868 protein-coding genes, 3 tRNA genes, 8 pseudogenes and 2 riboswitches (2 of these 881 only partly in view) are annotated in these 900562 nt (G+C 68.3%); of the genes and pseudogenes, 470 read left to right on the top strand and 409 right to left on the bottom strand.

From position 1 onward, the window contains the following. On the bottom strand, positions 1-498 hold the 5' portion of the coding sequence (locus tag ACWH49_RS04925) for a GntR family transcriptional regulator (RefSeq protein WP_448170446.1). It extends 252 nt beyond the left edge of the window; the window shows 498 of its 750 coding nt (coding positions 1-498); it begins with the start codon at positions 496-498; its stop codon lies off the left edge, out of view. Positions 499-590: 92 nt separating this feature from the next. Here ACWH49_RS04925 and uraH point away from each other — a divergent pair, with 92 nt between their 5' ends. The 6 genes from uraH (at position 591) to ACWH49_RS04895 (ending at position 6219) form a co-directional block, all read left to right on the top strand. Then, positions 591-944: a hydroxyisourate hydrolase gene (gene uraH / locus ACWH49_RS04920; protein ID WP_448170445.1), complete on the top strand. Its 354-nt coding sequence runs from the start codon at positions 591-593 to the stop codon at positions 942-944. Positions 945-1158: 214 nt separating this feature from the next. Further along, entirely contained in the window at positions 1159-2355 is a 1197-nt protein-coding gene (locus ACWH49_RS04915; RefSeq protein WP_448170444.1) for a urate hydroxylase PuuD, read from the top strand. 32 nt (positions 2356-2387) lie between these two features. Further along, positions 2388-3878: a nucleobase:cation symporter-2 family protein gene (locus ACWH49_RS04910; protein WP_448170443.1), complete on the top strand. Its 1491-nt coding sequence runs from the start codon at positions 2388-2390 to the stop codon at positions 3876-3878. Then, positions 3841-5256, top strand: a complete 1416-nt coding sequence (locus ACWH49_RS04905; protein WP_448170442.1) for an 8-oxoguanine deaminase — start codon at positions 3841-3843, stop codon at positions 5254-5256. The genes ACWH49_RS04910 and ACWH49_RS04905 overlap by 38 nt, the downstream gene beginning before the upstream one ends. Continuing rightward, positions 5253-5993: a class II aldolase/adducin family protein gene (locus tag ACWH49_RS04900; protein WP_448170441.1), complete on the top strand. Its 741-nt coding sequence runs from the start codon at positions 5253-5255 to the stop codon at positions 5991-5993. Before ACWH49_RS04905 ends, ACWH49_RS04900 begins: the two co-directional genes overlap by 4 nt. 16 nt (positions 5994-6009) lie before the next feature. Then, entirely contained in the window at positions 6010-6219 is a 210-nt protein-coding gene (locus ACWH49_RS04895; protein WP_448170440.1) for a 4-oxalocrotonate tautomerase, read from the top strand. A gap of 18 nt (positions 6220-6237) precedes the next feature. Here the strand turns inward: ACWH49_RS04895 and ACWH49_RS04890 are convergent, their stop codons facing one another. From ACWH49_RS04890 to ACWH49_RS04875, 4 genes are all read right to left on the bottom strand, one after another. Beyond that, complete coding sequence (locus tag ACWH49_RS04890; RefSeq protein ID WP_448170439.1) at positions 6238-7380, bottom strand: phospholipase A; 1143 nt, start codon at positions 7378-7380, stop codon at positions 6238-6240. Positions 7381-7453: 73 nt separating this feature from the next. Next, positions 7454-8233, bottom strand: a complete 780-nt coding sequence (locus ACWH49_RS04885) for a molybdate ABC transporter substrate-binding protein (RefSeq protein WP_448170438.1) — start codon at positions 8231-8233, stop codon at positions 7454-7456. Further along, entirely contained in the window at positions 8230-9144 is a 915-nt protein-coding gene (locus tag ACWH49_RS04880) for a LysR substrate-binding domain-containing protein (protein WP_448170437.1), read from the bottom strand. The genes ACWH49_RS04885 and ACWH49_RS04880 overlap by 4 nt, the downstream gene beginning before the upstream one ends. 65 nt (positions 9145-9209) lie before the next feature. Continuing rightward, positions 9210-9776: a hypothetical protein gene (locus ACWH49_RS04875; protein ID WP_448170436.1), complete on the bottom strand. Its 567-nt coding sequence runs from the start codon at positions 9774-9776 to the stop codon at positions 9210-9212. 252 nt (positions 9777-10028) lie between these two features. On the opposite strand from ACWH49_RS04875, the gene gcl reads away from it, so the two are divergent. From gcl to ACWH49_RS04855, 4 genes are read left to right on the top strand one after another with little or no spacing between them, the layout of a single operon-like run. Further along, on the top strand, positions 10029-11804 hold the full coding sequence (gene gcl / locus ACWH49_RS04870) for a glyoxylate carboligase (RefSeq protein WP_448170435.1): 1776 nt from the start codon (positions 10029-10031) through the stop codon (positions 11802-11804). A gap of 5 nt (positions 11805-11809) precedes the next feature. Beyond that, positions 11810-12598, top strand: coding sequence for a hydroxypyruvate isomerase (gene hyi, locus ACWH49_RS04865; RefSeq protein ID WP_448170434.1), 789 nt, complete (start codon positions 11810-11812; stop codon positions 12596-12598). Beyond that, complete coding sequence (gene glxR / locus ACWH49_RS04860; protein WP_448174305.1) at positions 12565-13491, top strand: 2-hydroxy-3-oxopropionate reductase; 927 nt, start codon at positions 12565-12567, stop codon at positions 13489-13491. The genes hyi and glxR overlap by 34 nt, the downstream gene beginning before the upstream one ends. A 31-nt stretch (positions 13492-13522) precedes the next feature. Further along, positions 13523-14824: a glycerate kinase type-2 family protein gene (locus tag ACWH49_RS04855; protein WP_448170433.1), complete on the top strand. Its 1302-nt coding sequence runs from the start codon at positions 13523-13525 to the stop codon at positions 14822-14824. Between the two features lie 40 nt (positions 14825-14864). On the opposite strand, the gene ACWH49_RS04850 is transcribed toward ACWH49_RS04855, so the two are convergent. Continuing rightward, complete coding sequence (locus ACWH49_RS04850; RefSeq protein ID WP_448170432.1) at positions 14865-15551, bottom strand: PEP-CTERM sorting domain-containing protein; 687 nt, start codon at positions 15549-15551, stop codon at positions 14865-14867. 279 nt (positions 15552-15830) lie between these two features. On the opposite strand from ACWH49_RS04850, the gene ACWH49_RS04845 reads away from it, so the two are divergent. Both ACWH49_RS04845 and ACWH49_RS04840 read left to right on the top strand, forming a co-directional pair. Beyond that, positions 15831-16823, top strand: coding sequence for a Bug family tripartite tricarboxylate transporter substrate binding protein (locus ACWH49_RS04845; RefSeq protein ID WP_448170431.1), 993 nt, complete (start codon positions 15831-15833; stop codon positions 16821-16823). An 89-nt stretch (positions 16824-16912) separates the two neighbouring features. Further along, the gene (locus ACWH49_RS04840; RefSeq protein ID WP_448170430.1) at positions 16913-18499 is read left to right on the top strand and encodes a phospholipase D-like domain-containing protein; all 1587 of its coding nucleotides are present in this window, start codon (positions 16913-16915) and stop codon (positions 18497-18499) included. A gap of 3 nt (positions 18500-18502) precedes the next feature. On the opposite strand, the gene ACWH49_RS04835 is transcribed toward ACWH49_RS04840, so the two are convergent. The 4 genes from ACWH49_RS04835 to xdhA form a co-directional block, all read right to left on the bottom strand. Continuing rightward, the gene (locus tag ACWH49_RS04835; RefSeq protein ID WP_448170429.1) at positions 18503-22024 is read right to left on the bottom strand and encodes a PAS domain S-box protein; all 3522 of its coding nucleotides are present in this window, start codon (positions 22022-22024) and stop codon (positions 18503-18505) included. 123 nt (positions 22025-22147) lie between these two features. Beyond that, a complete protein-coding gene (gene xdhC / locus ACWH49_RS04830; protein WP_448170428.1) occupies positions 22148-22963 on the bottom strand; it encodes a xanthine dehydrogenase accessory protein XdhC in 816 nt (271 codons plus the stop codon). A 96-nt stretch (positions 22964-23059) separates the two neighbouring features. Then, positions 23060-25510, bottom strand: coding sequence for a xanthine dehydrogenase molybdopterin binding subunit (gene xdhB / locus ACWH49_RS04825; protein WP_448170427.1), 2451 nt, complete (start codon positions 25508-25510; stop codon positions 23060-23062). 1 nt (position 25511) lies between these two features. Continuing rightward, a complete protein-coding gene (gene xdhA, locus ACWH49_RS04820; RefSeq protein WP_448170426.1) occupies positions 25512-27068 on the bottom strand; it encodes a xanthine dehydrogenase small subunit in 1557 nt (518 codons plus the stop codon). Between the two features lie 96 nt (positions 27069-27164). On the opposite strand from xdhA, the gene ACWH49_RS04815 reads away from it, so the two are divergent. From ACWH49_RS04815 to ACWH49_RS04775, 9 genes are all read left to right on the top strand, one after another. Continuing rightward, positions 27165-28163 (top strand): LysR family transcriptional regulator, encoded by a 999-nt coding sequence (locus ACWH49_RS04815; protein WP_448170425.1) that lies wholly within the window; start codon positions 27165-27167, stop codon positions 28161-28163. After that, positions 28160-29467, top strand: coding sequence for a guanine deaminase (gene guaD / locus ACWH49_RS04810; RefSeq protein ID WP_448170424.1), 1308 nt, complete (start codon positions 28160-28162; stop codon positions 29465-29467). The genes ACWH49_RS04815 and guaD overlap by 4 nt, the downstream gene beginning before the upstream one ends. Before the next feature lie 69 nt (positions 29468-29536). Further along, positions 29537-31066: an ABC transporter ATP-binding protein gene (locus ACWH49_RS04805; RefSeq protein WP_448170423.1), complete on the top strand. Its 1530-nt coding sequence runs from the start codon at positions 29537-29539 to the stop codon at positions 31064-31066. Beyond that, on the top strand, positions 31053-32171 hold the full coding sequence (locus ACWH49_RS04800; protein ID WP_448170422.1) for an ABC transporter permease: 1119 nt from the start codon (positions 31053-31055) through the stop codon (positions 32169-32171). The genes ACWH49_RS04805 and ACWH49_RS04800 overlap by 14 nt, the downstream gene beginning before the upstream one ends. A gap of 268 nt (positions 32172-32439) precedes the next feature. Beyond that, positions 32440-33360, top strand: a complete 921-nt coding sequence (locus ACWH49_RS04795) for an ABC transporter permease (protein ID WP_448170421.1) — start codon at positions 32440-32442, stop codon at positions 33358-33360. Between the two features lie 79 nt (positions 33361-33439). Next, entirely contained in the window at positions 33440-34618 is a 1179-nt protein-coding gene (locus tag ACWH49_RS04790) for a BMP family ABC transporter substrate-binding protein (protein WP_448170420.1), read from the top strand. Between the two features lie 104 nt (positions 34619-34722). Next, positions 34723-35763, top strand: a complete 1041-nt coding sequence (locus ACWH49_RS04785) for an adenosine deaminase (RefSeq protein WP_448170419.1) — start codon at positions 34723-34725, stop codon at positions 35761-35763. A 48-nt stretch (positions 35764-35811) separates the two neighbouring features. Continuing rightward, the gene (locus ACWH49_RS04780) at positions 35812-36573 is read left to right on the top strand and encodes a TerC family protein (RefSeq protein WP_448170418.1); all 762 of its coding nucleotides are present in this window, start codon (positions 35812-35814) and stop codon (positions 36571-36573) included. A 91-nt stretch (positions 36574-36664) separates the two neighbouring features. After that, a complete protein-coding gene (locus ACWH49_RS04775) occupies positions 36665-37777 on the top strand; it encodes a BMP family ABC transporter substrate-binding protein (protein WP_448170417.1) in 1113 nt (370 codons plus the stop codon). Positions 37778-37781: 4 nt separating this feature from the next. Here the strand turns inward: ACWH49_RS04775 and ACWH49_RS04770 are convergent, their stop codons facing one another. Together ACWH49_RS04770 and ACWH49_RS04765 are read right to left on the bottom strand one after the other, a co-directional pair. Then, positions 37782-38390 carry a GNAT family N-acetyltransferase gene (locus ACWH49_RS04770; RefSeq protein WP_448170416.1) on the bottom strand — a complete coding sequence of 203 codons (609 nt, stop codon included), beginning with the start codon at positions 38388-38390 and terminating at the stop codon, positions 37782-37784. A gap of 13 nt (positions 38391-38403) precedes the next feature. Beyond that, positions 38404-39267 carry a dioxygenase family protein gene (locus ACWH49_RS04765; protein WP_448170415.1) on the bottom strand — a complete coding sequence of 288 codons (864 nt, stop codon included), beginning with the start codon at positions 39265-39267 and terminating at the stop codon, positions 38404-38406. A gap of 115 nt (positions 39268-39382) precedes the next feature. Here ACWH49_RS04765 and ACWH49_RS04760 point away from each other — a divergent pair, with 115 nt between their 5' ends. Next, positions 39383-41956, top strand: coding sequence for an ABC transporter permease (locus ACWH49_RS04760; protein WP_448170414.1), 2574 nt, complete (start codon positions 39383-39385; stop codon positions 41954-41956). A gap of 62 nt (positions 41957-42018) precedes the next feature. Here the strand turns inward: ACWH49_RS04760 and ACWH49_RS04755 are convergent, their stop codons facing one another. The 6 genes from ACWH49_RS04755 to ACWH49_RS04730 all read right to left on the bottom strand — a co-directional run bounded on the left by ACWH49_RS04755 (position 42019) and on the right by ACWH49_RS04730 (position 49205). Beyond that, positions 42019-43863: a methyl-accepting chemotaxis protein gene (locus ACWH49_RS04755; protein WP_448170413.1), complete on the bottom strand. Its 1845-nt coding sequence runs from the start codon at positions 43861-43863 to the stop codon at positions 42019-42021. Positions 43864-43946: 83 nt separating this feature from the next. Further along, on the bottom strand, positions 43947-44459 hold the full coding sequence (locus ACWH49_RS04750; RefSeq protein ID WP_200947118.1) for a chemotaxis protein CheW: 513 nt from the start codon (positions 44457-44459) through the stop codon (positions 43947-43949). A 61-nt stretch (positions 44460-44520) separates the two neighbouring features. After that, the gene (locus tag ACWH49_RS04745) at positions 44521-46089 is read right to left on the bottom strand and encodes a methyl-accepting chemotaxis protein (RefSeq protein ID WP_448170412.1); all 1569 of its coding nucleotides are present in this window, start codon (positions 46087-46089) and stop codon (positions 44521-44523) included. Positions 46090-46162: 73 nt separating this feature from the next. After that, a complete protein-coding gene (locus tag ACWH49_RS04740) occupies positions 46163-48298 on the bottom strand; it encodes a chemotaxis protein CheA (protein ID WP_448170411.1) in 2136 nt (711 codons plus the stop codon). 27 nt (positions 48299-48325) lie between these two features. Further along, positions 48326-48688 carry a response regulator gene (locus tag ACWH49_RS04735; protein WP_056464930.1) on the bottom strand — a complete coding sequence of 121 codons (363 nt, stop codon included), beginning with the start codon at positions 48686-48688 and terminating at the stop codon, positions 48326-48328. Between the two features lie 61 nt (positions 48689-48749). Then, positions 48750-49205, bottom strand: coding sequence for a hypothetical protein (locus ACWH49_RS04730; RefSeq protein WP_448170410.1), 456 nt, complete (start codon positions 49203-49205; stop codon positions 48750-48752). A gap of 176 nt (positions 49206-49381) precedes the next feature. Between ACWH49_RS04730 and ACWH49_RS04725 the strand changes: the two genes are divergently transcribed. The 3 genes from ACWH49_RS04725 to ACWH49_RS04715 all read left to right on the top strand — a co-directional run bounded on the left by ACWH49_RS04725 (position 49382) and on the right by ACWH49_RS04715 (position 53510). Next, positions 49382-50563, top strand: coding sequence for a response regulator (locus tag ACWH49_RS04725; RefSeq protein WP_448170409.1), 1182 nt, complete (start codon positions 49382-49384; stop codon positions 50561-50563). 25 nt (positions 50564-50588) lie between these two features. Then, the gene (locus tag ACWH49_RS04720; RefSeq protein WP_056464924.1) at positions 50589-51227 is read left to right on the top strand and encodes a response regulator; all 639 of its coding nucleotides are present in this window, start codon (positions 50589-50591) and stop codon (positions 51225-51227) included. Positions 51228-51392: 165 nt separating this feature from the next. Further along, entirely contained in the window at positions 51393-53510 is a 2118-nt protein-coding gene (locus tag ACWH49_RS04715) for a putative bifunctional diguanylate cyclase/phosphodiesterase (protein ID WP_448170408.1), read from the top strand. A gap of 3 nt (positions 53511-53513) precedes the next feature. Here the strand turns inward: ACWH49_RS04715 and ACWH49_RS04710 are convergent, their stop codons facing one another. Beyond that, positions 53514-53948 carry a DUF1841 family protein gene (locus ACWH49_RS04710; RefSeq protein WP_448170407.1) on the bottom strand — a complete coding sequence of 145 codons (435 nt, stop codon included), beginning with the start codon at positions 53946-53948 and terminating at the stop codon, positions 53514-53516. A gap of 119 nt (positions 53949-54067) precedes the next feature. On the opposite strand from ACWH49_RS04710, the gene ACWH49_RS04705 reads away from it, so the two are divergent. Next, complete coding sequence (locus ACWH49_RS04705) at positions 54068-54643, top strand: malonic semialdehyde reductase (RefSeq protein ID WP_448170406.1); 576 nt, start codon at positions 54068-54070, stop codon at positions 54641-54643. Positions 54644-54653: 10 nt separating this feature from the next. On the opposite strand, the gene ACWH49_RS04700 is transcribed toward ACWH49_RS04705, so the two are convergent. From ACWH49_RS04700 to ACWH49_RS04690, 3 genes are all read right to left on the bottom strand, one after another. Beyond that, entirely contained in the window at positions 54654-55355 is a 702-nt protein-coding gene (locus ACWH49_RS04700) for a HoxN/HupN/NixA family nickel/cobalt transporter (protein ID WP_157615442.1), read from the bottom strand. Then, complete coding sequence (locus tag ACWH49_RS04695) at positions 55355-55765, bottom strand: Fur family transcriptional regulator (RefSeq protein WP_448170405.1); 411 nt, start codon at positions 55763-55765, stop codon at positions 55355-55357. Before ACWH49_RS04695 ends, ACWH49_RS04700 begins: the two co-directional genes overlap by 1 nt. An 81-nt stretch (positions 55766-55846) precedes the next feature. Then, entirely contained in the window at positions 55847-57148 is a 1302-nt protein-coding gene (locus ACWH49_RS04690; RefSeq protein WP_448170404.1) for a UDP-N-acetylglucosamine 1-carboxyvinyltransferase, read from the bottom strand. 194 nt (positions 57149-57342) lie between these two features. On the opposite strand from ACWH49_RS04690, the gene ACWH49_RS04685 reads away from it, so the two are divergent. Continuing rightward, the gene (locus ACWH49_RS04685) at positions 57343-58032 is read left to right on the top strand and encodes a hypothetical protein (RefSeq protein ID WP_448170403.1); all 690 of its coding nucleotides are present in this window, start codon (positions 57343-57345) and stop codon (positions 58030-58032) included. Positions 58033-58041: 9 nt separating this feature from the next. On the opposite strand, the gene kefC is transcribed toward ACWH49_RS04685, so the two are convergent. Together kefC and kefF are read right to left on the bottom strand one after the other, a co-directional pair. Beyond that, the gene (gene kefC, locus ACWH49_RS04680) at positions 58042-59892 is read right to left on the bottom strand and encodes a glutathione-regulated potassium-efflux system protein KefC (protein ID WP_448170402.1); all 1851 of its coding nucleotides are present in this window, start codon (positions 59890-59892) and stop codon (positions 58042-58044) included. Next, on the bottom strand, positions 59892-60614 hold the full coding sequence (gene kefF / locus ACWH49_RS04675; protein ID WP_448170401.1) for a glutathione-regulated potassium-efflux system oxidoreductase KefF: 723 nt from the start codon (positions 60612-60614) through the stop codon (positions 59892-59894). The genes kefC and kefF overlap by 1 nt, the downstream gene beginning before the upstream one ends. Before the next feature lie 112 nt (positions 60615-60726). Here kefF and ACWH49_RS04670 point away from each other — a divergent pair, with 112 nt between their 5' ends. The 3 genes from ACWH49_RS04670 to ACWH49_RS04660 all read left to right on the top strand — a co-directional run bounded on the left by ACWH49_RS04670 (position 60727) and on the right by ACWH49_RS04660 (position 63841). Continuing rightward, on the top strand, positions 60727-61179 hold the full coding sequence (locus ACWH49_RS04670) for a MaoC family dehydratase (RefSeq protein ID WP_448170400.1): 453 nt from the start codon (positions 60727-60729) through the stop codon (positions 61177-61179). Positions 61180-61254: 75 nt separating this feature from the next. Then, the gene (locus ACWH49_RS04665; protein ID WP_448170399.1) at positions 61255-61980 is read left to right on the top strand and encodes a response regulator; all 726 of its coding nucleotides are present in this window, start codon (positions 61255-61257) and stop codon (positions 61978-61980) included. A gap of 10 nt (positions 61981-61990) precedes the next feature. Continuing rightward, the gene (locus tag ACWH49_RS04660) at positions 61991-63841 is read left to right on the top strand and encodes an ATP-binding protein (protein ID WP_448170398.1); all 1851 of its coding nucleotides are present in this window, start codon (positions 61991-61993) and stop codon (positions 63839-63841) included. A gap of 25 nt (positions 63842-63866) precedes the next feature. Here ACWH49_RS04660 and ACWH49_RS04655 read toward each other — a convergent pair whose 3' ends face one another. The 5 genes from ACWH49_RS04655 to ACWH49_RS04635 form a co-directional block, all read right to left on the bottom strand. Further along, positions 63867-66323 (bottom strand): response regulator, encoded by a 2457-nt coding sequence (locus ACWH49_RS04655; protein ID WP_448170397.1) that lies wholly within the window; start codon positions 66321-66323, stop codon positions 63867-63869. A 32-nt stretch (positions 66324-66355) separates the two neighbouring features. Further along, complete coding sequence (locus ACWH49_RS04650) at positions 66356-66808, bottom strand: response regulator (RefSeq protein WP_448170396.1); 453 nt, start codon at positions 66806-66808, stop codon at positions 66356-66358. After that, positions 66805-69042, bottom strand: coding sequence for an ATP-binding protein (locus tag ACWH49_RS04645; protein WP_448170395.1), 2238 nt, complete (start codon positions 69040-69042; stop codon positions 66805-66807). Before ACWH49_RS04645 ends, ACWH49_RS04650 begins: the two co-directional genes overlap by 4 nt. Positions 69043-69169: 127 nt before the next feature. Then, positions 69170-70000: a segregation and condensation protein A gene (locus ACWH49_RS04640; RefSeq protein WP_448170394.1), complete on the bottom strand. Its 831-nt coding sequence runs from the start codon at positions 69998-70000 to the stop codon at positions 69170-69172. Further along, the gene (locus ACWH49_RS04635; protein WP_056464892.1) at positions 70000-70200 is read right to left on the bottom strand and encodes a DUF3460 family protein; all 201 of its coding nucleotides are present in this window, start codon (positions 70198-70200) and stop codon (positions 70000-70002) included. The genes ACWH49_RS04640 and ACWH49_RS04635 overlap by 1 nt, the downstream gene beginning before the upstream one ends. A gap of 69 nt (positions 70201-70269) precedes the next feature. Between ACWH49_RS04635 and bamE the strand changes: the two genes are divergently transcribed. Both bamE and ACWH49_RS04625 read left to right on the top strand, forming a co-directional pair. Further along, positions 70270-70785, top strand: a complete 516-nt coding sequence (bamE, locus tag ACWH49_RS04630) for an outer membrane protein assembly factor BamE domain-containing protein (protein WP_448170393.1) — start codon at positions 70270-70272, stop codon at positions 70783-70785. Between the two features lie 55 nt (positions 70786-70840). Then, the gene (locus ACWH49_RS04625) at positions 70841-72358 is read left to right on the top strand and encodes a CYTH and CHAD domain-containing protein (RefSeq protein ID WP_448170392.1); all 1518 of its coding nucleotides are present in this window, start codon (positions 70841-70843) and stop codon (positions 72356-72358) included. 12 nt (positions 72359-72370) lie between these two features. Here the strand turns inward: ACWH49_RS04625 and ACWH49_RS04620 are convergent, their stop codons facing one another. Then, positions 72371-73294: a Kdo hydroxylase family protein gene (locus ACWH49_RS04620; protein ID WP_448170391.1), complete on the bottom strand. Its 924-nt coding sequence runs from the start codon at positions 73292-73294 to the stop codon at positions 72371-72373. 91 nt (positions 73295-73385) lie between these two features. On the opposite strand from ACWH49_RS04620, the gene ACWH49_RS04615 reads away from it, so the two are divergent. Continuing rightward, positions 73386-74594, top strand: a complete 1209-nt coding sequence (locus tag ACWH49_RS04615; protein ID WP_448170390.1) for a hypothetical protein — start codon at positions 73386-73388, stop codon at positions 74592-74594. Between the two features lie 4 nt (positions 74595-74598). On the opposite strand, the gene ACWH49_RS04610 is transcribed toward ACWH49_RS04615, so the two are convergent. Genes ACWH49_RS04610 through ACWH49_RS04600 form a run of 3 tightly spaced genes read right to left on the bottom strand, consistent with a single transcriptional unit; the run spans position 74599 to position 79020 of the window. Beyond that, a complete protein-coding gene (locus ACWH49_RS04610) occupies positions 74599-75345 on the bottom strand; it encodes a YoaK family protein (protein WP_056464880.1) in 747 nt (248 codons plus the stop codon). Between the two features lie 13 nt (positions 75346-75358). After that, entirely contained in the window at positions 75359-77401 is a 2043-nt protein-coding gene (gene metG, locus ACWH49_RS04605; protein ID WP_448170389.1) for a methionine--tRNA ligase, read from the bottom strand. 41 nt (positions 77402-77442) lie between these two features. Beyond that, entirely contained in the window at positions 77443-79020 is a 1578-nt protein-coding gene (locus ACWH49_RS04600) for a glucan biosynthesis protein (RefSeq protein ID WP_448170388.1), read from the bottom strand. Positions 79021-79135: 115 nt separating this feature from the next. Between ACWH49_RS04600 and apbC the strand changes: the two genes are divergently transcribed. The 17 genes from apbC to ACWH49_RS04515 all read left to right on the top strand — a co-directional run bounded on the left by apbC (position 79136) and on the right by ACWH49_RS04515 (position 99588). Further along, positions 79136-80230 carry an iron-sulfur cluster carrier protein ApbC gene (gene apbC, locus ACWH49_RS04595; RefSeq protein ID WP_448170387.1) on the top strand — a complete coding sequence of 365 codons (1095 nt, stop codon included), beginning with the start codon at positions 79136-79138 and terminating at the stop codon, positions 80228-80230. 4 nt (positions 80231-80234) lie between these two features. Further along, positions 80235-81167 carry a LysR substrate-binding domain-containing protein gene (locus ACWH49_RS04590; RefSeq protein ID WP_448170386.1) on the top strand — a complete coding sequence of 311 codons (933 nt, stop codon included), beginning with the start codon at positions 80235-80237 and terminating at the stop codon, positions 81165-81167. 138 nt (positions 81168-81305) lie between these two features. Then, positions 81306-82970 carry an OFA family MFS transporter gene (locus ACWH49_RS04585; RefSeq protein ID WP_448170385.1) on the top strand — a complete coding sequence of 555 codons (1665 nt, stop codon included), beginning with the start codon at positions 81306-81308 and terminating at the stop codon, positions 82968-82970. A 4-nt stretch (positions 82971-82974) separates the two neighbouring features. Next, on the top strand, positions 82975-84789 hold the full coding sequence (locus ACWH49_RS04580) for an NADH-ubiquinone oxidoreductase-F iron-sulfur binding region domain-containing protein (RefSeq protein ID WP_448170384.1): 1815 nt from the start codon (positions 82975-82977) through the stop codon (positions 84787-84789). Then, complete coding sequence (fdhF, locus tag ACWH49_RS04575) at positions 84786-87644, top strand: formate dehydrogenase subunit alpha (RefSeq protein WP_448170383.1); 2859 nt, start codon at positions 84786-84788, stop codon at positions 87642-87644. Before ACWH49_RS04580 ends, fdhF begins: the two co-directional genes overlap by 4 nt. 657 nt (positions 87645-88301) lie before the next feature. Continuing rightward, positions 88302-88808 carry a DUF3305 domain-containing protein gene (locus ACWH49_RS04570; protein WP_448170382.1) on the top strand — a complete coding sequence of 169 codons (507 nt, stop codon included), beginning with the start codon at positions 88302-88304 and terminating at the stop codon, positions 88806-88808. Further along, the gene (locus ACWH49_RS04565) at positions 88805-89383 is read left to right on the top strand and encodes a DUF3306 domain-containing protein (RefSeq protein WP_448170381.1); all 579 of its coding nucleotides are present in this window, start codon (positions 88805-88807) and stop codon (positions 89381-89383) included. Before ACWH49_RS04570 ends, ACWH49_RS04565 begins: the two co-directional genes overlap by 4 nt. After that, positions 89307-91448: a 4Fe-4S dicluster domain-containing protein gene (locus tag ACWH49_RS04560; protein ID WP_448170380.1), complete on the top strand. Its 2142-nt coding sequence runs from the start codon at positions 89307-89309 to the stop codon at positions 91446-91448. Before ACWH49_RS04565 ends, ACWH49_RS04560 begins: the two co-directional genes overlap by 77 nt. Further along, the gene (locus ACWH49_RS04555; protein WP_448170379.1) at positions 91441-92073 is read left to right on the top strand and encodes a TorD/DmsD family molecular chaperone; all 633 of its coding nucleotides are present in this window, start codon (positions 91441-91443) and stop codon (positions 92071-92073) included. Before ACWH49_RS04560 ends, ACWH49_RS04555 begins: the two co-directional genes overlap by 8 nt. Positions 92074-92200: 127 nt before the next feature. Further along, positions 92201-92428 carry a formate dehydrogenase gene (locus ACWH49_RS04550; RefSeq protein ID WP_448170378.1) on the top strand — a complete coding sequence of 76 codons (228 nt, stop codon included), beginning with the start codon at positions 92201-92203 and terminating at the stop codon, positions 92426-92428. 16 nt (positions 92429-92444) lie between these two features. Continuing rightward, complete coding sequence (locus tag ACWH49_RS04545) at positions 92445-95417, top strand: formate dehydrogenase subunit alpha (protein ID WP_448170377.1); 2973 nt, start codon at positions 92445-92447, stop codon at positions 95415-95417. A gap of 28 nt (positions 95418-95445) precedes the next feature. Beyond that, positions 95446-96072: a formate dehydrogenase FDH3 subunit beta gene (gene fdh3B / locus ACWH49_RS04540; RefSeq protein ID WP_448170376.1), complete on the top strand. Its 627-nt coding sequence runs from the start codon at positions 95446-95448 to the stop codon at positions 96070-96072. Then, positions 96069-96308 (top strand): hypothetical protein, encoded by a 240-nt coding sequence (locus ACWH49_RS04535; protein WP_448170375.1) that lies wholly within the window; start codon positions 96069-96071, stop codon positions 96306-96308. Before fdh3B ends, ACWH49_RS04535 begins: the two co-directional genes overlap by 4 nt. An 18-nt stretch (positions 96309-96326) precedes the next feature. Continuing rightward, positions 96327-97466, top strand: coding sequence for a formate dehydrogenase subunit gamma (locus ACWH49_RS04530; protein WP_448170374.1), 1140 nt, complete (start codon positions 96327-96329; stop codon positions 97464-97466). 20 nt (positions 97467-97486) lie between these two features. Then, positions 97487-97882 carry a hypothetical protein gene (locus tag ACWH49_RS04525; RefSeq protein WP_448170373.1) on the top strand — a complete coding sequence of 132 codons (396 nt, stop codon included), beginning with the start codon at positions 97487-97489 and terminating at the stop codon, positions 97880-97882. A 64-nt stretch (positions 97883-97946) separates the two neighbouring features. Further along, on the top strand, positions 97947-98819 hold the full coding sequence (locus ACWH49_RS04520) for a formate dehydrogenase accessory sulfurtransferase FdhD (protein ID WP_448170372.1): 873 nt from the start codon (positions 97947-97949) through the stop codon (positions 98817-98819). Positions 98820-98838: 19 nt separating this feature from the next. Beyond that, positions 98839-99588: a metallophosphoesterase family protein gene (locus ACWH49_RS04515; protein WP_448170371.1), complete on the top strand. Its 750-nt coding sequence runs from the start codon at positions 98839-98841 to the stop codon at positions 99586-99588. A 31-nt stretch (positions 99589-99619) separates the two neighbouring features. Here the strand turns inward: ACWH49_RS04515 and ACWH49_RS04510 are convergent, their stop codons facing one another. Next, entirely contained in the window at positions 99620-100102 is a 483-nt protein-coding gene (locus ACWH49_RS04510; RefSeq protein WP_448170370.1) for a Crp/Fnr family transcriptional regulator, read from the bottom strand. Between the two features lie 66 nt (positions 100103-100168). On the opposite strand from ACWH49_RS04510, the gene ACWH49_RS04505 reads away from it, so the two are divergent. After that, positions 100169-101521 (top strand): M20/M25/M40 family metallo-hydrolase, encoded by a 1353-nt coding sequence (locus ACWH49_RS04505; RefSeq protein ID WP_448170369.1) that lies wholly within the window; start codon positions 100169-100171, stop codon positions 101519-101521. A gap of 10 nt (positions 101522-101531) precedes the next feature. Here the strand turns inward: ACWH49_RS04505 and moeA are convergent, their stop codons facing one another. From moeA to ACWH49_RS04480, 5 genes are read right to left on the bottom strand one after another with little or no spacing between them, the layout of a single operon-like run. Next, positions 101532-102854, bottom strand: a complete 1323-nt coding sequence (moeA, locus tag ACWH49_RS04500) for a molybdopterin molybdotransferase MoeA (RefSeq protein ID WP_448170368.1) — start codon at positions 102852-102854, stop codon at positions 101532-101534. Beyond that, a complete protein-coding gene (mobA, locus tag ACWH49_RS04495; protein ID WP_448170367.1) occupies positions 102847-103446 on the bottom strand; it encodes a molybdenum cofactor guanylyltransferase MobA in 600 nt (199 codons plus the stop codon). The genes moeA and mobA overlap by 8 nt, the downstream gene beginning before the upstream one ends. Positions 103447-103484: 38 nt before the next feature. Continuing rightward, positions 103485-104324, bottom strand: coding sequence for a substrate-binding domain-containing protein (locus tag ACWH49_RS04490; RefSeq protein ID WP_448174304.1), 840 nt, complete (start codon positions 104322-104324; stop codon positions 103485-103487). Continuing rightward, a complete protein-coding gene (locus ACWH49_RS04485; protein ID WP_448170366.1) occupies positions 104324-105052 on the bottom strand; it encodes an energy-coupling factor ABC transporter ATP-binding protein in 729 nt (242 codons plus the stop codon). The genes ACWH49_RS04490 and ACWH49_RS04485 overlap by 1 nt, the downstream gene beginning before the upstream one ends. Next, positions 105049-105762, bottom strand: coding sequence for an ABC transporter permease (locus tag ACWH49_RS04480; RefSeq protein ID WP_448170365.1), 714 nt, complete (start codon positions 105760-105762; stop codon positions 105049-105051). The genes ACWH49_RS04485 and ACWH49_RS04480 overlap by 4 nt, the downstream gene beginning before the upstream one ends. A gap of 64 nt (positions 105763-105826) precedes the next feature. Between ACWH49_RS04480 and ACWH49_RS04475 the strand changes: the two genes are divergently transcribed. Both ACWH49_RS04475 and ACWH49_RS04470 read left to right on the top strand, forming a co-directional pair. Further along, positions 105827-106933: a substrate-binding domain-containing protein gene (locus ACWH49_RS04475; RefSeq protein ID WP_448170364.1), complete on the top strand. Its 1107-nt coding sequence runs from the start codon at positions 105827-105829 to the stop codon at positions 106931-106933. 94 nt (positions 106934-107027) lie between these two features. Continuing rightward, positions 107028-107594, top strand: a complete 567-nt coding sequence (locus tag ACWH49_RS04470; protein ID WP_448170363.1) for a superoxide dismutase family protein — start codon at positions 107028-107030, stop codon at positions 107592-107594. Between the two features lie 22 nt (positions 107595-107616). On the opposite strand, the gene ACWH49_RS04465 is transcribed toward ACWH49_RS04470, so the two are convergent. Then, positions 107617-108678 (bottom strand): DUF6352 family protein, encoded by a 1062-nt coding sequence (locus tag ACWH49_RS04465; protein WP_448170362.1) that lies wholly within the window; start codon positions 108676-108678, stop codon positions 107617-107619. An 82-nt stretch (positions 108679-108760) separates the two neighbouring features. Here ACWH49_RS04465 and mobB point away from each other — a divergent pair, with 82 nt between their 5' ends. Then, positions 108761-109279 (top strand): molybdopterin-guanine dinucleotide biosynthesis protein B, encoded by a 519-nt coding sequence (gene mobB / locus ACWH49_RS04460; RefSeq protein WP_448170361.1) that lies wholly within the window; start codon positions 108761-108763, stop codon positions 109277-109279. 14 nt (positions 109280-109293) lie between these two features. On the opposite strand, the gene ACWH49_RS04455 is transcribed toward mobB, so the two are convergent. Beyond that, on the bottom strand, positions 109294-109821 hold the full coding sequence (locus tag ACWH49_RS04455; protein ID WP_448170360.1) for an Mpo1 family 2-hydroxy fatty acid dioxygenase: 528 nt from the start codon (positions 109819-109821) through the stop codon (positions 109294-109296). Between the two features lie 135 nt (positions 109822-109956). Between ACWH49_RS04455 and dcd the strand changes: the two genes are divergently transcribed. Together dcd and ypfJ are read left to right on the top strand one after the other, a co-directional pair. After that, positions 109957-110526, top strand: a complete 570-nt coding sequence (gene dcd, locus ACWH49_RS04450; protein WP_056464825.1) for a dCTP deaminase — start codon at positions 109957-109959, stop codon at positions 110524-110526. 141 nt (positions 110527-110667) lie between these two features. Next, positions 110668-111555, top strand: coding sequence for a KPN_02809 family neutral zinc metallopeptidase (gene ypfJ / locus ACWH49_RS04445; RefSeq protein WP_448170359.1), 888 nt, complete (start codon positions 110668-110670; stop codon positions 111553-111555). Here the strand turns inward: ypfJ and ACWH49_RS04440 are convergent, their stop codons facing one another. From ACWH49_RS04440 to dinB, 7 genes are all read right to left on the bottom strand, one after another. Beyond that, positions 111556-111822, bottom strand: coding sequence for a hypothetical protein (locus tag ACWH49_RS04440; RefSeq protein ID WP_448170358.1), 267 nt, complete (start codon positions 111820-111822; stop codon positions 111556-111558). Between the two features lie 43 nt (positions 111823-111865). Beyond that, a complete protein-coding gene (locus ACWH49_RS04435; RefSeq protein ID WP_448170357.1) occupies positions 111866-113029 on the bottom strand; it encodes an MFS transporter in 1164 nt (387 codons plus the stop codon). Positions 113030-113045: 16 nt separating this feature from the next. Beyond that, positions 113046-114197, bottom strand: coding sequence for an alpha-hydroxy acid oxidase (locus ACWH49_RS04430; RefSeq protein ID WP_448170356.1), 1152 nt, complete (start codon positions 114195-114197; stop codon positions 113046-113048). A gap of 72 nt (positions 114198-114269) precedes the next feature. Beyond that, positions 114270-115187, bottom strand: a complete 918-nt coding sequence (locus ACWH49_RS04425; protein WP_448170355.1) for a LysR substrate-binding domain-containing protein — start codon at positions 115185-115187, stop codon at positions 114270-114272. 39 nt (positions 115188-115226) lie between these two features. Next, positions 115227-115658: a group I truncated hemoglobin gene (locus ACWH49_RS04420; protein WP_448170354.1), complete on the bottom strand. Its 432-nt coding sequence runs from the start codon at positions 115656-115658 to the stop codon at positions 115227-115229. A 10-nt stretch (positions 115659-115668) separates the two neighbouring features. Beyond that, positions 115669-116565 carry a DUF3034 family protein gene (locus ACWH49_RS04415; RefSeq protein WP_448170353.1) on the bottom strand — a complete coding sequence of 299 codons (897 nt, stop codon included), beginning with the start codon at positions 116563-116565 and terminating at the stop codon, positions 115669-115671. A gap of 77 nt (positions 116566-116642) precedes the next feature. Continuing rightward, positions 116643-117869, bottom strand: coding sequence for a DNA polymerase IV (gene dinB / locus ACWH49_RS04410; RefSeq protein WP_448170352.1), 1227 nt, complete (start codon positions 117867-117869; stop codon positions 116643-116645). A gap of 239 nt (positions 117870-118108) precedes the next feature. On the opposite strand from dinB, the gene ACWH49_RS04405 reads away from it, so the two are divergent. The 10 genes from ACWH49_RS04405 to ACWH49_RS04360 all read left to right on the top strand — a co-directional run bounded on the left by ACWH49_RS04405 (position 118109) and on the right by ACWH49_RS04360 (position 130255). Next, entirely contained in the window at positions 118109-119269 is a 1161-nt protein-coding gene (locus ACWH49_RS04405) for an SUMF1/EgtB/PvdO family nonheme iron enzyme (RefSeq protein WP_448170351.1), read from the top strand. Positions 119270-119395: 126 nt separating this feature from the next. After that, complete coding sequence (locus tag ACWH49_RS04400) at positions 119396-120493, top strand: GGDEF domain-containing protein (protein WP_448174303.1); 1098 nt, start codon at positions 119396-119398, stop codon at positions 120491-120493. 121 nt (positions 120494-120614) lie between these two features. Further along, positions 120615-121097: a (2Fe-2S)-binding protein gene (locus ACWH49_RS04395; RefSeq protein ID WP_448170350.1), complete on the top strand. Its 483-nt coding sequence runs from the start codon at positions 120615-120617 to the stop codon at positions 121095-121097. 10 nt (positions 121098-121107) lie between these two features. Further along, positions 121108-123474 (top strand): xanthine dehydrogenase family protein molybdopterin-binding subunit, encoded by a 2367-nt coding sequence (locus ACWH49_RS04390; protein WP_448170349.1) that lies wholly within the window; start codon positions 121108-121110, stop codon positions 123472-123474. 26 nt (positions 123475-123500) lie between these two features. Further along, on the top strand, positions 123501-124295 hold the full coding sequence (locus tag ACWH49_RS04385; RefSeq protein ID WP_448170348.1) for an FAD binding domain-containing protein: 795 nt from the start codon (positions 123501-123503) through the stop codon (positions 124293-124295). Between the two features lie 10 nt (positions 124296-124305). Further along, positions 124306-125235, top strand: a complete 930-nt coding sequence (locus ACWH49_RS04380) for an AAA family ATPase (protein ID WP_448170347.1) — start codon at positions 124306-124308, stop codon at positions 125233-125235. A 94-nt stretch (positions 125236-125329) separates the two neighbouring features. After that, entirely contained in the window at positions 125330-126520 is a 1191-nt protein-coding gene (locus tag ACWH49_RS04375; RefSeq protein WP_448170346.1) for a vWA domain-containing protein, read from the top strand. Between the two features lie 10 nt (positions 126521-126530). Next, positions 126531-127112 (top strand): CoxG family protein, encoded by a 582-nt coding sequence (locus tag ACWH49_RS04370; RefSeq protein WP_448170345.1) that lies wholly within the window; start codon positions 126531-126533, stop codon positions 127110-127112. A gap of 23 nt (positions 127113-127135) precedes the next feature. Beyond that, positions 127136-128137 (top strand): XdhC family protein, encoded by a 1002-nt coding sequence (locus ACWH49_RS04365; RefSeq protein ID WP_448170344.1) that lies wholly within the window; start codon positions 127136-127138, stop codon positions 128135-128137. A 3-nt stretch (positions 128138-128140) separates the two neighbouring features. Further along, positions 128141-130255, top strand: coding sequence for a pyrroloquinoline quinone-dependent dehydrogenase (locus ACWH49_RS04360; RefSeq protein ID WP_448170343.1), 2115 nt, complete (start codon positions 128141-128143; stop codon positions 130253-130255). A gap of 24 nt (positions 130256-130279) precedes the next feature. Here ACWH49_RS04360 and ACWH49_RS04355 read toward each other — a convergent pair whose 3' ends face one another. From ACWH49_RS04355 to ACWH49_RS04325, 7 genes are all read right to left on the bottom strand, one after another. Continuing rightward, positions 130280-131671 carry a phospholipase D-like domain-containing protein gene (locus tag ACWH49_RS04355; RefSeq protein ID WP_448170342.1) on the bottom strand — a complete coding sequence of 464 codons (1392 nt, stop codon included), beginning with the start codon at positions 131669-131671 and terminating at the stop codon, positions 130280-130282. A gap of 28 nt (positions 131672-131699) precedes the next feature. Beyond that, positions 131700-132452, bottom strand: coding sequence for a peptide-methionine (S)-S-oxide reductase MsrA (gene msrA / locus ACWH49_RS04350; protein ID WP_448170341.1), 753 nt, complete (start codon positions 132450-132452; stop codon positions 131700-131702). Between the two features lie 90 nt (positions 132453-132542). Next, positions 132543-132890, bottom strand: coding sequence for a hypothetical protein (locus ACWH49_RS04345; RefSeq protein WP_448170340.1), 348 nt, complete (start codon positions 132888-132890; stop codon positions 132543-132545). Between the two features lie 59 nt (positions 132891-132949). Continuing rightward, complete coding sequence (locus ACWH49_RS04340; RefSeq protein ID WP_448174302.1) at positions 132950-134839, bottom strand: GspE/PulE family protein; 1890 nt, start codon at positions 134837-134839, stop codon at positions 132950-132952. Between the two features lie 819 nt (positions 134840-135658). Beyond that, positions 135659-136960: a TRAP transporter large permease gene (locus ACWH49_RS04335; RefSeq protein ID WP_448170339.1), complete on the bottom strand. Its 1302-nt coding sequence runs from the start codon at positions 136958-136960 to the stop codon at positions 135659-135661. Further along, positions 136953-137462, bottom strand: coding sequence for a TRAP transporter small permease (locus tag ACWH49_RS04330; protein WP_448174301.1), 510 nt, complete (start codon positions 137460-137462; stop codon positions 136953-136955). Before ACWH49_RS04330 ends, ACWH49_RS04335 begins: the two co-directional genes overlap by 8 nt. Positions 137463-137503: 41 nt before the next feature. Continuing rightward, on the bottom strand, positions 137504-138478 hold the full coding sequence (locus tag ACWH49_RS04325) for a TRAP transporter substrate-binding protein (RefSeq protein ID WP_448170338.1): 975 nt from the start codon (positions 138476-138478) through the stop codon (positions 137504-137506). Between the two features lie 152 nt (positions 138479-138630). Here ACWH49_RS04325 and ACWH49_RS04320 point away from each other — a divergent pair, with 152 nt between their 5' ends. The 6 genes from ACWH49_RS04320 to ACWH49_RS04295 all read left to right on the top strand — a co-directional run bounded on the left by ACWH49_RS04320 (position 138631) and on the right by ACWH49_RS04295 (position 145532). Next, positions 138631-139176 carry a winged helix DNA-binding protein gene (locus ACWH49_RS04320; protein ID WP_448170337.1) on the top strand — a complete coding sequence of 182 codons (546 nt, stop codon included), beginning with the start codon at positions 138631-138633 and terminating at the stop codon, positions 139174-139176. Beyond that, positions 139173-139826 carry an aspartate/glutamate racemase family protein gene (locus ACWH49_RS04315; protein ID WP_448170336.1) on the top strand — a complete coding sequence of 218 codons (654 nt, stop codon included), beginning with the start codon at positions 139173-139175 and terminating at the stop codon, positions 139824-139826. Before ACWH49_RS04320 ends, ACWH49_RS04315 begins: the two co-directional genes overlap by 4 nt. Then, complete coding sequence (locus ACWH49_RS04310; protein ID WP_448170335.1) at positions 139823-143497, top strand: hydantoinase B/oxoprolinase family protein; 3675 nt, start codon at positions 139823-139825, stop codon at positions 143495-143497. Before ACWH49_RS04315 ends, ACWH49_RS04310 begins: the two co-directional genes overlap by 4 nt. A 78-nt stretch (positions 143498-143575) precedes the next feature. Continuing rightward, positions 143576-143863, top strand: a complete 288-nt coding sequence (locus ACWH49_RS04305; protein ID WP_448170334.1) for a BufA1 family periplasmic bufferin-type metallophore — start codon at positions 143576-143578, stop codon at positions 143861-143863. Beyond that, the gene (bufB, locus tag ACWH49_RS04300; protein ID WP_448170333.1) at positions 143863-144738 is read left to right on the top strand and encodes an MNIO family bufferin maturase; all 876 of its coding nucleotides are present in this window, start codon (positions 143863-143865) and stop codon (positions 144736-144738) included. The genes ACWH49_RS04305 and bufB overlap by 1 nt, the downstream gene beginning before the upstream one ends. After that, on the top strand, positions 144735-145532 hold the full coding sequence (locus ACWH49_RS04295) for an HvfC/BufC family peptide modification chaperone (RefSeq protein ID WP_448170332.1): 798 nt from the start codon (positions 144735-144737) through the stop codon (positions 145530-145532). Before bufB ends, ACWH49_RS04295 begins: the two co-directional genes overlap by 4 nt. Here ACWH49_RS04295 and tolA read toward each other — a convergent pair. From tolA to ACWH49_RS04195, 20 genes are all read right to left on the bottom strand, one after another. Next, positions 145516-146463 (bottom strand): cell envelope integrity protein TolA, encoded by a 948-nt coding sequence (tolA, locus tag ACWH49_RS04290; protein ID WP_448170331.1) that lies wholly within the window; start codon positions 146461-146463, stop codon positions 145516-145518. The two genes, ACWH49_RS04295 and tolA, sit on opposite strands and share 17 nt — an antisense overlap. Before the next feature lie 9 nt (positions 146464-146472). Beyond that, a complete protein-coding gene (gene tolR / locus ACWH49_RS04285; protein ID WP_056464779.1) occupies positions 146473-146904 on the bottom strand; it encodes a protein TolR in 432 nt (143 codons plus the stop codon). A gap of 1 nt (position 146905) precedes the next feature. Then, positions 146906-147589 (bottom strand): protein TolQ, encoded by a 684-nt coding sequence (gene tolQ, locus ACWH49_RS04280; protein WP_056464776.1) that lies wholly within the window; start codon positions 147587-147589, stop codon positions 146906-146908. After that, entirely contained in the window at positions 147586-148020 is a 435-nt protein-coding gene (gene ybgC, locus ACWH49_RS04275) for a tol-pal system-associated acyl-CoA thioesterase (RefSeq protein WP_448170330.1), read from the bottom strand. Before ybgC ends, tolQ begins: the two co-directional genes overlap by 4 nt. A 24-nt stretch (positions 148021-148044) precedes the next feature. Next, positions 148045-148425: a TssQ family T6SS-associated lipoprotein gene (locus tag ACWH49_RS04270; protein WP_448170329.1), complete on the bottom strand. Its 381-nt coding sequence runs from the start codon at positions 148423-148425 to the stop codon at positions 148045-148047. A gap of 2 nt (positions 148426-148427) precedes the next feature. Next, positions 148428-149993 (bottom strand): protein kinase domain-containing protein, encoded by a 1566-nt coding sequence (locus ACWH49_RS04265; RefSeq protein WP_448170328.1) that lies wholly within the window; start codon positions 149991-149993, stop codon positions 148428-148430. A gap of 140 nt (positions 149994-150133) precedes the next feature. Continuing rightward, entirely contained in the window at positions 150134-151336 is a 1203-nt protein-coding gene (locus tag ACWH49_RS04260) for a pyridoxal phosphate-dependent aminotransferase (protein ID WP_448170327.1), read from the bottom strand. Between the two features lie 23 nt (positions 151337-151359). Beyond that, the gene (gene nusB / locus ACWH49_RS04255; RefSeq protein WP_448170326.1) at positions 151360-151875 is read right to left on the bottom strand and encodes a transcription antitermination factor NusB; all 516 of its coding nucleotides are present in this window, start codon (positions 151873-151875) and stop codon (positions 151360-151362) included. Beyond that, positions 151872-152315 (bottom strand): 6,7-dimethyl-8-ribityllumazine synthase, encoded by a 444-nt coding sequence (gene ribH / locus ACWH49_RS04250; RefSeq protein WP_056467112.1) that lies wholly within the window; start codon positions 152313-152315, stop codon positions 151872-151874. The genes nusB and ribH overlap by 4 nt, the downstream gene beginning before the upstream one ends. Positions 152316-152366: 51 nt before the next feature. Then, complete coding sequence (gene ribBA / locus ACWH49_RS04245; RefSeq protein ID WP_448170325.1) at positions 152367-153470, bottom strand: bifunctional 3,4-dihydroxy-2-butanone-4-phosphate synthase/GTP cyclohydrolase II; 1104 nt, start codon at positions 153468-153470, stop codon at positions 152367-152369. A gap of 44 nt (positions 153471-153514) precedes the next feature. After that, entirely contained in the window at positions 153515-154141 is a 627-nt protein-coding gene (locus ACWH49_RS04240) for a riboflavin synthase (RefSeq protein WP_448170324.1), read from the bottom strand. A 12-nt stretch (positions 154142-154153) separates the two neighbouring features. Next, complete coding sequence (gene ribD / locus ACWH49_RS04235) at positions 154154-155254, bottom strand: bifunctional diaminohydroxyphosphoribosylaminopyrimidine deaminase/5-amino-6-(5-phosphoribosylamino)uracil reductase RibD (protein WP_448170323.1); 1101 nt, start codon at positions 155252-155254, stop codon at positions 154154-154156. Then, on the bottom strand, positions 155251-156498 hold the full coding sequence (locus ACWH49_RS04230) for a type IV pilus modification PilV family protein (protein ID WP_448170322.1): 1248 nt from the start codon (positions 156496-156498) through the stop codon (positions 155251-155253). Before ACWH49_RS04230 ends, ribD begins: the two co-directional genes overlap by 4 nt. A 10-nt stretch (positions 156499-156508) precedes the next feature. After that, on the bottom strand, positions 156509-157783 hold the full coding sequence (locus ACWH49_RS04225; RefSeq protein WP_448170321.1) for a PilX N-terminal domain-containing pilus assembly protein: 1275 nt from the start codon (positions 157781-157783) through the stop codon (positions 156509-156511). Beyond that, positions 157780-158445, bottom strand: coding sequence for a prepilin-type N-terminal cleavage/methylation domain-containing protein (locus ACWH49_RS04220; protein ID WP_448170320.1), 666 nt, complete (start codon positions 158443-158445; stop codon positions 157780-157782). The genes ACWH49_RS04225 and ACWH49_RS04220 overlap by 4 nt, the downstream gene beginning before the upstream one ends. Then, complete coding sequence (locus ACWH49_RS04215) at positions 158445-158897, bottom strand: type IV pilin protein (RefSeq protein WP_448170319.1); 453 nt, start codon at positions 158895-158897, stop codon at positions 158445-158447. Before ACWH49_RS04215 ends, ACWH49_RS04220 begins: the two co-directional genes overlap by 1 nt. A 20-nt stretch (positions 158898-158917) precedes the next feature. After that, entirely contained in the window at positions 158918-159463 is a 546-nt protein-coding gene (locus ACWH49_RS04210) for a GspH/FimT family pseudopilin (RefSeq protein ID WP_448170318.1), read from the bottom strand. Positions 159464-159617: 154 nt separating this feature from the next. After that, positions 159618-160061, bottom strand: a complete 444-nt coding sequence (gene nrdR, locus ACWH49_RS04205) for a transcriptional regulator NrdR (RefSeq protein ID WP_056464751.1) — start codon at positions 160059-160061, stop codon at positions 159618-159620. Between the two features lie 15 nt (positions 160062-160076). Beyond that, positions 160077-161330 (bottom strand): serine hydroxymethyltransferase, encoded by a 1254-nt coding sequence (glyA, locus tag ACWH49_RS04200; protein ID WP_448170317.1) that lies wholly within the window; start codon positions 161328-161330, stop codon positions 160077-160079. Between the two features lie 61 nt (positions 161331-161391). Beyond that, positions 161392-161536, bottom strand: a riboswitch (ZMP/ZTP riboswitch). A 25-nt stretch (positions 161537-161561) separates the two neighbouring features. Next, positions 161562-162500 carry a lytic transglycosylase domain-containing protein gene (locus ACWH49_RS04195; RefSeq protein WP_448170316.1) on the bottom strand — a complete coding sequence of 313 codons (939 nt, stop codon included), beginning with the start codon at positions 162498-162500 and terminating at the stop codon, positions 161562-161564. 282 nt (positions 162501-162782) lie between these two features. On the opposite strand from ACWH49_RS04195, the gene ACWH49_RS04190 reads away from it, so the two are divergent. Beyond that, positions 162783-164342, top strand: coding sequence for a UbiD family decarboxylase (locus tag ACWH49_RS04190; RefSeq protein ID WP_448170315.1), 1560 nt, complete (start codon positions 162783-162785; stop codon positions 164340-164342). 215 nt (positions 164343-164557) lie between these two features. On the opposite strand, the gene ACWH49_RS04185 is transcribed toward ACWH49_RS04190, so the two are convergent. Beyond that, complete coding sequence (locus ACWH49_RS04185; RefSeq protein ID WP_448170314.1) at positions 164558-164695, bottom strand: hypothetical protein; 138 nt, start codon at positions 164693-164695, stop codon at positions 164558-164560. Positions 164696-164809: 114 nt separating this feature from the next. On the opposite strand from ACWH49_RS04185, the gene ACWH49_RS04180 reads away from it, so the two are divergent. Then, entirely contained in the window at positions 164810-166351 is a 1542-nt protein-coding gene (locus tag ACWH49_RS04180; RefSeq protein WP_448170313.1) for a carboxylesterase/lipase family protein, read from the top strand. A gap of 25 nt (positions 166352-166376) precedes the next feature. Here ACWH49_RS04180 and xylB read toward each other — a convergent pair whose 3' ends face one another. The 5 genes from xylB to ACWH49_RS04155 all read right to left on the bottom strand — a co-directional run bounded on the left by xylB (position 166377) and on the right by ACWH49_RS04155 (position 171276). Beyond that, on the bottom strand, positions 166377-167840 hold the full coding sequence (xylB, locus tag ACWH49_RS04175; RefSeq protein ID WP_448170312.1) for a xylulokinase: 1464 nt from the start codon (positions 167838-167840) through the stop codon (positions 166377-166379). A 16-nt stretch (positions 167841-167856) separates the two neighbouring features. Then, the gene (locus ACWH49_RS04170) at positions 167857-168339 is read right to left on the bottom strand and encodes a cupin domain-containing protein (protein ID WP_448170311.1); all 483 of its coding nucleotides are present in this window, start codon (positions 168337-168339) and stop codon (positions 167857-167859) included. A 73-nt stretch (positions 168340-168412) separates the two neighbouring features. Next, complete coding sequence (locus ACWH49_RS04165; protein ID WP_448170310.1) at positions 168413-169099, bottom strand: DUF6781 family protein; 687 nt, start codon at positions 169097-169099, stop codon at positions 168413-168415. A 40-nt stretch (positions 169100-169139) separates the two neighbouring features. Continuing rightward, the gene (phbB, locus tag ACWH49_RS04160) at positions 169140-169889 is read right to left on the bottom strand and encodes an acetoacetyl-CoA reductase (protein ID WP_448170309.1); all 750 of its coding nucleotides are present in this window, start codon (positions 169887-169889) and stop codon (positions 169140-169142) included. Positions 169890-169926: 37 nt separating this feature from the next. Next, a complete protein-coding gene (locus ACWH49_RS04155; RefSeq protein WP_448170308.1) occupies positions 169927-171276 on the bottom strand; it encodes a dicarboxylate/amino acid:cation symporter in 1350 nt (449 codons plus the stop codon). Between the two features lie 167 nt (positions 171277-171443). Between ACWH49_RS04155 and ACWH49_RS04150 the strand changes: the two genes are divergently transcribed. Genes ACWH49_RS04150 through ACWH49_RS04110 form a run of 9 tightly spaced genes read left to right on the top strand, consistent with a single transcriptional unit; the run spans position 171444 to position 179048 of the window. Continuing rightward, positions 171444-173669, top strand: a complete 2226-nt coding sequence (locus tag ACWH49_RS04150; RefSeq protein WP_448170307.1) for a heavy metal translocating P-type ATPase — start codon at positions 171444-171446, stop codon at positions 173667-173669. Positions 173670-173673: 4 nt separating this feature from the next. Then, positions 173674-173844: a cbb3-type cytochrome oxidase assembly protein CcoS gene (ccoS, locus tag ACWH49_RS04145; RefSeq protein ID WP_448170306.1), complete on the top strand. Its 171-nt coding sequence runs from the start codon at positions 173674-173676 to the stop codon at positions 173842-173844. A gap of 53 nt (positions 173845-173897) precedes the next feature. After that, positions 173898-175361 carry a cytochrome-c oxidase, cbb3-type subunit I gene (gene ccoN / locus ACWH49_RS04140; protein ID WP_448170305.1) on the top strand — a complete coding sequence of 488 codons (1464 nt, stop codon included), beginning with the start codon at positions 173898-173900 and terminating at the stop codon, positions 175359-175361. An 18-nt stretch (positions 175362-175379) separates the two neighbouring features. Then, complete coding sequence (gene ccoO / locus ACWH49_RS04135; protein ID WP_056464730.1) at positions 175380-176006, top strand: cytochrome-c oxidase, cbb3-type subunit II; 627 nt, start codon at positions 175380-175382, stop codon at positions 176004-176006. 10 nt (positions 176007-176016) lie between these two features. Next, positions 176017-176166 (top strand): cbb3-type cytochrome oxidase subunit 3, encoded by a 150-nt coding sequence (locus ACWH49_RS04130; protein ID WP_056464727.1) that lies wholly within the window; start codon positions 176017-176019, stop codon positions 176164-176166. Then, positions 176163-177077 carry a cytochrome-c oxidase, cbb3-type subunit III gene (ccoP, locus tag ACWH49_RS04125; protein ID WP_448170304.1) on the top strand — a complete coding sequence of 305 codons (915 nt, stop codon included), beginning with the start codon at positions 176163-176165 and terminating at the stop codon, positions 177075-177077. Before ACWH49_RS04130 ends, ccoP begins: the two co-directional genes overlap by 4 nt. A 56-nt stretch (positions 177078-177133) precedes the next feature. Next, a complete protein-coding gene (gene ccoG, locus ACWH49_RS04120; RefSeq protein WP_448174300.1) occupies positions 177134-178528 on the top strand; it encodes a cytochrome c oxidase accessory protein CcoG in 1395 nt (464 codons plus the stop codon). 17 nt (positions 178529-178545) lie between these two features. After that, positions 178546-178794: a nitrogen fixation protein FixH gene (locus ACWH49_RS04115; protein ID WP_448170303.1), complete on the top strand. Its 249-nt coding sequence runs from the start codon at positions 178546-178548 to the stop codon at positions 178792-178794. Then, a complete protein-coding gene (locus ACWH49_RS04110) occupies positions 178791-179048 on the top strand; it encodes a hypothetical protein (protein ID WP_448170302.1) in 258 nt (85 codons plus the stop codon). Before ACWH49_RS04115 ends, ACWH49_RS04110 begins: the two co-directional genes overlap by 4 nt. 10 nt (positions 179049-179058) lie before the next feature. On the opposite strand, the gene ACWH49_RS04105 is transcribed toward ACWH49_RS04110, so the two are convergent. Next, positions 179059-179643: a hemerythrin domain-containing protein gene (locus ACWH49_RS04105; protein ID WP_056464719.1), complete on the bottom strand. Its 585-nt coding sequence runs from the start codon at positions 179641-179643 to the stop codon at positions 179059-179061. A 162-nt stretch (positions 179644-179805) separates the two neighbouring features. Between ACWH49_RS04105 and ACWH49_RS04100 the strand changes: the two genes are divergently transcribed. Further along, a complete protein-coding gene (locus ACWH49_RS04100) occupies positions 179806-180228 on the top strand; it encodes a universal stress protein (RefSeq protein WP_448170301.1) in 423 nt (140 codons plus the stop codon). Between the two features lie 13 nt (positions 180229-180241). Here ACWH49_RS04100 and fnr read toward each other — a convergent pair whose 3' ends face one another. Next, the gene (gene fnr, locus ACWH49_RS04095) at positions 180242-181030 is read right to left on the bottom strand and encodes a fumarate/nitrate reduction transcriptional regulator Fnr (protein ID WP_448170300.1); all 789 of its coding nucleotides are present in this window, start codon (positions 181028-181030) and stop codon (positions 180242-180244) included. An 85-nt stretch (positions 181031-181115) separates the two neighbouring features. On the opposite strand from fnr, the gene hemN reads away from it, so the two are divergent. After that, positions 181116-182528 carry an oxygen-independent coproporphyrinogen III oxidase gene (gene hemN / locus ACWH49_RS04090; RefSeq protein WP_448170299.1) on the top strand — a complete coding sequence of 471 codons (1413 nt, stop codon included), beginning with the start codon at positions 181116-181118 and terminating at the stop codon, positions 182526-182528. Next, a complete protein-coding gene (locus ACWH49_RS04085) occupies positions 182528-183244 on the top strand; it encodes a sulfite exporter TauE/SafE family protein (RefSeq protein WP_448170298.1) in 717 nt (238 codons plus the stop codon). The genes hemN and ACWH49_RS04085 overlap by 1 nt, the downstream gene beginning before the upstream one ends. Here ACWH49_RS04085 and ACWH49_RS04080 read toward each other — a convergent pair. The 4 genes from ACWH49_RS04080 to ACWH49_RS04065 all read right to left on the bottom strand — a co-directional run bounded on the left by ACWH49_RS04080 (position 183231) and on the right by ACWH49_RS04065 (position 187288). Further along, entirely contained in the window at positions 183231-184070 is an 840-nt protein-coding gene (locus tag ACWH49_RS04080) for an arylamine N-acetyltransferase family protein (protein ID WP_448170297.1), read from the bottom strand. The genes ACWH49_RS04085 and ACWH49_RS04080 overlap by 14 nt on opposite strands. After that, positions 184067-185773, bottom strand: a complete 1707-nt coding sequence (locus ACWH49_RS04075) for a SulP family inorganic anion transporter (RefSeq protein ID WP_448170296.1) — start codon at positions 185771-185773, stop codon at positions 184067-184069. Before ACWH49_RS04075 ends, ACWH49_RS04080 begins: the two co-directional genes overlap by 4 nt. A gap of 50 nt (positions 185774-185823) precedes the next feature. Further along, on the bottom strand, positions 185824-186252 hold the full coding sequence (locus ACWH49_RS04070; RefSeq protein WP_448170295.1) for a hypothetical protein: 429 nt from the start codon (positions 186250-186252) through the stop codon (positions 185824-185826). A 115-nt stretch (positions 186253-186367) separates the two neighbouring features. Continuing rightward, on the bottom strand, positions 186368-187288 hold the full coding sequence (locus tag ACWH49_RS04065; RefSeq protein WP_448170294.1) for a response regulator: 921 nt from the start codon (positions 187286-187288) through the stop codon (positions 186368-186370). Positions 187289-187466: 178 nt separating this feature from the next. On the opposite strand from ACWH49_RS04065, the gene ACWH49_RS04060 reads away from it, so the two are divergent. After that, the gene (locus tag ACWH49_RS04060) at positions 187467-187952 is read left to right on the top strand and encodes a hypothetical protein (RefSeq protein ID WP_448170293.1); all 486 of its coding nucleotides are present in this window, start codon (positions 187467-187469) and stop codon (positions 187950-187952) included. On the opposite strand, the gene hpaR is transcribed toward ACWH49_RS04060, so the two are convergent. Continuing rightward, complete coding sequence (gene hpaR, locus ACWH49_RS04055) at positions 187949-188392, bottom strand: homoprotocatechuate degradation operon regulator HpaR (RefSeq protein ID WP_448170292.1); 444 nt, start codon at positions 188390-188392, stop codon at positions 187949-187951. The two genes, ACWH49_RS04060 and hpaR, sit on opposite strands and share 4 nt — an antisense overlap. Before the next feature lie 130 nt (positions 188393-188522). Between hpaR and ACWH49_RS04050 the strand changes: the two genes are divergently transcribed. The 8 genes from ACWH49_RS04050 to ACWH49_RS04015 are packed head-to-tail and all read left to right on the top strand — an operon-like array spanning position 188523 to position 194518. Further along, positions 188523-189182, top strand: coding sequence for a fumarylacetoacetate hydrolase family protein (locus ACWH49_RS04050; protein ID WP_448170291.1), 660 nt, complete (start codon positions 188523-188525; stop codon positions 189180-189182). Continuing rightward, positions 189179-189937, top strand: coding sequence for a fumarylacetoacetate hydrolase family protein (locus ACWH49_RS04045; RefSeq protein WP_448170290.1), 759 nt, complete (start codon positions 189179-189181; stop codon positions 189935-189937). The genes ACWH49_RS04050 and ACWH49_RS04045 overlap by 4 nt, the downstream gene beginning before the upstream one ends. Position 189938: 1 nt before the next feature. After that, positions 189939-191396: a 5-carboxymethyl-2-hydroxymuconate semialdehyde dehydrogenase gene (gene hpaE, locus ACWH49_RS04040; RefSeq protein ID WP_448170289.1), complete on the top strand. Its 1458-nt coding sequence runs from the start codon at positions 189939-189941 to the stop codon at positions 191394-191396. Position 191397: 1 nt separating this feature from the next. After that, positions 191398-191724 carry an aromatic ring-opening dioxygenase subunit LigA gene (locus ACWH49_RS04035; RefSeq protein WP_448170288.1) on the top strand — a complete coding sequence of 109 codons (327 nt, stop codon included), beginning with the start codon at positions 191398-191400 and terminating at the stop codon, positions 191722-191724. A gap of 4 nt (positions 191725-191728) precedes the next feature. Then, positions 191729-192547 carry a DODA-type extradiol aromatic ring-opening family dioxygenase gene (locus ACWH49_RS04030; protein WP_056464692.1) on the top strand — a complete coding sequence of 273 codons (819 nt, stop codon included), beginning with the start codon at positions 191729-191731 and terminating at the stop codon, positions 192545-192547. Continuing rightward, positions 192547-192957 (top strand): 5-carboxymethyl-2-hydroxymuconate isomerase, encoded by a 411-nt coding sequence (locus tag ACWH49_RS04025; protein ID WP_448170287.1) that lies wholly within the window; start codon positions 192547-192549, stop codon positions 192955-192957. Before ACWH49_RS04030 ends, ACWH49_RS04025 begins: the two co-directional genes overlap by 1 nt. Before the next feature lie 7 nt (positions 192958-192964). After that, entirely contained in the window at positions 192965-193765 is an 801-nt protein-coding gene (hpaH, locus tag ACWH49_RS04020; RefSeq protein WP_448170286.1) for a 2-oxo-hept-4-ene-1,7-dioate hydratase, read from the top strand. Between the two features lie 9 nt (positions 193766-193774). Beyond that, a complete protein-coding gene (locus ACWH49_RS04015; RefSeq protein WP_448170285.1) occupies positions 193775-194518 on the top strand; it encodes a class II aldolase/adducin family protein in 744 nt (247 codons plus the stop codon). On the opposite strand, the gene ACWH49_RS04010 is transcribed toward ACWH49_RS04015, so the two are convergent. From ACWH49_RS04010 to ACWH49_RS03995, 4 genes are read right to left on the bottom strand one after another with little or no spacing between them, the layout of a single operon-like run. Next, on the bottom strand, positions 194506-195612 hold the full coding sequence (locus ACWH49_RS04010; protein ID WP_448170284.1) for a hybrid sensor histidine kinase/response regulator: 1107 nt from the start codon (positions 195610-195612) through the stop codon (positions 194506-194508). The two genes, ACWH49_RS04015 and ACWH49_RS04010, sit on opposite strands and share 13 nt — an antisense overlap. Then, positions 195609-196214, bottom strand: a complete 606-nt coding sequence (locus tag ACWH49_RS04005) for a chemotaxis protein CheB (RefSeq protein WP_448170283.1) — start codon at positions 196212-196214, stop codon at positions 195609-195611. The genes ACWH49_RS04010 and ACWH49_RS04005 overlap by 4 nt, the downstream gene beginning before the upstream one ends. Next, entirely contained in the window at positions 196214-197038 is an 825-nt protein-coding gene (locus ACWH49_RS04000; protein WP_448170282.1) for a CheR family methyltransferase, read from the bottom strand. The genes ACWH49_RS04005 and ACWH49_RS04000 overlap by 1 nt, the downstream gene beginning before the upstream one ends. A 3-nt stretch (positions 197039-197041) precedes the next feature. Next, positions 197042-200521, bottom strand: a complete 3480-nt coding sequence (locus tag ACWH49_RS03995) for a response regulator (protein ID WP_448170281.1) — start codon at positions 200519-200521, stop codon at positions 197042-197044. Between the two features lie 162 nt (positions 200522-200683). On the opposite strand from ACWH49_RS03995, the gene ACWH49_RS03990 reads away from it, so the two are divergent. The 5 genes from ACWH49_RS03990 to ACWH49_RS03970 all read left to right on the top strand — a co-directional run bounded on the left by ACWH49_RS03990 (position 200684) and on the right by ACWH49_RS03970 (position 205733). Further along, entirely contained in the window at positions 200684-201835 is a 1152-nt protein-coding gene (locus tag ACWH49_RS03990) for an iron-containing alcohol dehydrogenase (protein ID WP_448170280.1), read from the top strand. Positions 201836-201837: 2 nt separating this feature from the next. Further along, positions 201838-202218, top strand: a complete 381-nt coding sequence (locus tag ACWH49_RS03985; protein ID WP_448170279.1) for a response regulator — start codon at positions 201838-201840, stop codon at positions 202216-202218. 21 nt (positions 202219-202239) lie between these two features. Then, positions 202240-205038, top strand: a complete 2799-nt coding sequence (locus ACWH49_RS03980) for an ATP-binding protein (protein ID WP_448170278.1) — start codon at positions 202240-202242, stop codon at positions 205036-205038. Between the two features lie 75 nt (positions 205039-205113). Next, on the top strand, positions 205114-205386 hold the full coding sequence (locus tag ACWH49_RS03975; protein ID WP_448170277.1) for a hypothetical protein: 273 nt from the start codon (positions 205114-205116) through the stop codon (positions 205384-205386). Between the two features lie 137 nt (positions 205387-205523). Beyond that, positions 205524-205733, top strand: a complete 210-nt coding sequence (locus ACWH49_RS03970; protein WP_448170276.1) for a hypothetical protein — start codon at positions 205524-205526, stop codon at positions 205731-205733. Between the two features lie 23 nt (positions 205734-205756). Here the strand turns inward: ACWH49_RS03970 and ACWH49_RS03965 are convergent, their stop codons facing one another. From ACWH49_RS03965 to ACWH49_RS03950, 4 genes are all read right to left on the bottom strand, one after another. After that, positions 205757-205984 carry a hypothetical protein gene (locus ACWH49_RS03965; protein WP_157615426.1) on the bottom strand — a complete coding sequence of 76 codons (228 nt, stop codon included), beginning with the start codon at positions 205982-205984 and terminating at the stop codon, positions 205757-205759. Between the two features lie 112 nt (positions 205985-206096). Beyond that, positions 206097-208340 (bottom strand): ATP-binding protein, encoded by a 2244-nt coding sequence (locus ACWH49_RS03960; RefSeq protein WP_448170275.1) that lies wholly within the window; start codon positions 208338-208340, stop codon positions 206097-206099. A 38-nt stretch (positions 208341-208378) separates the two neighbouring features. Next, positions 208379-208546: a hypothetical protein gene (locus tag ACWH49_RS03955; RefSeq protein WP_448170274.1), complete on the bottom strand. Its 168-nt coding sequence runs from the start codon at positions 208544-208546 to the stop codon at positions 208379-208381. Between the two features lie 3 nt (positions 208547-208549). Continuing rightward, complete coding sequence (locus ACWH49_RS03950; RefSeq protein WP_448174408.1) at positions 208550-208678, bottom strand: hypothetical protein; 129 nt, start codon at positions 208676-208678, stop codon at positions 208550-208552. Between the two features lie 4 nt (positions 208679-208682). Here ACWH49_RS03950 and ACWH49_RS03945 point away from each other — a divergent pair, with 4 nt between their 5' ends. The 4 genes from ACWH49_RS03945 (at position 208683) to ACWH49_RS03930 (ending at position 214315) form a co-directional block, all read left to right on the top strand. Further along, a complete protein-coding gene (locus ACWH49_RS03945; protein ID WP_448174299.1) occupies positions 208683-211265 on the top strand; it encodes a chemotaxis protein CheB in 2583 nt (860 codons plus the stop codon). A gap of 111 nt (positions 211266-211376) precedes the next feature. After that, entirely contained in the window at positions 211377-212105 is a 729-nt protein-coding gene (locus ACWH49_RS03940; RefSeq protein WP_448170273.1) for an SDR family oxidoreductase, read from the top strand. 102 nt (positions 212106-212207) lie between these two features. Continuing rightward, positions 212208-212645, top strand: a complete 438-nt coding sequence (locus tag ACWH49_RS03935; RefSeq protein ID WP_448170272.1) for a hypothetical protein — start codon at positions 212208-212210, stop codon at positions 212643-212645. Next, positions 212642-214315 carry a RecQ family ATP-dependent DNA helicase gene (locus ACWH49_RS03930; protein ID WP_448170271.1) on the top strand — a complete coding sequence of 558 codons (1674 nt, stop codon included), beginning with the start codon at positions 212642-212644 and terminating at the stop codon, positions 214313-214315. The genes ACWH49_RS03935 and ACWH49_RS03930 overlap by 4 nt, the downstream gene beginning before the upstream one ends. Here the strand turns inward: ACWH49_RS03930 and ACWH49_RS03925 are convergent. The 4 genes from ACWH49_RS03925 to ACWH49_RS03910 all read right to left on the bottom strand — a co-directional run bounded on the left by ACWH49_RS03925 (position 214310) and on the right by ACWH49_RS03910 (position 218087). Then, positions 214310-214564: a hypothetical protein gene (locus ACWH49_RS03925; protein ID WP_448174298.1), complete on the bottom strand. Its 255-nt coding sequence runs from the start codon at positions 214562-214564 to the stop codon at positions 214310-214312. The genes ACWH49_RS03930 and ACWH49_RS03925 overlap by 6 nt on opposite strands. 334 nt (positions 214565-214898) lie before the next feature. Further along, on the bottom strand, positions 214899-215486 hold the full coding sequence (locus ACWH49_RS03920; RefSeq protein ID WP_448170270.1) for an HAD-IIIA family hydrolase: 588 nt from the start codon (positions 215484-215486) through the stop codon (positions 214899-214901). A gap of 94 nt (positions 215487-215580) precedes the next feature. Further along, a complete protein-coding gene (locus ACWH49_RS03915) occupies positions 215581-217077 on the bottom strand; it encodes a UDP-glucose dehydrogenase family protein (RefSeq protein WP_448170269.1) in 1497 nt (498 codons plus the stop codon). Positions 217078-217325: 248 nt separating this feature from the next. Beyond that, positions 217326-218087, bottom strand: coding sequence for a sensor histidine kinase (locus ACWH49_RS03910; RefSeq protein ID WP_448170268.1), 762 nt, complete (start codon positions 218085-218087; stop codon positions 217326-217328). 160 nt (positions 218088-218247) lie between these two features. On the opposite strand from ACWH49_RS03910, the gene ACWH49_RS03905 reads away from it, so the two are divergent. The 3 genes from ACWH49_RS03905 (at position 218248) to ACWH49_RS03895 (ending at position 225704) form a co-directional block, all read left to right on the top strand. Beyond that, complete coding sequence (locus tag ACWH49_RS03905) at positions 218248-222372, top strand: CheR family methyltransferase (RefSeq protein WP_448170267.1); 4125 nt, start codon at positions 218248-218250, stop codon at positions 222370-222372. Positions 222373-222542: 170 nt separating this feature from the next. Next, complete coding sequence (locus ACWH49_RS03900; protein ID WP_448170266.1) at positions 222543-223949, top strand: sigma-54-dependent transcriptional regulator; 1407 nt, start codon at positions 222543-222545, stop codon at positions 223947-223949. A 69-nt stretch (positions 223950-224018) separates the two neighbouring features. Then, positions 224019-225704, top strand: a complete 1686-nt coding sequence (locus ACWH49_RS03895) for a response regulator (RefSeq protein ID WP_448170265.1) — start codon at positions 224019-224021, stop codon at positions 225702-225704. A gap of 93 nt (positions 225705-225797) precedes the next feature. Here ACWH49_RS03895 and ACWH49_RS03890 read toward each other — a convergent pair whose 3' ends face one another. Both ACWH49_RS03890 and ACWH49_RS03885 read right to left on the bottom strand, forming a co-directional pair. Continuing rightward, on the bottom strand, positions 225798-226229 hold the full coding sequence (locus tag ACWH49_RS03890) for a hypothetical protein (protein ID WP_448170264.1): 432 nt from the start codon (positions 226227-226229) through the stop codon (positions 225798-225800). Beyond that, positions 226226-226654: a phage holin family protein gene (locus ACWH49_RS03885; RefSeq protein ID WP_448170263.1), complete on the bottom strand. Its 429-nt coding sequence runs from the start codon at positions 226652-226654 to the stop codon at positions 226226-226228. Before ACWH49_RS03885 ends, ACWH49_RS03890 begins: the two co-directional genes overlap by 4 nt. Positions 226655-226799: 145 nt before the next feature. Between ACWH49_RS03885 and ACWH49_RS03880 the strand changes: the two genes are divergently transcribed. After that, positions 226800-227798, top strand: a complete 999-nt coding sequence (locus ACWH49_RS03880; RefSeq protein WP_448170262.1) for an SDR family oxidoreductase — start codon at positions 226800-226802, stop codon at positions 227796-227798. A 6-nt stretch (positions 227799-227804) separates the two neighbouring features. Here the strand turns inward: ACWH49_RS03880 and ACWH49_RS03875 are convergent, their stop codons facing one another. After that, the gene (locus tag ACWH49_RS03875; RefSeq protein ID WP_448170261.1) at positions 227805-228275 is read right to left on the bottom strand and encodes a PA2169 family four-helix-bundle protein; all 471 of its coding nucleotides are present in this window, start codon (positions 228273-228275) and stop codon (positions 227805-227807) included. Positions 228276-228385: 110 nt separating this feature from the next. Between ACWH49_RS03875 and ACWH49_RS03870 the strand changes: the two genes are divergently transcribed. The 4 genes from ACWH49_RS03870 (at position 228386) to ACWH49_RS03855 (ending at position 234665) form a co-directional block, all read left to right on the top strand. Next, on the top strand, positions 228386-232228 hold the full coding sequence (locus tag ACWH49_RS03870) for an FAD-dependent oxidoreductase (RefSeq protein ID WP_448170260.1): 3843 nt from the start codon (positions 228386-228388) through the stop codon (positions 232226-232228). 5 nt (positions 232229-232233) lie between these two features. Then, positions 232234-233166: an amidohydrolase family protein gene (locus ACWH49_RS03865; RefSeq protein ID WP_448170259.1), complete on the top strand. Its 933-nt coding sequence runs from the start codon at positions 232234-232236 to the stop codon at positions 233164-233166. 6 nt (positions 233167-233172) lie between these two features. Next, positions 233173-234327 carry a glycosyltransferase family 4 protein gene (locus ACWH49_RS03860; RefSeq protein ID WP_448170258.1) on the top strand — a complete coding sequence of 385 codons (1155 nt, stop codon included), beginning with the start codon at positions 233173-233175 and terminating at the stop codon, positions 234325-234327. A gap of 125 nt (positions 234328-234452) precedes the next feature. Continuing rightward, positions 234453-234665, top strand: a complete 213-nt coding sequence (locus tag ACWH49_RS03855) for a hypothetical protein (RefSeq protein ID WP_448170257.1) — start codon at positions 234453-234455, stop codon at positions 234663-234665. Between the two features lie 6 nt (positions 234666-234671). Here ACWH49_RS03855 and ACWH49_RS03850 read toward each other — a convergent pair whose 3' ends face one another. Together ACWH49_RS03850 and rpoN are read right to left on the bottom strand one after the other, a co-directional pair. Then, positions 234672-235601 (bottom strand): PAS domain-containing protein, encoded by a 930-nt coding sequence (locus ACWH49_RS03850; protein WP_448170256.1) that lies wholly within the window; start codon positions 235599-235601, stop codon positions 234672-234674. 143 nt (positions 235602-235744) lie between these two features. Continuing rightward, entirely contained in the window at positions 235745-237253 is a 1509-nt protein-coding gene (gene rpoN, locus ACWH49_RS03845; protein ID WP_448170255.1) for an RNA polymerase factor sigma-54, read from the bottom strand. 341 nt (positions 237254-237594) lie between these two features. On the opposite strand from rpoN, the gene ACWH49_RS03840 reads away from it, so the two are divergent. The 3 genes from ACWH49_RS03840 (at position 237595) to pepA (ending at position 239965) form a co-directional block, all read left to right on the top strand. Then, positions 237595-238227, top strand: a complete 633-nt coding sequence (locus ACWH49_RS03840) for an isochorismatase family cysteine hydrolase (protein ID WP_448170254.1) — start codon at positions 237595-237597, stop codon at positions 238225-238227. Between the two features lie 181 nt (positions 238228-238408). Continuing rightward, positions 238409-239119, top strand: coding sequence for a PEP-CTERM sorting domain-containing protein (locus tag ACWH49_RS03835; RefSeq protein ID WP_448170253.1), 711 nt, complete (start codon positions 238409-238411; stop codon positions 239117-239119). 30 nt (positions 239120-239149) lie between these two features. Continuing rightward, positions 239150-239965, top strand: a complete 816-nt coding sequence (gene pepA / locus ACWH49_RS03830; protein ID WP_448170252.1) for a flocculation-associated PEP-CTERM protein PepA — start codon at positions 239150-239152, stop codon at positions 239963-239965. A gap of 71 nt (positions 239966-240036) precedes the next feature. On the opposite strand, the gene ACWH49_RS03825 is transcribed toward pepA, so the two are convergent. Then, positions 240037-240219, bottom strand: coding sequence for a hypothetical protein (locus tag ACWH49_RS03825; protein WP_448170251.1), 183 nt, complete (start codon positions 240217-240219; stop codon positions 240037-240039). A gap of 112 nt (positions 240220-240331) precedes the next feature. Here ACWH49_RS03825 and ACWH49_RS03820 point away from each other — a divergent pair, with 112 nt between their 5' ends. Beyond that, positions 240332-240952, top strand: a complete 621-nt coding sequence (locus ACWH49_RS03820) for a DUF4142 domain-containing protein (protein WP_448170250.1) — start codon at positions 240332-240334, stop codon at positions 240950-240952. Here ACWH49_RS03820 and ACWH49_RS03815 read toward each other — a convergent pair. Beyond that, complete coding sequence (locus ACWH49_RS03815; protein ID WP_448170249.1) at positions 240949-241719, bottom strand: DUF2334 domain-containing protein; 771 nt, start codon at positions 241717-241719, stop codon at positions 240949-240951. The two genes, ACWH49_RS03820 and ACWH49_RS03815, sit on opposite strands and share 4 nt — an antisense overlap. A 14-nt stretch (positions 241720-241733) precedes the next feature. Next, on the bottom strand, positions 241734-241934 hold the full coding sequence (locus ACWH49_RS03810) for a hypothetical protein (protein WP_448170248.1): 201 nt from the start codon (positions 241932-241934) through the stop codon (positions 241734-241736). A 91-nt stretch (positions 241935-242025) separates the two neighbouring features. Here ACWH49_RS03810 and ACWH49_RS03805 point away from each other — a divergent pair, with 91 nt between their 5' ends. Genes ACWH49_RS03805 through ACWH49_RS03795 form a run of 3 tightly spaced genes read left to right on the top strand, consistent with a single transcriptional unit; the run spans position 242026 to position 242812 of the window. Beyond that, positions 242026-242241 (top strand): hypothetical protein, encoded by a 216-nt coding sequence (locus ACWH49_RS03805; RefSeq protein ID WP_448170247.1) that lies wholly within the window; start codon positions 242026-242028, stop codon positions 242239-242241. Positions 242242-242263: 22 nt separating this feature from the next. Continuing rightward, the gene (locus ACWH49_RS03800) at positions 242264-242494 is read left to right on the top strand and encodes a hypothetical protein (RefSeq protein ID WP_448170246.1); all 231 of its coding nucleotides are present in this window, start codon (positions 242264-242266) and stop codon (positions 242492-242494) included. Positions 242495-242545: 51 nt separating this feature from the next. After that, a complete protein-coding gene (locus tag ACWH49_RS03795; protein WP_448170245.1) occupies positions 242546-242812 on the top strand; it encodes a hypothetical protein in 267 nt (88 codons plus the stop codon). Here ACWH49_RS03795 and ACWH49_RS03790 read toward each other — a convergent pair. Beyond that, complete coding sequence (locus ACWH49_RS03790; RefSeq protein WP_448170244.1) at positions 242809-243024, bottom strand: hypothetical protein; 216 nt, start codon at positions 243022-243024, stop codon at positions 242809-242811. The genes ACWH49_RS03795 and ACWH49_RS03790 overlap by 4 nt on opposite strands. 58 nt (positions 243025-243082) lie before the next feature. Between ACWH49_RS03790 and ACWH49_RS03785 the strand changes: the two genes are divergently transcribed. The 4 genes from ACWH49_RS03785 to ACWH49_RS03770 all read left to right on the top strand — a co-directional run bounded on the left by ACWH49_RS03785 (position 243083) and on the right by ACWH49_RS03770 (position 247696). Next, positions 243083-243250 (top strand): hypothetical protein, encoded by a 168-nt coding sequence (locus tag ACWH49_RS03785; RefSeq protein ID WP_448170243.1) that lies wholly within the window; start codon positions 243083-243085, stop codon positions 243248-243250. 167 nt (positions 243251-243417) lie between these two features. After that, the gene (locus ACWH49_RS03780) at positions 243418-243801 is read left to right on the top strand and encodes a hypothetical protein (RefSeq protein WP_448170242.1); all 384 of its coding nucleotides are present in this window, start codon (positions 243418-243420) and stop codon (positions 243799-243801) included. A gap of 195 nt (positions 243802-243996) precedes the next feature. Next, positions 243997-244089, top strand: a riboswitch (cyclic di-GMP riboswitch). A 97-nt stretch (positions 244090-244186) separates the two neighbouring features. Beyond that, positions 244187-245884 (top strand): GGDEF domain-containing protein, encoded by a 1698-nt coding sequence (locus ACWH49_RS03775; protein WP_448170241.1) that lies wholly within the window; start codon positions 244187-244189, stop codon positions 245882-245884. An 84-nt stretch (positions 245885-245968) separates the two neighbouring features. Next, on the top strand, positions 245969-247696 hold the full coding sequence (locus tag ACWH49_RS03770; protein ID WP_448170240.1) for a carboxylesterase/lipase family protein: 1728 nt from the start codon (positions 245969-245971) through the stop codon (positions 247694-247696). Positions 247697-247724: 28 nt separating this feature from the next. On the opposite strand, the gene maiA is transcribed toward ACWH49_RS03770, so the two are convergent. Genes maiA through ACWH49_RS03745 form a run of 5 tightly spaced genes read right to left on the bottom strand, consistent with a single transcriptional unit; the run spans position 247725 to position 252415 of the window. After that, entirely contained in the window at positions 247725-248366 is a 642-nt protein-coding gene (gene maiA / locus ACWH49_RS03765) for a maleylacetoacetate isomerase (RefSeq protein ID WP_448170239.1), read from the bottom strand. A gap of 5 nt (positions 248367-248371) precedes the next feature. Continuing rightward, positions 248372-249352, bottom strand: a complete 981-nt coding sequence (locus ACWH49_RS03760) for a tripartite tricarboxylate transporter substrate binding protein (protein ID WP_448170238.1) — start codon at positions 249350-249352, stop codon at positions 248372-248374. 35 nt (positions 249353-249387) lie between these two features. Continuing rightward, positions 249388-250095, bottom strand: a complete 708-nt coding sequence (locus tag ACWH49_RS03755) for a fumarylacetoacetate hydrolase family protein (RefSeq protein WP_448170237.1) — start codon at positions 250093-250095, stop codon at positions 249388-249390. Positions 250096-250121: 26 nt separating this feature from the next. Continuing rightward, a complete protein-coding gene (locus ACWH49_RS03750; protein ID WP_448170236.1) occupies positions 250122-251174 on the bottom strand; it encodes a cupin domain-containing protein in 1053 nt (350 codons plus the stop codon). A gap of 41 nt (positions 251175-251215) precedes the next feature. Further along, positions 251216-252415, bottom strand: coding sequence for a 3-hydroxybenzoate 6-monooxygenase (locus ACWH49_RS03745; RefSeq protein WP_448170235.1), 1200 nt, complete (start codon positions 252413-252415; stop codon positions 251216-251218). A 102-nt stretch (positions 252416-252517) separates the two neighbouring features. Between ACWH49_RS03745 and ACWH49_RS03740 the strand changes: the two genes are divergently transcribed. Beyond that, positions 252518-253423 carry a LysR family transcriptional regulator gene (locus tag ACWH49_RS03740; RefSeq protein ID WP_448170234.1) on the top strand — a complete coding sequence of 302 codons (906 nt, stop codon included), beginning with the start codon at positions 252518-252520 and terminating at the stop codon, positions 253421-253423. 36 nt (positions 253424-253459) lie between these two features. Here the strand turns inward: ACWH49_RS03740 and ACWH49_RS03735 are convergent, their stop codons facing one another. The 4 genes from ACWH49_RS03735 to ACWH49_RS03720 all read right to left on the bottom strand — a co-directional run bounded on the left by ACWH49_RS03735 (position 253460) and on the right by ACWH49_RS03720 (position 257630). Then, positions 253460-254578 carry a lactonase family protein gene (locus tag ACWH49_RS03735; protein ID WP_448170233.1) on the bottom strand — a complete coding sequence of 373 codons (1119 nt, stop codon included), beginning with the start codon at positions 254576-254578 and terminating at the stop codon, positions 253460-253462. A gap of 101 nt (positions 254579-254679) precedes the next feature. After that, positions 254680-255954, bottom strand: a complete 1275-nt coding sequence (locus ACWH49_RS03730; RefSeq protein ID WP_448170232.1) for a S41 family peptidase — start codon at positions 255952-255954, stop codon at positions 254680-254682. A gap of 52 nt (positions 255955-256006) precedes the next feature. Next, a complete protein-coding gene (locus ACWH49_RS03725) occupies positions 256007-256501 on the bottom strand; it encodes a hemerythrin domain-containing protein (protein WP_448170231.1) in 495 nt (164 codons plus the stop codon). A gap of 166 nt (positions 256502-256667) precedes the next feature. After that, complete coding sequence (locus tag ACWH49_RS03720) at positions 256668-257630, bottom strand: SLAC1 family transporter (protein ID WP_448170230.1); 963 nt, start codon at positions 257628-257630, stop codon at positions 256668-256670. Positions 257631-257772: 142 nt separating this feature from the next. On the opposite strand from ACWH49_RS03720, the gene ACWH49_RS03715 reads away from it, so the two are divergent. Further along, a complete protein-coding gene (locus tag ACWH49_RS03715) occupies positions 257773-259629 on the top strand; it encodes an ATP-binding protein (protein WP_448170229.1) in 1857 nt (618 codons plus the stop codon). On the opposite strand, the gene ACWH49_RS03710 is transcribed toward ACWH49_RS03715, so the two are convergent. Beyond that, positions 259556-260539, bottom strand: a complete 984-nt coding sequence (locus ACWH49_RS03710) for a LysR family transcriptional regulator (RefSeq protein ID WP_448170228.1) — start codon at positions 260537-260539, stop codon at positions 259556-259558. The genes ACWH49_RS03715 and ACWH49_RS03710 overlap by 74 nt on opposite strands. A 95-nt stretch (positions 260540-260634) precedes the next feature. Between ACWH49_RS03710 and ACWH49_RS03705 the strand changes: the two genes are divergently transcribed. From ACWH49_RS03705 to ACWH49_RS03685, 5 genes are all read left to right on the top strand, one after another. After that, positions 260635-261621: a 2Fe-2S iron-sulfur cluster-binding protein gene (locus ACWH49_RS03705; RefSeq protein WP_448170227.1), complete on the top strand. Its 987-nt coding sequence runs from the start codon at positions 260635-260637 to the stop codon at positions 261619-261621. 46 nt (positions 261622-261667) lie between these two features. Beyond that, positions 261668-262936 carry an aromatic ring-hydroxylating dioxygenase subunit alpha gene (locus ACWH49_RS03700; RefSeq protein WP_448170226.1) on the top strand — a complete coding sequence of 423 codons (1269 nt, stop codon included), beginning with the start codon at positions 261668-261670 and terminating at the stop codon, positions 262934-262936. Beyond that, a complete protein-coding gene (locus ACWH49_RS03695) occupies positions 262933-263415 on the top strand; it encodes an aromatic-ring-hydroxylating dioxygenase subunit beta (protein WP_448170225.1) in 483 nt (160 codons plus the stop codon). The genes ACWH49_RS03700 and ACWH49_RS03695 overlap by 4 nt, the downstream gene beginning before the upstream one ends. A 7-nt stretch (positions 263416-263422) precedes the next feature. After that, on the top strand, positions 263423-263740 hold the full coding sequence (locus ACWH49_RS03690) for a non-heme iron oxygenase ferredoxin subunit (protein ID WP_448170224.1): 318 nt from the start codon (positions 263423-263425) through the stop codon (positions 263738-263740). A gap of 868 nt (positions 263741-264608) precedes the next feature. Further along, the gene (locus ACWH49_RS03685; protein WP_448170223.1) at positions 264609-265310 is read left to right on the top strand and encodes an FxDxF family PEP-CTERM protein; all 702 of its coding nucleotides are present in this window, start codon (positions 264609-264611) and stop codon (positions 265308-265310) included. 140 nt (positions 265311-265450) lie between these two features. Here the strand turns inward: ACWH49_RS03685 and ACWH49_RS03680 are convergent, their stop codons facing one another. After that, positions 265451-265702, bottom strand: coding sequence for a LysR substrate-binding domain-containing protein (locus ACWH49_RS03680; RefSeq protein ID WP_448170222.1), 252 nt, complete (start codon positions 265700-265702; stop codon positions 265451-265453). Between ACWH49_RS03680 and ACWH49_RS03675 the strand changes: the two are divergent. The 11 genes and pseudogenes from ACWH49_RS03675 to cyoD all read left to right on the top strand — a co-directional run. Next, positions 265703-266392: pseudogene (locus ACWH49_RS03675) on the top strand (aldehyde dehydrogenase family protein); the annotation flags it as partial. 224 nt (positions 266393-266616) lie between these two features. Beyond that, the gene (locus ACWH49_RS03670; RefSeq protein ID WP_448174297.1) at positions 266617-269091 is read left to right on the top strand and encodes a glucose/quinate/shikimate family membrane-bound PQQ-dependent dehydrogenase; all 2475 of its coding nucleotides are present in this window, start codon (positions 266617-266619) and stop codon (positions 269089-269091) included. A 16-nt stretch (positions 269092-269107) separates the two neighbouring features. Further along, positions 269108-270403 (top strand): DUF2254 domain-containing protein, encoded by a 1296-nt coding sequence (locus ACWH49_RS03665; protein ID WP_448170221.1) that lies wholly within the window; start codon positions 269108-269110, stop codon positions 270401-270403. Between the two features lie 105 nt (positions 270404-270508). Next, positions 270509-271939, top strand: coding sequence for a Trk system potassium transporter TrkA (gene trkA / locus ACWH49_RS03660; RefSeq protein WP_448170220.1), 1431 nt, complete (start codon positions 270509-270511; stop codon positions 271937-271939). Next, positions 271936-273393, top strand: coding sequence for a TrkH family potassium uptake protein (locus ACWH49_RS03655; protein WP_448170219.1), 1458 nt, complete (start codon positions 271936-271938; stop codon positions 273391-273393). Before trkA ends, ACWH49_RS03655 begins: the two co-directional genes overlap by 4 nt. A gap of 71 nt (positions 273394-273464) precedes the next feature. After that, positions 273465-275276 (top strand): glycoside hydrolase family 15 protein, encoded by a 1812-nt coding sequence (locus tag ACWH49_RS03650; protein ID WP_448170218.1) that lies wholly within the window; start codon positions 273465-273467, stop codon positions 275274-275276. A gap of 71 nt (positions 275277-275347) precedes the next feature. Then, positions 275348-276583 carry a cation:proton antiporter gene (locus ACWH49_RS03645; RefSeq protein ID WP_448170217.1) on the top strand — a complete coding sequence of 412 codons (1236 nt, stop codon included), beginning with the start codon at positions 275348-275350 and terminating at the stop codon, positions 276581-276583. A 308-nt stretch (positions 276584-276891) separates the two neighbouring features. Then, positions 276892-277719 carry a ubiquinol oxidase subunit II gene (gene cyoA / locus ACWH49_RS03640; protein WP_448170216.1) on the top strand — a complete coding sequence of 276 codons (828 nt, stop codon included), beginning with the start codon at positions 276892-276894 and terminating at the stop codon, positions 277717-277719. A gap of 8 nt (positions 277720-277727) precedes the next feature. Then, the gene (cyoB, locus tag ACWH49_RS03635) at positions 277728-279719 is read left to right on the top strand and encodes a cytochrome o ubiquinol oxidase subunit I (RefSeq protein WP_448174296.1); all 1992 of its coding nucleotides are present in this window, start codon (positions 277728-277730) and stop codon (positions 279717-279719) included. Next, positions 279716-280345: a cytochrome c oxidase subunit 3 gene (locus tag ACWH49_RS03630; RefSeq protein WP_448170215.1), complete on the top strand. Its 630-nt coding sequence runs from the start codon at positions 279716-279718 to the stop codon at positions 280343-280345. The genes cyoB and ACWH49_RS03630 overlap by 4 nt, the downstream gene beginning before the upstream one ends. A gap of 32 nt (positions 280346-280377) precedes the next feature. Then, positions 280378-280731 (top strand): cytochrome o ubiquinol oxidase subunit IV, encoded by a 354-nt coding sequence (gene cyoD, locus ACWH49_RS03625; protein ID WP_448170214.1) that lies wholly within the window; start codon positions 280378-280380, stop codon positions 280729-280731. On the opposite strand, the gene ACWH49_RS03620 is transcribed toward cyoD, so the two are convergent. From ACWH49_RS03620 to ACWH49_RS03595, 6 genes are all read right to left on the bottom strand, one after another. Then, positions 280722-281114, bottom strand: coding sequence for a DUF1850 domain-containing protein (locus tag ACWH49_RS03620; protein WP_448170213.1), 393 nt, complete (start codon positions 281112-281114; stop codon positions 280722-280724). The genes cyoD and ACWH49_RS03620 overlap by 10 nt on opposite strands. A gap of 8 nt (positions 281115-281122) precedes the next feature. After that, positions 281123-283192, bottom strand: coding sequence for a TRAP transporter permease (locus tag ACWH49_RS03615; RefSeq protein ID WP_448170212.1), 2070 nt, complete (start codon positions 283190-283192; stop codon positions 281123-281125). A gap of 3 nt (positions 283193-283195) precedes the next feature. Beyond that, a complete protein-coding gene (locus ACWH49_RS03610; protein ID WP_448170211.1) occupies positions 283196-284176 on the bottom strand; it encodes a TAXI family TRAP transporter solute-binding subunit in 981 nt (326 codons plus the stop codon). A gap of 119 nt (positions 284177-284295) precedes the next feature. After that, positions 284296-284445, bottom strand: coding sequence for a hypothetical protein (locus tag ACWH49_RS03605; RefSeq protein WP_448170210.1), 150 nt, complete (start codon positions 284443-284445; stop codon positions 284296-284298). Positions 284446-284464: 19 nt separating this feature from the next. Further along, entirely contained in the window at positions 284465-284626 is a 162-nt protein-coding gene (locus tag ACWH49_RS03600; protein WP_448170209.1) for a hypothetical protein, read from the bottom strand. 39 nt (positions 284627-284665) lie between these two features. After that, positions 284666-285553 carry a LysR substrate-binding domain-containing protein gene (locus ACWH49_RS03595; RefSeq protein WP_448170208.1) on the bottom strand — a complete coding sequence of 296 codons (888 nt, stop codon included), beginning with the start codon at positions 285551-285553 and terminating at the stop codon, positions 284666-284668. Positions 285554-285679: 126 nt separating this feature from the next. On the opposite strand from ACWH49_RS03595, the gene ACWH49_RS03590 reads away from it, so the two are divergent. The 14 genes from ACWH49_RS03590 (at position 285680) to ACWH49_RS03525 (ending at position 299812) form a co-directional block, all read left to right on the top strand. After that, positions 285680-286429, top strand: coding sequence for an SDR family NAD(P)-dependent oxidoreductase (locus ACWH49_RS03590; RefSeq protein WP_448170207.1), 750 nt, complete (start codon positions 285680-285682; stop codon positions 286427-286429). Between the two features lie 52 nt (positions 286430-286481). Next, positions 286482-287468 (top strand): TRAP transporter substrate-binding protein, encoded by a 987-nt coding sequence (locus ACWH49_RS03585; RefSeq protein WP_448170199.1) that lies wholly within the window; start codon positions 286482-286484, stop codon positions 287466-287468. A gap of 58 nt (positions 287469-287526) precedes the next feature. Further along, entirely contained in the window at positions 287527-288060 is a 534-nt protein-coding gene (locus tag ACWH49_RS03580) for a TRAP transporter small permease (protein WP_448170198.1), read from the top strand. A gap of 7 nt (positions 288061-288067) precedes the next feature. Beyond that, the gene (locus ACWH49_RS03575) at positions 288068-289327 is read left to right on the top strand and encodes a TRAP transporter large permease (protein ID WP_448170197.1); all 1260 of its coding nucleotides are present in this window, start codon (positions 288068-288070) and stop codon (positions 289325-289327) included. A gap of 25 nt (positions 289328-289352) precedes the next feature. After that, a complete protein-coding gene (locus tag ACWH49_RS03570) occupies positions 289353-290207 on the top strand; it encodes a transketolase (RefSeq protein WP_448170206.1) in 855 nt (284 codons plus the stop codon). After that, positions 290204-291223 (top strand): transketolase family protein, encoded by a 1020-nt coding sequence (locus ACWH49_RS03565; protein WP_448170205.1) that lies wholly within the window; start codon positions 290204-290206, stop codon positions 291221-291223. Before ACWH49_RS03570 ends, ACWH49_RS03565 begins: the two co-directional genes overlap by 4 nt. A gap of 11 nt (positions 291224-291234) precedes the next feature. Continuing rightward, the gene (gene tkt, locus ACWH49_RS03560; protein ID WP_448170204.1) at positions 291235-293238 is read left to right on the top strand and encodes a transketolase; all 2004 of its coding nucleotides are present in this window, start codon (positions 291235-291237) and stop codon (positions 293236-293238) included. Positions 293239-293278: 40 nt separating this feature from the next. Further along, positions 293279-294196, top strand: a complete 918-nt coding sequence (locus ACWH49_RS03555) for a LysR substrate-binding domain-containing protein (protein ID WP_448170203.1) — start codon at positions 293279-293281, stop codon at positions 294194-294196. A gap of 111 nt (positions 294197-294307) precedes the next feature. After that, on the top strand, positions 294308-295666 hold the full coding sequence (locus tag ACWH49_RS03550; RefSeq protein WP_448170202.1) for an NAD(P)H-dependent oxidoreductase: 1359 nt from the start codon (positions 294308-294310) through the stop codon (positions 295664-295666). After that, positions 295663-295995, top strand: a complete 333-nt coding sequence (locus ACWH49_RS03545) for a putative quinol monooxygenase (protein ID WP_448170201.1) — start codon at positions 295663-295665, stop codon at positions 295993-295995. The genes ACWH49_RS03550 and ACWH49_RS03545 overlap by 4 nt, the downstream gene beginning before the upstream one ends. Next, on the top strand, positions 295992-296912 hold the full coding sequence (locus ACWH49_RS03540; protein WP_448170200.1) for an NAD(P)-dependent oxidoreductase: 921 nt from the start codon (positions 295992-295994) through the stop codon (positions 296910-296912). The genes ACWH49_RS03545 and ACWH49_RS03540 overlap by 4 nt, the downstream gene beginning before the upstream one ends. A gap of 54 nt (positions 296913-296966) precedes the next feature. Continuing rightward, positions 296967-297953 (top strand): TRAP transporter substrate-binding protein, encoded by a 987-nt coding sequence (locus ACWH49_RS03535; protein WP_448170199.1) that lies wholly within the window; start codon positions 296967-296969, stop codon positions 297951-297953. A gap of 58 nt (positions 297954-298011) precedes the next feature. Then, positions 298012-298545, top strand: a complete 534-nt coding sequence (locus ACWH49_RS03530) for a TRAP transporter small permease (RefSeq protein ID WP_448170198.1) — start codon at positions 298012-298014, stop codon at positions 298543-298545. Between the two features lie 7 nt (positions 298546-298552). Then, a complete protein-coding gene (locus tag ACWH49_RS03525) occupies positions 298553-299812 on the top strand; it encodes a TRAP transporter large permease (protein ID WP_448170197.1) in 1260 nt (419 codons plus the stop codon). Between the two features lie 114 nt (positions 299813-299926). Here ACWH49_RS03525 and ACWH49_RS03520 read toward each other — a convergent pair whose 3' ends face one another. Both ACWH49_RS03520 and ACWH49_RS03515 read right to left on the bottom strand, forming a co-directional pair. After that, a complete protein-coding gene (locus ACWH49_RS03520; protein ID WP_448170196.1) occupies positions 299927-300505 on the bottom strand; it encodes an HD domain-containing protein in 579 nt (192 codons plus the stop codon). 8 nt (positions 300506-300513) lie between these two features. Beyond that, positions 300514-301773 carry a prolyl oligopeptidase family serine peptidase gene (locus ACWH49_RS03515; protein WP_448170195.1) on the bottom strand — a complete coding sequence of 420 codons (1260 nt, stop codon included), beginning with the start codon at positions 301771-301773 and terminating at the stop codon, positions 300514-300516. Between the two features lie 168 nt (positions 301774-301941). Here ACWH49_RS03515 and ACWH49_RS03510 point away from each other — a divergent pair, with 168 nt between their 5' ends. From ACWH49_RS03510 to ACWH49_RS03485, 6 genes are all read left to right on the top strand, one after another. Continuing rightward, complete coding sequence (locus ACWH49_RS03510; protein WP_448170194.1) at positions 301942-302181, top strand: PepSY domain-containing protein; 240 nt, start codon at positions 301942-301944, stop codon at positions 302179-302181. Between the two features lie 15 nt (positions 302182-302196). Beyond that, a complete protein-coding gene (locus ACWH49_RS03505; RefSeq protein WP_448170193.1) occupies positions 302197-302868 on the top strand; it encodes a response regulator transcription factor in 672 nt (223 codons plus the stop codon). Positions 302869-302912: 44 nt separating this feature from the next. Continuing rightward, positions 302913-304196, top strand: a complete 1284-nt coding sequence (locus ACWH49_RS03500; protein ID WP_448170192.1) for an ATP-binding protein — start codon at positions 302913-302915, stop codon at positions 304194-304196. A 75-nt stretch (positions 304197-304271) separates the two neighbouring features. After that, positions 304272-304634: a hypothetical protein gene (locus tag ACWH49_RS03495; RefSeq protein WP_448170191.1), complete on the top strand. Its 363-nt coding sequence runs from the start codon at positions 304272-304274 to the stop codon at positions 304632-304634. A 3-nt stretch (positions 304635-304637) separates the two neighbouring features. After that, entirely contained in the window at positions 304638-304802 is a 165-nt protein-coding gene (locus ACWH49_RS03490; RefSeq protein ID WP_448170190.1) for a hypothetical protein, read from the top strand. A 53-nt stretch (positions 304803-304855) separates the two neighbouring features. Continuing rightward, the gene (locus ACWH49_RS03485) at positions 304856-305065 is read left to right on the top strand and encodes a hypothetical protein (protein ID WP_448170189.1); all 210 of its coding nucleotides are present in this window, start codon (positions 304856-304858) and stop codon (positions 305063-305065) included. A gap of 241 nt (positions 305066-305306) precedes the next feature. On the opposite strand, the gene ACWH49_RS03480 is transcribed toward ACWH49_RS03485, so the two are convergent. Further along, complete coding sequence (locus ACWH49_RS03480; protein ID WP_448170188.1) at positions 305307-305666, bottom strand: hypothetical protein; 360 nt, start codon at positions 305664-305666, stop codon at positions 305307-305309. 150 nt (positions 305667-305816) lie between these two features. On the opposite strand from ACWH49_RS03480, the gene ACWH49_RS03475 reads away from it, so the two are divergent. The 5 genes from ACWH49_RS03475 to ACWH49_RS03455 all read left to right on the top strand — a co-directional run bounded on the left by ACWH49_RS03475 (position 305817) and on the right by ACWH49_RS03455 (position 309272). After that, a complete protein-coding gene (locus tag ACWH49_RS03475) occupies positions 305817-306059 on the top strand; it encodes a hypothetical protein (protein ID WP_448170187.1) in 243 nt (80 codons plus the stop codon). 113 nt (positions 306060-306172) lie between these two features. Beyond that, the gene (locus ACWH49_RS03470; RefSeq protein WP_448170186.1) at positions 306173-306859 is read left to right on the top strand and encodes a glycosyltransferase; all 687 of its coding nucleotides are present in this window, start codon (positions 306173-306175) and stop codon (positions 306857-306859) included. After that, positions 306856-307896 carry an acyl-CoA dehydrogenase gene (locus tag ACWH49_RS03465; RefSeq protein WP_448170185.1) on the top strand — a complete coding sequence of 347 codons (1041 nt, stop codon included), beginning with the start codon at positions 306856-306858 and terminating at the stop codon, positions 307894-307896. Before ACWH49_RS03470 ends, ACWH49_RS03465 begins: the two co-directional genes overlap by 4 nt. Further along, positions 307896-308645, top strand: coding sequence for a PIG-L deacetylase family protein (locus tag ACWH49_RS03460; RefSeq protein WP_448170184.1), 750 nt, complete (start codon positions 307896-307898; stop codon positions 308643-308645). The genes ACWH49_RS03465 and ACWH49_RS03460 overlap by 1 nt, the downstream gene beginning before the upstream one ends. Before the next feature lie 6 nt (positions 308646-308651). Next, a complete protein-coding gene (locus ACWH49_RS03455) occupies positions 308652-309272 on the top strand; it encodes an SAM-dependent methyltransferase (protein ID WP_448170183.1) in 621 nt (206 codons plus the stop codon). 125 nt (positions 309273-309397) lie between these two features. On the opposite strand, the gene ACWH49_RS03450 is transcribed toward ACWH49_RS03455, so the two are convergent. The 3 genes from ACWH49_RS03450 to ACWH49_RS03440 all read right to left on the bottom strand — a co-directional run bounded on the left by ACWH49_RS03450 (position 309398) and on the right by ACWH49_RS03440 (position 313962). Next, positions 309398-309676: a hypothetical protein gene (locus tag ACWH49_RS03450; protein ID WP_448170182.1), complete on the bottom strand. Its 279-nt coding sequence runs from the start codon at positions 309674-309676 to the stop codon at positions 309398-309400. A 7-nt stretch (positions 309677-309683) separates the two neighbouring features. Continuing rightward, the gene (locus ACWH49_RS03445; protein WP_448170181.1) at positions 309684-311189 is read right to left on the bottom strand and encodes a DUF4331 domain-containing protein; all 1506 of its coding nucleotides are present in this window, start codon (positions 311187-311189) and stop codon (positions 309684-309686) included. Between the two features lie 265 nt (positions 311190-311454). Then, on the bottom strand, positions 311455-313962 hold the full coding sequence (locus ACWH49_RS03440; RefSeq protein ID WP_448170180.1) for an AI-2E family transporter: 2508 nt from the start codon (positions 313960-313962) through the stop codon (positions 311455-311457). Between the two features lie 582 nt (positions 313963-314544). Here ACWH49_RS03440 and ACWH49_RS03435 point away from each other — a divergent pair. The 7 genes from ACWH49_RS03435 to ACWH49_RS03405 all read left to right on the top strand — a co-directional run bounded on the left by ACWH49_RS03435 (position 314545) and on the right by ACWH49_RS03405 (position 320942). Then, positions 314545-316191, top strand: a complete 1647-nt coding sequence (locus tag ACWH49_RS03435; RefSeq protein ID WP_448170179.1) for a sulfatase-like hydrolase/transferase — start codon at positions 314545-314547, stop codon at positions 316189-316191. A 148-nt stretch (positions 316192-316339) separates the two neighbouring features. Next, positions 316340-316483, top strand: a complete 144-nt coding sequence (locus tag ACWH49_RS03430; RefSeq protein WP_448170178.1) for a hypothetical protein — start codon at positions 316340-316342, stop codon at positions 316481-316483. Further along, positions 316477-317514 (top strand): 1-acyl-sn-glycerol-3-phosphate acyltransferase, encoded by a 1038-nt coding sequence (locus ACWH49_RS03425; RefSeq protein ID WP_448170177.1) that lies wholly within the window; start codon positions 316477-316479, stop codon positions 317512-317514. Before ACWH49_RS03430 ends, ACWH49_RS03425 begins: the two co-directional genes overlap by 7 nt. Then, on the top strand, positions 317511-318497 hold the full coding sequence (locus ACWH49_RS03420) for a zinc-dependent alcohol dehydrogenase (RefSeq protein ID WP_448170176.1): 987 nt from the start codon (positions 317511-317513) through the stop codon (positions 318495-318497). Before ACWH49_RS03425 ends, ACWH49_RS03420 begins: the two co-directional genes overlap by 4 nt. Before the next feature lie 18 nt (positions 318498-318515). After that, positions 318516-318932: a 6-pyruvoyl trahydropterin synthase family protein gene (locus tag ACWH49_RS03415; RefSeq protein ID WP_448170175.1), complete on the top strand. Its 417-nt coding sequence runs from the start codon at positions 318516-318518 to the stop codon at positions 318930-318932. A gap of 22 nt (positions 318933-318954) precedes the next feature. Next, positions 318955-320046 carry a glycosyltransferase family 4 protein gene (locus ACWH49_RS03410; protein ID WP_448170174.1) on the top strand — a complete coding sequence of 364 codons (1092 nt, stop codon included), beginning with the start codon at positions 318955-318957 and terminating at the stop codon, positions 320044-320046. Positions 320047-320180: 134 nt separating this feature from the next. Continuing rightward, complete coding sequence (locus ACWH49_RS03405; protein ID WP_448170173.1) at positions 320181-320942, top strand: hypothetical protein; 762 nt, start codon at positions 320181-320183, stop codon at positions 320940-320942. Here the strand turns inward: ACWH49_RS03405 and ACWH49_RS03400 are convergent. Beyond that, positions 320939-321955, bottom strand: a complete 1017-nt coding sequence (locus ACWH49_RS03400; RefSeq protein WP_448170172.1) for a RibD family protein — start codon at positions 321953-321955, stop codon at positions 320939-320941. The genes ACWH49_RS03405 and ACWH49_RS03400 overlap by 4 nt on opposite strands. A 126-nt stretch (positions 321956-322081) precedes the next feature. Between ACWH49_RS03400 and ribA the strand changes: the two genes are divergently transcribed. Beyond that, positions 322082-323272 (top strand): GTP cyclohydrolase II RibA, encoded by a 1191-nt coding sequence (gene ribA, locus ACWH49_RS03395; RefSeq protein WP_448170171.1) that lies wholly within the window; start codon positions 322082-322084, stop codon positions 323270-323272. On the opposite strand, the gene ACWH49_RS03390 is transcribed toward ribA, so the two are convergent. The 9 genes from ACWH49_RS03390 to ACWH49_RS03350 form a co-directional block, all read right to left on the bottom strand. Continuing rightward, positions 323269-324093: a creatininase family protein gene (locus ACWH49_RS03390; RefSeq protein ID WP_448170170.1), complete on the bottom strand. Its 825-nt coding sequence runs from the start codon at positions 324091-324093 to the stop codon at positions 323269-323271. The two genes, ribA and ACWH49_RS03390, sit on opposite strands and share 4 nt — an antisense overlap. Before the next feature lie 704 nt (positions 324094-324797). Further along, on the bottom strand, positions 324798-325601 hold the full coding sequence (locus ACWH49_RS03385) for an EAL domain-containing protein (RefSeq protein ID WP_448170169.1): 804 nt from the start codon (positions 325599-325601) through the stop codon (positions 324798-324800). Between the two features lie 62 nt (positions 325602-325663). Next, positions 325664-326113: a BLUF domain-containing protein gene (locus ACWH49_RS03380; RefSeq protein WP_448170168.1), complete on the bottom strand. Its 450-nt coding sequence runs from the start codon at positions 326111-326113 to the stop codon at positions 325664-325666. 628 nt (positions 326114-326741) lie between these two features. Then, complete coding sequence (locus ACWH49_RS03375) at positions 326742-328271, bottom strand: winged helix-turn-helix domain-containing protein (protein ID WP_448170167.1); 1530 nt, start codon at positions 328269-328271, stop codon at positions 326742-326744. 56 nt (positions 328272-328327) lie between these two features. Further along, positions 328328-329137, bottom strand: a complete 810-nt coding sequence (locus tag ACWH49_RS03370; protein WP_448170166.1) for a methyltransferase domain-containing protein — start codon at positions 329135-329137, stop codon at positions 328328-328330. A 5-nt stretch (positions 329138-329142) separates the two neighbouring features. Further along, on the bottom strand, positions 329143-329661 hold the full coding sequence (locus ACWH49_RS03365; protein ID WP_448170165.1) for an OsmC family protein: 519 nt from the start codon (positions 329659-329661) through the stop codon (positions 329143-329145). Positions 329662-330174: 513 nt separating this feature from the next. Next, the gene (locus ACWH49_RS03360; RefSeq protein ID WP_448170164.1) at positions 330175-331050 is read right to left on the bottom strand and encodes an alpha/beta fold hydrolase; all 876 of its coding nucleotides are present in this window, start codon (positions 331048-331050) and stop codon (positions 330175-330177) included. 171 nt (positions 331051-331221) lie between these two features. Then, the gene (locus ACWH49_RS03355) at positions 331222-331779 is read right to left on the bottom strand and encodes a YciE/YciF ferroxidase family protein (RefSeq protein ID WP_448170163.1); all 558 of its coding nucleotides are present in this window, start codon (positions 331777-331779) and stop codon (positions 331222-331224) included. An 866-nt stretch (positions 331780-332645) separates the two neighbouring features. Next, a complete protein-coding gene (locus ACWH49_RS03350; protein ID WP_448170162.1) occupies positions 332646-333620 on the bottom strand; it encodes a LysR family transcriptional regulator in 975 nt (324 codons plus the stop codon). A 116-nt stretch (positions 333621-333736) separates the two neighbouring features. On the opposite strand from ACWH49_RS03350, the gene ACWH49_RS03345 reads away from it, so the two are divergent. Continuing rightward, the gene (locus tag ACWH49_RS03345) at positions 333737-334285 is read left to right on the top strand and encodes a carboxymuconolactone decarboxylase family protein (protein ID WP_448170161.1); all 549 of its coding nucleotides are present in this window, start codon (positions 333737-333739) and stop codon (positions 334283-334285) included. 43 nt (positions 334286-334328) lie between these two features. Further along, entirely contained in the window at positions 334329-334793 is a 465-nt protein-coding gene (locus ACWH49_RS03340) for a nuclear transport factor 2 family protein (protein ID WP_448170160.1), read from the top strand. 110 nt (positions 334794-334903) lie between these two features. Here the strand turns inward: ACWH49_RS03340 and ACWH49_RS03335 are convergent, their stop codons facing one another. Beyond that, on the bottom strand, positions 334904-335491 hold the full coding sequence (locus ACWH49_RS03335; protein WP_448170159.1) for an NADPH-dependent F420 reductase: 588 nt from the start codon (positions 335489-335491) through the stop codon (positions 334904-334906). Positions 335492-335523: 32 nt separating this feature from the next. Beyond that, entirely contained in the window at positions 335524-336132 is a 609-nt protein-coding gene (locus ACWH49_RS03330) for an FMN-dependent NADH-azoreductase (RefSeq protein WP_448170158.1), read from the bottom strand. Between the two features lie 166 nt (positions 336133-336298). Between ACWH49_RS03330 and ACWH49_RS03325 the strand changes: the two genes are divergently transcribed. After that, positions 336299-337207, top strand: coding sequence for a LysR family transcriptional regulator (locus ACWH49_RS03325; protein WP_448170157.1), 909 nt, complete (start codon positions 336299-336301; stop codon positions 337205-337207). A gap of 130 nt (positions 337208-337337) precedes the next feature. Here the strand turns inward: ACWH49_RS03325 and ACWH49_RS03320 are convergent, their stop codons facing one another. Further along, on the bottom strand, positions 337338-337961 hold the full coding sequence (locus ACWH49_RS03320) for a tyrosine-type recombinase/integrase (protein ID WP_448170156.1): 624 nt from the start codon (positions 337959-337961) through the stop codon (positions 337338-337340). A 174-nt stretch (positions 337962-338135) separates the two neighbouring features. Between ACWH49_RS03320 and ACWH49_RS03315 the strand changes: the two genes are divergently transcribed. Both ACWH49_RS03315 and ACWH49_RS03310 read left to right on the top strand, forming a co-directional pair. Beyond that, positions 338136-339149 carry an amidohydrolase family protein gene (locus ACWH49_RS03315; protein ID WP_448170155.1) on the top strand — a complete coding sequence of 338 codons (1014 nt, stop codon included), beginning with the start codon at positions 338136-338138 and terminating at the stop codon, positions 339147-339149. 406 nt (positions 339150-339555) lie between these two features. Beyond that, positions 339556-340224 carry an HAD family hydrolase gene (locus ACWH49_RS03310; protein WP_448170154.1) on the top strand — a complete coding sequence of 223 codons (669 nt, stop codon included), beginning with the start codon at positions 339556-339558 and terminating at the stop codon, positions 340222-340224. Positions 340225-340668: 444 nt separating this feature from the next. Here the strand turns inward: ACWH49_RS03310 and ACWH49_RS03305 are convergent, their stop codons facing one another. Next, a complete protein-coding gene (locus ACWH49_RS03305; RefSeq protein ID WP_448170153.1) occupies positions 340669-341382 on the bottom strand; it encodes an enoyl-CoA hydratase/isomerase family protein in 714 nt (237 codons plus the stop codon). A 400-nt stretch (positions 341383-341782) separates the two neighbouring features. Here ACWH49_RS03305 and ACWH49_RS03300 point away from each other — a divergent pair. After that, positions 341783-342000, top strand: a pseudogene (locus ACWH49_RS03300) (DOPA 4,5-dioxygenase family protein); the annotation flags it as partial. Between the two features lie 19 nt (positions 342001-342019). On the opposite strand, the gene ACWH49_RS03295 reads toward ACWH49_RS03300, so the two are convergent. The 3 genes from ACWH49_RS03295 to ACWH49_RS03285 are packed head-to-tail and all read right to left on the bottom strand — an operon-like array spanning position 342020 to position 345189. Continuing rightward, positions 342020-342742, bottom strand: a complete 723-nt coding sequence (locus ACWH49_RS03295) for a hypothetical protein (RefSeq protein WP_448170152.1) — start codon at positions 342740-342742, stop codon at positions 342020-342022. Between the two features lie 23 nt (positions 342743-342765). Further along, positions 342766-344847: a S1 family peptidase gene (locus ACWH49_RS03290; protein ID WP_448170151.1), complete on the bottom strand. Its 2082-nt coding sequence runs from the start codon at positions 344845-344847 to the stop codon at positions 342766-342768. A gap of 3 nt (positions 344848-344850) precedes the next feature. After that, positions 344851-345189: a trypco2 family protein gene (locus tag ACWH49_RS03285; RefSeq protein ID WP_448170150.1), complete on the bottom strand. Its 339-nt coding sequence runs from the start codon at positions 345187-345189 to the stop codon at positions 344851-344853. Positions 345190-345931: 742 nt separating this feature from the next. On the opposite strand from ACWH49_RS03285, the gene ACWH49_RS03280 reads away from it, so the two are divergent. The 5 genes from ACWH49_RS03280 to ACWH49_RS03260 all read left to right on the top strand — a co-directional run bounded on the left by ACWH49_RS03280 (position 345932) and on the right by ACWH49_RS03260 (position 352728). After that, positions 345932-346522, top strand: coding sequence for a DUF305 domain-containing protein (locus ACWH49_RS03280; RefSeq protein ID WP_448170149.1), 591 nt, complete (start codon positions 345932-345934; stop codon positions 346520-346522). A gap of 67 nt (positions 346523-346589) precedes the next feature. Further along, positions 346590-347360, top strand: a complete 771-nt coding sequence (locus ACWH49_RS03275) for a MauE/DoxX family redox-associated membrane protein (protein WP_448170148.1) — start codon at positions 346590-346592, stop codon at positions 347358-347360. A gap of 197 nt (positions 347361-347557) precedes the next feature. Next, positions 347558-347749: a hypothetical protein gene (locus ACWH49_RS03270; protein ID WP_448170147.1), complete on the top strand. Its 192-nt coding sequence runs from the start codon at positions 347558-347560 to the stop codon at positions 347747-347749. Positions 347750-347972: 223 nt separating this feature from the next. Then, positions 347973-349508 carry a methyl-accepting chemotaxis protein gene (locus ACWH49_RS03265; protein WP_448170146.1) on the top strand — a complete coding sequence of 512 codons (1536 nt, stop codon included), beginning with the start codon at positions 347973-347975 and terminating at the stop codon, positions 349506-349508. 535 nt (positions 349509-350043) lie between these two features. Further along, the gene (locus ACWH49_RS03260; protein ID WP_448170145.1) at positions 350044-352728 is read left to right on the top strand and encodes a LuxR C-terminal-related transcriptional regulator; all 2685 of its coding nucleotides are present in this window, start codon (positions 350044-350046) and stop codon (positions 352726-352728) included. Positions 352729-352927: 199 nt separating this feature from the next. Here the strand turns inward: ACWH49_RS03260 and ACWH49_RS03255 are convergent, their stop codons facing one another. Together ACWH49_RS03255 and ACWH49_RS03250 are read right to left on the bottom strand one after the other, a co-directional pair. Beyond that, the gene (locus ACWH49_RS03255) at positions 352928-353572 is read right to left on the bottom strand and encodes an MHYT domain-containing protein (RefSeq protein ID WP_448170144.1); all 645 of its coding nucleotides are present in this window, start codon (positions 353570-353572) and stop codon (positions 352928-352930) included. Positions 353573-353872: 300 nt separating this feature from the next. Next, positions 353873-354895, bottom strand: coding sequence for a LacI family DNA-binding transcriptional regulator (locus tag ACWH49_RS03250; RefSeq protein ID WP_448170143.1), 1023 nt, complete (start codon positions 354893-354895; stop codon positions 353873-353875). 196 nt (positions 354896-355091) lie between these two features. Here ACWH49_RS03250 and ACWH49_RS03245 point away from each other — a divergent pair, with 196 nt between their 5' ends. The 8 genes from ACWH49_RS03245 to ACWH49_RS03210 are packed head-to-tail and all read left to right on the top strand — an operon-like array spanning position 355092 to position 362914. Then, a complete protein-coding gene (locus tag ACWH49_RS03245) occupies positions 355092-356396 on the top strand; it encodes an ABC transporter substrate-binding protein (RefSeq protein ID WP_448170142.1) in 1305 nt (434 codons plus the stop codon). A 15-nt stretch (positions 356397-356411) separates the two neighbouring features. After that, positions 356412-357149, top strand: coding sequence for an SDR family NAD(P)-dependent oxidoreductase (locus ACWH49_RS03240; RefSeq protein WP_448170141.1), 738 nt, complete (start codon positions 356412-356414; stop codon positions 357147-357149). 11 nt (positions 357150-357160) lie between these two features. Then, positions 357161-358030, top strand: a complete 870-nt coding sequence (locus ACWH49_RS03235) for a carbohydrate ABC transporter permease (protein WP_448170140.1) — start codon at positions 357161-357163, stop codon at positions 358028-358030. Between the two features lie 10 nt (positions 358031-358040). After that, positions 358041-358853 carry a carbohydrate ABC transporter permease gene (locus ACWH49_RS03230; RefSeq protein WP_448170139.1) on the top strand — a complete coding sequence of 271 codons (813 nt, stop codon included), beginning with the start codon at positions 358041-358043 and terminating at the stop codon, positions 358851-358853. An 11-nt stretch (positions 358854-358864) separates the two neighbouring features. After that, positions 358865-359839, top strand: a complete 975-nt coding sequence (locus ACWH49_RS03225) for an alcohol dehydrogenase catalytic domain-containing protein (protein WP_448170138.1) — start codon at positions 358865-358867, stop codon at positions 359837-359839. An 11-nt stretch (positions 359840-359850) separates the two neighbouring features. Beyond that, entirely contained in the window at positions 359851-360927 is a 1077-nt protein-coding gene (locus ACWH49_RS03220; RefSeq protein ID WP_448170137.1) for an ABC transporter ATP-binding protein, read from the top strand. Positions 360928-360932: 5 nt separating this feature from the next. After that, positions 360933-361871, top strand: coding sequence for a PfkB family carbohydrate kinase (locus ACWH49_RS03215; protein WP_448170136.1), 939 nt, complete (start codon positions 360933-360935; stop codon positions 361869-361871). Then, a complete protein-coding gene (locus ACWH49_RS03210; RefSeq protein ID WP_448170135.1) occupies positions 361868-362914 on the top strand; it encodes a tagatose 1,6-diphosphate aldolase in 1047 nt (348 codons plus the stop codon). Before ACWH49_RS03215 ends, ACWH49_RS03210 begins: the two co-directional genes overlap by 4 nt. Before the next feature lie 489 nt (positions 362915-363403). Here ACWH49_RS03210 and ACWH49_RS03205 read toward each other — a convergent pair whose 3' ends face one another. The 6 genes from ACWH49_RS03205 to ACWH49_RS03180 form a co-directional block, all read right to left on the bottom strand. Further along, positions 363404-363844, bottom strand: a complete 441-nt coding sequence (locus ACWH49_RS03205) for a hypothetical protein (RefSeq protein WP_448170134.1) — start codon at positions 363842-363844, stop codon at positions 363404-363406. Then, positions 363841-364215 (bottom strand): DUF805 domain-containing protein, encoded by a 375-nt coding sequence (locus tag ACWH49_RS03200; RefSeq protein WP_448170133.1) that lies wholly within the window; start codon positions 364213-364215, stop codon positions 363841-363843. The genes ACWH49_RS03205 and ACWH49_RS03200 overlap by 4 nt, the downstream gene beginning before the upstream one ends. Positions 364216-364248: 33 nt before the next feature. Next, on the bottom strand, positions 364249-365280 hold the full coding sequence (locus ACWH49_RS03195; protein WP_448170132.1) for a hypothetical protein: 1032 nt from the start codon (positions 365278-365280) through the stop codon (positions 364249-364251). Beyond that, positions 365259-365399: a hypothetical protein gene (locus ACWH49_RS03190; protein WP_448170131.1), complete on the bottom strand. Its 141-nt coding sequence runs from the start codon at positions 365397-365399 to the stop codon at positions 365259-365261. The genes ACWH49_RS03195 and ACWH49_RS03190 overlap by 22 nt, the downstream gene beginning before the upstream one ends. 16 nt (positions 365400-365415) lie before the next feature. Further along, positions 365416-366195, bottom strand: coding sequence for a hypothetical protein (locus ACWH49_RS03185; protein WP_448170130.1), 780 nt, complete (start codon positions 366193-366195; stop codon positions 365416-365418). A 134-nt stretch (positions 366196-366329) separates the two neighbouring features. Then, entirely contained in the window at positions 366330-367292 is a 963-nt protein-coding gene (locus ACWH49_RS03180; protein ID WP_448170129.1) for a DctP family TRAP transporter solute-binding subunit, read from the bottom strand. A gap of 205 nt (positions 367293-367497) precedes the next feature. Here ACWH49_RS03180 and ACWH49_RS03175 point away from each other — a divergent pair, with 205 nt between their 5' ends. Together ACWH49_RS03175 and ACWH49_RS03170 are read left to right on the top strand one after the other, a co-directional pair. Continuing rightward, on the top strand, positions 367498-369480 hold the full coding sequence (locus tag ACWH49_RS03175) for a two-component system sensor histidine kinase NtrB (protein WP_448170128.1): 1983 nt from the start codon (positions 367498-367500) through the stop codon (positions 369478-369480). Beyond that, positions 369477-370115, top strand: coding sequence for a response regulator transcription factor (locus tag ACWH49_RS03170; protein WP_448170127.1), 639 nt, complete (start codon positions 369477-369479; stop codon positions 370113-370115). Before ACWH49_RS03175 ends, ACWH49_RS03170 begins: the two co-directional genes overlap by 4 nt. Before the next feature lie 207 nt (positions 370116-370322). On the opposite strand, the gene ACWH49_RS03165 is transcribed toward ACWH49_RS03170, so the two are convergent. Further along, positions 370323-370898: a PIN domain-containing protein gene (locus tag ACWH49_RS03165; protein ID WP_448174295.1), complete on the bottom strand. Its 576-nt coding sequence runs from the start codon at positions 370896-370898 to the stop codon at positions 370323-370325. A gap of 116 nt (positions 370899-371014) precedes the next feature. Between ACWH49_RS03165 and ACWH49_RS03160 the strand changes: the two genes are divergently transcribed. Then, positions 371015-371383, top strand: a complete 369-nt coding sequence (locus tag ACWH49_RS03160) for a thermonuclease family protein (RefSeq protein WP_448170126.1) — start codon at positions 371015-371017, stop codon at positions 371381-371383. Positions 371384-371412: 29 nt separating this feature from the next. On the opposite strand, the gene istB is transcribed toward ACWH49_RS03160, so the two are convergent. The 3 genes and pseudogenes from istB to ACWH49_RS03145 all read right to left on the bottom strand — a co-directional run bounded on the left by istB (position 371413) and on the right by ACWH49_RS03145 (position 374275). Then, the gene (gene istB / locus ACWH49_RS03155) at positions 371413-372267 is read right to left on the bottom strand and encodes an IS21-like element helper ATPase IstB (protein WP_448170125.1); all 855 of its coding nucleotides are present in this window, start codon (positions 372265-372267) and stop codon (positions 371413-371415) included. Continuing rightward, a pseudogene (istA, locus tag ACWH49_RS03150) lies at positions 372264-373541 on the bottom strand (IS21 family transposase). The gene istB and the pseudogene istA overlap by 4 nt, the downstream one beginning before the upstream one ends. Before the next feature lie 278 nt (positions 373542-373819). Beyond that, complete coding sequence (locus tag ACWH49_RS03145; RefSeq protein WP_448170124.1) at positions 373820-374275, bottom strand: helix-turn-helix domain-containing protein; 456 nt, start codon at positions 374273-374275, stop codon at positions 373820-373822. Between the two features lie 121 nt (positions 374276-374396). On the opposite strand from ACWH49_RS03145, the gene ACWH49_RS03140 reads away from it, so the two are divergent. After that, positions 374397-374840, top strand: a complete 444-nt coding sequence (locus tag ACWH49_RS03140; protein ID WP_448170123.1) for an HU family DNA-binding protein — start codon at positions 374397-374399, stop codon at positions 374838-374840. A gap of 517 nt (positions 374841-375357) precedes the next feature. Here ACWH49_RS03140 and ACWH49_RS03135 read toward each other — a convergent pair. Continuing rightward, positions 375358-375636, bottom strand: a complete 279-nt coding sequence (locus ACWH49_RS03135) for a methyltransferase family protein (RefSeq protein ID WP_448170122.1) — start codon at positions 375634-375636, stop codon at positions 375358-375360. 85 nt (positions 375637-375721) lie between these two features. Here ACWH49_RS03135 and ACWH49_RS03130 point away from each other — a divergent pair, with 85 nt between their 5' ends. From ACWH49_RS03130 to ACWH49_RS03085, 10 genes and pseudogenes are all read left to right on the top strand, one after another. Next, a complete protein-coding gene (locus ACWH49_RS03130) occupies positions 375722-376378 on the top strand; it encodes a 3'-5' exonuclease (protein ID WP_448170121.1) in 657 nt (218 codons plus the stop codon). 198 nt (positions 376379-376576) lie between these two features. Next, positions 376577-376843 (top strand): DUF1993 family protein, encoded by a 267-nt coding sequence (locus ACWH49_RS03125; RefSeq protein ID WP_448170120.1) that lies wholly within the window; start codon positions 376577-376579, stop codon positions 376841-376843. Positions 376844-376888: 45 nt separating this feature from the next. Continuing rightward, on the top strand, positions 376889-377356 hold the full coding sequence (locus tag ACWH49_RS03120; protein WP_448170119.1) for a hypothetical protein: 468 nt from the start codon (positions 376889-376891) through the stop codon (positions 377354-377356). A gap of 104 nt (positions 377357-377460) precedes the next feature. Beyond that, positions 377461-378006: a hypothetical protein gene (locus ACWH49_RS03115; protein WP_448170118.1), complete on the top strand. Its 546-nt coding sequence runs from the start codon at positions 377461-377463 to the stop codon at positions 378004-378006. 628 nt (positions 378007-378634) lie between these two features. Next, positions 378635-381256, top strand: coding sequence for an ATP-binding protein (locus ACWH49_RS03110; RefSeq protein ID WP_448170117.1), 2622 nt, complete (start codon positions 378635-378637; stop codon positions 381254-381256). 124 nt (positions 381257-381380) lie between these two features. Continuing rightward, on the top strand, positions 381381-381656 hold the full coding sequence (locus tag ACWH49_RS03105; protein WP_448170116.1) for a DUF4242 domain-containing protein: 276 nt from the start codon (positions 381381-381383) through the stop codon (positions 381654-381656). Positions 381657-381687: 31 nt separating this feature from the next. Further along, positions 381688-382296 (top strand): hypothetical protein, encoded by a 609-nt coding sequence (locus tag ACWH49_RS03100; RefSeq protein ID WP_448170115.1) that lies wholly within the window; start codon positions 381688-381690, stop codon positions 382294-382296. 29 nt (positions 382297-382325) lie between these two features. Then, a complete protein-coding gene (locus ACWH49_RS03095; RefSeq protein WP_448170114.1) occupies positions 382326-382610 on the top strand; it encodes a hypothetical protein in 285 nt (94 codons plus the stop codon). 684 nt (positions 382611-383294) lie between these two features. Continuing rightward, positions 383295-385553: a diguanylate cyclase domain-containing protein gene (locus ACWH49_RS03090; protein WP_448170113.1), complete on the top strand. Its 2259-nt coding sequence runs from the start codon at positions 383295-383297 to the stop codon at positions 385551-385553. A 547-nt stretch (positions 385554-386100) separates the two neighbouring features. Beyond that, positions 386101-386347, top strand: a pseudogene (locus ACWH49_RS03085) (integrase core domain-containing protein); the annotation flags it as partial. Between the two features lie 343 nt (positions 386348-386690). Here ACWH49_RS03085 and ACWH49_RS03080 read toward each other — a convergent pair. Continuing rightward, positions 386691-387590, bottom strand: a pseudogene (locus ACWH49_RS03080) (DUF4407 domain-containing protein). Next, complete coding sequence (locus ACWH49_RS03075; protein ID WP_448170112.1) at positions 387590-387904, bottom strand: hypothetical protein; 315 nt, start codon at positions 387902-387904, stop codon at positions 387590-387592. Before ACWH49_RS03075 ends, ACWH49_RS03080 begins: the two are co-directional and overlap by 1 nt. A 388-nt stretch (positions 387905-388292) precedes the next feature. Here ACWH49_RS03075 and ACWH49_RS03070 point away from each other — a divergent pair. After that, a pseudogene (locus tag ACWH49_RS03070) lies at positions 388293-388838 on the top strand (SOUL family heme-binding protein); the annotation flags it as partial. A gap of 44 nt (positions 388839-388882) precedes the next feature. Here the strand turns inward: ACWH49_RS03070 and ACWH49_RS03065 are convergent. Both ACWH49_RS03065 and ACWH49_RS03060 read right to left on the bottom strand, forming a co-directional pair. Beyond that, a complete protein-coding gene (locus ACWH49_RS03065) occupies positions 388883-391375 on the bottom strand; it encodes a YbcC family protein (protein ID WP_448170111.1) in 2493 nt (830 codons plus the stop codon). Further along, entirely contained in the window at positions 391372-393006 is a 1635-nt protein-coding gene (locus tag ACWH49_RS03060) for an NADH-quinone oxidoreductase subunit L (RefSeq protein WP_448170110.1), read from the bottom strand. Before ACWH49_RS03060 ends, ACWH49_RS03065 begins: the two co-directional genes overlap by 4 nt. Before the next feature lie 103 nt (positions 393007-393109). On the opposite strand from ACWH49_RS03060, the gene ACWH49_RS03055 reads away from it, so the two are divergent. After that, positions 393110-394015 (top strand): LysR family transcriptional regulator, encoded by a 906-nt coding sequence (locus ACWH49_RS03055; protein ID WP_448170109.1) that lies wholly within the window; start codon positions 393110-393112, stop codon positions 394013-394015. A 132-nt stretch (positions 394016-394147) separates the two neighbouring features. Here ACWH49_RS03055 and ACWH49_RS03050 read toward each other — a convergent pair whose 3' ends face one another. The 9 genes from ACWH49_RS03050 to ACWH49_RS03010 form a co-directional block, all read right to left on the bottom strand. Beyond that, on the bottom strand, positions 394148-395059 hold the full coding sequence (locus ACWH49_RS03050) for a GNAT family N-acetyltransferase (protein ID WP_448174294.1): 912 nt from the start codon (positions 395057-395059) through the stop codon (positions 394148-394150). A 107-nt stretch (positions 395060-395166) separates the two neighbouring features. Beyond that, positions 395167-395544, bottom strand: coding sequence for a hypothetical protein (locus ACWH49_RS03045; protein WP_448170108.1), 378 nt, complete (start codon positions 395542-395544; stop codon positions 395167-395169). 137 nt (positions 395545-395681) lie between these two features. Continuing rightward, entirely contained in the window at positions 395682-396047 is a 366-nt protein-coding gene (locus ACWH49_RS03040; RefSeq protein ID WP_448170107.1) for a hypothetical protein, read from the bottom strand. 286 nt (positions 396048-396333) lie between these two features. Beyond that, positions 396334-397380 (bottom strand): universal stress protein, encoded by a 1047-nt coding sequence (locus ACWH49_RS03035; RefSeq protein WP_448170106.1) that lies wholly within the window; start codon positions 397378-397380, stop codon positions 396334-396336. Positions 397381-397524: 144 nt separating this feature from the next. Next, positions 397525-397791, bottom strand: coding sequence for a DUF2970 domain-containing protein (locus ACWH49_RS03030; protein WP_448170105.1), 267 nt, complete (start codon positions 397789-397791; stop codon positions 397525-397527). Between the two features lie 11 nt (positions 397792-397802). Further along, positions 397803-398912: a universal stress protein gene (locus ACWH49_RS03025; RefSeq protein WP_448170104.1), complete on the bottom strand. Its 1110-nt coding sequence runs from the start codon at positions 398910-398912 to the stop codon at positions 397803-397805. Continuing rightward, the gene (locus tag ACWH49_RS03020; RefSeq protein ID WP_448170103.1) at positions 398909-399904 is read right to left on the bottom strand and encodes a universal stress protein; all 996 of its coding nucleotides are present in this window, start codon (positions 399902-399904) and stop codon (positions 398909-398911) included. The genes ACWH49_RS03025 and ACWH49_RS03020 overlap by 4 nt, the downstream gene beginning before the upstream one ends. A gap of 126 nt (positions 399905-400030) precedes the next feature. Beyond that, entirely contained in the window at positions 400031-400453 is a 423-nt protein-coding gene (locus ACWH49_RS03015; protein WP_448170102.1) for a GreA/GreB family elongation factor, read from the bottom strand. Positions 400454-400857: 404 nt separating this feature from the next. After that, positions 400858-401712: a LysR family transcriptional regulator gene (locus tag ACWH49_RS03010; protein ID WP_448170101.1), complete on the bottom strand. Its 855-nt coding sequence runs from the start codon at positions 401710-401712 to the stop codon at positions 400858-400860. A 285-nt stretch (positions 401713-401997) separates the two neighbouring features. Here ACWH49_RS03010 and ACWH49_RS03005 point away from each other — a divergent pair, with 285 nt between their 5' ends. The 3 genes from ACWH49_RS03005 (at position 401998) to ACWH49_RS02995 (ending at position 403930) form a co-directional block, all read left to right on the top strand. Beyond that, positions 401998-402408, top strand: a complete 411-nt coding sequence (locus ACWH49_RS03005) for a DUF488 domain-containing protein (RefSeq protein ID WP_448170100.1) — start codon at positions 401998-402000, stop codon at positions 402406-402408. A gap of 37 nt (positions 402409-402445) precedes the next feature. After that, a complete protein-coding gene (locus ACWH49_RS03000) occupies positions 402446-403138 on the top strand; it encodes a CBS domain-containing protein (RefSeq protein ID WP_448170099.1) in 693 nt (230 codons plus the stop codon). A gap of 87 nt (positions 403139-403225) precedes the next feature. Continuing rightward, a complete protein-coding gene (locus ACWH49_RS02995; protein WP_448170098.1) occupies positions 403226-403930 on the top strand; it encodes a sigma factor in 705 nt (234 codons plus the stop codon). Between the two features lie 41 nt (positions 403931-403971). Here ACWH49_RS02995 and ACWH49_RS02990 read toward each other — a convergent pair whose 3' ends face one another. The 3 genes from ACWH49_RS02990 to ACWH49_RS02980 are packed head-to-tail and all read right to left on the bottom strand — an operon-like array spanning position 403972 to position 407455. Then, positions 403972-404445 carry a response regulator gene (locus tag ACWH49_RS02990; RefSeq protein WP_448170097.1) on the bottom strand — a complete coding sequence of 158 codons (474 nt, stop codon included), beginning with the start codon at positions 404443-404445 and terminating at the stop codon, positions 403972-403974. 53 nt (positions 404446-404498) lie between these two features. Further along, entirely contained in the window at positions 404499-406256 is a 1758-nt protein-coding gene (locus ACWH49_RS02985; RefSeq protein ID WP_448170096.1) for a chloride channel protein, read from the bottom strand. A gap of 5 nt (positions 406257-406261) precedes the next feature. Further along, the gene (locus ACWH49_RS02980) at positions 406262-407455 is read right to left on the bottom strand and encodes an HPP family protein (RefSeq protein WP_448170095.1); all 1194 of its coding nucleotides are present in this window, start codon (positions 407453-407455) and stop codon (positions 406262-406264) included. A 92-nt stretch (positions 407456-407547) separates the two neighbouring features. Between ACWH49_RS02980 and ACWH49_RS02975 the strand changes: the two genes are divergently transcribed. The 4 genes from ACWH49_RS02975 (at position 407548) to ACWH49_RS02960 (ending at position 409787) form a co-directional block, all read left to right on the top strand. Continuing rightward, a complete protein-coding gene (locus ACWH49_RS02975; RefSeq protein ID WP_448170094.1) occupies positions 407548-407976 on the top strand; it encodes a MarR family winged helix-turn-helix transcriptional regulator in 429 nt (142 codons plus the stop codon). A gap of 49 nt (positions 407977-408025) precedes the next feature. Continuing rightward, entirely contained in the window at positions 408026-408724 is a 699-nt protein-coding gene (locus tag ACWH49_RS02970) for an RNA polymerase sigma factor (protein ID WP_448170093.1), read from the top strand. 92 nt (positions 408725-408816) lie between these two features. Further along, positions 408817-409386, top strand: a complete 570-nt coding sequence (locus tag ACWH49_RS02965; protein ID WP_448170092.1) for a ferritin-like domain-containing protein — start codon at positions 408817-408819, stop codon at positions 409384-409386. Then, entirely contained in the window at positions 409383-409787 is a 405-nt protein-coding gene (locus ACWH49_RS02960) for a c-type cytochrome (RefSeq protein ID WP_448170091.1), read from the top strand. The genes ACWH49_RS02965 and ACWH49_RS02960 overlap by 4 nt, the downstream gene beginning before the upstream one ends. A 380-nt stretch (positions 409788-410167) precedes the next feature. On the opposite strand, the gene ACWH49_RS02955 is transcribed toward ACWH49_RS02960, so the two are convergent. From ACWH49_RS02955 to ACWH49_RS02920, 8 genes are all read right to left on the bottom strand, one after another. Further along, positions 410168-410779 (bottom strand): hypothetical protein, encoded by a 612-nt coding sequence (locus ACWH49_RS02955; RefSeq protein WP_448170090.1) that lies wholly within the window; start codon positions 410777-410779, stop codon positions 410168-410170. Further along, entirely contained in the window at positions 410776-411405 is a 630-nt protein-coding gene (locus tag ACWH49_RS02950; RefSeq protein WP_448170089.1) for an SCO family protein, read from the bottom strand. The genes ACWH49_RS02955 and ACWH49_RS02950 overlap by 4 nt, the downstream gene beginning before the upstream one ends. Continuing rightward, positions 411405-411866, bottom strand: coding sequence for an RrF2 family transcriptional regulator (locus ACWH49_RS02945; protein WP_448170088.1), 462 nt, complete (start codon positions 411864-411866; stop codon positions 411405-411407). The genes ACWH49_RS02950 and ACWH49_RS02945 overlap by 1 nt, the downstream gene beginning before the upstream one ends. A 2-nt stretch (positions 411867-411868) precedes the next feature. Further along, the gene (locus tag ACWH49_RS02940) at positions 411869-412474 is read right to left on the bottom strand and encodes a c-type cytochrome (RefSeq protein ID WP_448170087.1); all 606 of its coding nucleotides are present in this window, start codon (positions 412472-412474) and stop codon (positions 411869-411871) included. A gap of 26 nt (positions 412475-412500) precedes the next feature. Then, positions 412501-413091, bottom strand: a complete 591-nt coding sequence (locus ACWH49_RS02935; RefSeq protein ID WP_448170086.1) for a cbb3-type cytochrome c oxidase subunit II — start codon at positions 413089-413091, stop codon at positions 412501-412503. Next, positions 413084-414742, bottom strand: a complete 1659-nt coding sequence (locus ACWH49_RS02930; RefSeq protein WP_448170085.1) for a cbb3-type cytochrome c oxidase subunit I — start codon at positions 414740-414742, stop codon at positions 413084-413086. Before ACWH49_RS02930 ends, ACWH49_RS02935 begins: the two co-directional genes overlap by 8 nt. Before the next feature lie 122 nt (positions 414743-414864). Beyond that, positions 414865-416058, bottom strand: a complete 1194-nt coding sequence (locus tag ACWH49_RS02925; RefSeq protein WP_448170084.1) for an NnrS family protein — start codon at positions 416056-416058, stop codon at positions 414865-414867. Next, a complete protein-coding gene (locus ACWH49_RS02920; protein ID WP_448170083.1) occupies positions 416051-416455 on the bottom strand; it encodes a group III truncated hemoglobin in 405 nt (134 codons plus the stop codon). The genes ACWH49_RS02925 and ACWH49_RS02920 overlap by 8 nt, the downstream gene beginning before the upstream one ends. Positions 416456-416584: 129 nt before the next feature. Here ACWH49_RS02920 and ACWH49_RS02915 point away from each other — a divergent pair, with 129 nt between their 5' ends. The 7 genes from ACWH49_RS02915 to ACWH49_RS02885 are packed head-to-tail and all read left to right on the top strand — an operon-like array spanning position 416585 to position 421936. Continuing rightward, a complete protein-coding gene (locus tag ACWH49_RS02915) occupies positions 416585-416917 on the top strand; it encodes a cupin domain-containing protein (RefSeq protein WP_448170082.1) in 333 nt (110 codons plus the stop codon). 44 nt (positions 416918-416961) lie between these two features. Further along, positions 416962-417534 carry a DUF488 domain-containing protein gene (locus ACWH49_RS02910; RefSeq protein WP_448170081.1) on the top strand — a complete coding sequence of 191 codons (573 nt, stop codon included), beginning with the start codon at positions 416962-416964 and terminating at the stop codon, positions 417532-417534. Next, positions 417531-418169, top strand: a complete 639-nt coding sequence (locus ACWH49_RS02905) for a uracil-DNA glycosylase family protein (protein WP_448170080.1) — start codon at positions 417531-417533, stop codon at positions 418167-418169. Before ACWH49_RS02910 ends, ACWH49_RS02905 begins: the two co-directional genes overlap by 4 nt. Further along, positions 418166-418549 carry a succinate dehydrogenase, cytochrome b556 subunit gene (gene sdhC / locus ACWH49_RS02900; RefSeq protein WP_448170079.1) on the top strand — a complete coding sequence of 128 codons (384 nt, stop codon included), beginning with the start codon at positions 418166-418168 and terminating at the stop codon, positions 418547-418549. Before ACWH49_RS02905 ends, sdhC begins: the two co-directional genes overlap by 4 nt. After that, complete coding sequence (gene sdhD / locus ACWH49_RS02895) at positions 418534-418884, top strand: succinate dehydrogenase, hydrophobic membrane anchor protein (RefSeq protein ID WP_448170078.1); 351 nt, start codon at positions 418534-418536, stop codon at positions 418882-418884. The genes sdhC and sdhD overlap by 16 nt, the downstream gene beginning before the upstream one ends. Positions 418885-418934: 50 nt before the next feature. Next, a complete protein-coding gene (locus ACWH49_RS02890) occupies positions 418935-419630 on the top strand; it encodes a succinate dehydrogenase iron-sulfur subunit (RefSeq protein ID WP_448170077.1) in 696 nt (231 codons plus the stop codon). Then, a complete protein-coding gene (locus tag ACWH49_RS02885) occupies positions 419627-421936 on the top strand; it encodes a nitric-oxide reductase large subunit (RefSeq protein WP_448170076.1) in 2310 nt (769 codons plus the stop codon). The genes ACWH49_RS02890 and ACWH49_RS02885 overlap by 4 nt, the downstream gene beginning before the upstream one ends. Before the next feature lie 504 nt (positions 421937-422440). Here the strand turns inward: ACWH49_RS02885 and ACWH49_RS02880 are convergent. From ACWH49_RS02880 to ACWH49_RS02860, 5 genes are all read right to left on the bottom strand, one after another. Continuing rightward, on the bottom strand, positions 422441-422653 hold the full coding sequence (locus ACWH49_RS02880; RefSeq protein WP_251710453.1) for a hypothetical protein: 213 nt from the start codon (positions 422651-422653) through the stop codon (positions 422441-422443). Between the two features lie 289 nt (positions 422654-422942). Continuing rightward, positions 422943-423797: a phytanoyl-CoA dioxygenase family protein gene (locus tag ACWH49_RS02875; RefSeq protein ID WP_193781571.1), complete on the bottom strand. Its 855-nt coding sequence runs from the start codon at positions 423795-423797 to the stop codon at positions 422943-422945. After that, on the bottom strand, positions 423794-424606 hold the full coding sequence (locus tag ACWH49_RS02870) for a phytanoyl-CoA dioxygenase family protein (RefSeq protein WP_193781570.1): 813 nt from the start codon (positions 424604-424606) through the stop codon (positions 423794-423796). Before ACWH49_RS02870 ends, ACWH49_RS02875 begins: the two co-directional genes overlap by 4 nt. 99 nt (positions 424607-424705) lie before the next feature. Beyond that, positions 424706-425338, bottom strand: coding sequence for a GntR family transcriptional regulator (locus ACWH49_RS02865; protein WP_051511947.1), 633 nt, complete (start codon positions 425336-425338; stop codon positions 424706-424708). A 1106-nt stretch (positions 425339-426444) separates the two neighbouring features. Then, a complete protein-coding gene (locus tag ACWH49_RS02860; RefSeq protein WP_448170075.1) occupies positions 426445-426807 on the bottom strand; it encodes a hypothetical protein in 363 nt (120 codons plus the stop codon). 105 nt (positions 426808-426912) lie between these two features. On the opposite strand from ACWH49_RS02860, the gene ACWH49_RS02855 reads away from it, so the two are divergent. Further along, entirely contained in the window at positions 426913-427146 is a 234-nt protein-coding gene (locus ACWH49_RS02855) for a helix-turn-helix domain-containing protein (protein WP_448170074.1), read from the top strand. A gap of 203 nt (positions 427147-427349) precedes the next feature. Here the strand turns inward: ACWH49_RS02855 and ACWH49_RS02850 are convergent, their stop codons facing one another. Both ACWH49_RS02850 and ACWH49_RS02845 read right to left on the bottom strand, forming a co-directional pair. Next, positions 427350-428819 (bottom strand): site-specific integrase, encoded by a 1470-nt coding sequence (locus tag ACWH49_RS02850; protein WP_448170073.1) that lies wholly within the window; start codon positions 428817-428819, stop codon positions 427350-427352. Positions 428820-429132: 313 nt separating this feature from the next. After that, positions 429133-429208, bottom strand: a tRNA-Ala gene (locus ACWH49_RS02845). A 193-nt stretch (positions 429209-429401) separates the two neighbouring features. Between ACWH49_RS02845 and ACWH49_RS02840 the strand changes: the two genes are divergently transcribed. From ACWH49_RS02840 to ahpF, 5 genes are all read left to right on the top strand, one after another. Next, positions 429402-429821: a rubrerythrin family protein gene (locus ACWH49_RS02840; RefSeq protein ID WP_056464529.1), complete on the top strand. Its 420-nt coding sequence runs from the start codon at positions 429402-429404 to the stop codon at positions 429819-429821. Between the two features lie 78 nt (positions 429822-429899). Further along, positions 429900-431252, top strand: a complete 1353-nt coding sequence (locus tag ACWH49_RS02835; RefSeq protein WP_448170072.1) for a (Fe-S)-binding protein — start codon at positions 429900-429902, stop codon at positions 431250-431252. Between the two features lie 8 nt (positions 431253-431260). After that, positions 431261-431839, top strand: coding sequence for a DUF3501 family protein (locus ACWH49_RS02830; RefSeq protein ID WP_448170071.1), 579 nt, complete (start codon positions 431261-431263; stop codon positions 431837-431839). 145 nt (positions 431840-431984) lie between these two features. Continuing rightward, a complete protein-coding gene (ahpC, locus tag ACWH49_RS02825; RefSeq protein WP_056464526.1) occupies positions 431985-432548 on the top strand; it encodes an alkyl hydroperoxide reductase subunit C in 564 nt (187 codons plus the stop codon). 29 nt (positions 432549-432577) lie between these two features. Beyond that, the gene (ahpF, locus tag ACWH49_RS02820) at positions 432578-434155 is read left to right on the top strand and encodes an alkyl hydroperoxide reductase subunit F (protein ID WP_448170070.1); all 1578 of its coding nucleotides are present in this window, start codon (positions 432578-432580) and stop codon (positions 434153-434155) included. A gap of 6 nt (positions 434156-434161) precedes the next feature. On the opposite strand, the gene rarD is transcribed toward ahpF, so the two are convergent. Both rarD and ACWH49_RS02810 read right to left on the bottom strand, forming a co-directional pair. Then, positions 434162-435043, bottom strand: a complete 882-nt coding sequence (gene rarD, locus ACWH49_RS02815) for an EamA family transporter RarD (RefSeq protein WP_448170069.1) — start codon at positions 435041-435043, stop codon at positions 434162-434164. Positions 435044-435050: 7 nt separating this feature from the next. Next, positions 435051-436700, bottom strand: a complete 1650-nt coding sequence (locus tag ACWH49_RS02810) for a 3-(methylthio)propionyl-CoA ligase (protein WP_448170068.1) — start codon at positions 436698-436700, stop codon at positions 435051-435053. A 300-nt stretch (positions 436701-437000) separates the two neighbouring features. On the opposite strand from ACWH49_RS02810, the gene ACWH49_RS02805 reads away from it, so the two are divergent. Then, a complete protein-coding gene (locus tag ACWH49_RS02805; RefSeq protein WP_448170067.1) occupies positions 437001-437537 on the top strand; it encodes a hypothetical protein in 537 nt (178 codons plus the stop codon). Here ACWH49_RS02805 and ACWH49_RS02800 read toward each other — a convergent pair whose 3' ends face one another. Together ACWH49_RS02800 and ACWH49_RS02795 are read right to left on the bottom strand one after the other, a co-directional pair. Next, positions 437538-437927, bottom strand: a complete 390-nt coding sequence (locus ACWH49_RS02800; protein ID WP_448170066.1) for a YchJ family protein — start codon at positions 437925-437927, stop codon at positions 437538-437540. Further along, the gene (locus ACWH49_RS02795; protein WP_448170065.1) at positions 437924-438868 is read right to left on the bottom strand and encodes a bifunctional helix-turn-helix transcriptional regulator/GNAT family N-acetyltransferase; all 945 of its coding nucleotides are present in this window, start codon (positions 438866-438868) and stop codon (positions 437924-437926) included. The genes ACWH49_RS02800 and ACWH49_RS02795 overlap by 4 nt, the downstream gene beginning before the upstream one ends. A 93-nt stretch (positions 438869-438961) precedes the next feature. Here ACWH49_RS02795 and imuA point away from each other — a divergent pair, with 93 nt between their 5' ends. Next, positions 438962-439858, top strand: coding sequence for a translesion DNA synthesis-associated protein ImuA (gene imuA, locus ACWH49_RS02790; RefSeq protein ID WP_448170064.1), 897 nt, complete (start codon positions 438962-438964; stop codon positions 439856-439858). Positions 439859-439924: 66 nt separating this feature from the next. Further along, entirely contained in the window at positions 439925-441484 is a 1560-nt protein-coding gene (locus tag ACWH49_RS02785) for a Y-family DNA polymerase (RefSeq protein WP_448170063.1), read from the top strand. Here ACWH49_RS02785 and ACWH49_RS02780 read toward each other — a convergent pair whose 3' ends face one another. From ACWH49_RS02780 to ACWH49_RS02765, 4 genes are read right to left on the bottom strand one after another with little or no spacing between them, the layout of a single operon-like run. Further along, a complete protein-coding gene (locus tag ACWH49_RS02780) occupies positions 441485-442540 on the bottom strand; it encodes a VWA domain-containing protein (RefSeq protein ID WP_448170062.1) in 1056 nt (351 codons plus the stop codon). Then, entirely contained in the window at positions 442537-443541 is a 1005-nt protein-coding gene (locus tag ACWH49_RS02775; protein ID WP_448170061.1) for a DUF58 domain-containing protein, read from the bottom strand. Before ACWH49_RS02775 ends, ACWH49_RS02780 begins: the two co-directional genes overlap by 4 nt. A 21-nt stretch (positions 443542-443562) precedes the next feature. Next, positions 443563-444564 carry an AAA family ATPase gene (locus ACWH49_RS02770; RefSeq protein WP_448170060.1) on the bottom strand — a complete coding sequence of 334 codons (1002 nt, stop codon included), beginning with the start codon at positions 444562-444564 and terminating at the stop codon, positions 443563-443565. A gap of 24 nt (positions 444565-444588) precedes the next feature. Beyond that, on the bottom strand, positions 444589-445608 hold the full coding sequence (locus ACWH49_RS02765) for a S1C family serine protease (RefSeq protein WP_448170059.1): 1020 nt from the start codon (positions 445606-445608) through the stop codon (positions 444589-444591). A gap of 157 nt (positions 445609-445765) precedes the next feature. Here ACWH49_RS02765 and ACWH49_RS02760 point away from each other — a divergent pair, with 157 nt between their 5' ends. The 10 genes from ACWH49_RS02760 to ACWH49_RS02715 all read left to right on the top strand — a co-directional run bounded on the left by ACWH49_RS02760 (position 445766) and on the right by ACWH49_RS02715 (position 456124). Then, a complete protein-coding gene (locus ACWH49_RS02760; RefSeq protein ID WP_448170058.1) occupies positions 445766-446596 on the top strand; it encodes a TatD family hydrolase in 831 nt (276 codons plus the stop codon). Continuing rightward, entirely contained in the window at positions 446593-447090 is a 498-nt protein-coding gene (locus tag ACWH49_RS02755; RefSeq protein ID WP_448170057.1) for a DNA-deoxyinosine glycosylase, read from the top strand. Before ACWH49_RS02760 ends, ACWH49_RS02755 begins: the two co-directional genes overlap by 4 nt. Next, positions 447087-447878 carry a spermine/spermidine synthase domain-containing protein gene (locus ACWH49_RS02750; protein ID WP_448170056.1) on the top strand — a complete coding sequence of 264 codons (792 nt, stop codon included), beginning with the start codon at positions 447087-447089 and terminating at the stop codon, positions 447876-447878. The genes ACWH49_RS02755 and ACWH49_RS02750 overlap by 4 nt, the downstream gene beginning before the upstream one ends. A 14-nt stretch (positions 447879-447892) precedes the next feature. Beyond that, a complete protein-coding gene (locus ACWH49_RS02745; RefSeq protein WP_448170055.1) occupies positions 447893-449686 on the top strand; it encodes a GspE/PulE family protein in 1794 nt (597 codons plus the stop codon). 96 nt (positions 449687-449782) lie between these two features. After that, positions 449783-450247: a tripartite tricarboxylate transporter TctB family protein gene (locus ACWH49_RS02740; RefSeq protein ID WP_448170054.1), complete on the top strand. Its 465-nt coding sequence runs from the start codon at positions 449783-449785 to the stop codon at positions 450245-450247. 28 nt (positions 450248-450275) lie between these two features. Next, on the top strand, positions 450276-451790 hold the full coding sequence (locus ACWH49_RS02735) for a tripartite tricarboxylate transporter permease (RefSeq protein ID WP_448170053.1): 1515 nt from the start codon (positions 450276-450278) through the stop codon (positions 451788-451790). A 102-nt stretch (positions 451791-451892) separates the two neighbouring features. After that, the gene (locus tag ACWH49_RS02730) at positions 451893-453524 is read left to right on the top strand and encodes a gamma-glutamyltransferase family protein (RefSeq protein WP_448170052.1); all 1632 of its coding nucleotides are present in this window, start codon (positions 451893-451895) and stop codon (positions 453522-453524) included. Between the two features lie 10 nt (positions 453525-453534). Next, on the top strand, positions 453535-454380 hold the full coding sequence (locus ACWH49_RS02725; protein WP_448170051.1) for a GNAT family N-acetyltransferase: 846 nt from the start codon (positions 453535-453537) through the stop codon (positions 454378-454380). Positions 454381-454409: 29 nt separating this feature from the next. Beyond that, positions 454410-455330 carry a DMT family transporter gene (locus tag ACWH49_RS02720; RefSeq protein ID WP_448170050.1) on the top strand — a complete coding sequence of 307 codons (921 nt, stop codon included), beginning with the start codon at positions 454410-454412 and terminating at the stop codon, positions 455328-455330. Positions 455331-455341: 11 nt separating this feature from the next. After that, complete coding sequence (locus ACWH49_RS02715) at positions 455342-456124, top strand: SDR family oxidoreductase (protein ID WP_448170049.1); 783 nt, start codon at positions 455342-455344, stop codon at positions 456122-456124. Between the two features lie 15 nt (positions 456125-456139). Here ACWH49_RS02715 and ACWH49_RS02710 read toward each other — a convergent pair whose 3' ends face one another. From ACWH49_RS02710 to ACWH49_RS02680, 7 genes are all read right to left on the bottom strand, one after another. After that, on the bottom strand, positions 456140-456424 hold the full coding sequence (locus tag ACWH49_RS02710) for a hypothetical protein (protein WP_448170048.1): 285 nt from the start codon (positions 456422-456424) through the stop codon (positions 456140-456142). Positions 456425-456836: 412 nt separating this feature from the next. Continuing rightward, positions 456837-461045, bottom strand: a complete 4209-nt coding sequence (locus ACWH49_RS02705; RefSeq protein WP_448170047.1) for a hypothetical protein — start codon at positions 461043-461045, stop codon at positions 456837-456839. Between the two features lie 19 nt (positions 461046-461064). After that, complete coding sequence (locus tag ACWH49_RS02700; protein ID WP_448170046.1) at positions 461065-461535, bottom strand: pilus assembly PilX family protein; 471 nt, start codon at positions 461533-461535, stop codon at positions 461065-461067. Beyond that, complete coding sequence (locus tag ACWH49_RS02695) at positions 461532-462692, bottom strand: PilW family protein (RefSeq protein ID WP_448170045.1); 1161 nt, start codon at positions 462690-462692, stop codon at positions 461532-461534. The genes ACWH49_RS02700 and ACWH49_RS02695 overlap by 4 nt, the downstream gene beginning before the upstream one ends. An 8-nt stretch (positions 462693-462700) precedes the next feature. Beyond that, positions 462701-463300 (bottom strand): type IV pilus modification protein PilV, encoded by a 600-nt coding sequence (pilV, locus tag ACWH49_RS02690; RefSeq protein ID WP_448170044.1) that lies wholly within the window; start codon positions 463298-463300, stop codon positions 462701-462703. A gap of 11 nt (positions 463301-463311) precedes the next feature. Continuing rightward, complete coding sequence (locus tag ACWH49_RS02685; RefSeq protein ID WP_448170043.1) at positions 463312-463800, bottom strand: GspH/FimT family pseudopilin; 489 nt, start codon at positions 463798-463800, stop codon at positions 463312-463314. Next, positions 463797-464246 (bottom strand): type IV pilin protein, encoded by a 450-nt coding sequence (locus ACWH49_RS02680; RefSeq protein ID WP_448170042.1) that lies wholly within the window; start codon positions 464244-464246, stop codon positions 463797-463799. Before ACWH49_RS02680 ends, ACWH49_RS02685 begins: the two co-directional genes overlap by 4 nt. 291 nt (positions 464247-464537) lie before the next feature. Here ACWH49_RS02680 and ACWH49_RS02675 point away from each other — a divergent pair, with 291 nt between their 5' ends. After that, positions 464538-464966: a hypothetical protein gene (locus tag ACWH49_RS02675; protein ID WP_448170041.1), complete on the top strand. Its 429-nt coding sequence runs from the start codon at positions 464538-464540 to the stop codon at positions 464964-464966. Positions 464967-464984: 18 nt separating this feature from the next. Here ACWH49_RS02675 and ACWH49_RS02670 read toward each other — a convergent pair whose 3' ends face one another. Further along, complete coding sequence (locus ACWH49_RS02670) at positions 464985-465293, bottom strand: putative signal transducing protein (protein ID WP_448170040.1); 309 nt, start codon at positions 465291-465293, stop codon at positions 464985-464987. An 82-nt stretch (positions 465294-465375) separates the two neighbouring features. Between ACWH49_RS02670 and ACWH49_RS02665 the strand changes: the two genes are divergently transcribed. The 3 genes from ACWH49_RS02665 to ACWH49_RS02655 all read left to right on the top strand — a co-directional run bounded on the left by ACWH49_RS02665 (position 465376) and on the right by ACWH49_RS02655 (position 468166). Beyond that, positions 465376-465954 carry a TetR/AcrR family transcriptional regulator gene (locus ACWH49_RS02665; RefSeq protein ID WP_448170039.1) on the top strand — a complete coding sequence of 193 codons (579 nt, stop codon included), beginning with the start codon at positions 465376-465378 and terminating at the stop codon, positions 465952-465954. Between the two features lie 86 nt (positions 465955-466040). Next, positions 466041-466751, top strand: coding sequence for an SDR family oxidoreductase (locus ACWH49_RS02660; RefSeq protein WP_448170038.1), 711 nt, complete (start codon positions 466041-466043; stop codon positions 466749-466751). After that, a complete protein-coding gene (locus ACWH49_RS02655; protein ID WP_448170037.1) occupies positions 466751-468166 on the top strand; it encodes an MATE family efflux transporter in 1416 nt (471 codons plus the stop codon). Before ACWH49_RS02660 ends, ACWH49_RS02655 begins: the two co-directional genes overlap by 1 nt. A gap of 6 nt (positions 468167-468172) precedes the next feature. Here ACWH49_RS02655 and ACWH49_RS02650 read toward each other — a convergent pair whose 3' ends face one another. Continuing rightward, positions 468173-469087 carry a LysR family transcriptional regulator gene (locus ACWH49_RS02650; RefSeq protein ID WP_448170036.1) on the bottom strand — a complete coding sequence of 305 codons (915 nt, stop codon included), beginning with the start codon at positions 469085-469087 and terminating at the stop codon, positions 468173-468175. A gap of 114 nt (positions 469088-469201) precedes the next feature. Here ACWH49_RS02650 and ACWH49_RS02645 point away from each other — a divergent pair, with 114 nt between their 5' ends. The 4 genes from ACWH49_RS02645 to ACWH49_RS02630 all read left to right on the top strand — a co-directional run bounded on the left by ACWH49_RS02645 (position 469202) and on the right by ACWH49_RS02630 (position 473002). After that, entirely contained in the window at positions 469202-470563 is a 1362-nt protein-coding gene (locus ACWH49_RS02645) for an acyclic terpene utilization AtuA family protein (RefSeq protein ID WP_448170035.1), read from the top strand. Continuing rightward, positions 470560-470919, top strand: coding sequence for an AtuA-related protein (locus ACWH49_RS02640; RefSeq protein WP_448170034.1), 360 nt, complete (start codon positions 470560-470562; stop codon positions 470917-470919). Before ACWH49_RS02645 ends, ACWH49_RS02640 begins: the two co-directional genes overlap by 4 nt. Positions 470920-470961: 42 nt before the next feature. Next, positions 470962-471942, top strand: a complete 981-nt coding sequence (locus ACWH49_RS02635) for a Bug family tripartite tricarboxylate transporter substrate binding protein (RefSeq protein ID WP_448170033.1) — start codon at positions 470962-470964, stop codon at positions 471940-471942. A 64-nt stretch (positions 471943-472006) separates the two neighbouring features. Further along, a complete protein-coding gene (locus ACWH49_RS02630) occupies positions 472007-473002 on the top strand; it encodes a quinone oxidoreductase family protein (protein ID WP_448170032.1) in 996 nt (331 codons plus the stop codon). 39 nt (positions 473003-473041) lie between these two features. Here ACWH49_RS02630 and lspA read toward each other — a convergent pair whose 3' ends face one another. From lspA to ACWH49_RS02605, 5 genes are all read right to left on the bottom strand, one after another. Further along, positions 473042-473533: a signal peptidase II gene (lspA, locus tag ACWH49_RS02625; RefSeq protein WP_448170031.1), complete on the bottom strand. Its 492-nt coding sequence runs from the start codon at positions 473531-473533 to the stop codon at positions 473042-473044. Positions 473534-473535: 2 nt separating this feature from the next. Then, the gene (gene ileS / locus ACWH49_RS02620; protein ID WP_448170030.1) at positions 473536-476397 is read right to left on the bottom strand and encodes an isoleucine--tRNA ligase; all 2862 of its coding nucleotides are present in this window, start codon (positions 476395-476397) and stop codon (positions 473536-473538) included. Between the two features lie 101 nt (positions 476398-476498). Then, a complete protein-coding gene (locus tag ACWH49_RS02615) occupies positions 476499-477524 on the bottom strand; it encodes a bifunctional riboflavin kinase/FAD synthetase (protein WP_448170029.1) in 1026 nt (341 codons plus the stop codon). 23 nt (positions 477525-477547) lie between these two features. Next, positions 477548-478747 carry a helix-turn-helix domain-containing protein gene (locus tag ACWH49_RS02610; RefSeq protein ID WP_448170028.1) on the bottom strand — a complete coding sequence of 400 codons (1200 nt, stop codon included), beginning with the start codon at positions 478745-478747 and terminating at the stop codon, positions 477548-477550. 72 nt (positions 478748-478819) lie between these two features. Continuing rightward, positions 478820-479320 carry an MgtC/SapB family protein gene (locus ACWH49_RS02605; RefSeq protein WP_448170027.1) on the bottom strand — a complete coding sequence of 167 codons (501 nt, stop codon included), beginning with the start codon at positions 479318-479320 and terminating at the stop codon, positions 478820-478822. A gap of 105 nt (positions 479321-479425) precedes the next feature. On the opposite strand from ACWH49_RS02605, the gene ACWH49_RS02600 reads away from it, so the two are divergent. Genes ACWH49_RS02600 through ACWH49_RS02585 form a run of 4 tightly spaced genes read left to right on the top strand, consistent with a single transcriptional unit; the run spans position 479426 to position 481727 of the window. After that, positions 479426-480463 carry an RNA methyltransferase gene (locus ACWH49_RS02600; protein ID WP_448170026.1) on the top strand — a complete coding sequence of 346 codons (1038 nt, stop codon included), beginning with the start codon at positions 479426-479428 and terminating at the stop codon, positions 480461-480463. Next, complete coding sequence (locus tag ACWH49_RS02595; protein WP_448170025.1) at positions 480460-481053, top strand: 3'-5' exonuclease; 594 nt, start codon at positions 480460-480462, stop codon at positions 481051-481053. The genes ACWH49_RS02600 and ACWH49_RS02595 overlap by 4 nt, the downstream gene beginning before the upstream one ends. A gap of 46 nt (positions 481054-481099) precedes the next feature. Continuing rightward, positions 481100-481432, top strand: a complete 333-nt coding sequence (locus ACWH49_RS02590; protein ID WP_448170024.1) for a hypothetical protein — start codon at positions 481100-481102, stop codon at positions 481430-481432. 31 nt (positions 481433-481463) lie between these two features. Next, the gene (locus ACWH49_RS02585) at positions 481464-481727 is read left to right on the top strand and encodes a DUF2277 domain-containing protein (RefSeq protein WP_448170023.1); all 264 of its coding nucleotides are present in this window, start codon (positions 481464-481466) and stop codon (positions 481725-481727) included. 13 nt (positions 481728-481740) lie between these two features. On the opposite strand, the gene ACWH49_RS02580 is transcribed toward ACWH49_RS02585, so the two are convergent. From ACWH49_RS02580 to ACWH49_RS02515, 14 genes are all read right to left on the bottom strand, one after another. After that, a complete protein-coding gene (locus ACWH49_RS02580) occupies positions 481741-482652 on the bottom strand; it encodes an amino acid ABC transporter substrate-binding protein (RefSeq protein ID WP_448170022.1) in 912 nt (303 codons plus the stop codon). Further along, positions 482649-483002 carry a c-type cytochrome gene (locus ACWH49_RS02575; protein WP_448170021.1) on the bottom strand — a complete coding sequence of 118 codons (354 nt, stop codon included), beginning with the start codon at positions 483000-483002 and terminating at the stop codon, positions 482649-482651. Before ACWH49_RS02575 ends, ACWH49_RS02580 begins: the two co-directional genes overlap by 4 nt. Then, positions 482999-484675 (bottom strand): PQQ-dependent dehydrogenase, methanol/ethanol family, encoded by a 1677-nt coding sequence (locus tag ACWH49_RS02570; RefSeq protein WP_448170020.1) that lies wholly within the window; start codon positions 484673-484675, stop codon positions 482999-483001. The genes ACWH49_RS02575 and ACWH49_RS02570 overlap by 4 nt, the downstream gene beginning before the upstream one ends. 227 nt (positions 484676-484902) lie before the next feature. After that, the gene (locus tag ACWH49_RS02565; RefSeq protein ID WP_056464442.1) at positions 484903-485601 is read right to left on the bottom strand and encodes a pseudouridine synthase; all 699 of its coding nucleotides are present in this window, start codon (positions 485599-485601) and stop codon (positions 484903-484905) included. Between the two features lie 103 nt (positions 485602-485704). Then, a complete protein-coding gene (locus tag ACWH49_RS02560; RefSeq protein WP_448170019.1) occupies positions 485705-486361 on the bottom strand; it encodes an NUDIX hydrolase in 657 nt (218 codons plus the stop codon). Next, positions 486361-487203 carry a phytanoyl-CoA dioxygenase family protein gene (locus tag ACWH49_RS02555; RefSeq protein WP_448174293.1) on the bottom strand — a complete coding sequence of 281 codons (843 nt, stop codon included), beginning with the start codon at positions 487201-487203 and terminating at the stop codon, positions 486361-486363. Before ACWH49_RS02555 ends, ACWH49_RS02560 begins: the two co-directional genes overlap by 1 nt. Before the next feature lie 454 nt (positions 487204-487657). Beyond that, positions 487658-488662 carry an ABC transporter substrate-binding protein gene (locus tag ACWH49_RS02550; protein ID WP_448170018.1) on the bottom strand — a complete coding sequence of 335 codons (1005 nt, stop codon included), beginning with the start codon at positions 488660-488662 and terminating at the stop codon, positions 487658-487660. Positions 488663-488714: 52 nt separating this feature from the next. Further along, positions 488715-489875: an ABC transporter permease gene (locus ACWH49_RS02545; protein WP_448170017.1), complete on the bottom strand. Its 1161-nt coding sequence runs from the start codon at positions 489873-489875 to the stop codon at positions 488715-488717. Next, a complete protein-coding gene (locus ACWH49_RS02540) occupies positions 489872-490771 on the bottom strand; it encodes an ABC transporter permease (RefSeq protein ID WP_448170016.1) in 900 nt (299 codons plus the stop codon). The genes ACWH49_RS02545 and ACWH49_RS02540 overlap by 4 nt, the downstream gene beginning before the upstream one ends. Further along, on the bottom strand, positions 490758-491546 hold the full coding sequence (locus ACWH49_RS02535; RefSeq protein WP_235580381.1) for an ABC transporter ATP-binding protein: 789 nt from the start codon (positions 491544-491546) through the stop codon (positions 490758-490760). Before ACWH49_RS02535 ends, ACWH49_RS02540 begins: the two co-directional genes overlap by 14 nt. A 37-nt stretch (positions 491547-491583) precedes the next feature. After that, positions 491584-492888, bottom strand: coding sequence for an NAD-dependent dihydropyrimidine dehydrogenase subunit PreA (preA, locus tag ACWH49_RS02530; RefSeq protein WP_448170015.1), 1305 nt, complete (start codon positions 492886-492888; stop codon positions 491584-491586). Between the two features lie 12 nt (positions 492889-492900). Further along, positions 492901-494286: an NAD(P)-dependent oxidoreductase gene (locus ACWH49_RS02525; RefSeq protein ID WP_448170014.1), complete on the bottom strand. Its 1386-nt coding sequence runs from the start codon at positions 494284-494286 to the stop codon at positions 492901-492903. A 29-nt stretch (positions 494287-494315) separates the two neighbouring features. Continuing rightward, entirely contained in the window at positions 494316-495764 is a 1449-nt protein-coding gene (gene hydA / locus ACWH49_RS02520) for a dihydropyrimidinase (RefSeq protein WP_448170013.1), read from the bottom strand. 17 nt (positions 495765-495781) lie between these two features. Beyond that, positions 495782-497065 (bottom strand): Zn-dependent hydrolase, encoded by a 1284-nt coding sequence (locus tag ACWH49_RS02515; protein ID WP_448170012.1) that lies wholly within the window; start codon positions 497063-497065, stop codon positions 495782-495784. Between the two features lie 151 nt (positions 497066-497216). Between ACWH49_RS02515 and rutR the strand changes: the two genes are divergently transcribed. The 5 genes from rutR (at position 497217) to ACWH49_RS02490 (ending at position 499992) form a co-directional block, all read left to right on the top strand. Further along, on the top strand, positions 497217-497840 hold the full coding sequence (gene rutR / locus ACWH49_RS02510) for an HTH-type transcriptional regulator RutR (protein ID WP_448170011.1): 624 nt from the start codon (positions 497217-497219) through the stop codon (positions 497838-497840). 46 nt (positions 497841-497886) lie between these two features. Then, positions 497887-498348: an ArsR/SmtB family transcription factor gene (locus ACWH49_RS02505; RefSeq protein WP_448170010.1), complete on the top strand. Its 462-nt coding sequence runs from the start codon at positions 497887-497889 to the stop codon at positions 498346-498348. Continuing rightward, on the top strand, positions 498237-498713 hold the full coding sequence (locus ACWH49_RS02500) for an SRPBCC family protein (protein ID WP_448170009.1): 477 nt from the start codon (positions 498237-498239) through the stop codon (positions 498711-498713). The genes ACWH49_RS02505 and ACWH49_RS02500 overlap by 112 nt, the downstream gene beginning before the upstream one ends. After that, complete coding sequence (locus ACWH49_RS02495; RefSeq protein WP_448170008.1) at positions 498710-499060, top strand: GFA family protein; 351 nt, start codon at positions 498710-498712, stop codon at positions 499058-499060. The genes ACWH49_RS02500 and ACWH49_RS02495 overlap by 4 nt, the downstream gene beginning before the upstream one ends. Before the next feature lie 83 nt (positions 499061-499143). Beyond that, positions 499144-499992 (top strand): c-type cytochrome, encoded by an 849-nt coding sequence (locus tag ACWH49_RS02490; protein WP_448170007.1) that lies wholly within the window; start codon positions 499144-499146, stop codon positions 499990-499992. Positions 499993-500005: 13 nt separating this feature from the next. Here the strand turns inward: ACWH49_RS02490 and ACWH49_RS02485 are convergent, their stop codons facing one another. From ACWH49_RS02485 to ACWH49_RS02465, 5 genes are read right to left on the bottom strand one after another with little or no spacing between them, the layout of a single operon-like run. Further along, positions 500006-501382 (bottom strand): alpha/beta fold hydrolase, encoded by a 1377-nt coding sequence (locus ACWH49_RS02485; RefSeq protein ID WP_448170006.1) that lies wholly within the window; start codon positions 501380-501382, stop codon positions 500006-500008. Then, entirely contained in the window at positions 501379-502446 is a 1068-nt protein-coding gene (locus ACWH49_RS02480) for a P1 family peptidase (protein WP_448170005.1), read from the bottom strand. The genes ACWH49_RS02485 and ACWH49_RS02480 overlap by 4 nt, the downstream gene beginning before the upstream one ends. Next, positions 502443-503393, bottom strand: a complete 951-nt coding sequence (locus ACWH49_RS02475; protein ID WP_448170004.1) for a glycerophosphodiester phosphodiesterase family protein — start codon at positions 503391-503393, stop codon at positions 502443-502445. Before ACWH49_RS02475 ends, ACWH49_RS02480 begins: the two co-directional genes overlap by 4 nt. Positions 503394-503446: 53 nt before the next feature. Next, the gene (locus ACWH49_RS02470) at positions 503447-504586 is read right to left on the bottom strand and encodes an acyl-CoA dehydrogenase family protein (RefSeq protein WP_448170003.1); all 1140 of its coding nucleotides are present in this window, start codon (positions 504584-504586) and stop codon (positions 503447-503449) included. Between the two features lie 17 nt (positions 504587-504603). Further along, a complete protein-coding gene (locus tag ACWH49_RS02465; protein ID WP_448170002.1) occupies positions 504604-505782 on the bottom strand; it encodes an acyl-CoA dehydrogenase family protein in 1179 nt (392 codons plus the stop codon). Between the two features lie 120 nt (positions 505783-505902). Between ACWH49_RS02465 and ACWH49_RS02460 the strand changes: the two genes are divergently transcribed. Both ACWH49_RS02460 and ACWH49_RS02455 read left to right on the top strand, forming a co-directional pair. After that, positions 505903-507084, top strand: coding sequence for an MFS transporter (locus ACWH49_RS02460; RefSeq protein WP_448170001.1), 1182 nt, complete (start codon positions 505903-505905; stop codon positions 507082-507084). 20 nt (positions 507085-507104) lie between these two features. Further along, positions 507105-508412, top strand: coding sequence for a lytic murein transglycosylase (locus ACWH49_RS02455; protein WP_448170000.1), 1308 nt, complete (start codon positions 507105-507107; stop codon positions 508410-508412). Between the two features lie 13 nt (positions 508413-508425). On the opposite strand, the gene ACWH49_RS02450 is transcribed toward ACWH49_RS02455, so the two are convergent. Together ACWH49_RS02450 and ACWH49_RS02445 are read right to left on the bottom strand one after the other, a co-directional pair. After that, positions 508426-509058, bottom strand: coding sequence for a retropepsin-like aspartic protease family protein (locus ACWH49_RS02450; protein WP_448169999.1), 633 nt, complete (start codon positions 509056-509058; stop codon positions 508426-508428). 8 nt (positions 509059-509066) lie between these two features. Further along, the gene (locus ACWH49_RS02445) at positions 509067-509555 is read right to left on the bottom strand and encodes a YajQ family cyclic di-GMP-binding protein (RefSeq protein ID WP_448169998.1); all 489 of its coding nucleotides are present in this window, start codon (positions 509553-509555) and stop codon (positions 509067-509069) included. 29 nt (positions 509556-509584) lie between these two features. On the opposite strand from ACWH49_RS02445, the gene murB reads away from it, so the two are divergent. Beyond that, positions 509585-510619 (top strand): UDP-N-acetylmuramate dehydrogenase, encoded by a 1035-nt coding sequence (gene murB / locus ACWH49_RS02440; protein WP_448174292.1) that lies wholly within the window; start codon positions 509585-509587, stop codon positions 510617-510619. A gap of 18 nt (positions 510620-510637) precedes the next feature. On the opposite strand, the gene ACWH49_RS02435 is transcribed toward murB, so the two are convergent. From ACWH49_RS02435 to argG, 3 genes are all read right to left on the bottom strand, one after another. Beyond that, positions 510638-512803: a TonB-dependent receptor gene (locus ACWH49_RS02435; protein WP_448169997.1), complete on the bottom strand. Its 2166-nt coding sequence runs from the start codon at positions 512801-512803 to the stop codon at positions 510638-510640. Positions 512804-512876: 73 nt separating this feature from the next. Beyond that, entirely contained in the window at positions 512877-513206 is a 330-nt protein-coding gene (locus tag ACWH49_RS02430) for a hypothetical protein (protein WP_448169996.1), read from the bottom strand. Between the two features lie 46 nt (positions 513207-513252). After that, positions 513253-514587: an argininosuccinate synthase gene (gene argG, locus ACWH49_RS02425; RefSeq protein ID WP_448169995.1), complete on the bottom strand. Its 1335-nt coding sequence runs from the start codon at positions 514585-514587 to the stop codon at positions 513253-513255. Positions 514588-514655: 68 nt separating this feature from the next. Here argG and ACWH49_RS02420 point away from each other — a divergent pair, with 68 nt between their 5' ends. Further along, positions 514656-515219: a cyclic nucleotide-binding domain-containing protein gene (locus tag ACWH49_RS02420; protein ID WP_448169994.1), complete on the top strand. Its 564-nt coding sequence runs from the start codon at positions 514656-514658 to the stop codon at positions 515217-515219. Positions 515220-515230: 11 nt separating this feature from the next. Here the strand turns inward: ACWH49_RS02420 and ACWH49_RS02415 are convergent, their stop codons facing one another. From ACWH49_RS02415 to ACWH49_RS02395, 5 genes are all read right to left on the bottom strand, one after another. Beyond that, positions 515231-515983, bottom strand: coding sequence for an amino acid ABC transporter ATP-binding protein (locus ACWH49_RS02415; protein WP_448169993.1), 753 nt, complete (start codon positions 515981-515983; stop codon positions 515231-515233). Continuing rightward, positions 515973-516623: an amino acid ABC transporter permease gene (locus ACWH49_RS02410; RefSeq protein ID WP_056464381.1), complete on the bottom strand. Its 651-nt coding sequence runs from the start codon at positions 516621-516623 to the stop codon at positions 515973-515975. Before ACWH49_RS02410 ends, ACWH49_RS02415 begins: the two co-directional genes overlap by 11 nt. A gap of 84 nt (positions 516624-516707) precedes the next feature. Beyond that, a complete protein-coding gene (locus tag ACWH49_RS02405; RefSeq protein WP_448174291.1) occupies positions 516708-517364 on the bottom strand; it encodes an amino acid ABC transporter permease in 657 nt (218 codons plus the stop codon). A gap of 24 nt (positions 517365-517388) precedes the next feature. Next, positions 517389-518177 (bottom strand): transporter substrate-binding domain-containing protein, encoded by a 789-nt coding sequence (locus ACWH49_RS02400; protein ID WP_448169992.1) that lies wholly within the window; start codon positions 518175-518177, stop codon positions 517389-517391. 73 nt (positions 518178-518250) lie between these two features. Continuing rightward, positions 518251-518808, bottom strand: a complete 558-nt coding sequence (locus ACWH49_RS02395) for a 3'-5' exonuclease (protein ID WP_448169991.1) — start codon at positions 518806-518808, stop codon at positions 518251-518253. 167 nt (positions 518809-518975) lie between these two features. Here ACWH49_RS02395 and ACWH49_RS02390 point away from each other — a divergent pair, with 167 nt between their 5' ends. Together ACWH49_RS02390 and ACWH49_RS02385 are read left to right on the top strand one after the other, a co-directional pair. Next, a complete protein-coding gene (locus ACWH49_RS02390; RefSeq protein ID WP_448169990.1) occupies positions 518976-520697 on the top strand; it encodes a long-chain fatty acid--CoA ligase in 1722 nt (573 codons plus the stop codon). Continuing rightward, positions 520694-521815, top strand: coding sequence for an alpha/beta fold hydrolase (locus ACWH49_RS02385; protein ID WP_448169989.1), 1122 nt, complete (start codon positions 520694-520696; stop codon positions 521813-521815). The genes ACWH49_RS02390 and ACWH49_RS02385 overlap by 4 nt, the downstream gene beginning before the upstream one ends. Here ACWH49_RS02385 and ACWH49_RS02380 read toward each other — a convergent pair. Next, positions 521755-522876 (bottom strand): ornithine cyclodeaminase, encoded by a 1122-nt coding sequence (locus tag ACWH49_RS02380; RefSeq protein ID WP_448169988.1) that lies wholly within the window; start codon positions 522874-522876, stop codon positions 521755-521757. The two genes, ACWH49_RS02385 and ACWH49_RS02380, sit on opposite strands and share 61 nt — an antisense overlap. A 111-nt stretch (positions 522877-522987) precedes the next feature. Here ACWH49_RS02380 and ACWH49_RS02375 point away from each other — a divergent pair, with 111 nt between their 5' ends. Genes ACWH49_RS02375 through ACWH49_RS02365 form a run of 3 tightly spaced genes read left to right on the top strand, consistent with a single transcriptional unit; the run spans position 522988 to position 525871 of the window. Then, positions 522988-523419: an Lrp/AsnC family transcriptional regulator gene (locus tag ACWH49_RS02375; protein WP_056467045.1), complete on the top strand. Its 432-nt coding sequence runs from the start codon at positions 522988-522990 to the stop codon at positions 523417-523419. Positions 523420-523475: 56 nt separating this feature from the next. Continuing rightward, entirely contained in the window at positions 523476-524708 is a 1233-nt protein-coding gene (locus ACWH49_RS02370; RefSeq protein WP_448169987.1) for a cytochrome P450, read from the top strand. A gap of 20 nt (positions 524709-524728) precedes the next feature. Next, a complete protein-coding gene (locus ACWH49_RS02365) occupies positions 524729-525871 on the top strand; it encodes an ABC transporter substrate-binding protein (RefSeq protein WP_448169986.1) in 1143 nt (380 codons plus the stop codon). A 12-nt stretch (positions 525872-525883) separates the two neighbouring features. Here the strand turns inward: ACWH49_RS02365 and ACWH49_RS02360 are convergent, their stop codons facing one another. The 8 genes from ACWH49_RS02360 to ACWH49_RS02325 form a co-directional block, all read right to left on the bottom strand. After that, positions 525884-526345, bottom strand: coding sequence for a CHRD domain-containing protein (locus tag ACWH49_RS02360; protein WP_448169985.1), 462 nt, complete (start codon positions 526343-526345; stop codon positions 525884-525886). A 121-nt stretch (positions 526346-526466) separates the two neighbouring features. After that, on the bottom strand, positions 526467-527219 hold the full coding sequence (locus ACWH49_RS02355; RefSeq protein WP_448169984.1) for an SDR family NAD(P)-dependent oxidoreductase: 753 nt from the start codon (positions 527217-527219) through the stop codon (positions 526467-526469). Beyond that, a complete protein-coding gene (denD, locus tag ACWH49_RS02350; RefSeq protein ID WP_448169983.1) occupies positions 527216-528235 on the bottom strand; it encodes a D-erythronate dehydrogenase in 1020 nt (339 codons plus the stop codon). The genes ACWH49_RS02355 and denD overlap by 4 nt, the downstream gene beginning before the upstream one ends. Then, a complete protein-coding gene (gene otnI / locus ACWH49_RS02345; RefSeq protein ID WP_448169982.1) occupies positions 528232-529038 on the bottom strand; it encodes a 2-oxo-tetronate isomerase in 807 nt (268 codons plus the stop codon). The genes denD and otnI overlap by 4 nt, the downstream gene beginning before the upstream one ends. Positions 529039-529043: 5 nt before the next feature. Further along, on the bottom strand, positions 529044-529709 hold the full coding sequence (locus ACWH49_RS02340; RefSeq protein ID WP_448169981.1) for a class II aldolase/adducin family protein: 666 nt from the start codon (positions 529707-529709) through the stop codon (positions 529044-529046). Next, positions 529706-530977: a 3-oxo-tetronate kinase gene (gene otnK, locus ACWH49_RS02335; RefSeq protein WP_448169980.1), complete on the bottom strand. Its 1272-nt coding sequence runs from the start codon at positions 530975-530977 to the stop codon at positions 529706-529708. Before otnK ends, ACWH49_RS02340 begins: the two co-directional genes overlap by 4 nt. After that, on the bottom strand, positions 530974-531906 hold the full coding sequence (ltnD, locus tag ACWH49_RS02330) for an L-threonate dehydrogenase (protein WP_448169979.1): 933 nt from the start codon (positions 531904-531906) through the stop codon (positions 530974-530976). Before ltnD ends, otnK begins: the two co-directional genes overlap by 4 nt. Next, entirely contained in the window at positions 531903-532628 is a 726-nt protein-coding gene (locus tag ACWH49_RS02325; protein ID WP_448174290.1) for a FadR/GntR family transcriptional regulator, read from the bottom strand. The genes ltnD and ACWH49_RS02325 overlap by 4 nt, the downstream gene beginning before the upstream one ends. 226 nt (positions 532629-532854) lie before the next feature. Between ACWH49_RS02325 and ACWH49_RS02320 the strand changes: the two genes are divergently transcribed. From ACWH49_RS02320 to ACWH49_RS02305, 4 genes are all read left to right on the top strand, one after another. After that, entirely contained in the window at positions 532855-533928 is a 1074-nt protein-coding gene (locus ACWH49_RS02320) for an ABC transporter ATP-binding protein (RefSeq protein ID WP_056464354.1), read from the top strand. Between the two features lie 71 nt (positions 533929-533999). Further along, the gene (locus ACWH49_RS02315; protein WP_448169978.1) at positions 534000-535328 is read left to right on the top strand and encodes an ABC transporter substrate-binding protein; all 1329 of its coding nucleotides are present in this window, start codon (positions 534000-534002) and stop codon (positions 535326-535328) included. Positions 535329-535344: 16 nt separating this feature from the next. After that, the gene (locus ACWH49_RS02310; protein ID WP_448169977.1) at positions 535345-536250 is read left to right on the top strand and encodes a carbohydrate ABC transporter permease; all 906 of its coding nucleotides are present in this window, start codon (positions 535345-535347) and stop codon (positions 536248-536250) included. Further along, positions 536247-537125: a carbohydrate ABC transporter permease gene (locus tag ACWH49_RS02305; RefSeq protein WP_448169976.1), complete on the top strand. Its 879-nt coding sequence runs from the start codon at positions 536247-536249 to the stop codon at positions 537123-537125. The genes ACWH49_RS02310 and ACWH49_RS02305 overlap by 4 nt, the downstream gene beginning before the upstream one ends. 23 nt (positions 537126-537148) lie before the next feature. Here ACWH49_RS02305 and ACWH49_RS02300 read toward each other — a convergent pair whose 3' ends face one another. From ACWH49_RS02300 to ACWH49_RS02255, 10 genes are all read right to left on the bottom strand, one after another. Beyond that, the gene (locus ACWH49_RS02300; RefSeq protein WP_448169975.1) at positions 537149-537970 is read right to left on the bottom strand and encodes a hypothetical protein; all 822 of its coding nucleotides are present in this window, start codon (positions 537968-537970) and stop codon (positions 537149-537151) included. 21 nt (positions 537971-537991) lie between these two features. Continuing rightward, positions 537992-538753, bottom strand: a complete 762-nt coding sequence (locus ACWH49_RS02295) for a FadR/GntR family transcriptional regulator (protein WP_056464346.1) — start codon at positions 538751-538753, stop codon at positions 537992-537994. Then, entirely contained in the window at positions 538750-539133 is a 384-nt protein-coding gene (locus tag ACWH49_RS02290; protein ID WP_448169974.1) for a hypothetical protein, read from the bottom strand. Before ACWH49_RS02290 ends, ACWH49_RS02295 begins: the two co-directional genes overlap by 4 nt. Positions 539134-539144: 11 nt before the next feature. Next, positions 539145-539915: a glucose 1-dehydrogenase gene (locus ACWH49_RS02285; protein ID WP_448169973.1), complete on the bottom strand. Its 771-nt coding sequence runs from the start codon at positions 539913-539915 to the stop codon at positions 539145-539147. Then, on the bottom strand, positions 539912-540448 hold the full coding sequence (locus ACWH49_RS02280) for a gluconokinase (protein ID WP_448169972.1): 537 nt from the start codon (positions 540446-540448) through the stop codon (positions 539912-539914). Before ACWH49_RS02280 ends, ACWH49_RS02285 begins: the two co-directional genes overlap by 4 nt. A 1-nt stretch (position 540449) precedes the next feature. Next, on the bottom strand, positions 540450-541523 hold the full coding sequence (locus ACWH49_RS02275; protein WP_448169971.1) for an ABC transporter ATP-binding protein: 1074 nt from the start codon (positions 541521-541523) through the stop codon (positions 540450-540452). A 34-nt stretch (positions 541524-541557) separates the two neighbouring features. Next, positions 541558-542409 (bottom strand): carbohydrate ABC transporter permease, encoded by an 852-nt coding sequence (locus ACWH49_RS02270; RefSeq protein ID WP_448169970.1) that lies wholly within the window; start codon positions 542407-542409, stop codon positions 541558-541560. A 10-nt stretch (positions 542410-542419) separates the two neighbouring features. Further along, entirely contained in the window at positions 542420-543280 is an 861-nt protein-coding gene (locus ACWH49_RS02265; RefSeq protein ID WP_448169969.1) for a carbohydrate ABC transporter permease, read from the bottom strand. 113 nt (positions 543281-543393) lie between these two features. Continuing rightward, on the bottom strand, positions 543394-544785 hold the full coding sequence (locus tag ACWH49_RS02260; protein WP_448169968.1) for an ABC transporter substrate-binding protein: 1392 nt from the start codon (positions 544783-544785) through the stop codon (positions 543394-543396). Between the two features lie 103 nt (positions 544786-544888). Then, positions 544889-545836: a 2-hydroxyacid dehydrogenase gene (locus ACWH49_RS02255; RefSeq protein WP_448169967.1), complete on the bottom strand. Its 948-nt coding sequence runs from the start codon at positions 545834-545836 to the stop codon at positions 544889-544891. 94 nt (positions 545837-545930) lie between these two features. Between ACWH49_RS02255 and ACWH49_RS02250 the strand changes: the two genes are divergently transcribed. Continuing rightward, entirely contained in the window at positions 545931-547673 is a 1743-nt protein-coding gene (locus ACWH49_RS02250; RefSeq protein WP_448169966.1) for an IlvD/Edd family dehydratase, read from the top strand. Between the two features lie 3 nt (positions 547674-547676). Here ACWH49_RS02250 and ACWH49_RS02245 read toward each other — a convergent pair whose 3' ends face one another. Genes ACWH49_RS02245 through ACWH49_RS02235 form a run of 3 tightly spaced genes read right to left on the bottom strand, consistent with a single transcriptional unit; the run spans position 547677 to position 549496 of the window. Continuing rightward, positions 547677-548309, bottom strand: coding sequence for a LysE family translocator (locus tag ACWH49_RS02245; protein WP_448169965.1), 633 nt, complete (start codon positions 548307-548309; stop codon positions 547677-547679). Next, positions 548306-548941, bottom strand: coding sequence for a LysE family translocator (locus ACWH49_RS02240; protein WP_448169964.1), 636 nt, complete (start codon positions 548939-548941; stop codon positions 548306-548308). The genes ACWH49_RS02245 and ACWH49_RS02240 overlap by 4 nt, the downstream gene beginning before the upstream one ends. Before the next feature lie 39 nt (positions 548942-548980). Beyond that, a complete protein-coding gene (locus ACWH49_RS02235) occupies positions 548981-549496 on the bottom strand; it encodes a DUF1697 domain-containing protein (protein WP_448169963.1) in 516 nt (171 codons plus the stop codon). A gap of 73 nt (positions 549497-549569) precedes the next feature. On the opposite strand from ACWH49_RS02235, the gene ACWH49_RS02230 reads away from it, so the two are divergent. The 5 genes from ACWH49_RS02230 to ACWH49_RS02210 all read left to right on the top strand — a co-directional run bounded on the left by ACWH49_RS02230 (position 549570) and on the right by ACWH49_RS02210 (position 555907). Then, positions 549570-552809 (top strand): error-prone DNA polymerase, encoded by a 3240-nt coding sequence (locus ACWH49_RS02230; protein WP_448169962.1) that lies wholly within the window; start codon positions 549570-549572, stop codon positions 552807-552809. Between the two features lie 99 nt (positions 552810-552908). After that, the gene (gene yaaA / locus ACWH49_RS02225; protein WP_448169961.1) at positions 552909-553691 is read left to right on the top strand and encodes a peroxide stress protein YaaA; all 783 of its coding nucleotides are present in this window, start codon (positions 552909-552911) and stop codon (positions 553689-553691) included. A 28-nt stretch (positions 553692-553719) separates the two neighbouring features. Next, positions 553720-554574, top strand: a complete 855-nt coding sequence (locus ACWH49_RS02220) for a 2OG-Fe(II) oxygenase (RefSeq protein ID WP_448169960.1) — start codon at positions 553720-553722, stop codon at positions 554572-554574. Beyond that, positions 554571-555617, top strand: a complete 1047-nt coding sequence (locus tag ACWH49_RS02215) for a CaiB/BaiF CoA transferase family protein (RefSeq protein ID WP_448169959.1) — start codon at positions 554571-554573, stop codon at positions 555615-555617. The genes ACWH49_RS02220 and ACWH49_RS02215 overlap by 4 nt, the downstream gene beginning before the upstream one ends. 80 nt (positions 555618-555697) lie before the next feature. Continuing rightward, positions 555698-555907, top strand: coding sequence for a hypothetical protein (locus tag ACWH49_RS02210; RefSeq protein ID WP_056464310.1), 210 nt, complete (start codon positions 555698-555700; stop codon positions 555905-555907). A 75-nt stretch (positions 555908-555982) separates the two neighbouring features. Here ACWH49_RS02210 and ACWH49_RS02205 read toward each other — a convergent pair whose 3' ends face one another. The 6 genes from ACWH49_RS02205 to ACWH49_RS02180 form a co-directional block, all read right to left on the bottom strand. Further along, positions 555983-556471, bottom strand: coding sequence for a hypothetical protein (locus ACWH49_RS02205; RefSeq protein WP_056464308.1), 489 nt, complete (start codon positions 556469-556471; stop codon positions 555983-555985). A 91-nt stretch (positions 556472-556562) separates the two neighbouring features. After that, the gene (locus tag ACWH49_RS02200) at positions 556563-558506 is read right to left on the bottom strand and encodes a S9 family peptidase (protein ID WP_448169958.1); all 1944 of its coding nucleotides are present in this window, start codon (positions 558504-558506) and stop codon (positions 556563-556565) included. Continuing rightward, positions 558503-558781 carry a VF530 family protein gene (locus tag ACWH49_RS02195; RefSeq protein WP_448169957.1) on the bottom strand — a complete coding sequence of 93 codons (279 nt, stop codon included), beginning with the start codon at positions 558779-558781 and terminating at the stop codon, positions 558503-558505. Before ACWH49_RS02195 ends, ACWH49_RS02200 begins: the two co-directional genes overlap by 4 nt. Further along, positions 558781-559638: an S-formylglutathione hydrolase gene (gene fghA, locus ACWH49_RS02190; protein WP_448169956.1), complete on the bottom strand. Its 858-nt coding sequence runs from the start codon at positions 559636-559638 to the stop codon at positions 558781-558783. Before fghA ends, ACWH49_RS02195 begins: the two co-directional genes overlap by 1 nt. 1 nt (position 559639) lies before the next feature. Beyond that, a complete protein-coding gene (locus tag ACWH49_RS02185; RefSeq protein WP_448169955.1) occupies positions 559640-560746 on the bottom strand; it encodes an S-(hydroxymethyl)glutathione dehydrogenase/class III alcohol dehydrogenase in 1107 nt (368 codons plus the stop codon). Positions 560747-560823: 77 nt separating this feature from the next. Continuing rightward, positions 560824-562413: a GMC family oxidoreductase gene (locus tag ACWH49_RS02180; protein WP_448169954.1), complete on the bottom strand. Its 1590-nt coding sequence runs from the start codon at positions 562411-562413 to the stop codon at positions 560824-560826. 219 nt (positions 562414-562632) lie between these two features. On the opposite strand from ACWH49_RS02180, the gene ACWH49_RS02175 reads away from it, so the two are divergent. Beyond that, complete coding sequence (locus tag ACWH49_RS02175; RefSeq protein ID WP_448169953.1) at positions 562633-563184, top strand: peroxiredoxin; 552 nt, start codon at positions 562633-562635, stop codon at positions 563182-563184. An 18-nt stretch (positions 563185-563202) separates the two neighbouring features. Here ACWH49_RS02175 and ACWH49_RS02170 read toward each other — a convergent pair whose 3' ends face one another. From ACWH49_RS02170 to ACWH49_RS02160, 3 genes are read right to left on the bottom strand one after another with little or no spacing between them, the layout of a single operon-like run. Beyond that, positions 563203-564516 carry an ATP-binding protein gene (locus tag ACWH49_RS02170; protein ID WP_448169952.1) on the bottom strand — a complete coding sequence of 438 codons (1314 nt, stop codon included), beginning with the start codon at positions 564514-564516 and terminating at the stop codon, positions 563203-563205. Beyond that, on the bottom strand, positions 564513-565190 hold the full coding sequence (locus ACWH49_RS02165; protein ID WP_448169951.1) for a response regulator transcription factor: 678 nt from the start codon (positions 565188-565190) through the stop codon (positions 564513-564515). Before ACWH49_RS02165 ends, ACWH49_RS02170 begins: the two co-directional genes overlap by 4 nt. A gap of 29 nt (positions 565191-565219) precedes the next feature. Further along, on the bottom strand, positions 565220-565687 hold the full coding sequence (locus ACWH49_RS02160) for a Spy/CpxP family protein refolding chaperone (protein ID WP_448169950.1): 468 nt from the start codon (positions 565685-565687) through the stop codon (positions 565220-565222). Between the two features lie 142 nt (positions 565688-565829). Here ACWH49_RS02160 and ACWH49_RS02155 point away from each other — a divergent pair, with 142 nt between their 5' ends. After that, on the top strand, positions 565830-566630 hold the full coding sequence (locus ACWH49_RS02155) for an SDR family NAD(P)-dependent oxidoreductase (protein WP_448169949.1): 801 nt from the start codon (positions 565830-565832) through the stop codon (positions 566628-566630). A gap of 3 nt (positions 566631-566633) precedes the next feature. On the opposite strand, the gene ACWH49_RS02150 is transcribed toward ACWH49_RS02155, so the two are convergent. Then, on the bottom strand, positions 566634-566819 hold the full coding sequence (locus ACWH49_RS02150; RefSeq protein WP_056464287.1) for a DUF3563 family protein: 186 nt from the start codon (positions 566817-566819) through the stop codon (positions 566634-566636). Between the two features lie 203 nt (positions 566820-567022). Here ACWH49_RS02150 and ACWH49_RS02145 point away from each other — a divergent pair, with 203 nt between their 5' ends. After that, entirely contained in the window at positions 567023-568882 is a 1860-nt protein-coding gene (locus ACWH49_RS02145) for an ABC transporter ATP-binding protein (RefSeq protein ID WP_448169948.1), read from the top strand. Here ACWH49_RS02145 and ACWH49_RS02140 read toward each other — a convergent pair. Continuing rightward, positions 568879-569406: a DUF2127 domain-containing protein gene (locus tag ACWH49_RS02140; RefSeq protein WP_448169947.1), complete on the bottom strand. Its 528-nt coding sequence runs from the start codon at positions 569404-569406 to the stop codon at positions 568879-568881. The genes ACWH49_RS02145 and ACWH49_RS02140 overlap by 4 nt on opposite strands. 85 nt (positions 569407-569491) lie before the next feature. On the opposite strand from ACWH49_RS02140, the gene ACWH49_RS02135 reads away from it, so the two are divergent. Beyond that, a complete protein-coding gene (locus tag ACWH49_RS02135; protein ID WP_448169946.1) occupies positions 569492-569905 on the top strand; it encodes a DUF2177 family protein in 414 nt (137 codons plus the stop codon). Here ACWH49_RS02135 and ACWH49_RS02130 read toward each other — a convergent pair. Beyond that, positions 569889-571199 (bottom strand): PQQ-dependent sugar dehydrogenase, encoded by a 1311-nt coding sequence (locus ACWH49_RS02130; protein WP_448169945.1) that lies wholly within the window; start codon positions 571197-571199, stop codon positions 569889-569891. The genes ACWH49_RS02135 and ACWH49_RS02130 overlap by 17 nt on opposite strands. A gap of 69 nt (positions 571200-571268) precedes the next feature. Then, positions 571269-572708, bottom strand: coding sequence for an ATP-dependent RNA helicase DbpA (dbpA, locus tag ACWH49_RS02125; RefSeq protein WP_448169944.1), 1440 nt, complete (start codon positions 572706-572708; stop codon positions 571269-571271). A 155-nt stretch (positions 572709-572863) separates the two neighbouring features. Here dbpA and ACWH49_RS02120 point away from each other — a divergent pair, with 155 nt between their 5' ends. Then, positions 572864-573058 (top strand): hypothetical protein, encoded by a 195-nt coding sequence (locus ACWH49_RS02120; protein WP_448169943.1) that lies wholly within the window; start codon positions 572864-572866, stop codon positions 573056-573058. 141 nt (positions 573059-573199) lie between these two features. After that, entirely contained in the window at positions 573200-573577 is a 378-nt protein-coding gene (locus ACWH49_RS02115) for a BON domain-containing protein (protein ID WP_448169942.1), read from the top strand. 16 nt (positions 573578-573593) lie between these two features. On the opposite strand, the gene ACWH49_RS02110 is transcribed toward ACWH49_RS02115, so the two are convergent. Next, positions 573594-574043, bottom strand: coding sequence for an FKBP-type peptidyl-prolyl cis-trans isomerase (locus ACWH49_RS02110; RefSeq protein WP_448169941.1), 450 nt, complete (start codon positions 574041-574043; stop codon positions 573594-573596). Between the two features lie 17 nt (positions 574044-574060). Beyond that, on the bottom strand, positions 574061-574717 hold the full coding sequence (locus tag ACWH49_RS02105) for a DsbA family protein (RefSeq protein ID WP_448169940.1): 657 nt from the start codon (positions 574715-574717) through the stop codon (positions 574061-574063). A 57-nt stretch (positions 574718-574774) separates the two neighbouring features. On the opposite strand from ACWH49_RS02105, the gene ACWH49_RS02100 reads away from it, so the two are divergent. Next, positions 574775-575791 carry a tRNA dihydrouridine synthase gene (locus ACWH49_RS02100; RefSeq protein ID WP_448169939.1) on the top strand — a complete coding sequence of 339 codons (1017 nt, stop codon included), beginning with the start codon at positions 574775-574777 and terminating at the stop codon, positions 575789-575791. Beyond that, positions 575788-576015, top strand: coding sequence for a hypothetical protein (locus ACWH49_RS02095; protein ID WP_448169938.1), 228 nt, complete (start codon positions 575788-575790; stop codon positions 576013-576015). Before ACWH49_RS02100 ends, ACWH49_RS02095 begins: the two co-directional genes overlap by 4 nt. Positions 576016-576025: 10 nt before the next feature. Here the strand turns inward: ACWH49_RS02095 and ACWH49_RS02090 are convergent, their stop codons facing one another. Further along, positions 576026-576685 (bottom strand): thiol:disulfide interchange protein DsbA/DsbL, encoded by a 660-nt coding sequence (locus tag ACWH49_RS02090; RefSeq protein WP_448169937.1) that lies wholly within the window; start codon positions 576683-576685, stop codon positions 576026-576028. A 241-nt stretch (positions 576686-576926) separates the two neighbouring features. On the opposite strand from ACWH49_RS02090, the gene ACWH49_RS02085 reads away from it, so the two are divergent. Further along, positions 576927-579272: a penicillin-binding protein 1A gene (locus ACWH49_RS02085; RefSeq protein ID WP_448169936.1), complete on the top strand. Its 2346-nt coding sequence runs from the start codon at positions 576927-576929 to the stop codon at positions 579270-579272. Positions 579273-579289: 17 nt separating this feature from the next. Here the strand turns inward: ACWH49_RS02085 and ACWH49_RS02080 are convergent, their stop codons facing one another. Beyond that, positions 579290-580108 carry a peptidoglycan DD-metalloendopeptidase family protein gene (locus ACWH49_RS02080; protein WP_448169935.1) on the bottom strand — a complete coding sequence of 273 codons (819 nt, stop codon included), beginning with the start codon at positions 580106-580108 and terminating at the stop codon, positions 579290-579292. A 157-nt stretch (positions 580109-580265) separates the two neighbouring features. On the opposite strand from ACWH49_RS02080, the gene ACWH49_RS02075 reads away from it, so the two are divergent. Further along, a complete protein-coding gene (locus ACWH49_RS02075) occupies positions 580266-581372 on the top strand; it encodes a hypothetical protein (RefSeq protein ID WP_448169934.1) in 1107 nt (368 codons plus the stop codon). Positions 581373-581387: 15 nt separating this feature from the next. Here the strand turns inward: ACWH49_RS02075 and ACWH49_RS02070 are convergent, their stop codons facing one another. Further along, positions 581388-583172, bottom strand: coding sequence for a glutamine--tRNA ligase/YqeY domain fusion protein (locus tag ACWH49_RS02070; RefSeq protein ID WP_448169933.1), 1785 nt, complete (start codon positions 583170-583172; stop codon positions 581388-581390). Positions 583173-583328: 156 nt separating this feature from the next. On the opposite strand from ACWH49_RS02070, the gene ACWH49_RS02065 reads away from it, so the two are divergent. After that, complete coding sequence (locus ACWH49_RS02065; protein ID WP_448169932.1) at positions 583329-583706, top strand: hypothetical protein; 378 nt, start codon at positions 583329-583331, stop codon at positions 583704-583706. A 131-nt stretch (positions 583707-583837) separates the two neighbouring features. Beyond that, positions 583838-584308 carry a glycine zipper 2TM domain-containing protein gene (locus ACWH49_RS02060; protein WP_056464253.1) on the top strand — a complete coding sequence of 157 codons (471 nt, stop codon included), beginning with the start codon at positions 583838-583840 and terminating at the stop codon, positions 584306-584308. 16 nt (positions 584309-584324) lie between these two features. Here the strand turns inward: ACWH49_RS02060 and ACWH49_RS02055 are convergent, their stop codons facing one another. The 3 genes from ACWH49_RS02055 to ACWH49_RS02045 are packed head-to-tail and all read right to left on the bottom strand — an operon-like array spanning position 584325 to position 586883. Beyond that, the gene (locus tag ACWH49_RS02055) at positions 584325-585149 is read right to left on the bottom strand and encodes a LytR/AlgR family response regulator transcription factor (RefSeq protein ID WP_448169931.1); all 825 of its coding nucleotides are present in this window, start codon (positions 585147-585149) and stop codon (positions 584325-584327) included. Next, a complete protein-coding gene (locus ACWH49_RS02050) occupies positions 585146-586255 on the bottom strand; it encodes a sensor histidine kinase (protein WP_448169930.1) in 1110 nt (369 codons plus the stop codon). The genes ACWH49_RS02055 and ACWH49_RS02050 overlap by 4 nt, the downstream gene beginning before the upstream one ends. A gap of 16 nt (positions 586256-586271) precedes the next feature. After that, positions 586272-586883, bottom strand: coding sequence for a DUF6622 family protein (locus ACWH49_RS02045; RefSeq protein ID WP_448174289.1), 612 nt, complete (start codon positions 586881-586883; stop codon positions 586272-586274). Positions 586884-586979: 96 nt separating this feature from the next. Here ACWH49_RS02045 and ACWH49_RS02040 point away from each other — a divergent pair, with 96 nt between their 5' ends. Genes ACWH49_RS02040 through ACWH49_RS02015 form a run of 6 tightly spaced genes read left to right on the top strand, consistent with a single transcriptional unit; the run spans position 586980 to position 592495 of the window. Continuing rightward, positions 586980-587801 carry an SDR family NAD(P)-dependent oxidoreductase gene (locus ACWH49_RS02040; RefSeq protein WP_448169929.1) on the top strand — a complete coding sequence of 274 codons (822 nt, stop codon included), beginning with the start codon at positions 586980-586982 and terminating at the stop codon, positions 587799-587801. A 40-nt stretch (positions 587802-587841) separates the two neighbouring features. Then, entirely contained in the window at positions 587842-589632 is a 1791-nt protein-coding gene (locus ACWH49_RS02035; RefSeq protein ID WP_448169928.1) for a M14 family metallopeptidase, read from the top strand. Between the two features lie 46 nt (positions 589633-589678). Beyond that, a complete protein-coding gene (locus tag ACWH49_RS02030) occupies positions 589679-590518 on the top strand; it encodes a cytochrome b/b6 domain-containing protein (RefSeq protein WP_448169927.1) in 840 nt (279 codons plus the stop codon). After that, on the top strand, positions 590515-591324 hold the full coding sequence (locus ACWH49_RS02025) for a molybdopterin-binding protein (protein WP_448169926.1): 810 nt from the start codon (positions 590515-590517) through the stop codon (positions 591322-591324). The genes ACWH49_RS02030 and ACWH49_RS02025 overlap by 4 nt, the downstream gene beginning before the upstream one ends. Before the next feature lie 25 nt (positions 591325-591349). Next, on the top strand, positions 591350-591736 hold the full coding sequence (locus ACWH49_RS02020; RefSeq protein WP_056464239.1) for a thioredoxin family protein: 387 nt from the start codon (positions 591350-591352) through the stop codon (positions 591734-591736). 30 nt (positions 591737-591766) lie between these two features. Beyond that, the gene (locus ACWH49_RS02015) at positions 591767-592495 is read left to right on the top strand and encodes a cytochrome c biogenesis CcdA family protein (RefSeq protein ID WP_448169925.1); all 729 of its coding nucleotides are present in this window, start codon (positions 591767-591769) and stop codon (positions 592493-592495) included. 9 nt (positions 592496-592504) lie between these two features. On the opposite strand, the gene ACWH49_RS02010 is transcribed toward ACWH49_RS02015, so the two are convergent. Then, positions 592505-594076 (bottom strand): helicase HerA-like domain-containing protein, encoded by a 1572-nt coding sequence (locus ACWH49_RS02010; protein WP_448169924.1) that lies wholly within the window; start codon positions 594074-594076, stop codon positions 592505-592507. 101 nt (positions 594077-594177) lie between these two features. Between ACWH49_RS02010 and ACWH49_RS02005 the strand changes: the two genes are divergently transcribed. The 8 genes from ACWH49_RS02005 to ACWH49_RS01970 are packed head-to-tail and all read left to right on the top strand — an operon-like array spanning position 594178 to position 600179. Next, positions 594178-594903, top strand: a complete 726-nt coding sequence (locus tag ACWH49_RS02005; protein ID WP_448169923.1) for a YebC/PmpR family DNA-binding transcriptional regulator — start codon at positions 594178-594180, stop codon at positions 594901-594903. A 10-nt stretch (positions 594904-594913) separates the two neighbouring features. Next, positions 594914-596200, top strand: coding sequence for a phosphoribosylamine--glycine ligase (gene purD, locus ACWH49_RS02000; RefSeq protein WP_448169922.1), 1287 nt, complete (start codon positions 594914-594916; stop codon positions 596198-596200). 5 nt (positions 596201-596205) lie between these two features. Further along, on the top strand, positions 596206-596814 hold the full coding sequence (locus ACWH49_RS01995) for a 1-acyl-sn-glycerol-3-phosphate acyltransferase (RefSeq protein ID WP_448169921.1): 609 nt from the start codon (positions 596206-596208) through the stop codon (positions 596812-596814). Further along, positions 596811-597737, top strand: a complete 927-nt coding sequence (gene hemF / locus ACWH49_RS01990) for an oxygen-dependent coproporphyrinogen oxidase (protein ID WP_448169920.1) — start codon at positions 596811-596813, stop codon at positions 597735-597737. The genes ACWH49_RS01995 and hemF overlap by 4 nt, the downstream gene beginning before the upstream one ends. Beyond that, entirely contained in the window at positions 597734-598369 is a 636-nt protein-coding gene (nadD, locus tag ACWH49_RS01985) for a nicotinate-nucleotide adenylyltransferase (RefSeq protein WP_448169919.1), read from the top strand. The genes hemF and nadD overlap by 4 nt, the downstream gene beginning before the upstream one ends. Further along, a complete protein-coding gene (gene rsfS, locus ACWH49_RS01980; protein ID WP_448169918.1) occupies positions 598356-599048 on the top strand; it encodes a ribosome silencing factor in 693 nt (230 codons plus the stop codon). Before nadD ends, rsfS begins: the two co-directional genes overlap by 14 nt. Then, a complete protein-coding gene (rlmH, locus tag ACWH49_RS01975) occupies positions 599045-599512 on the top strand; it encodes a 23S rRNA (pseudouridine(1915)-N(3))-methyltransferase RlmH (RefSeq protein WP_448169917.1) in 468 nt (155 codons plus the stop codon). Before rsfS ends, rlmH begins: the two co-directional genes overlap by 4 nt. A gap of 52 nt (positions 599513-599564) precedes the next feature. Then, a complete protein-coding gene (locus tag ACWH49_RS01970) occupies positions 599565-600179 on the top strand; it encodes a Maf family protein (RefSeq protein WP_448174288.1) in 615 nt (204 codons plus the stop codon). A gap of 4 nt (positions 600180-600183) precedes the next feature. On the opposite strand, the gene phnE is transcribed toward ACWH49_RS01970, so the two are convergent. From phnE to senA, 5 genes are read right to left on the bottom strand one after another with little or no spacing between them, the layout of a single operon-like run. Then, on the bottom strand, positions 600184-601023 hold the full coding sequence (gene phnE / locus ACWH49_RS01965; protein ID WP_448169916.1) for a phosphonate ABC transporter, permease protein PhnE: 840 nt from the start codon (positions 601021-601023) through the stop codon (positions 600184-600186). After that, positions 601020-601862 carry a PhnE/PtxC family ABC transporter permease gene (locus tag ACWH49_RS01960; protein ID WP_448169915.1) on the bottom strand — a complete coding sequence of 281 codons (843 nt, stop codon included), beginning with the start codon at positions 601860-601862 and terminating at the stop codon, positions 601020-601022. Before ACWH49_RS01960 ends, phnE begins: the two co-directional genes overlap by 4 nt. After that, entirely contained in the window at positions 601859-602689 is an 831-nt protein-coding gene (locus ACWH49_RS01955) for a phosphonate ABC transporter ATP-binding protein (RefSeq protein ID WP_448169914.1), read from the bottom strand. Before ACWH49_RS01955 ends, ACWH49_RS01960 begins: the two co-directional genes overlap by 4 nt. 7 nt (positions 602690-602696) lie before the next feature. Then, on the bottom strand, positions 602697-603557 hold the full coding sequence (locus ACWH49_RS01950) for a putative selenate ABC transporter substrate-binding protein (RefSeq protein ID WP_082548861.1): 861 nt from the start codon (positions 603555-603557) through the stop codon (positions 602697-602699). A 42-nt stretch (positions 603558-603599) separates the two neighbouring features. Continuing rightward, positions 603600-604769 carry a selenoneine synthase SenA gene (gene senA, locus ACWH49_RS01945; RefSeq protein ID WP_448169913.1) on the bottom strand — a complete coding sequence of 390 codons (1170 nt, stop codon included), beginning with the start codon at positions 604767-604769 and terminating at the stop codon, positions 603600-603602. Between the two features lie 31 nt (positions 604770-604800). Here senA and senB point away from each other — a divergent pair, with 31 nt between their 5' ends. Genes senB through rng form a run of 3 tightly spaced genes read left to right on the top strand, consistent with a single transcriptional unit; the run spans position 604801 to position 608422 of the window. Further along, positions 604801-605823, top strand: a complete 1023-nt coding sequence (gene senB, locus ACWH49_RS01940; protein WP_448169912.1) for a selenoneine biosynthesis selenosugar synthase SenB — start codon at positions 604801-604803, stop codon at positions 605821-605823. Next, entirely contained in the window at positions 605820-606890 is a 1071-nt protein-coding gene (gene selD / locus ACWH49_RS01935; RefSeq protein ID WP_448169911.1) for a selenide, water dikinase SelD, read from the top strand. Before senB ends, selD begins: the two co-directional genes overlap by 4 nt. Before the next feature lie 8 nt (positions 606891-606898). Continuing rightward, positions 606899-608422: a ribonuclease G gene (rng, locus tag ACWH49_RS01930; RefSeq protein ID WP_448169910.1), complete on the top strand. Its 1524-nt coding sequence runs from the start codon at positions 606899-606901 to the stop codon at positions 608420-608422. Between the two features lie 15 nt (positions 608423-608437). On the opposite strand, the gene ACWH49_RS01925 is transcribed toward rng, so the two are convergent. From ACWH49_RS01925 to ACWH49_RS01900, 6 genes are read right to left on the bottom strand one after another with little or no spacing between them, the layout of a single operon-like run. Next, the gene (locus ACWH49_RS01925) at positions 608438-609424 is read right to left on the bottom strand and encodes a glycosyltransferase family 2 protein (protein WP_448169909.1); all 987 of its coding nucleotides are present in this window, start codon (positions 609422-609424) and stop codon (positions 608438-608440) included. Then, the gene (locus tag ACWH49_RS01920; protein ID WP_448169908.1) at positions 609421-610503 is read right to left on the bottom strand and encodes a glycosyltransferase family 4 protein; all 1083 of its coding nucleotides are present in this window, start codon (positions 610501-610503) and stop codon (positions 609421-609423) included. Before ACWH49_RS01920 ends, ACWH49_RS01925 begins: the two co-directional genes overlap by 4 nt. A gap of 4 nt (positions 610504-610507) precedes the next feature. Continuing rightward, positions 610508-611395, bottom strand: a complete 888-nt coding sequence (locus ACWH49_RS01915; RefSeq protein ID WP_448169907.1) for a glycosyltransferase family 2 protein — start codon at positions 611393-611395, stop codon at positions 610508-610510. A gap of 10 nt (positions 611396-611405) precedes the next feature. After that, the gene (locus tag ACWH49_RS01910) at positions 611406-612011 is read right to left on the bottom strand and encodes a peroxidase-related enzyme (protein WP_448169906.1); all 606 of its coding nucleotides are present in this window, start codon (positions 612009-612011) and stop codon (positions 611406-611408) included. A gap of 3 nt (positions 612012-612014) precedes the next feature. Beyond that, positions 612015-613784, bottom strand: coding sequence for a lipid A export permease/ATP-binding protein MsbA (gene msbA, locus ACWH49_RS01905; protein WP_448169905.1), 1770 nt, complete (start codon positions 613782-613784; stop codon positions 612015-612017). After that, positions 613781-614590, bottom strand: coding sequence for a glycosyltransferase family 2 protein (locus ACWH49_RS01900; RefSeq protein ID WP_448169904.1), 810 nt, complete (start codon positions 614588-614590; stop codon positions 613781-613783). The genes msbA and ACWH49_RS01900 overlap by 4 nt, the downstream gene beginning before the upstream one ends. Positions 614591-614688: 98 nt before the next feature. Here ACWH49_RS01900 and tolB point away from each other — a divergent pair, with 98 nt between their 5' ends. The 7 genes from tolB to ACWH49_RS01865 all read left to right on the top strand — a co-directional run bounded on the left by tolB (position 614689) and on the right by ACWH49_RS01865 (position 619531). Further along, entirely contained in the window at positions 614689-615978 is a 1290-nt protein-coding gene (gene tolB, locus ACWH49_RS01895; RefSeq protein WP_448174287.1) for a Tol-Pal system beta propeller repeat protein TolB, read from the top strand. Between the two features lie 26 nt (positions 615979-616004). Further along, positions 616005-616556 (top strand): peptidoglycan-associated lipoprotein Pal, encoded by a 552-nt coding sequence (gene pal / locus ACWH49_RS01890; protein WP_056464204.1) that lies wholly within the window; start codon positions 616005-616007, stop codon positions 616554-616556. An 11-nt stretch (positions 616557-616567) separates the two neighbouring features. Further along, positions 616568-617341 (top strand): tol-pal system protein YbgF, encoded by a 774-nt coding sequence (ybgF, locus tag ACWH49_RS01885; protein WP_235580371.1) that lies wholly within the window; start codon positions 616568-616570, stop codon positions 617339-617341. A gap of 44 nt (positions 617342-617385) precedes the next feature. Further along, positions 617386-618501 (top strand): YeeE/YedE family protein, encoded by a 1116-nt coding sequence (locus ACWH49_RS01880; protein WP_448169903.1) that lies wholly within the window; start codon positions 617386-617388, stop codon positions 618499-618501. A gap of 4 nt (positions 618502-618505) precedes the next feature. After that, the gene (locus ACWH49_RS01875) at positions 618506-619306 is read left to right on the top strand and encodes a tRNA threonylcarbamoyladenosine dehydratase (RefSeq protein ID WP_448169902.1); all 801 of its coding nucleotides are present in this window, start codon (positions 618506-618508) and stop codon (positions 619304-619306) included. Positions 619307-619341: 35 nt separating this feature from the next. Further along, positions 619342-619417, top strand: a tRNA-Lys gene (locus tag ACWH49_RS01870). A gap of 38 nt (positions 619418-619455) precedes the next feature. After that, positions 619456-619531 (top strand) — tRNA-Lys (locus ACWH49_RS01865). A 236-nt stretch (positions 619532-619767) separates the two neighbouring features. Here ACWH49_RS01865 and ACWH49_RS01860 read toward each other — a convergent pair. Then, a complete protein-coding gene (locus ACWH49_RS01860) occupies positions 619768-620400 on the bottom strand; it encodes a DUF2726 domain-containing protein (RefSeq protein ID WP_448169901.1) in 633 nt (210 codons plus the stop codon). Positions 620401-620724: 324 nt separating this feature from the next. On the opposite strand from ACWH49_RS01860, the gene ACWH49_RS01855 reads away from it, so the two are divergent. From ACWH49_RS01855 to ACWH49_RS01830, 6 genes are all read left to right on the top strand, one after another. Continuing rightward, entirely contained in the window at positions 620725-622326 is a 1602-nt protein-coding gene (locus tag ACWH49_RS01855; protein ID WP_448169900.1) for a hypothetical protein, read from the top strand. A gap of 178 nt (positions 622327-622504) precedes the next feature. Continuing rightward, complete coding sequence (locus tag ACWH49_RS01850; protein ID WP_448169899.1) at positions 622505-622732, top strand: hypothetical protein; 228 nt, start codon at positions 622505-622507, stop codon at positions 622730-622732. Between the two features lie 55 nt (positions 622733-622787). Beyond that, positions 622788-624215, top strand: a complete 1428-nt coding sequence (locus tag ACWH49_RS01845) for a Wadjet anti-phage system protein JetA family protein (protein WP_448169898.1) — start codon at positions 622788-622790, stop codon at positions 624213-624215. Continuing rightward, entirely contained in the window at positions 624212-624883 is a 672-nt protein-coding gene (locus ACWH49_RS01840) for a DUF4194 domain-containing protein (protein ID WP_448169897.1), read from the top strand. Before ACWH49_RS01845 ends, ACWH49_RS01840 begins: the two co-directional genes overlap by 4 nt. Further along, complete coding sequence (locus tag ACWH49_RS01835; RefSeq protein ID WP_448169896.1) at positions 624880-628581, top strand: SbcC/MukB-like Walker B domain-containing protein; 3702 nt, start codon at positions 624880-624882, stop codon at positions 628579-628581. Before ACWH49_RS01840 ends, ACWH49_RS01835 begins: the two co-directional genes overlap by 4 nt. Continuing rightward, the gene (locus tag ACWH49_RS01830; RefSeq protein ID WP_448169895.1) at positions 628578-629723 is read left to right on the top strand and encodes a hypothetical protein; all 1146 of its coding nucleotides are present in this window, start codon (positions 628578-628580) and stop codon (positions 629721-629723) included. Before ACWH49_RS01835 ends, ACWH49_RS01830 begins: the two co-directional genes overlap by 4 nt. A 368-nt stretch (positions 629724-630091) precedes the next feature. On the opposite strand, the gene ACWH49_RS01825 is transcribed toward ACWH49_RS01830, so the two are convergent. From ACWH49_RS01825 to ACWH49_RS01815, 3 genes are read right to left on the bottom strand one after another with little or no spacing between them, the layout of a single operon-like run. Beyond that, positions 630092-631753: a UvrD-helicase domain-containing protein gene (locus ACWH49_RS01825; protein WP_448169894.1), complete on the bottom strand. Its 1662-nt coding sequence runs from the start codon at positions 631751-631753 to the stop codon at positions 630092-630094. Further along, a complete protein-coding gene (locus tag ACWH49_RS01820; RefSeq protein WP_448169893.1) occupies positions 631750-632610 on the bottom strand; it encodes an ATP-dependent endonuclease in 861 nt (286 codons plus the stop codon). The genes ACWH49_RS01825 and ACWH49_RS01820 overlap by 4 nt, the downstream gene beginning before the upstream one ends. Next, positions 632565-633686 carry an ATP-dependent nuclease gene (locus ACWH49_RS01815; RefSeq protein WP_448169892.1) on the bottom strand — a complete coding sequence of 374 codons (1122 nt, stop codon included), beginning with the start codon at positions 633684-633686 and terminating at the stop codon, positions 632565-632567. Before ACWH49_RS01815 ends, ACWH49_RS01820 begins: the two co-directional genes overlap by 46 nt. A 587-nt stretch (positions 633687-634273) precedes the next feature. Between ACWH49_RS01815 and ACWH49_RS01810 the strand changes: the two genes are divergently transcribed. The 12 genes from ACWH49_RS01810 (at position 634274) to ACWH49_RS01755 (ending at position 648456) form a co-directional block, all read left to right on the top strand. Then, complete coding sequence (locus ACWH49_RS01810) at positions 634274-635803, top strand: Fic family protein (protein ID WP_448169891.1); 1530 nt, start codon at positions 634274-634276, stop codon at positions 635801-635803. Positions 635804-635995: 192 nt separating this feature from the next. Next, on the top strand, positions 635996-636652 hold the full coding sequence (locus tag ACWH49_RS01805) for an NADAR family protein (protein WP_448169890.1): 657 nt from the start codon (positions 635996-635998) through the stop codon (positions 636650-636652). A 17-nt stretch (positions 636653-636669) separates the two neighbouring features. Then, complete coding sequence (locus ACWH49_RS01800) at positions 636670-638607, top strand: HAD hydrolase family protein (RefSeq protein ID WP_448169889.1); 1938 nt, start codon at positions 636670-636672, stop codon at positions 638605-638607. A 17-nt stretch (positions 638608-638624) separates the two neighbouring features. Next, a complete protein-coding gene (locus ACWH49_RS01795; RefSeq protein WP_448169888.1) occupies positions 638625-639839 on the top strand; it encodes a phosphoribosyltransferase-like protein in 1215 nt (404 codons plus the stop codon). Next, positions 639840-641759 carry an ORC-CDC6 family AAA ATPase gene (locus ACWH49_RS01790; protein WP_448169887.1) on the top strand — a complete coding sequence of 640 codons (1920 nt, stop codon included), beginning with the start codon at positions 639840-639842 and terminating at the stop codon, positions 641757-641759. It abuts the gene before it with no gap. Next, a complete protein-coding gene (locus ACWH49_RS01785) occupies positions 641756-642931 on the top strand; it encodes a hypothetical protein (protein WP_448169886.1) in 1176 nt (391 codons plus the stop codon). The genes ACWH49_RS01790 and ACWH49_RS01785 overlap by 4 nt, the downstream gene beginning before the upstream one ends. 200 nt (positions 642932-643131) lie before the next feature. Beyond that, on the top strand, positions 643132-644613 hold the full coding sequence (locus ACWH49_RS01780; protein WP_448169885.1) for a KAP family P-loop NTPase fold protein: 1482 nt from the start codon (positions 643132-643134) through the stop codon (positions 644611-644613). Further along, on the top strand, positions 644498-644989 hold the full coding sequence (locus tag ACWH49_RS01775; RefSeq protein ID WP_448174407.1) for a hypothetical protein: 492 nt from the start codon (positions 644498-644500) through the stop codon (positions 644987-644989). Before ACWH49_RS01780 ends, ACWH49_RS01775 begins: the two co-directional genes overlap by 116 nt. Beyond that, positions 644989-645813, top strand: coding sequence for a Qat anti-phage system associated protein QatB (gene qatB / locus ACWH49_RS01770; protein ID WP_448169884.1), 825 nt, complete (start codon positions 644989-644991; stop codon positions 645811-645813). The genes ACWH49_RS01775 and qatB overlap by 1 nt, the downstream gene beginning before the upstream one ends. After that, complete coding sequence (gene qatC / locus ACWH49_RS01765) at positions 645810-647078, top strand: Qat anti-phage system QueC-like protein QatC (RefSeq protein ID WP_448169883.1); 1269 nt, start codon at positions 645810-645812, stop codon at positions 647076-647078. The genes qatB and qatC overlap by 4 nt, the downstream gene beginning before the upstream one ends. Further along, positions 647066-647812, top strand: coding sequence for a Qat anti-phage system TatD family nuclease QatD (qatD, locus tag ACWH49_RS01760; RefSeq protein WP_448169882.1), 747 nt, complete (start codon positions 647066-647068; stop codon positions 647810-647812). The genes qatC and qatD overlap by 13 nt, the downstream gene beginning before the upstream one ends. A 320-nt stretch (positions 647813-648132) precedes the next feature. Beyond that, positions 648133-648456, top strand: coding sequence for a hypothetical protein (locus ACWH49_RS01755; RefSeq protein ID WP_448169881.1), 324 nt, complete (start codon positions 648133-648135; stop codon positions 648454-648456). Here the strand turns inward: ACWH49_RS01755 and ACWH49_RS01750 are convergent, their stop codons facing one another. The 23 genes from ACWH49_RS01750 to ACWH49_RS01640 all read right to left on the bottom strand — a co-directional run bounded on the left by ACWH49_RS01750 (position 648457) and on the right by ACWH49_RS01640 (position 670995). Next, a complete protein-coding gene (locus ACWH49_RS01750; protein WP_448169880.1) occupies positions 648457-651225 on the bottom strand; it encodes a conjugal transfer protein TraG N-terminal domain-containing protein in 2769 nt (922 codons plus the stop codon). It abuts the gene before it with no gap. A 27-nt stretch (positions 651226-651252) separates the two neighbouring features. Further along, positions 651253-652692 carry a conjugal transfer protein TraH gene (locus ACWH49_RS01745; protein ID WP_448169879.1) on the bottom strand — a complete coding sequence of 480 codons (1440 nt, stop codon included), beginning with the start codon at positions 652690-652692 and terminating at the stop codon, positions 651253-651255. A gap of 17 nt (positions 652693-652709) precedes the next feature. Continuing rightward, on the bottom strand, positions 652710-653567 hold the full coding sequence (traF, locus tag ACWH49_RS01740; protein WP_448169878.1) for a conjugal transfer protein TraF: 858 nt from the start codon (positions 653565-653567) through the stop codon (positions 652710-652712). Positions 653568-653575: 8 nt separating this feature from the next. After that, positions 653576-653950 (bottom strand): hypothetical protein, encoded by a 375-nt coding sequence (locus tag ACWH49_RS01735; RefSeq protein ID WP_448169877.1) that lies wholly within the window; start codon positions 653948-653950, stop codon positions 653576-653578. Beyond that, on the bottom strand, positions 653947-656340 hold the full coding sequence (gene traN, locus ACWH49_RS01730) for a type-F conjugative transfer system mating-pair stabilization protein TraN (RefSeq protein WP_448169876.1): 2394 nt from the start codon (positions 656338-656340) through the stop codon (positions 653947-653949). Before traN ends, ACWH49_RS01735 begins: the two co-directional genes overlap by 4 nt. Positions 656341-656349: 9 nt before the next feature. After that, entirely contained in the window at positions 656350-657072 is a 723-nt protein-coding gene (trbC, locus tag ACWH49_RS01725) for a type-F conjugative transfer system pilin assembly protein TrbC (RefSeq protein WP_448169875.1), read from the bottom strand. Between the two features lie 28 nt (positions 657073-657100). Further along, entirely contained in the window at positions 657101-658078 is a 978-nt protein-coding gene (locus ACWH49_RS01720) for a TraU family protein (RefSeq protein WP_448174286.1), read from the bottom strand. A gap of 41 nt (positions 658079-658119) precedes the next feature. Next, positions 658120-658737 (bottom strand): type-F conjugative transfer system protein TraW, encoded by a 618-nt coding sequence (gene traW, locus ACWH49_RS01715; RefSeq protein WP_448169874.1) that lies wholly within the window; start codon positions 658735-658737, stop codon positions 658120-658122. A gap of 8 nt (positions 658738-658745) precedes the next feature. Beyond that, positions 658746-659090 carry a hypothetical protein gene (locus ACWH49_RS01710; protein ID WP_448169873.1) on the bottom strand — a complete coding sequence of 115 codons (345 nt, stop codon included), beginning with the start codon at positions 659088-659090 and terminating at the stop codon, positions 658746-658748. Positions 659091-659101: 11 nt separating this feature from the next. Then, entirely contained in the window at positions 659102-659653 is a 552-nt protein-coding gene (traF, locus tag ACWH49_RS01705; RefSeq protein ID WP_448169872.1) for a conjugative transfer signal peptidase TraF, read from the bottom strand. Continuing rightward, the gene (locus ACWH49_RS01700; RefSeq protein WP_448169871.1) at positions 659650-660003 is read right to left on the bottom strand and encodes a hypothetical protein; all 354 of its coding nucleotides are present in this window, start codon (positions 660001-660003) and stop codon (positions 659650-659652) included. The genes traF (ACWH49_RS01705) and ACWH49_RS01700 overlap by 4 nt, the downstream gene beginning before the upstream one ends. 8 nt (positions 660004-660011) lie before the next feature. Next, on the bottom strand, positions 660012-662570 hold the full coding sequence (gene traC / locus ACWH49_RS01695; protein WP_448169870.1) for a type IV secretion system protein TraC: 2559 nt from the start codon (positions 662568-662570) through the stop codon (positions 660012-660014). A 10-nt stretch (positions 662571-662580) separates the two neighbouring features. Beyond that, positions 662581-663198 carry a TraV family lipoprotein gene (locus ACWH49_RS01690; RefSeq protein WP_448169869.1) on the bottom strand — a complete coding sequence of 206 codons (618 nt, stop codon included), beginning with the start codon at positions 663196-663198 and terminating at the stop codon, positions 662581-662583. Then, on the bottom strand, positions 663195-663935 hold the full coding sequence (locus ACWH49_RS01685; RefSeq protein WP_448169868.1) for a DsbC family protein: 741 nt from the start codon (positions 663933-663935) through the stop codon (positions 663195-663197). Before ACWH49_RS01685 ends, ACWH49_RS01690 begins: the two co-directional genes overlap by 4 nt. A 40-nt stretch (positions 663936-663975) precedes the next feature. After that, positions 663976-665400: a TraB/VirB10 family protein gene (locus ACWH49_RS01680; protein WP_448169867.1), complete on the bottom strand. Its 1425-nt coding sequence runs from the start codon at positions 665398-665400 to the stop codon at positions 663976-663978. Further along, positions 665397-666260, bottom strand: a complete 864-nt coding sequence (locus tag ACWH49_RS01675) for a type-F conjugative transfer system secretin TraK (protein WP_448169866.1) — start codon at positions 666258-666260, stop codon at positions 665397-665399. Before ACWH49_RS01675 ends, ACWH49_RS01680 begins: the two co-directional genes overlap by 4 nt. Beyond that, positions 666244-666813, bottom strand: coding sequence for a type IV conjugative transfer system protein TraE (gene traE / locus ACWH49_RS01670; protein ID WP_448169865.1), 570 nt, complete (start codon positions 666811-666813; stop codon positions 666244-666246). The genes ACWH49_RS01675 and traE overlap by 17 nt, the downstream gene beginning before the upstream one ends. Positions 666814-666829: 16 nt before the next feature. Continuing rightward, positions 666830-667129, bottom strand: coding sequence for a type IV conjugative transfer system protein TraL (traL, locus tag ACWH49_RS01665; protein WP_448169864.1), 300 nt, complete (start codon positions 667127-667129; stop codon positions 666830-666832). Positions 667130-667160: 31 nt separating this feature from the next. Beyond that, positions 667161-667649: a hypothetical protein gene (locus ACWH49_RS01660; protein WP_448169863.1), complete on the bottom strand. Its 489-nt coding sequence runs from the start codon at positions 667647-667649 to the stop codon at positions 667161-667163. Continuing rightward, the gene (locus ACWH49_RS01655) at positions 667646-668347 is read right to left on the bottom strand and encodes an OmpA family protein (protein ID WP_448169862.1); all 702 of its coding nucleotides are present in this window, start codon (positions 668345-668347) and stop codon (positions 667646-667648) included. Before ACWH49_RS01655 ends, ACWH49_RS01660 begins: the two co-directional genes overlap by 4 nt. Further along, on the bottom strand, positions 668344-668862 hold the full coding sequence (locus ACWH49_RS01650; protein WP_448169861.1) for a lytic transglycosylase domain-containing protein: 519 nt from the start codon (positions 668860-668862) through the stop codon (positions 668344-668346). The genes ACWH49_RS01655 and ACWH49_RS01650 overlap by 4 nt, the downstream gene beginning before the upstream one ends. A gap of 203 nt (positions 668863-669065) precedes the next feature. Beyond that, a complete protein-coding gene (locus ACWH49_RS01645) occupies positions 669066-669563 on the bottom strand; it encodes a hypothetical protein (protein ID WP_448169860.1) in 498 nt (165 codons plus the stop codon). A 499-nt stretch (positions 669564-670062) separates the two neighbouring features. Then, positions 670063-670995 (bottom strand): LysR family transcriptional regulator, encoded by a 933-nt coding sequence (locus ACWH49_RS01640; RefSeq protein ID WP_130966406.1) that lies wholly within the window; start codon positions 670993-670995, stop codon positions 670063-670065. A gap of 145 nt (positions 670996-671140) precedes the next feature. Here ACWH49_RS01640 and ACWH49_RS01635 point away from each other — a divergent pair, with 145 nt between their 5' ends. From ACWH49_RS01635 to ACWH49_RS01620, 4 genes are all read left to right on the top strand, one after another. Further along, positions 671141-671407, top strand: a complete 267-nt coding sequence (locus tag ACWH49_RS01635) for a hypothetical protein (RefSeq protein WP_031943569.1) — start codon at positions 671141-671143, stop codon at positions 671405-671407. 62 nt (positions 671408-671469) lie between these two features. After that, a complete protein-coding gene (locus tag ACWH49_RS01630) occupies positions 671470-672537 on the top strand; it encodes a YeiH family putative sulfate export transporter (RefSeq protein ID WP_130966547.1) in 1068 nt (355 codons plus the stop codon). 99 nt (positions 672538-672636) lie between these two features. After that, positions 672637-673680 carry a beta-propeller fold lactonase family protein gene (locus tag ACWH49_RS01625; protein WP_448169859.1) on the top strand — a complete coding sequence of 348 codons (1044 nt, stop codon included), beginning with the start codon at positions 672637-672639 and terminating at the stop codon, positions 673678-673680. Between the two features lie 154 nt (positions 673681-673834). Continuing rightward, a complete protein-coding gene (locus ACWH49_RS01620; protein WP_130966405.1) occupies positions 673835-674752 on the top strand; it encodes an MBL fold metallo-hydrolase in 918 nt (305 codons plus the stop codon). Here ACWH49_RS01620 and ACWH49_RS01615 read toward each other — a convergent pair. After that, a complete protein-coding gene (locus tag ACWH49_RS01615; RefSeq protein ID WP_031943573.1) occupies positions 674734-675183 on the bottom strand; it encodes a hypothetical protein in 450 nt (149 codons plus the stop codon). The genes ACWH49_RS01620 and ACWH49_RS01615 overlap by 19 nt on opposite strands. A 180-nt stretch (positions 675184-675363) precedes the next feature. On the opposite strand from ACWH49_RS01615, the gene ACWH49_RS01610 reads away from it, so the two are divergent. The 11 genes from ACWH49_RS01610 (at position 675364) to sorU (ending at position 684102) form a co-directional block, all read left to right on the top strand. Next, positions 675364-675828: a nuclear transport factor 2 family protein gene (locus ACWH49_RS01610; RefSeq protein WP_004306473.1), complete on the top strand. Its 465-nt coding sequence runs from the start codon at positions 675364-675366 to the stop codon at positions 675826-675828. Positions 675829-676011: 183 nt separating this feature from the next. Next, a complete protein-coding gene (locus tag ACWH49_RS01605) occupies positions 676012-677262 on the top strand; it encodes a hypothetical protein (protein WP_448169858.1) in 1251 nt (416 codons plus the stop codon). Between the two features lie 260 nt (positions 677263-677522). Then, positions 677523-677849, top strand: coding sequence for a COG4315 family predicted lipoprotein (locus tag ACWH49_RS01600; RefSeq protein WP_051495650.1), 327 nt, complete (start codon positions 677523-677525; stop codon positions 677847-677849). 61 nt (positions 677850-677910) lie between these two features. Continuing rightward, positions 677911-678414, top strand: coding sequence for an RNA polymerase sigma factor (locus ACWH49_RS01595; RefSeq protein ID WP_031943581.1), 504 nt, complete (start codon positions 677911-677913; stop codon positions 678412-678414). Between the two features lie 19 nt (positions 678415-678433). Then, positions 678434-679360: an anti-sigma factor family protein gene (locus ACWH49_RS01590; RefSeq protein WP_056261458.1), complete on the top strand. Its 927-nt coding sequence runs from the start codon at positions 678434-678436 to the stop codon at positions 679358-679360. A 170-nt stretch (positions 679361-679530) separates the two neighbouring features. Continuing rightward, entirely contained in the window at positions 679531-680916 is a 1386-nt protein-coding gene (locus ACWH49_RS01585; protein ID WP_031943584.1) for a YncE family protein, read from the top strand. Then, a complete protein-coding gene (locus ACWH49_RS01580; RefSeq protein WP_004306461.1) occupies positions 680913-681275 on the top strand; it encodes a DUF305 domain-containing protein in 363 nt (120 codons plus the stop codon). The genes ACWH49_RS01585 and ACWH49_RS01580 overlap by 4 nt, the downstream gene beginning before the upstream one ends. A 70-nt stretch (positions 681276-681345) precedes the next feature. Continuing rightward, positions 681346-681879 (top strand): RNA polymerase sigma factor, encoded by a 534-nt coding sequence (locus ACWH49_RS01575; protein ID WP_165456618.1) that lies wholly within the window; start codon positions 681346-681348, stop codon positions 681877-681879. Further along, on the top strand, positions 681876-682508 hold the full coding sequence (locus ACWH49_RS01570) for a hypothetical protein (protein WP_004306457.1): 633 nt from the start codon (positions 681876-681878) through the stop codon (positions 682506-682508). Before ACWH49_RS01575 ends, ACWH49_RS01570 begins: the two co-directional genes overlap by 4 nt. Further along, positions 682505-683731 carry a SorT family sulfite dehydrogenase catalytic subunit gene (gene sorT, locus ACWH49_RS01565; protein ID WP_130966400.1) on the top strand — a complete coding sequence of 409 codons (1227 nt, stop codon included), beginning with the start codon at positions 682505-682507 and terminating at the stop codon, positions 683729-683731. Before ACWH49_RS01570 ends, sorT begins: the two co-directional genes overlap by 4 nt. Positions 683732-683772: 41 nt before the next feature. Further along, entirely contained in the window at positions 683773-684102 is a 330-nt protein-coding gene (gene sorU / locus ACWH49_RS01560; protein ID WP_371820138.1) for a SorU family sulfite dehydrogenase c-type cytochrome subunit, read from the top strand. Between the two features lie 166 nt (positions 684103-684268). On the opposite strand, the gene ACWH49_RS01555 is transcribed toward sorU, so the two are convergent. The 6 genes from ACWH49_RS01555 to ACWH49_RS01530 form a co-directional block, all read right to left on the bottom strand. Further along, complete coding sequence (locus ACWH49_RS01555; protein ID WP_448169857.1) at positions 684269-684391, bottom strand: hypothetical protein; 123 nt, start codon at positions 684389-684391, stop codon at positions 684269-684271. 62 nt (positions 684392-684453) lie between these two features. Beyond that, positions 684454-685077 (bottom strand): DUF4400 domain-containing protein, encoded by a 624-nt coding sequence (locus ACWH49_RS01550; RefSeq protein ID WP_448169856.1) that lies wholly within the window; start codon positions 685075-685077, stop codon positions 684454-684456. Next, entirely contained in the window at positions 685074-686984 is a 1911-nt protein-coding gene (traD, locus tag ACWH49_RS01545; RefSeq protein WP_448169855.1) for a conjugative transfer system coupling protein TraD, read from the bottom strand. Before traD ends, ACWH49_RS01550 begins: the two co-directional genes overlap by 4 nt. A gap of 1 nt (position 686985) precedes the next feature. Continuing rightward, positions 686986-688644, bottom strand: a complete 1659-nt coding sequence (mobH, locus tag ACWH49_RS01540) for a MobH family relaxase (RefSeq protein ID WP_448169854.1) — start codon at positions 688642-688644, stop codon at positions 686986-686988. Positions 688645-688712: 68 nt separating this feature from the next. Next, on the bottom strand, positions 688713-689357 hold the full coding sequence (locus tag ACWH49_RS01535; RefSeq protein ID WP_448169853.1) for a FlhC family transcriptional regulator: 645 nt from the start codon (positions 689355-689357) through the stop codon (positions 688713-688715). Positions 689358-690129: 772 nt separating this feature from the next. Next, complete coding sequence (locus tag ACWH49_RS01530; RefSeq protein ID WP_448169852.1) at positions 690130-690333, bottom strand: helix-turn-helix domain-containing protein; 204 nt, start codon at positions 690331-690333, stop codon at positions 690130-690132. A gap of 9 nt (positions 690334-690342) precedes the next feature. Between ACWH49_RS01530 and ACWH49_RS01525 the strand changes: the two genes are divergently transcribed. The 3 genes from ACWH49_RS01525 to ACWH49_RS01515 are packed head-to-tail and all read left to right on the top strand — an operon-like array spanning position 690343 to position 692871. Next, positions 690343-691293, top strand: coding sequence for a transposase (locus ACWH49_RS01525; protein ID WP_448169851.1), 951 nt, complete (start codon positions 690343-690345; stop codon positions 691291-691293). A gap of 31 nt (positions 691294-691324) precedes the next feature. Beyond that, on the top strand, positions 691325-691804 hold the full coding sequence (locus ACWH49_RS01520) for an RNA polymerase sigma factor (RefSeq protein ID WP_448169850.1): 480 nt from the start codon (positions 691325-691327) through the stop codon (positions 691802-691804). Positions 691805-691854: 50 nt separating this feature from the next. Next, complete coding sequence (locus tag ACWH49_RS01515) at positions 691855-692871, top strand: FecR family protein (protein ID WP_448169849.1); 1017 nt, start codon at positions 691855-691857, stop codon at positions 692869-692871. 55 nt (positions 692872-692926) lie between these two features. On the opposite strand, the gene ACWH49_RS01510 is transcribed toward ACWH49_RS01515, so the two are convergent. Together ACWH49_RS01510 and ACWH49_RS01505 are read right to left on the bottom strand one after the other, a co-directional pair. Beyond that, positions 692927-693580, bottom strand: coding sequence for a hypothetical protein (locus ACWH49_RS01510; RefSeq protein WP_448169848.1), 654 nt, complete (start codon positions 693578-693580; stop codon positions 692927-692929). 73 nt (positions 693581-693653) lie between these two features. Continuing rightward, a complete protein-coding gene (locus ACWH49_RS01505; protein WP_448169847.1) occupies positions 693654-693980 on the bottom strand; it encodes a hypothetical protein in 327 nt (108 codons plus the stop codon). Between the two features lie 468 nt (positions 693981-694448). Here ACWH49_RS01505 and ACWH49_RS01500 point away from each other — a divergent pair, with 468 nt between their 5' ends. From ACWH49_RS01500 to ACWH49_RS01485, 4 genes are all read left to right on the top strand, one after another. Further along, positions 694449-695147, top strand: coding sequence for an RNA polymerase sigma factor (locus ACWH49_RS01500; RefSeq protein WP_448169846.1), 699 nt, complete (start codon positions 694449-694451; stop codon positions 695145-695147). Positions 695148-695203: 56 nt separating this feature from the next. Further along, complete coding sequence (locus ACWH49_RS01495) at positions 695204-696229, top strand: FecR family protein (RefSeq protein ID WP_448169845.1); 1026 nt, start codon at positions 695204-695206, stop codon at positions 696227-696229. A 78-nt stretch (positions 696230-696307) separates the two neighbouring features. Continuing rightward, positions 696308-699337 carry a TonB-dependent receptor domain-containing protein gene (locus ACWH49_RS01490; protein ID WP_448169844.1) on the top strand — a complete coding sequence of 1010 codons (3030 nt, stop codon included), beginning with the start codon at positions 696308-696310 and terminating at the stop codon, positions 699335-699337. Between the two features lie 112 nt (positions 699338-699449). Next, positions 699450-701855, top strand: coding sequence for a hypothetical protein (locus ACWH49_RS01485; protein ID WP_448169843.1), 2406 nt, complete (start codon positions 699450-699452; stop codon positions 701853-701855). Positions 701856-701896: 41 nt separating this feature from the next. Here ACWH49_RS01485 and ACWH49_RS01480 read toward each other — a convergent pair whose 3' ends face one another. The 4 genes from ACWH49_RS01480 to ACWH49_RS01465 all read right to left on the bottom strand — a co-directional run bounded on the left by ACWH49_RS01480 (position 701897) and on the right by ACWH49_RS01465 (position 706752). Then, positions 701897-703729, bottom strand: coding sequence for an ATP-binding cassette domain-containing protein (locus tag ACWH49_RS01480; protein WP_448169842.1), 1833 nt, complete (start codon positions 703727-703729; stop codon positions 701897-701899). 27 nt (positions 703730-703756) lie between these two features. Continuing rightward, on the bottom strand, positions 703757-705550 hold the full coding sequence (locus ACWH49_RS01475) for an asparagine synthase-related protein (protein ID WP_448169841.1): 1794 nt from the start codon (positions 705548-705550) through the stop codon (positions 703757-703759). A 15-nt stretch (positions 705551-705565) separates the two neighbouring features. Continuing rightward, positions 705566-706288, bottom strand: coding sequence for a lasso peptide biosynthesis B2 protein (locus ACWH49_RS01470; protein ID WP_448174285.1), 723 nt, complete (start codon positions 706286-706288; stop codon positions 705566-705568). A gap of 269 nt (positions 706289-706557) precedes the next feature. Beyond that, positions 706558-706752 (bottom strand): rubrivinodin family lasso peptide, encoded by a 195-nt coding sequence (locus ACWH49_RS01465; RefSeq protein WP_448169840.1) that lies wholly within the window; start codon positions 706750-706752, stop codon positions 706558-706560. Between the two features lie 257 nt (positions 706753-707009). On the opposite strand from ACWH49_RS01465, the gene ACWH49_RS01460 reads away from it, so the two are divergent. Further along, positions 707010-708068 (top strand): hypothetical protein, encoded by a 1059-nt coding sequence (locus ACWH49_RS01460; protein WP_448169839.1) that lies wholly within the window; start codon positions 707010-707012, stop codon positions 708066-708068. A 431-nt stretch (positions 708069-708499) separates the two neighbouring features. Here the strand turns inward: ACWH49_RS01460 and ACWH49_RS01455 are convergent, their stop codons facing one another. From ACWH49_RS01455 to ACWH49_RS01430, 6 genes are all read right to left on the bottom strand, one after another. Further along, positions 708500-709537 carry a DUF932 domain-containing protein gene (locus tag ACWH49_RS01455; RefSeq protein WP_448169838.1) on the bottom strand — a complete coding sequence of 346 codons (1038 nt, stop codon included), beginning with the start codon at positions 709535-709537 and terminating at the stop codon, positions 708500-708502. Positions 709538-709840: 303 nt separating this feature from the next. After that, positions 709841-710848: a DUF7146 domain-containing protein gene (locus ACWH49_RS01450; RefSeq protein ID WP_448169837.1), complete on the bottom strand. Its 1008-nt coding sequence runs from the start codon at positions 710846-710848 to the stop codon at positions 709841-709843. After that, a complete protein-coding gene (locus tag ACWH49_RS01445) occupies positions 710835-712496 on the bottom strand; it encodes an ATP-binding protein (RefSeq protein WP_448169836.1) in 1662 nt (553 codons plus the stop codon). The genes ACWH49_RS01450 and ACWH49_RS01445 overlap by 14 nt, the downstream gene beginning before the upstream one ends. Positions 712497-712551: 55 nt before the next feature. Further along, a complete protein-coding gene (locus ACWH49_RS01440) occupies positions 712552-712869 on the bottom strand; it encodes a hypothetical protein (RefSeq protein WP_448169835.1) in 318 nt (105 codons plus the stop codon). A 10-nt stretch (positions 712870-712879) separates the two neighbouring features. Continuing rightward, the gene (locus ACWH49_RS01435; RefSeq protein WP_448169834.1) at positions 712880-713140 is read right to left on the bottom strand and encodes a hypothetical protein; all 261 of its coding nucleotides are present in this window, start codon (positions 713138-713140) and stop codon (positions 712880-712882) included. A 63-nt stretch (positions 713141-713203) separates the two neighbouring features. Next, positions 713204-713779, bottom strand: a complete 576-nt coding sequence (locus tag ACWH49_RS01430; protein WP_448169833.1) for a hypothetical protein — start codon at positions 713777-713779, stop codon at positions 713204-713206. A gap of 525 nt (positions 713780-714304) precedes the next feature. On the opposite strand from ACWH49_RS01430, the gene ACWH49_RS01425 reads away from it, so the two are divergent. From ACWH49_RS01425 to ACWH49_RS01400, 6 genes are all read left to right on the top strand, one after another. Further along, positions 714305-715048 carry a DUF1845 domain-containing protein gene (locus ACWH49_RS01425; RefSeq protein ID WP_448169832.1) on the top strand — a complete coding sequence of 248 codons (744 nt, stop codon included), beginning with the start codon at positions 714305-714307 and terminating at the stop codon, positions 715046-715048. Between the two features lie 471 nt (positions 715049-715519). Then, a complete protein-coding gene (locus ACWH49_RS01420; protein ID WP_448169831.1) occupies positions 715520-715774 on the top strand; it encodes a helix-turn-helix transcriptional regulator in 255 nt (84 codons plus the stop codon). A gap of 944 nt (positions 715775-716718) precedes the next feature. Continuing rightward, positions 716719-717654 carry a tyrosine-type recombinase/integrase gene (locus ACWH49_RS01415; protein WP_448169830.1) on the top strand — a complete coding sequence of 312 codons (936 nt, stop codon included), beginning with the start codon at positions 716719-716721 and terminating at the stop codon, positions 717652-717654. Then, positions 717651-718889, top strand: coding sequence for a DUF1173 family protein (locus ACWH49_RS01410; protein WP_448169829.1), 1239 nt, complete (start codon positions 717651-717653; stop codon positions 718887-718889). The genes ACWH49_RS01415 and ACWH49_RS01410 overlap by 4 nt, the downstream gene beginning before the upstream one ends. Before the next feature lie 698 nt (positions 718890-719587). Continuing rightward, positions 719588-720796, top strand: coding sequence for a thiolase C-terminal domain-containing protein (locus ACWH49_RS01405; RefSeq protein ID WP_448169828.1), 1209 nt, complete (start codon positions 719588-719590; stop codon positions 720794-720796). Further along, positions 720793-721218, top strand: a complete 426-nt coding sequence (locus tag ACWH49_RS01400) for a Zn-ribbon domain-containing OB-fold protein (protein WP_448169827.1) — start codon at positions 720793-720795, stop codon at positions 721216-721218. The genes ACWH49_RS01405 and ACWH49_RS01400 overlap by 4 nt, the downstream gene beginning before the upstream one ends. Before the next feature lie 127 nt (positions 721219-721345). Here ACWH49_RS01400 and ACWH49_RS01395 read toward each other — a convergent pair whose 3' ends face one another. Together ACWH49_RS01395 and ACWH49_RS01390 are read right to left on the bottom strand one after the other, a co-directional pair. Next, on the bottom strand, positions 721346-722542 hold the full coding sequence (locus tag ACWH49_RS01395; RefSeq protein WP_448169826.1) for a porin: 1197 nt from the start codon (positions 722540-722542) through the stop codon (positions 721346-721348). Positions 722543-723126: 584 nt separating this feature from the next. After that, entirely contained in the window at positions 723127-724089 is a 963-nt protein-coding gene (locus ACWH49_RS01390; protein ID WP_448169825.1) for a tripartite tricarboxylate transporter substrate binding protein, read from the bottom strand. A gap of 113 nt (positions 724090-724202) precedes the next feature. On the opposite strand from ACWH49_RS01390, the gene ACWH49_RS01385 reads away from it, so the two are divergent. From ACWH49_RS01385 to ACWH49_RS01280, 22 genes and pseudogenes are all read left to right on the top strand, one after another. Continuing rightward, a complete protein-coding gene (locus tag ACWH49_RS01385; RefSeq protein ID WP_448169824.1) occupies positions 724203-724997 on the top strand; it encodes an IclR family transcriptional regulator in 795 nt (264 codons plus the stop codon). After that, entirely contained in the window at positions 724994-726142 is a 1149-nt protein-coding gene (locus tag ACWH49_RS01380; protein WP_448169823.1) for an acyl-CoA dehydrogenase family protein, read from the top strand. Before ACWH49_RS01385 ends, ACWH49_RS01380 begins: the two co-directional genes overlap by 4 nt. Then, positions 726139-726951 carry an enoyl-CoA hydratase/isomerase family protein gene (locus tag ACWH49_RS01375; protein ID WP_448169822.1) on the top strand — a complete coding sequence of 271 codons (813 nt, stop codon included), beginning with the start codon at positions 726139-726141 and terminating at the stop codon, positions 726949-726951. The genes ACWH49_RS01380 and ACWH49_RS01375 overlap by 4 nt, the downstream gene beginning before the upstream one ends. Before the next feature lie 50 nt (positions 726952-727001). Further along, positions 727002-727925, top strand: coding sequence for a thiamine pyrophosphate-dependent dehydrogenase E1 component subunit alpha (locus ACWH49_RS01370; RefSeq protein WP_448174284.1), 924 nt, complete (start codon positions 727002-727004; stop codon positions 727923-727925). Between the two features lie 17 nt (positions 727926-727942). Then, the gene (locus ACWH49_RS01365; RefSeq protein WP_448174283.1) at positions 727943-728905 is read left to right on the top strand and encodes an alpha-ketoacid dehydrogenase subunit beta; all 963 of its coding nucleotides are present in this window, start codon (positions 727943-727945) and stop codon (positions 728903-728905) included. A gap of 19 nt (positions 728906-728924) precedes the next feature. Further along, positions 728925-729710 carry an enoyl-CoA hydratase/isomerase family protein gene (locus tag ACWH49_RS01360; protein WP_448169821.1) on the top strand — a complete coding sequence of 262 codons (786 nt, stop codon included), beginning with the start codon at positions 728925-728927 and terminating at the stop codon, positions 729708-729710. Positions 729711-729732: 22 nt separating this feature from the next. Beyond that, positions 729733-730950, top strand: coding sequence for a dihydrolipoamide acetyltransferase family protein (locus ACWH49_RS01355; protein WP_448169820.1), 1218 nt, complete (start codon positions 729733-729735; stop codon positions 730948-730950). 18 nt (positions 730951-730968) lie between these two features. Beyond that, positions 730969-732141, top strand: a complete 1173-nt coding sequence (locus tag ACWH49_RS01350) for an acyl-CoA dehydrogenase family protein (RefSeq protein ID WP_448169819.1) — start codon at positions 730969-730971, stop codon at positions 732139-732141. Between the two features lie 26 nt (positions 732142-732167). Continuing rightward, positions 732168-733685, top strand: coding sequence for an AMP-binding protein (locus ACWH49_RS01345; protein WP_448169818.1), 1518 nt, complete (start codon positions 732168-732170; stop codon positions 733683-733685). Further along, positions 733682-734458, top strand: a complete 777-nt coding sequence (locus ACWH49_RS01340) for an SDR family NAD(P)-dependent oxidoreductase (protein ID WP_448169817.1) — start codon at positions 733682-733684, stop codon at positions 734456-734458. The genes ACWH49_RS01345 and ACWH49_RS01340 overlap by 4 nt, the downstream gene beginning before the upstream one ends. Positions 734459-734581: 123 nt before the next feature. Next, a complete protein-coding gene (locus ACWH49_RS01335) occupies positions 734582-736081 on the top strand; it encodes a tannase/feruloyl esterase family alpha/beta hydrolase (RefSeq protein WP_448169816.1) in 1500 nt (499 codons plus the stop codon). 53 nt (positions 736082-736134) lie between these two features. Further along, positions 736135-736746, top strand: a pseudogene (locus ACWH49_RS01330) (Bug family tripartite tricarboxylate transporter substrate binding protein); the annotation flags it as partial. Then, positions 736697-737128, top strand: a complete 432-nt coding sequence (locus ACWH49_RS01325; RefSeq protein WP_448174282.1) for a Bug family tripartite tricarboxylate transporter substrate binding protein — start codon at positions 736697-736699, stop codon at positions 737126-737128. The pseudogene ACWH49_RS01330 and the gene ACWH49_RS01325, both read left to right, overlap by 50 nt. 28 nt (positions 737129-737156) lie before the next feature. Next, positions 737157-738125, top strand: a complete 969-nt coding sequence (locus tag ACWH49_RS01320; RefSeq protein ID WP_448169815.1) for a tripartite tricarboxylate transporter substrate binding protein — start codon at positions 737157-737159, stop codon at positions 738123-738125. Positions 738126-738162: 37 nt separating this feature from the next. Beyond that, positions 738163-738924: an enoyl-CoA hydratase/isomerase family protein gene (locus ACWH49_RS01315; RefSeq protein WP_448169814.1), complete on the top strand. Its 762-nt coding sequence runs from the start codon at positions 738163-738165 to the stop codon at positions 738922-738924. Further along, positions 738924-740054: an NAD(P)H-dependent flavin oxidoreductase gene (locus ACWH49_RS01310; protein ID WP_448169813.1), complete on the top strand. Its 1131-nt coding sequence runs from the start codon at positions 738924-738926 to the stop codon at positions 740052-740054. Before ACWH49_RS01315 ends, ACWH49_RS01310 begins: the two co-directional genes overlap by 1 nt. A gap of 13 nt (positions 740055-740067) precedes the next feature. Then, complete coding sequence (locus ACWH49_RS01305) at positions 740068-741219, top strand: thiolase family protein (RefSeq protein ID WP_448169812.1); 1152 nt, start codon at positions 740068-740070, stop codon at positions 741217-741219. Between the two features lie 2 nt (positions 741220-741221). Beyond that, entirely contained in the window at positions 741222-741641 is a 420-nt protein-coding gene (locus ACWH49_RS01300; protein ID WP_448169811.1) for a Zn-ribbon domain-containing OB-fold protein, read from the top strand. Beyond that, a complete protein-coding gene (locus ACWH49_RS01295) occupies positions 741638-742039 on the top strand; it encodes a MaoC family dehydratase (RefSeq protein ID WP_448169810.1) in 402 nt (133 codons plus the stop codon). The genes ACWH49_RS01300 and ACWH49_RS01295 overlap by 4 nt, the downstream gene beginning before the upstream one ends. A 10-nt stretch (positions 742040-742049) precedes the next feature. Then, positions 742050-742439, top strand: coding sequence for a MaoC family dehydratase (locus tag ACWH49_RS01290; RefSeq protein WP_448169809.1), 390 nt, complete (start codon positions 742050-742052; stop codon positions 742437-742439). Then, positions 742436-743602, top strand: coding sequence for a thiolase domain-containing protein (locus ACWH49_RS01285; protein WP_448169808.1), 1167 nt, complete (start codon positions 742436-742438; stop codon positions 743600-743602). Before ACWH49_RS01290 ends, ACWH49_RS01285 begins: the two co-directional genes overlap by 4 nt. Before the next feature lie 5 nt (positions 743603-743607). Further along, positions 743608-744000: a Zn-ribbon domain-containing OB-fold protein gene (locus ACWH49_RS01280; protein ID WP_448169807.1), complete on the top strand. Its 393-nt coding sequence runs from the start codon at positions 743608-743610 to the stop codon at positions 743998-744000. Positions 744001-744012: 12 nt separating this feature from the next. On the opposite strand, the gene ACWH49_RS01275 is transcribed toward ACWH49_RS01280, so the two are convergent. The 9 genes from ACWH49_RS01275 to ACWH49_RS01235 all read right to left on the bottom strand — a co-directional run bounded on the left by ACWH49_RS01275 (position 744013) and on the right by ACWH49_RS01235 (position 754419). After that, positions 744013-744882: an alpha/beta hydrolase gene (locus tag ACWH49_RS01275; RefSeq protein ID WP_448169806.1), complete on the bottom strand. Its 870-nt coding sequence runs from the start codon at positions 744880-744882 to the stop codon at positions 744013-744015. Positions 744883-744962: 80 nt separating this feature from the next. Next, positions 744963-745754: an ABC transporter ATP-binding protein gene (locus ACWH49_RS01270; RefSeq protein WP_448169805.1), complete on the bottom strand. Its 792-nt coding sequence runs from the start codon at positions 745752-745754 to the stop codon at positions 744963-744965. A gap of 3 nt (positions 745755-745757) precedes the next feature. Further along, entirely contained in the window at positions 745758-747137 is a 1380-nt protein-coding gene (locus tag ACWH49_RS01265) for an ABC transporter substrate-binding protein (RefSeq protein ID WP_448169804.1), read from the bottom strand. Then, on the bottom strand, positions 747041-748288 hold the full coding sequence (locus ACWH49_RS01260) for an ABC transporter substrate-binding protein (protein WP_448169803.1): 1248 nt from the start codon (positions 748286-748288) through the stop codon (positions 747041-747043). Before ACWH49_RS01260 ends, ACWH49_RS01265 begins: the two co-directional genes overlap by 97 nt. Positions 748289-748385: 97 nt before the next feature. Continuing rightward, on the bottom strand, positions 748386-749633 hold the full coding sequence (locus ACWH49_RS01255) for an ABC transporter substrate-binding protein (protein WP_448169802.1): 1248 nt from the start codon (positions 749631-749633) through the stop codon (positions 748386-748388). A 78-nt stretch (positions 749634-749711) separates the two neighbouring features. Further along, the gene (locus tag ACWH49_RS01250) at positions 749712-750785 is read right to left on the bottom strand and encodes a branched-chain amino acid ABC transporter permease (RefSeq protein ID WP_448169801.1); all 1074 of its coding nucleotides are present in this window, start codon (positions 750783-750785) and stop codon (positions 749712-749714) included. A gap of 5 nt (positions 750786-750790) precedes the next feature. Then, on the bottom strand, positions 750791-751678 hold the full coding sequence (locus ACWH49_RS01245) for a branched-chain amino acid ABC transporter permease (protein WP_448169800.1): 888 nt from the start codon (positions 751676-751678) through the stop codon (positions 750791-750793). A 1-nt stretch (position 751679) separates the two neighbouring features. Continuing rightward, positions 751680-753623, bottom strand: coding sequence for an AMP-dependent synthetase/ligase (locus tag ACWH49_RS01240; RefSeq protein ID WP_448169799.1), 1944 nt, complete (start codon positions 753621-753623; stop codon positions 751680-751682). Next, positions 753613-754419, bottom strand: a complete 807-nt coding sequence (locus ACWH49_RS01235; RefSeq protein WP_448169798.1) for an ABC transporter ATP-binding protein — start codon at positions 754417-754419, stop codon at positions 753613-753615. Before ACWH49_RS01235 ends, ACWH49_RS01240 begins: the two co-directional genes overlap by 11 nt. Before the next feature lie 364 nt (positions 754420-754783). Between ACWH49_RS01235 and ACWH49_RS01230 the strand changes: the two are divergent. From ACWH49_RS01230 to ACWH49_RS01195, 8 genes and pseudogenes are all read left to right on the top strand, one after another. After that, positions 754784-755107 (top strand): annotated as a pseudogene (locus ACWH49_RS01230) (acyl-CoA dehydrogenase family protein); the annotation flags it as partial. Then, positions 755065-756219, top strand: a complete 1155-nt coding sequence (locus ACWH49_RS01225; protein WP_448169797.1) for an acyl-CoA dehydrogenase family protein — start codon at positions 755065-755067, stop codon at positions 756217-756219. The pseudogene ACWH49_RS01230 and the gene ACWH49_RS01225, both read left to right, overlap by 43 nt. A gap of 10 nt (positions 756220-756229) precedes the next feature. Continuing rightward, positions 756230-757021, top strand: coding sequence for a class II aldolase/adducin family protein (locus tag ACWH49_RS01220; protein WP_448169796.1), 792 nt, complete (start codon positions 756230-756232; stop codon positions 757019-757021). A 34-nt stretch (positions 757022-757055) separates the two neighbouring features. Further along, a complete protein-coding gene (locus ACWH49_RS01215) occupies positions 757056-758027 on the top strand; it encodes a Bug family tripartite tricarboxylate transporter substrate binding protein (protein ID WP_448169795.1) in 972 nt (323 codons plus the stop codon). Positions 758028-758060: 33 nt separating this feature from the next. Beyond that, on the top strand, positions 758061-758936 hold the full coding sequence (locus tag ACWH49_RS01210; RefSeq protein WP_448169794.1) for a TauD/TfdA dioxygenase family protein: 876 nt from the start codon (positions 758061-758063) through the stop codon (positions 758934-758936). 19 nt (positions 758937-758955) lie between these two features. After that, positions 758956-759933 carry a tripartite tricarboxylate transporter substrate binding protein gene (locus ACWH49_RS01205; protein ID WP_448169793.1) on the top strand — a complete coding sequence of 326 codons (978 nt, stop codon included), beginning with the start codon at positions 758956-758958 and terminating at the stop codon, positions 759931-759933. 45 nt (positions 759934-759978) lie between these two features. Next, complete coding sequence (locus ACWH49_RS01200; protein WP_448169792.1) at positions 759979-761334, top strand: MmgE/PrpD family protein; 1356 nt, start codon at positions 759979-759981, stop codon at positions 761332-761334. Positions 761335-761412: 78 nt separating this feature from the next. Further along, positions 761413-762387, top strand: coding sequence for an esterase/lipase family protein (locus ACWH49_RS01195; RefSeq protein ID WP_448169791.1), 975 nt, complete (start codon positions 761413-761415; stop codon positions 762385-762387). A gap of 139 nt (positions 762388-762526) precedes the next feature. Here the strand turns inward: ACWH49_RS01195 and ACWH49_RS01190 are convergent, their stop codons facing one another. From ACWH49_RS01190 to ACWH49_RS01110, 17 genes are read right to left on the bottom strand one after another with little or no spacing between them, the layout of a single operon-like run. Continuing rightward, positions 762527-763717 carry a CaiB/BaiF CoA transferase family protein gene (locus ACWH49_RS01190; protein WP_448169790.1) on the bottom strand — a complete coding sequence of 397 codons (1191 nt, stop codon included), beginning with the start codon at positions 763715-763717 and terminating at the stop codon, positions 762527-762529. A gap of 13 nt (positions 763718-763730) precedes the next feature. Beyond that, entirely contained in the window at positions 763731-764777 is a 1047-nt protein-coding gene (locus ACWH49_RS01185; protein WP_448169789.1) for a Bug family tripartite tricarboxylate transporter substrate binding protein, read from the bottom strand. A gap of 13 nt (positions 764778-764790) precedes the next feature. Next, complete coding sequence (locus ACWH49_RS01180; RefSeq protein ID WP_448169788.1) at positions 764791-765660, bottom strand: hypothetical protein; 870 nt, start codon at positions 765658-765660, stop codon at positions 764791-764793. Then, a complete protein-coding gene (locus tag ACWH49_RS01175; protein ID WP_448169787.1) occupies positions 765657-766451 on the bottom strand; it encodes a CoA-transferase in 795 nt (264 codons plus the stop codon). The genes ACWH49_RS01180 and ACWH49_RS01175 overlap by 4 nt, the downstream gene beginning before the upstream one ends. Next, entirely contained in the window at positions 766452-767609 is a 1158-nt protein-coding gene (locus ACWH49_RS01170; RefSeq protein ID WP_448169786.1) for an acyl-CoA dehydrogenase family protein, read from the bottom strand. 26 nt (positions 767610-767635) lie between these two features. Further along, a complete protein-coding gene (locus ACWH49_RS01165) occupies positions 767636-769396 on the bottom strand; it encodes an acyl-CoA dehydrogenase family protein (protein WP_448169785.1) in 1761 nt (586 codons plus the stop codon). Between the two features lie 4 nt (positions 769397-769400). Next, positions 769401-770711: a phenylacetate--CoA ligase family protein gene (locus ACWH49_RS01160; RefSeq protein WP_448169784.1), complete on the bottom strand. Its 1311-nt coding sequence runs from the start codon at positions 770709-770711 to the stop codon at positions 769401-769403. Then, positions 770708-771151, bottom strand: coding sequence for a Zn-ribbon domain-containing OB-fold protein (locus ACWH49_RS01155; RefSeq protein WP_448169783.1), 444 nt, complete (start codon positions 771149-771151; stop codon positions 770708-770710). Before ACWH49_RS01155 ends, ACWH49_RS01160 begins: the two co-directional genes overlap by 4 nt. An 11-nt stretch (positions 771152-771162) precedes the next feature. Then, positions 771163-772392, bottom strand: a complete 1230-nt coding sequence (locus tag ACWH49_RS01150) for a thiolase family protein (RefSeq protein ID WP_448169782.1) — start codon at positions 772390-772392, stop codon at positions 771163-771165. Beyond that, complete coding sequence (locus tag ACWH49_RS01145; protein ID WP_448174281.1) at positions 772389-773510, bottom strand: acyl-CoA dehydrogenase family protein; 1122 nt, start codon at positions 773508-773510, stop codon at positions 772389-772391. Before ACWH49_RS01145 ends, ACWH49_RS01150 begins: the two co-directional genes overlap by 4 nt. Next, positions 773494-774741 (bottom strand): acyl-CoA dehydrogenase family protein, encoded by a 1248-nt coding sequence (locus ACWH49_RS01140; RefSeq protein ID WP_448169781.1) that lies wholly within the window; start codon positions 774739-774741, stop codon positions 773494-773496. Before ACWH49_RS01140 ends, ACWH49_RS01145 begins: the two co-directional genes overlap by 17 nt. Positions 774742-774746: 5 nt before the next feature. After that, positions 774747-775931: a CaiB/BaiF CoA transferase family protein gene (locus ACWH49_RS01135; RefSeq protein ID WP_448169780.1), complete on the bottom strand. Its 1185-nt coding sequence runs from the start codon at positions 775929-775931 to the stop codon at positions 774747-774749. Continuing rightward, the gene (locus ACWH49_RS01130; RefSeq protein ID WP_448169779.1) at positions 775931-776821 is read right to left on the bottom strand and encodes an SDR family oxidoreductase; all 891 of its coding nucleotides are present in this window, start codon (positions 776819-776821) and stop codon (positions 775931-775933) included. Before ACWH49_RS01130 ends, ACWH49_RS01135 begins: the two co-directional genes overlap by 1 nt. Positions 776822-776835: 14 nt before the next feature. Further along, positions 776836-777993, bottom strand: coding sequence for an acyl-CoA dehydrogenase family protein (locus ACWH49_RS01125; protein WP_448169778.1), 1158 nt, complete (start codon positions 777991-777993; stop codon positions 776836-776838). A 37-nt stretch (positions 777994-778030) separates the two neighbouring features. Continuing rightward, positions 778031-778489, bottom strand: a complete 459-nt coding sequence (locus ACWH49_RS01120) for a MaoC family dehydratase (protein ID WP_448169777.1) — start codon at positions 778487-778489, stop codon at positions 778031-778033. Between the two features lie 34 nt (positions 778490-778523). Continuing rightward, on the bottom strand, positions 778524-779513 hold the full coding sequence (locus ACWH49_RS01115; RefSeq protein ID WP_448169776.1) for a Bug family tripartite tricarboxylate transporter substrate binding protein: 990 nt from the start codon (positions 779511-779513) through the stop codon (positions 778524-778526). Next, positions 779510-780430 carry an IclR family transcriptional regulator gene (locus ACWH49_RS01110; RefSeq protein WP_448169775.1) on the bottom strand — a complete coding sequence of 307 codons (921 nt, stop codon included), beginning with the start codon at positions 780428-780430 and terminating at the stop codon, positions 779510-779512. The genes ACWH49_RS01115 and ACWH49_RS01110 overlap by 4 nt, the downstream gene beginning before the upstream one ends. 62 nt (positions 780431-780492) lie before the next feature. Between ACWH49_RS01110 and ACWH49_RS01105 the strand changes: the two genes are divergently transcribed. After that, positions 780493-781596: an NAD(P)H-dependent flavin oxidoreductase gene (locus ACWH49_RS01105; protein ID WP_448169774.1), complete on the top strand. Its 1104-nt coding sequence runs from the start codon at positions 780493-780495 to the stop codon at positions 781594-781596. A gap of 27 nt (positions 781597-781623) precedes the next feature. Further along, positions 781624-782790: a CaiB/BaiF CoA transferase family protein gene (locus ACWH49_RS01100; RefSeq protein WP_448169773.1), complete on the top strand. Its 1167-nt coding sequence runs from the start codon at positions 781624-781626 to the stop codon at positions 782788-782790. Positions 782791-782793: 3 nt separating this feature from the next. Here the strand turns inward: ACWH49_RS01100 and ACWH49_RS01095 are convergent, their stop codons facing one another. Genes ACWH49_RS01095 through ACWH49_RS01070 form a run of 6 tightly spaced genes read right to left on the bottom strand, consistent with a single transcriptional unit; the run spans position 782794 to position 788628 of the window. Next, positions 782794-784041, bottom strand: a complete 1248-nt coding sequence (locus ACWH49_RS01095) for a CaiB/BaiF CoA transferase family protein (RefSeq protein WP_448169772.1) — start codon at positions 784039-784041, stop codon at positions 782794-782796. Continuing rightward, positions 784038-784922: an SDR family oxidoreductase gene (locus ACWH49_RS01090; RefSeq protein WP_448169771.1), complete on the bottom strand. Its 885-nt coding sequence runs from the start codon at positions 784920-784922 to the stop codon at positions 784038-784040. The genes ACWH49_RS01095 and ACWH49_RS01090 overlap by 4 nt, the downstream gene beginning before the upstream one ends. Continuing rightward, positions 784919-785785, bottom strand: coding sequence for an SDR family oxidoreductase (locus ACWH49_RS01085; RefSeq protein WP_448169770.1), 867 nt, complete (start codon positions 785783-785785; stop codon positions 784919-784921). The genes ACWH49_RS01090 and ACWH49_RS01085 overlap by 4 nt, the downstream gene beginning before the upstream one ends. Positions 785786-785790: 5 nt before the next feature. Then, positions 785791-787464 carry an electron transfer flavoprotein-ubiquinone oxidoreductase gene (locus ACWH49_RS01080; protein WP_448169769.1) on the bottom strand — a complete coding sequence of 558 codons (1674 nt, stop codon included), beginning with the start codon at positions 787462-787464 and terminating at the stop codon, positions 785791-785793. Between the two features lie 31 nt (positions 787465-787495). Further along, positions 787496-788002: a MaoC family dehydratase gene (locus ACWH49_RS01075; protein ID WP_448169768.1), complete on the bottom strand. Its 507-nt coding sequence runs from the start codon at positions 788000-788002 to the stop codon at positions 787496-787498. After that, complete coding sequence (locus ACWH49_RS01070; protein ID WP_448169767.1) at positions 787999-788628, bottom strand: TetR/AcrR family transcriptional regulator; 630 nt, start codon at positions 788626-788628, stop codon at positions 787999-788001. The genes ACWH49_RS01075 and ACWH49_RS01070 overlap by 4 nt, the downstream gene beginning before the upstream one ends. A 209-nt stretch (positions 788629-788837) precedes the next feature. On the opposite strand from ACWH49_RS01070, the gene ACWH49_RS01065 reads away from it, so the two are divergent. The 6 genes from ACWH49_RS01065 to ACWH49_RS01040 are packed head-to-tail and all read left to right on the top strand — an operon-like array spanning position 788838 to position 796696. Beyond that, positions 788838-790004 (top strand): acyl-CoA dehydrogenase family protein, encoded by a 1167-nt coding sequence (locus ACWH49_RS01065; protein WP_448169766.1) that lies wholly within the window; start codon positions 788838-788840, stop codon positions 790002-790004. Further along, the gene (locus tag ACWH49_RS01060; RefSeq protein WP_448169765.1) at positions 790001-790786 is read left to right on the top strand and encodes an enoyl-CoA hydratase/isomerase family protein; all 786 of its coding nucleotides are present in this window, start codon (positions 790001-790003) and stop codon (positions 790784-790786) included. Before ACWH49_RS01065 ends, ACWH49_RS01060 begins: the two co-directional genes overlap by 4 nt. Positions 790787-790805: 19 nt before the next feature. Then, a complete protein-coding gene (locus tag ACWH49_RS01055; protein ID WP_448169764.1) occupies positions 790806-792413 on the top strand; it encodes a carboxyl transferase domain-containing protein in 1608 nt (535 codons plus the stop codon). Position 792414: 1 nt separating this feature from the next. Then, positions 792415-794427, top strand: coding sequence for an acetyl/propionyl/methylcrotonyl-CoA carboxylase subunit alpha (locus ACWH49_RS01050; RefSeq protein WP_448169763.1), 2013 nt, complete (start codon positions 792415-792417; stop codon positions 794425-794427). Positions 794428-794451: 24 nt separating this feature from the next. Beyond that, complete coding sequence (locus tag ACWH49_RS01045; protein ID WP_448169762.1) at positions 794452-795405, top strand: hydroxymethylglutaryl-CoA lyase; 954 nt, start codon at positions 794452-794454, stop codon at positions 795403-795405. A 31-nt stretch (positions 795406-795436) separates the two neighbouring features. Then, on the top strand, positions 795437-796696 hold the full coding sequence (locus ACWH49_RS01040; RefSeq protein ID WP_448169761.1) for an MFS transporter: 1260 nt from the start codon (positions 795437-795439) through the stop codon (positions 796694-796696). A gap of 44 nt (positions 796697-796740) precedes the next feature. Here ACWH49_RS01040 and ACWH49_RS01035 read toward each other — a convergent pair whose 3' ends face one another. Together ACWH49_RS01035 and ACWH49_RS01030 are read right to left on the bottom strand one after the other, a co-directional pair. Then, complete coding sequence (locus tag ACWH49_RS01035) at positions 796741-797736, bottom strand: cytochrome P450 (protein ID WP_448169760.1); 996 nt, start codon at positions 797734-797736, stop codon at positions 796741-796743. Further along, positions 797721-797969 carry a hypothetical protein gene (locus ACWH49_RS01030; protein ID WP_448169759.1) on the bottom strand — a complete coding sequence of 83 codons (249 nt, stop codon included), beginning with the start codon at positions 797967-797969 and terminating at the stop codon, positions 797721-797723. Before ACWH49_RS01030 ends, ACWH49_RS01035 begins: the two co-directional genes overlap by 16 nt. 189 nt (positions 797970-798158) lie before the next feature. Here ACWH49_RS01030 and ACWH49_RS01025 point away from each other — a divergent pair, with 189 nt between their 5' ends. Genes ACWH49_RS01025 through ACWH49_RS00940 form a run of 18 tightly spaced genes read left to right on the top strand, consistent with a single transcriptional unit; the run spans position 798159 to position 816932 of the window. Next, the gene (locus ACWH49_RS01025) at positions 798159-799754 is read left to right on the top strand and encodes a carboxyl transferase domain-containing protein (protein ID WP_448169758.1); all 1596 of its coding nucleotides are present in this window, start codon (positions 798159-798161) and stop codon (positions 799752-799754) included. Between the two features lie 10 nt (positions 799755-799764). Beyond that, positions 799765-800562, top strand: coding sequence for a crotonase/enoyl-CoA hydratase family protein (locus ACWH49_RS01020; protein WP_448169757.1), 798 nt, complete (start codon positions 799765-799767; stop codon positions 800560-800562). Between the two features lie 13 nt (positions 800563-800575). After that, positions 800576-802585 carry an acetyl/propionyl/methylcrotonyl-CoA carboxylase subunit alpha gene (locus tag ACWH49_RS01015; RefSeq protein WP_448169756.1) on the top strand — a complete coding sequence of 670 codons (2010 nt, stop codon included), beginning with the start codon at positions 800576-800578 and terminating at the stop codon, positions 802583-802585. Continuing rightward, the gene (locus tag ACWH49_RS01010; RefSeq protein ID WP_448169755.1) at positions 802582-803727 is read left to right on the top strand and encodes an acyl-CoA dehydrogenase family protein; all 1146 of its coding nucleotides are present in this window, start codon (positions 802582-802584) and stop codon (positions 803725-803727) included. The genes ACWH49_RS01015 and ACWH49_RS01010 overlap by 4 nt, the downstream gene beginning before the upstream one ends. Next, positions 803724-804215, top strand: a complete 492-nt coding sequence (locus ACWH49_RS01005; RefSeq protein WP_448169754.1) for a PaaI family thioesterase — start codon at positions 803724-803726, stop codon at positions 804213-804215. Before ACWH49_RS01010 ends, ACWH49_RS01005 begins: the two co-directional genes overlap by 4 nt. Next, the gene (locus ACWH49_RS01000) at positions 804212-804670 is read left to right on the top strand and encodes a PaaI family thioesterase (protein WP_448169753.1); all 459 of its coding nucleotides are present in this window, start codon (positions 804212-804214) and stop codon (positions 804668-804670) included. Before ACWH49_RS01005 ends, ACWH49_RS01000 begins: the two co-directional genes overlap by 4 nt. Next, entirely contained in the window at positions 804667-805554 is an 888-nt protein-coding gene (locus tag ACWH49_RS00995) for an SDR family oxidoreductase (protein ID WP_448169752.1), read from the top strand. The genes ACWH49_RS01000 and ACWH49_RS00995 overlap by 4 nt, the downstream gene beginning before the upstream one ends. A gap of 28 nt (positions 805555-805582) precedes the next feature. Beyond that, entirely contained in the window at positions 805583-806071 is a 489-nt protein-coding gene (locus tag ACWH49_RS00990; protein ID WP_448169751.1) for a MaoC family dehydratase, read from the top strand. Between the two features lie 33 nt (positions 806072-806104). Further along, positions 806105-807598, top strand: coding sequence for an aldehyde dehydrogenase (locus ACWH49_RS00985; protein WP_448169750.1), 1494 nt, complete (start codon positions 806105-806107; stop codon positions 807596-807598). Positions 807599-807613: 15 nt separating this feature from the next. Further along, positions 807614-808402, top strand: a complete 789-nt coding sequence (locus tag ACWH49_RS00980) for an SDR family NAD(P)-dependent oxidoreductase (RefSeq protein WP_448169749.1) — start codon at positions 807614-807616, stop codon at positions 808400-808402. 20 nt (positions 808403-808422) lie between these two features. Further along, complete coding sequence (locus ACWH49_RS00975; protein WP_448169748.1) at positions 808423-809574, top strand: acyl-CoA dehydrogenase family protein; 1152 nt, start codon at positions 808423-808425, stop codon at positions 809572-809574. Between the two features lie 15 nt (positions 809575-809589). Beyond that, the gene (locus tag ACWH49_RS00970; protein ID WP_448169747.1) at positions 809590-810744 is read left to right on the top strand and encodes an acyl-CoA dehydrogenase family protein; all 1155 of its coding nucleotides are present in this window, start codon (positions 809590-809592) and stop codon (positions 810742-810744) included. A 45-nt stretch (positions 810745-810789) separates the two neighbouring features. Further along, positions 810790-811962, top strand: a complete 1173-nt coding sequence (gene aliB / locus ACWH49_RS00965; RefSeq protein WP_448169746.1) for a cyclohexanecarboxyl-CoA dehydrogenase — start codon at positions 810790-810792, stop codon at positions 811960-811962. 45 nt (positions 811963-812007) lie between these two features. Beyond that, on the top strand, positions 812008-812778 hold the full coding sequence (locus ACWH49_RS00960) for an enoyl-CoA hydratase/isomerase family protein (RefSeq protein ID WP_448169745.1): 771 nt from the start codon (positions 812008-812010) through the stop codon (positions 812776-812778). Positions 812779-812793: 15 nt separating this feature from the next. Then, positions 812794-813966 carry an acyl-CoA dehydrogenase family protein gene (locus ACWH49_RS00955; protein ID WP_448169744.1) on the top strand — a complete coding sequence of 391 codons (1173 nt, stop codon included), beginning with the start codon at positions 812794-812796 and terminating at the stop codon, positions 813964-813966. 16 nt (positions 813967-813982) lie between these two features. Then, positions 813983-814579: a TRAP transporter small permease subunit gene (locus tag ACWH49_RS00950; protein WP_448169743.1), complete on the top strand. Its 597-nt coding sequence runs from the start codon at positions 813983-813985 to the stop codon at positions 814577-814579. Then, positions 814576-815865, top strand: coding sequence for a TRAP transporter large permease (locus tag ACWH49_RS00945; RefSeq protein WP_448169742.1), 1290 nt, complete (start codon positions 814576-814578; stop codon positions 815863-815865). Before ACWH49_RS00950 ends, ACWH49_RS00945 begins: the two co-directional genes overlap by 4 nt. A 38-nt stretch (positions 815866-815903) precedes the next feature. Beyond that, positions 815904-816932, top strand: a complete 1029-nt coding sequence (locus ACWH49_RS00940; RefSeq protein ID WP_448169741.1) for a TRAP transporter substrate-binding protein — start codon at positions 815904-815906, stop codon at positions 816930-816932. Positions 816933-816962: 30 nt separating this feature from the next. On the opposite strand, the gene ACWH49_RS00935 is transcribed toward ACWH49_RS00940, so the two are convergent. From ACWH49_RS00935 to ACWH49_RS00920, 4 genes are all read right to left on the bottom strand, one after another. Further along, positions 816963-817841, bottom strand: a complete 879-nt coding sequence (locus tag ACWH49_RS00935) for a Bug family tripartite tricarboxylate transporter substrate binding protein (protein WP_448169740.1) — start codon at positions 817839-817841, stop codon at positions 816963-816965. 131 nt (positions 817842-817972) lie between these two features. After that, on the bottom strand, positions 817973-819175 hold the full coding sequence (locus ACWH49_RS00930) for a CaiB/BaiF CoA transferase family protein (RefSeq protein WP_448169739.1): 1203 nt from the start codon (positions 819173-819175) through the stop codon (positions 817973-817975). 80 nt (positions 819176-819255) lie between these two features. Next, on the bottom strand, positions 819256-820395 hold the full coding sequence (locus tag ACWH49_RS00925) for an FAS1-like dehydratase domain-containing protein (protein ID WP_448169738.1): 1140 nt from the start codon (positions 820393-820395) through the stop codon (positions 819256-819258). A gap of 26 nt (positions 820396-820421) precedes the next feature. Next, the gene (locus ACWH49_RS00920) at positions 820422-821990 is read right to left on the bottom strand and encodes an acyl-CoA synthetase (protein ID WP_448169737.1); all 1569 of its coding nucleotides are present in this window, start codon (positions 821988-821990) and stop codon (positions 820422-820424) included. A gap of 95 nt (positions 821991-822085) precedes the next feature. On the opposite strand from ACWH49_RS00920, the gene ACWH49_RS00915 reads away from it, so the two are divergent. Further along, positions 822086-822862 carry an IclR family transcriptional regulator gene (locus tag ACWH49_RS00915; protein WP_448169736.1) on the top strand — a complete coding sequence of 259 codons (777 nt, stop codon included), beginning with the start codon at positions 822086-822088 and terminating at the stop codon, positions 822860-822862. A 58-nt stretch (positions 822863-822920) separates the two neighbouring features. On the opposite strand, the gene ilvB is transcribed toward ACWH49_RS00915, so the two are convergent. Genes ilvB through ACWH49_RS00895 form a run of 4 tightly spaced genes read right to left on the bottom strand, consistent with a single transcriptional unit; the run spans position 822921 to position 827062 of the window. Beyond that, on the bottom strand, positions 822921-824720 hold the full coding sequence (ilvB, locus tag ACWH49_RS00910; RefSeq protein WP_448169735.1) for a biosynthetic-type acetolactate synthase large subunit: 1800 nt from the start codon (positions 824718-824720) through the stop codon (positions 822921-822923). A gap of 4 nt (positions 824721-824724) precedes the next feature. Then, the gene (locus tag ACWH49_RS00905; protein WP_448169734.1) at positions 824725-825630 is read right to left on the bottom strand and encodes an acyl-CoA thioesterase; all 906 of its coding nucleotides are present in this window, start codon (positions 825628-825630) and stop codon (positions 824725-824727) included. Next, positions 825627-826052 carry an acyl-CoA thioesterase gene (locus tag ACWH49_RS00900; RefSeq protein ID WP_448169733.1) on the bottom strand — a complete coding sequence of 142 codons (426 nt, stop codon included), beginning with the start codon at positions 826050-826052 and terminating at the stop codon, positions 825627-825629. Before ACWH49_RS00900 ends, ACWH49_RS00905 begins: the two co-directional genes overlap by 4 nt. A gap of 41 nt (positions 826053-826093) precedes the next feature. After that, positions 826094-827062 carry a Bug family tripartite tricarboxylate transporter substrate binding protein gene (locus tag ACWH49_RS00895; RefSeq protein WP_448169732.1) on the bottom strand — a complete coding sequence of 323 codons (969 nt, stop codon included), beginning with the start codon at positions 827060-827062 and terminating at the stop codon, positions 826094-826096. 134 nt (positions 827063-827196) lie between these two features. Between ACWH49_RS00895 and ACWH49_RS00890 the strand changes: the two genes are divergently transcribed. Then, entirely contained in the window at positions 827197-827979 is a 783-nt protein-coding gene (locus tag ACWH49_RS00890; RefSeq protein WP_448169731.1) for an enoyl-CoA hydratase/isomerase family protein, read from the top strand. A gap of 61 nt (positions 827980-828040) precedes the next feature. Here the strand turns inward: ACWH49_RS00890 and ACWH49_RS00885 are convergent, their stop codons facing one another. The 4 genes from ACWH49_RS00885 to ACWH49_RS00870 are packed head-to-tail and all read right to left on the bottom strand — an operon-like array spanning position 828041 to position 832283. Further along, a complete protein-coding gene (locus ACWH49_RS00885; protein ID WP_448169730.1) occupies positions 828041-828811 on the bottom strand; it encodes an SDR family NAD(P)-dependent oxidoreductase in 771 nt (256 codons plus the stop codon). A 7-nt stretch (positions 828812-828818) separates the two neighbouring features. Next, positions 828819-830024: a CaiB/BaiF CoA transferase family protein gene (locus ACWH49_RS00880; protein ID WP_448169729.1), complete on the bottom strand. Its 1206-nt coding sequence runs from the start codon at positions 830022-830024 to the stop codon at positions 828819-828821. A gap of 34 nt (positions 830025-830058) precedes the next feature. Further along, positions 830059-831126, bottom strand: a complete 1068-nt coding sequence (locus ACWH49_RS00875; protein ID WP_448169728.1) for an acyl-CoA dehydrogenase family protein — start codon at positions 831124-831126, stop codon at positions 830059-830061. Further along, positions 831123-832283 (bottom strand): acyl-CoA dehydrogenase family protein, encoded by a 1161-nt coding sequence (locus ACWH49_RS00870; protein ID WP_448169727.1) that lies wholly within the window; start codon positions 832281-832283, stop codon positions 831123-831125. Before ACWH49_RS00870 ends, ACWH49_RS00875 begins: the two co-directional genes overlap by 4 nt. Positions 832284-832397: 114 nt before the next feature. Here ACWH49_RS00870 and ACWH49_RS00865 point away from each other — a divergent pair, with 114 nt between their 5' ends. Beyond that, positions 832398-832856 carry a MaoC family dehydratase gene (locus ACWH49_RS00865; protein WP_448169726.1) on the top strand — a complete coding sequence of 153 codons (459 nt, stop codon included), beginning with the start codon at positions 832398-832400 and terminating at the stop codon, positions 832854-832856. Positions 832857-832860: 4 nt separating this feature from the next. Here the strand turns inward: ACWH49_RS00865 and ACWH49_RS00860 are convergent, their stop codons facing one another. Together ACWH49_RS00860 and fabG are read right to left on the bottom strand one after the other, a co-directional pair. Continuing rightward, on the bottom strand, positions 832861-834990 hold the full coding sequence (locus tag ACWH49_RS00860) for an acetate--CoA ligase family protein (protein WP_448169725.1): 2130 nt from the start codon (positions 834988-834990) through the stop codon (positions 832861-832863). 8 nt (positions 834991-834998) lie between these two features. Continuing rightward, entirely contained in the window at positions 834999-835757 is a 759-nt protein-coding gene (fabG, locus tag ACWH49_RS00855) for a 3-oxoacyl-ACP reductase FabG (protein ID WP_448169724.1), read from the bottom strand. A 127-nt stretch (positions 835758-835884) separates the two neighbouring features. Here fabG and ACWH49_RS00850 point away from each other — a divergent pair, with 127 nt between their 5' ends. The 5 genes from ACWH49_RS00850 to ACWH49_RS00830 all read left to right on the top strand — a co-directional run bounded on the left by ACWH49_RS00850 (position 835885) and on the right by ACWH49_RS00830 (position 841770). Beyond that, the gene (locus ACWH49_RS00850) at positions 835885-836913 is read left to right on the top strand and encodes an alcohol dehydrogenase catalytic domain-containing protein (RefSeq protein ID WP_448169723.1); all 1029 of its coding nucleotides are present in this window, start codon (positions 835885-835887) and stop codon (positions 836911-836913) included. Positions 836914-836926: 13 nt separating this feature from the next. Continuing rightward, complete coding sequence (locus ACWH49_RS00845; protein WP_448169722.1) at positions 836927-839257, top strand: acyl-CoA dehydrogenase; 2331 nt, start codon at positions 836927-836929, stop codon at positions 839255-839257. Positions 839258-839327: 70 nt separating this feature from the next. Continuing rightward, positions 839328-839747 (top strand): Zn-ribbon domain-containing OB-fold protein, encoded by a 420-nt coding sequence (locus tag ACWH49_RS00840; protein ID WP_448169721.1) that lies wholly within the window; start codon positions 839328-839330, stop codon positions 839745-839747. Then, positions 839744-840901 (top strand): acetyl-CoA acetyltransferase, encoded by a 1158-nt coding sequence (locus tag ACWH49_RS00835; RefSeq protein WP_448169720.1) that lies wholly within the window; start codon positions 839744-839746, stop codon positions 840899-840901. Before ACWH49_RS00840 ends, ACWH49_RS00835 begins: the two co-directional genes overlap by 4 nt. Further along, positions 840898-841770, top strand: a complete 873-nt coding sequence (locus ACWH49_RS00830) for an alpha/beta fold hydrolase (protein WP_448169719.1) — start codon at positions 840898-840900, stop codon at positions 841768-841770. The genes ACWH49_RS00835 and ACWH49_RS00830 overlap by 4 nt, the downstream gene beginning before the upstream one ends. A gap of 11 nt (positions 841771-841781) precedes the next feature. Here the strand turns inward: ACWH49_RS00830 and ACWH49_RS00825 are convergent, their stop codons facing one another. Next, positions 841782-843281, bottom strand: coding sequence for an acyl-CoA carboxylase subunit beta (locus ACWH49_RS00825; protein ID WP_448169718.1), 1500 nt, complete (start codon positions 843279-843281; stop codon positions 841782-841784). 149 nt (positions 843282-843430) lie between these two features. On the opposite strand from ACWH49_RS00825, the gene ACWH49_RS00820 reads away from it, so the two are divergent. From ACWH49_RS00820 to ACWH49_RS00810, 3 genes are read left to right on the top strand one after another with little or no spacing between them, the layout of a single operon-like run. Further along, the gene (locus ACWH49_RS00820) at positions 843431-845017 is read left to right on the top strand and encodes a carboxyl transferase domain-containing protein (RefSeq protein ID WP_448169717.1); all 1587 of its coding nucleotides are present in this window, start codon (positions 843431-843433) and stop codon (positions 845015-845017) included. A 16-nt stretch (positions 845018-845033) separates the two neighbouring features. Continuing rightward, on the top strand, positions 845034-847034 hold the full coding sequence (locus ACWH49_RS00815) for an acetyl/propionyl/methylcrotonyl-CoA carboxylase subunit alpha (RefSeq protein WP_448169716.1): 2001 nt from the start codon (positions 845034-845036) through the stop codon (positions 847032-847034). A 1-nt stretch (position 847035) separates the two neighbouring features. Continuing rightward, positions 847036-848274: a CaiB/BaiF CoA transferase family protein gene (locus ACWH49_RS00810; RefSeq protein ID WP_448169715.1), complete on the top strand. Its 1239-nt coding sequence runs from the start codon at positions 847036-847038 to the stop codon at positions 848272-848274. A 27-nt stretch (positions 848275-848301) separates the two neighbouring features. Here ACWH49_RS00810 and ACWH49_RS00805 read toward each other — a convergent pair whose 3' ends face one another. From ACWH49_RS00805 to ACWH49_RS00760, 10 genes are all read right to left on the bottom strand, one after another. Continuing rightward, a complete protein-coding gene (locus ACWH49_RS00805; RefSeq protein WP_448169714.1) occupies positions 848302-849114 on the bottom strand; it encodes an enoyl-CoA hydratase/isomerase family protein in 813 nt (270 codons plus the stop codon). Between the two features lie 35 nt (positions 849115-849149). Continuing rightward, positions 849150-850307 carry an acyl-CoA dehydrogenase family protein gene (locus tag ACWH49_RS00800; protein ID WP_448169713.1) on the bottom strand — a complete coding sequence of 386 codons (1158 nt, stop codon included), beginning with the start codon at positions 850305-850307 and terminating at the stop codon, positions 849150-849152. A 14-nt stretch (positions 850308-850321) separates the two neighbouring features. Next, positions 850322-850792: a MaoC family dehydratase gene (locus ACWH49_RS00795; protein ID WP_448169712.1), complete on the bottom strand. Its 471-nt coding sequence runs from the start codon at positions 850790-850792 to the stop codon at positions 850322-850324. 19 nt (positions 850793-850811) lie between these two features. Further along, a complete protein-coding gene (locus ACWH49_RS00790) occupies positions 850812-851630 on the bottom strand; it encodes an NUDIX hydrolase (RefSeq protein ID WP_448169711.1) in 819 nt (272 codons plus the stop codon). Then, positions 851630-852772, bottom strand: a complete 1143-nt coding sequence (locus ACWH49_RS00785; RefSeq protein ID WP_448169710.1) for an acyl-CoA dehydrogenase family protein — start codon at positions 852770-852772, stop codon at positions 851630-851632. The genes ACWH49_RS00790 and ACWH49_RS00785 overlap by 1 nt, the downstream gene beginning before the upstream one ends. A gap of 40 nt (positions 852773-852812) precedes the next feature. Further along, positions 852813-854240, bottom strand: coding sequence for an MmgE/PrpD family protein (locus tag ACWH49_RS00780; RefSeq protein WP_448169709.1), 1428 nt, complete (start codon positions 854238-854240; stop codon positions 852813-852815). Position 854241: 1 nt separating this feature from the next. After that, positions 854242-855003, bottom strand: a complete 762-nt coding sequence (locus tag ACWH49_RS00775) for an enoyl-CoA hydratase-related protein (RefSeq protein ID WP_448169708.1) — start codon at positions 855001-855003, stop codon at positions 854242-854244. Continuing rightward, a complete protein-coding gene (locus ACWH49_RS00770; RefSeq protein WP_448169707.1) occupies positions 855000-855782 on the bottom strand; it encodes an IclR family transcriptional regulator in 783 nt (260 codons plus the stop codon). The genes ACWH49_RS00775 and ACWH49_RS00770 overlap by 4 nt, the downstream gene beginning before the upstream one ends. 255 nt (positions 855783-856037) lie before the next feature. Then, entirely contained in the window at positions 856038-857285 is a 1248-nt protein-coding gene (locus ACWH49_RS00765) for an NAD(P)/FAD-dependent oxidoreductase (protein ID WP_448169706.1), read from the bottom strand. After that, the gene (locus ACWH49_RS00760) at positions 857282-857989 is read right to left on the bottom strand and encodes a GntR family transcriptional regulator (protein WP_448169705.1); all 708 of its coding nucleotides are present in this window, start codon (positions 857987-857989) and stop codon (positions 857282-857284) included. The genes ACWH49_RS00765 and ACWH49_RS00760 overlap by 4 nt, the downstream gene beginning before the upstream one ends. Positions 857990-858230: 241 nt before the next feature. Here ACWH49_RS00760 and ACWH49_RS00755 point away from each other — a divergent pair, with 241 nt between their 5' ends. From ACWH49_RS00755 to ACWH49_RS00565, 39 genes are all read left to right on the top strand, one after another. Next, positions 858231-859070, top strand: coding sequence for an alpha/beta fold hydrolase (locus tag ACWH49_RS00755; protein WP_448169704.1), 840 nt, complete (start codon positions 858231-858233; stop codon positions 859068-859070). 7 nt (positions 859071-859077) lie between these two features. Then, positions 859078-859500: a 2Fe-2S iron-sulfur cluster-binding protein gene (locus tag ACWH49_RS00750; RefSeq protein ID WP_448169703.1), complete on the top strand. Its 423-nt coding sequence runs from the start codon at positions 859078-859080 to the stop codon at positions 859498-859500. 1 nt (position 859501) lies between these two features. After that, on the top strand, positions 859502-860446 hold the full coding sequence (locus ACWH49_RS00745; protein ID WP_448169702.1) for a catechol 2,3-dioxygenase: 945 nt from the start codon (positions 859502-859504) through the stop codon (positions 860444-860446). Positions 860447-860456: 10 nt separating this feature from the next. Then, a complete protein-coding gene (gene dmpE, locus ACWH49_RS00740) occupies positions 860457-861239 on the top strand; it encodes a 2-oxopent-4-enoate hydratase (RefSeq protein WP_448169701.1) in 783 nt (260 codons plus the stop codon). A 19-nt stretch (positions 861240-861258) separates the two neighbouring features. Beyond that, a complete protein-coding gene (locus tag ACWH49_RS00735) occupies positions 861259-862170 on the top strand; it encodes an acetaldehyde dehydrogenase (acetylating) (protein ID WP_448169700.1) in 912 nt (303 codons plus the stop codon). Between the two features lie 26 nt (positions 862171-862196). Beyond that, the gene (gene dmpG / locus ACWH49_RS00730; protein WP_448169699.1) at positions 862197-863240 is read left to right on the top strand and encodes a 4-hydroxy-2-oxovalerate aldolase; all 1044 of its coding nucleotides are present in this window, start codon (positions 862197-862199) and stop codon (positions 863238-863240) included. A gap of 10 nt (positions 863241-863250) precedes the next feature. Beyond that, positions 863251-864039: a 2-oxo-3-hexenedioate decarboxylase gene (gene dmpH / locus ACWH49_RS00725; protein ID WP_448169698.1), complete on the top strand. Its 789-nt coding sequence runs from the start codon at positions 863251-863253 to the stop codon at positions 864037-864039. 15 nt (positions 864040-864054) lie between these two features. Beyond that, positions 864055-864246, top strand: a complete 192-nt coding sequence (locus tag ACWH49_RS00720) for a 2-hydroxymuconate tautomerase (RefSeq protein ID WP_448169697.1) — start codon at positions 864055-864057, stop codon at positions 864244-864246. 71 nt (positions 864247-864317) lie between these two features. Continuing rightward, positions 864318-865598 (top strand): aromatic ring-hydroxylating oxygenase subunit alpha, encoded by a 1281-nt coding sequence (locus tag ACWH49_RS00715; RefSeq protein WP_448169696.1) that lies wholly within the window; start codon positions 864318-864320, stop codon positions 865596-865598. Between the two features lie 85 nt (positions 865599-865683). Further along, positions 865684-866217 carry an aromatic-ring-hydroxylating dioxygenase subunit beta gene (locus ACWH49_RS00710; RefSeq protein WP_448169695.1) on the top strand — a complete coding sequence of 178 codons (534 nt, stop codon included), beginning with the start codon at positions 865684-865686 and terminating at the stop codon, positions 866215-866217. Next, positions 866217-867416, top strand: coding sequence for a thiolase family protein (locus tag ACWH49_RS00705; protein ID WP_448169694.1), 1200 nt, complete (start codon positions 866217-866219; stop codon positions 867414-867416). Before ACWH49_RS00710 ends, ACWH49_RS00705 begins: the two co-directional genes overlap by 1 nt. Before the next feature lie 24 nt (positions 867417-867440). After that, positions 867441-867839: a Zn-ribbon domain-containing OB-fold protein gene (locus ACWH49_RS00700; RefSeq protein WP_448169693.1), complete on the top strand. Its 399-nt coding sequence runs from the start codon at positions 867441-867443 to the stop codon at positions 867837-867839. An 18-nt stretch (positions 867840-867857) separates the two neighbouring features. After that, positions 867858-869438, top strand: coding sequence for a class I adenylate-forming enzyme family protein (locus ACWH49_RS00695; RefSeq protein ID WP_448169692.1), 1581 nt, complete (start codon positions 867858-867860; stop codon positions 869436-869438). A gap of 34 nt (positions 869439-869472) precedes the next feature. After that, positions 869473-870639: an ABC transporter substrate-binding protein gene (locus ACWH49_RS00690; protein WP_448169691.1), complete on the top strand. Its 1167-nt coding sequence runs from the start codon at positions 869473-869475 to the stop codon at positions 870637-870639. Positions 870640-870716: 77 nt separating this feature from the next. Next, a complete protein-coding gene (locus ACWH49_RS00685; protein ID WP_448169690.1) occupies positions 870717-871880 on the top strand; it encodes an ABC transporter substrate-binding protein in 1164 nt (387 codons plus the stop codon). Beyond that, positions 871877-872764 (top strand): branched-chain amino acid ABC transporter permease, encoded by an 888-nt coding sequence (locus tag ACWH49_RS00680; RefSeq protein WP_448169689.1) that lies wholly within the window; start codon positions 871877-871879, stop codon positions 872762-872764. Before ACWH49_RS00685 ends, ACWH49_RS00680 begins: the two co-directional genes overlap by 4 nt. Continuing rightward, on the top strand, positions 872765-873775 hold the full coding sequence (locus ACWH49_RS00675; RefSeq protein ID WP_448169688.1) for a branched-chain amino acid ABC transporter permease: 1011 nt from the start codon (positions 872765-872767) through the stop codon (positions 873773-873775). Then, positions 873772-874578, top strand: a complete 807-nt coding sequence (locus ACWH49_RS00670) for an ABC transporter ATP-binding protein (protein WP_448169687.1) — start codon at positions 873772-873774, stop codon at positions 874576-874578. The genes ACWH49_RS00675 and ACWH49_RS00670 overlap by 4 nt, the downstream gene beginning before the upstream one ends. A gap of 52 nt (positions 874579-874630) precedes the next feature. Continuing rightward, on the top strand, positions 874631-875359 hold the full coding sequence (locus tag ACWH49_RS00665; RefSeq protein WP_448174280.1) for an ABC transporter ATP-binding protein: 729 nt from the start codon (positions 874631-874633) through the stop codon (positions 875357-875359). After that, entirely contained in the window at positions 875356-876237 is an 882-nt protein-coding gene (locus tag ACWH49_RS00660) for an alpha/beta fold hydrolase (protein ID WP_448169686.1), read from the top strand. The genes ACWH49_RS00665 and ACWH49_RS00660 overlap by 4 nt, the downstream gene beginning before the upstream one ends. Positions 876238-876271: 34 nt before the next feature. After that, the gene (locus ACWH49_RS00655; RefSeq protein WP_448169685.1) at positions 876272-877474 is read left to right on the top strand and encodes an aromatic ring-hydroxylating oxygenase subunit alpha; all 1203 of its coding nucleotides are present in this window, start codon (positions 876272-876274) and stop codon (positions 877472-877474) included. After that, the gene (locus tag ACWH49_RS00650) at positions 877471-877953 is read left to right on the top strand and encodes an aromatic-ring-hydroxylating dioxygenase subunit beta (RefSeq protein WP_448169684.1); all 483 of its coding nucleotides are present in this window, start codon (positions 877471-877473) and stop codon (positions 877951-877953) included. The genes ACWH49_RS00655 and ACWH49_RS00650 overlap by 4 nt, the downstream gene beginning before the upstream one ends. 197 nt (positions 877954-878150) lie before the next feature. Continuing rightward, the gene (locus ACWH49_RS00645; RefSeq protein ID WP_448169683.1) at positions 878151-879347 is read left to right on the top strand and encodes an ABC transporter substrate-binding protein; all 1197 of its coding nucleotides are present in this window, start codon (positions 878151-878153) and stop codon (positions 879345-879347) included. 46 nt (positions 879348-879393) lie between these two features. Beyond that, entirely contained in the window at positions 879394-880254 is an 861-nt protein-coding gene (locus ACWH49_RS00640) for a branched-chain amino acid ABC transporter permease (RefSeq protein ID WP_448169682.1), read from the top strand. Beyond that, entirely contained in the window at positions 880251-881258 is a 1008-nt protein-coding gene (locus ACWH49_RS00635) for a branched-chain amino acid ABC transporter permease (protein WP_448169681.1), read from the top strand. The genes ACWH49_RS00640 and ACWH49_RS00635 overlap by 4 nt, the downstream gene beginning before the upstream one ends. After that, positions 881255-882019: an ABC transporter ATP-binding protein gene (locus tag ACWH49_RS00630; protein WP_448169680.1), complete on the top strand. Its 765-nt coding sequence runs from the start codon at positions 881255-881257 to the stop codon at positions 882017-882019. The genes ACWH49_RS00635 and ACWH49_RS00630 overlap by 4 nt, the downstream gene beginning before the upstream one ends. Beyond that, positions 882012-882713 carry an ABC transporter ATP-binding protein gene (locus tag ACWH49_RS00625; RefSeq protein ID WP_448169679.1) on the top strand — a complete coding sequence of 234 codons (702 nt, stop codon included), beginning with the start codon at positions 882012-882014 and terminating at the stop codon, positions 882711-882713. Before ACWH49_RS00630 ends, ACWH49_RS00625 begins: the two co-directional genes overlap by 8 nt. Positions 882714-882801: 88 nt before the next feature. Beyond that, complete coding sequence (locus ACWH49_RS00620; RefSeq protein WP_448169678.1) at positions 882802-884076, top strand: aromatic ring-hydroxylating oxygenase subunit alpha; 1275 nt, start codon at positions 882802-882804, stop codon at positions 884074-884076. A 12-nt stretch (positions 884077-884088) separates the two neighbouring features. Then, positions 884089-884574 carry an aromatic-ring-hydroxylating dioxygenase subunit beta gene (locus tag ACWH49_RS00615; RefSeq protein WP_448169677.1) on the top strand — a complete coding sequence of 162 codons (486 nt, stop codon included), beginning with the start codon at positions 884089-884091 and terminating at the stop codon, positions 884572-884574. 11 nt (positions 884575-884585) lie between these two features. After that, entirely contained in the window at positions 884586-885497 is a 912-nt protein-coding gene (locus ACWH49_RS00610) for a VOC family protein (RefSeq protein WP_448169676.1), read from the top strand. After that, positions 885494-886288: an SDR family oxidoreductase gene (locus tag ACWH49_RS00605; protein ID WP_448169675.1), complete on the top strand. Its 795-nt coding sequence runs from the start codon at positions 885494-885496 to the stop codon at positions 886286-886288. The genes ACWH49_RS00610 and ACWH49_RS00605 overlap by 4 nt, the downstream gene beginning before the upstream one ends. Next, positions 886288-887508 carry an MFS transporter gene (locus ACWH49_RS00600; RefSeq protein ID WP_448169674.1) on the top strand — a complete coding sequence of 407 codons (1221 nt, stop codon included), beginning with the start codon at positions 886288-886290 and terminating at the stop codon, positions 887506-887508. The genes ACWH49_RS00605 and ACWH49_RS00600 overlap by 1 nt, the downstream gene beginning before the upstream one ends. Further along, positions 887501-888220: a TetR/AcrR family transcriptional regulator gene (locus ACWH49_RS00595; RefSeq protein WP_448169673.1), complete on the top strand. Its 720-nt coding sequence runs from the start codon at positions 887501-887503 to the stop codon at positions 888218-888220. Before ACWH49_RS00600 ends, ACWH49_RS00595 begins: the two co-directional genes overlap by 8 nt. A gap of 1 nt (position 888221) precedes the next feature. Continuing rightward, positions 888222-889256, top strand: coding sequence for an amidohydrolase family protein (locus ACWH49_RS00590; protein WP_448169672.1), 1035 nt, complete (start codon positions 888222-888224; stop codon positions 889254-889256). A gap of 50 nt (positions 889257-889306) precedes the next feature. Continuing rightward, positions 889307-890314, top strand: coding sequence for a PdxA family dehydrogenase (locus ACWH49_RS00585; protein ID WP_448169671.1), 1008 nt, complete (start codon positions 889307-889309; stop codon positions 890312-890314). 37 nt (positions 890315-890351) lie between these two features. Next, a complete protein-coding gene (locus tag ACWH49_RS00580) occupies positions 890352-890702 on the top strand; it encodes a non-heme iron oxygenase ferredoxin subunit (protein WP_448169670.1) in 351 nt (116 codons plus the stop codon). 14 nt (positions 890703-890716) lie between these two features. Beyond that, positions 890717-892051 (top strand): aromatic ring-hydroxylating oxygenase subunit alpha, encoded by a 1335-nt coding sequence (locus ACWH49_RS00575; protein WP_448169669.1) that lies wholly within the window; start codon positions 890717-890719, stop codon positions 892049-892051. Then, positions 892048-892542 carry an aromatic-ring-hydroxylating dioxygenase subunit beta gene (locus ACWH49_RS00570; RefSeq protein WP_448169668.1) on the top strand — a complete coding sequence of 165 codons (495 nt, stop codon included), beginning with the start codon at positions 892048-892050 and terminating at the stop codon, positions 892540-892542. The genes ACWH49_RS00575 and ACWH49_RS00570 overlap by 4 nt, the downstream gene beginning before the upstream one ends. 13 nt (positions 892543-892555) lie before the next feature. Further along, a complete protein-coding gene (locus tag ACWH49_RS00565) occupies positions 892556-893380 on the top strand; it encodes a 1,6-dihydroxycyclohexa-2,4-diene-1-carboxylate dehydrogenase (RefSeq protein ID WP_448169667.1) in 825 nt (274 codons plus the stop codon). A 13-nt stretch (positions 893381-893393) separates the two neighbouring features. Here ACWH49_RS00565 and ACWH49_RS00560 read toward each other — a convergent pair whose 3' ends face one another. From ACWH49_RS00560 to ACWH49_RS00550, 3 genes are all read right to left on the bottom strand, one after another. Beyond that, positions 893394-894935 carry a DHA2 family efflux MFS transporter permease subunit gene (locus ACWH49_RS00560; protein WP_448169666.1) on the bottom strand — a complete coding sequence of 514 codons (1542 nt, stop codon included), beginning with the start codon at positions 894933-894935 and terminating at the stop codon, positions 893394-893396. A 7-nt stretch (positions 894936-894942) separates the two neighbouring features. Continuing rightward, complete coding sequence (locus ACWH49_RS00555; RefSeq protein WP_448169665.1) at positions 894943-895950, bottom strand: HlyD family secretion protein; 1008 nt, start codon at positions 895948-895950, stop codon at positions 894943-894945. A 149-nt stretch (positions 895951-896099) separates the two neighbouring features. Then, positions 896100-896579 carry a PaaI family thioesterase gene (locus ACWH49_RS00550; protein ID WP_448169664.1) on the bottom strand — a complete coding sequence of 160 codons (480 nt, stop codon included), beginning with the start codon at positions 896577-896579 and terminating at the stop codon, positions 896100-896102. Positions 896580-896686: 107 nt separating this feature from the next. Here ACWH49_RS00550 and ACWH49_RS00545 point away from each other — a divergent pair, with 107 nt between their 5' ends. The 3 genes in view from ACWH49_RS00545 to ACWH49_RS00535 are tightly spaced (at most 16 nt apart) and all read left to right on the top strand, a layout consistent with a single transcriptional unit that may run on beyond the window. Beyond that, positions 896687-897475 (top strand): enoyl-CoA hydratase/isomerase family protein, encoded by a 789-nt coding sequence (locus tag ACWH49_RS00545; protein ID WP_448169663.1) that lies wholly within the window; start codon positions 896687-896689, stop codon positions 897473-897475. Positions 897476-897491: 16 nt separating this feature from the next. Further along, positions 897492-898706, top strand: a complete 1215-nt coding sequence (locus tag ACWH49_RS00540; protein ID WP_448169662.1) for a CaiB/BaiF CoA transferase family protein — start codon at positions 897492-897494, stop codon at positions 898704-898706. Beyond that, positions 898703-900562 carry the 5' portion of an acetoacetate--CoA ligase gene (locus tag ACWH49_RS00535; RefSeq protein ID WP_448169661.1) on the top strand. Its footprint extends 132 nt past the window's final position, so the window shows 1860 of its 1992 coding nt (coding positions 1-1860); the start codon lies at positions 898703-898705; its stop codon lies beyond the right edge, outside the window. The genes ACWH49_RS00540 and ACWH49_RS00535 overlap by 4 nt, the downstream gene beginning before the upstream one ends.

The following is a 900562-nucleotide window of genomic DNA, read 5'->3' as shown; positions in this document are numbered from 1 at the left end:
GCCGAGCATGCGTGCGATCACGACATGGAAGTCGGCGAGCAGGCGCGTGCGGCCGGACACGTCGGTCCGCTGAACCGCTTCGGACTCGGCCTTCAGGTGCGCGCGCAGCTCGGCGATCTGCGCATCGCTCAGTTCGGTGGCGGCACGCCGGATCATCGCGGCCTCGAGCATGTTGCGCGCCTCGAAGACCTGCTTGGCCTCCTCGATGCCCGGCTCGGCGACGCGCGCACCGCGCGCCGGCTCGAGCGTGATCAGATGGTCGCGGCTGAGCTGCATCAACGCCTGGCGCACCAGCGTGCGCGAGACCTTGAACACGTCGGCGATCTTCTGCTCGGCCAGCTTGGTGCCGGGCATCAGGCGGCGCTCGACGATCGCGGTGGTGATCGAGTCGGCGATGCGCTGGGTCAGGTTGTCGGCCGCGAGCGCCGGATCGGCCGTGCGCGCGGCGGGTGACCGCGCGCTGCGGATGACTTTCAGCTTGGGTGCGGGGGAGGCCATGCGCGTTCGGACAAGACTTGCTTTGTGGGGCAAAGTGTATACACTTTTGCGGGCGCGGCAAGCGCTTTCTTGACCCTACACCGAGGATCGCCATGGGCAAGCTCACCACCCACGTGCTCGACACCGCCAACGGCTGCCCCGCCGCCGGCATGGCCGTTGCGCTCTACCGCATCGAGGCCGGCGGCCCGGTGCTGCTGCAGCAGATCGTGCTCAACCATGACGGCCGGGCCGACAGCCCGCTGCTGGAGGGCGCGGCCTTCGTGCCCGGACGCTACCGGCTGGTCTTCGGAGTCGCGGCCTACTTTCGCGCGCGCGGCGCCACCTTGAGCGAGCCGCCGTTCCTGGACGAGGTGCCGCTCGATTTCGGGCTCGCGACGGTCGGCGCCCACTACCATGTGCCGCTGCTCGCCAGCCCGTTCGCGTACTCCACGTACCGGGGCAGCTGAGTGCGGAATCAGGGTAAGTCGGTATGCGTCGAATGACGTAAACTGTATACAGTTCGTTTGCGTCGCCGCGGAGCCCGGGCCCTCAGCCCGGTCGTGACGTTCACCACCTTGCAGAGCCCGCTGTGGCAAGGGACGGCCCCTGTACAGGCTTGCTTCTTGCTGAAGCAACCGTTCATCGGCACGGACCTGGCGAAGACTCGGAGACTCACACCGCATGGAAGCGTACCTTCTCGACTGGGCCAACCTGCTGCTGCGCTGGGCGCACATCATCACCGGCATCGCCTGGATCGGTGCCTCGTTCTACTTCGTCTCGCTCGACAACAGCCTGACCCCGCCGAAGGACCCGAAGGACGCCGAAAAGGGCATCGGCGGCGAGCAGTGGGGCGTGCACGGCGGCGGCTTCTACCACCACCAGAAATACCCGGTGTCGCCCGGCTACGTGCCCGACCAGCTGCACTGGTCGATGTGGGAGAGCTACTCGACCTGGCTGACCGGCTTCGCGCTGTTCACGGTCCTCTACCTCTACAACGCCAGCACCTTCCTGATCGACAAGACGCTGTTCGACTGGTCGCCGGCCGCCGCGATCACCACCGCGCTCGGGTTCTTCGTCGCGTTCTGGCTGCTCTATGACGCGATCTGCCGCACGCTCGGCCGCGGCAAGAACGGCGACCTGATCGTCGGCGCCTGCGTGTTCGTGCTGATCGTGGCGGCGTCGTGGCTGTCGTGCCACCTGTTCGCCGGCCGCGCCGCCTTCCTGCTGGTCGGCGCGATGATCGCGACGACGATGAGCGGCAACGTGTTCTTCTGGATCATCCCGGGCCAGCGCACCGTCGTCGCCGCGATCAAGGCCGGCCAGCCGGTCGACCCGGTCCACGGCCAGCGCGGCAAGCAGCGCAGCGTGCACAACACCTTCTTCACGCTGCCGGTGCTGTTCGCGATGATGAGCAACCACTACGGCTTCACCTACGGTGCGAAGCACAACTGGCTGGTGCTGGTCGCGATCATGGTGGCCGGGGCGCTGATCCGCATGTCGTTCGCGCTTCGCCACAAGGCGCTGGCCTATGGCCAACCCGTGCCGTGGCGCTACGCGGTCATCGGCACGCTGCTGCTGATCGGCACGATCGCCGCGACGATGCCGGCGCCGCAACCGGCGCCCGCGGCGGCCCCGCCGGCGAGCTTCGCCGAGGTGCAGGCGATCGTCACGCAGCGCTGCGTGATGTGCCACGGCGAGGCGATGCAGAGCAAGAACGTGCGCCTCGACTCGGCCGCCGAGGTGAGCAAGCACGCGCAGCAGATCTACCAGCAGGCCGTCGTCTTGAAGGCCATGCCGATGAACAACGCGACCCAGATCACCGACGCCGAGCGTGCGCTGATCGGGCGCTGGTTCACCGCCGGCGCTTCGACGAAGTGACCGATTCCATCCGAGCTCGAGAGGACGACGCCATGAGCAACGACATCACCGCGACCCCGGTCCATCCGGTCGACGAGAAGCTGCCCCTGCCGCGCCTGAGCGCGCTCGGCCTGCAACACGTTCTGGTGATGTATGCCGGCGCGGTCGCGGTGCCGCTGATCGTCGGCCGCGCGCTCAAGCTCACGCCCGACCAGGTGGTGCAGCTGATCTCGGCCGACCTGTTCTGCTGCGGGCTGGTGACGCTGATCCAGTCGCTCGGCTTCACGAAATGGTTCGGCATCAAGCTGCCCGTGATGATGGGCGTGACGTTCGCATCGGTGGGCCCGATGGTCGCGATGGCCAACGCGGTGCCGGGCGTCGACGGCGCCCGCGCGATCTTCGGCGCGATCATCGGCGCGGGGTTGATCTCGATGCTGATCGCGCCGGCGGTCAGCAAGCTGCTGCGCTTCTTCCCGCCGGTGGTCACCGGCACGATCATCGCGGTGATCGGTATCAGCCTGATGCGCGTGGGCATCGGCTGGGCGATGGGCGGGCCGCCGAACCTCGCGCAGGCCGTCGACGTGCCGAAGCTCGTCGCGATGGTCGACGGCGTCAAGGCAAGCGCGGCGGCCGCCTCGGCGCCGGCGCTGAAGCTCCCCGGCCCGATCCCGATGCTCGACAACGCGACCTACGGCGCGCTCGACAACATGGCGATCGCGGCATTCGTGCTGGTCGTGATCCTGCTGATCGCGCGCTACTCGAAGGGCTTCCTCGCCAACATCTCGGTCTTGATCGGCATCTTCGCCGGCTGCGTGCTCGCGGTCGGCCTGGGCAAGATGGGCTTCGACAAGGTCGCCAAGGCGCACTGGCTGGACGTCGTCACGCCGTTCGTGTTCGGCCTGCCGACCTTCGACCCGGTGATGATCCTGACAATGACGCTGGTGATGATCGTCGTGATGATCGAGTCGACCGGCATGTTCCTCGCGCTGTCCGACATGACCGGCAAGCCGATCTCGCAGACCGAGCTCGCCGCGGGGCTGCGCACCGACGGCCTGGGCACGCTGATCGGCGGCATCTTCAACACCTTCCCGTACACCAGCTTCTCGCAGAACGTGGGCCTGGTCGGCGTGACCGGGGTGCGCAGCCGCTTCGTGTGCGTGGCGGCCGGCATCATCATGATCGTGCTCGGGTTGCTGCCGAAGATGGGCGCGCTGGTCGAGTCGGTGCCGCAGTTCGTGCTGGGCGGTGCCGGGCTGGTGATGTTCGGCATGGTGGCGGCCACCGGCATCCGCATCCTCGCGAACGTCGATTTCAAGCACAACCGGCACAACCTCTACATCGTCGCGATCGCGATCGGCGCCGGCATGATCCCGCTGGTCGCGCCGCGCTGGAGCCAGCAGATGCCGCATGCGCTGCACCCGCTGCTCGAGTCCGGCATCCTGCTGACCGCGATCGCCGCGGTCGTGTTGAACCTCTACTTCAACGGCAGCAAGGGCGGCTCGGCCGATGCGGTCGAAGCGGCCAAGCTGGCCGAGGCGCATTGAGGGGCCGGTGACGAGCCTGCTGATCAAGAACGCGACGCTGCTCGTCACGATGGACGCGCAGCGGCGCGAGATCGCCGACGGCGCGGTGTTCGTGCGGGACAACGTGATCGAGGCGGTCGGGGCGACCGCCGAGCTGCCGGACACCGCCGACCAGATGATCGATGCGCGCGACCAGGTCGTGATCCCCGGCCTGGTCAACACCCACCACCACATGTTCCAAACCCTCACCCGGGCGCGGGTGCAGGACAACGAGCTGTTCGGCTGGCTGCAGGGCCTGTACCCGATTTGGGCGAACCTCACGCCCGAGATGGCGAAGGTCTCGACCCAGACCGCGATGGCGGAGTTGCTGCTGTCCGGCTGCACGACCAGCAGCGATCACCTCTACATCTACCCGAACGGGCGCTCTGGCCAGGTGCGGCTCGACGACAGCATCGAAGGCGCGCAGGAGATCGGCATGCGCTTCCATGCCGCGCGCGGCTCGATGAGCGTCGGCGAATCGAAAGGCGGCCTGCCGCCGGACCGGGTCGTCGAGGACGAGGCCGCGATCCTGACCGAGACCCAGCGCCTGATCGAGCGCTGGCACGACCCCCGCCGCTTCGCGATGCAGCGCATCGTCGTCGCGCCGTGCTCGCCGTTCTCGGTCAGTCGCGAGCTGATGCGCGATTCGGCCTTGCTCGCCAGGCAATACGGCGTCTCGCTGCACACCCACCTGGCCGAGAACGACAACGACATCGCCTACACCCGCGAGAAGTTCCGCTGCACGCCGGCCGAGTACGTCGAGCAGCTCGGTTGGACCGGGCCGGACGTCTGGTGCGCGCACTGCGTCAAGCTCGACGCGCACGGCATCGCGCTGTTCGCGCGCACCGGCACCGGCGTCGCGCACTGCCCGTGCTCGAACATGCGGCTGGCTTCGGGCATCGCGCCGATCCGGGCGATGCGCGATGCGGGCGTCAGCGTCGGCCTGGGCGTGGACGGTTCCGCCTCCAACGACGCCGGCCACCTGCTCGGCGAGGCCCGCATGGCGATGCTGCTGCAGCGCGTCGCGCACGGCCCGGTCGACGGCCCGGCGGCCATGGGCGCGCGCGAGGCCCTCGAGATCGCGACGCTGGGCGGCGCGAAGGTGCTGAACCGCGACGACATCGGCGCGCTCGCGCCCGGCATGGCGGCCGACATCGTCACCGTGCCGCTCGACGGCATCGCCACCGCCGGCGCGCTGCACGATTCGCTTGCGGCCCTGCTGTTCTGCCAGATCCCGCGCATCAGGCACTCGATCATCGACGGCCGGGTCGTCGTGCGCGACGGCGAACTGACGACGCTGGAGCTGCCGCGGCTGGTCGCGCGCCACAATGCGCTGGCCCGCGAACTCGCCGACGCATGACCTCGATCCGCACCGAAACCGACGTCCGCATCGATCTCGCCGCGGCCTACCGCCTCGCCGCGCAGCGCGGCTGGGACGACACCGTCTACACCCATCTGTCCGCCAGCGTGCCCGGGGAGCCCGGCGTCTACCTGATCAACCCGTTCGGCGCCCGCTTCGACGAGATCACCGCCTCGGCGCTCGTGAAGGTCAACACCCGCGGCGAGGTCGTCGACGGCAGCGGCCGGCCTGTCAACCCGAGCGGCTTCGCGATCCACGGTGCGGTGCATGCGGCGCGGCCGGAACTCGAATGCGTCGTGCACCTGCACACCACCGCCGGCGTGGCGCTGAGCATGCTGCCGGCCGGCCTGCAGGCGACTTCGCAATGGGCGATGCGCCTGCACGGCCGGCTCGGGCGACACGCGTACGAGGGGCTGGCGTTCGGCGCCGCCGAGCAGGCCCGGCTGGTCGCGAACCTCGGGACGCTCGACGGGCTGATCCTGGAGAACCACGGCCCGCTGACCGTCGGTCGCACGGTCGCCGAGGCGTGGATGCTGATGTATCTGCTCGAGCGCGCGGCACAGGCGCAGCTCGCCGCGATGGCGGCCACCGGCGGGCGGGTCCGCGTCGTCAGCGACGAGCTGGCGGCGCTGACGTATCGTCAATGGGTCGGCGACGGCGCCGAGCGCGATGGCGACGTCGAATGGCCGGCGCTGCTGCGCGGCCTGGACCGCACCGACCCGTCCTACCGAGATTGAACCGGAGAGAACCGAGATGCCCACGATCCGAATCGAGATGTTCGAAGGCCGCACGCCGGAGCAGAAACGCGCGCTCGTCGCCGCTGTCACCGAGGCCTGCGTGAAGACGATCGGCGCGTCGCCCGAGAGCGTCGACATCCTGCTGTTCGACATCGCGAAGCAGAACTGGGCCACCGGCGGCACGCTGTGGAGCGACAAGGCGGTCAAGCCACCGCCGGTGGGTTGAGCGCGGCGCGCGCCGCGCTCAGAACTGCAGGAAGGTCACGCCGGCACCGAGGCTCGTCTGGCGGAAGTTGTAGTCGGTCAGCGTCTCGCCGTAGCCGCGGAACAGCTGGACGAACCAGCGCAGGCCGTTGGGCTGGTCCCGGTAGATCGGGTAGGTCCACTCGGCCTGCAGCGCACCGTAGTTCGCGTTGCGCAGCGAGGTGCGGTACAGCAGCGACGCGGTGTGCAGTCCCTGCGCCCAGTTGAGCTGGAACTCGCCGCGGCCGCGGTAGCTGACCAGGTCGGGGTTGTTGTCGGTCGCGAGGTCCTCGTTCAGGCGCTGGTTGTAGCGCGCCGTGAAGGACCACGGCCCGCGGTCGAACCCGCCTGCCACGTAGACGCGGTTCCAGCTGCGCGACAGCGGGTCCGACTGTCCGTTCGACTGGTGCGCGAGGCCGACCTGCGTGTAGCGCCACTGCCAGCCGAACGGCAGCGCGCGCAGGGCCGGCGCGGTCGGCAGCACATAGATCGCTTCGGGCTGGTAATCGGTGTTGCGGAAGGGCTTGGAATCCGCACCGTTATAGATCTGCCACATCGCCTGCTGCGTGAACGCGACCCAGAAGTCGCCGCCGATCAGCGGCAGGTCTTGCACGAGTTTCGTGCGCAGCGAGAGCTGGAACTTGGCCTCCTCGCGGCGGTAGTCGGGCTGCAGCACGGCGGCCTGGGTCGGCGATTGCGGCGCGCGGTTGATGTGCGTCGTCACGTGGATCGGCAGCACGTAGTTGGGCTGGTAGCCGACGAAGTTGAAGATGCCGCGCTTGTCCGCGGCGTCGAGCTCCCAGAACTTCGACATCAGGCCGGTTTCCGGCTTCGCGCTGACCGCGTCCGCGAGCGCGCCGTTCGTCGGCGCAAGCAGCGAGGTCGAGGGTGCCACCGCCACGGGCGTCGCAGCGGCCCCAGGCACAGGGAGCTGCGCGACCGGTTCGGTCGGCGCGGTCGCGCGGCCGGCCAGCTTGTCATAGCAGGCGAGGCGGTCGGAGGACGCGCCGATCTCGGCGCAGGCCTTCAAGGTCGGCGGTGCATCGGGCTGGGCGGCGGCGCCGAGCGGCAGCGCCAGCGCGAGCAGGGCGGTCAGGGCATGCCCGGGCGTGCGGCCGCGCGGGTCGATTCGATCAGGAAGCATGGGAAGACGGGGAGAGCGACGGGACCCAGCGATGTTAGAGGCGCGCGGGCACACCCCGCGTCGCGCGCGCATCTCAGCGTGTCGGCGCGATGCCCGCCGCGCTGTAGGTGGCGCGCGCGTCCGCGCTGTCCAGTGCGCGCAGCAGCGCCTGCGCCGCCTCGGCGGGCGGCACGCGCGTCGGGCTCGCGAGGTAGGCGGTCGTGTTCTGCAGGGGCGCCGGCAGCGGCCCGATGAACTGCAGGCCGCGGTCGCGCACCAGCCGGATCTCGGTGATCGCCCCGAGCGCCAGCTCGCGGCCTTGGCCGTGCAGCACGTGTTCCATCACGGCGGCGCCGTCGGGGTAGCGGGTGGTCTTCGGCGCGGCCATGGCGTCGAGGCCGAGCTGCTTCAGCAGGCCCTCGATGTACAGGCCGGTCGAGGCGCGGTTGAAGACGATCGAGTCGGCGTCGCGCAGCGCCTGCGCGAAGGCCTCCGCGGTCGCGATCTCCGGCCGCGCGGCGCCCGGGCGCACCGCCACGCCGATGCCGACGCCGCCGATCGGCACGCGCGGCGCGTTCAGCGCGAGCGCGTCCAGCACCGCCGGGGGCGCGATCACGAGGTCGACCGATTCGCCGGCCCCGATGCGCGCGCGGATCTGGGGGGCCGTGGCGAAACCGAGCGTCACCCGGTGGCCGCTGCGTTCTTCGAAGGCCGCGATGACGGGGCGGATGCCGGGCTCGATCGCCCCGGCGCTGAGCACGCGGACCTCGTCCGCGCGGGCGGGCCACGCCGCCAGCGCGAGCCATGCGCCGGCCAGCAGCGCCACCGCGGCGGCACGCCGGCCGCGGCGCCGCCATGCCGGCCGCGCGCTCATGCGGCCTCGCCGCGGCGTGTCCACCACTCGGCGCTGAACTGCTCCTGGAGGTAGCCGATGAAACTGCTGACCTTGGACGGCACAAGCTTCGGCGACGGGAACACCGCATGCATCTCCTGGACCGGCAGCGCGAAGTCGGTCAGCAGCGGCACAACCTCGCCGCGCTGCACCGAGCCATGCGCCACGTACCACGGCACGATCGCCAGGCCCATGCTGTCGCGCGTGGCCTCGAGCAGCACCGACAGGTTGTTGGTGCGCAGCGGGCCGCGCACGGGCACCGAGTGCTCGCGCCCGCCGCCGGTGAAGTGCCAGCGCTCGTCGCCCTGCACGGTGCTGTAGATCAGGCACGGGTGCTGCGCCACGTCGGATGGCGACTGCGGCGCGGCGTGCTGCGCCAGGTAGGACGGTGAGGCGACCAGCACCCACGGGTTCTGCGCCAGGTAGCGGGCGCCGAGCGAGGAGTCGGCCAGGCGTCCCATGCGGATCGCCACGTCCACGCCCTGTTCGACGAGGTTGACGTAGCGGTCGTCGAAGCTCAGGTCGACCGTGATCTCCGGGTGCTCGCGCATGAAGGTCAGCACCAGCGGCGTCAGCACGCGGCGGCCGAACGCGACCGAGGTGCTGATGCGCAGCTGCCCGCCGACGCGCGACTGCAGCAGGGCGGCCAGATTGTCGGCCTCCTCCAGTTCGCGCTGGATCGTCTTGCACTTCTCGTAGTACAGCGCGCCGATCTCGGTCGCGCTGACGCCGCGGGTGTTGCGGTTCAGCAGCCGGGCGCCGAGCCGGGCCTCGACCGCGGCGACGTGCTTGGTCGCCGTCGGCTGGGTCACGCCGAGATCGACCGAGGCCTTGGAGAAACTGCCGGTCTCGACGATGCGGGCGAACAGCTGTACGCCGGTGATGCGGTCCATGGGGGCGGCGCGCACGAGGCACGCGAAGCTCGCGGAGCCGCCACCATAGTCGAAAACGCGAACGGTTACTTGCCGTCGCGGTCGGCGTCGCCCGGCACGGCGCGCTCGACCCGGTCGCTCAGACGCTGCCAGGCATCGCGCGTGGCGTGGCGGGCGCGGTCCCATTCCAGCGTCGAGGTGCCGCGTGCCGTCTCCCAGCTGCGCGCCAGGTCGCCTTCGAGCTCGTCGTAGGCGCGACCGGGGTTGCGGCGATAGGCCTCGACACCGTGGTCGTAGGCGGGACCGTAGTCGTCGTAGGCGGCATCGGCGCCGGCGTAGTCGCGGCTGCGGTAGTTGTCGTGCCAGTAGGTCGTCTCGACGGTCGGGTCGATCGCCTCGGCCGCGCTCTTGCCGGCCAGCCCGCCGACGATCGCGCCGATCGCCGCGCCGATCACGGTGCCCACCGGGCCGGCGACCGTGCCGGTGGCCGCACCTGCCGCGGCGCCGCCGAGGGCGGCACCGACGCCGACGCCCAGCGGATGCGCGCCGGTGGCACCGGTCAGCGGATCGAGGTTGGCGTCACCTTCGTGCTCGATCTGGCGAGCGCGTTCATCGTCGGCCGAGTAGGTCGCGGGGGTCTGGTTGGGGGTCATCGGTGTCTCCGGACAGGCCGCGACCGGGACGGCGCGGCAACTTCGACGAAGGCTAGGTTGGCGCGGTGCAGGCGGTTGCGCGCCGATGCCGCGGCCGGCGGCCGAGAGCGGCGCGTCGCGCGGTGGGACACGTCCGACACGCGGCGCGACATTCCGCGGCGGAATAGCTCTTATCGGCGCGCGCCGTAGCGCCGGCGACGGACGCTCTTCATGATCCGCCTCAGTCGAACCGATCAGCTCAAGGAGATCCGCATGGCACGCATGAAGGCCGTCATGGCCGCCGTCTTGGTGATGGAGAAGGAGGGCATCTCGCAGGCCTTCGGCGTGCCGGGCGCCGCCATCAATCCGCTGTACGCGGCGCTGCGCGAGCGCGCGTCGATCGCCCATGTGCTGGCGCGCCACGTCGAGGGCGCCTCGCACATGGCGGAGGGCTACACCCGCGCGAAGGCCGGCAACATCGGCGTGTGCATCGGCACCTCCGGGCCGGCCGGCACCGACATGATCACCGGGCTCTATTCGGCGATCGCCGACAGCACCCCGATCCTGTGCATCACCGGCCAGGCGCCGCGCGCGCGCTTGTACAAGGAAGACTTCCAGGCCGTCGACATCGAGTCGATCAGCAAGCCGGTGACCAAGTGGAGCGTCACGGTGCGCGAGCCGGCGCAGGTGCCGCGCGCGTTCCAGCAGGCCTTCCACCTGATGCGCTCGGGCCGCCCCGGCCCGGTGCTGATCGACCTGCCGTTCGACGTGCAGATGACCGAGATCGAGTTCGACATCGACACCTACGAGCCGCTGCCGGTCTACAAGCCCCACGCCACCCGCAAGCAGATCGAGAAGGCGATCGGCATGCTGCAGGCGGCCGAGCGCCCGCTGATCGTCGCCGGCGGCGGCATCATCAACGCCGATGCGTCCGACCTGCTGCAGGAGTTCGCCGAACTCACGAACACGCCGGTGATCCCGACGCTGATGGGCTGGGGCACGATCCCCGACGACCACCCGCTGATGGCCGGCATGTGCGGCCTGCAGACCTCGCACCGCTACGGCAACGCGACGATGCTCGCCAGCGACTTCGTGCTCGGCATCGGCAACCGCTGGGCGAACCGCCACACCGGCTCGCCGGAGGTCTACTGCAAGGGTCGCACCTTCGTGCATGTGGATATCGAGCCGACCCAGATCGGGCGCGTGTTCGCGCCGGAGCTCGGCATCGTCTCCGACGCGAAGGCGGCGCTGCAGCTCTTCGTCGAGGTGGCGCGCGAGATGAAGGCGACCGGCACGCTGCGCGACCGCAGCGAGTGGGTCGCCGCCTGCCGCGAGCGCAAGCGCACGATGCTGCGCAAGACGAATCTCGACACCGTGCCGATGAAGCCGCAGCGCGTCTACCAGTGCATGAACAACCACTTCGATCGCGACACGACCTACGTCTCGACGATCGGGCTGTCGCAGATCGCCGGGGCGCAGTTCCTGCACGTGTTCGGACCGCGGCGCTGGATCAACTGCGGCCAGGCCGGGCCGCTGGGCTGGACGATCCCCGCCGCGCTCGGCGTGCGCGCCGCGGACCCGACGCGCAAGATCGTCGCGCTGTCCGGCGACTACGACTTCCAGTTCATGATCGAGGAGCTTGCGGTCGGCGCGCAGTTCAAGCTGCCCTACATCCACATGGTCGTGAACAACAGCTACCTCGGGCTGATCCGCCAGAGCCAGCGCGGGTTCGACATGGACTACTGCGTGCAGCTCGGCTTCGACAACATCAATGCGCCGCAGGTGGAGGGCTACGGTGTCGACCACGAGGCGGTGGTCACCGGCCTGGGCTGCAAGTTCGTGCGGGTGCACCGGCAGGAGCAGATCGCGCCCGCGATCAAGCAGGCGGAGGCCTGGATGGTCGAGCACCGCGTGCCGGTCGTGATCGAGGTCATCCTGGAGCGCGTGACCAACATCTCGATGGGCACCGAGATCGACGCGATCAACGAGTTCGAGGAGCTGGCGACGAGCATCGCCGACGCGCCGACCGCCATTGGCCTGCTGGACTGAACGCCATGCCGAAATTCGCTGCCAACCTGACGATGCTGTTTACCGAGGTGCCCTTCCTCGACCGATTCGAGCGCGCGGCCCGGGCCGGCTTCACCGCGGTCGAGTTCCTGTTCCCGTACGACTTTCCGGCCGCCGAGATCCGCAACCGGCTGGTTGCCAACCGGCTCGAACTGGTGCTGCACAACCTGCCGGCCGGCGACTGGGCCGCGGGCGAGCGCGGGATCGCGTGCCTGCCCGACCGGGTCGCGGAGTTTCGCGACGGCGTGGCGCGCGCGATCGAGTACGCGACCGTGCTCGGCGTGCCGCGCCTGAATTGCCTGGCCGGCAAGTCGCCCGCCGGCTTCGGCGGCGCGGCGGTCCACGCCACCCTCGTCGAGAACCTGCGCTTCGCCGCCGCCGCGCTGAAGGAAGTCGGCATCACGCTGTTGATCGAGCCGATCAACACCTTCGACATCCCCGGCTTCCACCTGAACCGCACGGCGCAGGCGCTGGCGTTGATCGACGAGGTCGGCTCGGACAACCTGTTCGTGCAGTACGACATCTACCATGCGCAGCGCATGGAGGGCGAGTTGATCGCAACGATGACGTCGCAGCTCGCGCGCATCGGCCACATCCAGCTGGCCGACAACCCGGGCCGCCACGAGCCGGGCACCGGCGAGATCCACTACGGGAACGTGTTCGCGGCGCTCGACCGGGCCGGCTACGACGGCTGGATCGGCTGCGAATACAAACCCGCCACCACCACCCAGGCCGGTCTGCACTGGCTCGAGACTGCGCGAAGGGCATCGACATGAGCAAGATCGGATTCATCGGCCTGGGCATCATGGGCACGCCGATGGCGCTGCGCCTGAAGGCCGGCGGCCATGAGCTGTTCGTCTACACCCGAGGGGATCCGAGCCCCGATGTCATCGCAGCCGGCGCGGTGCGCTGCGCCAGCGCCAAGGAAGTGGCCGAGCGCGCCGACATCGTCTTCACGATGGTGCCGGACACGCCGGACGTCGCGAAGGTCCTGTTCGCGGACGATGGCGTCGCTGCCGGCCTGTCGAAGGGCAAGACCGTCGTCGACATGAGCTCGATCTCGCCGATCGAGACCAAGGACTTCGCCAAGCGCATCAACGCGCTCGGCGGCGACTACCTCGACGCGCCGGTCTCCGGCGGCGAGGTCGGCGCCAAGGCCGGCACGCTGACGATCATGGTCGGCGGGCCGGAGGCGGTGTTCGAGCGCGTCAAGCCCCTCTTCGAGCTGATGGGCAAGAACATCACCCTCGTCGGCGGCAACGGCGACGGCCAGACCTGCAAGGTCGCCAACCAGATCATCGTCGCGCTGAACATCGCGGCGGTCGGCGAGGCGCTGGTGTTCGCCAGCAAGGCCGGCGCCGACCCGGCCAAGGTGCGCCAGGCGCTGATGGGCGGCTTCGCGGCCAGCCGCATCCTGGAGGTGCACGGCGAGCGGATGATCAAGCGCACCTTCGCGCCGGGCTTCCGGATCGGGCTGCACCAGAAGGACCTGAGCCTGGCGCTGGCCGGCGCGCGCGCGCTCGGCGTCGCGCTGCCGCAGACGGCCGGCGCGGCGCAGCTGATGCAGGCCTGTGCCGCCAACGGCGGGCAGGACCTGGACCACTCGGCGCTGGTGCAGGCGCTGGAGCTGATGGCGGCGCACCCGGTGATGCCCGACCCGGCGCGATGAGCGCCGCTGCGCGGGTCGGGATAATCGCGGCATGAGCCTGCCTTCGCCCCACACCGATCCCCGCGGCTTCCTGCTCGCGCTGTTCAACGCCGCGGTCGCGCAGGCCGTGCCCGGTGCCGGCATCGCGGCGTTCCTGCCGCCGCCGCCCAAGGGGCGCACGCTGGTGCTCGGCGCGGGCAAGGCGGGTGGCGCGATGGCGGCGGCGGTCGACGCGGCGTGGCCAGCGGGCGCGCCGATGTCGGGCCTGGTCGTCACACGTTACGACTACGTGCCGCCGGCGTACAAGGCCCAGCCGGGCCGCATCGAAGTGGTCGAGGCCGCGCACCCGGTGCCCGACGACGCCGGGCGGCGCGCCGCGAAGCGCATCGCCGAGCTGACCCGGGGCCTGACCAAGGACGACCTGGTGCTGTGCCTGATGTCCGGCGGCGCCTCGTCGCTGCTGGCGATGCCGGCCGACGGCATCACGCTGGAGGAGAAGCAGGCGATCAACAAGGCACTGCTGAAGAGCGGCGCGGCGATCGACGAGATGAACTGCGTGCGCAAGCACCTGTCGGCGATCAAGGGCGGGCGGCTCGCGGCCATGTGCGCGCCGGCGCAGGTCGTCACGCTGCTGATCAGCGACGTGCCCGGCGATGCGCCCGAGGTCATCGGCAGCGGCCCGACGGTACCGGACAGCACGACCTGCGCCGACGCGCTGCGCATCCTCGCGCGCTACGGCATCGAGATTCCGGCGGCCGCGCGGGCCGGGCTCGAGAGCGGCGCGCTGGAGACGCCGAAGCCGGGGGACGCGCGCTTCGATGGTCACCAGGTCCACATGATCGCGACGCCGCGCCAGTCGCTCGACGCCGCCGCCGCGCTGGCGCGGCAAGCAGGAATAGGCGTGCATGTGCTGAGCGACGAGATGGAAGGCGAGTCGCGCGAAGTCGGCAAGGTGCACGCGGCGCTGGCGCGCTACGTGGCCCGCCACGGCGAGCCGTTCGCGAAGCCCTGCGTGATCCTGTCGGGCGGCGAGACGACCGTGACGGTCAGGAGCAAGGGCGGCCGTGGCGGCCGCGCGACCGAGTTCCTGCTCGGCTGCGCAATCGCGCTGCAGGGCGAGCCCGATGTGCATGTGCTGGCCGCCGACACCGACGGCATCGACGGTGTCGAGGACAACGCCGGCGCGATCGTCACACCCAGCACGCTGGCCCGTGCCCGCGCCGCCGGGCTCAAGGCGGCCGAGGTGCTCGACCGCAACGACGCCTACAACTTCTTCAAACCGCTCGGCGACCTGGTGGCGCCGGGGCCGACGTTCACGAACGTCAACGACTTCAGGGCGATCCTGATCGTGTAGGGGCGAAAAAAAGGCGCCCCGCGGGGCGCCTTCGTCACGCTCAGCGTGCGCCGCTGCGGCGGCGCCAGACGAGCAGTGCGCCCACGCCCGCGAACATCATCAGGTAGGTCGACGGTTCGGGCACCGCGGTGACCAGGATCATGTTCTGGTAGCGGGTGTCGCGGTCGACCAGGTAGTGCACCTGGAACGTGCTCGACCGGTACGTGTCGGAGATCGTGGAGTACGCGTTCTTCAGTTCGGACAGCATGGTCCTGTAGTCGGCGCGGGTGCTCTGCACTGCGCCCGCATTGAAGGCCATGCTCGACGCGGTGCCGGTGAAGTCCTGCGTGATCTCCCACAGCACCTGGTTGAAATCCTGGCCGTCGATGTTCCACGCCAGCGTTTGCGTGTAGTAGTGATCGACCACCCAGTTCATCAGCGCGTCGGCCTTGTTGGCGTAGGTGGCCGATGCGTTGATGACGCCGGCCGCGCCGACCACATCGTAGGTGTGGGTCGAGGGCAGGGCCGGGAAGTCCGCGCCCGGCTCGATGCAGGCGATGACGCCGGTCGCCCCGTACACCGACGAGGAACCGGTCGCGAACGTGATGTCGGCGATCCAGCCGCCGTTGCCTTCGCGGTTCGTCACGTTGCCGGTGAGGGTCTGGGCCATCGACTGGCCGGCACCGAGCAGCGCCAGGCAGGCCACGGCCGTGCGCACGGGCATCGATGACGCGATCTTTGTGGTCATGAAGACCTCCTTCGAATACAAATCTGCTGCGAGAAAAAGTGCCCGGGATGAACACTTCGATCGCAGTATTCCGATGCGACGAACAGCGAACCACCCGCGACCCGGGGGGCGCTGTCCCGGGAGCGTCAGCCCTTGTGAAAACGTACCGGTCGCGTGGGAGCGCACGTTGCACTCGCGTCACGCGCATTTCGGGGGTCGATCGGTGCGGACACATCGATTCACCTTGATTGACTTTGCGAGCGGCACAATTCGCGCCTGCACCGCCATTCAAGGACGCCCATGGAACTCTCGCACCCCAATCGACGCGACGCGTTGCGCCTGTCGCTCGCCGCCGCCGGCGCAGCAGCGCTGCCGTTCGCCGCGCGCGCGCAAGTCGCGTGGCCGAGCAAGCCGGTCCGCTTCGTCGTGCCGTTCGCGCCGGGCGGCAGTTCGGAGATCGTTGCGCGGGCGGCGGCCGCGGAGCTGACCAAACTGCTCGGGCAGAGCGTGTATGTCGACAACAAGCCCGGCGGTGCCGGCAACGTCGCGATGGCCGAGGTCGCGCGCGCCGACGACCAGCACACGCTGGTGCTCGGGCACATCGGCACGCTGGCAGTGAACCCGTACATCTTCGACAAGCTGCCGTACGACCCGAACAAGGACTTCAAGCCGATCTCGCTGCTGGCCAAGGTGCCGAGCCTGTACGTCGTGCATCCGGACGTGCCGGCGAAGAACCTGAAGGAGTTCGTCGCGCTGTGCAAGGCCAGGCCGGGCGCGCTGAACTACGGTTCGGCCGGCAACGGCAGCGCCGGCCACCTGGCGATGGAGTACCTGAAGATGGCGACGAACATCTTCATCCTGCACGTGCCGTACCGCGGCACCGGCCCGCAGCTGACCGACCTGCTGGCCGGCCGCCTGCAGGCGGCCTCGGTCGGCGCGCCGGCGATCCTGCAGTTCATCAAGGCCGGCAAGCTGCGCTGCATCGCCACCGGCACCACGCAGCGCATCCCGCAGTTGCCCGACGTGCCGACCGTGGCCGAGCAGGGCTACCCGGGCTTCGAGATGACGCAGTGGTACGGCATGCTCGCGCCGGCCAACCTCGCGCAACCCGCCGCCGACAAGCTCGCGGCGGCCTGCGCGAAGGCGATGCACGAACCGGCGGCGCTGGAGCGCCTGAGCACCGACGCGGCAATCCCGGTCGGCGGCAGTGCCGCCGACTTCGCGAAGTTCATCGCGCTGGAGCAGCAGCGCTGGAAGCCGGTGATCGCGCGGGCGAAGGTCAAGCCCGATTGAGGCGCGGCGTGCGGCCCGCGCCGCCGCCCCCACGTTCGCCGCGCGTGGCAACATCGCCGCCTCGCGAACGATTCACGGAGATGCCCCGCATGCCCGAACTCTCATGGCGCCGCCTCGCCGGTGCGGCACTGCTCGCGGCGTCGGCCTTCCTCGGCGCCTGCAGCACGCTGCCGGCCGTCGACCGGGACGCGATCGCGAGCGAGGCGATCCCGCTGAGCACGTCGACCACGCTCGGCCGCATCGCCAAGACCTCGCAGCCGGCGCCGGAGCTGTCCGGCTTCCGGCTGATGCCGCTCGGCCTGTTCTCGCTCGACACCCGGGTGCAGCTCGCGAAGCGGGCCGAGGTCTCGCTCGACGTCCAGTACTACCACTTCGAGAACGACGAGACCGGTCGCTGGCTGCTGCGCGCGCTGCGCGACGCGGCCGAGCGCGGCGTGCGGGTGCGCCTGCTGCTCGACGACCTCTACACCGGCGGGCAGGACACCTACTGGCTCGCGTTCGCCGCGCACAAGAACGTCGAGGTGCGATTGTTCAACCCGTTCGCGCGGGCGCGCGACCGCGGCCAGGGCGGGCGCTTCCTGGCCTCGCTCGACGAGTGGGGCCGGGTCAACCACCGCATGCACAACAAGCTGTTCATCGCCGACGGCGCGATGGCGGTGATCGGCGGGCGCAACGTCGCCAACGAGTACTACCTGCGCGGCATGTCGCAGAACTTCGTCGACGTCGACGCGTTCACGGTCGGCTGGATCGTGCCGCCGCTGCAGTTCCAGTTCGACCGCTACTGGAACAGCGCGGCGGTCTACCCGCTGAAGGCGATCGCGAAGACCGATCTCGACCCCGCCGCGCTGCGCGCCTTCTTCGAGGACGCGACCAGCCCGGCCAAGACGCCGCCGCCCGACCCGCTGCCGTCGAACGACATCCTCGGCTACGGGCCGATCGCCGACGACCTCGACGGCGGGCGCCTCGGCCTGATCTGGGGCGAGGCCTTCGTGTTCGCCGACCACCCCGACAAGCCCTTCGACGGCAGCGTCGGCGGCGAGCCGCTGGACACCAGCGTGACCTACAACCTGTTCGAGGTGATCCGCGCCGCGAAGAAGGAGGTGGTGATGTCGTCGCCGTACTTCGTGCCCGGCGAGCTGAGCCTGCAGATGATGCGCGACCTGCGCGCGAAGGGCGTGTCGGTGGCGGTGCTGACCAACTCGCTCGCCTCGACCGACGAGCCGGTCGTGCACATCGGCTATGCGGCCCACCGGGTCGAGCTGCTGAAGATGGGCGTGGAGCTGTACGAGCTCAGCTCGTCGCGTGTCAAGCGCAACGAGCGGCCGTTCCTGTTCGGCCAGTCGCTCGGGCGGCTGCACGCCAAACTCGCGGTGATCGACCGCGCGGGTCTGTTCATCGGCTCGATGAACCTCGATCCGCGCTCGGCCAGCATCAACACCGAGCTCGGCGCGGTCGTCGTCAGCCCGCCGCTGGCGAAGGAGCTGCTGCGGGTGATCGACATCGACCGGCTGCTCAGCGCCTACCGGGTGCGGCTGCGGGGCACCGGCAACGGGCTGGAGTGGGTCAGCAACGACGGCGACAAGGAGACCATCCTGACCGAGGAGCCCGACTCGACGCCGTGGCTGCGGATCAAGTCGTGGCTGCTGACGCCGTTCGTGCCCGTCGAGCAGCTGTAGGCCTCAGTCCGGCGGCGCCTCGATGATCTCGCGGATGCGGGTCGCGAGCGCTTCCATCGCGAACGGCTTGGTGATCATCGACATCCCCGGTTCCAGGAAGCCGGAGGCGATCGCGGCATTCTCGGCATAGCCGGTCATGAACAGCACCTTCAGGCCGGGGCGGACCTGGCGGCCGGCCTCGGCGATCTGCCGGCCGTTCAGCCCGGGCAGGCCGATGTCGGTGATCAGCAGGTCGATGCGGGCGCGCGACTGCAGCAGCTCCAGGCCCGCGGGGCCATCCGCCGCCTCGATCGCGCGGTAGCCCAGGTCGCCCAGCACCTCGACGATCAGGCCGCGCACGACCGCTTCGTCCTCGACCACCAGCACCGTCTCGCCGTGCAGCGTGACGTGCGCCTCGGTCAGTTCGGCCAGCGGCTCGTCGTCCGGCGCCTCGCCGCGGTGACGTGGCAGGTAGAGCTTGAAGGTCGTGCCGTGGCCGACCTCGCTGTAGATCTTCGCGTAGCCCTCCGACTGGCGCGCGAAACCGTAGATCATCGACAGCCCCTGGCCCGTGCCCTGGCCGATCGGCTTCGTGGTGAAGAACGGCTCGAAGGCCTTGGCCACCGTGTCCGCGCTCATGCCGGTGCCGGTGTCGGTCACGCAGACGCAGACGTACTGGCCGGGCCGCACGTCGCGCTGCCGGGCGGCGTAGGCCGAATCCAGGTGCGCGTTGCAGGTCTCGATCACCAGCCGGCCGCCGTGGGGCATCGCGTCGCGGGCGTTGATCGCGAGGTTCAGGATCGCGCTTTCGAGCTGGTTCGGGTCGCAGCGCGTCAGCCACAGGCCGCCGGCCAGCACGAGCTCGAGCTCGATGCGCTCGCCCAGCGTGCGGCGCAGCAGGTCTTCCATCGACGCGACCAGCGGGTTGGCGCGAACCGCGCGCGGATCGAGCGGCTGGCGGCGCGAGAACGCCAGCAGCCGGTGGGTCAGGGCGGCGGCCCGCTTGGCCGAGCCGACGGCACCGCGCACGAAGCGGTCGAGCTCGTCGAGGCGGCCCTGCGCGATCCGCTTCTGCACCAGGTCCAGGCTGCCGGTGATGCCCTGCAGCAGGTTGTTGAAGTCGTGCGCGATGCCGCCGGTCAGCTGGCCCACGGCCTCCATCTTCTGGCTCTGGCGCAGCGCGTCCTCGGCGGCGCGCTGCTCGGTCACGTCGCGGCCGAAGCCGTACAGCACGCCGGACTCGCCGACGATGGTCCAGACGATCTGACGTGCGCCGCCGTCGCTGGCGATCATCGCGAACTGCTGCTCGGCGACGCGCTCGCCGGCGGCGAGCCGAACCAGCGCCTCGCGCACCGCGGGCACGGCATCGGCCACGACGAAATCGAGCAGCATGCGCCCCTCGGTCTGCGCCAACGACCAGCCGAGGACCTGGATCCACGCCGGGTTCGCGGTCGACAGCCGACCGTCGGCGGCGGCGACGATCTTCAGCACCGGGGACAGCGTCCAGATCCGCTCCTGGTTGAGCGCGATCGCGCGCTCGTCTGTGATGTCGCGCCCCACCGCGTGGATGCGGCCGGCATCGGGCACGGCGGTCCAGTCGAGCAGCCGGTAGCTGCCGTCCTTGGCGCGGTAGCGGTTCTCGAACGCCAGCGTGGTCTCACCCTGGGCGAGCTTGCCGACCTCGTCGAGCGAGCTGCGCAGGTCGTCGGGGTGGATGAAGTCGGCCAGCAGGTGGCCGACCATGTCGTCTTCGGTCCAGCCCAGCATGCGCTGCGACGACGGGTTGATCGCCGTGATGCGGCCCTCGAAGTCGCACACCAGCAGCAGGTCCTGCGACATCGACCAGAGCCGGTTGCGTTCGAGGGCGTGCTCGACCTCGGCCGTCTTCTGTTCGTGGATGTCCGTATTGGTGCCGATCCAGTGGATGACCCGATCGTCCTCGCCGCGCACCGGGATCGCGCGCGCCAGGTGCCAGCGGTATTCGCCGTCGGCGCGGCGCAGCCGGAACTCGACCTCGTACGGTTCGCCCGACGCCAGCGATGCCGCCCAACGCGCCTGCGCCTGGGGCAGGTCGGCCGCGAACACCATCTCGCTCCAGCGGTGGCCATCCAGACCGCCGGGGCGGGCGCCGCTGTAGGCATAGACCTGGTCGTTGAACCAGTCGAGCAGTCCGTCCGGCTGCGCGAGCCAGGCCTGGTTGGGCATGGCCTGGGCGAGCGCGCGGAAGCGCCGCTCGCTCTGCTCCAGCTCGCGCAGGACGCGGCGGCGCTCCGTCACGTCCTGCACCACGCCGGCCATGTGCTTGCGGCGACCCTGCGCGTCGAAGCCGAATTCGGCGCGGCGCGAGATCGTGCGCTCCTCGCCGGTGTCGGCGCGGCGGATGCGGTACTCGACGTCGAGCGGCGCGGTGCCGGCCTGGCGGCGTGCGCTGTCCGAGACGAGGTGGACGTCCTCCGGCAGGACCAGGCGCTCGAGCTCCTGCGCCGGAATGCGCTCGCGCGGCGTCAGGCCGAAGATCCTGCAGAACTCCGGCGTGCCGTAGACCGTGCTGTCGTCCAGGTCGACGCTGAACACGCCGACGCCGCCCGCCGCCTGCGCGCGCTGCAGCTGCAGCGCGCCCTCGCGCAGCTGCACCTCGCCGGCGCGCTGCGCCGACTCGGCCGCGACGCGGGCCGACACGTCCGAGCCCTGCACGAAGATGCCGATGACCTCGTCGCCGCTGCCGAACAGGGGCTGCAGCACGAAGTCGACATGGCGCCCCACCGGGGGTGCTGCCGGATCGACCTGCACGGTGTAGAGGGCTCCCTGTGCCGCATAGGCCTTGCCTTCGCGGAAGACCTTGTCCAGCAGGCCGAGGTAGCCCTGCTCGACGGCGTCCGGCAACGCTTCGCGGACCGTCCTGCCGAGCACGTCGCGCCGGCCGATCAGCTCGAGGTAGCCCGGGTTGGCGAGTTCGAAGCGGTGCTCCGGGCCGGTCAGCATCGCCATGAAGCCCGGTGCCTGCTCGAACATGCTGCGCAGCCGCTGCCGCTCCCCCTGCAGCCAGCGCTGGGCCTGCACCTTCTGCGTCGTCTCCTGCACGATGGCGATGGCGCCCACGGCGCGGTTGGCCTCGTCGAACAGCGGCGAATAGTCGAGGTCCAGCCAGACCTGCTCCGCGCGGCCGTGACGGAACAGGGTGAACTCCTGGTCCCGGTAGGCCAGCGTGCCGCCGGCCAGCGTGGCGCGCATCACCTGGTCGTTGAAATCAGACGCCTCGGGCCAGCCCTCGCGAACGTGCGCACCCAGCAGGGCCGGGTGGCGGCCGCCGGCGATGACGGCGTAGCCGTCGTTGTAGACCATCACCCCGTCCTCGCCCCACATCGTCACCATCGGCACGTGCGAGCGCAGGATCAGCGCGACCGTCGACTTGACGCTCTGCGGCCAGGTGGCGATCGGGCCGAGTGCGGTGGCACCCCAGTCGTGCGCGGCGATCAGCCGGCCGGTTTCGGAGTCGGCGTTCAGGAAGGCGAGGGCGTTGTCGGCTGTCGTCGGCGCGTCCGGCACGGCAAGGCCCTCGGTGGTCGGCGGGTTGGGAGGCGACCGGGTCGGCTGCGGCGCGGCCGGCAAGTCGTCGAGCGTTGTACACCAGACGCCCGGCGCCCGGCGTAGGACGATTCCCTGTCGAACTCAGGCCGGGACGTTCTGCAGCAATTGCGCCACGACGGCCAGGGCGATCCGCTCCGGCTCCTTGCCTGCAACGCCCGGCACGCCGATCGGGCAGGTCATGCGCTCGATGGCCTCGGCACCGATGCCGACCTGCTCGAAGCGGTGGATGAAGCGCTGCCGCTTGGTGCGCGAGCCGATCAGCCCGAAGAAGCCGAAATCGCCGCGCCGCAGGATCGCCTCGGCGATGCGCTGGTCGAGGTCGTGGCGGTGGGTCAGGACCAGGAAGAACGCGCCCGGCGGCGCGAGCGCCACCTCGGCCTCGACCGCATCGACGCAGACGCGCTGGATGCGTTCGGGCCACGGCGTGCCGAGCGTGGTGGTGGGCGCGAACTCCTCTTCGCGCTCGTCGATCCACTCGACGCGGACATCGAGCGTGGCCAGCAGGGTCGCGATCGCGCGACCCACGTGGCCGGCGCCGTAAAGCTGCAGGTGGAAAAGCGGCGCGGCGGCCGGCCAGCGCTCCAGCGCTTGGGCGTCGAGCGGCGCGTACGCGAGCGTCACCGCCCCGCCGCAGCATTGGCCGAGCGCCGGGCCGAGCGGGAAGTGCTCGGTGTGCGGATCCAGTTCGCCGGTGCGCAGCATCTCGCGGGCGTGCGCGATCGCCTTCAGCTCGAGGTGGCCGCCGCCGACGGTGCCGATGGTTTCGTCCGCCGCCACCAGCATCCGGGTGCCCGCCTCGCGCGGCGCCGAGCCGAGGGCCTGGGTGACCTCGACGAGGATAGCCTGGCGACCGTCTTCGAACCAGCGGGCGGCTGTGTCGCGTGTGTGGCGGTTCATGGTGGTTGCACATGCACGCGGGCCTGCCGCGACCCGCACCCGTGGCGCACGTCCGGGGAAGAGCTTCCAGGCCTTTGCCGCTCCAGCTTCAAACGACTACCCCTCCTGCACCGCAGTGATGGCTCGCAGGATCGCCTCGCCGGTCGCCGGCGCCGTCAGCGGCGGATCGACACGGTGCTCGGACGCCGCGGAGATCGCATCCCGGATCGCGAAGAACACCGAGAACGGCAACAGCAGCGGCGGCTCGCCGACGGCCTTGCTGCGGTGGATGCTGTCCTCGACGTTGGGACCGTCGAACAGCTTGACGTTGAACACCGGCGGGCAGTCGTTCGCGGTCGGGATCTTGTAGGTGCTGGGCGCGTGGGTTGTCAGCTTGCCGCTCTGCGGATGCCACACGAGCTCTTCGGTGGTCAGCCAGCCCATGCCCTGGATGAACGCGCCCTCGATCTGGCCGATGTCGACGGCCGGGTTCAGCGAGCGGCCGGCGTCGTGCAGGACGTCGGCGCGCAGCAGCTTCCACTCGCCGGTCAGCGTGTCGACGACGACCTCGCTGACGGCGGCGCCGTACGCGAAGTAGTAGAACGGCCGGCCGAACATCTTCTCGCGGTCCCAGCTCAGGCCAGGCGTCGCATAGAAGCCGTCGGACCACAGCTGCACGCGGTCGAGGTAGCCCTGCGCGACGACCGCGCTGAACGGCAGCGACTTGCCGTTGACCTCGACCTTGTCGTTCGCGAAGCGCACGTCCTCGGGACGGCCGCCGTGGTGCGCGGCCATGCAGGCCGCGAGCCGTTCGCGGATCTGGCGCGCCGCGTCCTGAGCGGCCTTGCCGTTGAGGTCGGCGCCGGTCGATGCAGCGGTGGCCGAGGTGTTCGCGACCTTCTGCGTGTCGGTCGCGCTGACCCGCACGCTGTCGAAGCCGACGCCGAGTTCGTGCGCGACGACCTGCGCCACCTTCGTGTTCAGGCCCTGGCCCATCTCGGTGCCGCCGTGGTTCACCAGGATCGAGCCGTCGCTGTAAACGTGCACCAGCGCGCCGGCCTGGTTGAAGTGCTTGACGTTGAACGAGATGCCGAACTTCAGCGGCGCGAGCGCGAGGCCGCGCTTGAGTACCGGGCTGGTCGCGTTGAACTGCGCGATCGCGTCGCGGCGCGCGCGGTAGTCGCTGCTGGCTTCCAGCTCGGCCGTGAGCTCATGGATGATGTTGTCGCCGACCACCTGGCCGTACGGCGTCACGTTGTTCGTGTCCTTGCCGTAGAAGTTGGCGCAACGCACGTCCATCGGGTCCCGGCCGAGCGTGCGCGCGATCGTGTCGAGGATGTTCTCGATCGCGATCGCGCCCTGCGGGCCGCCGAAGCCGCGGAACGCGGTGTTGCTCTGGGTGTTGGTCTTGCCCGAGTAGCCGTGCATCGCCACGTCGGGCAGCCAGTAGGCGTTGTCGAAATGGCACAGCGCGCGGGTCATCACCGGGCCGGACAGGTCGGCCGAGTGGCCGGCACGCGAGACCATCGTGACCTCGGCGCCGAGCACGCGGCCGGCGTCGTCGAAGCCGACCTCGTACTCGTACCAGAAGCAGTGGCGCCGGCCGGTGATCAGGAAGTCGTCGTCGCGGTCCAGCCGCAGCTTGACCGGCCGCTTCAACTTGGCCGCGGCGACGGACGCGACGCACGCGAACAGCGCCGATTGCGACTCCTTGCCGCCGAACCCGCCGCCCATGCGCCGGCACTCGACATGCACGTCGTGCGCGTGCAGCTTCAGCGCGTGCGCGACCAGGTGCTGCATCTCGCTCGGGTGCTGGGTCGAGCAGTACACGTGCATGCCGCCGCCTTCGGTCGGGATCGCGTAGCTGATCTGGCCCTCAAGGTAGAACTGCTCCTGACCGCCGACGTCGAACGTGCCCTTCAGCCGGCGCGGCGCCTTCGCGATCGCGGCCTGCGCGCCGCCTTCGTTCGTCGCCCGCACCAGATGCATCGGCGGCAGCACGTACTGGCCTTTCGCGTGCGCCTGCTGCGGCGTGAGCACGGGCGGCTCGGCGCTGATCGTCAGCACGTCCTTCGCCTTCGCGGCGGCGCGGCGGGCGATGTCGCGCGTCTCGGCGATCACGGCGAACACCGGTTGGCCGAGGTAGCGGATCTCGCCCCACGACGCGCCGTCGTCGTGCGGCTCGATCGGGCACAGGATCGGGTCGTCGTGGACGATCGAACCGCAGTCGTTCGGCCCCGGGATGTCCGCCGCCGACAGCACCGCGACGACGCCGGGCAGCGCGCGGATCGTGTCGAGCGCCATCGCAGTCAGCCGGCCGTGCGCGACCGGCGACAGCCCGAGCGCGCAGTGCAGTGTGCCCGCGTGCTCGCGGATGTCGTCGATGTAGGTCGCCTCGCCGGCGACGTGCAGCTGCGCGGATTCGTGCGGCCGGCTGATGCCGACGCGCGCGCCGGCGGCCACGGCGATCGCCTCGGCGCCCTCGTCGATGCGCGCGGCGGTGTTCTTCTGGTAGTCGGCGAAGGCCTCGTTCGGTTGCAGCAGCAGGGCGTCGACAGGCTTGTTCATGTCAGGTCTCCTGGGCGGCAGCGGTGGTGGCGGCAGTCTGGTGCGGCATCACGCTGAACACGCTGGTGGCGCCGGTCGGCAGCGGATCGTCGGTGCGGGTCTCGAGCCACAGGCGCTGCAGCAGGTTCTGCGCGACCTGCAGGCGGTAGGCGGCGCTGGCGCGCATGTCCGACAGCGGTTTGAAGTCCTCGGCGAGCGCGGCCTTCGCGGCGGTGACGGTCGCCTGGGTCCACGGCTGGCCGACGATCGCGGCCTCGGCGCGGGCGGCGCGCTTGACGGTCGCGGCCATGCCGCCGTAGGCGAGCCGCGCGGTGGTCACGACGCCCGCGGCGTCCAGCTCGATCGAGAAGCCGGCGCACACGGCCGAGATGTCGCAGTCGAAGCGCTTGCTGATCTTGTAGGCGCGCACGGCGCGCGATGAAACCGAGAGCGGCACCGCGAGGCCCTGCACGAACTCGCCGTCCTCGAGCAGGTTCTTCATGTAGTCGACGTAGAACGTGGCGAGGGGCATGCGGCGCGTGCGGGCGCCCTTGCGCAGCTCGATCTGTGCGTCGAGCGCCATCAGCACGGGCGCCGAGTCGCCGATCGGCGAGCCGTTGGCGACGTTGCCGCCCATCGTGCCGGCGTTGCGGATCGGCGGCGACGCGAAGCGCAGCCACACGTCGGTCAGCGTCGGGAAGCGCCGGGCGAGGGCCGACCACGCCGCCTCGAGCGAGGCGCCGGCGCCGATTCGCAGCTCGCCATCCCGCTCGTCGATGCGCTTCAGCTCGTCGACGGCGCCGACGTACAGGATGTCGCCGAGCGGGCGGAACTGCTTGTTGACCCACAGGCCGACGTCGGTCGAGCCGGCGAGCAGCTGCGCCTTCGGGTGCGCCTCGCGCAGCGCGGCCAGTTCGTCCAGCGTGGTCGGCGCGAAGAAGCGGTCCGTACCGCGGCCGACGTAGCTGAACGTCGCGTCAGTCTTCAGGCCTTCGAGGGCGGCCAGCACCGGCGCGGTGTCGAGCGCGACCGCCGGCAGATCGAACATGCGCTGGCCGGCATCGAGGATCGGCCGGTAGCCGGTGCAGCGGCACAGGTTGCCCGAGAGCTCGTCGGCGAGCTGCTGGCGCGTCGGCTGCGTGCCGCACGCGCGGTTGTGCTCGTAGCTCGACCACATCGACATCACGAAGCCCGGGGTGCAGAACCCGCACTGCGAGCCGTGGCACTCGACCATGGCCTGCTGCACCGGGTGCAGCGCGGCATCCAGCGTCATCGCCTTCAGGTCCTCCACCGTGAACAGCGCCTTGCCGTCGAGCGTCGGCAGGAACTGGATGCAGGCGTTGACCGTGCTCAGGTTCAGGCCCCGAACCGCCTGCGGATCGCCGGGGGCCGCGGCCTCGCCGATCACGACGGTGCAGGCGCCGCAGTCGCCCTCGTTGCAGCCTTCCTTGGTTCCGGTGCAGCGCGCGTCCTCGCGCAGCCAATCGAGCACCGTGCGGGTGGGCGCCGCGTCGCTCACCTCGACCACCGCGCCGCGGTGGAAGAAGCGAATCGGGCGGGGGGTCGTCGGCTCGGACATGGATGGGTTTCTCGGGTTCGGTGATGACCCGAAACTTAGTCGCTTCCGGCTCTCGAGGTATACAGTCACAGGCATATCGCTTATCACGCCGAGCATATGACACAGCGTTTGGACTTCGACAAGATCGAGCTCTACCTCATCCGGGTGCTGAAGACCTTGATCACCGAACGAAGCGTCTCCCGGGCTGCCATGCGCTTGCAAAGCACGCAGCCTGCCGTCAGTGCCCAGCTGAAGCGGCTGCGCGCACTCACGGGTGATCCGTTGCTGGTGCGCGCCGGCAACGCGATGGCGCCCACCGACACGGCGCTGCGATTGCTCGACCCGGCCACCCGGATCTTGCAGGATGCGGACCGGCTGTTCAGCCCCCGCGCCCACCAGCGTGCGTTCGATCCGCTGGCCAGCACCACGACTTTCCGCATCGCGGCGAGCGACTATCTCGACCCGCTCTTCCTGCCCGAGCTGGTCGCGCACCTGAAGCAGGTCGCGCCGAAGGTGAAGCTCGAGTTGATGCCGCTGTCTGGCGGGTTCGACTACCGGCGCGGCCTGGCCGCCGCCGAGGTCGACCTGGTGATTGGCAACTGGCTGAAGCCGCCGGAGGAGCTGCACCTGGGCCGCCTGCTGACCGACGAGATCGTCTGCCTCGTCGCCGAGGACCACCCGGTGGTGCGCGCCGCCAATGGCCGCGGCTGGTCGCCCGAACGCTACTTGGCCTGCGAGCATGTCGCGCCGACGCCGTTCTTCGCCGGCTCGCACGGCGCCTCGCCGGGCGTGATCGACGAGCACCTCGCGTCGCTGGGCGTCAGCCGCGACGTGATGGTCCGCAGCGCGCACTTCAGCCTGATCCCGCTGATGGTCGCCCAGAGCCTGCTGGTGCTGACGACCGGTCGGCTGTTCTGCTCGCGCTACGTGGACAGCCTGCCGGTGCGCATCGTGCGCTGCCCGGTGCCGTTCCCGCCGCTGACCTACTACCAGCTGTGGCACGACCTGACCCATGCGTCGGCCTCGGGCCGCTGGTTGCGCGACCAGGTGCGGGACGTGGCGCGCAACCTCACCGGGCACGGGATGCTGCGGCGCGTGCAAGGATCGACCACATGAGCGCGACGACCACGCGCATCGCCCTGCGCGGCGACCTGCTCGACTTCACCGGCGACCCCGGTTGGGGCGAGACCGAGTCCGCGGCGGTGCGCTTCCGCCCCGACCAATGGCTGCTGGTCGAGAACGGCCGCATCGTCGGCGCGCAATCCGAATCGCCCGACGACACCTGGGAACGCCACGACCAGCGCGGTCGCCTGATCCTGCCCGGCTTCATCGACACCCACGTCCACATGCCGCAGCTCGACGTGATCGCGAGCTACGGCACCGAGCTGCTCGACTGGCTCAACACCTACACCTTCCCGGCGGAGACCGCGTTCGCCGACCCGGAGCGGTCGCGGCTCGGGGCCCAACTGTTCGTCGAGGCCTTGCTGGCCCACGGCACGACCGCGGCCGTGGTGTTCCCGACCGCACACAAGGTCTCGGCCGACGCGCTGTTCGCCGCCGCGCAGCAGCACGACATGCGCCTGATCACCGGCAAGGTGCTGCAGGACCGCCACTCGCCCGACGGCCTGCGCGACGACGTGGTGCAGGCGCAGGCCGACTCGCGCGACCTGATCTCGCGCTGGCACGGCGTCGACCGGCTCGCCTATGCCGTGACGGTGCGCTTCGCGCCGTCCAGCTCGCCCGAGCAACTCGCGATGGCCGGCGCGCTGTGCGCGGCCGACCCGACCCTGTACATGCAGACCCACGTGGCCGAGAACCGGGCCGAGGTCGCCTGGGTCAAGGAACTCTTCCCCGAGGCGCGCAGCTATCTCGATGTCTACGCCCGCGCCGGCCTGCTGCACCCGCGCAGCGTGCTCGCGCACGGGATCTGGCTCGACGACGCCGACCGCGAGGCGCTGCGCGCCTCGGGCGCGCAGATCGCGCACAGCCCGTCGTCCAACCTGTTCCTCGGCAGCGGGCTGTTCGACTGGAACGCTGCGATCGCGGCCGGCGCGGCCGTCAGCCTGGCGACCGACGTCGGCGGCGGCACCAGCCTGTCGATGGTCCGCACGATGGCTGACGCCTACAAGGTGCAGGCGATGGCCGGCCAGCGCCTCACGGCCTGGAAGGCGCTCCACGCCGCCACGCTCGGCGCGGCGCAGGCGCTCGGGCTGGCCGACGAGATCGGCTCGTTCGAGCCCGGTCGCGTGGCCGACCTCTGCGTGTGGGACTGGGCCGCAGACCCGGTCGCGCTGCGCCGCATGGAACTCGCGCGCCACCTGCACGAGCGCGCGTTCGCGTGGATGACGCTGGCGGACGACCGCAACCTGGTGCAGACCTGGGTGGCTGGCGCGTTGCGGCACCAGCGCCGCGGCGCCTGAGCGCGGGTCGAGGCCAGGCGGCGGGTCCGGACTTTGCGAGCATGATCATCGTCATAGGAGACTGACACCGTGTTGCGACTCGAACTGGTCAACATCAGCAAGCAGTACCCCGCCGTGAAGGCGAACGATTCGGTCAACCTGCAGGTGGCCCCCGGCGAGATCCACGCCGTGCTCGGCGAGAACGGCGCCGGCAAGTCGACCATGATGAAGATGATCTACGGCGCCGTCCGGCCCGACGAGGGCGAGATCCGCTGGAACGGTCAGGCCGTCAACATCCGCAACCCGCAGGAGGCGCGCACGCTCGGCATCAGCATGGTGTTCCAGCACTTCAGCCTGTTCGACACGCTGAGCGCGGCCGAGAACGTCTGGCTGGGGCTGGACAAGTCGCTCAGCCTGGCCGAGGTGACGCAGCGGATGATGAAGGTCGAGAAGGAGTACGGCCTCGATGTCGAGCCGCTGCGGCCGGTCCACACGCTGTCGGTCGGCGAACGCCAGCGGGTCGAGATCGTGCGCGCGCTGATGACGAACCCGAAGTGCCTGATCCTCGACGAGCCGACCTCGGTGCTGACGCCGCAGGCCGTCGACAAGCTGTTCGTCACGTTGCGCAAGCTCGCCAGCGAGGGCACCAGCATCCTCTACATCAGCCACAAGCTCGACGAGATCCGCGCGCTGTGCACCAACTGCACGGTGCTGCGCGGCGGCAAGGTCACCGGCATGGTCGACCCGCGCACCGAGACCAATGCCGGGCTGTCGCGCCTGATGATCGGCGCCGAGCCACCGCAACTGAAGCACCTGCAGGCCAAGCTCGGCGACGTGGTCCTCGATGTGCGCGGCCTCACGCTGCCGAAGGAGGACCACTTCGGCATGAACCTGACGGACATCCGCTTCCAGGTGCGCGCGGGGGAGATCCTCGGCATCGCCGGCGTCTCGGGCAACGGCCAGCAGGAGCTGATGGCGGCGATGTCCGGCGAGGACCCGCGCTCGCCGAAAGACTCGATGCACCTGTTCGGCAAGGATATTTCCCGTGAAACGCCGCGCGAACGTCGTGCCGCCGGCCTGCATTTCGTGCCCGAGGAGCGCCTGGGCCGCGGCGCGGTGCCCACGCTGTCGCTCGCCGCGAACACGATGCTGACGCGCACCGAGGCGATCGGCCGCTCGGGCTGGATCCGCACCGGCGAGGTCACCGCCCTGGCGCAGGAGCTGATCCGGCGCTTCAACGTGAAGGCCGGCGGGCCGGGCGCGGCAGCGAAGAGCCTGTCCGGCGGCAACCTGCAGAAGTTCATCGTCGGCCGCGAGATCCACGCCAACCCGAAGCTGCTGATCGTCTCGCAGCCGACCTGGGGCGTGGATGTGGGCGCCGCCGCGCAGATCCGCGGCGAACTGCTCGCGCTGCGCGACCAGGGCTGCGCGCTGCTGGTCGTCAGCGAGGAGCTCGACGAGTTGTTCGAGATCTGCGACCGGCTGGTGGTGATCGCGCAGGGCAAGGTGTCGCCGAGCGTGAACACCTCGGACGCGACGATCGAGATGATCGGGGAATGGATGAGCGGCCTGTGGAACAAGAATGCCGCCGACAAGGAGACCGCACATGCTCAAGCTTGAAGCCCGACCGGAGCAATCCAAGGTCATGTCGTTGATGTCGCCGGTGCTCGCACTGGCGATCACGGTGGTGATCGGCACCATCCTGTTCATGCTGCTCGGCAAGGACCCGATGCGCGGCCTGTACGTGTTCTTCGTCGAGCCGCTGAAGAGCGTCTACGCGCTGACCGAGCTCGCGATGAAGGCGACGCCGCTGATCCTGATCGCGCTCGGGCTGGCGGTGTGCTTCCGCTCGAACGTGTGGAACATCGGCGCCGAGGGTCAGTTCGTGGTCGGCGCGATCGCCGCCGCGGGCGTGGCGATGTCGGCCGACAAGGACACCGGCCGCTGGATCGTCGCCGCCGTGCTCGCGGCCGGCGTGCTGGGCGGCATGGCGTGGGCCGGGCTCGTCGCGTTCCTGCGCGACCGCTTCAACGCGAACGAGATCCTCGTCAGCCTGATGCTGGTGTACGTGGCCGACCAGGTGCTCGGCTACCTGGTCTACGGCCCGTGGAAGGACCCGGCCGGCTTCAACTTCCCGCAGACGATCACGTTCCTGAAGTCGACCAGCGTGCCGAAGCTGTTCACGGGCTTTCGCGTCAACATCGGGCTGATCATCGCGCTGCTCGCGGTCGGCGCGTTCTGGGTGCTGCTCTTCCGCACGTACGCCGGCTTCCAACTGCAAGTCGGTGGGCTCGCGCCGGCGGCAGCGCGCTATGCCGGCTTCTCGTCGCGCAAGGCGCTGTGGACGGCGCTGCTGCTGTCGGGCGGCATGGCCGGCCTGGCCGGTGCACTCGAGGTCGCCGGGCCGCTCGGCCAGCTCACGCCGTACGTGCCGGCCGGCTACGGCTTCGCGGCGATCATCGTTGCGTATGTGGGGCGGCTGCACCCGGTGGGCATCATCTTCTCGGCGATCCTGATGAGCATGTTCTACATCGGCGGCGAACTCGCGCAGTCGCGGCTCGGGTTGCCGAAGTCGCTGACGGGCGTGTTCCAGGGGCTGCTGCTGTTCACGCTGCTGGCCTGCGACACGCTGATCGCGTATCGCATTCGCTGGAAGGCTTCGCGGCCGGTTCCGGTCAAAACTGCGGCGCCTTTGGTTGGGGCGACGACGGTGAAGGGGGCTTGAGATGATTGCCGAACTCCTTTCATCGTCGAGCGTTTCGCGGCAGGCTGCACCCGGCAGGGGCTCATCCGGTGGCGGTCGTCGCTGCGCGCCGACTCCGTTCCGGTGCTCGCTCCGGGGCCTGCCGGGTGCCGCCTGCCGCGACCCCCACCACCCGCGCACTTCCGGGGAAGCGCCTCCACGCGTGCAGCAAAGGGGGGTGCGCAGCGCACCCGGGCGCGCCTTTGGCGCTGCCACCGAGGCAAGCAAGACCAGCAGGAGCAACTGAACAATGGACTCCATCGCACTCCTCCTCGCCGCGACCCTCAACTCCGGCACCGTCCTCGCGTTCGCCGCACTCGGCCTGCTGATCAACGAGCGCGCGGGCATCGTCAACCTCGGCGCCGAAGGGATGATGCTGGTCGCCGCGATCGCCGGCTATGCGACCGCGGTCCACACCGGCAGCGACACGCTCGCCTTCATCGGCGGCGCCGCAGCCGGCGCGTTGCTGGCGGCCGCGTTCGGCATCCTGGTGATCTACCTGAACACCAACCAGTACGCCACCGGCCTGGCGCTCAGCCTGTTCGGGGCCGGCTTCTCGGCGTTCGTCGGCATCTCCTACACGCAGGCGAAGCTGAGCGAACGGCCCAACTTCGCGGTCCCGTACCTGTCGGACATCCCGCTCGTCGGCCCGGCGCTGTTCAAGCAGCACCCGATGGTCTACCTCGCGATTGTGCTGACTGTCGCCCTCGCGTGGTTCCTGTACCGCTCGCGCGCCGGCCTGGTGCTGCGCGCGGTCGGCGAATCGCCCGAATCGGCGCATGCGCTGGGCTACCCGGTGCGCCGCATCCGCATGTTCGCGGTGATGGTCGGCGGCGCGCTGTGCGGCATCTCGGGCGCCTACATCTCGGTCGTCTACACGCCGCTGTGGGTCGAGGGCATGGTGGCCGGCAAGGGCTGGATCGCGCTCGCGCTGACGACCTTCGCGACCTGGCGGCCGGCACGTGTCTTGCTCGGAGCGTACCTGTTCGGCGGCGTCACGATGCTGCAGTTCCACCTGCAAGGCGAGGGCGTGCAGATCCCGAGCCAGTTCCTGACGATGATGCCGTACCTGGCCACCATCGTCGTGCTGGTGCTGATCTCGCGCAACGCCACCTTCATCCGCGTCAACATGCCCGCGTCGATCGGCAAGCCGTTCTTCCCGGGCAGCTAGACGACGCCAAAACCGGCTACGCCTTGTCACATAATTCCTGCGCTTCGCCCCAACCCCGATTTTCCCCACTGGAGACGACATGACCCTGCAATCCAAGCGTTCACTGATCAAGCTGGCTGGCCTCAGCTCGATCGCGGCGGCCGCCGCGCTCGTCGGCTGCGGCAAGAAGGAAGAAGCACCGGTCGCGCCGGCGCCGGCTCCTGCACCCGTCGCTGCGGCATCGGCCGCGCCGGCCAAGGCCGAGCCGCTGAAGATCGCGTTCGCGTACGTCGGCCCGGTCGGTGACGGCGGCTGGACCTTCGCGCACGACAACGCCCGCAAGGCGGTCGAGAAGGAATTCGGCGACAAGGTCGTCACCAGCTTCGTCGAGAAGGTGCCTGAGGCGGCCGACGCCGAACGCGTGTTCCGCGACATGGCCAGCCAGGGCAACAAGCTGATCTTCGGCACGACCTTCGGCTACATGGAGCCGATGCTCAAGGTGGCGGCCGACCTGAAGGACGTGAAGTTCGAGCACGCCACCGGCTACAAGCAGTCCGACAACATGCGCACCTACGACTCGCGCACGTACGAGGGCGCCTACATGGCCGGCGTGATCGCCGGCGGCATGAGCAAGACGGGCACGATCGGCGTGGTCGGCTCGATCCCGATCCCGGAAGTCATCCGCAACATCAACAGCTTCACGCTCGGCGCGCAGTCGGTGAACCCGAAGATCAAGACCAAGGTGGTCTGGGTCAACGAATGGTTCAACCCGCCGAAGGAAACCGAAGCCGCGCAGTCGCTGATGAACGGCGGCGCCGACGTGCTGATGCAGAACACCGACTCGTCGGCTGTGCTGCAGACTGCCGAGAAGGCCGGCAAGCTGGCCTTCGGCTGGGACAGCGACATGACCGCCTACGCGCCGAAGGCGCACCTCGCCTCGGCCGTCATCAACTGGGCCCCGTACTACATCAAGGCCACCAAGGAAGCGCTCGACGGCTCGTGGAAGGGCAACCAGGCTGCGTGGTGGGGCGTCAAGGAAGGCGCGATCGACATCGTCTCGATTTCCGACAAGGTGCCGGCCGAACTCAAGGCCAAGGTCGACGCCGTGAAGGCCGGCCTGAAGGACGGCTCGTTCCAGATCTGGAAGGGCCCGATCATGGGCTCCGACGGCAAGGAAGTGCTGGCCAAGGACGCGGTCGCCGACGACAAGTTCCTCGGCGGCATCAAGTTCTACGTCAAGGGCGTCGAAGGCAAGGTGCCAGGCGGCGACGGCAAGTAAGACCACGCGGGGCGCGCTGCGCTTCGTATCATCCGGAGGCCGCTGAACGCGGGCTTCTTTGAGAGGCCGCCAACGCGGCCTCTTTTCATTGGGAACCGCCGCACATGATCGACTTCGACGACATCCCCCGCGAGCGCCTGCCGGCGCTGCTGCAGGCCATGCCCAAGGCCGAGCTGCACATCCACATCGAAGGCTCGCTCGAGCCGGAACTGATCTTCGCGCTCGCGCAGCGCAACGGTGTCGCGCTGCCGTACCCGGACGTCGAGGCGCTGCGTGCCGCGTATGCGTTCACCGACCTGCAGAGCTTCCTCGACATCTACTACGCCGGCGCGAGCGTGCTGCTGAAGGAGGAAGATTTCTTCGATATGGCCATGGCGTATTTCAGGCGCGCCGCGGCCGACAACGTCGTGCGCGCCGAACTGTTCTTCGACCCGCAGACCCACACCGACCGCGGCGTGCCGATCGGCACGGTGATCGGCGGGCTGACCCGCGCCTGCGACACCGCGCGGCGCGACTTGGGCGTCGACGCCGCGCTGATCCTGTGCTTCCTGCGTCACCTCAGCGAGGAGGCGGCCCTCGAGACGCTCGAAGCGGCGCTGCCGTACCGTGACCGGTTCATCGGCGTCGGCCTGGACAGCAGCGAGAAGGGCAACCCGCCCGAGAAGTTCGCGCGCGTGTTCGCGCGCTGCAGGGAACTGGGCCTGCACCTCGTCGCCCATGCCGGCGAGGAGGGGCCGCCGGCCTACATCTGGAGCGCGCTCGATGTGCTGCATGTCGAGCGCATCGACCACGGCGTGGCCTGCCTGGCCGACCCGGCGCTGGTCGCGCGCCTGGCGGCCGAGCGCGTGCCGCTGACCGTGTGCCCGCTGTCGAACATCAAGTTGTGCGTCTACCCGGCAATGGGCGCGCACAACCTGGCCGCGCTGCTCGACGCCGGCCTGTGCGCGACCGTCAACTCCGACGACCCGGCGTACTTCGGCGGCTACATCAACCAGAACTTCCTCGAGGCGTTCGCTGCGCTGCCGCAGCTGACCGCGCGCCATGCGCACCGGCTCGCGGCCAACAGCTTCGAAGCCAGCTTCGCCGATCCCGAATCGAAAGCCCGCTGGCTTCGGTCACTCGACAAGGTCTTTGCCGAGAACTGAATTTCGCCCTCTATCATCGGCGCCGTCCCAACCCCCGGCTGCGCCAAGATGCTCGAACTGCTGACCGACCCGCAAGCCTGGATCGCCCTCGCGACGCTGACCGCCCTCGAGCTGGTGCTCGGCATCGACAACATCGTCTTCATCTCGATCCTGGTCGACAAGCTGCCCAAGGCGCAGCGCGAGAAGGCACGGCGCATCGGCCTGTTCATGGCGATGTTCATGCGGATCGGGCTGCTGCTGGTGCTCGCGTGGATCGTCGGCCTCGTCGCGCCGCTGTTCACGGTGCTCGGCCAGGAGATCTCCGGGCGCGACCTGATCCTGATCGCCGGCGGCCTGTTCCTGATCTACAAGGCCACCGGCGAGATCCACCAGTCGCTCGAAGGTGAGGAGGGCCACGCGTCGAGCGCGGTCAAGGCCACGTTCACCGCGGTGATCCTGCAGATCATGGTGGTCGACATGGTGTTCTCGCTCGATTCGATCATCACCGCGGTCGGCATGGTCGATCGCATCGAGGTGATGATCGCGGCGGTGATCGCGTCGGTCGGGCTGATGATGCTGTTCGCCGGCACGATCGGTCGCTTCGTCTCCGACCACCCGACGATCAAGATGCTCGCGCTGTCGTTCCTGGTCGTCGTCGGCGTGGTGCTGATCGCCGAAGGCTTCGACCAGCACGTGCCGAAGGGCTACGTCTACTTCGCGATGGCGTTCTCGGTCGGCGTCGAGATGCTGAACATCACGATGCGCAAGCGCGCGAAGAAGGCGGTGGTGCTCCACGCCGACTACGTCGCCGACGACAAGCCGCCAACTTGAAGCGCCCCGCGCGGCGATAATCGCTCGACCCGCCGCCTGCGTGCCCCCGCAGGCGGTTTTTCCTTCCCCCGGGGCCATGTAGAGGAACACCATGTTCAAAAACCTCGCCCGCGCCAGCGTTGTCACGCTGGGCGCGATGCTCGCCGTCACGGCGTCACCCGCGGTCCACGCGCAGGCCCCGGCGACCAGGCCGCCGCTGAAGGTCGCGTTCGTCTACGTCAGCCCGATCGGCGACGCCGGCTGGACCTTCCAGCACGAGCAGGGCCGCCTGGCGATGCAGAAGGCGCTTGGCGACCAGGTCGCGACCAGCGTGGTCGAATCCGTCGCCGAAGGCCCCGACTCGGAACGCGTGATCCGCGATCTGGCGGCGCAGGGCAACCGGCTGATCTTCGCGACCAGCTTCGGTTACCTCGAGCCGACGCTGCGCGTCGCGGCGGACCACCCCGACGTGAAGTTCGAGCACGCCGGCGGCTACAAGACCGCCGCCAACGTGAACACCTACAACGCGCGCTACTACGAGGCGCGCTACCTCGCCGGGCTGCTGGCGGGCAAGACCAGCAGGAGCGGCATCGCCGGCTACGTGGCCGGCTTCCCGGTGCCGGAGGTCGTGCAGGGCATCAACGCGTTCGCGCTCGGCATGCGCGAGGCCAACCCGGCCGCGACCGTGAAGGTGCTGTGGCTCAACACCTGGTTCGACCCGGCCCGCGAGCGCGAAGCGGCGCAGTCCCTGATCAACCAGGGCGCCGACGTGCTGACCAACCACAGCGGCTCGCCGGCCGTGCCGCAGACCGCGCAGGCCAACTTCAAGGCCAAGGGCGTGCGCGCGATCGCCTACCAGAGCGACATGAGCCGCTACGCGCCCGACGCGCAGCTCGCCGCCGTCACGCTGCACTGGGGCGGCTACTACACGCGGGTCGCGCGCGCCGCACTCGCGGGCACCTGGAAGCCCGAGCCTTACTGGGGCGGCATGAAGGACGGCGTGGTGCAGCTGAGCCCGATCGCGCGCGACGTGCCCGCCGCGACCCTGGCGCTGGTCGACGCACGCCGCGCGCAGATCGTTGCCGGCCGGTTCCAGCCGTTCACCGGGCCGCTGGTCGACAACGAAGGCAAGGTGCGGCTGGCGCGCAGCACGCTCGACGACGCGGCGATCTCGACGATGAACTGGTTCGTGCGCGGCGTGGCCGGCAGCGTGCCGAAGCCGTGACCGCCTAGACGGCCTGCCGCCACGCGGTCGGCTCGACGAAGTGCCGGTTCAGCAGCGCCACCAGCCGGTGCACACGCCAGGCGCCGTCGATGAACAGGTAGTCGGGGCAGACGCCTTCGTCCTGGAAGTTCAGGCGCTTCAGCACCTCGGCGCTGCGCCAGTTCTCGGGCCGGTAGGCGGCCTGGATGCGGTGCAGGTTGATCTGCGGCGAAAACATCTCGCCGATCGCGCAGCCCAGCGCCTCGGTCATCAGCGCCTGGCCTTCGTAGGGCTGGTCGAGTGCGTAGCCGAGATTGCAGCTGTGGAACGCGCCGCGCACGATGTTGGAGAAGTTGATCGTGCCGATCACGCGGTGCGTGTCGCCGATCGGTTGCATCAGGTAGCGGAAGCCGCTGCCGGCGGCGAACGCGGCGGCCGCGTCGCGCAACCGCTGCGCCTGTACGGCCTCGCTGAAGAAGCCGGCTTCGGTCGGCGGGTCCCACGGCGCGAGATGCGCGCGGTTGCGCTCGTGGAAGTCGGCCAGCGCGCCTGCCAGGTGTTCGTCGGCCGCGACCAGCCTCAGCCGTGCGGTCAGCAGCAGCGGGGCAGCGACAGGTGAACCGGTGTCATCCATCGCTGCGATTGGATCACGCGGCGACGCGGCCCGCCTCGAGCTGGCTTGCCAACCGGGTGGCCTGCGGGCCGAAGGCGTAGGCGTCCATGCCGATGCAGCCCAGATCGACGCCCGCGTGCAGCCGCACCGGCGCGTGGTCGCGGCCCCCGGCGCCGGCCGCCACGTACCAGGGCAGCAGGTGCTCGTCGGTCGGGTGCATGTCGACGGCGTGGGGCGCGCGGCGCCGGTAGTCGAGCAGCGCGTCCCAGTCGCGCGCGATGCCGCGGTCATTCATCCACTCGCGGAAGGCCGTGCTCTCGGGGATCTCGGGCCGCGCGCCGCTCGGGCGCAGGCCGCCGGCGAACGCCCGCCGCAGGTTGTGCGTGATGCTGCCCGTGCCCAGGATCAGCACGCCCTCGTCGGCCAGCGGGGCAAGCGCCTGGCCGAGCGCGAACTGCTGCGCCGGGCTTTGGTCCGGCACGAAGGCCAGCGGCAGCACCGCCACGTCGGCCTGCGGGTAGATGTAGCGCAGCGCGGTCCAGATGCCGTGGTCCAGGCCGCCGTCGTCGAGCAAGTGCACCGCCAGGCCCGACGATTCCATGAGCCCGGCGATCTGGCGCGCCAGCGCCGGTGCGCCGGCGGCGTCGTAGCGCAGCTGGTTGAGCCGTGGGTCGAAATTGCCGAAGTCGTAGACCGCGCTGTGCTGCGCGCCAGCCAGCAGCACCGGCGCCCGCGCCGCGGTGTGGGCCGAGATCGCGAGGATCGCGGTCGGGCGGCCGAACTCCGCGTCGATCGCCGGGCCGAGCGTGCGCATGAACGCGCCGGCCGCGCCGGGCTCGAGCGCGATCATCGGCGAACCGTGGGAGACGAAGACGGGGGGCAGGGCAGTGTGCTTCATGAGGTCATTACAGCACCGCGTCGGCCGGCCGGCGTTCGAGGCGCTTGCATGCAGCGTTCGAGCGGAATGCCCCCCGCCCGCGGCGCCGCGGGCCGAGTCGTGTAAGTTCCGCCGCATGAACGATTCGACGACGACCGCCGCGCCGCGGCCCCCTTCGGCCGCGGTGCTGGCCTGGCGCCAGATGGCGCGCGACTTGCGGGCCGGCGAGCTGCGCCTGCTGGTGGTCGCGGTGATGCTGGCGGTGGCGGCGCTGACCGCAGTGGGCTTCTTCGCCGATCGGATCAACGGCGGCCTCGCCCGCGACGCCCGGCAACTGCTGGGCGGCGACGCCATCGTCTCGTCCGACCAGCCGGCGCCGCCGGCCTTCGCCGCCAAGGCGCGCGAGCTCGGGCTGCTGACCGCGTCGACCGCGGGCTTTCCGAGCATGGGACGAGCGAGCGAGCAGCAGGGCGGCGCGTCGCGGCTGGTCAGCGTCAAGGCGGTCAGCGAGGCCTACCCGTTGCGCGGCCAGGTCACCGTGGGCGGCGCGCCGGGCGCGAAGGAAGAGTTGCGCGCCGGCGCCCCCCAGCGCGGCACCGCGTGGGTCGATCCGGCGCTGCTCGGCGCGCTGAACCTGAAGGTCGGCGACACGCTGCTGCTCGGCGATGCCAGCCTGCGGATCGAGCGGCGCATCGTCAACGAGCCCGACCGCGGCACCGGTTTCGCGTCGTTCGCGCCGCGCGTGATGCTGAACGAGGGGGACCTGCCCGCCACCGGCCTGATCCAGCCGGCCAGCCGCGTCAACTACCGGCTCGCGGTCGCCGCCCGAGGGTCCGACGAGCGGGCGGTGCAGCAGTTCGTCGCGTGGGCCGAGGCGCAGGTCAAGAGCGCCGGCCTGCGCGGGCTGCGGATCGAGTCGCTCGCCACCGGTCGGCCCGAGATGCGCCAGACGCTCGACCGCGCGGCCAAGTTCCTGAACCTGGTGGCGCTGCTGTCGGCGCTGCTCGCGGCGGTGGCGGTCGGCATCGCGTCGCGCGATTTCGCGAGCCGCCATCTCGACGACTGCGCGATGCTGCGCGTGCTGGGCCTGCCGCAGCGCACGATCGCGCTGCAGTACATCGCCGAGTTCGGCGCGGTCGGCCTGATCGCCAGCGTGGCCGGTGTGGTGCTGGGCTTCGCGGTGCACTACGTGTTCGTGCTGCTGCTGGCCGGCCTGGTCGATTCCAGCCTGCCGACGCCGAGCCTGTGGCCCGCGCTGTTCGGCCTGGGGGTCGGTTTCACGCTGCTGATGGGCTTCGGCCTGCCGCCGGTGCTGCAGCTGGCGCAGGTGCCGCCGCTGCGGGTGATCCGACGCGACGTGGGCGCGCTGCGGCCGGCGTCGATCGCGGTGCTCGCCGCCGGCGCGCTCGGCTTCGCCGCGCTGCTGCTGGCGGTGTCGAGCGACCTGAAGCTCGGGCTGATCGCGGTCGGCGGTTTCGCCGCGGCGATCGCCGTGTTCGCGCTGCTGTCGTGGCTCGCCGTGATACTGCTGCGCCGCGCCGTGCCCGAGGCGCGTGCGCCGCGCTGGCTGGTGCTCGCGACCCGCCAGATCGCCGCACGCCCGGCGTTCGCGGTGCTGCAGGTGTCGGCGCTCAGCGTCGGGCTGCTGGCGCTGGTGCTGCTGGTGCTGCTGCGCACCGACCTGATCGACAGCTGGCGCCAGGCCACGCCGAAGGACGCGCCGAACCGCTTCGTCATCAACGTGCAGCCGGACCAGGCCGAGGCGTTTCGCCAGCGCCTCGACGACGCAGGCGTGAAGCGCTACGACTGGTTCCCGATGATCCGCGGCCGGCTGGTCGCGATCAACGGCAAGCCGGTCCGGCTCGAGGACTATGCGGAGGACCGGGCCCAGCGCCTGCTCGACCGCGAGTTCAACCTCAGCCACGACGCCGACATGCCGCCGCACAACCTGCTCGCCGCGGGCCGCTGGACACGCGACGAGCCCAATGCGGTCAGCGTCGAAGAGGGCCTGGCGCAGACGCTCGGGCTGAAGCTCGGCGACGAGCTGCGCTTCGATGTCGGCGGCGCCACCGCGCAGGGCCGCATCACCAGCCTGCGCAAGGTCGACTGGAGCTCGATGCGGGTCAACTTCTTCGTCATGTTCCCGACCGCGAACATGGTGGACGTGCCGGTCAGCTACATCGCGGCCTACCGGGCGCCCGAGGGGCCGAAGGGCGGCGTGGCCTTCGACAACGGGCTGGCGCGCGATTTCCCGAACATCACCGCGATCGATGTGTCGGCCTCGATCGCGCAGATCCAGCGGGTGCTCGACCAGGTGGTGCGCGCGGTCGAATTCCTGTTCGGCTTCACGCTCGCGGCCGGGCTGGTGGTGCTGTTCGCAGCCGTCACCGCGACGCGCGAGGCGCGCTCGCGCGAGTTCGCGGTCATGCGCGCGCTCGGCGCCAGCGGCACGCTGCTCGGGCAGGTGCAGCGGGCCGAGCTGCTCGGCGTCGGCGCGCTCGCCGGCGTGCTGGCCTCGGGCGCCGCCATGGCGGTCGGCTGGGCGCTCGCGCGCTACGTGTTCGAGTTCAGCTGGAGCGCCGCGCCCTGGGTGCCGCTGGCCGGCGGCGCGGCCGGCGCGCTGCTCGCCCTCGCCGCCGGCTGGTGGGGCCTGCGCGACGTGCTGCGCCGGCCGGTGGTGCAGACACTGCGGCAGGCCGCGGATGTCTGACGGCTGAAAAAGCGAAGGGCCGCATCGCGCGGCCCTGTCGTCGTCACGGCACTATCGGGTCGTCAGAACGATTCCCAGTCGTCGGTGCCGCTCTTGGCGGCGGCCGCGGCGGGGCTGTCGGCCTTCGCGGCGGGTGCCGGCGGCGTGAAGGTCGGACGGACCACGTTGGTCGCGCGGTTCGGGCCGCGCCGCTCGACCGGCGGCGTGGTCGCGCCAACCGGCGCGGCAGTCGGCGCGACCGCATGGTGCAGCGTCGGCACCGCGGCGCGGGCCTTGGCGGCGACCGGCGCTGCCGGCTTGCTCGGCGCGGCCGGGGCGGCGGCCACGTGATGGCGCCCATCATCGGCCAGCTTGAACACTGCGACTGCGGCGACCAGCTGCTGGGCCTGGTTGCGCAGGCTCTCGGCGGCGGCGGCGCTTTCCTCGACCAGCGCGGCGTTCTGCTGCGTGGTCTTGTCCATCTCGGTGACGGCGTCGCCGACCTGCGCCACGCCGGCGCTCTGCTCGGTGCTCGCGGCGCTGATCTCGGCCATGATGTCGGTGACGCGCTTGATCGAGGTCACGACCTCGGTCATCGTCGCGCCGGCCTGGTCGACCTGCACGGTGCCCTGCTCGACGCGCTCGACGCTCGCCGAGATCAGCGCCTTGATTTCCTTGGCCGCATCGGCGCTGCGCTGCGCGAGGCTGCGCACCTCCGAGGCGACGACCGCGAAGCCGCGGCCCTGTTCGCCGGCCCGGGCGGCTTCGACCGCCGCGTTCAGCGCCAGGATGTTCGTCTGGAACGCGATGCCGTCGATCACGCTGATGATGTCCGCGATCTTGCGCGACGATTCGTTGATGCCCTTCATCGTCTCCACGACCTGACCGACGGCGTCACCGCCGCGGACCGCGACCGTGCTGGCGTTCTGGGCCAGCTGGTTCGCCTGCTTGGCGTTGTCGGCGTTCTGGCGGACGGTGGCGCCGAGCTGTTCCATCGAGGCGGCGGTTTCCTCGAGCGCGCTGGCCTGCTGCTCGGTGCGCGAGCTGAGGTCCTGGTTGCCGGCGGCGATCTCGGTCGAGCCGGTCGAGATCGAATCGCTGGCGTGGCGCACGTTGCCGACCACTTTCACCAGGCTGTCGTTCATCTGCTTCAGCGCGCCCAGCAGCTGGCCGGCCTCGTCGGTGTTCCTGACCTCGATGTGGGTCGTCAGGTCGCCTTCGGCGACGCGGCGGGCCACCGAGACGGCCTCGTGCAGCGGACGGGTGATCGAGCGCGTCAGCAGCCAGGCGATGAAGATCCCCAGGGCCAGCGAGGCGGCGCTGATCACGATGATCAGCCACTTGGCCCGTTCGTAGGTGGCCTGGGCGGCGGCCGCGCTGTCGACCGATTCCTTCTTCAGCAGATCGTTGAACGCGGCGACATGGCCGATCACCTGGGTCAGCAGCGGCATGCAGTCCTGGGTCAGCGCCTTCACGGCCTCGTCGGTATTCTGCGTCGTGGCCAGGCCGACGATGCGCGTGGCGATCGGCAGGTACTTGCCCTCCAGCGACCGCAGCTTGTCCAGCATCTCGCGCTCTTCCGCGCTCGACGACTCCGGTGACTTCTGCATCACGGCGGTCAGTTCGGCGATGCCCTTGTCGATCGCGGTCTGGGCGGTCTTGACACGCTCCAGGTCCGGCTTCTGGGCCGCGGGTTCGGTCAGCAGCGCGAGGTTGCGCGCGGCGATGGCGCGCGCGCCGATGTTGGCGGAGATCTCGTTCAGCGCCTTCAGCTTGGCCTCGCCGACTTCGGTGATGGTCGTGACATTGCTGGACAGGTCCGCCATCTGGCGCATGCCGATGCCGGTGGTGACCAGCTGCAGCGTCAACAGGGCGGCGAAGCCCAGTCCGAGACGCATGCCGACCTTCATGTTGCCGATGACTTTCATTGCTGCTGGATCCTTGGTGGCTGCAAAGCGGCTCCAGAACTGCCCGGCCGCGGGTACGGACGCTCGAGCGAGCGTCCGCTCTTTCAGTGAATCGTGTTGATCAGGCCCATCTCTTCGCTGGCCATCAGGCCCTCGATGTCCATCAGGATGAGCATCCGCTCGGCCACGCTGCCGATGCCGGTGATGAAACTGGTGTCGACCGCCGAGCTCATCTCGGGGGCCGGCTTGATCGTGTCCGCGTCGAGCGCGAGCACATCGGAGACCGAGTCGACGACGGCGCCGACGACGCGGCCCTTGACGTTCAGCACGATCACGACCGTGAAGCTGTTGTATTCGGCGGTCTCGCACGAGAGCTTCAGGCGCAGGTCGACGATCGGGACGATCACGCCGCGCAGGTTGACGACGCCCTTGATGAACGGCGGCGCATTCGCGATGCGGGTCGGCGGCTCGTACGAGCGGATTTCCTGGACCTTCAGGATGTCGATCCCGTATTCCTCGGCGCCGAGGCGGAAGGTGAGGAACTCGCCACCGGCGGCAGCCGCCGCGCGGGCGCTTTCGTGGGAGGCGATCTGGCGGGCGTCGGTGATCATGTCCATGGTGTTTCTTTCGACGTTTGTTAACAAATCTGAAGCGAGAAATGCGCGAGGAATTCGGGACTCACGCGGCCATTGCCGGCGTGCGGGCGTCCAGCCGGAAGGTGGAGACCACCTGCGACAGCCGCGCCGCCTGCTCGCGCAAGCTCTCGGCGGCGGCGGCCGACTCTTCGACGAGCGCGGCGTTCTGCTGCGTCATCTGGTCCAACTGAGTCACTGCGCCGTTGATCTGGCTGATGCCGCTGCTCTGTTCGTTCGAGGCGACGGTGATCTCGCCGATGATGTCCGAGACGCGCTGCACCGAGCCGACGATCTCGGTCATCGTGCGGCCCGCATCGGCCACCAGGCGCGAGCCGCCGGCGACCTTGTCGACGCTGGCGCCGATCAGGCCCTTGATCTCGCGCGCCGCCGTCGCCGAGCGCTGTGCGAGCGAGCGCACCTCGCCGGCCACGACCGCGAAGCCGCGGCCCTGCTCGCCGGCGCGCGCCGCCTCGACGGCCGCGTTCAGGGCGAGGATGTTGGTCTGGAACGCGATCCCGTCGATCACGCCGATGATGTCGGCGATCTTCTTCGACGAGCTATTGATGTCCTCCATCGTCGCGACCACCTGCTCGACGACGCTGCCGCCGCGTGCGGCGACTTCGGCCGCCGACAGCGCGAGCTGCTTGGCCTGGAGCGCGGCATCGGCCGTGTGCTTGACGGTGCCGGTGACCTGCTCCATCGACGAGGCCGTCTGCTGCAGGTTGGACGCGGTCTGCTCGGTGCGGGCCGACAGGTCCTGGTTGCCCATCGCCACTTCGCTGCTGGCGGTCTGGATGCTGTCGGTCGAGCTGCGCACTTCGCCGACCAGCGTGCGCAGTGCGGCCTGCATGCGGCCGAGCGTGCGCAGCATGTCGCCGAGTTCGTCGCGGCGGTTCGAGGTCAGCGTCTGCGACAGGTCGCCTTCGGCGATCGTCGCGGCGGCGGCCACGCCCTCGTGCAGCGGCACCGTCACCGAACGGGTGATCACGAAGGCCATCGTGGCACCCAGCGCGAGGGCCAGGCCGAGCAACCCGAGCAGCACCTTGCCCGCGGTGCGGATGCCGGCCTCGAGCGTCGCCGACTCCTGCGCGGCGCGCGTGGTGTGGAAGGCATGGACCTTGTCCATCGCCGCCAGGTAGGCGGTCGAAGCGGGCAGCATCTTTTCCTTGAGCAGCGACTCGGCAAGCAGGTAATCGGCCTGCTTGATCGCGCCGAACACCAGGTTGCGCTTGGCGATGTAGTCCTCTCGCTGGCGTGCCACGGTGGTCATCAGCGTCTTGCCCTCGTCGCCGCTGACCAGCCCCTCGAGCTGCTTCTGGATCACGCCGATCTCGGCCGAGGTCTGCTTGACCAGCGGGTCGAAGTAGGCCTGCACCTCCGGCTGGCCGCTCGACTTGGCGATGGCCACGGCCCGCGCCACGTTCAGTTCGGTCTTGCCTTTCCACTCCTGGGCCAGGCCGGCCTGCTGCTGCGAACTCAGCGACGCGGTGAGGCCGGCGTCGGTCGACTGCAGCTGACGCCACGCGAAGGACACGATGAAGAGCAGCAGGAGCAGCACGGCGCCGAAGCCGAGTCCGAGTCGGGTGGCGATGCGCAGGTTGTTCAGGGACATGGTGTTGGGGAATTCAGCGGTGGAGAGGGTTGCCGCAAGCTGCGCGGGCGAGTGGGGCGGAACGGACGAGCGCTCAGTGGCGCGAGCGCCGCACCAGGCTGCCGACGTCCAGGATCAGCGCGACGCGGCCGTCGCCCATGATCGTGGCGCCCGAGATGTCGTTGACGCGGCGGTAGTTGGCTTCGAGGTTCTTGACGACGACCTGCTGCTGGCCGAGCAGCTGGTCGACCAGCAGCGCGACGCGACCGCCTTCGGCCTCGGCGACGACCATGATCCCGCCGGCGTTCTCGAAGTCCGCACGCGGCACCCCGAAGACCTGCTCGAGATCGAGCACCGGCATGAATTCCTCGCGGACCTCGATCACGCGGCCGCTGCCGCCGATCGTCTTGATCGTGTCGGCCTTGACCTGGAACGATTCGATCACCGAGGACAGCGGCAGGATGTAGACCTCGTCGCCGACGCCGACCGACATGCCGTCCATGATCGCCAGCGTCAGCGGCAGGCGCACCTTGACGCTCATGCCGTAGCCCTCGGCCGAGTCGATCTCGACCGTGCCGCCGAGCGCGGTGATGTTCTTCTTCACGACGTCCATGCCGACCCCGCGGCCCGAGACGTCGGTGACGACCTCGGCGGTGGAGAAGCCGGGCGCGAAGATCAGGCTCCAGACCTCGCTGTCGGTCATCGAATCGGGCGCGTCGATGCCGCGTTCGCGGGCCTTCTTGATCAGCTTCTCGCGCGACAGGCCCTTGCCGTCGTCGCGCACCTCGATCAGGATCGAGCCGCCCTGGTGCGAAGCCGCGAGGGTGATGGTGCCGTGCTCCGGCTTGCCTTTCGCGAGGCGCTCCTCGGGCATCTCGATGCCGTGGTCGCAGCTGTTGCGCACGAGGTGCGTGAGCGGGTCGGTGATCTTCTCGACCAGGCCCTTGTCGAGTTCGGTGGCCTCGCCCTGGGTCACGAACTCGACCTTCTTGCCGAGCTTGGCGGCCAGGTCGCGCAACATGCGCGGGAAGCGGCTGAACACCATCGACATCGGAATCATCCGGATCGACATCACGGACTCTTGCAGGTCGCGGGTGTTGCGGTCCAGGTCGGCGAGGCCGGCGGCGAGCTGCTGGTACAGCGCCGGGTCGATCTGCTTGCTGTTCTGCGCGAGCATCGCCTGGGTGATGACGAGCTCGCCCACCAGGTTGATCAGCTGGTCGACCTTCTCGACCGAGACCCGCAGCGTCGATGATTCGAGCGCGGCCGCGGGGGCCTTGTCGGCCTTCGGCGCGACACGCGGGCGGGCTGCTTCGGCGGAGGCCGCGGCCGGGGCCGCGGCGGGCGCCTCGACGGCACCGGGCGCGCCCGGGGCGTTGTCGAAGAAGCCGTAGCCCGGATCGCGATGCTCCAGTTCGGCAGCCGGCGGCGCGCCCGGCGAGCCGGCGTGGAAGCCGTAGCCCTCGGTCATCGGCAGCAGCGCGACTTCTTCCCGGGCGACATGGAACGTGAACAGGTCCAGCAGGTCGTTGTCGCTGCTGGTGGTGATGACGCGGAAGCGGCGGATGCCGTCGCCGGCCTGGCCGCCGTCGATCGGCTCGATCGTGCCGAGGTCGGTGATTTCCTTGAACAGCTCGACCAGGTTGTCGGCGCGGGCCGGATCGGCCAGCGGGCCGACGCGCACCTCGAGTTCGCGGGCCAGCGACGGATCTGCCTGCGCGGTCTCCACCAATCCTGCCGGGGCGTCGGCGCGAACGGGCGCGACAGGCGCTTCGGCGATCGGCTTGGCGATCGGCGCGGCCGGCGCCTGGCCGGCGCTCATCGCGCGGATGCTCGTGAGCAGGTCGGCGGTGTCGATCGGATCGCCGCCGGCACCCTGGTGGCGTGCCAGCTGGGCGCGCAATGCGTCGCCCGACTGCAGCAGCACGTCGACCATCGCCGCCGTCGGCGTCAGCTCGTGGCGGCGCAGCTTGTCGAGCAGCGTTTCCATCTGGTGGGTCAGCTCGGCCACGTCGGCAAAGCCGAAAGTGGCGGCGCCGCCCTTGACCGAATGCGCGCAGCGGAAGATCGAGTTCAGTTCCTCGTCGTCGGCCGCTGCGATGTCGATCTCCAGCAGCTGCGCTTCCATGCGGTCGAGGTTCTCGCCCGCTTCCTCGAAGAACACCTGGTAGAACTGGCTCAGGTCGATGCCTGCGCCGATGTTCGCGCCTTCTTGCGTCATTTCACCCATGCTCGCTCCTGTTGATGGGCCCCGCGATCAGCGGATCACCTTGCGGATGACCTCGATCAGCTTGGCCGGATCGAAGGGCTTGACGAGCCAGCCGGTGGCGCCCGCGGCGCGGCCGGCCTGCTTCATCTGGTCGCTCGACTCGGTGGTCAGGATCAGGATCGGCGTGCTCTTGAATTTGGGGTTGTCGCGCAGCTTGCGCGTCAGGCCGATGCCGTCCAGGCGCGGCATGTTCTGGTCGGTCAGCACCAGGTCGAAGTCGGTCTTCGCCGTCTTCTCCCACGCATCCTGCCCATCGACGGCCTCGACGACGCTGTAGCCGGCGCTCTTCAGCGTGAAGGCCACCATCTGGCGCATGGATGCCGAGTCGTCGACGGCAAGGATTGAATTCATGATTTCTCCGGGTTTCCAGGGCGTTGTCGGTTGTTCGGGGTGAGTTCTTGAGCGGACGGGGTCAGAACAGCTCGATCGAGCCGGCGTCCATCTCGTCCTGCGTGACCGGGTTCGGCCGCAGCGGCGGCTCCTCGACCACGGCCGCGCCGTCGTCGTCGCCGCCCATCGTCTCGCGGGCCAGCCGGTCGGCGCAGTGGCGCAGGCGGCGGTGGGTGTGCGCGATCAGCTGCGAGGCCATGTCCTGGAACTGCAGCGCGGTGATCGCGCCGCCCAGGTGCTGCATCACGCCGTCGAACAGTTCGGGGGAGGGCGTGTCCTGGGCTGCATCGACCAGCTCCTGGATCTCGCCGACCGCGCCATGGAAGCCGCTCAGCAGCTCGTCGCAGGCGTGCGCCAGCAGCGTCTGCAGGCGGTCGAGGTCGTGCGTCGCCGTCATCAGGTTGTCCTGCAGGTCGGCTGCGGCGAGCAACGGCATCGGCGCGGAGGGCGGCACATCTAGGGCAAGTGAATTGGGCATCGTGATTCCGTCGTCGGTCGGCGCGCAGGTGCGGGTTTGCGCATCTCCGGTCTTTTCGGCCGCCGGGCGGCGGACCTGAGCGCGAACAAGCGGACGAATGACGCGCTTTTCGGGTGCCCGAAGGCGTTGCTCGGCTTCGATTGCCCCGCCGCGGCGGAGCGGGGCATACTGCGCGGATGCCGACCCTGTCCCCGTTTGCACCGCGTTCGCCCGGTCCGCCGCCGGGATTCGAGCGTGAGCTGCGGGTCCTGCATCTGGAGGATTCCGAGGCCGACCACGACCTGACCTTCGTCCATCTGGCGCGCGGCGGGCTGCGGGTCAAGATGCGGCGCATCGACTCCGAGGCCGAGTTCCTCGACGCGATCGAGCGGGCCGAGTGGGACGCGATCATCTCCGACTACAACCTGCCGGGCTTCTCGGGCCTGGTCGCGCTCGACCTGCTGAAGGCCAGCGGCCGCGACTTGCCGTTCATCTTGGTCTCGGGCGAGATCGGCGAGGACACCGCGGTCAAGGCGATGCGCAACGGCGCCAGCGACTACCTGCTGAAGAACAACCTGGCGCGGCTGGTCCCGGCGCTGATGCACGCGGTCGAGGCCACCGAGACCCGGCGCGCCCGGGTGCAGGCCGACCGCGAGCTCGACGAATCCAAGCAGCGCCTGCGCGAGCTCGCCCAGCACCTGCAGAACAGCATCGAGCAGGAGCGCATCGCGATCGCGCGCGAGATCCACGACGATGTCGGCGGCTCGCTGACCGCGCTGAAGTTCGACCTGGCCTGGATCGCGCGCCACTCCGACTCGGCCGAGGTGCTCGGGCGCGTCAACTCGGCGCTGGAGACCGTCACGCTGGCGATCGATTCCAGCAAGCGAATCATGCACAACCTGCGCCCGGCGATCCTCGAGCAGGGCTTGGTCGCGGCACTGCACTGGCTGGCCTCGCGGTTCGAGAAGCGCACCGGCATCGACTGCGAGATCCGCCTGCCCGCCGACGCGCCCGAACTGCCGTCCGGCGTGCCGCTGGTCGCGTACCGGACCGCGCAGGAGGCGCTGACCAACGTCACCAAGCACGCCCAGGCGACGCGCGTGCAGCTCGACCTGGCGCTGGCCGGCGGCGTGCTCTCGCTGGAGATCAGCGACAACGGCCGCGGCCTGTCGGCCGACGATCTCGCGAAGGCGCGCTCGTTCGGCATCCGCGGCCTGCACGAACGGGCCGGCACGGTCGGCGGCTGGGTCGACCTGACCAGCGGCCCGGGCGGGACGACGCTGATCCTGTCGATTCCGCTGACGCTGCCCGGCACCGTGAGCCGGCCGGAGATCGCGCCGCGCGACGACGACGACCCGAGCCAATGGGGCGCCTTGTGACCATCTCCATCTGCCGGGCTCTCCCATGATCAAGGTCTTTCTCTGCGACGACCACGCGCTGATCCGGCGCGGCATCCGCGACACGCTGTCCGACGCCCCGGACATCGAGGTCGTCGGCGAGGCCGGCGACTACGGCGAACTGCGCACGCTGATGCGCGACCACACCGCCGACGTGCTCGTGCTCGACATCAACCTGCCCGGGCGCAGCGGGCTGGACGTGCTGCACGTGCTGAAGGACGAGGTCACGACGATGCGCGTGCTCGTCGTCTCGATGTACCCCGAGGACCAGTACGCGATCCGCGCGCTGCGGGCCGGCGCCTACGGCTACGTCAACAAGGGCGGCGACCCGGCGCAGATCGTCGCCGCGGTGCGCACCGTCGCGCAGGGCCGCAAGTACGTGACGCCCGAGATCGCGCAGATGCTGGTCGAGAGCCTGACCACGCCGATGATCGCCAACGCGCACGAGAAGTTGTCGGACCGCGAGCTGCAGACGCTCGTGATGATCGCGTCCGGCAAGCGCCTGTCCGACATCGCCGAGGAACTGATGCTGAGCCCGAAGACCGTCAGCGTGTACCGCGCGCGGGTGCTTGAGAAGCTGGGCCTGGCGAACAACTCCGAGATGACGGTCTACGCCATCCGCAACGGCCTGGTCGGCAGCGAGTAGGCGACGTTGGGCGCTGCCGGAGCGCCGCGCTCTGTTGCATGCGTCACGAACCGGCCGGACTTCCGTCCGCAATAAGCGCACGCAGTTGCACATTTGCCGTCACCATCGGTAACGGTGTCGCGCCACCTCGGGCGCGTCCGCGAGAACTGGCCCGCGCTTGCCCGGATGATTTCCCATTTCACGCTTCTGACGGTGGCCGGTCTGGCGGTCTGTGCTGCGATGTTCTGGCTGGCGGCCGAAATCAATCTCGCCGCGACCGCGCGGCCGCGGGCGATGGCGGCGGCCGTCGCTGGCGTGGCGGTGCTGCTGGCCGCCAGCGCGCTGTGGTGGTCGGCGCACGCCGCGCGCGCCGCCGATGTCGCGGCGGCCCTCCCGTGGTGGGCGTCGTGGTGGCCGGCGCTGCTGCTGGCAGCCGCGATCACCGGCACGGGGTCGCTGTGGCATCGCGGCCGGCGGCGCTGGGCGGTCCCCGTCGCCGCTGCGGCGGTCGGCGCGGCGGCGCTGCAGCCGATGCTCGGTGCTCACGCCGACGTCTGGCCGCTGTCCAAACTGGGCCTGGCCGGCCTCGTCGTGCTGGCCGTGGGGCTGACTGCCCTGCTGCTCGCCGCGCAACTGGAGTGGCGCAGCGTGCACCGCGGCGCGCTCATCCGCGCCGCTGCGGCCCTCGCGGCGGCGGGCTGGATCGGCCCCTTTGCCGGGGAGTTCGCGGCGCGCCCGCTCAGCGCCGGCGAAGCGTTCGGACCGGCCTGGCCGGTGCTGATCGGCCTGATCGTGCTCGGCGCGGTGCTCCGCCTGGCGCTGCGCCAGTCCGCTTCGGCCGAGCCGCTCGCGCGCTCGGCCAACCTCGCTGTGACCGACAGCCTGACCGGGCTGCCCACGCGCCTGTTCTTCGAAGCCCGCCTCCAGGAGGCGGCCAAGCAGGTCGACGCGCAGCGCAGCGAGCAGGCGCGCGGGCCGGGGCGCCGCGCGGCGGCCGTGGTGGGGGACGCGCGCCGTCGCGAGTCGCCCTCGATCGCGCTGGCGGTGCTGTTCATCGACCTCGACGGCTTCAAGCCGGTCAACGACGGCTTCGGTCACTGCAGCGGCGACAGCGTGCTGGCGCAGGTCGGCGCGCGCCTGAAGGCCTTCGCGCGCAGCACCGGCGTCGCGGCGCGGATCGGCGGGGACGAGTTCCTGCTGCTGGCGATTGGCGAGCGCGCGCCGCAGTCGGTGGCGCGCCTGGCCAAGCGGCTGATCGACACGCTCAGCGAGCCGTACCGGGTCGACGACCGCGAGGTCGTGATCTCGTGCTCGATCGGCATCTCGCTCTATCCCGACCAGTGCCCGTCGACCAAGCTGATCGCGCGCGCCGATGCCGCGATGTACGCCGCCAAGCGGGCCGGCGGCGCGCGCCACAGCTTCTACGCGCCCGAGATGGACGCCGACGTGCAGCAGAATTTCGACCTGCTGCGCGACCTGCGCCTGGCGCTGGTCAAGAACCAGCTCGAGCTGTTCTTCCAGCCCAAGATCGACGCGCGCAGCGGCAAGGTCACCGCCGCCGAGGCGCTGGTACGCTGGAACCATCCGCGCCTGGGCTTCGTGATGCCGGCGCAGTTCGTGCCGCTGGCCGAGCGCTCCGGCCTGATCGGGTCGCTCGGCGACTGGGTCATCGAGGCCGCCTGCAAGCAGGCGCGCGCGTGGCGCGACAAGGGCCTGCGCATGCGCGTCGCGATCAACCTCTCGGCCTACCAGATGCGGCAGGACGACATCGCCGACCGCATCGCCGGCGCACTGGCGCGTTACCGCATCCACCCGTCGCTGCTGACCTGCGAGATCACCGAGACCGCGGCGATGGAAGATACCGGCGCCACGCAGGAGACCTTCCGGCGCCTCGGTGAACTGGGCACGCACCTGTCGATCGACGACTTCGGCACCGGCCACTCCAGCCTGAGCTACCTGCGCCGCCTGCCGGCCGAGGAGCTGAAGATCGACGCCAGTTTCGTCAAGGACGTGGACCACAGCGCCGATGCGCGCGCCGTCGTCGACGCGGTGGTCAAGCTCGCCCATGCGCTCGGGCTCAAGGTCGTGGCCGAGGGCGTGGAGAACCTGCGCCAGCACAAGATCCTCGTCGACCTGGGGTGCGACGAGCTGCAGGGCTATCTGTTCGCCAAGCCGATGACGGCGCGCGCGTTGTTGCTCTGGGCGATGGACGACCGGATGGTGTCGGCGGTGTTCCGCCCCTCGTTGTTCGGCGAGACGCGCCAGGCCTCGCTGCACGCGCCGCTGCAGGCCGATCAGCCGTAGCGGTCAGTCGCGCGTGGCGCGCCGCCGCACGCATTCGAGGTAACGCTCGCCATCGGGCGGCCGCCCGCTGCGCTGCGAGGCCCAGACCATCTCGCCCAGGCACTCCATCACCGCGTGCTGCGCCGCGTGCGCCGAGCCGAGCTTGGCGGCCAGCAGCCCGAAGGCCTGCTTGATGCCGGTGGGCTGGTCGATCGCGACCTGCTCGCTGATCGACAGGTGCATCGACAAGTGCAGGAACGGGTTTGTGCGGCCGTCTTCCACCGCGTAGTCGGCCGCGAGCGCGGCGTCCAGGTCATCGAGTTCGGCGTGGTGCTCGGGGTGCTGCGCGATCCAGTCGGCGGCCATCGCCTCCATCGGCGTCAGCGGCAGCGTCTCGCGCTGCTTGCGACGCGCTTCGCAGAAGAAGCGCCTGACATCGTGCTGGGACGGCTGGAACATCCGCGAATTCTGCCTGCGCGACCCTTCACCCCAGCCGAACGTGGTCGACGAATTTTTGCGCGCCGCGCGCGTTCGGCACGCGACCAGAATGAACCACCCTTCAACCCGAGACCGAATTCATGAACGTCACGACCGAGCAACTGTTCGACAACGCCCGCACCCACAACGGCTTCAGCCCCGAGCCGATCCCGGAAGCGACGCTGCGCCAGCTGTACGACCTGGTGAAGTGGGGCCCGACCTCGGCGAACAGCAGCCCGGCGCGCTTCATCTTCGTGACCACGCCGCAGGCGAAGGCCAAGCTGCTCGAAGGCATGTCGCCCGGCAACCAGGACAAGACCAAGGCCGCGCCGGTCACCGTGATCATCGGCATGGACATGGCGTTCTACGAGCAGTTGCCGAAGCTGTTCCCGCACGCCGACGCGAAGTCGTGGTTCGTCGGCAACCAGCCGATGATCGACGCGACCGCGTTCCGCAATTCGAGCATCCAGGGCGCCTACCTGATCCTGGCGGCGCGCGCGCTGGGCCTGGACTGCGGGCCGATGAGCGGCTTCGACGCGGCCAAGGTCGACGCGGCGTTCTGGGCCGGCACCACGGTCAAGACCAACTTCATCGTCAACCTCGGTCACGGCGACGCCAGCAAGCTGTTCGGCCGCAGCCCGCGCCTGAGCTTCGAGGAAGCCTGCCAGATCGCCTGATCGGGTGGTTTCAGGCGCCGAGCTTCGCGGCGACCGCCTGGATCACCACGCCGAACGACAGGATCACGACGAACCAGCCGATGCCGCGCCGCAGCCGCGAGGCCGCGGCCTCGCTGCCGGCGCTGCGCAGCACGCGCGAGATCAACTGCGAGTCGGCGGTGCTGGCGATCAGCATGCCGCCCGAGAACAGCAGGCCGGCCAGCGCGCCGGCCCACCAGCCGCCCTGGTGCGTCGCGAACACGCTCCAGGCCGAGACGTGCGCGACCGTGTCGATCACCAGCGCGAATAGCAGCCCGATGGCCACGGTCGACCACAGGTCGGTGCGGTCCCGCAGCGCCGCCGGGATCAGCTTCATGCGCACCGAACTCGGCCGATAGGCGCCCGGCGCCAGCAGTGCGCGCAGGTTCCAGAGCCCGAGCAGCGTCAGCAGCACGATCGGCAGCCATTCGACCACCTGAACCAGCGCCGCCGGCAGCTCGAACGACGCCGCCAGCAGGCTGATCGCGACTGCAATCACCGCGATCGCCAGCCCGTGGCCCAGGGCGAACAGGCTGCCGGTCCAGGGCGCATGGGCCTCGTGGTGATCGTGGGCGCGCAGCGTCAGCCCGTCGATCGCGGCGATGTGATCGGGCTCGATGCCGTGGCGCAGGCCGAGCAGGAAGAACAGCGCCATCCCGCTGAGCGGCAGCGCGTCGTGCGCGTGGCCCAGCATCACGACGGGGCGCCGCGGCTGCACTCGGCGCACAGGCCGCGCAGCGTGATCTCGTGGGCGCTGACGACGAAGCCCGGGGGGGCCAGGTCCTGCATCGAGCCCGGGCAGGCGTGCAGCGCGTAGACCCGGTCGCAGCCGTTGCAGTGGAAGTGATGGTGATGGTGGTGCGCGCCGCCGTGTGCGGGGTCGTCGCCGCAGGCGGCCTCGAAGCGCGCGGCCTGCCCCGGCAGCAGCACCTTGACGATGCGCGCCTCGTCCTGCAGCGCGTTGATGTGGCGGTAGATCGTCGACAGGTTCAGGCTCGCGACCGACGTCTGCGCGAGCGCCAGGATCTCGCCCGGTGTCAGCGCGCGGCCGGCGTGCTCGATCGCGGCGAGCACGGCCTCGCGTTGGCGGGTGTTGCGTTCCATGCCGGCATCTTAGTGCAAACGCGTTTGCAACAAGCGCCGTTCGCCGACAAGGCCCGGCGCCGTACGGGGTCGGGCTGCGGGCTACTCCTCGCTCGTCCACTCCACGCGCGCGCCCAGACTGCGCAGGTTCTCGACGAAGCCGGGGTGCGCGCGGCGGATCGGCGCGGCATGGCGGATCTCCGAGCGGCCTTCGATGCTGGCCGCCACCATGAACAGCGCGATCGCGACGCGGATGATGTACGGGCTCTCGACCACCGCCGGCGTCAGCGGGCTGCCGCCGAAGGTGATCAGCCGGTGCGGGTCGGACGAGAACACGTGTGCGCCGAACTTCGACAGCTCGCCGGTCCAGCCCAGCGCGCCGTCGTAGACCTTGTTCCAGAACATCGCGTTGCCCTGCGCCCGCACGCCGAGCGCGATGAAGATCGGCAGCAGGTCGACCGGGAAATAGGGCCAAGGCGCGGCCTCGACCTTGGTCAGGACGTTGCTCGTGAACGGCGTCTGCACCTGCAGCGGGCCGGCGCAGCGCGCGCTCGACCAGCCGCCGGCGTGCGTCACCTCGACGCCGAACTTCGCGAACGTGCGGTCGATCAGCGGGAAGTTCTCCGGCGCGCTGTTGCGCACGATCACGTCGCCGCCGGTGATCGCTCCGAGCGCGAGGAAGGTCGTGATCTCGTGGAAGTCCTCGTCGAAGCGGAACTCGCCGCCGCGCAGCGCGGTGCCGCCGTGCACCGTCAACCGCGAGGTGCCGATGCCGTCGATGCGCACGCCGATCATCGCCATGAAGCGGCAGAACTCCTGCACGTGCGGCTCCGATGCCGCGTTCGTCAGCGTGGAGGTGCCGCCGGCCACCGCGGCGCAGAGCACGAAGTTCTCGGTCGTCGTGACGGAGGCGTAGTCGAGCCAGTGGTCCGTCGGCGTCAGCAGCCCGCGGCTGCGCACCAGCAGCGAACCCTCGGCGCGCTCGACTTCGCCGCCGAAGCGGCGAAACACCTCGACGTGCGGGTCGATCTCGCGCACGCCCAGCGTGCAGCCCTTGACGTTGTCCTCCAGCCGCGCGACGCCGAAGCGCGCCAGCAGCGGCGGCACCAGCATGATCGACGAGCGCATCTCCTCCGGCAGGCGATGCCGCGCCGCGTCGAACACCGTCTCGCGGTGGTGCAGGTCCAGCGTGCCGTCGGCGTGGTTCATCGACACCTCGCTGCCGAGCAGGCGGAAGATGTCGAGGATCTTGCGCACGTCGGTGATGTCGGGCACGCCGAGCAGGCGCAGCGGCTCGTAGCTCAGCAGCGTCGCGCACAGGATCGGCAGCACCGCGTTCTTGTTGGCGGACGGGTGGATGCGGCCGCGCAGCGGCGTGCCGCCGTGCACGATGAGGTTGGACATGGGAAGATGCGGCGCCGCGCGCGCGGCCCGTCGCAGTGGGAAGACGGGCGTCAATGTACTGCTTGCGGCACGCACCTTGCCCGGTCCGGTGCAACGGCTTGTTTCAGTGGGCGACCTCGCCCGGGTTAGCCTTCGTGCCCTCCGCTGCGGTCGACCCGCTCGTCCCTTTCTTTCACGAATTCCTCCTCCCCCTGATGTTCAAACCCGTCACCTTCGATCCCTACGGCCGACGCCGTTCGCGCTGGCGCATGCCGAGGTGGCTGCTGCTGCTGCTCGTGGGCATCGCCCTCGGAGCGGGTGGCCTGTACTTCGTGCAGGAACGCTACCTGCCGCCACGCCTGTCGGCCGGCGCCAGCATCGAACTGCGCAGCGCCTACGAAACGGCAGAAGCGGCGCGTGCCAAGCTGGCCGGCGAGCTCGCCCGCACGAGCCAGCAGCTCGCCCAGGTCACGGCCGAGAAGAAGCAGCTCGGCGACGATCTGGCGGGTAGCCGCGCCAGCGTCGAGGCGCTGCGCGGCGACCTCGGCGCGATCGTCGCGTCGCTGCCGCCCGATCCACGCGGCGGCGCGGTCGAGATCCGCGCGGCGCGCTTCGATGCGGAAGGCCGCGAGCTGACCTACGACCTGTTGCTGACGCGCGCCCGTGCCGGCGCCGGCAAGCCACTCGGGGCAGCGCTGCAGCTGACCGTGGCCGGTGAATCGGCCGCGGGCGCGGCGAAGAGCTTCACCGCGCCGGCGGAGACCGTCTTGATCGGCGCGCAGCAGGTGCTGCGCGGCAAGGTCGCGCTCCCCGAGGGGCTGAAGCCGCGCCAGGTGACCGTGCAGGTGCTCGACCGCGCCGGCGGCCGCCCGCTCGGGATGCGGGTGCTGCTGGTCGGCAAGTAGGCCGGGCCGCTACGGCTGCGGGCTGTCGCGCGTGTCCGACTCGTCGTTCCAGCCGACCCGCGCCTGCCGCTTCGCCGCCTCGTCGCGCTCCTGCGCGAACAGCTCCTCGAGCTGCTGGCGGCCCTGCTTGGCGACCGCGATCAGCTTCGCCTCGTCCTTGCGGTGCGGCCCCATCTGCACCAGCTGCGCGACGTTGTGGCGCCGGAAACGCAGCGCCAGCGTGCGCGCCTGGTGACGTTCCCAGCCGAGCTGCTCGAGCACGCTGCGCGCGCTCATCAGCGCCGAATCGAGCGTCTCGCGCTCGATCAGCTCGACGCCGAGATCGTGCAGGTCGAAGTAGTGGCGCACGTTGCGGGCGCGCGCGACGATCGTCAGGTCCGGGAAATTCTCGCGCACCATCTTCGCGACCTCGACGCTCTGGTCGACGTCGTCGATCGCCAGCACCAGGATCTTCGCGGTCGCGGCGCCGGCGGTGCGCATCAGGTCGAGGCGCGTCGCGTCGCCGTAGAACACCGGCCAGCCGAACTTGCGCATCGCCTCGATCTGCTCCGCATCGACATCGAGCACCGTCGGCTTGATGCCGTTGGCGTACAGCATGCGGCCCACCACCTGCCCGTAGCGGCCGAACCCCGCGATGATCACCGACTGGTGCTGCGGGTCGTGCAGTTCTTCGACGCTGGTGTTCTTCTTCGCCTGTCCGGCGAGCAGCGGGATCCACCAGCGGTCGGCCGCCACCAGCAGCAGCGGCGTCACCAGCATCGAGATCGCGACCGCCGCCACCAGCAGCGACGAGGTCGGTGCGTCGATCACCCCGGCCCCGGCGGCGGTCTGGAACACGACGAAACCGAACTCGCCGCCCTGCGCCAGCAGGATGATGAACACCGGCCGCTCCGGCTTGGGCAGCGGCATCGCGCGGCCCATGCCCCACAGCACCACCGCCTTGACGAGCAGGAAGCCGAGCACGATGCCGGCGATCAGCAGCGGCTGCGCGAGCACCACCGCGAAGTCGATGCTCATGCCCACCGCGATGAAGAACAGGCCCAGCAGCAGCCCCTTGAACGGCTCGATGTCGGTCTCGAGTTCGCGCCGGTACTCGCTCTCGGCCAGCAGCACGCCGGCGAGGAACGCGCCGAGCGCCATCGACAGACCGACCGTCTGCATCAGCGCCGCCGTCGCGACGACCAGCAGCAGCGACGCGGCGGTGAAGATTTCCGGCGTCGCGCTGCGCGCGATCCAGCGCAGCGCGGGGCGGATCAGCAGCCGCCCGCCGAACACGATCAGCGCGATCACGCCGATCGCCTTGGCGGCGCTGACCCAGGCGCTGCCTTCGGTGGCGGCCTGCTGCACGGCCAGCAGCGGCAACAGCGCGAGGATCGGGATCGCGGCCACGTCCTGCAGCAGCGCGACGCTGAGCACGCTCTGGCCCGAACTCGTGTTCATCAAGCCGCGCTCGGCGAGCACGCCCAGGCCGATCGCGGTCGATGACATCGCCAGCCCGAGCGACGCGACCAGCGCGATGCGCCAGTCCATGCCGCACAGCACGCCGACGCCGAGCATCAGCGCCGCCGAACCGAACAGCTGCACGCTGCCCCAGCCGAAGATCGGCTTGCGAAGTTGCCAGAGTCGCTTCGGTTCGAGTTCGAGCCCGACCAGGAACAGCATCAGCACGACGCCGAACTCGGAGAAGTGCAGCATGTCCTGCGGGTTGGTGACGAACTTCAACCCCCACGGCCCGATCAGGATGCCGGCGGCGAGGTAGCCGATGATCGAGCCGAGGCCGAGGAATTTCGCGAGCGGCACGGCGATGACCGCAGCGGCCAGGTAGATCAATGTGCCGGTGAGCCAGGAGCCGTGTTCCATCAGCGGGCTCCCTTCGCGACCGACAGCTTCGGCGGATCGGCCGGATCGTCCGCGTCTTCATCGGGGCGCGCATCTTCGGGGATCAGCGCCGGCAGTTCGTACAGCAGCTCGCCCAGCTCCGGCCACTTCGGGTAGCTGGCCAGCCGCTGCGCGTAGACCTCGAGGTGCGCCTCGACCTCGACATCGGTGGCGCGGTGCGCGCCATGCAGCAGCAGCGGCGGCAAAAAGCGCAGGCCGCACAGGTTGGCGGTCTGTTCGTACGGCGGCAGGAAGTCGTCGAAGAAGTAGCGGTTGTAGCTGTTGGGGTGGTACGACTCCTCGGGTCCGCCGGTGGTCGCCACCAGCCACAGGTCCTTGCCGCGCAGCGCGGTGCCGCCCGGCCCGTAGGCCCAGCCGAACGCGAGCACGTCGTCCAGCCAGAGCTTCATCAGCGGCGGCATGCTGTACCAGTGGATCGGATGCTGCCAGACGATCAGCTTCGCGGTCGCGAGCAGCGCCTGCTCCTCGGCCACGTCGATCAGGTAGTCGGGGTAGAGCGCGTACAGGTCACGGACCACGATCAGCGGCGAGTCCTCGGTCGCGGGCAGGCGCCTGGCGGCGCGCATCAGGCGCTTGTTGATGCGCGAGTGTTCCATCTGCGGGTGCGCGGTGATCACGACGACGTCGGCGCCGGGGGAGGGCCGGGCGGGTGCGTCGAGCACGGAGAAAGGGGAGTCGGCCATGGGTCCGGAGGCGAGTTGCAAGGGCGCTGGCGCGGGTGAGTCTCGATGGCGACAGGTTCGCGCGGCCCGCTAACATAACCTGAACGCCCCCCAACGACAGCGAAAGCATCGCATGCGAAGTTTCGAGCACCTCACCGACCTGCAGGCGCTGGTCGGGCAGAACGTCGGCGTCAGCGACTGGATCACCGTGACCCAGGAGCGCATCCAGCTGTTTGCCGACGCGACCGGCGACCACCAGTGGATCCACCTCGACGCCGAGCGCGCCGCCAAGGGCCCGTTCGGCACGACGATCGCGCACGGCTTCCTGACGCTGTCGTTGCTGCCCGAGATGAGCGCCTCGGCGTTCGAGGTGCGCGACACCCGCATGGGCGTGAACTACGGGCTCGGGAAAGTGCGGTTCCCGGCGCCGGTGCCGTCGGGCAGCCGGCTGCGCGGGCACTTCAAGCTCACCAAGTACGAACCGCTGGAGGGCGGCGCGCAGCTGACCGTCGAGGTCTCGATGGAACGCGAGGGCTCGGACAAGCCGGTCTGCGTGGCCGAGTCGCTGGCGCGGCGCTACACCTGAGCAACGCCGGAGCGGGTTGGGGAGGGCGCATACGCATCTGCTGGTTTAGGATGTTGCCTTCCTGGAGGCGTGCGCATGAAGGTTCTGCTGATCGACGACCACCCGCTGATCCTGTCCGCACTGCAGTCCGTGATCGAAGGCCTGGGCAGTGACACCACGGTGGTCGGCGCGAACAGCGCGCGCGCCGCGCGCGAGACGCTGAAGGCCGATGCCGAGTTCGACCTCGTGCTGCTCGACCTGCACCTCGGCGACGCCGACGGCTTCGATCTGCTGGCCGAACTGCGGGCCGCCTATCCGGCGCTGCCGGTGGTCGTGCTGTCCGCGTCCGACCGCACCAGCGACGTGATCCGCGCGATCGACGCCGGCGCGATGGGCTTCGTGCCCAAGCGCGCGAGCAACGAGACGCTGTTCGAGGCGCTGCACATGGTGATGTCGGGCGGCATCTATGTGCCGCCGATGACGATGGGCTCCGAGCCCGCGTCCAAGCCGCAGGGCGACACCGTGCCCAGCGTGTTGCGCGTCGTGCGCGAGACCGCGCAGGACAGCGGTTTCCAGACCAATTCCGTGCCCCTCGCGGAGCTCGGACTCACGCCGCGCCAGACCGACGTGCTCGCGCTGCTGCTGAAGGGCCAGCCCAACAAGCTGATCGCCCGCGAGCTCAATCTGTCGGTCGAGACCGTCAAGGACCATGTCGCCGCGGTGCTGCGCACGCTCGGCGTCAGCTCGCGCACCCAGGCCGTGCTCGCGGTGAGCCAGATGTCGGCCTCGGGCGGACGCGCGCCGTGGCACGGTACCCGCTGACGGGCCGCGCTTGAGCGCCGCGCCTGCCGCCGCCGCCGCTGCCGGCACGATCGACCCCGCGGCCGCCGCCGGCGGCGACCCCGCGTTCGGCGCGGTCGTCGAGACGATCCAGAGCACCTACGCCTACATGCCCGCCGCGCTGGCCGGCTACCTGGCCGGCGTCGGCGTCGTCACGATGCTGTTCTGGTCGACTGCGCCGGCCGCGGTGCTGCTGCCGTGGATCGGCGCCTTCGCGGTGATGTGCGTCGTGCGCGGCTTCGTGATCCGCGCGTTCCGCCGCGCCACGCCGAGCAGCCGCGCCGACTGGCTGCGCTGGCGCCTTCGGTCGAACGTGGGCACCGTCGTGGCCGCGTCGCTGTGGGGCGCGGCCGGCTGGATCTTCTACGGGCTGGGCACCGAGCAGCAGCAGACAACCGGGCTGATCGTCATCATCTACACCTTCACCGTGGCCGGCATCCCGGTGCTCTCGACCCAGCCGAAGCTGTACCTGACCTATGCCAGCCTGTGCCTCTTGCCGCTGGTCGTGCGCATCGCGCTCGGCCGGGACGTGCACAGCTACCAGCTGGCGGGCGAGCTGATCCTGATCATCAGCCTCACCGCGGTGCTGGCCAACAGCTACCGCCAGGCCCTGCAGCGCGCGATCGACCTGAAGCTGCAGGCCGACGAGCTGGCCGCGCGGCTGCGGGTCGAGACGCTCGCCGCCGAGGCGGCGCGCCGCGACGCCGAGATCGCGAACCGCGCCAAGACCCAGTTCTTCACCGCGGCGAGCCACGACCTGCGCCAGCCGCTTCACGCGATGGGCCTGTTCGCCGAGGCGCTGCGCCAGCGCGTGCACGAACCCGAGGTGGCGCAGCTGGTCAACAGCATCAACGAGTCGGTCGACGCGCTCGAGGGCCTGTTCTCCGAGCTGCTCGACATCACCCGCATCGACAGCGGCGTGATCGAGGTGCATCCGCAGCACTTCGAGGTCGGCGACATCCTGCGAAAGCTGCGTCTGCACTTCGAACCGAGCGCGTTCGAGAAGGGCCTGTCGCTGCGGCTGCGCGGCGCGAAGAAGGTCGTGTTCGCCGATCCGCTGCTGGTCGAGCGCGTGCTGCGCAACCTGGTCTCGAACGCGATCCGCTACACCAACGACGGCTCGGTGCTGGTCGGTTGCCGCCAGCGCGGCGACCGCGTGCGGGTGCAGGTGTGGGACACGGGTCTGGGCATCGGCGAGGCCGAGCAGACCCGCATCTTCGACGAGTTCTACCAGGTGCCGAACACACCCAAGGTCAGCCCCGACCAGCGCAAGGGCCTGGGCCTGGGCCTGGCGATCGTCAAGCGGCTGGCCGACCTGATGGGCGCACCGCTAACCATGCGCTCTGCGCCCGGCCGCGGCACAGTGTTCACGCTCGAGCTGCCAGCCGGGCGCGCGCCGCGGCCCTCGGCGTTGCTCGCGGTCCCGGGCAAGCGGCCGGTGGGCATCACGCTGGCCGGGCGGCGCATCGTCGTCGTCGAGGACGAGCCGGCGGTGCGGGCCGGCCTCGAGGTCCTGCTGCTCGGCTGGGGCGCGCAGATCGACGCGTTCGACAGCGTCGCGGCCGCGCGTACCTGGGCCGAGCGCAGCGACCCGGCACTCGTCAAGCCGGACCTGTTCATCGTCGACTACCGGCTCGAGGACGGCCTGAACGGCGTCGACGCGATCAAGGCGCTGCGGCGGCGCTTCGGGGACGCGATCCCGGCGATCCTCGTCACCGGCAGCACGATGACCGGGCACGACAAGGAAGCCCACGACCACAACTTCCACCTGCTGATTAAGCCGGTCGTGCCGAACAAGCTGCGCGCGATGATCGCGTTCAAACTGGGCGTCAAGCCGGTTTGACGCAGCGCCGCCCCCCGGTGGGCACCTAGCCGGGCAGCAGCCGGTCCAGCCGCGCCACGAGTTCGCTCTCGGCGATCGGCTTCTGCAGCACGAAGTCCTCCGGTACGTCGTCGAGCGCGCCGAGCTCGGCGAAGCCGGTCATGAACAGCACCGGCAGGTCCGGCCGCAGCACGCGCAGCTGCCGGGCGAGTTCGGCGCCGTTCATCCGCGGCATCGCGAAGTCGGCGATCACCGCGTCGATGTCGTGGTGTGCGCGGGCCTGGGCGAGCGCGCCGACCCCGTCGGCGGCTTCGACGATCCGGAAGCCGTGCAGCGACAGCAATGCCGCCGTGGCTTCGCGCACCGCATCGTCGTCGTCGACGAGCAGCAGCACGCGGGTCGAGCCGAAACGCGGTGCGCGCGGCACCGAGGCGGCCACGGGGTGAGCCGGGTCGACGAGCTGGCGCCCGTCGGAGCGCGGCAGGTAGACATGCACCGAGGTGCCCTGCCCGGCACGCGTCTCGATGCGCGCGCCGCCGCCCGACTGCTTCGCGAAGCCGAACACCTGCGCCAGGCCGAGCCCCGAGCCCTTGCCGATCTCCTTGGTCGTGAAGAACGGTTCGAAGGCCTTCGCCAGCACCTCGTCGGACATGCCGCTGCCGGTGTCGGTGACGCTCAGCACCACATAGTCCCCAGGCTCCGGCTCCTCGGGACGTGCCGGCGGCTCCGCGAGCGTGCGGTTCGCCGTCTGCACCTTCAGGGTGCCGCCGACCTCCATCGCATCGCGTGCGTTGATCGCCAGGTTCAGCACCACCATCTCGATCTGCGTCGGATCGGCCAACGCGGCCCACAGGTCGTCGGCGAGGTCGGTCTGCAGGTTCACGCTGCCGCCGAGCGTGGTCTGCAGCAGGTCGCGCATGCCGCTGATGATCTCGTTGAAGTTCACGGTCTGCGGCTCCAGCCGCTGGCGGCGCGAGAACGCGAGCAGCTGGCGCGTCAGCGTGGCGCCGCGGTTCGCGGCCGTGCGCATCGCGGCCAGCCGTTCCGCCACGCGCGGCTCGACCGCCCCTTTCTGGGCCAGCAGCCGGTCGACCAGCGTGAGGTTGTTCAACACGATCGTCAGCAGGTTGTTGAAATCGTGCGCGACGCCCGAAGTCAGCTGGCCCACCGCCTCGAGGCGCTGCATCTGGCGCAGCGTGTCCTCGACCTTGCTGCGCTCGCGGATTTCCGCGGTGAGCTCGCGGGTGCGCTCGGCCACCCGCAGTTCGAGCTCCTGGTTCGCATCGCGCAGCGCCTGCTGCAACGCACGCTGTTCGGTCACGTCGCGCACGGTGCCGACCAGCCGCACCTGGCCGTCGATGCCGACGATGCGCCGGCCCTTCAGCGCGATCCAGCGCATGCGCCGGTCGGTCAAGCCGACGATCCGGGCCTCGATGTCGATCTCGGCGTCGCTCGACGCGCCGAAGGCGGCCTGCGTCGCCGCATCGACACGCGCGCGGTCGTCCGGATGCACGACGCCGTGCAGGAGGTCGGCGTAGCCATAGGCGCTGTCGGCGGGCAGCGCGGCCATCGCGCGGAAGCTCTCGTCGACCCAGATCTCGTCCGTGCCGGGCCCGAGCTCCCAGATGCCGACGCCGGTGGCTTGCGCGGCGATGCGAAACAGCATCTCGGCCTGGCGCTGCCGCGCCTCGAGCCGGCGGGTCGCGGTCACGTCCTGCAGCACACCGGTCAGGCGCACGCCGGCGGCCTCGCCCGATGCCAGTTTCTGGCCGCGGATCACGACCCAGCGCAGGCTGCCGTCCGCGGCCTGCGAGCGGCACTCATGGGTGAGGGCGACGCTGGCATCGCCACGCAGCGCGGCCTGCAGCGCGGCGTCGAGTGCCTCGCGGTCGGCAGGCAGCACGCGCGCGAGGAACTCGTCGTAGCCGACCGCGTCGCGGCCGTCGAGCCCGAACAGGCGCTGACAGCGCTCGTCCCAGCCGAAGCTCGCATCGTCGGCGCTGTAGTGCCACATGCCGAGTTCGGCCGCATCGACGGCCAGGCGCATGCGCGCCTCGCTGCGGATCAGCGCGCCCTCGGCGCGCTCGCGCTGGGCCCGTTCGCGGGCTTCGGCGAGAGCCCGCTGGATCGAGCCGACTAGGCGCGCGAGGTTGCGCTTGAGCACGTAGTCGGTCGCGCCGCGGCGCAGCGCGTCGGTCGCGATCTCCTCGCCGCCGACGCCGGAGACGAACACGAACGGCAGCCCGGCGAAGCGCGCGCGCGTCATCGCCAGCGCCTCGAGCCCGTCGAAGTCGGGCAGCGAGTAATCGGCCAGCACCAGGTCGATGGTGGTCGTGTCGAGCGCGCGCTCGAACTCGCTGCGCCGGGTCGCCCGCAGGATGTCGCACGGGAACTGGGCACGCTCGAGATGGATGCCGATCAGCTCGGCATCGATGTCGCTGTCCTCGAGCAACAGGATCGTCGGTCGGCCGGCCGACTCCATGCCCGGGCGTGGGGCGGTCACGGCGGCACCGATTGCCGCGTCGGCCGGACGCTTCAAGCCCGCACGCCGCGCGGCGGCGGCTCGTTCAGGACGCCCCAGAACATGCCCAGGTCCTGGATGGCCTGCAGGAAGGCGCTGAAGTCCACCGGCTTGACGACGAACGAGTTCACGCCGAGCTGGTAGCTGAGGACCAGATCGCGCTCCTCGCGCGACGAGGTCAGCATCACGACCGGGATGTGGCGCAGCAGCGGGTCGGACTTGACCTTCTCCAGCACTTCCAGCCCATCGACCTTGGGCAGCTTGAGGTCGAGCAGCACGACGGCCGGATCGCCCGAGTCCCGGCCCTGCCAGGCACCGCTGCCGCGCAGGTATTCGAGCGCCTCGGCGCCGTCGCGGGCCACCTCGATCGGGTTGGCGAGCTTGCAGCGGGCGAGCGCGGCCAGCGAAAGCTCGAGGTCCTTGGGGTTGTCCTCGACCAGCAGAATGGGGCGCAGCGACGCGGTCATCGCGAAGGCTCCTGAACGTTCGTGGGCACGCCGATGCGGAACACCGCGCCCTGATTCAACACGCCTTCCGCGGCGATCCAACCTCCGTGCCGGTCGACGATCCGGCGCACCAGCGCCAGCCCGATGCCGGTGCCTTCGAACTCCTCGACGCGGTGCAGGCGTTGGAACACGCCGAACAGCTTGCCGACATAGGCCATGTCAAAGCCGACGCCGTTGTCGCGCACCGTGTAGACCGTCTCGTGACCGCGCTGTTCGCCGCTGATCTCGATCACGGCCGGCGTGCGCCCGCGGGTGTACTTGACGGCGTTGTCGATCAGGTTGCCGATCGCCTGGCGCATCAACGCGGCATCGGCCCAGGCCGGTGGCAGCGGGGCCACGCGCCAATCGATCGTCCGTGCGCCGAGGTCGATCTCGAGCGAGCGGCGGTGCTCGAACACGAGCTTGTCCATGTCGACGCGCGTGATGTCCAGCGCGGCGCGTCCGAGCTGCGAGAAGTTCAGCAGGTCATCGACCAGCTGGCCCGCTGCGATCGCGGCCTCGATGATCGAGTCGACGTAGTGGCGCGAGCGATCGTCGAACGCGGCGTTCTGCTCGCGCAGCAGCTGCGCGTAGCCGACGACATGCCGGAACGGCGCGCGCAGGTCGTGCGAGACCGAGTACGAGAACGCCTCGAGTTCGCGGTTCGTGCTCTCGAGCTTCTCGGTCAGCTGGGCGCGCTCCTCGGCGCGCTTGAGCACGAAGGTCACGATCGAGTTGCGGAACGAATCCACCGCGTCGATCGCGGCGGCCGGCCACGGCGAGGCCCGGCCGCGCACCTGCTCGGTCCACTGCGCGAACGAGTGCCGCGGGTGCAGCCGGCCGTCCGCGCCGCGGTCCTTCGCGTCGGGCTGGCCGCCCCAGCGCACGGTCTGGACCAGCTCGGGTCGAAACCACATCAGGTAGTGCGGGTGCAGGGCCGAGATCGACACGGCCAGCAGGCCGCAGGCGATGTCGGCGACCGCAACGCCCGGCGCGAAAACGCTGCCGAGCGCCTCGGTCGCGAACAACCGGCCGCCGTGCTCGCGGCGCAACCATTCGGCCAGCGCGTTGAGCATCGGCACGTCGGGGCAGCGTCCGGCCGAAAACACGGCCCCGTCGTGGACCATCGCCGCGCCGGTGGCTCCGGCCAGGCGCAGCCACGCCTCAGTGTTCTCGCCCAGGCCGCTCTGGATCGACGGCGCACGCGAGACCCGCGCCAGCAGCTCGGCCTCGACGTTCTTCAGCGCGAGTCGTGCGTCCGCCTGATCGTGGCGCTCGCGCGCGCCGATCTGCATCGCGAGCAGCTGGCCGACGAAGTCGCAACTGCTGCGCAACTGCGGACCGAGCGTCAGCGGGCGCGCGTGGTGGCACGAGATCAGCCCCCACAGCTCGCCGTCGATCAGGATCGAGATCGACATCGACGCGGCGGTGCCCATGTTGCGCATGTACTCGAGGTGCACCGGCGAGACGCTGCGCAACGCCGCGTCCGAGAGATCGAGGGGTTGGCCGTCGAGCGGGCTCAGCGCCGGCAGCACCGGCACCGGCGTGTAGCTCGCGTCGGGGATCAGCCGCAGCCGGGTGCGCCGGTACAGCTCGCGCGCCTGCGCGGGGATGTCGGACGCGGGGAAGCGCAGGTCGAGGTAGGAGGGCAGCGTGCCGTCGTTGTCCTCCGCGATCACGGTGCCGTGCCATTCGGAACCGAAGCGGTAGACCAGCGCGCGGTTGAAGCCGGTCATGCGCCGCACCTCGGCGGCGGCGACGCTGCACAGCGCGACGATGTCGTGCGCCGCGCCGATCCGGTCGACGAACGAGCGGATGCTCGGGAACAGCGTGTCGAACGCGCCCGACTCGGCATGCGCCGGTCGTTCGAGCTCGACGAGCAGGCCCTGCGGGCCGCTGCTGGTCACGATGCTGATCGGGCCGTCCCGGCCCGCGATCGACCGGACGGTGCCGTGCACGTCGTCGGCCGGCGCAGCGGTCAGCGCCGCCAGCATCGCGTCCACCGTCGGCGCGCCGGTCGGCCAGGCGGCGCCGGGCGTGACGGCCGTGCCCAACAGGTCGACCGCGTTCGTGCTGGCCTGCAGCAGGCGCAGCGTGGTCGGCTCCAGCACCAGCAGCGCGCCATGGGGCTGGATGCTGCCGGGGATGCGGATGGGCTCGTTCGCGCAGTCTGCGGCGTCGGAGATCTCGATCGATGTCGCGCTGGGCTCGGGCATGCGAAGGGATGGACAGGCGGGGGTTCGGCGTCGGGCCGCTGAGGCCAAATTTCGACGCGTTCGATGATGCCAGCGCGCTGTCGGCGCCCGTGTAGGAAATCGCGCCGACGTGGCGCGTCCGGGTGCCTCAGGCCGGCGAGTACGCCAGACGCACGTAGATCGGCGCGAATGCCTCGGCCTGCGTCACCTCGAGCAGGTGCTCGCGCGCCAGCTCGAGCATCGCGATGAAGGTGACCACCAGCACCTGCGGGCCGCGCGTCACGTCGAACAGCTCCTCGAACATCGCGAAGCGCCGACCCTGCAAGGTGCGCAGCACGATGCTCATGTGCTCGCGCACACTGAGCTGCTCGCGGGTGATGTGGTGGTGCTGGTTCAGCGTCGCGCGCTTCAGGATGTCGGCCCAGGCCGCGCGCAGCTCGTCGGCATCGACGTCCGGGAAGCGCGGCGCGAGCGACTGCTCGATCACCACCTGCGCGCGCAGGAAGTCGCGCCCGATCAGCGGCAGCTGGTCGATGCGCGCCGCGGCGAGCTTCATCTGCTCGTACTCGATCAGCCGGCGCACGAGCTCGGCGCGCGGGTCTTCCGGTTCCTGGCCGTCGACGCTCTTCTTCGGCGGCAGCAGCATGCGCGACTTGATCTCGATCAGCATCGCCGCCATCAGCAGGTATTCGCTGGCGAGCTCGAGGTTGGTCTTGCGGATCTGGTCGACGTACGCCAGGTACTGGCGCGTCACGCTCGCCATCGGGATGTCGAGGATGTTGAAGTTCTGCTTGCGGATCAGGTACAGCAGCAGGTCGAGCGGGCCCTCGAAGGCTTCGAGGAAGACCTCCAGCGCGTCCGGCGGGATGTAGAGGTCCGTCGGCATCGCGAACAGCGGCTCGCCGTACAGGCGGGCCACGGCGATGTGGTCGACGACGGCCGGTTCGTTCGCCGCGTCGGGCGGCGCTTCCGCGAGCATCACCCCTTGGTCTGGTAGACGTAAGGCTGCTGCGGCACGCGGGCGTCGCTGTACTCGGCCTGGGCCTCGCGGTCGATGCGGCGGTCCCAGAGCAAATGACGCCCGGCCCGCTGCTCTTCTTCGAGCGTCGGCTTGTTGGCCTTCAGCTGCTCGATGAACGAGGTCACGTCGGATTTGTAGGGTTTCCAGAACAAAGGCATGGCAGCTTGGCGCGCCCGCGACAGGCCGGGCGCTAGAGTCGAAGCCTCGATTTTAGCGGGGACACCGACATGCCCGAACAACACCGCCCCGGCCGCCGTTCCTGGCGCACCTGGCTCGCCGCCCTCGCCGCCGTCACCGCCCTGGTCGCCTGCGACGTGCAGAAGATCGCCGAGCTCGAAGTCGGCGTCACCACCGAGGCCGACGTGCGCGCCAAATGGGGCGAGCCGGCCGCCGTCTACACCGAGGCCGACGGCGGCCGGACACTGGAATATCCGCGCCAGCCGGCCGGCCAGGTGAACTACATGCTGGCGATCGGTGCCGACGGCAAGCTGGTCGCGATGCGCCAGGTGTTGAAACCGGCGAACTTCGCGAAGATCGAGCCCGGCTGGGACAAGGCCCAGGTCCGGCGCCTGCTCGGCCTGCCGGCCAAGACGCAGCGCTACGAGCTGAAGCAGGAGGAGGTCTGGGACTGGCGCTTTGCGGACAACGCCGAGAACAAGCAGTTCTCGGTGACCTTCGACACCAGCGGCCGCGTCACCGCGACCGCGACGACCGGCGACCCGAAGGAAAACGCCGGCCGTTGACCGCCGTCCACCGGTTTCATCAAATCCGGCATGCCGGGCTGGCACGATCCGGCCTATGCACGAGATCGAACTGAAGCTGCAGGTGCCGCCGGCGCGGCTCGCGGAGGTCCAGGCCGCCGTCGCCGGTCGCCAGCCGGCACCGGTCATGCGCCTGCGCGCGGCCTATTTCGATACCGCCGATCGCCGCCTGGCCGGCGCGGCGATCGCCTTGCGGCTGCGCCGCGAGGGCCGGCGCTGGGTGCAGACGCTGAAGGGCGCCGGCGACGACGGCCTGACGCGTCAGGAGCACAACGTGCCGCGCGGCGGCGCCCCTGCGATGCCGGCCGTCGATCCCGGCCTGCACGCCGGCATGCCGGTCGGCGATCGGCTGTTGGCCTTGCTGGGCACTGCGCCGGTCGCGCCGTTGCAGATGCTCTACCGCACCGACATCGCGCGGCACGTGCGCGAATTGCGCGTGCGTGCCGCGGGCGCGCCGCCGGCGCGGGTCGAGCTCGCCTTCGACCGCGGTCGGATCGAGGCCGATCCGCACGTGCTGCCGGTCGGCGAGCTCGAGATCGAACTGCTCGCCGGCACGCCGCACGCGGTGATCGAGACCGCGCGCCGCTGGCAGGCGCGCCACGGGCTGTGGATCGATCTGCGCAGCAAGGCGGAGCGCGGCGACCTGCTGGCGCGCGGCGAGCGCATCGCACCTGCGCGACGGGCCGCGGCGTCGCGTGTCGAGCGGTCGATGGACGTGGCGGGGGCGTGGCAGGCCGTGCTGCGCGGGTGCGCCGACCAGATCCTCGGCAACGCCAGCCAGATCGCCAGCGGCGAGTCCACGGCCGAGCACGTGCATCAGCTGCGCATCGGTCTGCGGCGGCTGCGCAGCGCGGGGGCGCTGTTCGAGACGCCCGACGCGGCGCTGATGGACGGTGCGGCCACGCTGTTCCGTCAACTCGGCGCGGCGCGCGATGCGGCGGTCGTCGCGCACGAGTTCGGCGCGGCCCTCGAAACGGCGCTGCGCCGCGCCGGGCTCGAAGCCCCGTCGACGGACACGAACGCGCCTTCGTCGAATGTGCCGGTCGACACGGTGCGGGCGACCGCCGCGCAAGCCTGGCTGCTCGACCTGCTGGCCGCGATGCAGCCCGACGACGCGACCGCGGACGTCGCCCCGCCGCCGCTGCCGCCGCTGCGGCCGATGCTGGCGGCGCGGCTCGACCGCTGGCACCGCCAGCTCGTCAGCGCCGCCGCCCGCTACGCGGACCTCGACGATGCCGAACGCCATCGGCTGCGCAAGCGCGCCAAGCGCCTGCGCTATGCGAGCGAGTTCTGCGCGCCGCTGTTCGGCCGGCGCGCGGTGCGGCGCTACCTGAAGGCGCTGCAAGGCGTGCAGGAGCGCCTCGGCGCGGTCAGCGATGCGGTGATGGCGGCCGATTCGTTCTCCGGGCGCGCGTCGGTCGATCCGCAGGCGATGTTCGCGCTCGGCTGGCTGTCGGCGCGGCGCGAGGCGCTCGTCGGCGCCGCGTTGCCCGACCTCAAGGCGTTCGCGAAGGCCGAACGGTTCTGGACGAAGGCGTTGAGACAGCGCGACTGAGCGCGCCCGGCGTCAGCGCAGCTCGCGCCCCAGCAGCCGCTCCAGCGTGCCGCGCGGCGAGGCCTGCGGCCGCTGCTGCTGCGCCACGTCGAGGTAGAAGGTCTGCTCCATCATGTGCTGGCCGCCGAGCGCGGCGTGCAGCACCTGGTCGCTGAACACCACCCAGGTCGTGCCGGGCGCGAAGTCGACGCGCGCCTGCGGGCTGTCGCGCTGGAATGCCGCATCGGCCTTCGCGCGGTCGTGCAGCTGCAGCATCACGTGGTCGTATTCGGTGCGGCGCCGTTTCGTGATGCCGGTGGCGGCGAGCAGCCAGGCCGAGCCCGGCAGCGGCCGCCGGATGGCCGGCAGGTAGCGCTTCGCGTGCGCCTCGAACGGCTCGCCGACGCGCCACTCGCGCGGGCGGCCGTTCGGGTTGACGTTGCAGAACACCCGCAGCAGCCGCGTGCCGTGCATCGGGTTCGACGGGAACGCGTCGATGTGCAGGCGGGTGTCGTCCTGGCGCCAGCTCGTCGCGCGGCCGGCCACGTCCACCGGGCGGAACGAGGTGTTGCCGCGCTTCAGCGCGCCGCGGTAGTGCGGGAACAGCCGCAGCGCGAAGGCTTCGCTCTGCTCGGCGTAGCGGGTGATCATGGCCTGCAGCGCCGCGAGCTCGTCCGGTGAGCCGGCCGCGCCGCGCATCTCGCCCTCGCGCGCGCCGACGCCGCCCCATCGCAACGAGATGTTCTTCGCCTTGCCGTCGGCCCAGCGCGGGTCGAGGAAGCGCCGTTCGCTCGTGGACAGCACGAAGGCGAGGTGCGGAAAGCTCAGCACCGCGCCGTCTTCGATCAACGCCTCCACCCCGTGCGTCGGCCCGTCGTCGCCCCAGACGGTGTCGGGGAACTCGCGGACGATGTCGACCGTCGGCGGGCGCGTCGAAACGGGGGTCGGCTGATCCATCCGCGCAGTCTACAAGTGCTCACAAGGCCCGGTGGCTGCGCCCCTAAGCTGCGCCGTCGCCGCCTGGCTCACTTTTCCCTCCATCCGCCGCATGCCGATCTCCGCTTCCCCGACCCGTTCCCCGGCGCTGCGGCGCCACGCCCTGACCCTGACCTTCGCGAGCGTGCTGGCCGCCTGTGGCGGTGGCGGTGATTCGACGACGTCGTCCGACGTGGCCGCCGCGGAGGCGAATGCCACGGCCGCCAAGGTCAAGCCGAAGCCTGCACCGGCACCTGCCCCCGCACCTGCACCTGCACCTGCACCTGCACCTGCACCTGCACCTGCCGATCCCTCGCCGGGCGCCGGCTACAGCGGCGGGACCTGCGCGGTGCCGAGCGCGGCGCAGGCCGTCGGCGGCGTCGCGCCGGACCGCGTCATCGGCAATGGCACGGCGGCGAGCTGTACCTCCGACGCGGTCGTCGCGGCGGTCGCGCAGGGCGGCGTGATCGGCTTCAACTGCGGCAGCGCGCCGGTCACGATCACGATGACGCGCACCGCGAAGGTGTTCAACGACAAGCCCGACGTGGTGCTCGACGGCGGCGGCAAGGTCACGCTCAGCGGCGGCGGCGCGCTGCGCATCCTGTACCAGAACACCTGCGACCCGGCGCAGGTCTGGACCAGCTCGCGCTGCGACCTTCAGAGCACGCCGAAGCTCACGGTGCAGAACCTGACGATGGTCGACGGCAACTCGGCCGGCCAGGGCTACGGCCAGGGCGAGGTCTACGGCGGCGGCGCGATCTACGTCCGCGGCGGGCAGCTGAAGATCGTCAATTCGCGCTTCTTCCGCAACCGCTGCGAGCCGAGCGGGGCCGATCTCGGCGGCGGCGCGGTGCGCGCCTTCGGGCCGGCCGCGCCGGTCACGGTGGTCGGCAGCACGTTCGGCGGGGCGGCCGGCTACGGCAACCAGTGCGCGAACGGCGGCGCGATCAGCGGCCTGGGCGCGTCGTTCACGGTGCTCAACAGCCTGTTCAGCGACAACAAGGCGACCGGCACCGGCGGCGGTGGTGGCGGCGCGGTCTACCAGGATGGCAACAAGTTCGACCTGAGCCTGTGCGGCAGCTCGCTGCACGACAACGCGGCCAGCCAGGGCGGCGGCGCGCTGTTCTACGTCAGCAACGACCGAACCGGCACGATGTCGCTCGTCGATTCGGTGCTGAAGGCCAACCCCAGCGGCCAGTTCGAGACCGCGGGCCTGCCCGGCGTGTTCGTGCTGGCCGCGCCCGGCCAGCCGGTGGTGACGCGCTCGGCCCTCTCGCCCTAGTCGCTCAGGGCTCGACCAGCGGGACCCGTTCGAGATCCGCCAGGACGGGCCGCCACGACACCAGCAGCAGCATCAGCGCCAGCGGCACGCTCGTCACGTAGCCGACGAACTGGAAGCCGAGCGCGCCGACGATGCCGCCGGCGAAGAACAGGCCGATCAACAGGAGCTGCGTGCGGATCCGCTCGCGGTTCGCACGCACGGCGGGCGCGCTGGCGTGCCGGTTGACGTAGACCAGCTTGCCGAGTTCGATGCCGAGGTCGGTGACGAGGCCGGTGACGTGCGTGGTGCGGATCTCGGCGCGCGAGATCTTGCTGATGACGGCGTTCTGCACGCCCATCAGGAAGCACAGCAGCAGCACCGTGAGCGGCACCAGCAGGGCGGTCGCGACGCTCAGGCTGGCGCCGAGCAGGCCGAACAGCATCAGCGCCGCGGCTTCGAGCAGCAGCGGCAGCACGTAGGCGCTGTGCAGGCGCCGGCGCATGCCCCAGTTGACGAGCACGGCGGTCGTCATCGCGCCGCCGAGGAAGCTGAGCAGCGACGCGAATGCGACGCCGACGACGTCCGCATGCCCCAGCACGATGTGGTCGGCCATGCCGGAAACGATGCCGGTCATGTGGGAGGTGTACTGGCCGACGGCCAGGAAGCCGCCCGCATTCGTGGCGCCGGCGACGAACGCCAGCATGGCCCCGAGGCGCAGGTTGTTGAGCGGCGTGCGCCGCAGGTCGGTCCAGCCCCGCAGGCCGGGCAACATCGTGTCGGCTCGCCTACCGGATCCGCATGCCCGGCTTCGCGCCCGGCCACGGCTCGAGGATGTAGATGCCCGGGTCGGCCTTGCCGTCGGCGTGCGAGGCGGCCAGCACCATGCCCTCGCTGACACCGAACTTCATCTTGCGCGGCGCCAGGTTCGCGACCATCACGGTCAGCTTGCCGACCAGATCGGCCGGCGCGTAGGCCGAGGCGATCCCGCTGAACACGTTGCGGGTCTTTCCTTCGCCCACGTCGAGCGTCAGCCGCAGCAGCTTGGTCGAACCATCGACCGCTTCGCAGGCCTCGATCCGGGCGATGCGCAGGTCGATCTTCGCGAAGTCGTCGACCTGGATCTCGGCGGCGAGGGTCTCGCCGCCCGGCGGCGGCACCTCGACGACGGTCGGTTCCAGCAGCGCGTCGAGCTGCTTCGCGTCGACGCGCTGCATCAGGTGCTTGTACTCCCCGATGGTGTGGCCGCCGATGGCGCGTGCCGCATCGGCAAAGTTCATCGGCTCGACCTTCAGGAAGGCCTCGACCTGCGCCGCCAGCGTCGGCAGCACCGGCTTCAGGTAGATCGTCAACAGCCGGAAGGCCTCGATGCAGACCGAGCAGACATCGTGCAGCACGGCGGCGTTGTCGGGCTTCTTCGCGAGCTCCCACGGCTTGTTCTGGTCGACGAACTCGTTGACGCGGTCGGCCAGCAGCATCACCTCGCGCAGCGCCTTGCCGAACTCGCGCTCCTCGTACAGCGCCTCGATCGTCGGGCGATGGGCGCGCAGCCCGTCGAGCAGCACCCGGCCCTCGACGCCGAGATCGCTCGACAGCTGCCCGCCGAAGCGCTTGGTCAGGAAGCCGGCCGCGCGGCTGGCGATGTTGATGTACTTGCCGACCAGGTCGCTGTTGACCCGCGCCAGGAAGTCGTCGGGGTTGAAGTCCAGGTCCTCGACGCGCCCGTTCAGCTTGGCCGCTATGTAGTAGCGCAGCCATTCCGGGTTCATGCCGATCTCGAGGTACTTCAGCGGCGAGATGCCGGTGCCGCGGCTCTTGCTCATCTTCTCGCCCGAGAGCTGCAGGAAGCCGTGCACGAAGATGTGATGGGGCACCTTGCGGCCGCTGAAGTGCAGCATCGCCGGCCAGAACAGCGTGTGGAAGGTGACGATGTCCTTGCCGATGAAGTGGATCTGCTCGACCTGCGGGTCGGCCATGAACGTGTCGAAGTCGATGCCGACCTTGCCGAGGTGGTGCTTCAGCGAGGCGAGGTAGCCCACCGGCGCGTCGAGCCAGACGTAGAAGTACTTGCCCGGCGCGTCCGGGATCTCGATGCCGAAGTACGGTGCGTCGCGGCTGATGTCCCAGTCGTTCAATCCCACGTGGCCCTGTTCGTCGACCGCGAACCACTCCTTGATCTTGTTCAGCACCTCGGGCTGCAGCCGGCCGGGGGTGTTCGTCCACTCGGTCAGGAAGTCGATGCAGCGTTGCGAGGAGAGCTGGAAGAAGTAGTGGTCGCTGCTCCTGAGCACCGGCGTCGCGCCGCTCAGCGTGGAGTACGGGTTCTTCAGGTCGGTCGGCGCGTAGACGGCGCCGCAGTTCTCGCAGTTGTCTCCGTACTGGTCGGGCGTGCCGCACTTCGGGCAGGTGCCCTTGATGTAGCGGTCGGGCAGGAACATGCCCTTGACCGGGTCGTAGAACTGCTCGATCGTGCGCTCGGCGATCAGGCCCTGCTTGCGCAGCGCCCGATAGATGTCCTGAGCGAGCTCATGGTTCTCGGGCGCGTCGGTCGAGTGCCAGTGGTCGAAGCCGATCTGGAAACCGTCGAGGTACTTCGCGCGGCCGGCCGCGATGCCCGCGACGAAGGCCTGGGGCGTCTGCCCGGCCTTCTCGGCCGCGATCATGATCGGCGCGCCGTGCGCGTCGTCCGCGCAGACGAAGTGCACCTCGCTGCCCACCATGCGCTGGAACCGCACCCAGATGTCCGCCTGGATGTACTCCATCATGTGGCCGATGTGGAACGGCGCGTTGGCGTAGGGCAGGGCGGTGGTGACGAAGAGCTTGCGGGTCATGGAGGGCGCCGGTGGCGAGGTGAACCTGACATTTTAGTTTTCTATTGCAGGGGACGCTCGTTGAGCGGCGGCGGCGCGTACTCGTACAGCCAGGTCTCGGTCAGCGGCTGGCCGTCGGCGCGCAGGAACAGGCGCAGCGCGATCGGCTCCATGCTGTTCGCGTCGGGCACCACGTCGAAGATCGCGCGCCAGCCGTGGATCGCGTCGAGCGGGCGCGCCGAGGTGGTCTCGATGCGCCCCCGCGTCGCGGTGACGACCGCCTCGACCTTCGTCCTCGGGTCGAGCAGCGCGAAGTTGCCGCCAGCGAAGTCGACCGCGAAGCGCCACGAGAAGTAGGTGCGGTCCTTGCCGACCACGCCGCCGATGCCGGTGCGGGTGGCCACCGTGCGCGCCAGCGGCGACTGCGTCGGCGCGTCGCGGCCCCAGTACAGCCGGTAGCCGATCAGCAGTTCCTGCCCCGGCTGGGGCTTGGCGGCAGGGTTCCAGAACGCGACGATGTTGTCGTTGGTCTCGTTGTCGGTCGGGATCTCGACCAGGTCGACCGCGCCGGCGCCCCAGTCGCCCTTGGGCTCGACCCACAGGCTCGGCCGCCGGTCGTAGAACACGCCGTCGTCCTGGTAGTTCGCGAAGTCCTTGTCGCGCTGCAGCAGGCCGAAGCCGCGCGGGCTCTTGTCGGCGAAGGCGTTGAAGCTGACGTGCGCCGGGTTGCGCAGCGGCCGCCACAGCCACTCGCCGTTGCCGTTGTGGATGGACAGGCCATCGGAGTCGTGGATCTCGGGACGCCAGTCGTTGCCCTTGCGCTTGTCGTTCTCGCCGGCCTGGAACATGCTCGTGCACGGCGCGATGCCGAGGCGCTCGATCTCCTTGCGCGGGTAGAGTGCGGCGTCGACCTCCATCAGCGTGGTGTCGCCCGGCGTGATCGCGAAGCGGTACGCGCCGGCGACGCTCGGCGAGTCCAGCAGCGCGTGCACGACCAGCGTGTTCGAGTCCGGCGCCGGGCGCTCGAACCAGAAGCTCGTGAACTCGGGGAATTCCTCCGGCCGCGGCATCCCGGCGTCGATCGCCAGGCCGCGCGCCGACAGGCCGTATTGCCGCGTGCCGCTGGTCGCGCGGAAGTAGCTCGCGCCGAGGAACGCCGCGATGTCGAACTCCGGCGCGAGGTGGAACTTGAAGCGAAAGCCCGCGAAGCCCAGGTCGGCCGGCTGCTTGCGCCCGTCGATGCCGCTCTTGCCGTAGTCGAACATCGCCGGGTCGTAGGCCAGCTGCTGTGCTTGTCCGCCGACGACCTCGAACATCTGCACCGGCCGCTTGAAGAACAGGCCGAGGTGGAACAGTTCGAGCTTGAAACGCAGCTTGTCGTCGGCCCACAGCGCGTGCTCGGGCTTGAAGCGGATCGCCTGGTACTGGTCCCAGTTGAGGGCGGCGATCGCGGCCGGCAGCTTGTTCGACGGCGCCTGATACGGCCGGCCGGCCAGTGCGCGGGCCTGGCCCTTGAGCCAGGCGAGGTCGAAGGGTTGCGGCTTGCCCAGCGGCTTCAGCGCGGTCGCCCGGGCCACCGGCCACAACAGGCTGCCGGTGCCCAGGGCGACGGCGGTGCGGAGGAGGAGTCGTCTTTGCATGGCCTTCATTCTTGCGCGCTTTTGCGGCGGTGCGTCACGAGGTGTGCCGGCGTGCCGCTAGACTTGCGCGCTCCAGTCCCGCTGCCCGCCCCTCCAAGACCCTTTCAAGGCCCCCATGCCCGCTCTCACCGACGCCGCGCTGCTCGACGCGCTCAAGACCGTCATCGACCCGAACACCGGCAACGATTTCGTCTCGACCCGCCAGCTGAAGAACCTGCGCATCGAGGGCGGCGACGTGGCCTTCGACGTCGAACTCGGCTACCCGGCCAAGAGCCAGATCGCCGGGCTGCGCAAGGCGCTGATCGCGGCGGCGCGCACGGTGGCCGGCGTCGAGAACGTCAGCGCCAACCTCGCGGTCAAGATCACCGCGCACGCGGTGCAGCGCGGCGTGCAGCTGCTGCCGAAGGTCAAGAACATCGTCGCCGTCGCCTCCGGCAAGGGCGGCGTCGGCAAGAGCACGACCGCCGTCAACCTGGCGCTCGCGCTGGCGGCCGAGGGCGCGACCGTCGGCATCCTCGACGCCGACATCTACGGCCCGAGCCAGCCGATGATGATGGGCATCGAAGGCCGCCCGGAAAGCGCCGACGGCAAGACCATGGAGCCGATGGAGAACTACGGCGTGCAGGTCATGTCGATCGGCTTCCTGGTCGAGCAGGACAACCCGATGATCTGGCGCGGCCCGATGGCCACGCAGGCGCTGGAGCAGCTGCTGCGCCAGACCAACTGGGCCGAGCTCGACTACCTGATCGTCGACATGCCGCCCGGCACCGGCGACATCCAGCTCACGCTCAGCCAGCGCGTGCCGCTCACCGGCGCGGTGATCGTGACCACGCCGCAGGACATCGCGCTGCTCGACGCCAAGAAGGGCATCAAGATGTTCGAGAAGGTCGGCGTGCCGATCCTGGGCATCGTCGAGAACATGGCGGTGCACGTGTGCGAGAACTGCGGCCACGTCGAGCACATCTTCGGCGAGGAGGGCGGCAAGCGCCTGGCCGCCGAGTACAAGATGGACTACCTCGGCGCGCTGCCGCTGAACCTGTCGATCCGCGTCCAGGCCGACAGCGGCCGCCCGAGCGTGGTCAACGATCCGGACGGCGAGATCGCCGGCCTGTACAAGTCGGTCGCGCGGCAGGTGGCCGTCAAGATCGCGCAGCGGGCCAAGGATTTCTCGTCGAAGTTCCCGACGATCTCGATCTCCAAAGACACCTGAGCCGATGAACCTTCTCGACGCCATGCGGTATCTCGTGGCGCTCGAGCAGCACCGTCACTTCGGCCGCGCCGCGAGCGCGTGCCACATCACCCAGCCGGCGTTGTCGAACGCGCTGCGCGCGCTCGAGGAGGAACTCGATGTCGCGATCGTCCGGCGCGGCCGCAGCTACGAGGGCCTGACGCCCGAGGGCGAGCGCGTGCTCGCCAGTGCGAACCGGCTGCTGCGCGAGCAGGAACTGCTGCGGCAGGACCTGCACAGCGGCGCCGGCACGCCGCGCGGCTCGTTGTCGATCGGGGCCGTGCCGACGACGCTGCCCGTCGCGGCGCGCTTCGCCGCGCAGCTGCAGGCGCGCCACCCCGGCATCCGTCCGATCGTGCGCTCGCTCAGCTCGCACGAGATCGAGACCGGCCTGGAGAACCTCTCGCTGGACATGGGCCTGGGCTACATCGAGCGCAGCGCGAAGTTCACCGCTGTGCCGCAATACGCCGAGGAGTATTTCCTGCTGCGCCGGGCCGCCGTGGGCGCCGGCGCGCCGCTGCATGTCGGCGAGACCGTGAGCTGGCGCACCGCTGCGGCGATGTCGCTGTGCCTGCTGACGCCCGAGATGCACAACCGCACCATCCTCGATGCCGCGTTCGCGCAAGCCGGCGTCGAGGTGCTGCCGGCGATCGAGACCAATTCGATCGTCACGGTCGTGCTCAGCGTGCTCGACGGCGAGGTCGGCGCGGTGCTGCCGGGCGCGCTGATGGCGCTGGTGCGCGGCTACAAGGGACTGGAGGCGCTGCCGCTGCGCGAGCCGGAGGTCCGCACCCCGATCGGCTTCATGGTCGCGAGGGGCGCGCGCGCGTCGCGTGCTCTCGAAGCCGCGCTGGTCCTGGCGAACGACGGGGCGTGGCTGCGCCATGCCGCCACACAGGGCGGTCTGCTGGACGCGTGAGCGCACGGGTTTGCCCTGCCTGAGATTCAGGCGGCGAATCGTCCCGTTTCCCGAATCAATTGGACGCGCCGGCGCGCGCTGCCGACACTGCGCCCCGTTCGCGCGAGCTGCGCGGTCAAACACCACAAGGAGAAACCGATGGCGGCTGTATGGGACGGACCGGGCGGCATGGCGGGCGCGCCTGGCTTTCTGGACAAGGAACGCATCGTCGCCGGCCCCGGCTTCAACCGCTGGCTGGTGCCGCCGGCCGCGCTGGCGATCCACCTGTGCATCGGCATGGCCTACGGCTTCTCGGTGTTCTGGCTGCCGCTGTCGAAGGCGCTGGGCGTCAAGGAGTCGATCAAGTGCGGGCCCGAGATCGGCTTCTTCCAGGAGCTGTTCGTCACCAGCTGCGACTGGAAGATCGCGACGCTCGGCTGGATGTTCACGCTGTTCTTCGTGATCCTCGGCGCGTCGGCGGCGATCTGGGGTGGCTGGCTGGAGCATGCCGGCCCGCGCAAGGCCGGCGTCGTCAGTGCGCTGTGCTGGTGCGGCGGCATGCTGATCTCGGCGCTCGGCGTCCACCTGCATCAGTTCTGGCTGATGCTGTTGGGCTCCGGCGTGATCGGCGGCGTCGGTCTGGGGCTGGGCTACATCAGCCCGGTCAGCACCCTGATCAAGTGGTTCCCCGACAAGCGCGGCATGGCCACCGGCATGGCGATCATGGGCTTCGGCGGCGGCGCGATGATCGGCTCGCCGCTGGCGGCCGAGCTCATCAAGTCGTTCGCGACGCCGACCGACGTGGGCGTGGCCCCCACCTTCGTCGTGATGGCGCTGATCTACTTCGTGTTCATGATGGGCGGCGCGCTCGGTTACCGCGTCCCGGTGACGGGCTGGAAGCCCGCCGGCTGGACCCCGCCGCCGCCGGCGCAGGCGGCGATGATCACGCAGCGTCACGTCCACGTGAAGCGCGTCTGGGGCATCCCGCAGTTCTGGCTGGTCTGGATGGTGCTGTGCATGAACGTGTCGGCCGGCATCGGGGTGATCGGCATGGCCAGCCCGATGCTGCAGGAGGTGTTCGGCGGCAACCTGATCGGCGTCGCGAAGAAATTCGGCGAACTCGACAAGGCGCAGCTCGCGGCGATCGCCGGCGTCGCGGCCGGCTTCACCGCGCTGCTGAGCCTGTTCAACATCGGCGGCCGGTTCTTCTGGGCCAGCCTGTCCGACAAGCTCGGCCGCAAGCTGACCTACACCGTGTTCTTCGTCCTCGGCGGCCTGATGTACGCGAGCATGCCGGGCAGCGCGATGGCGGGTTCGAAACTGCTGTTTGTCGCCGCCTGCTGCGTGATCCTGAGCATGTACGGCGGCGGCTTCTCGACCGTGCCGGCCTACCTCGCCGACCTGTTCGGCACGCAGATGGTCGGCGCGATCCACGGCCGCCTGCTGACCGCGTGGGCGACCGCCGGCATCCTCGGCCCGGTGGTCGTGAACTACATGCGCGAGTACCAGCTCGGCCTGGGCATCCCGCGAGAGCAGGTGTACAACCAGACCATGTACATCCTGGTGGGCATGCTGGTGCTGGGCCTGATCTGCAACCTGTCGATCCGCCCGCTCGCCGACAAGTGGTTCATGACCGACGCCGAACTGGCGCAGGAGAAGCGTCTTGCGCACGAGCGGGCGTCGGCGTCGGAACTGGCGGCGTCGGCGAGCGGCGGCGGCACGACCCCGATGGCCCTGGTCGCGCTGGCTTGGCTGGCGGTCGGCATCCCGCTGGCCTGGGGCGTGTACAAGACGCTGCTGAGCGTCGCGAAGTTCTTCGGGTGAATCGATGAGCCAGATGCAGGAACCCCGCCCGGCCATGCCCGTGGTGGCCTCGGCCACCGCCGACGAGATGCGCCAGCGCATCAGGCGCAAGAGCCGGTTGAAGGGCCGCCAGCCGGACGACGCCGCGCTCGCCGAAGTGCGCGCGCTGCTCGGCGAGAAGCCGGCGACGGGCTGGCGGCGCGACCGCCTGATCGAGCACCTGCACCTGCTGAACGACGCCTGCCTCGGGCTGCACGAACGCCACCTGGTCGCGCTCGCGAAGGAGACGAACGTGCCGATGGCCGAGGTCTTCGAGGTCGCGAGCTTCTACCACCACTTCGAGGTGCTGGGCGAGGGCGAATCGCCCGCCGCGATCACCGTGCGCGTGTGCGACGGACTGAGTTGCGAGCTGGCCGGCGCGCGCGATCTGCTGGCGCGGCTGCCGGCACTGCTGGGTGCGGAGGTGAAGGTGATCGCCGCGCCGTGCGTCGGCCGCTGCGAGCAGGCGCCGGTTGCGGTCGTGCACCAATGCCCGGTGCCGCGCGCCGATGCCGAGGCGGTCGTCGCCACGGTACGGCAAGGGCAGACGCGCCACCCGGTGGCCCACGCCGATTCGACGTTCGATCCTGCCGCGCTGGCCGAACGCGGGGTCAGCGAGCGTCACGCCGACGTGGCGCCGTCGTTCGTCGACTACGCCCGCTACCGTGGGGCGGGTGGCTACGCGCTCGCCGCCGAGGTGATCGCCGGCCAGCGCGCCGGCGACGATTTGATCCAGGCGCTCGAGGACTCCGGCCTGCGCGGCCTTGGCGGCGCCGGTTTCCCGGCCGGCCGCAAATGGCGCATCGTGCGCGACCAGCCCGCGCCGCGCCTGATGGCGGTCAACATCGACGAGGGCGAGCCCGGCACCTTCAAGGACCGGACCTACCTCGAACGCGACCCGCACCGCTTCCTCGAAGGCGTGCTCATCGCTGCGCACGTGGTCGGCATCGACGCGGTCTACCTCTACCTGCGCGACGAGTACCACGGCTGCCGCGAACTGCTGACCACTGAGCTCGCGAAGCTGCAGCGCGCCGCGCCGTTCGCGCTGCCGCACATCGAACTGCGCCGCGGCGCCGGTGCCTACATCTGCGGCGAGGAATCCGCGATGATCCAGAGCATCGAAGGCCAGCGCGGCGAGCCGCGGCTGCGCCCGCCGTACATCGCGCAGGTCGGCCTGTTCGGCCGGCCGACGCTCGAGCACAACTTCGAGACGCTGTACTGGGTGCGCGACATCGTGCAGCGCGGGCCGGCGTGGTTCGCCGGCTTCGGCCGCCATGGCCGCAAGGGGCTGCGCAGCTTCAGCGTCAGCGGGCGCGTGGCGCAGCCGGGCGTGAAGCTCGCGCCCGCCGGCATCACGCTGCGCGAACTGGTCGACGAGTACTGCGGCGGCATGGCCGACGGCCACACGCTCTATGCCTACCTGCCGGGCGGCGCCTCCGGCGGCATCCTGCCCGCATCGATGGCCGACATCCCGCTCGATTTCGACACGCTGCAGCCGCATGGCTGCTTCATCGGCTCCGCCGCCGTGATCGTGCTGAGCGCGCACGACCGCGCCCGCGACGCCGCGCTGAACATGATGCGGTTCTTCGCGCACGAGAGCTGCGGCCAGTGCACGCCGTGCCGCGTCGGCACCGACAAGGCCGCGCGCCTGATGGCGGCCGACACCTGGGACCGCGCGACGCTCGAAGACCTGAACCAGGTGATGACCGACGCGTCCATCTGCGGGTTGGGCCAGGCGGCGCCCAACCCCGTGCGTTGCGTCGTCCAGCACTTCGCGCACGAAATCGGAGGCGCCGCATGAACGCACCCACCCACCTCGCGCAACTGCAGGCTGCGGCGATCGAGTTCATGCTCGACGGCCGACCCGTCAGCGCGTTCGACGGCGAGACCATCCTGAGCGCGGCCAAGCGCGAAGGCGTCGAGATCCCGCACCTGTGCTTCAAGGAGGGCTACCGGCCCGACGGCAACTGCCGCGCCTGCGTCGTCGAGGTGAAGGGCGAGCGCACGCTCGCGCCGAGCTGCTGCCGCAGCGTGCAGCCCGGCATGGACGTCACCAGCGACAGTCCGCGCGCGAAGAAGAGCCAGCAGATGGTGCTGGAGATGCTGCTCGCCGACCTGCCCGATGCGGGCTACAAGTGGGTCGATGGCGACGCCGCGCTGCCACATGGCGAGCTGAGCGCGTGGGCCGCGAAGGAAGGTGTCACGGTGCGGCCGGAGCTGCGTGCGCTGCGCCGCGAGCAACCCGCGCCCGATCTGTCGCACCCGGCGATGGCCGTCAACCTCGACAGCTGCATCCAGTGCACGCGCTGCGTTCGAGCCTGCCGCGAGGAGCAGGTCAACGACGTGATCGGCTACGCGCTGCGCGGCGCGCACAGCCAGATCGTGTTCGATCTTGGCGACCCGATGGGCGAGAGCACCTGTGTGGCCTGCGGCGAGTGCGTCCAGGCCTGCCCGACCGGCGCGCTGATGCCGAAGACGTCGCTCGGCACGCAGGTGGTCGACAAGAAGGTCGACTCCGTCTGCCCGTTCTGCGGCGTCGGCTGCCTGCTGACCTACAACGTGCGCGACAACCAGATCATCAGTGTCGACGGCCGCGACGGGCCGGCGAATCACGACCGGCTGTGCGTCAAGGGTCGGTTCGGGTTCGATTACGCGAGCCACCCGCAGCGGCTCACCAAGCCGTTGATCCGCAAGCCGGGCGTCGCGAAGGACCCTTCGATCGACTCGCGCCCGGCCGACTGGACTGAGGTGTTCCGCGAGGCGAGCTGGGAAGAAGCGCTCGAACTCGCCGGCGGCACGCTGCGCACGCTGCGCGACACGCACGGCCCCAAGTCCCTCGCCGGCTTCGGCTCGGCCAAAGGCAGCAACGAGGAGGCCTACCTGTTCCAGAAGCTGGTGCGCACCGGCTTCGGCAGCAACAATGTCGACCACTGCACGCGCCTGTGCCACGCGTCGAGCGTCGCGGCGCTGCTCGAAGGCGTGGGCTCGGGCGCGGTCAGCAACCCGGTCAACGACGTGGAGCATGCCGAGCTGATCTTCGTGATCGGCTCGAACCCGACGGTCAACCACCCGGTCGCCGCCACCTGGATGAAGAACGCCGCACAGCGCGGCGCGAAGATCGTGCTGGCCGATCCGCGTCGCACGGAGCTGTCGCGCCATGCCTGGCGAACGCTGCAGTTCAACGCCGACACCGACGTCGCGATGCTGAACGCGCTGATCCACGTGGTGATCGAGGAGGGCCTGGTCGACGCGGCGTTCGTGCGCGACCGCGTCGACAACTTCGAGGCGCTGCGCGCGAACGTCCAGGGCTACAGCCCCGAGGCGATGGCGCCGATCTGCGGCATCCCGGCCGAGACGCTGCGCGAGGTCGCGCGCGCGTTCGCGACCGCGAAGAGCGCGATGATCCTGTGGGGCATGGGCATCAGCCAGCACGTGCATGGCACCGACAACGCGCGCTGCCTGATCGCGCTGGTCAGCGTGACCGGCCAGATCGGCAAGCCGGGTTCGGGACTGCACCCGCTGCGCGGCCAGAACAACGTGCAGGGCGCGAGCGACGCGGGGCTGATCCCGATGATGTTCCCGAACTACCAGCGCGTCGACAACGCCGGCGCGCATGCGTGGTTCGAGGACTTCTGGAAGACGCCGCTGGACGCGACGCCAGGCTACACGGTGGTCGAGATCATGCACAAGGCGCTCGCGCCCGACACCGACCCGCACAAGGTGCGCGGCATGTACATCATGGGCGAGAACCCGGCGATGAGCGACCCCGACCTGAACCACGCGCGTCACGCGCTGGCCTCGCTCGAGCATCTCGTCGTGCAGGACATCTTCATGACCGAGACCGCCTGGCTCGCCGACGTGGTGCTGCCCGCCAGCGCCTGGCCGGAGAAGGGCGGCACCGTCAGCAACACCGACCGCATGGTGCAGCTCGGCCGGCGCGCGCTCGACCTGCCCGGCGACGCGCGGCAGGACCTGTGGATCATCCAGCAGCTCGCGCAGCGGCTCGGCCTCGACTGGCAGTACGCGGGCGAGGATTCCGGTGCCGAATCGGTCTACGAGGAAATGCGCCAGGCCATGCACGGCGCGATCGCCGGCATCACCTGGGAGCGGCTTCAACGCGAGGACAGCGTGACGTATCCGTGCCTGAGCGCTGACGACCCGGGCCGCCCGATCGTGTTCGACGACACCTTCCCGACCGCCGACGGCCGCGTCAAGCTCGTGCCCGCCGACATCATCCCGGCCAACGAGCGCCCAGATGCCGCCTACCCGTTCGTGCTGATCACCGGCCGCCAGCTCGAGCACTGGCACACCGGCAGCATGACGCGCCGCGCCAGCGTGCTCGACGCGCTCGAGCCGATCGCGACCGCGTCGATGGGCGGCCCCGACCTGGCGCGGCTCGGCCTGCAGCCGGGCGACGTGATCACACTGCGCTCGCGCCGGGGCGAGGTCACGCTGCATGTGCGGCGCGACGACGGCACGCCGGCGGGTGCGGTGTTCGTGCCGTTCGCTTATTACGAGGCGGCGGCCAACCTGATGACCAACGCGGCGCTCGATCCGTTCGGGAAGATTCCAGAGTTCAAGTACTGCGCGGTGCGGGTGGTGGCGGGTGGGGTGCCTCACGCTGTTTCTGGCTACGGAGTCGGGTCCGTGGCCTGAGTTGTCACGGTCGGAGCGCGTCGCGGCAGGCGGCACCCGGCAGGGGCTCATGCGGTGGCGGTCGCCGCTGCGCGGCGACTGCGTTGCGGTGCTCGCTTCGGGGCCGTCCTCGCCAACTCACTGCGCTCACTCCGTTCGCTCCGTTCAGACAGGCGCTCGGAAGTCAGTCTACGAAGCGCGCTGCGCGCGCAGGCCCCGAAGCTGCGCTCCTCACCGCCACCCAAATCGCCCCTGCCGGGTGCCGCCTGCGCCGACGAAAACCACCTGAGCAGTTCGAAGGAAGGGCTTCCACCGTTGCAGCGAAGGCGCGCCCGGGTGGGTTGCGCCGCGCCTGGGAGGCGCCGAGCAGCGCAGGGCGTGTGGCCGCGCGCGCAGCGCGCTCGTCAACTGACTTCCGAGCGCCTGTCTGAACGAAGCGAACGCAGTTCGCGAAGTGAGTTGGCGAGGACGGCCACGCGCCCGAGCAGCACAGAGCAGTCGCCGCAGGCGACCGCCTCCGTGGCGCGGCGCAACCCACCCGGGCGCGCCTTCGCACGCTCCAACCCCACCGACGCGTCAGCCGAGCAACCCACCCGAACCCACCTTCGACGCTCGGACCGCCGCCAGACGCAGCACCGTACAGCGGGGTTATCGCGCACCGTCTAGACTGCGCGCCTTATGCAAGAGACTGCCTACCCGCCGAATGCCACGCGACCCGCCATCCGGGTGGCGGTGGTCATGGAACGCGAGGCGAATCCGAACCAGTGGGAAGCGTGGCGCTTCCGCCTGGTCGACGTGGTGCCGCACGAAGAAGCCTTCGGCGAGACGGCGCGGGTGCTGCGCGACGACGGGAAGGTGCGGCGCACGCTGTACCCGAATTTCACGCTCGAACTCTTCCGCGACGAGGCCGAGGGCTACTTCCTGAACCTGCGCACCGGCACGCCGGTCTGGTTCGTGATGTGGCGCATCGACGATGAAGACCCGTCGCGCGCCTGGCCCGAGACCGTGAGCGTCTCGTACAACGAGGCCGGGCGCTGGCTCGACGCGCAGGAGCGCATCGACAACGTGCCGTTGCCGGCCGACCTGGCCGAGTGGTTGCAGGCCTATGCCGACGAGCACTACCGGCCGGAGCCGAAGAAGCGCCGCCGGCCCCAGTCGTTCCTGGCGCCGGGGCAGCGGTCATGACGACCGGTGCAGCGCCGGACGGCTTCCTCTCGCGCTGGTCGCGGCGAAAGGCCCAGGTGCGCGACGGCGCGGCCGCGGTGCCGGTGGCCGAGCCTGCGACGTCCGCTGCGGCGCCGTCCACCGCCGCCGAGATACCGGCCGCTGCCCTCGCCACGGCGGCACCGGCCGAGACCCAGCCCGCCGCGGCGCCGCAGCCGACGCTGGCCGACGTGGCGCAGCTCACGCGCGAGTCCGACTACTCGCGCTTCGTCGCCGGCGGTGTCGACGAGGGCGTGAAGCGCGCGGCCATGAAGAAGCTGTTCACCGATCCGCACTTCAACGTGATGGACGGGCTGGACACCTACATCGACGACTACGGCAAGCCCGATCCGATCCCGCTCGCGATGCTGCGGCAGATGAACCAGTCGAAGATCCTGAAGTTGTTCGAAGACGACGAAGAAGAAGATAAGCCGGTATCCGCCGCCGACGTTGCCACCCCCGAGACATTGAACGCACCCGATGACCACGCTGATCTGCGACTGCAACAAGACGATGCCGTTGGACAACCAGGGCCTGCTCAAGGCACTGGGGCCTGACGCCGGCGATGGCCTGCAGACGGTCCACACGCTGTTGTGCCGCCGCGAGGCCGGCGCGTTCCAGCGCGCCGCCAAGTCGGGGGACGACCTGCTGGTCGCCTGCACGCAGGAGAGCCGGCTCTTCCTCGAGCTGAACGGGCAGACCGAAGGCGCCCCGGGCGTCGCCGAGCGGCCGATCCGCTTCGTCAACATCCGCGAGACCGGCGGCTGGTCCAAGGACGCGCGCGGCGCGACGCCCAAGATCGCCGCGCTGATCGCGCTCGCGCAACTGCCCGACGCCGATCCGGTGGCGACCGTCAGCTACCGCTCGAACGGCCGCGTGCTGGTGATCGGCGCGGCGGACCGCGCCCAGCGCGCCGCGCAGATGCTGGCCGACAAGCTCGACGTGAGCCTGCTGCTGCAGGGCGGCGACACGCTGCCGCAGTCGCGCACGATGGCCGTCCACTCGGGCAGCGTGACCGGCATCACCGGCTGGCTCGGCGCGTTCGAGGTCAGCTGGTCGCAGCGCAACCCGATCGACCTCGACCTGTGCACGCGCTGCAATGCCTGCATCGCCGTGTGCCCCGAGGGCGCGATCGACTTCAGCTACCAGATCGACCTCGCCAAGTGCACCAGCCACCGCGACTGCGTGACCGCGTGCGACGCGGCCGGCGCGATCGATTTCGAGCGCGCGCCGCAGGCCGGGAGCGAGACCTTCGACCTCGTGTTGGACCTGAACCCGACGCCGCTGCTCGCGCTGCACCAGCCGCCGCAGGGCTACTTCCACGCCGCCGACGAGGCCGCGCTGATCGCGGCGGTGCTGCAGCTGCGGGAGAGCGTCGGCGAGTTCGAGAAGCCGAAGTTCTTCGACTACAAGCAGAAGATCTGCGCCCACAGCCGCAACGAACAGATCGGCTGCACCGCCTGCATCGACGTGTGCTCCGCGCAGGCGATCCGCAGCGATGCCTCGCGCAAGGGCAAGGCGGGTGGCGCGACGCTGGCCGGGATCATCGTCGAGCCGCACCTGTGCGTCGGCTGCGGCGCGTGCACCACCGTCTGCCCGAGCGGCGCGATCAGCTATGCGACGCCGCGGCTCGATCACCAGGGCCGCCGCATCCGCACGCTGCTCAGCACCTACCAGCGCGCCGGCGGCACCGAGCCCGCGCTGCTGATCCACAGCCAGGCCGCGGGCTCGCAATTGATCGACGCGCTGGGCCGCGCCGCGCGCACCGACCCGGCCGTGCGCGGCGTGCCGGCGCGCGTGCTGCCGCTCGACGCGTGGCACACCGCGTCGGTCGGCATCGACCTGTGGCTGTCGGCGATCGCGTTCGGCGCGTCGCAGGTCTGGGTGCTGATGACCGACGAGGAGGCGCCGGACTACCGCCGTGCGGTGGCCGCGCAGATGCAGGTCGCGCAGGCGATCCTGACCGGGCTGGGGTTCGCCGGCGAGCACTTCCGGCTCGTCGAGGCGCGCGATGCGCAGGCGCTCGACGTGGCCTTGCAGGCCGCGCCGGCACAGTCGGTGCGCAAGCCCGCCACCTTCGCGGTGCAGGCCGACAAGCGCGGCACGCTCGACCTCGCGATCGAGCACCTGCTGCTGCAGGCGGCGGCCCCCGCGCCGGAGGCGATCGCGCTGCCGGCCGCGGGAAGTCCCTTCGGCAGCCTGATCGTCAACAAGGACCGCTGCACCATGTGCCTGAGCTGCGTCAGCGCCTGCCCCGAGGCGGCGCTGGCCGACAACGCCGACAAGCCGCAGCTGCGCTTCATCGAGAAGAACTGCGTGCAGTGCGGCCTGTGCGCGAGCACCTGCCCCGAGGACGCGATCTCGCTCGAGCCGCGGTTGTGGCTGGCCGACGCCGGCAAGGCGCGCAAGCAGGCGCGCGTGCTGAACGAGGTGGAGCCGTACCAGTGCATCCGCTGCGGCAAGCCGTTCGGCACGCTGAAGGCGATCGAGCTGATGGTCGGCAAGCTCGGCGCGCATCCGATGTTCCAGGGCGCCCACTCGGACCGCCTGCGCATGTGCGGCGACTGCCGCGTGATCGACATCCACACCCACCCCGATGAAGTCAGGATCACCGATGTCTGAAGCCCCGGTGGCGATGCAGTTCGGCACGCCGGACGACCGCGAGGAGATCGCGCGGGCCGAGGTCTACGGGCTGCTGGCCGCGTTGTTCATCGCGCCGCCGTCCGCCGACCTGTACGAACAGCTCCGCGTCGCGGTGACCGAGGCGCCGACCGCCGGTGCGTTCCTGGAGACGAGCTGGTCGGAAGTGGTGGCCGCCTCGCGCCGCCTGCCGCGCGAGACCGCCGTGGCCGAATACACCGCATTGTTCGGCGGTGTCGGCAAGCCGGAGATCTTCCTGCACGGCTCGTGGTTCATCGCCGGCACGCTGAACGAGAAGCCGCTGGTCGACCTGCGCAGCGACCTGGCCGCGCTCGGCCTGGAGCGGCCGGTCGGTGTGCTCGAGACCGAGGACCACCTGGCCAGCCTGTGCGAGACGATGCGCTACCTGATCGCCGGCGACGACCTCGCCATCAGCAACCTCGCGAGCCAGCAGCGCTTCTTCAACGCGCACCTTCGGCCGTGGGTCGAGCGGCTCGCCGAGACCGTCGCCGCGCACCCGCAGGCCGATTTCTACCGTGCGGTCGCAGGGTTCATGCGCGATTTCTTCGCCGTCGAGGCGCAGGGCTTCGACCTGCTGGACGCGTAGGGTGATTCCTTTCATGAACCTGACGCCTATAAGGTGTCAACTTACGGACAGACCCTGATGACGCTATGCAACATCTTGCATACATTCCCCCTAACTTGCAGTCAATTCGCCCCGGGAGCACCGAGCCATGAGTGACCACACCACCGAACGTTCCACCGCCCAGCCGCTCAAGCGCCGCGGCCTGCTGATCGGTGCCGGTGCCGCCGGTGCCGCCGTCGTGGCGGCCAAGGTGCTGCCGGGTGCCGCGCCCGTCGTGGCGCCGGTGGCGGCGGTCGCCACCAAGGCGATCGACCCGGCCGGTGGCTACCAGGTCACCGACCACGTGCTGCGCTACTACGCCACCACCCGCGCTTGACGCCGAGGCCCACCCCATGCTGCTGACACGCAAATCAACACAAGCCGGCGAGCCCGCAACCAGCGACCTCGTCAACAGCCTCGCGCGCGGTGTCGCGACGCAGAACCGCCGCGCGATCCCGACGATGGACCGGCGCGCGTTCCTGCGCCGCTCCGGGCTCGGCGTCGGCGTCGGCCTGGCTGCGACGCAACTGACGCTGGTGCAGAAGAAGGCGCACGCCGCCGACGCGCCGGCCGCCGACGCGGCCAAGAAGACGGTCGTCAAGCGCACCGTCTGCGGTCACTGCTCGGTGGGCTGCGCGGTCGACGCGGTGGTCGAGAACGGCGTCTGGACGCGCCAGGAGCCGGTGTTCGATTCGCCGATCAACCTCGGCGCGCACTGCGCCAAGGGCGCGGCGCTGCGCGAGCACGGCCATGGCGAGTACCGGCTGCGCACGCCGATGAAGCTCGTCAATGGCAAGTACGAGAAGATCACCTGGGACCAGGCGCTGAACGAGATCAGCGCCAAGATGCTCGAGCTGAAGAAGCAGAGCGGGCCGGACTCGGTGTTCGTCGTCGGCTCGAGCAAGCACAGCAACGAGCAGGCCTACCTGATGCGCAAGTGGGTCAGCCTCTGGGGAAGCAACAACTGCGACCACCAGGCGCGCATCTGCCACAGCACCACGGTCGCGGGCGTCGCGAACACCTGGGGCTACGGGGCGATGACCAACTCGTACAACGACATGCGCAACGCCAAGGCGGCGATGTACATCGGCTCGAACGCGGCCGAGGCGCACCCGGTGTCGATGCTGCACATGCTGCATGCCAAGGAAACCGGCTGCAAGATGATCGTGGTCGACCCGCGCTTCACGCGCACCGCCGCCAAGGCCGACGACTACGTGCGCATCCGTTCGGGCAGCGACATCCCGTTCCTGTTCGGCGTGCTGTACCACGTGTTCGCCAACGGCTGGGAAGACAAGAAGTACCTGAACGATCGTGTCTACGGCATGGACAAGATCAAGGCCGAGGTGATGGCCAAGTGGACGCCGGACAAGGTGCTCGAGGCCTGTGGCGTCGATGAAGCCACCTGCCTGAAGACCGCCCGCACGCTGGCCGAGAACCGGCCGAGCACGATCGTCTGGTGCATGGGCCAGACCCAGCACACGATCGGCAATGCGGTCGTGCGCGCCTCCTGCATCCTGCAGCTCGCGCTCGGCAACGTCGGCGTCAGCGGCGGCGGCACCAACATCTTCCGCGGCCACGACAACGTGCAGGGCGCGACCGACGTCGGCCCGAACCCCGATTCGCTGCCCGGTTACTACGGCCTGGCCGAGGGCGCGTGGAAGCACTTCGCGAAGGTCTGGGACGTCGACTTCGAGTGGATCAAGAAGCAGTACGCGCCCGGCATGCTGACCAAGCCCGGCATGACCGTCTCGCGCTGGATCGACGGCGTGCTCGAGAAGAACGAGCTGATCGACCAGGACAGCAACCTGCGCGGCCTGTTCTTCTGGGGCCATGCGCCGAACTCGCAGTCCCGCGGTCTCGAGATGAAGACGGCGATGGACAAGCTCGACCTGCTGGTCGTGATCGACCCGTACCCGTCGGCCACCGCCGCGATGGCGGCGATGCCGAGCAAGGCGGGCGAGCTGAACGCCAACCGCGCGGTCTACCTGCTGCCGGCCGCGACCCAGTTCGAGACCTCGGGCTCGGTGACGGCGTCGAACCGCTCGCTGCAATGGCGCGAGAAGGTGATCGAGCCGCTCTGGGACTCGCGCACCGACCACATGATCATGTACCAGCTCGCGCAGAAGCTCGGCTTCGACAAGGAGCTGACCAAGAGCCACAAGCTGGTCGCCGGCAAGGGCGGGATGATGGAGCCCGAGGTCGAATCGGTGCTGCGCGAGATCAACCGCGGCATGTGGACCATCGGCTACACCGGCCAGAGCCCCGAGCGGCTCAAGGCGCACATGCGCAACATGAACGTCTTCGACGTGAGGACGCTGAAGGCCAAGGGCGGCATCGACAAGGAGACCGGCTACAAGCTCGACGGCGACTACTTCGGCCTGCCGTGGCCGTGCTACGGCACGCCCGAGCTCAAGCACCCGGGCTCGCCGAACCTGTACGACACGAGCAAGCACGTGATGGACGGTGGCGGCAACTTCCGCGCCAACTTCGGCGTCGAGCGCGAGGGCGTCAGCCTGCTGGCCGAGGACGGCTCGTGCTCGAAGGGTTCGGAGATCACCACCGGCTATCCCGAGTTCGACCACATCCTGCTGAAGAAGCTCGGCTGGTGGGCCGACCTGACCGACGCCGAGAAGGCCGCGGCCGAGGGCAAGAACTGGAAGACCGACCTGTCCGGCGGCATCCAGCGCGTCAGCATGAAGCACGGCTGCCACCCGTTCGGCAACGCCAAGGCGCGCGCGGTGGTCTGGAACTTCCCCGACCCGGTGCCGCAGCACCGCGAGGCGCTGTACTCGACCCGCCCGGACCTGATCGCCAAGTACCCGACCCACGACGACAAGAAGGCGTTCTGGCGCCTGCCGACGCTCTACAAGAGCGTGCAGGAGAAGAACAAGGACATCGGCAAGCAGTTCCCGCTGATCATGAGCTCGGGCCGGCTGGTCGAGTACGAGGGCGGCGGCGAGGAGACCCGTTCCAACCCGTGGCTGGCCGAACTGCAGCAGGAGATGTTCGTCGAGATCAACCCGGCGACCGCGAACGACCGCGGCATCCGCGACGGCGAGAACGTGTGGGTGACGACGCCGACCGGCGCGCGCCTGACGGTCAAGGCGCTGGTCACCGAGCGGGTCGACCGCGAGACCGTCTGGCTGCCGTTCCACTTCTCGGGCCGCTGGCAGGGCGCCGACATGCTCGCCTACTACCCCGAAGGCGCGCACCCGGTGATTCGCGGCGAGGCCGTCAACACCGCGACGACCTACGGCTACGACAGCGTGACGATGATGCAAGAGACCAAGACCACCGTGTGCCAGGTCGCCAAGGCCACCGCCTGAATACCGCCACGACACACCGGAGATCACGATGGCAAGAATGAAATTCATCTGCGACGCCGAGCGTTGCATCGAGTGCAACGGCTGCGTCACCGCCTGCAAGGCCGAGCACAACGTGCCGTGGGGCGTGAACCGCCGCCGCGTCGTGACGCTCAATGACGGCGTCGCCGGCGAGAAGAGCATCTCGGTCGCGTGCATGCACTGCAGCGACGCGCCGTGCATGGCCGTGTGCCCGGTCAACTGCTTCTACCGCACCGAAGAGGGCGTGGTGCTGCACGACAAGGACATCTGCATCGGCTGCGGCTACTGCTCGTACGCCTGCCCGTTCGGCGCGCCGCAGTTCCCGAGCAACGGCGCGTTCGGCCTGCGCGGCAAGATGGACAAGTGCACCTTCTGCGCCGGCGGCCCCGAGGCCAACGGCAGCGAGGCCGAGAACGCCAAGTACGGCCGCAACCGCCTGTCCGAAGGCAAGCTGCCGGCCTGCGCCGAGATGTGCTCGACCAAGGCGCTGCTCGGCGGCGATGGCGACGTCGTCGCCGACATCTTCCGCACCCGCGTGCTGAACCGCGGCAAGGGCAGCGAGGTCTGGGGCTGGGGCACCGCGTACGGCAAGCCGGTGCAGACCAGCTCGGCGGCGCCGGTCGGAGCCAAGAAGTGATCGCGCGGTCGCTCACGCTCGCCGCCGTCGGCGCATCGCTGGTCGCGCTGGCCGCCTGCGGCGAGAAGCCGCAGACCATGGACGCCTCGGCCCGCAAGGCGGATACCACGCCCTGGAGCGTCTCCGATGCCGCCAACCCGGCGTTCCGCGCCCCCGGCTGGAAGGACGGCGACCAGGCCGCCTGGGAGCAGCAGATCCGCCAGCGCAATCAGGCGCAGAACGACTACGCGCGCTGACGCCGGGGAGACCACGCGATGCGAAGCACCATCCTCCCCCGCGCGCTGGCCGGCCTGCTGGCCGCCCTGACGCTGGCGTGCGCGTCGGCGCAGACCGCGACGGCAGCGTCGGCCGTCGCGGCGCCTGCCTCGGGTCCGCCCGCCGGCTTCGTCGCCCCCGCCGCGCCGAACCCGGACGACACCAACGCCCAGCGCGCCAAGAGCCAGCCGGGCAACAACGCGCCGTTCTGGCGCGGCGTGCAGCAATCGGGCACCGCGCCCGGCATCACCAACCTGCCGGGGGCCGAGAAGGGCGTGCTGATCCAGGAGTTCGTCCAGTACCCGGGCTCGCGCCTGACCAACGCCGGTGAAGCCTGGCGCCAGGTGCGCAACGACTGGATCATTCCGTACGGCGGCGCATTGATCGTGATCGTCGCGCTCGGCATCGCGCTGTTCTTCTTCGCGAAGGGGCCGCTCGGCGGCCACGTGCCGTACACCGGCCGCAAGATCGAGCGCTTCACCTACTTCGAGCGCGCCGCGCACTGGGTCAACGCGATCGCGTTCAGCGTGCTCGCGATCTCCGGCATCGTGATGGCGTTCGGCAAGACGTTCATGCTGCCGGTGCTCGGCGGCACGCTGTTCGGCTGGATCACCTACGCGCTGAAGACCGCGCACAACTTCGCCGGGCCGCTGTTCGCGGTGTCGCTGCTGATCGTGTTCCTGGTGTTCGTGCGCGACAACTTCCCGGGCCGCGGCGACCTGCAATGGCTGCTGAAGGGCGGCGGGCTGTTGGGCGGTGCCGAGCCGCCGTCGGGCCGATTCAACGCCGGCGAGAAGGTGATCTTCTGGGGCGGCGTGTTCTTCCTCGGCATCGTCGTCGTCGGCTCGGGCCTGGTGCTCGACAAGGTCATCCCGGGCCTGGCGTACCTGCGTGGCGACATGCAGATCGCGCACATGATCCACGGCGTCGCGACTGCGCTGATGATCGCGATGTTCCTCGGCCACATCTACATCGGCACGATCGGCATGCGCGACGCGTACAAGGCGATGGAGACGGGCTACGTCGACGAGGGCTGGGCCCGTGAGCACCATGCGCTCTGGTACGAGGACATCCAGGCCGGCCGCGTGCCGGCGCAGCGCACGCCGCCGCCGGCGGGCCGCCCGGCCGCGCAGGCCTGAGCACACGAGAAGGACGACGCATGCGATTTGCCATTCCCGCACTGACCCTGGCCGCCGCGCTGGCGCTCGCCGCCGGCCCCGCTGCCGCCAAGCTGCCCCCGCCGAGCGACGAGGCCAAGGCCAAGGCCGCCGAAACCGCCGCGAAGAACGCCTGGACCGACAAGGTCGGCGCCTTCAAGCTGTGCCAGGTCATGAACCGCACGGTCGACCATTACCGCAAGTCGCCGGAGGGCAGGGACGCGCCGCCGCCCATCGACACGCCACCGTGCACCGACCCGGGCGCGTTCGTCCCGCCGGCGCCGCCGGCCTCTGCGCCGCTCGAGGCGGCAGGCGCGCATTCGCCGCCGGGCATGGCCACCTCGCCGCCCAGCTCGAAGGAGACCGCCGCCGAGAAGCAGGGCCAGCCCAAGAAGTGAGCCGCCGCCGCTCGAACGAGGCCGCGATCCGTCGCGGCCTTTTTCATTGCCCTACAGTCGAGCCATGACGCCTGCGCCCCGACTGACCCACGCCGCCGCTGCGCTGACCCACGAGATCGAGGTGCTCGACGAGTTCGGCGCGACGCGCCGCGTGTCGATCCCGGCCGAGCGCGCGCTGACCGTGTTCGTCGACAAGCGCGAGCTGGTGACGCTGATGACCCTGGGCGCCGCGCCCGAGTTTCTGGTGCTCGGTTACCTGCGCAACCAGCGGCTGGTCGACAGCATCGCCGACATCGATTCGATCACCGTCGACTGGGACGTCAACGCGGCCGCGGTCAAGACGCGGGCCGGCATCGAGCGCTTCGACGAGAAGACCGCCAAGCGCGTCGTCACGACCGGCTGCGGCCAGGGCACGGTGTTCGGTGACCTGATGGGCGATCTGGAATCGATCCGCCTGCCGTCGCCCACCGACCCCGCCGCGCGCCTGTCGCAGCACGCCCTGTACGGCCTGCTGAACGCGATGCGCCTTCAGGAGAGCACCTACAAGTCGGCCGGCTCGGTGCACGGCTGCGCGCTGTTCCGGCAGGACGAGCTGCTGATGTTCGTCGAGGACGTCGGCCGCCACAACGCGATCGACACGATCGCCGGCTGGATGTGGCTGCACGACGTGACCGGCGCCGACAAGATCTTCTACACGACCGGGCGGCTCACCAGCGAGATGGTGATCAAGTCCGCGCAGATGGGCGTGCCGATCGTGGTCTCGCGCAGCGGCATCACGCAGATGGGACACGAACTCGCACAGCGCCTCGGCCTGGCGCTGTTCGGCCGCGCGACCAACCGGCATTTCATCTGCTACAGCGGCTTCGACCGCTTCGACGCGCAGCCCGAGCCGCCACGCGCGGCCGCGCCGATCGCCACCACCGCGTCAGTCGACTGAGCGCCCGGTACCGCCCGCCGTGCGCATCCTGCTCGTCTCCGACCTCCACTACACGCTGCCGCAGCTCGACTGGGTGGTGCGCGTCGCGCCGCAATACGACCTCATCGTCATCGCGGGCGACAGTCTGGACATCAGCTCCGCCGTGTCCCTGGACGTGCAGTCGGTGGTCATCCTCAAGTACCTCGCGCTGCTGCAGGCGGCGGGCAGCGTCGTCGTCAGTTCCGGCAACCACGACCTGACCGGCCCCGACGCGCAGGGCGAGCAGGCCGCGCTCTGGCTGGCCGAGGCCCGCGCCGCCGGCGTGCCGACCGACGGCGGCTCGCTGCGCGTCGGCGACACGCTCGTGACGATCTGCCCGTGGTGGGACGGCCCGCTCGGCCGCGCCGCGATGGAAGCGCAACTCGCCCGCGACGCCGCGCAGCGACCGGCGCGCTGGGTCTGGGTCTACCACTGGCCGCCGCTCGGCTCGCCCACCTGCTGGACCGGCCGCCGCCATTACGGCGACGCCGACATCGGCGGCTGGATCGCGACCCACCGCCCCGACATCGTGCTGACCGGCCACGTCCACGAGCCGCCGTTCAAGCCCGACGGGGCCTGGGCCGATCGCATCGGCGATACCTGGGTCTTCAACGCGGGCCGCCAGATCGGCCCGGTGCCGGCGCACATCGCGCTCGATCTCGGCGAGGGCACCGCCGCGTGGCGGTCGATGATGGGCGAGGAGACGCTGCAGCTCCTGGACAGTCGCGCGCCGGCGCGAACGGTGTTCTGACGTCGGCCTGATCCCGCGCCGACGTGCAAATTCAGTAATCGGGCTGCGGATCGCGCGCCGACCCCGGCCGCGCCGGTGCCGTCTGGCGCAGCGCCAACCGATTCAGCACGTCCGACACCATCGTCAGCCCCGGCGCGTCGCCGTATTGCTGCTTCAGGTCGGCCAAATAGCTGGTGACGAAATCGAGCCGCTCCGCCAGGCCGACCGCCACCAGCCGGGCGATGGCCGGGTTGCTGGCCAGCAGGGCGGGGCCGTTCGCGGCGCAGCGCATCACGCTCGGCTCGGTGGCCTCGACCGTCGCGCCGTAGGGCCGCCCCAGCAGCGCCGAGATCTCGCCGATCAACGCGCCGGGCCGAGTGACGGCATTGACGACGACCGTGCCCTTGCGCACCTGCAGCGCGCCCGACACCAGCACCCACAGCGCACCCTCGGTGCCGCCTTCGCGCACCACCACGTCACCGGCGGCGAAGGCGACTTCGGGCAGGTCGGCGAAGGGGGCGAGGTGGTCGGTCACGGGTCGATCGTAAGTCAAACGAACGCCCGCTATGCTGGGCGCCCCGTTCCCTTTCTCCACCAGCTCATGCCCAGATTCCCCGTCCCCGCCGCGGCGGTCGCCGCCGGCGCCGCGCTGCTCTTCCATGCCGCAACCGTCCACGCCCAGGGCGCCAATGCCGTGGCTCCGACGCCGACCCAGGTCCGTCCCGCCGTCGAGAAGGCCTACACGCAACTGATGGCGGCGCCGGCGATCCGCCAGCTGCTCGATGCGGTCCAGGCCGACCACCCGCGCACGATCGACGACCTGAAGTTGCTGACCGAGATCGAGGCGCCGCCGTTCAAGGAGCAGAAGCGTGCCGAGGCGTTCCTGGCGCGGATGAAGGCGGTCGGCCTGACCGACGCCCGCATCGACGCCGAGGGCAACGTCGTCGGCCTGCGCAAGGGCAGCGGCGGCGGGCCGAAGCTGCTGATCTCGGCCCACCTGGACACCGTGTTCCCCAGCGGCACCGACGTGAAGGTCAAGGAGCGCGACGGCAAGTTCTACGCGCCCGGCATCTCCGACGACACCCGCGGCCTCGCCGTGCTGCTGTCGTGGCTGAAGGTGCTGAACGAGCAGAAGGTGAAGACCGTTGGCGACCTGCTGATCGTCGGCAACGTCGGCGAGGAGGAACTCGGCAACCTGCGTGGCATGAAGCACCTGTTCGCCGAGCACAGGGACATCGACGGCATGGTCGGCCTCGAGCCGTCGCCCGACGGTTCGGTGCTGGTGCTGGGCACCGCCAGCCACCGCTACGAGTTCGTGTTCAAGGGGCCGGGCGGCCACAGCTTCGGTGCGTTCGGCCAGGTGCCGAGCGCGATCCACGGCATGGGCCGCGCGATCGCGAAGATCGCCGACGTGCAGACGCCGTCGAATCCGAAGACCACGTTCACGGTCGGCACGGTCGGCGGCGGCACGTCGGTCAACACCATCGCGCCGGACGCGCGCATGGCGGTCGACATCCGCTCCAACGCGATGGCCCCGCTGCTCGAGACCGAGAAGAAGATCCTCGCCGCGGTCGACCAGGCGGTGGTCGAGGAGAACAAGCGTTGGGGCGTCGACACGCTGTCGGTCTCGAACCGCCTGATCGGCGACCGGCCGGGCGGCCGCACGCCGGTCGATTCGGTGCTGGTCGAGGCCGCCGTGCGCTCGAACACCGCGTTCGGCCACACCACGCTGCTGCGCGGCGGCAGCACCGACGCCAACGTGCCGATGTCGTTCGGCATCCCGGCGATCATCATCGGCGGCGGCGGCAAGACCGGCGGCTTCCACGCGCTGAGCGAATGGATCGACCTGACCGATGCCTGGAAGGGCGCGCAGAACTCGCTGGTGACGGTGCTCGGCCTGGTCGGCGTGCAGGGCGTCAGCGAGCCGCTGCTCGAGAACCGCCCGCCGCGCTGAGCGGGCCGGCTCAGATCAGCGCGTCGAACGGCAGCACGTCGACGAGTTCGCCGGCGGCCACGTTGCCCTGCGCGTGGTGCAGCACGACCAGGCCGTTGGCCTCGCTCATGCTGCGCAGGATGCCCGAGCCCTGCGCGCCGGTGATGCGCACCTCCCAGCCCGCGCCATCGGGCGCGCGTGTGACGATGCCGCGCTGGTACTCGGTGCGGCCCGGCTTCTTGCGCATCGGCGCGACGCTGGCGGCGCGCAGCAGCGGCATCGGCGCGGTGGCGGCCCCGCTCATCGCGAGCAGCGCGTCGCGCACCAGCGCGTAGAACGTGACCATCACCGCGACCGGGTTGCCGGGCAGGCCGAACAGGATGGCGCCGTGGCCGTCGGCGCTCTTGTCACTCGAGATCCGCCCGATCGCCATCGGCCGCCCCGGCCGCATCGCGATGCGCCAGAACAGCACGTCGCCGAGCTTGGCCATCACCATCTTCGTGTGGTCGGCTTCGCCGACGCTGACGCCGCCGGAGGTGATCACCGCATCGGCATCGCGCGCCGCGGCGCGGAAGGTGGCTTCGAGCGCCTCGGGCTCGTCGCGCACGACGCCGAGGTCGATCAGGTCGACGCCGAGCCGCGCCAGCATGCCCCAGAGCGTGTATCGGTTGCTGTCGTAGACGCAGCCGGGCGGCAGCGGCTCGCCGATCGAGCGCAGCTCGTCGCCGGTCGAGAAGAACGCGACCCGCAGGCGGCGGAACACCGGCACCTCGGCCTGGCCCAGCGAGGCGAGCATGCCGAGATCGGCCGGGCGCAGCACGCGGCCCGCGACCAGCGCGGCCTCGCCCTTGGCGAGGTCCTCGCCCTTCAAGCGGCGGTTGTCGCCGGTGCGGACGACGCCGGCGGGAATCGTCACGCGGTCGCCGTCGACCTTGACGAACTCCTGCGGCACGACCGTGTCGAGCCCGGCGGGCATCACCGCGCCGGTCATGATGCGAACGCACTGGCCGGCCGCCGCGGTCGCCAGGTCGACCTGTCCGGCGAAGCCGCTGCCCGTGACCTGCAGCACCGTGTCTGCATCGGTCGCGAGTTCGACGCCGCGCAGCGCGTAGCCATCCATCGCCGAGTTGTCGTGCGCCGGCACGTCGAAGCCGGAGACGACATCGCGCGCGAGCACGCGGCCCAATGCCGAGCGCAGCGCCAGCATCTCGACTGCGCGCACCTTCGGCACCAGCCGGGCGATGAATTCCTGCGCCTGCGCGACCGGCAGCGCATTCGGGTCGTAACCGCTGACGCAGGAGGCGATCTGCTGCAGCGAAGGCGGCAACTCGGGCCGGTTGTCGATGTCAGCCATGCTGCTGCAACGCCTTCAGTTCGTCCGGCGTGTTCGCGTTCGCGAACGCGTGCGGGTCGTCGAACGGCACCTCGACGCAGCGCAGGCCGGCCGTCCACTTGTCGATCTTGCGCTGGCCGCTCTGCGTGAAGCGCACCAGGCTCTCGAGCACGTCGCTCTTCATCAGGCAGAACACCGGCTGGACCTGCAGCGCGCCGTCTTCCAGCGTCGCCGCCATCGCGATCTCGGCATCGTTCGATTCCAGCGCCTGCGCGAGCCGCGCGACCAGGTCGGTCGGGAACAGCGGCGAGTCGCACGGCACGGTGACGAGGTAGGGCGTCTCGCAACGCTCCAGCCCCGTCAGGAAGCCGGCGAGCGGACCGGCGTAGTCCGAGAGCGTGTCCGGCCACACCGGCACGCCCATCGATTCGTACGCGCCGAGGTTGCGGTTCGCGTTGATCAGGATCTCGCCGACCTGCGGCGACAGCCGCATCAGCGCGTGCATCGCCAGCGGCACGCCGTGGTGGTTCTGCAGGCCCTTGTCGACGCCGCCCATGCGGCTGCCGCGGCCGCCGGCCAGGATCAGGCCGGTGATGTCATTCTTGTCGATCATGCGCGGAAGTGTATTTCGACCGGCATGACCCTCGCGGCTCAGTTCTTCGTCGCGTTCGGGAAGAACAGCTGCTCGCCGCCGACCTTGTACGAGGCAATGCTGGCCTGGCCGTCGGACGAGACGATCCAGTCGGAGAACGCCTGCGCCAGCGCGGTTTTGGTCCGCGGATGCCGGGCGGGGTTGACGACGATCACGCCGTACTGGTTGAACAGGCGCTTGTCGCCCTCGACCAGCACCTTGAGGTTGCCGCGGTTCTTGAACGACAGCCAGGTCCCGCGGTCGGTCAGCACGTAGCCATCGGTGCTCGAGCCGATGTTCAGCGCCGGGCCCATGCCGCAGCCGCAGGCGCGGTAGTCGAACGCGCGGCCCGGCGCCTTCACGGCGGGGTTGTCGATGCCGGCCATCTTCCAGTAGCGCAGTTCGGCCGCATGCGTGCCGCTCTTGTCGGCACGCGAGACGAATGCGGCGCGGGACGCTGCCAGCTTGCCGAACGCGGCGACGATGTCCTGCCCCTTCACGCCGGCAGGATCGGCGGCCGGGCCGACGAGCACGAAGTCGTTGACCATCACGTCGCGGCGCGGCAGGCCGAAGCCCTCGGCGACGAACTTCTCCTCGGCCGCGGTGTCGTGCACGAACAGCACGTCGGCATCGCCGCGCCGCCCCATGTCGAGCGCCTGGCCGGTGCCCACCGCGACCACGCGCACGTCGATGCCGCTGGCCTTCTTGAACGCCGGCAGCAGGTGCGGGAACAGGCCCGACTGTTCGGTGCTGGTGGTCGAGGCCATCACGATGAACTTGTCCTGCGCGGCGGCGGGCAGCCCCAGCGCGGCGGTCGCACACAGCAGCGCCAGGGCGGCGCGGCGGCCGATGCGATCCATCATTCCATGTCCCACGTCAACTCTCCCTTGAGAAACAGGTCGGCGCGCTCGTCGAGGTGATCGGCGAGACGCGCCCCGAAGAACCGCGCGGTCGGCATGTCGGCGCGGATCGCGCCGCGGTCGAGGTAGACCACGCGCGTGGCCAGGCGCTTGGCCTGGCCGAGGTTGTGGGTGCTCATCACCAGCGTCATGCCGGCGGCGGCGAAGTCGGCGAGCATCGACTCGATCTCGCGCTTGGCGGACGGGTCGAGGTTGGCGGTCGGCTCGTCGAGGAACAGCACCGCCGGCCGCGTCGCCCAGGCCCGCGCGAGCGCGAGGCGTTGCTGCTGGCCGCCGGAGAGGGCGCGCGCCTGGCGCTCGCGCAACTCGAACAGGCCGGCACGGTGCAGGGCTTCGGTCGCGCGCGGCACGCGCTCGGCGGCCGGGACGTCGGCCAGCCACAGACCGAGCAGCAGGTTGTTCCAGGCCGACAAGCGCAGCATGAACGGCCGCTGGAACACCATCACCTGCGCCGCGGCATCGGGCGCAACGATGCGCACGCCGCGGTGCGCGACCAGGCCGTGCAGCGCCTGCAGCAGCGTCGTCTTGCCCGAGCCGTTGGCGCCGATCAGCGCGACGAAGTCGCCGCGCGCGATGCGCAGGTTCACGTCGTGCAGCGCAGTGACATGGCCGTAGCGCACGCCGACGCCGTCGAGGGTCAGCATCGCGTCGTCATCGGCGGCGCTCACCGCGCCAGCTCCAGGTTGCCGCCCTGCACGCGCTGCGCGAACGCGATGCCGGCGTTGATCAGGCCGACCAGCGCCAGCAGCACCAGGCCGAGCGCGAGTGCGAGCGGCAGGTCGCCCTTGCTGGTCTCGAGCGCGATCGTCGTCGTGATCACGCGGGTGACGCCGTCGATGTTGCCGCCGACGATCATCACCGCGCCGACTTCGGAGATCGCGCGCCCGAAGGCGGTCAGCCCGATCGTCGCGACCGCCCAGCGCTCGTGCAGCAACATCAGCACGGCGCACGTGAACGGCCGCGCGCCCATCGAGCGCAGCTGGTCGCCGCCGTCCCGCAGGCTGTCGTGCACGAGCTGGCGCGACAGTGCCGCGATCACCGGCAGCACCAGGATCGTCTGCGCGATCACCATGGCGCCCGGCGTGAACAGGATGCCCCAGCTGCCGAGGGGTCCGCTGCGCGACAGCAGCAGGTACACGACCAGCCCGACCACGACCGACGGCAACGCGAGCAGCGTGTTGAGCGCCGCGAGCACCGCGCGCCGCCCCGGGAAACGCGCCACCGCGAGCCATGCGCCGCCGGCGAGGCCGAAGCCCGCGGCGATCGCGCAGGCCGACAGGCTGATCGTGAGCGACAGGCCCACCGTTCGCCACAACACCGGGTCGGCCTCGACCACCAGCGCGACGGCGGTGCGGAAGCTCTCGGCAAAGGCGCTCAATCGGCATCTCTCATACTTCGCGGATTGTCCATGGCGCACACCGCGCGACGCGATATGAACCACGATGCATAAGGTCCAGCTGGCGTACACGCTCGCGCCGGAGCGCGCCGCCGACCGCACTCTTCACCACCCGCTGATCGCGATGCTCGCGGCGCTGCACGCCAGCGGCTCGATCTCGGCCGCGGCGCGCGAGCTCGGGCTGTCGTACCGCCACGTCTGGGGCGAGCTGAAGCGCTGGGAGAGCGAACTCGGCCAGCCGCTGGTGCTCTGGGTCAAGGGCCAGCGGGCAGCACTGGCGCCGTTCGGCGAGAAGCTGCTGTGGTCGGAGCGGCGGGCGCTCGCGCGGCTGGCGCCGCAGATCGAGGCGCTGCGCAGCGAGCTCGAACGCGCGTTCGCACTCGCATTCGACGACAGCGCCGGTGTCGTCACGCTGTTCGCGAGCTTCGACGAGGCGCTGCCACGCCTGCGCGACCGGGTCGGGCCGCAGTTGCACCTGGACATCGAGTTCACCGGCAGCGTGGATGCGCTTGCCGCGCTGAACGACGGGCGTTGCCTGCTCGCCGGCTTCCATGCGCTGACCGCGTCGACCCGGCGCTCGCCGACCGCGCGCACCTACCGCGGCAGCCTGAAGCCCGGCCGCCACAAGCTGATCGGCTTCGCGCGGCGGCAGCAGGGGCTGATCGTCGCGGCGGGCAACCCGTTGGCGCTGGCGTCGGTGCACGACCTCGTGCGGCCGGGGCTGCGCTTCGCGAACGGACCGCGCGGCAGCGGGACGCGCGTCGTGCTGGAGGAGCTGCTGGCGGCAGCCGGCCTGTCGCCCGGCGACGTGGTCGGGTTCGACCCCGGCGAGCGCTCGCACCTGGCCGCCGCGGAGGCGGTCGCCAGCGGCCGCGCCGATGCGGCCTTCGGCACCGTGCCCACCGCGCAGGCCAAGGGGCTGGCGTTCGTGCCGCTGGCGCAGGAGCAGTATTTCCTCGTCACGCTGGCCGCGCACCTGGCGCATCCGCACGTGCGCAGCCTGCTGGCGGCACTCCAGTCGCCCGAGTGGCGCGACGCCCTGGACGCCATTCCCGGTCACGCCGCCGAGCGCTGCGGCGAGGTGCTGGCGCTCAGGCAGGTGCTGCCGTGGTGGAACTACCGCAAGCCGAAGCGACCCCGCGCCGCGGCCTAGACGGCTGACCCCGTGGACGAAGGGGGAATCCTCCTACCAGGGCATCGGACGAAACACGCGACACTCCGCGCTGCCCGAAACCAACGGAGATGACATGAACCCGAAGATTCCTGCCCGTCGCCGCGCCGCCCGGCTCGCCGTACCTGCCACCGCGCTGATCACCGCGCTCGCCGCCTGCTCGTCGATGCCGGGCCCGTCCAGTGCGCCCGGCGCGACCGCCCCGCTGCAGGCCAAGGGCGGCAGCCAGGTCGGTGGCACGATCCTGTTCAGCCCGCAGGGCAGCGGCCTGCGCGTGGTGGCGCGCGTGACCGGCCTCAAGCCGGGCCAGGAACACGGCTTCCACATCCACGAGAAGGGCGATTGCTCCGCGCCGGACGCGATGAGCGCCGGCGGCCACTTCAACCCGACCGCGCAGCCGCACGGCCCGCAGGGCATGCCGCACCACGGCGGCGACATGCCGTCGCTGAAGGCCGACGCGATGGGCCATGCCGAGGCGACCTTTACGGTCGAAGGCGTGTCGCTGACCGATCCGACCGACGGCGTGATCGGCAAGGCGGTCGTCGTGCACGCGATGCCGGACGACTACAAGACCCAGCCGACCGGAAACTCCGGCGGCCGGATCGCCTGCGGCGTGATTGCCGCGACCGCCGCGGCGAGCTGAACCGGCTGCCGCACCGGCGTCGCTACATCGACGCGGCGAGCGGCAGGTTCAGCAGCAGGTTCTGCGGCTTGAGCCTCAGCGTGCTCTCGGCCGTCATCGCCAGACCCAGGTAGACCGGCTTGCCGGCCACGTCGGCGCGCATTTCCGCCGGGTCGGCGAAGACGAGGCGGAACAGGCTGATCAGCCGCGCGCTGCGTTCGGCGTCGACCGACCGGTCCTCGTAGAGGTCGTTCAGCAGCGCCATCGAGTCGACATCGAGGCCGACGTGCCAGCGCCAGGCCTCGTCGGCGATCTTCTGCAGCGGCGTGATCGCGACCTGCACCCCGAGCAGATGCGCGACCCAGCGCTCCAGCACGCCGGCCAGCGCCTTCAGCCCCGAGTGGGCGCGCGCCAGCGTGAAGGTGAGGCCGTGGCCGACGTCGCTGGCGACTTCGTGCGTCAGGTCCAGCACCATCTCGTGGCGCTCGCTGCGCGGCCAGTACTCGGCGGCGTTGTCGGTGGTCAGCACCTTCATCTGCAGCGTCGCCAGCGGCGCGTGGCCCTGCACCAGCAGGCGCCCCAGGTCGCCGAAGCCGGCGGTCTCGTTCAGCAGGTCGATGGTCGCGAGGTCGGCGGCAAGCAGGCGGCCCTCGGTCAGCGTGATCCGCTGCGGGCGGAACAGCATCTCGGCCGCCCGCGCCTCGAACGCGTCGCCGCTCGCATCGAGCAGGTGCCGCACGATCGCCTGCACGATCCGGTCGACGAACACCGGCGGGACCGTGACGCGGCCGCTGCGCATCAGTGCCAGATACCAGGCCTCGAGCGTGCCGGCGGCGAGCAGCGCGTCGCGGAAGGCGATGAACATCGCGTAGTTCGCGCGGGCATCGGCGTCGCGCACGGCGCCCAGCGCGGCCGGGTCGACCGGCCGCGACGGTGCCTCGACCAGCGCGTCATGCAGTGCGATCTCGGCAGCGCACGACTCCTCGACCAGCGCGAGTTCGGGCAGCGCCAGCAGCGTTCGCAGCCACGCGTCGGTCGGACGCAGCCAGCCGCGCGGCGTGGGCTCCAGGTGGGGGTGGCCGCTCGTGGGCCAGAAGTCTTGCATGGGGCGCGATTATCCGGGGCATCGCCGCCCGCATACACTCCCGGCGCGCAATCCGCGCGGCACTTTCCGAGCAACCGCCACGATGAACGTGATCGGCTTCTGCGGCTTCTCCGGCTCCGGCAAGACCACGCTGGTCGAGCAGCTGATCGCGCACCTGCGCCTGGCCGGCCAGCGCGTGTCGGTCGTCAAGCACGCGCACCACGCGTTCGACATCGACCACGAGGGCAAGGATTCGTGGCGGCACCGCCGGGCCGGCGCGTTCGAGGTGGTGATCGCCTCGGACCGGCGGCTGGCGAAGATCCGCGAGTTCGAGACACCCGCCGATCCGGGCGTGCACGACCTGATTGCCGAACTGGGGCCGTGCGACTGGGTGCTGGTCGAGGGCTTCAAGCGCGCCGCGCTGCCGAAGATCGAGATCTGGCGCGCCTCGACCGGGCAACCGGCGCAGTACCCGAACGATCCGCACATCGTCGCGATCTGCACCGACAGCGCGGCGCAATTGCCGGTGGCGTCGCCGTTGCCCGTGCTCGACCTGAACGATGCGGACGCGGTGACGGCGTTCCTGCTGGAGAGCGGCGCGCGCTTCGCCTACGCGCGCTGAGCCGCGGCGGACGCTCAGGCGATCTTCGCCATGTCGCGCACGACGGTCGGCCCGGCGCGGCGCTCGATTTCCGCCAGCAGCGGCTTGTTCCAGCCGAGCATGAACATCGCCTCGGCCGTGACGAACATCGGGCCGACCAGCAGGCCGACCAGGTCGTCGACGAACGCGGGCTTGCGCCCCTCGTACCAGTGGCCGATGAACTGGATCACCCAGCCGATCACGAAACTGCCCACGCCCCAGGCCAGCCAGCTCGCGGTGCTGCCGTCGGCCACCTGGTGGGCGGCGAGCAGCAGCGCGCCGACGCAGGTGCTGACCGCGATCCCGAGCGCGAGGTTGCCGCGGGTCAGGTACCAGGCGGTGGTCGCGGCGAAGACGATCCAGGCCGGGCTCAGCGTCAGGCCGGCGACGCCGAAGGCCGGCCGCGCCAGCAACGCGCCGATCGCGAACACGATCAGCGGCACGCCGATGAAATGACTGAGGATGTTGCGCTGGTCGCGGTGGTATTGGGCGTACCCGCTGAGCAGGTCGGTGGCAGCACGCATCAGGGGTCTCCAAAGGGCCTTTCCAATTTGTCAATGGTAGGTGAATCGCCGGCTGCATGCCACTTGACGCCCCATACCGGCGCGGCCCACGGGGTCGGGCTCCCTACAATCCGTGCATCTTCCGCAGAGGCACGCATGAGCATCAAGAGCGACAAGTGGATCCGGCGCATGGCCGAGACGACCGGGATGATCGAGCCGTTCGAGCCCGGGCAGATCCGCGCCGACGCCGAGGGCCGCAAGATCGTCAGCTACGGCACCAGCAGCTACGGGTACGACATCCGCTGCGCACCCGAATTCAAGGTGTTCACGAACATCTACAGCACCGTGGTCGACCCGAAGAACTTCGACGAGAAGAGCTTCGTCGACATCCATGCCGATGTCTGCGTGATTCCGCCCAACAGCTTCGCGCTGGCGCGCACGATGGAGTACTTCCGCATCCCGCGCAACGTGCTGACGATCTGCCTGGGCAAGAGTACCTACGCGCGCTGCGGGATCATCGTCAACGTCACGCCGTTCGAGCCCGAGTGGGAGGGCTACGTGACGCTGGAGTTCAGCAACACCACGCCGCTGCCGGCCAAGATCTACGCCGGGGAGGGCTGCGCCCAGGTGCTGTTCTTCGAGAGCGACGAGGTCTGCGAGACGAGCTACAAGGACCGCGGCGGCAAGTACCAGGGCCAGCGCGGCGTGACCCTGCCGAAGACGTGATGTGACCTTCGTCGCACGGCCGCCCGAGCGACGGCCGCGCGGCCTGTATTCCGACACCGCCGTGTCGGACTCGCGCGCTACCATCCCTTCGCCACCGCACGCGGGCAGCTCGACCCGCGGCCTGCGCACAAGGAGAAGACGATGAGAATGGACGGCCAGGAAGAGAGCTCGAATGTCGAGGACGCGCGCGGATCGGGTGGCGGAGGCGGTGGCGGCTTCCGGTTCGGCGGCGGCGGGATCGGCATCGGCACGATCGTCGTCGCGCTGATCGCCGGCTGGATCTTCGGCATCAACCCGCTGACGCTGCTGGGCATGTTCTCGGGCGGTGGCGGCCAGTCGGTGCAGATGGCGCCGCAGGCGCCGGCCGCGCGGCCGCCGGCCGGCGACCCGGAAGCCAAGTTCGTCTCGCAGGTGCTGCGCAGCACCGAAGTCGTCTGGACCGACGTGTTCCGCGAGGCCGGCAAGACCTACCAGCCGCCGAAGCTGCGTCTGTACACCGAGAGCGAGCGCACCGGGTGCGGCCAGGGCCAGGCGGCGATGGGCCCGTTCTACTGCCCGGCCGACGGCAAGGTCTACCTCGACACGAGCTTCTTCCAGGTGATGTCCAAGCGGCTGGGCGCGCCCGGCCAGTTCGCGCAGGCCTACGTGATCGCGCACGAGGTCGGCCACCACGTGCAGAACGTGCTCGGCATCAGCGACAAGGTCGATGCCGCGCGTCAGCGCGGCAGCGAGGCGCAGGCGAACGCGATGAGCGTGCGCCTCGAACTGCAGGCCGACTGCTTCGCCGGCGTCTGGGCCAAGCGCTCGCAGTCCGAACAGGGCTGGCGGCTCGAGCAAGGTGACATCGAGACGGCGCTGAACGCCGCCTCGCAGATCGGCGACGACACGCTGCAGCGCAAGTCGCGCGGCCAGGTCGTGCCGGAGAGCTTCACCCACGGCACCAGCGCGCAGCGGGTCGGCTGGTTCAAGCGCGGCTTCGAATCGGGCACGCCCGATCAGTGCAACACGTTCGAGGCGCGGCAGCTCTGACTAGCGGAGCGCGACCATCCAGTCGCAGCGCAGGCGGCGCTTGTTGTGCAGCCAGCGCCGCACGGCCACATACAGCCCGGGCAGGAACAGTACGCTGAGGCAGGCCCCTTCGGCCCAGCCTGAGTGCAGCAGGAAGGCGGTGGGGGCGCCGATCCAGCCCATCAGCCAGATGGTCAGCACGGCGTCCCACAGCGCTTTCTCGACCGGGTGACGGCGTCCCTGGCGCTGGTGCCAGAGCTTGAGTTCCTGATACTGCTGCAGCGTCATCGAAGCCTCTGCCGGATTCCCTCACCGCCGCTTCAATGTATCCCTATCGGCGCCGCAACGCACCCGCCGCGACCAGGCTCAGCCCGACCAGCGGCAGCCCCACGCCGAACGCCCAGCGGATGCCGAAGGCCTGCGCCACGTAGCCGAGCAGTGGCGGCCCGAGCAGGAACGCGACGAACGAGATCTGTGCCAGCGCCGCGACGTTGGTCGCCGGCGCACGGTCGGTGCGCTGTGCCGCGGCCGACATCGCGAGCGGGAAGATCGCGCTCGTGCCGACCCCCATCAGCGCGAAGCCCAGCAGCGCCGCCCATGCGGCTGGCGCCGCGAACACCAGCAGCGTGCCGCCCCCCAGCACACCGAGCAGCACGCGCGCGACGACCACCGGTTGATGCTTCTCGACGAAGCCGTCGGCGAAGAAGCGCGTGATCGCCTGCGCCGCCGCGCCGGTCGCCACCGCGGCGCCGGCCAGGAACGGTGGGGCGCCGAAGACGTCGCGCATGTAGATCGCCGACCAGTCCGCGCCTGCGCCTTCCAGCACCATCGCCGACAGCGCCATCGCGACCAGCAGCATCACGCCGCCCGTCGGCCGGGCGAAGCGGGCGGCCGGCGCGCCGCTGGTGGCGGCGCGGTGCGGGGCCGCGTCGAAGCGGCCGAGCAAGAGCGCCAGCCCGGCGACCTCGAGCGGGACGACGAGCGCCAGGTGCCACTGTGGCGAGACCCCCACCTGCGACAGCGCCGCGCCGAGCAGGCCGGCGACGAAGAAGCCGACGCTCCAGAAGGCATGCGCCCGGTTCATGAAGCGCCGGCCGGTCTGGTGCTCGACCCGGTCGGCCTCGAGGTTGACGACGACCTCGATCGCGCCGATGCACAGCCCGGCGGGCACGAGCAGCAGGAAGAAGGCCGTCGGGGTCCGGGCGTGGGCCGCGATGGCATAGAACACCGGCAGCAGGGCGCTCAGGCCGAGCAGCGCGCGCCGGTGGCCGAGGCGTTCGAGCCACGGGCCGGCGAAGGTCAGCGACACCATCGTGCCGCAGGCGGTGCCGATCAACGCCAGCCCGAACGCGCCTTCCGCGACCCCGAGGCCGCGCTGGATCTCCGGCAGGCGCGGGAAGATGCCGCCGATCGCGAATGCGTAGAGGAAGAAGGCGGCGTAGACCCGCCACGCCAGCGGCAGCGGCAGTCCCGATCGGCGCAACGGTGTCGGCAAGTTCAGGTCGGAGAGGTCAGCCCGGGGCGGTGCCCGGCAGCAGGATGCGGCGGTCGACGTTGCGGATGTCGGTGTGGCCGCAGAAGGCCATCGTCACGTCGAGTTCCTTGGCGATGATCTCGAGCGCCTTGGTCACGCCGGCCTCGCCCATCGCGCCCAGACCGTAGAGGAACGAGCGGCCGATCAGCGTGCCCTGCGCACCGAGCGCGACGGCCTTCAGCACGTCCTGCCCCGAGCGGATGCCGCCGTCCATCCAGACCTCGATCCCGTTGCCGACCGCCGCCTTGATCGCCGGCAGCGCCTCGATCGACGACGGCGCGCCGTCGAGCTGGCGGCCGCCGTGGTTGGAGACCACCATCGCGTCGGCGCCGCTCGCGACGGCCAGGCGCGCGTCTTCCTCGTCCATGATGCCCTTCAGGATCAGCTTGCCGCCCCAGCGCTTCTTGATCCACTCGACGTCGTTCCAGTCGAGCTTGGGGTCGAACTGCTCGCGCGTCCAGGTGCTGAGCGAGCTCATGTCGCTGACGCCCTTGGCGTGGCCGATCAGGTTGCCGAAGCCGTGGCGCTTCGTCCCCGCCATGCCCAGGCACCAGCGCGGCTTGGTCATCAGGTTCAGGATGTTCGCGAGCGTCGGCTTCGGCGGCGCGGTCAGGCCGTTCTTCAGGTCCTTGTGACGCTGGCCGAGCACCTGCAGGTCGAGCGTCAGCATCAGCGCGCTGACGTTGGCGGCTTTCGCGCGGTCCATCAGCCGGTCCATGAAGTCGCGGTCGCGCATCCAGTAGAGCTGGAACCAGAACGGCGCGCGCGTGGCCTGGGCGATGTCCTCGATCGAGCAGATGCTCATCGTGCTGAGGGTGAACGGGATGCCGAACTTCTTCGCGGCGATCGCGCCCAGCATCTCGCCGTCGGCGTGCTGCATGCCGGTCAGGCCGGTCGGTGCGATCGCGACCGGCATCGCCGTGTCGACCCCGGCCATCGTGGTGCGGATCGAGCGGCCTTCCATGTTCACCGCGACGCGCTGGCGCAGCTTGATCTTCTGGAAGTCGCTCTCGTTGGCGCGGTAGGTGCTCTCGGTCCACGAGCCCGAATCGGCGTAGTCGTAGAACATGCGCGGCACGCGCTTCTCGGCCAGCACGCGCAGGTCTTCGATGTTGGTGATCACGGGCATGGTCGTTTGTCTCCGGGTGCTGTTTCGCCGGCGATGCTAGCGGCGCACGCCGCGCAGCGGCCGGAAAGATTTTCAGCGCGGGCCGGAAACCAGCGCCAGTGCGTCGGTTGCGACCTGCGCGCAGGCCCGGCCCAGCCACTGCGCGAACAGCGCGGCCGCCCCGCCCGGCGCATGCGGCATCACGTAGTACTGTGTGGCCGGCCGCGCCAGCACGCCGAACGGCAGCGCGACCAGCGCCCCGCTCGCGAGCCACGTCCGCGCCAGGCTCGGCCGCGCCAGCGCGACGCCCTGCGCGCTGACGGCCGCTTCGAGCGTCAGGCCCAGGTCGACCAGCTTCGGGCCGTGGGTCGGTTCGGCCCAGTCGAGCCCGGCCGCGGCGAACCAGGGCGCCCAGGGCTCGAGCGGCGTGCGTAACAGCGGCGCGCCGGCCAGGTCGGAGGGCGCGTGCAACGCGGGCAGGCGGGCGAGCAGCGCGGGCGCGGCCATCGGCAGCACCACGTCGTCCATCAGCGGCGTGCCGCCGCCGGCCGCGGCGTCGCCGTGGCGCACCTCGACATCGGCGTCCGAGTTGCCGGCGTCGAGGTAGGGGATCGACAGCAGCACCTCGAGCTCGACGTCGGGGTGGGCGCGCGTGAAGGCTTCCAGGTTCGGCACCAGGATTTGCCGCGCGAAGGTCGGCGTCGCGGTCACGCGCAGGCGCGTGGTGCGCTGCACGCTGCGCTGGTGCAGCGGTACGGCGGCCAGCATCGCCAGCGCGGCGCTCACCTGCGTCAGGTATTCCTTGCCGCTCGCCGTCAGCGCAAGCGCCTTGGGGCCGCGCGTGAACAGTGCGGTGCCGAGCAGGTCCTCGACGGTGGCGACGCGTTTGGCGACTGCGCTCGCGGTGATGTTCAGCGCGTCGGCGGCACGCTCGAAGCTGCCCAGCCGCGCCGCCGTCTCGAACGCGCGCAGCCCGTCGATCGACGGCAGGCGCAGGGCGGGCGGGGGCATCGCGGGATCATAGCCGCGGCCTGCGCGGTGGCCGCCGCTTCAGTGCTTGTTGATGATCTCGCGGTGCATCGGCGCCAGCTTCGCGAGCAGGCGGTTCTGCGCGGTGAACGGTATGCCCTGCGCGTCCATGCTCTGCTGCAGCACCTCGACCAGCGCGTTGAAGTTGCTCTTGGTGATGTCCTGCCCGTCGTGCACCGTCTTCATGTCCTTGCCCTTGCGCTGGCACGGCCCACCCGAGACCTCGCAGAACTGGGCGGCGAGCTGCGCCTTGAATTCCTTCTGGTCGGTGTCCCTGAAGAACGGGTTCATGCGCGGGTCGGCGAGCAGCCGCTGCATGAAGTCGTCGGTCAGCTTGACGAGGCCGGACTGGCCGCCGAGTTGGCGGTACAGCGTGTCGTCGAGCTGGGGCTGCGCGAAAGCCGAGCCGGCGGCCAGCACGGCGACGAGGAGGGTGAGCTTGAAGGCGTTCATCGGAGAAGCGTCAGTACGCGAGTTGGACGGACAGGTAGCCGCCGGTCTGGCGTTCGTGGCCGACGATGTTGCCGAGGTCCACATACGCAGCGGTGATCGAGAGGTGCTTGCTCGGCGCCCACGCGACGAACACATCCTTCCACGCGTGTTCACGGAACGCGGCACCGGCGAAGCCGAGGTTGTCCGGCTTGGCGCGGACCTCGGCACCGACCGCCAGCGTCCTGTGCAGCAGGTAGGCGACCGAGATCTCGGGTTTGAAGCGGTAGCCACGTCGGTCGGTCGCGCCGAAGCCGAGCAGACCGTTCTGGTTCGCCTTCGTCGCACGCAAGGTGCCGTTGACGAGAATCCCCTGCGCGAGGAACAGCTTGGTCGCGCTGAGGTACAGGTCGACCCCGTCGCGTTTCGCGCCGACCGAGTCGAGCACGCCGCCGACCGCGTCGCCCGGGTTCAGACGCTTGAACTCCGCGCCCACCGCGATCTGCGGCATCCAGGTGTCGCTGTCGAGCACCGCCTCACCGGCCAGCTTGATCTTGACGCCGACGATGTCGACCCTCAGGGTGGTGTCGGGGACGACGACGCCCGCATCGAACGCCTGGCGCGCGAGCGAGAGCTCGACCCGGTCCCTGAAGCCGAAGGCGGCGCCGTACGTTGTCAACCCGTAATCCTGGGTCTTGGCGCGGGTGACGAATGCGGTGGCGCCGGTCTCGCCGCTCGTGGCGTAGCTGCCGATCACGGCCCACGGCGTGAGACCCCCGCCGGCCGCGCCGTCGATGCTCGAGACCCCGCCGGTCAGCAGCAATTTGCCGCGGCCATCGCCGGGGGGGAAGGTTTGCGACTGGGCCGCTGTGGCGACCATCAACGAAAAAGCGAGCGCGACGACGCGCGGGGAGGTTGATCGTGACTGCATGCCCGTCACGATAGACAAACCTGTCGCTCTTGATCGGGCGTAATGCGCGGCGTTTGGTGGTCAAACAGCAGCCGTTGTCACGCCGGCGGCGGCGCGTCGAACAGCGGCAGGCCGAGGCCGGCGCCGGGTTCGCGCGCCGTGAACACGCTCGCGGCCGAGTCGCCGGTGTGCAGCGGCGCGACCAGGTCGGTCAGCGTGGCCAGCGCGCCGGCGCGCACGCCGAGCAGCCGCAGCCGGCGGCTCAGGTCGACCCGCTTCAGGCATTCGCCGGCGGCGCGGCGGATCGTCTTCGCGTCCATCGTGTGCGCGGGCAGGCTCAGGTCGCGGGTGACGATCCTGAAATCGTCGAAGCGCAGCTTGACGCCGATCGTGCGGCTTGCGTAGCCCTTGCGCGCCAGGTCGCCGGCGAGCTTCACGCACAGGTCGGTGAAGATCTCGCCGAGCACGGCGCGATCGCGCACCGCGTGCAGGTCGCGCTCGAACGTGGTTTCGCGGCTGATCGACTTGGGTTCGCTGAACGTGACGACCGGTCGCTCGTCGCGCCCGTGCGATGCGGCGTGCAGCCACGCACCGTAGCTGTTGCCGAAGTGCTCGACCAGCCAGGCCGGCTCGGCGGCGGCGATGTCGCCGACGGTGTGCAGCCCGAGCGCGGCGAGCTTCTCGCTCGCCTTCGGCCCGATGCCGTTGACCTTGCGCGCGGCGAGCGGCCAGATGCGGATGGGGATGTCGGCCTCGGCGAGCAGGGTCAGGCCGTTCGGCTTGTCCAGTTCGGAGGCGAGCTTGGACAGCAGCTTGTTCGGCGTCACCCCGATCGAGCAGGTCAGGCCACCGGTGGCGTCGGCCACCGCGTCCTTCAACTGCTGCGCGACCGCGCGGCCGGCGTCGCGCTGCGCGCCGGGCAGGTCGGTCAGGTCGATGTAGATCTCGTCGATGCCGCGGTCCTCGACGACCGGTGCGATGGCCCGCACCGCGGCCTTGAACAGGCGCGAGTAGTGCCGGTACTGGTCGAAGTCGACCGGCAGCAGCACCGCATCCGGCGCCAGCTTGGCCGCCTTCATCGTGCCCATCGCAGAGAACACGCCGAGCGCGCGCGCCTCGTAGGTGCTGGTGGTGATGACGCCGCGGCCGGTGTAGTCGCGCAACAGCGCGTACTCGCGGCTGCCGTCGGCCCGCAGCACCGGCTGATGCCGCCGCCCGCCGCCGATCACGACCGGCCGGCCGCGCAGATCCGGGTAGCGCAGCAGTTCGACCGACGCATAGAACGCGTCCATGTCGAGGTGGGCGATCAAGCGCTGCGGCGGCATGACGTGGCGGGCGGGGAGGGACGGTATGACACTGTGGTTGTATACAGTATCACGCCCTCCGCACGCCGGGCGCCAATTGTTCGCAATGCCGATGGCGTCCGGGGCGACGAACGTCGCTGGTCCCGCATACCCGAGCTGGCGCCGATGCCTGACTGAGCGCGGGTCTTCGCCGTGTGGAAGCCGGCGCTGCCACAATCGTCCGCGTCGTCAGGCGGGAGTCGCAAGTGCAGGGTGTGGAGATGGCGGACGTGGACACGGCGCACATGCGGCGCGCCGGGCGGGAGCTGCTCTCGCTTGCGCTGATGGACGCTCGCAACCACAGCCTGCGGTGGGCGGCGGCGTTCGAGGGCGCGGCGTGCGGCGCTGCACCGCTGCTGCAGGAGCTGGGGCGCCTCGGCTGGTTCCAGGAGTTCTGGTTGGCCCGCAACGTGCAGCGCCAGCGCGGCCCGCGCGGCGATGCGACGCGGCCGCGTCTTGCGTCGATTTTGCCCGGCGCCGATGCCATGTTCGAGACCGGCGCCGTGGCGCCGCTGCCCGATCTGCAGACGATCCGCCAGTACCTGGTGGACAGCCTGGAGATGACGCTCGAGCTGCTCGAGCACGCCGCGGAGGACGACGACGCGCTCTACTTCTACCGCCTTGCGCTGCTGCGCGAGGACGCGTGTGTCGAGCGCTTCGCCGTGCTGTCGCAGATGCTCGGGTTCGACACCGGTCTGCGCGCGCCGTTGACGACCCGGCCGGTGCGCCCGCCGCTGCTGTTCCCGGCGACCCGCTGGCGGCTCGGCAGCGCGCCGGGCGGCTTCGTGCCCGATCGCGAGCATTGGGCGCACGAGGTGGCGCTGGCGGAGTTCGAGATCGACGCGCAGGCGACCACCTGGGCCCAGTACGGCGAGTTCGTCGAGGACGGTGGCTACGACGATCGCCAATTCTGGAGCGATCCTGGCTGGGCGTGGGTGCAGGCGCAAGGGCGTCGCACACCGCGCTTCGTCGACCAGATGCGCCAGGGCGTGCTGCAACAGCGCTTCGGCAAGCTGGTGCGGGTGCCGCTCGCGCAGCCGGCCCTTCACGTGAGCTGGTTCGAGGCCGACGCCTGGTGCCGCTGGGCCGGCCGCCGGCTGCCGGGCGAGGCCGAGTGGGAAGCGGCTGCCGTTCAGGGCGCGAGCCGCGGCTTCCGCTGGGGCGAGGTGCGCGAGTGGACCGCCGGCACCTTGCGCCCCTACCCGGGACACGCCGGCACGTCGCCCGGACAGGACGACGACACGGCGCTCGTCGGCGTCGCGCGGGTGCTTCGCGGCGCGTCGTTCGCCACCCGCGGGCGCCTGCGGCACGAGCACGCGCGCGACGCGGCGTTGCCGACGCACGACGAGGGCTTCTGCGGCTTCCGCAGTTGTGCGGTTTGACGCGTTAGCGCTCGCCGTTCACTGCCTTCGCGGCTTGAGCCCTGACATACGCTGCCGAAAGCAGGTTCAGCCGCGGGCGCCATCCAGTTCCGGCGCGCCCGTCTCACTTCCGGTCTTCTCGTGTCCATGGGCTCCGCGCGCTTCTCTCACCTGTTCCGGCCCTCGCCCGAGTTCACCGAACGCAAATTCGCTGAGCACCTCGCGTACAGCAAGCTGATGTTCTGGGCCATGGCGCCGTACCTGGCGTGCATGTGGGCCTGGGATTTGACGCTCGACCCGGTTGGCGCCCCCGACGTGCTGTGGCACCGGCTCGCCTTGGGTCCGCTCGCGGCGGCGTGCGGCGCGACGATCGGCACGCCTCGGCTGCCGGTGCCCACGCGGGTGAGACTCATCTCGGTCTGCGTGACCCTGTCGATCGCGGTGTACTACCTGATCTGCGCCCGCCTGAACCAGGGATTCACGTTCGGCGTCGGCGCCTTCGTGTTCGTGCAGATGTGCGGCTTCCTGCTGTGGCCGGGCTTTCCGTTCGGGTGGGTGGTGCTTCTGCACGTGATCGGCGCCGCGGTGCCGCAACTGCTGGCGGTGCTGCTGGCGAACCCCGGGTTCCCGCACCCGCAGTACGCCGTGCTGGTCTGGCCGACGACCGTGCTGGCGCTGGCGGCGCACTGCATGATTCATTCGGACTACCTGACCAAGGAGGCCCTGCGGGATCGCCTGGTCGAGATGGCCACGCGCGACCCGCTCACCGGCGTGCTGAACCGCCGCACCTTCATGACCGAGGCGCTCGACCGCATCGCCCAGTGCGCCGGCCGCCGGCCCGGCATCTCGGTGCTGTTCATCGATGCGGATCACTTCAAGCAGATCAACGACCGGCACGGTCACGCGGTCGGCGACGCGGTGCTGGTGCAGCTGGGTGAGGTCATCCGCAGGCAGTTGCGCCGCTGGGACTTGTGTTGCCGCTGGGGCGGCGAGGAGTTCGTCGTGCTGCTGTGCGAGCCGGACGAAACGCGCGCCGTGCTGGTCGCGCAGCGCATCCTGCGGGCGATCCGCCAGGCGAGCCTGCCGGTCGAAGGCGGGCCGCCGGTCACGTTCACCGCCAGCATCGGCCTGGCGCGCGCCGAGGCGGCCGCGCTGCGGCTCGAGGTGCTGATCGACAAGGCGGACCAGGCGATGTACGCCGCCAAGACGCTGGGCCGCAACCGCGTGGCGGTCGCTGCCGCGTAGAGCCACCTGCCGAGTCCTAGGGAAACCCCGCGCTGTGCGTCGGGGCGGTGTGCTCGAACAATGCCTCAAGCGCCCTTCGAGCGTGAAGCATTCCCCCGCGATCCCCCACAGGAGACTCACCGTGAGCGTTCCCATTTCATTGACCGTCAACGGCCAGGCCGTCAACGTCGACGTCGACCCGCGAACCCTGCTGGTGCAGCTGCTCCGCGAGAACCTGCAACTGACCGGCACGCACGTCGGCTGCGACACCGCCCAGTGCGGCGCTTGCACCGTGCACATGAACGGCCGGGCGGTCAAGTCCTGCTCGATGCTGGCGGCGCAGGCCCAGGGCGCGACGATCACGACGATCGAGGGATTGGCCCAGAACGGAACAATGCACCCGATGCAGGAGGCCTTCCGCGAGTGCCACGGGCTGCAATGCGGCTTCTGCACGCCGGGCATGGTGATGTCCGCGGTGCAACTGCTGGCCGACAACCCCAAGGCCACCGAGGCCGAGATCCGCGAGGGCCTGGACGGCAACATCTGCCGCTGCACCGGCTACCAGAACATCGTCAAGTCGATCCAGTTCTGCCAGTCTGGCGCCAAAGCCAGCCTGGCCGCCTGAGGAGAACACCATGACCGACATGTCCGTTCCCCCCATGAGCCCCATCGGCCAATCGGTGAAGCGCCGCGAGGACGCGCGCTTCCTGACCGGCGCCGGCCAGTACACCGACGACGTCGTGATGCACGGCCAGACCTACGCCGCGTTCCTGCGCTCGCCGCACGCGCACGCGCGCATCAAGTCGATCAACCTCGACGCCGCCAAGAAGGCGCCCGGCGTGGTGCGCATCTTCACCGGCCAGGACCTGGCCGACGCCAAGGTCGGCGGCCTGCCGTGCGGCTGGCTGATCCACAGCAAGGACGGCGCGCCGATGAAGGAGCCGCCGCACCCGGTGCTGGCGCAGGGCAAGGTGCGCCATGTCGGCGACCAGGTCGCGATGGTCGTCGCCGAGACGCTGCTGCAGGCGAAGGACGCCTGCGAGCTGATCGAGGTCGACTACGAGGAACTGCCCGCCGTCATCGACATCACCAAGGCCGAGGGCCATGCCGGTTCGGTGCACGACGACGTGCCGAACAACGTCTGCTACGACTGGGGCCACGGCAGCAAGGAGGCGGTCGACGCCGCGTTCGCGACGGCCGCGCATGTCAGCACGCTGGACATCGTCAACAACCGGCTGATCCCGAACGCGATGGAGCCGCGTGCCGCGAACGCGAGCTACACCAAGCACGACGAGAGCTACACGCTGTACGTCGCGAACCAGAACCCGCACGTCGAGCGGCTGCTGATGTGCGCCTTCGTTCTCGGCCTGCCCGAATCGAAGGTGCGGGTGATCGCGCCCGACGTGGGCGGCGGCTTCGGCTCGAAGATCTTCCTGTACGCCGAGGAGACCGCGCTGGTCTGGGCCAGCAAGCATGTCGGCCGGCCGATCAAGTGGACGTCCGACCGAAGCGAGGCCTTCCTGACCGACGCGCACGGCCGCGACCACGTCACCAAGGTCGAGCTGGCGATGGACGCGAAGGGCATGTTCCTCGCGCTGCGGGTGAAGACGATCGCGAACATGGGCGCCTACCTGTCGACCTTCGCGTCGAGCGTGCCGACCATCCTGTACGCGACGCTGCTCGCCGGCCAGTACAAGACGCCTGCCATCTATGCCGAAGTGAAGGCGGTGTTCACCAACACCGCGCCGGTCGACGCCTACCGGGGCGCGGGCCGTCCCGAGGCCACCTATGTCGTCGAGCGCATCGTCGAGCAGGCGGCGCGCGACATGCAGATGGACCCGGCCGCGATCCGGCGCCAGAACTTCATCACCGAGTTCCCGTATGCCACGCCGGTGGGCCTGACCTACGACACCGGCGACTATGAAGCGCACCTGGCCAAGGCGATCGAGATGGCCGATGTGGCGGGTTACCCGGCGCGCAAGGCCGCGTCCGAGGCCAAGGGCAAGAAGCGCGGCCTCGGCTACAGCTGCTACATCGAGGCTTGCGGCCTGGCGCCGTCCAACATCGCCGGCGCGCTCGGGGCGCGCGCCGGCCTGTTCGAGGCCGGCGAGGTGCGCGTGCACCCGACCGGTACGGTCACGGTGTTCACCGGCTCGCACAGCCACGGCCAGGGCCACGAGACCACGTTCGCGCAGGTCGTCGCGGCCAAGCTCGGCATTCCGGTCGAGAACGTCGAGATCGTCCACGGCGACACCGGCCGCGTGCCGTTCGGCATGGGCACCTACGGCAGCCGCTCGCTGAGCGTCGGTGGCACGGCGATCGTCAAGGCGGTCGACAAGATCATCGCCAAGGGCAAGAAGATCGCCGCCCACCTGCTCGAGGCGGCCGACACCGACATCGAGTTCGAGAACGGCGTGTTCAAGGTGGCGGGTACCGACAAGTCGGTGCCGTTCGGCAGCGTGTCGCTCACCGCCTACGTGCCGCACAACTACCCGCTCGACAAGCTCGAGCCGGGCCTGAACGAGAACGCGTTCTACGACCCGACCAACTTCACCTACCCGTCGGGCACCTACATCTGCGAAGTCGAGGTCGACCCCGAGACCGGCAAGGTGCAGATCGAGCAGTTCGTCGCGGTCGACGACTTCGGCAACCTCGTCAATCCGATGATCGTCGCCGGCCAGGTGCAGGGCGGCGTGGCGCAGGGCCTGGGGCAGGCGATGATGGAAGGCTGCGCGTACGACAACGAGTCGGGCCAGCTGCTGACCGGCTCGTACATGGACTACGCGATGCCGCGCGCCAGCGACATCCCCGGCGTCAAGCTGAGCAACACCGTCACGCCGTGCACCCACAACCCGCTGGGCGTGAAGGGCTGCGGCGAGGCCGGCGCGATCGGTTCGCCACCGGCCTACATCAACGCGCTGACCGACGCGCTCGGCGTGCGCGAGATCGCGATGCCGGCCACAGTGGAGCGCGTCTGGCGCGCCGCCAACAACGTCGCCTGACCGCACAGAAAACGGAGACCACTCACATGTATGCATTCGACTACAAGCGCCCGGCCAGCCTGAACGACGCCAAGGCCGCGCTCGGCAGCGACGCGCGCTACCTCGCCGGCGGCCAGAGCCTGATCCAGGCGATGAAGCTGCGGCTGTCGCAGAGCGAGACCCTGGTCGACCTGGGCGCGATCCCGGATCTGAAGACGATCAGGATGGACGGCGCCAACCTCGTGATCGGCGCAATGGCCACGCACGCGTCGGTCGCGTCGAATGCCGATGTCAGGAAGGCGTGCCCGGCCCTGGCCGAGCTCGCCGGCGGCATCGGCGACCCGATGGTGCGCAACATGGGCACCATCGGAGGCTCGATCGCCAACGCCGACCCGGCGGCCTGCTACCCGGCCGGCGTGATGGCGCTGAACGCCACGATCCACACCAACCAGCGCACCATCCCGGCCGATTCGTTCTTCACCGGCCTGTACGAGACCGCGCTGCAGCCCGGCGAGATGATCACCGCGGTGAGCTTTCCGCCGGCGCAGAAGGCCGCCTACGTGAAGTACCGGCAGCCGGCGTCGCGCTTCGCGCTGGTCGGCGTGTTCGTCGCTCAGACCGCGGGCGGCGTGCGCGTCGGCGTGACCGGCGCGAAGGGCCATGCGTTCCGCGCGACGGAGATCGAGACGGCGCTCGCGAAGAGCTTCACGCCCGAGGCCGCCAAGGCCGTGAAGATGCCGACCACCGACATCAACAGCGACATGCACGGCAGCGCCGAGTACCGCGCCGCGATGATCAGCGTGATGGCGTCCCGGGCGGTGGCGGCGGCGCTGGCTCGATGACGCGCCCTGCATGACGACGGCGCTGACGCTGCCGGATTCGGTCGATGCGGTCATCGCGCTGCTGGCCACGGAGAACTACGTCTGTGACCGGCGGCTCGCGACCGCGCTGTTCCTCGGCCTGAAGCTCAAGCGCCCGCTGTTCCTCGAAGGCGAGCCGGGCGTCGGCAAGACCGAGCTCGCGAAGACGCTGGCGGCGGCGCTCAACACTGCGTTGCTGCGCGTCCAGTGCTACGAGGGCCTGGACATCGCCCAGACGGCGTACGAGTGGAACATCGCGCGCCAGATGGTCGAGATCCGGATCGCCGAGGCGACCCACGCGCTCCATGACGACGCCGACCGCGAACGCCTGACCCACAGCCTGTATTCGCGCCAGATGCTGATCGAGCGCCCGCTGCTGCAGGCGCTGACGCAGCCGCGCTCGCCGGTGCTGCTGATCGACGAACTCGACCGAGCGGACGAACCCTTCGACGCCTTCCTGCTCGAGGTGCTGGCCGAGAACCAGATCACCATCCCCGAGTTCGGCACCGTCAAGGCCGATGCGCCGCCGATCACGATCATCACCAGCAACCGCACCCGCGAGATCCACGACGCGCTGAAGCGGCGCTGCCTGTACCACTGGGTCGATTTCCCGACGGTAGAGCGCGAGCTCGAGATTGTCCGTCTCAAGGCGCCGGGCGCGGCCGACCGGCTCTACCGCCAGGTCGTCGAGTTCGTGCAGCGCATGCGCAAGCTCGACCTGTTCAAGGCGCCGGGCGTGGCCGAGACGATCGACTGGACCAACGCACTGGTCGCGCTGAACGCGATCCGCCTCGACCCCGCCACCGTTCACGACACGCTCGGCGTGCTCCTGAAGTACCAGGACGACATCGTCAAGCTGCAGAGCGGCGACACGGCGAAGCTGCTGGATGAATTGCGGGCGCGGGCGCTTCTGGACGAGTAGCTGACCTCGAAGGCTATTTCCTGAGCACAACGGACACCAAGGCACCCTTGGTGTCCTTGGTGATCAGAAAGAAGCGTTCACCCAACACCAACCCATGATCGCCGAGAACATCGTCCACTTCGCCCGCATCCTGCGCACGGCCGGCATGCCGATCGGCCCGGATCGCGTGCTGGCCGCGATGACCGCCATCGAGCAGGTCGGGCTCGACCGGCGCGATGACGTGCACGCGGCGCTCAGCGCCGTGATGATCGACCGCCACGAGCAGCAGACGCTGTTCGACGCCGCGTTCGACGCGTTCTGGCGCGACCCGAAGCTGCTCGAACAACTGATGTACCTGCTGCTGCCCAAGATCAGCGGCCGCGGCGAGAAGCCGGTGCAGCCGCGCGCGAACCGCCTGGCCGAGGCGCTCGCCGCACCGAAGCCGAAGGAACCGCCCAACCCTGCGAACAACACCGCGCAGGAGGAGCTGACCTTCGACACCACGTTCACGTTCTCGGACCGCGAGCGCCTGCAACAAGCCGATTTCGAGAGCATGAGCGCGGCCGAGTTCGAGCTGGCGAAGAAGCTCGCCGAGCAGTTGCCGCTGCCGGTGCAGCCGATCCGCCGCCGCCGCCACGAGCGCGCGACCAGCCGGCTCGCCGGCGGCGCGCTCGACCTGCGCGCGACGCTGCTCGGCATGGCGCGCCAGCCGCATGCGCTGCTGCCGGCCTATACCCGGCCGCGCCGCGAGACGCCGGTGCTGGTCGTGCTTCTCGACATCTCCGGCTCGATGGAGCGCTACGCCCGCCTGCTGCTGCATTACGTGCACGGCTTGACGCGGCGCTACCTGAAGGTCCACACGCTGACCTTCGGCACCCGCCTGACCAACATCACCCGCAGCCTGAAGCACCGCGACCCGGACGTCGCGCTGATCGAGGCCGACCGCCAGGTGCACGACTGGAAGGGCGGGACCCGCATCGCGACCTGCCTGGACGAGTTCAACCGCGTCTGGGCGCGGCGCCTGCTCGGCGCCAACGCCGCGGTGCTGCTGATGACCGACGGGCTGGACCGCGACGAGCACGGCGACCTGGCCCGCGCCGCCGCGCAGCTGCGCCGCATGGCGCACCAGATCGTCTGGCTCAACCCGCTGCTGCGCTTCGACGGCTTCGAGCCGCGCGCCGCCGGCGTGCGCGCGCTGCTGCCGAACGTGGACCGGTTCCTGCCGGTCCACAATCTGGCCAGCCTGGCCGACCTGGGCAGGGCCTTGCGGGCACCGGCCGTCGCCCCCTCTTCACTTCTGGCATAACCGAGACACCATGGAACTCAACGGCGAACGAACCATCCCCGCCTCGGTCGACAAGACCTGGGCCGCGCTCAACGACCCGGAGGTGCTGAAGGCCTGCATCGCCGGCTGCGAGACGCTCGAGCGCACCGCGGAGGACAAGATGACCGCGGTGGTCGCGCTCAAGGTCGGCCCGGTCAGCGCCCGCTTCAAGGGCAACATCGCGATGACCAACATCGATGCGCCGAACGGCTACACGATCAACTTCGACGGGCAGGGCGGCGTGGCCGGCTTCGGCAAGGGCTCGGCCGACGTCGCGCTGACCGCGCAGGGCCCCGAGCAGACGCTGCTCAAGTACACCGCGCGGGCGACCGTCGGCGGCAAGATGGCGCAGATCGGTTCGCGCCTTATCGACGCCACCGCCGGCAAGATCACCGAGGACTTCTTCAAGGCCTTCGAGGCGCATCTGCAGGCGAGCGCGGCTCCGGCCGCGGGTGCCGAGGCGTTGCCGGTGCCGGTGGCCGCGCCCGAGTCCGACGGCAGCATCGCCAAGCTGTGGTGGCTGATCGGCGGCGTCGTCGTGCTCGCGATCGTCTATTTCCTGATCCGCAAGTAATCACGTACGAAAGGGGTGCCGCGATGGACTCTCTCGACCTGCAGGTGCTCGCGCAAGCGCGCGACTGGTTCAACGCCGGCCACAAGGTCTGGCTGGTCACGGTGATCGAGACCTGGGGCTCGGCGCCGCGCCCGCCCGGCGCGCTGCTGTGCCTGCGCGACGATGGACAGGTGGCCGGCTCGGTCTCCGGCGGCTGCGTCGAGGACGACCTGATCGACCGGCTGCGCCACGGCGAGCGGGTCGCGACGCCGTCGCTGATCGCCTACGGCGTGACCAAGGAAGAGGCCGCCCGCTTCGGCCTGCCGTGCGGCGGCAACCTGCGGCTGGTGCAGGAGCCGCTGCAGAGTGCCGCGTGGATCGATGACATCCTCGCACGCACCGCGCGGCACGAGCTCGTCGCGCGCCGCATGTCGCTCGCCACCGGCGCGGTCGTCGTCGAGCCGGCCTCGCGCGGCGATACGTTCGCGTTCGACGGCCAGCAGCTCGTCGCGCTGTTCGGCCCGCGCTGGCGGCTGCTGATCATCGGCGCCGGGCAGCTCTCGCGCGCGGTCGCGCAGCTGGCGGTGATGCTCGACTTCGAAGTGATCTGCTGCGATCCGCGCGAGGAATACAACCTCAGCTGGGACGTGCCCGGCACGACCTTCAGCAAGGCGATGCCCGACGACCTGGTGCTCGAGCTGCAGCTCGACCCGCACAGCGCGGTGGTCGCCGTCACCCACGACCCGAAGCTCGACGACCTGGTGCTGCTCGAGGCGCTGAAGAGCCCGGCGTTCTACATCGGCGCGCTCGGCTCGCGCGGCAACACCGAGAAGCGCCGCGAGCGCCTGGAACTGTTCGACCTGACGCCGGCCGAGATCGACCGCCTGCATGGCCCGATCGGCCTGGACATCGGCTCGAAGACCCCGGCCGAGATCGCCGTGTCGATCGTCGCCGAGATCGTCGCGGTCAAGAACGGCGTGCTGCTGAAGCAGAAGAAGGAAGGCTCGGCCGTGCCGGCCCCGCGGCCGGCGACGTCGGCGTCCTGAGCGATGCGCACGCCGCGGGGCGTCGCGCTGCTGCTGCTGCCCGGCCTGGTTGCCGCGGCGAGCGACGCCGCGCAGCCGGCGCCGGACTGGCCGCACTACGGCGGCGACGCGGGCGGCACGCGCTACAGCAGCGCGGCGGCAATCACGCCGGCCAACGTCGACGGCCTGCGCCGTCAGTGGCTGTACCGCACCGGCGACATGCAGCGCCGCGACCCGGCGCTGATGAAGCGCATCAAGTTCGAGACCACGCCGATCCTGGTCGACGACAAGCTCGTGCTGTGCAGCGCATTCAACGAAGTGATCGCGCTGGACCCGAGTGACGGCCACGAGGTCTGGCGTCATGACCCGGCGGTCGCGACCGACCGCCGTCCCGCCAACCGCTACAACTGCCGCGGCGTCGCGCAGTGGCGCGACCCGGCTGCCGTGCCGGGGCAGGCCTGCGCGACCCGCATCTTCACCGGCACCGTCGACGCCCGCGTGATCGCGCTCGACGCGCGCGACGGCCGCCCGTGCCGCGACTTCGGCGGCGCCGGCACGGTGCGGATCGACCCCGGCCCGCTGCGTTGGGCGGGCGAGTTCCAGATCACGTCGGCACCGGTGGTCGCGACCGTGGGCAACGGCGGCGTCGTCGTGGTCGGCTCGGCGATCAACGACAACGGGCGCGCCGCGGCGCCGTCCGGCCGCGTGCGCGCGTTCGACGCCCGCAGCGGAGCGCTGCGCTGGTCATGGGACCCGATGGCGCCCGATGTGCCGGCCGGGGTTCCGCCCGCCGGGGCTGCGTCGGCCGCGGACGGCACCGGGGCGGCCAACGTCTGGGCACCGATGTCGATCGACGAACGGCGCGGGTTGGTCTTCCTGCCGACCTCGAGCCCCAGCCCGGATTTCTACGGCGGCATGCGCCCCGGCAACAACGGCCACGCCGATTCGGTGGTGGCGCTCCGCGTGGCCGACGGCGGGCTCGCGTGGGCGTTCCAGGTCGTCAAGCACGACGTGTGGGACTACGACCTGGCCGCGCAGCCCACTCTGTCGACGCTGCCGATCGACGGTGCGCCGCGCGACGTGGTCATCCAGGCGACCAAGCAGGGCCTGGTCTTCGTGCTCGACCGCGACACCGGCCGGCCGGTCTACCCGGTCGAGGAACGCCCGGTGCCGCAGGGCGGTGCGCCCGGCGAGGTGCTGTCGCCGACGCAGACGTTCCCGGTCGACCTGCCTCCGCTGGTGCCGCTCGCACTGCGCGCCGACGATGCGTTCGGCCTCACCTGGTTCAGCCGCGACCAGTGCCGCGAGCGCATCGCCGCGCTGCGCAACGAGGGCCTGTACACCCCGCCCTCGACGCAGGGCACGATCGTCTACCCGTTCACCGGCGGCGGCGTCAACTGGGGCGGCGTCGCGGTCGACCCGGCCGGCGTGGTCTACGTGAACACCAGCCGCGCGGCGCACGTGATCACGCTGATCCCGCGCGAGCGCTTCGACGAGGTGAAGGCCGCGAACCCGGACAGGGAGGTCAGCCCGCAGCACGGCACGCCGTTCGGGATGAAGCGGGAGGTGCTGGTGTCGTCGCTCGGCACCCCGTGCAACCCGGCGCCGTGGGGCACGCTGGCCGCGCTCGACCTGCGCAGCCACAGGATTCTCTGGGAGCAGCGGCTCGGCACCACCGAGGACATCGTGCCGCTCGGCTTGGCCCTGAACACCGGCACGCCCAACTTCGGCGGGCCGGTCGCGACGGCCGGCGGCCTCGTGTTCATCGGCGCCGCGATGGACCGCTATCTGCGCGCGTTCGACGCGGCGACCGGTGCCCTGCTCTGGCACGGCGGCCTGCCGGCGGCGGCGATGGCCACGCCGATGACCTACGTCTGGCAGGGGCGCCAGTTCGTCGTCGTTGCCGCCGGCGGCCATGGCGAGGCGGGCGTGGCGACCGGCGACGCGATCGTCGCGTTCGCGCTGCCTGCGCCGGGCGAGGCGCCGCGCGGCTGGTGGGACCGCACGATCGACCAGCCCGGCGTGCGCTTCAAGGTGACGCTCGCCGCGGCAGTCGTCGCGATGTTGCTGGTCATCGCGATGGCCGTGGCCTGGTGGCGCGGGCGTCGGCGCCGTCGCGGTTTGCCTTCTGCGGCATGAGTCGGGCGCACCGGACGGGACGCGTCAGAGCTGAAACCCGAGCCACAGCACCAGCCCTTCACCGACGTCGGTGAGCAGCCCGGCGCGCCGCGGGACCAGCGCGTGCGCCTCGGCGCATTCGGTCTCGAACCAGGCGGCGAAGCCCGTGATCGCGGCGCGGTCGTGGAACGCCACCATCAGCTCGTAGTTCAGGAACAGGCTGCGGCTGTCGAGGTTGGTCGAGCCGACCAGCGCCAGCGTCTCGTCGACGATCACGAGCTTGGCGTGCTGCATGTGCGGCACGGTCCAGAGCCGCCCGCCGGCGGCGGCAAGCGCGCGCAATGCGCGGCGGCGGGCGATGTCGGACAACCGGTGGTTCGAGCGCGACGGCATGAGCAAGTCGACCTGCACGCCGCGCCGGGCCGCCAGGCACAGCGCAGTCAGCAGTGCGGCGTCGGGGACGAAGTACGGCGTGATCAGCGCGATCCGGCGCCGCGCCCGGTAGGCGGCGGTGATCAGCAGCGAGTAGACGGTGTCGTCGGCCTGGTCCGGGCCGGACGCGATCAGCTGCGCGCAGTGCGACAGCGGGTCGGTCGGACCGATCGGCAACGGCGATCGCGGCAGGCCTCCGGCGAACGCCCAGTCGTGCTCGAACAGCGCGCCGGCCTGCGCGACGAACGGGCCGCCCAGGTCGAAGCTCAGGTCGTGCCAGGGCGGCCGGCCGGGCTCCCCGGTGAAGTATTCGCTCGCCAGGTTGCGCCCGCCGGACCACAGCCGTTGCGTCTCGAAGCCGGCGTCGGCGACCAGCATCTTGCGGTGGTCGCGCAGGTTGGTGCGGCCCTTCAGCGGCGAATGCAGCGGCGGCACGAACAGCAGGTAGGCCACGCCGGCGTCGCGCAGCGCGCGCAGGTCGGGGCGGCTGCGCATCAGGCTGCCCAGCCCGTCGACCATCACGCGCACCTGCACGCCGCTGCGCGCCTTCGCGCTCAGGCGCTCGATCAGCGTGTAGCCGACCGCGTCGCGGCCGACGATGAAGGTGCACAGGTCGATCGTGTGGCGCGCGCCGGCGATCGTGCCCCACAGCGCCGCGAGCGCGGCCGGGCCATCGGCGTGGATGTGCAGGTCCTCGTAGGCCTGGGGTTCGGGCTGGCCGAGCGCGAGTGCGGTCTGGATCGCCCAGGGCCCCTCGGCATCGGTGGCCGGCGGTGCCAGCAGCGGCCGGTTGCGCGGGCGGGCCTGCTTGCGCGAGCCGAAGGTGAGGAACGCGGGCAGCGCGACGTACGGCGCCAGCACGATGAACAGCACCCAGGCGATCGCGGCGGTGGGATGGCGGCGCTGCTGCAGCACGTGCGCGGTGATCGCGTACAGCAGCACCGCGACGATGGTCACGAAACCGTGGACGGTCAACCAGTAAGCGGTGGTCAGGCCGAAGAGCATCGGCGCGACCTTACCGCATCGACGCCCCTCAGTTGCGGGCGGCCACGCCCCGCTGGCCGACCAGCACCGGCTCGGCGCGGTACTGCGCGGCGAACATCGTCTTCAGCGCGGCGATCTTGGGCAGGTCGAAGGTGGCGATGTAGCCGGAGTCGGGGTGCAGCGTCGCATAGTCCTGGTGATAGTCCTCGGCCGGGTAGAACGCGACCAGCGGGCCGACCTGGGTGACGATCTTCGCGGGATAGACCTTGGCCGCGTCGAGCTGCGCGATGTAGCGCTCGGCGGCCTGCTTCTGCGCCGCGTCGGTCGTGAACACGGCCGAGCGGTACTGGGTGCCGCGGTCCGGGCCCTGGCGGTTCAGCTGGGTCGGGTCGTGGATGACCGAGAAGAAGATCTGCAGCAGCTGCGCGTACGACACCTGGCGCGGGTCGTAGGTGACCTGCACCGCCTCGGCGTGGCCGGTCAGGCCGCTGCCGATCAGCTCGTAGCGCGCCGTGGCCTTGCTGCCGCCGGCGTAGCCCGAGACGGCGTTGAGCACGCCCTTGGTGTGCTGGAACACACCCTGCACGCCCCAGAAGCAGCCGCCGGCGAACACCGCGGTCGCCGAGGAGGCGCCGGCATCGGTGCGCCCGGGATCGGCCAGCGGCGGGATCTTGAAGACGGCCTCGGCGGCCGCGCGGGTCGACATCGGCATGCCGACGATCGCGGCGGCGCCGATCGCCACGGTGGCGCCGACCAGCGTCGAGACGAAGGCACGGCGGGGAAGAGGGGGCGTACGGTTCATGGCGGGCAACTCCTGCGCGGATTGTCGGGTCCGTCGGAAGTCGCCCGGGCGGCGGGCTTCTTACACCCTGCCCGCGGTGGGGCCCCGCGGTCAGCGCGACTTGCGGGGCGCGATCGTGGGGGCCGCATCGGTCGGCCCGGCGGTGAACAGCTTCGCGGCGCGGCCCTTGAGCTCCAGCAGTTCGCTCGGCGTCACCGAATACAGGCCCGACGTCACGTCGACCTCGATCCGGAATTCGACATCCTTCGAGCCGTTGGTCAACAGGCCCGAGGTGAACTCGTAGGTCTTGTCCTCGGCGGGCAGGCCGGATGTCTCGGCGTTGTAGTCGTCGTACTCGACGCTGCGGATCTCGCCGCTGGCCAGGTCGAGCATGCCGGTCGACTCGATCACCGATTCGGTCAGTTCGTCGAATATCTTGATCGGCAGCTTCAAATCCACGTCGAATCCTTCAGGGGCGCGGCGCCGAGTGACGCCGGGCTGAGGATTCTAGCGGCGCGTCACACGTTGCTTGTGGCGCGCACTTCCTCGATCGTCGTGACACCGTCGAGCACCTTGTCGATGCCGTCCTGGCGCAGCGTGCGCATGCCCTCGGCCATCGCGATGCGCTGCAGCGTCTCGGCCGGCGCGCGGGTCTGGATCATGCGTCGCACTTCGCGCGAGACGACCATCAGTTCGTGGATGCCGGCGCGGCCCTTGAAACCGGTCTGGTCGCACTCGATGCAGCCGGGGCTGTGGTGCAGCATCAGACGGCCGCCACGGCTGTTGCGCTGGGCCCAGCCGGCCAGCACGGCGTCGCGCTGCACCGCAGGCTCGCTGCCGAAGGCCTGCATGTAGTCGCCGATCAGTTCGTCCGATTGGTCCTTGGTCGCCGGCTTGGCCGTGCGGCAATGGGTGCACAACTTTCGCACCAGGCGCTGGGCCAGCACGGCCAGCAGCGAGTCGCCGAAGTTGAACGGGTCCAGCCCCATGTCGAGCAGGCGCGTCACCGTTTCGGGCGCGCTGTTGGTGTGCAGCGTGCTCATCACCAGGTGGCCGGTCAACGAGGCCTCGACGACCATCTGCGCCGTCTCCTGGTCGCGGATTTCGCCGACCATGATGACGTCCGGGTCGGCGCGCAGGAACGCACGCAGGGCCTTCGCGAAGGTCCAGTCGATCTTCGGGTTGACCTGCACCTGGCGCAGGCCGGGCTGGGTGATCTCGATCGGATCCTCGGCGGTCCAGATCTTGCGCTCGGGCACGTTGATGTGGCTGAGCGCGGAGTGCAGCGTGGTGGTCTTGCCCGAGCCGGTCGGGCCGACGCACAGCACCATGCCGTACGGGCGTTCGACCGCGTGCTTCAGGCGCGCGAGGTTGTCGGCGGACAGCCCCAGGCGGTCCACCGGCATCGGCTTGGCGGAGGTCAGCAGCCGCATCACCACGTCCTCGAGGCCGTGGTTGGTCGGGATCGTCGCGATCCGCAGTTCCAGCTTGTGCTGCGGCGAGAACTTGGCGAAGTTGATCTTGCCGTCCTGAGGCTTGCGGCGCTCGGAGATGTCGAGGTCGCACATGATCTTGACGCGGGCGATCAGCGCGTTGCGGTAGTTCGGCGGCAACTCGAGGTAGGTGCGCAGCACGCCGTCCTTGCGGAAGCGCACGCGGATCTTCTCGCGGCCCGGGTAGCTCTCGATGTGGATGTCCGAGACGCCCTCGCGGTTCGCCTCGATGATCATGTTGTTGAGCAGGCGCACCAGCGAGTTGTCGGACTGCTCGATCGGCCGGTCGTCGTCGCCGGCGCGCTCCAGGCCCTCCTTCTCGAGGGTCTCGACCAGCTTGTCGGTGTCCGGCAGGTCGAACTTCAACGACATCGCCGCGTCCTCGCCGATCGTGCGGACCGGGCCGTCGACGGCACCGATCTTCTCGTACGCGAGGTGCAGGGCCGGGCCGATCAGGCGGCCGTCGGCCAGCACCGGCACCACCTTGATCTGGGCGCTGAATTCGACCTCTTCGACCGCGGCGCGGCGGCGCGCCGGATCGTCCATCGCGACGACCAGCCGCCCGTCGCGCAGCAGCAGCGGCATCACCTGCAGGCGCGAGGCCACCTGGTAACTCAGCCGTCGCAGTGCCTCGGCCTCGGCCGGGAAGGTCTCGATGTCGACCAGCGGGTAGCCCATCTTGCGGGCCAGCGCGATCTGCAGGTCCTCGCGCGAGACCACGCCCATGCGCACCAGCAATTCGCCGAGCGGCACGCTGCGGTCGTTCTGTTGCTGGGCCAGCGCCTCGTCGAGCTGCTTCCCGTTGATCATGCCGAGCGAGACCAGCGCCTCGCCGATCCGCACCATCGGCATCTTGGCCTGGCGGTCGATCGCTTCCAGCAGCTGCGCCGGCGTGACGACCTCGCGCGTGACCAGCACGTCGCCGAGCTTGCGATTGCGCAGCTGCTGCTGCACGTCGATGGCCTGCTCGATCTGCGCCGGCGTGGCGCTGTGCTGCTCGACCAGCAGCTCGCCGATGCTGGAGCCGATCTCGAAATGCGTGTAGGCGCTGCGGGGGATGAAGCTGCGGGTGACGCTGCCGTCGTCGTCCGCCGAGCCCGACTCCGCGCAGGGCGGGAACAGGAACAGGCCCAGGTCGTTCTCGACATGGCCGACCGTGTTGCCGGTCACTTCGACGCCGCCCTTCAGCGTCAGCTGGTAGAGCGAGCTGGTGCGGTGCGCGAGCAGGCCCGCGTGCGGATCGCCGGCGGCGAGGTGACCCGGGACAAGCGGGTCGGTCAGCGTGAGCGAGCGGAACTGGTCGAAGCGCAACGGCACGGTGGTGCGGGCCTTCTGCAGCTGCACGTGCGCGACGCCTTCTTCCGGCACGAAGAAGGTCAGGCGTCCGGTCGTGCGGACATTGTTGAGGCCGACGATCTCGCACGGCTCGGGGTCGGTCTGCGGCGCAGCGATGGGGTACGAGGCGTACGGGGGTGTGGGCCAGCAGAACGGCTCGCGCCGGGCCTTGGCCGCGAAGCCGGGATCGGCGCCGCCGCTGGCGGCCAGGCTCAGATCGCAGTCCAGGGGAATCGACATGTCTGCCATCGCGGCGTCCTCGTTGCGGGCGAATCGACGCGCTGCACCCGGGGCAGCGCTCGCCGACTTTCCATCCGCATCGATGATGCCGGTGCCGGGTCCGCGCGAAACCCCGAAATGCGCGGTTCCGGCCGCCCAGTTCTGCGCCGGCAGGCCCGTTCAGCCCCGCATGTGCAGCGGCAGGTAGGTGACGATCTGCGGGAAGACGTACAGCAGCACGACCATCGCGACCATCAGCAGGAAGAAGGGCAAGGCGGCGCGGGCGATGTAGACGATGCTGCGGTTCGTCATGCCCTGCAGCACGAACAGGTTGAAGCCCACCGGCGGCGTGACCTGCGCCATTTCGACCACGATCACGATGAAGATGCCGAACCACAGCGGGTCGATGCCGGCCTTCTGCACCGTCGGCATGATCACGCCCATCGTCAGCACCACCATCGAGATGCCGTCGAGAAAGCAGCCCAGGACGACGAAGAACGCGGTCAGCGCCATGATCAGCTGGAACCGGGTCAGACCGAGGCCGCCGATCCACTCGGCCAGATGCCGCGGCAGGCCGATGTAGCCCATGCTCAGCGTCAGGAACGCGGCACCGGCCAGGATCAGCGCAATCATGCAGTACAGCCGCGTGCCGCCCATCAGCGAGTCCTTGAACGTGGCCCAGCTCATCGAACCCTGCAGCACCGACAGGATCAGCGAGCCGACGACGCCCAGCCCGGCGGCCTCGGTGGCGGTGGCGATGCCGCTATAGATCGAGCCCAGCACCGCGGCGATCAGCAGCACGACCGGGATCAGGTGGCGCGACTCGTGCAGCTTCTGGCCCAGCGTCATCGTCGCGTCGGCCGGCGGGATCTGGTCCTTGTGGGTCAGCGACCAGAACGCGATGTAGAGCGAGAAGATCCCTGCCAGCATCACGCCCGGGATCACGCCGCCGATGAACAGCTGCGAGATCGAGACGTCGGCGGTGACGCCGTAGACGATCATGATGATGCTGGGCGGGATCAGCAGGCCGAGCGTGCCGGCGCCGGCGAGCGATCCGACCGACATGATGTCCGGGTAGCCGCGCTTGTTCAGCTCCGGCAGGCTCATCTTGCCGATGGTCGCGCAGGTGGCGGCGCTCGAGCCCGAGACCGCCGCGAAAATCGCGCAGCCGACCACGTTGACGTGCAGCAGCCGACCGGGCAGCGCCTGCATCCATGGCGCCAGGCCCTTGAACATGTCCTGGCTCAACCGGGTGCGGAACAGGATCTCGCCCATCCAGATGAACAGGGGCAATGCGGTCAGCGTCCAGCTCGACGACGAACCCCAGATCGTCACCGCCATCGCGTCGCCGGCCGGGCGCGAGCTGAACAGTTGCATGCCGATCCACGCGACGCCCGAGAGCGTGAGGCCGATCCAGACACCGCTGCCGAGGATCAGAAACAGCGACGCGATCAACAGCGCCGTGATCGCGAAGTCACTCATTGTGAGAAGCCTCTTCGGAGGTGATCACGACGCGCTGGCCGCGCAGCTCGAGCACCAGTTCGTCGATGAACGCGATCGCCAGCACCACGGTGCCGATCGCCATCGTCAGCTCGGGAATCCACAGCGGCGTGGCGTCGTTGCTGGTCGAGATGTCGTGGAAGGTATACGACTGCCACGCCAGCTTGCAGCTGTAGAAGGCCGCCAGCAGGGCCAGCAGCGAGGCCGCGAACAGCGCCCATATCTCGAAGCCGCGGCGCCAGCTGCCCTTGAGCGAGCCGATCAGCAGCGTCACGCGGATGTGCTCGCCCCTCTTCAGCGTGTGGGCCAGCGCGAGGAAACCGGTCGCGGCCATCATGTAGCCGGCGTAGGCGTCGATGCCGGGGATGTTGAAGTGCAGCTGCCGGCTCAGGATCGACAGCAGCACCATCACCAGCAGCAGCACCATGAACACCGCCGCGAGCGCGGCGGCCATGTCGTAGATCAGGTCGAGCGTGCGGCGCAACGCCGAGGGCGCCGCCGCAGGGAGTGGGGCGGCGCCGACCATCACATCTTCTTGTAGGAATCGACGACAGCCTGGCCTTCCGGACCAGCCTTCTCGAGCCACTCCTTCAGCATCGTGTCGCCGACCTTCTTCATGTCGGTGACCAACTGCGGCGCCGGCGGCACGATCGTCATGCCGTTCTTCTTCAGCAGGTCGATGTACTCGGTGTTCTTCGCCTTCGACAGCGCCCAGCCGCGCGCCTCGGCGTCGGCACCGGCCTTCAGCAACGCGGCCTGCGTCGGCTTGTCGAGCGCGTCGAACGCGGCCTTGTTGACCAGCACCGCGTTCTTCGGCAGCCAGGCCTGGGTGTCGGTCCAGAACTTGATGTACTCGTAGGTCTTGGTGTCGTAGCCGGTCGAGCCCGAGGACATGTAGCTCTCGATCACGCCGGTGGCCATCGCCTGCGACAGTTCGGCCGCCTGCACCGTGACCGGCTGCGCGCCGACCAGTTCGGCGATGAGCGCGGTGGCGGGGCTGTAGGCACGCCACTTCAGGCCCTTCAGGTCGGCCGCGGACGCGATCGGCTTTTTCGCGTAGATGCCCTGCGGCGGCCACGGCACCGCGTACAGCAGCATCATCCCCTGCTCGCCGAGCTTCCTTTCGAGGGCGGGCTTCTGCGCCTTGTAGAGCTTGGCGGAGGCGTCGTAGCTGTCGGCCAGGAAGGGCAGGCCGTCGATGCCGAAGATCTGCCACTCGTTCTGGAAGTTGGCCATCAGGATCTCGCCCATCTGCGCCTGCCCGCCCTGCACCGCGCGCTTGATCTCGGGCGCCTTGAACAGCGAGGCGTTCGCGTGCACGGTGATCTTCAGCTTGCCGCCGCTGGCCTTGTCGACCTCGGCCGCGAACTGCGTCAGGTTCTCGGTGTGAAAGTTGTTGGCCGGGTAGGCGGCGGGCAGGTCCCACTTGGTCTGGGCCGCGGCCGTGCCCGCGAGGGTGAGCATCGAGGCGAGGCAGACGAGGCGACGTGTCAGGTTCATGAGCACTCCGGTTGAAGAGATTGGATCCACAAGGTGGGCCGCAAAAGCATAGAGCGTGCCGGTCGGGCGGGCATCGGTTGTTCTACCGGCTTGCAGTGTCGATGAAACTTCGATAAATTGTCAATAAATTATCAACGTTTCGAAGGCTGCCGTTGAAGGACTCCCGCGCCACCGCCAAATCGTCCGCCAAGGGCAAGGCGCATTCGCGCGGCATCGTCTCGTCGTCGCACCTGGTCTCGCCCAAGAGCGTCGAGCTGTCCGAGTTCGAGTTCGGCATGATCGTCGCCTGGAACGCGTTCTCGCGGTGGGCGATGCGCTGCATGGCCGCGGCCGGCTGCCCCGATCTGACGATCACCGACGTCCTGGTGTTGCACCACCTGGCGCACCGCGAGCGCAACAAGAAGCTGGCCGACATCTGCTTCGTGCTGAACTACGAGGACACCCACGTGGTCGCGTATTCGCTCAAGAAGCTCGTCGCCGCCGACCTGGTGCGCGCGGAGAAGGTCGGCAAGGAGGTGCTCTACAGCCCGTCGCCGGCCGGCGAAGCGGCAGTGCGCCAGTACCGCGAGGTCCGCGAGGCCTGCCTGATCGACAACCTCGACGCCGAGCGCAATGCCGACATCGGCGAGATGGCGCGGCTGCTGCGCACGATGTCCGGCATGTACGACCAGGCTGCGCGCGCGGCGACCTCGTTGTGACCCACGAACTCGGCGTGCTGATGCTCGACACGCGCTTTCCGCGCGTCGTCGGCGACATCGGCAACCCGCTGACGTTCGACTTTCCGCTGCGATACCGCGTGGTGCGCGGCGCCTCGCCGCAGCGTGTCGTGCGGGAACGCGACCCGGCGCTGCTGCAGCCCTTCATCGACGCGGGCCGCGCGCTGGTCGACGAGGGCGCCACCGCGATCGCGACCAGCTGCGGCTTCCTCGTGCTGTTCCAGCGCGAGCTGCAGGCGGCGCTGCCGGTGCCGGTGTGGACCTCGAGCCTGCTGCAGCTCCCCGGTCTGCGCGACGCGGGCGTCGTGACTGCCGAGGGCGCCTCGCTGACAGTCGATCATCTGCGCGCCGCGGGCGCCGCGACCGATACGCCGGTCGAGGGGCTCACCGCCGGCAGCGCCTTCCACCGCACGCTGCTGAACGACGAACCGGCACTGGACACCGACGACGCCCGCGCCCAGACCGTGGCCGCCGCGGCGCGCCTGGTGGCCCGCCACCCGGGGCTCTCGACGATCGTGCTCGAATGCACCAACATGCCGCCGTACGCCGCCGCGGTGCGCGCCGTCACCGGTCGCACCGTGCTCGACATCACCACGCTGCTGCGCCAGCGCTTTCAGGGACTCTCCAGATGACAAGCCTCTCCACCCCCAAGCGCTGGCAGTTCTGGATCGACCGCGGCGGCACGTTCACCGATGTCGTCGGCAAGCGCCCCGACGGCACGCTCGTGACCCACAAGCTGCTCAGCGAGAACCCCGAGCAGTACCGCGACGCGGCGGTGGCCGGCATCCGCCACCTGCTCGGGCTGCAGCCAGGCGAGCCGGTCACGCCCGATCTCGTCGAGTGCGTGAAGATGGGTACCACTGTGGCGACCAACGCGCTGCTCGAACGCAAGGGCGAGCCGACGCTGCTGGTCACGACCAGGGGCTTCCGCGATGCGCTGCGCATCGGCTACCAGGAGCGGCCGCGCATCTTCGACCGCCACATCGTGCTGCCCGAACTGCTCTACACGCGGGTGATCGAGGCCGCCGAACGCATGGGCGCGCACGGCGACGTGGTGCAACCGCTCGACGAGCTGCACCTGCGCGAGCGCCTGTGGGCGGCGTTCGACGCCGGCCTGCGCAGCGTCGCGATCGTGTTCATGCACGGCTACCGCTACCCCGCGCATGAACTCGCGGCGCAGCGGCTCGCGAAGGAAGCCGGCTTCACGCAGATCAGCGTCTCGCACCAGGTCAGCCCGCTGATGAAGCTGGTCGGGCGCGGCGACACGACCGTGGTCGACGCCTACCTGTCGCCGATCCTGCGCCGCTACGTGGAGCAGGTGGCCGGCGAGATGCCGGGCGTGAAGCTGTTCTTCATGCAGTCGAGCGGCGGGCTGGCCGACGCGCACGCGTTCCAGGGCAAGGACGCGATCCTCTCCGGCCCGGCGGGCGGCATCGTCGGGATGGTGCGCACGGCGCAACTGGCCGCAGACGATCTCGGCACGTGGAATGGCAACGAACACACGAGTGTTCGGGTCATCGGCTTCGACATGGGCGGCACGTCGACCGACGTCAGCCACTTCGCCGGCGAGTTCGAGCGCGCGTTCGAGACCCGGGTGGCCGGTGTGCGGATGCGCGCACCGATGATGAGCATCCACACGGTGGCGGCCGGCGGTGGTTCGGTTCTGTCGTTCGACGGCGCGCGGTTTCGCGCCGGGCCGCAGAGCGCCGGCGCCAACCCCGGGCCGGCCTGCTACCGGCGCGGCGGGCCGCTGGCGGTGACCGACGCGAACGTGATGCTCGGCAAGATCCAGCCGGCCTACTTTCCGGAGGTGTTCGGGCCGCAGGCCAACGAGCGGCTGGACGCCCAGGTGGTGACCGACAAGTTCACCGCGATGGCCGCCGAGATCGAAGCGGCGACCGGCGTGAAACGCAGGCCGGAGGAAGTGGCCGAAGGCTTCGTCGACATCGCGGTCGGCGCGATGGCCAACGCGATCAAGAAGATCTCGGTCGCGCGCGGCTACGACGTGACGCGCTATGCACTGCAATGCTTCGGCGGCGCCGGGGGCCAGCACGCCTGCCGCGTGGCCGATGCGCTCGGCATGAACCGCGTGTTCGCCCATCCGCTGGGCGGCGTGCTGTCGGCCTACGGCATGGGGCTGGCGGACCAGAGCGTGATGCGCGAGGCGGCCATCGAGCTCGTGCTCGATTCAATCCCAGGGCAGCCGCTGGCGGCGGCCCTCGACGCCGTCACCACGCGCGTCGATGCGCTCGCGCACGAGGCCGGCGACGAGCTGACGCGCCAGGGCGTCAGCAGCGGTCAGGTCCAGATCCACCGGCGCGTGCACGTGCGCTACGAGGGCACCGATTCGGCGCTGGTCGTGCCGTTCGGCAGCGTCGACCAGATCCGTGCCGCGTTCGAGGCGGCGTACCGTCAGCGCTTCGCGTTCCTGATGAGCGAGCGGCGGTTGATCGTCGAGGCCGTCTCCGTCGAGGCCGTCGGCGCCGGTGACGCACCGGCCGAGCCGCGTCACGCCATCGAGGCCGGTGGCGCCGCGCCATCGGCCGCGACCGTGCAGCTGTTCAGCGGCGGCCGCTGGTGGGACGCCGCGCTGGTGGTGCGCGAGTCCACGCGTCCCGGCCATCTGATCGATGGCCCGGCGATCATCGCCGAGAAGAACGCGACCACCGTGGTCGAGCCCGGCTGGCAGGCGCGCGTGACCGCGCTGGACCACCTGGTGCTCGACCGCGTGCAGCCGCGCGAGGCGCGCCGCGCGATCGGTACCACGGTCGATCCGGTGATGCTCGAGGTCTTCAACAACCTGTTCATGAACATCGCCGAGCAGATGGGGTTGCAGCTGCAGAACACTGCGTATTCGGTCAACATCAAGGAGCGGCTCGATTTCTCGTGCGCGCTGTTCGACGCGAGCGGCAACCTGATCGCCAACGCGCCGCACATGCCGGTGCACCTGGGTTCGATGAGCGAGTCGATCAAGACGGTGGTTGCGCGCAACGCCGGCTCGATGCAGCCGGGCGATGTGTACGTGCTGAACGACCCGTACCACGGCGGCACGCACCTCCCGGACGTGACGGTCGTGACGCCGGTCTGGGATGCCGACAACGCGAGCATCCTGTTCTACGTCGGCTCGCGGGGCCACCACGCCGACATCGGCGGCGTGACGCCGGGCTCGATGCCGCCGTTCTCGACCCGCATCGAGGAAGAGGGCGTGCAGATCGACAACGTCAAGCTGGTCGATCGCGGCGTTCTCCGCGAGGCCGAGATGCTCGCCCTGCTGAGCAGTGGCGCGCACCCGTCGCGCAACCCGCAGCAGAACCTCGCCGACCTGAAGGCGCAGATCGCCGCGAACGAGAAGGGCGTGCAGGAACTGCGCAGGATGGTCGAGCAGTTCGGGCTCGACGTGGTGCAGGCCTACATGGGCCACGTGCAGGACAACGCCGAGGAATCGGTGCGTCGCGTGATCACGAGCCTGAAGGACGGCGCATTCACGCTGCCGCTCGACAACGGCGCGCAGATCAGCGTCGCGATCCGCGTCGATGCCGCCGCGCGCAGCGCCGAGATCGACTTCACCGGCACCTCCGCGCAGCTGACCAACAACTTCAACGCGCCGACGGCCGTTTGCATGGCCGCGGTGCTGTACGTGTTCCGCACGCTGGTGAACGACGACATCCCGCTGAACGCGGGCTGCCTGAAGCCGCTGAAGGTGATCATTCCCGATGGCTCGATGCTGAACCCGCACCCGCCCGCCTCGGTGGTGGCCGGCAATGTCGAGACCTCGACCTGCATCACCAACGCACTCTACGGGGCGCTCGGCGCGATGGCCGCGGGGCAGTGCACGATGAACAACTTCACCTTCGGCAACGCACGCTACCAGTACTACGAGACGATCTCGGGCGGCTCGGGCGCCGGGCCCGACTTCGACGGCACGAGCGTCGTGCAGACCCACATGACCAACTCGCGGCTGACCGACCCGGAGGTGCTCGAATTCCGCTTCCCGGTGCGCCTGGACAGCTACGAGATCCGCAAGGGCTCGGGCGGCACCGGCTTGCATAAGGGCGGCGACGGCGGCGTGCGGCGCGTGCGCTTCCTCGAGCCGATGACGGCGTCGATCCTGTCCAACGGCCGTCGCCACGGCGCGTTCGGCATGGCGGGTGGTTCGGCCGGGCAGCCCGGCATCAACCGGGTCGAGCGGGCCGACGGCACGCGCGAAGCGCTGGATCACATCGGCTCGGTCGAGATGGCGCCGGGCGACGTGTTCGTGATCGAGACGCCGGGCGGAGGCGGTTTCGGCGAACAACCCGCGTAAGGCGGGGTCATCGCATCCGACCCAGCCGTGCGGGCGTACAAAATACGCGTCGTCGATCATCTTCCGTGGAGAGCACCCATGAACACCCGCCTCATCGCATCCAGCGCGCTCGCGTCCGTCCTCGCCATGGGCGTGCTGTCGGCGGCCCATGCCGCCGACGACAAGGGCAAGGAGAAGGAGAAGTGCTACGGCATCGCCAAGGCCGGCACCAACGACTGCGCCAACCTGTCCGGCAGCCACTCGTGCGCCGGCCAGAACAAGACGGCGATGGCGCCTGACGAGTGGAACTACGTCGCCAAGGGCACCTGCGAGAAGATCGGCGGCAAGTCCGAAGCCGAAGCCAAGGCGATGATCGCCAAGAAGTGATGCTCGGGCAGGACGCGCTGGCCGCGCCGGCCGCGTCCGTCGGCATCGGCCTGCGCCAGCCGCATTACGCGGCATTGTTCGAGACGCTGCCGGCGCTCGGCTTCGTCGAGGTTCATTCCGAGAACTTTTTCGCCGACGGCGGCGCCGCGCTCGCGGTGCTGCGCCAGGCGCGCGGGCACTACCCGGTCAGCCTGCATGGCGTCGGTCTCGCGCTGGGCTCGGCGGTGGGCGTCGACCGGTGGCACCTGGAGCGCCTGGCGCGGTTGGTCGAGCGGATCGAGCCGCTGCGCGTCTCCGACCACGCCTGCTTCGCGCGTGCGGCATCGGGCCACGGCGCGCCGGTGCACCACGCGAACGACCTGCTGCCGATCGCGTTCACGCCCGCCGCGCTCGACATCATGGTCGCGAACGTCCAGCAGGTGCAGGATCGGCTCGGCCGCACGATGCTGGTCGAGAACCTGTCGGCGTATGTCTCGTACGCGGACGATGCGATCGGCGAGCCCGCGTTCCTGACGCAGCTGTGCCGGCGCAGCGGCTGCGGCCTGCTGCTCGACGTCAACAACCTGATGGTGAACGCGCTGAACGCCGCCGAGGTCGATCCGCTGGCCGCCTGCCGCGCGTTCGTCGATGCGCTGCCGCCGGGCATCGTCGGCGAGATCCACCTGGCCGGCTACTGCGAGGCCGAGGGCCTGGTGATCGACGACCACGGCAGCCGCGTGCGGCCTGACGTGTGGGCGCTGCACGAGCACGCGCTGCGCCGCTTCGGCGCGGTGCCGACGCTGGTGGAGTGGGACACCGACCTGCCGGCATTCGAGCAGTTGCTCGACGAGGCGCGGCACGCCGCGGCGATCGCGTGGCGGGTCGCGACGTCATGAACGACGAGGCGCGGCGGCAGCGCGCGATGCTGGCAGCGATCGCGTCGGCCGATGCGGCGGCGCTTGCCTTGCGCGAGTCGGGCGGACGCGCGGCGCGCGGACTGGAGGCGTACCGCGCCAACGCCGAGTCGATCGCCGAGCGCGCACTCGCGGCCGCGTTCCCGACGGTCAAGGCCCTGGTCGGCGCCGATGACTTCATGCACCTGGCGCGCGAGTTCCGTCATGAACACCCGCCGCAGCGCGGCGACCTCGGCGAGTGGGGCGAGGCGCTGCCGGACTGGGTCGCCACGCACCGCGGGCTCGCCGCCTGGCCGTGGCTCGGCGACAGCGCGCGGCTCGACTGGGCGCTGCACCGCAACGAGCGTGCCGAAGACGCGGTGCTCGCGGCGGCCTCGCTGTCCCTGCTCGAATCCGCCGATCCATCCCGGCTGTGGATACGGCTGATGCCCGGCGCCGCGCTGCTGTGCTCGCGCTGGCCGATCGCGACCCTCCATGCCGCGCACCAGCTCGCGGGCGAGGCGGCCGACCGGGCCTTCGAGCAGGTGCGCGCGGCGATCGCCGCCGAACGCGCCGAGCAGGTGCTCGTCGCGCGTCGCGGCTGGCGGGCGGTGGTGCATCCGCTCGATGCGGTCACGGCCGCCTGGACCGAGGACTTGCTGGCCGGCGTGAGCCTCGGGAGCGCGCTCGAACGCGCCGGTGACGGGTTCGACTTCGCGGCTTGGCTCGCCGATGCGCTGCGCGAATCGTGGCTGCGTGGCGTGACCGACGAGCCGCCGGTCAGTCGCGCGGCCTGAAGCCGATCACGAACACCGGCGGCGCGCGGCCGTTGTCGAGCGGCAGCATCTCGGTGCGCTCGATCGCGCGCAGCACCGCATCGTCCCAGACCTTGGCGCCGCTGCTCTGCACCAGGCGCTTCGCGATGATCGTGCCGTCGGGCGCGAGCTTGACCTCGACCTCCGCGCGCGGATTGCCGTCGACCGGGTCGGTCAACAGGATGTTCGGCTTGATGCGGGCCATCACGCGACCGGCGTAGTTGGCCGACGGCGCGCTGCTGCGCAGCGCGGTGCCGGTGTCGGTCGAGCCGCCGGTGGCGCCCACCATTCCCTTCATGCGCTGCAGCTGCTGTTCGCGGATCGCCGCGAGCCGCGCGGCTTCCGCCTTCTCGGCTTTCTCGTTCTTCGCCTGCTCCAGCCTGGCTTGCTCGGCTTTCGCCTTGGCCTGCTCCGCCTTCAGCTTCTCGGCCCTCTCGCGTTCCTTCTCCTTTTCCTTCTTCAGCGCGAGTTCCTGCTTCTCGCGCTCGGACTTCTCGCGCTCGATCTTTTCCCGCTTCTCCCGCTTCAGTTCCTCCTGCTCGGCGGCGACGCGCTTCGCCTCTTCCTTCTTCGCCTTCTCGATCGCGATCTGCGGGTCGGGAAGCGTCGGTGTGGGCGGTTTCGCGACAACGGGCTCGGGCGGCTTCGGCGCGGGTTTGGCGACCGGCTCGGCCCGTTGCACCGGCGTCGGCTCGGGCGGTGGCGGCGGCTCGACGGCACGCGGCGCTGCGGCCTGCGGCGTCGCCGACCAAAGCTCCGCGGCGACCGTGGCCGGCTCGTCGCTGCGCCAGTTGACGCCGAACGCGAGCGCGAGGATCAGCAGCAGGTGCGCCAGCACCGCCAGCGTGATCGCGCGGCCGCGCACGCGCGGCGCCTTCGGCATGAACGGGTCACGAGTCAGCGCGCTGTCCATCGGATGGCCTCAGGGCGCACCGTTCTTGACCGACAGGCCGACCCGTTGCACGCCGGCGCGCTGCAACGTGTCCATCACCTTCACGACGGTTTCGTACTTGACGTTCTTGTCCGCCGAGATCACCACCGGCGTGTTCTTGTCGCCGCCTTGCGATTCGGTGACGCGGGACGCCACGTCGCGCATCGCGACCGGCGCACCGTCCTTGCCGTCCAGGCGCAGCTTGACCTTGTCGTCGCTGCCGACGACCAGCTCGACCACGTGCTCGGGCCGTTTCGAGCTCTTGCCGACGCTCGGCAGGTCGACGACGCCGGTCGTGATCAGCGGCGCGGTGACCATGAAGATGATCAGCAGCACCAGCATCACGTCGATGAACGGGACCATGTTGATCTCGTTGATCGTGCGACGGCGCGAGCCGCTGCCGCGGTGGCTGACGGCCGGCATGTCAGGCGTGCGCCGGCGCGCCGGCGTTGCGTTGCAGGATGTTCGAGAACTCCTCGATGAAGGTCTCGAGCTGGATGGCGATGCGGTCGATGTCGCGCGCGAAGCGGTTGTACGCGATCACCGCCGGGATCGCGGCGAACAGGCCGATCGCGGTGGCGACCAGCGCCTCGGCGATGCCCGGCGCGACGGTCGCGAGCGTCACCTGCGTCATGTTCGCCAGGCCCACGAACGCGTGCATGATCCCCCAGACCGTGCCGAACAGGCCCACGTACGGCGAGACCGAGCCGACCGTCGCCAGAAACGACAGGTGCGCCTCGATCGTGTCGAGCTCGCGCTGGAAGCTCGCGCGCATTGCGCGGCGCGCGCCGTCGAGCAGCGCGCCGGCGTCGGCGACGCGGCGCTCGCGCAGCTTCATGAACTCGCGCATGCCGGAGGCGAAGATGCGCTCCATCGGCGAGCCGTCGGTGCGCTTGACGGCGTCAGCGTACAGGTCGTTGATGTTCTTGCCGGCCCAGAAGTCGCGCTCGAACTCCTCGTTCGCGGCGCGCACCCGCTTCAGGCCGAAGAGCTTGCCGAAGATCACGGTCCAGCTCGCGAGCGAGGCGATCATCAGGCCCGCCATCACGAGCTGGACGACGAAGCTCGCCTGGGTGACGAGGGTGAGGATCGAGAAGTCTTGGTTCATGTAGGCAGCGATTCGACGATCGCGTTCGGAATGCGTTGGGGTCTGAAAGTTCCGGCATCGACACAGCCGATGCGGATCGTGCCTTCGGCGAGCAGTTCCTCGCCCGCGGCGGTCTGACGCCAGGCCTGCTGCGCGATCGTCATCTGGGCGCGGCCGGCGTGGCGCACCTCGACCGTCACGGCGACCAGGTCATCGAGCCGGGCCGGGCGCAGGTAGCGCACGGTCGTGTCCGTCACGATGAAGACCACACCGGTCGCGGCGCGCATCGCCTCCTGCTGGTGGCCGAGCGAGCGCAGCCATTCGGTGCGCGCGCGCTCGAAGAACTTCAGGTAGTTGGCGTAGAAGACGACGCCGCCGGCATCGGTGTCTTCCCAGTAGACGCGCAGTTGGAATCGGTACGGCGGGGTGTCGCGGGTGGAACGCTGATGCATCGGCGTGGATTATCGCCGCTGCGCTCAATCCCTCGCTTTGAGCCAGACGGGGCCCCACAGCGGATGCCCGGCCTCGGCCCGGGTCAGCGCGAAGGCAGGGTCGTCGCGCCGCGCGGCGCGGAACTCGGCCTCGCAGGCCGGCACGCGCTGGCTGGTGCAGTAGATGAACGCGAGGTGCTTGCGGGCCGCGGCACGATCGCGCGGCGAGGCCAGGCCGGTCGCCAGGGCCTGCTTCAGCTGCGCCTCGGCCTGCACGTACTGGCCGTCGTCGTAGGCCCGCATGCCGCCGAGCAGCGCCTTCTCGGCAGGGCGTTCGGCCACGTCCATCAGGCCCGGTGACGGCGCCGGAGGAAGCGCACAGCCACTGATGGACAGCGCGACGAGCGCGGGGGCCGGCCAGCGCATGCTCAAAACCGGTGCCGCAACATGACCGGCTTGTCGGGCGTGACGTTGACCTGCACGTCGTGCGTCGGCAGGTCGCTGTTGCGTACGACGATCCGGTGCACGCCGGCGGGCAGGGTCAGTTCGGTCAGCGGCGGGGTGGTGCCCGCGACCCGGCCGTCGACCTCGATCTCGCCCCAGGGGCTGACGGCGACGCGGACCGTGCCGGTGGCAGCGGGTGCGCTCGGCGAGGGGGCGCGAAGGTCGCGCTCGCGTGTGCGCTTCGCCGGCATCTCCTTCGCGACGCGTGGGTGGGCCGCAGGCAGCGCGCGCGGGGGCGACGACGCGGCGGTTGGTCTCGCGTCGGCGATCGGCAGCGGGGGCGCCGCGGTCGCTGGCGACTCCGGCGGCGGCACCATCGCGGGCTTCGGCGCCGGGGTGGACGACGCGGTCGCTGTCACGGCGACCGGTGCGCCCCGCGCGATCTCGTTCGACCGCCATGCGATGAGACCGCCCGCCGCCAGCAGCACGAACGCGCCGATGCCGAGCGAAAAGGCGCGCCGCGGTGCGGGCGTCGCATCCGAGGTGTCCACCTCGATGCTGACTGTGTTCTCGTCGAGCCAGTGGCGCAGTTCGCGCGCGAACGCGCGAGCGGAGCGGAAGCGCTGGTCCGGGTTCTTCGCGAGCGCCCGGGCGGTGATCGCCGCCAGCGCGGGCGGCACCGCGGGGTCGATCTCGTTCGCGGGCAGGGGTTCGTGCCTCAGCACCGCGGCGGTGATCTCGTCCAGCGTGTGGCCGCGGAACGGCTTCTGGTCGGTCAGCAATTCGTACAGGACGACGCCGAGCGAGAACACGTCGGCGCGCCGGTCGACCGACTCCTGGCGCGCCTGCTCCGGCGCCATGTAGTACGGCGAGCCGGCGGCGATCTCGCCGCTCGGGCCGCCGTGCAGCGCATCGTGCTGGTGGGCGACCCGCGCGATGCCGAAGTCCAGCACCTTGGGCTGCGTGCGGCCGATCATGAAGATGTTGGCCGGCTTCACGTCCCGGTGCACCACGCCCTTGCTGTGCGCGTAGCCGAGTGCATCGGCGACGCGGCGCACGATCAGCGCCGCCTGCTCGGGCGTGGCGCGCCAGCCCTCCTGGCGCAGCTGGCGCAGGTCGCGGCCCTTGAGCAGCTCCATCGCGATGTAGGCACGGTCGTCGCTGATGCCGGCGTCGAACACGGTCACGATGTTGGCGTGGTTCAGGCCGGCGGCAGCGCGCGCTTCGTTGAGGAAGAGCGCGTTGAAGGACGCGCGCTCGGCCTCGCGGACTTCGACATGCAGCGTCTTCACCGCGATCAGGCGCGACAGCAGCGGATCGTGCGCCGCGTACACGGTGCCGATCCCGCCCTCGCCGAGACGGTGCTTGAGCGCGTAGCGGCCGATGTGGCCGATGGTCGGGACGCTGCCGGACGGCGCGTGGCGCCGAGGCGGCCAGTCCGCCGCGGCCGCGCTGCGCGGATCGGTGTCGTCCCAGGGGCCGGTGTCGGCCGGCTGCGGCAACGACGCGTCGCCCGGCCGGGACGCGTGTGGAGGGTCGAGCGGTGTCACGCGGGCAGCTTAGCCGAGCGATCCCGGCACGAATGCACGAACAGGGCGGTGGAGACCGGCTACGTCACATGTGCTCACCAATCAGGTGCGTGAGCTCGGCGGGTCTTCGGCGCCGGCGCCACACGGCGCGCGTCCTGCGTCTAGAGTGCGAGCCGCAGCCGCTCGACGGCTTCCTGCAGGCGCGCCATCGAGCTCGCGTACGACAGGCGCACGAAGCGCTCGGTCGCGTGGCGGCCGAAGTCGCGTCCCGGCGTGATCGCGACGTGCGCGCGGCGCATCACGTCGAAGGTGAAGTCCCAGCTGTTCGCGCAGGACGCCGAGAAGTGCGCCGAGCAGTCGGCCCAGGCGTAGAACGCGCCGTCGGGCTGCACCGGCACCGGCAGGCCGAGCGCGCCGAGGGCCGGCACGAGGAAATCCCGCCGCGCACGGAACGCCGCGCGGCGGCGCTCGTACTCGGCGATCGACTCGGGCTCGAAGCAGGCCAGCGCCGCGTATTGCGCGACCGTCGACGGGCAGATGTAGAGGTTCTGCGCGAGCTTCTCGATCGCCGGCACCAGCGCATCGGGCACGACCAGCCAGCCGAGCCGCCAGCCGGTCATCGAGAAGTACTTCGAGAAGCTGTTGATCGAGATCACGTCGTCGCCGTGGCCCTGCCCGTGGGCGAGCGCGCTGTGGCCGTAGCGCTTGTCGAAGCTCAGGCCGAGATAGATCTCGTCGACCAGCGTAAAGCCGCCGCGCGCGCGCACCGCGGCGGCGATGCGGCTCATCTCGTCGGGATCGATCGAGGTGCCGGTCGGGTTCGACGGCGAGGCCAGCAGCACGCCGCGGGTGCGCGGTGTCCACGCTGCCTCGACGCTGCGCGCGTCGAGCTGGAAGCGGGCCTCGGCCGAGGCCGGCAGCAGCACCGGCACGCCCTCGGCGGCGGCCACGAAGTGGCGGTTGCAGGGGTAGCTCGGGTCGGGCAGCAGCACCTCGTCGTCGCGGTCGACCAGCGCCAGGCAGGCGAGTTGCAGCGCGGCCGAGGCCCCTGCGGTGATCACGATGCGGCGCGGCGCGATGTCCAGCCCGAAGCGCTGCGCGTACCAGGCGCTCAGGCGCTCGCGCAGCTCGGGCAGGCCGGTCGCGTCGGTGTACTGGGTGCGGCCGTCGCGCAGCGCGCGCTCGGCGGCCTGCTGCACCAGCGGCGGCGCGGTGAAGTCGGGCTCGCCGATGTTCAGGAACAGCATCGGGCGGCCGCCCTGGCGCGGGTCGCACGCCGGGCTGTCGGCGAGCTCGCCGGCCGCCTTGGCGCACTCCATCACATAAAACGGCTCGATGTGCTCGAGCCGCGACGCAAGCTTCATGGCACCCGGCGCGGCGGGCCCCGTCATCTCGCGGCGCGCGCCGCCGCGACCTCGACCGGCCGCAGGTCGATCGCCGCCTTGTCCAGCACGCCGTTCACGTACTTGTGGCCGTCGGTGCCGCCGAAGGCCTTGGCGAGTTCGACCGCCTCGTTGATCGCGACCTTGTACGGGATCTCGATGCAGTGGGTCATCTCGTACGCGCCGATCATCAGCACGCCGTGCTCGATCGGCGAGAGCTGCGTGGTCTTGCGGTCGACGTGGCGCGCCAGGACCGCATCGAGCGCCGAGGCTTCGAGGATGCAGCCGTGCAGCAGGGCGTCGAAGTGAGCGGCGTCGCATTTGTCGAAGCCGTCCTGCTCGCGCATGTGGGCATCGATCAGGCCGGCCTCGGCGCCGGAGACCAGCCATTCGTACAGGCCCTGCAACGCCAGCTCGCGCGAGCGGCGGCGCGCGGACTTCGGGCGCGTCGGCTTGCCCGCGGGCTTCTTCTTCGCGGCGGCGGGTGCGGCGGGTGCGGCGGGGGTGTTGGGTTCGGTCACGACAGCGCTTCCATCAGGTTCGCCATCTCGACGGCCACGCGGGCGGCGTCGCGCCCCTTCTCTTCGGCGCGGGCCCAGGCCTGCGCTTCGTCCTCGACCGTCAGGATCGCGTTCGCGATCGGAACCTCGTGGTCGAGGCCGACCCGCGTGACTGCGGCGCCGCTCTCGTTGGCGACCAGCTCGAAGTGGTAGGTCTCGCCGCGGATGATGCAGCCGAGCGCGACCAGCGCGTCGAAGTCCTCACTCTCGGCCATCGCGTTCAGTGCGATGCCGATCTCGAGCGCACCCGGCACGGTGACGTGCTTGATGTGCTTCGCCGCGACGCCGAGCGCCTGCAGTTCGGCCACGCACTGGGCGGCGAGCCGGTCGGTGATCGCGGCGTTGAAGCGCGCCTGCACGATGCCGATGCGCAGGTCGCGTCCGTCGATCTCCGCCTGCATGCCGCCGGCGGTGGTGTCGCTCTTGTCAGCGTCTTGCACGTTGAATCCTTGTCATGAATGTTCGGGGGCGATGAAGCCGGTGACCTCGAGGCCGTAGCCGGTCATGCTGGGCATGCGGCGCGGGCTGCCGAGCAGCCGCATCCGCGCGATGCCGAGCTCGCGCAGGATCTGCGCGCCGATGCCGTAGGTGCGCAGGTCCATCTGGCCGACCGGGCGGGTTTCGCCGTTCGACGGCGGCAGCACATGGGGCACCAGGGCCGCCACGTCCTCGCCGCAGTTCAGCAGCAGCGCGGCGCCGCGCGGCTCGGCCTGCAGGCGCGCCAGCGCCTTCGGCAGCGGCCACGAGTGCTGGCAGTTGGCGCCGACATCGAGCAGGTCCATCACCGACAGCGGCTCGTGGACGCGCACGAGCACTTCGTCGGCGGCAGTCCATTGGCCCCTGGTCAGGGCCAGGTGCAGCCCGCCGGTGCGGTCGCGGAACGCGCTGCAGTCGAATTCGCCCTGCGCGGTGACGAGCGGGCGGCGGCCGACGCGCTCGATCAGCGTCTCGTGCCGGCTGCGGTGTTCGATCAGGTCGGCGATGGTGCCGATCTTCAGGCCGTGTTCGTGTGCGAACGCGATCAGGTCGGGCAGGCGCGCCATCGTGCCGTCGTCCTTCATCACCTCGCAGATGACCGACGCCGGCGACAGGCCGGCCATGCCGGCGAGGTCGCAGCCGGCCTCGGTGTGACCGGCGCGCATCAGCACGCCGCCTTCCTGGGCGCGCAGCGGGAAGATGTGGCCGGGCTGGACCAGATCGCTCGCCTTCGCGTCGCGGGCGACCGCGGCCTGCACGGTCCGCGCGCGGTCGGCGGCCGAGATGCCGGTGTCGACGCCGGTCGCGGCCTCGATCGAGACGGTGAACGCGGTGCCGTGGCGCGTGCCGTTGCGCGCGGTCATCGACTGCAATTGCAGGCGGTCGCAGCGTTCGGGCGTCAGCGTGAGACAGATCAGGCCGCGGCCGAAGCGCGCCATGAAATTGATCGCTTCGGGGGTGACGCAGTCGGCGGCGATCACGAGATCGCCTTCGTTTTCGCGGTCTTCCTCGTCGACGAGGATGATCATGCGGCCCGCTGCCAGCTCGGCGACCAGCTCGGGAATCGGGGAAATGGCCATCCTCGAATTGTAGGTGGCCGCCCCCGGCCCGCCGCGTGCGCCGTTCAGCCGGCCTTCGGGGCGGTCAGCATGCGTTCGACGTAGCGCGCGATCAGGTCGATCTCGAGGTTGACACGCCGGCCTGCCGCCAGCGTACCGAGCGTCGTGTTCTCGAGCGTATGCGGGATCAGGTTGATGCTGAGCTCGCACCCGGTGGCGCCATCGATCACGCGGTTGACCGTCAGGCTGACGCCGTTGACCGTGATCGACCCCTTGTAGGCGATGAAGCGCGCGAGATCGCGCGGCGTCTCGATGCGCAGCTCCCACGACTCGCCGACCGGCGCGAAATGGGTCACCCGACCGATGCCGTCCACGTGGCCGCTGACCAGGTGCCCGCCGAGGCGATCGTTGGCGCGCATCGCCTTTTCGAGGTTGACGGGGCCTGGTTCCGACAACCCCGCGGTCTTGTCGAGGCTCTCGTGCGAGATGTCGATTGTGAAGCGGCCTGCGGCGGCATCGAAAGTCGTGACCGTCATGCAGGCGCCGTTCAGCGCAATGCTGTCGCCGAGCTGCACGTCGTCGAGGTAGCCGGCGGGCGTCTCGATCGTCAAGTGCTTGCCGTGGGAGGCGTCGCTGCCGAGCGCGCGCGAGTCGGTGATGCGGCCGAGGCCGGTGATGATGCCGGTGAACATGCGTCGATTATCTCAAGCGGACGCCGGACGGGCGATCAGGCGCAGGTCGTCGCCCATCGGCGTGACGCTCACGAAGCGCAGCGCGAGGCTGTCCTGCAGCGTCTGCAACGGCCCGAACGCAGCCAGCTCGCGGCCGAGGCCGAGCAGCCTGGGCGCCATGTAGATCAGGAACTCGTCGACCAGCCCTTCGCGAACGAACGAGCCGTTGAGCTTGTGGCCGGCCTCGACGTGCAGCTCGTTGACGCCGCGCGCCGCCAGGTCGGCGAGCATCGCGGGCAGGTCGACCTTGCCGGTCGGGCCCGGCACCAGCGCGATCTGCGCGCCGCGGGCCTCGAGCGCGGCGCGGCGCGCCGGGTCGGGGCCGGCGGCGACGATCAGCACGCTGCCGGGCGCGTCGAGGATGCGGGCGGTGGGCGGCGTGTCGAGCCGCGAATCGACGATCACGCGCAGCGGTTGCATGGCCGTCTCGACCAGCCGCACGTCGAGCCGCGGGTCGTCGTCGAGCACGGTGCCGACGCCCGTCAGCACCGCACCTGCGCGCTTGCGCCAGGCGTGGCCATCGGCGCGCGCCGCCGGGCCGGTGATCCACTGGCTGACGCCGTTGGTCAGCGCGGTGCGGCCATCGAGCGAGACCGCGGCCTTCAGGCGCACCCACGGCCGGCCGCGTTCGATGCGCGAGAAGAAGCCGATGTTCAGCTCGCGCGCGGCATCGGCCAGCTCGCCCTGGATCACCTCGATGCCGGCGGCGCGCAGCCGCGCCGCGCCCTGGCCGGCGACCTGCGGGAACGGGTCTTCCATCGCCATCACGACGCGGGCAACGCCGGCCGCGATCAGCGCGTCGCAGCACGGCGGCGTGCGGCCGTGGTGCGCGCAGGGTTCCAGCGTGACGTGGACAGTGGCGCCGCGCGCGGTGGCGCCGCGCGCGGCGACGTCGCGCAGCGCCATCACCTCGGCATGCGGCCCGCCGGCCTGCTGGGTGTGGCCGCGGCCGAGCACGCGGCCGTCCGGCGCGACGATGACGCAGCCGACGCGCGGGTTCGGCTCGGTCAGCCCGATCGCGGCGCGCGCCAGCGCCAGGGCCTCGTGCATCGGGGTCTCGAAGCGATCGCTCATGGCTGGTGCGGCGCGGTGCTCACATCGACGGACAGGCCCGTATTGTTGCCGGTCGGGCAGGCGGCGCTGCCGGAAACGACGAGGAAGTTCTGGTTCGTCAGGCTCGTCGTGAGATCGCGGTAGTCGGCCGGATGCTCGGCATTGGCGTCGATCGCGCCGCTGCGGTCCAGGTCGGACGTGTAGCGGCACACGCGCCAGGCGCCATCGACGGTGCCGAGGGACCAGCCGCTCGGCTGCACGATGGTGCGGCCGGACCAGCGTGCCGTCGCACCGGGGAAGACGGCACAGTGGTAGCGGGCGAAGCGCTCGCCGGTGTCGGTCCAGGTCGCCACACCGAGCAGGGCCGGCAGCGCGGCGATCGGCACGACCTCGAGGTGCCGGCCGCCGACGCGCTCGACCGCGACGGCCTTCATCGCCTCGCTGCCGCACAGCGCCGCGATCGGGTCGGTGCCGGTGGTCGGTTGGGCGACCATCGTGAACGGCAGCGGCGCGTCGTTGGCGTGCGACGGATCCGGCGGAACGGCCGCCGTGAAGCGCACGGTCCCGGTGATCAGCAAGCCGGCGGCGGTGGTGTCGCAGGGGCCGAGGTGGGTGGTGGTCAGGTCGCGCGTCGCGATGCCCGGGTCGATGCCGGTGCAGCGGCCGACGACCAGGCCGGTGACGTTGTCGAGCAGCAGCGCGAGGTCGCCGGCCGCCTCCAGCTTCAGCGCGCTGCGGCCGTTGCCCAGATCCTTGGCGAGGATCGGGATCCGCGGCGATCGGCCGGCGGCGCCGCGCGCCAGCGATTCGGTTCGCGCCAGCCCGAGCGCCGCGCCGAGCGCGGGCGATTCGCGCGCGATGACGCTCGCCAGCGTCAATACCTGCGGATTGCTGCTGCGGTCGGTCCAGGTCAACTCGACGGCCACCCGCTTCGCGGCCGTGGTGGGGTCGTCTGCCACCCGGCGCGTCAGCGTGTAGTGCGTGCCGTTGGTGTCGACCGCGCGGCTCGCCGGGGCGATCGCGTCGAACGAGCGCAGGCCGATGGCATCTTCGATGACGGCGAACGCACGCAGCGTCTCGACCTCCGACTGCGCGAGCCGCACCGCCTCGCCGTGCTGGCGGGCCACCTCGGCGCGCAGGCGAAGCTGCTTCGGCAACTGCGCGAGCGCGACCAGGCCGAGCGCGAGGACGAGGAACGCGATCAGGGCTTCCAGCAGGGTGAAGCCGCGCTGACGCGGGCGGCGAAGGGTCGGAACGGTCGTCATGGTCGTCTCGTCAGTGGTCGCGCCAGCTGCCGGGCACGCGCGCAAAGCTGCCCGCGCGGACTCGCAGCAGGTCCAGCACGGCGGCGTCGTAGGCCAGGTCGGGCGAGGCGTCGCCGCGGTAACCGGCCTGCGGGACGAGCGCGCCGCGCACATTGCCGCCAGCGGCGCCGGTCCACGCCAGCGCGCCCGTGGCATGCAGCAGGCCGGTCAGCGCGACGGCGCCGTCGAAGCCGACGTTGCCGTCGACGACGATCAGCGCCGGTCGCGTGGTGCTGCCCAGCGTCAGCGGGCCGCTCAGCGTCAGGTCGCCGTTGACGTGGATCAGCGCACCGTCGGCCGCGTCGTCGAGCGCCGCGACGACCGCGCCGCGGCAATCGACACGGCAATCGATGTGGCGAACCGCCGACTGCCCCCGCCACGCGGGCGGGTCGATGCCGAACAGCGCAGCGAACAGGCGGCTCGCGTCGAGCGCACTCAGCGCCGCGTCGTGGTCGATCATCGCGTCCGCGATCGACGCGCCGGGCGCCGCGCCCAGGCGCGCCTGCGGGGCGACGATGGCGCCGCCGGCGTCGACGGCCATGCCGGTGCGCGGATCGGCATTGGCCAGACCGATCGCGGCGTTGCCGGCCTCGACGTCGCCACGTGTGGTCAGCGTCGCGGCCGGCGGCGTTCGCAGGCCGCCGATCAGGCCGAGCGCGGCGTGGACGGTCGCGGTCGCATCGGCACGCGTGCCATTGCCGGCGAGGCATGCCGCCGCCGCGCCGCTGCAGCCGGTCGCGGTCACGCCGACCACGCCCGGCACGTCGGTCGCCTCGAAGGCGATGACGAACGACGGCGCCGTGGCGGCGCTTGCGGCAGGCAGCACGGGCGCGCCCTGCGACGGGCAACTGCACGACCACGCTTCGTCGCTGCGCACGCACGCGGCCTGCAGCGGTCCGGACGCGCGGTCCGGCACGGCGGACCGTGGCGTGACGAGCCCGGTGCCGGGTGCGATCGCCAGGTAGCGCATGCGGAAGGACGTGGCCGCTGCGTCGGCGGTCGGCGTGCAGTCGGCGCCGATCGACCGGTTGGCATTGAGCTGCGCGGTGGCCCATTCGAGACCGGCCTCGGCCGCCTCGAACGCCTGGGTGGCACGCACGCCGTTGCTGGCGCTGCGCTGCTCGAACAGCAGGTCGCGGTTCGCGAGCGCTACCGCGAGCGCCATCGCGAGCAGCAGCAGCACGGTGACGACCAGTGCCGCCGCCCCGCGCTGGCGGTGGGCGAGTGCGCGTGCGGTCGCGGTCATGACGCGCAGGCGCCGCTCGGCGCGTCGTTGCGCAACCGCACGTCGTGGCGCAGCTGGCGCGTCACGCGGGCGTCGGCCACGAGATGACCCGTGATCTCGATGCCGAGGCTGCGCACCTGGAGCCGAGGCGGGCACGCAGTGCTTCCGGCCGCGCAGGGCGCGGCGCAAAAATCGCCGAGCGGGAGCGTCTGCACCTGCGGCGTCACGGTGAACGCGGTGACCTGCAGCGTGCCGGCATCGGTCAGCGCCTGCCAGTTGCCGGCGCCGAGCTGGATCTCGATCACCGCGTTGCGCAAGCGAAAGCCGAACTGCTCGTTGCCGTCGACCGCATGGTTCTCCACGGCGTCGCGCGAGTAGCTGAAGCTCACGACATCCGAAGCCGCGCCGTCCGGCGCGAGCGCGAGGTAGGGGTTGGCCGCGGCACCGGCCGCGCCGGCGATCCACACGCCGTCCGCCGCGTTGCCCGATGCGCCGGCGCGTCGCAGGTCGCGGGCGATCAGGTCTGCCGCGGTGCGCAGGTCCTGCAGCAGGCGCGCCTCGAGCACCAGCGCACGGCTCTCGCGCAGTTGCGCGGCGAACAGCGTCGCGGCCGCCGCGGCAACCAGCAGCGCGATCGCGACGCCGACCAGCAGCTCGACCAACGTCAGGCCGCGCTGCCTCATCACAGGCTCCAGCAGCGGCGGTTCGCGGCGGTGTCGTTGGCGACGCTCGCGTCCGGGCCCGAGGCCCGCTCGACGTTCAGGCCGCTGCTCGTCAACTTCAGCACCCGGCAGGCCGCGTCGCGCGCCTGCGGGCCCACGGCCGTCGCGACCGCCGTGTAGCCGGTCGCGCTGGTCGCGCTCACCTCGAGCGTGTAGTGACCGGCCGGCGAGCGCGCCGGCACGCGAATCTCCGCGAGCGAGCCATACGCGCTGGACTGGCCGCGGAAGGCTTCCTGCGCGAGCTGTACCTGCGCCGTCGCGACCAGCGCATCGCTGCGGCGCGCCTTGTCCAGCACACCTTCGAAACTCGGCAGCGCGACGCTGGAGAGCACGCCGGCGATCGACACGGTCGCCATCAGTTCGATCAGCGTGAAGCCGCGCTGGGCGGTGCGGGGGAATTGGGGGACGGTCATGACGTGGTCTCCAGAGAAGTTCAGCAAGCGCGATAGCCCGGCACGGCACCGGCGGGCGAGCAGCTGCGCACCCGGCCCATCACGTTGACGATGTGGTGGATCGCTCGATCGCGCGTGCCGATCACGCGCAGCGTGCCGGTCGGGCTGCTGGTGCCGTGGACCGGGTCGAACAGGATCGAGCCGACGTTGGCCTGCAGCGCGACCCGCTCGGTCCCGTTCAGGAACACGGTTCGCAGTGCGTTCGCGGCACCGCTGCAGACGGCCGCGCCGGTCGGCGCGCAGGTGCAGGCGTCGGCCGCGCCGGTGTGCACCACGTAGCACGTGCCGCCAGCGACCGGCCGCACGCTCAGGCGCAGCGCCGCGTTGCGAGCGACCGTCTCCGTGCGCGTGAAGCGGATGTCGGTCGCGAGCTGCGTGGCGGCGGCATCGAGTCGGCGCGCGTCGACCACCGCCTGAAGGCTCGGCGCCGCGGTGCCCGCGACGACGGCGATGACCGCCAGAACGGTGGCCGCTTCGACCATCGAGACGCCGCGCTGGCGCGCGGGCCGGGAAGAGAAGGGAATCATCTGTGCGCTCCGGGGTGTGAACCGATGCACAGAATTTAGAGACCCGGCCATCGGGCCGCGCCCCGCAGAAGGGGGAGCGCGTCGGCCCCCTCGCGGGCGTCCCCGCGGGTTTTCGCGGACATTCACCCCCCGGCCGGGGGCTCGAGTCAGGGCGTCAAATGTCGCGAATGAGCTGACGAAACTCGTCGACGTCCTCGAAGCTGCGGTAGACGGACGCGAACCGCACGTAGGCGACCTTGTCGATCCGCTTGAGTTCGCGCATCACCAGTTCGCCCAGTCGGGTCGACGGCACTTCCTTCGCGCCGCTGTTGAGCAGCTTGTCCTGGATGCGCTCCATCGCGGCGTCGATCTGCTCGACGCTGACCGGCCGCTTGCGCAGCGCCAGCGTCATCGACGCGCGGATCTTCGACGGGTCGAAGTCGGCGCGCGTGCCGTCCTTCTTGACGACCGACGGCAGCGCGATCTCGGCCCGCTCGTAGGTCGTGAAGCGCTTGTCGCAGCTGTGGCAACGCCGCCGCCGGCGCACCACGTCGCCCTCGTCCGAGTCGCGGGTCTCGACGACCTGGGTCTCTTCGTGGGAGCAGAAGGGGCAGCGCATGACCCCGCCCTCGCGTCAGTTGCGGTAGACGGGGAAGTCCTTGGTCAACACCGCGACCTTCGCCTTCACCGCCGCGGTGACCGCGGCGTCGTTCGGCTTGTCGAGGATGTCGGCGATCAGGTGCGCGGTCTGGCGCACCTGCTCTTCCTTGAAGCCGCGCGTGGTCATCGCCGGGGTGCCCAGGCGGATGCCGCTGGTGACCATCGGCTTCTGCGGGTCGTTCGGGATGCCGTTCTTGTTGCAGGTCATGTGGGCGGCGCCCAGGAGGTTCTCGGCTTCCTTGCCGGTCAGGTTCTTCGGGCGCAGGTCGACCAGCATCACGTGCGACTCGGTGCGGCCGCTGACGATCCGCAGGCCGCGCTCGATCAGCGTGTCGGCCAGCACGACCGCGTTCTTCGCGACCTGCTGCTGGTAGGTCTTGAACGCCGGCTGCAGCGCCTCGTGGAAGGCGACCGCCTTGGCGGCGATCACGTGCATCAGCGGCCCGCCCTGGATGCCGGGAAAGATCGCACTGTTGATCTTCTTCGCGATCGCCTCGTCGTTCATCAGCACGATGCCGCCGCGCGGGCCGCGCAGGGTCTTGTGGGTGGTCGAGGTGACGACGTCGGCGTGCGGCAGCGGGTTCGGGTAGACGCCCGCGGCGATCAGGCCGGCGTAGTGCGCCATGTCGACCATGAAGAACGCGCCGATGTCCTTGGCGACCTTGGCGAAGCGCGCGAAGTCGATGTGCAGGCTGTACGCCGACGCGCCGGCGATGATCAACTTCGGCTTGTGCTCGTGGGCCAGGCGCTCCATCGCGTCGTAGTCGATCGCTTCCTCGGCAGTCAGGCCGTAACTGACGACCTTGAACCACTTGCCGCTCATGTTCAGCGGCATGCCGTGGGTCAAGTGGCCGCCCTCGGCCAGGCTCATGCCCATGATGGTGTCGCCGGGCTGCAGCAGGCCGAAGAACACCGACTGGTTGGCCTGCGAGCCCGAGTTGGGCTGGACGTTCGCGAACTGGGCGCCGAAGAGCTGCTTCACGCGGTCGATCGCCAGTTGCTCGGCGATATCGACGAACTCGCAGCCGCCGTAGTAGCGCTTGCCGGGATAGCCCTCGGCGTACTTGTTGGTCAGCTGGGTGCCCTGCGCAGCCATCACGGCGGGCGAGACGTAGTTCTCCGAGGCGATCAGTTCGATGTGCTCTTCCTGGCGCTGATTCTCGCGCTGGATGACGGACCAGATCTCGGGGTCGACACCGGCGATGGTGGATTGGGCGCGGTCAAACATGGTTGGCAGTCCTCTTCAAGCGAAGTCCCCGGGTGAAGCGCCTGCGTGCTGCATGCGCCCCCGAAGCTGCCCAGGCGAACGGCTGAACGGTGCCGCTCTCTCGGCTGGCACCGACCGCGCTTCCCGGTGGTCATCCACCTCAGGCCCCGGCTCGAGTTCCCGGTTCAGGGAGCGAGGGGGCCGCATCGCCAGTCGCGCGGCCCCGCCAGTGTAGCGGAGCCGGCGCCGGGATCAGCGCAGCATTGCGATCTGTTCGGGCGTCTGCGCGGCGGCCTCGGCCTTCGGCGCGGCGTCCGAGTCCGCCTTCGGCGCGACCGGCGCGCTCGTCAGGATCGCTCTGGGTGGCTGCACCGGCACGCTCTTGCCACTGGCCACGAGGCGCAGCGCGCGCTGCTCGCTCAGCACCTTGCTGGCATAGCCGCCGTCGTCGGTCAGGTTGGCGGCCCCGACATAGAAGCGCAGCCCGGCTTCGAGCCCGCCGGCGCGCGTGATGCACTCCTTCAGCACCTGCACGCCGACCCGCAGGTTGGTCACCGGGTCGAATGCCGCGTGGTTGCCGCCGAAGGCCTCGTACTTGTCGTTGTGGACCTTGGTCATGACCTGCATCAGGCCCTGGGCACCCACCGAGCTTTGCGCGAACGGATTGAAGCTGGACTCGACGGCCATGATCGCCAGGATCAGCGTCGGGTCGAGTCCGGCCTTCTGGCCGACGCTCCACGCCTCCTGCACCAGTCGGCTGACCGGCTCCGGGGCGACGCGGTACTTGCGCGACAGCCACAGCGCGACCGACGCCTGCTGGCGATTCAGGCCCTTGGGGTCCGACGCGGTGGCGCGGGCGATCGCATCGGGCTCGCTCAATTCGGCGGCCAGCGGATCGACCGGCTCGGCGCGCGCTTCCTGGCGTGTCTGCAGCCAGTCGAGCGCGCGAGCCTCGACCTCGTGCCGCACATCGGCGCGAGTGGCGCCGAACACGACCAGCGCGGCGAGCACGAAGCCCAGCAGGGCCAGCGTGTTGTGGCTGACCTCGAGCAGGCCATGGCCGGCGTCGCGCAGGAACACCGAGACCGACTGCACCGTGGCCCGGCGCACGGTGCGCGCCGCGGCCACGAATCCCGTCGCGGACTGGTCCGCGGCCTCGTGCGCCGCGCCAATCATCTGGCGGTATGCCATCGTCACTCCTTCTTCGCCGAAGCCTCGATCGGGAACCGCTCGCGGGAGCGTGACCGGCCGATGGCGGCGACGATAATTGTTGGCCCACCGCAGAGGCTGCACGTCGAGGGTGCATGCCCAGCGATCGGCTGGCAGGGTCCGCGCCGGAAAGGTGAATCGCCTGCCGGCACCCGAACGATGCGGCCTGCGGGTAATCCCTGCCGGACCCGAGAGAGGCGGAATCTAGCAAGTGGCTTCATAACCAGTCAAGACTATCAATCGCTTCTCTAACTACTTTTAAATATGAAATATCGCGACTTGCGTGACTTCATCGACGGCCTGGAACGGGCCGGAGAGCTCCGGCGGGTCGCAGAGCCAGTCTCCGCGCGGCTGGAGATGACAGCGGTCAGTGACTTCGTTTTGCGCCAGGGCGGGCCGGCCTTGTGGTTCCAAAACCCGCCGGGTTACAAAATTTCGGCCTTGACAAACCTGTTCGGCACCCCGAGGCGGGTCGCGATGGGCATGGGCGCCGAGGACGTGACCGAGCTCCGCGACATCGGCCGGCTGCTCGCCAGCCTCAAGGAACCCGAGCCGCCGAAGGGCCTGAAGGACGCCGGCAAGTTGCTCGGCATGGCCAAGGCGCTGTGGGACATGAAGCCCTCGCTGGTGCGCAAACCCGCCTGCCAGGAGGTCGTGTTGCAGGGCGCCGAGGTCGATCTCGGCCTGCTGCCGGTGCAGACCTGCTGGCCGGAGGACGCCGGCCCGCTGATCACCTGGGGCCTGGTGATCACGCGCGGCCCGCAAGGCGGGCCGGCGGCGCGGGCGCGCCAGAACCTGGGCATCTACCGCCAGCAGGTGATTGCGAAGAACCAGGTGATCATGCGCTGGCTGGCCCACCGGGGCGGAGCGCTGGACTTCCGCGATTACGCGCTGGCCAAGCCGGGCCAGCCGTTCCCGATCGCAGTCGCGCTCGGCGCCGACCCGGCGACGATCCTGGGCGCTGTCACGCCGGTGCCCGACACGCTGTCCGAATACCAGTTCGCCGGCCTGCTGCGCGGCAGCCGCACCGAGCTGGCCGACTCGGGGGTCGGCGATGCCGGCGTGATGCTGCAGGTGCCCGCCAGCGCCGAGATTGTGCTGGAGGGCCACATCCCGGTGGCGGCGAAGGGCTTCGTCGGTGTCAGCGCGCACGGTGTGCAGGTCAAGGAGATCAACGGCTACCTGCATGCGCTGGAGGGGCCGTTCGGCGACCACACCGGCTATTACAACGAGCAGGACTGGTTCCCGGTGTTCGAGATCGCGCGGATGACCCACCGGGCCGACCCGATCTACCACTCGACCTACACCGGCAAGCCCCCCGACGAGCCGGCGATCCTGGGCGTCGCGCTGAACGAGGTCTTCGTGCCGATCCTGCAGAAACAGTTTCCGGAGATCGTCGATTTCTACCTGCCGCCCGAGGGCTGCAGCTACCGGATGGCGATCGTCAGCATCAAGAAGAGCTACCCCGGCCACGCCAAGCGGCTGATGTTCGGCATCTGGAGCTTCCTGCGCCAGTTCATGTACACCAAGTTCATCGTCGTGACCGACGACGACGTCGACATCCGCGACTGGAAGGAAGTGATCTGGGCAGTCACCACCCGAATGGACCCGGCGCGAGACACCACGCTGGTCGAGAACACGCCGATCGACTACCTGGATTTCGCCTCGCCGGTCAGTGGCCTGGGCGGCAAGATGGGGCTGGATGCGACCAACAAGTGGCCCGGCGAGACCAGCCGTGAATGGGGCCGCGCGATCCGCATGGATGCCGCCGTCGAGGCGCGTGTGCAGGACGTGCTCGCCACGATCATGAAACCGCCGCGCTGACAAGAGGGAACGCGCTAGTTTGTCGCGCTTGAACCCGCGCGGTCCAGGTTCTAAGGTTGTTGAGCCTGCATGCAGGCAATCCCACGGGCGCAGTCACTGCGCTCAAGGCACCCCGGACCTCATTCCTCCGGAATGCCAAATGGTGGCGAGAGCCGCCCGCCCCTCCGATCGAAAGGCCGGAGGGGTTTGTCTTTTTGAGGGCGGGCCGCCGCTCCTCAGGCCGACTTGGCTCGCGTCGGTGCAGCGGCGGGTGCGCTGCCGGTCGGGCTGCGCTGCTCGCGCAGCTGACGCTTCAGCGCCTTGGCGCGTTTCTGCTTTTGCCGGCGGATGCCGCGGTCCTTGTCTGCGCTCATGGCTGTCTCCTGGGGGTATGTGGGGGAGCCGCGGTTTTACCAGAGCGCCGACGCGTTCGGAGTCGGCTTGCCACAATGCGCACGCGGCGCCCTCGCGCCTGTGAAGGACTGCCGATGAAGTCGATTGCCATGCTGGTGGCCGGTCTCGTGCTCGTCGCGCCGACGGGGATCTACGCCGCCGATTCCGCCGCCGCGCCGCGCGTCTCGCTCGAGGGCGGGGCGATCGAAGGCCGCGCGGACGGGCCGCTGTGGCGGTTCGAGGGCATCCGCTATGCGGCGCCGCCGATCGGCGAGCTGCGCTGGCGCGCGCCCCGGCCGGTCGCGCCGTGGAGCGGCACGCTGCCGGCCAGGACGCCCGGCCCGGCCTGCGTGCAGAACCCGCGCGCCTCGAGCGACAACGGCGGTGGCGACGTCGGCGCGATCGGCGAGGACTGCCTGTTCCTCAACGTCGTCACGCCCGGGCTCGCTCCGGAAGCGAAGCGCCCTGTGATGGTCTGGATCCACGGCGGCGCGCTGGTATTCGGGGCCGGCGGCACCCCCGTCTACGACGGCGCACCGCTGGCCCGGCGCGGTGCCGTCTTCGTGTCGATCAACTACCGGCTCGGCGCGCTCGGCTTCTTCGCGCACCCGGCGCTGGCGAGCGAGGGCGGCGACCCGAACTTCGGCCTGCTGGACCAGATCGCCGCGCTGCGCTGGGTGCAACAGAACATCGCGCGGTTCGGCGGCGACCCCGGCAACGTGACGATCTTCGGCCAGTCCGCCGGCGCCGAGAGCGTGCTGGCGCTGTACGCCTCGCCGCTGGCGCGCGGGCTGTTCCACAAGGGCATCGCGCAGAGCCCGTACGGCATCCCGAGCCATCCGCTGGCCAAGGCCCGGATCACGGCGACCCGGGTCGCAAGCGCGCTGAAGCTCGATGGCGCGAACGCGACTGCGGCGGATCTGCGTGCCGTCCCGGCCGACGCCTTCGCCCGGCTCGACGGCCCCGGACTCTCGCTGGCGCCCGGCTTCATCGTCGGCGCCGCGGCGCTGCCGCGCCCGATCCTGACGACATTCCAGCGCGGTGAGGAGGCACCGCTGCCGCTGGTGATCGGCAACACGAGCGACGACGGCAGCGTGGCGATCGCGTTCGGCGTCGATCCCGCTGCGCTCGTGAAGAAGCTCGGGGCGGCGCGCGTCGCGGTGCGTGCGCTGTACCCGCGCACGCTGAGCGACGCGCAACTCGGCCGCGAGACGGCGCGTGACGTGGCCTTCACCGCGTTCGCCCGCCGCATCGCCTATCTGCATTCGAGCCGGGCGCCGACCTGGCGCTATTACTACGGGTACGTCCCCGAGGGGATGCGGACGCGGCAGACCGGCGTGCCGCACGGCGCGGAGATCCCCTTCACGATGGGCACGCTGGACGGCTGCGACTGCCTGGGCGCGCCGGTCACCGCCGGCGATCGGGCGGTGGCGCAGCGCACGAGCCAGCGCTGGTTCGACCTGGCCCGCAGCGGCACGCCGGTGCCGGACGACGCGGACGCCTGGCCGCGCGACGACAGGCGCCGCGCGGTGCTGCTCGAGATCGCCGACGCCGACGCCGTGCGCCCCGACTTCATGAAGCGTCGGCTCGACGTGTTCATCGGCGCGCTGAACGTGCTCGGCGCATTCGGACGCTGATCGACCAACGCGGGGACGCGTCCCGTCAGGCGCCCATCTCGGGGGCTAGCGCTCGATAGAGACGCTGAAACTTTTCGTGACGCGCCCTTAACCGTTCGCTTCGGTCGCGATCGGGCGTGAAGCTGTCGATTACCGGGGGCGCAGTGCACACCGTCGCCACCGCTTCGCCGGTGCGAGCCAGCCGCCCGAGCCGGGCGGCGCCCAGCGCGGCGCCGACATCCGCCCCGCTGCGTCGATCGAGCGTCCTGCCCAGCGCATCAGCGAGCAATTGCGCCCAAGGTGCGCTGCGCGAGCCGCCGCCGACCAGCGTGACGCGGTCGATTCGGGCCCCGCCATCGACGAGTGCCTGCTGGCCGTCCAGGAACGCGAACGCCACCCCCTCGAGCACCGCCTGGGCGAGGTGACCGCGGCCGTGGTCGTGCGTCAGCCCGAAGAACACGCCGGAGGCGTGGGGGTTGTTATGCGGCGTGCGCTCGCCCGACAGATAGGGCAGGAAGAGCGGCAACTCGGCGCCGGCCGGCAGTGCCTGGGCCTGCGCCACCAGCTGCGCCTCGCTGTCGCCATGCACGGCGCCACGCAACCAGCGCAGCGCGCTGCCGGCCGAGAGCATCACCGTCATCTGGTGCCAGGTGGCCGGGAACGCGTGGCAGAACGCGTGCACCGCACCCGCCGGGTTCGGCGAGAACGCGGCGTTGGCCACGAAGTAGACGCCCGAGGTCCCGAGCGACAGGAAGGCCGTGCCGGGTTCGACCACGCCGATGCCGGCCGCGCTCGCCGCGTTGTCGCCCGCGCCGCCGGCGACGACCACGCCGGGTGGCAAGCCGAGCTGCTGCGCGACCGTCGGCAGCACCGTGCCGCTGGCATCGCTGCCCTCGACCAGCCGCGGCATCTGCTCGCGCCGCAGGTGCGTGGCCGCCAGCATCTCGTCGGACCAGTCGCGGCGCTGCACGTCCAGCCACAGCGTGCCGGCCGAATCGGACATGTCCGAGGCGGCCTCGCCGGTCAGCAGCAGCCGCAGGTAATCCTTGGGCAGCAGCACGCGCGCGATTTGGCGAAAGACTGCCGGTTCGTGCGCCTCGACCCACATCAGCTTGGGTGCCGTGAAGCCGGGCATCGCGATGTTCCCGGTGAGGGCGCGGCTGCGCGGCTCGCGCCGTTCGAGCTCGACGCATTCGGCGTGGCTGCGGCCGTCGTTCCAGAGGATCGCCGGGCGCAGCACGCGGTTGCGCGCATCGAGCAGCGTCGCGCCGTGCATGTGGCCGGAGAGGCCGAGGCCGCGGACCGCGGAGAACTCGGCCGGGTGTTCGGCGCGCAGCGCGCCGAGCGCGGCCACGGTGGCGGACCACCAGTCCGCCGGGTCCTGCTCCGACCACTGCGGCTGCGGACGTGCGATCGGTACCGCGCCATGAGCCTGGCCGACGACGCGCCCGGCGGCGTCGACCAGCACCGCCTTCACCTCGGAGGTGCCGAGGTCGATTCCCAGGTCCATGCGTGCGCGATATCCGTCAGTTGACGAAGGTCGTGTCTTTCGGGTCCTGCGGCGGCAGCTTGATCGCGATCGCCTTGAATCGCCCGCTGGTGGCCTCGGTGCCGGCGTGGTGCGTGCCGCGCGGGATCACGATCAGCATGCCGGGCCGGATCTCGCGCTTCTCGTTGCCCAGCCAGGCCGTGCCGGTGCCCTCGACGATGTACTGGATCTCGTCGGCGTTGCTGTGGAAGTGCTTCGCGACATTGCCCATCTGGACGGCGATCGTGCCGTTCGGCGTCGCGACATAGCCCTTGGAGCGCAGATCGGGGTTCGGCGTAGCGCCGAGGTCGGCGTCCTTGAGCCCCGCCACGTCGATGATCATCGGGGTGAGCGCAACCGGCGCGGCGGGCGGCGCGGAGGCCTGGGCGTGCGCGTCCGGCAGCAGCCGCTGCGCGACCGGCGAGAACGCGATGCCGGCGACGAAGGCCAGCGCGACGGGGAGGGCAACAGCAGTTCGCATCAACGTCTCCAAAAGAAAGCCGCGCATTCGCGCGGCCGGATGGTAGGCCGGATCGGCCGGCGGGATCGATACGCTATTTCTTCTTTGTCTTCATGCCGGACGCGTCCGACGAGCCGGACTGCAGCCCTTCGGACATGCCGATCAGCACGCCGCTGACCAGCGCGGCGTAGCCGTCGAGCATCGCCTGCGCGGTCTTCGCGGTCGCGGCGCGGCCGTCGCGCAGCGCGGTCTGCGCCTGCGACATCAGCTGTTCGACCGTCTGCGAGGCCTGGGCGCCGGTGTCGGTGCCCTGCATCTTCATCGCGCTGAGCACGTGTTCCCACGGGCCCTGCATCGGGCCGGCGACGCCTTGCGCCGCCTTGGTCACCGTGGCGAAGAACGTGTCCTCCATCTTCTCGATGTTGGCGAGCGCGCCCTTGAGCTGCTTCTCCTGCAGCCCGGCGCCCTGGTCGACGAACTGCTGCAACGCCTTGCGGTTGGCCTCGACGGCCTGAAGCAGCGCGGCGTCCATGCCGGCGAACGCCTTGGTGAGCAGCGCCTCGACGTCCACCGGGCTGGCGACGTTCTGTGCCGCCCCGGTGCTGGCCGCGGTCGTCACCGTCGACAGCACCTTCTTGATGTTCGCCATCGTCAGCTCGCGGCCCTGCAGCGCCTTCAGCGTCGCGTCGCTGACCGCCTTGCGCAATGCCTCGCCCTGCTTGGCCGTGGCCTCCGAGAACATCTTGACGATCGCGTCCTGGTCGATCCCTGCCTTGATCATTGAATCTCCTCGAGAGTGGAAGAAAGAAGCCGCGTCGACCTCACTGCATGTGCTGGCCGCCGTTGATTGCGATGTTGGCGCCGGTCACGAAGGCGGCTTCCTCCGACGCGAGGTAGATCACCAGGCCCGCGACTTCCTCGGGCTTGCCGAGGCGACCGACCGGAATCTGCGGCAAGATCTTGGTGTTCAGCACGTCCTCCGGGATCGCGGTGACCATCTTCGTGCCGATGTACCCGGGCGAGATCGTGTTGACGGTGACGTTCTTCTTCGCGACTTCGAGTGCGAGCGCCTTGGTGAAGCCGTGCACGCCGGCCTTCGCGGCCGAGTAGTTGGTCTGGCCGAAGGCGCCCTTGCTGCCGTTGACCGAGCTGATGTTGATGATGCGGCCCCAGCCGCGCTCGACCATGCCGTCGGCGACCTGCTTGGTCATGTTGAACAGGCTGTCGAGGTTGGTGCGGATCACCGCATCCCAGTTGACCTTGTCCATCTTCTTGAACGTGGTGTCGCGGGTGATGCCGGCGTTGTTGACCAGGATGTCGACCGCGCCGACCTTGCTCTGTACCTCGGCGACGGCCTTGGTGCAGGAATCGAAGTCGGCCACGTCGCAGGCCACGGCGGTGATGTCGTAGCCGTTCTTCTTCATGTCGGCGACCCACTGGTCGGACTTCGTGTTGCTCGGCGAGTAGGTCACGACGACCTTGTAACCGGCGTCGACCATCTTGGTGGAGATCGTCTCGCCCAGGCCGCCCATGCCGCCCGTGACCAGAACCACGCGTTGTTTCGTTGCCATTTTTTATGTCTCCTTCGGTGAATGAATGTCGGATCGGTCAGACGCTGGAGCGCGTGGCCGGCATGTGGATGTCCTGCTGGTCGAGTTCCGCTTCGGGGTCGTCGGATTCGGTGCCGCTGGTGTTGTCGAGCTCGCGCTTCATGCGGGCCTGGTCGAGGTCGCCGGTCCAGCGGGCCACGACGATCGTCGCGACGCCGTTGCCGATCAGGTTGGTCAGCGCGCGGGCCTCGGACATGAACCGGTCGATGCCCAGGATCAGCGCCAGCCCCGCCACCGGGACGTGGCCGACCGCGGAGAGCGTGGCCGCCAGCACGATGAAGCCGCTGCCGGTGACGCCGGCCGCGCCCTTCGACGTCAGCAGCAGCACCAGCAGCAGCGTGACCTGCTGGGTCACGCTCATCGGCGTGTTGGTGGCCTGCGCAATGAACACGGCGGCCATCGTCAGGTAGATCGAGGTGCCGTCGAGGTTGAAGGAGTAGCCGGTCGGGATCACCAGGCCCACCACCGACTTCTTGGCGCCCAGGTTCTCCATCTTGGCCATCATGCGCGGCAGCACCGACTCGCTGGACGACGTGCCGAGCACGATCAGCAGCTCTTCCTTGATGTACTTGATGAACTTCAGGATCGAGAAGCCGTTCGCCCTGGCGATACCGCCGAGCACGACGAAGATGAAGATCAGGCAGGTCGCGTAGAACGTCGCCATCAGCTGGCCGAGCGACACCAGCGAGCCGACGCCGTACTTGCCGATCGTGAACGCCATCGCGCCGAACGCGCCGATCGGCGCGACCTTCATGATGTAGCCGACGATGCCGAACAGCACGTGCGAAAACTTCTCGATGAAATCGAACACCAGCGTGCCGCGGCCGCCGAACTTGTGCAGTGCGAAGCCGAACATCACGGCGAACAGCAGCACCTGGAGGATCTCGCCCTTGGCGAACGCATCGACCACGGTGCTCGGGATCACGTTCAGCAGGAAGTCGGTGGTCGAGGCCATCTGCCCCGGCTTGGTGTAGGCGGCGATGCCCTTGGTGTCGAGCGTCGCGGCGTCGATGTTCATGCCGACGCCGGGCTTGACCAGGTTGATGACCACCAGCCCGACCACCAGCGCGATGCTGCTGACGATCTCGAAGTACAGCAGCGCCAGGCCGCCGGTCTTGCCGACCTTCTTCATGTCCTCCATGCCGGCGATGCCGACCACGACGGTGCAGAAGATGATCGGCGCGATGACCATCTTGATCAGCTTGATGAAGCCGTCGCCGAGCGGCTTCATGGCCTCGCCGGTGCTCGGGAAGAAGTGGCCCAGCAGCACGCCGATGATGATGGCGGTGATGACCTGGACGTAGAGCGACTTGTACAGCGGCTTGCGGGTCGGGGGGGGCGTTTCCATGCGGGTTCTCATTCGCTTGCGGCAAGTCGGTCCGTGGAGTGTTACCGCGGCGCACACGGCCGCGCAAGAGGGGTTCCACAGGCGCGGCCGGAATTCGCGATCTTGTGCGCCGGCGCGCGGTTGACGCGCGTCAAGGGCCTGACCCCGCCGCGGGGCTAGATTGAGGGGTGGACACGCTGACTGCCCCGCTCGCACCCCTGCCTGCCGATCGCGCGGCGGTGCCGTCGAACCCGCAGGTCACGCACCTGCGCCTGGCGGGCCTGTACTGCGCCGCGTGCGCCGGACCGATCGAGCAGGCCCTGCGCGCCGAACCCGGCGTGATCTCCGCTGACGTGAGTTACGCCGCGCAGCGTGCCATGATCCGCTGGCACCCCGGGGCGACCGAGCCGACGCGCCTGATCGCCGCGGTGGCGCGGGCCGGCTACGGGGCGATGCCCGACCTGGCCGAGCCGGCGCGGGCGCTGCGCGAGCGCGAACAGCGCGCCTCGCTCTGGCGCCTGTTCGTCGCCGCGTTCTGCATGATGCAGGTGATGATGTATGCGGCGCCGGCCTACGTGGCGGCGCCCGGCGACGTGACGCCCGACATGCTGCGCCTGCTGCAGTGGGCTTCCTGGCTGCTGAGCGTGCCGGTGCTGCTGTTCTCGGCCGCGCCGATCCTTCGCGAGGCCGCCGCGGGGCTTGCGCGCCGCCAGGTTCGCATGGACCTGCCGGTGGCGATCGGCCTGGCGGTCACCTTCATCGTCAGCAGCGGTGCCACGTTCGCGCCCGGGGGCGTGTTCGGCCACGAGGTGTATTTCGATTCGCTGACGATGTTCGTGACCTTCCTGCTCGGCGGCCGCTGGCTGACCCTGCGGGCGCAGCACCGCGTCGCCGCCGCGCTGGAGGACGCCTGCGCTCGCCTGCCCGCGCAGGCGCGCCGGGTCCGGCCGGACGGGGGCGTCGAACTCGTCCCGCTCGAGTCGCTCCGCGTCGGCGACGCGGTGCGCGTGTTCGCGGGCGAGGCCTTCGCGGCCGACGGCCCGCTGCTCGAGGGCCGCACCCAGGTCGACGAGGCGCTGCTGACGGGCGAATCGCGGCCGGTCGAGCGGGGGCTGGGCGAGAACGTCGTCGCCGGCAGCCTGAACCTGGCCGCACCGGTGACGATGCGGGTCGAGCGGCTCGGTGCCGACACCCGCTTCGAAGGCATCGTCGCACTGATGCGCAGCGCGCTGACCCAGCGCCCCGCGGCGGTGCAGGCTGCGGACCGGGTCGCGGTGCCGTTCCTGTGGGGCGTGCTGGTCCTGGCGGCAGCGGCGGCGGCGGTGTGGTCGGTGATCGACCCGTCGCGGGCGGTCTGGGTCGCGGTGTCGGTGCTGATCGTCACGTGCCCGTGTGCGCTGTCGCTGGCGGCGCCTTCGGCCTTGCTCGCGGCGGCGGGCGCGCTCGCGAGGCGCGGCATCCTGGTGCGCCGGCTCGACGCGCTCGAGTCGCTCGCCGGCATCGACACGCTGGTCTTCGACAAGACTGGCACGCTCACGCAGCAGCCGATGCGTCTCCAGGCGGTGCATCTGCTGCCCGCCGCGCGCTGTGCGGGGCTGGACGACGCGGACCTGATGCGCCTGGCCAGCACCCTGGCCGCGCAGTCCACCCACCCGCTCGCCCAGGCGCTGGCGCTCGAGGTCGATGCGGTCGACGGCACGACCTGGGTCGACGTCTGCGAGCAGGCGGGACTGGGCGTGCAGGGCCGTGGCCCCGACGGTTCGGTCGCCAGGCTGGGCGCGCGGGCCTGGGTCGATCCGAACGCTGCCGCGCGGCCGGCAGGCGGCGGAATGGAGGTCTGGTTCGGCGACGCGCGCGGCGCGCTGGCCTGCTTCGAGTTCGACGAGCGCCTGAAGCCCGACGCGGCCGCCACGCTCGCCGCGCTGCGCGCCGACGGGCTGCGGCTCCGGCTGCTGTCGGGCGACGCGCCCGAGCGCGTCCAGGCCGTCGCGGCGCCGCTGCGCATCGACGCCGTGCGCGGCGGCGTCACGCCCGAAGGCAAGCTGGCCGAGGTGGCTGCGTTGCAGTCCGAGGGGCGGCGCGTCGGCATGGTCGGAGATGGCCTCAACGACGCGCCGGTGATCGCGCGCGCCGACGTCTCGTTCGCGTTCGCGCAGGGCGCGGCGATCACGCAATCGGGTGCCGACTTCGTGCTGCTGTCGGGCCGCGTGGCCGACATCGCGCTGGCGCGTGACGTGGCGCGGCGCGCGATGCGCGTGCTGCGCCAGAACCTGGGTTGGGCCCTGACCTACAACGCGGTGTGCGTGCCGCTCGCGCTGCTCGGCTGGTTCCCGCCGTGGGCGGCGGGGCTCGGCATGGCGACGAGCTCGCTGTTCGTGGTGCTGAACGCCCTGCGCGTCGGCGGGCGCGGCTGACGCCATGGACATCCTGTTCCTGCTCGTCCCGATGTCGGTGCTGCTGGTCTTCGCGTTGCTGGCACTGTTCCGCTGGGCCCTGTCCTCGGGGCAGTTCGACGACCTGGAGCGTGAGGGCGAACGGATCTTCGAGGCCGCACCGTCGAAGCTTGACGCGGATCAAGGGCCCGGCTGAGCACTCGTTCGACACTCCTTCGAGCCGCCGTTGCGGCATCGAGGAGATGAGTGATGGCGAGTTCGGTTCCAACTGCGGCAGATTCGGCGGGGGCGGTGTATGACGACGGCGCGGTGCGCCTGTTCACGCTCGCCGCGGTCCTCTGGGGCGTGGTCGGCATGGCGGTCGGCGTGCTCATCGCCGCGCAGCTCACCTGGCCCGAACTCAACTTCGGCATCCCGTGGCTGAGCTACGGCCGGCTGCGGCCGCTGCACACCAACGCGGTCATCTTCGCGTTCGGCGGCTGCGCGCTGATGGCGAGCAGCTTCTACGTGGTGCAGCGCACCTCGCAGGTCTCGATCTTCCTGCCCAAGCTGGCGGCGTTCGTGTTCTGGGGCTGGCAGCTGGTGATCGTCGCCGCGGCCATCACGCTGCCGATGGGCTACACCCAGGGCAAGGAGTACGCCGAACTCGAGTGGCCGATCGACATCCTGATCACCATCGTGTGGGTCGCCTACGCGATCGTCTTTTTCGGCACGATAGGGCGCCGCAAGGTGCGCCACATCTACGTGGCGAACTGGTTCTTCGGCTCGTTCATCATCGCGGTGGCGCTGCTGCACATCGTCAACAGCATGGCGATCCCGGTCAGCCTGACCAAGAGCTACTCGGCCTACGCCGGCGTGCAGGACGCGATGGTCCAGTGGTGGTACGGCCACAACGCGGTCGGCTTCTTCCTGACCGCGGGCTTCCTCGGGATGATGTATTACTTCATCCCCAAGCAGGCGGGCCGGCCGGTGTACTCGTACCGCCTGTCGATCGTGCACTTCTGGGCGCTGATCTTCACCTACATGTGGGCCGGTCCGCACCACCTGCACTACACCGCGCTGCCCGACTGGGCGCAGTCGGTCGGCATGGTGTTCTCGCTGGTGCTGCTGGCGCCGAGCTGGGGCGGCATGATCAACGGCGTGATGACGCTGTCGGGCGCCTGGCACAAGCTGCGCGACGATCCGATCCTGAAGTTCCTGATCGTGGCGCTGTCGTTCTACGGCATGTCGACGTTCGAGGGCCCGATGATGTCGATCAAGACCGTCAACGCCCTGAGCCACTACACCGACTGGACCATCGGCCACGTGCATGCCGGGGCGCTCGGCTGGGTCGGGCTGATCTCGATCGGCACGCTTTACTACATGATCCCGCGCATGTTCGGCCAGACCCGCATGTACAGCGTGCGGGCGATCGAAATCCACTTCTGGATCAGTACCCTCGGCATCGTGCTCTACATCGCCGCGATGTGGATGGCCGGCGTGATGCAGGGCCTGATGTGGCGCGCGGTCAACACCGACGGCACGCTCGTGTACAGCTTCGTCGAGAGCGTCAAGGCCACGTTCCCGTTCTACCTCGTGCGGCTCGTCGGCGGCCTGCTGTACCTCAGCGGCATGGGCGTGATGGTGTGGAACACCATCAAGACCGCGCAGGCCGGGCGCTACTTGCCCGTGCGCATCCCGATGGGCCCGGCCGCCGTGCCGAGCGCCGCCTGAGTCCGGAGCCAAACCACCATGTCCAACGTCAATCCATCCACCGGCTTCTCGCACGAGAAGATCGAGACCAGCAACTTCCTGATGATCGTGCTGATCCTGCTGGTCGTCGCGGTCGGCGGCATCGTCGAGATCGTGCCGCTGTTCTTCCAGCGCTCGACCACCGAGCCGGTGCCGGGCCTCAAACCCTACACCTCGCTGCAACTCGCCGGGCGCGACATCTACACCCGCGAGGGTTGCTACAACTGCCACTCGCAGATGATCCGCACGCTGCGCGCCGAGGTGCTGCGCTACGGCCACTACTCGATGGCCGGCGAATTCGTCTACGACCACCCGTTCCAGTGGGGCAGCAAGCGCACGGGACCCGACCTGCACCGGGTCGGCGGCAAGTACAGCGACGAGTGGCATCGCCTGCACCTGGAGAACCCGCGTGACCTGGTGCCCGAGTCGAACATGCCCGCGTACCCCTGGCTCGTGCGCAACAAGCTCGACCCGACGGATGCCGCGCCCCGCATGACCGCGCTGCGACGCGTCGGCGTGCCGTACTCGGACGCCGAGATCGCCGCGGGCGGCGCCGAGCTGACCGGCAAGACCGAGCTCGATGCGCTGGTGGCCTACCTGCAGGTGCTCGGCACCGCTGTGAAGTGAGGATGAGGTGATGGACATCAATGCACTCCGGATCGTCGTGACGCTGCTGTCGTTCGCGGTCTTCATCGGCATCGTCGCGTGGGCCGTCGCGCGCCGCAACGCCGCCGCCTTCTCCGAGGCGGCGCAGTTGCCGTTCGCGGGCGAGGAGTCGCCGCGATGAGCGACTTCACCCACATCGGCTGGTCGATCTTCGTCGGCGCCGCCACCGTCATCGGCCTGCTGGGTTGCCTGTGGCTGCTGTTCGTGGCCTCCAAGCGCACGGTGATGGCGGCGGACAACAGCACCGGCCACGTCTTCGACGAAGACCTGGTCGAGATGAACAACCCGCTGCCGCGCTGGTGGATGTGGCTGTTCATCCTGACGGTGCTGTTCGCCTTCGTTTACGTGGCGCTGTTCCCGGGCCTCGGCAGCCTGCCAGGCAAGCTGGGCTGGACCAGCGACAACGAGGTCGCGGCCGAACAGAAGGCCGCCAACGCCGCGATGGCGCCGCTCTATGCGAGCCTGGCCGCGACGCCGGCCGAGCAGCTGCGCCGCGACCCGAAGGCGATGGCGATCGGCGAGCGCCTGTTCATCAACAACTGCGCCACCTGCCACGGCTCGGACGCCCACGGCAGCAAGGGCTTCCCGAACCTGACCGACGGCGACTGGCTGCATGGCGGCGCGCCCGCCAAGATCGAGGAGACGATCACCCAGGGGCGCGTCGGCATGATGCCGCCGATGGCGGCGGCGGTGGGCACCGCGCAGGACGTCCGCAACGTGGCGCACTACGTGCTGAGCCTGTCGAAAAGCGCGCACAACCCGATCTATGCCGCCGCCGGCCAGCCCAAGTTCGCGGTCTGCGCGGCCTGCCACGGGGCCGACGGCAAGGGCAACACCGCCATCGGCGCCCCCAACCTGACCGACAAGATCTGGCTGCACGGCTGGGGCGAGGACGCGATCGTCGCGATGGTCAACAACGGCAAGACCAACACCATGCCGGCGCAGGCCGGGCACCTGACGCCGGAGCAGATTCACGTGCTGGCGTCTTACGTGTGGAGCCTGTCGCAGCCGGGTTCGCCCACGACGCCGTGAGTTCCGTGTCGAAGCGGGTCATCCCGATCGTCGCGTCGGCGCCTTCGCCGGCGGAGATGGTGTCGCTGTACCAGAGCGAAGCGAAGATCCAGTCGCGCTCGGTCACCGGCTGGTTCGCCGGCTGGCGCTGGGCCCTGGTGTGGGTCACGCAACTGGTGTTCTACGGTCTGCCGTGGCTCGAATGGGGCGGGCGCCAGGCGGTGCTGTTCGACCTGGGCGCCCGCCGCTTCTACATCTTCGGGCTCGTGCTGTACCCGCAGGACTTCATCTACCTGTCCGGGCTGCTGATCCTCTCGGCGTTCTCGCTGTTCCTGTTCACCGCGGTGGCCGGGCGCCTGTGGTGCGGCTTCGCCTGCCCGCAGACCGTCTACACCGAGATCTTCATGTGGGTCGAGCGCCGCTTCGAGGGCGACCGCCAGGCGCGCATCAAGCTCGATGCCGCGCCGTGGAGCACCGGCAAGCTGCTGCGCCGCGGCGGCAAGCAGTTGATGTGGATCGGGATCGGGCTGTGGACCGGCTTCACCTTCGTCGCCTACTTCACGCCCGCGCATGAGCTCTTCGCCGGCGCCATGGCGCTCACGCTCGGCCCGTGGGAGTGGTTCTGGACCCTGTTCTACGGCTTCGCGACCTACGGCAACGCGGGCTACATGCGCGAGCAGGTCTGCAAGTACATGTGCCCGTACGCGCGTTTCCAGAGCGCGATGTTCGACCGGGACACGCTGATCATCAGCTACGACACCGCCCGCGGCGAGCCGCGCGGCTCGCGTGCCCGCGGCGTCGCACCGGCCTCGGTCGGCAAGGGCGATTGCATCAATTGCACGCTGTGCGTGCAGGTCTGCCCGACCGGCATCGACATCCGCGACGGCCTGCAGTACGAGTGCATCGGCTGCACCGCCTGCATCGACGTGTGCAACGGCGTGATGGACAAGATGGGCTACCCGCGCGGCCTGATCCGCTACGCCACGCAGAACGGCATGCAGGGCGGCTGGAGTGCCGCGCGCATGTGGAAGCGCGTGTTCCGGCCGCGGGTGCTCATCTACAGCGGTGTGTTGCTGGCGATCGCGGTCGCGTTCGTGGCGAGCCTGGCGATGCGCGCGCCGTTCCGGGCCGACGTGGTGCGCGACCGCGGTGCGCTCGCGCGCATGGTCGACGACGGGCGGATCGAGAACGTCTACCGCATCCAGCTGATGAACGCGAGCGAATCGCCCCAGCGCTTCCGCATCGTGGTGGACGGCCTGCCGCAGGCGGCCGTGACGATCCGCGGGCCGGTCGAGCTCGGCCCGACGCAGGCACGGTGGGTCCCGGTCGCGGTGCAGATCCCGCCGGAGGTCGCGCAGCAGCTGGGGGCGGGCGCCCACCCGATGCACTTCCGCATTGCGTTGCAGGACGGCCCCGACGCACCGGTGCGTGCGGAGCGGTCGGAAAAATCCACCTTCGTGGTACCACGCTGAAAAGGAACGATGACGCCATGAACGCAATCCTGATTCCCCCGCCCGCAGTGCCCTGGTGGCGCGTCGGCGTGATGTGGCTGTTCGTGGGCGGGCTCGGCACCGTCGTGGTCGCCAGCCTGGCGCTCGTCGGCACGGCGGTCCGCGGCGCGGATCCGGTGATGCAGCAGGTCGCCGCACGCGTGGCGCCGTCCGACCCGGCCGCGGCACCGGCCCTGGTCGGGCGCAACCACGCCGCCTCGCCGCTGCGGCCCCGTCCCGCGCCATGAGCCGACGCGCGCTGCAGATCCTGTGGCCGGCGTTCGCCGTCGCCGCGGTGCTCGAGATGCTCGTGTTCGCGGTGGTCGATCCGGGCGAACTGCATTGGTTCGGCGGCGCGTCGATCGACTGGTCGCAGCAGGCGATCTACACCTTCACCTTCCTGGTGTTCTGGGGGGCGATCTCGACCGCGGGCGCGCTGACGGCGCTGCTCACGATCGAGGCCGACGGCCCCGCCCGCGCTTCCGCGACCGAGGGCGAGTGATCGCCCCGCCTCAGGCCGTGGCGCCCAGCCCGATCGGCGCGGGGACGGCGTTGACGATGCGGGTGAACATCGCGCGGTAGTCGGCCTCCGGCGCGTGGCCGGTGAGCGGGTCACGGTTGGCGGCGAAGGCCTCGTCGAGTTCGGCCCAGTCGGCGTCCGTCAGCGTGCGCCTGGCGAGCGGCAGGATCTCCTGCTCCTCCACGCCCATGTGCGCGAGGTAGAACTCGACATAGCGCTGCGCGTCACGCTCGAACGCCTCGCGCCGCGATTCGCCGAGCATCTCGAACGCCAGCAGGGCATGCTCGAGATCGCGGATGCGGCGCTCGCCGCAGGCGTGGTCGGCATCGAGCCGGTCCAGCAGCTCGCGCGCCAGCGGCGTGCGGGCCCGCAGCTTCGGGAACAGCAGCTGCGACTCGAGGCGGTGGTGGCGCTGTTCCGGAAATTCGTCGACATAGAACAGCATCGCGCGCAGCGCCGCGAAGTCCGGGAGCGTGCCGCGCCGGCGGTGTTCGGCCAGCAGCAACGGGATCGAGCGCAGCATCGCGGCCAGCGCGGCGTGCTCTTCACGGATGATGCGCAGGGTGGGGTGTGGCATGGGACCTCGCGAGTAGGGGAAGGACTGTCCGCAGCGCATGCGCCGACCGGGCCGGTCCATTGTTCTGCCGGCGCGCGCGGCCGCGCTTGATGTCGGTCAAGCCCCGGGCGCTCGGCAGCGCCGACGATCAGCTCCTCGACACACCACGCCGGAGAAGCCTTCATGAAGATCCTCTTGCCCGTGGACGGCAGCGACTACACCAAGCGCATGCTCGCCCACCTCGCCGCCCACGAGGAACTGCTGGGCGCCAGCCACGAGTACATCGCGTTCGTCGCGGTCCCGCCGATCCCGTCGCACGCCTCACGCTTCCTCGACCATGCTTCGCTGAACGCCTGGTACGACGAGCGTGCCGAGGAGGTGTTCAAGCCGATCCGCGCGTTTGCCGCCCAGCAGCACTGGAACCTGCGCACCGCGCACCGCTGCGGTCACCCGGCCGAGGCCATCACCGACTTTGCGGCCGAGGAGAAGGTCGACCTGATCGTGATGGGCACGCACGGCCAGTCGGCCCTGGCCAACATGGTGCTGGGCTCGGTCGCGACCGGCGTGCTCGCCCGCTGCAAGCTGCCGGTCCTGCTGCTGCGCTGAGCGCCCGGCGCGCTCAGCAGGACGTGCTGTTGACGAGCTGGCGCAGGGCCGCCTCGTCGAGCACGCGCAACTGGCGCTGCCGCACTTCGAGCACGCCGTCGTCCTGGAACTTGGAGAAGGTGCGGCTGACGGTCTCGAGCTTCAGCCCCAGGTAGCTGCCGATCTCCTCGCGCGTCATGCGCAGCACCAGCGCGGTCGGCGAGAAGCCGCGTGCCTGCAGCCGCTGCGTGAGGTTGAGCAGGAAGGCGGCGAGCCGCTCTTCGGCGCGCATGCTGCCGAGCAACAGCATCACGCCGTGCTCGCGCACGATCTCGCGGCTCATCACCTTGTGCAGCTGGCGCTGCAGGTCGCCGAACTGGCGCGACAGCGATTCGAGCTGGCCGAACGGCAGCACGCAGACCTGCGAGTCCTCGAGCGCGACGGCGTCGCAGGTGTGGCGCTCGCTGCCGATGCCGTCGAAGCCGAGCAGTTCGCCGGCCATCTGGAAGCCCGTGACCTGGTCGCGGCCGTCCTCCGCGGCGACGCGGGTCTTGAAGAAGCCGGTGCGCACCGCGTACAGCGATCGAAACGCCTCGCCGGCGCCGTAGAGCACCTCGCCGCGCTTGACGGTGCGGCGCGTCTCGACGAGGGCGTCGAGGCGGTCCATGTCGTTCGGCGCCAGGCCGACCGGCAGACACAACTCGCGAAGATTGCAGCTGGAGCAGGCGACCTTCAGGGTCGCCGCCCGGATCGGCACGACTTTGCTGCTGATGCGGCGTTCCGCGGGATCGTCGAGCGGTTCGGCAGGGATGGGCGTGGGCATGCGCCGCAGTGTGCCCGCGGCCCCGGGGTGCTTGTTTGATCGCCGTCAAGGCCCGGATCGCGCTGCAGCGGCACAGTGACCGACCATGGATACCGCCACCCTCGCGGACAGCCCGGTCGTCTCGGCGGAGCTGCTGCGCCGCCTCGACCAGCCCGGCCCGCGTTACACCTCCTACCCGACCGCCGACCGCTTCATCGAAGCGTTCGGTCCCGCGGACTACGAACGCGCGCTGAACTCGCGCATGCAGGGCGCGGTACGCAACGCCGGCGTCGCGCCGCTGTCCCTGTACGTGCACATCCCGTTCTGCGAATCGCTGTGCTACTACTGCGCCTGCAACAAGATCATCACGAAGCACCACGAACGCGCAGCGCCGTACCTGAAGGCGCTCGAGGCCGAGATCGGCCTGCACGCGGTCGAGCTCGGGCTGCATCAGCCGGTGTCGCAACTGCACCTGGGCGGCGGGTCGCCGACCTTCCTGAGCGACCAGGAACTGTCCGGTCTGATGGCGATGCTGCGCCGCACCTTCGCGATTTCCGCCAGCGCGGAGATCTCGATCGAAGTCGACCCGCGCACCGCCGACCCGCAGCGCCTGCGTCACCTCGCAGCGCTCGGCTTCAATCGCCTGAGCCTCGGCGTGCAGGACTTCGACCCCGCGGTGCAGGCCGCGGTGCACCGCGTGCAGAGCTTCGACAGCGTGCGCCGGTTGCTCGAGTCGGCCCGGGCGCTGAACTTCCGTTCGACCAACGTCGACCTGATCTACGGCCTGCCGCGCCAGACGCCCGCCTCGTTCGCGCGCACGATCGACCAGGTCTGCGCGCTGCGCCCGGACCGGATCGCGCTGTATGCCTACGCGCACCTGCCGCAGCGCTTCAAGGCGCAGCGCCGGATCGACATCGCCGCGCTGCCGCCCGCACCCGACAAGATCGCGATGCTGGCGCAGGCGATCGAGGGCTTCGGCGCCGCCGGCTATGTCTACATCGGCATGGACCATTTCGCATTGCCGGACGACCCGCTCGCAGTGGCCAGGCGCCAGGGCCGGCTGCACCGCAACTTCCAGGGCTACAGCACCCAGCCCGACTGCGACCTGATCGGCCTGGGCGTGTCGGCGATCGGCAAGATCGGCGCCACCTACAGCCAGAACGCGAAAACGCTGGAGGAATACCAGGACGCGCTGGCACAGCACACCTTCCCGGTCGTGCGGGGTCTGGCGCTGAGCCGCGACGACCTGCTGCGCCGCGCGGTGATCATGGCGCTCATGTGCCAGGGCCGGGTGGAGTTCGAGTCGATCTCGCTGTCGCACCTGGTCGACTTCCGCCGCACCTTCGCGGCCGAACTGGCGGCGCTGCAGCCGCTCCAGGCCGAAGGGCTGGTCACGATCGACGCCGATGCGATCGACGTGACGCCGCTGGGCTGGTATTTCGTGCGCAGCATCGCGATGGTGTTCGACCGGCACCTGCAGGCCGACCGTGCCCGCGACCATTATTCCCGCGTGATCTGATGGCCGACGCCGCGCTCGCCGCCACCGCGCTGCTGATGGGACTGGCCGGCGGTCCGCACTGCGCCGCGATGTGCGGTGCGGCGCAGACGGGGCTCACCGCGCCGGGCGGCCCGCGGGCCGTGGTCGCGCTGCAGCTCGGCCGTGTGGCGGGCTACGCCGCCGCCGGCGCGCTGGTGGCGGCGAGTGTCTCGGCCCTGGCCGGCTGGGGCAGCGCCGCGCCGGTGCTGCGTCCGCTCTGGAGCCTGCTGCACGTGGCCGCCATCGCGCTCGGCGGCTGGCTGCTGTGGCAGGGGCGCGCGCCGGTCTGGCTCGCGCAGCTCGGCACCCGCGCCCGCGACGCCGGCCCGCCCGGCACGGTGCGTTTCCACCCGCGCGGCGCGACGGGCTTGCCGTGGCGTCCGGCGATGGCCGGCGCCTGTTGGGCGGCGATGCCGTGCGGGCTGCTGCAATCGGCGTTGATCGTCGCGGCGCTCGCGACCGGGCCGTTGCAGGGCGCAGGCGTGATGGCCGCGTTCGGCCTCGCGTCGGCGGCCAGCCTGGCGCTGGTGCCGTGGGTCTGGCGGCGGCTCGCGCTCCGGCGCGGCGCGCTGATCCGGCCGACCTTCGCGGTGCGCCTGGCGGGTGCGTTGCTGGTGGGCAGCTCGGTGTTCGCGCTGGCACACGGCCTGGCCGACGAGATCGACCGCGCGATCTGCGCGACGCTCAGCCCGGCATGAACGCGCCGTCCAGGCCTTTCGGCACGCGCTCGAACAACGCGGCGGCCGGAACGGGCGGCTCGAGGTCGAACACCTCGTCGAGCACGCGCGCCAGGTCGGCCGCGTCCGCGAGGCGCCGCACCTGCGTCGCTCCGTCGTGCATGCGCAGCGTCAGCTTGTCGTTGAGCAGGCTGGCGCGGCACGCGGCGGTCAGCCGCTCGAGCCGCAGGTTGTGGCAGAAGACCGAGCTGGGATGCGTGCCGGTGAACCAGTTCAAGGGCTCGTAGTCGACCGGCAGGTGCGGTTCGCGCGTGAACCGGTAGACCGGCGTCCAGCCGGCGGGCAGCTCCGCCTCGAGGGTGAAGGTCTCGCCGTCCTGCGCGATGCGTTCGGTGCCGCCCGGGGTGCGCTGCACCAGCCCGGGCACGAAGCGCAGCGGTGCGCCGAGCAGGTGGCCGCCGAAGCCGACATCGGCGAGGAAGGCGTCCTGCGGCGCAGCGGGCAGCGTCACGGTCAGCAGCATGTGGCTGCGCGCGCGGACCGCGGCACCGGGCGCCGCCATCCAGACCACGCGCGCCGCGAGCGACGTGACCGCGAAGCCGAACTCGATCAGCGCCAGCCGCAGCAGCGCGTTCTGCTCGTAGCAGTAGCCGCCGCGCCGGCGTGCGACCAGCTTGGCCTGCAGCGCCGCCGGCGCCAGCAGCGGGGCGCGGCCGAGGAACGCGTCGAGGTTCTCGAACGGAATCGCGGCCGTGTGGGCCGCGCAGACGGCGTTCAGCGCGGCGAGGGTGGGCTCGCGGGGGCCGGTGTAGGCGATGCGGTGGCAGTAGGCGTCGAGGTCGATCATCGGAGCGCGTCGTCGAGGTTCGTCAGGCCCGTGACGATACGCCCCGGGCCGAGCGAACCCTCGAAGCCCGAGCGCCGCATCAGCGACCGCGGCTGCTCGTTGACGTTCGCCAGCACCAGCACGATGCCGCGACGCTCGAGCGTGCGCTGCAGCTGCTGCAGCGCGTCGATGCCCGACGCGTCGACCAGCACCAGCCGGCTCGCCTCCAGCACCAGCCCGCGGGTGCCGGGCGGCAGCAACGCCGGCAGGCTCTCGATGCCGCCGACCGCGCCGAAGAACAGCGAACCGTAGAGCGCGCGCACCTGAACGCCCTCGGGCAGGGTCTCGCCCGGAGCGGTCACGTGCGGCAGCACGCTGAACAGCATGCTCATGCGGTAGATGAAGAACACGCAGGCCAGCACCAGGCCGACCTCGACCGCGACGGTCAGGTCGAAGATCACCGTCAGCGCGAACGTGCCGACCAGGATCAGGCGGTACGACGTGCTGAAGTGGCGCAGCCGCGCGAACTCGTGCCACTCGCCCATGTTCCAGGCGACGAACAGCAGGATGCCGGCCAGCACCGCAAGCGGCACCGCCGAGGCCAGCGGCGCCGCCACCAGCACGACGACCAGGATCACCAGCGCATGGACGATCCCGGCGACCGGGCTGGTCGCGCCGGCGCGCACGTTGGTCACAGTGCGCGCGATCGTGCCGGTCGCCGGGATGCCGCCGAAGAACGGCGTGACGAAGTTGGCCACGCCTTGCGCCATCAGTTCCTGGTTCGGGTCGTGGCGCGGGTGGTCGATCAGGTTGTCGGCGACGCGCGCGCAAAGCAGCGACTCGACCGCGCCGAGCAGCGCGATGGTCAGCGTCGGGATGAACAGCTGCTTGGCCGTCTCCCACGTGAAGTCGGGCAGCGCGAAGTGAGGCAGCGCGGCGGGGATGCCGCCGAAGCGTGTGCCGATCGTCTCGACCGGCAGGTCCAGCACGGCCGCCAGTGCACTGAGCGACACCAGCGCCACGATCGGCCCGGGCGTGCGCGCCGCGACCCGCAGCGGCGCGCCGGCCACGTGCGGGGCCAGCGACAGCCGCTTCAGCGATCCCCCGGCCGAAAATCCGCGCGTCCACACGAACAGGCCGACGACACAGGCGGCGCCGAGCGCGAACGCATACGGGTTGAAGCTGCCCAGGTGCTGCGCCAGCGTGTGCACCAGCGCGAAGAAGTCGCCCGGGAGCTTGCCGGCGATCGTCAGCCCGAGCAGGTCGCGCAGCTGCGAGATCGCGATCAGCACCGCGATGCCGTTGGTGAAGCCGATGACGATCGGCACCGGCACATAGCGCACCAGCGCCCCGAGCCTGAACAGGCCGAGCACGAACATCAGCACGCCGGCGAGCGAGGTGGCGATCAGCAGGTTCGCCAGGCCGTAGCGCTCGACGATGCCGTAGACGATGACGATGAACGCGCCGGCCGGCCCGCCGATCTGCACCTGCGAGCCGCCGAGCGCGGAGATCAGCAGGCCGGCGATGATCGCGGTGAACAGGCCCTGTTCGGGCTTGACGCCCGAGGCGATCGCGAACGCCATCGCCAGCGGCAGCGCGACCACGGCCACGGTGACACCCGCGCCGGCATCGGCGGCGAAGCGCGACGCGTCGTAGCCCTGCAGCGCATCGAGCAGGCGCGGCCGGAACCGATGCAGGGACTGGGCGAAGCGGGGCAGGGCCATACGGTGTCGGCCCAGTCTGGCACGGCGACTTGCGCCGGCCTTGATCTGCGTCAGTTCGGCAGGCGCGTCTTCGCTTCGCGGGCGAGCTTGGCGCGACAGGTCGCGCGGTCCTGCGGATCCTGCTGCGCCTCGCAGCGGGCCGCGCTGTCGTCGACCGAGCCGGCGGTCGGCGGCGGCGTCGTGCCGCGGCGCACGCGCGGCTCGGGCTTGGCCGGCGGCGGGTTCTTGCCGAACGGGATCGTCAGCTGCGGCGTGACGGGCCGCTCGGGGCTCAGGTCGCCGGGCGCCGTCGCGCGCTTGCCGGTCTCGGCCGGCGTGCGCAGGCGTGGGCCGAGCGGGCCGGACGCCGGCGCGCGGGGCCCCGAGGCGGCGCTGGGCGGCAGGTCCGGCAGCGGGGCGGGCGCCGACGCGGGGGACTGCGCCATTGCCGACGCACCGGCCCAGGTGGCGACCACGAGGGCACGGCGGAGCAAGGTCATGGGTGTGGTCATCGATCGTCCTTGCACGGCGCAGCGCCGTGTGACGGGATGATGCGCCGCCCGCGTGCGGCGTGCCGTAGGACGACCCGCTGTCGGGAGATCGGCGCCCGGCCGCTCAGAGGCGCCGTGCGTCGGCCGGCAGCGTGACCCCGGCCGCCTCGAGCGCGCGCGCGACGTCACCGCGGCTGAGTGGCTTGATCAGCGGCATCGCGATTCCGGCGAGCGCGGCGCGCACCCGGTCCGCCGGATCGAGCTCCTCCGCGACCATCAGCACCGCCGGACCGGCGTGCCCGGGCGGGCCCGGCAACTCGCGGGCTTGTGCGAGCAGTGCGACGCCGGCGTCGTCGAGCTCGATGTCGAGGAAGATCGCCGCGAACGGGTGGTCGTTCATCAGTTCGGCCGCCGCGTCGATCTCGCCGACGCTGCGCGCCACGAAACCGAACTTCTCGAGCAGGCGGCACAGGTGCGCGGCGTCGATCTCGTCGTCGTCGAACACCAGCACGTCGCGCAGCGGATCGCCGGGCGGCATGGCGGCACGCGCGCTGGCGAGCCGGGCCCGGCGCGCGGCGGCGCGGGCGGCCGCACGTGCCGCCCTGCGCAAGGCCGCGTTCGAAGCGGCCTCGTCCGGCGGCGGCGCAGCCGGCGTAGCCGGCGCTGCGGGGGCCGGCACGATGTCGATCTCGATGTCCAGGACCTCGTCGTCCAGCACCGGCAAATCGCTGACCGGCAACTCGCTGACGATCGGGTCCGGCAGTTCCTCGGCCCGGCGCTGCGCCACGGTCCGCCGCGCGGTCAGCTGGTCGAGCGTGCGCAGGATCCGGCGCGGATCGATCGGCCGCGGCAGGTGCGAGGCTGCGCCGTCGGGCGCGTCGCCGCCGACGAACACCGATTGCGCGACCCGGCCCGACAGCACGACGCCCTTGACGGCAGGTTGGGAATCGGCATCGACCACCGCGAAATCGGCGTCCGACAGCGCATCGACCAGGTCGTAGGTCGATTCATGGAATTCGTCCGGGTGCTGGAACGAAAACTGCATGGCCCGGTGCTCGAATTCGCTGAATCCGCAGAGGGCGATCCGGTATCTCATGGGCGGCAGGGGGCTCCGGTCTCGAAAAAGGGACGGCTGGCAGGACACGCGACGCAGTCCAGGCAGGCAGGATACGCAATGTAGCGGGCGAATGTCATCCCCGGCGCTTCATCACCAAGGAGTTCGGATGTTCTACGGATTGACCTGGCTCGGCACGATCCACACCGCGATCAGCCTGATCGCAGTCGCCGCGGGCCTCGTGGCGCTGTGGCGCTGGCGCGAGATCACGCTCGACCAGGGCGTGGGCAAGCTCTACGTGGTGACCACGTTGCTCACCTGCCTGACCGGCTTCGGCATCTTCCAGCACGGCGGCTTCGGCAAGCCGCACGTGCTCGGCATCGTCACGCTGGTGGTGCTGGCGCTCGCCTGGGCCGCCGGCCGCGGCGCATTCGGGCGCTGGTCGCGGATCGTCGAGGTCGTGAGCTACTCGGCGACCTTCCTGTTCCACGGGATCCCGGCCATCACCGAGACGACCACGCGGCTGCCGCTCGGTGCACCGCTGCTGCCCAACGCCGAGGCGCCGGAGCTGGTGAAGGCGACCGGCGTGCTGGTGCTGCTGTTCCTGATCGGCGCGACGCTGCAGGTGCGGCGGCTGCGCAAGGCTGCCGCCTAGTCGGCGCCCGGGTCGGCGCGCGGCGTGCGCGCCAACAGCGCGTCGTAGACCTCCTGGATCGAGCGCAGTCCGAGCGCCTCCTCGAGTGTCTGATAGCGCTGCTCGATCAGCGGGATCAGCTTCTGCGCGGTGCGCCGGCTGCGTGGCGTCAGCGACACCTTGACGCGGCGCTGGTCGTGCGCCATGCGCTCGCGCGTCACGAGGCCGGTCTCTTCCATGCGCGCCAGCACGCCGACGATGCTGGGGCTGGAGATCGAGCACGCCTCGCACAGCTGGCGCGGCTCGAGCGGGCCCTGCTCGACGATTTCGCGCAGGATGCGCCACTGCTGCTCGGTCAGGCCCTGTTCGGCCAGCAGCGGGCGGAAATGCGCCATCAGGGTCTCGCGCGCGCGCAGCAGCAGGTGGGGCAGATTGCGGTGACGCAGCGCGGCGGCAGGCATGGCAGGCGGTTGTTTGCTCACATCGCAGTGTAAATCGGGTTGTCCCGGCGCACCCATCCCGGGAAACTACCGAGACGCGCCGCCTCGACCGATCTTGCAATACTAATGTGTGAGTGATTAAACTGCGCAGATGCTTCCGCTCCCGCACCGCGGCACCGTCTATGGCACGCTGCTGAACCACGCCGACGCGCTCGCCGCGCTCGGCGACGCCGTCCACGCGCCGCCGTACAAGGCGCCACCGCAGGCACCGGTGCTCTACATCAAGCCGCGCAACACCTGGGTGGCGGATGGCGATGCGATCGTCGTGCCGGCCGGCGTCGAGGCGCTCGAGATCGGCGCCACGTTCGGGCTGGTGATCGGCCGCGCCGCCTGCCGGGTCGGCGAGGGCGAGGCGTTGCAGTTCGTCGCGGGCGCGGTGATCGTCAACGACGTGAGCGTGCCGCATGCGTCGTACTACCGGCCCTCGCTGCGCTTCAAGGCGCGCGACACGTTCTGCCCGATCGGCGCGATGGTGCCGCTCGCGGACCTGGGCGCGCTCGACGCGCTGGCCATCACGGTCGAGATCGATGGCGAGGTGGTCCACCGCGCCGGCACCGCCGGGCTGATCCGGCCGGTCGCGCGGCTGCTCGCGGAGGTCAGCGCGTTCATCACGCTCGCGCCGGGCGATGTCCTGTCGGTCGGCGTCGCCGCCGGCGCGCCGCGCGCCCGGGCCGGCCAGCGCGTGCGCATCGCGATCGACGGACTCGGCACGTTGACCAATCCGCTGGTCGCCGAAGGAGCGACGGCATGACGCGCACGGCCCGCGTCGCATTCGACGGCGCCATTCATCGCGCCGCGCCGCACGCCGATGGCCTGCGCCTGGCCGACGGGCGCGTGCTCGCCGAGGACCGCGTCGTCTGGCTGCCGCCGTTCGAGCCCGGCACGATCATCGCGCTCGGCATCAACTACGCGGACCACGCGAAGGAGCTCGCGAAGGAGCTGACGCAGACCGCGCAGGACGAGCCGCTGGCGTTCCTGAAGGCGCCGAACACGCTGATCGGCCACCGCGGCACGACGCGCCGCCCGCGCGACGCGACCTTCATGCACTACGAATGCGAGCTCGCGGTCGTGATCGGCGCGGTCGCGAAGAACGTGAAGCGCGCGGACGCGATGCGCGTCGTCGCCGGCTACACCGTCGCGAACGACTACGCCGTGCGCGACTACCTCGAGAACTGGTACCGGCCCAACCTGCGCGTGAAGAACCGCGACGGCTGCACGGCGATCGGCCCGTGGCTGGTCGATGCGGCCGACGTGCCCGACCCGCATGCGCTCGATCTGCGCACGTCGGTCAACGGCACGGTCAGGCAGCGCGGCAATACCCGCGACCTGATCAACGACGTGCCGGCGCTGATCGAGTACCTCAGCAGCTTCATGACGCTCGGGCCCGGCGACGTGATCCTGACCGGCACGCCCGAGGGCGTCGTCAACGTCAACCCGGGCGACGAGGTCGTCTGCGAGATCGACGGCATCGGCCGGCTCGTGAACAGCATCGTGGAAGGTGAATGACATGCGCATCCAGCATCTGATCGACGGCCGCAGCGTCGAAGGCCGCGACTACTTCGAGACCGTGAACCCGGCCACCCAGGAGGTGCTCGCCGAGGTCGCGTCGGGCGGCGCCGCGGAGATCGACGCCGCCGTCGCCGCCGCGAAGGCCGCGTTTCCGAAGTGGGCCGCCACGCCGGCCGCAGAGCGCGCGAAGATGATGGTGCGGCTCGGCGACCTGATCAGGCAGCACGTGCCCGAGATCGCCGAGCTCGAGACCCGCGATACGGGCCAGACGATCTCGCAGACCGGCAAGCAGCTGGTGCCGCGCGCGGCCGACAACTTCTACTACTTCGCCGAGATGTGCACCCGGGTCGACGGGCACACCTACCCGACGCCCACGCACCTGAACTACACGCTGTTCCATCCGGTCGGCGTGTGCGCGTTGATTTCGCCCTGGAACGTGCCGTTCATGACCGGTACCTGGAAGCTCGCGCCGTGCCTCGCGTTCGGCAACACCGCGGTGCTGAAGATGAGCGAACTCTCGCCGCTCAGCATCTCGCGCTTCGGCGAGTTGGCGACCGAGGCCGGGCTGCCGAAGGGCGTGCTGAACATCGTCCACGGTTTCGGCCGGGAAGCCGGGGAGCCGCTGTGCGCACATCCCGACGTGCGCGCGATCTCGTTCACCGGCTCCACGGCCACCGGCCAGCGCATCGTCAGGAACGCCGGGCTGAAGAAGTTCAGCATGGAACTCGGCGGCAAGAGTCCGTTCGTCGTGTTCGACGATGCCGATGTGGACCGCGCGCTCGACGCCGCGCTGTTCATGATCTTCTCCAACAACGGCGAGCGCTGCACCGCCGGTTCGCGCATCCTGGTGCACAAGCGCCTCTACGCCGACTTCGCGCAGCGCTTCGCGGCACGGGCCGCGCGCATCTCCGTCGGCGATCCGCTGAACGATGCCACGCTGATCGGGCCGATGATCAGTCCGGCGCACCTGGCCAAGGTGCGCAGCTACATCGAACTCGGCCCGAAGGAGGGCGCGACGATCCTGACCGGCGGGCTCGAGGCGCCCGACCTGCCCGAGGCGCTGCGCCGCGGCAACTTCGTGCGCCCGACCGTGTTCGCCGACGTGCGCAACGACATGCGCATCGCCCAGGAGGAGATCTTCGGCCCGGTCGCGTGCCTGATCCCTTTCGACGACGAAGCCGACGCGATCCGCCAGGCCAACGACATCCCGTACGGCCTGTCGAGCTACGTCTGGACCGAGAACGTGGGCCGGGCCCACCGGGTGGCCGCGGCGATCGAGGCCGGCATGTGCTTCGTCAACAGCCAGAACGTGCGCGACTTGCGCCAGCCGTTCGGCGGCACCAAGGCCAGCGGCACCGGGCGCGAAGGCGGCACGTGGAGCTACGAGGTGTTCCTCGAGCCGAAGAACGTCGCCGTGTCGTTCGGCGCGCACCACATTCCGCATTGGGGGGCGTGACGTGTCGCTCTACGGCCTGCAGAAGTTCCTCTACCACCTGAACCGCGAGCCGCGCGTGCAGCAGCGTTTTCGCGACGAGCCGGCCGCACTGCTGGCCGAGTACCCGCTCGACGCCGAGGAGCGCGGCGCGATCGAGCGCGGCGACATCGGCCTGATCTACGTGCTCGGCGCGAACGGCCAGCTGCTGATGCACTACGCCGCCTTCCTCGGCATGCCATGGCCCGACTACCTGCAGGCGATGCGGGACGGTGTCGCCCGGCACGGCCCGGTGCGCGCCGGCGTCTACACGATGACGACCGGCATGGACGAGAAGGTCGCGGGAGTATGACGCCATGAGCCTCGTCTTCGCCGCCGTCTGCAGCCACGCGCCCGGCATCACCGGCCGCGCCCACCTCGCCGACCCCGACACCAAGGATGCGTTCCACGCCGCCTTCTACGGACTCGGCCGCGAGCTGCGGGCTGCGCGGCCCGACGCGGTGATCGTCGTCGGCGCCGAGCACTTCGGCAACTTCTTCATGAACAACATGCCGGCGTTCGCCATCGGCATGGCCGACGAGTACGAGGGCCCGATCGAGGACCCGACCTGGCTCGGCATCGAACGCACCAGCGTGCCGGGCAACGCGGCCCTGTCGCGCCGGATCATCACCGAGGTGATGCAGACGGTCGACGTCGCGTTCGCCGAGGAATGGAAGTTCGACCACGCGATCGCCGTGCCGCTGCACTTCCTGACACCTCACTACGACATCCCGGTGATCCCCGCCAACATCAACTGCCAGGGCCCGCCGCTGACGCCGCTGCACCGCGCCTGGGCCTTCGGCGAGGCGCTGCGGCGCGCGGCCGACAGCGTGCCCGAGCGGATCGCGATCGTCGGCACCGGCGGCATCAGCCACTGGCCGGCCACGCCCGATTCCGGCAAGGTCAACGAGGCCTGGGACCGCGAGTTCCTGGACCGCTGGTCGCGCAACGACAAGACCGCGCTGCTGTCCTATACCGACGCCGCCTGTTACCGTGACGGCGGGCAGGGCGCGTTCGAGATCCGCACCTTCATCGCCGTCGCGGCCGCGGCGGGTGGTGCGGGCACGGTGCGGTACGTGCAACCGATCCCGATCTTCGCGGTGAGTTGCACCGTGGGCACGATGGAGGTGGCCTGATGCCGCACCTGACGATTCTCTACAGCGACAACCTCGACGCGCAGGCCAACATGAACGCGCTGTGCCGGACGCTGGCCGACACGATGATCGCGCAGGTCGACGAGGCCGGCGCGCCGGTGTTCCCGATCGGCGGCACGCGCGTGCTCGCGTACCCGGCGCCGCGCTACGCGATCGCCGACGGCCAGTCCGACTACGCGTTCGCGTACCTGAACCTGCGCATGAAGCGCGGCCGCAGCGAGGCGACGCAGCAGCGCATCGGAAGCGCGCTGCTGGAGGCGGCGCGATCGTTCTTCGAGCCGATCCAGGCGCGGCGGCTGGTCGGCGTGACGCTGCAGATCGATGTCGGCGACGAGGTGTTCGACGCCAAGCTCAGCAACCTGCACCCGCTGTTCGAGAAGAAGAAGGACTGACCCCCCGATGCTGCCGCAAGACACGATCGCCGCGCTCGCCCTCGAGCTGCAGGCGGCGCGCAGGAACCGCGTCGCGCTGCGCCACTTCTCGGCGCGCTTCCCCGGCATGACGCTGGACGACGGCTATGCGATCCAGCGTGCCTGGGTGGCGCTGGAGATCGCCGATGGCAGGCGCGTCCAGGGCCGCAAGATCGGGCTGACCTCGCGGGCGATGCAGCTGTCGAGCCAGATCGACGAGCCCGATTTCGCGCCGCTGATGGACGACATGTTCTTCGCGCCCGGCGACATCCCGGCCGACCGCTTCATCGCGCCGCGGGTGGAGGTCGAGCTCGCGTTCATCCTCGGCCGGCCCTTGCGCGGCCCGGGCGTGACGCAGGCCGACGTGCTCGCGGCCACCGAGCTCGTGACGCCGGCGATCGAGATCATCGACGCGCGCATCGAGCAGTTCGACCGCGACACCAAGGTGCCGCGCAAGGTCTTCGACACGATCAGCGACTTCGCCGCCAACGCCGGCATCGTGCTCGGCGGGCGGCGCGTGCCGCCGGCCGAGCTCGACTTGCGCTGGGTCGGCGCGATCCTGCAGAAGAACGGCGTCGTCGAGGAGACCGGCCTCGCCGCCGGCGTGCTCGGCCACCCGGCGCACGGCGTGGCGTGGCTCGCCAACCGGATTGCCTCCTACGGCGAGCAACTCGACGCCGGCGACGTGGTGCTGGCCGGCTCGTTCACCCGCCCCACCCCCGCGCAGGCCGGCGACGAGTTCGCCGTCGATTACGGGCCGCTCGGCTCGATCGCCCTGCGTTTCGTCTGAGCCGACACGATGAACATCGCCTGCACTCCGGAAGAATGGACCGCGCGCGTCCAGCTCGCCGCGGCCTACCGCATCTTCGACCGCCTCGGCTGGGGCGAGCTGATCTACAACCACATCTCGCTGCGCGTGCCGGGGCCGGACGCGCACTTCCTGATCAACCCGTTCGGCCTGCACTACAGCGAGGTCAAGGCCTCCAACCTCGTCAAGGTGGACGTCCACGGCCAGGTGATCGGCCACAGCGACTGGCCGATCAACCCGGCCGGCTTCACGTTCCACGGCAAGATCCACGAGACGCTGACCGACGCGCATTGCGTGATGCACGTCCACACCACGCCGACGATGGCGGTGTGCTGCCTGGACGAGGGCCTGAGCTTCACCAACTTCTACGCCGCGCAGCTGTTCGGCAAGGTCGCGTACCACGAGTTCGAGGGCATCACCGTGCATGCCGACGAGGGCGCGCGCATCCTCGCGAGCGCCGGCGGCAAGCCGGTGCTGCTGCTGCGCAACCACGGCCCGGTGACGATCGGCGCCAACCTCGCGCAGGCGTTCGGGCTGATGTGGCTGCTGCAGCGCGCCTGCGAGGTGCAGCTGGCCACGCTCTCGATGGGCCGGCCGCGTGCCATCGCGCCCCCGGTGCTCGAAGCCTGCGTGCGCGATTCGCTGCAGTACGACCCGCGCTTCGGCGCCGGTCAGGACGCGTTCGACGCGCTGCAGCGCCTTGTCGATCGCACCGACCCGAGCTACCGGGACTGAGCGTCGCGCGGCAGCTCTACCGAGAAGCGGGTCGAGTCGGTGGCGGCGTCGACCGCCACGTCGATCCGCCCGCCGTGGGCCCGCACGATCTGGTCGACGATGTACAGGCCCAGGCCGAGCCCGTCGGCCCGCTCCGAGCCGGTGCGTCCGCTGCGGAACGGATCGAAGATGTGCGGCAGGATATCTTCCGGAACGGCGCCCTCGTTGGTGACGCTCAGGTGCACGGCATCCGGGCGCGAGCCGTCCACCCGGACCTCGATCGTGCAGTCCGGCCGGCCGTGGATCAGCGCGTTGCCGAGCAGGTTGGCCGTGACCTGGCTGATGCGGTCGCCATCCCATCGACCGTGCATGTCGCCCGAGCGCCGGACCGCCAGCTCGCGACCCGGAAACATCACGCGCCGCTCCTGGGCCGCCTTCTCGGCGATGTCGCCGAGGTCGACGGCCTGGCGGACGATCGTGATGCCGCCGCCGACGCGCGCTCGGCTCAGGTCCAGCAGGTCCTCGATCATCCGGCCCATCCACTTGCAGCTGTGCACCATGCGCGCGCTGAGCTTGCGGACCGATTCGTCCGGGCCGCGGGCGAGCGCCTGGGCCGAGATGCTCATCGCCGTCAGCGGCCCGCGCAGGTCATGGCCGAGCACCGCAGTGAACATCTCGTTCAGGCGCAGCGTCTCGCGCAGGCTGTCGAGCTGCGCTTCGAGCTGCATGTTCTGGCGGTGCAGCCGGAAGAACACGCCGGCCTTGCTCTTCAGCACGTGTGCTTCGATCGGCTTGAACAGGAAGTCGACCGCGCCGCTTTCGTAGCCCTTGAACATGCGCTGCTGGTCGCGCGCACCGGCGGTGACGAAGATGATCGGGATGCGCCGGGTGCGTTCGCTGCCGCGCATCATCTCGGCGAGCTCGAAGCCGTCGATCTCGGGCATCTGCACGTCGAGCAGCGCCAGGGCGACGTCGTGCACGAGCAGCAGCTCCAGCGCCTCGACGGCCGAGCGGGCCTGCAGCACCTCGACGTCCTCGGCCCGCAGCAGCGCGGACAGCGCGACCAGGTTCTCGGCGACGTCGTCGACGATCAGGCACTTCACGGCGGTCGTCACGGCCGAACCTCCGGCGCCGGCGACAACCGCTGCAGCAGCGCCGCGATGCCGTCCAGCGCCAGCACGTGATCCGGTTGGGCACGCTGCAGCGCCGACGCGGGCATCAGCGCCGCCTGTGCGGTCTGCGGGTCCTGCACCACGGTGACGCCGCCGGCCCGCTTGATGGCCAGCAGGCCGGCGGCGCCGTCCTGGTTCGCGCCGGTCAGCACGACGCCCATCAGGCGCTCGGCGTAGACGTCCGCCGCGGACTCGAACAGCACATCCACGGAGGGCCGCGAATAGAGCACCGGGTCGTCGATCGACAGCGCGATCTGCGGCCCGTTGTCGACCAGCAGGTGGTAGTCGGGCGGCGCGATGTAGACCGTGCCCGGCGCGATCGGCTGCTTGTCGACGGCTTCGAGGACCGGCAGCGCGCACTTGCGGCCGAGGATCTCCGGCAGCAGGCTGCGCCGGTCCTTCGGCAGGTGCAGCACGATCAGGACCGCGAACGCCGCGTCGGCGCGCAGCCCGCCGAGCACGCTCGACAGGGCCTCGACGCCGCCCGCGGAGGTGCCGATCACGACCGCGTCGATCGGGCGGGCCGCGCTGGCGTGCGCGGCCATCACTCGGCCACCTTCCGGAAGATCCGCTCGCCGCGCACGAACTCCTCGAAGGCGTCGGCCTGATCGGAAAAGCGCATCGATTCCTTCGAGCCGAGCCCGAGGAAGCCGCGCCGGCACAGCGAGTCGCGGAACAGCCCGAGCGCGCGGTTCTGCAGCGCGCGGTCGAAGTAGATCAGCACGTTGCGGCACGAGACCAGCTGCACTTCGGCGAACACGCTGTCGGTCGCCAGGCTGTGGTCCGAGAACAGGATGTGCTCGCGCAGCCGCTTGTCGAACACCGCGCGACCGTAGGCGGCGGTGTAATAGTCCGCGAGCGAGCGGGTCGCGCCGGAACGCTGGTGGTTGGCGGTGAACGAAGCGATCCGCTCGAGCTCGAACACCCCGGCCTCGGCGCGCCGCAGCGCCTGCGGGTTGATGTCGGTCGCGTAGATGATCGTGCGTTCGAGCAGGCCTTCCTCCTGCAGCAGGATCGCGAGCGAATAGGCCTCCTCGCCGGCACTGCAGCCGGCCACCCAGACCTTCAGCGACGGGTAGGTGCGCAGGTGCGGCATGACCAGCGTGCGCAGCGCGAGGAAGTACTCCGGATCGCGGAACATCTCGCTGACCTGCACGGTCAGGTAGTCGAGCAGCGCCGTGAACACGGTCGAATCGTTGAGCAGCCGGTCCTGCAGCTGCGACAGGCTCTCGCAGCCGAACCGCCCCATCGCCGCCTTCATGCGGCGCTTCAGCGAGGCCGCGGCGTAGCCCCTGAAGTCGAAGTGGTACTTCAGGTAGACGGCGTCGACGAGCAGTTTCAGCTCGATGTCGAAGGTGCTGGCGGTCATCGACTACTTCGGCATCCAGACCCGCACCAGCGACAGCAGCTTGTCGACATCGAGCGGCTTGGCGATGTAGTCGTTCGCGCCGGCGGCCAGGCATTTTTCCTGGTCGTCGCGCATCGCCTTCGCGGTCAGCGCGATGATCGGCAGCTTCTTCCAGACCGCCTGCTTGCGGATCTCGCGCATCGCGGTGAAGCCGTCCATCTCCGGCATCATGATGTCCATCAGCACCAGGTCGATCGGCTTGCCGCCGGGGCTGCGGCTGCGTTCCAGCTGCTCCAGCGCCTCGCGGCCGTTGCGCGCCAGCTCGACCGTCGCGCCCTTCGGCTCGAGCACGCTGGTCAGCGCGAACACGTTGCGCACGTCGTCCTCGACGACGAGGATGCGGCGCCCGTCCAGCGACGCATCGCGGTCGCGCGCGACCATCAGCATCCGCTGCGCCTCGGCCGGCAGCGTGGACTCGACCTGGTGCAGGAACAGCGTCACCTCGTCGAGCAGGCGCTCGGGCGAGCGCGCGTCCTTGACGATGATCGATTTCGAGAAGCGACGCAGCTGCTGCTCCTCGTCGCGGGTCAGCGAGCGACCGGTGTAGACGATCACCGGCGGGAACGAGGCGTCGCCCTGCGCCGCCATCTTCTCGAGCAGCTCGTAGCCGCTGAGGTCGGGCAGGTTGAGGTCCATGATCATGCAGTCGAAGGTCGTCGTGCGGAGTTGCTCCAGCGCCGCGGCGGCCGTCGCGACGCCGACGATCTGGACCCCGTCGTTGCCGAGCAGCTTGTCGATGCTCTCGCGCTGGCGGGTGTCGTCCTCCACCACCAGCACACGTCGCAGGCGCGCCGAGAAGGTGGATTCGAGCCGCTGCAGCGCCGCGACCAGCTGGGTGCGCTGGACCGGCTTGAGGTCGTATCCGATGGCGCCGCGTTCCATCGCCTCCTGGATGTAGTCGGCCACCGACAGCACGTGGACCGGGATGTGCCGCGTGCGCGAGTCGTGCTTGAGCTGGTCGAGCACGCCGAGGCCCGAATGGTCGGGCAGGTTCATGTCGAGCAGGATCGCGCTCGGCCGGTACTCCAGCGCGGCCCGCACGCCCTCGCCGGCCGAGTGCGTGACGACGCACTGGAACGCCATCTCGTGCGCCAGGTCGACCAGGATGGCGGCGAAGCGCAGATCGTCCTCGATCACCAGGATCAGCCGCGAGTCGGCGCGCAGCGCGTCGCGGTCGTCGGGAACCTTGCGGGTGAACGACGCCGGCGGCGGTGGCGACCAGACGGCGATCGGCGTGTCGCCGCGCTCGCGGGACTCGCTGGACGACGGCGGGAACGCGGCGGGCAGGGCGGCCGGCCGCGCCGCTGCGGCCGCCGCGCGGGACGCGACGCTGCCCGCATCGAACTCGCACGGCAGCGTCAGCGTGAAAACGCTGCCCTCGCCGGGCGTGCTGCGGACCTCGATGTCGCCGCCGAGCAGGCGTGCCAGGTCGCGCGAGATCGACAGGCCCAGGCCGGTGCCGCCGTACTTGCGGTGGGTGCTGCCGTCGGCCTGGCGGAACGCCTCGAAGATCAGCTCCTGGTGTTCCGGGGCGATGCCGATGCCGCTGTCCGACACCGCGAACGACACGCTCGGCCCCGGCCCGGCCGCCACGCGCAGCCGCACCGCGCCGCGCTCGGTGAACTTCACGGCGTTGGAGAGCAGGTTCTTCAGGATCTGCCCGAGGCGTTGCGGGTCGGTGGTGATCGTGGCGGGCGCGCCGGGATCGACCTCCGCCGCCAGCCGCAGGTCCTTCTGCTCGGCCAGCGGCTGCATCGTCTTGACCAGCGTGTCGACCGTGGCGGCGATGCGCACCGGCTCGATGCCGACCTCGACCTTGCCGGCCTCGATCTTGGACAGGTCGAGGATGTCGTTGATCAGGCTCAGCAGGTCGCGGCCGGCGGACAGGATCGTGCCGGCGAACTTGACCTGTTCCGCGTTCAGGTTGCCGGGCCGGTTGTCGGCCAGCAGCTTGGCCAGGATCAGCGTCGAGTTGAGCGGCGTGCGCAGCTCGTGGCTCATGTTCGCGAGGAACTCGCTCTTGTACTGGTTGGAGCGCTCCAGGTCGCGTGCCTTGTCGGCCAGCGTCGCGCGCGATTGCTCCAGGTCGTCGCGCTGGTGCTCCAGCAGCTGCGCCTGTTCCTCCAGCTGCGAATTGGTCTGCTCCAGTTCCGTCTGCTGGGATTCGAGCTGCAGCTGCGATTCCTTGAGGGCCCGCGACTGCTCCTCCAGCTCCTCGTTGCTGACCCGCAGTTCCTCCTGCTGCGCCTGCAGCTCCTCGGCCTGGCGCTGGGTCTCCTCCAGCAGCTCCTCGAGCCGGGAGCGGTCGCGCGCGGTGCGCACCGCGATCGCGATCAGTTCGGACAGGCGCTTCAGCAGCTCGGTTTCAGTCGAGTGCACCGGCCGCAGGAAGCCCAGCTCGATGGCCGCGTAGCTGACGCCGTCGACCACCGCGGGCGCGATCAGCAGCTCGCGTGCGGTCGCCTGGCCGAGGGCCGAATCGACCACCAGGTAGCCGTCGGGGACGTCGCCGACATGCATCGCGCGCCGGTCCTTGATCGCCTGCCCGAGCAGGCCCTGCGCCGGCCGCACGGTGGCGGCACTGCGGGCGGCCGCGAAGGCGGCGAAGCGCTGGAGCGTGCCGTCGTTCTCGACCGTGTAGATCGCACCGACCTGCGCATCGAGGTAGCGCGCCACGCAGTCGATGACGATCTGGCCCAGCTCGTCCAGCCGCCGGTCGCCCTGGATCGCCAGGCTCAGCTTGGCCGTGCCGGCCCGCAGCCACGCCTCCGCCTCCTGCGCGCGGTGCGCGCGCGAGGCGACGACCGCCGCGCCGCCGATCAACACCAGCAGGATCAGCGCGCCCACGCCCTGCACGAGCACCGAGCTCGCTGCCGCGTCCTCCCACGCCTGCTGCCGCGTCGCGAGCAGGCGCTGCTGGTCGGCCGACATCTCCGCGGCGATCGCCCGGATGCGTTCCATCGTGGCGCGGCCGCGGTCGCTGGCGACGATCTCCAACGCCCCCGCCGCGTCGCCGGCCCGGCGCTTCGCGATCGTCAGGTCGAGTTCGTCGAGCTTGTCCTTGACCAGCTTCTCCAGCATCGCCAGGCGATGCTGCTGGTCGGCGGCGTCGAGCGTCAGTTCGCGCACCCGCTTGAAGTCCTCCGGCAGCGCCGCCTTGGCATTCATGTACGGGTCGAGGTAGCGTTCGCTGCCGGTCAGCAGGTAGCCGCGCTGGCCGGTCTCGGCATCCTTCAGCGTCGACATCAACGTCTGCAGGCGCTCCAGCACGCTGAAGGTCTGGCTGACGAGATCGGCCGCGGTCTGGCGGGTTTGCAGCGACTGGTAGGAGACCAGCGAGATGACGGCGACCGCGACGACCCCGAGAATGAAGCCGATGAGCGCCGTGATCGGGAGCGGCAGTCGACCGTACGGCCCGCGCAGGCGCGTCACCGCCGCGGCCATCCGGTGCTGCTCGTCGAGCCCTTTCTCAGGACGTCCATCTCGTTTGCGCCCCTGGGAGAGGCGCCAAAGCCATTTGTGAACAACTATACACAGCGCACTGGTATCGTTGCACGTGTGCTACGTGCACGCTTCCCTCGCACTTTTCGTCCCCGACTCCGCCCCATGGCCCTGATCTATTACCTCACCCACGTGCACCTCGAGTTCGGGGCGCGCAAGCTGCTGGCGGCCGAGTGCGAGCGTGTCGGCATCCGCAAGCCGCTGATCGTCACCGATGCCGGCGTGCGCGCGGCGGGCGTGCTTCAAAAGGTGCTGGATGCGCTGCCGGCCTCGCTGCAGGGCCCGGGTGGCTTCATCGTCTACGACCGCACGCCGTCGAACCCGACCGAGGCCGCCGTGCGCGAGGCGGCGGCGCTGTACCGCGAGCACGGCTGCGACGGACTGATCGCGGTCGGCGGCGGCTCGTCGCTCGACTGTGCGAAGGGCGTCGCGATCGCCGCGACCCACCCCGGCCCGCTCGTCACCTACGCCACCATCGAGGGAGGCAGCGGCAAGATCACCGAGGCGGCGGCGCCGCTGATCGCGGTGCCGACCACCTCGGGCACCGGCAGCGAGGTCGCGCGCGGCGCGATCGTGATCACCGACGACCACCGCAAGCTCGGCTTCCATTCCTGGCACCTGCTGCCGCGCTCGGCGATCTGCGACCCCGAGCTGACGCTCGGCCTGCCGCCCGGCCTGACCGCCGCGACGGGCATGGACGCGATCGCGCACTGCATGGAAACCTTCATGGCCGCGGCCTTCAACCCGCCCGCCGACGGCATCGCGCTCGATGGCCTGGAGCGCGGCTGGGCCCACATCGAACGCGCGACCCGCGACGGCCAGGACCGCGATGCCCGCCTGAACATGATGAGCGCATCGATCCAGGGCGCGATGGCGTTCCAGAAGGGCCTGGGTGCGGTGCACTCGCTGTCGCACAGCCTCGGCGGCGCGAACCCGAAGCTGCACCACGGCACGCTCAACGCGATGTTCCTGCCCGCGGTCGTGCGCTTCAATGCCAGCGCCGAGAGCGTGGCCCGTGAGCACCGGCTCGACCGGATGGCGCGCGCGATGGGACTGGCCAGCGGCGGCGACATCCCCGAGGCGATCCGCGACCTGAACGCACGCCTGGGCCTGCCGTCCGGCCTGGCCGCGATGGGCGTCGGGCACGCGATGTTCGACCGGATCGTCAGCGGCGCGCTGGCCGACCACTGCCACAAGACCAACCCGCGGATCGCGACCGACGACGAGTACCGGGCGTTGCTCGAGGACTCGCTGTGACGATGACGGGCCGCGCCGCGCCGCTGCGCATCCTCTACGTCGAGGACAACGACGATCTGCGCGAGACGATCGGCATGCTGCTCGAATCCGACGCCCGCGAGGTCACGACCGCGCCGAACGCCGAGGCCGCGCTCGCCACCTGGCAGGCCGGCCGGTTCGACGTGCTCGTCACCGACGTCAGCCTGCCCGGCATGTCCGGTACCGCGCTGGCGCGCGAGGTGCTGGCCCTCGACCGGCAGCAGTGGGTGGTGCTGTGCTCGGGCTACGGCTTCGGCCCGGAGCTCGGCACGCTCGGCACGAACGTGCGCGCGCTGCCGAAGCCGTTCGAACTCGATGAACTCGATGCGCTGATGGACGAGATCGTCGCCGCGATGCGACGCTGATCTCGCTCGGCCCACCCTGACTTGATCCCGCCGGACGCGTCAGCCGCCGACGTTCCCTATGCCGACATCTTCGTCGGCCAGAGCGACATGGCGATCCAGATGCGCCGGCACGACTGGGCCGCCACGCCGCTGGGACCGCCGGAGCACTGGCCCGAGACGCTGAAGGTCGCGCTGCGCATCCTGCTGACCTCGCGCTTCGAGATGTGGCTGGGCTGGGGACCGGATGTCGCGTTCTTCTACAACGACGCCTACCGACCGACCCTTGGCCACAAGCATCCGGCTGCGCTGGCGAGGCCGACGCGGGAGCTGTGGGCCGAGATCTGGGACGACATCCGCGGCCGGATCGAGTCGGTCTACCGCGACGGCGTCGCCACCTGGGACCGCGCGCTGCAACTCGTGCTGGAGCGCTCCGGCTACCCTGAAGAGACGTACCACACCTTCTCGTACAGCCCGCTGCTCGGTGCCGGCGGCCAGGTCGAGGGCCTGTTCTGCGCCGTCAGCGAGGAGACCGAGCGCGTGCTCAGCGAGCGCCGCCTCGCGACGCTCAGCCTGCTGTCCGCCGGCATGGCGAGCGGGGACACCCGGGCCCGTGCGATGGCGGCGGCCGGCGACGCCCTGCGCGCGGCGGGGCGCGACTTCCCGTTCTCGCTGGTCTACCTGTTCGACGCCGACGGCCGGCCACACCTGGCCGCGGCGCAGGGCGTGGAACCGGCCAGCGCGCTCACGCCGCTCGCGCTCGATGACGCCGCGACCGCGCGCTGGCGCGCCGCCGAGGTCTATGCCGGCGCCCACGAGTTCGCCATCGAACTCGAACCGGCTGCCGGTCCCTGGCCGACGGGCCCGTGGCCGCTGCCCCCGCAACGGGCGCTGGTGCTGGCGATCGGCGGCAAGGGCGTGTCGCGACCGTCCGGCCTGCTGGTCCTGGCGTTGAACCGCTACCGCCCGGCTGATGGCGACCTGCCGGACTATGCCCGCCTGCTGGCCGGCCAGATCGGTGCCGGCCTCGACAACGCCGACGCGTACGACGCCGAGCGCCGCCGCGCCTCGGAGCTGGCGGAGGCGATCCAGTTGCGCCAGGAGGCGGCCGAGGTGCTGCGCTACGCCAACCTGCAACTGTCGGCCGAGGTGCGGGCCCGGACCGCCGAGCGCGACCGCCTGCGCAGCCTGTTCCAGCAGGCGCCGGGCTTCATGTGCGTGCTCGGCGGCCCGGAGCATCGCTACGAGCTGATCAACGAGTCGTATGCGCAGCTGATCGGCCACCGCGACGTGACCGGCAAGCCGATCCGCGACGCGCTGCCGGAACTGGAGGGCCAGGGCTTCTTCGAACTGCTCGGCGAGGTCTATGCCAACGGCGTGCCGTACATCGGCCGCGGCGTGCCGGTGATGCTGCAGCGCGAGCCGGATGCGCCGCTCGAGGAGCGCTTCCTCGACTTCGTCTACCAGCCGATCTTCGACGACGGCGGACGCGTCAGCGGCATCTTCGCCGAAGGCGGCGACGTCACCGAGCAGATCCGCGCCGAACGCGCGCTGCTCGAACTCAACAGCACACTGGAGACGCGCATCGCCGAGCGCACCGAGGAGCTGGGCACCGCGTTGCAGCGGTTGCGCCGCGAGGCGGCCGAGCGCGAAGCGGCCCAGGAGGCGCTGCGACAGTCGCAGAAGATGGAAGCGGTCGGCCAGCTGACCGGCGGCATCGCGCACGACTTCAACAACCTGCTGCAGGGCATCACCGGCTCGCTCGCGCTGGTGCGGCGGCGGCTCGAGCAGGGGCGCACCAACGAAGTCGACCGCTTCATCGCCGACGCGAGCCATTCCGCCAAGCGCGCCGCCGCGCTGACCCACCGCCTGCTGGCGTTCTCGCGCCGCCAGCCGCTCGACCCCAAGCCGGTCCACGCGAACCCGCTGATCGCGTCGATGGCGGACCTGCTGCGCCGCACGCTGGGTGAGCGCATCGCGCTCGAACTCGCGCTGCTCGACGGGTTGTGGCTGACGCTGTGCGACGCCAACCAGCTCGAGAACGCGGTGCTGAACCTGTGCATCAACGCGCGCGATGCGATGCCCGACGGAGGCACGCTGACGGTGGCCACCGACAACCTCGAGGTCGAGCCGGACGGCCTCGGCCGGCAAGGCGAGCTCGCGCCGGGCGCCTACATCCGCATCGCCGTCACCGATACCGGCACCGGCATGGCGCCCCAGGTGGTGTCGCGCGCGTTCGATCCGTTCTTCACGACCAAGCCGCTCGGGCAGGGCACCGGGCTCGGGTTGTCGATGATCTACGGCTTCGCGCGCCAGTCCGGCGGCGACGTGCGCATCGACAGCGAGCCGGGCCGGGGCACGACCGTGCGCCTGTTCCTGCCGCGCTACCGCGGAGAGCCGCTCGCTCCCGCCCGCGAGGCCGCCGGAACCGGTACGCACCGCGCGAACGCCGGCGACGCGGTGCTGGTGATCGAGGACGAGGCGGTGGTGCGCAGCCTGATCGTCGAGGTGCTGGGCGACCTGGGTTACCAGGCGATCGAGGCGGCCGACGGACCGAGCGGCCTGGCGATCCTGATGGGCCCGCGCAAGATCGACCTGCTCGTCACGGACATCGGGCTGCCGGGCCTGAACGGACGCCAAGTGGCCGACGCGGCGCGCGTGCACCGGCCCGAGCTGAAGGTGCTGCTGATGACCGGCTACGCGGAGAACGCGCTGGCGGTCGCGAACGTGCTCGATGCCGGCATGGCGCTGATCACCAAGCCGTTCGCGATCGAGGACCTGACCGAACGCCTGCGCGAGATGATGGGACCCGCCGGTCCCCCCACGTCGCGCCCCGGCCTGTAGGACGACGGCGCCAGCACAACCACGGCCGCGTCCGGTTCCCGCGGGAGGATCTCGCCCGCACGATGGTCCCAAGCCATGGCACGACCGAAACATCCCGTCCGGCGCCGCATCTGGCGCGTGACCCCCGAGGCGCCCATGGGCGAGTTCGTGGAGCTCGACCCGGCTGCGCCGCCGAAGCCGGACGCGCTGCCCGCCGAGCTCGAGGGCCGATCCGAAGTCGGCGACAGCAACTGGGTCCAGTCGTCCTTCGACCTCGCGATCGGTCTCGACGTGCGCGACTTCGACGACACCGTACCCGGTGACCTGTTCGACGAGTTGTTCAATCCCGACCCGAGAACGCGCAAGTAAACAAGGCGCCTGGCGGAATCGGCAGGAACCCCGATGTAACGCGTTGTTTCAAACCCCCTATACTTAGGGGTGGTGCGAAGAATCACACGACTGTTGCTGGATAGCAACGGCCGCGTCGAACGACCCGGGGATCAAACATGCAGTTGCTGGATGTTTTGCGGCGAATGGCGTGGGACGTGGTGTCAGGTCCGCTCGACCTCGACCTCGAGGGTCTGAGCGCGGCCCCGGCCGACGACGCGCCGCCGCTCTGGCAGTTCTCGTCGTTCGAACTGATGAACGGGGTCGACGTGACCGATTTCTCCGAGACGATCAGCGGCGACGCCTTCCGAGACCTGTTCGAGCGGTGATGCGCCGGCGCGCGCGGCCCGCCTCAGGGAGCCGGCTGGCGCAGTGCCTCGAGAGTGCGCTCCAGGAAGCCGATGGCGATCGTGCGCAGCGCGACCTTCTGGACCTCCGGCGCCTCGTCCGGCGCGAGCCAAACGGTCATGTCGAGCAGGTTCTGCTTCCCGTTCGGCAGCGGGTCGTCGACGATCTGGATGCGGACCGGAACGGTCAGGTTCAAGGACATGTCTGCCTGGTCGGTGAGTGAAGGGGTCATGGCCACGCTCTGGGCGCCTCGGGGCCTCTAGTCTCGGCGCCCGCGAGGCGTCGCGGTGTCGGACAGCACCGCATCCTGACCCCCGGACTCGGGGGAGGAAAAGCCGCGACGTTCAGGCGCTGCGGCCGGTCGCGCTGCGGATCAGGCGCTCGATCGTGCTCGCCAGCACTGTCGCATCGGCCGGCTTCACCAGGTGCTCGTCGAAGCCGCTGGCCAGTGCGGCGGCGCGGTCGCGGGCCTGGCCGTAGCCACTGAGCGCGATCAGCGGCACGTCGCGCAGCACCGGATTGCGTCGGAACGCGGCGGCGAGCTCGAAGCCCGAGATCCCCGGCAGCCCGAGGTCCATCACCGCGAGCTCGGGCAACTGCTGCTGCGCCAGGCGGATCGCCGCCTCGCCGTCGGCCGCCTCGACAACCGCGCAACCCAGGTCGCCCAGCAGCGCTGCCATGGCCTCGCGTGCGTCCGCGTTGTCCTCGACCAGCAGGATGCGGCGGCGCGGCGCGGGCGGCGCGCCGGTCGCCACGGCGGCCCCGTCCTCGCGCGACGCGGGCGCGTCCACGCGCGGCAGCGTGACCATGAACGTCGCGCCGTGCCCGGCGCCTTCGCTGGCGACCGTGACGCTGCCGCCATGCAGCTCGACCAGTTCTCGCACCAGCGCCAGTCCGACGCCGAGGCCCGCCTGCTGGCGGCCCTGCAGCGCGCGGCCCTGCACGAACGGCTCGAACATCCGCGGCATGAACTCCGCCTCGATGCCGGCTCCGTGGTCGCGCACCTGCAGCACCGCGTGCGGCCCCTGCGCGCTCACGCTGACCAGGACGTCGCTGCCGGCTGCCGAGAACTTCAGCGCGTTGTTCACCAGGTTGTTGACGATCTGCTCGAGCCGCACCACGTCACCTTCGATCCACACGCTGCGTGCGTCCAGCACCAGGGTGTGATCGGCCGCCTGGTCGGACGTGCGCAACGCCTCGACGCAGGTCGAGACGCAGCCGGCCAGGTCCAGCGGACGGCATTCCAGCGCGATCTTCCCGGAGAGCATCCGGCTCACCTCCAGCAGGTCGTTGACGATGTGGCGCAGGTGCTTGTTCTGGCGCTGGATGATGTCGAGGAAGCGCCGCAGCGGGGGTTCCAGCGGCGCGCGCCGATCGAGCAGCTCGGCCGCGCCGCTGATCGCCGCCAGCGGATTGCGCAGCTCGTGGCCCAGCAGCGCCAGGAACTTGTCCTTCGCGGCGTTCTCGGTCTCGGCCTGCTGGCGTGCGGCGGTTTCGTTGGCGAGCAGCCGTTCGCGTTCGCCCTCGACCGTTTCGCGCGCGGCCTTCTCGACCACGAGCAGTTCGCTTGCGCGCTGCAACGCGCGGTTCAGGCCGTTGACCTCGTCCAGCGGGGTGTGGGGCGGGTTGACCTGCAGCCCGAGGCCGAGGGCGCGGGCGCCGTCGGTGGCGCTGTCCATCGACAGGATCAGCACCCGGTTGAGCAGCGAGGCGCCGATCACCGCGACGGCGAGCGCCGCGGCGATGCCGGTCGCCAGCCAGGCGATCCCCTGGGTCGCCGAGGCCTCGATGCTGTCGATCGGTGCGGCCACCGCGATGCTCCAACCCGTCAGCGCCGAGTGCGCGAACGCGTCGTAGGACTCGATGCCTTCGAGCGTGCGGTGGCGGATCACGCCTTCCTTCGCGCCCGCCGCCGCGGCGACCAGCTCGGGCCGCGCCTGGCGGCCCACGAATTCGGCGCTGCCGCGCGTGCGCGAGATGAAGCGGCCGGTCGGGTCGATCACCGCGACGATCAGGTCGGGCCGGTCCTTGGGCTGGAGCGCCGTCAGCCGCCAGTGCGCCACCGAGAACGACTTGGCGAGCGCCAGTCGCCGGTTCGCCGACGCTGCTGCCGGCACGAACACGGTCGTCACGAGCTGCTGCGTCACCGGCCCGGTGCGCAGCCCGGTCACGGCCGGCTTGCCGGCCCGGAAGAACCTGTCGAGCAGCTCCCGGCCTTCCGCCGGCGGGGGCGGCGGCGGCGCCGGCGTGCCGAACGGCACGATGGTGTTGACCAGCTGCGTGCCCGTCTCGTCGACCAGCACGGTCCAGACATCGGGCAGTCGGTCGGTCGCCGCCGCTTCGGCGTGGAACGCCTGCAGGTCACCCGTCTTCAGGTGACTCGACTGCGCCAGCGCCTCGAGCGTGCCCAGCGCGCGCTGGATCTCTCCATCCACCAGCAGCGCGGTCGCGCGCACCGTCTCGCTCAGGCCCGCGATGGCGGCACGGCGTTCGCCTTCGCGCACCTTCTCGACCGCGACGGCTGCCGCGATCAGCCCCGGGATCAGCACGATCCCGGTCAACAGCAGCAGATGGGTACGGATCCGCACGTGGCTGCCGGCGCCTCAGTGCGCAGCCGCAAGCAGGCTCACGCGGCGGTGTCCCGCTTGTCGATCACGCCGGCGATCTGGTGCACCTGCAGTTCATGCAGCAGCCGCAGCGCGTCCGGCTCCTGCTTCGCCGGCAGGGCGCGTTCGCGCAGCGTCTTCTCGGCCTGGTGTCGCAGGTCGGCGGGGTCAAACGGCGATCGTTTCATGGATCAAGTCTCCCCGCGGGCGACGACTGCAAAGGCATACTGGCCGTTCATGAGCAGCAAAGTCAACAGCGTACCGCGTCGCGCCGCGGCCCCGACAAACAAGCGCGCCACGAAGGGCGGGTCGTCGCTCAAGGTCATTGGGATCGGTGCCTCCGCGGGCGGGCTGGAAGCCATCGAAGCCTTCCTGTCCGAAGCGGGCTGTTTGCGCGACTCTACCTTTGTCGTGATCCAGCACCTCGGTGCCGGCACGCCGAGCCTGCTGCCGGAACTGCTGCAGCGTGCCACTCGCCTGCCCGTCGAGAGCGTCGAATCGGGCGCGCCGGTGCAGCCCGACGTCGTGTATGTCGTGCCGCCGGGCTGCGACCTGACGATCGACAAAGGCCGGTTCGTGCTGACGCCGCAGCAGGCGGGCGCAGGCCACAAGCTGCCGATCGACGCCTTTTTCCGCTCGCTGGCCGCCGCCTATGGCGACCGTGCGGTCGGCGTCGTGCTGTCGGGCATGGGCTCGGACGGCACGAAGGGCCTCGCCGCGTTGAAGGCCAGCGGCGGGGCGGCGTTCGCGCAGGCGCCGGACAGCGCGCAATTCGACAGCATGCCGCGCAGCGCGTTGCAGGCCGGCCTGGCCGACGCGGCGGCGGCGCCCGCCGACCTGCCGGCGCTGATCGCCGCACACCTGCTGAAGTTGCAGGACGCGCACGGCGAGCCGGTGTCGATCGTCGCGGACGATCCCCAGGCCCTCGAGGCCATCGTCCAGGCGCTGCGCGCCCAGACCGGCCACGAGTTCGCCGACTACAAGAAGAGCACGCTGCAGCGGCGCATCGAACGGCGCATGGGCGTGCACCAGTGCCGCACGCTGGACGACTACAGCCGCTTGCTGCGCGAGAACAAGCCCGAGGCGGAGCTGCTGTTCAAAGAACTGCTGATCGGCGTCACCTCGTTCTTTCGGGACCCGCGCGTCTGGGATCACCTGCGCGATGTCGTGCTGCCCGAGTTCCTGCGGGGCCGCAGCGACAACAAGCCGCTGCGGCTGTGGGTGCCCGGCTGCTCCACCGGCGAAGAGGCCTACACGCTCGCGATGGTGTTGACCGAGGCGCTGCAGGCGCCCGATGCGCCGGCGCCGCGCGAGTTCAGGATCTTCGCGACCGACATCGACAGCGATGCGATCGACCGCGCGCGGCAGGCACGCTACCCGCTCGGCATCGCCGGGTCGATGTCCGCGGAACGGCTCGCCCGTTTCTTCGTGCGCGACGACACCGGCTACCAGATCCGCAAGGACCTGCGCGAGACGGTGATCTTCGCGCTGCAGAACGTCGCGATGGACCCGCCGTTCACCAAGCTCGACATGCTCGTGTGCCGCAACCTGATGATCTACTTCGAGCCGGCGCTGCAGCGGCGGCTGCTGCGCCTGTTCCATTACAGCCTCGAGCCCGGCGGCCTGCTGCTGCTGGGCCGCGCCGAAACCACCGGGCAGGCCGGCGACCACTTCGTGCCCGTGCCGGGCGAGATCAAGCTGTTCCGTCGTCTGGAGACCTTCCGCAGTTCGGGCTTCGTCGCCTTCCCGGCAACCTTCGATCGCCCGGTCGGGCTCGCGCCGCAGGACAGCCGGGCCAGCCCCGCCGACGACGGCGACCTTGGCCTGCAGGCTCTCGCGGACCACCTGCTGCTGCAGCGCTACTCGCCCGCCGCGGTGCTGGTGAACCGCGAGGGCGACGTGCTGTACGTCAGCGGCAAGACCGGCCGCTACCTCGAGCCGGCCGCGGGCAAGGCCAACTGGAACGTCTTCGCGATGGCGCGCGAGGGCCTGAGCCGACCGCTCGGCGCCGCGTTCAAGGACGCAGTGCGGACGCAGCGCGGCGTCAGTGTCGACGGCTCGGTCTTCGATCCCGATCTCGGCGCCCGCAAGATGCGTGTCACGGTCGACCCGATCACGTCGCCGACCTTGCTCGCGGGCATGCTGATGATCGTCTTCCGCGATGTCGAACCCGACCCGAACGAGCGGGCCGCGAAGGACGCGGCCCGTCCGAAGCGCGGCGATGCCGGCGATCTGCAGCTGGCGGAATTGCGCGACGCGCTGCGCGCCGCGCGCGACGAAGCCCGCAGCGCCGAGGCGCAATCGCGCGCATCGAACGAGGAATGGCAATCGACGATCGAGGAGCTGCAATCGACCAACGAGGAGCTCACCACCTCGAAGGAAGAGCTGCAGTCGATGAACGAGGAGCTGCAGACCGTCAACCAGGAACTGCAGGCCAAGGTCGACGAACTCTCGCAGGCCAGCGACGACATGCGCAACCTGCTCAACAGCACCGAGATCGCCACGGTGTTCCTCGACGAGCTGCTGCATATCCGGCGCTTCACTGCGCAGGCGGTCAGCGTCTTCAAGCTGATCCCGACCGACATCGGGCGGCCGATCACCGACATCACCAACGCGCTCGAGGGCTGGGACGTCGCGCGCGATGCGCAGGAGGTGCTGCACAACCTGGTGCCGAAAGAGCGCGAGGTGCCGGCGTCCGGCGAGCGCTTCTTCCGCGTGCGGATGATGCCGTACCGCACCTCCACCAACCGGATCGACGGGGTCGTCATCACGCTGTCGGACGTGAGCGCCGCGAAGCGGCTCGAGCAGCGCCTGACCGGCGCATTGAAAACGTCGGAACGGCGCGCCGGCGATGGCGTGGCGGCTCCCCCGGCCAGGAAGCGCGCGCCGACCTCGAAGCGTCCGTAGCGGACTGCGACAGAGTATCGGATCCGCGCCGCTGCAGATCGCTCCGATCGGCGCCACGGCCTATCCTCCTGCGACGTGCGCCGCGTGCGCGCGATCACAGGAGACAGCGACATGACATCGACTCTCGCAGGCAAGGTGGCGGTCGTCACCGGCGCCGCATCCGGCATCGGCCTGGCCAGCACCGAGGCGCTGATCGCGCAGGGTGCGCGCGTGATCATGGTCGACCGCGACGAGGCCGCGCTGCAGGGCGTGCGCGCCCGGCACGGCGACGCCGTGACGCCGCTGCGCATCGACCTGCTCGACGCCGGGGACTGCGCGGGCCTCGTGCCGCGCGTGCTCGAGCTCGCCGGGCGGATCGACATCCTGCACGCCAACGCGGGCTCGTACGTCGGCGGCGACCTGGTCGACAACGACACCGGCGCGATCGACCGGATGCTGAACCTGAACGTCAACGTCGTGATGAAGAACGTGCACGACGTGCTGCCGCACATGATCGAGCGGCGCGGTGGCGACATCATCGTCACCAGTTCCCTGGCGGCGCATTTCCCGACGCCCTGGGAGCCGGTCTACGCGTCGTCCAAGTGGGCCATCAACTGCTTCGTGCAGACGGTGCGGCGCCAGGTGTTCAAGCATGGCATCCGCGTCGGCTCGATCTCGCCCGGGCCGGTGGTCAGCGCGCTGCTCGCCGACTGGCCGCCCGAGAAGCTGCAGGAGGCGCGCGACACGGGCAGCCTGCTCGAGGCGTCCGAGGTGGCCGACGTGATCACCTTCATGCTGACCCGCCCGCGCGGCATGACGATCCGCGACGTGGTGATGATGCCGACGAACTTCGATCTGTAGACGCGGCGAAAGTCTCCCACCGGCGCACGTCCGGTTGGCCTACGAGCCCGCGGCCACGCGCTCGGTACGGTGTGAGGGATCGCAACTCACGTGGAGATCCCCATGGCCACCAGCAGCATCCTCGGCGGCGACGCGGCCGCCCGCCAGGCCGACGGCAAGGACGTCGACCGGCTCGGCCCGAGCGACTCGTCCGACAGCGGCAGCGACGTGCAGGGCGCGAGCCCGATGCCCACCGCCCCCGACAACACGGGCGAGTGGGGCGCCGTCGTCTCCGACCCCGACAGCGACTCCGATGCCGGCGGCACCGGCGAGCGCGCGTCGGCCGACGGCACGGACGCCGTCGACGGTGCCGACATCCTCCCCGATCGCATCGTCGACGACCCCGGCCTCGCCGGCGATCCGGCCGACCGGCGCCACTCGGTCGAGGCCGGCGAGCTGGCCGACGAGGAAGGCACCGAGGACGATCCCGACGATGGCAGCACGAGCGGCGACCGCGACAGCGGCGGCGTGGAACGCGACGCGCCCGCGAGCCGGCGTTGACGGACCGCGCCCGGCGCGCCCATCCGCCCGCGCAGATCCGGCGCACGCTGAAGCGCGTGTTCGGGCTGCGCGAACTGCGCGAGGGCCAGGAGGCGGTGATCGCGCGCGTTCTGGCCGGCTTGCCGACGCTGGCCTTGATGCCCACCGGCGCCGGCAAGTCGCTCTGCTACCAGTTGCCCGCGGTGCTGATCGACGGACGCACGCTGGTCATCTCGCCGCTGATCGCGTTGATGAAGGACCAGTGCGACGCCCTGACCGACTACGGCATCGACGCCGTCGCGTTGCACAGCGGCCTGTCAACGAGCGAGGCGGCACAGGCGCGGCAGCAGATCGAGGACGGCCGTGCGCGCATCGTCTTCACGACGCCCGAACAACTGGCCAACCCCGAGCTCGTCGATGCGCTGCACTCGCGGCCGGTCGAACTGCTGGTCGTCGACGAGGCGCACTGCCTGTCGCAATGGGGCTTCGACTTCCGGCCGGCGTTCCTGGAGATCGGCGCCGCGATCGAGTCGCTCGGCCGGCCGACGGTGCTTGCATTGACCGCTACGGCGACGCCGCCGGTGGTCGACGACATTGCCGAGATCCTGGCCATTCCGCGCGACGGCATCGTCGGCACCGGCTCGTACCGGCCTAACCTGCACTACCGCGCCGAGCATTTCTCGCGCGCCGAGGACAAGCAGGCGCGGGTGGTCGAACGTGTCGCCGCCACGGCCGGCGCGGGGCTGGTCTACGTCGCCACCGTGAAGGCGGCCGAGGAACTGCACGCGGCGCTGGTGTCGACCGGCGAAGCGGCCGGCCTGTACCACGGCCGGCTGAGTGCGGCAAAGCGACATGCGGCGCAGGACGCGTTCATGGACGGCAGCGTGCGCGTGATGGTCGCGACCAACGCCTTCGGTCTGGGCATCGACAAGCCCGACATCCGCTTCGTGATCCACTTCCAGTTGCCGTCCGGGCTCGATGCCTACTGCCAGGAATCGGGCCGTGCCGGACGCGACGGCGCATCCGCCGACTGCACGCTGCTCTACGTCGAGCGTGATCGGGGCGTGCAGCAATTCTTTCTGGCCGGTCGGTACCCGCAGCTGAACGAATTCCAGGCGGTGGTCCATGCGCTCGGCGAGTCGCCGCCACACGAGGCCGGCTGGTCGGTCGAGCAGCTCGCCGAGCGCCTCGGCCACCGGCGCAAGGTCGCAGTCGTCGTCAACCTCTTGCGCGGCGAGGGGCTTGTCGACTGCGATCGCGACGGTGTGCTGCAACTGCACCGCGACCGTGCGCCGGACAGCGCGAAGCTCGAGTCGCTCGCGCAAGCCTGCGCGGCGCGCACCTCGCGCGACCGCGACATGCTGGAGCGCATGGTCGCCTACGCGCAAAGCGGCCAGTGCCGCTGGAAGCTGCTGCTCGAGTACCTGGAAGGCGCGGCGCCGGTGGACCCCTGCGGCACCTGCGACAACTGCCTTCGGCTGGCCGCGCACCTGGCGCAGCAGCCGTCAACGCCCCAACGACAGGCGCCTGCAGCGGCTGTGCGCGCCGGGTTCGACGTCGGCGAGCCGGTGCGTACCCGGCGCCACGGGCTCGCCCGCGTCGTGGCCGTCGAAGCGCAGGGCGTGACCGTGGCGTTCACCAACGGCCAGCAGCGGACGTTCCTGCCGGAGTTCCTCGCTCGCGCGTCATGAGTCCGCGTCCGACTCGCCGGCCAGTTCGCCCTTGCGGCTCTGCAGTTCGGCGCCCAGCTGCGCCAGATCGAGCTTGGCCTTGCGGGCCTTCGGGAAGATCTCGTTCTCCTCTTCCTTCACGTGGTGCGTCACGTACTCGCCGAGCACGGTGACCTTCGCGTCGTAGAGTTCGTCGTCCGCGTCCATCGACTCGATCTGGCTGACCAGGTCCTTGACCGTCGCGTGTTCGACCTCGGCCTCGTCGAGCAGGTCGTCGGCGTCCAGCGCGCCCCGCAGCGCCGGATAAAGATCTCTTCCTCGATCTCCGCGTGGGCGCTGAGCATTTCGCAGATCTGCTGTGCGATCTCCTGCCGCTCTTCGCCCTCCGCGTCGTCCTTGACGAGCTTCTCATAGGCCTTGAACAGCTTGGCAACTTCCTGATGGTCGCCTGCCAGCAGGGCCAGCGCGTCGGGCTGTGCGGATTTGGCGGCTGCGGTCTTCTTCGCTGCGCTGGCGGTCGAGCGGCTGGTGGATGTGCTGGTGCTGGGCATGTCGATTCCTCGGTTGGGTTGGGGGAGCGGCGCGGCACGTGCCGCTTCGACGGTCAGGGCAATGCCTGTACCCGGGCCGGCTCGGCCAGCAGGTCGTGCACGACCGTGGTCCAGTCGGTGCAGCGCAGATCCGCGTTGCGCGCCGACACGGGCGCCATCGGTGGCGCGGCCCGCGGAGCGCTGCACGTGCGGGCCCGCAGCAGCACCGAGCGGCACCCCGCGCGCCATCCAGCCTCGACCTCGTCGCGGGCGCTGCCGACGATCCACGAGCTCGCCATGTCCAGCCCGCGCGAACGGGCGGCGCGCACCAGCAGGCCCGGCGCGGGCAGGCGGCACAGGCAGGCCGGACGCCCGTCGGGCCCCGGGGCATGCGGGCAGATCACGAGCGGTCCGAGTTCGACCCCGGCTTGCTGCATCTCCTGCTGCAGCTTCGCTTCGCGGCGGGAGAACTCCCAGCGGCTGAACCGGCCCAGCGCCAGGCCGCTCTGGTTGGCGACGACGACGATGTGGAAGCCGGCGCGCGCCAACGTCGAAAGCGCCTCGCGTGCACCGCGCATATAGGGGATCGGACCGATCGCGGAGCCGAACCGGGGCTCGTCCACCAACGAGCCTTCCAGGCCGACGAACAAGGCCGACTTCATCGCAGCGCGCTGCGGTGCAGGCCCGCTCGCCACGATCCTAGGCTCGGGAACGTTCACGGCATCCCTCCATCGATCGATGGCTGACATTGCTGCGTCATGCGGCGATGTCGAGCGGCCCGGCGGTGCGCAGTGTCGCGCGCCGCGCGCGTTGGTCGGCGGGCAGGTTCAGCCGCAGGCTGCGTGCGGACGGCGGCAGGATCGGCCGCCCGACCTGCACGACCCGCAGCCCCGCCTCGGTCCAGCGGGCCGCGTCCAGCGCGTTGCGTCCGTCGTAGACCGTGCGCAGCCGCAGCGCCGCCGCGACCGCGTCGGGATCGAATGCGACGAACTCGTCCCATTCCGTCGCGAGCACCAGTGCGTCGGCGCCGGTCAGGGCGTCGCCGGCGGACTCGGCCCATCGGGTGTGGCGATCATGCGCCAGCGCGGCGCGCGCGTTCGCCATCGCCACCGGGTCGTAGAGCGCCAGCCGGACGCCGGCGCGAACCAGCCGGTCCGCCAGCGCCAGGCTCGGCGCACAGTGCACGTCGTCGGTCCCGGGCTTGAACGCCAGCCCCCAGATCGCGACGCGCAGGCCGCGCAGCCGCCCGCGCGAGCCCATGTCGCGCTGCAGTTCGTTGAAGGCCCAGCAGCGCTGTCGGTCGTTGATGCGCTCGGTGGCCTGCAGCATGTCGGAGCGCACGTTGTGGCGACGGGCGGTCTCGCGCAGCGCCGCCACGTCCTTGGGGAAGCACGAGCCGCCGTAGCCCAGGCCCGCGCGCAGGAACGAGCGGCCAATGCGCCGGTCGCTGCCGATGCCGTCGCAGACCTTCTCGATGTCCGCGCCGGTGGCGCCCGCGATCGTCGCGATCTCGTTCACGAAGCTGATCCGCATCGCCAGCGCCGCATTCGCCGCGTGCTTCGTCAGCTCGGCGCTGCGCGTGTCCATCGCCAGCACCGGGACGCCGGCGTCGACCAGCGGCGCATAGGCTGCGAGCAACAGGCGCCGCGCGGCGTCGTCGCTGCCGTCGTCGCCAATCAGGATGCGTTCGGGTTGCAGGAAGTCCGCCACGGCCGTTCCTTCCCGCAGGAATTCCGGGTTGGCGAGAAGGCGCGGCGCGTCGCCGTCGCCGGTGCCTGTATCGTCGAGCTGCCGCTGGAGGGCCTGCGCGGTGCCGATCGGTACTGTCGACTTGATCACCACCACCGAGGGGGCGCGCACGACCGCGGCGATGTCGCGCATCACCGCGTCGATCGCGCCCAGGTCGGTCGAGCCGTCGCCGTGCGCTGGCGTGTCGACGGCGACGAACACCAGGTCGACGCCCCGCAACGCGGCCCGAATCCCGGTCGTGAAGCACAGCCGCCGCGCCCCCAGTTGCGCGCGCATCAGTTCCGCGAGGCCGGCCTCGTACACCTCGACGTGCCCGTCGGCCAGGCGTGCGATCTTGCCCTCGTCCGAATCGATCGCGACGACCGAGTGGCCGCAGCGGGCGAGGCATGCGGCCGTGACGAGGCCGACGCAGCCGCTGCCGATCACCGCGATCCGCAGCGCGCGGCGCGGCTGCGGACCGGGGTCGGGCTGCGGCGGGCGGGATTCGTTGGCGATCAGTTTCATGGGCTTCGCTTCGGCTGGGGCGGACCGGACGGGCGAGCCCCATGCCCACCCATCATTGCCGCAGTAATTACCGGTGCCAGGACGCACGCGCCCTGCAGGGGCGCCGCGTCGCGGGGTGAAGGGGGCACATGGCGTTCCCGACCCGGCACCCGCCCGGGATCGCGATCGTGCGTCGGCTCTGGCGCCGGTAGGCCACGCACATTGCCTCGGCTCAGCTTGCCGTCGGGCGCGGCAACGACGTTCTGGGCTCAGGGGTCGAGCGCCGGCATTCGCCACTCGAACACGGTGCGGCCGGGCGAGCTGGCGACCGTGATCGAACCGTCCTGCAGTTCGACCAGGCGCCGCGCCAGCGCCAGCCCGACGCCGAGGCCGCCACCCGTCCGGTCGACCACGCGCCGGCTCGGCGCGAACGGATCGAACACGTGCGGCAGCACGGCCGCGTCGATGCCGGGGCCGGTGTCGCGCACGCTGATCACCGCGTCGCCGTCATCGCGCCGCAGGCTCACGACGACGGCGGTGCCGGCCGGCGTGTGACGCAGCGCGTTCCCCAGCAACTGCGACATCACCTGGACGACGCGCACGGGATCGGCGTTCACGCGGATCGGGGCGGGTGCGTCCAGCGCCAGCGCATGGCCGCTCGCGTCGGCCTGCGGCGTCGCGGCCGACATGGCGGCCTGAAGCGCGGCCCGCAACTCGGTGGGCTCGATCGACAGCGCGACGTCGTCCGTCATCACGTGGCCGATTTCCAGCACGCGGTCCACCATGTCCGACAGCTTGCGCGTCTGGCGTGCGATGACCGCTCGCGCGCTCTCGGCGACAGCGCTGCCCGGCGGCGCACTGCGCAGCACCTCGGCCGACGTGACCAGCGCGTTCAGTGGATTGCGCAATTCGTGGCCCAGCATCGACAACAGTTGGACGCCGGCGCGGCGGGCAGTCTCGAGTTCACGAGGCGCGATTCGTCCGCATGTCGCCGGCGGCTCCGCTTCGTCCGGCGCAGGGTTTGGTGTCATCACGATAGCCTAGCGAAGAAGCAGGGTCGTGCGTCGGTCGGGGTGAATGACCGGAACGCCGCCGCTGTAAAGTCGGGTCGGCACTGTCGTCGGCGCAACGCCGGGGCGGGTCGGCGGGAACGCGGAGTGCCCGTGCTTCCACGACCAGAAATTACCTCCGATGAATCCCTCGACGACGACGCACGACGACGCGCCCGCCCCGGTGCCGGTCGACTTCCCGGTCGTCGGCATCGGCGCCTCCGCCGGCGCGTTGGGCGCGCTGACGCGCCTGTTCGACGGAGTGCCGGCCGAGTCCGGCATGGCGTTCGTCGTCGTGGTCCACCTGTCGAGGGACCACGAGAGCCACCTCGCGTCGATCCTCGCGCGCAATGCCCGTGTGCCGGTGCTGCAGGTGACCGAGTCGGTGCCGCTCGAGGCGGACCGCGTCTACGTCATTTCGCCGCGCCTGGAATTCCAGCTGGCCGACGGCACGCTGGCGGTCGCACCGGTGGCGGCGGGCCGTCCGGTCAACACCGCGATCGACAAGTTCCTGCGTGCGCTCGGCGACGTGCACCGCGAACGCGCCATCGGCATCGTGATGAGCGGCATGGGCAGCGACGGCGCGATGGGCCTGCGACGGATCAAGGAGCGTGGCGGCGTCACGCTGGCGCAGACGCCGGCCGAAGCGGAATTCGACTCGATGCCGCTGAGCGCGATCGCCGAGGGCGCGGTCGACATCGTCATCTCGGCGTCGGAGATGGGCGAGAGGCTGGTGAAGCTGTGGTCGAACGCGCGCCACATCCAGCTGCCCGCCGTCGACGACCTGCCGGTCGAGCCGGCCGAGAGCCCGGCCGCGGTCGCCGCCGCAGCGCAGGCGCTGCGCGAGATCTTGGGCCTGCTGCGCGACCGCACCGGCCACGACTTCAAGCACTACAAGCCCGCCACCGTGCTGCGCCGCATCGAGCGGCGGCTGCAGGTCACGCAAATCCCGACGCTGCCGGAATACAGCCGATACCTTCAGCGTCATGTCGACGAGACCGCGGCGCTGCTGAAGGACCTGCTGATCGGTGTCACCAACTTCTTCCGCGACCCGGCGGCGTTCGAAGCCCTGGCAGGTGTGCTGGCGCCGCGGCTCGAGAAGGCCGCCGCGGAAGGGCGTCGCGTGCGGGCCTGGGTCGCCGGCTGCGCGACCGGCGAGGAGGCGTATTCGGTCGCGATCGTGTTGTCCGAACTGGCCGCAAGGCAAAGCCGGCCGGTCGGGGTCCACGTCTTCGCGTCCGACATCGACGAGCACGCGATCGCGCTGGCGCGAACCGGCGTGTACCCGGGCGCGATCGCCACCGATGTGCCGCTGGCCCGTCTGCGCGATTTCTTCCAGCGCGATCAATCGCATTACCGCGTGCGCAAGGACCTGCGCGAGAAGATCCTGTTCGCGACCCACAACCTGCTGAGCGATCCGCCGTTTTCCAACCTCGACCTGGTGTGCTGCCGCAACCTGCTGATCTACCTCGATCGCGAGGTCCAGCAGCAGGTGATGCAGGTGCTGCACTTTTCCTTGCGGCCGGGCGGGCTGCTGTTCCTTGGCAGCGCGGAGTCGGCCGACGCGGCCCAGGGCCTGTTCACGCTCGTCGACAAGCGGCACCGCATCTACAGCGCAGACGACGTTCCGCGCATGCGCCGCAGCGCGATGCCGGTGCTGCCGTTGAACATGCGGCCCAAGCTGGCGACGCCGCGGCTCGCGCATGCGCAAGGTCGCTTCGGGGTGCCGGCCGAGGTGCACGATCAGATCCGCCTGGCCTATGCGCCGGCCAGCGTCCTCACCGACGCGTCGTACAACCTGATGCACTCCACGCTGCAAAGCGAGGCCTACCTGCACTTCGCGACGGGCACACCGTCCCCAGGCCTGCTGGAGCTGGTGCGCCCTGAACTGGCCAGTGAGCTGCGCACCGCGCTGTTCACGGCCGCCAAGGAGGGCAAGAGCGTGGAGGCGCGGCCCGTGCAACTGCAACTCGCCGACGAACCGGTCTGGGTCACGATGGTGGTGCGGCCGGTCGAGCAGGACGGCACGCGTTACATGCTGGTGGCGTTCGACGCGGTGCAGCACGTGCTTGCCAGGACGAACGGCCGCCGCCGCCACGACCCGACCGTCGTGATGCTCGAGGAGGAGCTCAAGCGCACCCGCGAGGAGTTGCACGGCAGCCTCGGCGAATCGGCCACCTCCCACGAGGAACTGCACGCCTCGAATGAAGAGCTGCAGTCGATGAACGAGGAGCTGCGCTCGATCACCGAGGAGCTGGAGACGAGCAAGGAGGAACTGCAGTCGCTGAACGAGGAGCTGATCACCGTCAACCACGAGCTCGAGGCCAAGGTCGACGAGGCCACGCAGGTCAACGACGACCTGCTCAACCTGGTCAGCTCGACCGACATCGCGACGATCTTCGTCGACCGCGCGATGCGCATCAAGCGCTACACGCCGCGGGCCGCGCAGCTCTTCAACCTGCTGAACGGCGACCTCGGGCGCTCGCTGCTGTGCATCACGCACACCCTCCACTACCCGGATCTCGAGAAGGACGCGATCGACGCGTTCGAATCCCTGCGCGTCACCGAGCGCGAGGTGCGGGGCGCCGACGGTGCCACCTTCCTTGCGCGGGTGCTCCCGTACCGCACGCGCCAGGACATGATCGGCGGCGCCGTGCTGACATTCATCGACATCAGCGCCACGCGGCGCGCGGAGGCGAAAGTTCGGGCTGGCGAGGCGAACTTGCGGTTGCTCGTCGAAAGCACCAAGGATTTCGCGATCATCACGCTCGACCCGCAGGGCACGGTGACTTCGTGGAACGGCGGGGCGCGCCGCATGTTCGGCTTCACCGAGGCCGACATCGTCGGCCAGCCGATCGACCTGATCTTCACGCCACACGACCGGTCCGATGGCGCGCCGAAACGCGAACGCGACATTGCCCGCGAGGAAGGGCGCGCGAGCGACGAGCGCTGGCACATGCGCCGGGACGGCAGTTCGTTCTTCTGCAGCGGCATCATGACGCCGATGTTCGAGGACGGGCAGCTCGTCGGCTACGCGAAGATCGCGCGCGACCTGACCGACAGCAAGCGGGCCGAGATCCAGCTCGGTGCCCTGCTCGAAAAGGAGACCGAAGTGCGCGCCGAACTGCAGCGCGCGATCGCGATGAAGGACGAGTTCCTCGCGGTGATGTCCCACGAGCTGAAGCACCCGCTGAACCTGATCCACGTCAACGCCGAGCTGCTCGCGCGGCTGCCCGAGGCGCGCGGCCTGCCGGCCGTGACCCACGCGGCCGACGTGATCCGTCGCGCCGTGCTGAGCCAGGCCAAGATCACCGACGACCTGCTCGACCTGTCGCGCCTGCGCACCGGCAAGCTCACGATCAACGCGGCGCCCTTGTTCTGGCCGGCGGTGGTGCACCGCGTGGCCGACGCGGTGTCCGAGGACGCGGCGGCCAAGGGGCTGACGATCACGGTCGAGGCGGGCGAGCCGAATATGATCGTCTACGCCGACGCGGTGCGGGTCGAGCAGATCGTCTGGAACCTGGTCAGCAACGCGCTCAAGTTCACGCCGACCGGCGGGCGGATCGAACTGCACCTGCAGCCCGACGGCGACGAGTGCCGGCTCGACGTGATCGACACCGGCCAGGGCATTCCGCCCGATTTCGTCGACGCGGTGTTCGAGATGTTCCGCCAGGCCGACCGCAGCACGACGCGCCAGCACGGCGGCATGGGCATCGGACTGGCGCTGGTCAAGCACCTGGCCGAGGAGCAGGGCGGGCGCGTCGCCGCGGCGTCCGCCGGCCCGGGGCAGGGCGCGACGTTCAGTGTGTGGTTGCCGATGGCGGGTGCGGGCAGCGGCGACCTGATCGCTGGCGCGCCGAATGCGCCTCTGGCGGGACTGCGCCTGCTGATCGTCGACGATGCCGACGACGCGCTCGAATCCTTCGCCGCGTTGCTTCGCCTCGAGGGCGCGGAAGTCAATGCGGTCAACAACGCGCGGGCGGCGCTGGCCGCGCTGGCGGCCGGTTCGTTCGACCTGTTGATTTCGGATGTCGCCATGCCCGGCATGGACGGCTACGAGCTGGTGACCGAGGTGCGCCGCGATCCGCGCACCCGGGCGCTCCCGGCGATCGCGCTGACGGGCTTCGGCCGGCCTCAGGAGATCCAGCGCGCGATGGAAGCCGGGTTCACCGCCCACCTGACCAAGCCGGTCGTGATCACCCAGTTGCACGACACGCTGCGACGCCTGTCGGTTGCGATGCCGCGGGAAATTCCCGGCGGCGTGTAGGCGTTGTCCGGCGTTTCGACGGGGTGCGGGCACATCGGCAGGCCCCCCTTTTCAAGCCAAAATCGCCGTGGAGCAACGCACTGTTTGAGACATTGACGTCGTCATTCCACCTCAATATGTGTCAGATTTCTCGGGTTCGGGTGCCCGATGCTCGAACGGAGGACGAACAGGTGCCGCATGCACTGGTAGTTGATGATGACGATGATTCTGCCGAGATGATGGCTGCACTCATTGCGGCGGAGGGGTTCACGGTGGCGACGGCCAGTTCGCTGCAGGAGGCGCGCAGGAGAATGTCCCTGCAGCCGCCCGACGTGGTGCTGCTCGACCTGATGCTGCCCGATGGCAACGGCCTGGGACTGGTCGACCAGGTGAAGGCGCACGGTCGGTCGGAGGTGGTGCTGATCACCGGCCACGCCAGCGTCGAGACCTCGGTACAGGCGCTGCGCCTGGGCGCGGCGGACTACCTGACCAAACCGCTCAACATCAAGCAGCTGCGTGGCGTGCTGTCGCGGCTGCGGCGCCCGTCGACGCTGCACACCGATGCCGCCGGGATGCTGGAGACGCTCGAGAAGGCGGGCCATTTCGGCCTGTTGTGGGGACGCTCCGCGCCGATGCGCAAGGTCCACGAGCAGATCCTGCGCGTGTCGGGCACCGCGATCACGGTGTTCGTGACCGGCGAGAGCGGCACCGGCAAGGAACTGGTCGCGCGCACCGTGCACGACCTGAGCCGGCGGCGCGCCAAGCCCTTCCTCGCGGTCAACTGCGGCGCGATCTCGCCGCACCTGATCGAGAGCGAGATCTTCGGCCACGAGAAGGGCAGCTTCACCGGCGCCGAGCGCCAGCACCACGGCTTCTTCGAGCGCGCCAACGGTGGCACGCTGTTCCTCGACGAGATCACCGAGATGCCGCTGGACCTGCAGGTCAAGCTGCTGCGCGTGCTGGAGACCGGCACGTTCATGCGCGTCGGCTCGATGCAGTCGCAGGAGGCCGACGTTCGGATCGTCGCCGCGTCGAACCGCGACCCGAACCAGGCTGTCGCGAACGGCCGACTGCGGGAAGACTTGCTGTATCGATTGAACGTATTTCCGATCCACGTGCCGCCGCTGCGCGACCGCGGCGAGGACATCGGTCTGATCGCCGATCACTTCCTGGACGAGATCGGCCGCCGCGAGGGCCAGGCCAAGCGCTTTGCGCCGGACGCGCTGGCGCGGCTGCGGTCCTACCGCTGGCCGGGCAACGTGCGCGAGCTGCGCAACATCGTCCAGCGCGCCTACGTGATGGCGCCCGAGACCACGATCCACGACGAATGCCTGCCGAGCCGGGAGACGCCGTCGGCGCCGGTCGTCGGCACCTCGTTGCTGCAGATCGAGATCGGCACGTCGCTTGCCGAAATCGAGCGGGTGGTGATGATGGCCACGCTCGAGCACTACGGTCGCCACAAGGAACGCACGGCCGCGGCGCTCGGCGTCAGCCTGAAGACGCTCTACAACCGGCTCAAGGAGTACTCGACCGTGCCGGTGCAGGGCGAGCGCGACAACGGCGGCGCCATCCACTCCGGCTTCGGCGAACTGGGATAGCAGCCCAGCCATCCGGAACGGTCAGGGACGGCAACGATGAATTCGGAGAACGGCAGGTCGGTTTCGGAGATGCGTATCCTGGTCGCTGACGACAGCCCGTTCGCGGCCGACACGCTGGCGGAATTGCTGCGCCTCGAATTCGGTTGCCGCGTCGTCGTCGCCTACGAGGGCGAGCAGGCTTTGCACATGGCGCTGGCCGAGCGGCCCCACGTCTCGATCCTCGACATCCGCATGCCCCGACTCAACGGCATCCAGGTGGCGCGCCAGGTGCGCGCCGCGAGCGCCGAGGAAGGCGCGGGCGTCTCGCCGCGCCTGATCGCGGTGACCGGCGACCTGGGCGTCAACGACAGGTGGACCGAGATCGACGGCACCTTCGATGCGGCGTACGCCAAGCCGATCGACATCGAGCGGTTGATGGCCGATCTGACGCGGCACTGGCACGGCCAGTCGGCCCGCCCGACGCGGGTCCGCTTCGACCTGCAGGAATGCTTCACGCGCGCCGTGCGCGACGTGCTGCCGCTGATGGCCCGCAAGCACCAGACGGTCTCCTTCGATTGCACGGACGAACCGGTGCTCGTCGAATCCGACGAGGTGGCCTTGCGCTCGGGCCTGTACAGCCTGCTGGCCGGTCTGTCCGACGTGATCGGGCCCGGCTTCGTGGTGCTGAACGCCGCCGTGAGCCTCGCCGCAGATGGCGACGCCGTGCTGGAGATGACGGCTGGCGGCACCGGCGAACTGGCGCCGGCGGCGCGCATCGAGCATGTGCTGAAGCGCTTGTCGCTGACGCAGGAACTGCGCCCGCGACCCGGCGCGGCAGGCTTGTTGACGACGGCCAGCGGCACGTGCCCGAGTTCCACCGGCACCGTGCAGTTCTCGGCCGAACCGGGCGAGGGCGCGTTGTTCCGGCTCGACTGGACCTGCCGCGGCGGCGAGCAGCCGGTCGAGGCGGCGGCCTGCGCCTCCGGGGCACGCGCCTGGCTGATCGATACCGACGGACCGGCGGCCGAGATGCTCGAGCGCCGGCTGCAGCGCAGCGGCTGGCGCGTGCGACGCTTCGATCAGGTGCCGGCGGCCGAAGCCGTGCTCGATGGCCCGCAACAGGGCACGCCGCCAGCGCTGCTGGTCGTCCACGAGGCAAGCGCGACGCGCGCGCAGGTCACCGCGCTGGCGCGGCGTCTGCCGGCCGAGGCGATCGCGCTGTACCTGGTGAACGCCGGCTCGCCGACACTCACCGGCCCCGATCCCGCGCCCCTCAGCGTGCGTGTGCAACCGCTGTCGCCCGGCGACATCGGCCGCCTGACCGAGCATGCGCTGCGTGTCGACGGCGGCCAGCGCGCCGGGCCGACATCCGCCTGGTCGACGCTCGTGCAGCCGCGCAGCCGCGTGCTGGTGGTCGACGACAACGACGTGAACCGCATGGTCGCCAGCGGGCTGGTCAAGGCGCTGGGCTATGACGTGGTCTGCGCCTCGGACGGGCTCGACGCGATCGAGCAGTGCAAGGCCTCGCCGCCCGACGTGGTGCTGATGGACGTCAACATGCCCGTGCTCGGCGGCATCGACGCGACGCGCCGGCTGCGCGAACTTCAGCGCGCCGGCCGGGTGGCGCCGTTCGCGATCGTCGCGGCCACGGCCGCGGTCGACGAGGAGACCGAACGGCGCTGCCGCGAGGCGGGCATGGACGGCTTCCTGAGCAAGCCGCTGCGCCTGCCGGTGATGCGCAGCGAGCTGCGCCGCGTCACCCACCGCGACATCTAGGCGGGCCGCTTCTCGCCCAAATGCGTCTGCAGGCATTGCATCCGCCGCGACGCGGTGTCGAGCTTGAAGTAGTTGCGCCCAGTCGGCCCGGGGTCAGCGGCGCGTGGCGCGGCGCTGGCTGAACCAGCGCCACGCCGTCGCGAGCGCGAGCGGCGCGGCGGCGGCGGTTTTCGGCGCCGCCGGTGCGAGGCCCGAGCGCAGCGCGGAGCCCATCAGCGCGCCGCCCAGTTCCATGGCGCGGCGCCAGCCACGCGCCGGAGGCGGACTCGCGGGCGGTGGGGGCGGCGAACCCGCCGCCTTCCGTGCGGACCACCAGCGGGGCGGCGGCGCAGGGCGCGACAGCGCACGCACGACCAGCCAGGTCGATGCGATCACCGCGAGGCTGCCGCCACCGATCCAGGCCGCGCGCTGCGCGGCGCCGCGGGACGCGGGCGCCAGTTGCCGCGCAGTCCGCAGCAGGCGCCGATCGCTCTCGACGACGGCCATCTCGGCGCGGCGGATCTGCGTGTCCAGGTCGTCGCTCATCGTGTGGCTCCTGCCGGCGTGACGGACGGTGCGGCTTCCTTCGGCAAGGCCGCCTCCGGTGGCGGCGGCAACGTGAGGCGGCGAACCGTGGCCGGCAGCGTGAGCAGCGCGGCAAGTCGGCTCGCGCGCAGCAGCGCGAAGGCGGCGGCAACGCCATTCAACGCGACGATCAGCAGCGCCACCCATCCGATGCCCCAGCCCGCGTCGATCAGCGCGGCGGCGAGCGCGGCCCACAGCGCGACCCAGGTGGTCAGCAGCAGCACCACCGCGCACAGCATCAGCGCGACGATGCCCACCAGCGCCTGCATCGCGCGCCGCAGTTCCAGGGTGAGCAGGTGGACCCGGTCGCTGACGATCGCGGGGATCAGATGGATGAGAGACCGCAACAGGGCGATCAACGACGGGCTGTTGGACGCAGGAGGCATCCAAGCGTCCGGCAACCGGCATGCCCGGAGGCCGTTACGCGACGTTGCTGCAACTTTTTCGCGAGTCGGCATTCGACCGTCGTCGATCCGCAGGAACGCCGGCTGCCCCGACGCCCGGATGACCCCGAACGAACCAGGAGCGCCCATGGCGAACGACCCGACCTCGACCGACCCGGCCACCGCGCAGACGGCGCAGACGCAGCGCGCGATCCAGCGCGAGCAGGACCAGCGCGATGCCCGGTCGTCGTCGGGGGATGAGGAGATGAAGCAGCCGGTGCAGGCCGGCGCGCGCGACCAGCCGACCGATTTGCCCGCGCAGCATCTGGGCAAGCCCGGGCATGAAGCCGACCTCGAGCTCGCGCCGCGCTTCATGGCGCCCGACTATGTCGGCAGTGGCAAGCTGAAGGGCAAGGTCGCGCTGATCACCGGTGGCGACTCCGGCATCGGCCGCGCGGTCGCGGTGCTGTTCGCGCGCGAAGGGGCGGACGTGGCGATCGGCTACCTGAACGAGCAGGTCGACGCCGAGGAGACGAAACGCTGTGTCGAGGCCGAGGGCACGCGCTGCCTGCTGCTGCCCGGCGACGTGAAGGACCCGGCGTACTGCACCCGCGCGGTCGACCGCACGGTCGAGGCCTTCGGCCAGCTCGACGTGCTGGTCAACAACGCCGCGTTCCAGGAGCACGCCGAATCGCTGGACGACCTCACCGAGGAGCGCTTCGACCAGACCTTGCGCACCAACGTCTACGGCTACTTCCACATGGCCAAGGCGGCGCTGCGCCACCTGAAGCGCGGTGGCAGCATCATCAACACCGGATCGGTCACCGGTCTCGAAGGCAGCTCGCACCTGCTGGACTACTCGACCACCAAGGGCGCGATCCACGCCTTCACGAAGGCGCTCGCGCAGAACGTGCTGCCGCGCGGAATCCGCGTCAACGCGGTGGCGCCGGGGCCGGTGTGGACGCCGCTGAACCCGGCCGATGCCCCGGCCGAGAAGGTCGCCGAATTCGGCAGCCAGACGGACATGAAGCGACCTGCGCAACCCGAGGAACTGTCGCCCGCCTATGTGTTCCTCGCGGCGCCGGTGTGCTCCGGCTACATCACCGGCATTGTGCTGCCGGTGACGGGCTCGATCGGCGCCTCCTGAAGGACATCAGCGTGGGCGGTCCGGCTGCACGCCGGACCAGCGGTCGCGCAAGTGGCGGATCTGGTCGTGCCGCCGGCGTGCGCCATCGAGCTGGCGATCGACGATCGTCCGCACCGTCTCCGGCAGGCTCGGGTCGTTGAGCGCCTTGCGGTAATCGGCCGCCGTGCCGTTCAGCACCTGCTCGCATTCGTCGAGCAGGGCCTTGTCGCCACCGCCGCCCAGCGTGCTCGTCACGGCCTGCCAGCCGCGCTGCAGCGTGCCGCCGACCGAGCCGCCGGATTCGGGCTCGCCGCCACGCTGCCGCACCAGCGACGCGAGTTCCGCCGCGGCTTGCGCGCAGCCGGCCGCGGCGTCGCCGAGCGCGCGTTTGAGTTCGGCCGATTCGGCATGCGCGGCCGCGCCTCGGCAGCAGGACTCGGCGTCGCTGCAGGTCTCGAGCAGGTCGTTGAGCAGATCGACCGTGGTGTCGTCGTTCATGGTGGTTCGGCACGCGCCGCGTTGGTTTCTTGAGGACCGGGCAACGCGCATGCCGCGCCGCCGCGGCACACCGCTTGCCATCCGGGTGCATTCCTCCAGCCGCCTTCGCAGTGAATCCTCCCCCGCACCCGCCGCCCCTTTGTGCTTCGCCGTTCGCGTCGTTCTGGATGGGCGGCTTCGAAGGCGCCGACCACGTCAACGGACAGCGCGTCGCGCTCGACATGACCGCCAGCAACGGCCACCTCGAGCGGCTCGACGAGGACCACGCGAATGCGGCGGCGCACGGCATCGACGTGGTTCGCGAGAGCATCGGCTGGCGCCTGTGCGAGCCCACGCCCGGGCGCTTCGACCTGCAGCGTGCGGTTCGGATCGCATGCAGCGCCGAACGCCACGGCCTGCAGGTCGTGTGGACGCTGATGCACTACGGCACGCCGCCCGACGTCGACCTGTTCGACGAGGCGTTGGTGCCACGCTTCGCGTCGTTCGCCGCCGCCGTGGCGCGAACGCTCGGGCCGCGCAGCGGGCGCGCGCCGATCTACAACTTGGTCAACGAGATCGGCTTCCTGGCGTGGGCCGCGAGCGCGACCAACCTGATCCACCCGTACCGTGGCGACCCGGCCGACGCCGGCGAGACGAACGGTGCGTCCGGCTATGCGCTCAAGCGGCGCCTCGTGCGCGCGGTGCTGGCCGGCGTCGCAGCGGTCCGTGCGATCGATCCACGCGCGCGCTTCCTGCACATCGAGCCGGCGGTGCACGTCGGCGCGCCGCGCGATCGGCCCGACCTGGCGGCGCAGGCGCAGCGCGAGGCGGACTACCAGTGGCAGGCCTGGGACATGATCGAAGGGCGCATCGAGGCCCATCTCGGCGGCTCGCGCGAAGCGCTCGACCTGATCGGCGTCAACCACTACCACAGCGGCCAGTGGGAGGTCGGAACGGAGCGGCGCCTGTGCTGGCACGAGCAGGACCCGCGGCGGCGTCCATTATCCGCGCTGCTTCGCACGGCATGGCTGCGCTACCGCCGGCCGCTGATCCTGGCCGAGACCAGCCACGTGGGCGTCGGCCGCGCCGACTGGTTGCACGACACGGCGAGTGAAGTGTGCGCTGCGCGCCGCGCCGGCGTGCCCATCGACGGCCTCTGCCTGTACCCGCTGGTCGATCGCCACGACTGGAACGAGCCGGACCACTGGCATCGCAGCGGGCTGTGGGACGTGGCCCATCCGGCCGACCCGGCAGCGCCGCTGTCGCGGCGCCTGTGCACCGACTACGCCGCGGCGCTGGCCCGCTGGCAACGCATCCTGCCCGAAGACTCAACCACCGCGGAGACCCCCATGTCCCACCTGATCGTCTTTTCCCACTTGCGCTGGGCCTTCGTCTATCAGCGTCCGCAGCACCTGATGGTGCGGCTCGGCCCGCACCATCCGGTGCTGTTCATCGAGGAGCCGGTCCACCTCGACCCGGCCGACGGGCCGGCGCGCATCGACCGCATCCCGAAGGGCCCCGGCGTCGACGTGCTGGTGCCGCGCACGCCGATCGTGGCCGGCGGCTTCCACGACGACCAGCTGCCCGTGCTCAAGCCGCTGCTGGCCGAGTACCTGCGCAGCCACGCGATCGACGACTACCTGGTGTGGTTCTACACGCCGATGGCGTTGCCGTTGCTCAGCGAGCTGCGCCCGCGCGCGGTCGTCTACGACTGCATGGACGAACTCAGCGCGTTCAAGGACGCACCGCGCCAGCTGCGCCAGCGCGAGACCGCGTTGATGAAGGCGGCCGACCTCGTCTTCACCGGTGGCCCGGCGCTCTACGAGGCCAAGCGGCATCTGCACCCGCAGGTCCACTGCCTGCCCAGTTCGGTCGACGCGGCCCACTTCGCGCCGGCCGGGGTTGCACCCGAAAGCGACGCCGCCGCCGAGGCCGAGCGCCTGCAGGGCGCGTTGCCTCGACCCCGGCTCGGTTTCTTCTGCGTGATCGACGAGCGGCTCGACACGGCGCTGGTCGACGCGCTCGCGCGCGCCCGGCCCGAATGGCAGATCGTGATGGTCGGTCCGGTGGTCAAGATCGATCCGGCGCAGTTGCCGCGCCATCCGAACCTGCACTGGCTCGGCATGCAGCCTTATCCGATGCTGCCGCACCTGATGGCCGGCTGGGACGTCTGCCTGATGCCGTTCGCGCTGAACGAGGCCACGCGCTTCATCAGCCCGACCAAGACGCTCGAGTACCTGGCGGGAGACAAGCCGGTCGTCAGCACCGCGGTGCCCGACGTGGTGGGGCTCTACGGCGCGGTGGTGCGCATCGCGTCCGACCCCGCCGGCTTCATCGCCGCCTGCGAGGCCGCGCTGGCCGAACCGGAAGACGCCCGCGCGAGGCGGCGCGAGGTGAGTCGCGAGACCGTCGCGCAATCGTCCTGGGACAGCGCGGCGCAGCGCGTGCTGAAGGAGATCGACTCGATGACGCGCTTCGCCGCGCGCAACGCCGGCGAGGCCGATGCGAGCGACGCGCCGCACGGCGTGCCGGTGGTCAAACGCACCGTGCGGCATGTCCGCCACATGGTGATCGGGGCCGGACCGACCGGTCTGGCGGCCGCGTATCACCTGGCACAGGGCACGTCCGCGCCGGCGCAGACGCTGCTGGTCGAGCGTGCCGACACGGTCGGCGGCTGGTGCCGCTCGGTGACGCAGCAGGGCTACACCTTCGACCACGCCGGCCACATCATGTTCTCCAACGATGCCTACGTCCTCGACATGTACGAGCGACTGCTCGGCGACAACGTGCACTGGCAGAACCGCGAGGCCTGGGTCTACAGCAAGAACGTCTACACGCGCTATCCGTTCCAGGGCTCGCTGTACGGCTTGCCGCCGGCCGTGCTGAAGGAATGCCTGGTCGGTGCGATCGAGGCGCGCTTCGGGCCGATCGACGGCCAGCAGAGCGTCCCGCCGCAAACGCCGCCGGCCAACTTCGAGGAATTCATCGACCGGGTCTGGGGCAAGGGCATCGCGAAGCACTTCGCGACGCCGTACAACCGCAAGCTGTGGGCGGTGCCGCTGGCCGAGATGGAGACGTCGTGGCTCGGCGGACGCGTGCCGCTGCCCGACCTCGGCCAGATGATCGAGGGCGCGCTCGAGCCGACGCCCGCGCCGATGGGGCCGAACGCGCGCTTCGGCTACCCGCTGCACGGCGGCTTCCAGGCGCTGATGGACGGCTTCCTGCCGCTGCTCGAATGCGAACTGTCGCTGCGCACCAGCGTGCTGCACGTGTCGCCGTCGCGGCGCACCGTGCGTTTCGACGATGGCCGCTCGATCAGTTTCGATGCGCTCGTCAGCACGATGCCCTTGCCGCAACTCGTGCAGGCCTGCGGCGACGAGGCGCCGGCCGAGGTGCAGGCGGCGGCACGGGGCTTGCGGCATGTGGCGGTGCGCTGCGTGAACCTCGGCGTTCGCCTGCCCGCGGGCCGCGAGCGCCTGACCGACAAGCACTGGATCTACTACCCCGAGGAGACGGTGTTCCACCGCATCTTCGTGCAGGGCAACGCGAGCCCGCACAACAACCCGCCGGGCGGCTTCGGCCTGACCTGCGAGATCACGTACGGCCCGAGCAAACCGCTGCCGTGCGAGGGCGAGGCGTTGATCGAGCGCGCGATCGCCGACTGCCGCGCGGTCGGCATCCTCGGTCCCGACGACGAGATCGAATGCGCCAACCAGGTCGACATGCCATGCGCCTACGTGATCTACGACCACGCGCGCGCCGCCAACGTGGCCTGCATCCGCGATTGGTTCGCGTCGTTCGGCATCGTGCTGGCGGGGCGCTACAGCGAGTGGGAGTACTACAACTCGGACCACGCGTTCATCGCGGGCCGGCGCGCCGCGCTGCAGGTGCAGGCGGCGCTGGCGCCGGCGGCCGTGGCATCGGCCCCGGCCGGCGCGCAGGGCGGCGGCGGGCGCGCCGCGGCGGCGCGCTGAGCCCGATGCTGATCGACGCTCACCTCCACTGCACCGGTCGCGAGACCCGCGACGACGTGCTGCGCACGCTCGACGACGCACGCGTCGACCTGGGCGTGCTGCTCGCGCCGTTCCTCGGCGACGGGTATTCGCTCGACGACCCCGGGTCGCTGCGGCGCGGCAACGCGCACCTGGGCGCGCTGGTGCGCGGGCGCGCCGACCGCCTGTTCGGCATGGCGGTGATCGACCCGCGCGATCCGCGTGCCGGCGAGGACCTGCGCCATGCGGTCGAAGTCCACGGCCTGCGCGGCGTGAAGATGGTTCCCACCGGCTGGTACCCCTACGACCGAGAGGTCCAGCCCGCGTTCGCGGTCGCGGCGGAGCTGGAGTTGCCGATACTCTTTCACAGCGGCATCTTCATCGACGGGCGCTCGGGGCGCTTCTGCCGCCCGGCGTTCTTCGAGGTGCTGCGCGAGCACCCGGGCGCGCGCGTCGCGCTCGCGCACCTGGGTTGGCCGTGGACCGACGAGGCGATCGCGGTCGGGCTGATCGACCGGATCCACGGCGTCGCGCCGGACGCCTGTGCGTTCCGCTTCGACATCTCGTTCGGTCCGCCGCCGCCGTACCGGCTCGAGGTGCTGCGGCGGGCGCTCGAGGTGCTCGGCCCGGAATTGCTGCAGTACGGCAGCGATTGCTTCCTGCCGTGTCCGGGTCACGAGCTCGCGACCCGCCGCGGCTGGGTCGCCGAGCTGTTCGACCAGCTCGCGCTCGACGCGGCCACGCGCGAGCGCATCGAGGTCGGCACTGCCGCCGCCTGGCTCGGCCTGTCGCGGCCTGCGATCGGCCACGCCGCCGAGTCGGTCGATTCGCCCGCGCCGCACGACGCGGCGCGCCCGATGCCCGCACTGCGCCGCGGCTGGCTTACCGGCGGCGCTTCGATGGCACCGATCTGCTGTTGAGGACCCATGGAACCGACTCCGATCGTCCGCGTACCGGACACCCGTCTCCACATCCTCGAAGTCATCGGCAACGGCATCGTCGGTGGCATGGAAAGCGTCGTGGAGCGACTCGTCGAGCGGCTGCCACGTGAGCGCTTCGCCGTCACCGCGCTGTGCCCCTACGAGAGCCCGCTGGTCGATCGGCTGCGGGCGCTGGACGCCGAGGTCGTGATCGTGCCGATGCCCGACGAAATGCCGTGGTCCTCGGTGCAGGCGGCGCTCGCGCTGGCGCAGTCGCAAGGCGTCGACCTGATCCATTCGCACCTCGAGAACGCGCACCTGCTGGCCGGCATGGTGGGCAGCCTGAGCGGCCTGCCGGTGCTCGCGACGATGCACGGGCGGCAGATCAGCATGCTCGACCTCGAGGTCCATCGCGCGGCCGGCACGCACCTCGGCGTCGTGTGCCGCCACAGCCACCTGCATGCGCTGGGCATCGGGATCAGCGCGTCACACCTGAGCTGCATCCCGAACGGCGTCGACACCGAGCTGTTCGGTCCGGTTCCGCGTGCCGACGCCGGGCTGCGTCGCGATCTGGGCATCGACCGAACGGTGCCGCTGATCGGCTGCGTCGGCCGCTTCTCTGCCGAGAAGGGGCCGGAGGTGTTCGTGCGCGCCACGCTGCTGTTGCGCAGCCTGCTGCCCGACGCGCACTTCGTGATGGTGGGCGACGGGCCGATGCGCGAAGCGATGCAGGCGATGGGCGAGCGGTTCGGAATGGCCGGGCGTCTGCACCTGCCGGGCCTGCGCAGCGACATGGCCGAGGTCTACCGGCAGCTCGACCTGCTGGTCTGCCCGTCGCACAGCGAGGCGATGCCCCTGGCGGTGATGGAGGCGATGGCGAGTGCGCTGCCGGTGGTCGGCACCCGGGTGGGCGGCGTGCCCGACCTGATCGAACCGGGCCGCACCGGCTGGCTGGTCGCGCCCGGCGATTTCCAGGGCATCGCCAACCGGGTTGCGCACGTGTTCGAGACGCCCGGCGAGCTCGAAGCCATGGGGCAGGCCGCGCGGGCGCGGGCGGTCGAGCGCTTCAACCTGGATGGCAACATCGCGGCGACCGCGCGCCTGATGACGGAGCTCGCCGCGCGCCGCGCGCGGCAGCGCGTCAGCGCGTCCTCTCGCTGACCGCTTCGCGCGTGTCGGCGCCGAGGTTTGCGGCGGCAGCTCGACCGCGCGACGTCGGCATCGGCGGACGCGGGTATGCAACTTGCCTCCATCGAGAACCGCCCCTCGACTCCCGCGCGACCACCATGCAAACCGCCACGCCCGCTTTTGCGTCCGCTCACCGTCCGCTGATCACCCCCGCCGTCGAACGCGTGACGGCTTGGCATCGCGAGCAGTCGATCCGCCAGGCCCGCGCCGTCATCGAGGCGCTGCGCGACGACGACGATGCGCCGACGACCGACGCCGCCCTCCCCATTCGGCCCCGCCCGGGCGGGGCGTTGCAGGCCGCGCCGCGTTAACGGGTTTCAGGCCAGGGGAAGCGCGGTCCGCCAGCGCGTGGCGTCGTCCGCGGCGGCGTCGAGCCGGCAGCCGTGCAGGCGCAGGGCCAGATCCAGCAGCACGAACCCGCTCGAACCCGGCAGCGCCGGTATCTCCAGCAGCAGTGAACCGTCACCTCGTTCGGCGCGACATGGCGCCGGCCCGCACCCCAGCAAAGCCGCGCAAGCGATCGCGCAGTTCAACGCGGGCCCCAGCAGGTGCGGGTCGACCCACACGGTCGCCGTGTCGATGTCGGCGACGCGCTGCCAGTCGTCGGGAAGCGAGCGCTCGTCGTCCGGCAGCCCGCGCCTCAGGTCCGCGAGCCAGTCGCCGGCGTTGGTCGCCGCGCGACGCACCCCGGGCGCCTGGGCCGCGAGGCGCGCCATCACGCCGAGCGCCGCCTGCACGCGCGCCACCGGCAGGCGGTCGAGCTCGGCGGCGAGCGCGGTCGCGAACAGTGCCTGCGTGCGCATCGCGCAGCGCAGGCGGCGCGAGCGCTCGGCCAGTTCCTCCTCGAGCTGCATGCGGTCGTGGATGTCGGTGCAGTGGTGATCGAAGCCTGCGAAGCGGCCGTCCGGTGCGAACAGCGGAATCGCCCGCTTCATCAGCCAGCGATGCCCGCGTCGCGTGTGCCGCAGGCGGAAGTCGAGCGCATACGGCAGGCGCTGGTCCTGCATGTCGGCATGAATGGCGACGCAACGTGCGCGATCGTCGGGGTGCACGTCCTGCAACCAGCCGTTGCGGACCGCGGATTGCGGCGAGCGTTCGGTGAAGCGCAGCCACGCCGCGTTGAAGTCGGTCGCCAGGCCCATCGCATCGGAGCGGCGCCACATCGGTTCCGCCAGGGGCGTGTCGCGCGGCCACGCCGGGATCGGCTCGAAGGCCTGGCCTTCAGCCGATTCGGTCGGGATGTACATGGCTCACCTCGGCGGAATCTCGTCCTGTGCGCAGGAATCGCAATCCGCGTGCCATGTAGCGCGCCGGGCGCGCCCGCGTTCCAGCCGGGGCGATCGGCAATTCGTACCGAATGGAATGCCGGTCAGCACGGCGGGCCGCACGCTCAGCATGAGGCGCGGTCGGCTGCGCCCTCGCCACCGGCCGGCATGGCCCCTGGCGGCGACGCGTGGCGACGGCGGCGATCGGCCGGCGCGATCTTGAGCCCCTGGCGGTACTTGGTGACGGTGCGCCGCGCCACCGTCAGGCCCTGTCGCGCCAGGCGCTGCGTGATCTCGACATCCGACAATGGGGTCAGCGGGTCCTCCGCATCGATCAGTTCCTTCACGACGCTGCGGATCGCGGTGGCCGAGCACGCACCGCCGCTGGTCATCGGCATCGGCCGCGAGAAGAAGTGCTTCAGCTCGAACAGGCCGCTGGGCGTCGCCATGAACTTGTTGTTGGTGACGCGGCACACGGTCGACTCGTGGGCGCCGACTTCCTCCGCGATGTCGCGCAGCGCCAGCGGCTTCATCGCCAGGGGGCCGTGCTCGAAGAACAGCCGCTGCCGGCGCAGGATCGCCTGGGCGACCGCGAGGATCGTCGAGAAGCGCTGCTCGACATTGCGCAGCGTCCAGCGCGCTTCCTGCAGGTGGGCGCCGAGCTCGCCGTGGCTCGCTTCGCGGTGGCGCCGGAACAGGTCGGCGCAGGTGCGGTTCAGGCGTACCCGCGGCATCACGTCCGAGTTCAACTGCGCCTGCCATTGGCCGCGCACCTTCTTCACGATCACGTCGGGCACCACGTAGCGCGTGTCCGGGCGGGAAAAGCGCCACCCCGGACGCGGGTCGAGGCGGCGCAGCGCCGCGCAGGCGGCATCGACCTCGGGAAGCGGCCGGTCGAGCAGGCGGGCGATGCCGGGCACATCACGCTGCGCCAGTCGGTCGAGGTGGTCGGCGAGGATCGCGCGGGCGATCTTGCGATGCGCCGCATCGATGCCGTCGATCTGCAGCATCAGGCATTCGCCGATGGTCCGGGCGCCGACGCCGGCCGGCTCGAACGACTGCACCAGGCGCAGCGCCATGTTCAGTTCGCTGCCGTCGACCGGCGGTTCGAAGTCGGTCAACGCACCGAGCTCGTCGAGCTCGGTCCGGCAATAGCCGTCGTCGTCGAGCGACTCGATCACCATGCAGGCCAGCGCGTGGTCGCGCGCGGACAGGCGCAGCAGGTTCACCTGACCGTGCAGGTGCTGGCGCAGGTCGCCGTGGGCCACCATCATGTCGGTCGCGCTCAGCTGCGAGCCGCCCGCGCCGTCGCGCGCCGGGCCCGGGGTCTGCAGCCAGGTGTCGGCCGGCTCGTCCCACGCCGACGCGGCGCTGTCGGCTGGGTCTTCGAGCGCGGACTCGTGCGACGCGCCGGCTTCGGGCGGATCGTTCTGAGCGGGCGAGTTCAGCGGGGCCGGCCCGGGACCGGCATCGTCGATCTCGAGAAACGGATTGCGCGCGCTCATCTCGTGCAGTTCCTGCTCGTAGTCCAGCGCAGACATCTGCAGCAGACGGACCGCGAACTGCAGGCGGGGAGTGAGCGTCTGACTCTGGTGCAGGATCGGACGCTGCTTGAGCAGGGGAGAGGACGTCATCGTGTTGTTTCACTCGGTTGCGCGTTGATCGACGGGGCGAGTGCGCCTCAACGCAACGACCATGCCGTCGTGCCGGTCTGCCCGAGCGGGCCAGCCTAAACGCGCACCGAGCCGACGCGCAAGCCGCGCCAGGCGGTGCTTTGACCATCGTCCCGGCAGAACCCCGGCCCCTGAGCGAAGGGCTCGCGCGCGCGCCGAGCCGGCATCATTTGCCGCAACTTCGACGTGCGTAGGACGCGACGAGCCGTGGCGCGCGTGCTTGTCCCTCGGGCCGGACGCACGCCCGCTGACCGCGGCCCCCGCTCGGTGCGGCGCACGATCTTCGGCAGGAGATCCCTCGCATGAAACCACGAACCGCGGCGCGCACGATCGCGCCGCCCCCGCTCGATCCGAGCCCTACGGTTCTGTTGCTGGTCGACTTCATCAACCCACTGCGGTTCGAGGGCGCCCAGCACCTGCGCGAGCCGGCGCAGGCAGCGGCGCGCGCGGCCGCGACGCTGCGGCGTCATGCCGACGCGGCGGGTGTTCAGTCGATCTATGCCAACGACAACTACGGCCTGTGGCGCGCCGACTTCGCGCAGTTGTGGCAGCGCTGCAGCGCCGGCCGCGGCGCGAGCGCGACGATGGCGAACGCGCTGCGCCCGCGCCAGCGCGATTTCACGATCCTCAAGCCCCGGCACTCGGCGTTCTACGCCACGCCGCTCCATCTTTTGCTGCAGCAATTGCAATGTCGGAGCCTGGTGCTGACGGGCGTGGCGGCCGACAGCTGCCTGCTCTTCACCGCGATGGACGCCTACCTGCGCGGCTACTCGTTGTGGGTGCCGGCCGATTGCACGGCGGCCGAGAGCGAGGCCGATTGCCAGCAGGCGCTCGACCACATGGCGCGCGTGATGAAGGCCGACATCGACCCGTCCGACGCCGGATGGCGCCGGCTGCTGCAAGCCGACAAGGTCGCAGAGCACGCGGCCCGCTGATGTACCGGTTCCTGCCGCTGCTGTCCCTCGTGATCGTCGCGTATGCCTCGCAGAACGCGCTCGACTGGGCAGGCTACCGCCGGAAGGCCACCCCGCGGAGGTGCGAGCTTGTGGAGAAATTCCCACGCGGGAACGCCGATTGCCAGTCGGCCGGGTCTTGGACACTCAAGAGGAGATTGGCATGAAGGTATCTATCGCACGGCCCCTGATCGTTACCGCCGCGCTGGTCGGCATGGCCGGCGCGGCCCGGGCGGATCTGACGCTCGTCGAGCCGCAGGATTTCCAGGGCACCGGCCTCGGCGCGGTGAACACGGTGTTGACGCTGCAGAGCCCGGGCAGCACGAGTACGGAGACCGGCTCGGTGGCGTGGAACGGCACGATGGATGTGACCACGGGTGACGCCAAGACCGGCGCCTCGCAGTCCCTGACGCGCTCATTCGCCGAGCTAGGCGTCATGTCGGCCAGCGACCTGCGCGTGGTCTTCAATGCGCTCGAGCCGGGCGCCGCCGAGAGCATCTCGCTGACCAGCCTGACGCTCAACGTGTACGACAGCACCGGCGGCGTCGTGTTCAGTGCCAGCACGCCGACCTCGTACTCGTTCGCCGACACGTTCTCCGGCGCCGGCAACTCCGGCTTCGTGTTCGCGCTGACGGCCTCCGAAGCCGCCGAACTGCAGGCGGTGTTCGCCCCGGCGCTGCGGGTCGGCCTGACGGCGAGCGCGACCGACGCCACCGGCGGCTTGGAGACCTTCTTCGTTGCCAACAGCCCGACCGTGACGCCGGTGCCCGAGCCGAGCTCGCTCGCGCTGCTGCTCGGCGGCCTGGGTTGCGTGCTGACCTTGTCCCAACGCCGTGCGCGGCGCCAACAGCGTTTGCTGTCGGCGCTTTCGTAGCCCTCCCACCCCCCTCACCAGGAGACGACCATGCCCTTGACCCTGATCCGGCACCGGCCGACGTCGATTCGCAGCGCCGTCGCGCTGGCGATTGTCGCCTTCGGCTCGGCCGCGATGGCGGCGGACCCGCCGAGCTTCACCTTCGACCCGGCCGCCATCGGCCTGTCCGGCCCCACGGTGACGGCCAACAACATCCTGATCTCCGACTACTCGCGGGTGACGTTCACGGACGCCAGTGCCTTCACCGAGTCCGGCTACCTGGTGGTGACCGGCTTCCAGTCGGCGACCGACCCGAAGATCACGGTGCCCGGCCTCGGGATGTACGTGCGCTTCGACGCGACCGGGACGACCTCGTCCACCAACCCGGCCACGACTCCGACGACCGCCACCTTCAGCACGCTGACCTACACGCTGTACGGCTACAACGACGTGGGCACCGCGACTTTCGGCTTCGACGGCGGCGGCAACCCGACCGAGACGGCCACCGGCGAAAAGGTGCTGGCGACCGGCACGCTGCAGTCGGGCGGCGGCTCGACGCTGCCGGATCCGCAAAGCGGCAAGTTCTACGCGTTCGCCGGTGCGGCGCTGAACTTCGTCGTCGACCCGACCAATGCCGCGTTCTTCGCGACGCCGAACCCGTTCTTCGACACGGCCCTGACCACGTTCGCGAACACGCCGGACACCGTCACGCCGTTCGAGACTGGCTTCCTGATCACGCAGGGTGGCGGCAAGATCAGCTACGCGCAGCAGGTCACCGCGGTGCCCGAGCCGGAGACCTACGCGCTGCTGCTGGCCGGTCTGGGCGTGGTCGGCTTCATGGCGCGTCGCCGCGCGCGAACGGGCTGAGCAGCGCGACGGCGCTGGCGCGCCGCGCCGGGAGCTTCCGGGGCGATCGCGATGACGGCGCCCGCGGCGCGTCAGCGATAGCCTTCGCGCACGTTGTCGAGCGCGGTGTCGGTCTGCTCCTGGCGCTTGGCGCGCGCGTCCGCCTCGTCGTGCTCGGGCTTCTGCGGTTCGGCGTCGTCGCCGCGGGCCGGCCGGTCGGGTTGCAGCGGTTCGGCACGTTGCGGGCGCGGGCTTCTGCGGGTGGGGTGTGGCATGGCGGTACTCTCCAGGGCGGGCGGATTGCCCGTGACGAGCCCTGGCAAGCGGGATGCCGACCGCGCACGGGCCTGCCGATTGCCACGCCCATGCGAACTGACCGGGGGACTGGTGAACCGCGAGCCGCGTGATCTCGATCGCCGCTGGGTGTTGCGCGCATGCGCGGCGTGGACCGCCTGCCTGCTCGCGCCGGAGGCGATGGCGCGGGCCGTGCGGGCGCCGGCGGTGTCGGCGGCATCAGCGGAATCCTTCAACCGCGTCGACCGCGAATTCCTGCGTGCCGCGCTGCGCATCAGCCGGACCGACCAGGCGCTCAGCCGGCTCGCGCTGCGCCAGGCCACGCGCCCGCATGTGCGCGACTTCGCGAGGCGGCTCGCCGCCGATCACGCCAGGATCGGCAGGGACGTGCGGCGCTACGCGGGCCAGCGCCGGCTCGCCCTGGCGAAACGGCCGGACGAACCGGTGCCGGCCCGGTGGCGCGCGTCGAGGGGTGCGGCGTTCGACCGGGATTACGTGGCGCGGATGTACCGCGATACGCGGGAGGCGATCGAGTTGTTCCAGAAGGAGGCCCGCGAGGGGGCCGACTTGGAGCTGAAGGCGTATGCGTCCGCGACCTTGCCGATCCTGCGCGCCCACCTGAAGTTGGCGCAGAAAGGCGAGGCGGCCTGGCGCTTGGGCGGGGCCGCACCGGCTGTGCTTCGGCCGTCAGCCGGTAGCGGGTCGAACGTCTAGCCCTGCCTCGCGGACCGGACGCCGACGCGCACGTCGCGCGCCAGATCGCCCAGCGTCATGAACCGCCGGTCGCTTGCCTGCTGGCGCAGCAGGCGGCGCCACGCGTGGCTGAGGCACGGGATGTCGTCGCCGGGGTGCAGCTCGAGGCGCACTTGCGCCGCGTCACGCTGCGCACGCGCCAGCCACGCGTTCCAGCGCACCGAGGCGATCTGCTGCAGAACGCTCGAGTGGCTGTAGACCTGTGCCTGGCAGGCCAGGCTGGCGGGCGGATCGACGCCCAGCACGTGGATGCGGCGCAGCGTCGTCGTGTACTCGAACGGTTGCTCGTTCAGCGCGCGCCAGGCGGGCGGGCCGAGCAGCCATGCCGGCGCAATGAAGCCGCGCGGCCGCAGGCCGATGCTGCGCATCCAGTCGCGCCCGGTGCGCAGGCGCTTCTTGGCCTCGGCGTAGTCGAGTGCCCAGAACTCCGCCTCCGCGCGGGCGTAGACGCGGCGCCGCAGCCAATCGACCGGATCGCGCGGCTGTGCGTGGTCGATGTGGTTGTAGCCGTGCAGCGCGATCTCGTCGCCGCCGTCAGCGCGCTCGACCAGCCAGCGCTCGAACCCGCTGTGGCGACGCGCGCCGTGATAGCGCGGCACCGCCAGCAGCGTGACCGGAAAATCGCCAACCTCGCGCAACGCGCCGAGAATCCACTGGCACGCGCGCCAGGTCGGCGGGGCCACGTCGTGCAGCACGACGCACAGTGCCCGCTGCGTCGAAGGGGGCACCGTGTGCGCTGCGGTCACGTCTCTTCGGTCGCGCCCGAACCGCCGCTGCCGGATTTGTCGCTGGCGCTGCTGTCGTAGCCGACGCTCACGCCGCTGCCCATGCCGTACTGATCGTCGCCATGGCCCCCATCGTACCGGGCACCGGCGCTGCCATCGAACTGTCGGCCTTCCAATTTGATTCCGTTCGATACTGGAAACCGAGCGGCAAGAGGCATGCCCGTGGGCACTTCGCTGTGCAAGCGTGCCGGGCACGGGCATTGCCCTGTCCTGAGCACGGAGCGCCCGCGCTCGGACCAGGAGCATGTCGTGCCGACCGTTGATCCCCAGAAGCCCGCCGATGCATCGGCGCCCGCGCTGCCGCCGCTGCAGAGCCCGTTGCCGCGCTCCGAGGTGATGGACCGCGAGGAACCCGAATTCGTCGACGAGCCGGATCTCCCGGCACCGCCATCGCCACCCCGCAAAGGCCCGCCCGAATCCACCGCCGGTGAGGAAGACCCCGGCGCCGCGCTCGACGCGCCGTGAGCCGCGCCGGTTGCCCGCGCGGATGTTCGCTTTCGACCTGATCCAATGGCCGGCGATGGCCGTCACCGTGCTGGCCGCGTGGCTGGTCGCCTCCGAGCAGGAGCGCCGTCGCAACATCGGCTTCTGGGTGTTCCTGTTGAGCAACCTGCTCTGGATCGCGTGGGGCGTGCACGCGCGCGCCTGGGCGCTGATCGCGCTGCAGGTCTGTCTGGCTGCCATGAACATTCGCGGCGCGAAGAAGACCGAGAAGTGAACGGGGCATCCCGATTGCCGTGGAGTCCCGGTTGAAGCACGGGAGGACGCGATGACAGTGGTCAATGCAACGAATCGGTGGGACGCTCGTCGGCAGCCTGAACGCCGGCGCCGTCGCCGCGGGCCGCGCGCGCTTGTCGCCGCGCTGGTGCTGCTGTTGCTGGCCGCCGCGGCGGGCTGCGGCAAACCGGGCGATCAAGGCGGCGGAACGACGCGCGAGCGCTCGATGGCGTCGCCCGCGGCGAGCACGCCCACACCGTCGCGGCCGGAAGCGATGCCGGGGTCGGATGCGGCCCGCACGGCGCCGAGCGGTCGTTAGCGCGCTTCCGGGTTTTCGCGCGGGTCCGCCGCACCCGCTTCCACGTCGTGACCATCGTTCGGGTTCAGTGCGCCCCAGAACGAGTTCGTCAGGCGCACCGGAAAGCGACGCCGCAGGTGGTCCCTCAAGATGCGGGCGTCGCGGCGTTCGAGCCACGCCATCAGGGCCAGGCAAACGACCACTGCGCCCACGAACAGCCAGAGTGCATTCATTGCATGTCTCCGTCCTGAGACAGGCAATCCGCGGGCCGCGCTGAAGCGCGACCGAGGTGTGGGCGACCTGCATCCGGAGGTCATCATCAGCCACCGCATGCCCCTGACCGATGCGGCGCGCGGCTATGAAATGTTCAACGAGAAGCAGGAGGATTGCCGCAAGGTCGTGCTGACGCCGGGGCGGTCCGGCTCGCGCAGCGAGGTGCCTTCGAACGCGGCGCGCTGAGCCGCTCAGGACGGCTGCGGGGTGCGTGCTGGCATACTTTCCTTCATGCCGGGTGTCCACCATGTCGAGGTGTCGATTGTTGCGTTCGTCGCAATGCACGCCTTCGCCCGTTCGAGCCCTCACGGCGGATGACCTACACGTTCGAAACCACCGAAGCCGATGGCCTGATGACGGTGCGCCTGGGCGGCGAACGACCCACCGAGTCGGCGGACGCGGCCCGGCAGCTGTCGACGTTCTGGCAAGACGTGGCGCGCCGCTCCAGGGAGCGCCAATTGCGCGCGGTGCTGGCGATCGTCGAAGCCCGGGGTGACCTCTCCAGCGATCGCGTGCTGCGCTGGTTCAAGCAGGTGGCGGGCTTCGGCTTCGCGGCCGATACGCGCATCGCCGTCGTGATCCCCGACCGACGCAGCCGCTCGATCGTCGACCTCGGCGTGCATGTCGCGGCGGAGGCCGGCTTGCAGATCGGCCTGTTCGATTCGGAGCCCGCGGCGCGCGACTGGCTCGCGCTGTCGAAGGCGCCGGACCGCCCGGCGGGCCGGCCTTTGAACTGACGATCGAACGCGTCGCCGGACCAACGGCTCAACCGGTCGAGGCGGCGGTGTCGGCCGCCATCGCGGGCCAGGCGCCGACGCCGCTTCGGCCTGCACTCGGGTGACAAATCGCACGGCGGGCCGGATTGTTTCCCATCTGCTAACCGTTCGACACGCTCCGAGACGCCTGCGCGGCGGGGGCTGCGCTAGCATCGACCATAGAAAAGGCTCACCCGCGCGAAAGCCGGGGTCGCAAAGTCACCGGTCTTCGAGCGCCAGCCGGCGCCTCATGACAGCGGAACTGCCGAGGCGCCGCAGCCCTGCTGCCCGCCCGTGGTCGACCTGACGTCGACCCAGTCCGCGGCGCAGCGACCCTTCCGAATGCGCCTGCCCACGGATGCCGGACATGGAAGACGTCGACGTCTCGATCCCGCTCGCGCCGAGGCCCGTCCATGGGCTTGCCGCCGAGGGCGGCGACCCGCGCGGCGCCCCTGCACCCGGCGACTCGTCCGGGCCGGCGCTCGCCAGCGCGTACCGGGCGCTCGACCAGGGCGAGGCGCAAACCGCGCGCGGCCTGGCGCAGTCGGTGCTGCTGGCCTCGAAGGCCGGTGGCGACCTGCGCGCCGAGGCCCATGCGCTGGCCTGCCTGGCCCACTGCGACCGCGTCGCGCAGCGCTTGCGGCGCGCCACCGAGGCGAGCCGCCGGGCGGCCGACATCTTCCGCCGCGTCGGCGACAACGCCGGCGAGAGCGCGTCGCTCAACACCTTCGCGCACGCGACGATGCTGCTCGGCCAGACCGACGAATCGCTGGAGGCCGCGCTGTTGTCGGTGCAGCTTTGTGGTGTCGACGGCGCAACCGCATCGGCGGTTTTGGCGTTCAACTGCCTGGGCATGTCCTACTGCTGGAGTGGCATGTTCGACAAGGCCGCCGCGTCGCTCGACACGGCGGTGCTGCTGGCCGCCCGCTGCGAGCCGCCGATGAGCGCGTACCAGCCTAAGCTGAACCAGTTGTTCGTCGAGTCGATGCGGCTCGTCAACGAGCGCTACCAGACGACCGCGATGCCGGCCCTCACGCGCATGAGCCAGCTGGTGCGCGAGTGTCGCCAGCTCGAGCGCTCGGACGAGGAACTCAAGTTCATGCCCGGCATGCTGCCGATGGCGCGGACGATCTCGCTGGCGATGAAGCTGCTGTGGGCGGCCTGGCAGCGCGACGAGGAGAACGCGCAGATCTACGCCGAGCGCGCGCTGGGGTCGCTCGGCGGCGCCGTGACCTGGCTCGACGCGCTGGTGCATTGGGGCCTGGCGGAGTTCGCGTGGATGCGCGGGGACTGGGCGAGCGCGGAAGTCGCGCTCAACGAGATGAAGTCCTGTGCGGTGTCGGTCGAGCACGAGAAGCTGGCCTGCCTGGCGCACCTGCTGCTGGTGCAGGTGTACGAGCTGCAGGGCCGCACCGACATGGCGATGCTCGAGGGGCGCGCGCTGCGCTCGCGCGAGCACCGCATCGCCCGCGAGAGCATCCACAGTCGCGAAGTGCGCGTGAAGGCGCAACTCGGTGCGCGGCAGAGCGAGCGCCACCTCGAGCAGGCGCTCGAGGCCTCGCGGCGCTTCGAACGGTGGTCGCTCGAGGACGCGCTGACCGGCATCGCGAACCGGCGCGCGTTCGAGCTCGCGCTGGCCGATCGGCTGCCCGGTGCGGTCGCCGACTTCCGGCCGTTGACGGTCGCGATGATCGACATCGATCACTTCAAGTCGGTCAACGATGGCCACTCGCACCAGGTCGGCGACCGCGTGCTGAAGGCGGTCGCGCAGCTGCTGGTGACGAGCGTGCGCGAGCGCGACATCGCCGCGCGGCTGGCCGGCGACGAGTTCATCGTGCTGCTGAACGACGCCGACCAGGCGACGGCCGCCGAGATCGTCGCGCGCATCCAGCACGCCGTCGCCGAGTTCGAGTGGGACGCGATCTCGCCGGGTCTGGCGGTGTCGCTGAGCATCGGGCTCAGCCAGGCCTTGGCCGACGACACCGTCGAGACGCTGGTGCACCGCAGCGACCGCTCGATGTATTCGGACAAGGCGCGCCCGCGCTGGGTACCCACGCGGGTCTGACGCGCTTGCCCTTTCGAGGGTTTGTCCGATTTTGGCGTTTGGGCATTGACCCTTACCGTCCATCCTCTCGTCGGAGACCCCCACATGCGCAAACTCACGTTCTTCTTCACCTCGGTCGCCTGCGTCTGGCAGCTCGCGCTGACGGCGGCGGCGGCCGACTCCGCCGTCGAGCGCCATACCCGCTACGGCACGGTCGTCGGCGTCGACGATTCGGCCGGCAGCGGCACCTACGCCTGGAAGGGCGTGCCGTTCGCGAAGCCCCCGGTCGGCGACTTGCGCTGGAAGGCGCCGGTCGATCCGGACGACTGGAAGGCGCCGCGATCGGCCACTCGGTTCGGCAACGCCTGCGTCCAGTACGGGCGCATCTACGGCCCGGGCGCCAACAACCGCTACGACCCGACCATCGGCGCGACGCTGAACCAGGCCGTCGGCAGCGAGGACTGCCTGTACCTGAACATCTGGCGCCCGGCCGACCGGCGCGGCAACCGGCCGGTGATCGTCTTCGTGCACGGCGGCAGCAACGTCTCGGGCTACACCGCCGACCCGGTCTATGACGGCGCGGCGCTCGCCAAGGCGGCCGACGCGGTCGTCGTCTCGGTCAACTACCGGCTCGGCATCTTCGGCTTCCTGAACGTGCCGCAGTTGAAGACCGGTACCGACGCGGCCGGCGATTCCGGCAACTTCGCGCTGCTGGACATCGTCAAGGCGCTGCAGTTCATCCAGCACGACATCGCCAAGTTCGGCGGCAACCCGACCAACGTGACGCTGATGGGCCAGTCGGCCGGCGCGATCAACGTCTACGCGCTGCTGACCACGCCGGCCACCATCGAGGCGCGGCCGCGCCTGATCCACCGCGCCGCGCCGCTGAGCGGCGGCATCTCGCTGGCGAGCAACCTGCCACCGGGCCGCCTGCCGACGCTGAACCCGGCCTCGTTCTACCTGGCCCAGGGCAACCAGCTGCTCTACGCGCTGGCGATCGCCGACGGCCACGCCACCGATGCGGCGAGCGCCGCCGCGTGGGTCGCAAGCCAGCCCGCGGCGCAGGTCGCCGCCTACCTGCGCAGCAAGACGCCGTCGACGCTGCTGCTGACGCTGCTCACCAAACTGGCCGGGCTCGGTCTCGCAGGCTCCGGCCCGATCCCGGACGGCAGCTACCTGCCGACCGACCCGATCGGCGCGATCAACGCCGGCAACTACCTGCGCGTGCCGGTCATGGCCGGCAACACGCGTGACGAAGGCAAGCTGTTCCCGACCTTCCTGACGCTGCTGGGCGGGCCGAGCGGACGGCTGGTGACCGACAAGCAGCTGTTCGACATCCAGTACGCCTACGCGCCGGACGCGGCGCCGCAGATCGCGATCCAGCAGTGGATCCCGGGTGCCTACCTGCCGGTGACGACGCCGGTGACCGGCTTCAACGCCAAGACGGAGCTGCTGAACCAGCTGTTCCTCGTGGCCGGCGCCAACAACGCGCTGACGGCGCTGAAGTCGCAGCAGAACGAGGTCTGGTACTACCGCTTCGACTGGGACCAGGAGCCGGCCCCGTTCAACGACATCTACGGCGCCGCGCACGCGTTCGACCTGCCGTTCCTGTTCGGCACGTTCGGGCCGTCGCTTTTCTCGAACGTGGTCAATTCCACCGCCAACCGGCCCGGCCGGCTCGCGCTTTCGCAGGCGATGATGGCGAGCCTGGCCGCGTTCGCGCGCACCGGCGACCCCAACGCGCCGGCGGCGCTGGGCGTCACCTGGCCCGCGTACCCGTCGAAGCTGATCTTCGACGCGACGCCGACGGCGACGGCGATCTCGGTGGAGTGACGGGGCAGGTCGCGGATCGACGCGGGCCTCAGCCCGCGTCGGGCTGCGCGGCCGGCGCGGCGCGCCGGAACGCGTCGAGTTCGCCGCAGGCGGCGTCGATTGCCATCAGGCGCGGCCAGCGCGTGAGGTCGACCTTGAAGCGGCGCGCGCTCTCGATCTGCGGCACGAGGTAGGCGTCGGCCACGGTCGGCGTGTCGCCGAAGCTGAAGCGGCCCGGCGAGTTGCGCGCCGCCATCAGCGCCTCGTACGCGTCGAAGCCGTCGCCGATCCAGGTCTGGCACCAGGCATCGACCGCGGCGTCGTCGGCGCCGAAGCGGTGGCGCAGCGCCTCGAGGATGCGGCGGTTGTTGACCGGATGGATGTCGCAGCCGACCACCGCCGCCAGCGCCCGCACATGGGCGCGGTCGTCGAGATCGGCCGGCAGCAGCGGCGGCGCGGGGTGCCGCTCCTCGAGCCATTCGATGATCGCGGGCGACTGCACCAGCGTCTTGCCGTCGTCGCGCACCAGCGCCGGCACCAGTGACTGCGGATTGACCGCGCGGAACGCGGGCCGAAGGTGCTCCTCGGTTCGCAGGTTCACCGCGACATAGTCGCAGTCCAGGCCCTTCAGGTTCAGCACGATGCGCAGCCGGTGCGAGGTGCCGCTGCGGAAGAAGTTGTAGAGCTTCAAGGCTTTCACTCCAGGCTGATGCTCTTGCGCTTGACGAGTTCGGCGTAGATGCGCGCCTTCGCGGCGGCCTCGCTCATGATCTGCTCCGGCCCCCAGCCGACGTTCTCGAACGCGAAGGTGTCGAAGCGCGCCTTGGCGTCGGGCTCGGCCAGCGCCTTGCGGATGTCGGCGTCGATCTTGTCGCGCACCGCCGCCGGCACGCCGCGCGGCCCCACCAGCACGACGAACGAGTTGACCGCCAGCGATGCGGGACCGCCGGCCTCCGCCATCGTCGGCACCTCGGGCAGCTGCGGAATGCGCTTCGGCGCCGCCACCGCGACATAGCGGATCTTGCCGGCCTTGTACGCGCCCTGGCTCGACGGGATGCTCGCGAAGCTCCAGCCCACGTCGCCCGAGCCGACCGACGTGAACAGCTGCGAGACCTCGCGGAACGGCACGTGCTGCATCTGGGCGCCGGTCAGCATCTCCATCTGCTCGCCGCCCAGGTGACCCGGGCTGCCGATGCCCCACGAGCCGTAGCTGACCGGGCCGGCCTTCGCCGCGGCGACCAGGTCCGAGACGGTCTTGATCTTCGAGTCGGCCGGCACCGCGACCAGGAACGGCGTGCGGAACAGCGACGCCACCGGCTCGAACACTTTCAGCGTCTCGAAGCCCTTCGACTTGTAGAGGTAGGGCAGCGCGGCGAGGTGTTCGCTGTCGAGCTGCAGCAGCGTGTAGCCGTCGGCCGGCGCGCGGCGCACCGCGTCGATCGCGATGAAGCCGCCGCCGCCGGGCTTGTTCTCGACCAGCACGCGCTGGTTCCAGGCCTTGCCGAGCTTCTCGGCGACGATGCGCAGCACCGCGTCCGGGCCGCTGCCCGGCGCGAATGCGGTGACGATCGTCACGGGCCTGGCGGGGAAGGGCTCGGCCGCCTGCGCGGCGGTGCCGAACGCGGCCATCAGCGCGGCCAGCAGCAGTGTGCGGCGATGGGTCGGGGTGCAGGTCATGGAGTCTCCGGTCGTTCTTGTGGTGGGATGACGCATCACTCGGCCGCGCCGATGTGCAGGCGGATCTCGCCGACGCCGTCGATGTGGCCGTCGATGCGGTCCCCTGCGACGACCGGACCGACGCCTTCCGGCGTGCCGGTGAAGATCAGGTCGCCGGTCTGCAGATGATAGAAGCGCGACAGGTCGGCGATGACTTCGCGGATGTTCCAGATCAGCATGGCCACGTCGGACTGCTGGCGCGGCTGGCCGTTGACCGTCAGCGCGAGCGCGCCGCGCTCCAGCACCACGCCGGGCATCGGCACGATCTCCGAGACGATCGACGAATCCTCCACGTCCTTGCCCAGGTCCCACGGGCGGCCCTGGTCGCGGGCGACGAGCTGCAGGTCGCGGCGGGTCATGTCCAGGCCGCAGGCGTAGCCGTAGATCAGCTTGTCCGCGGCCTCGACCGGCACGTTGAAGCCCGGCGCGCCGATCACGACGACCAGCTCCATCTCATGGTGGAAGTTCGCGGTCTGCGGCGGGTAGGCGACCGTGGCGCCCGACTCGACCAGCGTCTGCGGCGCCTTGGTGAAATAGAAGAGCTTCGCGCTGGCCTTGTCGACCGGCTTGCCCATCTCGACCGCGTGCGCGTGGTAGTTGCGGCCGACGAAGAACAGGCGGTTGATCGGCGCGCGCTCGGTGCGACCGCGCACCGGCAGTGAGCGAACCGGCGGCGGGGTCCAGAGGTAGGACGTGGTGGTCATGGGGTCTCCGGGGAAGGATGTATCGGTCAGCCCCGCATCTCGTAGATGCCGAGCTTGCGGTGCAGCGGCGACTCGTCCGCAATGAACAGGAACGAGGGCCGGCCGGCGGCCGCGTTGGTCAGCGTCACCGCGGCATAGCCCGGCGCGCAGCAGGTGTCGGCCTCGGCCAGGCGGAAGGCCTGCGGCGCCGTCGCCTCGATCGAGACATCGACGCTGCCCTCGATCAGGTGGAACACGCTGGCCGGCGAGCGGGCCGGCAGGCGCAGCGTCTGGCCGGGGCGCAGCATCAGCGCCGAGTAGCCGAGAACGTTCTGCGCGTCGGCGCCGGTCTCGGGGTTGACGTAGGCGACCTGCACCGCGTCGAGCGCGGGATCGTCGGTGGCGATCGTTTCCAGCGTCGCGCGCACGTCGGTCCAGGGGTAGCGCAACATCGGATAGGGCTTGCTGCCGCGCTGGAACACCGGCATCGGCACCACGCCGCCGCGCGCGTGGGCCCGGTCACCGCTGCCGGCGCGCGTCTGCTGGCGCTGGCCGTCGACGTGGTAGCTGGCCTCGAGGTAGAACATCAGCGGCAGGTCCAGCACATCGAGCCACACGACCGGCGCGCTGCCGTCGTGGCCGTGCTCGTGCCACAGACCTGTGGGCGTCAGGATCAGGTCGCCGCGCCGCATCACGCACTTCTCGCCGTCGACGGTGGTCCACGCGCCTTCGCCTTCGACCACCATGCGCACCGCGTTCGGCGTGTGGCGATGCGAGGGCGCCCACTCGCCCGGCAGCAGCAGCTGCATGCCGAGGTAGATCGCGGCGCTGGCCTGCATCTTCTCGAGGCCGTGCCCGGGGTTGGCGAGCACCAGCACGCGGCGCTCCGCCTTCTCGATCGGCGTCAGCTCGCCGGCCTTCAACAGCAGCGGCTTCAGCCCTTCATAGGACCAGTGCGTCGCACGCGTGGCCGGGCGCGGCGTGCCGGCCGGCATCACCGCGCGCAGGTTCGGCCACAGCGGCACGAGGTTCTGCTGCGCCAGCGCCGCGCGGTAGTCGGCGGGCAGGTCTTCCATGCGGCCGAGTGCGTTGTCGCTCATGGGGTCGTCTCCTTCGTGTGTCGTCGAATTCAGTGCGCGGTTCAGCGGGCCAGGCAGGTCGCGACCGACCAGCCGTACAGCCATTCCATCGCATCGTAGAAGCGTTCTGGCGAGCGTCCGGCCCACAGCTCGTTGCGCACCAGGCGCTCGACGCCCTTGGCGTGGAAGATGCGGCCCATCTCTCGCGCCGACAGCACCACCCGCGCGGTGCGCGCGACACGCGAGCGCTGGTACAGCGCGAACGCCTTGCCGAAATCGTCGTCGGTGACGCGCAGCGCTTCGCCGAGCGTGACGGCATCCTCCAGCGCCATGCAGGCGCCCTGGGCGAGGTACTGCAGCGTCGGGTGCGCGGCGTCGCCGAGCAGCACCGCGCGGCCATGGGTCCATTGTGCGATCGGCTCGCGGTCGGCGGTGGCCCAGCGCTTCCAGTCGCGCGGCAGGTCGATCAGCTGGCGCGCCTTCGGGCAGATGCCCTCGAAGTAGCTCTGGACTTCCTCGCGGCTGCCTTCGCGCACGCTCCACTCCTCGCGCTCGCGGCTGTGGAAGGTCACGACGACGTTGTACTGCTCGCCGCCGCGCAGCGGGTAGTGCACCAGGTGGCAGTTCGGGCCGACCCAGATGCTGGCCGCGTTCCATTGCAGGTCGACCGGAAAGTCGGCCCGGTCGATCACCGCGCGGTAGACCACGTGGCCCGAGACGCGCGCGTCATCGCCCACGTACTGACGCCGCACCGCGGACTTGACACCATCGGCGCCGATCAGCGCGAGACCGCGGTGGGTGCGGCCCTGGGTGTCGTGCACCGTCACGCTGTCGTCGTCCTGCTCGACGCGCTGCACCGTCGTGGAGGTCAGCACGCGGATGCGGTCGTCGGCCTGCGCGCCTTCGAGCAGCGCGCCGTGCACGTCGGCGCGGTGGATCACCGCGTACGGGTTGCCGAAGCGGGCGCGGAACGCCTCGCCGGTGGGGATGCGGCCGACACAGGTTTCGTCGATCGCGTCGTGCATCACCATCTCGTCGGTGTAGACGGCGCGGCTGCGCGCGAGCGGGCCGACACCGAGCGCGTCGAGCGCGGCGAACGCGTTCGGGCCGAACTGGATGCCGGCGCCGATCTCGCCCAGCTCCGCGGCCTGCTCGAGGATCGTGACGTCGAAGCCGCGCCGCGTCAGTGCCAGCGCTGCCGCGACCCCGCCGATGCCGCCACCCGCGACGATGACCGGTAGCCGCCTTGCCGTCGTGCCCATGTCGGTTGTCTCCTGTGCTTTGGCGGCAGTGTCGGCAATCCCGGTCATCTCGTAAATGCGTGATGTGATATACCTTTCATATCGTTTTTTAATGATGAGGCCATGGCCAAGCTCGACATCGACTGGCTGCACGTGTTCGTCGAGATCTACAAGACGCAGAGCGTCACCCGCGCCGCGGAGCGGCTCGGCATGGCGCAGGCCCATGCCAGCGTCGTGCTGTCCAAGCTGCGCACGCACTTCAACGACCAGCTTTTCAGCCGCACCTCGCACGGCATGGAGCCCACGCCATTCGCGCGCCAGATCTACGCCGACGTGGCCGAGTCCCTGGACAAGCTGGCCAGCCTGAGCGGTTCGCGCGCCGGCTTCGACCCGGCGACCGCGCAGCGCGAGTTCCGCATCGGGATGACCGACATCAGCGAGATCGTCGCGCTGCCGATCCTGACCAACTACCTGCAGCGCCACGCGCCCGGCGTCACGGTCGAGGCCGAACGCACCTCGCCCGACAGCCCGCGCCGCCTCGAGGCCGGCGAGGTCGACCTGGCGGTCGGCTTCATGCCGCATCTGGAGGCGGGCTTCTACCAGCAGACGCTGTTCGAGCAGAACTTCGTCTGCCTGGCCGCCGAGCACCACCCGCGCGTGCGCAGCCGGCCGAACAAGCGCGCGTTCCTGGCCGAATCGCACATCGTCGTGACGACCTCAGGCACCGGTCACGCGATCGTCGACAAGGTGATGGCCGAGCACGGCTACGAACGCCGGGTGGCGCTGAAGGTGCCGAGCTTCCTCGGCGTGGCGCGGATCGTCGCGCAGACCGAGCTGCTGGTGATCGTGCCGCGCCGGCTCGGCGAGGCGCTGGCTCAGCAGGAGCGCGTGCGCGCCTATGCGCCACCGTTGCCGCTGCCGACGTTCGCGGTCAAGCAGCACTGGCACGAGCGCTTCCACGCCGACGCCGGCAACGCGTGGCTGCGGCGCACGCTGGTCGATCTGCTGGGCGGGAAGGCGCCGCGCTGAGCGCGCGCACGGCGCGCGCGCGTTCTCGCCGCGGCGTCAGTTGGCGGCCAGGCCGGCACCGCCGGACGGCAGCGCGCCGGCGCCGAGCGTGGTCAGGCTGCCGTCGTACTCGACGCGGAACGAGACCACCTGCAGGCTGCGCGGCGCCAGGGCGAACAGCCGCCGTCCGTCGGACGAGACCGCCAAGTCGAGCGCGCCGGCATTCGCGCCGGTGCTGCCGGCCACCGGGCTGGCGAGCGCGAGCTGCCCGGTGCGCGCGATGCTGTAGCTGCTGACCGTGCTGCTGCCGGCGTTGGCCGTGAACGCGTGCTTGCCGTTCGGCGTCACGGCGACCCAGCACGCGGCCTGCTGCGTGTTGGGCACCGAGGCGCTGACCAGCAGCGGCGTCGCCGAGCCGTCGGCGTAGCGATACGACGAGGCCGCGCTGCCCGGCGCCTCGGAGACGATCAGGTGATCGCGGCGATCGAACGCGAAGCCGAACGGCGTCGCGCCGGCCGACGCAGTGCTGACGACCGGCCCGAGCGTCCCGTCGCGCCGCACCGGGAAGCTGGTGATGCGGTTGGTGTTCTTCTCCGTGACGACGAGCACGTCGCCGCCCGCGCCGAAACCGACCTGCGCCGGCCCGGTGCCGCCGGCGGCGGACAGCCCGCGCGCGCCGTTGGCGATCGGCTGCAGTTGCCCCTGCAGGTTGCGGAAGCCCGCCACGTTGCCGGCCCCGGCGGCGTTGAGCACGTAGACGGTGCCGTCGCTCTCGGTCACGCTGATCGGCGTGAGGCCGCCCGAATCGACGACGGACACGAGCGCGACGCCATCGTGGCGGATCGCGAAGGTCGAGACGGTGTGGCTCGCGGCGTTGACGACGAAGGCGTAGCGGCCGTCGCTGCTCAGCGCGACGGCGCCTTGCGAGCCGAGGCCCGCGCCGGTGCCCTGGCCGCTGGTCGCGACGCGCGCGACGAGTGCCAGGTCGCCGCGCTGGGCGGGCGCGTACACCAACAACTCGTTGCCGGCGGTGGCGTTGGTGCTGGTGAAGACCTTGCCTTCGCGGAACGACGGGTCGCCTTGCGCGAAGGCGGGCGACGCGGCGGCGAGCGCGAGCGCGAGGCCGCCGAGCTGGAAGGCGAAGCGGCGGCGTGGGGGCGTGGATCGATCGGTCATGTCTGCTCCTGGTGACGTTGAAGGGCGGGCGAGCGCGCCTCGTTCAGCCGGCGCGGGCTGGTGGGTCGCGCGCCGGGCTGCCGACTTACGTCACGGGCAGATCACATTTGCGGCAGGGGCCGCGCGCGCCGGGCGGGCGCCGCGAGCCAGCGCAGGGCGGCCTGAATGAACGGGTCCGCTGGCGGGCTCGCGCGCGCCACGTCGACGAGCACCGCCGGCTGGAACGACTCACGCGGCCTGCCGTCCACGTGATAGAGCCGCTCGGTCGGCAGGTTCATGCCGATGCCGGTGTGTGGCAGCACGACGTGATCGGTGGCGCCGAGCAGGCCGGCCATGGCGGTGCCGACGACCGTGCCGGTACGCGTCGCGTCGAAGCCGATCGCGAGGCCCTCGCCCATGCTGCCGGTCCAGTGCCCCACGAGCACGACCACGGGCTTGCCGTACGGCGCCTGACCGCGCGGCGAGACCAGCTCGACCCAGCTGCGTCGCACGCCGGTCTCGCGCTCTTCCGACGGGAGCAGGTGACGCTGGTACGGCAGGTCGCGTGCGACGAAGCGGCCGAGGATGGCGCGGGCGATGGTGGCGTTGCCGCCGCTCGGCGTATCCCGCAGGTCGACGATCAGCGCGCGGGTGTCGCGCAGTCCGTCGAGCGCCGCGTCGAATGCGGCGATCGTGGCGTCGTCGCCGAGCGAGTCGTTCAGTCGCACGTATCCGACTCGGCCGGGCAGGCGCGCGACGGTGACCGGCGTCGCAGGCCGTGTGCCGAACTGATCCCGCGCGGGCAAGTCGACGGTCCGGATGGCGTCGCCGCGTTGCAGCTGCAGGGGGCGCGCGACTCCATGCCGCCCGGCCAGCACGGAGCGCAGCGCCCAGTCGCGTGCGGCTGCGATCGAATGAGGATAAGTGCGGCCGAGGCGCGCCTCGACGGCCGCGTCGATCGGCATGTCGCCCAGGCGCAGCACCACGTCGCCGGGCCGGATGCCGGCGCGCTGGGCGTCCGAGCCGGCGCGCACGTCGGTGATGACCGCGGCGCGGCCGCGCCAGTCCGCCCACAGGTCGGCGCCCGAGGGCACCAGGCGGAACGATGCGGTCAGATTGACGTTGAGCTGCGCGTGCGGGTCGTACAACTCGTCCAGCACGTTCTCGAGCAGCGCGACGAGGTCGTCGCGGGTCGACAGGTGCGCGAGCGCATGGGCGTAGCGCCGCGGCACGTCGGCCCAGGTCGTCGCCTTCGCATCGAAGTATGCGTAGCGATCGGCGGCGGCACGCCAGGCCACATCGAAATCCTGCTGCAGTTCGGCCGTCGTCTGCGCCTGCAGCCAGAGCGGCGCGGCAACGCCGAAGGTCAGCAGCAGGGTACGGAAGCGTCGTGTCATCGAGCGGCTCCTTCACGGTGCCCGAAGGCTACCGTGAACGGCCGCTTGCGGCTCAGCGTCCGGCCATCAGCTCGTTCTTGCGCGCCATCATCCGGTCACGCAGATCGACCATGTCGAGCCGCGTCTTCTGTGCCTTCGGGAACATCTCGTTCTGCTCTTCCTTGACGTGGTGCTTGACGAACTCGCCCATCACGCGGACGCGCGCGTCGTACATCTCGCCGTCGGGCTCGACGCCTTCGACCTGCGCGATCAGGTCCTTGACCGACGCGTGCTCGACGTTGGCCTCCGGCACCAGCTCCTTGTCCTTCAGTGCCGCCTTCACGGCCGGGTAGAAGATTTCTTCCTCGAGCGTGGTGTGAACGGTCAGTTCGGTGCAGATCTCGGCGACGATGGCCTTCTTGCGCGTGGCCGAGCGCGTCTTGTCGAACTGCTCGAACAGGTCGGACACCTTCTTGTGGTCCGCCTTCAGCATGGCGATGGCGTCCTTGGGTTGCGCGGGGGTACGCGCGGTGCTGCTTTTCGCCGGGGCTTTCTTTGCGGTGGCCATGCGGGCTTCCTTGTGAGTGAGTGGTGGGCCATTCTTCGGGCGCGGCGCCGGCGCTCCCATCGGAAGAACTCTGCGCGGCATGTAGGAGGTCAACCGGAGCGGCCGTCTGCGGCCGGCATCGCGTTGCTGGAAGAGGAGCGCTTCGAGGATCTGCCGGCGCTGCCGGTCAGCGACCTCGAACCGGGCTGAGCCGCACCAGCAGGTCCCGCGTCGACCCGAGCATGAGCGCGAGGATCACGACGTTGGCGAACACGAAGGTGGCGATGCCCAGCTGCCGCGCGGCGGGTACGCCCGCGAGCGCCAGCTTGCAGCCGACGACGGCCGACGACGCGATGCCGAAGGTATAGCTCCAGTACGACGTCGACCAGGGCTCGGCGATCAGCCAGCGCAGCATCCGCAGCCCGATCAGCATCTGGAACACCGCCCAGCCCCACAGCATCAGCACCGCGCCCTGCGGTGCGTTCGGATCGACCAGCAGCCAGGCGACCGCGGTGACCACGGCCGGGGCGAACTGGATCCCGGTGGCAGGGCGCGCCGACGCGGTCGGCGTCGCGCGCCACAGCTGCTGGAGCATCAGCGACTCCAGCGCCAGCCACGCGAAGACACCGGCGCCCAGGAACAGGTAGCCCCAGTCCGCGTGACCATAGGTGCCCAGCATGCCCGCGCTCGTCAGGTTGCCGCCGACCGACGGCAGGTACAGGGTCGGAACGAAATGCGTCGGCTCGCGACCGCCACGCCACACCCCTCCCGCATGCCAGAGCGCGAAGCCGAGGTGCCAGGCCAGCCCGGCTGCGCCGATCCAGGCGCCTGTGACGGGCGCGTCGGCGTGCAGCGTCGTCGCGACGAGCAGCGTCGAGATGCCCACGAGGGCGGGGGTGGCGCCGGCCACCGGGTGCACGAATTCGGCGCGGGTCGCGTCGATCCTCCGCCACGCCTGGACCGCGTAGAAGATCAGCAACAGGGCCCAGGTGGCGACCGCGATGGCCAACAACCCCTGGCCGATCGCTGCGGGCATGCCCCACAGCGGGTGGGCGAGGCGCCAGGCCTGCGCCAGCCCGTTGAGGCCGAGCACGGTCCCGAACGCGGAGGCGGCCAGGTAACTCGTGTTCTTCTGTGGGGCCGCGGTCATGGTCGGCCAAATCCTACAGGGGTTTCAGGCCGGTCCTCGGGCGCCGCCGGCTGGGCGGACCGCGGCACGGGGAACGAGGCGTTGCGCCATGTCGACCCCGGCGCGATGATCCACGACGCGCGATGGCGTTGGAGTGTCCGACATGAACTCGCCTGCGGTCGAATCGGAGTCCGACGTGGATTTCACGCTGGACCGGGATGTGCTCGCCGAACGGCGCGCCAGCGGCGCCCGTCGCGTGCACACCGTGCAAGTGCCCATGCTGCGAGTGGCAGGCTTCGGCATTCTGTGCGCGATCTCGCTGGCGCAGGACCTGCGGGCCGGTGCCCCGATCACATCGCCCGCGCTGCTGGCGCTGGTCGGCTTGAACCTGTTCTATGCGGCATTCTCGTGGCGGCTGCTGCGGCGCCACTGGCGGCTCGACGCGCGGGTCGACCTGAGCTTCCTGCTGTTCCACCTGGACCTGCTGGTCTGGCTGCCCAACCTGCATCACCTGGAAGCCGGGAACCTGTTCTTCGCCTATTTCCTGCTGGTGCGCGTCATCGACCAGGTCGGCTTCGGCTTTCGCCGCGCGCTGTACTTCGCGCACGCGGTAGCGCTGGTCTACGTGCTGTATGGCGCGGCGTTGTCGGTGCTGGAGCCGGACCGTGTCGCGCTCGCCGATCGCCTGGCCATCGCCGCCATCATGTACCTGCTGGGCCTGTACTTCGCCGCCACCGGCCTGGTCACGGAGCGGCTGCGCAACCGCAATCGCGAAGCGATCCGGGCGGCGCGAACGCTGGTCGATCGCCTCGAGCAGAAGGCCACCGCGCTGGAGCAGCAGAAGCTCGAGCTGGACGCGGCGCGTCGCGAGGCCGAGCAGGCCAACCGCGCCAAGTCGGAGTTCCTGGCCGTCACGAGCCACGAGATCCGCACGCCGATGAACGGCGTGCTTGGAGCGGCCGAACTGCTGATCGCGACGCCGCTGTCGACCGAGCAGCAGAGCTATGTGCGCATCGCCCACCGGTCCGCGACGGCACTGCTGCGCCTGATCGACGACGTGCTCGACATCTCGCGCATCGAAGCCGGCAAGTTCACGTTGACGCCGTCCGAGGTCGACCTGCGTTCGCTGGTCGATGAAGCCGTGGAACTGGTGGCGATCAGTGTCAGGGACAAGGCCGTCCGCGTCAGCAGCGAGGTCTCGCCGCGGGTAGCGCCATGCGTGGTCACCGACCCCTTGCGACTGCGTCAGCTGCTCGTCAACCTGCTGCACAACGCCGGCAAGTTCACCGAGCGCGGCAGCGTGCGCCTGAGCGTGACGGTGCTGAGCGAATCGGACAACGCGCAACTGGTCCGGTTCTCGGTGCGCGACACCGGGGCCGGCATCGCGCCGGAGCAGCTCGAATCGATCTTCAACGCCTTCATGCAGGTCGACTCGTCGAGCACGCGTCGTCATGGCGGCAGCGGTCTCGGGCTGGCCCTCGTCAAGGAGCTGGCCGCGCTGATGAAGGGTCGGGTGCACGTGGAAAGCCGGCTCGGCGTCGGCTCCCACTTCTATGCGGATCTGCCGCTGCAGCGCGGCTCGGGCACGGCGGCGCGGGCGCCCGTCACGGAGTCGCCCGACGACGCCCTGCCGGTGGCGGTGCTGGTGGCCGACGATGACCCGATCAATCAACTGGTCGTCGCCGAGATGCTCCGCAAACTGGGCTGCGAAGTGGACGTGGTGGACCACGGTGAAGCCGCGGCCCGCGCGGTCCTGGCCGGCGCCTACGACATCGTGTTCATGGACTGCCACATGCCGACGTTGGACGGTTTCGAGGCCACGCGCCGCATCCGCGCCGGGGAGTCCGCCGCCGGCGCGCCGCTGGTCATCGTCGCGCTCACCGCCGATTCGCTCCCGAGCGATCGTCAGCGGTGTGCGGGCATGAACGATTTCCTGACCAAGCCGGTCAGCAGTTCCCAGCTGTCGGCGACGATCGAGCGGTGGACCGGGCGGCGAACCCAGCCTGCCACGCAGTGGTAGCGGGCGGCTCGCTGCCGAACAGGTCGAACACCACGTCGCGGAGCCAGCGATTGGCGGGCGAGCGGTGGTACTTCGCGTGCCAGAAGACGTTGATGGCGACGTCGGGCAGCTTGGCCGGATGGGGAACCTTGGCCAGGCCGAAAGGCTCGACCAGCCGATCCGCCAGACGTTCTGGCACGGTCGCGATCAGGTCGGACCCGCGCAGGATGTGTCCCACGCTGACATAGTGGGGCACGGTCAACTGGATCTTGCGCTCGATGCCGCTGCGCAACAGCAGTTCGTCGACCTTGCCGTGACCGGTGCCGGCGGAGATCACGACCAGGTGCTCGGCATTCGAGAACTCGGCGAGCGAGATCCTTCTCTTGTCGAGGCGGTGCCCCCGTCGCATCAGGCAGACGTAGCTCTGGCTGAACAGCCGACGCTGGAAGAACCCCGCCTTGAGTTGCGGCAGCAGCCCGAGGGCCAGATCGATCTTGCCGGACTCGAGCTCGTCGCGCAGGTTGATGGCGGCATTGCGCATCGTGCTGAGCGTCACGCCCGGGGCGTCGCGCCGGAGTCGATCCATCAGGGCAGGCAGGAAGTAGATCTCGCCGATGTCGGTCATGCCGATCGTGAACGCGCGCTTCGCCGTGGCCGGCTCGAACGTCGTCCGCTGGTTGACGCCGCTGTGGATCATGGCGAGCGCATAACTCACCGACTCGGCGAGCTGATCGGCGAACGGCGTCGGCTCCATGCCTTTCGGCGTGCGCAGGAACAGGTCGTCGCCGAAGATCCTGCGCATCTTCGCCAGCGAATTGCTCACGGCGGGCTGCGAGATGCCGAGGTTGTCCGCCACCTTCGAGACCCGGCGTTCGATGAGCAATTGGTTGAAGACGACCAGCAGGTTCAGATCGAGCTGGTGAAGTTCCACAGGGCCTCCTCGGCGTCTATCTCATCATTCTGAGTGATACGCCTTATATCTTGAATCCCATTGGCTGATCGGACGGCGGTGACGATCATCGTGCCATGGAGCTGCTGATCCAACCCCTGCGGAAGGTCCTCGAGGTCGAACCCGGCGCGAATCTGCTCGACGCCTTGCGCAACGCGCAGGTGCCGATGTCGTACAGCTGCATGGCGGGACGCTGCGGAACCTGCCGGTGCCGGGTGATTGCGGGAGAGGTGCTGGACTCCGGCGGAACGCAACAGAACCCGCTGGATGGTCAGGACTCGTACGTGCTGGCCTGTCAGACGTTCCTGACCGGGCCGTGCACGATCGAGATTCCCGAACCGGACGAGGTCGTCGTTCACCCCGCCCGCACCATCAAGGCGACCGTGACGGCGGTCGAGACCTTGACGCACGACATCAAGCGCGTGGTGTTGAAGCCCGCCAAGCCACTCGAGTTCTCGCCCGGTCAGTACGCGCAACTCCAGTTCACGCCGGCGCACATGCGACCGTACTCGATGGCCGGGACCGACGCCGATTCGGGCCTGGAGTTCCATGTCCGCGTGGTGCCGGGCGGTCGGGTGTCCGGTTATGTCGCGAACGACCTCAAGCCCGGTGACGCGGTGCGCGTCAGCGGGCCGCTCGGCAGCGCGTACCTGCGCACCAGGCACGACGGGCCGGTCTTGTGCGTCGCGGGCGGGACCGGCCTGGCACCGATCCTTTCCATCGTGCGCGGCGCCATCGCACAGGGCATGCCGAACCCGATCCATCTCTACTTCGGCGTGCGGGCGCCCCACGACGTCTACGGGCTGGACTGGCTGGCCGAACTCGCACGCAGACACCCGGCGTTCAAGCTGCACGTCGTCGTCACGTCCGGCGGCGATCCGCGCGAGCAGCGCTGCGGTCTGGTGACCGAGGCGATCGAACAGGACCTTCGAAATCTCCACGGCTGGCGCGCGTATCTGTGCGGCTCGCCGCCGATGGTCGAGGCCGCCTCCGTCCTGGTGCGGGACAAGGGCATCGACCCGGCGCGGATCCACGCCGACGCCTTCTACACGCAAGCGAACTGATCGAGCAAAGTCTTACCGAGCGACGACGACCATGAAGGAGACCCGCATGAGCGAGACGTCGACCGTCTTTCCGACGGCAGCGCACTGGGAGAGCGAGGGAACGTCCCGCATCCCGTTCCTGACCTACACGAGCGACGCGCTGTACACGCGCGAGCTCGAGCGCTTCTTCTACAGGAACCACTGGTGCTACGTCGGCCTGGAAGCCGAGGTGCCGAACCGGGGCGACTTCAAGCGCACCGTGGTCGGCGAACGTTCCGTCATCATGACGCGCGACGGGGAGGGCGGCATCAGCGTCGTCGAGAACGTCTGTGCGCACCGCGGCATGCGCTTCTGCCGCGAGCGCCACGGCAACCGCAAGGAATTCGTCTGTCCCTATCACCAGTGGAGCTACACGCTGCAGGGCGACCTGCAGGGCGTGCCGTTCCGCCGCGGCGTCAAGCAGGACGGGCAGGTGCACGGCGGCATGCCCGCCGACTTCAAGACCAGCGAGCACGGCCTGACCAAGCTCAAGGTCGCGACGCGCGGGGGCGTCGTCTTCGCGTCGTTCGACCAGCAGGTCGAGTCCCTCGAGGATTTCCTCGGCCCGACCATCCTTGGTTATTTCGATCGCCTGTTCAACGGCCGCCAGCTGAAGATCCTCGGCTACAACCGCCAGCGCATCCCGGGCAACTGGAAGCTGATGCAGGAGAACATCAAGGACCCGTACCACCCCGGGCTGCTGCACACCTGGTTCGTCACCTTCGGCCTCTGGCGCGCCGACAACAAGTCCCAGTTGCGCATGGACGACCGGCACCGCCATGCGGCGATGATCTCGACGCGCGGCACCTCGGGCAAGGCCGATCAGGTCACGCAGGTCTCGAGCTTCAAGGAGAGCATGCAGCTCAACGACCCGAGCTTCCTGGACATCGTGCCCGAGCCGTGGTGGGGCGGCCCGACCGCGGTGATGACGACCATCTTCCCGAGCGTGATCCTGCAGCAGCAGGTCAACAGCGTCTCCACGCGCCACATCCAGCCCACCGGCCACGGCAGCTTCGATTTCGTCTGGACGCACTTCGGCTTCGACGACGACACCGACGAGATGACGCAGCGCCGCCTGCGCCAGGCCAACCTGTTCGGCCCCGCCGGCTTCGTCTCGGCCGACGACGGCGAGGTCATCGAGTTCTCGCAGCAGGCGTTCGAATCCAAGCCGTTCCACCGCGCGCTGGCCGAGTTGGGTGGACGCGAGGTCGAGGACACCGAGCACATGGTCACCGAGACGCTGATCCGCGGCATGTACCGCTACTGGCGCGATGTGATGGAGAGGCCCGAGCCATGAGCGCGAACCTGAACTTCGAGGACTGGCTGGCCCTCACCCAGCTCTACGCCGACTACGCCAGCGCCGTCGACTCCGGCGACTGGGACCTGTGGCCCGAGTTCTTCACCGAGCAGTGCGTCTACCGGCTCCAGCCGCGCGAGAACCACGAACGCGGCTTCCCGCTGGCGACGCTGTCGTTCACCAGCAAGGGCATGCTGAAGGACAGGATCTACGGCATCAAGGAGACGCTGTTCCACGATCCCTACTACCAACGCCACATCGTCGGCACGCCGGTCGTGCGCGCCGTCGAGGACGGCCGCATCCGGTGCGAGGCGAACTACGCGGTGTTGCGCACCAAGCTGTCGGACGCGTCGACGGTGTTCAACGTCGGCCGCTACCTCGATACCGTCGTGCGCACCCCCGCGGGGCTCAGGTTCGCGTCGCGCGAGTGCATCTACGACAGCGAAATGATCCCGAATTCGATCATCTACCCGATCTGAGGCCCTCATGAGCACTACCGCCTGGGTGGACGTCCTGTCCGCCGACGACCTGCCCACCGACGACGTGCTCGCCGTCGTCGTCGCGGGCCGCGACATCGCGCTCTACACCGTCGGCGACGCGGTCTACGCCACCGACAACATCTGCACGCATGGCCAGGCGCGGCTGTGCGACGGCTTCCTCGACGGCCACGAGATCGAATGCCCGTTGCACCAGGGCAAGTTCGATGTGCGCGATGGCCGGCCGACCTGCGCGCCTGTCACTGCGGCGCTGCGGAGCTACCCGGTCAAGCTCGACGGACAGCGCGTGTACCTGCGGTTCGACTGAGCGCGCCCGTCTTGCACCGCCATCAGCGACGCGTGCTCCGCCCCAAAGCAGGACATGAGCGGTCAGCCTGGGTGAGCTTGCCGGAGGAACCAGCGCGTAGGTTCGCCACGCGGGGATCGGTCTCGAACAACCCAAAAAGCCATCGAACCTTCGTGCCAAGGAAGCAAGAGGTCGTGACATAACAGTTACATGTAGTTTCGACTTCGCTAGATAGCGACCGGTTCGCCTCTTCTCGGCGTCGAGCGAAATTCATGGAAGCCCAGAAACCCTCGCGAAGGATCTGTACTTATGTGCGAGGAAGCTCGCGCCGCGACCGCCGCCACGCAGTGGCGAAGCAAACTTCTTGGTGCGATGCAGCCGAGAAAACGTCGGTGATCCCGTGGCTCATTTCAGGATTCCTGCTCAGCGCCATTCTCTACGGCGTGTTCACCACGTCGTCGTCAACTGGTTGGAAGAATACGCGCTCGAGATCGCCGTGGTTCTCTCCTCGCTTGGCTTGTTTGCCCTGTATCAGGCGCTCTATGCGGCGGGGGCAGAAGACTGGATATAGGAAGCCTGAACTTGTCCCGGCGGTCCTTCTAGCGCGCTGTCCTTGAGAGCTCGGTCGACACCCTTCGCATCATCTGAGAGTACGAAGCGATTGCGACAGCAGCGAACGTGGCAGCGACCGACGCCGCGAGCGTCCTGCTGTGCCTTGGGTCTTGTGCCTCCGTGAATTCGACGAATGAGCGCGTCGCAGCGGTCCCGAGACGCGGCCCCCCTTGAACGGGTGTGCGCTCCCCGAAGTGCGGGGGCTGGCGCGGTATCCGGAGCCAGCCGGTTTCCATAGCATTCGCCACATCCCAACCAGCAACCCGAGACCATCCACATGCGACTTCATCATCTTGCATTCGCCGCTTTGTCGGCAATCGCCCCGATATGCGCAAGCGCCGCGTCGTTCGACTTTGCCAATCTCAAGTATGCGGGCGGCGTCAACACGGGTTTCCTGCCGACGGACGGCGTGGCCTGCACCGGTGGCGACCTGTGCAGCTCGAACGTCGACGGCAACGTCCGCAACGGTGACCTCACCTTCTCGAGCGGCGGCCTGACCGTCAAGGCGACTGGCTCATACCTTGGCAACACGGCAGCGGTGGTGCAGGACCACGAAAATACCTACAGCGCGGCGAACAAGATCGGGGCGGGCTTGGGGGTCTATCACCTGAGCGGCAACTCGAGCGACGACAACATCACCTTCGGCGAGAAGCTCACCCTGACGTTCGACCAGGCCGTCACGATCACCAGCATCGGCCTTCGGTCCGAAGGCCACAACACCACGAGTTGGCTCAGTGGCGCGACGTTCCTGCTCAACGGTGTGTCGACGCTGTTGCCCGCAAATGTCGGCTCGATCGACGGCTTGAGCATGACCGGCACGCAGTTCACCTTCGCCTACGGCGGCGCGCATGCGGATCAGTTCTACCTGAGCTCCGTCACCGCCGTGGCGGCCGTCCCCGAGCCCGAGACCTACGCGCTGATGCTCGGAGGTCTGGCTGCACTCGGTTTCGTGGCTCGCCGGCGCAAGCCCTTGGCTTGAGTTCGTCAAGTGCAAGTCGATCACGCCTGGTCCGCCTGGTCTGGTCGGCGACCAGCGCTTTCGACCCACAGGAAGCGGCGGCGCTTGTCTCAGCGATCGACTGGATGCCTTGGAACTTGACATCCGCGAGCGCCGCTAGCTTACGATTTCGGTGGCGTGCTCGAGCTGCCCGCAATGACATCGAAGAATGCGCGAACCATCCGCATGTCCTGCCGCTCGGCGAGACAGACGGCATGCGCATAAGTGTGTATCGCCGCATCGCTTATGCGCACCGCGTGGAGCCCCGGCCCCGGTACGTACTCCGCTTCTGAAACCGCCGCAATGCCCAGGCCCTGGGACACCGCTGCGCGAATGATTTCCCGGCTGGCGATCTCCATCACGATCTCGGGCACGTGCTCGAACTCGGCGGCAACGACCCGCTGATCGTGATGGACGACGCCGATCTGGACAAGGCGAGCGACCTCGCGGTACAGGGCTCGTACAAGAACTCGGGGCAGCGCTGCACGGCGGTCAAGCGCATGCTGGTGCACGAGAAGGTCGCGCACGAATTCACCGAGCGCGTCGTCGCGAAGACACGTGCCTGGCGTTACGGTGATCCGATGGACAAGGACAACGAGATGGGTACCGTGATCGACGCGGCCGCGGCGCAGCTGTTCGAAGCGCGTGTCGAAGAAGCGGTGGCGCAGGGCGCAAGGCTGCTCGTCGGCAACCATCGTGACGGCGCGCTCTACGCGCCGACAGTGCTCGACCGCGTCCGTCCGGAAATGACGCTGGTGCGCGAGGAAACCTTCGGACCGGTCTCGCCGATCATCACTTTCGAGAACATCGACGAGGCGATCGCTATCTCCAATGGCACGGCTTTCGGGCTGTCGTCGGGCATCTGCACCAACCGCATGGACGACGCGACCCGCTTCGCCAAGGAACTCAAGGTCGGCACTGTGAACCTGTGGGAGGTACCGGGCTACCGCATCGAGCTGACGCCCTTCGGAGGCATCAAGGACTCGGGGCTGGGCTACAAGGAGGGCGTGCAGGAGGCGATCAAGTCGTTCTGCAACGGCAAGACCTTTACCTTGCCTTGGTAGGCGAGAGCAAGGTATCCGCTGTCGAGGTTGGCACCTTCTTCCTCGCGCCGGCCCTGCAGGTCCAGCGCCTGCTGTTGCTGGGTCGTCGCAAGCCGGTGCCGCCCGCCGCCTGGCCACGCTGCTACAGGCGTCGGCGGCGCCGTCCTACGCCAGCGGGCGCCGGCGAGTCGTACGCTTGGGGTCTCGGACCGAATGCTGCCTCCGGTCACCCAGGAAGGTCGGTCATGGACAACAGTTTTGCAAAGCGACAAGAAGACGGCGAGTCGCGCGCTCCGCTTTTCATCGGCGCGTTGTTGTGCCTGATAGGTGCGGGGCTCGGTGGCGCCGGCATTTGGCTGATGGTGCTTGGTGGAAGCGCTTACTACCTCGTCGCCGGAATGTCGCTTTTGGTTTGCGGGCTGCTGGCATGGCGCCGTTCGGCGGTAGCGCTTTGGCTCTACGCCGTGTTCTTCATGGGCACGCTGATCTGGTCGCTGTGGGAAGCCGGGGTGGACTGGTGGCCGCTTGCGGCACGCCTCGATGTGCCGTTCGTGCTCGGGGTGCTGCTGCTGACACCTTGGGTCACCCGCACGCTCGTGCGCCGCGACGGCAACCGTGCATCCGCTCGATTTGGTGGCGGCCTGGCTCTGCTGCTCGGCCTGCTTGCATTCACGCTGGTCGCGGTCTCGTCATGGTGGATCGATCCGCACGAATTGACCGGCGCGCTCGCCTCGGCGTCCACGCTGGCCTCGCCCGATCCTGCCGTGCCGCCGGACGAATGGAATGCATACGGGCGCACCGCGCAGGGACAAAGGTATTCGCCCCTCGAGCAGTTCACGCCGGCCAACGTGGCCGGCTTGGAGGTCGCATGGCATTTCCACACCGGTGACCTCCGTGGCCGGCCCGGTGACCCGGTCGAGACGACCGACGAAGACACGCCGCTCAAGGTCGGCAACCGCCTCTTCCTTTGCACGCCCCACCAGCAGGTGATCGCGCTCGACGCGACCACCGGCGCGCCGCTCTGGCGCTTCGATCCGAAGCTTCAAAGTGGCCTCGCGCTTCAGCACATGACATGTCGGGGGCTGGCGTACCAGCCGCCGGCCGATGCGGCGCGCGCACCCACCGAAGCTGCACCGCCTGCATCGGCACCGGCATCCGCGCCGACCTCGGCTGAGGCGACCACGCCAGCGGCAGACTGCCCAGAACGCCTCTTCCTGCCCACGGCCGACGGCCGCCTGATCGCGCTCAACCCGCGCACCGGTAAACCGTGCGCCCGTTTCGGCGGCGGCGCGGGCCAGATCGATCTCTGGGCAAACATGCCGAACCGCCAGCCCGGCTCGTACTACTCGACCTCGCCGGTCGTCGTCACGCGCAAGCTCGTGATCGTCGGTGGCACCGTGCTCGACAACGTCTCGACCAACGAAACTTCGGGCGTGATCCGGGCCTTCGACATCGACACCGGTGCGCTGGCGTGGAACTGGGACTCGGGCAACCCGGACGCGACGGCGCCGATCGGCGCAGGCCAGCACTACACGGCGAACTCGCCGAACAGCTGGTCCATCTCGAGCGTCGACGAGACGCTCGGCATGGTCTACGTGCCCATGGGCAATCAGCCGCCCGATCAATGGGGCGGCGAGCGCACCGACGCGGTTGAACGCTTCTCGTCCTCGGTCGTCGCACTCGACCTCGCGACCGGCAAGGTCCGCTGGGTGTTCCAGACCGTGCACCACGACCTGTGGGACTACGACGTGCCTGCCCAACCGAGCCTGATCGACCTGAAGATCGCCGGCCGGACCGTGCCGGCGCTCGTGCAGCCGACCAAGCAAGGCGAGCTGTTCGTGCTCGATCGACGCACCGGGACGCCGGTGCTGCCGGTCACCGAAGTGCCGGCGCCGCAGGGCGCGGCCAGCGGCGACCGCACCGCGCCCACGCAACCGAAATCGGCGCTCTCGTTCGAACCGCCGAAGCTCCGTGACCGCGACATGTGGGGCGCCACCCTGTTCGACCAGCTCGCCTGCCGCATCGCCTTCCAGCGGCTCCGCTACGAGGGCCGCTTCACGCCACCTTCGACGCAGGGTTCGCTGATCTATCCCGGCAACTTCGGCGTCTTCAACTGGGGCGGTGTCGCGGTCGATCCGCGGCGCCAGATCGCGTTCACGACCCCGACCTACCTCGCGTTCGTCTCGAAGCTGGTGCCGCGGCCCGACGACAAGGCCTTGATGGTGCAGGACGGCGGTCCGCCGAAAGGCGCGCTGCCCGCACTCAACGAGAACTTCGGCGCCCCGTTCGCAGCGCAGCTCGGCCCGTTCACCTCTCCGCTCGGCATCCCCTGCCAGGCTCCCCCGTGGGGCTACGTCGCCGGCGCCGACCTGACCACCGGCCAGGTCGTCTGGAAGCACCGCAACGGCACGGTGCGCGACCTATCGCCCGTGCCGCTGCCGTTCAGGATGGGGGTGCCGAACCTTGGCGGGCCGCTGATCACCGCCGGCGGCGTTGCGTTCCTTTCGGGCAGCATGGACGACTACGTGCGCGCCTACGACGTCACCAGCGGCAAGCAGCTTTGGGAAAGCCGCCTGCCCGCGGGCGGCCAGGCCACGCCGATGACCTATACCGGCCAGGACGGCCGAGAGTATCTGGTCGTCACCGCCGGCGGCCATGGGTCGACCCACACCACGGCCGGCGACTCGGTGATCGCCTACGCGTTGCCGGCCCGTCGATGATCATCGCCGCGCCCCGATGACGCTGCCCGCACCGCTGCGCAAGCGCCTCAGCCAGCTGGCCGATGCGTTCTGGCCCGTGCCGGGGCTGATGAGCTTCGCCGGCGTGCTGCTCGCGGTGGCGCTGGTGAGCGTCGACCGCGACAGTGCACTGCCGCGCTGGCTGATCGACAGCGCCTGGGTCTACAACGGCGGCGGCACCGGAGCACGCACGCTGCTCGGCGCGATCGTATCGTCGACGATCGGCGTCGCCGGCACGGTGTTCTCGATCACGATCGCCGCGCTCTCGCTTGCCGCCGGGCAGATGGGACCGCGCCTCCTGCGCAACTTCACGCACGACCGCGGCGTGCAGATCACGCTCGGCACCTTCCTCGGGACGTTCTCGTATGCCCTGATGGTGCTTCGCAGCGTGCGCACGCAGGCCGAGGGTGCTTTCACGCCGCACCTCTCGCTCACGGTCGGCATCGTGCTGGCCTTCGTCTGCGTCGGCACGCTCGTCTACTTCGTGGGCCACATGGCGAGCCGCATCAACGTCGACACCGTCATCGACCTCGTCAGCGAGGATCTTCGTGCCGCGGTGCAGCGCCTCGCCGTCGACAAGCCCGGTCCGGTCGCCCCGGTCGCGTCGTTCTGGCACGCCGCCTGCGTCGTCACCGACCCGCGTCGCGGCTACCTGCAGCACCTCGACGCCGATCGCCTCGCCGACTGGGCCGCAGCGCACGGCACCGCGATCGAGCTGCTCGTACGGCCGGGCGACTACGTCTTTCCCGGCGCACCGATCGCGCGGCTCACCGTGCCCGCCGAAAGTGCGTCAATCACGATCCGCGAAACCACCGCGCTCAGCAGTGCCCGCGTCAGCGCGGCCGATCTCGAGTACGCGATCCGGCAGCTGGTCGAGGTCGCGGTGCGGGCACTCTCGCCTGGCATCAACGACCCCCACACTGCGATCAGCGTGCTCGACCGGCTCGGCGCCGCACTCTGCGACCTCGCGCCGGTGTTCCTGCCGAGCGGCGTGCACCAACGCGACGGGCGCGACGTGCTGGTGGTGCCGACGGCCGACTACGCGGGCGTCGTCGATGCGATGTTCCACATGATCCGTCAGAACGCCGCCGGCAGCGCGGCGGTGCTGATCCGAATGCTCGACGTGTTCGTGGCAGTCGCGGGCTGCGAGCGCGATGCAGGGCGCCTGAGCTACCTGCGCCGGCACGCCGATCTCGTGTTGAGCGATGCCCGGCGCACCGTGGCGAACCCGGGCGACCTGCGCGATGTGCGCGGTCGACACGATGCGTTCGTCGACATCGCGAGCGATGGCTGAGGTCGGGCACCACGCGTGCCGGGGCAGAATCCCGCCGATGAGTCGCCACCCCGCCACCCCGCCCGCCGCGTCCGTCCACGCCAACGCGCTACGGCGCGGCATGGCATGAACATCATCATCATCGGAGCAGGGCGCGTCGGCGAGAGCGTCGCCGAGAGCCTGGCGTCGGAGCAGAACGACATCACGGTGATCGACACCGACCCGCACCACCTCGCCGCCCTGCAGGACCGCATCGACATGCGCGGCGTGGTCGGCAACGGCATCGAGCCCTCGGTGCTGAAGGAGGCCGGCGCGGCCGATGCCGACATGCTGATCGCCTGTGCTCCCATGGACGAGACCAACCTTGTCGCCTGCAAGATCGCGCACGACCTCTTCCACATCCAGACCCGCATCGCACGCCTTCGCAGCACGGCCTTCGCCGACGGCAGCCCGCTGATGGGCGCCCAGGGATTCGCGGTCGACGAGGTCATCTGCCCGGAAGAAAGCCTCACCACATACATCAGCAAGCTGATCGAGTTCCCGGAGGCGCTGCAGGTGCTCGAGTTCTCGCAGAAGCGCGTGAGCCTGATCGCGGTGCGAGCGGTCGCGGGGGGAGCGCTGGTCGATCACACGATCTCGGAGCTGCCGCGCGTCGCCGCGGGCCTGCCGATGCGCATCGTCGCGATCTACCGGCCCGACGCCATGGGTGCCGAAGAGCAGGTGCTGTGCGAGGGCGACACCCGCATCGAGGCCGGCGACGAGGTCTTCGTCGTCGCCGCAAACGTGCACGTCCGGCGTGTGCTGGACGCGCTGCGCCGCCGCGACGAGCCGGTGCGGCGCGTGATGATCGCGGGCGGCGGTCGCGTCGGGCTTCGACTCGCGCGCCGCATCGCGTCGGTATGCAGGGTAAAGATCATCGAGGCGGATCCGGCGCGCTGCGAGTACCTCTCGACAGAGCTGCCGAGCGACACGCTGATCCTGCGCGGAGACACCACCGACGAAGACCTGCTCGAAGGCGAGAACGTGCGCGAGACCGACCTGTTCCTCGCACTCACCAGCGAGGACGAGGACAACATCATGGCCTGCCTGCTCGCCAAGCGCATGGGCGCGCGGCGGGTGCTGGCGCTGATCAACCGGCGCGCCTACGCCGATCTGGTGCAGGGGCAGGGCACGCAGATCGACATCGCCATCTCGCCGTCGCAGGCGGTCATCGGCGAACTGCTCGCCCATGTGAGGCGTGGCGACGTGGCTGCTGTCCACAGCCTGCGGCGCGGAGCGGCCGAGGTGCTCGAAGCGGTCGCCCGCGGCGACCGCAAGACCTCTCGCGTCGTCGGTCGGCGCATCGACGAGCTGGGCCTGCCGGCCGGCGCCCAGATCGGCGCGATCGTTCGCGACGTTCCGGTCGCGGGCAGCACGAAGATCGACAAGGAGGTTGTCATTCCTCACCACGACACGGTGATCGAGACCAACGACCATGTCGTTGTCTTCGTGCCGCACAAGCGTCTGGTGCGCCCGGTCGAGAAGCTGTTCCAGGTTGGCGCGAGCTTCTTCGGATGAGCGGCCGGCTCGCGGTCGTGGCGCTGGTCGGGCGCGTCGTTGTGCTGTTCTCGCTGCTGATGTGCGTTCCGCTCGGCTTCGCCGCGTGGCACGACGATGCCGCGCAGATGGCCTTCGGCGAGTCCATCGCATTCAGCGTGCTGCTGGGCGTCGCGATGGCGTTGACCACGCGGCAGATCCGCAACGAGCTGCAACTGCACGACGGCTTCATTCTCGTCGCGCTGACCTGGATCGTGCTGCCGGGCATCGGCTCACTGCCGCTGTGGCTGGCTATTCCGGGCCTGTCGTTCACCGATGCCTACTTCGAGGCCATGTCCGGCTTCACGACCACCGGCGCGACGGTGTTGGTCCACCTCGACGCGATGCCGGTGTCGATCAACGTGTGGCGCTGCTTCATGTCCTTCATCGGCGGCCTGGGCATCATCGTGCTCGCCGTGGCGGTCCTGCCATTGCTCGGCGTGGGCGGCACGCAGGTGTTCAAGGCAGAGTCCGCCGGCCCGATGAAAGACACCAAGCTGACCCCGCGCATCGCGGCGACGGCGCGTGGCCTCTGGGGTGTCTACTTCGGCGCTGCGTTGCTCTGCACGCTGGCCTTCCGCGCGGCCGGCATGAACTGGGACGACGCCTTCATGCACATGTGCACGACGCTCAGCGCGGGCGGCTTCTCGTCCTACGATGCCAGCTTCGCGCACTGGGATTCGCCCTTGATCGAGGCGGTCGCGATCTTCTTCATGATGGTCGCCGGGGCGAGCTGGGCCCTTTACTTCGTGGCGTTGCGTCAGCGCTCGCCGCGTGTGCTGTGGGCGAACGCGGAGCTGCGCGCCTACGTCGGCACGGTCGCGGTGACCGTTCTGGTCGTGGCGCTCTACCTGCGGGTGCAGGGCGTGTACCCGGATTTCCTCACCGCCATGCGCCGCGCCGCCTTCCACGTGGTCTCGATCGCGACGACTACGGGCTTCGCAAGCACCGACTACGCCCGCTGGCCCGCGTTCGCGCCGTGGCTGATGCTGCTGGTCGGCTGCTTCGCCACCTGCGCGGGCTCCACCGGCGGGGGCATCAAGATGATCCGCATGCTGCTGCTGCTGAAGCAATCCGGGCGCGAGCTGGTGCGGATCGTCCACCCCAGCGTCGTCAATCCGGTCGTGCTCGCGGGGACGCTGGTTCCGGCACGCGTCATGCAGAGCGTGATCGCGTTCATGATGATGTATGGCGCGACGCTGGTCGGACTGACGATGCTGTTGCTGTTCAGCGGCCTCGACGTCGAGACCGCCTTCACCGCGCTGCTGGCGTGCCTGAACAACATCGGGCCCGGCCTCGGCGGCGTCGGCCCGGCGAGCAGCTTCGGTGGCCTCACCGATTTCCAGACCTGGGTCTGCACGGCCGCGATGCTACTCGGCCGGCTCGAACTGCTGTCGGTGCTGGTGCTGTTCACGCCGCAGTTCTGGCGCCGCTGAGCGGCAACACCCCCGCCCCGTTTGACATCGCCCCTCGTGCCGGCCCGATCCTTCCACCAAATTCCACCACCATGCCCCTGACCATCGAAGACCACGCCTTGATCGGCAACGGCCGCACGGCCGCGCTTGTCGGTCGCGACGGCTCGATCGACTGGTGGTGCGTGCCACGCTTCGACGCGCCGGCCTGCTTCGCTGCGCTGCTCGGCGATGCGGACAACGGCCGCTGGCGCATCGCGCCGGTCGACGCCGCGCTCGCCCTGCGACGCCGCTACCTCGACGGCACGCTGATCCTCGAAACGGAATTCGACACCGACCCCGGCACGGTGCGCGTCACCGACTTCATGCCGATGGGCGGGTCGCGCACCGACATCGTCCGCATCGTCGAAGGCCTGCGCGGCACGGTCGCGATGGCGATGGAACTGGTGATCCGCTTCGACTACGGCCGGATTGTGCCGTGGGTGCACCGGGTCGATGGCGCCACGGTCGCGACCGCCGGCCCGGACACGATCGAGCTGCGCACCCCGATCGAGACGCGGGGCGAACAATTGCGCACGGTCGCGCAATTCAGCGTCACGGCCGGCGAGCGCGTGCCCTTCGTGCTGAACCATCGCGCTTCGCACGATCGCGCGCCGCGTCCGCTCGCGGCCCGGCACGCCCTGCGCAAGGCCACGCGAGACTGGCGTGCCTGGTCGCGCCGCAGCCGCTATGAGGGGCGCTGGCCGACCGAAGTGCAGCGCTCGCTGATCACGCTGAAGGCATTGATCCACGAGCCGACTGGCGGCATCGTCGCAGCGCCGACCACGTCGCTGCCCGAACAGGCGGGTGGTGTGCGCAACTGGGACTACCGCTATTGCTGGCTGCGCGACGCGACCTTCACGCTCAACACGCTGCTGCTCGCCGGCTACGAGGCCGAGGCCGTCGCCTGGCGCGAGTGGCTGCTGCGTGCGGTGGCGGGCAGTGCCGAGGATCTGCAGATCCTCTACAGCGTCACGGGCGAACGCCGCCTGCCCGAGTACGAGCTGCCGTGGCTCGCCGGATACGAAGGGTCGCAGCCGGTGCGCGTGGGCAACGCGGCGTGCGATCAGTTCCAGCTCGATGTCTACGGCGAAGTGATGGACATGCTGCACCAAGCACGCGCCGCCGGGCTCGAGCCCGAGCCGCATGTGTGGCAGATCCAGCGCGCGCTGCTCTCGTTCATCGCCGGGTGCTGGGATCGCCCCGATGAGGGTCTGTGGGAGATTCGCGGGCCGCGGCGCCACTTCACGCACTCGAAGGTGATGGCCTGGGTCGCGTTCGACCGAGCGGTGAAGGACGCCGAGCGCTTCGGCCTCGAAGGCCCCGTGCCGCACTGGCGCGAGTTGCGCGACGCAATCCACGCGCAGGTCTGTGAGCGCGGCGTCGACGCGAGCCGCGGCTGCTTCGTGCAGCACTACGACACGACCGATCTCGACGCGAGCCTTCTGCTGATCCCCGCCGTCGGCTTCCTGCCGCCCGAAGACCCGCGCGTGCGTGCGACCGTCGAGGCGGTCCAGCGCGAGCTGATGTCCGACGGCCTGGTGCTCCGCTACCCGATCGGCACCGGCGTCGATGGCCTTCCGGCGGGCGAAGGCGCATTCCTGCCGTGCACCTTCTGGCTCGTCGACGCGCTCGTGCTGACGGGCAGGCGCGACGCGGCCGAAGCGCTGTTCGAGCGCGTGATCGCGCTCGCCAACGACGTCGGCCTGCTCGCTGAGGAGTACGACCCGGAGGCCAAGCGCCTCCTCGGCAACTTCCCGCAGGCGCTGACGCACATGGCGCTGGTGAACAGCGCGAGGCTGCTGTCGGTACCGCCCGACGCGTCACGCGAGGCGATCGCGCACGGCATGCGCCCGGCGCCGAGCTGACGGCGTCCGCGCGTGCAATCTGCCCCGCGAAGGCAACCGTTACCCTTGCGGCATTTTACGAACGGCCTTCCATGCTCGAAATCTCCGCAGCCTGCATCGTGATCACTGCGCTGCTGGCCTATGTTAACCAGCGCTTCATCGGCCTGCCGACCGCGATCGGCGTGATGGCGACCGCGCTCGCCCTGTCGCTGGCACTCGCCGGTCTCGACGCGATCGGCATCGCGCACCAGCTGCGTGTCAGCGAGGAAGCACTGCTCAGCCGCATCGATTTCTCCGACGTGCTGATGCAGGGCATGCTCTCCCTCCTGCTGTTCGCCGGCGCGCTGCATGTCGACCTGAGCGAGCTGCGCGCCTACCGCTGGCAGGTCGGCGCGCTCGCGGTCGTCGGCACGCTGCTGTCGACGCTGGTCGTCGGCTTCGCGATGTGGTGGGTGCTGCCATGGCTCGGCCTGTCCCTGCCGCTGATCTACTGCCTGATTTTCGGCGCGCTGATCTCGCCGACCGACCCGATCGCGGTGATCGGCATCCTGAAGTCGGCCGGCGCACCACGCAACCTCGAGCTCGTGATCGCCGGCGAATCGCTCTTCAACGACGGCGTCGGCGTGGTGCTGTTCGCGTTGCTGGTCGAAGCGCTGGTCGGTGGCGAGACGCCGACCGCCGGGCGTGCGGCGCGCTTGCTGCTGCAGGAAGCAGGCGGGGGCATCCTGTTCGGGCTGGTCGTCGGCTACCTCACCTTCCGGCTGCTGCGCAGCATCGACAACTACCAGGTCGAGGTGCTGCTGACCCTGGCCGCGGTGATGGGCGGCTACGCGCTCGCCTCGCACCTGCACGTCTCGGGGCCGCTGGCCATGGTGGTGGCCGGGCTGATGATCGGCAACCAGGGCCGCGCGCTGGCGATGTCCGACACCACGCGCCACCACATCGACCTGTTCTGGGAGCTGCTCGACGAAATCCTGAACGCCGTGCTGTTCGTGCTGATCGGGCTGGAGGTCATCGTGATCCGCTTCGCGCACGGCATCTTTGGCGCGGCGCTGGCGGCGATCGTGGTGACGCTGTTCGCGCGCTGGCTCACTGTCGGCCTGCCGGTTGCACTCGCCGGCCGCGCTTTCAAACTGCCGGCGGGCTCCGGCAAGGTGCTGACCTGGGGCGGCCTGCGCGGCGGCATCTCGGTGGCGCTCTGCCTTTCGTTGCCGCTCGGACCGGAGCGAGAGACGTTGCTCGCGATGACCTACTGCGTGGTCGCGTTCTCGATCCTGGGACAGGGGCTGACCGTCGGTCGTGTCGTTCGACGCGCGATTCGCCCTTGAACCCCATCGGCGTCTTCCCGTCGAAGGAATTTGTCCCTCGGGTACGACACGCCGTGTAGCCGTCGAGACTGTGCACGCACGTGAAGCGTTGAATTGCGTCGGCGGGCGTTGTCCGCGCGGAGCCGGCATGAACGCCTACACGGCGACAGCCTCGCGGCGGTATACAACTGGTGTGAATCGGGCGCTCCGATCAACGCCCATGCCTGCGAGAACTTAGTGACGACTCGTCTTCGCACCGAAGTGAACCGCCAGCTGTCGCGCCGTCCGGTGCGTCGCCGGCTCGACGTATCCTGGCGACCCGAGGCGACATGAGCGCGAGTGCCTGGTCCTCGGGGGTGCTCGATCCGCAAGGCCCGGTCGCAGCCGCAGAGCGCACGATCCTGCTCAATGCAACCATCATCATGCTGGCGGTGGTCGTCCCGGTGATCGTCTGCACCGGCCTGTTCGCGTGGTGGTTTCGGTCCGGCAACCGGCGCGCGCAACGCCGGCCCGACTGGTCGTATTCCGGCGCACTCGAAGTGCTGGTGTGGTCGGTCCCGCTGCTCGTGATCGTCTTCCTCGGCGGCATCGCCTGGCTCTCGTCGCACGAGCTCGACCCGCGCCGGCCGCTCGCCGGCGACATGCCGACCGTCGAGGTACAGGTCGTCTCGCTCGACTGGCAATGGCTCTTCATCTATCCCGACCTCGGAATTGCCAGTATCAATCGGCTGGTCGTGCCGGCGGGCAGCTCCATGCGATTGCAGCTGACCTCGGCGAGCGTGATGAACAGCTTCTTCGTGCCGCAACTCGGCAGCCAGATCTACACGATGGCCGGGATGGTGACGACGCTGCACCTGCGCGCCGACCGGCTGGGCCGCTACCCGGGCCTGTCGGCCCAGTTCAGCGGGGAAGGCTTTTCCGACATGCGCTTCGAGGTCAGCGCGCTCCCCCAGGCGGAGTACGAGGCTTGGGTTGCCAACGCCCGCACGTCCGACGACGCCCTCGATGCGCCGCGCTACAGACAGCTCGCGCGGCCGACCAGCGGCGCAGCCCCGTCGAGTTTCGGCCGCATCGACCCCGGCCTGTTCGATGCGATCGTCGCCGGCAACGGCACGCTGAAAGTCGCGGAGGCGGCCGCGTCCGCGGCGCCGCGCTGATGGACGCCTTGATGGGACGCCTCGGTTGGGCCGCGCTACCGCTGCACCAGCCGATCCCGCTGGCTGCGGGTGCTGTCGTCCTGCTCGTCGTTGCCGGCGTGCTCGCGCTCGTCACCGTCAAGGGCTGGTGGCCGTACCTCTGGCGCGAGTGGATCACCAGCGTCGACCACAAGCGCGTCGGCGCGATGTACGTGCTCCTCGCGCTCGTCATGCTGCTGCGCGGCTTCGTCGACGCGCTGATGATGCGATCACAGCTCGCGCTCGCCGCCGCCGGCGCGCACGGCTACCTGCCGCCCGAGCACTACAACCAGATCTTTTCGGCGCACGGCACGATCATGATCTTCTTCGTCGCGATGACGTTCATGGTCGGGCTGATGAACTTCGTCGTGCCGCTGCAGATCGGCGCGCGAGACGTCGCATTTCCGGTGCTCAACTCGGTGAGTTTCTGGCTTACCGCGGCCGGGGTACTGCTGATGAACCTGTCGCTGGTCGTCGGCGAGTTCGCGCGCACCGGCTGGCTCGTTTACCCGCCGCTCTCCGAACTCGCCTACTCGCCCGGAGTGGGCGTCGACTACTACCTCTGGGCCTTGCAGATTTCGGGCATCGGCACGCTGCTCTCGGGAATCAACCTGACGACGACGATCCTGAAGCTGCGCGCACCCGGCATGGGCTACGGCCGCATGCCCATGTTCTGCTGGACCGCGCTCGCCTCCAACCTGCTGATCATCGCGGCCTTCCCGATCCTGAGCGGCACGCTGGGCATGCTGCTGCTCGATCGGTATCTCGGCTTCCACTTCTTCACGAACGATCTCGGCGGCAACGCGATGATGTACGTGAACCTGATCTGGGCCTGGGGCCACCCGGAGGTCTACATCCTGATCCTGCCGGCCTTCGGCGTTTTCTCGGAGGTCATCACCACGTTCTCCGGCAAGCCGCTTTTCGGCTACCGCTCCATGGCCGCGGCGACGATGGCGATCTGCATGCTTTCGTTCATGGTCTGGCTGCACCACTTCTTCACCATGGGCGCGGGCGCCGACGTGAACGGCTTCTTCGGCGTGATGACGATGGTCATCGCGGTGCCGACCGGCGTGAAGATCTTCAACTGGCTGTTCACGATGTACGGCGGCACGGTGCGCTTCAACGCGCCGATGCTGTGGGCGCTCGGCTTCATGGTGACCTTCGTGATCGGCGGCATGACGGGCGTGCTGCTCGCGATCCCGCCGGCTGATTTCGTGCTGCACAACAGCCTGTTCCTCGTGGCGCACTTCCACAACGTCGTGATCGGTGGCGTCGTGTTCGGCGCGTTCGCGGGCTACACGCTGTGGTTCCCGAAGGCCTTCGGCTTCACGCTCGACGAGCGGCTCGGCAAGGCCTCGTTCTGGTGCTGGTTCGTCGGTTTCTATCTTGCGTTCATGCCGCTCTACGTGCTTGGCCTGATGGGCGCTACGCGGCGCATGCAGCACTACGCCGACCCGGCCTGGCAGCCGCTGATGGTGGTGGCGCTGTGCGGCGCGCTGGTGATCCTGGCCGGCATCGTGCTGACCGTCGTGCAGCTCGTGGTCAGCATCCGCACGCGCGACTGGCGTCGCGACACGAGCGGCGACCCGTGGAACGGCCGCACGCTCGAATGGTCGACCGCCTCGCCGCCGCCTGCCTACAACTTCGCGACCCTGCCGCAGGTGTCGGCACTCGATGCCTTTTGGCGCAGCAAGTACGGCGCGCCGCCCGACGTCGATGAAGACGCCGACGGCTCGGGCAGCGAACCCCTGCCGCCGCCCGAAGCCGCGCGACCGCTGACCGTTCCGCGGCCGAGCGCCGTCGGCGTCGTGGTCGCGTTCTTCGCGGTCGTGGCCGGCTTCGCGCTGGTCTGGCACATCGGCTGGCTGGCGCTGCTGGGCGTAGCCGGCGTCGTCGCGACCGGGCTGCTCCGCGCCTGGCGCACGGTGACCGAGGTCGAGGTCGAAGAGACGGCGACGGATTTGCCGGGAGCCGCGGCATGAGCACCACCGTCACGGCCGGCGACGCGCCGACGCGCGCTCCGAAGACGCCGCGCTCGCAACGTGGGCCGGCGCCGACCCGCATCGTCGTCGCCTACGGCTTCTGGCTCTTTCTGCTCAGCGACATCATCCTGTTCGCGGCGTTCTTCGCCGCGTATGCGGTGCTGTCGAAGCAAACCGCCGGCGGCCCGACCGGGTCGCAGTTATTCGACCGCGACCACGTGCTGATCGAGACCGGCTGTCTCCTCGCCTCGAGCTTCACTTGCGGCTTGCTCGGCCTCGCGTTCGAGCGGCGCCGCGCAGGGTTCACCTACCTGCTCGGCGCGATGACGTTCGCGCTCGGTGCCGCGTTCGTCGCGCTCGAAGTCTCAGAGTTCGCGCGCCTGATCGCGAGCGGTGCGGGCCCGCAGAGAAGCGCGTTCCTTTCGGCATTCTTCGCGCTCGTGGGGCTGCACGGCATTCACGTGACGCTCGGGCTGGCGTGGCTGCTGGCGATGGCCGCGCAGATCGCGACGCTCGGCTTCGCGGTGAAAGTCGTGAACCGGCTGCGCTGCTTCGCGCTCTTCTGGCACGCACTCGACATCGTCTGGATCGGCGTTTTCACGATCGTCTACCTCGGGGCGCGCTGATGGACCGGACTTCTCCCAACTCGAACGCACCGATGGACGAAGCGGCCGGCGAGAGCGGCGACCTGCGCGCCGGCATCACCAAGTACGCCGGCGGCTTCGTGCTCTCGGTGCTGCTGACGCTCGCGTCGTTCTGGGCCGCTGGCACGCCGCTGGTCTGGCAGCCCGCGGTGCCGATCCTGCTCGCCGCGCTCGCGATCGGCCAGATGGGCGTGCACCTGGTGTTCTTTCTGCACGTCTCGAGCGGGCCGCAGGCAACCAACAACATCCTTGCGCTCGCGTTCGGCGTGTTTGTGGTCGCGCTCGTGGTGTTCGGCTCGATCTGGATCATGGCCAACCTCGACGCCAACATGATGCCGGTGGAGCATCTGATGCAGATTCAGCGCTGAGCGGCCTCGTTGCCCGCGCAGGCGCGCAGCGTCGCCGGACCGGCGGCGATCGGCAACCAGGTTGTCAGGCGCTTGCAGCGGCCTTCGATGCAGAGCTCGTAGTCGGGCACGAACTCCGAACGCGCCAGTACGACCTCGCGGCGCCACGGGTCCGCGATCCGGTAGTGCCACTCGCCTTCGCGCAGTTGCGCGCCCTCGGGGGGATCCATGCCGGCGCCTGAGCCGCGGATGCGCGCCTCCGAGAGATGCAGCCAAGGGCCGACGATGGCATAGTCCTCGGCCCATTCGATCTTCTCGATCGAGTGCTGCCAGCGCAACGTGAAGTGCGTGACCGGCACGATCGCGTGCAGGCCGCCGGCGGCGAGGCAGAGCGCCGCAAGCATCGTGGCGGTCAGACCTCGGTCGCCGCCAGGCGCCGGTGACTGCGCACGCGCAGCCCGTGCCAGACCGCGAACGTCGCCGTCATCGCGAACCCGATCTCGTCGGTCGCCGGTAGCGCGGCGACCAGGAAGCCGGCTGCGACGAAGGCCCAGACCCGCTCGTACCAGCGCAGCGGCGCGAGCCAGAAGCCGATCGCCGCGCCGCCCCAGAGCAGGATCGCGACGATCGCCTTGAAAACGACGTAGCCGGTGTCGAACCAGGTGCCACCCTGCAGCATCAGCGCCGGCGCGTAGACCGCCATGAATGGCACGATGAAGCCGGCGATCGCGATGCGCATGGCCTGCAGCCCGATCTTCATGCCGCTGGCGCGCGCGATCGGTGCGGCCGCGAAGGCGGCGAGCGCGACCGGCGGCGTCAGGTCGGCCATGATGCCGAAGTAGAAGACGAACATGTGCGAGACGATCAGCGGCACGCCGAGCTGCAGCAGCGCAGGCGCGGCGAGCGAGCTGGTGATGATGTAGTTCGGGATCGTCGGGATGCCCATGCCGAGCACCAGGCACACCAGCATCGTCAGCACGAGACTCAGGAACAGGCTGCTCTGGCCGAGCTGGATGATGTAGCCGGCGAAGGTGGTGGCCGCACCCGTCAGACTCAGCACGCCAATGATCACGCCGACCAGCGCGCACGCTACGCCGACCGGGAGCGCGTGCCGGGCTCCGTCGGCGAGCGCCTCGAGCGCCACGCGCAAGGCGGCACGTCCACCCTTCGCGAACCACAGCACAGCGGCCATCGCGAGCGCGAGGCCAATCACCGCACCGATGCCGTACTTGAAGAAGCTCGACGCTGCCAGGCCGATGAAGACCCAGAAGAGGATCTGCAGCGCGCGCCCGCCGAAATGCTTCGTCAGCGCCGCGCCGAAAATCAGCACCACGGTCAGTGCCAGGCCGACCATGCCCGAGAACAGCGGCGTGTAGCCCGCGAACAGCAGCCACACCAGGATCGCGAGCGGCAGGATCAGGTACCAGCGCAGGCGCAGCGCCGCCCACGGGTCGGGACATTGGTCCTTCGGCATGCCGACCAGCCCCGAGCGCCCCGCCTCCAAATGGACCATCACGAACGCGGTCAGGAAATACAGCAGCGCCGGGATCACGGCCGCCTTGCAGATCTCGAGATACGGCACGTTGATCGTCTCGGCCATGATGAAGGCGACCGCGCCCATCACCGGCGGCATGATCTGCCCGCCCATGCTTGCGGTCGCCTCGACGCCTCCGGCGAACTCGGCCTTGTAGCCGAAGCGCTTCATCAGCGGGATCGTGAACTGTCCGGTCGTCACGACGTTGGCCACGCCCGAGCCGTTGATCGTGCCCATCAGCCCCGACGACACCACCGCGACCTTCGCCGGCCCACCTTTCGCATGGCCGAACAGGCCGAGCGCGAAGTCGGTGAAGAGGGTGATCATGCCGGCCTGTTCGAGAAACGCGCCGAAGAGGATGAACAGGAAGATATACGACGACGACACGTAGATCGGCGTGCCGTAGATGCCCTCGGTGCCGAAGCCGAGCTGCCCCACGATCTGGTCGATGCCGTAGCCGCGGTGCGCAAGGGTACCCGGCAGGTACTGGCCGAACAGGCCGTAGGCGAGGAACAGCAGACAGATCAGCGGCAGCGCGAAGCCCATCATGCGACGCGCGGCCTCGAATACCAGCACGATCGTCATCACGCCGACCACCATGTCGGCGCGTGTGAGGTCACCGGCGCGCTGCACCAGGTCGGCCTCGTTGACCCAATGGTAAAGACCGGCCGCGAAAGCGGCCAGTCCGATCAACCAGCCCAGGCTCTTCAGCTTGAACGGCGGATGCAGTGCGAACACCAGCAGCAGCAGGAAGCCGACGTGCACGGCGCGCACGACCGAACTCGAGAGCGGGCTGAACGCCGCGGTGACGACCTGGAACACCGAGAACACGACGGCGACCCAGAACAGCGCGCCGAAGAAGGGAGTGCCGTGGTCGTCTCCGTCCAGTGAGGCGGCGGGCTCGAGCTCGGCCACGGAGGGCGTGCCGGGCGTGTGAGTCGTCGCCATGGCTTACTTCATCAGCCCCACTTCACGGTAGTACTTTTCGGCCCCGGGATGGAAGGTCACCGTCGTGCCGCTGACCGCGCCTTCCCTGGTGATGCCCTTTGCCGCGTTGTGCGCCGCGACCATCGCCGGCAGATTCTCGAACATCGATTTCGTCATCGCGTAGACCATGTCGGCCGACACGCCCTCGTGCGAGACAAGGAAGTTCTTGATCGCGATCGTCGGCACGTCGGCGGTTTGGCCGGTGTAGGTGTTGGCCGGGATCACCGCGCCCTGGTAGGCGGCGTCGCCGACCTTCGCGGTCACGTCGGCCGGGATCGGCACGACCAGGATCTTGACCGAGGTCGCGAGATCGCGAATCGAGGCCACGCCGAGGCCAGCCGATTGCAACGTGGCATCGAGCTGGCGGTTCTTCATCAACTCGACCGATTCGCCGAACGCGAGGTACTCGACCTTCGCAAAGTCGGCGTAGGTCAGGCCCGCGGCCTTCAGGATCGCCCGGGCGTTCAGTTCGGTGCCCGACTTGGGTGCGCCGACCGAGATGCGCTTTCCCTTCAGGTCGGCCAGCGTCTTGATGCCCGAGTCGCCGCTGGCAACGATCTGGATGTAGTTGGCGTAGATCCCGGCGACGGCACGCAGCTTCTTCAGCGGCGTGGCGAAACCGGCGTCCTTGTCGCCCTTCCAGGCGTCTGAGAGCGCATCGGCCAGCGTGAAGGCGATCTCACCGCGGCCGGCCTGCAGCAGGTTCAGGTTCTCGGCCGAGGCCTTGGTTGACTGCACCGTGACCTTTGCGTCGGGCAGCGCCTTGCCGTAGATCTGCGACAGCGCCACGCCCATCGGGTAGTAGACGCCGCTCTGGCCACCGGTCAGCACGTTGATGAACCTGGCCTGCGCGCGCACCAGCGGGCTGAGGGCGAAAGCGCCAGCGCCGAGGGAACCGAGCAGCAGAACGCGACGTCGGGCGGAAGAGCGGGGAATCGTTTGCATGGTGGTCCTTGGGTTGGTTGGGTTCGGCGCGCCGCAGTCTGCGATCGCTTGAGCCCAACTGTATTCAGCTGCTGGCCCGCGAGAATGGGCATTTGCCCGCTGATACCGGGATCACAGGGTCAGGCGCCCGCTGCCTGGAAGCAAATCGGCCTGATCCGAACTTCATTCTGTAACGATGGGATGAAGGTGCTACCCACTCCCGGAAGGTTCTCCACGCGAGTGGTGCCTCCCATCTGCTCGACGAGCGTCTTGGAGAGCGCCAGACCCAAACCCGACCGGGGGTGTCAGTCATTTCCGCGCCGGCTCGAACGTCATGGGCGTCTGCGACGCTTCGCGCTGCAGCCGGTGCACAAGCGCTTCGACATGGCACTCGACGAGGTGCTCGTCGAATACAGCGACCCGCTGCTGCGCGAGCAGCGGCTGCGCGTCCAGTCGCGCGACAGTAGCCACGCCATCGCGCAGAGTGAGCGACCGGCAGGCATCAGCCGCCTAAGCCGACTGGGCTGCCTCGCCATGCATCCATGTCAGGAACGCCTCGACCGGATGCCGGCGCGCATGGCGCGCTGGATAGACCGCGAAGTGCGCCTTGATCTTGATTGATTTGTCGGCACCGAACACGGGCCGGAGCCGACCGTCCGCCAAATGCTGGTTGGCCATCGTCGCGCTCTCCAGTGCGACGCCCAACCCCTGTGTCGCGCTGTCGAGCGACATCTGCGCACGGTCGAAACGGACGCCGAATTTCTCTGGGGCTGGCTTGTCGGAGTAGCGCCGAAACCAGTCGGACCACTGGACCACGCTGACCGTGCTGCGGATCAATGGCACGGCCAGCAGCTGGTCGACGCGTCGCAAGCGATGCTCGCGGATGAAGCCCGGGCTGGCCAGCGGCAAGATCTTCTCCGGGAACAGCGGCTCGACGACCAGATCCGGCCACTGCGGCACGCCGTAGCGAATGTCCAGATCGGCTTGGCCGAGCGCGAAGTCGCTGTGCACGGGTGACGCGGACAAATTGAGCGCGATGTCAGGATAGGCCACTGCGAAGGCGCGCAAGCGCGGCATCAGCCACAGGCTCGCCAGGCTGGGTGCGCAGTGGACGTAGAGGCTGTTGCTGACGCCCTGGCGCAGGTCGTCGGTCGCCGCGGCGATGGCGCCGAGCGCGCCCCCCACGCGCGAGAGGTAGCTCTCGCCCGCCTCGCTCAGCCGGACCGCGTGGGCGCTGCGTTCGAACAGCCTCACGCCCAGGTGCGATTCGAGCCGCGCCACCTGGTGGCTGATCGCCGAGGCGGTGAGGTGAAGCTCGGCGGCGGCCAGGGCAAAGCTGCGCCGTCGCGCCACCGCCTCGAAGGCCTGAAGACTGGGCAGGGGGGGCAAGGAGGCCATCGGGCGAACCCTCACATCAAATGACGGTTTGTCATCTTAGCGTGATGAGATGTCGTTTGCCTTCATCCAGCCGCGGCGCCAAGATGCTGCCCATCAGGCCCTCAAACCCGAATGGAGACGTCTCTCATGCTGCTCAAGGACAAGATTGCCGTGGTCACCGGCGGTGCCGGTCTCAATGGACTCGGCTACGCCACCGCGCGACAGATGGCTGCCCATGGCGCCCGCGTCGTCGTGCTCGATCTCGAGCGTGCCGACCCGGCTGGCGCGGCGTCCGGCCTGGGCGAAGGACACCTGGGTGTCGTGGCAGACGTCACCGACAAGGCGTCGTGCGAACGCGCCGCTCGCGCCGTCATCGAGAAGTACGGCCGCATCGACATCCTGTTCAACAACGCCGGCATCACGCAGCCGCGCAAGACCCTGGACATTACGGGCGCCGACTACGACGCGGTCATGGACGTCAGCCTGCGCGGCATGCTGTACATGTCGCAGGCGGTAATACCCGTCATGCGGGCACAGAAGTCGGGGTCAATCATCAACACGTCGTCGGTTTCGGCGCAACGCGGTGGTGGCATCCTGGGCGGACCGCACTACTCGGCGGCCAAGGCCGGCATGCTGGGGCTGGGCCGGGCGATGGCGCGCGAGTTCGGCATCGACGGCATCCGTGTCAACGCGGTCACCCCCGGCCTGATCGCCACCGACATCAACAAGGGCCTGATTCCGGAGGACCGGATGAAGGGCATCCTGGAGCAGATCCCGCTGAACCGCATCGGCGTGCCGGACGATGTGGCCGGCTGCGTCGTCTTCCTCGCCAGCGACCTCTCGAAGTACCTGACCGGCGTGACGCTGGACGTCAACGGCGGGATGCTCATTCACTGATCTCTCACGCAGAACCACGCAGAACTTCCAAGAACCATGAGGAGACAAGCCCATGCAACGCAAGACATTCCTGATCCACGTTTTGGCGCTGGCCGCCACGCTGTTCGCCGGCGGCGCCTCGGCGCAGGCCATCAAGTTGACGCTGGCGCACGGCACGGCGCTGGACAACCCGCGCCACACCGCGGCGCTGAGGTTCGCCGAGGTCGTCAAGGCCAAGAGCAGCGGGCGCATCGACGTCACCGTGGCGGGCGCCTCGCAACTCGGTGACGACGCGGCGATGATCACCGCGCTGCGCACCGGCGCGCTCGACATGTCCGCCAACTCGCAGGGCGCGGTCGCCAACGTCGTGCCCGAGTACGCCGCGTTCGGCATGCCCTTCCTGTTCGCCAGCCAGGCCCACGCCTGGAAGGTCATGGACGGCCCGGCCGGCAAGGAACTGGCCGACAAGTCGGCAGAGAAGGGCCTGATCGTGCTCGGCTACTGGGACAACGGCATCCGCCACATGAGCAACAACAAGCGCCCGCTGCTCAGGCCCGAGGACCTCAAGGGGCTGAAGATGCGCACCCCGCCGGACGCCGTGACCGTGGACATCATGCAGAGCATGGGCGCCGAGGCGCAGCAGATCAAGTTCTCCGAGCTTTACGTCGCGCTGCAGCAAGGCGTGGTCGACGGCCAGGAGAACCCGCTGGTCAACATCTGGGCGGGCAAGCTCCACGAGGTGCAGAAGTACATCTCGCTGACCGGCCACAAGTACGAGCTGACCCCGTTCCTGATCGGCAAGCGGTCCTGGGACAAGCTCTCGGAGGCCGACAAGAAGGTGATCCAGGACGCGGCCGCCGAGGCCACGGCGCTGCAGCGCAAGCTGGCGCAGGAGTCCGACGAGAAGATGTTCGCCGAGCTCAAGGCCAAGGGCGTGCAGATCGACAAGGTGGACCAAGCCCCGTTCATGGCGGCAACGGCCCCCGTCATCGCCAAGTGGGAGGCCAGCCCGATCGGCCCGTTCGTCAAGAAGGTCGTCGCCGCCGCCCGGGCGAAGTGACGCGTGAAGTAACGCGCGAAGTGACCTGAACGGCCGCCCCGGCCGAGGAGAGACTCCCATGGACACCACCGTCGTCGAGCGCACCGCGCTCGAGCGCGCCATCGTTGTCGTCTGCAGCGCCGTGCTGTGGGTGACGACCCTCGTGATCTTCGTGATCCTCACCGCCAACACGGCGCTGCGCTACGCCAGCGGCTCCAGCCTGCAGTGGGCCAACGAGGTGCCCGAGCTGCTGTTCCCGTGGCTGGTGATGGCCGGGGTCGTGCTCGCCTCCGAGAAGGGCGGGCACATCGCCACGGTCTTCCTCGTCGACTCGGTGGGCGCCGGCGCGCGGCGCATCATCGCCGTGATCGCCTGGACGACGGTGGCGCTGCTGTACGCCGTGCTGATCCGCGCGACCTGGGGGATGCTGGAGATCGTGCACGACGAGCGCTCGCCGATCCTGCAGGTGCCCGGCTCGGTGACCTACGGGTGCGTGCTGATCGGGATGGCGCTGATCGCCGCCCTGGCCGTGCTCGCGGCGTGGCGCGCGTGGCACCGCCAGCGCGTCGGGCACGACGTTCACGAGCCGAGCGCGCAAGCGGCGCAGGGGTGAACAGACCATGAGCGCCTTGATCCTGTTCGTCTTCCTGGGTTCGGCCGCGCTGGCGGTGCCGATCGCGCACGCGATCCTGCTGGCCGCGCTGGCCGCGGCCGCCAGCAGCGACCGCGTGCCGCTGGACCTGCTGGTGCAGCAGATGGTCGCGCAAGTGCAGAGCTTCCCCCTGATCGCCATTCCCTTCTTCATGCTGACAGGCTCGCTGATGATGGGCGGCAAGCTCGGGCAGGCGATCGTCGGCGTGCTCACCGCGCTGGTGGGCCGCTGGCACGGCGGGCCGGCGCAGGTCAGCGTGCTGTCGTCCACGCTGTTCGGCGGCGTCTCCGGCTCGGCGGTGGCCGATGCGTCGGCGATCGGCTCGCTGATCATGCCGTGGCACCGCCGGCTGGGCTACCCGATGGCGTTCTCGGCGGCGTCGCTGGCGTGCGCGGCCACGATCGACATCATCATCCCGCCGTCGATCCCGCTGATCCTGTACGCGCTGTCGTCCAGCGCCTCGATCGCCGCGCTGTTCTACGCCGGCATCCTGCCCGGGCTGATGCTGTGCGGCGGCTTCATGGTCGCATGCTGGTGGGTCGGCAAGCGGCGCAACCTGCCGCGCGAGACGGCGCCGGCGGACCGCGCCAAGTTCCGGCGCGACCTGGTCCTGTCGCTGCCGGCCATCGCGCTGCCGGTGCTGATCATCGTGTTCCTGCGCTTCGGCATCGCCACGCCCACCGAGGTGGCGGTGCTGGCCGCGCTGTTCTCCGGGGCGGTGTCGGCGCTGCTGTACCGCGACCTGTCGCTCAAGCGGCTGCACCACGCGATCCTGGAGGCCGGGCTGGCCACCGGCGTGGTGCTGATGGTGATCATGGCCTCGGCGGCAATCGGCTGGCTGCTGACCTTCGACCAGATGCCGCAGCACGTCGCGCAGTGGGTGCAGGCCAACGTGACCACGAAGTGGGTCGTGATCCTGATGATGAACCTGATGATGCTGTTCCTGGGCATGTTCATCGACCTGCCGGCGGCGGTGCTGCTGCTCACGCCGGTCTTCCTGCCGATGGCCCACACGATCGGCATGGACCCGATCCAGCTCGGGCTGATGATGGTGGTGAACCTGGCCATCGGCCTGTATACGCCCCCGGTGGGCACGACGCTGTTCATCACCAGCGCCCTGGCCCGCGTCAAGGTCGGCGACACCGTGCGCGAGATGTGGCCCTTCTACCTCGTCGCCTTCGGCGTGCTCGCCATCGTGTCCTACGTGCCGGCAAGCATCCTGCGATGAATTCCAAGTTACCGGAGACCCGACCATGACCTCTCGACCCCCTCTGCTCGCCCGGTTGCGGCAACGGGCCACCCGCATCCGCCGTTTTGCCGTGCTCATGGGCGAGGTGCAAGGCCAGGGCTATGTCGGCCAGGCCCTCGGCTGGGCCGACGTGCTGGCGGTGGCCTACGGCCATGCCATGTCGTTCCGACCCGCCGAACCCGGGTGGGAGGGGCGCGACCGCTTCCTGCTGTCGCACGGGCACTATGCGATCGCCCACTACGCGGCGCTGATGGAGGCCGGTATCGTCCCCGAGAGCGAGCTCGAGACCTATGGCAGCGACGACAGCCGCCTGCCGATGTCCGGCATGGCGAGCTACACGCCCGGCATGGAGATGTCCGGCGGTTCGCTCGGCCAGGGGCTGGCGATCGGCGTGGGCATGGCGCTCGCGCTGAAACACAAGCGCAACCCGGCCTTCGTCTACAACTCGATGTCCGACGGCGAACTCGACGAAGGCTCGACCTGGGAGGCCGCGATGGGCGCCGCCCACCACCGGCTCGACAACCTGATCTGCCTCGTCGACATCAACAACCAGCAGGCCGACGGCCCCTCCAGCAAGGTGCTCGGCTTCGAGCCGCTGGCCGACAAGTGGGCGGCATTCGGATGGCACGTGCAGCGGGTCGACGGCAACGACCTGCCGGCCGTGCTCGATGCCTTCGACGCCGCGCGCGCGCTGGCCGAGCCGAAGCCGCGCGTGATCCTGTTCGACACGCTGATGGGCAAGGGCGTGCCCTTCCTGGAGCAGCGCGAGAAGAACCACTTCATCCGCGTCGACCCGCCCGAATGGCAGCAGGCCTTGCAGGCGCTCGACGCTTCGCAGAACGAAGGAGCACCGGCATGAGCAGCATCACCGACAAACCGGGCCAGAAGAAGCCGCGCCTGACCACCTCGGCCATGATCGCGTCGATCGCCGCCGAAGGGCAACGCGTGAAGGCGGCGCCGTTCGGCAAGGCCCTGGTCGACCTGGCGGCGACACGGCCCGAGATCGTCGGCCTAACCGCCGACCTCGCCAAGTACACCGATCTGCACCTATTCGCCCAAGCGTACCCTGAGCGCTTCTTCCAGATGGGCATGGCCGAGCAGTTGCTGATGGCCGCGGCCGGCGGCATGGCCAAGGAGGGGCTGGTGCCCTTCGCCACCACCTACGCGGCCTTCGGGACGCGACGGGCCTACGACTTCATACATCAGGTCATCGCCGAGGAGCACCTCAACGTCAAGATCTGCTGCGCGCTGCCCGGCCTGACGACCGGCTACGGCCCCAGCCACCAGGCCACCGAGGACCTGGCGATGATGCGCGGCATCCCCGGCCTGACGATCGTCGACCCGTGCGATGCGCTCGACATCGAACAGGCCGTGCCGCAGATCGCCGCGCACCCGGGGCCGGTCTACATGCGGCTGCTGCGCGGCCAGGTGCCGATGGTGCTGGACGAGATCGAAGGCTATCGCTTCGAACTCGGCAAGGCCAAGCTGCTGCGCGAGGGCGCCGACGTGCTCGTGATCGCGAGCGGCCTGCTGACGATGCGCGCGCTCGACGTGGCCGCCGACCTCGCCGGTGACAAGATCGGCGTGGCCGTGCTGCACTGCCCGACCATCAAACCGCTGGACGAGGCGGCGATCGTCGAGGCGGTGCGCTACAAGCACCGGCTGGTGGTGGTGGCCGAGAACCACTCGGTGATCGGCGGCCTGGGCGAGGCCGTCGCGAGCGCGCTGCTTCGGCACCGTGTCCAGCCGGCAGCATTCCAGCTCGCCGGCTTGCCCGATGCCTTCCTCGACGCGGGTGCGCTGCCCACGCTGCATGACCGCTACGGCATCAGCCGCGAGGTCCTCGGCGCGCGGATCAAGCGCTGGATCGCATGACTGCTTTGCACATGCCTGCTGCGAGCAACGCCGATGAGCGACTCGCCGACGCCATCCGCTTCCTCGCCATCGACGCGATCGTGCGCGCTGGCGAGGGGCACCAGGGCGTCCCGCTCGGCATGGCCGAGATCGCCACGGCGCTCTACACGCGGCACCTGAAGTTCGACGCCGCCGACCCGACCTGGCCGGACCGCGATCGCGTCGTGCTGTCCAACGGCCACGGCTCGATGCTGCTGTACGCACTGCTCCACCTGACCGGGTACGAGCGCATCGGCATCGACCAGGTCAGCACCTTCCGCGACTTCGGCTCGCGCTGCGAAGGCCATCCGGAGATCGATGCGAGTTCGGGCATCGAGGTCACCACCGGCCCGCTCGGCCAGGGCATCGCCAACGCGCTCGGGATGGCCGTGGCCGAGGCCTGGCTCAGCGCCCGGTTCGGCGCCGGGGTCGTCGACCACCACACCTATGCCTTCGTCGGCGACGGCTGCCTGCAGGAAGGGGTCGGCCAGGAGATGATCTCGCTGGCCGGCCACCTGCGCCTGGGCAAGCTGATCCTGCTGTGGGACGACAACCGCATCACCGACGACGGCAGCACGGCCCTGTCGATCAGCGAGGACGTGGCCGCGCGCTTCCGCGTCGCCGACTGGCACGTGGTCGAGGTCGACGGCCACGACATCGAGGCCGTCTCGGCGGCGATCGCCGCGGCCAAGGCCGACCCGCGCCCGTCGATGATCGCTTGCCGCACCGTGATCGCCCGGGGCCTGGCGCGCCTGCAGGGCCAGCGCGGCGGCCACAGCGCGAAGCTGTTCGCCGACGATGCCGCACAGGCCCGGCGCGACCTCGGCTGGGACGCCGAGCCGTTCGAGGTCCCGGGCGACGTGCTGGGCGCGTGGCGTTCCGCCGGCGCGCGCCATCGCGGTGAGCGCGAGGCCTGGGCCGCGCGTGTGGCCGCGCTGCCCGCGCCGGCGCGCGCCGAGTTCGAGCGGCTGCTCGCCGGCACGCTGCCCCTAGGCTGGCGCGAACTGCTGCACGACTACAAGCGCCGTGCGGTTGACGCCGAACCGGCGGCCAGCGGCATCTTCGTCTCCGCCGAGATCAACGAGACGCTCGTCGACTGCATGCCCGAGCGGATGGTGGCCTGTGCCGACCTCGAAGCGCCCACTAACCACAAGCGCGGGCTCGCCGCGTTCACCGCCGCCGACCGTCGTGGCGCCTACCTGCACTGCGGCGTGCGCGAGCACGTGATGGGTTCGATGGCGAACGGCATGGCGGCGCATGGTGGCGTGGTGCCGCTGACCGTCACTTATCTCGCGTTCGCCGACTACGAACGGCCGGCGATGCGCATGGCCGCGTTGATGGGCCTACCGGTGAAGTTCGTGTTCAGCCACGATTCGATCGGCATCGGCAAGAACGGCCCGACGCACCAGCCGGTGGAGATCCTGGCCTCGTTGCGGGCCATGCCGAACATGCTGGTCTTCCGCCCTGCGGATGCCATCGAGGCTGCCGAATGCTGGGAGATCGCGTTCGAGCACCGCAGCGGACCCAGCACGCTGGTGCTCGCGCGTCAGGCCCTGCCGCACGTGCGGCAGGGGCCAGCGCCGGGCGCGGAGAACCGGTCTCGCCACGGCGCCTATGTGCTTGCCGACGCCGAGGGCGGCCCGCGGGCAGTCACCCTGTTGGCGACCGGCTCCGAGGTGGCGCTGGCGCTGGCCGCGCGTCGCCTCTTGCAGTCCGCCGGAACACCGACGGCGGTGGTCTCGATGCCGAGCTGGGAGCTGTTCGAGTCGCAGCCGGCCGACTATCGCGCGGGCGTGCTCGGCCAGGGCACGGTGCGCGTGGCCTGCGAGGCCGCGCTGCGCTTCGGGTGGGATCGCTACCTGGGCGCACGCGGCGGCTTCGTCGGCATGACCGGCTTCGGCGCCTCCGGCCCGGCGGACCGCCTCTTCGAGCACTTCGGCATCACCCCCGCGGCCATCGTCGCGGAGGCGCAGCGCCTCCTCGCCGCCGATCGCTGATATTCTTCGCGAGAGTTAAGCGGATCTAACAGGTTCATCCATGACGCTACCGCTGCGGGCGATCGTTGTGTTCGACGTCGTGGCACGCTGTCGCAGCCTGTCCAAGGCTGCGGCCGAGCTTTTCGTGACGCCGTCCGCGGTCAGCCAGCAGATCCATGCGCTGGAAGTGCACCTCGGGACAACGCTGCTCACCAAGGCCGGGCGCGGGGTCGTCCTGACGGAGGCCGGCGAGCGCTACCACGAGATGATCGCTGACGAGGTGCAGCGCATCACCGAGGCCACGCAGCGCATCCGTGGATTCCGCTCGCGATCGGTGCTGACGGTGCGCACCACGCCGACCCTGGGGAACAAGTGGCTGCTGCCGCGCCTGCGCTCGTTCCTGGACGCCAATCCGGATGTCGAGCTGCGCTTGAACGGCACCACCGAGCCGACCGACTTCAGCCGCGAGGCGGTCGACCTGGAGATTCGTCACGGCGAGGGGCGTTGGCCCGGCATGTTCGTCGAGGGCCTGGCCGAGGAGGCCTTCCTGCCCGTGTGTTCGCCGTCCTATGCGAAGGCGAACACCCTCAAGGCGTCGGACCTGCCGGGTCACCGCCTGATCCACTCGGTGAAATCCCAGGTGCAGTGGTCGCAATGGTTCGCGCTGGCCGGTGCGATGCCCGAGGTCGAATGGCGCCGATTGCTGTTCGACCGCAGCCACATGGCGATCGATGCGGCCGTGGACGGCCTGGGCGTGGCGCTCGAAAGCACCTTGATGATGTGGCGCGAGCTGCGCGACGGGGCCCTGGTCTGCCCGGTCGTCAGTCCGCCGCGGGTGACGCTCACGACCCAATGGATCGTTTGCCCGTTCGATCACCTGCACCGGGCCAAGGTCCGGCTGTTCCTGGACTGGCTGCGCGCCGAGCGGGCGGTCTGGCAAGACCAGCGCCCGAACCTGAGCACCTCGTTGGTGAGCTAGATCCGCTAATCAATACGCTCGCAAATCTAAGTTGTCCTAATCAACGTCGATTTCTACACTGATATTCGGAAGGCGCGGATGGGTCCGCGCACGAATCGTGAAGGACGATCGATGAATCTCTACACCATGATGGCGGCGCGCGCCGCGGCTGGACGCCCGGTTCGGGTGGGCCTGATCGGCGCCGGCAAGTTCGGCTCGATGATCCTCTCGCAGGCCCAGCACCTCGAAGGCATGCACATCGTCGGCGTCGCCGATCTCGACGTGGCCAAGGCCAAGGCCTCGCTGGCCCGCGTCGGCTGGCAGGAGGACCGCTACAGCGCCAAGTCGCTGGGCGATGCGGTCAAGAGCGGCAAGACCTGCGTGCTGGACAACGCGGCGGCGCTGGCCGACTGCCCCGAGATCGAGTGCATCGTCGAGGCCACCGGCCATCCGATCGCCGGCGTTCGCCACGCACTTGACGCGATCGCCGGGGGCAAGCACGTCGTGATGGTCAATGTCGAAGCCGACGCGATGTGCGGCCCGCTGATCGCCGCCCGCGCCAAGGCCGCGGGCGTCGTCTACAGCATGGCCTACGGCGACCAGCCGGCCATCATCTGCGAACTGGTCGACTGGGCGCGTGCGTGCGGGTTCGAGCTGACCTCGGCCGGGAAGGGCATGAACTTCGAGCCCCGCTACCGCTACTCCACGCCCGACACGGTGTGGGGCTTCTTCGGCTGGAGCGACGAAGAAGTGGCCGCCGGCGACTTCAACCCGAAGATGTACAACTCCTTCACCGACGGCACCAAGGCGGCCATCGAGATGGCCGCGGTCGCCAACGGCACCGGCCTGGACTGCCCGGACGACGGCCTGGCCTTCCCGCCCACCGGCCTACACGATCTGGCCAAGGTGTTCCGCCCGGCCTCCGACGGCGGGCGCCTGCCCCGCAGCGGCCTGGTCGACATCGCGGCCAGCCAGGAGCCCGACGGCCGCGAGGTGTTCAACAACATTCGCTTCGGTGTCTTCGTCACCTTCAAGGCGCCCAACGAATATGCCAAGGCCTGCTTCAAGCAGTACGGCCTGCTGACCGATCCGTCGGGCTGGTACGGCTCGATGTGGCGGCCATTCCACATGATCGGCCTGGAGACGAGCATCAGCATCCTGTCGGCCGTGCTGCGGAACGAGGCCACCGGCTGCAGCAAGGAGTTCCGCGGCGACGCCGTCGCCACCGCCAAGCGCGACCTGAAGGCCGGCGAAATGCTCGACGGCGAGGGCGGCTTCGCGGTCTGGGCGAATGCGATCCCGGCATCCCGCAGCCTCGCCCTGGGCGCGTTGCCGATCGGCCTGTCCCACAACGTGAAGCTCAAGCGCGCGGTGGCCAAGGACACCATCGTGAGCTTCGACGACGTCGAGCTCGTCCGCGATCTGGACGTCGTGGCGCTGCGGCAGGAAATGGAACGCGGGGCGGGCGGTCAGCGGGCTTCGGCGCGGTGAGCAACGGCCATTCAGCGGTCGCGGCCGGCGGCCACGTGGTGATCGCCGAGCTCGAGGTCGAGCCCGGGCGGATCGGAGAATTCATCGCGCTGGCCCGCTCATTCGCTGCTGAATGCCTGGCCCGAGAGACTGGATGCCGGCAGTTCCAGGTGGTGCGCCTCGATGGGGCAACAAACCGTGTGCTGTTCTTCGAAAGCTACGATCACGTCGCGGCGTTCGATGTGCATCGTGGCAGTGATCACCTGGTGCGCTTCAAGGCGGCATTCCAGGACATGGTGACCGGCGAACAGCCGCTGCGCCAAGGCGTCCTGGAGCGGGAGCCGACGTGACCGACCCCGCGCACCGCCAACCCAGGACGATTGGATTCATCGGCACCGGCATCATGGGCTTCCACATGGCCCGCCGGTTGGCCGGGGCCGGCCACGCCGTTCAGGCCTGGAACCGCTCGCCGGACAAGGTCGACCGGCTCGCAGCCTTCGGGGTCCAGGTCGCCCCGCGCGCCGGGGCGGTGGCGCGCGACGCCGACGTCGTGATCTGCATGCTCAGCTCGGGCCCCGTCTGCGACGAGGTGCTGTTGGGCGAGGGCGAGGTGCTCGCATCGATGCGGCCGGGGAGCCAGCTGATCGTGATGAGCTCGATCCAGGTCGAGACGGCGCGGCGGCAGCATCAAGCCGCTTCGGCCCGTGGCGTGACGTATCTGGACGCGCCCGTGTCCGGTGGCGAGGCGGGCGCCGAGGCGGGTCGATTGGCGATCATGGTCGGTGGCGAGCCGGCCGCGTTCGAGGCGGCGCGCGACCTGTTCGCCGTGATGGGCCGTCCGACCCACGTCGGTCCGGCCGGGGCGGGGCAACTCGCCAAGCTGGCGAACCAGGCGATCGTCGCCAGCACCATCGTCGCGGTGGCCGAGGCGCTGTTGTTCGTCGAACGCGGCGGGGCGGATCCGGGCCAGGTGCGCGAGGCGCTGCTCGGCGGCTTCGCCGAATCCACCGTTTTGCGTCAGCATGGCCTGCGCATGGTCGAGCAACGGTTCGAACCGGGCGGGCCCGCCAAGTACCAGGTCAAGGACACCAGCACGGCCCTGGCGCTGGCGAAGACGATGGGCCTCGAACTTTCCGTGCTGGGCATCGTCGACCGCTTGTTCGCCGACATGGTGTCGCACGGCGACGGTGACCTCGATCACAGCGCGATCATTCGCGAGATCAGGCGAGCGCACGGCCTGCCGCCGGACCGCATTTCATCCGGGTGATGCCGGATGTTCGTTCACTGACCCTTCAAGCAAAACCATCAAGGAGACAAGCCCATGCAACGCAAGACATTCCTGATCCACGTTTTGGCGCTGGCCGCCACGCTGTTCGCCGGCGGCGCCTCGGCGCAGGCCATCAAGTTGACGCTGGCGCACGGCACGGCGCTGGACAACCCGCGCCACACCGCGGCGCTGAGGTTCGCCGAGGTCGTCAAGGCCAAGAGCAGCGGGCGCATCGACGTCACCGTGGCGGGCGCCTCGCAACTCGGTGACGACGCGGCGATGATCACCGCGCTGCGCACCGGCGCGCTCGACATGTCCGCCAACTCGCAGGGCGCGGTCGCCAACGTCGTGCCCGAGTACGCCGCGTTCGGCATGCCCTTCCTGTTCGCCAGCCAGGCCCACGCCTGGAAGGTCATGGACGGCCCGGCCGGCAAGGAACTGGCCGACAAGTCGGCAGAGAAGGGCCTGATCGTGCTCGGCTACTGGGACAACGGCATCCGCCACATGAGCAACAACAAGCGCCCGCTGCTCAGGCCCGAGGACCTCAAGGGGCTGAAGATGCGCACCCCGCCGGACGCCGTGACCGTGGACATCATGCAGAGCATGGGCGCCGAGGCGCAGCAGATCAAGTTCTCCGAGCTTTACGTCGCGCTGCAGCAAGGCGTGGTCGACGGCCAGGAGAACCCGCTGGTCAACATCTGGGCGGGCAAGCTCCACGAGGTGCAGAAGTACATCTCGCTGACCGGCCACAAGTACGAGCTGACCCCGTTCCTGATCGGCAAGCGGTCCTGGGACAAGCTCTCGGAGGCCGACAAGAAGGTGATCCAGGACGCGGCCGCCGAGGCCACGGCGCTGCAGCGCAAGCTGGCGCAGGAGTCCGACGAGAAGATGTTCGCCGAGCTCAAGGCCAAGGGCGTGCAGATCGACAAGGTGGACCAAGCCCCGTTCATGGCGGCAACGGCCCCCGTCATCGCCAAGTGGGAGGCCAGCCCGATCGGCCCGTTCGTCAAGAAGGTCGTCGCCGCCGCCCGGGCGAAGTGACGCGTGAAGTAACGCGCGAAGTGACCTGAACGGCCGCCCCGGCCGAGGAGAGACTCCCATGGACACCACCGTCGTCGAGCGCACCGCGCTCGAGCGCGCCATCGTTGTCGTCTGCAGCGCCGTGCTGTGGGTGACGACCCTCGTGATCTTCGTGATCCTCACCGCCAACACGGCGCTGCGCTACGCCAGCGGCTCCAGCCTGCAGTGGGCCAACGAGGTGCCCGAGCTGCTGTTCCCGTGGCTGGTGATGGCCGGGGTCGTGCTCGCCTCCGAGAAGGGCGGGCACATCGCCACGGTCTTCCTCGTCGACTCGGTGGGCGCCGGCGCGCGGCGCATCATCGCCGTGATCGCCTGGACGACGGTGGCGCTGCTGTACGCCGTGCTGATCCGCGCGACCTGGGGGATGCTGGAGATCGTGCACGACGAGCGCTCGCCGATCCTGCAGGTGCCCGGCTCGGTGACCTACGGGTGCGTGCTGATCGGGATGGCGCTGATCGCCGCCCTGGCCGTGCTCGCGGCGTGGCGCGCGTGGCACCGCCAGCGCGTCGGGCACGACGTTCACGAGCCGAGCGCGCAAGCGGCGCAGGGGTGAACAGACCATGAGCGCCTTGATCCTGTTCGTCTTCCTGGGTTCGGCCGCGCTGGCGGTGCCGATCGCGCACGCGATCCTGCTGGCCGCGCTGGCCGCGGCCGCCAGCAGCGACCGCGTGCCGCTGGACCTGCTGGTGCAGCAGATGGTCGCGCAAGTGCAGAGCTTCCCCCTGATCGCCATTCCCTTCTTCATGCTGACAGGCTCGCTGATGATGGGCGGCAAGCTCGGGCAGGCGATCGTCGGCGTGCTCACCGCGCTGGTGGGCCGCTGGCACGGCGGGCCGGCGCAGGTCAGCGTGCTGTCGTCCACGCTGTTCGGCGGCGTCTCCGGCTCGGCGGTGGCCGATGCGTCGGCGATCGGCTCGCTGATCATGCCGTGGCACCGCCGGCTGGGCTACCCGATGGCGTTCTCGGCGGCGTCGCTGGCGTGCGCGGCCACGATCGACATCATCATCCCGCCGTCGATCCCGCTGATCCTGTACGCGCTGTCGTCCAGCGCCTCGATCGCCGCGCTGTTCTACGCCGGCATCCTGCCCGGGCTGATGCTGTGCGGCGGCTTCATGGTCGCATGCTGGTGGGTCGGCAAGCGGCGCAACCTGCCGCGCGAGACGGCGCCGGCGGACCGCGCCAAGTTCCGGCGCGACCTGGTCCTGTCGCTGCCGGCCATCGCGCTGCCGGTGCTGATCATCGTGTTCCTGCGCTTCGGCATCGCCACGCCCACCGAGGTGGCGGTGCTGGCCGCGCTGTTCTCCGGGGCGGTGTCGGCGCTGCTGTACCGCGACCTGTCGCTCAAGCGGCTGCACCACGCGATCCTGGAGGCCGGGCTGGCCACCGGCGTGGTGCTGATGGTGATCATGGCCTCGGCGGCAATCGGCTGGCTGCTGACCTTCGACCAGATGCCGCAGCACGTCGCGCAGTGGGTGCAGGCCAACGTGACCACGAAGTGGGTCGTGATCCTGATGATGAACCTGATGATGCTGTTCCTGGGCATGTTCATCGACCTGCCGGCGGCGGTGCTGCTGCTCACGCCGGTCTTCCTGCCGATGGCCCACACGATCGGCATGGACCCGATCCAGCTCGGGCTGATGATGGTGGTGAACCTGGCCATCGGCCTGTATACGCCCCCGGTGGGCACGACGCTGTTCATCACCAGCGCCCTGGCCCGCGTCAAGGTCGGCGACACCGTGCGCGAGATGTGGCCCTTCTACCTCGTCGCCTTCGGCGTGCTCGCCATCGTGTCCTACGTGCCGGCAAGCATCCTGCGATGACCTGACCGCCACGTCCAGTGAGCGTGCGGCGATGACTGCTGCCGGACTGCTCGCCTTGCAGCGACAGCTATGAGCGCCCGAATCTCGCCATCCGAAGGACTCAAGCGCCGGCTTCTACGCGAGGGCTGCGAGATACAACGAGCGCACAGGCTGCGCAAACACCCGTCTCACCATCGGCTCGAATTCGCTGATCGGCAACACGCACGCCGATTTGTCGAAGGCCCCGTTGTCGTATCGATCGACGAACTCGACCGTGCGATCGTAGTGCGGGTGCCGACGCAGCCTGTCGCGCAGGTCGCGACTCAGCCCGATGTGGTGAAAGAAGTGGTAGTCCTGGACGATGCCGTGATGCCTGATCATCCACAAGTTGGCTTCGCCGACGAAGGGCTCCAGCAACGCTGCCGCGAGGTCGGCATGGTTGTAGCTGCCGAGCGTGTCTCCGATGTCGTGAAGCAGCGCGCAGACCACGTACTCTTCGTTTTGCCCGTCTTCCAACGCGAGCGTGGCGGCAAGAAGGCTGTGCACGTAGCGGTTGACGGGCCAGCCGCCCGCATCGCCATCGAGCAGCTTCAGGTGCGCGAGCACGCGATCGGGCAGCGCACGCGCCACCGCGATGTCGTGCGCCATCAGGCGTTGGACGTCTTCGGCCGTGGCGTCCTGCAGGCGCTTAAAAGGGGCTTGCCAGGTGGGCATGTCATCTCTCAGCTCAGGTGGTCAATGAAGAAGTCGTGCACGCGCCGCTGCACCCACGGCAGGAGGATCACCATGTGGCCGGCGTTCGGCACGATCAGCATCTCGAAGCGCCGGTCCGCCTTGATGAGTGCATCGGCAAGTCGCAGCGTCATCGCCGGGTGCACGTTCTCGTCCATGTCGCCGTGAATCAGCAGCAGCTTGCCTTCGATCCGATTGGCCACCGTGGTATTCGCCTGGGATGCATAGAGCTCGGCGTCGTAAAGGCCCTGATAGCGCTCGCCCCACATCGCGATGTAGTCGGCCTGGTCATGGTTCCCGCACATGGACACGCCGACCTTGTAGAAGGCTGGAAAGTCCGCCATCGCACGGACGACCGCATAGCCGCCGCCGGATGCGCCGACGATGCCGACGCGACCCGGGTCCATCCAGCCGAGGACTGCCAACTGCTCGGCCAGGGTCGCGAACCGATTCGGCAGCCAGGCCTTCGGCACGACCGCGGTCTGCGGCGCGCCGTAAACCACTTCGACCACGGGGTACCGACGGGTCGGATCGAAGCCGCGCGGCTTGTACAAGACGCCCCACAGCGTTGCCTGGCCATCGAGCGCGGTGACCCGGAAGGGCTCGGGCAGCGGCAGGTCGACGGGCCAAAGTTCGTCGGCGTCGGCAGCTTCGAGTTCCATCAGCACGGTGCCGGTGGCGTCACGCAGCCAGGCGCGCGGTAACTGGTCGACGCTCGACACGTTGTCGACGAAGGCCAGACCGTTCGGTGCCAGGCTGCGTTCACGTTCGTCGCCCACGAACACCTCGTGCTGGCCCGGCTCCGGCGTCAGGCAGGTCAGGCCGGTGCCGTCAAAGTTCACGGCGTAAACGGCGTTCAGGTATGGATCCGCAGCGTGCCCGCCAGCCAGAAGGACGATTCGCTCCGTGGCGTCGTCCACGTGGATCAGCGCGCGTACCTGCCATTCGCCTTGGGTGATCGCGCGCGCCGTGCTGGACGGCTCGACCATGTACAGGTGCCCCCAGCCGCTGCGCTGCGACCACCAGATCACGCGGCCATCGCGCAGCACGTGAAAGATCGCCGGCTCGGCGATCGAGGGCGAGGGCAGCACGACGGCCGGCCCGGTCTCCTCGAGCAGCTGCTGTGCCGCTCCGGTCGACGGATCGACGCTCCCGGGGGCCGTGGCGACGTGCTGCGTCGCCATGCGCGGGATCAGGCGCCGGCGGCTACGGCATTCGCTCTTCCAGCCAATGACCAGGACATCGTCCATCTCACTTCCGAAGACCCAAAGGAGGCGTGGGTTGTTGCGAGCATCACTCGAATCTTCATCTCAAGACGCGAGGCCGAGGCTGCGTGAGGCGCCCATCCCCGCCATTCAGCCTGGGTTCACGCATCCTGTGGGACGATTGGGGCCGAACCGCGAGTGCCCGGACTGCCCATGAATCTTCTTGCCAAAGCGCTGTGCGCCCTTTCGATCGCCGTGGCCGCCCCAGCGTGGGCCGACATCGGCCGCGACGAAGCCGCCGCCGTGGCGCAACGCGTTGCCAGCGGCCGCGTGCTCTCGATCGACCGGACCGACGCCGACGGCCGCCCGGCCTGGCGGGTGAAGGTGCTGACCGGCAAGGGGGAGGTCCGCGTGATCTTGATCGATGCCGCGAGCGGGCGCGTCATCGGTTGAGCCTCGGGAGCCGACATGCGCCTGTTGCTGGTCGAGGATGAAGCGACGCTGCGACTCGGCCTCGCGCGCCAGCTCGAGGCTGACGGCTACCGGGTTGACCAGGCCGCAGACGGCGCCGACGGGCTTTTCCAGGCGCGCGAATACCCGGTCGATCTGGCTATCGTCGACCTCGGGCTGCCGACGCTGAGCGGCCTCGAGCTCGTCAAGGCGCTGCGCGCGGAGGGCCGCGCCACGCCGATCCTGATCCTCACGGCGCGTGGCAGCTGGCAGGACAAGGTCGTGGGCCTCGAGGCCGGGGCCGACGACTACCTCGTCAAGCCCTTCGAATATCCCGAGCTCGCGGCGCGCATCAAGGCGCTGCTGCGGCGCTCGACACAGGCGACGTCCGACGTGCTGACGCTCGGCCGCTTCGCGATCGACTTCTCGGCGCAGAGCGCACGTCTGGACGGCCAGCCGGTCGAGCTGACCACCTTCGAATACCGGCTGCTCGAGCACCTGGTGCGCGAGCGCGCCCGCATCGTGACGAAGCAGGAGTTGTCGGACTACCTGTACTCGCACGACGAAGACCGCGACAGCAACGTCGTCGAGGTGTTGATCGGTCGCCTGCGCCGCAAGCTCGACCCGGGCGGCATGCTCGCGCCGATCGAGACCTACCGCGGACGGGGCTACCGGTTCAACCTCGCATGAGGGGTCGCGATTCAATTCGCGGGCGCTTGATGGTCGGCGCCACCGTGGTCCTGATCGCCTTCGTGGCGAGCGCGGGTTGGGCTGTGCAACGTGCCCACGAGCAGAGCGTGCGCACCGCCCGCTTCGCGCAGTTGCAGGGCACGGTGTACCTGCTCCTGGCCGGCCTGGAACTGGACCGGCGCGGCGCGCTGGTCCTGCCGCCGTCGTTTCCCGAGCCGCGCCTGTCGTACCCCGGTTCGGGCCTGTACGCGAGCATCGCCAACGTCGCGCGGCGCGAGGGCTGGCAGTCGCCGTCCAGCGTCGGGTTGGCGCCGCCCTTCCTGCACGATGTCGCGATCGGCCAGTGGCGCACGGAGCACGTTGCCGCCGGCGGCCGCGAGTACCTGGCGATCGGCTACAGCGTCAACTGGACCGAGCGCGCGCAGACGGCGGCGCTGGTGCTGTCGGTGGTGGAGGACAAGGCCGAGTTCGATCGGGAGGTCGACGCGTTCGAGCGCACCCTGTGGACCTGGCTGGGCGGTGCCGCGGTGCTGCTGCTCGTGTCGCAGACGCTGCTGCTCGGCTGGGGCCTGGCGCCGCTGCGCCGGGTCGCCCAGGAACTGCGCGGCATTGAGCGGGGCGACCAGACCGGGATCGAAGGCCGCTACCCGGTCGAGATCACGGCCTTGACCACCCGCATCAACACCCTGATCCACCAGGAACGCACACGCCAGACGAAGTACCGCGAGGCCCTGAGCTTCCTCGCGCACAGCCTGAAGACGCCGCTGGCGGTGCTCCGTTCGGCGCTCGGTGAGCCTGAGCACCTGCCCGGCACTGTGAGCGACCAAGTCGCGCGGATGGACGCCATCGTCCAGCACCAGTTGGCGCGTGCAGCGGCCAGCGGCGCCTCGCGTTTCGCGCCCTGGCTGCCCATCGCCCCGGTGTTGGAGCGCATCCGTAATTCCCTGCTCAAGGTCTACGCCGAGAGGGGCCTGTCGTTCTCGTTCGACGTGCCGGCCGGGCTCGCCTGGCGGCTCGAGGAGGGGGATGCCTTCGAGATCTTCGGCAACGTGCTGGACAACGCCTGCAAGTGGGCCCGCACGCGCATTGCGGTCAGCGCGCGCCGGGAAGGTGACACGCTGTTCGTGAGCGTCGACGACGACGGCCCGGGGTTCGGCGACACCCGCGCCGTCCTCCATTTGCACGTGCGTGGCGACGAGAAGATCCCGGGCCACGGCGTCGGCCTGGCAGTCGTCAACGACCTCGTGGCCGGGCACGACGGCGAGCTCGTCCTCGGCCGCTCGGCGCTCGGCGGCGGCCGGGTCGAGATCACGCTGCGCATGGCCTGAAGAATCTCGCGCTCGTTCAGGTGGCGTTCACGGGGGGGCGGGCAAGATGGCCTTACCGCAACACAAGGAGCCGCCATGCAGCGCCCCTTCCTCCAGAGACTCATCGCCTCCACCGTGCTGATCGGGGCCGTGCTCGGCATCGCATCGGTCGCGCATGCGCGGCCCGATGTGCATGTCTCGATCGGTCTGCCGGGCCTCCCGGTGCTGCTGCCGCCGCCGCTGCCGCGCCCATTCTTCCGGGAGCAGCCGGTCTTTGTCCAGCCGCGCGTCGTCTACCAGGCGCCGCCGGTGGTGTACGAGCGCCCGTGGCGGCCTTCGTACCGTTACGAGGCTGAGCGTGATCGCGAGTGGCGCCATCGCGGCTGGGAGCGCCGCGACCGGGACCGCCACGATCACTGGGACCGCTCGCCGCACCACGACCACCGCGGCCGGGATTGAGCTATGAGTCGCAGCGAACTGTCCAATCACCGCCAGCGTCTGCAGCGCAAGCTGGCGGCCTCTGCAGGCCGCTGGCACAGCGGGCGCGTCGACCGGCTCGAGGAAGCGCTGCGCGCGATCGAACGCGCGCTGGCCGAGACAGTGGCGCAGCGTTCGAAACCCCACTGAGCCGATGGCGTAGGAGGCCGGCACCCACAGCACGGCATTTCAGGAGAACTCAAATGTTCAAGCGTCTGTCCCTCATCGCCCTCGGCGCAGCAGCCCTGACCAGCCTGAGCGCCTGCGTGGTCGTACCGCCCTACAGCCATGCGCCACGCTACGTCCATGACCGTGACCGCGACGGCGTGTCGAATCGCCACGATCGTGATCGCGATGGCGATGGGGTGCCCAACCGCTACGACCGCCGGCCCGACAACCGCTACCGCCACTGAGCCGGGCCGCGCGCGCGGCGTGGCCTGTCCGAGCCGCTGGCATCGGCAAGAGAGTTCGGCTGTACATCGCCTCGGACCGACAGTCACGACGCGAACCAGCCGCTACAGGTTGACTGCGACAAACCCTTCGCGGCTATCTGCTGTTGTTGCAGGCTGTCGGCTTTGGGGCTTTGCACCGCAAGCGCTGAGTGTGGGTGGTCCCGCTCTATTCCCGGCGCCGGGCCACGGTCCTGTGCAGTCATTACAGGCGTCGATCGATGTATGAATCATCCCGTAAGGATGGGCCGCAGGGCGACAGCGGCAGCGGCTCGATACCGATGCCCGCCTTGACCGAGTAGATCAGGCCGAGAACACTGCTGCTGCGTGCTGCGTGCTGCGTGCTGCGTGCTGCGCGCTGCGCGCTGCGTGTGCGTGCTGCGAGTGGTGCATCCGGCGCCACGTTACGCAGCCATTGTGCGATGCGGTGCCTGGCCATCGTGTCGTCGAAGCCGACGAGCGCGTGTGAGGCGAGGTCCTCGATGCCCGCGGGTTGCCCGTGGCGCTCGATGTAGGCCCGGCTCGCATAGACCGCCCACATCGAATCGCCGATCTTGCGCCCCACGACCTTCGCCAAATGATCGCGCGATCTAGGCACGTAGCGCAGACTCGTTCGTTGATGTCTTACGTCACGTTGTCCTACATCAGGTCGTCTGGAGCTTTGCTGGCGGCAGGCACGAGGCTCCGAGATCATCTGGCAGACCTGGAGAACTGCATGATCGACATAAACCTGATTCAGTGGCCTGCCATGGGCGTCACGGTCGCGGCCGCCTGGCTCGTCGCATCCGACCAGGAGCGGCGTCGCAACATCGGCTTTTGGGTGTTCATGTTGAGCAACGTGCTCTGGATCGTCTGGGGCTGGTACTCGAGTGCGTATGCGCTCATCGCGCTGCAAGTGTGCCTTGCCGTCATGAACATCTGTGGCGCCAGGAAGACCGAGACCTCCCAAGCGCACTGAACTCGCCGGGGGGCCTTGGCCTACGCCCAAGCGGCAGGAGCGCCCACATCGCGCGGCGCGCACCTTCCATTACCTTCTGCTGCGCGGTAGTTGCCGTGTTCAGGGGAGTTGCGATGCTTGGGGTGGTGATACCGGCTCATGACGAGGAAGCGCACATCGGCACGTGCGTCATGTCCGTTCGAGAGGCCGCTCGGAATCACGCCCTTGACAGCGAACCGGTCGTGGTCGTCGTGGTGGCCGACGCTTGCGCCGACGACACGGCCCAAATCGCGCTCGCCGCCGGGGCCACGGTGATTTCGATCGACGCCCGAAACGTCGGGATCGCGCGCTCTCGAGGGGCGTGCCACGCGATGATGGCGGGCGCGCGTTGGCTCGCGTTCACCGATGCGGATTCGGTCGTAGGTCCCGAATGGTTGTCTGCTCAGCTCGCGCAAGGCAGTGATGCAGTCTGCGGCACCATCGAGGTGGATGACTGGGGTGATTACGGCGAACGACTGCGACGTCACCACCTCGAAACCTACACGGATGTCGATGGTCATCGCCACATCCACGGTGCAAACCTGGGTGTGACGTCGGCGGCCTACCGCGACGTCGGCGGTTTCCCGCCGATCGCCAGCAGCGAAGATGTCGCCTTGGTGAACGCGTTGCGGCACCATGGCGCATCGATCGCCTGGTCGGCGGCGCCGCGGGTTGTCACGAGTGCCCGGCGTCGCTACCGCGCGCCCGGTGGGTTCGGTGAGACCCTGGCACGCGTGGAGCTGTCTCTCGGTGATGGCCCGGATCTCGGAGCAAGTGAGTGAGCGCGAAAGGCACGTCGTTCCAGTTGGAGGCGCTGACCGAGGCGCTCGCCAACCTCGATCAAAAGCTGACGGCCCCGGAGCAACTGGATCGGCTGATCCAGCAGGGCTTGGACGCGCTGCCTCTTCCGGGACGAGGCAACACGTTGCTGCGCTGGCAGGCACTGGCTGCCGTCGCGGAAGTGGATCTGTCGCTCGCGAAGCTGTACGAGGGACACACCGACGCCCTCGCGATCCTTGCCGAATTGGGCGAACAGGCGGAAGCGCAGGGAACGACGTCCACTTCCTGGGGCGTGTGGGCGGCCGAAGCGCCGCATGGGCGAACCCTGATCGGTCCAAGCGGGGTTGGACGTGAGGTTCGACTCGGTGGCGCTAAGTGCTGGTGTTCCGGAGCGGCCAGCGCCGGCCGCGCACTGGTGACCGCGTGGCACCACGATGGTCGGCGGCAACTCGTCAGCGTCGACGTGCGTCAGCCGGGTGTGCGCGTCTCCGATGGCGCCTGGCAGGCGGTCGGCATGGCCGGCAGTGCGAGTCTGGACGTGGCCTTCGATGAGGCGCGTGCGTGCCTGATTGGCGCGCCGGGAGCTTACATCGACCGGCCCGGATTTTTGCAAGGGGGCGCCGGCATCGCCGCCTGCTGGTACGGGGGCGCGGTGGCGATCGCCGACATGCTGCGTCGGTCGGTGAGCCACGAAACGCGTTCGCCCCACCCCTTCCAAGCTGCGGCTCTCGGCCGGGTCGACGTTGCACTGTCGGCCACGGCGGCGTTGGTGCGCGAGTGTGCGGCGTGGATCGACCGTAACCCGTCCGCCGACGCCGGCGCCGTCGCGCTACGCGCCCGGCTCAGCGCCGAAGAGACCGCTACGCTCGTGCTGGCTGAGGTCGGCAGGGCACTCGGTGCGACGCCGTATTGCCGCGATGCCCGTTTTGCGCGCTTTGCCGCCGACCTGCCGGTATTCGTCCGCCAAAGCCACGCCGAGCGTGACCTGGCTACCTTGGGTGGGCTTTCCCGCGACCATGGCGCTGGCTGGGCGCTGTGATGGGCGACCGACCGATACGCGTCGAAGCCTTCACGCCCGAGCGGGAGTGGCAGATATGGCTCCGAAACCTGCGGCCGCCCTCGTTGACGCTCGATGAGGCGGTCCCATCGAGTGCCCGGGTGGTCGCCGTGGCACCACATCCGGACGACGAAGTCCTGGCATGCGGCGGCTTGCTCGCGCGCCACGCGGAACGGGGCGGTCTTGTGGCGATCGTCGCCGTGACCGATGGCGAGGCGAGTCACCAGGCGGATGCCGATTGGCCGCCGCTGCGCCTGGCGCCCGCGCGCCGGGCCGAACGCCAGGCGGGGCTTAAGCGCCTGGGCGTGAGCGTCGACACCATCACGTCGTTGGCCGTGCCGGATGGCAGCGTCGCGGCGTTTGGCGTGGACTTGGAAGACGCGCTGCGTAGGGTGCTTCGTTCCGACGACACCGTCGTCACCACGTGGCAAGGCGATGGTCATCCGGATCACGAGGCGACCGGGTCGGCCACCGCGTCTGCGTGCGAGGCAGTCGGTTGCCGCCTGTTGGAGGCGCCAGTGTGGATGTGGCACTGGAGCGGGCCCGATGACCCACGTGTTCCGTGGCACCGCCTGCGCGCGCTTGCGCTGCCCTCCGACGCACTTGCCCGCAAGACAGCCGCCCTTCGAGCGCACGAGACACAGCTGAGCCCGCGCGTCGGCGGCACGGCGGTGTTGGGGCCAGAGGTGCTGGCGCGCGCCGCGCGGGACACCGAATACCTTTTCGTTTGACACCTGATGAGCGGCGTCAAACATCCCCGACATCACTTCGACGAGCTCTTCGCGGCGAGCGAAGACCCGTGGGGTTACGAATACCGCTGGTACGAAGCGCGCAAGCGCGCGCTGACCCTTGCGTGTCTGCCGAAGGCGAGATACGCCAGCGGCTATGAGCCGGGCTGTGCCAATGGCGCACTGTCGACTGAGCTTGCGACACGCTGCGATCGGCTGCTGATTTCCGACGGCGCTGCCGAAGCGGTCGCTCTCGCCGAGCGGAGGGTCGCGGGGTTGTCCCACGTGCGCAGCTTTCAGGCCTGGACACCCGAGCACTGGCCGGAGGGCCGCTTCGATCTCATCGTGATCAGCGAAGTCGCGTATTACCTGGACGCTGCGGCGTTGTCGACCCTCGCCACGAAAGCGATCGCCTCGCTCGCGCCCGGCGGGGACCTCGTGGCCTGCCACTGGCGACATGCGATCGGAGACTGCCGTTGGAGCGGCGACGCGGTTCACGCCGCGCTGGCCCAGGCTCTCCCCGTCCCTCGGATATGGTCGCTTGTCGATCCCGATTTTCGCCTCGAGGTCTGGAGTTCGGATCGGCGTTCGATCGGTGAGCGCGAACGCCTGGTGCCCGCCTGCGGGTGAACTTGCGTGCTACTGATAGGCGCGCGCGAGGAGAGATGCAAGACACCACTGCCTCCCGTCAAAGATTGGCGACATTGTTACGTGATCGAAAGCCTCGCTTTCCTAACTGGCGCGCGCTGAAGCTTTCAGAGCTCGGTCGTGTCGTCAGTTGGTGCGGTGAACCCGTCCAGGACCAGCGGCTCGTCGGCATCGCTGGCCGGCAGGCCCGCGATGTAGCTGATGAACGAGGCGGGCGAGGACGCCGCCGAGGCTGTGATCGTTTCTCCCCTGACCTCGTAGGGATCGGGCGCGTCGTCGCTGCCCCCGCAACCTGCCATGACCATCGCGATGCTCGCCACCGCAATGGTGCCGAGGGCGCTTCGCAGCGTGCCCTTGCTCTTTCGAGAGTCGGTGTAGATCGTCATGGCGAGGTCACTCCGCGTTGCCCGGCAGCGGGGCGGCCAGGTAAGGGAAGGTCGTCGGGTACGCCGTGGCCGTCTTGCGCACGCCGTCGGTCAGTGGGAGCGCGCCGGCGGGCGCATCTGCTGGTTTGCAGCCCACCTTCAGGGTATCGCCGGCACCTGTGAGCACGCACAGCGCGCCCATCGCCACACGTAGCGACAGGTCGGTCACGTCATCGGCCGGGCGGCGCCCATTCGGGAACCCGGCGTTGTCGCCCGCTGCCACGCCGAGCGGATTCTGTGCGGCGGCTGCGACAGGAGCGATCGACGTGTTCAGTCGCAGCATCTCGGATGCCACCACGTTCTTCGGCTGGTTGAGGCCCTCGATGCCTTTCAGGAACACCGTCACCAGGTCGGTCCGCGGGAAGTTCGTCGGTGCCTTGGCCGCCGGGAACAGGCTCTCGACAAGAGCCGGCAGCGTCGGATTGGTCACGTAGTCGGCAAACTGCGCATCGTCCTTTGGCTTGGACGCGTTGAAGCGGTCCTTGTCGTCGAGGCCGATCACGAGCTCGTTGACCAGCGGCATGCCCAGGCGCGAGACCTGAGCCCAAGCGCCACCGCCGATCGATGCCTTGCCGAGACCCTTGCCGGGTGCCGCGTCGATCAGCCGACCTTGGCGCTTGCTGGCGGTGGTCCAGGCGCCGATGACCGGGTCATTGCTCATCGCGAGGCAACTGATCGGCACTTCGAGCGCGATGGTGGTGACGCTCTTCTTCTCGAGGTTGTTGGCGTTGCCTCCAACTTCCGCGCCGAGCGGGTTCAGGTTGAACAGGTCGAGCGACTTGCCCACCGCGATGTAGAACGGTTCCTTGCGCTGGCCGACGAAGATGCGGCCGGCGCCATCGCAACCGGGGATCGCCACGTTGTAGATGTGCTGGTTGGCATAGGCCTCGTAGCCGGGAATCGTCTTCTCGCCGATGTTGTCGACCGGCTTGTCGAACTCACTGGCTCCGCCGGCGGCGTTGGTGAGCTTGCCTTGCGCCGCGCTTCGCCGCCCGCCTCGCGACACTTCGACCGTGAAGGTTTCGCGCACGTTCAGGTTGGCGTCGTTGACGGCCGAGATCGGGCCCTTGTCGATCAACGGAATCTTGATCTGCTTGCCGCCGACCGAGAGGGCCTGTCCCTTCGAGGTGTTGGTGAAGCGGAACTTGAAGCTGATGTCTTCCTTCGCGTCGCCGTTGTTGTCGATGTGGATCTCGTACAGCGCCTGGTCGTCGAACATGAAGAAGTTCGGACCGCCGGCCGGGTCCTGCAGAGGGATGTAGTCGGCAAGGATGGTCACGTAGTTCTGCCGGCCGGTCTCATAGCTGCGGAACATGTACAGGTCGGCAGCATCGACGGCCGGCGTCATCGCGATGGCCGGTGCTTCGCGGTGGCTCGAAGCGAACGACGATGCGGAGGCTGCGAGGGCCATCGCGGCCAAGGCGCACTGGGTGGCCCGAGTGCGCAGGACCGGAGGGTTGGAACGGAAAGTCATGGCAGTTTCCTTGGTGAAGTCTGGATTGGTAGCGGGAATTGCGTCAGGGATCAGCTTGAACGATCGCACCAGTCTGCGCGCCAGACCGCTTCTACGGGTAGGGCTGCAGCTCGACTGGACAGGGATGTTTCTGACAGGGCTTGCCCGATGCTCGGCTTGCCGGCAAGAAAGTGCTGAACGGCGTGACTATCGAGCTGCAGGCCGGAAAGACCTCGACGACTTCGCCGAAGCAATCGCTTCGGAGCTGAGCTGACGCCGATCGAGGTCAGGCCGAACCAGGTAGCCACTGCGCGACGGTCGCCGACGGCGCAGCATCAGGCACCGCGGGCGCAGGTTGGAACCCGCCCCAGTTCGCGACCTCGACCTCGAGCTGACTGATCAGCTCGCCCGCCATTGTTTCCAGCAGCTTGACCTCTCGCTTGCTCAGCGTGCGGGTTCTCGCATCGAGCAGGCATAACGTGCCCAGGACGTGGCCTTCGCTGTCGCGCATCGGCGCGCCGGCGTAAAAGCGCAGGCCCTTCTCGCGCCACGCCGGATTGCCGGCGAAGCGCAGGTCGCGCGTGATGTCCGGCACGACGAGGGTCCGCGCGTTCACGACGACATGCCCGCACATCGAGAGCTGGCGCGGCACGTTCAGGTCTTCCGGGACCACGGCCGAGACCTTGCCGTCGGCCGAGGCCGGCAACGTTCCGAACGCGCCGCGGACCGTCTGCATGTGCTCGTCGATCAGCGACACCACGGCCATCGGCACATCGAAGACGTCAGCGGCGCGCTTGGAGGCGACGTTGAACAGTTCGCCGACACGCGGATCGAGCGCGCCGCTGCGTCGCAGAGCCGCCAGACGGACGCTGTCGTCGTCGGGAACCGCGGCCTCCATGAAGTTGTCTCCGAGCTTCACGCCCGACAGTTCCGCGGTCCGCAGGACCGCTTCGGCGACCGAGCCGACGATCGCCGAGGCTCCCAGCGCCTTGGCCGCATCATCGTTATGCACCGGTGGCACGTTCCAGAACGCCAGCACGATCTGCACATCGGGCCAGCGCCGCCGCAGTCTCCGACAGAAGGCACGTGCGTGCGCTTCGGGTTCGGCGCTGAAGTAGGTCACACAGAGGCTGCGGATGCCGTCCAGCTCGAGACCCGCCACGTGATCGGCGCTGAGAGTACCGGCAGGCCGGTACGCCACGGGCAGGCCGGCCTGCTCGAGTGCATGGGCCAGCATGCGTGCGGACAGGTTGTCGACCTCCCACTTGCCGCCGATGCAGGCGACCGCGGGTGGGCCGGACACCTCGGCCGGCTGGCGCTCTTCGAGATCGTCGAGCAGCGCGTCCATGCCGTTGACCACCCGGTGGCGGTGCTCTGCCGTCGCGACGCGGGCGTGGTCGAGCGTCGCCATGCGCAGTACCGGTATGCCGACCGTTTCGTAGAAGGCCGTGGCTTCGCCTTCGTCCGTGCTCTCGGCGGCCAGGTCCAATGCATCATCGACTTCGCCGGCGAGCAGCCGTTGGTAGATTCGTGTCGGCGTGTCCAGCGCCGGGGCGCTTCCGAGCAGCACGTCCAGGAACTTGAGCCGCGGCAGGTGGCGGCCGACGACGAGCAGGCAGACGGTCAGCGGCGTCGACATGATGAGTCCGACCGGGCCCCAGATTGCCGTCCAGAAGGTGGCCGCGACCATCAGCGAGATCGCCGACAACCCGGTGCTCGCGCCGTACAGCCACGGCTCGACGATGTTGTTGCTGACGACTTCGAGGACGACGATCAGACCGATGGTCCACAGCAACATGCTCCAGCCCGGGTCGACCGCGAACGCCAGCGCAATGGGGAACACAGCCGAGATCATCGGCCCGAGGTAGGGCACGAAACGCAGCAGGCCGGCGAGCGCGCCCCACAGCAAAGCGCCCGGAACGCCTATCAGCCAAAGTCCGGCGGCCATCGGTACGGCATAGCTGAGGTTCACGACAAGCTGCATCAGCAGATAGCGCGAAATCCGGGTGCCAGCCTCGTGCATGGCGTCCGTCGACTGGTGAAGGTTGCCGCCCCAGAGGCGCAGCAAGCGGTCGCGCAGATCGAGCCGGTCGAGCAACACCAGAACGACGAAGACGAGCGAAATGCCAGCGCTTGCGAGTGGCCCGCTTGCGGCTTCGAACCAGGTCATCAGACGGCGGAACGGCGTCGGGTCCGTCTCGACCACCTGCACGCGCTGCGGCGGAGCCACGCGCTGCGCCACCTTCTCGCCGCCCGTGGAAGCGCCCGCCGGCGGTGAGTCCTTCTCGACTTCATTCTTCACCGCATCAAGCGTTCGCAGCACGCCGTCGAAGGCACCCGGCGCGCGCACCTTCTCGCTCAGATCGTGCAGCTTGCTGCGGATGTTCGACTGATAGGTGGGCAGCTCCGCGCTCAACGTGCGAACCTGCTGGGCGACGAACAAGCCGGCCAGTGCGAGCGCGCCGACGGTGCCGACGATCACGACACACACCGCCGCAGGTCGCGGCAACCCTCGACGCGCGAGCCACGACACCAGCGGACCGAGCACGAAGCCCAGGAGGAACGCGAAGCACAATGGCATCACGATGTCGCGGCCGAAGTACAGGGCCGCCACGACGATCGACGCGGAAACGAGGCCGGCCATCGTCTTGAGTTCCGGCACCAGCCCGACGGCACTCTGCCAATTCGACCCGGCAGGCGAATGCGCCTCGAAACGCTTCGTCGCCTGGTCGTTCCCCTCGCGCAATGAGGTTCGCGCGGAGAGCGTCGGCTTGTCTGGCGTGGCAGGTTGCATTTCTCTTTTGATGCTCAGCGCATTCCGTGTGGAGAGCGCGGCCGCGCCTGAGACAAGGTGTATCCGATTACTGGGCGGGCGCAGGTCCGCAAGCGCCTCAAGCCGCGTACGGACATCTCCTACAAGCAGACCGTAAGTACGCGGGCGATGACAGGCAGCCGGCGTTAGCGGGTAGCCAAGTTTTCAACGTCGAGCTGAAAGACAGGGTGTACTCCGCGACTGGACGCTCGCGCCCACTGCGTCGCCGGCGGCATCTCTTTTCCGGATCGTGGTGATGCTCCTTCCTCGCACCGTCGTCACGTTCGACGCGCCATTCCATCGGCCGGTAGCCATCTCCGATGCTGTCTGACAGCGCATTACACGTTCGGTGCCAACCGTTGACATCTGTCCCTTCAACGCCCACTTGGTGTATCCGAACATGTCCACTGCATCCTGATCGTCGCCACCGACGGCTTCGACACGGTCGCACGCCGGGTAGGTCCTTGGGCGTTCTCCTCATGCTTGTCTCGGTCACAATTCTCATGTCCCAGGTGTTCGCGTAGAAGCTCACGGCGCAACATGGCGATCCACGGGAGGCGCATGGTGGCATCTGCATCAACGGCAAACAGACAGCACGGCGTGGTCGGTCTGATCGACTATGCCTGGGGCGCGATCCTGCTGATCCCAGCCGTGACCATCCTGACCGACACACACGTCTGGGATCTTGGCGCCGCCTACCCCCTTGCCGCGAGCGCAGTGTTCTTTGGCTTGCTTCGGGCGATCCTGGGGCTTCGAGTATTCCTGGTCCTGACCTATGTTCCGGCGCTGTTCGGCGTTCTAGCCTTGGGGGCCGACCTCCTGCGCGATGTCAACCTTCTCGAGGCGGCCTTGATTCGGCCGGACCCCCACGAAGCGTGGCCAGTAATTCAGCCTCATGCCCACTGGATAGCCTTGACCGCGGTCCTGCTCGCCGTGCCGATCTGGGTGTTGTTTCGCACTCCGTCAACCCCGACGGCGCCCGGGAAGTGGCCTTCGGTCACCCTTGCGGCAATCACTTTCGCCGCGGTCACATGCGGCGCCGTCTTTCATGACACCGTGCTGCGCGCGTGGCCGCTGAATGTGATTTCCATTGCCGCGGCCTCGGCGATCGGCAGTGACGAATTCACCGCGACGGCGTTGCCCTATGCGCCCACTAACCCTCGTTCGGCATCCGCGAGTTGGGGCGTCTCGCGGTTGCCGGGACTTCACCCGCTGAGCGAGACCTATGTCCTGATCATCGGGGAATCAGTGCGTGCCGACCGGCTCGGCGCATGCGGCGGACAAAAGCAGGTCGCCATCAGCCATCAAGACGCGATCATCTATTGCGATGTGACGTCCGGATCCAGCAGCACACACACGTCGGTCCCTCTGCTCGTCTCGCGCGAAATGCCTGGCGGTGCATTTCGGGTCAGCAAGGACGCAACATTCATGAAGGCTTTCGAGGAAGCTGGATTTCACACCTACTGGCTTGCCGTCCAAGAAAGAGGCATTGCGTGGCCTGACGCCAACACCGAAATTTTCTTGACAACAAAGAAGACCGATCGAGAAAGCCTTCTGCCATCGCTCAGATGGGTGCTCGCGCAGGACGCGCCCAAGAAAATGATCGTGGTGCATGCCTACGGAGCACACTTTTCGTACTGCGATCGCTATGAGCCCGCAACAGCTGCGTTCCAGGCCGACTGCTCGAAGCTTTCTGAACTCCCAAATGATTCAACCTTGCCGGATTTCATCCGCGCCTACGACAACGCTGTAGCCGAATCCCTCCGATTCGTCGATGCCGTCATCTCGGAGGTAGGGCAGACGCGGGGCTCGTCCTTCGTGATGTACACGGCTGACCATGGTGAGAACCTGCTTGACGACGGGCGAAGGCTTTTTCAGCACGCGCTGAAAGATCCAACGCGCTGGGACACGACAGTCCCGGCAGTCATGTGGGCGAGCGATGAATGGCGCGCCAGCAACTCCGCGCGTTGGGAACGGCTCCGTTCCCACCATGAATCCGCGGCGATGCATGCCGACCTTGTGCCCACCCTGCTCGGTTCAGCGGCCATAAGATACGTCGACGAGCGGCAAGTGGCTATCGATCTCGGAGTGATGTCACCGGCTGCCGGTAGAACCCGGTGGGTCATGCGACGTCTCGGCGAGAAGGTTGACGTCGTTCAACTGCACCAAGTACATCCCTGGGTGGAAAAAGGCGCGGGGGCCGGAAAATGACAAACCCTGGGCTAATGCCGGGGCAAACTGGGAGACTTCGAAAGTCCAATGTCTTTCATATCTGTTTGCCCACCGCTGCCTGAAAGCGGGTCGCCTGCGAGGTCGAGCGAGCCATGGATTTCACGGACACATCAACCGAGGAGTGGCGATGAAGGGCTTCGTGCAAGACATTGAGGGTCTGGCGAATCACACCCGCGCGGACGCCGAGGCCGATACCGATACCGGACATCTCGACGTCAAGTTTTCGGAATACGTGCCGGGACGTTGCAGTTTGAGGGGTCCGAAGTGTTGACTGACCAGTATCGCTGCGGCGTGACGGATACCGGCGCCGACATCGCCGACAGCCGGTGCGGTCGGGTAGCGGCGGCGTCAGGAGGTTTGTCGCCGGATCTCGACAGCCTGACCAGCATCAATCTCGATGACCTCTTCGAAGCCGCGGGGCTGAGGTACCTGCGGCACACGCCCCTTCAGCGACTCCTCTGGCCGTACGCTCGACGCTTCGCACGTGTGGCCCATGAGTTCGACAAGCTGGTGGGCGAGCAAGGACTTGCTCAAGGCAGTTCGTGGCTGGCGCACCGGATGGCTGCGGGCACGCAGGTGACGGGCGGCGACCATGTCCCGGCCGCGGGCCCGGCAGTCATTCTCGCCAATCACCCCGGCATGACCGACACCGTCGCGCTCATCGCGAGCCTGGCGTCGCGTCCCGACCTGCGCGTGATTGCGCTGGACCGCCCCTTCCTGAGTGCCTTGCCGAATGTCGCCAGGCACTTGATCCTGGTCCCGGACCACGAAGAGGGGGGCATTGGCGTGCTGCGGGCTGGCGTGAACCATCTGAAGCAAGGCGGCGCCTTGCTGACGTTCCCGGCCGGCGAAATCGAACCCGACCCGGCGACTTTCGGACGGCGCAAGGCGGCCGAATCGGTGCTTCGATGGTCAGACAGCTTTGTCCTGTTCGCAAGGCGCGTGCCGCAGACCCGATTCATTCCGGCGGTTGTCAGCAATGTCATTTCGCCAGAAGCGCAGCGACACGTTCTGACGTTGCTGCGCCGCACTGCCGATGGCAAGCAACGTCTGGCTGCGGCCCTGCAGGTGGCCCGGCCCCAATACCAGAAGATGGTGGCGCGGGTCGCGTTCGGGCCATCGAAGGAGGCCCTTGCTTGCGCTGCCGATTCGTTGCCGTCGGCAATCGTTGACGAGATCCTTCATTTGATTGAAGTCTCGGCTGGCCCTGCCGAGACCGGCGCTGCCCATGCCGGCACCGGTCGCGGCGCACGTCTGCAGCGTCGCGAGCGTCCGCGGGTGTCGCGGTCCCTGAGCCAATGACGGCACCATCGGCCCAGGCCTGCTGGCTGGTCGAGCCAGGCCGCGCCGAACTTCGCACCGAGCCGCTGCCCGAGCCGACCGGGGATCAGGTACACGTGCGCACCCTGCACAGCGGCATCAGCCGCGGCACCGAGACCCTGGTCTTTCGCGGAGCAGTGCTAGCCAGCGAGGTCGAGCGCATGCGCGCACCGTTTCAGTCGGGCGACTTTCCGGGCCCGGTGAAGTACGGCTACAGCAGCGTCGGCGTCGTGGAAGAGGGCCCCGCTGCACTTTTGGGTCGCACGGTGTTCTGCTTGTTCCCGCACCAGACGCGGTACGTGGTGCCGGCCGGTGCGGTTCATGTGCTGCCCGACGGTGTGCCGCCGGCGCGGGCCGTTCTCGCGGCCAATCTCGAAACGGCGGTCAATGCGCTGTGGGACGCTGCGCCACGCCTTGGCGATCGCATCAGCGTCGTGGGTGGCGGCACCGTGGGCCTGCTCGTCGCCTGGCTGGCGGGCCGCATGCCAGGCTGCGCGGTGGAGGTCGTGGATACCCAGGTGACGCGCCGCGAACTGACCGAACGGCTGGGCGTGAATTTCGCGGTGCCCGATGCCGCACGCGACGAAGCGGACCTCGTGATCCATGCCAGCGGCAGGGCCGAGGGCCTCGCGACGGCCCTGCGCCTGGCGGCCTTCGAGGCCACGGTGCTGGAGCTGAGCTGGTACGGACAGGGGGACGTGAGTGTTCCGCTGGGTGGGGCATTTCATTCGCGCCGCTTGGTGCTGAAAAGTTCACAGGTGGGTCAGGTGGCCGCGGCGCAACGCAGCCGCTGGAGCCATCGCCGTCGCATCGCGCTGAGCCTCTCCCTGCTGACGGACCCGGCCCTGGACGCCCTGATCACCGACGCGGCGCCCTTCGCTGCCTTGCCCGCGGTGCTGGCGCGCCTGGCCGCGTCCACATCGGATGCCGGCTTGTGTCATCGAATCGACTACCCCCGGAATTGAACACTGCGAGGAACGGCCATGTACAGCGTCAATGTCCGCGACCATTTCATGATCGCCCACAGCTTCCACGGCGAGGTCTTCGGCCCGGCGCAACGCATGCACGGAGCGACCTACGTGGTCGACCTGGAACTGCGCAGGCCCGAACTGGACGCGGACGGCATCGTGGTCGACATCGGCCGCGCAACGCAGGTGCTGCACGCAGTGCTGGGCGAGTTGAACTTCCGCAATCTCGACGAAGAGAGCGTCTTCCAGGGACGCAATACCTCCACCGAGTTTCTGGCCCGCGTCGTCTTCGATCGCGTGGCCGCCCGCATTGCCGCGGGCGAACTGGGCTCGAATGCCAGCGGCCTGAGCCACCTGAAGGTGAGCCTGCACGAGTCGCACGTCGCATGGGCCGCCTACGAGGGCGCGCTGCCTGCGCGCATGGCCGCTTGATGTCCCCAAAAGGCATCCCCCCTTGTCCGCGCGCGAATTGATCTTCGTCGTGCCGGGTGATCTGGGCACCCTCACCGGCGGCTACGGCTATGACCGCCGGATCATCGCCGGATTGCGCGCGGCGGGCCGCGCGGTCGACGTCGTCGCACTGGATGCCGGCTTCCCCTGGCCGGGCGCTGCCGCGCTGGCCCACGCCGCGCAGCAGCTGGCCGCCATCAGGGACGGCGCGTTGGTGGTCGTCGATGGTTTGGCATTCGGGGCCATGCCCGACCTGGCAGAGCAGCATGCGGCACGGCTGCGTTGGGTGCCGTTGGTCCATCACCCGCTGGCACTGGAGACGGGCCTGACCCCACAGCAAGGCAGCACGCTCTTCGACAGCGAGCGACGCGCACTGACCGCCGCACGTGGCGTGATCGTGACCAGCGCAGCCACTGCCCGTGAGTTGACTCGGTACGGCGTGGCTGCCGAGCGCGCCCATGTGGTCACCCCGGGTACCGACCCCGCGCCGCTGGCCGCCGGATCGGACGTGGCATTGGCGCACCGCGGCTTGGCGTTCCTGTGCGTGGCGACCCTCGTCCCGCGCAAAGGACACGCCGTCCTGATCGAGGCGCTGAGCGGCCTGAAGGACCGCGCCTGGACCTTGCATTGCGTGGGGAGCACGACGCGGGATTCCGGCACGGCCAGCGCCTTGCGTGCGACCATCGCCGAGCTCGGACTGGGCGATCGGGTGCAGCTGCACGGCGAGGTCACGGCGGGTGTGCTGCAGTCGATGTATCGGCAAGCCGACGTCGTCGTGCTGCCCTCGTACTACGAGGGCTACGGGATGGCTCTGGCCGAAGCGCTGGCACATGGCTTGCCCGTCGTGAGCACGGCGGTCGGTGCCCTCCCAGACACCGTGCCCCGCGAAGCCGGAGTACTCGTGCCACCGGGTGACGCGGTGGCGCTGCGCGCCGCACTCGCGGCCCTGCTGGACGAGTCCGCTTTTCGCGCCCGATTGGCCGAAGGCGCGCGAGCGGCTCGCGCCGCCCTGTCCACCTGGCCGCACGCAGTCGCGCACTTTGCGGCGGTTCTGGCGTCCCTCGACAACCAACACGCGCCTGGTGCCGCCGCATGAGAGGTTTCGATGCCGCCTGGCTGCATCTGCGTGAGCCCTTCGATCATGCGGCCCGCGAGCCAGCTTCAGGGGCGCTGGACTTACCCGGACGGCTGACGCGATGGCGAAAACGACCACCGGGGGAGGCGCTCGCAGTGATCGACCTGGCCTGCGGCCATGGCGCGAACCTTCGCGCGTTGGCGCCCGGCCTGGGCGGCGCGCAGCATTGGCGGCTCGTCGATCATGACCCCGTGCTGCTGGCTGCGGTGCCGGATGCCCTCGCGCAATGGGCGCGTCGGCGCGAATACCGGTTCATGCTCACAGGCGACGCGAGCGACGAACAAGGCATCGACATCGCCGGCCCCGACTTCCACGCCAAGGTCGTATGTCATCGTCTCGATCTGGCGCGCGATCTGGCAAGCCTCGATTTCGGCGAGATGCCACTCGTCACTGCCTCCGCTCTGCTGGACCTCGTGTCGGTGTCTTGGCTGCAGGCGCTGATACACCAGGCCCGGGCAGCCCGCGCCGCCTTGCTGTTCGGCTTGACCGTCGACGGTCGGATGGCCTGGAGTCCGACCGACCCGGGTGACGAACTTGTACACGGACTGTTCAGCCAACATCAGCGCCGTGACAAGGGCTTCGGGCCGGCATTGGGATCGCAGGCAGCCGCCGTCGCCCTGCAGCAGATGGCTTGCGCCGACTACAAGGCGCTGCAGACGTGCACCGATTGGGTCATCGATGGCGCGCTGGCGCCCGAGATGCAGCGCGCGATGGTCGAAGGCATGGCGGATGCGGCGCTGGAACAGGACCCGGCCGCACGAGACGCCGTGCAGTGCTGGAAGGCCCGTCGCATGGCTGGCATCATCGGCACCCGTTTGCGGGTCGGGCATGTGGATATCGTTGCCACGCCCGCCTAGGCCGACGTGCGCAGATCCAGATCCCAGAGATGATCCAGCCCCATTCGATACTCGTGGCACTCCGGGCGAGGGCAGTCGGCCAGGCGCGCCGGGCCCTCGAAGCGCAGGCCCGGTCGGCCGTCGCCAATGAGGATGGGCGCCACGGCCAGGTGCAGCCGATCCAGGCATCGCTGTGCGACAAAGCGCGACACCGTCACGCCGCCGCCCTCGACAAAGAGCCGCGTCAGACCGCGCGACTGCAGCGCCGCCACGGCATGCTCCAGCTGTGGCGTGGCGTCGTCTCGCAGCAGGTCGGTCACGGCCAGCACACGATCTTCACCGACCCGAGCCACGGCTTCGTCCCGCCACCGTGCATCGCACAGCCACAGCGTCGGTGCCTGCCCGTCATTGAAGACATGCGCGGTCTCGACATGGCCGGCAAGTCCTAAACGCGGATCGAGCAGCACGCGCGTTGGATGGGGGCCGGCCACCCGGCGGGTCGTCAATCGGGGATTGTCGGCCGCGACCGTGCCGGCCCCGACGATCACGGCGTCGCACACGGCACGCAGGCGATGAAGATGCAGCAGGTTCTCGGGGCCATTGATGAAGCTTGAGTCGCCGGTGCGCGTCGCCACGCAGCCATCCAAGCTCTGGCCGAGCTGGGCGATCACCCACGGCCCGCCCTCGCGCCGAACGTCAATCAAGGGCTTGAACAGACTGAACAAGTCCAGCGCTTGGGCGTCCCAGCGGCCGTGCAGTTGCCAGCCGATGTCGCTCACCCAGGTCAAGGTATCGTTACGCAAGGTCGACACATCGACAGGGCGACGCGACCTTGCAATGTCGAGGATGATCGGCCACAAGTCCGCAGCCGACCGGACATCGGCGTTCAGGGCGGTAGAACGCGCGGAATTGGACGAGGCATTCATACGGCGTACGACATGGGCGGCGGGTGGCAGGTGCGCAAGCCGGTTGTCTGGAGTGCGCCAGGGCATGAACGCCTGTCGGCGGCGTCGCAACGAGAACGTCGCCGCCATCGTACCCGTCGCCTCAGACCGGGGTGATGCGCCGGGTCTGCCGGGCCACGAGACGTCGCCTGCTCGTGAGGCGGGATCCGACACAATGCAAATTGCAGGGGCAGACTGGTCATGAATCCTCCTTCGATGAACCTCCAACAGGCGTGCCCTGAAGTCGCCGCCGAGCAGGCCGCGATCCGGCTCGACCGGATGCAGACGGAGTTCCGGCGCGGACGTCACGTGGTCATGGAGAGCGCCGATCCTTCTGCCCCCGTCGTGATGCTGGCCGCGGTGGAAACGCTGACTGCAGCCCGGTTGCAGGCACTGGTTCAGATCGCGGGAGCGCCTCGACTCCTGCTCACCGCAGAGCGCTTGCGGGCGATCGGCTGGGTGCAGGTCTCGGGTGCACGCTCCTTGCTGCTCGATTCCCCGTACACGGTCGAACGCGTGAAGCGGCTTGCTTCGGTCCTGCCCGGTGCAGCCACCACGTCGGAAGCCGTCGACCTGGTCGGTGCGCGGCCCGCCGGTCCGGTGCTGGAAGGGGCGCTGCGACTGACCAAGCGCGCACGACTCGTTCCCGCGCTGCTGGTGTTCGAACTCCACGCCGCGGCGCTGCCGGCTCTGCGGCAGGCTGAAGTGCTGAGGATCTTCGACACGGACGTGAGCGCATCCGCAGGGTCGGACTCCGACGTCGCAGCGGAGTTGATCCGCGTCAGCGACGCGCACATACCCATCGCCGCCTGCGATGACTGCACGCTCGTGTTGTTCCGCGAGCCCCATGGTGACGCTGAACACCTGGCCATCGTCGTCGGCCAGCCGGACCTCAGCCGGCCGGTGCCCGTGCGCATGCACTCCGCGTGCCTGACGGGCGATCTGCTCGGCAGCCTGCGCTGCGACTGCGGCGACCAGTTGCGGCTGGGCATAGAACACCTGGCCGAAACGGGCGGCGTGCTCCTTTACTTGTCGCAGGAGGGGCGGGGCACCGGTCTGGCCAACAAGCTGCGTGCCTACCGTCTGCAAGATGCGGGGCTGGACACCATCGACGCCGATCGCTACCTGGGCTTCAACGCGGACGAGCGTGACTTCGGCCCGGCGTTGGCGATGCTCAAGCAGCTGGGCATCCCACGCATCCGGTTGCTGACCAACAACCCGCACAAAATCGATTTCATGCGGCGCGGCGGCTTGGATGTCGTCGACCGGCTCGCGCTACTGGCACCCGTCAATGCGTTCAATGCGCGCTATGTGCAAACCAAGCACGAGCGCGCCGGGCACTTCGCGCAAGTACCACCGGCGCTGCCGGCGGGCGACGACCCAGGCATTGTCCCGGCGGCGGGCTAAGGCCGTGGATGCAGGGCGACCTCGCCCAGCAGCGTGACCAGCCGGTCCGCCCAGTGGTCCAGCAGGCGCTCGCCCTTGGCCGCTGTGGCGGCTGAAGCATTGCCGCATGCGCCGTCGGGGTTGACGTCCTGCATCATCCAGCCCAGGCCCGCCGCTTCTTCCAGGCCCAGCACGCCGCCCCGCGCGGCCAGTGACCGCCCCGACGACGGGAAGTCGGCCAGCGCCTCCTGCCGCACAAGATCAGGGCGCAGGTGGAGCATCACGGAGGTCTCTACCGCGCCGGCATGCAGGCCGTGTGTCAATTCGTCGGCGTCGAACAGACCCGTCGGCGTGCCCAGCGCAAAGCTGTGGGCGCGCACCACCAACATGCCGCAGTCCGCGCGCAAGCGCAGTGCAACCTGGTCGACATGCGCTCGCTGCCCGCCGTGACTGTTGAAGATCACCAGCTTGCGCACGCCGGCTCGCGACACGCTGTGCCCTATCGACAGCCACAGACCGAGCAAGGCCTGCAGGTCCACGCTCAATGTGCCTTTGAAAGCCGTGTGTTCGAGGCTGTCGCCCACCGTGAGTGCCGGCAACACGAGTACCGAGCTGTCGGCAGGCAATCGCCGCATCATCAGACGGACGATGCCTTCGTTGATGACCGCGTCGGTCGACAGCGGCAGGTGTGGCCCGTGCTGCTCGACGGCCGCGACAGGCAGAAGCGCTATCGTGCGATCTGCATCGACTGTCGCGAAATCGGTGGTGCGCATGTCCTGCCAAAAGGCCGTGGGCGCAATGGGCGCGAACTGCGATCCTGCCGAGCCTTTGTGCGGATTCATGGTTGCGCCATCGATTGAGATAGAGGCAGATGGTAGTTGCAGTGGCTGTCTGCCGGGTCTGACGGCCGTCCGTTGCGCGCGATCAACGACCCGAGGCGCAAGCCAACACGATGAGCGGTGGCACGCAGAAGCAGAGCATGAAGGTCAACGCCAGGACGATCGGCCCGTCGACGCGATCGGGCAGCTTGCCGCCATCCAGACGGTGCAGACATCGCCACAGCCAAGTGGCGCGAGCGAACCGAGAACGATGACGTCGCCAACCAACAGCCGGTCGCGTGAACGCCTGGATAGAGCCCTCCGTCATCGTCGAGATGCCGTGCCTAGACGCTTACCCTTCGGGGGTTTCGGCGCGGGTCCGACAGACCGCTTCGGGGCGGCGAGTACAGGGCCGAGGAGGTCGGTTCAGGGTCGACTCGCGCCGGCGACGACTTGGCGAAGCAGTCGTCAGCCCGCGATCGCCGCCCAAGGCTGGTTCCTGCAACGGCCGCAAACTGGTAGTCCCGGCGATTCCAACACGACGCGAATGGCAAGGAGCCTCGAGCCTGCGTTTAAGGCGTGTCGCCCACCGCAGTTTCAGGCCGATCCCGGACGCTTCGCTCGATCAGGTGCAGAGCAAGCGCGTGCTCAGACGGCAAGCCGGCGGCGAGAGGAGCGAATCAAACCCGGCCCTGGTCGTTGATGGCGCGACCGCGCCCGCCAGCAGCCTAGGCGGTTTCGCCCCAAGCCGAGGAGTCGATCTGCCCGACGCCCTGAAAGACAGGCCGGCTGAAGAGATAACCCTGCATCAGTTGAATGCCAGCCTCGGAGAGGAAGTCCCGCTCACCGGCCGTTTCGATACCCTCGGCGATGATCTTGACCCCCAAGTCGCCGCAGATTCGTACCAGGCCTCGTACGATGGCCTGCCGGGAACTACTGCGATCAATGTGTCGCACGAGCTCCATATCGATCTTGATCAGATCGGGCTGAAAGCCTGCCAGGAGCGTGAGCCCGGCGTACCCCGCGCCGAAATCGTCGATTGCCGTGAGCAGTCCGCAGCGCTTGTATTCGCGAAGAATCTGGGAAAGCCACTGGCCGTCCTCGACGCGCTCACCCTCCGTAACCTCAAAGATGATCCGCTCCAGCGGGAAGCCGTGCACTCGGGCAGCCTCGAGCGTCGTGCGGATACAGACCTCCGGCTTGTAGATGGCGTTGGGCAGGAAGTTGATCGAGATCCGCTCCCGTATGCCGAGCTGGGCGGCGCTCTTGATAGCCTTGACCCGGCAAGCTTGGTCGAAGCGATATCTGTTTTGCTCGTTGACCTGCGAGAGCACGGTCATCGCGCCCTCGCCGTTGGGGCCTCTCACCAAGGCCTCGTGTCCATAGACAGTGCGCGCGCCAACGTCGACGATGGGCTGGTACGCATAGTCGAACAGGAAGCCAACTCGTGCGGCCGAGCCGCAGTCGCCGCAGGCCCTGTCCTCGTCGTTCAGGGCCGCGAATTCGGATGCGGCCACCTTCATTCTGATCATTTGCTCGTCCTCGAGGTACCAGCGCCGACCTGTCGGTCGATCGCCCACTCATTCAAATCACTTCAACTCGTCACCGCAGTTCCGGCGACGGATGCCGCACCCACTTTCAGCTCTTCAACAAATCGCCGAAGGATGGCTACGGCCCGATCGCTTCGCTGATGGAGACTTGTCTCTGTGAGCACGATCTCTTGCGCGAAGGCGGACCGGGCCGAGCCCTCGATGTGGGCCATGGCCCATTGCCCGAACAGCCGCTCGTCCACCAGCGAGATGCTCAGCAATGTCGGCTCGCAATGACGCGGGTCCGCCAGAATTCGCAAGTACAGCGTCATCACCGGCCCCACGCAGCCCTCGATCACCTGCAGGTAGTGATCGCGGCCCGCGCAAAGAACCCCCGTGATGCCATCGCGCGAGTTCCTCTCGACGGATCCGGCCAGGATCGCTTGCAGCGTCCCTTCGTCGATGGTTTGGGTGGCCCTGCTGAGGTAGACCACTCGCAACAGGCTGTCCGACATCTCCTTCAACCCCTATAAGTCCCTTGGGCGCCTCGTCCCGGCATCGATCACGAATCTGCAGTCCTGGATGGTGAGGGTCGGCGGGCGGGTTCGATCCGTCGATAAGGCGTGCCGTCGCGCCTCTACTCTCGGTGGGTATGCCTTCGGACCGCGTTGACAGCGCCCAACTGGATAGACAGAGGCCGGGGCGAGCAACTCATGCAGATTGCCGCGTGACATCAATATCAGGACGATGACCTCGCATCGTCGCTGACGCTCCGCCGCGGCTCCGGCATGGCGCGTGAGGCGAATCGCCACGGGGGAGCCGATGCGGGATTCGATGCTCACGTAGGCAAACCGCTCGAAATGTCAGCGCTCAAGATAGAGATCGAGCTGTCGATCGTCAAAGTCGCGAGTACGCGCGTCGCTTGCAAGCCAGTTGCTCCGAGCGAACAGAAACTTGCGACACAAGGTTCGTGCTCTATCTGATGCGAGATGCGTTAGTCACTCCAGCCGAACGACCGCTTTCCAGCGGCCCAATCGGCCTCCGAAATGGACTGCTTAGGGTCGGGGGCGGTCGCCAGAGGAGGGCGACTATCGGCCAGGAGCCGTCGGTGGTGAACGACTGCTGCCCGCACTCGCAGCCTATTCAGGTGGCGAGCTGCTCGATTTCATCGGCGAACAGGTCGCCGTGTGAGCGGGCCACGTCAGTCCGTCCGAGCGTGGGTCTCAGTTGGCGCGCGTTCGCGTACGCCTGCCGCGCTTCGACCGTGCGCCCGAGTGACTGCAGGGCGAGCGCCTGCAGGACAGGCGCCAAGTAGAGCCTGGAGTCGCGAGCGGCGCTTGTGCGGGCCTCCTGCAGCGCCTCTTCGAAACGCCCGGCTCGCAGCAGGAACGTGCCGAGCGCCCAGCCCCAGAAGCCCAGGCGCCGATCGCGCGGACTGATGCGCATGCCATAGCGCATGCCCGCGATCCCCGCGTCCAGCGCGCCTTGCAGCGCCTGCGTGGCGCCCAGGGCCACGTGCGCCTGGGCATTGCTCGGATCGATGTCCAGTGCCCGCTCGAGGAGGCTGGTGCCCCGGTCAAGGTCGCCGAGATCCGCGAGTGCGCAGCCGGCGTAACCCAGCACACGGGAGTCTTGGTCGTCCAGATCCAGCGCGCGTGCGGCAGCCTGAAGCACCTCGGCGTTCATGGCCGCCGAAGGTTCGATGAGCCCGGTGTTCATGCCCAACGCCGTCAGCAGTGCGCGTTGGGCGTGCGCCAGCGCAAATGCGGGGTCGATGCCGCACGCGAGTTGCAGTTGCCTGCGCGCCTCGTCGAGTGCTGCTTCGGCCCACCCGTTACGGGCCAGCACGGCGGTCGCCTGATGGAAGCACCCCCAGGCATCGACGTCGTTGCTGCGGCGGCGGCGAATGAGTTCGATCTCTGCCCGCGTGAGTTCCGGCTCGAGTTCGGTGATGATGCGTCGGGCAATCGCCTCCTGCAGATCCTCCGCCGATTGCCGGTTGCGCTCGAAGTCGCCGGACCACAGCACGCGACCCGACGAGGCCTCGACGAGCCGTGTCGATACCCGCACTTCGTCACCCGTCGTCCGGACGTTGCCTTCGACCACGTAGCGTACGTCGAGTCGCCGCGCAATCGACGACAGAGCTTCCTGGCGCCGGCGGAATTCGAACGTCGAAGAACTCGAAATGACGAGGAAACCAGCAACGCGCGCGAGCAAGGCAATCACGTCCTCCACCAGGCCATCGGCCAGGAAACCAAGCGACCGGTCCTCGGACAGCGCGGTAAAGGGAAGCACGGCAATCGAGGGCTTGACGGGGGGCTGTTCTGCAGAGCCGGCGCTGCCTTGTAGCCCGGCGCTCCTGCCTTCCGCCGATGGAAAGACGAGGGTGCAGGGCGCCGTGAATCGATAACCCCGCCCCGGGACGTTCATGAGCGCGCCCGCGCCGACAACCCTGCGCAGGGCCGCAATCTGCTGACGCAGGTTGCTGTCCTCGACGACCAATCCAGGCCAGACGAGATCGAACAGCTCGTCGCTGCCCACGGTGCGATCGCTGCGCTGGATCAGCGCGAGCAGCAAATCGAAAGCGCGCGCCCCGATTGGCTGCGGTTGGCCATCGGCGAGCAGGGTTCGCTTGCCGGGATCTGCTTCAAACCTGCCGAAGACATAGCGCATGTGTGAGTGGCCCGGGGTCGAGCGGGCCGGATTCCGCCTGGCGCACGGTACACCGTCTAAGCCGCGCTGCCCCAGGCCACCACGAATTCGCTGGGCAAGCTGTACCGGCTGCCGTCTCGAAACGCCTCGATCGAGGCGAGGTATTCGGTCTGCACGGCAGCCCGGGTCGGCTCGTCGAAGTGGGCATGGGCGAGCGCGACCGCGCCGCCCAGGAACGCCGCATCGCAGGCGGCCTGTGCCGAGGGATAGTGCAACGTTGCCGGCACCCGGCAGAAATCGACATCCTTGAGTCCTGCCGACCGGAACGCAGCCGCCAGCGTGTCCCCGGTCCCGAGACGGAAGAACATGGGGCAGACGTCCGACTGCACCCGAGCGTCCACGATCCCGAAGATGCCGGCCCAGACGCAGGCGCGGCGCTCGCCCCAGACCGAAGCGACCATGCGGCCGTCCGCGCGGAGCAGGCGGGTTGCTGCCGATAGGGCAGTTTCCGGGTCCGGCACGTACATGAGACCCATGCCGCAGAGGACGGCATCGAAGTGCCCGAGCGGCAGCACGGCCGCGAGATCCTGGGCATCAGCGCGGACGAAACGGCAGGCGGGGGCACGCTCGCGAGCGATGGCGAGCATCGACTCGGAGATGTCGCTGCCGATCACCTCGCCGGAGTCGGTGACCCTGCGCGAGGCTTCCGCGGCGAGTACGCCCGATCCGCAGGCGACATCGAGCACACGCTGCCCCGGGCGCAGGCCTGCTCGATCCAGAACGATCTCGGTCGCCGGCTGCAAGGCCGACAGCCAACTCCTGTCGTAGTGGGGTGCGGCGCGGTCCCAGCCGGACCGCTGCACCCGCAACTGAAGCCGCGCTTCCATGGTGTCTACGGCAACACGCGAGGCGCGAACACGACCTGGCCGCTGACAGGCTGTGCCGCCTTGAACATGCTGAGGTAGGGGCTCAGTCGCTGGGCACGCTCGATCGCCTGCTGCACCACGTCCCTAGGCGCGTCGCAGTCCAGGTAGAGGGTGTGACGCAGCGCGACGTAGCCCGGACGGTCGGTCATGCCGAGCATGCCACGGTGATCGGAGTCGGCTTCGACCTCCACCTCGATGCTGCGCGGCTCAATTCCAGCGCGCGCCAGCTGCACGCTGTAGCCCATCGCCAGGCAGCCGGCGAGAGCCGCACGGCCGTGCACTCCCGGCGTCGGGCCCGCGTCGGTGCCTCCCGTGTCCGCCGGCAAGTCCATCGCGAATCGCCAACCACTCTCGACGACTTCGCAGTGGGCGCCATTCACCACTCGCGCCCGAGACAGGTTGGTTTCCAACGCCGCGGTGGGGCGCTTTGTGAAGACGTGGTCCATGCGATCGAAGGCGTCGCGAAGGCGTTGCGTGGTGCTCATGGCTGCTCCTGAATCGACAAGGTGATCCAGTCTTACGCCCGGCGCCAAGAGGCGCCATGAGCGCCGCGTGAAAACAAGTGAATTCGCCGCCACCAACTGCCGCTGAACGACGGTCTCGCGAGGTCGAATCGCATGACCTGTTGTTCAGCACTGGGTCGGACGCACCCGGTGGCGAGGGACTGCTTCCGAGTACCGCAACCCTAAGGGCAGCTTTGGGGCGGCGAACTCTGTAGCGGCCGGGTCATGCGCCGACCCATAGCGGTCTGACGGCTCGCTCTGAAGCTGCCCGTCGGCTGAGCCCGGGCGGGTCAAATTGTGCATCCCCACAGCGGTCGTTGGCGGACTCAAACAACCGGCCATGAGCGGCTGCTCGCCAAGGACCGCTTTGAAGCAATTCCATCGCGACTGCCTTGACTCTCTACAACTTGCATTCGGTCGCGCAGGTTTGTCGGTGAGGCCAATGCACATAGCCTCACCTACGAGAGCTCAGTCGTTTTGACCATCACGAGAATGCTACGAGCCAGCGATGCTTGGGACCCCAGCAACGGCATCGGGAACTTCGCTTCGCACGACCGACGGTACTTCCGTCGAAGGAGCCATTCGCCCTGAGAACGTGTTGAGAATGAGCTCAGCAGTTTCACGGGGAGCATCCCAATGCGGAAAGTGACCGCATCGTTCGAACCAGTGCAGTTGCGCGTCTGGAAACAGGGACAGTGCCCGCCGCGCTTGCCTCGGAAAACAGATCTTGTCCTGGCGTCCCCAACCGATCACGAGCCGTGCGTCGATGCTGCCGCGGGGAGAGCCTTCTTGTTCCCCGCCATAGGCCAGCTGACGCAGCAACTCGTCAAAGGCTGGTGCTTGCGCATAGCTGCGCATTTCTTCAAGGACGACTGCGGGATCGAGCGCCCAAGGCCGTCTGGAGAATTGCGCCAGCAAGACGCTGCGTGCCAACCTGCTGGCGGCGATGGCAGGCATAACAGGCTGCAGCATGCGCACCGCGCGAATCGAGAGCCACACCGAGGAGAAGAATGCGTGGCGCTCCCAACCGCGCCAGAAGCCTCCAGGGTCAAGGGAAACCACACTCCCGAGCACGCCGCCGCGACGCGCCAACTCAAGGACGAGTCGGGCGCCCATCGAGCTGCCAACCGCGTCCACGCCGCGCAGGCCCTGCGCGTCGATGAACGAGGTGACTGCATCGCACAGGGTGTGAATCGAAGTTTCACCGAGCAGCGGCGGCGTGGCCCCGAAGCCAGGAAGGTCTACGGCAATGACGTCGTGGCGTGCGGCCAGTGGTCCCCAGATGGTGGACCAGGACCGGGCGCTACCGCCCAAACCGTGGATTAGCAGCAGCGGCTTGCCGCTGCCGGATCGCAAATGATTCATCTTCATGGCGTTTACCTTCGTTGAGCATAGAGGTGGGGCAAATCTCTCTGCACCTCTTGGTAGCAGGCTGTGCGCGCTCGCGAGTCCAAATGCAAAGTCCCGGGCCACAAGAAAGCCCCGAAGGCCCGCGCAGCGCGAGCGCTGCCGGGCCTGACTCCACACTGCTCGAAGGCGAAACTATTCCTTCGCGGCGCCCACGTTCACCGCGTCTTCGGCGATCTGCGTCGTGAGTTCGTCGGCGAGGTACATGTCCTTGACGGCGGCCCTCAGCTGCTTGTTGTCGTCCTGCAGCTTCAGCGCCTTCGCGAAGGCTGCCACCGTGCCGAAGCCGGTGATGCCATAGTGAGTCATTCGCTGGTATTGCGCGATGATGACCGCGTCGAGAAGCGGACCTTTTTCGGGCGCATCTTCGATGATGTGCTTCAACGCTTCGCTGACAAGGCCCTCCATGCCCTTGCAGTGCTCCTTGGAGACTTCCTCGTCCTGGTTCGCGATCAGCGCCTTCAACAGGTCGGTGTGGCCCGCGATGCCCTTCTGCGAGGTCTCGAGCACGTCGCGCAGACGCGCATTCGTGGCGTGCGGGGCGATCTTCTTGAGCGCGCGAGTCATCTGATCATTCGCGGACCAGAGATCCTTGAGCTCTTCGATGTAGAGATCAGACAGGTTGGATATGGTGGACATGGATCGCTTCTCCTGAAATGTTGTCTGAGCCGAAAGGACACCGGCGTTGAACAAGTGCTCGACCTTGCGCCAGGCGGAAGGCGACGGCTGTAGGACGGAGCTCGGCTCGTCCGTGGGATGGAATGCAGAGCCCGATGCGGCCCGTTCGCATAGGGCTGGCGGTGTATGGACGGAAGGCGACGCCTGCTCAGCCTGTCGAGCACCCTGTGTCCGGAGATACCCGAACTGGCGAAGCAGAACGTCAGGCGCCAGTTCTTGTGGGCCCTTCATTGCCGCCAAGCGTCAAGGACGATGCCCTGCAGAGCAGAAGGGACTCGTCTTCGAAAGCACACATGGGGACCTGACCTTCCTCCAAGCGGACTGGCCCGCGGCCAGCCGTCTAGTCGGATAGCGAGCGACAGCTTTCCGACCACCTAGCGCTCAAATCGACTGACGGGTCTGGGTCGCCCAGCGCCGGTCGAGCGCGCGATCTCACCGTCGGAAAGCCGACCCCCAAATTGAGCCGCCGGATAACGGGGCGCGATCGGCTTCGGCTGCATCTTCGGCGTGCTGGCGTGGTCTCTCGTGGTGCTGCCGGTCGCGGCCAAGTTCCGCATGTCCTCGGTACCGGATTTCATCCTGCTGGAGACCGTGCTTCACGGCGCTGCAGTTCGCCGTCGTCTCGCCGCTGATCGCACTGGCCCATCGGCTCGGCGAGCGCCAGGCGACTTATGCTCTGTCGGCCTGATCGCGAGCCCGCGATACCCTTCGCCCCGCAGCTGGCCGAGAGGATGCGAACGGCTCTGCGAGCGCGCGCGGGGGTGGTCGAGAAGAAGATGTTCGGCGGGTGCTGCTGGATGCTTCACATGCAGTCCGGTACGTCGGCAGCCTTCCGCCTAAGTAGGAGAGGTGCCCATGCCAACCTGGTGCAGTTCCACGTCTCAAACCGCGGACCTTCGCCGACGTCGCTGAACCTGGCTGGAGGGGAGTGACGCTTCGCCGGCGCTCGCGGTGTCGAGCGCCGACAACCGATCGCGGAGGCGCCCGACCGCGAAGTCGATGAACGCACGGGTCTTCATCGGCAGCCGCCCCTGGCCGGGATAGATCAGGCTGGCGGGCGCCGCAGGCGACTCCTCATCGACCAGCACGCGTACGAGCCTGCCGTCCTGCAGCGCGGCGGCCACCTGGTAGGACAGCACCCGGGTCAGGCCCAGGCCGAGGACCGCAGCGTCGATGGCGGCGTCGGCGGTGGAGACCGCCATGCGCGAGTGCACCCGCACCTGCTGCTTCTGTCCGGCGGCATCGGCGAAGGTCCACGCGGTCGTGGCTTCCAGTCCATCGAAGGTGATGCATCGGTGTGTCGCGAGGTCGTCCAGCGATTGCGGCACGCCGAACCGCTCCAGGTAGGCCGAGCTCGCGCAGACCACACGACGGATTGTTCCCACCTGCGTCGCGACGAGGTTGCTGTCCGGCAAGGTGCCGATGCGAAGCGCCACGTCGACATGCTCCTCGATGAGGTTGACGTTGCGGTCGCCCAGACGGAGCTGTATGTCGACGTCGGGGTGCGCTTCCAGGAAAGCCGATGCCACTGGCACCACGTGCAGCCTGCCGAACACGATCGGTGCAGCCACCACCAGCTGGCCCTTCACGTTGGCGTAGGCCCCCGAGGCCGCGCGCTCGGCCTCGTCGACCTGCTCCAGGATCTGACGGCACGCGTCCAGGTAGTCGCGACCCGCGTCGGTCAGCACGAGCTTGCGCGTCGAGCGCGTGATGAGGCGCGTCTTGAGGTGCGTCTCCAGCTCCGCGAGCTTGCGGCTCACGGTCGCCAGCGGCACGTTCAAGCGCCGCCCTGCCGCAGACAGGCTGCCCCCATCGACGATGGCGGCAAAGACGGACATGGCTTCAAGGCGGTCCATTGTTCCGAAATATGAGAGGAAGATTCGCAGTCCTGCAGTCTAGTTGGCGTGCGCGGGAATATCTACATTCTCTTCACCGGCATACACCGGCCCCGCCAACCCTCGGAGTCCACACCATGTCCCGTCTCACCACCCCCGCCAGCATCGACGCCGCTCCTGCATCGGCCCGCCCGCTTCTCGAAGCCGTGAACAAGCAGATCGGCAGCGTGCCGAACCTGTTCCGTCTGGTCGCGAACAGCCCGGCCGCGCTGGAGGGCTACCTGGGCATGTCCGGCGCGCTGGCCAATGGCAGCCTGCCGGCCCAGACCCGCGAGCGCATCGCGCTGACCGTCGCGCAGATCAACGACTGCGGCTACTGCCTGGCGGCCCACAGCTATATGGGCAAGAACCTGGCGAAGCTGAGCGAGGCCGAGATCGCGGCCAACCGCCATGGCAGCTCGCTCGACCCGAAGGCCGACGCGGCCGTGCGCTTCGCGGCCAAGGTGGTGCGCGAACGCGGGAATGTGTCCGACGCCGACGTGCAGGCGGTGCGCATGGCGGGGTACGACGACGCGCAGATCGTCGAGATCGTCCAGCACGTGGCACTGAACACCTGGACCAACTACGTCAACTCGGTGGCACAGACCGAGATCGACTTCCCGGTCGCCCAGGCCCTCGCTGCCTGAGTCGTCAGCCCATCCCCGATGCCGTCTGTCTGGAGAACCTGCCATGTCCCGTGCGCCGCTGCCGCCCTTCACCCTCGAGACCGCCATCCAGAAAGTCCGCCTGGCCGAAGACGCCTGGAATGGCCGCGATCCGGCGCGCGTGGCACTGGCCTATACGCCCGACAGCCGCTGGCGCAATCGCTCGACCTTCCTGCAGGGCCGTGCGGCGATCGAAGCCTTCCTCGCACAGAAGTGGCAGCGCGAACTCGACTACCGGCTCATCAAGGAGCTGTGGGCGTTCCGGGGGGACCGCATCGCGGTGCGCTTCGCGTACGAGTGGCACGACGCCTCTGGCCAATGGTTCCGCAGCTACGGCAACGAGAACTGGGCCTTCGATGGCGAAGGCCTGATGCATACGCGCATCGCCAGCATCAACGACCTGCCGATCACCGAGGCAGAGCGCCTCTACCACTGGCCAGCAGGTCGGCGGCCGGACGATCATGCGGGTCTCACCGCGCTGGGGCTGTGATCGTGGCCGGCACCGCCACTTACGCCAGCGACGTGGCCTTCACCGGCACGGTGAAGGCCATCCAGGCGCGCACGGGCTCACGGCCTTCGCACAGCAGCTCGGGACTGTTCCTACCCCTGCTTCACCAGGTTCTGAAGGACGAGGGCTCCGCCCTTGTCCAGCAGGGCGCCGACGCCAGCCAGCGTTCCGAGGGCAATGGGCGCGAACCCAAGATCGCCGACCAGCTTCGCGACGGCACCCACTGCGCTCGTGTCGTCCCCGGCCAGAAACATGACCCTTCGTCCGCCATGCTCGACAGGGCTCGATGCAAGCAACTTGGCTGGGAGTTGATTCAGCGACTTGACCACATGGGCCCCGCCGAAGGCGGACGCCACCACCAAACTCGAAGGCTGGCCATTCAGATCTTCGGGTGGCACTCCGTAGGTATTCATGGCGTCGACCACGATCTTGTCGGTCCACGGTGCACCCGCGCGGGCGACCGCTTTGTGGGCAGCGAAAGGAATCGCCAGGATGACGACATCGGCCTTGACGGCATCTTGCAGGCTCAGGGCGGTCACGTAGCCGGCGAGCTCCTTTTCCAGAGCTTGGATGGATTCCGGTCCGCGTGCGTTCGCGACGCCGACGGCGATCCCGCTGCGCGCGAATTGACGTGCCAGTGCCGAGCCGACGTTGCCCGAGCCGATGATGGAGTAGGTCATGAGAATTCCTTTGTTGTGGTAGAGCCTGCGGCTCAGGCCGAGATGGCCGCGATGTCGGCAAGGGCATGAGAGATGGCGGCATTCTTCGCTTGTGGACCCATCGCAAGACCTTCGGCGCGGACGACGGTGACATCGACCACGCCGATGAAGGCCAGCAAGCCGATGAGATAGCTCTCCTGGTGCTCGAGCGCAGCTGCCGGGCTGCCGGCGGAATACACGCCACCGCGCGCCGAGGCGATGAAGGCCTTCTTGTTCTTCAGCAGGCCTTCCGGTCCGGTCGCTGTGTAGCGGAAGGTCTTGCCCGCCACCGCGATGCGGTCGATCCACGCCTTGAGCGGCGTCGGAATCGATAGGTTGTACATGGGCGCGCCGATCACCAGGATGTCCGACGCAAAGAGTTCGTCCATGTAGGCATTGCCCTTGAGAAGGTCGGCCGTGATGGTTGCGTCATCGGTCGCCGCTCCTTGAAAGGCGGCCATGTGAGCGCCCGAAAGGTGCAGGGCCGGGTCGGCTGCGAGATCGCGAACCACGACGCGGATGTCAGGGTGCAGGGCTTGGTGACGCGCGACGATTTGGGCGGAAAGTTGACGGCTGACCGACGCGGCGCCGAGAACGCTGGAGTCGAGATGAAGAAGTTGCATGGTGGGCCTCGAAGAGTTTGTTGAAGAAGTCCGACCCTTTCGCTTCCGCGCCGGGGTCCGGGGAAGCGCTCTTCCCTTGGGCTGAATCTTGAAACTGCCGATGCCATCTGAGAAGCCGGTATATTGAGATGCAATCCATCTCCCCGGAAGATGGATCGAGCTTGAAATGCTGGATGGCGTGTCTCTTGATCAGCTTCGAACCTTCGTGACCGCCGTCGATGAAGGGAGCTTCTCCGCGGCAGCGCGAAGGCTCAATCGCGTGCAGTCCGCTGTGAGCGGTTGGGTCAATAGCCTGGAAGCGCAGATCGGCGTCGTGCTGTTCGACCGATCCGGGCGCTACCCGAAGCTCACACCTGAAGGCGTCATCCTGCTGGCGGACGCGCGCATCATCGTCTCCGGTGTCGACACGCTAAAAGCTCGCGCCAGGCTGATGTCGGCGGGGCTGGAGGCGGAGCTCTCGGTCGTCGTGGATGTGTTCTTCCCGACTGCACTCGTCAGCGCTGCCGCAAAGGCTTTCGCCAGCAAATTCCCGCTCACGCCTCTGCGCTTGTTCGTGGAGGGATTGGGCGCGGGCTATCAACCCGTTGTCGACGGGCGCTGCAACTTGGGCATCCTGGCGCCGCTGCCGATCGCGTTCCCGTCGCTCGTCAGCGAAGGCATCGGCCAGTTGTCGCTGGTCACAGTGGCCGCGCCGGATCATCCACTCGCAAGTTTCAAGCGCCGCATTCCGAAAGCGGCGCTGGCCAAGCACGTTCAACTGGTTCTCACCGATCGCTCGGAGTTGAGCGCGGGACATGACTATGGCGTGAAGTCGGCGGCGACCTGGCGACTGGCGGATCTCTCCACCAAGCACGCTTTCCTCAGGGACAGTGTTGGATGGGGAAACATGCCGGAGCACATGGTGCGCAAAGACCTTGCTGAAGGCACTCTGGTGTCGCTCGACGTCGAGGACATGCTGCCGAAGGGCTTCTCGCTCGCGATGGCTGCATTTCATCGGGCGTCGGAACCACCGGGGCCGGCGGGCAGGTGGCTGATCGACGATCTGAGAGTGCGCTTTGCCGAGCAGACACCGTGAAGGTCGGCTTCAGGCGATTGGTGCCACCGACTGCTCCTGGCCGGGACAACCTGTTCGGCCGTGCGCCACATAGCTGTCGTTGAAGGCGGCCACCCAGCGCCAGTGCCCAAGCTGACCGCCAGCGACAACGTCAGATCTTCGTCTGCTCCGAGATCTCGAGGGCATCATCGACCTCGATGCCGTGGTATCGCACCGTCGACTCGAGCTTCGAGTGCCCCAGAAGCAACTGCACGGCGCGCAGGTTCTTCCTGCGCCGGTAAATCAACGTCGCCTTGGTCCTGCGCAGGGAGTGCGTCCCGTACTCGGCGCGATCCAGGCGAAGCTCGTCGACCCAGTGCCCGAGGATCCTGGCGTACTGCCGGGTCCCCAGATGCGGCGAGTCGTGCAACCGGCTGGGGAACAGGAAGTCCTCCGGCTTCAACCCAGCCAGCTTGATCCAGGCATACAAGGCGTCGCGGGCAGCCTGCGTGATCTCGAACTGCACCGGGCGCTGCGTCTTGTGCTGCATGACGACGGCGCGCGTCGCCACTTGGTCGCCGTGGCATACATCGCGAACCTTGAGCGCGACGAGATCGCATCCCCGCAGCTTGCTGTCGATGCCCAGATTGAAGAGAGCAAGCTCTCGCACCCGCCTCTCCATCTGGAGCCTGACGCGCAGCGCCCAGATGTCCTTGAGTTTGAACGGCGCCTTCTGGCCGGCGATCTTGCCCTTGTTCCACGGCTCGCAATGAGCGGCGTTGCCTGTGGTTCCCATGATGGTCTCCCATCGAGTTGAGGGTCACACAGGATGGGGTCGCCCGCGGAATTTGCGGTCGCCCACCTTGACGCACCCTACGTCGACGCTTGCACCCTCGGACAAACAGGCGCAACCTACCTCGAATTCAACTCCTTAATTGCGCGAGCCTCGAGTGGCGTGCGAAAACCCCTCATGGCAGACGCAATCCCCGGCACCGCGAATTGGCTCAGGTTGGTCCAAGAGCCCATCATCGACCCCGAGCGTCCAATCATCGACCCACACCACCACCTGTGGACGGATGCCGGTGGACGCGCGCCCTACCTGCTTGCCGAGTTCTGGGCCGACACGCATTCTGGTCACCGCATCGAGAAGACCGTGTTTATCGAATGGCATGCCAGCTACCACCAGGCAGGCCCGGATCACCTGAGGTCCCTCGGCGAAACCGAATTCGCCGCCCGCATCGCGCGAGCCAGCCGCGAGGGCGATGGGAGGACCGTCGTTTCCGGCATCGTGGCCCATGCCGACCTGCGTCTTGGTCCTGCCCTGCGTAATGTGCTGCGAGCGCACGAAGGTGCCGCCGAGGGCCTGCTGCGTGGCATCCGTCATGCCGCCGCCTGGGATCCACATCCGAACGCGAAGGGCTTCAAGAGCCATGCTCCCGAGGGGCTCTATGGCGATACCGCCTTTCGCTCCGGCGTGGCCCTGTTGGGAGAACTCGGCTACAGCTACGACGGTTGGCACTACCACCACCAGAACGTTGCCTTTGCTGAACTGGCACGTGCGGTACCGGGAACCACATTGGTCCTCGACCACTTCGGCACACCGTTGGGCGTGGGCCCGTATGCCGGCCAGCGAGGGGCCATCTACGACTCTTGGCGGTCGGACTTGGCCGAGATCGCGAAGTGTCCCAACGTCGTCGCCAAACTGGGTGGTTTGGCGATGCCTTTCAACGGCTTCGGATGGCACCTACGGGACAGGCCTGCAAGTTCGGATGAGCTGGTGTCGGAGCAGGCGCGCTACTACCACCATGCCATCGAGTGCTTCGGACCTGCGCGCTGCATGTTCGAGAGTAACTTCCCCGTCGATCGACATTCGCTTTCCTATCCGGTGTACTGGAATGCGATGAAGAAGATCGCCCAACGCTATTCCACCAACGAGCAAAGTGCGCTGTTCTATGACACGGCGGCCCGCGTCTATCGTCTGTGATCACAGGCAAGACCTGCGCTTCAAGGGTCGGAATGATGAGGTCAGCGGCTCGAAGACCGGCGTTCAACCTACTTCCGCTTCGTCGCCACTGGCCTGATGACCGGGGGAACGGGACCCGGGCGCGGGGGTTTCCGCAGCGTTTTGTCAAACGTGTTGTGACCAGATCAAATTCTCATGCTTGCGCCGCGAAGCGTCGCCTGGTTTCGAACACTTTGCCGCCGTTCGTCTACTAGACCCGAATGCCCGCTCGCGCTGCAATGCGCGTGTAGCGCCAGGCGCCATACTCCGCGAGATACCCTTTGCTCCGCCAACCCTACGGCGACTCGTTTTTTCTCAGGGACTACCGAAGTCCATACCTCACAGGTCGAGCCTGCTGCTGTGGTCTCGATTCATTGACCGACTCTCTATGCGACTTGCTCTCTTTGACCTTGACGGGACCCTTTTGAGTGGCGACAGCGATGTGCTTTGGTGCGATTTTCTGATTGCGCAGGGCGTGCTGGATGCGGATTTGCGCGAACTCAGCGATGAGATGTCGAAGCGATACCTCGCCGGAACCGTGATGCCGGATGACTTTTGCGACTTTTATGCCGGAACTTTGAGTGGCTTCAGCTTGGGCGACCTGCAAGACCTTCGCAAGTGCTTCCTGCATGAAATCGTCCTGCCAAGAATTCCCGCGGATTCGTACGCGCTCGTTCGGCAACACCGCGACGCCGGCGACCTGGTCGTGCTGACCACGGCGACTAACCGTGTGGTGAGTGAATTGACTGCCGTTGCGCTGGGCGTAGATCATTACATCTGTACTGAACTCGAGCAGGTCAGTGGACGATTCACCGGGCGAACATGCGGACCATTGAATATCCGCACAGGAAAGGTCGATCGGCTACGTCAATGGCTCGACGACTCCGGACGATCAGCTCAGTCGCTGCGCGAGGCCTGCTTTTATAGCGATTCCATCAATGATCTGGCGCTACTGAGCGTAGTGGGTGAGCCTGTCGTAGTGGATCCTGATCCCAGACTAGAGTCCACTGCTATACGCAAAGGATGGAAGATTTTGAGACTGCATCGGAGTCGCTAATCTCGGGTTCCGAGCAGAGCGGCTCAGTCTGCTGACGCAGCGTCGGATGCGGTTAAGCCCTCAGAGCGTTGCCCGTTCGCGGTTCGCGGCGACGTCCGATTCAGACTGATCTGAGACAGTCGCAGCCGAAACTTGGATGACTGCTTGGACGAACACCGGCAATTCGTTGTCGGCGGCCACGACGCGACGGCTTTGCGATCTAAACCGGTCGACCGAAGACAGCGGGCCAGCAAGTCGGCAGCAACGACCGCTCTGGTTTACCGCGGTCGTCGCAAGGCGACCCTCAGCTGCCTTTCGAGCTTCTCCGAAGCTGCCCGACAGCCAAGCCTCGGCTCAACGCGCTTCGGGTCCGTGAAGCAGCCGTTCGTGGCCTCCAGGACTCGGCCACGACGGGACGTACTCGCCATGGCCGTAGAGCCGACCTTCGCACCATCGTGGGAAGCATTACCCCGGCGATACCTGGTGGCCGGCAATAGCTCGTTGTGCCTCGCTCTCCAGTTCAATGGCACGCTGGAAGTTGGGCAGTCCCACCGCGTTAAGCACGCGCTTGTACTGACTCACCACTTCCGGTCGCAGCGAGGCGATCTGCCGGGCCACACGTCGAGTCTCCGAATCGAGCTGGTCCGGCGCCACGACACGCCACAACAGCCCCCAATCCAGCGCTTGCGTCGGCGAGAACTCCTCGCCGAGCAGCATGAGTGCCTTGGCACGCGCGAGTCCCGCGTAAGCCGGGAGCGTCGCGGTGAGGCCACCCGTGACGAACACGCCGATGGATGCCTCGGGCAACTTGAACCGGGCGCTCGACGCGGCAATTACCACGTCCGCATTGAGCATCCACTCGAGCCCCGCTCCGACGGTCCACCCGTGCACGGCCGCGATCAGGGGCTTCGTCAAGTCGACGATGGCCATCGAGACGGCCTGGACCAGTACCAGGTCCTCGTCGGTGGGTGCAGTCGAGATGTCCCTCCCGGCACAGAACGCCTTTCCGTTGCCGTTGACAACGACCACCCGCACCGATGGATCGCTGCTCGCCGTAGCCAACGCGGACAACAAGTCGCGCGCTAGATCGTTGTCGATTGCGTTCAGCTTTTCGGGCCGGTTGAGCGACAGCGTCAACACGCCGTCTTGCACGCCCATGATCAATTTGGAAGGTGCCATGGCGCTTGATTCTGAGGCCGGCGCGGTAGCCGCACGTGTTCAACCGATCGGGAATCTCCAAACGTCGGGCGAGCGCTGTTCAATGGGCTCGTCAACGCGGCGCCTGCGCCATTGGGAGCTTCGGGCTTGATGCACCTTCAGCGACGGGTCGGAGCTGCCTCACGCGGCTTCGAGCAGTCAACCGTAGAGCTGCCGTTCAAGTTGGCCGGCAGCACAGCCGGCATTCGGGAGAACCCGGATGCGACCCATCGGCGACATTCGCGGGAGGCAAATCGCTGCCGCAAAGCAAGCACTACGCGGCAGAAAGTGGGAATGGCGTTTCAGCACGCCAGCCGAACGCGACCCGGTGATGCCGAAAGACGGACGGCGGATCGGCGTGGAGTTCAAAGCGCGGATGCGGCGAATGGGCGGTTTCCACGATCGGCCGATCGGCCAGCACCCGATGTGGAGCTACGAACTCGCATTTCTCGCCGCAAACTTCACGCACGTAGTCGACTGGCTCACGCTGCACCATGGTGCGCTCGATGTGTTCGTGTGTCCGTCCATCCGAACACCGGCGACGAGCTGCGCGATCATCGTGACAGCGCGCTGTGTTTCGGCCACGCGCACGCGCTCAACCGGCTTGATTGGTCGAGCATTAGGCGACGAGTTCATCGAGTCGCCCTTGGAGCAACTCGACCGCGGCGTTCAGCTCCGGCGCAGTCACGATCGGCAGCTCTGCCAACGGGCGCAGTCCGCCGAGCACGCTCTCGTACGCGAAATCGGGCGGCGATAGCGCGAGAAAGTCGACGTAGGCTGTTGCAGCGCCTGTGCGGCCGGAAAGGACCTCGAGCAACGCGAGATCGGCCAACGCCCAGTAGTCGCCACGGCGCGGGCCGGCGAGTTGCCCTCGAACTGTGGTCACCGCGTTGCCGAGTTCGTCGCGCAACTTCAGCGGCGCGATGCCGGGCAGGTGCATGGGCTCGTCGCTGGTAAGGGCCTGCGGGGCTAGCAGCACGCGCACGACCAGGCGATTGACCAGGTTGTAGGAGTTGACGATGCCGAACGCAGGATCCGATTCATAGACGAAGCCCTGGTCGTAGGCGCTCGCCGCTTCCTTCAGATGCTGATCGCGCGCACTGTCGTCGGCTTCGTCGGCCCAGCGGCGCTGCACCCCGCCGACCAAGCCGAAGCAATCACTGAGCTCGGTGGCCATCTCGATACGTCGCTCGGCCACGGTGCTGGTTGCCAGTTCGTTCCGGGCGAGCTCGATCGCATCGCCGAGCATCTCGAGCGCCGATGGATAGCCGTCGAGCCCGCCGTCGCGCTGGTTCTTGGCACTGGTTTTGAGATCGCGAATGCGGTCTATCGGCATGGACATGGTCGGCCCCGTATTTCCTCGGCTTATGGGTCGAGCTTGCGGAGCTCCTTCAGAGCTGCGCGGATCTGCTTTTGAAGCTCGACGAGATGTGGATCGGTGAGTCTCCTGGGAAATCCGAACTGGAGCACGTCGTTGCCCAGTTTCCGAAGCGCCGTGCGCAACGGCGCATCGTCGGCCCACTGCGCTCTCGGATACCGATTCGCCAGGTAGCACCAGGCCGCGATCCAGCGCTCCTTCACGCTGCGCTCGAGCTCCTTGCCATAGTCGACGTTGTCGGAGAAGAGCAAGGGCTTGCGACCCGCAGCCTGCGGATCCTTGCCGTACGGGGCTTCGATGCTGGTGCGCAGCAACGCGTGCGGCTCCTTGGTGATCTCCTCCTGCTTCCAGTCGAAGAAGTCGCGGCAGGTGCGAAAGGTCGCGTCATGCGGCAGCGCGCCGGCGCCGACGACGGGAGGTCGCTGTTCGACGATCGAGTCATGGCGCTCGAGCGCGCCGGAGACGGCGTCGACATCGACATCGGCCGCCGCATCCAGATCGAGCAGATAGGCCGTTGGCCCCAGCAAGTCGATCAACTGGCGCTTTTGCGAGCCGGGCTCGGCGGCCATGGCCGCGTCGAACTCGGGTTGCTCGATCAGGTTGACCGGCCCGATGTCGGCGCAGGCCATCCGCACGCCGAGTTCGAAAAACACGTTCGCGCGCCAGCCTGTCCAGTCGATCACGCATGTACGCGCCCAGCGGATACCTTCATAGAGGGCCTGTCCCACCAGACGGGGCGAGGCAATGTCGAGCGTGCGCGCGGGCTTGCGAGTCGGGTAGTAGTCCAGGAGCGCGTTCGAGAGCCTCAGCCAATGGGGCTCGTGATCGGCGCTGAAGGAGCAGAGCATCAGCATGTGGTCGATGGCACTGCGGCCGTCCACATCGACGGACGGGTAAGGGCAGCGCACGGCGTCGTAAGCCGGCAGGTCGAGGTAGTCCGGCAGCGACGCGCGCTCCTGCCAGCCGCGCTTGATGGCGGCGGGGATCACGGTCGCGGGATGCTGTGGATGCCCTACCTCGTACTTGCTGCCGTGGTAGATGAGCTTGGTTTCCTGGATGTTGAACGGCAGCTTCGACAGGTTAGCGGATGTCAGCTCCTTGGCAGTGCTGGTCAGTGTGACGCCCCGCCGAACGACCGCGCGAACTCCCATCGCGAGCATGATCGCCGGCTGATCGAAGTCGGTCGCGTCGAAGACCGCGATGGGTGCCGCACACAGCGCTTTGACGAAGTGCAGCCAGCGGCCAGGCGACGCGATGGCGTCGCCGATGTGCACCCGCAAAGCCTTCGGGTGCAGCGGCGACCCGAGCACCGACTCGAGCGCGCTGGCGTCTGTCGTCAATGCGTTGTCGACCCGTCCCGCGAGACTTGTCTGTGCTTTCTTCACATCCGCATGGACTACCAGCACCCAGACACCCGCAGGAAAAGGCTCCAGCCAAGGCTTGGTCACCGCGAGCAGAAAGCCGTGGCTTTGCAGCAGCGCCGTCGAAGGAACGGCGGCAAGCCGCGCGCCCTCGAAACCCTTGGCCACCTCCTTGACGATGCCGGCCAGGCGATTGCCGACGAAGACCGGCGCGCCGGAGATGCCCGCCCACCCCGCAGGGGCGCCGTGCGCTTCGACCGTCAGCTCCAGCTCGCGTGCGCCCTGTCCGCCGCCGCCGAGTGCGTACAGCTGGCCTTTCAGCGTTGACGTCTTCGACCCGGTCGTACCGTCGGGCAGATCAACCGTCGCGGCGTCAGGGTAGGCCCCGGATTCCCATTCCACGTCGGCCCCGAACTCGGTGTCGACCCAGTCGACCGGCGCCAGCTCCGGCGAGGGATTGACGAGGCGCAGCAGCATCGCGTCGAGGGAACTGTCCCGCCACACCGGCACCGGGGCGACGGCAAGCCAGCCGCCGGACTTCTCGACGCGGACCTCGATCGAAACGCCGACGTGGTCGGGCACCACGTGGCTGGCCGTCAGCACCAGGTCCGTGTCGATCAGGTAGCCGGTGCCCACGTGCGTGCCGCCCTCCGGCCCCGCCACCGTGGCCTGAATCATCACGAGCCGCTCACGGACCAGACCGGGCACGGCCTATCCTCGCGACGGCGTCTTGCGCGTCGCCGACCCCACCCGCAGGCGGGTGGAGGTATCGCTCCTCACAGGCGACAGGCTGAGCTTGAAAGTGTGCGTCGTGTCACGCCCGGCCTCGGCGCCGGCGCCGGCCTTAACGACCCAGAACGCCACACCGGCTTCGCCCTTCGCCTTGCGCGACAACGCGATTTTCAGTTCGAGCTCAACCTTGTCGACCTCGAACGCCACTAGGCTGCCCTTGCCTGACTCAATCGAAGCGTGCAACTCGGCACGCAGGCTCTCGATCATCTCGGCCAGACCGATCTGGGCCCCGTCGCTTGCGGTGGGTAAGGCGGGCATTTGCACTATCTCCCGGAGTGACTATCCAGACCTTTTACACCGTTCGGCTTCGTGACGACAAGTCGGCGGGAGAAACATGCGCGGCCGCGTCACTCGGCCACAGGCACCCCCTGCGCAGCTTCGCGCCCGGCGGCGCCGGCAATGTCTTGCACTCCTCGAACACGCGCTCCGCGCAGGTTGCGCAGATGCCGCGATCGCTATGTGGTTGGTCGACAATGTCTTGCGTCCCGGATGCAAGCCGAAGATACGGGCGCCTGAGCCGGACGGTCACGAGCACCCGCTTATGGCCGGAACTACCCGTTCGCGACGCTGGTGGAAAGCTGCTGCTGAGCAATCTGGCAATCACTCCGAGGGACCGCTGTCGGGCTTCGCCTCGACCTCACCGTCCCCGGCCATCAGCGGTCCTTCGCGACGCGCTCGAAAACTCGGCCTCGGCATGCCGGCGAAGGTCAGCTTTCCGGCGACGAACTTGAGGGCCGCTTTGGCTCGACCCGGCCATCAGCCGACAGTGCGACAGGCAGCTTCCTGGCATCCCGTCTCATCATTGCCTGGTTCTGGGCCGGCTGGGCTCAACGGAAACGGCTTGGCGGATCAGGGACCGGTACCAGCCGCGACGTACGAGCGGATTACCGAGCGCTGCCGTGCAGCAGGCGCACCCGCGTCAACGTCACCGCAGGCCCGGACGTCGACCCGCCACGGTCTTGTCCTACAGCGCGCCCGTACCGTTTTGGCTAGGCTGGAAATGCCAACGACACGCGGGCTCCGCGTCCGCAACACGGCTGTTCGCGCCGCATGTAGACCGGGAAGTCTCGTGAACAAATACGTCCGCTTCATCACCATGATCGCCACGTCCACGCTGGTGATGTTCGGGCTGATGTACCTGAACACCTACGCGATGGACCATGTGTTCTTTAGCCAGACTCGCGCCTGGATGGCGCTGTACATGGGTGGCGCAATGGCCATCGTGATGATGCTGTTCATGCTGGGCATGTACGACGACAGCCGCAAGAACACCGCCATCCTGATCGGCGCGGCCGTGGTGTTCGCGGGGTCGCTGTACTTGGTGCGTTCGCAAGACACCGTGTCGGACCAAGCTTGGCAAAGGGCCATGATTCCCCACCACAGCATCGCCATCCTGACCAGCACGCGCGCGCGCATCGAGGACCTTCGCGTGCGCGCCTTGGCCGACGGCATCGTCAAGGCTCAGCGCAAGGAGATCAAGGAAATGGAATGGCTGATCCGCGACATCGAGCAGAACGGCAAGGCCATGACGCCTGGGCAGGCGCAATCACGCCCCGTACCGGTGTTCGAGGGCCAACTGGGCGAGAAGTAGGCCCGCAGGACCCGAGGGGGCAATACATGACGGCTCGGGCACCGGGACGCGATCGAAGGAAAACACGATGACTGAAGCCACCCTTGCTGCCACACACGACGAAAAGACCGCCGTGCTCTACCGGATGGTCATGCCTGACCACGTCTGCCCCTACGGACTGAAGACAAAACACCTGCTGGAGTCGCGCGGCTACGCGATCGAAGACCACCACCTGAAGACGCGCCAGGAAACCGACGACTTCAAGTCCAAGCACGGCGTCAAGACGACACCACAGACCTTCATCGGTGGCGAACGCATCGGTGGTCACGACGCGGTGCGCGAGCACTTCGGCCTGAAGGTGCGCAAGGAGGGCGAGACCACCTACCAGCCCGTCATTGCGATCTTCGGCATGACGGCTGCGATGGCTGTGATGGCAGCTCGGGTCGCCACCGGGAACTGGGTAAGCGTGCTCACATTCGAGTGGTTCATTGCGTTTTCGATGTGCGCGCTGGCCATTCAGAAGCTGCAGAACGTTCAGCGGTTCTCGACCATGTTCCTGAACTACGACCTTCTGGCCCGCCGCTGGGTGCCGTATGGATCCATCTACCCGTTTGCCGAAGGGCTGGCCGGTGTGCTCATGATCACCGGCGTGCTTAACTGGGTGTCGGTACCCGTGGCGCTGTTCATCGGTGGCATCGGCGCCGTGTCCGTCATCAAGGCCGTGTACGTCGACAAGCGCGAACTGAAATGCGCCTGCGTCGGCGGCAGCAGCAACGTGCCACTGGGCTTTGTGTCGCTGACCGAGAACCTGATGATGGTGGCGATGGCCGTGTGGATGGCTGTCCGCATGGGCATCTGATTGACAGCGCCCGAGCCGCAAAGCTTGGCCTTGACGCTGACGGCGTTGGCAGGGCTCGGTGTGGCGATGCGCCCGCATCTATCAAACTGACACTTGGCATTCCGGCATCGTTGGCCTTGTCGCGCCGGCGGTGACCTGAGGGGGCCGTCGCGCTGACAGGCCGCCGGGAGGCGCCCCGAATAACGGTAGGCCTGCCCATGTCCGAACCCACCACCAACCGCATCGAGAGCGAGCCCCGGCGACCGGCAGCAACCGGCAAAGTCGACATTGCCCACGTGCACGGTCGAGAGTTGTTAACGCCAGGGCCATTCAAATGCCAGCAGACTGGTGTGTCCGAAGCAGCAAAACGGCTTACCGTCGCGCTGGTTTTCTACGCCGCCCTCAAATGAAAAGTGGACGTGCTTGCGAGCGGCCGAGCTAAACCGTCGATGCGTGGACGTGGTTCCCTTGTTTGTCACGTATGCCGACGCGGCAGTGCCGTCGAGCGGGCTGATTCTGAGTTTCTAGGTGCGCAGTCGCGGGGTAGGCGTCGATTTGTGACGTCTGAGCCAAGGCGCTCAAGTTCACCCAGATCGTACCGACAACAACCGATACCACTTCCGGAATCCCTGCGTGAACCTCGGACTCAAACTCCCCCTGGCATTCGCCACCGCCCTTCTGATGGCGGCTTGCGCGGGCCTCGTCGGCATCTACACGCTCAACCAGTCGCTGACGGTCTATGGCACGACCGTGCAGGGCGATGCCGCGAATGAGCGCGCGGTCGCCGAAATGCTGGTTGCCTTCAAGGAGCAGGTGCAGGAGTGGAAGAACACGCTGCTGCGCGGCAAGGACCCGGCCCGACTTGACAAGCATTGGAGTGCGTTCCAGAAGCAGGAGCGCGCAGTGAATGAACTCGCGAAGCGCCTGACCGTGTCGCTCCCGGAAGGCGAGAGCAAGTCGCTGGTCGCCAAGTTCGAGCAGGCGCATGCCGCGATGGGGGTCGGGTACCGGAAAGGCCTGGACGCGTTCAAGACGGCGACTTTCGACCCGGTCGCTGGGGACGCCTCTGTGACGGGCATCGACCGTGAACCGGCGAAGCTCCTCGAGCAGGCCGGCGATCGGATCGCGGCGGACAGTGCAGCAGTGTCGACGGCTGCGGCGGCGGGCGCGCGTCGAGCGACGCTGGTCAGCGCCGTCTTGATGCTCGTGGTGTGCGCGGTCGGCATCGCTGGCGCGTTCCTGTTCAGCCGTACGATCACAAGGCCGCTGGCGCGTGCCGTCGCGGCGACCCGCGCAGTGGCCGCTGGCGACCTGCAACAGGCAATCGACGTGACGGGCCGCGATGAAGTCGCGGACTTGTTGCGAGCGTTGCAGGATATGCAGACCAGTCTGTCGGTGGTCGTGACCGATGTGCGTCAGAACTCCGAGCACGTCGCGACGGCTTCGGCGCAGATAGCTGCTGGCAACAACGATCTGAGCGCGCGCACGGAGCAACAGGCGTCAGCCCTGCAACAGGCGGCCGCCTCCATGGAGCAATTGAGCGTGACGGTGCGACAGAACGCCGCGAGCGCGCAGCAGGCCAACCAGCTCGCGATGGGCGCCAGCACCGTCGCGATCTCCGGCGGTGAGACGGTGAACGGCGTCATCTCCACCATGAAGGGCATCAACGAGAGCTCGCGCAAGATTGTCGAGATCATCGGCGTCATCGACGGCATCGCCTTTCAGACCAACATCCTGGCGCTCAATGCGGCGGTCGAAGCCGCTCGCGCCGGCGAGCAAGGACGTGGCTTCGCGGTGGTCGCGAGCGAGGTGCGCAGCCTCGCCCAGCGCAGCGCCGATGCCGCGAAGCAGATCAAGACGCTGATCTCGACCAGCGTCGAGCGGGTCGAGGCCGGTACGGCCCTGGTAGATCGAGCCGGCGTCACGATGACGGAGATCGTTGCATCGATTGAACGGGTGACGGCCATCATGGGCGAGATCAGCGCAGCGACCAGTGAGCAGAGCACCGGCGTCTCTCAGGTCGGCGAAGCGGTAGCCCAGATGGACAAGGCGACCCAGCAGAACTCCGCGCTGGTGGAGGAGAGCGCCGCCGCGGCCGAGAGCTTGAAGGGGCAGGCCCAGAGCCTCGTCCAGGCCGTGGCCGTCTTCCGGCTGGCGCACGCCTCCTGACAACCGAAAGCGCTCGGCGTCGGCACGGCGCGCGGGCCCGGTCGCTGGTCAAGGACTTCCTCACCGAACCGAAGGACCGCGCGATCACGGAGGCGATCAACGTCGCTCATGTCGCGCAGGGGAGGCCAGGTCGAGAAGCCATTGATACCAGGACAGCGAGGCCTGATAAGGCAGGTCACGTTCCAGATCCGAAATGCCCAGACAGCGTTGCTCGTTGCCAGCGCAAAGAGCACGGTGGAACGGAGCAGGTACGTGTTGAAGCTTCATCGCAGCTTGGCGGTCCGTCGTGTGCGTTTGGAGCAAAATCCGCTTGTGTTTCGTTAAAAGCATGCCCGTCGCGGCGGCGATCGAAGAATTGCCGTCGGGTGGGCTGGTGAACCACCATGGTGCACGTGCTTGCGTTCTTCGATGACGAATTCAGGGCTCATTGCGTGGATATATTCGTTCGCGAGAACGGTACCTTGGGCTTTGAAGAATTCCGAAGAGACAGGCGCGGTTTCACGGCAGGGACACCGCCACTCTTGTGTGGACTGCGATGACCTTCCCCAGCACGAAGATTCAGCCGCCCCGCCAGCGCGGGGTCCACGTGAATCGGCCAGTTCTCGACTCGGCGCTGAGTCATTCCCTTCGCACGCAGCGCGTCACGCTCATCAGCGCGCCGGCGGGATTTGGCAAGACGGCGGCCTTGGCACAACAGCTACAACGACTGCCTGTGGGCACCGCGGTCGCATGGGTCTCATTGGACGAAGGCGACGAACTGCCGCGGGTTCTAGAGTGCCTGTTCGCTGCTTTGGAGCCGTTCGACTTGCCGTGGCGCGTCGCGCCCGACGCGCTCGCCACCTCGGCCAGCGGGGGACGCGAAGAGCGGGTGAGGGCCGCTGACGAGCTGATCAACGCCTTGTCATCGACCGCAGCCCCGCGTGGCCTGGTGGTTCTCGATGACCTGCACCGCGTGGTTGATTCTGCATTGTTCGACTTTGTCGATCGCTTGGCAGAACGCTTGCCGGATGCCTGGGGTTTGGTACTTGTGACTCGGCTTGATCCCCCGATTTCACTATCGCGGCTCAGGGCCGCAGGTGAGTTGACCGAAATCCGCCAAGCCGAACTGCGCTTCGATCACCACGACGTCGTACAACTTGGGGCTTCGCTCGACTCGGCCAACCGTCGGGATGCCTTGAGCGATGCTGACGCTGAGTTGCTTCTCACCCGCACCGGGGGATGGGCGGCTGGCCTGAGGCTGGCGCTGATGAGCGCACATCCGCGACATCTCCCGGCCAATAGCAGCGGTATTTCCTGGGGCAGGGTGGGGCACGCAATAGATCGGCATCTTTTTGAGTACCTCGCTGATGAAGTGCTTGGAACGATGCCGATAGACCTTCGCGATTTTCTGGTGCGTTGCTCCATATTGCCGGATCTGAATGTCCGGCGTACCGCCGCAGTCTCTGGCGACCCGTTAGCTGCGCAGCATTTGCTGGAACTCGAGCGCCGCGACTTGTTCGTTTCCGTGTTCGAGGACGGATCAGAACGGACCTTGCGATTGCACGATCTTTTCAGAGACTTTCTTGAGGACCACCTCGTCCGAGAGCGCCCTGATGAACTCGTCGACCTCCTGACGCGTGCGGCGGCGACCGAGGCCGACCCCGTTCGACGGGTAGGCTATCTGGTTCGCGCAAAGGACTGGAAAGCGGCCATCGGCACACTGGTCGAGGAAGGCCCGGAGCTTCTGAGCGTAGGCGCTGTAGATGAGGTGCTGCAGCTGGTTGGCATGTTGCCTACGAGCGTTCAGGAGACCTCGGCTGAAGTGCAGCTGTTGCGCGGTCTCGTCGCGTGGACGCGCTGGGACTGGGTTGCGATGGACACTGCCGTAAGCCGCGCCATGCTCATGTCGCTGAACCCTGAGCAACGGCAACTGGCGCTGAGCTACCGGGGCATCGCGCATTCGAGTCTGGGGCGTCTTGACTCCATGCGAGCCGCGCTCGACGAATTGCACCAGACGAGTCCGCAGGGCTCTGCGGTCCTGATGGCGGGGCTTCTTGACCTGTGGAACGCGTTCAACTCCGGACGTTTCGAAGAGCTGGCACCGTTGTACCAGCGCCAACTCGACGAGCTGGAGCGGACCCGCTCGAGCAGCTTGTGGTACCAATGCGCCCCGATCGCTGCTTACTTCGCGCTGCCAAGAATGCGAGGCTTGCTTCAGCGCTACGTCGATGGCGCGCTAGCGCGGTTGCCGGACGCGCCGACCCCCTTGCGGGCTCATGCCTTGGGACTGCAAGGAGGCCTTCTTGTCTGGGCTGGGCAACCGGACGAAGCACTTGCCGTTCTCACGGAGGCTCAGCGCGATGCGCGTTGGGTAGGTCAGCCACTCATCGTATCGAGCATGGTCTACGGTCAAACGGCGACCGCTCATGCGCTGCGAGGGGAACTTCGGGAAGCTCATGCGGCCTGGAACGTGCATCTTGATCAGAATCGCAAAGCGGGGGACCTGCCGGCGCTCGTTCGGCTGGCCTTCGGCAATCACTACGCTGCCCGCCTCGCGCTGACAGTCAACGCCCCCGACGTAGCGCGCGAACTATTCGCTTCGGTGGAAGACCCGGCACCGCAAGACCGGCGGCCGCAGCTCTTGGCAGTGCGCACGAGCTTGCGCGGCTACCGCGCCTTGCTGGACGGAGATATCGCCGGCGCCATTGCCGGATTTGAGAACGCGTTGGCGAACGGCCCGCAGATCGACTTGTTCGGACTGGTCAGTGAACTCCGGCTGCGACTTGCACTGTGTCTGACGCAAGCCAGGCGATTGCCGGAGGCCGTGCAATTCCTTCGTCCGGCACTCGAGCGTCATCGAGACGATGTCGAAGTTACGCCTGTGCTGCTGGCGGGGTCTCACACGTTGCAGGCCTTGGTCGATACAGAGTGGGGGAAGGCGATTAGTGAAGAGGAACGAGCACTGCTTGTTCAGTGGTCATCTCTATCGCGCTCTTTGCGGGTTTCCGAGCCAGATGCGGACACCCGCGAGCAGAGGTGGGGAGACTCGTTGTCTTTGCGTGAGGCGCAGGTGCTGGAACGCATTGCAGCAGGTGATAGCAATAAGGTGATTGCGCGAATGTTGGACCTGAGCCCTCACACCGTGAAACGCCATGTGGCGAACATCCTGGACAAGCTTGGCGCGACGAGCCGTGGACAGGCAGTGGCTTTGTGGCGCTTGGGGCAAGCGCGGGCCTTCTGAACTCGCGCGCCGCGTGGCGCGTTTTTACGCCGCCCCAGCTTCGCATTGATGATCTATCCCGCACTTCTGCGCCAACCGGGACTCACCAATTCCAGCAATGCCGCTGGTTCCGTCTTCGGCAATGTTGCGGCGTCTGTAGCGCGCCCAAGCGCATCGCCGAGCGCGAGCCCGATCAGGCGATCTGCGAAGCTGATTCGAACTAGCTTCTCGGCTTCTCGCCCCCGTCTGGATGCAGTTGGGCATAACGGTCCATGACGCCATGCAGTGGCGTGCCCGCGATCCACGATGAGCCTTGGCGGTGGCGCTGGAGCAAGAAGGCGCGGAGCTCCGCATCCGAGGCCAATGATTCGCACAGGATCACAACGAAGGGTAGAAGTCCCGACTGCGCGTCGGTACCTGTTGTGATCGGTCCCAGAGCCATGGAAGCGCCGACGGCGATCGCGACGGAGAGTGCCACCAACCCTCCGTGCCATTCGATCCCGGGGGCCATCTCCATGGCCGCCATCCCGGTGTAGTGCATGGCCGAGATCCCAGCGCCCATCACTGCTGAACCCGCGCACAGTCGACGCCAATCCATGGTGGCATCACCTGCAATGAACAGCGCGATGCCTGATGCTGCTACGGCAGCGCCCCAGGACAACGCGGTCATGGCACGAGAGTAGCCGAGCTCAATGGGGAGCGTGAATGCAAGCATGCCGACGAAGTGCATGCACCAGATTCCGGTGCCTAGAGCAACGGACCCGCCAGCCCACCAACCGAACGCGACGGCTTTGTTCTGGTCACGAACCCGCTTGGCAAGGTCCAATCCCACGTAGGAGGCGAACGTGGCAACCAGCAGGCTCAAGGCAACGAGACCGGGCTGGTGGTTCGAGACTAGATATGTCACTTTTGCCCTTTGCACGAGGACGGGTGGCGCGCGGTTGTTCCGCTCAACCCGCTTCGGCAGCGCATCTGGCTGCCTTAGTTCGATGGACTCCGGAATTGATCTGGATCAATCGCGACCTGAAAATGAGTCACTTGAGGGGGCAGGGGCGGTGCTGACGACGCTGATACCCCTTCCAGGCCGCAAACGGGAAGCTTCAAGCGTGTGGCTCTCGCACCATCCGTCGCTATAAGGCGTAAGGCGTGGCCAGCCTTGCCTCACTCATGCAGCTGTCGAGGGCCGTGCTGTCGATTCGCGCACCACCAGCGACGCGTCGACTTCGTGGTGCAACGTCGTGCTCTGCCCGGCGAGGTGGCGCACGAGGTAGGTGCCCGCGCGTGTCCAGACCTCGTCGGTCGGCAAGTGCATGGTCGTCAGGCTGGGGCGGAGGTGCCGGCTCCATTCCAGATCGTCAAAGCCCATCACCGACAGGTCGTGCGGCACGCTCAGGCCGCGCCGCTCGGCTTCGAGCAGTACGCCGTAGGCAATCACGTCGTTGCCGCAGATCAGGGCTGTGGGACGCTGGGGCAGCGTGAGGAACCGGCGTGCCGCCTGGCGTGCGTCGTCGAGGTGGTACGGCACTTCCAGTGACCATTCGGGTCGCAGCGCGAGCCCGTGGTCTCCCAGCGCTCGCACCACGCCGGCCACGCGCGCGGAGGCGCGGTCGTTGTTCGCGGATAACGCCGCGACCATGCCGATCTCACGGTGGCCGAGTTCGATCAGATAGCTGCAGGCCCGCCAAGCCGCCAGCTCGTTGTTGGCGCCGACGCACGCGTAAGGCTTCTCGGGGTGGTACACGCCGACGTTGACGAACGGGATGCGCTGCGTGGCCAGCAGGCGGCGCAGCGGCTCGGTGTGCACGTCGCCGCGCAGGATCAGCCCGTCGACGCCGCGACTGGCCATGTTCTGCGCCTGCGTGAACTCGACCTCGGGGTCGTAGCCGCTGGTCGCCAGCAGCAGCAGGTAGCCCTGCAGCGAGAGATAGCTCTGCAGCGCCTCGATGCCGCGCGCGAACATCGCGTTGTCGACGGTCGGCACGATCGCCCCGATCGTGCGCGTGCGCCGCGACGACAGTGCGCGCGCCGCCGCGTCCGGGATGTAGCCGAGTTCGGCGATCGCCGCATCGATTCGGGCGCGCAGTTCGACGGTCACCGTATCGGGGTTGTTGAGCGCGCGCGAGATGGACGCGGTCGACACGCCGGCATGACGCGCGACTTCGCGAATTCCGATCGACTTGGGCTTCATGATGAAACAGTTTACAGGAAACGATACGATCGCATTTTCATTCGATTTTCAGGGGAAACACCTATGACAACAGCCTCGTTCGACCGTCCAGCCGGTTGACATTTGTCCGCTGACTTCCCAGAATGCTGTAACCGGTTACAGACCAAAGAGCGGTGCGACAACCGCCGGTCAACCACCCCGACTAGGAGACAACGACATGCAACGATCGGTCCGGATTTCGGCACTCGCCCTCGGCGTGATGGCCCTCGGTGCGGTTCACCTCGGCGCCGCGGCGCAGGCCGCCTTCGACTGGAAGAAGCACCAGGGCAAGACGGTGACCTTCCTCGCCAACAACAACCCGGTCGCCAACGCGATCATCAAGTACAAGGCCGACTTCGAGAAGCAGACCGGCATGACGCTGAAGGTCGACTCCTACCAGGAGCAGCAGATGCGCCAGCGCCTGGTCACGGTGATGAACTCGCGCAGCGACGAGGTCGACCTGTTCATGTCGCTGCCCTCGCGCGAGGGCCTGCAGTTCGCCAAGGCCGGCTGGTACGCCGACCTGAACGACCTGGTCAAGAACGCCAGCGCGAAGGACTACGACTTCGCCGACCTGAGCCCCGCGATGGTCAAGGACGCGAGCTACAAAAACCAGCTGCTCGGCATCCCGCTCAACATCGAAGGCCCGGTCGTCTACTACCGGAAGGATCTGTTCCAGAAGTGCGGCGTGACGTTCCCGAAGACGCTCGCCGAGCTGGAGAGCGTGGCCGCGAAGCTGAAGACCTGCGAGCCCGGCGTCACGCCGTTCGTCTCGCGCGGCCTGAAGCCGGCGCTGCCGTTCACCTACAGCGTGTTCCTGCACAACATGGGCGGGCAGTACCTGAAGGGCGGCAAGTCGCAGCTGTGCAGCAAGGAGGGCCAGGCCTCGCTCGATCTGTACGCCAAGCTGCTGAAGGACTACGGCCCGCCGGGCGTCGTGAACTACAGCTTCTATCAAATCTCCGGCCTGTACAAGGAAGGCAAGGCGGCGATGGCGTTCGAGTCGTCGAACGAACTGCGCACCGTGATGGACGGCGGCGCGCGGCTGAAGGACACCGGCATCGCCGTGCTCCCCGCCGGCCCCGGCGGCTCGCACCCGACGGTGATCGGCTGGACGATGTCGGTCTCGAACTTCAGCAAAAACAAGGAAGCCGCCTGGTACTTCCTGCAGTGGGCGACGAGCAAGGCGATGCAGGAGAAGCTCGCGCTCGACGGCATCGCGCCGCCGCGCGCCTCGGTCGCCAACGATGCGGACTACAAGAAGTGGGCCGACGAGCAGCCGGTGCGCAAGGAGTGGGTCGCGGCCGTCAACGAGCTGGGCAAGACCGGCACGTCGGAGGTCGGCTATCCGATCGTCGCGAACCCGGCCTCGCGTGAGTTCGTCGGCCAGGCGGTCAACGAGCTGCTGCTCGGCCAGAAGCCGGTGGCGCAGGCCTGCGCCGACGCCGACAAGCAGCTCGACGCGCTGATCGCTAAAGAGTGAGCGACGCCGTCTGACATGAACGCGTTCGAGTTCCAGGCCGGCCACCGCGTGCTGGTGGTGGGCGGTGCCGGCGACATCGGCGCGGCCATCTCGCAGGCGTTTCTCGACGCCGGCTGCGAGGTCGTCGCGACCGGTGTGGACGACGCCGCGCTCGCGTCGAGCACGCTGAAGGCGCAGCCGCGCCTGCGGCTGGCGCCGCTGGACGTGACGAGCGACGCGCAGGTCGCGGCCTTCGTCGCCGAACTCGGCACGCTGAGCACGCTGGTGAACTGCGCCGGCATCCTGGCACGCTTCAAGGAGTTCGAGGTCGAGACCTTCCAGAAAGTGATCGACGTGAACCTGACCGGCACGTTTCGGCTGTGCACCGCGTGCAAGCCGCTGCTCGCCGCGAACGATGGCGGCGGGGCGATCGTCAACATCGCCTCGATGAACGCTTTTGTCGCGCTGCCATGGATCCCGGCCTACTGCGCGAGCAAGGGTGGCGTCGTGATGCTGACCAAGTCGCTGGCGCTCGCCTGGGCCGCCGACGGCGTGCGCGTCAACGCAGTCGCGCCCGGCTACGTCGAGACGCAGATCAACGCGGCGGGGCGGCAGGACCTGGCCCACTACGAGCGCATCCGCTCGCGCATTCCGCAGGGCCGCTGGGCCCAGCCGGACGACATCGCCGGCAGCGCGGTCTTCCTCGCGTCGAACGCCGCGAACTACATCACCGGCACCGTGCTCGCGGTCGACGGCGGCTTTCTCGCGGGCTGAAGGACGACGCGATGAGTCAATCCATCGGCACCAAGAACGAGCTCGCGTTCCTGTCGCTCCCGGCGGTCGTGTTCACGGTCGCGCTGATCGCGTTCCCGTTCGCCTACACGGTCTGGATGAGCCTGCACGAGTTCAGCTTCGGCGGCACCGCGAAACTGAACTACGGCCACAACTACGTGCAGATGGTCCAGGACGCCGAGTTCTGGAACGGCATGAAGATCACGCTCGCGCTGTACGTGCTGTCGCTGGTGCTGCAACTGGTGCTCGGCACCTACGTCGCGATCCTGCTGCACAGCTCGAAGAAGCTGTCGGGCATCGTGCGCACGCTGATGATCTCGCCGTTCGTGCTGCCGCCAGTCGTGGTCGGCATGATGTGGCTGGTCGTGCTCGACCCGTCGATCGGCGCGGCCAACTACATCCTGACCAGCGTCGGCTTGCCGCGGTCCGACTGGCTCGCCTCGCCGCAGTGGGTGATCCCGACCGTCGCCTTCATCGACACCTGGCAGTGGACGCCGTATGTCGCGCTGATCGTGCTCGGCGGGCTGCAGTCGTTGCCGCCGAATGTCTACGAGGCCGCGCAGATCGACGGCGCGTCACGCTGGAAGACCTTCTGGCGCATCACGCTGCCGCTGCTGATGCCGACGATCGTGACCGCCGCGATCCTGCGCAGCGTCGACCTGCTGCGCTTCTTCGACATCATCTACATCACGACCCAGGGCGGCCCCGGCAACGCCTCGAACACGTTGAACATCTACGGCTTCCGCAAGGGCTTCGAATTCTTCGAGATCGGCTACGCCAGTGCGCTGATGATCACGCTCTCGGCGATCGTGCTCGGCGCGGTCGTCGTGTTGACCCAGGCGCGCAAGCGCGTGGCCTGGTGAGGAGGCGCGCGTGGACGACAAGTGGATCCGCCGCCTGAACCTGCTCCAGATCGCGATCGTCGCGTTCATGATCCTGGCGCCGATCGCCTGGATGGTGCTGGGATCGTTCAAGCCCTCGTCGGAGGTGACGGCGTACCCGCCCAAGCTGTGGTTCGCGCCGACGCTCGACAACTACCGCCAACTCTTCGACACCACGCCGTTCGCGCACTACACCTGGAACAGCGCGGTCATCACGATCGGCTCGACGCTGATCGGCATCGTGCTCGGCGTGCCCGCCTCGTTCGCGGTCTCATGGACGCGCATCACCTGGCCCGCCACCGTGACGCTGCTCGCGCGCATGGCGCCGGGCACGTTGTTCCTGCTGCCGTGGTACGTGATGTTCCGCGAGCTCGGCATGATCGGCAGCTACTGGGCGCTGATCCTCACCCATGCGGTGATCACGATGCCGATCGTGATCTGGGTCCTGCTGCCGTACTTCGACAACATCCCGCGCAGCGTGCTCGAGAGCGCGCAGGTCGATGGTTGCAGCGTGCCGCGCATCCTGTGGCGGATCGCGCTGCCGCTGGTGACGCCCGGGCTGGTCGTCGCGGCGATCCTGTCGTTCGTGTTCTCGTGGAACTACTTCCTGTTCGCGCTGGTGCTGTCGAACGGCGACACCAAGACGCTGATCGCGGCGTCGTTCAATTTCATCGGCGAAGGCGCCGCGAACTGGGGCGCGCTGATGGCAGCCGCCACGCTGATCGCGCTGCCGCCGCTGGTTCTCGCGTTCTTCGTGCAGCGCCGGCTCGTGTCCGGGCTGGCGATGGGTGCGGTCAAGGGTTAAGGAGTTCTCTCATGCAGGCAGCAGTGTTCCACGGCGACAAGAAGGTCACGATCGGCGAGGTCGATCGGCCGGTGGCCGGGCCAGGAGAGGTCTTGCTGAAGGTCAGGCGCACCGCGCTGTGCGGCTCCGACACCAAGCTCTGGATCAAGGGCGCCGAGTTCACCCCCGGCCACGAGATCTTCGGCGTCGTCGAACAGCCGGGCCATGCGATGCACGGCAAGCGCTGCCTGGTCTACATCCCGGTGCACTGCGGGAAGTGCGAGACCTGCCTGTCGGGAGACACGCAGATGTGCATCGTCGAGTCGGTGCTGGTCGGCTGGAACCGGCCGGGCGGCTACGCCGAGTACCTGACCGTGCCCGAGCAGTGCCTGCTCGAGGTGCCCGACGACATCGAGGACGAACTCGCGCCGCTGCTGCTCGACACGATAGGCACGGCCGCGCACGGCGTGCGCTTCGTCAAGCACCTGGTTTCCCCCGAGACCGCCGGACCGGTGCTCGTGACCGGTGCAGGCCCGGTCGGCATGGGCGCGATCGTCGCGCTGCAGAACATGGGGTACACCGATGTGCGTGTCTCTGACCTGAAGGAAGAACGCCTGCAGCTGGCCGAGAAGTTCGGCGCCACGCGCCACCCGGTCGGCTCGCGCGACGTGCGCTTCAAGCTGATCGTCGAGTGCAGCGGGTCGCATGCGGCGCGCTCGCTCGGCATGGAAATCGTGCTGCCGCGCGGCGTGCTGATCCTGATCGGCGAGAGCGACCTGCCGTGGCCGGTGCAGGAGAACAAGGCGATCCGCCGCAAGGACTTCTACATGGTGCGGACCTTCTACTTCCCGAAGAGCGACTTCCCGCTCAACGTCGAACTGCTGCGCAAGGAGAAGGCGCGCTACCGGCAGCTCGTGGATGCGCAGTTCGGCATCGAGCACTTGCCCGAGATGTTCGGCCGCTTCGTCGCGGGCGAGCTGGTCAAGCCGCTGCTGGCGTTCGCTTAGGAGCCCGGTCCATGGCGTCCATCCGCATGCAGGGCCTGGTGAAGAAGTACGGCGACGTGACGGTCGTGCCGGCGCTCGACCTCCAGATCCGCGACCAGGAGTTCGTGGTCTTCGTCGGCCCGTCGGGTTGCGGCAAGTCGACGCTGCTGCGCGTCATCGCCGGGCTGGAGCCGATCGACGCCGGTGACCTCTACATCGGCGACACCCGCGTCAACGACGTGACGCCGTCGAAGCGAGACATCGCGATGGTGTTCCAGGACTATGCGCTGTACCCGCACATGACCGTCTACGACAACATGTCGTTCGGGCTGGAGATGCGCAACACCGCGAAGGACGAGATCGACCGCCGCGTGCAGCGCGCCGCCGGCATGCTGCGGATCGAGCCGTTCCTGCAGCGCAAGCCGAAGGCGTTGTCGGGCGGGCAGCGCCAGCGCGTCGCGATGGGCCGCGCGATGGTGCGCAACCCGAAGGTGTTCCTGTTCGACGAGCCGCTGTCCAACCTAGACGCCAAGCTGCGCGGCGAGGTCCGCACCGAGATCAAGGCGCTGTCGCAGCAGCTGAAGACGACGATGGTGTTCGTCACCCACGACCAGGTCGAGGCGATGACGATGGCCGACCGCATCGTCGTGCTCAAGGCCGGCGTGGTGCAGCAGTTCGGCACGCCGGAAGAGGTCTACAAGACGCCTGCGAACCAGTTCGTCGCCGGCTTCATCGGCTCGCCGACGATGAACTTCTTCGACGCAACCGTGACCGAAGACGGTCTGCGCCTCACCGACGGCGCGATGTTCGCGCTGCCGGCCTCGCGCCGCGCGGTGTTGGGCCGCGCGCCGAATGCGTCGGTAGTCCTCGGCGTGCGCCCCGAGCACATGCATGTGCTGCCCGCGGGGGAAGCAGGCCTGGCCGTGAAGGTCAGCGTCGTCGAGCCGCTGGGCTCCGACACGCTGCTGTACTTCGATCGCGAAGGCACCCGCTTCGTCGCGCGTGTCTCGCCCGAGATCTCGGTGAAGGCCGGCGACACCGTCACGCTGGGCTTCACGATGGACCGCACGCACCTGTTCGACAAACGGGACGGCAGCGCGCTTCGCTGACAAGCATGTTCGACCTGCAGCATCCTCCGCGCCCGGCACTGATCTGTCTCGGCCTCTCGGCTTTCGACGTGACCTGGGAGGTCGAGGCGCTGCCGTCGGGGGGCGGCAAGACCCGCGCGCTCGATCTTCGCGAAGGTGGTGGCGGCATGGCCGCGAACGCCGCGGTCGCGGCGGCGACGCTGGGCGCGCAGGTACAGTTCTGGGGCCGCGCGGGGCAGGACAGCGCAGGCCGTGCAATGCACGACGCGCTTGCCGCGCGTGGCGTCGAGGTGAGCGGGTTCCGGCTGTTCGACGGCGCGCGCTCGTCGGTCTCGGGGATCATCGTCGATGCACAGGGCGAGCGCGCGATCGTCAACTTCCGCGGCGCCGGCTTGCCGGGCGACCCGGGCTGGCTGCCGCTGGACCGTGTTGCGCAGGCCGACGCCGTGCTTGCAGACCCGCGCTGGCCCGAAGGCGCGTTGGCAATGTTCGGCGCCGCGCGCGCCGCCGGCGTGCCGACCGTGCTCGACGGCGACGTGGCCGACGCCGAGGTGTTCGATGCGCTGCTGCCGTTGGTCGACTGCGCGGTGTTTTCCGAACCCGGCCTCGCCGGCTACGCGACGCAGACCGGCGATGTCGAAGCGCGCTTGCGATTCGCCCGCTCGCGCGGCTGCACGCTCGCGGCGGTGACGCTCGGCGAGCGTGGCGTCGTGTGGACCGACGCGACCGGCACGCACCGCCTGCCGGCGCTCGCCGTCGACGCGGTCGACACGACCGGCGCCGGCGACGTGTTCCACGGTGCCTTCGCGTTCGCGCTCGGCGCGCACGTGTCGGTGCGCGAGGCCTTCGAGTTTTCTTCGGTGGTGGCGGCACTCAAGTGCCTGCATGCGGGAGGGCGCGAAGGCGTGCCCGACCTGGCCACCGCCATGTCCTCTCTTCAACGAATCAAGGAGTCCGCCGCATGAGCGCCAATCTTCGTCTCGGCAAGCAATGGGGGCTGCGCCGCATGGCGACACCCGAAGGTCACTTCACGATGGTGGCGCTCGACCAGCGCCCGCCGATCGCCAACCTGATCGCAGCCAAACGCGGCATCGCGCCGGCCGACGTGAAGTACCAGGACATGATCGACGTCAAGCGCGTCATCGTCGACGCGGTCGGCCGCCACGCCAGCGCGGTGCTCTTCGATCCGAACTACGCGTTCCCGGCCGCACTCGACCTGCTGCCTGCGCACACCGGCCTCGTCGTCACCCTGGAGGACCACCGCTTCAACGACACGCCGGGCGGGCGCCTGTCGCACTCGATCGCCAATTGGAGCGTCGAGAAAATCAAACGTGCCGGCGGCGACGGGGTGAAGGTACTCGCTTGGTATCGACCCGACGCCGAGCCGGACGTGCTGGCACACCAGCAGGCTTACGTCGAAGCGATCGGCCGGGAGTGCGCGCAACACGACATCCCGTACGTGTTCGAGCTGCTGGTCTACCCGTTCCCCAAGAGCGCGAAGCACACGACCGATTACGTCGAATCGCCCGAGAAGATGCCCGAACTGGTGCTCGACAGCGTGCGCGAATTCGCGCAGCCAAAGTACGGCATCGACCTGTTCAAATTGGAGAGCCCTCTGCCTGGCGCGACGCTCCCCGCGCGCGACGGCGGCGCTGCACATTTGAAAGCGCAAGGCTATTTCGACGCGATGGGCGAGATTTGCGAGAAGGCCGGCATCCCGTGGGTGATGCTGTCGGCGGGGGTCACTCCGAGGCAGTTCGTGAGGGTGATGGAGTACGCGTACGCTGCCGGCGCTCACGGCTTCCTGGCCGGCCGCGCCGTCTGGCTCGAGGCGATGCAGCATTTCCCGGACCTCGACAAATGCGCCGCCCAACTTCGTCAGCAAGGCGGTGAAACGCTCGCGGAGCTCGAAGAGCTGACCAAGCGAGCCGGTCACACTTGGCACCCCGACTACAGCGCGTTCGCGAATGTGCAGGCCGAAGGAGAACTCTGTGCGGCCTACGCCTAACCCGCGATCACAGTGCAATAACCGCTGAACCCCTGTCGAGCCACGTGAGAACGGCTTGAGCCGGGATTGTTCGGATGGCTTGGGATTCCTCGGGACCCGGAGAACGGAAAAAGTCCTAGAGCGTTGATTCTCTAGGACTTTCTCGCTTGCCGGGACGTTGCGGGACGTTGCGGGACCCTGCGACATGACCCGATGGTGGAGAGGAGGAGGCTCTCCACCACTTTACTTCAGTCGGCTGATTCCGCAGTAATTTCACTGCCGTGCCCATCCATCGAAGCACGAAATGGATCACCTTTATGGATCACCAAAGCGCACTGTAGCCTGCCAAGGTTCGGCACACAAACTGCGTGTGGCGGTGCGCACACGTTCGAGATTCCCAGCAGCGAAGCTTCTAGCGGGACTCTGATCGACTACGAAACCCAGGGGCATTTCATCAAGGGACCTGGGAAAGAGCGGTTCCGTGGACGCCCAGCCGCAGCCGCGGTTGCCCTAGAACTGCTTGATGGAGTGCAGCCCCAAGGAACTGTCGTAGCGCAGGTCCTCGAAAGCAATCGGACCCTCATAGTCCGGGTCGTCGAGAAAGACTTTGCTCCCGACGCGCCAGAACCGTGCAAAATTCTCTACATCAGTTGCAACTTCGATCACATCCGGGTCGATCCGGCCCTCGAGAAGCTGTCGGACCTCGCGAACGTTGATTCTGCTCACATCGCCGGGCCTCACATTCATCATGAGCGCGATTTTGATTTCCGGTCCAGTGTTCATCGGGAGATTTCCTTTAGAAGGTGAGGTGAGTGGGGCATTTTTGGTAACGGCGGCGCGAGCATGTTCGATGAGTAGGCCCATCGCGACGAGTTCTGCCCCGGCGCCGAGGAAGCCAGGTGTCGGAGTCCGCCGTTTTCGCAAAATCTGACCCCGGCCTTTGGCATTCAAGAGTGATTGCGGATGATTGGGTTCGGGCCGTAATCGTTGTCTCCGGCCTGACTATCGAAGAGTGCGAAGATGAACAAGGTCAAGTCGCCGATCAGAGGCACGAATCCGATCCACACCCACCAGCCACTTCGCCCGATGTCGTGCAATCGCCTCACCGAGACGCCGATCAGGGGAGCCAGGGTCAGGACGACGTAGGTGCCACTCCACCATCCCAGGCCCAAGCTCGCATTGAAATGTCCGGTGATCAGGTCGATGACCACTCCGAGCGTCAGCGTGACAACGTAGAAAAGTACGAAGTACCAATACTCGCTGCGGCTCGCCCTCCCTTCGAGGACAAGATATTTTTTCAGGGCTCTGAAGTACCAGTGCATGAAACCTCCTGTGTGCTGGGGCAATGACGCGGATCAACGCGCGGACGCGCCCGTGCCCTTGGTGCCGGCGGCCGCCGGAGCGTCGAGCCTGACCTCCTGCCACATCGGCTCGTACGGTCCTTCGCGCAGCGTCAGGAGATTTCGCCGGACGCAGTCGCGCAGCGTCGCAACAGCGCGGCCGTAAGCACCGCCCGGCGTGAAGGGGCGCGCCATCAGCGCATTCGGCACACCCAGGAACGGGAGCTTGAAGCCGTCGATGTTCTCGTAGTTGCGGGTCGAGATCAGGTAGGGCTCCTGCACCCTGGCGTCGTAGGGGACGAGGTGCAGGCCGTCGCTGCGCCTGAGCGCCTGCATAGGGCCGCTGGGCCACCCACTGGTGCTCAGGAGGGCTGCGACATCCCCGCGCTTCAGTCTAGCCAGACCCTCCTCGTCGTTGGACACATCGACGAACTGCATGCCGAGCGACTGCGCGCGGTTGAGCTCGCGGGCCAGTGCGCGCGCCGAGCCGACGACGGCCACCGGCAAGCCCCTGAGCTCGCCGAACGAACTGACCATCACCACCTTGCTGCTTGTGACCTTCTCCAGCAGCTTCTCGAGCCGGCCCGTGCGCGGCAACTCATAGCCGCCGTTGCGCGCGACGACATGCAGCAGGTTGACGTTCATCGGCATGACGGTCTGCAGCGTGGCAATGCTCGCGTCGCTGTCCTGCATCGTCGCGAAGGTGTCGACCTGCACGAAGCCGAGGTCGGCCTTGTTGGCGGCCAGCGCCGTCAGGTTCTGCAGTCCGCCTTCGGTCTCGATCTCGACCAACGGAACGGTGGCACCGCAAACGCTGCGAATGTCCGCGAACACCTTCGAGAAGCCCTTGCCGGGCTTCCCGGTGGCGATGCGCAGTTGCACCAGCGAGGTCTGCGTGTTGGCGGTGGATTGCGCAGCAAGAGGCATGCAGGCGCCGAAGGCGAGTGCAATGGCGAGTACGGAGGTAGCGTGGCGGGAGGAGAAGATGTTCATGTCGGTTTCCTTGGTTGAGTGGGCGACGCGGTTCAGAGGCAGTTGGTGGTGCAAGCGATGGTCTTCACGCGATGAACGCTCTCGCCGACCCACCCTTGGGCCGTGACGGCGATCAGCCAGAACAAGATCAGCAGGCCCGAGCCGATCCAGCGGAAGCGTTTCCAGAAATTCATGTCGTTCTCCTGTGGTTCACGGGCGGACGGCCACCTGCAGATCGAGCGCCTCCATCCGTTGCCAGTGGGTTGGATCGGCTTGCAGGCGGGTGGGCGCGTCGACGCTGCACATCTGGACATCGAGCTCGGCAAAGACCGCGTTGAAGCGCTCCTGCACGCTGCGCAGCGCGGTGTCCGCAAGAAGGTCCTGCATCAGGCCTTCGGCCGCGTCGGGATCGAGCGCGGACGTGGCCTCCTCGATCGCCAGGGCGATGCGCCACTCGCTTTCCTTGCGTTCAATCGTCGAGCGGAACTCGCCCAGCGCGAGTTCGGCGTTGGTCAGGCGTCGCAGGTTCATGTCCTGGAACTGTTGCAGCCGTTCCAATGCGCGCTGTTGCTGTTCGAGCACATGCGCGGGGTCCTCGTGCCGACGCGAAGCGATCATCTGGCTGATCGATTCGATCTGGCCACCCACCTTCACCAGGGCGCGACGGAAGGCCTTCAGCCGGTCGGCGCGACGCAGCAACTCGTTCTGCAACTGCTCGATCGGGTTGCGGCGCGCTTCCGCCTTGCGGGCGATCAGCAGCCGGTTCTCCAACTTCTGGGTGACCAACGGCAGTGCGTGGACGATGGCCAGGGCCAGTGCGAGCAGCGCTCCCAGCACGAGCAGCCCGGCGCCGCCGGCTGCAGCGAGCCAAACCACGGGGGCGAACGCTGCCAATCCCAGCACGGCGCCGACCACGAGCAGGCCGCGCAGCCAGGTCACCTGGCGAGGCAGGGGTCGAGTGGAGTGAGCGACGGGGTTCGCGGCATTCATGTGGTCTCCTGGTGAAGTGAGTGGTCTGGTGTCTGTTCCGGGCAAGGCTCCGCCCGGGCTGCCTCGCGGGCAGCTTGTCTTGCGGATGTCGGAGTGGGGCGCTCAGTCGCCGCAGCGACTGGCGGGATCGTTCGTCATGGCGGCGGATCGGCGGCCTGCTTCACTGCGGCCAGCGTATCGGCGCTGATCCAGGCGCTCGATGCACGGTAGGTGGGCGCAATCGCTTCGCGCCAGCGCGACAGCTCCTGCGCGGTGGGCGTGAGCACGACCACGCGACCGCTGGCCGCGATGCGGCGCAAGGCCTCGGTGTTCTCGTCTTCGGCGATCCGGTTCCCGTAGATGGTGGCGTCGCGCAGCGCACCTTCGAGCGTCGTGCGGATGTCCACCGGCAGCCCCAGCCAGAAGCGCTGATTGACGATCACCGCGTAGCCCAGGTAGCCGTGATTCGTCACGGTCAGGTGCGTCTGCACGTCGTGCAGGCGCTGGGTGTAGATGTTGCTGGGCGTGTTCTCCTGGCCGTCCAGCTCACCGGTTCGCAGCGCCTCGCGAACGTCGATCAGCGGCGACACCGAACTGCTGGCTTCGAGCACTTTCATCTGCGCGACCAGCGCGCGCGAGGCCTGGACGCGGAACCGCAGGCCCTTGGCAGCGGCCGGGTTGATCAGTGGCTTGTTGGCGGTGAAGACCTTGAAGCCGTTCTCCCAGTACGCCAACCCGAGGAACCCGCTCTTCTCGAGCTTGCCGAGCATCGCCGCGCCGACCGGCCCTTGCGTGACCGCGCGCAGGGCGGCCCGGTCCTTGAACAGGAAGGGCAGGTCGAAGACTTCCATGTCGCCCCCGCCCACGCCGGCGAGCTTGGAGAGCGAAGGCGCCAGCATCTGCACGGCGCCGCGGCGCAATGCATCGATCTCCTCGCGGTCCTTGTACAAGTGGCTGTTGGCGTGGATCTCGACGTGCACTCGGCCGGCCGTTCGGGACTCCGCCAGTTCCTTGAAGCGCTGGGCCGCCTTGCCCTTGGGCGTATCGGTCTTCACGACGTGGCTGAACTCGATCAGGATCGGCGCGGCTGCCTGCGCAGGTGCCAGCGGTGCAGCCACGACCACACCGCCAATCACTAGGCACACTGCGCGGCGGAGGGTGGTGAACGGACGGTCAGCGTGGTGCATGGATGCCTTTCGATGGTTGCCAGTCTAGGCAAAGGCGGTTCGGCGCCAAGTGTGGCGACCCACACCTGTGGAAATCCGAATGTCGGCCGACGACAAACGTGCGCGAAACATGCCATGCGCTTGATAGAGTCCCCGCATGCACCGCCAGACGAACCCGGGTGAGCTCGCCGACACCGCTCACCAGCGCGTCGGGCGCGGCCTGTTGCAGCGCGGCCTGTGGCTGTTGCCGCTGGCGCTGTGTCTTGTGTTCATGGTGATCGTCGGGCTCTGGGCCGCCGCGAACGAAGCAAGGGATCGACGGCTGCTGCTGAAGCAGTTGCAGACCGACGCGACCAGCCTGCAGGTGCAGATGGAGTCGCGGCTTGACCTGGAGCGTGCCCGCCTGCGCGATGTGGCGCTGCGCCTTTCAGGCTCGCGCGAGCCCGGCTCCGCTCCGCTGAAGGCGCTTCCCGAGGTGATCGCCGGCTTCGACCGGCTCTGGAACCGCCTGGTATGGCTGGATGCCGATCTTCGCGTCCTGGCGCTCGCCGAACGAGGGGCCGGAGTGCCAGCCGGGCCGCGAACGGACGCCTTGCGTCTCCAGGGCCACGGCCAGGCCGACCATCTCCAGCAGCCCGTTCCTGCAGTGGCGGGCGTGCGCGAGGGGCAGGTGCTGGCGCGCTACGACCTGACCGACTTGCTGGGCAGCACCGATCTGGCTTGGCTCAGCGGGCGCTACCAGGTGACCTTCGTGTCCGAACTCGGTGAAGTCATCGCGACAACCGCGCGCACCGATCGGTTGCCGCAGGGCGCGCCTATCGAATGGCCGCTGCGGTCCTTTCGGGATGCGACGCTGCGCCTCGCGGCCTACGAAGCACCCCAGCCCTGGTACCGAGGCGGCGGCACGCTGGCAATGCTTGCGGGCCTGCTCGGTCTGGGCATCGCCGCCTCGCTGCTGCTGCGCAGGGAGGTGCGGCAGGTGCAGCACGCGGAGGCCACTGCACGCACCGAATCCGCCTGGCGCCGCTCGATGCAGGATTCGGCATTGGTGGGCCTGCGCGCGCGCGACAAGGACGGCCGCATCCTGTATGTCAACAAGACCCTGTGTGACATGGTCGGTTACAGCCCGGAAGAATTGGTCGGGCTTGCGCCTCCGCTGCCCTTCTGGCCGCCGGAAGGGGTGGAGGCGTTGATGGCGAGCAACTTGACCACGCTCGCCGGCGCCGCGCCAACGCTCGGCTACGAGACCCGCTGGCGTCACCGGGACGGACACGCCGTGGACGTGGTGATCTTCGAGTCTCGCCTGGTCGACAGCGAGGGGCAGCACATCGGTTGGATGGGTTCGATCGTCGACATCGGTGAGCGCAAGCGGCTGGAGGAACTTGATCGCCGGCACACCGATGTCCTGGCGCAACACGCGCGACTCAACGACGTCGGGTTGATCGCGTCGCAACTTGCGCACGAGCTGAATCAGCCGTTGGCCGCGCTGGCCGGGTACAGCACCGGCCTTAAGCTGGCACTACAAAAGATCGCCGTGGTCGACGACGATGTGCTGGTCGCGGTCGATGCGCTGCAGCGCAATGCGCACAAGGCAGGTGACATTGTCAACTGGATCCGCCGACAGGGTGCGCGCGCGCAACCGGTGCGAGAGGGCTGCGACCTGAACGCGCTGGTCGATGACGTGCTGCAGACGCGGCGTCGCGTGTCGCCCCTGGTGCACACTGCCGTGCGGCTGGACCTCACCGATGCGCTGCCGATAGTGCCGGTCGACCGCGTCGGGATCGAACAGGTTTTGACTAACCTGTTGCGCAACGCCGGCGACGCGATGGTCGACAGTCCCGCGACGCACTCGATCGAACTGCGCACGAGGCTGGTCCCGGCCGGCCCTCATCAACCCCTAAAGGTGAAGATCACGGTGTGCGACACCGGCCCGGGGCTACAGGGGCGCAGCCTGGACGAGCTCTGCGCCGCGTTCTTCAGCACCAAGCGCGACGGCATGGGGCTTGGCTTGGGCATCTGCCGCTCGATCATCGAGCAGCACGGCGGCGAGTTCGTTGCCACGGAGCGCCCCGAGGGCGGGGCCTGTTTTTCGTTCAGCCTCCCGATAGCTGCAGCAGCGCACGAAATGGAGTGCCAATGAATCCGACAATCTTCGTGGTCGACGACGAGCCCGACGTGCGCCACGCGGTCGCGTTCGCGCTCAGGCAACTCGGTCATACCGTCACCACCTTCGCCGACGGTCCGGGCGCGCTGGCTGCGGTCGATGCCTCGCTTGCCGACTTGCGCGCGATCTTCGTCCTGGACGTGCGCATGGAACCGCTGTCAGGCCCGGCGCTGCACGACGCGCTGATCGCACGCGGCCTGCGGCAGCGCACGCCAGTGCTGTTCTTAAGTGGACAGGGCGACATCCCGGCGGTTGTGGCCGCGATGAGCAAGGGGGCGTTGGACTTCATCGAGAAGCCGCACATCGAAAAGCTGGTGGAAAAGGTGGCGTCGGCCGTCGCGACCGAAGCAGAATGGTTTGGTGCATCCCGGCGCGCGGCATTCCAAGTAGCGCTTTGGGACAGCCTGTCGCCCCAGCAACGGCGCGTGGCGTTGCGCGTTGCCGATGGCAAGCTCAACAAGGTGATCGCGCACGAGTTGCGTGTCAGCGGCCGAATGGTCGAGGAGCACCGACGCAGGGTCTATGACAAGCTCGGTGTCGATTCGGCCGCGGGTCTGGCCACGACGTTGACTGAGATGAGGGGAGGGGGCTTGGTTTTGGACGACGCTTAGTCGTGCCATGATTCCGCCTCGCGGAATGATCGCTGCGGCTCGTCAGACCTTAGCGATGGCCCCTCTGCTACCCATTGCTTTCCCGGAGGCGCAAAGCGTATGTCAGCGACATCATTCACGCGGCACAAGGCCCGCTAACTGTTGCTCCAGATTTCCACGTGGCAAGCGACATGTTGTCGCCGCGAATTCCGATGCTTCCCTGACGGGCTAGTCTGGCAATGAATAGGTTACCTTGCTGCCATTGATCACGAACACGCCGTTGCCTTGCAACTCCGCGAGCAGCTTAGCGACCTCGCCTTCCTCGAGTTTCGGGTGGAAGAGTGCGCTGACGCTGGTGCCCAAGGTCTTGATGGACGCAGGCCGCTGCACGCTGCGCCTGACTAGGTAGGCAAGGATGACGGAGAGCTTGTCGTCTGCCGGCGCGGTCCCAGAAGTCCGGACGATCGGGATGTCGCTGACTTCGGCCCATCGGCTAGCGTGAATGCCCTTGCCCCTGAGATGCTCGATGAGGGGGTCGTAGCCCTTGTAGACCGCGATCACATGGAAGTAGGCGTCGGGCTCGGACAGCGCGAGTCGCCCGAGGTAGTAGGCGATGTGGAAGTCGAGGGCGTTGCGGCCGGCCGCGGAAACGCGGATGTACTCCGCCCGGGTGCCGAGTGCCTGCAGTGCGGTGGCCACATCGATGTCGATGCGTGCCTGGTTCGGGCCGATGAACAGCAGGGTCTTGAAGTGATCGTCCCTCAGCGATGCGACGATCTCGGGCTGGACACTCTCGTAGTCGATCAGGACGTAATTTGTCTTGATGGGGCCTCCGATGGCTGGGGCAGATCGAAGCCCTCAGCATAGGGCAGCCGTCCCGATGCCCACCGCCCCGAATCACCGGTTACTCTCCGCATCCCATGATTGAAGCCGTTCTCCTTTGCCTGGTCGTCGGCGTCAGCGACGGCGACACCCTCAAGGCCCGTTGTGGCGATTCGCCTGCCGTCCCGGTTCGACTGTCGGAGATCGACGCGCCCGAGAAGGCGCAGCCCTTCGGGCGACGCAGCCGGGAGCAGTTGGCGGCCCTGTGCTCCGGCCAGCAGGCCGAGGTTAGGCCGTCGTCCCGCGACCGCTACGGGCGGACGGTGGCGCGCGTCTTCTGTGCCGGGACGGATGCCAACGCGGCGATGGTCCGCGCCGGCATGGCATGGGCGTACACCCGCTACCTGACCGACCCGCAGATCCGGGTGTCAACACCGGACTACTTTTCCCCATTTCCGCCGGAGTAAATTTCCCCACCCTGTAGCGGTTCCGGTGCTCAGCCGGACGTTGGTGCAGCGGCCACCTTTCGGGGTCGGCCCGGGCCGCGCTTGATCTCCGGTGGGGCGCCGTTCTGCAGCGCCGAGCGGTTGCGCAGATGTTCCGGCAACAAGTTCGCGTGCTCACGCAGCCGGTACGAGTTGCCCTCGATGGGGATCACCACCGCGTGGTGCAGCAGCCGGTCCAGCAGCGCGGTGGCGACCACCGAGTCGCCGAAGATCTCGGCCCACTCGCCGAAGCCGCGGTTGCTGGTCATGATCATTGCGCAGCGCTCATAGCAGGCGTTGACGAGCTGGAAGAACAGATTGCCCCCACCCGAGCCCACCGGCAGGTAGCCGATCTCGTCGACGATCAAGACGCTGTGACGCGCCAGGTAGCGTACCCGCTCGCTCAGGCGCCCCTCTCGTTCGGCGCGCCGCATCGAGTCCACCATCTCCGCCAGCGTGGCCATGTAGACGCTCTTGCCGGCGCGCACCGCCTCCACGCCGAGGGCGATCGCCAGATGGCTCTTGCCGGTACCAGGTGGCCCGAGCAGATGCACGCACTGATGCCGCGTCACGAAGTCCAGCTCGGCCAGCGCCAGCACCCGGTTGCGGTCCAGGCTCGGCTGGAAGCTGAAGTCATAGCCCGACAGCGTCTTGACGGTCGGCAGCCGTGCCGTCTGCAACGCCATCTTGATGCGCCGGCTCTCCCGCGTCGTGTACTCCTCGCCCAGCAGCGACTCGATCGCCTCCAGCGCGCTGACCTCGCCCTGCTCGATGCGCGACAGCGTCATCTGCAACGCCTCCAGCGCGCGCGGCATCTTCAGGCCGACCAGGTGCCGTCGGATGCGGTCGGTGGTGTCGCCGCTCATCGCGCTGCTCCCGTGGTGGCACGCGATGCCGCGCCGAGCCGTTCAGCCACCGCCGCGTAGATCTCCAACCCTCGACGGGCCACGCTGTGACCGGGCGGCTGCACGGACACCGACCTCTAGACCTCGGGCGTCGCGTTCGAGCGCCGCGGCTGTCGATGCCCCGGCAGCAGCGAGCGTTGACGCCGCCCGTGCAGCAGCGCGTGCACCGCCACCAGCCGATGGCCGTCGTGGATGCGAACGCAGTCGGCGGTCGTCTCGACCTCCAGCACGCGCTTGACGGTGCCGTCGGGCACGCTGTAGAGGTTGCCACCTACCGAGACCATGCCCTCGTGGCTGACGCGACGCTCGGTGCGCAGCACGGCGTCGAAGCGGCCCACCGGCAGCGCCTTCAGGCTGGCGCGCTCAGTCGCGAAGTGCTCGGCCACGACGCGCCCGGTGCTGCCGTGCAGGCGGGCGTTGGCCACCGTGTCGAGCCAGACACGCAGCTGGCGGTTCAGGTCCTCCAGGTTCGCGAAGCTTCTGGCCAGGAAGAAGTTGGCCCGCACGTAGCGGAACGGGCGCTCGATCTTGCCCTTGGTCTTGGCGCGGTAGGCCTTGCAGGCGCGCGGCTTGAAGCCGTAGTGCGCACCGAGCCCGATCAGCTTGGCGTTGTAGACGATGCCGGTGTCGTCGCCCGCCTCGCCGAGGACGGCCGTCTTCATGCGGTCGTACAGGATCTCGTGCGGCGTGCCGCCGAAGTGCTCGAAGGCGAGCATGTGGCAGCGCAGCACGGTGGCCAGGTCCTGGTGCAGCACGTACTGCGCCCACAGGTAGCGGCTGTGGCCGAGCACGATCGCAAAGAGCCAGACGCGGTGCTGCACGCCGGGCTGCTCGGTGAACTCGACCATGAAGTGCGCGAAGTCGACCTGCGCCTGACGGCCTGCGGGGGTCTCGAAGCGGACCTCGAAGGGCGCGACCACGGGAGGCCGAACCGCGCGCAGGAAGTCGTTGAGCTGGGTGACGCCGCCGGCGTAGCCGCGCTCGTGCACTTCGCGCAGCAGCCGTACGCCGCTGAGCTCGGGCCAGGCGGCCACGCGCTCGCGCAAGTAGCTCTCGTAGGGACCGAGCAGCGTCGGCCGCGGCGTGCGCGCCGCGTACTTGGGTACGACCAGACCGCGCTCGATCACCTTGCGAACAGTCTTGCGGTCGTGGCCGGTCCGCTCGGCGATCGCCGACACCGACAAGCCCTGTTGATGCAATTCCAGAATCATCATCCATTCCTTCAGATTGACCACCCACCCTCCGCATGTCGCCGCTCAAGGACGACGATGCTCGGGGCCAGGCGCCGAGCGCAGCCGGGCCTCGGCCCGGCTGCGCTCAAAGATCAAACTGGGGAATATTCAACCGGCGGAAATGGGGAGTATTCGTCCGGCGGCGACACCGGGCGATGGAGATCGTGGCGCGACGCGAGCGCATCGGTCTGTGGACGGACGCCGATCCGGTGCCGCCCTGCACCTGGCGCCAGAGCGGCGGGAAGGGCGCGGAATCCCGCGCCAGTTCCCCCTGACTCGGGTCAGCCTTTGGCTTCGGTCGACGAGGCGCGCCGGGAGTCCAACACCGCGGCGGCCTGGGTCTTGCTCAAGCCACGCAGGGCTGCGATCGCGGCCAGGTGCGCGGCTCGCGGCCGGGCGCTGCCCGCTTCCCAGTTGTAGACCGACTGCCCTGAGGCGCCGACGAGCACGCCGACTGCCTCCGCCGACAGGCCCAGTCGCTGACGCTGCTTGGCCAGGCCCTTTGAGCTGAAGCGCAGTTTCTTCTCTGCACTGTCGTTCTCCGGGGGCTGCGGGTTCGAGCCAGCCTTCAGCACTCGCTTCAGTTCCTGCTCGAGAGTCTGGGCACGGCGCTTGAGGGCGGCGATCTCCGTTCGATACGTTCCGACCGCCTTCTTCAGGCTGTCGATTTCAGCGCGAATCTCCTTGCGGGCGATTCGGGCAATTTCGGATTTGAGGACTGACGCGATGTCGGGCATACGTCGAATTGTGCCGCGCGGCTCGTGAAAGCTCAACTTTGGATCGATATTCGCGCCTCTAGAATGTCGCGTCCCGCGTTTTGCGGGCGATCAAGTTCACCTCCGAGGATTCCCGATTCCCATGGCAACTGCAAAGAAGACGACGACCAAGACACCGGCCAAGAAGGCCGCAACGAAAGTGGCAGCGAAGACTGTCGCCTCGAGGAAGGTCGCCAAGGCCGCCGTGCCGGCCAAGGCCATCACCGAACTGAAGCCGATCAAGACCGCGTTCAACCGCACCAGCCTGATCGCCCACCTGGCACAGACCGCCGCGGTCGAACCCAAGGCCGTCAAGGCCGTCGTCGCGGCGCTGGAAGCGACGATGCTGGCATCGGTGCACAAGAAAGGTCTGGGCACCTTCACGTTGCCTGGCCTGCTTAAGGTAAACGTGATCAACGTGCCGGCGAAGAAGAAGCGCACCGGTCTCGATCCGTTCACGAAGGTCGAGCGTGTCTTCGCGGCCAAGCCAGCTACCGTGAAGATCAAGACGCGCGCCCTGAAGAAGCTCAAGGACGCTGCGCTCTAAGAGAGCGACCCTGCGCCAGCGTGCCAGCAGCGCTGGTGTGCGGCCAGCTTGCGAAGCCTGATGGGTTCGGCGCTTCGGTCTACCGAACCTACGCGCGCGACGGAAAACGTCTTGCCAGTATTCTTGTGCAGTGCGGCGAACGCAACGTACGTCGAAACCGCGCCGGAAAAGAACGTGTGATTAGCCGGTTGACAACGAGCTCCTGAGCTCGACGTGGTGCGCGACCGAAGCGGTCGTACGCACGTTGCTGAACGGAAGCGACGGCACCATTCATGGCCAGCGACGTGACCTGTCCCCTAAGGCCTCCGGTAGGCCTACAGTCCATTGCAGGATAGGCTGGTGAGAGTGGGGTGCTTTGGCCACTTCGCCCATCCACCACTCATTGGAGCCTAGATGCCCACGTTTCGAGCCATTCCTCGAAGGTCAAGGCGTCCGTCGTCATTGTGGTGATTGGTGATCCAGACCGGGAAGACTCAGCCCTGGCTTGGCCACGCGCTGCAAAACGTCTGGCGATTGCTCAAGATAGGCGGCCAGAAACGGCGAACTGTGCGCCCAGCGCCGGCTCTTCGTAGGCGACAACGAACAAGAAGAAGCCGGCCCACGCAACCGCGCCGCACTTTAGGACCGTGACGTTCCCGAGCAGGAGGCCCTGGCCGACGGTCAACGCCGTCACCGCGGCGTACATCGGATTGCGGACGTAGCGATAAAACCCAGTGACGACTAAGCGCTGGGGAGGCATCACGGGCGCCGGTGTGCCGAGGGCCTGCAATGCGAAGCGAGCGAACGAATCGAGCACTCGGCATGGGTTCCGTCGCGCGCGCTCATGATTCAGGTGTCCGAATACCTCTCGACTGCGGTCGATGGGCTGCCGGCGCTGTCGCATGACGTGGCAATGGACACCGCGCCGCCTGCGCTTCGAGGCTCACATCTTGGGAAAGCGCGGCACTCGGGCCGTCCCGGCAGCGGATGTCACCTTCGCGAACGTGTTGAAGACATTCCGCGTCGCGGGGAGGGTGACCGGCGCGCGCCGACAACGCACGGTCAACGAATGCGCTCGACTCGCAGACGAATCCACGCGCCTACCCCTCACAGGAGACCCCTCGGCCGATTGGTTGCTCGTTCGAGACCTCTTCCAAGGCGCTACTTGCGAGCGTCTTCAGGCCATCGCGGGCGATGCCAAATACCTGCGACTGCTGCACCGGGGCGCGACCCTTCGCGCCTCACTAGGAGAACTATGGAGGCAGCAGGGCTCGTACGCCGGCGCAGTCCGTGCGGTCAGCGATGCGCTCGTGCAGGAGCACTTCGCCACCGCCCAGAGAGACCAGCGGGGCATCCATCTGATGACTATTCATAAGTCAAAGGGCAAGGAGTTCGACGAAGTCATCGTCTACGACGGCGCATTTCACCGCCTCCTCAAAGACCCAGCCGATGGACCCCGTGTCGCGCAAGAGCGCCTCGCTCTGCGGGTCGCAGTTACCCGCGCGATCCAGCGCGCGACCATTCTCACGCCTGAGAACAGCCGCTGCGGCTTTTTGTAAGTAGGGCGTCGTTCGCGCGAAGCGAGCGGCTGAAACGGGTCGGTAGCGCCAGTTCGGTCGACACAATCGCGGACCTGCCGCGGGAATCGGACGTCCATTAGCTCCACTCAACCGTATTGCCCGGACCGAGCGCGACAATTGAACTAGCGCGCCGTCTTTATCGGCGCTCTGTTCCACGCCACTATCAGGAGAAGAACCATGGGTTCCAACATGTATATCCAATCGGTCCCGGTTTTCAAGCAAATGCTTAACGCAGTGAAGAGCGTACTGGCAAAGACTGAAGCGCATGCTTCCGCCCATGCCATCGAGCCCGATGCTTACCTTCAATCGCGGCTGTTCACGCGAAGTGCACTTTGCTCAGATCTCCTTGATCAGGGATTCGGCAATCCGTACGCTGGGAGCCAAGACCTGACGCGCATGGTCGGCCTGCTCAATGTCGACGTGCTGAAGATGAACACCAGCTAAAGCGCCATCCCGGCGTTCGAGGCGGCGTTGTCGCTGGGCTCGCGCATGGACCTGCTCGGCCTGGCCAGCGAAATCCGCCTGCGCCTGGCCTGGTGCCTGTCTCGGCACAAGCGTCTTCGCGACGCTGCAGTTCACCTGCGGCCCGTGTTCGACCGCCACGGCCAGAGTGACGACGTGACGCCGGTTCTGCTGGCAGGCACCCGCACCTTACGCGACCTGTCCGAGACGGATTGGGGCCAGGCCATCACGGTCGAGATTGTTACCGTACCAATGTTGTCGCAGTGCGTCAGCAGTCATTGCGAGACTGATTTCGACCGGCTCCGAAAGGCCGAGCCGAGAGGCCTTATGCCGGTCAACTTTGCGATGGAAGAATGCCTTGCGAACGAGGCGGCAAACGGAAGCAGGGGTCATCACATGCTCAGCGCCGGAAGGGCCAATCGGGCCCTTCCAGCCCTTTTGGGTGAAGGCCCTAGGGCAGGGTCGTCACACGACGGTCGCCTCGAATCCCTTTGATAGGGGGTCAAAGCCCACCGCCTTTCCGATACATTCCCTTGAGCATGGGGTCGCTATGGACGTTCGCGTTCGGAATCGACCCTCTAAAAAGGGCAACTCGGGCAATGGGTGTTCAGGATCGGGATTGGTACTGGGAAGAAAGGCCGGAGGATGGTCGCGCTTCGACGCTGGGGGACCGGTTCGACGCGTTCCGCCAGTCTAGGCGCCGTCCATCATCATTCCATCCAGTTGCGATCTTCCTGGCCGCGGTGATCGGCTCAGCTGGGGCATGGATCACCGTGCACGCTTACCTCGAATGGCGCACCCGAGTGGCGCTCGAAGAGGTCATGCGAGCTGGCAATGACGCAATACAACGCGTGCAACAGCAGCTCCAACAGCAGCAGCGCGAGTCTGCAGCGCGAGAACAGGTGCGCCGTGAACAATTCGCCTCGCAGGAAGCCAGCAAACTCTGGGCTGCCCGTATGAGGCAGGAAGCAGAGGAGGCGGCACGAAAGGGGGACCTCGCGGAAGTCGCCCGGAAGGAGCGCGCTTGGGCGAGGTTCTATCGGAAGCCACCTTCTTGCAAAGAGACGGTGTCAATCGAATGCGCGAATGGATTTATTCGTGCGAAGCGCGAGTTCGACGAGCGATTCGCGCGCGGCGAGCTCTAGATTCTCAAAAGAAATACCAGTTAGGCGCGATGTGAGGGGGTTCGCGTGCGCTTCCTTCAAGACTCTCTCCCGCTGCGCGGTGCCAATGCGTCTCGTCCGGTTCGAGTCGCTACTGATCCGGCGGCATGGGCGATTTCGTTGTTCCTGTCGCCAATGATCGGCGCGACCGTTTGAGACTGATTGCAGCCGGTCGACCATGAACGTCGAATGTCAGCTCCCATTTAGAGCTGACGTAGGTCGCGTCTAACCGCGAATGGCAGGTCCACTTCGGAAGCCGACGATGGATGTATGGGCAGCCGACTGGCCGCTTGGTCTGACCGCGGACCAACGCTCTCGACCGGTCAGCGACATTCGGCCTCCTGATCTCGTCACCACAGAGCCGCCACAAGGACTCAGGCGAGATTGCAGTTGCCCCTGCGGTGCAACCGCCTGCTGCACACTGCAATGGACAGGACGCGAGCCCCGATGCGTCCATCGGCCCCCGTCGACCAAGTGCGTCACACTCTGCCCAGCCCGGGTGTGACCTGCTGCACCGAACCACCACCATGATCGACATCGACGCATCAACGACTCCACCTGCCACCGACGCAACCTGGTGCGCGCAGCGCATTCGCAGCGAGAGTCGTCCGTGAAGCCAGCTCTGCTGCTGGAGCGCGAGCGTCAGCTGGCGGCGATGCAGGCCCTGTTGGGGGCGGCGGCGGAGCGCGGTGCGGTGGCGCTGGTGACGGGCGAGGCCGGCATGGGCAAGAGCAGCCTGCTTCGTGCCGTCGCCGCGGCACACGGCGTCCGCGGCGGCACCGTCTGGTGGGGCGCTTGCGATGCGCTGCAGACGCCGCTCCCGCTGGCCCCGCTGATGGACATCGCGCGGGAACAGCGACCGCGCTTCGCCCAGAGGCTGGACGGCCCGCGGCCGGCGCTGTTCGAGGCCGTGCTCGACGAGTTGCGCCACGCCGCACCCGCGCTGCTGGTGGTGGTGGAGGATGCGCACTGGGCCGACGACGCGACGCTCGACCTGCTGAAGTATCTGGGCCGCCGCATCGAGCGCACGCGCGCGGTGTTGGCCATCAGCTACCGCGACGACGAGGTCACGCTCAGCCACCCGCTGCGCCGTGTGCTGGGCGAACTGCCGACGGCGGTGCGCGCGAACGTGCCGGTGCCGCGCCTGAGCGCGGCCGGCGTCGGCGAACTGGCGCGCCGGCTCGGCGCCGAAGCACACGAAGCCGCCGGCGTCTACCGCGCCAGCGGCGGCAACGCTTTCTTCGCCACCGAGTTGCTGCGCGAAGGCGGATGGTGCGGGTCGGCGGTGCCGCCCACCGTGCAGGACGTGGTGCTGGCCCGCGTGGCGGCGCTGCCCACACCGGTGCAGGAGCTTCTGCATGCAGTTGCCGTGATACCCGGCCGGGCCGAGCGCTGGCTGATCGACTCCCTGGTTGACCCCGACCCGCAGCGGCTCGACGCTGCGCTGGCCAGCGGACTGCTGGCGATGGATGGACCCTGGCTCGCCTACCGGCACGAGCTGGCCCGCGTGGCGGTGGAGTCGGCACTGTCACCGGCCCTGTATCAGGCCTGGCATGCCCGCGCGCTGATGGCCCTGTCGGCGGTAGCGCCGCCGCCCGCCGCCGCGCGACTGGTGCACCACGCCGTGCAGGTGCAGGAAGTGGCGGCGATCAGCCGCCACGCCCCGGTCGCCGCTGCTGAGGCCCGTGCGCGCAATGCCCTGCGCGAGTTCGGCGCCCACTGGCGCGTGGCGGTGCGGCAGGGACGGCCGCGCGACGAGGAGGAGCGCTGCGCTTGGCTGGAAGGCTACGCGCTGGCCTGTTCGGTCAACGTGTGGCTGGACGAAGGGTTGGACACGATGCAGAGGCTGGAGCGCCTGTACCGTGCGCGCGGAATCCACGCCCGTGCTGCGTTGATGCGGGCCAACCAGTGTGGACCGCTGGTCGGCCTGCTGCGCCATCAGGACGCGCGCGATGCTTGCCGCGACGCACTGGCCCTCGTCGAGGGACTGCCCGAAGGGCCTGAGGTCGCGCAGGTCTGGGCTCAGGCCTCGTCGCAATTCATGCTAGACCGCGACTTCGCCGACAGCGTGGCCTGGGGCCAACGTGCGATCGCGCTCGCCGAGCGGCTCGGCGACCAGGCGGCGCTGGAGCGTGCGCTGACCGCCACCGGTGCCGCGCTGTTGTTCATCGAGTTCGGAGCCGGGCGGCGCATGCTGTTGGACTTGGCCGAACGCCGGCGCGCCCGCGGCGACCGCATGGCCGTCGCGGCGAGCCTCAGCATGCTGGGCTCCGGTCTGGGCGAGCTCATGCGCCTGACCGAAGCCGAGACCTGCCTGCGCGAGTCCAGCGAGCTGCTGGAGTCGGTGGATGCGGTCAGCCAATACGCCCGCGCCTGGCGCGCCCTAGTGCTGGTGGCACTGGGCCGTTGGGACGAGGCCAGTGCCGAGGCGCTGTACGTGCTGCCGCGCGCAGGCGTTGACGAGATGTCCATACTGATGGCCCAGATTGCGCTGGCGCGGTTGCGCTTGCGCCGCGGCGACCCGGGCGCCGACGAGGCCATCGCCACCGCCCGCCGCCTGGCCGAGCCCAGCGGCACGTTGCAGCGGCTTGCTCCCAGTGCGTCCGTGCGCGCCGAGGGTGCTTTCGCGCGCGGCGAGACCGCCGAGCTTGTCGCGGCGGTGCACAGCGCGCTGCCCCTGGCGCGCGCCAAAGGCCACCCCTGGTTCGTGGGCGAGCTGTCGTACTGGCTGTGGCGCGCCGGCGCTGCAGCGCCGGCCGAGGAGGGATGCGCCGAGCCGTACGCGCTCCAGATGTCCGGCCGATGGCGCGATGCCGCCGACGCCTGGGCCGCGCTGAGCTGCCCCTACGAGCAGGCACGCGCGCTGGCCGAGGGCGACATCGACGCCCAGCGTCAGGCGCTGGTGATCGCCGAACGCCTGAACGCGGCGCCACTGGCCGAGCGCTTGCGCCGAGCGTTACAGCGCGTCGGGGTGCGTGGCCTGCCGCGCGGGCCGCGCGCCGCCACAAAGGCTCACCCGGCCGGGCTCACCGCCGCCGAGCAGCGCGTGTTGGCGCTGATGGCCGAGGGCCTGCGCAACGCCGACATCGCCGGGCGGCTGCACCGTTCAGTGCGCACCATCGATCACCAGGTGGCCGCGGTGCTGACGAAGCTTGGCGCAGCCAGCCGCACCGAAGCGGTTGAGCGCGCCCGGCACGCGGGCTGGCTGGACGCCAAAGGGATACCGTCGTAGGCACAACAAGTTAGGCAGTCGGTCGGCGCAATTTGGGCATTGGCGCCGATGTGGGCAGCGGTTCAGATCCGCATCCTTGAGGACATGGCAGCACGTCGCTGTCACCAATGAAGGAGAAGGATCCATGCCCCGCTATCTCGTCGAACGCAGCTTCCCTCAGGGCCTCGCCATTCCCATCAACGCCGACGGACGCAAGGCGATGGATGGGGTAATTGCCTGCAACTCCGATAGCGGTGTGACGTGGGTGCACAGCTACGTGAACCCCGAGCACACGCAGACCTTTTGCATCTACGACGCGGCGAACCCCGAGGCGATACGCAGGGTGGGCGAGCGCAACGGGCTGCCGGTGGGCCGCATCACGCAGGTCAACGTGCTCGACCCCTACGCCTACGGCGCCTGAGCCGCCACCCGCAGCCACAGAGGGGACTCCCATGACGCAGTCCCCCCGCCGACGCCGCCAGCCGGCATTCGCCGCAACGCTGGCGTTGAGCATCACCTCCATGTTGGCCGGCCTGCTGGCCACCCCGCTGCCCGCCGCCGCGCACGGCGACGAGATGCGGCTGGCACCGGCCGTGCAGGCCAGGCTTGCCGAGGCGCGTCGCGCCACCGCGCGATTCCACCACTTCGCTGCGGCGCTCGCTGCCGGCTACGGTCCGCAGCCCGTCATCGACCTGCAGGGCCAGGCCTGCATCGCGCAGCCCGGCGAGGGCGCCATGGGCATTCACTTCGCCAATGGCGGGCTGTTCAACACGCTGCTGGACGAGCGCACGCCCCAAGCGATGATCTACGAACCGCAGGCCGACGGCAGCCTGCGCCTCGTGGGCGTGGAGTACCTGGTGTTCAAGGCGGCCTGGGACGGCGCGCTCGCCGCCAATCCGGGACTGCCGGCGCGCCCGATGCTGTTTGGCCGCGACTACCACTTGGTGGGTGAGCCCAACCGCTACGGCTTGCCGGCGTTCTACGCGCTGCATGCCTGGCTGTGGCAACCCAATCCCCACGGACTGTTCGCTGACTGGAACCCGAACGTCAGCTGTCCCTGAATGTGCGTCAGCGTCCGGTCCTTCGTCCATTGCCCAAGGAACCCGACATTGTCCTCACCCTGCTGCCTTCGATCGCGCTCGCACTCTGCGCCGAAACCGCTCTTTCCCATGAGCGCATCGTCAACGAACGCGACATCCCCGGCGCATCGAAGCTGAACGCCGATCAGCTGCGCGCCGCCGCACGCCAGTCCAACAAGGTGCTGAAGGACCTCGGCGCCGACATCCGGTGGGTCCAGATCGCTGACGGACTTTCCCTGGTTCCGAGGGACTTCATTTGGTCCCGTCAATCGTGTTCTGACCAAATAGAGTCGTAAACAGCGAGCCAGCATTCATGCAGCTTGGCTGCGTTGTGATTTGTTGACACGTTTCCGAGAAATCGTAAACAACTACGGCCAAGGTCAGCAAGGATTGTTCGAAGTCGCCAAATGGAGTCGAAAACGACTTTTTGGTTGGTCCGACTGTCGGGTTCTGCTGGTCGCGTATGCGTGCAATCGACCCATAGCGGTCTGACGCCTCGCTCTGAAGCTGCCTGTCGGCTGAGCCCGGGCGGGTTAAATTGGGCATTTCCACAGCGGTCGTTGGCGGACTCAAACAATCGGCCGGAGTTGACGGTTGTAAGCGTCCGCAATCCGATACGAGAGAGCGGCAACCTAGAGCGGCAGGCCTGCTCCGTCGCCCCATCGACGGGGCTCGCCTTGCCCCGGCGACGCGGGCGGATGGCAGCCGCCCGACAATCGATCCAATTCACGAATAAGTGTTGAGCGGATCGCGCACGCGATCCGCTCTCGCTCTGCCGCTACGTTCTGCTGCCCGCTAAAAGCGGCGGCGCACTCTCCGAGTGCCCACCCGGAGGGAGGGAATGCAGTCCGCTTGTGCATCAAGGGTGCCGGGCGATTCGACCACGTGGCGGGTTTTCATCCGGTATTTTCAGCCGATGGGCGCCTGCATGGCGGGCACAATCCGCGCAGGAAACCCATAGGCAGAGGCTTAGCCGTAGCATGTACCAACGCCTGCGTAATTGGGATCGCCCCACGCGATGGCTCGTCATCGGCAACTTCTTCGTGGCTGTCCTCTTGAGTTCCATCGCTGGGATCGCGATCTACTCCAGCAAGCGCGCTCATGCGGAAAAGGCTCAGGACTCAGCAGAGTCAATGACAAACGGCCTGCGCCAAATGCTGGCCTCAGAGATTCGCCAGGTCGACATGGCTCTCCTGAGCGCGCGTTCGGCATACGTGCGCCGGAAAAACGAAGCGGAGACTGAGGCCGTCCTCTCAGACCAACTGGCACTCCTGCCCTGGGCGGACAGTCTTCGGATCACGGACGCCAGCGGCATTGTTCGCTACGGCCCAGGGGTCTCGGGGCCGACCGTTGATCTCAGCGACAGAGCATTCTTCAATGCGGCGAAAGGTGCGGTCAAGGACGAACTGATTTTCTCCGAACCACTAAAGGCAAGGATCAGCAAGAAGTGGGTTGTTGCCGTTGCGCGTCGCCTTCAAAAGAGTGATGGAAGTTTCGATGGTGTTGTCTATTCCAACGTCGCGACTGATGCGTTTCGGCAGCGCTTTGCCGAAGTGGACGTAGGGCATTACGGTGCGATCTCTTTGCGTACCGCGAGCCGTCAACTTGTATCGCGCCACGCCCCAGGCATTTCAGAACCGCCCGCTATCGGCTCGGCGACTGTGTCGAGCGAACTCGAACGTGCCTTGACGCGAAACGCGCGTACCGGCTTCTACGTCTCTGCTACGGCGCTGGACGGAGTCGAGCGTATGACTGCCTACCAGGCAGTCGATGACTATCCGTTCATTGTCCTCGTCGGTCTGTCCACTGCCGACTACTTCGAAGCTTGGCGCCAGGAGGCTTACCGGATCGGTGTGCTACTCGTGTTGTCCTTTGCTACCTTGTTCGGAGCATCGCAGTTGGTGCTCCGCTCCCAACGACGTGAACGCGAAAGCTTGCAACTCCTCATGGGCGAGGGCCTACGCAATCGCGCACTTCTCAGAGCGGCGAGTGACGGCGTGCAGGTGCTGGATAGGCGAGGCCAGGTGAAGGAAGCAAGCGAATCGCTCGCCCGTATGCTCGGACGGGATCGGAACGACTTGGTAGGGCAGCACGTTAGTGCCTGGGACGTTCGCTTCTCCGCGGACCACATCAATGGGTGGCTAATGTCGCTTCCGAATGGGGAGCCACAACGCTTCACTTCTGAATACCGCCGAAATGACGGATCGCTGCTAGACGTGGAGGTGCGGGCCGCGGTAGCAAACATTGACGGTCTTGACTATGTTTATTGCTCTGTCCGAGACATCTCAGAGCTCAAAAGAGCGCGTGCTGCCGAAGTTCAAGCCACTGAGCGTTTGAACGAAGCCATTGAGGCACTACCAGCAGGGTTCGAACTCTACGATGCCAATGACAAGATTGTGCTTGTAAATAGCACCATGAAGCGGATGTACCCCGCGGTGGCCGACCTGTTTGAACAGAAGATAAGTTTTACAGAGCTTGTGCGCTCGAACTGGGAGCGCGGCAGCCTCGTCGTGCCGAATGGAGACATTGAGCGTTGGATTGCGGACCGCCAAATGCAGCGGCGTACGGGCGGCGCGCCTATCGTGCACCAGCTGAAAGGTGGCGACTGGGTGCGTACCTATGAACGTCGCACACGCGATGGCGGTCTTGTAGGTGTGAGGATCGACGTCACCGAGCTCATGGAGCGCGACAGAGAGTTGGAAAGAGTCAACACTGAGCTCGACGCGGCAAACGCGGAACTGCGCAGACAAACCGAAATCGATCCCCTCACTGGAATTGCAAACCGCCGGCGATTTGAGCGTGAGCTAGTCGAGGCTTGCGCGTCCGGCGAGCCTATGGCGCTACTAATCTTCGACATCGACTACTTCAAACGCTTTAACGATCATCACGGACACCCGGCCGGCGACGCCTGCCTGCGGCGCGTCGCCGCGGTGTTGACGGCTTCCCTACGTGGTTCCTCGGACCTCGCTGCACGCCTCGGTGGAGAAGAGTTCACGGTGCTGCTGCCCGGGGAAGGCGCCGAAGGTGGCTGCGTAGTGGCGCAGCGCTGTACCGAGCTGCTGGCCGAGGCAGAAATTGCTCACGGCGACTCGCCGATCGGCCCGCGGGTGACGTTTAGCGTAGGTATCGCCGTGGGTCGGAGTGGCATGCCAACGGTGCTTATGGAGAACGCCGACGCCGCGCTGTACAGAGCAAAGCATGACGGGCGAGACCGATGGCACTTGCATGCTTCGGAATGACGGTTGCGACACAGCGATGTCGGCTTTCCGGCGATCGGGGGAGGCGCCACAACTCCGGCTTAGGGGCGGACTCGGGTTTCGCCGAACGTCAGCTCTGCTGCCGACCCAGTTGAACGACTGCTATACGGTTGACCGATCGAGGCTGCGTTAGGCAGCCCGCGACCCAAACCGGCCGGACGCGCTGCTCCAAAGCGGTCGGCCGGCAGGCCATCGCTCTTGCGGTCTCACCACCATGAAGCGGACGTTCGTGGTCTCACTCACCCGGCCAGGAGCAGTCACACGAAGGATCCACGGAAACCTGACATTCGATGCTTTAGCGGCAAAGGGGTCTGTCGAGTGCTGCGTGGATACTGACCGGCGGGATCACCCGTGGCATCAGCCAGTATCCCGAACGCATCCGGCCTAGCGTTGGCGGCCTGTTGTTTCTAGTTGGCTCCTCGGGAACTAATCGGTCGAGTGCGTACGTTTCGAATTGGACTGGATGTGTTCGTCGTGGCTTCGCTGCTCGGCGGCTTGGCGACGACGCCGATCTTGCTGGTCGCAGCAAGGGCTACAAGACACGTTCCGCGTAGCGTGCGACGAACTTGGCATCGGACACGTTCGGACTCGGCCCTACACACGCAAGATCAATGGCGAGGTAAAGCGCCCCGCGCAGACCGGCCGGCGCGACAGCCCAGCCCAGCGCCAGGCCGCATTGCAGCCCTTCATTCATTGACGGCTATAACTGGTGCCGCCCACACTCCGCGCTCAACTACCAGCAGCCCATGAGCCGGATCGCGGGATCGCGGGTGTGAACGACCTCTTGAGACTCGAGAGCTAGGCACACCTGGGTGCGCAACTCACGGATCCGGGAACGGGCCTTGATGCTCTCACGGAGCGGCCATCGTGTCTAGGACGACATCGGCGCCGATTCTGAACTTGTATTTGGCGTCAGGTTGCCGCTGCCACGGTTGCCAGCCATGCCGCCCAACTTGCCATTGCTGTCACGTCGCAGCGGCATGATGCGTCCGGCCCTACCTCGCCCAGCACCACGACGGGCCCCCACTATTGGCGAACTTAAAGAACTGCGGTAAATCGAAAATGCCGCCGACGGCAAAGGGCCTGATCAACGAACTGCGACGTTTCCTAGGGGGTTCGTCAAACCAGTCGCCGATGAGAGGTAACGACGGTAGCCATGTATGACTGCGCTCGTGCCCGGTTAACACGGCGCTTCATCTCCTCGATCTCGTCGGTCAGGGTCCGGCCGTAGGCCGCCTCTACCAGCAGCGTGCTCAGTTCTAGGCACGCGATCAAGATGGCGACGACCGCCCAGCCCGCCTTCGCCCACGGATGGGCTTCGAGGAACTGGTGCAGTGCCTCTAGTCGCTTGAGCGGGCCGGCGTCCTGCATCGCTGACGCGCTCGTCATCGCCGCCAGTGCCTGTTCGCCGTCGGCCTTCATCCGCGCATATGCGTCGCGCTCGCGTTCGTAGTCGCCGCGCAGGACGTCGGCGCGTTCCTTCTTGGCCCAGTAGACATTGCCGGTCCCCGATCCACGCACCGACTTGCAGGTGTTGTCGGCCTCGCAAAGCGCCTTGTCGTCGGCCTTCGACCACGAAACCTGCGCGGCCTTCATCACGGTTTGCTGCCGCTGCAGTTAGCCCCCGTGGTCCTGCTTCGCTTCCGCCAGCGCCGTCGTCGCGAGGGTCTCCTGGATCTCGAGACGGTAGAAGTTCAGGTCCAGCGCGGCCGGCCCGCCGACGGCCAGGAAGGTGCCGGTCACCGCGCGCGCCAGCGCGACGAACCAGCGTTCGGGCGCCAGCTGGATCAGGCGTTCCAGCGTGAAGGCGATGGTCGCGCAAAACGTCGCCACCAGGGCGCAGGTCAGCGTGTCGAGATGGAAGACCGCCGAGGCGGCCGACCAGGCGCATGACCACCACATGCTTACCGGCAGTAGGATGGCCAGCGCATAGGAGCTCGTGCGCCGCCGGGAGGCCGGGCACTGGCGCGCCGATTCCTCGCGGTCCACGCCTGTCAGGAGCCACAACACCACGGCCATCATGCCGGCACTCCATCGCCGAAGCCATCGGCCGCCATGCGCGCACCTTCCAGAAAGCCGGCACGCAACTTCAGCTCGACCGACCGGAATAGGCCGCCGCCTATGTCCACCAGCCCGCGCTCTTCGAGCGCGTCCTGGCGCAGCGCGACCACCTGCGCGCGGCGTTGCGCCAGCGACCGGGCGTGAGTCGGGCTGAAGGCCCTGTGAGCGCTGACGAGGCGGTCGATGCGCCGCAACTCCTCGTCCGCGATGGTCGGCCAACGGCTCGCAGCGCATGATAGTTTCACTTCGCGCTGGCGGCCAGGCGCATTCATGTTGCGCATCCATATACCGCTCGAAGATTCGGCTGGCACCTGTCAACGCGCGGTCTTCGAGCAGGCTGACCTGACTACTGTCGATTGCTGCAGCGAGGACTCGAAGCGCTTTCCGTTGGAAGCGAGGCGAGTTCATGGGCGAGTTGCCGAGAATATCGGTATCGGCCGCTGCAGGCACCGAAGGCTGGAGGACGACCTGACGGCGACGTGACGGGTGTGGGGCTAATTCCGGCGTGCCACGGAACATTTTCACCGATGAGATCATTCGCCGATGAAACCTTCTCTTGTTCGCAAGCCTGCTCGGCCAGTCCGTTGGCTTTGTGCGGTACCGATTCTGTTGATCGCGCTCGTCACCACTTCCATGCCCAGTTAAGCCACCGAGGAGCCGGCCTATCAAACCGTGCGCGATCTCGCGGGCATCGAGGTGCGGCAGTACGCCCCGTACACGGTGGCCGAAGTCACCGTGTACGGCCCGGCTGACGACGCGGGCAAACAAGCTTTCCCGATTCTGGCCGGCTACATCTTCGGCAAGAACAAGGGCGATCGAAAACTCGCGATGACGGCACCCGTGATGCAGGCGGCCGAGCCGGTCAAGCTGGAGATGACAGCGCCGGTCACCCAGACCGCTGCGGGTGGGGAGTTCCTGGTGCGGTTCGTGTTGCCGAAGGGCGTGACCGCGGCGACCGCGCCGGAGCCGACGGATGCGCGCGTAACACTTCGCGACGTTGCGCCCGCCGAGGTGGCGGTCATCCGCTACTCGGGCTTCTGGTCGCAGTCGAACTACCACGAACACCTGGCGAAGTTGCAGGCCGCTCTGCGCGCTGCCGATCTGGCATGGACAGGTGAGCCGGTCTACGCGCGCTACGACGCGCCATTCACGCCCTGGTTCATGCGGCGCAACGAGATCTGGTTGCGCGTTTCCACCCGACCCTGATCGGCCGAAGCCGCGCCCATCGCGTGGCGACGGATCGCAGCCGCTCAGTCGTCGTTTGCGGTTGCCGCCCAGGTGCCCTTGCGACGTTGCTCGACCGCGCTGGTCTGCGTGTCGATCCTGAACAAGTGCAGCCAGCCGTTGCCCACGAGCTGGCGCACGATCTCGTGGCCGGCGATCACGGTCTCGATGGCCGCGCGCGGCGCTTCGATGAACACGCTCAGCCGCAGCGGCGTGTGCCGCAGCGTGCGGCCGTCGTGCAGCGACTGCATCGGCAGCCCGATGCGCAGGTCGCCGCCATTGCCCTCGAACACGCCCACGCGGCCGCCGACGACGTTGTGCAGCGTCTTGTTGCCGCTGCCGTACCGAAGGTTGTCCACGGTTGACGCGTGGTACTGCATGTTGATCCAGTGCGTGACCACCATGGGCGCGGTCATGATCAGCGTCAGCACGCTCACGTCGGGGTCGAGCCGGTGGTCGTAGTCGTGCAGGAAGCTGCGGCCGGCGAGGTCGAGGTGACGCGTTCGCGCACGCGGCGCGACGATGAAAGCGGCGTTGTCTGCGAGACCCCACTCCGGCCGCACCTGCGCCCAGTCGTTGGCGCGTTGGAGGACCGCCTGCTTCAATGCAGCGTCATTGCACGCAATCGATCCCAGCCCCAGGCTTTCTGCCCGCTCGGCGCGTGCACTCGCGCCAGCGGCGTCGAGCCAGCCGCGCAGTTGTGCCAGTTCGGCCCGCAGCGCGGCCGGCACGGTGTCGCAGTCGTACAGCAGCACTTCGTCGGTGGTGGTGTTGTGCAGTGCCGGCAGGAAGTGGGTGGCGGCGGGCACTTCGACTCCCAGTTCCCGCAGGTGTTCGCGCACAGCTGGCATGTTGAGCAGGTCTGCCATCACGCGGGCGTTGACCTCACCGGTCTGGCCGCCGCAGGCGCCGCAGTCCAGGCCCGCGGCGTGCGGGTTGTTGGCGCTGCTGCTTCCATGCCCGACCAGCAACACCAGCGGCGCGAAGCCGTTCAGCAGGCCCATGGCACCGAGGATGCCGCGCGCCATCGCGGCGGCGGCGGCCGGGTCGTCAGTGGCTAGCGGCAGGCAGGGGCGCAGCGCGGCGGCGGTCGTCGCGGGCAGTCCGGTGTCTTCCCATCGCGCCGGGGTCGCACTCGAAGGCAGGCTCTGGGCCAGCAGCTTGGCGCCATAGAGCAGGCCCATGCTCTCGACGAAGCTGAAGGCCGAAGCCGGTGCGGCGCGGAACTCGGCCCAGCGCTGGCGCCATTGCAGCGCATCGCGCCGTTGCTCGGCGAGCACCTGACCCAGTCCGCCGCCCTCTTCGCTGACGCGATGCGCCGGCGCGAGCAACCCCGGCAGCTGTGGCCGTTCGAGCGCGCTGCCCAACGGTGAATAGGCGATCGACAGGCCGAAGAAGCCGGCGAAGCCGCGCGTCTGCACCGCCGGGCTCGTGCGCTCCAGTGCGCGCCGGAAGACCTCGGAGCGCACGTCGATGCAGAACAGCGCCTGCACCGCGGGCGGGGTGGGCGCCGCGGCGGGCAGCGCGCGGCCGAGCTGCTCGATCAGTGGTTGCTGGTAGGCGATCTCTGCCGCGTTCTGCAGCAACCAGTCGGTGCGCTGCACCTGGGCCAGCGCCTGCGCTGCGGCGTCGGCGGTGGCCCAGCGCGCAGCCCAACCGGGTTCGATCGTGCCGGGTGGCGAATCCTCGAACAGCAACCACTCCCAGGTCAGGCGGATCGCCAACAGGTGCTCGATCGTGTCGTCGTCGGCGCCGCGCAGCCGCGCTTGCCAGCGCAGGTACGCGCACCACGCCGCCCAGCCGCCGATGGCCATCAGCACGGCGCTGAGGTAAGCGTCGCGACCCTCTTCGGGGATCGCCATGGCGTCCAGCGCGGCAGCAATCACGTCCGGAGGCGCGCTTGGCAGCGCGGCGAGTCGGGTGCGCAGCGCGGCGCGCCCCTGGCGCCAGCGCAGGCCGTGGTCTGCGTCCAGCTGCAGGCGCCAGCTGCCGTACAGGCCGTTCGACGTGTCCATCGCCCAGGTCGCCTGGTGGCGGTCGAAGAAGGCGGCGCAGTGCTGGCTGATCTGGTGGGTCACGAGTTCGGGCCAGCGCAGGCCGGGGCGCGGCGGCGCGCCGCGGTCGCGCAGGTCGGTCACCAGCGGCAGGCGCGCCAGCGGCGCGCCGGGGCACTTTAGCGCCGCGACCAGTTCATCCACGCGCATCTGAATGTTTGCGGCGCCTGCGTCGGCGTTTGCATCGAGTTCGCGCACCGCCGCCGCCTGCAGGTGCCCGCGTTGCAGGTGGCCTGCGGCCCATTGCGCGCGGTACCACTCGCGCGGCATCGTCAGACGCGTGGCTGTCAGGGTGCCGAGTGTCGCCGCCGCATCGGCGATCGGCTGGCCGACCCAGCCCCAGTAAGGATTGACAGCGATGAACTGGTCCAGTGGCCAGGTCGGTGCGATGCGCGCGGTGGCCGTGTGGATGTGCGCGGCCAGGCGTTGGGCCTGCACCAGCGGGGCGTCGACAGGGGCATTCATGCGCGGGCTCCGAAAGTGACGACAGGGGTGCTGGTGTCAGCAATCGGCCACGGCGCAGCCGTCGCGGCCGGCGCCGGAGGCGGCCACAGGCCGAAGACGATGCGATTGAACTGCTCTTCGATGAACAGCCCGCCGTAGAACCAGGGGTACAGGCGGCGCGCCAGCGTGCCGTGCGGCGCGATGCCGATGAGCGACTGCAGAACGAACAGCGCGCCGAAGGCCACCGCCACGATCATCCACAGGGCCGGCTTCGGCGCGGCCGATGCCACCGCGTACGGCAGCACCCATGCACCGACCGCCGCGTGCAGGCAGTAGTAGGCCAGTGCCACGCCGAACGCCCCCGCCGCCGGCGCCGGCAGCCACAGGCCGCCCAGCCGCAGCGCATGCGCATGCACCAGCGGCACCAGCGCCATGGCGACGATGCCGGCCAGCACCCAGAGGGCGGGCGAGGGCGCCGGCCCCGGCACCACCGTCCCCACAACGGTACCCGCGGCGATCGTCATGCCTGCACCAATCAGTGCGCCCAGCGCCAGCGCCAGCGGACCGGGGGGCGCTGCACGGGGCGCGAGCTGCACGAGGGTTGCGCGCCGCACCGCGCCGCCGGCAGCGAGGAAGGCGTGCGCCTTGTACAGCGAGTGCGCCACGAGGTGCAGCAGCGCCATGTCCCACACGCCCAGGCCGCACTCCATCAGCATGAAGCCCATCTGCGCGCACGTCGACCAGGCGAGCATCACCTTGATGCTGATGCGCGTGGTCATCACCAGCGCCGCCAGCACCGCGGTGGCGGTGCCGGCCACCACCAGCAGCCACTGGGCCGCGGGCACTTCGCCCACCAGCGGCGCGAAGCGCAGCAGCACGAAACCGCCGAGGTTGACGATGCCCGCGTGCAGCAGCGCCGAGACCGGCGTCGGTGCCTCCATCACCTGGATCAGCCACCCGTGGAACGGCAGTTGCGCGCACTTGAGCAACGCGGCGCAGGCGATGAGCAGTACCGCCGCCTGTGCCGCCAGCGTCAACTGCGGGGCGGAGACGGCCTGCTGCGCGATGGCGTCGATTTGCAACGTGCCGAAGGCGCCGAACAACAGGCCGGTCGCGGCCAGCATGCACAGGTCGGCAGCGCGGCCGACGATGAACTTCTTGTGCGCCGTCACCACCGCGGCCGGCCGCTCGCCGAAGAAGGTCAGCAGGCGGTGCAGCGCCAGGCTGGTGGCGGTCCAGGCCAGCGCCAGCACCAGCACGTGGTTGGTGGCGACCACCACGCCCAAGGTGGCCAGCGTGGCCATCAGCCAGCGCACGTAGCGGCGTTCGTCGCGCTCGCCGTTGAGGTAGGGCTGCGAGTAGCGCACGATGACCCAGCCGACGAAGGCGACAAGCAACATCATCACGTCGCCGATGACATCAGCGCGCAGGCCAAGGCGCGAGCCGGCGAAGCCGGCCAGCACCGCGATCAGCGACAGCGAAGCGGCGGCCAGCGCCGCCGCACTGGCCCAGCGCGCACCGCGCCACGCTGTGGCGATGCTGGCGCCCGGCCCCGCGAACCATGCCGCCGCGCCGGCGGCGAACGCCGGCGTCAGCATCAATGCGGCGTGCCAGAGGGGCAGGGTGGAGGTGATCTCGGGGTGCGGGGTCATGGCCGGGTTCTGTGGGGCGATGGCCGCACTGTGCCGATCGCGCACAGTTCCGTAAAATACATTGTTCAGTACGATACGTACTGAAAAAAAGAACGGTCAGTCGATGCCGCGCTTGAACTTCCATCACCTGCACTACTTCTGGGCCGTGGCCAAAGAAGGCAACCTTACGCGCGCGGCGGTACGGCTGCATGTCTCGCAGTCCGCGCTGTCAGCTCAGATCCGACAGCTCGAAGAGCAGCTCGGTCAGCCACTGTTCGCACGCGTCGGCCGCAGCCTGCAGCTCACCGAGGCCGGGCAGCTGGCGCTGGGTTACGCCGACTCGATCTTCGCCGCCGGTGCAGAGCTGACCGCGCTGCTGCGCGAGGGACATCGCGACGAGCGCCAGGTGCTGCGCATCGGCGCCGTCGCGACGCTATCACGCAACTTCCAGGAGAACTTCCTGAGGCCGCTGCTCGAACGTGCCGATGTCGAACTGGTGCTGCATTCGGGCAGCCTGACTGACCTGCTCGCGCGGCTGCGCGTGCACACGATCGACCTCGTGCTGTCGAACCAGCGGGTGCACGCCAGCACCGACAACCCCTGGCGCTGCCAGCGCATCGCGCGCCAGCCGGTCAGCCTCGTGGGCAAGCCGCGCACCAAGCGCAAGGCGTTCCGGTTCCCGGCCGAACTGGCCGACGTGCCGCTGTTGCTGCCCGGTCGCGACAACGACATTCGCGCCGGCTTCGACCTGATGTGCGAGCAACTCGGCATTCGCTACCGGCTGCGTGCAGAGGTCGACGACATGGCGCTGCTGCGGCTGCTCGCGCGAGACTCGGACAGCGTGGCGCTGCTGCCCACGGTGGTCGTTCAGGACGAGCTGCGCAGCGGTCAGCTGGTGGAATACGTCGTCGTGCCCGATCTGCACGAAAACTTCTACGCCATATCGGTGCAGCGGCACTTCTCGCCGCCCCTGCTCAAGGCACTGCTGAAGCGCTCTGAGGCCGATGTGCTGGGTTCGCTGCCCGGCTGACCCGACAGACGCCGAGGCGACGCGAGATGGGAGACGTGCCGGCCGAGTCGTTCTGACCGAGCTCGGTCTGCCACCTTCGAACGATGCTGCCGCGCTCGTTCGCGATCTGAAACTGCGGCGCCGCGCGCAAACCTACAGGTGGAAATCGCCCGCGGCTTCCGGCTGGTACAGCACCTTCCAGATTCGAATGTGGCGGGTGCGGTCCTGAATCCGCCAGTCGACGGCATCCCCTTCCCGGTAGCCCAGGATCGCTGTGCCGATGCCGGCGCAAACCGACACCCTCCCGGCAATGTCGTTGGCGTCGTCCGGGTAGACGAGCGCGACTTCGACTTGCTGGTCGTCCAGCTGCAGCAAGGCGCGCGAGTTCATGGTCATGACATCCGGGGGTACCTGCCGGGGGTCGACGACGATGGCGCGCTCGATCTCGTGTTCCAGCTCGAAGCTCGTCGAGGCCTGCTCGACCGCAACCAGGTTTCTGAGACGGGCCTGGTCGATCTCGGTGATGTGGATGTCGCCAGCATGGCCTGCAGAGCCCTCGCGCAAGCGTTGGAGATAGCGCCCGGAACTGATCGAAAGACACGTCAGAGCCGGTGTCTCGCTATCAGGCATGAAACCGCAGCGCTGGAACGCCTTCAGCGATCGCGCGTTGTCGGGGTGGATCTTGGCGATGAGTTTCCTGGCCCGCATCTCGAAGAACGCGAGCTTCATGCCTTCTCGGATGGCGCTGGCCCCGAGCTGTCGGCTCCAGTTGTCGCGGTTGCCGATGACCAGGACCATCTCGCAGTCCGGTCCGGTCTTGACGAGACGGACGAAGCCCACCTTCATGTCATCCCGGTCGCAGACCATGAAGAACCGGCCACCCTGGTTGAACAGATGGGTCAGGATCGGCAGCTGAATCCGATCGACGGCCTCCTGGATGAACCGCGAGACATGACGCGAATCGCTCAGGTGGCGGGTGACGCACTCGTCTTCCAGCCAGTCCCTCAGCGTCAGCGCGTCGGCCCGGTAGATCTCGGGACACAGCGAAACGAATGGCCGGTTCATGCTGATTCCTTCTGGCAGGTTCATGGCGACGTGACCGTTCCGGCTGCCGCGGTGCGCCGGCGACCCCCGAGAAGTGGGTGGAAACGAGTACAGGTCGGACGGGACCTTCACGCTAATGCTTCGCTCGGAGCGGCGTCCCAGAAGCCACTCAGCAGGTTCTCGGGCCGCGTTCGTGCTACCACACGACCACAGGACAACCATGCGTCACGGCGAGCACTCAGTCCAGCGTAGACACTGAATCCGTTGCCGGTCTTGACGCAGCCGCCACTGACGATGCACTCACCGGCCCGGATGGCGCCCTCGCCCGTGATATCCGAGCCCGCAACAATGCCCCATCCCGCATCGGTGTGCATGCCGCTGCGAATCGACCGTCCGACCTGTATCCCGTGTCCCGCTTGCAAGCCCTCTGTGCACGCCAGATGACCGCCGACCTGCAAGCTCTTGGCGCAATGGATCATGCCGTGCACTTCGAGGTCCTCGGCCACCACCGCTGAACCCTCGCCACGGAGCGCCGACCCGCAGGCCAATGCGCCTCGAACGCGCAGGTCGCCGCCGCACGTCAAGGCGCCGTCTGCCTCGACGCTCCAGGACGAGACAAGATTGCCCCCGGTGCGCAGCGATCCTAGCGTGCGCAGGCCGGCGCCGGCGCGCAGGTCTTTGCCGACCCAGAACGAGTCGCCACTGCGAATGCTGCCGCCGGCCTGCAGCGATCCACCAGTGCGAAGGACTGAGTCCACATCCACGTCCCACGCACCTGGACCGAGCCAGCGTAGACGAAGGCATCCGCCGAGATGGCGTCGACCACGAGAACGGATTCGATCGGTCCGAACTGATCCAGCAGCCAGCAAGCGTCGTCAACGCGTCCGTCGGCGACGAGCGCGTCGATCACGCTCTGGTACTCGGCGGGACTTTTGAAGCGCCGAGCAAACCAGCGGTAGCCGCTGGCACATGAGCGCTTGGCCCTGAGCGCGGTTGAAGAAATCTTCATGTGAGCGATCCAATTCGATTCGGACGAGGATTCCAAGGTCTTGAACCCTGTTCGCCTTTGTCATTCAACATCCGTGGCCCTGTCGGCGGAACAGCAATCTCTAGGCAGTGCCCCGGGGTCTCAAACAGACCCGTCGAAATTCCGCTGGACCGCCTCCCCCAGCCCACACAGGCGGTCAAGTGGAGGAGCTGCTCACGTTCGATGGCGCCGTAGACAAACCAAGCGAGCTGATGAGACCTGTACGGTTGCAGCGACGCCATCGCGATCCACGGCATTCCAACCATGGTCATGATGTTCCCCGTTGCCAAAGGTTCACCGTTTTGTCGCTCCAGCGACTTTGTGTCAATGCTCCGGCAAAGGCGGCCGCGCTCCGTGCGAGGGTCGCGTTGTCCTGATGGGCCTTCGCCTGCATCGAAGGCGCGACCGTTGCCGCAGCGTGGACTGGAGAACTGTCCCGGGGCCGCGGCACGACCAGCATGTCGCAGGCCGACTCTGATAGGACGCGGCTGCTGACGCTGCCGCGGAAAAGTCCGCCTACGGTCGATCGACCCTGCTTCCCGGCCACGATGAGGTCGGCGCCAAGTTGCTGGGCCTGAGACAAGGTTGATTTCACAGCCGGCCCGTATGCCAAAGCAAAGCTCAACGGCGTGCAATCCAGGCCAAGCTCAGCGACCTTGCGCCGCATACGCGCATTGGTTCCTGCTTCCTCCATCAGGCGGGTTTCCCTGATGACGTGCTCGGGCACGTTCGCATAGCGCAGCACGGCGTCGCGCTGCATGTTGATGGCGTGAAAGACCTGCATGAGGGTTTGGCGTCGCACCTGCGTCGCGACCCTGATGGCGTCATCGGAAGACGACGTGAAATCGATTGGCACCAACACCCGGCGGTAAGCCTGCTGTGCCGGTGTCCGCACGACCAGCACCGGCCGCCGGCAGCTTCTCAGCAGTCGATCCGCGGTTCCGCTGAACCGCAAGCCCCCGAAACGTCGGTCGTTGCGCCGCCCGAGTACAAACATATCCGCACGATCAGATGCTCGCAGCAGGGTGTCGAACGGGTTGCCGGCCAGAGCCTCGACCGTGGGAGTTACGTCGTAGGCATTGGTGATCTCGATGGCCATGCGTTGCAACGCACGGCGAGCTTTCGCGGACCGCTGGTCGGTGTCCATCGTCGGGCGGAACCAGCTGCGCAACGGCTTGCAGGGCGCGGCCTTGACCACGTGCAGGATGTGCAGTCGAGCGCCGTGCTCGCGCGCCAAAAGCGCGGCGCGGCGAGCCGCGTTATTGCCGACGTCTGAGAAGTCGGTCGCAACCAGCACGGATGTGATTGAAGTCATATGTATTGTCCTCACGAACAGAAGTTACGGGAGGAGCCGGATGAGCTTGTTCCAAGGGTGCGCAGTGAATCGCACCGAAGCGGAAGTTCAAGAGCCCGTCGTCGCCAAGTGTTTGAACAGCTGTGCAATGGCCGCGCTTGGCGGCTAAATCGCGTGGCCACTATTCGGCCCGGGCTGAAAAATAGCGGCCGGGATCTCGGCTGCCTTCTCATCGCCCACCGGAGTGGACCAACGCGTCACGGCAACGTTTGCCAGACCCCACAAGGTCAGGCCGAAAAGGGCGGCCAACACAAGGGCAACGGTGATCAGCACCAGCGGATTGCCCCTGGCCAGTTGATCGCGCGCTGCACGGCGGCGCCCGACACCAAAGAAAGCCCACAGCACCGTACGCACGTAGCTCAAAGTTTTCATATCGCACTACCTCACCTTCGGATTGCTGATGGTCTGATTTCGCCCGCGGAATCGGGGCTTCTCGCCACTGGCGCCACCGTCTGAGCGGGCCGCTTAGACATCGCTCGACCACCGACCGAGTCGGCCGGGCTGGGTTGGTAGACGTTGTCGAACGTTCGGTCGCCTGCGGCTCTTCGACTGTCAAACTCGCTTTCGATGGTTGGCACCACGAGAACGTCGCACAGGCACTCGTCCGACAAGCGTCGAGCGTTGCTCCAGAAAAGAAAACTTCTTGCCAATGGCCGAGAGCTTCTCGCCACCACCAATAAGTCCGAAGCCAGAGTACGTTGCTTCAGAAGTGCGAGGGGCACGACGTTCCCATGCCCGAACGCGTGTGCAATGCGACTCGAAGGCGCCCGAATTGAGCTCACGGCCTTGTCCATTCGGATTTGCGCGGCAGCCATCCTCTTCAGCCGCTGATTGCGTACAACTGAATCGGGCACCTCAGCAAATCGCATATCGGTTTCATCGCGAAGATCAATCGCATGGAAAAGGTGAAGTTCCGCCTCTGGCGCGATACGCACCGCCAGTTCTGCGGCAGCAATCGATTGCTCCGAAAAATCGGTCAGGACCAATACACGCCGGTAGGGTCCTCGCGGCGCCTGCTTCACCAGAAGAACTGGTGTGGTGGAGCGGTCCAGCAGCCGGCCGGCAATGCTGCCAAACACCAGGCGATGCAGCGGATTGCGCCGTTTCGACGCCAGTGCGACCACGTCGACGGTCTTCGCCATGAGGAGCAGTTGGTCGTACACATCGCCACGGCGCGTTTCCGCTCGAACTTCGATGCGATGGGTGGCGGCCAATTCGGTCGCCACCGCGTCCAGTGAACGATGCGCGGGCAAGTTTCCAGAGCGCGCCGGCGGTGTGAATCGGCGTTCTGGTTCGCGATCGGGTCGCGACCTGTCGACATGGAGAAGTGTGGCCGTGGCCTTGAGCTCGCTCGACAGGTACCCGACGCGGTCGACCGCATGCCACGCTTCCTCCGAAAAGTCGGTAGCGGCCAGTAGGGAGCGAATCGAGACCTCCTGTTCATCAGTCCTTGGCGGGTCCACAAACCATCGCTCTGGTCCGAGGGCGCTCACGTCGTCACCTCCTTATCTCGGGAGTCGACATTGATCCAGGAGTGATGTGACCAGTCGCGGCTCAAGGCGAGTTTGGAGCGATCAATCGCGAAGCCGCTTCGCACCTGATAGCCAGGCAGTGCAGTCCGCGGGATGACCAGAACGTCGCATTGAGCATCCGCGACAAGTCGCTGCGCGACGCTTCCCAGCAAGAAGTCGCCGATCGCCGAATGCCCGTCCTTGCCGACCACGATCAGGTCCGCTTCCACCGATGTCTGCACCTCAAGCGCAGTGCGGGCCTGATCTCCGTGGGCAACCGACGCTGACGCGCGCCGATGCTCGACGGATTGGATCAGCGCATTCAGTCGTTCAAGTGCAGTCGCCGAGGCTCGATCGCGCCAACTCTGGATGATGGCGTCGGGCACATCGGCAGCACGCAGGCGAGTTTCTCGCGTCATGCTGGGTGCGTGACAAAGGTGAAGAGCCGCATGCGGTACCGATCTGATCGCGGATCGCAGGACCGCCTCGGAATAGACCGTGAAGTCGATGGATACGAGGACGCGTTGATACGGAGCCTGGGCGGGCTTCTTCACAACGAGCACGGGACGACGCACCATCCGCATCAGGCGCTCGGCCGGCGTACCGAACACAAAGTCGCGCAGTGGATTGCTGCGCTTGACGCCGAACACGACAAGATCGGCGGCCTCGGCGTGCTGCCGTACCTGCTCCAGGGTATCGCCGGCAACCACGAACCGTTCGATCGACACGCCATGTGCCGCTGCCGCTTTTGCTGCAAGGCGCTCCAAGTTTTCTTTCGCGCGAGACAGCTTGATGTCGATGTCGATGCGCGACGGAAGCCACTGGTGCAGCCCCTTGGTCGCGGATGCATCGACGATGGTCAGCAAAACCAGTTGGGCACCGTGCTCCGATGCGAGCCCCGCCGCGCGCGAGACGGCGTTGTCTGAGCGCGGCGAGAAGTCGGCCATAGCCAGGATGGATTTGTAGTTTTTCATCGAAATCTCCAGAGGTAAGACGCGTTGCGCTCATCTGCCGGCCAGGGGCCGTCCCGACCATTGGCAAGATGCCTGGCGCGTGCCATCAAAGAATCGTTGTCGGTGGCGCGAAGCCACCGCATTCGGCTACAGCTTGAAGTCGCCGCTGGCCTCGGGTTGGAACAAGAGGGCCACTACTTCGGCCGCGCCTCCGTCGCCGTTCGGTGTCAGCCAACGCGCGGTCGCCCCGACTCGCAGGCCGAGCAAACTGGCACCGACGGGGGACATCACGGAGACGAACCCCGCAGAAGGCTCCGCATCCGATGGATAACAGAGCGTCAACCGGTAGCGGCGGCCGCTGGCGCAGTCTTCGAGCAGCACCTGCGAGTACATCGTCACGATGTCGGGCGACACAGCGCGCGAAGGAACGAGGTGCGCCATGTCGAGCGCCTCCTCGATGTTGTCGGATCCGCCAGCGGGTGGACCAACGCGACTCTGACCTGTCAACTTGACGAGACGAGCGTGATCAAGATCGGTGAGCGTGCGCTCGCAATACGTGGAGACTTCCATGATGCATTCCTGTCCAATGGTGCGGCGGCCTGAGCTGAACAGGCGTGCACACTCGCGCTAGGCTGGTGCCCGGCGATCGGAGGTTTGCGCAAAGAAGAAGGTGGTGATCGCCGGGCTCAGGAATGTGCGGCCGGCTGCAGCAGCAGGGCCGACTTCCAGCGGCGTGTCGCGGACACGCCCTCCATGCTCGCAGCTGCGCAACGCACAGGCAAAACTCCGACGAGACGTCGTGAGCCAGCAGAGAATAGAACCTTCGATTTCATAGGGAGATTGTAGGGCGGACTTGCGCTCCAAAGGCGAGAACCCGCACTGCCATTGCCGATATGGCCGATAGCGTCGGCTCGCCGTGGAACGTCCTCGGACATCGCGGGGTTCGAAGGCTGACTTCAACCGGGACCAAGTTGCTAAGACCTGCCGGAACTCCTCGCAACCTGCTTCAAACCAGTCAATGCGGCAGCGACTGACTTCTTCTCCGACGTCTCCGAATACACCGCATAAGCGGGGTAAAGAAACTCGGGTGCACCTCTGACCCTTCGCAGTTTGCCGGACTCGATATGAGGTCGGACCACGTCCAGGCGAAAGTAGCCCGCACCGCCGGCCGCCAACAGGTACTCGCGCCCCAAAGGTCCGAGAGTGGTCGAAACGCCGGCGCTCGACAACTCGGGAAACGCAAGACTGTGCTGCGCGGCAAACTCTCTGCCCCAATCAACATAGACGTAGTCAGCGGCCTTCGGTGCGCCGCCCCGTTTTGATGTGGTGACCATCACGAGCTTTTCCTCGATCAGCAGTTCGATGCGAAGGCCGGGTCGTTGTTGAGGCGCGTACACAACCGCGATCTCGAGACTCCCATCCGAGACGCGGCCCAGTAGGTTCTCGGGGAACCCCACCTCGGTTCGAAGCGCCAGATGAGGTGCAGCGCTTCTCATCCACAGCAGCCACTTCAACATCAGAGGATCCCACAGGCTGTTCTCGCAGCCGACCGACAGCACCCCTCGCCGTCCTCGGGGTACCGCGACCTGGTGCCGCGCGCGCTCCCATATCTGAACCAATGTCGTGGCGTAGCGCTGGAACTGCTCACCCGCCGGTGTAAGAGATGCGCCGGCCTTGTTCCGCACGAACAATCTGCGACCCAACAGTTCCTCGAGCGTGCGAACGCGCGCGCTGACCGCTGTCGGTGTGACGTGCAGTCGCTCCGCGGCGTGGAGGAAGCTGCCGGTCGACACGATCTCTGTAAACGTCTTTGCCAGGTCGATGTCCATGAGTCTCGCTCGAACATTGAATGCAGAAGTCTCGCATTCAAACGGCATTTAATGTCGATTTACTTCTTGTTAGATGTGGTGGAAGCTTGCGCTATGCCATCTTGGCAGGCTTCACGAATGTCCAACAATGGAACGCAGATCATCAGCCGATTCGACGATGCGCTCAGTTTCCGGGCGCCGTGTGCATATCGCGCCACTCGAGGCGCCACTGGCCGTTCATCCGAACGGCGTTGAGCCCGGCACGGTCGCAGGTCACGCCATATCGTGCTGTGAGTCGGTGTGATCATGGCCAGCTCCACGGTACCGAGGTCAACGCCGCGGCAACGTTCGTGGGCTGACCGCGCGATATGCCTAAAGCGAGCGCGTGAAGCGTCCTGCGCCGAGGACGGAATGCGGGTTCTTGTCGATCGTCTCTGGCCGCGCGGGATGTCGAAGGATCGAGTGGCTGCGGACCTCTGGCTCAAGGACGCAGCGCCCTCAGCGGCGCTGCGCCGATGGTACGGCCACGACACACAGCGATGGGAGGCGTTCAGCGCACGGTATCGAGTGGAACTTCAGGAACACGAAGACATCTTGTCGTTGCTCTTCGAACTCAGCCGGAACGGCCGCGTGACACTGCTGTTCGATGCGCATGACCCCACCAGGAACAACGCCGACGTGCTACGCGACGTATTGCACGAGATGTCAGCGGCGTGAATTCGATGTCGCACCCACTAACGAAGGAGCATTCACCATGAAAGCCAAAGACCTGATGACGACACCCGTGCTGTCGGTGCCGCCGCTCACTCTTGTCACGGACGTCGCCGCACTCTTGCTCGACAGCCGTATCAGCGGACTACCGGTCATCGAGCGCGGCAAATTGGTCGGAATTGTTTGCGGAGCCGACCTCGTGCATCGCGCAGAGATCGGCACCGACGAGAAGGAGATGCACCGCCCATGGTGGCACTTAATTTTCGGGCAGGCTCCGATGCCCACGGAGTACGTACGATCTCATGGCAAGTACGCAGCAGATGTGATGACGACCGAGGTGATCACCGTCGACGCCGAAGAGCCGATCGGTCGAATCACCGAGCTTTTCGACACCCACCACATTCGAACGCTGCCCGTCACGTCAGGGGCTGCAGTCGTCGGAATCGTCACACGGTCCGATCTGGTCAAGGCGGTGGCCGAGCATCGCTTCGAGAAGCCGGCGGCGCAGAGCGACGAAACGATCCGCGAGCAACTCGTCGCGGAACTGGAATCTCATCCCTGGTGGTTCCCGCAAACGTCCAGCGTATTCGTTGCTCACGGAGTGGTGAGCTACCGTGGACTTGTCAGGAATGAAGCGTCGCGCCGTGCAGCGCGCGTGGCCGCCGAGAACATTTCAGGCGTTCGAGGCGTGCGAGACGACCGGATCGCGACATCCGAATGGGAGCCCATGGCATGACCTGAGCGGCTAACCTGCGTATCTTCCCTGCTGCCCCGCTGCATTGCGGGCACTCAGCTTCGAAATTTTTCTCGGTGGAGGTCATTGTTGCACGACCGATTGCTGGCTGACCCGGTCGAATTGGCAGACCGGCCGTCAGCCTCCCAGTCCTGGGGCACGCGCGAAAGGAGTGCCTTCGAGACCATCACGCGGCGCCACGGTCGCCTGGTCTACCGTGCGGCACGCAGCATCGTAGAAGACGATGCTGCCGCGCAGCGGTTGGTAAGGGAGGTGTTCCTTTGGGCGTTTGGCAACTTTCATCTGTATCGAGGGCAAGTGGCGCTTGGAACTTGGCTCGCAAGGATTGCGATCCGAACCGTGAGGGGGAGGCGCGCGCTGCACGATGCTTTTGAGTGGTCGGAACGCTGGGAACGGGAGATACGCAAGAACGGATCGTGGGTCGGGTGTGAGGCGCATGGCCCGGAGTGCAACAGCAGGCACGACCAAGATGGCACGGCGCAAGTCGCAAGACTGCAGTCGGCCATCGAACGTCTGCGGTCATGTTCCAGGATCGCCTTCGTGCTGCGCGTGGCAGAGGGAATCGATCCTGCTGAGACTGCATACGTTTTGGAGGTCAGCAATGTCTTGGCAGATCGCTACCACGAAGAGGCCACTTCTTCGGTATGCGCAGAGGTCGGCGATGCTTTTGCTATGCAAGTGCGATGTCTCTATCCGTTCACCGGTGAACGTTGCGACGCCATCGTCCAGCAAGTGCTCACTGAGGTCTCTCGACAAGCGCTGAGTGCGTGCTGAGGGCGCGCTGACGCGGTTAGCCACGAACTACTCATCCCTGCCTATTTCACTTCACCGGAGTTACCGTCCCGATGTGTTCGCGCGAGCTCTGCGCAGTACACGGTGAACTGGTCGAACTGCGTAATGCGATCAAATACTGCCGCGGCCCCCAGCTCCAGATACTTGCGCCGCATCTCCGTGGTGAAGATTTCGCACAAGACCACGATGCTCTGTCCTTTGCCCATAGAGGCCACAGCGCGAACGGTACCCAGCCCGCTTCCGTGCCGCAGATAGCTGTCTACGAGCACGAGATCGCAATCGTTCTCGGACTGCCATGCTGTGGCATCAACCTCGTTGTTGGCGTTGTCCACGATCTCCCAGAGCTGACTACCCTCCGAGGTGCGTTCGAGCCTATCGCGAATCCAGGGCTTGTCCTCGACGACAAACGTCTTGAGCGCCGGCAGCGTTCGCGAGTGCGGGCCTCGCACACGGACTCCTCGTGTTATGCACGCGTCAACATCGAGGCTCATCTTCATCGCAGAATCCCAGTCATCCTCTGCCAACGTATATTGCGATCACCCAACTGCCTTCAGCTGCGCACGACACGCTTCGGCCAGCCGATGAGTTGCTCCCGCCTGGCATCTTCATCGAGGGATGTCTGAACCGGCTTGAGCAAGTCACTGCGGCTCACGACGCCCACCAAGCGGTGCGACTCCGAGTCGCAGACAACCGGAAGACGTTCGAGACCATGCGCGGCTAGCCGCTGCGCGGCCACCCGGCAGGTTTCACCCGGCAGCGCGAAGTGCAAAAGTGGCCGGCAGAAGTCCGCAGCGACCAGTTCGGCGTTCGCCCTCGCCCCTAACCGCTCCCGATCCAGCATGCCGAGGCAGACGCCGTGGATGTCCACGACCGGGAACGCGCGGTGCCGTTGCGTAGGGCCGAACCAGTCTCGCTCTATGTCGCGGAGGGTCGCATTGGCCGGAATCGCCTGCACGCTCACTGTCATCACGTCGCCGACGCGCGCCTGCTCCTGAGGGTCCACGCCGTACTCGCGGTGAACGTGTCGCCCGCGGCGCGCGATGCGTTCGGTCATGATCGATCGGCGCATCAGAAGCACGCTGAATCCGTGTGCCACCGAGCACGCGAGCAATAGAGGCAGCAAGGCGTTGGCATCGCCGGTCATTCCGAACGCGAACACGGTGGCGGTCAGCGGTGCGCCGAGCAGGCCAGCCAGTACCGCCGCCATGCAGACGAGCGGCCAAAGCGATCCGTCCCCGAATGGCAGCCAGACCGACATGACTGTTCCCAGCCCCGCGCCCATCATCAACAACGGCGCGAGCACGCCACCCGATGTGCCCGAGCCCAAGGACACGACCCACATCACCGCCTTGACCGTGAGCAAGGCCAGCGCCGTGCCGAGCAGCAGTCGGTGGTTGAGCAGGTCGCCGATCACGTCGTAGCCGACGCCGAAGGCGCGCGGCTGCAGCCAGCCGCCGATGCCGACGACGAGTCCACCGATCGCAGGCCACCACATCCAGTGCACGGGCAGGCGGTGAAAGAGATCCTCCATGGCATAGAGCGCACGTGACAGGCCTGACGACAACAGCCCCGCGAGCAGCCCGGCCACGACGCAGGCGGCGAAGGCCGTCCAGCCGGCGGGCTCGGTGTGAAGCGGGAACAGCCTGCCCGCGTCAAGCAGCAACGGCCGCGTGAACCCGGCCACCGCGCACGCGATCGCCACCGGCAACAGGCTGCGAGGGCGCAACTCGAACAGCAGCAGCTCCACTGCGAGCAGCACGGCGGCCACCGGCGTACCGAACACGGCCGTCATGCCCGCGGCCGCACCCGACACGAGCAGGGTCTTGCGCTCGGACGCAGAGAGATGAAACAACTGGCCGAGCAGCGAACCGATCGCGCCGCCCGTCATGATGATCGGACCCTCGGCCCCGAACGGGCCGCCCGACCCGATGACGATGCCGGATGACAGGGGTTTGAGCACTGCGACCTTCGCCGACAGGCGGCTTTGGCCGAAGAGGATGGCCTCGATCGCCTCCGGGATGCCATGCCCACGGATCTTCTCCGAGCCAAATCGCGCCATCAGCCCGACGGACAGTCCGCCGATGACTGGCAGCGCGATGACCCAGGGCCCCAAAGTGTTCGTGGCCGGCGAACGGTCCGCGATCGAGAGTGTCTGGAAGAAGAACAGGTTGGTGAAGAAGTGAATCAGCGTCAGCAGCAGCCAGGCCGCCACCGTGCCGAGCGCGCCGATCGGCACGGCCAATGCGGCGATCGGCAACAGCCGCCGGTCAACGGCGTAGTCACCGGTCAGGTGGGGGTCGAGTGCCATGCGATTCAGGCGCCAGCAGCGCGCGCGGTTCCCAGCTTCGCGAGGCAGATCTCGTACAGCGCACCGACGAGGTCCGTCTGCGTCACCATGCCAACGAGGCGCCGGTCGGCGTCGACGATCGGCACGTGGTGGTGGCCCACATCGGCCATCAGCGGGACAAGCTCGACTGCAGGGGTCGTCGCCTGCGCGGTGCGTGCGGGGGCAGTCATGATCTGGCCGACAACTTCATGCTTGTCCGAGTGAGTGTGGGCGGTCCGCTGCAGGAACGCGCGCAGTCGCCGGCTAAGGCTGTTCAAGTCTCGCAGCTCTGCGTGACGAAGAAAATCCGAGCGGGTCACGATGCCGATGACGTGCCGTGCGTGATTGAGCACCGGCAGTGCCTGAATCGAATGCGACTGCATCAGCTCCCAGGCATCGGCCAGTTCGGTACCGAATTCGACGGCGACGACATCCTTCGACATGATCTCGGCGCAAACGGTTTCTCCGAAGCGGCGGCGAAAGGCGTGCATCTCGGTCTGGTGGAACAGCTTCTCGAGATCGTCGGCGCTGATGTCGAGCACCTGGTCGTATTCCTTCATCGCCGCCTGCAGGTCGTTCGACGTGAAGCCCAGGCGCTCGGTGGGCACGCCGTCGGCCGTCTGGTGCGGATGGGTGGCCTCCAACTGTTGCGCGTGCGGATAGCGGCGCCCGGTCAGGTTGTTGTAGGCCACCGCGGCCAGCAACAACAGCAAGGTGTTCAAGGCCACTGGCGCGACCACGAAGTCGAAACCCGCCGCGTGAATCTCCGGCCCGCCGAGAACGGCTGTCAGTGCCACTGCGCCGCTGGGTGGGTGCAGGCACCGCAGCGCGAACATCGCGCCGATCGCGAAGAAGATTGCGGCCGACGCCGCGACCACCGGTGATGCGATGAGCTTCGCGCAGGCGACGCCGATGACCGCAGCGACGAGGTTGCCACCGACGATCGACCAGGGCTGTGCGAGCGGACTGGCCGGAACTCCGAACAGGAGTACGGCCGACGCGCCCATCGGCGCCATCAACCACAGTGCTGTCACCGGTGACTTGAGCGTCAACGCGCTGACCACGCCCGTGAGCAAGATGCCGAGTAGTGCACCAGCGCCCGACCGGAACCGCTCGTGTTGGCTGACAGACGCTCTGGGAGGCAAGAGGCTGTGCCACCAGGGAAGCAGCAACGAATTCATTGGATCGGCGAGAATTGGAGGATGCCGATTACATCACGTTGTGACATAACTGGCCGCCGCAGAAAACTTTTCTGTGCTTTGAACCATCCGACATGCCACGATCCGCAAAGCCCTTGACCAAGCGCGACTACGAGTCGCTGTCCGAGTTTCGCCACCAGCTGCGCCGTTTCCTGAGGTTCAGCGAAGACGCTGCGCAGTCCGAAGGGCTGACCCCGCTGCAATATCAACTGCTTCTGCACATCAAGGGCTTCCCTGGGCGCGATTGGGCGACCGTGGGTGAACTGGCGGACCGGCTGCAGACGCAGCAACACGGCGTGGTCGCGCTGGTGACACGGTGCGCGGCACTGGGACTGGTCGTACGTTTGCCTGACGCCGCCGACCGGCGCCAGGTGCGGGTGCGGCTCACGTCGGAGGGCGAGCGGTGCCTGGGCAAGTTGGCAGAACAGCACAGGGTTGAACTGACGTCACTCGCGCACGTTTTCCAGGTCGCCAACATCACAGCTTTCAACGACCGGGCCTGAAGGCGGGAACGCGCTGATGGTTTCATTCATCAGATGCGTGGAGGTACCCATGCAGAGCGCACCGACTTCGATCCGAGCTCCGAGACCGCAGACCGACGATTCAGTGCCGGACCGTGAACTCGCCGATCGAGCGGCCGCGGGTGAAGAAGCCGCGTTCGAATGCATCATGAGGCGCCACAACCGGCTGCTATTTAGAACCGCTCGCAGTATTTTGAAGAGCGACGCTGAAGCGGAGGACGCGTTGCAGGATGGCTACCTGCGTGCCTGGCGCGCCTTGCACACGTTTCGTGCGGAATCGAAGCTTTCGACCTGGCTGGTGCGCATCGTTGTGAACGAAGCGCTCGGGCGACTCAGGCAGCGCAATGCGAATGTCATTCCGTTCAACGCGGCGCTGGACGAAGACGGTCGAGATCCGGAGGCGTGGATGGAAGACGACCCCAAACACCGCCCCGATCACGTCGCGACCCGCGCCGAGTTTCGTCGAATGATCGAGACGCGGATCGATTCCCTGCCTGACGCTTTCAGAAGCGTATTCATGCTGCGAGCCGTGGAGGAACTGAGTGTCGAAGAGGTCGCGCTGCTGCTGGAGATTCCCGAAGCGACAGTTCGCACGCGTTTCTTCCGCGCGCGAGCCTTGCTTCGCGAGGGCCTGGCGCGCGACGTGGACATCGGGTTGGGAGACGCCTTTTCTTTCGACGGCGAACGCTGCGACCGAATCGTGGCGGGTGTGCTGGCGAAGATGCGCTAGTCCCCATGGGGTGCAATCGCCGCAATCTCCGGGAACGTGACGGAAGACGCGTCCATCGAATGGTGGTGTCCTCAACCATTCAGGAGAAGTTCATGTCGTTCTTCACCATGCCCGAACCCATCGCGGCGCGTCGACTGTTCATGGGGCAGTCCGGTCTTGTGCTCTCGGGGGCGGCCATTGCCTTGCTCGCCGGCAGAGACACGCTTGCCGCGGCGTCGGGAGCAGTCGATCCGAAAGACGTACAGATTCTTAACACGGCGCTCGGTGCGGAACTCGAGGCGATCGCGGCCTATCAGCTCGGAGCCGAGAGCAAGCTACTACAGAAGCCGGTGCTCGATCTGGCGTTAAGCTATCAGGGGCATCACAAGGAGCATGCCGAACTGCTCGCGAGGACCGTCGAGAAGCTCGGCGGCAAGGCGGCGGTCGCGAAGACGAACTACAACTTCCCCGCAGATCAACTCAAGTCGCAGGCCGACGTGCTGCGCTTTGCCGCTAAGCTTGAGCAGGGCGCCGTGAGCGCGTATCTCGGCGCGGTGCCCTTGTTCGCGAATCGCGATCTGTCCAAAGCCGCGGCCAGCATCCTGGGCGACGAGGCCATGCACTGGGCGGTTCTGCGACAGGCGCTGGGGGAAGCTCCCGTGCCCTCGGCCTTCATGTTATGAGCACGACGAAACCACTGTGCTGGGCCGCAGTGTTTCTGGCGGCGGCGGTGTCGGCAGTCGCTGCCCCCGATTCGCGCCGAGGCGAGCAAGTCTATGCACGCTGCATGGCTTGCCACGCGCTTGCGACCGATCGCGTGGGGCCCCATCACTGCGGATTGTTCGGACGCCTCGCGGGCAGCGTTCCGGGGTTCGATTACTCCGCGGCGATGAAGCGCTCGGGGATCGTCTGGACCGACAAGACGGTAAACGACTTTCTCGCAGGCCCGTTGAAGATGGTTCCCGGCACGTCGATGACATATGACGGCGTCCCTGAAGCGCGCGATCGCCTGGACCTGATCGCGTACCTGAAGCAAGTCAATGACTCGCGCGAGTGCCGCTCGGCACAGGGTCGACCCCGGTAGTACATCGAACGGGCGCCGAGCACCGTGAACCTAAATGCCGCACACCCCGACGGCAACCTGTGCTTCGAGCCGGATGGCCCGCCGGGCAGCCGGCGTGCCTGGGTCCAGCTGCTCGTGATGCCCTGGGGCGGTATTGGAATTATCAGATCGTTCCTGCGCCCAATCCGCGTCTAAAGTCTCAAGCTGCTCTTGAATACGTAGTTGCCAATTCGTCGATCCGTGACCGCCATTCGTCGCCATGATGGGTTTCCTCGCATGGGCCACGGCACGCGGCCCTCGCCACCATGTTCGCCGGCCGGCATGGTGAGGTAAAGCGACTTTCAATAAAACTTGAATGCAATAAAAGTTGGTTGAACGGATGCGCCTGGACACCCATGGAATCAGGTCGCGCGACTTCTTTGGGAATGCCCGGCCATTCGACGTCGCCAAGCGGTTTGCAGCGACCAGATCACCGCGATCCCGATCGCGATCCAGACCAAGGCGACGCCGAGGTTCTGCTGGTCGTCGAGCCGATAGGCGTTGCACACGCGGACGGCGGCATCCTGGTACAGGATACCCACCACGGCCGTCATCGCCAGCACATTGCCCAGGAAGAACGCCTGCACCACCACGCCTGCGGATTGCCAGGACAGTCTCAGGGCAGCACCGCCGGCGAGCAACGCGATCAGTTTCGCGGCCTCGACGTGCTCACTGACGAGCGCCAGATCCAGGACGCGCGGGACCATCAGCACCGCCAGTACAAGAGCGCTTCCGAAAAGACCCGCCACGCCCATTTCGTTCCAGCGGTCTGCGCGGGAAAGCCAGCGCGTCGGCAGCCCCTCGACCAACAAGGCACCCACTAGCATCAGACACGGATACTGGATCAGCATGTGCGTTGTCATGCTGGACTCGATCGTCCTTCTCAGGGGCGGCACGAGCATGAGCAGCAGGAGCAATGCGGCGGCAGTTCTCCAAATGTCGCTGCGTGAACCGGCGCGATGCATCGATGTCATTCGTGTGCCTCTCGTTGCGCGATCGAGCGGGCGTAGTTCAGCGCAAGTTCGAGTTCGGTGTCGTCGAAGATCCGCACGAGTCGCCCGTTCCCGTCGATGACGAGAAGTGCCGCGTTGTGTTCGTAGCCCCTCCTCCCGTCGTCAATCACCACGACCTGAAATGCCGTCAGCAGGCGTTGCAGCTGATCGGCGTCGCGGACCGTTGCGACCGCCCAGCGGTTCGGGTCGGTGCGCCACTGCGCCGCGTAGCGTTGCAGGCTCGGTGCATCGTCATGGGTCGGGTCGAAGCTGATCGACAGCAGCTTTACGCCATCGGTCGGACTCTTCGCGAGGGACTGCTGAAGTTGCTGGAAGCCGCTGCCCAGCGTCGTGCAGATCGTCGGGCATCGCGTGTAGACGAAGTCGACGATGGTGGCCCGACCGGTACCCGCCAGCCAGGTGTGCAGGTCGGTGTCGTTCAATCCCGGACCGGCAAGCGCGACCCCCGGCGCAGCGACGGGGTGCTCGATCACGGTGAGGCGGCGCGCGCCCTCTGCGGTCCACACCTGGAAGTCGTGCGTGATCGAGGCTGCACACCACCAGCCAAGCACTGCCAGCGCCAGTGTAGCCAGCGCCGTGCGCAGCATCAGGCCACGCGCAGGCGCACGGTCGTCGAGCGCTTGCCCGCCCCGCGCTTCTCGGGCACCCGGGGCAGCGGCAGGATGTCGGCAAGCGTGTGCCGGTCCAGCCCGGCCATGAAGCCCTGCAACGCGCCCCGGAGTACGCCGGTAAGTCGGCACTGGCCCGTTAGCGTGCACGCGCTGTCGCTTGCGAAGCATTCGACCAAAAAGAAATCGGGCTCGATGCCGCGCACCACGGCACCCAGGTTGATCTCTTCAGGTCGTCGTGCCAGGCGCAGCCCACCGCCCTTGCCGCGAACGGTGACGAGCCAGCCGCCGAGCGCGAGCTGGTGCGTGACCTTCATCAGATGCGTTTCGGAGATCGCGTAGGCCTGCGCGACCTCGGCGATGGTGCAGAGCCGGTGCGGCTGCTGCGCCGCATACATCAGCAGGCGGAGCGCGTAGTCCGACATCGTGGTGAGCCGCATGGTCAGGGCTTCTTGTCGGCCAGCGCCTTCAATTCCTCGCCACCTGCGAAGGGCGTCGTCCGCGAGTTGGCCTTGCGCTCGGTCGCGATCAGATCGGGCTTGATCGCCGCGGACTTGTTGGACCACGCGCTGCGAATATGCGTCAGCACGGCGGCCAGTTCGGAGTCGCCGAGCTGAGCGAACGCCGGCATCGCGCCCTTGTAGGTCTGCCCCGCTACGCTGATCTCGCCGTTGATGCCATGCAGCACGATGTTGGCGAGGACGCGCGTGTCCCCGTTGACCCATTCCGAGCCTTCGAGGGGCGGGAACACGCCGGGCAGGCCTTTGCCGGTGGCCTGGTGGCAGGCGACGCAGTTGGCGTTGAACACCTGCTGCCCATCGGCGCCCTGGCCGGGCCGGGCGACCGCTGGTCGCAAATCTGCTAGGGTGCGCCGGTCGCCGAGTTCGGGTGGCCCGAAGGGCGACGACAGCAGGATGTACAGGACGCCGGTCACCACGACCGCGAGCGTGATCGCCGCGACGATCAACGGGATCGGCTGGCTGCGTTCGGACGGCTCCGTGGTCTCGCGCTGCTGCGCGCGGTGGCCGGGGTCGGCTTCGTTAGACATGGTGGCGGCCTCGCGTTGAATCGGCGTCAGGGCTTGGGCTCGGCCGGCAGCACCGGGTAGGTGTGGTCGAGTCCCTGCAGGTACTTGACCAGGTCGAGCGCGTCCGGCGTCGCGACCACCACCTTCCCCGGCGGCGCGTAGCCGGGTGGCAGGTTCAGCACCTGCTCGCCTTCTTCCGCCGCGGCCTTCACGTAGAAGAGGTACGGGTAGGACGGCATGATCGACCCCGGCACATACGCGCGCGGCTGGTACAGGTGGCCGAGGTGCCAGTCCTTGCTCGGCTGGCGCGCGCCGATGTTGAACAGGTCGGGTCCGGTGCGCATGCTGCCGAGCAAGTGAGGCCGGTCGTACACATAGTCGGCCGGCACGGAAGCACGACCCCAGCCGCGTTCAAAGTCGGGGCCGAAGTTGCGATCGCGAGGCTGCTGCGTGTGACAGTAGACGCAGCCGTTGGCGACGTACACGTTGCGCCCGCGCAGCTGCTCGCTGGTGTAGGTCTTGAGGCCGGGCAGCGGCTTGACGTCGCGCACCTGGATATACGGCATCACCACCAGCGCTGCGGTGGCCAGGCTGAGCGCCACCATCGCGCCAGCGGCGAGCTTGACTTCGTTATCCATTGGCGCGCTCCTGCAAACCCTGTTGCCAGAACAGCGCAGCGCTGGTGCGCGTCGGCCCGAAGCGCAAGGCCATGGCCAGGAAGTGGAAGACGAAGATCAGGTGGCTGAGCAACATCAACGAACCGCCCACCGAACGCGACACCAGATAGGGCGCCATCAGCGTGACCGACTCCATGAAGGGCCGCTTCGCGTCGAGCATCGCCTCGCCCTGCAGCCAGCCCCCGATCGAGAGCCCGATGAAATAGACGACGATGCCGATCGCCGCGAGCCAGAACTGCAGCGTGATCAGCCTCGGGTACGGCCACTCCCAGTTGAGCACCCGAGGCATCATGAAATAGATCGCCCCGAACAGCACCATCGTCACAAAGCCGTAGGCGCCTAGATGCGCGTGCGCGACCGTGAAGTGCGTGAAGTGAGTCACCTGGTTCACGCTGCGCAGCGATTCGAGCGTGCCTTGAAGCGACGACGCCATGTACATCAGGCCGCCGAACATCATGAAGCGCAAGGTCGGTGAGTAGCGCGCAAGGTGCATGCGGCCGCGCAGCGTGCCGCCCATGTTGATGCTGAAGGCGATGACCGGAATGATCATCATCACGCTCTGCACAATCGACAGCGTGGTCAGCCAACCGGGCACCGGGCCGCCGATCAGGTGGTGGCCGCCGACTTGCCCGTAGAAGAACGCGAGCGTCCAGAAACCGAGTATCGACAGGTTGTAGGAGCTGACCGGGCGCCCGATGATCTTGGGCAAAAAGTAGTAGATCGCGCCGACGCTGACAGGCGTGAACCACAGGCCCAGCACGTTGTGGCCGTACCACCAGTTGGTGGTGGCCTGCTGCACGCCCGTGTGCACGCCGGGCAGCTTGCCGACCAGGAAGAGCAGCGCGATCCAGAGCAGCGCCGCGACCATGTACCACACGCTGACGTACAGGTGCTCGACCTTGCGGTTCACCAGCGTGAACAGCACCGGCAGGATCACGAGCACAAAGCCGACGAAGATGAAGATCGCGAACTGCCACGGAATCTCGAGGTACTCCATGCCGTCGCTCCAGCCGGTGCCGATCGCGCCGATGCCGCCGGCGATGCCGGTGTTGATCAACGCGCCGCCGAGCATGGCCCAGATGCCCCCGAGCAGGCGCGTGCCCAGCAGGCGGGGCAGCACCCAGAGAATCATGCCGAGCGCAGCGTTCGTGATCCAGCCGTACAGCACCGCGGTGAGGTGCACGCTGCGCATTCGGCCGAAGGTCATCCAGGCTTCGCTCACCAGCCAGTCGGGCGCATGCAGCTTGATCGACGAGACCAAGCCGGCGGTCGAACCCAACAGCAACCACATGCAGGCGAACGCGATGAACATGAACACCGGGAAGGCGGACGACTGATCCGAGGCGACCCGCGCTTCGATGGTCGCCACATCGACCGCGTCGACCGCTGGGATCGGGGCATCGCGTGCGCCGACTGCGCCCTGCATCGAACGCTGCGCCTTCTCGGTGAGCGCCGGATCGTCGACCTTGCCGAGCTCGCCAGGGGCAAAAATGACGGAGGCGGCGACGGGGTTCTCGACCAGAAGGCCCTGGCGCAGCGACCACACGAAGACGAACAGGCCGATGATCGACAGCACGAAAGCGCCGAGCAGACTCATGATTGCACTGTCCATCAATTCACCTCTTGTGATGCCGCGATTCGCGGCCCGCCGGGGTCGGGAGTGTGCATCCTGATCCCGCTCCGCGTCTTGTCATAGCTTGCTGTGGACATGTCGGCCCTGTTGCTCGCCCGCATTCAACTCTTCGACGCATCGGCACGCGGCCGGATCATCAGCGAAGCAAACCGCTCGATGTAGATCGAAAAGGCAGCGATCCAGCATACCGCTGCGCCTTCGAGCAAACCGTGCACCGAGAACGGGAGCAGTGCCAGGAGTCGAAGCACCACGGCTGCAAGCATGAGCGAGAAACTCGCGAGCATCCAGCGATCGATCAGCAACGGTCGCCCCAGGTGGCCGAGCGCGGTGCGCGTGATCATGCCGATGATCAGAACCGACAGGCCACCCATCGCTATCAGGTGAATCGGCCAGGCCGCGCGCAGTGGCTGGCCGGATGCGCGGACCGCTGCCAGCAGCAGGCCCACATTCAGGAGGGCGTAACCGGCGTGGAGGATCCAGAGGATTGGTTTCTGCCGCGCCGCCCAGGGCCGCCAGGCCAGCACCTGGGCCAAGCCGATGGTGGCCGCCAACGTCAACGGAACGACTGCCCATTGCCCGTGGCCAGAAAGCACGAAGCCGATCGCGATCGCCGCTGCGGCAATCTGCCAATGACCGCTGCGCGTGTGCATCGGCAGCTCGAGACCGGGCAGGGCGCGCATGGCAAAGAACGGGATTACACGGCGCCCGACCAGCAGCGCGATGATGGCCATGCACAAGAGCGCGGCCTCGAAGAATCGCGTCGGCACTGCGTCCCCGCCACCGACTGCGATCAGGTACAGGCCATCCAGAACCCCCAGCGCGAACAAGAGCCACGGCACACCGTAGTTGCGCAGGTTCCGGGTCTTGACTACCACCCGCAGCATGGCCGCGCCAGCCAACGCGAAGCAGGCGAGTTCGCACACCGCTGCAGCCATGAAGATGAGTCGACCGGGTAACAGAAACCCCAGACGAGCGAGCATCCACAGGCAGCACAGTAGACCCAGAGGTCGGCCATGCAAGGGGTTGATGCCGGTCCAGGTGGCGCCAGCCGTCAGAAGGAAGCCGACCGCGATGGTGGTGATGAAGCCCCACAACATTTCGTGCGCGTGCCAAGAGACACCCTGCATCACGCCCTGCGCAAACGCGGGCGCAAAGACCCAGATGGCGATCGACAGTGCGGCCCAGCCTGAGCCTGCGAGGTACAGAGGGCGAAACCCCATCTGAAGAAGCGCGCCTAGCGCAGGGCGTGCGCGCGATGCAGGCCGTGGCTCGGCGATCACATGCAGTTCAGGCAAACAAGTGCTCCTGCGGGATGCGATCAGGCGCGTCATTCATCTGGTAGCCGTACCAAAGGCTTTGTGCAATGCGCGCTGCCAGGTCGTCGGCACGCGCGCGCAAGCCGGGGTTGCCGAGTGACAGCGTCGTTTCACGGAACAGAGAGAGCCAGCGTTCGAACATGCGCACATCGAGGCCGGGCAGCGCCGCGTGCCTGGGCATCGGCGTTCCTCGGTAGCGCCCCGTTCCACGCAGGGTCGACGACCAGAAGTCGACCATCTTCTCCAAGTGGTGATCCCAGTCGGCCACATGCGCGTCGAAGAACGGCCCCAAGACCGCATCCTGCCGAACCTTTGCATAAAAGCCGTGGACGAGTCGCGCAACATCGTCTTCATCGCAGAGGTCTGCTCGTGACATGATTTTTTAAGATATACAAAATATATATCTTATAGCTTGTCCTTTTCCTGTCAAGAGAGCAGCATGGGTTCGTTCGCGCACAGACGCCCCGCCGGGGCCTCGCGAAACTTGTTCCGGGAGATTCGACAAGTGGCCATTCACCATGCGCTTTCGGGCGAGATGATCGACGTTCGCCCGCTGGCCGGCGCCATAACGAGCGCCAGTACCGCGACGCTGTACAAGACGCAACACCTCGAGGTGTTTCGCCTCGTCCTGCTCGCCGGCAAGCAGATACCCGAGCACCAGGTTGTCGGCGAATTGACGGTTCAGTGCCTGGAAGGAAGCGTCGAGTTTTCCATCGGCACGACGCACGACGTGATGCGGGCGGGCGACCTCAAATGCCTGGCGGGCGGTATTCCTCACGCGCTGCGGGCGCTCGAGGATTCATCCGTTCTGGTCACGTTGCTGCTTCATGGCGCTTAACGCCATGAGCATCGTTGTCCGGTTGTGGGTGCGGTGGCGGCGCGATGCCTGACCTCATGATCTGCACCATCGGCCATTCGAATCGTCCGATCGAAGATTTCATCGGGCTGCTCTGGTCGAACGAAGTGGCCAGCGTGATCGATGTGCGAACCGTCCCGAAGTCGCGTCACAACCCGCAATTCAATCTCGACGCGCTCCGCGACGAGCTTCCTGCCGCCGGCATCGAATACGTGCACATCCCCGGTCTGGGCGGCCTGCGCCATGCACTCGCCAATTCGCCGAACGGCGGGTGGCACAACGCGTCGTTCAAAGGTTATGCCGACTACATGCAGACGCCGGAGTTCGCCTCCAGCGTCGATCAGGTGGTGGCGCTTGCGCGCAGTCGGCGTTGCACGCTAATGTGCGCCGAGGCGGTGCCCTGGCGTTGCCACCGATCGATGATCGCCGACGCGCTTCTCGTTCGGGGCTTGCGGGTGGAGGACATCATCAGCGCGCACGGACGCAAGCCGCACGCGCTCACCTCGTTCGCCCGGGTCGAAGGATTGCACGTGACGTACCCACCGCCCGACGTGGACAACGCAGCGCTCGTTCCCGAAGGCGTGGGGAAAGGTGCATGAAAAACGCGACGTGCCGAAGCGCCCTCGCCATCACGGCGCATCAAGACCTCGCAGGCCTGCTGACCGAAGTGCGAAGCTGTCGTGCGTGCGAAGCGCATCTGCCCTTGGGGCCGCGCCCAGTGCTGCAGGCAGAGGCATCCGCGCGCATCCTCGTCGTGGGTCAGGCCCCTGGCGTTCGTGTGCACAACTCCGGGGTTCCATGGGACGACGCCAGCGGCGATCGCCTGCGAAACTGGACCGGTCTCGACACGGTTCGCTTCTACGACGCATCGGAGGTCGCGATCGTTCCGATGGGTTTTTGCTACCCCGGCCGCGGCCACGGGGGCGACCTGCCCCCACGGCGCGAGTGTGCCGACCTGTGGCTCGATCGGTTGCTCGCCCGCTTGCCGCGCATCGAACTCACGTTGTTGATTGGCCTGCACGCGCAGCGCCACTTTCTGGGTCGTCGCCGCAAGAGAACGCTCACGGAAACCGTCACCTCGTGGCGCGAGTTCGCGCCGGAGTACCTGCCGCTGCCGCACCCCAGCGCGCGCAACACGCCATGGTTCCAGCGCAACCCGTGGTTCGAACAAGACCTGCTGCCCGCCCTGAAGCAGCAAGTCGCTTCGCTCGGCCCTAGGGGAGGCTCCTCATGACGCCGCGCCACCCGCAGCGACCGGTCTTCTTCAACTTGACGCAGATTCAGATGCCGGTGGGCGCGCTCACCTCGATCACGCATCGCCTCACTGGCATCGTGCTGGCGCTCGGCATCCCCTTCGGCTTCTATGCTTTGCACCTGTCGCTGGCCAGCGCGCAGTCGTTCGCTCACCTGATCCAGATCGCTGGCACCTGCTGGTTCAAGGCGGCGTTGATCTTCTTTGTCTGGGCGCTGTCGCAACACCAGTTCGCGGGTGTGCGGCATTTGCTGATGGACATCGGTTTCGGTTCTCACCTCGCCAGCGCGCGCCGCAGTGCCTGGGGCGTGAACGTGGGCGGCGTCGTGATGGCGTTGCTGGCAGCATGGGTCGTGCTGTGAGAAGGCCTCTCGGTGGCCTGCCGGCGTGGCTGGTGCAGCGCCTGAGCGCGGTCTTCATGCTGGGCTTCACCGTGTTCGTGCTGGTTCACCTTCTGGTCGAGCCGCCGCATTCGTACGACGCCTGGCGGAACTGGGTGGGCCACATCGGTGTCAGCGCGGCGTCCGGCGTGTTCATCGCAGCGCTCCTGGCGCACGCCTGGGTCGGCCTGCGTGACGTCACGCTCGACTACGTTGCCCCGCTCGCCGCACGCGTTGCCGTTCTGGCGCTGATTGCCGCAACGCTGGTCGCTGTGGCCGCACTCGCCTTTCGGATTCTGTTTCTCGCTCACGGGTGAACGCAGGTGAACTTCGCCCGCGACACCTTCGATCGCCCTGAAAGGCTCGCATGAAGTTTTCCATCTATCGCTTCGACCCGGAGCAAGACCGCAAGCCCTACATGCAGGACTTCGACGAACCTCTCAACGACGGCGACCGAATGCTGCTGGACGTGATTCTGCGGATCAAGGCACAGGACAACACGCTGACGATCCGCAAGTCGTGCCGTGAGGGCGTTTGTGGCTCTGACGCGATCAACATCAACGGACGCAACGGCCTGGCCTGCATCACCCGGGTCTGGGATCTGAAGGAGCCGGTGGTGCTGCGCCCGCTGCCGATTTATCCGGTGATCCGCGATCTCGTTGTCGACATGTCCCGCTTCTATGCGCAGTACCACTCCATCAAGCCCTATCTGATAAACAACGAACCGCCGCCCGAGAAAGAGCGCTTGCAGTCGCCGCAAGAACGCGAGCGACTGAACGGCCTGTACGAGTGCATCCTGTGCGGTTGCTGCACCAGCCAGTGCCCGTCGTCGTGGTGGAACCCCGAAAAATTCGTGGGGCCGGCCGGCCTCTTGCAGGCAGACCGCTTCATCGCCGACAGCCGCGACCGTGCCACGCACGAGCGGCTCGATGACCTGAACGACGTCTACCGCTTGTTCCGCTGCCGCTCGATCATGAATTGCACGGAGGTCTGCCCCAAGGGGCTTGCGCCGTCGCGGGCGATCGAGAGCATCCGTCTGACCATGCTGAAGGAGGCACTGTGAACACCGCGCCGTCGACGCAGCACGTGGCTGCGCAACCGGTCGCAGAAGACGACGGCCCACTGTCACCGTGGTGGCTGCGGGCCGTGGCGATCGTGATGGTGCTCGGTTTTGCGGGGTTGATCCTGATCACCACGCTTTCTTATCGCAATGCGCCGCCGATTCCGGCGCGGACCGTGGACCCGCAAGGCGTCGCGCTGTTCAGCGCAGAAGATGTCGGCGAAGGGCAGGCGGTGTTCCTGCGCTACGGCCTGATGGCCAACGGCAGCATCTGGGGCCACGGCGCGTACCTCGGGCCCGATTTCTCCGCCACCGCACTGCATCGGATGGGGATGGTCGTCGCAGAAAGCATCTCGAGCGAGCAGTATCACCAGGCTTTCGCAGCGTTGAACGAAAGCCAGGCCGCCGCCGTTCAGGCAGAGGCGATTGTGTCGCTGAAGAAGAATCGCTACGACGAGTCCACCGGGACGCTGCAGTTCAGTGGCGCGCAAGCGAAGGCGTTCAACGCCGACATCGCACACTGGGCCGCCTACTTTCACGACCCGGCGCGCAACGGGGGTCTGAAGGCCGACCTGATCACCGATCCGGTCGAGCTTCGGCAATTCACAGCTTTCGTGACCTGGGCCGCCTGGGCCTCCGTGGCCGCCAGGCCTGGCGAAGCGCACTCCTACACCAACAACTTTCCCTACGACCCGAGCGTCGGCAACGTGCCCATCTCGGGTGCGCTGCTGTGGAGCGCGCTCAGCCTGATGGTGCTGCTCGGAGGAATATCGACCGTGCTGCTGGCTTTCGGCAAGTTCGACTACCTGGGCTGGATCACGCGCGGCCACAACGTCAAGCCGCAGATGTTGCCGGGGCGGGCCAGCCGTGGGCAACAGGCACTCGTGAAGTTCTTCGTGGTCGTTGCAGTGCTGCTGCTGGCTCAGGCGCTGGTCGGCGGCGCGGTCGCCCACTACCGCGCCGATCCGGGCAGCTTCTACGGCTTTCAGCTCGAACGCATCTTCCCCAGCAACTTGATGCGCACCTGGCATCTGCAGTTGGCGATCTTCTGGATCGCGACCGCTTACGTGGCCGCCGCACTGTTCCTCGGCCGCTCGCTGCGAACCGACGAGCCGAGTTGGCTCGCGGGTTGGACGCACGTTCTCTTCGCAGCGTTCGCGGTGGTCATCTTCGGCAGCCTGCTGGGCGAGTGGGCGGGCATTGCGCAACTGCTCGGGTCATGGTGGTTCTGGCTCGGCAACCAGGGTTGGGAATACCTTGAACTCGGGCGTGTCTGGCAAGTGCTGCTGGTCGTGGGGCTGTTCGTCTGGTTCGCGCTGCTGTGGTCGCTGGTTCGTCCGCGCGCCCTGGCCGACCGCGCCTCGCAGCCGATCGTCAGGATGTTCCTGGTGGCGGCGCTCGCGATCCCGGTGTTCTACATCCCGGCAATGTTCTTCGGCGCGAAGACCAACTACACGGTGGTCGACACCTGGCGCTTCTGGATCATCCATCTGTGGGTCGAAGGCTTCTTCGAGTTCTTCGCGACCACGATCGTGGCGCTGACGTTCTACCAACTCGGCCTGACCCGCCGCAACGTCGCGCTGCGCGTGATCTACCTCGACGCGATCCTGTACTTTCTCGGCGGGCTGATGGGCACGGGGCATCACTGGTACTTCACCGGTCAGACCAACGTCAACATGGCGCTGTCGGCGCTGTTCTCGGCGCTCGAGGTGGTGCCGCTGACCTTGCTGACGCTCGACGCGTGGGACTTCGTGCGTACCACGCGCGGCGACCGTGATGCTGCGGGCAAGCAGATGGTCATCCCGCACAAATGGACCTTCTACTTCCTGATGGCGGTGGGCTTCTGGAACTTCGTCGGCGCGGGCATCTTCGGTTTCCTGATCAACCTGCCGATCGTCAGCTACTACGAGGTCGGCACCTTGCTGACGCCGAACCACGGGCATGCCGCGATGATGGGCGTGTTTGGCATGCTGGCGATCGCACTGATGGTGTTCGTGCTTCGGCAAACGAGCAGCGACGCGCATTGGCCTGCCATCGAAAAATACGTGCGCTGCGCGTTCTGGGGCACGAATGTCGGGCTGGCGTTGATGGTGACCCTGAGCCTGTTCCCGGGTGGCCTGCTGCAGGTCTGGGATGTGCTCGAGAACGGGTATTGGCACGCGCGCAGCCTGGACTACATAGCCAGCGAACGATCGCACCTGATCGAGTGGCTGCGCATGCCGGGCGACGTTGTCTTCATCGTGTTCGGCGCGCTGCCGTTGGTGATGGCAACGCTCAAGGGCTATTTTAATCTGCGCAAGGAAACTTGAGGGCGAACCCGTCATGCCAGGTCGCCGCGCCAGAGCATGTTCTGCGGCGACACTTCAGCACGTCCTTCTGCGCGTGGCGTCGATTCCCAAGGTCGCATCTGGGGCAGCTCCTTGAGTGTTCGATGGAGAGAGGCGTTCTCCAGAATGACCGTTGTTCTGGCTGGTGACTGCCCGCTTTGGGTCGACCCTCGACGGTCGCCGCGCCAGGATTACCGCCGCAGAGCTGTCGTTGCCGGTGAGCTACGAGCAAGCAGCCCTTCGTGAGCTGACGGCCTCGACCCATTGCTGCTGGTCGGGTCAACATATTGACAGCTGCAAAGCTGACATCGCGCCACTCCACCCACCGCAACGGCCGTCGGCTTGCCCAGCCTCAGAGCTATTGGGGCTGGCGTGACCTGGACAGCCTGCTGCGCAGCAAGCCGCCGGTGGCGATGGTTTGAATAGCAGGTCTTCGATACGCGCCGGCGACACCTCGTCGGCCCACCACAGCTCGAGCACAAACTCCTAGGTGATCTTGCGCGTGGCCGGCGAGATGCGGACGCAGGATTGCGGAAAAAAGCCTGGGTGCCCCGAGAGCGCCAGCGAACGCTGCAGATCGGCCAGCCAGCCGGGCTCGATGTAGAGCGCCAGAACCAGCGTGCGCTGGCCCTGCGGGGCCGGGTACTCGTAGGCATGGTGTTCCCAGGCGTTGACGAGCACGGCCGAGTCGTCGGCCAATGGCGCGCGCTCGCCGCGCACGCTGACCGCACCGTCGGCCCCACCCGCCTAGATCAGGATGTGGCAGTGGTGATGGGCATGGCCGACCGGAGTGCGTCCATGTCCAGCAGCGCCACACGGCCGAAGCGCCCCTGGAATATCTTTACGGCGGAAGACACCGCGACGAAGCGTCGGGCTCTAGGTGAATGGTGTCTTGCGGCATAGCGTTCAAGCGGATTCGGCCAATAGGGTCAATACGTGCCGGCGATTCGACTGGCGCTGGCGGCAGTGGCCCGATGCGCGCGTGCGTTCAACTCGCCGCTGGCGCGTCCTGCAGTGTGTAGATGCCGGAGTACCCGGCCGAGAAGTCGGGCGGCAATTCGATGGAACCAGCCTCGACGCGGGCGAAGCGCGATGGCTCACCATGCACCATGCGGTTGCGATGGATGCTGTCGATCACCGGCGCGGTGTAGGCGAAGGCGTCGGCCGCGGCGTACTGGATGATCCACGTCGTTCGCATCGTCTCCGACCGGTTGGGCGCGGAGCCGTGCACCACGAGTCCGTGATGGGCCACGATGTCACCCGGATCGAGCTCGCTGTCGACGGCGCGGGAGACCTCCTCCGGAGTCGTCTGCGCGTTGCAGTTCAGCAGGTAGCGACCGCCGTCCCAGTGGCTGCGCGGGCCTTGCCGGTGCGTGCCGGGAATCGTGCGCAAGCAGCCGTTCAAGCGCCGCGACGGGTTCAACGGCAGGCTGATGGCCACCAGGTTGGTGTTGGTGTGCGGGAACACCGACCAGTCCTGATGCCAGCCGATCTCGGCCCCGCCGTGCGGAAGCTTGAAGTTGATCTTCGAGTGATAGAACTTCACCGGACCGCCGATCAAGGCAGCGGCAATGCCGCCAAGCACCTCGCCGAAGGCAAGCTCGACGTAGACCTCGTCGAGCTCGGTCGGGCTGGCGATGCGGCGGATGCGCGGCGCATCCGGGCTGTGCCCCGGCTCCAGGTCGTAGTGCCGGGTCCCGGCCACGAGCCCGCGCCCGGCCTCTCGCAGCCGATCGGTCGTCGCGATCAGGCGCTGCAGCGCCGTTGACTCGACGACGTTGCGCAGTTCGAGGTAGCCGGTCTCGCGATAGTGCGCGATGGCGTCGGACGACGGGATCGTCATGCCGTCTCCCGTGCAGGTTGAGTGGTGATCTTGTCGCTGCCCATCTGCAGGGGCGCTACGTTCGTCGAGCGCACGTAGTCGGGCCGCGGTGCAGGCACGGCCTCGGGCTTGTTCGCGACAGTGTTGTAGACGATATAGACCTGCCAACGGTCGTGCCGGCTGAGATTGTGGCCCGAGGCATGGAGGAGATTGGGATGGAAGAAGACCACCGTACCCGGCTTGCCGACGATCGGGACCGGCTCGGCGCTGCGCTGCATGATCTCGAGCAGCGTCGGCTTGGGCACGACGAAGAACTTGTAGCCGGTGCTTTCGTCGAACTCGGGTTCGAGGTTGCCGACCCGGTGCGAGCCCGGAATGAAGTAGAGGCAGCCGCCGATCTCGGTAGGCTCGTCGAGCATGAGGAGCGCGGTCGTCAGGTTCGCCTCGGGCACGCCGTCGCGCCGCCACGTCCCGTAGTCCTGGTGCCAAGCCCACACCGAGCCATCGATGGCGGTCTTCAGGTTGCATTTGGTGTGGTAGACGTAGAGCGACTCGTCGCCGAGCAGTTGCCGGGCCGGGGCGAGCAGCCGAGGGGCGCGCGCGGCGGCGTGGAACGGCGGTGAGGCGGTTGGCCCGTCCGCCTCGTGGACGCGGTAGATCGTCTTGGCCACGCCGCCGACACGTTCGCGCACGAGGTGGTCGGTGTCGATGCCTTGCAGCCGCTGGAGTTCGGCCTTCATGGCCGCGACTTCCGCCGGCGCCAGCAGTTCGGGCAGGACGATGAAGCCGTCGCGGCGGTAGCGCGCGAGTTGGTCGGTTGAGAGTTGCATGGATGGTTGCCTTGAATGACGCCGGAACTATGGCACAGCACTGGCATGCCAGTCAAGTTCCAGAACAATCCTCCCCGCTCGTCACAGGGTCGATCGGCGTCACGGCGCGACCGTGCTGCGCGAGAAGCTGTCCAGGTCGTCGATCAGGGCGTCGCTGGCCGCTACCGCCGCAGCTTCGACGCCGGAGGCGAGCGCCTCGGCCAGGCTCACATGGAGCTGCATCGTGCGTTCCGTGCCGGGCCACACCGCCTGGTGGAAGAACCAGAAGCGCCGCGAGACCGCGTGCAGCGCGGCGACAGACTGGGCGGCGATCTCGTTGCGGGCCGCGTGCGCCGCCATCGCATTCATTTCGGCATCGCACTGCAGGAAATCGGCCACCGCGCCGGCCTTCACGGCCCTGGCCATTTGCCGGGCAATCGTCGCCATGCGCTGGCGCTCGGCGACCGTGGCCCGGCGCGCGGCAAGGCGGGCGATCAGTCGGTCCAGCTCGCGACGCGTCTCCAGCACCAGCAGCTGCCGGCGAAGATCGATCTGGGTGACCACGACCCCGCGACGCGGCAGAATCTGCACGAGGTGCTCGCGCGACAGGCGCTGTAACGCTTCCCGAATCGGTGTCGTGCCGATTCCGATGAGTGCGCTGAGGCTTGCCTCCGAGACCACGCTGCCCGGCGCCAGCTGCAGCGTGACGATGAGTTCCTCGAGGCGCTGGTAGGCCTTCTCGTTAAGCGTCAAGCCCCAATCGCCGGGCGCCGCCGCGCCTTCGTCGCTGAGCGATGCTGGCGCTGTATTCCTGGTGGGAGCGCCGGGGGTACGGCCACGATGGCTCGCTGGCAAGTTGGTTTTTCGCATGAGCAGGCGAAGTGTACGAGCCGCCGCCGGACCGTCGAAGATCTCACCTGCTTTTCTGCGCCGCGAGGGGCGCACATCTCCGTGTGTTCGCCTCGCGACGCTCCCGGCGTACGGTGCCTGTTTTGCCGCGAAACTGCGCGCCCACGTTCTTCAAAGTTCTCCGTTCGCGAACCTTGGCTGGTAGGCGTCTCGGTCGTGTGAATCGCAGCAATCATTACGGAAAGTGCGCGAAGATCTTTAGCCGTGATTCGTCGCTTGGCCACAGCGAGCCCTCGCCTAGCGCTGCTGGTGATCGTTCTGGGTGAGCGTGTTCTTGCCGGCCAGCCTGTGGGCGCCGAGCCTTGCGCCCGTTGAAGGGCACAAGTTGTTAATCGCACATTCCTGGGTGTGCTCGAAGTCAGGAGCTCACCTGACGGTATGACATCGGCTGCCCGAAAGCGGTCGTCGACGGGTGGCCGCATCTGGCCGGGTCGAGCCGATGGCGGCCCCAGACTCAGCGCCGGAAACCTGTCGTTCATGCGCTCGACGCGGTTGCGCCCGGGTGCGCGAGGCGACCGGCCGTTTGTGGCCGGTTGTTTGAGTCCGCCAACGACCGCTGTGGGGATGCACAACTTGACCCGCCCGGGCTAAGCCTTCAGGCAGCTTCAGAGCGAGCCGTCTGACCGCTATGGGCGACAGCAAATGTTGGCTTCGGAAAACAGCGGTCATTCAAGCGCTGGAGTCGATAAGCTCAACACATGTGGTCGGTACCGACGACTGCTGTGCCTTGAAACCTGCCGGTCATTCCACGTCCGGCAAGGTTTTTGAACGTCAAGTAAGTGGGCAGCACTTGCCGAACGACCACTCGATCGACAGACCGCAATCGCTGCAGATCGGCCGCAGGTATCTCGATGAAGTCCTGAGGCCAGGCTAATGGCCGCTCCGACCACAGTCGTGAGCCAATTCACGTTTCGACGAGTTCAGGCCCCTTACTCGGGGGGACAAGCCGGTCAGCAGCCTCGGTAACAATAGTTTACGAATCCGCACCGACAATCAAACCTGGGACGGCGCTTCTCGTAGTCCGAATCCCAATCCTCTTGCCGGTCAATGCATACCCGCTTTGCACACGCGCGCTCGTATGCCAAATCGTAGCCGCGGGCGGCAAACCACGCGCACTGATCTGCTTGAAACTGGATACCGAGTGAGCCCGCTGCTTCGCTCCGCGTAAGAAGCAGCACGAAATACTCCAAATCTGTTCGCGACCGAAACTGCTCATCCGTTGGCACGAAGCCGCTACGAAACGCTTTTAGCAGCACGCCGAGCCGCTCCGATGTCGTCAAGTCGTCGTCTAGCCGGATCGGCAGTTCATCCATGGTTGGGCCCTTCTAAGCAGACCCATTCTAAAACAAAAGCTACGCAAAGAGTGTCTACATAAACGCTGTAGACGCAAAAGATTGGGCCCGTGAAGCTCTGTTGCTATGGAGCCACAAGCAAACGAGGTCGAATCTGCACGCCAGCGGCTTGCTAGGCGCCTCCGCGCGGAGCGCGCAAAGATCGGAATCTCGCAAGAAGAACTGGCCGATCGAGCGCACATTCACAGAACTTTTGTGGGCTCCGTCGAACGAGCCGAGCGTAACGTTTCGATCGACAACATCGAAAGGCTCGCTGTCGCCCTTGACTTGGACATCGCACAGTTGCTGGCGTCAGCCTAAGTGGGTCGTCGGCGAATTGGAGTCTCAGAACTCAACCGTAGTTCATCGCCGCACGCCAGTCCGGTCGTACTTCTGGTGCCCGCATCTCAAGTCGGCCCTATCTGCGATCGGCATGAACGCCGCTACGAGAGCCAGGATCGGCTAGCGAATCCCGAATCAGTGAGAGCTCTGTGTGGCATCTCGAATGCTCAGCGGCCCGTGCCTTAAGTTTGCGGAACCCGTTGATCGGTCAGCTTGCGAAGATGTTGGCGCTTCGCAGTTCGAACCTTGGCCCATTCCGCAACCTCGATTCCAAAATCTAGTCGACACAGCGCTTCGTACACGAGTCGCAAAGGGAGGGTCCTACCCTCGCTGTTCTTGTTGTAGAACCTAGCGCGAATCGTACGCACGCTGTGCCCAAGAAAGCGATCTATGAGCGTGCCCTCCAGGCCTTTCCCTTCGAGCGCTTGAGAGATCGTCGATCGGAAGCTGTGAAAGACCTTCCGTTTGGGCTGGTACACAGCTACGCCTTTGGTGAGACGCGGAAAGTCACGAGTTGGATAGTGCCCGAAGCCAGACTTGGGGTACCACGGGAGATCGAACATCCAACCTGACTCGATTTGCGTTCGTTCCGCAACGTAGTCAAGTAGCCCTAGTCGGATCAAATCCGGATGGAGCGGCAGCATGCGACGCCCGGCAAATGTTTTCACTCGTTGCGCTGGCCCCGCATCGACGCGCTGGCCCTTTTTGTTCAACTTCGATGAAGTGACGACGACACACCAAATTCCGTCGAGCACCTTGAAATCGCGCGCCCGAAGCTGAGCTGCTTCACCAATCCGCAGCCCGGCATAGAGCCCTAAAAGAGCGATCCAGTACCTCGACGCGTTTCCCGCGGCGTAGGCAACGAACGCTGGACCGACGAAAAGGCGATTTAACTCGTCGAGCGTAAATGCGACGTAACCGGGAACGTGCTCGTCGTCTTCGTCGTCTGGACTGAGCGCTTGCATCTCAGCGCGTCCGCGACCCTCCGGCCTTGCGTCTTCAAGCGCCGCCGCAAGGCGAGCAGCAACAGGACGGGGCAACTCGTCGCGCTTGGTCGCCCACTGCAAGAACGGGAGGATGTATCCGAAATTCTTAAGTGCGTTGTTGCGGCTCTGTGCCTCGCCGCCGTCGGAGAGGATTTGCCGCGCATCCGCGTGATTGCGGCGCCCGCGGCGATCAGGGAACGCCCAGAACGTGCTAACGAACTGATCGATTGCCTCCGGAGTGATGTCTCCGACCCGGATGTCCCAGCGGCTCGTTTGATCGAAATCGCTGATCTTCTTGTCGACACTGATCAGTTCTCTAAACACGGACAGCGGAGGTGCGTATGTGTACGTGATCGTGTTTGAGTTCAGGTTCTTGTTGTGCTTGACCTCTTTCAGGTAATGCTCGATGACGTCGCTTAGCCAGCGACCAGCCGCGATCCCGTCGATCGGTGCCGGCGGCGGCAACGTCCCGCCAAGGACCGCATCACGCATAGTGGCCGAAGGCAAGGTGACGCCGGCCTGCAGCGTAGCGAGGAGCGCATGTAGTAGCTTGAGTGTCTCCGGCGGATCGTGGGGATGAGTCTCTAGGTGCGTGAGACGACCGCTCGTCGGATCACACCTGATCATCATCGGCGCTATGCGCGGGGGTTCGAAAAAGTCGTTCATGTCCAAGTCCCTTAAATCGGAATACTTGGTAAAGAAGTCTAGGAGGAATTTTCGGCAAAACGCCTCGGCGACCCTCCGAACGGCCGTCCGAGTTGAGCGTTTCAGCTCCGCCGGAAGCTCGGGATGCTGAGCGCGAACGCGCCCTGGTACGACGATTCGGGCATACCAGATGCCGTGCCGGCTCTTGAACAGATGAGGAGCTTGAAGGTTCATTGCCGACGCAAGATTTGGATCACCGAGTTGGATCACCTCGATGAACGTGCGGCACCGGCAAGAAAAAAGGCCTTAAGAATCAAGGCCTTGAAGAGGAAAGTGGTGGAGAGGAGGAGGATCGAACTCCCGACCTTCGCATTGCGAACGCGACGCTCTCCCAGCTGAGCTACCCCCCCACTTCGCCGCGTAGTCTAGCAAAAAGATCGCCCGGAGAGGGCGACGTTGCCGCGCGGCATAGCGGCGATCAATGCAGTCCCATTGGCGGTTTGTATTGGCAGATGGGGCGCGGTGGGGTAGCGTGCACTTTGCCGCCTGCCGGCAGCACGGGCGCTGCGGCGGCCGACGCAGATCATTCACCAGGAGACCGACATGGGCTTGAAAGGATCGAAGACCGAGCAGAACCTGAAGGACGCCTTCGCGGGCGAATCGCAGGCGAACCGCCGCTACCTCTACTTCGCGAACAAGGCGGACATCGAGGGCCAGAACGATGTCGCGGCGCTGTTCCGCTCGACGGCCGAGGGTGAGACCGGCCACGCGCACGGTCACCTCGAGTTCCTCGAGGCCGTGGGCGACCCGGCCACCGGCCTGCCGATCGGCTCGAGCCGGCAGAACCTGGCCGCCGCCGTCGCCGGTGAGACGCACGAGTACACCGACATGTACCCGGGCATGGCCAAGAGCGCGCGCGACGAGGGCTTCGACGAGATCGCCGACTGGTTCGAGACCTTGGCGAAGGCCGAGCGCTCGCACGCCAACCGCTACCAGAAGGCGCTCGACGCGCTGGTCGACTGACGGGTCGCCGGAACGCGTATACACAAGGGGCTTCGCGCCCCTTGTTCATTGCAGCCTCGTTTCCTGGAGACACGCCGGATGAGCAATCGCGAGGGCAACCTGGAGGCGCCGACCCGCCACCCGATCGACTGGCAGAACCCCGAGTTCTACGAGCAGACGGCGTGCGAGACGGAGATGGCGCGCATCTTCGACATCTGCCACGGTTGCCGTCGCTGCGTGAGCCTGTGCCAGTCGTTTCCGACGCTGTTCGGCCTGGTCGACGGGACGGCCGACGGCGAGGTTCACGGCGTCGCGAAGAGCGACTTCTGGCGCGTTGTCGACCAGTGCTACCTGTGCGACCTCTGCTACATGACCAAGTGCCCTTACGTGCCGCCGCACCCGTGGAACCTGGACTTCCCGCACACCATGCTGCGCGCGAAGGCGATCAAGTTCCGCAACGGCGAGGTCAGTGCGGGCGAAAAGCTGCTGGCGTCGACCGACACCCACGGCCAGTTCGCCGGCATCCCGGTGGTCGTGCAGGCGGTCAACGCGTTGAACAAGACGAAGGCGGTGCGCAAGGTGCTCGACAGCGCGCTGCACGTGCACCCGGACGCCTGGCTGCCGGAACTGGCGACGAAGCGTTTCCGCTGGAGCGCGGACCGGGGCGATGCGGCGGCCCCGGTGACCAACGGCGAGCGCACGCCAGGCAAGGTCGTGATCTTCTCGACCTGCTACGTCAACTACAACGAGCCTGGCATCGGCTTCGACCTGATCAAGCTGCTGCAGCACAACGCCATCCCCTACACGATCGTCGAGAAGGAGAGCTGCTGCGGCATGCCCAAGCTCGAGCTCGGTGACCTGGACGGCGTCGCGAAGCACAAGGCCGCCAACATCCCGGTGCTCGCGAAGTACGCGCGCGACGGATTCGCGATCCTGTCGGCGATTCCCTCCTGCACGCTGATGTTCAAGCAGGAGTTGCCGCTGATGTTCCCCGGGGACACCGACGTCGCGGCGGTGCAGGAGGCGATGTTCGACCCGTTCGAGTACCTGATGGCGCGCCACAAGGACGGTCTGCTGAAGCTCGACTTCAAGGCCGCGCTGGGCAAGGTGAGCTACCACATCCCCTGCCATGGCCGGGTGCAGAAGATCGGCCGGAAGACCGAGGAGGTCTTCAAGCTGATCGGCCAGACCGTGTCGGTGCAGCTCAACACCGTCGAGCGCTGCTCGGGCCATGCAGGCACCTACGGCGTGAAGACCGCGTTCCATGCCAACGCGATGAAAATCGGCAAGCCGGTGTTCAAGGCGATGGCGAACGATGCACCCGACTACATCAGCTCCGACTGCGCGCTCGCCGGCCACCACATCGCGCAGGGCATGGCGGTGAATGCGCTGCCCGCCGCGAAGCTGGCGCACCCGATCAGCCTGATGCGCATCGCCTACGGCTTGAATTGAACACGACCATGACGATCACCAAGGACAGCCTGCAGACGCTCGAGGCCTACGCGAAAATCCGCAAGTCGGCGCGGGCCGAGTTCATCGCGCACCGCCAGTTGCGGACCGTGCGTCTCGGCGAGCACCTGAGCGTTCAGTTCGAGGACGAGCGGACGATCCGCCGCCAGATCCAGGAGATGCTGCACATCGAGAAGATCTTCGAGGAGGAGGGCATCCAGAGCGAGATCGATGCCTATGCCCCGCTCGTGCCCGACGGTTCGAACTGGAAGGCGACCGTGTTGATCGAGTACCCCGACCCACACGAGCGCAAGCGCGAGCTGGCGCGGCTGATCGGCATCGAGGACCGGCTGTTCGTCGAGGTCGAGGGCCACCCCCGGGTCTACGCGATCGCCGACGAAGACCTGGACCGCGAGAACGCGGAGAAGACCTCGGCGGTTCATTTCGTGCGCTTCGAGTTCGCCAAGGCGGCGCGCGATGCGGTGCGGGCCGGCGCGAGTGTCAAGCTCGGGTGCGACCACACCCATTACCCCGCGCACACGGTCATCGCAGCGGAGACGCTGGCGAGCCTGGCGGGCGATCTGACCTAGCGAGTCGCGCGAGTTGCCAGCGAGCCGGCCGCGCGCCGGCTTTTGCTTATGCAATCAATAGTCAAACTCAATGAAAAGGCATTGATAAATAGCTTAGCATTAACCCTGTTCCGTACCCCATCCCACTCTCCAGAAGGAAGTCAGCATGTCCATCATCAACACCACCGTTCAGCCGTTCAAGGTCCAGGCCTTCAAGAATGGCAAGTTCATCGAAGTCACCGAGCAGAGCCTGAAGGGCAAGTGGTCGGTGTTCGTGTTCATGCCCGCCGCGTTCACCTTCAACTGCCCGACCGAAGTCGAAGACGCAGCCGACAACTATCCCGAGTTCCAGAAGCTTGAGGCCGAGGTCTACATCGTCACGACCGACTCGCACTTTGCGCACAAGGTGTGGCACGAGACCTCGCCGGCTGTCGGCAAGGCCAAGTTCCCGCTGATCGGCGATCCGACCCACGCGCTGACGAACATGTTCGGCGTGCACATTCCCGAAGACGGCATGGCGCTGCGCGGCACCTTCCTGATCAACCCGGAAGGCGTGATCAAGACCGCCGAAGTGCACGACAACGCGATCGCGCGTGACATGAAGGAAACGCTGCGCAAGCTGAAGGCCGCGCAATACGTCGCCGCGCACCCGGGCCAGGTCTGCCCGGCGAAGTGGAACGACGGTGCCGCGACGATCACCCCGTCGCTGGACCTCGTCGGCAAGATCTAAGTCCGTACCGAAATCGAAGGAGCTTCACGATGTTGGACGCAAGCCTGAAAGCGCAATTGGGGGCCTACCTCGAACGCGTGAAGCTGCCTTTCGAGATCACCGCGTCGCTGGACGACAGCGCCGCCGCCCAGGAGATGCATGGCCTGTTGCAGGACATCGTCTCGCTGTGCGACAAGATCACCCTCAGGACCGACGGCACGGATGCCCGCAAGCCGTCGTTCTCGCTCAACCGTGTCGGCGAAGCGCCGCGCATCCGGTTCGCGGCGATCCCGATGGGGCATGAGTTCACCTCGCTGGTGCTGGCGCTGCTGCAGGTTGGCGGCCACCCGCCCAAGATCGGGGCCGAGCTGATCGAGCAGATCAGGAATCTCGATGCCGACTTCCGCTTCGAGACCTACATGTCCCTCACCTGCCACAACTGCCCGGACGTGGTGCAGGCGCTCAACCTGATGGCGGTGCTCAACCCGCGCATCACCAGCGTCGTGATCGATGGCGGACTGTTCCAGCAGGAAGTCGAAGACCGCCAGATCCTGGCCGTGCCGATGGTGTTCCTGAACGGCGAGCACTTTGGCCAAGGCCGGATGGACGTCGAAGAGATCGTCAAGAAGCTCGACATCGGCGCTGCGACCCGCGACGCCGCCAAGCTGAACGCGAAGGAAGCGTACGACGTGCTGATCGTCGGCGGTGGCCCTGCGGGCGCAGCGGCGGCCGTTTACGCCGCGCGCAAGGGCATCCGCACCGGCATGCTGGCCGAGCGCATGGGCGGGCAGACGATGGACACGATGAGCATCGAGAACTTCATCTCGGTGCTGGAGACCGACGGGCCGAAGTTCGCCGCGGCGCTGGAGCAGCACGCGAAGCAGTACGACGTGGAGATCCTCAACCTGCAGCGCGCCGAGAAGCTGATCCCGGCATCGGAGCCGGGCGGACTGGTCGGCGTGCAACTCGCGAACGGCGCGACGCTGAAGAGCCGCACCGTGATCCTGTCGACTGGCGCACGCTGGCGCGAGGTCAACGTGCCCGGTGAGCAGGAGTACCGCAACAAGGGCGTGGCCTACTGCCCGCACTGCGACGGGCCGCTGTTCAAGGGCAAGCGCGTGGCGGTGATCGGCGGCGGCAACTCCGGCGTCGAGGCGGCGATCGACCTCGCCGGCATCGTCGGCCATGTCACGCTGCTGGAGTTCGGCGATGCCCTGCGCGCCGACGCGGTGCTGGTCGCCAAGCTGAAGAGCCTGAAGAACATCGACATCCACACCCAGGCACAGACCACCGAGATCACCGGTGCCGAGGGCAAGGTCAACGGCCTGACCTACACCGACCGCGCGAGCGGCGAGTCGAAGCGCGTCGAGCTCGAAGGCGTGTTCGTCCAGATCGGCCTGGTACCGAACTCGGAGTGGCTGAAGGGCACGCTGGAGCTGTCGCCCCACGGCGAGGTCGTCGTCGGCAACCGCGGCCAGACCTCGCTGCCGGGCGTGTTCGCCGCGGGCGACGTGACGACCGTGCCGTTCAAGCAGATCATCATCGCGACCGGCGACGGCGCGAAGGCCGCGCTCGGCGCGTTCGATCACCTGATCCGCAGCGCGGTGCCTGAAGCCGCCGCAGCCTGATGCGCGTCAGGCGGGCGCCGGCGCGGGCCGGCTGACCCGCCAGCCGTCGAACGTGTAGATCACCAGCGCGAGCCAGATGCAGGCGAAGCCGATCAGGCGCGCGCCACCGAACGGTTCACCAAACGCCCACACACCGACCGCGAGCTGGATCGTCGGGCCGATGTACTGCAGCAGGCCCAGCGCCGTCATCGACAGCCGGCGCGCGCCCGCCGCGAACAGCAGCAGCGGCACCGCGGTGATGGGGCCGAGCGCGATCAGCCAGACGTTGGTCGCGAGCGCGTCCGCCGGAAACAGGCCCGTCCCGGCGCGCGCCCAGTAGAGCAGCGCGGCCAGCGCCAGCGGCCCCAGCACGATCGTCTCCAGCGTCAGTCCTTCCAGCGGCCCGAGCGCCGCGACCTTGCGCAGCAGCCCGTAGCACGCGAAGGTGATGCCGAGCACCAGCGCGATCCACGGCAACTTGCCGGTCTGCAGTGTGAGCCACGCGACGCCGAATGCGGCGATCCCGAGCGCGATCCACTGCACCCGGCGCGGGCGCTCCTTGAGCAACGTGTAGCCCAGCAGCACGTTGAACAGCGGCGTGATGAAGTACCCCAGGCTCGCGTCGATCACGTGGTCGTTGTTGACCGACCAGATGTAGGTCAACCAGTTCGCCGCGATCAGCAGCGCGCTGGCCGTGAAGGCGACCAGCACCTTGGGTTGGCGCTGCACCTGCGGGAACCAACCCCACTGGCGCCGCAGCGTCAGCACGCCGGCCAGGAACAGCATGCACCAGACAATGCGGTGCGCCAGCACCTCGCCCGGCGGGATGCCGGTGACGAGTCGGAAGTAGAGCGGGAACAGCCCCCACCAGACGAAGGCGAGGGCCGCGCTGAGGGCGCCGAGGTGCAAACCGGGATCAGTCCTTCTTCGCCGCCAGCAGCGCGTCGCCGAACTGCTCGCGCAGCCGGTTCTTCAGCATCTTGCCGGTCGCACCGAGCGGGATCGCGTCGACGAAGACCACGTCGTCCGGCGTCCACCACTTGGCGATGCGGCCCTCGAAGAACGCGAGCAGCTCGTCGCGGGTCAACTCCGCGCCCGGCTTCTTGACGACGACCAGCAGCGGCCGCTCGTCCCACTTGGCGTGCTTGGCGGCGATGCAGGCGGCCATCGCGACCTTGGGGTTCGCCATCGCGATGTTCTCGAGGTCGATCGAGCCGATCCACTCGCCGCCGGACTTGATGACGTCCTTGCTGCGGTCGGTGATGTGCATGTAGCCGTCGGCGTCGATGGTCGCCACGTCGCCGGTCGGGAACCAGCCGCGGCCCTGCGCGTCCATCACCAGCGGGTTGCCGCCTTCGCCCTTGAAGTATTCGTTCAGGATCCACGGCCCGCGCACCAGCAGTTCGCCGGACTGCTTGCCGTCCCACGGCAGCTCCTCGCCGTTCTCGCCGACGATCTTCATGTCCACGCCGTAGACCGCGCGGCCCTGGGTGCTCTGCACCGCCATGCGCTCCTCCGAGCTCATGCCGACGTGCTTGCCCTTGATGACGGCCGCGGTGCCGACCGGGCTCATCTCGGTCATGCCCCAAGCGTGCAGCACGCCGACGTTGTAGACCTCCTCGAACGCCTTCATCATCGCCGGGGGGCAGGCCGAGCCGCCGATCACGGTGCGGCGCATCGTCGAGAACTTCAGGCCGTTGGATTCGACATACGCCAGCAGCCCTTGCCAGACGGTGGGCACGCCGGCCGAGATCGTGACCTTCTCGGTCTCGAACAGTTCGTACAGCGATTTGCCGTCCAGCCCGGCGCCCGGGAAGACCAGCTTCGCGCCCATCATGCAGGCGGCGTACGGCAGGCCCCAGGCGTTGACGTGGAACATCGGCACGACCGGCAGGATGACGTCGCGGGCCGAGACGTTCAGCGCGTCGGGCAGCGCGATGCCGAAGGTGTGCAGCACCGTCGAGCGGTGGCTGTACAGCACGCCCTTGGGGTTGCCGGTGGTGCCGCTGGTGTAGCACAGCGACGAGGCGGTGTTCTCGTCGAAGGTGGGCCACGCGAAGGCGTCGCTGCTGGCGTCGACCAGGTCCTCGAAGCAGAGCAGATTCGGGATCTTCGATTCCTTGGGCATGTGCGCCCGGTCGGTCATCGCGACGAAGGTCTTGACCGTCTTGACGCGCCCGGCGACGGCCTCGACCAGCGGCAGGAAGGTCATGTCGAAGAACAGGACCTGGTCCTCGGCGTGGTCGGCGATGTAGACGACGTGGTCGGGGTGCAACCGCGGGTTCAGCGTGTGCAGCACCGCGCCGGAGCCGCTGACCGCGTAGTACAGCTCCATGTGGCGGTAGCCGTTCCAGGCCAGCGTGGCGACGCGCTCGCCGGGCTGGACGCCCAGCTTCGCGAGTGCGTTCGCCATGCGGCGGGAGCGGGCCGCCAAGTCGCGGTAGGTGTAGCGGTGGATGTCGCCCTCGGTGCGCCGGGAGACCACTTCCTGTTCGCCGTGGTGCCGCTCGGCGTGGATCAGCAGCGAGGAAATCAGCAGCGGCTGCGCCATCATCAAACCGTTCATTGACCTTGTCTCCGTGGGTGTTCGAAAGCCAGTTATCCGATCAATTGTGACGCAGCGTCGCGGCTTCGCGATCGGGGCCGCCCCGTAGGATACGAACGGCAGGGCTTGGCGGACGTCCCGGATCGCCGACACACTGTCGTGCGCAGTTCACAGAAGCGACTTCGAACGTGGGGGCGACCCCCAGGCGAGGGATGTCTTGTCACACACGGCGATCGAAAATTGCGGCATGCGTCGAGCCCGTTGTCGCGGGTTCCGCTGCTTTACCGGTGTGGCGACGCTGCCGCCCGGCCAGGAATCGCCATGCCACAGACCTACACCGTTGGAGCCCGTTCGCTGTTTGTTACCGTCACCGCCTGGCTGTTCATCGTGCTGGCGGTGCTGACCAGCATGTCGGCGCTGGTGCAGAACGCCGCGGTGGCGTCGCTGTGGCCGGGCATGCAGGTCGCCGCCGGCCGCCTGCCGCTGCTCACCGGATTGCTGATCGGCTACCTGCCGTGGGTGGTGGGTACCGGGCTGGTGATGTCGGTGGCGACGCTCGCCTCGGCGATCGGCCTGCTGATGCGCCTGGACTGGGCGCGGCGCAGCTTCATCGGGCTGCTGGTCGTCGCGATCTTCGCGAACCTGCTCGGCCTGTGGCTGCAGCAGGAGGTGGTCCAGTCGGTCGTCAGCACCACGCTGAGCAGCGCCGCGATCCCGCAGCAGGCGCTCGGGGTGTTCGGCGGCTTCGTCACCGCGGCGCGGGTGATGGCGGTGCTGATGACGTTGGTCGGCTGCGCGTTCCTGGGCTGGATCATTCACCGGCTGATGTCCGCGACCGTGCGGCAGGAATTTGCCTGATCACGGCGTGCGGCCGTCGACGTAGTACCAGCGACCGTCCTCGCGCACGAAGCGGCTGAGTTCGTGGAGCCGCTCGGCGCGCCCGCCGAGCTTGTGGCGGGCGACGAATTCGACGGTCGCGTGGTCGGCGTCGAGCGGCGTGTGGCGCCTGACCTCCAGTCCCAGCCATATCATCCCGGGCGGATTCGGCGCCAGCGTGGTCGGACGCGTTTCGGGGTGCCAGGTGGCCAGCAGGTAGCCGAGTTCGTCGCGCACGAACGCCGTGTAACGCGATCGCATCAACGCCTCGGCATCCGGCGCCCGCAGATGCTGCGGGCCGGCGTGGTAGCGGCCGCAACACGCGGCGTACGGCCGCGCATCGGCCGGCGTTCGGCACGGGCAGGTCGTCACAACACCAGCTCCCAGGTTTCGCCGACCAGGTCGTGGCCGAAGCTGTGGTGCGGCTCGCTGTGCGTCAGCACGTAGCCGGCCTTCGCGTAGATGCCGCGGGCGGCGAGCAGGCTCGCGTTGGTCCACAGCATGATCTTGCGGTAGCCGGCGCGGCGGGCGAACTGCGTGCACTCGTCGACCAGGCGTTTGCCCAGGCCGAGCCCGCGGGCCGAGGGCTCGATCAGCAGCATGCGCAACTGGGCGGTGCCGTCTATCGGGATGGCGTCGGCGTCGGTCCGCGCCTGCACCAGGAAGACGCTGCCGACCGGTAAGCCGTCGCGCTCGGCGATCCAGCAGGCTTCGCGCGCCGGGTCGAAGCGGTCGATGAAGTCCGCGGCGATGCGCGCGACCAGCGCCTCGAAGCGCATGTCCCAGCCGTACTCGCCGGCATACAGCGCGCCGTGGCGCGAGACGACCCAGCCGATGTCGCCGGCGCGGTGCGGGCGCAGCGTGCAGGGCGACGCGCCGCGTTCCTCAGGGCTGGCGAGCAGGCGCTCGATGCCGGTCATCGACGCCAGCAGATGCTGCTGTTGGGTCTCGTCGAGCGCGGCCAGCAGGGCGGCCACGTCTTGCCGGGATCGGGTGTCGAGCGGTGCAAACGCCCGCCGGCCGGCGGGCGTCAGGCTCAGGTGCTGCTGGCGCCCGTCGTCGGTCGAGCGGGTGCTGCGGATCAGGCCGCGCGTCTTGAAGGCGGTGAGCAGGCGGCTCAGGTAGCCGGGGTCCAGTTCGAGCGTGCGCGAAAGTTCGGTGGCAGTCAGGTCGTCGCGGTGCGCCAGTTCCCACAGCAGGCGCGATTCGGTCAGTGTGAAGCTTGAGTCGAGCAGGCCTTCGTGCAACACCCCGATGCGGCGGGTGTAGAAGCGGTTGAAGCGGCGGATGGTGTCGATGCGGGCGTCGGGCATGAACCGATTCTTTCGCAGATGATTGCCAAAAGCAATTAGTTTGAGGGTCCGAGGCGCTTGCGCTGAGTACTGTATGAACGTACAGTCTTTCGCATGGACTCGCTGCCTCTGTTCGCCGACTTGCCGCCTTTGCGGGGCGCGAGCGCTGCGCGGGCGCTGTACCGACCGGGGGCCGACGTGGCGAGCATGCCGGTGCCGGTGCCGGTGCCGGTGCCCGTGCCGGCACCTGCCAGGCCCGAACTCCGCCCCGAGAGCCTGCACCCCAGCCTGTGGCTAGGGCACCAATTGGCGCGCCATGCCGAGGCCGCCGTCCCGACCGGTTTTGCCGCGCTCGACGCCCAGTTGCCGGGTGCCGGCTGGCCGCGCCGCGCGCTCAGCGAGGTGCTGCTGCCGCACCCGGGCGTCGGCGAGATCCGGCTGCTCGCGCCCAGCCTCGTCGCCACCCAGAAGGCGGGCCGGCTGGTGATGCTGTTCGATCCGCCAGCCGATCTGTCCGCGGTGGCGTTCGAGCGGCTCGGCTTCGCCGTCGAGGACCTGCTGATCATCCACACCCGGGCGCGCGTCGTACCGGGCTCGGACAGCCTGTGGGCGCTCGAGCAGGCGCTCAAGAGCGGCCATGTCGGCGCGGTGCTGGCATGGCTGCCGCCGCGCTTGCGGGCCGAGCGGCTGCGCCGCCTGCAGCTCGCCGCCCATGCCCACGACGGCCCGGCCTTCGTGCTGTGCGAGATGAGCGCGGCGCAACGTCCTACCGCCGCACCGTTGCGGCTGGCGCTGCGCCCGGCGGCGGCCGACGTGCTCTCGGTGCGCGTGCTCAAGCGTCGCGGCCCGCTGCTCGAGCGTCCGCTGCTGCTCGAGCTGCCGCCGGTGCGGCCGCTGACCACGCCGCGGCAGGCCCCCGCTCATGCCGACGCCACCGCGCATGCCACCGCCGGGGCGCCCGCGCGTTCCGGTCTGTCGGCCGCGACCTTCGTCAACCTCGCGGTCGGTTGAGCGCGATGCCGGCGGCCCGCCCGTGCACGCGACGCTCCTCCATTCCTCCGTCGTCCGGCCTGCACCGTGCTCTGGATCGCCCTGCACCTGCCGGCGTTGTCGCTCGAATCGTTCGCGGCCACGCTGCCGCACGACGCCGCGCGCCCGCCGCCGCTGGCGCTGCTCGATGGGCATGCGATCAGCGCCGCCAACGCCGCCGCACGCGCACTCGGCGTCAAGCCCGGGCTGAAGCGCGCCACCGCGCTGGCGCTGGCGCCGCACATCACGCTCGGCCAGGCCGATCCGCAGCGTGATGCGCAGGCGCTGACCGCGGTCGCGCACGCCGCGCTCGCGTTCACGCCCACCGTGGTGATCCAGCCGCCGAGCGAGGCCGCGCCGGACGACACGCCCCACACCGTGCTGCTCGAGGTGCAGGCCAGCCTGCGCTACTTCGGCGGCCTGCCGGTGCTGCTGAAGCGGCTGCACCAGGCCCTCGCGCCGCTCGGCCACCGCGTCAACAGCGTCAGCGCCTGCACAGCGCTCGGGGCGGCACTGCTCGCGCGGGTCCAGACCCGGCTGGATTGCGGCGATCTGGCGGCCACGCAAAAGGCGCTCGACCGGGCGCCGGTCTGGCTGCTCGGCCCCGGCCGCATCCACTGGGAGGCGCTGCAGGGCATGGGCCTGCGCACCATCGCCGACCTGCGCGCCGTGCCGCGCGACGGCCTGGCGCGCCGCTTCGGCGAGGTCGTGCTCGGAGAACTCGACCGCGCGCTGGGCACCCGGCCCGACCCGCGCGAGGCCGTCGTGCTGCCCGCCACCTTCGAGAGCCGGCTCGAACTCTGCGCCCGGGCCGACACCACCGAGCAGCTGCTGCACGGCGCCAGCGTGCTGCTGGCGCGGCTGGTGGCGTGGCTGTCGGCGCGGCATGCATTCGTGCGCCGCTTCACCTTGCGGATGGCGCACGAGCGGCGCTCGCGGCGCGACGAGTCGGGCGTCACGTCCACTGCCCTCGACATCGCGCTGGCCGAACCCTCGCGCGATCCGGTGCACCTGCAGGTGCTGCTGCGCGAACGCCTGGCCTCACTGCAACTGCCGGCACCGACGCTCGACCTGTCGCTGCATGCCGACGACATCGCCCAGCGTGCACCGCCGAACACCGAGCTGTTCCCCACGCCGGCCGCCGAGCACGAGGGGCTGACGCGGCTGATCGAGCGCTTGCAGGCGCGCCTCGGCCGCGACCAGATCCGCCGGCTCGTGCCGCTGCCCGATCACCGCCCCGAGCGCGCCACCACCACCTGCAGCGCCGACGCGCGTATCCGCCCGGCGCGCGCCCGCGGCGGCGCGGCGCTGGCGACCGCGCCCATGCTGAGCTTGCACGCCGTGCGGCCGGTGTGGCTGCTGCAGCGCCCCGAACCGTTGCGCGAGCGCGAGCACCAGGGCGACCGCGAGCCGCTGGTCGATGGCCAGCCGCTGCAACTGGTGAGCGGCCCCGAGCGCATCGAGTCCGGCTGGTGGGACGGCGAGCGCATCGAGCGCGACTACTTCATCGCCGAGCTGCCGGACGGCGCGCTGGTGTGGGTCTACTGTTCGCGCGTACCGCTCGGGCAGGCCGAGCCGCGCTGGTTTTTGCAGGGGCGGTTCGGCTGATCAGGCCACCCGCCCGAACCACCACACCGACAACCCGGCGGCAAGCACCACCAGCAATGCGCCCGCCGCCGCGAACAGCGCGCTGATCTCGGTCTCTTTCTTCTCGACGATCAACCGGGTCGACAGCCCCTGGTAGACCTGCTTCAGGTCGGCCGCGGTGCCGGCGTAGTAGTAGTCGGCGCGCGTCATGTTCGAGATGTTCTTCAGCGTGTCCTCGTCGAGCCGCACCCGCATCGACCAGCCCTCGAAACCGATGGTCTCGCCCTCCTTGGTGCCGATGCCGACCGTGTAGACGCGCACGCCGCGGTCGGCGGCCATCTTCGCGGCTTCCACGGGATCCGGGCCGGTGGTGCGCTGGCCGTCGGTCAGCAGGATGATCGCGGCCGAGCCGTACGAGCCGGGCTGCACCGGCGTGAACACCGGCTTGGGCTTGTCGCCCGGGGCCGGCGGCATTTCGCGCTGGCCGGTGATCTGCGAGAGGTCGATGCCGGCGTCCGGGAACAGCGTGGCCAGCGACAGCACGATGCCGCTGCCGATCGCGGTGCCGCGCTGCAGCTGGAAGCGCTCGATCGCGGCGACCACGTCCTCCCGGCTCAGCGTCGGCGCCTGCACCACCGCGGCGGTGCCGGCGAACTGCACGACGGCGATGCGCACGGTGCGCGGCAGGTCCGCCACGAACGCCTTGGCGGCCTCCTTCGCGGCGGTCATGCGGTCGGGCTGGACGTCGGTCGCGCGCATGCTGCCGGAGACGTCGATCGCCAGCACGATGGTCTTCTCGGCGGTCGGCAGCGTGATCACCGCGGCGGGCCGGCCCGCGGCGATCAGCAGCGCCGTGATCGCGGTCAGCAGCAGCGCCGGCGGCAGGTGACGGCGCCATGCGACGCTCTTGCCCATCGCCTCCTTGACCAGGCCCAGGCTGGCGTAGCGCAGCGACGACTTCTTGCGCCGGCGCAGCAGCCAGACATAGAGCAGCACCAGCAACGGCACAGCGATCAGGCCCCAGAGCATCTCGGGCCAGAGGAAGGTCACCGGCAGCTTGAAAGGCAGGTCGTTCATGTGGGCGCTCCTGCCCAGGACGAGAGATGCGCCGCCGCCTGCCCGGCGCGCCCGGTGCGGCCGCTCCAGTTGGCGAGCCGGTTGCGCTGCTTGCGCAGATCGGCGAAGCGCAGGATCGCATCCATCAGGTTGTCGTCGGTCGCGAGTTCGAGCGTGTCGACGCCGGCGCGCGCCAGGCCTTCACGCAGCGCGGCCTCGCGCTTCTCGGCGGCGGCGGCGAAGCGCGTGCGGAAACCGCGGTCGTGGGTGTCGACGACGAGCTGCTCGCCGCTCTCGGCATCGCGCATCGTGACCAGGCCGATGTCCGGGAGTTCCATCTCGAGCGGGTCGTACAGGCGCACGGCGGTCACCTCGTGGCGCATCGCCAGTTGCCCGAGCGCCTTGTCCCAGCCCGGTGCGCTGATGAAATCGGAAACGACGAAGATGCTGCTGCGCCGCTTGACGACGCCCTGCGCCGCGACGAGCAGATCGCGCAGGTTGGTGGCACCGGCCGCCGTCTGCTCGGGCCGCTGGCCCATGCGCTGCAGCAGGTTCAGGACGTGAAGGCGGCCGTTGCCGGCGGGTAGCACCGTGTCGACCTCGGTGCCGTAGAGCAGGGCGCCGACGCGGTTGCCGTGGCGCGTGAGCAGCCGCGCCAGCACGCCGACGAACTCGCGCGCGACCTCCCGCTTGGTCAGCTGGTCGGAACCAAAATCGACGCTCGCGCTCAGGTCGACGAGGAACCACGCCGTCAGCTCGCGATCTTCGGTGAACTGCCGCACGTAGGGCTGCTGCAGGCGCGCGGTGACGTTCCAGTCGATGTGGCGGACGTCGTCGTGGTGCTGGTACTCGCGCAGGTCGGCCAGGTCCAGGCCGGCGCCACGGAACAACGTGCGGTAGTCGCCCTGCAGCAGGCCGTCCAGGCGGCGGATGACCGTCCACTCGAGGTGACGCAGCAGCGCGTCGGCACTTCGGGTGCGCGAGCCAGCGGCAGCGGTGGTTGGCGGGACGGCGGCGTTCATGGCGACGAAGGGTTGCGCCGCTCAGGCTGCGGAGGTGGCCAGCGGCTTGTCGGGCACCGGGATCTTCTTCATGACCTTCTGCACGATCGCGTCGGCGGTCAGGCCGTCGGCGAGTGCCTCGTACGACAGCACCAGGCGGTGGCGGAACACGTCGCCGACCAGGCCGGTCATGTCTTCGGGCAGCGCGTAGCCACGCCCGCGCATGAAGGCCAGCGCGCGTGCACCTTCGATCAGTCCGATGGTGGCGCGCGGGCTGGCGCCGTAGGTCAGGTACTTGGCGATGTCGCCGAGTTCGTAGCGGTCCGGCCGGCGCGTGGCGCTGACCAGCTTCACCGCGTACTGCATCAGTGACGGGTCGACATACACCTTGCGGCACTCCTGCTGCAGTTCCGCGAGCTGTCCCATGCTGGCGACGGCCGTGACCGCGGTAGCGGCGCCGGTGACGCGCTGCGCGATCACGAACTCCTCTTCCTCGCTCGGGTAGTCGACCAGCACCTTCATCATGAAGCGGTCGACCTGCGCCTCGGGCAGCGGGTAGGTGCCTTCGGTCTCGATCGGGTTCTGGGTCGCCATCACGAGGAAGGGTTCGGGCACCTTGTGCGTTTCGCCGGCGATCGTGACCTGTCGCTCCTGCATCACCTCGAGCAGCGCGCTCTGCACCTTCGCGGGGGCGCGGTTGATCTCGTCGGCCAGCAGCAGGTGGGTGAACACCGGGCCGAGCGAGGTCGAGAACTCGCCGGTGCGCGGGTTGAACACGCGCGTGCCGACCAGGTCGGCCGGCACCAGGTCGGGCGTGAACTGGATGCGCTTGAACGTGCCGCGCAGCGTCTGCGCGAGCGTCTTCACCGTCAGCGTCTTCGCCAGGCCGGGTACGCCCTCGACCAGCAGGTGGCCCTGGGCCAGCACCGCGACCATCACGCGCTCCAGGAAGTGATCCTGCCCGACGACGACGCGCTTGACCTCGTACAGGATCTGCTCCATCAGCGTGGAGGCGTGTGTCGCGCTGTTGAGGTTGTCGTTCATGCGTTGGCTCTCGTGAAGGTCGGGTCAGAACGGCGGCATGCCGACGGCTGCGGCGGCGTTCTCGATCGGCACGGCAAAACCGATGCCGATGAAGGTGCGCTGCTGCGACGGGTTCAGGATCGCGGTGACGATGCCGACGACCTCGCCGTCCATCGTCACCAGGGGACCGCCGGAATTGCCCGGGTTGGCGGCCGCGTCGAACTGGATCAGGTTGGTCATCGTGTGCTTGCCCTCCGGCGAGCGGAACTCGCGCTTCAGGCCGGAGACGATGCCGGACGATGCCGACGGCCCGATGCCGAACGGGAACCCCACCGCCAGCACATGGTCCCCCGGCGAGAGGTCCGCGGTGCTGCGCAGCGTCGCCGCGGCGAGATCGTCCGGGATCGTCTTGGCGCGCAGCACCGCGAGGTCGTTCTGCGGCTGGGTGCTCAGGACCATGGCATCGGATTCGGTGCCGTCCATGAAGGTGACCTTGATCCGCCGCGCCCCGTTGACGACGTGCAGGTTGGTCAGGATCGTGCCGTTGTCGATGATCACGACGCCGGTGCCGATGCCGCGCTCCACTGGGTTGCGCAGCTTCGCCGCTTCCTTGTTGTCCTTGGCGCGCGCGGACTTGGCGCTCTTCTCGTCCTTGGAAGGCTCGTTGGCCTCCTCGCGGTCGCTGCCGTCGTCGCCCTCGGTCATCAGGCCGACCACGCGCACCACCGAGGGCAGGATCGCGTCGTAGGCGGCGGATACCGGGGAGGGCAGCGGCTTTTCCTCGATCGACTTGCGCATCGCCGCGTCGATCTGGGCGATCGTCAGCGCGGGCGGTCGCGGCGTGATCGAGGTGGTCAGCGCGACGCCCGCGGCGATCAGCAGCAGCACCGCGCCGCCCCACACCCGGCGTTCGTTGCGCAGCACGAAGGCCTTCAAACGGTGACGTCTTGTCACAGTCCCTGACGCGGGTGCCGCGGTGGCGGGTTCGGCGGCCGGCGCCGGCACGCCCGGGTCGGCAGTTCGAGCAACGGGGCGCGAGCGGCTGTAAAGCGGTGCCTTCTTCATCGTCAGGTTCCCGAGTGAAACGTCCGATCCGATGCCTGCGCGGTGAGAACCAGACGCAGCAAGAAGCAGGCCTCGTCTATCGCGTTGCTACGGTAGCACGCGCGGCAAGACCTGTCACAGCCGGGGGGAGTGCCGCTGCGCCGGGCATCATTCGGGCATGTGGACCGACAGCCATTGCCACCTCGACGCCCCGGAGTTCGACGCCGACCGCGACGCCGTCGTGGCGCGCGCGAAGGCCGCCGGCGTGACACAGATCGTCCTGCCGGCCGTGGAGCGCAGCAATTTCGGGACAGTACGGCAGTTGGCGCACCGGCACGCGTTGAGCTACGCGCTCGGCATCCATCCGCTGTTCGTGGACCGCGCCGCGGAGACCGACGTACCGGCGTTGCGGGACGCGGTGCGGATCGCCCTCGACCCGCTGCATCGCGACGCGCGGCTGGTCGGGCTCGGGGAGATCGGGCTCGACCACTTCGTCAAGGCCTCGGACCTGGCCAGGCAGGAGCGCTTCTTCGTCGCCCAGCTCGAGCTCGCGCGCGAATTCGACCTGCCGGTGATCCTGCACTCGCGGCGTTCCGTCGACACCGTGCTCAAGCACTTGCGCGCGATCCGCGTGCGCGGCGGCATCGCCCACGCGTTCAACGGCAGCGAGCAGCAGGCGGCGGTCTTCATCGAGCTCGGCTTCAAGCTGGGTTTCGGCGGCGCGATGACCTTCGACCGCGCGCTGCAGATCCGTCGGCTGGCGCAAACCGTGCCCGCCGACGCGATCGTGCTCGAGACCGATGCGCCCGACATCCCGCCGCACTGGCTGTACCGAACGGCCGCGGAGCGCGCGCAGGGCGCCGCCTCGCGCAACGAGCCGTCCGAGTTGCCACGCATCGCGCAGACGCTCGCCGCGTTGCGTGGCTGGTCGCTGTCCGAGCTGGCCGAGCGGAGCGCGGCGAACGTGCAGGCCGCCTTGCCCGGGCTCGCGTCCTTGGAGCCCGCGTGAGCGGCGTGCTGGACGGGCTCGAGCCGGTCGTCGACGAGCACACGCGGCTGCTCGTGCTCGGCAGCTTCCCGGGCGTGGCGTCGTTGCAGGCGCAGCAGTACTACGGCCATCCGCGCAACCACTTCTGGCCGATCCTGTCGGCGCTGTGGGGAATCGATCTGCGCGCCGCGAGCTACCCCGAACGGATCGCCGAAGTGCGCGCCCGCGGCCTCGGCATCTGGGACGTCTACGCCAGCTGCGAGCGCGAAGGCAGCCTGGACAGCGCGATCGAGAACGCGCGCCTCAACGACCTGGCGAGCCTGAAGCGGCGCGCACCGCGGCTCGAGGCGATCGCGCACAACGGCGGCGAATCCGCCCGCGCGATGCGGCACACTCGCGCGCTCGGCCTGCCGGTGCACCGGCTGCCGTCGACCAGCCCGGCCAACGCGAGCTGGAGTTTCGAACGCAAGCTGGCGGCGTGGCGGACGGTCTTCGAGGAACACGGAATCGCATGAATGCACGCAGCAGGAAGACCGCAGAGCCCGAACTCGCACCGGCGACGATTTCGGAGGCCGACGGCGTGCGCTACTTGCACCTGGGCACGCCGTGGGTGCAGGGGGCGATGCGCATCCGCAAGTCGCTCGCGCTCGAGCTCGAGTACATCCAGCGGATGATGGCGTGGCTGTTGTTCCGCCCCGAGGCCGACATGGCGCGTGGCCATGCGGTGCAGCTGGGTCTGGGGGCCGCGGCGATCACGCGCTTCTGCCATTCGACCTTGCGGATGCGCTGTACCGCGGTCGAGCTGAACGGCAGCGTCATCGACGCGTGCCGTCTGTGGTTCCACCTGCCGGCCGATTCCGCGCGCTTCACTGTGCTGAACATGGACGCGGCCGAATTCGTCGCCGACCCGGCCCGGATCGAGTCGGTGCAGGCGCTGTGCGTCGATCTGTACGACCACGACGCCGCCAGCCCGGTGCTCGACAGCGAGGCGTTCTACCGCGACTGTCGCCGCGTGCTGGCCGACGGAGGCGTGATGACCGTCAACCTGTTCGGTCGCGATGCGAGCTTCGAGCGCAGCGCGGCGCGCATTGCCGCCGCTTTCGGCGACGCGCAGGTGCTGAGTCTGCGACCGACGCGCGAGGGCAACACCATCGTCGTCGCGCTGCGCGACGCGCCGCTGCCCGACCGCGCGACGCTGGCCGCGCGCGCCGACGAGATCGAGCGTCGCTTCAAGTTGCCGGCGCGCAAATGGCTGCGCATGATCCGTCCCATCGCGAGCGCCGCGACCGAAACTGAAACCTAGGCACACTCGTCCCCATGAAAGCCGCCGCCAAGCCCACGCCGACTCCCCCGATCGCCCCCGCCGGCAAGCTGGACTGGCGTCTGCTCGTGCAGTGGCTGCACGACGACGGCCTGGTCAGCGCCGAGGATGCGGAACTGACATCGCGCCGCTTTGCGGGCGGGCAGAGCGCGCAGCACCCGCTGGTGCGCATCGCCAGCGTCAACCTCGTGCGCCAGGGGACGAGCAAGCCGCTCGACATCGAGGCGCTGACCGAGTGGCTGGCCGGCCGCTGCGGCCTGCCGTACATGCGCATCGACCCGCTGCGCGTCGACGTGGGCCGGGTGGCCGAGATCATGTCGATCACCTACGCCGAGCGACGCCACGCGCTGCCGCTGACCGTCGGCTTGAACGAAGTCACGATCGCGACCTGCGAGCCGCTCGACCGCAGCTGGGTGCCCGAGATCGAGGCGCATGCGCGCAAGACCGTGAAGCTCGTGGTCGCGAGCCCGCCGGACCTGGCGCGCTACACGACCGAGTTCTACACCCTGTCGCGCTCGGTGCGCAACGCGATCAAGACTGGCGAGGTCTCGGCGCTCGCGAGCTTCGAGCAGCTGGTCGAGCTCGGCAAGACCAACAAGCAGCTCGACGCGAACGACCAGGGGGTGGTTCAGGTCGTCGACTGGCTGTGGCAGTACGCGTTCGACCAGCGCGCGTCCGACATCCACCTCGAGCCGCGCCGCGAGCGCAGCGTGATCCGCTTCCGCATCGACGGCGTGATGCACACCGTCTACCAGCTGCCCCCGGGCGTGATGAACGCGATGATCGCGCGCGTCAAGCTGCTCGGCCGCATGGACGTGGTCGAGAAGCGCCGCCCGCTGGACGGCCGCATCAAGACCCGCAACCCGAACGGCGACGAAGTCGAGATGCGGCTGGCCACCCTGCCCACCGCGTTCGGCGAGAAGATGGTCATGCGCATCTTCGATCCCGACACCACGGTCAAGTCGATCGACGCGCTCGGCTTCGGCCCGGCCGAGGCCAAGCGCTGGGAGCAGCTGATCACGCAGCCGCACGGCATCATCCTGCTGACCGGTCCGACCGGCTCGGGCAAGACGACGACGCTGTACTCGACGCTGCGCCGCCTGGCGACCGACGAGGTCAACGTCTGCACCATCGAAGACCCGATCGAGATGATCCAGCCCGCGTTGAACCAGACGCAGGTGCAGCCGTCGATCGACCTGAACTTCGCCGAAGGCCTGCGCGCGCTGATGCGGCAGGACCCGGACATCATCATGGTCGGCGAGATCCGCGACCTCGAGACGGCCGAGATGGCGATCCAGGCCGCGCTGACCGGCCACCTGGTGTTCAGCACGCTGCACACCAACGACTCGGCCTCGGCCGTGACGCGGCTCGTCGACCTGGGCGTGGCGCCGTACCTGATCGGCTCGACCGTCATCGGCGTGCTCGCGCAGCGCCTGGTGCGCACGCTTTGTGCGGCCTGCAAGCAGCCCGATGACGGGCTGACGCGCGAGCGGCTCGACGAAGTCGTCAAGCCCTGGCGCCTGAGCGGTGCCGTGCGTCCCTATCGGCCGGTCGGTTGCATCGAGTGCCGGATGACCGGTTATCGGGGCCGGGCGGGACTCTACGAGTTGCTGACGCTCAGCGACGCGGCGCGCGCCGCGATCCATCCCGTCACCGACGCGGCGCGGCTGCGCCAGCAGTCGCTCGCCGACGGTTTGCGACCCTTGCGCTTGGCCGGCGCGATGAAGGTCGCCGAGGGCACGACCACGCTCGACGAGGTGCTACGCTCCACCCCCGCCTGGGAGGCCTGACCCTCGTGAAGGGGCAGGGCAGCTAGGCGTAAACCAGACCCGGATGCAGGCAGGGTTTTGCCTAGAATCCGCGCAACGCTAAAGCTGGAGTCACTGGTGAAAATCAAGAGTCAACGGGATTTCTTTTCGGGGTTGATGTTCGTCGTCGCCGGGGTGATCTTCGCGGTCGGTGCGACCAACTATTCGATGGGCACTTCGGCCAAGCCGGGCGCGGGCTACTTTCCGCTGATGTTGTCGGTGATCATGGCCATCCTCGGTGCGATCGTGCTGTTCAAGTCGCTGACCATCGAGACCGAAGGCGGCGACCCGATCGGCAGCATCGCATGGCGTCCTCTGCTGGTGATCATCGTGTCGATCGCCGTGTTCGGCGCGGCGCTCCCGCGGCTCGGCATGTTCCTGACCATCCCGCTGCTGATCGTGATGGTCAGCTTCGCGGGCGACGAATTCAGCTGGAAGGGCGTGATCGCCAACAGCGTCGTCCTGACGGTGTTCTCGTGGATCGTCTTCATCTGGGGCCTGGGTCTGACGATCCCGCTCAAGCCTTTCTTCATGGCTTCCTGAGCCTGACCCGAGTCGACCGGACACCACCATGGATCTCCTGAACAACCTCGCGCTCGGCTTCGGCGTCGCGTTCACCGTACAGAACCTGCTGTACGCTTTCTTCGGTTGCGTGCTGGGCACGCTGATCGGGGTGCTGCCCGGCCTCGGCCCGGTCGCGACGATCGCGATGCTGCTGCCGTCGATCTACGCGCTCGACGCCACACCGGCGCTGATCATGCTGGCCGGCATCTACTACGGCGCGCAGTACGGCGGCTCGACCACCGCGATCCTGATCAACGTGCCGGGCGAGTCGAGCTCGGTGGTCACCGCAATCGACGGCTACCAGATGGCCCGCAAGGGCCGCGCCGGCTCGGCGCTGGCCGCTGCGGGCCTGGGCTCGTTCTTCGCCGGCTGCGTCGGCACCATCGTGATCGCCGCGTTCGCGCCGCCGCTGACAGAACTCGCCTTCAAGTTCGGCCCGGCTGAGTACTTCTCGCTGATGGTGCTGGGCCTGATCGGTGCCGTCGTGCTGGCCTCGGGCTCGCTGCTGAAGGCGATCGCGATGATCATCCTCGGCCTGCTGCTCGCGCAGATCAACACCGACGTGATCTCGGGCACCGCGCGCTACAGCTTCGACATCCCCGAGCTGACCGACGGCATCGGCTTCGTCGTGATCGCGATGGGCGTGTTCGGCTTCGGCGAGATCATCGCCAACCTCGGCCAGCCGGCCGAGCACCGCGAGGTCTTCACGAAGGACGTGAAGGGCCTGTGGCCCACCAAGCAGGACTTCCTCGACGCATGGCCGGCGGTGCTGCGCGGCACGGCGCTCGGATCGATGCTGGGCGTCCTGCCGGGCGGCGGCGCGTTGCTGGCCTCGTTCGCGGCCTACACGGTCGAGAAGAAGATGAAGATGCGGTCCGGCGAAGTGCCGTTCGGCAAGGGCAACATCCGCGGCGTGGCGGGCCCCGAGTCGGCCAACAATGCCGGTGCGCAGACCTCTTTCATCCCGATGCTGACGTTGGGCATTCCGCCGAACGCGGTGATGGCGCTGATGGTCGGCGCGATGACGATCAAGGGCATCCAGCCCGGCCCGCAGGTGATGACCAGCAACCCGCAGCTGTTCTGGGGCCTGATCGCCTCGATGTGGGTCGGCAACGCGATGCTGGTGATCCTGAACCTGCCGCTGATCGGCATCTGGATCAAGCTGCTGACGGTGCCGTACAAGTTCCTGTTCCCCGCCATCACGCTGTTCTGCTGCATCGGCGTCTACACGCTGAACAACAACACCTTCGACGTCTACATGACGGCGGTGTTCGCGCTGGTCGGCTATGTCTTCTACAAGCTGAGCTGCGAGGGGGCGCCATTGCTGCTCGGCTTCATCCTCGGGCCGATGATGGAAGAGAACCTGCGCCGCGCACTGCTGCTGTCGCGCGGCGACTGGACGGCGTTCATCACCCGTCCGCTGTCGGCCGCGCTGCTGGCCGCTGCGGCGCTGATGGTCGTCATCGTGATGCTGCCGTCGATCAGCAAAAAGCGCGAAGAGACCTTCACCGAAGAGACCTGATGCCGCGCGGCTCGCGGCCGCGCAATTCGAGACGATGCCGCCCGAGGGCGGCATTTTCTTTGCGATCATCGAGGCTTCGTCGCCCACCTCCACGTGAACCTCATGACCCATGCATTCGACTGGTCCCGCGGCTACCCGAGCCAGCGCCTGCCGATCTTCGGCCGCAACGTGGTCTCGACCTCGCACCCGCAGGCTGCGCAGGCGGGACTGCGGATGCTGCAGAACGGCGGCAACGCCGTCGATGCCGCGATCGCGACCGCCGCGGCGATGACGATCCTCGAGCCCGTCAGCAACGGCCTGGGTTCGGATGCCTTTGCGCTGATCTGGGACGGCAAGACGTTGCACGGTCTGAACGCCTCAGGCCGCGCGCCGCAGGCCTGGACACCCGAGTACTTCAAGCGCAGACACGGCGCCGATGCCGCCACACCGCCAAGGCGCGGCTGGGACAGCGCCACGGTGCCGGGCGCGGTGGCGGGCTGGGCCGCGATGAGCGAGCGCTTCGGCCGATTGCCGTTCGCCGACCTGCTCGCGCCGGCGATCGAGATCGCCGAACGCGGCTACGCGGTTCCGGTGGTGGTTCAGCAGAAATGGGCGGCCGCAGTGCCGCTGCTGGCCGACCAGCCCGGCTTCGCGCAGGCGTTCATGCCGAGCGGACGGGCGCCCCACGTGGGCGAGTTGTTCCGCTTCGCCGCTGCGGCGCGCTCGCTGCGGCTGATCGCCGAGACGAAGGGCGGTGCGTTCTACGGCGGCGAGATCGCCCAGGCCGCCGCGGCGCATGCGAGCGCGCACGGCGGCGCGATGACCGCGGCCGATTTCGCCACGTACCGGCCGGAATGGGTGCAGCCGATCGGCATGGACTTCGCCGGCCACACGATGCACGAGATCCCGCCGAACGGGCAGGGCATTGCAGCGCTGATCGCGCTGGGCATCGTCAAGCAGTTCGACATCGCGGCGTTGCCGGTCGACGGCATTGCTTCGCAGCACCTGCAGATCGAGGCGATGAAGCTGGCGTTCGCCGACACCTACCGCTTCGTCGCCGAACCGGCGAGCATGGAGGTCACGAGCGCGCAATTGCTCGATCCGGGCTACCTGGCGTCGCGCGCGCGTCTGATCGACATGCACCGCGCGCAGGACTTCGGCCACGGCAACCCGGCCCAGGGCGGCACGATCTACCTGACCGCGGCCGACGAGCACGGGATGATGGTCAGCTTCATCCAGAGCAACTACATGGGCTTCGGCTCGGGCGTGGTCGTGCCGGGGTACGGCCTGTCGATGCAAAACCGCGGGCACGCGTTCAGCCTCGATCCTGCCAGCCCGAACGTCGTGGCGCCGGGCAAGCGGCCTTTCCACACGATCATCCCGTCGTTCCTCACGCGGGGCAGCGGCGCCGCGACCGACGCCGTGATGAGCTTCGGCGTGATGGGCGCGAACATGCAGCCACAGGGTCACCTGCAGACGCTGGTTCGCATGCTCGCCTACGGCCAGAACCCGCAGGCGGCGTGCGACGCGCCGCGCTGGCGCTACAACGCGGGGCTCGAGATCAACGTCGAAGCGGCGATGGACCCGGCCACGGTCGCCGGTCTGCAGGCCCTGGGCCACCGCGTCGAGGTCATCAACGACAGCTACCAGGACTTCGGCGCGGGCCAGTTCATCTGGCGCCTCGGCGACCCGGCCGTCGAAGGCTACGTCGCGGCGAGCGATCCGCGCCGCGACGGCCAGGCGGTCGCCTGCTGACGAGCCCCGGGTGTTCGCCGAACCGCGCGCGCTGGGCTGGCGCACCGACCTGATCTTCGTGCGCTTCGACGGCGAGGTCGTGCCGCGCACCGATCACCTGGTGATCCGCACGCCGCACAACCCGACGTTCTGGTGGGGCAACTTCCTGCTGTTCGACCATGCGCCTCGCGCGGGCGACGCGGCGCACTGGTGCGCGCGCTTCGAGGCGGAGATCGCCGCGCGGCAGAGCGAGTCGCGCCACGTCACCTTCGGCGTGGACAGCGAAGCGCCGTTCGACTTGCCGGCCGACTTCGCGGCCAGCGGTTTCACGCTGTTCTCGTCCACCGTGTTGACGATGCAGCGGGAGCAACTGCGTGCGCCGCGCAAGGCGATCGGCGCGTCGTTTCGCATCGAGGCGTTGCGACTGCCCGAGCAGGCGCCACTGGCGGTGGAGATGCAGGTGGCGGCCGATGCCGGCGTGTCGGAAAGTGAAGCGCAGTACCGGCTGTTCCGGGCGCGCCAGATGCGCCGCTACGCAGCGATGGCGCAGGCCGGCATGGGTCACTGGTTCGGCGTCTTCACGGATGCCGGGGACGGCGTCGAATCGCTGGTCGCCGACTGCGGGCTGTTCCGCCTGCCAGGCCAGGCGCTCGGACGCTTCCAGCACGTCTCGACCCACCCGGCCTGGCGCCGCCGCGGGCTCTGCGCCGCGCTTGTCCATGCGGTGTGTCGGCACGGTTTCGAGCGCATGGCGCTGGACACGCTCGTGATCGTCGCGGACCCGCTCGACGTGGCGATCGGCCTGTACGAATCGCTCGGCTTCCGGCGCGGCGCCAGCACCTGGCACCTGGAGAGACCTGCACCACGCACCGCGTGAAACTCGGCCGGTCCGTAGAATCGGTCGCAATGTCTTCCACCACCACCGCAGCCCCGGGCGCTGCTGCACCCGTGCGCGCGGTCTGGCCCGGCCTGGCGCTCGCGTCGCTTGGCGCGATCGCGTTTTCCGGCAAGGCGATCATCGTCAAGCTCGCCTACCGCTATGGCGTCGATGCGGTCACGCTCATCACCTACCGCATGCTGTTCGCGCTGCCGCTGTTCCTGCTGCTGGCGGGGTGGGCCGGCCGCGGCAAGCCGCCGCTGACCCGGCGCGACTGGATCACGGTGATCGGCCTCGGCTTCACCGGCTACTACCTGGCGAGTTTTCTCGACTTCGCGGGCCTGGCCTACATCAGCGCCAGCTTCGAGCGATTGATCCTGTACCTGAACCCGACGCTCGTGCTGGCGATGGGCGTGGTGATCTTCAAGCGCAAGGTCACGGGCCGACAACTCATGGCGCTGGCGGTCAGCTACTGCGGCGTGATGCTGGTGTTCGGCCATGAACTCACCTCCCTCGGCGCCAATGCCGCCCTCGGTGCGGCGCTCGTCTTCGCGAGCGCGGTGAGTTACGCGATCTACCTCACCTTCAGCGGCGAGGAGGTCAAGCGGCTCGGCGCACTGCGCCTGACCGGCCTGGCGACGACGGTGGCCTGCCTCCTCTGCATCGCGCAGTTCGCGGTGCTGCGCCCGTTCGGCGCGTTGGCGGTGGCGCCCGAAGTGATCTGGTTGTCGGTGCTGAACGCGACCTTGTGCACCTTCGCGCCGGTGCTGATGGTCATGATGGCGATCGAGCGCATCGGCGCCACGATGGCCGCGCAGACCGGCATGATCGGGCCGCTGTCGACGATCCTGATGGGCGTCGTCATCCTCGGCGAGCCGTTCACGGTGTGGATCGCTGCCGGCACGTTGCTGGTTCTCGCGGGCATCTGGCTGCTCGCCAAGGCAAGATAAGGAGTCAAGCGATGGATCTGGGCATCAGCGGAAAGTGGGCACTCGTCTGCGCCGCGAGCAAAGGGCTGGGCAAGGGTTGCGCGAGCGCGCTGGTCCGCGAGGGCGTGAACGTGGTGATCACGGCACGCGGCGCCGAGGCGCTCGAGGCGACGGCCGCCGAACTTCGCGCACTGAAAGGCGGCGAGGTCCGCACCGTCGCCGGCGACATCACGACCTCCGAAGGGCGCGCGGCCGCACTGGCCGCCTGCCCGCAGGTCGACATCCTGGTCAACAACGCCGGCGGGCCGCCGCCCGGCGATTTTCGGGACTGGGGGCGCGACGACTGGATCAAGGCGCTCGATGCCAACATGATCGCCCCGATCGAGCTGATCAAGGCGACGGTCGACGGCATGGCGGCGCGCGGCTTCGGCCGCATCGTCAACATCACCTCGGGGGCGGTCAAGGCGCCGATCGGCACGTTGGGGTTGAGCAATGGCGCGCGCTCCGGCCTGACCGGCTTCGTCGCGGGCCTGGCACGCAGCAGCGTCGCGGCTCGCGGCGTCACCATCAACGGGCTGCTGCCCGGGGCATTCGACACGCTGCGCCTGCGCACCACGATGCAGGCCGCAGCCGGCCAGTCCGGTCAGTCGCTCGACGCGGTGATGGCCAAGCGCAGTGCCGCCATCCCGGCGCAACGCTTCGGCAACGCCGAGGAGTTCGGCGCGGTCTGCGCGTTCATCTGCAGCGTGCAGGCGGGGTATCTGACGGGGCAGAACGTGCTGCTGGATGGGGGGGCGTATCCGGGAACGTATTGACTGGAATCAGGCCGATCAAGGTTCCTTCGATTCGCCGGCGTTTTCCTGTACCCCGACCACCATCGTCACCTCGCTGCGAACCGCCCGGCCACCCCGCCGGGCTGGAATGTAGTCGTAGCTGCTGAAGGCCTTGACGAACACGGCGACCGCCTTGTCCGACAGGGCTTCTCGCGAAACGATATCGCTGCGGACCACATGTCCGGTCTCGTCGATTGCCAGGCGCAGTGAAAGACTGCCGGCGATCATCGCGTCTTCGTCTTCGAGGGGGATCAACGGCTCGCCCGGCAGGGAGGCGGCCATAAATTGGTCCGGGTCTCCGGCAGGAAGTTCTTCTCGCGACTGGGCCGAGGAGGTCTCAGGCGCTTGCGCGTCAGCCGGTTGTGCTGACGTCGAGGTGCTGGGCGGCGCTGAAACGACGGGGCCAGGAGAGGGGCGCTCCGAAAGAGCGGCTTGGGGGACCGGCGGGGGCGGTGCGGGCCCCGTCGGGGTGGCCGCTGTCGGCTGGGACGGCACCAGTGTCACGGGCAGGCTTCTTGGCGTGCCGACCGCCGCGCCGCCCGGGTGCCCGCCGGGTGACATCAGCCAGAAGCCAACCCCGGCATGGAGCCCGACCGCAGCCAGCACGGTGAGGTGCAGCGCCAGACGCGACGGCGAGAAGCGCATTCGGATTCGGTGGCAACGGGGGCGCGCACCCGCCGGTGCGCACCACCGATCATTTCGATTCGCTCAGCATGTTCCAGTAGACCCGCTTGCGGCTGGCGAGCGGCACTCCCGGGGGCGAGATGATGGTCGGCCCCATGCCGACGCCTTCATAGAACTTGCCATTGATCTCGACCGAAATGGCCACTGGCGGCGCCGGCAGGCCACCACCTGCAACGGTCGTGTAGCGATCATTGGCGGCCAGCGTGCCGACTGGGGCCGCGTTGTCGATCACCGATGCAGCGTTCTTGAAGTTGACCGTGTAGATGCGCGCTTCGCCGAGCCCGGACGAGCAACTGTTGGTGTTCGTCAGCGTCGACTCGGGGATATTGGTCCCGAACACCGTCGAGCCCGCCAGCGTGATCGATGGCGTGACGACCTTCTCGCCCGTGCCCAGGGTGATGTACCAGCCGTTCTTAGTCGCCAACAACGCGGATGCCGCCGCTGCGGTCGTCGCGTTTGCGGACTGGATGTCGTCCAGCGTCGCGTCGTAGAGCGTGGACTCTGTGATCACGGAGGCAGGGACAGCGGTCAGCGCGTGGCTGTCCTTGATCATGTAGAAGCGATTCGTGATCGAGACGTCGAACGGGTGCTCGCGATCGCCAGATCCGATCAGGATCGAATCCATCGTCGCCGGCGGGCCGTCGAAAGCGACGACGTCGGGGACCGAGAGGAACTTGCGTGCATCCGACCCGGTGCCGCCGAGCGCAGCCAGCTTGGTGACCGTCCAGGCCGCCTTGTCAGGCGCCCCTCCGGAGGTGACCGCGCTGATGTTGGCGCGCCAGATGTTCCCGCCCGTGTCGGCAAGATACAGGCGGTCGGCAAACCCGTCGGCGTCGGAATCGATCACGGCAGCGTCTGCCGGAATCGAGTAGTCCATGCCCGAGATCGCGACCGATGTCATGCCCGTGGGAGGCGATGAGACTGCGGCGTAGCCGGCGTGCCAGATTGGCGCGCCGGTGACTGCATCGATCAGAAACACGCCACGTCCCATGCTTGCCGTGGTCTGCGGCAGAGCATCGTTGTTGGCTGCGTCATAACCTGCGGTCAGCACCAGCACCGGATTGGCGTATCCCTTGATTTTGGTGATCTTGCCTTCGCCCCAGGTCTGCCCGAGTTCCGCGAAGCCGGGTGTACTGCTGCTGACGTTCCACAGCAGCTTCGGCGTTGTCGGGACAGTCACGTCGAGTGCGTAGAGGAAGCGGCCGCCGCGCCGTGCGCTCATGTAGAGGTAGACCTTGTCGTTGCTCGCACCGGTGACCGTCGGATCGAGCTTCCCGTCGTTGTTCGAGTCGAAGGTGTAGGTCGCGATCGGTCCGTCCATGAAATAGGACTTGGCCGTGCTCGAGTTCGTGTTGTCGATCAGCGGCTGTTGGGAATAAAGCCGGTTGAACTTCTTAAAGAACTCGCTCGGGATAAATCCCCACAGCTCGTTGCCGCCGGTCGTTCCGGTGCCGCCCTGCACGGCGTGGAAGATGCCGTCGTTCGAGCCGTAGAACACGACCACGTCGTTGTCGTCGCCGTTGCGGTTGTAATTGACCGTGGCCGGGCGGCTGTGGACGACGTCGCCGTGCAGGTAGCCGCGCACGTAGGTGTTCGCGGCGGCAGCGGTGCTCGGGTTATCGTCGAGCTTAGTGTTCTCGCCGCGAATCCACTTGATCAGTTCGTTCTTGTCGGCGGTGCCTGTCAAGGTCGCGGTGATTGTCCCCGTGGCAGGGCTGGTCGGGCTCTTTGAAACTGTGTAGGTGAGGCTCGTGCCCGAGCCGCTAACTGCGACGAAGGTTCCGTTGTAGGCGGCCTCAGTGGCGCCAGAAATCGTGAACGATTCGCCCGTCGATACGCCATGCGCCGTTGCCGTTGTCACAGTCACGTTGCCGGTCGTGGTCCCCACCGCGCGCGCTATCGTGGCCGAAATCGGCGTAGTTGCCTTGTAGGCTGTGACAGTGCCGGCTGCCGAATTCGGTGGGACCAAGCCGGGATACGCAAACGTGAAGCTACCGTTGGTCGCACTAAGGACCGTGAAGGTGCCGTTGTAATAGGCTCCCCCCGACGCGGCTGGAACGCCGGTAATCGTCACGGAATTGTTGGCAGCCAACTTATTGTTCCCTTGGTTGGTGACCGTCACCGTCGTATTGGAGCGAACAATAGACTGAATGCTTGTCGTCGCAGTCGGGCCGATCGCCGATGCACCAACCACCGTACCAGGACTCGGCGGATCGACGGCGATCGAATAGCTGAACGAAGTATTACTGATATACGTAATCGTGGCAGTCTTGTTGTAGTTTGCCGACGTGCCGCTCGCACCCGCAATGACAACCGAGTCGTTGTTCACGAAGCCGTGCGGTGTCGAGCTCGTTGCTGTTGCTGTGTCTGTCAAACCCGTGCCGCCGCTCCTCGTCACCGAAATTGAAACTGGTGTCGTCGACTTCATCAGCGTGATCGTTCCGGTTGCAGGAGAAGCAGGCGTTACGGTGATAAGAAAGGTAAATGTGTCGGCGTCGACGACGGTGATGGTTTTTAGCCCGTTGTATTGGGCTGGCGAAGCGCCGAGAATTGTCACGCTCTGGCCGGTAACGAAGCCGTGACCAGGCGCCGTGGCGGTCACCAAACCGATGCCCGGCGTCGTCTCCGTATAGCTCATGCTCGATACGGCGGCGGTGATGTTGATGCCGAGCGCGGTCGCGTCGATGGCGGTGTTTGTCGTGTCGAACGGATACGTGCTTAGCGTCGACCCGCCGGCGCAGGCGCCGGTGCAGGAGTAGATGTTGCGCGAGCTAACCAAGTTCGGAGACGGGCCGGAGTAGGCGATTCGCAGGCGCTGGGCGGCGCCCCCTTTTTCGACCACATTGCCGTCCGGATTGTCGTTCGGTCCGTCGATCGCGACGCCCGTCGAACTCACCGGTTGCTGGGCATCGGGGTAGTAGCCCGCGTTCCAGAATGTGCTGTTGGAGGTCCAGAAGCTCTTGGTTGTCCCGAGCAGGAAGCCATAGGTCGTGTCGGCGATCGCGGCACCGTTGGCGTCCTTGAGTTCGAGCTGGTTGGCTGCGTTCAGGCCGGCCGTGTATTGCTTCATGTTCCCGGGCCAGCGCGGCGAGGCATTGCCGTCCGGGCGGAACTGGCCCATGTAGACCTGGTTCAGGAACGTGCCGCGGGTATTGACGCTCGCCGGCAGGGCGGAGGCCGCGAACACGCTGTTCTTCGCGATGATCTCGGTGAAGATCTTGTTCAGCGCGTCGGCGATCTCGGTCGCGTTGCCGTTGACCGCGAAATACTTGCCCTTGCCTTGCAAAGCCATGCTCTTTAGCAGGGCCGTGTGATCTGGACCCTTGCCGACGAGGCTTGGATTCACATCAACTGTGTAGGTGACGACGGTCTGGGTCAGCGGCCGGGTCGCGTTGACGTCGGTGTTCGCCATGAATCGCGCCCACTCATCCGCCATGTTGCTTTGCTCACCATTCGGGCTCAAGGGAATGTCAGTGGTATTGCCGCCGAAACTTTGCAATTGAGACTTAGCCGAGGCTGTGTCCGATGCCGGAACGTTGTTCTGCCCATTGCTGATGAAAATGACGAAGTTCTTTGCGCAGTTGTCCGCGATTGGGCTGACGTAGGTACTGCTTGCCATCGAAACGAACGCGTTTCCAGGGCGGGCAAATACTGCGTTCGATGCGGTTGCACTTGCGCCAACGGTGATGGAGTTCGCTAGCGAGTCTCGCTTTGATTGTGTGTAGCCGGCATACGCAGCGAGTCCTCCGAAGTACCGATACGCCTCCGCCATTGCCAGGTCGTAGGGTCCGTTATTACTTACGTCGGCAGTTTGGTCAAACGAGAAGACCAGATCCGCCAAAGCCTTCTTGTTTGCGGCAGTCATCTGCCGGACAGCCGCACGTATATAAGCTCCATCGGTATTGCCGTTGCCGTTGCCGCTAGAGTCCTTGACGCTGTTGCCAGTTTCGACGAACGTCATCAACCCAACGTTGAAGCGGTCGTCCAGACCGGTGACGGTGTTGACGAGCGCTGCTTTCTCGGCTGCGAACGGTGTATTCCAGTTGGCGGTGTTGTCTTGAATGATCAGAACGTTCGGCCTTTCCGACACGATGTTCTTGTTGACGGTGAAAATGTCGGTGTCTTCGGCGCGAACCGACGTGCCCGACAGCGCCATCACCACCCCCAGGACGGCGGCCGAAGCGCGCGTGGCGAATGAGAATGTTCCGCTCGAAATCATCGTGTTCTCCCTTGCCGTGTCAGACGCAATCCGGCGTACCGGGCGCTGAGGTCTGCATGCCTTGACGCACCTGGACCTTGGCCCCGGTGTTCGTGTCCGTGGCGGTCGCCTGAAGGCGCCACGCCAGATTCTTCGGCGCCTGCGCCGCGATCGAATAGCTGTAACCCGGAATCGGCCGCAGCGAGTAGCAGGTGGGCTTGTCGAAAACGACCGAGTAGGTCACCGCGGCGCCGGTGGCATCCACCGACGAGGCCGCGGATGCGGGCGAGCTGAACGTCGCCGGATCCGAAATCTTGGCGTCGATCACCCGTTGGGCCGCGTTTTGCGCTTCAGCAGCCAGCTGCACGTTGCGCGAAATGCGCAGGTTGACGATGCTGGAACTGATGGCGCTGATGCCGAACAACGTGACGATCACCAGCAGAATCAGCGCGATGACGAGGGTGGAACCGCGTTGCGGGTGGTGAAGGTTGCTTGCGGGTCGCATGGTCATTGCTCACGCCTCATGCTTTGATTGTTTAGTCGCACTTGCAGCTGATACAGGTGGCGCTTGTAGCGCTTGTCCGCGGTACTCGGGGTGTAGGTACCGGCCAGCCCGAGCGCGTACGTCTTTGCATCGGTGTAATCCGGGCTCGCCTCGGTGTTGCGGGCGACCAGGTTGACCCGGACGGCGACGACGTTCCCCCAGTCGGTGACGGAGCACGCCGAGCAGTCCACGTAGGTGTCTGGAGAGCCGTCGGCATTGCTGTCCAGTCCGTAGTCGAACGCCATGGCTTCGATTCCTTCGGCGATCGGAACCGGATCCGAAAACACCGCGCTGGCGCCGGAGCCGAGCAATTCGACCATCTTCAAAGTGGGAATCGGTGAGCCGCCATCCGCAGCGGCGGAACAAGCCGTCCCGGACGACGGCCGGCTGCAAGGGCTCAGGAAGTAGATGCGCGTGATGTACCGATAAACCGGTGCGTTGATCAGATTCGTCGCCGAGCCGGTGGAGACTTTGAGCGTTGCGAAATTGGTGGCTGCGTTGCTCTTGGTCGCGAAGCTCACGTCGTCCACATTGCTCTGCACGTACAGCGTCGCGGCGTCGAGCGTGGCGATGGCAGCGGTAGCCGCCGTGGCGTTCGGCGCCCAGTCCAGTGAGCCCAATGCAACATTGGCGGGTGTCGGCAACGTGGTTGCCGGGCTGGCGAACCGCACGACGAGGACGGAACTGAATGCGCCAGTCGAAAAGTTCGCAGCATCGATGCAGGTCATGGCGGCGGCTGCCGCCGAAGTCACCGCGGTGACGCCCTGCACCGGAAAGGCCTTGGCGTTCTTGAACGCGGCCGTCGCGTAGCCTGTGTCGCACGGGTCCGGCAGGGTCGCCGGGAAAGCGGAGGTGCCCGGCGTGGGCAGACCGTAGAACTCGCCGTAGAAGCCGGCGTTGTGAAGGTCCTCCGAGATTCGCTGGGCCGCGTAGCGTCCGTTCTCGATCTGGCGGCCCGCCTTGTCCAGTTCCGCCCGGGTGTTGCTGTTGCGTGCCAGCAAGGTGAGCATGCCAGCGATCAAGAAAAGACCCAAGGTCAGCGCGACCATGAGCTCGATCAACGACAGGCCGCTTGCGCGCCGGCGCCCGCTGATCGTGCGCCGCAAGAGTGTGTGTGTGGTCATGGCGCGCCTCAGTTCAACGTCGCGACTTGCAGCGTCGCGCTGACGACACGTCGCAAAGCCTCGTCGCCGTACAGGCCCGTTCCACAGTTCAGCGCGGCGGGAGGGGCGGCTGTCGGCGCCGTGCCCATCCAGGCGATCGACACCGTGTAGACGCCGCCGCCGTTGGCGACCACGCAACCCCGGGCGGCACTGATGGCGCCCACGCTCCCGGAACCGAGTGCTTCGCTGGCGCCGAACAGCGCATTGCTCCAGCTGGTGAGGTCCGCATTCGCGACCGCCTGGGCGACCAGGCTGCCCGCCGTGCACGCCGGGATGATGCTTGTTCCCGCCGTCGCGGCCGACCCATCGCTCTTGGTGCCCGCAAACGGAGCGCCCGTGCCTGCCGCCGTGATGGCGTAGCAAGACGCCACCAGGCGGTTAGCCTGCAGCCTGTCGATCATGTCCTGCAGCAGCAACATGGCTTGCTTGCGTTGGTACGACTCGTATTCCGCCTGGGTGGCTCGCACCTGCACGCCAGCCATACCCAGTAACCCGAGCAGCAGGACCAGGATCGCGACGAGCACCTCGATGAGGGTGAAGCCCGACTGAGAAGATTGGCGCAGTTTCATGGTGCTGGCGATCAGGGACAGGTGGCCGAGCCCGTCAGAACTCGGGAACGTGGGACGCCTGCCGGGTCGATGGTCATGCAGCGGCGCCCGGCGGCCGTGCTGCCGGTTGCCGCCAACTCGACATACGAGGCGCTCCCGCTCACCAGTCGCCCGTCGATCTGGTACGTCAACGCAGTCGCGTCGGAGGTCAGGCTCAACCCCTTGGGGCTGTCCTGGTCGCGAAAGGTGGTGGTCCCGTCGGAGATGGTCCAGCCATTGTTCCAACTGCCGCTCTTGGCCGCCACCGTCACCGTGGCGCGTCGCTTCACCGCCTCGCTGCGCGCGAGCATCAAGGTCGAATAGAGATCGAACGATCCGGTCTTGACGCGCTGCGACAGCGTGAACGTTCGGAACGAAGGCACCACCACAACGAGCAGGATGGCGGCGACCGAGATCGTCACCATCAGTTCGATGAGCGTGAAGCCGCGCTGACCCAGCGCCGTGGAGGAGAGCCGGTTCATTGCCATTTTGTGAGGGGCGACTTGATCCCGGTGCTGGTCAGGCCCAGGTTGCCATCGGTCTGTTGAGTGCCCTTGGCGGTTGCGATCACGCAGTACTGCGCCGGCGCAGGACAAGTCCCGGCATTGGTCAGATCGATCTTGAAGTCGTACCGTGCGGAAAGGTCGCCAGGCACCGCGTAGTTCAAGCCAGGCGAGCCCGCCGAGGGGGCATTCGCGAAATTGGCGTTCGTGGAGACGGCCACGTAACTTCTCTGGTCGAGCAGCACTTGCTCTTCACGCGCTGCGGCCGACAGCATGAAGCTCTGCGCAGCTGAGCGATTGGCCTTGCGCACGTAAGCCTGGTAGGAAGGCAATGCGATCGCGGTCAAGATCGCCACGATGGCAATCGTGATCATCAGCTCGATCAGCGTGAAGCCACTCGCTCTCGAAGTCCGGAGGATTGCCATGAAGTGAATCGACCTTTCATCGCCGCCGGCATGCGCATCAGAGCGCCCAGCGGGCTTCAGTAGACGGGTTGGGCCCGTACGGAAGCGGATTACATCCCAAAGAGGCCCCAGAATCTTCGTTGCCTGGCGCGTGGAGCGACAGGCGGCGAGCGAAGAGCGACGGGTGGCGAAGACTGTGTCCAAAGTGCGACGTAAGTCACACCCGGGACTTTGCTTGACTGCTGGACATGGCCCACTTCCGGGTGGATGATTGTTTCTCGAGTGTTACGCCGCAAGGGAACGGATGCACGTATGACGCCAGGCCCTCCGCCTACTCCGCCATCAGAAGGCGGGTTCGAGTTCGAGCTGACCGATTTTCAATCGGCCAGGGAAGCGCTCGATGAGTCGGTGATCGAGATTGCACGTCACAACGCGCGACCGATCGACGCTGCCGAATGGGAAAGACGTCGCCGGCCGCTTTCTCCGGTCGACAAGGCGCTGACGGGTGAAGCCATCACCTGGATGCTGTCGCTCCCCGAATCAGTACGACCCGAGCATCTTGCGGAACGCATGCCGCGACTGGCCAACCAAATCGCTGCAGCGTGGAACGACAAGGCTCGTTGTCTCGGCGCACTGCGAGCCCTGACCGTCGATGACCGCGGCGGCCGCAGGGGACTTCCGGTCGCCGTCTTGGCCGATGTCCGTAGCTTGCAACAGTTCCTGACCGACGCGCCGGATTGACCGACCCTGATCCGGAGATCAGGAGGCCGGCATGGCTGCCCCGCACCTCCAGCATTGCTCGAACGGCCCCTCGACCAGTTCTCCGCAGGCCTGGCAGCTCCAGCGCCGATTGGGTGGGTTGCGCAGTTCGTCGAGCAAGCGACCGGCCGCGTCGACCTGCTCCGCATTCACGACCCACAACTCCGGCAGCGTCTGATCCGGCGGCACCTCGCCGGCGATGCTGCTGGCGTACTGCCGCTGCACCGTCGTAGGCACTCCCGCGTGCGTCAGCAGGTCCGCCCACAGCGTGGCCAGGGCGAGGTTCGGTGCGGTCGTGAGGCGCTTCATCGGGGTTCAGTGTCCCGCATTCCCACGGGGTTTTCTCTGCGGGAATATGATGCTTGTCATATTTGCGAGTTCCTTCATCGCCATGACCTCTGAACCTTCCCGAAAGCAGCGCACCCACGACCGCATCGTCGACGTCGCGGCCACTGCCGTCCGGCGCGACGGATATGCCGGGGTCGGGGTGGCGGACATCATGAAGCAGGCCGGACTGACGCACGGCGGGTTCTACGCGCACTTCGATTCGCGCGACCACTTGCTGGCCGAGGCGATCGAGCGCGCGGGGGCCCGTTCGATGGAGCGGATGCGCAAGGTGACCGAGCGCGCCGGACCGGATGAGGCCTTGAGTGCGTTCGTCGATGCGTATCTCTCCGACGCCCACGTCGACGCGCCCGAGGAGGGCTGCACGCTCGCGGCCCTCGGCACCGAGACGCCACGCCAGGCGCCCGAGGTTCGGAACGTCTGCGCGCGGCGCCTGAAGGACATGGTCGATCTGGTCGAACGCCAGTTGCCCGCCTGGGGCGAGCCGGGTCAGCATGACAAGGCGCTCGCGATCCTGAGTTGCATGGTCGGCGCCATGGTGCTGGCGCGTGCCAGCGGCGACAAGCGGGTGTCCGAAGACGTGCGCCGTGCCGCCAAAGCCTTGATCCAGCGCGCCGCCGACTAGGCGCCTGCCTGCCGCATCTTGTGTTTCTTCAATAATATGACGACCGTCATATTCACTTCAACATTCCTTCCAACGAAAGTCCTGCCATGAACCTCCAGAACGCCGTCGTCCTCGTCACCGGTGCCAATCGCGGCCTCGGCCAAGCCTTCGTGGACGCGCTGCGCGCGGCTGGTGCGCGCAAGGTGTATGCAGGAGCGCGCGATCCGTCGACCATCACCTTGGCGGGCGTCGTGCCGGTGCGGCTCGACGTCACCGACGCCGCCGACATTGCCGCTGCCGTGCATGCCTGCCCCGACCTCACGCTGTTGATCAACAACGCCGGCATCTCGCGCGGCTCGTCGCTGCTCGCGCCGGGCAGTGCCGAGGCGGCGCGGGCCGAGTTGGAAACCAACTTCTTCGGCCCGCTGGCGCTCAGCCAGGCCTTCGCGCCGGTGCTGAAGGCCAATGGGGGCGGTGCGATCGTCAACGTGCTGTCGGTGCTGAGCTGGCTCAGCCTGCCGGGCGTCGCGACCTACAGCGCGTCGAAGTCGGCGGCGTGGTCGGTGACGAACGGCTTGCGCAACGAGTTGCGCGCGCAGGGCACGCGCGTGGTCGGGGTGCATGTGGGCTACATGGACACCGACATGACGAAGGGGCTCGACGCACCGAAGGCGAGCCCGCATGACGTGGTCGCTCAGGTACTGGCCGCGCTGGAATCGGGTGCCGACGAAGTGCTGGCCGACGACCTGAGCCGCCAGGTCCGCCAGGGGCTGGCCGCGCCGCGCGGCGTGTACCTCGGCGAAGCGGTCGCACCCTGATGTCCGCCGACCCGGCCGCCAGCCCTGCGCTGGACCCGCGCACCCGCCTGCTGCTCGAGGGGCCGATCGTGCGCACCCTGCTGCGGCTGGGCGCGCCGAACATGCTGGTGATGGTGGCGCAGGCCTCGGCCGGGCTGATCGAGACCTACTTCGTCGGCCGGCTGGGCACCGATGCGCTGACCGGCATGGCGCTGGTCTTCCCGCTCGTGATGCTGATGCAGATGACCTCGGCCGGCGCCATGGGAGGTGGCATCGCCTCCGCGGTGGCGCGCGCACTCGGTGCGCGTCGGCGGGACGATGCGAACGCGCTGGTCGGTCACGCTTTGATGATCGGCACCGGCTTCGGCCTCGCGTTCACGCTCGTGCTGCACCTGTGGGGCGAAACGCTGTACGCGCGCATGGGCGGCACGGGCGCCTCGCTGGCGGCGGCGCTGGTCTACTCGAACTGGGTGTTCGCCGGCGCGGTGCTGGTCTGGCTGTTCAATTCGATGGCCGCGCTGATCCGCGGCACCGGCAACATGCGCGTACCGGCCAACGTGACGATCGTCGGCACGGTGCTGCTGGTGCCGATGTCGCAGGTGTTCATCTTCGGCATCGGCGGCTGGGCGGGTCTGGGCATCGCGGGCGGTGCGCTGGCACTGCTGAGCTACTACGCGCTGGGCTGCATCGCGCTCGGGCTGTACCTGGCGTCGAAGCACAGCCTGCTCGCGCCGAGCTGGGCCAGTTTCCGGCCGCGCGCGGCGCTGTTCGCCGACATCCTGAAGGTCGGCCTGGTCGGCGCGATCTCGACGGTCGCGACCAACCTCGCGATCGGCATCGCGACCGCGCAGGTCGGACAGTTCGGGCCGACAGCGATCGCCGGTTACGGCACCGCGTCACGACTCGAGTACCTGCTCGTGCCGCTGGTGTTCGGCTTCGGCGGGCCGCTGGTCGCGATGGTCGGCACCTGCATCGGTGCCGGCCAGCGCGAACGGGCGCTGCGTGCGGCCTGGATCGGCGCCGCGCTGTCGGCCGGGTTGACCGAGCTGATCGGCCTGGCGGCGGCCCTTTGGCCACACGCGTGGCTGTCGCTGTTCGGCACCGACCCGGCGATGCTCGAAGCCGGAACCAAGTACCTGCACGTCGTCGGCCCCGTCTACGGTTTCTTCGGACTGGCGCTGTCGCTGTACTTCGCGTCGCAGGGGGCGGGGCGGCTGATGTGGCCGGTGTGGGGCAACGTGGCGCGGCTGCTGGTCGCGGGCATCGGCGGCTGGCTGGCGCTTCGCTCCGGCGCGGGGTTGACGGGCGTGTTCGTCGCGCAGGCGGCGGCGCTGGTGGTCTATGGGTCGCTCAATGCATGGGCGATCCGGGCCGGGGCCTGGTTCGGGCCGCTGCGCTGGACAGCGGGGTCACGTGCCGGGTTGCGGTCCGCCTGATCGCGGTCAGCGCTTCGTGTGTCCGATCGATGTGCCGGCGCCCGGTCGGCGCGCGAGCACCCAGTCGCAGAAGGCCTGCGCGGCCACCGACAGCCCTCGGTCGCGCCGCCGCACCAGGTAGATCCTGCGCCTCAGCCCCGGCCAGGACAGCGGCACGATCGCCAGCTCGGGAGATCGGAATTGATAGAGGGTGAGCGCGGGCACGATGCTGATGCCCAGCCCGGCGCGCACCATGCCGGCCACCGTCGCGAGCTGATCGACCTCGAGCACCGAGGCGAAGCCGTGCGGGTGCGTCGCGGCGTCGAGGTACTGGCGCACGCTCGACGTGCGCGCCAGGTGGATGAACGGTTCGCCCGCGAGCTCCTTCGGGCGCGGGTTGTGGCGCTTCGCCAGCGCGTGCGTGCGCGGGCACACGAGGTGGAAGTCGTCGCTGCAGAACAGGTCGGCGCGCAGTTCGGGGGTCTCGGCGCGCGTGGCGGCCAGGGCGAAGTCGGCCAGGCCGGCGCGCACGCGGTCGATGCACGGCTCGGACAGCACGTCCGCCACCGCGAGCCCGATCCCCGGGTGCGCCGCGCGAAACCCGGCCAGCACGTCCGGCAGCCAGTCGGCCGCCAGCGACGGCAGCAAGGCGATCGACACCTTGCCGATGCGTCGCGCCGCCCGGTCGCGCATGCCCGAAGCTGCCGCATCGACCTCGTCGAGGATGCGCCGCGTCGCGCGCTCGAACGCCTCGCCCTCGGCCGTCAGCGCGACGTGTCGCGTCGTGCGGTCGAACAGGCGCACGCCCACGTCGTCCTCGAGCTGTCGGATCAGCGCACTGAATGCCGGCTGCGACAGATGGCTCGACGCCGCCGCGCGCGTGAAGTTGCGCGATTCGGCCAGGGCCAGGAAGGCGCGCAGCTGACGGGTCGATAGATTCATCGGCAAAGCAAATCAATTCATCGGAAATTCCGATTTCACAGAATAACTTCACGTCTCTACATTCGCCATCACCCATTCACCGAAGCGCCGCGGCGACGGCGCGCCAGGAGACCCATGATCACGATGCCCTTGCGCGTCGGCTGCGCGGCCGGCTTCTCCGGTGACCGCACCGATGCGGCCGGTCCGGTCGTCGATGCGCTGATCGATGCGGGCGGGCCGGCCGTGCTGATCTTCGAGACCCTGGCCGAGCGCACGCTGGCGCTGGCGCAGATCGCCCGGCGAGCCGATCCGGCCGCCGGCTACGAGCCCTTGCTCGACGACATGCTGGCGCCGGTGCTGGCGCGTTGCCTGGGCGCGGGCGTGCGCATCGTCAGCAACTTCGGCGCCGCCAATCCGGTCGGTGCCGCGCGGCGCATCCTCGCGCTGGCGCACGAGCTTGGCCTGCGCACGCCGCGCATCGCGGTGGTGGAGGGCGATGACCTGGCGGACGCCGCCCATCGCGCCCTGCTGGCGGACACGCTCGGCCCAGCCGGCTCGACGCTGCAGATCGTCTGCGCCAACGCCTATCTGGGCGCCGATGCGATCGCCGACGCCCTGCTCGCCGGGGCCGAGATCGTCGTCTGCGGCCGCGTGGCCGATCCGTCGCTCGTCGTGGGCCCTGCGCTCGCGCACTTCGGCTGGGCGCGCGACGACTGGGACCGCATCGCCCGCGCCACGATGGCCGGGCACCTGCTCGAATGCGGCGCGCAGGTCAGCGGCGGCTACTACGCCGATCCCGGCTTCAAGGACGTGCCCGGACTCGCCCACCTCGGCTACCCGATCGCCGAGATCGATGCCGAGGGCGACTGCGTGATCACCAAGCCGCCCGGCACGGGCGGATGCATCGACGCGCACACCGTCAAGGAACAGTTGCTCTACGAAATTCACGACCCGGGCGCCTACCTGACGCCCGACGTGGTGGCCGACATCGGCGCCGCCGAGGTGATCGACCTCGGCCATGACCGCGTGCAGCTGCGCGGCGTGCGCGGCCACCCGCGGCCGGCGACGCTCAAGGTCAACGTCTGCCACGAGACCGGCTGGTTCGCCGAGGGCGAGATCTCCTACGCAGGCGCGCGCGCCGAGGCGCGCGCGCGGCTGGCGGCCGAGGTGCTGCAGCAGCGGCTGCACGAACTGGGTCCGCTGCGTGTCGACCTGATCGGCGCCGCCAGCGTCTTCGGCGACGACGGCGGGCGCTGGCTCGCGCAGCAGCAGGTCGGCGAAGGCCGTGACATCCGCCTGCGCGTCGCCGTCAACCAGCCGACGCGCCGCAGCGCCGAGCGCCTGGTGCGCGAGGTGACCGCGCTGTACTGCTGCGGCCCGGCGGGTGGCGGCGGCGTGCGCACCGTGCTCCGGCCACGTCTGGGCACGGTCTCGTGCCTGGTGCCGCGCGCGCAGGTGCCTGCGACGCATCGCTTCGTGACGGGAGACGGCGCATGAGCGCTTCGCTGACCGTGCCGCTCTACCGCGTCGCCCATGGCCGCACCGGCGACAAGGGCGACCGCTCCAACATCAGTGTCATCGCCTGGCACCCGGCGTTGTGGCCGGTGCTGGTCGAGCAGGTGACGGAAGGCGCGGTGGCACATCAGTTCGTCCACCGGCGCCCGACCCGGGTGGCGCGCTACCTCTGCCCGACACTGCATGCGATGAACTTCGTGCTCGACGGCGTGCTCGACGGCGGCGTCAACGACGCATTGAACCTCGACAGCCATGGCAAGGCGTTGTCGTTCCTGTTGCTCGACCTGCCCATCCAGCTGCCGCGCGCACTCGATCGCCACCTGGTCGGGCCAGGCTGACCTTCCCCTGTTTCGTTCAAGACCACTTCCGGAGACAAGCCCATGCTCACCACGATTCCTTCGCGACGCCACTCGCTCGCCATTGCCGCCGCACTCGTCGCGGTGGCCGCGTTCCCTGCGGCCGCGCAGACCTATCCGGCCAAGCCGGTCACGTTCGTCGTGCCGTTCGCGGCCGGGAGCGCGACCGACCAGCTCGCGCGTGCGCTTGGCCAATCGGTGACCGAGCAGACGAAGCAGGCGGTCGTCGTCGACAACAAGGCGGGTGCCAGCGGCATGCTGGCCGCCCAGGCCGTGGCCCGCAGCGCGGCCGACGGCTACAGCGTGCTGATCACGACCAACACGACCCAGTCCGCCAACGAGCACCTCTACAAGAAGCTGCCCTACGACCCGGTCAAGGATTTCGCACCGGTCACCGGGCTGGGCAAGGGCGGCCAGGTGCTGGTGGTCAACGTGGCCTCGCCGTACCGCAGCGTGGCCGACCTGCTCGCCGCCGCGCGCAAGTCGCCGGGCAAGCTGAGTTTCGGCAGCGGCAGCTCGTCCAGCCGCGTCGCCGGCGAGATGCTCAAGCAGCTGAGCGGCACCGAGATCCTGCACGTGCCCTACAAGAGCAATCCGCTGGCCATCACCGACCTGCTCGGGGGGCAGATCGACCTGATGATCACCGACACCTCGACCGGTCTGCCGCAGGTCAAGTCGGGCAAGCTGCGCGCACTCGGCTACTCGACCCACAAGCGCAGCACGCAGCTGCCCGACGTGCCGACGATCGAAGAGGCCGGCGTGAAGGGCTACGACATGGGCTACTGGTTCGCCGCCTACGTGCCGGCCGGCACGCCGGCTCCAGTGGTCGCACGGCTGCATGAGCTGCTCGTCAACGCGGTCAAGGCGGCGCCCGCCAAGGCCTTCTTCGACATGAGCGGCTCCGAGGCCTGGACCACGTCGCCCGATGAACTGGCGCGCTTCCAGGCCGCGGACACGCAAAAATGGGGCAAGGTGATCAAGGCCGCCGGCATCGAGCCCGAATAATCGCTCGCGCCGGCAAGGACGGGGCGTTGCTGGCACCATAGCGGTCCGATTCAGGAGACCGCGCATGACCCAGAGCAACAACCCCACTGTCCGCATCGAGAAGCAGGGCGGCCCCGAGGAGATGCACCTCGTCGACATGCCCGTCGGCGAGCCCGGCGCCGGCGAGATCCGCATCCGCCATCACGCCTGCGGCCTGAACTTCATCGATGTCTACCAGCGCTCGGGCGTGTATCCCCTCGCGACGCCGCTGTCGCTCGGCATGGAGGCGGCCGGCGTCGTCGAGGCGGTCGGCGAGGGCGTCACGCACCTGAAGGCGGGAGACCGCGCCGCCTATGCCAGCAACCCGCCGGGCGCCTATTGCACGCTGCGCGTGATGCCGGCGCGCAATGTCGTCAAGCTGCCCGACGCGATCTCGTTCGAGACCGGCGCCGCAATGATGCTGAAGGGCCTGACCGCGCAATACCTGCTGCGCAAGACGCTGCCGCAGGGCGGCCTGCAGGCCGGCGACTTCGTGCTGTTCCACGCCGCCGCCGGCGGTGTCGGGCTGATCGCCTGCCAGTGGGCCAAGGCGCTCGGGCTGCAGCTGATCGGCACCGCCGGCTCGGACGAGAAATGCGCGCTCGCCAAGGCGAATGGCGCGGCCCACGTCATCAACTACCGCACCGAGGATTTCGCGGCACGTGTCAAGGAGATCACCGGCGGTCGGGGCGTGAAGGTCGTCTACGACTCGGTCGGCAAGGACACCTGGGACAAGTCGCTCGACTGCCTGCGCCCGTTCGGCCTGATGGCCAGCTTCGGCAACGCCTCGGGCGTGGTGCCGCCGTTCGCACCCGGCATGCTGGGCGCGAAGGGCTCGCTCTACGTGACGCGGCAGACGCTGTTCACCCACATCGCCACGCGCGAGGCCACGCAGGCGATGGCCGACGAACTGTTCGCGGTCGTCACCAATGGCCAGGTCAAGATCCACATCGAGCAGCGCTACCCGCTGGCCGACGTGATCCGGGCGCATCGCGACCTGGAGGCGCGCAAGACCACCGGCTGCAGCATCCTGATGCCCTGAGCCGACCGAACGGCGAGGGCCGGCGCGCGCAACCGCGCGTCAGCGCCCGCGTCGCACGCGCAGCAGTTCGTCGAGGATCAGCAGCGCCGCGCCGACCGTGATCGCGCTGTCGGCGACGTTGAACGACGGGAACGCGGCGCCGCGCCAGTGCAGCTGGATGAAGTCGACGACCGAGCCGTGAAGGAGCCGGTCGATCACGTTGCCGATCGCGCCGCCCAGGATCAGCGCCAGCGCCCAGCCGAACAGCCGCTGGCCGCCGTGGCGCGCCAGCATCCAGACGATGAAGACGGCCGCCACGACCGCCAGCCCGACGAACAGCCAGCGCTGCCAGCCGGACGATGCGTGCAGGAACGAGAACGCCGCGCCGGTGTTGCGCCAGTGGACGATGTTGAAGAACGAGGTGATCGTGTGGCTGTCGCCGATCGCCATCGTGCGCAGGATCATCGCCTTCGTGATCTGGTCGAGCAGGATCACGATCGCGGCGATGCCCAGCCAGGGCAGCAGCGAGCTGCCTGATTTCTTCGCGGCCATGTTCAGGCGATCGTCCGGGTTTCGCCGGCGCCGAACAGGTTGGTGACGCAGCGGCCGCAGAGGGTCGGGTGCGCGGCATCCGCGCCCACGTCGTCGCGGTAGTGCCAGCAGCGGTCGCACTTGGTCGAGGTCGACGGTGCGACCGCCACGTTCAGCTCGGTCGCGCTCGTCAGCACCGCCTTCGAGGTGATCGTGACGAAGCGCAGGTCCTCGCCCAACGAAGCGAGCAGGGCATGGTCGGCTTCGTTGGCGCCGATCGCGAGGTTCGCCTGCAGCGACGAACCGAGCTGGCCGGCGGTGCGCACCGCTTCGATCTCCTTGTTCGCGACATCGCGGATCGCGCGGATGCGCGCCCACTTCGCGAGCAGCGCGTCGTCGCCCCACGCCGAGGTGTCGCTGTAGGTCTCGACGAAGATCGACACCGATTGGCCCGGCGCGAACACCTTCCACGCCTCCTCGGCGGTGAAGCTCAGGAACGGCGCCATCCAGCGCAGCATCGCATGCGTGATGTGCCACAGCGCGGTCTGCGCCGAGCGGCGCGCGGCGCTCTTCGGTGCGGTCGTGTAGAGGCGGTCCTTCAGCACGTCGAGGTAGAACGCACCGAGGTCCTCGCTGCAGAAGACCTGCAGCTTCGCGACCACCGGGTGGAACTCGTAGACCTCATAGTGCGCGAGCACCTCGGCCTGGAACTGCGCTGCGCGCGCCAGGGCCCAGCGGTCGATCTCGAGCATCTCGGCCAGCGGCACGGCATCGGTCGCGGCGTCGAAGTCGCTGGTGTTGGCGAGCAGGAAGCGCAGCGTGTTGCGGATGCGGCGGTACGAATCGACGACGCGGTCGAGGATCTTCTCGTCGATGCCGAGGTCGCCCGAGTAGTCGGTCGCCGCGCACCACAGGCGGATGATCTCGGCGCCGCGCTTTTGCACCGAGTCCTGCAGCGAGATGAAGTTGCCCAGGCTCTTGCTCATCTTGCGGCCCGAGCCGTCGACCGTGAAGCCGTGGGTCAGCAGGCCGCGGTAGGGCGCGTGGTCCTCCATCGCGCAGGCGATCAGCAGCGACGAGTGGAACCAGCCGCGGTGCTGGTCGTGGCCTTCGAGGTAGAGATCGGCCTCGGGACCTTCCTCGCTCGTGACACCGGGGTGGCTGCCGCGCAGCACGTGGAAGAAGGTCGAGCCCGAGTCGAACCAGACGTCGAGGATGTCGTTGCTCTTGATGTAGTTCGCGCCTTCGGCGCCGAGCACATCCGTGGCGCTGAGCTTCGACCAGGCTTCGACCCCGCCTTGCTCGACGATGTCGGCCGCCCGGTCGATCAGCGCCAGCGTGTCGGGGTGCAGCTCGCCGCTCTCCTTGTGCAGGAACAGCGGCAGCGGCACGCCCCAGTTGCGCTGGCGGCTGATGCACCAGTCGGGCCGGTTGGCGATCATGTCGTGCAGGCGCGCCTTGCCGTTCTCCGGGTAGAACGTGGTCTGCTCGATCGCGGCGAGCGCGGTCTGGCGCAGCGACCTCGAAGGCGTCTCGGTCTGGAACACGCCGGCCGTGCCTTGCGCGGCCTCGTCCATGCGCACGAACCACTGCGCCGCGGCGCGGTAGATCACCGGCGTCTTGTGGCGCCAGCAGTGCGGGTAGCTGTGCGTCAGCGTGGAGGTCGCGAACAGCCGGCCCGCGTCGCGCAGCGCATCGGCCACCAGCGGCGCGGCCTTCCAGATGTTTAGGCCGCCGAACAGCGGCAGGCTCGCCTCGTAGCGCCCGTCGCCCTGCACCGGGTTCAGGATGTCGTCGAGCGCCAGCCCGTGCGCGCGGCAGGAGTTGAAGTCCTCGATGCCGTAGGCCGGCGACGAGTGGACGATGCCGGTGCCGTCGTCGGCGGTAGCGTACTCGGCGGCATAGACCGGGGCGGTGCGGTCGTAGCCCGGGTCGACGTGCGCGAGCGGGTGCTTGAAGGTCAGGCCTTCGAGCTTCGCGCCGGTGGTCGTCGCCAGGACGGTTCCCTCGAGGTCATACCGTGCAAGGCATTTCAGCACCAGCGCGCTCGCGAGCACCAGCAGCCCGCGCGGCGTGTCGACCAGCGAATACTCGATCGCCGGGCCGACGTTCAGGGCCTGGTTGGCCGGGATGGTCCATGCGGTCGTGGTCCAGATCACCGCGAAGGCATCGTTCGCCAGCGTGGGCAGGCCGAACGCCGCCGCGAGCTTGTCGGGTTCGGCCGCGAGGAAGCCGACATCGACCGTCTGCGACTTCTTGTCCGCGTACTCGATCTCGAACTCGGCCAGCGACGAGTGGCAGTCGAAGCACCAGTACACCGGCTTCAGCCCGCGGTAGACGACGCCGCGCTCGATGATCTTCTTCAGCACGCGGATCTCGTTGGCCTCGTTGCCGAAGTCCATCGTGCGGTACGGGTGCTCCCAGTCGCCGAGCACGCCGACGCGCTTGAAGTCGGTCATCTGCTGCGCGATCTGCTCGCCCGCGTAGGCGCGGCTCTTCGCCTGCACGTCGGCACGCTCCAGGTTGCGGCCGAAGGTCTTCTCGATCTGGTTCTCGATCGGCAGGCCGTGGCAGTCCCAGCCCGGCGTGTAGCGCGCGTCCAGGCCCTTGAGCTGGCGCGCCTTGACGATCATGTCCTTCAGGATCTTGTTGGCGGCGTGGCCGACGTGCAGCGTGCCGTTGGCGTAGGGCGGACCGTCGTGCAGCACGAAGCGGGGGCGGCCGACGCGGGCGTCGCGCAGGCGCTGGTAGATGCCTTGATCCGTCCATTCCTTGACCCAGCCGGGCTCGCGCTTGGGCAGGTCGCCGCGCATCGGGAACGGCGTGTCGGGCAGGTTCAGCGTGGATCGGTAGTCGGTCTTCGGAGTCTGGTCTGGGGTAGACATGGTGGCGCTCGGAGGTTGCGTTGCCGGCTCGGGCAGCGAACAGGAGGGAGACCCGCGCGGGGGCGCGGGTGCGCTTCGAGATCGGGCGGGCGGCGCGCCCGTCAAATAATTCGGTCGCGGCTGGTCTGGCGGTGCTCGGCCGCGTGCGCCGCCAGAAACTCGCGGGCGTCGACCACGTCTTTCTCGATCGCGGCGGTCAACGCCGGCAGCCCGTCGTAGCGGGCCTCGTCGCGAAGTTTGTGCAGCAGTTCCACGCGCACGAGTTTACCGTAGCCCCCCTCGGGGCCGAGCGCAGCGGGCCAATCGAGCACATAGGTCTCGAGCGAGACGCGCCCGCTGTCGTCGACCGTCGGCCGCTTGCCCAGGCTCGCGACGCCGTCGAGCGGCCGGTCCGTCAGGCCGTGGACCCGGACCGCGAAGATCCCGAGCGCGGCCGGCTTCGGGTGGCTGAAGCGCAGGTTGAGCGTGCGGAAGCCGTCGCTGCCGCCCGGTGCGCTGGCCCCGAGGCTGCGACCCAGCTTCTTGCCGTGCACCACGTGGCCGCTGATGCTGTACGGGCGGCCCAGCAACGCCGTGACCTGGCCCATGTCGCCCGCGGCGAGCGCCTCGCGCACCGCGGAGCTGGACACGCGCAGGCCGCGCACCTCGTAGCTGTTCATGCGCGCGACGTCGAAGCCCGCGCGCTGCCCGGCCGCGTCGAGCATCGCGTAGTCGCCGGCGCGTTTCGCACCGAACCGGAAGTCGTCGCCGACCAGCACGTACTTCGTGCCCAGGCCGCGGACCAGCACGTCGTCGATGAAGGCCTGCGGCGATTGCGCGGCGAAGCGCCGGTCGAACCGCAGCACGACGGTCTGGTCGACCCCGCAGCGCACCAGTTCGCTGAGCTTGTCGCGCAGCGTGGCGATGCGCGCCGGGGCCAGCTCGGGCTTGCCGGCCATCGCGGCGAAAAAGTCGCGCGGGTGCGGCTCGAAGGTCATCACGCACGCCGGCAGGCCGCGGTGCTGGGCCTCGGATTTCAGCAGCGCCAGCATCGCCTGGTGGCCGCGGTGGACGCCGTCGAAGTTGCCGATCGTGAGCGCGCAGGCGGGCGCGATGCCAGGGTGATGGAAGCCGCGGAACACTTGCATATGCGCGGCATTATCGACGCGGGCTACACGTCGGCCGGCTCCGGCTCCGCCTTCGCCTGCTTGAGATGCCGGTAGATCAGGCCGCGCGACACGCCGAGCTTGCGGGCGGCCTTGGACACGTTGCCGGCGCACGCCTGCAGCGTCTGGACGATCAGGTGGCGGTCGTTGTCGCGCAGCGTCGCCGCCACCGGCTCGGCTACCGGAATGCGCGCGGGCTCGGCGCGCGCAGGCGCGCGCAGCTGGACCAGCGGGCCGGCGCCGTCACGGGCCTGCATGCGGGCGGCGATCCAGACGTTCAGCCCGTTCGGCAACCGGTGCAGCGCCGCATCGGATGCGCGGGTGAGCAGGGCCAGCCGGTTCAGCGCGATGCCGAAGACATCGTCGGCATGCAGCCCGGCCTCGCCCTGCTCGACGCCGAGCAGGCGCGCCGCGACGTTGTTCAGCCAGGCGATGCGTCCGCTCGCGTCGAGCCCGGCCAGCCCTTCCATCGGCGTGCCGAGCAGCGCGGGCGAGGTCTGCAGGTGCACGACCAGGTGCTCGCTCGATTGCGCCCTGAGCAACTGGTTCTCGATCGTCGTCGCGTAGAGCGCGACCACCGCGGCGGCGTCGAAGCCGAACGGCCGGCCTTCCGAGGTCAGGTCGAGCACCGCCGCGAGGCGCCCGTGCACGTCGCGGATCGGCGCGGCCGCGCAATGCAGCTGCTGCAGGTTGCCGAAGAAATGCTCGCCGCCGAGCACCAGGCAGGGCTGTTCGGTGCGCAGCGTGACACCGGGCGCGCCGGTGCCGATGTGCTCTTCGTCGAGGCTGACGCCGACCCGGCGCGCCAGCGGCAGCAGCACCTCGCCGTGGTCCGCCGCCGAACGGGTGGCATGCACGACGACGCCCTGGTGGTCGGTCAGGATCGCGGTGCAGGCGGTGCCGGCCAGCGTGTCCTCGAGCTGCACCAGGTCGGTGGCCGCGGCCTGCAGCAGCACCTGGCTGCGCGACAGCGCCGAGTGGATGCGGCTCGGCGTCACCGGGTTGAAGGCGATGCGCTCGACCGGATCGCGGTGCCCGTGGACGCAGCGCGACCACGACTGGATCACGCTCTCGCTGACCAGGCCCGACGGTCGCACCCCGTCCTCGAAATAGCGCTGGCGCGCCAGCGCGAGACGCTGCTGCGGTGTCGAGAAGAAGGGTTGCGGCGGCAACGGGCCGCGAGTTGATCGTTGATCCAAGCGCATTCTCCGATCCGGTTCGCCGCGCAGTGTGGCAGAAGTGGGGGACAGAAATCCAGTGCCGTGCCTGACGGGCGATCAGCGCGGGGGCGGACGGGAATCCCATGGGCGTGGCTCGAGCCAGCGCGGCACGAGCGCCAGGATCGCCAGCGCGAGCAAGGTGCTGATCACCGCGGTGGTTTCGCGGCCGAGCCCGCAGGCGATGCCGATGGCCGCGGTCATCCAGACGCCCGCCGCGGTGGTGAGCCCCTGAACGCTTTCCTCACGCTGCTGCTTGATGATCGCGCCGGCGCCCAGGAAGCCGATGCCGGCGACCACGCCATGGATCACGCGGCTCATGTCGGCGATGCCCATGCCGCCCTGCTGCGGCACCAGCACGAACAGCGCCGCGCCGATCGCCACCAGCATGTGGGTCCGGATGCCCGCTGCCTTGCCCTTGTGCTCGCGCTCGTAGCCCAGCACGCCGCCGAGTAGCGCCGCCAGCAACAGGCGCAGCACCAGGCGGGTGAGCTGGGCGACATCGGGGACGTCCGAGAACTCGGCGCGCAGCGTGTCGAGGATCTGGTCGGTCAGGCTCATGCGCGGCTCCGCAGGCGGCGATGCCGCGATGGGCCGCGATCGTCGCACCCGCGCGCGCCGCAGGCAAATCGGGGGAATTGAGCCAGCGCCTAAACTCCGGCGTCCATGCGCATCGAAACCATCCGCCGCCGCCTGCGCGAGCACGGCGCCCAGGCCTGCCACGAGCACCGCGTGCTGCGCCTGTGGGCGATGGCGCTGCCGCAGCACAGCGGCAAGCGCAAGCCCGAGGACTTCCTCCCGCTCACGGTCCGCGCGATGCTGCCGGCGCTGGTCGACGACCTGGCGGGTCTGGCGCGGCTGCGGTCGGAGCACCCGGCCGGGGACGGCTCGTCGCGCCTGCTGGTCGAACTGGCCGATGGCCAGGCGGTCGAGAGCGTGCTGCTGCCGCGCGGCGGGTTGTGCGTGTCGACGCAACTCGGCTGCGCCGTCGGCTGCGTGTTCTGCATGACGGGCCGCGAGGGTCTGCTGCGCCAGTTGGGCAGTGCCGAGATCGTCGCGCAGGTCGCGCTCGCGCGCACCCTGCGGCCGGTCAAGAAGGTCGTGTTCATGGGCATGGGCGAACCGGCGCACAACCTCGACAACGTGACCGAGGCCATCGAGCTGCTCGGCCGCGAGGGCGGCATCGGCCACAAGAGCCTGGTGTTCTCGACGGTCGGCGACCGGCGGGTATTCGACGTGCTGCCGCGGCTGCAGGTCAAGCCGGCGCTCGCGCTCTCGCTGCACTCCACCGACGCCGAACGGCGCGCCTGCCTGCTGCCGCGCGCGCCGCGGATCGATCCGGCCGAGCTGGTCGAGCTCGGCGAGCGCTACGCCCGCGCGACCGGCTACCCGATCCAGTACCAGTGGACGCTGCTGGCCGGCGTCAACGACGGCGACGACGAGCTCGACGGCATCGTCGCGCTGCTGCGCGGCAAGTTCGCGCTGCTCAACATGATCCCCTACAACGCCGTCGACGGTCTGGCCTTCGAACGGCCACTGCCGGAGCGCGCCGAAGCGATCGCGCGTGCACTGCACGCCCGCGGCGTGCTGACCAAGCTGCGCCAGTCGGCCGGGCAGGAAGTGGACGGCGGCTGCGGGCAGTTGCGCGCCCGCGCGCTCGCGCCGGTCACGTTCCACCCGCGTCGCGCCGAGGCGCTCGCATGACCGACGTCCCGTTCACGCCCGACAAGGAGCAGATCGCCGCGCTCGAGCCGTTCGAACGGCTGCCGCTCGAACGCATCGAACTGATCGCGACCGGCAGCCATGCCGAGCGCGCGATCGCCGAGCTGGCGGGCGCGACGATGCTGGGCTTCGACACCGAATCGAAGCCCACCTTCGCGAAGGGCGAGGTCTCCGACGGCCCGCACATCGTGCAACTCGCAACGCTGGAGAAGGCCTGGATCTTCCAGCTGCACGACGCCGATTGCCGCGCGGTGCTGTGCGAGCTGCTGGCCACGCACGCCGGCCGGAAGGTCGGCTTCGGTCTCGGCGACGACATGCGCCGCATCCGCGGCAAGCTCGGCGTCGAGGCGCGCGGCGTGGTCGACCTGAACCACCTGTTCCGCGCCCGGGGCTACCGCAAGGACATCGGCGTCAAGACCGCGGTCGCGCTGCTGTTCGGCAAGCGGTTCCTGAAGTCGGGCAAGGCGAGCACCTCCAACTGGGCCGCGCGCCAGCTCAGCGAGGGCCAGCTGCTGTACGCGGCGAACGATGCATGGGCCGCGGCGCGGGTCTACGAGGCCATGAACCGCTGACGTTGCTGTACCCTCGAAGGCTGACTGCGTTCCAGGAGACACGACGATGAAAGACTTCCCCGCCCGCGAAAAGCTCGACCTCACCGAGAAGGTGGCGCGCTACCTGGTGCTGGCCGGCACGCTGGACAAGAACTCGGCGCCCGACGACTACGACATGGCGAACGAGCTCAGCCTGGAACTCGCAATGGTGCTGCCCAGCGCCATCTACCGCGCCATGGTCGAGGCCGCGACGCACCCGGACGGAAAGGTCAACCCCGCGGTCGTCGCGGTGATGATGCGCGAGCAGCTGCTCGGTGCCGACGACCCGGCGCTGCACCCGGAACAGGTCGCGATCCACACCCCCGGCGTCATGACCAAGCCGCGCAGCAAGGCGCACTGACGACGTTGTCGACGAAACAGGAGGGCGGGCGATGTGCCGCAGCATCAAGACCCTGTACAACTTCGAGCCGCCGGTCACGGCGGACGAGATCCGCGCGGCCTCGCTGCAGTTCGTGCGCAAGCTCAGCGGCTTCAACAAGCCGTCCAAGGTGAACGAGGCGGCCTTCGGCCAGGCGGTCGACGAGATCACCGCGGTGGCGGCGGTGCTGCTGGCCTCGCTCGAGACGCGGGCCGCGCCGCGCCATCGCGACGATCTGGCATCGGCGCGCATGTCGCGCCCCGGCGAGCCGGCCTGACGGCCGGCGCCGATCACTCGGCCATCAGGTCCGGCAGGCCGATCGCGCGGCCGACCTGCGGGTCGCCCGGCACGATCCAGGTCGTGCCGGCGGCGGTGCTCCAGCGCTGCAGGTCGCCATTGGCGAGTGCCCGTTCGATCACGCGGTCGGCCGCGGCCCGCACGTCGGGTGCGTCCTCGCGCGCGACCAGACCGATGTTGATGCGCAGCGGGTGCACGTAGGCCGCGCGGCGGAGCGCACTTGTCGGGTGCGCGAGCCGCCACGCGTCGTAGCGGTCGAGCGGCGCGAGCGTCGCGTCGATGCGGCCGCTCTCGAGCGCCTCCAGCGCGTCCTCGTTGCGCGACAGTCCGACGATCTGCGGCCGCAGCTTGCCGTTGCGGTACAGCGTGACGGCGGTGCCCGCCATCGTGCCGGCGACGACGCCGATGCGCGCATCGCCCGGCTGCGCCAGCGTGGCCGATTCACGCGCCGCCTCGCGCACCAGCAGTCCCATGGCCACCGCGTGGTAGGCCCGGCTCGGGACCAGCGTGCCCAGCGGCACCCACGGTCGCAGCGGCGGGCGCTTGGCGCCCGGGTAGTCGGGGACGCGCGCGGTCGGCCGCGACGGCGCGCCCAGGTCGCCGGCGAGCAGCGGGAAGCCGCTGGCCAGCGCGCACACCCCGGACGACAGCAGCGCGTTGACCTCGTGCGAGAGCGTGCTCTCGGCCTCGTATTTCGACTCGAACGGCACCAGCTTCAGCGGCCGGCCGAGTTCGTCCGCGATCGCCTGCGCGACCCGCACGTCGAGCCCGCGCAATTCGCTGCCCACCGTGTACGACAGCGGCGGGTTGTTCTCGGCCATGCAGACCGCCAGCGGCTCCGCGGCCAGCGCAGCGCCGGCCGCACCGAGCAGTGCCGCGGTCCACGCCAGGCGCAGCCGCGTCACGGTTCCTTGCCCCCGCGGCTGCCCACGTAGGCCCACAGCAGCTCGATCTGCTGCGGCGTCAGCGCATCCTTGAACGACGGCATGTTGCCCTTGCCGTTCGTCACCGAGTTCTGGAAGCGTTCGACGTCGTCGACCGGGAAGCGGCGCAGGTCGTAGACCGTGGTGCCGGAGTTGACCATGTTGTGGCCGTGGCACTGGGCACAGGTGCGGTGGTACTGCACGCGGCCCTTGTCGATGTCCTCGGGCTGGAAGTGGGCCTGCGCGAGGGTGGCCGATGCGAAGCTCGCACCGGCCGCCAGCGCGGCGGCCCGCAGCGCCGCCGCGGAGGAAACGGCGAGCCGCCCCGTCATCGGATCGCGAAGGTCCAGAGCGAACCGCCGGCCGGCGTCTGCGACATGCGCTCGTCGCCCAGCAGGGCCCACACGCCGCCGCCGCCGGAGACGATCGACACGTACTGCTTGCCGTCCTTCTCCCACGTCACGGGCAGGCCGATGATCCCGGAGCCGGTCTGGAACTGCCACAGCTTCTTGCCGTTCTCGGCGTCGACCGCGATCACCTCGCCGGTGGCCGCGCCGGTGAAGACCAGGCCGCCGGCCGTCGACAAGGTGCCGGCCATGCTCGGCTGGCCCGGCCAGGCCATCTGCCACTTGCTCTTGCCGGTCATCGGGTCGATCGCGCTCAGGTAGCCGTGCGGCTGGTCCTTGGGCATGTTGACGCCGCGGAAGTTGACGCCCAGGTACCACTCGCCCTGCTTGTACTCGGGCTTGGCGAGCTGGTAGGGCCAGCTGATGTTGAGCGTGTTGGCGTAGGCCAGGCCCGTCGCCGGGTTCCACGACATCGGCTGCCAGTTCTTGCCGCCGAGCACCGACGGGAATATCTCCACGTCCTCGCCGGCGCGCACCCGCTTGAACGCCGCGGACTCGACCGGGCGGCCGCTGGCCATGTCGATCTTGTCGGCCCAGTTGACCTTGACGTAGGGGTTCGCGGCCAGCAGCTTGCCGTTGGCGCGGTCGAGCACGTAGAAGAAGCCGTTGCGGTTGGCCTGCGCCAGCACCTTGCGCTTGGTGCCGCCGATGTCCATGTCGACCAGCATGCCGACCTCGGTGGCGTCGTAGTCGAACGGGTCGTTCGGCGAGAACTGGTAGTGCCAGACGAGCTCGCCGGTCTTCGGGCGGAACGCGAGCACCGAGCAGACGTAGAGGTTGTCGCCCTTGCGCGCCTCGGCGTTCCACGGGCCGCCGTTGCCGGTGCCCCAGTAGACGAGGTCGAGTTCGGGGTCGTAGGCGCCGGTCAGCCAGGTTGGCGCGCCGCCCTTCATCGCGGTGTCGCCGGGCCAGGTGTCGCCGCCTTTCTCGCCGGCCGCGGCGGTCGTGTACAGCTTCCAGAGTTCCTTGCCAGTCTCCGGGTCCCAGCCGGTGATGAAGCCGCGGGTCCCGTACTCGCCGCCGGCGATGCCGGTGATCAGCGCGCCGCCGGTCACCAGCGGCGCCGAGGTCATCGCATGACCCTGCTTGTAGTCGGCTGCCTTGGACTTCCAGAGCTGCTTGCCGGTCTTGGCGTCGTACGCGATCACGTGCGCGTCGAGCGTGGTGCGGTAGATCTTGCCGTTGTAGATCGCGGCGCCCCGGTTCAACAGGCCGCAGCAGGCCATCTTGAACACGTCCGACGCGAACTCGAGGTCCTGCTTCCAGATCTGCCGGCCGGTCAGCGCGTCGACCGCGACGGTGCTGGTGTGCGTCGTCACGTACATCACCCCGTTGTGGATGATGGGCTGCGACTCCTGCCCTTGCGGGTTGTTCAGGCTGTAGGTCCAGACCGGCGTGAGCTTGTCGACATTGCCCTTGTTGATCGCCTTCAGCGGGCTGTAGCGCTGGTTCGCATAGCCCATCCCGTAGGTGAGCACATCGCCGGTCGTGGCCTGGTCGTCGGTCAGGTCCTTCAGGGTCTGCGCCTGGAGGCCGGCGGTCGCGCCCAGCGCGAGCGCGCAGGCGATGGCGGCCCGCAGGGTTCGGTTCGTCGTCATGCTGTCTCCTGTTGTTGCTTTGGACGGCGCGTCGGCAAGACTGCCGAACGCGCCGCTGCCGCAACGGTAGGACGAGCGGATTCGCGACGATATATAGGGGCATCCCTGACGCCGCCCTGGCGGCTGCGTAGCGGCGCGCGGCCCCGGCGAAGAAGCCCTGGGCGGTCCGCGGGAAGTGGCGTCCGCGCCGCGTGCGGTCGGTGTGCCGAACTGGAACAGCGCGGACGTCAGGGGCCGAACAGCACCTGCGGCCCGGGCAGCCAACGCCACTGGCCCGGGGCCAGATCGGCCGGCAGCGCCAGCACCCCGTACCGGCTGCGGTGCAGCGCATTGACGGTGTTGCCGGTGGCCGCGACCATCCGCTTGACCTGGTGGTACTTGCCTTCGAGCAAGGTCATTCGCAGCGCATGCGGGCCGGTCTGTTCGGCGGCGGCCGCCCGCACCGGCAGCGGATCGTCGTGCAGCACGACGCCGCGCAGCAGTTCGTCGACCTGCGCCGGCGTGACCGGATCGATCGTGCCGATCTCGTAGACCTTGGGCACGTGCTTCTTCGGCGACGTGAGGCGGTGGATCAGCGCGCCGTCGTCGGTCATCAGCAGCAGGCCGGTCGTGTCCTCGTCGAGCCGGCCGACCGGCTGCAGGCCGCGCACCCGCAGCGGCGGCGGCAGCAGGCTCATCACGCTCGGGTGGTGCTTGGGTTTCTGCGAGCACTCGTAGCCGGCCGGCTTGTGGAGCAGCACCAGCGCCTTCGCGTGGTAGGGCCACAGTTCGCCGCGCACGCCGAAGGTCAGGCCCTCGGGCGCGACCTCGAAGAACGGGTCGTCGCAGACCTGCCCGGCCAGCGTCACGTGCCCGCCGAGGATCAGCCCCTCGCACTCGCGGCGGGCGCCGAAGCCCTGGGAGAACAGCAGCTGGGAGAGTTTCATGCGCGCATTTTCGCGGGTGCTCGCGGGGCCAGCGCCGGGCCGCTCCCAAGCGGCCCCGCACCCGCCCGGAGGGTGGTGCGGTACACCGCACCGGGTGCTTGATCTACTTCCATGCGAAGGCCGGCTGGTCGAAGTGGGCGACGCGGGTCGCGAGGCCCTTGATGCAGACTTCGCGGAACTGGTACAGCACCGCCGCGGTCGGTGCGGCGATCCAGTGCCCGGCCACCGGCATCTTCAGCACCGGGCGCGCCGGGTCGTCGGTCGGCTCCAGGATCGGTGCGTCGGTGCGCATGAACTCGTCGACCGGGATGCGGTGGATGCTTTGCACCTCGTCCGGGTTCGGCCGCATCGCACGCGCGGCGCCGGCCCACACGACGACCGGCGTGATCACGTAGCCCGAGCGCGTCTCGAAGTCGTCGAGCCGGCCGAGCACGTCGTCCCGGCCGAGCCGAAGCGCCACTTCCTCGTCGAGCTCGCGCAATGCGGCCTGCTCCGGGGACTCGCCGGCGTCGATGCGGCCGCCCGGCAACGCCCACTGGCCGGCGTGCGCGCGCAGCGCTTCGGCACGGCGCGTCAGCACCAGCGCCGCGCGTTCGCTCCATGCGGCCGGGCTCGGCAGCCCGGGCAGGTCGGCGCCGAAGCCTTCGTCGGTGACGGCGACCGCGACCGCCGCGTGGCGGTGCCCGGCGAGGTCCCGCGCGAGGCGGTCGAAGCCGCGCAAGCGTGCGGCGATCGTCTCGCGAAGCGCGTCGTCCGCCATCAGCCGACCAGTTTCGGGAACAGCGGGTGGTCCATCTCGGCGCCGGCCGGCAGCTCGTCCGCGAGACCGGGGAAGGGCGGCGAGGTGACCCACGCGCGCGGTGCATGCCGCACGTCGTCGCCGAGGAAGCGCACCGAGAACACGCGCCGGCGCTGGCCGCCCGGCACGCCGGCGGCCGCATGCAGCGCGAGCATGTGGAAGCAGACGATGTCGCCCGGCTGCACGTCCCAGCCGATGATCGGGAACGCGGCGCGGTCGGCGTCGATCGCCGGCAGGTCGGCCAGGCTGCCCTCGGGGAACCACTTCGCCTGCTGGTCCATGAACGTGCGCGGCATCAGCCACGGGCCGCGGTGCGAACCGGCGACGAACTCCAGCGTCGATTCGCGCGGCACCGGATCGACCGCGATCCACATGCTGACGGTCTGCGTGCCCTCGATGTTGTAGTACGGCTGGTCCTGGTGCCACGGCGTGCGCTGGCGCGTACCGGGTTCCTTGACGAGCAGGTGGTCGTGGTACAGCCGCACGGTCCGCGAGCCCATCAGGCGTTGCGCGAGCAGGGCGAGCGGCGAGCCGACGATGAACTCGCGGTACGCGGGGATGTGCGGCCAGTTGCAGAAGTCCTCGATGAAGAAGCCCGGGTCCTCCGGCCGGCTCGCGACCTTGGCGCGCGGGCTCGGCGCGGCGAGGTTGGTGTCGATCCCCTGCGTCAGCAACGCGAGTTCGTCGGCGTTGAGCAGACTGCGGATGCAGACCGCGCCATCGCGCCTGAAGGCCGCGACGTCGGCGTCCGCGACGTGCGCCTCGACACGCTCGGCGACGGTCGGAGGTGGGGTGGATGGCATCGTCATGGGCCTCGATTGTCGCGGAGCGCGCCTGCCGTTGGCGCCTTGCCCGCATGATGCCGACGTGGCGTCGGGCTCATCCCGCTGCCGCGTCCACCGCCCATGTCAGCCCCTTGAGCGCGGCCCTGTGCGTCACCAGCTTCCTGCTGGTGACCCGCCTCTGCAACGCAAAGCGTTGAAGGCGCACGCCGAAGCAGCCGATCGCGGCGCTGGACCTGTTGTTGACCCACGAAAGCCTGGTGCTGCAGGACGCCGACGCGGTGGCCGCCGCGCTGGCGCAGTTCCGGGCCAAGCCCGCGCTGGCTTCTCGGATTGCCTGGTGCTCGAGATCGCCCGCAAGGCCGGGCACCTGCCGCTGGCCACGTTCGACAAGGCGCAGGCGGGCGTGGATGGCGCGCAGCGCCCGTCGTGACGCATCGAGGTCGGCCCTGGTCGGGCCGCCTCGCGCGCCGGCTTACTTCGCCATCGCCTTGTCGGTCACCGCATGCGTCCATGCCGCGGCGCCCGGATCCTTCTTGATCACCGGGTCGCTGCCGCCGGCCAGCAGCACCTTGACCGTGCGCTGGTAGGCGGCCGGGTCGAGCACGCCCATCTTCGGCGTGCCGGCGGTGGTGATCAGCTTGGCGACGTTCTCGAGCTGGCGCTTCTGCACCGCGGCGGTCGAGCCGCCCGAGGTGTCGGCGGCGAGTACGATCTTGACGGCCTCGTCCTGATTCTTGATCGCGTACTCCCAGCCGCGGATGCTGGCCTTCACGAACTTCGCGATCTTCGCCACGTAGGCCGGGTCCTTCAGGTCCGGCTCGCGGGCGTAGAGGCCGTCTTCGAGCGTCGCGACGCCCTGGTCTTCATACGGGAAGGTGACGAGGTCGGCCGGCTTCACGCCCGCATCGATCACCTGCCAGTACTCGTTGTAGATCATGGTCGAGATGCACGCGGCCTGGTTCTGCAGCAGCGGGTCGACGTTGAAGCCCTGCTTCAGCACCTTGACGTCGGGCGACGCGCCGCTGGTCTTCAGGCCGAGCGTGCCCATCCAGCTGAGGAACGGGTACTCGTTGCCGCCGAACCAGACGCCGAGCGTCTTGCCCTTGAAGTCCTTGGAGGTCGTGACGCCGCTGGCCTTCTTGCAGGTCAGCATCATCCCGGAGCGGTTGAAGATCTGCGCGACGTTGACCATCGGCACGCCGGCCTCCCGCGCGGCCAGCGCGCTGGGCATCCAGTCGACCGTGAGATCGGCGCCCTTGGCGGCGAGCACCTGCGCCGGGGCGATGTCCGGGCCACCCGGCTTGATCGTCACGTCGAGGTCGGCCTCCTTGTAGAAGCCCTTGGCGGCGGCCACGTAGTAGCCGGCGAACTGCGCCTGCGGCAGCCACTTGAGCTGCACGGTGACCTTGTCGGCGGCGCCGGCGGCACCGGCCATGCCAGCCAGCATCAGGGAGAGCAGGAGAGTCGTCTTGCGCATCGGGGAACTCCGGAGGTTGTGCCTTGCGGCGTGGGTGAAAAGCGATTGGAACTCAAACATGGGCGCGCATCGAGGGGTGCCAGAAGGTCGCGCGGCGCTCGATCCAGCCGAGCAGCCCGTACAGCGCCGAGCCGGCGATCGCGGCCACCAGGATCGCCGCCCACACCAGGCCCATGTTCAGCCGCGCCGCCTCGGTCGAGATGCGAAATCCGAGCCCGGCCACCGGCGAGCCGAAGAACTCGGCGACGATCGCGCCGATCATCGCGAGCGTCGAATTGATCTTCAGCGCGTTGAAGACGAACGGCAGCGCGACCGGGATGCGCAGCGACAGCAGCGTGCGCCAGTAGCTTGCGCCGTACGAGCGCATCAGGTCGCGCTCCATGTGCCCCGATTCGGCCAGGCCGGCAAGCGTGTTGACCAGCATCGGGAAGAAGGTCATCACGACCACGACGGCGGCCTTGGAGTGCCAGTCGAACCCGAACCACATCACCATGATCGGCGCGACGCCGATCAGCGGCACGGTGCTCGCCAGCGCCGCCACCGGCAGCAGTCCACGCTGCAGGAACGGGCTGCGGTCGATCAGCACGCCGACGATGAAGCCGAGCGCGCAGCCGGCCACCAGCCCGATCAGCACCGAGTGCATCACCGTCTGCTGGAAGTCGCCGGCCAGCACGCCCCAGCCGGCGAGCAGCGAGCGCCAGACCACGCTCGGCGCCGGCAGCAGCACCTGCGGCACGTCGAACGCGCGGGTCAGCAACTGCCAGAACACGATCACCCACGCGCCGAACAGCAGCGGCGTGCCGTACTGCGCCGCCCACGCGCCGAGCGCGCCTTCGGCGTCCTGCTTGGCGAGGCGGCGCACGCTGGTGATCGCCAGCAGCCCGAGAGCGACGGTGTAGCTCCAGAAGCCGCTGCGCCAGGCGGCGGCGTCGAGCGCGGCGACGACGTCGGTCGCGATCATGATCAGCGGCGCCAGCGCGGCCAGGCCGCTGGCGACGGCGAACAGCAGCACCGGGCCCGGCCTCTGCGGCGGCCGCAGCACCGCCAGCATCGAAGTGAACAGGCCGCAGCACGCGAACACGAAGGGCGCCGCCAGGCTGGGCCAGCGCAGCGTCTGGCCGGTGGTGGTGACGCCCAGCGGCAGCACGAACGACAGCGCGGCCAGCAGCACCGCGGCGGTCGCGATGCGCTGCTCGCGGATCAGCGCGATCACCGGCGGCCTCCCGGCGTCAGCAGGCGCTCGGCGAGCGCGACGCAGCCGGTCAGCGCCAACCCGAGCAGCGCCGACATCACCAGCGCGGACCAGATCTGCACCGTGTTGCCGTAATACGAGCCGGTCAGCAGCCGCGCGCCGAGGCCGGCCTGCGCGCCGGTCGGCAGCTCGCCGACGATCGCGCCGACCAGGCCGGCGGCGATGCCCACCCGCAGCGACGGGAACAGGAACGGCAGCGATGCCGGCACGCGCAGCTTCCAGAACGCCTGGCTGCGCGACGCGGCGTAGGTGTGGAGCAGTTCCGTCTCCATCACGCCGGGCGAGCGCAACCCCTTGACCAGCGCGACCGCGACTGGGAAGAAGCACAGGTACATCGAGATGATCGCCTTCGGGAAGGTGCCGCTCATGCCCATGCTGCCGAGGATCACGATGATGATCGGCGCGATCGCCAGCACCGGCACCGTCTGCGACGCGATGATCCAGGGGAACAGGCTGCGGTCGAGCGTGCGCGAGTGGACGATCGCCACCGCCAGCAGCGCGCCCAGCAGCGTGCCCATCACGAAGCCGAGCAGCGTGGCGGAGCTGGTGACGGCGGCGTGGTACAGCAGGTTGCGCGGCGAATCGAGCGGCCAGTTGACGATGGAGTCCCAGAGGTCCGCGACGATCTGGTGCGGCGCCGGCAGCACGGGCCGGTCCATGGCCCAGGTCAGGCGCAGCAGGTCGACGGCGGTCCAGCCGGGCTGGGACGACAGCGTCCGCTCGATGACCTGCGGTGCGTTCAGCCAGACTGCGAGGGCGTACCAGAGCACGAGCACGATGCCGAGCACCGCCAGCACAGGGCCGGCGTTGAACCAGACGGCTCCGGCCCGGCTGCGCTCGACCTCAATGGCCGCCATGCCCATCCTGCAGCGACATGCGCACGCGGTGCGATATCTCGGCGAACTCGGGCGTGTCGCGGATGTCCAGCGTGCGGTCGGCCGGCAGGCCGGACTCGATCACGTCGACGATGCGGCCGGGCCGCGGCGACATCACGACGATGCGCGAAGAGAGGAACACCGCCTCGGGGATCGAGTGCGTGACGAACACGACCGTGCGGCGTTCGCGCTCCCACAGCCTGAGCAACTGCTCGTTCAGCCGATCGCGCGTGATCTCGTCGAGCGCGCCGAACGGCTCGTCCATCATCAGCAGCTTGGGCTCGAAGCCCAGCGCGCGCGCGATCGACACCCGCTGCTGCATGCCGCCCGACAACTGCCACGGGTACTTGCCCTCGAAGCCCTTCAACCCGACGCGCTCCAGGTGCTCCATCGCCACAGCGCGCGCCTTCGCCTTGTCCAGACCGTGGATCTCCAGGGGCAGGCAGCAGTTGCCCAGCACGGTGCGCCACGGAAACAGGGCGGGCGCCTGGAACACGTAGCCGTAGGCGCGCGCCAGCCGTGCGTCGCGCGTGCTCATGCCGTTGACGCGCACCACGCCCGAGGTGATCTGCTCCAGGTCGGCGATCACCCGCAGCAGCGTGGTCTTGCCGCAGCCCGACGGGCCGATCAGCGAGATGAACTCGCCCTCCTGGATGCTCAGGCTGACCCGGTCCAGCGCCGTGACGGCCTGTTCCTTGGCGGGGTAGACGACCGAGACTTCCTGGACATCGACGACGGGGGCGGGCAGGGCTGGCAACAAAGGCGACTCGACGGTTCGGGTTCTCTGGGTGGGCTCAGGCCACGCGCGCCGGGTTGTTCGGGTGCGTGGTCCAGTTGGCGTACTCGCCACTCACCCATTGTCCGGTACGCGGATCGGTCTGGCCGGGCTGCAGCGCATGCATCGTGATGCAGGCCGGCACCGGGCAGACCGAGACGCAGAGATTGCAGCCGACGCATTCGGCCTCGACGACCTCGAAATGGCGGTGGCCGTCCTTTGTCGCGGTGATCGCCTGGTGCGAGGTGTCCTCGCAGACGACGTGACAGCGGCCGCACTGGATGCACAGGGCCTGGTCGATCTGCGCCTTCTCGATGTGGTTCAGGTTGAGCTGGTTCCAGTCGACGATCGACGGCACGGCCCGGCCGCGGAATGCATCGATGTTGTAGAAGCCCTTGCTGTCCATGTACTCCGCCAGGCCGCTGCACATCTCCTGCACGATCTTGAAGCCGTAGGTCATCGCGGCAGTGCAGACCTGCACGTTCCCGGCGCCGAGCGCGATGAACTCGGCGGCGTCCTTCCAGGTCGTGATGCCGCCGATGCCCGAGATCGGCAGCCGCGCCATCGCCGGCGTGCGGGCGATCTCGGCGACCATGTTCTGCGCGATCGGCTTGACGGCCGGGCCGCAGTAGCCGCCGTGCGAGCCGAAGCCGCCGGTGTTGGGGTGGATCAGCAGCGAATCGAGGTCGACGCCCATCACCGAGTTGATCGTGTTGATCAGCGACACCGCATCGGCGCCACCGCGGTGCGCCGCGAGCGCCGGCGGCTTGATGTCGGCGACGTTCGGCGTCAGCTTCACGATCACCGGCAGCCGCGTGAACTGCTTGCACCAGCGGGTCACCATCTCGATGTACTCGGGCACCTGGCCGACCGCCGAGCCCATGCCGCGCTCGCTCATGCCGTGCGGGCAGCCGAAGTTCAGCTCGATGCCGTCGCAGCCGGTGTCCTCGACGCGCGGCAGGATCGCTTTCCAGGCCTGCTCCTCGCACGGCACCATGATCGAGACGACGACCGCGCGGTCCGGCCAGTTGCGCTTGACGCGAGCGATCTCGTCCAGGTTCACTTCCAGCGGCCGGTCGGTGATCAGCTCGATGTTGTTGAAGCCGATCAGGTGCCGGTCCTGCGAATACAGCGCCGCGTAGCGCGGCCCGTTGACGTTGACGACCGGTGGCCCGGCCTCGCCGAGCGTCTTCCAGACCACGCCACCCCAGCCTGCCTCGAAGGCGCGCTGGACGTTGTATTCCTTGTCGGTGGGCGGCGCCGAGGCGAGCCAGAAGGGGTTCGGGCTGCGGATGCCCGCGAAGGTGGTGCTCAGGTCGGCCATGTTGGCTCCGTGTCAGGCGCTGGCGAAACGGCGCACGCGGGTGAAAGGCGTGCCTTGGCGCTGGTAGCCGAGTGCGCGGTCGATCGCGTGCGCGGCGATCTTGCCGTGCTCGACCGCCTCGACGGTCAGGTCCTTGCCGCCCCACGTGCAGTCGCCGCCGGCCCACACCTTGGCGAGCGAGGTGCGGCCATCGCCGTCGACCGCGATGCGGCCGCCGCGCAGCGCGAGCGTGGCCAGCGTCGGGTCCGCGAGCACGAGGGTCTGGCCGATCGCCTTCAGCACGGTGTCGGCTTCGAGGCTCCAGTGCTTGCCGGTCGGCACCAACTGGCCGTTGAGGTCCTGCACCGAGGCGAAGGTGACGCCCTCGACGTGGCCGCCGACGATGTTGACTGCCTTCGGCACGCTCCACTCGCGGATCGCGACGCCGTTGAGCTTCGCCCAGTCCTGCTCGTGCTTGGACGCCGGCATGCGCGGCTGGTCGCGGCGGTAGACGATGGTCACCTCCTGCGCGCCGAGCTTCCTCGATTGCACCGCGGCGTCGACCGCGGTCATGCCGCCACCGATCACGACGACGCGCCGGCCGACCGGCACGGCGGCCACATCGTGCGCCTGGCGCAGCCCGGCGATGAACTGGACCGCATCGCCGACCTCCGGTGCGCCCTCGTTCGCCAGGCCGAGCGCGTTGACGCCGGCCAGCCCCAGGCCGAGGAAGACCGCGTCGTATTGCGCGGTCAGGTCGGCCAGCAGCACCTGCTCGCCGAGCTTCTGGCCGTGGCGGGTCTCGATGCCGCCGATCGACAGCAGCCAGGCGATCTCCTTCTGCGCGAAATCGTCGGGCGTCTTGTAGGTGGCGAGACCGTATTCGTTCAGACCGCCCGGCTTGGGCTTGGCCTCGAACACCGTGACCTCATGGCCGAGCATCGCCGCCCGGTGCGCACACGCGAGCCCGGCCGGTCCGGCGCCGACGACCGCGATGCGCCGGCCGGTCGGCATGCCGCGCACGAACATCGGCGCGCCGCCGGCGTTCATCGCGTGGTCGGTCGCGTGGCGCTGCAGCAGTCCGATCTCGACCGGCTTGTCCTCGTTGGTGTTGCGCACGCAGGCCTGCTCGCACAGCACCTCGGTCGGGCAGACGCGCGCGCACATGCCGCCGAAGATGTTGGCCTCGAGAATCGCCCGCGCCGCGCCGCGCAGGTTGTCCTCGCCGATGCGGCGGATGAACGACGGGATGTCGATGCCGGTCGGGCAGGCGTTGACGCACGGCGCGTCGTGGCAGTAGTAGCAGCGCTCGGCCTCGATCAGCGCCTGCACGGGCGTCAGCGGTGGGTGGGCGTCGCCGAAGTTCTGGGTGTACTGGCACGCGTCGAGTCGACCGGCCTTCACGTCGGGTTGGGGCATCGAGGCAAGTCCTTCGAGAGGTCGGGCGATCAGGCGGCGCGCGACACCGGCTGCGGCTGGTGGAGGCCGACCTGCCGCTTCAGCGCATCGAACACCGGCGCGAACGCCGGGCGTTTCACGTATCGGCCGGCGCCGCGCTCGGTGCGCAGTTCACCGTCCATCCAGACGATCTTGCCGCGCGAGATCGTGACCTTCGCGAGGCCCTGCACCGTGCGGCCCTCGAACACGTTGTAGCCGACCTTGCTGATGCTGCCGGCGGTCGTGATCGTCTTGGTCGCGGCCGGGTCCCAGACCACGATGTCGGCGTCGCTGCCTGCGGCAATCGCGCCCTTGCGCGGGTAGAGGTTGAAGATCTGCGCGGCGTTGGTCGAGGTCACGCGCACGAACTCGTTGGCCGTCAGTCGGCCGGTGTTGACGCCCGCGTCCCACAGCACCGACATGCGGTCCTCGACGCCGGCGCAGCCGTTCGGGATCTTCGCGAAGTTGTCCTTGCCCATCGCCTTCTGCTCGTTGCAGAACGCGCAGTGGTCGGTCGCGGTCGTGTGCAGGTGGCCGGCGGCGAGGGCACCCCATAGCGCATCCTGGTGGTGCCTGGCGCGGAACGGCGGGCTCATCACGTGGGCGGCGGCGATGTTCCAGTCGGGATGGCGGTAGACCGATTCGTCGATCGTCAGGTGCCCGGCCAGCACCTCGCCGTAGACGCGTTGGCCGTGGCTGCGGGCGCGGATGATCGCCTCGACCGAATCCTGGCTCGACACGTGGACGATGTAGAGCGGCGTGCCCAGCACCTCGGCGATGCGGATCGCGCGCTCGGCGGCCTCGGCCTCGACCGCCGGCGGGCGCGACAGCGGGTGCGCTTCGGGGCCGGTGATGCCTTGCGCGACCAGCCGCTGCTGCATCTGGAACACGAGTTCGCCGTTTTCGGCGTGCACGGTCGGCAGGGCGCCCAGTTCGAGGGCGCGGGTGAAGCTGTTCACCAGCACCTCGTCGTCGGCCATGATCGCGTTCTTGTAGGCCATGAAGTGCTTGAAGCTGTTCACGCCGTGCTCGCGCACCAGCGTGCCCATGTCGTCGTGCACCGACTGGTCCCACCAGGTGACGGCAACGTGGAAGCTGTAGTCGGACGCCGACTTCTCGGCCCAGCCGTTCCAGTTGCGCCACGCCTCCATCAGCGGCTGCTTCGGATCGGGGATCACGAAGTCGATGATCATCGTCGTGCCGCCGGAGACGCCGGCCGAGGTGCCGGTGTAGAAGTCGTCCTTGGTCACGGTGCCCATGAACGGCAGCTCCATGTGGGTGTGCGGGTCGATGCCGCCCGGCATCACGAGCGCGCCGCCCGCGTCGACGATGGTCGCGCCCGCAGGCGCCTCCAGGTTCGGGCCGACGGCGACGATCGTGCCGTCCCGCGTCAGCACGTCGGCGCGGACGCTGTTCTCGGCATTGATGACGGTGCCGCCGCGGATCAGGATCTGGGTCATGGGGTGTTGCTCCGGGTTCAGGCCACTGCCACGGTTTCGTTGCTCTTGAAGACCTCGGGCAGCTCGTTCGCCTTGGCCAGCATCGCCTGGAACAGCACGTTGCCGCCGGCCTCGATCCACTCGGGCTTGGCGTCCTCGATCTCGTTGTGGCTGATGCCGCCGATGCACGGCACGAACACCATCGCGGTCGGCGTGACCTTGCTCATGTAGCAGGCGTCGTGGCCGGCGCCGGAGACGATCTCGCGGGTCGTGTAGCCCAGCCGCCTGGCGCCGGCGCGCACCATCTCGACGCAGCTCTCGTCGAAGTGCACGCAGTCGTACTGGAAGATCTGCTTCAGGTCGTGTTCGAGCCGGCCTTCGGCCGCGATGGTCGCGACGCCGGCCTTCAGCTCGGCATCCATCTTCAGCAGTTCGTCGTTGTCCGGGCAGCGGAAGTCGACGGTCAGGAACACCTTGCCGGGGATCACGTTGCGCGAGTTCGGGTAGACGTTCAGCATGCCCACCGTGCCGACCGCCAGCGGCGCGTGCTTCAGCGCGATCTCGTTGACGAGCTGGATCACCTTGGCGGCGCCGAGCAGCGCGTCCTTGCGCACCGGCATCGGCGTCGGGCCGGCGTGCGAGTCCTGGCCCGTCAGCACCAGCTCGTACCAGCGCTGGCCCTGTGCGTCGGTGACCACGCCGATCGTCTGGCCCTCGTGCTCGAGGATCGGACCCTGCTCGATGTGGGTCTCGAAGAACGCGTGCACCGGACGATTGCCCATCGGCTCGCTGCCGAGATAGCCGATGCGCTTCAGTTCCTCGCCGATCGTCTTGCCCTCCTGATCGGTGCGCGAGTGACCGTAGTCCAGCGAAAACACGCCGGCGTAGACGCCCGAGCCGACCATCGCGGGTGCGAAGCGCGAGCCTTCCTCGTTGGTCCAGACCGAGGCCTCGACCGGCCGCTCGGTCTCGATGCCGTGGTCATTCAGCGTGCGGATCACTTCCAGCCCGGCGAGTACGCCGTAGACGCCGTCGAAGCGCCCGCCGGTCGGCTGGCTGTCGAGGTGGCTGCCGGTGCCGACCGGCGCCAGGTGGTTGTTGCGGCCGGGGCGTCGCGCGAAGATGTTGCCCATCTGGTCGACCTTGACGGTGCAGCCGGCCTCCTCGCACCACCTGACGAACAGGTCGCGGCCCTGCTTGTCGAGGTCGGTCAGCGTCAGGCGGCACACGCCGCCTTTGGGCGTCGCGCCGATCTTCGCCATCTCCATCAGGCTGGCCCACAAACGGTCGCCGTTGATTCTCAATTGCTCTGTTGCTGCCATCACATGCTCCTGCAAGGGTCGGACGAACCCGAGTTATGCACCGAGATGCGGCGTGCGTCCACCGCGGCGGTCAGCATGCAACCCCTGTGCCAGTTTGACCATATGGACAAACACGGGGTCGGCGCGCCGGCGATGTGGGAGACTGCCCGCCGTGACGAAGAAGAAGCCTGCCGCCGCACCCCCGCCGAACAAACGCGACGCGGTGCTCGCCGCGGCCCTGGCGCTGTTCTCGCGTTTCGGGCTGCACGGCACCAGCGTCGACCAGGTGGCGGCGCGCGCGGGCGTGTCGAAGAGCAACCTCCTCTACTACTTCGCGAACAAGGAGGAGCTGTACGTCAGCGTGCTGCGCGACCTGCTCGAGGTCTGGCTCGCGCCGCTGCGCGAGTTCACGGCCGAGCAGGACCCGCAACAGGCGATTGCCGACTACATCCGCCGCAAGCTCGTCGTCTCGCGCGACAGCCCTGACGCGTCGCGCCTGTTCTGCCTCGAGATGATCCAGGGCGCGCCGCTGCTGCGCGACGAGCTCGACCGCGAGCTGCGCGAGATCGTCGTGCACAAGACCGCGGTGATCCAGGGCTGGATCGATGCCGGGCGGCTCGCGCCGGTCGACCCGCGACACCTGATCTTCGCGATCTGGGCGACGACCCAGCACTACGCCGATTTCGCGGTGCAGGTGGATGCGCTGACCGGGCGGACGCTGGCGGACCCGGCGTTCTTCGAGACGACGGTGCGCAACGTGCAGGCGGTAGTGCTGGGCGGCGTGGCGCCGAGGTAGCGAGCGGTGCTTGACATCGGCGAGGCGCGCGCTAATACTAAACCGTATGGTTAACAAAGAAGCTTCGCATCTGGACCTCGTGTTCGCCGCGCTGTCGGACTCGACCCGCCGCGGCGTGCTCGCCCAGCTGGCGCAGCCGGGTGCCGACGCCGGCTTCAGCGTCAGCGAACTCGCGCAGCCGCACGGCATGTCGCTGCCCGGCTTCATGAAGCACCTGGCCGTGCTCGAAGCCGCCGGCCTGATCGCCCGCGCGAAAGAGGGCCGCGTGGTGCGTTGTGCGCTCGACGCCGAGCCGCTTCATGCGGCGGCCACCTGGATCGCCGGCTACGAACGCTTCTGGACCGACCGTCTCGACGCCCTCGGGCGTTTTCTCGACCAGCAGGAGGAACCCGCACCATGCCCACCACCGCCGCCGCCACGCAGACCGCCGCCAGCGTCCGCATCGACCGCCACTACCGCGCCGCGCCCGAGAAGGTCTGGCGCGCGTGGACCGACCCGCAAGCCCTGAGCTGCTGGTTCGGCCCCGGCGAGCAGCCCTCGCTCGTCACCGCCGACCTCGACGTGCGCGAGGGCGGGCGCTTCGTGCTCGCGTTCAAGACGCCGGACGGCGAGACGCAGCAGGCCTCCGGTGTCTACCAGACCGTCGAGCCGGCGCGCCGACTGGTCTTCAGCTGGGCCTGGAAGGGCACGCCCGAGCGCATCTCGCGGATCAGCATCGCGCTGACCCCGGCCGGCGACGGCGGCACGGACCTGAGCTTCGTCCACGACCGCTTCTTCGACGACACCTCGCGCGCCAACCACGAGCGCGGCTGGCAGCTGTTCTTCGTCAACCTCGACCGCTTCGTGCAGCAACAGGAGGAGGGCTCCGCATGACCACGTACCAGGGCAGCTGCCATTGCGGCCGCGTGAAATTCGAGGCCGATGGCGAGATCGCGTCGGCCATGTCCTGCAACTGCTCGATCTGCCAGCGCAAGGGCGCGTTGATGTGGTTCGTGCCGCGCAGTGCGCTGAGGTTGCTGACGCCCGACGAGGACGCCGCCAGCTACGGCTTCGGCAAGCACCTCATCCGGCACCGCTTCTGCGCGGTCTGCGGCATCCACCCGTACGGCGAGGCCACGTCGCCGGCCGGCGAGGCGATGGCGGCGATCAACATCCGCTGCATCGAGGGCATCGACCTGGCGGCGATCCCGGTCACGTCGTTCGACGGGCGTGCGGTTTGAGGACGCCGATCGCTGTCACATTTGTTGACACTTGAGGACGGTGTCGACAAACTCGCGTCCCATCTCGAGGGGAGGGCGAGGCGATGACTCGATTCGGAAGTTTTGTCCTGCTGGCGACGCTGGCGACGCTCCACGCGGCGCACGCCGCGCCGACGCTCGAACGCGGGCGCTACCTGATGCAAAGCGTCGTCGCCTGCGGCAACTGCCACGCGGCGCGCGACGAGCGCGGCGGGATCGTCGCGGCGAAGGGCCTCTCCGGCGGCATGGTGTTCGACGATCCGGCGTTCAAGGCGGTGGCGGCGAACATCACACCCGACCCGGCCACCGGCATCGGCAAGTACACCGATGCGCAACTGGTGAAGGCGATCCGCGAGGGCGTGCGCCCGGACGGCCGGCTGATCGGCCCGCCGATGCCGATCGAGTTCTACCGCCACCTGTCGGACGACGACGTCGGCTCGATCGTGATGTTCCTGAAGGCGCAACCGCCGGTCGCGAACGCGGTCGCGAAGTCCGAGTACCGCATGCCGCTGCCGCCCAGCTACGGGCCGCCGGTCGCGGGCGTGAAGGCACCGCCGACGGCGCAGACCGTGAAGTACGGCGAGTACCTCGCGACCATCGGTCACTGCATGGAGTGCCACACCGCGCGCGACGCCCAGGGCATCCCGAAGCGCGCGCAGCTCGGCGCCGGCGGCATGGTGTTCAAGGGCCCGTGGGGTGAAAGCGTCTCGCGCAACCTGACGCCGGTGGGGCTCAAGGGCTGGTCGGACGCGCAGATCGCGCAGGCGATCCGCACCGGCACCGACCGCAACGGCCACCCGTACCTGCCGCCGATGGCGTTCGAGTTCTACAAGAACATCAACGACACCGACATGCGCGCGCTGATCGCCTACCTGCGCACGCTGAAGCCGGTCGCGACGCCGGGCAAGAGTTGACGCGCAGCGGCGTTCAGTACATCAGCTCGAGGTAGCTCAGCTCGTTGTTCGCCACGGGCCAGGTGCGGCCGACCACGCGCTCGTCGTTGAACACGCCGACGACCGCGCGGCTGGCGCCGTCGGTCAGCTTGAGCTTCGACGACGCGACGCCTGCGACACCCTGCGCAACACCGGGCGGAGCCTTGCCGTCCAGGCTGATCTGGTCGCGTGGCAGGCCGAAGTAGCCGCGCGGGCGGGTCATGATGACGACGGCCGCGGCGTCCTTGTCGGTGTCGAGGATCTTCTCGACCCGCAGGTTCACGACGGCGGACGAGCGCGGGAACGGCGAGCGGTAGATGTGCGTCGTCGCATAGCCCGGCGCAGCCAGCACGAATTCGTAGCGCGCCTGCGGGTCGGCATCGAACGGCCCCCATTGACCGTCCGCGCCGATGGTCTTGCGGTGCACCGGCCCGCCCAGGCGCTCACCGGTCGCGGGGTTCGTGGCGTAGATCTCGAGCGTCGCGCCGACGAGCGGCAGGTTGGTCGGCACCACGCCTTGCGGCGCGTAGCCGAGGTAGCCGCTGACCCGGCCGTCGAGCACGACTCGGGTCTCCGGCGTGATCGCGAGCGAGACCGGCGGCTTGCCCGTGACGAACCGGAACATCTGCTCGAAGGCCTTCGCGCTGTAGGCGGTCTCGCGGTGGTCGATGCCGGCGATCACGACGTTCTCGGCGCCCTTGAGCGCCGGGCCCTCCGCCGTCACGTGGGTCGGCACGCCTTTGGCGCCGATCCACACGCCGTCCGGCTGCGCGAACTTGTCGTTGTTGTCGGAGCGGATCGTCATCCACTTGACGTCGGGCGTGACCTCGTCGCCGTTCGGTCCCTTCGGCGCATTCAGGCCGGTGAGGAAGGCGCCGGCGCCATTGAATTCGCCGTTCGGCGCGCGCGTCGGGTCGGCGTAGACGCCGTGGTTCGGCGTGCCGCACAGGATCGCGTGCGAGACCTTGCCGGCACCGCTGCCGTTCTGCAGGTAGTTGCGCACCGCATTGCCGCCGCGCGAGTTGGCGATCAGCACGACCTGGCGCGCGCCGGTGGCCAGCAGCAGCTTGTCGACTTCGGTCGAGAGGTAGGCCATGTTCTCCGCGGTGGAACTGCGACCGGCCTGCGGCTTGGTGTCGTCGTCGCGGGCGAGCGGGTAGGGGATGTCGATCGCGCGCAGCCGCTCGCGCGGCCAGCCGTTGGATTCGAAGCGCCACAGCGTGGTCGTCCACAGCGCGGCGGTGTCGCCGTTGCCGTGCACGAACACGATCGGCGGCGGGCTGGCGGCGCCCGGCCCGGTGGCGCAGGCGCCGAGTGCGGCCGATGCGGCGGCGCCGATCAGCAGGGTGCGGCGGTTCAGGGTCAGGCTCATCGCGGGGTCTCCGGGGTCGAGTTGTTCGTGTGATCGTCGGGGGCAAGGTCGGCGGCTGCGGGCAGCGGTGGCAGGCCCGGCGCGTCGAGGCGATTCGCGGCGCGCGCCGCGCGCACGATCGCGGTGGCCATCACGTCGGCCGCCAGTGCCCCGAGCAGCGTGAGGTGCGCGCTGCGGCCGGCCGCGCCGGTCGCGAGCGCGAAGATCGTGTCGCCGTCGGTCATCGTGTGCACCGGGTTGATCGCGCGGGCGAAGCCGTCGTGCGCCATCTGCGCGATCTTGTTCGCCTGCGCCTTGGTCAGCACCGCGTCGGTCGCGATCACGCCGAGCGTCGTCGCGGCGCCGATCTGCAGCGGTGCGGGCACGTCGCCGCGGCGCAGCGCCTGCATCGTGCCGAGCAGCGCGCGGCCGTCGGGCGTGCGCGCGCCGGCGATAGGCCGGCCGGTGGCCGGGTCGACCACGTCGCCGATCGCGTTGACGGCGACGAGGGCGGCCACGGTGATGCCGTCGACCGTGAGCGAGGCGCTGCCCAGCCCGCCGCGCATCGCGCGGTGGATGCCGAACAGCTTGCCGACCGCGCAGCCCGCACCGGCACCGACATTGCCTTGCGCGACCGCGGCGTCGCTCGCGGCCTCGCAGGCCGCGTAGCCCGACGCAGCGTCGGGCCGGATCGTCGGGTCGCCGACCCAGAGGTCGAACAAGATGGCCGCCGGGACGATGGGCACCCGGATCGCCTGGCGAGCCGGCTCGTGGCCCTGGGCCGGTCCGACCTGCACGCCGTGGCCACGCTCGTCGAGCCAACGCATGACGCCCCCGGCGGCATCGAGCCCGAAGGCGCTGCCGCCGCCGAGCAGGATCGCGTGGACGGTGTCGACCGCGTTCAGCGGCGACAGCAGGTCGGTCTCGCGCGTGCCGGGCGCGGCGCCGCGCACGTCGACGCCGGCGACCGCGCCATCGGGCGTCAGGATCACGGTGCAGCCGGTCGGGCGCCGCGTGTCGGTGTGGTGGCCGACGCGCAGGCCGCGCACGTCGGTGAGGCTGTCGGTGCGCGGCGGCTGCGTCACTTGCGGCCCGCGACGAACGCGTTGCGCGCCTTCACGGCCAGGTCGCTGTAGTTGCTGAACACGCCGTCCAGGCCCATCTCGAGGAAGGTGCGGTATTCGTCGGCGGCCGCGGCGGCGTCGAGCTTCGCGAAAGTCCAGCCGTGCACCTGGAGCCCGGCGTCGTGGGCCTGCGCGACCCACGCTTTCGTCAACGGGTACTTGGTGTTCGCCATCGCGACGCCGACACCGCTCGCGTACGCCGCCACGTCCTTCAAAGGCAGCATGCGGCCGCCCGGCGCGGCCATCATCGCGCGGCCGTCGGGCAGGGTGATCGCATGGCCGAGCAGCACCAGCGGCAGGCTCATGCCGAGCGCGCGCTGCTTGACGGCGAGGCTCTGGACGGTCGCGTCGCTGAACGACTGCACGAAGACCCGGTCGGCGGCGCGCGTGAGCTGCTCGCGCTGCAGCGTCGCGAGAAGTCGGTCTTCCATCGCCGGATCGGCCTGCTTGGCTTCGGGGTAGAGGCCGACGGGGCGGCCGGCGACTGCGCGCTGCGCCTTTGCCAACGCGATCACCTCGTCGAAGGTCGGCACCCGAAGTTCGGCGAACGCGGGCGTGAAGCCGGGGTAGGTGGCGGCGCCGGTGGTGGTCGGCTTGACGGTCAGCGTGCGGATTTCGGCGAGCGTGAAGTCGGCGACCTTGTAGCCGCCGTTTCGGGCCGCGAACAGTTCCGCGACATTGGTGGTGCGCGGCAGCGTGTCGTCGTGGATCGCGACGAGCACGCCGTCGCGGGTCATCTGCAGGTCGGGCTCGATGTAGTCGGCGCCCATCCGGATCGCCAGCTCGTAGCCGGCCAGGGTGTGCTCGGGCAGGTAGCCGCTCGCGCCGCGGTGGGCGATGACGAGCGGCTCCGCGGCTTGCGCCAGCGCGCCGCACAGCGCCAGCAGCAGCGCGGCGAGCTTCACCATGTCACGCGAAGACGCCCGCGGTGAAGGTCAAGCAGAGACACCTGCGGTGAAGGTCAAGCAAACACACCTGCGGTGCTCTGCATCCGCGCCGACACCTCGCCGAGCTGGTGCAGCGAGTCGCCGTAGGTCATCTCCATGACCGTCAGGCGCTTGAAGTAATGGCCGGCGACGTACTCGTCGGTCACGCCGATGCCGCCGTGCAGCTGGATGCACTGCTGGCCGACGAAGCGCATCGACTGGCCGAGCTGGTACTTGGCCTGGGCGATTGCGCGGCGGCGCGCGGCCGGCGGTTCGTTCAGCTTCAGACTCGCGAAGTAGCTCATCGAGCGGGCCAGCTCGAGCTGCATCTTCACGTCGGCGATGCGGTGGCGCAGCGCCTGGAAGGTGCCGATCGCGACGCCGAACTGCTTGCGCGTGTTCATGTACTCGACGGTGACCGCGACCAATTTGTCCATCGCGCCGACCGCCTCGGCGCACAGCGCGGCGATGCCGATGTCGATCGCGTGCTCGAGCGCGTCGAACGCCGTGCCGGCGGGCAGCATCTCGATCGCGTCGGCGGCGTTCAGGGTCACGTCGGCGGCGCTCGCGCCGTCCTGCGTCGGGTAGCCCTTGACGCTCACGCCCTTCTCGCCCTTCGAGATCAGGAACAGGGCGATGCCGTCCGGTGCGTCGACCGCGCCGCTGACGCGCGCCGGCACGATGAAGGCGCCGGCGTGCGCGCCGGCCGGCACCATCGTCTTGGTGCCGGTCAGCTGCCAGGTGCCGCCGACGTTCTTCGCGGTGGTCTCGACATGCGCCAGGCGGTAGCGCGCCGTACGCTCCTGGTGCGCGAGCACGACCCGCTCCCGGCCTTCGGCGATGCCTTGCAGCCACAGCGCCGCGGACGGCGCCTGGGTCGCGTTCAGCAGGCTGGTCGCGACCAGCGAGACGGCCGCGAACGGTTCCATCACGATGCCGCGGCCGAGCTCTTCCATCACCACCATCGCGTCGACCGGGCCGAAGCCCATGCCGCCGTTCGCTTCCGAGACATACAGGCCGAGCAGGCCGAGTTCGCCGAGTTCCTTCCAGGCCGCCGGCGAGTAGCCGCCTTCCTTGACGATGCCGCGGCGGCGCTCGAAGGTGTACGCCTTGTCGACCCATTTGCGCACGGTGTCGCGCAGCATTTCTTGATCGTCGTTGAAATCGAAGTCCATGGTGATTCCTTGTCCGTTCAGCCCAGCACGGTCTGCGCGACGATGTTGCGCTGGACCTCGTTCGATCCGCCGTAGATCGTGGTCTTGCGCATGTTGAAGTAGGTGCCGGCGAGCGGCGCGACGAACGCGCCGGCGCTCAGGTCGCCCTGCCAGCCGGCCTCCATCGCCTCGCGCTGGTAGGGGATGGCGGCCGGGCCGGCGGCGAGCATCATCAGCTCGGCGTAGCGCTGCTGGATCTCGCTGCCGCGGATCTTCAGCAGGCCGGCCACATCGAGCGCGGCCTTGCCGCTCTTCTCGGCCGAGAGGACCCGCAGCACCATCATCTCGAGCGCGACGACCTCGACCTCGAGCTTGGCGATCTCGTCGCGGAAGCGGGTATCGGCGTAGACGCCTTCGGCGGCCGCGATGCGCTTCAGGCGCTCGAGTTCACGCTTGGCGCGGTTGACGTCGGCGATGTTCGTCCGCTCGTGCGCCAGCAGGTGCTTGGCATAGGTCCAGCCCTTGTTCTCCTCGCCGATCAGCTGGTCCGCCGGCACCTCGACGTTGTCGAAGAACACCTCGTTGACCTCGTGCGCGCCGTCCATCGTGATGATCGGACGCACCGAGACGCCGGGGCTCTTCATGTCGATCAGCAGGAAGCTGATGCCGGTCTGCGGCTTGCCTTCGTTGCTGGTGCGCACCAGGCAGAAGATCCAGTCGCCGTACTGGCCGAGCGTGGTCCAGGTCTTCTGGCCGTTGACGAGGTAGTAGTCGCCCTTGCGCTCGGCGCGGGTTTTGACCGAGGCCAGATCGGAGCCCGAGCCCGGCTCGCTGTAGCCCTGGCTCCACCACACGTCGCCGCTCATGATGCCGGGCAGGAAACGCTCCTGCTGCGCCTTGGTACCGAAGGCCATGATCACCGGCGCCACCATCACCGGACCGAAGGGCACGACGCGCGGCGCGCCGGCCAGCGCGGTCTCCTCCTCGAACAGGTGCTTCTGGATCGCGTTCCAGCCCGGCCCGCCGAACTGCGTCGGCCAGGCCCAGCCGTGCCAGCCCTTCTTGCCGAGGATGCGCGCCCAGCGCTGCATGTCTTCCTTGGTCAGGTGGATCGCGTTGTGAACCTTGTGGCTGATGTCCTTGGGCAGGTTCTCGGCGACCCAGCCGCGGATCTCCTCGCGGAAGGCTTGTTCTTCGGGCGTGAAATTCAGGTCCATGGGTCGTCTCCGTCTTCGCTGACCGGTGTGTGTGGCGTGGAACAGGGTTTTTAGCACGACCGTGCGTTTTTTTCCTGTCCCTGCCGTGACAGTGGCGGGGGCTGCCGATAATCGTCGGGCATGAACCCGCCCAGCTTTCGCGCCACGGTTGTAGCACTGGCGACCGGTCAGCTGGTGTGCTGGGCCGCGCTTTACTACGCCTTTTCCTCGTTCGTGCTGCCGATGCAGCGTGCGTTCGGGTGGAGCAAACCCGAACTGATGGGCGCGTTGACGCTCGGCCTCGCGGTCTGGGGCGGCGCCACCTACGCGGCCGGCGCTGCGATCGACGCCGGCCGCGGCCGGGCGCTGATGACGCTGGGCGCCGTGCTCGCCGGCATCGGCTTCCTGGTCTGGTCGCAGATCCACAGCCTGCCCGCGCTGTACGCGGCCTGGGCCCTGCTCGGCGCGGCGATGGCGATGACGCTGTACGAGCCGGCATTCAACATCCTGACCAAGCGCTTTCCCGAGCGCTACCGCGAGGGCATCACCTCGCTGACGCTGGTCGGCGGCTTCGCGAGCACCCTGTCGTTCCCGGCGGCGGCCTGGCTGATTGCGCACTACGACTGGCGGATCGCGCTGGCGGTGATCGGCGGGGTGCTGCTGCTGCTGATCGCGCCGCTGCACGCGTGGGCGCTGCGCGGCACGCCGGCGCGGGCGGTGCGCGCCGCGGCGCACGACCCGGCCAACGATTCCACGCTGCACGAAGCCTTGCGCGAGCGCTCGTTCTGGCTGCTGACCGTGACCTTCACGCTCTACTCGTTCGCGGCCGCGGCGATGTGGGCGCACATGATGCCGGCGTTCGCCGCCAAGGGCCGCAGCGAGGCGCAGGCGCTGGCGGTCGTCGTCTGGTTCGGCCCGGCGCAGGTCGCGGGACGCTTCGCGTACCTCGGCTTCGGCCGCTGGATCTCGGCGCGCCGGCTCGGGCTGATCGTGCTGGCCGGGCTGCCGGTCTCGCTGGCGATCTTCGCGCTGGCCGACCAGACCGCGGCGCTGCTGGTGTTCGCGTTGCTGTTCGGCGTCGCGAACGGGCTGGTGACGATCGTGCGCGGCAGCCTGGTGCCGGAGTTCTTCGGCCGCGAGCACGTCGGCCGCATCAGCGGCGCGATGACCGGCATCTCGCTGCTCGCTCGCGCCAGCGCGCCGCTGGCCACGGCGTGGCTGCTGCTCGCGCTGCCCGGCTACCGGGAACTGCTGCTCGTGTTGGCCGGCGTCGGCGTCGCGGCCGTCGCGGCCTTTTCGATGGCCCGCAAGCCGGTGGGTTGATGCGGGTCAGAATCGTCGGGATGTCGACTTCACACCGCTCTTTGAAGCGCCGCGCGCGCTGCGCGACCGCGCTGCTCGCCTTCGCGGCCGTGGCCGGCTGCGCTGGCGTCCCGGTCGCCGGCGTCCCGGATCGCCGTGCGCTGCCCGCCGCGCCCGCCGTCGCCGAGGTGGCCGTCGATGGCGCCGTGCGCGATGCGGCTGCGCTCGACCAGCGCTTCGCGCGCTGGATCGAGGACATGCGCGTGCGTGCGCGCGCCGCCGGCATCGACGAGGCCACGCTGCACAACGCGTTCGACGACGTGCGCTACCTGCCGCGCGTCGTCGAACTCGACCGGGCACAGCCCGAATTCACCCGCACCGTCTGGGACTACCTCGACACGGCCGTCTCGCCGCAGCGCGTCGCGCAGGGCCAGCGCCGGCTCGCCGAGCTCGGCCCGGCCGCCGACACGGCGGCCGCGCGCTTCGGCGTGCCGGCCAGCCTGGTCGTCGCGATCTGGGGCATCGAGAGCAACTACGGCGCCAACTTCGGCGACATCCCGACGATCGACGCGCTCGCGACGCTCGGCGTCGACGGCCGCCGCGAGGCCTGGGCGCGCAATGAGCTGCTGGCCGCACTGCGCATCCTGCAAAGCGGCGACATCACGCGCGCACAGATGATCGGCTCGTGGGCCGGCGCGATGGGACAGACGCAGTTCCTGCCATCGGTGTTCCTCGCGCACGCGGTCGATGCCGACGGCGACGGCCGCCGCGATATCTGGGGCAGCATGGCCGACGTGGTGGCCTCGACGGCGGCATTCATCGCCCACTCCGGCTGGCAGGCCGGTCAGCCGTGGGGCACCGAGGTGATCCTGCCCGCGGGCTTCGACCCGGGCCGTGCCGACGGCGTGCTGCGCCTGTCGACTGCACAGTGGGCCACCGAGGGCGTGCGCGCGGCGGACGGCGCACCGCTGCCCGAGGTGCCCGACGCCGCGATCCTGCTGCCGGCCGGCGCGCGCGGGCCGGCCTTCCTGGTCGGGCCCAACTTCCGCGCGATCCTCAAGTACAACAACTCGACCAGCTATGCGCTGGCGGTCGGACTGCTGGCGCAGCGCATCGCCGGCGGGGCGGCCGTGCAGTCCCCATGGCCGCGCGACCTGGCCGCGCTGACCCGCAGCCAGGTCACGGCCCTGCAGGCCGGGTTGAACGAGCGCGGCTTCGCGAGTGGCGCCGCCGACGGACTGATCGGCCCGGCCACTCAAGCGGCGCTGCGCCGCTGGCAGCGCAGCGTCGGTCTGCCGGCCGACGGCTACCCGACGCCCGAGCTGCTGCAGCGCCTGCTCGCGCCGTGAACGCGCCGGCGGCTCAGTAGCGCCGGTTCAGCGTCATCAGGTCGTTCTCGCGCTTCATCTGGAAGCGCGTCAGGAAGCTGTTGCCGAGCAGGATCTGGTCCATGCCGCTTTGCCCGACCAGCGCCTCGACGTTGTAGACCTGGACGTCGCCGATCCGCACCGATGCGAGCATGACCTTGTAGGCCGGCATCGTGCCGTTCGCGGTCTGCGTCATGCCGCGCTCGCCGCGGCGAAAATCGATGCCGAGGCGTTCGGCCTCGGCCGCGCCCATCGAGACGTAGGTCGCGCCGGTGTCGACGACGAAGCGCACCGCCTTGCCGTTGATCGAGCCGTTGGCGAAGAAGTGGCCGCCGCTGCCGGCCGTCAGCACGATCTGCGAGCCGCTGCCTTCGGTCGGCTTGCCGCCGAGGTTGACCTGAGCGCCGCCCAGCGCGAGCTTGACGCGCTTGCCCTGGACCTCGACCACCGCGTCGCCGCCGCTGACGCTCAGCAGCTTGACGCCGTTCACGGTGCTGCCGGCCGCCACGGTGCGCGGCGTGCCGTCGATCACCAGCAGCGCCTTGTCGCCGAGGCTGCCGCTGAGCGAGACCGTCTGTGCGAACGCCGGCAAGGCGACAATCAGCACCGCCGCGGTGAGCGTCCGCATGGGCCCGGCTAGTCGCGGAAGTTGGTGAACGACAGGGGCGCGTCGGCGATCTCCTTGCGGATCAGCGCCATCGCGGCCTGCAGGTCGTCCCGCTTCGCGCCGGTGACGCGCACGACGTCGCCCTGGATCGCGGCCTGCACCTTCATCTTGCTCTGCTTCACGAAGGTCTGGATCTTCTTCGCGGTGTCGCTGTCGATGCCGTTCTTCACGGTGATCAGCTGCTTGACCTTGTCGCCGCCGATCTTCTCGATCTTGGCGCTGCGGTCCAGGAAGCGGATGTCGACGCTGCGCTTGGTGAGCTTGGCGATCAGGATGTCCAGCACCTGGCCGATCTGGAAATCGCTGTCGGCCCAGACCGTCAGCTCCTTCTCCTTCAGCTCGACCTTGGCGGACGAGCCCTTGAAGTCGAAGCGCGTGCCGATTTCCTTGCTGGTCTGGTCGACGGCGTTGCGCACTTCGACGAGATTCGGTTCGAGGACGGTGTCAAAGGAGGGCATGGTGATTTGATGCGAGCTGCCGGGCGGCAATAGAGGAAAATTGTGGCATGCAAATCGAGAGGGGCGTGAGCCTCAAACCCTACAACAGCTTCAGCCTGCCGGCGGTGGCCGGCACGCTCGTGCGGATCGCGAGCGATGCCGACGTGCGCCGGGTCGTCGACGACCCCGTGCTGGGCAGCGCGCCGAAGTTCGTGCTCGGCGGCGGCAGCAACATCATCCTGACCCGGGACATGCCGCAGATCGTGCTGAAGGTCGAGGTGCGCGGCATCCGGCTGGTCGAGGAGCGCGCCGACGCCTGGATCGTCGAGGCCGGCGCCGGCGAGAACTGGCACGACCTGGTCGCACACACGCTCGCGCGCGGCTGGCCCGGGCTGGAGAACCTGGCGCTGATCCCGGGCACGGTCGGCGCCTCGCCGGTGCAGAACATCGGCGCCTACGGCGTCGAGCTGAAGGACCGCTTCGAGTCGCTCGACGCGGTCGATCTGGTCACTGGACGCACGCAGACGCTGTTTGCCGACACCTGTGCCTTCGGCTACCGCGACAGCGTGTTCAAGAACGCGCTCGCGAACCGCACCGTGATCACGCGCGTGCGCTTTCGCCTGCCGCGGCCGTGGCAACCGGTGCTCGGTTACCTCGACATCGAACGCCGGATGGCCGAGACCGGCATCCACGCGCCGAGCGCGCAGCAGGTGTTCGACTGGGTCTGCGCGATCCGGCGCGCCAAGCTGCCCGATCCGGCGGTGATCGGCAACGCGGGCAGCTTCTTCAAGAACCCGATCGTCACCCCCGAGCAGTGCCGCGACATCATCGGCCGCGACCCGGAGATCGTGCACTACCCGCTGCCCGACGGCAGCATCAAGCTCGCCGCCGGCTGGATGATCGACGCCTGCGGCTGGAAGGGCAAGCACGTCGGCCAGGCGGCCGTCTACGAGAAGCAGGCGCTCGTGCTGGTGAACCGCGGCGGCGCGATCGGCTCCGAGGTGATGCTGCTGGCCGGCGCGATCCAGGAAAGCGTGTACGGCCGGTTCGGCATCCGGCTGGAACCGGAGCCGCTGGTGGTGTGATGCCGCTCGCGGCCGACCTCAGAACGTGAACGGCTTGCTCAGCGCCACGTAGAGCGTTCGCCGTGGCGCGTACTGCGGCGCGCCGACGCCGATGCCGCTGCCGTCGCGCAGCTGGTAGCTGCGGTCGAAGAGGTTCAGCGCCGTCAGCCGCAGGTCGAATTTTCCGAAGGCGTCGGTGCGGAACGTGCGCGCCAGCGACGCGTTCACCTGCACGTAGCTTGGCAGGTGTTCGTTGTTCGCGAAGCCGCGCCGCAGGCCGCTGCCGTAGAGTACGTCGGCGCCGACCGTCGTCGCGTCGCCGACGCGGTACGACGCGCCGGCCGAGGCCGCGATCTTCTGCTCGTGGTCCAGGTGCACCCAGTGGTTCTGGATGTAGCCCAGCTCGTCGGCGTCGAAGTTGAACTGGCCGGTCTCGATGCCGCGGCCGCGCGCCGCGCTGAGGCTCAGGTTCGCGTAGGCCGACAGTCGTTCGTCCTTGTACGAGCCGGAAAACTCGATGCCGTAGATGCGGCCGCGCTCGAAGTTGAAGGCCGAGTAGATCAGCGCGTTGCCGAACTGGCCTTCGTCCTGCAGGTGGCGCACGTCGCGGTAGTAGGCGTCGGCGCCGAGTGTGATCTGCGGCGTCAGCTGGTGCGAGACGCCGAGCGCGAAGTAGTTCGAGCGCTCCGAGCGCACGGCGGTGTTCGCATCCGACGGCAGCGCGTTCGTGGTGTTCAGGAACCTCTGCACCGAGGTGGTGTCGATCTTCTCGGTCGGCGGCGGCGTGAAGTAGCGGGCGTAGCCGGCGTGCACGCGGGTGTCGTCACCGAGCTGGTAGACCACGCCGACGCGCGGGCTCCATTGCGATTCGGCGACGACCGTGTCGACCTTGTCGTAGCGCACGCCGTAGTTGACCGTCAGCGCCTTGGTGGGCTGCCACTCGTCCTGCAGGTAGACGCCGAACAGGTGGCCGGTCAGGCGGCTGTCGTCCTGGATCGTCAGCGGTTGGTCGCTGGTGGCGTTGCCGTCGGCGTCCGCGGGGAAGACGGTCGATGCGTTGGTCACGGAGCCGCGTTCGCGCTGTGCGAACAGGCCCGCGCGCAGCGTGTGCTGCGGGTTCAGCACGCGGCTCGCATCGAGTTGCAGGCCGCTCGCCACGTTGCGCCGCACCACGTCGGCGGCCACACCGTTGTAGGTGAGGTCGCCGATCGGGTCGGGCTGGTAGTGCAGGCTGGTGCTGCGGTTGAACAGCGAGAGCTGGTAGTCGGTGCCGTCGCCGAGGCTGGACTGGAACGTCAGCACCTGGAAGTCGTTGCGCTCGCGCTGGTTGGCATCGAGGTCGCGCGATTCCGGTGCTGCGGCGCCTGCCAGGCTGTACGCCGGCGTCTCGCCCGGCACGTTCGGAATCTGGAAGCGGCTTTGTGCGGTGCCGAGCATCAGGCTCAGGCGGCTGCTTTCGCCGAGCAGGTAGCTCAGGTACGCGAAGCCCTTGGTCTGGCGGGTGTCGTCGTGGATCGCGTTCTTCGCCGGCGTCGGGTTCTCGATGCCGATCTCGTTCTGCAGCGACGATCCGGTGACGAAGTACTGCAGGTTGCCGGCGGTGCCGCCGATCTCGGCGCTCGCCTCGCGGTGACCGCGGCTCCCGAGCACCAAGTCGATGCTGCCGGCATTGGCGAGATCGGCTCCCTTGGTCCGGATGTCGACCACGCCGGCGGTGCGGTAGCCGTACTGCGCCGGCAGCGCGCCGGTCAGCACGTTGACGTTGTCGGCGAAGCGCGTGTCCAGCGTCTGGCCGAAGCCGCTGATCGACTCGGGAATCACGACGCCGTTGACGCGGTACTGCAGGTTGCCGTGGTCGCCGCGCACGTGCAACTGGCCGTACGAGTCGCCCACGACGCCGGGCGCGCGCAGCAGCACCTGGTTCAGCGGCGTGGCGTCGCCCAGCGGCAGGCGGCCGATGTCGGCCTGGTCGAAGCGGTAGATCGTGCTGCCGGTCTCGGGCGAAAGCGAGCTGCGCGCCTCGTCGAGGCGCTGGCGCGTGCCCTTGACCTCGACCCGGTCGAGTCGGGCGGCGGGTGGGGCGGCACTGGCGGCGGTGGCAGGCGCGGGCGGGGCGGCTTGCGCCAGTTGCTGGTCGGCGGCGTGCGCGGACGCACCGGCGAACGCGAGCGCGCACGCGCCCGCCAGGGGGGACATCTTGAACATGCTGGTCCTGAATCTGAAAGCGGAACGGACGCAGGCCGGAGCGCATCTGCTCCGGCAGCGGCAACGAAGGGCTTCAGGTCAGGACAGGGGGCGCGCGCGAGCGAAAGGCCAGGCGCAGGGGTGCGGGCGACACCGCGTCGCTCGCCACGCCGGGCAGCGCGGGCTGCGCGCCCGCGAGCGGCAGCGTGACGCCAGCGCTCGTGGCGCCGGCGCCGAGCGCGCCGAGCGTCAGGCACTCGTCGCAATGGTGGCCGGGTGGCGCGCCCTTGCCGGCCTTGGCCTGCGTGGCCTCGACCGCGTGCGAGAGCCAATGCAGTGCGGCTGTCTGCTGCGCGAACAGGAAGGCCAGCGCCAGCAGCCCGCGCGCAGCGAGTTGCTTGAACGAGAGGCCGTTGGCACGCATCTCCGGATTGTGCTGCGGCAATGTGACAGCGTCGGGTTGTCGGGAATCAGCCGCCGCTCTTGCCCAGTCGCAGCAGGTCCGCCGCGCCGCCGGCGGCGAGCAGGCCGGTGCCGGCGTAGATGCCGAGCTTCTCGCGGGTGTCGGCGATGTCGAGGTTGCGCATCGTCAGCTGGCCGATCCGGTCCTGGGGCGAGAATGCGCCTTCGACCTTTTCCATGCTGAGCCGCTCGGGCTGGTAGGTGAGGTTGGGCGACTCGGTGTTCAGCAGCGAGTAGTCGTTGCCGCGGCGCAGTTCGAGCGTCACCTCGCCGGTGACCGCGCTGGCGATCCAGCGCTGCGCGGTCTCGCGCAGCATGATCGCCTGCGGGTCGAACCAGCGGCCCTGGTAGAGCAGCCGGCCGAGCTTCAGGCCGTTCATGCGGTACTGCTCGATCGTGTCCTCGTTGTGGATGCCGGTCACGAGGCGTTCGTAGGCGATGAACAGCAGCGCCAGCCCCGGCGCCTCGTAGATGCCGCGGCTCTTGGCCTCGATGATGCGGTTCTCGATCTGGTCGCTCATGCCCAGGCCGTGGCGGCCGCCGATGCGGTTGGCCTCGAGGATCAGCTCGACGGCGCTCGCGAAGGTCTTGCCGTTCAGCGCGACCGGCACGCCCTCCTCGAAGCGCACGCTGACCTCTTCGCGCTTGACTTCCACATCGTCGCGCCAGAAGGCCACGCCCATGATCGGGTTGACGATCTTGATGCCGCTGGAAAGAAACTCGAGGTCCTTGGCCTCGTGGGTGGCGCCGAGCATGTTCGAGTCGGTCGAGTAGGCCTTCTCGGCCGACATCTTGTACTTGAAGCCGGCCGCGCTCATGAACGCCGACATCTCGGCGCGCCCGCCCAGCTCGTCGATGAAGAGCTGGTCGAGCCACGGCTTGTAGATCTTCAGGCCCGGGTTGGCGAGCAGCCCGTAGCGGTAGAAGCGCTCGATGTCGTTGCCCTTGTAGGTGCTGCCGTCGCCCCAGATGTTGACATCGTCGTCCTTCATCGCCGCGACCAGCATCGTGCCGGTGACGGCGCGGCCCAGCGGCGTGGTGTTGAAGTAGGTCAGCCCGCCGGTCGAGATGTGGAACGCGCCGCTCTGCAACGCGGCGATGCCCTCGGCCACGAGCTGCGCGCGGCAGTCGATCAGCCGCGCGGACTGCGCGCCGTACTCCATCGCCTTGCGCGGGATCTCGTCGTAATCGGCCTCGTCGGGCTGGCCGAGGTTGGCGGTGTAGGCGTACGGGATCGCACCCTTGTTGCGCATCCAGTGCAGCGCGGCGCTGGTGTCCAGCCCCCCGGAGAACGCGATGCCGACCTTCTGGCCGACGGGGAGGTGCTGGAGGATGGTGGCCATGGAGCGCTTGGTGGTCTGGAAGAGGGCGTGATTTTAGGTGCAAGCCCGAGGGTGATAAGGTCCGGCGCGTGCAAGCCCTCAACCATCGCCCGCTGTCCGAGGTGCCCGCGCTCGCCGAGCGCGCGGCCGATCTGCTGCGCACGCCCGGTGCGCTGCTCAACCTGACGCCTCCCGAGGCCGCGAGTCTGGTCACGCAGATGCGCCTGGTGCACTTCGGTCCCGGCGTCACGCTGTTCCGCGAGGGCGACGACGTGCGGCTCGACCATCTGCTGCTGGTCCTCGAGGGCGAGGTGTCGATCGAGGTCGGCATCGGCGGCAGCATGATTCCGGTCGCGATCTCGGTGGTCGGCCCGGGCAGCGTGATCGGCGAGATGGCGCTGCTCGACGGCTCGCCGCGCTCGGCGAGCTGCACGACGATTTCTGCGGTGCAGGCGGCCGCGCTGTCGCGGCAGGGTCTGGAAAAGCTCGTCGACCAGCAGCCGCGGGTCGCCGCCAAGCTGCTGATCGGCCTGGGCTCGCGCACCGGCGAGCGCTTGCGCGCACTGGGCGAGCAGTTGCAGATGTACGCCGGCGTGGTCGAGCAGCAGCAACAGCAGATCGACCGGCTCAAGGCCGGACGCGCGGCCAGCTGAGCGTTGCCGCGTCAGTCGTGGATCGACGACAGGAACTGCTTCAGCTCCGGCGTCTGCGGCGCGCCGAAGATCTCCTCCGGCGGGCCGATCTCGTGAATGCGGCCGGCGTGCATGAAAACCAGCCGGTCCGACACCTTGCGCGCGAAGCTCATCTCGTGCGTGACCATCAGCAGCGTCATGCCGTCGTCGGCCAATGACTCGACGACGCGCAGCACCTCGCCGACCAGTTCCGGGTCGAGGGCCGAGGTGATCTCGTCGCACAGCAGCACCGCCGGCTCCATCGCCAGCGCGCGCGCGATCGCCACGCGTTGCTGCTGGCCGCCGGAGAGCTGATCCGGCTGGGCGTCGAACTTCTCGGCCAGTCCGACGCGGGCGAGCAGCTTCTTCGCCTGCTCGATGGCGGCGTCGGCGTGCTTCTTCTTGACCAGCGTCGGCGCCAGCATCACATTGCGGCCCACGCTCAGGTGCGGGAACAGGTTGAAGCCCTGGAAGATCATGCCCACGTGCTGGCGCAGCGTGCGCATCGCGTTGGCGTTGCCGTGCAGCAGCGGGTTGCCGTCGACGCTGAGCGAGCCCTCGTTGAAGACCTCGAGCCCGTTGATGCAGCGCAGCAGCGTGCTCTTGCCCGAGCCGCTCTTGCCGATGATGGCGATCACCTCGCCGCGCTTGACCGACAGGTCGATGCCCTTCAGTACCTCGTTGGTGCCGAAGCGCTTCTTGAGGCCCTTGATCTCGACGATTCCTGACGATGCTTCAACGACCACGATGCAGCTTCCTCTCCAACGATTTGCTCCAGGCGGAGATCGGGTAACACAGCGCGAAGTACATCAGCGCGAGACAGGCGTAGACGGTGAACGGGCGGAACGTGGCGTTGGTGATCATCGTGCCGGCCTTGGTCAGCTCGACGAAGCCGATCACCGACGCGAGCGCCGTCCCCTTGATCACCTGCACCAGGAAGCCCACCGTCGGCGGCACCGCGACACGCAGCGCCTGCGGGCCGATCACGTAGCGCAGCTGCTCGCGCAGGCTCAGCGCGAGCGCCGCCGACGCCTCCCACTGGCCTTTGTGCACGGCCGCCACGCAGCCGCGCCAGATTTCGGTCAGGAACGCGCTGGTGTAGAGCGTCAGCGCCAGCGCCGCCGCGACCCACGGCGACACGTTGATGCCGAACAGCGCCAGGCCGAAGTACGCGAGGAACAGCTGCATCAGCAGCGGCGTGCCCTGGAACAGCTGCACGTAGCCGCCGACCAGCCGCTCGGCGCCACGCAGTTTCGCGATGCGCGCGATCAGCAGCGCCAGCCCGACCAGCCCGCCGCCGACGAATGCGATCAGCGACAGCAGCACCGTCCAGCGCGCCGCCAGCAGCAGGTTGCGAAAGATGTCCCAGATCGAGAAGTCGACCATGTCAACGCCCGCCCGGCCGCCCGAAGGGCGTTGAGCGCCCCCGCGGGGGGCAGTGAACGAAGTGAACGTGGGGGTGGTCCACTTCTACTTCCCGAAGATGAACCGGGGCCCGGCCCAGTTCAACAGGCGCCGCAGCGCCATCGACAGCGCCAGGTAGACCAGCGTCGCGATGATGAACGCCTCGAACGCGCGGAAGTTGTTCGACTGAATCAGGTTCGCCGCGTACGACAGCTCGGGCGTCGAGATCTGCCCGCAGACCGCCGAGCCGAGCATCACGATGATGATCTGGCTCACCAGCGCCGGCCAGACCCGCTTCAGCGACGGCGGCAGCACGACCCGCGTGAAGACCTGCATCTCGCTCAGCGCCAGGCTCTGCGCGGCCTCGATCTGGCCTTTCGGCGTGGTCGCGATGCCGGCGCGCACGATCTCGGCCGCGTACGCGCCGAGGTTCACGACCATCGCCAGCACCGAGGCCAGTTCAGGCGAGAGCTTGATGCCCGCGCCCGGCAGCCCGAAGATCAGGAAGAACAGCTGGACGATGAACGGCGTGTTGCGGATCAGCTCGACGTAGGCGCCGACGACCGCCTTCAGCCACCCCGGCCCGTGCAGCCGCGCCCAGGCGCAGGCCACGCCGAGCGTAACGCCGATCGTCGCCGACACGGCCGTGAGGCCGAGCGTCCACAGCACGCCGCGGGCGAGCAGACGCCATTCGGCGAGGACCGCCAGGAAGTCGAAGGTGATCACGGGTGCGCCGGCGTCAGCGCGTCAGGAGGGCAGGTCCCCCAGCGGTCGGCCCAGCCACTTCAGCGCCATCTTGTTCAGCTCGCCCGAGGCCTTGGCCGCGGCGATGATCTCGTTGACCTTGGCCTTGAGCTTGTCCTCGCCCTTGGCCACGCCGATGAAGTTCGGCGAATCCTTCAGCAGCAGCTTGTACTCGGTGCTGACCTGCGGGTTCTTGGCCATGAAATTGCCGGCCACCGACGCGCCGACGCCCATCAGCTGCACCTGGCCGGCGGCGTAGGCCGAGACGGTGCCGTTCATGTCCTCGAAGCGCTTGATGTCGACGCCGGGCGGTGCGATCTTGCCGACTTCCTGGTCCTCCATCGCGCCGCGGGTCACGCCGATCGTCTTGCCGGCCAGATCGGCCGGCGTCTTCACGACCACGTTCTTCGGCCCGAAGATGGCCTGGAAGAATGGCGAGTACGCGGCGGTGAAGTCGATCACCTTCTCGCGCTCGGCGTTCTTGCCGAGCGTCGAGATCACCAGGTCGGCCTTCTTCGTCTGCAGGTAGGGGATGCGGTTGGCGCTGGTCACCGGCACGAGCTCGACCTTGACGCCGAGCTTGGCGGCGATCAGCTCGGCCATGTCGACGTCCAGCCCCTGCGGATTCAGGTCGGTGCCGACGAAGCCGTACGGCGCCGCGTCGGTCGGGATCGCGATCAGGATCAGCTTCTTGGCCATCACGTCGTCGAGCGCGGTCTGCGCGAACGCGGACGCGAGGGCCGCGGACAGCGCGAGCGCGACGGCGCCCTTCAGGAAGGTACGGTGTTGCATGCGAGAGTCTCCACGTCGAACAGGGTTCGACAAGAGGTAGCAAGCCCCGTGCCGGCGGGCTTCCTGCGGGTGCTCAGGCGCGGGCAGGCCCCTTCGGCCGCGGCGTCAGCGGCTCGCGCAGCCGCATCAGTGTGCGCTGCAGGATCTTGGCGTCCGAGCTGGCGCGGTGGCGCTGCAGCCGCATCTCGGTGGTGATCTGCTTCTTCACGACGTTCCAGAACGCGGCTTCCTTGTCGGTCAGCAGCGCGCGCAGGTTGTCGAGCTTGAAGGTCGGCGCCATGCCGGCGGCGTCGAACAGCACGTTGAGCCAGACGTAGTCGTGCGCCCAGCCGTCGCAGTAGAGCGTGAGGCCGCGCAGGCGTTCGTTGAGCTGCGTGGCCACCTCCGTGACCTCGCGGCCGTGGCGCATCACGATCTCCTTCGTGATGTGATGGACGCGCTCCGCGTCCGGATCCCAGTGGGTCCAGGTGGGCGCGGGACGGATCAGGCTGCAGTAGCTCTGGCCGTCGGCCAGCACGAAGCCGACTTCCACCGGGTAGCTGTCGCGGCCGAAGCCCGAGGCCTCGATGTCGAGCACCGCAGGCGCGGTGTCGGCGACGTCGGGTGCGGGGAGGGGCGTGCTGCCGGGCATGCGCAGAGCATAGGCGCGCGGTGTGGATGCGGCCCGTGAACAAACACTGCTTAGCGGGCTTTACTCCGGGGATGGCGCACATCGGGTTCACGCGCTAGGAGCCCTCCGCGGGCTGCGCTATACCGTCGGTCTGCCCGACCCAGCCCTTTTGCCCGTGGAGCCCCCCCGTGAAGCCGACCGCAGTAACCGATACCGACCGTCCCCACCACAAGATCTGGCCCAAGCGCCTGCCGCGCGAACTGGCCATCCCCGAGACCACGCTGTGGTTCAACCTCGAGGTGGCGGCGACCCGGTTCCCCAACAAGCCGGCCTACCTGTTCATGGGCCGGCCGCTGAGCTTCGGCGAGCTCAAGCGCCAGGCCGAGGCGATCGCCGGCTGGCTGCAGCAGGTCGGCGTGCAGGCCGGCGAGCGCGTCGCGATCTTCATGCAGAACTGCCCGCAGTACGCGGCGGCCTACTACGGCATCCTGCGCGCCAACGCGGTGGTCGTGCCGGTCAACCCGATGAACCGGGCCGAGGAATTCAAGCACTTCATCACCGACCCGCAGACGCGCGTCGTGATCTGCACCGCCGACCTCGCCGGCATCGTCGCCAGCGCGAACGCCGCGGTGCCCGAGGCGCAGCGCGTGGCCCAGGTGCTGGTCACCCGCTTCACCGACGCGATGCCGACCGGTCCGCTGGACCCGGCCGACGTGCCGCCGCCCGCCATGGAGGCCTGGCTGCGCAGCGACCCCGAGCTGCCGGCCGGCTGCACCCGCTGGACCGATGCGCTCGCGCTGCAGCTCGCGCCCGGTCCGCTGACGGCGCAGCCCGACGACCTGGCGCTGCTGCCCTACACCTCGGGCACCACCGGGCTGCCGAAAGGCTGCATGCACACCCACCGCACGCTGATGGCCAACTCGGTCGGCGGCGGGCAGTGGGGCCATTCGAGCCCGGAGACCATGAGCCTCGCGGTCGTGCCGATGTTCCACATCACCGGGATGATGTACGGCGTCGTCGGCAACATCTACACCGCCAGCACCAGCGTGATCCTGCCGCGCTGGGACCGCGAACTCGCCGGCCGGCTGATCTCGAAATACAAGGTCACGCACTGGACCTGCATCCCGACGATGATCATCGACCTGTTCGGCAGCCCGAACTACAAGAGCTTCGACCTGACCAGCCTGACCTACCTCAGCGGCGGCGGCGCGGCGATGCCGCAGGCCGTGGCGCAGCGGCTGCTCGACGAGTTCGACCTCACGTTCGCCGAAGGCTACGGCCTGACCGAGACCGCCGCGCCGACCCACGCCAACCCGCCCGAGCGCGCCAAGCTGCAATGCCTGGGCCTCCCGATCTTCGGCGTCGACTCGCGCGTGATCGACCCGCTGACGCTGAAGGAATTGCCGCCCGGCGAGGTCGGCGAGATCGTCAGCCGCGGGCCGATGGTGTTCAAGGGCTACTGGGGCCACCCCGAGGCGACGAAGGACGCGTTCATCGAGGTCGACGGCCACACCTTCTTCCGCACCGGCGACCTCGGCCGCATGGACGAGGAAGGCTACTTCTTCATGACCGACCGCCTGAAGCGGATGATCAACGCCAGCGGCTACAAGATCTGGCCGGCCGAGGTCGAGATGCTGCTCTACAAGCATCCGGCGGTGCAGGAGGCCTGCATCATCTCGGCCCGCGACGCCTACCGCGGCGAGACCGTCAAGGCCGTCGTCGTGCTGCGCGCCGAGGCGAAGGGCAAGACCACGCCCGACGACATCACGAATTGGGCGCGCGAGAACATGGCCGCCTACAAGGTGCCGAAGCTCGTCCAGTTTGTCGACGCGCTGCCCAAGTCCGGTTCGGGCAAGGTGATGTGGCGGCTGCTGCAGGACCAGGAGGCCGAGGGCGCGTCGGCGCCATGACCGATCGCCCGCCGCCACTGAAGCTGCCCGAGGGCATTCGCTCGCGCCACGTCGACAACCGTCACGGGCTGAACGTTCACTTCCTCGAAGCCGGCTTCGAGGGGAGCGGTCGGCCCGTGCTGTTGCTGCTGCACGGCTTCCCGGAACTGGCGTACAGCTGGCGCAAGGTGATGCTGCCGCTGGCGCAGGCCGGCTTCCATGTGATCGCGCCCGACCAGCGCGGCTACGGCCGCACGACCGGCTGGGACGCGCGCTACGACGGCGACCTGACGTCGTTCCGCCTGACGAATCTGGCGACGGACCAGCTCGGGCTGCTGGCTGCACTCGGCGTGCCCTCGGTCGCCGCCGTGATCGGGCACGACTTCGGTTCGCCGGTCGCCGCGTGCTGCGCGCTCGCCCGGCCGGACGTGTTCCGCGCGGTGGCCTTGATGAGCGCGCCGTTCGCCGGGCCGCCGGCGCTGGCGGCCGCGGCCGGGCCGGCGTTCGATCTGCGCGCCGAGCTGGCGCGCTTGCCGCGCCCGCGCCAGCACTACCAGTGGTACTACTCGACCCGCGGCGCGGAAGCCGACATGCTGCACGCGCCGCAGGGCCTGCACGCCTTCCTGCGCGCCTACTACCACCACAAGAGCGCCGACTGGCCCGGCAACCGGCCGTTCCGGCTCGCCGCGCCCACCGCCGACGAGTTCGCCAAGCTGCCCGACTACTACGTGATGGACCTGGGCCGGGGGATGGCCCAGACCGTCGCGCCGCAGATGCCGACGCCGGCGCAGATCGCCGCGTGCACCTGGCTGCCGGAGGGCGAGCTCGCGGTCTACACCGCCGAGTTCGCCCGCACCGGGCTGCAAGGCGGACTGCAGTGGTATCGGTGCGCGACGGAGGGCGTCAACGCCGACCTGCAGCTGTTCGCAGGCCGCACGATCGCCGTGCCGTCCTGTTTCATCGCCGGCCGCGCCGACTGGGGTGCGTGGCAATCGCCCGGCGCGCTCGAGGCGATGCAGGAGCGCGTGTGCACGCAGCTGCGGGGCGTCCACTGGATCGACGGCGCCGGGCACTGGGTTCAGCAGGAGCAGCCCGAGGCGGTCTCGGCCACGCTGTCGACGTTCCTGCGGACGCTCTGAATGCCCAGCGCCGCCAGGGCCTCGCTCGACGCGGGGATGGTCGCGGCCGCGCCGAGGCGACCGAACAGGTCTTTCGGGTGGCGGCCCGGCGGCACGAGGGCCACGTCCTCGCCAATGCCGCGCGCCAGCGCCGCCGTGTGCACGTAGCGCAGCGCCGAGTAGTCCTCGAGCGCGAAGCCGACCGAGTCGAACACCGTCACCTGCCGCGCGTGCTGGCGGCCGGGGGCCAACCCGCCCAACACGCGCCACAGCTCGGTCACCGGGAAGTCCGCCGGCAGCTGCTGGATGTCGCCCTCGATGCGGGTTTGCGGTTCGTACTCGACGATCACGCGCGCACCGCGCAGCACGTCGGCATGCAGCTCGGTCTTGCCGGGGCAATCGCCGCCGACCGCGTTGATGTGCATGCCGGGTTCGATCATCGCGGGCGTCACGATGGTGGCGCGGGTCTTGTCGGCGGTGACGGTGGTGACGATATCGGCGCCACGCACAGCCGCTGCGGTCGAGGCGGCGCACGTCACGCGCAGCGCGGGGTAGCCCGCGAGGTTGCGGATCAGCTTGGTCGTAGCGGCCGGGTCGACATCGAACGCGCGGATGTCGGTGATGCCCAGCAGCGTGTGGAACGCGAGCGCCTGGAACTCGCCCTGCGCGCCGTTGCCGATCAGCGCCATCGTCCGCGAATCCGGCCGCGCGAGCCGCTGGGCGACCAGTGCCGAGGTGGCGGCGGTGCGCAGCGCGGTCGTCAGCGTCAGCTCGGACAGCAGCAGCGGGTAACCGGTCTCGACTTCGGCGAGCACGCCGAAGGCCATCACCGTGAACAGGCCGCGCGCGGTGTTCTTGGGGTGGCCGTTGACGTACTTGAACGCAAAGCGCTGCGTGTCGCCAACCGGCATCAGCTCGATCACGCCGAGCGCCGAGTGGCTGGCCAGCCGTGCCGACTTGTCGAACTCGTGCCAGCGCAGGTAGTCCGCCTCGATCGCGTCGGCCAGGTCGGTGATGAAGCGCGGCACGCCGACTTGCTGGACGAGCCGGGTCATGGCGGGCACATCGATGAATCGCGTCATGGGTCTCTCCGGTTGGAGAGCATCTTCGCGGGCTTCGCGGCCAACAAAAAGGCAGCAGACCGATCGTTATGATGCGTTCATCGATCAATCTGTTCAGGCCCAATGAGCAACATGACCAACCTCGACGACACCGATCGCGAACTGCTCGCGCTGCTGCGGCAGGACGCGCGCCTGCCCGTCGCGACGCTGGCGACCAAGCTGAAGGTGGCACGCGGCACCGTGCAGAACCGGATGAAGCGCCTCGAGCGCGACGGCGTGATCGTCGGCTACACAGTGCGCGTGAAGCCGCAGGCCGAGGGGCACCGGATCCGCGCGCTGATGACGATCGTCGTCGAGGGCAACCGCGGCGCCGAGGTGCTGCACGCGCTGCGCGGCCACCCGAACGTGACCGGCCTGCACAGCACCAACGGCCGCTGGGACCTGATCGCCGAGCTGCGCGCCGACACGCTCGAGGCCTTCGACCGCGCGCTCGGCAACATCCGGCTGATCGAAGGCATCGCGAGCACCGAGACGAGCCTGCTGCTGTCGACGCACAAACTCTGACGATGGGGTATCTCCTCGCGCATTCGCGGCCGGTTCGGCCTTAGATTCGCCGACGCATGAACATCGCCACCTTCGACCTTCGAAACCTGCCCGACGCGTTCTACGACGACCCGTTCCCGACCTACCGTGCATTGCGGGAACAGGCGCCGGTCAAGCGCATGCCGGACGGCAGCGTGTTCCTGACCCGCTACGCCGACATCGTCGCGGTCTACAAGGACCCGAAGACCTTCAGCTCCGACAAGCACGAGGAGTTCGGCCCGAAATACGGGCTCGATTCGGCGCTGTTCGAGCACCACACGACCAGCCTGGTGTTCAACGACCCGCCGCTGCACACGCGGGTGCGCCGCCTGATCGCGGGCGCGCTGACGCCGAAGCACATCGCCGCGATGGAGGTCGGCCTGGTCGCGCTGGTCGATGGGCTGCTCGATGCAATGCAGGCGCGCGCCGAGCAGGGCGAGACGATCGACCTGATCGAGTCGTTCGCCGCGGCGATCCCGGTCGAGATCATCGGCAACCTGCTCGGCGTGCCGCACGCCGAGCGCGGGCCGCTGCGCGACTGGTCGCTCGCGATCCTCGGCGCGCTGGAGCCGGCGCTCACGGATGCGATGCATGCGCGCGGCAACGCCGCCGTGACCGACATGCTGACGTACCTGGAGGGCCTGGTCGCGCGCCGCGCGCAGGCGCCGGGCGATCCGGAGACCGACGTGTTGACGCGGTTGATCCAGGGCGAAGTGATCGGCGAGGGCGGCGTCACGGAAAAACTCTTGGCGAAAGAGTTGCTGCACAACTGCATCTTCCTGCTCAACGCCGGCCACGAAACGACGACCAACCTGATCGGCAATGGCCTGAAGAGCCTGCTCGACGCGCCGGCTCAGAAGGCGCGCCTGCTCGCGGAACCCGGGCTGATCCGCACCGCCGTCGAGGAATTCCTGCGCATCGAGAGCTCGAACCAGCTCGGCAACCGCATCACGACCGTCGCGACCGAGATCGGCGGCGTGTCGCTCGCCCCACGCACGCAGGTCACGCTGTGCATCGGCGCGGCGAATCGCGATCCGGCGCAGTTCCCAGACCCCGACCGGCTCGACATCGCACGATCGCCGAACCGCCACGTGGCGTTCGGCTCCGGCATCCATCAGTGCGTCGGCATGGGCCTCGGCCGGCTCGAGGCGCGCATCGCGATCGGGCGCTTCCTCGCGCGCTTCCCCAACTACCGATTGGCCGGTCCGGCCGTGCGCTCGAAGCGGGTGCGCTTCCGCGGCCACCTCGCGATCCCGGCCACGCTGCTTTGAATTTCAACAGGAGACTACAAATGAACCCACGTTCGCTGATCGCGCTCGCGATCCTCGCCGCCACCAGCTGGCCCGCACTGGCCCAGATCAAGATCGGCGTCACGCTGTCGACCACCGGCCCGGCGGTGTCGCTCGGCATCCCCGAGAAGAACACGATCGCGCTGCTGCCGAAGACGATCGGCGGCAAGAGCGTCGAGTACATCGTGCTCGACGACGCCAGCGATTCGAGCGCCGCGGTCGTCAACACCCGCCGGCTGACGCTGGAGGACAAGGTCGACGCGATCATCGGCTCGACCACCACGCCGAATTCGCTGGCGATGACCGATGCCGTGGCCGAGAGCGGCACGCCGACGATCTCGCTCGCGTCCAGCGCCCGCATCATCGAGCCGATGAGCCCGAAGAAGGCGTGGGTGTTCAAGACGCCGCAGACCGACACGATGATGGTGCTCGCGATCCTCGAGCACGCCGCGAAGCGAGGCATCAAGTCGATGGGCTACATCGGCTTCAACGACGCGCTGGGCGAGGCGTTCTACGCCGAGTTCGAGAAGTTCGCGTCGGTGCGCGGCATCAAGATCGTTGCCAACGAACGCTTCGCGCCGCGCGACACCAGCGTCACCTCGCAGGTGCTGAAGCTGGCGGCGGCGAACCCGGAGATGGTGGTGATCGGCGCCTCCGGCACACCGGCGGTATTGCCGGCGCGGGCACTGGTCGAGCGCGGCTACAAGGGCAGCGTCTACTTCAACCACGGTGTGGCGAACAACGACTTCCTGCGCGTCGGCGGCAAGGACATCGAAGGCGCGTTCGTGCCCACCAGCCCGGTCGTCGTCGCCGCGTCGCTGCCGGCCGATCATCCGGCGAAGGCGCAGGCGATGGCGTACGTGAAGGCGTACGAGGCCGTCAACGGTGCCGGCAGCGTCTCGGCGTTCGGTGCCTACACCTGGGACGCGGGGCTGCTGCTCGCCCACGCCATTCCCGTCGCGCTGAAGACCGCGCAGCCCGGCAGCAAGGAGTTCCGCACCGCGCTGCGCGACGCGCTCGAAGCGACTCGCGACCTCAAGGTCTCGAACGGTGTGACCAACATGTCGAAGAACGACCACCTCGGGCTCGATCAACGGGCCCGGGTGGTCGTGAAGGTCGAAGGCGGGAAGTGGAAGCTCGACTGAGCTTCCACGCCTTCAGTTCGCGAGGACCTGACCGCGAATCTCGCCGCCCGGGTTCTGCGCGGTGTGGATGTTGACGTACCACTTGCCGGCCATCAGATCGGTGACCTGTGCGGGCGTCAGCGTCGCGCTGCCTTCGGCGGGGCTCGCCGCGCTCGGGAACGGCACGACGACGCCGGCGTTCGCCCCGGGCATAGCCGGGCCGTGGAAGTGCGCCATCGTCGCCGGGCCGGTCAGGCCGGAGTACGTGACGCGCCACTTCAGCACGCTGCTCCCCTTGTCGAAGGTGGCTTCCAGCGTGCCGGTGCCCGGGCTGGCGTTGGAGGGCACCTCGGCCGCCGCCGACAGCGTCGCGCGGAAGGTCTGCGTCGCCATCGTGGTCGGCGTCGCATTCATCATCGGGGTCGAACTGCAGCCGGCGAACACCATGGCGGTGGCGAGCAGGCTGGCGCGAAACAGGGTGGGCAAGGGCGTCATGGCGGTCTCCGTGAGGGCAAAGGATTGGTTCTGCCCCGTGGCGTCGCCGCCGGGCAGCGACGCAGCATAGGCCGGCGCCCGCCGGGCCGCTGTCGGACGAGATGCCGTCCGCAACGGCGGTTCAATAGGTCGCGCGTCCGCCCGACAGGTCGAACACCGCGCCGGTGCTGAACGAGCACTCCTCGGACGCCAGCCACGCGATCATCGCCGCGGCTTCGCCGACCTCGAGGAAGCGCGCCATCGGGATCTTGCTGAGCATGAACGCGATGTGCTGCTCGGTCATCGAGTCGAAGATCGCGGTCTTCGCGGCCGCGGGCGAGACGGCGTTGACGAGGATGCCCTTGGTCGCGAGTTCCTTAGCGAGCGACTTGGTCAGCGCGATCAGGCCGGCCTTCGACGCGCTGTAGTGCGAGGCGTTGGGGTTGCCTTCCTTGCCGGCCACCGACGCGATGTTGACGATGCGGCCGTAACCCTGCTTCAGCATCTGCGGCACGACCGCGCGGCAGGTCAGGAACGGGCCGACGAGATTGACGTCGATCACGCGCTGCCAGGCTTCGGGCGAGAGTTCCCAGGTCGGCGCGTTGCCGCCGGTGATGCCGGCGTTGTTGACCAGGATGTCGATCTTGCCGTGCGCCTTGACGGCGTCGGCCGCGGCGGCGTCGATGTCCGGCGCCATCGTCAATTCGACGATCGAGGTGCTCACCTTGCCGAGCGTGCCGAGCACGTTTTCGGCATCGGCCAGGCGCACTGCGTCGATGTCCCACAGCACGACCTCGGCGCCGGATTTCAGCATCCGCTCGGCCACCGCATAGCCGATGCCCTGGGCCCCGCCGGTGATGACCGCGACGCGGCCTTTCAGGTCGATCTGGTTCATCGTGCGAGGCCTTTCAGGGTCTGGTCGGCGTTCGGTGCCTTGCTGCAATCGTCGATGTACTGACGGATGATCTCGGCGAAGTTCTCGTGCGGCAGCAGCCCCAGCTTCGCGGCGCGCGCGGCCGAGGCGCCGCTCGGCCAGTTGGCGACGATGCCGGCGATGCGCTCGTCGCGGTCGAAGCGCACGAGCTGCCGCACCGCCTTGCCGGCGACCTGTTCGAGCGCGGCCAGCATGTCGGCGACGCGAACGTTCAGAGCCGGCAGGTTCAGCGCGGTGCGGCCGTTGAATTCCTCGCGGCTCGCTTCGTACACCCGGATCAGGCCCTCGACCGTGCGGGTCGGCGACGAGATCGGGTGCGAGACGTTCTCGTCCACCGGGCAGATCGATTCGACGCCGGCCAGCGGCTCGCGGATGATGCCGCTGAAGAAAGACGACGCCGCACCGTTCGGCTTGCCGGGGCGCACGCACACCGTCATCAGCCGCGCGGCGCGGCCGTCGAGGTAGCCCTTGCGGGTGTAGTCGGCCACCAGGTGCTCGCAGACGAGCTTGTGCATGCCGTAGGAGGTCTGCGGCGCCGGCAGGGTGTCGTCGGCGACGACCTTGGGCAGCGGCACCGCCGGGTCCGGGCCGAACACCGCGACCGAGCTGGAGAACACCAGCCGCGGCGCCTGACCGCCCGCGTTCACGTTGGCGCGGATCGCGTCCAGCAGTGCGCGCGTGCTGTCGAGGTTGGAGCGCAGGCCGAGGTCGAAATCGGCCTCGCATTCGCCGGAGACGGCCGAGGCGAGGTGGAACACGCCGTCGAACGCCTCGTCGCGCAGCGCATCGGTCTGTGTCAGCAGCGCGCCGGTGCGGCCCTCGACGCGCGGGTCGGCGAGCAGGTCGACGCGCGGCGGGGCGATGTCGGTCAGCACCACTTTGGTGACCTCACGGCCTGCCAGCGTGGGGCGCGCGAGCAGCGCGCGGGCGAGGCGGTCGCCGAGAAAGCCGCCGCCGCCGGTGATCAGGATCTTCATGGGTGCTTGACTCCGTGTTGTCGTTGGGTGCGCAGCCAGCCGAGGCCGGCGGACGTGCCGGCACGCGGCCGGTACTCGCAGCCGATGTGGCCGGTGTAGCCGAGTTCGTCGATCACGTCGAACAGGTAGGGGTGGTTCAGTTCGCCCTGGTCGGGCTCGTGGCGGTCGGGGACGCCGGCGATCTGCAGGTGGCCGACGCGGCCGGTCGGCAGGTACTTGCGCAGCTTCATCGCGACATCGCCCTCGACGATCTGGCAGTGGTACAGGTCCATCTGCACCTTCAGGTTGGGTGCGTCGATCTCGCCGACGATCTCGTGCGCGTCGTCCTGCCGGTTCAGCAGGTAGCCCGGGATGTCGCGCTTGTTGATCGGCTCGATCAGCAGGTCGAGCCCGACGGCGGCGGCCTCGCGCGCGGCCCACGCCAGGTTGGCGACGTACGTCGCACGCAGCGCCGGCCGCTCGATGCCGGCCGGCATCAGCCCGGCCATCACGTGGATGCGTGGGCACCCGAGCGCGAGCGCATACGGCAGCGCCTGCTCGAGGAGGCCGCGGCGGAACTCGTCGCGGCGCTCGGCATGGCTCGCGATGCCGCGCTCGCCGGCGATCCAGTCGCCGGGCGGCGCGTTGAAAAGGACCTGCTTCAGGCCGTTATCGGCCAGCCGCGCGGCGATCTCGGCCGGCGGGTGGTCGTAGGGGAACAGGAACTCGACCGCATCGAACCCGTCCGCCGCGGCCGCCTGGAAGCGTTCGAGGAAGGCGTGCTCGGTGTACATCATCGACAGGTTGGCTGCGAACTGCGGCATGGGCGTCACCATCGTGCGCCGAAGGCGCTGCGGAGGTCGTCGATCTGCGCGTCGCCGAGCGGCGCGGGCTGCGGGCGGGCCGTGCGCCACAGGCGCGCGGTCTCTTCGAGTTCTTCGAGCACGGCCATCGCGCTCGCCGGTGAATCTTGCCAGACCGTGGGGCCCAGCCGGTCGAGCAGCACCGCGCGGATCGGGGCCTTGCGCGCCTGTGCGGCGGCGATCTCGGCGGCCACCAGCGCGGCGACCGCGGGGTGGCCCGGCCGGTGGTACGGGATCAGCGGCACGCGCCCGACCTTCATCACGAAATACGGCGTGATCGGCGGCAGCGCCGCGTCGGCGCGCCACACGCCTTCGAGCGTCAGCGCGACGAGCTGGGTGCTGTGGGTGTGCAGCACGCACTGCGCCGCGGGTTCGGCGGCGTAGATCGCGCGGTGCAGCGCGAGCGTCTTGCTGGCGCGAGCGGCGCCGAGCGGCTCGCCGTCCCGATCGGCGTGGGCCAGGTCGTCGGGCATCAGGAAGCCGAGGCAGGCATCGGTCGGCGTGATCAGGAAGCCGGCCTCGTCGGGCAGCCGCACGCTGATGTTGCCGGCCGCCGCGTGGACGTAGCCGCGCTCGAACAGCGAGCGGCCGACGCGGCAGATCGCCTCGCGCTGGGCGGCGAAGCCATTCATGCCGCGGTCGACGCGCGCAGCGCCTCGTGGAAGAAGTCGGGGCCGCCGAAGTTGCCCGATTTCAAGGCCAGGTGCAGCGGCGAACCGGTGGCGACGCCTTCGGCCTGCGTCCACGGCACGCCGGGGCAGATGGCGGCGCCGATGCGCAGCTGCGCGACGCCGAGCGCCTGCACCACCGCGCCCGAGGTCTCGCCGCCCGCGACGACGAGGCGGCGCACGCCGCCGTCCACCAGGCCGCGGGCAACGCGCGCGAGGCAGGCCTCGACCAGCGCGCCGGCCTGCATCGCGCCGAGTTCCGCCTGCACCGATTTCAGATCGGCGGCCGACGCGGTCGCGTAGACCAGCACCGGTTCGTCGCCCTGCGTGCGCGCGAAGGCGAGCGCGGCCTCGGCCACCGCCTCGCCACGCGCCAGCGCGCGCGGGTCGACCGCGAACGCGGGCCGGCCGGCATCGCGCCAGCGCCGCACTTGCGCGTTCGTTGCCGTCGAGCACGAGCCGGCGATCACCGCGGCGCCGCCGGGGGCCGCGTCGAGCGCAGCGGCCTGCGCATCGGGCACGAGCCAACCCCGATCCGCATACAGCGCGGGCAGCCCGAGCGCGAGGCCCGACCCCGCGGTCAGCAGCGGCAGGTCGGCGCAGGCGGCCGCCAGGGTGCGCAGGTCGTCGTTGGTGGTCGCGTCGGCGATCGCGAGCTCGAAGCCGTCGCGCTGCAGCGCGGCGATGCGGTCGCGCACCGCGGCCACGCCTTGCGCGATCGTGTCGTAGCGGATCAGCCCGACGCTGCGCCGGCTCTGCGACTGCAGCACGCGCACCAGGTTCGCATCCGTCATCGGTGTCAGCGGGTGGTGGCGCATGCCGGAATCGCTGAGCAATTCGTCGCCGACGAACAGGTGGCCGCGGAAGATCGTGCGGCCGTTCTCGGGGAACGCCGGGCAGGCGATCGTGAACGGCGCGCCGAGCGCGTCCAACAGCGCCTCGGTGACCGGGCCGATGTTGCCGGCGGCGGTCGAGTCGAAGGTCGAGCAGTATTTGAAGTAGCACTGCTTCATACCGGCCGCCTGCAGCCAGCGCAGCGCGGCGAGGGATTGCTCGACCGCGTCGTCGGCAGGATTGGTGCGGGTCTTCAGCGCGACGACGACGGCATCCGCATCGGGCGCCGGACCGTCCGGCACGCCGATCACCTGCACCGTGCGCATGCCGGCGCGCACCAGCATGCTGGCCACGTCGGTGGCGCCGGTGAAGTCGTCGGCGATGATCCCCAGGATCATGGCTTCACGGCCGCCTTCGGCAGCTCGATGCCGGCCAGGCCGGCATAGAACTTGATCACCGCCGAGTCGTCTTCTGCGCCGTGGCCGGCCGCGGCGGTCGCGAGGTAGAGCTGGTGTGCGGTCGCGGCCAGCGGCAGCGGGAACTGCAGCTTGCGCGCCGCGTCGAGCACGATGCCCAGGTCCTTGATGAAGATGTTCACCGCCGACAGTGGCGTGTAGTCGCCGTCGAGGATGTGCGGCACGCGGTTCTGGAACATCCAGCTCATGCCGGCCGAATTGCAGATGACCTCGTACAGCGCGCGCGGCTCGGCGCCGGCGCGCATGCCCAGCGCCATCGCCTCGCAGGCGGCGGCGATGTGCACGCCGGCCAGGTGCTGGTTGACCATCTTGACGGTCGAGCCGACGCCGGCCACGTCGCCGAGGCGATAGACCTTGCCGGCGATCGCGTCGAGCAGCGCGCCTGCAGCCGCGAACGCCGCGGGCTCGCCCGAGGCCATCACGGTCATCTGCCCGGCCGCGGCCTTCGTGGCGCCGCCGGAGACCGGCGCGTCGATCAGCAGCAGCCCGTTCGCCGCCAGCCGCTGCTGCCACTGGGGCGGCAGCGTCGGGTCCACCGTCGCCGAGCAGATCACGACCGAGCCGGCGCGCAGGTGGCCGGCCAGCCCGCCGGCGCCGAACAGCACCTCCTCGGTCTGGGCCGCATTGACGACCAGCACGACGACCGCGTCGCATTGCGCGCCCAGCTCGGCCAGCGAATCGGTCGCGCGGCCGCCTTCGGCCACGAAGCGTTCGCGCGCCTCGGCGCGGGAATCGAGCCCGATCGTCGTCACGCCGTTGCGCAGCGCGGTCAGCGCGGCGCCGAAGCCCATCGATCCGAGGCCGACGACGCCGAGCACCTGCCCGGCGCGAGAAGAGGGTGGGGGGGTCATTTGCTGCTCCGTCGGTTCGGCTTCCCGGGTGCGGGGATGATCCCGCCCTCGATCAGGCGAAGTTCGCTGTGCGCCATGTGCTCGCGGGCGCGGCGGCGCGCGAGCGCCGGGTCGCGCGCCGCGATCGCGTCGACGATCGCGCGGTGCTCGAGCCGCACCGCCTCCATGAAATCGCGCCGGCGCGATTCGTTGCCGCGGGTGATGCGCATGCCTTCGCGCAGGTACTGTTCGAGGAAGCCGAGCAGCAGCGTGAACTGCGGGTTGCCGGTGGCCTCGCCGATCGAGCGGTGGAACGCCAGGTCCTCGGCGACGCCGTCGTGGCCGGCCGCAGCGGCCGCGTCGATCGCCCGCAGCGCGCGGCGCATCGTCGCGACCTGCGCCCGCGTCGCGCGCTCGGCCGCGAACGCGGCCATCTCGGCCTCGATCACCCGGCGCACCTCGACCACGTGAACGACCGACTGCACCGAGCCCAGCACCGCGGGGTCGAAAGTCAGCGGCTGGTGCAGCGGCGGCGGCGCGACGAACACGCCCGAGCCCTGGCGGGAGACGACCATCTCGCGCGACTTGAGCTGGTGCACGGCCTCGCGGACGACGGTGCGCGAGACGCCGTGGGCCAGCGCCAGCTGCGCCTCCGTGGGCAGGCGGTCGCCGGGGCGCAGCGCGCCGGAATCGATCTGGTCGCCGAGCAGCACTGCCAGCCGATCGGACAGGCGCAGCGGCATCAGCCGCGGCGTGGAAGAGGGTGGGGCCGAGCCGGGCGCAGGCCGACCTGCAGTCGAGGAAAGCAGCATGGTGATCAGGTCATCATACAAATTCCGAGAATCTGCCGTCTAACGGTTTGCCCTGATGGCGTACGGCCATCGCAATACCGATACTGCCGCGGCATTGCGAGATTGCCGCTGCGGAGTTCCCTCGGCGAATCCGACCGCGATCCTCAGGAAAGAGTGCATGGCCAGCGTCACGATCCAGGCAGTCAAGAAGAACTTCGGCGAGGTCCCCGTCCTGCACGGCGTCGACATCGACATCCGCGACGGATCATTCACCGTGCTGGTCGGCCCGTCGGGCTGCGGCAAGTCGACGCTGCTGCGCATGATCGCCGGACTGGAGCAGATCAACGCCGGCGAGATCCGCATCGGCGACCGCGTGGTCAACGACCTGCAGCCGAAGGAACGCGACATCGCGATGGTGTTCCAGAACTACGCGCTGTACCCGCACATGACGGTGCGCGAGAACATGGCGTTCTCGCTCGCGCTGGCCAAGATGGACGCCGCGACCGCCGATGCCAAGGTCAAGCGCGCCGCCGAGATCCTGGCGCTCGACGCGCTGCTCGACCGCTACCCGCGCCAGCTCTCGGGCGGCCAGCGCCAGCGCGTCGCGATGGGCCGGGCGATCGTGCGCGACCCGCAGGTCTTCCTGTTCGACGAGCCGCTGTCGAATCTCGACGCCAAATTGCGCGTCGCGATGCGCAGCGAATTGAAGGAACTGCACCAGCGCCTGAAGACCACCTCGATCTACGTCACCCACGACCAGATCGAGGCGATGACGATGGGCGACAAGATCGTCGTGATGCGCGACGGCCGGATCGAGCAGACCGGCGGCCCGCTCGACCTGTACGACCACCCGGCCAACCAGTTCGTCGCCGGCTTCATCGGCTCGCCGGCGATGAACTTCCTGCCCGGCACGCTGCGCCGCACCGCGAACACCGCGCATGTCGAGCTGAACGACGGCACGCAGCTCGACGCGCCGCCGCTGACCGGCGGCGTCGACGGCCAGCCGGTGGTCTACGGCACCCGGCCGGAGCATCTGACGCTCGCCAGCAGCGGCGGCATTCCCGCCAAGGTGGTCGTGATGGAACCGACTGGCATGGACACGTTCATCGCGTGCCGGCACGAAGGCGTCGACATCTCGGCGGTGTTCCGCGAGCGCTACGACTTCACGCCCGGCAGCACGATCCACCTCGTCCCCGACCTGCAGCGCGCGCACCTGTTCGACGCCAGCAACGGCAAACGCCTGGCGGCCTGACCGCGGCTGCCGACCCGCAACCCACTTCCTTTCCCGCGACCCCGCAATCGTTCACCGAAGGAGACACCCCCATGACCGAGTTCAATCGCCGCAAGTTTCTCGAAAGTTCCGCTGGCGTTGCCGCCGCAGCGACCGTCGGCACCGGAGGGGCGGTGTTCGCACCGGCGGTGCACGCACAGACGCTGGCGCTCAAGCCCGAGAAGGGCGCCAAGCTGCGCGTGCTGCGCTGGAGCCGCTTCGTGCAGGGCGACATCGATGCCTACATGGCCAACGTCAAGAAGTTCACCGAGAAGACGGGCATCGAGGTGCGGGTCGACAACGAGGGCTGGGAAGACGTGCGCCCGAAGGCGGCCGTGGCCGCCAACACCGGCGCCGGCCCGGACATCATCCTGTCGACCAACGACGACGCCAACCTGTACCCGGACAAGCTGCTCGACGTGACCGACGTGGCCGAGTACCTCGGCAAGAAGTACGGCGGCTGGTACCCGGCCTGCGAGGCCTACCTGCGCCCGGACGGCAAGAAGTGGATCGGCCTGGCGCTGGGCGCGGCGGGTTCGTACATGGTCTACCGCCAGAGCCAGGTCAAGGCGGCCGGCTTCGACGCCTTCCCGAAGACGACCGACGACTTCCTGAAGATGTGCAAGGCGCTGAAGGAAAAGGGCACGCCTGCCGGCATGGCGCTGGGCAACGCCACCGGTGACGGCCTGTGGTGCAACTGGCTGATGTGGGCGTTCGGCGGCCAGCTGGTCGACAAGAACAACAAGGTCGTGATCGACAGCCCCGAGACGCTGAAGGCACTGGAGTACGCGAAGGAGCTCTACGCCACCTTCATCCCGGGCACGCTGTCGTGGCTGGACCCGAACAACAACAAGGCCTTCCTGGACGGCCAGGTCAGCGTCACCAACAACGGCATCTCGATCTACTACGCCGCGAAGAACTCGCAGGACCCGAAGGTCAAGGAACTGGCCGGCGACATCAACCACGCCTCGTTCCCGATCGGGCCGGTCGGCGTCGCGACCGAGTCGCACCTGTTCTTCAACCAGATGATCTTCAAGTACACCAAGTACCCGCAAGCGGCCAAGGAGTTCCTGCGCTTCATGATGGAGAAGGAGCAGTTCGATCCGTGGCTCACGGCGGCCGGCGGCTACATCGCACAGCCGCTGCGGGCCTACGAGGCAACCTCGATCTGGACCAGCGACCCGAAGAACACGCCTTACCGCGACGGCGTCAAGAACATGCGGCCGACCGGCTATGCGGGCAAGCTGGGTTACGCCTCGGCCGGGGCGGGCGCTGACTTCATCGTCGTCAACATGGTGGCCGAAGCGGCCAGCGGGTCGAAGACGCCGAAGGAAGCCGCCGAGCGCGCGCAGAAGCGCGCCGAGCGCTACTACAAGGTCTGACGCAGAGCCCCGACGCATGAACGCCCTGGAACGCTTTCAGAACAACAAGAATGCGCTCGGCTGGGCGTTCATGCTGCCGGCGACGGTGCTGCTGCTGCTGTTCCTCACCTACCCGCTGGGGCTGGGGACCTGGCTCGGCTTCACCGACGCCAAGATCGGCCGTGCCGGTGAATACATCGGTCTGGAGAACTTCAGCTTCCTCGTCACCGACAGCGTCACGCAACTGGCGCTGTTCAACACGCTCTTCTACACGGTCGTCGCGAGCATCGCCAAGTTCTTTCTCGGCCTGTACCTGGCGATCCTGCTGAACAAGCGGCTGCCGTTCCAGAGCTTCTTCCGCGCCGTGGTGCTGCTGCCGTGGATCGTGCCGACGGCGCTGTCGGCGATTGCGTTCTGGTGGATCTTCGACGCGCAGTTCTCGATCATCAGCTGGGTGCTGGTCAAGCTCGGGCTGATCGACCAGTACATCGACTTCCTCGGCAACCCGTGGAACGCGCGCATCTCGACCATCATCGCCAACGTCTGGCGTGGCATCCCGTTCGTCGCGATCTCGCTGCTGGCCGGGCTGCAGACGATCTCGCCGTCCTACTACGAGGCCTCGGCGATCGACGGCGCGACGCCGTGGCAGCAGTTCCGCCACATCACGCTGCCGCTGCTGACGCCGATCATCGCGGTGGTGATGACCTTCTCGGTGCTGTTCACCTTCACCGACTTCCAGCTGATCTACGTGCTGACCCGTGGGGGCCCGCTGAACGCGACCCACCTGATGGCCACGCTCGCGTTCCAGCGCGCGATCTCGGGCGGTGCGCTGGCCGAAGGCGCAGCGATCGCCACGCTGATGGTCCCGTTCCTGCTGGCCGCGATCATGTTCAGCTACTTCGGCCTGCAGCGCCGCGCGTGGCAACAAGGCGGCGACAAATGAGCAACTCGAAGAACAACGACGCCTCGGAGGGCATGGACTTCCTGCAGTCCATGCCGCGGCGCTGGGTCACGATCTACATCCCGATCGTGCTGTTCGTGATCGTGCTGCTGTTCCCGTTCTACTGGATGGCGATCACCTCGTTCAAGCCGGACAACGAACTGCTCTCGCGCGACGGCAACCCGTTCTGGATCATCGGGCCGACGCTCGCGCACTTCGAGAAGCTGCTGCTCAGGACCGAGTACCCGGCCTGGCTGTGGAACACCGTGATCGTCTCGGTGGTCTCGACCGGCGTCTCGCTGGTCGCCTCGGTGCTGGCCGCCTACGCGATCGAACGGCTGCGCTTCCAGGGCGCCAAGCCGGCGGGCGGCGCGATCTTCCTCGCGTACCTGGTGCCGCCGTCGATCCTGTTCATTCCCCTGGCGGCGATCGTCGTCAAGCTCGGGCTGTTCGATTCGCGCATGGCGCTGATCCTGACCTACCCGACCTTCCTGATCCCGTTCTCGACCTGGCTGCTGATGGGCTACTTCCGCTCGATCCCGTACGAGCTCGAGGAGTGCGCGCTGATCGACGGCGCCACGCGCTGGCAGATCCTGGTCAAGATCGTGCTGCCGCTCGCGGTGCCGGGGCTGATCTCGGCCGGCATCTTCGCGTTCACGCTGAGCTGGAACGAGTTCATCTACGCGTTGACCTTCGTCTCGTCGAGCGAGAACAAGACCGTGCCGGTCGGCGTGGTCACCGAACTCGTCGAGGGGGACGTCTACCACTGGGGCCCGCTGATGGCCGGCGCGCTGCTCGGCTCGCTGCCGGTCGCGTTCGTGTACTCGTTCTTCGTCGAGTACTACGTGTCGGGGATGACGGGGTCGGTCAAGGAGTAGCGGCGGGCTCCGCCCGCCCGGGCTCAGGGCTGCTTGAACGCCTGGACCGTTTCCCACGCGGTGGCCTGCAGGTGCGCGGCGACGTCGGCGGGGAGGCCGGCGGTGTAGCGGTTGCCGACCGGCGAGATGCCGTAGACCGACGCGAGCACCGTCGACGCCGCGAGGTAGGTGCCCATCAGGCTCGGGTGGCGCTTGTCCGGCTCGTACAGATTCAGGTCCGGCCGCTTCGCGATCGAACGCGCGAACGCGAGGCCCGCGGGTACGACCTTGGCGCGGTTCTCGGCACCGGCCTTCAGGTAGGCGGCGGCGAGCTGCTCGGTCATCTCGGGCTTGTCGGAGTAGGCCCACGACATGAAGAACACGGGCTCGGCGCCGTGGCGGCGCGCGGTGGCGCTGTTCTTCGCGGCGTACTCGTGGAACACCTTCGAGAGCTGCGGATGGATCGGGCACTGGCTGCAATCCATCACGATCACCACGTCGAACGGCTTGTCGAACTGGTTGAACACGACGTTGTTGTTCGCGTCGAACGAGTACGAGCCGACGCCGCCGGGTCTGAAGTGAGCCTCGAGGTCGTGCCAGTTGATGCCCGAGCCGCTGATCGTCGCTGAGGTCGCCCGGTAGCCTTTCTCGCCGGGGTTGGCCGCGGCCAGCAGGCGGCCGACGTGGCCGTGCATGCTGTTGTTGTAGTAGAAGAAGCTGTTGCCGACCCACAGCGCGGTCTTCGGCGGTGCGGCCGGCGCCGTGGCGCTGCGTGCGGCCGGCGGCGCGGTGGTGGTGCAGGCGCCGAGCGTGGCGGCGATCGCGAAGGCGGACGCCATCGTGGAGAAGGCTTGGTGCATCTTCATCGGCAAGCTCCTGAAGTGGGTTCAGCGGGCGACGGCCTTGAGTCGCGCCTTGAGGCGGGGCGCCGGCGCGCCGAGCGACGGCAGCTTGCGGCGCGTCGTCAGCACCTCCTCGATGTCCTCGTTGGCGCCGTCGATCAGCACGATGATCGCGCGCTCGGCCTTCTGCGGCGATCGCGCGATCACCGCGTCGAGCACGGCGCGGTGCAGCGGCAGCGATTGCGCCGGCCCGTCGGGCCGTGAGGTGGAGATCTCGAAGCTGGTGCGCAGCAACGCACCGAGCGCCTTGCTCATCTGCGCGACCATGCGGTTGTGGCAGGCGCGCAGCAGGCCCTGGTGGAAGCGCAGGTCGCTGCTGACGTAGTCGCCGCCTTCCTCGATCGACAGCTTCATGCCGGCGTAGGCGGCCTCGATCTCGGCGATGTCCTGCGGCGTGGCGCGCTCGGCGGCCAGACGGACCGCCGCCGGTTCGACCAGGCGGCGCAGCTCCTGCAGGTCGCGCAGGAACTCGCGCGACAACCCGGCGCGCGATTGCCACGCGACGACGTCGGGATCGAACCAGTTCCACTGCTCCTCGGCCAGCACGCGCGTGCCGACCTTCGGGCCGGTGACCAGCAGCCCTTTCGCGATCAGCGACTTCACCGCCTCGCGGATCACGGTGCGGCTGACGCCGAGTTCGTCGCACAGCACGGGCTCCGGCGGCAACGAGCTGCCGACCGGGTAGCGACCGGTGACGATCGCTTCGCCGAGCAGATCGACGGTGCCGCCGTGGACGTTTTTGATCATGTCCTGACGAACGCCGTCACAAGCGGCTCGTCGCCCAACTGGCGGCTCCAGTGGCCGTGGACCGCGGGGTCGAAGGTGGCACCGGCCGGCAGCGTGTCGTCGGAGAGAAAGTGCTGACCGGGCCCGAACACGCGGGCGCTGCCGTCCTGCAGGTTGATCTCCATCCGTCCGCTCAGGATGAACACCCACTGCGGCGTTGTCGTGACGTGGAAGCTGCTGCGGAAGCCGACCGGGCTGTGCCGCAGCTGCAGGCCGCCGCTGGGCATCAGCGCCGACAGCATCGAACTTGGCGTGCCTTCGGGCAGCGCGATCTCGTGCTCGCCGAAGCGGGCGCGCCCGTCGGTGTCGGTGAACAAGGTGACTTGGGTGAAGGTGGTCATCGCGGCGTAGGTCAGAGCGTGGCGGTCACACCGCCATCGACGTAGAGAATGTGGCCATTCACGAAGCGCGAGGCATCGCTGGCGAGGAACACGGCCGCGCCGGCCAGGTCCTCGACGTCGCCCCAACGCCGGCTCGGCGTGCGATTGATCAACCAGCTGCTGAACGCCGGGTCGTCGACCAGCTTCTGGTTCAGCTCGGTCTTGAAATAGCCCGGCCCGATGCCGTTGACGTTGATGCCGTGCGGGCCGAGGTCGATCGCCATGCCCTTGGTCAGCATCTTCACCGCGCCCTTGCTGGCGGTGTACGGTGCAATGCCCGGCCGGCCGAGTTCGCTTTGCACCGAGCAGATGTTGATGATGCGGCCGCGCTGGCGCGGCACCATGCGCTGCGCGACCGCCTGGCCGACGTGGAACACGCTGTCGAGGTTGGTGCGCATCAGCTCGGCCCAGTCGGCCGGCACGAACTCGTGGAACGGCGCGCGCCGCTGGATGCCGGCGTTGTTGACCAGGATCTCGATCGGGCCGATCTCGGCCTCGATCGCGGCGATGCCGGCATCGACCGCGGCCCGGTCGGTCACGTCGAACGCACGCGCATGCACCGTCAGCCCCTCGGCCGCGAGTTGCGCCGCGGTCTCGCCGACCTTGACGGTGCCGCGGCCGTTGAGCACGACGCCGGCGCCGGCCTGCGCGAGCCCGCGCGCGATCGCGAGGCCGATGCCCGCGGAGGAGCCGGTGACGAGGGCGAGCCGGCCGTCGAGGCGGAAGGTCTCGGGCGTGATCATCGTTTGCGCGGTGAAGGGAACGGGAGGGCGAGCCAGGCCGCGGCCTGCTTCGCGATGTCGGCGGCGGGCAGGGTCGCGTCGAGCTGCAGCGCGCGCTCGTCGGGCTGCGGCGGCTCCAGCGTCTGCAACTGGCTGTCGAGCAGCGAGCCGGGCATGAAATGATCCGGGCGTGCCGCCAGGCGCGCCTGCAACTCCTCGCGGCTCGCGTGCAGGTGGACGAAGCCGAGCTGGCCCGCCGCGGTGCGCAGCATGTCGCGGTAGCTGCGCTTCAGCGCCGAGCACGAGACGACCAGGCCGTGCCGGCCGGCGCGCGCATCGGCGATCTGCTCCGCGATCTGCAGCAGCCAGTCGCGCCGGTCGTTGTCGGTCAACGGGATGCCGGCCGCCATGCGCTCGATGTTGCGCGGAGGGTGCAGGTCGTCGCCTTCGAGGAACTCGGCCTGCAGCTGGCGCGCCAGCAGCTTGCCGACCGTGCTCTTGCCGCAGCCGCTGACGCCCATCACGACCACCAGCGGGACAGCTGCCGTTGCCATCTCAGCCGAGGCGCTTGCCGGAGGCGGTGTCGAAGACGTGGGCCTTGTCGGCGTCGATCGCGAGGTACACGGTGTCGTCGGGCTTCGCGGCGGTGCGGCCGTGGATGACGACGACGAGCTGCACGTCGCCGACGCGCAGCAGCAGTTCGGTCTCGGCGCCGGTGGGCTCGACGACGATCACCTTGGCCGCGATGCCCTGGCCTTGCGGCGCGAGGTGCACGTCGCCGGGGCGGATGCCGTAGTGCACCGCCTGGCCGTCACGGCCGCCGATCTGCGCCGGCACCGGCCAGCGGGAGCCGGCCGCCTCGACGGCCGTGTCGCCCCCCGAGCCGCGCAAGACGCCCTCGACGACGTTCATCGACGGCGAGCCGATGAACTGCGCGACGAACAGGTTGCCCGGCCGGTCGTACAGCTCGAGCGGCGTGCCGATCTGCTCGATGATGCCGTCGTGCATCACGACGATGCGGTCGGCCATCGTCATCGCCTCGATCTGGTCGTGCGTGACGTAGACCGTGGTGGTCTTCAGGCGCTGGTGCAGCGCCTTGATCTCGGCCCGCATTGCCACGCGCAATTTCGCGTCGAGATTGGACAAGGGCTCGTCGAACAGGAACACCTTGGGGTCGCGCACGATCGCACGGCCCATTGCGACCCGCTGGCGCTGGCCGCCGGAGAGCTCGCGCGGGTGCCGGTCGAGCAGCTTGTCGAGGTTGAGGATGCGCGCGGCATCGTTCACACGCTGCGCCGTGAGCTGGGGGTCGGCATTGCGCAGGCGCAGGCTGAAGCCCATGTTCTCGCCGACCGTCATGTGCGGGTAGAGCGCGTAGCTCTGGAACACCATCGCGATGTCCCGGTCCTTCGACTCGAGGTCGTTGACGACCTTGCCGTCGATCGTGATCTCGCCGGCGGTGATCTCCTCCAGGCCGGCGAGCATGCGCAGCAGCGTGCTCTTGCCGCAGCCGGACGGGCCGACCAGCACGACGAACTCGCCGTCGACGATGTCGAACGAGATGCCGTGCAACACCTTCACCTTGTTGTCGTACGTCTTCTGGACGTTGCGGAAGCCGACTGTGGCCATGCTCAACTCTCGTTCGTGGATCGGGAATGCCCGCTCAGCTCTTCACGGCGCCGGCCGTCAGGCCGCCCACCATGTAGCGCTTGAAGGCGTAGTAGATCGCGGCCGGCGGCAGCGCATAGATCAGGCCGGTGGCCATCAGCAGCTCCCACGGCGAATCGTCGGCCGACAGGAAGTTGCCGAGCGCCACCGCGAGCGTCACGCTGGTGTCGTTCGACAGCAGCAGGAACGCGTAGAGGTATTCGTTCCAGGCCAGCAGCAGCGCGTAGGTGCCCACCGCCACCAGCGACGGCACCATCAGCGGCAGGTAGACCAGGCGGAACAGCTGCAGCGGCGAGGCGCCGTCCATGCGGGCGGCTTCATCGAGCTCGTAGGGCAGCTTGTCGGACGCCTGCTTGAGCACCCAGATGCAGTACGGCGAGGCGATGGTCACCATCGCGAGGATCAGCGCCCACTGGCTGTTCAGCAGCCCGTAGTTCCCCATGGTCTTGTACATCGGCACCGCGAGAAACGCGGCGGGGATGAAGTAGGTGAACAGCGCCAGGTTCATCACCGTGCGTCCGCCGCGCACCTTGAGCCGGCTGATCGCGAACGCGGCCGAGGTCGCGACGAACAGCGTGATCGCGGCGACCGCCACCGCGATCAGCACCGAGTTGCCGAGTTGCACCCAGAAGTGATCCAGGTAGAAGTGCTGCCGCTTGAACACCGTGACGAAGTTCTGCAGCGTCGGGTGGTCGGGCCAGAGCTTGCCCGAGGTGGCCGAATCCTTCGGCGAGATCGCGAACAGGAACAGGTGGTAGACCGGGATGATGGTCCACAGGAACAGCGGGATCCCGATCAGCAGCAGCTTGGCCTCGGTGGTGACGGCCTTCCAGGTCTTGGCGTTCATGGCGTCACCTTCACTTCGAGAGCCGCTTCATCATGAAATACACGAGCGGCAGCACCAGGGGCATCGCCACCACGATCGACGCCATCGACAGGTCGACCTGGTCCAGCCGCAGGTAGCGAATGCCGAGCGTCGCGAGCACGTGGGTCAGGTCGGCCGGGCCGCCGCCGGTCAGCAGGTAGACGCTGTTGAAGTCGCCGAGCGTCCAGATCATCGACAGGATCAGCGAGGTCACGTACAGCGTGCGCATCGACGGCCAGGTGATGAACTTGAACTTCTGCCAGTTGGTCGCGCCGTCGACCGACGCGGCCTCGTACTGTTCCTTCGGGATCGCCAGCCGGCCGGCGATCAGGATCAGGGTCCAGAACGGCAGCGACTTCCAGACGTGCATCAGCATCGCGAAGCCGAGCGCGAGCGTCGGGTCGTTGAGCCAGTTCGGGCCGTCAGCGCCGGTGAGCTTGAAGATCAGCGTGTTGATCACGCCCCACTCGGGGTTCAGCATGAAGCGAACCGACAGGATCGTCGGGATCGACGGCAGCGCCCACGGCAGGATGAAGATCAGCGACAGGATCTTGATCCACCAGCGTTCCTGCACGAAGAAGCCGGACAGGATCATCGCGATGACCATCTTCACGTTGATCGCGACGATCAGGAAGACCAGCGTGTTGATCACGCTGCGGAAGAAGATCGGGTCTTCGAACAGCTTGACGTAGCTCTGCGGGTGCCGCGCCAGCCACAGTCCGTAACCGACCGGGTAGAGCACGAAGACGAGGAACACGATCACATAGGGCAGCACCAGCATGCGGCCCCAGAACTGCCACCGATCGGGGGCGCTGCGCGGGGCCGTCGCGCCCGCCGAAAGGGTGGCATCCATGGAAGCTCAGAAGGTGAATGGAGGAAGTCGCGGGGCGAGCGCCGGGCCGCTCCCAAGCCGGCCCGCATCCCCCCGGGGGATCGGCCGGCGTTTCGCCGGACGAGGGGCTGTCATCACTGCCCGGCCACCGTCTTGATGCGGGCGATCATCTCGTCCACCGCCTTGTCGACCGGCACCTTCTCGTTCAGCACGCGGTTCGCGGCCTTGGCCCAGACGTTCTCGTTGTTCAGCACCGTGAACTTGTAGTTCTTGGTGAATTCGAACGTGACCGTGCCGGCCTTGAACTGGTTGTAGACGGACAGGCGGTGCGGGTCGGCCTTCCAGAACGGGCTTTCCTGTGCCGTCTTGGTGACCGGGAACCAGCGGCCCAGCGAACCCTCGACGTACGGCGTCAGATTCGCCTCCTCGAGCAGGAACGAGACGAACTGCTTGGCGGCCGTCTTGTTCTTGGCCTGGTTGAAGACCACGCCGGTCTTCACGGCCGCGCGGTAGACCATCTTGCTGCCGTCCGGCTTGGTCGGGAAGCCTGCGGTGCGGATCAGCTCGGTGTAGTACTTCTTCGCCGTCGCGCGCTGGGCTTCGGTGAGCGTGGCGTTGTTCATGTCGTCGAGCCACTTGGCGGCGATCGAGATGGTCGCGTTGTGCGTCATCACGGTCGTGCGGTTGTGGAAGGCGACGTTGTTGTCCGGGTCCTTCCAGCTCGTCGACGACGGCGGCGAGCAGCCCTTGGTGTAAGGCGCCGTGTAATCGGTCAGCGTGTTGATCAGGCCCTGGCGCACGCTCGGGTCGTCGACCAGCAGCTTGCCGCTGTCGTTGACCAGCTTGACGTTGTAGGCGTCCATGAACGTGAGGAACGAGTAGAACGAGTCGCTGGAGTCGACGCCGAGCGGCTGCCCGATGCCGAACGCGCGGTTGCCGCTCTTCTGGCGGTAGGCGGGCTGCACCTTGTCGCACCAGAAGCTCCAGTATTCCTTCCAGGTGGTCGGGATGTCCGACTCCTTGAAGCCCGCCTCCGCCAGCATGTCGATCCAGTACTCGATGTGCATGGTCTGCTGCTTGATCGGGAACGCGTAGTACGCGCGCTTCTTGGCCTGATCGTTGTACAGGAAGGTCGTCTCGATCGTGTTCGGCGCGAAGCGCGTGCGGATCGGGTCGATCACGCTGCTGATGTCTTCGAGCTTGCCGTCGTACGCCCACTTGGCGGTGACCTGGAAGTCGTAGACGTCGGCGTAGGCCACGTCCGGCGGGCTTCCGGAATCGAGCGCGGACACGGTCTTCGGGATCATGTCCTGGATCGGGTACTGCGACAGCTCGATCTTGATCTTCGGGTGCTTCGCCTCGAACTTCTTGATCGCCGCGAACAGCGCATCGTCTTCCGACTTGTAGAAACCCTTGACCCACCAGACGGTGAGCTTTTCCTGCGCCATCGCCGGGGCGGCGCCCAGCAGGGCGACTCCGGTGACACTTGTGGCGATGAGGCCGCCGATCCAGGTCTTGAACTTCATGCGCTCGTCTCCTCCGGCATCGCCGGCTTGGTTGCTTATGGTGTGATCGTATGACGATTGAAGGATCCGGCCCTGCGGACTTTCCCGAGGCCGGAGGACACCGTCACTGACATTCCGGCACCGGGGTCAGCACCGGCTGGCCGCTGAGCCTGGCGTCGAGGTTGTTGAACGCCAGATCGGCCATCGCCCGCCGCGTCTGCGCGGTGGCGCTGCCGATGTGCGGCGTGAGCACCACGTTGTCCATCTCGCGCAGCGCCTGCGGCACGTTCGGCTCGTTCTCGAACACGTCGAGTGCCGCGCCGGCGATCGTCCCCGCGCGCAGCGCCTCGATCAGCGCGGTTTCGTCGATCACCGAGCCGCGGGCCACGTTGACGACGCAGCCGTTCGGGCCGAGCGCGCGCAGCACGTCTGCGTCGACGAGCTTGCGCGTGGCGGCGCCGCCCGGTGTGATCAGCACCAGGAAGTCGCTCTGCGCGGCCAGCGTCGCGGCGCTCGGGTAGTAGGTCAGCGGCAGGTCGGGCTTCGCGCTGCGCGCGGTGTAGGCGATCTTCATGCCGAAGGCGGAAGCGCGGTGCGCGATCGCCTGGCCGATCCGGCCCATGCCGACGATGCCCAGGCGCGCGCCCGACATCTTGCGGCCCAGGGGCAGCGGGCCTTTCGGCCACTCGCCGGCGCGCACGAAGCGGTCGGCGCGGCCGATCTGACGCGCCCACGCAAGCATCAGCGCGATGGCGAGATCGGCCACGTCGTCGTTCAGCACGTCGGGCGTGTGGGTGACGACGACGCCCTGCGCTTTCGCGGCAGCGACGTCGATGCCGTCGTAGCCGACGCCCATCACCGAGATCACCTCGAGCGCCGGCAACTGCGCGATCAGGTCGGCGCCGACCTTCGATTCGCCACTGGCCTGGATCGCGCGGATCTTCGGTGCGACCTGGGCGAAGGCGGCCGGGTCGGTCTCGTGCAGGCGCTGATGGACGATGTACTTGGCCTGCAGCGGCTCCAGCAGGAACGGCGGCGGGTTGGCGACGGACAGGATCTCGATGTCTGGCAAGGTGGAACTCCCGGGTTTTCGACGAGGCAAGGGGCAATCGTCCTACCATATTATGTCGATCGACACGACCAGCCCATCGGGAAACCGAGCACTCATGAGCAACGATTCCAAGCCCCGGAAAAAGCCCGAAGAACTCCGCAGCCAGCAATGGTTCGGCCGCCAGGACCGCGACGGCTTCGCCTACCGCAGCTGGGTCAAGGGCAAGGGCGTGCCGCACGACCAGTTCGACGGCCGGCCGGTGATCGGCATCTGCAACACCTTCAGCGAACTCACGCCGTGCAACTCGCACTTCAGAACCTTGGCAGAGCAAGTGAAGATCGGCGTGTACGAGGCCGGCGGCTTCCCGCTCGAGTTTCCGGTGATGAGCCTCGGCGAGACGCTGCTGCGTCCGACCGCGATGCTGTACCGCAACCTCGCGTCGATGGACGTGGAGGAGAGCATCCGCGGCAACCCGATCGACGGCGTCGTGCTGCTGATGGGCTGCGACAAGACCACGCCGTCGCTGGTGATGGGCGCGGCCAGCGTCGACCTGCCGACGATCGGCGTCAGCGGCGGCCCGATGCTCAACGGCAAGTGGCGCGGCCAGGAACTGGGCTCGGGCACCGGCGTGTGGAGCATGAGCGAGCAGGTGCGCGCCGGCACGCTGAAGCTCGCCGACTTCTTCGACGCCGAGAGCTGCATGCACCGCAGCCACGGCCACTGCATGACGATGGGCACCGCCTCGACGATGGCCAGCATGGTCGAGGCGCTGGGCATCGGGCTGCCGGGCAACGCGGCGTATCCGGCGGTCGACGGCCGGCGCAACGTGCTGGCGCGCAATGCGGGCCGGCGCATCGTCGAGATGGTGCATGAAGACCTGAAGCTGTCGCAGGTCATCACCCGCGAGGCGTTCGAGAACGCGATCAAGACGCTGGCCGCGATCGGCGGCTCGACCAACGCGGTGATCCACCTGGTCGCGATGGCGCGGCGCATCGGCGTCGAGCTGACGATCGACGATTTCGACAAGCTCGCGAGCGAGCTGCCTTGCCTGGTCAACCTGCAACCGTCAGGCAAGTATCTGATGGAAGACTTCTGCTACGCCGGCGGCCTGCCGGTCGTGATGAAGGAGATCGCGCAGCACCTGCACCTCGGGCAGATCACGAGCAGCGGCAGGACCGTCGGCGAGAACATCGAGAGCGCGCAGAACTACAACACCGAGGTCATCAAGACGCTGGCCGCGCCGTTCAAGGAGAAGGCCGGCATCGCGATCCTGCGCGGCAACCTCGCGCCGCGGGGCGCGGTCATCAAGCCGAGCGCGGCGACGCCGGAGCTGATGGTGCACAAGGGCAGGGCGGTGGTGTTCGAGGACATCGAAGATTTTCACAAGCGCATCGACGACGAAGACCTCGACATCGACGAGACCTGCGTGATGGTGCTGAAGAACTGCGGCCCGAAGGGCTACCCCGGCATGGCCGAGGTCGGCAACATGCCGCTGCCGCCGAAGGTGCTGCGCAAGGGCATCACCGACATGGTCCGCATCAGCGACGGCCGCATGAGTGGCACCGCCTACGGCACCGTGGTGCTGCACACCGCCCCCGAGGCGGCGGCCGGCGGCCCGCTGGCGGTGGTCCAGAACGGCGACATCGTCGAACTCAACGTGCCGCAGCGCAAGCTGCACCTGCACATCAGCGACGAGGAACTCGCGCGCCGCCTGGCGGCCTGGGTCAAGCCCGCGCCGCCGCTGGCGAGCGGCTACTGGAAGCTGTACGTGGACACGGTGCTGCAGGCCGACCAGGGCGTGGACCTGGAGTTCCTGGTGGGCCGTCGCGGCGCGTTCGTGCCGCGCGACAACCATTGAAATTCAGCGAGAGCTTCGAGCGCCTGATGCGGCGGTGAACGCGGCGAGGCCGAAGTAGACAGCAGCGCTCAGGTAGCGCCCGACCGTGCTCGCACGCTGCGACTGCCTCAGCGCCGGCGCGGCCAGGCCGGCAGCGAGCACGTAGGCCGTGTCGGTGCACGCCGCGATCGCCACGAACGCGACGCCGAACAGCGCGCTCTGTGCGATCGCCGAGCCGGCCGGGTCGATGAACTGCGGCAGGAACGCGGCGAAGAACAGCGCGGTCTTCGGGTTCAGCAGCGAGACGAGGAAACCTTCGCGCAGGATCCGCGCCGGCGATGCCGTCGGCGCAGCCCGCGCCGTGCCGCCCGATGCCGATGATTGCAGCGCCTTGATGCCGAGCCAGCAGAGGTACGCCGCGCCGGCGTAGCGGATCACCTCGAACGCGAGCGTCGACACGGCCAGCAGCGCCGCCAGCCCGAGCGACGCCGCGAGCGCATTGCCCAGGTTGCCGAGTGCGACGCCCGCGACCGACGCCAGCCCGGCCCGCCGCCCCTGCGAGAGCGTCCGGGTGACGATGTAGAGCACGCCCGGCCCCGGCGTGGCCGCCAGCACCAGGCTGGCGAGCGCGAAGGTCGCGAGCAGCGGTGCGTTCAATCGCGGCCTCCGAGCGCCAGCCGCGCGCCGAACGCGACGAACACCGTGCCGACTGCGCGGTTCAACCACCGCGCCGTGCGCGGCCCGAGCCGCGTGCGCTGCCCGACCGCCGCCGAGAAGAATGCCAACCCGTGCGACCAGATCATGCTGTTGACGTTGAACACGCAACCCAGCGCGATGAACGCCAGCGCCTTGGTCTGGGAGGCAGGGTCGATGAACTGCGGCACGAACGCGAGGAAGAACAGCGCGACCTTCGGGTTCAGCACGTTGGTGAGGAAGCCCTGCGCGAAGATCTTCCGGTAGGGCAGCGGCGCGGCCTGGCATTCGGCCGTGGTCTGACGCGCGCTGTGGGTCCACCACATCCTCACGCCCACGTAGACGAGGTAGGCGGCGCCGACCCACTTGACGACCGTGAACGCATGCGCCGAGGTCGCGAGCAGCGCCGACATCCCGAGCGCCGCCGCCAGCACGTGCACGAAGGTGCCGCTGCCGATGCCGAGCGCGGCCGCCGAGCCGGCGCGCCATCCCTGCGTCGCGCTGCGCGTGACGACCAGCATCGTGTCCGGCCCCGGCACGATGTTGAGCAGCAGGCCGGAGACGATGAACAGCGTGAGATCGTGGATGCCGAACATGGGGGCAGGGTCGTGAAGTGAGTGAGGCGTGTCGTCAGGTCAGGCCTGCGCGCACTTCCTGACAGTGTCGAACGTGCGTGTCGTGATCGCGTTGCCGAAGCTGCGTTCGAGCAGGCTCATGAACACCGGCCCCTTGTCGTTGGGCAGGTAGGCCGAGAAGACCTCGCCGCCACAGACCTTCAGGATGCGCGCGCCGTCGCGCTCCGGCGGCAGCGCAAATGGGGCGTCCACGGGTTGCCGCAGGAACGTGACGATCCGCTTGTGCGAAGGCCCGAGGTCGAACGCCGCGAACGGATCGGACGCGATCAACTGCTGCAGCGCCAGCACCGGCCGCACGATCGTGTCGAAGCTGCGACCGAGGCCCGCGCGCATCGCCGCCTCGGCCCGCCGCTGCAATTGATCGATGGCCGCGGCGCGCGCGTCGAACACGACATTGCCGCTCGACAGCAGCGTCCGCACGTTCGCGAACCCGCCGGTCTCGAACGCCTGCTTCAACTCCGGCATGCGGGCGTTCGTCGGGCTCACGCCGCGGAGGAAGGCGACATAACGGGGCATGGCGGTAAGGATATCGCGCGCTAAAGATGGACGATGGCCTGAGATCTATACTGTACAAACATACAGTTATCTCATGTCCGACCTGCCCGCCTACGCGGAGCTCCACTGCCGCAGCAACTTCAGCTTCCTGACCGGGGCATCGCACCCGGCCGAACTGGTGGAGCGCGCCCACGCGCTGGGCTATGCGGCGCTGGCGATCACCGACGAGTGCTCGCTGTCGGGCGTGGTGCGGGCGCATGTCGCGGCGCGCGAGACCGGCCTGCCGCTGATCATCGGTGCCGAGATGCGGCTCACGCTGCCGCCGCCGGCCGGTGCGCCGCGCCACGCCGCGCCGGTGCCGCATGCGCGGCTGGTGGTGCTGGCGCAGACGCGGCGCGGCTACGGCAACCTCTCGCACTGGATCACCGTGGCGCGGCGGCGCGCGCCCAAGGGCGAGTACCAGGCGCACCCCGGTGACCTCGAAGGGCTGGTGCCCAACGCGGCCACGCTCGCCGGCCTGCCCGATTGCCTGGTGCTGCTGGTGCCCGACGCCGACCAGCCGCACGACGAGGTGCTCGCGCACGCGGTCTGGCTCGAGCAGTGGTTCCAGGACCGCGCCGCGATCGCGCTCGAACTGCTGCGCCGTCCCGGCGACGCCGCGCTGCGCGCCGTGGTGCGGCGCGTCGCCACCTTCACCGGGTTGCCGATCGTCGCGGCCGGCGACGTGCTGATGCACCTGCGCTCGCGCAAGCCGCTGCAGGACGCGCTGACCGCCACGCGCCTGGGCGCGCCGATCGCCGCGTGCGGGCTGCGGCTGCAGCCGAACGCCGAGCAGCACCTGCGTTCGCGCGGCCGGCTGGCGGCCCTGTACGAGCCGGCGTGGTTGCAGAACAGCGTCGCGTGGGCGGCGCGCTGCCGTTTCTCGCTCGACGAGCTGAGCTACGAGTACCCGCAGGAGATCGTGCCGCCCGGCGCCACGCCGAGCAGCCACCTGCGCGCGCTCACCTACGCCGGTGCGCCCAAGCGCTTCCCGGGCGGGCTGCCCGAGCACTACCGGCTGCAGATCGAGGAAGAACTGGCGCTCATCAAGCAGTGCGACTTCGAACGCTTCTTCCTCACCGTGGCCGACATCGTCCATTGGGCGCGCGGCGAAAAGATCCTGTGCCAGGGCCGCGGCAGCGCCGCGAATTCGCTGGTCTGCTACTGCCTCGGCATCACCGAGGTCGATCCGCGCCGCGCCAGCATGCTGTTCGGCCGCTTCATCAGCATCGAGCGCAACGAGCCGCCGGACATCGACGTCGACTTCGAGCACGAGCGCCGCGAGGAGGTGATCCAGTACATCTACGGCAAGTACGGCCGCCACCGCGCCGCGCTAACCGCGGTCGTGATCCGCTATCGCCCGCGCTCGGCACTGCGCGACATGGGCCGTGCGCTCGGCATCGACCTGCAGCGCATCGAGGCGGTCGCCAAGGGCCACAAGTGGTTCGACGGTCGCTCCATCGCGACCGACCGGCTGCGCGAGAACGGCTTCGATCCCGAGTCGCCGATCGTGCAGCGCTGGATGGAACTGACCGCGCAGGTGATCGAGTTCCCGCGCCACCTGAGCCAGCACCCGGGCGGCTTCGTGATCTCGAAAGGGCTGCTGTCGCAGCTGGTGCCGGTCGAGCAGGCCGCGATGCCCGACCGCAGCGTGATCCAGTGGGAGAAGGACGATCTCGAGGAGCTGCGCCTGCTCAAGGTCGACATCCTCGCGCTGGGCATGCTCACCGCGCTGCGGCGCACGCTCGGCTTCCTCAGCGAGAAGGCTGGCCGCCCGCTGGAAGTGCAGGACATTGCCGACGACGACCGCGAGACTTACGAGATGATCTGCCGCGCCGACACGGTCGGCGTGTTCCAGATCGAGAGCCGGGCGCAGATGAGCATGCTGCCGCGGCTGCGGCCGAGTTGCTACTACGACCTGGTCGTCGAGGTCGCGATCGTGCGGCCCGGGCCGATCCAGGGCGGCATGGTGCATCCGTACCTGAAGAACCGGGCGTTGAAGGACGAGGAGATCGAGTACCCGCGTGCGCTCGAGCCCGCGCTGAAGCGCACGAAAGGCGTGCCGATCTTCCAGGAGCAGGTGATGCAGATCGCGATGATCGCCGCCGACTTCACGCCCGGCGAGGCCGATGCGCTGCGCCGTTCGATGGCGGCCTGGAAGCGTCGCGGCGGCCTTGGCCACTACCACCAGCAACTCGTCGGCCGCATGGTCGACAAGGGCTACGACGCCGACTTCGCCGAGCGCATCTTCAAGCAGATCGAGGGCTTCGGCGAGTACGGCTTCCCCGAGAGCCACGCCGCCGGCTTCGCGCTGCTGGCCTACGTCAGCAGCTGGCTCAAGTGCCACCACCCCGACGCCTTCCTCGCCGCGCTGCTCAACAGCCAGCCGATGGGCTTCTACGCGCCGGCGCAGCTGGTGCGCGATGCGCGCTCGCACGGCGTCGAGGTGCGACCGGTCGACGTGACGATCAGCGGCTGCGAGAGCAGCCTCGAGGCCGCGCCCGGCACGGTGGCGACGGTGACCAGTGAGGCGGGCCCGCTGCCGCTGCAGCGCCTGCCGCGCCACCCGGTGCGGCTCGGCCTCGACCGCATCGCCGGGTTGGCCGCGGAGGCCGCCGAGCGCATCGTCGCGGCGCGTGCGCAGGCGCCGTTCCTCGACGCCGAAGACCTGGCCCGCCGCGCATCGCTGAACGCCCACGACCTGCAATGCCTGGCGCAGGCCGATGCGCTGCGCACGCTCAGCGGCCACCGCCACGAGGCCGCCTGGTCGGTCGCCGGCATCGACACCCGGCCGACCGCACTGCTGCGCGACAGCCGCCTCCAGGAGGCGGCGCTGCGGCTGCCGGCACCGGCCGAATCCGAGGAGACGCTGGCCGACTACCGCGCCCTCGGCCTGACGCTGAACCGCCACCCGGTTGCGCTGCTGCGCGAGACGCTGGCGCGCTTCCGCGTGCAGCCGGCCGTCGTGCTGCGCGAGTACCCGAACGGCCGGCTGGCGCGCGCCAGCGGGCTGGTCACGCACCGTCAGCGGCCCGAGACCGCGAAGGGCACGATGTTCGTGACGATCGAGGACGACACCGGCACCGTCAATGCGATCGTCTGGCCGTCGGTGGTCGAGTCGCAGCGCCAGCCGCTGCTCGCCGCGCGGCTGCTGACGCTGTACGGCCGCTGGCAGCGCCAGGAAGGGCCGGAGGGCGACCGCGACGGCGCGGTGATGCACCTGGTCGTGATGAAGGCCATCGACCACTCCGAGTTGCTGCAAGGCCTGGCGACGCGCAGCCGCGACTTCCATTGAGGATGGAACCCCCCGGCTGCGGGTACGCAGCCACCCCCGCGGGGATCCGCCCCTGGCTTGGGGCGGGGCGCCCGCGGCGGCCTCGCGATAATCGTCGCCATGCTGTTCCTGCTCTCCCCCGCCAAGTCGCTCGACTACGACACGCCGACGCCCAAGGCCGTCGCGAAGCTCGCCACCGAGCCAATGTTCATCGACCGCTCGGCCGAACTCATCGCGCTGATGCGACAACGCGATGCGGTCGACGTCGCCGAGCTGATGGACCTGTCCGACGCGCTCGCCGAGCTGAACGTCGCCCGCTACGCCGCGTGGTCGCCGCGCTTCACCGCGTCCAACAGCAAACCCGCCGTGCTCGCCTTCGACGGCGATGTGTACGGTGGCCTGCAGGCCAAGGACATGACGCTCGCCGACCTGCGCTGGGCGCAGAAGCATGTCGCGATCCTCAGCGGGCTGCACGGCCTGCTGCGCCCGCTCGACCGGCTGCAGCCCTACCGCCTCGAGATGGGCACGCGGCTGCCGAACCGCCACGGCGCCGACCTCTACGCATACTGGGGCGACACGATCGCCGAGCAGCTGAACGAGCGCCTGGCGGACGCGAAGGCGCCGGTCGTCGTCAACCTCGCCTCGCACGAATACTTCCATGCCGTGCGCACGAAGGTGCTGGCGGCGCGCGTCGTCGAGTGCGTGTTCGAGGACTGGAAGAACGGCGAGTACAAGATCATCAGCTTCTTCGCCAAGCGGGCCCGCGGGTTGATGGCCCGGCATGCGATCCAGCACCGGATCGGCAGCGTCGCCGGGTTGAAGACCTTCGACGCCGACGGTTACCGCTTCGCCGCCGGTGCGTCGGAGCGCGACCGCCTGGTGTTCCGCCGCCGGGTCGACTGAGCCGCGCGGCTGCTGCAGAATCATCGGCATGAGCGAACAGCAGCCCATGACGCCCGAGCTGAGGGCCTGGATCATCGAGCAGGCAACCGCCGGACACAAGCCGGAGGTGGTGCTCGAATCGATGCTGGCCAGCGGCTGGAACGAGGACTCCGCGATCGCGGCCCTCGAGCAGGTGCTGACCGGCTACCTCGACGACCGCGTCAAGCAGACGGTCCTGCCGCCCGCGGTGCCGGTGCCCGAACCGTTGCCGAACGGCCCGCGCACGACACTCCGCGCCCATGACCGCGACGTGCAGGTGCTGATGACGATGCACACGCCGCGCGTGATCGTCTTCGGTGGCCTGCTGTCGGACGACGAGTGCGACCAGATGATCGCGCTGGCGCGGACCCGGCTCGCGCGCTCCGAGACCGTGCAGACCGAGACCGGTGCCAGCGAGGTCAATGACGCGCGCACCAGCCAGGGCATGTTCTTCGAGCGTGGCGAGCACCCGGTCGTCGCCCGGATCGAGGCGCGGATGGCTGCGCTGATGGGCTGGCCGCTCGAGAACGGCGAGGGGCTGCAGGTGCTGCGTTACGGGCCTGGCGCCGAGTACAAGCCGCACTACGACTACTTCGACCCGGCGCATTCCGGCACGCCGAGCATCCTGAAGCGCGGCGGGCAGCGGGTCGCGTCGCTGGTCTGCTACCTGAACACGCCGACGCAGGGCGGCGCCACCACCTTTCCCGACGTGCAGCTCGACGTGTCGCCCGTACGCGGCAACGCGGTCTTCTTCAGCTACGACCGCGCGCACCCGGCGACCCGCTCGCTGCACGGCGGCGCGCCGGTCATCGAGGGCGAGAAGTGGGTCGCGACCAAGTGGGTGCGCGAGGGACGATTCGTTTGAACGCCGGTGCGCCGGCCGAGGCCGATCTGCCGCTGGCCGGCATCCGCGTCATCGACCTGACCCGGCTGCTGCCCGGCCCGCTCGCCACCCGCCACCTCGCCGAGATGGGCGCGCAGGTGTTGAAGATCGAGGGACCGGCCGGGCAGGGCCAGGACGACGGCACCCGCACGATGAGCCAGACGCCGGCCGAGCGCGCCGCCGGCGAGCCGGCGCTGAGCTTCCGCGAGTTGAACCGCGGCAAGGAACTGTCCCGGCTCGACCTGCGAGCGCCCGGGGGTGCGGCCGCGCTGATCGACCTCGTCCGCAGCGCCGACGTGCTGGTCGAGGGCTTTCGCCCCGGCGTGATGGACAAGCTCGGCCTGGGCTGGGCCGTGCTGCGCGCCGCCAACCCGAGGCTGGTGATGTGCGCGATCAGCGGCTACGGCCAGCGCAGCGCCTGGGCGCATCGCGCCGGGCACGACATCAACTACATCGCGATGGCCGGCGTGCTCGGCCAGATCGCCACGACCGAAGGCGGCGAGCTGGCGGTGCCGAACTTCCAGATCGGGGACCTGATGGGCGGCACGCAGGCCGCGGTCACCGGCATCCTGGCCGGGCTGCTCGGGGCGCAACGCAGCGGGCGCGGGCGCTTCGTCGACGTGTCGATGGCGCACGAGGTGCTGCGCCACCACGTGCTGGCCACGTTCACGCTGCAATCCACCGGCCGTGAGCCGGCGCCGGGGCGCGATCTGCTGTCGGGCGGTGCGCCGTGCTACGGCGTCTACCGCACCGCCGACGGGCGGCATCTGGCGGTGGGCGCGCTGGAGCCCAAGTTCTGGCAGGCGCTGTGCGAGGCGGTCGGCCGGCCGGAATGGGCCGCGCAGCACTGGTCGCGCGGGCTCGCGGTCGGCTCATCGGCGTCGATGGCACTGCGGGCCGAGCTCGCGGCGCTGTTCGCCACGCAAGCGCTGGCGCACTGGGTTGCCGTGTTCGAGACGGCGGACGCCTGCGTGACGCCGGTGCTGACCGTCGCCGAATCGCTTGCGCACCCGATATTTCGTTGACGGCGGTGTCAACCGGCCCGCGGCAGGCCACGTTGTGACTCCCGAGCACTTGCGCTCTCATTCCTGCCAGGAACCACATCATGAAGAAACTCGCCGCTGTTCTGATCGCCTCCGCCTTCTCGATGGGCGCTTTCGCCCAAGCCGCCGCTCCGGCCACGCCGGCTGCTCCGGCCGCCGCTGCCACCCCGGCCGCGCCCGCCGCCAAGGACGTCAAGAAGGACGCTCCGGTCAAGAAGGCCCACGCCAAGAAGCACGCCAAGAAGAAGGCTGCTGCCAAGCCGGCCGCCTGAGCGACCTCGCGCCATGAACAAACCCCGCTCCGGCGGGGTTCTTTTCATTTTGGCGCCGTGACGTTCGCTCCCTGATCAGGCCCGCAGGCGGGTGTCCGCGTGCTCCGAGCCGAACGGCCGGCTCAGTTCGATCCGGCGCCACTTGCGCTGTTCCCAGGTCTGCGGGCCCTGCACCGGCCAGCGCTCGATGAGGGCGGCCAGGTCGGCGCGAGGCACCCGCATGAAGACCGGGTGCGTCAGGCCGAGGAACCAGCGCCCGCGGCGCAGTCGCAGCGGCAGCGGCGCGCGCGATTCATTGATCCAGTAGACGCAGCCCTTGTCGGCCCAGAACGCCTGACGCTCGAAGTTGACGCGGCCCGCAAAGCCGGTGTCGGCCGGGAAGATCAGGCAGGCGTCGCCGATCTCGACGACCGCCTGCACCAGGTCGCCGGGAGAATCGCCCGAGGCGCGATGCACGAGCAGCACCCGGTCGATGTCCGGCGCATGCAGGCGATCGACCTCGGTGTCGTTGCGGTAGACGACGATGTCCTGGCCCTGCCAGGCGGTTCGCCATGATGACTTCATGTGTCACTTTCCTCCTCGCTCGACCCTAACGCGCGCGCGCACGCCTGCCTGTCAGCAGACGATTCAAGGTGCAAGTGGACGTGAAAAAAAGTCAGCCGGGCAGATTGCGGATTTCGATCGGCTCGATCGCATCGGCCGGCGTGAAGCCGAACACCCTGCCATAGAAATACAGCTCGGCTTCCAGCACTCGCCGGATCGTCGAAGCGCGGCGGAAACCGTGCTGTTCGCCCTCGAACAGCAGGTAGGCGACCGGCAGGCCCTTGGCCGCGACCGCGTCGTACATCGCCTGGGCCTGCGATGGCGGCACCGCCTTGTCCTCCGCCCCCTGGAACAGGATCATCGGGCTCGAAAGCTGGGCGGTGTGGTGCACCGGCGAGCGCGCGCGGTACAGCGCGCGCTGGGCCGGGTAGGGGCCGATCAGGCGATCGAGGTAACGGGATTCGAACTTGTGCGTGTCGGTGGCGAGCATCTCGAGATCGCCGATCCCGTAGTGGCTTGCGCCGGCCTTGAAAAAATGGCGGAAGGTCAGTGCGCTCAGCGTCGTGTAGCCGCCGGCGCTGCCGCCGCGGATCGCGATGCGGTCGGCGTCCACGTCGCCGCGGGCGATCAGGAAGCGCGCCGCATGGATGGCGTCGTCGACATCGACGACGCCCCATTGCCCGTCGAGCCGCGCGCGGTAGGCACGGCCGTAGCCGCTGCTGCCGCCGTAGTTCACGTCGACCACCGCGAAGCCGCGGCTGGTCCAGAACTGGATCGACCATTTGAAGCCGGCGTCGGTCGTGCCGGTCGGGCCGCCATGCGTGATCACGATCAGCGGCGGGCGCTCACCGTCGGGGCCGCGGGCGTCGCGGTTCGTCGGTGCGTAGAAGAAGGCGTGAGCGTCGAGCCCGCCCTCGGTCGGGAAGGTGATCGGCTCGGCCAGCGACAGGAAGTCCCCCTGCGCGTCTGCCGCGCTGGAACTGCGCAGCACCTCGTGAGCGCCGCTTCGCAGGTCCAGGCGCACCACCGCGCTCGCCTGCGTCGGCGTGGCGCCGACGAAGGCCGCGAAGTCCGCGCCGACGCGCAGCGACTCGATCGTGCAGAACGGCGTCGCGAGCCACTCGAACGCGCCGGTCTCCGGATCGAGCGTCGCGAGCCGCGTCACGCCTTGTTGGCTGACCGCGCAGACGATGCGCCCCGCCGCGTCGAAGCCGTAGCGGCTCATGCCGAACGCCCACTGCGGCTCGCCGAACTCGGCGGCCATCGGATGCAGCGGCTGCGTTGCACCGTCGCGCAGTCGGTACAGGTTCCACCAGCCGCTGCGGTCGCTGACGAAATGCAGTTCGCCGCGCGGCGACCATTGCGGCTGGAAGATCGACTCCTGCGCACCGCCGGCGATGCGACGCGGCGTACCGAGCGAGCCGTCCGCCGCCACGTCGGCGAGCCAGAGTTCGCAGCCGTCCCAGGGCATGTTCGGGTGGTCCCAGGCGAGCCACGCCAGCTGGCGCTCGTCGGGGCTGAGGGCGGGGCTGGCGAGGAAGTCGTGGCCTTGCACAAGGACGCGGGCCGCGCCGGTGTCGAGGGAGATCGACACGATCGTCGCGACGGCGTCTGTCGATCCGCCCCGGTGGTCTTCGCGAACCGCAAGAAGCCGGTTGCGGGCGGCATCGAAAATCAAGTCGGCGTAGCGTCGATCCGCATCGTGCGTCAACTGGCGCACAGCGCCGGTGCTTTCAATGTGGTAGAGCTGCTGATCGTCGTAGTGCGCAAACACCGCGTCGCCGTTCGGCATGAGCGCGAATCCGCCGCCACCGTATTCGTGCGCTCGGGAGCGCACGTTGAAGGGCGGTGGGTTCAAGTCGACCATCGAGCCGTCCGCCGTGCGGCTCACTCGCACGATGCGTCCCTGTTCCTGCGGCCGACCCTCGCCCCAAACGATCTCGTCACCCCGCAAAGAGATCTGGCCGAGCCGCAGCGTCGCCCCCGCGATCAGCTCGGCGGTGACAGGGGAGGGCCAGCTGCCGAACGGCACGGGCGTCTTGGGAGGGTGGGTCATGGTGTTGGCTTTGCACGCGCCTGCTCGCGCCGCATGAATAGGTACAGGCTCTCGACCTTCTCGCGCGCCCACGGCGTCTTGCGCAGGAACTTCAGGCTCGACTTGATGCTCGGGTCGGTGTTGAAGCTGTTGATATGGATCCGCGCGCCGAGCTCGTCCCAGCCGAAGTGGGCGACGAGCTCGGTCAACATGGTTTCGAGCGTGATCCCATGCAGCGGGTTGCGCGCTTGCTTGACGGCGGGTGTCGCCGCGGGCGCGTCGTCAGCGCTGTCCATCAGTCCGCCAGCAAGTGGCGCGCGTGGTGCGCCAGGTGGTCGGCCATGAACGTGGCAATGAAGTAGTAGCCGTGGTCATAGCCCTCGTGGCGGCGCAGCGTGAGCGGCTGACCGGCCGCGGCGCACGCGGCTTCGAACAGGTGCGGGTGCAGTTGCTCGGCGAGGAACTTGTCCGCCAGCCCCTGGTCGATCAGCAGCGGCGGGACGCGGGCCCTCGCCTTCACAAGTTCGGTCGCATCGTGGCGCGCCCAGGCCGCCCGGTCGTCGCCAAGGTAGCCGGTGAAGGCCTTCACGCCCCACGGGCACTGCATCGGCGCGGCGATCGGGGCGAACGCCGAGACGCTCTGGTACAGGCCCGGGTTGTTCATTGCCAGCGTCAGTGCGCCGTGTCCGCCCATCGAGTGGCCGAACAGGCCGACGCGGTCCTCGCGCGCCGGGAAGTGCGCGAGCACCAGGCGCCGCAGCTCGCGCGTCACGTAGCTGCCCATGCGCCAGTTCGTGCGCCAGGGCGCCTCGGTCGCGTCGAGGTAGAACCCGGCGGCAGTGCCGAAGTCCCACGCCGCGTCGGCGCCGTCGACGCCGGTGTCGCGCGGGCTGGTGTCGGGCGTGACCAGCATCAGCCCGTGTTCGGCCGCATGGCGCTGCGCGCCCGCCTTGATCGCGAAGGTCTCTTCGGAACAGGTCAAGCCGGCCAGGTAGAACAGCACCGGCACCGGCCCGGTCCGGGCCTGCGGCGGCACGAACACGCCGAACTTCATCGGCGTGCCGGTCTCTTCCGACTGGTGCCGGTAGAAGCCCTGCACGCCGCCGAAGCAGGCGTGCTCGCTGAGCGTGACGATCGTGCGTTCGCCCTGCATGTCAGTACAGCACCACCGAGCGGATCGACTCGCCGCTCTTCATCAGGTCGAAGCCCTGGTTGATGTCCTCGAGCTTGAGTCGGTGCGTGATCAGGTCGTCGATGTTGATCTTGCCGTCCATGTACCAGTCGACGATCTTCGGCACGTCGGTGCGACCGCGCGCGCCGCCGAAGGCCGAGCCTTCCCACTTGCGGCCGGTGACGAGCTGGAACGGCCGCGTGCTGATCTCGGCGCCGGCCTCGGCCACGCCGATGATGATCGAGCGGCCCCAGCCCTTGTGCGTGCATTCCAGCGCCTGGCGCATCAGCTTGGTGTTGCCGACGCACTCGAAGCTGTAGTCGGCGCCGCCGTCGGTCAGCTGCACGATCGCATCGACGACGTTCTCGGTCGTCTTGGGGTTGATGAAGTGCGTCATGCCGAACTGCCGCGCCATCGCCTCGCGCTCGGGGTTGAGGTCGACGCCGATGATCTTGTCGGCGCCGACCATCTTGGCGCCCTGGATCACGTTCAACCCGATGCCGCCCAGGCCGAACACGACCACGTTCGCACCCGCCTCGACCTTCGCGGTGAACAGCACCGCGCCGACGCCGGTCGTGACGCCGCAGCCGATGTAGCAGATCGTGTCGAACGGCGCGTCGCTGCGCACCTTCGCGACCGCGATCTCGGGCACGACGATGTAGTTGCTGAACGTGCTCGTGCCCATGTAGTGCAGGATGGGCTTGCCGTCGAGGCTGAAGCGCGAGGTCGCATCCGGCATCAGCCCCTTGCCCTGCGTGCCGCGGATCAGCTGGCACAGGTTGGTCTTGCGCGAGAGGCAGAACTTGCACTGCCGGCATTCGGGGGTGTAGAGCGGGATGACGTGGTCGTCCTTGCGCAGACTCGTGACGCCCGGGCCCACGTCGACCACGATGCCCGCACCCTCGTGCCCGAGGATCGCCGGGAACAGGCCCTCGGGGTCGGCGCCGGACAGCGTGTAGTAATCGGTGTGGCAGATGCCGGTCGCCTTGACCTCGATCAGCACCTCGCCGGCGCGCGGGCCTTCGAGGTCGACGGTCTCGATCGTGAGCGGGGCGCCGGCCTTCCAGGCGACTGCGGCTTTGGTCTTCATGCGGGTGGTTCCTGACGGCTTGAGTTGCCGCCATTCTCACCCGAAGCGGCGGATCGAGCCCCGCGCCGCTCGGCCCGTCAGCCGCTTGCCTTGATCAGGTCCGCGGCCTTCTCGGCGATCGCGATCACCGGCGCGTTCGTGTTGCCGCCGACGATGCTCGGCATGATCGACGCGTCGACCACGCGCAGGCCCTGCACGCCGCGCACGCGCAGCTGCGCGTCGACCACGTCGCGCTCGCCGGCGCCCATGCGGCAGGTGCCGACCGGATGGTAGATCGTGTCGGCATGGCCGCGGATGAACTCCTCGATCTGCGCGTCGGTCTGCGCCACCGCGGAAGCCGGCAATTCGCGGCCGCGGTAGCCCGCCAGGGCCGGCTGGCCGAGGATGGCGCGCATCAGCCTGAACCCGCGCACCATCTTCACCAGGTCGTCGCGCTCGCCGAGGAAGTTCGGGTCGATCAGCGGGGCGGCGAACGGGTCGCTGCTGGCGAGCGTCAGCGCGCCGCGGCTCTTCGGCCGCAGCAGGCACACGTGGCAGGAGTAGCCGTGGCCGAAGCTCGGCTTGCGGCCGTGGTCGATCAGCTTGCCGATCACGAAGTGCAGCTGCAGGTCGGGCAACGGCTCGTCGGGGTGGCTCTTGATGAAGCCGCCGGCCTCGGCGAAGTTGGTCGTCAGCATGCCGGTGCGCGCGCGTCGCCACTCGAAGATGCCGCGCAGCGCGTTGACGGCCCCCGGCAGCGACAGGCCGAACAGCTCGGACAGGCCCGGCGTGTCGACCACCTGGACCACGTCGACGTGGTCGTGCAGGTTCGCGCCGACACCGGGCGCGTCGTGCACGACGGCGATGCCGTGCTTCTGCAATTGCGCGCCCGGGCCGATGCCCGACAGCATCAGCAGCTGCGGCGATTGGAGCGCGCCGGCGCTGAGCAGCACCTCGCGTCTGGCCTTCAGCTGCTGCAACGCGCCGTCGACGCGGACCTCCACGCCCACCGCGCGCTCGCCTTCCATCAGCACGCGCGTGGTGTGCGCGCCCGTCATCACCGTCAGGTTCCTGCGGCCGAGGTTCGGCGTCAGGTACGACTTGGCGACGCTGCCGCGCTCGCCGTTCTGCTGCGTGACCTGGTACAGGCCGACGCCTTCCGGGGTCGGGCCGTTGAAGTCGGTGTTGCGCGGGTAACCGGCTTGCGCCGCCGCGTCGACGAAGACCGGGCCGAAGCGGTTCGGGCTGCGCAGGTCCATCACGTTCAGCGGGCCGCCGGTGCCGTGCCACGCGTCGGCGCCGCGCTCGTTGTGCTCGGACTTCTTGAAATAAGGCAGCAGGTCGTCGAAGCCCCAGCCGGCGTTGCCGTCGGCGGCCCAGCGATCGTAGTCCTCGCGCGGGCCGCGCACGTAGCACATCGCGTTGATCGAGCTCGATCCGCCCAGCACCTTGCCGCGCGGCTGATAGCCGCGACGGCCGTTCAGGCCGGGTTGCGGCACGGTCTGGAAGGCCCAGTTCGCCTGGGTCGTCTGCGCCAGCACGGCCAGGCCGGCAGGGCAGTGGATCAGCACGCTCTTGTCCGCCGGGCCCGCCTCGACGAGGCAGACGCTGACAGCCGGGTCCTCGGTCAGGCGCGCCGCCAGGACGCAGCCGGCCGAGCCGCCGCCGATCACGATGTAGTCGAACATGCAGTCTCCGAATAGGGGTGCCCGGGGTGCGCGCGGCGGGCGTGCGTCGGTGCGGGCGGATCATATCGGCGCATCGACGCGCGACTTAGGGCCCGCTGCCTAGGTTGTCGGCACCGGGTGCCCTGCATCCGGCAGGGGCGATACGACGTAAGGTCCGTGGCGCGCCGGCTTCTGGCAACATCGCGCGATTCGCGTGGCAGCACGCCAAAGGGGATGTGGATGAACAAGTTCATGTGGGCCGCCGCAGCGCTGGCCACCGGCCTGGCGATGACGCCCGTGGCGCAGGCCGCGCTCGACATCGGCGAGAAGGCACCCGACTTCACCGCGCCGGCTGCGCTCGCCGGCCAGAAGTACGACTTCTCGCTGAGCCAGTCGCTCGCCAAGGGCCCGGTGGTGCTGTACTTCTTCCCGGCGGCATTCACCGCCGGCTGCTCGGCCGAGGCGCACGAATTCGCCGAGGCGACCGACAAGTTCGCGGCCCTCGGCGCCACGGTGATCGGCGTGTCGACCGACGACATCGAGACCCAGGTGAAGTTCTCGACGCAGGCCTGCCAGGGCAAGTTCGCGGTCGCTTCGGATGCGAACAAGACCGTGATCAAGTCGTACGACGCCGCGATGATGATCATGCCGGACTACGCGAACCGTGTGTCCTATGTCATCACGCCGGACCGCTCGATCATCTACAGCTACCAGAGCCTGAACCCGGCCAAGCACGTGACCAACACGCTGGCCGCGCTGCGCGACTGGGAGAAGAAGACGCAGAAGAAGTAGCGCGTCGGTCGACGTGCGTCAGCTGCCGCGCCGCGGCAGCGTCACGTCGATCTGCAGCCCGGGATGGGCGTTGCGCAGCGACATCGAACCGCCATGGGCCTGCGCGACCAGGCGGCACAGGTACAGCCCCAGCCCGACGCCGCCGGTCGCGCGGCGCCGGGCACTGTCGGGCCGGTAGAAGGCCTGCGCGAGCAGCGGCAGCTGCGCCTCGTCGACGCCGGGGCCGTGGTCACGCACCTGCAGCGTGACCGAGTCCGAATCGAACGCGGTCGTCACGACGGGCGGCAGCGCGTCGCCGGCGCTGTGGCGCAGTGCGTTGTCGAGCAGGTTGCGCAGCAGCAGGCGGATGCGCGTGGCGTCGACGGCCAGCGCCGGCAAGTCGGCGGCCAAGGCGAGCCTCGGCGCACGATCGGCGAAGGACTGCGCCACCACCTCGCGCACCAGCGCGTTCAGGTCGGCCGGTTCGGTGCGCAGCGCGGCATGGCCGGCGGTCAGGCGTTCGCTCTCGAGCAGGTCGGTGATCAGGTCGCGCATCTCGCCCAGGTCGCGCAGCAGCGCATCGCGAGCGGCGCCCTCGTCGACCAGCTCGGCGTTCAGGCGGGCGCGGGTCAGCGGCGAGCGCAGTTCGTGGCTGATCGCGAGCAGCAGCTCGCGCTTCGCATCGAGCAGGCCGTGCAGGCCGTCGGCCATGCCGTTGACCTGCCGGGCGAGCTCGCCGAGTTCGTCCGGCGTACGCGCCGGGATCGGCTGCGAGAAGTCGCCGGCGCCGTAGCGGATCGCGCCGGCGCGGATGTCGGCCAGTGGTCGCAGCAACGTCCGCACCCAGAGGTAGGCCACGGCCACCAGCACCAGCATCGCGAGCAGCGTGGCCCAGCCGATCAGGCGCGCGCGGTCCTCCGGCGCATCGTCGCGCGGCAGGCTGGCCAGACCGAAGAGGATGCGGTGGCCGTCGGCCAACTCGCGCACCGGGCGCCAGGGGCTCGGCGGATGGTCGGCGTCGTGGCGGTGGCGGTCGCGGCGGGCGTCGTCGATCTCCCCAGGCCGTGAAGTCCAGTTCACGACCGGCCCTTCGATGCGAATGCGTAGCGGCAGCCGGCGCGCGATCGCTTCCGCCTTCGCGACATCCGGCGGCGTGCCGATCTCGGCGGCGAGCCGGTCGACGTAGTCGGCGATCAGCGGCCGCGCCAGCTCCTGCCAGCCCGAGCGCATCACTGCCTGCATGCCGCCCATGAAGATCAGCGTCATCGCCAGCGCGAGCAGCAGGAACAGCAGCGTCAGCCGCGCGCGCAGCGAGTGGCGCAGGCGCCGCCAGGCGCGGGCCGCGCCGTTCACGCGCGCGCCCCGGCGAACGTGTAGCCGGCGTTGCGCAGCGTCTTGATCGGGTCCAGAGGCTCGAGCTTGCGACGCAGCCGGCTGATCAGGATGTCGACCGCACGGGTGTGCAGGTCGGCGTCGGTGCCGCGCAGCCGGTTCAGGATCTCGTCTCGGTTGAACACCTTGTTCGGCTCGCTCGCGAGCAGCACCAGCAGGTCGAACTCGGTGCCGGTCAGCTCGACCGGCCGACCACCGCACTCGACCTGGCGCCGCTCGAGGTCGATCTGCAGGCCGTCGAACGCGAGGCGCTTCAGGTTCGCCCCGACCGGCGCGCGGGCGCGGCGCAGCACGGTCTGCAGGCGTGCCAGCAATTCGCGCGGTTCGAACGGCTTCGGCAGATAGTCGTCGGCGCCGATCTCCAGGCCGACGACCCGGTCCATCACGTCGCCGCGGGCGGTGAGCATGATGATCGGGATGTCGCTGTCCCGGCGGATCGTGCGGCACAGTTCGAAGCCGTCCATCTCGGGCAGCATCACGTCGAGGATCGCCGCGTCGTAGGCCGTGGCGCGCAGCATCGCGAGGCCGGCGCTCGGCCGGACGGCCGCGTCGAGCATGAACTCGAAGCGGCCGAAGAAGGCGGCGAGCGGCGCGGCGAGCAACTCGTCGTCGTCGATCAGCAGGATGCGGCGCATCGGGCGATTCTCCCTTGCGCCGCATCGGCTCAGGACTTGCGGCCGTGGCCGCCGCGGCGCTTGTTCATGAACTCGCGCACCTGTTGCTGTTGCTCGGGCTTCAGGCTGTCGAAGAAGTCGGCCGCGGCGGTGATGACCTCGGGGCTCTTCGCGCGCACCGCGGCCGTCTTGGCCTCGACCATCGCCTGGGCGCTGTTGCGGTCGAACTTCGGGCCGGCGACCAGCGCCATCATGTCGGCGCGTGGGTCGGTGCCGCCCATCACGGCGGTGCGCGACTCCCGCAGCTTGTCGGCCAGCACGCCCAGGCGCTGCTTCTGCGCGTCGTCGAGCTTCAACTCCTTGCCGGCGCGCTCGATCATGCGTTCGCGCATCTGCGTCGAATCGCCGTCGCTCATGCGGCTCCAGCCGCCATGGTGGCCGCCGCAGGCGGTCAGGCCGCCGACCAGGAGGGCGGTGCCGAAGACGGCGGCGAGGATGCGTTTGATGGATCGTTTCATGGGGATGACCTCGGGGATGGTTGGGAGAGCTCATCGTGCCGGGCCGGGCCCGCGGCGTCCTTTCACCGGGGTATCGGCGTGTTTCGTTTCATGTCATCGGCGTGGCACCATGTGAAGCACACGAACGAGAGGGAGACACGCGATGGCCACGACGACTGCCCACACCGCCTTGATCACCGGGGCGTCGTCCGGCATCGGCGAGGCGCTGGCGCGTTGCTTCGCGGCCGACGGGCACGCACTGGTGCTGGTGGCGCGCAGTGCCGGCAAGCTGAAGGCACTGGCCGCGGAACTGGAGGCCGCGCATGGCGTGAAGGTGATCGTGCAGCCGGCCGATCTGTCGGAGCCGGACGCGCCCCGGCTGCTGGCCGCGGCGTTGAAGCGCAAGCGCATCGCGGTCGACATGCTGGTGAACAACGCCGGCGTGCTGGAACAGGGCGCGTTCGCCGACATGCGCCCGCAGCGGCACCAGGAGCTGATCGCGTTGAACGTGGCAGGGCTGACCGGGATGCTGGCGCACTTCCTGCCGCCGATGCAGCAGCGCGGTTTCGGGCGCGTGCTCAACGTCGCGTCGATCGCGGCATTTCAGCCGGTGCCCACCCTCGCGACTTATGCCGCCACGAAGGCCTACGTGCTCTCGCTGACCGAGTCGCTCGCGGAGGAACTGAAGGGAACGGGCGTGACGATCACCGCCCTGTGTCCCGGCATCACCGCGACGGGCATGCTCGAGACGGCTGCAGCAGCCAACGACCAGCTGGGCAGGCTGCCGGGCTTCCTGGTCGGCGACGTGGACGAGGTTGCCATGGCGGGCTACAAGGCCCTGCTGCGGGGCGAGGTGATCCGCGTCCCCGGCGTCGCCAACCTCGCGGCGACGCTGGCGGCGCGCGCCACTCCGAAGTGGCTGCTGCGGCGCGTCGCCGGGACGGTCACGCGCAAGACGCTCTAGGCATCAGCGCATGAAGATGCCGTAGGAGCCGATGGCGTACAGGTTGTGGCGGCCGGAGTCGACCTGGCGCATGCGACGCTCGAGGTCGTAGATGTCGGCGGCGTCGGCCAGGTACTGGTCGTCGCGATCCTGGGCCGGATTCGCCGACACGTTGAACAGGTTCTTGATCGACTGGAGGACGGAAAACATGATGGTCTTCAGAGTTGCTAGGGTTTGTATTGTGAGGGAAAACCCTATGCCATGCACGAACCAAGGGCAAGCGGTTGAAGGGCGGCACCTCTAACGTGCGATATGCCCGTGAATGAACCAAGTTGGTGCGCAATCACCGCCGACACGCCGCAGGCCGGCTTCGGCTAACCTCTCGCGCCCAGACGACCCGCCGGAGATCCCGCGTGTTCCAGTTCTTCGAGAAGCTCGTGCAGCCCTATCCGGACGCCGAGCCTTCGCCCCCGCCCAAGCGCTTCTTCCCGTTCCTGTGGGCCTGCACGCGCGGGCTGCGCCCGTACCTGATCGCGATGACGCTGTGCACCGCGGTCATCGGCGCCTTCGAGGCGCTGCTGTTCGCGTTCCTCGGCCGCGTGGTCGATTGGCTCGGCGCCACCACGCCGGCGCGGCTGTGGGCCGATCAGGGACACAACCTGATCCTGCTGGCCTGCGTGCTGATCGCCAGCATCGGGCTGGTGGCGGTGCAGTCGCTGCTGAAGCAGCAGGCGCTGGCGGGCAACTTCCCGATGCTGCTGCGCTGGAATTTCCACCGCCTGATGCTCGCGCAGAGCATGCACTTCTACCAGGACGAGTTCGCCGGCCGCATCTCGACCAAGGTGATGCAGACCGCGCTGGCGGTGCGCGACGCGTGGATGATCCTGGCCGAGCTGATGGTGTTCGTGGTGATCTACTTCGTCACGATCATGGCGATGCTCGGCAGCTTCGACCGCTGGTTGCTGGCACCGTTCACCGGCTGGCTGGTCTGCTACGGCGGGGCGCTCTGGTACTTCGTGCCGCGCCTCGGCCGGGTCGCCAAGGCACAGGCCGATGCGCGCTCGCTGATGACCGGCCGCATCACCGACGCCTACACCAACATCGCGACCGTCAAGCTGTTCTCGCATTCGCACCGCGAGGCAGGCTATGCGCGCTCGGCGATGCAGGAGTTCCTCGGCACGGTGCACTCGCAGATGCGGCTCGTGACGGCGTTCGAGATCGTCAACCACGCGCTGAGCATGGCGCTGATCGCGAGCACGACCGGGTCCGCACTGTGGCTGTGGACGCAGGGCCAGGTCGGCGTGGGCGCGCTCGCGGCCGCGACCGCGATGGCGCTGCGCCTGAACGGCATCTCGCACTGGGTGATGTGGGAGATGGCGTCGCTGTTCGAGCACATCGGCACCGTGCAGGACGGCATCAACACGCTGAGCCGCCCGCACGCGGTGGTCGACCGGCCCGACGCCAAGCCCCTGCAGGTGAGCCTGGGCGACGTGCGCTTCGAGCACGTGAGCTTCGGCTATGGCGGCAGCAAGCGCGTGATCGACGACCTGTCGCTGCACATCCGCCCGGGCGAGAAGGTCGGCCTTGTGGGGCGCTCCGGCGCGGGCAAGAGCACGATCGTCAACCTGCTGCTGCGGCTGTACGACGTGGAAGGCGGCCGGGTGCTGATCGACGGCCAGGACATCGCCCACGGCACCCAGGATTCGCTGCGCGCGCAGGTCGGCATGGTCACGCAGGACACCTCGCTGCTGCACCGCTCGGTGCGCGACAACATCCTCTACGGCCGGCCTGATGCCGGCGACGCGCAGATGATCGTCGCCGCCAGGCGCGCCGAGGCGCACGAGTTCATCCTCGGCCTGGCCGACCCGAAGGGACGCACCGGCTACGACGCCCACGTCGGCGAGCGCGGCGTCAAGCTCAGCGGCGGCCAGCGCCAGCGCATCGCGATCGCACGCGTGATGCTGAAGGACGCCCCGATCCTGCTGCTGGACGAAGCCACCAGCGCGCTCGACTCGGAAGTCGAGGCCGCGATCCAGGCCAGCCTGTACCGGCTGATGGAGGGCAAGACGGTGGTCGCGATCGCGCACCGGCTGTCGACGATCGCCGCGATGGACCGGCTGATCGTGCTCGACCAGGGCCGGATCGTCGAACAGGGCGACCACCGCAGCCTGCTCGCGCAGGGCGGCTTGTACGCGCGGCTGTGGGCGCACCAGAGCGGCGGCTTCCTCGGCGAGGAGGACGACGAGCCGGCGCCCGAACTGGCGGCGAGCTAGCGGACCGCGGCGCGGCTCTGACGCAGCGTCCACCCGAGGTAGGCGACGACCGCGAGGTTGAGCGTCAGCGTCGCCAGCTTGATCGGGCTCGGCTGGTGCCACAGCTCATAGAGCTCGACCGGCAGGTAGATCGCGCCGCCGACCGCGCCCAGCCATTCGGCCCAGCGGCGGTGGAACCAGAGGCCCCACGCCTCCGTCCAGCGCAGCGCCGAGTACGCCAGCGCGAGGGCGGCGAAGCCCCACAACCGCGCATCGGTCAGGCGCGCGGCGGCATGCAGGAAGATGCCGGCGAAGTGGTTCTCGGGGTCGATGTGCAGCCGCGTGACCAGGGACTCGGCGATGTGTCGAACGTCGCGATGCAGCAGCGCCAAGAGCCCGAAGCCGGCACCGAAGACGATCAAGCCCTTGACGGCTTCCATCAGCGCGACGAGGCGCAGCGCACGTTGGGACGAGGTGTTCTTCCGTGATGGCAATGGCATGCTGGCGAGGTGGCGTCCGACCGCGGCGCGCGGTGCCTCGATCATTCCATAGCACCCCGGAAATCCGGGCCGAAGCGCCACGCGCCGCGATGTGGTGTGATCGGGCAACCTGCTCCCGGAGTCCATCGGCATGTCGTCCCAGCGCTTCACATTGATTCAGTTGCTCGCCGCGTACGCGGTCGCGCTCGTTGTGATGGGCGCGCTCGACGGCGTCTGGCTCGGCTGGCTCGCGAAGGACTTCTACCGCGAGCAACTCGGACCGCTGATGACGGACTCCGTGCGCATCGTGCCGGCGGCGATCTACTACCTCGGCTTCCCGGCGGTCATCGTCTACCTCGCGCTGACGCCGGCGGCGAGCCTCGGCGAGGCGGCGCTGCGAAGCGCGGTGCTCGGCCTGGCCGCGTTCGGCGTGTACGACCTGACCAACCTCGCGATCCTGCGCGGCTACACGCTGACGATGGCGGCGGTCGACATGGCCTGGGGCACGTTCGCCAGCGCCGTCGGTGGCGCGGCGGCGTACCGGGCCGTCATGGCGCTGCGCTGACCCGCCAGATCACATTGCCGACGTCGTCGGCGACCAGCAGCGCACCCTTCGCATCGAGCGCCACGCCGACCGGGCGGCCGTGGGCCTTGCCGTCCTCGGTCAGGAAGCCCGTCAGCACGTCCACCGGCGCGCCAGTCGGCCTGCCGCCGCTGAACGGGACGAAGATGACCTTGTAGCCGCTGTGCGGTTGGCGGTTCCAGGAGCCGTGCTGGCCGATGAACATGCCGCTCGCGAAGCGCGCCGGCAAACTGGTGCCCTGGGACCACGCGAGGCCGAGCGACGCGGTGTGCGGCCCGAGCGCGTAGTCCGGCGGGATCGCCTTCGCGACCAGGTCCGGCCGGGGCGGCGTGACGCGCGCGTCGACATGCTGGCCGTAGTAGCTGTACGGCCAGCCGTAGAACGCGCCCTCGCGCACCGAGGTCAGGTAGTCCGGCACCAGGTCGCTGCCGATCTCGTCGCGCTCGTTCGCGACCGTCCACAGCGTGCGGGTCGTCGGCTCCCAGGCCATGCCGTTCGGGTTGCGCAGGCCGGTCGCGAACAGGCGCTTGGTCCCCGCCTTCGGATCGACCTGCCAGATCGCGGCCCGGCCCTCTTCGGCGGCCATGCCGTTCTCGCCGACGTTGCTGTTCGAGCCGACCGTGACGAACAGCTGCGTGCCGTCGCGGCTCGCGATCACGTTCTTGGTCCAGTGGTGGTTGCGCGGTCCGGCGGGCAGCTCGACCACGGGCTGCGCCGGCCCGCCAGCGCGCGTCGCGCCCGGCGTGTAGGGCAGGCGCACCAGCGCATCGGTGTCGGCGACGTACAGGTCGTTGCCGACCAGGGCCATGCCGAACGGGGAATTCAGGTTCTCGGCGAATACCGTGCGCGTCTCGGCCACGCCATCGCCATCGGCGTCGCGCAGCAGCACCAGGCGGTTCGCGCTCGGCGTGCCGGCGCCGGCCTTCTTCATCACCAGCCCCATCACCCAGTTGCGCAAGCCTTTGTGGTCCTCGGGCTTGGGCGGTGCGTTGGTCTCGGCGACCAGCACGTCGCCATTCGGCAGCACGTACAGCCAGCGCGGGTGATCGAGGCCGCGCGCAAACGCCTTGACGCTCGTGCCGGCCGCGGCGGTCGGCGTTTCGCTGTCGGCCCAGCCACGCGCGGGCGCGATGTTGACGGTCGGCAGCAGCGTCTTGTGGGGCGGCGGGAGCGCCGGGTTGGCGCCGGTGCCGGCGTCGACGGTGAGCGTGGCGATGTCGCCGCAACCGACGAGCGCGGCGGTGGCGGCCGCGAGGGCGATGAGCGTGATCTTCATCGGTCCGACTCTCGCGCGCGCACCGCCGCGCGCCTGTAGGCAACGGCCCCGCGCATGCGTCGGGGGGCGCTACTCCTGGACCAGCCGGACCTTGACCTTCTTCCCCTTGACGCGGCCGGCGGCGAGCCGCTCGAGCGCCTGTTTCGCGATCTGGCGGTCGACCGCGACGTACGTGGAGAACTCGTTGACGTTGATCTTGCCGATCTGCGCGGCGCTGAAGCCCGCCTCGCCGGTCAGCGCGCCCAGCACGTCGCCGGGGCGGATCTTTTCCTTGCGGCCGCCGACGATCTGCAGCGTCACCATCGGCGGCAGCAACCGCCCGCCAGGCGCGGGCGTGAGTTCGGCGAGCGGGAACCAGGTCACCTCGCGGCCCTGCACCTGCTCGATCCGGCCGACGCTGCCCATCTCGTCGAGACTGGCCAGGCTCAGCGCCAGGCCCGTCGCGTCGGCGCGGCCGGTGCGCCCAATGCGGTGGATGTGCAACTGCGGGTCCGGCGTCGTATCGACGTTGATCACGGCTTCCAGCTGGGCGATGTCCAGGCCGCGCGCCGCCACGTCGGTCGCCACCAGCACCGAGCAGCTGCGGTTCGCGAACTGCACCAGCACCTGGTCGCGCTCGCGCTGTTCGAGTTCGCCATGCAGCGCCAGCGCGGCGAAGCCCTGGGCCTTCAGCACGTCGACCAGGTCGCGGCACTGTTGCTTGGTGTTGCAGAACGCCAGCGCGCTGGCGGGGCGGAAGTGGTTCAGCAGCAGCGAGACGGCATGCAGCCGCTCGCTGTCCTTGACTTCATAGAAGCGCTGCTCGATCTGCGCGGCGTCGACCTGCGCGCGCACCGTCACCGTCGTCGGGGCGCGCATGAACTGCTGCGCGAGCTGCGCGATGCCGTCGGGGTAGGTGGCCGAGAAGAGCAGGGTCTGGCGCTCCCTGGGGCACAGCTTGGCGACGCGGGCAATGTCGTCGAGGAAGCCCATGTCGAGCATGCGGTCGGCCTCGTCGAGCACCAGCGTGCGCAGCGCATCGAGGCGCAGCGCGCCGCGGTCGAGGTGGTCGAGCACGCGGCCCGGCGTGCCGACGATCACGTGCGCCCCGTGCTCGAGGCTCGCGAGCTGGTTGCGCAGCGGCACGCCGCCGCACAAGGTCAGCGTCTTCACGTTGTCCTCGCTGCGGGCCAGCCGGCGGATCTCGGTGCTGACCTGGTCGGCGAGTTCGCGGGTCGGGCACAGCACCAGCGCCTGCACCGCGAACGGCTGCGATTGGTCGTCGAGCTTCAGGCGCGCCAGCAGCGCCAGCGCGAATGCGGCGGTCTTGCCGCTGCCGGTCTGGGCCTGGACGATCAGGTCGTCGCCGGCCAGCGCGGCCGGCAGGCTGGCCGCCTGAACCGGCGTCATCGCGAGGTAGCCGAGCGTGACGAGGTTGGCACGTTGCGCCGGCGAGAGCGCGAGGCGATCGAACGAGGGGCCGTCGGCGGGTCGGTCGACAGGGGAAGAGGGGGTGTCGGAGCGGGTCATTCGAGATTATCGCGGCCGTCGGCCCGACGTCGTGGATGGCGCTTCACTGACACGGCGTGCCGAGTCGTCCTGACATCGCCGTCCCGCGTTGATGTCGATACTGCTTGCAGGCGCCGGTCGATCCGACGATGCCACCGACACAGGAGTGACGCTCTATGAACGCTTCTTACGAAATCCGCTTCCAGTCCCTGTTCCACGAGGGTCGCGCACTCTCCTTCCCGTGCGACGAGCAGGGGCAGGTGGCACTCGACTCGTTGAGCGACCGGGCCCGCGACAACTATCTGTATGCCCGCGCCGTCATCGGCCGGGAGTACGCGTACCCGATGGTGCGCCCCAGCGTCCCGCACTGAGCGCTGCGTCGGCCGGGAAGGGCGGCGCCGGATGGGCACTGTCCGACAGCCGATTCGCCACGCTGCCGACGGCAGCCCTCGCGCCGGGCTTCTAAGGTTGTCTCACCTCGCCGGGCATGCCGGCCAAACAGGAGAACCTCGATGAAGCAACGAATCCTGACGATGACGATCGGCGCAATGGTCGCGACCCTGGCGCTCGCCGGCTGCGACAAGCGCGAACAGGCTGCTGCCAAGAATGACACGGCGGTCGCGATGGACCGGGCCGGCAATGCGGTCGAGAAAACCGGCGCGAAGATCGGCAACAAGATCGACGACGCGATGATCACGACCTCGGTGAAGGCTGAACTCGCCAAGGATGCGAACCTCAGCGCGATGAAGATCAATGTCGACACCTCGCAGGGCCGGGTGGTGCTCAAGGGTTCCGCGCCGAGCAACGAGGCGCGCGAACATGCGACCACGCTGGCCCAGAACGTCAAGGGCGTCGTCGCGGTCGACAACCAGTTGAAGGTCGGCGGCTGAGACGCGAGCCCTGCGTTCAGGGCTTCGTGATTCCGAGCAATTCCACCTCGAACTGCAGCGGCGTGTTCGGCGGGATCAGCCCGCCGCCCGCGCCGCGTTCCCCATAGGCCAGCGCGGCCGGGCAGGTCAGCTTCGCTTTGCCGCCGACCTTCATCAGCTGCACCCCTTCCGTCCAGCACTTGATGACGCCACCCAGCGGAAACTCGGCCGGCGCGTTGCGCTTGTACGAACTGTCGAACTCGCGGCCGTCGGCGAACACGCCGCGGTAGTGGACCTTGACGATGTCGGCGGCCGTGGGCGTGGCGCCCTTGCCAGTGGTCAACGACTGATAGACGAGGCCCGAGGGCGTCACGGTGGCGCCCTTGTCCTGCCTGGCCGTGGCCAGCAGGTCGGTTTGCGCGAGCGCGCCGAGCGAGATCGAAGCCGCGAGCGCGGCGAGCAGGGGGGGGCGGATTTTCATCTTCATGCGGTGTCGTGCGGATGTCAGTGGGAAGGGTCGTGCTCGTGGCTGTGGACGCTCGCCGCGCCGCTCAACCGCTCGCGCAGCGTGCCGATGGGCATGAAGCCGCTGCCGACGAGGTGCAGGTGGTCATCGTGCTCGGCCACCAGCGTCGGAAAGCCGCGGATGCCCCAGGCCTGGGACTGCTGGAAATCCTGCATCGTCAGGTCGCGCATCTTCTGCGATGCGAACGCCTGGCCGAACTCGGCGCGCGGCAGGCCCAGCTCGACGGCGATGTCGGCCAGCACGGCCGGGTCGACGACGTTGCGCGCCTCGGCATAGAACGCGTGCTGCACGGCCTTGAAGTAGCGCCAGACGTGCTGCGGCCAGAGCGTGCGCACCGTCACCGTCGCGCGCGCGGCCGGCTCGGTGTCGTAGACGAAGCCGGGCAGGTGCAGCGCCGTGTGGGGCGCCTGCGCGAACGGCTGGCCGCTCGCCTCGGCCACGCGGTGCCAGTGGCCCGCGAGCTCGCTGGCGCGCTCCGGCGCGATCGGCTCGGTCGTGAACGGGCGCAGCCCGCCCATCACCAGCGCCAGTTGCAGCGGCGCGGCGTCTTGCGGATCGGCCAGCAGGTCGTCGAGCGGCTTCGCGAAGCCGTAGCACCAGGAGCACATGGCGTCGCCGACGTAGATCAGGTTCATCGAGTCATCTCAAAGCACGGATCGCGGGACTCTAGCGGAATCGGGGACACTCGCTGCATGACCATCCTATTGGCCCCGATGGAGGGCTTGCTCGACCACACGCTGCGCGACATCCTGACGCGCGCCGGCGGCGTGGACCGCTGCGTGGCCGAATTCATCCGCGTCACCGGCACGCTGTTGCCGGAACGCGTGTTCACACGCGTCGTGCCCGAACTGAACAATGGCGGGCGCACGCGCGCCGGCGTGCCGGTGCGGCTGCAGCTGATGGGCTCCGACCCGGTCTGCCTGGCGGAGAACGCGGCGCGCGCGGCGGGCCTCGGTCCCTCCGGCATCGACCTGAACTTCGGCTGCCCGGCCAAGATCGTCAACCGCCATGGCGGCGGCGCCGCGCTGCTGCGGGACCCGGCGCTGCTGAACCGGATCGTCGCCGCGGTGCGCCGCGCGGTGCCGGCGGCAATGCCGGTGTCGGCCAAGATGCGGCTCGGCTTCGACGACCCGGACAGCGCGCTCGACTGCGCGCTGGCGATCGTCTCGGGCGGCGCCGAGGAACTGGTCGTGCATGCCCGCACCCGGGCCGATGGCTACCGGCCGCCGGCGTACTGGGAGCGCATTGCCGACATCCGCGCCGCGGTCGCGGTGCCGGTGATCGCGAACGGCGAGATCTGGAGCGTGGCCGATGCGCGCCGGTGTCGCGAGCGCTCGGGTTGCGACGCGCTGATGCTCGGCCGCGGCATGGTCAGCGACCCGGGCCTGGCGCTCGCGATCCGCGCTGCCGACCGGGGCGACGCGGCCGCGGACGGGCTCGCCTGGGCCGCGCTGCAACCCCTGCTCGCATCGTTCTGGCAACTCGTCTGCAGCCACGTCGAGCCGAAGGCGCGCGCCGGGCGCCTGAAACAATGGCTCAACTACCTGCGCCGCCGCCACCCGCAGGCCGACGTGGCGTACCAGGCGGTGCGCACCCTGAACGATCCGCGACAGGTGGCCGAGCGGCTCGGACTCGTCGCCGAGGCCGGAATGCCGGCGCCCGCGAGCACGCTCGTATTCGAATCGCTGGAGGAGGCGGTCACGACATGAAGACCTGGAACATCGAAGTGCAGAAGGTCAAGGCCATGGCCCATGGCCATGGGTTGATCCGCGCGCAGATCGACGCGCTGGTCCAGCCGACGCCAGCGCGCGACGAGGGCATGCCCTCGTCAGTCCTGAGCCTGAGCGAGGACAACGCCCGCGTGCTGGTGCTGCTGCTGAAGGCTCAGCTCGCCGAGCTCGACTCGCGCAAGGCGAAGAGCCGGCGCGGCTGACGCGACCGGGTCAGCTCTTCGTGCTGCGGGCGCGCTGCAGCAGGTAGTCGACCACGGCGGTCGCCTGCTCGAGACCGCCGGCCTGGCCGGGCGACGTGGCGTAGCGGCCTTGAACGACCATCGTCGGCACGCCATCGATCTTGTACGCGGCCATCATCTTCTTGGCGCGGGCCACGCTCGTCGCGACCGAGAAGGAATTGAAGACGTTGGTGAACTTGGCCGCGTCGACGCCGTTCTTCGCCATCAGCGCGGCGATGTCGGCCGGCTTGTCGAGGTAGTTGCGCTCGACGTGGATGGCCGCGAAGACCTTGCGCTGCATCGCGTCGACCTGGCCCATCGTCTCGAGCGAGTAGTACGTGCGCATCAGGTTCTCGAAGTTCGCGAGGAACGGCACCGGCACGCGGTGGAAGGCCACGTCCGCAGGCAGCGCCTTCGACCAGGCCGCCACCGTCGGCTCGAACGCATTGCAGTGCGGGCAGGCGTACGAGAAGAACTCGATCACCTCGAGCTTGGCCGGGTTCATCACCGGCACCGGCGGCTCGATCTTGGTGAACTGCCGGCCCTCGACCGGCGCGCCCGCCTGGGCGTGGGACCCCGTGGCGAACAGCGAGGCGGCAGCGGCACCGAGGCCGGTGCCGACGAGGCGGGTGGAGAAATCGCGACGATTCACGTTCTGGTCCTTGTGATGGCAACCGCCGACAGAGTGGGCGGCCGCGGGAAAAGTTCAGTGGCGCCCGATCACAACGCACCGGGGCCGGCGCGCGCCGACACCGCGGCGCGCGGGCCGGGCTGGACAGCGATTCTCCAACATGCACCGTGCGCCGTCGGCGCGGCCTGTAGGCTCGCTCCGACCGCCGGTCGCGCCACACCCTGTCACCTGGCCCGCCGGCGCTGTGCGACCATTCGCTCCGATGCCGAACGACATAGAGGATCCCGCCGACCCGGGGCGCCCTCCCACCGAATCTCCCCGCCGCTGGCCGCGACGACTGACACGGGCGCTGCAATGGGCCGGCCTGGCCGCAACCGCCGCCGCCGCCGCGGGCGCCGTCTACATCTGCGTGCTGGTCTACTCGACGCCGGACGTCGACGAACTTCGCCGCGCGCAATCGATGCGCCCCAGCGTCATCCTGTCGTCCGACGGCGAAGTGATCGGCCGGTTCTCGAATGTCTACCAGGCGCCGGTCACGCTGAAGGACGTGCCGAAGGACCTGGTCAACGCGCTGATCGCGACCGAGGACCGGCGCTTCTACGAACACCACGGCATCGACCCCGCGCGCATCGTCGGTTCGGCCTGGGGCATCGTCAACGGGCGCATGCAGGGCGGCTCCACGATCACGCAGCAGCTGGCGCGCAACCTGTTCCCGCAGGAGATCGGCAACGAGAAGAGCCTGAACCGCAAGCTGCGCGAGGCGATCACGGCGTTGCGCCTGGAGCGCACCAGCACCAAGGCGCAGATCCTCGAGAGTTACCTCAACTCCGCGCCGTTCCTCTACAACGTGCGCGGCATCGAGATGGCCGCGCGCACCTACTTCGACAAGCCCGCGTCGCAGCTCGACACCGCGCAGTGCGCGACGCTGGTCGGCATGCTCAAGGGCACGCAGCGCTACAACCCGGTGCGCAACCCCGAGCGCGCGCGCGAACGCCGCAACCTGGTGATGGCGCAGATGGTGCGGCGCGGGGACCTGACCCCGACGCGCTACGACCAGCTGCGCCAGCAGCCGCTGGTGCTCGCGTTCAAGCGGCCCGAGGACGGCGATATCGGCCAGGCCAGACATTTCGTCGCGTACGTGCGGGAGCAGCTTGTCGAGTGGGCCGACGCGCACGATGTCGACCTCGACACCGACGGCCTGGTGATTCGCACCACGCTGGACGCCAGGCTGCAGCGCATCGCGCAGGAGGCGGTGGTGCAGCAGGTCGGCCTGCTGCAGCGCCTGGCCGGCGAGGAGTGGGCCGATGCGCGGATGCGCGCGGTGCGCATCAAGCCGCCGGCCGCGGGCAGCGCGCCGCTCAAGGGCGCCGGCGCCCCGTTTGCGGAGTTCTGGCGCGCCCATGCGCCGATGCTGGCCGAGATGGCGCGCGACACGCCGGACTTCCGGCTCGCCAAACAGGCCGGGCAGACCGATGCGCAGGCGCTCGCCAGCGTGCTGGCCGACACCGCGACGATGGACAGACTGCGCGACGAGAAGACCCGCCTGTCGGCCGGCTTCATCGCGCTCGATCCGTCCACCGGCGCGGTGCGCGCGTGGGTCGGCAGTCCCGATTTCGCGCGCGAGCAGTTCGACCACGTGGCCCAGGCCAAGCGCCAGCCGGGTTCGACCTTCAAGCCCTTCGTCTACGGCGCCGCCATGCAGCGCGGCATCTCGACCGAGCACCGCTACCTCGACGGTGCGATCGACATCGCGCTGGCCGACGGCGGCGTCTGGCAGCCCACCGACGGCAGCGGCCCGTCGGGCGAGATGATGACGATGCGCGAAGGCCTGGTGCAGTCGAAGAACACGATCACCGCGCAGGTGATGCAGGAGGTCGGCGCCGAGGCGGTGGTCGGCTTCGCGCGTGCAGCCGGCGTGCGCGAGGCCAAGCTCGATCCGGTGCCGTCGCTGGCGCTGGGCACCAGCCCGGTCAGCCTGTACGAGATGAGCCAGGCCTACGCGACGCTCGCTGCGCTCGGCGAGCGCCGCGCGCCCTTGTTGATCCGCCAGATCAGCGACCGGCAGGGCCGCGTGCTCGAGACCTTCGAGAGTCCACCCGAGCGGGTGCTCGACGCGACGCTGGTCGCCAAGCTCGTCGACGTTATGCGCGGCGTGCCGCAGACCGGCACCGGAACCGCGGTGCGCAGCGAGTGGAACGTCAAGGGCGACCTGGCCGGCAAGACCGGCACCACGCAGAACAATACCGACGGCTGGTTCATGCTGATCAGCCCGACGCTGGTGACGGGCGCGTGGGTCGGCTTCAACGACCCGCGGGTGACGATCCGCAGCAACTACTGGGGGCAGGGCGGGCACAACGCGCTGCGCCTGGTCGGCGCGTTCGTGCAGCAGGGCCAGAAGGCCAAGCTGATCGACGCGAAGGCCGAGTTCCCGAAGGTCGTTCGCGACCCGCCGGAGGCCCCGGCCGAACCGGCATCCGGCGCCGAACCGGAATCCGGCGGCGGGCTGGCGGGGTGGCTCGGCTTGCCGTCTTTGCCGGCGCGCCCGGCGCCATCGTCGGCCGACGCGGCGGCCGAGAAGCAGCAACGCGATCAGGCGCTGGGCCGCTGAGCTTCGGTGCCGCGCGCCTAGCGCTCCGCGGCCAGGAACAGCGCCGGGTCGACCATCGCGCGGTTCAGACTGACGCCCCAGTGCAGGTGCGGCCCGGTGGCGCGTCCGGTCGCACCCACCGCGCCGAGCGGCGCGCCGGCCGCCACGACGTCACCCACCCTCACGCCGATCGCCGAGAGGTGGCAGTACATCGTCAGCAGGCCGCCGCCATGGTCGAGCCACACGGTGTTGCCGTTGAAGAAATAGTCGCCGGTGTCGATCACGCGGCCCGCGGCCGGCGCCACGACCGGCGTGCCTTGCGGCGCGGCGATGTCCATGCCGCTGTGCGGATTGCGCGACTGGCCGTTGAACACGCGGCGCAGGCCGAACGAACTCGAGCGCCGGCCCGGCACCGGCGCGGCCAGCCGCAGCGTGTCCGGGGGCGTCTCGGAGTAGGTCGCGGCGATCGCCTTCAGGTGCGCGGCCTCGCGCTCGTAGCGGGCCAGATCGGCCGGCGCCAGATCGACCTGGCCGGGCGCGACCGAGAGCCGCTGTTCCGCGTACTTCCAGGGCTTGACCGCAAACGACATAGTGGCAAGGCCGCCGTCCGCAGCCTGGACGGTCAGTTCGGCCGGCCCCGGCACGGTGGCGAGCGGCAGACCGACCAGCGCTGTCCACCGGCCGCCGTCGCGCACCACCAGGGCCGGCACATCGCGATAACGCACCTTGGGCGCGTCCGTCGCGGGGCCGAGATCGATGCGCGCCACGCCACCGGGCGCCAGGCGTTGCTGCGGCAGTTCGAGGCCACGAGCGTTCGCGGCGAGCGCGAGCGCCGCGACCATGACAGAAAGGGACATGAGGTTCATCGCGCGATGATGCCGCAGCACGAGGCGCCACGCCGCTGTCACAACGCGTAACCCGATCGGTCGGACCGCTGCCACTTATGCACGCCCCGGCACCGCGCCGCTCACTAGGATCGACGCTCGGCCTTCTGCAGGGCCCGGGAGCGGTGAGATGGCGGCGAGATGGCTGTTCGGTGCGGTGCGATGCGCGACCCTGGTCGGTGCGATCGCCGTCGCCGCGTTGGCTCTCGGCGGCTGCACGACCACCGGCGTGCTGCTCGGCGCCGCGGGTCTGGCGACCGACACCAGCGTGACCTGGGAAGTCGTCAAGCACGTGCACGGCCGCCTGACCGAGGGCGACGACCCGCCGTGCCAGCGCCTGGACAGCGTGCAGCGTGCGCTCAACGTGCGCTGTGGCGCCTTCGTGCCGGGCAGCGTCAGGGTTCAGGACCTGCGCAGTCCGCGGCTGCAGGGCTGCGTGCTGGCCGTCGCGACGCGCGAGCCGCGGTTCTGGGCCGCGCTGCCGGAATTCATCGACAAGGGGGCGTCGCCGGAGGCCTGCGCGCGCTCGCCGCTGGTCGAGCTGGCGCAGGCGAACGCGTGTCCCGACTTCGCGGCCGCTTCACCCAGCGAGTTGCGCGCGTTGCGCTGGCTCGCCGAAGCCGATGCGCGCGCGGTGCAGCACGACGTGGTGCGCATGCTCGGCTGCCCGAACGCCCGCCGCGTCGGTCTCGATGCGGTGCTGACGACCTGGCTCGAGCAGGGCGCGCTCGATCCCGGCCAGGTCGGCTTCGGCCCCCTCGGCGCGCTCCACCCCGACCTGTTGGCCACGCCGCTGGCGCGCGCGTTGGAGGCTCGCGGCCACACCGCGCAGGCCGGGCTCGGTGGCCACGACGGCCAGCTCCCGGGCGGTTTCGAACTCGCGCTGCGCGACAGCCATTGGGCCGCGCTCGAGTGGTGGCTCGCCCGCGTGCCGGAACTGGCCAACCGCGTGCCGGCGGCGCAGGGCCGTCAACTCGCGTGGGCGCCGCTGGAGCGCGCGCTGCGCCCTGGCTTCCTGACGCATCCGCAGACGCAGCGCGATCTGGTCGGGTTCCTGATCGCACGCGGCGCCGACCCGTCGCGCAAGCTGTTCTACGACGCCAGCCGCTCGATCCTGCAACAGGCCCGCGCGCTGAACAGCCCGCTGGTCGCGTTGCTCGATCAGTCGCCGGCGGCGCCGCCGGCCACTGCCGTGGCGGACGCCTCGCGCGCGGTCATCGCCGGGCCGGGCCAGTAGCCGCGTCAATCCGGGTCACTTGCCCCAGGAATCCTTGAGCCCGGCGATGCGGTTCAGCACCGGCCTGGCAGCGGCGTGATCGACCCGGTCGGCGACGAAGTAGCCGTGGCGCTCGAACTGGAACTTGTCGTCCGGCTGCGCGTTCGCGAGTGACGGCTCGATGTAGCCATGGACGACCCGCTTGCTGGCCGGGTTCAGCGCGGCCTTGAAGTCCTTGCCGCCGGCGTCGGGCTGGGCTTCGGTGAACAGGCGGTCGTACAGGCGCAGCTCGGCGGGCAGCGCGTCGGCGACGGCGAGCCAGGTGATCGTGCCCTTGACCTTGAACGCGTCGGCGCCGGGCGTGCCGCTGCGGGTGTCCGGCACGACGGTCGCGGTCACCGCGGTGACCGCGCCGCTCGCGTCCTTCTCGCACCCGGTGCACTCGACGACGAAGCCGTACTTGAGCCGCACGCGGTTGCCCGGGTACAGGCGGAAGAAGCCCTTGGCCGGCACCTCGGCGAAGTCGTCTCGCTCGATCCACAGCTCGCGGCCGAGGTGGAACGCCCGCGGCGCGAGTTCCGGCCGATGCGGGTTGGCCGGCGCATGACAGGGTTCGAGTCGGTCGTCGCCGCCGAACAGCTCGCCGAAGTTGGTCAGCTTCAGCTTGATCGGGTCGATCACGGCCATCGCGCGCGGCGCCTTGCCTTCGAGGTCTTCGCGCAGCGCGATGTCCAGGCTCGCGTAGTCGGTCCAGCCGCCGGCCTTGCTGGTGCCGGCGCGCTCGCACATCAGGCGGATCGCCTCGGGCGTGTAGCCGCGCCGGCGCAGGCCGACGATCGTCGGCATGCGCGGATCGTCCCAGCCGTCGACGATCTGCTCGTCGACCAGCTGCCGCAGCCTGCGCTTGCTGGTGATCACGTAGGTCACGTTCAGGCGCGCGAACTCGTACTGGTGCGGGCGCGGCTGCGCCAGCAGGCCGAGCGTGCACAGCGTGTCGAGCAGCCAGTCGTACCACGGCCGCTGGTCCTCGAACTCGAGGGTGCAGATGCTGTGCGTGATGCCTTCCAGCGCGTCCTCGATCGGGTGCGCGTAGGCGTACATCGGGTAGATGCACCACGCGTTGCCGGTGTTGTGGTGTTCGGCGTGCTTGATGCGGTAGAGCGCCGGGTCGCGCAGGTTGATGTTCGGGCTCGCCATGTCGAGCTTGGCGCGCAGCACCGCCGCGCCGTCGGGCAGCGCGCCGGCGCGCATCTCTCGGAAGCGCGCGAGGTTCTCGGCCGGGGTGCGGTTGCGGAACGGGCTGTCCGTGCCGGCGTGGCCGAAGTCGCCGCGGTTGGCGCGCATCTGCTCCGGCGTCTGCTCGTCGACGTAGGCGAGGCCGGCATCGATCAACGCCTCGGCCGCGCGGTACATGAAGTCGAAGTAGTTGCTGGCGTAGTACAGATGGCTCGTGCCGTTCGATTCCCAGCCGTAGCCGAGCCAGGTCACGGCGTCGAGGATGCTGTCGACGTACTCCTGCTCTTCCTTCTCGGGGTTGGTGTCGTCGAAGCGCAGGTGGCACACGCCGCCGTATTCCGCCGCGAGGCCGAAGTTCAGCGTGATGCTCTTGGCATGGCCGATGTGCAGGTAGCCGTTCGGCTCGGGCGGGAAGCGCGTGCGCACCTTGGCCGGGTCCAGCGGACCGGCGGCGTGGTGCGCGGCGTCGCCCGGGCTGCCGGCGAATCGGCGCTGCGCGTAGGTGCCGTCGGCCAGGTCGCGCTCGACGATCTGTCTCAAGAAGTTGCTGCTGGGCTTGGGCTGGGAATCGACGGGTGCGGTCATGGGATCCATCTGCCGCGGATGGGCCGCTGGCGGTGGCGGGATTCTATCGGCGGGGCCCGCTTTACCAGCGGATACCTCTTCGCGGTCAACGTCGCCCCGGGGTTCGCGTTGGAGATGCACACGGGCCGCATTGCGGTCCCGCTGAAGGAGTCCCAGATGATCAAGTCCGCACTCTTCGCGCTTGCCACCGCCGGCGCCGCGCTCGCCTCCCCCAGCGCCCACGCCGGCGTGTCCTGGTCGATCGGCATCAACGCCCCTGTTCTGGGCGCGGTCGTGTCCAACGCGCCGGGCTACTACTACGACGAGCCCGTGTACGCGCCGGCGCCGGTCTATGCGCCCGTGCCGGTCTACCGGGCCGCGCCGCGCGTGATCTACGAACCGCGCCCGATCTACTATCGGCCGCAACCGATCGTGTACCCGCGCTACTACCCGGCGTGGGGCCATGACCGGGGTCGCTGGGACCACCGCGGGGATCGCGGCGGCCGCGACCACGACGGCCACCGCGGCGACCGGGACGGCCACGGCCACCGCTGAGTCGCTCCGCTGTGGGCGAATGACTACGCCGCGCACCGGCCCGGCCCCACAGCGGGACCGCGGGTCGGCCTAGCGGGCGGCCCGGGGTGCGGCGACACGATGGCGCCATCCCAGAACTTCAGGAGACCGCAATGCGTATCCGCCAACTTTCCCTGGCCACTTCCCTCGGCGCGCTGGCGCTGCTGACCGCCTGCGCGGCGCCGCCGTCCTACCGCGGCGACCAACGCGTGTACGAATCCCAGCCGGTCAACCGGCAGGTGCCGCGCTATGCGGAATACGGCCGGGTGGAAAACATCGGCTACGTCCAGGTCTCGCAGCGCCCGAGCGGCGCGGGTGCCGTGCTCGGCGCAGTGATCGGTGGCGTGATCGGCAACCAGTTCGGCAGCGGCACCGGCAAGGCGCTCGCGACCGGCGCAGGCGCGGTCGGCGGTGCGGTGGCCGGCAACGCGATCGAAGGGCGCACGCGCCGCGACGACGAGGTCTACCGCGTCACCGTGCGCTTCGACGACGGCAGCGTGCGCGACTTCGACTTCCAGCGCGTCGACGACCTGCGTCGCGGCGATCGCGTCAAGTTCGAGGACGGCCAGCTCCACCGCATGTGAGGTCGGCACGCCGCGGCTACATCGCCTTGAAGAGGTGGGCGTAGAGGCGGCTCGCGACGAGCTTGTCGGCGTGTCCGCGCAGGGTCAGGTGGACCTTGCCGGACTCGTCACGCGTGGCCGTGGCGATCGCGTCGGCGCGCACCACGGTGCCGCGGTGGATCTGCCGGAAGCGCTGCCCATCGAGTTGCGGCAGCAGGTCGCGCAAGGACGTGCGAATCAGGTACTCGCGCGCTGGTGTGACCACGCGGATGTACTTGTCCGCCGCCTCGAAGTACAGCACCTCGCCGATCGGCACCAGGTGCACGGCGTTGCCGACGCTGGCCTGGATCACGGTCAGCCACGGCGGCGCGCCGGGCGCGACGGCCTGTGCACCGACGCCCGGCGCGGCCAGCAGGCTGCGCAGTTGCGCCAGCGTCGCGTCGAGTCCCCCCGCCGCTGGCTTCGTGCGCGCCTGCAATGCCGCACGCAGGCGCGCGCAGGTCTGAGCTAGGCGGTCCGGCTGCACCGGCTTCAGCACGTAGTCGACCGCGGCGTGCTCGAAGGCCTGCAGCGCGTACTGGTCGTAGGCGGTGACGAACACCACCAGCGGCATGGGCGCGCCATCGGTCGGCCAGTCCTCGGCGAGGGCCTGCGCGGCCTCCAGGCCGGTCATGCCGGGCATGCGGATGTCGAGGAACACGATCGCGGGCCGCAGCGCGAGCGCCTGCTCGACTGCTGCCGCGCCGTGGCCGACGTTGGCGACGACCGCGAGCTCCGGCCACGCCCGCGCGAGTTCGGCCTGCAGGTTCGCGGCCAGCAACGGCTCGTCTTCGGCGATCAGCGCGGTGAGGGGGGTGCTCATGTCGCTGCCCCGTCGATCGGCAGTCGCAGGGTCGCGAGCGCGCCGCCCTCGGCATCGTCGGCGGCGGCGAGCGTCAGCGAGGCGCGCGCGCCGTACAGCGCGGCGAGGCGCTCGCGTACCTGAACCAGGCCGAAGCGCGTGCCGTCGGTCGACGCCTCGCCCAGGCCGACGCCGGTGTCGCGCACGCGCAGCACCAGCACGCCGCCGTCGCGCGCCGCGCTCACATCGATGCGGCCGCCGTCGACCGCGGGCTCCAGACCGTGCTTGATGCAGTTCTCGACCAGCGGCTGCAGCAGCAGTGGCGGCACCGGCAGCTCTGCCAGCTCCGCGGGCAGCTCGAAGTGCGTGCGCAGGCGCGGGCCCATGCGCAACTCCATCAGCGCGAGGTAGTCCGCCAGGCGCGCGAACTCGGCCTGCAGCGGGTGCTTGGCGACGCGCGAGCCGGACAGCGTGGCGCGCAGGAAGGCGATCAGCTGGTCGAGCATCGCCTGTGCGCGCGGCGGGTCCATCCCGATCAGCACGCGCAGGTTGGCCAGGGTGTTGAACAGCATGTGCGGCTCGAGTTGCGACTCGAGCAGCTTGAGCTGGTGCTCGGCCGCCTGGCGCTGCGCGGTCTGGATGGCCGCTTCCTTGGCAGCAATGGTCTCGCGGGAATAGAAGTAATAGGTGATCAGCAGGCCGGGCACCACCGCGCCCATCAGCAGCCAGAACGACTGCGCCAGGCTGCCGCGGAAGAACCCGCCGCTGTGGTGCCCGGTGAGCCAGCCGGCCACCGTGTTGCCGACGCTGAAGCCGAACACCGTGCCGACGACGATCAGCGGCAGCATCAGCGGCCAGCCCGGCCAGTCGCTCAGTGCCTCCGGCGTGCCCGGCAGCGCGTGGCGATGCTTCCAGCGCGCGAGCGGCTGGCGACCCAGATCGATCATGATCCAGCAGAGCATGCCGATCGCGACCGAATGCACCAGGCTCGCGAGGAACGAGTAGTCCATCCACCCCGACAGCACCGCGGCGATCAGGACGCAGATCCCGAGCGTGCGCAGGCCGCGCCGCAGGAAGCCGCCATTGCGAGGTTCCGGTGCGGTTGCGGAGTGCAGGGCGGAGGTCATGGTGGCGGATTCTGGCTCAGGCGGCCGCGACGCCCTGGCGCTGGCTGGCCACTGCGCGCAAGCCCAGGCCTCGCGCCAGGAACAGGCCGCTGAACAGCCCGTAGGCGAGGCTGCAGGTGGCCGCGAATGTCGCGTCGGTGGCCAGCGCCGGGTGCATCGCGAGGTTGACGCCGGCGGCGTACTTGATCATGAACAGCGCGACGATCAACGCCAGCGGCAGCCAGCTGCCCGGCACGTGCACGGTCTGCGAGTCGGCCAGCCAGCGCGCGCCACGCACGGCGACCAGGCTGCGCGCGAAGGTCAGGGCGATGCCGAGGCCGGCCGCCCACCCGCCCAGCGCGAGCGGGAAGTGGCCGAAGGCGGTCAGCACCCCGCTCAGCGACAGCGCGACCATCGCGAGCGGCAGGATCGCGATGCGCAGCGGGCTCAGCGCGCGGTCGCGCACCTGCGACAGCCCGAGGGCCAGCAGCGCGGCGAACAGGCCCCAGACCCAGCCGGGGGTGTGAAGAACGATCTGGATCAGCATGGTGCAACTCCTGGTGTGAGAGGGACGGAAGCCGGCGTTCGGTGCCGATGGGTCGCACTGTGCCGAGCCGGCTGCGCCGCCGCGACCACCTTGCGACGAAATGCCGGGCAGGGGCGCGAAACGCCGTGCTGCCGGCGCCAGCGGTCTGCTGCAAAATGGCCCGATCGCCCCCTTTGCGGGCGCACCGGAGGCGAGGAGATGATCGAGACCCCCACCGCGGCGCCCCGTAGCGCCGTCGAAGCGCGGGAGACGCTGGTGCCGCAGGTCGAGTTCGCCGGTGCCCGCTATGGCAGCCTGCGCGGCCAGGGCGTGATCGTCACCGGCGGGGCCAGCGGGATCGGCGCGGACATCGTGCGCGCGTTCGTCGCGCAGGGCTGCGCGGTCGGCTTTCTCGACCGCGACGAGGCCGCGGGTCAGGCGCTGGCGGCTGCGCTCCCCGAGGCGCACTTCCAGGCCTGCGACGTGACCGACGTGCCGGCGCTGCAGGCCGCGATGGCGACCCTGACGGCACGACTCGGCCGTGTCGACGTGCTGGTCAACAACGTCGCGAACGACGAACGCCATGCGATCGAGACGGTCACGCCCGAATCCTTCGACGATCGCGTGGCCGTCAACCTGCGCCCGCACTTCTTCGCGACCCAGGCGGTGATCGGCCCGATGCGCGAGCGCGGCGGCGGTGCCGTGATCAACCTCGGCTCGGCGAGCTGGAAGAACAAGACACCCGGGCTGTCGGTCTACGCCACCTGCAAGTCCGCGATGACCGGCTTCACGCGCAGCCTGGCGCGCGAGCTCGGGGCCGACGGCATCCGCGTCAACTGCGTGGTGCCCGGGTGGGTGATGACGGCGCGCCAGCTCGAACGCTGGGTCAACGCCGACGGCGAGGCCGCCATGGACCGCAACCAGTGCCTGCCGGGCCGCATCGTCGGCGCGGACATCGCGAACATGGTGCTGTTCCTCGCCGCCGACACCGCGCGGATGGTCACGGCGCAGGAATTCGTCGTCGATGCGGGCTGGTCTTGAGCAGGTGGAGCCGTCGATGAAGGCAGTGAAGGAACAAGGGATGCGCAAGACCCTGGGCTCGGCCCTTGCCGCGGCGTTGCTGGCGACGGCGTGCGCGGCCCCGCCGCGGGTCGCGGTGCGCCCGGTGCCGCCGCCGGTCGCACCGGTCCCGGCGGCGCCGGTCGCACCGGTGGCACCGGTCGCGACCCCGACGCCGACCCCGGCGCCGGCGCTTCCCACGATGCGGCCGATCGAGCCGACAGCCGAGCCGACGGCCGGCGCGCCGGCGGCGGCCGCGAGTGCGGCAGGCGCCGCCGAGAGCGCCGGCGTCGCAGCGCGCTTTCCGGATCCGCCGGTCAGCTACCGCACGCCGGCGTTCGAGCCCGGACGCACCGGCTTCACGACCAATGCCGAACTGCGCACTGTCCTCAACGGCCTGGTCCGCGAGGGCGGCGCGACCAGCATCCGGCTCGTGCAGGCCGGCAGCTCGCAGACCGGCGTTCCGCTGGAGGCGCTGCACTTCAGCCGCGGCGCGGTGCCGCTGGCCGCCAGCGGCGCCACGGCCCGCGCGCCGCGACCGGTCGTGCTGCTGGTCGGCCAGCAGCACGGCGACGAGCCGGCCGGGGCCGAGGCCTTGCTGGTGATCGCGCAATCGCTGGCCGGCGGCCCGCTCGCGGCCGTGCTGGACCGCATCGATGTGGTGATCCTGCCGCGCGCCAACCCGGACGGTGCCGCGGTTGACCGCCGTACCAGCGCCGGCGGCATCGACGTGAACCGCGATCACCTGCTGCTGCGCACGCCCGAGGCGCAGGCGGTGGCGCAACTGGTGCGCGAGTTCAACCCGGTGGTCGTCGTGGACGCGCACGAGTTCTCGGTGCTCGGCCGCTACATCGAGAAGTTCGGCGCGGTGCAGCGCTTCGACGCGCTGGTGCAGTACGCGATGACCGCTAACCTGCCCGAGTTCGTCACCAAGGCCTCGGAGGAGTGGTTCCGCAAGCCGATGCTGCAGGCGCTCAGCGCGCAGGGGCTGAGCCACGAGTGGTACTACACGACGTCGACCGACGTGAGCGACAAGAAGGTGTCGATGGGCGGCGTGCTGCCGGACACCGGGCGCAACGTCAACGGCCTGCGCAATGCGGTCAGCTTCCTGATCGAGACGCGCGGCGTGGGCCTCGGTCGTGCGCATCTGCTGCGGCGCGTGCATACGCATGTGGTCGCGATCACCAGCGTGCTGCAGAGCGCCGCGGCGCGTGCAGACGACCTGCAGAAGCTGCGCCGCTTCGTCGATGCCGATGTCGCGGCCAAGGCCTGCCAGGGCGAGGCGATCGTCGAGGCCCTCGCAACGCCGAGCGAATACAACCTGCGCATGCTCGATCCGCAGACCGGCGCCGACAAGACCGTCAACGTCACCTGGGATTCGGCGCTCGAGCTCAACGTCGTCAAGCGCCGGCCGCGGCCCTGCGGCTACTGGCTGGGGGCCGACCAGACCGATGCGGTGCTGCGCCTGCGCGCGCTGGGCGTGCAGGTGCAGCGGCTCGACGAGCCCGGTGCGCTGCGCGGTGCGGTCTACACCGAGACCGCGCGTGAACTCGCCACGCGCAGCGACGTGCGCGGCAGCATCGCGGACGCCGGTGGCATCCTGAAGCTGAAGGTCGAGCTGGTTCCGGCGCTGGTCGACGTGCGCGCGGGCAGCTACTACGTCGGCCTGGACCAGCCGCTCGCCAACCTGGTGATCGCCGCGCTCGAGCCGGACACGCAAAGCGGCTTCGTCGCGAACCGCATCGTCACTGAACTCAAATCACTCGCCCGGGTGCAGGCGCCGCCCGAGACGAAGATGACGCCGATGCAGTAGGCGCGGCGACGCTGTAAGAACCGACGCCCGTCACCGACCGATCGCCATGAACCCGACCGACCCGTCCCGACGCCTCTATCGCCACCGTCTGCCGGTGCGCGTGATGCACTGGATCAACGTGATCTGCCTGACGATCCTGCTCGGCAGCGGCTTGCAGATCTTCAACGCCCACCCGGCGCTCTACTGGGGCCGGGACTCGACCTTCGCCGACCCGTGGGTCTCGATCGGTGCGCTGCGCACCGCCGACGGCGGCGTCACCGGCATCACGACGATCGCCGGCCACCGCTTCTCGACCGACGGCGTCCTCGGTGCTTCGAAAGCCGGTGCGGACGACGCCAAGAGCGTGCGCGCGTTCCCCGCGTGGGCCACGATCCCGGGCCCGCAGTGGCTGTCGATGGGCCGGCACTGGCACTTCTTCTTCGCCTGGCTGTTCGTGATCAACGGCGTGTGCTACGTGGCCTACGCGATCGCCAGCGGCCACCTGAGCCGCGACCTGCTGCCCACGCGTGGGGAGCTGCGCCGCATCGGCCACTCGATCAAGGACCACCTGCTGTTCCGGCACGAGACCGGCGAGGCCGCCAAGCGCTACAACGTGCTGCAGAACCTGGCCTACCTGACGGTGATCTTCGTGCTGCTGCCGCTGGTGATCCTCGCCGGGCTGGCGATGTCGCCGCGGATCGATGCGGTGTTTCCCGGCTGGGTCGATCTGCTGGGCGGCCGCCAGTCCGCGCGCACGCTGCATTTCCTCGCCGCAGCCGGCTTGCTGCTGTTCGTGCTGATCCACGTGTTCGAGGTGCTGATCAACGGCGCGTGGAACCAGATCCGCTCGATGGTGACCGGCTGGTATGTCTTGCCTGCGGACGCCAAGAAGGAGGCCCGGTCATGAGCCGCCGCATCATCTCGAGCGGCCGGCCCGTGCCGCCGCCCAATCGCCGCAGCGCACTGCGCGCCGCGCTCGCCGGCATCGGCGCCGCGACGCTGGCCGGTTGCGACCGGCTGTCGAACAACCCGGCGGTCGTCGACGCGCTGAAGAGCGCGCAACACCTGAGCCATGGCGCGCAGCGCCTCGTGGCCGGCCGCAAGGCGATGGCGCAGGAGTTCAGCGAAGCCGACATCGCCAAGACGTTCAAGGCCAACGGCACGCTCGCGCCGCGCGATGCCGACTACCACGCGCTGATGCAGGGCGGTTTCAAGGACTGGGCGCTGCGTGTCGAGGGCCTGGTCGAGCAACCCGCTGCGTTCACGCTGGCCGAGTTGCGCACGATGCCGTCGCGCACCCAGATCACCCGGCACGACTGCGTCGAAGGTTGGAGCGCGATCGGCAAGTGGAAGGGCGTGCCGCTCGCCCATGTGCTCGCACAGGTGAAGCCGCTGCCGAACGCGAAGTACGTGGTGTTCCGCTGCGCCGACTCGATGGACGACCCGGCCGCCGCCGCCGACTCGCGCTACTACGAGAGCGTCGACATGGACGACGCCTATCACGCGCAGACCGTGCTGGCCTACGAGCTCAACGGCCAGCCGCTGCCGGTCGCCAACGGCGCGCCGCTGCGGGTGCGGATCGAGCGCCAGCTGGGCTACAAGCACGCCAAGTACCTGATGCGGATCGAACTGGTCGAGCGCTTCGACCAGATCCGCGGCGGGCAGGGCGGCTACTGGGAAGACAACGGCTACGAGTGGTACGCCGGCATCTGACGCACTCACGAACCTGGAACTCATCATGCACAAGCTGCTTCGCTCGTTCGTCGTCGCCATCGGCCTGGGCGTCGTCGCGCTGGCCGCCCTGGCCGCCGAGTTGCCGTTCAACCAGGCGAAGTTCGACGCCGCGCTCGCGAAAGGCCAGCCGGTGATCGTCGACTTCAGCGCCAGCTGGTGTCCGACCTGCAAGCAGCAGAAGCCGATCGTCGCGGCGCTGCTGAAGGAGAAGAAGCTGCAGCCGGTGACGCTCTTCGTCGCCGACTTCGACCGCGAAGAGGCGCTGAAGAAGCAGCTCGGCGTGACGATGCAGAGCACCTTCGTCGTGTTCAAGGGCGGCAAGGAAGTCGCGCGCTCGACCGGCCAGACGCAGAAGCAGGCGCTGGCCGAACTGTTCGAGAAGAGCCTCTGAGCCGCGGCGCCCGCGCGCGCTGAGGCCGCGATGGACTTCGGCCCGGGCACCTTCGCGCTCGGCTACCTGGCCGGGCTGCTGTCCACGCTGTCGCCGTGCGTGCTGCCGCTGCTGCCGATCCTGATCGCCACGGCGCTCGGCCAGCACCGCTTCGGGCCGTGGGCACTCGCGGCGGGGCTGACGGTGTCTTTCATGCTGGTCGGCACGGTGATCGCGGCGTTCGGCGCGTCGGTCGGGCTCGACCCGGCGGTGTTGCGGCAGGTTGCGGCCGGCCTGCTCGTCGCGTTCGGGCTCGTGCTGCTGGTGCCGGCGCTGCAAGTGCGCTTCGCGGCGGCGAGCGCGGGGCTGGCCGCGTCGGGCGACGGGCTGATGGCGCGCGTGTCGGGTCGCGGCTGGGGCGGGCAGTTCGCTGTGGGGCTGGTGCTCGGACTGGTCTGGAGCCCCTGCGTCGGGCCGACGCTCGGCGCCGCCTCGACGCTCGCCTCGCAAGGCCGCGACCTGGGCTCGATCGCGCTGCTGATGCTGCTGTTCGGCCTGGGCGCCGCGACGCCGCTGCTGCTGATCGGCACGCTGTCGCGCGAGGCGCTGGCGCGCGCGCGCGGGGGGCTGCTGAGGCTCGGCGAGCGCGGCAGGATGGTGCTCGGCATCGCGCTGGTGGTGGTCGGCGTCGCGATCCTCGGCGGCGCCGACAAGCGCGTCGAGACCTGGGCCGTCGAGCATTCGCCCGACTGGCTCACCGAACTGACGACGCGGTTCTGACGCGCCGCTTCAGCGCTTCCTGCCGCCCAGCAGGCTGCCGAGCACGCCGCGGATGATCTCGCGGCCGACGCTCGAGCCGATCGTGCGCACCGCCGAACGTGCCGCCGCCTCGGCCAGCCCCTCGTGCTTGCCGCCGCGCGGGCCGGTGCTGCCGAACAGCACGTCCTTCAGCCCGCCGAGCAGGCCGCCGTCGCCGTTCGACGTGGCCGACGGGCCGCCGGGCACGCTGGCGGTGCCGGTGGGCGGCAGCCGGGTCGACGGGACCTCCGACGACGGCGCCGCCTCTGCGCTGGCCACGGCGCGGCCCTTCAGCTTCTCGTAGGCCGATTCGCGGTCGACCGCCTTCTCGTAGACGCCCGCGACCAGCGAGCCGGCGATCAACGCCTGGCGCTGCGCCGGTGTGATCGGGCCGATCTGGCTGCCGGGCGGGATCACGAACACGCGCTGCGTGACGCTGGGCCGGCCCTTCTCGTCGAGCAGGCTGACCAGCGCCTCGCCGACCGCGAGCTCCGTGATCGCGGTCTCGATGTCCAGCCCCGGGTTCGCGCGCATCGTGCTCGCCGCCGCCTTCACGGCCTTCTGGTCGCGCGGCGTGAATGCGCGCAGCGCGTGCTGCACGCGGTTGCCGAGCTGCGCGAGCACGGTGTCGGGGATGTCGAGCGGGTTCTGGGTCACGAAGTAGACGCCGACGCCCTTGCTGCGCACCAGGCGCACGACCAGCTCGATCCGCTCGACCAGCGCCTTCGGCGCCTCGTTGAACAGCAGGTGGGCCTCGTCGAAGAAGAACACCAGCTTCGGCTGGTCGAGGTCGCCGACCTCGGGCAGCTGCTCGAACAGCTCGCTCAGCATCCACAGCAGGAAGGTCGCATACAGCCGCGGCGCGTTCATCAGCTGATCGGCGGCGAGGATGTTCACCACACCCTTGCCGTCGACCGTCTGCATGAAGTCGGCGATGTTCAGCATCGGCTCGCCGAAGAACCGGTCGCCGCCCTGCTGGTCGATCTGCAGGATGCCGCGCTGGATCGCGCCGATGCTCGCGGCGCTGACGTTGCCGTACTCGGTCGTGAACTGGCTGCTGTTGTCGCCGACGTACTGCAGCATCGCGCGCAGGTCCTTGAGGTCGAGCAGCAGCAGGCCGTTGTCGTCGGCGATCTTGAACACCAGCTGCAGCACGCCCTGCTGGATCTCGTTCAGCGCCAGCATGCGCGCGAGCAGCAGCGGGCCCATGTCGCTGACGGTCGCGCGCACCGGGTGGCCCTGCGCCGCCTTGTCGGTCGCGAACACGTCCCACAGCGTGGCCGGGCAGGCGACCGCGGTCGAGGGTTCGATGCCGCGCTCCTTCAGCACCGCGGCCAGCTTGGCGCCGACCGTGCCGGTCTGGGTGATGCCGGTCAGGTCGCCCTTCACGTCGGCCAGGAACACCGGCACGCCCAGGCGGCTGAAGTTCTCGGCCAGCGTCTGCAGCGTGATCGTCTTGCCGGTGCCGGTGGCGCCGGTGATCAGGCCGTGGCGGTTGGCCAGGGCCGGGAGTAGGAAACACTCGGTCTTGTCGTGTTTGGCGATCAGGATCGGCTCGGCCATCGTCAGTGCTCCCGGACGGGGCCGCGGCCCCAAGTAAAATTCGAGTCTATCGAACAAACATCGCAGCAGGCGCGTCGGCGCCGCTGCACAAAGGGAGCCTCATGGCCGGTCATTCCAAATGGGCCAATATCCAGCACCGCAAGGGCCGCCAGGACGAGAAGCGCGGCAAGATCTGGACCCGCGTGATCCGTGAAATCACCGTCGCGGCCCGCCAGGGCGGCGGCGACCTGGCGATGAACCCGCGGCTGCGGCTGGCGGTCGAGAAGGCCAAGGCGGCCAACATGCCGGCCGACACCGTCAAGAAGAACATCGACAAGGCCACCGGCAACCTCGAAGGCGTGAACTACGAGGAGATCCGCTACGAGGGCTACGGCATCGGCGGCGCCGCGATCATCGTCGACTGCATGACGGACAACCGCGTCCGCACGGTGGCCGAGGTGCGCCACGCGTTCAGCAAGTACGGCGGCAACATGGGCACCGAAGGCTCGGTCGCGTTCCAGTTCAAGCATGTCGGCCAGTTCGTGTTCGCGCCCGGCACCAGCGAGGACAAGGTGATGGAAGTCGCGCTCGAAGCGGGCGCCGACGATGTGGTGACGGACGACGACGGCGCGATCGAGGTGCTGTGCGCACCGCCCGGATTCGAAGCCGTGAAGGCCGCGCTCGAGGCCGCGGGCTTGAAGCCCGACGTCGCCGAGGTCACGATGCGCGCCGAGAACACGATCGCGTTGTCGGGCGAGGACGGCCAGCGCATGCAGAAGCTGCTCGACATGATCGAGGACCTGGACGACGTGCAGGAGCTGTACCACAACGCCGAGATCTCGGAATGAAAGTCGTGGCATGAAGGTTCTCGTCATCGGCAACGGCGGCCGCGAGCACGCGCTCGCCTGGAAGCTCGCGCAGTCGACCAAGGTGCAGACGGTGTTCGTCGCGCCGGGCAATGGCGGCACGGCCGCCGACCCCAAGCTCACCAACGTCGGGCTGACCGACTACGCGGCCATTGCCGACTTCGCGCAGGCCGAGAAGGTCGCGGTCACCGTCGTCGGGCCGGAGGGGCCGCTGGCCGGCGGCATCGTCGACCTGTTCCGCGCCCGCGGGCTGCGCGTGTTCGGGCCGACGCAGGCGGCGGCGCAGCTGGAGAGCTCGAAGGCCTTCGCGAAGGCGTTCATGCAGCGCCACCACATCCCGACCGCCGCGTTCGAGACCTTCACCGATGCGAAGGCGGCGCATGCGTACGTCGACGCGCAGGGCGCGCCGATCGTGATCAAGGCCGACGGCCTGGCGGCCGGCAAGGGCGTCGTCGTCGCGATGAGCCTGCCGCAGGCCCATGAGGCGATCGACTGGATGCTCAGCGACAGCGACAACAAGCTCGGCGTGCAGCACAACGCCGGCCAGGCGCGGGTCGTGATCGAGCAGTTCCTCGACGGCGAGGAGGCCAGCTTCATCGTGATGTGCGACGGCAAGAACGTCGTCTCGCTCGCGACCAGCCAGGACCACAAGCGCCTGCTCGACGACGACCAGGGCCCGAACACCGGCGGCATGGGCGCGTACTCGCCCGCGCCGGTGGTCACGCCGAACGTCCACGCGAAGGTGATGCACGAGATCATCCACCCGACCATCGCCGGCATGGCGAAGGACGGCATCGTGTTCACGGGCTTCCTGTACGCCGGCCTGATGATCGACGCGCACGGCCAGCCACGCACCGTCGAATTCAACTGCCGGATGGGCGATCCCGAGACCCAGCCGATCATGATGCGGCTCAAGAGCGACCTGTTCGACGTGCTGATGCACGCGACCGATGGCACGCTCGACAAGGTCGAGCTCGAATGGGACCGCCGCGTCGCGCTCGGCGTCGTGATGGCGGCCGCCGGCTACCCGCTCGCGCCGCGCAAGGGCGATCCGATCACCCACCTGCCGGTCGACGCGCCCGATGCGATGGTGTTCCATGCCGGCACCGCGCCCGGCAGCACCGGCCCCGTCACCGCCGGCGGTCGGGTGCTGTGCGTGACCGCGCTGGGAGACTCGGTCAAGCTGGCGCAGCAGCGCGCCTACGACGTGCTGCGCGGCATCCACTTCGATGGCGCGCAATACCGTCGCGACATCGGGTACCGCGCGATCAAGCGCTGAACGTCGTGACCGCGCCGGCCCAACCGGTCCAGCTCCATGGCAGCGGCATGGCGCAGGCCGTGCTGCGCGCGCTCGGTTGGCGGGTGCGCTTCGACGGCCTGCCGGCGCGGCAGGGCGTGCTGATCGTCTACCCGCACACGTCGAACTGGGACTTCCCGCTCGGCCTGCTGGCCAAGTGGACAGTCGGCATCGACGTGACCTTCTGGGGCAAGGACGCGCTGTTCCGCATCCCGCTGTTCGGCCGATGGCTGCGCTGGCTCGGCGGCGTGCCGGTGGATCGGCAATCGGCCAACGGCATCGTCGGCCAGATGGCGCGCGAGCTCGAAGCCGCACGCCGGGACGACCGTTTCCTCTGGCTCGCGCTGTCGCCCGAGGGCACGCGGCGCTACACGGATGCCTGGCGCTCGGGCTTCTATCACGTGGCGCTCCAGGCACACGTGCCGGTAGGGCTGGTGTGCTTCGACTATGCGCGGCGTGAGGTCGGCGTGCAGCGCTTCGTCCGGCTCAGCGGCGATCCGCGGGCCGATCTCGCCGAGATCGCGCGCCAGTTCAACCAGCCCGTCGGCAAGCGCCCGGCGCTCGCGGCACCGATCCGGTTCAGGACATCCCCATGAGCACGACCCGAGCCGTTCGCGATTACCTGCTGGGCCTGCAAGACCGCATCGTCGCGGCGGTGGAGGCCGAGGACGGCCAGTCGTTCATCACCGACGCGTGGCAGCGCGAGCCCGGCGGCCCGCTCGAAGGCGAGGGCCGCTCGCGCCTGCTGGAAGGCGGCGCGGTGATCGAGCGCGGTGGCTGCAGCTTCTCGCACGTCCGCGGCAAGACGCTGCCGCCGTCGGCGACCCAGCACCGGCCCGAGTTGGCGGGGGCGCCGTTCGAGGCGATGGGCGTGTCGCTGGTATTCCACCCGCGCAACCCGCATGCGCCCACCGTGCACATGAATGTGCGCATGCTCGCGGCGCTGCCGGAAGGCAAGCCGCCCGTGACCTGGTTCGGCGGCGGCATGGACCTGACGCCGTACTACGGCGTCGAGGCCGACGCCGCGCACTTCCATCGCACCAACCGCGATGCGCTCGCGCCGTTCGGCGCCGACCTCTACCCGCGCTTCAAGACCTGGTGCGACGACTACTTCTTCCTGAAGCACCGTGACGAGCCGCGCGGCATCGGCGGCGTGTTCTTCGACGACTTCGCCGAGCTCGGCTTCGAGCGCAGCTTCGAGATGCTGCGCGCGGTCGGCGATGCGTTTGTGCCGGCGTACCTGCCGATCCTGCAGGCGCACAAGAACGATCCGTACGGCGAGCGCGAGCGGGAATTCCAGACCTACCGTCGCGGTCGCTACGTCGAGTTCAACCTCGTGTTCGACCGCGGGACGCTGTTCGGGCTGCAATCCGGAGGTCGCACCGAGAGCATCCTGATGTCGATGCCGCCGGTCGTGACCTGGCGCTACGACTGGAAGCCCGCGCCGGGCACGCCGGAGGCACGTTTGTACAGCGACTTCCTGCGGCCGCGTGACTGGGCCGACTGGACCGCGGCTTGAGCGACACGACGAGCCGGGTCGGCATCTTCGGGGGCAGCTTCGACCCGGTGCACAACGCGCACGTCGCGCTGGCCCGGCAGGCGCTGGTCGAGCTCGCGCTCGACGAATTGATCTGGCTGCCCGCCGGCCAGCCGTGGCAGAAGCGGCGCGTGCTGGCGCCGGCCGTGCATCGCGAGGCGATGGTGCGGCTCGCGATCGCCGGCGAGCCTCGCTACACGCTGTCGCGGATCGAGCTCGAACGCAACGGGCCGAGCTACACCGTCGACACGGTGCGGACGCTGAACGCACGGCGCCCGGGCGTGAGCTGGCACCTCGTGATCGGGCAGGACCAGTACGCCGGCTTCCACACCTGGCACGGCTGGCAGGAACTGCTCGGCCTGGTGACGCTGGCGGTGGCCAACCGGGCCGACGCTCCGCTGAACGCCGATCCGCAGGTGCTGCGCGTGCCGCACGAGGCAGTCGCACTGCCGATGATGGACATCTCGTCGACCGACATCCGCGCCCGCCTCGCCCGCGGCCTGGGCATCGCCGATCTGGTGCCCGCCCCCGTGGCAGGCTATATTGCCCGCCACCACCTTTACCAGGATCCGGCCGGATCCGCCCCCGCTCAGGAGCTGAATGGACATTCGTAAACTGCAACGCGTCATCGTCGATGGACTGGAAGACGTCAAGGCCCAGAACATCGTCGTGTTCAACACCGAACACCTGTCGGCCCTGTTCGAGCGCGTGATCATCGCCTCGGGCACGAGCAACCGGCAGACCAAATCGCTGGCCTCCAGCGTGCGCGACGCGGTCAAGCAGGCGGGCTACCCGGTGCCCCGCACCGAGGGCGAGGGCAACGGCGAGTGGATCATCATCGACTGCGGCGCCGCCGTCGTGCACGTGATGCAGCCGACGATCCGCGATTACTACCACCTCGAGGAAATCTGGGGTGACAAGCCTGTCAACATGAAGCTGGCGACGGGCGCGACCCGCCTCGTGAAGGCCGCCGAACCGGAAGCACCGGCGAAGAAGTCTCCCGCCAAGAAGGTCGCAGCCAGGAAGTCGCCCGCGGCGAAGACGCCGGCCCGCGCGCCCGCCAAGACCGTGGCGAAGAAGGCCACCGCGAAGGCGCCGGCGAAGAAGGCCCCGGCCAAGAGCATCCCGGTCGTGAAGAAGCTGATGGTCGTCGGCAAGACGCCGACGAAGAAGAAGCCGGCCGCTCCGGTCGGTCGGGGCGTGAGGCGCACGGTCGGCGTCAAGTCGGCGTCGGCCAAGTCGGCGCCCGCGAAGAAGGCCGTCGCGAAGAAGGCTCCCGCGCGCCGCGCATGAAGTTGCTGGTCGTCGCGGTCGGCCAGCGCCAGCCGGCCTGGGCGCAGACGGCCTACGCCGAGTTCGAGAAGCGCTTCCCGCCCGAGATGCGGCTGGAGCTGCATGCCGTGAAGGCCGAGACGCGCGGCCAGAAGACCGCCGCGCAACTGATGGCCGCCGAGGCGGTTCGGCTGCAGGCCGCGCTGCCGCGCGGCGTGCGGCGCATCGTGCTCGACGAGCGCGGCACGCGGGTCACGACGGTGCAACTGGCCGAGCGGATGAAGGCCTGGCTGCATGACGGGCGTGACGTCGCGTTCGTGATCGGCGGGCCGGACGGCCTCGATCCTGCGCTCAAGGCGAGTGCCGACGAGACCTTGCGCCTGTCCGAACTGACGCTGCCGCATGCGTTCGTGCGCGTGCTGCTCGCCGAGGCGCTGTACCGCGCGTGGACGGTGATGGTGAACCACCCCTATCACCGTGAGTAATGTGACCCCCAAGACGACTTCGTCGTCGCCCCCCCGAGGGGGAGTGTCCGCCTTGGGGCGGCCCGGCGGCGGACTGTTCATCTACCTCGCCTCGCAGAGCCCGCGCCGCCGCCAGCTGCTCGACCAGATCGGCGTGCGCCATGAGCTGCTGCTGCCCGGCGCGGACGAGGACGCCGAGGCGCTGGAGGCCGAGCGCGCCGGCGAACTGCCGGCCGCCTACGTCGAGCGCGTGACCCGCGCCAAGCTGAAGGCCGCACGCGCGCGGCTGCAGCAACGCGGGTTGCCCGACGCGCCGATCCTGTGCGCCGACACCACCGTCGCGCTCGGCCGCCGCATCCTCGGCAAGCCGGCCGATGCGGACGATGCGCGCGCGACGCTGGCACTGCTCGCAGGCCGCACCCACCGCGTGATCACCGCGGTCGCGCTGCACGCTGGTCGGCGTTCGTGGTTGGCGGTCAGCACCTCGCGCGTGCATGTCGCGGCGATGCCGCCGGCGGCGATCGACGCCTACGTCGCCAGCGGCGAGCCCTTCGGCAAGGCCGGCGCGTACGCGATCCAGAGCGCGTACGCCGGCTGGGTCGAGCGCATCGAAGGCAGCTACTCGGGGATCATGGGGCTGCCGCTGTTCGAGACCGCGCAGCTGCTGCGCCGCGCCGGCTGGCCCTGACGTTCTAGCCGCGCGCCGGCGCCAGGCCGCGCCGCACGTAGGCGCTGGCCGCATCGACCCCGACCACCAGCACGAACATCGCCAGCAGCACCGTGGCCGCCTGCGCCTGCTGGAACAGCGAGAGGTGGAAGTACAGCATCTGCCCGAGCCCGCCGGCGCCGACGAAGCCGAGCACCGCGGCCATGCGGATGTTCATCTCCCAGCGGTACAGGCCATACGCCACCCACTGCGGCGCCGCCAGCGGCAGCATCCCGTAGACGAAGGCGGCCACCGCGCCGCCACCGGCATCGCGCAGCGCGCGCTCGGGCGCGGGCGGCGCGTTCTCGAGCGTCTCGCCGAACAGCCGGCCGAACACGCCGGTCGTGTGCAGCGCCAGCGCCAGCGCGCCGGCGAACGGGCCGAGCCCGGCCGCGAGCACCATCAGCGTCGCCCAGACCAGCTCCGGCACGCTGCGCAGCACGTTAAGCACCAGCCGCGCGAGCGCGCGCGGCGCGCTGCCGAAGCGGCCCGCGGCCGGCAGCGCAAGCAGCGCGCCGGCCACGCCGGCCAGCAGGGTGCCGAGCGCCGAGACCGCGACCGTCTGCAGCGCGGCCCACGCCGTCTTCGCGAGGAACGGCGCGGACAGGTCGGGGCTCAGGAACTCGGCCGCGAACTTGCGCATCGCGCGGCCCGATTCGGCCGAGAACAGGCCGGCGACATCGAGCTTCAGGTAGGCGAAGCTCGCGACGATCGCGATCAGCAGCGCCGACAGCGCCAGTACGCAGGTCAGGCACGGGCCGGCGGCCTGCGCGCGATCGGCGCGCGCCGTGGTTGCGTCTGTCTCGGGGTCGGTCGTCGACGTCATGACAGCAGCTTCCGCAACCCGGCGCTGAGCGCGTCGGCCAGCAGCACCAGCAGCAGGAAGGTCAGCAGGATGGTGCTGGCCTCGCCGCCGTTGAGCATCTTCATCGACTGGTCCATCAGCTGGCCCAGGCCACCCGCGCCGACGAATCCCATCACGACCGACGCGCGCACCGCGCATTCCCAGCGGTACACGGTGTACGACGCCAGTTCCTGCGCCGCCTGCGGGATCAGCCCGTAGCACAGCGCGGCGACGCGCCCGCTGCCGGCTTCCAGCAGCGCGCGTGCGGCGCGGCCGTCGCTGGACTCCAGAATCTCGGCGTAGACCTTGCCGAGCATGCCGCCGTAGGTGACCGCGATCGCGAACACGCCGGCCGCCGGGCCCAGGCCGAGCGCGTGCACGAGCAGCAGCGCCCACACGACCTCGGGCACCGCGCGCAGCGTCATCAGCAGCAGCCGCGCCGCACCGCGCACAGTGCGGCCGCGCCACACGGCACGCCCGGGTCCGATGGCCGAGACCGACAACGCGCTCGTCATTGCGAACGCCAGCGGCACCGCGATCAGCGCCGCCAGCGTGACACCGGCGGTCGCCATCGCGAGCGTCTCGAGCGTCGCGCGCAGCAGCAGCGCGAGGAAGTCGCCCGAGGTCGCCGGCGGCAGGAAGCCGGCGAGGAAGCTGCCCATCACCCGCAGGTTGCCGGCGTCGAACAGCGCGGCGGGGCGGAACTCGGCCAGCTGCAGCAGCGGCCACAGCAGCACGACGGCGAGCAGCGTCAGCCCGGCGCGGCGCAGCGCGAGCGGGTCGCGCGGCAGCGCGGTGTCGTGCCCGAGTACCGCGCTCATCTGCAGCCCGGTCGCACCAGCGGCAGCACGTTGTCGCCGACCGGCGGCGGCAGCGGCAGGTCGTTCGACTGGGTCGGCAGCGTGCGACCCTCGGTGGCATAGAGCGCATGCAGCATGCCGGCACCGACCTGGTCGGCCGGCTTGTCGAACACCAGCTCGCCGCTGCGCAGGCCGACGATGCGCGGGAACCATTTCAGCGCCAGGTCGACGGCGTGCAGCGACGCGAGCAGCGTGGCGCCATCGCGCTCCGATTGCGCCACGAGTTCGCCGATCGCCAGGTCGGACAACGACGGATCGAGCGCCGACACCGGCTCGTCCGCGATCAGCAGCGGCGGCGCCTGGTACAGCACGCGGGCGATGCCGACGCGCTGCAACTCGCCGCCGGAGAGGCGGTCGCAGCGGTCGAACACGCGGTCGGCGAGGTCGAGCCGCGCCAGCGCGGCACGGGCGCCGCCGATGTCCGACGGGTACAGCAGCGACAGCAGCGCACGCCGCGTCGACCAGGTGCCGAGCCGCCCCGCGAGCACCGCGGTCACGACCCGCAGCCGCGGCGGGATCGGCGGCGCCTGGTGGACGACGCCGATGCGCGCGCGCAGCTGCCGCAGCGCGCCCGGTCCCAACTGCCACGGGTGCTGGCCGAGCAGTTCGACACGCCCCTCGCCCGGCCGCACCGCGGCCGCCGCGATCCGCAGCAGGCTGGTCTTGCCGGCGCCGGACGGGCCGATCACCGCGACCCGCTCGCCGGCCGCGATCGTGAAGCTCACGTCGCGCAGCGCGCAGTGGCCGTTCGCGTGGACCAGCCCGACCCGGTCGAAGCCCAGGCTCATCGTCCGATCACTTGATCAGGCCGGCCGACTTGGCGGCCGACTCGATGCCGTCGTAGTTCGCCGACGTGGTCGGCACGAACTTGCTCGCCCGCTGCAGGTCCATGATCTCCTTCATGCCGGGCTTGGACGGGTCGAGCTTCAGGAACGCATCGGTCAGCTTCTTGCGCAGCGCGGCGTCCAGGCCGGGTCGCACGGTCCAGTTGTAGTCGAAGTAGGGCGGCGTGGTCGCGAGCACGCGGACCTTGGCGGCGTTCGGGTTGCCGGCCTCGACCAGCTTGTCCCACACCGACGCGTTCAGCACGCCGCCGTCGGCGCGGCCCGAGGCCACGAACGCGACGGTCGCATCGTGCGCGCCGGAGAACGCGACGGTCTTGAAGTCGGCGTCCGGCTTGATGCCGGCCTGCTGCAGGAAGAAGCGCGGCATCAGGTGGCCGGAGGTCGACGACGGCGCGCCGAACGCGAAGTTGGCCCCCTTCAGGTCGGCCAGCGTCTTCGCCGGGCTCGCCACCGGCACGATGAACTTGCTGGTGAACTTCTCGTCCTCGGCGCGCTGCACGATCGGCACGACGCCGCCGTTGGTGCGGATGCGCGCCTGCACATAGGTGAAGCCGCCGAGCCACGCCAGGTCGATCTTGTTGCTCGCCAGGCCCTCGACCACCGCGGCGTAGTCGGTCACCGGCGTGAACTGTACGTCCAGTCCGGTCTCCTGCTTCAGGTAGTCGCCGAGCGGCTTGAACTTGCGCTGCAGTTCGGTCGGCGCCTCGTCGGGGATCGCGGAGACGCGCAGCACGGTGGTCTGCGCGACGGCGGCGAGGCTGCCGAGGGCGAGCGCGGCAGCGGCGATGGCGCGGGTGAAGGTCTTGGTCATGGAGCGGCCCTGGTTGGCGTGGAAGTGGAGCGCGCCGGCGCGTCAGCGCGCGGCGGTGCGGAAGCCCGCGAATATATCGGTGCGCTGCGGCTCGAAGAAATTGCGGTAGCGCGCGTCGTGCAGCCGCGCATGGGTCGCGAACGCGCCGCCGCGCAGTTCGCGGTGGGTGCCGAACCACGGCTGCGAATACTCGCGGTACGGCCCCGGTGTGAAGCCGGGGTAGGGCGCGAATGGGTCGGCGGTCCACTCCCAGGTGCTGCGGCCCCATTCGAAGCCTGGTGCGTTGCGCGCCGCGTGTTCCCATTCCACCGCGCTCGGCAATCGCCGGCCGGCCCAGCGGCAATAGGCTTCGGCCTCGAACGCGTTGACGTGCATCACCGGCGCGGCCGGGTCCAGCGGCAGCCAGCGGTCGAACCAGCGGTGCTGCCACGCGCCATCGTCGCCGCGGCGCCAGCGCTGGGGATGAGGCACGGCGCTTGCGGCGCGCCAGGCGCCGGCCTCGGCCGGCCAGAACGCGGGCTGCTCGTAGCCGCCCGACTCGACGAAGCGGGCGAACTCGCCCGCGCGCAGCGGGGCGCTGTCGATCTCGTGCGCGGCGAGCGCCGCGTGTTGCGGCGGTTGTTCGTTGTCGAACGCGAAGCCGGCGCCCGCGCCGAGTTCGACGCTGCCGGCGGGCACTGCGAGCGGCCGCGCGGCCGACACGCGCGGTGCTTCGACGCCGGTCGGCGCCGGATAGCCGAGCGCGGCACGCAACCAGCAGAAGGCCTCGCCGTGCATGTCCTCGTGGAACAGCGCGAGGCGCGCGAAGTAGAGCGCCTCATCGTCGGCGCCTGCGGGCAGCGCGTCGATGCAGGCGTCGAGCTGGCGCTGCATCCAGGTTGCCAGCGTGGCGCGGTCGGGCATCGGCGTCGTCCAGCGTTGGGCATGGGCCAGGCGCGCCGAATCGAAGTGGGCATCGGGCGCGACGAAGCGCGCCGGACGCTGCGCGGTCGCGTGGCCCTGTGGGTCGCGGCCGTGCGGGCCGCGCAGCATCCAGAACTCGGCGAACCAGGCGAGGTGCGCCAGCTCCCACGCGATCGGGTTGACGCCGGGGCGGTGCGCCGGTGCCCACTGCGCGTCGTCGAGGTCGCCGACGAGCGCCCAGGTCCGCGCGCGGCTGTCTCTGAGTGCCTCCGCCAGCGAGGCGCCGGCCAAGCGCCGCGCGTCAGGCACCGGCGGCTCCGGCGCGTGGCACCATCCGCGCATGGTCCATCCGCTTCGCGTCTGCATCGTGACGCCGGCGCTCGCCGCGGCCAACAACGGCAACTGGCACACGGCCTCGCGCTGGGGGCGCTTTCTGGCGTCGCGCGCCGAGGTGCGCCTGCAGCTCGCCTGGGACGGCGAACCGGCCGATGCGCTGATCGCGCTGCACGCGCGCCGCTCGGCCGAGTCGATCGAGCGCTTCCACGCGCAGCATCCCGGGCGGCCGCTGGCCGTAGTGATGACCGGCACGGACCTGTACCGGGATCTGCAGACCGACACGCAAGCTCGACATGCCGTGGAGTGTGCCAGCCACATCGTCGTGCTGCAGTCCGAGGCGCTGAAGGCTTTGCCCGCGGCCGTGCGCGGCCGCGCCCGCTGCATCGTCCAGTCGGCGCCGCGGCTGCGCCGCACGGACGGAGCGCGTGGCCACCTGACGATGGTCGCGGTCGGCCACCTGCGCGACGAGAAGGACCCGCTGACGCTGCTCGCGGCCGTGCGCCGGCTGCCGGCGGACACGCCGATCCGCATCGTCCACATCGGCCGCGCGCTCGACCCGGCGCTCGGCGAGGCCGCGACCCGCACGATGCGGGAATGCCCGCACTACCGCTGGCTCGGCGCGCTGGAGGCGCCGGCCGCGCGGCGCTGGATCGCCCGCTCGCGCGCGCTGGTGCACATGAGCCGCATGGAAGGTGGCGCCAACGTCGTGATCGAGGCGGTGCGCTCCGGCGTGCCGGTCCTGGCGAGCCGGATCGACGGCAATGTCGGGCTGCTCGGCGCCGACTATGTCGGCTACTTCCCGGTCGGCGACGGGGCCGCGCTGGCCGTGCTGATGCAGCGCTTTGCCGCCGAACCCGCGTTCGCCGCCGGCCTGGCCGCCCAGTGCGCGGCGCGCGAAGCCGATTTCGCGCCCGCCGTCGAGGCCGGCCGCGTGCGCGCGCTGCTCGACGACATGCTCGGTCCGCGCGACGTTCGCGCCACTGACACAATCGATCATCCGAAGATCCGCAGGAGACTCGCACCATGAACCCATCGACCCCCGCGCCGGGTGCACCCACCGCGCTGCGCCTGACCAGCTTCTCCCACGGTGGCGGCTGCGGCTGCAAGATCGCGCCGGGCGTGCTGTCGGAGATCCTGAAGAACAGCGGCGGCGGGCTGATCCCGAAGGAGCTGATGGTCGGCATCGAGACCGCCGACGACGCCGCGGTCTACCGGCTCAACGACACCCAGGCGCTGATTGCGACGACCGACTTCTTCATGCCGATCGTCGACGACCCGTACGACTTCGGCCGCATCGCCGCCACCAACGCGATCAGCGACGTCTACGCGATGGGGGGCCAGCCGATCATGGCGCTGGCGCTGGTCGCGATGCCGGTGAACCAGCTGCCGCTCGAAGCGATCGGCCAGATCATCAAGGGCGGCGAGGCGATCTGCCGGGAGGCCGGCATCCCGATCGCCGGCGGCCACACGATCGATTCGGTCGAGCCGATCTACGGGCTGGTGGTGCTGGGCCTGGTGCACCCGGACAAGGTGCGCCGCAACGCCGACGCGAAGGCCGGCGACGTGCTGATCCTGGGCAAGCCGCTGGGCGTGGGCGTGCTCTCGGCGGCGCTGAAGAAGAACAAGCTCGATGCGGCCGGCTACGAACAACTCGTGCGCACGACCACGATGCTGAACAAGCCCGGCATCGCGTTCGCCGCGATGGACGGGGTGCACGCGCTGACCGACATCACCGGCTTCGGCCTGGCCGGACACACGCTGGAGCTCGCACGGGGCGCCGGGCTGCGCGCCGTGATCGAGTGGCCGCGCGTGCCGCTGCTGCCGGGCGTCAGCGCGATGGCAGCGGATGGTTTCGTCACCGGCGCGTCGGGGCGCAATTGGGACGGCTACGGCACGCAGGTCACGCTGGACGCGGCACTGCCGGCCACAGCCCGCGACCTGCTCTCCGACCCGCAGACCTCGGGCGGCCTGCTGGTGAGTTGCGCGCCGGAAGTCGCCGACGACGTGTTGCGCGTGTTCGCACAAGGCGGCTTCGAGCAGGCGGCGGTGATCGGCCGCATGGAAGCGGGTGCGGGCCTGCAGGTCACGGCCTGACCGCCCCGATGCAGGACATCCTGATCAACTGGACCCCGCAGGAAACCCGCGTCGCGGTGGTCGAGAACGGCGCGGTGCAGGAGTTGCACATCGAACGCGCGCTCGAACGCGGACTGGTCGGCAACATCTACGCGGGCAAGGTGGTGCGGGTGCTGCCGGGCATGCAGTCGGCGTTCATCGACATCGGCCTGGAGCGCGCCGCGTTCCTGCACGTGGCCGACGTGCAGGTGGCCGGCGTGATGCCGCGCAGCACCTTCGGCGGCGGGCCACGCGGCACGGTCGGCGGTCAGCGCAGCGGCGACGCGCCGCCGCAGACGCCGATCGAGCGGCTCGTGTTCGAGGGCCAGACGCTGACGGTGCAGGTCATCAAGGACCCGATCGGCACCAAGGGCGCGCGCCTGTCGACGCAGGTCAGCATCGCCGGGCGCCTGCTGGTGTTCCTGCCGCAGGACGACCACATCGGCATCTCGCAGAAGATTGGTTCGCACGAATTGCGCGAGCAACTGCGCGCGCGCATGAACATTCTCGCGCAAGTGCCCGAGGGCAGCGGTCCGCAAGGCGGCTTCATCCTGCGCACCAACGCCGAGGAGGCGAGCGACGAGGAACTGGCCGACGACATCCGCTACCTGCGCAAGACGTGGGCGACGGTGCGCGACCGCAGCTTCAAGTCGCCACCCGGCACGCTGCTGCACCAGGACCTGAGCCTGGCCGAGCGCGTGCTGCGCGACCTGACCCACGACGGCACCCAGGCGGTGCGCGTCGATTCGAGCCTGCAGTTCGAGTCGCTGCAGAAGTTCGGCCGCGAGTTCACGCCGACCTCGGTCGCCAAGCTCGAGCACTACGCCGGCGAGCGGCCGATCTTCGACCTGTTCAACATCGACGAGGAGATCGCGAAGGCGCTGATGCGGCGCGTCGACCTGAAGAGCGGCGGCTACCTGATCATCGACCAGACCGAGGCGCTGACGACGATCGACGTCAACACGGGCGGCTTCGTCGGCGCCCGCAACTTCGACGACACGATCTTCAAGACGAATCTCGAAGCCGGCCAGGCGATCGCGCGGCAACTGCGGCTGCGCAACCTCGGCGGCATCATCATCATCGACTTCATCGACATGACGCGCGAGGAGCACCAGACCGCGGTGCTGGCCGAGCTGCGCAAGCAGCTCGCGCGTGACCGCACCAAGATCACGGTCAGCGGCTTCACGCAGCTCGGGCTCGTGGAGATGACGCGCAAGCGCACCCGCGAGTCGCTCGCGCACATGCTGTGCGAGGTCTGCCCGGTGTGCGAGGGCCGCGGCCAGGTCAAGACGCCGCGCAGCGTCTGCTACGACATCCTGCGCGAGATCCTGCGCGAGGCGCGCCAGTTCGACCCGAAGGAGTTCCGCATCGTCGCGTCCGCCGCGGTGGTGGAGATGCTGCTGGACGAGGAGAGCCAGCACTTGGCGGGCTTGTCCGACTTCATCGGCAAGCCGATCTCGCTGCAGGCCGAGCCGCTGGGGTCGCCGGAGCAGTACGACATCGTGCTGCTGTGAGGCGAGCGGGCGGCTTCAGCCGTTGCGTTTCGCGACACGCTTGAGCGCGAAGAACGGCGCCAGCAGGGCCGGGCAGGCGGCGTAGACCAGCAGGCGCGCGCGCAGCGCCAGCGGCACGCGGCGCGCGGCGACGAAGGCACGCCAGCGCTGCGCCAGCCTCGTCGCGCCGAACACATCGCGCACGAAGACCTCGCGCTCGAACTGCAGCGACAGCGCGTCCTCGACTGCTTCCAGCTGCCCGGCGCGCCGGGCATCGGCGAGCAGTTGCGGCAGCTCGACCAGTGCGTGGCGGTTGTTCTTCAGCAGCCGCTCGACCACGTCGCGCGCGTGCAGGTTGCGGCGGCGCCGCGAGATGCCGCCGCGGCGGTACTGAACCAGCGCTTCCGCGAGCGTGATCGCGCCGCCGCTGACGATCGCGCGGAATACCATCAGCAGGTCTTCGGCGACCGTGCCGGCGGGCAAGGGACCGAATCGGTCGAAGACGCGTCGCGTCCACGCTTGCGCGGCGCCGATCACGTGCGGCGGGCGCGCGATCCAGTCGGCCGCGTCGCGGTAGGTCGCGAGGTCGGTCGGCGTGATGGTGGCGTGGGTGTCCCCGGCTTCGTCAAGGTCGACCAGCGCGGACGAGATCAGGTCGGGTCGGCGTCCGGCGGCCAGCCAGGCGTCGACGACGCGTGCGCAGCGCTGCGGCAGCGAGATGTCGTCGCCGGCCGCGACGAACAGCAGCTCACCGTGCGAGAGGCCGACCATGCGGTTCAGGTGCGCGCCGATGCCGAGATTCACCGGGTTGCGGTTGAGCACGAGGCGATGCGGTCCGCCGTAGCCCGCGACGGCGCGCTCGATCGCGGCCCAGGTGGTGTCGGTCGACGCGTCGTCCGAGATGACGATCTCGAGCGGCGAATACGTCTGCGCGAGGGCGCTGCGCACCGCGGCCTCGATCGTCGCGGCCTGCTGGTAGGCAAGGACCAGCATCGAGACCAGTGGCCGCTCGGGGTCGGTCACGGCGGCGCCCCGGGGACGAGCCGTGCGGCGATCGCCAGCAGCGCTGCCACGTGGGTCGCGACGCGCGGGTCGTAGCCCAGCGCCTGCAGGGGCTCGGCGATGCGGTGCTTGCCGGCCTGCCAGCGCGCGACGGCCTGCGCGACCGCGCGGTCCAGCGATCCGGGCTGCGCCAGCGAGAAGGGCAGCTGGCCCCGCTCGTTGATGATCTCGGCGCAGCCGGCGTCGTCGGCCAGCAGCACCGGCGTGCCGCACAGCACCGATTCGACGCCGACCAGGCCGAACGGTTCGTAAAGCGAGGCCAATACCGTGAAATCGACGGCGCGGTAGACGTTCTCGATGTCGCTGCGGTAGCCGAGGTGGCGCACGTTGCGCGCCGTGCCCTGCATCGCGCGGCCGGCGACGACCAGCGTCGCCGGCAGCTCGGTGCGGGCGAAGAAGTCGACCAGCAAGTCCAGGCCCTTGCGCTTGTGCCCGGTCGAGGCGAGCAGGAAGACGGCCCGGTCCTCGGGCAGGCCGAGCGCGGCACGCAGCGCCTGTCGCTCCGCCGGCGCGATGCGCGCGAAGCGCGCGCCGTCGACCGGCGGGTAGAGCAGCGTGATCTTGCGCGGGTCGATGCCGTAGTGACGCACGAGCTCGTCGCGCATGCGTGCCGAGTGCGCGACGATGACCTGCGCGCGCTCGAAGTGCGCGCGCTCCAGGCCGATCTTCCAGCGGTCGTTCAGCCCCGCGGGCTGGCCCATCGCGGCGAGGAATCCGGGGTGCGTGCCGCCGCAGATCGCGATGTCCGACCAGCGTGTCTGGTTGCAGCCGATCAGCGGGAACAGGCCGAGCCGGCGCTTGATGCGCCCGATGCGCCAGTCGAAGAACAGGTCGCGCAGCTTGCCCGGCGCGGCCTTCACGCTGGTATGCACGGGCGTGACCCAGCCGTATTCGGGCAGGCGGGTGTCGAACGCCTTCGCGATCAGCACCGGCTTGATGCCGCGCTCGTGCAGGCCGCGCACCAGCGTCATCGCGTAGCGCTCGATGCCGCCGCTCGCGCGCAGGCCGTGGTTGCTGATCGCGAGCTTGTCGAAGGCCACCGGATCAGGCCCGGTCGTCGGCGGTGAAGGCGACGGCCGGCTTGTAGGTCATCGACAACCGCGCGCGCAGCCGGGCCTTGGCCAGCAGTGCGCGGTCGGCCTCGTCGAGCGTGCGGCCCTTCAGCGCGACATCGAGCTCGGCCGGCTCGCCGCGGTGCAGGCAGATGCGGTCGAAGTCGCGCTGGCTGATGCCCCACTTGTGCAGGAACTGCAGGCGGCCGTCGTTCTTGACGATGCGCCCGGTCGAGACGCAGGCGAAGTGATAGACGAAGCTGTCGCCCAGGCCGATGAAGGTGCGGCAGCCGGCGTGCCAGAGCTTCATCGACAGGTCGTTGTCGCTGCTCATGCCGGGCGACAGCTCGGTGCTGTAGCCGCCGACCTCGGTCCACATCCAGGTCGGCAACAGCGTCGGCGGCCAGGTCGAGCCGAGCCAGTGCGCACGGCGCAGCGTCGGCAGCGCGGCGATCAGTTCGGCCTCGCGAAAGGTCGCGGCGTCACGGCCGTAGTCGGCGGCCACGGTGCAGCGGTTGTTCGCGCCGCCAGGCTCGACCATCGTCGACGACAGCATGAAGCGCCGGCCGTCCAGGCGCTGCGCGATCTCCAGCAGTCGCGTGTCCCAGCCCGGCAGCACCGCCATGTCGTCGTTCAGGTACAGCAGATAAGGCTGTGTGGCGAGCGCGGCCACGCGGTTCACCGCGAAGCAGATGCCGATGTTGTCGGGGCTCGCGGTGTGCTTCAGGCCCTGCGCACGCACCCAGGCCAGCGTGCCGTCCGAGCCGTCGTTGACGTGCACCAGGATCTCGTGCGCGTGCGCCGAGTGGCGCCGGATCGTGTCGACCGCGAGCTGCAGGAACGGCAGGTTGTTCCAGGTCGGGATGATGATCGAGAACATCGCGCCGGCGTCAGGCCTTGGGCGGCCGCGGCACCCGCCCCATAAGGTAGAACTCGTCGTTCGGCCGCATCGAGGTCATGTTGGCCATGCGGTTCGACAGCCCGAAGAACGCGGTGATGCCGGCGATGTCCCAGGCGTCCTCGTCGCGCCAGCCGTGCTCGCGCAGCGCCGCGAAGTCGTCCTCGGTCAGCGCGTACGCCGCGTTGCAGACCTTCATCGCGAAGCCGAGCATGGCTTTCTGCCGCGGCGTGATGTCGGCCTTCAGGTAGTTGACGGCGATCTGGTCGGCGATCATCGGCGCCTTCTCGTAGATGCGCAGGATCGCGCCGTGCGCGACGACGCAATACAGGCAGCCGTTCGCGCCGCTGGTGGCGACGATGATCATCTCCTTCTCGCCCTTGGTCAGCCCCTGCGGGCCGGCGTCGCGCAGCAGCAGTGCGTCGTGGTACGCGAAGAACGCGCGGAACTCGGCCGGGCGGTGGGCGAGCGTCAGGAAGACGTTCGGCACGAAGCCGGCCTTTTCCTGGACCTCGAGGATCTTGGCGCGGATGTCGTCCGGCAGGCTGTCGAGGGTGGGCACCGGGAAGCGGCTGATTGCGGGTGGGGACGTCGTCATGGGTCAACTCCTGAATTGCAACGCGTGGAGGCGGGCGTAGAGGCCGCCGTGGGCGAGCAGCGCGGCGTGGCTGCCCTGTTCGATGACGCGGCCGGCCTCGAGCGCGATGATGCGGTCCGCGCGTTCGATGGTCGAGAGGCGGTGCGCGATCACGAGGCTGGTGCGGCCCTTCATCAGCGCCTCCAGCGCCTGCTGGACCAGGCGCTCCGATTCCGAATCGAGCGCCGACGTCGCCTCGTCGAGGATCAGGATCGGCGCGTCCTTGTAGATCGCGCGGGCGATCGCCAGCCGCTGGCGCTGGCCGCCGGAGAGCTGGGTGCCGTTGTGGCCGATCACCGTCTCGACGCCGAGCGGCAGGCCGTCGACGAAGCCGGCGAGGTTGGCCGCGACCAGCGCCGCCCGCGTGCGCGCCACATCCACCGGCGCGCCGAAGCAGACGTTCGCGGCGACCGTGTCGTTGAACAGCACCACGTCCTGGCTGACGAGCGCGAACTGTTCGCGCAGCGCGTGCAGGCTCCATTGCGGCAGCGCGACGCCGTCGAGCGTGATCGTGCCGCTGTCCGGATCCAGGAAGCGCGGCAGCAGGTTGACCAGCGTCGACTTGCCCGCGCCCGACGGTCCGACCAGCGCGACCGTCTCGCCGGCGCGGATGTCGAGCGAGATGCGGTCGAGCGCGGGCAGGTTGTCGCCGAAGCGGATCGACACCTCGCGCAACGCGAGTTCGCCGCGCGCGCGGCCCGGCGCATGCGTGCCGCCGGTCTCGGTCGGCGCGTGGTGGATCAGGTCGAGCGCGCGCTCGACCGACGCGATGCCGCGCGAGATCGGCGCCGACACGTCGCTGAGCCGCCGCATCGGCGTGGCCAGCGCCACGGCCGCGGTGATGAACGCGACGAACGCGCCCATCGTCGTGCCGCCGGTGCTGCTCTGCCACAGCGCCATGCCGATCGCGGCGGCGAGCGCGGTGGCGGTCAGCAGCTGCGTCACCGGCGTGACGGTGGCGCCGGCGACGGTCGATTTCATCAGCAGGCGGCGCAGCGCCTGGCTCGTCTCCTCGAAACGCGCGCGCTGCACGTCCTGCACGCCGTGCAGGCGCACGGTGCGCCAGGCCATCACGTTTTCCTCGACCACGTAGCCGAGGCGGTCGACCGCGACCTGCGATTCCTTCGTGATGCGGTGCATGCGCTTCCCGAAAACCCGCATCACGTAGCCGACCGCCGGGCCGAGCGCGGCGATCACCAGCGTCAGCTTCCAGTTCAGCAGCAGCATCGTGCCGAGGAACGCGATCACGCTGAACGTGTCCTTCAGCAGCGTCTGCGCCGCGCCGACGAGCTGGTTGACGCCGCCCAGCACCTCGTAGACCACGGTGTTCATCAGGCTGCTTGCCGAGCGCGTAACGAAGAGCTGCGGGTGGCCGTCGAGCAGGCGCCCGAACAGGTGGGTGCGCAGGCGCAGCGTCGCCGCGTTGGCGGCCCAGGCGAGCGTGTAGTCGACGACGAAGCCGGCCGCACCCCGCAGCCCGAACAGCACCACCAGCGCGACCGGGATCGCCCACAGGGGCGGGTGGGGCAGGTCGGCCACGAACTTGATCGGGATCGCCTTCATGCCGCCGTCGACCAGCGGAACCAGCAGCCAGGCCACGCCGGTCTCGCAGACCGCGGCGAACGCGGCGCCCAGCGCGGCCAGCCCGAAGGCCCAGCGCGTGCCCGCGAAGTAGGGGAAGAGCACCCGCAGCTTGGTCCAGAGCCCCGCACGCGACACCGGCTCCGCGCTCATGCGGGGAACTCTGGCCGCTGCGGCGGACTCTTCATGAACATCAGCTTGATGTACTTGTAATAAGTGTATTCGGCGTTGTAGATGGCGAGCATCAGGCCGTGCGAGCCGTCGAGGAAGCCGAGCCGCAGCACATAGGTGCGCACGAACGCGAAGAATCCATGCATCACCGCCTTGCCCACGCCCGCCGTTTTGCCCGCCGCCGCCATGTCGCGGGCGTTTCCGGTCGAGTAGCGGTCGAGCTTCTCGAGCACGTCGTGGATGTCGGGATAGCTGAAGTGGATCAGGTCCGCGCGCAGCTCGCCGATTCGCCCGTCCACCGTCATGTGGGCGTGCAGGAAGTGGCCGGTGAAGTCGGCCAGGTGCCGCCGCCCGAGCCGCAGCGTGTGGTCCGGCCGCCAGCCCGAGTGGTGGATGAACCGGCCGCAAAACTCCGACAGGCGCGGAATGCGGTAGCCATCGAATTCCGGCGACCGGATCGCCGCCAGCACTTCCGTGCGCAGCGCATCGGTGATGCGCTCGTCGGCGTCGAGCGACAGCACCCAGGTGCCGGTCGCGAGCCGGAAGCCGCGCGCCACCTGCGGGCCGTAGCCCGGCCAATCGGTCTGCACGACTTTGGCGCCCGCGGCCGCGGCGAGTGCCGCGGTGCGGTCGCTGCTGCCCGAATCGAGCACCACGATCTCGTCGGCAAAGGATGCGCTGGCGACGCACTCGGCGATGTTCCGCGCCTCGTTCTTCGCGACGATCACGACGGTCAGCGTGTGCTCGGGCGATGGGGCGGAAGGGGTGGCTGGCACGGCTGCGGTCAAGGTGCTCCTCTATGATGGTCATTGTCCCAGAAACATTTGCGGCCTCTCCCGCCGCCGACGCCACGATGTTCGATACCCGACGCCTCGATCTCCGATGCATGCGCATGCTGCGCACGATGGCCGGCCTCATGGTGGCCGGCTTGCTGGCCGCGGCGGCCCCCGCCCACGCGCAATTCCGCGTCGAGATCTCCGGCGTCGGCGCCACCCAGCTGCCGATCGCGATCGCGAAATTCCGCGACGAGGACCGCGCGACCCCGTCGCTGTCGGTCTCGGCGATCGTGCGCGCGGACCTGGAGCGCAGCGGCGTATTCAAGAGCGTCGACACCGCCGGCGCCGCGCTCGACGAGGGCAGCCAGCCGGTGATGACCGAGTGGCGCGGCCGCTCGGCCGATGCGCTGGTGGCCGGCTCGGTCACGCGGCTGGCCGATGGCCGGTTCGACATCCGCTTCAAGTTGTGGGACGTCGTCAAGGGCAACGTGCTCGGCGGCCAGAGCACGGCGGTCGAGGCGGGCGACCTGCGCTTGGCCGCGCATCGCATCGCCGATTTCATCTACGAGAAGCTGACCGGCGACAAGGGCGTGTTCTCGACCCGCATCGCGTACGTGACCAAGGGCGGCAACCGCCACACGCTGCGCGTCGCCGATGCGGACGGCGAGGGCGGGCAGGTGGCGCTGAACAGCCCCGAGCCGATCATCTCGCCGGCCTGGTCGCCGGACGGCAGGCAGCTGGCCTACGTCTCGTTCGAGAAGCAGAAGGCGGTCGTCTACGTGCAGGACACCTCGACCGGTGCGCGCCGCGAACTCGCGAACTTCCGCGGCTCGAACAGCGCACCGGCCTGGTCGCCGGACGGCCAGACGCTCGCGCTGACGCTCTCGCGCGAACACGGCTCGCAGCTCTACCTGATCGACCGCAACGGCGGCAACGTGCGCCGCCTGACGACCAGCAACGCGATCGACACCGAACCGGCGTTCGCGCCCGACGGGCGCGGCATCTACTTCGTCAGCGACCGCGGCGGCGGTCCGCAGATCTACCGCACCAGCACCAGCGGCGGCAACGTCGAGCGCGTGACCTTCGGCGGCAGCTACAACATCAGCCCGGCGATCAGCCCGGACGGCCGCACGCTCGCCTACATCTCGCGCCAGGGCGGCGCGTTCCGCCTGTACACGCTCGACCTCAGCACCAGCGGCGCGCAGCCCGTTGCGCTGACCGACACCAGCGACGACGAGAGTCCGAGCTTCGCGCCGAACGGCCGGCTGATCATCTACGCGACGCGTGCCCAGGGCCGCGACGTGTTGATGACCACCACGCTCGACGGCAAGATCAAGGCGCGCCTGCTGTCGACCAACGTCGACGTGCGCGAACCGGTCTGGGGCCCGTTCGGGCGCTGATTTTTCAATCCAAGAGGAGAACTCCCATGAACAAGCTGTCCATCCCATCCTTGACCGCCCTCGCGCTCGCCGCGATGCTCGCCGGTTGCTCGAGCGTGCCGCTCGGCGACGCTGGCGGCGCGCCGGTCGAATCGCGCACGCCGGGCGCCGGCAGCGGCACCGCGGGTGCGGGCGCCGGTGGCGCGGCTGGCGGCGAGAGCCGCGTCACGCCGGTCGACCTGAGCAAGGGCACCGGCAACGGCGACGCGCTGTCGCAGCGCACCGTCTACTTCGACTTCGACAGCTACGTCGTCAAGGACGAGTACCGCCCGCTGATCGACCGTTTCGCGAAGTCGCTCGCGGCCGATCGCAAGAAGCGCCTGCAGGTCGAAGGCCACACCGATGACCGCGGCGGCCGCGAGTACAACCTCGCGCTCGGTCAGAAGCGGGCCGAGGCGGTCGCGAAGTCGCTGGCCTTGCTCGGCGCGTCCGATTCGCAGGTCGAGGCGGTCAGCTTCGGCAAAGAGCGGCCGGCGGTGCAGGGCAGTGACGAGGCGGCGTGGGCCAAGAACCGCCGCGCCGAGCTGAACTACCGGTGAGGACCGCCGTGATGCGCCAGATCCTTCGCGCCGCGTTTGCGGGCATGACGCTGAGCACGGCGCTCTTCGCGCCGGCCGCGCATGCCGGCCTGTTCGATGACGACGAGGCGCGCCGCGCGATCCTCGACATCCGCGCCCGCATCGACCAGAACACCGAGCGCCAGCGCGCCGGCCAGCAGCAGTTGTCCGATCAGATCGACCAGTTGCGCCGCAGCATGCTCGACTTGAACAACCAGCTCGAGCAGGTGCGCGGCGACAACAACCGGCTGCGCGGCCAGAACGAGGAATTGACCAAGATCGTCTCGGAACTGCAGCGCAAGCAGAAGGACATCCAGTCCGGCGTGGACGACCGGCTGCGCAAGTTCGAGCCGCAGAAGGTCTCGCTCGACGGCAAGGAGTTCACCGTCGAGCCGGACGAGAAGCGCCAGTACGACGAGGCGATGGACCTGCTGCGCAAGAGCGACTTCGCCGGCACCGCGAACGCGCTGAACGCGTTCCGCAAGCGCTGGCCGACGAGCGGCTACAACGACTCGGTGCTGTTCTGGCTCGGCAACGCGCAGTACGGCGTGCGCCAGTACAAGGAGGCGATCGCCTCGTTCCGCACGCTGGTGGCCGGCTCGCCGGACAACGCCAAGGCCCCGGAGGCGATGCTCGCGATCGCGAACTGCCAGGCCGAGCTGAAGGACGGCAAGGGCGCACGCAAGACGATCGACGACCTGATCAAGACCTACCCGAAGTCCGAGGCCGCGCAGGCCGGTCGCGAGCGGCTGGCGTCGCTGAAGTAGCGTCGCGCCGCGGGGCGCATGCACCCCGCACCTAAAATGCGGGCATGCAAGACATCGACCTGAAGGCCCTCGCCACCCTCGTTCTCTGGGCCGCGTTCGGCCTGTCCGTGCTGTTCGGCGCGATCGCGCAGCGCACCCACTTCTGCACCATGGGTGCCGTTTCCGACATCGTCAACATGGGCGACTGGACCCGCATGCGCATGTGGGTGATGGCGATGGGCGTGGCGATCATCGGCTTCAACCTGATGGTCGCCGCGGGCTGGCTCGACGCCGGCAAGAGCATCTACGGCGGGCCGAAAATCGTCTGGCTCTCCGCGCTCGTCGGCGGCGGGCTGTTCGGCTTCGGCATGGTGCTGGCGTCGGGCTGCGGCAGCAAGACGCTGGTGCGCATCGGCGGCGGCAACCTCAAGTCGCTGGTCGTGTTCGTCGTGCTCGGCGTCTCGGCGTTCGCGACGCTGAAGGGCATCACCGCGGTGGCCCGCGTCGCCACGGTCGATTCGGTCGCGGTGACCCTGGCGACCGGGCAGGACCTGCCGTCGCTGCTGGCCGCATCGACCGGGCTCGCCAAGGCCACGCTCGCCGCGGCACTCGGCCTGCTGATCGGCGGCGCCCTGGTCGTCTGGGCGCTCGCCCACGCCGAGGGCCGATCCGGCGACAGCCTGTTGGCAGGGCTGGGCGTCGGCGCGGTGATCGCGGGCGTCTGGTACGTGTCTGGCCGGCTCGGCCACGTCGCCGAGGACCCGAACACGCTGCAGGAGGCGTTCGTCGCGACCAACTCCGGCCGCATGGAGTCGCTCAGCTTCGTCGCACCGGTCGCCTACACGCTGGACTGGCTGATGTTCTTCAGCGACAGGTCGAAGCTGCTGACGGTCGGCATCGTCAGCGTGGTCGGCGTGGTGGTCGGCTCGGCCGCCTACGCGTTGGGGACGAAGAGCTTCCGCTGGGAGGGGTTCCGCGATGCCGGCGACACCGCCAACCACCTGGTCGGCGCGGTGCTGATGGGCGTCGGGGGCGTCACCGCGCTCGGCTGCACGATCGGGCAGGGGCTGTCGGGCATGTCCACGCTGAGCCTGACGAGCTTCGTCGCCGTCGCGGCCATCATCGCCGGCGCCGTTGCCGCGCTGCGCTACCAGGTGTGGCGCATCGAGCGCAGCAGCTGACGCGATGAAACAGGTCACCGACATCGTCGGGCCGCCGGTCGCAAACGACGCGGACCTCGAGCGCCGCTTCGGCGGTCTGCGGCGGCTCTATGGCGACGCCGGCTATGAGCGCATCCGCGCGTTGCGCGTCGCGGTCGTCGGCCTCGGCGGCGTCGGCTCATGGGCGGCCGAGGCGCTGGCACGCAGCGGTGTGGCGATGCTGACGCTGATCGATCTCGATCACGTCGCCGAGTCCAACATCAACCGCCAGGTTCAGGCGGTCGGCGCGACCGTCGGCCAGGCCAAGGTGCAGGCGCTGCGCGAACGCATCGCCGACATCCATCCCGGTTGCGAGGTGCTGGGCGTCGAGGAGTTTGTCGACGAGACCAATTGGCCCGCGCTGCTGCCGCGACCGGTCGACGTCGTGATCGACGCCTGCGACCAGGTGCGCGCCAAGGCCGCCATCGCCGCCTGGGCGCTGGCAACGCACACGACGCTCGTGATCGCCGGTGCGGCCGGCGGCAAGCGGCGCCCGCACGAGGTGCAGGTCGACGACCTCGGCCTGGTCACGCACGATCCGCTGCTCGCTTCGCTGCGCCAGCGCCTGCGCAAGATCCACGGGGCCGCACGCACCGGCAAGATCGGCGTGCGCTGCGTTTTCTCGCGCGAGGCGGTGGCCCCGCCAGACGCGTCCTGCGACATCGACGGCGCCGCGACGGACAGCACGCTGAACTGCCACGGCTACGGCTCCAGCGTGGCGGTGACGGCCACCTTCGGCATGGTGGCGGCCAGTCTTGCGCTAGAATCTTTGACAGTGCAGAAATGATCCGCCCGGTTCCTGGCTATAATCGTGGGCTCAGCGGGTTGTTAGCTCAGTTGGTAGAGCAGTAGACTTTTAATCTATTGGTCGTGGGTTCGAGCCCCGCACAACCCACCAAGTGATCTGCGCCAGCGGTACCGAATTCAAAGAATGTGGGGCTCTTAGCTCAGTTGGTAGAGCAGCGGACTCTTAATCCGTAGGTCGAGTGTTCGAGTCACTCAGGGCCCACCAAAAATGCTAGAAAAATCAACGGCTTGCATTGCGCAGGCCGTTGGTCCTTCTGGATTCGGCGGTTCGGCGAGAGTTATGAGGACCATACCGAGGACCATATTGTTTGGGATGCCTTGATGCGGCGTGATCCGCGTTCGGACGCGCGACGCGACGAAGGTCTGCGACCGAGCAGCCGAACGCCGCGACCAGGGACGCTTCGGTTGTCTGCCGGGATGCGCAGTCGAGTCGCAAGTTGCTCACCTCGTCGACGCACTCATGTGCGCGAAATGCGTAGCCGACTCGGCGGGCACCAAGAAGTCGTGTGTCCTCCGCGGGCGCAGGCGTCGAGGCCGCAGGGCGTCCAGCGTCTTCGACTCCGCCACCAGCAGGTCGTAGAAGTCCTCCGCGCGCACGGCCTTCTCGTCGTCGGCGCGGATGCGGACCAGCGGCAGACCCGCGAGCTTGAAAAGCATGTTCTTCAGCTCGTCGCGTTCGGCGGCCTCCTCGCTGTCGTGATGCACCGAGTCCAGTTCGATGCCGGCAACGGGGTCCTCGTCCGTCGTGCACAGCAAGATGTCTACCTGCGCCAACCACGCGTAGCTGCGAGCTCGCACAGTCAATGCTGCCTCGAGCTTGTCGACGTCGATGACGTTCTTCAGCGGCACGTTGGGGTAAGCGTGCAGCGAGGGGAAGAACTGCCGCACTGCACGCAGGAACTCGCGCTCCTGCTGACTCGCGCACGCGTTCTTGCGAAAGTCGAACGCATCGACGGCCGACCAAGTGCTGATGGCGAACGAGCTGACGACGGCAACCCGCTTGACCTCGGTGGCGCGCACGGGCTGACCGGCCGACGCCGCCGGTGACCAGCGCACGTCCTTGGCGGGTTTCACATCTTCGACCTACCGTGGCCGTCAAGCCCTGGCGCGAAGCGCCCTCGACGAATGGCGTTCACGGCCCTCGGCTGCGAAGTTCAGCCGGTACCTCTCCAGGCGCGATTGGCGGAAGGCGAGATTGACCATCATGGCGACTTTGCTTACGATGCGTGCACGGTTCAAGCCGAATCGCGGGCAAGTTGGCGCCCATCAGTGCACGCACCGGATGTTCTCCGGCACGGTAAAGCCAGAGTCTCTTGTAAGCCCCCTTCCGGCTAGATGACCTCCTTTTGGAGAGCCGGGCAACGCGTGCCGTCCCTCGACGCTCTCCAGGAGTTCGTCATGACAGCCACTTCCCGAGATGCGGCCGAGCCCGCCATCCTTTCCCCCGAAGCCCAAGCGGCAACCCTCTGGACCTACGTTCAGCTCCGAGCGCGCCGGTTCACTTCAGCCGACGCGCTGGATGTCGTCAAAGACCTTGGCGAAATCACTCACCTTGACCCGAAAACGCTAGCGAGGCAGCTGCAGGAAGCTCTCGCCCAGCGTCGGGTTTCCATGAAGTACACCAACGCGCTGCAAGCGGCTGCACGGATGCTCGGCAATTCGAGCTATCACGCGCCAGCAGTCGCTCAAGCCGCGCCTCCGCTGCTGCAATTGGTGTCGTTTGCCAGCTCTCTGAACCGGCCCGTGCGCGACTGGAAAGAGGGCATCCAGCATTTTTGCGGCTACGCCGAGGGCGACCAAGAAGGCGGTGGGCTGCACATCTATCAGATGGGCTTCACCCCGACCTCCGTCACCATGGGCTCGCCGCTGTCGACGGCTCACGACGAAAACGGCCGTGCTGTGCCGGAACTGCAGTTGCAGTGGTCGTCGGACATGGAGTCGCAGTTGCCGGCCGCCATCGCGGGCGTCGAGACGCTGCGGCGGCGCTTTGAAGAAAGCGGGCGCGCAGTTGTGGACGGGCTGGCAGCCGCGTACTACTGCCTTCACAACCCGCATCCGGACGCTGACCCGGACGACCCTGTCAACTCGGAACTCGTCGTCATCGAGGTGACCCCTGGCCCAAGCTTCGGGGATGAGGTCGCGCGCGGGGACGAGGTCAAGTGCTGGGCTGAACTTGAGAAGGTGCACCCCAAGGACAGGTCGCCCACCTACTCGTTGAACGAGGCAGCGTGGGTGGTTGAGAAGTGCCGGTACGAATGGCGGCTTTCCACCGTTCGCATGGGCGGCGCTTCGCCGTCGATTGTGACGAGGCTCCTGACGGAAGCAGAGAGCGCGAAGCTCTTCCGACGCCATCGGAATGCTGTCACCAACGAGCGCTATTTCGTTGCGGAAGACCGGGTCAAAGCCTTGCCGTCCGTCGCAACGGCCACAGAGCAACTTGAACTCGATGTGGAGCAGCTTCGCAAGTACAGCTCCAACGAGTTCGCTCAGGCCATGGCTAGGCAAAAGCGCGTCTCGGTCGACACGCTCCTCAAGCTCGCACAAGTCCTGAAGCTAGCCGACCCCTCCTCGCTCGTTCGGAAGCCCAAGCGCGCTGAACTGACTCTTCTGCGTGATGACGAACTGCTGAGAACCTTCATCTCTCGTGTGCATGACGTGGTCTTCGAAGTCCCACGACGCCTGAGCGACGAAGCCGTAGCGGAGGTGGACAAGGCCGTGGACTTGATGCTCACCGCGCTCAAGAACGACGTGGTCTTGGCCGACGGGAAGGTTCACGATGCGTTCCCTCGCCAGGCGCCGTACATGACCTATGCGAACCAAGGCAAGGACATGCTCGCTCGGCTGAAGCAACTGGGCTTGGTCGTGTATGCCGGCGTGTTCACCACGGTGAAACCGTTTCGGGCGCGAGACGGCTGGGAGCGCAACATCAAGAGCGGCTCCTCTATGAAGGTCGAACGGGTTCTGTTCCTCGATGTTGACCTCGAGGAACAGGCCGGATGATTGGCCGCGTCGACTGACCGATGGGAGTTGCTAACGCTGCGTCGTGTGGGCCTTTGCCAACATCGGCGCAGCGCATATAGCACCTATGTCATAGCGGCCCGCGCGTCCTTCATTTGAGGGTTGAGCGGGGTTCCGTTGCGCAATATAAAGGCAATACCTGAAGCCTAGGGAGGGCGCCGTGGTGCGCACGAAGACCAAGACGGAAGTAGCGACCATCAAGCTGACGCCGGAGTGCCGGCGCGCTTGGGAGGCTGCTGCGACAAGCGAGCGCCGTTCGTTGGCAAATATGTTCGAGGTGGCCATCCTCGAGTACTGCCAGCAGCGCGGCATCGTGGCGGTATCGCCGGACGCTGCGCCTCCCGCGTCGGTCAAGAAGCCCACGTCCAAGAAGGCGGCCGCCCAATGACGCGCGCCGCTTTTCAGGTGGCCCTTGGCGCCCAGCTACACGGGGGAACAATTCAATGAGCGACCCCGTGTTCTTTGAGGCTGAGCGCAAGCGTTTCTTCCGACCCCTGAACAGCTCCCGCCGGGAGCTCGTTGTCGCATGCCTGCGCGCGCTGTACGAACGTCTGCACGGGCCTGCGGCTGACTACGCTCACACGATGACGCGGGACTCGTTGCGCGAACTGCTTGCAGCGGTCGTACGTGACAACCCCGACCGGCTGACCTTGGATGCCGAGCCCGACGAGTTCAGCAGTGCCAATGGCGAACCACTGCAGCTCACGAACCTGCTGATGCGGGCGTTGCTCACAGATGGCTGGCTTGAACAGTTTGCGGACCGGCATGGCCTGGTCACAGCGTTTCGCTTCTCACGTCCGGGCAAGCTCTTCGCCGAGGCCCTGTGGATGCTCGACCGGCCCAGTCGCAGCCGGCAGCGCAACATGCGTGGTTGCCGCAATGCGCTCGAAGCAGCGCTCCAGCCGCGCGGTGACGCTCACGACCTCGTCGACGCGTACGAGTACGCCGAGAAAGTCATCGAAGACCTCACCGAAGGCATCGACTACTTTCAGGAACTCGTGCGCCACCTGATGCAGACAGCCTCGGCGCAGCGTCAGTGGAGCGAGTTCGTCGAGTTCCTCGACCGCTTTCAGCGGGAGTATTCCAAGCAGCTCACCGCCGATAACGCGATGCTCAATCGGCAAGCCATCCGGCAGAACCTCGAGCGGCTGCGCCAGGTGAACGACGCGAAGTTTCGCCGGATGGACGAGCAGCTGCACGACATCGCGCACTGGGCCGTCAAAGAGCACGCCGGCTCCACGGTCTACGAGTGGCTCTTGGGCCGCATCGAAGCCATCGTCGACGCCGCTTGCGAGACCAAGCAGCCCGGCTTCCTCAAGGCGATGGAGACCTACCTGAAACGCATCAACGGTTTGGCGATGCAATCGCTGATGTTGCGTTCGGGTCAGACGCGCCACGCGTACCTGCAGGGCATCCAGCGCATCGCGCATACGGAAGACCGCGCAGAGCAAGACCGCCTGCTGCTGCACTACGGCGCGCACCTCGCAGGCGCTGAGGTCCGACTTCTGGACCCGGCCAGCTTCAAGCTGCGCACAGCCACGCAGCGCCGCAAGGCTGTCACCGTCACCATCCGCCCGCGCAGCACCCGGGAGGAGCGGCTTGCTGCGGCGTTGGCCCGGGCCGAGGCCGAGGCTTTCTCCTTGCCGAACGAACTTGTGGCAGAAGGCCTTCGAGCCGACCTCCGTCTGTTCCGGCACCCCATCCGGCTCTCTGCCATGCCCATCGAAGGGGCCGCGGACGTCCTCAAGGTCATGCAGGCCGTGGAAGCGGCGCGCAGCAGCGCCGGGGACTTCGATGTGCGCCGGCTTCCGACGCGGCTCGACAACTCCGCGTACTCCGGTACTGACTACGAAATCGAACTGAAGAAATGAACATCTCCACCGTCGTCCGCGACCAGCTGGCCCTGGTCAACATGAAGTCCGAGCGGTTTCGGGAACTGGTCATCCGGCTGTTTTCATACGGTGTCATCGTGCGGGAAGAAGACCGCACCGAGCAGGCGCTGTACGACGACGCGCGGCGCATCCAGCAGCTGCTTGAAGACTACTTCGACCTGGCCGGCTTTCTGCTGCACCACGACACGACAAACCAGTTCTATCGGCTGTATGCGCCTGGCGCCGTGGTTGACGGCTTGCCAGAGGACCCACTGGAGTCAGTGCCCTCGTTGCGCGCCCGGGTCTCCGCAGACTTCGTGGCCGCAGCGCTGGCGCTTCGGTTCCTCTATCAGAACAAGCTCAACACCGGCGACATCCAGCCGCAGGGCGAGGCGCTCATCAGCTTCGAGGAGTTGGCGGTGGCGCTGCAGACACAGCTGAAGCGGCCGCTGCCGAACGGCGCGACCGAGAAGATGCAGTTGCTGGCCGAACTTCGCCGACATCGGCTATTGAGCTACTCGCCCACTTTTGCCATTTCGGATGAGGACGCGCTGCTGGCCATCAGACCCACCATCTTGGGCATCGTATCCAACGACGCCATGACTGCTGCGCTCGACACGGACGGCGTGGTCGAGCAGGTTGGCACCGTCGCGGAGGACGCCGAATGAAGCTGGACCGAATGGTGCTCGTCAATTGGGGGCAGCTGCCGCCCGGCAACTACGACCTCGGCAACATGACGTTGCTCACCGGCCCGACGGGCGCGGGCAAATCGACGTTGCTCGACAGTCTCCAGACCGTGATGACGGCGTCCTACCAAGGCATCGTCGCCTACAACCCTGGCCAGGAGGAGACCCACGGCACTCAGCGGCGCGGCAAGACCAAGCGCACGCTGGAGTCGTTCATCTGCGGCGCCGAGTACAGCTTGTTCTCGCGGCCCGATGGCGCACATGGCTGTGTCGCTGCGGTCTTCCGTCCCGAGGACGGTGAAACAGCGGCCAAGCCATTCACGGCCATAGTGGCTGCAGCGGCTCGTGTCGACGGGCAAGGCGAACGTCGAACTGCCCGCCTGGAACGGCTTGAGCTAATCATCGTCGACGAAGACGCCCTGAGCGTCGACGACTTCCTGAAGGACGCCGCTCAAAGTGAATGGGTGGCCGTCGAAGACTTGGTCAAGCGCTTGAAGTCGCGGTATCGGAAGGTCGTCTCGTTCGACAGCCACAAGCGGGACTACCTCTGCGCGCTGTACGGGCGTTTCCGTGGCCGCAGCTCGATAACGTGGGACGAAGCCGCCAACGCCGCCAAGGCCTGGAGCCAGTCCATCGCATACAAGCCCATCGGGTCAGTGCACGACTTGGTCCGCGACGACATTCTCGAGTTCGACGGCAAGCTGCTGCAGGAAAGCATCTCCCGCATCAGCGAGCTGATGCGCCAAGTGACCAGCTTGCGCGAAGAGGGTGAGCGGCTCGCCGCCATTGTCGAGCGCCTGAAGCTGCTCAAGGGCGCCATCAACGACACGGCAACGGCTTTCGAGGAGCAGGTGCAGTACGACTTGCTGCTGTCAAAAGTGCATCTTCGCGATGATGACGCCCGCGTCACCGAGGAGCGTCGGAAGATTGCGAATGACGGTGACATCGAGGACCGGAACCTCGCGCTCATCCGGACGTTGACAGACCAGTGGGAGAACCTGGACCGCAGCCGGGTGCAACTGACGGCGACGTTGCAGGGCATCGAGGCTCACGGCGTCAAGGAGCGGCTGGAGCTGCAGTTGCGCAACGCCAGCACCAACGCTCGCAAGGTTTTGGAGGAGCTGTCAAAGGGGCTGCGTTCGGCCGCGAACCTGGATAAGGTGGCGCGGCAGTTAGCAGGCAAGGCCGTCCCGAAGGAGTTCACACGTCTGCTTCCGGCCGTGGAGGCTGTCGCCCAGGCGTTCGCACGAACGGAGCTTGGCCACTTGGCGGACCTTGTGCAGGCGGTGCATCGGGCATTGAACACGCCGTCGTTCGTTCCCGATGAACTTCTGGAGCTCTGCGACCAGTTCGAGGGCCTGAACGCTGGCCTTGCCGACGTCTTCAAATCGCTGGTGGGCCCGGTGGACAGCGTGTCCATGGCCATCGCGGCCGATGAAGCTTCCTTGGGCACTCGCATCGAAGGCGAGCAGAAGACGGTCAGGGATTTGGCGAACACCAAGTCACGTCTGGCGACCGGCGCCGGCAACTACGACAACGCGACCGCCGGTGCTGTGGCTCGGATACGCGAAACGCTGCCCGAAGCGTCCGTGTTCGTGCTTTGCGACCTAGTCGAGCCCGCGTCCGAGAAGTGGCAGCCGGCAATCGAAGGCTACCTGGGCAACGCTCGCTTCAACCTCATCGTCAAGCCGGAGTGGGAGTCGCGAACCATCGACTTCCTGCACTCCTGGGGCTCCAAGGCGAAGGTGGTTCAGGGCAAGCGATGTTTGGACAAGGCAGATGCCAGCCGCGTGCCTCGTGAGTCCATCATTCACGAGCTGCATACGAGCCATCCCATCGCTCGGGCCTACCTCATCGAGCAGTACGGTTCGGTCATCAAGGTGGACAACTCGAACCAGCTGCGCGAGGTCGCTCGCGGGCTGACCGTGGACGGAAAGGGCAGTGGCTCACGCACGATGTTCGTGACTGAGCGGCAGGAGCTGGTGTTTGGCCGCGCTGCACGCGAGAACGCACTTCGCCGAACGACCGAGCAGCTGCAGGAGGCCGAGGGCCGATTGGCCGATCTCCAGTCCCTCAAGCAAACCTTCGTCGATGTCCGCTCGCTGCTGGCATCCGTGCGCGAGCCGAATTTCGACCCCAATCCGCTGCTCAACTACGCGGTGGAAATCGACCAGGCGCAAAGCGCCCTGAGCCAGCTGGACTTGCGCGAGGTGAACGACCTGGAGACCCGTTTGACGGAGCTGCAGCGCAAACTTGTGGACGTCGACAAGGAGCGCAACCTGGCGCACCGCGCCATCACCTTGGCGCAGGAGCGTACCGAGAAGTCGGAAGAGGTCATCAAAGGCATCATGGGCCGACGGGACGACCGCTTGCGCGAGCTTCAGCGGCAGATTGGTCGCCTCAAACAGCTCTGTGAAGTCAACCCCGAGCGCACGTACACCGTGATGTCTGAACAGGTGGAGGACCTGCTGACCGTCGTCGCCGTCGGTGAAGTGACCGCCCGTCGTGACCACTTGCGCAGCCTTCCGGCCATGCGGGTTGGCGAGGTTCGCGAGCAGCTCAGTGAGCACAACGCCAAGGCGAAGACGGAAGAGCGATTCCAGGTTCATCTGCCCTACCTGCACGACGGGGAAGGGTTCGACGCTTGCTATGGCCCGCTCGTGCAGCTCGGGCGAGCGGTAGGCGGCATGCACGCCGACCTGGAAGGCCTGGGCCTCTACAACAATCGCAACGAAGTCGAGAAGGCTGAGCGCTCTTTCCACGATGTCTTCACCAAACAGTTCTGCGTGGAAATCAAGGCGAAGGTCGATGACGGAGTTCGCACCTTGCGGCAATTGAACGCGGAGCTGCAGAACCTGAAGTTCGGCACCGACCGCTTCACCATCGACTGGTCCAAGTGGGAGCCCGAGTTCGAGGACTACTACGGCTTCTTCAAGGCCGTGACTGAGCTGGCCGACTCCCAAGACACCATCGACTTGTTCGCAGCGACCACGCTCACGGACAAGCAACGAGGCGTTCGCGACCGGCTGGTGAAGCTGCTGCTGGAGAAGGACCAGGAGCGCGCAGAACGCGACCTGCTGCGCATCGCCGACTACCGCAACTACCGCCGCTATGAAATCTGGAATGAGTCCGACAGCGGCGGCAAGATTGCGTTGTCGACCTGGGGCACCGGCTCTGGCGGCCAGCTGGAGACACCGGCTTACATCGTGCGTGCGGCCGTGGTGACCAACCGCATGAAGCTGTTCGACAAGGGTGCAAGCCTCAAGCTCTTGGTCAGCGACGAGTCGTTCTCTCGAATGGACGAGCTCCGCGCCCGAGCCGTGCTTCGGTACCTGCGTGACACCTTGGGCCTGCAGCTCATCAGCGCGATGCCCACGCGCGGCGCCGGCGGGCTGCGTCCAGAGTTCGACCGTGAGTTCAGCTTCAGCCGGGCCGGCGTAGACACGATGAACGGTGAGCTCGACTTCATCATCGAATGCGACGAGCGGCTCAACAAGCAGGACCGCATGCGCGACATGTGGGAAGCACATCGCCTGAAAGCTCGAGAACAAGCACGAGTGGAGTTCGACGCCAAGGAGCCTGTGCCCGTGGTACTTCCCGAGCCCCCGGCGGGTGACATCTTCATCCCGCATGCCGTTCAAGCCGTGTCATCCGCAAGCACCTCGGAGGCGGCGCCTTGAGCGACCTTGCCCCACTGTGGCTGCAGTCGCCGGCGATGCTGCAGCTCATCAACATGTTGGTGGACCGACTGGACAGCGCCGAACAGCGGGGAACCCGTGCTCAGTCAGTGGGCCTTGGCGCGAAGACCTGGCCGGCCTTGTACGAAGCCTCGTTCGAGTCCGACAAGGAACATCTTTGGGAGCAGTTCGCGGAGCTGGTCCGGTGGGGATGGTTGTCGGCCAAGCCTGACGGCGTCGCGAAGGTTCGGTCGGGCTACGACAGGTCGCCCCGGGTCACGGTGGTCGATGAGCAGGCTTTGCGAGCTGCCGTTGGCAGGCCCGAGCGCATGCGCAGCGCCACCGAGCGTTGGCGAGACGCTGTCAACGCGGGCCTGGCTGCCTCTGAAGAGGTCAAGCGCCACGTTGGCGACTACTGCATCGACCTTCCCGACCGAACGATGTCGGAGGTCGTGGCCCGCTTGAACGAGCTGCCGGCCATGGCGAATACTCCCCTGCTGCTGCGCGAGGTGTCATCACAGCTCTTCTGGGGCATGTCGAAAATACTCGACAAGCGGCAGGGCATGGTCGCGGCGCTCCTGGGCCTGGATGAGTGCCCGTTCCCGGAGTCGCCCATCCAGCTGCATGTGTTCTTGCCTTCGACGGGTTTCCGAGGCGTGCTGTTAATCGAGAACGCGATGAGCTTTGAGCATGCAATACGCTCAAAGAAGCCGGTCTTTGAGGAGCTGGCGCTCGTGTTTGCGTCCGGCTTCAAAGGCAGCGCCCAACGTCTGCGCACGCCCGATGGCAGTTTGCTCTTCTACTCCCAGCGAGGCGGCTTGGGCCCGGACCTGCGAGACGGGTTCGAAGCGTGGCTGTTTGGCAGGGGCGGCCAGCCCTCCTATTTCTGGGGTGACCTCGACTGGGCGGGGATGCGCATCCTCGCGGCCATGCGAGCGAGTTTCCCGGAACTGGGGGCGTGGCAGCCGGGCTATCTGCCGATGCTGGCAGCGCTCAAGGATGGGCACGGACACTCGCCGGAAGCCGCGGAAAAGCAAGGCCAGCGGGTATTGACGGCATCGGGCTGCAGCTTTGCCGACGCAGAGCTCGTCCCAGCCCTCCGTGAGACCGGGCGGTTTCTCGACCAAGAACTTTTCACGCTGTAGCTCTCGCGGACAAGGAGGCATTTGAGATGGCCAAGGTAATCAGCTAGTTCTTCGCGGACCTGGGCTTCCCGCTGCGGAACATCCGCTGGTGCTGGGGCGCGCGCAACGACGACATCGTCTTGCAGCGGACATGACCTACACCGCGAACGTGGTGCTGCGCTCGCCCGCTCGCGTCGTCCAGCCACGCAGCACTGGATGGCCGCGATTCGGCACGAGGCGTGGTGCAACGCCCACGAGCTCGACGGCGCCACGTGCCGGCACGCGCCGGTTAACGTCACAGACAAAGGGCTACCCACGGACTCGGCAAGCTCCAGTGGTCGAGCTTCCGCAAGGTGAAAGTTGGCGGCTGCGTACGCGCGAGCGTAGGCCTATGCTGTTGACTTTGCGTACCCCAGAAATTCCTTATGGGGTGAACGTGCCTCGTTCCAGTAGCGGTTGGCCCCTTCAGGCCTTTCACGTTGCGTTGCTACCGTCAAGAGCAGGCGCCGTTTCGCGCGCGAGATGCCAACGAAGTAGGCTGATCGTTCCGCGTCAAGTTCACCCCAGAACGTCTGTGTCTCCACGCCCAACACGATGACGGAGTCGAACTCTAGTCCTTTGCACTTGTGAATCGTCATGATCCGCACGGCACTGTCTTCAGAAAACCGCGATAGGGAGGTCGCTGCATCTTGATCGAGCCCGAGAAGTTCCCTGATGCGATCAAAGGTCTGCGCGACGACCTCGTCCAAGCGGGTGCCGCGCTCGTAGTCGGACGACAGTGCTGCGACGGCATCGCGCCCGAGCAGATCGAGGAATTCTTGCGCCAGAACTTGCAGCGCGTCGAAGGTCGGCGCTGCGGCTGCGCCTTGGCGGATTCGATCGCGCGCGTCGTCGATGAACCGGTGCCAGCCAGCGCGTAGTTCGTAAGAAGCGTCCTCATCGGCTCCGGTGGCTAACAGCACGTCCATCAGGCGACTATAGGCGTCAGGTTCGCGCTCGCCCGTGACGACTCGCAGGAAATCGACGATCAGCCGCGCTGCTGGTTCCGCCGACAGGTCCTGCAAGGCTTGCTCGTTGCGAAATGGAATGCCGCGCGCGCTCAACTCAGCCATCAGCCGGTCCGCGTAGAGCTCGAGTTGCTTGGAGAGCAGTACTGCGATTTCTGAGGGCGGCAAACCCTCATCATCGATCCATGTCTGAATCATGTCCGCCAGATCCTCGGCCTCATGCTGGCTGTCTTCGAATTCGAGGACTTCGACCGAACCGCCAGTGCCGGCCAAGTCGGCGTCCGGTACAGCGGCCTTTGGGTCCATCACTTTCACCATGGCGTTCTGCATGCGGCGCAAGCGTGGCTGCGAACGAAAGTTCTGATAGAGGTTGAGGGGCAGGGCATCGAAGTCCTTGGCGAAGAGTTGGAAGATGCCCTCCAGCGCTCCGGCCCAGCCCATGATGCGCTGTTTCGTGTCGCCCACCGCCGTCAGTCGGATGTCGGTGCCGAGGAACGCTTCCTTGATCAACTGGTACTGTGCGGTGGTGCAGTCCTGAAATTCGTCGAGAAACACGTGGCTGTAGGTCTGGCGTACGGCGTTGCGAGCGACCTCGCTGGATCGGAGAATTTGGACCGCCAAGGGCACCATGTCTTCGAACTCGATCTGCCGGCGTTGTACTCTCGGTTTGCCGATCGTGTAGTCCGCGTCCAAGGCATCTTTGCCTGTGAGCACTGGGCGAAAACGGTCGATTAGCCGTTTGGCGAACGCGTGAAACGTGTGGCTGTCCAGCCGGGCGGCGAGTTGCCAACCGCAGCGCTTGCGTACCCGGTCCTTGAGGTTGCGGCTGGCGTCGACCTTGAAGGAGATGGCCAGCACGCGCTGGGGATAGCGACAGGCACCTGTACGTAGCACGAAGTCTGCGCGCTGCGCGAGCATTTCTGTCTTGCCCGCCCCAGGACCCGCTGTTAACGCCAAGCTGCGTTCGGGTTCGCGCGCGGCGACCAGCGCGTTGGGTTCCAGCTTGAGCCCGTCGGACGGTCGCCAGTGATCGGGCTTGATCATTCCGGCAGTTCCGCCAACTTGGCCTTCACCATGTCCAGCAGCCGATCGATCGAGTCCGGCATATCCACGTTGAGCGTCGCGTCGTCGAGCTGACCCATGGCTTCGAGATGTGCCGCCGGCTTGCTGCTGAGTTTGAAGCGCTGGTGGTACGCGTCGAAATTCTGCTGCTCTTCCTCGCTGTACTGAGCGACATCTCCGTGGCTCTTGCCGAGCGCCGCAGCGATGGTCTCATCATCCGGATCCGCAAGCTCTTCCTCCTCGACGCCGTACGCGTCAGGAAACTGCCGCAGCATTGCAAAGTCGAGATCCAGTGGGGCGGAGAAGAACACTCCCGCGGATTCGAGGAACTTCAGCCAACCTGGACCGTTCTTGGACGTCAAGATCGGCTCGTCACCGTCCCATTTCGGAAGGCCAGCCAGATGGTCCTTGCTCAGGTCGCTCTTGATGGTCGGAAATTTGAGCAGTTGCTGAATCGCGTACCTGATCCGTCCCCAACCACCTTGGTGGCGACCCAGGTCGAGGTCAAGCAGGGTCACTTGCGGAATGCCGAGGCCATGGAGCAGGCGCCAAAAGTGGTTCACGTGCCGCCCGCCCAGCGGTGCAACGGAAATGGAGGCGTCGTCTTCGGCGATGCCCTTGGCCTGAAGCAGGCGCGGCAACACGATCTCCTCGCTGTCGCCTTCGCCCAGGATCACCAGTCGCGAGAAGTAGAGTTCCGGAAAGGCTTGGACTGCCTCGCGCACGAACTTGTAAGCCTCGTCGGTCGCCTCGGGCATGACGATGGTTGCGACGACCGTCTTCCGTTCCTTGTTCAGCCGCAGATAGCGAATGTGTTCTGGCGCGACGCGTTTGAGCAATGAAGGCGCATGCGTCGCAATGATCGCCTGCGCGTCGTGATGCCCGGAGAAAGCGGTAGCGCTTTGATGATCCGACCAAGGTAGTGAGGCGATAAGCTGTTCTCAGGCTCCTCCATTGCCACCAGCGTGAACACCGCTGGGCGTAGCTTGTCCACGTCGAACGCGTCGAGCTTCTTGGCCAGCACCTGGCGGCCGATGGCCTGCATGGAGAGCACCAACGAGACGTAGAGCAAGGACTGCTGTCCGTCGCTCAGGCGCGAGAAGTCGACGATCCGTTCGCCGTGCCCCGGCGTGAACCCGACGGTCAGATGTCGGAGCAAATTGTCGATCTCATTGCGCTCGAAGGACACGCTGGGACTCGCGTAGTAGATCCCCTTGTGCAGCGCGGCCCAATGTGCAGTCAACTGCTCGCCGATGCCGCCGACGGCGGCGTTGCCGGCCAGGGCTTCGCTGATACCCTGCGTAAGCCCGGCGACCTTCTCGCGCTCGACCTGCCAGTCGGCCGCCCGGAGGGCTCGACCCAGCAGGGAATTGGCCGCGTAGGAGATGTGGTCGGTGGGGTCCCGACGTGCCGGCAGGTAGTGGACCTGGATGGCGTTGCGGTCATGTTTCTGCACGGGCACTGTCTTGACCGGCTCGTCATGCTCGTCGGCCTCCACCACGTAGTGCATCGTCTCTTCGATGTCCCCGTCCTCATCCATCGTTGCCGTCAGTCGGAAGCGAACGCGGGCGATGCCGTCAGCGGATCCCAGCTGCATGTGGGCGAAGTGCCCCGGAATGGTGGGATGTTTGCCTTTGGGCTTCTTGAGTTCGGGAAACTCGAACTGCGCTTCGACCCACAGGGTCAGCGGTCCGACGTCGCCCTTGGCCAAGTCGGCCGCATCGATGTGGAAGTCGGTGCGTCGAATCCGGCGCAGCGATGGATCGAAGCCGAAAAGCCGCGCGAGCGCCTGGAGCACGGCCGTCTTGCCGGTGCCATTGGGCCCAAGCAGAAAGATCATGGCTTCGAGTGCAAGGACCGTTGGCCCCGGCCCGAAGGATTGGAAGTTGCTGAGCCGCAGCCGCGTAAGTTTCACGGGGTCTTCCTCTTTTTTGATTGGTTGGCCGATTCTGTGTGGAAGATCGGCTGAGAAGCTCGCTGCATTCGCCGTGGCGGCCTGGGGCGCATGGCAGTCGGTCGTAGAGCGTGGAAATCTTATCGGGGGTGTCGAGGCTCGATGAGCTCGATGAGCTTGAAATGCGTTTGACAATCGCCTGGACCCATCAGGAATGCATCGATCGGGATGAGGAAGGAGGCGCGACGTGCGTCGAGTGAGCGATGCGGGCTCGATGGCGCGCAGGACCAGTTCGTTGGAATCCTTGCAAAGCAAGTCTGTCGCGACGAGAGAGCGTTGCGAGGGGCGACACGCTGGAACTTTTCGTGTCACAGGCGCTTGACCTGATCCCCCGCCGGATACTGGATCGATCTGGAGGGGCGTCGGCAGCTACATACAGCGTCAAGGCAGAGTTTCGCCTACTGAACTCGCGTGGCCTGTCCGCTCGGGTACAAGCACGGCAGCGCATCGGGACTCGGTCAGCTTTAATCGATTTATTGACTGTGGGCCGCTTTGTAATCAAAATCCGCGGACGTTAATCGAATTTGAGAACAACTCCGGGGGTCTAAGTGGCCGAGTGGATCGGATACCAATGGCTGGCCGAGCGCTACGGCATCTCGCCGCTCCAGGCGTTCCGGACGGACAGCACTATCGCCAAGTCCCGCACCACGGTGCGTGAGGACGGGTACGTGCACGAATATTACCCGCCCGCAGCAAGGCCTGCGGACACGTTGGCGGGCCACCTGACCTTCGCTCTCAAGCACGAGGGTATCCACTTGGAGTTCCTGACCCGCCTATTCAGCGTGGCGCCGGCAGCGGATCTGGAGGCTTGGGTTGCGGCCGAGCCAACGGGCCAGTATGCGCGCCGTGCCGGATTCTTCTATGAATATCTAACCGGACGGCACCTGGCGTTCCCCGGCGTGGTCGCGGGCAACTACGTCGCGGCGCTGGACGACGAGGCCTACCTCACAGCCAGCCGCCCTACCAACAATCCGCGCTGGCGCGTGCGCGACAACCTGCCTGGCACGCGAGACTACTGCCCAGTGGTGCTGCGCACTGCACGCGTGCGGCAGGCCGAGCAGTACGACTGCGCGCAGCACCTGTCCGACTTGGAGGTCGAGTTCGGTGCCGATCTGCTTCTGCGCAGCGCGGTCTGGCTGACGATCAAGGAAAGCCGGGCAAGCTTCGCGATCGAGCATGAAGAACAGCACGTCGATCGCGTGCGGCGTTTCGCGTCCGCAATGGAGCAACGCTGTGGGCAGGGTGAGGATCCTCTCTCGGAAGGCGCACTTGGCGAGCTGCAGTCTCAGATCCTCGGGCCGCGTGCGACGCGCTACGGCGTGCGCCGCTCACCGGTCTTCGTCGGCGAAATGGACGGGTTCACCGAGGTGGTTCACTACATTGCACCGCACTGGGACGAGACGCCGGCGTTGCTGTCGGGCCTGCGTGGTTTTGCGACTCGCACGGCGGGAGCCTCCGCGCTGGTGCGGGCCGCCGTGCTGTCGTTCGGCTTCGTGTACATCCATCCAATGTCCGACGGCAATGGCCGGATCTCGCGCTTCCTGATCAACGACGTGCTGCGGCGCGATCGCGCGATCCCTGCACCCTTCATCCTTCCTGTGTCAGCCACGATCACGAGCACCGTCGTCAATCGGCGCGGCTACGACCAGGTGCTTGAATTGTTCTCGCGACCGCTCATGCGCAAGTACGCACAGGCCTGGCGCTTCGGCGTGGAACAGGTGGCTGAGGACGGCGTGCACTACAACCTGCAGTTCGATGCCTATCAGGACGCGCTGTCGGCTTGGCGCTACCCCGACATGACCGACCACGTCGAGTACCTTGCCCAGGTGGTTCAATCGACCATCGAGCAGGAAATGCGCAAGGAGGCAGGCTACCTGCGCAGCCTGCGCACGGCTCGCGAGCGCGTCAAACAGGTCATCGAAGGGCCTGACGGTGACATCGATCGAATCATCCGGTCGGTGCGGGAGAACGGTGGCAAGGTGTCGAACAAGCTGCTGAAGGAAATTCCGGCGCTGGCAGACGAGGACCTTGCTGCCGAACTCGTGACGGCCATCCAGGCGGCGTTTGCGCAGCCATGAGCGGCTATGAATTCATGACGATCGATCGATTCCACATTTGTTGCGTCGGTCCGGACGAAGAAGCCTTGCACGAGGCCTTTCGTCAATGCGGTGCAATGGTTCAGTCGCGTGGTTGCTCGACGACGGTTTGGCAGCAGTCTTGGCCAAAGTTCCTCAGGTTCAGCCTCGGACGAAACAGAAAGAACACCATCAATGAATAAGACAAACAAAAAAACAAACCCGAAGGCCACGAAGACCGCGGTAGTCGCGGCAGCCGTGACCCGTCGACCCGTTCCCGCGAAAAGCAAGACCGCTCCAATTCGCGAGGTGCAGGACGGCGCGATTCGGTTCTATCGCGCCAACGAAAAACCCTATGGCGCCTTCAGCAATCTCTACCCAAGGCAGATTGAATTCGAAGGTCGCGCCTATCCGACGTCTGAACATGCCTATCAGGCGGGCAAAGCGAGCAAGCCGGCCGTTCGCGAATGGATTCTCAATGCTCCGTCGCCGTCCCTGGCAGCCATGGCAGCGCACGGTCTCTACGTATGGGACGTCGTACCAAATTGGTCGCAGATCAAGTTCGATCGCATGCGTGCCGTACTGCGCGCCAAGTTCGATCAACACGCCGATTTGAAGGAGCTCTTGCTGTCGACCGGAAGTACTCGTCTCGTCGAAGCCGGCACGGTGAGCAATGCCGTCAACCGCCTGTGGGGCGAGGTCAACGGCAAGGGGGAGAACACACTCGGCATCATGCTGATGGAACTGCGCTCGGATTACGCGAAGCCAAAGGCGAAGCGCGCCACTGCGGCCCGTCGAACGACCGGCGAGAAGAAGCCTGCGGCCTCGAAGCGCTCGCCGGTCACTGCATAGGCGATCGAAGCAGTCCTATGAGCGGAACTTTCTACGACGGCGAACTTGCTGAACTCGGCAACACCTTTTCCGCCGCGATGTCGGCCAAGATTGACCTCCTGAAGCTGGCGATCGCGAGCACCGCGGAGGCGAGCATCATTGGCGTGGGTTCGGGCGGCTCGTTCACCGTTGCATCACTCCTTTGCAACCTGCATGAGTCGTACACCGGCCGCGTGTCACGACCTTCGACACCACTCGAAATCATCTGCAATCCCACGCTCGCTGCCTCAAGCCCGGTCTTCATGATTTCGGCCGAGGGAAAGAATCCTGACATCATCGAAGCGCTCGAGCGCGCAAGACGCCATAGCTCACGCACCGTTCACGTACTGACCAACCGAGCAGCTAGCCCGTTGATGGAGCACGTTCGTGAACTGCCTGAGGTCACGCCGCACGTGTTCGAATTGGCCAAGAAAGACGGGTATCTCGCGACGAACAGCCTTCTCTTGGATGCCGTTGTTATCGCCAGAGCCTACGGCGCGCTGGACGCCGATGCGGACCAATTTCCTGATTCGCTCGACCGGTTACGCATCGGCTCGAATTCGGTTCCGGAGTGGCTAGACACAGCCCGGGAATTCGTGCGGCAAGCGGTTCCTCGCAAGGGCCTCATCGTCGTCTTCTCTCCGTTGCTCAAGCCAGTCGCGGCCGACCTGGAGTCGAAACTGGCCGAGTCGGCGCTTCTCTATTGTCAACTCGCTGACATTCGTTCGTTTGCTCATGGCCGTCACCTCTGGCTTGCAGAGCGTCCTGACGACTGCGCGATTCTGGCCTTGGTGGAACCCGGGTTGGAGCAGCTTTGGGCCCGCATGCAACAACTGCTGCCCGACGGGGTCCCTGTTTGCACGATGCTTCTCGGCGGCGCCAGGCCACAGGACCTTCTCGCGGGCCTAGTGGCGCAGATGCAGCTTGTGTCGCTAATCGCTGGCGAGCTGCAGAAGGATCCTGCGAAGCCACATGTCCCTGTGTTCGGCCGGGAGCTGTACTACGTCGACCTTCCCTTGTTCATTCCTGCCCCCAAGGAAACTGGGCGATGGGGTGAGCAATCCAAGTACGAGGTACTTGGCGCGCGGTGGCCCTCCATAGGTTCCGGTGGCGCGATGAGTCGAGCGTTGGAAAGCTTCGAGACGGCTCTCGGGCTTCAGTCGTTTCGCGCCATCGTCTTCGACTACGACGGGACGCTTTGCAGTTCGCAGCGCAAGGAGGTACCGCCGACCGCGGCGATCGTCGACCAACTCAGGCGTCTACTAGACGCGGGCATCTCCGTGGGAGTTGCGTCCGGACGAGGAGATTCGATCCAGCAGCACCTGCGCGATGTGTTGCCATCAGATCTCTGGTCGAAGGTTCATCTGGGTCTTTACAACGGCGGCTGGATTGGCCTGCTGGGCGACGACATCCAAAGGCAGGTGATCACCAACGAGTTTCTCAGCCACGTGCGACGCATCCTTGGACGTCTGGAGGGCCTCGGCGTACCAATCGAGTGTGTTCGTGAGACCTACCCCCACCAGATCAGCGTCAGATTCAAGGAAGGCGTCGACGCCGAGAACATGTGGTTCGTGATCGCCGATTCGCTTCGACAAGCCGGTCTAGATACATCCACCGTGGTGCGCAGTAAGCATTCGGTTGACGTATTGGCGGTGAACGTCAACAAGGCACACCTCGTAGCCAACATGATCCAGGCGCGAAGCATCGACCCGTACCAAGTCGTGACCATGGGCGACCAAGGTGCTTGGCCCGGCAATGACTCGTCGTTGCTGGAGCATCGGTTTTCATTGAGCGTTGACCAGCCGTCACGGCGGCTGGATCGAGGATGGAAACTGGCGCCGCACCACAAGCGAGATGTCGACGCCACGTTGTGGTACCTCCAGCGCGCCGAGATTGATGCGGCGACTGGATCATTTCGCTTCGTGCTCAGCACCTGACGAGGGACGGACGAGCGATGAAAGATGAAAACGCACAGCATCTGCTTGCCAAGGTCATGGGCTGGCAAGACCAGGACGTTGTTCTGGACAAAGTCCCAGTTCTTCGCTTGTTGGCGGACTACAAGTACGACGGATACCAGCGGTTTGGCCCGGGTAAGCGGTTCGTTGAGAGCTTGGCGCTGTGGCTCAACCAGTTCGACATGCCCGACCGCGCTGCAGCCCTGGACTTCGTACTCGAGCGGCTCGTCTACGTGTCGGACAACGAACTTTCTCACCTCGTACAGCACGCGTATCCCGATGTCATCGTTCAGGAGCGAATTCGCCTGGTAGCCGAGGAGAAGGGCATTCCGACCTACCGGGTGGGCGAGATCGGTCGCGACCCTCGATTCGAGGAACTGCAGCTGAAGTCGCTGTATCTCGGATTGAGCGATGGTGCGCGCACCAACGAGCTGCGCCGCTTCAGCAGCGGTGAGATCAGCAACGAGCAAATCTGGCAGGCCTACGAACTCGGTGAGGCCAAGGCCGAAGACATGTTGGAAGCGCTTGGAAAGGCCCTCACCAAGGAGCCGGAGATCGCGCCGCCGGGGAACGAGGATATTTGGCGCCTGTACGACGCTGGCGAAAAGGCTGCAGCCGAGAGCCTCATCGACCTGCTGCGGGTCAAACCTGTCCCAGTTGCTTCACAGCCATTGCCGAAGTTCACGCTGGTATGGTTGATGGACGACTTTTCGGGGAGCGGCAACACCTACATCCGCTTCGACAGCAAGAAGAGCAAGTTCAAGGGGAAGATCAAGAAGATCTACGAGCGGCTTCATGAGGGTGACCTGATCGATACGTCACATTACGAAGTCTTCCTGCTGCTGTATGTCGCGACGCGACAGGCCATAGATCACATCGAGTACTGGTCGGAGCGCTTCACTTCCGAGAACAACTACAAGCCGTTGCAGGTGCGCGTGCTTTGCATCATCGAACCTGAAGTGGGATTGACGCACGGTGTGCCGCCGAGCCTGCAGGCCATCCTGAACAATCCCAGGTACTACGACCCGCTTGCCTTCGACGAGCACATCGAAGTGGGTGGCACAACCACGGCGCAGATGGGTTTCGCCGGATGTGCGTTGCCGGTAGTGCTGTCCCACAACACCCCGAACAACTCGGTCTACATGCTTTGGGGCTCCGAGGCGCACGGCTTTCCAGGTCTGTTCCCGCGGGTCAGCCGCCACAAGGAGTTCTGAGTGGCTTATCGGGCAAATCCATTTCTAGAAAGAATGTCGGAACGAACGTCCGATCAGGAGTTCGTACGACTGTTTTCGCCAAAGATTCTCGACAGGCTGCATGAGGATGCTTTCACTGGTGCCGTGCATCTGTTCACCAGTCCACCTGGTGGCGGCAAGACCACCTTGTTGCGCGCGTTCACGCCAACTGCGTTGCGCGCTTTTTGGAACGCCCGCGCCAGCCAAGACGAGTCGTATCAACGGCTGTTGACGCGCCAAGTCTTGCACGAGACCGATGGGCCGCAGTTCCTCGGGGTGCTGCTGTCATGCGCGTCTGGCTATGCCGACCTCCCGCCTGGTGCGTCGTTGGCGCAGGCCGGATTGTTTCGTGCATTGCTGGACTGCCGTGTCGTGCTCAGAGCTTTGCGCAGCCTTTCATCGCTGCTCGGCCACGCATCGACCGACCAGCTGATCGATATCCGGCTGGAGTACGACGACCTGGGCCGCGACCTCAAATCTATTCCTGCAGCGGAGTCGGCGATCGAACTGGTTCGCTGGGCAGAGGAGCGAGAGCGCGCGGTGTACGCCAAGCTTGATTCGCTCGTCGGTGACGCTTCGGCAGACCTTCCCGTGCACGTTCGCTTTGAAAGCGTTCTCTGGCTTCAATGTGTCCGCTTCTTACGTGGGGACAAGGTTGTAGCGCCGCGCCGGCTTCTGATGATCGATGACCTCCAGAAGCTTCGCAAGAGGCAGCGGACGCTGATGCTGGAAGAGTTCGTCGAACTGCGCCCGGCGGTCCCTGTGTGGCTGGCGGAGCGGAGCATCGCCTTGGGAGACGCGTTGATCTCACAAGGGGCTCGCGAGGGGCGCGATCTTCATCACTATCCGTTGGAAGATATGTGGGCCGGCAAGAGCGGGCAGCATCAGTTCACGACGTTCGCGCAAAGCATCCTTGACCGCCGCCTGGACGTGCAGCGAGCGATTCCAGCAGGCGCGTTTTCGCAGTACCTCGAAGATCAACTGACGCCTGACGACATCGGCGACGAGTTCGCGAAGGCAGTGCAGATCTTCGACAAGGAGATGGAGCGCCACCATCAGAACATCCGCTACATGGATTGGCTCGCGCGCGCCGACGAAGGGAAGAAGACGGTCAGTTTTGACAACTTGATTGCGCTGTACGTCACACGAATCCTGATCGCCCGATCGGAAGGGCGGCGGCAACTGAGCCTTGAGCTCGCGCCACTTCCGGCAGAGGAATTGGACGAGCGCGACGGCAAGGTGCTCGCCGCCGCTGAAATCCTGTGCCACGAAGACCTGAAGCTTCCCTACTACTACGGTGTCGATCGGCTCTGCGCGCTGGCCACCACCAATGTCGAGGAACTCCTTGCCATAGCGGCAAGTCTCTACGACGGGATGCAAGCCAAGCAAGTGCTTCGGAAGCAGCCCGACCCGAGACTGTCCCCGGCTGAGCAGGAGCGACGTATTAAGGAAGCCGCGAAACGCAAGCGTGATTTCATTCCCAAGAGCCACACGGAGGGTACGCGAGCGCAAGGCCTGCTGGACTCAATCGGGCTCTTCTGCCGGGACAAGACATTCCAGATCGCGGCGTCGTACGCGCCCGGCGTCACGGGCATCCGGCTCACACGCTATGAATTGGGCAGACTGCGTTCCGAGCAGGCCAAGACATCCGAACCCCATGCCTTGCTGGGGCGTGTGCTGGCGGAATGCGTCGCCGAAAACCTGCTGACGACGCGCGACAGTGCAGCCAGCACGTCACGGGAGGAAGGTACCGTGTTCTACCTGAATCGCGCGCTCTGTGCGTACCACGACTTGCCATTGCAATATGGCGGCTGGCAAGACGTCTCGGCCGAAACCCTGATCGGGTGGATGGATCGGCCGTCTGTGTCCAGCAAGCGTCGGTCGCTGGAGATGCTGCGATGACACTGTGGAATCGCTACGTGTTCCGCCGCGGCGCGGAAGTACAGGACATGTGGGATCAGATGTACCAGCAGCGGCGTCTCGCCGGCAAAGGCATCCGACTGTTATATGTAGGCGGGCGGGGGTTCGATCTGCGGGCGCAGGCCGTGATGGATCGGTTTATCGGCAGCGTTACGTCGTCGGGATGCGTGGTCGAGAAGGCTGAATTGCTGCTTGTCGCCTTCAGCGGTTACCAACTGAGCGATGAGCTTAGAGACGAAACGACCGCGAACGCAAACGCCCTGGAGGCGAAGTTCGCGGCGATTGGTACGGCTCGAACTGTAATGATCGGATCCAGCGCCGAGGGCGAAGACGACCTCAGCGCTAGTAACGCGTTGCGATTGGGAACCGAAGAGGTACTGCGGGCAGTCTGCGACCAGACGGACATCGTGCTCGACGTTAGCTCGTTGCCCCGCATCGCCTACTTGTCTTTGATGCTCGCACTGTTGCAGCGACTGGTTCCGAACCGTGATGGACCGGCCCCACTGGCAGCGTCAGGCATCAACCTCCAGATTCTTGTAGGTGAGGACGCCGACCTCGACAGCAAGATCCAATCGGAAGATCCAAGCAACGAACTGGTCCTGATACCCGGGTTTGCCAGCGCGCTGCAGACTGAGAGTACGCGTGACTGGCCGCTCGTGTGGTTTCCGGTGCTTGGCGAGAATCGCGTTTCGCAGTTGCAGAAGGTGATGGACGACCAAATTCCGACCTCGGCCGAGATCTGCCCAGTGCTGCCTCACCCTTCAAGGGATCCGCGTCGAGGAGATCGGCTGTTGATCGAATACAAAGGGCCGCTGTTCGACGCTCGCGAAACACCCTTGACCAACGTGCTGTACGCGCATGAGAGCAATCCGTTTGAAGCCTACCGCCAACTTCTTGGCGCCATGAAGCGCTACAAGCGAAGCCTGAGCGTTATCGGGGGCTGCCGTCTCGTCGTGACCCCACTTGCAAGCAAGCTGATCACCTTGGGGGCCGCACTCGCGTGTTACGAAATGAAGCTCGACATCGTCAATGGTGACTACGGCGTTGCGATTCCGTACGCGGAGCCGAAGCGGTATGTCATTTCGTTAGCTGCGCTGCGCGCATCCAAACCTGACGTGACGGCAATCGTCCTCACTGGCGAGGCTTACGCGTGATCGATCGATCGCGCTCTGGCATCAGGTGATGGATTCCAGAGTCTCAAAGCGTTATGACTGACAGCTCAGACTAGCCCGGCGGAGTCCCGCGCCTGTTCGACTTGAATAATGATCCGCCAAAGTAGTCAGACCCTGGGCCGTCTCTCAACTACATCGCGCAAGTTGGGCGCGAGGCCCGGCCAGAAAGCAAGGAGTGATGGATGTGGAATGACGTCGAAGCGAAGATCGATCTACTGAATTTCTCGCACATAGCCAAGGCTGCCGCGCAGTTAATTCAGGACTCCGGCGGCGAGCCGCTGACCATCGGCGTGTCTGGAAACTGGGGTAGCGGTAAGTCGTCGCTGGTCAAGATGATCGGTGCCGAACTGAGGGCCAAAGCAGGAGATGAGAAGTACATCTTTCTGGAGTTCAACGCGTGGCTCTACCAGGGCTACGACGACGCACGGCAGGCGCTGCTTGACGCTGTAGGAGACAAGCTGGTCGCGGTGGCCGAATCACGTAAGACAGCCGTGGACAAAGCCTGGGGATTCGTCAAACGCATCAAGCTGCTGCGCGTTGGCCGCATGTTGGCGCCGATCGGCGTCCAGGCGCTGATCGGCGGAACTTTAGGCGGCCCCATCGGGGCCCTCGTGGGCGCGGTCAGCGGCCTGGTCCAAGCGAGCACGGTCGCCGCAGAGGATATTGAGAAGGTCAAGACAGCCTATGGCGAGCTGCAACCGGAACTGGCCGGCCTGCTGAAGGAAAAGAGCGAACAGTCTCTGCCCAAAGAGATCGAGGCGCTGCGGGGCGCTTTTAGGGAGCTGCTTAAGGAACTGGACGTCACCCTTGTCGTGCTGGTCGACGACTTGGACCGGTGCCTGCCGGATACGGCGATCCACACGCTCGAAGCCATGCGGCTGCTGCTGCACGTCGAACGCACTGCCTTCATCATTGCCGCCGACGAAGGAATGATCCGCAGTGCAGTCCGCTCGCACTTCAAGGATGCCGAGATCAGCAACGAGCTAGTCACGAGCTACTTCGACAAATTGATCCAGGTGCCACTGCAGGTCCCCCGCCTGGGCAACACCGAGGTCAAGGCATACCTCGTCCTGCTCCTGGCCGATCTGGCTCGTCGGCGTGGGCAAATCTCCGAACAGGCGATGAAGGATGCGCAAGAGAAGGTGTTGAAGTTGGCGACGTCAGGCTGGTCCGGTCTGTCGGCAACGGACATTCGGACGGCTTTCGGAGCTTCGGCGACCGGCGTGGTCAAGGAAATAGACTTGGCGGACCAACTCGCGCCGATTCTGGCGAGCGCCGAACAAATCTCGGGCAACCCTCGGTTGATCAAGCGGTTTCTCAACAACTTGTTGATCCGCGAATCCATCGCGAAATCACAGAACATGACCATCGGCTTCCCCGAACTGGTGAAGCTGCAGTTGTTCGAACGCTGCGCAAGCGCGGCTGGTTTCGAGCATCTGGCGAAGGCTGTCGCAGCGAGCGACGACGGCAAGGTCAAGTTCTTGGCTGAATTGGAGACCTCGGCTGGCAAGGGCGAAACGTGGACAGCGCCCTTCGCAGTGGCCACAGGTGTTCTACGAGCAGTGGGTCAAGCTCGCGCCGCCGCTGGGCGATGTCGATCTGCGCCCGCTGATGCATTTGAGCAGGGACCGCAAGCCCGCGGTCGCTGCGTACGACGAGCTTAGCCAGGACGCCCAAAAAATGCAGGCGGCGCTTCTTGGAACCGAGTCGGTCATTCCTACTCTCATCGATCAAATCAAGGCATTGGGCGAGCAGGAAGCCGAGCGAGTACTCAATCGGCTGGGTCGTAAGGCGCGGAACGATCAGTTCACGGCGGCTTCAATTGGTCGCTGTCTGAACCTCACCAAGGCGTTCCCAACGTTAGGCCCGCAACTCGCCCTCTTGCTGGGTGAGATTCCGGCCAGCCGCCGGCCCAGCGAGCTTGTCCCGCTGCTGCGAAACGAACCGTGGGCGGCAAGCGAACTGCAGACTTGGGCTGATGACTCCGCCACGCCTACGCTGGTAAAAAAGGCGATCGCGGCCACGAAGGTGAAGGCGTAGTGGGAACTTCAGCCTCCAGCGCCGGGCCCGGCGCCAACGTCTCCTTCGACCCACCGTGGCTCAATGACATCCCGGTCGGTGGGCCAGGCGAGGGCGATGGTGTCGACGGCGGTGCGACAGCACCCACGCCGCCAACCGCCGATGGGGTCGCGCCAGCTCAGCGGTTTCGAGGTGCGCGCACCAGCCTCGGCACGTTTGCCCGCAATGGCGACACCCGGGCGCTCGGACGCGCGGCCGGCCACTATTCGCGGACGGGAATGGGAGGTGCGCGCAATGTCGCGGCGCGCATGCGCACCTCCACAAAAGCTGCCGCTGGACTGGGCTCGTTTCTTCAAGCGACAAGGGAGCGATCAGATCCGCAGATCAACCAGTGGATGGATGCGCTGCGCGCGACAAATCCTTCCGCACAGACCGTCATCGACGCCATCGTTTCCCAGATTCTTCCAGAAGGTGGCAGCGTCGACGAAGAGTCTGCCAAGGACTCGATGGCGCAGGCCCTGTCCGAACTCATGGTGCTCGACCCCCAAGTCGATTTGCTGACGCTACAGGATGCGCAAATCTGGACGCTGATGCAGCTGTACCTGGGCCACGAGGCGTGCAATCGCATGTACGCCGATATCGGCCAGTTGTTCGAGAGTGCACGTTTCGATCCTGCCGTCGTCGTGCAGCGGACCAGTGAAATGCGCAGCTTCCTGAAGAATGCGGTCGCAGCTCAGTTGGACACCCTGAGGCAGGCGACGCCGAATCCCACGCGCCAACAACTGGAGACCTTGCTGCACGACGCGGTGCAAACAACTTTCACTGTCTTTGAGGATTCGCTATGAATCGGGTCATCTGTGTTCCTCAGCAGGCGTTGCCGGCCCAGTTGGAGCGCGGAGCCGTGTACTACTCGATGTACACGCACTCCCAGCGCCAGGACGTCGGCTCCGTGGCGACGGGCTTGCTGGACGACCTCGAGTTAAAGGGCGTCTATCCGAGCCTTGCCGCCTGGGACTTCGCGACATTCGCCTTGTCTGTAGGTGCGGCGGACCTGGCCGTGCAGCGCGGCAGCAGTGCCGATGGGTGGACTCGCATGATCGAGCTGGACGTCGCCCTTCAGGACCCGGCACCTTTCACGCTGAAGAAGCGCGACATCGAGGAGATGCTGCGCTTTCTCACAGGAGACTTCTGGCATGTGCGGTTTCTCGACGGGGGACGCCCCCGGCCTCAGTCCACCGCGCCCGCCAGGTTTGACGCAGACTGTGTTTGCCTGCTGTCGGGCGGTATGGATAGCCTGGTGGGCGCGATCGACCTCACGGCGATGGGCAAGAAGCCACTCTTCGTTTCACAGCTGGTAAAGGGCAACAAAGAGGACCAGCACTACTTCGCGCGCAAACTTGGTGGAGCAGACCGGCATCTGCTCTGGAACATCAACGTGCGATCGACGGTGGAGCATGAGCTGTCGACTCGCGCCCGCTCTATCGTGTTTTACGGCTTCGCCGCCATGGCAGCATCCGCTCTGCCGGACATCGACCCACTCTACATCTACGTGCCGGAGAACGGATTCATCAGCCTTAACATTCCGTTGAACCCTGGCCGGATGGGCTCGCTCAGCACGAAGACGACTCACCCAGTTTTCTTGAAGCATCTGCAGAAGTTGTGGACTGCGCTGGGAATCGCCGCCACGCTCCACACACCCTACAAGCACATGACCAAGGGCGAGGTCCTCGTGAACTGCTATGACCAGCCACAGATGTGCCAACTCATGCCCAGGACGACGAGTTGCGGGAAGTACGGCCGCCTCAACCAACAGTGCGGCAGGTGCTTTCCATGCCTCGTGAGAAAGGCGGCGTTTTTCCGTGCCGGCATGCCCGATCCGACCCCAGGCTACTACCACGACGATCTTCAAAATGGGGCACCGGCCGGCAACGCGAACGACACGAAAGCCGTCGCCATTGCCTATCTGCGGTATCGCAGTGAGGGCATTCGGCCACTGGCTGCCGGTGCGCTGACTTTTGCCGCCCCTTCCGAGCGCGCTGGCTACCAACGTGTCGTCGAGGCCGGCATCAGCGAACTGGGAGCCTATCTTGAGCATGAATGCATCATTTGATCGACTTTCACAGCCATCTGGACCTCTACCCGAACGCCTTGAGCCTTCTCCCGCGCGTGGCGCGGGAGAACGTCTTTACCCTCGTCGTTTCAACTAGCCCGAAGGCTTGGCTGGCCACATCGAAGGTTTTCGCCGGTTACGCCAACATCAAGATTGCGCTGGGACTCCATCCAGAGATCGCGGTGGCAAAGGCTGCGGAGAAGGACTTGTTCATCAGTCTCATCGCACAGGCTGAGTACGTCGGGGAGGTTGGCTTGGATGGCTCACCGCGCTTCAAGGCGTCATTGCCTGTCCAGCGGACGATTCTGGACGCGGTCCTTGCCGAATGCGAGCGCGTAGGCGGGCGTGTCATGAGCCTGCATTCGCGCGGCGCTGCCGACCAGGTGTTGGATGCACTTGCAGCGCATCCCAAGGCGGGCACACCAGTGCTGCATTGGTTCTCCGGCACGAACAAGCAGCTGAGTCGAGCGGTGGAGCAGGGCGCGTGGTTCAGTGTCGGCCCCTCGATGATTGCCAGCGAAAAGGGCCGCCAGCTTGTGGCTGGAATGCCTAGGTCACGCCTTCTGCTGGAAACCGATGGGCCGTTCGCGACCAAACCTGACGGGGCGCCTTGGCTTCCCTGGGAGACGACGGACGTGATGACGGTGCTGTGCGATGCGTGGGAGATGCATCGAGAGCACGTGCGTGATCAGTTGCTCTGCAACCTGAAGGTCATCACAAGGAGGGGCATATGAGTTCCGCGTCGCGGCTCGCGGACGGCCAAGTGCTAGGCACGACCGTCACGCCGTCGAAGTGACCGAGAGAGCCTCATGTAGGCCATGGGGGGCGACGTACCGCAGGTCGAAGTTCGATTTGCTCGCCCCTGGTTGACGATGGTGTCGAAAACGTCGCTCCCTCACTGCGAATCGCGCCACCTCCCGCGCCAGCAAATGGTGGGTAGGCCTGATGGAAACAGCGACGATAAAGCTCTATGTGAATTGAAGCCAAGCCCTTTTCTTTGCTTTGCCAATACTGGGCAGATGCGTATCCTGTCGCCCACAGGGGCCAGTTCAAAATGCGAAAACTCACCTTCATCGGCTTCGTCGCACTGGGCGCATTGATCGGCCTGCTCTCGGCCGCCAAGGACGATTGGGCCACGCGAGTCGTCATGATCGCCATCGGCGCGCTCGTAGGTACGGCTATCGGCGGTGGATTGACTCGTATGGGGTCCCGGAAACTTCCCAAGCAATCCTCGTGGTTGGACGAACCGCACGGCCAAGGCACGCCTGAGGATGAGCTGGTGCGGAACTATTGGCGCGACCGGGGACATGCGCCTTTCATGAAGCCGCCGGAGCCGCTGCCAGACAGGCATGTCTTCGACCCGGACAAGCTGGACTGACTACTTTTTCAGAAGACCCTTCACAGCGTCTTTGACGTTGTCCACGGACGCACCTGCATCTTTGGCAACCTGCTTGCCCGATTGCTTCAGCAGCGACTTTCTGGTGGCGAGCGTGCCGTCGTCGTTTTTTACGATCTCCGTCTTGGAGTCGAAGGCGGCGCTGCTGGCGTCGGCGCTTGAGCGTATCTGGGCGCCTCGAGCTCGCACTTCATCGCGTATGGGCGACGCTGCGGGAACCGGTTGAGCTGGGGGCGCCGTGTTCCCGAAGCGGGACACTCGTTGGTCATTGTCGCGGCGATGACCCCCGATGTCTGGAGTCAGTGCCGCGTCACCTCGTGTCTGATCGTGTAGGGCGCGAAGCTCCCCGAACGACGTGGGCAGTGCCGTGCCATCAGAAAACACGCGGTTCGGACGCAAGGACTGTCTGGCCAGTTCCGACGCCATCAGCGCGTGTGCGGCGGTGCTGTCACCGCCATACTGCTCCGCGTATCGGGTGAACATCTCCAGGTTGTGGGGATCCTGCGCAATGTCGATGGAGATGGTCTCGCCCCTCTCGTAGGCGGCCGACACGCGCTCGGCAAAGCCGGTTCGCTCCCCGAGACTTGCCTCGGCGCGCGCGGAGCGTGCCGTCGTGGAGGCGAGCCGGGATGCCATGTCACGCGCATCGCGCGAGTCACTGGTGATCGCGCTCATGACGCTGGCATCACGGGACACCCTATCACCGAACTGTTTGAACTCAGCCAACTGCTCACTGCTCATAGCGCTGAGCACCTTGCGCTCGTCGGCTGTCAGCGACGATTGGTAGGCCTTGCCTGCGTTGGCATGCACCGACGCACTCGCGAAGCCGGTCTCCAAACCCAAACGTCCCGACGCACCGAATGCGATGCTGGCGACTTGAGATTGCGAGAGGCCGGTGCTGTCAGCCACACCTTTTGCGATCTGTTCTAGGCGGTTCAGTGTCTCCCCCACCTGTTCGAAGCTGCTGGACGTGGATCCGCTGCTGCTGCGCGACGAACGCATCTTGGTCAACCCGCGCGTGAAAGCTTCCGACAAGATGGTCGAGCGCTCGGTATTGGCTGCGACCGCCTCGCTCCGCGCCGCGCTGACCTGCCGACTGGCGTCCGTGACGTCCTGCTCCGACACCCGCATCGACACGACGCGCGACGCGTACCCTTGGTTGCGCAACAAGCTGACGGCCGTGCGACCCGTCAACACATTCGACGAGAACGTGTTCCCCGTCATGTCGTTCTGCAGACTGCCCATGAACGCCGACGTGCGATTCGGCGCCAACTGCAACTGGTCCATCGCCAGGTTGCCCATGCTCACGTTGCCAGTCGCCGCCGAGCCCGTGCTTCCGGACAGCGTCCCCTGCAACCCGGACAGCCCACCCACCAGCGCCGTGCCGAAGTTCTCCATGCGCTTGAGTGCCGCCCACGCGATGAACGGAATGCTGATCGCCAGGTAGCCCACGATCGCCTCCCCCGAGATGGCGCCCGAGTAGATGGTCGAAGCCGTTTGCAGCGACAGGGCCTTGACCCCGCTGCCAAGGTCAGCCGCAGCTGCCAGGTCATACGCCGCATAGACCGAAGCCATGTAGTTCAGCACTGCGTACAACGGCGGCCATAGCTGGATCCAGATCAGGATCGCCGCGTAGCCCTTGAACGCGATCATCGTCTCGCGTCCGCTGGTCAGCAGGAGCAGCAGCACCAGTAGCGGAAACAGCGCATAGGTCACCGCCTCGATCACGTTCCTGAACACCGGCAGCGCCTGCTCGGCCACCTTGCCGTAGTTCAGCCAGGTCGCGTTCTGCTGGGCCGTCGCCTGGGCCCGGCCGACGGCCAGCACCATCGCCGCCGGATCGTTGACCTTCTGTCCGATGATGTTGCTGGTGTCGTTGATCGCGTTGATGACCGCGTTCTGCCGGATCAGGTCTGCGGCCGTGGCCGCAGCGTCGGCGATGCTGTTCTTCAGGTAGGCCTGCTGGATCTGCCCTGCGATCACGCCGGCGGCTGTCGCGGCCGGCAGCGTCGGGTTCAGCGCAAACGCGAGCTGTCCCTGGATCTTGGTGATCTGTGCCGGCAGCCGCCCATTGAGGCTGATGTACACGTTCGGACAGGTCTCCACATTGATCGCGCCGCCGCCGGTCAAGGTGCTGAAGCGCGCCGGGTTGGGTGTCGCCATCAACGCCCACACGTCCGCCGACGCCGAGAACGTCGCCGGGTCGAGCGTGCCGTCGACCAGGTCGTACATCGTGCAGTTGTTGATGTAGTTGATCAGGTCGGTACGGAAGTTCGGATCCTGGAACACGACCTTGCCGGTGTCCCGAATCAGGCGGTTGCCGAACATCAGTCCATGCTGCTCATAGGTCAGCTCGGCCGGCAGCCCGCCGACACCGGGAATCACCTGGAACGCGGTTTCGAAGAGTCCCGTCAGCGTGTGACCGATCGTGCTGGTCAGGCTGCCCAGCACCGCGACGCCGAAGGGTACGTTGCCAACCACCTTGACGGCCGAGCCGCCGGTCTTGTCGACGACGCCGACCGTCACCTTCGGAACGATCAAGATGCCGAAGACCAGCAGCACGGTCGCCAGCCACTTCCAGCCCTGAAGCTTCTCCGGCGCGAAAGCATAAGCGAGCAGCGCTGCCACGAAGCCGCAGAACGCTACCGCCGCCAGCGCCGCGGCATAGTCGGTCGACGCATGGATGGCCGCGGCCGCGTTGAAGATACCGAACAGGCTGTCGGCATTCTGGTAGGCGTAGATCTCCCACATGGCTCGGTCACTGAGTGGCGAACGAGCTCAGCGGGCCAGGTAGGCGGCCCGGTGGCCGAGCATGTCCATCACGTGCTGCGGCATGCTGGAGCGCAACTGCCGTTCGAGCTGCTCGAGGTGGCTGGACACGGCGCGAAAGGAGCCCACCTTCTGGTACAGCGCGTTCTTCTCCTGCGCGATCTGCTGCAGTACGGCCTGTGCCCGCTGCCTGACCACGATGGCCTGCTCGCGTTGTCCCTGCTGCAACAGGTAGTCCTTGTCGAGCGCGGCCATGCCTAGGCGCAGGTTGCGCTCCAGGAAGACGTAGGCGTAGTCGGCGGCGATGACGTCGCGGTACTGCGCGATCAGGCTGTCGCTCAGACCCGAACCCGGGATGCTGGCGCCGATCGAGAGCATCTTGTAGACCGGCTCCGTCGTCTGGTTTACGAACCCCACCTCGGCCGAGTTGTTCGCGATGGCCGTGCGGGTCGCGATCTTGTCGGCGATCGAGCGCATCATGTTCTCGACCAGCGCGGTGAAGGGCGTGCTGGTGTACCCGGTGTTCAGCGTCACGACGTCGCAGTTGGCGTAGTCGTTGCAGCGCAGCAGGTGCTGGGTCACGTTGGTCCCTGTGCCGGTGGCTTGGCCATAGAGCAACTGGCTGATCGACGTGATGGTCGGCGCGATCGGTTCGGGGTCGCGCGCCGCATCTTCGGGATAGAAGATGACGGTGCCGACGATGCTCATGATCAACTCGCGCTCTTGATCGTCGAGGTAGGTGCCGGCACGCTGCAGCGCCTTCCAGGTTAGGTTGCCGACGAACGGCGCCTTGTTGCGCACACCGGCATCGCTTGACGAACGGGCCGATGCGAGGATGCTCGGCCGGTCGGTGGCGCAGCGCCGGCGTGCGGCATCGCGATCACTTTCCAGGCCCATCTCGATGGCCAAGTCGGCGCAGGTCTCCTGCGAGCTGTAGCCGGCGGATTCTGCAGCCGTGCTGACGATCGCCTTGGCGGTCTCGCAGGAGTTGATGCGTGCGTTGTTGATCCAGGTCTCCAAGCCCTTCGCCCACTTGGTCAGCCCGCCCAGCAGTGGCGAGACCGCTTCCAGGGCGAGCTGGAACGCGATGCCGGGCAGCGCGGCCGTGATGTTCTTCAGCATGTTCTTGAACTCTTCGGCCGAGATGTGCGAGAACGAGCCGCCGAAGACGTCGATGCCGCCGCAGCCGGCCTTGGCGCTCGGGAACTGGATCGCGGCGAGCTGGTAGACCTTGTTCGGCGAACGAATGAAGAAGCTGCCACCGGTGTAAGTGTTAAAGGTCTGTCCGCGGAAGGCCCCGGGCGCGGTGTAGTTGCCGATCGCACCGAGGTTGTTGAACATCGTGTTCACCTCGGCGTTCAGATCGCCGGCGTGCAGCGACGGAGACTGCAGGACCAGTGCGAGGGACGCAACGGCGATACAGGTGCGACGGAGAGGCGAGCGGACCATGAGGCACTCCTGGAAAGCTAGGGCAGGGCGACCTGCCGTGTGGCGCTGGGCACCATGGCGTCGTAGCCAGGGGCAGAGACGGCAGTGATGCGCTCGAGCAGTTGCGCTTCGGACAGCACGCCGAAGCCGATCGGCGTGATCCTTCCGGTGAAGGGCTGGGCGAGGTAGACGGCGGGGACCTGGGTCACCCGCAGCGCGGTAGCGATGCCGTTGTCGCGACGCGCGTCGGGGAAGCCCGGCATCGCGCCGCCATCGACGCTCACCGACTCGATGCGGATGCCGTGGCGGGCCTGGAACGCCTCCAGCGTCGGCGCGAAGGCATGGCAGTAGGGGCAGTCGCCACGGAAGAAAAATATCAGAACGTGGTCACGGCCCAGCTCCGCGATCGAGCGCGAACGGTCCGCCAGCTGCTGCTGTTCGAACACCTCCAGCGCCTTGGCGTTCACTGGTCGACCCTGCAGGGTGGGATCGAGCTCCGGCGTCGACCAGGCGACACGCTGCGCCACGTCGGCGAAGGTTGAAGCCCGCGCGACCACTTGAGCTTCCAGCTCCATGTAGCGGCGCACGTTGGCTTCGGTCGGCCGCATGATCGCGATGTTGCGGACGTCCTCCAATGTCTTCTGCAGGCGCTCGAACTCCACGAGCTCCGGCGCCTTGGCCGACGATGGGGCTGGGGTGGTCTTGGGCGCAGCCGAAGACGGCTTGGGACGTGGCGGAGGCTGGCGCTCCAACTCGGGTTCGGGATCCTCGTAGAAGTGCCAGCCGCGCCAGGCGTCACCCCAGAATCGATCCGGCAACTCTCGAGGCTGGGCCTGGGCCTGCGCGAGCGCCGAGACGAATAGCAGCGCGGTTGCGAGGAGGTGGCGTATCGTCATCGTGCACCTCAGTTCAGCGACTTCGGCGGCAAGCCGTCGCGGCAGTAGTTGATGCCGAAGTCGATGGTTTGGCGGCGGGGTGCCGGGACGCCCGGCAACTGCACGCCGTCTTGCCAGAAGCGCACTTTCAGGCGGCTGCAGCCCGCCTGGGCGTAGCGGCGCTCCGTGCTCACGTCGATGTAGATCGGCGTCGTCCCCTTGAAACGCTGCGTGATCGCGTCCGCGATCTCACCGGTCAGGGCGCCATGTGCCTGCCCGTCGGCGGCGTCGATGGCGGCGACCAGCAGTGATCGCGCGTCATACACGGAGACACGCTGCTGGGCGAGGGCCTGCCGCGAGCACAGGGCCGCCGCAACCACCAACAAGGCGAGCCGAGATCTCATTGGCACCTCCCTTGCCCGTAGTAGCAGGTGGGTACCCGGCCCGCGCTGTTGGTCTGCAGCGCTCCGACGTCCGGCATAACCGGCACGAGCGACGCATAGAACTCCGACAGGTCCATTGCCGCGAAGTCCAGCGACTGCAGCTGCGCGATGGTGAAGCCCGAGCAGTCCGGGCTCTCGGCACCGCCCCAGCCCTTGCCGACCTGCGCACGCCCCTGTTCATTGACGATGCGCGCAAGCATCGAGTTGAAGCAGCACTTGGACGTCGTGTGCTCGATGCAGGAGACGCAGGAGCCGAAGATGCGAATGCACGACGAGCACCAGGTGCCGATCGTGTGGCAGAGCCTGGCCCCTTCCTTCATCGCCAGCTTGCCCTCGTCCTCGTTGCAGGACATCATGGACATGATGATGTAGATGATCACGGCGATCACCAGCGACCAGGGGTCGAAGGCGATCACCATGCTCTCGCCCGCGTAGACGACCGCCGAACCGGCCGGCAACGCGGCTCCGTTGACCGCGACAGTGACGCCGTAGCTCGTGAACGTGCCGCTGAAGCCGCCGCCCAGCAGCAGCGCCGACATCCCTTGGTAGATGAACTGCTGGTTCTCTGAGTTCATCAGGATGTCGAAGACCAGACGCGATCCGGTTCCGAACAGGCTCTGGTTCGTCATGCCCGCGCCGGCGCCGTCCGAGTAACAGCAGTTCTTGAGCAGGCGGTCGCGGCAGCGGTTGTCCTCGCCCTTGAATACCTGCATGCGGTCGGTGTCGAGATAGACCCCCGACTCGCGCGCTGCCTCCAGCATCGACATGCTGCGGCCGAAGTCGGCGTCGTTGGTGTAGCTGATGTCGAAGCAACTGCCCTGGAAGCAGAAGACGTTGGACGGGCAGTTGCTGGCGCTGGTGACGGTCTGCGCTGCGACGGGGCAGCTGTAGCCGTCGGCGTAGACCTCGCACGCGCCGGTCGCCGCATTGGTTCGCTGGCAGGTTGACGAGGTCGGCGTGCAGCCACTGGCGACCAGCGGCGCGCACTGGTCGAGCGGCGCGGCGCTGCTGCAGCTCATCGTGCTCTGGTATTGCCAGCAGTCGCGTGTCACGGCGACGCCGTCGACCACCTTGGTGGCGGGACCATCCACGCAGACCGATGCCGAGCTGACCGTGCAGCGCCCGCCGTCGGCCAAGGCCGGGCATTGATCGTCCCAGCGGTCGGTCTCGGCGACGGCGGTCAGCGGCTTGGTGTAGCTCAGCCGCATCGTCGGGATCGGACCGTAGGCAGGATTGGGATCCCAGCTGATCACTGCCCGGTCGCCGTCGATGTTCCAATAGGTGCCCGGAACCGTGCCGGTGATGTCGATCCCCGGATAGGGTGTCCAGCCTCCTGCCGGGGCGTAGCACTTGCTGCCGTCCAGCACGGTGGTCGTGCAGCCGTTGTCACCCTGGCAGACGGTGTCCTGGATGTTGTCGCCGCTCTGCGTGCCGGCGCGGCAAGCGGCGTAGCGCTTCAGGAAGGGTTCGACGCTGGTGCAGGTGTAGCCCGAATCACCACTCCCCGTGCAGGTCTCCTGCGATTCCGCGGCGATCATGGCGGTCAGGCTGCAGGTCGTGCCAGCGCAGGATTTGTCGGCCACCCAGACGCCGGTGCGGATCGGCTGGCCCGTCATCGAGGAGTAGCTGGTCGACAGCACCGCGACCATCTGCGGGAAAACGACCGGCGTCGTCATGTCCACGTCGAAGAAGGCCAGCGGCGAGCCGTCCTGGGTGACGCGGAAGTGTTGGGCCGTCTCGGGGCGGTCGGGTGTGCACTGCGCGTCAAGCCCGGTGCTGCCCGAGCCAGCGTGAGCGAACCAATCGCCTGGCGTGCAGTTCGTCGTGCGATCGATGCCTACCGACAGAGTCCTCGCGCAGCTGTAGTTGCCGACCCCGACGTAGCGCAAGCAGCTCTTGGTCTGCGTGCCGGCGGGCTGGGTCGTCGTCGTGGTCGTGCAGCCGCTGTAGTAGGACGCGAGGCTTTCCAGCACTGAGGAGGGGCTGCGCACGATTCCCTGTGCGGCCAGCACGGCGGGGTCGTTGGCGCTGACCGCTGGGCGCGGCGTGTTGGCCGAGCTCAGCGCACCGCGCTGCGCCTGGCACACCGGGTCATTCGGCATCGTTGCGCACAGGGCCAGTCGCGCATTGCCTTGGGCGGCCAGATTGGGTTGGCGGTAGTAGGCCGACTCGGCCGGCGTGGTCGTGTAGCCGGGAACGACAGCCGTGGCATTTGGCGCCGTGACGCTGCCACGCGCGACGGGGTTGGAAGCCTGGCCCGCGGCAACGCCCTCTTCGTGCGGTCCGGCGACCGCAGCGGTCTGCGTCGCGATGAAGCAGATCAGCGTGAACCAGACGATGAGCTTGCGCATGGCGGCTCCTCAACCTTTGAGTCGCTTGAGGAAGCCGCTCGCGTCCTTCGCGAAGCCGGGCGCTGATCGCTGGAAGAACGACAGGGCATAGTCCAGGCTCACGTCGCCCGAAGCGGTGACGACCCCGTCGCCGGGCACACACAAACCGCCGGCGCAGGGCAGCGGCTGCATCCCGTCGCGCACCAGCACGAAGGTGGGCGTCTTCGTGATCGCGTAGCGGTCGAAGGCCTGCGGATCGATCTGTACCGCGACCTTGCGTGTGCCGATCAACTGCTGCACGCGCGCGACCGTGTGCACAAGGGATCCGTCGACCAGGCCCCGCAGCACCAAGGATGCCTGCGCCCGGGCGGCCTGATCGACCAATCGGGAAAGCGCTGCTTCGGGCATCGCGAAGCTGATGAAGACGAGCAGGACCGGGCCCGCCTTCGGGCTCAGCGCGGCTTGCCCGGTCTGCGCATCGAAGCCGCGCGCGAGCGCCTCCAGGTCCACGGGGGCTTGCGTCGCCGGTTTGGGCAACGCGTCGATGTTTGGCGTCGAAGGCACAGGCACCCGGCGCAACTCGGCATCCGTCGGCATGCGATTGCGTTCGCGGGCCCGCTGCACGTCCTGTTCGGTGATGCTCGGCTGCGACCGTTTGGCGCGTTCGATGTCCGCCTCGGTGACGGTCGGCGTTGTCTGCGCGTGCGCTGCGTGGATTGCCAGAACCTGGCCCAGCATCAAGCCCAGCAGCATGGCAAGTGCAGCCCATGAACGATGTCGATCAGTAGCCCACACAGCAGTTCCTTTTGCGAAACAACATGAACGCGAAGTCCTCGCCGCGCACCGGGTACTCCTTGCCGGCACCCCAGACGATCGTGCTGCGCCCGAACGGCTGGCAGCAGCGGCCGCTGTCCTTGCCGGTGTTGGGGATGGGGTAGGTGAGCTGGGTCTTGTAGGCGGTCTTGTCCATCGCGGGCAGGAAGTACGGCCCGCACAAGCCCGCTTGACCGTGCCAGCCCCAGGCCAGCAGCTCGCGGTGCATCTTGGCGGTCAGGCGCTGGGCCAGTAGCGCGGCCGTACGCACGCCACCCATGTGGTACGGCACGTGGCCGTCGAACGGGTAGATGCCGCCCTGGCAGCCGGCGCACCAGAACATCTCGGCGATGCCGAAGCCAGCGGTGGCCGCGACGCAGTCCGCCGCACAGGCCGCGATGGCCAGTGGATTGGCGAACAGCACGGCCTCGGGATTGAGGATCAAGGTCAACTCGTCGTCGTTCCACAGCGGATCGACTTCGGTCAGGTACGCCAGGTCGAAGGAGCCGCGTTCCAGGCAGGGGAAGTCGGTGACGACCTTCATCCAGTACAGGACCGGGTTGATGTAGAAGTGCGCTTGGTAGAAGCTGCCTCCGTCGCCATCGCCTTCCGGCCGAGTGAACCGGGCTGCCGACGGTGCGCTGATCCCGGGGTCGAGATCGACGCCGCCCAGCGACGCGAGGCAGAAGGGCTTGCGCACCGCCTCGACATGGCGCGCCGGCTCCCAGAATCCGATCGACAGGCCGATGGTTGGGTTGACCCCGCAGCTGCACACCGGGCTCGACGGATTCGGGATGTCTTCCTGGCCGTCGAAGTTGCCGACGGTCGCGCTGCCGATGCTGATCGGCAGGATGCAGGACCAGCAGATGTCGGTGATCGGGTTCGGGAACTTCCCGGTGCAGGTCAGGCTGTCCGACGCGTGCGACAGGGCGACGCTCAGCAGCATCACCAAGCCCAGGGCGAGCCGGACGGCAAAGGATCGACTATTCATCGCACCACCACCTCATCGATGCGCAGGTGCTGGCCTTCCTGCGACACCAGCGCAGGCACCTGCCGGATGCCCAGGCGCCGCGTCAGCACGCCCTGCTGGTCGTAGTAGACGGGGATGCGCCAGGACTTCATCAGGTCGAGGTAGGACCCGCCCGTCAGGATCGGCTTCACATGCCCCTCGTGGCTCGACATCAGCTCGCGGGCCCGTGCGACCTGACGGCGATCCCGCGCGTCGAAGAACAGCAGACGCTTGCTGAGCGACACCACCTCCAGCGGGTTCTTGCGCGTGCCGGTCGCAAACAGCAGCCGGCCACTGGCATCGACGATGTTGCGATCGAGCGTGAAGCTGGGGTCGACGTAGAAGGTGCGCGGTGTGTCGGTTGCATGCACGCCGGCCACCGGCGCTGGCTGACGCACGGCGTCGATCCCGCGCGTGCGCGCTTCGTCGATCAGGCGCTGCAGCTCGCCGCTGCGTTCCTTCTCGCGCAAGCGGCGTTCGATGTCGGCCAGCAGATGCGGTTCGGCGATGCCGTAGGTGGGACCGATGGCGCCGAGATCGACCGCGTGCGCGATCGATCCACAGAGCAGCGACACAACGGCCAGGCCGGGGATCACAGCAAACTTCATCGCCGGTCTCCACACGCGACACGCTGGCCCAACTCGGTGATCGCCTTGGCGTCACGGACTTGGCTTGCGCGGATCATGCCCATCAACACGGGATCGCCGCTGCCCGCCGAAGTCGCGCGACGCAACTCCGCGGTGGTGAGAGCGCGGCCGCAGCGCTGCTGAAACGCTTGCGCATAGGCCTGCGCACCTTCGCGGGCAGCGGGTGCGATCTGCTCGAGCAGGCCGAGGTAGTCGGCCATCGGCATGTCGGCATCCGATGGTGCGGACGATGGCTGGGCGGCGACCTTCGACGCCAAGAGCGCGGCGCAGGCGCACACGAGGATGGGATGGACGCGGTTCATCGGTGGGGCTTTCAGAAGAGTGGGATCACCGTGCCCAGCACCTGGTCGGCGCGCACGAGGCCGCTCGCGCGGTAACGCGAGTCGAAGGAGTCGGGGCTGGTGCCCTGCACGTAGTAGTGGCCGGCCGGTATCACCGTCGCGGCGATCGGGTCGAGCGGGCGACGGTCGAAGGCATGGATCTTGGCTGTGCCGACGACTTCGCCATTGACCGCGACCACGCGACCATTCACCGTCACCGTGTCTCCGGGCAGCCCGCGCACGATCTTAAAAAAGGGCTGGCCGTGCAGGCCGGGGTACTGACGCTGCGCTTCGCCGTCGAACGCGAAGACGATGTAGTCGCCGCGCTTCAGCTCGTGCGCGCCGTATTGCAGCCAGGCCATCCGGCAGGGCAGGCTGGGCGTCCAGTTGAACAGCACCGGCACTCGCGGTGTCGGATCGACGAAGAGCCGCAGGTACGCGAACGCCCAGATGGCGAAGACCGGCAGGTAGAGGTACCAGCGCTGCCGCATGTGGCGAAGCAGCAGGACCAGCGCTTGGCCCCGAGCGGAATGGACGACGTTCATGGCGCCTCCACCTTGCGCTTGAGGTGCGCCGTGAGGTCGACGGTGCGCGGCGTCGCGCCGGCCACCGCACTCTTGAGCACGACCAGGCAGCCACACTCGAGCGGCAGCTCTTCCAGGGCGAGCGGCAGGCGCTGCGCAAAGACGCGCGCCATCGCCATGGCTTTCTGGCGCTCGTCGTCGGAGCGGGCCTTGGTCAGGATCAAGGTGAACTCGGCTTCCTTTTGCCGATACACCTCGCCGACGTCGACCAGGCCCACGCGCAGCGCCTGCCGCACGACCCAGTGGTCGTAAGCGGCGATGGCCGCCGCCACGGCGAGCAAGGTCACCGCGGCCTGGAGCGTCAGGGACATGGCCGCCCTCATACCGCGTGCCCCCGGCGGCGCAGCAGCTCGCTGATCGCGTCATCGATGCTCAGGCCCTGCGCCCGCAACTCGTCGATCGGTGCGTTGTCCTCCAGCTTGTTCGAGAACAGCAGGTGGGTCGCCGGGTCGAGGATGTTGCGTGCCACGCCTTCGCCGACCGGCGAGGAGATGTACAGCTCCGAGAACACGCCCGGCTCGGTGCGCAGCGAGTTCAGCAGCCGCTTCTTGGCCTCGTCCATCGACAACCGCCCCTTGCGGTCCAACATCTCGATCGACTCGGGCTTCTGGCGTAGCAGGAAGACCCAGTCCGAGCAGTTGAAGGCCGCTTCCATCTGCGCCGAGCCGTAGTAGTCGTCGGCGCTCTGCGTCGCGGTGCCGAGCGAGCCGCCGTACTTGCGCGCGCGCCGCGCGGCTTCCTCGACCACCGCGGCCTTGACCGGATCGTCGGCTCCGATGTCACCGAGCTGCTGCTTGAGCTCGTCGATGAACAGCACCTTGCGCCGGTTGCGCGTCAGGTACATCTCGCCGGTGATCTGGTGCAGCAGCAGGATGTTGACCACCGCGTGCAGGTCGGGCCGTCGCTTCAGCTCCTCGTTCTCGATGACCACAAAGTCGTTCGCGAAATCGACGTTGTTGCGGCCCTCGAAGAAGCGCTCGTACTGGCCGCCCCTCGCATAGGGATTGAGCATGATCGCGAGGTCCTTGATGCGCGCGTCCTCGCGCACGCCCAGCTCTTCGATCGTCCCGGTCTTGAAGGCGTCGCGCAGTGCAGTGACGGTAAGTGCATTGCCGTGGGCCTTGAACAGCTTGAGCACCATCGCCGAGATCGCCTTGTACTGGACCTCGTCCAGCGGCCGTGACATCGAGGCCATCTTCGAGATGGCCGGCACCAGCATGTCGATGTCTTCGTTGATGTCGACGATGTTGGAGAAGGGGTTCAGGCAGATGTCCACCTCGGGCTTGAACTCGATGTAGGTGCCCTTGGCCTTGCGGCACAACTTCTCGAAACTGCGACCCAGGTCCAGCATCCACACCTTGGCGTCGATGGCGCGGTAGGACCAGGCCATCTCGTTCATCAGCACCGACTTGCCCGAGCCCGGCGCGCCGATGATCGCGAAGTTGTAGTTGCCCAGATCGTTGTCGAACAGGTCCAGCGTCATCAACTGGCCGCGCCGGCCGCCGAAGACCAGGGCCGGTGTGCGTGTGCCGCGCCACTCGCCGATCAGAGGTGCCAGGTGGATGGCGTTGGCCATCGTCTTGCGCGAGACGCGGCGCATCTTGGCTAGGTCGCGGTGGAAGCGCTCGGACAGCGTCATCGGCAGGCTGGCCAGCAGCGCCTGCCGGTGCATGTAGGTGTCGGCATTGAGCTGGAACCCCCGCCCTCGCCAGATCGCGTTGGCGGTCTCGTGGGCCGACACTGCGCGGCCGGGTGGTGAGAAGATGGCGAGTTGGTGGTACAGGCTGACCAGGCTGCCACCGGTGTCGATGGCCTCGGCCGCGGCGGTCCAGTCCTGGAGCTTCTTGCCCACGTCGGGCATCACGTCGGCCATCTTGCTCTTGGCGTTCTGCGTCGCGCGCACATGGTTCGCGGTGACGATCGACTTGGTGACGTTGGGGTCGAGCACGTGCACGCCCATCGTCAGCAGGAAGGGCGCGGTGTACTGCAGCGCCGGCTGCATCAGGTCGCCGATCAGCGAGCCCATCTGCCACAGCGCGAAGCGTTCGGGGAAACTCTTGATCGAGTAGAAGCGCGCCTCCAGCACGTCGGCGGCACCTTCCTTCCACAGCGTCAGGCCACCCGGGTGGGGATCCTGGATGGTGTCGAAGTCGACGATCTGGTCGCGGATCTCGCGGCCATCGTCGTAGTGCAGGTTGGGTGCATCGGTCTGCGAGATGCGGTCCGGGTTGGTGAACAGCGCACACCAGTTGATCAGGTCGGCCGCGTCGCATACTTGGTTCGGCAGCGAGGCGGAACGCAAAGTCGAGCCCACCGAGTCGCGCAGCGTCAGGATCTCGTCACGCCGGTTCAGGTCTTCCGCATCGCCCGGCAGGCTCACGCTCAGCATCAGCCGAAAGTCCCGGATCGTGTAGTGGAAGCCCGTGGTCAGCGAATGCTGCGCGCCGTACAGGAGATGCCCCACGCGTTGACGCGCCAGGCGCCGGAACAGGTTGTCGTTGCGGGCAGGGCGGCCCCAGTGCTGGGCCTTGTCGGCCTGGTCAACGTCCTCGACGCGCAGGTTGGCGTAACGGCGCAGTTGCTCGCGGATGTGCGGCGAGGCGAAGAGGTGGAACTGCAGCCCGGTGCCCGGCGGGCAGTTGGCGTACAACGAGATCAGCACTTCGGCCATGCGCTCGTCGGCACCCGACTGCGGCATCAACTCGAGCATGAAACCCAGGCTGTCGCGGTTGACGAAGAGTTTCTCGGCCGCGAGGTAGGCGGAGTAGGGAAGCCAGGCGGCGAACTGCTCGGCAGGTGTGTCGATCGTTCGGCCGAAGCCGAACAACGGCGGGTGCGCGTGCTGGCCAACGATGCGGTGAAGGGTGGTGGTGTTCATGCGAGCGTCCTCACTCAGTGGTGTCACCACCGCGCGGTACTGGGGCCGTGGGCGTTTGCGGGCCGGGGAAGGTGCCCTCGCCAAGAGGTCGTGGTGTGCTCTTGAGATGGGCGGGCAACGGCGTCGCGTCCTTGCCGTCGGCGGATGTGACACGCGGCGGCGCCTTCAGCGGCGCGTAGGCATCCCGAATCTGCCGCTGCACGTGCTCGATCTGCCACTGCCCGGCGTCGATCTGGACGTAGACGTAGCCCTGGTCGTACAGGTCGTGGTCAGCGTCCTCCCAGGGTTTGAACCACAGGCGCAGGATGCTAGGCGACGATCGCAAGGAGACCGGGGTGGGCGGAAGGCTCGCCGTCACGCCGGGCGCGCTCGCCGCGGTCATCGGAGGGAGCGGCGAGACCGAGCGCTCGGACGATTCAGGCGCGGTGCGACGCTGCCGCTGGCTGGGCAGGTTGTTCTGCACCGCGTTGGCGTAGGTGCCGGACACCGAGTCGCAGGTGACGCCTTCCGGGGCCTTGCAGGCGTAGCTCGAACTGCCGCTCAGACCCGACATGCTGGTGCAGGCGGGGAGCACGAGCACCGCACTCACGAGCACCGAGAGATGGGCGAGGTGACTGGGCGCCCTCATGGCCGCGACTCCGTGGCGTTGGCCTGTTTGAGCCGCGCTTCAAGCACGCCGCGCTCGACGTATCCGTCGGTGCGCGTGCCATCCGACCAGATCAGCGTCGGCGTGCCTTGCACGCCCAGCCGGCGGGCCAGCGCCAGGTTGCGTTCGACCGGGTGTTCACAGGTGGCACCGGTGCTCAGTGCTGTCGAATCGCCCTGCAGCATGTAGCGCTGCCAGGCCTGTCCACGGTCGGCAGCGCACCAGATCGCGATCGGCTTTGCACTGCCCTGGAACGGCACCAGGAAGGTGTAAACCGTGACGTTGTCGAGCTTCGCGAGTTCGGGCTCCAGTTGCCTGCAGAACGAGCAGTTGGGGTCGCTGAAAACGGCGAGCCTGCGCTGCCCGCTGCCGCGTACCGTCTTGATCGCATCGGCAAGCGGCAACTGGTCGAAGGCCACCTTGTCGGCCGTGGCGTCGGCTTGTGCCGAGGGCGCGGACCGGGAGGCGGATGCCAGCTTGGGTCCGGTCAGGTCGCGCATCGTCTGCGTGTCGAACACGCGGCCGAACACGAAGTAGCGGGTGTTCTTCGCCGAGACGTAGGCGACGTTGCCGTTCATCCAGACCTCGTACAGGCCATCCACCGGCGAGCGGGACACCGCGGTGAATTGCGTGCCGGGATGGGCTTTGCGCAGCCGGTCGAGCAGCTTGGCTTCGTCGGGCGTCGCGGCCAGGGCCGCCGGGACGGCGGTCGCGAGCAAGGCCCAGCCGAGTGCTGCGCGCCATGAGACGCGCGCAAGTTCAGTAGTCGCCGTCATTGGAAGGCTCCAGGTAGCGGGTTTCGGGGGAGGGGTTGGGGCGTGAAGCGCTGCCCGCGTCGAGCGAGGCCGTCATCGGAACGTCGATGCGCACGCCCTTGGTGATCACGACGTCGATCTCGCGGCCGGCGTCCACCTCGATCACCGGGAAGGTGTTCTCTGCCAGCTTGATGTAGTACTGGGCGAGCCGGTCGAGCGCCTTGCCCACGCCGCTGCCGAGCCCGGCGCGGTAGGCGTCGGCGCCTGAAGCGCTCGCGATCGTGCCGAGCGCCGAGGTGCTGTAGCTGGTCGACGCGGTGGCGACGCCCTGGCCGATGCCGCTGACCACGCCGGCGAGCAGGGCGTTGGCGAGCATCTGGCCCTGCTTGGTGACCAAGCGCCCCCTCATGCCGACCTTGCCATCCTCGCCGTAGACGCTGCCCTGGATCTTGACTTCGAGCGTCGCACCGTCGCCGCGCACGCAAGACAGGTTCTCGGTGCGCAGGTAGGCGCGCTCGGAGCTGATGTCGCCGTAGCCTGCGGCGATCACGAAGCAGTCGCGGTATTCGCCGCGGAAGCGGTTGGGCAATACCGAGTTGTCCGACAGGCGGATCAGGATCGGATGCGGATTGGACTGGGCCTGCCCGCCGGTGGGCGCGTCGAGTCCGCCCAGCAGCGTGCCGCGCGTGAAGCTCACCGGCAGGAAAGTCGAGACGGTTCGTGCCTCGGCGGCTGCGGGCGAAGACGCGGCGGCCTGAACCGTCCCGTCCGCTGGCTTGGTCCGTTCGCTCAGCGTGACGCGCGTGAACGTCGAGGCGGCGTTGGGCGCTGGGGCCGGTGCGGGGAAGGGCATGCTTGGCGTACCTGGCACACCCGGCGGCATGGCGCCGCTCGGCGACGACGACCTGATCGGAGGCGGCGGCAAACTGGCGGCCGGAGGCACGCCCGGTGCCGCAATCGGTGACGGTGACGGTGGCGGTGCCGCCGGCGCTGGAACCGAAGCGGGAGGCGTCGCCGCCGCCTGTGCCGCCGACGTGAGCCGCTGCTCGAGTTCAGCGAAGCGCTGCATCGTGCGTGCCTCGAAAGCCTGGCGATCCTTGTTGAGCCGGCCTTGTTCTTCGCGCTCGTTCTCGTACTGGGCGAGCTTGCTGCCTGCGGTGCCCACCCACTGATCCACCGGGTTGACCTGCTGGCCTGGCGGCATCACGCCGATGTTGGTGACGGCACTGGGCGTCCCGGTGGTGGTCTTGCCGGCCTTGTCCTTGCCGCTGTCGCCGGTTGAGGCGAACACGAGCCACAGCAGCCCGACGCCCACGAACAGGATGCCGCCCAGCATGGCGTATTGGCGTTGCTTCGGCGACAGCCGCTCACTCATGCGCCGCAGTGCATCGCGCAGGGCCGCCGTGGTTTTGGGGACGGCGCCGTTCATCGTGCACCTCCGCGGCGAATCACGAACACGGCGGTGGTTTCGCCGGGGCGCAGGTTGTGGTGCTCGATCGCGACGCCAGCGACCTGCCCGGTGATGGCACTGTCGGGACGGTCGAACTCCTGCTCGGCGAGCACCATCACCGCCGGGCTCACGTTCTGCAGCTGGTATCGCTCGCCCACCAGGCCACGCCCTTCGTAGCGGCGCATCAGCGAGAACTTCGCTTCTGCCCAGAGCTGTACCGGCTGGTTCAACTCATCAACGCGGATGTCGGGCGGCACGCGATCCGAGGCCATCGCGAGCAGCAAGGCCTTCATCGCTCGGATGGGGTTCGCGGAGGGGCCTTGTGGACCCTGGGCCACGCTGGCCGAGGCCTGCACCGCACGCGGCGTCTTGTCGCGGATGACGATGGTGTCGGCCGGGGTGTCCGAGCGGCGCAGCAGCAGCGTGTAGGTGGCCTGCACCGACGAGACGAAGAGGTTGACCGGCTTGCTGGAATCGCCAACAGGCCGGACGTAGATCTCGCCCTTCTCGCGGTCGCACTCGAGCACGATCTCGCCGGCGGGATTGACCGGTGGGGTCGCGATGCCGGTGCTGGGGCTGGTCAGCGACTGCGTCGCAGCGCCGCAGTTGCTCGAATGGATGTTGCCGAACACGTCGGTGATCGGCGCACCGTCGATACGGATGCGGGTCGCTTCCTTGATCGACAGGATGGCTTCTACGGCGACCCCATCGCGGGCCTCAACGGTCTGCAGGGCGAGCGCTGGCGTCGCCGCTGTTGCAACAGCCAGCAGCAGGGCCAGGTGTTCGAGTGACCTCGACCGGGGATCGCGACGAGGCGTGACTTCAACGAGGGGCTGCATTGGGGATCTCCTTGAAGGTCTTCAGGTGCATGCGGCCGCCCGCATAGCTGAACTCGACCAGGTAGGCCTTGAGGTCGTTGGCGGTCTCCAGGCCATTGACGAGGGTGCGCAGCCGGCCGCGGACGACGACGTTCTGTGCGTCCTCGCTGGGCACCAGTTGCTGGGGCATGAAGACCGTGCTGGCGTTGATGCGCTTCAAGCGCGCGGCTTCCAGTTCCTGGCGTGTCTTCAGTGCCCCGTGCTGTTCGGGCTCGACGTAGCCGAGCAGGATGTCTTTCTTCCAGTCGATGGACGCGGGCGTCACGTCCAGCACCAGCCAGGCGATGAAGCTGCCCATCTGTTCGAGGTACTCGCTGCTGACCTTGTCGCGCTCGACCCAGAAGGACTTGTTGATCGAGGGCGGCACGACCAAGGTGCGCACCGAGCCGAGCAGGTTGAGGATCACCACCAGTGCGATGACCTGGCCCGCTGCGAGCGCGCCCACTGCCAATCCGAGTCCCCGGTTGCGGCGCCGCAATTCCTTGAGGTCGCCGTTGAGTCGATCGAAGTCCATGACGGGGGCTCTCGTGTCAACCGACCATGCGGCGGAGGTGCGAGGGCGGCGTGGCGCGCATCGCCGTCATCGGGCTGGTGGGCAGGTGCCAATACAGCCAGTGCATCGCGAAAGCCGGGTGCTTGTCGGCCTTGATGCGGGCGATCCAGCGCGAGGTGAAGTAGCCGGCCGCCGTGCACATCACGAAGGACAGCTTCGAGCCGGACATGTAGCCCATGAAGAGGCCGAACAGCAGCGGAGCCGCCACGTCGACGTCCCAGAAGCCGATCTTCCACTGGTCGTCCAGCCGCCTGGGGATGTAGGTGTTGGCGTGCATGCGGCCTCCGGGAGGTTGCGAGCCCGCAGCGTCAGATCACCGCGCCCATGATCGCGCCGGCGATCACGAGGCCGACGGCGGCGAAGATGGCGAGACCCACGTAGAACAGCACCGGACCGAAGTTGCGCAACGCGGACAACGAGATCAGAGCGACGACGAAGCCGACGAAGCCGACCAGGGCCTTGATGCCCGGGCCCAGCGCGGCGATCTGTGTCAAGGCCGAGACCATCGGGCCGGTGATGCCGGTGAAGGCGACCAGGTCGAGCGCGTAGCCGGGCATCGCGACGCACAGGCCGAGGGTGAGCAGCGCCAGCAGCGCGATCGCGGCCAGCGGTTTGCGGTTGAAGATTGGGGGACGAAGAACAGCATTGGTCATGGAGAACTCCGAAGGAAGGAAGAAGAGATCGAGGGGGAGTGGCGCGGTGGTTCGTGCCGCGGCAGGCGGGCCGCGAGCGGCCACCGGGAGGAGCCAGCGCGGTGGCGTCGGCCCGTCGCAGGCGATGTGCGGATGGGCCGTCATGGCGCACCTTCATCGCGTGGCGTGTAGACCACCTCGACGCGGCGGTTCCGTGCCCGCCCGGCGTTCGAGTCGTTCGGCGTCGCGTAGCAGCAGAGGCCCTTGGCATCGATGGCGATCCGGGCGGGAAGGTCGGGCGCCAGATCCAGCAGGTGGTCGCGGATAGCCAACGCACGTGCCAGGGCCAACGCTTCGTTGAGTGGCTCGCTGCCCAAGTCATCGGTGCGGCCGGCGATCACGATGCGATCGGTGCGCCGGAACTCGCCGATGGCGTTGCTCAGGAGGACCTTGTGCGCTGCGGTCAGGACCGCGCTGTTGGTCCCGAAATGCAGAGTCAGCCTATGGGGAGCAGGGGTCCGAGGCCCGGCTGGAAGAACGGTTGTCACGAGACCGATAGGACGCGGAATCACGGCCGCACCCGCGACGGCAGGTGGTGTTGCGACGATGGCCGTCAGCGTGACCGATGCAGACGTGGGCGCGAGCGTCTTTGGCGTGACCGACGGGCAGGCCGGCTCTATGCAGCGCGTGAAACGGGCGTTGTGCCCGAAGTCGACCTGGCTGATGTGCAGCGCCGCTGGCGCAGCCACTGCGGCGTGTGGCTTGCTCAATGCCTGGCGGTCTGAATTGAGCAGGCTGCAAGCGGTCAGCAACAGGCCCCCAACCAATGCGGCCGCGATGTACACGTGCGTGCTGCGACTCACGGCGACACCCGTGCGGTGAGGATCGGTGGACGCGCCGACTGATCAAGCTTCGCGTTTTGAACCGTAGCGATATGAGCGCCCGGCAGGCGTCGATAGACCTGCCAGGCGTAGCTGCTTCGGGCGGCCTGGCAAGCCGGGCCTTTGAGCTGCGTGCAGGCGGCGTTGTAGGCGCCGACGCCGTCCCAGCTGACGCCTTGCCGGCTGAAGGTTTGTGCCAGCAGCCAGGCGCCGACATGGATGCTGGTGCAGGGGTCGTAGAGGTCGCGTTCGCTGATGCCGTGGCGTGCCAGCGCCCGCAGGTTCGAGCTGTTGATCTGCATCAGCCCGATGTCGTAGCTGCCGGTGCGTTGGCGGTGGGTGAGATTGATGGCCTGCGGGTTCAGCCCAGACTCGACGCGGGCGATGGCGTAGAGCAACTGCGGTGAAACGCCGTAGCGCTGGCCGGCTTCGTCCCAACATGCGAAGGCGTGGCTTGGCAACGCCAGCAGCAACACCCGTCCCAGCAAAGCACGCATCCGCATGACTCACCCCAGCGAAGACCCATACGTGCGCGCGTCGTGGCACGACACACGCGGCGATGTCAGGGCCGGCAGCGCCGGCCAAGGTCTGGTTCGGGTGGGCCTCGGGCGCAGGACCGAGGCGGGGTGGGAGCAGGTGGTGTGCGGGTGAGGAGCGGGTGGAGAAGCGGAGCGGCGCGAGGCTTTCCCGGGACGCTGTATCAGTTCGGCGGTGCAGCCGTTCCCTGCGCGGCGCGGCGCGCCATGTTGACGCGGGCCTGTCGCAGCACGGCCTCGCCTGAAGCATCGGCTTGGCAGCTCAGGGCCACGCAGGCAGTGGTCAACTGGTCGAGCTGGAACTTCGGATTCGGATGGCGGTTCGCCGGTGAGCGCTGCAGCGCGAGCAGCAGCTCGTACTGTGCGCGCCACATCGACTCGCGACGACGCGCTGTTTGCGCAGGGCGCAGCACGAGCTCCGCGCCGAGGAACCGAAAGATGCGCAGCGCGGCGTCGTCACGCGTGAATACCAGCGAGACGCTGGCGCTGATGAGATCCGGGAACCGAAACGTCGGTGAGACGTTGGCATCGCTGCGGAGCAGACCGTAGAGCCAGTCGTGCTCATCCAGCCAGAGGCGGGTCTCGATGATGTCAGTCTGCTCTGTCGGCCGGGCCGTTGAAGTCGGCAGGTCTTGCAGCGTTGTCTGCGTAGCGGTGAACATGGCGCTAACCTCGGTCCGGATGTCTTGGGCTGCTCTTGCGAGCGCATGAACGAAGGGTAGGGGGCGAGGCCGGGCGTGTCTGCGTTGAATGGGGCGTTTGTGAGGGGGGTTTCGGGATCGGGGTCGCGTTGAGGAGCGTCCGATGTACCGAGCTTCGATGCTGGTTAGCACGTGCTCCTTTGAATCTGTCAAATCGAAGCAGTTGGTGGCGACCAAGCTAAGTCGGCCGTGGCCAATCCGGATGTCCTCTGATGTCACTCGGGCGCCCGCTATGTGCGATCGAGCAGCCGCTCACACACGTCAGGTGGCCTTCGCTTGACGGCCACAAGCAGCCGTTGGGTGGTGCGTCCGGAAGCGGACGTCGATTACCCAGACCAGCTCATTGCATCAAAGCTTCGATCAATGGGCAGGTGGGCGGAGCGGGCGTCGGCGCCTAGCTGAAGGGTAATCGCGTGTCGCCGAGGGCTGAACCTTCGACATGCGAAGCGGGGCCGGGACGTTAGCGGGCAGCCCCAGCAGTCGCATCTGCCTGGGCGATGAACGCCAGCAACGCGGGCGTCGACTGCTTCTCACGATGCACAACCAGATGACATTGCCGAAGCTGCCGCGGCAATGTCGTGGAGACGCGGCACAGACGTCCAGCCTCCAGCGCATCGTTCACTACCCAGGCGGACAGGCAAGCCACCCCCAACCCTTCCTGAGCGGCACGCTGGATGGCCTCCGAACTGCCTAGCTCGATGCTGCGCCGGTAAGAACGCAGGTGGGGCAGCAAGCTCTGGTCGGTGGCCTCGCGCGTGCCAGAGCCCGTTTCGCGAACCAGCCAGACCGCCTCACGCAGCGTGCGCAGGGGAATGCGATCGCCCGCCCGGCTTGACTGGGCCAGCGCACTGTCGGGCGCAGCCACGACCACCATCTCGTCTTGCAGCCAGGGGGTGATCACCAGCTCCGGCTGGTGGCTGGGCCCCTCGATCAGCCCCACGTCGAGTTCGAAAGCGGTCACGGCATCGCAGATGGCGGCGGTGTTCCCGATAACGACCTTCGACCGCCAGGCGGCGGCGCTGCCGGGCTGCTGTGCCCCCATGAAGCCAGCGAGCAGCTTGGGCAACACGTAGTTGCCAATCGTCGTGCTGGCGCCGATGCGCAGCGACTGCGCCTGCGCGCTGCCGTCGCGCGACATCTGCTCGATGCCTGCGGCGCCGTCGAGCAAAGCCAAAGCCCGCGGCAACAGCGCGCGGCCGTTGTCGTTCAACAGCAGGCGTTTGCCGGCGCGGTCGAACAGGCGCAGCGACAGCAGGCGTTCCAGCTCGTTGACGGCCGAACTGGTGGCCGATTGCGACAGCGCTATCTCAGCGCTGGCCGCCGTGGTGCTGCCGCTGCGCGCCACGGCGACAAAAATCTGCAGCTGACGCAGGGTGAGTCGAAGCACGTCCACGGTGATTGCCTTTGTTATCGATTTCGCAGGTACATCTTAGTCATACAACCCGTTGGACGGGTTGATTGCCAAGCTCTAAATTTGCCTGGCCGCTCGATCACGGGGCGGCGGCCCGCCGCGCCACCACCGGCATCTGGAGCCCGACATGCTGACCCTTGAACGAACAACCCCACGCCCCGCAGCACCCGGCCCGCTGGCCCCACAGGCGCTGCATGCCCTTCAATGGGTTGCTGCCCGGCGGCCAGTGGCGGGCTTCATGGGGCCGACCCGCGACGTGGCCCATGCCGTCTCGACCACCTTGGCCGCCGACAGCAGCATCGACCCGCAGGTGCTGCGCTGGATGCCGGTCGCAGTGCCGATGGCGGCCGTGCTGCTGTGCGCCGGCATCGCCTTGATCTGGGTGCTGGCGTGATGCACGCGCTGTCGACCTCACAAGCCAGCCCTGGCCCGTCAGCCGGCCACCGGGCAGCGCGGTTGCGCTTGCAGTTGGCAGCCCTGCTGCCCGGCCTGGCCTTGAGCGGCGCCCTGGCCGCGACCGGCATCGCGCTGGGCCACATCGGCTGGCTGCAGGACCACGGCTTCAGTGCGCTGACGCTGGCCATCGTGTTGGGCATGCTGGTGGGCAACACGGTCTATCCGCTGGTGCCGCGCCTGGCCGCGGCCAGCGGTGCCGGCGTCAACGTGTCCAAGCAGAACCTGCTGCGCCTGGGGGTCGTGCTGTACGGCCTGCGGCTGACGGTGCAGGACATCGGCCACGTCGGCATCGCCGGCGTCGCCATCGACGCGCTGGTGCTGGGCTCGACCTTCGCGCTGGCCTGCTTCATCGGCACGCGCTGGTTGGGCCTGGACCGCAAGACGGCGATGCTGATCGGCGCCGGCAGTTCCATCTGCGGCGCCGCCGCGGTGATGGCTGCCGAACCGGTGGTCAAGGCGCGCGCCGAGCAGGTAACGGTGGCGGTGGCCACGGTGGTGGTGTTCGGCACTCTGGCGATCTTTCTGTACCCGGCGCTGTTCGAGCTGAACCAGCACTGGGCGCTGATTCCGGGTGGCGCCAACGGCTTCGGCATCTACGCCGGCTCGACCATCCACGAGGTAGCCCAGGTGGTGGCCGCGGCGCGTTCGGTGGGCCCGGACGCGGCCAACTCGGCCGTCATCGCGAAGATGGTGCGGGTGATGATGCTGGCGCCGTTCCTGGTGATGTTGTCGGCCTGGCTGGCACGTGACGACAAACGCCACGCCCACACTTCCGCCGCCACGGGCCAGGCCCCAGGCAAGCTCGCCGTGCCCTGGTTCGCCTTCGGCTTCGTCGCGGTGGTGTTGTTCAACTCGCTGCAGTGGCTGCCGGCCTCGGTGGTGGCGGTGACCACCGAGATCGACACCGCGCTGCTGGCCATGGCCATGGCCGCACTCGGCCTGTCCACGCACATCGGCGCCATCCGCAAGGCCGGTGCCAAGCCGCTGTTGCTGGCGCTGATCCTGTTCGGCTGGCTCATCGTCGGCGGTGCCTTGATCAACCGCTGGGTACCGGCCCTGCTCGGCTGAAGCCTCGAATTCACGGCCCGACGGAATAAACCACGGGCTCTCCTCGTCCACCACAGCAAGCCTTTCCCTCTTTTCTCAACACTCTCCGAAAGACATCCCATGAATACCTTCTTCCGCACCACCGCGCTGGCCTGGTGCAGCACCTTCGTCCTCGTCGCCGCCAGCGTGCCCGCCAACGCCGCCAACGGCGCCGAAGCCACCCCGGCCCGCGTCACCTTCGACGGCCAGATCCGCAACAACTCGCTGGCGCTGAGCCCCGACGAGGCCACCGCCGTGGTGTCTTACAGCGAGCGCCCGGACGTCATCGTCTACGACCTGGCCACCGGTGCCGTGCGCGGTGTGCTGCGCGGCTACGTCACGCCGCGCAACATCGTGTTCGCGCCCGACGGCAAGAGCTTCTATGTCTCCGACAGCAGCCTGGGCACGGTGACGCGCCTGGACACCACCACGCTCAAGCCGCTGGCCACCGCGTCGACGCTGGCGGCCGGCCCCGGCGCCTTCGGCACCGCGCTCAGCAAGGACGGCAGCGCGCTGTATGTCAACAACCAGGCCAGCAGCACGGTGACGCGACTGGACACCGCCAGCGGGCAGGCCAAGGCGGTGATCACCGGCTTTGCGCAGCCGCGCCAGGGCGTGCGCCTGAGCCCGGACGGCGCGAAGCTCTACGTCACCAACTTCCTGGGCGACAAGGTGACCATCGTCGACACGCAGACCGACAAGATCGAGGGCGAGATCACCGGCTTCAACAAGATCCGCGCCATCTCCGTCACCGCCGACGGCAAGACCCTGTTTGCGGCCAACAGCGGCAGCAACAACATCGCGGTGGTGGACATCGCCGCGCGCCGCGTCACCGGCACCGTGCCGGTGGGCCGCGACCCCTACGGCGCCGCGCTCACGCCCGACGGCCGCTTCGTCTACTCGGGCAACTTGGCCGACAACACGGTGTCGGTGATCGACGTGGCCACGTTGAAGGTGGTCGCCACCATCGCCGGCTTCAAGCAGCCGCGCCAGGCCATCGTGTTCACGCGCGACGGCAAGACGGCCTACGTGCTGAACGAGGACCTGAGCATCTCCAAGGTCGAGCGTGCCGGGCAGCGAATCGTCGCCACGGTGGCCGCTGCGCAGGCGGTGGCGGCGTACTGAAAACCGGGAACTGTCAGAGAACCGGCGCACCGCACGACCGAGCCGGGGGCTTGCCGCTTCCGGTTCGCCCCGTTGTCGCCCCGCCCGCACAAAGGATCGAATGAAAACTCTGGCCAACCCCTGCCGGCGCCGCTTGGCGGCACTTTGTCTGGCCATGTGCACGCTGCCCGCCGCGTTCGCAGCTCAGGCCCAGACGGCCGCCCCGCCGGCGCTGGAACTCGTGGTGCTGGGCTCGGGCGGCCCGGGTGCCACCGGCCGCGCGGGCTCGGCCTTCGTGGTGTTGGTGGATGGCGTGGCGCGTGTTTTCGTCGACGCCGGCCCGGGATCTTTCGTGCGCCTGGGTGAAGCCAAGCTGGCGCTGGGTCGGGCCGACATCGTGCTGCTGACGCACCTTCATGTGGACCATGCCGGTGGACTGCCAGGCCTCTTCAAGGCCCGTGCGGTGTCCAACCGCGGGCCGGTCGATTTCAAGATCTTCGGGCCGGCAGGGCGGCGTGCGCTCGATGCCGACGATGCCGACTTCCCGGCCACCAGCCGCTTCATCGACCTCTTGTTCGGCAAGCAGGGCGCCTTCGGCTACCTGAAGGACTTCTCGGCGCCGCTGCGCTTTCAAGTGAACGACATCGACGCACCCGCCACGGCGTCAGCCCTGCCCGAAGTGCGCACGGTGTTCGATGAGGGCGGCCTGCGCATCAGCTCCGTGGCCGGCCACCACCGCGACGCACCGGCGGTGGTCTACCGCATCGACCACGCCGGCAAGAGCATCACCTTCAGCGGCGACATCGACGCCAGCTGGCTGGCGGGTCTGCGGCGAATCGCCCAAGGCACCAGCCTGCTGGTCTTCAACAGCGTGGTGCTCGACCCACCCGGCTCGCCCGACGTGCTGTACACCTTGCACACGCCACCCAAGGCCATCGGCGAAGTGGCCGATGCGGTGCGCGCCGGCCAGCTGCTGCTGAGCCACCTGTCACCTGCGCTCGACGCGCAGCGTGATGCCGTCAAGGCGTCGATTGCCGCGCACTACGCCGGCGGGGTGGTGTTTGCGCAAGACGGTCAGCGGCTGGCGCCCTGAGGCGCGCAGCCGCCGGCGATAGTGCCGGTACCGGCCCCCAGTTCGACGCCCGTGCCCACCGACCCCACGAAGGTGATCACGCGAGCCATGCCGTCGGGCCGCAGGAACACGGCGGCGTCGAACTTCATGCGCTGGCCGACCGATGGGCTGCCGCTCACGAAACCTTCGGTGCCGACACCGCGGTCCAGGCCCCGCAAGTAGAAGGCGCCCTCCGTGGTGCCGAGGGCGTCGGCAAAGGTGCCCGAGAAGCTGAAGGTGTCGCTGGCCGGGTCGTAGCCGGCGAACGCGCTCGCCACATCCACGTCGCCGTTCTGCGGACCGATGTACGTGGGCAGTAGGTTGCCAATGGGGTCGGTGATGCCTTGCGCCAGCGCACCGGTCGCGGCGGTGAACAAGCTGGCCAGCAGCAGGAAGGTCAGGGTTCGCTTCATCGGAGCAATTGGTGGAGCGTGTCGGGCGGGTCAACTGCCGATGGCGTGACAGAAAAAGTTTTTGCGTGGGCCGGAATAGACCGCCTGCCGGCGCCGTCTGCCCTTGTGTCGGGACCTCATGGACCCTTCATCCACCACCGACCACCCTCACCTCACATCAAGCCTTCAACGGAGCCCTCCATGTTCAAGACATTCGCCTTTGCCGCCACCGCCCTGACGCTTGCCGCTGGCAGCGCCTTCGCCGCCCCTTCCGACGACGCCCGCACGCACTTCCAGGCCATCGCTTCGGGCGACACCCAGATCGTGATGCGCGCCTACGCCGACCAGGCCCAGCTGAACTGGGTCGGCGGCCCGCTGGACGGCACCTACGCCACCACCGACGCCATCCGCGGCACCTGGGAAAAGTTCGGCAAGGCCGTCGGCCCGCTGAAGCTCACCATCGGCTCCATCGAAGAATCGGCCAACCCCAAGGGCTCGACGGTCTCCGCCAACGTCGTCTTCGAAGGCAAGATGCCCATCAAGGTGCGCTACGTGCTGACCTACCGCGAAGGCAAGATCGTCAGCGAAACGTGGCAGATCGACCCCAAGTTGAACGTCGCCCTGGCAGCCACGGCCGAAACCGCCGGCAAGACCGCGACCTACTGATCCACCAGCGCCGCGCCGAAGGCGGCCTTGTTCATGCCAGTGCACGCTGGCACGGCGCTGCCTGCAGGCGCATGCCGGCTCGGTTCACACGGCGTATCGACAACGGAATACCCGCAAGCGCCCGTGCGTCTACCCGTTTGCAGTGGTCGAGCCACTGCTCACCCATCCCCCCAGGAGTTCCCCATGCGACACCCGCTTTCCAAATTTTCGGCCGTGCTGATGCATGCTGCCCTCGCGGCCGCGGCAGGCCTTGCTTCACTGCCCGGCCACGCTGCAGACGGCGCTGAATCCCTGACGTATCCGAACATCATCAAGATACGGGACGGCATGGGCGCACGCGGCGACCTCGCACCGATCGCACGCATCGTCTCGCCGCTGGCGGATTCGCAGATCGTGCCGGGCGAAGGCCGCATTGGCGCAGGCAGCGTGAATGGCACCGGCTTCGTGTTGAACATCGAGGTCGTCACGCGCGACGCGACACCGATCGCCGCGAAAGAATCGCTCAACAGCAGAAACACCGCGCTGCTCGGCCAGGTCAACCCGAACATTCCGGGCCTCTATGTCTTCCTCGACACCGACCTCGTCAAGCCCGACGGTGGCGTGATCCCGAAGAACACCAACCTGGCGAACCTCTTCAACATCCTGGGCACCGACGACACGCCGGGCGCGGGCGTGACGCTGTGGCTGGGCTGGCACGTGCTTGAATCGCTGCCGCTCGACACGAACCGCTTCAACATCACCACCGCCGTGGTCGACACCGCCGGTCGGATCGGATTCGACCGGGTCTCGATGGCGGTGCTGCGCGGCGGTATCACATCGGGGCAGGCACTGACGCCCCTTCCGATCGATGTGTTCGATGACGGCATCGACGACGCGGACGGACCGGAGGTGACGATGATTGCGCCCCGCGTGCCGTCGCGTGTGTCACCTGGGCCGCAAACCGGCAATCCGACGCCGCCTGCGAATGCATCGCTGTTCTTCATTCAAGTGGCGGCGCTGGACCGCTCGCGTCACGGCATCGGCGTCAGCGAAAACGGCCAAGGCACGGCGGCCCGCTCGGTGTTGGGAACCATCCTGGATGGCAGCCAGATCCAGAACCCGATCACGCATCCCAGCAACGGCACGAACCGCAATTTCCCGGGTCTGAACGTGACCTTCGACGTGCCCTTGCGTCAGCCCAACGGCAACGTGGTGCCGGCGGGCTCGAACCTGGCGCCGATCTTCAACGTTGCCGGCAGCGAGCTGGACGCTGACGGCTATGTCGTGACGACGGCCGATTGGGTGGTGGGGGGATCGCTCCTGATGCCTGCGGGCAAGCGTTCGGTCACGATCACCGCCCGGGTCACCGACAACGCCAACCGCACCCGCAGCGTCAGCCACGTCGTGGGCATCAGCCCGGTCGAGAACGGCCAAAACCTGACGCCCGCACCCTGAGAACGAGGCCGCGCGGCTCCGACCATGGAGCCGCGCTGGACGCACAGGGCAGCGGCAGCCTGCCACCCTGCACAACCAACACCCCATCTTTTTTCACGCCTGCGGAATAAAAGGCCTGAGCGTGCCGTCTGCCCCGATGTGAGCAACATCTCACCCACGCTGCCCGATCCGCCACCACCTCCACGGAGCTTCCCATGTTCAAAACCCTCGCCATCGCCGCATCTGCGGCAACTTTTTTGGTCACTGCCGGCTGTGCCAACATGGTCGAGCCGCCTGCCAAGGCGCCCGCCATGTTGTCTGGCGGCGCGCTCGTCACACCCGCTGGCATGACCCTCTACACCTTCGACCAGGACGTGGCGAACAGCGGCAAGAGCGCCTGCAACGGCGGCTGCGCCGCGCTCTGGCCGCCGATGATGGCCACCGCCACCGACCGGACCACGGGTGCCTACAGCATCGTCACTCGCGACGATGGGTCACGCCAGTGGGCCTACAAGGGCAAGCCGGTGTACACCTACAAGGCCGACCAGAAGGCCGGCGACCGCAGCGGCGACAACTTCAAACAGGTCTGGCACATCATCAAGGAATGACGCCTGTACACCCGCCTGCACACCCAGCTTCGCGCGGGCTCACCCCATCTTCAACATCTTGATGAACGACGACCATCAACTGCTGAGCTGGGTGCCGCGCCTGCGCCGCTATTCCCGGGCGCTGGTGAACAACCGTGACGACGCCGACGACCTGGTGCAGGACACGCTGGAGCGGGCCTGGGCCAAGTCGGGCCTGTGGGGCGGCGTGGCGGACATGCGCGCCTGGCTCTTCAGCATCATGCACAACCTGCACGTCGATGGCGTGCGCCGGCCCAGGCTGCACACCGTGACCATGGACGATGACACCCCCGAGGTGCCGGTGATGCCGACGCAAGGCGACAGGTTGGCGGTGCTGGACCTGCAGGCCGCGCTGGACCTGCTGCCCGTCGAGCAGAAGGAAGTGCTGCTGCTGGTGGCGCTGGAAGACATGGCCTATGCCGACGTGGCGCAGGCCCTGGGCATTCCCATCGGCACGGTGATGTCGCGCTTGTCGCGCGGCCGTGAGCGCCTGCGCGGCCTGATGGAAGGTCGTGCCGAACCCGTGCGGCTGAAGGTCGTCAAATGAATGCATTGCGAAGCACCCTATGAGTACCGATCGCCCATCGCCGCCCACCCTCCCGCCCACCCCCCCGGTCACCGAGGCCGAGCTGCATGCGTTTGTCGATGGCCGTCTGCCCGCAGAGCGTGAGGCCGAGATCGCCGCCTACCTGGCCGCGCGCCCCGACGATGCGCAGCGCGTCGAGGCCTACCGTGCGCAGAAGCGCGAGCTGCACGCCCTGTTCGACCCCGTGCTGGACGAGCAGCCGCCGCAACGCCTGCTGAAGTCGGCGCGCCCGCGCGCCGTATCGCCGACGCCTTGGTACCTGCAGCGCTTGGCCGCCGGGCTGGCTATCGCCGTCATCAGCGGCGCCACGGGCTGGGGGCTGCGCGGCGTCGGACCTGGAACAGCCGGTGACGATGCAGCCCGCATGGCGGCTGTGCAACCGGCCCCAGGTGGTTTGACTTTGGTGTCTGCGGGTGGCTTCGCGCAGCGTGCCGCCGTCGCGCACGCGGTCTACAGCCCCGATGTGCGCCGGCCCGTGGAAGTGGACGCCGCGCACGAAGACCAGCTCGTGGCCTGGCTGTCCAAGCGCATGGGCGCGCCGATGAAACCGCCGCACCTGCAGGCGCAGGGCTACACGCTGGAAGGCGGGCGCCTGCTGCCAGGTGGCCAGGGGCCGGTGGCTCAGTTCATGTACCGCAACGAGCAGGGCAGCAAGCTGACGCTGTACGTGTCCAATGACGTCGCTGACGTGGGCAGCGCCGCGGGCTCGGGCGGGGCCGCGAAACCGGATGCGAAACCGGGTGCGAAGAACGCTGACACCGCCTTCCGCTTCGCGCAGGAAGGCGCCGTCAACGTGTTCTATTGGGTCGACGGGCCCTTCGGCTATGCGCTGTCGTCCGACGCCGACCGCAGCGTGCTGGCGCGGGTGTCGGCCGAGGTCTACCAACAGCTGGGCGCACCGCGCTGAAGGCCACGGCAAGTCCCGCAGCGCAGGCGGTTTGCACCGCCATGGAATGAATTGGCCTGAAGCGCGCTCTTTGCTGCGAGCGCCTGACGCACCGACACAGCCCTTCGTTGGGTGCAAGGTCGCGCGTCACAGGCCCCAGTCCACCTTTGCACTGAACAAAGAAAGCACCCATGACCACCCAACGTCGCGACATCCTCAAATACTCGCTGGCCGCCGCAGCCGCCAGCGCGCTGCCCGCAGCGCAAGCCCAGGCGCCGTCCAGCGCCGCCGCCGCCACCGGCATCGACCCGCGCGACCGCGTCTTCATCACCAACGAAGACTCCAACACGCTGGTCGTGATCGACCCCAGGACCAACACCGTCGAGAGCACCATCAACCTGACCAGCTTCGACGAAGACCCGCGGCCGCCCTTCCGCTATGTCACCGCCGGCGTGGCGCCGACGCACGCGGCGATGATCCACAAGCCGCTGTACCACGGCTGCATCGACGCCCACGGCGCGGTGCCGTCGCCCGACGGCCGGCTGCTGGCCACCAGCGGGCGCGGCTCGAGCAACATCTACCTCGTCGACGCCGAGCAGCGCCGCGTCATCGGCAACACGCCCAACCCGGCCGCTGGCATGACGACCAACCCCGAACGCCTGAGCAGCGGGCTGCTGCTGGGCCGCGAACCGCACGAGCCCACCTTCACGCGCAACGGCAAGGAGCTTTGGGTGACGCTGCGCGGGGAAGACCGCATCGCCATCGTCAACGTCGAACTCGCCCTGCGTCAGTTGAAGGGCACCGACAACACAGGTTCGACGGCCATCCGCCAGTTCCTGCCGACGATCAACGGCCCGGCCCAGGTATGGTTCAACCGCGAAGGCACGCTGGCCTTCGTGGCCAGCCAGAAGGTGTCGCAGGTCGACGTGTTCCGTGTCAACCCGGGCGCCGATGGCCACAGCCAGCCGCAGCGCGTGACGACACTGGACATCAGTGCGCAGGACAAGCCCGGCTTCACGCCCTTCATGAAGACCACGCCCGACGGCGCCGAGGTGTGGTTCTCGCACAAGCTGGCCGATGCGCTGTCTTCTCGCTCGACGCGGGGCGGTTTCGACCTCATTGACAGCGTGCCGCTGGGCATGGGCGCGCGGCCCAACCACGTCGAGTTCGTCAGCAACGCGCGCGGCAGCGTGGTCTATGCCAGCCTGGCGCGCATCGACGACGGGGGCCCCGGCGGCGTCGCCTCCAGCCCCATCGCCATCATCGACCGCAGCGCAGCCAGCGGCCAGCGCAAGGTGGTCGGCACCTTCTTCAGCCACGGCCGCGAATCGCACGGGCTGTGGACCAACCCCGAGAACACGCTGCTCTACGTGGCGCACGAGCAGGACGAACTGCCCGGCACGCCCAACGCCGGCCAGACGGTGTGCAGCGCCTTCGACGTCAGCGACCCGCTGAAGCCGGTCTTCATCGCGCAGATTCCGCTGGGCAACCTGACCCTGCCTTCCGGAGCGCTGCGCAACAAGAAGAGCATCAACCTGGTCTACGTGCGCGTGGGTGCCAAGGGGCAGACTGCATGAAGGGCATGAAGGGCATGAGGGGCGGACACGCCCAACATGGAGTCAGTGCCTTCGAGCGCGAGATGGACGCTTCGATGGCCCGCATGATGCAAGACATGCACGGCCCGGGCTTCGTGGGCCAGGCCGACATCGACTTCCTGGCGATGATGATTCCGCACCACGCCGGCGCCGTCGACATGGCGCGGCTGGTGCTGCAGCACGGCCGCGACCCGGCCACGCGGCAACTGGCGGAGGAGATCATCGCCGGCCAGACCATCGAGATCGAGAGCATGACGCGGCGGCTGGCGGCCTTGCAGCAGCGCTCTAGCGCGGGTTCGGCAGCCGAATTTCCATCGCTGGGTGGCACGCGCGGGCCGTGATGCCCAGCCTGAGGGTAAGCACTGACGATGGCGATGGAATGAACCGCAGCGCTGTCCGCTCTTGATCACCATGCTGTTCCAGTCTGCCGAGTCCCGCTACAACCAATGGGTGCGGGACCATTACCGCTTCCTGCTGCGCAGCGCCTGGGCGCTGACGGGCTCGCGTGACATCGCCGAAGACGTGGTGCAGGACTGTTTTGCCAACGCCTGGAAGCACCGCGAGCAGTTGCGCGATGCGGCCTTGGCGCGGGCCTGGCTGTTCCAGATCATGCGGCGCGCCGCCTTCCGCCAGGCCGCGCCGGGCATGCAGTCGCTGGACGACGACGAGCAGCCCGAGCAGGCCGCCCCCGACGCCGGGCTGGACGACAAGCTGGACGTGGTCAAGGCGCTCGCGCGGCTGGCGCCCATCCACCGCGAGGTGCTGGTGCTGTTCTATTTCGACGACATGCCCACCGCGCAGATGGCCGAGGCGCTGGAGATTGCGCCCGGCACCGTGCTGTCGCGCCTGGCTCGCGCGCGCGACGCGCTGAAGCAGGTGATGGGCGTGCCAGTGCGGGCACCCGGCGGCGCCCAGGTCACGCCCTTGCGGAAGACCCCGTCATGAAGCGCGAACTCCGGCCGCCCGAGTTGCCCGACAGCGCGTTCGACTTGCGCACGCGCGCCGAACTGGCGCTGGCCTTCGAGCCCATCGACGCCCCGCCGCACTTGTACCGCAAGGCGCAGCCGCTAATGGCGCGGCGCAGCTTCCAGCGCGCCGTGCTGGGCCTGCTGCTGGCAGGCAGCGGCACCGGCGCCGTGCTGGCCATGCGCCCGCCAGAACTCGTGCGCGGCGCCATCGAACACGAATACTTCGAGCGCACGCTGCGCGGCACCTTCATGGCCAGCGCGCCCTTGCTGCAGCACCTGGGGCTGGCCGGCCAACAGGTTGTGCCCGGCTTCCCGCAGCTGATGCGGCCTTGCGACATCGACGGCCACCTCGTCTACCACCTCACCACCTTCTTCGAGAAGGGCGGCATGGTCACCGTGTTCGCCTTCGACAAGGCGGTGGCGCTGACGGAGGGCAGCGGCTGGTGGGGCAACGTGCACTGGAAAGTCATCACCTCGCGCGACGGCAAGCCGCTGGTGCTGGTGGCGCAGAAGAAGCAGGCCCTGGCCGTGGCGCAAAGCCAGTTCGGTCCAGCCACCGACATGTCCCCACCGAATTCCACACCGACCCCCAAGGAGACCCGATGAACAAGACCTTGAACTCGCTGCCGCGGCGCCAGATGCTGGCCGGCAGCGCCAGCGCCCTGGCCGCGGCCGGCCTGGCCACTTTCACGCGCGGTGCCGCCGCGGCTGGCGAAACCCCAGTGGCCAGCGCCACGCCCAAGCCGCTGCCCGCCTACGTGAACTGGAAAGACCCGGCCAGCGTCATCGTGCACAGCAGCACCACCATCGAGACCAAGCGCGCGGCCTTCGGCAGTGGCGTCATCACGCCGGCCGAGCAGCTCTACATCCGCAACAACCTGCCGGCGCCCGACGCCTCCATCGTGGCCGACCGCGACGCGTGGGAAGTGGCCATCGAAGGCGTGAAGGCCCCGCGCAAGCTGACGCTGCGCGAGCTGAAGACGATGGGCGTGGAGACCACCGCGATGGTGCTGCAGTGCTCGGGCAATGGTCGCGGCTACTTCCCCAGCAAGCCCAGTGGCACACCCTGGCAGGTGGGCGCGGCGGGTTGCGTGATGTGGACCGGCGTTCCGGTGCGCGTGGTGGCCGAAGCGCTGGGCGGCGTCGTGCCGGGCGCCGGTTACCTGACCGGCACCGGCGGCGAGAAGCTGCCCGAAGGCCTGGACCCGCTGAGCATCATCGTCGAGCGCTCGGTGCCGGCCGCCGCGATGGCTGACGCGCTGCTGGCCTGGGAGATGAACGGCGTGCCGATCTCGCTGGCCCACGGCGGCCCGCTGCGCCTGATCGTGCCCGGCTACACCGGCGTGAACAACATCAAGTACATCAAGCGCTTGGCCTTCACGGCCAAGGAGACGGACGCGAAGATCATGTCGCACGGGTACCGCATCTCGCCGCCGGGCGGCAAAGGCGACCCGAGCCAGCCGTCGGTGCAAGAGATGACGGTCAAGTCGTGGATCAACTCGCCCGCGCCCGACGCAGCTGGCGTGAGGGCCGGCCTGGTGCAAGTGCAGGGCGTGGCCTTCGGCGGGATGAACGGCATCAAGCGCGTCGAGGTGTCGCTGGACGGCGGCAAGACCTGGAGCGACGCGCGGCTCACCGGGCCCGACCTCGGCCGCTATGCCTGGCGCCAGTTCGTGCTGCCGGCCAGGCTGCCGGCCGGCAGCCACACGCTGGCCAGCCGCGCCACCGACACGGCAGGCAACGTGCAACCCGAGCAGCGCATGGAAAACGCCGGCGGCTACAACAACACGAGCTGGGCCGACCACGCCGTGAAAGTGACGGTGGCCTGATCATGCGCAGCACCATCCAGCAGCGCTTCATGTTGCATGCAATGAGGGTCGCGTCGGTGCTCGTCGCCGGCCTGGCGCTGCCCGTTCTACCCGCGCTGGCGGCCGACGACAGCGCGCAACTCGCGCTAGGGAAGAAGCTGTTCCTGCAAGGCGTCGTCCCGTCGTGCGCCGTTTGCCACACCTTGCAGGCCGCGGGCGCCGAGGGCGCCGTCGGCCCGGTGCTGGACGAGTTGAAGCCCGACGCTGCGCGCGTGGCGAAGGCGCTGCGCAACGGGCTGGGCCAGATGCCCTCGTACAAGGACAAGCTCACCGAAGCAGAGATTGCGGCGCTGGCGCTCTACGTGTCGAAGGCCAGCGGGGGTGCCAAGTGAAACTTCAGGTGGGTGGAATCTGTGGTGCATCCCCACCGATAAAGGCTCGTCCGCGCGGGCCGCAAGACGCTGACTGGCACCGAAACGCAGGGCATCTTCATCGGTCGCCGCCGTCGGCAGCGACTGCTTCTCAACTCCTCGACAGACTGGATTGGGTCGTCCAGAGTCAGTCCACGGTGAAGCCCGTGCGGCAGGTCAGGGGCAGATTGCGGTCAGCCAGCCGGGAATGGCTGCTGCGATCACTCATCGGCCGTTCGGCGTCGACGGCCAAGCGGTCGGGCTCGGCCATCAACGGTCATCCGCGACCGGCAGTTGCAACGGCGCCAAGGTAGACGATCTAGCTCTGCCCAGTCACCCGCGCCGATGAAAATTTCCCAACGCCCCCGCCGCGAACACCGCAATGCCGGCCGGCACCCCCGGCAACAGCAGCGCCGGCAACGTCACGGGTAATACCAGCGCAATCACCGTCCCGCACGCCACAACGATGGCCGCACAGACATGCAGCGCAAACATCTCCGGATCGTGATGCGCGAACTGCTTGGCCTTGACCGCGCGCAGAACTGCGCCATCGAACAGCGCGGCCGCGTAGAAGGCAACCAGCCACGGCAGCCATTCGAGCAGCGTGAAGCAGCGATAGGTTGCCAGCAACAGCAGGGCGTCGATCGATCGGAAATAGGGACTGTTGAACAGTCGCGCATTGACCGCCGACATCTCGTTGGCCACGGCCGAATCGACGCGACTTGGATCGGGTGCCTGGCGCAAGTTCGGAACCGGGCTGAACTGCCCGGCCGATTCCTGGGCATCGAGCGTGCGCGTCAGAATGTTCTCGGCATGCTGCGCGCTCCAGAACCGCGTGCTTTGCTCGTGCTCCACGCGCAACTGCGCGACGAAGTGTTCCGGCGGATGGGCCGATGGCAGATAGAGCACCAGGATCAGCAGTGCCATGAGCGAGGCGACGGCCACGATCCGAATCATGGCTGTCCACCGGTCGCGGTCGCTGCGGGTCGATCGAAGTCCGGGTTCAGGATCGGGAAGCGCCCCTTGATGATCCGTCCACCCGACACCGACGCAAAGTACTGCAGGTTCGGCAACTTGCCCAGTACGTCGGCCGGCACCATCTCCTCGAAGCTCTCGGTGAGCTGGGTCGAGTAGCTCGACGAGAAATCACCCAGGTGGGCATCGCCACCACTGCTCAGGCCAACGCGCATCGTGTGAATGGCGGTCTTGCCGAAGGTCTCAACCACGAAGTCCTGTGTCGGTCGGTCTTTCGAGCGCAGTGCGATCAGGTTGTTGAGATTGCCCAGTGCCATGCGTGCGGCGTCTTCGCTGCCGAGCCGCTTGGCCAGGTCGGCCAGCGTCTGCATCGCGCAGGTCGTGAAGATGCCGCCCTCGGCGCCCTTGTTGAGGATCTCGATCAGCGGCTGGTTGATGACGTTCGACACCTCGTCGACGAAGAGCGAGATGCGCCGGTAACCGCCGAGGTTGTAGCGCATGCCGGCGCGCGCGGCGAGGTCGGCCAGCGCCAGCGCACCAATCGCTGTCGCGACGGAAGGATCGGGCAGTGAGTCCAGGCACATGTAGAGCACGTGGCCGGCGCGCTCGACCTTCTCGAAGTTCACGATGGGTCGCATGTCGTCGGCGTCGAACGGGTCCGGCGACAGACTGCGGCCCAAGTCGCCCGAAGTCAACATCGACAGGACGGGCAGCAGGTTGGCCGTGATCTTCTGGTAGTGCTCCCGGTTGTGCCGGAAGGTGCGCACTTGGGCGTCGACCACCTTGCTGCGTTGGCTCTGCGCGACGTGGTGTTCGTAGTAGGCGACGAAGGCCAGCAGGTCGTTGCTCGCTGCCTCCGACGGGCGTTTGATGCTGCCACGCTGAGCGTCCTGTAGCAGTTTCTTCATGTCGGGCCGCTCGCGCCAGCCGGCACCGAGGGTCTCGTCGTAGAAGCGGCGCAGCGTCCCCTCGAGCACGGGCTCGATGCCGCCCTCGATGTACTTGGTCAGCTTGACGAGATTGGGCCGCTCCTCCAACTCGACGAGACCCTGCACGACGACGTTGACCGCGTCCCACCCGAAGGCTGAAAACGCCCCCGCCGTGTCCGGCGGCATGATGGACTGGATGCGCGACGCGATCTCGGTGGGCTTCTGCCAGTTGAACGTGAAGTCCAGCCGCACCCCCCGTTCGGGAAACGCCGGGTGAAATTCCATGAAGGCGTCCGGCTCGCGGTAGTCCTCGCAGGCACGTTCGACGACACGCTTGAGCCGCCGACTGTTCTTCGGGTCGATGACGATCACCACGTCACCGCGCCGGATCGCCTGCGTGACCAGGCTGGCCAGTGCTACGCCTTTGCCCGATTGGGTGGTGCCGACCAGCAGCGTGCCGCCCTCGAAGTTCTGCAGCGGCCGGTGCAAGGGCACTTCGCGAGGCTCGACGCCGTGGATGTAGGGCAGGCCGATCTCGGCGTCGGGCTGCGGTGAGACATCATGACCGAGCCAGCGCAGCAGGCGCGGTGAGACCGTGAAGTCGCGGTAGTCGATCTTGGCGAGTTCGTAGAGGCGCTGCGAGTGGACCGGCTGCCATTCGAAGCCGAAGCCCAGGAACACGTCGGCCGGGTTCCGGCACCACTGAGCCAAGTCGTCCGTGCCGATCACCTGGATGCTCCGGCCGGTCAGCGATGCCCGCAGGATCAGGGTGTCCAGCGCCTGCGTCACGCGCAGCAAGCCCATGGCGAAGCAGACCACGGATAAGGGGAGCGCCAACGGTCGGGGCAACCGGCCTGTCGCACCAACGACCACGAAGAACACGAGCGCCAGCGTCCACACGCCCCCGGCGTAGAGCTCATAGGCGCGCCGCCAGGGCATCTCGTAGCGGCGCATCAGCATGTCAAGCGCCTTCGGACAGGGGCGGGGCGAAGCCTTCCAGGTCCACTCCGTCGACGAAACGTGGGTCGACCACCAGTCCCACGGTCGGTTTGCCGTTGAAGTCGCGTGTCAGCGTGGGCGGGCCCTTCGCGTCGATGCGGGCCAGCATGCGTACCTCGGCCAGTGCGCGAAGCGCCAGGGACGGTTCGACACCGCGCCTTTCCAACTCGCCCAAGGGCACGAAGATGCCGCTGGCGACCGTACAGCACTGCGCCGGTCCGGCATCCGGGTTGAGCGTGTGCACCACGGCGGTCAACGCCTCGCGGACAACCGGGTTGAGTCGCATGGGCGCGTCGAGTGCGAACGAGCGTGTAGGCGCTGCCTTGGACGGTTCTCGGTTCGATAAGGCGTCGTGGTCCGCGGCACTCTGGAGCACCGGTGCTGGCGGCGAAGCCGGCACCGTCGGGATCAGCGACAACTGCGTTCCCGGCTTGATGGTGGCCAGAAGTACGGCTGGCGGTGATGCCTGTTCCGTCTCCCCCGGCTTGCGCGCGAGTTTCTGCTCGAGAGCAGGCGGTGCCGGATCGATCCCCGCGAAGAGGATTGCCGGCGTGGCCACCTTGACGCACTCAAGCAACGCCTTGGCCCCCGGAGGCTGGATTGTCCAGGTCGCTTGCGCCGCATCCAGAGCGATGAACACACCGGCCCCGAGCAGCAGTTCAAGCATGGTCTCCGGTGCCTTTGGGATGCCGGGCAACTGATCGGCCTCAAGCAGCTTGTGAACGTCCTCGGCCGTACTCGGCCACGCCAAGAACAAACCGTCCGCGCCGAACCAGACGCGGGACTTCTCGCGGTTGGGGGTCCAGCCCGAGTTGCCACTCGCCAGCCGCCGCAGTGCATCGACCAGGTAGCGCTCCAGATGCGATCCGAATTGCGGCGAACCGTAGCGGTCGGCATTGGCGACCAGGTTGCGATCGATCACCAGCGCTAGCGAGCGCCGAACCAACTCGTCGAGGACGTTGCGGTCGCGGTACAGCGGGACGCCGCCGATGCTGGCCATCAGGTGGGGCACGATGATGGCGTTGTCCTCCGACAGGTGCTGCAGCACTTCGGGCGGGACGACATGCGGCAGCGCGAAAACGCCGAGGCCACGCGTCTCCATGGCTTGTGGCCGCCAGCGCAGAAAGTAGCGCTGTGCTCCGCGATCAGCAAGCCACTTGGCCAATGGATGCAGGTAGCTCGGCCATTGCTCGCCGTCCGCATCGGTCACGATGAGGTGACTGAGCACTCGGTGGAGTTCACAGCACAGGCCGGCGATGAAGGTGGCGTGCCGCCAGCGCGGCTCCAATTGGCGGCGCACCGAGATGGTCGAGCGCCCCGAGAATATGTGGGCGTCCGTGCCCTGCAGGCTGAAGAAGCCTGTCTCCAGCCCGAGTTGGAGCAGTCCGCCTGGACTGCTGAAGTAGTTGTCCGCAGTGGCTGGCAGCAGGTGCACGTAGGTGGCATACCGATAGATCAGCGTGACTACGTCGCGCTCGAAGGTCTCACGGTCGACGCCGTAGCAGAGCTTGATGCGCGCGATCAGGTCGGCGTTCTGCGCGAGCAGATCCTCGACGAGCATGGCGGCGAAGCCCGGATCGGATACGGAATAGGGGCTGCTTGCCGACTGAGGAACGACCATCGCTGCGGCTCCGAGAGACCAGCGCCATTCTTTGGCCCGCGGCGACGCGAGTCCCCCCGAAATGCTGCCTATTGCTCTGGCCTATCGACATCGGTCCCGTGGTCGGCGTGACTCGGGCAGACCAGCGCCATGATGCGCAGTTGGATCGCGGTGGGATCGTCGAGCCGTTGCGTCGGGAACGCACTTTGCACGCGATGGTCGGTGGCGCGGCGCCGCACCAGCTTGCAAAAGGGGCAGTTGTCGTTGGCGGATGCCACGGTTCCCGCAGCAGCCAGGAATTCGCAGCCGCCAGCGGGACAGGTCACGACCGAGAACGCAGAAGACTTCGCCAACCAGATGCCATCGGTGTGCGATGCGAGATCAAAGGCGCGGTCGAAGCTGATGCGGTAGGGGCACTGGCAGATCGTCTGGTAGTGGCGGTAGGCGCCGACCAGGGCTTCGGCAGCGGCGAAGCCACCGTCTCGCAGACGCCGATAGACGCAGACGAAGATGGAGGCCTCGGCGCGGAACAGCAGGTTGACGCCGTGGTACCACTCGGGGGAATCAGGCGCCCGGCCGCGCGGTGTGGCCTTCGGGTCAGTGAAGAAGAATCGCTGCAAATCGCGCGGCGGGAGGCTCGTGACATGGTGGATCGTGCGCGCACGCGCACCCAACTCATGGCAATCCTTGGCCAGTTGTATCGCCCTCAAGTGGCGGTCCGCACGTATGGACATGGTGTACCTCCGAGTCACGGTTTGGGGAAACTTGGCGATGGCCGTGCCGCGTGGACGGCGGCCAGGGGTCCTGCGAGTGGCGTCGGCGCCTGAAGGAGTGCCAGAAGGTCTTGTCGCGGAGGGAAAAGCGTGTTCTGCCCGACGTGGGTCACGACGCACCAAAGTTGTTCATGACTCATGGTTCGCAAGTGGTCCGCCAAGGCCGCGTTGAGCGCGAACTTGCAGCAGGTTGCGACCCGGTCTATTTCGACGCCGAGCCTGATGGCGTGAAGCAGAAGCAGGTTGGTCGATTGAACGTCGATGAGTTTCCGGTGACTCATGATTTCTCCCTCGGTAGGCTCCAGCCGGAGCGTGGTGACGGCTAGGATGGAACGCGAAGGTGCGTTTGGGCATGCGTTGAACGATCCGAGAACCGCGGCTTGCTGGTGCCGCGACGGGCCGGCAGAGCTCGCTTTCCATGAGTGGAATCTACGTGCACTCAGGCCCTGTTCGCGCGATGAATTTCAACGGAAATTCATCGATCGACTCGGCAATTGACTCGCCTGCACTCGGCCGGCGACATCGCACGAGACTGACTTGGGGCCACACTGCGAAGCCGGGCGCACGAAGCCATTGATGGAACCCAACAGGAGCGGCGGTTGGGCCGCCCTCCTGACGGAACGCAGGATGCAACCGGGCGGTGCGTCAGGTTACGAGCTTTGAGGTGCGCCGCGACGGACCTCGGACCGAACTAGAGTCGTAAGAGCCCGCAATTCCGCGCAGGCCCGTGTCCTCAAAACAGCTCCTTCACGGGCACGCGCAGTGCAGTAGCAATGGTCTGAATCGCGTCTAACGAAGGATTGGCGCCCCCAGTCTCTATACGCGACATGTAAGAGCGCGCGAAGCCGCACTTCTCTGCGAACTCGTCCTGCTTGAGCCCGGCCACAAGCCGCAGCTCGCGTACTCGATCGCCAAACAGGACACGTAGGGGCTTCATCTGCCCTGAATGCTGTGCTACTGTCCACTAATCGCGAACCCACTAATCGTGACATCACGATCAGCAGACACCATGGCGCCAGCACTTACGGCCTTACGGCCAATTGCCTCCGGACGGTCACGGCATGCAGCGGATTTCGATTCTCTGGAACGAACAGGCGGTCAAGGCCAACACAAGACGACTACCTGGAACACTAGGCCGCTGTGTTGTCGGTATCTTGCCGTGATCTTCGAAACCCAACTCGTTACCGTGCGGGAAGAGAAGGGGGTCCGTGATCATGAGGCGCGTTGGGCCATCGGTTTGCTCGCCGATGGCCAATGCGACGTTCTGGGCATGTGGTGGGAGCCGATGTCGGGCATCTCTCTCTGGGAAGAGGTCTTTGCGGACCTGACGCTGCGCGGGGTTGAAAGGATTCGATTCGTCGAAAGCACCGAACCGAACTTAGTTGGTGAAGCGATGCACGCGTCGTACCCGGCCACCCAGACTCTGTGGTCCATGGCCACGCTTCTGCGGGAGAGCCTGGCGGAAGTGACACTGCGAAACCGCAGATCTGTTGTGGAAATGTTGAGCGCTGTGCGCGCCGCTGGTTCGGGTCGCACGGCCCGAGCCGTGCTGACTTCCTTTGGGGCCCTCCCGTTCGACACGAGGTATCCGTTGACCACGAGACTTTGGAGCCGCGCGCTTCAGCAACTCGAACCTCTGCAAGCGTTGCCACCTCGGCTTCGGCGCCTCATTTTCCGGGGTGACGAGGTCGTCCAGCAACTACACGACAGCTTGAGTCGGGCCGTCGGCAGACACGGTTGCTTCAGCGACCAGTCCGAGGCGGTTTCGTTCGTGGTCGGAGTTCTCGGGCGCGCTGAATGTCGGCTCGCATGTTCTGGCGCGGACGATTTCGGAGGTGAGGCGAAGCGCGTCGAGGGCGCCATTGAGAAGTCCAGGGGCGGGGCCGTTGGCCATTGAACTGACGGATCTCCCGTCCCAGGCGATCCCGATGATCACGAACTGGCAAGCCGCCTTCTCCCGGGTCCGAGCTGCGCTGATGCGCCGCGGTCGCACGGTGCATGACGCGGACGATCTGGTGCAGGAGGCTTGGGTTCGGCTGGCCTGCTACGAACGCGAGCAGAGCGTTGCCAAGCCCGAGGCGTTCCTGATGCGCACGGCGCTCAACCTGTCGGTGGACGCACACCGTACGCGTGTCAGCCATGGCGAAGAGGTGCTTCTCGAGGAGGTGGTCCTGGTCGATGCGGCGCCCGGTGCCGAGGCGGTGGTCCTGGCCCGTGAGCGCATGGCGCGACTGAGCGTATGCCTGGGCCGCCTGAACGACAAAACGCGCGATATCTTCCTGTCCCACCGCGTCGACGGCATTACGTACGAGGAGATCGCGCGGCGTCATGGGTTGAGCATCAGCACGGTAGAGAAACACATCGCCAAGGCGATGCTGCAGGTCACGACCTGGATGGAGGGCTGGTAGCGGTGCAGGGTCCGCGAACGACGGGTGAGCTTCAGGATGCGCTTCCCGTCGTGACGCCGGAGATTGCAGCCGAAGCCTCGGTGTGGGTGGCCCGCCTGCATGGCCCCGACCGGTCGACTCGCATGGAGCGTGAGCTCCTCGCTTGGCAAGCGCTCTCGGCGGTGCATCGCATGGCCTTTGAGCGCTGCACGGACACTTGGCAGGACGTCGCGCACCTCACACTGAGCACCTATGCGACTGCCACCACCGGCGACCTTGTTCCAACCGTCGGACGCAGGCCGTGGCTGCCGGTTCGCACGCGCTGGGCACTGGTCCTGACAGTCTTGGTCTCGGGCGGGGTGTTGGTCCTGCAGCCTTGGCGCGACTTGGAAACCTACAGCACCGGAGTCGGCGAGCAGCAGATGGTGGTTCTGCGCGACGGTACGCGCATGTCGCTGAACACCGCCACACGCGTTCGCGTGGAACTCGCATCCGCGCAGCGAACCGTGCGCGTCGAACGTGGCGAAGCCTTGTTCGAGGTGGCGAAGGACGCGCAGCGGCCTTTCGTCGTGCGAGCAGCGGCGACTGAGGTGGTTGCGCTTGGAACGGTCTTCTCCGTGCGACTTGCCCCTGCAGCCGAGCACGTCGGCGACTCGTTGGCCGTGACGTTGATCGAGGGGCAGGTGACCGTTCGAACCGAATCTCGCGACGGTGACTCCGGAGCGCTCGCGCGCGCACTTCTGATGGTTCCTGGGGAGCGTGTGCGACTCGTCAAATTGGAGGGTTTGTCGACGAAGGTCGGTCTGCGCGAGAGAACGCAGGTGGATCGACCGCCCCTCGATCAGGTGTTGGCTTGGAAGCGAAACGAGGCGGTCTTCGACGACGTGGTTTTGCCTGAGGCCGTGGCTGAAATGAACCGCTACAGCCGGACGCCGATCGTGCTGGTCGGCGCGGGGGCACTGCCTGGCCTGCGAGTCAGTGGGCTGTTTCGGACCGGTGACAACGCCGGCTTCGCACGTGCGGTGGCGGCTTTGCATGGGCTGGTCGTTCGTGAGTACCCGGACCGGTTGGAACTGGCGTCGAAGTAAATTCCGGGTGAGAGCAGCGGGGCACACCGGTCCGAACACACGAGCCTGCCGGAACTCATCTTGCCTCCAGAAGACCGTAGGCCGCTGCCCGTCGGGCCGATGCTTTTCGGTTGGCGCAAGCGAGTCGCGCGTTGATTCGCTGAAACCGGGAATCCACGGATGTCGGGGTCATGCCGGTCTTGAGGGCGATCTCCTTGGAGCCGAGACCCTGCAACTCCAACTTCAGCAGTTCGATGTCCGGCGTGCGCAACCCCGCGGTTTCCTGCAGGCTCTCGCGCAGGTGCCGATTCACCCAGTCGTGAAGTTCCGCTGCCAGCGCTCTGGCCAGCGTGCGAACGATGCTCGCCTCCTCGCCCTCGAAGGCACGTTCGTCGGTGCTGCCGAGGCAGAGCATCTCGAGTCTTTCGGGCTCCGCGGTCGACGTGGTCGGCACGATCAGACACGACCTGAAGCCATACTGCCGGGCAAGATCGATCGCTTCGGCGTCCGAGGCGGATGTGAGCCGCACCTGGTGTTCCGTCGCCGGCGCGGAACGTTCCCGCGCACACCGGAACCACGGGTGGTTCGACAGCGGCCCCAAGCGGTATTGGCGCTGGGCGAGGGCGGGATGGCACGCGAAAAGACTGAAGCTCGAGGGCTCAGTCCCGCTCTCCGGGATCGTCAGGGTGTAGATGCTGGCGGTCGCCCCGATTGCCGTGGTCGCGCGCATCAGTCGCTCCAGAAGTTGCGGTGGGTCGATTGCCAGGTGAATGCGCGTGATGGCTTCGAGCGCGTGCGCGAGATCAGCTGGTTTCCCAAAGGAGTCCGGACCGGGATGCGCGCTCGCTGGACTCATTGAAGACATGTTCGAACTCCGTCTTGAATTGCGCGAACAGAAGAGGTTCGGTGAAGCGAAGCGGATCGTCGACACAGCACGCGTCGAACTGCTCCTTCGTCATGAACATCGTCCAGGACTCCGAGCGGGCGTTTCCGTTTCCGCGCCTCGCGCTGCCTGCGACCACGCCCGCATCGACCCTGACCAGACTCGTGCGCACAAGGGCATCAGGATCGCGCGCGGCCGTCCGCTGGCGGGACACCGAACCTTTGCGGGCTGTCGCTCGATACGACATGACTTGATCCTCAAGACGCGGACGATGCGTTCAGACGGAACCTGTCGAGGCTGCTGCCTTGCGGATCGTTGCTTCGAATGAGTGCGGCGTGGCTTGGTAGTTCGATCGGTTCCCACATGCACTTGGATGATTGCGTTGGACGCCGGCCGCTCGTGCAAGCCGCGGATTGAAAGCGTTTGATGATTGCCCGCACGGAACGTCGGTTCGTTCGCAAGATGGTCGCTGCTTTGTGGCGGGGGCTCAACGGCGGACCCACATCGATGACACAGGCGTTCGGTCGGATACGCCCGAGTCGCCCTCCGCTTCGCCGTGGCGGTTGCCACACTCAACAAGTGCGCAACGTCGGCGCCTCCCGACCGCGACCCAAGACAACTCGCGCAAGTCCCTGGCGTTCCGGTGGCTGTCGACGGCCCCTCCGATGTCGGCGTTTTCGTTCGGCGGAACGCCTGCCGGCTTCGCGGCTTCGGCATGAGCGTTTCCATTTTTCGTACCGCTTCGCGAAGCGCGTGGAGCGTTTCGATCCCGGCCATCGTGCGCGGGTTGTCGAGAAGCCGCCGCTGCGATGCCGACCTCGAAAAGCGGCGCGAGCGCGGCTTCATTGCAAAAATACCCGAGCTTCGGTTGCCACGAGGCGCCGACAGGCCTAGATTCGCATCTGTTCCAGATGGTCTTCTGCGTTGCGATGCAATGGTCAAGAACTGGCAAGCCGCTTTGTCACGCGTGCGAGATGCGCTCCGCCGCCGGGGCCGTACGGTGCACGACGCCGAGGATCTGGTGCAGGAGGCTTGGGTGCGGCTCGCCTGCTATTCGCGCGAGCGGACCGTGGCCGAACCCGAAGCGTTTCTGATGCGCGCGGCCCTCAATCTCTCGATCGACGCCTACCGCCTGAACAGTAGCCGTGGCGAGGAGGTCGTGCTCGACGAGGCGGTGCTGATCGACACGTCGCCCGGGGTCGAAGCGGTGGCCCTGGCCCGAGAGCGCATGACTCGTTTGATAAGTTGTCTGGGCCGTCTGAACACGAAGACCAGGGACATATTCCTGGCTCATCGCGTTGACGGCATGAGCTATCAGGAGATCGCGCGCCAGCACCGGCTGAGCGTCAGCGCGGTGGAGAAGCACATCGCGCGGGCAACCTTGGCGATCACCAGCTGGATGGAGGGCTGGTAGCGATGAGCGGGCGTCCTACGCCCGCCGCCGACGGGAACGAGGAATCTTCCCCCGTCGTGACGCCGGAGATCGCTGCCGAGGCGGCCGTCTGGATCGCACGGCTGCATGGTCCCGACCGTTCCAGTCGCATGGAGCGGGAGTGCCTCGCCTGGCAGGGCCGCTCCGCGGCGCACCGTCTGGCGTTCGAACGCTGTACGGAGACGTGGCAGGACGTGCCTCGCGTCACGCTCGGCGACGCGTTCGCTGCCATGGCGCGCGAAGGCGCCAGATCGGAGACTGCCGCGCGGCCTGCTCGAGCCCCGCGTTCGCGTCGTTCATTTGCGCTGGGCATCGTAGCTGTGCTGCTCATTGGAGGCGCATGCTTGCAGCTGTGGCGCACTTTTGGGGTCTACAGCACCGGGGTGGGCGAAGAACTCCTGGTCGTACTGGAGGACGGCACTCGCCTGTCGCTCAACACCGACTCGCGGGTGCGCGTGAGCATGGACTCGTCGCGCCGCGGCGTGGCTGTCGAGAGCGGTGAAGCGCTCTTCGAGGTCGCAAAGGATTCCCGACGGCCTTTCGTCGTGCGCGCCGCAGGCTCCGAGGTCGTGGCGCTCGGCACCGTCTTTTCGGTGCGGTTCGAACCCAGGCATCTCCGTGTCGGCGACACGGTGTCCGTCACCTTGGTCCAGGGACAAGTCACCGTCCGTTCCATCGCAACGCGCTCGTCCAAGGGGGCGATCTCACCCTGGTCGCTCACGATGAAGCCAGGGGATCGACTGCGGCACGTCGGTCCGGCCACTGGCGACTCCGACGCTCCTTCGACCGTGGAAGTGGATCGACCCCGGATCGAATCCGTCATGGCGTGGAAGCGCAACGAGGCGATGTTCGACGACGTCGCCCTTGCCGATGCGATCATCGAACTGAACCGCTACAACCGAACGCCGATCGTGTTGGTCGGCGACGCGTCGCTCGCGCGGCTTCGCGTGAGCGGCGTCTACCGCACGGGAGACACCGCGGGCTTCGCGCGCGATGTGGCGGCGCTTCACGGTCTGGTCGTACACGAACGCGAAGGACGTTTGGAACTGGCAAAGCCTCAGTAGAGGAAGTCCTGACGGAATCGTGCTCGACGTCCACGTCATCTTGTTGTCACCCAATCGACAACAAGCGAAAGGCGCGAGATGCCACTCAACGTCATCGGCAGACGGACCCGCGAAAGATGCCTTCGCAGCAGCGCGCTGCTCGCTCTTCTCCTCAGTCAAGGTATTGCGCTGGCGGCAGAGCCGTCGTCGGTCGCCCGCTACCAGATCGATCAGCCGGCACAGCCCGTGTCCGATTCGCTGCGCGCGATCGCCAGTCAGACGGGTGTCTCCGTCCTCTTCGCGCCAGGCGCGGTCAGCGGCCGGATGTCTCGCGCGGTCTCGGGCCAGTTGTCGGCTGCCGAGGCGATCTCGCGCGCGCTCGACGGGACCGGGCTGTCGGCCCAGATCATGAGCGACAAGTCGATCGTGGTGAAGCCCGTGGCGCCGGCGGGATCGATCACTCGGGCGCCGACGCCCGAGGTCCAGACGGCTGCGGTTCCGACTGCCTTGCACGAAGCGCACACGGAGCTTCGGCCCATTCTTCTTGCACAGTCTGCGTCAACCGCGAGCGAGGTAGGCCAGCTTCCTGCAGCGGCCGCGAGCGCGACCGCCACGGAGTTGAACCGCGTCGAGGTCACGGGTTCTCGCCTGAAGCGCATCGATGCCGACGGGCCCACGCCCGTCAACGTCTACACACGCGCAGACATCGACCAGAGCGGGCAGCCCACGCTCGAGAGGTTCCTGAGCAGCCTGAACGAAGCTTCGGTCAACGTCGGGGAAGGGGGAGTCGGCCAAACGCAAGGGCAGGGTGCCGTGCAACTGCGCGGCATGCCGCTCGGCTCCTCGCTCGTCCTCATCAACGGGCGCCGCGTACAGGCGGTGGGGTCATCGTCGGGGGACTTCTTCAACCTGAATCTGATCCCAATGGCGGCCGTCGAACGTGTGGAGATCGTGCCCGTGGGCTCCTCCGCCGTGTACGGCGGCGACGCGTTGGCCGGTGTCGTCAACGTGATCCTGAAGAAGTCCATCGACGGCTTCGCCTTCGATGCTCGCATCGCGTCAGCGAAAGGAACCAGCGACGGCGGCTTCTCACTCGCGACAGGTCGCCGGGACGAAGACGGGTCATTCCTGTTGCTCGGCTCGTTCAACAAGACCCGGCCGCTGACGATGGGCGAGCGCGACTTCTTCAAGGACGGCGACTACCGGCGATTCGGCGGCGTCGATGCACGAACCCGCGCCTGCGCGCCCGGTACCGTCAGCAGCACCACCGGTGCCAACCTTCCCGGTCTCACCTCATCGTTCGCGGCGATCCCGCAGGGCACCTCCGGCGCGCCGCTCACGATCTCGAGCTTCGCGGCGACGGCCGGCCAGGCGAGTCTGTGCAACCCGCTGGCCAGCGGCAACGGCATGGCGCTGGTCTACGGCACCGAAGACCTCGCGCTGCACGCCGCGGCGGAGCGGCACATCACCAGCGCATGGTCGATCTTCGGCGAGCTGAGCTTCGTCAATGACCGACTGCGCGCCGAGCAGGGCGGACTGCAACTCAGGAACGTGCTCGTGCCTGCCGCCAATCCCTACAACCCGTTCGGCGCCGACGTTCGCGTCACGGGCCGGCTCGGGCTGGAGAACGGCTCGGAAACGCTGGTTCGCAATACCAATTTCACGCGGATGCTTCTGGGAACGCGCGCCGAGCTCGGATCGGGCTGGGAGCTCGAAGCATCGGTGTCGAGCACGCGCGACGATGGTCAGCGACACATGAACAACAACGCCAATGTGGCCGCGCGTACCGCGGCGCTCGGCGCGTCGTCGCCAGCGGCAGCGCTCAACCCGTTCACCACCGGAGTCGCCGCGAGCCAGGACGTGATGCAGGCGATCTTTCCGGACTCGATCCGGGAGAACCACGGCCGCAAGGACCAGGCGAGCGTGTTCGTGCGCGGCTCGGCGTTCGAACTGCCCGCCGGCAAGGTCGATGTCATCGCCGGCGCAGAGACGTCTCGCGATCGGTACCAGACGGCCTCGCCTGGCGTCTTCGACATCCAAGGCAGCAGATCGGCGAGTGCCGTGTACGGAGAGATGCGCCTGCCGCTCTTGCGCGCCGATGCCTCGACAGGCCCCGCGTGGGACCTGGCGTCCGTCACGGTCGCGGGCCGTCGTGACAAGTACAGCGACTTCGGTAGCGCCAGCACCTACCAGGCCGGGGCCGAGTTGCGTCCCACCAGAACGCTCCTGCTGCGAGCCTCGACCGCGAGCTCGTTCAAGCCGCCGACGCTGCTGCAGACGAACGTCGACGATCAGAGTTTCACGACCGACCTGTACGGGCTGGTCGATCCGGCGCGCGGCGGTGCGCCGATCGTCAACGGAGAGGTGCTGCGCACCACGAACCACTCGCTCGGACCGGAGAAGGGACGCGCCTTTTCGCTCGGGGCCGTGTGGGAACCCGAATCGGCGTCGGGAACGCGTCTGGCCGTGACCGCATGGCGGGTAAAGATCAACGGGCTGATCTCGCTGCTCTGGCCGCAGGATGCGATCGATCACCCGGAGCTGTTTCCCGGCCTCGTCACGCGCGCGCCTTCGGTCGACGGCACGCCAGGAGAGGTCACGCGCGTCCTCTACGAGGAGGTCAATTTCGGCAGCGTCGAGACCGCCGGCGCCGACATGGAGATCGCGCATTCGTGGAAGGCGGCAGGCGGCAAGTGGACCCTGTCGGCAAGCGCCACGCGGACCACCAAGTACGACGTCGCGATCGCCCCGGGTGCGCCAGCCGAGCATCGCCTGGGCCGGCGCGCCGAGGACTACTGGGCGCCGAAGTGGAAGGGCCGGCTCTTCGCCGGGCTGGACGCAGGAGCCTGGAACGTCGGGGTCACGAGCCGCTACCTCGGTGCCTACAAGGACATGGCGCCGAGCGAACGGGACTTGGGCGGGTACTGGGTTCACGACTTGGCGGCCACGGTCAAACTGAAGCGGCTCGGGCTCAGCTTCGCTGGTGTGAAGGACGCGAGCCTGTCGCTGGCCGTCGTCAATGTCGCGAATCGCTTGCCCGAGTACGTCGGGACGTATCCGTACTACGACTTCACCCAGGCGGACTGGCGGGGCCGCTACGCGAGCCTGCGCTTCTCGATGACCTGGTAGCGCGACTCAACGCGTCTTTCGTTCGCTGCCCGGCGAGGTTTCTCGCGGGGGGCGTGCGCACCTTCAATTCAGTTGGCCGCGCTGGTCCGTGCCGGGGCGGCAGGGGTTTCCCGTGCTCACTTCTGCCTACCGAACTGCGGCGGCCAGCGGCTGTCTTGTCGACTTTCGACGCCTCGTCGTGCTTGTGGTTCTTGCGGCGTCGTGGACCTTCGCGGCGAGCGCGCCGGTCGGTCCGACAGTGAAGGAAGTGATCGAGTTCACCCGGATCATTCAACCGCTGGAGCACTCTGACGAAGAGCTTCGATCGCAGGTTTCCCCGGACGGCGAGCATGCCTTCATCGTCACGCGTAAGGCCGATGTCGCGACCGACAAGAACCGATTCGAACTCCTCTTGCTCGAGGTCGGCCGTCGGCTAGCGGCGGGGCAGGTCGGCGAGCCGATCCGGCTGTTCACGCTGGACGCGCGAGAGGACAACTACGACGGTGACCCGCCACTGCGGGAGGCACGCTGGATCGGCAACCGAACGATCGTGTTTCGGGCGCGAGTGCACGACGAGCCGTTCCAGGTGTACCGGCTCGACGTCCCGACTCGCCGACTCACGCAACTCACCTTCGAGCCGCTGGGACTGGTCAGCTTCGACATCACGAGCGATCTGACGCGCGTGGTCTATGTGGCTCCGGTGTCCAATCCACCCATGGCACCAGGCGCGCGGAGCGTGGTCGTCGGAACGAATTCGTTCTGGAGCATTCACGGTCCCAACGACTTTCGGACGCAGCTGCGGCGCTACCGCTACATGGTGACCGATGCGGGTTCGCGGTTGCCAGCGCGCCCGTTGGGCGAGCCATTTGGCGAGAGCAGTGGCGGCGGGGGCTCATCGAGCGTCAGCATCTCGCCGGACGGACAATGGGCGCTGCTGCCTCGATTCGATCCATCGCGTCAGGCTGATTGGGGGCGGTGGTACCCACGCATCGGCGAACTCACCGCGAAGTTCGGGCCGTCCGTCACCACGGATCCACTCGGGTACTACTCGCGCCCGCAAGCGTACGTGCCTCGGCAACTGGTCGCCTATCGACTTTCCGATGGTCGCGAGCAAACGGTCCTCGATGCGCCGGACGACTCGACCCAATCGAATCAGCGGCGCACCGACCGCCTATGGCAGGGCGGAGGAACATCGGTCGTCATCGCAGGAACCTATCTTCCGCGGGAGGTCAGCACCGCCGGTTCGGGCAGCGCCAGCCACATCGTCGAATACTGGCCGGAGTCGGGCAAGTGGAAAGCCATCGCCGAGCTGAAGCAGAGCCTGACGGAAACGCTTCCGATTGTCGGAAAGCCCGAGGCCTTCGTTGCAGTCGACGGCGAAGAGCGGCGTCGCTTCGAGAGGGACGCGACTGGGGACTGGATCGAGGTGAAGGAGGGTGGCTCGGGCAAGCGTAGGTCAGGCCCTGAAGGTGAGGACGCGAGCCGAGGCGTCTGGCGACTGCGCGTGGAGGAAGCTTTGAACCAGCCGCCGGACATCGTGGCTGTAGGGCCGGCTGGCGAGTCCATGCGCCTGACGCGGCTCAATCCGCAGTTCTCTGCAGCGACGTGGGGCACGATGCGGGCGTTCGGGTGGAAGGACGCCGGGGGACGACAGTGGGATGGTGGTCTGATGGTCCCGGCGAACTTCGATCCGTCGGTCAAGCACGCGCTCGTGATCCAGACCTACGGCTTCTCGCCGAATCGGTTCTATCGAGACGGCTCCAATACCTACGATGGTGTCACCAGCGGGTTTCCGGGGCGTGCTTTCCTCCGCGAAAACATTCTCGTGCTTGCTATGCCCACACGCGCAGCCACCGGCGAGCCAGAGGACCTCCCCGGGCGGACCAGTTCCTTCATCGACGGCGTGCGCGGCGCCATTGAGACGCTCGGGGCGCAGGGCTCCGTCGACCGGGACAAGATCGGCATCATCGGCTGGAGCGCGACCGGTGCTCAGGTCCTCAATCTGGTCACGTTCACCGATACACCGATTCAGGCGGCCAGCATGGTCGATGGTGACTCCAATACGCTCTTCTCGATGACGATCACGTACGCCGTACTGGATGGCATCCAACTGAAGAAGGAGCGGTTGAACGAAGGCGGACCATTCGGCGACTCATTGAGCCGCTGGATCCGCAACGACCCGTCGCTGCACACCGACTGCATCGAGGCGGCGCTGCGATTCGAGGCCTACGGCGCGCATGTTCATAACAACTGGGACATCTATGCACTGCTGCGACGGCAATACAGGCCTGTCGAGATGATCGTGTTTCCCCAGGGGGAGCACGCGCTTTCCCGACCGAGCGAACGGATGATCTCGCTGCAAGGAAACGTCGATTGGTACAGGTTCTGGCTGCAGGGCGCGCGGCGGTCGGAACCCCTTCTGCCGTTGGAGACGACGGGGACGTTGAAGGAGCAGTACGTTCGCTGGGATCAGATGGCGGACATGAAAGCCGCCGCGAAGGGCAAGCCGGGTTGCGTGCGCGAGGCGCGGGGGGAGTAGCGCGCAGAGTGGCTTACAGCCAGGCTTGCCGCTGCTCACGGTCAGCGCGTGCCGAGCTGCCCTCGCCAGAGCTCGGCGTATTCGCCGTTACTTGCCAGCAGCGTCGCATGGTCACCGCGCTCGGCGACCTTCCCGCCGCCGAGGACTACGATCTCGTCGGCATCCTGGATGGTGGACAACCGATGTGCCACGGTGACCGTCGTGACCCCTTCGCAAGCCGCCCGCAGGTTTCTCAGGATCTGCGTCTCGGTCACGCTGTCCAGCATCGATGTCGCCTCGTCGAAGACGTAGATCCTCGGAGCCTTCAGGACCGCTCGCGCGATGGCGATGCGCTGGCGTTCTCCGCCCGAGAGTTTGAGTCCGCGTTCGCCGACGACCGTTTCGTAGCCAGCGGGCAGCGAGCAGATGAACTCGTGCACCCGGGCGAGTCGCGCGGCACGTTCGATCTCCCACCGAGCCGCGTCGGTTTTTCCGATGGCGATGTTGAAGGCCACCGTCTGGTTGAAGAGCATGGTGTCCTGCGGCACGACTGCAATCAGTTTGCGCAGGTCGCGTGCGGGGAACGTGTCGATCGCCCTTCCTCCCAGCACGATGGTGCCGGTCTGCGGCTCCTCCAGTCGCAGCAGGAGCCGGATGAGGGAGGTCTTTCCGGAACCACTCGCGCCGACGATGGCGACCCGGCGACCCGGCGCGATGTCCAGACTCAGTCCGTTCAACACCGCGTTCCCATCGGCGTACGCGAAGCAGACGTCGCGCAAGCTGAGACTCGGTGCACCGCATCGATCGACGCCGGTCGGGTTGCTCGCGGTGTTTGCGGTGTTTGCGGCGTTGACGTCGGTGGCGCAAGCGACCGGCAAGCCTTTACCGTCCTCAGGGGTGTCGCCGACCTGCTTCAACACGTCGATCACCGGACGAATGAACTCCACCGCCTGCGAGAGGTCGCGCGCCGCGGTGCCCAGCATCTCGAGGGGGCGTGTAACCTGAAGCATGTAGACGTTCGCGAGGACGAAGCCTCCCGCCGTCAGCGTTCCGTTCAGGACCGCGTGAATCGCGACCGCGAGCAGAGCGGTCATCGATAGCGCGAAGACCGCGGCCACGGTCAGCCCTACGCGCAGTCGCTCTCGCTGGAACGTGCTCCACCGCCGCTCCAACAGCCGGTTGGCACTCTCGAAACGAACGCGCGTGGTCTTCTCTGCGCCGAAGCATTTGATGGTCTCGACGTTGAGCAGGTCGTCCATCAGCATGCCGTTCATGGCGATGCTCGCTTCGGAGATACCGCGCGCGCTGTTCCTGATCTCGACCCCCCGAAAGCGCAGAAACGCCAAGTAGGAAAGGGCGGTCGCGCCGAAGCAAGTGACCAGCAATGGTTGCCCGAGAGAGGACAGCACGAGCGTCACGGTGACGATCTCGGCGAGGACGGGCACCACGCTGTTGACGAGGTTGAAGATGACGATCTGGTAGCCGAGGATGGCTTGCTGAAGGCCCTGGACCAGTGCACCGCTCTGCCGGTCGCGATGGAACGCCAGCGGCAAGTGCAGCAGATGGGCGAAGAACCGCCGTCGCAGTCGACTGTAGAGGCGTTGCTCTGCGGCGGCGACGAGCGACGGGCGGAGCTCGGTGAGCAGCCGACCGCTGCACAGCGCGAGGAGGTAGGCGGCCGCGAGCGCAAAGGTCGGGTCCGACGACGATTGACCGTGGGGTGCGGGTTGGCCGACTGCGTCGATCATGCCCTTGAGGGCGAGCGGCGCGAGACCCGCGAGCAGACCTCCCGCCACCACGAGCAGGGCGGTCGCTCCCAGCCGCCACGCCACCGGCCGGTCGATGTCGGCGCGAAGCAGGCGGAGCGCGGCGGCGAGGTCGACGAACGAAGACATGCGGCCCGTCCTTCGGATCGCTGATCGCTAGCGCGGCCAGCGCGCGAGCCACAGCTCGACGCCGAGGAAGGCATGGATGTGGCCGGGGGAGCCGGGGAGCGACGTCGGCTTCCCGGATAGGACTGTCTCGATGGCGGCGCGGTCCAGCAGTCCGCGGCGAACGAGCTCACCGTCCATCAGGACGCCGCGTGCGAACTCGAGATTCGAAGCCAGGACATCCTTCAGATGCTCTTCCATGCCGCCCTTCGATCGGCGCGCCGCGATTCGGGCCGGCAGCTCCGATGCAAAGGCGCGTCGCGCGAGTGCGCGTCCACGGCCGCCCTGGGTCAGCAGGTAGGTGGGCAATCCGAGACAGAGCTCGACAAGCGGCTGCGAGAGCAATGGGTGGACCAACTCGGGAGCCGCGGTTTGCTCGAAGGGATCGTAGTGCCCGAGCGGGTGCATCAGCGACGCGGTCTGCATGTACTTGCCGACCGGCGTACGCGGGTCAAGCAGGTGTGGATGCACGAAGCGCTCCCGCCGCAGCGGCATCTTCAGGATTTCGTCGCCGAAGAACACCGTCGTCTGGCCCGAGGATTCGTGCGTGGCGACCCGCGGCCACACGCGCTCCGCAGCGGCGAGCGCCAAAGTCCGCCAGATCGAGACCCCGCCGAGTCGGGCCGCATCCAGGGCAGCGGCCGGGAAGCCTCGGTCCGCGCCCCTCAGTTGCAGGTAGTCGGCTGCGGGCCACCAGCGCCGAAACTCGAAGAAGAGCGGGTCGCCGCCGGCGCCGGTGAAGAGCGCGGCAGCGGCGTGCGCCGAGGCCAACCGGGCATCGGTCGTCGCGTTCATCCAGCCGATGTAGTTGATCGGAGCAGGCATGCGTGCTGCGCCTGAAACACGTTCGATCCGGAAGTCGCGGTTGCGTTCGCGCTCGATCAGGTCGCGCACGACCCGTCCCGCGGCCAACCGCGCGTACTCGCGTTCATCGCTGTTGGAGCCGGCCGAGTGATAGTTGACGCAGAGGACGTCCGCCGCCGTTGCGCCCGGGGCCAGGCAACTCAGCAGGATGGACGAGTCGACGCCACCTGAGAGCCGGAAGAGAATGGCTTGGTAGCACGCCGCCCAACTGCGAGTACAGGCGCGCACGGTCTCGCGCAACAGGGGTTCGGCCTCGGCGAAGGTGTATGCGGTCGGAGACCGCGCGATGTCGACGGCGCTCCAGTAAAACGTCGACGCGTCGCTTCGCAGATCGAGTGCCTCCCCGGCGAGGATCTGAGAGAGTCCGTCGAGGGCGGTCTCTCGGCCTCCGAGCGCGCCGAGTTGGATGAACGCTGCCACAGCGTCCCAGTTCGGACGCGGGGCGTCGACGTCGGGCAACATCTCCAAGACATCCTCGAGCCAAGAGAAGACGATGCTGACACCTTCATGGAGGACGCGAAAGCAAGGCAGCGTCCCGCTCGGGTCCCTGAGCACGCAGGTCGAACCGTCTTGGGTTTCGAGGAAGGCCACGTAGCGTCCCCAGAAATCCCGTACGAGCGCGCGGCCGTTGCTTTGCACGATCTGTTCGCCCTCGGCCCGGGTGAGCGTGACGTCGGTGGTGGTTGGCGTGCGCAAGTCGCGGCGCCGAAAGAGCTTGCCCAGCACGACACCCCGTTCGCCTGGCAACGCATAGCCACCATTGATGCCCGGCCGCGTTCCTGTGGTGTAGACCTGCAAGCCGGAGCGGACCAGGGCGGCGTTCCAGCCCGAACGAATTTCCAGAGCCAGGGCGAGCTGCCAGGCCCTGATCGAGGTTGCCGGCCGGCTGTCGTCCCAAGCGAGGCCGACGTAGCGGAACATGGGTCGCGCGCTCGGCTACACGACCAGGATCGGACGGAACTGTCGAACCGTCCCGTGCTGATCATTGAGGACGGTCGATCCCATCTGGACCCACGAGTGCGCACCGAAGGGGCGGGTCTTCACGCCGACGACCCAGCGCGGGAACACGCCTTCCGAGGCCAGGAAGCCGACGAGCGCCAACGAATCGCGCAGACAGTTTTCGTGCGCAGTGAGGACAAAGGGCCGCAGCCGCTCGTAGGCCGCGGTTCCAGCCCTCGCCGAATCGAGCGCGCTCAAGTCCGGGTCGGACCGCTGCAATCGGTCCCGGCGTTCCTGCACTGACGTGGCGATCGCTTGCAGCGAACGGCAGCGCATCCACCAAGTCGTCACCAAAGCGCTCCGAAAGAATCGGGCTAGGCGACGCGCCCCGATGTCGACATTCGGGGACTCGTCCTCGGCGTCAAGTGACGCGGTGACCTCCCCGACCGTGGCATGTGGCGGCCGCTTCGACGACGTGTGCGTCAGCAGGCCACGAGCCAGCAGGCTCGCCACCAGCTGGTCGGCCATGGTGGACGTGGCGGAGTCGCAAATCGGGCCGAGGTCACGCGGCCAACCATCCACACGATCGACCAGCGCGCCGGACTGCGGGCTGCCGACGCCCAAGTATTGACTGTTGCGCAAGTCGAGCAGAATGACCTGCCCGTCGCTCGCGCACGCGCGAACGTGCGGCGCAAGCCTCAGCCGCTGATCCGGGGTCACGATTCGCAAGGATGTCTCCTGTAACGACGGCTGCGTGTATGCGGTCATGGAAGGTGCTGGCAAGGGATCGCAGCTCTCACTCATTTCCCGGACTGCGTGGTACCAAGGTGGATGCCTTGGCGAGTGAGCCGCGCGTGACGGCAATCGGGTTCGACACGCCACGATGGATGCGCGCTCTGCTCGCTGCATCGTGGCGAAGGGCCACGGCATCTCGCGACGCCCGAGGACGCGCGCTGCCTTCGGCGGCGCGCGCCCTTACTGCTCAGGCGTCAGGCGTACTGACCCGGGATCGAGGGGTTTTCCTCGTGGAGGTTCGGCTTGGGCACACCCATCGTGACCTCTTTCGCATCGCCCAGTTCGACGACCTGCAGTTCCGTTTCGGTTTGAGATGTTTCGTTCATGACCAGCTCCATCAGTTGAGGTTTGTGACCACCCTCGGCCGGGTCGGCCTCGGGCAATCGCAAGTTAGTCCTCTCCATCTGTGCGGTCCACGGTATCGAGTGGACGCCGGCAGGCGTTCGGTCCCGATCGTTCACGATGAACCATCCGCGGCGCGGCGTCGGCGCCGGTTGGACACGCTGCGACAAACGACAACGACGCCTTGGTCGTTCGGTGTGACGAAGGCGCATGGCTCAGATCGCTCGCGGCGTGCGACCGAACGTTCGTCGCGTCATTGCCAACTTGGGGATGAGGGAGCAGCGGCCGAGTTCGTCAAGCGGTGATGCGCACTGCCATTCCCACCGAGACCGATCGGATCATTGAAGCGACCGAATGGAGTCTGTGCTGGCAGGCCGCGGTGGGGAGGGAGTTCTTCACCTATGCGCACTCTCCGGCCTCGCTGGCCGAGCGCATCAAGAGACGCCTGATCGGAGCCCATGAGCGCGAAGGGCGGGTGCTCATCGACTACGTCCTGCTTCCGACCGAGATCCACGCCGTCGCGCGGATTTCCCCCGACGAGTCCGTTGGAGGAATCGCACGCGCGTTCGGGAACGTGCTGTCCCGATGGGTACGAGAGGAGCAGCCGGTTCGAAGTCCGGTACTGGCCGGCCCCTATCGGGCTCAGCCTTTGCACTCCGTCGAGGCCTTGCGCAACGAGCTTCGGATGCTCGCTTGGCGCCCGGTGATGCTCGGCCTGTGCTCGACGCCGACCCACTATCCTCATGGCGCGCTGCGCATCGCATCGGGGTTGTCGACGGGGAGGGGATTCAACGCTCGGCCCATGCTGGATCAATTTGGGAGGACGGTTCCCGAAGCGCGAGTGGCTCTGCGTCGCTGGATGAAGCACCGTCCATCCGAGCAGGAATGGCGCGCGTGGGAACTCACTCGAGGCTTGGAACTGGCAACAGGGACCGTGGGCCCGCGTCCAACGATGGCGAAGGCAGTGGACGGCCCGGCAGCGATGTTGATTGCTGCCGGAGGAACCTATGGAATCGACGGCGCGCTGGCACTGCTCGCGACTTGGAGTTCCGCGAAGATCCATGCCGCGAGCCCGCCAAACCTGCATCTGGAGTCAAGTGCCTTGGCGGCGCGAGGGCGAGCTTTGGTTGCTTGCTTCGCTGTCAACCATCGCCTTTGCTCGGCAGCTTCGGTGGCGCGATACTTCCACCGCGCGAAGGCCACTCTCAGTGAGCAGATGAGCGCTTGCCGGGCACGACCCTCCGATCAAATCATCCTGGGCACCCCGTTGCGCAGGATTCTGGAGGAAGCCGCATCGCTTCAGGTGGCGGGCGTGCGATGCGTAGCCCGGTCGAAGTCGCGCGATGTGAACGCACAAGGTTGAGACGGCGAACTGTCGCTGCGCGACAGACTGAGCTGGGCCTTCATCCGATTGCATGTGACCGACCCTGGCGTGTCGGCAGTGAGTGCGGGGAGTGGCGTGTCCAGCGCCCGTTGGTGACCGGATGGTCGCGCAGCGGCCCAGTCGAGGTCCGCCCCCGCCAGACCGTCGCTCTATCGTCGACTCGCACGGTGGCAAAGGGTTGGCCCTCAAGTGTGAGAACGAAGCTTCTGACTGTGTCGTGAAAGACACCGCGGCGGCCGAACGTGTTACGAATCCACGAGGTCTGCAAAGTCAACAGCGCAATCGACATGACGCGCTTCGGCAGCCGATGAAAGAAGCCACCGGGGTCGAAACCCCAGTGGCCTGAATGCTGGCGATCCGCCATTCAGGACCGAAAGTCCGAGTGGCGGATCGACCTCTGAAGCTGTCAATCAAGCAGCTTCCGCGAGCCCTTTCCACTCCTGCGCTGGCAATTCGATCAGCCGGCCGCCCAGCGCCTCGAACTCCGTGGCGCGGTCGTAGTCATCGACCTCCTGCGAGTAGTGGGTCACAGCGTTCACCAGCCCGTAGCCCGACAGGTCGCCCTCATTGATCAGGTGCCGCAGGACGCCGGCGCGCTCGGTGTCGTTCAAGGTGTAGCGGTTGGCCAGCACCTCGATCGTCTTCACCGGATCGCCGAACAGCGGAATGTGAAGCGTCTTCTGCAGTTTGTGCGCTGCCTGCAGGAACGTCGCTTCCGACACCGCCGATTCGACCACGTCACGCACCTTCAGGAAGAAGGCCCTGTCGTCTGCCACCAGGGTGTCGTCCTTGAACACCGTGAGGGCTTGGTCGTCGCTGCCGATGCTGCGTCCAACGTGGGTCTTGCGCAGCGAGCGGTCCGCTGCGATCAGGCCGTTGCGGCACACGAGCCGGAACAACAGCGGTTGCACCGACAGCGTGCCCTGACCGACCTCTGAGTTGCTCACCACGACGCCGGCTTGCACGACGTCACCGGGGGCCATTTCGTACTTGAGCAACGGCGTCACCACCTTCAGGTACATGCGTGTTTCGGTCAGCTCGACCGATTCGAAGCGCACCTGCGGCAAACGCTGCAGGATGGGCAGTACGCTTTCGGCCAGGTCGAAGTTGTCGAGCCGGCGGTAGCGGTCGGACAGCACCGCCCGGACGTTCCCGTCCAGCGTGCGGATCATGCGTCGGTCGTCGTCGCTTTGCAGCCAAGTGTTGACGTTGCGGTCCAGCAGAACCGGCTGTTCGCTGCGCATGCGCTCGAAGTATGCATACGGAATCTTCAGCTTGTCGGCGAGTTGGCGACGCGCCAGCGGCGTGACGCCGTAGCGTGCCGGGCCACCGCTTTCTTCGATGACCAACCGCGTGTCGCCGGTGTCGTCCGTATCGTGCCGCAGCAAAGACGACGACACCACAAGATCCTTCTTCGAAGCCAATTGGCGCTCCAGTTCCTGCGCCAAGCTTACGAGAGATCGTCCGCTCTTCATATCGAACTCCATTCCATAAGGGAAGTCGAGGACGGCGTGACCCACTCGCGAGGACAGCGCATCCCCGCAAGGGCTGATGACGGATCGGCCAAAGCTGATCCAAGATGACGCGATGTACATCGCGCGGAAGCTCCACGGCTGTCTTTGTTGCGCCGCGAAGCGCAACCTGGTCTGACAGCTACCAGTGGGAGAACCTTGTCACCGGCACCGGAGCGTTGGTGCGCGAAGTGCCGCTGAAAAGGCGGGTGCGATCCGACGATCGCACCACCCAGAAACCTATGCCGCACGCCGTGTGCTTTCCACCCGCGCACGCCACACGTCGGCCCAGTCCATGCCGGGCTGTCTCGGTATGAACACCTGCACCTGTCGCGGACCGCTTCGGTGCTCTTCCTTCTTTAGCCGACGTGCCAGCGCGAACGCGAAGGCCTGGCCATCGAAGTCGGCATCGGCGTCGTTGTCCGCGTAGACGCAGATCGTCCGCACCGATTCGGGCAGCCACAGCTTCTCCAGGTTGCCGGCATTGAGCCCCGCCCACACCGGCTTGCCGGTGGCCAGATGCACGGCCAGCGCCGTCTCGATGCCCTCGGCGACGGCCAACTCCTCGGTTGGCTCAAAGAGCCGAACCGCGGCGCCGTTGATCCCCGACGACAACACCTTCCTGGCCTCGCGTACCGCCGCCTTCTGCCCGTCCTTGAGATAGGTTCGGTGCAGCGTCACGGCGTGGCCGTCCGGGCCCTGGATGCAAGCCAGTATGGCGGCGTACTCGGCCACCTTGCGTGACTTGCCTGAGGTGTCCCTTTCATAGAAGCCGAGGGCAGGATGCATTCGCAAGGCCCTCGGATACGCAGCCAAACTCAGCCCGCGACCGCTGAGGTAGCGATCGACCTCATCACCTGCGACGACCGGCTTGCCTTCGTCCCAGATCCGCTTGGCGAGCTTTTTCATGCGCTCGGCCGAGGGCTCGGCGGACACCATCCGAGGCGGAGGCCGCACGGCGCCGACACAGCGTTCGACTTCCTGCAACGCAGTGTTGAAGTCGATTCCCCTGACGGCCTGCAGCAGTTTGAAGCCGCCGCCTGGGCCGCAGTGGCGGCAGTGGTAGTTGCCTTCGCCGAACTTGTCGGTGTACTGGAAACGATCGGTGCCACCACACAGTGGGCAGGGCAGATTGCGCCGATTCAGGATGCACTCGTCCACGCCCAAGCCGGCGAGGATCTCGCTCCAGCGGCCATGAGCCCGCTGCTTGACCGCCTCAATGCGGGCGGCGTACTCACGATCCTGCATGGCTGCCTCCCACGTAGGCCAGCGTCGCGCGCCCATCCTCATCCACCAGTTCGATGGAGTGGCCGGGCGCCGAGCCCACACCGACGGTCAGCTGGAAGGTTTTGCCGTGCAGCAAGGGATAGTTGCCCAGCCGCAGGTCTTGCACCAGCGAGTCCAGCGTCTGCACCGGATCGACCGATCGCAGGCGGCGGATGACGTCGGCCAGCGCGTCACGGTCAGCGTCCAAATCGGAATCCAGGAACTGATCGTGTTCGTCCGTGAACGATGACAACTGCCGCACCGGCGCTCCGGAGCACTCGCCTGCGGGGATGTACAGATCGCCGTCGTGGCAAACGCCCGCGTCGGTGACCTCCGCAACGTCGTCGCCCACACGGATCCGAACGGCTTCACACAGGATCACGTTGGGCCAGACCCAGCGTCCTTCCAGCACGGTGCGTACTTGCTCTGACACGGCCTCGACCTGAACCGACTCCTCTTCCAGGAAGTGGACGTGACGCTGCGCCCAGTGGTCGGCGAGCAGGCCGCTCCAGTCGAAGACCAGATAGCCCTTGGCATGTGCCAGCATCCAGCGTGCGGCGTTGTCATCGTTCACCCAGTCCAGGGTCACTAGCGTGACCGCGCCGCCTTCGATGGCCCCGCGCGACGGCGCAGTGGTCACCGGCTGGACGTACTCGCGTTGACCGCTGTCGCCCTGGATGGGGTAGCCCACGATGGCGTCGAACATCGCCGCAGGCAGGACGTCGAGGTCGTTCAACAGCTCCAGCTGTCCCCAGGCACGCATCGCCGCGTAGTAGGTTTCGACAAAGCGTTCGGGCGAGAGCTTTGTCTTTGCGACTTCCAGCGTCTCGCGCCAACAGGCTTTGAGTTCGGCATCGATGCGCTTGCGCTGCACGTCCTCGTCGATCAGCTTGTCGCGATCCGGCAGGCGCGCCATGAATTGGCGCGAGTCCAGATGCACGACGTTGACCCGATCACTGGAGCACCAGGTCGGCTTCAGAACGCAGAAGCCCTGCAGGAACACCATCGTGTCGTGCGTGTGTTGGCCGTCGCGTGTGCCGGTCAGATGCACCAGTCCGATGGGGCTGGGCGCCATGACCAAATGCGACTGCGCAAAACGCTGCGCCAGCGGCTGGTCACTGAACAGTACCTCGACGGGGAAGCCCTGGCACAAGGCTTCGATCCGGGAGCCGAGGTCGGGCAGGTCCACGCCGTGCAGTTCGATCCGTGTGCCGGCCACTGCGGCGGCCGAGGTGGTCTGCTCCACTTCGATCGTGGCTTTTCCCAGCGCGGCCGCGGTGTCGATGTCGACCCTTTGGCGGCCGGATGCGATGATGCAGCGCGTGGCGGCGTACAGGCACTTCGAGAAGCCCACCCCGAAGGGGCGCTCCTCGGCGCTGGTGGCTGCGTCCCAGCCCGACTCGTGGAAGCTCAGCAGCTTCTGGAAGTCGTCGAGGCCGCAGCCATCGTCGTGCACCTGCAGCACCTGCGCTGCGGCGTCGTGGTGGATCTCAATGCGCATCGCGCCGGCACGGCGGGCGTTCTGCAACAGCTCGGAGACGAGCGTGAAACGGTCGGTGAAGGCGTAGCGTTGGGTGCGCAAGGCGCCTTCCTCACTGACTCGAACCTGTATCTGCATGATGTGCTCCATGAGTGCAGGCGGAACGCAGCCCCTGCGGGACCGCCCCGCCAGGGGAAGAGTTCGGTCAATCGAGGCGGTGGACCGGTGGGGTGAACAACTGGCCAGCGGCTTGGGCCACCATCAGGCTGTGCTCGAGGAACTCCCAGAGCAGCAGGTGCTGGGTACTCAGGACTCGGCTCATCGCATCGAGTCGCTCGACCTTCAGGCCCATCGGATGCCAGTGCACCCGGTAGACCAGCCAGTCGGCGCCCGAGATCACGAAGGTGCGGCCGGCCCGGCCGGTGAGGATTTCGCTTTCCTTTACGAGGAACTCGATGTCTTCCGGCGCCTGGACGGTCAGCAGGCGAGGGCGCGCGCGGCCAGGGTGTGCATGGGTTTGCATGAAGGCCACCTCAGAACACGTGTGACGCACAGGGCACGTCGCCTTCCGGCGCGGCTGCGTCGGCGCTGTCGGTCCGTGGATCGAAAACCAGGTTGTTCGTCTGCTCTTCCGGGTCATTGACTGCGTGCGGCTTGGCCGTCGGGCAATCGGCAAGTGCCGCTGCCTGCTGGGCTTCCTCCAACATCGCCGCGTCGTCGTAGTCCATGCGTCCCGCGATGCCATACGCGATCAAGATCGCCAGCAGGCACAGAACGTTCTTCAGAGTGGACATGAGGTACTCCTTGAAATGGGCGGGCCAGCGCATCAAGACGCAAGCCCGAAGGGGTTGATGGGGTCAGACAAACAGGTCGCCTTCCGTGGACATCCGTTTGAGCTGCTCGTTGATCCACTGCGGGTTCTTGGCAAGACGCGCCTCGATCCACGCGGGGTTGATCGCAATCGCCTCGCGCACCCAGTCGGGATAGCGTTGAAGCGTCTGGCCAAGCCATGCCTTCACGCTGTTGCGGATGTGGTCACGCAGTTCTTCCGCATCGACCAGCCCGCAGTAAGCGATCGGCGACATCGGGCTGCAACCGACCACACGCAGGCAGCTCACGAACGAGAAGGGACGTCCATCTTTCTCGCGCTCGGTGAAGACCCAGCGCAACGTGTCGAATTTCTCTTCCAGCGGCGTGTCAGGGTCCGCCAGATGACTGACTTCCTGCAGCAAGCGCCAGTGCAGGAAGACGACGTCTTCTTCGCTCCATTCGACAGGCGATGCGTCGTCGTCGAGCTGAGGGTCAACTGCCGCGTCGTCAGGTGCTGTGGTCGATGGCCGGCGCGATAGCACCGCGAGCGGCGTGAATGTGGGTTCTGCAAATCCTGCGGACACAGGATCAGTTGCTCTGAGCGATGCATTGGGGTTGAGCATCGTGGCCTCCATAAGGGAACGGAGGCGACACGCATCTCGGCTGAGGGCGTATGCCCCCCGGGGATGACGAAATGCCGGTGAATACCGGCGCGATGGGATGTGACTCCAAGGCTGGCTTGGGGCGGCGGGACGAACCGCCGGGATCGGTGTGCCAGCTACCGATCGGAGAAAGCTTTCGACGGGAGGGCAGGGAGGCAACGCATCGCCCCCACCTTGAAAACTCGCTTCGACGGCGTCACAAGACAGGCACCGTTACAGGTGCCGCCACAGGCGCGTCAGCATCGAGACGAGGCCGGCCGATGGTGCGCGCAACAGCAATGAATCTCCAAGACTTGCCTTGTTTGAATGCAGGGCCAGCTGCTGCATGGCGCAAAGGTAGCGAGATGCCGGCGAGTGGTCAATGCGCAAACGGCACCAGTCACGCCCCGATGCCGAAACGCCGCCGAACTGGCGGCCATTCCGCGTGGCGATTGCGAAGCGGGGTTAAGAAGATCGAGCCCGGCCTTCAACGCGCGGAGCTCGGACATGTCGGACATCGAGATCGTCAAGATGGACCAGGGTGGCGTCAACGCTCGCATTCTTGCCAAGGAGACCAAGGCGGACTTCCGCCGTGTTGAGGCGGCGAGCCTGAAGATGCCAACGCGCTTCACAAGCGCCGAGGGCAAACGCTTCTTCGTGCGGATGTTCAACACCCAACAACTCAATGCGCACTTCATCTCGGTGATCGCGCGCACGCGGCTGGATGCCGATGACATCGCGCAGGTCGAGGTCGCGATTCGCAGACAGATGGAAACCGTGACCGAGAACCTCAACAAGGCTATCGACGGTGCCGAAGCGCTGTTCAAGGCGCACGGCATCACCAGCGCGGCGACCTACGACACCGTGCCGCTGGACGTGGAGGTCGGCGTGTTGTCGTCGAGCGGTCGGCGCTTCCTGGAAGTGCTGGGCAAACTGGATCAGTTGATGCCGCTGCTGCAAACCCTGGAGATCCACGAGATCATCTCCGCGCAGCAGGTGGACGCACAGCGTGCGGGGCTCAAGCGCCAGGTGCGCGACGTGGCCAACGGCACGCGCAACTTCGCGCTGGGGCTGCGGCGACGGATGAATGCGATGGGTGCTCGCGACGATGCAGAGGCTGCGACGGGCGACGCCGTGCCGGAACGGGCGGCGCCGAGCGACGCAGTGATCGATGAGTCCACGGGTGACGTCGCAAAAGAGGTGGCGCGCGTCACAGTCGTGCAGAGCGACACGGCCAACGTCGGTGAATAGACGCGCGTGGCCGCGGTGTGGGTCGGCACGGCTGCACTTGCCATCCACAAGGGCCGCAGGATCAGGGTGCTTGCGTGGTGTTCGAATGCCGATGGTCTTGAGTCGGCCGATGGGTCTGTATAAGGTGTCAACGAGTCGCCGTGAGTGGCGAGCCGTGCGCTCCGAGCGCGCTACCGTTGCTTCCGCAGCGGCGTCGCAGTCGTTACCTGCCTTGCGCTGAACGGTCCCGGTGCCATCGCGTCTTGCGATGCACGTGCGGATCGCGTTGCTTCGTCGCCTCGTGATTTTGGATTGGCCCCGTCATCGCGCGGACCGCTGCCTCCATCCGCTCATCCCAACACCGCGTGCCCGGAACGCCGGCGGTGTGCTTCGGTGCTTCGCGTTCCTGGCGGTCCGCGCACTTCTGACCTATGCGGCCGCGAAAGAGCAGGTCATGTCTTCCTTCGGCACAAGCCGCGACGAGGCCAGATCATGCCCAAGACAATTTCCATCCCCGCCACCACGATGGTGGCACCCCTCCCATCCCGCCCCGCCCCGGCGTTGCCAGAAACGGGCTTTCTGCGTCAGCCGCAGGTACTGGCTTTCGTGCCGATCTCCAAGTCCACGCTGTGGCGGCGCATCCAGGCGCGAACTTTTCCTGAGCCGTTGAAGCTGTCGGCGCGGATCACCGTTTGGAAGGCCGAGGACATCCGGCGCTGGATCGCGCAGCAAGCGATCGGATCCTGAAGGCAAGTCCACGCGAATAGCGATTGATCGGGATGCATCAAGCAGCGTTTGGCTCAGGCATGCATCGGTTCAAGATGTCGGCGCCACGCATGTGCGGGGCAATCGCTGCCCCCGCACGTGCTGGCGCAACCAACAAACAAGATTTCCTCATGAACAAAGCCGAACTGATCGAACACCTTGCCGCAAAGCAATCCCTGCCCAAGGCTGCATCGGGCAGCATCGTCGAGACCTTGCTCATGCCATCGTCTCGACTGTGAAGAAGGGTGGCTCGGTCGTCATTCCTGGCTTCGGCTCGTTCCAGCAGCAGCGGGTGCCGCACGCAACGGCGTGAATCCAGCCACGGGCGCAAAATCAAGATCGCCGCGGCGAAGTTGCCGAAGTTTTCGCCAAGTGTCGGATTCAAGGCGGCCGTGGATCCGAAGGCTGCGGCGCGTAAAGCTGCCAAGGCCGCGGCCACTGAGCGAGATGCCAAGCCCGTAACGAAGGCAAAAAAGCAGACCTCAACTTGCTTCGGGACTGAATCAGCGGCGTCGCGTTGTCTGCAGGTTCATCGCAATATCGATGGCGAGATTCATCCCACGTCACTCAACCGCCACAACGACGCCGGAAGGTCTATATGCCCAAGGCCAAAGGTACCCACCTCACATCCGCCGATTTGTTCAAGCAAAGCGACCCTTCGGCGCCGAGCCGAGGTACCGAAGCGCCAGAAAGTCCAAGAGGTTGTCGCGCGCGTCAAAGAGGCCATCGCGCAGTACGGACTGAGGCGGCAGGGTCTGGGTCTTGCCGGCAACGCGCCCACCAAGACCATCGTTGTCTGCGATACCCAACGAGGCTGATGCCGAAACCCCGTGCCATTACCGGCGATTGTCCCTGGCGGTCCGATGCTCGGCGATCGAGCATCGAGTCATCGCAGGGTCACCGGATCGAAGTTGGGAGAGCACGCCATGCCAAGCGACCAAGAACCACGCAATGGGGCAACTGCGCAGTCCATCGAAATGCTGAAGGCGGTCATCGACGGCGATACTTATGAAATGGCCGGGGCCAGATTCGGCGTGACACGCACGGCCGTAGAGCGGCGCATCAAAGCCATTGCGGTACGTTTGAGCAAGGTGGTAGGCATCGACGGCCTGAGGGAGGAGGGCACCGCGTTTGTGTATCGCCTGCGCCAGCACCGGGGCGCCATCATGATGGCCCTGGCCCACTTCGAACCTCCCGCGCCCTTCGGACCGCGGCAAGCCCGCGTCGTCTCGAATGAGGAGATTGTTCAGGCCGTGCAGCGGATCAAGGGCCGCAGCAGCCGTCCCTTGCATGACCAGTCCCTCTTCTGCATGCTATTTGCAACTGGCGCCCGGCCCTTGGAGATCGCCCGGCTTGAGGTGCGGGACTACCTGAGTTCGGATGGCAGCGTCCTTCGGGTGTCGGAGATACGTGCCGATGTCGCGATCACCTGTAAGCCGCGACCCCTGTACTTCACGAGCACCAAGCTCGACGACGTGCTATCGCCCTACATGAAGGAGCGTGTCGAGCAAGGGCTCGGCATCGGCGTCGAGGGTGCCTACCGCGGCCTGGATCCTCGCAGCCGCCTGTTCCTTTCGCCCACGGGTATGGGCTTCATGATCAGGCCCTATGGCGACCGAGGACAGCGGCGCTACTTGTGTCGCCCGATCCTGGAGACCTATCGCAAGCTGTTCCGGTATGCCGAACTGCGCGACGTGACGCCGCTGTCGGCGCGGCACACGGTGGCCTCTCGGCTCTACGATCGCGGTGCCGACGAGGGACAAGTCGGTCTGCTGCTGGGCATCGGCGAGCGCAGTGCGGTGCGAGATCTGTTCCCCCGCCGCAGGCCGACGATTCAGGAACTGACGAGCGAGCTGATTTGACCGGCCTGGTCGATCAGGAGGCAACGATCGTGGACACGCAACGCCTTTCCGTCAAGGGCCGCGTGCTGCGCATGGACGATCCGCAGGTGCAAGACTCGCTCGCCCAGGTTCATGGCACTCCCGAGCGGCCGCGCTGCCAGTGCGTGCCTGGTGGTGTCGAGATGTATGTCGCGCGTCACCGGCAGTTCGTGGTCAAGCGTATGCCCGATACCGGCAGCCGGCACCACCCGGGGTGCCCGTCGTACGAACCTGAGCCCAGGCAGTCTGGGCTGGGCGAACTGGTTGGTGAAGCAGTGCAGGAAACGGAATCAGGCAGCGTCGAGCTGCGCGTGGATTTCCCGTGGACGCGGACGATCGGGGGCGGAATGCCGCGTGGTGAACCGAAGGCCCCGGCCGAGGTTGGTGTGCCCCGGCGCCGGATGAGCTTGCGGGCGCTGATGCACTTTCTCTTTGAGCGCGCCGGCTTCAATCGCTGGAGCCCGGCGATGGAGGGCAAGCGCAATCAGGGGGTGTTGCACAAGTACTTGCTCGAAGCGGCCGAAGATGTGTCAGTCAAGGGCGTGGTGCTGGCCGATCGCCTGTACGTGCCCGAGCCCTTCAGCGAGGCAACCAAGGTCGATTCGGCGCGGCGCCGCCGCGAGAAGTTGGCAGTGTTGCAGCCGCGCGATGGTCGGAGTCCGCTGGCTGTCGTGCTCGGTGAATTCAAGACCAGCGAAGCGACCGCGCTAGGGCGCAGGATCTGGATCAGGCACATGCCCGATGCACCGTTGCTAGTCGCCAGCAAGACCTGGGAACGAATTGAGCGGCTATTCGCACCGCTGTTCGAGGCACGGGATGCCGACACTGGGTACAAGGTAAGGCTGATGATAGCCGCGTTGATCCGGGGGCGTCGCGAACACACCTACGAGATCGACGCAGCCAGCCTGATGTTGACCAGCGAGCATTGGATTCCGGTCGAGGGCATCCACGAGTTGCCGCTGGTGCACGCACTCGTCGAGCAACGGCGACGCTTCGCGAAGCCGCTGCGCTACGACGCGAAGAGCGCGGCGGGGTTCCCGAATGCCCTGCTGCTGGATGCGGGGGCGACCCCTAAACCTCTGCATGTGATCAGCGCCTTCATGGCGCCACGAGAATGGGCGATGAAGGAAGGCGCAATTGCCCAAGTCGAGAGCGGGGTATGGGTATGGGCGACCAACCGCCCAATGCCGTCACTGCCGCAGGCCGAGGCGCGTTGACGGCGTACGGGCCGCCGGTGGTCGAGTCGTGTCAATGCGTCTGTTCGATCGCCGGTGCGGAATCACGTTGGCTGCACCGCGTGAGAGGCACGGCGGCCTTGAAGTAGTGCCGGGCAAACCAGATGACAATGGTGATCACGCCATGTCACCGCAGCCCTTCTCGTCGACGCAAATCCCATCATGTTGAATTGTGGTGCAGCGGCGTTGCACGGAGAATCCAGATAGCCCAAATCCGACGCCGACAGGGCGGTTGTGCCTTGCGGCGTCGGCCGCAGCGGAAACGCGTGCCAGTTCCCGTATGCGATCGGTACCCCGAACGCAACGCCCCAGTTTCGTCGCGTGTCTCCTCTCGGCGGTATCGATCGAGAGGCACGCGGGGCGTCCGCCTTGGAATCTAGTGGACGATAAGGTCGTTCAGATCGGGCCCCCTGGTCATGCGCCAGTAGTCGACCAGGCGCCACGGCGAGTTCGCGAACCCGCGCCCGTTCCGGTTGCGGTACCAAGTGCTCATGCCTGGATGCGACCAGACCATACGGCCGTGCGCTTCGTGTTGCGGCAGTTGTGATATCGGCCACCGTGCGATGGCAATGCGTTGGCGCTCGACCGCAGCGTCGATAGCGAAGAGTACAGGGCTACCCGTTTGACAAACGGCCGTTTGTTAGGCTTAGAATTCGTGCATGCTCTCGAAGGAACCGCGTATGACAACTTTCGCCCCCGCCGCCAGCGGGCGCCGCCGCAGCATCCGCGGTGAAACCGCCATCGTCGGCGCCGGCCGATCGGATGTCGGTCGGGTCCCCGGCAAGAGTGTGATGGCGCTGGCCTCCCAGGCGGCCAAGGCCGCGCTGGCGGATGCCGGCATCGAGCGCTCGCAGATCGACGGCGTGCTGTCCAGCGTCGCCTTCGCGGCCCCATTTCACCGTTTCAGCGTGGCCTTCAGCGAGTACTTCGGCATCGTGCCCACGTTCTCGAACACGCTGCAGGTTTCCGGCGCCACCGCGGCGACCATGTTCAACATCGCCGCCGCGGCGATCGCGGGTGGCCTGGCCGAAAACATCCTGATCATCGGCGCCGACAGTCTGCTCACCGGGCTGTCGCCAGACCTCGCCCTGCGCTCGATGACCGAAAGTCGCGACCAGCAGTACGAGATGCCGTTCGGCATTCCCGTGGCCAACACGTTCGCGATGACGGCACACCGCCACATGAAGGATTTCGGCACCACCGCCGAGCAGTTCGCGAAGGTGGCGGTGATCCATCGCGAGCACGCGCGACGCACGCCGGGTGCGCAGATGACCGAGCCGATCACGGTGGACGACGTGCTCAACTCGGGGTGGGTCACAACCCCGTACCACAAGCTCGATTGTTCGCTGATCTCGGACGGGGCCGTCGCGTTCGTCGTTTCGTCGGCAGATCGGGCCAAAACGGCGTTCAAGGCCAAACCGATCTACATCCTCGGAGCCGGCGAGTGCTATACGCACGAGCACATCTTCCTGATGCCCTCGCTGACGACGACGGGTGCCGTTCAATCGTCTGCCAAGGCCTATGCGATGGCCGGTTGCGCCGCGAAGGACATCGATGTCGCGGGTGTCTACGATTGTTTCACCGGAACGGTCATCATGATGTTGGAGGATCTCGGTTTCTGCCCCAAAGGCGAGGGCGGCCGGTTCGTCGACGACCGCCAGATCACGTACGGCGGGGCGATTCCCTGCAACACGCACGGCGGCCTGTTGTCCTTCGCCCATCCTGGTATGCCGGGATCCTTGCTTCATTTCCTCGAGGTCGTCGAGCAACTGCGCGGTATTTGTGGAGAGCGTCAGGTGGCCGGCGCCGAGCTGGGGCTGGTGCACAGCCTCGGCGCGGGCTTCGCGACCCAAGCGACAACGATTCTCGGTACGGAGGCCACGCTATGAGGCGCATCGATCCCAAGGAAGCACACGTCAAGCCGCTGCCCACGCCCGACGCGGATTCGCAGGCCTATTGGCAGGGGCTCAAGGACGGCAAGCTGCTGCTCCAGCACTGCAGCGATTGTGGCAATGTGCAGTTCTACCAGCAGGCCATGTGCCGGACCTGTGGCGGCGAGAACCTCGGGCATCGGGCCGCCAGCGGCCGCGGCACCGTCCATTCGTTCAGCGTCGTGCATCGCGCCCCGGGGCCTGCGTTCAAGCAGGATACGCCTTACGCCGTGCTGCTGGTGCAACTCGACGAGGGCCCGCGAATGATCAGCTCCTTGGTCGATGGTGACCTAGCGGCCATTGAGTTCGACATGGTGGTCGAGCTCGCGTGCGAGCCGGCGAGTGATCACGTCGTTCTGCCCCGTTTTCGACCCGTATAGGCAGACCGCGCGGACTCGACTGCTGGCCTCGCCGGCTCAAGCAGTTTCAAACGAAAAAAGGGCGGGAGATTGAATCTCCCGCCCTGTAAAGGGGGTCGCTCCGCTGGGGCGCCCCGCCTAGGAAAATTCAGAAAATGTGCTGGATGCCGGTCGCGAAGGCGTAGTTCTTGCCGTTCGGAACCAACGTGTTGTTGGAGCCGGAGAAGACGCCGTTGGCCCAGATTGGACCGAGAGCCAAAGTCTCGTTATTCACGTGGCTGGCGAGGGCATACAACGAGGTGCGCTTGGAAAGGTAGTACTGCGCATTCACAACGGTCTGCTTGCTGGTGGTGCCGCCGAAGGTTTCCTTGACGGCGTAGTACTGCGCGGCTACTACAAACAGCGGCGTGACGTTGTAGCTGCCGCCGACGGTCCACATCTTCGAATCCGTCCATCCCACGTACGGGCAGGGCACGGCCCCGGTTGCCGGCCCCGGCGTGCTTGGGCATGTGGTGCCAGCGAAGGTCGCGATGCCGCCCGGTGCCGTGGCGGTGCGCCCTTCGCGGTTGTTGACCGCATCGTAGCCGGCGGCTACCTTGAACTCTCCAATCTTGTAGGAGCCCGAGAGCATGTACCAGCTCAGGCTCTTGCCGGTCCCCGCCACGTCGTAATCCCTCTGGTAGCTGGCTGCGACGGCGACCGGTCCGCCCATGTAGCGCACGAGCCCGCCGATGGTGGAGCCCGCCTTGTTCCCGCTCGCGCCTTGCTCGCCAGCGGACATGCTGGCCGCAAAGTCGAATCCGCCGAGGTTCGGGCTGTCATAGCGGATCTGGTTGCTGTTCCAGTAGTCGTTGCCGATGCCCTGAGCCGCCGTCGCGGTGGCGAAGCCCGTGTTGATGCCGGATGGCAAGGCGTTCATGATGTTTGCGTGGCCGATGAGGGCGGCGGTGTAGTTTCGACCCAGCGTGACCTGGCCGAAGCGGGCGCTCTTCAAACCAACATATGAATTGCGGCGCCAGAACGACGTAGTCGCCGGTTGGGCTATGAGCGTCCCAGAGTTCGCGCCGCCAGTGATGCCGTTGCCCTTTGCCAGGTCCAACGCCGCTTCAAGGTTGAACAGCGCCGAAAGGCCTCCTCCGAGATCTTCCGTGCCCGTCAAGCCCCACCTCGACGAACTGCCGGAGTCCGTGTTGAGCCTCAGGAGTCTGTTCGTGCTTGCTCTGGTGCGATCGTAGTACGCGGTGCTCGCGTCCAATCGCCCATAGAGCGTGACGCTGGACTGAGCTTGTGCCGTGGATGCCGCCACTGCTCCGAGAATGCCTGCCCAAAAAATCCGAGTCTTCATTCGCTTGCCTCCAACTTGTTGATGAACCAGCCCTTTGCCAGGGACCGTGCTCTGAGCCCCGCTCGAACCCGACCGACAGGGTTCGTCTTTGCGCCAAACCGCTCTTGCAGAGCGATTTGTCTAACAAACGTACGGTAGATTAAGTCGTTGCGTCGGCCGATGGGACAAACCCCATGTATTGCAATTGCGGTACGGGCTGACCGCAGCGCGACTGGTCGCGACCTCCTCAAAGAGGAGTGACTCAGCGGACCTTCCGTGCGGTGCCGCGACGCCGGACTTCACAGTCCACCCGGCGCAGATCGCGCCTTGTGGGAGGCAAGGCATTCGGTGGCAGCAGCCTCAACATTTCGCAAGACGTGTCGTGTCGCGCCCCAAGCTGATTTGTTCGTGATTGCCTCATCGCCGACGTCCAACTCTGGCCGTGGTGCGTGGCAACTGCGACACGGCGAACCACTTGTCGGCCGAATCTCAGGTCAGCGCCAAGGCTGGTCGGTGACCGGCAATTTGTCGAGCGCCGTTCTAGTCGCTCCGACAACGGCTACGCCGAGCGCCACGGAAACCGTGGCGGCGCGTGTACCGGGGGCTCACTCGCTCTTGATGCCGGCCGCCTTGACGGCTGCCGCATAGCGCTTCGTCTCTGTCTCGAGGAAGCTGGCGAATTGTGCAGGTGTCCCGCCGACCGGTTCGACCCCCTGCGACAGCAGCCGCTGCCTCACTTCGGGCGTGTTGATTCCGCGCGTGACTTCAGCGCTGATTCTGGCGAGGATATCGTTCGGCGTGCCGGCACGTCCGACGAGGCCAAGCCACGAGTTTCCGTTGAAGTCGGCAACGCCTGACTCGTTGATCGTCGGGTACTCGGGAGCCGCAGCCGAGCGGGTCAGCCCAGTCGCGGCAATGACTTTCAGCTTGCCGGCCTTGACCTGAGGCGCCGCGGAGAGAAGATCGACGAACATCATCGAGATGTGCCCGGCCATCACGTCCGTCATCGCGGCTGCGCTGCCTTTGTAGGGGACGTGGACAATGTCGATGCCCGAGGCGGCCCTGAGCATCTCGCCTGACAGGTGGTTCGATTGCCCGATTCCGGCCGATCCGAAGTTCAAGCTGCCGGGCTTTCGCTTGGCCAGCGCGATCAACTCCCGCAGATTGTTCGCGGGCACTGAAGGATGGACCACGAGCACGTTCGTCAGATTGACCGTGTGCGTGATCGACGCCAGATCACGCGCCGTGTTGTACGGCAGTTTGGCGTGAACGCTCGGGTTGATCGCGTGGCTGGTCGCGACCACGCCCAGCGTGTAGCCATCGGGTGCGGACCGGGCCACGACATCGGTGCCGAGCACGCTGCCGGCCCCCGGCACATTCTGATAGATGACCGGCTGCCCCATCGATTCCAGGTGCTTGCCGACGATGCGTCCGATGGTGTCGAGGATGCCGCCCGCGACCGACGGGATGACCAACGTGATCGGTTTTTCCGGGTAACTGATCTGGGCCGCCAGAGACGTCGCGGTGAACATCGGCAGCGCGAGCAGTTGCCGGCGGGTGAGTGTCATCTTGATTCCTCGAGCATTCGCCATACAGAAAATGAATCGCTATGGCGAAAAAGTGTAGACCGCTCGACTGCATCGTGTCAACATATTGGGACTCGAACGAATCGACATCGCGTATGGAGAACATGGCATCGCCGGACAAGCTCGTGGGGGCACTCGCCAGCGGGCTGGCCGTAATTCGCTACCTGTCCGCGGCCGCGGCGCCGGTCGGCGTGAGCCGCATCGCACGCGACCTTGGGCTGAACTCCAGCACCTGCTTCAACCTGCTCAAGACACTGGTCCACGAGAGACTGGTGAGTTTCGACGAGGCCACCAAGACCTATCGGATCGGCCTGGGCCTGGTGGAACTCGCCAAGGGTGCGCTGGAGACGGCCTCGTATGCGCGCATGGTGCATCCGCACCTCGAAGCGATCGCGGCGACACACCGCGTGACGGCGACGCTGTGGCACCGCGCTCCCGATGAGCGCGTGATTCTGGTCGATCGTGCCGACAACGACGCGACCATGCGGGTCCACATGAACGTCGGGCAGCGGCTGCCGATGTACATCTCCGCGCTCGGGCGCAGCATCGCCGCCCACTCGCGGCTGACAAAAGCCGAAATGCGCCGGCGAGTTGATGCGTTGCGCTGGGACGATCCACCCAGTTTCGATACCTACATGCGAAGCGTGAATGAGGCGGCGAACAAGGGCTATGCCGTCGACGCGGGCTGCTATGTCAAGGGCGTCACGAGCGTGTCGTCGGCCGTGCTCGACTCGGCCGGCACGCCCGTCATGGCGATCAGCGGCACCGGCTTCAGCGCGCAACTGGGGCGGCCGACGATCAAGGCATTGGGCGAGGACTTGCGCGACAGGGCCGCGCTCGTGTCGCGTGCGCTGTCCGGCGTTGCGCAGAACGAAGGTGCACGCGGATGAGCCTGGATTTCAGCTTCTCCACCGAACACGATGCGGTACGCGAGACCGTGCGGCGGATGTGCCGCGAGGAGCTTGCGCCGCTGGTTGACGAAGCCGAAGAGAACGAGGCCTTCCCGCGCCACATTTTTCGGCGTTGGGGCGAACTCGGGCTGCTCGGCGTGCGCTACCCGGAAGCCGATGGCGGCAGCGGCATGGACAAGGTTAGCGACTGCATCGTGCGCGAGGAGCTGAGCTTCTGCAGCCAGGCCTTCGCGTCGAGCTGGTCGGCGCATTCGCATCTGGGCATCTGGCCGATCTGGCGCGCCGGCACGCCGGAGCAGCGCGCGCGCTGCTTCGTGCCCGCACTCGCGGGCGAGAAGATCGCGGCATTTGCGCTGAGCGAGCCCGATGGCGGCTCCAACGTGCGGGCGTTGCGCACCAAGGCCACGCGCACGGCCGGGGGCTGGCGGCTCGACGGCAGCAAGCTCTACATCACCAACGCGCCGATCGCCGACTTCATGCTGGTCGCGGCGCGCACCCGGCCCGAACTCACGCCCGATGCGATCAGCCTGTTCATCGTCGAGCTGCCGAACCCGGGCATCACGATCTCCAAGCTGCGCAAGGAAGGGATCCGGGGTTCCGAGACGGCACTGATTCTCATCGACAACGTGTGCTTGCCCGACAGCGCGCTGCTGGGCGGCCGCGAGGGCACCTACCCGGTGATCCTCGATTGCCTGAGCGAGAACCGCGTCGGCGTTGCCGCCAATGCCTTGGGCATGGCGCGCGCGGCCTACGAGGCGGCGCTGGCCTACGCCCGCGACCGCATCGTCGCCGGAAAGCGCATCGGCGACTACCAGGCCGTGGGCCATCGCCTGGCCGACATGGCAGCACAGATCGAAGCCGCGCGCTGGCTCGTGTACTACGGCGCCTGGCGAGTCGACCAGGGCACGCTGGACGCAGCCACCGCGGCCAAGGTCAAGCTCGTCGCCAGCGAGGCCGCAGTGGCGGTCAGCGAAGCGGCGATCCGCATCCATGGCGGCGCCGGGATCATGCGCGAGTACCCGGTCGGCCGCATCCACCGCGATGCCCTGGTCTACGTGATCGGCGAGGGCACCAGCGACATCCAACGCAACATCATCGCCCGAGATCTGGGATTCAAGCCATGACAGCATCCGTTCTGCGCGAGCGCCACGGCGCCACACTCGTCATCCGACTCAACAAGCCCGAGGCGCGCAACGCCTTCGACCTGGAAATGCGCCAAGGCATCGCCGAGGCGGTGTACGAGGCGCGTGACACCGCCGAGGTGCGCGCCGTCGTCATCACCGGCACCGGCAGCGCGTTCTGCGCCGGCGGCGACCTGAAGTCGCTGTCGGCCGAGAAGCGCACGGTCTTCGCCGACCGCGACCGCATCCGGCGCCTGCATGTCTGGTTCCGCGAACTGGTCAACCTCGAGAAGCCCGTGATTGCGGCGGTCCACGGCCCGGCCTTCGGCGCCGGCTTCATCCTGACGCTGGCCTGCGACTTCGTGCTCGCCACGCCGAGCGCGCGCTTCTGCGCGGTGTTCACCCGCGTCGGCTTGGTGCCCGACCTGGGCGCGTTCTACCTCCTGCCGCGCGTGGTCGGCCTGATGCGCGCCAAGGAACTGGTGTTCTCGGCGCGCGAGGTCGATGTCGAGGAAGCGCGCTCGCTCGGCATCGTCTACGACGTGGTGCCCGAAGCGCGCCTGCTCGACGACGCGCTGGCGATGGCCTCGCGCTTCCACGGCGCGGCCACGCAGGCCATCGGCATCTCGAAGAACATCCTCAACCGCTCGTTCAACCTCGACCAAGACACGCTCGCCGAGCTCGAAGCGGCGGCCCAGGCGATGGTGATGAAGACCGATTACCACCACGACGCGGTCGCGCGCTTCATCAACAAGCAGCCGCGCGCGTTCGACTGGCCCGCCAAGCCGAAGGCCGGCGAGGGCAAGGCGTGAGCCGGGCGAAGAAGAGCGATGGGCAGCGCCAACTCGCTCTGTACCGCACGATGCTGCTGGTGCGGCAGGCCGAGACGGCACTCACCCGGCTCTTTGCCGACGGCGAGGTGCCGGGCTTCATCCACCTGAGCATCGGCCAGGAGGCGATCGCCGCCGGCGTGACTTCGGCGCTGGCGCCGCAGGACACGCTGGCCACCACCCATCGCGGCCACGGGCACGTGCTCGCGCGCGGCATCGGGTTGGACGGTTTCTTCAAGGAGATCATGGGCCGCGCCGGTGGCATCTGCCAGGGACGCGGCGGCTCGATGCACGTGGCAGACACGAGCCTGGGCGTGCTCGGCGCCAACGGCATCGTAGGTGCCGGCATCCCGATTGCGCTCGGCAGTGCGATCGCGCAAGCCACGCTCGATACCGGTGGCCTCGCGGTCGTATTCTTCGGCGACGGTGCGATGGCCGAGGGCGTGCTGCACGAGACGCTGAACATGGCGGCGCTGTGGAAGTCGCCGCTGCTGCTGGTGTGCGAGAACAACGGCTGGTCCGAGTTCTCGCCCACCTCGCGCCAGTTCGCGGCCCGGCTGGACGCGCTGGCCGCGGCGTTCGGCATCGTTCATGAAGGCGTGGATGGCAACGATGTGCTCGCGGTCGCCGATGCGGCCGCGCGCGCGGTGGCCGCGATCCGCGAGGGTCACGGCCCGCGTGTGCTCGAGTGCAAGACGCACCGCGTGCGCGGTCACTTCGAAGGCGATCCGCAGAAGTACCGCAGCGCCGACGAGATGCAGGCGGGCGCCAGGACCGATCCGCTGGCGCGCACGCACGCGGCCTTGCTCGCCGCGGGCGTTGCCTCAGATGCGCTCGATGCAGCGGCCGCCGAGGTTGCACAGCGCATCGAGGCGGCGATCGCCGGTGCGCGCGCCGATGGCTTGCCGGCCTTCGAGCCCGCCTTCGCCGGCGTCTACTCGGAGACGACCTCGTGAGCGCCGGTCCGACCGAGATGAAATACATGGCCAGCGTCGCGCAGGCGCTGCGCGACAGCATGGCCGCCGACCCGCGCGTCATCGTGATGGGCGAGGACATCGGCGCGCCCGGCGGCTCGTTCAAGGCCACGCGCGGCCTGCTCGACGAGTTCGGGCCGAAGCGCGTGCTCGACACCCCGATCTCCGAGGCGAGCATCGTTTCCGCCGCGGTCGGCGCGGCGCTGTCGGGCCTGCGCCCGGTGGTCGAGATCATGTTCATGGACTTCATCACGCTAGCGATGGACGCCCTGGTGAACCAGGCCGCCAAGGCGCGCTTCATGTTCGGTGGCCAGTGCAGCGTGCCGATGGTGCTGCGCACGCCGCACGGCGGGGGCTTGAGCGCCGGGCCGCAGCATTCGCAATGTCTGGAAGCCTGGCTGGCGCATGTGCCCGGCCTCAAGGTCGTGTGCGCGGCCACGCCGGCCGATGCTTACGGCCTGCTGCGCGCCGCCATCGAAGACCCGGACCCGGTGATCTTCATCGAACACAAGGGCCTGTACGGCAGCAAGGGCCCGGTCGACGTGACGGTGCGCGACGTGATCGGCAAGGCCAAGACCGTTCGCGCCGGCCGCGACGTGACGCTCGTGACCTACGGCGCGACCGTGCACACCTCGCTGGCAGCGGCGCAGGAACTGGCCGGCGAGGGCGTGGAGGTCGAGGTGATCGACCTGCGCAGCCTGCAGCCCTGGGACCGCGCCACCGTGCTCGCGTCGCTGGCGCGCACCCACCGCGCGGTGATCGTGCACGAGGCGGTGCAGGCCTTCGGCGTCGGCGCCGAGATCGCAGCGACGATCGCCGACGAAGGCTTCGACGAACTCGACGCGCCGGTGGTGCGCGTCGGCGCGCCCTTCATGCCAGTGCCGTTCGCCAAGTCGCTGGAGCAGGGCTACAACATCGGCACCGCGGCCATCGTCAAGGCGGTGCGCCGCACCCTCGAATGAACACGGAGACACGCCACGCATGGCTAACGACAGCATCCTGAGTGAAAAGCGCGGCCCGGTGGGCCTGTTGACGATCAACCGGCCGAAGACCCTGAACGCGATCGACGTGCCCACCATGCACGCACTCGACGCCGCCCTCGCGGCCTTCGAGGCCGACGATTCGGTGCGCGCCATCGTCGTCACCGGGGCTGGCGAACGGGCTTTCGTGGCCGGCGGCGACATCGCCGATCTCGACAGCCGGCGCGGGCTGCCGCACTACGAACAGTTCGCCGAAGTGATCCACCGCCTGTTCACGCGCTTCGACAACTGCGACAAGCCGACCCTCGGCGCCATCAACGGCTGGGCGCTCGGCGGTGGCACCGAGCTGCTGCTGGCGCTCGACATCCGACTGGTGGCCGAGGAAGCCAAGCTCGGCCTGCCGGAGATCACGCTCGGGCTGTTTCCCGGCGCCGGCGGCACGCAGCGATTGATTCGCCAGATCCCGCTGTGCCGCGCCAAGGAGCTGATGTTCACCGGCGACCAGATCAGCGCCGCCGAGGCGGTGGCACTCGGGCTGTGCAACCGCACCGTGCCGCGTGCGAAGCTGCTCGACGAGACGCTGGCGCTGGCGACGCGCATCGCCGAGAATTCGCCGCTGGTGCTCAAGCTGCTCAAGCGCACCTTGCGCCAGGGGCTGGAGATGCCGCTGCCCGCGGCGCTGGCGCACGAGCAGGCGATGATTGGCCTGGTGCTCGACAGCGACGATGCGCACGAGGGTTGTCGCGCGTTTCTCGAGAAGCGCAAGGCCGAATTCAAAGGGACCTGACGGCGTGCGCAGAGACTGGCTCATGCCCAAGCTGGGCTTGACGATGACCGAGGGCGCGCTGGCCGAATGGACACTCGCGCCCGGCGCGCGTTTCAAGGCCGGCGACTGCGTGTTCGTGGTCGAGAACGACAAGGCGGCCACCGAGGTCGAGGCTGAAAGCGACGGCGTGATGGGCACGCCGCTGGTCGCGGTGGGCGAGACCGTGCCGGTCGGCGCGGTGGTGGGGCATTGGGACGACGACGCGCCGCCGGTCGCAGCACCCGCCGTGGCCGACGCGGCCGCCACCACCGCCCGCCGGCCGGTCACGGCGTTCGCTCGCCGCCTCGCGCGTGAACACCGGATCGCGATCGCCGACGTGACGGGATCGGGGCCGCGCGGTCGGGTGCGGGCGCGCGATGTCGAGGCAGTGTTGAAGACGCGCGCATCCGCCTCCGCCTCTAAGACTGCGCCCGCGGCTGCGCCGATAGCTCCGCCGGCATCCGCAACCACGGCGGAGGCTGCGCCACCGACAGTCCAATCACGCTTGCCCGCGCCACCGGCCACCGGCAGGGCTCCCGGCCGCGTGGAACCATTCACTGCGGTGCAGCAGGCCACGGCCGCGCGGCTGACCGCCGCCAAGCAGGACATCCCGCACTTCTACCTGGCGCGCGAGGCCGAGGTCTCGAGCCTGCTCGACCTCTACGCCAAGCTGAAAGACCCCGAGACCGAGCCGCGGCTGACGCTCAACCACTTCCTCGTTGCAGCCGTGGGCCGGGCGCTGCGTGCGCTGCCCGAGCTGAATCGCGTCTGGACGCCGCAGGGCGCGCTGGTGCTCGATGGCAGCGACGTCGGCGTGGCCGTGCATACCGAACACGGTCTGCGCGTGCCGTTGGTGCGCGATGCCGGGCGCTTGAGCCTGGTCAACCTGGCGCGCCAAGCCAACACCCTGGCCGAGCGTGCGCGTGCGGGTCGACTCGGGGCTGACGACATGGCCGGTGGTGCCATCACGGTGTCGAATGCCGGCATGCACGGCCTGACCGCGATGACCTCGATCATCGTGCCCGGGCAGTCGATGATCCTCGGCGTCGGCAGCGTGCGCGAGCTGTTCCGCCCCGACAAGCTCGGCCAGCCGGCGCTGCGGCGCGAAATCGCGCTGGTGCTGTCGATCGACCACCGGGTGCTCGACGGCGTCGGCGGCGCCGCGCTTCTCAACGAGATCGTCGACGGGCTGGCCCATCCGACTCGGTTGTTGTTTGACTAGCTGACGCAGGAGCTCACGATGGACTTTCGACTCTCCGATGAACAGAAGCTGATGATCGAGGCGGCGCGCAAGGTCGGCGACCGCTTCGGCCTGGAGTACTGGCGCAAGCAGGACGCCGCCAAGGCGTTCCCGAAGGAGTTCTGGCTCGCAGTCTGCGACGCCGGCTTGTGTGGCGCCGCGCTGCCCACCGAGGTCGGCGGTGCCGGCCTGGGCATGTTCGAGCTGGCGCTGGTGGTGGAGACGCTGGCCTCCTGCGGCGGCGGCGCGACCGTCGGGCAGCTCTTCATGATCAACCCGATCTTCGGCGGCGTCGCGCTGTCGCGCTTCGGCACGGCGGCGATGAAGGCCGAGCTGCTGCCCAAGATCGTCTCGGGCGAGATCAACTGCTGCATGGCGCTGACCGAGCCCGACGCCGGCACCAACACGCTCGAGCTGCGCACCTATGCCGAGGCCGACGCCGACGGCTGGCGCCTGAACGGCCGCAAGATCTGGATCACCGGCGTGCCCGACGCGGCCAAGATGCTGGTGGTGGCGCGCACCAAGAAGCTCGCCGACTGCAAGTCGCGCAGCGACGGCCTGTCGATGTTCATGATCGACGTCGAGCGCAAGGGACTCACGCACACCGCGATCGACAAGGTCGGCACGCGCACGCTGGCGTCGAGCAGCGTCTTCTTCGACGACGTGCGCATCGCGCCGGGCGAACTCGTCGGCACCTTGCACCGCGGCTGGCACGAACTCCTCGACGTGCTCAACACCGAGCGCATCGTCACCACCGCGGCGCTGGCTGGCACCGGCGAACTGGCGATCAAGCTGGCGGTGAAGTACGGCAACGAGCGCAAGGTCTTCGGCGACAAGCCGGTCACGAGCTACCAAGGGTTGCAGTTTCCGCTCGCGCAATGCCATGTCGAGGTCGAGGCGGCACGGCTGCTCAACCACAAGGCGGCAGTCAACTGCGACATGGGTCTGCCCTACGGGAGCGAGGCCAACGCCGCCAAGCTGCTGGCGGCGCAGGCCGTCGGCCGCGCTACCGAGCGCGCGATGCAGACCATGGGCGGCATGGGCTACGCGACCGAGTTCCACGTTGAGCGGCTGTGGCGCGATGCGCGGCTGTTCCGCTTCGCACCGGTGTCCGAGGAGATGATCCTGAACTACGTGGCCAACCACGACCTGGGCATGCCGCGCTCGTACTGAGCGCGCCCGTCTCCGAGGAGATCTGCATGGTCAACCTGAGTGCCGCCATCCTGCGTTGGGCGCGCGCCGAGCCCACACGACCATCCCTGTTGTACCGCGACCAGCGTTTGGGCTATGGCGAACTTGCGGCACGCGTGGCCGCCACCGCCGGCAGCCTGCGCGCACGCGGCATCGGCGACGGCGACATCGTCGCGCTGCTGATGAAGAACAGCGCCGGGTTCATCGAGCTGGCGCTGGCTGTGAGCCACCTGGGCGCGGTGCTGCTGCCGATCAACTACCGCCTCGGCGCCGACGAGGTCGAGTACATCGTCGGCCACGCGGGCGTGAAGCTGCTGCTTGCCGATGAAGAACTGCGTGAACTCGCCGGCGGCTTCGGCAACGTGGTATTCGTCGACGAAGCGGCGCAATCCGACAGTCGCCGCCTCGGGCCCGTGGCGGAGCCGGTGTGGGCACCGCAGGTGCGGCGGGCCGAGGACCTGTTCCGGCTGATGTACACCTCGGGCACCACCGACCGGCCCAAGGGTGTGATCCATTCTTACGCCAACTACCACTGGAAGTGCCTGGACCACATCGCGGTACTGGGCCTGCATGGCGGCGAAAGGCTGCTCGTGGTGGGGCCGCTGTACCACGTCGGCGCGTTCGACCTGCCGGGCCTGGCGGTGCTGCAGATGGGCGGCATGCTCGCGGTGCAGCGCGAGTTCGAGCCCGAAGAGACTTTGGCGCTGATCGCGCGCGAACGTCTGACCGCCGGCTGGATGGCGCCGGTGATGCTGAACCGCCTGCTGGCGCTGCCGGATCGCGAGCGCTTCGATGTGAGCAGCTTCCGTTGGCAGATCGGCGGCGGCGAGCGCACGCCCGAAGAACGCATCCGCGAGTTCAGCTCGCTCTTCAAGAGCGGCCGCTACATCGACGGCTACGGTCTGACCGAGAGCTGCTCCGGCGACACGCTGATGGAGGCCGGGCGCGAGATCGAGAAGATCGGCTCGACCGGGCGCGCGCTGCCGCACGTCGAGATCCGCATCTGTGACGACGACGGCCGCCAACTGCCGTCGGGCGAGGCCGGCGAAATCTGCCTGCGCGGCCCCAAGGTCACCGGCGGCTACTGGCGCGACCCCGAGAAGACCGCGGCGAGCTTTCATCCTGGCCAATGGTTTCGCACCGGCGACATCGGCTACCTCGATGGCGAAGGCTTCCTTTTCCTCACCGACCGCAAGAAGGACATGATCATCAGCGGCGGCGAGAACATCGCCTCGAGCGAGGTCGAGCGCGTGCTGTACCAACTGCCGCAGGTGCTCGAGGCGGCGGCGGTCGGCCTGCCCGACGAGCGTTGGGGCGAGCGAGTCGCGGCAGTCGTCGTGCTGCGGCCCGGCACGACGCTCTCGCTCGAAGAGCTGCAGTCGTTCTGCCGCGGCAAGCTCGGCGGCTTCAAGCTACCGAAGGAACTGGTGCTGCGCGAGACCTTGCCGCGCCTGCCGTCGGGCAAGGTGCTCAAGCGCGTGCTGCGTGCCGAACTGACCTGCAAACCCAAGAGATATACAACATGAAGCTCGACTTTTCAGGACAACTCGCGGTCATCACCGGCGGCGCCAGTGGCATCGGCGAAGCCTGCGCGCGCGCGCTGGCCGAAGCCGGTGCCCGTGTCGTCGTGGCTGACCGCAACGAAGCGGCGGCGCGCGCGGTGGCCAAAGCGGTGGGCGGCATCGCGCTGGCGCTCGACGTCGGCGAAGAACAATCAGTCGATGCACTGGTCGCCGCGGTGCAGGCGCAATACGGCGTTCCGAATGTTCTGGTCAACAGCGCCGGCGTACTGCAACGCACGCTCCCGCCTGAGGAACTGAGCCTGCGCGAATGGGATTTCGTCGCCCGCGTCGACCTGCGCGGCACGTATCTCTGCTGCGCGCGCTTCGGTGCCGCGATGGCGCAGCGCGGCAGCGGGGCGATCGTCAACATTGCCTCGGTCGCCGGCATGGGCTCGGGGCCACTGCATTCCTACGGCCCCGCCAAGGCCGGCGTCATCAACCTGACCGAATGCCTCGCGGCGGAGTGGGGCCCCAAGGGCGTGCGCGTCAACGCCGTGTCGCCAGGCTTCACGCACACTCCGGCGCTCGAAAAGGGCATCACGACTCGCACGCTGGAGACCGGCGCGATGACGACGCACGCGGCGCTCGGGCGGTTGATCGAGCCGCGCGAGATTGCGAACGCCGTCGCCTTTCTCGCATCGGAGCGGGCCTCGGCGATCACCGGCGTCAACCTGCCCGTCGATGCCGGCTACCTGGTGGCGACGCCGTGGGCAAGCTACGGGGGTCTGCGCCGGTGAGCCGCGCCGTGCCTTGCGGTTGCAGTGAAAGTAATTGACCGTCTGCCGAACGTTTGTTAGTCTGCTTGGGGCGCATTCCGCGAGAGGAGACAACACATGAAAGACATGAAAACCCCGTTCGCCTTGGCCTTCGCGGCGCTGTTGGCCGCGTGCGGAGGCAGCGACGATCCCGCACCGGTCACCATGGCTTGCGCCGACTTCTCCGGCAAGACCATTGCCGGGGCGGCAGTCAACAGCGCGACCGTGGTCGCGGCCATCGCAACGGCGCCTGAATATTGCCGTGTGCAGGCCACTTTGCCCACCAAGCTGAAGTTCGAGCTGCGCATGCCGAGCAGCGGCTGGAACGGCAAGCTGATGTACGGCGGGGCCGATTCGGTGACGGGTTCGAGCGGCGGGTTCAATGGCTCGATTCCGAAGGTCAATGTCGCCGCGCTCAGCGCCGGGTACGCCAGTGTGGCGAGCGATTCCGGGCATACCGGCAGCAGTGACGTCGATGCCGCTTGGGCGCTGAACGACACCGAGGCGCTGATCAACTTCGCCAGCGAGTCGGTTCCGCGCGTGGCGACCGCGGCACGCGAGTTGGTGCGCCAGCGCTACGGCAGCACGGTGCAGCGCGCCTACTATGAGGGCTGCTCGAACGGCGGACGCGAGGCCCTGATGGCGGCACAGCGCAGCCCCGAAGTGTTCGACGGCATCATTGCCCGCGCGCCTGCCTACAACTTCACTGGCTTGCTGCTGAGCTTCCAGCGCAGCGCCAAGTTGCTGGCGGCGCCGGGCGGCGGGTTCACGCCCGGCAAGGTCGCAACGCTCGCCAACGGCGTGCTGACCGCCTGCGACGTGCTCGACGGCTCGACCGACGGTGTGGTGTCCAATCCGGCCGCCTGCACCTTCAGCCCCGCGGTGCTGGCATGCAGCGGAGCCGACAGCGATGCCTGCCTGACCGCGTCGCAGCTGGCCGTGGTGAATGCGTGGACCAGCGACTTCACGGTCGCGGGCACCACGGTTGCTGCCACCGGTTATCCGCTGACGGGCAACGAGACCGATGCGGCCACTTGGGGCCCCTGGTTCCTCGGCGGCGGCGGGATTCCAAGCTACCAGTACCTGTTCATGATCGGTGGCGTGAACTACATGTTCACGAAGAATCCGATGCAGGACCCGCTGACCTTCGACCCGGCCGCCAACCTCGGCTCGGTGGCGGCTCTGACGTCGCTGACCAATGCCGACGAGCCGAACCTGACACGCTTCAAGGCGCGCGGCGGCAAGCTGATCCTCTGGCACGGCGGGACCGACCCGGCGATCAGCGTCAAGGGCAGCACGAAGTACTACACGAACGCCGTGACTGCGGTGGGCGGGCAGGCTTCGGCCGACGAGTTCATCCGTTACTACCAGGCTCCGGGCGTTGCGCATTGCCTGGGCGGGCCCGGGGCGGACACGGCGGACCTGCTGACGCCGCTGGATGCTTGGGTCAGCAGCGCCACGGCGCCTGGAAACCTGACCGCGAAGAAAGTGAACCCGACCAACGGTGCCACCGTGTTCTCACGGCCGCTGTGCATGCATCCGAAATACCCGCGCTACAACGGCAGCGGCGACGTGAACGCAGCGGCGAGCTACACCTGCACTTGAGCAGGCGCGCCCCGGCCGTGCGAGCGGTCGGGGCTTTTCGACAACGGTGAAGAATGGACTTTCGCGCGATGCGTGTTCCCGGTTGTCTGCATGCGATGCTGCTGCTCGCGACCGTGACGCTGGTGTCGCCGACCGCGTTCGCGCAGAGCTACCCCACGAGGCCGGTTCACATCATCGTGCCGGCCGCGCCGGGCGGCATGTCGGACGTCATCACGCGCACCGTCGGTCAGCGCTTGACCGAGGCGCTGGGCCAGCCGGTTGTGGTCGACAACCGGGTCGGCGCGAATGGCATCATCGGCATGGAAGCGGCGGCACGTGCCGCGCCGGACGGCTACACCCTCGTGCTCGGCTACACCGCGACGATGGCGATCAACCCGGGCCTGTACCCCAAGCTGCCCTACGACCCGGTCAAGGATTTCGCACCGATCGCGTCGACCTTCGCGATGCCGCTGGTGCTGGTGACGCACCCGTCGGTGCCGGCCTCCAACTTTGCCGAACTGGTCGCCCTGGGCAAGGCGCAGCCCGGAAAGTACGCCTACGGCAGTGCCGGCGGCGGGTCGAGCGGGCACATGTCGATGGAGCTGTTCAAGACCACGACAGGCGCCAACTTCACGCATGTGCCCTACAAGGGCAACGCGCCCGCGTTCGCAGACCTTCTCGCGGGGCATGTGCAACTCATGTTCGGCGACGTGCCGAGCGCGCTGCCGCAGGTCAAGGCGGGCAAAGATCCGCGCGCATGCCGTCACGAGCCGGGAGCGCATCGCGCTGATGCCCGACGTGCCAACGGTGCGCGAGCTCGGCCTGCCGGGATACGAGGCCGGCATCGTGTTCGGTTTTCTCGCGCCGGCCGGTACGCCGCGCGACATCGTGCTGCGCCTGAACAAGGAAATCGTCGCCATCGTCAACGAACCCGCGATCAAGGAGCGCTTTGCGGCGCAGTCCGCACAGGCGCAGCCGAGCTCACCCGAAGGCTACGCGGACACGATTGCCGCGGAGCTTTCCAAATGGGGCCGCGTCGTCAAGGCATCGGGCGCCCGAGCCGAATGAACAACAACTCGAATCCGCGAAAGACATCATGAAGCCTTCTTGGCTCGCTGCGTTGACATGGTCGCTGGCCCTCGCCGCGGGGCTTGCACAGGCGCAGGACTACCCGAACAAGCCGGTGCGCGTGGTCGTGCCGCTGTCGCCGGGCGGCAGCACCGACGCGGTGCTGCGCATGCTCGTTCCCAAGCTCGCCGAGGCGCTCGGCCAGGCCGTCGTGATTGAGAACCGGCCGGGCGCCGGCGGCAATCTGGGCGCCGACGTGGTCGCCAAATCCACCCCCGACGGCTACACGCTGTTGGTCGGCACGAGCACGAGCCACGGCGTCAACCCGACGCTATACGGCAAGATGCCCTACGACGCGGTGCGGGACTTCGCTCCGATCACATTGATCGGCCACGTTCCGTTCGTTCTGATGGCGCACCCGAGCCTGGGTGTGCGCTCGGTCCCGGAGCTAGTGCGACTGGCACGCGAGAAGCCGGGGCAACTGTCCTACGCGTCCTCCGGCAACGGCACGTCCTCGCATCTGGCGATGGAGATGCTCAAGACGATGGCCGGTATCAACATCCTGCATGTGCCCTACAAAGGCACGGCGCCAGCGAACCAGGATCTGATGGGCGGGCATGTTTCGTTGCAGTTCGACGGTGTCACAGCGGCGCTGCCGATGCTGCGCTCCGCCAGGGTCGTCGGTCTCGGGGTCACGAGTGCCAAGCGCGTCGGCGCGACACCCGATCTGGCGCCGATCGCCGAAGGCGGCTTTCCCGGCTTCGAGTACACGGCCTGGATCGGCCTGCTGGCGCCCGCCGGGACCCCGAAGCCGGTGGTCGATCGGCTCAACGCCGAGATGGTCAAGATCCTCGCCTCCCCGGACATCCGCCACAAGTTGTCCGAGGCCGGTTTCGAGGTCGCGAGTTCGACGCCGGAAGTTTTCGGTGGCTTCATCCAGAGCGAGATCGTCAAGCTCGGCAAGGTGGTCAAGGCGTCGGGTGCCAGGCTCGACTGAACCACGCCATTTCATCGTTCTATCACAGGAGAAATTCATGCGCATCGGCAGTGTCGAATTCGAGAAGAAGGGCCGCATCGCGGTCATCACGCTGGACGAGCCGACCAAGCTCAACGCCTTGTCGGCCGACATCCGCAAGGGCGTGCTCGAAAGCCTGGCGATGATCGACGCCGACGACGAGATCCGCGTCGGCATCGTCACCGGCCGCGGCGACCGGGCGTTCTGCGCTGGTGCCGACATCAGCGGCTTCCCGGTGACGCCGGAGCAGGTGCGTTCCTTCATCGCGACCGTGCTGCCGTTCCTCGAGTCGCCCGAGCGCTGCCGCAAGCCCTTGATCGCGGCAGTCAACGGCATGGCCTTCGGTGGTGGCTTCGAGCTGGCCATCGCCTGTGACTTCATCATCGCGTCCGACAAGGCCAAGTTCGGCGTGCCCGAGATCCAGCTCGGCCTGTTGCCCGGCTTTGCGGTGGTGCGCTTGCACGACATCGTCGGCCGCCCGAAGGCCAAGGAGCTGAGCATGCTCGGCGAGCCCATCGACGCCGCCGAAGCGGCGCGGCTGGGCATCGCGCTGCGTGTCGTGCCGCACGACAAACTGCTCGACGAGGCGATGGCCTTTGCCGAGAAGATCGCCGCCAAGCCGCGCATGGCGGTCGAGATGGCCAAGTCGTTCTACAACCGCGGCCTGGGCGGCGACGAGATGCGCTACGCCGTCGACGCTTTCCCGTTCCTGTTCCTGACCGACGACGTGAAGGAAGGTGTGGCCGCCTTCCGCGCCAAGCGCAAGCCCGAGTTCAAGTGATGGCCCGCCCGGTCCTTCACAACGCGTTCTGCGACTCGCTCGGCATCGAGTACCCGATCTTCCTCGCCGGCATGGGCGTGGGCGGGCGGGCCACGCCGCCGAAGCTGGTGGCGGCGGTGTCGCAGGCAGGGGGCTGCGGCGTGCTGGGCTGCTCGGGCTTGTCGCCCGAAGAAACGCGGCGGCGTATCCGCGAGGTGCGTTCGCTGACCGACCGGCCGTTCGGCGTCGACCTGCTGCTGCCGGCGCGCATCGCCGACGCGCCCGACACGCGCAGCGGCGTGCGCGACGAAATCCGCCGCCGCTACCCCGAGCACGCGGCCTTCGTGCAGACGCTGATCCAGCGTTACGGGCTGCCGCCGGTGCAACCGGCCGATGAAACGGTGGTCAACATCGAATACGCCAAGTCGGTGCTCGACGTGGTGTTCGAGGAGCGCGTGCCGATCTTTGCCGCGGGCCTGGGCGACCCCGACTTCCTGCTGCCGCGCGCGCGCGCCCAGGGCATGAAGCTGATCGGCCTGTCGGGCTCGGTGCGCAATGCGGTGAGGCAACGCAAGTCGGGCGTCGACGCGATCGTCGCGCAGGGCACCGAGGCCGGCGGCCACACCGGCACCGTGGCTTCGCTGCCCTTGATCCCGCAGGTCGTCGATGCCGTGAACCCGACGCCGGTGATCGCCGCCGGCGGCATTGGCGACGGCCGCGGCATCGTCGCCGCGCTGGTGCTCGGCGCGCAGGCCGCATGGCTCGGCACGGCGTTCCTGGTGGCCGACGAGTGCGAGCTGTTCGATGCCTGCAAGGACCAGATCGTGGCTTCGGACTCCGAGGCCTTCCGCATCAGCAAGGTCTGGACCGGCAAGACCGTACGTGCCTTCCACAGCGAAATCTCGCAGGCCTGGGCCGAGTCCGGATTGCCGACGCTGGAGACGCCCTACCAGCGCATCCTGATGGAGGACTTTCTGTCCGCCGCGCTGGCCGCCGGCCGGCACGACCTGTTCTACAACATCGCCGGCCAGGTGGGCGGCATGCTCAAGGCGCGGCGCCCGGCGAGCGACATCATGACCGATCTGGTCGGCGGTGCGGTCGATGAAATTCGCCGTCTGCAGCGCGATGTGCGCATCAGTCTTGCTTCGTAGTTGAAAGGAACCCATGGGAAACAAAGCCATCATCAGCGGGGTGCACGATACGCAGGTCGGCGCGCTGCCCGACAGCACCTGCATGTCATTGCACACCGAGGCCAGCCTGGGTGCGCTGGCCGACGCCGGGTTGAAGGTGTCCGACATCGATGGGCTGCTCACCGCCTACTCGTTCGCGTCGCCGCAGCTGATGCTCGGCGGCGTCCTTGGTGAATACATCGGTTTGCGCCCGAAGGTCAACGCGTCGATCGCCATGGGCGGCATGACCGGCGGCCTGCTGGTGCGCCACGCCGCCTCGCTGGTGCAGGCCGGCATCTGCCGCCACGTTCTGTGTGTCACCGGCGACAACCGCCTGACCGGCTTGGGCGACAGGGTGCAGGCGGCGCTCGCCGATGTGGGCCACCCGCAGTACGAGCAACCCTACGGCATGAGCGTGCCGGCGGCGTTCGCGATGGCGGCGCAGGTCTACTTCCACGAGGGCTGGCTGAACGGCGACCACCTCGCGGCGGTCGCGGTGAACCAGCGCACGAATGCAGCGCTGCATCCGCAGTCGCACATGAAGAAGCCGATCACGATGGACGACGTGCGCAAGTCCAAGGTGATCGCATCGCCGTTGCGCATGCTCGATTGCTGCCTGGTGTCGGACGGCGGCGCGGCGGTCGTGGTCAGTGCGGCAGAGACCGGGCGAGACCGGCCCAAGCGCGCCGTCGAACTGCTCGGCATCGGCGAAGGCCACACCCACGAGCACATCTTCGCGGCGCCGTCGCTGGTTGATTTTGGTTGCAAGGAGTCGGCCGCCGACGCGCTCGCACAGGCCGGGCTGAAGCACCAGGACGTCGACTGCGCGCACATCTACGACTGCTTCACCAGCACGCTGCTGATCACGCTGGAATCGATGGGCTTTTACGGCCGTGGCGAGGCCGGCCCGGCCGCGCTGGCGGGCGAGTTCGCGATCGGCGGGCGCTTTCCGGTCAACACCAACGGCGGGCTGCTGTCTTACGGCTCGTCGGGGGCGGCCGGCGGCATGTTCCATGTCGTCGAGGCCGTGCGCCAGCTGCGCGGCGAATGCGGTGCGCGCCAGGTCAAGGACGCAGAGGTGGCGCTGGCGCACACGCTGGGCGGCATCTTCTCCGGTCACTGCTCGATCATCATGGGGAGAACCTGAACATGGCAGAAGTGCAATCCAAGCCCATGCCCGTGCCGGACGCCTACAGCCGTCGGTACTGGGAGGGCGCCAACGAAGGCGAATTCCGTTTCCAGCGCTGCCGCGCCTGCAGCAAGGCGCAGTTCTATTCGCGCTCGGCCTGTGTGCATTGCCACGGCACCGACCTCGAATGGCAGGTGGCGGCCGGCACGGGCCGGGTGGCGAGCTTCTCGGTGATCCACCGCGCGCCGCTGGCCGCCTTTGCGGCCGACACGCCGTACGTGCTGGCGCTGGTCGACATGGACGAAGGGTTCCGCTTCATGTGCAACGTCCTGAACTGCGACCCGGCGACGGTGCGCGTGGGAATGCGGGTGCGCGTGTGCTTCGAGACGCGGCCCGGCAGCGAACAGAAGATCCCCCAAGTGGAGCCGGCAACCCCATGAGCGAGCAAGCGATGTTCAACTATGACCACTACGAGCCCGGCAAGGACTACGGCTCGCGCGACTTCAGCGTCGACGAATCGACGGTGGCGAAATGGCGCAGCGTCTATCCCGGCGACGACGACCCCGGCGTCATGCCCGGTGGCATGCTTGCGATGATCGTCATCGACGCGGTGCTGACCTTGAATGCACCGCGCCCGCCGGGTGGCGTGCACGGCGGGCAGACCTTCGACGTCGCGCGCATGCCCCGGGTCGGTGACACGCTGCGCACGCAGGTCTGGTGTCTCGACAAGGAGATCAAGAAGGAACGCAAGTGGGTCCGCATCCGCAGCGAAACACGCTCGGTCGGCTCGGGTGAACTGCTGTTCACCGGCATCATGACCACGCTGGTCGCGCAGTGAGGAGCCGCCAGTGAACAAGCAGCTGAAAACATCCACCAAGCACGTCGACTTCGACACCATCATGGCCTACGCCGCGGTGACGAACGACTACAACCCGATCCACGTCGACAAGGCCTTCGCCGCCACAAGCCCGATGGGCGGGATCATCGCCCACGGCACGATGTCGGTGGCGCTGATCTGGCAGGCGCTGAAGAACACGCTGGGCATCGAGGCGCTGAACCGGGTGCACCTGGAGATCCGCTTCGTGCAGCCGGTGCGAATCGACGACGACGTGACCGGCGGCGGCGAATTGCGCGACGGCACGCAGCCCCCTGTGTACGACGTCTGGGTTCGCAACGCCAAGGGGCAAGAGGTGATCAAGGGCACCGCGACCGTCAAACCTGAAAAGGGAAATCCATGAGCCTGAAGGGCAAGGCCTACATCGCGGGTGCGTTCGAGCACCCGATCCGGCGCGCCGACGACAAGTCGGTGGCGCAACTCCATGCCGAGGTCGCGCGCGGCGCGCTCGCCGACGCCGGCCTGACCATGCGCGATGTCGACGGCTACTTCTGCGCCGGCGACGCGCCGGGTCTGGGCGCGCTGAGCATGGTCGACTACATGGGCATGACGCTCAAGCACGTGGACACCACCGAGACCGGCGGATCGTCGTACGTGGTCCATGTGGCGCACGCCGCGGCGGCGATCGCGGCCGGCCGCTGCAACGTGGCGCTGATCACGCTGGCCGGGCGGCCCAAGGCCGAGGGCATGGCGACCGGCACCGCCCCGCGCAACTACGGCCCTGCGCCCGACGTGCCGTTCGAGCTGCCCTATGCGCCGACCACGGTCAACATGTACGCGATGGCCGCGATGCGCCACATGCATGAGCACGGCACGACCAGCGAGCAGCTCGCATGGATCCGCGTGGCCGCGTCGCACCACGCCCAGCACAACCCGCACGCGATGGTGCGCGACGTGGTGACGGTCCAGGACGTGGTCGGCTCGCCGATGATCTCTGACCCGCTGCACCGGCTCGACTGCTGCGTCATCAGCGACGGCGGCGGCGCGCTCGTGGTGGTGCGGCCGGAGATCGCACGCCAATTGAAGCGTCCGCTGGTCAAGGTGATCGGCACCGGCGAATTCATGCGCGCGCAGATCGGCGGCAAGGTCGACCTGCTGACGACCGGCGCGGCCTGGACCGGCGCGGCGGCCTTCGCCGAGGCTGGCGTCAAACCCGCGGACATTCAGTACGCGTCCATCTACGACAGCTTCACGATCACCGTGCTGCTGACACTGGAGGATCTCGGCTTCTGCAAGAAGGGCGAGGGCGGCCGGTTCGTGGCCGACGGCAACCTGATCTCCGGCACCGGCAAGCTGCCTTTCAACACCGACGGCGGCGGCCTGTGCAACAACCACCCGGGCAACCGCGGCGGCATGACCAAGGTGATCGAGGCCGTGCGGCAGCTGCGCGGCGAGGCGCATCCGAAGGTGCAGGTTTCGAACTGTGGGCTCGCGCTGGCGCACGGCACCGGCGGTTCGCTGGGCACGCGCCACGGCAGTGGCACCCTCATCATGGAACGGGAGTGAGCAGCATGATCGTCAAACAAAGAACACTGGTCGCACCCACGGTCTATCCGGAAACCAAGCCGTTCTGGGACGCCGCCACCGAGGGGCGGCTGCTGGTCAAGCAGTGCGATGACTGCGGCGAGCACCACCACTACCCGCGCGCCGCTTGCCCTTTCTGCGGCAGCGAACGCACCCAGTGGCGCGAGGCCAGCGGCCGAGGCACGATCTACAGCTTCAGCGTGATGCGGCGCGCCGAAGTGCCCTACGTCATCGCTTACGTGACACTGGAAGAGGGCCCGACGATGATGAGCAACATTGTCGAGGCCGATGCCGACGCGATCCGCATCGGGCAGAAGGTGACCGTGAAATTCAACCCGAGCGACGGTGGGCCGCCGCTGCCGGTGTTCGCGCCGGCCTGAGGCGCCGCCGGTTCAGGCGGCGCGCCGGACCAGCGCGTCGCGCGCGAACTGCGCGATGCGCTCGATCGCGCGCTGCCCTTCGTCCAGGATGGGGGCGTACCAGTGCCAGACGTGAACCATGCGCGGCCAGACCTCAAGCGTGGTGTGCACGCCGGCCTGACTGGCGGCGATCGCGAGCTGGCGTGCGTCGTCGACCAGCGCCTCGTCCGTGGCCACCTGGATCAACAGCGGCGGCAGGCCGCGCAGATCCGCGAACAGTGGCGAGGCAGCTGGCGTGCGCAGGCTGCGCCGACCCAGGTAGGCGCGCGCCATCGCGCGCAGCACGGCGTGGTCGATCAGCGGGTCATACGAAGGCCGTTGCGGATCGCACGACGGCAGGCTGCAGCTCAAATCGGTCCACGGCGACAGGCACACGCCCGCGGCCGGCAAGGGCAGGCCGGCATCGCGCAGCGCGACCAGCGTCGTCGCCACCAGGCCGCCGCCGGCCGAATCGCCAGCGATCACGATGCGCCGCGGCTCAACCCCTTGTGCGTCGATCAGCCAGCGGTAGGCCGCGACCGCATCGTCCAGTGCCGCAGGGAAGGGGTGCTCTGGTGCGAGCCGGTAGTCGAGCACGAATGCCCGCATGCGCCCTGCAGTGGCGATCGCGGCGGCCAGGTGACGGTGCGAGCGTGGCGACCCGATGACGTATCCGCCGCCGTGCAGGTACAGGATGACTTCATCTTCGGCGCCGACCGGGCGCAGCCATTCGCCGCGAACCGACGGTCGGTCGACGATCTCGAGTGCGACCTCGGGACCGAGCGGAAAGGCGTGCTGTGCGCGTTCGTACTGTGCACGCAACTGCGCCAGCGTGAGCGAGGTCTGCGGTGGCAGCCTGGTCAAGCGCTCGAGCAGCCGCTCAATCGTTCGTCCGCTCTCCGCCGGGTGAGGCGCAGCTTCGGTCGGCATGGGCGCAGAAGCGGTCAGGCCAGCCAGCGCTTGCGGCGCCGGTAGTGCTTGATGTCGTGAAAGTCGCGCCCTTCGGCGCCGCCGAGATAGGCGTCTCGGATGTCCGGGTTGTTTTTCATCACCTCGGCCTTGTCGTGCATCACGACGCGGCCGTTCTCGATCAGGTAGCCATGCGACACCACGTCGAGCGCGGCAATCGCGTTCTGTTCCACCAGCAGGATGGACATGCCCTCGTCGCGGTTGATGCGGCGGATGATGTCGAAGATCTCGACGACGATCACCGGGGCCAGGCCGAGGCTGGGTTCGTCGAGCATCAATAGCTTGGGCTGTGTCATCAGCGCGCGCGCGATCGCCAGCATCTGCTGTTCGCCTCCCGACAGGTATCCCGACTTGGCCGTGCGTCGCTGGTGCAGGCGCGGAAAGTATCCGTAGACCTTGTCCATGTTGCGGGCCATGTCGGCGCGGCTTCCGTGCACTGCCGAGGCGGCGATCAGATTCTCGTCCGCGGTGAGGTGCTCGAAGACGCGGCGGCCTTCGAGCACCTGCGCGATCCCGAGCTTGACACGCTCCTGCGGCGCGAACTTTGCCAGATCCTGGTCACGGAACTTGACGCTGCCGCGCGTCACTTCGCCACGCTCGGCTTTGAGCAGGCCACTGACGGCCTTCAATGTGGTGCTCTTGCCGGCACCGTTGGCACCGAGAAGGGCGACCATGCCGCCCTCGGGCACTTCGATGGAAACACCCTTGACCGCCAGGAAGACGTGGTCGTAGATGACTTCGATGTTGTTCAGGGTCAGTGCGTTCACGATCTACTTGCCTGCTTTCGCGTAATCGGCCGAATGCTGCTTCACGGTGCTCCAGACCAGATCGATGTAGTCGGCGAACCAGTCGGTCTGCGGCACCCATTTCGTGCCATCCCACATGTCGATGCGGGTCTTGCCGCCGCCGCCGTGGTCCTTTGCGGTGATCGTCAGCGGGGGCATCAGGCCGTTGGCGTCGTAGTTGCGCAGGCTTTCCATGCCCTTGCGGACCTTGTCCGCGGTCAAGGGGCCGGGGTCGTTCTTCAACGCGATCTCCACGCCCTGGAAGACGGTGGACCAGATGGCCAGCGACACGTTGTAGTAGGTGTCGGACAGGAACTTGCGGTCGCCGCCGCCCTTGCCCTTGTCGTACAGTTCCTTGGTGATTTCGCGCAGCAGCGGGGTGTCGGTGCCGCCGCCGACCACGACGGAGGATCGCTTCGCGCCCTTGGCCGCTTCTGCGCCGAGGTTGGCGATGTCGGTTTCGTTGAGCCAGTTGACGGTGATGAACTTCTCGTTCGGGATGCCGCTGCGTTTCATCTCCTTGAGGACGACGACATTCATCGGCCCCACGCCCCAGTGCACGATCCAGTCCGGCTGGTAGCGCCGAATCTGGCTCATGGCCGAGCTTACGTCGTTGCCCGGCAACGGGTAGGGGAACATCTGGAGTTCGAAGCCCTCGCGCTTCTGCAGCTCCTGCAGGATCGGAATCGGCTCTTGTCCGAACGGGTAGTCGGCGTAGAGGAAGGCGATCTTCGTGCTCTTGATGTTCGTGCCGGCCTGCCGCTTGATGTAGCTGATCATGTTTGCGGCCTGACCCCAATAGGTCGGGCCAAGCGGGAAGACCGACTTGAAGACCTCGCCATCGACCGCGTCGGCGCGACCATGCAAGGCCTGGAGCTGGATATTGCCGTCCTGCATGACGCGGGGCAGCAGCGCGCGCGCAACCGGGGTCGAGAAGAAGTCGAACACGACCACGCCGTCTCGCTTCAGGCGCTCGTAGCATTCCACTCCGCGCTGCGGCTCGTTGCCGTGATCGTTGAGCAGCATTTCGATCGGTCGGCCGCTGATGCCGCCCTTCGCGTTGATCAGCGCGGCCAGGTCGCGCGAGGCCTGCGCGATCTGCGGCGAGATGAAGGAGTAGACCTTGGTCAGGTCGTAGCACTGGCCGAACTTGATTGGCTCCGCCGCACCCGCCGCGTGCGAGGCGGCTAGCACGAGAAGCCCTGAAATGGCGGTCCGCAGTATGTTTCGCATGTCTGTTCCTCCGAAGGTCGCTGTGATCGGTGTGGTTATTTGCCGGACTTCAGGAAGTCGGCCGAATTGGCCTTGACGAGGGTGTCGACCAAGCCCGTGTAGTCGGCAAACCAATCGGTCTGCGGCACCCACTTCGTACCGTCCCACATGTCGATGCGGGTCTTGCCGCCACCGCCGTGGTCCTTGGCTGTGACGGTGATCGGTGCCATGAAGCCCTTGGCGTCGAAGTTCTTGATGCTCTGCATGCCCAGGCGGATCTTGTCGGCCGTCAACGGCCAGCCCTGATTCTTGATGGCGAGCCGCACACCTTCGAACGCCGACGAGTAGACCGCAAGGCCGGTGTTGTAGTAGGAGTCGGCCACCATCTTGCGATCGCCATTGCCCTTGCCCTTGTCGTAGAGTTCGCTGAGGATCGACTTCACCAACGGATGCTCGGCGCCGCCAACGACGACCGTCGAGCGCTTCAGCCCTTTCGCCGCCGCGGCGCCGAAATTGTTGATGTCCACCTCGTTGATCCAGTTGACGGTGACCATCTTCTCGATCGGTATCCCGTTGCGCTGCATCTCGCGGAAGCTGATTGGGTTCAGCGGGGAGAACGACCAGGTGATCACCCAGTCGGGCTGAAACCGCCGCATCTGAGTGAAAGCGGCGCTCTGGTCGGTGCCCGGCACCGGGATCGGGAAGGTCTGGTACTCGAAGCGTTCGAGCCGCTTGAGCGCTTCGAACACCGGCGTCGGCTCACGGCCGAAAGGCGTGTCGAGGTACAGGAACGCGACCTTCTTGCCTTTCAGGTCGCCGTTCGACTGCTTCTTGATGTAGCTGATGATGTTGGCGGCTTGGCCCCAATAGGTCGGTGCCAGCGGGAACACGTTCTTGAAGACCTCGCCGTCCACTGCGTCGCCGCGACCGACCAGCGGCTGCAGGAGGATGTTGTTGTCTTGCGTAATCCGCGGCAGCACTGCCCGCGAAACTGGTGTGGAGAAGAAGTCAAATACCATCACGCCCTGGGTCTTGAGCCGTTCGTAGCAGTCGATCCCGCGCTGCGGCTCATTGCCGTGGTCCTGCACGATGATCTCGATCGGGTGTCCTTCAATGCCCCCCTTCGCGTTCAGGACATCGGCGTAGTCCTTGACCGCCTGCGCGAGCTGTGGAACGGCCGCGACGTAGATCTTCGTCAGGTCGTAGCACAGGCCGAACTTGATCGGGTCTGCCGCCAGCGCCGTTTGGCCGAAGGCCGTTACGGCAATCGCACCGATCACGCACTTGAGTTGCTTGAGACGCATGGCATTGGCTTTCGTTGACAGTTGCAGGGCAGGTTTGCGAGAAAGGGGTGGGTGAAGGTCGGGGTCCGGGCGCCGAAGCGCTCGAACCCCTTGGCACTTACTGGCCGGCTTTGGAGAACTCGGCCGAAGACTTCTTCACGGTCGACCACACGAGGTCCGAGTAGTCGGACGACCACTGGGTCTGCGCCACCCACTTCGTGCCGTCCCACAGGTCGATGCGGGTCTTGCCGCCACCGCCATGGTCCTTGGCGGTGATGGTCAGGGGCGGAACCAGGCCATCGGCGTCGAAGTTCTTGATGCTTTCCATGCCCTTGCGCATCTTCTCCGGTGTCAGCGGCCACTTGTCGGCCTTGATGGCGAGGCGCGCGGCCTCGAACACCGGGGCGTAAATCGACAGGCCGACGTTGTAGTAGGTGTCACCCAGGAACTTGCGGTCGCCATTGCCCTTGCCCTTGTCGTACAGCTCCTTGGTGATCTGCTGCATCAGCGGATGTGCCGTGCCGCTGACGACGACCGAGGACTTTCGCAGGCCCTTGGCGGCGTCGGCGCCGATGTTGGCGAGATCGACTTCGTTGAACCAGTTGACGGTGACCATCTTGTCGAGCGAGATGCCGTTGCGCTTGGCTTCCTTGGCGGCCACCACGTGCATGGCCGAGAACGCCCAGTGAATTACCAGGTCGGGCTGGAAGCGGCGCAGCTGCGACCAGGCGGCCGACTGGTCACTGCCGGGCAGCGGGTACGGGAACAGCTGGAGGTCGAAGCCTTCCCGCTTCTGCAGTTCCTGCAGCACGGGAATCGGTTCCTGGCCGAACGGATAGTCGATGTAAAGGAAGGCGATCTTCTTGCCCTTCAGACTGTCGCCCGATTGCTTCTTGTAGGCGCCCACGATGTTGGCGGCCTGGCCCCAATAGGTCGGGCCGAGGGTGAATATCCACTTGAACACGTCGCCGTCGACGGCGTCGCCGCGACCGGCCAATGCCTGGACCATGACGGTGCCGTCCTTCATCGCGCGCGGCAGCACGGCGCGCGAAACAGGGGTGGACAGGAAGTCGACCGTGATCGCCCCCATCTGCTTGACCTTCTCGTAGCACTCGATGCCACGCTGCGGCTCGTTGCCGTGATCCTGGACGATGATCTCGATCGGATGGCCCTCGATGCCACCCTTGGCGTTGAGCACTTCCGCGTAATCACGCACCGACTGCGCGATCTGCGGCGTGATGAAGGTGTAGGCCTTGGTGAGGTCGTAGCACAGTGCGAACTTGATCGGTTCCGCCGAGATGGCGGGTTGCTGCGATGCGAGCAGCAACGACGCCGCACTCAGCAGCAGTTTCAGCGGTTTGAACATGGAACGTTCTCCTTGCATTGATGGACATGGAAAAAGGGGGGCGGGGCTGAAATCGCGTCCGGTGAGGACGCGTCGACACTACTTTCTCTCATAGCCGAAGGGCCAGTAGATCAAGTAGTTGCGAACGTTCGAGTAGATCTTGGCCAAGCCAAGGGGTTCAAACAACAGGAAGCCGATGATCAGCACGCCGTACAGCAGGCTGGGAATGTGCGCCAGCAGTTCGATGCCGATCTTCAATTGCATCGCATTGGCCGCGGCGAAGATGAGGTTGGCGACAATGCCTGGCAGCAACAGGATGAAGGCCACCCCGAAGTAGCAGCCGATCACGCTGCCGAGGCCGCCGACGATCACCATGGCCAGCACCTGGATCGAGACGTTGACCGTGAATTGCTCCGGCGTCACCGCGTGATAGAAGGTAAAGATCAGAATCGCGCCGCTCACGCCGCCGATGAAGGACGACATCGCGAATGCCGTCAGCTTGTAGTAGAAGCTGTTGACGCCGATCACCGCCGCGGCGAAATCTTTCTCGCGCACCGCGACCAGCGCGCGGCCGAGGCCGGTGCGGCGCAGGTTCAGCATGAACAGCGTCACGAGCGCACACCAGAACAGCGCGACGTAGTATTGGCCCGCGTCGGACACCACCTGCATGCCCAGCAGCCGCATGGGCGGCGCCTGAATCGTGGCCTGGGTGCCGCCGCTGACCGCCGGCACCTTGTTGATCACCCAGTCCAGCACGAACTGCAAGGCCAGCGTGCTCAGCGCGAGGTACAGGCCGCGCACGCGCAGCGCGGTGATGGCGAACGCGCAACCGATGACGGTGGCCACGACGCCGGCCAGTACCAGGGCGATCTCGAACGGGATGCCGCCGCGTGTGGCATGCACCGCGGTGTAGGCGCCGATTCCCATCACGGCCGCGTAGCCGAAGTGGAACTGGCCGGCCCAGCCCAGGATGAGGTTGAGCCCGAGCGCGGCCCCGGTCCAGATCAGCCAGGGCAGCACGTAGCTCTTCAGGTACAGCGAGCTGATCACGAACGGCGCAACGAGGCCGACAACGAGCAGCACGCCGATCTGCCAGCGGTCGAAGGGAATCGGGAACAGCCTTTGGGCAGCCCGATACGTGGTGTGGTGGGTACCAGCCTGACGGTAAAACATGGAATTCAGATCCTTTGGATGTCTTCGCGGCCGAACAGGCCGTGGGGCCGGATCAGGATGGTGAGAATCAGCGTTGCTGCGACGACCAGTTCACGGCTTCCGCCGCCCACCAACCGGTCGAGGTAGCCCGACGCAATGCCTTGGAATGTGCCCATCAGCACACCGGCCACGACGGCACCGCCGATGCTGTCCAGCCCGCCGAGAACGGCCACCGCAATGCCCATCAGCAGCAACTGCGACAGCGACTGGTCGACGCCCTGGATCGAGCCCCACAGCACGCCGGCGAACGTGGTCACGACGGACGACATCGCCCATGACAGGGCCACCCCCCGTTCGACCGAGATGCCAACCGACCACGAGGCCGTGTAGTCGTCAGAAATCGCCCGCAGAACGATGCCCATGCGGGTGCGGAAGAACAAGACGAAGAAGCCGAACAGCAGCAGCGCGACGATGCCGCCCGCGAGGTAGGAGCGATTCACCAGCACATCGCCAAGGAACAGCGGATCGGACGTGATGCCCAGCGGAATGACGCGATTGGTGCCACCCCAGGCGACCAGCGCCGCCGCCCGGACGAAGATGTCGATCGCCAGCGTCATCATCAGGATCATCATCAGCGGGCGGCCGGCGAGGCGGCGCAGCGCGACCCGCTCGATTCCCATGCCGATGATGAACATGATGACCATCGCGACCGGCAGCACGACCCAGAACGGCATGTGCAGGACGTCGAGCACCGCCATGGTCACGTAGGCACCGAGCATCGCGAGTGCGCCTTGCGCGAGGTTGGGCACCGACGACGACTTGTAGATCAGGACGATCCCGAGCGCGACGAGCGAATACATCAGGCCCGACAGGGCTCCGTTGATCGCCAGTTCGGCGAATAGTGCGAAATCCATGTCAGACGTTCTCCACCGAAAGCTGACGTTCGATCACGCCGGTTTCGCCAGTGTCATAGGTGATCTGTGCCTTCATCACCACCGAGTCGGCGTTCGAGTACAGCGCGTCCATCACGACGAGGTAGCGTTCCTCGATCACGTTGCGACGCAATTTGCGGGTGCGGGTGATCTCGCCGTCATCGGGATCGAACTCCTTGTGCAGGTTGGCGAAGCGCCTGATCTGAAGCGGCTCGGGCAGCACGCGGTTGACGCGCCGGATCTCCTCGACAACGAGCTTGCGCACCTCGGGCTTTTGCGAGAGATCGGCGTACGAGATGTAGGCAATGCCGCGCACCTCGGCCCAGTGGCCGACCGCTTCGCTGTCGATGCAGACGATCGCGGTGAGCGCGTCGCGCCCCGCGCCGATTACCGCGACATCACGCACGTACGGGCTGAACTTGATCCGGTTCTCGATGTAGTTCGGGATGTAGCGCTCGCCCTTCGATGTGTACACGACCTCGGCCAGCCGGCCGAGCACCACCAAGTGACCATTGGGTTCGATGTAGCCCGCATCGCCGGTGTGCAGCCAGCCGTCGATCAGCGTCTTGGCGCTCGATTCGGGGTTGTTGAAATAGCCGCTGAAGATGCTGCCGGAGCGCACCAGGATCTCGCCGTCGTCGGCGATCTTGGTCTCGACGCCGGGCAGCGGCCGACCCACGGTGTGCAGCTGCACCTCGTCGAACGCTTGGACGGCATTGAACGCGCTGCTTTCGGTCTGGCCGTACAACTGGCGCAGGTTGATGCCGAGGGCCCGGTAGAAAAGGAAGGTGTCCTCGCCCATCGCTTCGCCGCCGGTGAGCGCCGTGCTCATGCGGTTCAGTCCGAACTGGTCCTTGAGCGGGCCGTACAGAACGATCTCGCCGATGCGTGTCATCAACCGCTGCATCGCGCTCGGCGTCTTGCGGTCGAGCCGCAGGCGCTGGACCGTCACGCCGAGGTCGATGAAATAGTCAAACACGCGTTTCTTGAGCGGCGTGGAGTCGGCCATGCGCACCCGGATCGTCGTCAGCAGGTTGTCCCAGCTGCGCGGCGCCGCCAGATACACCGTCGGCGCGATCTCGCGCAGGTTGTGCAGCACCGTTTCCTGGCGCTCGGGGATGTTGATCGTGAAGCGCAGCCCGATGCCTGCCGCCATGGTCACGGCGAAGTCGCCGATCCAGGCCATCGGCAGGTAGGCGAGGATCACTTCGTCGAAACGGAACACCTTGCCGCGGTAGGCGTTGCCCACGCCGGACAGCAGGTTGCGGTGCTGCAGCACCACACCCTTGGGCTTGCCCGTGGTGCCGGAGGAGTGCACGAAGACGGCCGGGCCCTCGGGCACGGCCCGCGCGACCAGCGATTCGCGCAGCGCCGGTTCGGCCTGGAGGCGGCGTGCGCCGGCCGCGCGCAGCTCGTCCCAGGACACCAGGCCTTCGGCCTTGTAGCCACCCATGCCACGCGAGTCGTCGTAGATGATGTGTTTCAGCGACGGTGCGTTGCTGCGCAGCTCGAGCAGCTTGTCGACCTGTTCCTGGTCTTCGGCCAACGCGAACCGTGCCTGTGCCTCGCTGGCAAAGTGCTCCACTTCGTCTGGGTTCGCGTCCGGATACACCGGCATCGCGTAGCCCTTCAGCGCGGAGGCGGCGAGCATGCCCAGATACAAGCGGACGCGGTTGTCGCCCAGGACAAGCATCGCGTCGCGCTCGACAAAGCCCCGCTCCTCCAGGCCCGCAGCGATCTCGAGGACCTCCTCGAGCATCTGCGACCAAGTGAATTCCTGCCAGATGCCGAGTGCCTTCTCACGCATGGCCACACGGTCCGGGTGCGCCCGCGCGTTGAGGGCCAGCAGCCGCGGCAGCGTCGTGTGTTCGCTGAGGTCCCACTGCGAGGCAGAACCCGCCACGAGCGTCGTTTGGTCACGCTGCATGCTTGTTCGCCTTCCCCAGGTAGGCTTCGATGACGCGCGGATTGGCGACCACGTCCCGTGGCAGCCCGGTGCCGATGATCTCGCCGTAGTTCAGGGCCATGATGCGGTCGCAGATGCCGAGCACGACGTCCATGTGGTGCTCGATCAGCAGCACCGTGATGCCGCGTTCGTCGCGCGCGTCGAGAACGAAGCGGGCCATGTACTCCTTTTCTTCCTGGTTCATGCCGGCCATCGGCTCGTCAAGAATCAGGAAGCTCGGCTCGGCCACCAGAGCGCGTGCCAGCTCGACGCGCTTCTTCAGGCCGATCGGCAGCGTTTCCACCATGTCTTCGCGGACGCTCTGCAGCTGCAGGAACTCGATGATCTCTTCGACCATGCGGCGGTGGGCGATTTCCTCGGGCTGGGCCAGCCACGGGTAAAAAACTGTCTTCAGCACGCCGGGATTGAGGTGAACGTGGCGGCCAAGCAGGATGTTGTCGAGCACGCTCATGCCGTTGAAGAGCGCCAGGTTCTGGAAGGTGCGGGCGACGCGCCGGCGGGCCACGTTGTGCGGCTTCATTCCGGTGATGTCGGTGCCGTCGAGCAGGATGCGGCCCTTCTGCGGTGGGTAAAAGCCCGTGATGGCGTTGACCAGCGTGGTCTTGCCGCTGCCATTCGGACCCACCAGACCGAAAATCTCGCCGCGATCGATGCGCAGGTCGACGCCGGTCACGGCCACCAAGCCGCCAAAACGGCGTTCGAGCCCTTGACATTCGAGCACCGGTACGGCCGCGGCGACGCCGTCGGCGGCCATCATGGAGACACCCCTTCATTGGGCATTACCTGCCTAATGTTAGGCGAATTCCTTGGGCGAGTGGGCATTCGGGTAGTCTCCATGCTCCTGATCAAGGAGCAGATTTGATAATTTTCTACAGGACGACGGGGTCTGAGCGGAATGCTTTTACACTCCGAAGACAATACGCGTTTCTAACAAGCGTTCGACAGAGTGTCAATGAGCGCATGCCCCACTGGTTCGCGATCGTAGGCTCACTAGACTGAATCGCAGTCAGCGCAATCCCTGAGCGCTGATGCCCATGGAGCGCCTAGGCAGCGCGACCTGCACGCTGAGCATCGCGGCGAGCGCGCTCGACGTTGCGCTGGCCTAAACCCAGGAGCGCCAGCAGTTCGGCAAGCCGCCGGTCGACTTCCAGGCGGTGCAGTTGCGGCTGGCCGAGATGAAGATCGACGTCGAGGCGGCCCGCCTGCTGACCCACCGCGCCGCGCAGGGTGCCGACGAGGGGCTGCCGTCGCTGCTCGACACCAGCGTCGCCATGTGCTTCGCCAACGAGGCGGTGCGCCGTGTGGTCGCGAACGGCGCGCAGGTGATGGGGCGTCAACATCACCGGCGAGCTGATCGGCCGCCGGTTTTCGCGGCGCTGAGACGAATCCAAGGAGTACAGAGATGCGTGCAGACCGTGATTTCGGCTTCACCGACGAGCAGCTGATGCTGCGCGACGCAGTGCGCCAGTTCGTGCGCAAGGAAATGCCCGATTCCTACGCGCGCCAGTGCGACCGCGAGAAGATCGCGCCGCTGGCGGTGTTCGACAAGATGGCCACACTGGGCTGGCTGGGCGTGGCGATCCCCGAGGAGTACGGCGGCTCGGGCCTGGGTTTCGTCGAACTCGGCATCATCCAGGAAGAGCTCTCGTACGGCCTGCTGGAACTCGCGGTGCTGTTCTATCGCGCCACCGTGCACGGTGCGCATTCGCTGCTGACCTACGGCAGCGAGGCGCAGCGCAAGAAATACCTGCCGCTGATCGCGGCCGGCAAGTTCAAGTCGTCGATGAGCCTGACCGAGCCGAACGCGGGTTCCGACGCCGCAGCCGTCCGCACGCGTGCGGTCCGCGACGGCGACCACTTCGTCATCAACGGCGCCAAAGTCTTCAACTCGCAGGTCGATCTCGCCGACCGCACGGTGCTGGTCACCCGCACCGACCCCGACGCGCCGCAGCACAAGGGCATCAGCCTGTTCTTCGTCGACCCGAAGAGCCCGGGCGTGACGATCGAGCGCCTGGAAACGCTGTCGTTTCGCGCGGTCGGCACCAACCGCGTCACCTACGAGAACGTGCGCGTGCACCAGGACGACTTGCTGGGCGAGCTCAACGGCGGCTGGAAGCAGCTGATGACCAACCTCAACAAGGAGCGCTTCTCGCTCGCGGCGCAGGTCACCGGCGCGGCGCAAGCCGCGCTCGACTGCGCGCTTCAGTATGCGAAGGACCGGGTCCAGTTCGGCCAGCCGATCGCCAAGTTCCAGGTCATCCAGCACAAGCTGGCCGACATGCAGATCGCGGTCCACACCTCGCGCCTGCTGACCTACGACCTGGCGCGCCGGCTCGACGCCGGCGTCGAGTGCCGCAAGGAGGCATCGATCGCGAAGGTGCACACCACCGAGGCGTACTTCCGGGTCGCCGACGAGGGCATGCAGATCCTCGGCGGCTATTCGCTGACGCCGGACTTTCCGATGGAGCGCCACTACCGCGACTCGCGCCTGATGCGCATCGGTGGCGGCGCCAGCGAAGTGATGCGCAATTCGATCGCCAAGGATCTGGGACTGTAGGAGACACCGTATGCCCATCGACACAGCGCGCGCTGCCCGGCCACCGGCCGCCCCAATCTCCGAAGCGGAGCGACACGCCCGCCGCGAACTCGCCGCCTGCTACCGCCTGGCCGACCGGATGGGCTGGTCCGACATCATCTCGGCCCACATCTCGCACCGCGTGCCGGGCGAGCCCGGGCACTACCTGATCAATCCGTACGGGATGCTGTTCGACGAGATCACCGCCTCGTCGCTGATCAAGACCGACGCCCAAGGCACGATCCTGAGCGCGTCCGAGTATCCGCTGAACCCGGCCGTGCTGGTCATTCACGCGGCCATCCTCGAGGCGCGCCCCGACCTGAGCTGCGTGATGCACCTGCACACCCGCGACGGCACGGCGGTGTCCATGCAGGAGCACGGCCTGCTGGCGGCGTCGCAGCACGCACTGGTGGTCTGGGACAAGCTGTGCTATCACGAGTTTGAAGGCATCGCGCTCGACGACGACGAGAAGCACAGCCTGGTGCGCGACCTCGGCGCCGACAAGAAGCTGATGCTGCTGCGCAACCACGGGACCATCAGCTGCGGCGCGACGATGGGCGAAACCTTCATGCTGATGTACCAGCTCGAACGGGCCTGCCGCATGCAGGTGGCCGCGCTCGGCGGCGGCGCGAAACTGTACCCGATCGCGCCGGCGGTGATCGCCAAGAGCGCAGCGCAGGGCACGGAGATTTTCGGCAAGGGCGGCTTCGTGCCGCTCGGTCAGAAGGAATGGGCGGCGCTGCTGCGCAAGCTCGACCGCGAAGACCCCGGCTACCGCGACTGAACCCGCGCCGCACGAACCCGACCAGGAACAGACAATGACCCCGTTCAAGACAATGATCACGGCGCTGATGGTGCTGGCCGCGGTGGCGACGGATGCCGCCGCACAAGCCTATCCCAACAAGCCGATTCGTCTGATCGTGCCGTACGCCGCGGGCGGCGCGACCGACCTGATGGCGCGCTCGATCGCGCAGAAGCTCGGCACCGGCCTGGGGGTGCAGGTGATCGTCGACAACCGCGGCGGCGCCGGCGGCAACATCGCTGCCGAGATGGCGGCCAAGGCGCCGCCGGACGGCTACACGCTGTTCTTCGGCGCCACCGGCCAGCTCGTCATCAACCCGGCGTTGTACGCGAAGCTGAACTTCGATCCGATGAAGGACTTCGCGCCGATCGGGCTGGTCGGCCAGTTGCCGCTCTTCCTGACGGTGCCGGCAACGAGCCCGGTGAACTCGGTGGCCGAACTGGTCGCCGCAGTGCGGGCCAAGCCGGACAAGTTCAACTACGGTTCGTCGGGCATCGGCGGCACGACCCACCTGGCGATGGAGATGCTCAAGGCGCACACCGGCATGAGCATCACGCACGTGCCCTACAAGGGCACGGCCGCAGCCGTCAACGACATGCTCGGCGGCAGCCTGCAGGTGATGTTCGACGCTTGGGCCACGACCGGCACGCACGTGCACTCGGGCAAGCTGCGCTTCCTCGCCGTCAGCTCGGCGGCGCGCTCCTCGTTCGAGCCGAAGGTGCCGACGGTGGCCGAGTCGGGCTATCCCGGTTTCGACCTCGGTGTCTGGTATGCCCTGCTGGCGCCCGCCGGCACGCCGCCCGACGTGATCGCGCGCCTCAGCGCCGAGACAGCGAAGGTCACCGCGCAGCCCGAGCTGAAGCAGATCTTCGCGACGATGGGCATGGAGCCGATGACCGGCTCTGCCGAGCAGCTCGGCAGCTTCATGCGCTCTGAGGCGGTGAAATGGGCCAAGGTCGTGCGCGATTCGGGCGCGAAGGCCGAGTAGGACTGCCACTGCGATTTGCAAGGAACCATCCCCATGGGCATCACGGTCAAGAAGCTCTCGTACGGCATCGGCGCCGAGATCGTCGGTGCGGATCTCAGCCGTGCGATGAACGACGCGGACATCGCACAGATCCGCCAAGCATGGATCGAGAACTGCATCCTGCTGATCCGCGGCCAAGACATCACGCCCGAGCAGCACATCGCGTTCAGCGCGCGCTTCGGGCAGCTCGACGACCACGCGGCGCTCTACAAGTACCGGCACCCGCGGCATGCCGAGATCTTCATCGTCACAACCCGGCCCAACGCCGACGGCAGCCCCTCGGACACGCGCGAGACCGGCGTCAACTGGCACTCCGACCTCTCGTACACCACGCGACCGGCGATGGGCTCGCTGCTGCACTGCCTGGAGATCCCGGAGATCGGCGGCGACACGATGTTCACCAACATGTACCGCGCGTACGACTCGCTGTCCGACGGCTTCAAGACGCTGATCGAGCCGCTGCAGGCGGTGCACGACTACGCCTGGGCGATCCACGACACCGAGAAGGGCCGCAACAGCGCGACGGCCGACGCCCACAAGAAGGTCAACCCGCCGGTCGTGCAGCCGGTCGTGCGCGTGCACCCCGAGACCGGCCGCAAGGTGTTGTATGTGAGCGAAGGCATCACGACCCACATCGCCGGCATGACGCCGGACGAGAGCCGGCCGATCCTGAAGACGCTGTTCGAGGCTTCGGTGCGGCCCGAGTTCACCTACCGGCACCACTGGCAGCTGCACGACATGATCCTGTGGGACAACCGCTGCGCGATGCACAAGGCGCTGCGCGACCGCATGCCGGGGACGTATCGCCACATGCATCGCACCACCGTGGTCGGCGAGCCGTCCGGCGCGCTCTACCAGGGGTCGGCATGACCGCCTCGAAAGGATGACCATGCGCACATTCGGTTTTCGTGCGCTCGCGCGCCTGACGGGCCTGCTGGCGCTCGCGGTCGGTGTCGCCGCGGCATCGGCACAGTCCTATCCCGACAAGCCGGTGAAGCTGATCGTTCCCTACGCGGCGGGCGGCTTCTCCGACGTGCTCGGGCGCTCGCTCGCGCAGTGGCTGACCCAGAGCCTGGGCCAGCCGGTCGTCGTGGAGAACAAGGCCGGCGCGGCGACGATCCTGGGCACCGACACGGTCGCCAAATCCGCACCCGACGGCTACACGCTGCTGCTTGCCACCGGCGCGCTGAGCATCAACCCGCATCTGTTCAGCAAGTTGCCGTACAGCGCCGAACGCGATTTCGCGCCGATCAGCCGCGTTGCCGAACTGCCCTACGTGCTGGTCGCCCACCCGGCGCTGCCGGCCACCACCTTCAAGGACTTGCTCGCGTACGCGAAGGCCAACCCCGGCAAGGTGAACGTCGGCACGCCCGGCAACGGAACCTCGCCCCACCTGGCGATGAAGCTGCTCGAAGAAGCGGCGGGCATCTCGATGCTGGCCGTGCACTACAAGGGCAATGGCCCGGCCCTGAACGACCTGCTCGGCGGCCAGATCAACGTGTTGTTCGATGCGCTTCAGCAGCCCCGCCCGTTCATCGACACCGGCAAGCTCAAACTGCTCGCGGTGGCGTCGGTCAAGCGCATGCCGGGGCTTCCCGACGTGCCGGCAATCAGCGAAACATTCCCGGATTTTGCCGCCTCCACCTGGTACCAGTTGCTGGCACCTGCAGGCACGCCGGCGCCGATCATCGCGCGGCTGAATGCCGAGGTTCAGAAGTTCGTCAACGACCCTGCCACGCGCGACAAGCTGGTCGCGCAGGGGGCGATCGTCGGCGGCAGCACGCCCGAGCAACTGGCGGCATTCTCGAGGGCGGAAACCGCGCGCTGGGGCGCGGTGATCGCCCGAGCCGGCATCAAGCTCGACTGAGCAACGACCGGCCTGCGGGGCCCGCAACAGATCAAGGAGACTTCCATGACGCTCGCACAAGGCCTTGGCCGTTTCGTCGCCGAGCTCGATCTGACGCAGGTTCCGCCACCTGTCGTCGAGAAGGCCCGCACCTGCCTGCTCAACGGCTACGGCATCGCGCTCGGCGGGCACGCCACGCCGTTCGCCCCGGTGGCGCGGCGAGCGGCGCTGGCGCTCGATGGCGAGCGCAGCGGCGGCGCCACCTTGCTCGGTGACGGGCGCAAGACCTCGGTCGACGGCGCCGCGCTGGCCAACTCGGCGCTGTTCCACGGCCGTGCCCAGGAAGACACCTGCGGCGCCGGGCACTTCGGCACGATCATGATTCCGCTGCTGACGGCGCTGATCGAGGCACGCGGCCTGCCGGTGGCGCGCATGCTGCCGGCGCTGATCGCCGGCTACGAGGTCGGCGGCCTGCTCGAATCGGCGTACGGGCCGAAGACGACGCCCGCCGGGCTGCGCGCGTCGCCTCTTTACGGCACGCTGGCGGCGGCTGCGGCCAGCGCGCATCTGCTCGGGCTGGACGCCGCGCACAGTGCGGCGGCGCTGGCGAACGCGGCGTCGTTCACCGGCGGCATGCTGCAGTCGTTCGCCGACGGTACCGACGAATGGCGCTACCAGGTCGGCGTCGCCGCACGCAACGGGCTGGTCGCGACCGAACTCGCGCGCGCCGATTCGCGCTCGGCGCCGGGCGCCTTCGAGGGTCGCTCGGGCTTCGTCAAGGCATTCGCGCGCAGCGACTGCGACGTGCCTGCGCTGTTGGCACGGCTGGGGAAGGAGTGGTCGGTGCAGCGCGTCACGTTCAAGCCGTTCCCGGTGTGCGCGTTCAACCAGACGCCGGTGACCGGCGCGCTGATCCTGCGCGACCGGCTCGAAGGGCGGCCCTTGAAGCAGGTGCGCGTGCGCATGAATCCGTTCGAGACCGGCTACGCCGGCATGGACGCCAAGGGCCCGTTCGATTCGATCTCGGGCACGCTGATGAGCATTCCGTTCTGCATCGCGCTGACGCTGCTGCGCGGCACGCCCAGCATGGTGGCGATGACGACCTACGACGATGCCGGCGTGAACGCGCTTACCGACCGCATCGAGCTGGTGACCGACGACACGGTGCCGGTGCTGTCCTGCGTGATCGAGGCCGAGACCGTCGACGGCACGCGGGTGGTGCAGGACCAGCGCATGACGGTGGCCGACTTCTCCTACGACTGGGACACCGATTCAAAGCTGGTGCGCCGCATCGGCGCCGAGACCGGTGTGCCACTGGCGGCCTACGACCGCATCGAGGCGTTCGCGCGGGACCCCGGCGGCGCCGGCATCGCAGCCGTGCTCGAGGCTTTTGCGATGCTGCCCAGGCCGTCCGCGGCTTGACGCGCAGCGCCACGTCAGGCGCGCCGTTTGCTGGCGGCGGCGCCGAAGCCATTCTGGCCCTCAACCAAGGAGAGTGTGATGAGTCGATCCGTCTGGTTCCGAACAGTCACGGCGTTGCTGTGCGCTGGCGCCGTGCAGGCCGCCATGGCCCAATCGGGCCCGCCGCTGACGGTGTCGCAGGCCGAGCTCGCCGCTGCAGCGTGGTGCGACCCGTCCGTGGCGCCCGGCACCGGCCGGCAGGCGGTGCTGCTGATCCACGGCACCGGCTCGACCCCGCACGAGTCCTGGAGCTGGAACTACATGAACGCGCTGCCGGCGGCGGGCTACGGCGTCTGCACGGTGACCTTGCCGGAGCGCTCCGTCGGCAGCTTCACCCGCTCGGCCGAATTCGCGGTCTATGCGGCGCGCTATGCCTACCAGCGGTCGGGCAGCAAGATCGCCATCATCGGCCACAGCCAGGGCGGAACCATCGCCGCGTGGATCGCCAAGTTCTGGCCCGACGTGGCGCGCAACGCCACCGATGTGATCAGCCTGGCCGGCGTGATGCAAGGCAGCGGGTTCGCCAGCACCGCGTGCGCGCCGGGTGCCTGCACGCCGCTGCTCTGGCAATTGCGCATCGGCGCCCAGCACATGGCGGCGCTGTCCGGTTCACCGATGCAGAAGGGCGCCGCGATCACCTCGATCGGCACGCTGCTGGACGAACTGGTCTTCCCCCAGCCGCTCGCCAGCACCTTCCCCGGGACCTCGAACATCACGCTGCAAACGGTCTGCCCGCTGCGGGCCACCGAGCACGGACTCATGGTGTCCGACGCGGTGGTCTACGCGCTGGTGCTCGATGCCCTGCGCAACGCAGGCGGCGCGGTGGCATCGCGGGTGTCGCCGCTGACGTGCCTGCAGGTGTCGCTGCCGGGTACCGACCCCACCGGGGCCGCCGGGTTCCTGAACACGATCGCCGCACTCGGCCTGGGCTTGACCGATGTCAGCCAGTTCGTCACCCGCGAACCGCCCCTGCCGGCCTACGCGGCGCCGTACGCCAATCCGGGCACGCCCTGACCGGCTGACGCCTGCTGTCAGCCCAGCGACGCGGCCCGCGCCTGCGCATACAGCCGCAGCAGCGCGTCGCGCCGGGCCGTTGGCGAACTCGATGTCGCGCACGCGGTGCGGGTCGGTCTGCGTGCGCAGCCGCTGCAGTTCAACCGACCGCCTTGCAGGCCCTCAGCGCCGCGATGGCCTCGTTGTCGTAGCCCGCCCACGCCAATACCTCGTCGGTGTGCGCGCCCAACAGCGGCGGGGCGCTGCGAAGGCTGGCCTTCTCGCCATCGATGGCCACCGGCAGGTCGACGGTGCGAAAGTCCGGCAGATGCGTTGCCGGCAGCGAGCGGATCATGCGCATCGCGGCAACCTGCTCGTTGGCCTCGACCGCGTCCACCGCGTTGATCGTCGAACACGGCGCGCCGGCCTGGCGCAGCAGGTTCACGCACTCGGCCGACGTCATCTGCCCTATCGGCGCCTCGAGCAGGGCATGCAGGGCAGGGCGGTTGGCCACGCGCAGCAGGTTGCTTTCAAAGCGCGGATCGCAGGCCAGGCCGGGCAGACCCAGCGCCCGGCACACGGCGGCAAACAGCTTGTCGTTGCCGGCGGTGATCAGCACCGCGCCGTCGCGCGTCTTGAACGACTCGTAGGGCGAGGTCATCGGCGTCACATCACCCATGCGTTCGCCGACGAATCCGGCGCCCATGTAGTGCGCCAGAAAGAGCGACATCCAGTTGACGCCGGTCTCCATCAGGCTGGTCGACACGCGCGCGCCGCGGCCGGTTTCCTTGCGCTGGTACAGCGCGGCCAGCGTGCCGATGAAGGCCCACATGCCGGTGCCCATGTCGATGACGGAGATGCCGGCGCGCGCCGGCGGCCGGTCGGGGTGGCCGGTGACGCTCATGATGCCGGTGAAGGCCTGGATCAGCGGGTCGTAGCCCGGGTCGCGGGCGAGCGGCCCCGTCTCGCCGAAGGCGCTGACGGCGCAATATACCAGGCGCGGATTCGCTCCACTCAGTTCCTCGTAGCCCAAGCCGCGGGCTTCCAGGCTGCCTGGGCGCACGGCATGCACCAGCACGTCGCACTGGAGCGCCAGGCGTCGCACCACGTCGCGGCCCTGCGGCAGCGAGATGTCGATGCCGACGCTGCGCTTGTTCCGGTTGACCGCCAGGAACGCCGTGCCGATGCCGTGGCTGGCCGGCGGCGCCCACTTGCGGGCGTCGTCGCCCACGAGCGGGCGCTCGACCTTGATCACGTCGGCACCGAAGTCACCAAGCAACTGGGTGCAGAACGGGCCGGCGATGTTCTGCGTCAGGTCGAGGACGGTGATGTCCTTGAGGATGTCGGTCATGGCGAAGCGGGCCTCACTCGGGCTTGATCCCGGCTTCCCTGGTGACGCGGGCCCATTTCGGGATCTCGCTGCGCAGCAGTTCGCCGAGTTGCGCCCTGGTACGGATCAAGGGGTCCAGGCCGAGCAGCAACAGCCGTTCGCGCATCTCGGGCAGCGCGAGGATCCGATTGATCTCGACATGCAGCTTGTCAAGGACGTCTTCCGGCGTACCCGCCCGCGCGAACACCGCGAGCCAGCCCGACAATTCGTAGCCGGGCACGCCGGCCTCGGCGACCGTCGGCGTGTCAGGGAACAGGGACGAGCGCTGGCCGCTGCCGATCGCCAATGCCTTCAGCTTGCCCGCCTTGATGTGGGGCAAGGCCGTGACGGTGTCGGTGAACATCATCTGCACATGGCCGCCCAGCAGATCGGTCACGCCCTGCGGATTGCTCTTGTAGGCGACGCCCACGATCTCGATGCCTGCCATCGACTTGAGCATCTCGCCATTGACGCGCGACAGGCTGCTGCCGTGCGCGAAGCTCAGCTTGCCGGGCTGCGACTTGGCCAGCTGGATCAGTTCCTTGACGCTGGACACGCCGAGCGCCGGGTTTACCACCAGCAGGTTGGCGGCGGTTGCTGCGGTCGCGACCGGCGCAAAGTCCTTCACAGGGTCGTAAGGCAGGTTCAGAAACAGGCTCGGGTTGGCGGCCTGCGTGGTGTTGCTGGTGAAGAAGAGGGTGTAGCCGTCGGCCGGCGACTTGGCGGCGGCCACCGCGGCCAGAATGCCACTGGCGCCGGGCTTGTTGTCCACCAGCACCGGCTGGCCCCAGTTTGCGCTCATGCGCGAAGCGACCTCGCGCGCCACGGCATCGGTGGCGCTGGCAGCCGAGAACGGCACGATGACCTTGATCGGCCGCGACGGAAAAGTCTGCGCCTGGGCCGACGCCAGCGGTCCGGCGACCAGCAGTGCCGCCAGCAGGCCGATGACGCCGCCGACGACGCGGGGCAGCCGTGCCCGGCGCAGTGGCCGCGGCGTCTGGCGATCGCCGGCCTGTGGGTGGTGGGATTCGGGTGTGACCACGAGGTACCTCACTCTACGGCAGGGCATGTGCCGCCTCCCGCTCGTACAGCCGCAGCAGCGCGTCGCGTCGCGCCGGGCCGCTGGCGAACTCGATGTCGCGCACGCGGTGCGGGTCGATCTGCGTGCGCAGCCGCTGCAGCAGTGCGGCGTCCGGTTTGGCCGTGTACGGCACGCTGCCCACCGCCACCCCAGCCGGCGTGCGCTCGCGCAGTTGCTCGTGCGTCACGCCGGGGTGGCGGCTGAGGGCGCGCGCACGGGCCGACGTGAACTCGAACACCGCGAGGTCGGTGACCATCACCACATGGCCGACACCCGGCGCGTGCGCGGCCAGCGGGTCGGCAACGACGAAGTCGACCGCATCGACGAAGCAGCGCTGGTCCTGCTGCGGCAGATAGACCAGAAAGGGCTGCGCGATTTCGGCCAGTTCGGCCAGTCCCGCCAGGCCGGCGAAGCGGCGCAGGCGCCCCTGCTTGTCGGCGACGCGCAGGCTGTTGATGCGCCCTTGGGCGTCGATCTGCAGCGGGCGCACGAATTGGCGCACGCGGCCCGACAGGCGCGGCATCATCTGGCCGATCCATTCGGGTGCCTCGTAGCGCCGCAGTGCGCCGATCTGGGCGGCGCGTTCGCTGCGGCTCAGGAAAGCGGGGCGCTGGGCGCGCGTGAGCGTCAGCGCCGCCGGGTCTTCGAGCGCGGGGCCTTGGCCATTCGTGCGCGCCTGCGCAAGCAGCGCGGCGACCTGGTTCAGCGCCGAAGCCAGACCGAGCTGGATGACCTCGGCGCGCAGCAGCCAGTCGCTCATCGTGCAGACCATCATCTCGGCCACGTCGGGTGGCGTGGCGGTTGTGTCGCCGCGGGTGTCGTTGACGTTCACGTTGTCGCTCATCGTGCCCCTCCTTCGAGCCGGGCGCGGGCCCAGCCGGACACGGCGTCGCGATCGAGCGCCGTGTAGTCCAGCAGTGCCGGCCAGTCGGCTTCGTAGCCGGGCAGGCAGCCGCCGGGTTTCGCGCCACCGGGCGCGTGGACGACCATGCTGACCAGGGGCTCGGTCAGATCGGCTTCGACCCCACCGGCCGTGATGTCGTCGACCAGTTCCTCGCAGGTCACGACGGTCCGGTCCGCCGCCAGCGCCAGCAGCCGGTCGGCTGCCCGGTGGCCACCGAACACCGCGTTGCCTTGGCGGTCGGCGCGCCATGCGTGCACGTAGGCCACGGTGATGGGCAGGGGCGGGATCGCGAGTTGCTCTTCATCGGTGTACGGGCAGCGCACGCGGCGCAGATCGGGTCGCACCTGCGCCAGCGCGACGCCATGGCGCGCCGCCATTGGCAGGAAGGACGCGCCCTCGACCGCCGCGTTCAGGCCCAGCATCAGCGAGGTCTCGGTTTCCTCGATCACGTCGCAGCCGGCCTTCAGCCCCGGCCCCATGCCCAGCGCCTCCATGCCGAGGTAGAAGCCGCGCACGCGCTGCGCCGCGCCGGCGGCGACCAGCAAGTCGGTCTCGACGCCGCCGGTGAGCACCAGCAGTTCGTCGAAGCGCAGACCGTGCGCGGCCCAGTGCATCGCGATGGCCAGCGGCCGGCGGCTGAAGCTCCAGCCACCGAGGGCGACGCGCGCCGCGCCGCGCGCGAGTTCGGCGGCGTCGGCCAGGCTTGCCAGCTTTCCGTTCGACTGCGCCATCTACAGCCCCATGCCGCGCGCGATGATGTCGCGCTGCACTTCCATCGCGCCGCCGCCGATCTCGAACAGCTTGGCATCCTGAAAGTGCATCGGCAGGCCCGAGTCGACGGTGTAGCCGTAGCCGCCCAGCAGGTGCAGCCCGGTGTAGGCGCAGTGCATGTAGCACTCGGCGCCGGCCACCTTGGCGAACGAGGCCTCGTTGTGGCAGGCGCCGGTCTTCTCGAGCACGCTGGCGCCGCGGTAGACCAGCAGCCGCGCGGCGTCGGTGCGCAACTGCATGTCGACGATCTTGTGGCGCACCGACTGCAGCTTCGACAGCGGCTTGCCGAACTGCACGCGCTGCTTCAGGTAGGCCACCACCTCGTCGATGATGGCCTGCGAGGCGCCGACGCCGATGGCGCCGTGGTACAGGCGCTCGTTGTCGAGGCCGCCGAGCACACATTGCCAGCCCTTGTTCTCGGCCCCGATCAGCGCGTCGGGCGGCAGCACCAGGTCACGGAAGTGGGCCGAGAAGGTCGGCACCGGCCCCAGGCCCATGGTCTCGATGCGCGTCAGTTCGATCGCCGGGTTGCTGCCCGGGTTGGGGATCAGGAAGGTCGAGATGCCCTCCTGCTTGACGGCGTGCGGGTCGGTGCGCGCGGCCAGGATCAGGAAGCCCGCCGACTTGGCCTGCGAGCAATACAGCTTCTCGCCGCTGATGACCCAGTGGCCGTCGCTGCGCTTCACGGCGGTGGTGCGCAGCGACGCCGCGTCGCTGCCGGAGCCGGGCTCGGTGAGGCCCAGCGCCATGAAGATGTCGCCGGCCATGACCTTGGGCAGCACCATGTCCTTTTGCGCCTGGGTGCCGAACTTGGCCACCAGCGGCGCCAGGATCACCGCGACGCGGCCCCAGGCGGTGGTGATGGCCGACGAGGCGCGCGCGAACTGCTCGACGAAAGCCAGCATGCCCATCGGGTCGGGCTTCTCGAGCCCGCTGTAGGCCTCGGGCAGCAGGAAGCCGTAGTAGCCCATCTTGCCCAACTTCTTGAACAGCTCCTGCGGCGGCTCGACCTTGTCGCGCGACCACTGCAGCACCTGCTGGCGTGGCATTTCCTTCTCGACGAAACGGCGCGTCGTCTCGGCGATCGCGCGTTGTTCTTCACTCAGTTCGAAATCCATGGGTCGTGCTCCGGTTGGTTTGTGGTTCAGTCGTTCAGCAGCGCCTGCGCGCGCGCCAGCGGCACGGGCGCGGTGTCGAGCAGCAGGCTGATCGCGTCTTGCTCGCGTGCGTCGCTGGAAAGATCGAATGGGTCGAGGCGGCCGGCCCGGTGGCGCAGCACCAACCAAGCCAGCAGCAGCCGGCGCGCATCGCCGCCACGGCTGCCGATCTCGGCGCCTTCCCAAGCCAGCAGGCAGGCGCTGAGCGCGTGGTACAGCGCTGACGAGGCCGTGCGCGCATGCGCCTCCAGCGTCGCATCGTCGGCGATGCGGCGCGCGAAGGCCGTGCTGCGGTCGAGCGCCGCGGTCAATTCGCTGCGCAGCGCCGTCGGGATCGCCGGCTGCTGCAGCCGCTCGAGCAGGGCCGCGTGCAAGGCTTGCTCGGCGCGGTCCTTGCGCACCGCGCGCGTGATGATGTCCAGCCCGTTGATGTTGCTCGTGCCTTCCCACAGCAGGCCGATGTGGGCGTCGCGCACCAGCCGCGAATGCACCCACTCCTCGATGTAGCCCAGGCCGCCGCGCACTTCCATCGCCGCGGTGGCCACGCGCACGTTGTCGCGGCAGGCGCGGAACTTCAGCAGCGCGGTGGCGATGCGCAGCAATGCGCGCGCGCGCGGCTGGCCGGCGTTGGCCTCACGCATCGCCGCCGCGGTGAAGACGAACACCGACAGCGCCTGCTCGGTCGGCAGCATCAGCTTGAGCAGCGAGCGGCGCATCAAGGGGTGGTCGATCAGCGTCTTCTTGAACGCGACGCGCTGGCGCGCCACCTGCAGTGCCTCGTTCAGACAGCGCCGCATCATCGCAGCGGCGCGCACACCGTGCGACAGCCGCGACAGGTTGACGGGCGCCATCGCGTTCCTGATGCCGTCGGCCACGTCGCCCACCGCATAGGCGAGCGATCCGTCGAAGATCACCTCGCCGGTCGCCATCGAGCGCGTGCCCATCTTCTCCTTCAGACGCACGATGCGGCTGCGGTTGAAGCTGCCGTCGTCGAGCCGGCGCGGCACCGCGAACATGCCCAGCCCGCGCGTGCCCGCGGGTGCGCCGGCGGGTCGCGCCAGCACGAGGGCATAGTCGGCGTCGGTGTGGCTGCAGAACCATTTCTCGCCGTGCAGGCGCCAGTGCTCGCCATCGCGTTCGGCGCGCAGTTCGTTGCTGCCGAGATCCGAGCCGCCGTTCTTCTCGGTCATGAACTGGGTGATCTTCAGCACCTCGTTCATGTCCTGGCTGAGCACGCGTGCCAGGCGCGCCTTGAGCGCGTCGTCGCCGTGCTTGAAGACCACGTGCGCGGCGGTGTCGCAGCCGTTGACGGGGCACATCAGGCCGAACTCGGCCTGCACGAACAAGTACTTGAAGGTGTACTTGACCAGCGGCGATACCGGCTCCGGCCAGCCGAACACGCCACCGCGGTGGCTCATCGCGACCAGGCCGAAATCGCTCCAGGCGATGCGCTCCATCTCGCGGTAGGCCGGGTGGTAGTCGATCGAGTCCTCGTCGCGGCCGAAGCGGTCGCGCGGGCGCAGCACCGGCGGGTGGCGTTCGGCGCTGGCCGCGAGTTCGTCCAGGCGCCCGCCGGCGAGTTCGCCCAGGCGGTCGAAGTGCGGGCGAAAGTGCGCGAGCTCGGCGCGGCCCAGGCTCAGCGCGAGCAGGTCCTGCACCGCGGGGTCGATGCGCCAGAAGTTCTGGCCGTGGCAGTCGGCGGGAATCGCGGCGGAGCCGCGTCCGGCGGCTGGTTCGGCAAGGCTCATGGCATCACGCCGTCTTGTCGTCGAGCACGCGCAGCGTCTTGTAGCCGACGCGCGGCAGGTCGTCGTGGAACGACACCTGCGTGGGCAGCTTCAACTCGGCGTCGAGGTGGGCTTGCAGGCGCTGCGCCACGCGGGCCGCGGCGTCGTCGGCCAGCGTGGCGGGGCGCAGCAGGCGCACTTCCAGCGTCTGCGGCTCGACCGCCCGGCGCACCAGCGCGAATTCGAGATTGCGGCCGTCATCGCTGCGCGACAGCGCGGTCTCGACCTGGAACGGATAGACGGCGCTGCCGCGCACCGGCACGCGGTTGGCCAGCCGGTCGAGCAGCGTGAAGCGGCGCGACGTGCGGCCGCAGCTGCACACGCCCGGGTGCACACGCACCATGTCCTCGGTGCGCCAGCGAACGTGCGGCGTGGCGCGGCGGTAGAAGTCGGTGATGACCATCTCGCCCACGTCGCCCTCGCGCGCCGGCGCGCCGGTGGCCGGGTCGACGACCTCGACCAGCGTCATGTCCTCGCCGTGCCAGTGCTCGCCGTCGTGGGCCGGGCACTCGGTGCTGAAGAGGTTGAAATCCGAGCCCTGGCCCGACAGCGTCGTGACCTCGATGCCCAGCGTCTGGCGGAACTGCTCGCGCGCCTCCGCGCCAAGCGCCGCGCCCATCAGGATCGCGCGCCGGTACGGCAGCGCCCCGCCTTCGGGCGTGGCCGCGGCGTGCTGGGCCATCGCGCGCAGCGTGGCCACGCCGGCCTGCAGGAAGGTGGGCTTGAGCGAGCGCGCGACCTCGACATAACGCGGCACCTGCGCTGGCTCGTGGTTGTCGCGGATGATCCACTGCGCGCCGGCGCGCTGCGCGCCGAGGCGGAAGATGTCGGCCGCCGGCGTGAACGGCGTGACCAGCATCTGCAGCACATCGCCCGGCCGCAGCCCGCTGCACCAGAACAGGCGCGCCGCCAGCTCGACGTTGCGGTCCAGGTCGTGGGCGTCGAAGGCCTGGTAGGTCTGGCGTCCGCTGGTCCCGGCCGACGGGCCGGACAGCACGATGTCTTCGCGCGGCACGCACAGGTGGGGCAGGGCGCTGCCGACGCGGTCCATCGCGGCGCGCAGCTCGTCCTTGGTGCTCAGCGGCACGAGTGCGGCAAAGTCGGCCAGGCTGCGCACCGCGGCCGGGTCGACCTGCGCCAATCGCTCGCGCTGCATCGGCGAGCGTTCCTTGACCCAGGCCAGCAGTGCCTGCACGCCTTTGAGCTGCAGCGCCTGCCGGACTTCCGGCGCCATGCCTTCGGCCGCGGCGTCCCACAGGGCACGCGCGTCGCTCATCGCGCTGCGTCGCCGCTGACGAGGCGGAACACCGGCAGCGGCACCTCGCGTTCCGGAAATGCCACCTGCACCCGCTTGTCGACCGCCATGTCCTCGGGCCGGCCTTCGATCTCGGTGAACAGGAACCAGTCTTCGTCGAGCCGCACCAGGCCGATGGTGTAGGGCGAACGCGCGCGCCACACCGCCGACGGCGGCCGGTGCACGACCGAGAAGCTGTAGATGCTGCCCGCGCCCTTGGACTCTTCCCACGCCGGCGTGGCACCGGCCTCGCACATCGGGCAGATCGAGCGCGGCGGGAAGATCGCGCCGCGGCAGGCCGGGCAGCGCTGGAACAGCAGCCGGCCTTCCTTGACGGCGGCCCAGTAGGGCAGCGCGTCCTGCGTGACGCGAGGGGTCGGGAATGATTCGGTGTAGTCGGCGAACTCGCCTTGTTCCAACATGGTGTGTGCTCCTACTGGGCTTCGGTGCCGAGGATGACGGCGCTGTGGCAGGCCAGCATGCCGCCGGCCGAATACGCCATCGCGCGCTTGGGCGAGTTGCCGGCGAGCAGGCCGAGCGGGTCGCCGCGCAACTGGCGCACGGTCTCGACCAGCGAGTCGGCGGCCACCGAGATACCGGGCTGGCCGAAGCCCATCCAGCCGCCGTTGGTGTCGACCGGGAAGTCGCCGCCCGGGCGCATGCGCCCGCTGCGCACCAGGTCCATGGCGCGGCCCTTGGGCGCGAAGCCCAGGTCTTCGAGCTGCACGAGCACGGTGTGCGAGAAGTTGCCGGCCAGCGCGCCGAGCTGCATGTCGGCCGGCGTCATGTCGGCCATCGCGTAGGCCTCGCGCGCGGCGTGGGCGGCGCCGGTGGTGGTGATGGCCGGCAGCGGCCCCAGCGGAATGCGACTCTTGCGCAGGTTGATGCGCTCGCACAGGTACTCGTGAGTTGTGCAGGTGCCGAAGCCGTGGATGTAGATCGGGCGCTTGGCCTGCTTCGCACGTTCGACGCTGGTGACGACGAAGGCGCCTGCGGTGCCGCCAGGGCCCCAGGTGGCGCACATCCAGCGCCGCAGCGGCGACGAGATGTAGGGCGAGCGCATCACGTCGTCGACCGTGATCAGGCCGTGCCTGCGCTTGGCCGCTTTCGGGTGATGGATCGCCCATTCCTGGCGCTGCACCGCGACCTCGGCAAAGTCTTCCTCGGTGACGCCGAACTCGTGCATGTAGCGGCAGGCGAGCTGCGCGTAGATGGTCGGAATCGTCGGGCCGTAGGGGAACTCGAACTGCGGGCAGGCGTCGGTGGCCGCGCCCACCGCGGTGGCGTCGATGAACAGCTCGACCGCATCCGACTGCACGCACAGCACGTAGTCGGCCACGCCCGCGGCGATGGCCAGCGCGGCCTGGCCGATCATCGCGTTGACGCCGGCACCGTGGAAGGTGATCTCGGTCGTCATGCGCACCGGCATCTGCATGTGCGAGGCGAAGATGTTGTTCCACTGCGGCCGCCGGTCGGCCCAGGGCGAGCGGCCGGTGAGCAGGATGTCGATGTCGTCCTTGCGGATGCCGGCGTCCTTGAACGCGGCCCAGCTCGCCTCGGTGGCGAGCTGCAGCGGGTCCTTGACGTCCTGCTTGTCGGCGTACGAATCGCCCATGCCGATGATGGCGGCGACGCGGCCGAGGGAGCGGTCGGGTGTCTTCAAGCGGTGACTCCTGTCGGTAGAGTGGTGGTGGGCAGGGCCTGGTCCCAGCCCTGCAGCGAAGCGGCCTCGTCGCGGCACTGCGCCGGCGTGCCGAGGAACTGGCGGTCGAAGGCGCAGCGCTTGAACCAGTGGTGCAGGCCGAGCAGATCGGTGAAGCCCATGCCGCCGTGCGCCTCGGTCGTCATGCGCGCGACCTCGCGGCTCACGTCGCCGACGTGGGCCTTCAGGTGGCAGGCCAGCAGCGCCGCGTCGTCGGCCTGCTGGTCGTGCGCATGCGCGGCCTGCCACAACAGCGCGCGGCACGGTTCGAGCAGCGTCACCGCTTCGGCCAGCGTGTGCTTGAGGCCCTGGAAACTGCCGATCAGGCGGCCGAACTGCACCCGCTCGCCGGCCCAGGCCACGGCCGAGTCGAGCATGTGCTGCGCGGCGCCGATGGCGTCGGCTGCCAGCACGATGCGGCCGGAGTCGCGCACCCGACGCGCCAGCGCCCAGGGGTCGGCGGCTGCGGCCAGCAGCACGGCCGGTACGGCGTCGAAACGAAGGTCGGCGACGCTGCGCGTGCCGTCGATGTTGGCCCGCGCCTGCACGCCGACATCGCGGCCATCGAGGGCGACCAGCGCCGTGCGGCCATCGCCGAGCAGCACCAGGCAGTGGCTGGCGCCTGCGGCGTCGAGCACGCCGCCGGCCTGCCCGCTGAGGGCGTTGGCCGACATCGACGGCGATTGCCCTGCGGCACGCTCCAGTGCGTCGAGCGCGATGGCGACGCGCATCTCGCCGCTGGCGATGCGCGGCAGCCACTCGGCCTGCTGCGCGGCGCTGGCCGCGCCCTGCAGCCAGGCCGGCGCCATCACCGCGACAGCGGCAAACGGTGCCGGAACGCTGCCACTGCCCAGCGCCTCGGCGGCCACCGCCGCGTCGAGCAAGCCCAAGCCCAAGCCGCCGTGGGCCTCGGGCACGCGCAGTGCCGGCACGCCCAGCGCCTGCAGTTCGCGCCACAGCGCGCTGTCGAAGCCGCCGTGGGCGAGCGCGCGCACGCGGTCGAGCGGAACCGCGCTGCGGATGAAGGCGCGCAGCGCGGCATCGAACTGCCGCTGCGCCGCGTCAAGACCGAATTCGATGCTGGTCTCCCGGGTTCGCCGCCGGTGCGGCGGATGCTGCGCGCGGTTCGGGCGGCAGCCCGAGGCCGCGCTCGGCGATGATGTTCTTCTGGATGTGCGAGGTGCCGCCGCCGATCAGCATGCCGAGGTCGTACATGTGGTCGAAGTTCCAGACCGTGACCTCGTCGTCGTCGCTCGCATCGGCATGCGGCGCGTAGCGCAGCCCGGCCTCGCCGCAGGCGTCGAGCGCCAGCGCCGACAGGCGCCACAGCAGCCCGGTGCCGGCGAGCTTGACGATCAGGCGCTTGACGCCCGAGTCGATGTTCTGCGCCTGCTCGGTCAGCAAACGCAGGTGGTGCGCGCGCAGCGCCGCGGCCTCGGCCTGCAGCTGCAGCAGCCGGGCGCGCAGTTCGGGTTCTTGCATCGCGACGCGGCCGTCGGCCTGAGGCGCGCGCATCAGCGTCACCAGGCGGTGCAGGCGCTGCGTGATCTTGTCGGGGTCGCCGAGCTTCAGGCGTTCGTGCCTCAGGTTGACCTGCGCCACCTTCCAGCCGTCGCCCGGGCCCATCACCATCTGGCTGGCCGGCACGCGCACGTCGGTGAAGAAGACCTCGTTGAACTCGCGCCGCCCGGTCATGTTGGGCAGCGGGCGCACCTCGATGCCCGGCGTCTTCATCGACAGCAGCAGGTACGACAGGCCGGCGTGCTTGGGGCGTTCGGGCTCGGTGCGGCACAGCGCGTAGATCATGTGCGCGTAGTGCGCGAAGCTGGTCCAGATCTTCTGGCCGTTGATGACGTAGTCGTCGCCGTCGCGCACCGCGCGCGTCTGCACCGATGCCAGGTCGCTGCCGGCGCCGGGTTCGGAATAGCCCTGGCACCACAGCATGCGGCCCAGGATGGTCGGGCGCACGTAGTCGCGTTTCTGCGCTTCGGTGCCGACCTCGAGCAGCGTCGGCGCGACCATGCGCACGCCCTGGTTCATGAAGCCCTGCCAGACGCCGGCACGCGCGAAGCCCTCGGCGATGATCGCGCCTTCCAGCACGTCGGGCGCGGCGCCGAAGCCGCCGTATTCGCGCGGCACGGTGCGCGCCGAGTAGCCGTGTTCGACCAGCAGGGCCTGCCAGTCGAGCATGCGTTCGTCCGGCGGCTGGTAGCCGGCGTGCGGCTTCGGGGCGCGCGCGCCGTGGCGGGCCACGAACTGCGCCACCTCGTCGGCCAGCGCCTGGTGCTTGTCGGACAGGGTGAGGTCCATCGTCTTCAATGCCTTGCTGTGTCGCGGGCCGGCGAGGGAGGAAGCACGACCGTGCCGGCGGCGACGAGCGCATCGATTTCGGGCTCAGACAAGCCCGCGGCGCGCAGCACCTGCGCGCCGTCGCCGCCGATCGCCGGCCAGTTGCCGTGCGGCGCGCCGGCGCCGGGGATCAGCGGCAGCGGGATCGCGCCCATCGGCGCCAGCGCTTCGGCCAACGCGCCCATCGCCTGCACCTGCGGTTCGGCCAGCCACTCGGCGATGCCGTTGACGCGGCTGCACAGCACGTCGGCGGCGGCAAAGCGCTGCAGCCATTCGGCCGTGGTGGCGCCGAGCAGCGCCTGCTCGATGGCCGGCAGCAAGGCCGGCAGATGGCGCGCGCGGGTCTCGAAGCTGTCGAAGCGCGCGTCGGCCAGCAGGTCTGCGCGGCCGATGGCTGCGGCCAGCGAGCGGAACTGCGTTTCCTTGCTCAGGGCCAGTGCGATCCAGCCGTCGCTGCTGCGGTAGATGCCGGCCGGCGCGTTGAGCGAGCGTGCGCCGCCGGGCTCCAGCCGCGACTCGATGATCTTCGGCGCCAGGAAGGCCGCGCACGACTGCATCAGGCTGATTTCGAGATGGCGCCCGCCGCCGCCGGCCAGGCGCGCGTAGAGCGCGACCGACAGCGCCTGGAACGCATACAGCGCCGACAGCGCATCGACGATCAGGAAGCCGACGCGGCTCGGGTTGCCGGCCGCGTCGCGGTTCAGCGCCATCATGCCGGAGAAGGCCTGCAGAACGGTGTCGGTGCCGGGCCGCGCGGCGTCGGGGCCGGTCGGGCCGAAGCCGTTGATCGACAGGTAGACGAGGTTCGGAATCGCGGCAGCCAATGCCGTGTAGCCGAGGCCGAGCTTGTCGGCCACGCCGGGGCGGAAGCTCTCGATGAACACGTCGCAGCCGCCCGCCAGGCGCCGCGCGAGCGCACGCCCGGCCTCGGCGCGCATGTCGATCACGATGCTGCTTTTGCCTCGGTTGACGGCAAGGTCGAGCGCGGTGTGTTCGCCGTGGCGCGTGCCCATGCCGCGGATCCAGTCGCCCTCGGGCGGCTCGATCTTGGTGACCTGCGCGCCGTGCTGGGCCATCAGCATGCCGCAGTACGGCCCGGCGTAGCCTTGGCTAGCATCGAGCACGCGCAGTGCGGAGAAGGGCAGCGACATCATTGCCCCTTCAGGAACTCCGGCCGCGCGGACTGTCCGAACGGGTCGTAGGGCGGTATGGCCTGATGCTCGGGCACGGTCCAGTTGTGCTTGGCCAGGCGCAGCCCGCCGTCGACCTGCAACACCAGGCCGGTGACGTAGGTTGAAGCCGGCGACAGCAGGAAGCAGATGCAGGCCGAGACCTCGGCCTCGGTGCCCAGGCGGTAATAGGGGATGTGGGTGCGCCGCGTCTTCAGCCGCTCCTGGAATTCAGCGCTGTAGGTGCCCAGGCCGCTGCCGATGATCGAGCCCGGTGCGACCGCGTTGACGCGCACGCCGTGCTCCACCCATTCGAGCGCCGCGGTCTGCGTCAGGTTGATCACGCCGGCGCGCGCGGCGCCGGTGTGGCCCATGTTCGGGAAGCCGAAGTCGACCGGCGCGACCACGCCGACGATGGCACCGCCATGCGCGCGCATCCACTGCGTGAACACTTCGCGCATCATGCTGAAGCTGCCGTTGAGGTTGTTGCGCACGACGGCGTCCCAGCCCTTGTCGGAAATGCTCTCCAGCGGGCTCGGGAACTGGCCCCCGGCGTTGTTGACCAGGCCGTCGATGCGGCCGTGTTCGGCCAGGATGGCGGCCACGCCTTCGCGCACCGCGGCGCCGTCGCGGATGTCGATCACCTGCACACCGGCGCGGCAGCCACGTTCGGCGAGTTCGGCGTGCACGCTTTCCAGCTTGCTCAGCGTGCGGCCCACCAGCACCGGTGTGGCGCCGAGCGCGGCCAGCTCGTGCGCGGTGCAGCGGCCGATGCCCGAGCCGCCGCCGGTGACCACGATCACCTGGCCGGCGAGCAGGTCGGGGCGGAAGGCCGAGCGGTAGGGCGACGCGCCGGCGGACACTTGGGTCATCGTCGCAAGCCCGCTCAGTCGCAGGGCAGGCCGAGCTGCTTGGCGATCACGCGCAGCTGGATCTCGTACGACCCCACGGTGACCGGCGCCACCAGCGCGTCGAGCGCCATGCGCATCACCGGCAGTTCCTCGGTGATGCCCCAGCCGCCGCCGATGTGCAGCGCGTTCTGCGTCACACGGTACACCGCCTGCGTGACGAACAGCTTCGCGGACGAGACATCGAGGATGATGTCCTTGATGGCCGCGCCGCTGTCCCAGCGCTGCGCCGCATGGTAGGTGAACAGGCGCGAGGCTTCGACGTCGACATGGCCCTGCGCGAGCAAGAACGCGATGCTCTGGTTCGCGCCGATCGGCTTGCCGAACTGCTGGCGCACCTTGGCATAGTCGAGCGCCCAGGCCAGCGCCGTCTGCATGTGGCCGAGCCAGCGCGCCGCCACCATCACGCGCTCGCGGTTGAAGCCGGCCATGATGGCGCCGAAGCCGGCGGTCAGGCGGCGCGACTCGGGCACGCGCGCGTTGTTGAACATCACGCGGTAGGTCGGCAGCGGCCGGTTGGCGTAGGTCTTGATCTGCGAGGTTTCGACGCCCGGTGTGTTGCGGTCGACGGCGAAGAAGTGCATGCCGCGGCGGCCCTGGGTGGGGTCGGTGCGCGCCAGCACCAGCATCGTGTCGCAGTCGCCGCCCAGCGTGATGAAGGACTTGATGCCGTCGAGCACCCACTCGTCGCCCTGGCGCGTGGCGGTGGTCTTGAGGTTCTGCACGTCGCTGCCGGCTTCGGGCTCGGTGACGGCCAGCGCCAGCAGGCACTCGCCGGCGATGTTGGCGCGCACCAGGTCGTGGTGCACCGCATGGCCATGCTCGGCCAGCAACGAGCCGGCGACGCCCTGGATCAGCGCCATGATCGCCAGGTTCGGGTTGGCCTTGGCCTGCTCTTCGATCGAGATCGCTTCTTCAGTGACGCCGAGGTCGGCGCCGCCCATCGATTCAGGCGCGTGCAGGCCGATCAGCCCGGCCTTGGCGGCGGCCACGAAGAACTCGCGCGGGAAGCGCGCCTCGCGGTCGGCCTGTTCCCAGCGCGGCTTGATTTCGCGCTCGGCGAACTTGCGGCACATGTCGCGGAACGCTTCGCGGTCGATGCTGTTGGGGGGGACTCGGCGTTCGGGTTGGCTCATGGGATGCGGTACCTTGATGGAAGTTGAAGATGGGCGATCAGGTCTTGGCCGCAGCGCGCGAAATCAGCACGCCGACGGTGCCGCGCTGCACCAGCGCGCCGTCGTTGCCGAGCACGCGGATCTCGAGCCTGACCGCGCCGGCGCTGCTGCCCTTGGCCGCGTTCACGTCGATCACGAAACACTCGACTTGGACCGCGTCGCCGACGAACACCGGCCCGTGGAAACGCCACTCGCCGACGTCGAGCATGACCTGCAGGGCGGTGCCGAAGATGCCGTTCAACTCGGCCAGCACCTTGGCGATGACGAGCGGCCCGTGCGCGATCAGCCGCCCGTAGCGCGTGGTCTTGGCGTACTCGGGGTCGACATGGATCGGATGGCGCGCGTCCAGCAGGTCGGCGTAGCCGGCCACCAGTTCGGCGCTGCAGTCGAAGCCTGGCAGAGGCAGGCGCATGCCCGGGCGGATGTCGCCGAGCCAGAGGGGTTGGGCAGGGTGCATGGATCGAGTCTCTTCGCGATGCGTTGCAACCGGGTCATTCCGGCTGGATGTTGAATTCCTTGATCAGCCGCACGTAGGCCTGCGACTGCTCGCGCGTGAAATCGGCCAGGCCCGGCGGCGTCGACGGAATGGTGTCGATGCCCTGCGCGGCCAGCTTGGCGCGCAGCTCGGGCCGCTGCAGGATCGCGCTGACTTCGCGGTTCAGGCGCTCGACAACGTCCTTGGGCATCCCGGCGGGGCCGTACAGCGCCCACCAAGCCGGCATGTCGGCGAAGCCCTTGACGCCCGACTCGGCGATCGTCGGCACATCGGGGAACAGCGCGCTGCGTTGCGTCGCGGTGGCGAGCAGCGGCCGCACCTTGCCGGCCTTGGACTGGCCCGCGGCCGTCGCCAGGTCGGTGAACATCAGCTGCACCCGCCCGCCCAGCAGTTCGAGCAGACCCGGTGGCGTCGACTTGAACGGTACGTGAACCATGTCCACGCCGGCCGCCTTCATCAGCATGCCGCCGTAAAGCTGGCCGCCCAGGTTGCCGCTGGCGTAGTTGAGCTTGCCCGGATTGGCACGGGCATGGGCGAGCAGTTCGTTGAGCGTCTTCCAGGGCTGGTCGGCCGCAACGACGAGCACGTACGAGGTGCCGCCGAGCCGGGTGATCGGCACGAAGTCGCGGATCGGGTCGTAGCTGACGCTGTGCAGCATGCCGGCCGGATTGGCGACGAGTGAATTGGTGGCGGCCAGCAGCGTGTAGCCGTCGGCGGGGGCCTTCGCGACGAGGTCGGTGGCGAGCGCACTCTGCGCGCCGGGCCGGTTGTCGACGATCACGGTCTGGCCGAGCGCCGCGCCGAGGGGCTCGGCCACCAGGCGCAGGAAAGTGTCGGTGGCCGAGCCCGGGCCGTAGGGCACGACCAGCCGGATCGGCCGGTTCGGATACTGCGCCTGGCTGGCGAACGAAGCCAAGCCGAGCATCAATGCGACGGCGATGCCGCGCGACAGGCGGCGTGCGGTCATGGCAAGGGTCATGGTCATCGGTGTCTCCGTATGGGCGCGGCGGCCCTTGGCATTGGCGACGAGCGTGCGGCAGGGTGCCGCGCCTCGCCGGGAAGCGGGGTGAGGGCGGTGATCGTCGACGGGTTCGGGTTCGGGCTCGCGCCGTGTCCGCCGAGCGTCCACGAGACGCGCCGCGCAGCGTCGGCCACGAGCCCGGCCAAGGCCTCGCGCCGCGGCCCGAGGCGGGCGATCGGCACGCCAATGCCGATGGCGCAGCGCACGCGGCCGTCGCGTTCGATGATCGGCGCCGCCACCGCACCGGCGCCGACGGTGTGCTCGCCCTCGGTGACGACGACACCGGCGCTGCGGACGCCGGCGATGATGCGCCGCAGGCGCGCCACGCCGGTCACGGTGAGTTCGGTGCGCTCGACCGTGCGCGCGCTGGCCAGGTAGCGGTCGAGGAAGACCGGCTCTTGGAACGCCAGCAGCGCGCGGCCCATGCCGGTGCAGTACAGCGGCCAGCGCGAGCCGACGCGCGGCGAGTAGCGGATGTCCTGATCGCTGTTGACGACGTCGATGTACAGCGCCTCGGCGCTGCGGTCGTCGAGCGTGGCGAGCATCGCGGTCTCGCCGCTCTGCGCGACGAGGTCCAGCGCCACCGGGCGCCAGGCGGCCAGCACGCCAGCGTCGGCGGCAATGATCGCGCCCAGCCGCATCGACGCCGGGCCGAGCGTGTAGCGCGCGTCGCGCGAGCTGACGTAGCCGGCCACCACCATGACCCGAAGATGATTCAACAGGCTGGTCTTCGGGATCTGCAATGCCTCGGTCATCGCGGCCAGCGACAGGCCGCTGTTCGAAGCCGCCAGCAACTCGACGATCTGCATCACGCGCAGCGGCGATTTCGGGCCGCTGTAGTCGTCGTTGCCGGGGTCGATCGTCTCCGATGGATGGTCCATTATTGGTATGATAGTCCAATATCGGACCGATCGTCACGGAGCCAGCATGGAAAACCGCTTGTGTGAGATGTTCGGGAATCGAGGCGCCGATCTTCGCGTTCTCGCACTGCCGAGACGTGGTTGTCGAGGTCTCGAAGGCCGGGGGACTGGGCGTGCTCGGCCTGGCCCGTATGAGCCCGCAGCGCGTCGATGCCGAACTGCAATGGATCGACGACCACATCGGTGGCCGGCCCTACGGCGTCGACATCCTGATGCCCACGACCTACCAGGACGCGGGCGAAGGCGAGGCCAAGCACGACGCCGACCGGCTGCTGCCGGCCGAGCACCTGGCCTTCGTGCGCGGCATGCTCGACCGCGCGGGTGTCCCCGCGCTGCCCGCGGCCGAAGCGGCGCAGATCGAGCGCGACCTGGTCTCCACCTTCAACTTCACGCCGGGCGAAAGCGCCGCGATGATCGAGATCGCGCTGCGCCACCCGATCAAGCTGATCGTCAATGCGCTCGGCTCGCCGCCGGCAGAACTCGTGCAGCGCGCGCATGCGCGCGGCATCAAGGTCGCAGCGATGGCGGGGGCGCCCAAGCACGCGATCAAGCACCGCGATGCCGGTTGTGATTTCGTCATCGCGGTCGGCACCGAGGCCGGCGGCCATACCGGCAGCACCACCTCGATGGTGCTGTGGCCGCGCATCGTCGACGCGGTCGCGCCCTTGCCCGTGCTCGGCGCCGGCGGCATCGGCCGCGGACGCCAGCTCGCGGCGGCGCTGGCGCTGGGCTGCGAAGGCGCTTGGTGCGGCTCGATCTGGCTGAAGACGGTGCAGAGCGAAGTCACGCCCGAGATCAAGGCGCGCATGTTTGAAGCCGGCCCCGACGACGCGGTGCTGACGCGCAGCGTCACCGGCAAACCCTGCCGCACACTGCGCAGTGCCTTCACCGATGCTTGGGACGCGCCCGGCGCGCCCGAGCCGCTGCCCGCGCCGCTGCAGGCGATCCTGTGGTGGGGTCAGGGCCGCACGCGGGTCGAGCGGGTGCGTGCCAAGGAGTTCCTGACCTACCCCGTCGGGCAGATCGTTGCCGACATGCGCGAAGAGACCTCGGTGCGTCAGGTGGTGCAGGACATGCTAGGCGAACTGGCCGAGGCCAAGGAACGCCTTGATCGACTGCTCGGTTGATATTCCATCGTTCAAGGAGAACAGACAATGAGCCAAGGACCGCTGAGCGGCATGAAGGTGGTGGAGTTCGCCGGCATCGGGCCTGGCCCGATGTGCGGCATGTTGCTGGCCGACCTGGGCGCCGAGGTGCTGCGTGTGGACCGGCTTGCGCCCAGCGGCCTGGGCATCGAGCGGGCGCCGAAATTCGACCTGCTGAACCGCGGCAAGCGCTCGATCGCGGTCGATCTGAAAGCCGCCGAGGGGGTCGCGTTCGCGCGCCGGCTCGTCGCCTGCAGCGATGCGCTGATCGAGGGTTTTCGGCCGCAGACGATGGAGCGGCTCGGCCTCGGCCCCGAGCCTTGTCTGGCGCAACAACCCAAGCTGGTCTACGGGCGCGTCACCGGCTTCGGCCAGACCGGGCCGCTGGCGCTGACCGCGGGGCATGACCTGAACTACATCGCCCTGTCGGGGGCGCTGCATGCGATCGGCCGCGCCGGTGCGCCACCGACACCGCCGTTGAACTTGGTCGGCGACTTCGGCGGCGGCGGCCTGCTGCTCGCCTTCGGCATGCTCGCGGCGCTGTGGAACACGCAGCGCGGCGGAGCCGGGCAGATCGTCGATGCGGCGATGGTCGACGGCGCGGCGATGCTGATGACTTCGCTGTACGGCATGCTCGGCAGCGGCATGCACACCGGGCCGCGCGGCACCAACCTGCTGGATTCGGGGGCGCCGCACTACGAGGTGTTTCGCTGCGCCGACGGCGAGTACGTGTCGGTGGCGCCGATCGAACTGAAGTTCCGCGAGGTCCTGTTGAAGCGCCTGGGCTTGGGCGTCGACGCCTTCGACTTCGACGACATGGCGCGCTGGGGCGAGAGCAAGGCCCGCCTGGCCGCGATCTTCGAGACGCGCACGCGGGCGCAGTGGTGCGAACTGCTCGAAGGCAGCGACGCCTGCTTCGCGCCGGTGCTGGCGCCGCTGGAGGCGCCGACGCATGCGCACAATCAGGCCCGCGCGACCTTCGTCGACATCGGCGGTGTGGTGCAGCCGGCGCCGGCGCCGCGTTTCAGCGCCACGCCTGCGGCGCTGCCGCGCGCGCCGCACACCGCCGACGATGGGGCGCTCGAACAGGTGCGGCGCTGGGGCGTGCCGGCGTCGGAACTGGACGCGCTGGTGCGCAGCGGCGTCGTTCGCGCGGGTGGCGCGCGCGCGGGCTGAGCGTCAGGGCTCTGCCTTGGCCGGCACGGCCGGGGCGCTTGCCGCACCGCTGGCCAGCATGCGATCGATGTCGGCCGGCGCGTAGCCGGCCTCGGCCAGCAACTCGCGCGTGTTTTCGCCGAGCAGCGGGGCATGACGGCGGATGGCCGGCGGCGTGTCGGACCAGGTGCCTGGGACGTTCATCGTGCGGATGCGTCCTTCGCTGGGGTGATCGATCCAGTCGAAGAAGCCGACGTCGGCCAGGTGCGGGTCGTCCATCAGCGTGGCCGGCGTGTGCATCGGCGTCACGGGGATATCTGCCTTCGCGAGCGCGTCCATCCACTCGGCGGTGGTGCGGGTGAGCATGGTTTCGGTCACGAAGGCGTAGAGCGCGTCGACGTTGCGCGTGCGGTCGGCCATGCGCAGGAAGCGCGGGTCGCTCAGCATCTCCTCGCGGCCCAGCATCTCGCAGAAATTCTTCCAGTGCTTGTCGATGTAGATCAGCACGCAGATGTAGCCATCACGGGTCTTGCAGGGGCGACGGTCCTTGGCGAGCAGACGCACGTAGCCGGCGTCGGCCAGGGAAGGATCGAAGGTCTGGCCGTACATGTGGTCGGACAGCACGAACTGGGTCATGGTCTCGAACATCGGCACTTCGATCGCCTGGCCACGGCCCGTGCGTTCGCGTGCGTAGAGTGCGGAGGTGACGGAGTACACGGCGGTGAGGCCGGTGGTGCGATCACAGATGTTGGTGGGCAGGTAGCGCGGCTCGCCGGTGACGCGCCCGACCAGCGAGGGCAGCGCCACGGCGCCCTGGATCAGGTCGTCTAGCGCGGGCTTGCCGGCGTAGCGTCCGCCTTCGCCGAAGCCGTAGGCGCCGCAGTAGATGATGCGCGGGTTGATCGCGGCGACGTCGTCATAGCCCAGCCCCAGGCGCCCCATCGAACTGGGCCGGATGTTGAACAGCAGCACGTCGGCGCCGGCGATCAGGCGCTTCAGCGCTGCCAGCGCCTCGGGCTTGCGCAGGTCGAGCGCGATGCTGCGCTTGTTGCGGTTCAGCGCCAGGTACATCGGCCCCATCCCCTTGCTGCGGCTGGGCCCGATGTTGCGCACGGTGTCGCCGTCGGGCGACTCGACCTTGATGACGTCGGCGCCCAGGTCGGCGAGGATCTGCGACGCAAACGGGCCCATCACCACGGTGGTGAGGTCGACGATCTTGATGCCGGCCAGCGGCCCGGTGTTGGCGGTAGTCTTGTCCTGTGCGGAGGTCATGGGTTCGAAGCGGGTGGTTTGAAGTAGTCGGGCATGCCGGCGGGCCAGAAGTCGCCCCACAGCACCATGCCGCCGTCGATGTTGACGGTCTCGCCGGTGATGTACTTGCCCGAGGATGCCGTGAGGTAGACCACCGCCTCGGCGATGTCCTGCACGTCGCCGGCCCTGAGCATGGGGTTGGTGCGGAAGAGGCCGCCGACGTTTTCTTCCTTGTAGTTGTTGAAGCCGTTGCTCTCGATCGCGCCGGCACCGATGCAGTTGACGCGGATGCCGTGCTCGGCCCATTCGACGGCGAGTGTCTGCGACAACGCGATCACGCCGGCACGCGAGGCTGCGGTGTGCGCCATGCCTGGCAGGCCGCGGTCCACGGCGGCGGTGATGGTGACGATGCTGCCGTCGCGCTTGCCTTGCTTGACCCAGCGCTTCGCCGTGCCCTGCATCATGTACCAGGTGCCGTTGAGGTTGGTGTCGATGACGGCGTTCCAGCCTTTGTCGGTGAAGTCCATCGCGTGCGCGGCGAACTGCCCGCCGGCATTGTTGACCAGCACATCGATGCTGCCGAAACGCTCGAACACCGCGTCGAGCAGGCCCTCGACCTGGCCCGGATCGCGGATCGTCATCGGGTGCACGAAGACCTCGCGGCCCGACAGCGCGCGCAGCTTCTCGGCGCAGTCTTCCAGCGCATCGAGCTTGCGGCCGCAGATCGCCAGCGTGGCACCCAGGCGTGCGAACAGGAAGGCGATCGCCTTGCCGATGCCGCTGCCGGCGCCGGACACCAGCACGACCTTGCCAGCGTACAAGTCGTCACGGTACACCGTGGGCAGCTGCGACAGGGCCTCGTCGCCAGGGCCGAACTTCGGCTGTTGGACGGGCGCGGTCATGCCGCCTGCTCCTGCGTGAAGTAGGCGGGCTTGGGGATCGTCCAGAGTTCGCCCCACAGGACGCCACCGCCATCGACGTTGAGCAGCTCGCCGGTGATGAACTTGCCGCTGGGTCCGGTGAGGTAGATCACCGCGTGCGCGATGTCCTGCACGTCGCCCTGGCGCAGCATCGGGTTGCCGCGCGGGAACTGCTCGCGCGCCTCGGCCGAGTACTGCTTGAAGCCGGTGCTCTCGATCACGCCCGGAGCGATGCAGTTGACGCGGATGTCGTGCGCTGCCCATTCGACCGCGACCGTCTTCGACAGGTAGGTCACGGCGGCCCGCGCGGCGCAGGAGTGGGCCACGCCGGGGAAGCCGCGCTGGAAGGTCAGCACGATGTTGACGATGTTGCCCGGCGTGCCGGTGTCGCGCCAGCGCTTCGCGGCGGCGTGCATCATGTACCAGGTGCCGTTCAGGTTGTTGTCGACCACCGCCTTCCAGCCGTTGGGGCTGATGTCGAGCGCGGCCTTCGGGAACTGGCCCCCGGCGTTGTTGACCTGCACGTCCAGGCGCCCGAAGTGAGCATAGGTGGCGTCCAGCAGCTTCTCGACGTCTTCGGGCTGGCGAATGTTGGCCTGCTGCACCAGCACGTCGGGGCTGCCCAGCTTGCGCAGCCAGGGTTCGCAGGCGTCGAGCTTGGCTCGGTCGCGGCCACAGATGACGAGCTTGGCGCCCAGCCGCGCGTAGAGGAAGGCGATGGCCTTGCCGATGCCGCTGCCGGCGCCGGAGACCATCACGACCTGGCCGTCGAACAGGCCGGCCTCGAAGACGCGCGGCGCTTCCGAGAGCGCGGCATCATTCCAGCCGAATTGCGGTTCATTCATGGGGTTCACATTCCAGCGTAGTTGGGGCCGCCGCCGCCTTCGGGCGTGACCCAGACGATGTTCTGCGACGGGTCCTTGATGTCGCAGGTCTTGCAATGCACGCAGTTCTGCGCGTTGATCTGCAGCCGCTCGGTCTGGTCGTCGTCCTTCACGAACTCGTAGACGCCGGCGGGGCAGTAGCGACTTTCCGGGCCCGCGTACTTCGACAGGTTCAGCGCCACCGGCACCGCCGCATCCTTCAGCGTCAGGTGCGCAGGCTGGTTCTCTTCGTGGTTGGTGTTGCTGACGAAGACCGAAGACAGGCGGTCGAAGCTGAGCTTGCCGTCGGGCTTGGGGTAGACGATGGGCGTGGCCTGGTCGGCCGGCAGCAGGCTCTCGTGGTCGCGCTTGGTGCCGTGCAGGGTCCACGGCGGGCTGGCGATGCCGAGCTTGGGCAGCAGCCACTGCTCGATGCCGGTCATCAGGTTGCCGATCAGCTTGCCCTTCTTGAACCAGAGCTTGAAGTTGCGGGTCTGCTGCAGTTCCTCGTTCAGCCAGCTCTTCTCGAAAGCCGCGGGGTAGGCCAGCAGTTCGTCGCGCTGCCGTCCGGCGGCCAGGGCCGGCGCGATCGCCTCGGCGCACAGCACGCCGCTCTTGATCGCCGCGTGGCTGCCCTTGATGCGCGCCGCGTTCAGGTAGCCGGCGTCGCAGCCGACCAGCGCGCCGCCCGGGAACACGGTCTTGGGCAGCGCCTGCGGCGTGCCGTTGTTGATCGCACGCGCGCCATAGCCGAGGCGCTTGCCGCCTTCGATGTGCGCACGGATCGCGGGGTGTGTCTTCCAGCGCTGCATCTCGTCGAACGGGCTCATAAACGGGTTCTGGTAGTCGAGCCCGACGACGAAGCCCAGCGTCACCTGGTTGCCGGCCAGGTGGTAGAGGAAGCCGCCGCCGAAGGTCTGGTCGACCATGGGCCACCCGGCGGTGTGCACCACCAGCCCCGGTTTGGCGCGGGCCGGGTCGACCTCCCACAACTCCTTGATGCCGATGGCAAAACTCTGCGGGTCCCTGCCTTGGTCGAGCCGGTAGCGCGCGATCAGCTGCTTGCCCAGGTGGCCGCGTGCGCCTTCGGCGAACACCGTGTACTTGCCGGCCAGCTCCATGCCGAGCTGGAACGACCCGGTGGGCTCGCCGTCCTTGCCGACGCCCATGTTGCCGGACGCGACGCCGCGAACGCTGCCCTGTTCGTTGTACAGCACTTCGGCGGCGGCGAAGCCGGGGAAGATCTCCACGCCCACCGCCTCGGCCTGCTGCGCCAGCCAGCGCACCACGTTGCCGAGCGAGACGACGTAGCAGCCGTCGTTGTGCAGGTTGCGCGGCACCAGCCAGTCGGGCGTGCGCGTGCTGCCGGTCTCGGACAGGAACAACACGTCGTCGCCGGTCACCGGCTGCGCGAGCGGCGCCCCCTGTGCCTTCCAGTCGGGAATGAGTTCGCCGATCGCGCGCGGGTCCATCACCGCGCCCGACAGGATGTGCGCGCCCGGTTCGGAACCCTTCTCGATCACGACCACCGACAGTTCGGCATCGAGCTGCTTGAGCCGGATCGCTGTCGCCAGGCCGGCTGGCCCGGCGCCGACGATCACGACGTCGTACTCCATGGCTTCGCGCGGGCCGAAGCGTTCGATCAGTTCCTGGGAGTTCACGTGGGCATGGCGCGCGCAGGCGCGGTGGGTCTTAAATCGGCGTCTTCGGGACGGGCAGCGCGCGACTCGGCCCCATGCCGCGCTTGTAGACCATCAAGGTGCGCTTGAAGGTGCACACCACCACGCCGTCCTGGTTGAAGCCTTCGGTGGCCACGGTGACCACACCCATGGTGGGGCGCGACTTGGATTCGCGCTTGTCGCGTACCGCCGAGCGTGAGTAGATCGTGTCGCCCTCGAACACCGGCTTGGGCAGGCGGACCTCGTCCCAGCCGAGGTTGGCGAACACGTTGTACGAGACATCGATCACCGACTGGCCTGTGACGAGCGCCAGGGTCAGGCATGAGTTGACCAGCGGGCGCGCGAATTCGGTCTGCGCCGCGTAGTGCACGTCGAAGTGCACCGCGGCCACGTTTTGTGTCAGCAGCGTGAACCAGATGTTGTCTTGCTGCGTGAGCGTGCGCCCGAGCGGGTGGCGGTACTCGTCGCCGACCTCGAAATCTTCGAAGAAACGCCCTTCCCAACCCGGTTTGACGCTCATGCTGCGCTAGCCTCGAAGGTGCCGTCGAAGATGATCGCGGTGACCTGCTTGACGAAGTCCGCGAACGAACCTTTCTGCGGGTTGTACCACTCGACCGTCCAGTTCAGGGCGCCGATCACGAACAGCCGGATCACCGCGGTGCTCGTGTCCCGGCGCAGCTCGCCGCGTTTCAGCGCGTCTTCCAGGAGGCGATCCCAGTAATCCGCATAACTGCGGCGAATCTTGCGGTGGCTGTTCTTCGCGGCGGTCGGAATCTGTCCGTAGATGCGGATGTTCGCCGAGGTGAAATCGCCGTGGTGAAGCAGGCCCCACAAGTGCCCCTCGATCGCCGCCGCGACCCGTTGGCGTGCCGTCGCGCTCTCGGGCAGCGCATCAACCCGCTGGCGCACCGCATCGGCAACGACCTGGATGCCTTTGTCCAGCACCTCTCCGAGGATCTGTTCCTTGGACTCGAAGTGGTAGTAGATGCTGCCGGCCTTGATGCCCGACGCGTCGGCGACTTCGCGCAAGGTGGTGGCGGCGTAGCCATGATGGCGAAACAGCCGGGCGGCCTCGAGCAGGATGCGTTCGCGCGTGGCAGTGTCTGCTTCGACGGCAGCCGGTTTCTCGCGGGTCTTGGTGGACATGGTGTGGTTGTCAGTTAGGTTGAGCGGTCAAAAATGGTACAGCAGAGCCACTGTTTGGATTCGCCTGACGGTATCTAACTAACGTATGTTTGATGCTATCATAGCGCTGCCTTGCCAACGCAGGCAAGCGTTACGTGGGAGTGGGGCGCGGCGGCGGATCGCCGAAGTGTCCCTGGCGCCCAATCCCAGGATCGACTAGGAGACCGGACATGCTGTTCAACGACGACCAGATCGCATTGCGCGACGTGGCGCGCCGCTTCGCGCGCGAGAAGCTCAAGCCGGGTTACCAGAAGCGCGAGGCCGAGCAGGGCTTCGATCGCGCGCTGATGAAGGAAATCGGCTCGCTGGGGCTGATCGGGGTCGACCTGCCGGAAGAATACGGCGGCCTCGGCCTCAGCGGTGTCACCTCCGGGATAATCACCGAAGAGATGGCTTACGGTGATTTCAACGTCAGCTACATCCAGCTGCTCGGCTCACTGATGGGCGCGATCGTGCATGCCAACGCCAACCCCGAACTGGCGCGCCACTGGAACAGCCGGCTGGTGGCCGGCGAAGCGATCATCGGCCTGGGCCTGACCGAACCGCGTGGCGGCTCCGACGCCGCCAACCTCCAAGTCAAGGCGCGCCGCGATGGCAACGACTTCATCATCTCGGGCGAGAAGACCTCGATCAGTTTTTCCGACCAGTGCGACGCGATCGTGCTGTTCACCCGCACCGGCAAGCCCGATTCCGGGGCGCGCGGCATCACCGCCTTCCTGGTGCCGATGGACCTGCCCGGCATCCAGCGCACCCGCTTCAACGACGTCGGCAGCAAGATCATCGGCCGCGGCTCGGTGTTCTTCGACGACGTGCGGGTGCCGGCCGAGAACATGATGGGCGCCGAGGGCAAGGGCTTCACGCAGGTCATGCAGGGGTTCGACTTCAGCCGCATCCTGATCGCGCTGCAGTGCATCGGCGCGGCCCAGGCATCTATCGACGAGACTTGGGAGTACATGAAGGAACGCCAGGCGATGGGTGCGCCGATCGTGCAGTACCAGGGCGTGTCGTTCCCGATCGTCGAGTTCGAGACCCTGCTCGCCGCTTGCCGCCAGCTCTGCTACCACGGCTTGGCGCTGCGCGACAACGGCCAGCCGCACACGGCCGAGTCGGCGATGGTCAAGTGGATGGGCCCGAAGACCTCGTTCGACGCCATCCACCAGTGCATCCTGACCTTCGGCCACTACGGCTGGTCCAAGGATCTGCCGCACCAGCAGCGCCTGCGCGACGTGATGGGCCTCGAGATCGGCGACGGCACCGCGCAGGTGATGAAACTCATCGTCGCGCGCGAGCGCGCCGGTCGCGTGGCAGTGCAGTACGCGGCAGAGAACAAGAAATGAGCGCCGCTTCGCCACTCGTCGTCGGCCGCGAAGGCGCCGTCGGCATCATCGAACTGGCGCGGCCGGACAAGTTCAACTGCCTGTCGCTGGCCGTGCATGCGGGCATCGAGGCCGCGATGAACGACTTCGAGAAGCCCGGCTCGGGCGTGCGCGCCGTGCTCGTGCGCGCCCAGGGCAAGCACTTCTGTACCGGCGCCGACCTCGACGAGGTCAAGGGCCTGCGCAGCGACCCGGCCAAGATCGACCACTTCATCCGCTACGGCCACAAGGTGCTGCAGCGCCTGGAAGCCAGCCCGCTGCCCGTGGTGGCGGCCTGCCAAGGCCTGGCGCTGGCGGGCGGCAGCGAGTTGATGCTGGCCTGCGACGTGATCTTCGCGTCGTCCGACTTCCGCATCGGCGACCAGCATGCGCAGTACGGCTTGGTGCCCGGCTGGGGCGGCTCGCAGCGCTTCCCGCGCGTCGTCGGGTTGCGCCGTGGATTGGACATGTTCTTCAGCGCACGCTGGATCGACGCCCCCACGGCGCTGCAATGGGGCCTGGTCAACTACGTTGTCGAGCCCGACAAGCTCGGCGAAGCCGCGCTGGCCTATTGCACACAGCTCACCACGCGGAGCCGCGCCGGCCTGGCGGTCATGAAGCGCCTGGCGCGGCAAGGCATGGACAAGACGCTCGCCGATGGACTCACATTCGAGCAGGATGTGATGGCCACCGAGCTGATGAGCGACGACGTGAGCGAAGGCCTGGCGGCGTTCGCGGCGCGGCGTCCGCCGGTGTTCAAGTGACCATAGTCCGGGCCCAAGGATGACGATACTTTCCTCGCGCGCATCGAGCGCCGACCCAGAGTTCCAGCTCAATCGCGCCGCCTACGAAGCATTGATCGCCCGGCTGCACGAGCGCCGCCGCAAGGCGCTCGCAGGCGGGCCGCCGAAGGCACGCGAGAAGCACCTGGCGCGCAACAAGATCCTGCCGCGCGACCGCGTCGAGGTGCTGCTCGATCCGGGCTCGCCGTTCCTCGAGTTCGGCATGCTCGCCGGCGAGGGCCAGTACGACGGCGTGCCGCCGGGTGCGAGCATCATCACCGGCATCGGTCTGGTGCAGGGCCGCCCGTGCATGATCATCGCCAACGACGCGACCGTGAAGGGCGGCACCTACTACGGCATGACGTGCAAGAAGCATGTCCGCGCCCAGCAGATCGCCTGGGCGCACCGGCTGCCGTGCATCACGCTGGTCGACAGCGGTGGCGCCTTCCTGCCCGACATGGCCAACATCTTTCCCGACGTCGGCCAGTTCGGCAGCATCTTCAACAACCAGGTGCGCATGTCGGCCGAGGGCATCCACCAGATCGCCGTGGTGCTGGGGCCCTGCACCGCGGGTGGTGCCTACATCCCGGCGCTGTGCGACGAGATCGTGATCGTCAAGGAACAGGGCTTCATGTACCTCGGCGGCCCCGAGCTGACCTTCGCCGCGACCGGCGAGACGGTCGACGCCGAGTCGCTGGGCGGCGCGCAGATGCACTGCAGCCTGAGCGGCGTCACCGACCACATCGCCCACGACGACCGCCACGCGCTGGCGCTGACGCGCGAGATCGTGCGTGAACTCGGCGAGCCGCCCAAGCCGCGCTGGACCAAGCAACCCAGCCTGCCGCCGCGTTTCGACCCGCGCGAGATCCACGGGCTGATCAGCCGCGACCCGAAGATCCCGACCGACACGCGCGAGATCCTCGCCCGCTTCGTCGACGACAGCCGCTTCCAGGAATTCAAGCCGCTGTACGGCGACACCCTGCTGACCGGATTCGCGCGCATCCACGGCCACGAGATCGGCATTCTCGCCAACCAGGGCGTGCTGTTCCCCGAAAGCGCGATGAAGGCGGCGCACTTCATCGACCTGTGCTGCCAGCGCGACATCCCGCTGCTGTTCATGGCCGACGTCACCGGCTTCATGGTCGGGCGCGCCGCCGAGCAGTCGGGCATCGCCAAGGCCGGCGCGAAGATGATCACCGCGATGGCGTCGGCCAACGTGCCCAAGTACACCATCATCATCGGCGCGTCGTACGGCGCGGGCTACCTCGCGATGTGCGGCCGGCCGTTCAACCCGACGGCGATGTTCGCGTGGCCCAACGCACGCGCCGCGATCATGGGCCCCGACCAGGCGGCCACCGTGATGGCGCTGGTGCGGCGACAGATCAACAAGACCGAAGGCCGTGAGTGGACGCCCGAGGAAGAAGAAGCCTTCAAGGCGCCGGTGCGCAAGGTCTACGAAGACTTTCAGCCGGCCGACAACTTCTCGTCCAACCTGTGGGCCGACGGCATCATCGACCCGGTCGAGACGCGCGACGTGATGGGCCTGATGCTCGACCTCGCGTCGCGCACCGCGCCCAAGCCGACCCCGTTCGGCGTCTTCCGCTTCTGACATGCAACGCATCCACAAAGTCCTGATTGCCAACCGCGGCGAGATCGCCTGCCGCATCGCCCGCACCTGCCGGCGCCTCGGTCTGAAGGTCGCGACCGTGCATTCGAGCGTCGACCGCCATGCGCGCCATGTGCGCGAGATCGGCGAGTCGGTCGAACTCGGCGGCGCGGCACCGTCCGAGAGCTACCTGCGCATCGATGCCATCGTCGCGGCGGCGCAGCGCGTCGGCGCCAACGCGGTGCATCCCGGCTTCGGCTTCGTCTCCGAGAACCCGGACTTCGTGCGCGCGCTTGACGCCGCCGGGCTGATCTTCATCGGCCCCACGGCCGAGACGATGGAGCGGCTGGGCGGCAAGGCGCAGGCCAAGCGCGAGGCCGCTCGGCTGGGCGTGCCGGTGATTGCGGGCAGCGAAGGTGGCATGAACGACGCCGCCGCGGTCGTGAGCGCGGTGCGCGGCATGCCGCTGCCGGTGCTGCTGAAGGCGGTCGCCGGAGGCGGTGGCCGCGGGATGGCGGTGGTCGAGACGCTGGACGGCCTTGAAGCTCGTGTCGAAAGCGCGATGCGCGAGGCCGAGAAAGCCTTCGGCAACGGCGAGCTGATCGTCGAGCGCTACCTGCCGCGCGTGCGCCACATCGAGGTGCAGGTCGCGGGCGATGGCCAGGGCCACGCGATCCACCTGTTCGAGCGCGAATGCACGCTGCAGCGGCGGCACCAGAAGGTGATCGAGGAGGCGCCGAGCGCCGGCCTGCCGGCGGCGTTGCGCGAGCGACTGCTGGCCGATGCGGTCAAGCTCGCCGCCGGGGTGAGCTACCGCGGGCTCGGCACGGTCGAGTTCGTCGTCACCGGAGACGACTACTTTTTCCTCGAGGTCAACCCGCGCCTGCAGGTCGAACATCCGGTCACCGAGGAAGTGACGGGGCTCGACCTGGTCGAATTGCAGCTGCGCATTGCCGACACCGGCCGGCTGCCGCTTGCGCAGGCCGACGTGCGCTGCGACGGCCACGCCTTCGAGGCGCGGCTCTGTGCCGAGGATGCCGAAGCCGGGTTCCTGCCGACGACCGGGCGGCTGGACCGCGTCGACTTCTCGCGCGCCGCGGTGCGCATCGAGTCGGGCGTCGAAAGCGGCGACGAGATCTCGCCGTACTACGACTCGATGATCGCCAAGCTGGTGTCGCGCGGCCCGAACCGCGAGGCCGCGCGCCGCGCGCTGGCTGCGGGTCTGCGCGACAGCACGGTGATCGGCTTGACGACCAACCTGCAGTTCCTGCATGAGCTGCTGCACTGGCCGCAAACGATCGCCGCGAGCTTCCACACCCGCCTGATCGACGAGTCGTTCGCGGCCGATGGTCTGGCTGCGCGAGCGGCGCCTGTCGTGCCGGCCGAGCACGTGGCCGCGGCCGCGCTGCACTGGCTCGCCACCCAGCGCGCCGCGACCCCGGAACTCGGCTGCTGGAGCCAGGCCCAAGGGTTCACCGGCTGGCGCCTGGCCAAGGGTGCGTCCGCCGCGGCGCCGTTGCCGAACCTGGTGCTGAAGAGCGGCACGGCCGAATGGCCGGTGCGTTTCGGCGCGCCACAGGCCGACGGCAGCATCGAGCTCGTGCTCGGCGATGCACCCGAGCGCGCGTCGCTGGCCGTGTTGCCCAGCGGCCACCGGCTGCTGCACTTCGGCGGCCGCACCCTCGAACTCGCGCTCGTCGGCAATGCCCAAGGCATCGAGCTGTCGAGTCCGCTCGGGCGCAGCGTTTTCGACTGCACGCCATTCCTCGGCGGTGCGCTCGCCGATGAGGCCGCGGGCGGGCAGCTCGGCGCGCCGATGATGGGCAAGGTCGTGGCCGTCAAGGCTGCGGTCGGCGATGCGGTGAAGATCGGCCAGACGGTGATCGTGCTCGAGTCGATGAAAATGGAGCTGCACGTCACCGCCCCGTTCGACGGCAGCGTGGCCGCTCTGCGCTGCAAGGTCGGCGACATGGTCGAGCGCCATCAGGTGCTGGCCGAGGTGGCGCCGGTCGAATAGTCCGCACAACCAAGGAGCAACCCGATGACGTCATTCCCGAAGCAGGTCGAGTTCCACGAAGAAGGCCCGCGCGAGGGCTTCCAGATGGAGAAGGCGACCTACCCGCTGGCCGACCGCCTGGAACTCATCGACGCGCTCGCCGCAGCCGGCCTGAAGCAGGTGCAGTGCGCATCGTTCGTGAGCCCGCGCGCGGTGCCGCAAATGGCCGATTCGCCCGAACTGTTCGCCCGGCTGAAGAAGCGGCCGGGCACGCGCTACACCGCACTCTGGCTGAACGACAACGGCTTCGAGCGGGCCCGCGCCTGCGAGCAGGTCGATCTTGATGGCAAGATCGTGTTCTACGTGACCGAGCCGTTCTCGCAGCGCAACAACAACTGCAGCGTGGCCGAGAACCGCGAGCGCCAGCTCGGCTGGATCGACCGCTACATCGCGCTCGACATCCCGCTCGAGCAGGCCTATGTGGTCACGTCCTTCGGCTGCAACCTCGGCGGCCCGGTGCCCGTGTCGGCGATCACCGACATCGTGCGCTGGCTGGCCGAGGTGTGCGCCGACCGGCGCATCCCGTTCCCGGCCTTCTACCTGGCCGACACGATGGGCTGGGCCAACCCCGAAGAGATCAAGCGCCGCATCGGCGCGGTGCGCGAGATCGTGCCGCATGCGCGCATCGGGCTGCACCTGCATGACACGCGCGGGCTCGGCGGCGCCAACGTCTACGCCGCGTTGCAGATGGGCGTGGAGCTGTTCGACAGCTCGGTCGCCGGCCTGGGCGGCTGCCCTTTCGCCGAGCACAAGACCGGCTCGGCGGCCGGCAACGTCTGCACCGAGGACATGGCGTTCATGTGCGAGGAGCTCGGCATCCCGACCGGCATCGACCTGGAGAAGCTGGTCGAGGCCTCGCGTCTGGCGGAACGCATCATCGGCCGGCCGCTGAACGGCCACCTGATGCACAGCGGCACGCTCGCCGCGATGCGCGGGTGACCTTGCCCGCGCACGTGCCGCCGGCCACTGGATGACGGCGGCCGGCCCCAAAGACCCGCCCGGCTTGCAGACCGGCCGCGACGAAGACTGGGTCGGCCCGCTGCTGGCGATGCTGGCCGTGCAGACGGCCGTTTCTTTCCTGTCGCGCATTGCGCCGACGCTGGCGCCGACGCTCGCATCGCGCATCGGCTGGCCGGTCGAGAGCGTGGGTTACCTCTCGTCGATGATCACCGGCGGCTCGGTCGTCGCGCTGCTGCTGGGCATGCCGCTGCTGCGGCGCCTGGGTTCGATGCGCAACCTCCAGGTCGGCCTGGCGTTGGGCGTGCTCGGCGCGTTGCTGAGCGCGGTGCCGGAGTCCATTGCGCTGGTGGTTGGCAGCTTGCTGATCGGCTTGTCGATCGGGCCGCCGTCGTCGGCCGGCATGGACGTGCTGCAGCGCTTCGCGCCGCTGCGGCATCGCAACCTTCTGTTCTCGGTCAAGCAGGCCGGCGTGCCGCTGGGCGGCGTGATCGCCGGGCTGCTGATGCCCTGGGCGTCGCAGACGTTCGGCATCGGCGTGGCCGTGACCATCGCCGCCGCGTTGGGCGCGCTGACGCTCTTCGCGGTGCAGCCGTTGCGGGCCCGTGTCGACGCCGCGCGCGAGACCACGCTGCAGCTGAACTGGCGCATGTTCCTCTCGCCGAACAACCTGCGTCAGCCGATCGCGGTGCTGGTGGCGATGCCGGCCTTGCGCCGCATGGGCCTGGCGGGCGGCTGCCTGGGCGCGGGGCAGAGCGTGTGGTTCGCGTTCCTCGTCACCTACCTCGTGGTCGAGCTGCACTGGACGCTGACGGCCGCCGGTGCGCTGTTCGCGCTGATGCAGCTGGTCAGCGCGCTCGGCCGGCCGCTGGCCGGCTTCATCTCGGATCGGCTGGGCGACGGGCCGCGCGTGCTGCGCTGGGCGGTGATCGGGTCGGGTCTGACCACGCTCGCGCTGGCGTTCTGCACGCCGGCGTGGCCGACCTGGAGCGTGGTCGCGCTGGCGGTGCTGGCCGGTTTGACGGTGGCCAGCTGGAACGGCGTGCAGTTCGCCGAGGTCGCGCGCCTGGCACCGCCCGAAACGCTGAACGAGACCATGACCGGCGCCACCTTGCTGCTGCTGCTGGCCTATGTCGTGGGGCCGGCGATCTTCAGCTTGGTGGTCGCCGCCGGTGCGAGTTTCGGCGCTGCCTTTGGCTTCACTGCGCTGGTCACCTTCTCGGCCCTGTGGCCCTTGTCTCGCGTGAAGGACGACACCCTGACGCGCACCTGACGCGCACCTGACGCGCACCTGACGCGCGTTCGCGACTGCACGGCTCAGCGCGCGACCTTGAGCGGCATGCGCCGCATGCCGCGGAACACCATCGACTCCTGCCACTCGAGCTCGGCCTCGGGCAGCGCCAGTTCGATGCGCCGCCAGCGCGCGAGCGCCGCCGGCAGCGCGATCTGGCCCTCGAGCCGCGCGAGCGGAAAACCCAGGCAGATGTGCATGCCGAAGCCGAATGAAAGCTGCGGCACGCCGTCGCGCTGCAGTTCGAGCCGGTCCGGGTCGGGGTAGGCCTCGGGGTCGCGGTTGGCCGCGCTCAGCATCACGTAGACCCGGTCGCCGACCGCGAGCGTCCTGCCGCGCAGCTGCTGCTCGACCAGCACGGTGCGCGACTGCACGCCGCTCGGGCCGTCGTAGCGCAGCAACTCCTCGACCGCGCCCGGGGCGAGGCCGGGGTCGGCGCGCAGCGCCGCCTGCTCCCCCGGGAAGGCGAGCAGCGCGAGCAGTCCGTTGGCCAGGTGGTTGGTGGTGGTCTCGTGACCCGCGAAGACCAGCAGCATGCAGGTCGCGACCAGTTCGTCGTCCGAAAGGCGTTCGCCGGCGTCTTCGACATGCACCAGTTGCGACAGCAGGTCGGTGCCCGGCTCCGTGCGGCGCGCCTGGATGAGCTCGCGCAGGTAGGCTGCCATCTCCTGGGTCGCGCGCTCGGCGATCGCGTACTTCTGCGCCGACATGTGCGAGGCACCGACCAGCAGCGCGATCTCGTCCGACAGGCGCTTGACCGTCAGCAGCCGGTCGCGCGGAATGCCCAGCATCGCCATGATCACCAGCGCTGGCAGCGGGCCGGCAAAGTCGGCGATGAAATCGATCTGTTCGCGCTCGCCGACCTCGTCAAGCAGCAGGGCGGTCAGCGCCGCCACGGTCGGGCGCATGGCCTGCATCGACTGCGCGGTCAGCACCTTGCTCGTCAAGCGCCGCAGGTGGGTGTGCTGCGGCGGATCGCGGAACACCATCCAGGTTGCGAGGTACTTCAGGATCTCGGCCACGCGCGCCGCCTCGGGGCCGGGCAGGGCCGCGCGAAGTGAGGGCGCATCCGCACCACCGACACGTCGCGGTCGAGCAGCACTTTCTTCACGTCGTCGTAGCGAGTCAGCACCCAGGCGCGCAGCCGCGGGCTCCAATGCACCGGGTCTTCCTCGCGCAGGCGCCGGTAGATCGGGTACGGGTCGGCGAAGAACTCGCGCGTGTCGGGACGGAAGTCGAGCGCGTGGTTGAGCATGCGCCGATTCTGCGATCGTCTCTCGGGAAAATCAATCGAGCTAACTAACGTATGTTTGGTGGCAGAATAGGGGAGCCATGGCGTCGCGCCGTGCGCCCGCGCATCGGCGCTCCCGTGGGTCGGAGGTCAAATGAAACGTACCAGGCGTCTGCAACCGGCTTCAACGGCCGGCTCGAAAGGGCACCGCCCATGGCAGTGATGACCAGCCGCGTCGATTCGCGCTCGGGTGCCGGCGCCGCGGCCGCGGCGCACGGCCGACAGCAGCTCGAGCTGCTGCGCGAACGCCTCGCGCGGGCGGCCACGGGCGGACGCGACGCGCACATCCAGCGCCACCGCGACCGCGGCAAGCTGCTGGTGCGCGAGCGCATCGACTTCGTGCTCGACGACGCGACCGCCTTCCTCGAGCTCTCGCCCCTGGCCGCGTGGGGCCAGTACGGCAACGAGGTGCCGGCGGCCGGCATCGTCACCGGCATCGGCATCGTCGCCGGACAGCCGTGCATGTTCATCGCCAACGACGCCACGGTGAAGGGCGGCTCGTTCTTCCACGAGACCGTCAAGAAGCACCGCCGCGCACAAGAGATCGCTTGGCGGCTGCGCCTGCCATGCCTCTATCTGGTGGACTGCGGCGGCGCCTTCCTGCCCGAGCAGGACCGCGTGTTCCCCGACCGCGACCACTTCGGCAACAACTTCTTCCAGCAATGCCGCATGTCGCAGGACGGCGTGCCGCAGATCTCGGCCGTGTTCGGCGGCTGCACCGCGGGCGGGGCCTACATCCCGGCGCTGTCGGACGAAGTGGTGATGGTGCGCGGCAACGCCCGCATCCACCTCGGCGGGCCGTCGATCGTGAAGATCGCGATCAACGAAACCGTGGACGGCGAGACCCTGGGAGGCGCGGAGATGCACACCCGCGTGTCCGGCGTCAACGACCACCTGGCCGAGAACGAGCCGCAGGCACTGGCGCGGCTGCGCGAGATCGTCGCCAGCCTGCCGCCGGCGCCGCTGCCGGCGCCGCCGCTGACGCCGCGCCCGCCGCTGTACGACCCGGCCGAGCTCGACGCCATCGTGCCCGCCGACCCCAAGCAGCCCTACGACGCGCGCGAGATCATCGCCCGCCTCGTCGACGGCAGCGAGCTGCACGAGTTCAAGCCCGAGTGGGGCACGACGCTGGTCACCGGCTTCGGCGCGATCCACGGCCAGCCGGTGGGCATCCTGGCCAACAACGGCGCGCTGCTGGCCGAAGCGGCGCTGAAGGGCACGCACTTCATCGAACTGGCCAACCAGCGCGGCGTGCCGCTGCTGTTCCTGCAGAACATCGCCGGCTTCATGGTCGGCACCGAGGCCGAGCGCGGCGGCATCGCCAAGCACAGCGCGAACATGGTCTACGCGGTCTCGAACGCGCGCGTGCCCAAGATCACCCTGATCGTCGGCGGCTCGTACGGCGCCGGCAACTACGGGATGTGCGGGCGCGGCTTCGAGCCCGAGTTCCTGTTCGCGTGGCCGAGTGCCTCGGTGGCGACCATGAGCGCCGACATCGCCAGCAACGTGATGCTCGAGCTGGCCCGCTCCAACCTGCGCGGCCCGGCCGACGAGGCGCGCATGGCCGAGACCGAACGCGCGGTACGCGAGCAATACGGCCGCCAGTCCGACCCGTACTACGCCACCTCGCGGCTGTGGGACGACGGCCTGATCGCGCCCTCGCAGTCGCGCAGCGTGCTCGGGCTCGCGCTGGCGCTGGCCACGCGTCGCGTGCTGCCCAAGACCGCCACCCCCGTGTACCGCATGTGAGAGCCGCACCATGACCCCACCGACCTTCCAGACCCTGCTGCTCGACATCGATGAGCGCGGCGTGGCCCGGCTCACGCTGAATCGGCCCGACACCCACAACGCGCTCAACGCGACGCTGATCGCCGAGCTGCGCGATGCTGCCGGTTGGCTGGCCAAGGCGAGCGGGGTGCGCGCCGTGGTGCTCACCGGCAGCGGCCAGACCTTCTGCGCCGGCGGCGACCTCGGCTGGATGCAGCAGAACATGAAGAAGACGCGCACCGAGCGCGTCGCCGACAGCGCCGAACTGGCGACCATGTTCCGCGCACTCAACGAGCTGCCGATGCCGCTGATCGGGCGCATCAACGGCCCGGCCTACGGCGGCGGCGTCGGCATGATCTCGGTGTGCGATGTCTCGATCGCGGTCGACAGCGGCGTGTACTGCCTGACCGAAGTGCGCCTGGGCCTGCTGCCGGCCAACATCGCACCGTATGTCGTGGCGCGCATGGGCGAGGCCAACGCGCGCCGCACGTTCCTGACCGCCAAGCGCATGAAGGCCGCAGAGGCGCAGCGGCTCGGCCTGGTCTCCGAGGTCGTGCCCGACGCCCAGCTCGACGCGGCAGTCGAGCGCGAACTCGCCGACCTGCTGCAATGCGCCCCCGGCGCGGTGGCCGCGACCAAGAAGCTGATCGCCTACGTCGACCAGCACGACCTGTCCACCAGCATGATCTACACCGCCGACAAGCTGGCCGATGCGTGGGAAACCGAGGAGGGGCGTGAAGGCATCACGGCCTTCTTCGCCAAGCGGCCGCCCGCCTGGCGCGCGACCTGAGCGAACGGGCGCCATGTTCGACACCCTGCTGATCGCCAACCGCGGCGAGATCGCCTGCCGCATCGCCCGCAGCGCGCGGCGCATGGGGTTGCGCACCGTGGCCGTCTACTCCGACGCCGACCGCGAGGCGCTGCACGTCGCGAGCTGCGACACGGCCGTGCGCATCGGCCCGCCCGAGGCCGCGCGCAGCTACCTCGACGCGGCCGCCATCGTCGCCGCGGCACGTGCCACCGGCGCGCAGGCGGTGCACCCGGGCTACGGCTTCCTGTCCGAGAGCCTGGCGTTGATCGAGGCCTGCGAGGCCGCCGGCATCGCCTTCGTCGGGCCGTCGCGCGAAGCGATCCGGCGTATGGGCTCGAAGATCGAATCCAAGCGCATCGCGGTCGAACATGGGGTGCCGGTCGTTCCCGGCTACCACGGCGACGACCAGGCGAGCGCGGTGCTGGCCGAAGCCGCCGCGCGCATCGGCTTCCCGGTGCTGATCAAGGCCTCGGCCGGCGGCGGCGGCAAGGGCATGCGGGTGGTGCGCGCCGCGGAGGAATTCGCGGCCGCGTTCGACACCGTGCGGCGCGAAGCCAAGGCCTCGTTCGGCGACGACCGCGTGCTCCTTGAACGCTACCTGGCAGAGCCGCGCCACCTCGAAGTGCAGTTGCTCGGCGACAAACACGGCCACCTGGTGCATCTGTTCGAGCGCGAGTGCTCGATCCAGCGCAACCACCAGAAGGTGATCGAGGAGGCGCCCGCGGCCCATCTGCAGGACGCGCAACGCGAAACGCTGTACCGGCATGCGCTGGCGGTCGGGCGCGCGATCGGCTACGACAGCACCGGCACGATCGAGTTCATCCACGACGCGGGCAGCGGCGACACCTATTTCCTGGAGATGAATACCCGGCTGCAGGTCGAGCACCCGGTGACCGAGGCCACGGTCGGCATCGACCTGGTCGAATGGCAGTTGCGCGTCGCCGCGGGCGAGCCGCTCACCTTCGCGCAGAAGGACCTGAGCCGGCGCGGCTGGGCGATCGAGGCGCGGGTCTGCGCCGAAGACCCGGGTGCCGGCTTCGCGCCCGAGATCGGCGCGATCGTCGGCTACGCCGAGCCCGGCGGCGAGGGTGTGCGCGTCGACAGCGGCGTGCGCGCCGGCGGCCGCGTCACACCGTATTACGACTCGATGCTGGCCAAGGTCATTGCCTTTGCCGACACCCGCGAGCAGGCCGCACGGCGCCTGGCCACCGCGCTCGACCAGTATCAGCTGCTGGGGGTGCGCAGCAACCTCGGCTTCCTGGCCGACCTGCTGCGCGCGCCGGCCTTCGGGCAGATGCTCAGCACTCACTACATCGAGCGCAGCTTTCCCGAAGGGTGGCGCCCGCGCGGCGATGCGGTCGAGGCGCTGGCGACGGCCGCGCTGGGGTGCGCGCTGGCCGCCCACGCGCTGTACACGGCCTCGGCGTGGCAGGCGCTGGGCGCCTGGCGCGTGACCGGCGACGCCGCGCCGGCTGGCGTGCGCGTGCTGCTCGAGGACCCGTCGCGCACGCTGCACGAGGCGCTGGTGCAGGCCCGCGGCAACACGTGGCAGGTGCAGGTGGCCGAGCGCAGCTTCAGCTTCCTCGCCCAGCTAGACGGCGAACGGCTGGATGTCGAACACTCAGGCCGCAGCGCGACTCACCGCTTCCTGAGCCTTCACGACGCCGGCGCCGAACGCGTGTGGCTGTGCGGCCCGCAAGGCACCCACACTTGGACCCGGGTGGACCGCGTTCGCCACGCGCTCGCCGGCGGCGACGCGGCTGGGGCCGATGCCGGCAACAGCCTGCGTGCGCCGATGCCGGGGCTGGTGACCTCCGTGCCTGTCAGCGTCGGCGCGAGTGTGCGTGCCGGCGACACGCTGGTGATGTTGGAGGCGATGAAGATGCTGCACACGCTGGCGGCGCCGGCCGACGGCCGCGTGACCGAACTGCGCTGTCGCGAGGGTGATTCGGTGCGCGGCGGCGATGTGCTGGCGGTGATCGAACCCGAGGAGAAAACATGAACGAGCCCATCTATTTCACTGAAGAGCACCGCCAGTTCCGCGACAACCTGCGCCGCTTCATCGACCAGGAAATCGTGCCGCGCGCCGCCCCCTGGGAAGAGGCCGGCATGGTGCCGCGCGAGGTGATGCGCCAGATGGGCGAGCTCGGTTACCTCGGCATCCGCTACCCCGAGACCTACGGCGGCTCGGGCCTGGACACCGTGTACAGCGCGATCCTGGCCGAAGAGCTCGGTCGCTCCACCTTCGGCGGCTACGCGGTCACGGTGACGGTGCACACCGACATGGCCTCGCCGCACCTGGCCAACTTCGGCTCGCCAGAGCAGCTGCAGCGTTACCTGCCGTCGCTGATCCGCGGCGAGACGGTCTGCGCGGTGGCGGTGACCGAACCCGACGCCGGCTCCGACGTGGCCGGCATCCGCACCCGCGCGGTACGCGACGGCGACCACTGGGTCATCAACGGCAGCAAGATGTTCATCACCAACGGCGTGCACGGCGACCTGTACTTCGTCGGCGCCAAGACCGATCCCACCGCCAAGGGCTCGCGCGGCATCTCGATCTTCATTGTCGAAAAGGGCACGCCGGGGTTCCGGGTCGGGCGCTCGTTGAAGAAGAGCGGCTGGCTGTGCAGCGACACCGCCGAGCTGGTGTTCGAGAACTGCCGCATCCCGGCGGCGAACCTGCTGGGGGGCGAGAACAAGGGCTTCTACCAGATCATGCGCAACTTCCAGAACGAGCGCATGGTGATCGGCGCCCAGGCCATGGGCGAAGCGGCGCGCGCGATCGAGATGACGGTGGACTACGTGCGCGACCGCAGGGCCTTCGGCGCGACGCTGTGGGACAAGCAGGCGATCCGCCAGCGCTTGGCGATGCGCGCGGCGCAGGTCGAGGCCGGGCGCGCGCTCGTCTACCACGCCGCCTGGCTCGATGCGCAGGGCAAGGACTGCGTCAAGGAGGTCTCGATGGTCAAGGCCTTGTGCGGCGAACTCGTCAACAAGGTGCTGTACGACTGCCAGCAGTTCCACGGTGGCTTCGGCTACATGCACGAGACGACGATCGCCCGCATGGTTCGCGACGCGCGCGTCGAGGCGATCGGCGGCGGCGCCACCGAGGTCATGCTCGAAGAAGTGGCGAAGCGGCTGTGAGCACCAAGCTCGCCAAGGCGGCCCGTGCCGCACCATCCAGCGCGCCCGACTCACGCTGGCGGCAGCTGACCCGGATCTCGCCGTACAGCCGCGAACTCGGCTTGGAGCTGGCTCATGCCGGTGTCGACTGGTGCGTGCTCAGGGTGCCGTATGCCGAGAAGCTGATCGGCTATCCCGAGACGCGCGTGCTGCACGGCGGCGTGATAACGGCGCTGATGGATGTGGCATTCGGCCTGTCGATCTTCGTGCGGCTGGGCGAACTGCGACCGATGGCCACGCTCGACCTGCGCATCGATTACCTCAAGCCCGCCACGCCCGATCGCGACGTGCTTGGCGGGGCGGTCTGCTACAAGCTCAGCTCGGAACTGGCCTTCGTGCGCGGCTGCGCGTACCACGACACGCCCGACAACCCGATCGCGACCTCGATCGCGATCTTCATGTTCACCGGCGGGCCGACGATCTCGCTCGACCAGGCGGGCCAGCCATGAAGCTCTCCGATGTGGTGGCCGCCGCGCGGGCCAGCGGGAACTGGACAGCGTTGGTGGACATGATTCCCTATGCACGCTTTCTGAACATGTCGATCGACGTGAAAGGCGACGTGTTCAGCTGCACGATGCCGTTCAACCAGAAACTGATCGGCAATCCGATCCTGCCGGCGCTGCATGGCGGCGCCACCGGCGGGTTCATGGAAAGCACCGGCCTGTTCTACCTGCTGTGGCACATGGACAGCAGCGAGCTGCCCAAGACCATCGACTTCAGCTTCGACTTCCTGCGTTCGGGCCGGCCCGAAGACGTCTACGCCAACGTCTTCATGGTCAAGCAGGGCCAGCGCGTCGCGCACCTGCGCATCGAAGCCTGGCAGTCCAGCCCCGACAAACCCATTGCCATCGGCCACGGCAATTTCATGCTGAAGCCAGCACCCGCATCGAAAGGATCCCAATGAGCGACAGCCGCTACCGTTCCGTCTACCGCGCCGGCCTGTTTGCCGGCCAGACCGCGATCGTCACCGGCGGGGGCAGTGGCATCGGCCGCTGCACCGCGCACGAACTCGCCAGCCTCGGCGCCGCGGTGGCGCTGGTGGGCCGCAAGCTCGAGAAGCTGCAGGCGGTGCAGGCCGAGATCGAAGCCGCCGCCCCGGGCGCGAAGGTCAGCATCCACTCGTGCGACATCCGCGACGAGGCCGGGGTCAAGCAGACGATCAGCGATGTGCTCGCTGCGCATGGCCGCATCGACGGGCTGGTCAACAACGCCGGCGGCCAGTACCCGCAGCCGGTGCGCGACATCACGCTCAAGGGTTGGGACGCGGTCGTGCGTAACAACCTGCATGGCGGCTTCCTGGTCTCGCGCGAGGCCTACACGCAGTGGATGGAAGCCCATGGCGGCGCCATCGTCAACATCATCGCCGACATGTGGATGGGCATGCCGACGATGGCGCACAGTGGCGCGGCGCGTGCCGGCATGTTGTCGTTCACCGAGACCGCAGCCTGCGAATGGGGGCAGTCGGGCGTGCGCGTCAACGCGGTGGCACCGGGCTTCGTGGCCAGCAGCGGTTTCGACACCTACGGCCCGGAGATGAAGGCCAAGTTCCGCAGTCTGATGAAGACCGCGCCGCTGCAACGTTACGGCACCGAGGCCGAGGTTTCTTCGGCCATCGTCTACCTGCTGTCCGAAGGCGCGGCTTACATCACCGGTTCCTTCATTCGCGTCGACGGCGGCGTGCCCAACGCGCGCCAGACCTGGAAGCTCGACGAGCACAGCCGTTCCGTGCCCTACGAGGGTTTCCCGCTCGCCAAGATGCCCGACTGCCTGAAGCCGGGCGCAGAGTAAAGAACCCTACTTTCAACAGGAGACCACGATGGCCATGGACCCCCCCGCCGGCGCAAAGCCGGTGCCCTTCAAGACCCACAACCGCACGATCACCGAGACCGACATCGTCACCTTCGTCAACGTCGTCGGCCTGCACGAGCCCTTCTTCATCGACATGGAGTACATCAAGACCCACATGTCGGGTAAGCACCGCAACCGCTTCGCGCCCGGGCCGATGATCATCTCGGTCGGCATGGGCCTGCTGGCGCCGACCGTGGCCGGCATCATCGACAAGGTGCTCGAAGGGCGCGAGCATGGCCCGTTCGGCGGCATGACCGGCGTCGATGCGCGCGTCAAGGCCGCACTGTTCCCGGGCGACACCGTGCACGTCGAGGGCGAGGCCTGGCTTCGTCCGCCGAGCTCGCGCGGCTACACGCTGATGGACCTGCGCCACCGCGTCATCAACCAGCACGGCGAGGTGCTGGTCGAGTTCACCGAGACCATCACCTTCCTGCCCAAGGGCGCGGTCGAGCATTGACCGGCCGGCCATTCACCCCATGAGGACGCGGCCATGACACAGACCAGGGACTTCTGGACCCAGAAGGCAGCGACGCTGTCGATTCGCCACCAGGCCTTCATCGACGGCAAGTTCGTTGCGGCCGCGTCGGGTGCGAGCTTCGACTGCATCAGCCCGATCGACGGCCGCACGATTGTCAGCGTCGCGTCGTGCGATGCGCCCGACGTGGACCGCGCCGTCAAGGCGGCGCGCACCGCGTTCGAGGACGGGCGCTGGTCGCGGCTGGCACCACGCGAACGCAAGCGGCTCATGCTCGCGCTCGCCGAGGTGATGCGCCAACACGCCGAGGAACTGGCGCTGCTCGAAACGCTTGACGTCGGCAAGCCGATCCGCGACGCGCACATGATCGACATCCCGATGGCGATCGAGGCCATCGCCTGGTACGCCGAGGCGGCCGACAAGCTCTACGACCAGGTGGCGCCGACCGGTCACGACGTGGTCGCGATGGTGACACGCGAGCCGATGGGCGTGGTGGGCGTGGTGCTGCCGTGGAACTTTCCGCTGATGCTGGCGTGCTGGAAGATCGGCCCCGCGCTCGTGGCCGGCAATACCGTCGTGATCAAGCCGGCCGAACAATCGCCGCTGACCGCGATCCGCCTCGCCGAACTCGCGCTCGAAGCGGGTATTCCACCCGGTGTGATCAACGTCGTGCCCGGCTTCGGGCCGACGGCCGGCAAGGCACTCGGGCTGCACCCTGATGTCGACGCGCTGACCTTCACCGGTTCGGGCGAGATCGGCAAGATGTTCATGGCCTATGCGGCGCAGTCGAACATGAAGCGCGTCAGCCTCGAATGCGGCGGCAAGTCGCCCAACATCATCTTCGCCGATGCCCCTGACATCGACGCCGCCGCGCGCAACGCGGCGTTCGGCATCTTCTACAACCAGGGCGAGGTGTGCGCCGCCGGCTCGCGCCTGGTGGTGCAGGAGTCGATCAAGGACGAGGTGCTCGAGAAGGTGATCGGCTGGGCCCGCAAGATGCAGCCCGGCGATCCGCTCGATCCGAAGTCGCGCGCCGGCGCGATCGTCAGCCACGAGCAGACCGAGCGGATCTGCGGGTACATCGCCCAGGGCAGCCAGCAGGGTGCCCGGCTCGCCCTCGGCGGCAAGCAGGTGCTGACGCAGACCGGTGGCTTCTACATCGAGCCGACCATCTTCGACGGCGTTGCAGGCGACATGACGATCGCACGCGAGGAGATCTTCGGCCCGGTGCTGGCCACGCTGACCTTCCGCGACCAGGACGACGCTGTGCGCATCGCCAACGACACGATCTATGGCCTGGGTTCGGCGATCTGGACCTCGAACATCAACACGGCCCACAAGATGGCGAAGTCGATCCGCGCCGGCTCGGTCTGGGTCAATTGCTACAACGGCGGCGACATCACGACGCCGTTCGGCGGCTACCGTCAGTCGGGCTTCGGCCGCGACAAGTCGCTGCACGCGATCGACAAGTACACCGAGCTGAAGACGACCTGGATCCAGCTCGGCTGAGGGTGCGCTGACGACATGACCGGCAGATTCGAGGCACGCACGGCGATCGTCACCGCGGCAGGCGCCGGCATCGGCGCCGCGACCGCGCTGCGCTTCGCGCGCGAAGGCGCGCGCGTCGTCGTCGCCGACCTCAGCGGCAAGCGGGCCGAAGAAACGGCGGCCGGCATCGTCGCGCAGGGTGGTGACGCGGTGTGGATCAAGATGGACGCCGCCGACCCGGACGCGGTGCAGGCGACCGTGCAACTCGCGCTCGACCGCTACGGTCGCATCGACGTGCTCGTTAACAATGCCGGCTACGGCGAGCCGGCGCTGCTGGCCGACTATTCGCTCGACACCTGGAGCCGCATCCTGGCCGTGACCCTGACGAGCGTGTTCCTGGGGCTCAAGTACTGCTTGCCGGTGATGCGGCGCCAGGGCAAGGGGGCGGTCGTCAACACCGCGTCGATTTCCGGCACGGCGGGCGACTACGGCATGTCGGCCTACAACGCCGCCAAGGCCGGTGTCATCAACCTCACGCGGTCGGCGGCGCTCGAGTGCGCGCAAGACGGCATCCGCATCAACTGCGTCTGCCCGGGCGGTATCGACACCCGCGTGACGCAGGTGCTGGCCGGTGCGCGCGCCGACGAGGTGCGCCGTGCGATGGCCGCCGTGCATCCGCTGGGCCGCATGGGCGAGGCCGACGAGATCGCCAGCACCGTCCTGTTCCTCGCCTCGGAAGAGGCTTCATTCATCACCGGCGCCGCGCTGGTGGCCGACGGCGGCCTGACGGCGCAGACCGGTCTGCCGCCGTTCGTGGTGCGCTGACGCGGCAAGGACTTCACACCATGGACTTCAGCTTCACCGAAGAGCAGAACCTGTTGCGCGACAGCGTGCGCGCGATGTTGAACCGCGTTGCCACGCCGGAATACATCCGGCGCTGCGACGCCGAGCCGCGCTACCCCTACGAGCTGTACGACGCGTTCGTCGAGATGGGCCTGCTGCGCATGCCGTTCCCGGAGTCGGTGGGCGGCCTGGGCGGCAGCGTGATCGACTTCGCCGTGATCGCCGAGGAGCTCGGCCGCAAGAGCTACGACTTCCTCGGCGCCTACGGCACCTGCGTCTTCAACGGCCTGAACATCCTGCACAACGGCACCGAGGCGCAGCGCGCGCACTGGCTGCCCAAGCTGCTCGACGGCGAGATCCGCATGTCGATCTCGATGACCGAACCCGGCGCCGGCTCGGATGCCGGCGCGATGCGCACCAGCGCGCGCCGCGACGGCGACATGTGGGTCATCAACGGCCAGAAGGTGTTCTCGACCGGCGCGGGCGCCGACAGGAACGTCATCAACCTGTATGCCCGCACGCAACCCGAAGGGCCGCACCAGCAGGCGCTGTCGCTGTTCCTGGTCGACAAGGACACGCCGGGCATCACGCTGCGCAAGCTCGACACGCTGGGCCGGCGTTCGCTGGGCACCTACGAGGTGTTCTTCGACGACGTCCGCGTGCCCGCCGACCGCTTGGTGGGCGAGCCGGACAAGGGCTGGGGCTACATGCTGTCCGGTCTGCAGCTCGAACGCTTGATGACGGCGGCGGGCTATGTCGGCGGCGCGCAAGCGGCGGTCGACCTGGCCCTGGCCTACGCCAAGGAGCGCAAGCAGTTCGGCAAGCCCATCGGCACCTTCCAGGCCATCGCCCACATGCTGGCCGACATGCAGACCGCGGTCGAGGCGAGCCGGCTGATGATGTGGCGGGCCGCCTGGCAACTGGCGCGCGGCGAGGATGCGCTGATGGCCATCTCGCAGGCCAAGCTGTTCGGCTCCGAGGCCTACGCCAACATCGCCAACCAGGGCATGCAGATCATGGGCGGCTACGGCTACATCATGGAGTTCGACATGCAGCGCCACTACCGCGACGCACGTGCCACCACCATCACGGCCGGCACTTCGCAGATGCAGCGCAACCTGATCGCCGGGCTGATGGGCCTGAAAACCAAATGAACCGCTGAGGCCCGCATGGATTTCGATCTGACCGAAGAACAGGTGTTGCTGCGCGACGCCGCGCGCAAGCTCGCGCAACAGGAATTTCGCGAGAAGGCCGCGCGCTGGGACCGCGAAGAATGTTTCCCGGAAGAAAACAAGCACCGCCTGGCCGAGCTCGGCTACCTCGGCCTGAGCGTCGACAAGGAGTTCGGCGGCGCCGGCGCCGGGCTGGTCAGCACCTACCTGGTGATCGAGGAACTCGCCAAGGTCGACCTGCTGACCGCGATGATCGTGCACGACCAGAACGTCTCGCCGCGCATCATCGCCAACCACGGCCCCGAGGAACTCAAGCGCCGGCTGGTGCCGCGCTTCGTCACCGGCGAGCTCGAATGCAGCATCGCCTGGACCGAGCCGCAGGCCGGCTCCGACGGCACCGCGATCCGCACGGCGGCCGTGCGCGACGGCGACGAATACCTGATCAACGGCAGCAAGATCTTCACGACGTTCGGCGACCGCGCCGACATGCACCTGGTGTACGCGCGCTTTGGGCCGTCGAGCGGTGCCAAGGGCATCGGCACGATCGTCGTCGAGCGCGATCGGCCGGGGCTGACGGTGCGCAAGCTCGAGGGCAAGATGGGCGTGCGCGGCGCGGCCGAGAACGAGCTGTTCTTCGACAACGTGCGCGTGCCGGCGAGCAACGTCGTGACCCTGGGCGACCCGCAGAACTCGCGCGGTTTCGTCAGGCCGCTGACGATCTACAACGGCACCCGCGTCGGCATGGGCGTGATGGCGCTCGGCGTGGCCGAGGGCGCGTTCGACCTGGCGCGCGAGTACATGACGGTTCGCGAGCAGTTCGGCCAGAAGCTCAGCGAGATGCAGGGCCTGCGCTGGATGATGGCCGATTCGCTGATCGAGATCGAGGCCGCGCGCTGCCTTTGCTACAAGGCGCTGGCACTGATCGACGCCGGCAAGCCCGACCCGCAGCTGTGCTCGATCGCCAAGGTCTTCGCCACCGAAATGGCGCAGCGCGTGACCGTGCAATGCCAGCAGATGTTCGGCGGCTACGGCTACTTCGGCTCGCTGCCGCTGGAGCGCATGGTGCGCGACGTGCGCATGCTCACGCTGACCGGCGGCACGACGCAGACGCAGAAGAATGTGATCGCCGGTCACATCTTTCCGAATTCGTGACCGGCAGCTTGAACCCCTTCACCCGATGAATTGAGGAGACTCTGAATGGACTTTTCACTGAACACCGAACAAGTGGCGATGCGCGACATGGCGGCGCGTTTCGCGAAGGAACGGCTGGCGCCCGACTACATGAAGCGCGAGAAGACGAACACCATCGACCGGACCATCCTGAAGGAGATGGGCAGCCTGGGCTTGATCAGCGCGGCGTTGCCGGAGGAATTCGGCGGCATGGGGGTGGACTGCGTCACCTCGGGCGTGATCATCGAGGAGATCGCCGCCGGCGACTTCAACATGAGCTACGTGCAGCTGGTGAGCTGGCTGATGGGCCAGATCCTGTGCAAGTACGCCGAGCCCGACGTGGCGAACGAATGGGTTCCCAAGCTCGCGGCAGGCGAGGCGCTCGTGGCCCTCGGCCTGACCGAACCGCGCGGCGGCTCCGATGCCGCCAACCTGACCCTGCGTGCCGAGCGCAAAGGCGACCACTACCTCATCAACGGCGAGAAGACCTCGATCAGCTTCTGTGAGCAGGCCGACGTGATCGTGTCCTTCGCCCGCACCGGCAAGGTCGAGGACGTGGCCAAGGGCATCAGCGCGTTCGTCGTCCCGATGAACGCGCCGGGCGTCAGCCGCGCGCGTTTCAACGACGTGGGCACGAAGATCGTCGGCCGCGGTTCAGTGTTCTTCGACAACGTGAAGATTCCGGCCAACCACCGCATGGGCGAAGAGAACCGCGCGTTCTTCCAGATCATGAACGGCTTCGACTACAGCCGCGCGCTGATCGGCCTGCAGTGCCTGGGCGCGGCGCAGGCATCGTTGAACGAATCCTGGGAGTACATCAAGGAGCGCAAGGCCTTCGGCGCGCCGCTGGCCCAGTACCAAGGTGTCACGTTCCCGCTGGCCGAGGCCGACACGCTGCTGACCGCGGCGCGCGCGCTGTGCTACCGCACGCTGTGGCTGCGCGACGCGAACCTGCCGCACACCGCCGAGGCCGCGATGTGCAAGTGGTGGGTGCCCAAGATCAGCTACGAGGTCATCACGCAGTGCCTGCTGACCCACGGCCACTACGGCTACACCACCGACCTGCCGCACCAGCAGCGCATGCGCGACACGCTGGGTCTGCAGATCGGCGACGGCACGGCGCAGATCATGAAGCTCGTGATCGCGCGCGAGCGCGTCGGCCGCATCGCGGTGCAGTACGCGCAGGGCAACAACAAGTGATCTGATCGCGGGCTTCGGGGCCTGCCACGCCAACTGGAGAATTTCATGACGGTTCGAATCGAGCGCCACGGCGCGGTCGCGCATCTCGTGCTGGATCGGCCCGAGCGCCTCAACGCGCTGACGCCGGAGATGATGGAGCAGCTCTCCGACGCGACCCTGAGCTTGCAGAAGGACGGCGCGGTGCGCGCCGTGCTGCTGCGCGGCGAGGGTCGCGCGTTCTGCGCCGGTGCCGACGTCGGCACGATGCAGAGCCTGGACGTGCTCACCGGCCGGCAGCGCGTCCAGCGCGCGCACCGTGTGATCACCGGTCTGGCCAATCTCGACAAGCCGGTGATCGCTGTGGTGCGTGGCGCCACCGTGGGCGTCGGCTGGAGTCTGGCACTGGCCTGTGACCTGATCCTCGCGTCGGACAACGCCAAGTTCAGTCTGGTGTTCAAGAAGATCGGTCTGGCGCCCGACGGCGCCGCGGCCTACTTCCTGACGCAGTACATCGGCGTGCTGCGGGCGCGCGAGCTGATGATGTCGGCGCGCATGGTGCCGGCCGAAGAGGGGCGACAGCTCGGCATGGTCAACGAGGTCGTGCCCGACGACCTGCTCGACGCGCGTGCCGTTGCGCTGGCCGAGGAACTGGCCGAATCTGCCACCTTCGCGCTCGCGGTGGGCAAGCGCATGTTCCGCAACGCGATGCACCCCAGCCTCGAGGCATTTCTCGACTATGAAGCCCAAGCCCAGAACCTGGTGCTGCACAGCGACGACCGCAAGGAAGGCGTCGCGGCCTTCATGGAAAAGCGCAAGCCCAAGTTCGTCGGCCATTGACACCGGAGTACCCCCATGTTCCAGCTCGACCCCGAACTCGAATCCTTCCGCCAGGACATCCGCAAGACCGCCGAGCGCGCCTTCAGCGCCAAGGCCGCGTACTGGGACGAAAAGGAGGAGTTCCCGACCGAGAACCGCGACCTGCTCGCGAAACTCGGCTACCTCGGCATGGTGATCCCGGAGGCCCACGGCGGCTCGGGCGCGCCGGTGATCCAGGGCACCATCCTGCTCGAAGAAGTAGCGCGGGTGTGCTTCAACACCGCGCTGGTGGCGCAGCTCGCGCTCAACGGGCCGTCGCGCGCGCTGGCGGTGCTGGCGTCCGAGGAGCAGAAGCAGCGCTGGCTGCCGGGCTGCGCGAACGGCGACTACAACTTCGCGATCGGCATCAGCGAGCCCGGCGCCGGCTCGGGCATGACCGACATGATCACCTCGGCCACGCCTGACGGCGACCACATCGTGCTCAACGGGCAGAAGGCCTATTGCACCGGCGGCCACCTGGCCAGCCACATCTTCGTGTTCGCGCGCTGGGGCAAGACGCAGGGCCCGCGCGGTATCGGGGCGCTGGTGGTTGAGCGCGGCATGAAGGGCTTCGAGGTCGGTCACCCGGACCGCAAGATGGGCGGGCGCGGCATGCCCGAGGTCGAGCTCTACTTCGACCATTGCCGCGTGCCGATGCAAAACGTCATCCTCGCCGGCGACCCCGACTCGACGCGCAGTTTCAAGCGCCTGATGAGCTCGTTCGGCCCCGAGCGCGTCGGCAATGCCGCGATGTGCCTGGGCGTGGCGCAGGCGGCCTACGAGGCCGCCAAAAAGTATTCGCAGGAGCGCGAGCAATTCGGGCGGCCGATCTGCGAGTTCCAGGGTCTGCAGTGGAAGATCGCCGACATGGCGGTGCAGCTGCATGCTGCGCGCCTGATGATCTACCGCGCGGCGACGAACCTGGTCGAGGGCTTTCCCGACCCGCTCGAAGCGGCGATGGCCAAGCTCTACGCCAACGAGATGGTGCAGCGCGTCACCAACGAGGCACTGCAGATCCACGGCCACGCCGGCTTCACGCGCGCGCTGCCGCTGGAGCGCATGGTGCGCGACTCGCGCGGCTTCGCGCTTGGCGGCGGCACGACCGAGATCCTGCGCAACACGATTGCGTCGATGGTTTACGGGCGCGCGTTCGATCAGCGCCGCTCATGACGCGGCAGCGACGGCGATGACCCAGCCCAAGCACGTGCCACCCGGTCAGGGCTCCAACGCCTCGGGCTTCGTCCGGCTGCGCGCCGCTGCCGACGGCCTCGATGCCGCGTTGATGGCGATCGGCGGCGTGATGCTGATGCTGTTGATGCTGCTCGTCGTGGCCGATGTGGCGCTGCGCTACCTGTTCAACGCCCCGCTGTCCTGGTCGTACGAGATGGTGTCGAGCTACCTGATGCCGGGGGTGTTCTTCCTCGCGGTGTCGCACACGCTGAAGGCGCACGGCCATGTCGCGGTCGACATCCTGCACAACCGCATGGGCCGGACCACCCGCTATGTTCTGCAGGCCGCGACCAGCGCGCTGGCTGCGCCGGTCTTCGGCCTGTGCGCGGTCGTCGCGGCGCAGCACACCTGGGGCGAGTTCCAGGTCGGCTCCGTCTCCACCAGCGGCATCGGGGCGCCGAGCTGGACCGTCAGCATCCTGCTGCCGCTGGGCTTCGGGCTGCTGGCGCTGCGGCTGGCCCTCGACGCCGCCGGCTACATCGCGACGCTGGCCTCGGGGCGCGAGGTGATTGCGTTGCCGCCGATCTCGGGCACCGAGGACCTCGGCACATGATCGCCAGCGGCGTCGTGCTGTTGTTGTTCGTGCTGCTGGCCGCGGGCATGCCGGTGGCGTTTGCGCTCGCCGTCGCCGGCAGCCTGGGCCTGTATCTGGTGGGCGGGGTGCAGACGCTGACCGGCGTGCTCGCGACGACGCCGCTGTCGACCGCAGCAACCTACGAACTGATCTCGGTGCCGATGTTCATCCTGATGGCAGAGTTCGTGATCCTCAGCGGCGTGGCCGACAATCTCTTCAAGGCGGCCGCGGCCTGGGTCGGCCGCGTGCCGGGCGGGCTGGCGATGGCCACCGCCATCGCCGGCGCCGGCTTCGGCGCGATCTCGGGCTCGAGCACGGCCTCGGCCGCGACACTGTCCTCGACCACTTTGCCGGCAATGCTCAAGCAGGGTTACGACCCCAAGCTCGCTGCGGGGGTCGTGGCGATCTCCGGAACCCTCGCGATGCTGATCCCGCCGAGCATTGCGCTGGTGCTGTACGGCATCATCGCCGACGTCAGCATCGGCCAGTTGCTGGTCGGCGGCGTGATCCCGGGCATCCTGGTGACGCTGACAATCATCGCCACGGTCTGGGTCCTGGTCACGCTCGACCCGGCCTGCGCGCCGCGCGGCAAGGCCTACACGCTGCGCGAGAAGCTCGCGTCGCTGAAGGTCGTCGGGCCGATGCTGCTGCTGTTCATGGCCGTCACCGGTGTGATCTACACCGGCATTGCGACACCGACCGAAGCCGCCGGCATCGGCGCCTTCGGTGGCTTCTTGCTGGCGGCGCTGGAAGGCAAGGTCAACCGTGCGTCGCTGATGAAGGCGCTGACCCACGCCGGCCAAGCCAGCTGCATGATCATCATGATCGTCGTGTGCGCGAAGATCTTCGGCTACTTCTTCACGCTGACGCAGGTCACCCAGGTCATCGTGCAGTGGGTCGGTGCGTTGCAGGTGTCGCGCTGGCTCGTGATGGCGTTCATCCTGTTCGGCTTCCTGCTGCTGGGCTGCGTGATGGACCAGGTGGCGATCCTGATCCTGACGATCCCGGTGGTGCTGCCGCTGGTCAAGTCGCTCGGTTTCGATCCGGTGTGGTTCGGCGTGATCGTCATCGTCGTTGCCGAGGTCGGCCTGGTGACACCCCCGGTGGGGCTGAACGTCTTCGTCGTCTCTCGCTATGCGAATCGGCCGCTGCAAGAGGTGTTCGCCGGGGTCTGGCCGCATGTCTTCAGCCACTTGCTGCTGCTCGTCGTGCTGGTGGCGTTTCCGGCGATCATTCTGTGGCTTCCGGCGCAGATGGCGCCATAGCTGAGGCCACGCTGCCTCGACAACCAAAGGAACGAGACATGTCAACGACCCTCCGCCGCCTGCTCCCGACCCTGGCCACGGTACTGTGCATCGGCGGCGCCGCTGGCGCGGGCGCGCAGACAGCGATCAAGCTCAAGATTGCCGACTCTTTCCCGGTCGGCCACTACCTGCCGAGGTACATGATCCAGCCGATGATCGATCGGCTTAAGGCCAGCCCTGCCGGCAAGGGCGTCGAGTTCGAGTATTACCCGGCCGAACAGATGGGCAAGGCCAAGGACTTTCTGTCGCTGACCCAGTCGGGCGTGCTCGACATCACCTATGTCGCGCCCGGATTCGTCTCCGACAAGATGCCGCTGTCGGTGGTCGCGGAGTTGCCGCTGAGCTTCACCGGCTCGTGCAAGGGCACGCTCGCCTACTGGAACCTCGCCAAGTTCGGTGGCCTGCTGTCGAAGAAGGAATTCGAGCCGAACGGGGTGCGCCTGCTGTTCACGATCGTGCTGCCGCCTTACCAGGTGGTCACGCGCAAGCCCTTCGCGTCGCTGAAGGACCTGGAAGGCATGAAGATCCGCGCATCGGGGTCGGCCAAGGAACTGGTGCTGAAGAAGATCAAGGCGACCCCGGTGTTGATCCCCACGCCCGAGGTCTACGAGGCGCTCTCGCGCGGCACGATCGAAGGCGTGCTGTTCCCGTTCAACAGCCTGGTGCCGTACGACATCCACAAGCTGTCCAAGACTGCGACGGTCGGTGAGAACTTCGGTTCCTTCGTGGCCAACTACGTGATCAGCGAAAAGCGCTGGCAGAGCCTGCCCGTGCCCCTTCAGAAGGAACTCACGGCGATGGGCGAAGAAACCGCCCGAAGCACCTGCGCGCAGGTCGAGCGTGACGAGGCCGGCGAGATGGACAAGGTCAAGCAGGCCGGGGTTCAGCTGGTCACGCTGTCGGCGGCCGACAAGGCCGTGGTGTCGAACGCGATGCACGAGGTTGCCAAGGACTGGGCCGACAACCTCGACCGGCGTGGTCGCGCTGGCACTGAGGTGCTCGATGCCTTCAAGGCCGGCTTGAAGTGACGCTGGCGGCGCGCCGCGGCCGCAGCTGACTCAATCGACCATGATGCCCGCTGCCTTGATCAACGGGCCCCATTTGGCGCGCTCGTTGTCGGCAAAGCTGCGCAGCCGTTCCGGGCTGCCACCAGCGGGTTCGATGCCGAGCTGCAGCAGGCGCTGGCGCGTCTCTGGCTGCGCCGGGATCTTCACCATCTCGGCGTTCAGGGTCTCGATCACCGCGCGCGGCGTGCCGAGCGGCGCGTACAGCGCGTTCCACGCTGTCATCTCGAAGCCTGCCACACCCTGCTCGGCGACCGATTTGACGCCCGGCATCAGCTCGCTGCCCTGCAGCGAGGTGATCGCGATGGCTTTGAGCCGGCCCGCCTCGACCTGCGGACGCATGGCGGTCACGGTTTCGATCGTCAGCGGCAACTGGCCCCCGATCACGTCGGTCATGGCCGCCGCCGAGCCCTTGTAAGGCACGCCGAAAAACGGTGTCCCCGCCCGCTCGCGCAGCAGCTCGAGCACGATGCGGGCGCTGGTGCTGGGCAGCGCGACGTCGACCTTGCCGGGGCGCTTCCTGGCCGCCGCGATCAGTTCGCTGACCGACGAGGCCGGAAGCGACTGGCTCGCAGCGATCACCATCGGCAACATGCCGGTCAGGATGACCGGTTCGAAATCGGCCGCGGCATCGAAGGGCATCGCGCCGTAGAGGAACCGGTTTTGAGCGTGCGTGGCGTTCGTGCCCATCGTCAGCGTGTAGCCGTCGGGCGCGGCCTTCGCGCCGGCGTCGGCACCGATGTTGCCGCCCGCGCCGGCCTTGTTCTTCGACGTAGAAGGACTGCCCCAGCGCCTTGGAGAGCTTCTCGGCGAAATGGCGTGTGGCCACGTCGGTGCCCTGGCCGGCGGGGTAGGGGACGATGATGCGCACACTGCGGTTCGGGTACGACTGGGCCGCGGCGAGCAGCGGCAGCACCGCAGCGGCGATCAGGAGCGCGCGGCGCGCGCATCGGGTGGGGTTCATCGGACTGTCTCCTTTTCTTTCTGGTCGCCGCGCGAGCGCGTCACGCCGGCGGGCGCATGACCGTGCCATTGGCGTGCAGGGCCTCGGCAGCCGCAATGTCGCAACCGAGTTCGGCCAGGATCGCGGCCGCGTGTTCGCTCAGGCGCGGCGGCAGGTCGCCCGGGCGCCCGGGCGTGGACGACAGCTTCACCGGCAGGCCGAGCGAGCGCCGGCCATGCTCGTCCACCACCATCGCGCGGTGCGCCGCGTGCGGCTGCGAGAGCGCCTGCGCCACGTCGTTGACCGGACCTGCCGGCACGCCACGGCGCATCAGGTCCGCGCACAGCGGAGCGGCCTCGAAGCCGAGCAGCGTGCGCTCGATCTCGGTGCGCAGCGCGTCGCGATTCGCCAGCCGCACCGAGCTGTCGGCAAAGCGCGGGTCGGTGGCGAGATCCGGCCGTGCCACGCACTCGCAAAAGCGTTTGAACTGGCCGTTGTTGACGACACCGAGAAACACCTCGCCGTCGGCGGCGGCATAGCGGTCGTAAGGTGCGATGTTCGGGTGCGAGCTGCCCATGCGCTGCGGGATGCGCCCCGAGTAGAACCAGTTCGACGCGTGCGGGATCAGCAGCGCCAGTCCGGTGTCGAACAGCGTCGCCTCGACGCGCTGGCCGCGACCGCCGCGCTCGCGCGCGGCCAGCGCCAGCAGCACGCCGCTGAACGCGTTGTAGCCGGTCAGGTAGTCGACCACCGGCACACCCAGGCGCAGCGGACCGGAGTCGGGCGTGCCGTTGACGCTCATCAGGCCGCAGATCGCCTGCAGTACGGCGTCATAGCCGGGCAGGCCGCCGAGTGGCCCATCGGCGCCGAAGCCGCTGACGCTGCAATGGATGAGGTGCGGGTAGCGCGACGCCAGCACGTCGTCGTAGCCCAAGCCCCACTTTTCCATCGTGCCGGGCAGAAAGTTCTCGATCAGCACATCGGCGTCGGCCAGCAGCTTCTCGAGCACGGCGCGGCCCGCCGGGCGCGACAGATCGACGGCGATCGAACGCTTGCCGCGATTCAGCGCGCCGAAGTACGCGACCTCGCCGCGTTCGTCCAGCGGCGGGCCGAAGCGGCGTGCCTCGTCGCCGTCCGGCGGCTCGACCTTGATGACGCTGGCGCCGTGGTCGGCGAGCATCTGCGCGCACAGCGGCCCGGCCAGTACGCGCGACAGGTCAAGAACCCGCAGGCCGTCCAGCGCGCTCGGCAAGGGTGTGGTCATCTCAGTACCGCCAGGCCGTTCCGAAGGGACTCAGCGCCCCTTCGGGGGGCAGCGAGCGAAGCGAGCGTGGGGGTTTCATATCAGGCGCGGCGCGGCAGTTCGACGATTCCACCGCCCAGCACCGACAACTCGTCGTCCTGATTCCGCGCTTCCTGTTCGATCTCGACCAACGCGCGGCCATCCTCGACGAACTTGCGCTTGACCTTGCCCTTGATGAACAGCATGTCGCCGGCCGGGTTGTGGCGGCGGATCTTGCAGTGGGCGCGGCGCAGGAAGCCGTCGTCGCCCATCCAGTTGGTCAGGTGGTGGGTCAGCCACGAGCTGCGCTCAGGGCCGTAGTCGTAGGCGCCGGGCGCGCCGACCTCGAGTGCGAACTCTTCTTCCCAGTGCACGCGCTCGGGGCAGTCGGGAATGCCGAAGCGGTTTGCGATGCCCAGGCCCGGGTGCGCGTCGATCAGCTTCCATGCCAGCTTGTTGGCGCGGATGTACAGGCCGCCCCAGCCCTGCGCGTAGGCGATGAAGCCGGTCACCGTCATCGGGCCCTTGAACATCACCGGCAACTCTTCGCCTTCAATCACGTCTTCCCAGTAGCGCTTGCTGGCGCCGCGCACCGGCTCGTCGCGGTACAGCTGGTAGGCCTGCGCGAGTTCATCCTCGGTGTAGCGGCGTGGCGGGCGGGCCTTGACCTCGGTGTACTTGGTGCCCTTCTCACGCGCGTGATTGCGCTCGGTGCGGAAGCACCAGGTGTCGGCACTGGCGATCGGATCACCCTGCTGGTTAAAGAAGTCGACGTGGTAGGTCTGCTGCACCGCGCGGCCGGCAAAGCGGGTCTCGTGCACCGTCAGGTCTTTCAGCCGCACCTCGGTGCTGATCTCGTCGTTGCGGCGCACCGGCTTGTGCCAGTTCCAGTCGGCCCCCGACCACATCGCGTGCACGCCGGGCAGGCCACCCACATAGCCCGACACGATGCGGTCGGTGGCGTACAGGAAGCTCGGCAGCGCGACGATGCCGCCGTACTGCGTCTTCGCGGCGTAGTCGGGGTCGCACCACAGCGGGTTGTCGTCGCCGATGCCGTGCGCGTAGTGGCGGATGTTGTCGCGCGTGGCCTCGTGGCACCAAGGCTCGACGGTGCTGCCGATCTTGACACCGATGCGGCGGCGCAGGTCGTCCAGCCCTTGTTCGGTGATCTTCGGGAACTCGCGTTCGGTGGTGTTCGACATGGTGTCCTCTGTCTGGGCGAAAGTGGTCAGGCGGTGGCGGGGCGGCTCGCGAGCAGCTCGCGCTCGCGCAGGATCTTGCGGTTGACCTTGCCGGCGGCGGTCTTGGGCAGTTCGCCGACGAAGGCCATCTGGCGTGGGTATTCGTGCTGGCTGAGACGGCTGCGCACCAGCTCCTGGATCTCCTGCGTGAAGGCCGCATCACCGGCCCGTGCAGAGACGACGAAGGCCTTGACCACCTGGCCGCGCAGTTCGTCGGCGACGCCGATTGCGGCGGCCTCGTTGACATCGGGGTGCTTCAGGATCGCGTCCTCGATTTCGACCGCGCTCATGGTCCAGCCGGCCGAGATGATGGTGTCGTCGGCGCGGCCGCCGTGGAAGAAGTAGCCGTCGTCGTCGACGCGGCCCAAGTCCTTGGTGGCGATCCAGTGGTCGCGCCGCCAGACCTTGAGTTCGCCGGTCACGCCGGGCGGGCAGGGCCGGCCCTGCGCATCCTGCACCTCGACGCGGCCGCCCGGCACGGCCTTGCCGAGCGAACCCGGCTTGAAAACGAAGTCCGGCGCGCCGGGGTAGCCGACCAGCACCACGCCGATCTCGGTCGTGCCGTACATGCTGCACGCGGGATGGCCGAAGGTCTGCTGCACGAACGTGGCGGTCTCGCTGTCCATCGGTTCGCCGGTGAACGACAGCTTCTCGAGCGCGTAGTGATAGCGTGGCGCGGCGTTCGAGCGCCGGATCATGCGGTAGTGCGTGGCCGCGGCCGCGAGGTTGGTGAAGCGGTGTTCGGCCAGCGCGCGCAGCAGCCGCTCGGCATCGAAGCGGCCGGCGTAGGCGCCAATCGTGATGCCCAGCGCCAGCGGCGCCAGCGTGCCGTGCCACAGGCCGTGTCCCCAAGCCGGCGACGACGGGCAGAAATAGCGGTCGCCGGGGCGCAGCCCGATGCCATAGAGCGCCGCCACCATCAGCGTGACGATGGCGCGGTGGCTGTGCTTGACGGCTTCGGGCAGTTCGCGCGTGGTGCCCGAGGTGTACTGGAAGATCGCGAGGTCGTCGGCGCGAGTACGGGGCTCGTAGTGTGTCGGGAGGGCCGCCAACGCCGTCGACAACGCCGCGTCCGCCACGATCACCTGCACGCCGGTCAGGCCTTCGCATTGCGGCGCCTTCTCGGCGTTGGTCACGAGCAGGCGTGGTGCGCAATCACCGACCCGCAGGCGGATGCCGTCAGGCCCGAACAGCGTGAACAGCGGCACCGCGATCGCGCCGCACTTGATCGCGCCGAACAGCGCGGCGTAGAACGCGAGCGAGGGCTCGAGCATGATCGCGACACGGTCGCCGGGCTGCACGTCGAGCGCCTCGAAGTGGTGGGCGAAGCGCGACGATGCTTGTGCCAGCTCGGTGAAGCTCAACGATTCGTCGCGCCCGTCGGCGTGGGCGACGATGACGGCGGTGCGCCCGCCGTCGGTGCGGGCGTGCCGGTCGATGCATTCGTGCGCGATGTTCATCCGCTCACGGTCACCGTCGAACAGCTCCCACAGCCGCGCCGAGGAGAACTGTCCCTGAGCGTCCGAGAAACGCAGCGTGTCAGTGAGCCTGGGCATCGTTCGGGTGGGAATCGCGGGAGAAGAATGCCACTATCTAACAATCGTTAGTTATTGTCAAATGAGACTGATGATTGTCCTAATACAATGGCTTCATGGCGAAAACACCGGCACCCACCGCACCTGTCGAGACGCCGCGCGAGCGCGCCGTGCCGGCCGTCAGGCGCGCGGCAGCGGTGCTGAGACTGCTCGCGCAGACGCCCGAACCGATGGGCGTCAACGCGATTGCCCGCGCGCTCGGCCTGGTGCCCAGCACCTGCCTGCACATCGTGCGTGCACTCGTCGCCGAGCAGTTGCTCAAGGTCGACCCGGCGACCAAGCAGTACGGGCTGGGGATCGGCCTGCTGCCGCTGGCGCGCGCGGCGGTCGGCCACAGCGGGTTCTCGGCCACCGTGCAACCCGAGCTGCGGCGCCTGTCGAGTGGCTACGGCGTGACCGCGATCGGCATCGAGCTGGTCGGCCTCGAGCACATGATCGTCGTGGCGTTGTCACGGGCCCAGTCGCTGGTGAGCCTGCAGGTCGACATCGGCAGCCGCTTCCCGGCGCTGATCAGCGCCACCGGGCGCTGCGTCGCGGCGTTCGGCGGTCATCCGCGAACGGAAATCGAACGACGATTTCGCTCATTGCGCTGGCAGAACGCCCCCTCGCTGCCGCAGTGGCGGCGCGAGATCGATCAGGTGCGACAGCAAGGTTACAGCATCGACCGCGGCGACTACATCGGCGGTGTGGTCATCGTTGCGGTGCCGATGCTCGGCATGCGCGCGCTGACGCACAGCATCGCCGCGGTGGGCCTGGCCGATCAGATCGACAACGCGACCGCGGTCGAACTGGCCAAGGACATGCAGGCGTCGGCGCGCGCGCTGGCGCATTGACACCCGTTTGCGGGCCGGCTCGTCGCGCAGTCATCAACAGGCCCCGAGCGCAGCGTGCCTACCGCGCGACGTAAGGCCGATCCTTGCCGAGCAGCAGCTCGTGGTGCCCTCTCCCGGCCGGAATCATCGGAAAGCAGTTCTCGTCGGCCGTGACGTGCACGTCCAGAAGGAACGGACCTTCGCACGCCAGACACTCGGCGATCGCGGCGTCGAGTTCCGCGCGGCGATCGACGCGGCGAGCGCTCCAGCCGAAGGCCTTGGCCAAGGCGACGAAGTCCGGCAATGCCGCGGTGTAGCTGTGGCTGTAGCGTGCGCCGTGAATCAACTCCTGCCACTGCCGAACCATGCCCATGTAGCCGTTGTTCGACAACACAATTTTGACCGGCGTTCGGTGCTGAATCGCGGTCGACAGTTCCTGGATGTTCATCAGAATCGAGGCGTCGCCGCTGACGCACACCACCAGCCGATCCGGATGGGCAATCTGGGCGCCGATGGCCGCGGGCAGTCCGTAGCCCATGGTGCCTGCGCCGCCGGAGGTGAGCCAGCGGTGGGGGCGCTCGAATCGAAGGTGCTGCGCGGCCCACATCTGATGTTGTCCGACATCGGTGGAGACGATCGCGTCGCGCCCTTGAAGGGCGGCCTGCAGCCGTACCATCAGGGCCGGTGCGGCGATGGCTTCGGGTGTGTCGACGTACGCAAGCGATTGTTCGGCACGCCATCGGCCGACGCGCGACCACCAGGCGTCGAGTCGCGCGGGCGCCAGATCACGCGGGCCCAGCGTGTCGAGCAGCGCCCGCAGCATTCGCTCGCAGTCGCCCACCAAGGGCACGGTGGCCCTGACGACCTTGTTGATCGAGGTCGGATCGACATCGATGTGGACGATGCTCGCGCTTGGGCAGAAGGTGTCCAGCGTTCCGGTCACGCGGTCGTCGAAGCGCGCCCCGACACAGACGACGAGGTCGGCGTGGTGCATCGCGAGGTTGGCCTCCAGGGTTCCGTGCATGCCCAACATGCCCAGCCATTGCGGGTCCGACGCGGGAAAGGCGCCCAGGCCCATCAACGTGAGCGTGCAGGGCATCGACGTGCGCCGAACCAGTTCCGCGAATGCGGCGCAGGCACCGGTGCCGGAATTGATCAGCCCGCCTCCGCCGTAGACGACCGGGCGCGCCGCCTTGGTGATCAGATCGACCGCGTTGCGCAATCGCCCCAGAGGCAACCCGCCCGCGACGGGGGCCGAAACGGCGCGCCCGCGAATCGCGCTGCCGGCGTGCGCCGGCCCCGCGGGCAGCGGATGCAGCTGCACGTCCTTGGGCACGTCGACCAGCACCGGGCCCGGCCGTGCGCCGGCGGCGATCGCGAACGCCTTGCGCAGACTCGGCACCAGCGCCTCGACCTTGCGCACCTGCACGTTCCATTTTGTGACGGTGCGCGAGATGCCCAGCGCGTCGCACTCCTGGAACGCATCGGTGCCGATCGCCGTGGTGGCCACTTGGCCGCTGATGCAGACCACCGGCACCGAGTCGCAGAACGCGTCCAGCAGCCCGGTGGTGGTGTTGCTCATGCCCGGGCCCGATGTCACGAACACGACGCCGACCCGGCCGGTCGTGCGTGCATAGCCTTGCGCTGCATGCACGGCCGCCTGCTCGTGGCGCACTAGCACATGTCTCAACCGAGGCCTGGAATGCAGCGCATCGTAGAGCGGAAGCACCGCGCCGCCGGGGTATCCGAAGACCGTGTCCACCCCGAGTTCGAGCAAGGTCTCGATGATCGCGTCGGCACCATTGCGTACCGTCATGGCCACGGCGCCCCCGGCGGCGTTCAGGCACGTCTCGTGCTGGCGCGAATGCGCTGGAGCCATGGGTTCAGCTGCTCTCGGCGATCAGCCGGTTTGCCTCGGCGCGCACCGCCAGCGGTATCGCCACCGACTTGCGCGCGGCCAGGTCGAAGAACAACGCGGCCACGACGATTGTCGTGATGAGTTCGCCGCTGGCCGAATCCAGAACGTAGTGAACCAGGTGATAGACCTTGTCGCTCAGCGCGAGCATGCCGCTGCGGATCTCGACGGCTGCGCCGGCGCGCATCGGCCGGTGGTACGAGATGTCGTAGTCGAGTGCCGCCGATCCGAGCCCGCTCGCGAACAGTTCGGCGCGGTCGATCTTCATCGCCCGGAACAGGTGGGTGATGGCGTCGTTGAAGCGCGCGATGTGTGCGCGCGGCGGCGCCATGCCCCCGGAATCACACTCCCAGGCCTCGACCGAGCCGCGGTAGGTGAGCAGCAAGCGATCGAGCTGCCGTTGTGCTGGCGGCAGGTTCGCCATCGGCGCTGGTGGCTGGAGTTCCGGCAGTTCACCCGCGAGCGTGGCGGCGACGGCCGCCACGTCGTCGGGCCAGGGCAGGGGCGTCGTGCGGTCCCGCGCGACCCAGCGCAGGCGCGTCTCGAACGCGGCCGATTCGATGCCGGTCTCCTGGTTGACCATGCGGCTGGCGATGTCCAGTGTGCCGTCGGCCGCCACCGCGCGAATGCCCGAACGAATGAAATAGATGTCGCCGGCGCGCAGTTCGCGCTTGAACAGCGCGCGGTCGGTGGCCGGCATCAGGCTGGCTTCGACGCTGCGCAGGCGTGACGGCGGCAGGCCCAGACGAGCCGCCAGATGGGCTTGCGCATCGCTGGCCTTGGCCAGGTAGTACTGCACGTTCAGGTGGCCCCACTGGTCGCACTCCCAGGGGTTGATCGCGCCGCGGCCGGTGATGAAGCTCGGCGCGCTCACAGCGTCTCCTCCGCCAGCAGGCGCGCGCGCGCGCAGGCCAGCACGGCCGCATCCAGCGGCGCCGAGCGGCGCGCGTCGAGGTCCATGTTGACGGTGAACACCTTGGACGTCATAACCACCTGGCCGGTCTCGATCTTGGTAAGCCGGTGAAAGAAGGTGATCTTGCGTTCGCTGGCTTCGAGCACGCCGCTTTCCATGCGCAGCAGGTCGCCGGCCAGCGCTTCCTTCAGGTAGGCGATCTCTTGTTTGACGGCGGCCGGCGCCTGGCGCCGCTCGCGGATGAAGGCCGGTGTGATGCCGATCGACGTCATCACGTGCCACGCGGCGTCGGAGACCTTGGCCACGTAGAACTGCACGTTCATGTGGCCGAGGTGGTCGCATTCCAGCGGCGACACGCGGCCCAGGTAGGTTTCGACGAGCAATGGGTTCTCCCTGGCAATGCCGGTGGGTGGCGACGCGGCATTCACTCGGGCTTGATGCCCGCCGCCTTGACTGTGGCGGCCACCGACGACATCTCGGCCCGATGCAGCACATGGAGCGCTTCCCCATCCGCCGGCCGTGGCTCGAATCCGATGGCCCTGATCTTCGCGCCGATGGCCGGGTCCTTCAGGATCGCGAGCAGTTCGCGACCGAGCTGGCCGGCGATGTCCTTCGGCACGCCTGCGGGCGCGTAGAAGGCCACCCAGGCGGTGTATTCCATGCCCTTGACGCCTGCCTCGACGGCGGTCTCCAGTTCGGGCTCCAGCGGCGAGCGACGGATGCCGGTCTGCGCCAGCGCACGCAAGCGCCCGGCGCGGATATTCGGCTGACTGCTGGACAGGGGCTCGCACACCAGGTCAAGTTGGCCTCCCATCAGGTCGGTCAGCGATTGCGCCGATGACTTGTAGGGCACTCTGAGCACATCGATGCCCGCTGAGGCCTTGAGGAGCTCTGTGCACAACTGGGCAGAACTGGTGCCGGAGCCGTAGCTGAGCTTGCCTGGACGCGCCTTGGCTGCGGAGACGAACTCCTTCAGCGTTTTGTACGGAGAGTTGGCCGGTACCACGAAGACGAAAGATGCGTCGGCGGCGAGCGCCAGCGGCACGAAATCCTTCAGCGGATCGACCGGGAAGTTTGCGTAGAGAAAGGCATTTGCTGCCATCGTCGTGTTCGAACCGATGAGCAACGAGTGGCCGTCGGCCGGCGCCCTCGCGGCGGCCACGACGCCCAACGTGCCGCCGGCGCCAGCACGGTTGTCGGCGATCACCGTCTGGGCCAGTCGCTCGCCGAGCGATTGCGCCACCAGCCTGGCGATCGCATCGGTGCTGCCGCCAGCCCCTTGAGGAATGATCATCTGGATTGGCTTGGACGGCCAGGCCTGCGCTTGCACCGACGCCAGCGGCGCGAACGTGAACAAGGCCGCGAGAGCGAGACTGCACTTGCGAGATTTCATGGATGGCTCCTTTGCACTAGCATCAATGTGAGAGAGGTTCGGCGCTGTGTGCGCGGCGCGGGCCTCGAAAACACCGCCGTCACGGCAGTGCCCGCAACGAATGAGGCCGTTCCGGCCTCGATACAGGAGAGTTCATGGCCGAAGCTGCCGTCCTTGTGACCACCCGCGATCTCGTCTGCGAGATCACGCTGAACCGACCCGATCATCGCAATGCGATGTCGCCCGAGATGCTGGCGCCGTTTCAGCAGGTCATCGATCGCGTCAAGGGCGACCGCGACATCCGCTGCGTCATCATCACCGGCAACGGCACGAGCTTTTGTTCCGGGGCGGACTTTCGCAGCGGCATCCTCGACCGCGGCAACGAGCAGCCGCATGACGCCTCGTTCGGCATCTACCGGCCGTTCCTGACGATCCTCGAGGTCCAGGTGCCGGTCATCGCGGCGATGAACGGCCATGCGATCGGCGGCGGCTTTGGCCTGGGCTTGGTGTGCGACATCCGAATCGCCAATCGCGACGCACGCTACGGCGCGAACTTCGCGCGCTTGGGCATCCACTCCGGCATGGCGATCAGCTACCTGCTGCCGCGCATCACGAGCGTGCCGCGCGCCGCCGAGCTGCTGTTCACGGGGCGCGTGTTCTCGGGCGCTCAGGCGGCCGAGATGGGCATCGCCAACCACGCCGTCGAGCCCGATCAGGTGCTGCCGAAGGCGCGTGAACTGGCCGCCGAGATCGCGGCGTGCGCGCCGGTGGCGGTGCGGATGATGAAGCGCTCGCTGTACCGTGGCCTCAACTGGGACCCGCGCAGCGCCGGCGAAATCGAGGCGTTCGCGCAATCGCGCACGCTCGAGATGGCCGACGCGAAGGAAGGCGTGGCGGCCTTGCTCGAAAAGCGCGAGCCGAAATTTCGCGGCGTCTGATCGCAACACGGCCGCGGTCATCGCGCCGAGCCTGGTCGAGCAAGGTATCTCGCGCACAGGCTCACCATCCGCCGAACGACAGGCCGCCGTTGACGCTGACGGTCTGACCGGTGACCTGCGATGCGGCGTCCGACGCGAGGAACGCAACCACGCCGGCAACCTCGGCGGCGTTCGGCGCGCGGCCCTGCGGGAAGCGTTCGAGCGCCTTCGAGAACAGGCGGTTCTCGAAGCCGGGCTTGGAGAAGATGCGGTCCCAAGCCGGTGTGTCGCTGGTCAGCGTCAGCGCGACCGCATTGACGCGGATGTGCCAGCGCGAGAACTCGCGTGCGAGCGCCTTCGTCATCAACAGGATGGCCGCGCCGGTTGCGCCGATGATGGCCTCGCCCGGGGTCGGATGGCGCGCCGCGTCGGTCGTCACCATGATCACCGAGCCGGCCCCGCGGGCACGCAGCGCGGGCAGCGCCGCATGGACGGGAAAGATGCGCGGATAGAGCCGTGCATTGAAGGAAGCCTCGATCTGCGCGGCCGTCATCTCGGCAAACGGCGTCGGGCCGAGCGCACCGGCCGCACCGGCGCTCACGAGGATGTCGAGTCCGCCGAGGCGCCGAACCGTGCGCTCGACGACGCCCACCATCGCGGCATGATCGCCGGCTTCGGCGACCTCGTAGGCAGCCTCGGCGCCGATGCCGCGCAGGCCGTCCAAGGCCTCTTCGCCGTGCGCCGGGTCCCGTCCGGTCACGATCACCTGAGCGCCTTCTCGTGCCAGGGCCTGCGCCACCGCATAGCCGATGCCGCGCGTGCCGCCGGTGATCAATGCGACCTTGCCCTGCATGCTGTTCTCAGTTCCTGGCGGCGTCGGGCGAAGTGGCGCCCGCTGCAGCCATCGCCGCGATCTCGGCGGGAGTGAATCCGGCCTCTCGCAGAATCTCGCCGCTGTGCTGCCCGAGCCGCGGCGCCAGCCTGTCGATGGCGAGCGGCGTGCGCGACCAGCGCGACGGCGGCCGCAGGCTGACCACGGTGCCCTCGGTCGGGTGCTCGTGGTGCTCAAAGAAGCCGACCGCCTTCAGGTGCTCGTCGTCGAGCAGCGACTCGAGCGTGTGCAGCGGGCCGGCGGGAACATCGGCCTTCTCCAGCAGTTCCAGCCACTGCGCCGTGCTGCGGGTGCGAAAGGTCGCCTCGAGGAAGCCATAGACCTCGGCCGAGTGATCGGTGCGTGCCTGCAGCGTCGCGAAGCGCGGATCGTTCATGCGCTCGGGTTCGCCGATGCTTTCGAGCACGGTGCGCCATTGGCGGTCGTTGATGATGAACGTGCAGAGGTAGCCGTCCGAGGTACGGAACGGGCGCCGGTCGTGGCTCAGGTGGCGCGGGTAGCCCGGCGGCCCGAGCGGCGGCTCGAAGCTGGCGCCCATCAGGTGGTCGCCCAAAACGCCCTGCACCAGCGATTCGAACATCGGCACCTCGATCGATTGGCCCTCGCCGCTGCGCAGCTTGTGCACCAGCGCGCCGAGCACCGCGTTGACCAGCGAGATGCCGGAATAGCGGTCGGCCATCGCCATTGGGATGTAGCGAGGCCCTTCGGCGCCAGCGCGCTCGAACAGGCTCGGGATCGCCGCCATGCCCTGCATCAGGTCGTCGAGCGCGGGCTTCGCGGCGTAGGGGCCGTCCTGGCCGAAACCGACCGCTCCAACGTAGACGATGGCCGGGTTCGCGGCGGACACGGCTTCGTACGACAGACCGAGCCGCGCCATCGCCGCCGGCCTCACGTTGTAGACGAAAATGTCGGCGTTCGCGGTCAGCCTGAGCACCGCATCGCGCCCGGCGGGCTGTTTCAGGTCGAGCACGATGCTGCGCTTGTTGCGGTTGTTCTGCTGGAAGATGCCGCCCATGCCGGGGCTGCGCGTCGGGCCGATCGCGCGCACGAGGTCGCCTTCGACGGGTTCGACCTTGATCACGTCGGCACCCATGTCGCCGAGGATCTGCGTGGCGAACGGGCCCATCAGATAGCCGGTCAGGTCGAGCACCCGGATGCCGTGCAGAGGTGTCATGGCGGGCTCGTGTCCGCAGGGTGGGGCCGGATCATCATCGGCTGGTCGCGGCAACGATGGCTTGCCAGGCGCCGGGCGCATCGGCATCGCGCAAGGCCTGCACCAGTTCGCGCGCCCAGTAGGCCTCGGCGCCGTGCTCGTCGCGCCAGGCCAGCATCCGGCGAGTGCTTTGATGCAAAGGGTGTTCGGCGGTGACGCCCATCGCGCCATGAAGCTGGTGCGCGATCCGGGCGCACAGGCCCGCGGCCTCGCCGGCACGCAGCTTGGCCGCCGCCATCGCCGCCACCGACCAGGGGCCGTGGCCGGTGCGCGCCGCCGCTTGGACCGCGACGCGCACGGCCGCGGTCTCTTCGGCGAGTTGCGCTAGCTGGTGTTGCACCGCCTGGAACTGGCCGATGGCCCGGCCGAACTGCACGCGCTCGCCGGTGTAGGCCAGCGTCAGCGCGAGCACGCGGCGGCAGGCGCCGGCGATCTGCGCGGCGCGCAGCAGCGCGGCACGGCCGAGCACGTCGGCATGGCGCAGCCCCGGCAGGGGCCGGCACGTCACGCCGGCCACGTCGAGTTGCGAGTCGGGCCGCGAGACCTGGTCGCGCGCGTCGCCGGCCGGTGCGCGGTCGAGCGCGGTCGTGTATGAATCGTTCGGCAGGTACAGCAGCCAAGCCTCGGCGTCGTTGCCCAGCCCGACCAGCACGAGCCCCGCGCTGCGTGCCGCCCATGGCACGTTGCGCGCCTCGATCGCGACGCGGCCTTGTCGATGCGCTGCGGCCAGATCGACCGTGCCGCAGGCAAAGCTCAGCGGCCCGGCCACGGCGGGCAGGCCGGCGCGGTCGAGCAACCAGCCGGCGAGCACGGTCTCGGCCACCGGCAGCGGCACGTTGAATTCGCCGGCGCGTTCGAGCAACGTGCAGGCGTCGGTCCAGTCGCCGCCTGCACCGCCGCGCTCTTCGGGCACCAGCAGCTGTGCGGGCGTCAACGCCTCGAGCGCCGACCACAGGGCCTGCGGCCAGCTGCCGGATTCGGCGCTGGCGACCACATCGGTCCCGCAACGCTGGGCGAACAATCGTTCGGCCGCTTCGGCCAAGGGGCGGGCGAGGTCGCTCATTTTCCTTGCAGGTTCTTCGCGATCATGTTGCGCAGCACTTCGTTGGTCCCGCCGCGCAGGTTGTAGGTCGGAGACAGCGGCAGCGCGTCGGCCATCAGCTGCGCGAGTGCTTCGTCGCCTGCCACGCGCTCGTCCGCCACCATCGCCTCGCGCACGATCTCGATCGCGTCGCGCTCGAAGTTCGTGCCCAGGTCCTTGACCATCGCGGCCTCGATCGCCGGCGACTGGCCGGCGCCGAGCGCACCCCAGACCCCCAGGCTCATGTTGCGCAGTGTCATCAGCCGCGCCAGCAGACGGCCGGCGGCGATGTCGCCCACGGCAGCCGGGCCGGCCAGCACGAGCTGCAGGCAGCGTTCGACCAGCGGCATCGTGCTGAGGAAGCGCTCGGGGCCGCTGCGTTCATAGGCCAGCTCGCTGCTCACCTGCTTCCAGCCGTCGCCGGCGTTGCCCACCAGTCGCTCGGCCGGCACCTGCACGTTGTCGAAGATCACCTCGTTGAAGTGGTGGCTGCCGTCGAGCATGCGAATAGGGCGGATGGTCACGCCCGGGGCCTTCAGGTCGACGATGAGCTGGCTCAGTCCGGCATGGCGTGCCTTGGGGTCGGCCGGCGCGGTGCGGCACAGCACGATGGCGTAGTGGCACAGGTGGGCGCCGCTGGTCCACACCTTGCGGCCGTTCAGCACCCACGTGCCGCCGGCCAGCTCGGCGCGGCTGCGCACCGACGCCAGGTCGGAGCCGACATCGGGCTCGCTCATGCCGATGGCGAAATAGGTCGTGCCGGCGGCGATGCGTGGCAGGAATTCTTGGCGCTGCGCCTCGCTGCCGAAGCGCATCAGCAGCGGGGCGCTCTGGCGTGCCGCGATCCAGTGCGCGCCGACCGGGGCACCGACGGCGAGCAGTTCCTCGTTGATCGTCAAGGTGTCGAAGGCGCTGCCGCCGCGACCGCCGTACTGGGTTGGCCAGTGGTAGCCGATCCAGCCACGCTCGCCGAGGCGGCGGCTGAAATCGGGCGCCAGCCCTTCGGTCCAGGAATCACACCGGGGCGTGAAACCGCCGGAGGCCAGTTCGCCGGCGATGAATTCGCGTACGGCGCCGCGCAGGCTCGTGGTCGCGGCGCCGATGTTTGGGAGTTCGAAATCGGGGTTGAGGAACAACATGGGAATACCGGGGAAGCGCGGCACCGAGGGCCGCCCGCATCATGCACCGAGTGGAGTATCCTGCCAACTGTTAGTTTGGCCCACTCCGGCGCAACCCCAACCGAGGCGCATGCCATGTCCAACCGCTCGCTCGACGATCTGAACCCCGGCGATGTCTTCAAGAGTTACGGTCGCACCGTGACCGAGACCGACATCGTCAACTTCACCTGCTTGGCCGGCCTGAAGCTGCCGATCTTCATCAACGAGGAGTTCGCCAGGAAGCACACCGACTTCGGCGGTCGCATCTGCCCCGGCCTGCTGACGGCCAGCATCGCCGCCGGGATGATGGAGGAGATCCTCGGCCCGGCGACGATCGCCGCGCTCGAGCTGACCGATTTCAAGTTCACGGTGCCGGTGCGGCCCGGCGACACGCTGCGCGCCGAGATCACGATCGAGGGCAAGAAGAACCTGTCGGACGGCAAGCGCGGCGTGATGAGCGGCCGGGTGCGCGTGTTCAACCAGCGCGCCGAGCAAGTGTTCGAGTTCAGCGAGAAGCTGATGATGCGCCGCGGCCGGGTCGACGACCTGGTCTGACGGGTCAGCCGTTCGCGCGCGGCACGATCAGCGCATCCAGGGCGAGCCCGCCCTGGCCCCGCGGCAGCACGACGAAGGGGTTGATGTCGATGCTCTCGATCGCGGCCTCGTGGCGCGCTGCGTAGACCGACAGCGCCGCGATGGCTTCAGCCAGCGCCGCTTCGTCCGACGGCGGCTGCCCGCGCAGTCCGGTCAGCAGGATGCGGCCCTTGACCTCGTCGATCATCGCGCGCGCTTCGTCCGCGCCGAAGGGCGCGACGCGGAAGGCCACGTCCTTGAAGGCCTCGACGAACACGCCGCCCAGGCCGAACATCACGACCGCGCCGAACACCGGATCGTGCACCACGCCCAGAATCGTCTCCACGCCCTTGCCGGCCAGGCGCGCGACGACCACGCCTTCGAGCCGGGCCTGCGGCGCGTGTGTCGCGGCGCGCTGCATCAGGGTGCGGAAGCCTTCGCGCAGCTGGACCTCGTCCTGCAGACCGATCAGCACGCCGCCGATTTCGCTCTTGTGCGCGATGTCGGCCGAGGCGATCTTCAGCACCACCGGGTAGCCCAGCGTCTCGGCGGCACGCGCTGCGCCGTCTTCCGACGCGGCAACGAGTTCGCGCACCACCGGGATGCCGGCGCTGGCCAGCACTGCCTTGGCCTGGACTTCGTTGACGGCGCCGGCCGGCGGCGCCAGCGCCGCGGCCGGCAGCAGCGGCAGGGCGGTGCACGACCGGGCGCGCTTGGCCTCCTGCGCGAAGTACACCAGGGCACTCGCGGCGCGCACCGCACGCGTCGGCTCGTCGAACAGCATCACGCCGGCCGCTTCGTAGACCTTGCGCACTTCGGGCGACGCGAGCATCGACATGATCACGGTGCGGTCGGGGAAGCGCGCCAGCACCTTCTGCAACTGCACCAGCAGCGCGCTGCTCAGATCGAGCACCTGGCCGACGCTGGACAGGAAGGCGACGATCAGGTCGTAGCCGCCTTCCTCGAGCATGAGCACGAAGTTCTTCTCGAACAGCGTCAGGTCGTTGACGAGCTGGGCCGTCATGTCGACCGGGTTGCGCGGGCCGCAGAACGGCAGGATTTCCTTCAGCCGGCGCTGCGCGTCCTCGGGCATCGGTGCCACGTCGAGCCGGCATTCGGCGGCCACGTCGGCCATCAGCGCGCCGACGCCGCCCGACACCGTCAACAGCCCGAGCCGGCGACCCTGCGGCGTCGGCGTCGACAACGAACAGGCGTAGGCGACATCGAAGAGTTCGTCGATGCTGCGCGCGCGGTACACGCCGTACTGCTTGAACAGGCCATCGTAGACTTGGTCCGACCCGGCCAGCGACGCGGTATGCGAAGCCGCCGCCTGCGCGCCTGCTTCCGAGCTGCCGACCTTCATCACGACGATGCGCTTGCCGTTGCGCCGCGCCAGATCGAGCGCGGCGATCAGCCGGGCCTTGTCGGTGGCGGCCTCGATGTAGCCGACGATGACCTGCGTGTCCTCGTCCTGCGCGAAGTGGCTGACGCAGTCGGCGAAGTCGACGTCGCTCTGGTTGCCGGTGGTGATCCACAGGTTCAGGCCGAGCGCGCGCTGGCGGATCAGCGACAGGCAGTAGCCACCGAACGCACCGCTCTGGCTGACCAGGCTGATGCGCCCCGGCACCAGGCCGAAGCCTGCGGCGCTGGGCGTGAAGGTGCCGAGGAGGCGGCGCTTCACGTTGATCACGCCCATGCAATTCGGCCCGACCACGCGCATGCCGGTGCGACGCGCGAGCGCGCTGATGCCGAGCTGCCATTCGGCGCCCTGACCGCCGACCTCGGCAAAGCCCGAACTGAGCACCACCGCGGCGCCGACGCCCTTGGCGGCGCAGTCTTCGAGCGCGGCCAGCACGGCGGGTGCCGGCACCGCGACGATCGCCAGGTCGACTGGCCCCGGCACCGCCGACACGCTGGCGAAAGACGCCAGCCCCTGGATCTGCGGCGCCTTCGGGTTGATCGGGTAGAGCGCCCCGTCGAAGCCGCTGTTCTTCAGGAAGTCGAGCGGGCGCCCGCCGATCTTGGTCGGGTCCGACGAGGCGCCGTAGACCGCGATCGCGCGCGGGTGGAACAGCGGGTGCAGCGATGCGCGGGGGGTCTCGGCGGGGCTGCTCATGGCCGGCATCAGTGGATCGACATGCCGCCGTCGGCACCGATGAGCTGGCCGGTGACGTAGCTCGCGCCTTCGGAAGCCAGGAACACCCACACCGGCGCGATCTCTTCCGGCTCGGCCCAGCGCCCGAGCGGAATGCGCTCGAGCGTGCGCGCGGCGAAACGCTCGTCGGTGCGGATGGTCTCGGTCATCGGCGTCGCCGCGCCCGGCGCGACGCAGTTGACGACGATGTTGTAGCGGGCCAGTTCGCGCGCCGCCGACTTGGTGAAGCCGATCAGGCCGGCCTTGGCCGAGCCGTAGTTGATCTGCCCGATGGTGCCCAGGATGCCGGCGGTGGAGATCGTGTTGATGATCCAGCCGCGCTTGCGCTCCATCATGCCGCCGACCACCGCCTGCAGGCAGTTGAAGCTGCCGGTCAGGTGCACCGCCAGCACCTGGTCCCACTGGTGCGGCGTCATCTTGTGCAGCATCGCGGTGCGTGTGATGCCGGCGTTGTTGGCAAGCACGTCGATCGGGCCGAACCTGGCCACCGTCGCAGCGACCATCGCGTCCACGCCGGCGCGGTCCGACACATCGCATTTCAGCGCGACGGCCTGGCCGCCCGCGCTTCGGATCGCCTGCGCCACCGGCTCGGCGGTTTCCAGGTTCCAGTCGACCACGGCCACCTTGGCGCCCTGGGCGCCATAGGCGTGCGCCACCGCCGCGCCGATGCCCTGGCCGGCACCGGTGACGATGGCGACCTTGTTGTCGAGTGCTTTGCCGTTGAACATGGTGCGGGCTCCTGTCGAGGGTCTGGGGGAATTTGGCGTTGATGGTAAATCAAACGGCCGTTTGTTAGACTCAAACGATGCCACAGACGCGTGCCACGCGCCAGCGGCAAGCCACCCGAGGTGAAGCATGCAAGCAATCGTCCTTCAAGGTTATGGCGGCCCGGAGCAGTTCGCCGCGGTCGAGCTGCCGGTGCCGGTGCCGAAAGACGGCGAGGTGTTGGTGCGCCTGCGCGCCAGCGGCGTGTGCTACCACGACGTGATGGCACGCCAGGGGCATTTCCCGCGCACCGCGCTGCCGGGCATCATCGGTCACGAGATGGCCGGGGAGGTCGCCGCGCTCGGTCCGCGCGCCGCGGGCTTCGCCGCCGGTGATCGCGTGGCGATCCTGATGAAGGACCACTGCGGCCACTGCCGCCAATGCGTGCGCGCCCGCGACCACCTGTGCGAGAACGGTACCGGCCTGTTCGGCGAAGCGGTGCCGGGGGGTTACGCCGAGTACGTCGCGGTGCCGGTGAGCGCACTGGTGCGCATCCCGGCGGGTGTGAGCTACGAGCAGGCCGCCGTCGTGCCGTGCGCGCTGGGCACGGCCTACCACGGCCTGCAGAAGGTGGCCGCAGTGCAGCCGGGCGAAGCGGTGCTGATCACCGGCGCCAGCGGCGGTGTCGGCATTCATGCGGTCCAGGTGGCGCGCATGCTGGGCGCGCGCACCATCGCCGTCACCACCTCGGAATCGAAGCGCGCGTTCCTGGTCGAGCACGGTGCCGACGACGTCGTCGTCAGCCCCGATCTCGACTTCGCCGCCCAGGCGCGCCAGCTGACCGGCGGCGCCGGCGTCGACGTGGTCTTCAACATCGTCGGCCAGATGGCCTGGGCCGCGGCGCTGAAGGGCATGGCGCTGGGCGCGCGCCATGTCTTCGTCGGCAACCTGAATGCCGCGCCCGTGACCTTGCGTCCGGCGCACGCGATCCTGAAGGAAATGTCGTTCCTGGGCACCGACGGCGTGACGCTGGCCGAGGTCGAGACCCTGCTCGAGCTGGTGCGGCTGGGCCGGCTGCGGCCGGTGGTGGGCGGCAGCCTGCCATTGGCCGACGCCGCCAAGGCCCACCGGATGATGGAATCGCGCGAGGCCTGCGGGCGCCTCGTGCTGACGATGTGAAGGCGCTGCACCCATGATCGACCTCGCTGCCAAACTCGATGACCTGGGCGACGAGCAGCGCATGCTGCGCGACGCGGCGGCGGCCTTCTTCTCTGCCGACGAGCCAGGGCGGCGCCTGCGCGACTGGCGCGGTCGCGCACCCGGTTTCGACCGCGCGCGCTGGCGCGAGATGGCGGCGCTCGGCTGGACCGGCCTGTGCCTGCCCGAACAGCACGGCGGCAGCGCCTGCGGCCTGGCGCAGGCGTCGCTGTTGCTCGAGCAATGCGGGCGCGCGCTCGCACCCGAGCCGCTGATCGCCGGCGCGCTGCTGCCCGCATGGGCCTTGCTGCATGGCGACAACGACGCGCTGCGCACGCGCTGGCTGCCGTTGCTGGCCCGCGGCGAGTGCCAGCTCGCGCTGGCCTGGCAGGAGCGCGAGCACGACCAGACCGCGATGCCGCTGGCCCTGACGGCCACGCCGAGCGGCGACGGCTTCATGCTCGACGGCAGCAAGCGTTTCGTCGCCGCGGCGCACGGTGCCGATGCATTCATCGTCAGCGCCGCCGGCCCGCAAGGGCCCTTGCTGCTGCTGGTCGAGTCCGGCCAGCCCGGGCTGAGCATGCAATTCCAGCCACGTGTCGATGGCGGTTTCTGGGGCGAGCTGCAGTTGCAGGGCGTGCGGGTGCCCGCGGTGCAGCTGGTGGCGGGGACGGGCCGCGCTGACGTGGTCCTGCAGCGTGCGCTCGACCAGGCGCGCATCGCCGCCGCCGCCGAACTGCTGGGCGTGATGGGGCGCGCGCTGGAACTCAGCGTCGCGTACATCGGGCTGCGTGAACAGTTCGGCCGCCCGGTCGGCAGCTTCCAGGCGCTGCAGCACCGCACAGCGAACCTGCTGATCCAGGTGGAGTTGACGCGCGCAGTGGTGATGCAATCGGCCGCGCTGGCCGACCGCGTGACCGACGGCGACTTCGGTGCCACCGATGCACGGCGTCTGGCCGCCGCCGCCAGTCAGGCCAAGGCGCGTGCTTCGGCCGCCGGACTCGAGGTCACCAAGGGCTGCATCCAGCTGCACGGTGGCATCGGCTACACCGACGAATGCGACATCGGCCTGTACCTGAAGAAGGCGATGGTCGGCGCGGCTTGGCTGGGCATGGCCGCCTGGCACCGGGGGCGCTACGGCGACCTGGCCCCGGCCGACCGCGACGACGATGCGGCGCCCGAGTTCATCGTCGAGGGCGAACGGCCGATTCGGCGAGATGCGCTGCGTTGCTGGATCGCGCGGAACTTCCCGCCCGAATGGCGCTTTCCGTCCAGCCGCATGAGCCTGCGCGACACGCAGGCTTGGCATGCCAGGCTGCACGCGCAGGGCTGGGCCGCGCCGAACTGGCCCCCGGAGCACGGCGGCATGGGGCTGGGCGCCTACGAGCAGGTGGCGTTGCAGTCAGAGTTCGACCGCCACGGCATCCAGATCGCGCCCAACATGGCGGTGGTGATGCTGGGCCCGCTGATCATCCGCTACGGCACCGAGGCGCAGAAGCGCGAGATCCTGCCGCGCATCCTGGCCGGCGAGGTGCGCTGGTGCCAGGGCTACTCCGAACCCTCGGCCGGCTCCGACCTGGCGAACCTGCGGACCACCGCGGTGCTCGACGGCGACGAGTTCGTCGTCAACGGGCAGAAGATCTGGACGTCGTTCGCACACGAGGCCGACATGATCTTCCTGCTGGTGCGCACCGACCCGCAGGCCAAGAAACAGCAAGGCATCAGCTTCCTGCTCGCCGACATGCGCGCACCGGGCATCACCGTCAAGCGCATCCGCAACCTGAGCGGTGGTGCCGAGTTCTGCGAGGTGTTCTTCGACAACGTCCGCGTACCGCGCGCCAATCTGGTGGGTGAGCTGAACCAGGGCTGGACGATGGCCAAGTCGCTGCTCGGCTCCGAGCGCATCATGATCGGCAACCCGCGTGGGGCGCGCGCGCCGCTGCTGCGGCTGCGCGAACTGGCGCAGGCCAAGGGGCTGGACAACGATGACGCCTGGCGTGCCCGCCACGACGAGTTGCGGCTCGACGTTGACGATCTGGATGCCCTCTTCGTGCGCTGCGTCGACGTGCTGCGGCGCGGGCGCGAGTTGGGGCCTGAGGTGTCGATGCTGAAGATCTGGGTCACCGAGACACAGCAGCGCGTCGCCGACCTGATGCTGGAGACCGCGGGCGAGACGGGCGTCAGCGACGAGTCGCTGGCCTTGGCCGGCGGTGCGCTGCACCCGGCCAACGTGTTCTTCTCGGCGCGGCCGGCCAGCATCTACGGCGGCAGCAACGAGATCCAGCGCAACATCCTGGCCAAGGGCGTGCTGGAGCTGCCGGGCTGAACCCGGCGCACCCAGCCCGCAACGCACCCCGCGTGGCCATCCATCCAGAGCGATATCGAAGGACTACCCGATGAGCGACACAACGGCGGCACCGAGCTGGACCCAGGGTCCGGGTCCGGACGCGGTCTATGCGCAGTACCTCGCCGCGGGCGAGTTCCGGATCCAGCACTGCCGCGGTTGCGGTCAGCATGTGTTCTATCCGCGCTTGGCCTGCAATCACTGCGGCAGCGTCGCGCTCGAGTGGGTGCCGGCCGGTGGTCGCGGCGTGGTCTACGCGGTGAGCATCGTCAACCGCAGCGCCGAGAAGGGCGGGCCGTACAACGTGGTGCTGGTCAACTTGGCCGAAGGCCCGCGCGTGATGAGCCGCGTCGACGGCGTGCCGAACGACGCCGTGCGCGTCGGCCTGGCGGTTCAGGCGCGCGTCGCCACCGGAGCGGGCAGCGAGCCCTGCGTGGTGTTCGATGCCGTTGCGGGCGAGGTGGCGGCATGAGCGGCGGCATCCGCGGGAGCGCCGCGATCGTCGGCGCGGCACTGGCCGGCCTCGGCGAAGCGCCGGGCCGCAGTTCAGAGGAGATCGCGGTCGAAGCCAGCGTCAAGGCGCTGGCCGAAGCCGGGTTGACCACGCGCCACGTCGACGCGGTGTTCGGCTCGCTGCCGGGCAACGCCAACCCGCTGTCGGCGCTGCTGATCGCCGAGATGCTGGGCATCCAGCCGAAGTTCACCGACAACAACCGCACCGGCGGTTCGACCTTCCTGTCGTACACGCTGATGGCGGCGATGGCGCTGAAGGAAGGGCTGTGTGAGACCGCGCTGATCTTCTACGGCAGCAACCAGCGCACCGCATCGGGCAAGCTGATCTCGTCGGTCAAGCCGTTCGCGTACGAAGCACCGTATGCGCCGATCTTCCCGGCCACCTCGTATGCGCTCGCGGCCTCGCGCCACATGCACGAATACGGCACCACGCGCGAGCAGCTCGCGGCGGTCGCGGTGGCGGCGCGCGCCTGGGCCAACCTGAACCCCGAGGCCTTCATGCGCGGGCCGCTGAGCGTGGCCGACGTGCTGGCGTCGCGCATGGTGTCGAGCCCGCTGACGGTGCGCGACTGCTGCCTCGTCACCGACGGCGGTGCGGCGCTGGTGATGACGACCGCGGCGCGCGCACGCCACCTGCCGATGAAGCCGGTCTACCTGCTGGGTGCGGCTGCAGCCACGACGCACATGAACATCGTCGCGATGCCCGATCTGACGCAGACCGCGGCGATCGACTCCGGCCGGCGCGCCTTCGAGATGGCGCGCCTGAGCCCGCGCGACATCGACGTGGTCGAGCTCTACGACGCCTTCACGATAAACACCATTCTGTTCCTCGAGGACCTGGGGTTCTGCAAGAAGGGCGAGGGCGGCGCCTTCGTCGCCAGTGGCGCCATCGCGCCGGGCGGGGCGCTGCCGGTCAACACCAACGGCGGCGGCCTGTCGTGCGTGCACCCCGGCATGTACGGCATGTTCACGCTGGTGGAAGCCGTGCGCCAACTGCGCGGCGAGGCCGGCGTGCGCCAGGTGGCGGGGGCCGAGCTGGCGCTGTGCCACGGCAACGGCGGCGTGCTGTCCAGCCAGGTCAGCAACATCCTCGGCACCGAGGCCACGCTGTGAGCGGCGCCCTGCCCGACATCACACCGCAGGGACTGTTCCCCGCGCTGCAGTTCGAGACCGTCAGCGTCGCCGGTGTGGTCGCGCGCTGCGTCGGCAGAGGCCCGACGCTGCTGCTGTTGCATGGCGGCACCGGCTCGTGGACCCACTGGGTGCGCAACATCGAAACCTTGTCGCAGCACTTCCGCCTGGTGCTGCCCGACCTGCCGGGCATGGGCGAGTCGCTCGATGTGCCGGACGACGCCGATCTCGATGCCTACGGCGAGTATCTGCTCGCGGGCGTCGTCGGCGGCCTGGTGCCGGTCGGTGAACCGTTCCGCGTGGCCGGTTTCTCGTACGGCGGCGTGATGACGGCGTGGCTCGCCGCGCGCCTGCCCGAGCGCGTGGCCGGCATCTGCCTGCTGGCGCCGGGCGGCTTCCCGCCAGGCAGCTGGTCGCGGCCACCCTTGCGGCCCGTGCCGGCCGGCGCGAGCGACGCCGAAGCCAACGCCGTGCACCGCCGCAACCTCGAAATGATGATGGTCGGCGAACCGACCCGGATCGACGACCTCATCGTCGCGATGCAGCGCCGCAACCACGCGCTGACGCGGTTCAGGTCCCGCTTTCTCGGCTACCGCGACACGCTGGGGCCGAGCCTGCGCCAGACGCACTGCCCGGTGCTGGCGATCCTGCCCGAGAAGGACCCGCTGCCGCAGCCCGATGCCGCGTCGCGCGCCGCCTACCTCGAGGCCACGGCGCCGCACATCGCTTGTCGCATCGTGCCCGGCGCCAGCCACTGGGTGGCCTTCGAGGCGCCGGATGAAGTGAACCGCCTGATGATCGAGTTCCTCGGCGCGCGTGGGCGGCGTGACGCTACCGGTGCATTCGTCTAGCTAGCAACTGCTTACATCCGGAACACGGCGAACTCGGTGGGTTTTGCGGGCGTTCGGCCGACCACGTCGAGCAGCTGGGCGAGGGCGGAGCGCGTCTCGGTCGGGTCGATGATCATGTCGCACCACAGATGGCGAGCCCAGTTCAGCGCCCCGGCCACATCGTCGCTTGCGTCATGCGAGGCGGCGGCGCGCGCGTTGGGCCACATCATCAGCGCGTTCGGCTTGAAGGCGCGACCGCACATCGCGTAGTAGGCCGCGCCATGGGCCTGGCCGATGATCAGCGTGAACTTGGGCACGTCGGCGTTCGCCACCGCATTGAGCAGCTTGGCGCCGTGCTTGCCGATGCCGCGCTGGTCGGCCTGGTTGCTGTCGGCGAAGCCCGGCGAATCGACCAGGAACAGCAGAGGGATGTCGCGCTGGCAGCACAGCTCGATGAAGTGCGCGCCCTTGGCGCTGGCCTGCGAGGTCAGCGCGCCGTTGTTGGCCAGGATGCCGATCTCGAAACCCTCGATGCGCGCGAAGCCGCACACCAGCGTCTCGCCATGCAGCTGCTTGAACTCCTGGAAGCGGCTGGCGTCGACCAGGCGCGCGATGATCTCGCGGCAGTCGACGCTGTCCTTGTCGCCGATGCGCGCCAGACCGGTGAGTTGCCCCGGGTCGTACGTCGGCGGCTCGGCCGGCGCCGGCGTCCAGCGCAGGCGCGGTGGTTCGCCCAGGTGAGCGACGATCTCGCGCGTGATCTTCAAGGCGTGTGCGTCGTCTTCCGCCATGTGGTCGGTGACGCCACTGAGCCGGCTGTGCATCTCGGCCCCGCCCAACGGCTCGATGTCGACCACTTCGCCGGTCGCGGCGAAGACGAGTTGCGGGCTGCCGAGGAACATCGCGCCCTGGTTGCGAATGATCACCACCTCGTCGCACAGCGACGGGATGTAGGCGCCGCCGGCGGTCGACGGCCCGTGCACCAGCGCGATCTGCGCGATGCCCTCGGACGACATCTTGACCTGGTTGTACATGATCGAACCGGCCTGCCCGTCGTCGGGAAAGATGTTCTCGAGGTCGGGCAGAAATCCGCCACCGGACTGTACCATCGTGATGCAGGGCAGGCGGTGCTGCCAGGCGAACAACTGCGCTCGCGTGTGGCGCTTGGTCGTCATGCCGAACATCGTGCCGCCCTTCACGGTGGCGTCGTTGACGATCAGCATGCACGGGCGGCCGCAGACTTGGCCGACGCCGGTGATGATGGTCGCCCCCGGCGGCACGCCCTCGTACAGGTCGGCACCGGCGAGATGGCCGATCTCGAGGAAGGGCGAGCCCGGGTCAAGCAACGCGGTGATGCGCTCGCGCGGCAGCATCTGGCCGCGGCTCTTGTGCAGCTTGCGCGATTTCTCGCTGCCGCCCAGTGTGGCCTCGTCGCGGCGCTCTTGCAACGCGGCCGCGATCGGCAGGTAGGCGTCGCGCTGACGCTCGAAGGCCGTGGTGTCGACGGCGAGGTCGGATCGGATCGAATTCATGGCGTAAGAGGATTGGCAACCTAACGAATGTTTGTTATCTTAGTCGTCCCGCGCCGACTCCTGCAACTTATTCACAGCACTCCGATGAAATCAACGACCCCCGCGGCCCGGCCCGTAGCAAACCCGGCCCGTGCCGGCGGGAGCACGCGATGAGCGTCATCAAATCGGCCCTCGCGGCCAGCCCCGACGAGTTGCGCGCCAACCGCGAGTTCTACGAAGGCCGCGTCAACGATCTGCGCGCACGCCGCGCGTCGGCCGTCGCGGCCGGCTCCGACGCGGTGCGAGCGACCCTGCGCGACGCCGGGCAACTGCTGGTGCGCGAACGCGTGAGCGCGCTGCTTGACCCCGGCTCGCCCTTCCTCGAGCTCTGCCAACTGGCTGGCGAGGGCCTGTACGGCGACGATGCGCCGGGCGCCGGCATCGTTGCCGGTGTGGGCATGGTCGCGGGCCGGCCCTGCATGGTGATCGCCAACGACGCCGCCGTGCACGACGGCACCTACACCGCCACGACCTGCAAGAAGCACGTGCGCGCCCAGCGCTTTGCGTGGATGCACCGGCTGCCCTGCCTGACCTTGGTGCAGTCGGGCGGGCGCCCGGGTGTGGCGGAGCGCGGCGCCAAGCCCGGCGTGTTCGCCGACGACGGCCAGTTCGGTTCGATCCTGTACAACCAGATGCGCATGTCGCGCGAGGGCATCGCGCAGATCGCCAGCGTGCACGGCCCGGCCGCCGACGCGGGCGCGTTCGTGGCGGCCGTGTGCGACGAGGTGGTGATCGTGCGGGATCAGGGGGCACTGGCGATCGGCGATGCGGCGATGCCCTCCGGTGCCGATGCCGAGCGCGCGAACCGCCAGGACGGCAACACCGACCGGCTGGCCGAGAGCGACGCGCATGCGATGGCGATCCTGCGCGACATCGTCGCCCACCTCGGCGACATCCCCGCCCAGCGCCGCGACGTGGCCGAAACCATCGAACCGCTGCACCCGCCGAGCGAGATCAACGCCATCATCAGCGCCGACTCGCGCATCCCGACGAACAACCGCGAGATCGTGCTGCGCCTGATCGACGCCAGCGATCTGCACGAATTCAAGCCCGACTACGGCGACACACTGATCACCGGCTTCGCCCGCATCAAGGGCTTCGACGTCGGCATCCTGTGCAACAACGGCGTGCTGTTCTCCGAGAGCGCGATGAAGGCGACTCAGTTCATCGACCTGTGCTGCAAGCGCGACATCCCGCTGCTGTTCATGGCCGACATCAACGGCTTCATGGTCGGCCGCGAGGCCGAGGAGGCCGGCATCGCCAAGCACGGCGCGAAGATGATCACGGCGATGACCTGCGCCAACGTGCCCAAGTACACGCTGATCATCGGCGGCTCGTACGGCGCGGGCTACTTGGCGATGTGCGGTCGCCCGTTCAAGCCGAATGCGCTGATCATGTGGCCCAACGGCCGCGCCGCCATCATGGGCCCGGACCAGGCCGCGACGACGCTGGCGATGGTCAAGGACGATCAGCACAAGCGCGACGGCACGAGCTGGACCGACGAGCAGCGCGAAGCCTACAAGGCGCCGGTGCGCAAGACCTTCGAGGACTTCGCCAACGCCTACAACTTCGCCCGCAACACTTGGTGCGACATGGTCATCGAGCCGGCCGAGACGCGCGATGTGATGGCGCTGCTGCTCGACCTGGCCGGCCGCGTGCCGGCCGTGCCTTCGCGCTTCGGCGTGTTCCGGATGTGACCTGGGAATCGACGCCGTGTTCAAGAAAATTCTGATAGCGAATCGTGGCGAGATCGCCTGCCGCATTGCCCGCACCTGCCGACGGCTGGGCGTGGCGGTGGCCGGCGTGCATTCCAGCGCCGACCGCGACGCGCTGCATGTGCGGCAGATCGGCGAATCGGTCGAGATCGGCGGCGCGCCAGCCTCCGAAAGCTACCTGCGCATCGACGCGGTGATCGCCGCCGCGAAGTCGGTCGGGGCCGAGGCCATCCATCCGGGATTCGGCTTCCTCGCCGAAAACGCCAGCTTCGCGCGTGCCGTCGAAGCGGCGGGTCTGGTGTTCATCGGCCCGACGGCCGATGTGATCGAGCGCTTGGGCGACAAGGCCGCGGCCAAGCGCGAGGCCAAGGCCGCCAAGGTGCCGATCGTGCCGGGCAGCGAGGCGCCGAGCGTCGATCCGGCCGCGATCGCTGCGTCGGTGCGCGCTGTCGGCCTGCCGGTGATGCTCAAGGCCGCGGCCGGCGGCGGCGGCAAGGGCATGCGCGGCATCACCAGCTTCGAGGGTCTGGAGCTGGAGATCGAGTCGGCGATGCGCGAGGCCAAGAATTCTTTCGGCGACGCCGGGCTGATCGTCGAGAAGCTGATCCGCCACGGCCGCCACATCGAGATCCAGATCGCCGGCGATGGCCAGGGCCGAGTGATCCACCTGTTCGAGCGCGAGTGCACGCTGCAGCGGCGCCACCAGAAGGTGATCGAGGAGGCACCCGCGGCCAACCTCAGCGCGAAGATGCGCGACGGCATGGCGGCCGACGCGGTGCGCTTGGGCGAGCGGCTCAAGTACCGGGGCGTGGGCACGGTCGAGTTCATCGTCGGCGCCGACGAGTACCACTTCCTCGAGGTCAACCCGCGTCTGCAGGTCGAGCACCCGGTGACCGAGATGGTGACGGGGCTGGACATCGTCGAGATCATGCTGCGCATCGCCAGCGGCGAAGGCCTGCCGGTGCAGCAGGGCGACGTGCGCATCCGCGGCCACGCGGTCGAGGCGCGCATCTGCGCCGAAGACCCGGCGGCGGGCTTCCTGCCGTCCACCGGCAAGCTGTCGCAGGTGCGCTTCCCCAGCGACGGCGTGCGGGTCGAGACCGGCATCGAGAGCGGCATGGAGGTCACGCCGTACTACGACCCGATGCTGGCCAAGCTCATCACGTACGCGCCCACGCGCAACGAGGCGCTCGACCGCCTGAAGCTGGCGCTCGACGAGACCGCCGTGTTCGGCGTGACCACGAACCAGGGTTTCCTCAAGCACCTGATCGACCTGCCCGAAACGCGCGCCGCCACCTTCCACACGCGCCTGATCGACGAGCAGATCGCCGGCTGGGCGCTGGGCGCCGCGCGCCACGACACGCAGACCCTCGCGGTGGCGGCCTGCCACTGGCTGCAGCGGCAGCGGCAGGGCGCCGGCACCGCGCGCAGCCCCTGGGCCAGCTGGCCGGGCAGCGGCTGGCAGATGAACGCCGGCGGCGACGGCATGGGGCCGATCCCGACCCTGCATGTCGAGACGACCGACGGCGTGAGCGCCGAGATCCGCTTTGCGCCGCTGCGCACCGACGGCAGCATGCGGGTCGGCGTGAACGACGAGCGCGTCAACGTGCAGCTGTCGCCGGCGGGCGAGAGCGGCATGTTCCTCGCCATCACCGATGCGTGCCGCGAGACCGTGCGGCTGCACCAGGACGGCGACATGCTCTACGTGCACGACCGGCGTGGCGTTCACAGCCTGAAGGTCGTGCCCTACCTGTCGTACATCAGCACCGCGGCGCAGGCCAGCGGCGAACTGAAGGCGCCGATGATGGGCCTGATCCTGAAGGTCAACGTGGCGCCGGGCGATCGGGTCGAGAGCGGCGCGGTGGTCGCGATCCTCGAATCGATGAAGATGGAAATGCGCATCGTCGCCGAGTGCGCCGGCACGGTGGCGTCGGTCAGTTGCCAGGCCGGGCAGACGGTCGAGCGCAACGCGGTGGTGGCGTTGATCACGCCGGATTGAGATGCCGGCGCAGGTCGAATCGAGAGGCCCGCTCGCGGGCCTGCGCATCCTCGACCTGACCAGCGTCGCGATGGGCCCGTACGCCACCCAGACCCTGGGCGATCTGGGCGCCGACGTGATCAAGATCGAGCCGCCGCAGGGCGACCTGACACGCCACAACGCGCCGGGCCGCCACGACGGCATGTCGTCGCTGTTCCTGCAGCTCAACCGCAGCAAGCGCAGCGTCGTGCTCGACTTGAAGGACACCGCAGGCCGCGACGCGCTGCTGCAGATGGTGCGCAGCGCCGACGCGATGGTGTGCAACGTGCGCCCGAAGGCCATGGAACGCCTGGGCCTGGGCTACGAGGTGCTGGCCGGCGTCAACCCCAAGCTCGTCTATTGCGCCCTGGTCGGCTTCGGCCAGGACGGGCCCTATGCCGAGCGCGCCGCGCTCGACGACCTGATCCAGGCCGGCTGCGGCATGGCCGCGCTGGCGGAGCTGGCCGCGCCGCAAGGCGGGCCGCAGTACGCGCCGGGCTGGATCGCCGACCAGGGTGTCGGCCTGGTGACCACCTATGCCCTGCTGGCCGCGCTGCTGCACCGCGAGCGCAGCGGCCAGGGCCAGATGGTCGAGGTGCCGATGTTCGAGAGCATGGTGCAGTTCACGATGACGCCGCACCTGTACGGCCAGAGCTTCAGGCCGCCGATCGGCGGCACCGGCTACCCGCGCATTTTCGCGCGGCGGCCGTTCAAGACGCTGGACGGCCACCTCGGCGCCACGGCCTATGCGCCGGCGCACTGGCACGCTTTCTTCGACATCATCGGCAGGCCCGAGCTGAAGGCCGAAGCGCGCTTCGCCGACCAAGCCGGTGTGGCTCGGCACGTGGGCGAGCTGAACGATCTCTTTGCCGCTGAACTGGCCGGGCGCAGCAGCGCCGAATGGCTGCGCCTGTTCGACGCGGCCGGCATCCCGGCGATGGCGATGCACACGCCCGATTCGCTGCTGCACGACCCGCACCTCGACGCCGTGGGCTTCTTCCAGGACGTCGAACATCCGAGCGAGGGCGCGATCCGGACCATGGCCGTGCCCACGCGCTGGTCGGCCTCGCCGCCGCTGCCGCAGCGCCAAGCCCCGCGGCTGGGCGAGCACAGTGTGGCGATGCTTTGCGAGGCCGGCTTGACCCCGGCGCAGATCGACGACCTGCTGGCGCGCGGCATCACGGTCGACGGCGCAGCGCCGCTGCCGCCGGGCGCCGACTGAAGCTCGGCCGGCCCGCCTGCGCAGGCCCTACTTGCGTTTTTGCTGTTCCATCAGCGCGCGCAGCCGCGTCTTGTGGTCGTCGGTGGAGAAAAGGTAGTTCTGCACATAGGCCTCGTAGCTCAGGCAGGTCTGCAGATCGGTGTCCTCGCCGCGGGCGATCGACAGCTTGCTGGCCGCGCCAGCGCGTCGCGGTGTCGCCATCTTGATCGACGCGGCGATGGCCAGCGCTGCGTCCAGCAGGCGCTCGCCGGGAACGACGTCGACGAAAAGCCCTGCAGCGCGCCCGGCCTCGGCCTCGATGTTGGCGCCGGTGAGCAGCCAGTGCCGGGCGCGCACGCTGCCGACGATGCGCGGCAGCAGGTACGAGCAGCCCATGTCGCAGGCCGCGGCACCCAGGCGGCCGAAGGCGAAGAAGTAGCGCGCCCGGTCCGAGGCCACGGCGATGTCGCAGGCCATGGCCAGCGCCGCGCCACCGCCCACCGCGGCGCCGTTGACCGCGGCGATCACGGGCAGTTCGAGGTCGCGGATGCGCTGCACCACCTTGTGCAGGCCGCGGATGAGGCGGAACTGCACCTCGGGGTCGACGCCGTCGGGATGCACGACCTGGCCCAGCTCGGCGCCGGCGCAGAACACGTTGCCGGCGCCGGTCAGCACCACGGCGTGCAGGCCGAGGTCGTCGTCGAGCGCCTGCAGCACGCCCAGCATCTGGTTGGGGAACGCCAGCCCCAGCGGGTTGCGTTCCTGCGGGCGGTTCAGGGTGACGATGGCGACGCCTTCGCGCCGCTCGACGAGGATGTCGGCCGGCGCGGCGTCGCTGGCGGGTGGGGTGTGGGTGGTCATGCGAGCCTCGCAGGGGTCGGTGATGGCGGCGGCGCTCAGCGCGCCGCGCGCCCGAGCAGGCTGTCGCCGATGATGTTGCGCTGGATCTGGTTGGTGCCTTCGATGATCTGCAGCACCTTCGCGTCGCGGAAGTAACGGTTGATCGGCGTATCGGCCGAAATACCGGCCGCTCCGAACAGCTGCACCGCGTCGGTCGCCACGCGCATCGCGGTGTCGCTGGCAAAGCACTTGGCCATCGCGGCGATCGGTGCGAGCTCGATCCCCGATGCGCCGCCATCGACCACCGCGGCGGCACGGTAGACGAGCTGGCGCGCGGCCTCGGTCTGCATCGCCATATCGGCCAGCATCCAGCGGATGCCCTGGTTCTCGCTGACCTTGCGACCCCAGGTCACGCGGTTGGTGACGAACTCGATGCTGTGGTCGATCGCGCCCTGCGCCAAGCCGACACCGCGCGCGCCGATCAGCGGGCGGCTTTTGTTGAAGGCCTCCATCACGTCCTTGAAGCCGCGCCCGTCCTCGGCGATGCGGTTGGACTCGGGCACAAACACGTCGTCGAGAAACAGCGGGCACGAAGGCACGCCGCGCGCCCCCATCTTGTCCTCCTGGCGGCCGACGCTTAAGCCCGGGCTGCCGCGCTCGACGATGAACAGGTTGATGGCGCGCGCGCCTTCGGCGTCGCCGGTCTTGGCGGCGACCAGGATGAAGTCGGCGATGTGCGAGTTGGTGCACCAGATCTTCGAGCCGGTGATGCGGTAGCCGCCCTCGCAGCGCCGGGCGCGGGTGCGGATGCCGGCCACGTCGGAGCCACTCTGCGGCTCGGTGGTGGAGAACGCGCCGCGCAGCTCGCCGGCGGCCAGCGGGCCGAGCAGGCGCTGCTTCTGTTCGGCGTTGCCCGCGGCGAGAATGGCGCCGAAAGGCACCCATTGCACGATCAGCAGGTAGGCGGTGTTGTAGCAGACGCGCCCGAGTTCCTCGATCGCCAGCGCGGCCGACAGCATGCTGCCCGTGCCGCCGTATTCCTTGGGAAACGGGATCGTGAACAGGCCGACCTCGCGCAGCAGATCGAACATGTCCTGCGGATATTCGGCGCTGCGGTCGATGGCGGCGGCGCGCGTTGCTACCTTGTCGCGCGCCAGCCGGCGCACCAGCGCCTGGATCTCGCGCTGCTCGTCGTTCAGCGCATAGGCTTGCATGAGCTGCGGGCCCTTCAGCCTGCCGCCTGGTCGCGGCACTTGATCATGCGCATCGGCGTGTAGGTGATCGCGAGCGTGCCGTCCTGCTTGACGATCCGGTTGCGGGTGCGCACCAGGCCGCGGCCGGGCCGGTTCTTGCTCAGCCGGGCCTCGATCACCTCGCATTCGACATGCAGGGTGTCGCCGGCGAACACCGGGTTGTGCACCTTCAGGTCCATTTCGAGGAAGGCGAAGCCGGTGTGCTGCATCGTCGCGTGCACGAGCAGACCTTCAGCGAAGGTGTAGGCCAGCGCGCCGGGAGCGACGCGGCCCTTGATGTCGGATTCGGTGCGCAGGAATTCGAGGTCGGTGAACAGCACCTCGGTCATGCCGGTGCAGGTGCAGAAGTTGACGATGTCGGCCTCCGTCACCGTGCGGCCGATGGTGCGAAATTCCCGGCCCAGCGGCAGGTCTTCGAAGTGCAGTCCGATGCCGAGAATTTCCATGACTATGCTTTCGTTCGGGTCAGCGCGCGACCAGGTTCATCAGGCCCGCTGTCAGGGTGGGGTAGCCGCAATCCGCGGGCAGGATCGGCACGGTCTTGCCGTCGGCGCGCTTGCCCAGCACGGGCTGGATTCGGGTCACCGGCCGGGCCCGCGCCGCGGCCAGCGCACCGGCCACGTCGGGCGATTGCGCCAGCAAGGCCAGGTTCGCCAGCGTCGGGAAGATGATCGTGCGCCGACCCAGCTCGCAGTCGTCGAGCGCGTCGCCGGGGCGCACCCAGAAGGAGTCCACGGCTTCCGATCCGTCGTGCTGCGCGATCTGGCCAGGCGGCGCCGCGGCGATGAAGAAGTGGGTGTCGAAGCGCTTCGGCGCGATCTCGGGCGTGACCCAGTGGGCAAAGGGCAGCAGCGCCTCCAGCGCCAGTTCGAGCGCTTCCTCGCAGACCATGTCGACGAATGCCTCGCCACCGGCCGCGACTCTTTCGGCCCAGTGCCGATGCAGCGCTGTGCGCTGCGCACCGTCGAGCAGCTCGCCGTTCCTGCGGGCCAGAATCAAGCCGCTTTCCTCGAAGGTCTCGCGCACGGCCGCGACCCGCAGCGCCCGCTGCTGATCGTCGAGACCCTGCGGCGCGCCACAGCGTGCCGCGAGCCGCGGGTCGCGGTCCGACGCCGAGATCTTGCCCCCCGGGAACACCGCCGCGCCACTGGCGAAGTCGATCTCGTGGTGGCGCACCACCATCAAGGTCTCGAGCCCGCGCGCGCCGTCGCGCACGAGCACCACGGTCGCGGCCACCGCGGCGATCGCGGGCAGGGTGGCCGCGCCGGGAACGGCGGCGCCCATTAGATGCGCATCTCTTGCGCGATGATCGTGCGCTGGATCTGCGAGGTGCCGCCGCCGACCGTGGCCTGCATGCCTTCGCGGAAATAACGCTCCATGTCGCCTTCGGGAACCATGCCGTGGCCGCCGAGGATCTGCATGCCTTGGCGCGATACGTTCTGCAGCGTCTCGGAAGCGAACAGCTTGGCCATCGCCACTTCCTTGCGGCAAGGCAGGCCGCGCGCGGCCAGGTCGGCGGCGCGGTAGGTGATCAGCCTGGCCGCGTCGGTCTGGGTCTGCATGTCGGCGAGCATGTGACGGATCACCTGGAACTCGTAGATCGGCTTGCCGAACTGCACGCGCTGCTGCGCATAGGCCAGTGCATCGTCGACCGCGCCCTGGGCATTGCCGACGTAGCTCGCGGCCACCGCCACGCGCTCGAGCGACAGGTGTTCGCCGGCGATGATCTTCCAGCCTTCGCCCGGCGCGCCCAGCATGTTGGCGGCCGGCACGCGCACGTTGTCGAGGAAGATTTCGGTCGTCGTGACCGAGCGCCGCGCCAGCGTCTGCAGCGGGCGGATCGTCATGCCGGCCAGGTCGTTCGGCACGATCAGGACGGACAGGCCCTTGCGCTTGTCCTCGGTGCGTTCGGTGCGCACCAGCATCAGGATCACCGCGCCACGGTTGCCGGCGCCGCTGCACCAGAGCTTCTGCCCGTTGAGCACGTAGTCGTCGCCATCCCGCGCGGCGAAGGTCTGCACGTTGGCCACGTCGGAGCCGGCGTTCGGCTCCGACATCGAAATCGGGAACCGGACCTCGCCGCGCATGAACGGCTTGAGAAAACGCTGCTTCTGGTCGTCGCTGCCGTGCAGCGCCAGGTTCATCGCGGTGAAGATGCCACCGGCGATCGCCACCGAGAAATCCACGCCGTAGGACGAGAGCGACTCGCACAGCAGCGCGTAAGAGAACACGTCGCCGCCGTCGCCGCCGTCGGCCTCGGGCACGAGCAGGCTGTGAAAGCCGAGCTTGGCGGCCTTCTCGTAGGCATCGAACGGGAACGCGCGGTCCATGTCGCACTTGCGGATGTACTCGCGGCCGATATCGCGGTCGACCCAGCGGCGCACGGAGTCTTTCCAGGCCAGTTGTTCGTCGGTAAGAAAGTTCATTCGGAGGTTCTTCAGGGTGATTGAAAACGGCTGCGGCGGCTCAATGCCGCTGCGTGCGCGGCGGCTGGCACGCCAGCAGGCCGGCGAGCGGCGAGAGGTCGGGCAACTCGTCGAGCCGCTCGATCAGTTCCAGCACCTCGTCGCAGGATTGCTCGTCGAGCAAGGGGCGGGTGAGGCTGCGGAATTTCGCCTCGAGCCGTTGCTGCTGTGCTGCCAGGTCGGTGACGGGAATGCCGCTGTCGTGGCGCTGCCGCACGCGAGGCCCGGCGACTGTCTCGATCTCGACTTCGGCCTGGGTCAGGGCGCTGCACTCGCGCGCCAGTTCGACGTGCACGCGCTCGCGCAGTCCGCCCAGCGCCGCATCGTTGGTTGCACTGTCGCTGTAGCTGGACATGTCGGCGGTGTCGACGCCGGCGAGCACCATCGCTACCGTGTGCCGAAGGCTGAACTTGGCCTCCAGGCCGGTGCGCGGCGCGGCGATGTTGCACACGCCGTCGCTGCTGGCCGGCGCACGCACGATGATGCGCCGCACGTCGGACGAGGTCAGCCGATGCTGCTCGCAGAGCTGGCGCGTCGCCTCGATCGCGGCGTGCGTGCCGTAGCACGCGGCGTGGTACTTGAACAGGTTGTTTCGCAGGTGCAGGCCGTTCGCCGGCCGCTGCAGCGCGGCCCCGGGGTCGAAGTCAGGCCCGTGGGTGGCCGCAAAACCTTGCAGGGCCTCGATCGCGTCGTTGCGGCTGGTGAAGCCCCGCGCCGCGAGCTGAGCCGCCATGATGCCGTCGGCGCTGGCGCGGCCGGCGTGCAGCGGTTTGCACATCGTGCCGAACATGGCCTTCAGGCCCGCCGCCTCGGTGGCCGCGATGCCCAGCGCCGTGGCCGTATCGTCGGCATCGAGCTGCAGCAGACGTGCGCAGGCCGCTGCCGCGCCAAAGGTGCCGATCGTGCCGGTGGCATGGAACCCGCGCGCGTAGTGGCCGGGCGAGACCGCCGCGCCGATGCGGCACAGCGTCTCGTAGCCGGCGACGAACGCGGTCATGAAGTCCGCGCCACTCGCCCCGCGGGCCTCGGCGAGCGCGAGCAAGGCCGGTACCAGCACGACCGTGGGGTGCCCGGTGAACGACATGTTGACGTCGTCGTAGTCGAGCGCGTGCGAAGCCGCGCCGTTGACCAGCGCGGCCTGGCGACAGCTGGTGGCGAAACCGTGCCCGACCACGGTGGCGTGCGCGAAGCCGCCTTGTTCGCGCGCCTCCTCGGCCAGCATGTGGGTCAGCGGCTCCTGGGCACCGGCCAAGGTGACCGCGATCCAGTCGAGCAGGCACTGGCGCACCAGCGTGCGGGCGTCGGCGGGCAGATCGTCGAAAGTCCAAGCGGCGTTCTGGGCGGCCAGCGCGCTCGTCAGTTGCACGTGCGGCTCGGGCTTGCAAGCGGCCATCCTCGCGCTGCGGATCGGTGTGGTGCGAATCATCATGTCATCGTCCTTTCCATTGCGGCTTGCGCTTCTCGCGAAACGAGCGCGGTCCTTCGAGCGCGTCTTCACTGAGGTAAACGGCATCGAACGCACGGTGCGACGCGCGCAGCGCAGCCGTGCGACCCATTTCGGTGGCCATGCGAACCATTTCCTTGGCGCCGCGCACGGTCAGCGGGGCGTTCACCGTGATGCGGGCGGCGAGTTCGCGTGCGCCCTGCAACGCCTGCCCCTTGGGCATGACGCGGTTCACGTAGCCGAGCTCGTAGGCGCGCTGTGCCGTCAGCGGGTCGCAGGTCATCGCCACTTCCATCAGGATGCGCTGCGGCAGCATGTGGATCACCGGCGAGGCCCAAGGCATGCCACGCCCGACCCGACCCTCGGTGATCGCGAACTTGGCCGTCTCGTCGGCGACGCACAGGTCGCACATCTGGGCCAGCAGCCAGCCACCGGCGTAGGCATAGCCCTGCACGGCGGCGATCACCGGCTTGGTGACCTCGACGTTGTCGCCGAGCACCGGCATGAAGTTCTTCGGCGGAATGCGCAGCACCGTGTCGGCAGCCTCGACCAGGTCCATGCCGGCGCAGAAGGTGTCGCCGGCACCGGTGAGGATCGCCACCTGGGCGGACTCATCGGCCTCGAAGCGCGGCCAGACCTCGAAGAAGGCCTGGCGCACGGCACGGTTCAGAGCATTCTTGCGCTCCGGCCGGTTGATGGTGATGACGGCTACGCCGTCGCTCACTTCATAAAGCAGTTCGTTGCTCATTTCTTTCCAGCGGTTCGTTGAGAGGAGGGTGCCCGCCCGATGCGGTGGCCGAGCGCCCGTGACAGTTGAGAAGCAGCATCGATCGCGATGCCCGTCATTCGTTCGGCCGCGGCGCGGCCGCGCTCGATGGGCGCGGCCACGATCACCGCGGCATTGACCTGACCGTTCGGATCAAAGATCGGTGCCGCAAAGCCCGCGACGTCGGGCGTCACTTCGCCGAAGGTCGATGCGTAACCCGCGACGCGGGTACGGTCGAGGGCCCGCTCCAGCTGCCGGCGATCGGTGACCGTCTTGTCCGTCAGCGCGCGCAGGTCGGCGCTCTTGAGGTAGTCGCGGCGCCAGGCGTCGTCCTGGAACGCCAGCAGCACCCGGCCGGCCGCTGCGGCGTAGAGGGGGCGCGTGGTTCCGACAGGCACGGTGTAGCGGACCGGCTTGTGGCTCTCGATGATCTGCGTGTAGGTCAGGCGGCCGGCGGCCCGGTCGATGACGGCGAGCAGGATCGTCTCACCGGACTGGGCGCGCGCATCGAGCAGGTAGGGCGTGGCCACGATGGCCAGCGACCGCGCCGCCACGAGTGCCGCGCCGAGGACGAATGATTCCGGCCCGAGCCGGTACACGGTGTCGTGGCGCTGCAGGTAGCCTTCGGCCGCGAGACCGCGCAGCAGGGAGTGCACGCTGGTCTTGGGCGCGCCGAGCTGGACCATGAACTCCGCCAGCGTCAGGCCGTCCGGCTCATCGGCGAGCAAGCGCAACGCACGCAGCACGCGGCCCAGCGCCATGGGTGCAGGGTCGCTGCGCGATACAGCGGCTTCCGGCTGCAAGGATGCCAGCGAGGGCTGCACGGTGACATGTCTCCTAGGCGTTCTGATATCGGAACACTTGTTCCGTACTTTGTATCAGCCTAGCGGGCGTTCCCGGGTGCGTCAAGCGAAAGAACCCGGGTGGACGATCGAATCGGTGAGGTGCCTGCAGGTCTGGGCAATTCGGCGCTCCTGGCGCGTCGAAGCACACGATCCACCCGGCGCCGATTCACATCACGCGGGCTGAGCTCCGAGAGCTTCGGTCTTCGGCGGCGCGAGCAGTTTGCGCAGGTCCGTGCCGGGGTCGGCGAGCGCGACGCGATCCGGCAGCGCCACGTTGCCCAGCAGTCGCTTGAGCGACGAGAATTCGCGCACGTTGTTCATGCAGGTCACGCCAACCGCGCGACCCCGGTGCAGCTGGATCAACGAAAACTTCGAGCCCGGCGCTGCCTCGCCGCGCACGATCTCCTCATCGCCGTGCGAAACGCCGGCCACCTGAATACGCAGCTCGTATTGGTCCGACCAATACCAGGGGATGTCGGCATAGGGCGCGGCCCTCGGGTCCAGCAATGTGCGCGCGGCCGCCAGCCCTTGATTCTGGGCGTTCGACCAAGTCTCGATGCGTTCGAAGCGCCCGCTGATCGGGTTGCGCTGGCGGGTCACGTCACCGATGGCGTAGACGCCTGGGCAGGTCGTGCGACCGAGGCGATCGACGAAGATGCCGTCGTCGCAGGCAATGTCGGCGGCGCGCGCCAGTTCATCGTTGGCGACGACGCCGATGCCGACGACCACCAAGTCGGCTTCCACCCGAGCGCCGTCGTCAAGCACGATCGCGGGGCCGTCGAAGCCCATCACCTGACGACCCAGGCGGATGTCCACGCCATGGTCGAGGTGCGACCGTGCGACCACCTTTGCGAGGGTTGTCGAGGCGCAGCGATTCATCAGCCGATCGAGGGCTTCGATCACGGTGACCGAGGCGCCGAGGCCGCGCGCGGTGGCTGCGAGTTCGAGTCCGATTACGCCGCCGCCGACCACCACCAGCCGGGCGCCCGGCGCGAGCCCGGCGCGAATGCGCTGCGCGTCGTCCAGGGTGCGCAGCGTGATGACCGGCATCGGCGCATCTTGCAGCGCCGGCAGACGGCGCGGCGTGGCGCCGGTGGCGAACACCAAGGCCTCGTAGTCGAGCCTGCGGTCGTCGGCCAACAGCACTTCGCGTCGCTGCGTATCGACCTTGCACGCCGGCGTACCACGCAGCCATTCGACCTCGGGCGCGCGGCTCAGATCGAGACGGATATTGTCGGCGAGGCCTTCGCGCTGGAACTCCTTGGACAGGGGGGGGCGATCGTAAGGAGGCTCGACTTCGTCGCTGACCACGACAATGCCGCCTTCGAACCCACCTGAGCGCAAGCCGCCGGCGAACGACACGGCGGCCAGGCCGCCACCCAGCACGACCACGGGGCCGTGCGGCACAGCGTCGTTCATTTGAGCAGGCCGGCCTTGCGGATCACTGTGAGCGCCCGGTGCACATGCGCCGTCAACACGGCGCCGGCGAGGTCGGCGTTGCGGGCCATCACGGCATCGAAGATCGCCCGATGCTCGTCGTGTACCTCGACCGGCGGCGGCCCCTTGATGGCCGAGACACGGCGATAACGTTCCGACTGCTGGTACAGCAACCTGCGAAACCTGAGCATCCAGCGCGACCGGCAGGCCGCCACTAGCGCTTCGTGGAACTGACGGTTGCAGCTCTCCCAATCGTCGAACGCGCCCTTGGGGTCCACACGCAAACGTTGCTCGGCCAGCGTCAGCTTGTGAAACGCGCTGACCACACTCGCTTCCCAGTCGTCCTTGCCGAGTGCGATGCTCTCGCGCACCGCCTCGCATTCGAGCAGAACGCGCATGCGCGTCAGGTCTTCGAGGTCGGCGAGCGACATCGGCGCCACGCGAAATCCGCGCTGGCCTTGCGCCACGACCAAGGAATCGGACACCAGCAGTGCCAGCGCCTCGCGGAGCGTTCCGGCACTGACTTGGTAGCTCGCCTTCAGGTGCTCGACGCGCAGCTTTTGCCCGGCCTGATGGCTCCCGTCGATGATGTCCCGGCGCAGTTGCCGATACGCCGTTTCGATGAGCGTGCGCGGCTCATCAGCTGCTTCGTGGGCTTCCAGAACATCAGCGTCAGTGAGGGACATGGCGGGCGAGCCTGCTCAGGATTGGTTGCTTGGGACCGAAGTGTCCATGATCGTAACAATGAAAATCTCGATGAATCAACGGGTTTACACTATGTACCAACATATTCACTATTTGCAAGAATCTCGATATTAGGTCACGGCGGCCCCGGCACCCCGCGGCGGTGGAGTCGTTTGGGAGCTAATTTTGTTCATTTCGGTAACGGCAACTGCCGCCGGAGTTGGCTTTTTTGATCGGATCGCGATGACCACACCTCAGTCTCCGGAGATCGGCAAGAGCATTGTCGCGGCCGGCTTGCGCACCAACTATCACGATGTTGGCCAAGGCTTTCCGGTGCTGATGATCCACGGATCCGGTCCCGGTGTCAGCGCTTACGCAAACTGGCGTCTGGTGATGCCCGAGCTGGCCAAGGATCGGCGTGTCATCGCGCCGGACATGGCCGGGTTCGGCTTTACCGACCGTCCAGCCGGCGCCGCTTACACGATGGACGGCTGGGTCGCGCAGGCGATCGGTCTGATCGACACGCTCGATCTGGCGCAGGTCGATCTGGTGGGAAATTCATTCGGCGGAGCGTTGTCGCTTGCGCTCGCGATCCGCCACCCCGAGCGGGTCCGCCGCCTCGTGCTGATGGGTGCCGCCGGTGTGAACTTCGAGCTGACCCCCGCGCTTGACGCGGTCTGGGGCTACACGCCGTCGTTCGAGAACATGCGCAAGGTCATGGACTGGTTTGCCTACGACCGCAACCTTGTCAGTGACGAACTGGCGCAGTTGCGCTACGAGGCGAGCAACCGCCCGGGCTTCCAAGAGTCGTATGCCGCGATGTTTCCGGCACCGCGGCAGCGCTGGGTCGAGTCGCTGGCCAGCAGCGACGAAGACATCCGCAAGCTGCCACACGAAACCCTGATCATCCATGGCCGCGAGGACCAAGTCCTGCCGCTGTCGAATTCGATCCGGCTGTCGCAGCTGATCCTGCGCTCGCAGCTCCACGTGTATGGCCGCTGCGGGCACTGGACCCAGATCGAGCACGCGCAGCGCTTCGCCCAACTCGTTGGCAATTTCCTGGCCGAGGCCGACGCGGCCTGAGCGTGCGATGGGCCTGACAAAGTCAGTGTCTATAGCTGCATTGCCGGTCGCTGCTGCATGCCGGCACCTCGTTCGTCTCACGCGGACCGGGGAGTCGTATCACTGCACCGAATCGGAAACGCTGTTGCAGGGCATGGTGAGGCTTGGCCGCAAGGGCATTCCCGTTGGCTGCGTGAATGGCGGCTGCGGAGTCTGCAAGATCAGCGTGCGCGTGGGCAGCGTGCGCCAGGTGGGCGCGATGAGCCGGGCGCACGTGTCGGCCGAGGAAGAGGCGCGCGGAGTCTGTCTGGCCTGTCGAGTGTCACCGCTCCAAGGCGTCGAGGTCGAGGTGGTGGGCAAGATGAAGAAGGCGCTCGGCTTTCAGTGGGGTGCTGGCGCTTCGTCCCGAAGCGAAGCGGCCGGTGAAGCGAATCAATCGAAGGAGACATGAAATGACTGTGATGAGAATCGGGCATGTCAGCATCAAGGTGATGGACGTGGCTGCCGCCGTGAAGCACTACGAGAACGTGCTGGGCATGAAGACGACGATGGAAGACAAGCACGGCAACGTGTACCTGAAGTGCTGGGACGAGTGGGACAAGTACTCCGTGATACTGACCCCGTCCGACCAGGCGGGCTTCAATCACGTGGCCTACAAGGTCAAGAGCGACGCCGATCTCGATGTGCTGAAGCTCAAGATCGAAGCCGGCGGCATCAAGACCAAGATGCTGCGCGAAGGCACGTTGCCCTCGACCGGCCGGATGCTGCAGTTCACGCTGCCCAGCGGGCACGACATGCGGCTGTATGCCATGAAGGAATGCGTCGGCACCGAGGTCGGCTCCATCAACCCGGACCCCTGGCCCGATGGCCTCAAGGGGGCCGGCGCGCACTGGCTCGATCACATTCTGCTGATGTGCCCGTTCGATCCGGGCCAAGGCATCAACAAGGTGGCCGAGAACACCAAGTTCTTCATGGACGTGCTCGGCTTCTTCCAGACCGAGCAGATCACCGTGGGCCCGGGGGGCGCGTTCCAACTGGCCTCGTTCGTCTCGTGCTCGAGCAAGCCGCATGACATTGCGTTCGTCGGCGGTCCGACCCCGGGCTTGCACCATATCTCGTTCTTCCTCGACTCGTGGCACGACATCCTCAAGGCCGGCGACGTGATGGCCAAGAACAAGGTCCGCATCGACATCGCGCCCACACGCCACGGCATCACGCGCGGCGAGACGATCTACTTCTTCGACCCGAGCGGCAACCGCAACGAGACCTTCGCCGGCCTGGGCTACCAGGCCCAGCCCGACCGGCCCGTGACCACATGGACCGAAGACGAAGTGGGGCGCGGAATCTTCTATCACACAGGTGTGCTGCCAAGCTCGTTCACCGAGGTCTACACCTGAGCAGCAGACCATGGACAAGCCAATCATCGAAGCCCTCGGCGACGAGCTCTACGCCGCATTGCGCGGCTGCAGTGTCGTCGAGCCGCTGACGAACCGGCACGCCGGCATCACCATCGACGACGCGTACCGCATCCAGCAGCGCATGCTGGCGCGGCGCCTGGAGGCGGGCGAGCGCGTGGTCGGCAAGAAGATCGGCGTAACCAGCGCCGCTGTGATGAACATGCTGGGCGTGTTCCAGCCCGACTTCGGCTACATGCTCGACGGCATGATCGTGGCGCAGGGCGAATCGATCTCGATGTCCACGCTGATCCAGCCCAAGGCCGAAGGCGAGATCGCGTTCATCCTCAAGCGCGACCTGATGGGCCCGGGGCTGAGCAACGCCGACGTGCTGGCGGCCACCGACTGCGTGATGCCCTGCTTCGAGATCGTCGACTCGCGCATCCGCGACTGGAAGATCAAAATCCAGGACACGGTGGCCGACAACGCGTCCTGCGGCGTGTTCGTGCTCGGCGACAACGCCGTCGATCCGAGGCGCGTCGACCTGTCGACCTGCGGCATGGTGCTCGAGAAGAACGGCGAGATCATCGCCACCGGCGCCGGCGCCGCGGCACTGGGCTCACCGGTCAACGCGGTGGCGTGGCTGGCCAACACGCTGGGCCGCCTGGGCATTCCGCTGAAAGCCGGCGAAGTCATCCTGTCGGGCGCGCTGGCCGCGATGTTCCCGGCCAAGGCCGGCGACAACTTCCGCGTCACCATCGGCGGCCTCGGCGGCTGCTCTGTTCGCTTCCACTGAAACCGCGAGAACCCCTGCCATGAAGAAGATCAAGTGTGCCCTGATCGGGCCCGGCAACATCGGCACCGACCTGCTGGCCAAGCTGCAGCGCAGCGCGGTGCTCGAGCCGGTGTGGATGGTGGGCATCGACCCCGAGTCGGACGGCCTGAAGCGGGCCCGCGAGATGGGCATCAAGACCACCGCCGACGGCGTGGACGGCCTGCTGCCGCACGTCAAGGCCGACGGCGTGCAGATCGCCTTCGACGCCACCAGTGCCTACGTGCATGCCGAGAACTCGCGCAAGCTCAACGCGCTCGGCGTGATGATGATCGACTTGACGCCGGCCGCGATCGGCCCGTTCTGCGTGCCCCCGGTGAACCTCGAGGAGCACGTCGGCAAGCGCGAGATGAACGTCAACATGGTCACCTGCGGCGGGCAGGCGACGATCCCGATGGTCGCCGCGGTGAGCCGCGTTCAGGCGGTCGCCTACGGCGAGATCGTCGCCACCGTGTCGAGCCGCTCGGCCGGCCCGGGCACCCGCAAGAACATCGACGAATTCACCCGCACCACCGCGGGCGCGATCGAGAAGGTCGGCGGCGCGACGAAGGGCAAGGCCGTCATCATCATCAACCCGGCCGAGCCGCCGCTGATCATGCGCGACACGGTGCACTGCCTGACCGAGGCCGAGCCCGATCAGCCGAAGATCACCGCGTCGATCCACGCGATGATCAAGGAAGTGCAGAAATACGTGCCGGGCTACAAGCTCGTCAACGGCCCGGTGTTCGACGGCAAGCGCGTCTCGATCTTCCTCGAGGTCCAAGGCCTCGGCGACTATCTGCCGAAGTACGCCGGCAATCTCGACATCATGACCGCCGCGGCCGCGCGCACCGCCGAGATGTTTGCCCAGGCGATGCTGGCCGGCAAGCTCACGCTCGAAGCCGTGCCCGCCTGAGCCGCCACATCCAAGGAGAACACGACATGACGCTCAAGGGCAAGAAGATCACGGTGCACGACATGACGCTGCGCGACGGCATGCACCCCAAGCGCCACCAGATGACGCTGGCGCAGATGAAGAGCATCGCCTGCGGCCTGGACGCCGCCGGCGTGCCGCTGATCGAGGTGACGCACGGCGACGGCCTGGGCGGCAGCTCGGTCAACTACGGCTTCCCCGCGCACACCGACGAGGAATACTTGGGCACCGTGATCCCGCTGATGAAGCAGGCCAAGGTCAGCGCGCTGCTGATCCCCGGCATCGGCACCGTCGATCACCTGCAGATGGCCAAGGAGATCGGCGTGCACACGATCCGTGTAGCCACCCACTGCACCGAGGCCGATGTCTCCGAGCAGCACATCAAGCGCGCACGCAAGCTCGAGATGGACACCGTCGGTTTCCTGATGATGGCGCACATGAACAGCCCAGAAGGCCTAGTCAGGCAGGCCCTGCTGATGGAAGGCTACGGTGCCAACTGCATCTACATCACCGACTCGGCCGGCTACATGCTACCCGACGACGTGAAGGCGCGTCTGGGTGCGGTGCGCGATGCGCTCAGGCCTGAAACCGAACTCGGCTTCCACGGCCACCACAACATGGCGATGGGGATCGCCAACTCGCTGGCGGCGGTCGAGGTCGGGGCCAACCGCATCGATGCGGCTGCCGCCGGGCTCGGCGCCGGCGCCGGCAACACGCCGATGGAAGTGTTCGTCGCGGTGTGCGACCGCATGGGCATCGCCACCGGCGTGGACGTCTTCAAGATCCAGGACGTGGCCGAAGACTTGGTGGTGCCGATCATGGACCACGTCATCCGCATCGACCGCGACTCGTTGACGCTCGGTTATGCCGGCGTGTACTCCAGCTTCCTGCTGTTCGCCAAGCGCGCCGGCCAGAAGTACGGCATCCCGGCCCGCGACCTGCTGGTCGAACTCGGGCGGCGCGGCATGGTCGGTGGCCAGGAAGACATGATCGAAGACACCGCGATGACCATGGCGCGCGACCGCGCCGGCGCCGCACGCCAGGCGGCCTGAGGGGACGGCGATGCAACTCGACCGCGACACCATCGCCGGCTTGGCCGAGCACCTCGAGCGCTGCCAGCTCGAGGCGCGCGACACGCCCAAGATCACCGACGAACACCCCGATATGGACTGGGAAGACGCCTACGCGATCCAGGACGCGATCCTGCAGCGCAAGATCGGGCGCGGCGCGCGTGTCGTCGGCTACAAGGCCGGGCTCACGTCCTACGCCAAGATGAAGCAGATGGGCGTCAGCGAGCCGGTGTTCGGCTTCCTTGTCGACGAATTCACCGTGCCCGAGGGCGGCGCGGTCAAGGTCAGCGAGCTGATCCACCCCAAGGTCGAGCCCGAGATCTGCTTCGTCACCAAGACGGCGCTGAAAGGTCCGGGCTGCCACATCGGCATGGTGCTGGCGGCCTGCGACTTCGTGCTGCCCGGCATCGAGGTCATCGACAGCCGCTACCGCGACTTCAAGTTCGACGCCAAGAGCGTGATCGCCGACAACACCTCGGCCGTGCGCTTCGTCGTCGGTGGGCGAATCGCCAGCGCGCAGGAGCTGGACCTGCGGACGCTGGGCATCGTGCTCGAGAAGAACGGCGTGCCGGTGGCCTTCGGTGCCGGCGCGGCGGTGGTCGGCCACCCGGCCGCGGCGGTGGCGATGCTGGTCAACCACCTGGCCCTGCGCGACCAGGAATTGCCGGCCGGCAGCCTGGTGCTGTCGGGCGGCATCACCGAGGCGGTGGCGGTGCAGGCGGGCGACAGCGTCACGCTGAAGATGCAGCACTTGGGCAGCGTCGGCATCCGGTTCGTCTGACGTCAGGAACCCCACATGCCGTTCGCCCAGATCTACATGCTCGAAGGCCGCACCGAGGAGCAGAAGCGCGCGGTGATCGAGAAGGTGACGCAGGCGCTCGTCGAGGCCATCGGCACGCCGGTGGCCAACGTGCGCGTCTGGATCCACGACGTGCCCAAGGAAAACTGGGGCATCGCCGGGCAGACCGCCAGGGACCTCGGGCGGTAGGAAGCCGGCCCGTCGTGGGTCGCTCACCGTCCAACCTAACTAACGTTCACTCATTGAGGGTTTCAAGGATCATGACATCTCAAACCATCAATTTCGTCCGCAAGCCGGTCGACATCGCTGCGTTGATCGAGGACGAGCGAGTCCACGGCAGCCTGTACACCGACGAATCCGTCTTTGAACTCGAGATGACGAAGATCTTCTACGGAGGCTGGGTCTTCGTCGGGCACGACTCTGAAGTGCCGCAAGTCGGCGAATACGTTCGGCGCACGATCGGCCGCGAAGAGGTGCTGATGGTGCGCCAGCGCGACGCCTCGGTGGCGGTGCTGGTGAATCGCTGCGCGCATCGCGGCAACATGCTCTGCGTGGCCAAGCACGGCAAGGAGAAGTACTTCACCTGCGCTTACCACGGTTGGGTCTACGATCTGGCGGGCAACCTGAAGGACGTACCCTACCCGGGCGGCTTCGCAAAGGAGAAGTCGGAGCTTGGCATGAAGGCGCTGCGCACCGAACAGTACCGGGGCTTCGTGTTCGCGACCTTCAATGCGGCGACGCCGCCGCTGCTCGATCACCTCGGGCGCGCCAAGATCCTGATCGATCGGGCCTGCGACATGTCGCCAACCGGCCGCATCAAGCTCACCGCGGGCTGGACCAAGCAGCGCTTCGAATCGAACTGGAAGATGCTGCCGGAGAACGACACCGACGGCTACCACGTCAATGACGTTCACAGTTCGTTCGCGCAGGTGATCAACTCGCAGTACGACTCGGCGGTCATCGCCGGCGAAGACACGCTTCTGTCCGAGACCAAGGCCTGGGGCAATGGCCACACCGAGCTCTACTTCTCGCCGACCTACACGCAGAATCTGACCTGGCTCAACACCTCGGCCGACCGCTTTCCCGAGTACCAGGCCATGATGAAGCAGGCCCATGGGGACGAGAAGGGCGGGCGCATTCTGCGCGATGGCCCGCCGCACGCGGCGATCTTCCCGAACCTGTTTCTCGGCGAGATGAACATCGTGTTCTTCGAGCCGATCAGCGCCCACGAGTGCGTGCACTGGCACACCCCGATGCTGCTCGATGGCGCACCGGACGAAGTCAACCAGCGGATCATCCGCAACTCCGAAGCGGCGATGGGCCCGTCGGCCTTCCTCCTGGCCGACGACAGCGTGATCTCCGAGCGGCAGCAGATGGCGCTGCGCGACCGTGCCGGCTGGATGGACCTGTCACGCGGCCTGAACCGCGAGCACGTCGACGCGATGGGTGTGACCGTGGGGCACGTGACCGACGAGTGCACCAACCGCGGCTTGTGGCAGCACTACAAGAAGATCATGACGGCGCCGACATCGGCCACCTGATCGCGGGTCGGTCTTGCCCGACCTCGCTGGAACAAGGCCACCGTTCAGACAATTCGCCCGCATGGTTCGGGCACAAGGAGATTTGATGACATCCACCACGGATGCTGCTGGCACCGTCAAGCCGGCCGCCATTGGTGCGGACGAACACCGCGAGATCTGCGACTTCCTGTACATGGAGGCGCGCCTCGCCGACGAGTCGCGCTACCTCGAATGGGAAGCCCTCGTCGATGAGGACATGATGTACTGGGTGCCGCGCGGCGAGGGCGACTACGACATGAACAAGCATGTCTCGATCACCGCCGACAACCGCTCGCGGCTGCGCACGCGCATTGCTCAACTCGCCACCGGCAAGCGCCACTCGCAGCTGCCGGTGTCGCGCCTGCGCCGCGTGGTGAGCAACATCGAAATCTCGCGCCACGAGGCAGGCGGCTGGCGCGTGCTGTCGAACTTCGTGCTCTACGAACTGCGGCGCTCCTCGACCGGCAAGATCGAGGTCTGGCCCGGCCGGGTCGAGCACCATCTGCGTCGCAAGCCGGACGGCTCGCTCCTCATGTTTTTCAAGAAGGTGATGCTGATCCACGGCGACGAGGCCGTGCCGAGCCTGGCGTTCATCATCTGATGCGTGCCATGGTCAGCGCAGCGACGAAGAAACCCCGGGCCCGTGCCGCGATCACCGGCCTGGGCTTCAGCGCGATGTCGCGCCAGCCGATCGGCACGATCCGCGAACTGGCGGCGACCGCGATCGCGGCGGCTGCCGCCGATGCCGGCTTGCGCCTGAAAGACATCGACGGCCTGCTGCTCAACAAGAGCCCGACCGCGGCCACCGACGAACTGCCGCTGCGCCTGCACAACGACCTCGGGATGCGCGATCTGGCGCTGCTGGCGGCGATGGACTCCGAAGGCTCCACCGCCGTTCAGATGGTGCAATACGCGGCGCTGGCGGTCGAGGCCGGGCTGGCCAAGTCGGTGGTCTGCGTGTTTGCCGACACGCCGTTGAAAGGCAAGGGCGGCGGCGACACCTTCGCGATGGCGATGCCGCTGTCGGGCATCGAGAGCTGGGAGGCGCGCCAGGGCTTCTTCGGCGCCAGCGCCGGCTATGCGCTGGCGGCGCGCCGCCACATGGCGCTGTTCGGCACCACGCACGAGCAGCTCGGCGCCTACGCGCTGGCCTGTCGCCAGTGGGCGGCGCTGAACCCGCAGGCCTTCCTGCGCAAGCCACTGACGATGGCCGACTACCTCGCTTCGCCGTTCGTCGTCGAGCCGTTCCGGGTGCTCGACTGCTGCTTCCCGGTCAACGGTGCAATCGCGCTCGTGGTGACCTCGGTCGAGCGCGCGGCCGATGCGCCCCAGCCCGCGACCTACATCCACGGCATGGGCCAGGGCCACCGCGGCCGATCGGGCCTGCGCGGCGATGAGGCCGAGGTCGACACCGGCGCCACGCAGGCCGGCAAGACCGCCTACCGCAGCGCCGGCGTGAAGGCGAGCGACGTGACGCAGGCGCAGTTCTACGACGCGTTTTCCTACGTCGGCCTGCTCAGTCTCGAAGGCTACGGCCTGTGCCGGCGCGGCGCCGGCGGCGCCTTCATCGCGCGCGGCCACACCGCGCCCGGCGGCAAGCTGCCGGTCAACACCGGCGGCGGGCACCTGTCGGGCTTCTATCTGCAGGGCGTGACGCCGCTGTCCGAGGCGGTGATCCAGGCGCGCGGTGCCGGCGGTGAACGCCAGGTGAACAACGGGCTGATCCTGGTCAGCGGCAACGGCGGCTGCCTGGACTACCACGCCTGCCTGCTGGTCAGCCCGAAGAAGCGCCTGAACTGATCGTCAAGGTCGAAGGAAATCCCGATGGATCAGGTTTTCATGCATCGCTACGACGACGAGTTCCTCGCCGGCATCGCGGTCAAGGAGCTGCGCATCGCGGTCGACCGCCGCAGCGGCGCCGCGCTCGGCTATCACGAGCGCGCCTGGTGTGCGCGCGATGACGCCGGCGTGGCCTGGAAGCGCGCCAGCGGCCGCGCCGTGCTGTTGTCGTACACGGTCACGCGCCGGCCGTATTCCCCCGACTTCCCGGTGCCGCTGGTGCATGGGCTGGTTGAGCTCGAAGAGGGGCCGCAGCTGATCTGCCGCATCGTCGGGACCGCGCCCGAGGCGGTGACCGGCGGCATGGCGCTGAAGGCCGACTACGACGACAAGGGCCTGGTGTTCCGGCGCGCGCGCAACGTGGCCCGCGCCAAACACGCTTGAACGAAGGAGACGAAGACGATGCTGCCCAGAGACATGGTCAGGCGCTGCGGGCGCAACTACCCTGACAACACCGCCTACCTGTGCGGTGAGCGCAGTGCCACATGGCAACAGATGGACCGGCGCTCGGACCGCTTCGGCGTGGCCCTGCAGAAGCTCGGGCACCGCAGCGGCGAGACCGTCGCGATCCTGACCTTCGAGACGATCGAGGTCTACGAGCACTTCTTCGCGTGCATGAAGATAGGCGCGCCGCGGGTCGGCCTGAACACGCAGTATCCGTGGCCGGAGATGGTCCACGTGCTCAAGGACAGCGAGACGCGATACCTGCTGGTGCATGCGCGCTGCAGGCAACTGGTGGCAGAGCACTTGGCCGAGATCGCCGCGCTCGGCATCACGCTGATCGGCTACGGCACCGGGCACGGCATGCCGCTCGACTACGAGCAACTGCTGGCCGATGCGCACGGCGAGCCGGCTTGGCCGGCACTGCGCGGCGACGACCTGCTGCTGATCAGCTACACCTCGGGCACCACCGGCGTGCCCAAGGGCGTGATGCTGACGCAGGAGGGCGGTGCCAACTGCATCCTGCACTCGTTGATCTCGTTCGGTTTCGCACGAGACGATGTCTGGTACGTGCCGGCGTCGTCGGCCTGGGTCGTCGTGATGATGGGCGTGTTCGGCATCGGCAATGCGATGACGGTGGCGATCCCCGACGGCGCATTCCAGATCCAGAGCTTCCTGCAGGAAGTCGGGCGCTTCAAGGTCACGGTCGGCCTGCTCGTGCCGACGATGCTGCAGCGTGCGATCGCCGAGGTTCAGGCCAACCCGGTCTACAACCTGGCGTCGCTGCGCCTGATGATGTACGGCTCGTCGCCGGCCACGCCGAAGCTGATCCGCGACGCGAAGGCGACCTTCAACGTAGCGCTGATCCAGACCTACGCCATGACCGAGGCCACCGGCGGCTGGATCAGCTACCTCACCAACGCCGACCACGACAAGGCTCTGCTCGACGAACCCGGGCTGCTCAAGTCGGTCGGCAAGATCGGCGTGCACTATGACTGCTCGATCCGCGACGACCAGGGCCAGCCGCTGCCGCTCGGCGAGGCCGGCGAGATCTGGCTGCGCGGCAACACCCTGATGAAGGGCTACCGCAACCTGCCGCAGGCCACCGCCGAGGCCCTCACCGACGGCTGGCTGCGCACCAACGACATCGGGCGACTTGACGAGCGCGGCTACCTGTACCTGATGGACCGCCAGAAGTTCATGATCATCACCGGCGCCGTCAACGTCTTCCCGACCTCGGTCGAAGCGGTGCTGGTCGAGCACCCGGCGGTCGAGGAGGTCGCGGTCGTCGGTGTGCCGCACCCTGAATGGGGCGAGGCGGTCGTGGCCGTCGTCGTGCGCCGGGCCGCCCACGCCGCAGCGACGGCAGCGGACATCACCGGCTTCTGCGACGGTCGCCTCAGCCGTCCGGAGACCCCCAAGCACATCGTGTTCGTGACCGAACTCCCGAAGACCACGAACTCGAAAGTGAAGAAGAACGAGCTGAAGAAATGGCTCAGCAGCGCGCCGGGGCTGGTGCCCTGGACCACGACCGTCGAATGACGCCCGAAATCTCCCCCAGAACCACGAGACATCCATGACCAAGCTCCTGAAAAAGTTCAGCCATCTGGCCGCCGCCGCGCTGGCGGTTGCCGCCAGCCTGACCACCCCGCCGGCCCTGGCCCAGGGCAAGCCGCCGCTGAAGATCGGCGCCTATCTGTCGGTCACCGGGCCGGCTGCCTACCTCGGCTCGGGTGCGATGAAGACGGTGGAGATGTACGTCGAGTCGATCAATGCGGCCGGCGGCATCGACGGCCGCAAGCTCGAGCTGGTGCGCTACGACGACGAATCCGACCCGGCGCGCGCCAACACGCTGGTCAAGCGCATGCTCGACAACGATGGCGTGCAGGTGCTGATCGGCGGCTCGACCACCGGCACGACGATGTCGGCCGCGCCGCTGGTCGAGCGTGCCGGTGTGCCCATGCTGTCGCTGGCCGGCGGCACGGTGATCATCGACCCGGTCAAGAAGTTCGTCTTCAAGATGAACCAGACCGACGCGATGGCGATCACGCGGCTTTACGAGCACATGCTCAAGAACAAGATCACGACCATCGGCGTGATTGCCGGCACCGATGCCTTCGGCAGGGCTTGCCTGGGCGCGGCGCAGAAACTCTCGCCCGAGAAGGGCGTCAAGATCGCGCGCGAAGAATCCTTCAACGTGAAGGACACCGACATGACCGCGCAGCTCACCAACCTGCGCCAGGCGCCGGGTGTGCAGGCGATCCTGAACTGCGGCTTCGGCGAGCCGGCGGTGATCCTGACCAAGAACTACAGGCAGCTGGGCATCACCTTGCCGCACTACGGCACGCACGCACTCGCGTCCGACACCTTCGTCAAGCTGGCCGGTGCCGCGGCCGACGACATGGTGATGACCAACGGGCCGATCCTGGTGTGGGACCAGCTGCCCGCCAGCGACCCGCTGCAGGGTGTGGTGCAAGCCTACGTGAAGGCCTACCAGACCAAGCACGGCGAAGCGCCGTCGTACTTCGCCGGCAATGCGCACGACGCGATGCTGGCGATCCGCGAGGCCGTGCAGCGCGCCGGCAGCATCGAGCCCGGCAAGCTGCGCGACGCGCTCGAGGCGAGTTCGTTCAAGGGCGTGACCGGGCCGTTCCAGATGAGCGCGACCGACCACGTCGGTCTCACCGCCGCATCGCTGCGCATCGTGCAGGTCAAGGGCGGGCGCTGGAAGCTGGTCGAGTGACGGCGCTGTCAAACCTGCGACGCATCGCGGCGATGCCGGCCCCAAGGCTGGCCGTTCATTTCCCAAGGACATCTTCCATGCGAAAACGTCAACCACACACCGGCTGGCTGCTGACCCTTGCCGCGATCGGCGTGTTCCTCGCCGCGCCGGTATTGGCACAGACCAAGCCGCCCCTGCGCATCGGCGGGTGCTTCTCGGTCACCGGCCCGGCCGCCTATGCCGGTGCCGGCGCGATGAAGACGGTCGAGATGCTGGTGGAGAGCACCAACGCCGCGGGCGGCGTCGACGGCCGCAGGATCGAGTTCGTCGGCTACGACGACGAGTCCGATGCGGCGCGTGCCAACACCCTGGTCAAGCGCCTCATCGACAACGACAAGGTCCAGGTCATCATCGGCTGCTCGCTGACGGGGCCGACGCTCTCGGCGATCCCGCTGGTCGAGCGGGCCGGCATCCCGATGGTGTCGATGGGTGCGGGTGCCGCGATCGTCGAGCCCGTGAAGAAGTTCGTGTTCAAGACCATCCAGACTGATTCGATGGTGGTCAGCCGGCTCTTCAACCACATGACCGGGCGCGGCCTCAAGAGCATCGGCATCATCGCGGGCACCGACGCGTTCGGCCGCTCGTGCCTGGCCGCCGCGCAGAAGCTCGCGCCGGCCAGCGGCATCAAGATCCTGCGCGACGAGTCGTACAACCCGAAAGACACCGACATGACGGTGCAGCTGACCAAGCTGCGCCAGGAGCCGGGCCTGCAGGCGATCCTGAACTGCGGTTTCGGCGAGCCGGCGATCATTGCCACCAAGAACTACAAGCAGCTCGGCATCACGCTGCCCCACTACGGCACCCACGGGCTCGCGTCGAACGACTTCGTCCGGCTCGCCGGCGGCGCGGCAGAAGACATGGTGATGGCCAACGTGGCCATCCTGGTGTGGGAGCAGTTGCCGACGACCGATCCGCAGCAGCCTGTGGTGCAGGCTTACGTCAAGACGTATCGCGCCAAGTTCAACGAAGACCCGTCGTTCTTCGCCGGCACGGCGTACGACGCCTTCGTCGCGGTGCGTGAGGCGGTGCGGCGCAGCGGCAGCATCGATCCGGCCAGGATCCGCGACGCGATCGAGACCGGCAACGACTTCGTCGGCGTGACCGGGCGCTTCCGCATGAGCGAGAGCGACCACGTCGGCCTGAACGCCGAGTCGCTGCGCATCATCCAGGTCAAGAACGGCCGCTGGAAATTGCTGGAGTGACCCACTCGATGGACGCGGCCTTCATCCAGTTCCTGTCCTCGGGCCTGACCGAGGGTGCCCGCTATGCGCTGGTAGCGCTGGGGTTCACGCTGATCTTCAACGCCAGCGGGGCGCTCAACTTTTCGCAGGGCGAATCCGTCATGCTCGGCGGCATGACAACCGCAGTGTTGCTGCAGTCCCAGGTGCCGCTGGGCATTGCGATGCTGTTGGCGGTGGCGGTGGTGCTTTGCGTGTCGCTGCTGCTGCAGTTCCTGTTCACCCACACGCTGCGGCGTTCCGGCGTGCTGCAGGTGATCATCCTGACGGTTGCTTTCGGCATCATGCTGCGCGGGGTGGCGCACGTGCTGTGGGGCACGCAGACGCGCTCGATCCCGTCTTTCAGCGGCGGCGATCCGATCCGCATCGGCGGCGCCAGCATCCTGCCGCAGGCCATCTGGGTGATCGGCGTCACGGTGGTCGTGCTCGCGGCGCTGGCCTGGTTCTTCCGCAGCAGCCGGATCGGTCGCGGCTTCGTCGCCGCATCGCTCGACCCGGTCACCGCGCAGCTGGTCGGCATCGACGTCAAGCGCGTGCTGCTGCTCGCTTTTGCGCTGTCCGGCATGCTCGGCGCGGTCGCTGGCATCGTCACCACGCCGATCACCTACACCTACTACGACGTCGGCGTGATGGTCGGTCTGAAGGCGATCATCGCCGCCATCATCGGTGGCATGGGCAGCCCGCTGGGTGCGGTGCTCGGCGGTTTCGCGATCGGCCTGGCCGAAGCGATGACCGCGGGCTACATCTCGTCGGCCTACAAGGACGCGGTGCCGTTCGTGATGATCGTGCTGCTGTTCATGGTCAGGCCCAACGGTCTGTTCGGCAAGCCTCGTGTGGAGCGTGTCTGAATGACCAGCAACTCTTCGTCGACCACTGTGGCGGCCCTGCCCGTGGTGCCGCCGGTGGCGCGCCGCCGATGGCGCCGCGCCTTGGTGCTGGCGGCCGTGCTCGTGCTCGCCGCGTTGATGCCGGTGCTGGTGCCGAACCCGTTCTACCTGGCCGTGGCCAATCTGGTGCTGATCAACGCCGCGGTCGCGGTGTCGCTCACCTTGCTGATTGGCACCACCGGCCAGCTGAGCCTTGGACACGCGGCGTTCTTCGCCAGCGGGGCCTACCTGTCGGCGCATCTGTCGGTCGCACGCGGCTGGCCGGTGCTGCTGGCGCTGCCGTGTGCCGTGTTGGGCAGCACGCTGCTGGCCTGGGCGGTGGGCCGCTTGTTCCTGAAGCTCTCGGGTTACTACCTCGCCGTCGCCACCCTGGGCATCGGCCTGCTGCTGGGTATCGTGCTGCGCAACGAGCAGCAATTCAGCGGTGGTCCGGACGGCATGTCGGTCGGCCCGCTCGAGATCGGCCGCCACGTGCTGCATGGCGACGCCGCCTGGTACTGGTTGCTGCTCCTGGTGTTGGCGCTCGTGGTCGGCGCGGCGCTGAACCTGATGCGCTCGCCGGCCGGGCGCGCGCTGCGTGCGCTGCACGACGCCGAGATCGCGGCCACGACGATGGGGGTGGACGTGCGCAGCTACAAGGTGCGCATCTTCGTGCTGTCGGGCGCGATCGCCGGCCTGATGGGCGCGCTCTACGCCCACTACGCGGGCTTCATCACGCCGGCTTCGGCGTCGTTCGTGCATTCGGTGCAGTTTTTGATGATGGCCGTGATCGGCGGCATCGGCTCGATCGGCGGTGCGGTGCTGGGTGCGGCGATCGTGACGCTGCTGCCCAACCTGCTGGCGGGCGCGGCCGAGTACGAGACCCTCGTGGTGGGTGGCGGGCTGTTCGCCGCCGTGCTGTTCATGCCGCGCGGCATCGTGCCGACACTGCGGGATCGTTGGCGCGCACGCCGCGCCGGAGCGCACGCATGAGCAGCCTCGGATCGCAGTCGCCGGCGGCGCCCACCGGGGCCGCCGAGATCGTGCGCGTCGAAGCCTTGCACAAGGACTTCGGCGGGCCGAAGGTGCTCGAGGACGTGACGTTCTCGCTGACGCGCGGCCAGGTGCATTCCTTGATCGGGCCCAATGGTGCCGGCAAGACCACGCTGCTCAACATCGTCAGCTGCCTGTACCGGCCGAGCGCGGGAAGGGTGCTCATCGAAGGGCGCGACCTGGCGGCTCTGGCGCCGCACGAACTGGCGTCTCTGGGCGTGGCGCGCACGTTCCAGAACCTGAAGATCTGCCGCAACATGACCGTGCTCGAAAACGTGCTGCTCGGCGCCCACGTCGGCTTGCAGGGCGGATTGTGGGCGGGCATCTTCCGCCCAGCGTCGCTGGTGCGGCGTGACGACGAGCTCGGTGAGCGCGCGCGCCGGCTGATCGCGATGGTCGGGCTGGATGTCCTGCCCGAGGCGATGCCGGATGCCTTGTCGTACGGTGCGCTCAAGCGCCTCGAACTGGCCCGCGCGCTGATGAACGAGCCGACGCTGCTGCTGCTCGACGAACCGGCGGCCGGCTTGAACCCGCGCGAGAAGCTCGAGATGGGGCGGCTCATCGAGCGGCTCGCTTCGCAGCGCATCACGGTCGTGCTGATCGAGCACGACATGAAGCTGGTGATGGGCGTGTCCGACCACGTCGTGGTGCTGAACTACGGCCGCCGCATCGCCGAAGGCACACCACGCGAGGTGGCGCGCGACCCGGACGTGATCGCCGCCTACCTCGGCACCCGCCACTGAAAGCGAATCGATGCCTGCCACTGCTGCCCCTTCACCGTCCGCCGGACAGCCGCTGTTGCGCGTGAGCGCGGTCGACAGCTGGTACGGCCACATCCAGTGCCTGCACGGCGTGAGCCTGGAGGTGCTGCCCGGCCAGCTGGTGGCGCTGGTCGGCAGCAACGGCGCCGGCAAGACCACGCTGCTGAAGACGATCTCCGGGCTGCAACCCGCGCGCCATGGCAGCGTCGAGTTCGACGGCCGCGCGCTGGGTGACTTGCCGGCGTACCGCCGCGTCGGCCTCGGGATCGCGCACTGCCCGGAAGGGCGCTGCGTGTTCGGCGACCTGTCGGTCGACGAGAACCTGCGCCTGGGCGGGCAGACCCGATCGGCGGCGGACGTGGAACGTGGTCTGCAGCGCATGTACACGATGTTCCCGGTGCTCGCCGACAAGCGCGCGCAGATGTCGGGCCTGTTGTCCGGTGGGCAGCAGCAGATGCTGGCGATCGGCCGCGCGCTGATGAGCCAGCCGCGCCTGCTGCTGCTCGACGAACCGTCGATGGGGCTGGCGCCGCTGATCGTCGAGGAGGTGTTCTCGATCATCGCCGGGCTGCGCCGCGAGGGCATGACAATCCTGCTGGTCGAACAGAACGCACACGAGGCGCTGCCGCTGGCCGACCGTGCCTACGTGCTGGAAAGCGGGCGTGTCGTGCACAGCGGCGCGGGGGCCGACTTGATGAACGATCCGATGGTGCGCGAGGCCTACCTGGGGCTCGGCGTCGAACCCCTGGAGACAGCGCCATGAGTCTGTGGCTGGACCTGCTCGGCGCCACTGTGCGCTACGTCGAGACGCTGAGCTTCGGCAACATCCGCATCGTCGAGGCCGGCGCCGGCAAGCCCGAGGCGCTGTTTCTGATGCACGGCATCGGCGGCCACCTCGAGGCCTATGCGAAGAACGTGCTGGCCCTGTCGGCCCACTACCACGTCGTCGCCTTCGACTTCGTCGGCCACGGCTTGTCAGACAAGCCGCTCGACATCGACTACCTGCCCGCCACCTATGCGCGCCAGCTCGGCGAACTCATGGACGCCTTGAGCATCGCGCGCGCGCACATCTCGGGCGAGTCGCTGGGTGGCTGGGTCGCCGGCACGTTTGCGGTCATGAGCCCGTTTCGCGTCAAGCGCCTGATTCTCAACACGACCGGCGGCATCCCGATCGTCAGCGAGAAAGGCCGGCGCGACCTGCAGAACCTTGAAGAACTCAGCCGCAGGAATGTCGGCCAGGTGCCGACGATCGAGACGGTGCGCAGGCGCATGCAGTGGCTGATGCACGAATCCAACTGGCCCTTGCTCGACGACGAACTCGTCGGCTCGCGGCTGGCGATCTACCTGCGGCCCGACTTCCAGCAGGCCGCGCCGAAGGTGCTCGCGCTGCTGAAGTCGGCCGATTCCGGCGAGGGTGCGCCGGTGATGATCGAACTCGGCAGGCTGGCCTGCGACACGCTGTTCCTCTGGACGCGGTTCAACCCGATTCACGACCTCGAGGCCGCGACCGCAGCCTGCGCGCAGGTGCCCGGCGGGCAACTCCATGTGATCCGTGCCGATGCGGCGCACTGGCCGCAGTATGAGGCGCCGGCCGAGTTCAACACGGTAGTTCATCAGTTTCTGCAGACCGGCAAGGTCTGATCGTCACCTGCTGTCCCACCCTGGAGGTATCGACATGCACACCCCTGACCATGACAACGTTCGCATCCAGCCGCTGATCTGGTCCGACCGGATCAGCCAAGTCCCGAAGGAGGTGTTCGTCAGCGAGCCGTTGTTCGAACAGGAGCTCAAGACCATCTACTACGGTGACTGCTGGCACCCGGTGGCCCACGCGGGCGAACTGCCCGAAGTCGGGGACTTCAAGACCTTCGACCTCGGCCGCATGCCCTTGCTGATTGCGCGCGGCAAGGACCGCGAGCTGCGTGTGTTCCTGAACAGCTGCACCCACCGCGGCACGCAGGTGGAGACCGCGACCTGCGGCAACCGGCCGGAGTTCGAGTGCCCGTACCACCGCTGGCTGTTCGCACTCGAGGGCGACTTGGTCGGCTGCCCGGGCTCGAGGGAATTCGCGCCCGATTTCGACAAGAAGAATTTCGGCCTCAAGCAGCTGCGCACCGCCGAGTACCTGGGCCTGCTGTTCGTCACCCTGGGCGAGGCCACGCCGCCGCTGGACGAATGGCTGGGCGAGAGCATGCGCTCGACGCTGCGTGTGGTGCTCGCGGGCGATGGACGCCTGAAGCTGCTCGGCTACCAGAAGGTTCGTTACGCGGTCAACTGGAAAGCCTATAACGATAACGACGGCTTCCACGCGCCGCTGCTGCACACCGGCTTTCGGCTGCTGAACTGGCAGGGCGGGCAGGGCGCGCAGTTCATGACGCCGAATGGCCACATCGCGATCGAGGCGCAGCTCAAGCCGATCCAGAGCAGCGGCTTCCTGAAGGACCCCTCGTTGATCGAGTTCAAGGGCCAGAACCCGGAAAAGGGATCGTGCGTGGTCGAGCTGTTCCCGGTGAGCGTGCTCGTCAAGCACCTCGACGTCATCAACCTGCGCTTCGCGATCGCGCGCAGCCACGACGTGACCGAAGTGCATTACGCCTACTTCTCGCATGCCGACGACGACGAGGCGATGGTGCGCCACCGATTGCGCCAGTCGTCCAATCTGCTCGGACCCTGCGGCATGGTCAGCATGGAAGACGCGGCGATCTTCCAGCGCATCCACATCGGCAGTTTCACGCCCGGGTACGCGGAGTTCCAGAAAGGTGTCACCGGCGGCAAGGAGCCGTCGTTCGACGTCAAGCAGAACGACGAGACCGGCCAGCTGCCGAAGTGGGAGTACTACCGCAAGCTGTTGGGTTTCAAGCGGGAGGCCGAAGCATGAACGCCGACACCCTGAACGCGATCGACGCCGTGCAGACCCGGCACATCGCCGCGCTCGACGCGCAAGACATGGCCGGCTGGCTCGCGACCTTCTCGACCGACCCGGCGGCGTCGTACATCTGCATCTCGGCCGAGAACGAGCAGCGCGGCCTGTCGATCGCGCTGATGCTCGACGACAGCCGTGCGCGGCTCGAAGACCGCGTGTCCATCGTCACCAAGGTCTGGGCCGGGACTTATCAGGCCTACCGGACGCGTCACTTCTTTCAGCGCCTGGAAACCCGCGAGGCGGCCCCCGGCCGGTTCGAGGTGATGTCGAACTTCTCGATCGCGATGACGCCGGAAGGTGGCGTCTCGACCTTGCTGACCACCGGCGTCTACCGCGACCTGATCGAGGTATCGCCGGCCGGGGCGCTGCTCAGGCAGCGACGCGCCGTCTACGACGCCGACGCGTTGCCTCGCTACGTCGTGTTCCCGTTCTGAGTCCGGGGCGTTGTTGAGAAATCTCGATATTCATTCGGGTTAGCGATAATAGTCGTTACTTCGTAGATTCGAGACACTGCCGTCCGCAGCAAGGCTCGTCCGAACGAGGCGTACACCGTCAAAAACAGGCTGCTCTGTTTGTTTTATCGCGCCAACCTGCCATCCACACACTGGCGCTGACGCCACAAGGAGACAAGATGACCGTTTACGACCGCACCGCCATTGCTGCCGCGCTGGCCGTCGCCTGTGCACTTCCGTTGCCCGCTGCCGCTCAGGGCAAGGACATCAAGGTGGGCTTGCTGCTGCCGTTCTCCCAGGTCTTCGCGGTGTACGGCGAGGCCGTCAAGGAAGGCTTCGACCTGGCGATCGAGGAGGCAGGTGGCCAGGCAGCCGGACGCAAGATCGTCGTCCTGAAGGAAGACAACAAGGAAGACCCGAAGGTCACGCTGCAACTGGTGCGGCGCTACACCAAGGACGACAACGTCGACTTCATGGTCGGCCCGATCGCGTCCCATGTGGTCGCCGCGATCCGCGACGAGGTCGACCGCTCCAAGACCTTTCTGCTCGTGGCCAACGCCGGCAACAACGAGGTGACCGGCAAGAACTGCAGTCCGTACATCGTGCGCACCTCGTTCTCGAACTGGCAGGTGAACCATTCGATGGGCCAGTACGCGGCGGAGAACCTGGGCAAATCGGCGCTCACCGTGGCCTCCAACTATGACTCCGGGCGGGAGCAGGCCGGGGCGTTCCGCGAAGGCTTCATGCAGAAGGGCGGCAAGGCGCCGCTGGAAGAGTGGCCGGCGTTGGGCACGGCGGATTTCACGCCGATCATCACCAACATCCGCGCCAAGCAGGCCGAGATCGACATGGTCTGGGGGTTCCTGGCGGGCAGCGCGGCGCCCCGCTTCATCACGCAGGTCACCCAGGCCGGCGTGCGCGGCCCGAAGTTGAAGGTGGTCGTGCCGATCTACGGCGCCGACGAACTGTTCTTTCCGGCGATGGGGGACGCCGCCGTCGGCGTGATGGTCAGCGGCCACTACATGGCCAGCCTCGAGACCCCGCGCAACCGCGCGTTCCAGGCGCGCTTCCAGGAGAAGTACGGCAAGGTCGCTCACGTCATGCACGTGCAGGGCTACGACACCGCCAAGCTGATGCTCGCGACCATCGAGGCGCTGAAGGGCGACCTGAGCGACAAGGCCAAGGTCCGCAAGACGCTGACGACCCTGCAGGTCGACAGCCCACGCGGCTACTTCCGGATCGACCCGCGCACTGGCAACGTGGTGCAGAACATCTACATCGGCGAAGTCATCAAGCGCGCCGACGGCACGCTCGGCCACAAGATCCTGAAGACCTACGAACAGGTCACCGACAAGGGCGAGGGCTGCGCGCTCTGACACAAGAGGGGCTCGCGCCGCACTCCGAATCACTGCCCCGCACATCATGCAGATCATCGTTGAACAGGTTCTGAACGCCCTGCAGATGGGGGTCCTGCTGTTCCTGATCGCCTCGGGGCTGTCGCTCGTCTTCGGGCTGATGCACGTCGTCAACCTGGCGCACGGCGCGCTGTACATGGTCGGCGCCTACTTCGGCATCACGATCGCGCGCGGGCTGGGCAATTTCTACCTCGCCCTGCTGTTCGCGCCGCTGCTCACCGCGATGCTGGGCGTGCTGCTCGAGCGCACGCTGCTGGCGCGCACCTACGGGCGCGGCATGTACCCGCAGGTGCTGCTGACGCTCGGGCTGGTGTTCGCTTTCGACGAACTGGTGCGCATCATCTGGGGCGCGCCGATCCAGACCCTGGCGTTGCCGCCCGGACTCGAAGGCACCGTCGCCCTGGCGGGTGCCTCGGTGCCGGTGTATCGGGTGCTGGTCGTGGTCATCGGCGCCGTGGTCATCACCACCTTGCTGCTGGGCTTCGGTCGCACACGCCTGGGGGCGATGGTGCGCGCCGGTGTCGACGACCGCGAGATGGCCGCGGCCCTGGGCATCGACGTCACTCGTCTCTTTAGCGGCGTGTTCGCGGTGGGCTCGGCGCTGGCCGGCCTGGCGGGCGTGCTCTCGGTGCCGATCTTCAATGCCTTTCCCGGCATGGGCAGCGAGATCCTGATCTCCGCGCTGGTGGTGGTCGTGGTCGGCGGCATGGGCTCGCTGGCCGGCGCGCTGATCGCGAGCCTGCTGATCGGTGCGGCCACCGTCGTCGGCCAGATCTACGCGGCCGAGTTCTCGACCGCGGTGATCTATTTCGTGCTCGTCGTGGTGCTGCTGGTGCGGCCGCAGGGCCTGATGGGAATCGCGCGATGACCAACATCCGTCACTGGCCGACGCTGGCCGTGCTGGCAGCGGCCTTGGCCCTGCCGCACTTCACCCGCGGCACGCAGACCGAGTTCGCGACCGAGATCATGATCACCGGCATGTTCGCGCTCAGCCTGAACATCCTGATCGGACGGCTCGGGCTGATCAGCTTCGGCCATGGGCTGTTTCTCGGCGTCGGCGCCTACCTGGCCGGGTTCATGCTGCGCCACCTGTCCGAGAACCTGTTCCTGCTGCTGGCGGCGGCGCTGGTCGTCGGCATCCTGGTCTCGGCGCTGGTCGGCGCGATGGTGCTGCGGCTCGGTGGCGTGGGCTTCGTGATGATCACGATCGCGTTCTGCCAGCTGTTCTACGTGCTGATCCTGTCGACGCAGACCTGGTCGGGCGGGATCAACGGCATCCCGTCGATCCCGCGACCGAAGCTGTGGCCGGGCACCGACCTGCCGGCCTGGCTGTCGCTGGACAGCGAGTTCACGTTCTACTACGTCGCGCTGATCGGGTTGGTGCTGTTGGTGTTCGGTCTGAAGCGGCTGGACGCTTCGCCGCTGGGTTCGGTTTTTTCCGGCATCCGCCAGAACGCTGCGCGAATGCGCGCACTCGGCTATCCGGTGCGCCGCTTCCAGCTGATCGGCTTCGTGATGGCCGGCTCGATCGCGGCGGTGGCGGGTGCCTTGCAAGCCAGCCTGTTCAACCTGGTCGATCCGTCGCTGCTGTTCTGGACCACCTCGGGTGAGGTCATCCTGATGGTGATCCTGGGCGGCGTGGGCGCCCTGTATGGACCACTGGTCGGCGCGGCCCTGTTCCTTGCGCTGTTCCACTACCTGGGCACGCTGACCGACCACTGGCGGCTCGTGCTCGGCATTGTCTTCGTCGTGGTCGTGCTGTACGCCCCGAACGGTCTGGTGCCGCTGGTGATGAATGCGCTCGGGCGTTGGCGCGGCACGAAGCCGAGCACCCGCGGTGCTGCCGCGGCGCTGCCCGAGGAGGCGGCGTGACGGCCGCCGCGCTGCTCGAGACCCGCGGGCTCACGCTGGCCTATGGGCGCTTCCTGGCCCTCAATGGCGTCGACCTGAAACTCATGCCGGGCAAGCGCTACGGTGTGCTCGGGCCGAACGGCGCCGGCAAGACGACGCTGCTGAACCTGCTGACCGGAACCTTGCGCGCGACCTCGGGTTCGATCCACTTCGACGGCGTCGACATCACGGCGCTGCCCGCCGAGCGGCGCAGTCACCTCGGCATCGGCCGCAGCTTCCAGAAGACCAGCATCTTTCCGGAGTTCACGGTGGCCGAGAACGTGCGCATGGCAGTGCAGTCGCGCGAGCCGACCCGGGCCTACAACTTCTGGTCACCGCGTGGGCGCGACCACCACTTCGACGAACGCGCCGCGGCCTGCGTCGACAAGGTCGGCCTTGCGGCCAAGGCACAGGTGCCGGCGACCGACCTGTCCTATGGCGAGCTGCGCCAGCTCGAGATCGCGCTGGCGCTGGCGACCGAGCCACGCCTGTTGCTGCTCGACGAGCCCACCGCCGGCATGAGCGAGGAAGAGACGCACGATGTGGTCGACATGCTGCGCGCGAGCCTGCCAGCGTCGCTCACCCTGGTGATCATCGAGCACGACCTGAAGGTGATCGAGGGGCTGACCGATCACGTGTTCGTGTTCGAGCAGGGCGCCTTGTTCGAGCAAGGCTCACCGGCCGAGATCCGCGCCAGCGAGCGGGTGCAGAAGATCTACTTCAAGGGGCGCACGCTTGCTTGAGCTGAAAGACATCCGCGCCGCCTACGGTGCCACGCCGGTGCTGCACGGCATCAGCCTGCGCGCCGACGCATCGAACTTCCTCGGCCTCGTCGGCCGCAACGGCGTGGGCAAGACGACGACGCTGCGCAGCATCGTCGGGCTGATGCCGCTGACCGCCGGTGACGTCCTGTTCGACGGTGTGTCGCTCGTCGGTCGCGCCACGCACGACATCGCGCGCCTGGGTGTGGCCTACGTGCCCGAGAACCGCGGCGTGTTTCCGTCGCTGACGGTGATGGAGAGCCTGACGCTGGGCGCGCGCCCGCGCCGCGACGGCCCGGTCGGCTGGACCCTGGAACGCGTGCTCGAGATCTTTCCGCGCCTCGGCGAACGCCGGCGCAACCGCGGCGATGCGCTGTCGGGTGGTGAGCAGCAGATGCTGGCGATCGGCCGGGCCTTGCTGACCAACCCCCGGCTGCTGATCCTCGACGAACCGACCGAAGGCCTGGCGCCGCTGATCGTCGAGGAGATTCAGTCGGTGCTGCGCTCGCTGCGCGGCAGCGGCATGGCGCTGATCGTCGTCGACCAGAACCTCGACACGGTGTTCAACGTCGCCGACGAAGTCGCGGTGATGTCGCGCGGGGCGGTCGTGGCGCGGGGGCCGAGCGCGAAAGTGCGTGCCGATCATGAGCTGCTGAACCACTACCTCGGGGTGTGACCTCGCACGCCTCGGTCCTGATCATTCCGCCTCTCGCGCCGCACGCCGGGCGAGGCACCTACTCCCGCAAGGCAACAGGAGAAGCCCGATGAAAGATATCTCCAAGGTCATCAAGCTGCACGTCGACAACGAGCGCCAGCTGTTCAAGGTGCCGCGCACCTCGTTCGTTGACACCAACGTCTTCGAGGCCGAACGCGATGCAATTTTCAACCGCTGCTGGCTCTACCTCGGCCACGCGTCCGAACTCGCCAAACCGGGCCAGTTCGTCACGCGCACGGTGGCCGGGCGCAACGTCATCTTCAACCGCGATGCCGGCGGCACGATCAACGCCTTCATGAACACCTGCCCGCACCGCGGCGCCACGGTGTGCCGCGACCGCTCGGGCACGGCCAAGAACTTCCAGTGCTTCTATCACGGCTGGGTGTTCGGCAACGACGGCAAGCTCAAGGACCAGCCGGGCAAGGAGTCGTACTGCGAGGGCTTCAACGATGAAGGCGGCGCGAACCTCGTGACGGCACCTCGCCACGAGGAATACCGCGGCTTCCATTTCATCGCCTTCGACAAGGACATCGTCGATCTGCCCACCTACCTGGGCAACGCGCGCGAGTACATCGACCTGGTGGCCGACCAGTCCGAAGTCGGCATGGCGATCGTCGGCGGCACGCAGGAATACAGCCTGCGCGCCAACTGGAAACTGCTGGTCGAGAACAGCATCGACGGCTACCACGCCTCGACCACGCATGCCAGTTACCTCGACTACCTGAAAGGCACGGTCGGCTCACTCTCGCCGGTGCCGCTGGTGGGCCACGGGCGCGACCTGGGCAACGGCCACGCCGTGATCGAGTACACCGCGCCCTGGGGCCGCCCGGTCGGGCAGTGGATCCCGGCCTGGGGCGATCAGGGCAAGGCCGACATCGAGCAGATCATCGCCGGGCTGACGCAGCGCTTCGGCACCGAACGCGCCCAGCGCATCGCGCTGAAGAACCGCAACCTGCTCATCTTCCCGAACCTGGTCATCAACGACATCATGGCGGTCACGGTGCGCACCTTCTACCCGCTGGCGCCGAACTTCCTCCACGTCAACGCTTGGGCGCTCGCACCCACCGAAGAAAGCGACTGGTCGCGCAAGTCGCGTCTCGAGAACTTCCTCGAATTTCTCGGCCCGGGCGGCTTCGCGACGCCCGACGATGTCGAAGCGCTGCAGCAGTGCCAGACCGGCTACGAGAACGTGCGCGAGGCGGGCTGGAACGACATCTCCAAGGGCATGGGCAAGGCGCAGCCGGCAATGGACGACGAGATCCAGATGCGCGCCTTCTGGACCGAGTGGAATTCGCGCCTGACACGCGCCAACGCCGCCGCCTGAGGAGCCACCGACATGCAGACCTTCACCCGCCCCGAGATCGAAGACTTTCTTTTCCACGAAGCGGCGCTGCTCGACGACTGGCGCCTCGACGAATGGCTGGCGCTGTTCACCGACGACGCGCGCTACGAAGTGCCGTCGACCGACCTGGCCAAGGACGCCACGCCCGACCGCAACCTGTTCTACATTGCCGACGATGCGTTCCGCCTCGGCGAGCGCGTCAAACGGCTGCAGAAGAAGACCGCCTTCTCCGAGTACCCGCGCTCGAAGACGCGGCACCTCGTCAGCAACGTGCGCATCCTCGACTCGGGCGCCGACGGCTGCCGCGTCGCCACCGCCTTCGTGACCTACCGCACCAAGGGCGGTCACACCGACACCTACATCGGCAGCAGCGAGTACGCGCTGGTGCGCCAGGCATCCGGCCTGCGCATCCGCAAGAAACGCTGCGTGCTCGACCTCGATTCGCTGCGCCCGCAGGGGCGCGTGAGCATCCTTCTCTGACGGAGACGACCATGAGCATGCCCTTCCGATACCGCAAGCTGGGCTACGTTGCGCTGAACGTGACCGACCTCGACCGGTCGGCCGCGTTCTACACCGACACCGTCGGTCTCGACGCCTCCGAGCCGGTGGCGGGCGGGCCGGCGTTTCTGCGCTGCGGCAGCGACCACCACCACGTCGTGCTGTACCCGGCCCAGGCGCCGGGCCTCAAGCGGGTCGCGTTCGAGCTCGAGAGCCGCGCCGAGATGGAGCATGCGCGCAAGCACCTCGCCAGCCTCGGCCTCGCCGTGGAGGACATCGATGCCGAGGAACGCGCGGCGCTGCGCCAGGGCGACGGCCTGCGTTTCGTCGAGCCGAACTCCGGGCTGACGATGGAGTTCTACACCCGCGTGCTGCAGATGGCGCTGCCGTTCCGCCAGAGCCTGACCAAGATCGTGCGGCTCGGCCACGTGGTGCTGTCGGTCGAACGCTTCGACGAGATGGCGGCGTACCTGACGGCGAATCTCGGCTTCGCGATTTCGGACTTCGTCGAAGGCCGCTTCGCGTTCATGCGCTGCCAGCCCAACCCGCTGCACCACTCGTTCGCGATCGGGCGCTCGATCGAGGGCAACCACCTGAACCACATCAATTTCATGGTCAGCGACATCGACGACATCGGCGTCGCGATGAACCGGCTCAACAAGGCCGAGGTGCCGATCGTCTTCGGGCCGGGCCGGCACAAGCCCTCGGGCAGCATCTTCCTGTACTTCCTCGATCCCGACGGCATGACCGTCGAGTACAGCTTCGGCATGGAGGAGTTCCCCGAGAAGGGCGCGCGCGAGGCGCGCATGCTCGAAGCGCATCCGTCGGCGCTCGACACTTGGGGCAGCGTGCCCAAGCCGGCGTTCGGCAAGGTGGGCGCGATCGAACGCCGGGTGCCGGCATGAGCGGCGCCGCGCAGGCCGCGCCTTGGGCAACGCGCGCGAAGCCGCACGAAGGCCGCGTCGCGATCGTGACCGGCGCGGCGCGCGGCATCGGCCTGGAAATCGCGTTGCGCCTGGCGCGCGACGGCGCCCGGCTGGCGCTGGCCGACGCCGATACTGCCGGTCTGGCGGCCAGTGCGCAGGCCGTGCGCGCGCTCGGCGTCGAGGTCATCACCGAAGCCGGCGACCTGGCGCAGGAGTCCGTCGCCAACACGCTGATCGCCAGCACGCTGGCCGCGTTCGGCCGCATCGACATCCTCGTCAACAACGCCGGCGGCGGCGTGATCCTGCCGTTCCTCGAACACACGCCGCAAACGCTGAAGCAGACCATCGACCGCAACCTCTGGACCGTGATCTGGTGCTGCCGCGCGGCGCTGCCGACGATGAAGCAACAGCGCTACGGGCGCATCGTCATCCTCGGTGCCGATTCGGTGATGAGCGGGCTCTGGGACCACGCTGCCTACAACGCCGCCAAGGGCGGCGCGCACGGTCTGACCACCGGGCTGGCGCGCGAGTTCGCACGCGACGGCATCACGGTGAACACGGTGGCGCCGTGCGCGGTCAGCACGCCGCAGCTGGTCGAGCTGAACACCAAGGACCCGGCATTGGTGGACCGCTTCGTCAGCATCATCCCGATGGGCCGGGCCGCCGAGATGGCCGAGGTCGCATCGATGGTGAGCTACGTGGCCTCGACCGAGGCCTCGTTCGTCACCGGCCAGGTGATCAGCGTCAACGGCGGCAGCACGATGCCGTGATGGCGTCCACCGACACTGCCGGGTCGAGCGACTGGCCGCGGGTCGGCCTGTTGCTGATGTGCGGCGTGTTCGCCGCCACCCAGGTCGGCAAACTGCCACCGGCGATGATTGCACTGCGCGAGCAGTACGGTGCCAGCCTGGTCCAGCTCGGCTGGATCACTTCGATCGTCAACCTGACCGCGGCTGTGATCGGTCTGGCCGCCGGGCTGCTGGCCGACCGCATCGGGCGCCGCAACATTCTCAAGCTCGGCCTGCTGGCGCTCGGCGTCGGCGCCTTGCTGGGCGCGCTCAGTCGGGGCATCGGCATGCTGTTCGCGTCGCGCATCGTCGAGGGCCTGGGCTTCGTCTGCATCGTGGTTTCGGCGCCAGCGCTGATGCGCGAAGCCGCGGCGCCGTCCCGGCTGAAGCTGGCGCTCGGGCTGTGGAGCAGCTACATGGCGCTGGGCATGACGACGATGCTGCTGCTGGCGCCGCAGCTGATGGGCGTGCTCGGCTGGCGCGGCGGCTGGTGGGTCGGCGTGCTCGGTGCTGCCGTGCTGCTGGCGCTGACGCTGTGGGCCTTTCCCGCGGACGATCGCGTTGCCGCTGCCGAGCAGACCCCGGCCGGACTGTTGCGCGGCCTCCAGTCGGGCACACCCTGGCTGCTGGCCGGCTGCTTCACCGTCTACACCTTGCAGTGGATGACGATGATGGTGTGGCTGCCGACCTTCCTGCAGGACGAACTCGGCTTCGGGCTCGCGCGCGCTACCACCTTCGTCGCGGTCGTCATCATCGTCAACGCACCGGGCGCGTTGCTGGGCGGGTGGCTCTCCGGCCGCGGTGTCGCACCGGCGCTGCTGGTGCTGGTGTCGGGCCTCGTGATGGGGCTCGCCGGCTGCGGCGCATTCGTCGTCGCCGCCGACCCGCTGCTGCGCCTGCTGCTGTGCATTGCGTTCTCGTTCGTCGGTGGCGTGCTGCCGGCCGCGATCTACGCCTGCCTGCCGGCGGTCGCGGCGCCACGCCAGAACTTCGGCTCGGTCAACGGCCTGGCGGTGCAGGCCTCGAACCTCGGCGCCTTGCTCGGGCCACCGCTGGCGGCAGCGCTGGTCGGCGTGGGCGGTTGGCACGGCGTGGGCTGGGCCTATCTCGCGACCGCGGCGGTCTCGGCACTGCTCATCCTGCGGGCGGCGAAAGCGCCGGAGTTGCGCGCACTCGGCGAAACGAAGGCCGTCCATGGCTGATGCCCCGGTGGCCCGCAGCGCGCGTCGGGGCCCACCGCTGTCGGCGGTGCCGAGGTCCAGGCGCACGCAGGCCGTGCGCAGCGGCGAGATGAAACGCCGCATCCTCGATGCGGCCTTCGAGGTGCTGAAGGAGCGCGGCTTCGCCGGCTTCACGACACCCGAGGTCGCGCGGCGCGCGGGCGTGTCGCGTGGCGCGCAGGTGCACCACTTCCCGAGCAAGCATGACCTGGTGACGGCCGCGATGGAGCACGTGTTCGGCATCGCGCTGGCCGATGGCCTGCGGCTCGCCGAGGCCGCGAAGCGCTCGGGGCGGCCGGTCGAGGCGCTGATCAGCGACGCCCAGGCCTTCTACTTCAGCGACTACTTCTTCGTCGGCCTGGACATGCTGCTCGCCGGCGGCAAGGATCCGGCGCTGAAAGAGGCCGGCATTCGCGTCGTGCGCAACTACCGCCGCCCGGTCGAGCAGCAGTGGCTCGCCGTGATGCAGGAACTCGGACTGCCGGCCCGGATCAGCGAGGACTTGCTGCTGCTCACTGTCAGCCTGGTGCGCGGCTTCGGCATCCGCCAGCTGTGGTCGGCGGAGCCCGAGCGCGTGGCGGGTCTGCTCACGCTGTGGCAGGACATGATCGACACCTATGTCGCGGCGAAGGTGCCTGCGAAGGCCTCTGCGGCTCAGGCTGCCACGCCCCCCGGAAAGCAAACCCGAGCCTGACATGACCACCCACGACAGCATCGACATTCACACCCATGTGGTCCCGGCCGAATTCCCGCCCTACCTCGGGCAGCGGCTTGGCGTGCGTTGGCCGTCGATGGCGCCGGCGCAGGCGTGCCACCGCCATGTGATGCTCGACGCCAAGGTCTACCGCACGGTGTCGCACCAGTGCTGGGACTGCCAGGTGCGCCTGGCCGACATGGACACGATGCAGATCGGCCGGCAGGTGTTGTCGCCGATGCCCGAGCTGCTGTCGTACTGGCTCGCGGGCGACGATGCCGCGGTGCTGACGCGCTTCCTGAACGAGGCCATCGCCGGCATGGTGCAGCAGGCACCGGCACGCTTCATCGGCCTCGGCGCCGTGCCGCTGCAGGACGTCGAGCGCGCGATTGGCGAACTCGACCACGCCATTCACCAATGCGGCCTGGCCGGCGTCGAGATCGGCAGCAACATCGACGGCGTCAGCATCGGCGATGCGCGCTTCCTGCCCTTCTTCAAAGCGGCCGAGCGCTGGGGCGCGGCGATCTTCGTGCATGCGCTGCGGCCCGCCGGCATGGACCGCTTGGTCGGTCCGCCGATCCTCGAGCAGGCGCTGGCGTTCCCGGGCGAGGTGGGGCTGGCCGCGGCCTCGCTGCTGACCGGCGGCACGCTGGCGCGCTGCCCGCGGCTGCGCATCGCGTTCAGCCATGGCGGCGGCACGCTGGCGCAGTTGCTGCCGCGCCTGCAGCACGCCTGGGAGAGTTTTCCGGCGCTGCGTGAAGCCATGCCGACGGCACCGCGCGTCGGCGCGCGCGCCATGTACTACGACGACCTCGTCTACGACGCGGCCACGATCGACTACCTGCTGCAGACCTTCGGCGCCACCCAGCTGATGCTCGGCAGCGACTACCCGTTCGCGATCATGGACAAGGCGCCGGTCGGGCGCGTGCAGGCGCTGCAGCTGGACGATTCGGTCAAGCGTCAGCTCCGGCACGGCAATGCCGAACGATGGCTGGGCGCCGCTTCTGCGGTACTGGAAAACCCCGGTGCAGAATGATGACTTTTCTGTAAATATCGAGATTATGGTTAATCTATGGAGATTGTCTCGTGACCTCGGCTAGCTTGGCGATCAGGCCGCGCGACCGCGCGAAGGTCGGTATCGTGATCGGCGATCCCTGCGGCATCGGTCCCGAGGTGGTGGTCAAGGCTTGGGCGAGCGGGCAGCTGCATGCGCTTTGCCGTCCGGTGCTGATCGGCAGTGCCGCCGCAGTGCGGCAGGCGATCGACCAGGGAGGCGTCAATGCGAAGCTGCGTGTCATCGATGCACCCGAGCGCATGTCGGGGCGGGCGGGCACGATCGACATCATCGACTCGGGCGCGCTGGATCCGGCCGACATCACGCTTGGCGAAGACAACCTGGCCTGCGGCCGCGCCACCGGGGTCTGGCTCGACGAGGCCGACAATCTGGCGCGTGCGGGCCGGTTGCAGGCCACCGTGATGGGACCGATCAGCTCCGGCGCGATGCAGATGGCGGGCGTGCTCGACCGGGTCGTGCAGGTCAGGCCCGGGCACAGCTATCTGCTGCTGGTGTCGGGTGCGCTGCGGGTGGCGCACCTGACCGACCACGTCGCGCTACGCGAGGTCTCCGGGCTGATCACCGCCGACCTGATCGAGTCGGCGCTGCGCACGCTCGACGGCGTGCTCCGGCAGTGGGGAATGGCCAGCCCGCGCATTGCGGTCGCGGGCTTCAATCCGCATGCCAAGGGCGCCGAAGAAGAGCAGCACATGACGCCGGGCATCGACCGGGCGCGTGCCGCCGGGGTCGATGTCACCGGCCCCGTGAGTCCCGACACGGTGTTTCGCCACTGCATCGAGGGTCGTTTCGACATCGTGCTGGCGATGTACCACGACCAGGGCCACATCGCGATCAAGACCGCTGCCTTCGCCGGCAACGTCGCGGTCATCCTCGGCCCGCCGTACCCGCATGTGACGGTTGCGCACGGCACCGCCTACGACATCGTTGGCCGCGGCATTGCCGACCACTCGATGATCCTGAACGCCATCGTGACCGCCGGCTCGCTGGCCGCCGGGCGCGCCTTCCCGACCCTGCACTGACATGTCAGCTGCCCTTGCCGACCGAGAGGACCGCTGCGTGAGCGACTCCAAGACCATGACCTTCATCGCCCGCATCGACGACGTCGAGGCGGGCTACGCCCTTCAGGTGCCCGTCGAAGGCCGCGAACCGGTGGCACTGGTGCGCCTGGACGAAGGCTATTTCGTCATCGACGACACCTGCACCCATGGTGCGGCGTCGATGTCCGAGGGCGACATCATCGGCTGCGAGATCGAGTGCCCGTTCCACAGCGGCCGCTTCGACATCCGCACCGGCGCGGCCACCGCGTTCCCGTGCGTCAAGGCACTGATGATCTACCCGGTCAAGATCGAAGGCGACGAGGTCTACGCGGCACTGGACGCGGGTACGCGTGCCGACGAATCCACTTAATCAAGGAGCCCCCCATGGACGCTGCACCCCGAACCCTGCTCGACGACGTCGTTCACCACGAAGACGGGCTGCGCGCCGTCGATCGGCGCATCTTCGTCGACCCCGAGATGTTCGAGCTCGAGCAACGCCAGATCTGGGAAAAGGTCTGGGTCTACGTCGCGCACGAGAGCCAGCTGCCCAAGCCCAAGGACTACATCACCGGCTGGATCGGGCGCGCGCCGATCGTCATCAACCGTGACAAGACCGGCAAGCTGAATGCGTTCGTCAACATCTGCTCGCACCGCGGCGCGACGCTGTGCCGCACCTCGAAGGGCAACGCCAGCACCTTCGTGTGCTCGTTCCACGGCTGGGCTTACGACGGCCAGGGCAAGCTGCTGGCGGCCATGAACGAAGAGGGCGCCGGCTACCCCGAAAGCTTCGACAAGAGCAAGCGCGGCCTGACCCGGGTGCGGCTTGAGAACTACCGTGGCTTCCTGTTCGCAACGCTGAACAAGGACGCCGAACCGCTGACGGACTATCTGGCCGAGGCCAAGACCTTCATCGACATCGTGGTCGAGCAGTCGCCCCAGGGCATCGAGGTGCTCAAGGGCCGGTCGGTCTACACCTACGAGGGCAACTGGAAGCTGCAGGCGGAGAACGGCGTCGACGGCTACCACGTCGATTCGGTCCACGCCAACTACGTGCAGATGATCAAGAACCGCGCCAAGATCAACGCCGAGGGCAAGGCGCTGAAGGTCATGGCGGTGGGCGACTTCAACCGCTTCCGCGGCGGCTACTACGACCTGGGCAACGGTCACACGATGTTGTGGTCGAGCGTCTCCAACCCGCAGGACCGGCCGATCTATGGCCGCCGCGAGGAACTCGCGGCCAGCATGGGCAAGGAGAAGGCCGACTGGGCCGTCAACCGCTCGCGCAACCTGGGCATCTACCCGAACATGTTCCTGATGGACCAGATGGGCACGCAGATTCGCATGTTCCGCCCGCTGTCGGTCGACAAGACCGAGGTCACGATCTACTGCTTCGCGCCGGTCGGCGAACCGGCGGTCGAACGCAGCAAGCGCATCCGCCAGTACGAGGACTTCTTCAACGCCTCGGGCATGGCCACGCCCGATGACCTGACCGAGTTCAACGAGACACAGAAGGGCTGCAACCACTACAGCGTGGTGCGCTGGAGCGACATGTCGCGCGGCCAGGTGCACGAGGTTCCCGGCGCCGACGACCTCGCGGTCGGGCTCGGCATCACGCCCGGCAGCAGCGGCGCGAAGGCGTCCGACGAAGGCATCTTCATCGCCCAGCACGGGCGCTGGGCGGAGCTGATGAAGGCCGGCTCGAACGGGAGCGAACGATGAGCGACGCGGCAACGCTGCACAGCGTCACGGACTTCCTGTACCGCGAGGCGGAGTACATCGACGCGCGCCGCTGGGACGACTGGCTCGCGCTGTTCGATCCCAAGGCCGAGTACTGGATTCCGTCGTGGGACTCGGAAGACGAATACACCAGCGACCCGCAGAACGAGGTCTCGCTGATGTATTACGGCGACCGCACCGGCCTCGAAGACCGTGTTTTCCGGCTGCGCACCGGGCGCTCGGCGGCATCGACACCGCTGCCGCGCACCTGCCACATGGTGTCGAACGTGCGCGTGACACCGGGTGCCGACGGCACCTGCGCGGTCAAGGCCAACTTCGTCACTCACCTGTTCAAGCGCAACGTCTCGCAAAGCTTCTACGGGCACTACGAGTACCTGCTGGGCCGTCAGGGCGAGGACTGGTGCATCCGCAAGAAGAAGATCCTGGTACTCAACGACCTGATCGAGACCGTGCTCGACATCTACAGCGTCTGAGGCCGAGGCAGTCATGGTCACAGCCGCAGCCGGCAGCAAGAGGCGCACGCGCTCCGCAGTGCGCCAGCGATTCGAGGGCAAGACCGCCGTGGTCACCGGCGCGGCCCAGGGCATCGGCCGAGCGGTGGCGCTGGCGATGGCCGCCGAGGGCGCGCATGTCGTTCTGGTCGACCGCTCGAAGATCGTCGAGGAAGTCCGCGACGAGGTGCTGGCCTTGGGGGGCAGGGCCAGCGCGCTGCGCGCCGACGTCGAGCAGTACGCGGCCTGCAGGAAGCTGATGGCCAAGGCGGCGGGACTCGACGGGCGCATCGACGTGCTGGTCAACAACGTCGGCGGCACGATCTGGGTCCAGCCCTTCGCGCAGTATCGCGAAGAGCAGATCACGGCCGAGATCAACCGCTCGCTGTTTCCGACGCTGTGGTGCTGCCACGCGGTGCTGCCATACATGATCAAGCAAGGCGCGGGCAGCATCGTCAACGTCTCGTCCACCGCCACCCGCGGCATCCACCGAGTGCCGTATTCGGCGGCCAAGGGCGGGGTCAATGCCCTGACGGTATGCTTGGCTTGGGAGTATGCGGAGCAGGGCATTCGCGTCAACGCGGTGGCCCCGGGCGGCACCGATGTCGGGCCGCGGCGCATCCCGCGCAACACCGAAACCATGGACGAGCGGCAGCGCGGCTGGTACCAGGCGATCGTCGACCAGACCATCGATTCCACCTTCGTCAAACGCTACGGCACGCCCGACGAGCAGGCGGCGGCGATCCTGTTCCTGGCTTCCGACGAAGCCTCCTATGTCACGGGTGTGACCTTGCCGGTGGCTGGCGGCGACCTCGGCTGACCGCCCCGGACGATCACTCGGCGGTGCCCGGGGCTTCGGCGATCGGCACGGCCACTGGAGGCTTGCGCAGCAGCGCGATCAGCGGGATGCCGATCAGGCCCACCCACATCATCAGCCTGAAGTCCTCGAGGTAGGCGAGCATCGCCGCCTGCCGGCCGACTTCGGCGTTCAGCGCCAGCAGACCCGCCTCGCTCGACAGGTCGTGCGCGCCGGCTTCCACCGCCTGCCGGAGCGGCAAGCTGAAGGGGTTGATGTGCTCGGCCAGCACCGCGTGCCCGGCCTGGGTGTTCTGGGCCAGCAGCGCCACCATGGCCGAGATGCCGATGCTGGCGCCGATGTTGCGTATCAGGCTGAACAGCGCCGCGCCCTCGTTGCGAAAGCGCGGCGCCAGGGTCGAGAAGGCGACCGTCGACAGCGGCACGAACACGAAGCCCAGACCCAGGCCCTGGACGATGCCGGTGCGCGCAACGTCCCAAGCACCGATGTCGGCGTTGAACTGCGTCATCTGGTGCATCGCCAGGCTCGTCAGCGCCATGCCGGTCAGCAACTGCCAGCGCAGGTCGAGCACGCCCGACAGGCGCCCGACGATAAGCATCGCAACCATCGTGCCGACGCCGCGCGGCACCAGCAGATTGCCGACGTCGATCACCGGGTAGCCCAGCAGGTTGTGCAGGAACGGCGGCAACAGCGCCATGGTGCCGAACAGGATGGCGCCCATGAAGAAGATCAGCAGCAGGCCGACGCTGAAATTGCGGTCCGCGAACAAGCCCGGCTCGATGAACGGGTGCGCGTGGGTGAACATGTGGGCCAGGAAGAGGTAAAAGGCCAAGCCGGCGAGCACGGCTTCGGCGACGATCTCCGGGCTCGCGAACCAGCCCAGCGATTCGCCGCGGTCCAGCATCATCTGGAACGCGCCGATGGCCAGCGCGAGCAGCCCGAAGCCCAGCCCGTCGAAGCGGCGCGAACGGTCCAGTGGCGTCTCCGGCACAAAGCTTGCCAGGCCGAGCCAGGTCAGGATGCCGACCGGCAAGTTGATGTAGAACACCCAGCGCCAGCTCAGGTGCTCGGTCAGCCAGCCGCCGAGCGACGGGCCCAGGATCGGGCCGACCATCACGCCGACGCCCCACAAGGCCATGGCCGACGCGTGGCGCTCGCGCGGATGGCTGTCGAGCAGCACGGCCTGCGACAGCGGCACCAGGCAGGCGCCGAACACGCCCTGCAGCAGCCGAAAGCCCACGAGCTGGTTCAGGTTCTGGGCCGCGCCGCACAGCATCGACGCGATCGTGAAGCCGACCACCGACCACATGAAGACGCGCTTGCGCCCGAGGCGTCCCGACAGGAAGCCGGTCAGCGGCATGCAGATCGCCGCCGCCACGATGTAGGAGGTGAGCACCCAGGCGATCTGGTCCTGGGTCGCCCCCATCGCGCTTTGCATTTGCGGCAGTGCCACGTTGGCGATGGTGGTGTCGACGGCCTGCATGATGGTGGCCAGCATCACCGAGACGGTGACCAGCACCGGGTGGGTGACCCGGGGGCTGGCGGCAGCCGCGCTCACGACCACGTCACCAGCCGGCTGGCATCGACAGGCCGAAGAGCTCGCGCCGCTGGCCGGTGGCGATCGTGGCGGTCGCACTGAGGCCCGCGCGCAGCGGCGGCTGGCCGGCCGCAGCATCGAGCCGGATGCGAACCGGCACCCGCTGCACGACCTTGACCCAGTTGCCGGTGGCGTTCTGGGCCGGGATCAGCGCGAACTCGGCCCCGGTGGCCGGGCTCAGGCTGTCGACCGTGCCGAGCCAGGTCACGCCCGGGTAGCTGTCGACGCGCACGCGCGCCGCCTGCCCGGAACGAATGTGCGTCAGATCGGTCTCGGTGAAGTTGGCTTCGACCCAGGGCGTGGTGCTGACCACCAGGGCCATCGCGACACTGCCGACGCTGACGAACTGACCGAGCCGGGGCGGTTTGCTGGCAATGCCCGGCAACGCGGCACGGATCTCGGTGCGCGCGAGATCGAGCCGCGCACGCTCGAGTTCGGCGTGCGCGGCGCGGATGCTCGGATGCCGATCGGCAGGCGCGTTGGCGCTGCCGCCCAAGGTCACGGCGATGCGCTGCAGTTCCTGTTCGAGGACGCTGATCTGCTGCCCGGCCAGCGCGCTGGCCTGACGCGCGTCGTCGAAGCGAGACGCAGAGACAAAGCCACGCGCCACCAGCTCGGCCTGGCGTTGCTGCTCCTGCTGCGCGAACGACAAGCGGGTCCGGGCGACGACGATCTCCGCCTGCTTCTGGCGGTGGCCCGCGCCCAGCGCCGCCAGGTCGACGCGCGCCTGAGCCAGCCGCGCTTCGGCCTCGGCCACCGCCACGCGGAACGGCGTCGGGGCCAGCCTGAACAGGACCTGGCCCGGCACGACCGCTTCGTTCTCGCGCACCAGCACCTCGGCGACGATGCCCGCGACCTCGGCGCTGACGGCGACCTTGTCGGCCTTGACATAGGCGTTGTCGGTCTCGACATCGCGCCCGCCACGCAGGTAGAAGGCCAGCAGCAGCGCGACGCCGAACAGCGGGATCAACACCATCAGGATCACCCGCCGCCGCGGCCGCCTCGTGCGGGCGGGCGGCTTGCCGGGGGCGGCCTCCGGTGCGATCGGCTCGTCGCTCCCAGCGGGCGAAGGCGGTGTGTCGGGCGTGCCCGATGCACCCGGCGAAACCCCTGGATTCGGGGAACTCACGATCGGGGCCAGAGCACCCGCCAGATGCCCTGCGCCGTCGCGCAGACCTTGCCGTCTTCGCTGATGAACTGGCCCTCCGCGAACGCGGTGCCGCGCCCGAGGCGCACAACCCGCCCGCGTGCCTCGAAGCTGTCGCCGCGGGCCACGTCGAGATAAGTCATCGTCAGCGTGATCGTGAAGGTTCGCAGCTCGCGCACGTCGACCGATCGGGCGTCCGGCAGCTCGAACAGCCCCGAGATGATCGAGTAGCCCAGCGCACCGTCGCACATGTAGGCGATGACGCCACCGTTGAGCACCTTGGCCGCGTCGCCGCCCGCGCCGCCGCCGCGCTGAGTCGGGCCGGCCTGAGGCAGGCGGATCGTGACCTCGCCCGCGCCGCGCTCTTCGACGAGCAGGCCTTGCGCGCGCATGAACGCGTCCTCGTTCCAGCCACGCTTGATGGTGGCGATGACGTTGCGGTTGTCGGCTTGGTCCATGGGCGGTCCGGTGGTGGAGGGGTGGCACGAGCTTTCGAAGCTGCCAAACTAACACTTGTTATGTTATCCTGAACACGTTCTCACCGAAACCGAAGGAGCCCTCGAACATGTCCGATCAGCCGCCGGTTCGCCTGGACGTCGACGCCGATGGCATCGCCACGCTGACCCTCAACCGCCCCGACCAGCTCAATGCCTTCGACCTGAAGATGATCGAAGCCTGGCGCGCGGCGCTCGAGTCTGCCGAGGCTGACGAACGGGTCAAGGTCATCGTCGTCACCGGTGCCGGCCGCGCGTTCTGCGCCGGCGGCGACTTCGAGGAGATGGCCAAGTTCAGCGAGATGGACAGCCTGGAGCGCAAGAACTTCCTGTTCCGCAACGTGCACCGCATTCCGCTGGCGCTCGAGCGCATGGACAAGCCGGTCATCGCCGCGATCAACGGCGCGGCGCGCGGCGCCGGCCTCGACATGGCGCTCATGTGCGACATCCGCCTGATGGCGCAGTCGGCCACGCTGGCCGAAACCTACATCAACATCGGCCTGATGGCCGGCGACGCCGGCTCGTGGTTTCTGCCGCGCCTGATCGGGAGCGCCCGCGCACTCGAGCTGTTCTGGACCGGCCGCGTCGTCGGCGCCGAAGAGGCCGAGCGCATCGGCATGGTCAACCGCAGCGTGCCCGATGCCGAACTCATGAGCGCCACCTACGAGCTGGCGCGCACGATCGCGTCCAAGCCGCAGCAGGCGATTCGTTTCTTCCGGCGCGCGGTCTACCAGAGCCAGACGATGGCGCTCGCCACCCACCTTGACATGGTGTCGTCGCACATGGCCGTGCTCGAAGACACGCCCGAGCACCGCGCCGGCATCGCCGCGTTCCGCACCCGGGCGCGCGGCGCCAAGTAGCCCGTCGGGCCTCGAGATGGCAGGCGTACTCGACGGGATCACGGTCGTCGACCTGTCGCGCCTGATCGCCGGGCCGTATGCGGCGATGGCGCTGGCCGATCTGGGCGCGCGCGTCATCAAGGTCGAGGCGCTGGCGGGTGAAGACGGGCGCCACCTGGGGCCGCCGTTCTACGGCGATTCGAGCGTCACCTACATGTCCTGCAATCGCGGCAAGGAATCGCTCGCGCTCGATGTGCGCAAGCCCGCCGGCCGTGCCATTCTCGACCGCCTGATCGCACGTTCGCAGGTGGTCGTGCACAACTTCCGCCCCGACTTCGCCGAGAAGTACGCGTTGACCTACGACGCGGTCCGGGCGACCCATCCCGAGATCGTCTACGCCGCCGTCACGGCCTTCGGCGAGCGCGGCGCATACCGCCTGCGCCCTGCGGTCGACAGCGTGGTGCAGGGCATGGCGGGCGGCTTCTACGCCAGCGGCGACGAGGGCGACGATCCGATCCGCATGGGCCTGCCGCTCGTCGATGTTGCCTGCGGCATGTGCGGCGCCTTCGGCATCCTCGCGGCGGTGATGCACTGGCGCCAGACCGGCCGCGGCCAGGCGGTCGAGACCGCGCTGATCGACACGATGTTCAACCTGATGGCCGCCAAGGTAGGCGAGCATGCGGTCGAGCACCGCGAGCCGGCGCGCGCCATCAACCTGCCGATCGCCGCGCCGAGCCGGCACTTCCGTGCCGGTGACGGCCGCTGGTTCAGCGTTTCGGTGATCAGCGACGGTGCCTTTCGGCGTTTCTGCGAGGCGATCGACCGGCCGGCCTGGGTCGACGATCCGCGCTATGCGACCAACGCCGACCGCGTCGCGCGCCGGCCCGAGATGGCGGTGGAACTGCAAACGATCTTCGCCACCCGTCCGGCTGCTCACTGGGTCGATGTCTTCGCGGCCGCCGACATTCCCAGCGGCCCGGTGAACACCGTGTCCGAGGCCATGGCCGATCCGATCCTCGCGGGGCGCTTCGTGACGCACGCGGCGCTGCCAGGCCTGCCGCTGATCCCGTTTCCGTCGCGTCTGAGTGAGGGCATGCTGAGCCCCGATGCGATGGCGCCGCCGCCGCGCGCCGGCGAGCACAGCGAGGCACTGCTGCGCGAACTCGGCTGCGACGCCGCCGAGGTGGCGCGGCTGGTGAGCGAGCGCGTCGTGCGCCTGGCCGACCCCCATCCAACCAGGACCTGTTCATGAGCCACGCCGAAGTTGCCGAGGTGATCTGGCGTCCGTCGCCGCAGCGCGTCTCACGCGCGCGCGTCACGCATTTCACCGAATGGCTGCGCGCCCACAAGGGCCTGCACTTCGCCGATTACGCCGCGCTGTGGCAATGGTCGGTCGATGAGGTCGAGGCGTTCTGGTCGGCACTGGTCGAGTATTTCGAATTGCCACTGGAAGGCCAACGCACGCCGGTGCTGGCCGAGGGTTCGATGCCGGGGGCGCGCTGGTTCCCGAACACCCGCACCAACTACGTCAGCCAGATCTTCAGGCATGCCACCGTGCAGCGGCCGGCGATCATCTTCCGCAACGAGGCCGGGCAGCGCGACGAAGTCTCATGGGCCCGGCTCGAGCGCGATGTGGCCGCGCTCGCCCAGTGGCTGCGCGAGCAGGGCGTGACGAGCGGCGACCGCGTCGTCGCCTACCTGCCGAACATTCCGCAGACGGTGGTGGCGTTCCTCGCGGTGGCCAGTGTCGGCGCGATCTGGTCGCTGTGTTCGCCCGAGATGGGCGTGGCCGCGGTGCTCGACCGTTTCCGTCAGATCGAACCCAAGGTGATGATCGCCACCGACGGCTACCGCTGGAGCGGCAAGGCCTACGACCGCCGCGAGTTGCTCGGGCAGATGCTGCAGGAACTGCCGAGCGTCGAGCGTCTGGTGCTGGTGCCGTATCTCGATCCCGACGCGGTGGCAACGGCTTGGCCGCAGGGCGTGGCTTGGCGCGATGCGCTGCTGCGCGACGCCGCGCTGCAGATCGATCTGCAAGCCTTCGACCACCCGCTGTGGGTCGTCTACTCGTCCGGCACCACCGGGCTGCCGAAGCCGATCGTGCATGGCCATGGCGGCATCCTGATCGAGCACGTGAAGACGATGGCGCTGCACAACGATGTCGCCGCCACCGACCGCTTTCATTGGTACACGACCACCGGCTGGGTGATGTGGAATTTGAACGTCGCGGCGCTGCTGGTGGGGGCGACCATGTGCGTCTACGACGGCAACCCGGCTTGGCCCGACTACTCGACGCTGTGGCGCTTCTGCGGCGAGATGAACCTTGACTTCTTCGGCGCCGGCGCCGCGTTCTTCACGATGTGCGAGAAGCACGGCGTCGAGCCGCGCAAGGTCGCAGCGCTCGGCCGGCTGCGCACGGTCGGCTCGACCGGTTCGCCGCTGTCGCCCGAGAGCTACCGCTGGATATACGACAAGGTACGCAGCGACATCTGGCTCACGCCGATGTCGGGCGGCACCGACTTTGCCGGCGCCTTCGTCGGCGGCGTGCCGACCGTGCCGGTGGTGGTCGGCGAAATGCAGGTGCGCTGCCTGGGCGCGAACGTGCAGGCCTGGGACGACGCCGGCCACTCCTTGGTCGACGAGGTCGGCGAGCTCGTCTGCACTGCGCCGATCCCGTCGATGCCGCTGTACCTGTGGAACGACCCCGGCGGCACGCGCCTGCGCGAGAGCTACTTCGACACCTACCCCGGCGTCTGGCGCCACGGCGACTGGCTGCGCGTCACGCCGCGCGGCGGCGCGATCATCTACGGCCGCAGCGACGCCACGATCAACCGCCACGGCGTACGCATGGGCACGAGCGAGCTCTACAGCGTGGTCGAGGCGTTGCCGGAGGTGATGGACAGCCTGGTGGTCGACCTCGAGTTTCTCGGCCGCGAAAGCTGGATGCCGCTGTTCGTCGTGCTGCGCCCCGGGCATGCGCTCGATGCCGAGTTGACCGAGCGCATCAAGGCCGCGATCCGCAGCGCGCTGTCGGCGCGCCACGTGCCGAACGACGTGATCGCGGTGGCCGAGGTGCCGCGCACGCTGACCGGCAAGAAGCTTGAAGTT

Source organism: Rhizobacter fulvus, from assembly GCF_964020785.1.
The sequence above is the reverse complement of the archived record's forward strand: the minus strand, read 5'-3'. Positions and strand labels throughout refer to the sequence as shown.

What these genes read in the sequence shown, in the direction of transcription:
- uraH (WP_448170445.1), top strand. Translation starts at nt 591, where the DNA reads ATGGGCAAGCTCACCACCCACGTGCTCGACACCGCCAACGGCTGCCCC.
- ACWH49_RS04915 (WP_448170444.1), top strand. Translation starts at nt 1,159, where the DNA reads ATGGAAGCGTACCTTCTCGACTGGGCCAACCTGCTGCTGCGCTGGGCG.
- ACWH49_RS04910 (WP_448170443.1), top strand. Translation starts at nt 2,388, where the DNA reads ATGAGCAACGACATCACCGCGACCCCGGTCCATCCGGTCGACGAGAAG.
- ACWH49_RS04905 (WP_448170442.1), top strand. Translation starts at nt 3,841, where the DNA reads ATGCGGTCGAAGCGGCCAAGCTGGCCGAGGCGCATTGAGGGGCCGGTG.
- ACWH49_RS04900 (WP_448170441.1), top strand. Translation starts at nt 5,253, where the DNA reads ATGACCTCGATCCGCACCGAAACCGACGTCCGCATCGATCTCGCCGCG.
- ACWH49_RS04895 (WP_448170440.1), top strand. Translation starts at nt 6,010, where the DNA reads ATGCCCACGATCCGAATCGAGATGTTCGAAGGCCGCACGCCGGAGCAG.
- ACWH49_RS04890 (WP_448170439.1), bottom strand. Translation starts at nt 7,380, where the DNA reads ATGCTTCCTGATCGAATCGACCCGCGCGGCCGCACGCCCGGGCATGCC.
- ACWH49_RS04885 (WP_448170438.1), bottom strand. Translation starts at nt 8,233, where the DNA reads ATGAGCGCGCGGCCGGCATGGCGGCGCCGCGGCCGGCGTGCCGCCGCG.
- ACWH49_RS04880 (WP_448170437.1), bottom strand. Translation starts at nt 9,144, where the DNA reads ATGGACCGCATCACCGGCGTACAGCTGTTCGCCCGCATCGTCGAGACC.
- ACWH49_RS04875 (WP_448170436.1), bottom strand. Translation starts at nt 9,776, where the DNA reads ATGACCCCCAACCAGACCCCCGCGACCTACTCGGCCGACGATGAACGC.
- gcl (WP_448170435.1), top strand. Translation starts at nt 10,029, where the DNA reads ATGGCACGCATGAAGGCCGTCATGGCCGCCGTCTTGGTGATGGAGAAG.
- hyi (WP_448170434.1), top strand. Translation starts at nt 11,810, where the DNA reads ATGCCGAAATTCGCTGCCAACCTGACGATGCTGTTTACCGAGGTGCCC.
- ACWH49_RS04855 (WP_448170433.1), top strand. Translation starts at nt 13,523, where the DNA reads ATGAGCCTGCCTTCGCCCCACACCGATCCCCGCGGCTTCCTGCTCGCG.
- ACWH49_RS04850 (WP_448170432.1), bottom strand. Translation starts at nt 15,551, where the DNA reads ATGACCACAAAGATCGCGTCATCGATGCCCGTGCGCACGGCCGTGGCC.
- ACWH49_RS04845 (WP_448170431.1), top strand. Translation starts at nt 15,831, where the DNA reads ATGGAACTCTCGCACCCCAATCGACGCGACGCGTTGCGCCTGTCGCTC.
- ACWH49_RS04840 (WP_448170430.1), top strand. Translation starts at nt 16,913, where the DNA reads ATGCCCGAACTCTCATGGCGCCGCCTCGCCGGTGCGGCACTGCTCGCG.
- xdhC (WP_448170428.1), bottom strand. Translation starts at nt 22,963, where the DNA reads ATGAACCGCCACACACGCGACACAGCCGCCCGCTGGTTCGAAGACGGT.
- xdhB (WP_448170427.1), bottom strand. Translation starts at nt 25,510, where the DNA reads ATGAACAAGCCTGTCGACGCCCTGCTGCTGCAACCGAACGAGGCCTTC.
- xdhA (WP_448170426.1), bottom strand. Translation starts at nt 27,068, where the DNA reads ATGTCCGAGCCGACGACCCCCCGCCCGATTCGCTTCTTCCACCGCGGC.
- ACWH49_RS04815 (WP_448170425.1), top strand. Translation starts at nt 27,165, where the DNA reads ATGACACAGCGTTTGGACTTCGACAAGATCGAGCTCTACCTCATCCGG.
- guaD (WP_448170424.1), top strand. Translation starts at nt 28,160, where the DNA reads ATGAGCGCGACGACCACGCGCATCGCCCTGCGCGGCGACCTGCTCGAC.
- ACWH49_RS04800 (WP_448170422.1), top strand. Translation starts at nt 31,053, where the DNA reads ATGCTCAAGCTTGAAGCCCGACCGGAGCAATCCAAGGTCATGTCGTTG.
- ACWH49_RS04795 (WP_448170421.1), top strand. Translation starts at nt 32,440, where the DNA reads ATGGACTCCATCGCACTCCTCCTCGCCGCGACCCTCAACTCCGGCACC.
- ACWH49_RS04790 (WP_448170420.1), top strand. Translation starts at nt 33,440, where the DNA reads ATGACCCTGCAATCCAAGCGTTCACTGATCAAGCTGGCTGGCCTCAGC.
- ACWH49_RS04785 (WP_448170419.1), top strand. Translation starts at nt 34,723, where the DNA reads ATGATCGACTTCGACGACATCCCCCGCGAGCGCCTGCCGGCGCTGCTG.
- ACWH49_RS04780 (WP_448170418.1), top strand. Translation starts at nt 35,812, where the DNA reads ATGCTCGAACTGCTGACCGACCCGCAAGCCTGGATCGCCCTCGCGACG.
- ACWH49_RS04775 (WP_448170417.1), top strand. Translation starts at nt 36,665, where the DNA reads ATGTTCAAAAACCTCGCCCGCGCCAGCGTTGTCACGCTGGGCGCGATG.
- ACWH49_RS04770 (WP_448170416.1), bottom strand. Translation starts at nt 38,390, where the DNA reads ATGGATGACACCGGTTCACCTGTCGCTGCCCCGCTGCTGCTGACCGCA.
- ACWH49_RS04765 (WP_448170415.1), bottom strand. Translation starts at nt 39,267, where the DNA reads ATGAAGCACACTGCCCTGCCCCCCGTCTTCGTCTCCCACGGTTCGCCG.
- ACWH49_RS04760 (WP_448170414.1), top strand. Translation starts at nt 39,383, where the DNA reads ATGAACGATTCGACGACGACCGCCGCGCCGCGGCCCCCTTCGGCCGCG.
- ACWH49_RS04755 (WP_448170413.1), bottom strand. Translation starts at nt 43,863, where the DNA reads ATGAAAGTCATCGGCAACATGAAGGTCGGCATGCGTCTCGGACTGGGC.
- ACWH49_RS04750 (WP_200947118.1), bottom strand. Translation starts at nt 44,459, where the DNA reads ATGGACATGATCACCGACGCCCGCCAGATCGCCTCCCACGAAAGCGCC.
- ACWH49_RS04745 (WP_448170412.1), bottom strand. Translation starts at nt 46,089, where the DNA reads ATGTCCCTGAACAACCTGCGCATCGCCACCCGACTCGGACTCGGCTTC.
- ACWH49_RS04740 (WP_448170411.1), bottom strand. Translation starts at nt 48,298, where the DNA reads ATGGGTGAAATGACGCAAGAAGGCGCGAACATCGGCGCAGGCATCGAC.
- ACWH49_RS04735 (WP_056464930.1), bottom strand. Translation starts at nt 48,688, where the DNA reads ATGAATTCAATCCTTGCCGTCGACGACTCGGCATCCATGCGCCAGATG.
- ACWH49_RS04730 (WP_448170410.1), bottom strand. Translation starts at nt 49,205, where the DNA reads ATGCCCAATTCACTTGCCCTAGATGTGCCGCCCTCCGCGCCGATGCCG.
- ACWH49_RS04725 (WP_448170409.1), top strand. Translation starts at nt 49,382, where the DNA reads ATGCCGACCCTGTCCCCGTTTGCACCGCGTTCGCCCGGTCCGCCGCCG.
- ACWH49_RS04720 (WP_056464924.1), top strand. Translation starts at nt 50,589, where the DNA reads ATGATCAAGGTCTTTCTCTGCGACGACCACGCGCTGATCCGGCGCGGC.
- ACWH49_RS04715 (WP_448170408.1), top strand. Translation starts at nt 51,393, where the DNA reads ATGATTTCCCATTTCACGCTTCTGACGGTGGCCGGTCTGGCGGTCTGT.
- ACWH49_RS04710 (WP_448170407.1), bottom strand. Translation starts at nt 53,948, where the DNA reads ATGTTCCAGCCGTCCCAGCACGATGTCAGGCGCTTCTTCTGCGAAGCG.
- ACWH49_RS04705 (WP_448170406.1), top strand. Translation starts at nt 54,068, where the DNA reads ATGAACGTCACGACCGAGCAACTGTTCGACAACGCCCGCACCCACAAC.
- ACWH49_RS04700 (WP_157615442.1), bottom strand. Translation starts at nt 55,355, where the DNA reads ATGCTGGGCCACGCGCACGACGCGCTGCCGCTCAGCGGGATGGCGCTG.
- ACWH49_RS04695 (WP_448170405.1), bottom strand. Translation starts at nt 55,765, where the DNA reads ATGGAACGCAACACCCGCCAACGCGAGGCCGTGCTCGCCGCGATCGAG.
- ACWH49_RS04690 (WP_448170404.1), bottom strand. Translation starts at nt 57,148, where the DNA reads ATGTCCAACCTCATCGTGCACGGCGGCACGCCGCTGCGCGGCCGCATC.
- ACWH49_RS04685 (WP_448170403.1), top strand. Translation starts at nt 57,343, where the DNA reads ATGTTCAAACCCGTCACCTTCGATCCCTACGGCCGACGCCGTTCGCGC.
- kefC (WP_448170402.1), bottom strand. Translation starts at nt 59,892, where the DNA reads ATGGAACACGGCTCCTGGCTCACCGGCACATTGATCTACCTGGCCGCT.
- kefF (WP_448170401.1), bottom strand. Translation starts at nt 60,614, where the DNA reads ATGGCCGACTCCCCTTTCTCCGTGCTCGACGCACCCGCCCGGCCCTCC.
- ACWH49_RS04670 (WP_448170400.1), top strand. Translation starts at nt 60,727, where the DNA reads ATGCGAAGTTTCGAGCACCTCACCGACCTGCAGGCGCTGGTCGGGCAG.
- ACWH49_RS04665 (WP_448170399.1), top strand. Translation starts at nt 61,255, where the DNA reads ATGAAGGTTCTGCTGATCGACGACCACCCGCTGATCCTGTCCGCACTG.
- ACWH49_RS04650 (WP_448170396.1), bottom strand. Translation starts at nt 66,808, where the DNA reads ATGACCGCGTCGCTGCGCCCCATTCTGCTGGTCGAGGACAACCCCAAG.
- ACWH49_RS04645 (WP_448170395.1), bottom strand. Translation starts at nt 69,042, where the DNA reads ATGCCCGAGCCCAGCGCGACATCGATCGAGATCTCCGACGCCGCAGAC.
- ACWH49_RS04640 (WP_448170394.1), bottom strand. Translation starts at nt 70,000, where the DNA reads ATGCTCGCGGAAGCGCCGCCCGACGCGGCGAACGAACCGGCCGTCGTC.
- ACWH49_RS04635 (WP_056464892.1), bottom strand. Translation starts at nt 70,200, where the DNA reads ATGCCTTTGTTCTGGAAACCCTACAAATCCGACGTGACCTCGTTCATC.
- bamE (WP_448170393.1), top strand. Translation starts at nt 70,270, where the DNA reads ATGCCCGAACAACACCGCCCCGGCCGCCGTTCCTGGCGCACCTGGCTC.
- ACWH49_RS04625 (WP_448170392.1), top strand. Translation starts at nt 70,841, where the DNA reads ATGCACGAGATCGAACTGAAGCTGCAGGTGCCGCCGGCGCGGCTCGCG.
- ACWH49_RS04620 (WP_448170391.1), bottom strand. Translation starts at nt 73,294, where the DNA reads ATGGATCAGCCGACCCCCGTTTCGACGCGCCCGCCGACGGTCGACATC.
- ACWH49_RS04615 (WP_448170390.1), top strand. Translation starts at nt 73,386, where the DNA reads ATGCCGATCTCCGCTTCCCCGACCCGTTCCCCGGCGCTGCGGCGCCAC.
- ACWH49_RS04610 (WP_056464880.1), bottom strand. Translation starts at nt 75,345, where the DNA reads ATGTTGCCCGGCCTGCGGGGCTGGACCGACCTGCGGCGCACGCCGCTC.
- metG (WP_448170389.1), bottom strand. Translation starts at nt 77,401, where the DNA reads ATGACCCGCAAGCTCTTCGTCACCACCGCCCTGCCCTACGCCAACGCG.
- ACWH49_RS04600 (WP_448170388.1), bottom strand. Translation starts at nt 79,020, where the DNA reads ATGCAAAGACGACTCCTCCTCCGCACCGCCGTCGCCCTGGGCACCGGC.
- apbC (WP_448170387.1), top strand. Translation starts at nt 79,136, where the DNA reads ATGCCCGCTCTCACCGACGCCGCGCTGCTCGACGCGCTCAAGACCGTC.
- ACWH49_RS04590 (WP_448170386.1), top strand. Translation starts at nt 80,235, where the DNA reads ATGAACCTTCTCGACGCCATGCGGTATCTCGTGGCGCTCGAGCAGCAC.
- ACWH49_RS04585 (WP_448170385.1), top strand. Translation starts at nt 81,306, where the DNA reads ATGGCGGCTGTATGGGACGGACCGGGCGGCATGGCGGGCGCGCCTGGC.
- ACWH49_RS04580 (WP_448170384.1), top strand. Translation starts at nt 82,975, where the DNA reads ATGAGCCAGATGCAGGAACCCCGCCCGGCCATGCCCGTGGTGGCCTCG.
- fdhF (WP_448170383.1), top strand. Translation starts at nt 84,786, where the DNA reads ATGAACGCACCCACCCACCTCGCGCAACTGCAGGCTGCGGCGATCGAG.
- ACWH49_RS04570 (WP_448170382.1), top strand. Translation starts at nt 88,302, where the DNA reads ATGCAAGAGACTGCCTACCCGCCGAATGCCACGCGACCCGCCATCCGG.
- ACWH49_RS04565 (WP_448170381.1), top strand. Translation starts at nt 88,805, where the DNA reads ATGACGACCGGTGCAGCGCCGGACGGCTTCCTCTCGCGCTGGTCGCGG.
- ACWH49_RS04560 (WP_448170380.1), top strand. Translation starts at nt 89,307, where the DNA reads ATGACCACGCTGATCTGCGACTGCAACAAGACGATGCCGTTGGACAAC.
- ACWH49_RS04555 (WP_448170379.1), top strand. Translation starts at nt 91,441, where the DNA reads ATGTCTGAAGCCCCGGTGGCGATGCAGTTCGGCACGCCGGACGACCGC.
- ACWH49_RS04550 (WP_448170378.1), top strand. Translation starts at nt 92,201, where the DNA reads ATGAGTGACCACACCACCGAACGTTCCACCGCCCAGCCGCTCAAGCGC.
- ACWH49_RS04545 (WP_448170377.1), top strand. Translation starts at nt 92,445, where the DNA reads ATGCTGCTGACACGCAAATCAACACAAGCCGGCGAGCCCGCAACCAGC.
- fdh3B (WP_448170376.1), top strand. Translation starts at nt 95,446, where the DNA reads ATGGCAAGAATGAAATTCATCTGCGACGCCGAGCGTTGCATCGAGTGC.
- ACWH49_RS04530 (WP_448170374.1), top strand. Translation starts at nt 96,327, where the DNA reads ATGCGAAGCACCATCCTCCCCCGCGCGCTGGCCGGCCTGCTGGCCGCC.
- ACWH49_RS04525 (WP_448170373.1), top strand. Translation starts at nt 97,487, where the DNA reads ATGCGATTTGCCATTCCCGCACTGACCCTGGCCGCCGCGCTGGCGCTC.
- ACWH49_RS04520 (WP_448170372.1), top strand. Translation starts at nt 97,947, where the DNA reads ATGACGCCTGCGCCCCGACTGACCCACGCCGCCGCTGCGCTGACCCAC.
- ACWH49_RS04505 (WP_448170369.1), top strand. Translation starts at nt 100,169, where the DNA reads ATGCCCAGATTCCCCGTCCCCGCCGCGGCGGTCGCCGCCGGCGCCGCG.
- moeA (WP_448170368.1), bottom strand. Translation starts at nt 102,854, where the DNA reads ATGGCTGACATCGACAACCGGCCCGAGTTGCCGCCTTCGCTGCAGCAG.
- mobA (WP_448170367.1), bottom strand. Translation starts at nt 103,446, where the DNA reads ATGATCGACAAGAATGACATCACCGGCCTGATCCTGGCCGGCGGCCGC.
- ACWH49_RS04490 (WP_448174304.1), bottom strand. Translation starts at nt 104,324, where the DNA reads ATGGATCGCATCGGCCGCCGCGCCGCCCTGGCGCTGCTGTGTGCGACC.
- ACWH49_RS04475 (WP_448170364.1), top strand. Translation starts at nt 105,827, where the DNA reads ATGCATAAGGTCCAGCTGGCGTACACGCTCGCGCCGGAGCGCGCCGCC.
- ACWH49_RS04470 (WP_448170363.1), top strand. Translation starts at nt 107,028, where the DNA reads ATGAACCCGAAGATTCCTGCCCGTCGCCGCGCCGCCCGGCTCGCCGTA.
- ACWH49_RS04465 (WP_448170362.1), bottom strand. Translation starts at nt 108,678, where the DNA reads ATGCAAGACTTCTGGCCCACGAGCGGCCACCCCCACCTGGAGCCCACG.
- mobB (WP_448170361.1), top strand. Translation starts at nt 108,761, where the DNA reads ATGAACGTGATCGGCTTCTGCGGCTTCTCCGGCTCCGGCAAGACCACG.
- ACWH49_RS04455 (WP_448170360.1), bottom strand. Translation starts at nt 109,821, where the DNA reads ATGCGTGCTGCCACCGACCTGCTCAGCGGGTACGCCCAATACCACCGC.
- dcd (WP_056464825.1), top strand. Translation starts at nt 109,957, where the DNA reads ATGAGCATCAAGAGCGACAAGTGGATCCGGCGCATGGCCGAGACGACC.
- ypfJ (WP_448170359.1), top strand. Translation starts at nt 110,668, where the DNA reads ATGAGAATGGACGGCCAGGAAGAGAGCTCGAATGTCGAGGACGCGCGC.
- ACWH49_RS04440 (WP_448170358.1), bottom strand. Translation starts at nt 111,822, where the DNA reads ATGACGCTGCAGCAGTATCAGGAACTCAAGCTCTGGCACCAGCGCCAG.
- ACWH49_RS04430 (WP_448170356.1), bottom strand. Translation starts at nt 114,197, where the DNA reads ATGCCCGTGATCACCAACATCGAAGACCTGCGCGTGCTGGCCGAGAAG.
- ACWH49_RS04425 (WP_448170355.1), bottom strand. Translation starts at nt 115,187, where the DNA reads ATGCCCCCGCCCGCCCTGCGCCTGCCGTCGATCGACGGGCTGCGCGCG.
- ACWH49_RS04420 (WP_448170354.1), bottom strand. Translation starts at nt 115,658, where the DNA reads ATGAACGCCTTCAAGCTCACCCTCCTCGTCGCCGTGCTGGCCGCCGGC.
- ACWH49_RS04415 (WP_448170353.1), bottom strand. Translation starts at nt 116,565, where the DNA reads ATGCAGTCACGATCAACCTCCCCGCGCGTCGTCGCGCTCGCTTTTTCG.
- dinB (WP_448170352.1), bottom strand. Translation starts at nt 117,869, where the DNA reads ATGCCGCCGCAGCGCTTGATCGCCCACCTCGACATGGACGCGTTCTAT.
- ACWH49_RS04405 (WP_448170351.1), top strand. Translation starts at nt 118,109, where the DNA reads ATGGCGGACGTGGACACGGCGCACATGCGGCGCGCCGGGCGGGAGCTG.
- ACWH49_RS04400 (WP_448174303.1), top strand. Translation starts at nt 119,396, where the DNA reads ATGGGCTCCGCGCGCTTCTCTCACCTGTTCCGGCCCTCGCCCGAGTTC.
- ACWH49_RS04390 (WP_448170349.1), top strand. Translation starts at nt 121,108, where the DNA reads ATGACCGACATGTCCGTTCCCCCCATGAGCCCCATCGGCCAATCGGTG.
- ACWH49_RS04385 (WP_448170348.1), top strand. Translation starts at nt 123,501, where the DNA reads ATGTATGCATTCGACTACAAGCGCCCGGCCAGCCTGAACGACGCCAAG.
- ACWH49_RS04380 (WP_448170347.1), top strand. Translation starts at nt 124,306, where the DNA reads ATGACGACGGCGCTGACGCTGCCGGATTCGGTCGATGCGGTCATCGCG.
- ACWH49_RS04375 (WP_448170346.1), top strand. Translation starts at nt 125,330, where the DNA reads ATGATCGCCGAGAACATCGTCCACTTCGCCCGCATCCTGCGCACGGCC.
- ACWH49_RS04370 (WP_448170345.1), top strand. Translation starts at nt 126,531, where the DNA reads ATGGAACTCAACGGCGAACGAACCATCCCCGCCTCGGTCGACAAGACC.
- ACWH49_RS04365 (WP_448170344.1), top strand. Translation starts at nt 127,136, where the DNA reads ATGGACTCTCTCGACCTGCAGGTGCTCGCGCAAGCGCGCGACTGGTTC.
- ACWH49_RS04360 (WP_448170343.1), top strand. Translation starts at nt 128,141, where the DNA reads ATGCGCACGCCGCGGGGCGTCGCGCTGCTGCTGCTGCCCGGCCTGGTT.
- ACWH49_RS04355 (WP_448170342.1), bottom strand. Translation starts at nt 131,671, where the DNA reads ATGCTCTTCGGCCTGACCACCGCTTACTGGTTGACCGTCCACGGTTTC.
- msrA (WP_448170341.1), bottom strand. Translation starts at nt 132,452, where the DNA reads ATGAACCGTACGCCCCCTCTTCCCCGCCGTGCCTTCGTCTCGACGCTG.
- ACWH49_RS04335 (WP_448170339.1), bottom strand. Translation starts at nt 136,960, where the DNA reads ATGAGTGACTTCGCGATCACGGCGCTGTTGATCGCGTCGCTGTTTCTG.
- ACWH49_RS04325 (WP_448170338.1), bottom strand. Translation starts at nt 138,478, where the DNA reads ATGAACCTGACACGTCGCCTCGTCTGCCTCGCCTCGATGCTCACCCTC.
- ACWH49_RS04310 (WP_448170335.1), top strand. Translation starts at nt 139,823, where the DNA reads ATGACAAGCCTCTCCACCCCCAAGCGCTGGCAGTTCTGGATCGACCGC.
- ACWH49_RS04305 (WP_448170334.1), top strand. Translation starts at nt 143,576, where the DNA reads ATGAACACCCGCCTCATCGCATCCAGCGCGCTCGCGTCCGTCCTCGCC.
- bufB (WP_448170333.1), top strand. Translation starts at nt 143,863, where the DNA reads ATGCTCGGGCAGGACGCGCTGGCCGCGCCGGCCGCGTCCGTCGGCATC.
- ACWH49_RS04295 (WP_448170332.1), top strand. Translation starts at nt 144,735, where the DNA reads ATGAACGACGAGGCGCGGCGGCAGCGCGCGATGCTGGCAGCGATCGCG.
- tolA (WP_448170331.1), bottom strand. Translation starts at nt 146,463, where the DNA reads ATGGACAGCGCGCTGACTCGTGACCCGTTCATGCCGAAGGCGCCGCGC.
- tolR (WP_056464779.1), bottom strand. Translation starts at nt 146,904, where the DNA reads ATGCCGGCCGTCAGCCACCGCGGCAGCGGCTCGCGCCGTCGCACGATC.
- tolQ (WP_056464776.1), bottom strand. Translation starts at nt 147,589, where the DNA reads ATGAACCAAGACTTCTCGATCCTCACCCTCGTCACCCAGGCGAGCTTC.
- ybgC (WP_448170330.1), bottom strand. Translation starts at nt 148,020, where the DNA reads ATGCATCAGCGTTCCACCCGCGACACCCCGCCGTACCGATTCCAACTG.
- ACWH49_RS04270 (WP_448170329.1), bottom strand. Translation starts at nt 148,425, where the DNA reads ATGCGCTGGCCGGCCCCCGCGCTCGTCGCGCTGTCCATCAGTGGCTGT.
- ACWH49_RS04260 (WP_448170327.1), bottom strand. Translation starts at nt 151,336, where the DNA reads ATGAAGCTTGCGTCGCGGCTCGAGCACATCGAGCCGTTTTATGTGATG.
- ribH (WP_056467112.1), bottom strand. Translation starts at nt 152,315, where the DNA reads ATGCAGGCGGAGATCGACGGACGCGACCTGCGCATCGGCATCGTGCAG.
- ribBA (WP_448170325.1), bottom strand. Translation starts at nt 153,470, where the DNA reads ATGGCCATTTCCCCGATTCCCGAGCTGGTCGCCGAGCTGGCAGCGGGC.
- ACWH49_RS04240 (WP_448170324.1), bottom strand. Translation starts at nt 154,141, where the DNA reads ATGTTCACCGGCATCATCACCGGCCTCGGCCGCATCACCGACTCGCGC.
- ribD (WP_448170323.1), bottom strand. Translation starts at nt 155,254, where the DNA reads ATGAGCGATCGCTTCGAGACCCCGATGCACGAGGCCCTGGCGCTGGCG.
- ACWH49_RS04230 (WP_448170322.1), bottom strand. Translation starts at nt 156,498, where the DNA reads ATGACGACCGTTCCGACCCTTCGCCGCCCGCGTCAGCGCGGCTTCACC.
- ACWH49_RS04225 (WP_448170321.1), bottom strand. Translation starts at nt 157,783, where the DNA reads ATGACCGCGACCGCACGCGCACTCGCCCACCGCCAGCGCGGGGCGGCG.
- ACWH49_RS04220 (WP_448170320.1), bottom strand. Translation starts at nt 158,445, where the DNA reads ATGAGGCAGCGCGGCCTGACGTTGGTCGAGCTGCTGGTCGGCGTCGCG.
- ACWH49_RS04215 (WP_448170319.1), bottom strand. Translation starts at nt 158,897, where the DNA reads ATGACCGTCCCCCAATTCCCCCGCACCGCCCAGCGCGGCTTCACGCTG.
- ACWH49_RS04210 (WP_448170318.1), bottom strand. Translation starts at nt 159,463, where the DNA reads ATGATTCCCTTCTCTTCCCGGCCCGCGCGCCAGCGCGGCGTCTCGATG.
- nrdR (WP_056464751.1), bottom strand. Translation starts at nt 160,061, where the DNA reads ATGCGCTGCCCCTTCTGCTCCCACGAAGAGACCCAGGTCGTCGAGACC.
- glyA (WP_448170317.1), bottom strand. Translation starts at nt 161,330, where the DNA reads ATGTTTGACCGCGCCCAATCCACCATCGCCGGTGTCGACCCCGAGATC.
- ACWH49_RS04195 (WP_448170316.1), bottom strand. Translation starts at nt 162,500, where the DNA reads ATGGCATACCGCCAGATGATTGGCGCGGCGCACGAGGCCGCGGACCAG.
- ACWH49_RS04190 (WP_448170315.1), top strand. Translation starts at nt 162,783, where the DNA reads ATGAAATATCGCGACTTGCGTGACTTCATCGACGGCCTGGAACGGGCC.
- ACWH49_RS04185 (WP_448170314.1), bottom strand. Translation starts at nt 164,695, where the DNA reads ATGAGCGCAGACAAGGACCGCGGCATCCGCCGGCAAAAGCAGAAACGC.
- ACWH49_RS04180 (WP_448170313.1), top strand. Translation starts at nt 164,810, where the DNA reads ATGAAGTCGATTGCCATGCTGGTGGCCGGTCTCGTGCTCGTCGCGCCG.
- xylB (WP_448170312.1), bottom strand. Translation starts at nt 167,840, where the DNA reads ATGGACCTGGGAATCGACCTCGGCACCTCCGAGGTGAAGGCGGTGCTG.
- ACWH49_RS04170 (WP_448170311.1), bottom strand. Translation starts at nt 168,339, where the DNA reads ATGCGAACTGCTGTTGCCCTCCCCGTCGCGCTGGCCTTCGTCGCCGGC.
- ACWH49_RS04165 (WP_448170310.1), bottom strand. Translation starts at nt 169,099, where the DNA reads ATGATCAAGGCAGGGATCGACCAGGACGCGATCGTCAAGATGTTCTCG.
- phbB (WP_448170309.1), bottom strand. Translation starts at nt 169,889, where the DNA reads ATGGCAACGAAACAACGCGTGGTTCTGGTCACGGGCGGCATGGGCGGC.
- ACWH49_RS04155 (WP_448170308.1), bottom strand. Translation starts at nt 171,276, where the DNA reads ATGGAAACGCCCCCCCCGACCCGCAAGCCGCTGTACAAGTCGCTCTAC.
- ccoS (WP_448170306.1), top strand. Translation starts at nt 173,674, where the DNA reads ATGGACATCCTGTTCCTGCTCGTCCCGATGTCGGTGCTGCTGGTCTTC.
- ccoN (WP_448170305.1), top strand. Translation starts at nt 173,898, where the DNA reads ATGGCGAGTTCGGTTCCAACTGCGGCAGATTCGGCGGGGGCGGTGTAT.
- ccoO (WP_056464730.1), top strand. Translation starts at nt 175,380, where the DNA reads ATGTCCAACGTCAATCCATCCACCGGCTTCTCGCACGAGAAGATCGAG.
- ACWH49_RS04130 (WP_056464727.1), top strand. Translation starts at nt 176,017, where the DNA reads ATGGACATCAATGCACTCCGGATCGTCGTGACGCTGCTGTCGTTCGCG.
- ccoP (WP_448170304.1), top strand. Translation starts at nt 176,163, where the DNA reads ATGAGCGACTTCACCCACATCGGCTGGTCGATCTTCGTCGGCGCCGCC.
- ccoG (WP_448174300.1), top strand. Translation starts at nt 177,134, where the DNA reads ATGGTGTCGCTGTACCAGAGCGAAGCGAAGATCCAGTCGCGCTCGGTC.
- ACWH49_RS04115 (WP_448170303.1), top strand. Translation starts at nt 178,546, where the DNA reads ATGAACGCAATCCTGATTCCCCCGCCCGCAGTGCCCTGGTGGCGCGTC.
- ACWH49_RS04110 (WP_448170302.1), top strand. Translation starts at nt 178,791, where the DNA reads ATGAGCCGACGCGCGCTGCAGATCCTGTGGCCGGCGTTCGCCGTCGCC.
- ACWH49_RS04105 (WP_056464719.1), bottom strand. Translation starts at nt 179,643, where the DNA reads ATGCCACACCCCACCCTGCGCATCATCCGTGAAGAGCACGCCGCGCTG.
- ACWH49_RS04100 (WP_448170301.1), top strand. Translation starts at nt 179,806, where the DNA reads ATGAAGATCCTCTTGCCCGTGGACGGCAGCGACTACACCAAGCGCATG.
- fnr (WP_448170300.1), bottom strand. Translation starts at nt 181,030, where the DNA reads ATGCCCACGCCCATCCCTGCCGAACCGCTCGACGATCCCGCGGAACGC.
- hemN (WP_448170299.1), top strand. Translation starts at nt 181,116, where the DNA reads ATGGATACCGCCACCCTCGCGGACAGCCCGGTCGTCTCGGCGGAGCTG.
- ACWH49_RS04085 (WP_448170298.1), top strand. Translation starts at nt 182,528, where the DNA reads ATGGCCGACGCCGCGCTCGCCGCCACCGCGCTGCTGATGGGACTGGCC.
- ACWH49_RS04080 (WP_448170297.1), bottom strand. Translation starts at nt 184,070, where the DNA reads ATGATCGACCTCGACGCCTACTGCCACCGCATCGCCTACACCGGCCCC.
- ACWH49_RS04075 (WP_448170296.1), bottom strand. Translation starts at nt 185,773, where the DNA reads ATGGCCCTGCCCCGCTTCGCCCAGTCCCTGCATCGGTTCCGGCCGCGC.
- ACWH49_RS04070 (WP_448170295.1), bottom strand. Translation starts at nt 186,252, where the DNA reads ATGACCTTGCTCCGCCGTGCCCTCGTGGTCGCCACCTGGGCCGGTGCG.
- ACWH49_RS04065 (WP_448170294.1), bottom strand. Translation starts at nt 187,288, where the DNA reads ATGCAGTTTTCGTTCCAGCACCCGGACGAATTCCATGAATCGACCTAC.
- ACWH49_RS04060 (WP_448170293.1), top strand. Translation starts at nt 187,467, where the DNA reads ATGTTCTACGGATTGACCTGGCTCGGCACGATCCACACCGCGATCAGC.
- hpaR (WP_448170292.1), bottom strand. Translation starts at nt 188,392, where the DNA reads ATGCCTGCCGCCGCGCTGCGTCACCGCAATCTGCCCCACCTGCTGCTG.
- ACWH49_RS04050 (WP_448170291.1), top strand. Translation starts at nt 188,523, where the DNA reads ATGCTTCCGCTCCCGCACCGCGGCACCGTCTATGGCACGCTGCTGAAC.
- ACWH49_RS04045 (WP_448170290.1), top strand. Translation starts at nt 189,179, where the DNA reads ATGACGCGCACGGCCCGCGTCGCATTCGACGGCGCCATTCATCGCGCC.
- hpaE (WP_448170289.1), top strand. Translation starts at nt 189,939, where the DNA reads ATGCGCATCCAGCATCTGATCGACGGCCGCAGCGTCGAAGGCCGCGAC.
- ACWH49_RS04030 (WP_056464692.1), top strand. Translation starts at nt 191,729, where the DNA reads ATGAGCCTCGTCTTCGCCGCCGTCTGCAGCCACGCGCCCGGCATCACC.
- ACWH49_RS04025 (WP_448170287.1), top strand. Translation starts at nt 192,547, where the DNA reads ATGCCGCACCTGACGATTCTCTACAGCGACAACCTCGACGCGCAGGCC.
- hpaH (WP_448170286.1), top strand. Translation starts at nt 192,965, where the DNA reads ATGCTGCCGCAAGACACGATCGCCGCGCTCGCCCTCGAGCTGCAGGCG.
- ACWH49_RS04015 (WP_448170285.1), top strand. Translation starts at nt 193,775, where the DNA reads ATGAACATCGCCTGCACTCCGGAAGAATGGACCGCGCGCGTCCAGCTC.
- ACWH49_RS04005 (WP_448170283.1), bottom strand. Translation starts at nt 196,214, where the DNA reads ATGGCCGCGCACGCCAGCGCGGCCCGCCCGATCGACGCGGTCGTGATC.
- ACWH49_RS04000 (WP_448170282.1), bottom strand. Translation starts at nt 197,038, where the DNA reads ATGACCGCCAGCACCTTCGACATCGAGCTGAAACTGCTCGTCGACGCC.
- ACWH49_RS03995 (WP_448170281.1), bottom strand. Translation starts at nt 200,521, where the DNA reads ATGGCCGCGGCGGTGACGCGCCTGCGCGGGCCGTACGGTCGACTGCCG.
- ACWH49_RS03990 (WP_448170280.1), top strand. Translation starts at nt 200,684, where the DNA reads ATGGCCCTGATCTATTACCTCACCCACGTGCACCTCGAGTTCGGGGCG.
- ACWH49_RS03985 (WP_448170279.1), top strand. Translation starts at nt 201,838, where the DNA reads ATGACGGGCCGCGCCGCGCCGCTGCGCATCCTCTACGTCGAGGACAAC.
- ACWH49_RS03975 (WP_448170277.1), top strand. Translation starts at nt 205,114, where the DNA reads ATGGCACGACCGAAACATCCCGTCCGGCGCCGCATCTGGCGCGTGACC.
- ACWH49_RS03970 (WP_448170276.1), top strand. Translation starts at nt 205,524, where the DNA reads ATGCAGTTGCTGGATGTTTTGCGGCGAATGGCGTGGGACGTGGTGTCA.
- ACWH49_RS03965 (WP_157615426.1), bottom strand. Translation starts at nt 205,984, where the DNA reads ATGACCCCTTCACTCACCGACCAGGCAGACATGTCCTTGAACCTGACC.
- ACWH49_RS03955 (WP_448170274.1), bottom strand. Translation starts at nt 208,546, where the DNA reads ATGAAACGATCGCCGTTTGACCCCGCCGACCTGCGACACCAGGCCGAG.
- ACWH49_RS03940 (WP_448170273.1), top strand. Translation starts at nt 211,377, where the DNA reads ATGACATCGACTCTCGCAGGCAAGGTGGCGGTCGTCACCGGCGCCGCA.
- ACWH49_RS03935 (WP_448170272.1), top strand. Translation starts at nt 212,208, where the DNA reads ATGGCCACCAGCAGCATCCTCGGCGGCGACGCGGCCGCCCGCCAGGCC.
- ACWH49_RS03920 (WP_448170270.1), bottom strand. Translation starts at nt 215,486, where the DNA reads ATGAAGTCGGCCTTGTTCGTCGGCCTGGAAGGCTCGTTGGTGGACGAG.
- ACWH49_RS03915 (WP_448170269.1), bottom strand. Translation starts at nt 217,077, where the DNA reads ATGAAACTGATCGCCAACGAATCCCGCCCGCCGCAGCCCGACCCCGGT.
- ACWH49_RS03910 (WP_448170268.1), bottom strand. Translation starts at nt 218,087, where the DNA reads ATGACACCAAACCCTGCGCCGGACGAAGCGGAGCCGCCGGCGACATGC.
- ACWH49_RS03905 (WP_448170267.1), top strand. Translation starts at nt 218,248, where the DNA reads ATGAATCCCTCGACGACGACGCACGACGACGCGCCCGCCCCGGTGCCG.
- ACWH49_RS03895 (WP_448170265.1), top strand. Translation starts at nt 224,019, where the DNA reads ATGCGTATCCTGGTCGCTGACGACAGCCCGTTCGCGGCCGACACGCTG.
- ACWH49_RS03890 (WP_448170264.1), bottom strand. Translation starts at nt 226,229, where the DNA reads ATGAGCGACGACCTGGACACGCAGATCCGCCGCGCCGAGATGGCCGTC.
- ACWH49_RS03885 (WP_448170263.1), bottom strand. Translation starts at nt 226,654, where the DNA reads ATGCCTCCTGCGTCCAACAGCCCGTCGTTGATCGCCCTGTTGCGGTCT.
- ACWH49_RS03880 (WP_448170262.1), top strand. Translation starts at nt 226,800, where the DNA reads ATGGCGAACGACCCGACCTCGACCGACCCGGCCACCGCGCAGACGGCG.
- ACWH49_RS03875 (WP_448170261.1), bottom strand. Translation starts at nt 228,275, where the DNA reads ATGAACGACGACACCACGGTCGATCTGCTCAACGACCTGCTCGAGACC.
- ACWH49_RS03865 (WP_448170259.1), top strand. Translation starts at nt 232,234, where the DNA reads ATGCTGATCGACGCTCACCTCCACTGCACCGGTCGCGAGACCCGCGAC.
- ACWH49_RS03860 (WP_448170258.1), top strand. Translation starts at nt 233,173, where the DNA reads ATGGAACCGACTCCGATCGTCCGCGTACCGGACACCCGTCTCCACATC.
- ACWH49_RS03855 (WP_448170257.1), top strand. Translation starts at nt 234,453, where the DNA reads ATGCAAACCGCCACGCCCGCTTTTGCGTCCGCTCACCGTCCGCTGATC.
- ACWH49_RS03850 (WP_448170256.1), bottom strand. Translation starts at nt 235,601, where the DNA reads ATGTACATCCCGACCGAATCGGCTGAAGGCCAGGCCTTCGAGCCGATC.
- rpoN (WP_448170255.1), bottom strand. Translation starts at nt 237,253, where the DNA reads ATGACGTCCTCTCCCCTGCTCAAGCAGCGTCCGATCCTGCACCAGAGT.
- ACWH49_RS03840 (WP_448170254.1), top strand. Translation starts at nt 237,595, where the DNA reads ATGAAACCACGAACCGCGGCGCGCACGATCGCGCCGCCCCCGCTCGAT.
- ACWH49_RS03835 (WP_448170253.1), top strand. Translation starts at nt 238,409, where the DNA reads ATGAAGGTATCTATCGCACGGCCCCTGATCGTTACCGCCGCGCTGGTC.
- pepA (WP_448170252.1), top strand. Translation starts at nt 239,150, where the DNA reads ATGCCCTTGACCCTGATCCGGCACCGGCCGACGTCGATTCGCAGCGCC.
- ACWH49_RS03825 (WP_448170251.1), bottom strand. Translation starts at nt 240,219, where the DNA reads ATGCCACACCCCACCCGCAGAAGCCCGCGCCCGCAACGTGCCGAACCG.
- ACWH49_RS03810 (WP_448170248.1), bottom strand. Translation starts at nt 241,934, where the DNA reads ATGCCTCTTGCCGCTCGGTTTCCAGTATCGAACGGAATCAAATTGGAA.
- ACWH49_RS03800 (WP_448170246.1), top strand. Translation starts at nt 242,264, where the DNA reads ATGTTCGCTTTCGACCTGATCCAATGGCCGGCGATGGCCGTCACCGTG.
- ACWH49_RS03795 (WP_448170245.1), top strand. Translation starts at nt 242,546, where the DNA reads ATGACAGTGGTCAATGCAACGAATCGGTGGGACGCTCGTCGGCAGCCT.
- ACWH49_RS03790 (WP_448170244.1), bottom strand. Translation starts at nt 243,024, where the DNA reads ATGAATGCACTCTGGCTGTTCGTGGGCGCAGTGGTCGTTTGCCTGGCC.
- ACWH49_RS03780 (WP_448170242.1), top strand. Translation starts at nt 243,418, where the DNA reads ATGACGGTGCGCCTGGGCGGCGAACGACCCACCGAGTCGGCGGACGCG.
- ACWH49_RS03775 (WP_448170241.1), top strand. Translation starts at nt 244,187, where the DNA reads ATGGAAGACGTCGACGTCTCGATCCCGCTCGCGCCGAGGCCCGTCCAT.
- ACWH49_RS03770 (WP_448170240.1), top strand. Translation starts at nt 245,969, where the DNA reads ATGCGCAAACTCACGTTCTTCTTCACCTCGGTCGCCTGCGTCTGGCAG.
- ACWH49_RS03760 (WP_448170238.1), bottom strand. Translation starts at nt 249,352, where the DNA reads ATGACCTGCACCCCGACCCATCGCCGCACACTGCTGCTGGCCGCGCTG.
- ACWH49_RS03755 (WP_448170237.1), bottom strand. Translation starts at nt 250,095, where the DNA reads ATGACCACCACGTCCTACCTCTGGACCCCGCCGCCGGTTCGCTCACTG.
- ACWH49_RS03750 (WP_448170236.1), bottom strand. Translation starts at nt 251,174, where the DNA reads ATGAGCGACAACGCACTCGGCCGCATGGAAGACCTGCCCGCCGACTAC.
- ACWH49_RS03745 (WP_448170235.1), bottom strand. Translation starts at nt 252,415, where the DNA reads ATGGGCACGACGGCAAGGCGGCTACCGGTCATCGTCGCGGGTGGCGGC.
- ACWH49_RS03740 (WP_448170234.1), top strand. Translation starts at nt 252,518, where the DNA reads ATGGCCAAGCTCGACATCGACTGGCTGCACGTGTTCGTCGAGATCTAC.
- ACWH49_RS03735 (WP_448170233.1), bottom strand. Translation starts at nt 254,578, where the DNA reads ATGACCGATCGATCCACGCCCCCACGCCGCCGCTTCGCCTTCCAGCTC.
- ACWH49_RS03730 (WP_448170232.1), bottom strand. Translation starts at nt 255,954, where the DNA reads ATGACACGACGCTTCCGTACCCTGCTGCTGACCTTCGGCGTTGCCGCG.
- ACWH49_RS03725 (WP_448170231.1), bottom strand. Translation starts at nt 256,501, where the DNA reads ATGGCCACCGCAAAGAAAGCCCCGGCGAAAAGCAGCACCGCGCGTACC.
- ACWH49_RS03720 (WP_448170230.1), bottom strand. Translation starts at nt 257,630, where the DNA reads ATGACCGCGGCCCCACAGAAGAACACGAGTTACCTGGCCGCCTCCGCG.
- ACWH49_RS03715 (WP_448170229.1), top strand. Translation starts at nt 257,773, where the DNA reads ATGAACTCGCCTGCGGTCGAATCGGAGTCCGACGTGGATTTCACGCTG.
- ACWH49_RS03705 (WP_448170227.1), top strand. Translation starts at nt 260,635, where the DNA reads ATGGAGCTGCTGATCCAACCCCTGCGGAAGGTCCTCGAGGTCGAACCC.
- ACWH49_RS03700 (WP_448170226.1), top strand. Translation starts at nt 261,668, where the DNA reads ATGAGCGAGACGTCGACCGTCTTTCCGACGGCAGCGCACTGGGAGAGC.
- ACWH49_RS03695 (WP_448170225.1), top strand. Translation starts at nt 262,933, where the DNA reads ATGAGCGCGAACCTGAACTTCGAGGACTGGCTGGCCCTCACCCAGCTC.
- ACWH49_RS03690 (WP_448170224.1), top strand. Translation starts at nt 263,423, where the DNA reads ATGAGCACTACCGCCTGGGTGGACGTCCTGTCCGCCGACGACCTGCCC.
- ACWH49_RS03685 (WP_448170223.1), top strand. Translation starts at nt 264,609, where the DNA reads ATGCGACTTCATCATCTTGCATTCGCCGCTTTGTCGGCAATCGCCCCG.
- ACWH49_RS03670 (WP_448174297.1), top strand. Translation starts at nt 266,617, where the DNA reads ATGGACAACAGTTTTGCAAAGCGACAAGAAGACGGCGAGTCGCGCGCT.
- ACWH49_RS03665 (WP_448170221.1), top strand. Translation starts at nt 269,108, where the DNA reads ATGACGCTGCCCGCACCGCTGCGCAAGCGCCTCAGCCAGCTGGCCGAT.
- trkA (WP_448170220.1), top strand. Translation starts at nt 270,509, where the DNA reads ATGAACATCATCATCATCGGAGCAGGGCGCGTCGGCGAGAGCGTCGCC.
- ACWH49_RS03655 (WP_448170219.1), top strand. Translation starts at nt 271,936, where the DNA reads ATGAGCGGCCGGCTCGCGGTCGTGGCGCTGGTCGGGCGCGTCGTTGTG.
- ACWH49_RS03650 (WP_448170218.1), top strand. Translation starts at nt 273,465, where the DNA reads ATGCCCCTGACCATCGAAGACCACGCCTTGATCGGCAACGGCCGCACG.
- ACWH49_RS03645 (WP_448170217.1), top strand. Translation starts at nt 275,348, where the DNA reads ATGCTCGAAATCTCCGCAGCCTGCATCGTGATCACTGCGCTGCTGGCC.
- cyoA (WP_448170216.1), top strand. Translation starts at nt 276,892, where the DNA reads ATGAGCGCGAGTGCCTGGTCCTCGGGGGTGCTCGATCCGCAAGGCCCG.
- ACWH49_RS03630 (WP_448170215.1), top strand. Translation starts at nt 279,716, where the DNA reads ATGAGCACCACCGTCACGGCCGGCGACGCGCCGACGCGCGCTCCGAAG.
- cyoD (WP_448170214.1), top strand. Translation starts at nt 280,378, where the DNA reads ATGGACGAAGCGGCCGGCGAGAGCGGCGACCTGCGCGCCGGCATCACC.
- ACWH49_RS03620 (WP_448170213.1), bottom strand. Translation starts at nt 281,114, where the DNA reads ATGCTTGCGGCGCTCTGCCTCGCCGCCGGCGGCCTGCACGCGATCGTG.
- ACWH49_RS03615 (WP_448170212.1), bottom strand. Translation starts at nt 283,192, where the DNA reads ATGGCGACGACTCACACGCCCGGCACGCCCTCCGTGGCCGAGCTCGAG.
- ACWH49_RS03610 (WP_448170211.1), bottom strand. Translation starts at nt 284,176, where the DNA reads ATGCAAACGATTCCCCGCTCTTCCGCCCGACGTCGCGTTCTGCTGCTC.
- ACWH49_RS03595 (WP_448170208.1), bottom strand. Translation starts at nt 285,553, where the DNA reads ATGGCCTCCTTGCCCCCCCTGCCCAGTCTTCAGGCCTTCGAGGCGGTG.
- ACWH49_RS03590 (WP_448170207.1), top strand. Translation starts at nt 285,680, where the DNA reads ATGCTGCTCAAGGACAAGATTGCCGTGGTCACCGGCGGTGCCGGTCTC.
- ACWH49_RS03585 (WP_448170199.1), top strand. Translation starts at nt 286,482, where the DNA reads ATGCAACGCAAGACATTCCTGATCCACGTTTTGGCGCTGGCCGCCACG.
- ACWH49_RS03580 (WP_448170198.1), top strand. Translation starts at nt 287,527, where the DNA reads ATGGACACCACCGTCGTCGAGCGCACCGCGCTCGAGCGCGCCATCGTT.
- ACWH49_RS03575 (WP_448170197.1), top strand. Translation starts at nt 288,068, where the DNA reads ATGAGCGCCTTGATCCTGTTCGTCTTCCTGGGTTCGGCCGCGCTGGCG.
- ACWH49_RS03570 (WP_448170206.1), top strand. Translation starts at nt 289,353, where the DNA reads ATGACCTCTCGACCCCCTCTGCTCGCCCGGTTGCGGCAACGGGCCACC.
- ACWH49_RS03565 (WP_448170205.1), top strand. Translation starts at nt 290,204, where the DNA reads ATGAGCAGCATCACCGACAAACCGGGCCAGAAGAAGCCGCGCCTGACC.
- tkt (WP_448170204.1), top strand. Translation starts at nt 291,235, where the DNA reads ATGCCTGCTGCGAGCAACGCCGATGAGCGACTCGCCGACGCCATCCGC.
- ACWH49_RS03555 (WP_448170203.1), top strand. Translation starts at nt 293,279, where the DNA reads ATGACGCTACCGCTGCGGGCGATCGTTGTGTTCGACGTCGTGGCACGC.
- ACWH49_RS03550 (WP_448170202.1), top strand. Translation starts at nt 294,308, where the DNA reads ATGAATCTCTACACCATGATGGCGGCGCGCGCCGCGGCTGGACGCCCG.
- ACWH49_RS03535 (WP_448170199.1), top strand. Translation starts at nt 296,967, where the DNA reads ATGCAACGCAAGACATTCCTGATCCACGTTTTGGCGCTGGCCGCCACG.
- ACWH49_RS03530 (WP_448170198.1), top strand. Translation starts at nt 298,012, where the DNA reads ATGGACACCACCGTCGTCGAGCGCACCGCGCTCGAGCGCGCCATCGTT.
- ACWH49_RS03525 (WP_448170197.1), top strand. Translation starts at nt 298,553, where the DNA reads ATGAGCGCCTTGATCCTGTTCGTCTTCCTGGGTTCGGCCGCGCTGGCG.
- ACWH49_RS03520 (WP_448170196.1), bottom strand. Translation starts at nt 300,505, where the DNA reads ATGCCCACCTGGCAAGCCCCTTTTAAGCGCCTGCAGGACGCCACGGCC.
- ACWH49_RS03515 (WP_448170195.1), bottom strand. Translation starts at nt 301,773, where the DNA reads ATGGACGATGTCCTGGTCATTGGCTGGAAGAGCGAATGCCGTAGCCGC.
- ACWH49_RS03510 (WP_448170194.1), top strand. Translation starts at nt 301,942, where the DNA reads ATGAATCTTCTTGCCAAAGCGCTGTGCGCCCTTTCGATCGCCGTGGCC.
- ACWH49_RS03505 (WP_448170193.1), top strand. Translation starts at nt 302,197, where the DNA reads ATGCGCCTGTTGCTGGTCGAGGATGAAGCGACGCTGCGACTCGGCCTC.
- ACWH49_RS03495 (WP_448170191.1), top strand. Translation starts at nt 304,272, where the DNA reads ATGCAGCGCCCCTTCCTCCAGAGACTCATCGCCTCCACCGTGCTGATC.
- ACWH49_RS03490 (WP_448170190.1), top strand. Translation starts at nt 304,638, where the DNA reads ATGAGTCGCAGCGAACTGTCCAATCACCGCCAGCGTCTGCAGCGCAAG.
- ACWH49_RS03485 (WP_448170189.1), top strand. Translation starts at nt 304,856, where the DNA reads ATGTTCAAGCGTCTGTCCCTCATCGCCCTCGGCGCAGCAGCCCTGACC.
- ACWH49_RS03475 (WP_448170187.1), top strand. Translation starts at nt 305,817, where the DNA reads ATGATCGACATAAACCTGATTCAGTGGCCTGCCATGGGCGTCACGGTC.
- ACWH49_RS03470 (WP_448170186.1), top strand. Translation starts at nt 306,173, where the DNA reads ATGCTTGGGGTGGTGATACCGGCTCATGACGAGGAAGCGCACATCGGC.
- ACWH49_RS03460 (WP_448170184.1), top strand. Translation starts at nt 307,896, where the DNA reads ATGGGCGACCGACCGATACGCGTCGAAGCCTTCACGCCCGAGCGGGAG.
- ACWH49_RS03455 (WP_448170183.1), top strand. Translation starts at nt 308,652, where the DNA reads ATGAGCGGCGTCAAACATCCCCGACATCACTTCGACGAGCTCTTCGCG.
- ACWH49_RS03450 (WP_448170182.1), bottom strand. Translation starts at nt 309,676, where the DNA reads ATGACGATCTACACCGACTCTCGAAAGAGCAAGGGCACGCTGCGAAGC.
- ACWH49_RS03445 (WP_448170181.1), bottom strand. Translation starts at nt 311,189, where the DNA reads ATGACTTTCCGTTCCAACCCTCCGGTCCTGCGCACTCGGGCCACCCAG.
- ACWH49_RS03440 (WP_448170180.1), bottom strand. Translation starts at nt 313,962, where the DNA reads ATGCAACCTGCCACGCCAGACAAGCCGACGCTCTCCGCGCGAACCTCA.
- ACWH49_RS03430 (WP_448170178.1), top strand. Translation starts at nt 316,340, where the DNA reads ATGAAGGGCTTCGTGCAAGACATTGAGGGTCTGGCGAATCACACCCGC.
- ACWH49_RS03420 (WP_448170176.1), top strand. Translation starts at nt 317,511, where the DNA reads ATGACGGCACCATCGGCCCAGGCCTGCTGGCTGGTCGAGCCAGGCCGC.
- ACWH49_RS03415 (WP_448170175.1), top strand. Translation starts at nt 318,516, where the DNA reads ATGTACAGCGTCAATGTCCGCGACCATTTCATGATCGCCCACAGCTTC.
- ACWH49_RS03400 (WP_448170172.1), bottom strand. Translation starts at nt 321,955, where the DNA reads ATGGCGGCGACGTTCTCGTTGCGACGCCGCCGACAGGCGTTCATGCCC.
- ribA (WP_448170171.1), top strand. Translation starts at nt 322,082, where the DNA reads ATGAACCTCCAACAGGCGTGCCCTGAAGTCGCCGCCGAGCAGGCCGCG.
- ACWH49_RS03390 (WP_448170170.1), bottom strand. Translation starts at nt 324,093, where the DNA reads ATGAATCCGCACAAAGGCTCGGCAGGATCGCAGTTCGCGCCCATTGCG.
- ACWH49_RS03385 (WP_448170169.1), bottom strand. Translation starts at nt 325,601, where the DNA reads ATGATCAGAATGAAGGTGGCCGCATCCGAATTCGCGGCCCTGAACGAC.
- ACWH49_RS03380 (WP_448170168.1), bottom strand. Translation starts at nt 326,113, where the DNA reads ATGTCGGACAGCCTGTTGCGAGTGGTCTACCTCAGCAGGGCCACCCAA.
- ACWH49_RS03375 (WP_448170167.1), bottom strand. Translation starts at nt 328,271, where the DNA reads ATGCGCTATGTCTTCGGCAGGTTTGAAGCAGATCCCGGCAAGCGAACC.
- ACWH49_RS03370 (WP_448170166.1), bottom strand. Translation starts at nt 329,137, where the DNA reads ATGGAAGCGCGGCTTCAGTTGCGGGTGCAGCGGTCCGGCTGGGACCGC.
- ACWH49_RS03365 (WP_448170165.1), bottom strand. Translation starts at nt 329,661, where the DNA reads ATGAGCACCACGCAACGCCTTCGCGACGCCTTCGATCGCATGGACCAC.
- ACWH49_RS03360 (WP_448170164.1), bottom strand. Translation starts at nt 331,050, where the DNA reads ATGAAGATGAATCATTTGCGATCCGGCAGCGGCAAGCCGCTGCTGCTA.
- ACWH49_RS03350 (WP_448170162.1), bottom strand. Translation starts at nt 333,620, where the DNA reads ATGGACCGCCTTGAAGCCATGTCCGTCTTTGCCGCCATCGTCGATGGG.
- ACWH49_RS03345 (WP_448170161.1), top strand. Translation starts at nt 333,737, where the DNA reads ATGTCCCGTCTCACCACCCCCGCCAGCATCGACGCCGCTCCTGCATCG.
- ACWH49_RS03340 (WP_448170160.1), top strand. Translation starts at nt 334,329, where the DNA reads ATGTCCCGTGCGCCGCTGCCGCCCTTCACCCTCGAGACCGCCATCCAG.
- ACWH49_RS03335 (WP_448170159.1), bottom strand. Translation starts at nt 335,491, where the DNA reads ATGACCTACTCCATCATCGGCTCGGGCAACGTCGGCTCGGCACTGGCA.
- ACWH49_RS03330 (WP_448170158.1), bottom strand. Translation starts at nt 336,132, where the DNA reads ATGCAACTTCTTCATCTCGACTCCAGCGTTCTCGGCGCCGCGTCGGTC.
- ACWH49_RS03325 (WP_448170157.1), top strand. Translation starts at nt 336,299, where the DNA reads ATGCTGGATGGCGTGTCTCTTGATCAGCTTCGAACCTTCGTGACCGCC.
- ACWH49_RS03320 (WP_448170156.1), bottom strand. Translation starts at nt 337,961, where the DNA reads ATGGGAACCACAGGCAACGCCGCTCATTGCGAGCCGTGGAACAAGGGC.
- ACWH49_RS03315 (WP_448170155.1), top strand. Translation starts at nt 338,136, where the DNA reads ATGGCAGACGCAATCCCCGGCACCGCGAATTGGCTCAGGTTGGTCCAA.
- ACWH49_RS03310 (WP_448170154.1), top strand. Translation starts at nt 339,556, where the DNA reads ATGCGACTTGCTCTCTTTGACCTTGACGGGACCCTTTTGAGTGGCGAC.
- ACWH49_RS03305 (WP_448170153.1), bottom strand. Translation starts at nt 341,382, where the DNA reads ATGGCACCTTCCAAATTGATCATGGGCGTGCAAGACGGCGTGTTGACG.
- ACWH49_RS03295 (WP_448170152.1), bottom strand. Translation starts at nt 342,742, where the DNA reads ATGTCCATGCCGATAGACCGCATTCGCGATCTCAAAACCAGTGCCAAG.
- ACWH49_RS03285 (WP_448170150.1), bottom strand. Translation starts at nt 345,189, where the DNA reads ATGCCCGCCTTACCCACCGCAAGCGACGGGGCCCAGATCGGTCTGGCC.
- ACWH49_RS03280 (WP_448170149.1), top strand. Translation starts at nt 345,932, where the DNA reads ATGCCAACGACACGCGGGCTCCGCGTCCGCAACACGGCTGTTCGCGCC.
- ACWH49_RS03275 (WP_448170148.1), top strand. Translation starts at nt 346,590, where the DNA reads ATGACTGAAGCCACCCTTGCTGCCACACACGACGAAAAGACCGCCGTG.
- ACWH49_RS03270 (WP_448170147.1), top strand. Translation starts at nt 347,558, where the DNA reads ATGTCCGAACCCACCACCAACCGCATCGAGAGCGAGCCCCGGCGACCG.
- ACWH49_RS03260 (WP_448170145.1), top strand. Translation starts at nt 350,044, where the DNA reads ATGACCTTCCCCAGCACGAAGATTCAGCCGCCCCGCCAGCGCGGGGTC.
- ACWH49_RS03250 (WP_448170143.1), bottom strand. Translation starts at nt 354,895, where the DNA reads ATGAAGCCCAAGTCGATCGGAATTCGCGAAGTCGCGCGTCATGCCGGC.
- ACWH49_RS03245 (WP_448170142.1), top strand. Translation starts at nt 355,092, where the DNA reads ATGCAACGATCGGTCCGGATTTCGGCACTCGCCCTCGGCGTGATGGCC.
- ACWH49_RS03240 (WP_448170141.1), top strand. Translation starts at nt 356,412, where the DNA reads ATGAACGCGTTCGAGTTCCAGGCCGGCCACCGCGTGCTGGTGGTGGGC.
- ACWH49_RS03235 (WP_448170140.1), top strand. Translation starts at nt 357,161, where the DNA reads ATGAGTCAATCCATCGGCACCAAGAACGAGCTCGCGTTCCTGTCGCTC.
- ACWH49_RS03225 (WP_448170138.1), top strand. Translation starts at nt 358,865, where the DNA reads ATGCAGGCAGCAGTGTTCCACGGCGACAAGAAGGTCACGATCGGCGAG.
- ACWH49_RS03220 (WP_448170137.1), top strand. Translation starts at nt 359,851, where the DNA reads ATGGCGTCCATCCGCATGCAGGGCCTGGTGAAGAAGTACGGCGACGTG.
- ACWH49_RS03215 (WP_448170136.1), top strand. Translation starts at nt 360,933, where the DNA reads ATGTTCGACCTGCAGCATCCTCCGCGCCCGGCACTGATCTGTCTCGGC.
- ACWH49_RS03210 (WP_448170135.1), top strand. Translation starts at nt 361,868, where the DNA reads ATGAGCGCCAATCTTCGTCTCGGCAAGCAATGGGGGCTGCGCCGCATG.
- ACWH49_RS03200 (WP_448170133.1), bottom strand. Translation starts at nt 364,215, where the DNA reads ATGCACTGGTACTTCAGAGCCCTGAAAAAATATCTTGTCCTCGAAGGG.
- ACWH49_RS03190 (WP_448170131.1), bottom strand. Translation starts at nt 365,399, where the DNA reads ATGAATTTCTGGAAACGCTTCCGCTGGATCGGCTCGGGCCTGCTGATC.
- ACWH49_RS03185 (WP_448170130.1), bottom strand. Translation starts at nt 366,195, where the DNA reads ATGAATGCCGCGAACCCCGTCGCTCACTCCACTCGACCCCTGCCTCGC.
- ACWH49_RS03175 (WP_448170128.1), top strand. Translation starts at nt 367,498, where the DNA reads ATGCACCGCCAGACGAACCCGGGTGAGCTCGCCGACACCGCTCACCAG.
- ACWH49_RS03170 (WP_448170127.1), top strand. Translation starts at nt 369,477, where the DNA reads ATGAATCCGACAATCTTCGTGGTCGACGACGAGCCCGACGTGCGCCAC.
- ACWH49_RS03160 (WP_448170126.1), top strand. Translation starts at nt 371,015, where the DNA reads ATGATTGAAGCCGTTCTCCTTTGCCTGGTCGTCGGCGTCAGCGACGGC.
- istB (WP_448170125.1), bottom strand. Translation starts at nt 372,267, where the DNA reads ATGAGCGGCGACACCACCGACCGCATCCGACGGCACCTGGTCGGCCTG.
- ACWH49_RS03145 (WP_448170124.1), bottom strand. Translation starts at nt 374,275, where the DNA reads ATGCCCGACATCGCGTCAGTCCTCAAATCCGAAATTGCCCGAATCGCC.
- ACWH49_RS03140 (WP_448170123.1), top strand. Translation starts at nt 374,397, where the DNA reads ATGGCAACTGCAAAGAAGACGACGACCAAGACACCGGCCAAGAAGGCC.
- ACWH49_RS03130 (WP_448170121.1), top strand. Translation starts at nt 375,722, where the DNA reads ATGACGTGGCAATGGACACCGCGCCGCCTGCGCTTCGAGGCTCACATC.
- ACWH49_RS03125 (WP_448170120.1), top strand. Translation starts at nt 376,577, where the DNA reads ATGGGTTCCAACATGTATATCCAATCGGTCCCGGTTTTCAAGCAAATG.
- ACWH49_RS03120 (WP_448170119.1), top strand. Translation starts at nt 376,889, where the DNA reads ATGGACCTGCTCGGCCTGGCCAGCGAAATCCGCCTGCGCCTGGCCTGG.
- ACWH49_RS03115 (WP_448170118.1), top strand. Translation starts at nt 377,461, where the DNA reads ATGGGTGTTCAGGATCGGGATTGGTACTGGGAAGAAAGGCCGGAGGAT.
- ACWH49_RS03105 (WP_448170116.1), top strand. Translation starts at nt 381,381, where the DNA reads ATGCCCCGCTATCTCGTCGAACGCAGCTTCCCTCAGGGCCTCGCCATT.
- ACWH49_RS03100 (WP_448170115.1), top strand. Translation starts at nt 381,688, where the DNA reads ATGACGCAGTCCCCCCGCCGACGCCGCCAGCCGGCATTCGCCGCAACG.
- ACWH49_RS03090 (WP_448170113.1), top strand. Translation starts at nt 383,295, where the DNA reads ATGTACCAACGCCTGCGTAATTGGGATCGCCCCACGCGATGGCTCGTC.
- ACWH49_RS03075 (WP_448170112.1), bottom strand. Translation starts at nt 387,904, where the DNA reads ATGAATGCGCCTGGCCGCCAGCGCGAAGTGAAACTATCATGCGCTGCG.
- ACWH49_RS03065 (WP_448170111.1), bottom strand. Translation starts at nt 391,375, where the DNA reads ATGAATGCCCCTGTCGACGCCCCGCTGGTGCAGGCCCAACGCCTGGCC.
- ACWH49_RS03060 (WP_448170110.1), bottom strand. Translation starts at nt 393,006, where the DNA reads ATGACCCCGCACCCCGAGATCACCTCCACCCTGCCCCTCTGGCACGCC.
- ACWH49_RS03055 (WP_448170109.1), top strand. Translation starts at nt 393,110, where the DNA reads ATGCCGCGCTTGAACTTCCATCACCTGCACTACTTCTGGGCCGTGGCC.
- ACWH49_RS03050 (WP_448174294.1), bottom strand. Translation starts at nt 395,059, where the DNA reads ATGAACCGGCCATTCGTTTCGCTGTGTCCCGAGATCTACCGGGCCGAC.
- ACWH49_RS03040 (WP_448170107.1), bottom strand. Translation starts at nt 396,047, where the DNA reads ATGAAGATTTCTTCAACCGCGCTCAGGGCCAAGCGCTCATGTGCCAGC.
- ACWH49_RS03035 (WP_448170106.1), bottom strand. Translation starts at nt 397,380, where the DNA reads ATGACTTCAATCACATCCGTGCTGGTTGCGACCGACTTCTCAGACGTC.
- ACWH49_RS03030 (WP_448170105.1), bottom strand. Translation starts at nt 397,791, where the DNA reads ATGAAAACTTTGAGCTACGTGCGTACGGTGCTGTGGGCTTTCTTTGGT.
- ACWH49_RS03020 (WP_448170103.1), bottom strand. Translation starts at nt 399,904, where the DNA reads ATGAAAAACTACAAATCCATCCTGGCTATGGCCGACTTCTCGCCGCGC.
- ACWH49_RS03015 (WP_448170102.1), bottom strand. Translation starts at nt 400,453, where the DNA reads ATGGAAGTCTCCACGTATTGCGAGCGCACGCTCACCGATCTTGATCAC.
- ACWH49_RS03010 (WP_448170101.1), bottom strand. Translation starts at nt 401,712, where the DNA reads ATGGACATCGACCTGGCAAAGACGTTTACAGAGATCGTGTCGACCGGC.
- ACWH49_RS03005 (WP_448170100.1), top strand. Translation starts at nt 401,998, where the DNA reads ATGGCCAGCTCCACGGTACCGAGGTCAACGCCGCGGCAACGTTCGTGG.
- ACWH49_RS03000 (WP_448170099.1), top strand. Translation starts at nt 402,446, where the DNA reads ATGAAAGCCAAAGACCTGATGACGACACCCGTGCTGTCGGTGCCGCCG.
- ACWH49_RS02990 (WP_448170097.1), bottom strand. Translation starts at nt 404,445, where the DNA reads ATGAAGATGAGCCTCGATGTTGACGCGTGCATAACACGAGGAGTCCGT.
- ACWH49_RS02985 (WP_448170096.1), bottom strand. Translation starts at nt 406,256, where the DNA reads ATGGCACTCGACCCCCACCTGACCGGTGACTACGCCGTTGACCGGCGG.
- ACWH49_RS02980 (WP_448170095.1), bottom strand. Translation starts at nt 407,455, where the DNA reads ATGAATTCGTTGCTGCTTCCCTGGTGGCACAGCCTCTTGCCTCCCAGA.
- ACWH49_RS02975 (WP_448170094.1), top strand. Translation starts at nt 407,548, where the DNA reads ATGCCACGATCCGCAAAGCCCTTGACCAAGCGCGACTACGAGTCGCTG.
- ACWH49_RS02970 (WP_448170093.1), top strand. Translation starts at nt 408,026, where the DNA reads ATGCAGAGCGCACCGACTTCGATCCGAGCTCCGAGACCGCAGACCGAC.
- ACWH49_RS02965 (WP_448170092.1), top strand. Translation starts at nt 408,817, where the DNA reads ATGTCGTTCTTCACCATGCCCGAACCCATCGCGGCGCGTCGACTGTTC.
- ACWH49_RS02960 (WP_448170091.1), top strand. Translation starts at nt 409,383, where the DNA reads ATGAGCACGACGAAACCACTGTGCTGGGCCGCAGTGTTTCTGGCGGCG.
- ACWH49_RS02955 (WP_448170090.1), bottom strand. Translation starts at nt 410,779, where the DNA reads ATGACATCGATGCATCGCGCCGGTTCACGCAGCGACATTTGGAGAACT.
- ACWH49_RS02950 (WP_448170089.1), bottom strand. Translation starts at nt 411,405, where the DNA reads ATGCTGCGCACGGCGCTGGCTACACTGGCGCTGGCAGTGCTTGGCTGG.
- ACWH49_RS02945 (WP_448170088.1), bottom strand. Translation starts at nt 411,866, where the DNA reads ATGCGGCTCACCACGATGTCGGACTACGCGCTCCGCCTGCTGATGTAT.
- ACWH49_RS02940 (WP_448170087.1), bottom strand. Translation starts at nt 412,474, where the DNA reads ATGTCTAACGAAGCCGACCCCGGCCACCGCGCGCAGCAGCGCGAGACC.
- ACWH49_RS02935 (WP_448170086.1), bottom strand. Translation starts at nt 413,091, where the DNA reads ATGGATAACGAAGTCAAGCTCGCCGCTGGCGCGATGGTGGCGCTCAGC.
- ACWH49_RS02930 (WP_448170085.1), bottom strand. Translation starts at nt 414,742, where the DNA reads ATGGACAGTGCAATCATGAGTCTGCTCGGCGCTTTCGTGCTGTCGATC.
- ACWH49_RS02920 (WP_448170083.1), bottom strand. Translation starts at nt 416,455, where the DNA reads ATGTCACGAGCAGACCTCTGCGATGAAGACGATGTTGCGCGACTCGTC.
- ACWH49_RS02910 (WP_448170081.1), top strand. Translation starts at nt 416,962, where the DNA reads ATGCCTGACCTCATGATCTGCACCATCGGCCATTCGAATCGTCCGATC.
- ACWH49_RS02905 (WP_448170080.1), top strand. Translation starts at nt 417,531, where the DNA reads ATGAAAAACGCGACGTGCCGAAGCGCCCTCGCCATCACGGCGCATCAA.
- sdhC (WP_448170079.1), top strand. Translation starts at nt 418,166, where the DNA reads ATGACGCCGCGCCACCCGCAGCGACCGGTCTTCTTCAACTTGACGCAG.
- sdhD (WP_448170078.1), top strand. Translation starts at nt 418,534, where the DNA reads ATGGGTCGTGCTGTGAGAAGGCCTCTCGGTGGCCTGCCGGCGTGGCTG.
- ACWH49_RS02890 (WP_448170077.1), top strand. Translation starts at nt 418,935, where the DNA reads ATGAAGTTTTCCATCTATCGCTTCGACCCGGAGCAAGACCGCAAGCCC.
- ACWH49_RS02875 (WP_193781571.1), bottom strand. Translation starts at nt 423,797, where the DNA reads ATGACGATCCCGTCGTCCGACGCCATCGCGCACTATCGCGAGACCGGC.
- ACWH49_RS02870 (WP_193781570.1), bottom strand. Translation starts at nt 424,606, where the DNA reads ATGCAACTCTCAACCGACCAACTCGCGCGCTACCGCCGCGACGGCTTC.
- ACWH49_RS02860 (WP_448170075.1), bottom strand. Translation starts at nt 426,807, where the DNA reads ATGGATGAACTGCCGATCCGGCTAGACGACGACTTGACGACATCGGAG.
- ACWH49_RS02855 (WP_448170074.1), top strand. Translation starts at nt 426,913, where the DNA reads ATGGAGCCACAAGCAAACGAGGTCGAATCTGCACGCCAGCGGCTTGCT.
- ACWH49_RS02850 (WP_448170073.1), bottom strand. Translation starts at nt 428,819, where the DNA reads ATGAACGACTTTTTCGAACCCCCGCGCATAGCGCCGATGATGATCAGG.
- ACWH49_RS02840 (WP_056464529.1), top strand. Translation starts at nt 429,402, where the DNA reads ATGGGCTTGAAAGGATCGAAGACCGAGCAGAACCTGAAGGACGCCTTC.
- ACWH49_RS02835 (WP_448170072.1), top strand. Translation starts at nt 429,900, where the DNA reads ATGAGCAATCGCGAGGGCAACCTGGAGGCGCCGACCCGCCACCCGATC.
- ACWH49_RS02830 (WP_448170071.1), top strand. Translation starts at nt 431,261, where the DNA reads ATGACGATCACCAAGGACAGCCTGCAGACGCTCGAGGCCTACGCGAAA.
- ahpC (WP_056464526.1), top strand. Translation starts at nt 431,985, where the DNA reads ATGTCCATCATCAACACCACCGTTCAGCCGTTCAAGGTCCAGGCCTTC.
- ahpF (WP_448170070.1), top strand. Translation starts at nt 432,578, where the DNA reads ATGTTGGACGCAAGCCTGAAAGCGCAATTGGGGGCCTACCTCGAACGC.
- ACWH49_RS02810 (WP_448170068.1), bottom strand. Translation starts at nt 436,700, where the DNA reads ATGAACGGTTTGATGATGGCGCAGCCGCTGCTGATTTCCTCGCTGCTG.
- ACWH49_RS02805 (WP_448170067.1), top strand. Translation starts at nt 437,001, where the DNA reads ATGCCACAGACCTACACCGTTGGAGCCCGTTCGCTGTTTGTTACCGTC.
- ACWH49_RS02795 (WP_448170065.1), bottom strand. Translation starts at nt 438,868, where the DNA reads ATGCCCGACGCCCGCATCGACACCATCCGCCGCTTCAACCGCTTCTAC.
- imuA (WP_448170064.1), top strand. Translation starts at nt 438,962, where the DNA reads ATGGACTCGCTGCCTCTGTTCGCCGACTTGCCGCCTTTGCGGGGCGCG.
- ACWH49_RS02780 (WP_448170062.1), bottom strand. Translation starts at nt 442,540, where the DNA reads ATGAACGACCTGCCTTTCAAGCTGCCGGTGACCTTCCTCTGGCCCGAG.
- ACWH49_RS02775 (WP_448170061.1), bottom strand. Translation starts at nt 443,541, where the DNA reads ATGAACGCCGCCGTCCCGCCAACCACCGCTGCCGCTGGCTCGCGCACC.
- ACWH49_RS02770 (WP_448170060.1), bottom strand. Translation starts at nt 444,564, where the DNA reads ATGAACGACAACCTCAACAGCGCGACACACGCCTCCACGCTGATGGAG.
- ACWH49_RS02765 (WP_448170059.1), bottom strand. Translation starts at nt 445,608, where the DNA reads ATGAAGAAGGCACCGCTTTACAGCCGCTCGCGCCCCGTTGCTCGAACT.
- ACWH49_RS02760 (WP_448170058.1), top strand. Translation starts at nt 445,766, where the DNA reads ATGTGGACCGACAGCCATTGCCACCTCGACGCCCCGGAGTTCGACGCC.
- ACWH49_RS02750 (WP_448170056.1), top strand. Translation starts at nt 447,087, where the DNA reads ATGAATGCACGCAGCAGGAAGACCGCAGAGCCCGAACTCGCACCGGCG.
- ACWH49_RS02745 (WP_448170055.1), top strand. Translation starts at nt 447,893, where the DNA reads ATGAAAGCCGCCGCCAAGCCCACGCCGACTCCCCCGATCGCCCCCGCC.
- ACWH49_RS02735 (WP_448170053.1), top strand. Translation starts at nt 450,276, where the DNA reads ATGGATCTCCTGAACAACCTCGCGCTCGGCTTCGGCGTCGCGTTCACC.
- ACWH49_RS02730 (WP_448170052.1), top strand. Translation starts at nt 451,893, where the DNA reads ATGACCCATGCATTCGACTGGTCCCGCGGCTACCCGAGCCAGCGCCTG.
- ACWH49_RS02720 (WP_448170050.1), top strand. Translation starts at nt 454,410, where the DNA reads ATGTCTTCCACCACCACCGCAGCCCCGGGCGCTGCTGCACCCGTGCGC.
- ACWH49_RS02715 (WP_448170049.1), top strand. Translation starts at nt 455,342, where the DNA reads ATGGATCTGGGCATCAGCGGAAAGTGGGCACTCGTCTGCGCCGCGAGC.
- ACWH49_RS02710 (WP_448170048.1), bottom strand. Translation starts at nt 456,424, where the DNA reads ATGGCCGCCTCCCTGCCGGGCGAGCCGTTGATCCCCCTCGAAGACGAA.
- ACWH49_RS02705 (WP_448170047.1), bottom strand. Translation starts at nt 461,045, where the DNA reads ATGATTTCGAGCGGAACATTCTCATTCGCCACGCGCGCTTCGGCCGCC.
- ACWH49_RS02700 (WP_448170046.1), bottom strand. Translation starts at nt 461,535, where the DNA reads ATGACCATGCGACCCGCAAGCAACCTTCACCACCCGCAACGCGGTTCC.
- ACWH49_RS02695 (WP_448170045.1), bottom strand. Translation starts at nt 462,692, where the DNA reads ATGACCACACACACACTCTTGCGGCGCACGATCAGCGGGCGCCGGCGC.
- pilV (WP_448170044.1), bottom strand. Translation starts at nt 463,300, where the DNA reads ATGAAACTGCGCCAATCTTCTCAGTCGGGCTTCACCCTCATCGAGGTG.
- ACWH49_RS02685 (WP_448170043.1), bottom strand. Translation starts at nt 463,800, where the DNA reads ATGAACCGGCTCTCCTCCACGGCGCTGGGTCAGCGCGGCTTCACGCTC.
- ACWH49_RS02680 (WP_448170042.1), bottom strand. Translation starts at nt 464,246, where the DNA reads ATGGCAATCCTCCGGACTTCGAGAGCGAGTGGCTTCACGCTGATCGAG.
- ACWH49_RS02675 (WP_448170041.1), top strand. Translation starts at nt 464,538, where the DNA reads ATGACGCCAGGCCCTCCGCCTACTCCGCCATCAGAAGGCGGGTTCGAG.
- ACWH49_RS02670 (WP_448170040.1), bottom strand. Translation starts at nt 465,293, where the DNA reads ATGAAGCGCCTCACGACCGCACCGAACCTCGCCCTGGCCACGCTGTGG.
- ACWH49_RS02665 (WP_448170039.1), top strand. Translation starts at nt 465,376, where the DNA reads ATGACCTCTGAACCTTCCCGAAAGCAGCGCACCCACGACCGCATCGTC.
- ACWH49_RS02660 (WP_448170038.1), top strand. Translation starts at nt 466,041, where the DNA reads ATGAACCTCCAGAACGCCGTCGTCCTCGTCACCGGTGCCAATCGCGGC.
- ACWH49_RS02655 (WP_448170037.1), top strand. Translation starts at nt 466,751, where the DNA reads ATGTCCGCCGACCCGGCCGCCAGCCCTGCGCTGGACCCGCGCACCCGC.
- ACWH49_RS02650 (WP_448170036.1), bottom strand. Translation starts at nt 469,087, where the DNA reads ATGAATCTATCGACCCGTCAGCTGCGCGCCTTCCTGGCCCTGGCCGAA.
- ACWH49_RS02645 (WP_448170035.1), top strand. Translation starts at nt 469,202, where the DNA reads ATGATCACGATGCCCTTGCGCGTCGGCTGCGCGGCCGGCTTCTCCGGT.
- ACWH49_RS02640 (WP_448170034.1), top strand. Translation starts at nt 470,560, where the DNA reads ATGAGCGCTTCGCTGACCGTGCCGCTCTACCGCGTCGCCCATGGCCGC.
- ACWH49_RS02635 (WP_448170033.1), top strand. Translation starts at nt 470,962, where the DNA reads ATGCTCACCACGATTCCTTCGCGACGCCACTCGCTCGCCATTGCCGCC.
- ACWH49_RS02630 (WP_448170032.1), top strand. Translation starts at nt 472,007, where the DNA reads ATGACCCAGAGCAACAACCCCACTGTCCGCATCGAGAAGCAGGGCGGC.
- lspA (WP_448170031.1), bottom strand. Translation starts at nt 473,533, where the DNA reads ATGGCCGCGAAGAAATCAGGCAGCTCGCTGCTGCCCTGGCTGGGCATC.
- ileS (WP_448170030.1), bottom strand. Translation starts at nt 476,397, where the DNA reads ATGTCTACCCCAGACCAGACTCCGAAGACCGACTACCGATCCACGCTG.
- ACWH49_RS02615 (WP_448170029.1), bottom strand. Translation starts at nt 477,524, where the DNA reads ATGCAAGTGTTCCGCGGCTTCCATCACCCTGGCATCGCGCCCGCCTGC.
- ACWH49_RS02610 (WP_448170028.1), bottom strand. Translation starts at nt 478,747, where the DNA reads ATGCGCTTGGATCAACGATCAACTCGCGGCCCGTTGCCGCCGCAACCC.
- ACWH49_RS02605 (WP_448170027.1), bottom strand. Translation starts at nt 479,320, where the DNA reads ATGAGCCTGACCGACCAGATCCTCGACACGCTGCGCGCCGAGTTCTCG.
- ACWH49_RS02600 (WP_448170026.1), top strand. Translation starts at nt 479,426, where the DNA reads ATGCGCATCGAAACCATCCGCCGCCGCCTGCGCGAGCACGGCGCCCAG.
- ACWH49_RS02595 (WP_448170025.1), top strand. Translation starts at nt 480,460, where the DNA reads ATGACCGACGTCCCGTTCACGCCCGACAAGGAGCAGATCGCCGCGCTC.
- ACWH49_RS02590 (WP_448170024.1), top strand. Translation starts at nt 481,100, where the DNA reads ATGAAAGACTTCCCCGCCCGCGAAAAGCTCGACCTCACCGAGAAGGTG.
- ACWH49_RS02585 (WP_448170023.1), top strand. Translation starts at nt 481,464, where the DNA reads ATGTGCCGCAGCATCAAGACCCTGTACAACTTCGAGCCGCCGGTCACG.
- ACWH49_RS02575 (WP_448170021.1), bottom strand. Translation starts at nt 483,002, where the DNA reads ATGACGGGGCGGCTCGCCGTTTCCTCCGCGGCGGCGCTGCGGGCCGCC.
- ACWH49_RS02570 (WP_448170020.1), bottom strand. Translation starts at nt 484,675, where the DNA reads ATGACGACGAACCGAACCCTGCGGGCCGCCATCGCCTGCGCGCTCGCG.
- ACWH49_RS02565 (WP_056464442.1), bottom strand. Translation starts at nt 485,601, where the DNA reads ATGAAACTCTCCCAGCTGCTGTTCTCCCAGGGCTTCGGCGCCCGCCGC.
- ACWH49_RS02560 (WP_448170019.1), bottom strand. Translation starts at nt 486,361, where the DNA reads ATGGCGGACGACGCGCTTCGCGAGACGATCGCCGCACGCTTGCGCGGC.
- ACWH49_RS02555 (WP_448174293.1), bottom strand. Translation starts at nt 487,203, where the DNA reads ATGCCATCCACCCCACCTCCGACCGTCGCCGAGCGTGTCGAGGCGCAC.
- ACWH49_RS02550 (WP_448170018.1), bottom strand. Translation starts at nt 488,662, where the DNA reads ATGCGCAAGACGACTCTCCTGCTCTCCCTGATGCTGGCTGGCATGGCC.
- ACWH49_RS02540 (WP_448170016.1), bottom strand. Translation starts at nt 490,771, where the DNA reads ATGGCGGCCATTGAGGTCGAGCGCAGCCGGGCCGGAGCCGTCTGGTTC.
- preA (WP_448170015.1), bottom strand. Translation starts at nt 492,888, where the DNA reads ATGGCCGACCTGAGCACCACCTTCGCGGGCATCCGCAGCCCGAACCCC.
- ACWH49_RS02525 (WP_448170014.1), bottom strand. Translation starts at nt 494,286, where the DNA reads ATGCCCCAACCCGACGTGAAGGCCGGTCGACTCGACGCGTGCCAGTAC.
- hydA (WP_448170013.1), bottom strand. Translation starts at nt 495,764, where the DNA reads ATGACCCAGATCCTGATCCGCGGCGGCACCGTCATCAATGCCGAGAAC.
- ACWH49_RS02515 (WP_448170012.1), bottom strand. Translation starts at nt 497,065, where the DNA reads ATGGCAGCAACAGAGCAATTGAGAATCAACGGCGACCGTTTGTGGGCC.
- ACWH49_RS02505 (WP_448170010.1), top strand. Translation starts at nt 497,887, where the DNA reads ATGGTTAACAAAGAAGCTTCGCATCTGGACCTCGTGTTCGCCGCGCTG.
- ACWH49_RS02500 (WP_448170009.1), top strand. Translation starts at nt 498,237, where the DNA reads ATGCCCACCACCGCCGCCGCCACGCAGACCGCCGCCAGCGTCCGCATC.
- ACWH49_RS02495 (WP_448170008.1), top strand. Translation starts at nt 498,710, where the DNA reads ATGACCACGTACCAGGGCAGCTGCCATTGCGGCCGCGTGAAATTCGAG.
- ACWH49_RS02490 (WP_448170007.1), top strand. Translation starts at nt 499,144, where the DNA reads ATGACTCGATTCGGAAGTTTTGTCCTGCTGGCGACGCTGGCGACGCTC.
- ACWH49_RS02485 (WP_448170006.1), bottom strand. Translation starts at nt 501,382, where the DNA reads ATGAGCCTGACCCTGAACCGCCGCACCCTGCTGATCGGCGCCGCCGCA.
- ACWH49_RS02475 (WP_448170004.1), bottom strand. Translation starts at nt 503,393, where the DNA reads ATGGTGAAGCTCGCCGCGCTGCTGCTGGCGCTGTGCGGCGCGCTGGCG.
- ACWH49_RS02470 (WP_448170003.1), bottom strand. Translation starts at nt 504,586, where the DNA reads ATGGACTTCGATTTCAACGACGATCAAGAAATGCTGCGCGACACCGTG.
- ACWH49_RS02465 (WP_448170002.1), bottom strand. Translation starts at nt 505,782, where the DNA reads ATGGACCTGAATTTCACGCCCGAAGAACAAGCCTTCCGCGAGGAGATC.
- ACWH49_RS02460 (WP_448170001.1), top strand. Translation starts at nt 505,903, where the DNA reads ATGAACCCGCCCAGCTTTCGCGCCACGGTTGTAGCACTGGCGACCGGT.
- ACWH49_RS02455 (WP_448170000.1), top strand. Translation starts at nt 507,105, where the DNA reads ATGTCGACTTCACACCGCTCTTTGAAGCGCCGCGCGCGCTGCGCGACC.
- ACWH49_RS02450 (WP_448169999.1), bottom strand. Translation starts at nt 509,058, where the DNA reads ATGCGGACGCTCACCGCGGCGGTGCTGATTGTCGCCTTGCCGGCGTTC.
- ACWH49_RS02445 (WP_448169998.1), bottom strand. Translation starts at nt 509,555, where the DNA reads ATGCCCTCCTTTGACACCGTCCTCGAACCGAATCTCGTCGAAGTGCGC.
- ACWH49_RS02435 (WP_448169997.1), bottom strand. Translation starts at nt 512,803, where the DNA reads ATGTTCAAGATGTCCCCCCTGGCGGGCGCGTGCGCGCTCGCGTTCGCC.
- ACWH49_RS02430 (WP_448169996.1), bottom strand. Translation starts at nt 513,206, where the DNA reads ATGCGTGCCAACGGCCTCTCGTTCAAGCAACTCGCTGCGCGCGGGCTG.
- argG (WP_448169995.1), bottom strand. Translation starts at nt 514,587, where the DNA reads ATGGCCACCATCCTCCAGCACCTCCCCGTCGGCCAGAAGGTCGGCATC.
- ACWH49_RS02410 (WP_056464381.1), bottom strand. Translation starts at nt 516,623, where the DNA reads ATGGTCGACTTCTCGATCTGGGACATCTTTCGCAACCTGCTGCTGGCG.
- ACWH49_RS02400 (WP_448169992.1), bottom strand. Translation starts at nt 518,177, where the DNA reads ATGCAACACCGTACCTTCCTGAAGGGCGCCGTCGCGCTCGCGCTGTCC.
- ACWH49_RS02395 (WP_448169991.1), bottom strand. Translation starts at nt 518,808, where the DNA reads ATGCCCGGCAGCACGCCCCTCCCCGCACCCGACGTCGCCGACACCGCG.
- ACWH49_RS02385 (WP_448169989.1), top strand. Translation starts at nt 520,694, where the DNA reads ATGACCGATCGCCCGCCGCCACTGAAGCTGCCCGAGGGCATTCGCTCG.
- ACWH49_RS02380 (WP_448169988.1), bottom strand. Translation starts at nt 522,876, where the DNA reads ATGACGCGATTCATCGATGTGCCCGCCATGACCCGGCTCGTCCAGCAA.
- ACWH49_RS02375 (WP_056467045.1), top strand. Translation starts at nt 522,988, where the DNA reads ATGACCAACCTCGACGACACCGATCGCGAACTGCTCGCGCTGCTGCGG.
- ACWH49_RS02370 (WP_448169987.1), top strand. Translation starts at nt 523,476, where the DNA reads ATGAACATCGCCACCTTCGACCTTCGAAACCTGCCCGACGCGTTCTAC.
- ACWH49_RS02365 (WP_448169986.1), top strand. Translation starts at nt 524,729, where the DNA reads ATGAACCCACGTTCGCTGATCGCGCTCGCGATCCTCGCCGCCACCAGC.
- ACWH49_RS02360 (WP_448169985.1), bottom strand. Translation starts at nt 526,345, where the DNA reads ATGACGCCCTTGCCCACCCTGTTTCGCGCCAGCCTGCTCGCCACCGCC.
- ACWH49_RS02355 (WP_448169984.1), bottom strand. Translation starts at nt 527,219, where the DNA reads ATGAACCAGATCGACCTGAAAGGCCGCGTCGCGGTCATCACCGGCGGG.
- denD (WP_448169983.1), bottom strand. Translation starts at nt 528,235, where the DNA reads ATGAAGATCCTGATCACCGGCGGCGGCGGCTTTCTCGGCGACCGCCTC.
- otnI (WP_448169982.1), bottom strand. Translation starts at nt 529,038, where the DNA reads ATGCCGCAGTTCGCAGCCAACCTGTCGATGATGTACACCGAGCACGCC.
- ACWH49_RS02340 (WP_448169981.1), bottom strand. Translation starts at nt 529,709, where the DNA reads ATGAATGGCTTCGCCGCCCAGCGCGAGGCGATCTGCCGCGTCGGCCGC.
- otnK (WP_448169980.1), bottom strand. Translation starts at nt 530,977, where the DNA reads ATGATCCTGGGGATCATCGCCGACGACTTCACCGGCGCCACCGACGTG.
- ltnD (WP_448169979.1), bottom strand. Translation starts at nt 531,906, where the DNA reads ATGACCCCCCCACCCTCTTCTCGCGCCGGGCAGGTGCTCGGCGTCGTC.
- ACWH49_RS02325 (WP_448174290.1), bottom strand. Translation starts at nt 532,628, where the DNA reads ATGCCGCTGCGCCTGTCCGATCGGCTGGCAGTGCTGCTCGGCGACCAG.
- ACWH49_RS02320 (WP_056464354.1), top strand. Translation starts at nt 532,855, where the DNA reads ATGGCCAGCGTCACGATCCAGGCAGTCAAGAAGAACTTCGGCGAGGTC.
- ACWH49_RS02315 (WP_448169978.1), top strand. Translation starts at nt 534,000, where the DNA reads ATGACCGAGTTCAATCGCCGCAAGTTTCTCGAAAGTTCCGCTGGCGTT.
- ACWH49_RS02310 (WP_448169977.1), top strand. Translation starts at nt 535,345, where the DNA reads ATGAACGCCCTGGAACGCTTTCAGAACAACAAGAATGCGCTCGGCTGG.
- ACWH49_RS02305 (WP_448169976.1), top strand. Translation starts at nt 536,247, where the DNA reads ATGAGCAACTCGAAGAACAACGACGCCTCGGAGGGCATGGACTTCCTG.
- ACWH49_RS02300 (WP_448169975.1), bottom strand. Translation starts at nt 537,970, where the DNA reads ATGAAGATGCACCAAGCCTTCTCCACGATGGCGTCCGCCTTCGCGATC.
- ACWH49_RS02295 (WP_056464346.1), bottom strand. Translation starts at nt 538,753, where the DNA reads ATGATCAAAAACGTCCACGGCGGCACCGTCGATCTGCTCGGCGAAGCG.
- ACWH49_RS02290 (WP_448169974.1), bottom strand. Translation starts at nt 539,133, where the DNA reads ATGACCACCTTCACCCAAGTCACCTTGTTCACCGACACCGACGGGCGC.
- ACWH49_RS02285 (WP_448169973.1), bottom strand. Translation starts at nt 539,915, where the DNA reads ATGATCACGCCCGAGACCTTCCGCCTCGACGGCCGGCTCGCCCTCGTC.
- ACWH49_RS02280 (WP_448169972.1), bottom strand. Translation starts at nt 540,448, where the DNA reads ATGGCAACGGCAGCTGTCCCGCTGGTGGTCGTGATGGGCGTCAGCGGC.
- ACWH49_RS02275 (WP_448169971.1), bottom strand. Translation starts at nt 541,523, where the DNA reads ATGGCCACAGTCGGCTTCCGCAACGTCCAGAAGACGTACGACAACAAG.
- ACWH49_RS02270 (WP_448169970.1), bottom strand. Translation starts at nt 542,409, where the DNA reads ATGAACGCCAAGACCTGGAAGGCCGTCACCACCGAGGCCAAGCTGCTG.
- ACWH49_RS02265 (WP_448169969.1), bottom strand. Translation starts at nt 543,280, where the DNA reads ATGGATGCCACCCTTTCGGCGGGCGCGACGGCCCCGCGCAGCGCCCCC.
- ACWH49_RS02260 (WP_448169968.1), bottom strand. Translation starts at nt 544,785, where the DNA reads ATGAAGTTCAAGACCTGGATCGGCGGCCTCATCGCCACAAGTGTCACC.
- ACWH49_RS02250 (WP_448169966.1), top strand. Translation starts at nt 545,931, where the DNA reads ATGAGCAACGATTCCAAGCCCCGGAAAAAGCCCGAAGAACTCCGCAGC.
- ACWH49_RS02240 (WP_448169964.1), bottom strand. Translation starts at nt 548,941, where the DNA reads ATGTTCGGCATCCACGATCTCACGCTGTTCATCGTCTCCGGCCTGCTG.
- ACWH49_RS02235 (WP_448169963.1), bottom strand. Translation starts at nt 549,496, where the DNA reads ATGCCCCGTTATGTCGCCTTCCTCCGCGGCGTGAGCCCGACGAACGCC.
- ACWH49_RS02230 (WP_448169962.1), top strand. Translation starts at nt 549,570, where the DNA reads ATGTCCGACCTGCCCGCCTACGCGGAGCTCCACTGCCGCAGCAACTTC.
- yaaA (WP_448169961.1), top strand. Translation starts at nt 552,909, where the DNA reads ATGCTGTTCCTGCTCTCCCCCGCCAAGTCGCTCGACTACGACACGCCG.
- ACWH49_RS02220 (WP_448169960.1), top strand. Translation starts at nt 553,720, where the DNA reads ATGAGCGAACAGCAGCCCATGACGCCCGAGCTGAGGGCCTGGATCATC.
- ACWH49_RS02210 (WP_056464310.1), top strand. Translation starts at nt 555,698, where the DNA reads ATGAAGAAACTCGCCGCTGTTCTGATCGCCTCCGCCTTCTCGATGGGC.
- ACWH49_RS02205 (WP_056464308.1), bottom strand. Translation starts at nt 556,471, where the DNA reads ATGAAGTCATCATGGCGAACCGCCTGGCAGGGCCAGGACATCGTCGTC.
- ACWH49_RS02200 (WP_448169958.1), bottom strand. Translation starts at nt 558,506, where the DNA reads ATGACCCACCCTCCCAAGACGCCCGTGCCGTTCGGCAGCTGGCCCTCC.
- ACWH49_RS02195 (WP_448169957.1), bottom strand. Translation starts at nt 558,781, where the DNA reads ATGGACAGCGCTGACGACGCGCCCGCGGCGACACCCGCCGTCAAGCAA.
- fghA (WP_448169956.1), bottom strand. Translation starts at nt 559,638, where the DNA reads ATGCAGGGCGAACGCACGATCGTCACGCTCAGCGAGCACGCCTGCTTC.
- ACWH49_RS02185 (WP_448169955.1), bottom strand. Translation starts at nt 560,746, where the DNA reads ATGAAGACCAAAGCCGCAGTCGCCTGGAAGGCCGGCGCCCCGCTCACG.
- ACWH49_RS02180 (WP_448169954.1), bottom strand. Translation starts at nt 562,413, where the DNA reads ATGTTCGACTACATCGTGATCGGCGGCGGCTCGGCCGGCTGCGTCCTG.
- ACWH49_RS02175 (WP_448169953.1), top strand. Translation starts at nt 562,633, where the DNA reads ATGAACAAGTTCATGTGGGCCGCCGCAGCGCTGGCCACCGGCCTGGCG.
- ACWH49_RS02165 (WP_448169951.1), bottom strand. Translation starts at nt 565,190, where the DNA reads ATGCGCCGCATCCTGCTGATCGACGACGACGAGTTGCTCGCCGCGCCG.
- ACWH49_RS02160 (WP_448169950.1), bottom strand. Translation starts at nt 565,687, where the DNA reads ATGAAACGATCCATCAAACGCATCCTCGCCGCCGTCTTCGGCACCGCC.
- ACWH49_RS02155 (WP_448169949.1), top strand. Translation starts at nt 565,830, where the DNA reads ATGGCCACGACGACTGCCCACACCGCCTTGATCACCGGGGCGTCGTCC.
- ACWH49_RS02150 (WP_056464287.1), bottom strand. Translation starts at nt 566,819, where the DNA reads ATGTTTTCCGTCCTCCAGTCGATCAAGAACCTGTTCAACGTGTCGGCG.
- ACWH49_RS02140 (WP_448169947.1), bottom strand. Translation starts at nt 569,406, where the DNA reads ATGATCGAGGCACCGCGCGCCGCGGTCGGACGCCACCTCGCCAGCATG.
- ACWH49_RS02135 (WP_448169946.1), top strand. Translation starts at nt 569,492, where the DNA reads ATGTCGTCCCAGCGCTTCACATTGATTCAGTTGCTCGCCGCGTACGCG.
- ACWH49_RS02130 (WP_448169945.1), bottom strand. Translation starts at nt 571,199, where the DNA reads ATGAAGATCACGCTCATCGCCCTCGCGGCCGCCACCGCCGCGCTCGTC.
- dbpA (WP_448169944.1), bottom strand. Translation starts at nt 572,708, where the DNA reads ATGACCCGCTCCGACACCCCCTCTTCCCCTGTCGACCGACCCGCCGAC.
- ACWH49_RS02120 (WP_448169943.1), top strand. Translation starts at nt 572,864, where the DNA reads ATGAACGCTTCTTACGAAATCCGCTTCCAGTCCCTGTTCCACGAGGGT.
- ACWH49_RS02115 (WP_448169942.1), top strand. Translation starts at nt 573,200, where the DNA reads ATGAAGCAACGAATCCTGACGATGACGATCGGCGCAATGGTCGCGACC.
- ACWH49_RS02110 (WP_448169941.1), bottom strand. Translation starts at nt 574,043, where the DNA reads ATGAAGATGAAAATCCGCCCCCCCCTGCTCGCCGCGCTCGCGGCTTCG.
- ACWH49_RS02105 (WP_448169940.1), bottom strand. Translation starts at nt 574,717, where the DNA reads ATGAACCTGATCTACGTCGGCGACGCCATGTGCTCCTGGTGCTACGGC.
- ACWH49_RS02100 (WP_448169939.1), top strand. Translation starts at nt 574,775, where the DNA reads ATGACCATCCTATTGGCCCCGATGGAGGGCTTGCTCGACCACACGCTG.
- ACWH49_RS02095 (WP_448169938.1), top strand. Translation starts at nt 575,788, where the DNA reads ATGAAGACCTGGAACATCGAAGTGCAGAAGGTCAAGGCCATGGCCCAT.
- ACWH49_RS02085 (WP_448169936.1), top strand. Translation starts at nt 576,927, where the DNA reads ATGCCGAACGACATAGAGGATCCCGCCGACCCGGGGCGCCCTCCCACC.
- ACWH49_RS02080 (WP_448169935.1), bottom strand. Translation starts at nt 580,108, where the DNA reads ATGTCCCTTTCTGTCATGGTCGCGGCGCTCGCGCTCGCCGCGAACGCT.
- ACWH49_RS02075 (WP_448169934.1), top strand. Translation starts at nt 580,266, where the DNA reads ATGGCGGCGAGATGGCTGTTCGGTGCGGTGCGATGCGCGACCCTGGTC.
- ACWH49_RS02070 (WP_448169933.1), bottom strand. Translation starts at nt 583,172, where the DNA reads ATGACCGCACCCGTCGATTCCCAGCCCAAGCCCAGCAGCAACTTCTTG.
- ACWH49_RS02065 (WP_448169932.1), top strand. Translation starts at nt 583,329, where the DNA reads ATGATCAAGTCCGCACTCTTCGCGCTTGCCACCGCCGGCGCCGCGCTC.
- ACWH49_RS02060 (WP_056464253.1), top strand. Translation starts at nt 583,838, where the DNA reads ATGCGTATCCGCCAACTTTCCCTGGCCACTTCCCTCGGCGCGCTGGCG.
- ACWH49_RS02055 (WP_448169931.1), bottom strand. Translation starts at nt 585,149, where the DNA reads ATGAGCACCCCCCTCACCGCGCTGATCGCCGAAGACGAGCCGTTGCTG.
- ACWH49_RS02050 (WP_448169930.1), bottom strand. Translation starts at nt 586,255, where the DNA reads ATGACCTCCGCCCTGCACTCCGCAACCGCACCGGAACCTCGCAATGGC.
- ACWH49_RS02040 (WP_448169929.1), top strand. Translation starts at nt 586,980, where the DNA reads ATGATCGAGACCCCCACCGCGGCGCCCCGTAGCGCCGTCGAAGCGCGG.
- ACWH49_RS02035 (WP_448169928.1), top strand. Translation starts at nt 587,842, where the DNA reads ATGCGCAAGACCCTGGGCTCGGCCCTTGCCGCGGCGTTGCTGGCGACG.
- ACWH49_RS02030 (WP_448169927.1), top strand. Translation starts at nt 589,679, where the DNA reads ATGAACCCGACCGACCCGTCCCGACGCCTCTATCGCCACCGTCTGCCG.
- ACWH49_RS02025 (WP_448169926.1), top strand. Translation starts at nt 590,515, where the DNA reads ATGAGCCGCCGCATCATCTCGAGCGGCCGGCCCGTGCCGCCGCCCAAT.
- ACWH49_RS02020 (WP_056464239.1), top strand. Translation starts at nt 591,350, where the DNA reads ATGCACAAGCTGCTTCGCTCGTTCGTCGTCGCCATCGGCCTGGGCGTC.
- ACWH49_RS02015 (WP_448169925.1), top strand. Translation starts at nt 591,767, where the DNA reads ATGGACTTCGGCCCGGGCACCTTCGCGCTCGGCTACCTGGCCGGGCTG.
- ACWH49_RS02010 (WP_448169924.1), bottom strand. Translation starts at nt 594,076, where the DNA reads ATGGCCGAGCCGATCCTGATCGCCAAACACGACAAGACCGAGTGTTTC.
- ACWH49_RS02005 (WP_448169923.1), top strand. Translation starts at nt 594,178, where the DNA reads ATGGCCGGTCATTCCAAATGGGCCAATATCCAGCACCGCAAGGGCCGC.
- purD (WP_448169922.1), top strand. Translation starts at nt 594,914, where the DNA reads ATGAAGGTTCTCGTCATCGGCAACGGCGGCCGCGAGCACGCGCTCGCC.
- hemF (WP_448169920.1), top strand. Translation starts at nt 596,811, where the DNA reads ATGAGCACGACCCGAGCCGTTCGCGATTACCTGCTGGGCCTGCAAGAC.
- rsfS (WP_448169918.1), top strand. Translation starts at nt 598,356, where the DNA reads ATGGACATTCGTAAACTGCAACGCGTCATCGTCGATGGACTGGAAGAC.
- rlmH (WP_448169917.1), top strand. Translation starts at nt 599,045, where the DNA reads ATGAAGTTGCTGGTCGTCGCGGTCGGCCAGCGCCAGCCGGCCTGGGCG.
- phnE (WP_448169916.1), bottom strand. Translation starts at nt 601,023, where the DNA reads ATGACGTCGACGACCGACCCCGAGACAGACGCAACCACGGCGCGCGCC.
- ACWH49_RS01960 (WP_448169915.1), bottom strand. Translation starts at nt 601,862, where the DNA reads ATGAGCGCGGTACTCGGGCACGACACCGCGCTGCCGCGCGACCCGCTC.
- ACWH49_RS01955 (WP_448169914.1), bottom strand. Translation starts at nt 602,689, where the DNA reads ATGAGCCTGGGCTTCGACCGGGTCGGGCTGGTCCACGCGAACGGCCAC.
- ACWH49_RS01950 (WP_082548861.1), bottom strand. Translation starts at nt 603,557, where the DNA reads ATGACCAAGACCTTCACCCGCGCCATCGCCGCTGCCGCGCTCGCCCTC.
- senB (WP_448169912.1), top strand. Translation starts at nt 604,801, where the DNA reads ATGGTCCATCCGCTTCGCGTCTGCATCGTGACGCCGGCGCTCGCCGCG.
- selD (WP_448169911.1), top strand. Translation starts at nt 605,820, where the DNA reads ATGAACCCATCGACCCCCGCGCCGGGTGCACCCACCGCGCTGCGCCTG.
- rng (WP_448169910.1), top strand. Translation starts at nt 606,899, where the DNA reads ATGCAGGACATCCTGATCAACTGGACCCCGCAGGAAACCCGCGTCGCG.
- ACWH49_RS01915 (WP_448169907.1), bottom strand. Translation starts at nt 611,395, where the DNA reads ATGTTCTCGATCATCATCCCGACCTGGAACAACCTGCCGTTCCTGCAG.
- ACWH49_RS01910 (WP_448169906.1), bottom strand. Translation starts at nt 612,011, where the DNA reads ATGACGACGTCCCCACCCGCAATCAGCCGCTTCCCGGTGCCCACCCTC.
- msbA (WP_448169905.1), bottom strand. Translation starts at nt 613,784, where the DNA reads ATGAGCGCGGAGCCGGTGTCGCGTGCGGGGCTCTGGACCAAGCTGCGG.
- tolB (WP_448174287.1), top strand. Translation starts at nt 614,689, where the DNA reads ATGCGCATGCTGCGCACGATGGCCGGCCTCATGGTGGCCGGCTTGCTG.
- pal (WP_056464204.1), top strand. Translation starts at nt 616,005, where the DNA reads ATGAACAAGCTGTCCATCCCATCCTTGACCGCCCTCGCGCTCGCCGCG.
- ybgF (WP_235580371.1), top strand. Translation starts at nt 616,568, where the DNA reads ATGCGCCAGATCCTTCGCGCCGCGTTTGCGGGCATGACGCTGAGCACG.
- ACWH49_RS01880 (WP_448169903.1), top strand. Translation starts at nt 617,386, where the DNA reads ATGCAAGACATCGACCTGAAGGCCCTCGCCACCCTCGTTCTCTGGGCC.
- ACWH49_RS01875 (WP_448169902.1), top strand. Translation starts at nt 618,506, where the DNA reads ATGAAACAGGTCACCGACATCGTCGGGCCGCCGGTCGCAAACGACGCG.
- ACWH49_RS01855 (WP_448169900.1), top strand. Translation starts at nt 620,725, where the DNA reads ATGACAGCCACTTCCCGAGATGCGGCCGAGCCCGCCATCCTTTCCCCC.
- ACWH49_RS01845 (WP_448169898.1), top strand. Translation starts at nt 622,788, where the DNA reads ATGAGCGACCCCGTGTTCTTTGAGGCTGAGCGCAAGCGTTTCTTCCGA.
- ACWH49_RS01840 (WP_448169897.1), top strand. Translation starts at nt 624,212, where the DNA reads ATGAACATCTCCACCGTCGTCCGCGACCAGCTGGCCCTGGTCAACATG.
- ACWH49_RS01835 (WP_448169896.1), top strand. Translation starts at nt 624,880, where the DNA reads ATGAAGCTGGACCGAATGGTGCTCGTCAATTGGGGGCAGCTGCCGCCC.
- ACWH49_RS01825 (WP_448169894.1), bottom strand. Translation starts at nt 631,753, where the DNA reads ATGATCAAGCCCGATCACTGGCGACCGTCCGACGGGCTCAAGCTGGAA.
- ACWH49_RS01805 (WP_448169890.1), top strand. Translation starts at nt 635,996, where the DNA reads ATGAATAAGACAAACAAAAAAACAAACCCGAAGGCCACGAAGACCGCG.
- ACWH49_RS01800 (WP_448169889.1), top strand. Translation starts at nt 636,670, where the DNA reads ATGAGCGGAACTTTCTACGACGGCGAACTTGCTGAACTCGGCAACACC.
- ACWH49_RS01795 (WP_448169888.1), top strand. Translation starts at nt 638,625, where the DNA reads ATGAAAGATGAAAACGCACAGCATCTGCTTGCCAAGGTCATGGGCTGG.
- ACWH49_RS01785 (WP_448169886.1), top strand. Translation starts at nt 641,756, where the DNA reads ATGACACTGTGGAATCGCTACGTGTTCCGCCGCGGCGCGGAAGTACAG.
- ACWH49_RS01780 (WP_448169885.1), top strand. Translation starts at nt 643,132, where the DNA reads ATGTGGAATGACGTCGAAGCGAAGATCGATCTACTGAATTTCTCGCAC.
- qatC (WP_448169883.1), top strand. Translation starts at nt 645,810, where the DNA reads ATGAATCGGGTCATCTGTGTTCCTCAGCAGGCGTTGCCGGCCCAGTTG.
- qatD (WP_448169882.1), top strand. Translation starts at nt 647,066, where the DNA reads ATGCATCATTTGATCGACTTTCACAGCCATCTGGACCTCTACCCGAAC.
- ACWH49_RS01755 (WP_448169881.1), top strand. Translation starts at nt 648,133, where the DNA reads ATGCGAAAACTCACCTTCATCGGCTTCGTCGCACTGGGCGCATTGATC.
- ACWH49_RS01750 (WP_448169880.1), bottom strand. Translation starts at nt 651,225, where the DNA reads ATGTGGGAGATCTACGCCTACCAGAATGCCGACAGCCTGTTCGGTATC.
- ACWH49_RS01745 (WP_448169879.1), bottom strand. Translation starts at nt 652,692, where the DNA reads ATGGTCCGCTCGCCTCTCCGTCGCACCTGTATCGCCGTTGCGTCCCTC.
- traF (WP_448169878.1), bottom strand. Translation starts at nt 653,567, where the DNA reads ATGACGATACGCCACCTCCTCGCAACCGCGCTGCTATTCGTCTCGGCG.
- ACWH49_RS01735 (WP_448169877.1), bottom strand. Translation starts at nt 653,950, where the DNA reads ATGAGATCTCGGCTCGCCTTGTTGGTGGTTGCGGCGGCCCTGTGCTCG.
- traN (WP_448169876.1), bottom strand. Translation starts at nt 656,340, where the DNA reads ATGCGCAAGCTCATCGTCTGGTTCACGCTGATCTGCTTCATCGCGACG.
- trbC (WP_448169875.1), bottom strand. Translation starts at nt 657,072, where the DNA reads ATGCTGCTGGGCTTGATGCTGGGCCAGGTTCTGGCAATCCACGCAGCG.
- ACWH49_RS01720 (WP_448174286.1), bottom strand. Translation starts at nt 658,078, where the DNA reads ATGCTGCTGAGCGTCGCCCTGTCGCACGCGTCGGACAGCCTGACCTGC.
- ACWH49_RS01710 (WP_448169873.1), bottom strand. Translation starts at nt 659,090, where the DNA reads ATGAACCGCGTCCATCCCATCCTCGTGTGCGCCTGCGCCGCGCTCTTG.
- traF (WP_448169872.1), bottom strand. Translation starts at nt 659,653, where the DNA reads ATGAACGTCGTCCATTCCGCTCGGGGCCAAGCGCTGGTCCTGCTGCTT.
- ACWH49_RS01700 (WP_448169871.1), bottom strand. Translation starts at nt 660,003, where the DNA reads ATGTCCCTGACGCTCCAGGCCGCGGTGACCTTGCTCGCCGTGGCGGCG.
- traC (WP_448169870.1), bottom strand. Translation starts at nt 662,570, where the DNA reads ATGAACACCACCACCCTTCACCGCATCGTTGGCCAGCACGCGCACCCG.
- ACWH49_RS01690 (WP_448169869.1), bottom strand. Translation starts at nt 663,198, where the DNA reads ATGAGGGCGCCCAGTCACCTCGCCCATCTCTCGGTGCTCGTGAGTGCG.
- ACWH49_RS01680 (WP_448169867.1), bottom strand. Translation starts at nt 665,400, where the DNA reads ATGAACGGCGCCGTCCCCAAAACCACGGCGGCCCTGCGCGATGCACTG.
- ACWH49_RS01675 (WP_448169866.1), bottom strand. Translation starts at nt 666,260, where the DNA reads ATGCAGCCCCTCGTTGAAGTCACGCCTCGTCGCGATCCCCGGTCGAGG.
- traE (WP_448169865.1), bottom strand. Translation starts at nt 666,813, where the DNA reads ATGGACTTCGATCGACTCAACGGCGACCTCAAGGAATTGCGGCGCCGC.
- traL (WP_448169864.1), bottom strand. Translation starts at nt 667,129, where the DNA reads ATGCACGCCAACACCTACATCCCCAGGCGGCTGGACGACCAGTGGAAG.
- ACWH49_RS01660 (WP_448169863.1), bottom strand. Translation starts at nt 667,649, where the DNA reads ATGACGGCCCATCCGCACATCGCCTGCGACGGGCCGACGCCACCGCGC.
- ACWH49_RS01650 (WP_448169861.1), bottom strand. Translation starts at nt 668,862, where the DNA reads ATGCGTGCTTTGCTGGGACGGGTGTTGCTGCTGGCGTTGCCAAGCCAC.
- ACWH49_RS01645 (WP_448169860.1), bottom strand. Translation starts at nt 669,563, where the DNA reads ATGTTCACCGCTACGCAGACAACGCTGCAAGACCTGCCGACTTCAACG.
- ACWH49_RS01635 (WP_031943569.1), top strand. Translation starts at nt 671,141, where the DNA reads ATGCTGACCCTTGAACGAACAACCCCACGCCCCGCAGCACCCGGCCCG.
- ACWH49_RS01625 (WP_448169859.1), top strand. Translation starts at nt 672,637, where the DNA reads ATGAATACCTTCTTCCGCACCACCGCGCTGGCCTGGTGCAGCACCTTC.
- ACWH49_RS01620 (WP_130966405.1), top strand. Translation starts at nt 673,835, where the DNA reads ATGTGCACGCTGCCCGCCGCGTTCGCAGCTCAGGCCCAGACGGCCGCC.
- ACWH49_RS01615 (WP_031943573.1), bottom strand. Translation starts at nt 675,183, where the DNA reads ATGAAGCGAACCCTGACCTTCCTGCTGCTGGCCAGCTTGTTCACCGCC.
- ACWH49_RS01610 (WP_004306473.1), top strand. Translation starts at nt 675,364, where the DNA reads ATGTTCAAGACATTCGCCTTTGCCGCCACCGCCCTGACGCTTGCCGCT.
- ACWH49_RS01605 (WP_448169858.1), top strand. Translation starts at nt 676,012, where the DNA reads ATGCGACACCCGCTTTCCAAATTTTCGGCCGTGCTGATGCATGCTGCC.
- ACWH49_RS01600 (WP_051495650.1), top strand. Translation starts at nt 677,523, where the DNA reads ATGGTCGAGCCGCCTGCCAAGGCGCCCGCCATGTTGTCTGGCGGCGCG.
- ACWH49_RS01595 (WP_031943581.1), top strand. Translation starts at nt 677,911, where the DNA reads ATGAACGACGACCATCAACTGCTGAGCTGGGTGCCGCGCCTGCGCCGC.
- ACWH49_RS01590 (WP_056261458.1), top strand. Translation starts at nt 678,434, where the DNA reads ATGAGTACCGATCGCCCATCGCCGCCCACCCTCCCGCCCACCCCCCCG.
- ACWH49_RS01585 (WP_031943584.1), top strand. Translation starts at nt 679,531, where the DNA reads ATGACCACCCAACGTCGCGACATCCTCAAATACTCGCTGGCCGCCGCA.
- ACWH49_RS01580 (WP_004306461.1), top strand. Translation starts at nt 680,913, where the DNA reads ATGAAGGGCATGAAGGGCATGAGGGGCGGACACGCCCAACATGGAGTC.
- ACWH49_RS01575 (WP_165456618.1), top strand. Translation starts at nt 681,346, where the DNA reads ATGCTGTTCCAGTCTGCCGAGTCCCGCTACAACCAATGGGTGCGGGAC.
- ACWH49_RS01570 (WP_004306457.1), top strand. Translation starts at nt 681,876, where the DNA reads ATGAAGCGCGAACTCCGGCCGCCCGAGTTGCCCGACAGCGCGTTCGAC.
- sorT (WP_130966400.1), top strand. Translation starts at nt 682,505, where the DNA reads ATGAACAAGACCTTGAACTCGCTGCCGCGGCGCCAGATGCTGGCCGGC.
- sorU (WP_371820138.1), top strand. Translation starts at nt 683,773, where the DNA reads ATGAGGGTCGCGTCGGTGCTCGTCGCCGGCCTGGCGCTGCCCGTTCTA.
- ACWH49_RS01555 (WP_448169857.1), bottom strand. Translation starts at nt 684,391, where the DNA reads ATGGCCGAGCCCGACCGCTTGGCCGTCGACGCCGAACGGCCGATGAGT.
- ACWH49_RS01550 (WP_448169856.1), bottom strand. Translation starts at nt 685,077, where the DNA reads ATGATTCGGATCGTGGCCGTCGCCTCGCTCATGGCACTGCTGATCCTG.
- traD (WP_448169855.1), bottom strand. Translation starts at nt 686,984, where the DNA reads ATGCTGATGCGCCGCTACGAGATGCCCTGGCGGCGCGCCTATGAGCTC.
- mobH (WP_448169854.1), bottom strand. Translation starts at nt 688,644, where the DNA reads ATGGTCGTTCCTCAGTCGGCAAGCAGCCCCTATTCCGTATCCGATCCG.
- ACWH49_RS01535 (WP_448169853.1), bottom strand. Translation starts at nt 689,357, where the DNA reads ATGTCCATACGTGCGGACCGCCACTTGAGGGCGATACAACTGGCCAAG.
- ACWH49_RS01530 (WP_448169852.1), bottom strand. Translation starts at nt 690,333, where the DNA reads ATGAAGCCCCTACGTGTCCTGTTTGGCGATCGAGTACGCGAGCTGCGG.
- ACWH49_RS01525 (WP_448169851.1), top strand. Translation starts at nt 690,343, where the DNA reads ATGCTGTGCTACTGTCCACTAATCGCGAACCCACTAATCGTGACATCA.
- ACWH49_RS01520 (WP_448169850.1), top strand. Translation starts at nt 691,325, where the DNA reads ATGATCACGAACTGGCAAGCCGCCTTCTCCCGGGTCCGAGCTGCGCTG.
- ACWH49_RS01510 (WP_448169848.1), bottom strand. Translation starts at nt 693,580, where the DNA reads ATGCGCGCGACCACGGCAATCGGGGCGACCGCCAGCATCTACACCCTG.
- ACWH49_RS01505 (WP_448169847.1), bottom strand. Translation starts at nt 693,980, where the DNA reads ATGTCGTATCGAGCGACAGCCCGCAAAGGTTCGGTGTCCCGCCAGCGG.
- ACWH49_RS01500 (WP_448169846.1), top strand. Translation starts at nt 694,449, where the DNA reads ATGAGCGTTTCCATTTTTCGTACCGCTTCGCGAAGCGCGTGGAGCGTT.
- ACWH49_RS01490 (WP_448169844.1), top strand. Translation starts at nt 696,308, where the DNA reads ATGCCACTCAACGTCATCGGCAGACGGACCCGCGAAAGATGCCTTCGC.
- ACWH49_RS01480 (WP_448169842.1), bottom strand. Translation starts at nt 703,729, where the DNA reads ATGTCTTCGTTCGTCGACCTCGCCGCCGCGCTCCGCCTGCTTCGCGCC.
- ACWH49_RS01475 (WP_448169841.1), bottom strand. Translation starts at nt 705,550, where the DNA reads ATGTTCCGCTACGTCGGCCTCGCTTGGGACGACAGCCGGCCGGCAACC.
- ACWH49_RS01460 (WP_448169839.1), top strand. Translation starts at nt 707,010, where the DNA reads ATGCGCACTGCCATTCCCACCGAGACCGATCGGATCATTGAAGCGACC.
- ACWH49_RS01450 (WP_448169837.1), bottom strand. Translation starts at nt 710,848, where the DNA reads ATGCAGGATCGTGAGTACGCCGCCCGCATTGAGGCGGTCAAGCAGCGG.
- ACWH49_RS01445 (WP_448169836.1), bottom strand. Translation starts at nt 712,496, where the DNA reads ATGGAGCACATCATGCAGATACAGGTTCGAGTCAGTGAGGAAGGCGCC.
- ACWH49_RS01440 (WP_448169835.1), bottom strand. Translation starts at nt 712,869, where the DNA reads ATGCAAACCCATGCACACCCTGGCCGCGCGCGCCCTCGCCTGCTGACC.
- ACWH49_RS01435 (WP_448169834.1), bottom strand. Translation starts at nt 713,140, where the DNA reads ATGTCCACTCTGAAGAACGTTCTGTGCCTGCTGGCGATCTTGATCGCG.
- ACWH49_RS01430 (WP_448169833.1), bottom strand. Translation starts at nt 713,779, where the DNA reads ATGCTCAACCCCAATGCATCGCTCAGAGCAACTGATCCTGTGTCCGCA.
- ACWH49_RS01425 (WP_448169832.1), top strand. Translation starts at nt 714,305, where the DNA reads ATGTCGGACATCGAGATCGTCAAGATGGACCAGGGTGGCGTCAACGCT.
- ACWH49_RS01420 (WP_448169831.1), top strand. Translation starts at nt 715,520, where the DNA reads ATGCCCAAGACAATTTCCATCCCCGCCACCACGATGGTGGCACCCCTC.
- ACWH49_RS01415 (WP_448169830.1), top strand. Translation starts at nt 716,719, where the DNA reads ATGCCAAGCGACCAAGAACCACGCAATGGGGCAACTGCGCAGTCCATC.
- ACWH49_RS01405 (WP_448169828.1), top strand. Translation starts at nt 719,588, where the DNA reads ATGACAACTTTCGCCCCCGCCGCCAGCGGGCGCCGCCGCAGCATCCGC.
- ACWH49_RS01400 (WP_448169827.1), top strand. Translation starts at nt 720,793, where the DNA reads ATGAGGCGCATCGATCCCAAGGAAGCACACGTCAAGCCGCTGCCCACG.
- ACWH49_RS01395 (WP_448169826.1), bottom strand. Translation starts at nt 722,542, where the DNA reads ATGAAGACTCGGATTTTTTGGGCAGGCATTCTCGGAGCAGTGGCGGCA.
- ACWH49_RS01390 (WP_448169825.1), bottom strand. Translation starts at nt 724,089, where the DNA reads ATGACACTCACCCGCCGGCAACTGCTCGCGCTGCCGATGTTCACCGCG.
- ACWH49_RS01385 (WP_448169824.1), top strand. Translation starts at nt 724,203, where the DNA reads ATGGAGAACATGGCATCGCCGGACAAGCTCGTGGGGGCACTCGCCAGC.
- ACWH49_RS01380 (WP_448169823.1), top strand. Translation starts at nt 724,994, where the DNA reads ATGAGCCTGGATTTCAGCTTCTCCACCGAACACGATGCGGTACGCGAG.
- ACWH49_RS01375 (WP_448169822.1), top strand. Translation starts at nt 726,139, where the DNA reads ATGACAGCATCCGTTCTGCGCGAGCGCCACGGCGCCACACTCGTCATC.
- ACWH49_RS01370 (WP_448174284.1), top strand. Translation starts at nt 727,002, where the DNA reads ATGCTGCTGGTGCGGCAGGCCGAGACGGCACTCACCCGGCTCTTTGCC.
- ACWH49_RS01365 (WP_448174283.1), top strand. Translation starts at nt 727,943, where the DNA reads ATGAAATACATGGCCAGCGTCGCGCAGGCGCTGCGCGACAGCATGGCC.
- ACWH49_RS01360 (WP_448169821.1), top strand. Translation starts at nt 728,925, where the DNA reads ATGGCTAACGACAGCATCCTGAGTGAAAAGCGCGGCCCGGTGGGCCTG.
- ACWH49_RS01355 (WP_448169820.1), top strand. Translation starts at nt 729,733, where the DNA reads ATGCCCAAGCTGGGCTTGACGATGACCGAGGGCGCGCTGGCCGAATGG.
- ACWH49_RS01350 (WP_448169819.1), top strand. Translation starts at nt 730,969, where the DNA reads ATGGACTTTCGACTCTCCGATGAACAGAAGCTGATGATCGAGGCGGCG.
- ACWH49_RS01345 (WP_448169818.1), top strand. Translation starts at nt 732,168, where the DNA reads ATGGTCAACCTGAGTGCCGCCATCCTGCGTTGGGCGCGCGCCGAGCCC.
- ACWH49_RS01340 (WP_448169817.1), top strand. Translation starts at nt 733,682, where the DNA reads ATGAAGCTCGACTTTTCAGGACAACTCGCGGTCATCACCGGCGGCGCC.
- ACWH49_RS01325 (WP_448174282.1), top strand. Translation starts at nt 736,697, where the DNA reads ATGTGCCCTACAAGGGCAACGCGCCCGCGTTCGCAGACCTTCTCGCGG.
- ACWH49_RS01320 (WP_448169815.1), top strand. Translation starts at nt 737,157, where the DNA reads ATGAAGCCTTCTTGGCTCGCTGCGTTGACATGGTCGCTGGCCCTCGCC.
- ACWH49_RS01315 (WP_448169814.1), top strand. Translation starts at nt 738,163, where the DNA reads ATGCGCATCGGCAGTGTCGAATTCGAGAAGAAGGGCCGCATCGCGGTC.
- ACWH49_RS01310 (WP_448169813.1), top strand. Translation starts at nt 738,924, where the DNA reads ATGGCCCGCCCGGTCCTTCACAACGCGTTCTGCGACTCGCTCGGCATC.
- ACWH49_RS01305 (WP_448169812.1), top strand. Translation starts at nt 740,068, where the DNA reads ATGGGAAACAAAGCCATCATCAGCGGGGTGCACGATACGCAGGTCGGC.
- ACWH49_RS01300 (WP_448169811.1), top strand. Translation starts at nt 741,222, where the DNA reads ATGGCAGAAGTGCAATCCAAGCCCATGCCCGTGCCGGACGCCTACAGC.
- ACWH49_RS01295 (WP_448169810.1), top strand. Translation starts at nt 741,638, where the DNA reads ATGAGCGAGCAAGCGATGTTCAACTATGACCACTACGAGCCCGGCAAG.
- ACWH49_RS01285 (WP_448169808.1), top strand. Translation starts at nt 742,436, where the DNA reads ATGAGCCTGAAGGGCAAGGCCTACATCGCGGGTGCGTTCGAGCACCCG.
- ACWH49_RS01280 (WP_448169807.1), top strand. Translation starts at nt 743,608, where the DNA reads ATGATCGTCAAACAAAGAACACTGGTCGCACCCACGGTCTATCCGGAA.
- ACWH49_RS01260 (WP_448169803.1), bottom strand. Translation starts at nt 748,288, where the DNA reads ATGCGTCTCAAGCAACTCAAGTGCGTGATCGGTGCGATTGCCGTAACG.
- ACWH49_RS01255 (WP_448169802.1), bottom strand. Translation starts at nt 749,633, where the DNA reads ATGTTCAAACCGCTGAAACTGCTGCTGAGTGCGGCGTCGTTGCTGCTC.
- ACWH49_RS01250 (WP_448169801.1), bottom strand. Translation starts at nt 750,785, where the DNA reads ATGTTTTACCGTCAGGCTGGTACCCACCACACCACGTATCGGGCTGCC.
- ACWH49_RS01245 (WP_448169800.1), bottom strand. Translation starts at nt 751,678, where the DNA reads ATGGATTTCGCACTATTCGCCGAACTGGCGATCAACGGAGCCCTGTCG.
- ACWH49_RS01240 (WP_448169799.1), bottom strand. Translation starts at nt 753,623, where the DNA reads ATGCAGCGTGACCAAACGACGCTCGTGGCGGGTTCTGCCTCGCAGTGG.
- ACWH49_RS01235 (WP_448169798.1), bottom strand. Translation starts at nt 754,419, where the DNA reads ATGATGGCCGCCGACGGCGTCGCCGCGGCCGTACCGGTGCTCGAATGT.
- ACWH49_RS01225 (WP_448169797.1), top strand. Translation starts at nt 755,065, where the DNA reads ATGCGTGCAGACCGTGATTTCGGCTTCACCGACGAGCAGCTGATGCTG.
- ACWH49_RS01220 (WP_448169796.1), top strand. Translation starts at nt 756,230, where the DNA reads ATGCCCATCGACACAGCGCGCGCTGCCCGGCCACCGGCCGCCCCAATC.
- ACWH49_RS01215 (WP_448169795.1), top strand. Translation starts at nt 757,056, where the DNA reads ATGACCCCGTTCAAGACAATGATCACGGCGCTGATGGTGCTGGCCGCG.
- ACWH49_RS01210 (WP_448169794.1), top strand. Translation starts at nt 758,061, where the DNA reads ATGGGCATCACGGTCAAGAAGCTCTCGTACGGCATCGGCGCCGAGATC.
- ACWH49_RS01205 (WP_448169793.1), top strand. Translation starts at nt 758,956, where the DNA reads ATGCGCACATTCGGTTTTCGTGCGCTCGCGCGCCTGACGGGCCTGCTG.
- ACWH49_RS01200 (WP_448169792.1), top strand. Translation starts at nt 759,979, where the DNA reads ATGACGCTCGCACAAGGCCTTGGCCGTTTCGTCGCCGAGCTCGATCTG.
- ACWH49_RS01195 (WP_448169791.1), top strand. Translation starts at nt 761,413, where the DNA reads ATGAGTCGATCCGTCTGGTTCCGAACAGTCACGGCGTTGCTGTGCGCT.
- ACWH49_RS01190 (WP_448169790.1), bottom strand. Translation starts at nt 763,717, where the DNA reads ATGACCGACATCCTCAAGGACATCACCGTCCTCGACCTGACGCAGAAC.
- ACWH49_RS01180 (WP_448169788.1), bottom strand. Translation starts at nt 765,660, where the DNA reads ATGAGCGACAACGTGAACGTCAACGACACCCGCGGCGACACAACCGCC.
- ACWH49_RS01175 (WP_448169787.1), bottom strand. Translation starts at nt 766,451, where the DNA reads ATGGCGCAGTCGAACGGAAAGCTGGCAAGCCTGGCCGACGCCGCCGAA.
- ACWH49_RS01170 (WP_448169786.1), bottom strand. Translation starts at nt 767,609, where the DNA reads ATGGATTTCGAACTGAGTGAAGAACAACGCGCGATCGCCGAGACGACG.
- ACWH49_RS01165 (WP_448169785.1), bottom strand. Translation starts at nt 769,396, where the DNA reads ATGAGCCTTGCCGAACCAGCCGCCGGACGCGGCTCCGCCGCGATTCCC.
- ACWH49_RS01160 (WP_448169784.1), bottom strand. Translation starts at nt 770,711, where the DNA reads ATGAGCGACGCGCGTGCCCTGTGGGACGCCGCGGCCGAAGGCATGGCG.
- ACWH49_RS01155 (WP_448169783.1), bottom strand. Translation starts at nt 771,151, where the DNA reads ATGTTGGAACAAGGCGAGTTCGCCGACTACACCGAATCATTCCCGACC.
- ACWH49_RS01140 (WP_448169781.1), bottom strand. Translation starts at nt 774,741, where the DNA reads ATGGACCTCACCCTGTCCGACAAGCACCAGGCGCTGGCCGACGAGGTG.
- ACWH49_RS01135 (WP_448169780.1), bottom strand. Translation starts at nt 775,931, where the DNA reads ATGTCGCTGCCCTTCTCCGCACTGCGCGTGCTCGATGCTAGCCAAGGC.
- ACWH49_RS01130 (WP_448169779.1), bottom strand. Translation starts at nt 776,821, where the DNA reads ATGACCCAAGTGTCCGCCGGCGCGTCGCCCTACCGCTCGGCCTTCCGC.
- ACWH49_RS01125 (WP_448169778.1), bottom strand. Translation starts at nt 777,993, where the DNA reads ATGAGCCAACCCGAACGCCGAGTCCCCCCCAACAGCATCGACCGCGAA.
- ACWH49_RS01120 (WP_448169777.1), bottom strand. Translation starts at nt 778,489, where the DNA reads ATGCACCCTGCCCAACCCCTCTGGCTCGGCGACATCCGCCCGGGCATG.
- ACWH49_RS01115 (WP_448169776.1), bottom strand. Translation starts at nt 779,513, where the DNA reads ATGACCATGACCCTTGCCATGACCGCACGCCGCCTGTCGCGCGGCATC.
- ACWH49_RS01110 (WP_448169775.1), bottom strand. Translation starts at nt 780,430, where the DNA reads ATGGACCATCCATCGGAGACGATCGACCCCGGCAACGACGACTACAGC.
- ACWH49_RS01100 (WP_448169773.1), top strand. Translation starts at nt 781,624, where the DNA reads ATGAGCCAAGGACCGCTGAGCGGCATGAAGGTGGTGGAGTTCGCCGGC.
- ACWH49_RS01095 (WP_448169772.1), bottom strand. Translation starts at nt 784,041, where the DNA reads ATGACCTCCGCACAGGACAAGACTACCGCCAACACCGGGCCGCTGGCC.
- ACWH49_RS01090 (WP_448169771.1), bottom strand. Translation starts at nt 784,922, where the DNA reads ATGACCGCGCCCGTCCAACAGCCGAAGTTCGGCCCTGGCGACGAGGCC.
- ACWH49_RS01085 (WP_448169770.1), bottom strand. Translation starts at nt 785,785, where the DNA reads ATGAATGAACCGCAATTCGGCTGGAATGATGCCGCGCTCTCGGAAGCG.
- ACWH49_RS01075 (WP_448169768.1), bottom strand. Translation starts at nt 788,002, where the DNA reads ATGAGCGTCAAACCGGGTTGGGAAGGGCGTTTCTTCGAAGATTTCGAG.
- ACWH49_RS01070 (WP_448169767.1), bottom strand. Translation starts at nt 788,628, where the DNA reads ATGTCCACCAAGACCCGCGAGAAACCGGCTGCCGTCGAAGCAGACACT.
- ACWH49_RS01065 (WP_448169766.1), top strand. Translation starts at nt 788,838, where the DNA reads ATGCTGTTCAACGACGACCAGATCGCATTGCGCGACGTGGCGCGCCGC.
- ACWH49_RS01060 (WP_448169765.1), top strand. Translation starts at nt 790,001, where the DNA reads ATGAGCGCCGCTTCGCCACTCGTCGTCGGCCGCGAAGGCGCCGTCGGC.
- ACWH49_RS01055 (WP_448169764.1), top strand. Translation starts at nt 790,806, where the DNA reads ATGACGATACTTTCCTCGCGCGCATCGAGCGCCGACCCAGAGTTCCAG.
- ACWH49_RS01050 (WP_448169763.1), top strand. Translation starts at nt 792,415, where the DNA reads ATGCAACGCATCCACAAAGTCCTGATTGCCAACCGCGGCGAGATCGCC.
- ACWH49_RS01045 (WP_448169762.1), top strand. Translation starts at nt 794,452, where the DNA reads ATGACGTCATTCCCGAAGCAGGTCGAGTTCCACGAAGAAGGCCCGCGC.
- ACWH49_RS01040 (WP_448169761.1), top strand. Translation starts at nt 795,437, where the DNA reads ATGACGGCGGCCGGCCCCAAAGACCCGCCCGGCTTGCAGACCGGCCGC.
- ACWH49_RS01030 (WP_448169759.1), bottom strand. Translation starts at nt 797,969, where the DNA reads ATGCTCAACCACGCGCTCGACTTCCGTCCCGACACGCGCGAGTTCTTC.
- ACWH49_RS01025 (WP_448169758.1), top strand. Translation starts at nt 798,159, where the DNA reads ATGGCAGTGATGACCAGCCGCGTCGATTCGCGCTCGGGTGCCGGCGCC.
- ACWH49_RS01020 (WP_448169757.1), top strand. Translation starts at nt 799,765, where the DNA reads ATGACCCCACCGACCTTCCAGACCCTGCTGCTCGACATCGATGAGCGC.
- ACWH49_RS01015 (WP_448169756.1), top strand. Translation starts at nt 800,576, where the DNA reads ATGTTCGACACCCTGCTGATCGCCAACCGCGGCGAGATCGCCTGCCGC.
- ACWH49_RS01010 (WP_448169755.1), top strand. Translation starts at nt 802,582, where the DNA reads ATGAACGAGCCCATCTATTTCACTGAAGAGCACCGCCAGTTCCGCGAC.
- ACWH49_RS01000 (WP_448169753.1), top strand. Translation starts at nt 804,212, where the DNA reads ATGAAGCTCTCCGATGTGGTGGCCGCCGCGCGGGCCAGCGGGAACTGG.
- ACWH49_RS00995 (WP_448169752.1), top strand. Translation starts at nt 804,667, where the DNA reads ATGAGCGACAGCCGCTACCGTTCCGTCTACCGCGCCGGCCTGTTTGCC.
- ACWH49_RS00990 (WP_448169751.1), top strand. Translation starts at nt 805,583, where the DNA reads ATGGCCATGGACCCCCCCGCCGGCGCAAAGCCGGTGCCCTTCAAGACC.
- ACWH49_RS00985 (WP_448169750.1), top strand. Translation starts at nt 806,105, where the DNA reads ATGACACAGACCAGGGACTTCTGGACCCAGAAGGCAGCGACGCTGTCG.
- ACWH49_RS00980 (WP_448169749.1), top strand. Translation starts at nt 807,614, where the DNA reads ATGACCGGCAGATTCGAGGCACGCACGGCGATCGTCACCGCGGCAGGC.
- ACWH49_RS00975 (WP_448169748.1), top strand. Translation starts at nt 808,423, where the DNA reads ATGGACTTCAGCTTCACCGAAGAGCAGAACCTGTTGCGCGACAGCGTG.
- ACWH49_RS00970 (WP_448169747.1), top strand. Translation starts at nt 809,590, where the DNA reads ATGGATTTCGATCTGACCGAAGAACAGGTGTTGCTGCGCGACGCCGCG.
- aliB (WP_448169746.1), top strand. Translation starts at nt 810,790, where the DNA reads ATGGACTTTTCACTGAACACCGAACAAGTGGCGATGCGCGACATGGCG.
- ACWH49_RS00960 (WP_448169745.1), top strand. Translation starts at nt 812,008, where the DNA reads ATGACGGTTCGAATCGAGCGCCACGGCGCGGTCGCGCATCTCGTGCTG.
- ACWH49_RS00955 (WP_448169744.1), top strand. Translation starts at nt 812,794, where the DNA reads ATGTTCCAGCTCGACCCCGAACTCGAATCCTTCCGCCAGGACATCCGC.
- ACWH49_RS00950 (WP_448169743.1), top strand. Translation starts at nt 813,983, where the DNA reads ATGACCCAGCCCAAGCACGTGCCACCCGGTCAGGGCTCCAACGCCTCG.
- ACWH49_RS00945 (WP_448169742.1), top strand. Translation starts at nt 814,576, where the DNA reads ATGATCGCCAGCGGCGTCGTGCTGTTGTTGTTCGTGCTGCTGGCCGCG.
- ACWH49_RS00940 (WP_448169741.1), top strand. Translation starts at nt 815,904, where the DNA reads ATGTCAACGACCCTCCGCCGCCTGCTCCCGACCCTGGCCACGGTACTG.
- ACWH49_RS00930 (WP_448169739.1), bottom strand. Translation starts at nt 819,175, where the DNA reads ATGACCACACCCTTGCCGAGCGCGCTGGACGGCCTGCGGGTTCTTGAC.
- ACWH49_RS00925 (WP_448169738.1), bottom strand. Translation starts at nt 820,395, where the DNA reads ATGTCGAACACCACCGAACGCGAGTTCCCGAAGATCACCGAACAAGGG.
- ACWH49_RS00920 (WP_448169737.1), bottom strand. Translation starts at nt 821,990, where the DNA reads ATGCCCAGGCTCACTGACACGCTGCGTTTCTCGGACGCTCAGGGACAG.
- ACWH49_RS00915 (WP_448169736.1), top strand. Translation starts at nt 822,086, where the DNA reads ATGGCGAAAACACCGGCACCCACCGCACCTGTCGAGACGCCGCGCGAG.
- ilvB (WP_448169735.1), bottom strand. Translation starts at nt 824,720, where the DNA reads ATGGCTCCAGCGCATTCGCGCCAGCACGAGACGTGCCTGAACGCCGCC.
- ACWH49_RS00895 (WP_448169732.1), bottom strand. Translation starts at nt 827,062, where the DNA reads ATGAAATCTCGCAAGTGCAGTCTCGCTCTCGCGGCCTTGTTCACGTTC.
- ACWH49_RS00890 (WP_448169731.1), top strand. Translation starts at nt 827,197, where the DNA reads ATGGCCGAAGCTGCCGTCCTTGTGACCACCCGCGATCTCGTCTGCGAG.
- ACWH49_RS00885 (WP_448169730.1), bottom strand. Translation starts at nt 828,811, where the DNA reads ATGCAGGGCAAGGTCGCATTGATCACCGGCGGCACGCGCGGCATCGGC.
- ACWH49_RS00880 (WP_448169729.1), bottom strand. Translation starts at nt 830,024, where the DNA reads ATGACACCTCTGCACGGCATCCGGGTGCTCGACCTGACCGGCTATCTG.
- ACWH49_RS00875 (WP_448169728.1), bottom strand. Translation starts at nt 831,126, where the DNA reads ATGAGCGACCTCGCCCGCCCCTTGGCCGAAGCGGCCGAACGATTGTTC.
- ACWH49_RS00870 (WP_448169727.1), bottom strand. Translation starts at nt 832,283, where the DNA reads ATGTTGTTCCTCAACCCCGATTTCGAACTCCCAAACATCGGCGCCGCG.
- ACWH49_RS00865 (WP_448169726.1), top strand. Translation starts at nt 832,398, where the DNA reads ATGTCCAACCGCTCGCTCGACGATCTGAACCCCGGCGATGTCTTCAAG.
- ACWH49_RS00860 (WP_448169725.1), bottom strand. Translation starts at nt 834,990, where the DNA reads ATGAGCAGCCCCGCCGAGACCCCCCGCGCATCGCTGCACCCGCTGTTC.
- fabG (WP_448169724.1), bottom strand. Translation starts at nt 835,757, where the DNA reads ATGTTCAACGGCAAAGCACTCGACAACAAGGTCGCCATCGTCACCGGT.
- ACWH49_RS00850 (WP_448169723.1), top strand. Translation starts at nt 835,885, where the DNA reads ATGCAAGCAATCGTCCTTCAAGGTTATGGCGGCCCGGAGCAGTTCGCC.
- ACWH49_RS00845 (WP_448169722.1), top strand. Translation starts at nt 836,927, where the DNA reads ATGATCGACCTCGCTGCCAAACTCGATGACCTGGGCGACGAGCAGCGC.
- ACWH49_RS00840 (WP_448169721.1), top strand. Translation starts at nt 839,328, where the DNA reads ATGAGCGACACAACGGCGGCACCGAGCTGGACCCAGGGTCCGGGTCCG.
- ACWH49_RS00835 (WP_448169720.1), top strand. Translation starts at nt 839,744, where the DNA reads ATGAGCGGCGGCATCCGCGGGAGCGCCGCGATCGTCGGCGCGGCACTG.
- ACWH49_RS00825 (WP_448169718.1), bottom strand. Translation starts at nt 843,281, where the DNA reads ATGAATTCGATCCGATCCGACCTCGCCGTCGACACCACGGCCTTCGAG.
- ACWH49_RS00820 (WP_448169717.1), top strand. Translation starts at nt 843,431, where the DNA reads ATGAGCGTCATCAAATCGGCCCTCGCGGCCAGCCCCGACGAGTTGCGC.
- ACWH49_RS00810 (WP_448169715.1), top strand. Translation starts at nt 847,036, where the DNA reads ATGCCGGCGCAGGTCGAATCGAGAGGCCCGCTCGCGGGCCTGCGCATC.
- ACWH49_RS00805 (WP_448169714.1), bottom strand. Translation starts at nt 849,114, where the DNA reads ATGACCACCCACACCCCACCCGCCAGCGACGCCGCGCCGGCCGACATC.
- ACWH49_RS00800 (WP_448169713.1), bottom strand. Translation starts at nt 850,307, where the DNA reads ATGCAAGCCTATGCGCTGAACGACGAGCAGCGCGAGATCCAGGCGCTG.
- ACWH49_RS00795 (WP_448169712.1), bottom strand. Translation starts at nt 850,792, where the DNA reads ATGGAAATTCTCGGCATCGGACTGCACTTCGAAGACCTGCCGCTGGGC.
- ACWH49_RS00790 (WP_448169711.1), bottom strand. Translation starts at nt 851,630, where the DNA reads ATGGGCGCCGCCGTTCCCGGCGCGGCCACCCTGCCCGCGATCGCCGCG.
- ACWH49_RS00785 (WP_448169710.1), bottom strand. Translation starts at nt 852,772, where the DNA reads ATGAACTTTCTTACCGACGAACAACTGGCCTGGAAAGACTCCGTGCGC.
- ACWH49_RS00780 (WP_448169709.1), bottom strand. Translation starts at nt 854,240, where the DNA reads ATGATGATTCGCACCACACCGATCCGCAGCGCGAGGATGGCCGCTTGC.
- ACWH49_RS00775 (WP_448169708.1), bottom strand. Translation starts at nt 855,003, where the DNA reads ATGAGCAACGAACTGCTTTATGAAGTGAGCGACGGCGTAGCCGTCATC.
- ACWH49_RS00770 (WP_448169707.1), bottom strand. Translation starts at nt 855,782, where the DNA reads ATGGCGCTGGGCCGCGTGCTGCGTGCGTTGCGCTTGCTCGCCGATGAG.
- ACWH49_RS00765 (WP_448169706.1), bottom strand. Translation starts at nt 857,285, where the DNA reads ATGAACGACGCTGTGCCGCACGGCCCCGTGGTCGTGCTGGGTGGCGGC.
- ACWH49_RS00760 (WP_448169705.1), bottom strand. Translation starts at nt 857,989, where the DNA reads ATGTCCCTCACTGACGCTGATGTTCTGGAAGCCCACGAAGCAGCTGAT.
- ACWH49_RS00755 (WP_448169704.1), top strand. Translation starts at nt 858,231, where the DNA reads ATGACCACACCTCAGTCTCCGGAGATCGGCAAGAGCATTGTCGCGGCC.
- ACWH49_RS00750 (WP_448169703.1), top strand. Translation starts at nt 859,078, where the DNA reads ATGGGCCTGACAAAGTCAGTGTCTATAGCTGCATTGCCGGTCGCTGCT.
- ACWH49_RS00745 (WP_448169702.1), top strand. Translation starts at nt 859,502, where the DNA reads ATGACTGTGATGAGAATCGGGCATGTCAGCATCAAGGTGATGGACGTG.
- dmpE (WP_448169701.1), top strand. Translation starts at nt 860,457, where the DNA reads ATGGACAAGCCAATCATCGAAGCCCTCGGCGACGAGCTCTACGCCGCA.
- ACWH49_RS00735 (WP_448169700.1), top strand. Translation starts at nt 861,259, where the DNA reads ATGAAGAAGATCAAGTGTGCCCTGATCGGGCCCGGCAACATCGGCACC.
- dmpG (WP_448169699.1), top strand. Translation starts at nt 862,197, where the DNA reads ATGACGCTCAAGGGCAAGAAGATCACGGTGCACGACATGACGCTGCGC.
- dmpH (WP_448169698.1), top strand. Translation starts at nt 863,251, where the DNA reads ATGCAACTCGACCGCGACACCATCGCCGGCTTGGCCGAGCACCTCGAG.
- ACWH49_RS00720 (WP_448169697.1), top strand. Translation starts at nt 864,055, where the DNA reads ATGCCGTTCGCCCAGATCTACATGCTCGAAGGCCGCACCGAGGAGCAG.
- ACWH49_RS00715 (WP_448169696.1), top strand. Translation starts at nt 864,318, where the DNA reads ATGACATCTCAAACCATCAATTTCGTCCGCAAGCCGGTCGACATCGCT.
- ACWH49_RS00710 (WP_448169695.1), top strand. Translation starts at nt 865,684, where the DNA reads ATGACATCCACCACGGATGCTGCTGGCACCGTCAAGCCGGCCGCCATT.
- ACWH49_RS00705 (WP_448169694.1), top strand. Translation starts at nt 866,217, where the DNA reads ATGCGTGCCATGGTCAGCGCAGCGACGAAGAAACCCCGGGCCCGTGCC.
- ACWH49_RS00700 (WP_448169693.1), top strand. Translation starts at nt 867,441, where the DNA reads ATGGATCAGGTTTTCATGCATCGCTACGACGACGAGTTCCTCGCCGGC.
- ACWH49_RS00695 (WP_448169692.1), top strand. Translation starts at nt 867,858, where the DNA reads ATGCTGCCCAGAGACATGGTCAGGCGCTGCGGGCGCAACTACCCTGAC.
- ACWH49_RS00690 (WP_448169691.1), top strand. Translation starts at nt 869,473, where the DNA reads ATGACCAAGCTCCTGAAAAAGTTCAGCCATCTGGCCGCCGCCGCGCTG.
- ACWH49_RS00685 (WP_448169690.1), top strand. Translation starts at nt 870,717, where the DNA reads ATGCGAAAACGTCAACCACACACCGGCTGGCTGCTGACCCTTGCCGCG.
- ACWH49_RS00675 (WP_448169688.1), top strand. Translation starts at nt 872,765, where the DNA reads ATGACCAGCAACTCTTCGTCGACCACTGTGGCGGCCCTGCCCGTGGTG.
- ACWH49_RS00670 (WP_448169687.1), top strand. Translation starts at nt 873,772, where the DNA reads ATGAGCAGCCTCGGATCGCAGTCGCCGGCGGCGCCCACCGGGGCCGCC.
- ACWH49_RS00660 (WP_448169686.1), top strand. Translation starts at nt 875,356, where the DNA reads ATGAGTCTGTGGCTGGACCTGCTCGGCGCCACTGTGCGCTACGTCGAG.
- ACWH49_RS00655 (WP_448169685.1), top strand. Translation starts at nt 876,272, where the DNA reads ATGCACACCCCTGACCATGACAACGTTCGCATCCAGCCGCTGATCTGG.
- ACWH49_RS00650 (WP_448169684.1), top strand. Translation starts at nt 877,471, where the DNA reads ATGAACGCCGACACCCTGAACGCGATCGACGCCGTGCAGACCCGGCAC.
- ACWH49_RS00645 (WP_448169683.1), top strand. Translation starts at nt 878,151, where the DNA reads ATGACCGTTTACGACCGCACCGCCATTGCTGCCGCGCTGGCCGTCGCC.
- ACWH49_RS00640 (WP_448169682.1), top strand. Translation starts at nt 879,394, where the DNA reads ATGCAGATCATCGTTGAACAGGTTCTGAACGCCCTGCAGATGGGGGTC.
- ACWH49_RS00635 (WP_448169681.1), top strand. Translation starts at nt 880,251, where the DNA reads ATGACCAACATCCGTCACTGGCCGACGCTGGCCGTGCTGGCAGCGGCC.
- ACWH49_RS00620 (WP_448169678.1), top strand. Translation starts at nt 882,802, where the DNA reads ATGAAAGATATCTCCAAGGTCATCAAGCTGCACGTCGACAACGAGCGC.
- ACWH49_RS00615 (WP_448169677.1), top strand. Translation starts at nt 884,089, where the DNA reads ATGCAGACCTTCACCCGCCCCGAGATCGAAGACTTTCTTTTCCACGAA.
- ACWH49_RS00610 (WP_448169676.1), top strand. Translation starts at nt 884,586, where the DNA reads ATGAGCATGCCCTTCCGATACCGCAAGCTGGGCTACGTTGCGCTGAAC.
- ACWH49_RS00605 (WP_448169675.1), top strand. Translation starts at nt 885,494, where the DNA reads ATGAGCGGCGCCGCGCAGGCCGCGCCTTGGGCAACGCGCGCGAAGCCG.
- ACWH49_RS00600 (WP_448169674.1), top strand. Translation starts at nt 886,288, where the DNA reads ATGGCGTCCACCGACACTGCCGGGTCGAGCGACTGGCCGCGGGTCGGC.
- ACWH49_RS00595 (WP_448169673.1), top strand. Translation starts at nt 887,501, where the DNA reads ATGGCTGATGCCCCGGTGGCCCGCAGCGCGCGTCGGGGCCCACCGCTG.
- ACWH49_RS00590 (WP_448169672.1), top strand. Translation starts at nt 888,222, where the DNA reads ATGACCACCCACGACAGCATCGACATTCACACCCATGTGGTCCCGGCC.
- ACWH49_RS00575 (WP_448169669.1), top strand. Translation starts at nt 890,717, where the DNA reads ATGGACGCTGCACCCCGAACCCTGCTCGACGACGTCGTTCACCACGAA.
- ACWH49_RS00570 (WP_448169668.1), top strand. Translation starts at nt 892,048, where the DNA reads ATGAGCGACGCGGCAACGCTGCACAGCGTCACGGACTTCCTGTACCGC.
- ACWH49_RS00565 (WP_448169667.1), top strand. Translation starts at nt 892,556, where the DNA reads ATGGTCACAGCCGCAGCCGGCAGCAAGAGGCGCACGCGCTCCGCAGTG.
- ACWH49_RS00555 (WP_448169665.1), bottom strand. Translation starts at nt 895,950, where the DNA reads ATGGTGTTGATCCCGCTGTTCGGCGTCGCGCTGCTGCTGGCCTTCTAC.
- ACWH49_RS00550 (WP_448169664.1), bottom strand. Translation starts at nt 896,579, where the DNA reads ATGGACCAAGCCGACAACCGCAACGTCATCGCCACCATCAAGCGTGGC.
- ACWH49_RS00545 (WP_448169663.1), top strand. Translation starts at nt 896,687, where the DNA reads ATGTCCGATCAGCCGCCGGTTCGCCTGGACGTCGACGCCGATGGCATC.
- ACWH49_RS00540 (WP_448169662.1), top strand. Translation starts at nt 897,492, where the DNA reads ATGGCAGGCGTACTCGACGGGATCACGGTCGTCGACCTGTCGCGCCTG.